The organism is Paenarthrobacter sp. AT5, from assembly GCF_032764245.1.
Taxonomy (GTDB): domain Bacteria; phylum Actinomycetota; class Actinomycetes; order Actinomycetales; family Micrococcaceae; genus Arthrobacter; species Arthrobacter ureafaciens.
The window spans coordinates 3,213,261-4,125,734 of sequence record NZ_CP136441.1; the positions used below are offsets into that span (position 1 = coordinate 3,213,261).

General features: G+C 63.4%; 878 protein-coding genes, 6 tRNA genes, 12 pseudogenes and 3 riboswitches (2 of these 899 running past the window's edge). Of the genes and pseudogenes, 386 read left to right on the top strand and 510 right to left on the bottom strand.

The features are described 5' to 3' along the window. Positions 1-3,336: the 5' portion of an ATP-dependent helicase gene (locus tag RI444_RS14740; protein ID WP_207605803.1), read on the bottom strand. Its footprint begins 45 nt before the window's first position; the window shows 3,336 of its 3,381 coding nt (coding positions 1-3,336); the start codon lies at positions 3,334-3,336; its stop codon lies off the left edge, out of view. Then, the gene (locus RI444_RS14745) at positions 3,333-3,749 is read right to left on the bottom strand and encodes an MGMT family protein (RefSeq protein WP_031216334.1); all 417 of its coding nucleotides are present in this window, start codon (positions 3,747-3,749) and stop codon (positions 3,333-3,335) included. Before RI444_RS14745 ends, RI444_RS14740 begins: the two co-directional genes overlap by 4 nt. Positions 3,750-3,813: 64 nt before the next feature. On the opposite strand from RI444_RS14745, the gene RI444_RS14750 reads away from it, so the two are divergent. The 4 genes from RI444_RS14750 (at position 3,814) to RI444_RS14765 (ending at position 7,310) form a co-directional block, all read left to right on the top strand. Further along, a complete protein-coding gene (locus tag RI444_RS14750; protein ID WP_316963823.1) occupies positions 3,814-4,524 on the top strand; it encodes a 3'-5' exonuclease in 711 nt (236 codons plus the stop codon). Between the two features lie 324 nt (positions 4,525-4,848). Further along, positions 4,849-5,799: an ABC transporter substrate-binding protein gene (locus RI444_RS14755; RefSeq protein ID WP_021471820.1), complete on the top strand. Its 951-nt coding sequence runs from the start codon at positions 4,849-4,851 to the stop codon at positions 5,797-5,799. A 12-nt stretch (positions 5,800-5,811) separates the two neighbouring features. Next, positions 5,812-6,576: an amino acid ABC transporter permease gene (locus RI444_RS14760; RefSeq protein WP_021471819.1), complete on the top strand. Its 765-nt coding sequence runs from the start codon at positions 5,812-5,814 to the stop codon at positions 6,574-6,576. Further along, positions 6,573-7,310, top strand: a complete 738-nt coding sequence (locus RI444_RS14765) for an amino acid ABC transporter ATP-binding protein (RefSeq protein ID WP_021471818.1) — start codon at positions 6,573-6,575, stop codon at positions 7,308-7,310. Before RI444_RS14760 ends, RI444_RS14765 begins: the two co-directional genes overlap by 4 nt. Before the next feature lie 164 nt (positions 7,311-7,474). On the opposite strand, the gene RI444_RS14770 is transcribed toward RI444_RS14765, so the two are convergent. From RI444_RS14770 to hemE, 10 genes are all read right to left on the bottom strand, one after another. Then, on the bottom strand, positions 7,475-8,785 hold the full coding sequence (locus tag RI444_RS14770) for a glycoside hydrolase family 3 N-terminal domain-containing protein (RefSeq protein WP_128397050.1): 1,311 nt from the start codon (positions 8,783-8,785) through the stop codon (positions 7,475-7,477). Positions 8,786-8,899: 114 nt separating this feature from the next. Further along, entirely contained in the window at positions 8,900-10,219 is a 1,320-nt protein-coding gene (gene hemL / locus RI444_RS14775; RefSeq protein ID WP_179013701.1) for a glutamate-1-semialdehyde 2,1-aminomutase, read from the bottom strand. A 44-nt stretch (positions 10,220-10,263) separates the two neighbouring features. Continuing rightward, positions 10,264-11,343 (bottom strand): LLM class flavin-dependent oxidoreductase, encoded by a 1,080-nt coding sequence (locus RI444_RS14780; RefSeq protein ID WP_062097317.1) that lies wholly within the window; start codon positions 11,341-11,343, stop codon positions 10,264-10,266. After that, positions 11,343-12,323 carry a porphobilinogen synthase gene (gene hemB, locus RI444_RS14785; protein WP_069695182.1) on the bottom strand — a complete coding sequence of 327 codons (981 nt, stop codon included), beginning with the start codon at positions 12,321-12,323 and terminating at the stop codon, positions 11,343-11,345. Before hemB ends, RI444_RS14780 begins: the two co-directional genes overlap by 1 nt. After that, on the bottom strand, positions 12,320-13,198 hold the full coding sequence (locus tag RI444_RS14790; protein WP_069695183.1) for a uroporphyrinogen-III synthase: 879 nt from the start codon (positions 13,196-13,198) through the stop codon (positions 12,320-12,322). The genes hemB and RI444_RS14790 overlap by 4 nt, the downstream gene beginning before the upstream one ends. After that, positions 13,185-14,180 carry a hydroxymethylbilane synthase gene (gene hemC, locus RI444_RS14795; RefSeq protein ID WP_069695184.1) on the bottom strand — a complete coding sequence of 332 codons (996 nt, stop codon included), beginning with the start codon at positions 14,178-14,180 and terminating at the stop codon, positions 13,185-13,187. The genes RI444_RS14790 and hemC overlap by 14 nt, the downstream gene beginning before the upstream one ends. Further along, positions 14,177-15,400: a ferrochelatase gene (locus RI444_RS14800; protein WP_207605802.1), complete on the bottom strand. Its 1,224-nt coding sequence runs from the start codon at positions 15,398-15,400 to the stop codon at positions 14,177-14,179. The genes hemC and RI444_RS14800 overlap by 4 nt, the downstream gene beginning before the upstream one ends. After that, positions 15,397-16,098, bottom strand: a complete 702-nt coding sequence (gene hemQ, locus RI444_RS14805) for a hydrogen peroxide-dependent heme synthase (RefSeq protein WP_207605801.1) — start codon at positions 16,096-16,098, stop codon at positions 15,397-15,399. The genes RI444_RS14800 and hemQ overlap by 4 nt, the downstream gene beginning before the upstream one ends. 72 nt (positions 16,099-16,170) lie before the next feature. Beyond that, entirely contained in the window at positions 16,171-17,544 is a 1,374-nt protein-coding gene (gene hemG / locus RI444_RS14810) for a protoporphyrinogen oxidase (RefSeq protein WP_242703253.1), read from the bottom strand. 95 nt (positions 17,545-17,639) lie between these two features. Then, entirely contained in the window at positions 17,640-18,755 is a 1,116-nt protein-coding gene (hemE, locus tag RI444_RS14815; RefSeq protein ID WP_031216331.1) for a uroporphyrinogen decarboxylase, read from the bottom strand. 159 nt (positions 18,756-18,914) lie between these two features. Here hemE and RI444_RS14820 point away from each other — a divergent pair, with 159 nt between their 5' ends. After that, entirely contained in the window at positions 18,915-20,234 is a 1,320-nt protein-coding gene (locus RI444_RS14820; RefSeq protein WP_021471806.1) for a glutamyl-tRNA reductase, read from the top strand. Positions 20,235-20,302: 68 nt separating this feature from the next. Here RI444_RS14820 and moeB read toward each other — a convergent pair whose 3' ends face one another. Next, positions 20,303-21,502 carry a molybdopterin-synthase adenylyltransferase MoeB gene (moeB, locus tag RI444_RS14825; RefSeq protein ID WP_021471805.1) on the bottom strand — a complete coding sequence of 400 codons (1,200 nt, stop codon included), beginning with the start codon at positions 21,500-21,502 and terminating at the stop codon, positions 20,303-20,305. An 84-nt stretch (positions 21,503-21,586) separates the two neighbouring features. On the opposite strand from moeB, the gene RI444_RS14830 reads away from it, so the two are divergent. The 3 genes from RI444_RS14830 to RI444_RS14840 are packed head-to-tail and all read left to right on the top strand — an operon-like array spanning position 21,587 to position 22,853. Continuing rightward, a complete protein-coding gene (locus tag RI444_RS14830) occupies positions 21,587-22,243 on the top strand; it encodes a TetR/AcrR family transcriptional regulator (protein ID WP_370583575.1) in 657 nt (218 codons plus the stop codon). A gap of 51 nt (positions 22,244-22,294) precedes the next feature. Next, on the top strand, positions 22,295-22,519 hold the full coding sequence (locus RI444_RS14835) for a DUF3107 domain-containing protein (protein ID WP_021471803.1): 225 nt from the start codon (positions 22,295-22,297) through the stop codon (positions 22,517-22,519). A 31-nt stretch (positions 22,520-22,550) separates the two neighbouring features. After that, entirely contained in the window at positions 22,551-22,853 is a 303-nt protein-coding gene (locus RI444_RS14840; protein ID WP_062097328.1) for a hypothetical protein, read from the top strand. A gap of 103 nt (positions 22,854-22,956) precedes the next feature. Here the strand turns inward: RI444_RS14840 and RI444_RS14845 are convergent, their stop codons facing one another. From RI444_RS14845 to thiO, 3 genes are all read right to left on the bottom strand, one after another. Then, on the bottom strand, positions 22,957-23,754 hold the full coding sequence (locus RI444_RS14845) for a thiazole synthase (RefSeq protein WP_021471801.1): 798 nt from the start codon (positions 23,752-23,754) through the stop codon (positions 22,957-22,959). A 2-nt stretch (positions 23,755-23,756) separates the two neighbouring features. After that, complete coding sequence (gene thiS, locus RI444_RS14850; protein ID WP_021471800.1) at positions 23,757-23,993, bottom strand: sulfur carrier protein ThiS; 237 nt, start codon at positions 23,991-23,993, stop codon at positions 23,757-23,759. Further along, complete coding sequence (gene thiO, locus RI444_RS14855; RefSeq protein ID WP_207605800.1) at positions 23,990-25,249, bottom strand: glycine oxidase ThiO; 1,260 nt, start codon at positions 25,247-25,249, stop codon at positions 23,990-23,992. The genes thiS and thiO overlap by 4 nt, the downstream gene beginning before the upstream one ends. Then, positions 25,242-25,359, bottom strand: a riboswitch (TPP riboswitch). It overlaps the preceding gene by 8 nt. Positions 25,360-25,386: 27 nt before the next feature. Here thiO and thiE point away from each other — a divergent pair. Then, complete coding sequence (gene thiE / locus RI444_RS14860) at positions 25,387-26,049, top strand: thiamine phosphate synthase (protein WP_021471798.1); 663 nt, start codon at positions 25,387-25,389, stop codon at positions 26,047-26,049. Here thiE and RI444_RS14865 read toward each other — a convergent pair. Next, on the bottom strand, positions 26,046-26,711 hold the full coding sequence (locus RI444_RS14865; RefSeq protein ID WP_179013687.1) for a ferritin-like fold-containing protein: 666 nt from the start codon (positions 26,709-26,711) through the stop codon (positions 26,046-26,048). The two genes, thiE and RI444_RS14865, sit on opposite strands and share 4 nt — an antisense overlap. Before the next feature lie 41 nt (positions 26,712-26,752). On the opposite strand from RI444_RS14865, the gene RI444_RS14870 reads away from it, so the two are divergent. The 3 genes from RI444_RS14870 to RI444_RS14880 all read left to right on the top strand — a co-directional run bounded on the left by RI444_RS14870 (position 26,753) and on the right by RI444_RS14880 (position 31,178). Then, positions 26,753-28,210: an RNB domain-containing ribonuclease gene (locus RI444_RS14870; RefSeq protein ID WP_316963824.1), complete on the top strand. Its 1,458-nt coding sequence runs from the start codon at positions 26,753-26,755 to the stop codon at positions 28,208-28,210. Between the two features lie 315 nt (positions 28,211-28,525). After that, on the top strand, positions 28,526-30,205 hold the full coding sequence (locus RI444_RS14875) for a DEAD/DEAH box helicase (protein WP_062097337.1): 1,680 nt from the start codon (positions 28,526-28,528) through the stop codon (positions 30,203-30,205). 10 nt (positions 30,206-30,215) lie between these two features. Next, positions 30,216-31,178 carry a DNA-methyltransferase gene (locus tag RI444_RS14880; RefSeq protein ID WP_242703233.1) on the top strand — a complete coding sequence of 321 codons (963 nt, stop codon included), beginning with the start codon at positions 30,216-30,218 and terminating at the stop codon, positions 31,176-31,178. Here the strand turns inward: RI444_RS14880 and RI444_RS14885 are convergent. Together RI444_RS14885 and RI444_RS14890 are read right to left on the bottom strand one after the other, a co-directional pair. Continuing rightward, positions 31,116-31,724 (bottom strand): MarC family protein, encoded by a 609-nt coding sequence (locus RI444_RS14885; RefSeq protein WP_207605799.1) that lies wholly within the window; start codon positions 31,722-31,724, stop codon positions 31,116-31,118. The two genes, RI444_RS14880 and RI444_RS14885, sit on opposite strands and share 63 nt — an antisense overlap. Beyond that, a complete protein-coding gene (locus tag RI444_RS14890) occupies positions 31,724-32,569 on the bottom strand; it encodes a PHP domain-containing protein (protein WP_021471792.1) in 846 nt (281 codons plus the stop codon). Before RI444_RS14890 ends, RI444_RS14885 begins: the two co-directional genes overlap by 1 nt. A 172-nt stretch (positions 32,570-32,741) precedes the next feature. Between RI444_RS14890 and RI444_RS14895 the strand changes: the two genes are divergently transcribed. Beyond that, positions 32,742-34,319 (top strand): aminopeptidase P family protein, encoded by a 1,578-nt coding sequence (locus tag RI444_RS14895; protein ID WP_207605878.1) that lies wholly within the window; start codon positions 32,742-32,744, stop codon positions 34,317-34,319. Between the two features lie 96 nt (positions 34,320-34,415). Here RI444_RS14895 and RI444_RS14900 read toward each other — a convergent pair whose 3' ends face one another. Next, on the bottom strand, positions 34,416-35,303 hold the full coding sequence (locus tag RI444_RS14900; protein WP_242703232.1) for a general stress protein: 888 nt from the start codon (positions 35,301-35,303) through the stop codon (positions 34,416-34,418). A gap of 76 nt (positions 35,304-35,379) precedes the next feature. On the opposite strand from RI444_RS14900, the gene RI444_RS14905 reads away from it, so the two are divergent. From RI444_RS14905 to RI444_RS14915, 3 genes are read left to right on the top strand one after another with little or no spacing between them, the layout of a single operon-like run. Then, a complete protein-coding gene (locus RI444_RS14905; RefSeq protein ID WP_021471789.1) occupies positions 35,380-36,663 on the top strand; it encodes a magnesium transporter MgtE N-terminal domain-containing protein in 1,284 nt (427 codons plus the stop codon). Next, the gene (locus RI444_RS14910; protein ID WP_069695194.1) at positions 36,644-37,372 is read left to right on the top strand and encodes a DUF1003 domain-containing protein; all 729 of its coding nucleotides are present in this window, start codon (positions 36,644-36,646) and stop codon (positions 37,370-37,372) included. Before RI444_RS14905 ends, RI444_RS14910 begins: the two co-directional genes overlap by 20 nt. A 4-nt stretch (positions 37,373-37,376) precedes the next feature. Continuing rightward, on the top strand, positions 37,377-38,504 hold the full coding sequence (locus RI444_RS14915) for an Mrp/NBP35 family ATP-binding protein (protein ID WP_062097343.1): 1,128 nt from the start codon (positions 37,377-37,379) through the stop codon (positions 38,502-38,504). A gap of 19 nt (positions 38,505-38,523) precedes the next feature. On the opposite strand, the gene RI444_RS14920 is transcribed toward RI444_RS14915, so the two are convergent. Genes RI444_RS14920 through sigE form a run of 3 tightly spaced genes read right to left on the bottom strand, consistent with a single transcriptional unit; the run spans position 38,524 to position 40,505 of the window. After that, positions 38,524-38,934, bottom strand: a complete 411-nt coding sequence (locus RI444_RS14920) for a hypothetical protein (protein ID WP_062097345.1) — start codon at positions 38,932-38,934, stop codon at positions 38,524-38,526. 31 nt (positions 38,935-38,965) lie between these two features. Further along, complete coding sequence (locus RI444_RS14925; protein ID WP_069695196.1) at positions 38,966-39,874, bottom strand: hypothetical protein; 909 nt, start codon at positions 39,872-39,874, stop codon at positions 38,966-38,968. 7 nt (positions 39,875-39,881) lie between these two features. Then, the gene (gene sigE, locus RI444_RS14930) at positions 39,882-40,505 is read right to left on the bottom strand and encodes an RNA polymerase sigma factor SigE (protein ID WP_031216324.1); all 624 of its coding nucleotides are present in this window, start codon (positions 40,503-40,505) and stop codon (positions 39,882-39,884) included. Between the two features lie 246 nt (positions 40,506-40,751). Here sigE and RI444_RS14935 point away from each other — a divergent pair, with 246 nt between their 5' ends. Continuing rightward, positions 40,752-41,384 carry an O-methyltransferase gene (locus tag RI444_RS14935; protein WP_021471782.1) on the top strand — a complete coding sequence of 211 codons (633 nt, stop codon included), beginning with the start codon at positions 40,752-40,754 and terminating at the stop codon, positions 41,382-41,384. A gap of 95 nt (positions 41,385-41,479) precedes the next feature. Here RI444_RS14935 and RI444_RS14940 read toward each other — a convergent pair whose 3' ends face one another. From RI444_RS14940 to RI444_RS14955, 4 genes are all read right to left on the bottom strand, one after another. Then, entirely contained in the window at positions 41,480-41,647 is a 168-nt protein-coding gene (locus tag RI444_RS14940; protein WP_069695244.1) for a DUF3117 domain-containing protein, read from the bottom strand. A 182-nt stretch (positions 41,648-41,829) separates the two neighbouring features. After that, positions 41,830-43,008, bottom strand: coding sequence for a hypothetical protein (locus RI444_RS14945; RefSeq protein ID WP_069695245.1), 1,179 nt, complete (start codon positions 43,006-43,008; stop codon positions 41,830-41,832). A 95-nt stretch (positions 43,009-43,103) separates the two neighbouring features. Beyond that, the gene (locus tag RI444_RS14950; protein ID WP_021471779.1) at positions 43,104-43,436 is read right to left on the bottom strand and encodes a DivIVA domain-containing protein; all 333 of its coding nucleotides are present in this window, start codon (positions 43,434-43,436) and stop codon (positions 43,104-43,106) included. A gap of 26 nt (positions 43,437-43,462) precedes the next feature. After that, positions 43,463-44,296, bottom strand: coding sequence for a TIGR00730 family Rossman fold protein (locus tag RI444_RS14955; protein WP_021471778.1), 834 nt, complete (start codon positions 44,294-44,296; stop codon positions 43,463-43,465). Positions 44,297-44,459: 163 nt separating this feature from the next. Between RI444_RS14955 and RI444_RS14960 the strand changes: the two genes are divergently transcribed. From RI444_RS14960 to RI444_RS14975, 4 genes are all read left to right on the top strand, one after another. Then, positions 44,460-45,215, top strand: a complete 756-nt coding sequence (locus RI444_RS14960; RefSeq protein ID WP_031216321.1) for an amino acid ABC transporter ATP-binding protein — start codon at positions 44,460-44,462, stop codon at positions 45,213-45,215. A 76-nt stretch (positions 45,216-45,291) separates the two neighbouring features. Beyond that, positions 45,292-46,170 (top strand): glutamate ABC transporter substrate-binding protein, encoded by an 879-nt coding sequence (locus RI444_RS14965; protein WP_021471776.1) that lies wholly within the window; start codon positions 45,292-45,294, stop codon positions 46,168-46,170. Positions 46,171-46,266: 96 nt separating this feature from the next. Further along, complete coding sequence (locus tag RI444_RS14970) at positions 46,267-46,917, top strand: amino acid ABC transporter permease (RefSeq protein ID WP_021471775.1); 651 nt, start codon at positions 46,267-46,269, stop codon at positions 46,915-46,917. Continuing rightward, positions 46,914-47,807 (top strand): amino acid ABC transporter permease, encoded by an 894-nt coding sequence (locus tag RI444_RS14975; protein WP_021471774.1) that lies wholly within the window; start codon positions 46,914-46,916, stop codon positions 47,805-47,807. Before RI444_RS14970 ends, RI444_RS14975 begins: the two co-directional genes overlap by 4 nt. Before the next feature lie 66 nt (positions 47,808-47,873). Here the strand turns inward: RI444_RS14975 and dapE are convergent, their stop codons facing one another. After that, on the bottom strand, positions 47,874-48,998 hold the full coding sequence (gene dapE, locus RI444_RS14980; RefSeq protein ID WP_207605798.1) for a succinyl-diaminopimelate desuccinylase: 1,125 nt from the start codon (positions 48,996-48,998) through the stop codon (positions 47,874-47,876). 106 nt (positions 48,999-49,104) lie between these two features. On the opposite strand from dapE, the gene dapD reads away from it, so the two are divergent. Then, positions 49,105-50,130: a 2,3,4,5-tetrahydropyridine-2,6-dicarboxylate N-succinyltransferase gene (gene dapD / locus RI444_RS14985; protein ID WP_207605797.1), complete on the top strand. Its 1,026-nt coding sequence runs from the start codon at positions 49,105-49,107 to the stop codon at positions 50,128-50,130. A gap of 13 nt (positions 50,131-50,143) precedes the next feature. Further along, positions 50,144-50,986: a hypothetical protein gene (locus RI444_RS14990; protein ID WP_207605796.1), complete on the top strand. Its 843-nt coding sequence runs from the start codon at positions 50,144-50,146 to the stop codon at positions 50,984-50,986. 22 nt (positions 50,987-51,008) lie between these two features. Here RI444_RS14990 and RI444_RS14995 read toward each other — a convergent pair whose 3' ends face one another. Beyond that, positions 51,009-51,620, bottom strand: a complete 612-nt coding sequence (locus RI444_RS14995) for a hypothetical protein (protein WP_031216320.1) — start codon at positions 51,618-51,620, stop codon at positions 51,009-51,011. A 92-nt stretch (positions 51,621-51,712) separates the two neighbouring features. After that, complete coding sequence (locus RI444_RS15000) at positions 51,713-52,333, bottom strand: TetR/AcrR family transcriptional regulator (RefSeq protein ID WP_207605795.1); 621 nt, start codon at positions 52,331-52,333, stop codon at positions 51,713-51,715. An 80-nt stretch (positions 52,334-52,413) separates the two neighbouring features. Here RI444_RS15000 and galE point away from each other — a divergent pair, with 80 nt between their 5' ends. Next, complete coding sequence (gene galE, locus RI444_RS15005; protein ID WP_021471768.1) at positions 52,414-53,451, top strand: UDP-glucose 4-epimerase GalE; 1,038 nt, start codon at positions 52,414-52,416, stop codon at positions 53,449-53,451. Between the two features lie 87 nt (positions 53,452-53,538). Here galE and RI444_RS15010 read toward each other — a convergent pair whose 3' ends face one another. From RI444_RS15010 to fdxA, 3 genes are all read right to left on the bottom strand, one after another. Continuing rightward, positions 53,539-54,822: a citrate synthase gene (locus RI444_RS15010; protein ID WP_021471767.1), complete on the bottom strand. Its 1,284-nt coding sequence runs from the start codon at positions 54,820-54,822 to the stop codon at positions 53,539-53,541. Between the two features lie 231 nt (positions 54,823-55,053). Next, on the bottom strand, positions 55,054-56,202 hold the full coding sequence (gene dapC / locus RI444_RS15015; protein WP_179013573.1) for a succinyldiaminopimelate transaminase: 1,149 nt from the start codon (positions 56,200-56,202) through the stop codon (positions 55,054-55,056). 14 nt (positions 56,203-56,216) lie between these two features. Then, the gene (gene fdxA / locus RI444_RS15020) at positions 56,217-56,543 is read right to left on the bottom strand and encodes a ferredoxin (protein ID WP_018776555.1); all 327 of its coding nucleotides are present in this window, start codon (positions 56,541-56,543) and stop codon (positions 56,217-56,219) included. 134 nt (positions 56,544-56,677) lie between these two features. On the opposite strand from fdxA, the gene RI444_RS15025 reads away from it, so the two are divergent. Further along, positions 56,678-56,917, top strand: a complete 240-nt coding sequence (locus tag RI444_RS15025) for a hypothetical protein (protein ID WP_021471765.1) — start codon at positions 56,678-56,680, stop codon at positions 56,915-56,917. 5 nt (positions 56,918-56,922) lie between these two features. On the opposite strand, the gene RI444_RS15030 is transcribed toward RI444_RS15025, so the two are convergent. Further along, positions 56,923-57,336: a hypothetical protein gene (locus RI444_RS15030; RefSeq protein WP_021471764.1), complete on the bottom strand. Its 414-nt coding sequence runs from the start codon at positions 57,334-57,336 to the stop codon at positions 56,923-56,925. Between the two features lie 25 nt (positions 57,337-57,361). Continuing rightward, positions 57,362-59,278 carry a translational GTPase TypA gene (gene typA / locus RI444_RS15035; protein ID WP_021471763.1) on the bottom strand — a complete coding sequence of 639 codons (1,917 nt, stop codon included), beginning with the start codon at positions 59,276-59,278 and terminating at the stop codon, positions 57,362-57,364. A 285-nt stretch (positions 59,279-59,563) separates the two neighbouring features. Here typA and RI444_RS15040 point away from each other — a divergent pair, with 285 nt between their 5' ends. After that, positions 59,564-60,415 (top strand): SGNH/GDSL hydrolase family protein, encoded by an 852-nt coding sequence (locus tag RI444_RS15040; protein ID WP_207605794.1) that lies wholly within the window; start codon positions 59,564-59,566, stop codon positions 60,413-60,415. Between the two features lie 87 nt (positions 60,416-60,502). On the opposite strand, the gene RI444_RS15045 is transcribed toward RI444_RS15040, so the two are convergent. The 11 genes from RI444_RS15045 to ychF form a co-directional block, all read right to left on the bottom strand. Next, positions 60,503-62,212, bottom strand: a complete 1,710-nt coding sequence (locus RI444_RS15045) for an ABC transporter ATP-binding protein (RefSeq protein ID WP_207605793.1) — start codon at positions 62,210-62,212, stop codon at positions 60,503-60,505. A gap of 10 nt (positions 62,213-62,222) precedes the next feature. Continuing rightward, positions 62,223-63,167: an ABC transporter permease gene (locus RI444_RS15050; protein WP_021471759.1), complete on the bottom strand. Its 945-nt coding sequence runs from the start codon at positions 63,165-63,167 to the stop codon at positions 62,223-62,225. Continuing rightward, complete coding sequence (locus RI444_RS15055) at positions 63,160-64,086, bottom strand: ABC transporter permease (RefSeq protein WP_021471758.1); 927 nt, start codon at positions 64,084-64,086, stop codon at positions 63,160-63,162. Before RI444_RS15055 ends, RI444_RS15050 begins: the two co-directional genes overlap by 8 nt. 125 nt (positions 64,087-64,211) lie before the next feature. Next, a complete protein-coding gene (locus RI444_RS15060; RefSeq protein WP_021471757.1) occupies positions 64,212-65,894 on the bottom strand; it encodes an ABC transporter substrate-binding protein in 1,683 nt (560 codons plus the stop codon). Between the two features lie 351 nt (positions 65,895-66,245). Continuing rightward, positions 66,246-66,581 (bottom strand): DUF86 domain-containing protein, encoded by a 336-nt coding sequence (locus RI444_RS15065; protein WP_021471756.1) that lies wholly within the window; start codon positions 66,579-66,581, stop codon positions 66,246-66,248. Then, positions 66,578-67,030, bottom strand: a complete 453-nt coding sequence (locus RI444_RS15070) for a helix-turn-helix domain-containing protein (RefSeq protein ID WP_021471755.1) — start codon at positions 67,028-67,030, stop codon at positions 66,578-66,580. The genes RI444_RS15065 and RI444_RS15070 overlap by 4 nt, the downstream gene beginning before the upstream one ends. An 81-nt stretch (positions 67,031-67,111) precedes the next feature. Beyond that, positions 67,112-67,624 carry a DUF1877 family protein gene (locus RI444_RS15075; RefSeq protein WP_021471754.1) on the bottom strand — a complete coding sequence of 171 codons (513 nt, stop codon included), beginning with the start codon at positions 67,622-67,624 and terminating at the stop codon, positions 67,112-67,114. 91 nt (positions 67,625-67,715) lie between these two features. Beyond that, positions 67,716-70,316: an excinuclease ABC subunit UvrA gene (locus tag RI444_RS15080; RefSeq protein ID WP_207605792.1), complete on the bottom strand. Its 2,601-nt coding sequence runs from the start codon at positions 70,314-70,316 to the stop codon at positions 67,716-67,718. A gap of 156 nt (positions 70,317-70,472) precedes the next feature. Next, positions 70,473-72,311: a DUF4209 domain-containing protein gene (locus RI444_RS15085; RefSeq protein ID WP_207605791.1), complete on the bottom strand. Its 1,839-nt coding sequence runs from the start codon at positions 72,309-72,311 to the stop codon at positions 70,473-70,475. A 39-nt stretch (positions 72,312-72,350) separates the two neighbouring features. Then, on the bottom strand, positions 72,351-73,457 hold the full coding sequence (locus tag RI444_RS15090) for a DUF4238 domain-containing protein (protein WP_207605790.1): 1,107 nt from the start codon (positions 73,455-73,457) through the stop codon (positions 72,351-72,353). 766 nt (positions 73,458-74,223) lie between these two features. Further along, positions 74,224-75,309, bottom strand: a complete 1,086-nt coding sequence (gene ychF, locus RI444_RS15095) for a redox-regulated ATPase YchF (protein ID WP_062099270.1) — start codon at positions 75,307-75,309, stop codon at positions 74,224-74,226. A gap of 114 nt (positions 75,310-75,423) precedes the next feature. On the opposite strand from ychF, the gene RI444_RS15100 reads away from it, so the two are divergent. Continuing rightward, positions 75,424-76,683, top strand: a complete 1,260-nt coding sequence (locus RI444_RS15100) for a DNA recombination protein RmuC (protein WP_207605789.1) — start codon at positions 75,424-75,426, stop codon at positions 76,681-76,683. Between the two features lie 83 nt (positions 76,684-76,766). Here RI444_RS15100 and RI444_RS15105 read toward each other — a convergent pair whose 3' ends face one another. Together RI444_RS15105 and RI444_RS15110 are read right to left on the bottom strand one after the other, a co-directional pair. Further along, positions 76,767-77,852 carry a 4-hydroxy-3-methylbut-2-enyl diphosphate reductase gene (locus RI444_RS15105; RefSeq protein ID WP_207605788.1) on the bottom strand — a complete coding sequence of 362 codons (1,086 nt, stop codon included), beginning with the start codon at positions 77,850-77,852 and terminating at the stop codon, positions 76,767-76,769. Between the two features lie 9 nt (positions 77,853-77,861). Then, positions 77,862-78,737, bottom strand: coding sequence for a hypothetical protein (locus tag RI444_RS15110; RefSeq protein ID WP_207605787.1), 876 nt, complete (start codon positions 78,735-78,737; stop codon positions 77,862-77,864). A 160-nt stretch (positions 78,738-78,897) separates the two neighbouring features. Here RI444_RS15110 and xseA point away from each other — a divergent pair, with 160 nt between their 5' ends. Both xseA and RI444_RS15120 read left to right on the top strand, forming a co-directional pair. Then, positions 78,898-80,175, top strand: coding sequence for an exodeoxyribonuclease VII large subunit (xseA, locus tag RI444_RS15115; RefSeq protein ID WP_062097383.1), 1,278 nt, complete (start codon positions 78,898-78,900; stop codon positions 80,173-80,175). A gap of 87 nt (positions 80,176-80,262) precedes the next feature. Beyond that, positions 80,263-80,496 (top strand): exodeoxyribonuclease VII small subunit, encoded by a 234-nt coding sequence (locus RI444_RS15120; RefSeq protein ID WP_021472526.1) that lies wholly within the window; start codon positions 80,263-80,265, stop codon positions 80,494-80,496. A 10-nt stretch (positions 80,497-80,506) separates the two neighbouring features. Here the strand turns inward: RI444_RS15120 and RI444_RS15125 are convergent, their stop codons facing one another. The 8 genes from RI444_RS15125 to RI444_RS15160 all read right to left on the bottom strand — a co-directional run bounded on the left by RI444_RS15125 (position 80,507) and on the right by RI444_RS15160 (position 89,718). Beyond that, the gene (locus RI444_RS15125; RefSeq protein WP_069695737.1) at positions 80,507-81,358 is read right to left on the bottom strand and encodes a polyphosphate kinase 2 family protein; all 852 of its coding nucleotides are present in this window, start codon (positions 81,356-81,358) and stop codon (positions 80,507-80,509) included. A gap of 49 nt (positions 81,359-81,407) precedes the next feature. After that, a complete protein-coding gene (locus tag RI444_RS15130; protein WP_021472524.1) occupies positions 81,408-82,628 on the bottom strand; it encodes a pyridoxal phosphate-dependent aminotransferase in 1,221 nt (406 codons plus the stop codon). Positions 82,629-82,748: 120 nt separating this feature from the next. Next, positions 82,749-83,711, bottom strand: a complete 963-nt coding sequence (locus tag RI444_RS15135) for an ABC transporter substrate-binding protein (protein ID WP_207605786.1) — start codon at positions 83,709-83,711, stop codon at positions 82,749-82,751. Beyond that, positions 83,708-84,454, bottom strand: coding sequence for an ABC transporter permease (locus RI444_RS15140; protein ID WP_207605785.1), 747 nt, complete (start codon positions 84,452-84,454; stop codon positions 83,708-83,710). The genes RI444_RS15135 and RI444_RS15140 overlap by 4 nt, the downstream gene beginning before the upstream one ends. Then, positions 84,451-85,179: an ABC transporter permease gene (locus tag RI444_RS15145; RefSeq protein WP_021472521.1), complete on the bottom strand. Its 729-nt coding sequence runs from the start codon at positions 85,177-85,179 to the stop codon at positions 84,451-84,453. The genes RI444_RS15140 and RI444_RS15145 overlap by 4 nt, the downstream gene beginning before the upstream one ends. Then, positions 85,179-86,273, bottom strand: coding sequence for an ABC transporter ATP-binding protein (locus RI444_RS15150; RefSeq protein WP_021472520.1), 1,095 nt, complete (start codon positions 86,271-86,273; stop codon positions 85,179-85,181). The genes RI444_RS15145 and RI444_RS15150 overlap by 1 nt, the downstream gene beginning before the upstream one ends. Positions 86,274-86,434: 161 nt before the next feature. Then, a complete protein-coding gene (gene rsgA / locus RI444_RS15155) occupies positions 86,435-87,538 on the bottom strand; it encodes a ribosome small subunit-dependent GTPase A (RefSeq protein ID WP_242703251.1) in 1,104 nt (367 codons plus the stop codon). 383 nt (positions 87,539-87,921) lie between these two features. Then, complete coding sequence (locus tag RI444_RS15160) at positions 87,922-89,718, bottom strand: glycoside hydrolase family 35 protein (RefSeq protein WP_207605783.1); 1,797 nt, start codon at positions 89,716-89,718, stop codon at positions 87,922-87,924. A gap of 47 nt (positions 89,719-89,765) precedes the next feature. On the opposite strand from RI444_RS15160, the gene RI444_RS15165 reads away from it, so the two are divergent. Beyond that, positions 89,766-90,782 carry a pirin family protein gene (locus RI444_RS15165; protein ID WP_207605782.1) on the top strand — a complete coding sequence of 339 codons (1,017 nt, stop codon included), beginning with the start codon at positions 89,766-89,768 and terminating at the stop codon, positions 90,780-90,782. A 23-nt stretch (positions 90,783-90,805) separates the two neighbouring features. On the opposite strand, the gene RI444_RS15170 is transcribed toward RI444_RS15165, so the two are convergent. Then, positions 90,806-91,753, bottom strand: coding sequence for an N-acetylglucosamine kinase (locus tag RI444_RS15170; protein WP_069695743.1), 948 nt, complete (start codon positions 91,751-91,753; stop codon positions 90,806-90,808). Positions 91,754-91,793: 40 nt separating this feature from the next. Here RI444_RS15170 and RI444_RS15175 point away from each other — a divergent pair, with 40 nt between their 5' ends. The 4 genes from RI444_RS15175 to RI444_RS15190 are packed head-to-tail and all read left to right on the top strand — an operon-like array spanning position 91,794 to position 95,303. After that, the gene (locus tag RI444_RS15175; protein ID WP_207605781.1) at positions 91,794-92,825 is read left to right on the top strand and encodes a nitronate monooxygenase; all 1,032 of its coding nucleotides are present in this window, start codon (positions 91,794-91,796) and stop codon (positions 92,823-92,825) included. Between the two features lie 9 nt (positions 92,826-92,834). Beyond that, positions 92,835-94,064 (top strand): MFS transporter, encoded by a 1,230-nt coding sequence (locus RI444_RS15180; protein WP_062097401.1) that lies wholly within the window; start codon positions 92,835-92,837, stop codon positions 94,062-94,064. A 42-nt stretch (positions 94,065-94,106) separates the two neighbouring features. Continuing rightward, entirely contained in the window at positions 94,107-94,745 is a 639-nt protein-coding gene (locus RI444_RS15185) for a TMEM175 family protein (protein ID WP_062097403.1), read from the top strand. Between the two features lie 51 nt (positions 94,746-94,796). Next, the gene (locus RI444_RS15190; protein ID WP_166183519.1) at positions 94,797-95,303 is read left to right on the top strand and encodes an Lrp/AsnC family transcriptional regulator; all 507 of its coding nucleotides are present in this window, start codon (positions 94,797-94,799) and stop codon (positions 95,301-95,303) included. 41 nt (positions 95,304-95,344) lie between these two features. Here the strand turns inward: RI444_RS15190 and RI444_RS15195 are convergent, their stop codons facing one another. Further along, positions 95,345-96,580 carry an MFS transporter gene (locus RI444_RS15195; protein WP_207605780.1) on the bottom strand — a complete coding sequence of 412 codons (1,236 nt, stop codon included), beginning with the start codon at positions 96,578-96,580 and terminating at the stop codon, positions 95,345-95,347. 173 nt (positions 96,581-96,753) lie between these two features. On the opposite strand from RI444_RS15195, the gene RI444_RS15200 reads away from it, so the two are divergent. Genes RI444_RS15200 through corA form a run of 3 tightly spaced genes read left to right on the top strand, consistent with a single transcriptional unit; the run spans position 96,754 to position 98,708 of the window. Then, entirely contained in the window at positions 96,754-97,266 is a 513-nt protein-coding gene (locus RI444_RS15200; RefSeq protein WP_021472509.1) for an Lrp/AsnC family transcriptional regulator, read from the top strand. Positions 97,267-97,276: 10 nt separating this feature from the next. Continuing rightward, positions 97,277-97,702, top strand: a complete 426-nt coding sequence (locus RI444_RS15205) for a DUF1761 domain-containing protein (RefSeq protein ID WP_021472508.1) — start codon at positions 97,277-97,279, stop codon at positions 97,700-97,702. 10 nt (positions 97,703-97,712) lie between these two features. Further along, a complete protein-coding gene (gene corA / locus RI444_RS15210; RefSeq protein ID WP_207605779.1) occupies positions 97,713-98,708 on the top strand; it encodes a magnesium/cobalt transporter CorA in 996 nt (331 codons plus the stop codon). Positions 98,709-98,719: 11 nt separating this feature from the next. Here the strand turns inward: corA and RI444_RS15215 are convergent, their stop codons facing one another. The 12 genes from RI444_RS15215 to RI444_RS15270 form a co-directional block, all read right to left on the bottom strand. After that, positions 98,720-99,250, bottom strand: a complete 531-nt coding sequence (locus RI444_RS15215) for a ferritin (RefSeq protein WP_031216600.1) — start codon at positions 99,248-99,250, stop codon at positions 98,720-98,722. 32 nt (positions 99,251-99,282) lie between these two features. Next, positions 99,283-99,654: a fluoride efflux transporter CrcB gene (gene crcB, locus RI444_RS15220; RefSeq protein WP_021472505.1), complete on the bottom strand. Its 372-nt coding sequence runs from the start codon at positions 99,652-99,654 to the stop codon at positions 99,283-99,285. Beyond that, positions 99,651-100,061 carry a fluoride efflux transporter FluC gene (locus RI444_RS15225; protein ID WP_139126856.1) on the bottom strand — a complete coding sequence of 137 codons (411 nt, stop codon included), beginning with the start codon at positions 100,059-100,061 and terminating at the stop codon, positions 99,651-99,653. Before RI444_RS15225 ends, crcB begins: the two co-directional genes overlap by 4 nt. 38 nt (positions 100,062-100,099) lie before the next feature. After that, positions 100,100-100,630 carry a universal stress protein gene (locus RI444_RS15230; protein ID WP_031216598.1) on the bottom strand — a complete coding sequence of 177 codons (531 nt, stop codon included), beginning with the start codon at positions 100,628-100,630 and terminating at the stop codon, positions 100,100-100,102. Positions 100,631-100,664: 34 nt separating this feature from the next. Continuing rightward, on the bottom strand, positions 100,665-102,371 hold the full coding sequence (locus RI444_RS15235; protein ID WP_062097409.1) for an ABC1 kinase family protein: 1,707 nt from the start codon (positions 102,369-102,371) through the stop codon (positions 100,665-100,667). A gap of 4 nt (positions 102,372-102,375) precedes the next feature. After that, the gene (locus RI444_RS15240) at positions 102,376-102,915 is read right to left on the bottom strand and encodes a PadR family transcriptional regulator (RefSeq protein WP_062097411.1); all 540 of its coding nucleotides are present in this window, start codon (positions 102,913-102,915) and stop codon (positions 102,376-102,378) included. Between the two features lie 80 nt (positions 102,916-102,995). Further along, a complete protein-coding gene (locus RI444_RS15245) occupies positions 102,996-103,442 on the bottom strand; it encodes a VOC family protein (RefSeq protein ID WP_021472500.1) in 447 nt (148 codons plus the stop codon). Between the two features lie 230 nt (positions 103,443-103,672). Then, positions 103,673-104,893: a tyrosine-type recombinase/integrase gene (locus RI444_RS15250; RefSeq protein ID WP_207605778.1), complete on the bottom strand. Its 1,221-nt coding sequence runs from the start codon at positions 104,891-104,893 to the stop codon at positions 103,673-103,675. Between the two features lie 64 nt (positions 104,894-104,957). Beyond that, entirely contained in the window at positions 104,958-105,377 is a 420-nt protein-coding gene (locus RI444_RS15255) for an ImmA/IrrE family metallo-endopeptidase (RefSeq protein WP_207605777.1), read from the bottom strand. A gap of 85 nt (positions 105,378-105,462) precedes the next feature. Continuing rightward, positions 105,463-106,344, bottom strand: a complete 882-nt coding sequence (locus tag RI444_RS15260; protein WP_242703250.1) for a DUF3037 domain-containing protein — start codon at positions 106,342-106,344, stop codon at positions 105,463-105,465. A 7-nt stretch (positions 106,345-106,351) separates the two neighbouring features. After that, the gene (locus RI444_RS15265) at positions 106,352-107,194 is read right to left on the bottom strand and encodes a HipA family kinase (protein WP_207605775.1); all 843 of its coding nucleotides are present in this window, start codon (positions 107,192-107,194) and stop codon (positions 106,352-106,354) included. Between the two features lie 10 nt (positions 107,195-107,204). After that, the gene (locus RI444_RS15270) at positions 107,205-107,804 is read right to left on the bottom strand and encodes a hypothetical protein (protein WP_207605774.1); all 600 of its coding nucleotides are present in this window, start codon (positions 107,802-107,804) and stop codon (positions 107,205-107,207) included. 227 nt (positions 107,805-108,031) lie between these two features. Between RI444_RS15270 and RI444_RS15275 the strand changes: the two genes are divergently transcribed. From RI444_RS15275 to RI444_RS15510, 48 genes are all read left to right on the top strand, one after another. Next, positions 108,032-108,340: a helix-turn-helix transcriptional regulator gene (locus RI444_RS15275; RefSeq protein ID WP_207605773.1), complete on the top strand. Its 309-nt coding sequence runs from the start codon at positions 108,032-108,034 to the stop codon at positions 108,338-108,340. Further along, positions 108,337-108,648 carry a hypothetical protein gene (locus tag RI444_RS15280; protein ID WP_207605772.1) on the top strand — a complete coding sequence of 104 codons (312 nt, stop codon included), beginning with the start codon at positions 108,337-108,339 and terminating at the stop codon, positions 108,646-108,648. The genes RI444_RS15275 and RI444_RS15280 overlap by 4 nt, the downstream gene beginning before the upstream one ends. Beyond that, complete coding sequence (locus RI444_RS15285) at positions 108,645-109,355, top strand: hypothetical protein (RefSeq protein ID WP_207605771.1); 711 nt, start codon at positions 108,645-108,647, stop codon at positions 109,353-109,355. The genes RI444_RS15280 and RI444_RS15285 overlap by 4 nt, the downstream gene beginning before the upstream one ends. A 4-nt stretch (positions 109,356-109,359) precedes the next feature. Continuing rightward, complete coding sequence (locus tag RI444_RS15290) at positions 109,360-109,584, top strand: helix-turn-helix domain-containing protein (protein ID WP_207605770.1); 225 nt, start codon at positions 109,360-109,362, stop codon at positions 109,582-109,584. A gap of 250 nt (positions 109,585-109,834) precedes the next feature. Continuing rightward, on the top strand, positions 109,835-109,984 hold the full coding sequence (locus RI444_RS15295; protein ID WP_316963825.1) for a hypothetical protein: 150 nt from the start codon (positions 109,835-109,837) through the stop codon (positions 109,982-109,984). Next, on the top strand, positions 109,981-110,553 hold the full coding sequence (locus tag RI444_RS15300; protein ID WP_207605768.1) for a hypothetical protein: 573 nt from the start codon (positions 109,981-109,983) through the stop codon (positions 110,551-110,553). The genes RI444_RS15295 and RI444_RS15300 overlap by 4 nt, the downstream gene beginning before the upstream one ends. Continuing rightward, positions 110,550-110,822, top strand: a complete 273-nt coding sequence (locus RI444_RS15305) for a hypothetical protein (protein WP_207605767.1) — start codon at positions 110,550-110,552, stop codon at positions 110,820-110,822. Before RI444_RS15300 ends, RI444_RS15305 begins: the two co-directional genes overlap by 4 nt. A gap of 219 nt (positions 110,823-111,041) precedes the next feature. Continuing rightward, positions 111,042-111,362, top strand: a complete 321-nt coding sequence (locus tag RI444_RS15310) for a hypothetical protein (RefSeq protein ID WP_207605766.1) — start codon at positions 111,042-111,044, stop codon at positions 111,360-111,362. Then, positions 111,359-112,744, top strand: a complete 1,386-nt coding sequence (locus tag RI444_RS15315) for a ParB/RepB/Spo0J family partition protein (protein WP_207605765.1) — start codon at positions 111,359-111,361, stop codon at positions 112,742-112,744. Before RI444_RS15310 ends, RI444_RS15315 begins: the two co-directional genes overlap by 4 nt. Beyond that, on the top strand, positions 112,731-113,117 hold the full coding sequence (locus RI444_RS15320) for a hypothetical protein (RefSeq protein ID WP_207605764.1): 387 nt from the start codon (positions 112,731-112,733) through the stop codon (positions 113,115-113,117). The genes RI444_RS15315 and RI444_RS15320 overlap by 14 nt, the downstream gene beginning before the upstream one ends. Continuing rightward, positions 113,117-113,413, top strand: coding sequence for a hypothetical protein (locus RI444_RS15325; RefSeq protein WP_207605763.1), 297 nt, complete (start codon positions 113,117-113,119; stop codon positions 113,411-113,413). The genes RI444_RS15320 and RI444_RS15325 overlap by 1 nt, the downstream gene beginning before the upstream one ends. Further along, a complete protein-coding gene (locus RI444_RS15330) occupies positions 113,410-114,669 on the top strand; it encodes a DNA polymerase III subunit beta (protein WP_207605762.1) in 1,260 nt (419 codons plus the stop codon). The genes RI444_RS15325 and RI444_RS15330 overlap by 4 nt, the downstream gene beginning before the upstream one ends. Positions 114,670-114,787: 118 nt before the next feature. Further along, positions 114,788-115,216, top strand: coding sequence for an ASCH domain-containing protein (locus RI444_RS15335; protein WP_207605761.1), 429 nt, complete (start codon positions 114,788-114,790; stop codon positions 115,214-115,216). A 170-nt stretch (positions 115,217-115,386) separates the two neighbouring features. Further along, entirely contained in the window at positions 115,387-115,554 is a 168-nt protein-coding gene (locus tag RI444_RS15340; RefSeq protein ID WP_316963826.1) for a hypothetical protein, read from the top strand. Between the two features lie 285 nt (positions 115,555-115,839). Next, positions 115,840-116,616, top strand: coding sequence for a hypothetical protein (locus RI444_RS15345; RefSeq protein ID WP_207605759.1), 777 nt, complete (start codon positions 115,840-115,842; stop codon positions 116,614-116,616). A 192-nt stretch (positions 116,617-116,808) separates the two neighbouring features. Beyond that, the gene (locus RI444_RS15350; RefSeq protein WP_207605758.1) at positions 116,809-117,858 is read left to right on the top strand and encodes an HNH endonuclease; all 1,050 of its coding nucleotides are present in this window, start codon (positions 116,809-116,811) and stop codon (positions 117,856-117,858) included. A gap of 65 nt (positions 117,859-117,923) precedes the next feature. After that, positions 117,924-118,193 (top strand): VRR-NUC domain-containing protein, encoded by a 270-nt coding sequence (locus RI444_RS15355; RefSeq protein ID WP_242703230.1) that lies wholly within the window; start codon positions 117,924-117,926, stop codon positions 118,191-118,193. Positions 118,194-118,255: 62 nt separating this feature from the next. Then, positions 118,256-118,942: a hypothetical protein gene (locus RI444_RS15360; protein ID WP_316963827.1), complete on the top strand. Its 687-nt coding sequence runs from the start codon at positions 118,256-118,258 to the stop codon at positions 118,940-118,942. Between the two features lie 115 nt (positions 118,943-119,057). Then, complete coding sequence (locus tag RI444_RS15365) at positions 119,058-119,345, top strand: hypothetical protein (protein ID WP_207605755.1); 288 nt, start codon at positions 119,058-119,060, stop codon at positions 119,343-119,345. A gap of 4 nt (positions 119,346-119,349) precedes the next feature. Then, a complete protein-coding gene (locus RI444_RS15370) occupies positions 119,350-119,781 on the top strand; it encodes a hypothetical protein (protein ID WP_207605754.1) in 432 nt (143 codons plus the stop codon). 151 nt (positions 119,782-119,932) lie between these two features. Then, positions 119,933-120,436: a hypothetical protein gene (locus RI444_RS15375; RefSeq protein ID WP_207605753.1), complete on the top strand. Its 504-nt coding sequence runs from the start codon at positions 119,933-119,935 to the stop codon at positions 120,434-120,436. A 1-nt stretch (position 120,437) separates the two neighbouring features. Then, positions 120,438-120,836: a hypothetical protein gene (locus RI444_RS15380; protein WP_207605752.1), complete on the top strand. Its 399-nt coding sequence runs from the start codon at positions 120,438-120,440 to the stop codon at positions 120,834-120,836. Beyond that, on the top strand, positions 120,833-121,504 hold the full coding sequence (locus tag RI444_RS15385) for a P27 family phage terminase small subunit (protein WP_207605751.1): 672 nt from the start codon (positions 120,833-120,835) through the stop codon (positions 121,502-121,504). Before RI444_RS15380 ends, RI444_RS15385 begins: the two co-directional genes overlap by 4 nt. Beyond that, on the top strand, positions 121,458-123,284 hold the full coding sequence (locus RI444_RS15390) for a hypothetical protein (RefSeq protein WP_207605750.1): 1,827 nt from the start codon (positions 121,458-121,460) through the stop codon (positions 123,282-123,284). Before RI444_RS15385 ends, RI444_RS15390 begins: the two co-directional genes overlap by 47 nt. An 18-nt stretch (positions 123,285-123,302) precedes the next feature. Continuing rightward, on the top strand, positions 123,303-124,622 hold the full coding sequence (locus tag RI444_RS15395; protein ID WP_207605749.1) for a hypothetical protein: 1,320 nt from the start codon (positions 123,303-123,305) through the stop codon (positions 124,620-124,622). Continuing rightward, positions 124,619-125,893 carry a head maturation protease, ClpP-related gene (locus RI444_RS15400; protein ID WP_207605748.1) on the top strand — a complete coding sequence of 425 codons (1,275 nt, stop codon included), beginning with the start codon at positions 124,619-124,621 and terminating at the stop codon, positions 125,891-125,893. Before RI444_RS15395 ends, RI444_RS15400 begins: the two co-directional genes overlap by 4 nt. Before the next feature lie 2 nt (positions 125,894-125,895). After that, positions 125,896-126,255 (top strand): capsid cement protein, encoded by a 360-nt coding sequence (locus tag RI444_RS15405; RefSeq protein ID WP_207605747.1) that lies wholly within the window; start codon positions 125,896-125,898, stop codon positions 126,253-126,255. A gap of 16 nt (positions 126,256-126,271) precedes the next feature. Beyond that, entirely contained in the window at positions 126,272-127,180 is a 909-nt protein-coding gene (locus RI444_RS15410) for a hypothetical protein (protein WP_316963828.1), read from the top strand. Between the two features lie 2 nt (positions 127,181-127,182). Next, entirely contained in the window at positions 127,183-127,548 is a 366-nt protein-coding gene (locus RI444_RS15415) for a hypothetical protein (protein WP_207605745.1), read from the top strand. A gap of 14 nt (positions 127,549-127,562) precedes the next feature. Further along, the gene (locus RI444_RS15420) at positions 127,563-127,997 is read left to right on the top strand and encodes a Gp19/Gp15/Gp42 family protein (protein ID WP_207605744.1); all 435 of its coding nucleotides are present in this window, start codon (positions 127,563-127,565) and stop codon (positions 127,995-127,997) included. Continuing rightward, a complete protein-coding gene (locus tag RI444_RS15425; RefSeq protein WP_207605743.1) occupies positions 127,994-128,329 on the top strand; it encodes a hypothetical protein in 336 nt (111 codons plus the stop codon). Before RI444_RS15420 ends, RI444_RS15425 begins: the two co-directional genes overlap by 4 nt. Beyond that, complete coding sequence (locus RI444_RS15430; RefSeq protein ID WP_207605742.1) at positions 128,329-128,625, top strand: hypothetical protein; 297 nt, start codon at positions 128,329-128,331, stop codon at positions 128,623-128,625. Before RI444_RS15425 ends, RI444_RS15430 begins: the two co-directional genes overlap by 1 nt. Then, on the top strand, positions 128,625-129,032 hold the full coding sequence (locus RI444_RS15435) for a hypothetical protein (protein WP_207605741.1): 408 nt from the start codon (positions 128,625-128,627) through the stop codon (positions 129,030-129,032). Before RI444_RS15430 ends, RI444_RS15435 begins: the two co-directional genes overlap by 1 nt. Positions 129,033-129,085: 53 nt before the next feature. Further along, positions 129,086-129,754 carry a hypothetical protein gene (locus tag RI444_RS15440; protein ID WP_207605740.1) on the top strand — a complete coding sequence of 223 codons (669 nt, stop codon included), beginning with the start codon at positions 129,086-129,088 and terminating at the stop codon, positions 129,752-129,754. A gap of 92 nt (positions 129,755-129,846) precedes the next feature. Next, positions 129,847-130,053, top strand: coding sequence for a hypothetical protein (locus RI444_RS15445; RefSeq protein ID WP_207605739.1), 207 nt, complete (start codon positions 129,847-129,849; stop codon positions 130,051-130,053). 26 nt (positions 130,054-130,079) lie between these two features. After that, positions 130,080-130,436, top strand: coding sequence for a hypothetical protein (locus RI444_RS15450; protein ID WP_207605738.1), 357 nt, complete (start codon positions 130,080-130,082; stop codon positions 130,434-130,436). Between the two features lie 86 nt (positions 130,437-130,522). Further along, complete coding sequence (locus RI444_RS15455) at positions 130,523-130,876, top strand: hypothetical protein (RefSeq protein ID WP_207605737.1); 354 nt, start codon at positions 130,523-130,525, stop codon at positions 130,874-130,876. A 20-nt stretch (positions 130,877-130,896) separates the two neighbouring features. Continuing rightward, positions 130,897-135,036, top strand: a complete 4,140-nt coding sequence (locus RI444_RS15460) for a peptidoglycan DD-metalloendopeptidase family protein (RefSeq protein ID WP_207605736.1) — start codon at positions 130,897-130,899, stop codon at positions 135,034-135,036. 81 nt (positions 135,037-135,117) lie between these two features. Further along, on the top strand, positions 135,118-136,047 hold the full coding sequence (locus RI444_RS15465) for a hypothetical protein (RefSeq protein ID WP_207605735.1): 930 nt from the start codon (positions 135,118-135,120) through the stop codon (positions 136,045-136,047). After that, positions 136,041-137,168, top strand: coding sequence for a Gp37-like protein (locus tag RI444_RS15470; protein ID WP_207605734.1), 1,128 nt, complete (start codon positions 136,041-136,043; stop codon positions 137,166-137,168). Before RI444_RS15465 ends, RI444_RS15470 begins: the two co-directional genes overlap by 7 nt. Beyond that, positions 137,168-138,163, top strand: coding sequence for a hypothetical protein (locus RI444_RS15475; RefSeq protein WP_207605733.1), 996 nt, complete (start codon positions 137,168-137,170; stop codon positions 138,161-138,163). Before RI444_RS15470 ends, RI444_RS15475 begins: the two co-directional genes overlap by 1 nt. A 13-nt stretch (positions 138,164-138,176) precedes the next feature. Then, positions 138,177-138,533: a hypothetical protein gene (locus RI444_RS15480; RefSeq protein ID WP_207605732.1), complete on the top strand. Its 357-nt coding sequence runs from the start codon at positions 138,177-138,179 to the stop codon at positions 138,531-138,533. Next, entirely contained in the window at positions 138,517-139,251 is a 735-nt protein-coding gene (locus RI444_RS15485) for a hypothetical protein (protein ID WP_207605731.1), read from the top strand. Before RI444_RS15480 ends, RI444_RS15485 begins: the two co-directional genes overlap by 17 nt. After that, on the top strand, positions 139,248-139,862 hold the full coding sequence (locus RI444_RS15490; protein WP_207605730.1) for a M23 family metallopeptidase: 615 nt from the start codon (positions 139,248-139,250) through the stop codon (positions 139,860-139,862). Before RI444_RS15485 ends, RI444_RS15490 begins: the two co-directional genes overlap by 4 nt. A gap of 11 nt (positions 139,863-139,873) precedes the next feature. Further along, positions 139,874-140,269, top strand: a complete 396-nt coding sequence (locus RI444_RS15495; protein ID WP_207605729.1) for a hypothetical protein — start codon at positions 139,874-139,876, stop codon at positions 140,267-140,269. 2 nt (positions 140,270-140,271) lie between these two features. Next, positions 140,272-140,568: a hypothetical protein gene (locus tag RI444_RS15500; protein WP_207605728.1), complete on the top strand. Its 297-nt coding sequence runs from the start codon at positions 140,272-140,274 to the stop codon at positions 140,566-140,568. Between the two features lie 21 nt (positions 140,569-140,589). Further along, on the top strand, positions 140,590-142,218 hold the full coding sequence (locus RI444_RS15505; RefSeq protein ID WP_207605727.1) for a hypothetical protein: 1,629 nt from the start codon (positions 140,590-140,592) through the stop codon (positions 142,216-142,218). After that, positions 142,218-142,916 (top strand): hypothetical protein, encoded by a 699-nt coding sequence (locus RI444_RS15510; protein WP_207605726.1) that lies wholly within the window; start codon positions 142,218-142,220, stop codon positions 142,914-142,916. Before RI444_RS15505 ends, RI444_RS15510 begins: the two co-directional genes overlap by 1 nt. A gap of 56 nt (positions 142,917-142,972) precedes the next feature. Here the strand turns inward: RI444_RS15510 and RI444_RS15515 are convergent, their stop codons facing one another. The 3 genes from RI444_RS15515 to RI444_RS15525 are packed head-to-tail and all read right to left on the bottom strand — an operon-like array spanning position 142,973 to position 144,621. Next, positions 142,973-143,224: a hypothetical protein gene (locus RI444_RS15515; RefSeq protein ID WP_207605725.1), complete on the bottom strand. Its 252-nt coding sequence runs from the start codon at positions 143,222-143,224 to the stop codon at positions 142,973-142,975. Positions 143,225-143,272: 48 nt separating this feature from the next. Further along, positions 143,273-144,427, bottom strand: a complete 1,155-nt coding sequence (locus tag RI444_RS15520; RefSeq protein ID WP_207605724.1) for a hypothetical protein — start codon at positions 144,425-144,427, stop codon at positions 143,273-143,275. Further along, positions 144,424-144,621, bottom strand: a complete 198-nt coding sequence (locus tag RI444_RS15525) for a hypothetical protein (protein WP_207605723.1) — start codon at positions 144,619-144,621, stop codon at positions 144,424-144,426. The genes RI444_RS15520 and RI444_RS15525 overlap by 4 nt, the downstream gene beginning before the upstream one ends. A gap of 131 nt (positions 144,622-144,752) precedes the next feature. On the opposite strand from RI444_RS15525, the gene RI444_RS15530 reads away from it, so the two are divergent. After that, positions 144,753-145,337 (top strand): hypothetical protein, encoded by a 585-nt coding sequence (locus tag RI444_RS15530; protein ID WP_207605722.1) that lies wholly within the window; start codon positions 144,753-144,755, stop codon positions 145,335-145,337. Between the two features lie 97 nt (positions 145,338-145,434). On the opposite strand, the gene RI444_RS15535 is transcribed toward RI444_RS15530, so the two are convergent. The 6 genes from RI444_RS15535 to galU all read right to left on the bottom strand — a co-directional run bounded on the left by RI444_RS15535 (position 145,435) and on the right by galU (position 149,722). Then, complete coding sequence (locus RI444_RS15535; protein WP_207605721.1) at positions 145,435-146,109, bottom strand: hypothetical protein; 675 nt, start codon at positions 146,107-146,109, stop codon at positions 145,435-145,437. Positions 146,110-146,246: 137 nt separating this feature from the next. After that, positions 146,247-146,319 (bottom strand) — tRNA-Ala (locus RI444_RS15540). A 38-nt stretch (positions 146,320-146,357) separates the two neighbouring features. Continuing rightward, positions 146,358-147,158 carry an SDR family oxidoreductase gene (locus RI444_RS15545; protein ID WP_062097412.1) on the bottom strand — a complete coding sequence of 267 codons (801 nt, stop codon included), beginning with the start codon at positions 147,156-147,158 and terminating at the stop codon, positions 146,358-146,360. A gap of 4 nt (positions 147,159-147,162) precedes the next feature. Continuing rightward, positions 147,163-148,032, bottom strand: a complete 870-nt coding sequence (locus tag RI444_RS15550) for a hypothetical protein (RefSeq protein WP_062099272.1) — start codon at positions 148,030-148,032, stop codon at positions 147,163-147,165. A gap of 152 nt (positions 148,033-148,184) precedes the next feature. Next, entirely contained in the window at positions 148,185-148,811 is a 627-nt protein-coding gene (locus RI444_RS15555) for a GNAT family N-acetyltransferase (RefSeq protein WP_062097414.1), read from the bottom strand. A gap of 5 nt (positions 148,812-148,816) precedes the next feature. Further along, positions 148,817-149,722, bottom strand: a complete 906-nt coding sequence (galU, locus tag RI444_RS15560; RefSeq protein ID WP_031216593.1) for a UTP--glucose-1-phosphate uridylyltransferase GalU — start codon at positions 149,720-149,722, stop codon at positions 148,817-148,819. A gap of 130 nt (positions 149,723-149,852) precedes the next feature. Between galU and RI444_RS15565 the strand changes: the two genes are divergently transcribed. The 3 genes from RI444_RS15565 (at position 149,853) to RI444_RS15575 (ending at position 151,724) form a co-directional block, all read left to right on the top strand. Beyond that, positions 149,853-150,455, top strand: a complete 603-nt coding sequence (locus RI444_RS15565) for a 5-formyltetrahydrofolate cyclo-ligase (RefSeq protein WP_021472494.1) — start codon at positions 149,853-149,855, stop codon at positions 150,453-150,455. 153 nt (positions 150,456-150,608) lie between these two features. Further along, positions 150,609-150,875, top strand: a complete 267-nt coding sequence (locus RI444_RS15570; RefSeq protein ID WP_207605720.1) for an FmdB family zinc ribbon protein — start codon at positions 150,609-150,611, stop codon at positions 150,873-150,875. Positions 150,876-150,941: 66 nt separating this feature from the next. Next, positions 150,942-151,724: an RcpC/CpaB family pilus assembly protein gene (locus tag RI444_RS15575; RefSeq protein WP_079941116.1), complete on the top strand. Its 783-nt coding sequence runs from the start codon at positions 150,942-150,944 to the stop codon at positions 151,722-151,724. Between the two features lie 3 nt (positions 151,725-151,727). Here the strand turns inward: RI444_RS15575 and RI444_RS15580 are convergent, their stop codons facing one another. From RI444_RS15580 to RI444_RS15660, 17 genes are all read right to left on the bottom strand, one after another. Continuing rightward, positions 151,728-156,005: a DUF4011 domain-containing protein gene (locus RI444_RS15580; RefSeq protein WP_069695751.1), complete on the bottom strand. Its 4,278-nt coding sequence runs from the start codon at positions 156,003-156,005 to the stop codon at positions 151,728-151,730. A 153-nt stretch (positions 156,006-156,158) separates the two neighbouring features. Further along, positions 156,159-157,748: a glutamine-hydrolyzing GMP synthase gene (gene guaA / locus RI444_RS15585; protein ID WP_031216589.1), complete on the bottom strand. Its 1,590-nt coding sequence runs from the start codon at positions 157,746-157,748 to the stop codon at positions 156,159-156,161. Positions 157,749-157,871: 123 nt separating this feature from the next. Continuing rightward, the gene (locus tag RI444_RS15590; protein ID WP_021472488.1) at positions 157,872-158,372 is read right to left on the bottom strand and encodes a DUF3817 domain-containing protein; all 501 of its coding nucleotides are present in this window, start codon (positions 158,370-158,372) and stop codon (positions 157,872-157,874) included. Then, positions 158,369-159,268, bottom strand: coding sequence for an SURF1 family protein (locus RI444_RS15595; RefSeq protein ID WP_207605719.1), 900 nt, complete (start codon positions 159,266-159,268; stop codon positions 158,369-158,371). Before RI444_RS15595 ends, RI444_RS15590 begins: the two co-directional genes overlap by 4 nt. Before the next feature lie 43 nt (positions 159,269-159,311). Beyond that, entirely contained in the window at positions 159,312-159,800 is a 489-nt protein-coding gene (locus RI444_RS15600) for a PTS sugar transporter subunit IIA (protein WP_021472486.1), read from the bottom strand. A 60-nt stretch (positions 159,801-159,860) separates the two neighbouring features. Further along, positions 159,861-161,615, bottom strand: a complete 1,755-nt coding sequence (locus tag RI444_RS15605; RefSeq protein ID WP_062097420.1) for a glycerol-3-phosphate dehydrogenase/oxidase — start codon at positions 161,613-161,615, stop codon at positions 159,861-159,863. 103 nt (positions 161,616-161,718) lie between these two features. Then, entirely contained in the window at positions 161,719-162,366 is a 648-nt protein-coding gene (locus RI444_RS15610; protein WP_031216587.1) for a hypothetical protein, read from the bottom strand. After that, on the bottom strand, positions 162,363-162,995 hold the full coding sequence (locus RI444_RS15615) for a hypothetical protein (protein ID WP_062097422.1): 633 nt from the start codon (positions 162,993-162,995) through the stop codon (positions 162,363-162,365). The genes RI444_RS15610 and RI444_RS15615 overlap by 4 nt, the downstream gene beginning before the upstream one ends. 48 nt (positions 162,996-163,043) lie before the next feature. Next, positions 163,044-163,853, bottom strand: coding sequence for a hypothetical protein (locus tag RI444_RS15620; RefSeq protein WP_241650861.1), 810 nt, complete (start codon positions 163,851-163,853; stop codon positions 163,044-163,046). 212 nt (positions 163,854-164,065) lie between these two features. Further along, positions 164,066-165,202, bottom strand: a complete 1,137-nt coding sequence (locus RI444_RS15625; protein WP_207605718.1) for a GuaB3 family IMP dehydrogenase-related protein — start codon at positions 165,200-165,202, stop codon at positions 164,066-164,068. A 69-nt stretch (positions 165,203-165,271) separates the two neighbouring features. Next, complete coding sequence (locus tag RI444_RS15630) at positions 165,272-167,131, bottom strand: ABC transporter ATP-binding protein (RefSeq protein WP_207605877.1); 1,860 nt, start codon at positions 167,129-167,131, stop codon at positions 165,272-165,274. 178 nt (positions 167,132-167,309) lie between these two features. Beyond that, complete coding sequence (gene guaB, locus RI444_RS15635) at positions 167,310-168,818, bottom strand: IMP dehydrogenase (RefSeq protein ID WP_021472479.1); 1,509 nt, start codon at positions 168,816-168,818, stop codon at positions 167,310-167,312. A gap of 210 nt (positions 168,819-169,028) precedes the next feature. Next, on the bottom strand, positions 169,029-171,086 hold the full coding sequence (locus RI444_RS15640; protein ID WP_316963829.1) for an acyltransferase family protein: 2,058 nt from the start codon (positions 171,084-171,086) through the stop codon (positions 169,029-169,031). Then, the gene (locus RI444_RS15645; protein ID WP_242703228.1) at positions 171,083-173,146 is read right to left on the bottom strand and encodes an acyltransferase family protein; all 2,064 of its coding nucleotides are present in this window, start codon (positions 173,144-173,146) and stop codon (positions 171,083-171,085) included. Before RI444_RS15645 ends, RI444_RS15640 begins: the two co-directional genes overlap by 4 nt. Before the next feature lie 475 nt (positions 173,147-173,621). Further along, positions 173,622-175,235, bottom strand: a complete 1,614-nt coding sequence (gene groL, locus RI444_RS15650) for a chaperonin GroEL (RefSeq protein WP_021472476.1) — start codon at positions 175,233-175,235, stop codon at positions 173,622-173,624. 86 nt (positions 175,236-175,321) lie between these two features. Then, positions 175,322-175,618, bottom strand: coding sequence for a co-chaperone GroES (gene groES, locus RI444_RS15655; protein WP_011775524.1), 297 nt, complete (start codon positions 175,616-175,618; stop codon positions 175,322-175,324). Positions 175,619-175,816: 198 nt separating this feature from the next. Further along, a complete protein-coding gene (locus tag RI444_RS15660; protein ID WP_021472475.1) occupies positions 175,817-176,236 on the bottom strand; it encodes a hypothetical protein in 420 nt (139 codons plus the stop codon). A 67-nt stretch (positions 176,237-176,303) separates the two neighbouring features. On the opposite strand from RI444_RS15660, the gene RI444_RS15665 reads away from it, so the two are divergent. Next, positions 176,304-177,536, top strand: coding sequence for a THUMP-like domain-containing protein (locus RI444_RS15665; protein WP_021472474.1), 1,233 nt, complete (start codon positions 176,304-176,306; stop codon positions 177,534-177,536). Positions 177,537-177,578: 42 nt separating this feature from the next. On the opposite strand, the gene RI444_RS15670 is transcribed toward RI444_RS15665, so the two are convergent. From RI444_RS15670 to RI444_RS15680, 3 genes are all read right to left on the bottom strand, one after another. Then, complete coding sequence (locus tag RI444_RS15670) at positions 177,579-178,397, bottom strand: shikimate 5-dehydrogenase (RefSeq protein ID WP_021472473.1); 819 nt, start codon at positions 178,395-178,397, stop codon at positions 177,579-177,581. Between the two features lie 79 nt (positions 178,398-178,476). Next, positions 178,477-178,599, bottom strand: coding sequence for a type B 50S ribosomal protein L36 (ykgO, locus tag RI444_RS15675; RefSeq protein ID WP_021472472.1), 123 nt, complete (start codon positions 178,597-178,599; stop codon positions 178,477-178,479). A 25-nt stretch (positions 178,600-178,624) separates the two neighbouring features. Beyond that, positions 178,625-179,755 (bottom strand): GTP-binding protein, encoded by a 1,131-nt coding sequence (locus RI444_RS15680; RefSeq protein ID WP_021472471.1) that lies wholly within the window; start codon positions 179,753-179,755, stop codon positions 178,625-178,627. A gap of 161 nt (positions 179,756-179,916) precedes the next feature. Here RI444_RS15680 and RI444_RS15685 point away from each other — a divergent pair, with 161 nt between their 5' ends. Beyond that, positions 179,917-181,068: a glutamate--cysteine ligase gene (locus RI444_RS15685; RefSeq protein ID WP_031216583.1), complete on the top strand. Its 1,152-nt coding sequence runs from the start codon at positions 179,917-179,919 to the stop codon at positions 181,066-181,068. 39 nt (positions 181,069-181,107) lie between these two features. Here the strand turns inward: RI444_RS15685 and tsaD are convergent, their stop codons facing one another. From tsaD to RI444_RS15715, 6 genes are all read right to left on the bottom strand, one after another. Further along, entirely contained in the window at positions 181,108-182,241 is a 1,134-nt protein-coding gene (gene tsaD / locus RI444_RS15690) for a tRNA (adenosine(37)-N6)-threonylcarbamoyltransferase complex transferase subunit TsaD (RefSeq protein WP_021472469.1), read from the bottom strand. Next, entirely contained in the window at positions 182,238-182,741 is a 504-nt protein-coding gene (gene rimI, locus RI444_RS15695) for a ribosomal protein S18-alanine N-acetyltransferase (protein ID WP_021472468.1), read from the bottom strand. The genes tsaD and rimI overlap by 4 nt, the downstream gene beginning before the upstream one ends. Further along, entirely contained in the window at positions 182,741-183,412 is a 672-nt protein-coding gene (gene tsaB / locus RI444_RS15700) for a tRNA (adenosine(37)-N6)-threonylcarbamoyltransferase complex dimerization subunit type 1 TsaB (RefSeq protein ID WP_207605716.1), read from the bottom strand. Before tsaB ends, rimI begins: the two co-directional genes overlap by 1 nt. After that, positions 183,412-183,999 carry a tRNA (adenosine(37)-N6)-threonylcarbamoyltransferase complex ATPase subunit type 1 TsaE gene (gene tsaE, locus RI444_RS15705; RefSeq protein WP_069695758.1) on the bottom strand — a complete coding sequence of 196 codons (588 nt, stop codon included), beginning with the start codon at positions 183,997-183,999 and terminating at the stop codon, positions 183,412-183,414. Before tsaE ends, tsaB begins: the two co-directional genes overlap by 1 nt. After that, complete coding sequence (gene alr, locus RI444_RS15710; RefSeq protein ID WP_069695759.1) at positions 183,996-185,273, bottom strand: alanine racemase; 1,278 nt, start codon at positions 185,271-185,273, stop codon at positions 183,996-183,998. Before alr ends, tsaE begins: the two co-directional genes overlap by 4 nt. A gap of 63 nt (positions 185,274-185,336) precedes the next feature. Next, positions 185,337-186,431: a carbohydrate kinase family protein gene (locus RI444_RS15715; protein ID WP_043426680.1), complete on the bottom strand. Its 1,095-nt coding sequence runs from the start codon at positions 186,429-186,431 to the stop codon at positions 185,337-185,339. A gap of 46 nt (positions 186,432-186,477) precedes the next feature. Between RI444_RS15715 and RI444_RS15720 the strand changes: the two genes are divergently transcribed. Then, positions 186,478-187,875, top strand: coding sequence for a 6-phospho-beta-glucosidase (locus tag RI444_RS15720; RefSeq protein ID WP_062097445.1), 1,398 nt, complete (start codon positions 186,478-186,480; stop codon positions 187,873-187,875). On the opposite strand, the gene RI444_RS15725 is transcribed toward RI444_RS15720, so the two are convergent. Next, positions 187,872-188,387: a GNAT family N-acetyltransferase gene (locus RI444_RS15725; RefSeq protein ID WP_031216576.1), complete on the bottom strand. Its 516-nt coding sequence runs from the start codon at positions 188,385-188,387 to the stop codon at positions 187,872-187,874. The genes RI444_RS15720 and RI444_RS15725 overlap by 4 nt on opposite strands. A gap of 92 nt (positions 188,388-188,479) precedes the next feature. On the opposite strand from RI444_RS15725, the gene mshA reads away from it, so the two are divergent. Beyond that, positions 188,480-189,736 (top strand): D-inositol-3-phosphate glycosyltransferase, encoded by a 1,257-nt coding sequence (gene mshA, locus RI444_RS15730; protein ID WP_062097447.1) that lies wholly within the window; start codon positions 188,480-188,482, stop codon positions 189,734-189,736. Between the two features lie 78 nt (positions 189,737-189,814). Then, positions 189,815-191,503, top strand: a complete 1,689-nt coding sequence (locus tag RI444_RS15735) for a formate--tetrahydrofolate ligase (RefSeq protein WP_207605715.1) — start codon at positions 189,815-189,817, stop codon at positions 191,501-191,503. Between the two features lie 185 nt (positions 191,504-191,688). Here RI444_RS15735 and RI444_RS15740 read toward each other — a convergent pair whose 3' ends face one another. The 8 genes from RI444_RS15740 to glmS (RI444_RS15775) all read right to left on the bottom strand — a co-directional run bounded on the left by RI444_RS15740 (position 191,689) and on the right by glmS (RI444_RS15775) (position 204,555). Next, entirely contained in the window at positions 191,689-192,774 is a 1,086-nt protein-coding gene (locus RI444_RS15740) for an inositol-3-phosphate synthase (RefSeq protein WP_021472459.1), read from the bottom strand. Positions 192,775-193,050: 276 nt separating this feature from the next. Further along, positions 193,051-194,088, bottom strand: a complete 1,038-nt coding sequence (gene mgrA, locus RI444_RS15745; protein WP_207605714.1) for an L-glyceraldehyde 3-phosphate reductase — start codon at positions 194,086-194,088, stop codon at positions 193,051-193,053. 82 nt (positions 194,089-194,170) lie between these two features. Further along, entirely contained in the window at positions 194,171-195,937 is a 1,767-nt protein-coding gene (gene treZ, locus RI444_RS15750; protein ID WP_207605875.1) for a malto-oligosyltrehalose trehalohydrolase, read from the bottom strand. A 95-nt stretch (positions 195,938-196,032) separates the two neighbouring features. Further along, positions 196,033-198,345: a malto-oligosyltrehalose synthase gene (treY, locus tag RI444_RS15755; protein WP_207605713.1), complete on the bottom strand. Its 2,313-nt coding sequence runs from the start codon at positions 198,343-198,345 to the stop codon at positions 196,033-196,035. Continuing rightward, positions 198,342-200,663, bottom strand: a complete 2,322-nt coding sequence (gene glgX / locus RI444_RS15760; RefSeq protein ID WP_207605712.1) for a glycogen debranching protein GlgX — start codon at positions 200,661-200,663, stop codon at positions 198,342-198,344. Before glgX ends, treY begins: the two co-directional genes overlap by 4 nt. Positions 200,664-200,732: 69 nt before the next feature. Continuing rightward, positions 200,733-202,304, bottom strand: a complete 1,572-nt coding sequence (locus RI444_RS15765) for an NAD(P)H-hydrate dehydratase (RefSeq protein WP_207605711.1) — start codon at positions 202,302-202,304, stop codon at positions 200,733-200,735. An 18-nt stretch (positions 202,305-202,322) separates the two neighbouring features. Next, complete coding sequence (locus tag RI444_RS15770; protein ID WP_011775548.1) at positions 202,323-202,670, bottom strand: holo-ACP synthase; 348 nt, start codon at positions 202,668-202,670, stop codon at positions 202,323-202,325. Between the two features lie 4 nt (positions 202,671-202,674). Then, positions 202,675-204,555, bottom strand: coding sequence for a glutamine--fructose-6-phosphate transaminase (isomerizing) (glmS, locus tag RI444_RS15775; RefSeq protein ID WP_062097453.1), 1,881 nt, complete (start codon positions 204,553-204,555; stop codon positions 202,675-202,677). Positions 204,556-204,700: 145 nt separating this feature from the next. Between glmS (RI444_RS15775) and coaA the strand changes: the two genes are divergently transcribed. Next, positions 204,701-205,666 carry a type I pantothenate kinase gene (gene coaA, locus RI444_RS15780; protein ID WP_021472452.1) on the top strand — a complete coding sequence of 322 codons (966 nt, stop codon included), beginning with the start codon at positions 204,701-204,703 and terminating at the stop codon, positions 205,664-205,666. Beyond that, entirely contained in the window at positions 205,663-206,523 is an 861-nt protein-coding gene (locus RI444_RS15785; RefSeq protein WP_207605710.1) for a D-alanyl-D-alanine carboxypeptidase family protein, read from the top strand. The genes coaA and RI444_RS15785 overlap by 4 nt, the downstream gene beginning before the upstream one ends. Before the next feature lie 84 nt (positions 206,524-206,607). Here the strand turns inward: RI444_RS15785 and glmM are convergent, their stop codons facing one another. The 3 genes from glmM to rplM form a co-directional block, all read right to left on the bottom strand. Continuing rightward, positions 206,608-207,972 carry a phosphoglucosamine mutase gene (glmM, locus tag RI444_RS15790; protein WP_062097457.1) on the bottom strand — a complete coding sequence of 455 codons (1,365 nt, stop codon included), beginning with the start codon at positions 207,970-207,972 and terminating at the stop codon, positions 206,608-206,610. 154 nt (positions 207,973-208,126) lie between these two features. After that, complete coding sequence (gene rpsI / locus RI444_RS15795) at positions 208,127-208,633, bottom strand: 30S ribosomal protein S9 (RefSeq protein ID WP_021472449.1); 507 nt, start codon at positions 208,631-208,633, stop codon at positions 208,127-208,129. Between the two features lie 37 nt (positions 208,634-208,670). Beyond that, the gene (rplM, locus tag RI444_RS15800; RefSeq protein WP_021472448.1) at positions 208,671-209,114 is read right to left on the bottom strand and encodes a 50S ribosomal protein L13; all 444 of its coding nucleotides are present in this window, start codon (positions 209,112-209,114) and stop codon (positions 208,671-208,673) included. 283 nt (positions 209,115-209,397) lie between these two features. On the opposite strand from rplM, the gene RI444_RS15805 reads away from it, so the two are divergent. From RI444_RS15805 to RI444_RS15845, 9 genes are all read left to right on the top strand, one after another. Further along, positions 209,398-210,042, top strand: a complete 645-nt coding sequence (locus RI444_RS15805; protein WP_062097458.1) for a prepilin peptidase — start codon at positions 209,398-209,400, stop codon at positions 210,040-210,042. A gap of 340 nt (positions 210,043-210,382) precedes the next feature. Beyond that, positions 210,383-210,577, top strand: coding sequence for a Flp family type IVb pilin (locus RI444_RS15810; protein ID WP_069695767.1), 195 nt, complete (start codon positions 210,383-210,385; stop codon positions 210,575-210,577). A gap of 104 nt (positions 210,578-210,681) precedes the next feature. Continuing rightward, complete coding sequence (locus tag RI444_RS15815; protein ID WP_207605709.1) at positions 210,682-211,089, top strand: TadE/TadG family type IV pilus assembly protein; 408 nt, start codon at positions 210,682-210,684, stop codon at positions 211,087-211,089. Between the two features lie 80 nt (positions 211,090-211,169). Further along, positions 211,170-212,117 carry a pilus assembly protein TadG-related protein gene (locus tag RI444_RS15820; RefSeq protein ID WP_242703226.1) on the top strand — a complete coding sequence of 316 codons (948 nt, stop codon included), beginning with the start codon at positions 211,170-211,172 and terminating at the stop codon, positions 212,115-212,117. Positions 212,118-212,160: 43 nt separating this feature from the next. Beyond that, a complete protein-coding gene (locus RI444_RS15825; RefSeq protein WP_069695770.1) occupies positions 212,161-212,931 on the top strand; it encodes a Flp pilus assembly protein CpaB in 771 nt (256 codons plus the stop codon). Next, on the top strand, positions 212,928-214,127 hold the full coding sequence (locus RI444_RS15830) for a CpaE family protein (RefSeq protein ID WP_069695771.1): 1,200 nt from the start codon (positions 212,928-212,930) through the stop codon (positions 214,125-214,127). The genes RI444_RS15825 and RI444_RS15830 overlap by 4 nt, the downstream gene beginning before the upstream one ends. A gap of 107 nt (positions 214,128-214,234) precedes the next feature. Then, complete coding sequence (locus RI444_RS15835; protein WP_083261964.1) at positions 214,235-215,575, top strand: CpaF family protein; 1,341 nt, start codon at positions 214,235-214,237, stop codon at positions 215,573-215,575. A 2-nt stretch (positions 215,576-215,577) separates the two neighbouring features. After that, the gene (locus RI444_RS15840; RefSeq protein WP_083261945.1) at positions 215,578-216,519 is read left to right on the top strand and encodes a type II secretion system F family protein; all 942 of its coding nucleotides are present in this window, start codon (positions 215,578-215,580) and stop codon (positions 216,517-216,519) included. Between the two features lie 9 nt (positions 216,520-216,528). Then, positions 216,529-217,407 (top strand): type II secretion system F family protein, encoded by an 879-nt coding sequence (locus tag RI444_RS15845; protein ID WP_069695773.1) that lies wholly within the window; start codon positions 216,529-216,531, stop codon positions 217,405-217,407. A 134-nt stretch (positions 217,408-217,541) separates the two neighbouring features. Here the strand turns inward: RI444_RS15845 and RI444_RS15850 are convergent, their stop codons facing one another. The 8 genes from RI444_RS15850 to RI444_RS15885 form a co-directional block, all read right to left on the bottom strand. Continuing rightward, complete coding sequence (locus RI444_RS15850; protein ID WP_207605707.1) at positions 217,542-218,432, bottom strand: tRNA pseudouridine synthase A; 891 nt, start codon at positions 218,430-218,432, stop codon at positions 217,542-217,544. A gap of 20 nt (positions 218,433-218,452) precedes the next feature. Then, the gene (gene rplQ, locus RI444_RS15855) at positions 218,453-219,013 is read right to left on the bottom strand and encodes a 50S ribosomal protein L17 (protein WP_031216566.1); all 561 of its coding nucleotides are present in this window, start codon (positions 219,011-219,013) and stop codon (positions 218,453-218,455) included. 66 nt (positions 219,014-219,079) lie between these two features. Continuing rightward, positions 219,080-220,090 carry a DNA-directed RNA polymerase subunit alpha gene (locus RI444_RS15860; protein WP_021472436.1) on the bottom strand — a complete coding sequence of 337 codons (1,011 nt, stop codon included), beginning with the start codon at positions 220,088-220,090 and terminating at the stop codon, positions 219,080-219,082. A gap of 137 nt (positions 220,091-220,227) precedes the next feature. Further along, entirely contained in the window at positions 220,228-220,629 is a 402-nt protein-coding gene (gene rpsK / locus RI444_RS15865) for a 30S ribosomal protein S11 (protein ID WP_021472435.1), read from the bottom strand. 51 nt (positions 220,630-220,680) lie between these two features. Beyond that, a complete protein-coding gene (gene rpsM / locus RI444_RS15870; RefSeq protein WP_021472434.1) occupies positions 220,681-221,058 on the bottom strand; it encodes a 30S ribosomal protein S13 in 378 nt (125 codons plus the stop codon). Positions 221,059-221,251: 193 nt separating this feature from the next. Further along, positions 221,252-221,365 carry a 50S ribosomal protein L36 gene (gene rpmJ / locus RI444_RS15875; RefSeq protein ID WP_011775570.1) on the bottom strand — a complete coding sequence of 38 codons (114 nt, stop codon included), beginning with the start codon at positions 221,363-221,365 and terminating at the stop codon, positions 221,252-221,254. A 70-nt stretch (positions 221,366-221,435) separates the two neighbouring features. Then, positions 221,436-221,657 (bottom strand): translation initiation factor IF-1, encoded by a 222-nt coding sequence (gene infA, locus RI444_RS15880; protein ID WP_011775571.1) that lies wholly within the window; start codon positions 221,655-221,657, stop codon positions 221,436-221,438. 195 nt (positions 221,658-221,852) lie between these two features. Further along, positions 221,853-222,785 (bottom strand): P1 family peptidase, encoded by a 933-nt coding sequence (locus RI444_RS15885; protein ID WP_207605706.1) that lies wholly within the window; start codon positions 222,783-222,785, stop codon positions 221,853-221,855. Positions 222,786-223,009: 224 nt separating this feature from the next. Here RI444_RS15885 and RI444_RS15890 point away from each other — a divergent pair, with 224 nt between their 5' ends. The 3 genes from RI444_RS15890 to RI444_RS15900 are packed head-to-tail and all read left to right on the top strand — an operon-like array spanning position 223,010 to position 226,253. Further along, positions 223,010-223,912, top strand: a complete 903-nt coding sequence (locus RI444_RS15890) for a carbohydrate ABC transporter permease (protein ID WP_207605705.1) — start codon at positions 223,010-223,012, stop codon at positions 223,910-223,912. Then, positions 223,909-224,853: a carbohydrate ABC transporter permease gene (locus RI444_RS15895; RefSeq protein ID WP_207605704.1), complete on the top strand. Its 945-nt coding sequence runs from the start codon at positions 223,909-223,911 to the stop codon at positions 224,851-224,853. The genes RI444_RS15890 and RI444_RS15895 overlap by 4 nt, the downstream gene beginning before the upstream one ends. Before the next feature lie 53 nt (positions 224,854-224,906). After that, positions 224,907-226,253 carry an ABC transporter substrate-binding protein gene (locus RI444_RS15900; protein WP_207605703.1) on the top strand — a complete coding sequence of 449 codons (1,347 nt, stop codon included), beginning with the start codon at positions 224,907-224,909 and terminating at the stop codon, positions 226,251-226,253. Positions 226,254-226,355: 102 nt separating this feature from the next. On the opposite strand, the gene map is transcribed toward RI444_RS15900, so the two are convergent. The 28 genes from map to rpsJ all read right to left on the bottom strand — a co-directional run bounded on the left by map (position 226,356) and on the right by rpsJ (position 244,894). Next, positions 226,356-227,183, bottom strand: a complete 828-nt coding sequence (map, locus tag RI444_RS15905; protein ID WP_069695777.1) for a type I methionyl aminopeptidase — start codon at positions 227,181-227,183, stop codon at positions 226,356-226,358. 31 nt (positions 227,184-227,214) lie between these two features. After that, complete coding sequence (locus tag RI444_RS15910) at positions 227,215-228,126, bottom strand: NAD-dependent epimerase/dehydratase family protein (RefSeq protein WP_168529457.1); 912 nt, start codon at positions 228,124-228,126, stop codon at positions 227,215-227,217. Next, positions 228,123-229,895: a class I adenylate-forming enzyme family protein gene (locus tag RI444_RS15915; protein WP_207605702.1), complete on the bottom strand. Its 1,773-nt coding sequence runs from the start codon at positions 229,893-229,895 to the stop codon at positions 228,123-228,125. The genes RI444_RS15910 and RI444_RS15915 overlap by 4 nt, the downstream gene beginning before the upstream one ends. Further along, entirely contained in the window at positions 229,885-231,066 is a 1,182-nt protein-coding gene (locus RI444_RS15920; protein WP_207605701.1) for a cytochrome P450, read from the bottom strand. The genes RI444_RS15915 and RI444_RS15920 overlap by 11 nt, the downstream gene beginning before the upstream one ends. 2 nt (positions 231,067-231,068) lie before the next feature. Beyond that, a complete protein-coding gene (locus RI444_RS15925; protein ID WP_207605700.1) occupies positions 231,069-231,872 on the bottom strand; it encodes a glycosyltransferase in 804 nt (267 codons plus the stop codon). Then, entirely contained in the window at positions 231,869-232,924 is a 1,056-nt protein-coding gene (locus tag RI444_RS15930; protein ID WP_069695781.1) for a 3-oxoacyl-ACP synthase III family protein, read from the bottom strand. The genes RI444_RS15925 and RI444_RS15930 overlap by 4 nt, the downstream gene beginning before the upstream one ends. Before the next feature lie 111 nt (positions 232,925-233,035). Next, positions 233,036-233,605, bottom strand: coding sequence for an adenylate kinase (locus RI444_RS15935; protein ID WP_021472423.1), 570 nt, complete (start codon positions 233,603-233,605; stop codon positions 233,036-233,038). A gap of 5 nt (positions 233,606-233,610) precedes the next feature. Then, on the bottom strand, positions 233,611-234,921 hold the full coding sequence (secY, locus tag RI444_RS15940) for a preprotein translocase subunit SecY (protein ID WP_031216558.1): 1,311 nt from the start codon (positions 234,919-234,921) through the stop codon (positions 233,611-233,613). A 188-nt stretch (positions 234,922-235,109) separates the two neighbouring features. After that, positions 235,110-235,580, bottom strand: a complete 471-nt coding sequence (gene rplO / locus RI444_RS15945) for a 50S ribosomal protein L15 (protein ID WP_207605699.1) — start codon at positions 235,578-235,580, stop codon at positions 235,110-235,112. Then, positions 235,580-235,786 carry a 50S ribosomal protein L30 gene (rpmD, locus tag RI444_RS15950; protein WP_003803757.1) on the bottom strand — a complete coding sequence of 69 codons (207 nt, stop codon included), beginning with the start codon at positions 235,784-235,786 and terminating at the stop codon, positions 235,580-235,582. Before rpmD ends, rplO begins: the two co-directional genes overlap by 1 nt. A 2-nt stretch (positions 235,787-235,788) precedes the next feature. Beyond that, a complete protein-coding gene (rpsE, locus tag RI444_RS15955) occupies positions 235,789-236,460 on the bottom strand; it encodes a 30S ribosomal protein S5 (RefSeq protein WP_170828566.1) in 672 nt (223 codons plus the stop codon). A gap of 29 nt (positions 236,461-236,489) precedes the next feature. Then, positions 236,490-236,873, bottom strand: coding sequence for a 50S ribosomal protein L18 (rplR, locus tag RI444_RS15960; RefSeq protein ID WP_021472419.1), 384 nt, complete (start codon positions 236,871-236,873; stop codon positions 236,490-236,492). 3 nt (positions 236,874-236,876) lie between these two features. Then, a complete protein-coding gene (gene rplF / locus RI444_RS15965; RefSeq protein WP_021472418.1) occupies positions 236,877-237,413 on the bottom strand; it encodes a 50S ribosomal protein L6 in 537 nt (178 codons plus the stop codon). A gap of 18 nt (positions 237,414-237,431) precedes the next feature. Next, complete coding sequence (gene rpsH, locus RI444_RS15970; RefSeq protein WP_179013455.1) at positions 237,432-237,830, bottom strand: 30S ribosomal protein S8; 399 nt, start codon at positions 237,828-237,830, stop codon at positions 237,432-237,434. Positions 237,831-237,908: 78 nt separating this feature from the next. Beyond that, positions 237,909-238,484 (bottom strand): 50S ribosomal protein L5, encoded by a 576-nt coding sequence (gene rplE / locus RI444_RS15975; RefSeq protein WP_021472416.1) that lies wholly within the window; start codon positions 238,482-238,484, stop codon positions 237,909-237,911. Further along, positions 238,484-238,843, bottom strand: coding sequence for a 50S ribosomal protein L24 (rplX, locus tag RI444_RS15980; protein ID WP_021472415.1), 360 nt, complete (start codon positions 238,841-238,843; stop codon positions 238,484-238,486). Before rplX ends, rplE begins: the two co-directional genes overlap by 1 nt. Before the next feature lie 3 nt (positions 238,844-238,846). Next, positions 238,847-239,215, bottom strand: coding sequence for a 50S ribosomal protein L14 (gene rplN / locus RI444_RS15985; protein WP_003803789.1), 369 nt, complete (start codon positions 239,213-239,215; stop codon positions 238,847-238,849). Between the two features lie 353 nt (positions 239,216-239,568). After that, entirely contained in the window at positions 239,569-239,868 is a 300-nt protein-coding gene (gene rpsQ, locus RI444_RS15990; RefSeq protein WP_021472414.1) for a 30S ribosomal protein S17, read from the bottom strand. Next, positions 239,865-240,185 carry a 50S ribosomal protein L29 gene (gene rpmC, locus RI444_RS15995; RefSeq protein ID WP_021472413.1) on the bottom strand — a complete coding sequence of 107 codons (321 nt, stop codon included), beginning with the start codon at positions 240,183-240,185 and terminating at the stop codon, positions 239,865-239,867. The genes rpsQ and rpmC overlap by 4 nt, the downstream gene beginning before the upstream one ends. Positions 240,186-240,187: 2 nt before the next feature. Beyond that, a complete protein-coding gene (gene rplP / locus RI444_RS16000; protein WP_021472412.1) occupies positions 240,188-240,604 on the bottom strand; it encodes a 50S ribosomal protein L16 in 417 nt (138 codons plus the stop codon). Beyond that, positions 240,605-241,426 carry a 30S ribosomal protein S3 gene (gene rpsC, locus RI444_RS16005; RefSeq protein ID WP_021472411.1) on the bottom strand — a complete coding sequence of 274 codons (822 nt, stop codon included), beginning with the start codon at positions 241,424-241,426 and terminating at the stop codon, positions 240,605-240,607. Continuing rightward, entirely contained in the window at positions 241,427-241,792 is a 366-nt protein-coding gene (gene rplV, locus RI444_RS16010; protein WP_021472410.1) for a 50S ribosomal protein L22, read from the bottom strand. 38 nt (positions 241,793-241,830) lie between these two features. Then, the gene (rpsS, locus tag RI444_RS16015) at positions 241,831-242,112 is read right to left on the bottom strand and encodes a 30S ribosomal protein S19 (protein WP_003803803.1); all 282 of its coding nucleotides are present in this window, start codon (positions 242,110-242,112) and stop codon (positions 241,831-241,833) included. Between the two features lie 12 nt (positions 242,113-242,124). Next, entirely contained in the window at positions 242,125-242,964 is an 840-nt protein-coding gene (rplB, locus tag RI444_RS16020) for a 50S ribosomal protein L2 (protein WP_021472409.1), read from the bottom strand. Between the two features lie 29 nt (positions 242,965-242,993). Continuing rightward, the gene (gene rplW, locus RI444_RS16025) at positions 242,994-243,299 is read right to left on the bottom strand and encodes a 50S ribosomal protein L23 (protein ID WP_021472408.1); all 306 of its coding nucleotides are present in this window, start codon (positions 243,297-243,299) and stop codon (positions 242,994-242,996) included. Continuing rightward, positions 243,296-243,913, bottom strand: a complete 618-nt coding sequence (rplD, locus tag RI444_RS16030) for a 50S ribosomal protein L4 (protein ID WP_021472407.1) — start codon at positions 243,911-243,913, stop codon at positions 243,296-243,298. The genes rplW and rplD overlap by 4 nt, the downstream gene beginning before the upstream one ends. A gap of 4 nt (positions 243,914-243,917) precedes the next feature. Beyond that, the gene (gene rplC, locus RI444_RS16035) at positions 243,918-244,568 is read right to left on the bottom strand and encodes a 50S ribosomal protein L3 (RefSeq protein ID WP_316963830.1); all 651 of its coding nucleotides are present in this window, start codon (positions 244,566-244,568) and stop codon (positions 243,918-243,920) included. Positions 244,569-244,585: 17 nt separating this feature from the next. Then, positions 244,586-244,894 (bottom strand): 30S ribosomal protein S10, encoded by a 309-nt coding sequence (rpsJ, locus tag RI444_RS16040; RefSeq protein ID WP_003803825.1) that lies wholly within the window; start codon positions 244,892-244,894, stop codon positions 244,586-244,588. 384 nt (positions 244,895-245,278) lie between these two features. On the opposite strand from rpsJ, the gene RI444_RS16045 reads away from it, so the two are divergent. Further along, positions 245,279-246,718 (top strand): GH1 family beta-glucosidase, encoded by a 1,440-nt coding sequence (locus tag RI444_RS16045; protein ID WP_021472404.1) that lies wholly within the window; start codon positions 245,279-245,281, stop codon positions 246,716-246,718. A 55-nt stretch (positions 246,719-246,773) separates the two neighbouring features. On the opposite strand, the gene RI444_RS16050 is transcribed toward RI444_RS16045, so the two are convergent. From RI444_RS16050 to rpoB, 8 genes are all read right to left on the bottom strand, one after another. Beyond that, positions 246,774-246,899, bottom strand: a complete 126-nt coding sequence (locus tag RI444_RS16050) for a hypothetical protein (RefSeq protein ID WP_263884712.1) — start codon at positions 246,897-246,899, stop codon at positions 246,774-246,776. A gap of 25 nt (positions 246,900-246,924) precedes the next feature. Then, positions 246,925-251,247, bottom strand: a complete 4,323-nt coding sequence (locus tag RI444_RS16055) for a hypothetical protein (RefSeq protein ID WP_207605698.1) — start codon at positions 251,245-251,247, stop codon at positions 246,925-246,927. 105 nt (positions 251,248-251,352) lie between these two features. Further along, a complete protein-coding gene (gene tuf, locus RI444_RS16060) occupies positions 251,353-252,543 on the bottom strand; it encodes an elongation factor Tu (protein WP_021472401.1) in 1,191 nt (396 codons plus the stop codon). Positions 252,544-252,776: 233 nt separating this feature from the next. Beyond that, on the bottom strand, positions 252,777-254,891 hold the full coding sequence (gene fusA / locus RI444_RS16065; protein ID WP_021472400.1) for an elongation factor G: 2,115 nt from the start codon (positions 254,889-254,891) through the stop codon (positions 252,777-252,779). A 69-nt stretch (positions 254,892-254,960) separates the two neighbouring features. Then, a complete protein-coding gene (rpsG, locus tag RI444_RS16070) occupies positions 254,961-255,431 on the bottom strand; it encodes a 30S ribosomal protein S7 (protein WP_021472399.1) in 471 nt (156 codons plus the stop codon). A 1-nt stretch (position 255,432) separates the two neighbouring features. Beyond that, positions 255,433-255,807, bottom strand: coding sequence for a 30S ribosomal protein S12 (gene rpsL, locus RI444_RS16075; RefSeq protein WP_009358312.1), 375 nt, complete (start codon positions 255,805-255,807; stop codon positions 255,433-255,435). A gap of 417 nt (positions 255,808-256,224) precedes the next feature. Then, positions 256,225-260,124 carry a DNA-directed RNA polymerase subunit beta' gene (locus tag RI444_RS16080; RefSeq protein WP_207605697.1) on the bottom strand — a complete coding sequence of 1,300 codons (3,900 nt, stop codon included), beginning with the start codon at positions 260,122-260,124 and terminating at the stop codon, positions 256,225-256,227. A gap of 101 nt (positions 260,125-260,225) precedes the next feature. Then, a complete protein-coding gene (rpoB, locus tag RI444_RS16085) occupies positions 260,226-263,732 on the bottom strand; it encodes a DNA-directed RNA polymerase subunit beta (RefSeq protein ID WP_031216553.1) in 3,507 nt (1,168 codons plus the stop codon). Between the two features lie 414 nt (positions 263,733-264,146). Between rpoB and RI444_RS16090 the strand changes: the two genes are divergently transcribed. Continuing rightward, the gene (locus RI444_RS16090; RefSeq protein ID WP_062097503.1) at positions 264,147-265,343 is read left to right on the top strand and encodes an acetyl-CoA C-acetyltransferase; all 1,197 of its coding nucleotides are present in this window, start codon (positions 264,147-264,149) and stop codon (positions 265,341-265,343) included. Positions 265,344-265,357: 14 nt separating this feature from the next. Continuing rightward, entirely contained in the window at positions 265,358-265,834 is a 477-nt protein-coding gene (locus RI444_RS16095) for an aminoacyl-tRNA deacylase (RefSeq protein WP_021472395.1), read from the top strand. 118 nt (positions 265,835-265,952) lie between these two features. On the opposite strand, the gene rplL is transcribed toward RI444_RS16095, so the two are convergent. The 9 genes from rplL to RI444_RS16140 form a co-directional block, all read right to left on the bottom strand. Beyond that, on the bottom strand, positions 265,953-266,333 hold the full coding sequence (gene rplL / locus RI444_RS16100) for a 50S ribosomal protein L7/L12 (RefSeq protein WP_021472394.1): 381 nt from the start codon (positions 266,331-266,333) through the stop codon (positions 265,953-265,955). A 76-nt stretch (positions 266,334-266,409) separates the two neighbouring features. Continuing rightward, positions 266,410-267,009 carry a 50S ribosomal protein L10 gene (gene rplJ / locus RI444_RS16105; RefSeq protein ID WP_021472393.1) on the bottom strand — a complete coding sequence of 200 codons (600 nt, stop codon included), beginning with the start codon at positions 267,007-267,009 and terminating at the stop codon, positions 266,410-266,412. A 296-nt stretch (positions 267,010-267,305) separates the two neighbouring features. Further along, positions 267,306-268,475, bottom strand: a complete 1,170-nt coding sequence (locus tag RI444_RS16110; RefSeq protein WP_207605696.1) for a GNAT family N-acetyltransferase — start codon at positions 268,473-268,475, stop codon at positions 267,306-267,308. After that, a complete protein-coding gene (locus RI444_RS16115) occupies positions 268,454-269,578 on the bottom strand; it encodes a GNAT family N-acetyltransferase (protein ID WP_242703225.1) in 1,125 nt (374 codons plus the stop codon). Before RI444_RS16115 ends, RI444_RS16110 begins: the two co-directional genes overlap by 22 nt. A 147-nt stretch (positions 269,579-269,725) precedes the next feature. Next, positions 269,726-270,433, bottom strand: coding sequence for a 50S ribosomal protein L1 (gene rplA / locus RI444_RS16120; RefSeq protein WP_021474783.1), 708 nt, complete (start codon positions 270,431-270,433; stop codon positions 269,726-269,728). 226 nt (positions 270,434-270,659) lie between these two features. Beyond that, positions 270,660-271,088: a 50S ribosomal protein L11 gene (gene rplK / locus RI444_RS16125; protein ID WP_021474784.1), complete on the bottom strand. Its 429-nt coding sequence runs from the start codon at positions 271,086-271,088 to the stop codon at positions 270,660-270,662. 129 nt (positions 271,089-271,217) lie between these two features. Beyond that, entirely contained in the window at positions 271,218-272,045 is an 828-nt protein-coding gene (gene nusG / locus RI444_RS16130) for a transcription termination/antitermination protein NusG (protein ID WP_021474785.1), read from the bottom strand. A gap of 110 nt (positions 272,046-272,155) precedes the next feature. Then, complete coding sequence (gene secE / locus RI444_RS16135) at positions 272,156-272,437, bottom strand: preprotein translocase subunit SecE (protein WP_031217390.1); 282 nt, start codon at positions 272,435-272,437, stop codon at positions 272,156-272,158. Between the two features lie 81 nt (positions 272,438-272,518). Further along, a tRNA-Trp gene (locus tag RI444_RS16140) sits at positions 272,519-272,591 on the bottom strand. 252 nt (positions 272,592-272,843) lie between these two features. Between RI444_RS16140 and RI444_RS16145 the strand changes: the two genes are divergently transcribed. Beyond that, positions 272,844-274,073, top strand: coding sequence for a pyridoxal phosphate-dependent aminotransferase (locus RI444_RS16145; protein ID WP_021474787.1), 1,230 nt, complete (start codon positions 272,844-272,846; stop codon positions 274,071-274,073). 124 nt (positions 274,074-274,197) lie between these two features. Here RI444_RS16145 and RI444_RS16150 read toward each other — a convergent pair whose 3' ends face one another. Beyond that, the gene (locus tag RI444_RS16150) at positions 274,198-274,869 is read right to left on the bottom strand and encodes a LuxR C-terminal-related transcriptional regulator (RefSeq protein ID WP_021472392.1); all 672 of its coding nucleotides are present in this window, start codon (positions 274,867-274,869) and stop codon (positions 274,198-274,200) included. Next, entirely contained in the window at positions 274,866-276,299 is a 1,434-nt protein-coding gene (locus RI444_RS16155; RefSeq protein ID WP_207605695.1) for an ATP-binding protein, read from the bottom strand. Before RI444_RS16155 ends, RI444_RS16150 begins: the two co-directional genes overlap by 4 nt. 124 nt (positions 276,300-276,423) lie before the next feature. On the opposite strand from RI444_RS16155, the gene RI444_RS16160 reads away from it, so the two are divergent. The 5 genes from RI444_RS16160 to RI444_RS16180 all read left to right on the top strand — a co-directional run bounded on the left by RI444_RS16160 (position 276,424) and on the right by RI444_RS16180 (position 280,623). After that, a complete protein-coding gene (locus RI444_RS16160) occupies positions 276,424-277,941 on the top strand; it encodes a PspC domain-containing protein (protein ID WP_179013468.1) in 1,518 nt (505 codons plus the stop codon). A 1-nt stretch (position 277,942) separates the two neighbouring features. Continuing rightward, on the top strand, positions 277,943-278,332 hold the full coding sequence (locus tag RI444_RS16165; RefSeq protein ID WP_062097507.1) for a hypothetical protein: 390 nt from the start codon (positions 277,943-277,945) through the stop codon (positions 278,330-278,332). A 2-nt stretch (positions 278,333-278,334) separates the two neighbouring features. Next, positions 278,335-278,583 carry a PspC domain-containing protein gene (locus tag RI444_RS16170; protein WP_021472388.1) on the top strand — a complete coding sequence of 83 codons (249 nt, stop codon included), beginning with the start codon at positions 278,335-278,337 and terminating at the stop codon, positions 278,581-278,583. Positions 278,584-278,830: 247 nt separating this feature from the next. Next, on the top strand, positions 278,831-279,856 hold the full coding sequence (locus RI444_RS16175; RefSeq protein WP_021472387.1) for a 6-phosphofructokinase: 1,026 nt from the start codon (positions 278,831-278,833) through the stop codon (positions 279,854-279,856). 17 nt (positions 279,857-279,873) lie between these two features. Further along, positions 279,874-280,623, top strand: coding sequence for a GNAT family N-acetyltransferase (locus RI444_RS16180; RefSeq protein WP_062097509.1), 750 nt, complete (start codon positions 279,874-279,876; stop codon positions 280,621-280,623). A gap of 12 nt (positions 280,624-280,635) precedes the next feature. Here the strand turns inward: RI444_RS16180 and RI444_RS16185 are convergent, their stop codons facing one another. The 7 genes from RI444_RS16185 to RI444_RS16215 form a co-directional block, all read right to left on the bottom strand. Next, positions 280,636-282,156, bottom strand: coding sequence for a DHA2 family efflux MFS transporter permease subunit (locus RI444_RS16185; RefSeq protein WP_021472385.1), 1,521 nt, complete (start codon positions 282,154-282,156; stop codon positions 280,636-280,638). Next, positions 282,140-282,769: a PadR family transcriptional regulator gene (locus tag RI444_RS16190; RefSeq protein ID WP_021472384.1), complete on the bottom strand. Its 630-nt coding sequence runs from the start codon at positions 282,767-282,769 to the stop codon at positions 282,140-282,142. The genes RI444_RS16185 and RI444_RS16190 overlap by 17 nt, the downstream gene beginning before the upstream one ends. A 120-nt stretch (positions 282,770-282,889) precedes the next feature. Further along, positions 282,890-283,312, bottom strand: a complete 423-nt coding sequence (locus tag RI444_RS16195) for an ankyrin repeat domain-containing protein (RefSeq protein ID WP_193593125.1) — start codon at positions 283,310-283,312, stop codon at positions 282,890-282,892. Beyond that, a complete protein-coding gene (locus tag RI444_RS16200) occupies positions 283,309-284,394 on the bottom strand; it encodes a YgfZ/GcvT domain-containing protein (RefSeq protein WP_207605694.1) in 1,086 nt (361 codons plus the stop codon). The genes RI444_RS16195 and RI444_RS16200 overlap by 4 nt, the downstream gene beginning before the upstream one ends. A 63-nt stretch (positions 284,395-284,457) precedes the next feature. Further along, complete coding sequence (locus tag RI444_RS16205; protein WP_179013476.1) at positions 284,458-285,180, bottom strand: flavodoxin family protein; 723 nt, start codon at positions 285,178-285,180, stop codon at positions 284,458-284,460. Between the two features lie 55 nt (positions 285,181-285,235). Beyond that, positions 285,236-285,835, bottom strand: a complete 600-nt coding sequence (locus tag RI444_RS16210) for an FABP family protein (protein WP_021472380.1) — start codon at positions 285,833-285,835, stop codon at positions 285,236-285,238. A 166-nt stretch (positions 285,836-286,001) separates the two neighbouring features. Next, a complete protein-coding gene (locus RI444_RS16215; protein WP_031216544.1) occupies positions 286,002-286,736 on the bottom strand; it encodes a hypothetical protein in 735 nt (244 codons plus the stop codon). Positions 286,737-286,997: 261 nt separating this feature from the next. Here RI444_RS16215 and RI444_RS16220 point away from each other — a divergent pair, with 261 nt between their 5' ends. From RI444_RS16220 to asd, 8 genes are all read left to right on the top strand, one after another. Beyond that, on the top strand, positions 286,998-287,696 hold the full coding sequence (locus tag RI444_RS16220; RefSeq protein ID WP_021472377.1) for a winged-helix domain-containing protein: 699 nt from the start codon (positions 286,998-287,000) through the stop codon (positions 287,694-287,696). A gap of 226 nt (positions 287,697-287,922) precedes the next feature. Next, positions 287,923-288,894 carry a mycothiol synthase gene (mshD, locus tag RI444_RS16225; RefSeq protein ID WP_062097515.1) on the top strand — a complete coding sequence of 324 codons (972 nt, stop codon included), beginning with the start codon at positions 287,923-287,925 and terminating at the stop codon, positions 288,892-288,894. A gap of 104 nt (positions 288,895-288,998) precedes the next feature. After that, positions 288,999-291,248, top strand: a complete 2,250-nt coding sequence (locus tag RI444_RS16230; protein ID WP_021472375.1) for an RNA degradosome polyphosphate kinase — start codon at positions 288,999-289,001, stop codon at positions 291,246-291,248. 8 nt (positions 291,249-291,256) lie between these two features. Next, entirely contained in the window at positions 291,257-292,225 is a 969-nt protein-coding gene (locus RI444_RS16235) for an NUDIX hydrolase (protein ID WP_021472374.1), read from the top strand. Positions 292,226-292,237: 12 nt separating this feature from the next. Then, positions 292,238-293,041 (top strand): thymidylate synthase, encoded by an 804-nt coding sequence (locus RI444_RS16240; protein ID WP_207605693.1) that lies wholly within the window; start codon positions 292,238-292,240, stop codon positions 293,039-293,041. Then, on the top strand, positions 293,038-293,637 hold the full coding sequence (locus RI444_RS16245; RefSeq protein WP_069695785.1) for a dihydrofolate reductase: 600 nt from the start codon (positions 293,038-293,040) through the stop codon (positions 293,635-293,637). Before RI444_RS16240 ends, RI444_RS16245 begins: the two co-directional genes overlap by 4 nt. 19 nt (positions 293,638-293,656) lie before the next feature. Further along, positions 293,657-293,893 carry an NF038396 family protein gene (locus tag RI444_RS16250; RefSeq protein ID WP_031216541.1) on the top strand — a complete coding sequence of 79 codons (237 nt, stop codon included), beginning with the start codon at positions 293,657-293,659 and terminating at the stop codon, positions 293,891-293,893. Positions 293,894-293,998: 105 nt separating this feature from the next. Next, positions 293,999-295,153, top strand: a complete 1,155-nt coding sequence (asd, locus tag RI444_RS16255) for an aspartate-semialdehyde dehydrogenase (protein ID WP_207605692.1) — start codon at positions 293,999-294,001, stop codon at positions 295,151-295,153. An 89-nt stretch (positions 295,154-295,242) separates the two neighbouring features. Here the strand turns inward: asd and RI444_RS16260 are convergent, their stop codons facing one another. Beyond that, on the bottom strand, positions 295,243-296,376 hold the full coding sequence (locus RI444_RS16260; RefSeq protein ID WP_207605691.1) for a winged helix DNA-binding domain-containing protein: 1,134 nt from the start codon (positions 296,374-296,376) through the stop codon (positions 295,243-295,245). Positions 296,377-296,458: 82 nt separating this feature from the next. Here RI444_RS16260 and RI444_RS16265 point away from each other — a divergent pair, with 82 nt between their 5' ends. Beyond that, positions 296,459-296,938, top strand: coding sequence for a hypothetical protein (locus tag RI444_RS16265; protein ID WP_207605690.1), 480 nt, complete (start codon positions 296,459-296,461; stop codon positions 296,936-296,938). A 21-nt stretch (positions 296,939-296,959) separates the two neighbouring features. Here RI444_RS16265 and RI444_RS16270 read toward each other — a convergent pair whose 3' ends face one another. The 5 genes from RI444_RS16270 to RI444_RS16290 all read right to left on the bottom strand — a co-directional run bounded on the left by RI444_RS16270 (position 296,960) and on the right by RI444_RS16290 (position 300,256). Then, complete coding sequence (locus RI444_RS16270) at positions 296,960-298,027, bottom strand: UDP-N-acetylmuramate dehydrogenase (protein ID WP_207605689.1); 1,068 nt, start codon at positions 298,025-298,027, stop codon at positions 296,960-296,962. Between the two features lie 72 nt (positions 298,028-298,099). Further along, positions 298,100-298,537 (bottom strand): MaoC family dehydratase, encoded by a 438-nt coding sequence (locus RI444_RS16275; protein WP_021472364.1) that lies wholly within the window; start codon positions 298,535-298,537, stop codon positions 298,100-298,102. 2 nt (positions 298,538-298,539) lie between these two features. Further along, positions 298,540-299,001: a MaoC family dehydratase N-terminal domain-containing protein gene (locus RI444_RS16280; protein WP_021472363.1), complete on the bottom strand. Its 462-nt coding sequence runs from the start codon at positions 298,999-299,001 to the stop codon at positions 298,540-298,542. A gap of 60 nt (positions 299,002-299,061) precedes the next feature. Further along, entirely contained in the window at positions 299,062-299,286 is a 225-nt protein-coding gene (locus tag RI444_RS16285) for a DUF3188 domain-containing protein (protein WP_031216538.1), read from the bottom strand. 106 nt (positions 299,287-299,392) lie between these two features. After that, complete coding sequence (locus RI444_RS16290) at positions 299,393-300,256, bottom strand: HpcH/HpaI aldolase/citrate lyase family protein (RefSeq protein ID WP_021472361.1); 864 nt, start codon at positions 300,254-300,256, stop codon at positions 299,393-299,395. 383 nt (positions 300,257-300,639) lie between these two features. Here RI444_RS16290 and RI444_RS16295 point away from each other — a divergent pair, with 383 nt between their 5' ends. Genes RI444_RS16295 through RI444_RS16310 form a run of 4 tightly spaced genes read left to right on the top strand, consistent with a single transcriptional unit; the run spans position 300,640 to position 304,474 of the window. Further along, complete coding sequence (locus tag RI444_RS16295) at positions 300,640-301,695, top strand: ABC transporter substrate-binding protein (protein ID WP_207605688.1); 1,056 nt, start codon at positions 300,640-300,642, stop codon at positions 301,693-301,695. Positions 301,696-301,697: 2 nt separating this feature from the next. Beyond that, on the top strand, positions 301,698-302,585 hold the full coding sequence (locus RI444_RS16300; protein WP_062097533.1) for an ABC transporter ATP-binding protein: 888 nt from the start codon (positions 301,698-301,700) through the stop codon (positions 302,583-302,585). Continuing rightward, positions 302,585-303,499: an ABC transporter permease gene (locus tag RI444_RS16305; protein ID WP_071416220.1), complete on the top strand. Its 915-nt coding sequence runs from the start codon at positions 302,585-302,587 to the stop codon at positions 303,497-303,499. Before RI444_RS16300 ends, RI444_RS16305 begins: the two co-directional genes overlap by 1 nt. Before the next feature lie 51 nt (positions 303,500-303,550). Then, complete coding sequence (locus RI444_RS16310; RefSeq protein WP_021472357.1) at positions 303,551-304,474, top strand: TauD/TfdA dioxygenase family protein; 924 nt, start codon at positions 303,551-303,553, stop codon at positions 304,472-304,474. Positions 304,475-304,485: 11 nt separating this feature from the next. Here the strand turns inward: RI444_RS16310 and RI444_RS16315 are convergent, their stop codons facing one another. The 5 genes from RI444_RS16315 to RI444_RS16335 all read right to left on the bottom strand — a co-directional run bounded on the left by RI444_RS16315 (position 304,486) and on the right by RI444_RS16335 (position 310,390). Further along, positions 304,486-305,439: an aldo/keto reductase family oxidoreductase gene (locus tag RI444_RS16315; protein ID WP_031216534.1), complete on the bottom strand. Its 954-nt coding sequence runs from the start codon at positions 305,437-305,439 to the stop codon at positions 304,486-304,488. A gap of 22 nt (positions 305,440-305,461) precedes the next feature. Continuing rightward, the gene (locus RI444_RS16320; protein WP_207605687.1) at positions 305,462-307,216 is read right to left on the bottom strand and encodes a glycoside hydrolase family 13 protein; all 1,755 of its coding nucleotides are present in this window, start codon (positions 307,214-307,216) and stop codon (positions 305,462-305,464) included. 82 nt (positions 307,217-307,298) lie between these two features. Further along, the gene (locus RI444_RS16325; RefSeq protein ID WP_021472354.1) at positions 307,299-308,141 is read right to left on the bottom strand and encodes a carbohydrate ABC transporter permease; all 843 of its coding nucleotides are present in this window, start codon (positions 308,139-308,141) and stop codon (positions 307,299-307,301) included. Then, positions 308,141-309,094 carry a carbohydrate ABC transporter permease gene (locus RI444_RS16330; protein ID WP_207605686.1) on the bottom strand — a complete coding sequence of 318 codons (954 nt, stop codon included), beginning with the start codon at positions 309,092-309,094 and terminating at the stop codon, positions 308,141-308,143. Before RI444_RS16330 ends, RI444_RS16325 begins: the two co-directional genes overlap by 1 nt. A 24-nt stretch (positions 309,095-309,118) precedes the next feature. After that, on the bottom strand, positions 309,119-310,390 hold the full coding sequence (locus RI444_RS16335; protein ID WP_062097542.1) for an ABC transporter substrate-binding protein: 1,272 nt from the start codon (positions 310,388-310,390) through the stop codon (positions 309,119-309,121). A gap of 232 nt (positions 310,391-310,622) precedes the next feature. On the opposite strand from RI444_RS16335, the gene RI444_RS16340 reads away from it, so the two are divergent. After that, the gene (locus RI444_RS16340) at positions 310,623-311,840 is read left to right on the top strand and encodes an ROK family protein (RefSeq protein ID WP_062097544.1); all 1,218 of its coding nucleotides are present in this window, start codon (positions 310,623-310,625) and stop codon (positions 311,838-311,840) included. A gap of 19 nt (positions 311,841-311,859) precedes the next feature. Here the strand turns inward: RI444_RS16340 and RI444_RS16345 are convergent, their stop codons facing one another. The 7 genes from RI444_RS16345 to RI444_RS16375 all read right to left on the bottom strand — a co-directional run bounded on the left by RI444_RS16345 (position 311,860) and on the right by RI444_RS16375 (position 318,334). Then, positions 311,860-313,431 (bottom strand): Na+/H+ antiporter, encoded by a 1,572-nt coding sequence (locus RI444_RS16345; RefSeq protein WP_207605685.1) that lies wholly within the window; start codon positions 313,429-313,431, stop codon positions 311,860-311,862. A 99-nt stretch (positions 313,432-313,530) separates the two neighbouring features. Then, positions 313,531-314,187, bottom strand: coding sequence for an SDR family oxidoreductase (locus tag RI444_RS16350; protein ID WP_021472349.1), 657 nt, complete (start codon positions 314,185-314,187; stop codon positions 313,531-313,533). Between the two features lie 87 nt (positions 314,188-314,274). After that, positions 314,275-314,348 (bottom strand) — tRNA-Met (locus tag RI444_RS16355). A 60-nt stretch (positions 314,349-314,408) separates the two neighbouring features. Continuing rightward, positions 314,409-314,480: transfer RNA gene (locus RI444_RS16360), tRNA-Thr, on the bottom strand. 117 nt (positions 314,481-314,597) lie between these two features. Beyond that, positions 314,598-315,071 (bottom strand): LysM peptidoglycan-binding domain-containing protein, encoded by a 474-nt coding sequence (locus RI444_RS16365; protein ID WP_062097550.1) that lies wholly within the window; start codon positions 315,069-315,071, stop codon positions 314,598-314,600. 116 nt (positions 315,072-315,187) lie between these two features. After that, the gene (locus RI444_RS16370; protein WP_021472347.1) at positions 315,188-317,272 is read right to left on the bottom strand and encodes a DEAD/DEAH box helicase; all 2,085 of its coding nucleotides are present in this window, start codon (positions 317,270-317,272) and stop codon (positions 315,188-315,190) included. Between the two features lie 405 nt (positions 317,273-317,677). Further along, positions 317,678-318,334, bottom strand: coding sequence for an MOSC domain-containing protein (locus RI444_RS16375; RefSeq protein ID WP_021472346.1), 657 nt, complete (start codon positions 318,332-318,334; stop codon positions 317,678-317,680). A gap of 444 nt (positions 318,335-318,778) precedes the next feature. Between RI444_RS16375 and RI444_RS16380 the strand changes: the two genes are divergently transcribed. The 3 genes from RI444_RS16380 to RI444_RS16390 are packed head-to-tail and all read left to right on the top strand — an operon-like array spanning position 318,779 to position 322,238. Then, complete coding sequence (locus tag RI444_RS16380; RefSeq protein WP_062097555.1) at positions 318,779-319,507, top strand: hypothetical protein; 729 nt, start codon at positions 318,779-318,781, stop codon at positions 319,505-319,507. 2 nt (positions 319,508-319,509) lie between these two features. Further along, the gene (locus RI444_RS16385; RefSeq protein ID WP_201433528.1) at positions 319,510-320,718 is read left to right on the top strand and encodes a glutathionylspermidine synthase family protein; all 1,209 of its coding nucleotides are present in this window, start codon (positions 319,510-319,512) and stop codon (positions 320,716-320,718) included. Further along, positions 320,715-322,238, top strand: coding sequence for an APC family permease (locus tag RI444_RS16390; protein WP_021472343.1), 1,524 nt, complete (start codon positions 320,715-320,717; stop codon positions 322,236-322,238). The genes RI444_RS16385 and RI444_RS16390 overlap by 4 nt, the downstream gene beginning before the upstream one ends. Before the next feature lie 48 nt (positions 322,239-322,286). On the opposite strand, the gene RI444_RS16395 is transcribed toward RI444_RS16390, so the two are convergent. Beyond that, a complete protein-coding gene (locus RI444_RS16395; RefSeq protein ID WP_207605684.1) occupies positions 322,287-322,892 on the bottom strand; it encodes a TetR/AcrR family transcriptional regulator in 606 nt (201 codons plus the stop codon). A 148-nt stretch (positions 322,893-323,040) separates the two neighbouring features. On the opposite strand from RI444_RS16395, the gene RI444_RS16400 reads away from it, so the two are divergent. The 4 genes from RI444_RS16400 to RI444_RS16415 are packed head-to-tail and all read left to right on the top strand — an operon-like array spanning position 323,041 to position 329,334. Beyond that, positions 323,041-324,375, top strand: a complete 1,335-nt coding sequence (locus tag RI444_RS16400) for an extracellular solute-binding protein (RefSeq protein WP_207605683.1) — start codon at positions 323,041-323,043, stop codon at positions 324,373-324,375. Next, the gene (locus tag RI444_RS16405; protein WP_207605682.1) at positions 324,372-325,319 is read left to right on the top strand and encodes a carbohydrate ABC transporter permease; all 948 of its coding nucleotides are present in this window, start codon (positions 324,372-324,374) and stop codon (positions 325,317-325,319) included. Before RI444_RS16400 ends, RI444_RS16405 begins: the two co-directional genes overlap by 4 nt. Then, on the top strand, positions 325,316-326,242 hold the full coding sequence (locus RI444_RS16410; protein WP_021472339.1) for a carbohydrate ABC transporter permease: 927 nt from the start codon (positions 325,316-325,318) through the stop codon (positions 326,240-326,242). The genes RI444_RS16405 and RI444_RS16410 overlap by 4 nt, the downstream gene beginning before the upstream one ends. Continuing rightward, complete coding sequence (locus RI444_RS16415; protein WP_207605681.1) at positions 326,242-329,334, top strand: glycoside hydrolase family 2 TIM barrel-domain containing protein; 3,093 nt, start codon at positions 326,242-326,244, stop codon at positions 329,332-329,334. The genes RI444_RS16410 and RI444_RS16415 overlap by 1 nt, the downstream gene beginning before the upstream one ends. Positions 329,335-329,391: 57 nt before the next feature. Here the strand turns inward: RI444_RS16415 and RI444_RS16420 are convergent, their stop codons facing one another. From RI444_RS16420 to RI444_RS16445, 6 genes are all read right to left on the bottom strand, one after another. Continuing rightward, positions 329,392-330,729: an MFS transporter gene (locus RI444_RS16420; RefSeq protein ID WP_207605680.1), complete on the bottom strand. Its 1,338-nt coding sequence runs from the start codon at positions 330,727-330,729 to the stop codon at positions 329,392-329,394. Then, positions 330,726-331,259: a winged helix-turn-helix transcriptional regulator gene (locus RI444_RS16425; protein WP_207605679.1), complete on the bottom strand. Its 534-nt coding sequence runs from the start codon at positions 331,257-331,259 to the stop codon at positions 330,726-330,728. Before RI444_RS16425 ends, RI444_RS16420 begins: the two co-directional genes overlap by 4 nt. Positions 331,260-331,297: 38 nt before the next feature. Further along, positions 331,298-332,587, bottom strand: a complete 1,290-nt coding sequence (locus RI444_RS16430; protein ID WP_207605678.1) for a glycosyltransferase 87 family protein — start codon at positions 332,585-332,587, stop codon at positions 331,298-331,300. A gap of 4 nt (positions 332,588-332,591) precedes the next feature. After that, complete coding sequence (locus tag RI444_RS16435; protein WP_069695806.1) at positions 332,592-333,761, bottom strand: cystathionine gamma-synthase; 1,170 nt, start codon at positions 333,759-333,761, stop codon at positions 332,592-332,594. Positions 333,762-333,811: 50 nt separating this feature from the next. Continuing rightward, on the bottom strand, positions 333,812-335,197 hold the full coding sequence (locus RI444_RS16440) for a cystathionine beta-synthase (protein ID WP_069695807.1): 1,386 nt from the start codon (positions 335,195-335,197) through the stop codon (positions 333,812-333,814). A gap of 65 nt (positions 335,198-335,262) precedes the next feature. After that, the gene (locus tag RI444_RS16445) at positions 335,263-335,655 is read right to left on the bottom strand and encodes a VOC family protein (RefSeq protein WP_021472332.1); all 393 of its coding nucleotides are present in this window, start codon (positions 335,653-335,655) and stop codon (positions 335,263-335,265) included. 133 nt (positions 335,656-335,788) lie between these two features. On the opposite strand from RI444_RS16445, the gene RI444_RS16450 reads away from it, so the two are divergent. Beyond that, a complete protein-coding gene (locus RI444_RS16450; protein WP_069695808.1) occupies positions 335,789-336,763 on the top strand; it encodes a DNA-3-methyladenine glycosylase family protein in 975 nt (324 codons plus the stop codon). 99 nt (positions 336,764-336,862) lie between these two features. Continuing rightward, entirely contained in the window at positions 336,863-337,141 is a 279-nt protein-coding gene (locus tag RI444_RS16455; protein ID WP_021472330.1) for a putative quinol monooxygenase, read from the top strand. 84 nt (positions 337,142-337,225) lie between these two features. Here the strand turns inward: RI444_RS16455 and RI444_RS16460 are convergent, their stop codons facing one another. Then, complete coding sequence (locus tag RI444_RS16460; RefSeq protein WP_021472329.1) at positions 337,226-337,606, bottom strand: thioredoxin family protein; 381 nt, start codon at positions 337,604-337,606, stop codon at positions 337,226-337,228. Between the two features lie 83 nt (positions 337,607-337,689). Next, positions 337,690-339,462: a GDSL-type esterase/lipase family protein gene (locus RI444_RS16465; protein WP_278610944.1), complete on the bottom strand. Its 1,773-nt coding sequence runs from the start codon at positions 339,460-339,462 to the stop codon at positions 337,690-337,692. A gap of 233 nt (positions 339,463-339,695) precedes the next feature. On the opposite strand from RI444_RS16465, the gene RI444_RS16470 reads away from it, so the two are divergent. The 3 genes from RI444_RS16470 to RI444_RS16480 are packed head-to-tail and all read left to right on the top strand — an operon-like array spanning position 339,696 to position 342,112. Then, the gene (locus RI444_RS16470) at positions 339,696-340,397 is read left to right on the top strand and encodes a TetR family transcriptional regulator (protein ID WP_207605676.1); all 702 of its coding nucleotides are present in this window, start codon (positions 339,696-339,698) and stop codon (positions 340,395-340,397) included. Continuing rightward, positions 340,363-341,319, top strand: coding sequence for an ABC transporter ATP-binding protein (locus tag RI444_RS16475; RefSeq protein WP_207605675.1), 957 nt, complete (start codon positions 340,363-340,365; stop codon positions 341,317-341,319). Before RI444_RS16470 ends, RI444_RS16475 begins: the two co-directional genes overlap by 35 nt. Beyond that, a complete protein-coding gene (locus RI444_RS16480; protein WP_069695811.1) occupies positions 341,312-342,112 on the top strand; it encodes an ABC transporter permease subunit in 801 nt (266 codons plus the stop codon). Before RI444_RS16475 ends, RI444_RS16480 begins: the two co-directional genes overlap by 8 nt. A gap of 38 nt (positions 342,113-342,150) precedes the next feature. Here RI444_RS16480 and RI444_RS16485 read toward each other — a convergent pair whose 3' ends face one another. Next, positions 342,151-342,696, bottom strand: a complete 546-nt coding sequence (locus RI444_RS16485) for an acyl-CoA thioesterase (protein WP_021472324.1) — start codon at positions 342,694-342,696, stop codon at positions 342,151-342,153. 172 nt (positions 342,697-342,868) lie between these two features. Between RI444_RS16485 and RI444_RS16490 the strand changes: the two genes are divergently transcribed. Further along, positions 342,869-343,084 carry a hypothetical protein gene (locus RI444_RS16490; protein ID WP_021472323.1) on the top strand — a complete coding sequence of 72 codons (216 nt, stop codon included), beginning with the start codon at positions 342,869-342,871 and terminating at the stop codon, positions 343,082-343,084. 47 nt (positions 343,085-343,131) lie between these two features. Further along, positions 343,132-343,890: a potassium channel family protein gene (locus tag RI444_RS16495; RefSeq protein ID WP_069695813.1), complete on the top strand. Its 759-nt coding sequence runs from the start codon at positions 343,132-343,134 to the stop codon at positions 343,888-343,890. Positions 343,891-344,769: 879 nt separating this feature from the next. Here RI444_RS16495 and RI444_RS16500 read toward each other — a convergent pair. The 4 genes from RI444_RS16500 to RI444_RS16510 all read right to left on the bottom strand — a co-directional run bounded on the left by RI444_RS16500 (position 344,770) and on the right by RI444_RS16510 (position 347,523). Further along, positions 344,770-344,955 (bottom strand): hypothetical protein, encoded by a 186-nt coding sequence (locus RI444_RS16500; RefSeq protein WP_207605674.1) that lies wholly within the window; start codon positions 344,953-344,955, stop codon positions 344,770-344,772. Positions 344,956-345,209: 254 nt separating this feature from the next. Next, the gene (locus RI444_RS16505) at positions 345,210-345,827 is read right to left on the bottom strand and encodes a hypothetical protein (RefSeq protein ID WP_207605673.1); all 618 of its coding nucleotides are present in this window, start codon (positions 345,825-345,827) and stop codon (positions 345,210-345,212) included. Between the two features lie 412 nt (positions 345,828-346,239). Continuing rightward, the gene (locus RI444_RS23110; RefSeq protein ID WP_207605672.1) at positions 346,240-346,701 is read right to left on the bottom strand and encodes a helix-turn-helix domain-containing protein; all 462 of its coding nucleotides are present in this window, start codon (positions 346,699-346,701) and stop codon (positions 346,240-346,242) included. A gap of 222 nt (positions 346,702-346,923) precedes the next feature. After that, on the bottom strand, positions 346,924-347,523 hold the full coding sequence (locus tag RI444_RS16510) for a hypothetical protein (protein ID WP_207605671.1): 600 nt from the start codon (positions 347,521-347,523) through the stop codon (positions 346,924-346,926). 55 nt (positions 347,524-347,578) lie between these two features. Here RI444_RS16510 and RI444_RS16515 point away from each other — a divergent pair, with 55 nt between their 5' ends. Together RI444_RS16515 and RI444_RS16520 are read left to right on the top strand one after the other, a co-directional pair. Then, positions 347,579-347,710: a hypothetical protein gene (locus RI444_RS16515; protein WP_276514973.1), complete on the top strand. Its 132-nt coding sequence runs from the start codon at positions 347,579-347,581 to the stop codon at positions 347,708-347,710. A 137-nt stretch (positions 347,711-347,847) separates the two neighbouring features. After that, positions 347,848-348,015 carry a hypothetical protein gene (locus RI444_RS16520; RefSeq protein ID WP_207605670.1) on the top strand — a complete coding sequence of 56 codons (168 nt, stop codon included), beginning with the start codon at positions 347,848-347,850 and terminating at the stop codon, positions 348,013-348,015. Here the strand turns inward: RI444_RS16520 and RI444_RS16525 are convergent. Then, complete coding sequence (locus RI444_RS16525; protein WP_207605669.1) at positions 348,004-348,270, bottom strand: hypothetical protein; 267 nt, start codon at positions 348,268-348,270, stop codon at positions 348,004-348,006. The two genes, RI444_RS16520 and RI444_RS16525, sit on opposite strands and share 12 nt — an antisense overlap. A gap of 98 nt (positions 348,271-348,368) precedes the next feature. On the opposite strand from RI444_RS16525, the gene RI444_RS16530 reads away from it, so the two are divergent. Continuing rightward, positions 348,369-348,806 (top strand): hypothetical protein, encoded by a 438-nt coding sequence (locus tag RI444_RS16530; RefSeq protein ID WP_207605668.1) that lies wholly within the window; start codon positions 348,369-348,371, stop codon positions 348,804-348,806. An 89-nt stretch (positions 348,807-348,895) separates the two neighbouring features. Continuing rightward, the gene (locus RI444_RS16535) at positions 348,896-349,105 is read left to right on the top strand and encodes a hypothetical protein (protein WP_207605667.1); all 210 of its coding nucleotides are present in this window, start codon (positions 348,896-348,898) and stop codon (positions 349,103-349,105) included. A gap of 129 nt (positions 349,106-349,234) precedes the next feature. Here the strand turns inward: RI444_RS16535 and RI444_RS16540 are convergent, their stop codons facing one another. The 12 genes from RI444_RS16540 to RI444_RS16595 form a co-directional block, all read right to left on the bottom strand. Then, positions 349,235-349,945 carry a hypothetical protein gene (locus RI444_RS16540; RefSeq protein ID WP_207605666.1) on the bottom strand — a complete coding sequence of 237 codons (711 nt, stop codon included), beginning with the start codon at positions 349,943-349,945 and terminating at the stop codon, positions 349,235-349,237. A gap of 99 nt (positions 349,946-350,044) precedes the next feature. Next, positions 350,045-350,380, bottom strand: a complete 336-nt coding sequence (locus tag RI444_RS16545; RefSeq protein ID WP_207605665.1) for a hypothetical protein — start codon at positions 350,378-350,380, stop codon at positions 350,045-350,047. Continuing rightward, positions 350,373-350,513 carry a hypothetical protein gene (locus RI444_RS16550; protein WP_207605664.1) on the bottom strand — a complete coding sequence of 47 codons (141 nt, stop codon included), beginning with the start codon at positions 350,511-350,513 and terminating at the stop codon, positions 350,373-350,375. The genes RI444_RS16545 and RI444_RS16550 overlap by 8 nt, the downstream gene beginning before the upstream one ends. Further along, positions 350,510-351,289, bottom strand: coding sequence for a hypothetical protein (locus RI444_RS16555; RefSeq protein WP_207605663.1), 780 nt, complete (start codon positions 351,287-351,289; stop codon positions 350,510-350,512). Before RI444_RS16555 ends, RI444_RS16550 begins: the two co-directional genes overlap by 4 nt. Next, a complete protein-coding gene (locus tag RI444_RS16560; RefSeq protein WP_207605662.1) occupies positions 351,286-351,711 on the bottom strand; it encodes a hypothetical protein in 426 nt (141 codons plus the stop codon). Before RI444_RS16560 ends, RI444_RS16555 begins: the two co-directional genes overlap by 4 nt. A gap of 148 nt (positions 351,712-351,859) precedes the next feature. Beyond that, positions 351,860-352,600: a helix-turn-helix domain-containing protein gene (locus tag RI444_RS16565; RefSeq protein ID WP_207605661.1), complete on the bottom strand. Its 741-nt coding sequence runs from the start codon at positions 352,598-352,600 to the stop codon at positions 351,860-351,862. Positions 352,601-352,838: 238 nt separating this feature from the next. Further along, positions 352,839-352,982 (bottom strand): hypothetical protein, encoded by a 144-nt coding sequence (locus RI444_RS16570; protein WP_316963831.1) that lies wholly within the window; start codon positions 352,980-352,982, stop codon positions 352,839-352,841. Continuing rightward, positions 352,979-354,136: a hypothetical protein gene (locus tag RI444_RS16575; protein WP_316963832.1), complete on the bottom strand. Its 1,158-nt coding sequence runs from the start codon at positions 354,134-354,136 to the stop codon at positions 352,979-352,981. Before RI444_RS16575 ends, RI444_RS16570 begins: the two co-directional genes overlap by 4 nt. Before the next feature lie 23 nt (positions 354,137-354,159). Next, positions 354,160-354,378 carry a hypothetical protein gene (locus RI444_RS16580; protein ID WP_207605659.1) on the bottom strand — a complete coding sequence of 73 codons (219 nt, stop codon included), beginning with the start codon at positions 354,376-354,378 and terminating at the stop codon, positions 354,160-354,162. After that, a complete protein-coding gene (locus RI444_RS16585) occupies positions 354,375-355,127 on the bottom strand; it encodes a phage antirepressor (RefSeq protein WP_207605658.1) in 753 nt (250 codons plus the stop codon). Before RI444_RS16585 ends, RI444_RS16580 begins: the two co-directional genes overlap by 4 nt. 6 nt (positions 355,128-355,133) lie before the next feature. Continuing rightward, positions 355,134-355,448, bottom strand: coding sequence for a hypothetical protein (locus RI444_RS16590; RefSeq protein ID WP_207605657.1), 315 nt, complete (start codon positions 355,446-355,448; stop codon positions 355,134-355,136). Between the two features lie 93 nt (positions 355,449-355,541). Beyond that, the gene (locus tag RI444_RS16595) at positions 355,542-355,748 is read right to left on the bottom strand and encodes a helix-turn-helix domain-containing protein (RefSeq protein WP_207605656.1); all 207 of its coding nucleotides are present in this window, start codon (positions 355,746-355,748) and stop codon (positions 355,542-355,544) included. A 115-nt stretch (positions 355,749-355,863) separates the two neighbouring features. Between RI444_RS16595 and RI444_RS16600 the strand changes: the two genes are divergently transcribed. Both RI444_RS16600 and xerC read left to right on the top strand, forming a co-directional pair. Beyond that, a complete protein-coding gene (locus tag RI444_RS16600; protein WP_207605655.1) occupies positions 355,864-356,442 on the top strand; it encodes a helix-turn-helix transcriptional regulator in 579 nt (192 codons plus the stop codon). Then, positions 356,426-357,709 carry a tyrosine recombinase XerC gene (gene xerC, locus RI444_RS16605; RefSeq protein ID WP_207605654.1) on the top strand — a complete coding sequence of 428 codons (1,284 nt, stop codon included), beginning with the start codon at positions 356,426-356,428 and terminating at the stop codon, positions 357,707-357,709. The genes RI444_RS16600 and xerC overlap by 17 nt, the downstream gene beginning before the upstream one ends. A 50-nt stretch (positions 357,710-357,759) precedes the next feature. Here xerC and RI444_RS16610 read toward each other — a convergent pair. Both RI444_RS16610 and RI444_RS16615 read right to left on the bottom strand, forming a co-directional pair. Further along, positions 357,760-357,841 (bottom strand) — tRNA-Tyr (locus RI444_RS16610). Positions 357,842-357,971: 130 nt separating this feature from the next. Continuing rightward, complete coding sequence (locus RI444_RS16615) at positions 357,972-358,238, bottom strand: hypothetical protein (protein ID WP_021472321.1); 267 nt, start codon at positions 358,236-358,238, stop codon at positions 357,972-357,974. Between the two features lie 177 nt (positions 358,239-358,415). On the opposite strand from RI444_RS16615, the gene RI444_RS16620 reads away from it, so the two are divergent. Next, complete coding sequence (locus RI444_RS16620) at positions 358,416-358,907, top strand: YajQ family cyclic di-GMP-binding protein (RefSeq protein WP_021472320.1); 492 nt, start codon at positions 358,416-358,418, stop codon at positions 358,905-358,907. A gap of 121 nt (positions 358,908-359,028) precedes the next feature. On the opposite strand, the gene htpX is transcribed toward RI444_RS16620, so the two are convergent. After that, entirely contained in the window at positions 359,029-359,898 is an 870-nt protein-coding gene (gene htpX / locus RI444_RS16625; RefSeq protein WP_207605653.1) for a zinc metalloprotease HtpX, read from the bottom strand. Positions 359,899-360,006: 108 nt separating this feature from the next. Then, the gene (locus RI444_RS16630; protein ID WP_207605652.1) at positions 360,007-361,278 is read right to left on the bottom strand and encodes an MFS transporter; all 1,272 of its coding nucleotides are present in this window, start codon (positions 361,276-361,278) and stop codon (positions 360,007-360,009) included. A gap of 109 nt (positions 361,279-361,387) precedes the next feature. Here RI444_RS16630 and RI444_RS16635 point away from each other — a divergent pair, with 109 nt between their 5' ends. The 4 genes from RI444_RS16635 to RI444_RS16650 all read left to right on the top strand — a co-directional run bounded on the left by RI444_RS16635 (position 361,388) and on the right by RI444_RS16650 (position 364,963). Continuing rightward, on the top strand, positions 361,388-362,212 hold the full coding sequence (locus tag RI444_RS16635) for a hypothetical protein (protein WP_071416214.1): 825 nt from the start codon (positions 361,388-361,390) through the stop codon (positions 362,210-362,212). Between the two features lie 30 nt (positions 362,213-362,242). Further along, complete coding sequence (locus tag RI444_RS16640; RefSeq protein ID WP_071416213.1) at positions 362,243-362,719, top strand: Fur family transcriptional regulator; 477 nt, start codon at positions 362,243-362,245, stop codon at positions 362,717-362,719. 7 nt (positions 362,720-362,726) lie between these two features. After that, positions 362,727-364,208 (top strand): catalase, encoded by a 1,482-nt coding sequence (locus RI444_RS16645; protein WP_021472315.1) that lies wholly within the window; start codon positions 362,727-362,729, stop codon positions 364,206-364,208. A gap of 119 nt (positions 364,209-364,327) precedes the next feature. Further along, positions 364,328-364,963: a DUF2461 domain-containing protein gene (locus RI444_RS16650; RefSeq protein ID WP_207605651.1), complete on the top strand. Its 636-nt coding sequence runs from the start codon at positions 364,328-364,330 to the stop codon at positions 364,961-364,963. A gap of 130 nt (positions 364,964-365,093) precedes the next feature. On the opposite strand, the gene RI444_RS16655 is transcribed toward RI444_RS16650, so the two are convergent. The 5 genes from RI444_RS16655 to RI444_RS16675 form a co-directional block, all read right to left on the bottom strand. Beyond that, complete coding sequence (locus tag RI444_RS16655) at positions 365,094-366,626, bottom strand: APC family permease (protein ID WP_021472313.1); 1,533 nt, start codon at positions 366,624-366,626, stop codon at positions 365,094-365,096. A gap of 162 nt (positions 366,627-366,788) precedes the next feature. Further along, on the bottom strand, positions 366,789-367,205 hold the full coding sequence (locus tag RI444_RS16660; RefSeq protein ID WP_179013564.1) for a DUF779 domain-containing protein: 417 nt from the start codon (positions 367,203-367,205) through the stop codon (positions 366,789-366,791). Positions 367,206-367,286: 81 nt separating this feature from the next. Then, the gene (locus tag RI444_RS16665; RefSeq protein WP_264961322.1) at positions 367,287-368,810 is read right to left on the bottom strand and encodes an aldehyde dehydrogenase family protein; all 1,524 of its coding nucleotides are present in this window, start codon (positions 368,808-368,810) and stop codon (positions 367,287-367,289) included. Between the two features lie 94 nt (positions 368,811-368,904). Next, on the bottom strand, positions 368,905-370,272 hold the full coding sequence (locus RI444_RS16670; protein WP_207605650.1) for a GAF domain-containing protein: 1,368 nt from the start codon (positions 370,270-370,272) through the stop codon (positions 368,905-368,907). 188 nt (positions 370,273-370,460) lie between these two features. Next, positions 370,461-371,948, bottom strand: a complete 1,488-nt coding sequence (locus RI444_RS16675) for an FAD-dependent oxidoreductase (RefSeq protein ID WP_410510789.1) — start codon at positions 371,946-371,948, stop codon at positions 370,461-370,463. A gap of 94 nt (positions 371,949-372,042) precedes the next feature. Between RI444_RS16675 and rarD the strand changes: the two genes are divergently transcribed. Then, positions 372,043-373,125, top strand: a complete 1,083-nt coding sequence (gene rarD, locus RI444_RS16680; RefSeq protein WP_069695819.1) for an EamA family transporter RarD — start codon at positions 372,043-372,045, stop codon at positions 373,123-373,125. A 265-nt stretch (positions 373,126-373,390) separates the two neighbouring features. On the opposite strand, the gene gabT is transcribed toward rarD, so the two are convergent. Continuing rightward, a complete protein-coding gene (gene gabT / locus RI444_RS16685; protein ID WP_062097607.1) occupies positions 373,391-374,746 on the bottom strand; it encodes a 4-aminobutyrate--2-oxoglutarate transaminase in 1,356 nt (451 codons plus the stop codon). Positions 374,747-374,838: 92 nt separating this feature from the next. Continuing rightward, positions 374,839-376,269, bottom strand: a complete 1,431-nt coding sequence (locus RI444_RS16690; RefSeq protein ID WP_207605648.1) for a gamma-aminobutyraldehyde dehydrogenase — start codon at positions 376,267-376,269, stop codon at positions 374,839-374,841. Positions 376,270-376,414: 145 nt separating this feature from the next. Between RI444_RS16690 and RI444_RS16695 the strand changes: the two genes are divergently transcribed. The 3 genes from RI444_RS16695 to RI444_RS16705 all read left to right on the top strand — a co-directional run bounded on the left by RI444_RS16695 (position 376,415) and on the right by RI444_RS16705 (position 379,904). Continuing rightward, positions 376,415-377,857 carry a PucR family transcriptional regulator gene (locus RI444_RS16695; RefSeq protein ID WP_062097609.1) on the top strand — a complete coding sequence of 481 codons (1,443 nt, stop codon included), beginning with the start codon at positions 376,415-376,417 and terminating at the stop codon, positions 377,855-377,857. 95 nt (positions 377,858-377,952) lie between these two features. Then, complete coding sequence (locus RI444_RS16700) at positions 377,953-379,224, top strand: MFS transporter (RefSeq protein ID WP_021472304.1); 1,272 nt, start codon at positions 377,953-377,955, stop codon at positions 379,222-379,224. Next, the gene (locus tag RI444_RS16705; protein ID WP_207605647.1) at positions 379,221-379,904 is read left to right on the top strand and encodes a FadR/GntR family transcriptional regulator; all 684 of its coding nucleotides are present in this window, start codon (positions 379,221-379,223) and stop codon (positions 379,902-379,904) included. The genes RI444_RS16700 and RI444_RS16705 overlap by 4 nt, the downstream gene beginning before the upstream one ends. On the opposite strand, the gene RI444_RS16710 is transcribed toward RI444_RS16705, so the two are convergent. The 8 genes and pseudogenes from RI444_RS16710 to RI444_RS16745 all read right to left on the bottom strand — a co-directional run bounded on the left by RI444_RS16710 (position 379,896) and on the right by RI444_RS16745 (position 387,375). After that, positions 379,896-381,290 carry an MBL fold metallo-hydrolase gene (locus tag RI444_RS16710; RefSeq protein ID WP_207605646.1) on the bottom strand — a complete coding sequence of 465 codons (1,395 nt, stop codon included), beginning with the start codon at positions 381,288-381,290 and terminating at the stop codon, positions 379,896-379,898. The genes RI444_RS16705 and RI444_RS16710 overlap by 9 nt on opposite strands. A gap of 125 nt (positions 381,291-381,415) precedes the next feature. Further along, the gene (locus RI444_RS16715) at positions 381,416-382,882 is read right to left on the bottom strand and encodes an FAD-dependent oxidoreductase (RefSeq protein WP_192551576.1); all 1,467 of its coding nucleotides are present in this window, start codon (positions 382,880-382,882) and stop codon (positions 381,416-381,418) included. Between the two features lie 98 nt (positions 382,883-382,980). Next, the gene (cobA, locus tag RI444_RS16720; RefSeq protein ID WP_021472300.1) at positions 382,981-384,243 is read right to left on the bottom strand and encodes a uroporphyrinogen-III C-methyltransferase; all 1,263 of its coding nucleotides are present in this window, start codon (positions 384,241-384,243) and stop codon (positions 382,981-382,983) included. An 88-nt stretch (positions 384,244-384,331) separates the two neighbouring features. Continuing rightward, positions 384,332-385,051 (bottom strand): annotated as a pseudogene (locus RI444_RS16725) (glutaminase); the annotation flags it as partial. 99 nt (positions 385,052-385,150) lie between these two features. Further along, complete coding sequence (locus tag RI444_RS16730; RefSeq protein ID WP_207605645.1) at positions 385,151-386,197, bottom strand: LLM class flavin-dependent oxidoreductase; 1,047 nt, start codon at positions 386,195-386,197, stop codon at positions 385,151-385,153. Between the two features lie 197 nt (positions 386,198-386,394). Continuing rightward, positions 386,395-386,634, bottom strand: a complete 240-nt coding sequence (locus tag RI444_RS16735) for a hypothetical protein (RefSeq protein ID WP_207605644.1) — start codon at positions 386,632-386,634, stop codon at positions 386,395-386,397. A 46-nt stretch (positions 386,635-386,680) separates the two neighbouring features. After that, a complete protein-coding gene (locus RI444_RS16740; protein ID WP_069695826.1) occupies positions 386,681-386,974 on the bottom strand; it encodes a winged helix-turn-helix transcriptional regulator in 294 nt (97 codons plus the stop codon). After that, a complete protein-coding gene (locus RI444_RS16745) occupies positions 386,971-387,375 on the bottom strand; it encodes a VOC family protein (RefSeq protein ID WP_031216522.1) in 405 nt (134 codons plus the stop codon). The genes RI444_RS16740 and RI444_RS16745 overlap by 4 nt, the downstream gene beginning before the upstream one ends. Positions 387,376-387,457: 82 nt before the next feature. On the opposite strand from RI444_RS16745, the gene RI444_RS16750 reads away from it, so the two are divergent. Continuing rightward, complete coding sequence (locus RI444_RS16750) at positions 387,458-388,015, top strand: dihydrofolate reductase family protein (RefSeq protein WP_207605643.1); 558 nt, start codon at positions 387,458-387,460, stop codon at positions 388,013-388,015. Between the two features lie 293 nt (positions 388,016-388,308). On the opposite strand, the gene RI444_RS16755 is transcribed toward RI444_RS16750, so the two are convergent. The 9 genes from RI444_RS16755 to RI444_RS16795 all read right to left on the bottom strand — a co-directional run bounded on the left by RI444_RS16755 (position 388,309) and on the right by RI444_RS16795 (position 398,172). Next, on the bottom strand, positions 388,309-389,247 hold the full coding sequence (locus tag RI444_RS16755) for an ABC transporter permease subunit (protein ID WP_021472293.1): 939 nt from the start codon (positions 389,245-389,247) through the stop codon (positions 388,309-388,311). Further along, positions 389,237-389,968 (bottom strand): ABC transporter ATP-binding protein, encoded by a 732-nt coding sequence (locus RI444_RS16760; RefSeq protein ID WP_021472292.1) that lies wholly within the window; start codon positions 389,966-389,968, stop codon positions 389,237-389,239. The genes RI444_RS16755 and RI444_RS16760 overlap by 11 nt, the downstream gene beginning before the upstream one ends. A gap of 86 nt (positions 389,969-390,054) precedes the next feature. Continuing rightward, positions 390,055-391,206 (bottom strand): ABC transporter substrate-binding protein, encoded by a 1,152-nt coding sequence (locus RI444_RS16765; protein WP_069695827.1) that lies wholly within the window; start codon positions 391,204-391,206, stop codon positions 390,055-390,057. Between the two features lie 156 nt (positions 391,207-391,362). Next, positions 391,363-392,316, bottom strand: coding sequence for a homocysteine S-methyltransferase (gene mmuM, locus RI444_RS16770; protein ID WP_207605642.1), 954 nt, complete (start codon positions 392,314-392,316; stop codon positions 391,363-391,365). Between the two features lie 99 nt (positions 392,317-392,415). After that, a complete protein-coding gene (locus RI444_RS16775; protein ID WP_062097632.1) occupies positions 392,416-393,837 on the bottom strand; it encodes a sulfate adenylyltransferase subunit 1 in 1,422 nt (473 codons plus the stop codon). Continuing rightward, positions 393,838-394,881 (bottom strand): sulfate adenylyltransferase subunit CysD, encoded by a 1,044-nt coding sequence (cysD, locus tag RI444_RS16780; RefSeq protein WP_242703223.1) that lies wholly within the window; start codon positions 394,879-394,881, stop codon positions 393,838-393,840. It lies immediately after the preceding gene. Beyond that, on the bottom strand, positions 394,878-395,591 hold the full coding sequence (locus tag RI444_RS16785; protein ID WP_207605641.1) for a phosphoadenylyl-sulfate reductase: 714 nt from the start codon (positions 395,589-395,591) through the stop codon (positions 394,878-394,880). The genes cysD and RI444_RS16785 overlap by 4 nt, the downstream gene beginning before the upstream one ends. Further along, a complete protein-coding gene (locus RI444_RS16790; RefSeq protein WP_207605640.1) occupies positions 395,588-397,330 on the bottom strand; it encodes a nitrite/sulfite reductase in 1,743 nt (580 codons plus the stop codon). The genes RI444_RS16785 and RI444_RS16790 overlap by 4 nt, the downstream gene beginning before the upstream one ends. A 146-nt stretch (positions 397,331-397,476) precedes the next feature. Next, a complete protein-coding gene (locus tag RI444_RS16795) occupies positions 397,477-398,172 on the bottom strand; it encodes a sirohydrochlorin chelatase (RefSeq protein ID WP_207605639.1) in 696 nt (231 codons plus the stop codon). 64 nt (positions 398,173-398,236) lie between these two features. Here RI444_RS16795 and RI444_RS16800 point away from each other — a divergent pair, with 64 nt between their 5' ends. Both RI444_RS16800 and RI444_RS16805 read left to right on the top strand, forming a co-directional pair. After that, positions 398,237-398,908, top strand: coding sequence for a trimeric intracellular cation channel family protein (locus RI444_RS16800; protein WP_069695831.1), 672 nt, complete (start codon positions 398,237-398,239; stop codon positions 398,906-398,908). A gap of 13 nt (positions 398,909-398,921) precedes the next feature. Continuing rightward, the gene (locus RI444_RS16805; protein ID WP_021472283.1) at positions 398,922-399,344 is read left to right on the top strand and encodes a hypothetical protein; all 423 of its coding nucleotides are present in this window, start codon (positions 398,922-398,924) and stop codon (positions 399,342-399,344) included. 252 nt (positions 399,345-399,596) lie between these two features. Here the strand turns inward: RI444_RS16805 and RI444_RS16810 are convergent, their stop codons facing one another. The 4 genes from RI444_RS16810 to RI444_RS16825 all read right to left on the bottom strand — a co-directional run bounded on the left by RI444_RS16810 (position 399,597) and on the right by RI444_RS16825 (position 404,306). After that, positions 399,597-400,457 carry a hypothetical protein gene (locus RI444_RS16810; RefSeq protein ID WP_207605638.1) on the bottom strand — a complete coding sequence of 287 codons (861 nt, stop codon included), beginning with the start codon at positions 400,455-400,457 and terminating at the stop codon, positions 399,597-399,599. 602 nt (positions 400,458-401,059) lie between these two features. Continuing rightward, on the bottom strand, positions 401,060-402,163 hold the full coding sequence (locus RI444_RS16815) for a polyprenyl synthetase family protein (RefSeq protein ID WP_069695833.1): 1,104 nt from the start codon (positions 402,161-402,163) through the stop codon (positions 401,060-401,062). 9 nt (positions 402,164-402,172) lie between these two features. Then, a complete protein-coding gene (locus RI444_RS16820) occupies positions 402,173-403,516 on the bottom strand; it encodes a geranylgeranyl reductase family protein (RefSeq protein ID WP_179011820.1) in 1,344 nt (447 codons plus the stop codon). Between the two features lie 19 nt (positions 403,517-403,535). Beyond that, complete coding sequence (locus RI444_RS16825) at positions 403,536-404,306, bottom strand: demethylmenaquinone methyltransferase (protein WP_031216520.1); 771 nt, start codon at positions 404,304-404,306, stop codon at positions 403,536-403,538. A gap of 91 nt (positions 404,307-404,397) precedes the next feature. Between RI444_RS16825 and RI444_RS16830 the strand changes: the two genes are divergently transcribed. From RI444_RS16830 to RI444_RS16845, 4 genes are all read left to right on the top strand, one after another. Then, positions 404,398-405,747, top strand: coding sequence for an isochorismate synthase MenF (locus RI444_RS16830; RefSeq protein WP_207605637.1), 1,350 nt, complete (start codon positions 404,398-404,400; stop codon positions 405,745-405,747). Positions 405,748-405,905: 158 nt separating this feature from the next. Beyond that, the gene (locus RI444_RS16835; protein ID WP_021472277.1) at positions 405,906-406,703 is read left to right on the top strand and encodes an ABC transporter substrate-binding protein; all 798 of its coding nucleotides are present in this window, start codon (positions 405,906-405,908) and stop codon (positions 406,701-406,703) included. Between the two features lie 112 nt (positions 406,704-406,815). Further along, entirely contained in the window at positions 406,816-407,607 is a 792-nt protein-coding gene (locus RI444_RS16840; RefSeq protein ID WP_021472276.1) for an amino acid ABC transporter permease, read from the top strand. A gap of 11 nt (positions 407,608-407,618) precedes the next feature. Continuing rightward, positions 407,619-408,401, top strand: a complete 783-nt coding sequence (locus RI444_RS16845; RefSeq protein WP_021472275.1) for an amino acid ABC transporter ATP-binding protein — start codon at positions 407,619-407,621, stop codon at positions 408,399-408,401. Between the two features lie 76 nt (positions 408,402-408,477). Here RI444_RS16845 and menD read toward each other — a convergent pair whose 3' ends face one another. From menD to RI444_RS16865, 4 genes are all read right to left on the bottom strand, one after another. Then, positions 408,478-410,184: a 2-succinyl-5-enolpyruvyl-6-hydroxy-3-cyclohexene-1-carboxylic-acid synthase gene (menD, locus tag RI444_RS16850; protein ID WP_207605636.1), complete on the bottom strand. Its 1,707-nt coding sequence runs from the start codon at positions 410,182-410,184 to the stop codon at positions 408,478-408,480. Between the two features lie 172 nt (positions 410,185-410,356). Further along, positions 410,357-412,441: a PhoX family protein gene (locus RI444_RS16855; RefSeq protein WP_207605635.1), complete on the bottom strand. Its 2,085-nt coding sequence runs from the start codon at positions 412,439-412,441 to the stop codon at positions 410,357-410,359. A 73-nt stretch (positions 412,442-412,514) separates the two neighbouring features. Beyond that, the gene (locus RI444_RS16860; protein ID WP_207605634.1) at positions 412,515-413,525 is read right to left on the bottom strand and encodes an o-succinylbenzoate synthase; all 1,011 of its coding nucleotides are present in this window, start codon (positions 413,523-413,525) and stop codon (positions 412,515-412,517) included. 60 nt (positions 413,526-413,585) lie between these two features. Beyond that, positions 413,586-414,191, bottom strand: coding sequence for a hypothetical protein (locus RI444_RS16865; protein WP_031216517.1), 606 nt, complete (start codon positions 414,189-414,191; stop codon positions 413,586-413,588). 102 nt (positions 414,192-414,293) lie between these two features. On the opposite strand from RI444_RS16865, the gene RI444_RS16870 reads away from it, so the two are divergent. Both RI444_RS16870 and RI444_RS16875 read left to right on the top strand, forming a co-directional pair. Next, complete coding sequence (locus tag RI444_RS16870) at positions 414,294-414,911, top strand: DUF2510 domain-containing protein (RefSeq protein ID WP_207605633.1); 618 nt, start codon at positions 414,294-414,296, stop codon at positions 414,909-414,911. 76 nt (positions 414,912-414,987) lie between these two features. Continuing rightward, positions 414,988-416,037 carry a LacI family DNA-binding transcriptional regulator gene (locus RI444_RS16875; RefSeq protein ID WP_021472269.1) on the top strand — a complete coding sequence of 350 codons (1,050 nt, stop codon included), beginning with the start codon at positions 414,988-414,990 and terminating at the stop codon, positions 416,035-416,037. 58 nt (positions 416,038-416,095) lie between these two features. On the opposite strand, the gene RI444_RS16880 is transcribed toward RI444_RS16875, so the two are convergent. The 4 genes from RI444_RS16880 to RI444_RS16895 are packed head-to-tail and all read right to left on the bottom strand — an operon-like array spanning position 416,096 to position 420,771. After that, positions 416,096-417,499, bottom strand: a complete 1,404-nt coding sequence (locus RI444_RS16880) for a glycoside hydrolase family 32 protein (RefSeq protein ID WP_207605632.1) — start codon at positions 417,497-417,499, stop codon at positions 416,096-416,098. Positions 417,500-417,524: 25 nt separating this feature from the next. Then, complete coding sequence (locus tag RI444_RS16885) at positions 417,525-418,397, bottom strand: carbohydrate ABC transporter permease (protein WP_021472267.1); 873 nt, start codon at positions 418,395-418,397, stop codon at positions 417,525-417,527. A gap of 8 nt (positions 418,398-418,405) precedes the next feature. Beyond that, entirely contained in the window at positions 418,406-419,356 is a 951-nt protein-coding gene (locus RI444_RS16890) for a carbohydrate ABC transporter permease (RefSeq protein WP_069695843.1), read from the bottom strand. Continuing rightward, on the bottom strand, positions 419,353-420,771 hold the full coding sequence (locus RI444_RS16895) for an ABC transporter substrate-binding protein (RefSeq protein WP_062097673.1): 1,419 nt from the start codon (positions 420,769-420,771) through the stop codon (positions 419,353-419,355). The genes RI444_RS16890 and RI444_RS16895 overlap by 4 nt, the downstream gene beginning before the upstream one ends. A gap of 156 nt (positions 420,772-420,927) precedes the next feature. On the opposite strand from RI444_RS16895, the gene RI444_RS16900 reads away from it, so the two are divergent. Beyond that, the gene (locus RI444_RS16900; protein ID WP_207605631.1) at positions 420,928-421,839 is read left to right on the top strand and encodes a phosphatase PAP2 family protein; all 912 of its coding nucleotides are present in this window, start codon (positions 420,928-420,930) and stop codon (positions 421,837-421,839) included. Positions 421,840-422,115: 276 nt separating this feature from the next. Here RI444_RS16900 and RI444_RS16905 read toward each other — a convergent pair whose 3' ends face one another. Then, positions 422,116-423,045, bottom strand: a complete 930-nt coding sequence (locus RI444_RS16905; RefSeq protein WP_207605630.1) for a hypothetical protein — start codon at positions 423,043-423,045, stop codon at positions 422,116-422,118. Positions 423,046-423,339: 294 nt separating this feature from the next. On the opposite strand from RI444_RS16905, the gene RI444_RS16910 reads away from it, so the two are divergent. Next, the gene (locus RI444_RS16910) at positions 423,340-424,884 is read left to right on the top strand and encodes a M28 family peptidase (RefSeq protein ID WP_207605629.1); all 1,545 of its coding nucleotides are present in this window, start codon (positions 423,340-423,342) and stop codon (positions 424,882-424,884) included. A gap of 64 nt (positions 424,885-424,948) precedes the next feature. Here RI444_RS16910 and RI444_RS16915 read toward each other — a convergent pair whose 3' ends face one another. The 8 genes from RI444_RS16915 to pdhA all read right to left on the bottom strand — a co-directional run bounded on the left by RI444_RS16915 (position 424,949) and on the right by pdhA (position 436,675). Beyond that, positions 424,949-426,166, bottom strand: coding sequence for an MFS transporter (locus tag RI444_RS16915; RefSeq protein ID WP_207605628.1), 1,218 nt, complete (start codon positions 426,164-426,166; stop codon positions 424,949-424,951). A gap of 401 nt (positions 426,167-426,567) precedes the next feature. Further along, on the bottom strand, positions 426,568-428,058 hold the full coding sequence (locus RI444_RS16920; protein ID WP_207605627.1) for a cell wall anchor protein: 1,491 nt from the start codon (positions 428,056-428,058) through the stop codon (positions 426,568-426,570). Between the two features lie 101 nt (positions 428,059-428,159). Further along, complete coding sequence (locus tag RI444_RS16925; RefSeq protein ID WP_207605626.1) at positions 428,160-429,368, bottom strand: hypothetical protein; 1,209 nt, start codon at positions 429,366-429,368, stop codon at positions 428,160-428,162. A 116-nt stretch (positions 429,369-429,484) separates the two neighbouring features. Next, a complete protein-coding gene (locus RI444_RS16930; protein WP_031216511.1) occupies positions 429,485-430,384 on the bottom strand; it encodes an MBL fold metallo-hydrolase in 900 nt (299 codons plus the stop codon). An 82-nt stretch (positions 430,385-430,466) separates the two neighbouring features. Then, positions 430,467-432,698, bottom strand: coding sequence for a S8 family serine peptidase (locus RI444_RS16935; RefSeq protein ID WP_242703222.1), 2,232 nt, complete (start codon positions 432,696-432,698; stop codon positions 430,467-430,469). 211 nt (positions 432,699-432,909) lie between these two features. Further along, entirely contained in the window at positions 432,910-434,394 is a 1,485-nt protein-coding gene (locus tag RI444_RS16940) for a dihydrolipoamide acetyltransferase family protein (RefSeq protein WP_207605625.1), read from the bottom strand. A 2-nt stretch (positions 434,395-434,396) separates the two neighbouring features. Further along, positions 434,397-435,485 (bottom strand): alpha-ketoacid dehydrogenase subunit beta, encoded by a 1,089-nt coding sequence (locus tag RI444_RS16945; RefSeq protein WP_021472253.1) that lies wholly within the window; start codon positions 435,483-435,485, stop codon positions 434,397-434,399. Beyond that, entirely contained in the window at positions 435,482-436,675 is a 1,194-nt protein-coding gene (pdhA, locus tag RI444_RS16950; RefSeq protein ID WP_207605624.1) for a pyruvate dehydrogenase (acetyl-transferring) E1 component subunit alpha, read from the bottom strand. Before pdhA ends, RI444_RS16945 begins: the two co-directional genes overlap by 4 nt. Positions 436,676-436,845: 170 nt before the next feature. Between pdhA and RI444_RS16955 the strand changes: the two genes are divergently transcribed. The 6 genes from RI444_RS16955 to RI444_RS16980 all read left to right on the top strand — a co-directional run bounded on the left by RI444_RS16955 (position 436,846) and on the right by RI444_RS16980 (position 442,741). Continuing rightward, a complete protein-coding gene (locus tag RI444_RS16955) occupies positions 436,846-437,310 on the top strand; it encodes an Lrp/AsnC family transcriptional regulator (protein WP_021472251.1) in 465 nt (154 codons plus the stop codon). Positions 437,311-437,358: 48 nt separating this feature from the next. Next, complete coding sequence (locus tag RI444_RS16960) at positions 437,359-437,934, top strand: YdcF family protein (protein ID WP_242703221.1); 576 nt, start codon at positions 437,359-437,361, stop codon at positions 437,932-437,934. A 185-nt stretch (positions 437,935-438,119) separates the two neighbouring features. Further along, positions 438,120-439,766: a hypothetical protein gene (locus RI444_RS16965; protein ID WP_207605623.1), complete on the top strand. Its 1,647-nt coding sequence runs from the start codon at positions 438,120-438,122 to the stop codon at positions 439,764-439,766. 125 nt (positions 439,767-439,891) lie between these two features. Continuing rightward, a complete protein-coding gene (locus RI444_RS16970) occupies positions 439,892-440,233 on the top strand; it encodes a hypothetical protein (protein WP_207605622.1) in 342 nt (113 codons plus the stop codon). A gap of 90 nt (positions 440,234-440,323) precedes the next feature. Next, on the top strand, positions 440,324-441,478 hold the full coding sequence (wecB, locus tag RI444_RS16975; RefSeq protein WP_179011789.1) for a non-hydrolyzing UDP-N-acetylglucosamine 2-epimerase: 1,155 nt from the start codon (positions 440,324-440,326) through the stop codon (positions 441,476-441,478). Between the two features lie 141 nt (positions 441,479-441,619). Then, the gene (locus tag RI444_RS16980; RefSeq protein WP_207605621.1) at positions 441,620-442,741 is read left to right on the top strand and encodes a hypothetical protein; all 1,122 of its coding nucleotides are present in this window, start codon (positions 441,620-441,622) and stop codon (positions 442,739-442,741) included. On the opposite strand, the gene RI444_RS16985 is transcribed toward RI444_RS16980, so the two are convergent. The 9 genes from RI444_RS16985 to RI444_RS17025 form a co-directional block, all read right to left on the bottom strand. Further along, complete coding sequence (locus RI444_RS16985; RefSeq protein WP_179011786.1) at positions 442,731-443,291, bottom strand: acyltransferase; 561 nt, start codon at positions 443,289-443,291, stop codon at positions 442,731-442,733. The genes RI444_RS16980 and RI444_RS16985 overlap by 11 nt on opposite strands. Positions 443,292-444,366: 1,075 nt before the next feature. Continuing rightward, positions 444,367-446,607: a glycosyltransferase gene (locus RI444_RS16990; protein ID WP_207605620.1), complete on the bottom strand. Its 2,241-nt coding sequence runs from the start codon at positions 446,605-446,607 to the stop codon at positions 444,367-444,369. 3 nt (positions 446,608-446,610) lie between these two features. Further along, entirely contained in the window at positions 446,611-447,528 is a 918-nt protein-coding gene (locus tag RI444_RS16995) for a hypothetical protein (protein WP_207605619.1), read from the bottom strand. Further along, the gene (gene wecC / locus RI444_RS17000) at positions 447,525-448,778 is read right to left on the bottom strand and encodes a UDP-N-acetyl-D-mannosamine dehydrogenase (protein ID WP_179011780.1); all 1,254 of its coding nucleotides are present in this window, start codon (positions 448,776-448,778) and stop codon (positions 447,525-447,527) included. Before wecC ends, RI444_RS16995 begins: the two co-directional genes overlap by 4 nt. A 27-nt stretch (positions 448,779-448,805) precedes the next feature. Then, positions 448,806-450,719: a glycosyltransferase gene (locus tag RI444_RS17005; protein ID WP_179011778.1), complete on the bottom strand. Its 1,914-nt coding sequence runs from the start codon at positions 450,717-450,719 to the stop codon at positions 448,806-448,808. Next, entirely contained in the window at positions 450,716-451,390 is a 675-nt protein-coding gene (locus RI444_RS17010) for an ABC transporter ATP-binding protein (protein ID WP_242703220.1), read from the bottom strand. Before RI444_RS17010 ends, RI444_RS17005 begins: the two co-directional genes overlap by 4 nt. Positions 451,391-451,592: 202 nt before the next feature. After that, on the bottom strand, positions 451,593-452,459 hold the full coding sequence (locus tag RI444_RS17015; RefSeq protein WP_179011774.1) for an ABC transporter permease: 867 nt from the start codon (positions 452,457-452,459) through the stop codon (positions 451,593-451,595). A gap of 20 nt (positions 452,460-452,479) precedes the next feature. Further along, positions 452,480-454,228: a glycosyltransferase family 4 protein gene (locus RI444_RS17020; RefSeq protein WP_207605618.1), complete on the bottom strand. Its 1,749-nt coding sequence runs from the start codon at positions 454,226-454,228 to the stop codon at positions 452,480-452,482. Next, the gene (locus tag RI444_RS17025; protein WP_052474264.1) at positions 454,225-455,505 is read right to left on the bottom strand and encodes a glycosyltransferase family 4 protein; all 1,281 of its coding nucleotides are present in this window, start codon (positions 455,503-455,505) and stop codon (positions 454,225-454,227) included. Before RI444_RS17025 ends, RI444_RS17020 begins: the two co-directional genes overlap by 4 nt. A 921-nt stretch (positions 455,506-456,426) precedes the next feature. Here RI444_RS17025 and RI444_RS17030 point away from each other — a divergent pair. After that, positions 456,427-458,139, top strand: coding sequence for a hypothetical protein (locus RI444_RS17030; RefSeq protein WP_207605617.1), 1,713 nt, complete (start codon positions 456,427-456,429; stop codon positions 458,137-458,139). Positions 458,140-458,195: 56 nt separating this feature from the next. Further along, positions 458,196-459,272, top strand: coding sequence for an LCP family protein (locus RI444_RS17035; protein WP_021473892.1), 1,077 nt, complete (start codon positions 458,196-458,198; stop codon positions 459,270-459,272). Between the two features lie 94 nt (positions 459,273-459,366). On the opposite strand, the gene RI444_RS17040 is transcribed toward RI444_RS17035, so the two are convergent. Beyond that, positions 459,367-459,525, bottom strand: coding sequence for a VanZ family protein (locus RI444_RS17040; RefSeq protein WP_242703219.1), 159 nt, complete (start codon positions 459,523-459,525; stop codon positions 459,367-459,369). Further along, the gene (locus RI444_RS17045) at positions 459,471-459,806 is read right to left on the bottom strand and encodes a hypothetical protein (protein ID WP_242703274.1); all 336 of its coding nucleotides are present in this window, start codon (positions 459,804-459,806) and stop codon (positions 459,471-459,473) included. The genes RI444_RS17040 and RI444_RS17045 overlap by 55 nt, the downstream gene beginning before the upstream one ends. Before the next feature lie 171 nt (positions 459,807-459,977). Between RI444_RS17045 and RI444_RS17050 the strand changes: the two genes are divergently transcribed. After that, positions 459,978-461,744, top strand: coding sequence for an FG-GAP-like repeat-containing protein (locus RI444_RS17050; protein ID WP_242703248.1), 1,767 nt, complete (start codon positions 459,978-459,980; stop codon positions 461,742-461,744). A gap of 30 nt (positions 461,745-461,774) precedes the next feature. On the opposite strand, the gene RI444_RS17055 is transcribed toward RI444_RS17050, so the two are convergent. The 9 genes from RI444_RS17055 to RI444_RS17095 all read right to left on the bottom strand — a co-directional run bounded on the left by RI444_RS17055 (position 461,775) and on the right by RI444_RS17095 (position 471,189). Next, a complete protein-coding gene (locus tag RI444_RS17055; RefSeq protein ID WP_069695964.1) occupies positions 461,775-462,716 on the bottom strand; it encodes a lipid kinase in 942 nt (313 codons plus the stop codon). Positions 462,717-462,785: 69 nt separating this feature from the next. After that, positions 462,786-463,382 (bottom strand): Fic family protein, encoded by a 597-nt coding sequence (locus tag RI444_RS17060; protein WP_069695867.1) that lies wholly within the window; start codon positions 463,380-463,382, stop codon positions 462,786-462,788. 371 nt (positions 463,383-463,753) lie between these two features. Further along, complete coding sequence (locus RI444_RS17065; RefSeq protein ID WP_207605615.1) at positions 463,754-464,533, bottom strand: enoyl-CoA hydratase/isomerase family protein; 780 nt, start codon at positions 464,531-464,533, stop codon at positions 463,754-463,756. 9 nt (positions 464,534-464,542) lie between these two features. Further along, a complete protein-coding gene (paaE, locus tag RI444_RS17070; protein WP_207605614.1) occupies positions 464,543-465,748 on the bottom strand; it encodes a 1,2-phenylacetyl-CoA epoxidase subunit PaaE in 1,206 nt (401 codons plus the stop codon). 8 nt (positions 465,749-465,756) lie between these two features. Further along, a complete protein-coding gene (paaD, locus tag RI444_RS17075; RefSeq protein WP_207605613.1) occupies positions 465,757-466,320 on the bottom strand; it encodes a 1,2-phenylacetyl-CoA epoxidase subunit PaaD in 564 nt (187 codons plus the stop codon). A gap of 5 nt (positions 466,321-466,325) precedes the next feature. Further along, positions 466,326-467,243, bottom strand: a complete 918-nt coding sequence (gene paaC / locus RI444_RS17080) for a 1,2-phenylacetyl-CoA epoxidase subunit PaaC (protein WP_207605612.1) — start codon at positions 467,241-467,243, stop codon at positions 466,326-466,328. Continuing rightward, positions 467,240-467,542, bottom strand: coding sequence for a 1,2-phenylacetyl-CoA epoxidase subunit PaaB (paaB, locus tag RI444_RS17085; RefSeq protein ID WP_021473883.1), 303 nt, complete (start codon positions 467,540-467,542; stop codon positions 467,240-467,242). The genes paaC and paaB overlap by 4 nt, the downstream gene beginning before the upstream one ends. Continuing rightward, entirely contained in the window at positions 467,539-468,534 is a 996-nt protein-coding gene (gene paaA / locus RI444_RS17090; protein ID WP_021473882.1) for a 1,2-phenylacetyl-CoA epoxidase subunit PaaA, read from the bottom strand. Before paaA ends, paaB begins: the two co-directional genes overlap by 4 nt. Positions 468,535-468,777: 243 nt before the next feature. After that, complete coding sequence (locus tag RI444_RS17095; protein WP_207605611.1) at positions 468,778-471,189, bottom strand: glycosyltransferase family 2 protein; 2,412 nt, start codon at positions 471,187-471,189, stop codon at positions 468,778-468,780. Between the two features lie 219 nt (positions 471,190-471,408). Between RI444_RS17095 and RI444_RS17100 the strand changes: the two genes are divergently transcribed. The 4 genes from RI444_RS17100 to RI444_RS17115 all read left to right on the top strand — a co-directional run bounded on the left by RI444_RS17100 (position 471,409) and on the right by RI444_RS17115 (position 479,713). Next, the gene (locus RI444_RS17100; protein ID WP_069695869.1) at positions 471,409-472,977 is read left to right on the top strand and encodes a chitinase; all 1,569 of its coding nucleotides are present in this window, start codon (positions 471,409-471,411) and stop codon (positions 472,975-472,977) included. A gap of 215 nt (positions 472,978-473,192) precedes the next feature. Next, positions 473,193-476,504: a response regulator gene (locus tag RI444_RS17105; protein ID WP_242703218.1), complete on the top strand. Its 3,312-nt coding sequence runs from the start codon at positions 473,193-473,195 to the stop codon at positions 476,502-476,504. After that, entirely contained in the window at positions 476,501-477,421 is a 921-nt protein-coding gene (locus tag RI444_RS17110) for a GGDEF domain-containing protein (protein ID WP_207605609.1), read from the top strand. The genes RI444_RS17105 and RI444_RS17110 overlap by 4 nt, the downstream gene beginning before the upstream one ends. A gap of 72 nt (positions 477,422-477,493) precedes the next feature. Beyond that, complete coding sequence (locus tag RI444_RS17115; protein WP_207605608.1) at positions 477,494-479,713, top strand: S9 family peptidase; 2,220 nt, start codon at positions 477,494-477,496, stop codon at positions 479,711-479,713. 108 nt (positions 479,714-479,821) lie between these two features. On the opposite strand, the gene RI444_RS17120 is transcribed toward RI444_RS17115, so the two are convergent. The 3 genes from RI444_RS17120 to RI444_RS17130 form a co-directional block, all read right to left on the bottom strand. Continuing rightward, entirely contained in the window at positions 479,822-481,108 is a 1,287-nt protein-coding gene (locus tag RI444_RS17120; RefSeq protein ID WP_062095146.1) for a DDE-type integrase/transposase/recombinase, read from the bottom strand. A gap of 137 nt (positions 481,109-481,245) precedes the next feature. Continuing rightward, on the bottom strand, positions 481,246-482,058 hold the full coding sequence (locus RI444_RS17125; RefSeq protein ID WP_207605607.1) for a class I SAM-dependent methyltransferase: 813 nt from the start codon (positions 482,056-482,058) through the stop codon (positions 481,246-481,248). A gap of 19 nt (positions 482,059-482,077) precedes the next feature. After that, positions 482,078-482,461: an STAS/SEC14 domain-containing protein gene (locus tag RI444_RS17130; RefSeq protein WP_062097758.1), complete on the bottom strand. Its 384-nt coding sequence runs from the start codon at positions 482,459-482,461 to the stop codon at positions 482,078-482,080. 197 nt (positions 482,462-482,658) lie between these two features. On the opposite strand from RI444_RS17130, the gene RI444_RS17135 reads away from it, so the two are divergent. Beyond that, positions 482,659-484,302, top strand: a complete 1,644-nt coding sequence (locus tag RI444_RS17135) for an ATP-binding protein (protein WP_207605606.1) — start codon at positions 482,659-482,661, stop codon at positions 484,300-484,302. Between the two features lie 191 nt (positions 484,303-484,493). Here the strand turns inward: RI444_RS17135 and RI444_RS17140 are convergent, their stop codons facing one another. Further along, on the bottom strand, positions 484,494-484,661 hold the full coding sequence (locus RI444_RS17140; protein WP_021473873.1) for a hypothetical protein: 168 nt from the start codon (positions 484,659-484,661) through the stop codon (positions 484,494-484,496). A gap of 106 nt (positions 484,662-484,767) precedes the next feature. Here RI444_RS17140 and RI444_RS17145 point away from each other — a divergent pair, with 106 nt between their 5' ends. Together RI444_RS17145 and RI444_RS17150 are read left to right on the top strand one after the other, a co-directional pair. Further along, positions 484,768-485,829 carry a hypothetical protein gene (locus RI444_RS17145; protein WP_062097762.1) on the top strand — a complete coding sequence of 354 codons (1,062 nt, stop codon included), beginning with the start codon at positions 484,768-484,770 and terminating at the stop codon, positions 485,827-485,829. Positions 485,830-485,833: 4 nt separating this feature from the next. Next, the gene (locus tag RI444_RS17150; RefSeq protein WP_316963916.1) at positions 485,834-487,390 is read left to right on the top strand and encodes a putative bifunctional diguanylate cyclase/phosphodiesterase; all 1,557 of its coding nucleotides are present in this window, start codon (positions 485,834-485,836) and stop codon (positions 487,388-487,390) included. An 86-nt stretch (positions 487,391-487,476) separates the two neighbouring features. Here the strand turns inward: RI444_RS17150 and RI444_RS17155 are convergent, their stop codons facing one another. After that, entirely contained in the window at positions 487,477-488,040 is a 564-nt protein-coding gene (locus RI444_RS17155; protein ID WP_062097764.1) for a GNAT family N-acetyltransferase, read from the bottom strand. 132 nt (positions 488,041-488,172) lie between these two features. Here RI444_RS17155 and RI444_RS17160 point away from each other — a divergent pair, with 132 nt between their 5' ends. From RI444_RS17160 to RI444_RS17175, 4 genes are all read left to right on the top strand, one after another. Next, positions 488,173-488,634, top strand: coding sequence for a hotdog fold thioesterase (locus RI444_RS17160; RefSeq protein ID WP_021473869.1), 462 nt, complete (start codon positions 488,173-488,175; stop codon positions 488,632-488,634). 6 nt (positions 488,635-488,640) lie between these two features. Then, positions 488,641-489,987, top strand: coding sequence for a phenylacetate--CoA ligase PaaK (gene paaK, locus RI444_RS17165; protein ID WP_207605605.1), 1,347 nt, complete (start codon positions 488,641-488,643; stop codon positions 489,985-489,987). A gap of 81 nt (positions 489,988-490,068) precedes the next feature. Continuing rightward, positions 490,069-490,671, top strand: coding sequence for a TetR/AcrR family transcriptional regulator (locus RI444_RS17170; RefSeq protein ID WP_021473867.1), 603 nt, complete (start codon positions 490,069-490,071; stop codon positions 490,669-490,671). A 163-nt stretch (positions 490,672-490,834) separates the two neighbouring features. Next, the gene (locus RI444_RS17175) at positions 490,835-491,242 is read left to right on the top strand and encodes a VOC family protein (protein ID WP_021473866.1); all 408 of its coding nucleotides are present in this window, start codon (positions 490,835-490,837) and stop codon (positions 491,240-491,242) included. A 190-nt stretch (positions 491,243-491,432) separates the two neighbouring features. On the opposite strand, the gene paaZ is transcribed toward RI444_RS17175, so the two are convergent. The 9 genes from paaZ to RI444_RS17220 all read right to left on the bottom strand — a co-directional run bounded on the left by paaZ (position 491,433) and on the right by RI444_RS17220 (position 500,363). Further along, positions 491,433-493,532: a phenylacetic acid degradation bifunctional protein PaaZ gene (gene paaZ / locus RI444_RS17180; protein ID WP_207605604.1), complete on the bottom strand. Its 2,100-nt coding sequence runs from the start codon at positions 493,530-493,532 to the stop codon at positions 491,433-491,435. Between the two features lie 245 nt (positions 493,533-493,777). Beyond that, positions 493,778-494,755, bottom strand: a complete 978-nt coding sequence (locus RI444_RS17185) for a glycosyltransferase family 2 protein (RefSeq protein ID WP_242703217.1) — start codon at positions 494,753-494,755, stop codon at positions 493,778-493,780. Positions 494,756-494,783: 28 nt separating this feature from the next. Beyond that, entirely contained in the window at positions 494,784-495,530 is a 747-nt protein-coding gene (locus RI444_RS17190; RefSeq protein ID WP_207605603.1) for a tyrosine-protein phosphatase, read from the bottom strand. A gap of 66 nt (positions 495,531-495,596) precedes the next feature. Continuing rightward, the gene (locus RI444_RS17195; RefSeq protein WP_021473862.1) at positions 495,597-496,202 is read right to left on the bottom strand and encodes a GNAT family N-acetyltransferase; all 606 of its coding nucleotides are present in this window, start codon (positions 496,200-496,202) and stop codon (positions 495,597-495,599) included. Positions 496,203-496,251: 49 nt separating this feature from the next. Next, positions 496,252-497,115, bottom strand: a complete 864-nt coding sequence (locus RI444_RS17200) for a 3-hydroxyacyl-CoA dehydrogenase family protein (RefSeq protein WP_179012199.1) — start codon at positions 497,113-497,115, stop codon at positions 496,252-496,254. After that, positions 497,112-497,906, bottom strand: a complete 795-nt coding sequence (locus RI444_RS17205) for an enoyl-CoA hydratase/isomerase family protein (RefSeq protein WP_207605602.1) — start codon at positions 497,904-497,906, stop codon at positions 497,112-497,114. The genes RI444_RS17200 and RI444_RS17205 overlap by 4 nt, the downstream gene beginning before the upstream one ends. Continuing rightward, on the bottom strand, positions 497,906-499,132 hold the full coding sequence (locus RI444_RS17210; protein ID WP_021473859.1) for a thiolase family protein: 1,227 nt from the start codon (positions 499,130-499,132) through the stop codon (positions 497,906-497,908). The genes RI444_RS17205 and RI444_RS17210 overlap by 1 nt, the downstream gene beginning before the upstream one ends. A gap of 116 nt (positions 499,133-499,248) precedes the next feature. After that, entirely contained in the window at positions 499,249-499,905 is a 657-nt protein-coding gene (locus tag RI444_RS17215) for a pentapeptide repeat-containing protein (protein ID WP_207605601.1), read from the bottom strand. Then, the gene (locus tag RI444_RS17220) at positions 499,905-500,363 is read right to left on the bottom strand and encodes an SRPBCC family protein (protein WP_062097774.1); all 459 of its coding nucleotides are present in this window, start codon (positions 500,361-500,363) and stop codon (positions 499,905-499,907) included. The genes RI444_RS17215 and RI444_RS17220 overlap by 1 nt, the downstream gene beginning before the upstream one ends. Before the next feature lie 159 nt (positions 500,364-500,522). On the opposite strand from RI444_RS17220, the gene RI444_RS17225 reads away from it, so the two are divergent. Next, complete coding sequence (locus tag RI444_RS17225) at positions 500,523-501,455, top strand: endonuclease domain-containing protein (RefSeq protein ID WP_069695884.1); 933 nt, start codon at positions 500,523-500,525, stop codon at positions 501,453-501,455. A 56-nt stretch (positions 501,456-501,511) separates the two neighbouring features. Here the strand turns inward: RI444_RS17225 and RI444_RS17230 are convergent, their stop codons facing one another. From RI444_RS17230 to RI444_RS17250, 5 genes are all read right to left on the bottom strand, one after another. Then, positions 501,512-502,972, bottom strand: coding sequence for an amino acid permease (locus tag RI444_RS17230; RefSeq protein ID WP_021473855.1), 1,461 nt, complete (start codon positions 502,970-502,972; stop codon positions 501,512-501,514). Positions 502,973-503,196: 224 nt separating this feature from the next. Next, the gene (locus RI444_RS17235) at positions 503,197-504,858 is read right to left on the bottom strand and encodes an ABC-F family ATP-binding cassette domain-containing protein (protein ID WP_207605600.1); all 1,662 of its coding nucleotides are present in this window, start codon (positions 504,856-504,858) and stop codon (positions 503,197-503,199) included. Between the two features lie 126 nt (positions 504,859-504,984). After that, a complete protein-coding gene (locus RI444_RS17240; protein ID WP_021473853.1) occupies positions 504,985-505,845 on the bottom strand; it encodes a metal ABC transporter permease in 861 nt (286 codons plus the stop codon). Between the two features lies 1 nt (position 505,846). Continuing rightward, entirely contained in the window at positions 505,847-506,581 is a 735-nt protein-coding gene (locus RI444_RS17245; protein ID WP_021473852.1) for a metal ABC transporter ATP-binding protein, read from the bottom strand. Then, on the bottom strand, positions 506,578-507,522 hold the full coding sequence (locus RI444_RS17250; RefSeq protein ID WP_069695888.1) for a metal ABC transporter substrate-binding protein: 945 nt from the start codon (positions 507,520-507,522) through the stop codon (positions 506,578-506,580). The genes RI444_RS17245 and RI444_RS17250 overlap by 4 nt, the downstream gene beginning before the upstream one ends. Positions 507,523-507,574: 52 nt before the next feature. Between RI444_RS17250 and RI444_RS17255 the strand changes: the two genes are divergently transcribed. The 5 genes from RI444_RS17255 to RI444_RS17275 all read left to right on the top strand — a co-directional run bounded on the left by RI444_RS17255 (position 507,575) and on the right by RI444_RS17275 (position 511,936). Next, positions 507,575-508,303, top strand: a complete 729-nt coding sequence (locus RI444_RS17255; RefSeq protein ID WP_021473850.1) for a CPBP family intramembrane glutamic endopeptidase — start codon at positions 507,575-507,577, stop codon at positions 508,301-508,303. Between the two features lie 148 nt (positions 508,304-508,451). Further along, positions 508,452-508,889: a VOC family protein gene (locus tag RI444_RS17260; RefSeq protein ID WP_207605599.1), complete on the top strand. Its 438-nt coding sequence runs from the start codon at positions 508,452-508,454 to the stop codon at positions 508,887-508,889. Between the two features lie 22 nt (positions 508,890-508,911). Then, positions 508,912-509,859 (top strand): 1,4-dihydroxy-2-naphthoyl-CoA synthase, encoded by a 948-nt coding sequence (locus tag RI444_RS17265; protein WP_021473848.1) that lies wholly within the window; start codon positions 508,912-508,914, stop codon positions 509,857-509,859. A 7-nt stretch (positions 509,860-509,866) separates the two neighbouring features. Beyond that, complete coding sequence (locus tag RI444_RS17270; protein ID WP_021473847.1) at positions 509,867-511,006, top strand: AMP-binding protein; 1,140 nt, start codon at positions 509,867-509,869, stop codon at positions 511,004-511,006. 51 nt (positions 511,007-511,057) lie between these two features. Next, positions 511,058-511,936 (top strand): 1,4-dihydroxy-2-naphthoate polyprenyltransferase, encoded by an 879-nt coding sequence (locus RI444_RS17275; RefSeq protein ID WP_021473846.1) that lies wholly within the window; start codon positions 511,058-511,060, stop codon positions 511,934-511,936. Here RI444_RS17275 and RI444_RS17280 read toward each other — a convergent pair. After that, positions 511,933-512,238: a DUF4229 domain-containing protein gene (locus RI444_RS17280; RefSeq protein ID WP_021473845.1), complete on the bottom strand. Its 306-nt coding sequence runs from the start codon at positions 512,236-512,238 to the stop codon at positions 511,933-511,935. The two genes, RI444_RS17275 and RI444_RS17280, sit on opposite strands and share 4 nt — an antisense overlap. A 90-nt stretch (positions 512,239-512,328) precedes the next feature. On the opposite strand from RI444_RS17280, the gene RI444_RS17285 reads away from it, so the two are divergent. After that, the gene (locus RI444_RS17285; protein ID WP_021473844.1) at positions 512,329-512,772 is read left to right on the top strand and encodes a PLD nuclease N-terminal domain-containing protein; all 444 of its coding nucleotides are present in this window, start codon (positions 512,329-512,331) and stop codon (positions 512,770-512,772) included. Between the two features lie 5 nt (positions 512,773-512,777). After that, complete coding sequence (locus RI444_RS17290; RefSeq protein WP_052474246.1) at positions 512,778-513,326, top strand: hypothetical protein; 549 nt, start codon at positions 512,778-512,780, stop codon at positions 513,324-513,326. Here RI444_RS17290 and RI444_RS17295 read toward each other — a convergent pair. From RI444_RS17295 to RI444_RS17340, 10 genes are all read right to left on the bottom strand, one after another. Beyond that, a complete protein-coding gene (locus RI444_RS17295; RefSeq protein ID WP_207605598.1) occupies positions 513,295-514,800 on the bottom strand; it encodes a dynamin family protein in 1,506 nt (501 codons plus the stop codon). The two genes, RI444_RS17290 and RI444_RS17295, sit on opposite strands and share 32 nt — an antisense overlap. Further along, complete coding sequence (locus tag RI444_RS17300; RefSeq protein WP_207605869.1) at positions 514,797-516,713, bottom strand: dynamin family protein; 1,917 nt, start codon at positions 516,711-516,713, stop codon at positions 514,797-514,799. Before RI444_RS17300 ends, RI444_RS17295 begins: the two co-directional genes overlap by 4 nt. A gap of 146 nt (positions 516,714-516,859) precedes the next feature. Continuing rightward, positions 516,860-518,161, bottom strand: a complete 1,302-nt coding sequence (locus RI444_RS17305; RefSeq protein ID WP_207605597.1) for an IniB N-terminal domain-containing protein — start codon at positions 518,159-518,161, stop codon at positions 516,860-516,862. A gap of 166 nt (positions 518,162-518,327) precedes the next feature. After that, complete coding sequence (locus tag RI444_RS17310) at positions 518,328-520,376, bottom strand: LuxR C-terminal-related transcriptional regulator (protein ID WP_207605596.1); 2,049 nt, start codon at positions 520,374-520,376, stop codon at positions 518,328-518,330. A gap of 2 nt (positions 520,377-520,378) precedes the next feature. Continuing rightward, the gene (locus RI444_RS17315) at positions 520,379-522,412 is read right to left on the bottom strand and encodes an Hsp70 family protein (protein ID WP_207605868.1); all 2,034 of its coding nucleotides are present in this window, start codon (positions 522,410-522,412) and stop codon (positions 520,379-520,381) included. Positions 522,413-522,625: 213 nt separating this feature from the next. Next, positions 522,626-523,687, bottom strand: a complete 1,062-nt coding sequence (ccsB, locus tag RI444_RS17320) for a c-type cytochrome biogenesis protein CcsB (protein ID WP_021474362.1) — start codon at positions 523,685-523,687, stop codon at positions 522,626-522,628. Continuing rightward, positions 523,687-525,384 (bottom strand): cytochrome c biogenesis protein ResB, encoded by a 1,698-nt coding sequence (locus RI444_RS17325; protein ID WP_062097790.1) that lies wholly within the window; start codon positions 525,382-525,384, stop codon positions 523,687-523,689. The genes ccsB and RI444_RS17325 overlap by 1 nt, the downstream gene beginning before the upstream one ends. Continuing rightward, positions 525,384-526,139, bottom strand: a complete 756-nt coding sequence (locus tag RI444_RS17330) for a cytochrome c biogenesis CcdA family protein (RefSeq protein ID WP_021474360.1) — start codon at positions 526,137-526,139, stop codon at positions 525,384-525,386. Before RI444_RS17330 ends, RI444_RS17325 begins: the two co-directional genes overlap by 1 nt. 4 nt (positions 526,140-526,143) lie before the next feature. Continuing rightward, positions 526,144-526,752, bottom strand: a complete 609-nt coding sequence (locus RI444_RS17335; RefSeq protein ID WP_021474359.1) for a TlpA family protein disulfide reductase — start codon at positions 526,750-526,752, stop codon at positions 526,144-526,146. Positions 526,753-526,761: 9 nt separating this feature from the next. Further along, on the bottom strand, positions 526,762-527,427 hold the full coding sequence (locus RI444_RS17340) for a histidine phosphatase family protein (protein WP_031217170.1): 666 nt from the start codon (positions 527,425-527,427) through the stop codon (positions 526,762-526,764). A 204-nt stretch (positions 527,428-527,631) separates the two neighbouring features. Between RI444_RS17340 and RI444_RS17345 the strand changes: the two genes are divergently transcribed. The 3 genes from RI444_RS17345 (at position 527,632) to RI444_RS17355 (ending at position 530,163) form a co-directional block, all read left to right on the top strand. Continuing rightward, positions 527,632-528,183, top strand: a complete 552-nt coding sequence (locus RI444_RS17345) for a YceI family protein (protein WP_069695972.1) — start codon at positions 527,632-527,634, stop codon at positions 528,181-528,183. Between the two features lie 193 nt (positions 528,184-528,376). Continuing rightward, the gene (locus tag RI444_RS17350) at positions 528,377-529,093 is read left to right on the top strand and encodes a hypothetical protein (protein ID WP_082694565.1); all 717 of its coding nucleotides are present in this window, start codon (positions 528,377-528,379) and stop codon (positions 529,091-529,093) included. Between the two features lie 302 nt (positions 529,094-529,395). Continuing rightward, complete coding sequence (locus tag RI444_RS17355) at positions 529,396-530,163, top strand: hypothetical protein (protein ID WP_062097793.1); 768 nt, start codon at positions 529,396-529,398, stop codon at positions 530,161-530,163. Positions 530,164-530,221: 58 nt separating this feature from the next. On the opposite strand, the gene RI444_RS17360 is transcribed toward RI444_RS17355, so the two are convergent. Both RI444_RS17360 and RI444_RS17365 read right to left on the bottom strand, forming a co-directional pair. Continuing rightward, positions 530,222-530,929: a redox-sensing transcriptional repressor Rex gene (locus RI444_RS17360; protein ID WP_021474353.1), complete on the bottom strand. Its 708-nt coding sequence runs from the start codon at positions 530,927-530,929 to the stop codon at positions 530,222-530,224. A gap of 75 nt (positions 530,930-531,004) precedes the next feature. Next, positions 531,005-531,259, bottom strand: a complete 255-nt coding sequence (locus tag RI444_RS17365) for a glutaredoxin family protein (protein WP_021474352.1) — start codon at positions 531,257-531,259, stop codon at positions 531,005-531,007. A 173-nt stretch (positions 531,260-531,432) separates the two neighbouring features. Between RI444_RS17365 and RI444_RS17370 the strand changes: the two genes are divergently transcribed. Together RI444_RS17370 and RI444_RS17375 are read left to right on the top strand one after the other, a co-directional pair. Beyond that, a complete protein-coding gene (locus RI444_RS17370; RefSeq protein ID WP_021474351.1) occupies positions 531,433-532,248 on the top strand; it encodes an HAD family hydrolase in 816 nt (271 codons plus the stop codon). A 561-nt stretch (positions 532,249-532,809) separates the two neighbouring features. Further along, a complete protein-coding gene (locus tag RI444_RS17375) occupies positions 532,810-533,385 on the top strand; it encodes an endonuclease domain-containing protein (RefSeq protein ID WP_310649511.1) in 576 nt (191 codons plus the stop codon). A gap of 243 nt (positions 533,386-533,628) precedes the next feature. Here the strand turns inward: RI444_RS17375 and RI444_RS17380 are convergent, their stop codons facing one another. The 10 genes from RI444_RS17380 to RI444_RS17425 form a co-directional block, all read right to left on the bottom strand. Continuing rightward, positions 533,629-533,727: a 30S ribosomal protein bS22 gene (locus tag RI444_RS17380; RefSeq protein ID WP_003792170.1), complete on the bottom strand. Its 99-nt coding sequence runs from the start codon at positions 533,725-533,727 to the stop codon at positions 533,629-533,631. Positions 533,728-533,898: 171 nt separating this feature from the next. Next, on the bottom strand, positions 533,899-534,111 hold the full coding sequence (locus RI444_RS17385) for a helix-turn-helix domain-containing protein (RefSeq protein ID WP_021474348.1): 213 nt from the start codon (positions 534,109-534,111) through the stop codon (positions 533,899-533,901). Between the two features lie 150 nt (positions 534,112-534,261). Then, complete coding sequence (locus RI444_RS17390) at positions 534,262-535,410, bottom strand: 3-deoxy-7-phosphoheptulonate synthase (RefSeq protein ID WP_021474347.1); 1,149 nt, start codon at positions 535,408-535,410, stop codon at positions 534,262-534,264. A 220-nt stretch (positions 535,411-535,630) separates the two neighbouring features. Beyond that, positions 535,631-536,638 (bottom strand): acetylxylan esterase, encoded by a 1,008-nt coding sequence (locus RI444_RS17395; RefSeq protein WP_021474346.1) that lies wholly within the window; start codon positions 536,636-536,638, stop codon positions 535,631-535,633. A 49-nt stretch (positions 536,639-536,687) separates the two neighbouring features. Then, positions 536,688-537,413: a DUF1961 family protein gene (locus RI444_RS17400; protein WP_069695895.1), complete on the bottom strand. Its 726-nt coding sequence runs from the start codon at positions 537,411-537,413 to the stop codon at positions 536,688-536,690. Then, complete coding sequence (locus RI444_RS17405; protein ID WP_062097801.1) at positions 537,410-538,081, bottom strand: rhamnogalacturonan acetylesterase; 672 nt, start codon at positions 538,079-538,081, stop codon at positions 537,410-537,412. The genes RI444_RS17400 and RI444_RS17405 overlap by 4 nt, the downstream gene beginning before the upstream one ends. A gap of 30 nt (positions 538,082-538,111) precedes the next feature. After that, on the bottom strand, positions 538,112-538,984 hold the full coding sequence (locus RI444_RS17410; protein WP_021474343.1) for a carbohydrate ABC transporter permease: 873 nt from the start codon (positions 538,982-538,984) through the stop codon (positions 538,112-538,114). Beyond that, complete coding sequence (locus RI444_RS17415) at positions 538,984-539,958, bottom strand: ABC transporter permease (RefSeq protein ID WP_069695897.1); 975 nt, start codon at positions 539,956-539,958, stop codon at positions 538,984-538,986. The genes RI444_RS17410 and RI444_RS17415 overlap by 1 nt, the downstream gene beginning before the upstream one ends. Continuing rightward, positions 539,955-541,487, bottom strand: a complete 1,533-nt coding sequence (locus tag RI444_RS17420; RefSeq protein WP_062097805.1) for an extracellular solute-binding protein — start codon at positions 541,485-541,487, stop codon at positions 539,955-539,957. Before RI444_RS17420 ends, RI444_RS17415 begins: the two co-directional genes overlap by 4 nt. Positions 541,488-541,774: 287 nt before the next feature. Then, a complete protein-coding gene (locus RI444_RS17425; protein ID WP_179012865.1) occupies positions 541,775-542,536 on the bottom strand; it encodes a YesL family protein in 762 nt (253 codons plus the stop codon). A gap of 291 nt (positions 542,537-542,827) precedes the next feature. Between RI444_RS17425 and RI444_RS17430 the strand changes: the two genes are divergently transcribed. Further along, positions 542,828-544,852, top strand: a complete 2,025-nt coding sequence (locus RI444_RS17430; protein ID WP_207605595.1) for a DUF6807 family protein — start codon at positions 542,828-542,830, stop codon at positions 544,850-544,852. On the opposite strand, the gene RI444_RS17435 is transcribed toward RI444_RS17430, so the two are convergent. Genes RI444_RS17435 through RI444_RS17455 form a run of 5 tightly spaced genes read right to left on the bottom strand, consistent with a single transcriptional unit; the run spans position 544,849 to position 549,962 of the window. Then, positions 544,849-546,129: an MFS transporter gene (locus tag RI444_RS17435; protein WP_079941201.1), complete on the bottom strand. Its 1,281-nt coding sequence runs from the start codon at positions 546,127-546,129 to the stop codon at positions 544,849-544,851. The genes RI444_RS17430 and RI444_RS17435 overlap by 4 nt on opposite strands. 15 nt (positions 546,130-546,144) lie before the next feature. Beyond that, complete coding sequence (locus RI444_RS17440; RefSeq protein ID WP_062097808.1) at positions 546,145-546,762, bottom strand: hypothetical protein; 618 nt, start codon at positions 546,760-546,762, stop codon at positions 546,145-546,147. A gap of 10 nt (positions 546,763-546,772) precedes the next feature. Continuing rightward, entirely contained in the window at positions 546,773-547,693 is a 921-nt protein-coding gene (locus RI444_RS17445) for a carbohydrate ABC transporter permease (protein WP_069695902.1), read from the bottom strand. Further along, the gene (locus RI444_RS17450) at positions 547,690-548,643 is read right to left on the bottom strand and encodes a carbohydrate ABC transporter permease (RefSeq protein WP_021474333.1); all 954 of its coding nucleotides are present in this window, start codon (positions 548,641-548,643) and stop codon (positions 547,690-547,692) included. The genes RI444_RS17445 and RI444_RS17450 overlap by 4 nt, the downstream gene beginning before the upstream one ends. Before the next feature lie 32 nt (positions 548,644-548,675). Then, on the bottom strand, positions 548,676-549,962 hold the full coding sequence (locus RI444_RS17455; RefSeq protein ID WP_021474332.1) for an ABC transporter substrate-binding protein: 1,287 nt from the start codon (positions 549,960-549,962) through the stop codon (positions 548,676-548,678). 205 nt (positions 549,963-550,167) lie between these two features. Between RI444_RS17455 and RI444_RS17460 the strand changes: the two genes are divergently transcribed. After that, positions 550,168-552,186 carry a beta-galactosidase gene (locus tag RI444_RS17460; RefSeq protein ID WP_207605594.1) on the top strand — a complete coding sequence of 673 codons (2,019 nt, stop codon included), beginning with the start codon at positions 550,168-550,170 and terminating at the stop codon, positions 552,184-552,186. Between the two features lie 149 nt (positions 552,187-552,335). On the opposite strand, the gene RI444_RS17465 is transcribed toward RI444_RS17460, so the two are convergent. From RI444_RS17465 to RI444_RS17475, 3 genes are all read right to left on the bottom strand, one after another. Continuing rightward, positions 552,336-553,712 carry an ABC transporter substrate-binding protein gene (locus RI444_RS17465; protein ID WP_207605593.1) on the bottom strand — a complete coding sequence of 459 codons (1,377 nt, stop codon included), beginning with the start codon at positions 553,710-553,712 and terminating at the stop codon, positions 552,336-552,338. A 165-nt stretch (positions 553,713-553,877) separates the two neighbouring features. Next, positions 553,878-554,810 carry a carbohydrate ABC transporter permease gene (locus RI444_RS17470; RefSeq protein WP_207605592.1) on the bottom strand — a complete coding sequence of 311 codons (933 nt, stop codon included), beginning with the start codon at positions 554,808-554,810 and terminating at the stop codon, positions 553,878-553,880. Beyond that, positions 554,803-555,747, bottom strand: a complete 945-nt coding sequence (locus RI444_RS17475) for a carbohydrate ABC transporter permease (RefSeq protein WP_021474328.1) — start codon at positions 555,745-555,747, stop codon at positions 554,803-554,805. The genes RI444_RS17470 and RI444_RS17475 overlap by 8 nt, the downstream gene beginning before the upstream one ends. A gap of 384 nt (positions 555,748-556,131) precedes the next feature. Between RI444_RS17475 and RI444_RS17480 the strand changes: the two genes are divergently transcribed. The 3 genes from RI444_RS17480 to RI444_RS17490 are packed head-to-tail and all read left to right on the top strand — an operon-like array spanning position 556,132 to position 560,503. Then, complete coding sequence (locus tag RI444_RS17480) at positions 556,132-557,343, top strand: acetylxylan esterase (protein ID WP_069695904.1); 1,212 nt, start codon at positions 556,132-556,134, stop codon at positions 557,341-557,343. Further along, complete coding sequence (locus RI444_RS17485; RefSeq protein WP_207605591.1) at positions 557,340-559,394, top strand: DUF6807 family protein; 2,055 nt, start codon at positions 557,340-557,342, stop codon at positions 559,392-559,394. Before RI444_RS17480 ends, RI444_RS17485 begins: the two co-directional genes overlap by 4 nt. Next, positions 559,391-560,503 (top strand): M24 family metallopeptidase, encoded by a 1,113-nt coding sequence (locus tag RI444_RS17490; protein WP_207605590.1) that lies wholly within the window; start codon positions 559,391-559,393, stop codon positions 560,501-560,503. Before RI444_RS17485 ends, RI444_RS17490 begins: the two co-directional genes overlap by 4 nt. Positions 560,504-560,643: 140 nt before the next feature. Here the strand turns inward: RI444_RS17490 and RI444_RS17495 are convergent, their stop codons facing one another. From RI444_RS17495 to RI444_RS17515, 5 genes are read right to left on the bottom strand one after another with little or no spacing between them, the layout of a single operon-like run. Next, positions 560,644-562,095, bottom strand: a complete 1,452-nt coding sequence (locus RI444_RS17495; protein WP_207605589.1) for an aldehyde dehydrogenase (NADP(+)) — start codon at positions 562,093-562,095, stop codon at positions 560,644-560,646. Continuing rightward, positions 562,076-563,203 (bottom strand): mandelate racemase/muconate lactonizing enzyme family protein, encoded by a 1,128-nt coding sequence (locus RI444_RS17500; protein ID WP_207605588.1) that lies wholly within the window; start codon positions 563,201-563,203, stop codon positions 562,076-562,078. The genes RI444_RS17495 and RI444_RS17500 overlap by 20 nt, the downstream gene beginning before the upstream one ends. After that, on the bottom strand, positions 563,203-564,108 hold the full coding sequence (locus RI444_RS17505) for a 5-dehydro-4-deoxyglucarate dehydratase (protein ID WP_062097823.1): 906 nt from the start codon (positions 564,106-564,108) through the stop codon (positions 563,203-563,205). The genes RI444_RS17500 and RI444_RS17505 overlap by 1 nt, the downstream gene beginning before the upstream one ends. Then, on the bottom strand, positions 564,105-565,091 hold the full coding sequence (locus tag RI444_RS17510; RefSeq protein WP_069695908.1) for an NAD-dependent epimerase/dehydratase family protein: 987 nt from the start codon (positions 565,089-565,091) through the stop codon (positions 564,105-564,107). Before RI444_RS17510 ends, RI444_RS17505 begins: the two co-directional genes overlap by 4 nt. Before the next feature lie 27 nt (positions 565,092-565,118). Then, on the bottom strand, positions 565,119-566,528 hold the full coding sequence (locus RI444_RS17515; protein WP_179012875.1) for a Gfo/Idh/MocA family protein: 1,410 nt from the start codon (positions 566,526-566,528) through the stop codon (positions 565,119-565,121). Positions 566,529-566,709: 181 nt separating this feature from the next. Here RI444_RS17515 and RI444_RS17520 point away from each other — a divergent pair, with 181 nt between their 5' ends. Continuing rightward, a complete protein-coding gene (locus RI444_RS17520; RefSeq protein WP_062097829.1) occupies positions 566,710-567,759 on the top strand; it encodes a LacI family DNA-binding transcriptional regulator in 1,050 nt (349 codons plus the stop codon). A gap of 24 nt (positions 567,760-567,783) precedes the next feature. On the opposite strand, the gene RI444_RS17525 is transcribed toward RI444_RS17520, so the two are convergent. Beyond that, positions 567,784-568,482 carry a FadR/GntR family transcriptional regulator gene (locus RI444_RS17525; RefSeq protein WP_069695910.1) on the bottom strand — a complete coding sequence of 233 codons (699 nt, stop codon included), beginning with the start codon at positions 568,480-568,482 and terminating at the stop codon, positions 567,784-567,786. 78 nt (positions 568,483-568,560) lie between these two features. On the opposite strand from RI444_RS17525, the gene RI444_RS17530 reads away from it, so the two are divergent. Continuing rightward, entirely contained in the window at positions 568,561-569,892 is a 1,332-nt protein-coding gene (locus RI444_RS17530) for an alpha-hydroxy acid oxidase (RefSeq protein ID WP_062097834.1), read from the top strand. Positions 569,893-569,977: 85 nt separating this feature from the next. On the opposite strand, the gene gdhA is transcribed toward RI444_RS17530, so the two are convergent. Together gdhA and RI444_RS17540 are read right to left on the bottom strand one after the other, a co-directional pair. After that, positions 569,978-571,315, bottom strand: coding sequence for an NADP-specific glutamate dehydrogenase (gene gdhA / locus RI444_RS17535; RefSeq protein ID WP_071416110.1), 1,338 nt, complete (start codon positions 571,313-571,315; stop codon positions 569,978-569,980). Positions 571,316-571,521: 206 nt separating this feature from the next. Beyond that, on the bottom strand, positions 571,522-572,061 hold the full coding sequence (locus RI444_RS17540) for an ArsR/SmtB family transcription factor (protein ID WP_062099325.1): 540 nt from the start codon (positions 572,059-572,061) through the stop codon (positions 571,522-571,524). A gap of 157 nt (positions 572,062-572,218) precedes the next feature. On the opposite strand from RI444_RS17540, the gene RI444_RS17545 reads away from it, so the two are divergent. Next, positions 572,219-572,695 carry a hypothetical protein gene (locus tag RI444_RS17545; RefSeq protein ID WP_062099328.1) on the top strand — a complete coding sequence of 159 codons (477 nt, stop codon included), beginning with the start codon at positions 572,219-572,221 and terminating at the stop codon, positions 572,693-572,695. A 10-nt stretch (positions 572,696-572,705) separates the two neighbouring features. On the opposite strand, the gene RI444_RS17550 is transcribed toward RI444_RS17545, so the two are convergent. Beyond that, positions 572,706-573,932, bottom strand: coding sequence for an acetoin utilization protein AcuC (locus tag RI444_RS17550; protein WP_207605587.1), 1,227 nt, complete (start codon positions 573,930-573,932; stop codon positions 572,706-572,708). Between the two features lie 103 nt (positions 573,933-574,035). Here RI444_RS17550 and RI444_RS17555 point away from each other — a divergent pair, with 103 nt between their 5' ends. Together RI444_RS17555 and RI444_RS17560 are read left to right on the top strand one after the other, a co-directional pair. Then, positions 574,036-575,469, top strand: coding sequence for a TrkH family potassium uptake protein (locus RI444_RS17555; RefSeq protein WP_062097837.1), 1,434 nt, complete (start codon positions 574,036-574,038; stop codon positions 575,467-575,469). After that, entirely contained in the window at positions 575,462-576,148 is a 687-nt protein-coding gene (locus RI444_RS17560) for a potassium channel family protein (RefSeq protein ID WP_021473824.1), read from the top strand. Before RI444_RS17555 ends, RI444_RS17560 begins: the two co-directional genes overlap by 8 nt. A 55-nt stretch (positions 576,149-576,203) precedes the next feature. Here RI444_RS17560 and proC read toward each other — a convergent pair whose 3' ends face one another. The 7 genes from proC to RI444_RS17595 all read right to left on the bottom strand — a co-directional run bounded on the left by proC (position 576,204) and on the right by RI444_RS17595 (position 585,189). After that, positions 576,204-577,034, bottom strand: coding sequence for a pyrroline-5-carboxylate reductase (gene proC, locus RI444_RS17565; protein WP_062097839.1), 831 nt, complete (start codon positions 577,032-577,034; stop codon positions 576,204-576,206). 339 nt (positions 577,035-577,373) lie between these two features. Beyond that, the gene (locus RI444_RS17570; RefSeq protein ID WP_062097841.1) at positions 577,374-578,204 is read right to left on the bottom strand and encodes a sugar phosphate isomerase/epimerase family protein; all 831 of its coding nucleotides are present in this window, start codon (positions 578,202-578,204) and stop codon (positions 577,374-577,376) included. A 1-nt stretch (position 578,205) separates the two neighbouring features. Beyond that, complete coding sequence (locus RI444_RS17575; protein ID WP_227471534.1) at positions 578,206-579,366, bottom strand: Ppx/GppA phosphatase family protein; 1,161 nt, start codon at positions 579,364-579,366, stop codon at positions 578,206-578,208. 72 nt (positions 579,367-579,438) lie between these two features. Then, complete coding sequence (locus RI444_RS17580) at positions 579,439-579,873, bottom strand: SseB family protein (RefSeq protein ID WP_207605586.1); 435 nt, start codon at positions 579,871-579,873, stop codon at positions 579,439-579,441. A 68-nt stretch (positions 579,874-579,941) separates the two neighbouring features. Next, positions 579,942-582,662, bottom strand: a complete 2,721-nt coding sequence (gene topA / locus RI444_RS17585; protein WP_207605585.1) for a type I DNA topoisomerase — start codon at positions 582,660-582,662, stop codon at positions 579,942-579,944. A gap of 134 nt (positions 582,663-582,796) precedes the next feature. After that, on the bottom strand, positions 582,797-583,435 hold the full coding sequence (locus RI444_RS17590) for a helix-turn-helix domain-containing protein (protein ID WP_062097847.1): 639 nt from the start codon (positions 583,433-583,435) through the stop codon (positions 582,797-582,799). Between the two features lie 107 nt (positions 583,436-583,542). Then, entirely contained in the window at positions 583,543-585,189 is a 1,647-nt protein-coding gene (locus RI444_RS17595) for a methyltransferase (protein WP_062097849.1), read from the bottom strand. Positions 585,190-585,280: 91 nt separating this feature from the next. Between RI444_RS17595 and RI444_RS17600 the strand changes: the two genes are divergently transcribed. Together RI444_RS17600 and RI444_RS17605 are read left to right on the top strand one after the other, a co-directional pair. Next, positions 585,281-585,724, top strand: coding sequence for a hypothetical protein (locus tag RI444_RS17600; RefSeq protein WP_062097851.1), 444 nt, complete (start codon positions 585,281-585,283; stop codon positions 585,722-585,724). A 66-nt stretch (positions 585,725-585,790) separates the two neighbouring features. Continuing rightward, on the top strand, positions 585,791-586,324 hold the full coding sequence (locus tag RI444_RS17605) for a DUF6023 family protein (protein ID WP_062097853.1): 534 nt from the start codon (positions 585,791-585,793) through the stop codon (positions 586,322-586,324). Positions 586,325-586,377: 53 nt separating this feature from the next. Here RI444_RS17605 and RI444_RS17610 read toward each other — a convergent pair whose 3' ends face one another. After that, positions 586,378-587,274 (bottom strand): rhodanese-related sulfurtransferase, encoded by an 897-nt coding sequence (locus RI444_RS17610; protein WP_062097855.1) that lies wholly within the window; start codon positions 587,272-587,274, stop codon positions 586,378-586,380. Between the two features lie 116 nt (positions 587,275-587,390). Here RI444_RS17610 and RI444_RS17615 point away from each other — a divergent pair, with 116 nt between their 5' ends. After that, on the top strand, positions 587,391-588,086 hold the full coding sequence (locus RI444_RS17615) for a GNAT family N-acetyltransferase (RefSeq protein WP_062097857.1): 696 nt from the start codon (positions 587,391-587,393) through the stop codon (positions 588,084-588,086). A 9-nt stretch (positions 588,087-588,095) separates the two neighbouring features. Next, a complete protein-coding gene (locus RI444_RS17620; RefSeq protein ID WP_069695918.1) occupies positions 588,096-590,438 on the top strand; it encodes a DEAD/DEAH box helicase in 2,343 nt (780 codons plus the stop codon). A gap of 68 nt (positions 590,439-590,506) precedes the next feature. Here the strand turns inward: RI444_RS17620 and RI444_RS17625 are convergent, their stop codons facing one another. From RI444_RS17625 to ssd, 7 genes are all read right to left on the bottom strand, one after another. Next, positions 590,507-590,818, bottom strand: a complete 312-nt coding sequence (locus tag RI444_RS17625) for an Rv3654c family TadE-like protein (RefSeq protein WP_241650875.1) — start codon at positions 590,816-590,818, stop codon at positions 590,507-590,509. Positions 590,819-590,907: 89 nt separating this feature from the next. Next, positions 590,908-591,300 carry a TadE family type IV pilus minor pilin gene (locus RI444_RS17630; protein ID WP_062097861.1) on the bottom strand — a complete coding sequence of 131 codons (393 nt, stop codon included), beginning with the start codon at positions 591,298-591,300 and terminating at the stop codon, positions 590,908-590,910. Continuing rightward, entirely contained in the window at positions 591,297-591,674 is a 378-nt protein-coding gene (locus tag RI444_RS17635; RefSeq protein ID WP_228145566.1) for a DUF4244 domain-containing protein, read from the bottom strand. The genes RI444_RS17630 and RI444_RS17635 overlap by 4 nt, the downstream gene beginning before the upstream one ends. A gap of 297 nt (positions 591,675-591,971) precedes the next feature. Then, complete coding sequence (locus RI444_RS17640) at positions 591,972-592,601, bottom strand: type II secretion system F family protein (RefSeq protein WP_062097863.1); 630 nt, start codon at positions 592,599-592,601, stop codon at positions 591,972-591,974. Continuing rightward, a complete protein-coding gene (locus RI444_RS17645; protein WP_207605584.1) occupies positions 592,601-593,437 on the bottom strand; it encodes a hypothetical protein in 837 nt (278 codons plus the stop codon). The genes RI444_RS17640 and RI444_RS17645 overlap by 1 nt, the downstream gene beginning before the upstream one ends. Beyond that, on the bottom strand, positions 593,434-594,621 hold the full coding sequence (locus RI444_RS17650) for a TadA family conjugal transfer-associated ATPase (RefSeq protein WP_179012881.1): 1,188 nt from the start codon (positions 594,619-594,621) through the stop codon (positions 593,434-593,436). The genes RI444_RS17645 and RI444_RS17650 overlap by 4 nt, the downstream gene beginning before the upstream one ends. Then, positions 594,618-595,601: a septum site-determining protein Ssd gene (ssd, locus tag RI444_RS17655; RefSeq protein WP_316963834.1), complete on the bottom strand. Its 984-nt coding sequence runs from the start codon at positions 595,599-595,601 to the stop codon at positions 594,618-594,620. Before ssd ends, RI444_RS17650 begins: the two co-directional genes overlap by 4 nt. 279 nt (positions 595,602-595,880) lie before the next feature. Here ssd and RI444_RS17660 point away from each other — a divergent pair, with 279 nt between their 5' ends. From RI444_RS17660 to RI444_RS17670, 3 genes are all read left to right on the top strand, one after another. Further along, positions 595,881-597,563 carry a bifunctional 3'-5' exonuclease/DNA polymerase gene (locus RI444_RS17660; protein ID WP_207605582.1) on the top strand — a complete coding sequence of 561 codons (1,683 nt, stop codon included), beginning with the start codon at positions 595,881-595,883 and terminating at the stop codon, positions 597,561-597,563. Between the two features lie 44 nt (positions 597,564-597,607). Beyond that, entirely contained in the window at positions 597,608-598,504 is an 897-nt protein-coding gene (locus RI444_RS17665) for a CHAD domain-containing protein (protein ID WP_207605581.1), read from the top strand. Between the two features lie 151 nt (positions 598,505-598,655). Beyond that, positions 598,656-598,856 carry a YegP family protein gene (locus RI444_RS17670; RefSeq protein ID WP_021473802.1) on the top strand — a complete coding sequence of 67 codons (201 nt, stop codon included), beginning with the start codon at positions 598,656-598,658 and terminating at the stop codon, positions 598,854-598,856. Positions 598,857-598,894: 38 nt separating this feature from the next. On the opposite strand, the gene RI444_RS17675 is transcribed toward RI444_RS17670, so the two are convergent. The 3 genes from RI444_RS17675 to RI444_RS17685 are packed head-to-tail and all read right to left on the bottom strand — an operon-like array spanning position 598,895 to position 601,787. Continuing rightward, positions 598,895-599,572, bottom strand: coding sequence for an NUDIX hydrolase (locus tag RI444_RS17675; protein ID WP_062097869.1), 678 nt, complete (start codon positions 599,570-599,572; stop codon positions 598,895-598,897). Further along, positions 599,559-600,362, bottom strand: a complete 804-nt coding sequence (gene nth, locus RI444_RS17680) for an endonuclease III (RefSeq protein ID WP_021473800.1) — start codon at positions 600,360-600,362, stop codon at positions 599,559-599,561. Before nth ends, RI444_RS17675 begins: the two co-directional genes overlap by 14 nt. A 9-nt stretch (positions 600,363-600,371) precedes the next feature. Next, positions 600,372-601,787: a hypothetical protein gene (locus RI444_RS17685; RefSeq protein WP_207605580.1), complete on the bottom strand. Its 1,416-nt coding sequence runs from the start codon at positions 601,785-601,787 to the stop codon at positions 600,372-600,374. A gap of 467 nt (positions 601,788-602,254) precedes the next feature. Here RI444_RS17685 and acs point away from each other — a divergent pair, with 467 nt between their 5' ends. The 4 genes from acs (at position 602,255) to RI444_RS17705 (ending at position 607,478) form a co-directional block, all read left to right on the top strand. Further along, on the top strand, positions 602,255-604,294 hold the full coding sequence (acs, locus tag RI444_RS17690) for an acetate--CoA ligase (protein WP_316963835.1): 2,040 nt from the start codon (positions 602,255-602,257) through the stop codon (positions 604,292-604,294). A 146-nt stretch (positions 604,295-604,440) separates the two neighbouring features. Continuing rightward, the gene (locus tag RI444_RS17695) at positions 604,441-605,235 is read left to right on the top strand and encodes a DeoR/GlpR family DNA-binding transcription regulator (protein ID WP_021473797.1); all 795 of its coding nucleotides are present in this window, start codon (positions 604,441-604,443) and stop codon (positions 605,233-605,235) included. A 142-nt stretch (positions 605,236-605,377) separates the two neighbouring features. Continuing rightward, positions 605,378-606,118, top strand: coding sequence for an ABC transporter ATP-binding protein (locus RI444_RS17700; RefSeq protein WP_031216937.1), 741 nt, complete (start codon positions 605,378-605,380; stop codon positions 606,116-606,118). Beyond that, on the top strand, positions 606,111-607,478 hold the full coding sequence (locus RI444_RS17705; RefSeq protein WP_228145565.1) for an FtsX-like permease family protein: 1,368 nt from the start codon (positions 606,111-606,113) through the stop codon (positions 607,476-607,478). Before RI444_RS17700 ends, RI444_RS17705 begins: the two co-directional genes overlap by 8 nt. 151 nt (positions 607,479-607,629) lie before the next feature. Here the strand turns inward: RI444_RS17705 and RI444_RS17710 are convergent, their stop codons facing one another. Continuing rightward, positions 607,630-608,649 (bottom strand): LacI family DNA-binding transcriptional regulator, encoded by a 1,020-nt coding sequence (locus tag RI444_RS17710; protein ID WP_193592893.1) that lies wholly within the window; start codon positions 608,647-608,649, stop codon positions 607,630-607,632. A gap of 14 nt (positions 608,650-608,663) precedes the next feature. Continuing rightward, positions 608,664-609,863 (bottom strand): Gfo/Idh/MocA family protein, encoded by a 1,200-nt coding sequence (locus tag RI444_RS17715; RefSeq protein ID WP_207605579.1) that lies wholly within the window; start codon positions 609,861-609,863, stop codon positions 608,664-608,666. A gap of 197 nt (positions 609,864-610,060) precedes the next feature. Here RI444_RS17715 and RI444_RS17720 point away from each other — a divergent pair, with 197 nt between their 5' ends. The 4 genes from RI444_RS17720 to RI444_RS17735 all read left to right on the top strand — a co-directional run bounded on the left by RI444_RS17720 (position 610,061) and on the right by RI444_RS17735 (position 615,586). Then, the gene (locus RI444_RS17720) at positions 610,061-611,023 is read left to right on the top strand and encodes a carbohydrate ABC transporter permease (protein WP_207605578.1); all 963 of its coding nucleotides are present in this window, start codon (positions 610,061-610,063) and stop codon (positions 611,021-611,023) included. A 9-nt stretch (positions 611,024-611,032) separates the two neighbouring features. Beyond that, positions 611,033-611,953, top strand: coding sequence for a carbohydrate ABC transporter permease (locus tag RI444_RS17725; RefSeq protein WP_062097890.1), 921 nt, complete (start codon positions 611,033-611,035; stop codon positions 611,951-611,953). Positions 611,954-611,982: 29 nt separating this feature from the next. Further along, positions 611,983-613,320 carry an ABC transporter substrate-binding protein gene (locus tag RI444_RS17730; RefSeq protein ID WP_062097899.1) on the top strand — a complete coding sequence of 446 codons (1,338 nt, stop codon included), beginning with the start codon at positions 611,983-611,985 and terminating at the stop codon, positions 613,318-613,320. A gap of 94 nt (positions 613,321-613,414) precedes the next feature. Beyond that, positions 613,415-615,586 carry an alpha-galactosidase gene (locus RI444_RS17735; RefSeq protein WP_207605577.1) on the top strand — a complete coding sequence of 724 codons (2,172 nt, stop codon included), beginning with the start codon at positions 613,415-613,417 and terminating at the stop codon, positions 615,584-615,586. 149 nt (positions 615,587-615,735) lie between these two features. Here the strand turns inward: RI444_RS17735 and aroQ are convergent, their stop codons facing one another. Next, positions 615,736-616,200, bottom strand: a complete 465-nt coding sequence (gene aroQ, locus RI444_RS17740) for a type II 3-dehydroquinate dehydratase (protein ID WP_021473788.1) — start codon at positions 616,198-616,200, stop codon at positions 615,736-615,738. Positions 616,201-616,345: 145 nt separating this feature from the next. Beyond that, entirely contained in the window at positions 616,346-617,530 is a 1,185-nt protein-coding gene (locus tag RI444_RS17745) for a MarP family serine protease (RefSeq protein WP_062097903.1), read from the bottom strand. Positions 617,531-617,766: 236 nt separating this feature from the next. Here RI444_RS17745 and RI444_RS17750 point away from each other — a divergent pair, with 236 nt between their 5' ends. After that, positions 617,767-618,444 (top strand): Crp/Fnr family transcriptional regulator, encoded by a 678-nt coding sequence (locus RI444_RS17750; RefSeq protein WP_011775987.1) that lies wholly within the window; start codon positions 617,767-617,769, stop codon positions 618,442-618,444. 189 nt (positions 618,445-618,633) lie between these two features. Here the strand turns inward: RI444_RS17750 and RI444_RS17755 are convergent, their stop codons facing one another. From RI444_RS17755 to RI444_RS17765, 3 genes are read right to left on the bottom strand one after another with little or no spacing between them, the layout of a single operon-like run. After that, positions 618,634-619,545, bottom strand: coding sequence for an NUDIX hydrolase (locus RI444_RS17755; RefSeq protein ID WP_069695933.1), 912 nt, complete (start codon positions 619,543-619,545; stop codon positions 618,634-618,636). 17 nt (positions 619,546-619,562) lie between these two features. After that, positions 619,563-620,099 carry a RidA family protein gene (locus RI444_RS17760; RefSeq protein WP_021473785.1) on the bottom strand — a complete coding sequence of 179 codons (537 nt, stop codon included), beginning with the start codon at positions 620,097-620,099 and terminating at the stop codon, positions 619,563-619,565. Positions 620,100-620,101: 2 nt separating this feature from the next. Continuing rightward, positions 620,102-620,257, bottom strand: coding sequence for a DUF4177 domain-containing protein (locus RI444_RS17765; protein ID WP_011775990.1), 156 nt, complete (start codon positions 620,255-620,257; stop codon positions 620,102-620,104). Positions 620,258-620,294: 37 nt separating this feature from the next. Between RI444_RS17765 and RI444_RS17770 the strand changes: the two genes are divergently transcribed. From RI444_RS17770 to RI444_RS17790, 5 genes are all read left to right on the top strand, one after another. Then, complete coding sequence (locus RI444_RS17770; RefSeq protein WP_207605576.1) at positions 620,295-622,613, top strand: transglycosylase domain-containing protein; 2,319 nt, start codon at positions 620,295-620,297, stop codon at positions 622,611-622,613. Between the two features lie 3 nt (positions 622,614-622,616). Further along, positions 622,617-623,564: a metallophosphoesterase gene (locus RI444_RS17775; protein WP_207605575.1), complete on the top strand. Its 948-nt coding sequence runs from the start codon at positions 622,617-622,619 to the stop codon at positions 623,562-623,564. Between the two features lie 151 nt (positions 623,565-623,715). Beyond that, complete coding sequence (locus tag RI444_RS17780) at positions 623,716-625,515, top strand: ABC transporter ATP-binding protein (protein WP_021473782.1); 1,800 nt, start codon at positions 623,716-623,718, stop codon at positions 625,513-625,515. Further along, complete coding sequence (locus RI444_RS17785; protein WP_062097910.1) at positions 625,512-627,344, top strand: ABC transporter ATP-binding protein; 1,833 nt, start codon at positions 625,512-625,514, stop codon at positions 627,342-627,344. The genes RI444_RS17780 and RI444_RS17785 overlap by 4 nt, the downstream gene beginning before the upstream one ends. Positions 627,345-627,452: 108 nt before the next feature. After that, positions 627,453-627,529, top strand: a tRNA-Pro gene (locus RI444_RS17790). A gap of 171 nt (positions 627,530-627,700) precedes the next feature. On the opposite strand, the gene RI444_RS17795 is transcribed toward RI444_RS17790, so the two are convergent. Continuing rightward, on the bottom strand, positions 627,701-627,925 hold the full coding sequence (locus RI444_RS17795; protein WP_021473780.1) for a hypothetical protein: 225 nt from the start codon (positions 627,923-627,925) through the stop codon (positions 627,701-627,703). A gap of 124 nt (positions 627,926-628,049) precedes the next feature. Between RI444_RS17795 and RI444_RS17800 the strand changes: the two genes are divergently transcribed. Further along, positions 628,050-629,318: a helix-turn-helix domain-containing protein gene (locus RI444_RS17800; protein ID WP_062099342.1), complete on the top strand. Its 1,269-nt coding sequence runs from the start codon at positions 628,050-628,052 to the stop codon at positions 629,316-629,318. 74 nt (positions 629,319-629,392) lie between these two features. Here the strand turns inward: RI444_RS17800 and RI444_RS17805 are convergent, their stop codons facing one another. Both RI444_RS17805 and purD read right to left on the bottom strand, forming a co-directional pair. Beyond that, positions 629,393-630,331, bottom strand: a complete 939-nt coding sequence (locus RI444_RS17805) for a phosphoribosylaminoimidazolesuccinocarboxamide synthase (RefSeq protein WP_062097912.1) — start codon at positions 630,329-630,331, stop codon at positions 629,393-629,395. Positions 630,332-630,334: 3 nt separating this feature from the next. Continuing rightward, positions 630,335-631,645: a phosphoribosylamine--glycine ligase gene (gene purD, locus RI444_RS17810; RefSeq protein ID WP_021473777.1), complete on the bottom strand. Its 1,311-nt coding sequence runs from the start codon at positions 631,643-631,645 to the stop codon at positions 630,335-630,337. Between the two features lie 159 nt (positions 631,646-631,804). Here purD and RI444_RS17815 point away from each other — a divergent pair, with 159 nt between their 5' ends. After that, positions 631,805-632,821 (top strand): asparaginase, encoded by a 1,017-nt coding sequence (locus RI444_RS17815; RefSeq protein WP_021473776.1) that lies wholly within the window; start codon positions 631,805-631,807, stop codon positions 632,819-632,821. A gap of 28 nt (positions 632,822-632,849) precedes the next feature. Continuing rightward, complete coding sequence (locus RI444_RS17820; RefSeq protein WP_207605574.1) at positions 632,850-633,248, top strand: sterol carrier family protein; 399 nt, start codon at positions 632,850-632,852, stop codon at positions 633,246-633,248. A gap of 80 nt (positions 633,249-633,328) precedes the next feature. Here RI444_RS17820 and RI444_RS17825 read toward each other — a convergent pair whose 3' ends face one another. The 4 genes from RI444_RS17825 to RI444_RS17840 form a co-directional block, all read right to left on the bottom strand. Beyond that, a complete protein-coding gene (locus RI444_RS17825; RefSeq protein WP_207605573.1) occupies positions 633,329-634,816 on the bottom strand; it encodes a cation:dicarboxylate symporter family transporter in 1,488 nt (495 codons plus the stop codon). A gap of 267 nt (positions 634,817-635,083) precedes the next feature. Continuing rightward, a complete protein-coding gene (locus RI444_RS17830; RefSeq protein WP_021473772.1) occupies positions 635,084-635,851 on the bottom strand; it encodes an SDR family oxidoreductase in 768 nt (255 codons plus the stop codon). Between the two features lie 23 nt (positions 635,852-635,874). After that, positions 635,875-636,618, bottom strand: a complete 744-nt coding sequence (locus RI444_RS17835; RefSeq protein WP_021473771.1) for an aspartate/glutamate racemase family protein — start codon at positions 636,616-636,618, stop codon at positions 635,875-635,877. 90 nt (positions 636,619-636,708) lie between these two features. After that, positions 636,709-638,277 carry an NCS1 family nucleobase:cation symporter-1 gene (locus tag RI444_RS17840; protein ID WP_021473770.1) on the bottom strand — a complete coding sequence of 523 codons (1,569 nt, stop codon included), beginning with the start codon at positions 638,275-638,277 and terminating at the stop codon, positions 636,709-636,711. A gap of 290 nt (positions 638,278-638,567) precedes the next feature. Between RI444_RS17840 and RI444_RS17845 the strand changes: the two are divergent. Then, positions 638,568-639,296 (top strand): annotated as a pseudogene (locus tag RI444_RS17845) (pyruvate dehydrogenase (acetyl-transferring), homodimeric type); the annotation flags it as partial. A gap of 46 nt (positions 639,297-639,342) precedes the next feature. Here the strand turns inward: RI444_RS17845 and RI444_RS17850 are convergent. Together RI444_RS17850 and RI444_RS17855 are read right to left on the bottom strand one after the other, a co-directional pair. Beyond that, positions 639,343-640,197: pseudogene (locus RI444_RS17850) on the bottom strand (IS3 family transposase); the annotation flags it as partial. Between the two features lie 35 nt (positions 640,198-640,232). Continuing rightward, positions 640,233-640,523, bottom strand: coding sequence for a transposase (locus tag RI444_RS17855; protein ID WP_062098648.1), 291 nt, complete (start codon positions 640,521-640,523; stop codon positions 640,233-640,235). Between the two features lie 42 nt (positions 640,524-640,565). On the opposite strand from RI444_RS17855, the pseudogene aceE reads away from it, so the two are divergent. Next, positions 640,566-642,596: pseudogene (gene aceE, locus RI444_RS17860) on the top strand (pyruvate dehydrogenase (acetyl-transferring), homodimeric type); the annotation flags it as partial. Positions 642,597-642,668: 72 nt separating this feature from the next. Here aceE and RI444_RS17865 read toward each other — a convergent pair. After that, a complete protein-coding gene (locus RI444_RS17865; RefSeq protein ID WP_021473425.1) occupies positions 642,669-642,860 on the bottom strand; it encodes a YegP family protein in 192 nt (63 codons plus the stop codon). A gap of 187 nt (positions 642,861-643,047) precedes the next feature. Here RI444_RS17865 and nboR point away from each other — a divergent pair, with 187 nt between their 5' ends. Further along, a complete protein-coding gene (gene nboR / locus RI444_RS17870) occupies positions 643,048-643,659 on the top strand; it encodes a nicotine blue oxidoreductase (protein WP_021473426.1) in 612 nt (203 codons plus the stop codon). A 131-nt stretch (positions 643,660-643,790) separates the two neighbouring features. Here nboR and RI444_RS17875 read toward each other — a convergent pair whose 3' ends face one another. The 5 genes from RI444_RS17875 to RI444_RS17895 form a co-directional block, all read right to left on the bottom strand. Next, positions 643,791-646,610, bottom strand: coding sequence for a molybdopterin-dependent oxidoreductase (locus RI444_RS17875; protein ID WP_207605571.1), 2,820 nt, complete (start codon positions 646,608-646,610; stop codon positions 643,791-643,793). Beyond that, a complete protein-coding gene (locus RI444_RS17880; RefSeq protein ID WP_021473428.1) occupies positions 646,600-647,535 on the bottom strand; it encodes an FAD binding domain-containing protein in 936 nt (311 codons plus the stop codon). The genes RI444_RS17875 and RI444_RS17880 overlap by 11 nt, the downstream gene beginning before the upstream one ends. Next, a complete protein-coding gene (locus RI444_RS17885) occupies positions 647,526-648,773 on the bottom strand; it encodes an XdhC family protein (RefSeq protein WP_021473429.1) in 1,248 nt (415 codons plus the stop codon). Before RI444_RS17885 ends, RI444_RS17880 begins: the two co-directional genes overlap by 10 nt. A gap of 357 nt (positions 648,774-649,130) precedes the next feature. Then, a complete protein-coding gene (locus tag RI444_RS17890) occupies positions 649,131-650,723 on the bottom strand; it encodes an NCS2 family permease (protein WP_193592870.1) in 1,593 nt (530 codons plus the stop codon). A 6-nt stretch (positions 650,724-650,729) separates the two neighbouring features. After that, the gene (locus RI444_RS17895; protein WP_021473431.1) at positions 650,730-651,224 is read right to left on the bottom strand and encodes a nucleoside deaminase; all 495 of its coding nucleotides are present in this window, start codon (positions 651,222-651,224) and stop codon (positions 650,730-650,732) included. A 409-nt stretch (positions 651,225-651,633) separates the two neighbouring features. Between RI444_RS17895 and RI444_RS17900 the strand changes: the two genes are divergently transcribed. After that, the gene (locus tag RI444_RS17900) at positions 651,634-652,974 is read left to right on the top strand and encodes an 8-oxoguanine deaminase (protein ID WP_179012328.1); all 1,341 of its coding nucleotides are present in this window, start codon (positions 651,634-651,636) and stop codon (positions 652,972-652,974) included. A 92-nt stretch (positions 652,975-653,066) separates the two neighbouring features. Here RI444_RS17900 and RI444_RS17905 read toward each other — a convergent pair whose 3' ends face one another. Together RI444_RS17905 and RI444_RS17910 are read right to left on the bottom strand one after the other, a co-directional pair. Beyond that, positions 653,067-654,002: a type IV toxin-antitoxin system AbiEi family antitoxin domain-containing protein gene (locus RI444_RS17905; RefSeq protein WP_069696112.1), complete on the bottom strand. Its 936-nt coding sequence runs from the start codon at positions 654,000-654,002 to the stop codon at positions 653,067-653,069. A 340-nt stretch (positions 654,003-654,342) separates the two neighbouring features. Then, complete coding sequence (locus RI444_RS17910; RefSeq protein WP_164888665.1) at positions 654,343-654,519, bottom strand: hypothetical protein; 177 nt, start codon at positions 654,517-654,519, stop codon at positions 654,343-654,345. A gap of 369 nt (positions 654,520-654,888) precedes the next feature. Between RI444_RS17910 and pucL the strand changes: the two genes are divergently transcribed. Together pucL and RI444_RS17920 are read left to right on the top strand one after the other, a co-directional pair. Beyond that, a complete protein-coding gene (gene pucL, locus RI444_RS17915) occupies positions 654,889-655,803 on the top strand; it encodes a factor-independent urate hydroxylase (protein WP_207605570.1) in 915 nt (304 codons plus the stop codon). Between the two features lie 227 nt (positions 655,804-656,030). After that, positions 656,031-657,530 (top strand): nucleobase:cation symporter-2 family protein, encoded by a 1,500-nt coding sequence (locus RI444_RS17920; RefSeq protein WP_021473436.1) that lies wholly within the window; start codon positions 656,031-656,033, stop codon positions 657,528-657,530. A 182-nt stretch (positions 657,531-657,712) separates the two neighbouring features. On the opposite strand, the gene RI444_RS17925 is transcribed toward RI444_RS17920, so the two are convergent. Beyond that, positions 657,713-658,468: an IclR family transcriptional regulator gene (locus RI444_RS17925; RefSeq protein WP_021473437.1), complete on the bottom strand. Its 756-nt coding sequence runs from the start codon at positions 658,466-658,468 to the stop codon at positions 657,713-657,715. A 221-nt stretch (positions 658,469-658,689) separates the two neighbouring features. On the opposite strand from RI444_RS17925, the gene RI444_RS17930 reads away from it, so the two are divergent. The 4 genes from RI444_RS17930 to RI444_RS17945 are packed head-to-tail and all read left to right on the top strand — an operon-like array spanning position 658,690 to position 663,821. Further along, positions 658,690-660,084: an NAD-dependent malic enzyme gene (locus RI444_RS17930; RefSeq protein ID WP_069696113.1), complete on the top strand. Its 1,395-nt coding sequence runs from the start codon at positions 658,690-658,692 to the stop codon at positions 660,082-660,084. Between the two features lie 32 nt (positions 660,085-660,116). After that, positions 660,117-661,730, top strand: coding sequence for a malate synthase A (aceB, locus tag RI444_RS17935; RefSeq protein WP_207605569.1), 1,614 nt, complete (start codon positions 660,117-660,119; stop codon positions 661,728-661,730). A 1-nt stretch (position 661,731) separates the two neighbouring features. After that, complete coding sequence (locus RI444_RS17940) at positions 661,732-662,994, top strand: DUF6986 family protein (RefSeq protein ID WP_207605568.1); 1,263 nt, start codon at positions 661,732-661,734, stop codon at positions 662,992-662,994. Between the two features lie 14 nt (positions 662,995-663,008). Next, positions 663,009-663,821, top strand: coding sequence for a bifunctional allantoicase/(S)-ureidoglycine aminohydrolase (locus tag RI444_RS17945; protein ID WP_021473441.1), 813 nt, complete (start codon positions 663,009-663,011; stop codon positions 663,819-663,821). An 82-nt stretch (positions 663,822-663,903) separates the two neighbouring features. On the opposite strand, the gene RI444_RS17950 is transcribed toward RI444_RS17945, so the two are convergent. Continuing rightward, complete coding sequence (locus tag RI444_RS17950; protein WP_062097936.1) at positions 663,904-664,200, bottom strand: hypothetical protein; 297 nt, start codon at positions 664,198-664,200, stop codon at positions 663,904-663,906. A gap of 139 nt (positions 664,201-664,339) precedes the next feature. Continuing rightward, a complete protein-coding gene (locus RI444_RS17955) occupies positions 664,340-664,648 on the bottom strand; it encodes an MmcQ/YjbR family DNA-binding protein (protein WP_031216833.1) in 309 nt (102 codons plus the stop codon). Between the two features lie 205 nt (positions 664,649-664,853). Here RI444_RS17955 and RI444_RS17960 point away from each other — a divergent pair, with 205 nt between their 5' ends. Further along, entirely contained in the window at positions 664,854-665,438 is a 585-nt protein-coding gene (locus RI444_RS17960; RefSeq protein WP_207605567.1) for a DinB family protein, read from the top strand. A gap of 19 nt (positions 665,439-665,457) precedes the next feature. On the opposite strand, the gene RI444_RS17965 is transcribed toward RI444_RS17960, so the two are convergent. Next, complete coding sequence (locus tag RI444_RS17965; protein ID WP_168529674.1) at positions 665,458-665,625, bottom strand: hypothetical protein; 168 nt, start codon at positions 665,623-665,625, stop codon at positions 665,458-665,460. Positions 665,626-665,680: 55 nt separating this feature from the next. On the opposite strand from RI444_RS17965, the gene RI444_RS17970 reads away from it, so the two are divergent. Continuing rightward, positions 665,681-666,154, top strand: coding sequence for a sensor histidine kinase (locus RI444_RS17970; RefSeq protein WP_043427142.1), 474 nt, complete (start codon positions 665,681-665,683; stop codon positions 666,152-666,154). A 107-nt stretch (positions 666,155-666,261) separates the two neighbouring features. After that, positions 666,262-668,451 carry a transglycosylase domain-containing protein gene (locus RI444_RS17975; protein ID WP_021473446.1) on the top strand — a complete coding sequence of 730 codons (2,190 nt, stop codon included), beginning with the start codon at positions 666,262-666,264 and terminating at the stop codon, positions 668,449-668,451. Between the two features lie 47 nt (positions 668,452-668,498). Here RI444_RS17975 and RI444_RS17980 read toward each other — a convergent pair whose 3' ends face one another. Then, entirely contained in the window at positions 668,499-669,230 is a 732-nt protein-coding gene (locus RI444_RS17980) for a glutamine amidotransferase (protein ID WP_207605566.1), read from the bottom strand. A gap of 276 nt (positions 669,231-669,506) precedes the next feature. On the opposite strand from RI444_RS17980, the gene RI444_RS17985 reads away from it, so the two are divergent. Together RI444_RS17985 and RI444_RS17990 are read left to right on the top strand one after the other, a co-directional pair. Next, positions 669,507-670,733: an MFS transporter gene (locus RI444_RS17985; protein WP_207605867.1), complete on the top strand. Its 1,227-nt coding sequence runs from the start codon at positions 669,507-669,509 to the stop codon at positions 670,731-670,733. Positions 670,734-670,908: 175 nt separating this feature from the next. Beyond that, positions 670,909-672,237 (top strand): ammonium transporter, encoded by a 1,329-nt coding sequence (locus tag RI444_RS17990; RefSeq protein WP_207605565.1) that lies wholly within the window; start codon positions 670,909-670,911, stop codon positions 672,235-672,237. Here the strand turns inward: RI444_RS17990 and RI444_RS17995 are convergent. Together RI444_RS17995 and RI444_RS18000 are read right to left on the bottom strand one after the other, a co-directional pair. Continuing rightward, positions 672,234-672,821, bottom strand: coding sequence for a DUF1992 domain-containing protein (locus tag RI444_RS17995; RefSeq protein ID WP_207605564.1), 588 nt, complete (start codon positions 672,819-672,821; stop codon positions 672,234-672,236). The genes RI444_RS17990 and RI444_RS17995 overlap by 4 nt on opposite strands. A gap of 213 nt (positions 672,822-673,034) precedes the next feature. Then, a complete protein-coding gene (locus tag RI444_RS18000) occupies positions 673,035-675,317 on the bottom strand; it encodes a SulP family inorganic anion transporter (protein ID WP_021473451.1) in 2,283 nt (760 codons plus the stop codon). 298 nt (positions 675,318-675,615) lie between these two features. Between RI444_RS18000 and RI444_RS18005 the strand changes: the two genes are divergently transcribed. The 3 genes from RI444_RS18005 to RI444_RS18015 are packed head-to-tail and all read left to right on the top strand — an operon-like array spanning position 675,616 to position 678,862. After that, entirely contained in the window at positions 675,616-676,680 is a 1,065-nt protein-coding gene (locus tag RI444_RS18005) for an acyl-CoA dehydrogenase family protein (protein ID WP_207605563.1), read from the top strand. Further along, positions 676,674-678,038 (top strand): bifunctional PIG-L family deacetylase/class I SAM-dependent methyltransferase, encoded by a 1,365-nt coding sequence (locus RI444_RS18010; RefSeq protein ID WP_207605562.1) that lies wholly within the window; start codon positions 676,674-676,676, stop codon positions 678,036-678,038. Before RI444_RS18005 ends, RI444_RS18010 begins: the two co-directional genes overlap by 7 nt. 32 nt (positions 678,039-678,070) lie before the next feature. After that, positions 678,071-678,862 carry a glycosyltransferase gene (locus RI444_RS18015; RefSeq protein WP_079941453.1) on the top strand — a complete coding sequence of 264 codons (792 nt, stop codon included), beginning with the start codon at positions 678,071-678,073 and terminating at the stop codon, positions 678,860-678,862. 7 nt (positions 678,863-678,869) lie between these two features. Here RI444_RS18015 and RI444_RS18020 read toward each other — a convergent pair whose 3' ends face one another. Further along, positions 678,870-679,490 carry an adenylate kinase gene (locus tag RI444_RS18020; protein WP_374978450.1) on the bottom strand — a complete coding sequence of 207 codons (621 nt, stop codon included), beginning with the start codon at positions 679,488-679,490 and terminating at the stop codon, positions 678,870-678,872. Between the two features lie 113 nt (positions 679,491-679,603). On the opposite strand from RI444_RS18020, the gene RI444_RS18025 reads away from it, so the two are divergent. Then, a complete protein-coding gene (locus RI444_RS18025) occupies positions 679,604-682,285 on the top strand; it encodes a Tat pathway signal sequence domain protein (RefSeq protein ID WP_207605561.1) in 2,682 nt (893 codons plus the stop codon). A 132-nt stretch (positions 682,286-682,417) separates the two neighbouring features. Here RI444_RS18025 and RI444_RS18030 read toward each other — a convergent pair whose 3' ends face one another. Beyond that, the gene (locus RI444_RS18030; RefSeq protein WP_410510790.1) at positions 682,418-684,418 is read right to left on the bottom strand and encodes a rhamnogalacturonan lyase; all 2,001 of its coding nucleotides are present in this window, start codon (positions 684,416-684,418) and stop codon (positions 682,418-682,420) included. A 385-nt stretch (positions 684,419-684,803) separates the two neighbouring features. On the opposite strand from RI444_RS18030, the gene RI444_RS18035 reads away from it, so the two are divergent. The 4 genes and pseudogenes from RI444_RS18035 to RI444_RS18050 all read left to right on the top strand — a co-directional run bounded on the left by RI444_RS18035 (position 684,804) and on the right by RI444_RS18050 (position 686,964). After that, positions 684,804-685,082 (top strand): hypothetical protein, encoded by a 279-nt coding sequence (locus RI444_RS18035; protein ID WP_062097958.1) that lies wholly within the window; start codon positions 684,804-684,806, stop codon positions 685,080-685,082. Positions 685,083-685,152: 70 nt separating this feature from the next. Continuing rightward, positions 685,153-685,984: pseudogene (locus RI444_RS18040) on the top strand (oxidoreductase). 179 nt (positions 685,985-686,163) lie between these two features. Beyond that, positions 686,164-686,334 (top strand): hypothetical protein, encoded by a 171-nt coding sequence (locus RI444_RS18045; protein ID WP_021473460.1) that lies wholly within the window; start codon positions 686,164-686,166, stop codon positions 686,332-686,334. A gap of 159 nt (positions 686,335-686,493) precedes the next feature. Then, complete coding sequence (locus tag RI444_RS18050; RefSeq protein WP_179012345.1) at positions 686,494-686,964, top strand: NUDIX domain-containing protein; 471 nt, start codon at positions 686,494-686,496, stop codon at positions 686,962-686,964. A 267-nt stretch (positions 686,965-687,231) separates the two neighbouring features. On the opposite strand, the gene RI444_RS18055 is transcribed toward RI444_RS18050, so the two are convergent. Further along, a complete protein-coding gene (locus RI444_RS18055) occupies positions 687,232-687,687 on the bottom strand; it encodes an excisionase family DNA-binding protein (RefSeq protein ID WP_021473463.1) in 456 nt (151 codons plus the stop codon). 75 nt (positions 687,688-687,762) lie between these two features. Continuing rightward, on the bottom strand, positions 687,763-688,542 hold the full coding sequence (locus tag RI444_RS18060) for an alpha/beta fold hydrolase (protein WP_242703215.1): 780 nt from the start codon (positions 688,540-688,542) through the stop codon (positions 687,763-687,765). Between the two features lie 58 nt (positions 688,543-688,600). On the opposite strand from RI444_RS18060, the gene RI444_RS18065 reads away from it, so the two are divergent. Continuing rightward, complete coding sequence (locus RI444_RS18065) at positions 688,601-689,173, top strand: MOSC domain-containing protein (RefSeq protein WP_207605560.1); 573 nt, start codon at positions 688,601-688,603, stop codon at positions 689,171-689,173. Positions 689,174-689,188: 15 nt separating this feature from the next. Here RI444_RS18065 and RI444_RS18070 read toward each other — a convergent pair whose 3' ends face one another. Beyond that, positions 689,189-691,147 (bottom strand): ABC transporter ATP-binding protein, encoded by a 1,959-nt coding sequence (locus RI444_RS18070; protein WP_276514972.1) that lies wholly within the window; start codon positions 691,145-691,147, stop codon positions 689,189-689,191. Beyond that, entirely contained in the window at positions 691,144-692,880 is a 1,737-nt protein-coding gene (locus RI444_RS18075) for an ABC transporter ATP-binding protein (protein WP_207605559.1), read from the bottom strand. Before RI444_RS18075 ends, RI444_RS18070 begins: the two co-directional genes overlap by 4 nt. Positions 692,881-693,003: 123 nt before the next feature. Here RI444_RS18075 and RI444_RS18080 point away from each other — a divergent pair, with 123 nt between their 5' ends. Beyond that, positions 693,004-693,840: an alpha/beta fold hydrolase gene (locus RI444_RS18080; RefSeq protein WP_207605558.1), complete on the top strand. Its 837-nt coding sequence runs from the start codon at positions 693,004-693,006 to the stop codon at positions 693,838-693,840. Between the two features lie 39 nt (positions 693,841-693,879). On the opposite strand, the gene RI444_RS18085 is transcribed toward RI444_RS18080, so the two are convergent. The 10 genes from RI444_RS18085 to RI444_RS18130 all read right to left on the bottom strand — a co-directional run bounded on the left by RI444_RS18085 (position 693,880) and on the right by RI444_RS18130 (position 700,717). Next, entirely contained in the window at positions 693,880-695,403 is a 1,524-nt protein-coding gene (locus RI444_RS18085; RefSeq protein ID WP_207605557.1) for a CYTH and CHAD domain-containing protein, read from the bottom strand. Positions 695,404-695,487: 84 nt separating this feature from the next. Next, complete coding sequence (locus RI444_RS18090) at positions 695,488-695,973, bottom strand: SRPBCC family protein (RefSeq protein ID WP_069696131.1); 486 nt, start codon at positions 695,971-695,973, stop codon at positions 695,488-695,490. Between the two features lie 83 nt (positions 695,974-696,056). Beyond that, positions 696,057-696,428, bottom strand: a complete 372-nt coding sequence (locus RI444_RS18095; protein WP_069696132.1) for a hypothetical protein — start codon at positions 696,426-696,428, stop codon at positions 696,057-696,059. 116 nt (positions 696,429-696,544) lie between these two features. Beyond that, a complete protein-coding gene (locus tag RI444_RS18100; RefSeq protein WP_021473472.1) occupies positions 696,545-696,880 on the bottom strand; it encodes a PRC-barrel domain-containing protein in 336 nt (111 codons plus the stop codon). Next, positions 696,867-697,289, bottom strand: coding sequence for a hypothetical protein (locus tag RI444_RS18105; RefSeq protein WP_207605555.1), 423 nt, complete (start codon positions 697,287-697,289; stop codon positions 696,867-696,869). Before RI444_RS18105 ends, RI444_RS18100 begins: the two co-directional genes overlap by 14 nt. Continuing rightward, positions 697,289-698,518 (bottom strand): Nramp family divalent metal transporter, encoded by a 1,230-nt coding sequence (locus RI444_RS18110; RefSeq protein ID WP_179012296.1) that lies wholly within the window; start codon positions 698,516-698,518, stop codon positions 697,289-697,291. Before RI444_RS18110 ends, RI444_RS18105 begins: the two co-directional genes overlap by 1 nt. Then, positions 698,515-698,970, bottom strand: a complete 456-nt coding sequence (locus RI444_RS18115; protein ID WP_139126872.1) for a hypothetical protein — start codon at positions 698,968-698,970, stop codon at positions 698,515-698,517. Before RI444_RS18115 ends, RI444_RS18110 begins: the two co-directional genes overlap by 4 nt. A gap of 26 nt (positions 698,971-698,996) precedes the next feature. Beyond that, positions 698,997-699,200, bottom strand: a complete 204-nt coding sequence (locus tag RI444_RS18120; protein WP_207605554.1) for a hypothetical protein — start codon at positions 699,198-699,200, stop codon at positions 698,997-698,999. Between the two features lie 355 nt (positions 699,201-699,555). After that, positions 699,556-699,714 carry a hypothetical protein gene (locus RI444_RS18125; protein WP_017200690.1) on the bottom strand — a complete coding sequence of 53 codons (159 nt, stop codon included), beginning with the start codon at positions 699,712-699,714 and terminating at the stop codon, positions 699,556-699,558. 268 nt (positions 699,715-699,982) lie between these two features. Beyond that, positions 699,983-700,717 carry an NUDIX hydrolase gene (locus RI444_RS18130; protein WP_069696135.1) on the bottom strand — a complete coding sequence of 245 codons (735 nt, stop codon included), beginning with the start codon at positions 700,715-700,717 and terminating at the stop codon, positions 699,983-699,985. Positions 700,718-700,822: 105 nt separating this feature from the next. Here RI444_RS18130 and RI444_RS18135 point away from each other — a divergent pair, with 105 nt between their 5' ends. Both RI444_RS18135 and RI444_RS18140 read left to right on the top strand, forming a co-directional pair. After that, entirely contained in the window at positions 700,823-701,848 is a 1,026-nt protein-coding gene (locus tag RI444_RS18135; protein ID WP_062097980.1) for an SPFH domain-containing protein, read from the top strand. Between the two features lie 10 nt (positions 701,849-701,858). Further along, the gene (locus RI444_RS18140; protein ID WP_207605553.1) at positions 701,859-702,761 is read left to right on the top strand and encodes a hypothetical protein; all 903 of its coding nucleotides are present in this window, start codon (positions 701,859-701,861) and stop codon (positions 702,759-702,761) included. Between the two features lie 74 nt (positions 702,762-702,835). Here the strand turns inward: RI444_RS18140 and RI444_RS18145 are convergent, their stop codons facing one another. Together RI444_RS18145 and RI444_RS23115 are read right to left on the bottom strand one after the other, a co-directional pair. After that, positions 702,836-703,291 (bottom strand): hypothetical protein, encoded by a 456-nt coding sequence (locus RI444_RS18145; protein ID WP_242703214.1) that lies wholly within the window; start codon positions 703,289-703,291, stop codon positions 702,836-702,838. A 144-nt stretch (positions 703,292-703,435) separates the two neighbouring features. Continuing rightward, positions 703,436-703,837, bottom strand: a pseudogene (locus RI444_RS23115) (helix-turn-helix domain-containing protein); the annotation flags it as partial. On the opposite strand from RI444_RS23115, the gene RI444_RS18150 reads away from it, so the two are divergent. Then, positions 703,812-704,756, top strand: a complete 945-nt coding sequence (locus RI444_RS18150; RefSeq protein WP_207605551.1) for a patatin-like phospholipase family protein — start codon at positions 703,812-703,814, stop codon at positions 704,754-704,756. The pseudogene RI444_RS23115 and the gene RI444_RS18150 sit on opposite strands and share 26 nt — an antisense overlap. Before the next feature lie 104 nt (positions 704,757-704,860). Further along, complete coding sequence (gene ggt / locus RI444_RS18155) at positions 704,861-706,726, top strand: gamma-glutamyltransferase (RefSeq protein ID WP_207605550.1); 1,866 nt, start codon at positions 704,861-704,863, stop codon at positions 706,724-706,726. A 35-nt stretch (positions 706,727-706,761) separates the two neighbouring features. On the opposite strand, the gene RI444_RS18160 is transcribed toward ggt, so the two are convergent. The 14 genes from RI444_RS18160 to RI444_RS18225 form a co-directional block, all read right to left on the bottom strand. Next, positions 706,762-706,944 carry a hypothetical protein gene (locus RI444_RS18160; RefSeq protein WP_207605549.1) on the bottom strand — a complete coding sequence of 61 codons (183 nt, stop codon included), beginning with the start codon at positions 706,942-706,944 and terminating at the stop codon, positions 706,762-706,764. Positions 706,945-706,986: 42 nt separating this feature from the next. Then, entirely contained in the window at positions 706,987-707,682 is a 696-nt protein-coding gene (locus tag RI444_RS18165) for a hypothetical protein (RefSeq protein WP_207605548.1), read from the bottom strand. Beyond that, complete coding sequence (locus tag RI444_RS18170) at positions 707,683-708,405, bottom strand: hypothetical protein (RefSeq protein WP_242703244.1); 723 nt, start codon at positions 708,403-708,405, stop codon at positions 707,683-707,685. After that, the gene (locus RI444_RS18175; RefSeq protein ID WP_207605546.1) at positions 708,405-709,115 is read right to left on the bottom strand and encodes an ABC transporter ATP-binding protein; all 711 of its coding nucleotides are present in this window, start codon (positions 709,113-709,115) and stop codon (positions 708,405-708,407) included. The genes RI444_RS18170 and RI444_RS18175 overlap by 1 nt, the downstream gene beginning before the upstream one ends. Further along, on the bottom strand, positions 709,112-710,716 hold the full coding sequence (gene mpaP / locus RI444_RS18180) for a daptide biosynthesis intramembrane metalloprotease (RefSeq protein ID WP_242703213.1): 1,605 nt from the start codon (positions 710,714-710,716) through the stop codon (positions 709,112-709,114). The genes RI444_RS18175 and mpaP overlap by 4 nt, the downstream gene beginning before the upstream one ends. Before the next feature lie 50 nt (positions 710,717-710,766). Then, complete coding sequence (locus tag RI444_RS18185) at positions 710,767-711,966, bottom strand: YcaO-like family protein (RefSeq protein ID WP_242703212.1); 1,200 nt, start codon at positions 711,964-711,966, stop codon at positions 710,767-710,769. Beyond that, complete coding sequence (gene mpaM / locus RI444_RS18190; protein ID WP_207605544.1) at positions 711,963-712,781, bottom strand: daptide-type RiPP biosynthesis methyltransferase; 819 nt, start codon at positions 712,779-712,781, stop codon at positions 711,963-711,965. Before mpaM ends, RI444_RS18185 begins: the two co-directional genes overlap by 4 nt. Positions 712,782-712,862: 81 nt before the next feature. Then, positions 712,863-712,988 carry a daptide-type RiPP gene (locus tag RI444_RS18195; RefSeq protein WP_021473490.1) on the bottom strand — a complete coding sequence of 42 codons (126 nt, stop codon included), beginning with the start codon at positions 712,986-712,988 and terminating at the stop codon, positions 712,863-712,865. Positions 712,989-713,033: 45 nt separating this feature from the next. Continuing rightward, complete coding sequence (locus tag RI444_RS18200; protein WP_021473491.1) at positions 713,034-713,159, bottom strand: daptide-type RiPP; 126 nt, start codon at positions 713,157-713,159, stop codon at positions 713,034-713,036. A gap of 53 nt (positions 713,160-713,212) precedes the next feature. Next, complete coding sequence (locus RI444_RS18205; protein WP_021473492.1) at positions 713,213-713,353, bottom strand: hypothetical protein; 141 nt, start codon at positions 713,351-713,353, stop codon at positions 713,213-713,215. Positions 713,354-713,427: 74 nt separating this feature from the next. Further along, the gene (gene mpaC, locus RI444_RS18210; RefSeq protein ID WP_242703211.1) at positions 713,428-714,531 is read right to left on the bottom strand and encodes a daptide-type RiPP biosynthesis dehydogenase; all 1,104 of its coding nucleotides are present in this window, start codon (positions 714,529-714,531) and stop codon (positions 713,428-713,430) included. 47 nt (positions 714,532-714,578) lie between these two features. Next, positions 714,579-715,844 (bottom strand): daptide-type RiPP biosynthesis aminotransferase, encoded by a 1,266-nt coding sequence (gene mpaD / locus RI444_RS18215; protein ID WP_207605543.1) that lies wholly within the window; start codon positions 715,842-715,844, stop codon positions 714,579-714,581. Next, complete coding sequence (gene mpaB / locus RI444_RS18220; RefSeq protein ID WP_242703210.1) at positions 715,844-716,890, bottom strand: daptide biosynthesis RiPP recognition protein; 1,047 nt, start codon at positions 716,888-716,890, stop codon at positions 715,844-715,846. The genes mpaD and mpaB overlap by 1 nt, the downstream gene beginning before the upstream one ends. A 173-nt stretch (positions 716,891-717,063) precedes the next feature. Further along, positions 717,064-717,576 (bottom strand): hypothetical protein, encoded by a 513-nt coding sequence (locus tag RI444_RS18225; RefSeq protein WP_207605542.1) that lies wholly within the window; start codon positions 717,574-717,576, stop codon positions 717,064-717,066. Positions 717,577-717,912: 336 nt separating this feature from the next. Between RI444_RS18225 and RI444_RS18230 the strand changes: the two genes are divergently transcribed. Next, positions 717,913-719,073 carry a serine protease gene (locus tag RI444_RS18230; protein ID WP_207605541.1) on the top strand — a complete coding sequence of 387 codons (1,161 nt, stop codon included), beginning with the start codon at positions 717,913-717,915 and terminating at the stop codon, positions 719,071-719,073. 47 nt (positions 719,074-719,120) lie between these two features. Here RI444_RS18230 and RI444_RS18235 read toward each other — a convergent pair whose 3' ends face one another. From RI444_RS18235 to RI444_RS18260, 6 genes are all read right to left on the bottom strand, one after another. Next, positions 719,121-720,317 carry a Gfo/Idh/MocA family protein gene (locus RI444_RS18235; RefSeq protein ID WP_207605540.1) on the bottom strand — a complete coding sequence of 399 codons (1,197 nt, stop codon included), beginning with the start codon at positions 720,315-720,317 and terminating at the stop codon, positions 719,121-719,123. A gap of 33 nt (positions 720,318-720,350) precedes the next feature. After that, the gene (locus tag RI444_RS18240) at positions 720,351-721,097 is read right to left on the bottom strand and encodes a ThuA domain-containing protein (protein ID WP_207605539.1); all 747 of its coding nucleotides are present in this window, start codon (positions 721,095-721,097) and stop codon (positions 720,351-720,353) included. Between the two features lies 1 nt (position 721,098). Next, a complete protein-coding gene (locus RI444_RS18245) occupies positions 721,099-722,202 on the bottom strand; it encodes a Gfo/Idh/MocA family protein (protein WP_207605538.1) in 1,104 nt (367 codons plus the stop codon). Between the two features lie 72 nt (positions 722,203-722,274). Continuing rightward, positions 722,275-723,174 carry a carbohydrate ABC transporter permease gene (locus RI444_RS18250; protein ID WP_021473502.1) on the bottom strand — a complete coding sequence of 300 codons (900 nt, stop codon included), beginning with the start codon at positions 723,172-723,174 and terminating at the stop codon, positions 722,275-722,277. Then, positions 723,171-724,130: a carbohydrate ABC transporter permease gene (locus RI444_RS18255; RefSeq protein ID WP_207605537.1), complete on the bottom strand. Its 960-nt coding sequence runs from the start codon at positions 724,128-724,130 to the stop codon at positions 723,171-723,173. Before RI444_RS18255 ends, RI444_RS18250 begins: the two co-directional genes overlap by 4 nt. Positions 724,131-724,132: 2 nt before the next feature. Continuing rightward, positions 724,133-725,443 carry an ABC transporter substrate-binding protein gene (locus RI444_RS18260; RefSeq protein ID WP_207605536.1) on the bottom strand — a complete coding sequence of 437 codons (1,311 nt, stop codon included), beginning with the start codon at positions 725,441-725,443 and terminating at the stop codon, positions 724,133-724,135. Positions 725,444-725,445: 2 nt separating this feature from the next. Here RI444_RS18260 and RI444_RS18265 point away from each other — a divergent pair, with 2 nt between their 5' ends. Further along, on the top strand, positions 725,446-725,610 hold the full coding sequence (locus RI444_RS18265) for a hypothetical protein (protein WP_207605535.1): 165 nt from the start codon (positions 725,446-725,448) through the stop codon (positions 725,608-725,610). 34 nt (positions 725,611-725,644) lie between these two features. Here RI444_RS18265 and RI444_RS18270 read toward each other — a convergent pair whose 3' ends face one another. After that, positions 725,645-726,640, bottom strand: a complete 996-nt coding sequence (locus tag RI444_RS18270) for a LacI family DNA-binding transcriptional regulator (protein WP_207605534.1) — start codon at positions 726,638-726,640, stop codon at positions 725,645-725,647. 436 nt (positions 726,641-727,076) lie between these two features. Between RI444_RS18270 and RI444_RS18275 the strand changes: the two genes are divergently transcribed. Beyond that, positions 727,077-728,786, top strand: a complete 1,710-nt coding sequence (locus RI444_RS18275) for a hypothetical protein (protein ID WP_207605533.1) — start codon at positions 727,077-727,079, stop codon at positions 728,784-728,786. A gap of 125 nt (positions 728,787-728,911) precedes the next feature. Here RI444_RS18275 and RI444_RS18280 read toward each other — a convergent pair whose 3' ends face one another. The 3 genes and pseudogenes from RI444_RS18280 to RI444_RS18290 form a co-directional block, all read right to left on the bottom strand. Beyond that, the gene (locus RI444_RS18280) at positions 728,912-729,604 is read right to left on the bottom strand and encodes an HAD family hydrolase (RefSeq protein WP_207605532.1); all 693 of its coding nucleotides are present in this window, start codon (positions 729,602-729,604) and stop codon (positions 728,912-728,914) included. Positions 729,605-729,850: 246 nt separating this feature from the next. After that, positions 729,851-730,705 (bottom strand): annotated as a pseudogene (locus RI444_RS18285) (IS3 family transposase); the annotation flags it as partial. Positions 730,706-730,740: 35 nt separating this feature from the next. Beyond that, positions 730,741-731,031 (bottom strand): transposase, encoded by a 291-nt coding sequence (locus RI444_RS18290; protein ID WP_062098648.1) that lies wholly within the window; start codon positions 731,029-731,031, stop codon positions 730,741-730,743. 47 nt (positions 731,032-731,078) lie between these two features. Here RI444_RS18290 and RI444_RS18295 point away from each other — a divergent pair, with 47 nt between their 5' ends. Next, positions 731,079-731,435, top strand: coding sequence for a hypothetical protein (locus RI444_RS18295; RefSeq protein ID WP_207605531.1), 357 nt, complete (start codon positions 731,079-731,081; stop codon positions 731,433-731,435). 957 nt (positions 731,436-732,392) lie between these two features. Here RI444_RS18295 and istB (RI444_RS18300) read toward each other — a convergent pair. Both istB (RI444_RS18300) and istA (RI444_RS18305) read right to left on the bottom strand, forming a co-directional pair. Then, entirely contained in the window at positions 732,393-733,181 is a 789-nt protein-coding gene (gene istB / locus RI444_RS18300) for an IS21-like element helper ATPase IstB (RefSeq protein ID WP_207605530.1), read from the bottom strand. Beyond that, positions 733,178-734,707: an IS21 family transposase gene (gene istA / locus RI444_RS18305; RefSeq protein WP_316963836.1), complete on the bottom strand. Its 1,530-nt coding sequence runs from the start codon at positions 734,705-734,707 to the stop codon at positions 733,178-733,180. The genes istB (RI444_RS18300) and istA (RI444_RS18305) overlap by 4 nt, the downstream gene beginning before the upstream one ends. Before the next feature lie 709 nt (positions 734,708-735,416). Between istA (RI444_RS18305) and RI444_RS18310 the strand changes: the two genes are divergently transcribed. Further along, positions 735,417-735,854, top strand: a complete 438-nt coding sequence (locus tag RI444_RS18310; protein ID WP_207605528.1) for a hypothetical protein — start codon at positions 735,417-735,419, stop codon at positions 735,852-735,854. Positions 735,855-735,978: 124 nt separating this feature from the next. On the opposite strand, the gene RI444_RS18315 is transcribed toward RI444_RS18310, so the two are convergent. Both RI444_RS18315 and RI444_RS18320 read right to left on the bottom strand, forming a co-directional pair. After that, positions 735,979-736,401 (bottom strand): hypothetical protein, encoded by a 423-nt coding sequence (locus RI444_RS18315; RefSeq protein WP_207605527.1) that lies wholly within the window; start codon positions 736,399-736,401, stop codon positions 735,979-735,981. 183 nt (positions 736,402-736,584) lie between these two features. Then, a complete protein-coding gene (locus RI444_RS18320; RefSeq protein ID WP_207605526.1) occupies positions 736,585-737,175 on the bottom strand; it encodes a hypothetical protein in 591 nt (196 codons plus the stop codon). Between the two features lie 742 nt (positions 737,176-737,917). Between RI444_RS18320 and RI444_RS18325 the strand changes: the two genes are divergently transcribed. Next, positions 737,918-739,186: a HEPN domain-containing protein gene (locus RI444_RS18325; RefSeq protein WP_207605525.1), complete on the top strand. Its 1,269-nt coding sequence runs from the start codon at positions 737,918-737,920 to the stop codon at positions 739,184-739,186. Between the two features lie 94 nt (positions 739,187-739,280). Continuing rightward, complete coding sequence (locus RI444_RS18330) at positions 739,281-739,634, top strand: hypothetical protein (RefSeq protein ID WP_207605524.1); 354 nt, start codon at positions 739,281-739,283, stop codon at positions 739,632-739,634. Here the strand turns inward: RI444_RS18330 and RI444_RS18335 are convergent. The 3 genes and pseudogenes from RI444_RS18335 to RI444_RS18345 form a co-directional block, all read right to left on the bottom strand. Continuing rightward, a pseudogene (locus RI444_RS18335) lies at positions 739,620-740,674 on the bottom strand (IS3 family transposase); the annotation flags it as partial. The gene RI444_RS18330 and the pseudogene RI444_RS18335 overlap by 15 nt on opposite strands. Positions 740,675-740,703: 29 nt before the next feature. Beyond that, positions 740,704-741,851 (bottom strand): IS3 family transposase gene (locus RI444_RS18340; RefSeq protein ID WP_207605523.1). Its coding sequence is split into 2 segments (ribosomal slippage): positions 740,704-741,578 and positions 741,578-741,851, totalling 1,149 coding nucleotides; the frame shifts between segments, so codons are not numbered across the junction. Between the two features lie 42 nt (positions 741,852-741,893). Continuing rightward, entirely contained in the window at positions 741,894-742,028 is a 135-nt protein-coding gene (locus RI444_RS18345) for a hypothetical protein (RefSeq protein WP_410510809.1), read from the bottom strand. A 95-nt stretch (positions 742,029-742,123) separates the two neighbouring features. On the opposite strand from RI444_RS18345, the gene RI444_RS18350 reads away from it, so the two are divergent. After that, positions 742,124-742,525: a hypothetical protein gene (locus tag RI444_RS18350; protein ID WP_207605522.1), complete on the top strand. Its 402-nt coding sequence runs from the start codon at positions 742,124-742,126 to the stop codon at positions 742,523-742,525. A gap of 17 nt (positions 742,526-742,542) precedes the next feature. On the opposite strand, the gene RI444_RS18355 is transcribed toward RI444_RS18350, so the two are convergent. Both RI444_RS18355 and RI444_RS18360 read right to left on the bottom strand, forming a co-directional pair. Continuing rightward, complete coding sequence (locus tag RI444_RS18355; RefSeq protein ID WP_207605521.1) at positions 742,543-744,144, bottom strand: helix-turn-helix domain-containing protein; 1,602 nt, start codon at positions 744,142-744,144, stop codon at positions 742,543-742,545. Positions 744,145-744,676: 532 nt separating this feature from the next. Beyond that, the gene (locus RI444_RS18360) at positions 744,677-745,240 is read right to left on the bottom strand and encodes a hypothetical protein (protein WP_242703209.1); all 564 of its coding nucleotides are present in this window, start codon (positions 745,238-745,240) and stop codon (positions 744,677-744,679) included. A gap of 229 nt (positions 745,241-745,469) precedes the next feature. On the opposite strand from RI444_RS18360, the gene istA (RI444_RS18365) reads away from it, so the two are divergent. Both istA (RI444_RS18365) and istB (RI444_RS18370) read left to right on the top strand, forming a co-directional pair. Next, positions 745,470-747,146, top strand: coding sequence for an IS21 family transposase (istA, locus tag RI444_RS18365; RefSeq protein WP_011691636.1), 1,677 nt, complete (start codon positions 745,470-745,472; stop codon positions 747,144-747,146). Beyond that, positions 747,143-747,958, top strand: coding sequence for an IS21-like element helper ATPase IstB (gene istB, locus RI444_RS18370; protein ID WP_011691635.1), 816 nt, complete (start codon positions 747,143-747,145; stop codon positions 747,956-747,958). Before istA (RI444_RS18365) ends, istB (RI444_RS18370) begins: the two co-directional genes overlap by 4 nt. A gap of 52 nt (positions 747,959-748,010) precedes the next feature. Here istB (RI444_RS18370) and merA read toward each other — a convergent pair whose 3' ends face one another. Next, the gene (merA, locus tag RI444_RS18375) at positions 748,011-749,453 is read right to left on the bottom strand and encodes a mercury(II) reductase (RefSeq protein WP_011691634.1); all 1,443 of its coding nucleotides are present in this window, start codon (positions 749,451-749,453) and stop codon (positions 748,011-748,013) included. 172 nt (positions 749,454-749,625) lie between these two features. Between merA and RI444_RS18380 the strand changes: the two genes are divergently transcribed. Next, positions 749,626-750,015: a heavy metal-responsive transcriptional regulator gene (locus tag RI444_RS18380; protein WP_031216440.1), complete on the top strand. Its 390-nt coding sequence runs from the start codon at positions 749,626-749,628 to the stop codon at positions 750,013-750,015. Positions 750,016-750,298: 283 nt separating this feature from the next. Here RI444_RS18380 and RI444_RS18385 read toward each other — a convergent pair whose 3' ends face one another. Then, positions 750,299-751,327, bottom strand: a complete 1,029-nt coding sequence (locus RI444_RS18385) for a hypothetical protein (RefSeq protein ID WP_242703208.1) — start codon at positions 751,325-751,327, stop codon at positions 750,299-750,301. A 369-nt stretch (positions 751,328-751,696) separates the two neighbouring features. Between RI444_RS18385 and RI444_RS18390 the strand changes: the two genes are divergently transcribed. From RI444_RS18390 to RI444_RS18455, 15 genes and pseudogenes are all read left to right on the top strand, one after another. Next, positions 751,697-752,500 (top strand): hydroxypyruvate isomerase family protein, encoded by an 804-nt coding sequence (locus RI444_RS18390; RefSeq protein WP_144649358.1) that lies wholly within the window; start codon positions 751,697-751,699, stop codon positions 752,498-752,500. Between the two features lie 128 nt (positions 752,501-752,628). Further along, positions 752,629-753,507 carry a 2-hydroxy-3-oxopropionate reductase gene (locus tag RI444_RS18395; RefSeq protein ID WP_207605520.1) on the top strand — a complete coding sequence of 293 codons (879 nt, stop codon included), beginning with the start codon at positions 752,629-752,631 and terminating at the stop codon, positions 753,505-753,507. Between the two features lie 124 nt (positions 753,508-753,631). After that, on the top strand, positions 753,632-755,419 hold the full coding sequence (gene gcl, locus RI444_RS18400; RefSeq protein ID WP_207605519.1) for a glyoxylate carboligase: 1,788 nt from the start codon (positions 753,632-753,634) through the stop codon (positions 755,417-755,419). Between the two features lie 37 nt (positions 755,420-755,456). After that, the gene (locus RI444_RS18405; protein WP_207605518.1) at positions 755,457-756,635 is read left to right on the top strand and encodes a glycerate kinase; all 1,179 of its coding nucleotides are present in this window, start codon (positions 755,457-755,459) and stop codon (positions 756,633-756,635) included. Beyond that, complete coding sequence (gene allB, locus RI444_RS18410; RefSeq protein ID WP_207605517.1) at positions 756,628-757,977, top strand: allantoinase AllB; 1,350 nt, start codon at positions 756,628-756,630, stop codon at positions 757,975-757,977. Before RI444_RS18405 ends, allB begins: the two co-directional genes overlap by 8 nt. Before the next feature lie 11 nt (positions 757,978-757,988). Next, positions 757,989-758,828 (top strand): winged helix-turn-helix domain-containing protein, encoded by an 840-nt coding sequence (locus tag RI444_RS18415; protein ID WP_207605516.1) that lies wholly within the window; start codon positions 757,989-757,991, stop codon positions 758,826-758,828. A 116-nt stretch (positions 758,829-758,944) separates the two neighbouring features. After that, positions 758,945-759,412, top strand: coding sequence for a thioredoxin-dependent thiol peroxidase (gene bcp, locus RI444_RS18420; RefSeq protein WP_069696742.1), 468 nt, complete (start codon positions 758,945-758,947; stop codon positions 759,410-759,412). Positions 759,413-759,623: 211 nt separating this feature from the next. Further along, positions 759,624-760,259 carry a response regulator transcription factor gene (locus RI444_RS23120; RefSeq protein WP_410510791.1) on the top strand — a complete coding sequence of 212 codons (636 nt, stop codon included), beginning with the start codon at positions 759,624-759,626 and terminating at the stop codon, positions 760,257-760,259. Next, positions 760,220-760,755 (top strand): annotated as a pseudogene (locus tag RI444_RS23125) (PP2C family protein-serine/threonine phosphatase). The gene RI444_RS23120 and the pseudogene RI444_RS23125 overlap by 40 nt, the downstream one beginning before the upstream one ends. Next, positions 760,718-762,569 (top strand): annotated as a pseudogene (locus RI444_RS18430) (glycosyltransferase family 2 protein); the annotation flags it as partial. The pseudogenes RI444_RS23125 and RI444_RS18430, both read left to right, overlap by 38 nt. After that, a complete protein-coding gene (locus RI444_RS18435; protein ID WP_201433708.1) occupies positions 762,559-762,891 on the top strand; it encodes an STAS domain-containing protein in 333 nt (110 codons plus the stop codon). The pseudogene RI444_RS18430 and the gene RI444_RS18435, both read left to right, overlap by 11 nt. Further along, positions 762,884-763,303 (top strand): ATP-binding protein, encoded by a 420-nt coding sequence (locus tag RI444_RS18440; RefSeq protein ID WP_207605515.1) that lies wholly within the window; start codon positions 762,884-762,886, stop codon positions 763,301-763,303. The genes RI444_RS18435 and RI444_RS18440 overlap by 8 nt, the downstream gene beginning before the upstream one ends. Positions 763,304-763,463: 160 nt before the next feature. Then, positions 763,464-764,015, top strand: coding sequence for a hypothetical protein (locus RI444_RS18445; protein WP_079941762.1), 552 nt, complete (start codon positions 763,464-763,466; stop codon positions 764,013-764,015). A 122-nt stretch (positions 764,016-764,137) separates the two neighbouring features. After that, positions 764,138-765,223, top strand: coding sequence for a C2 family cysteine protease (locus RI444_RS18450; protein WP_179012956.1), 1,086 nt, complete (start codon positions 764,138-764,140; stop codon positions 765,221-765,223). Positions 765,224-765,231: 8 nt separating this feature from the next. Further along, complete coding sequence (locus RI444_RS18455; protein WP_207605514.1) at positions 765,232-765,504, top strand: hypothetical protein; 273 nt, start codon at positions 765,232-765,234, stop codon at positions 765,502-765,504. Between the two features lie 105 nt (positions 765,505-765,609). Here RI444_RS18455 and RI444_RS18460 read toward each other — a convergent pair whose 3' ends face one another. After that, on the bottom strand, positions 765,610-766,710 hold the full coding sequence (locus tag RI444_RS18460; protein ID WP_207605513.1) for a pyridoxal-phosphate-dependent aminotransferase family protein: 1,101 nt from the start codon (positions 766,708-766,710) through the stop codon (positions 765,610-765,612). 163 nt (positions 766,711-766,873) lie between these two features. Between RI444_RS18460 and RI444_RS18465 the strand changes: the two genes are divergently transcribed. From RI444_RS18465 to purM, 6 genes are all read left to right on the top strand, one after another. Continuing rightward, positions 766,874-767,704: a phosphatase PAP2 family protein gene (locus RI444_RS18465; protein ID WP_021472792.1), complete on the top strand. Its 831-nt coding sequence runs from the start codon at positions 766,874-766,876 to the stop codon at positions 767,702-767,704. Positions 767,705-767,862: 158 nt separating this feature from the next. Next, positions 767,863-768,372 carry a 2-oxo-4-hydroxy-4-carboxy-5-ureidoimidazoline decarboxylase gene (uraD, locus tag RI444_RS18470; RefSeq protein ID WP_021472793.1) on the top strand — a complete coding sequence of 170 codons (510 nt, stop codon included), beginning with the start codon at positions 767,863-767,865 and terminating at the stop codon, positions 768,370-768,372. Then, positions 768,369-768,710, top strand: a complete 342-nt coding sequence (gene uraH / locus RI444_RS18475) for a hydroxyisourate hydrolase (RefSeq protein ID WP_207605512.1) — start codon at positions 768,369-768,371, stop codon at positions 768,708-768,710. The genes uraD and uraH overlap by 4 nt, the downstream gene beginning before the upstream one ends. 89 nt (positions 768,711-768,799) lie before the next feature. Continuing rightward, positions 768,800-769,147: a hypothetical protein gene (locus RI444_RS18480; RefSeq protein ID WP_021472795.1), complete on the top strand. Its 348-nt coding sequence runs from the start codon at positions 768,800-768,802 to the stop codon at positions 769,145-769,147. Positions 769,148-769,303: 156 nt separating this feature from the next. Further along, positions 769,304-770,947, top strand: a complete 1,644-nt coding sequence (purF, locus tag RI444_RS18485) for an amidophosphoribosyltransferase (RefSeq protein WP_031216658.1) — start codon at positions 769,304-769,306, stop codon at positions 770,945-770,947. Then, positions 770,944-772,098 carry a phosphoribosylformylglycinamidine cyclo-ligase gene (purM, locus tag RI444_RS18490; protein ID WP_021472797.1) on the top strand — a complete coding sequence of 385 codons (1,155 nt, stop codon included), beginning with the start codon at positions 770,944-770,946 and terminating at the stop codon, positions 772,096-772,098. The genes purF and purM overlap by 4 nt, the downstream gene beginning before the upstream one ends. Positions 772,099-772,221: 123 nt before the next feature. Here the strand turns inward: purM and RI444_RS18495 are convergent, their stop codons facing one another. Further along, positions 772,222-773,004, bottom strand: coding sequence for a VOC family protein (locus tag RI444_RS18495; RefSeq protein WP_021472798.1), 783 nt, complete (start codon positions 773,002-773,004; stop codon positions 772,222-772,224). Next, positions 773,001-773,783, bottom strand: coding sequence for a VOC family protein (locus tag RI444_RS18500; RefSeq protein ID WP_021472799.1), 783 nt, complete (start codon positions 773,781-773,783; stop codon positions 773,001-773,003). The genes RI444_RS18495 and RI444_RS18500 overlap by 4 nt, the downstream gene beginning before the upstream one ends. 205 nt (positions 773,784-773,988) lie before the next feature. On the opposite strand from RI444_RS18500, the gene RI444_RS18505 reads away from it, so the two are divergent. Together RI444_RS18505 and RI444_RS18510 are read left to right on the top strand one after the other, a co-directional pair. Further along, complete coding sequence (locus RI444_RS18505; protein WP_179012948.1) at positions 773,989-774,456, top strand: DUF4383 domain-containing protein; 468 nt, start codon at positions 773,989-773,991, stop codon at positions 774,454-774,456. A gap of 62 nt (positions 774,457-774,518) precedes the next feature. Then, positions 774,519-774,740 (top strand): hypothetical protein, encoded by a 222-nt coding sequence (locus RI444_RS18510; protein ID WP_207605511.1) that lies wholly within the window; start codon positions 774,519-774,521, stop codon positions 774,738-774,740. Here the strand turns inward: RI444_RS18510 and RI444_RS18515 are convergent. Further along, on the bottom strand, positions 774,737-774,961 hold the full coding sequence (locus RI444_RS18515) for a DUF3073 domain-containing protein (RefSeq protein WP_021472802.1): 225 nt from the start codon (positions 774,959-774,961) through the stop codon (positions 774,737-774,739). The genes RI444_RS18510 and RI444_RS18515 overlap by 4 nt on opposite strands. 377 nt (positions 774,962-775,338) lie before the next feature. Between RI444_RS18515 and RI444_RS18520 the strand changes: the two genes are divergently transcribed. Continuing rightward, complete coding sequence (locus RI444_RS18520; protein WP_242703207.1) at positions 775,339-775,911, top strand: septum formation family protein; 573 nt, start codon at positions 775,339-775,341, stop codon at positions 775,909-775,911. A gap of 98 nt (positions 775,912-776,009) precedes the next feature. Here the strand turns inward: RI444_RS18520 and clpB are convergent, their stop codons facing one another. Beyond that, entirely contained in the window at positions 776,010-778,682 is a 2,673-nt protein-coding gene (clpB, locus tag RI444_RS18525; protein ID WP_207605510.1) for an ATP-dependent chaperone ClpB, read from the bottom strand. 324 nt (positions 778,683-779,006) lie between these two features. On the opposite strand from clpB, the gene RI444_RS18530 reads away from it, so the two are divergent. Further along, a complete protein-coding gene (locus RI444_RS18530; RefSeq protein WP_207605509.1) occupies positions 779,007-779,624 on the top strand; it encodes a pyridoxamine 5'-phosphate oxidase family protein in 618 nt (205 codons plus the stop codon). 3 nt (positions 779,625-779,627) lie between these two features. Here RI444_RS18530 and RI444_RS18535 read toward each other — a convergent pair whose 3' ends face one another. The 4 genes from RI444_RS18535 to RI444_RS18550 are packed head-to-tail and all read right to left on the bottom strand — an operon-like array spanning position 779,628 to position 782,745. Then, the gene (locus tag RI444_RS18535; protein ID WP_207605508.1) at positions 779,628-780,698 is read right to left on the bottom strand and encodes a sulfate/molybdate ABC transporter ATP-binding protein; all 1,071 of its coding nucleotides are present in this window, start codon (positions 780,696-780,698) and stop codon (positions 779,628-779,630) included. Beyond that, complete coding sequence (locus tag RI444_RS18540; protein ID WP_207605861.1) at positions 780,695-781,531, bottom strand: ABC transporter permease; 837 nt, start codon at positions 781,529-781,531, stop codon at positions 780,695-780,697. Before RI444_RS18540 ends, RI444_RS18535 begins: the two co-directional genes overlap by 4 nt. Positions 781,532-781,558: 27 nt before the next feature. Continuing rightward, positions 781,559-782,338: a molybdate ABC transporter substrate-binding protein gene (gene modA / locus RI444_RS18545; RefSeq protein ID WP_207605507.1), complete on the bottom strand. Its 780-nt coding sequence runs from the start codon at positions 782,336-782,338 to the stop codon at positions 781,559-781,561. Further along, positions 782,335-782,745 carry a molybdopterin-binding protein gene (locus RI444_RS18550; RefSeq protein ID WP_062098091.1) on the bottom strand — a complete coding sequence of 137 codons (411 nt, stop codon included), beginning with the start codon at positions 782,743-782,745 and terminating at the stop codon, positions 782,335-782,337. Before RI444_RS18550 ends, modA begins: the two co-directional genes overlap by 4 nt. Positions 782,746-783,036: 291 nt before the next feature. Here RI444_RS18550 and RI444_RS18555 point away from each other — a divergent pair, with 291 nt between their 5' ends. The 3 genes from RI444_RS18555 (at position 783,037) to RI444_RS18565 (ending at position 787,146) form a co-directional block, all read left to right on the top strand. Then, positions 783,037-784,371 carry an FAD-binding oxidoreductase gene (locus tag RI444_RS18555; RefSeq protein ID WP_179012943.1) on the top strand — a complete coding sequence of 445 codons (1,335 nt, stop codon included), beginning with the start codon at positions 783,037-783,039 and terminating at the stop codon, positions 784,369-784,371. A 152-nt stretch (positions 784,372-784,523) separates the two neighbouring features. Then, positions 784,524-785,408 (top strand): DUF4031 domain-containing protein, encoded by an 885-nt coding sequence (locus RI444_RS18560; protein WP_207605506.1) that lies wholly within the window; start codon positions 784,524-784,526, stop codon positions 785,406-785,408. 10 nt (positions 785,409-785,418) lie between these two features. Further along, entirely contained in the window at positions 785,419-787,146 is a 1,728-nt protein-coding gene (locus RI444_RS18565; RefSeq protein ID WP_179012942.1) for a sialidase family protein, read from the top strand. A gap of 20 nt (positions 787,147-787,166) precedes the next feature. On the opposite strand, the gene RI444_RS18570 is transcribed toward RI444_RS18565, so the two are convergent. Continuing rightward, positions 787,167-787,568 carry a YccF domain-containing protein gene (locus RI444_RS18570; protein ID WP_021472813.1) on the bottom strand — a complete coding sequence of 134 codons (402 nt, stop codon included), beginning with the start codon at positions 787,566-787,568 and terminating at the stop codon, positions 787,167-787,169. 328 nt (positions 787,569-787,896) lie between these two features. On the opposite strand from RI444_RS18570, the gene RI444_RS18575 reads away from it, so the two are divergent. Then, entirely contained in the window at positions 787,897-788,349 is a 453-nt protein-coding gene (locus tag RI444_RS18575; RefSeq protein ID WP_207605505.1) for an SRPBCC domain-containing protein, read from the top strand. 139 nt (positions 788,350-788,488) lie between these two features. Here the strand turns inward: RI444_RS18575 and RI444_RS18580 are convergent, their stop codons facing one another. Further along, positions 788,489-789,085, bottom strand: a complete 597-nt coding sequence (locus tag RI444_RS18580) for a phosphoribosylanthranilate isomerase (protein ID WP_316963837.1) — start codon at positions 789,083-789,085, stop codon at positions 788,489-788,491. An 86-nt stretch (positions 789,086-789,171) separates the two neighbouring features. Between RI444_RS18580 and RI444_RS18585 the strand changes: the two genes are divergently transcribed. From RI444_RS18585 to RI444_RS18600, 4 genes are all read left to right on the top strand, one after another. Further along, a complete protein-coding gene (locus RI444_RS18585; protein WP_021472816.1) occupies positions 789,172-789,780 on the top strand; it encodes a HutD family protein in 609 nt (202 codons plus the stop codon). A 113-nt stretch (positions 789,781-789,893) separates the two neighbouring features. Then, positions 789,894-789,959, top strand: a riboswitch (guanidine-III (ykkC-III) riboswitch). A gap of 9 nt (positions 789,960-789,968) precedes the next feature. After that, positions 789,969-790,283, top strand: coding sequence for a DMT family transporter (locus RI444_RS18590; protein ID WP_021472817.1), 315 nt, complete (start codon positions 789,969-789,971; stop codon positions 790,281-790,283). A gap of 2 nt (positions 790,284-790,285) precedes the next feature. Then, the gene (locus tag RI444_RS18595; RefSeq protein WP_207605504.1) at positions 790,286-790,681 is read left to right on the top strand and encodes a DMT family transporter; all 396 of its coding nucleotides are present in this window, start codon (positions 790,286-790,288) and stop codon (positions 790,679-790,681) included. Positions 790,682-790,973: 292 nt separating this feature from the next. Then, a complete protein-coding gene (locus tag RI444_RS18600; RefSeq protein WP_021472819.1) occupies positions 790,974-791,624 on the top strand; it encodes an MBL fold metallo-hydrolase in 651 nt (216 codons plus the stop codon). 102 nt (positions 791,625-791,726) lie between these two features. Here RI444_RS18600 and RI444_RS18605 read toward each other — a convergent pair whose 3' ends face one another. Together RI444_RS18605 and RI444_RS18610 are read right to left on the bottom strand one after the other, a co-directional pair. Then, positions 791,727-793,460: a DEAD/DEAH box helicase gene (locus RI444_RS18605; RefSeq protein ID WP_031216663.1), complete on the bottom strand. Its 1,734-nt coding sequence runs from the start codon at positions 793,458-793,460 to the stop codon at positions 791,727-791,729. Positions 793,461-793,790: 330 nt separating this feature from the next. Further along, positions 793,791-795,233, bottom strand: coding sequence for an MFS transporter (locus RI444_RS18610; protein WP_179012934.1), 1,443 nt, complete (start codon positions 795,231-795,233; stop codon positions 793,791-793,793). Between RI444_RS18610 and soxR the strand changes: the two genes are divergently transcribed. Beyond that, the gene (gene soxR, locus RI444_RS18615; RefSeq protein ID WP_079941295.1) at positions 795,232-795,756 is read left to right on the top strand and encodes a redox-sensitive transcriptional activator SoxR; all 525 of its coding nucleotides are present in this window, start codon (positions 795,232-795,234) and stop codon (positions 795,754-795,756) included. The two genes, RI444_RS18610 and soxR, sit on opposite strands and share 2 nt — an antisense overlap. Before the next feature lie 120 nt (positions 795,757-795,876). Then, positions 795,877-796,605, top strand: a complete 729-nt coding sequence (locus RI444_RS18620) for an SAM-dependent methyltransferase (protein WP_079941294.1) — start codon at positions 795,877-795,879, stop codon at positions 796,603-796,605. Here RI444_RS18620 and RI444_RS18625 read toward each other — a convergent pair. Beyond that, on the bottom strand, positions 796,602-797,639 hold the full coding sequence (locus tag RI444_RS18625; protein WP_207605503.1) for an Lrp/AsnC family transcriptional regulator: 1,038 nt from the start codon (positions 797,637-797,639) through the stop codon (positions 796,602-796,604). The two genes, RI444_RS18620 and RI444_RS18625, sit on opposite strands and share 4 nt — an antisense overlap. A gap of 144 nt (positions 797,640-797,783) precedes the next feature. On the opposite strand from RI444_RS18625, the gene RI444_RS18630 reads away from it, so the two are divergent. Continuing rightward, positions 797,784-799,001, top strand: a complete 1,218-nt coding sequence (locus RI444_RS18630; protein WP_207605502.1) for a M20 family metallopeptidase — start codon at positions 797,784-797,786, stop codon at positions 798,999-799,001. 15 nt (positions 799,002-799,016) lie between these two features. Further along, positions 799,017-800,309 carry an MFS transporter gene (locus RI444_RS18635; protein ID WP_021472827.1) on the top strand — a complete coding sequence of 431 codons (1,293 nt, stop codon included), beginning with the start codon at positions 799,017-799,019 and terminating at the stop codon, positions 800,307-800,309. Positions 800,310-800,380: 71 nt separating this feature from the next. Here RI444_RS18635 and RI444_RS18640 read toward each other — a convergent pair whose 3' ends face one another. Then, on the bottom strand, positions 800,381-801,616 hold the full coding sequence (locus tag RI444_RS18640; RefSeq protein ID WP_031216666.1) for an MFS transporter: 1,236 nt from the start codon (positions 801,614-801,616) through the stop codon (positions 800,381-800,383). A 166-nt stretch (positions 801,617-801,782) separates the two neighbouring features. Here RI444_RS18640 and trmB point away from each other — a divergent pair, with 166 nt between their 5' ends. The 3 genes from trmB to RI444_RS18655 are packed head-to-tail and all read left to right on the top strand — an operon-like array spanning position 801,783 to position 803,592. Continuing rightward, a complete protein-coding gene (gene trmB, locus RI444_RS18645) occupies positions 801,783-802,688 on the top strand; it encodes a tRNA (guanosine(46)-N7)-methyltransferase TrmB (RefSeq protein WP_062098106.1) in 906 nt (301 codons plus the stop codon). Between the two features lie 21 nt (positions 802,689-802,709). Beyond that, a complete protein-coding gene (locus RI444_RS18650; protein ID WP_207605500.1) occupies positions 802,710-803,102 on the top strand; it encodes a hypothetical protein in 393 nt (130 codons plus the stop codon). A gap of 1 nt (position 803,103) precedes the next feature. Beyond that, positions 803,104-803,592 carry an SRPBCC family protein gene (locus tag RI444_RS18655; protein WP_062098107.1) on the top strand — a complete coding sequence of 163 codons (489 nt, stop codon included), beginning with the start codon at positions 803,104-803,106 and terminating at the stop codon, positions 803,590-803,592. Here RI444_RS18655 and RI444_RS18660 read toward each other — a convergent pair. Continuing rightward, positions 803,575-804,237: an anti-sigma factor family protein gene (locus RI444_RS18660; protein ID WP_179012930.1), complete on the bottom strand. Its 663-nt coding sequence runs from the start codon at positions 804,235-804,237 to the stop codon at positions 803,575-803,577. The genes RI444_RS18655 and RI444_RS18660 overlap by 18 nt on opposite strands. Further along, positions 804,234-804,731 carry a sigma-70 family RNA polymerase sigma factor gene (locus tag RI444_RS18665; protein ID WP_021472833.1) on the bottom strand — a complete coding sequence of 166 codons (498 nt, stop codon included), beginning with the start codon at positions 804,729-804,731 and terminating at the stop codon, positions 804,234-804,236. The genes RI444_RS18660 and RI444_RS18665 overlap by 4 nt, the downstream gene beginning before the upstream one ends. Positions 804,732-804,863: 132 nt before the next feature. On the opposite strand from RI444_RS18665, the gene RI444_RS18670 reads away from it, so the two are divergent. After that, the gene (locus RI444_RS18670; protein ID WP_031216668.1) at positions 804,864-805,376 is read left to right on the top strand and encodes a hypothetical protein; all 513 of its coding nucleotides are present in this window, start codon (positions 804,864-804,866) and stop codon (positions 805,374-805,376) included. 242 nt (positions 805,377-805,618) lie between these two features. On the opposite strand, the gene RI444_RS18675 is transcribed toward RI444_RS18670, so the two are convergent. Further along, positions 805,619-806,575, bottom strand: a complete 957-nt coding sequence (locus tag RI444_RS18675; protein ID WP_207605499.1) for a type IV toxin-antitoxin system AbiEi family antitoxin domain-containing protein — start codon at positions 806,573-806,575, stop codon at positions 805,619-805,621. Positions 806,576-806,948: 373 nt separating this feature from the next. Here RI444_RS18675 and RI444_RS18680 point away from each other — a divergent pair, with 373 nt between their 5' ends. Continuing rightward, positions 806,949-810,359, top strand: coding sequence for a DEAD/DEAH box helicase (locus RI444_RS18680; RefSeq protein WP_207605498.1), 3,411 nt, complete (start codon positions 806,949-806,951; stop codon positions 810,357-810,359). Between the two features lie 75 nt (positions 810,360-810,434). Here RI444_RS18680 and RI444_RS18685 read toward each other — a convergent pair whose 3' ends face one another. Both RI444_RS18685 and RI444_RS18690 read right to left on the bottom strand, forming a co-directional pair. Then, positions 810,435-811,613: an MFS transporter gene (locus RI444_RS18685; protein WP_179012927.1), complete on the bottom strand. Its 1,179-nt coding sequence runs from the start codon at positions 811,611-811,613 to the stop codon at positions 810,435-810,437. Then, positions 811,610-812,275, bottom strand: a complete 666-nt coding sequence (locus RI444_RS18690) for a GntR family transcriptional regulator (protein WP_207605497.1) — start codon at positions 812,273-812,275, stop codon at positions 811,610-811,612. Before RI444_RS18690 ends, RI444_RS18685 begins: the two co-directional genes overlap by 4 nt. Positions 812,276-812,457: 182 nt before the next feature. Here RI444_RS18690 and RI444_RS18695 point away from each other — a divergent pair, with 182 nt between their 5' ends. Then, positions 812,458-813,609: a Fic family protein gene (locus RI444_RS18695; protein ID WP_242703206.1), complete on the top strand. Its 1,152-nt coding sequence runs from the start codon at positions 812,458-812,460 to the stop codon at positions 813,607-813,609. A 161-nt stretch (positions 813,610-813,770) separates the two neighbouring features. On the opposite strand, the gene RI444_RS18700 is transcribed toward RI444_RS18695, so the two are convergent. Further along, positions 813,771-814,115 (bottom strand): hypothetical protein, encoded by a 345-nt coding sequence (locus RI444_RS18700; protein ID WP_021472841.1) that lies wholly within the window; start codon positions 814,113-814,115, stop codon positions 813,771-813,773. A gap of 106 nt (positions 814,116-814,221) precedes the next feature. On the opposite strand from RI444_RS18700, the gene RI444_RS18705 reads away from it, so the two are divergent. Both RI444_RS18705 and RI444_RS18710 read left to right on the top strand, forming a co-directional pair. Then, positions 814,222-814,872, top strand: coding sequence for a CG0192-related protein (locus RI444_RS18705; RefSeq protein ID WP_021472842.1), 651 nt, complete (start codon positions 814,222-814,224; stop codon positions 814,870-814,872). Between the two features lie 90 nt (positions 814,873-814,962). Then, positions 814,963-815,406 (top strand): hypothetical protein, encoded by a 444-nt coding sequence (locus RI444_RS18710; RefSeq protein ID WP_207605495.1) that lies wholly within the window; start codon positions 814,963-814,965, stop codon positions 815,404-815,406. Here the strand turns inward: RI444_RS18710 and RI444_RS18715 are convergent. Next, positions 815,403-815,738, bottom strand: a complete 336-nt coding sequence (locus tag RI444_RS18715; protein ID WP_207605494.1) for a DUF3040 domain-containing protein — start codon at positions 815,736-815,738, stop codon at positions 815,403-815,405. The genes RI444_RS18710 and RI444_RS18715 overlap by 4 nt on opposite strands. A gap of 228 nt (positions 815,739-815,966) precedes the next feature. On the opposite strand from RI444_RS18715, the gene RI444_RS18720 reads away from it, so the two are divergent. Continuing rightward, positions 815,967-816,380 (top strand): hypothetical protein, encoded by a 414-nt coding sequence (locus RI444_RS18720; protein ID WP_079941286.1) that lies wholly within the window; start codon positions 815,967-815,969, stop codon positions 816,378-816,380. A 75-nt stretch (positions 816,381-816,455) separates the two neighbouring features. Then, positions 816,456-816,854, top strand: a complete 399-nt coding sequence (locus tag RI444_RS18725) for a YybH family protein (protein WP_021472846.1) — start codon at positions 816,456-816,458, stop codon at positions 816,852-816,854. On the opposite strand, the gene RI444_RS18730 is transcribed toward RI444_RS18725, so the two are convergent. Beyond that, a complete protein-coding gene (locus RI444_RS18730; protein WP_021472847.1) occupies positions 816,851-817,591 on the bottom strand; it encodes an IclR family transcriptional regulator in 741 nt (246 codons plus the stop codon). The two genes, RI444_RS18725 and RI444_RS18730, sit on opposite strands and share 4 nt — an antisense overlap. Beyond that, complete coding sequence (locus tag RI444_RS18735; protein WP_207605493.1) at positions 817,591-818,406, bottom strand: IclR family transcriptional regulator; 816 nt, start codon at positions 818,404-818,406, stop codon at positions 817,591-817,593. The genes RI444_RS18730 and RI444_RS18735 overlap by 1 nt, the downstream gene beginning before the upstream one ends. A gap of 150 nt (positions 818,407-818,556) precedes the next feature. Here RI444_RS18735 and RI444_RS18740 point away from each other — a divergent pair, with 150 nt between their 5' ends. The 5 genes from RI444_RS18740 (at position 818,557) to RI444_RS18760 (ending at position 823,401) form a co-directional block, all read left to right on the top strand. Continuing rightward, positions 818,557-819,588, top strand: coding sequence for a zinc-dependent alcohol dehydrogenase (locus RI444_RS18740; RefSeq protein WP_062098121.1), 1,032 nt, complete (start codon positions 818,557-818,559; stop codon positions 819,586-819,588). Between the two features lie 84 nt (positions 819,589-819,672). Next, positions 819,673-820,566 carry a transketolase gene (locus RI444_RS18745; protein ID WP_207605492.1) on the top strand — a complete coding sequence of 298 codons (894 nt, stop codon included), beginning with the start codon at positions 819,673-819,675 and terminating at the stop codon, positions 820,564-820,566. Continuing rightward, entirely contained in the window at positions 820,563-821,495 is a 933-nt protein-coding gene (locus RI444_RS18750) for a transketolase family protein (RefSeq protein ID WP_062098124.1), read from the top strand. Before RI444_RS18745 ends, RI444_RS18750 begins: the two co-directional genes overlap by 4 nt. Before the next feature lie 17 nt (positions 821,496-821,512). Further along, entirely contained in the window at positions 821,513-822,604 is a 1,092-nt protein-coding gene (locus tag RI444_RS18755; RefSeq protein WP_207605491.1) for a 1-phosphofructokinase family hexose kinase, read from the top strand. A gap of 32 nt (positions 822,605-822,636) precedes the next feature. Then, positions 822,637-823,401: an SDR family NAD(P)-dependent oxidoreductase gene (locus RI444_RS18760; RefSeq protein ID WP_207605490.1), complete on the top strand. Its 765-nt coding sequence runs from the start codon at positions 822,637-822,639 to the stop codon at positions 823,399-823,401. 71 nt (positions 823,402-823,472) lie between these two features. Here RI444_RS18760 and RI444_RS18765 read toward each other — a convergent pair whose 3' ends face one another. Together RI444_RS18765 and RI444_RS18770 are read right to left on the bottom strand one after the other, a co-directional pair. Further along, complete coding sequence (locus tag RI444_RS18765; RefSeq protein ID WP_021472854.1) at positions 823,473-824,477, bottom strand: alcohol dehydrogenase catalytic domain-containing protein; 1,005 nt, start codon at positions 824,475-824,477, stop codon at positions 823,473-823,475. Positions 824,478-824,555: 78 nt separating this feature from the next. After that, entirely contained in the window at positions 824,556-825,857 is a 1,302-nt protein-coding gene (locus tag RI444_RS18770; RefSeq protein ID WP_316963838.1) for an MFS transporter, read from the bottom strand. 237 nt (positions 825,858-826,094) lie between these two features. Between RI444_RS18770 and RI444_RS18775 the strand changes: the two genes are divergently transcribed. Further along, positions 826,095-826,871, top strand: coding sequence for an SDR family oxidoreductase (locus RI444_RS18775; RefSeq protein ID WP_021472856.1), 777 nt, complete (start codon positions 826,095-826,097; stop codon positions 826,869-826,871). 59 nt (positions 826,872-826,930) lie between these two features. Here RI444_RS18775 and glmS (RI444_RS18780) read toward each other — a convergent pair whose 3' ends face one another. Next, entirely contained in the window at positions 826,931-828,835 is a 1,905-nt protein-coding gene (gene glmS, locus RI444_RS18780; RefSeq protein ID WP_207605489.1) for a glutamine--fructose-6-phosphate transaminase (isomerizing), read from the bottom strand. Positions 828,836-828,964: 129 nt separating this feature from the next. Here glmS (RI444_RS18780) and RI444_RS18785 point away from each other — a divergent pair, with 129 nt between their 5' ends. The 13 genes and pseudogenes from RI444_RS18785 (at position 828,965) to RI444_RS18845 (ending at position 841,528) form a co-directional block, all read left to right on the top strand. Further along, a complete protein-coding gene (locus RI444_RS18785) occupies positions 828,965-830,017 on the top strand; it encodes a substrate-binding domain-containing protein (RefSeq protein WP_207605488.1) in 1,053 nt (350 codons plus the stop codon). 46 nt (positions 830,018-830,063) lie between these two features. Next, positions 830,064-831,140 carry an ABC transporter permease gene (locus RI444_RS18790; RefSeq protein WP_207605487.1) on the top strand — a complete coding sequence of 359 codons (1,077 nt, stop codon included), beginning with the start codon at positions 830,064-830,066 and terminating at the stop codon, positions 831,138-831,140. Then, positions 831,137-831,965, top strand: a pseudogene (locus RI444_RS18795) (ATP-binding cassette domain-containing protein). Before RI444_RS18790 ends, RI444_RS18795 begins: the two are co-directional and overlap by 4 nt. Next, positions 831,962-832,858 (top strand): MBL fold metallo-hydrolase, encoded by an 897-nt coding sequence (locus RI444_RS18800; protein WP_207605486.1) that lies wholly within the window; start codon positions 831,962-831,964, stop codon positions 832,856-832,858. Before RI444_RS18795 ends, RI444_RS18800 begins: the two are co-directional and overlap by 4 nt. 1 nt (position 832,859) lies before the next feature. Continuing rightward, positions 832,860-833,501: a bifunctional 4-hydroxy-2-oxoglutarate aldolase/2-dehydro-3-deoxy-phosphogluconate aldolase gene (gene eda / locus RI444_RS18805; RefSeq protein ID WP_207605485.1), complete on the top strand. Its 642-nt coding sequence runs from the start codon at positions 832,860-832,862 to the stop codon at positions 833,499-833,501. 45 nt (positions 833,502-833,546) lie between these two features. Continuing rightward, positions 833,547-834,386: an SDR family oxidoreductase gene (locus RI444_RS18810; protein WP_017200025.1), complete on the top strand. Its 840-nt coding sequence runs from the start codon at positions 833,547-833,549 to the stop codon at positions 834,384-834,386. Positions 834,387-834,392: 6 nt separating this feature from the next. Next, a complete protein-coding gene (locus RI444_RS18815; protein WP_207605484.1) occupies positions 834,393-835,460 on the top strand; it encodes a galactitol-1-phosphate 5-dehydrogenase in 1,068 nt (355 codons plus the stop codon). Next, positions 835,457-836,506 (top strand): zinc-dependent dehydrogenase, encoded by a 1,050-nt coding sequence (locus RI444_RS18820; protein WP_207605483.1) that lies wholly within the window; start codon positions 835,457-835,459, stop codon positions 836,504-836,506. Before RI444_RS18815 ends, RI444_RS18820 begins: the two co-directional genes overlap by 4 nt. 39 nt (positions 836,507-836,545) lie before the next feature. Continuing rightward, on the top strand, positions 836,546-838,045 hold the full coding sequence (glpK, locus tag RI444_RS18825) for a glycerol kinase GlpK (protein WP_207605482.1): 1,500 nt from the start codon (positions 836,546-836,548) through the stop codon (positions 838,043-838,045). A 36-nt stretch (positions 838,046-838,081) separates the two neighbouring features. Then, positions 838,082-839,041 (top strand): shikimate dehydrogenase family protein, encoded by a 960-nt coding sequence (locus RI444_RS18830; RefSeq protein ID WP_179012912.1) that lies wholly within the window; start codon positions 838,082-838,084, stop codon positions 839,039-839,041. Then, entirely contained in the window at positions 839,038-839,643 is a 606-nt protein-coding gene (locus tag RI444_RS18835; RefSeq protein ID WP_207605481.1) for a glucose-6-phosphate isomerase, read from the top strand. Before RI444_RS18830 ends, RI444_RS18835 begins: the two co-directional genes overlap by 4 nt. A gap of 5 nt (positions 839,644-839,648) precedes the next feature. Further along, positions 839,649-840,605 carry a phosphoglycerate dehydrogenase gene (locus tag RI444_RS18840; protein WP_207605480.1) on the top strand — a complete coding sequence of 319 codons (957 nt, stop codon included), beginning with the start codon at positions 839,649-839,651 and terminating at the stop codon, positions 840,603-840,605. A gap of 17 nt (positions 840,606-840,622) precedes the next feature. Then, positions 840,623-841,528, top strand: coding sequence for a MurR/RpiR family transcriptional regulator (locus RI444_RS18845; RefSeq protein ID WP_017200032.1), 906 nt, complete (start codon positions 840,623-840,625; stop codon positions 841,526-841,528). Here the strand turns inward: RI444_RS18845 and RI444_RS18850 are convergent. The 8 genes from RI444_RS18850 to RI444_RS18885 form a co-directional block, all read right to left on the bottom strand. Then, positions 841,525-842,250: an HAD family hydrolase gene (locus RI444_RS18850; RefSeq protein ID WP_207605479.1), complete on the bottom strand. Its 726-nt coding sequence runs from the start codon at positions 842,248-842,250 to the stop codon at positions 841,525-841,527. The genes RI444_RS18845 and RI444_RS18850 overlap by 4 nt on opposite strands. Then, on the bottom strand, positions 842,247-842,678 hold the full coding sequence (locus tag RI444_RS18855; RefSeq protein WP_021472876.1) for a heat shock protein transcriptional repressor HspR: 432 nt from the start codon (positions 842,676-842,678) through the stop codon (positions 842,247-842,249). Before RI444_RS18855 ends, RI444_RS18850 begins: the two co-directional genes overlap by 4 nt. A 10-nt stretch (positions 842,679-842,688) precedes the next feature. After that, positions 842,689-843,660 (bottom strand): DnaJ C-terminal domain-containing protein, encoded by a 972-nt coding sequence (locus RI444_RS18860; RefSeq protein WP_207605478.1) that lies wholly within the window; start codon positions 843,658-843,660, stop codon positions 842,689-842,691. A gap of 87 nt (positions 843,661-843,747) precedes the next feature. Next, entirely contained in the window at positions 843,748-844,389 is a 642-nt protein-coding gene (locus RI444_RS18865) for a nucleotide exchange factor GrpE (protein WP_021472878.1), read from the bottom strand. A gap of 2 nt (positions 844,390-844,391) precedes the next feature. Then, complete coding sequence (gene dnaK, locus RI444_RS18870; protein WP_021472879.1) at positions 844,392-846,254, bottom strand: molecular chaperone DnaK; 1,863 nt, start codon at positions 846,252-846,254, stop codon at positions 844,392-844,394. A 215-nt stretch (positions 846,255-846,469) separates the two neighbouring features. Further along, a complete protein-coding gene (locus RI444_RS18875; protein ID WP_179012906.1) occupies positions 846,470-847,381 on the bottom strand; it encodes a DUF817 domain-containing protein in 912 nt (303 codons plus the stop codon). Beyond that, a complete protein-coding gene (locus tag RI444_RS18880) occupies positions 847,374-848,180 on the bottom strand; it encodes an oxygenase MpaB family protein (protein ID WP_079941281.1) in 807 nt (268 codons plus the stop codon). The genes RI444_RS18875 and RI444_RS18880 overlap by 8 nt, the downstream gene beginning before the upstream one ends. A gap of 22 nt (positions 848,181-848,202) precedes the next feature. Beyond that, the gene (locus RI444_RS18885; RefSeq protein ID WP_079941280.1) at positions 848,203-848,916 is read right to left on the bottom strand and encodes a TetR/AcrR family transcriptional regulator; all 714 of its coding nucleotides are present in this window, start codon (positions 848,914-848,916) and stop codon (positions 848,203-848,205) included. A gap of 132 nt (positions 848,917-849,048) precedes the next feature. Here RI444_RS18885 and RI444_RS18890 point away from each other — a divergent pair, with 132 nt between their 5' ends. From RI444_RS18890 to RI444_RS18900, 3 genes and pseudogenes are all read left to right on the top strand, one after another. Then, on the top strand, positions 849,049-849,978 hold the full coding sequence (locus RI444_RS18890) for an NAD-dependent epimerase/dehydratase family protein (RefSeq protein WP_207605477.1): 930 nt from the start codon (positions 849,049-849,051) through the stop codon (positions 849,976-849,978). Positions 849,979-850,038: 60 nt separating this feature from the next. Then, a pseudogene (locus RI444_RS18895) lies at positions 850,039-850,197 on the top strand (helix-turn-helix domain-containing protein); the annotation flags it as partial. A gap of 141 nt (positions 850,198-850,338) precedes the next feature. After that, positions 850,339-850,842, top strand: a complete 504-nt coding sequence (locus RI444_RS18900) for an IclR family transcriptional regulator (RefSeq protein WP_316963917.1) — start codon at positions 850,339-850,341, stop codon at positions 850,840-850,842. A 154-nt stretch (positions 850,843-850,996) separates the two neighbouring features. On the opposite strand, the gene RI444_RS18905 is transcribed toward RI444_RS18900, so the two are convergent. Next, positions 850,997-851,776 carry an N-carbamoylsarcosine amidohydrolase gene (locus RI444_RS18905; protein WP_021472885.1) on the bottom strand — a complete coding sequence of 260 codons (780 nt, stop codon included), beginning with the start codon at positions 851,774-851,776 and terminating at the stop codon, positions 850,997-850,999. A 337-nt stretch (positions 851,777-852,113) separates the two neighbouring features. On the opposite strand from RI444_RS18905, the gene RI444_RS18910 reads away from it, so the two are divergent. Then, a complete protein-coding gene (locus RI444_RS18910; RefSeq protein ID WP_062099362.1) occupies positions 852,114-853,466 on the top strand; it encodes an MFS transporter in 1,353 nt (450 codons plus the stop codon). A gap of 347 nt (positions 853,467-853,813) precedes the next feature. Here RI444_RS18910 and RI444_RS18915 read toward each other — a convergent pair whose 3' ends face one another. Together RI444_RS18915 and RI444_RS18920 are read right to left on the bottom strand one after the other, a co-directional pair. Beyond that, positions 853,814-854,791 carry an IS481 family transposase gene (locus tag RI444_RS18915; RefSeq protein ID WP_207605476.1) on the bottom strand — a complete coding sequence of 326 codons (978 nt, stop codon included), beginning with the start codon at positions 854,789-854,791 and terminating at the stop codon, positions 853,814-853,816. A 68-nt stretch (positions 854,792-854,859) separates the two neighbouring features. Then, on the bottom strand, positions 854,860-855,282 hold the full coding sequence (locus RI444_RS18920) for a hypothetical protein (RefSeq protein ID WP_207605475.1): 423 nt from the start codon (positions 855,280-855,282) through the stop codon (positions 854,860-854,862). A 186-nt stretch (positions 855,283-855,468) separates the two neighbouring features. On the opposite strand from RI444_RS18920, the gene RI444_RS18925 reads away from it, so the two are divergent. From RI444_RS18925 to RI444_RS18985, 13 genes are all read left to right on the top strand, one after another. Then, a complete protein-coding gene (locus RI444_RS18925; RefSeq protein ID WP_021472888.1) occupies positions 855,469-857,049 on the top strand; it encodes an alkaline phosphatase D family protein in 1,581 nt (526 codons plus the stop codon). Between the two features lie 188 nt (positions 857,050-857,237). Further along, positions 857,238-857,891, top strand: a complete 654-nt coding sequence (locus RI444_RS18930; protein ID WP_242703205.1) for a hypothetical protein — start codon at positions 857,238-857,240, stop codon at positions 857,889-857,891. A gap of 35 nt (positions 857,892-857,926) precedes the next feature. Next, a complete protein-coding gene (locus tag RI444_RS18935; protein WP_069696777.1) occupies positions 857,927-859,261 on the top strand; it encodes a phage tail sheath family protein in 1,335 nt (444 codons plus the stop codon). A gap of 1 nt (position 859,262) precedes the next feature. After that, positions 859,263-859,742 (top strand): phage tail protein, encoded by a 480-nt coding sequence (locus RI444_RS18940; protein WP_021472891.1) that lies wholly within the window; start codon positions 859,263-859,265, stop codon positions 859,740-859,742. A gap of 1,121 nt (positions 859,743-860,863) precedes the next feature. After that, the gene (locus RI444_RS18945; protein WP_021472892.1) at positions 860,864-861,619 is read left to right on the top strand and encodes a hypothetical protein; all 756 of its coding nucleotides are present in this window, start codon (positions 860,864-860,866) and stop codon (positions 861,617-861,619) included. Beyond that, positions 861,616-863,136: a phage baseplate assembly protein V gene (locus tag RI444_RS18950; RefSeq protein ID WP_021472893.1), complete on the top strand. Its 1,521-nt coding sequence runs from the start codon at positions 861,616-861,618 to the stop codon at positions 863,134-863,136. Before RI444_RS18945 ends, RI444_RS18950 begins: the two co-directional genes overlap by 4 nt. 13 nt (positions 863,137-863,149) lie before the next feature. Then, complete coding sequence (locus tag RI444_RS18955) at positions 863,150-863,488, top strand: hypothetical protein (protein WP_021472894.1); 339 nt, start codon at positions 863,150-863,152, stop codon at positions 863,486-863,488. A 25-nt stretch (positions 863,489-863,513) separates the two neighbouring features. After that, positions 863,514-863,948, top strand: coding sequence for a GPW/gp25 family protein (locus RI444_RS18960; RefSeq protein ID WP_021472895.1), 435 nt, complete (start codon positions 863,514-863,516; stop codon positions 863,946-863,948). Beyond that, positions 863,945-866,551: a baseplate J/gp47 family protein gene (locus RI444_RS18965; RefSeq protein ID WP_207605473.1), complete on the top strand. Its 2,607-nt coding sequence runs from the start codon at positions 863,945-863,947 to the stop codon at positions 866,549-866,551. Before RI444_RS18960 ends, RI444_RS18965 begins: the two co-directional genes overlap by 4 nt. Beyond that, positions 866,538-867,101, top strand: a complete 564-nt coding sequence (locus RI444_RS18970) for a phage tail protein (protein ID WP_083261836.1) — start codon at positions 866,538-866,540, stop codon at positions 867,099-867,101. The genes RI444_RS18965 and RI444_RS18970 overlap by 14 nt, the downstream gene beginning before the upstream one ends. A gap of 13 nt (positions 867,102-867,114) precedes the next feature. Continuing rightward, positions 867,115-867,591 (top strand): hypothetical protein, encoded by a 477-nt coding sequence (locus RI444_RS18975; RefSeq protein WP_207605472.1) that lies wholly within the window; start codon positions 867,115-867,117, stop codon positions 867,589-867,591. Positions 867,592-867,636: 45 nt separating this feature from the next. Then, positions 867,637-868,572: a PASTA domain-containing protein gene (locus RI444_RS18980; protein WP_207605471.1), complete on the top strand. Its 936-nt coding sequence runs from the start codon at positions 867,637-867,639 to the stop codon at positions 868,570-868,572. Between the two features lie 43 nt (positions 868,573-868,615). Further along, on the top strand, positions 868,616-869,842 hold the full coding sequence (locus tag RI444_RS18985) for a pyridoxal phosphate-dependent aminotransferase (RefSeq protein WP_207605860.1): 1,227 nt from the start codon (positions 868,616-868,618) through the stop codon (positions 869,840-869,842). 80 nt (positions 869,843-869,922) lie between these two features. Here RI444_RS18985 and RI444_RS18990 read toward each other — a convergent pair whose 3' ends face one another. Next, the gene (locus RI444_RS18990) at positions 869,923-870,960 is read right to left on the bottom strand and encodes a zinc-dependent alcohol dehydrogenase family protein (RefSeq protein WP_207605470.1); all 1,038 of its coding nucleotides are present in this window, start codon (positions 870,958-870,960) and stop codon (positions 869,923-869,925) included. Positions 870,961-871,042: 82 nt separating this feature from the next. On the opposite strand from RI444_RS18990, the gene RI444_RS18995 reads away from it, so the two are divergent. Together RI444_RS18995 and RI444_RS19000 are read left to right on the top strand one after the other, a co-directional pair. Then, a complete protein-coding gene (locus RI444_RS18995; RefSeq protein WP_021472902.1) occupies positions 871,043-871,501 on the top strand; it encodes a carboxymuconolactone decarboxylase family protein in 459 nt (152 codons plus the stop codon). A gap of 17 nt (positions 871,502-871,518) precedes the next feature. Then, complete coding sequence (locus tag RI444_RS19000) at positions 871,519-872,403, top strand: sigma-70 family RNA polymerase sigma factor (RefSeq protein WP_062099364.1); 885 nt, start codon at positions 871,519-871,521, stop codon at positions 872,401-872,403. A gap of 113 nt (positions 872,404-872,516) precedes the next feature. Here the strand turns inward: RI444_RS19000 and RI444_RS19005 are convergent, their stop codons facing one another. Both RI444_RS19005 and RI444_RS19010 read right to left on the bottom strand, forming a co-directional pair. Further along, a complete protein-coding gene (locus tag RI444_RS19005; RefSeq protein WP_207605469.1) occupies positions 872,517-873,329 on the bottom strand; it encodes a hypothetical protein in 813 nt (270 codons plus the stop codon). A 46-nt stretch (positions 873,330-873,375) separates the two neighbouring features. Further along, entirely contained in the window at positions 873,376-874,017 is a 642-nt protein-coding gene (locus RI444_RS19010; protein WP_021472905.1) for a LysE family translocator, read from the bottom strand. A gap of 198 nt (positions 874,018-874,215) precedes the next feature. On the opposite strand from RI444_RS19010, the gene RI444_RS19015 reads away from it, so the two are divergent. From RI444_RS19015 to RI444_RS19025, 3 genes are read left to right on the top strand one after another with little or no spacing between them, the layout of a single operon-like run. After that, the gene (locus RI444_RS19015) at positions 874,216-875,094 is read left to right on the top strand and encodes a prephenate dehydratase (protein WP_043427191.1); all 879 of its coding nucleotides are present in this window, start codon (positions 874,216-874,218) and stop codon (positions 875,092-875,094) included. A gap of 32 nt (positions 875,095-875,126) precedes the next feature. Then, entirely contained in the window at positions 875,127-875,402 is a 276-nt protein-coding gene (locus RI444_RS19020) for a type II toxin-antitoxin system Phd/YefM family antitoxin (protein ID WP_021472907.1), read from the top strand. Beyond that, positions 875,399-875,689, top strand: coding sequence for a type II toxin-antitoxin system RelE family toxin (locus RI444_RS19025; protein ID WP_242703204.1), 291 nt, complete (start codon positions 875,399-875,401; stop codon positions 875,687-875,689). Before RI444_RS19020 ends, RI444_RS19025 begins: the two co-directional genes overlap by 4 nt. 11 nt (positions 875,690-875,700) lie before the next feature. On the opposite strand, the gene trxB is transcribed toward RI444_RS19025, so the two are convergent. Continuing rightward, the gene (gene trxB / locus RI444_RS19030; RefSeq protein ID WP_207605468.1) at positions 875,701-876,678 is read right to left on the bottom strand and encodes a thioredoxin-disulfide reductase; all 978 of its coding nucleotides are present in this window, start codon (positions 876,676-876,678) and stop codon (positions 875,701-875,703) included. A 63-nt stretch (positions 876,679-876,741) separates the two neighbouring features. After that, the gene (locus RI444_RS19035) at positions 876,742-878,913 is read right to left on the bottom strand and encodes an MMPL family transporter (RefSeq protein ID WP_207605467.1); all 2,172 of its coding nucleotides are present in this window, start codon (positions 878,911-878,913) and stop codon (positions 876,742-876,744) included. A 230-nt stretch (positions 878,914-879,143) separates the two neighbouring features. Between RI444_RS19035 and RI444_RS19040 the strand changes: the two genes are divergently transcribed. The 5 genes from RI444_RS19040 to RI444_RS19060 all read left to right on the top strand — a co-directional run bounded on the left by RI444_RS19040 (position 879,144) and on the right by RI444_RS19060 (position 883,303). Further along, positions 879,144-879,710, top strand: a complete 567-nt coding sequence (locus RI444_RS19040) for a MarR family winged helix-turn-helix transcriptional regulator (protein ID WP_410510808.1) — start codon at positions 879,144-879,146, stop codon at positions 879,708-879,710. A gap of 51 nt (positions 879,711-879,761) precedes the next feature. Further along, complete coding sequence (locus RI444_RS19045) at positions 879,762-880,577, top strand: class I SAM-dependent methyltransferase (protein ID WP_021474094.1); 816 nt, start codon at positions 879,762-879,764, stop codon at positions 880,575-880,577. Between the two features lie 94 nt (positions 880,578-880,671). After that, positions 880,672-881,031, top strand: a complete 360-nt coding sequence (locus tag RI444_RS19050; RefSeq protein WP_207605466.1) for a YciI family protein — start codon at positions 880,672-880,674, stop codon at positions 881,029-881,031. A gap of 3 nt (positions 881,032-881,034) precedes the next feature. Continuing rightward, positions 881,035-882,291, top strand: a complete 1,257-nt coding sequence (locus tag RI444_RS19055) for an RNA polymerase sigma factor (protein WP_207605465.1) — start codon at positions 881,035-881,037, stop codon at positions 882,289-882,291. A 31-nt stretch (positions 882,292-882,322) separates the two neighbouring features. Further along, on the top strand, positions 882,323-883,303 hold the full coding sequence (locus tag RI444_RS19060) for an aldo/keto reductase (RefSeq protein WP_207605464.1): 981 nt from the start codon (positions 882,323-882,325) through the stop codon (positions 883,301-883,303). 46 nt (positions 883,304-883,349) lie between these two features. On the opposite strand, the gene RI444_RS19065 is transcribed toward RI444_RS19060, so the two are convergent. Further along, positions 883,350-883,790, bottom strand: coding sequence for a hypothetical protein (locus RI444_RS19065; protein ID WP_128397104.1), 441 nt, complete (start codon positions 883,788-883,790; stop codon positions 883,350-883,352). Positions 883,791-883,935: 145 nt separating this feature from the next. On the opposite strand from RI444_RS19065, the gene RI444_RS19070 reads away from it, so the two are divergent. Continuing rightward, positions 883,936-885,225, top strand: coding sequence for an ISL3 family transposase (locus RI444_RS19070; protein WP_071416326.1), 1,290 nt, complete (start codon positions 883,936-883,938; stop codon positions 885,223-885,225). 21 nt (positions 885,226-885,246) lie between these two features. Here the strand turns inward: RI444_RS19070 and RI444_RS19075 are convergent, their stop codons facing one another. From RI444_RS19075 to RI444_RS19085, 3 genes are all read right to left on the bottom strand, one after another. Further along, positions 885,247-885,861 carry a hypothetical protein gene (locus tag RI444_RS19075; RefSeq protein WP_316963840.1) on the bottom strand — a complete coding sequence of 205 codons (615 nt, stop codon included), beginning with the start codon at positions 885,859-885,861 and terminating at the stop codon, positions 885,247-885,249. Further along, positions 885,861-886,271, bottom strand: coding sequence for a hypothetical protein (locus RI444_RS19080; RefSeq protein WP_128397105.1), 411 nt, complete (start codon positions 886,269-886,271; stop codon positions 885,861-885,863). The genes RI444_RS19075 and RI444_RS19080 overlap by 1 nt, the downstream gene beginning before the upstream one ends. Before the next feature lie 279 nt (positions 886,272-886,550). Then, positions 886,551-887,624 carry a DNA polymerase IV gene (locus RI444_RS19085; protein ID WP_242703202.1) on the bottom strand — a complete coding sequence of 358 codons (1,074 nt, stop codon included), beginning with the start codon at positions 887,622-887,624 and terminating at the stop codon, positions 886,551-886,553. A 49-nt stretch (positions 887,625-887,673) separates the two neighbouring features. Here RI444_RS19085 and RI444_RS19090 point away from each other — a divergent pair, with 49 nt between their 5' ends. Then, a complete protein-coding gene (locus RI444_RS19090; RefSeq protein WP_021474088.1) occupies positions 887,674-888,297 on the top strand; it encodes a LysE family transporter in 624 nt (207 codons plus the stop codon). A gap of 6 nt (positions 888,298-888,303) precedes the next feature. On the opposite strand, the gene RI444_RS19095 is transcribed toward RI444_RS19090, so the two are convergent. Further along, positions 888,304-889,338 carry a LacI family DNA-binding transcriptional regulator gene (locus tag RI444_RS19095; RefSeq protein ID WP_021474087.1) on the bottom strand — a complete coding sequence of 345 codons (1,035 nt, stop codon included), beginning with the start codon at positions 889,336-889,338 and terminating at the stop codon, positions 888,304-888,306. 197 nt (positions 889,339-889,535) lie between these two features. Between RI444_RS19095 and RI444_RS19100 the strand changes: the two genes are divergently transcribed. The 5 genes from RI444_RS19100 to pabB all read left to right on the top strand — a co-directional run bounded on the left by RI444_RS19100 (position 889,536) and on the right by pabB (position 895,801). Next, the gene (locus RI444_RS19100; RefSeq protein ID WP_021474086.1) at positions 889,536-890,564 is read left to right on the top strand and encodes a nucleoside hydrolase; all 1,029 of its coding nucleotides are present in this window, start codon (positions 889,536-889,538) and stop codon (positions 890,562-890,564) included. After that, entirely contained in the window at positions 890,564-891,997 is a 1,434-nt protein-coding gene (locus tag RI444_RS19105) for an MFS transporter (protein ID WP_179011885.1), read from the top strand. The genes RI444_RS19100 and RI444_RS19105 overlap by 1 nt, the downstream gene beginning before the upstream one ends. Further along, positions 891,994-892,941 carry a ribokinase gene (locus RI444_RS19110; RefSeq protein WP_069696786.1) on the top strand — a complete coding sequence of 316 codons (948 nt, stop codon included), beginning with the start codon at positions 891,994-891,996 and terminating at the stop codon, positions 892,939-892,941. Before RI444_RS19105 ends, RI444_RS19110 begins: the two co-directional genes overlap by 4 nt. Positions 892,942-893,120: 179 nt before the next feature. Beyond that, the gene (locus tag RI444_RS19115) at positions 893,121-893,693 is read left to right on the top strand and encodes a low molecular weight protein-tyrosine-phosphatase (RefSeq protein ID WP_031217071.1); all 573 of its coding nucleotides are present in this window, start codon (positions 893,121-893,123) and stop codon (positions 893,691-893,693) included. Then, positions 893,690-895,801, top strand: coding sequence for an aminodeoxychorismate synthase component I (gene pabB, locus RI444_RS19120; RefSeq protein WP_207605462.1), 2,112 nt, complete (start codon positions 893,690-893,692; stop codon positions 895,799-895,801). Before RI444_RS19115 ends, pabB begins: the two co-directional genes overlap by 4 nt. 52 nt (positions 895,802-895,853) lie before the next feature. On the opposite strand, the gene cls is transcribed toward pabB, so the two are convergent. Next, entirely contained in the window at positions 895,854-897,326 is a 1,473-nt protein-coding gene (gene cls, locus RI444_RS19125) for a cardiolipin synthase (protein WP_021474080.1), read from the bottom strand. Between the two features lie 84 nt (positions 897,327-897,410). On the opposite strand from cls, the gene RI444_RS19130 reads away from it, so the two are divergent. Both RI444_RS19130 and RI444_RS19135 read left to right on the top strand, forming a co-directional pair. Then, a complete protein-coding gene (locus tag RI444_RS19130) occupies positions 897,411-898,352 on the top strand; it encodes an aminodeoxychorismate lyase (protein ID WP_207605461.1) in 942 nt (313 codons plus the stop codon). Between the two features lie 294 nt (positions 898,353-898,646). After that, the gene (locus tag RI444_RS19135; protein WP_207605460.1) at positions 898,647-900,149 is read left to right on the top strand and encodes an amino acid permease; all 1,503 of its coding nucleotides are present in this window, start codon (positions 898,647-898,649) and stop codon (positions 900,147-900,149) included. 213 nt (positions 900,150-900,362) lie between these two features. On the opposite strand, the gene RI444_RS19140 is transcribed toward RI444_RS19135, so the two are convergent. The 4 genes from RI444_RS19140 to RI444_RS19155 all read right to left on the bottom strand — a co-directional run bounded on the left by RI444_RS19140 (position 900,363) and on the right by RI444_RS19155 (position 904,884). Beyond that, the gene (locus tag RI444_RS19140) at positions 900,363-900,845 is read right to left on the bottom strand and encodes a carboxymuconolactone decarboxylase family protein (protein WP_021474077.1); all 483 of its coding nucleotides are present in this window, start codon (positions 900,843-900,845) and stop codon (positions 900,363-900,365) included. Between the two features lie 99 nt (positions 900,846-900,944). Further along, entirely contained in the window at positions 900,945-902,006 is a 1,062-nt protein-coding gene (locus RI444_RS19145) for a PLP-dependent cysteine synthase family protein (RefSeq protein WP_062098207.1), read from the bottom strand. Beyond that, entirely contained in the window at positions 902,000-903,553 is a 1,554-nt protein-coding gene (locus RI444_RS19150; RefSeq protein ID WP_207605459.1) for an aromatic amino acid ammonia-lyase, read from the bottom strand. Before RI444_RS19150 ends, RI444_RS19145 begins: the two co-directional genes overlap by 7 nt. A 2-nt stretch (positions 903,554-903,555) precedes the next feature. Next, on the bottom strand, positions 903,556-904,884 hold the full coding sequence (locus RI444_RS19155; RefSeq protein WP_062098211.1) for an NtaA/DmoA family FMN-dependent monooxygenase: 1,329 nt from the start codon (positions 904,882-904,884) through the stop codon (positions 903,556-903,558). A 166-nt stretch (positions 904,885-905,050) separates the two neighbouring features. Further along, a riboswitch (SAM riboswitch) is annotated at positions 905,051-905,164 on the top strand. A 12-nt stretch (positions 905,165-905,176) separates the two neighbouring features. Between RI444_RS19155 and RI444_RS19160 the strand changes: the two genes are divergently transcribed. Genes RI444_RS19160 through RI444_RS19175 form a run of 4 tightly spaced genes read left to right on the top strand, consistent with a single transcriptional unit; the run spans position 905,177 to position 907,674 of the window. After that, on the top strand, positions 905,177-905,443 hold the full coding sequence (locus RI444_RS19160) for a DUF1737 domain-containing protein (protein WP_021474073.1): 267 nt from the start codon (positions 905,177-905,179) through the stop codon (positions 905,441-905,443). Beyond that, positions 905,440-905,850, top strand: a complete 411-nt coding sequence (locus RI444_RS19165; protein ID WP_021474072.1) for a rhodanese-like domain-containing protein — start codon at positions 905,440-905,442, stop codon at positions 905,848-905,850. The genes RI444_RS19160 and RI444_RS19165 overlap by 4 nt, the downstream gene beginning before the upstream one ends. 3 nt (positions 905,851-905,853) lie before the next feature. Beyond that, positions 905,854-907,062 carry an O-succinylhomoserine sulfhydrylase gene (locus RI444_RS19170; RefSeq protein ID WP_021474071.1) on the top strand — a complete coding sequence of 403 codons (1,209 nt, stop codon included), beginning with the start codon at positions 905,854-905,856 and terminating at the stop codon, positions 907,060-907,062. Positions 907,063-907,071: 9 nt separating this feature from the next. After that, entirely contained in the window at positions 907,072-907,674 is a 603-nt protein-coding gene (locus tag RI444_RS19175) for a hypothetical protein (protein WP_021474070.1), read from the top strand. A gap of 54 nt (positions 907,675-907,728) precedes the next feature. On the opposite strand, the gene RI444_RS19180 is transcribed toward RI444_RS19175, so the two are convergent. Next, positions 907,729-908,940 carry a glutamate--cysteine ligase gene (locus RI444_RS19180; RefSeq protein ID WP_021474069.1) on the bottom strand — a complete coding sequence of 404 codons (1,212 nt, stop codon included), beginning with the start codon at positions 908,938-908,940 and terminating at the stop codon, positions 907,729-907,731. A 219-nt stretch (positions 908,941-909,159) separates the two neighbouring features. Here RI444_RS19180 and RI444_RS19185 point away from each other — a divergent pair, with 219 nt between their 5' ends. Continuing rightward, positions 909,160-909,681, top strand: a complete 522-nt coding sequence (locus RI444_RS19185) for a hypothetical protein (protein ID WP_139126926.1) — start codon at positions 909,160-909,162, stop codon at positions 909,679-909,681. 23 nt (positions 909,682-909,704) lie between these two features. Here RI444_RS19185 and RI444_RS19190 read toward each other — a convergent pair whose 3' ends face one another. After that, positions 909,705-911,228, bottom strand: a complete 1,524-nt coding sequence (locus tag RI444_RS19190; protein WP_316963841.1) for a UDP-N-acetylglucosamine 1-carboxyvinyltransferase — start codon at positions 911,226-911,228, stop codon at positions 909,705-909,707. Between the two features lie 127 nt (positions 911,229-911,355). Then, positions 911,356-912,084, bottom strand: coding sequence for a siderophore-interacting protein (locus RI444_RS19195; protein WP_021474066.1), 729 nt, complete (start codon positions 912,082-912,084; stop codon positions 911,356-911,358). 102 nt (positions 912,085-912,186) lie between these two features. On the opposite strand from RI444_RS19195, the gene RI444_RS19200 reads away from it, so the two are divergent. Next, positions 912,187-912,474: the 5' portion of a penicillin acylase family protein gene (locus tag RI444_RS19200; protein WP_207605457.1), read on the top strand. Its footprint extends 1,848 nt past the window's final position; 288 of the gene's 2,136 nt are visible here — the first part of the coding sequence; the start codon lies at positions 912,187-912,189; its stop codon lies off the right edge, out of view.

Below are 912,474 nucleotides of genomic sequence, written 5' to 3' on the forward strand. Positions count from 1 at the left end.
GGGCAGGCGGCAGCCGTGTCCGCCGAACCCGCTCTTGCCGGGATCGTGCCGGGCTTCGAATGTTGCTCCTGCCATCAAACGTGCGGCTTCGTTGACAAGGGGCCCAGCCCAATTGTCCTCTTCCTCCAGCGCATCCTGTTGTTGAATGACGGGCGTTTTGGTCTTGGTTCCCAACTGGGCGAGGGCGGCGCCCCCCGGGGCGCGGGCGGATGCAGCATCCGTGGAGGAGCCGGCGTCGACATTCGGTCCAACCACGCCGGCATCCTCAAATGCCCCTTCGAGGACGGCGACCTGGTAAGCCCCGAGCTGCGGGTGGCGGGCAACGTCCGCCTTGCCGGGCTGGCGCTTGCCGGTTTTGAGGTCCACGATCACCAATCTCCCTTCGGCATCAATTTCCAAGCGGTCCACCTGTCCGCGCAGGACTGCGTGGCGGGCGCCGTCGTCGGTTCCGGACTCGCCGTGTTCGAGGTCCGGGAGGCGGACTTCGAAATCGTGTTCCACTGCCAACAGGCTTCGGCCTTCGCTGCGCATCTCCACTACGTACTGGGCCAGCTTGCGGACCATCAGTTCAGCACGCTGGAAATCGAGCTTGCCTTCCCAGTTGTCCTTCATGCCCAAGGTGGGCCAGCGCTTGACGAGTTCGGCAACATACTCGGCTCCCGAGGCCTCCGGCAACTCCTGGGCAATGCCGTGGACCAGGGTCCCCAGGCTTCGGGCAAAGTCCGTTGCTGCTTCTCCGCCGGCGGCCTGGACAAACCAATCAAGAGGCGACTTGTGAACGGTCTCCACCTTGGACGGCGACACGCTGACCGTTCCGCCGGGCGGTACGATGGCGGCCTCCGAACTCAGGGGCGCCAACCCCCACCAGGAGTCCGGGTGGGCTCCGGGAACGGGCGGTTCGGCCATGGCGAGGCGGGCAAGCACACGCGCTGCAACGGCCGCGACATCGGGTTCTCCCGGAGCTGCCGGCTCTCCGGACTGTGCATGCTGACGGAGCTCGGCAACCAACGCACGCAGCGTCATGGGCCGGTCCACGGGGGTGTACTCCCGCTGGTACTCCCCCTGCGGCAAAGGTGCCGCATAGTCCAGGAATGAGGAGGGCTGTTCGTCCTCGGACGATACTGCCGTGCAGATCAGCACCTCGCGGGCCCGCGAAACCGCCGTGGAAAAACTACGCAGCTCGTCATAACGGATGTCCCTCAGGCGGCTCAGTGGTCCGCGCCCCAGCGCGTATTCCACGCCATGCTCTACGGCATCGGCGAACAGGGTGCTTCCCAGCAACTCACCGCGAAGCCGGGTGTTGGGCCAGACCCCTTCCTGGAGCCCGGCAACTATGACGACGGGCCACTCCCGGCCTGCCGCGCTGGCGGGCGTCATCAGTTCGACGCACTCTTCCAGTTGTGCCCGCGCCGCCAGGGTGTCCATGGGAAGTTCCTGGTTCAGCAGGTACTCCAGGAATTGCTCGGGCCCGGAGCCCGGCAGCTGGTCCACGTAGCGTTCGGCCGTATGGAACAGGGCCATCATCGCATCCAGGTCGCGGTCGGCCCGCGCACCCGCATTGCCGCCTTCGAGGGCTGCTTCCGCCCACCGTGACGCCAGTCCGGTGGCGTTCCACAGCGCCCAGAGGACCGACTCGGCATTGGCCCCGGGCTCATTCGCAGCTGCGGAGCCGGCCGCAAGCATTCGGGAAAGCCTCCGTGCAGCGCTTCCCTCGATACCCAGGGTTGCAAGGGCACCAGGCTGCAGGAGCGCTTCTACCAGGAGGGCATCGCTGGACCTGCCTCCGCCTCCCTGGAGCTCCTCGCGCCGCAGAGATTGCCGCAGCCTGCGCAGTTCAATGGCCGATGCGCCACCAATCCGCGAGGTCAGGAGGGAGACTGCGGTTTCCGGTGTGAGTTTCTCCGGATCGAGGACGACCGCGAAAGCCTCCAGCAGGGGCCGAACTGCTACCTCGTCCCGGACTGCGGAGTCGGCAACGGGAACGCGGACGGGAATTCCCTGGCCGCTCAGGTACCGCTCCAATTGGGAAATCTGGCCACCGTTGCGGACGATGACGGCGATCTCGCTGAGTTCCCGGCCCTCCCGTAGCTGCGCCAGGAGGATGCGCTGCGCTATGTAGCGCATCTCGTGGACGGAAGAGGGCAGTATGTGGCCCTCAGCCGTACCCTGCACGCCGGGGACGGAATGGCCGTTGCACGGCTTGCCTGTTTCCGGCTGCGCTGGAACATCCGGCTGCGCCAGTACTTCCGGCTGCGCTAGAACACGGGCCAGCTGTCCGCCCGCACGTTGCGAAATCCGTGACGCCACCCTGGTCCACGCCTCGGCGACCTGCGGGGCGTGGCGATGCGTGACTGACAACGGGCGGACGAGGACATCTTCCTCCCGCCCGCCCCGCAGCAGGGATGGAAGGTCCGCCACCAAGTCCGGGCGCGCGCCTCGGAAACCCTGGACTACGGTGTCCGGCGAGTATGTGACCAGGACGTCCTTGCCCTCGGCAATGTCTGCCAACAGTTCAAAGATAGCCGGGTTTGATTCCTGCGCATCATCAACCAGGATCAATTGAAGCCGTTCCCGTTCGGCTGCCAGGAAGGCCGGCGAATCCTGGAAGATCTGGCGGGCCGTGGTAAGAATTCCGGCGGGATCGAAGGCCTCCGGCATACGCAGGTCCAGGACGTCCCTGTACTCACGGTAGAGTTCGGCCGCAGCCATCCAGTCCGGCCGCCCGCATTCCCACGCCAGCGCCACCAGGTCCTCGGCCGTGCGTCCGGATTCGATAATACGGTCGAACAATTGACGGATCTCGTGCCGGAAACCCCGGGTGGACAGAGCCGCCGACAGGTCTTCAGGCCACGGCAACTCGAAGCCCGGCGCGGCGTGGCCCTCCAACAGTTCCTTGATGATGAGGTCCTGCTCAGGTCCGGAAAGCAGTTTGGGTGGCCGCGGCAGCGGCAGGACGCCTTCTGCCTTGGCACGCCGGATGACATCGAAAGCGTACGACGCCCAGGTGCGTGCCGGCGTCGTACTCAAGCTCCTGTCCAACCGCCCTGTGAAGGTGTCCCGCAAAGCAGCTGCGGCGTGGCGGCCCGGGGCAAGGATAAGGATATTCTCCGGATCCACTCCGCCCCCGGTGACGCGGCGTACGGCCGATTCAACCAGGACAGTGGACTTGCCCGTGCCCGGCCCGCCAGGGATCAGAACCGGGCCGCTGCCCTGCCCAAGGGTCACGACTGCTTCCTGGTCCGGCGACAACACGGGTGCCGCGTAATGCGTTTCCTTCGGAGGGAGCAGGCGCAGCGCGGCCGGGGCTTGGCGTTTCTTGGCGGCAGTTACGGTCACACAGTCATTTCATCATCGGGCACTGACAAAATATGGAGCTGACGCTCCAACTGGTCGGAGATCACATCCAGTTGGTCAAATTCCTCGTCCGAAGGTGCCCAACGGGCAGACACCAGGTCCACCCTCCAGCGCCCCTCCCCCGTTCGCAGGAAAGCGTCATACGCACCGTGGAGCGGCGTCTCTTCCTGGAGGTAGTGCCGCAATGCTTCGGCTTCATGCCCGGGCGGCGCTTCGCCGCTGGCACGGAGGACGCGCCACCAAGGAACAGCGCTGCCATAGTGGCTCATCACGGAGCCGACCTGCCTCGGTCCGCCGGAGCCAAGGAGCTCCGCAACGTCGCCATAGGACACCGCGGCGCCCGACGGGATGAGGTCAACAACGGCCAGCACCGCAGTTACATACTCCATCCGCATGTGATCAGCGTAGCTGCAGAGTGTCGCTCCCAATAGTGTCGGTGCCGGCCGGTAGCTTGAAACCATGAGTTCCTGGAATACCCTTCCCCGTGCTGCCTTCGACCTCGAGACCACCGGAAAGAATTCCCGCTCCGCCCGGATAGTCACGGCGTCAATCACGGTTGTGGACTCCCGCGGCGAGTTGGTCCAGGAACATGAATGGCTCGCTGACCCCGGTGTTGAGATTCCCCTGGAAGCAAGCGAGGTCCACGGCGTCACCACAGCCAAGGCCCGGGCCGAAGTCCGTCCGGCGGCTGACGTGACGCGCGAGGTCGCAGGCGTCCTCCAGGGTCTTTTCGATGACGGCACGCCCGTCATCGCTTTCAACGCCAGTTACGACTTTACGGTGCTTGCGGCAGAGTCGGCCAGGCACGGCGTGCCGCAGCTCACCCGTTTCCCTGTCCTGGACCCCTACATTATGAACAAGCAGGTGGACCGGTACCGCAAGGGAAAGCGGACGCTGACAGCCCTCTGCGAAGAGTACGGTGTCCTTCTGGACAACGCCCACACTTCTGCTGCGGATGCGCTGGCCACCCTTCGCGTCCTGGACGCCATGGCGGGAAAGTTTCCCAAGTTGCACATGCCTGCATCCCAGTTGCATCATTTGCAGGTGGACTGGGCAGCTTCCCAGGCTGCCGACTTCCAGGAATACCTCCGCCGGAGCAAGCCTGCTGCAGTCATCGAAGGCCAGTGGCCGGTGCTCCCTCCGGAGGATGCCAGCCGCGGAGGTTTCTGACCTCCACCCTGCCGGCCTGCGACGGAGTGCGATGCAACTCACATACATTCAGGGAACTCCTTTGTGGGCCATGATGCGCCCACTGATTTCCCAAGCCCTGCTACCGACGGAACGCTAGAGGGCTGGGTATGCCCCACGCCCTCCGATAATTCGGCATTTGAAGGCCACATCGGTCACCTGTTCGATTCAAAAGGCCTCCGGGCGTTGGTGACATAATTAAGTTTGGCGGGTCGAAGTCTGCTAGGACAGCCGGAAACCTGGTGCTGTTACGTTCCCCGCCCACCACAAACGTCTGACGTGACCTTCGATGAAAGTGATTTCTTGATGAAATTCAAAGCGCCCAAGTGGCTCGCTGCTGCTCCCGTTGCAGCAGCCCTGGTGATCTCCCTCGCGGCCTGCGGCGGAGGAACCTCAGAGTCGAGCAGCTCAGCGACGGATGCACTCGCGGGCAGCGACCAGCAGACGCTGGACAAATACACCACCGCGGATGTCACTCCGATCGACCAGATCGATAAGTCGAAGCTTGGCCTCATCACCGAAGGTACCCTCCGCGTCGGCACGCTCAGCGACGCTCCGCCGAACATCTTCATCGATGGCTCCGGCAAATTCACCGGCTATGACAATGAGCTCCTGCGCGCGGTCGGCGACAAGCTGGGCCTGAAGGTCGAGTTCGCTTCCACCGACTTCTCCGCACTCCTGTCGCAGGTAGCGAACAAGCAGTTCGACGTCGGATCCTCCTCGATCTCCACCACGGACGCCCGCCGCAAGACGGTCGGCTTCACCAATGGCTACGACTTCGGCTACATGGCGGTCGTGACCAAGAATGACGCCAAGGTCACCGGGTTCGCCGACCTCAAGGAAGGCGTCCGGATCGGCGTCGTCCAGGGCACCGTGCAGGATGACTACGTCACCAACACCCTCAAGCTTGAGCCCGTCCGTTTCCCTGACTACAACACTGTCTACGGCAACGTGAAGAACGGCCAGATCGATGCTTGGGTTGCCCCCTCGCAGCAGGCCACCGGCCAGGTAAAGGAAGGCGACAACACCAAGATCGCCGAAAAGGTTGTCAACACCCAGAACTTCACCGCGTACGCCGTAAACAAGGACAACCAGCCCCTGATCGACGCGCTGAACGCCGGCCTGGACGCTGTCATCGCTGACGGCACGTGGACCAAGCTCACTGCCGAATGGTACGAGGACCGTCCGACGGCGGCCGAGCAGACCCCGCAGGGCTGGAAGCCGGGCAGCAAGGCCGTCCAGATTCCCGCCAAGTAACCCGGGGGTTCCATGGATATCCTCAAGCAACTCGCAGACACCTTCCTTGACTGGGAGGCGATGGGCGAAGTCATTCCCAAGATGTTCGCCGTAGGCCTGCCGAATACCCTCGTTTTGGCAATCATCTCGGGGATCATCGGGACGGTGCTGGGCATGGCCCTTGCACTGATGGGGATTTCCCGGAACCCTGTGGCCCGGTGGATTGCCCGTGTGTACACGGACATCCTCCGCGGCCTGCCCCCGGTGCTGACCATCCTGGTGATCGGGTTCGGCTTCGGACCCATCATCCGGGAACTGACCGGCTCCACCAGCCCGTACCCCATGGCAATCGCTGCGCTGTCCTTGATGTCCGGCGCCTACATCGGTGAAATTTTCCGATCGGGCATCCAGAGCGTTGACAAGGGCCAGCTGGAAGCCTCCCGCGCCCTTGGCTTTGGCTACGGCGCTTCCATGCGGCTCGTGGTGGTACCCCAAGGTATCCGCCGCGTGCTTCCGGCGCTGGTGAACCAGTTCATTGCACTGATCAAGGAATCCTCGCTGGTGTTCCTCTTGGGTCTTCTGGCCTCGGAACGCGAAATCTTCCAGATCGGCAAGGACGCAGCGGCGAACACAGGAAACCTGTCGCCATACGTCGCTGCGGCCGTGTTCTACCTCGCGTTGACCATTCCGCTGACGCACTTCGTGAACTGGATCGACGCCAGGATGCGCTCAGGACGCCCTGAGAAGAAAGAACCGGACGATGCCGCGGCAGTCGTCGGAAAGGGAGCCCAGGCATGAGCGAGTTCACTTCGGGGTCATTGACGGCCAAGAACATTCACCTTTCCTTCGGCAGCAACCATGTCCTGAGGGGCATCGACCTGCACGTTCCGCAGGGCACCACGGCATCCGTGATCGGTCCTTCCGGTTCCGGCAAGTCCACCCTCCTCAGAGTCATGAACCGGCTCATCGAACCCGACCAGGGGGACATCCTCCTGGACGGCAAGTCGGTACTGAAGGACAACCCGGATGAGCTCCGGCGCCGCATCGGCATGGTGTTCCAGCAGTTCAACCTGTTCCCGCACAAGACAGTTGCGGAGAACGTGACGCTGGCCCTGCGCAAGCTGCGCGGCATGTCCAAGGACCAGGCCCGCGAGGAGGCCCTTGCCCAACTCGATCTGGTGGGACTGAAGCACAAAGCGGACGTCCGGCCGGCCAATCTCTCCGGTGGACAGCAGCAGCGCGTGGCTATTGCCCGCGCACTGGCCATGAAGCCGGAAGTCATGTTCTTCGACGAAGCAACATCGGCTTTGGACCCGGAGCTCGTGAAGGGCGTCCTGGCCCTGATGACGGACTTGGCCAAAGGCGGCATGACCATGGTTGTGGTCACGCACGAGATGGGTTTCTCAAGGAACGTCTCGGACACGGTGACCTTCATGGACGCCGGTGTGGTGGTGGAGTCCGGTCCTCCGGAGGAACTGTTCACCAGCCCCCGCACCGAACGGCTGCAAGGATTCCTTTCGGACGTCCTCTAAGGCACGTTCCCTCACGGCCGCCATCCCGGGCCGCCGCTGAGTGAAAATCCCCGTTTTGTTCCGCTAACCAGCGGAGCAAAACGGGGCTTTCCTCTTGGGTCCTGGTCTCCGTGGATCCCCTGGCTTCCACGAAGACCGGGATGGGCCTTTAAGACGCGCCCGCTCTAAAGGGCTGACGCGGCTTTGACCCGCAAAATCGTCAGGACTGCATCGTCGATCTTCCGCATGAAGGCAGGATCCGACTGCGCCTTGTCGACGACGGCCTGGTGCATGGCAGGGATCCGGGAAGGGTCCGCGCAGACCATCATGGTTCCCCCGGCCCCGAAGAAGTTCAGCGCCCGGTCAGCACTCCCCCAGGGTTCCAGTTGGGCGGCACTGCACAGGTCATCTGAGACAATGATCCCGTCGAATGCCAGGTCCTCGCGGAGCATTGACGTGATCACGGGCGAGAACGGAGCAATGGTGGCGGGGTCAATCTTGTCGTAGTACGCGTTGGAGAGCATGACCCAGCGGGTTCCATTCCTGATAGCCGCACGGAAAGGCGCCAAGGCGGGATCGGTCCGGGTTGTTTCCTTATCCCGCACGTCCTTGCTGACGTCCGTGTTGGGCACTACCCTCCCCAAGCCCGGGAAATGCTTCACCACCGGTGCCACGCCTGCGTCGGCCATGCCCAAGGCGAAGGCGTTACCCAGTTCGGACACCGTTCCGGGTGAATAGCCGTACTGACGCTGGAACCGTCCGATAGGGCCGTTGGACGGTGCGAACTCCGGGCTGGCAACGGTGTCCAGAACCGGCGCGAGGTTCACGTTGACACCTGCGCTCCGCAGTTCCTTGCCCCACACGGCTGCCTCGGAACGTAACCGGGTTCCGCCCAGCCCGGCCTGTGCTGTTGCCGCAGGAATGGTTGTGAATCCGGGACCGGAAAGGACCTGCACGTTGCCGCCCTCTTGGTCCGTCCCGACGAACAGCGGAAGGTTCCCGGTGGTGCCCGGGCTGACGGTTCCGGTCAGGGAAGCCACGACCTTGGCCGTTGCCTCGGAGCCTGCTTTGCTGCGGCCGCTCAGATAGACATTTCCTGTGTGGTAGGTAGTCAGGGCCGTCATGGTGCCCGGATCCGCGCCCGTTGCCTTGGCCGCGACCATGAACAACTGGCCAACCCGCTGATCCAGGCTGAGCCGGGACAATTGTTGGGACGCAGTATCAGCAGGTGCGGCCGAAGTAGGCGGCGCAGCGCTCAAGCTGGGCCCCGCGTCCCTTGAGGCTGAGGCGGGGCCAGGACTTTGCGTCGCGGCCGGCGGGGAGGACGCCGACGGCGGAGCGGGGCTTGAGTGCGGGGCTGTCGGGGTGGCGGACCCGGGAGCTCCGCTGTTGGAGCACCCGGTTGCCAGAACTGCGGTGAGACCAAGAGCCATGACGGTCTTGCTGACAGCCGTGACGGACTTGCTGGGGAAGGCAAAGGACGTGGTGGTGCGCATGGTAAACCGTGGATTCGTTGGGGTTGGGTTCCCTACGACACTACCCCCGTTAAGCAAACAGCGCCCCATCAGCATCATGGAAGCCGATGGGGCGCCGGTGGTTGGCGCCGGCCCTCAGGCGGTTGCTCCGGCGGCGGCCTTGGCTGCTGCCGGCAGTGCGTCGTAGATCCGGTTCATGGCAGCGTCGTCGTGGGCTGCGGAGAGGAACCATGCTTCGTAGACGGACGGCGGAAGGTAGACGCCGGAGTCCAGCATGGAGTGGAAGAACGGGGCGTACCGGAATGCTTCCTGGGCCTGGGCGTCCTGATAGTTGTGCACACCGTTGGCTGACGTGCCAAAGGCCACCGAGAACAGGTTTCCGGCGCGCTGGATGGAGTGGTCCACGCCCTCGGCGTCCAAGGCGGACGACAGGGCAGCGGAGAGTTCCAAGGACCGGGCATCGACGTGCGCGTAGACCTCCTGCGTGGCGTGCGTCAGGGTGGCGACACCTGCGGCCATGGCAACGGGATTCCCGGACAGCGTTCCCGCCTGGTACACCGGTCCCACCGGGGCCAGGTAGTCCATGACGTCGGCACGGCCGCCGAGGGCCGCCGTCGGCATTCCACCGCCAATCACCTTTCCGAAAGTCAGCAGGTCCGGAGCCCAGCCTTCCTGCTGGCCGGTCAAACCCCAGTAGCCGGCGTAGCCCGTACGGAATCCGGTCAGCACCTCGTCAAGGATGAGCAGTGCGCCGTGTTCCTTGGTGATCCGGGAGAGGCCTGCGTTGAAGCCCTCTCCCGGGGTGACAACGCCCATGTTGGCCGGCGCTGCTTCCGTGATGACCGCAGCGATGTCCTTGCCGTGGGCGGCGAAAGCCTCTTCCACGGCGGCCAGATCGTTGTAGGGCAAGACCATGGTTTCGGCGGCCGCCGCTGCCGTCACTCCCGCGGAGCCCGGAAGCGCAAGGGTGGCAACGCCCGAACCTGCGGACGCAAGCAAACCGTCGAGGTGGCCGTGGTAGCAGCCGGCGAACTTGATGATGAGGTTCCGGCCGGTGAAGCCGCGGGCGAGCCGGACTGCTGTCATCGTGGCTTCCGTGCCCGTGGAAACCATCCGGATCCGTTCCACGGCGGAAACGCGCTCTTTAACCAGTGCGGCAAGGTTGGCTTCGTCCGGAGTGGACGCGCCGAAAGAGAGGCCCCGGTCAACTGCCGCGTGGACAGCCTCGAGGACGGCGGGGTGGGCGTGGCCCAGGAGGGCCGGGCCCCAGGAGCAGACGAGGTCCACGTAATCGCGGCCGTCAGCATCGGTGAGGTAGGCACCCTTGGCGGAGACCATGAACTTCGGTGTACCGCCCACTGAACCGAACGCACGAACAGGCGAATTGACACCACCGGGCATCAGGGATTGGGCCCGATCGAACAGTTGGTCGGACACAGGGGTGTTTGAGGTCATGGTTCCTATTCTTCCAGTGATTCCAGCGCCGCTATGACGCTTGCTTAGGCCTGTTCGGCGAGGAGCTCCGCCACGCGCGGGGCCACCTCGGTGCCGTAGAGCTCGATGCAACGCATCATGGACCCGTGCGGCAGCGTTCCGTTGCTGTATTTGAGATCGAAGCGGTCAACCCCGAGGTTCCGTTTGAGGAGGGCTATCTTCCGGGCTACTGTCTCGGGTGAGCCCACGTAGAGGGCACCTTGCAGACCGCACATGGCCTCGAACTCGCCGCGGTTACCCGGACCCCAGCCGCGCTCGGATCCTATCCGGTTGCGCTGCTCCAACCAATGCGGAAAGAGTTCTTCGCGCGCGGCTTCATCAGTTTCGGCGATGTAGCCCGGTGAGTGCGTGGCGATCTGGCGCATGGGGTGCCCGTACTTCCCCATCGCCTCCCGGTAGAGATTGACCAGGGGCGCGAATCGTCGGGGCTCTCCCCCGATGATGGCGAAAATAATGGGGTATCCGTACTCCGCACACCGCAGCACGGATTCCGGTGTCCCGCCTACGCCGATCCAGGCGGGCAACAGGTGGTGCTGGAGCCGAGGGTAAACCTGCAGCCCGTTGACGTTGGGCCTTGTCCGGCCTTCCCAGTGAACGGGCTTCTGGGCCCGGACCTTGTGGAACAGGTCCAGTTTCTCCTCGAACAACACCTCGTAGTCAGCCAGGTCCAGGCCAAAAAGGGGGAAGGATTCCACAAAGGATCCCCTGCCCAGCATCACCTCGGCACGCCCGTTGGACAACGCATCAACGGTAGCGAAGCGCTGGAAAACCCTGATGGGGTCATCGGAGCTCAGGACCGTCACCGCAGTTCCCAGCCGGATCCGTGAGGTCACGGCGGCAGCGGCGCCGAGGAACACTTCGGGCGCGGATACCGCAAAATCGCGGCGGTGGTGCTCCCCGACACCAAAGGCGTGGATTCCGACGGCGTCCGCCAGTTTTGCTTCTTCCAGCAAGTCGCGCAGGACTTGCGCGTGTTCCTTGGGGTTCCCGTCGGCATCCAGCCCCGCGTCTCCGAAAGTATTGAGGCCGAGCAGGATCTCCCCGGGACCCACAGGGGCCGTGGGATCGGACGATACAGGGGTCATCAGGACTCCTTAAGCCAGCCTGCGAGTTCGGAGGCCCAGTAGGTGAGGATGGTATCGGCACCTGCCCGTTTGATACCCAGGACGGACTCCGTGATGGCACCCCGACGATCGATCCAACCGTTCGCGGCAGCCGCTTCGATCATGGCGTATTCGCCCGAGATTTGGTAGGCGGAGACCGGGACCGGACTCATCGCCGCGACGTCGGCCAGGATGTCGAGGTAGCTCATGGCGGGCTTGACCATGACCATGTCAGCCCCCTCTTCGAGGTCCAGTTCCACTTCCAGGATCGCTTCGCGGCGGTTGGCAGCGTCCATCTGGTAGGTCCGGCGGTCGCCCTGCAACTGGGAATCCACGGCTTCACGGAACGGGCCGTAAAAAGCCGAAGCGTATTTTGCGGCGTAGGCCAGCACGGCCGTGTTCTTGTGCCCGGATTCCTCCAAGGCCTGGCGGATGACGGCAATCTGGCCATCCATCATGCCCGAGGGCCCCAGCACGTGCGCACCCGCCTCGGCTTGGGCCACGGCCATCTGGCCGTAGATTTCCAGGGTGGCGTCGTTGTCGACGTAACCATTGGAGTCCAGGACTCCGCAGTGCCCGTGGTCGGTGAATTCGTCGAGGCAGACGTCTCCCATGATCACGAGGTGATCACCCACTTCTGCTTTGACATCGCGGATGGCCTTGTTCAGGACGCCCTCGGGATCCAAAGACGCGGTCCCCCGGGCATCGCGAACCTCGGGAACTCCGAACAGCATGATGCCGCCAACGCCCAGTTCCACAGCCTCCGCAGCCGCACGCTTGAGCGTGTCCGTGGTGTGCTGGACGACGCCGGGCATGGAAGTGATGGGGCTTGGCTCCGTCAGGCCCTCGCGAATGAAAGCGGGCAGGATCAGGTCTGCGGGCGCCAGGCGGTTCTCTGCGGTGAGGCGTCGCATGGCCGGTGTCGTGCGCAGGCGGCGTGGACGGTGGTTCGGAAAGCTCATCTTGTGTTCCCTTCATTGGCGAATACGGATTCCAAGGCGGTCGCGATGCCGTCCGGGGTAGGTTCCTGGGCTGTGGCCGCAACTGTCAGGCCGAGCCGCGCTGCTTCCGCGGCGGTGGGGCGTCCAATGGCCACAAGGCGGCACTTTCCCAGCGGCAGGAGGTTGCCGGCGATGCGCTTTGCGCCGCTGGGTGAGGCGGCCACAACGGCGTCGAGCGTGCCGTGGTCGAGCGCGGCGCGTACATCCTGGACGGTCACTTCACGGCCGGCTTCCTGGCCGGAGGCCACGACGGCGGGCGGCAGTTCACCGGCAAGGCGCCGTTCCGGCCGGGCCGGGTAGTCGACCGTGTGATAGGCAATGACAACGGATACGGTCGCACCTTTTGCCCGCAGCCCCTCGGCCAAGGTGCGAGCGGCGATGTCCGCCTGGGGCAGGAACGCACGGTCCCCGCCAGCGGCCCACAGAGACACCAGGCCTTCGGCGGACTGCTGGCCTACCGGGGCCAGGTCCACGGCGATTCCCAATGCCTCAAGGACGCTCCGGGATGAAGTACCGACAGCGGCAACCCGGGTAGTCCCGGGTACCAATTGGCGGGGCTGGATTCCCCGTTCGGCGGCCTTTTCAATCAGTACGCGGATGGTTGTGACGCTGCTGATGACCAGCCAATCGAAGGAGCCGCCCTGGAGTTCATCCAAAGCGGCGTCCATCGGCCCCTGGTCCTCGACCCGCTCAAAGTCGATGAGCGGGAGCACCAAGGCTTCCGCTCCCTTGCCGTGCAGAATGGCAGCAAGGGGCCGGGCCCTGTCCGCGCTCCTGGTGATCAGGATGCGGCGGCCCTGCAGGGCGTGGAAGTCCGGCTGGTCAGGAAGCGGCAAGGTCCGCGATCTCCGCGGCGCCGGCGGCGAGCAACTGCTCTGCCACTTCGATGCCGAGCAGGGTGGCTCCAACTTCCGTCAGCCCGTCCGTGGCCTTCTTTTCCCTGACTGTCCGGGTCCCATCCACGGCGCACACCACTGCTTCAAGGTGCAGCATGCTGCCTTTCCGGAACGCGTAGGCACCCACGGGGGCTGCGCAGCCTGCCTCGAGCCTGGCCAGCACAGCACGCTCTGCAGTCACCGCAAGCCGGGTGTCGTCGTCGTTGAGTGCGCTTAGGGCCTGGGCAAGCACTCCTTCTCCCCCACCGGTCTGGTCCCGTTGCGGCGCATCGGATGTCCGGCATTCGATGGCAAGCGCTCCTTGCCCGGGAGCGGGGAGCATCACTGACGTTTCGAAGTATTCGGTGACGGTGTCCAGCCGGCCCATGCGCTCAAGGCCGGCGGCGGCCAGGACTACGGCGTCGAGGTCGTTGGACTTGCCTTCCACGACGTCGTCCGTAGCGTTGCCGGGCAGCCCCGGGACGCGGCCAAGGCGGGTATCGACGTTTCCGCGGATATCCAGGACCTCGATGTCGGGACGGGCGGCACGCAATTGAGCCGCGCGGCGCGGGGAGCCCGTGCCGATCTTCGCCCCGCCCGGCAGTTCGGCAAGGGTCAGGCCGTTGCGGGCACACAACACATCCCGGACGTCCACGCGCTTGGGCGTTGCCGCGATGGTCAGACCGGGTTCGGCGCCTGTCGGCAGGTCCTTCAAGGAGTGCACGGCGACGTCGCAGGTTTCTGCCAGCAAGGAATCACGGAGCGCTGCTACGAACACGCCCGTGCCGCCCATCTGGGACAGCGAACCCGTCCGGACATCACCTTCGGTCCTGATGTGGACCAGCTCCACGGGAAAGCCCCCGACGGCGGCCAACCGGTCCGCCGTCTGCTGGGTCTGGGTGAGGGCCAGTTTGCTGGCCCTGGTCCCGATGCGGACGCTCACTTGCTGCCCTCCGGCACCGGGTAGGGGTCATGGCCGCTACCGACAGTGGCGCCTTTCTCGGCTATCACGGGCTTGGCACCCCTGAAGTTCTCGCAGCAGTTCGGGCGGCATACGTCGTACCACGGGCCGAGGTCCGTCACGTGCGGCCGCTCGGAGATGTTGTTCTCCACGGTGCGTTCGCAGATCAGGTCCACCAGGCCGGAGACAAATGCCGCGTGGGTGCCGGGGGTCGGGACCCGGGTAGCCTCGATTCCGAGGTTTCCGCACGTCTCCAGCGCCTCGGTGTCGAGGTCCCAGGCGACCTCCATATGGTCGCTCACGAATCCAAGCGGCACGATCACCACACCGCGGACGCCCTCGGGCGCGATCGCTTCAAGGTGGTCATTGATGTCCGGTTCCAACCACGGAATGTGCGGCGCTCCGGAACGCGACTGGTACACGAGGTCCCAGGCAACGTCCGGTGCCACCTGGTCCATGATGGCCTTGGCGTTGGCGAGGTGCTGGGCTGCGTAGGCGGAACCTTCGGCAAATTCGCGGGGTTCGTCCACGGACCGGCCTGCAGCCTCGGCGTCCCGGGTAGGGATGGAGTGGGTTGCGAACAGGACACGGATCTTGGAGTCCGGGTCCGTTTCGCCTGCGGCAACGAGCTTCCCGCGGATCTCTTCCAGTCCGGCCGCGGTTCCTTCCAGGAACGGCTGCACTACGCCGGGGTGGTCGAAGTATTGGCGGATCTTGTCCACTTCCAGCTTGCCGTCCAAACCCGTTTCCGTCAGCGCGATGCCGATGTCCTCGCGGTATTGGCGGCAGCTGGAGTAACAGGAGTAGATGCTGGTGGTGAGCATCAGGATGCGGCGGTGGCCGGCGTCGTAGGCGTCCTGCAAAACCGGCGCGATGTACGGGTCCCAGTTACGGTTGCCCCACAGCACAGGCAACTCGATGCCGCGGCGGGCGAGCTCACCCTCAATGGCGGCTTTGAGCTCACGGTTCTGCTGGTTGATGGGGCTGACACCGCCAAAGGCGCGGTAGTGGTGCGATACCTCTTCAAGGCGTTCGTCAGGGATGCCCCGGCCCCTGGTCACATTCCGCAGGAACGGGATGACGTCTTCCTGGCCTTCCGGACCACCGAAGGAGGCCAGCAGCACGGCGTCGTAGTTCTTCGGCTCCAGCCTGCCGCGCTCGGTCACCCGGTTCGGTTCAGTGGAGATGGGGAAAGTGCTCATGCAAGGACCTCTGCAATCTCAGCGACGGTGACCCGGCGCCCGGTGTAGAACGGAATTTCTTCACGAACATGGTTGCGGGCCTCGGTGGCGCGCAGGTGGCGCATCAAGTCCACGAGGTCCACGAGCTCAGGTGCCTCGAGGCCGAGGATCCACTCCCAGTCACCCAAGGCAAAGGATGACACGGTGTTGGAAATGACCTGGGGGAAGTCCCGGCCCAGGAGGCCGTGGTCCCGCAGCATCTTGCCGCGTTCTTCTGCCGGCAGGATGTACCACTCGTAGGAGCGGACGAACGGGTAGACGCAGAGCCAGGTGCTGGGCTCGACGCCACGGGCGTAGGCAGGCACGTGATTCTTGGCGAATTCGGCTTCGCGGTGGACGCCCATGGCCGACCAAACGATCTCCGTTCCTGCGAAGAGCTTGCTCCGGCGGATGGCGCGGACAGCGGACTGCAGGTCTTCGGGCTTGGAGCCATGCAACCACACCATGATGTCAGCGTCGGCACGCATGGCGGACACGTCATAGCACCCCCGCACCGTCACGCCGTCGGCAGCCAGTTTCCCGGTCAGGGCTTCGAATTCCTGGGCAGCTTCGCCGCTGCGCAAGACGTCGGCAGAGCGCTTGAAAACGGTCCACAGCGTAAAAAACTGTTCTTCGTTTTCGGCAGTTTTAGTGACAGATTCGGCGGAAGTGTGGCTCATGGTTCAAGTTTGCCCCGTGCTGGCCCCTAAGTCGAAACGGATCAGTTCTACAAGACGTAGAAGTGACGCAAATCACATATTGGCGGCGTCGTGGGCCAGCTTCTTCGCTTGGGTCCGGGTGTCGGCAACCACGGCAGCAAGGCCGTTCCCGGCCAGCCATCCCCCCACGACAGCCAGGCCCTCCACGGCCCCGCAGACCCGGCGAACCTCGGCCACGCGCCGTTTGTGACCCACGGCGGCAAACGGCAGGGCACCTTCCCATCGCACGACGTCCCAATCCACGACGTCCGCACGGGTGATGGGAACCGTGAGGAGGTTCGAGGCGTCTTCCACTGCAGCCGAAAGCAGGGACTGGTCGTCCATGACCGATGCAGCCTGCCCGTCAGAGCCATCCACGCCGACCAGCCGTCCGTAGGAAAGGCGGACCACGTGGGTGCCGGGACCGGCTTCCCCGGCAAGCCAATCCCACTTGGAAGTGGCGTGCGTCAGGGCCTTGGCCCTGATTCCCGGAGTTTGGGGGGCAACGAGGATTCCGGTACCGCGCGGCCGGCTGTCCAATTCGGGAAGATCCACCACCAGCGTCACCAGGCTGACCAGAGGGCCTGCTTCCGGGCGGAGTCCAGCCAGCGCCGGCACCGAGTCCGCAAGCAGTCCGACGGCGGCCGGGCCGTCGAGCGCAACCACCAGCCGCCCGGCGTCGTACGTGGAATCACCAGCCGAAACCTGCCAACCGGTTCCGGCCTTGCGTATGCCGTCCACCCGCTGGTGGGTCAGCAGCACTGCCCCGCGGTCCTGCAGGTCCTTGACCAGGGCTCCGATCAAGGCGTGCATGCCGCCCTTCAGCCCCGCGACGGCGGAGCCGGCTTTGGCAGGCGCGGACCCCGCACCGCGCGCAGCCTTTCGTTGTGCTGCGACGGCAGCGGCAAGCGAGCCGTTGGCGCGGACGCCATCGCGAAGCCCGGGCGCCACCATGTCAACGTCCAACAGGGCCGGGTCGGCCGAATGGACGCCGCCCACCACGGGCTCCACCAGGCGCTCAAGGACCCGCTTGCCCATTCTCGTCCGGACCAATTGGGAAACGCTCGTCAGCTCGGCAGAGGTGCCGAGCCCGGCCGGCAGGATCCGGTCCATGGATGCGCGCAGGGCACCAAGGAAGCCCAGCGAGCGCCGGACCTCGGGGTCCCACGGGTTGGCCGGGATGCCCAGGATTCCGGTTTTCGGAAGTTCCCTGGCGCCCTCGGGCAATTGCACCCATGCTCCCCCGGGCCGCGGTGCGACGATCTGCCCGCCGATTCCCAGCTCCCGGACCAGGTCGGCAACAGCGGAAGAGCGGGTAGCGAATGACTCAGCCCCACTGTCAAGGGACAGACCTGCCACGACGTGGCTTCCCACACAGCCACCCCAGGACTCCGAAGCCTCGAGAACCGTCACGGCGATGCCCGCCATCGCCAGTTCGCGGGCGGCCACCAGGCCTGAGACGCCGCCGCCTACAACCACCGCCGTGGGGCTTTGGGGCGCGGCACCTCGCGAGCGCACGACGACTACTCCGAGGGGATGGAGTGGATGAGTTCAACAACCCGGGTCAACACGGTGGGATCCGTCTCGGGCGGAACACCATGGCCGAGGTTCACTACATGTCCGGGTGCCGCGGAACCGGCTGCGATGACTTCCCGGACATGGGCCTCCAACACCTCCCAGGGAGCAGAAAGGAGCGCGGGGTCGATGTTGCCCTGCAACGGCACGCTTCCGCCCAATCGGCGGTTGGCCTCGTCCAGCGGCAGGCGGTAGTCGACGCCGACGACATCCACGCCGACATCCCGCATGGCCACCAGGAGCTCGGAGGTGCCGGTACCGAAATGCACCAACGGCGCACCCAGTCCGCGAACGTGGCTGAGGGCCCGCGAGGATGCCGGCGCCACGAACCTGGTGTAATCAGCCAGGCCGAGGGAACCCGCCCAGGAATCGAAGAGCTGGCCGGCCGACGCGCCGGCTTCCAACTGAGCCTGCAGGAAAAGGCCCGAGGCGTCGGCAGCCCAGTTGGCCAACGCCGTCCAGGTTTCAGGGTCTGCGTGCATCATGGTCCGGGGGCCCAGATGGTCCCGGGAAGGACGGCCTTCCACCATGTAGGCAGCCAGGGTGAAGGGCGCGCCGGCAAAGCCGATGAGCGGGGTCTTGCCAAGCTCTGCCACCGTGAGGCGGACGGCTTCGCGGATGGGCTCCAGCGCTTCCCAGGTCAACTCGGGCAGCGCGGCTACGTCGTCGGCAGTCCGTACCGGCTTGTCCAACACCGGCCCGACACCGGGAACGATGTCCACCCCGACGCCGGCGAGCTTGAGGGGAATGACGATGTCGGAGAAGAAGATACCGGCGTCTACATCATGGCGACGCACAGGCTGCAGCGTGATCTCTGCGGCGAGTTCAGGACGCAGGCATGAATCGAGCATGGCAACGCCCTCACGCACCTTGAGGTACTCGGGCAGGGAACGGCCGGCCTGACGCATGAACCAGACGGGCCTGCGCGAAGGCGTACCGCCGCGGTAGGCGGTGATCAGCGGCGAGTCCGCAGTGCGGCCATCATTGAGGGGGTGGCCCGGCCCAAGCTTGCCTGCCGGGGCATTGATGGCCGTATTGTTGGAGGGTGCCGCGCTAGAAGTCATGCCTTCGATTGTGCCGAAAATCCGGTGCAAAAGATAACGACAGGCTGTCACGTTCCACCCGCCGCCATACCCATGTGGCAGGGATCACTCCAGCTGGTGGTCATTGCCACGGCGGCACGTTGTTCTACCGCGCTACGAAAAAGCTATGATTGGTTTGCTGTGGTTCTTTTCTCATTGGTGGCTACACACGCCGACATCGACCTCGAAACCGTCGCTCAGTTGAGCAACGGTTCCTCCGAGCTGGCCTCCACCGCCCTGACGGGCTCACCGGTCGTCTCCGGAGCCGTGGTCCTGGCAACGTGCAACCGCTACGAGATCTATGGCGAAACAGCAAACGGCGCCGACGTCGAAGCCGCCCGCTCCGCCCTGGTTTCCCAGATCAGCGAACTCAGTGGACTCAATGAGCAACTCGTGTCGCGTTCCTTCAACACCCACGCGGGTCCGGACGTAACACGCCACCTCTTCGCAGTGAGCGCCGGGTTGGATTCCGCCGTCGTGGGCGAACGTGAGATCGCGGGGCAGGTCCGCCGCGCCCTGATCACCGCACAGCAGGAAGGCACCGCAAGTCCGGGGCTGGTCCGGCTCTTCCAAGCGGCTTCCAAGACCGCCAAGGACGTTGGCGCGCAGACGGCACTGGGTTCCCGTGGCCTTTCCATTGTCTCCGTGGCACTGGACCTGGCCACCGATCTTTCGGACAATCCGGACTGGTCCACCAAGAAGGTAGTGATCTTCGGTACCGGCGCCTATGCGGGAGCCACCATGTCCCTGCTGCGCGAACGGGGCTGCTCGGACATCTCCGTCTATTCCTCCTCCGGCCGCGCGGAAACATTCGTTGCCACCCGCGGCGGAACAGCCCTCGACGCCGATTCGCTTCCCGGGGCCGTGGCAGCCGCCGACGTGATGATCGGCTGCAGCGGCTCCGACAACCGGGTTGAGGCAGAGGATCTCGCCCGCGTCAGGACCAATTCGGGAAAGCCGTTGATTGCGATCGACCTTGCACTGACCCACGACTTCGATCCCGCCGTCGGCGAACTCGACGGCGTGGAACTCCTTACCCTCGAATCAGTCCGCCTGGCTGCGCCGCAGGAGCAGGCCGAGTCGCTGTCCCAGGCCAGTGCGATCGTCAGCGGCGCCGCCACGGCTTTCGAATCAGAGCGCGAATCGCGCTCGGTGGATTCGGCCATCGTTGCCCTGCGACGCCACACCATGAACGTCCTCGACTCCGAAATGGAAAAAGTCCGCGCCCGGCACGGGTGCACTGCAGCCGCCGAGGAAGTCGAATTCGCACTTCGCCGGATGGTGAAGCAGCTGCTGCACATCCCCACCGTACGTGCCCGCGAACTGGCCTCCGACGGCCGTCAGGAAGATTACGTGGCAGCGTTGGAAGCGCTCTACGGTATCCAGGTGGAGCAGCCCCAGGCAGCTCCCGCAGCGGAGTGCCCGGTAGACCACCAGCAACTTCGCTCCGAAAGCGCCTAGCGCAAGTTCGCCAGTTGAACCCTGCTGCCGCCCACCGCAACCGGTAGGCGGCTGTTTCTGCCTACATGTCAGTAGACGGGCTTCTCCGGTTCCACATCCCGCACCCAGGCGAGGATACCGCCGTCGAGATGGCTGACCCGCGTGTACCCCGCCTTCCGTGCGGCCTCCAGCACTGCGGCCGAACGCGTCCCTGCCTTGCAGTGGAACACGATGTCCCGGTTCTGCGGCAGGTCAACCCAAGCCTCACCGGCCAGGATCCTTCCCTGAGGAATCAACACGGAGCCATCGATATTCACGATGCTGTACTCGCCTGATTCCCTCACGTCCACCAGGTCAAAATCGCGCTGCCCCGCTGCACGTTCGGCCAGCATCGCGGCGAGTTCCTTGGCTGTGACGGTATGTTCGCCGTCGGTAGGGGCCGGCGGCGTAACCCCGCAGAATGCCTCGTAGTCCGTCAGTTCCGTGATGGGTTGGGCTTCGGGATCCCTGGACACCTTGATTTCGCGCCAGCTGCCGCCCAACGCGTCGAAAAGGGCAACCCGCCCCAGCAGGGAACGCCCGACGCCGGTAATCAGCTTCACTGCCTCGGTCACCATCAGCGAGCCCACTGCGGCGCACAGCATGCCGAAGACACCGCCCTCGCCGCAGGAGGGCACCGAGCCGGCGGGTGGGGCTTCGGGGTACAGGTCGCGGTAGGTGGGGCCGTGTTCTGCCCAGAACACGCTGACCTGGCCGTCAAAACGGAAGATGGAGCCCCAGACGTACGGCTTGCCGAGGATCGCTGCGGCATCGTTCACCAGGTAGCGCGTGGCGAAGTTGTCCGCACCGTCGAGGATGAGGTCATAGCCCGCAAAAAGCTCCAGCGCGTTGGACGCATCCAGCCGCTGGTTGTGCAGCACTACGGTGACCAGCGGATTGAGCTCGGCGATGGCCTTGCGCGCGGACTCGATCTTGGGTGTGCCCACATCGTGAACACCGTGGATCACCTGGCGCTGGAGGTTGCTCAAGTCAACGGTGTCATCGTCCACAATGCCCAGAGTCCCGACGCCGGCCGCGGCCAGGTACAAAAGCGCCGGAGATCCCAGGCCACCGGCACCTATGACAAGGACTTTCGCATTCTTAAGCCTGCGTTGGCCCACCGCGCCGATTTCGGGAATGATGAGATGCCGGGAGTACCGTTCCACCTCGGCCGGCGTCAGTCCGTCGGCCGGTTCAACGAGTGGCGGCAGGACCGCGGGCGCAGTGGGGGCAGCAAGAATTGAGGCCATACCCCAATGTATGCCTGCCGATGCCGCCCGGTCATATTACCCACCGGTACAGTGGTCATAACTGCAAAGGAAAGGCGGCAGACTGTGGCTGACGGCGCACGGGCAAACGATGGGGCAGCAGCAAAGCAGGAACGGTCCGGTTCCACCCGCTCAGCAAGGTTGCCGCGGGACGAGCGCCGGGCACAATTACTGAACGCGGCATTGGAGGTTTTCGTTTCCAATGGCTTCCATGGAGCAGCCATGGATGAGATCGCCGAAACCGCCCACGTCAGCAAACCGGTCCTCTACCAGCACTTTCCCTCCAAACGGGACCTCTACATGGCGTTGCTGGACAGCCATCTGGCCGCACTGACGGAACTGATGCTCAGCGCGCTGAACTCCACCACGGACAACAAGGAACGCGTCAAGGCGGTAATGCGCGCCTATTACAAGTTCATTGCCGATGACGACCAGGCCCACCGCCTCGTCTTCGAATCGGACCTCATCAACGATCCCGACGTCAGCTCACGCCTGGAGACGTTCAACAAGACGTTCGCGGACGCAGTAGCCCATGTGATCGCCGAAGACACCAAGCTGCCGCCCCTTGAAGCTCAGTTGCTGGGCCGCGGCCTGGCGGGAATGGCGCAGGTCAGCGCCCGGTACTGGCTGGAAACGGATGGAAACCTTGACCTCGATGTGGCCAGTGATCTGATCTATCGTTTAGCTTGGCGCGGAATCAGTCGATTCCCCAAAGAGTCCTAGGCTACAAATAAGGGACTGACCTAAAACGTTGATTGGCTTGGAGGCCTTGTTGTGGAAGTAAAGATCGGCATTCAGAACGTTGGCCGCGAAATTGTGCTCGAATCCTCGCTCGATGCCGAGGCCGTAGGCAAGCTTGTTTCAGACGCCCTGTCCAAGGGCTCGGAATTGCGCCTCACCGATGATAAGGGCCGTCAGGTCATTGTTCCGGGCGGTGCCCTGGGCTACGTGGAGATCGGCGCGGAGGAAGTTCGTCGCGTGGGCTTCGGCGCACTCTGATCCAGAACGCCCGCAACGCTAAGGAGACCCCATGCTTTCCCTCGTCGTGATGGTGTTCGTTACCGTCGCTACCGGCTTCCTGGTGTGGGCAAACGACAAACGGCATGGCAAGTACGGCATTGCCGTCCCCGCGGGAGTATCCCTCGGAGTCGGCGCCCTCAGCTGGATCGCCTTCATTGCCGCCGGCTTCGGCTACCAGCCGGGGCTGACCTGGATTCCGTGGGTCTTGCCGATCGTCCTTGGCACGGCAGCTGCGGCAGGCGTCGCGGTGTTCCTTGGCAGGACCCGGACCGTGCGGGACACTGAAGCGCTCACCAAAGCACTCCGCCTGTAGCACCTTCCCGGCTCAACCGGGCGACTAAGAACTGTGGCCACCACCCGCATGGGGTGGTGGCCACAGTTGTCAGCAGTACCTGCCGTCGCAGGTTGGTACGGGCTCAGAGGAACTCTGCCCGGCCCTCCATCGCCGATGATGCCAGCGCGTGTTCCCTCCGTGGAATGCGGCCTGCCAGCCTGGCCAGCCTGCCTGCCTTGACGGCGTGCATGAATGCCTCACCCATCTGGACAGGGTTCTGGGCACGCGTCACCGCTGTGGCCAGGAGGACAGCGTCGCAACCGAGCTCCATGGCCAGTGCCGCATCGGAAGCAGTTCCGATGCCTGCGTCCAGGACAACAGGCACGGAGGCACGGGACACAATGACTTCAATGTTGTGCGGGTTGAGGATGCCCAGACCGGTCCCGATCGGTGCTCCGAGGGGCATGACCGCAGTGGCGCCGAGGTTTTCCAGTCGCAGTGCCAACACGGGGTCGTCGTTGGTGTATGCGAAGACTTTGAAACCCCGATTGACCAGTTGTTCAGTGGCGTCGACGAGTTCAACCGCGTCCGGCAACAGCGTGTGTTCGTCCGCGATGACTTCCAGCTTCACCCAATCGGTCTCCAGCGCCTCGCGGGCCAGCTCCGCGGTAAGGACAGCGTCCTTGGCAGTGAAACAACCTGCCGTGTTGGGCAGCACCCGGATGTTGTTGTCCACCAGCAACTGGAACAGCGAGCCCGTCTCGGCCGGCGAGTACCGTCGCATGGCCACCGTGGTGAGCTCCGTACCGGAAGCAACCAGGGCCGCCCCCAAACCGTCCAGGCTCGGGGCGCCACCGGTGCCCATGATGAGCCGCGAACTGAAGGCGACACCGTCGATTTCCAGCGTGTCAGTAGTCGTTTCGGTGTTGAGGATGGTCATGCTCAGCCTCCCTGGACTGCGGTAACGAGTTCGAGTTCATCGCCGTCGGCGAGGTTCGTTGCTGCCCACTGGCTACGCGGGACCACCTCCGCATTGCGCGCGACGGCAACACCCAGCTTGCCGCCGTCGGCCGCCTGTCCGCTCGGGTCGAGGGCGCGTCCGGTAACGGACGTGACCAGGGTGCTGACGGATGCGCCATCGGCCACGGTGTGCCGGGCCCCATTGAGTGTGATGTTCATGCTGTTTCCTTGGTGGAAGCGATGGATGGTGTTGGAATGCCGCGCCCGGCGAGGGCGCCTTGCGGAGAAAAACGATCCGGACGGAACCGGACCCACCGGTCATCCGCGGAACCGTCGAGCAAGCCGGCCACGATCTGTGCGGCTATGGGGGTCAGGAGTACGCCGTGGCGGAAGAAACCCGTGGCTATGATCAGGCCCCGGACGGCGCCGTCCGCCGCGCCCACCCGCCCCAGGAGCGGAGCGTTGTCAGGGGTGCCCGGCCGTGCACGGGCTGTCACTTCGATGAGCTCCAGCTCACCGACTGCGGGGACCAGGACCTGGGCGTCCCGAAGCAGCTGGTACACGCCGCCGGCAGACACCGCATTCGATCCCGTCGAGAGCCCGTCCTCGCGTTGGGTTGCCCCGATCACCACGGTCCCGTCCTCGCGGGGCACGATGTACACCGGCACTCCCCGCACCATTCCGCGGACCGTGGAGGTCAGCAACGGGCGCAGGTCCTCCGGTACCCGGAGCCTGAGGATGTCTCCGTAAACCGGCCTGAGCGGCAGGTGCAGGTCCTCAGGAAGTCCGCCGGTCGCCGCAGCCGCCAAGCCATTGGCCAGCACCGTTTCCCTTGCCGCTACCACTTGGCCGGTGGAGAGTTCAGCGCCCACAACGCGGTCACCCTCCCACAGCAGCCGCCGGGCTTCCGCTGCCAGCTGGAACCCGCTGCTCGCGCCCGGGACCCATGTGGCATCCGACGGGGTGTGCGCGGCCAATCCGGCGAGTATGCACTCCGCCAGCCGGCGGGGGTCCACTTGGTGGTCGGCCGGGATATCGAAAGCGCATGAAATTCCGGGGCTGAGCAGCGGCTCGCGCTGCCGCGCGTCCCGCAGCATCAACGGCTCCACTGTGAGCCCCGCCGCCTGTTGCACGGAGCGCAGATCGGCGAGCGCCCGTCGATCGGCGGCATCGGCACCCACCGCGAGCGTCGACGTCGTGCTGTAGCCGGTGGTGACGCCGGTACCGGACAATCCGGACACGAACGTTGGCCACAACCTGGACGATTCGAGCATCAGTTCCAGGAGATCTTCTTCCTGGTAGTGGAGTTCGCTCACGGGGGCCAGCATCCCGGCCGCTGCAAAGGATGCTCCACTGACGGGGTTCGGATCGATGAGGGCCACGGAACGGCCTGTGGCCCGGATCCGGTGGGCTATGCCCAGGCCGACTACGCCTGCGCCGATGACGGCAACGTCTGCTTGGATGGCTTCTGCCATTGGTTTCCTTCCCTACGCCGGTATTAGCCGGATCAGGTCAAGCGGTCGGCTCTGAAGCCCTCTCAGCCGGACGGTCATATGACGCTGTCACGGCTCCCGCAGTACGTGCCCAGTTTAGAGGAACTACTCTGGTTTCCATGACCCAGCCTGATCTCCTCACCGACGCCCGCCTCTACCTGTGCACCGATGCCCGCCGGCGGCAAGGCGATTTCGAAGACTTTGTGGACGCCGCGTTCGAAGGCGGCGTGGACATCATCCAGCTCCGAGACAAGACCCTTGAGGCCGCCGAGGAACTGGAGTTGCTCGAGGTCCTGAACAAAGCTGCCGCCCGGCATTCCAAGCTGTGGGCGGTCAACGACCGGGCTGATATCGCCCGTGTTTCCGGGACTCCCGTGTTCCACGTGGGCCAAAAGGACCTCCCGCTGCCCGTGGCCCGGCAGCTGCTCGGGGACACCGCTGCCATAGGTCTTTCCACGCATGGGCCTGATCAGGTGGACGCGGCCATTGCGGCTTCGTCGGGCAGCGAAGGACTGGACTACTTCTGCGTCGGTCCCCTCTGGGCCACACCCACCAAACCGGGCCGGACGCCAGTGGGCCTGGGCTTGGTCACATATGCCACCGAAGCTGTGGAACGCGCAGGATCCGCCCTTCCCTGGTTTGCCATTGGCGGGATCGATCTTTCGAATGTGGAGCAGGTGGTTGCGGCAGGAGCCAGCCGCATCGTCGTAGTCCGCGCCATCACCGAAGCAGAAGACCCTACGGCGGCGGCCAAGGCGCTGCTCGAAGCCCTGGACGCCTAGGCAGCCAGTCCGAGGCCCGTCATCCGGCGGCCGTGGTGATCGGCGAGTTCCGCCGTCAACCGGCGTACCTCCGCCTTGGCCTGTCCGTCATGAAGTACGGCACGCAGGTCCGGGTGCTCCAACGCCACCCGTTGCACCTGGGTGAGGGCCTCACCCACCAGCCTTCGGCCCCAGAGGGCAAGGCGCGAAGCCAACCTGGGATCGTCCCTCAGGGCCCGCATGAGGAGGATGCGCAACGCCTCGGTGGCTTGGTCCGCAGAAGCGACTTTCCGGACGAATTGCTGTGTCCCGGCGTCCAGGAAGCCGGACACCGTCCTGTAGAAGTCCGAGGACACCGTGTCGATGATGTACGCCTTCAGAACAGACTCGTACCAGTCCCCTGGCGGGGTGCGCTCATGGAAGTGATCGAACGACGGCTGGAAGCGAAGCATGGCGTCTTCGGGGTCCCGCCCCATCTCGGTAAGCCTGCCGCTGATCAACGCATAGTTGCCGAACGCACCGACCGCGATCTTGGCAAAGGTGGCCCGGTCCCGGAGGGTAGGGGCAAAGCGGGAGTCCGCGGACAACCGCCCGAACGCTGACAATTCGCCATAGGCCATGGCTCCCAGCAGCTCTGCCGGGAGAACGTCCGCGGGAATCCCGCCAGGAGTGGACGTGCCCATGGTCCAAGACTATCCGCCGTTTTCGGGCTAGTCTGACTTTCGTGTCACATCACCGGATAGCGCCCAACGTCGACGATTCTTCCGACCGGCTCGCTGCCTCCCTGGCTGCCTTGAGGAGCGAGCTGGAACTACCCGGCGACTACCCTGCCGACGCCGAGCATGAAGCGCGCCAGGCGGTTCAAAACCTGCAGTTGCCGCCCCGCAGCCTGCTGGACGTGCCGTTCGTGACCATAGACCCCGCGACTTCCACCGACCTGGACCAAGCGCTGTTCATTCAGCGGAACGATGCCGGTTACAAGGTCCTGTACGCAATTGCCGACGTGCCGTCCTTCGTGGCCCCCGGCGGAGCCTTGGACGCCGAAACGCGGCGGCGCGGGCAAACGTTCTACGCACCGGACGGAAGGGTCCCGCTGCATCCGGAGGTCATCAGCGAGCAAGCCGGGAGCCTCCTGGCAGAGCAGGAATGCAGCGCCTTCGTGTGGGACTTCGACCTCGACCACAACGCGGAAGTGGTCTCCATGTCCGTGGAGCGGGCCACCGTTCGCAGCCGTGCAAAGCTCAGCTACAAGGGTGCACAGAAGCAGATCGATGCGGGAACCGCCCCCGAGGTCCTCATGCTCCTGAAGGAAGTGGGCCTGAAGCGGGTCGAACTCGAGCGCAAACGCGGCGGGGCGAGCCTGAACATGCCAGAACAGGAGATCGTCCAGGTCACCGACGGCGACTACCGGATCGTGGCTGCTCCCTCGCTGCCGATCGAGGACTGGAACGCCCAGATGTCCCTGATGACCGGAATGGCTGCGGCCCAATTGATGCTCGACGGCAAGGTGGGCATCCTGCGGACCATGCCGGCCCCTGATGAGCGCTCCTTACTGCACTTCAAGCGCCAAACCCAGGCCCTCGGAAAACCGTGGGACGGCGACATCAGCTACGGCGAGTACCTCCGGACCCTCGATGGTTCGGATCCGAAGCAATTGGCCATCCTCCACTCCGCCGGCATGCTGTTCCGGGGCGCCGGCTACACCCCGTTCGACGGTGAGGTACCGGAGAACGTTGTCCAGTCCGCCATCGGGGCCCCGTACGCGCACACCACTGCTCCACTCCGCAGGCTCATTGACCGCTTTGTCCTGGTGATCTGCGAAGCCCTCAGCAACGGCCGGGAGATCCCCGTGTGGGCACGGGAAGCGCTGCCTGACCTGCCCGGGATCATGGCTGCTTCCGACTCATTGGCAGGCCGCTTGGAGCGAATGGCCCTGGACACCGTGGAAGCCGCGCTCGCGGCAAACCACGTAGGTCAGGTATTCGACGCCGTGGTGATTTCCGGGTCCAAGCCGTCCAACGGGAACGGCAACGGCAATGGCCCCTACGGCACCGTGCAGATCGCCGGACCTGCCGTCACTGCCCGATGCGATGGTGAGCTGGTGTCCGGAACCCAGGTGCGCGTGCGCCTGGTGAAGGCCGACATCACCGGCCGGGTGATCAGGTTCGAACTGGCCGAATGACACCTAGTGGGCCAGGGAATCCGCGGTGTCGGGCCGCTATGGGCCTCAGGGATTTCGGCCGCAACGGGGTTTTTGTCCGGCACAGGATAGACTGGGACAGTAGTAATGGATGCCCGGTCGTTGATTCAGTTAATTTTTGAACTCAACAAGCCCGCCCCTACGCGATCTTGAGATGTGCCCGCTGGTCCCCAGTGCCAGTACTTAGATAGCCCGCGATCGGCTTCCACTGGAAATGCTTGCGCCAGTTCGTGCTCCGGTACAGCTTTGCCGCCGTTGAGCATGCAGCGCCTGCCCAAATGAATAAGGAAACTCCCTGTGAGTGAATTGCACACCCATGAAGTCCTGACGGACTCCACCGGAACCGAGACCATCGAACCCGAGGAAACGATCACCTCGGACGAGACCCCCCACGAGATCGAAGAGAAGTCCTTCGCCGACTTCGACGTCCGCGCGGACATCGTCGAGTCCCTCGCCGACGCCGGAATTACGCACCCGTTCCCGATCCAGGCCATGACGCTTCCCGTGGCCCTGGGCGGCCATGACATCATCGGCCAAGCGAAGACCGGAACGGGCAAGACCCTGGGCTTCGGCATTCCGGTACTCCAGCGGATCGAAGGCCGCGACGACGCCGGATACGCCAAACTTGCCGTCCAGGGTGCACCCCAGGCGCTGATCATCGTCCCGACCCGCGAGCTTGCAGTCCAGGTGGCCAACGACCTCCAGACGGCTTCGCGCAAGCGCAACGCCCGCATTGCCACCATCTACGGCGGACGTGCCTACGAACCGCAGATCGATGCCCTCCAGAAGGGCGTGGAGATCGTGGTGGGCACCCCCGGACGCCTGATCGACCTGTACAAGCAGCGCCACCTAAGCCTCAAGAACGTCAAGATGGTAGTCCTCGATGAGGCCGACGAGATGCTCGACCTCGGCTTCCTGCCGGACGTCGAGACCCTCATCGCCGGCACTCCCCCGGTCCGCCAGACGCTGCTCTTCTCGGCCACCATGCCCGGCCCGGTCATCGCCATGGCCCGCCGGTACATGACCCAGCCCACGCACATCCGCGCTGCGGACCCCAATGACGAGGGCCTGACCAAGCGCGATATCCGCCAGCTCATCTACCGTGCCCACAGCATGGACAAGACTGAAGTCGTTGCCCGGATCCTGCAGGCCAAGGACCGTGGCCGCACCATCATCTTCACCAAAACCAAGCGCACCGCCGCGAAGGTGTCCGAGGAACTCGTGGACCGCGGCTTCGCAGCAGCGGCCATCCACGGTGACCTGGGCCAGGGAGCCCGCGAACAGGCGCTGCGTGCCTTCCGCAACAACAAGGTGGACGTGCTCGTCGCAACCGACGTTGCCGCCCGCGGCATCGACGTCGAGGACGTCACCCACGTCATCAACTACCAGTGCGTCGAAGACGAGAAAATCTACCTGCACCGCGTAGGCCGCACCGGCCGTGCCGGAAACAAGGGTACGGCCGTGACGTTCGTGGACTGGGACGACGTACCCCGCTGGGCGCTGATCAACAAGGCACTGGGACTCAACGTCCCCGAACCGGTTGAAACCTATTCCTCCTCCCCGCACCTCTACACCGACCTCGACATCCCCGAGGGCACCAAGGGGCGGTTGCCCCGCAACAAGCGGATGTTGGCAGGCGTGGACGCCGAGGTCCTGGAGGACCTGGGCGAGACGGGCAAGAAGAACTCCCGCTCGCGCAGCGGAGGCCGCCAGGGCGGATCCGGTCGCGATGGTGGCCGCACCCGTGACGGAAAGTCCGCAGACTCCGCCGGCTCCAAGGGCGAGGGCGGACGCAACCGCACGCGCCGCCGTCGTACCTCCGATGCAGAGGGCACCGCGACCGCTGCTCCCCGCGAGTCCGCCGAGGGTGCATCGGAGAAGCCGGCGCGTACCCGCCGCACCCGCACCCGTCGTCGCAACGGCGAGGTAGTTTCCGGCGAGGCCGCAGGCACCACGCCTGCCACCACCGAGGCCTAACCGGACGGCGATGGCTGAAACTGTTTGGGCGCCGGACGGCAGCAACTTGGTGGTACATGCGGACAACGCATCGTTCCTTCCCACGCTGCCGGACGGCGCCTTCACACTCATCTACGTGGATCCCCCGTTCAACACCGGGCGGGTCCAGCGGCGCCAGGAAACGCGCATGGTCCGCAACGCGGACGGTGACGGTGACCGGGTGGGCTTCAAAGGCCGTTCCTATGACACCATCAAGGGCGCCCTGCACAGCTACGACGACGCCTTCAGCGACTACTGGTCCTTCTTGGAACCAAAGCTGGTGGAAGCGTGGCGGCTCCTGGCCGATGACGGCACACTGTACCTGCACCTGGACTACCGCGAGGTGCACTACGCCAAGGTCATGCTCGACGCCATTTTTGGCCGCGAGTGCTTCCTCAACGAGATCATATGGGCCTACGACTACGGCGCGAGGGCCAAAAACCGCTGGCCCACCAAACACGACAACATACTTGTGTACGTGAAGAACCCGGCCAAGTACCACTTCGACAACGAGGAAGTGGACCGGGAGCCGTACATGGCGCCGGGGCTGGTGACGCCCGCAAAACGCGAGCGCGGCAAGTTGCCGACCGACGTCTGGTGGCACACCATCGTCTCCCCCACGGGCCGCGAGAAAACCGGCTACCCCACGCAGAAACCCGAGGGGCTCATCCGCAGGGTAGTGACAGCTTCAAGCCGCAAGGGTGACTGGTGCCTGGACTTCTTCGCCGGCTCCGGAACGCTCGGCGCTGTTGCCGGCAAACTCGGTAGGAAGTTCGTGTGCGTGGATCAGAACGAACAGGCGATCGAGGTCATGCGCAAGCGGCTGGGGACCAAAGCGGTCTTCCACGGCCCTCCTGCTTCCCCTGACGGATCAGGCGGCTCCCTTGACGGGTCAGGCGGCGCCCTTAACGAAAGCCTGCACAGCGCCGGCGATCATCTGCACGGCAATAGCTGACAGCAGCAGACCGGCAATCCTCGTCACGAGTTCCACGCCGTTCTCGCCCAGCACGCGTTGAACGACTCCGGCGAAGCGCATGGCGAGGTAGAGCGAAACGAGCACGGCAGCAATCCCCGCGCCCACAGCCAGGTATTCGGACAGCTCAGTGGACTGCTGCACGAACACCATGACTGCCACGATGGCGCCGGGGCCGGCCATCAACGGCGTCCCCAACGGCACAAACGCCACGTTCTTGTACTTGGCGGCGTTCTCTTCCCCGCTGGTGCTGCCGGTCAGCAACTGCAGGGCGATCAGCACCAGCAGGAGTCCTCCCGCTCCCTGCAGCGCAGCCAGGGAAATGTGCATGTAGTTGAGGATGGACTGGCCGAAGATCGCAAACACGACGATGACGCCGGTGGCCACCAGCAGCGCCTGGAGGGCTGAACGGTTCCTGTCCTTGGCGCTCATCTGTGCCGTCAGGGACATGAAGATCGGCACGGTTCCGGGCGGGTCCATGATGACGAACAAGGTGACGATCACGGACGCCAGCAACTGCAGGTCCATCAGCGGACCACAGTGCTTCCCGTGCCCAGCTCCTCGATTCTTTCCAGGACAGCAGGATCAGTGAGGTTCTCGCCCAGCAGGTTGGGTTTGCCGGTGCCGTGGTAGTCGGATGACCCGGTGATCAGGAGGCCATGTTCGGCTGCAAGGTCGCGGAGGAACTTCCGTCCTTCTTCCGGATTGTCGCGGTGATCGATTTCCAGGCCCAACAGCCCGGCGTCGATCATCTCCCGGTACGTCTTGTCCCCCACGATGCGGCCACGCGACGACGCAACGGGATGGGCGAACACGGGCACGCCGCCCGCGGCCCTGACAAGCCCGACGGCGAGTGCCGGGTCAGGTGCGTAGTGCTGGATGAAATAGCGCGAATGCGAGGTGAGGATGCTGTTGAAGGCCTCTGACCGGTCGGCTACCACCCCGGCGGCCACGAGGGCATCGGCGATATGCGGCCGACCCACCGTTGCGCCCGGAGCTACATGGTGGATGACGTCGTCCCAGGTCAAGGGGTAGTCCTCGGAGAGCAGGGTGACCATGCGCTCGGCGCGGGTGAGCCTGGCATCCCTGGACTTATTGATCTCCTCCAACAGGCCGGGGTGGGTGGGGTCGTGGAGATAGCTGAGCAGGTGAACGCTGATGCCTTTGTCCGTGCGGCACGAGATTTCCATGCCGGGGACGAACGCGAGGCCCTGCTGCACTGCCGCTTCCGCCGCCTGGTCCCAACCGTCGGTGGAGTCGTGATCCGTCAGCGCCACGGCGTCCAATCCGGCCTTGGCAGCGGAACGGATCACCTCGGCCGGCGTTTCGGTTCCGTCGGAAACATTCGAGTGCGTATGCAGGTCAATCCTCACTTTCCCAGCCTATGGGATGGCGGCTTGTTCAGCGTGTTGCGCCGTGGGCCTCCCCACGGAACAGGCGGTGGCCGCATCACGGAACAGGCGGTGGCCGCATCACGGAACAGGCGTTGGCCGCGCCATGGCGCAGCCGTTGGCCTCCTCTTGGAACTGGTGGGACGATGTAACGGTGAATGATGCCAAAAACTCCCAGCACATGGACTCCGCTGAGTCCCAGCCACTGCAAGAGCGCGTCAACAACCGCTCGCAGCGGCCCACGTCCGATGCCTTCAAGGCGTTCATGGCCAGCAATTGGGCGCCGGCCCCGCAGGTGACCCCTGCGCGTGACGCCGTCGCGGACCACGCCGCCCGCCGCCGTCGTGCCATTTCCGAGAAGTTCAAAGGCGAACGGCTTGTTATCCCGGCCGGTCCGTTGAAGGTCCGCTCCAACGACTGCGACTACCGCTTCCGCCCGCATTCGGGCTTCGCCCACCTCACCGGCCTCGGCCTGGACCACGAGCCGGATGCCGTCCTCATCCTTGAGCCGGTGGCAGAAGGCAGGGGCGACGACGGCGGCCACCACACCGCGACGCTCTACTTCCGTCCGCTGGCGGGCAGGGACACCGAACAGTTCTACGCTGATTCCCGTGCCGGTGAGTTCTGGATCGGCCCCCGGCCGACGCTCGCCGAGTTCGAGGCCCGCTTGGGGCTGCCCACAGCCCACATTTCCGAACTTGAAGTGGCCATCACCAAGAACGTCGGCGCACCGGAGATCGGCGGCATTTCCATCCGCCTGGTGCGCAAGGTGGACGAGAACATCGACGCCCTGGTGGACACGGCCCGCTACAACACGGCCAAGGACCCCGAGAACCTTGACCTGGGCGAGCTCGATGCCTTGGACGAGAAGCTCAGCGAAGCCCTTTCAGAACTCCGCCTCATCAAGGACGAATGGGAGGTGGAGCAGATGCGGATCGCCGTCGCGGCCACCGTGGAAGGTTTCGCCGACGTCGTCCGTGCACTTCCCCGCGCCCTGACCCACAAACGCGGCGAACGCGTCGTGGAAGGCGCGTTCTTTGCCAAGGCGCGCGAAGAAGGCAACGAACTGGGCTACGACACCATCGCAGCTTCAGGGAACAACGCCACAGTGCTGCACTGGAACCGCAACACGGGAACGGTCGACGCCGGCGATCTGCTCCTGCTCGACGCGGGCGTGGAAGCTGACTCCCTCTACACCGCCGATGTCACCCGCACCCTGCCGGCGAACGGCAAGTTCACCGACATCCAGCGGAAGATCTACGAAGCAGTGCTCGACGCCGCCGACGCCGGTTTCGCCGCTGCCCGTCCGGGAGTGAAGTTCCGCGAGATCCATACGGCAGCCACCACGGTGCTCGCCGAGCGCCTGGCCGAGTGGGGCCTGCTGCCGGTTTCCGTGGAGGAAGCCATCAGTCCCGAAGGCCAGCAGCACCGCCGCTGGATGCCGCACGGTACCAGCCACCACCTGGGCTTGGACGTCCATGACTGCGCCCAGGCCAAGCGGGAACTTTACCTGGATGGTGAGCTCGCCGAGGGCATGGTCTTCACGATCGAACCCGGCCTGTACTTCAAGGCCGAGGACCTCGCCATCCCGGCTGAATACCGCGGCATCGGTGTACGGATCGAGGACGACATCCTCATGACGGCGGATGGCCCGGTGAACCTGAGCGCCGCCCTCCCCCGAAAGGCCGACGACGTCGAGGCCTGGATGGCGGGAATCTACCAGGAGGGCTAGTTCCCCGGCGTGGAAGAAAGCCGAAGGGGCCACCGGGATAATCCCGGTGGCCCCTTCGCTTTAATATTGCCCGCCTGCTACTGCCTGCCTGCCTGCTTACTGCCTGCCGGCGTCGTGCTCGGAGGCTTCAGGTGACTCTTGGCCGGCTTGGTTCTGGTCTGGCTGCGGCCTGCCATTGTCGGCGCTGCCCTGGTGGCTGTGCCGGGACTGCTGGCTCTGCTGGGGCTGTTGGCCCTGCTGCGGTTGCCCTTCGGGAACCCTGATGCCGTACTGGGGACGTCCGTCCGGCAGGTCCGGGTACCGTGCTGATGACGGTGCAGGCGCCGGGGCGGGCTGCGCAGGACGCGGTTCAGGTTCCCCGGGCTGCGGGGCGCGCTGGCCATAGGGGTCGTTCCAGGTGGATGGGCGTTCCGGGGCCTGGCCCGGCTGCTGGAACGGCTGGGACGGTTCCTGGCGCGAAGCGTAGCCCTGTCCCTGTCCTGCGGCCTGCGCCGGATTCATGGGCAACTGCTGGAGCAGGCGCCGGGCCTCGTTGGCAGCCTCGAAAGCCACAATGACGTCATAGTTGGTGGCCACCACCTGGCTGGTGGACGTGAAGTCACGCTTACCCCGCTGGGTGGCATAGGTGACAATGCCGAACAACATGAAGAAGGCCGCGCCCATGAGCACCGAGGTGATGATGGAGAACGGACCGCCGCCCGGCGTGAAGAAGGACAGCATGACGCCAACGAAGAGGCCGAACCACATGCCGCTCAGGGCACCTGACAGGGCAACCCGCGGGTAGCTGAGCCTGCCCGTGACGCGCTCCACCATTTTGAGGTCGTTGCCAACGATGGATACCAGCTGCACGGGGAACTGCTGGTCTGCGAGGTAGTCCACCGCCTTCTGGGCATCCAAATAGGAAGTGTAGGAGCCTACGGTGTCACCTTGCGGGACGCTCCGGGCTTCTTCGACGGCTTTTGGACCACCAAAAATGTTAGACATAGCCCCATTGTGTCGCATGGAGATGTGCAGGAGCTGGAATTCAGCTAAAAGAGAGCAGACTCGGTAGCCTGTAAATATGAGCACACATCCCTCACGCGTCTTTGTTGCGCGCCTGCTCGGCTTGGACGTCTTCGACCCCATGGGCGATCGTCTTGGCCGCTTGCGGGACGTCGTTGTGCTCTCCCGGGGCACCCGCGGAGCTCCGCATGTTGTGGGCATTGTTGTTGAAGTTCCCGGCAAAAAGCGCGTGTTCGTTCCGATGACCCGGATCACGTCCATCGACCAGACGCAGATCATTTGCACCGGCCTGGTGAACCTGCGTCGCTTCGAACAACGCGGGGCGGAAACCCTGGTGGTGGCCGAAATGTTCGATCGAAGGGTCACCTTGGCCGACGGCAGCGGGGACGCCACCATCGAGGACATCGCCATGGACCAGCACCGGTCCAAGGACTGGTTCGTGAGCAAGCTGTTTGTACGCCGCGGCCACTCGTTGTCTCCCCTGAGCCGGCTGCGGCGAAACGAAACGCTGATCATCGACTGGGCAGACGCCGTCACCGGTGCCCGCACCGAACCGCAGGCGGCAACGCAGTTCGTGGCAACGCACGAAGACCTCAAACCGGCCGACTTCGCAGAAGCGCTCCAGGAGATGAGCGACAAACGCCGCTTCGAGGTGGCCAGCGAGCTGCAGGACGAACGGCTCGCCGATGTCCTCCAGGAGCTCCCGGAAGACGACCAGGTGGAGATCCTTTCCGCACTGGACCTGGAACGCGCTGCCGACGTCCTCGAGGAAATGGATCCGGACGACGCCGCCGACCTTTTGGCGGAACTCCCCACGGCCCAGGCAGAGGAACTCCTGCAGCTGATGGAACCCCAGGAAGCAGAAGACGTCCGCCGCCTGCTGGAATATGACGAAGACACTGCCGGCGGTCTGATGACCCCCGTTCCCGTCATCCTGCCGCCCGAAGCCACGGTCGCCGAGGCCCTCGCGCACGTCAGGCGCGAAGAACTTTCGCCTGCGCTGGCCTCGTCCATCTTCATCACGCGTCCGCCGCTGGAGACTCCCACCGGCCGGTTCCTTGGTGTGGTCCACATCCAGCAGCTGCTGCGCTTCCCGCCTCCGGAGCCACTGGGGAACCTCGTGGACAAGAACCTGGAACCCCTTTCGGACCAGGCCCACATCAGTGAAGTAGCCCGGACGTTGGCCACGTACAACCTGAACTCCCTTCCCGTCGTCGACGACGATGGCCGCCTTGTGGGGGCGGTGACTGTTGATGACGTGCTGGATCACCTGTTGCCGGATGATTGGCGCGCCCACGAGGACGACGCCCCTATAAGGAAACTTGGAGGCCGCATTGGCTGATAACACCGCCACACGTTCAACCAAGTCCTCGGACCGGATGGCAAGCAGCCTCGACACTCCGCTCAGCGGCAGGAAACGCATCCTCCCCAAGTTCTCCCCCAACCCGGACGCTTTCGGGATCGCGACGGAGGGCTTTGCCCGCTTCATGGGCACACCGCAGTTCCTTCTTTACATGACCATCTTCTGTGTCTTCTGGCTGGCGTGGAACACCTTCGCGCCCACTGAATGGCAGTTCGACCGGGTGGAACTGGGCTTCACGCTCCTGACGCTCATGCTGTCCCTCCAGGCTTCCTACGCCGCTCCGCTCCTGCTCCTTGCCCAGAACCGGCAGGATGACCGGGACCGCGTATCCCTCCAGCAGGACCGCCAGCGGGCCGAACGGAACCTCTCCGACACCGAGTACCTCACCCGGGAACTGGCCTCTCTGCGCATCGCCCTGCGTGAAGTGGCTACCCGCGATTACGTCCGCGCGGAGCTGCGCAGCCTCTTGGAGGACATCATCGATGCCCAGGAGGAACTCCGGGACGGCGAAGCAGCGTCGGAGGAGGGCGAGTCGGCAAGTGAACGGGTGAAGGAAAAGCTGAAGGAAAAGCGGGACAAGTCCCGTGGTCCGCGCACGCAGCAGCTGCCGAAGGTCCGGCCCCGGCGGAATGCTCCATCGCAGTCCAGCCCCAAACCATCGACGTCCGATCCCGAAAGCCGAGCCTGACCCCATGAGCACCCCCGCCACTGAGGCGCTGCAAGCTGCCCTGGCGACCGTCATCGACCCTGAACTGCGGCGCCCCATCACGGAACTGGGCATGGTGGAGTCGGTAGCAGCCGGTGATGACGGAACCGTTCAGCTTGTTGTCCTCTTGACCATTGCGGGATGCCCGCTCCGCGAGACAATCACGGCAGATGCCACGGCGGCGTTGTCACAGGTTCCCGGGGTTAAGGCCGTGGACGTGGAGCTGAAGGTCATGACGCCGGAACAGCGCGACGCCCTCAAGGAACAGCTCCGGGGTCCCGGCGGCCAGCGCGGTATCCCCTTCACCAAGCCCGAATCGCTGACGAAGGTCTACGCCGTGGCCAGCGGAAAGGGCGGCGTCGGCAAGTCCTCTGTCACCGTGAACCTTGCCAGTGCCTTGGCGGCCCAAGGCTTGCGCGTGGGCATCGTGGACGCGGACGTCCATGGGTTCTCCGTCCCGGCGCTCATGGGCATCACGCAGAAACCCACCCAAGTGGACGACATGATTCTTCCCCCGGTGGCCTACGGCGTGAAAGTCATCTCCATTGGGATGTTCGTCGCCGGCAACCAGCCCGTTGCCTGGCGGGGTCCCATGCTGCACCGCGCTTTGGAGCAGTTCCTCACGGACGTCTATTTTGGGGACTTGGATGCGCTCTTCCTGGATCTGCCGCCGGGCACCGGAGACATTGCCATTTCCGTGGCGCAACTCTTGCCCAACGCCGAGATCCTGGTGGTCACCACGCCCCAGGCTGCCGCCGCGGATGTGGCCGAACGTGCCGGGACCATCGCCACCCAGACCGGACAAAAAGTGGCCGGCGTCATCGAGAACATGTCCTTCCTGGAAATGCCCGACGGCGGCCGGATGGAATTGTTCGGAAGCGGCGGCGGGGAGGTCCTCGCCGAGCGGCTCAGCAGCGCTGTGGGGGCGGAAGTTCCCCTGCTGGGACAGATACCTTTGGACATCGAACTGCGTGAGGGCGGGGATGCCGGCAAGCCCGTGGTCTTGTCCACGCGGGAGACCGCTGCGGGCCAGGCCATGAAGGCGATCGCCGCAAAGCTTGCCACCCGGCCACGGGGATTGGCGGGGATGCCGCTGGGGATCCAGCCCCGGTAGCAGCGGGAGCTTCCTGTTCCTAGGTAGCCTCGGTGTCGAACGGAGCAGGTTCGCCGGGAGCGAGGCGTTCGATCACGCGTGACGGAGCCTGGGCCCTCGCGGGTGCTGCCGAAGCAACGGTCGCAGCAGCTGCGGCAGCTCCGGCCGCGGGGGCTCCGGCGCTGACCGGTTTAGTGTCGTCTTCAAAGAGGGCATCCTTGATGATGCGCCGGGGATCGTACTGGCGGGGATCGTATTTCTTCCAGTCGACGTCATCGATGTCGATGCCGACTTCTTCCTTGATCTGTTCCCGGGCACCGGACGCCATCCGGCGTACTTCCTTGACCAGGTTGGCGAGCTTCTGCGTGTATTCGGGCAAACGGCTCGGTCCGATGATGAGTACGCCGATGATCAAGAGGACTATGAACTCCGGGCCGTTGATTCCAAACACGTTACGAAGATTACCCTGTCTGTGAACCCGCTCATAAACCAGCGGGATGAATGAGGGTGCGCAACCCCCGGAGCAGCCGTTCCAACCAGGTTTCGGAGGTTCCACTGGCTGCTTGGTGAGCCATCGAGTCGGCGGCGCGGACCAGTTCAGGAACGGCGTCGTCTGCTTTCTCCGCAGGCAAGTCGGACGAGTAGCTCAGCACGGCGGCCGACGTGCGGTACACGGCTTTCCACGGGTTGCCCTGGCTGAGTGACAATTGCGCGGAAGTGGCGCCTGCAGCAGCCGACGCGTTCGGGACCGGCAAGTGCTCTTCCATGACCGTCGCGTGATGGGTCCCGTTTTCCAGACGGATCTCCACGGCAGGATGGCCGTTGTGCCGGGTCACCTCGGCTGAAACCACCTGAAACCCCATCCCTGACAGTTCGGGGCATGCCCAGCCTTGGGAACGCAACGAGTCCAGCTCGGACGGACCGAGGACGCGGCCCGACTCCGGGACGGGACCGGACGCGGCACGTTCCGTAGGGCCTCCGAGCATCGCTGCCATCGACGACGCGCCGGCGTTACGGACCGCTCCGGCATCGTAAACCGCGTCTCCAGCCACGGTGTAGGCGGCCAAGGCCAAGGCGCCGGCGCTCACGGCAAGAGTCCCGGCAGCTATTCCGGCGGTCCTGATGCTGCGCCATGAAGTGCGCCTTACGAGCGGGTCGGCGGTGGCGGTTTGGTCCGCAAGCAACTGGGTCTGCTGGAGCAGCCGCCGGGTCAGGTCAGGGCTGGCTTCGGGGACCGCCGCACCGCGAAGGCGCTCCAGATACTGCCGCTCACGGTGCACTGCGGACCGGCACTCAGGACACAGCTCAACGTGCTCCGGATGACGCGTGTGGCGCAGGCCGCCCGCTTTGGACCGGGGCGGCGGACCCGGCAGGAATTTCCGACGAGGCATTGACTTCCTAGAGAATGCCGGCGATCCGGGGCATTTTCAGACGTGGCTTGCGCGCGGCTGCCGAGCGGGGGTCGCGGTGTGCGAGCTTCTCGCGAAGCATGGTGCGGCCCCGGTGGATGCGGGAGCGGACAGTGCCCAGTTTCACGCCAAGAGCTTCTGCGACCTCGTCATACGAAAGGCCCTCAAGATCACAAAGAACGACGGCGGCCCGGAAGTCCGGCGGCAGTTCCTCCAGGGCGCGCTGGACGTCGAGGTCAAGATTGTTGTGCTCGTAGCTCTGCTCGGGGCCAGGTTCACGGCCGGGAAGGCGGGACTCGGCGTCCTCGGCCAGGGCGTCGAAGCGGATACGGCTCTTACGCCGGGCCTGGTCCAGGAAGAGGTTGGTGGTGATGCGGTGCAACCAGCCATCGAGGGTTCCGGGCTTGAAGTTCTCCAGCGAACGGAAGACGCGGACGAAGACCTCTTGGGTGAGGTCCTCGGCGTCGAACTTGTTGCCTGTCAGGCGGTACGCAAGGCGATAAACCTTGGCGGAGTGGTTGGCAACCACTTCCTCCCAGCTGGGCATGACCCAGTCAGTCGCAGCCTCGTGGCTCTCCGATATTTGGACTGGCGCAGCATTCGATGCCGGCATCGTCCACTCCCCTCAAACTGTGGTTCACCTTTCCGGTGCCGGCCGCCGCGTGGATGACCGGACCAATATCATCCCAAGAATTTCTGGGAATTTCCTGACTGCAGCAGCTTTTTCCCGGACGGCATAACACCGGTTCAGCCGGTGCCGTAGAGAACACACCCAGGCACGGGGCCGAACGCCGGAGTAGCGTGCGCGAACACAGTAGTCTGGAGGGTAAATCCCCTACACGCGGAAAGCGAACCCTTCATGAGCGCCGACAAGTCAACCAGCTGGTCCTACGCAGAGAACCTGCCTGCTGAGGACGAGGTTTTGTTGCGCGCCCGCGAGCGGTCCTTCGAACTCGGTGTGACCCCCGTCAGCCAAGGCGTGGGCGCGGTCCTGACCGTTCTGGCGGCCGCTTCCAAAGCCCAGACCGTGGTGGAAGTCGGTGCAGGAGCCGGCGTTTCCGGTGTCTGCCTGTTGCGCGGCTTGGGACGCCAAGCCGTACTAACCACCATCGACCTGGATGTCGAACACCTCAAGGCGGCGCGGCAGGCGTATCTGGAGTCAGGCTCCCCGGCAAACCGGATCCGCACCATCTCCGGGCGGGCGGCAGACGTTTTGCCCCGCCTGACGGACAATGCCTATGATCTGGTTTTTATTGACGCAGACAAAGCAAACTTCCCTAAATACGTCGAGCAAGGAATACGGTTGCTCAAATCCAAGGGAACGCTTGTAGTCAATGATGCCTTGGATAAGGACCGGGTCTCCAATCCCGCAGCCCGCGATGCCACCACCGCGGTTCTCCGGCAGGTAGGTAAAAGCATTCGCGAGGACGACCGCCTGGTTTCGGCAATGCTGCCCACCGGAGACGGCCTGCTGGTAGCGGTCAAAAAATAGTAATTGCTTTCGGCAATGAATAAAGGTCCTCAGAGTCCAAGCCTTAAACCCAAAAGCAGCGCCCGGTGTCGGCCGGACGCTGCTCCTAAACGTTTCTATTCGGTGACGCCTACCAGGCACTCCTTGAGGTTTTGGGCCTCTGCGGCATTCAGCTCCACCACCAACCGCCCGCCACCTTCAAGCGGCACGCGCATAATCAAGCTGCGGCCCTCTTTGGTCACTTCCATAGGGCCGTCGCCAGTACGTGGTTTCATAGCCGCCATTAGGAAAATCCCCTCCATTTGTCCCAAGTCACGCCCAACCCGGCCGGGCTGGATCCGCGTCGCAATTGCAGCCGGCGGCAACGCTTGGGAGGCCGCCTTGGCCGGGCACAATATGTGCTTTTGTCCTTGCTTGTATTCCATTATCCCGTACTTACCCGCCCGTAGCGAATCAATGGAATGCCTTACGGAGGATAGTCGCCGCCACCGGGCAATTGCGCCCATGCCCACAGCCACACCACCCAGACGATTTGGAGGAGGAGGAACATGAGCACCACCGTGCCCCGGTATGCCTTCGATCTGGAGAGCAACGCAGCGCCAAGCGCCAGCGGAAAGAGCGGCAGGAGCATCCTGAATGTACTGGTCTGCGGGTGGAGGAAGACCAGCAAGTAGCCCATGTAAGCCGCGCACCACAACCTCAGTTCGGTCCCCAGGGCACGGACCGGCTTTGAAATCATCACAAGGACGAACAGTCCGGCGAAGACGAAGGGGGCCAAGACGCCGAGAACCGGCCCGAACAACATTCGCCCGGCATCGAACCAAGGCTTAAAAGGAACCAGGTCGTCCCCTCGCCATGCCGTCTCCGTGCGCGTGTAGGCGGTCGGGTCCCCGGTGACAGCCCACGCGATAATGGGCCAGGCCAATGCGCCGGTGCCAGTAGTCACCACCAACGCTGCCAAGGACAACAGCTTCGGTGTGGCGACGGCGCCGCCCACCTCACGGGCGGGGCCGAAGCGCCGCCAGAGGTGCCATACCAGGAGGAGGCCCACCATCGCAGCGAACGGAACGCCGGTTGGTCGGGAAAAGCACATCAACAGCACCACCGGAACAGCGGCAAGGTAGTGACGCCGTACCACCAGGAGCAACGATGACGCCAGCAGCAGGAGATTGAGGGACTCAGCGTACGGAACCTGGAGGATGGGCGAGACCGGGAAGGTCGAAACAAAGACGACGCCCCACATCGCAGTGCGTCGACCGGTCACTTCCCGGAAGAGCTTGAAGATCACCAGGGCAGCACCCAACCCGGCCACCATGGCGATCGCAGTCAAGGACTGGAGCGTCCCGAGCCCGGTTATTGCGCTCAGGCCCCTGCCCAGGAAGGGGAAGAGCGCGTAAAAGGCCCAGGCGTTTTCTTTGACGACGCCGTTTTGGTCGACGGGCAAGGTGGCCGGGTAGCCATCCTCCGCCGCCCGTTGGTACCAGCGTCCGTCCCAAATGGTGATGAAGTTCCAGTAGTCGGGGGCCGGGGGAAACCATGGGTTGGTTCCCTGATGGATGGCTGCTGCCATGAAGATGGCGGCACTGACGAGCCGCGCGGCGACGAAAACCAAGGAAACCCGGAGCCACCAAGGCCACGCCGCCATCGCGGCTCCTGCCCGGACAACTGCGCCTGCGAGGTGCTTCGTTGCTCCCTCCGTGGCCGCCGGGGTTCCGGCTGCCCGGGAGGGAACCTGGTTGTTCACTGCGTGGCCCTCAGGTTTTCGCCACCCTCGGCCTGCGACTTCAGCTGATCCCGCAGTCGCTCAATTTCGCGGTCCTTTTCCAGCAACTGGTCCCTTAGTTGGTCCAGGACCTGGTCTACCTGGTCCATCCGGTATCCGCGAAGGCCGAGCCCAAAACGAACGTTGTCCACGTCGGCTGCGCCCGCTTGCTCCGGCAGGAGGACGGGCGGCAGGTTGGGGGTTGGTTCGTCCAAGCCGGCTCCCATCGAGCGGCCCCGGACGATTCCGGCTCCGAAATACAGAGCTGCCCCGACGAGGACGATCGCGAAAAATACCAGAAAAGAGCTCACAGCACCATCGTGCCAGAAGCAGTTGCCTACTCCGGGCGTTGCTCCCCCGTCGGCGTGGGCAGGGGTTCGCCGTGAAGCACACGGTGTACCGCGTCTGCGGGGTCATCCACCAACTGGATCAGGTCAAGGTCCTTTTCCGACACCATGCCCTCGGCCACCAGCGTGTCACGGATCCACTCGATCATCGGGCCCCAGAACCGGACGCCCAAAAGGACGATCGGGAATGAGGTCACTTTGCGCGTCTGGACCAGCACCATGGCCTCGAACAGCTCATCGAGGGTTCCCAGGCCGCCCGGAAGCACTACGAAGCCTTGGGCGTACTTGACGAACATCGTCTTCCGGGCGAAGAAATACCTGAAGTTGATGCCGAGGTCCACCCAAGGATTCAGCCCCTGTTCGAACGGCAGCTCGATCCCCAAACCGACGGAAACGCCGTTGCCCTCCACGGCTCCTTTGTTGGCAGCTTCCATGGAACCCGGGCCACCGCCCGTGATGACGGCTACGCCGGCTTCGGCCAGCTTGCGTCCCACGTCCACTGCCATCTCGTAGAACTCTGTGCCCGGCTTGGTGCGGGCGGAACCAAAGACACTGACAGCGGGCCCGATGTCGGCCAAAGCCCCAAAGCCCTCTACGAACTCGCTTTGGATGCGCAGTACCCGCCAGGGGTCGGTATGGATGAACTGTCCGGCGCCGCTTGTATCCAGCAGGTGCTGGTCCGACATTCCGGTATCTGCCTGTTTACGCCGCAGTTCCAGGGGGCCTTTATGCTTGGCCGGCGCTGCCGCGGAAGGAAGCGCCGCGTTGCTCCCCCCTCGGCCGTTGGCGTCGGGGTTGGGAACTGGATGCTGGCTGATACTCATTGCCCAAGGCTAACGCCTAAGAATGCGAGTATCCGCACTTGGCGCACAAGCTCGCATTGCAGTCTCATATCCGGCTGAAAAACAGGTTTCTGTTCAGTCACGATCTCAAAGAAGTTGCCGTGATCGTGGTCATAATTGCTGCGTAGTTCGCTAGATTCAAGCTATGACTACTCAAGTGCCCGGCGATGCGCTCGTCTCCCTGAACAGCGTCAACAAGCATTACGGTCAATTGCACGTCCTCAAAGACATCAACCTTCAGGTCAAGAAGGGTGAAGTTGTAGTGGTCATCGGACCCTCCGGCTCCGGTAAGTCCACGTTGTGCCGTGCCATCAACCGTTTGGAAACGATCGACGACGGCGAGATCTCGATCGACGGAAAGAAGCTCCCCGAAGAGGGCAAGGAACTGGCCCACCTCCGTGCCGACGTCGGCATGGTCTTCCAGTCCTTCAACCTCTTCGCCCACAAGACGATCCTCGAGAACGTCACGCTGGGTCCCATCAAAGTCAAGGGCGTCGCGAAGGGTACGGCCGAACGCGAAGCCATGGCCCTCCTGGAGCGCGTCGGCGTCGGGCATCAGGCACCGAAGCTTCCTGCGCAGCTCTCCGGCGGCCAGCAGCAGCGTGTGGCCATCGCCCGGGCCCTGGCGATGAAGCCCAAGGTGATGCTCTTCGATGAGCCCACCTCCGCGCTCGATCCGGAAATGATCAACGAGGTCCTCGATGTCATGATCCAGTTGGCCAAGGAAGGCATGACGATGATCGTGGTCACCCACGAGATGGGCTTCGCGCGCAAGGCAGCCGACCGCGTTGTGTTCATGGCGGACGGACAGATCGTCGAAGACGCCAAGCCTGAGGAATTCTTCACGAACCCGCAGAGCAACCGGGCCAAGGACTTCCTGTCCAAACTCCTGACCCACTAGCTCCTGACGGCCTTCACCCTGGCCACCAGGAATCGCACCCCCGGCCGTACACCGGCCATCCACTGAAAGGAACGTCATGAAGTCTCTGATTACCCGGAGGAAGTCACTCCTGGTTGCCGCATCGGCTGCGCTTGCCCTCTCGCTGAGCGCCTGCGGTGGCGGCGGGAGCTCGACGACTCCCCCCGTAGCGTCTGCGAGCTTCGAAGCAGGCACCACCATGGAGAAGCTCAACAAGGCACAGAAGATCACCATCGGTACCAAGTTCGACCAGCCGCTCTTCGGCCAGAAGGGCCTTGACGGCAAGCCGGTCGGTTTCGACGTTGAAATCGGCAAGGCAATCGCCGCCAAGCTGGGCATCCCGGCAGACAAGATCGAATGGGTCGAGACCGTTTCGCAGAACCGCGAATCGTTCATCGAGCAGGGCCGCGTTGACCTGGTCATCGCCACGTACACCATCAACGACGCCCGCAAGGAAAAGGTCTCCTTCGCTGGCCCGTACTACGAAGCCGGCCAGGCACTGCTGGTCAACAAGGACGACAACTCCATCACCAAGCCGGAGGACGTCAAGGGCAAGAAGGTCTGCTCCGTCACTGGTTCCACCCCTGCCAAGACCATCGCCGAAAAGTACGGTGCTGAAGTTGTTCCGGCCGCTACCTACACCGCTTGCCTCGAGCCGCTGCGCAACAAGCAGGTTGTCGCCGTGACCACCGACAACGTCATCCTGGCCGGTTACGTGGACAAGGAACCGGATGCCTTCAAGCTCGCCTCGGATGAAACCTTCACCAAGGAGCCTTACGGCATCGGCCTGAAGAAGGACGACACGGTTTTCCGCAACTGGATCAACGACCAGCTTGAAGCCATCCAGAAGGACGGCGACTACAAGAAGGCTTGGGAAGCTACGGCAGGCAAGGTCATCAAGACCGCACCTGAGCTTCCGGCCCTCGACCGCTACTAGCAGTCAGTCCAGCAGCTGCCGCCGTCCCTCCCACGGGACGGCGGCAGTTCCTGAACCAGGACCCTGTTCCGTGATCAGCTGCAGCAAAAGGAAGCCATGGACGCCGTCATAGCAAGCCTCCCCCAATACTGGGACGGATTTCTCCGCACCCTCTACCTCTCCGTCATCTCAGGAATCATCGCCCTCGTCGTAGGAACCATCCTCGCGGCCATGAGGGTCTCGCCCGTTGCTGCGCTCCGCGGCTTCAGCATGTTCTACGTGGAAGTCGCCCGGAACACGCCACTGACGATCATCTTCTTCTTCTCCGCAATCGTCCTCCCCAGGCTGGGAGTGAAGTTCGACCAATTCGAAGTCGCCGCCATCATCGCACTGAGCAGCTACACGGCCGCCTTCATCGCCGAAGCCGTCCGTTCCGGCGTTAACAGTGTTCCGGTGGGACAGGCAGAAGCAGCCCGAAGCGTCGGCATGACCTTCACCCAGGTTTTGGGCTTCATCGTCCTGCCCCAGGCTGTCCGCACCGTGGTTCCGCCCTTGATCAACATCCTGATCGCCTTGGTCAAGAACTCTTCGGTTGCCGGCGCCTTCTTCGTCCTCGAGTTGTTCGGCTACGGCCGCCAGCTCTCCAATGACTACGGCAACCAGGTCCTTTGGATCCTGCTCGGGGTGGCGTTCTTCTACCTCCTCATCACGGTTCCTTTGGGCCTCCTGGCGCACTTTGTTGAACGAAAGGTGGCGATTGCCCGATGACCTCGGTCCTTTACGACGTCCCGGGGCCCAAGGCCCGCCTCTACTCGCTCATCGGTTCGGCGGCCGGGATCGTCCTGATCCTTGGCGTGCTGGCCATCGCCGTCATCACGCTTGCGCAGCAGGGCATTTTCGACGCCGACCGCTGGGAAATCTTCTACGGTCCCATGGCGCCGGATGTCTGGAACCTGATCGGCCAGGGCATCATCTCCACGCTGACCGCGGCGGCCGTGGCAGCGATCATTGCCTTTCCGCTGGGAATTGCGCTCTGCCTCCTGAGAATCTCATTGATCCCGTGGGTTCGGATTCCGACGCAGGTGGTCCTCGAGTTCCTCCGCGGCATGCCGGTCGTCCTCATGATGTTGTTCGTCCTGCTGGTGTTCGCCACCGGACAGTTCCAAGCGGTGGTTGTGGGCCTGGTGCTCTACAACGCCGCCATCTTCGCCGAGATCCTGCGTGCAGGCATCCAGTCGCTGCCCAAGGGCCAACGTGAAGCCGGCCTGGCCATCGGCCTGCGCAGCTTCCAGTCGCGCATGATTATCGAATTCCCGCAGGCTGTACGCCGCATGTTGCCGTCCTTGGTGGCGCAGCTCGTCGTGCTCCTGAAGGACACGTCGCTCGGCTACATCGTGGGCTACGAGGAACTGCTCCGGAAGATCCAGATCATGGCTGACTTCCTGGGTCCGGACTTCCTGTTCCCCGCGTTCTTCGTGGGCGCTGCGATTTACATCCTGATCAACCTCACGGTCTCCCGGATCGCGATCTGGATCGAACGCCGCGGCTCCAAGAAGGCCGCGGGCGGTGTGGCAGCACCCAGCCTCCGGACAGGCCTCATCGTGGGCGGCAACGATCCCGTCGCCGACGATTCCGTCGAGGGGCCGGGCAAGAAGTAAAGGGCACCAGAGAACAAGAAGAGGTCCGCAGCCATGGGGCTGCGGACCTCTTCTTTTGCGTCGGGGCTACTGACCCAGCCACGTCCTCAGGGCACGCAGGCACTCACGGATGGCATCGGCGTCGACGTGTTCATTGTCCTTGTGCGCCAGCAGCGGGTCTCCGGGTCCGAAGTTCACCGCCGGGATGCCCAACTCACTGAAGCGCGCGACGTCGGTCCAGCCGTATTTGGGCTTCGGCTCGGCTCCCACTGCGGCCACGAAGGACGCTGCGGCGGGGTGGTTCAGGCCGGGACGCGCACCAGCTGCGGCGTCGGTACGGACGACCTCGAAGCCTTCCAGCAGTTCCCGCACGTGGGCTTCGGCTTCATCCGGAGTCTTGTCCGGCGCAAAACGGTAGTTGATCTCCACCACGCAGCGGTCCGGGATGACGTTTCCGGCCGTTCCGCCGTTGATCTTCACGGCGTTGAGGCTTTCCCTATAGTCGAGACCGTCCACGTTGATGGTGCGCGGTTCATAGGCAGCCAGCCGGGCAAGGATGGGAGCTGCAGCATGGATGGCGTTGCTGCCCATCCACGCGCGGGCCGAATGCGCCGTTTCTCCCAGCGTGGTTGCTTCGAAGCGGCTGGTGCCGTTGCAGCCACCTTCCACCGTGCCGTGGGTGGGTTCCAGGAGGATGGCGAAGTCGCCGTCCAGTAGATCGCCGTGGTTCCGTACCAACCGGCCAAGGCCGCTCTTGACGGCCTCCACTTCCTCGTGGTCGTAGAAAACAAACGTGACGTCCCGGTCAGGTTCCCGGCCGCCGTCGAACAGTGTTGCCGCCAAGGCGAGCTGCACGGCAACCCCGCCCTTCATATCCGTGGTGCCGCGGCCGAAGAGTATGCCCTCGCCGGGGACCCCCGACTCCCAGGTTGCAGGCACGGTTCCCAGCGAACCGGGGACCGTGGGAAGCGGGACGGTGTCCAAGTGGCCTGCGAGGATGACGCGCTCCGGGCGGCCCAGCTCCGTTCGGGCAATGATGGCGTCGCCGTCGCGCACCACTGTGTACCGGGGCAGGGCGCGCAGGGCGGCTTCCACCGCATCTGCCAGTTCGGTCTCGTTGCCGGAGACGCTGTTGATATCAATAATGGCCGAAGTCAGTAAAGCGACGTCCTGACGCAGGTCGAGGAGGGCAGGTGCGGAGTTCAGGGTCACCCCTCCACCTTAACTGCTCGGCGCGGCGCAGCAGGGCAAGCGAATACGACTCCAGTCCTTGGAACGGGTTTCAGCCGCACCGCGCCCGGTAGCTAAACTTGGGGCCATGACTGAAACTGCTTCTTCCGCTGTGCCCGTAACCGCGTCCGTTAACGACCGATCAGCTTACGGATTCGGCCTCGCCACGATCGCTACCTCGGCCTCCGGGGAAGCAACCGTACTGGATGTCTGGTACCCCTCCCCCGCGTTGGGCGTAGCAGCCGACACCCTGAGGGACGTCGACAACGCCGACCCTGCACTGACTGCCCTCGCCGAGGACGGCAAGGACGCCGATCGCGGCACCGAGCAGAAGGTGGTGTTCGCCCAGATCGACTTGGACGCTGCCCCGGCCGACACGGCTGACGCCTACCTCCGTCTGCACCTGCTTTCACACCGCTTGGTCAAGCCGAACAGCATCAACCTGGACGGAATCTTCGGCAAGCTCCCCAACGTTGTCTGGACCAACTTCGGTCCGGCCGCCGTGGAAGGCTTCGAGCTGACGCGCGCACGCCTGCGCAAGCGCGGCAACGTGGTGGTCTACGGCGTGGACAAGTTCCCCCGCATGGTGGACTACGTCGTCCCCACCGGCGTTCGCATCGCCGACGCCGACCGTGTCCGCCTGGGTGCCCACCTTGCCGAAGGCACCACTGTGATGCACGAAGGCTTCGTCAACTTCAACGCCGGCACCCTGGGCACGTCCATGGTCGAAGGCCGTATCTCCGCAGGCGTAGTGGCCGGCGACGGCACCGACGTCGGTGGCGGCGCGTCCATCATGGGCACGCTGTCCGGTGGCGGCAAGGAGAAGATCGCCCTGGGCGAGAGGGTCCTGTTGGGCGCCAACTCGGGTGTAGGCATCAGCATCGGTGACGACTCCGTGGTGGAGGCGGGCCTCTACGTGACCGCCGGCACGCGGGTCCGCGTGCCGGGCCCCAAGGACGAGAACGGCGAGGACACCAGCCAGATCATTAAGGCCGTGGAGCTTTCCGGTGTCCCCAACCTCCTGTTCCGCCGCAACTCCACCACCGGTGGCGTCGAGGTCCTGCCCCGCAAGGGCCAGACCGTGGAATTGAACGAGGCTTTGCACGCCAACTAGCAGGAGACCAACTGTGCGCCGTTTGCGCCGCATCATCGTCATGGTGCTGGCCTTGGCCTTGGTGGCCGGCGCCGTTTACGCCATAGTCGCCGTGCTGCAGCGCTCCGAGACACTGGTCTCGGAGCGCTGCGTCGCTGTGGTGGGCTCAGCCAGCTTCGAACTCGCCACAGACCAAACCGCGAACACGGCGCTCATTACGGCTGTGGCCGTCCGCCGTGGTCTGCCTCCGCGCGCGGCCAGCATTGCCCTGGCAACGGCGATGCAGGAGTCACGCCTGCGGAATATCAACTATGGGGATGAGGCCGGCCCGGATTCCCGCGGACTGTTCCAACAGAGGCCATCCCAAGGCTGGGGAACCGAAGCCCAGGTCATGGATCCCACCTACGCCGCGAATGCTTTCTATGACGGGCTGGTGAAGATTCCCGGCTACGAAAGCATGGAAATCACGCAGGCGGCGCAGGCAGTCCAGAGGTCGGCCTTCCCGCGCGCGTATGCCCAGCATGAACCCATGGGACGTGCCTTCGCTTCTGCCCTGACGGGTCATTCCGAAGCAGCGTTGGACTGCGAGTTGAGGATGCCGGAAGCGGCCGGTGACCCTGCCGCCGTCGTGGATGAACTCACGACGGCGTTCGGCACCCAAGTGGCCGGCGTCGAGGGACGGTCGGTGCGCCTTGAGGTGACGGGCCCGCAGGCGTGGGCTGTGGCCCATTGGGCCGTGGCCAATGCCAAGGCACTGTCGATTACCCAGGTTGATGCGACCGGCCGGACCTGGAACAGGGAACAGCGCAAAGGCTGGACCGACTCTGCGGCGGCATCGGACGGTGTGACCATCACGGTGTCAGCCCCCACCACCTAGGCGACATGTTCAGGCAGCAGGCCTAGGCAAGAAGCTCCACCACCGGCTGGACGTAGCTGCGGAACACATCCGGCTGGGACAGGAGCCTATGGCTCATGAAGATCGTGCTCGGCTCCAGGTACCAGGCCCGTGGCTCAGTCAGCGGAAGCTCGATGATGGTGAGGTCGAAGTCGCGCGAGCTCCGCCCCACTTCCAGGAGCCGGTCCTCCACCAGCTCGTTGAGGACGTTGGTGACTCCGTTGGCTTCGCGGGCCGCTTCGAGATCCGCGTATTCGTCGATCCTGTCCGTGGCCCAGGCCAGTGCAGCTCCAAAGTGCGCCTGCAACACCCTTTGTAGGGCCGGTGAGTTGCCGAAGGCCTTGAAACTGGGTGGAGTAAGCTCCTGGGCCGGTTCGGGATAGGACTTGACGAGCTTCTCCCACCACGCTTCCCATTCGGTTTTCAGCGCGCTGATACCTCCCACGTCCGAGGTGAGGTGGCTATGGTCGGCTTGGCGGATCTTGGGAGCGGCGTGGGCCAGCATCGGCTTTCCGACGCCGTCGAGTCCGGCTACGTCCCGCAAGTACAAGGCGATGAGCATCGGCCCTGACGTGTCCATGGTGATGCGCCATCCCGGGCCGCCTGACTCATGCATCCGAATTCCTCCCTTGGACAGGGTTCCCGACATGTCCCAGTCTATTCCTGAAGGGCCCCGGGGGTAACGGCCCGGGGGCACGGCTTCCGGGGTTAGGCCCGGGCCGAAGCCGCCTGAAGGGTTTGGAGGTGTGCTTCCAGGACGTCGCTGCACATGGCCGCGGTCATCCATTCAGGCTGCAACAGCGCATGCATGCATAATCCGTCCACAGTGGCCAGGAGGCGTTCCGCTTCCGTCACCAGCGCCTGCGGGTTGTCGACGTCCTGTGGACGCAACAGCACCATCAACCGGCCGATGACGGCGGCGACCGAACGGTGGCTGCGTTCGGCTTCGGGGGCCAACACCGGGGTGATCCGCGCTGCCTGCCGGAAAGCCATCCATACGCAGGCGTCCACGGCCGATTCCTCATCCAAGGGCAGGAGCTGACCCAGGAGGTTCAGAACGGCATTGTGGTGTTCAGCGCCCTCACTATCTTCTACCAGCGCCAGAGCCGCTTCCAGGCGGGCAACAATCCGGTCCACAACGGAGGCGAAGGAGTACACCAGGAGTTCATCGCTGCTGGCGAAATAGTGGCGGACCGATCCGACGGCGAGCCCCGCTTCATCGGCCACCTCGCGGAGTGATGCCCTATGCAAGCCGTCGCTGGCAATGATGCGAAATACGGCTTGGACAACTTCCTGGCGCCGGACTTCGGCATCAACAATTTTGGGCACCAGTATTTTCTAGCACGAATGTGCTTCCACCACGCTCAACACTGAGCGGCGTGGCTCCGATTTCCGATAGCGTAGACACCATGAAAATTCTTGTCACGGGCGGCACCGGCTATATCGGTTCGCACACCGTTTTGTCCCTCCAGGAAGCCGGCCACGACGTCGTCGTTCTCGACAACCTCGTGAACTCCAGCGAAGAGTCGCTGCGGCGGGTGTCTGAACTGACAGGCAAAACCGCCGCCTTCCACGAGGTGGACCTGGTGGACGAGCCGGCCGTCGAGGCGGTCTTCGGCCAGCACGACATCGACGCGGTCATCCACTTCGCGGGCCTGAAGGCAGTGGGCGAATCAGTCCAGGAGCCCTTGGCCTACTACTACAACAACATCGTGGGCACGCTGAACCTTCTCCGCGTCATGGACAAGCACAACGTCCGATCGATCGTTTTCAGCTCCTCGGCAACTGTCTATGGCGAACACAACCCGATCCCCTACATCGAGAAGATGGAGATCGGCGCCAACAATCCGTACGGCCGCACCAAGGAACAGATCGAGGACATCCTCTCCGATCTTGGCAACGCCGATGACCGCTGGCATATAGCACTGCTGCGCTATTTCAACCCGGTGGGCGCCCACCCCTCGGGCCGGATCGGCGAAGACCCGCAGGGCATCCCGAATAACCTCGTTCCGTTCATTGCCCAGGTTGCCGTAGGCCGCCGCGAGAAGCTCATGGTCTTCGGCGGCGACTACGACACCCCTGACGGCACCGCCCAGCGTGACTACATCCACGTGGTTGACCTCGCGGAGGGGCACGTGGCCGCATTGAACTACATCGCGTCCCGCCAGGGCGTCCGCCGCTGGAACCTCGGTTCGGGCAAAGGATCCTCGGTGCTGGAAGTCCTCCGCTCGTTCGAGAAAGCCGTGGGCCGGCCCATCCCCTACGAGATCACGGGACGCCGCGCAGGAGACCTTCCTGCCTTCTGGGCCGACGCTTCCTCCGCTTTGGCAGACCTTGGCTGGTCCACTACCAAGACCGTGGACCAGATGTGCGAAGACCACTGGCGCTGGCAGAAGAACAACCCGTACGGATACAACGCCACCGAGCCTGCCGCGGCCCAAGCCTAGGCGGGCACCTCTTCGGTGACCAACGACGGCGGCCGCCCACCTCGCGCGAGGTGGGCGGCCGCCGTCGTTATTGGCTCTGATGCAGTATCAGTTGGCCGGGTAGTTGCGCTCCGGCTCCCCCGTGTAGAGCTGCCGCGGACGGCCGATCTTGGTCTGGGGATCGTTGATCATCTCACGCCACTGGGCAATCCAGCCCGGGAGGCGTCCGATGGCGAAGAGAACGGTGAACATCTTCTCCGGGAAGCCCATGGCCTTGTAGATGAGGCCGGTGTAGAAGTCGACGTTCGGGTACAGCTTGCGCTGGATGAAGTAGTCGTCCGCGAGGGCCTTTTCTTCCAGGCGCATGGCGATGTCCAGCAGTTCGTCGTTACCGCCGAGCTTGCTGAGGACCTCGTGGGCCGTGGCCTTGATGATCTTCGCACGGGGGTCGTAGTTCTTGTAGACACGGTGCCCGAAGCCCATGAGGCGGACGCCGTCTTCCTTGTTCTTGACCTTCTCCATGTAGTCCTCAGGCTTGATGCCCTCGGCCTGGATCTGGCGGAGCATCTTCAGCACGGCCTCGTTGGCACCGCCGTGGGCAGGGCCGAAGAGTGCGTTGATGCCTGCCGAAACGGAGGCGAAGAGGTTTGCGTTGGACGAACCCACCAGGCGCACCGTGGACGTGGAGCAGTTCTGCTCGTGGTCGGCGTGCAGGATGAGCAGGAGATCCAAAGCCTTGACCACAACGGGGTCGAGCTCGTACTGCTCAGCCGGGAGGCCGAAGCTCAGGCGCAGGAAGTTCTCCACGAGGTTCATGGAGTTGTCCGGGTACAGCATGGGCTGGCCGATGGACTTCTTGTGGGCGTAGGCAGCGATCACCGGAAGCTTGGCCATGAGCCGGATGGTGGAAACTTCCACGTGTTCGGCGTTGAACGGATCCAGCGAGTCCTGGTAGAAGGTGGACAGCGCGGAAACAGCCGAGGACAGCACCGGCATCGGGTGGGCGTCGCGCGGGAAGCCGCCGAAGAAGCCCTTCAGCTCCTCGTGCAGCAGGGTGTGGCGACGGATGCGCTGATCGAACTCTTCCAGTTCGGTGGGGGTCGGCAGGTTGCCGTAGATCAGCAGGTAGGAAACTTCCAGAAAGTTCGAGTGCTGTGCGAGCTGCTCAATGGGGTACCCGCGGTAGCGCAGGATGCCAGCGTCACCGTCAATGTACGTGATGGCCGATGTGGTAGCTGCGGTGTTCATGAAGCCGGGGTCATAGGCAACGGCGCCCGTCTGCTTCAGCAGCTTGGAAACGTCATAGCCTTCGTTTCCTTCTACAACCTTGATGCGCGGCAGTTCAAGTTCGCCGCCGGCATGGCGCAGTGTCGCGCTGGTGGTCTCAGTCATGGAGTCCCCTTCACGAGGCCTCTGGGCCTCTATAGAACGCTTGTCCAATCAACTTCTGGTGACGCCGTGTTCTGCCCTGCTGTTGCAGGACTCCAACGGCCGGAGTGCTTTCTTATTGAAGGCCACCATTGATAGTCAATTAAAAGCTACCGCCAGTAACCGTCGGGAACTAATCCAAGCCCAACGATTACTGGCGGAAACACGCTAATTGTGCCGCAAGTCACAGCTTCGTTATGCGACCGAGTTCAACCTCTCCACAGCCGCGTCGATTCGTTCGTCCGTGCCCGTCAATGCCACGCGAACGAAGCCGTTGCCTGCCTCGCCATAGAACACGCCTGGTCCCACCACGATGCCCAGCCCGGCGAACCGTGCCACGGTATCCCACGTGGCTTCTCCGGCCGTCGACCACAAGTAGAGTCCCGCGTCGGAGTCGTGAATGGTCAGTCCAAACTTCTCCAGCGCCGGAACCAGCCTCTCGCGGCGGCTCCTGTAGAGGTCCTTCTGCGCCAGGACATGGTCGGCGTCGCCCAATGCCACACGCATGGCTTCCTGCACCGGGTAGGGCACAATCATTCCGGCATGCTTGCGGCTGTTAACCAGGTTCGCCATGATGGCGGCGTCGCCGGCCACGAACGCGGCCCGGTAGCCGGCCAGGTTGGATTGCTTGCTCAGGGAGTACACACTCAGCAGCCCGTCAGTGGAACCACCCGTAACGCGCGGGTCCAGCACACTGGGTACCGGTTCTCCCCCGCGTTGGGCGTCCCAAGCACCCCAGCCCAGTTCCGCATAGCATTCGTCCGATGCCACCACAGCGCCGATTTCCCGGGCCTGGGCGACGATTCGCCGCATGGATTCGACGTCCCTGACGCTGCCCGTCGGGTTTCCCGGCGAGTTGATCCAGACCAACCGCACCTTGGCGCGGGTGGCGGCATCAAGTTCGTCCAGGTCATCCGCGGCAACGGCCGTCGCTCCGGCAAGCGTGGCACCGATGTCGTAGGTCGGGTAAGCCACCGTGGGGCGCACCACCACATCGCCGCTTCCCAGACCCAGGAGGAAGGGAAGCCAGGCGACCAGTTCCTTGGAACCCACAGTAGGCATCACGTCGCGGGGGTGCAGGCCGGGGACGCCACGACGGCTGGCGAACCAATCCACCACAGCCTGGCGCAGCGGTGCAGTGCCGTGGACAGTGGGATAACCGTGGGCATCCGATGCCGACGCCAAGGCCTCACGGATGAGGCCCGGCGTGGGATCCACGGGAGTTCCGATGGAGAGGTTGACTACTCCGTCAGGGTGCTTCGAAGCGGTCGCAACATACGGCGCCATGGCCTCCCACGGGTAATCGGGAAGGTTAAGGCCGAACGCGGGCGCCGCGGAAATCAAGGGCGCAGCCACCTCTAGTGGTCTTGGTTCTGCGGCGGCAGGGCGGCAATGAACGGGTGGTCCTTGCCGGTGTTCCCGATCTTCGCAGCACCGCCCGGAGAGCCAAGGTCGTCAAAGAATTCGACGTTGGCCTTGTAGTAGTCGGCCCACTCTTCCGGGGTGTCATCCTCGTAGTAGATGGCTTCCACCGGGCACACGGGCTCGCAGGCACCACAGTCGACGCATTCGTCGGGGTGAATGTAGAGGGAACGCTCACCTTCGTAAATGCAGTCAACAGGGCACTCTTCGATGCATGCCTTGTCCTTGACATCCACACACGGCTGCGCGATTACGTACGTCACGTCCCAGACCTCTCAACGGTTTGTCCCGGCAACAGGCCGGGTAATACTCCCGACAATATGCCGGGCACTGAACTTCCAACCTATTATCCATCAGTGCCGCGACGCCAACCTAGCCCGCGTCATAGTATGAATCGGTGACCCAAACGCTGCCGCCCGTTCAATTCCTCCAGACAGCCGAGCCCGGTACACGGGTAGTGGTGCGCTACAGGATTGCCGACGGCCTCACGGATGCACTGGGCTACTTGCTGGAGGCCGGCGAAACCAGCTGCACCGTGCGGACCCGGACGTCCGACGTCGAAATTCCTTTGGAATTGGTGATCGCAGCCAAGCAGGTACCGCCCCCTCCGCCGCGGCGTCAGCCGACCGTGCGCTGAGAGGTTCAGTCTTCTCTTGCCGTTGACGCAACGTCGACGGCGGCATTCCACCGGGCCCGAAGACGGCTGGCGACCAAGAGCATGATGAACGTCACGCCGGCGATGCCGTAGACCCAGACGTTTCCCGCGACGTCCGCCAGGACCAATTGCTTGGCGGGACCGCCCGAGGACAGCACCCCCACCGCAGCGTAGGTCACAATGCCGGCCACCGCCGTCGGGACAACCGAACGGCGCCATGCCGCCAGCCACAGCTGTACGGAAGCCAGCAACAGCAGCGCGGCACAAATGCCCCAGGGAAGTTCGACGCCGGCCACGGATACCGTCTGCCGGTGCAGGGCCGTGCCCGCAAGGGACACGAAAAGAGCCGCCAGTACGGCTGCAGCAATGCTGCGGGCTGTACTGGCGGCTCCCCTCTTCATGCAGAGATTCGGTTCCCTGCGGCGACTATGCGCGGGCGCGGGCGCGGTTGGCCTTCGCGCGCTCGTTCGAGTCCAGGATCACCTTGCGGATGCGGATGTCCTCCGGGGTGACCTCAACGCACTCGTCCTCGCGGGCGAACTCAAGCGACTCTTCCAGGGTGAGCTCACGCGGCGGGGTCAGGTTCTCGAAGGAATCCGAAGAAGCCGCACGCATGTTGGTGAGCTTCTTTTCCTTGGTGATGTTCACATCCATGTCGTCGGCGCGGGAGTTCTCGCCGACGATCATGCCTTCGTACACCTCGGAGGTGGGCTTCACGAAGAAGGAACCGCGCTCTTGGAGGTTGATCATGGCGAACGGAGTCACAACACCGGCGCGGTCCGCGATCATCGAACCGTTGGTGCGGTATTCGATCGGGCCGGCCCACGGCTCGTAGCCCTCGGAAATGGAAGCCGCGATACCGGCACCACGGGTGTCCGTGAGGAACCGGGTACGGAAGCCGATAAGGCCACGGGCGGGAACGATGAATTCCATGCGGCACCAGCCGGTGCCGTGGTTGGCCATGTTGGTCATGCGACCCTTGCGGGCAGCCATGAGCTGCGTTACGGCACCCAGGTACTCTTCAGGCACGTCGATGGTCATGTGTTCCATCGGCTCGTGCAGCTTGCCGTCGATTGTCTTGGTGACTACCTGCGGCTTGCCGACGGTGAGTTCGAAGCCTTCACGACGCATCTGCTCAACGAGGATGGCCAGCGCGAGCTCGCCACGGCCCTGGACTTCCCAGGCGTCGGGACGCTCGGTGGGGAGCACCTTGATGGAGACGTTACCGATCAGTTCCTTGTCCAGGCGGTCCTTCACCTGGCGCGCGGTGACCTTGGCACCCTTGACCTTGCCGGCCAACGGCGAGGTGTTGATACCGATCGTCATGGAGATCGCGGGATCGTCCACCTTGATAAGGGGCAGCGGCTGCGGGTTTTCCAGGTCGGTGAGCGTCTCACCGATGGTGATGTCTTCAATGCCCGCGACGGCAACGATCTCGCCGGGTCCTGCGGATTCAGCCGGTACGCGCTCCAGTGCCTTGGTGGCCAGGAGCTCGGTGATCTTGACGGTCTTCAGCTCGCCGTTCTGGCGGGCCCACGCAACCTGCTGGCCCTTGCGGAGGGTGCCGTTGTAGATGCGGAGCAGGGCGAGGCGACCAAGGAACGGGGAGGCGTCCAGGTTGGTCACGTGTGCCTGCAGCACGCCTTCCGGGTTGTACGTCGGGGCCGGAATGTGCTCGATGATCGTCTTGAACAGGGGCTCAAGGTCCTCGTTCTCCGGAGCCGAGCCATTGGCCGGCTGTTCGAGGGATGCGCGGCCGACCTTGGCTGCTGCGTAAACGACCGGAACTTCCAGGACCTTGTCCAGGTCCAGGTCCGGAACTTCGTCGGCGAGATCGGAGGCCAGGCCCAGGAGGAGGTCCATGGACTCGTGCACAACCTCGTCGATACGGGCGTCGGGGCGGTCGGTCTTGTTGACCAGGAGGATCACCGGCAGGTGGGCAGCCAGTGCCTTGCGGAGGACGAAGCGGGTCTGCGGAAGGGGGCCTTCGGAAGAGTCGACCAGCAGCACGACGCCGTCAACCATCGAGAGCCCGCGCTCAACTTCGCCACCGAAGTCGGCGTGGCCGGGGGTGTCGATGACGTTGATGGTGATGGTCTCGCCATTGGAGGACGGGCCGTTGTAGGCAACCGTGGTGTTCTTGGCGAGGATGGTGATGCCCTTTTCGCGCTCCAGGTCACCGGAATCCATGACGCGGTCCTCAACCTCGCCGTGGGAGGCGAAGGAGTTGGTCTGCTTGAGCATGGCATCGACCAGGGTGGTCTTGCCGTGGTCAACGTGTGCAACGATCGCGACGTTGCGCAGATCGCTCCGCGACGCAGTATTAACGGTAGTTTCAGACATGCGTTTATGACTCGTTTCAGTGGTGAAGTCAGCTGTTGTAATCCGCGCGCAAACCTGATCTTCCTGACCGGAATACACAACGAAAAGACCCCGGGACACAGGGCACCTATGGCTATTCTAAACGCACACGCATTAGAGGGCCTAAAAAGCAATACTTCAGGGGCCCGGAATGTGCCCCTGCTCACGCCGCCGCAGCGTTTGCTAAATGTTCAATCAAGATGCTGGATTTTCTTCGCGCCGTGCCCCATGATGTCTGCAGGAACCAGTGCCCTTCGGAGAAAATCGATGCGAAAAGCTTCGGCCGTGTTCCGCATGCTCGCACCGTTGATCGCCGTAGGCGTTCTGGCGGCCGGCTGCGGAACGAGCCAGCCATCCCCTGCCGCCACCTCACGCTCAGCCGCGCCCGCAGCGGCAGCGACGGCCGCCGCGGAAAAACCCCGGAACGTAACTCCGGAATCCCCCGCTCCGAACCTGCCCGCAGGCTCCCTCTACAGGAACCCAGCGAACAACCGGAACGAAATCGTCCTGGCCGACGTCAGCCACACGGCTGTCCTCATTGGCGACTCCCAGTCCCAGCCCAAGGACTCGTGGCCACAACGCGGCATCGCTGCCCTCGGCTACAAGCTGTACGTGGCAGGGATGGGCGGCACCGGCTTCGTGGCCGCCAACGACAAGACCGGTAACTACATTGACGCCCTCCAGCGTGGTGACTGGGTGCTCCCCTACGGGAGCCCGCCGCTGATCGTCATCCAAGGCGGCGGCAATGACGCCGCCCAGAAAGCTACGGACGCGCAGATCGCTTCCAACGCCGAACGGCTCCTGGCGGTGCTGAAGAAGCGGTACCCCGGCTCGAGGATGGCCATGATCGGCACCCTGGCCAAAGGGGCTGCCAACGGCGGCGGACGGCGGACGGAAGTGGATGCCCTCCTCGGCAGGGTTGCTGCTAAGAACAACATTCCGTTCGTCAGCACCGGCGACTGGCTCACGCGCTACGACGCGGCGAAGGACCTGCAGGACAGCGTCCACATCAAACCGTCCGGCCACGAGAAGCTGGGCAAGGTCTTGGCGGGCCAGCTTGCTGCCCTCGGGCTGGCTCCGCGGCCGGACAGCGATGCCGCGCCGCAACCGACGTCGTAATTTGTCCCTTAAACGGCAAAGCCGGTGGTTCCCTTTCGGGGACCACCGGCTTTTGCGTTGCTCTACTGACCGGAAGTACGACGCCGGTTATGCCACCGCCGGGGGCAGGAGCAGCGAGCCGCCCGGGATCGCATCCAGCAGTGCCTGCGTGTAGGCCTGCTGCGGGTTGTCGAAGACATCGTCGGTGCTTCCCGTCTCTACCAGCTTGCCCTTTTCCATGACGCAGACGTGATCGGCGATCTGGCGGACCACTGCAAGGTCGTGCGTGATGAACAGGTACGTCAGGCCGAGGTTGTCCTGAAGTTCAGCGAGGAGATTGAGCACCTGCGCCTGGACCAGGACGTCCAATGCGGAAACAGCCTCGTCACAGATGATGACCTCGGGATCCAAGGCCAGGGCACGCGCGATGGCGATACGCTGGCGCTGGCCGCCGGAGAGCTCGTTCGGGTAACGCTGCATGGTGGTCTGCGGCAAGGCGACCTGGTCCAGCAGCTCCCGGACCTTCTTCTCACGGCTTGCCGCATTGCCGATCTTGTGGACGCGCAGCGGCTCCTCAATGGTCCGATAGATGTTGTACATCGGATCCAGCGAGCCGTAGGGGTCCTGGAAGATCGGCTGCACGCGGCGCCGGAACTTGAACAGCTCCTTGCCCTTCAACCCCGCTGTATCAACACCATCGAAGAGAATCTGCCCGTCCGTGGGGCTCTCCAACTGCAGCACCATCTTGGCCACAGTGGACTTGCCGGAACCGGACTCGCCTACAATCGCCGTGGTGGTACCGCGCTTGACGTTGAAGCTCACCCCGTCCACGGCAGCGAAGTCCGTCGTTTTACCCAGACCCTGGCGCAGCTTGTAGACCTTGCGGAGGTCCTTGATCTGCAGGACGTCGTCCGCAGACTTTTCCTTGGCAGCATCCGTCGGCGCCAGCAGATCCTCGGCCTCGACCCCCTGCTCCTTGGCTACCTGAATGCGGCGGGAGGCCAGGGACGGAGCCGACTCCACAAGGCGGCGCGTGTAGGGGTGCTGCGGGTTCCGGAGCAGTTCCAGCGAAGGACCCGCTTCCACCACGTTGCCCTGGTACATGACCACTACTTTGTCCGCGCGCTCGGCAGCCAGGCCGAGGTCGTGGGTAATGAGCAGCACAGACGTGCCAAGCTCCATCGTCATGGTTTCCAGGTGGTCCAGAATCTTGCGCTGGACCGTTACGTCCAGCGCGGATGTGGGCTCGTCGGCGATCAGGAGCTTGGGCTGGCAGCTCAAGCCGATGGCGATCAGCGCGCGCTGGCGCATACCGCCGGAGAACTCGTGCGGGTACTGCTTTGCACGGCGGGCAGCGTCCGGCAGGCCGGCTTCGGCCAACGCCCGTGCAACGTCATCCGGACCATCCGGACGTCCGTTCGCTTTGAGCGTCTCGCGGACCTGGTACCCGATCTTCCAGACGGGGTTCAGGTTGGACATCGGATCCTGCGGAACCATGCCGATGTGGCTGCCACGCAACTCGATCATCCGCTTTTCCGACGCGTGGGCAATGTCCTCCCCCTCCAGGAGGATCTGCCCACCGGAGACGCGGCCGTTGTTCGGCAACAGGCCAATGGCGGCAAGCGCCGTCGTCGATTTGCCTGAACCGGACTCCCCCACAATGGCGACTGTCTCGCCCGGCATGATGGTCAGGTGGGCGTTCTTGACCGCCTTCACCTCACCGGACCCGGTCTTGAACGTGATGGCAAGATCCTTGATCTCAAGGAGCGGCTGTGCCGGGGCCGTTGCTTCATCAATGCTGATGTTGGCAGAAGTCATGATGGCCTCCTTAGCGCTGTCGGCTCTTGGGATCAAGAGCATCGCGGACGGCGTCGCCAAGCATAATGAAGCTCAGGACGGTGATGGACAAGGCCGCAGCCGGGTACAACAGGATGCCCGGGTTGGTGCGGATGGAGGCGTTGGCTGCCGAGATGTCGTTACCCCACGACATGACACTCGTGGGAAGACCGACACCCAGGAAGGACAACGTGGCTTCAAGGACGATGAAGACACCGAGCTCAAGGGTGGCCAGGACGATCACCGGCGCCAGGGCGTTGGGAAGTGCGTGCTTGACCAGCGCGCCGAACTTGGAAACACCCAAAGACCGGGCAGCAGTCACGAAGTCCGCATTGCGTACCTCGATGACGGCACCGCGGGTGATGCGGGCCATCTGCGGCCAGGCCAGCAGGGATATCGTGAGGACCACCGTCCACACACTCCGGTTCTCGCGGAACAGCGGCAGCTGGGTGATGACCAGCGCACCAAGGATGATCGGCAGTGCGAAGAAAATATCGCCGAGGCGGGCCAGCACGGCATCCAACCAGCCACCGTAGTAGCCGGCAAGGGCGCCCAGCGTAACGCCGATGATGATGACGCAAAGCACGGACAGGATGCCCACGGACAAGGAAGCCTGCGTTCCGTGGATCACGCGTGAGTAGACGTCGCAACCTTGCAGCGTGAAGCCCAAGGGATGTCCCGCCGTCGGGCCGCCCTCGGAGTTGGCCAGCTGGCAGTCGTTGTTCGGTTCAACGTTGGTGAACAGGCCCGGGAAGAGCGCCACGACCACCAACAGCAGGATGAGCAACGCCGAGATGATGAACATCGGACGCCTGCGCAGCTTGCGCCACGCATCGGCCCACAGGCTGAGGGGTGCCTGTTCCGTCTTGACGGTGTCGGTGGCCAGCAGCGGAGTTTCCTCCACCGGGGCTACGAAGTGTTCGGTATTACTACTCATAACGGATCCTCGGATCGAGCCAGGCGTACAGGAGGTCAACCAGGAGGTTGGTCACCACAAACACAAGGACCAGGACGCTGACGATGGCCACAATGGTGGGACCTTCGCTGCGCTGGATTGCTTGGAACAGCTTGTTGCCCACGCCGGGGACGTTGAAAATGCCTTCGGTGACGATCGCGCCGCCCATGAGGCCGCCGAGGTTCGCACCCAGGTAGGTCACCACGGGGATCAGGGAGTTCCGCAGGATGTGCGCCATGACCACGCGCGGACGCGAGAGGCCCTTGGCAGTGGCAGTGCGGACGTAGTCGGCGTTCATGTTCTCACTGACGGATGCCCGGGTGAGGCGCAGCACGTAGGCAAAGGAGACGAGCCCCAGTACGACTGCAGGCAGGATCAGGTTGCCCCAGTCCGCGTTGGCGCCGACCGTTGGTTTCGCCCATCCCAGCTGGACACCAAAAACCAACTGGAAGACGAAGCCGAGCACGAACGTCGGGACAGCGATCACGATGAGGGATGCCACCAGGACGGTGGAGTCGAACAGCTTGCCTTTGCGGAGACCGGCGAAGACACCGAAGGCGATGCCGAAGACGGCCTGGATGATCAGGGCTTCAATGGCCAGCATGGCAGTGACCGGGAAAGCCCGGCCCAATGCTGCCGCGATGGGCTGCTGCGTGAAGTCAACGCCGAGGTTGAAGGTGAAGAGGTTCTTCAGGAAGATTCCGTACTGAACCCAGAACGGCTGGTCCAGGTTGTACTGCGCGCGGAGTGCGTCGATGACGCTCTGCGGCGGCTGGCGTTCGCCGAAGAGGGCCGCGATGGGATCACCGGGCAGCGCGAACACCATGTAGTAGACAAGGAGCGTGGTTCCCAGGAAGACGGGAATCACCTGGAGGAGCCTACGCAGAATGTAGCGGACCACGGTTCACCCCCCTTTCTCTGGACGGGTGTTGGTGTGTCATGTTTGCCTTCCTGCCGAGGCAAGCAATTGGGGCCCGGCGCCATGGCCGGGCCCCAATGCCTCACGGCAAGTTCAGATCCTGAGGATTACTTGGCCTCGATGTTGTAGTAGAGGATGCCGCCGTTCCAGCCAGTCTCAGCTGATACGACGTTGTTGCTCCACACGATCGGACGGTTCAGGTACCACAGCGGCAGGCCGGGGAGGTCCTGGAACAGGATCTCCTGTGCCTGGTTGAACTTGGCGTTTGCTTCTTCAGGAGTCTTGGCACCCAGGCCCTCCTTGAGGAGCTTGTCGAACTCGGGGTTCGAGTACTTCTCGTAGTTGGAGGAAGCGTTGGTTGCCCAGACCGGGCCGAGGAAGTTGTAGAGCGACGGGTAGTCGCCCTGCCAGCCGGCGCGGGTCAGACCCGGCAGGGACTGGGACTTGCGCAGGTCCAGGACTTCAGCGAACTTCGCGAAGGGCTGGATTTCAGCTTCGATGCCGAGGTTGTTCTTGAAACCGTTGGCTACGGCGTCGATCCATTCCTTGTTGCCACCATCGGTGTTGGAAGCGATCTGGAGCGGCTTGGAGGAATCGTACGGCTGGATCTTCTCAGCCTCTGCCCACAGATCCTTGGCCTTCTGGACATCGAACTTCAGGACATCGTTGCCCTTGATGGAATCGGAATATCCGTCAAGCACCGGAGCGGTGTACTCGGTTGCCGGGGTGCGGGTGCCGTTGAAGATCACCTTGGTGATCTCGTCGCGGTTGATCGCGTGGGACAGCGCCTGGCGGCGCAGCTTGCCGGCTTCGCCCTGGAAGTTCTTGTTGTAACCCGGGATGTTCAGCGTGGAGTTGTTGGCCACCGGCTTGGTGGAGTTACGGTCCTGGAAGTCCGTGGTGTAGGTCTTCAGGGCGTTGGACGGCAGGACGTCGGTGACGTCGAGGTTGTCAGCCTGCAGGTCCGTGTATGCCGGGCCCGGATCCGTGTAGAACTTGAAGGTCACGCCACCGTTCTTGGCAGCACGCGGACCGGTGTAGTCAGGGTTCTTGACCAGGGAGATGGACTGGTCGTGTACCCAGGCACCTTCCTTCTCGAACTTGTACGGGCCGTTGCCGACCGGGTTCTCGCCGAACTTCTTCGGGTCCTTCAGGGCTTCGGAGGGAAGCGGGTAGAAGGCGGAGTAACCCAAGCGGAGGGACCAGTCAGCTTCCGGCTGGGAGAGCTTGACCGTGATGGTCTGGTCATCCTTGGCAGCGAGGCCAGACATGGTCTGTGCGGTCGGAGCCGGGGTGGAAGTCTTCTTGCCGTCAGCGCCGGTGGTCTCGTTGACCGCGCTGACATCGGCGTAGCCTTCGATGGATTCGAAGAAGAAGCCGTTGTTCTGGAGGTTGGTGCTCAGCGCAGCAAAGTTCCAGGAGTCAACGAAGGTCTTGGCCGTGATGGCTTCCCCGTTGGTGAATTTGGCGCCGGACTTGACCTTGATCGTCCAGTTCTGGGAATCCGTGGTTTCGATGGATTCAGCCAGTGCGTTGACCGGCTTGCCGCTGGGGTCGTACGCGCGCAGGCCCTCGAAGAGGAGCTCGACGACGCGGCCACCGTACACCTCGTTGGTGTTCGCGGGGAGCAGCGGGTTCTGCGGTTCGTTGCTGTATGCGGTGATGACCTTGTTGGGGTCACTCGCGGCAGAGCTGTCCGTGTTGCTGCCGGAGCCGCCGCCGCAACCGGTTACGGCGAGAGCGACGATCGCCGCAATGCCTAGAGCTTTGGAAGTGCGCGAGAAACGCATTCCGCCTCCTATGAGTCGTGGAGTTGGGCAGGGAGAAACCAGGTTCTCCCCAGGCGCGGGCACAGATTCCTACTGTGACGTTGCCTACATGTGAGTGTAAGCCTACCCACATTGCGTCCAGATGTTGGAACAAACCAACCAAACTGTAACCGTTCCGCAACCTCTACTTGCCTAATTTGCCAAGGATTTCAAGTCAAAGACTACCCGGTGGTAACATTCGCTGTCTGACAGCAGGACAGGGGTGATTTTGGACATAAAGAAGCCCCGGTCCAGCTAACGAATCAACCGGACCGGGGCTTGCTCTGCCCACTCCCCCCGCAGCGTCGCTAGGACGTCAGGGATTCAGGAACGTCAGTATTCGATTGATTCGATGTATCTGACTATCACAGGAAGATCTGAAGCCAAGGTGTCCCATACCGCCTCGTAGTCGGTGCCTTCATAATGGTGTGCCAGCCGGTCTCTCATCCTTTTGATCAAGGACCAGGGCACATCTGGATGTTCGCTTGTGGTAGCGGAGCTTAGCCGGGCGACGTTCTCCCCTATTTTGATAACCAGCGACTCTGCTGCCAGCCCCGGAACATTGTCGGGATCTCCGACATACCAATCGTGGCCACGGTTTACCAGATCGGCACCAATCCCGCAGAGCCTAACGATCTCCTTCAAGGCAGCGACGTCCCGTTCAGTCATACCGCGATTGCCGTGGTCAGAATCTCATGGTCCGGGCGCAGTCCCCCGTCGGTGACAACGTCCACCTCAACGCCCAATAACTCACTTGCAGCTGCAGCGAAGGCAGCTATGGTCAAGAGCCCTACCCCAGGCGACCGTGTGACGAGGACATCGAGATCACTGCCGGGGCGGTCAGTGCCACGGGCTGCTGAGCCAAAGACACGGACGTTGCTTAGCCCGTATCGAGATGCCAAATCGGCCAATTCATGGCGATGATTCGCAAGTGCATCATGCGGCAGGGGCTGAGCAGCCGCCCGCAACCTTTGCAGCATGGAAGCCGAAGCCCTGCGTCGGCCCGTTTCATATGCAGCTATGTTGGGTTGAGCTACACCGGAGCGTAGAGCGAGCTCAGCTTGGCTAAGCCCTGCTGCTTCCCGAAGCTCACGCACCACGTTGCCCATGTCCTTCATAATATCGCTTGATATGCCCAGTGTCTCCGGTGACCCGGCGCCACGGTAATCCCCGCAACCAACATTGCCCGGGCGGTGTTCTTACCCGATCAGGTACACCATGCCTCGTCCTTCGTCAGCGAGGGCCCGCACGAAAGTCCGGGCCCGTCGAAGATAGGGAATGGCATACTCAGCGTCGGAGTCCGAAAGGGCGCAGGAAGTGGTGGTGCCCTGCACCCTCATCGTGTCCTCCGAGATGGTTTCCAGGTCTTCTGCAATGGCTACCATTTCGGCTGGGGTCAGGGCTCGGATCCATGACTCCCACCCGTCGTGGTGCATAGTCACTTCACCTTCGAACATCCGGAAAGCGGGTCGGGCGTCCCTACCCTCTGCTGAGGGCCCCGTCAGCCACTGCAACTGCCGCCAGGCCTTGTCCAGGTAAAGCATGTCCCGTTCAGGCGTTGATTGCTTGAAGGTCGGATAGCCTATGGTGGCACCCGGTTCCATACCCCAAGCGTCGGCCAACGGATCTCTCGAAACGAAGCCCAAGGGGTCCATTAGCACCTGTTCCGTGTTCTCGCTGTCGAATGCGTACGCGTAGTATCTGATTCCCATTCAGCAAGTATCACGACAGTTTTGGGCTCTCAGGGCGGCCAAGCTGCCGTATGTGGATAACGCGGATACCATGCCTCACTTGTATGTCTTTTCAGGGTTGGCCCCGCAGTGCCGCTGCCAAATACGGCGCCGTCCGGCTCTCAGCGGAGCGCGCCACCTCAACCGGCGTTCCGGTGGCGATGATCCGGCCGCCGGCGTCGCCTCCCGCGGGGCCCAGGTCGATCACCCAGTCAGCGCCGGCCACCACATCCATGTCGTGTTCGACCACGATCACTGTGTTGCCGGCATCGACCAGCCGGTGCAGCTGCGCCATCAGAAGCTGGACATCTGAGGGGTGCAATCCTGTGGTGGGCTCATCCAGCACATAGAGGGTGTGGCCACGCTGGGCCCGCTGCAGTTCGGTAGCGAGCTTGATGCGCTGGGCCTCTCCACCGGAGAGTTCGGTGGCGGGCTGGCCCAATCTCAGGTAGCCCAAACCTACCTCGCGCAGGGTCTGGAGGCTGCGCGCGGCGGCAGGCACGTCTGCAAGGAACTTTGCGGCGGCGTCCACCGTCATGGCGAGGACCTCGGCGATGTTTTTGCCGCGGTAACTGACTTCCAGCGTTTCCGGCTTGTACCGCGTGCCGTGGCACTCCGGGCAGGGCCCGTAGCTTCCGGGCAGGAACAGCAGTTCAACGGCCACGAACCCTTCGCCCTGACAGGTCTCACAGCGGCCTCCGGCCACGTTGAAGGAAAACCGTCCGGCGTCGAAGCCGCGGGCGCGGGCTTCGTCCGTGGCGGCGAATTCCTTCCGAACGGCGTCGAAGAGTCCCGTATACGTCGCGAGGTTGGAGCGCGGAGTACGGCCGATCGGTTTCTGGTCCACCTTTACAAGCCGGGCCAACTGCCCCAGCCCCGAGACGCATTTTCCTGTCAGCGCTTCGACGGGGTTCCCGGCCTCAGTGCCGTGCTCCTCCGACGCCGGTTCCCCAAGAGCATCGGCGTCCGGACGTAATTGAGCACCCACCATCCCGGCCAGAACCTGGCTGACCAGGGTCGACTTGCCTGAGCCGGACACGCCGGTCACCGCGGTCAGCACCCCCAGCGGAAAGTCGGCGTCGAGTTTGCGCAGGTTACGCCGGCTGATGTCCCGGAGTTCCAGCCAACCAACCGGTTCCCGGCGGGTACCTCTGCTGCGGGCAAAATCTGCGACCGAACCGCCGTCGACCGTTCCATCGGAACCATTCGGGAACAAGAAGGGCCTCGTCACGGATTCGGGGACCTCGTCGAGGCCGGCTACCGGGCCGCTGTAGAGCACCTCGCCTCCTCCTTCACCGGCGCGCGGACCCACATCCACCAACCAGTCCGCGCGGCTTACCAGATCCATGTTGTGCTCCACCACGAACACGGAATTGCCTGATGACTTGAGTCGGTCCAGGACCGCGAGCAAGGGTTCGGCGTCGGCGGGGTGGAGACCGGCGGAGGGCTCGTCAAGCACGTAGATCACACCGAATAACCCGGAGCGGAGCTGGGTGGCAATCCTGAGGCGCTGCATCTCTCCCGGGGAGAGCGTGGGCGTGGAACGGCCCAAGGCAAGGTAACCCAGCCCCAAATCCAACAGCACAGTGATCCGCATCAACAGGTCCCGGGTGATGGCGACAGCCACCTCACTGCCTTCGCCTGAAGACTGCTTGCGGGAAGCGGTACCGGCTGCCGTCAGTTCCGTGGTGGGCCGGATTATCTCCGCCAGCTCGGTCATGGACAAGGCGTTCAGCTCGGCGATGGTCTTTCCGGCAAAAGTAACAGCCAGGGCTTCCGCCCTGAGCCCGCTGCCGGCACAGCGCGGGCACGGTCCCGTCTGCATGAAGCGCAGCACGCGGTCGCGCATGGCGGAGCTTTTGGAGTCTGCCAAAGTGTGCAGCACGTAGCTCCGGGCGCTCCAGAACCGGCCCTTGTACGGCTTGGCGACACGGTCGCGTTGCGGCGTCACCTCCACCACCGGCTGCTCTTCCGTGAAAAGGATCCAGTCACGGTCCTTCTTGGGTAGCTTCCGCCACGGGGTTTCGATGTCGTAGCCGAGGTGGGCCAGGATATCGCGCAGGTTCTTGCCCTGCCATGCGCCGGGCCAGGCGGCAATGGCGCCCTCGCGAATGCTGAGGGAAGGGTCAGGGACAAGGGAGTTTTCACTGACGGTGTGCGCGACGCCCAAGCCATGGCATTCCGGGCAGGCACCTGCCGCGGTGTTCGGGGAGAAGGCATCCGAGTCCAGCTGACCGGAACCTTCCGGGTAGCTGCCGGCGCGCGAGAAAAGCATGCGCAGCGAGTTGGACAGCGTAGTGACAGTGCCAACCGTGGACCGGGCCGTAGCTGTACCGCGCCGCTGCTGAAGCGCGACGGCGGGCGGCAGGCCCGTGATCTGCTCCACCTTTGGGTTGTGCCCCTGCTGGATGAGCCGGCGTGCGTACGGCGCGACAGATTCGAAGTACCGGCGCTGGGCTTCGGCATAGATGGTACCGAAGGCCAACGACGACTTCCCTGAGCCTGACACGCCGGTAAACGCCACGATGGCGTCGCGAGGCACGTCAACGTCCACGTTGCGCAGGTTGTTTTCCCGGGCGCCACGAACCTGGACAAAGCCATATCCGGAGTGGTCGGGATCCAGCGCGGACAAGGTCAGCGCAGGCAGATCGGAAGCATACTGTTCACTAGTCATCGGTCCGACTCTATCGGTAGCCGTGGGGCGGCGACGCCGCAGCGTCAGACGTTAAAGCGGAACTCCACCGCATCCAGGAACCTAGAGACATATGGGTCACGAGACACCTGCGCCCGACGGAACGAGGTCGCCGTCACCGCCCTTCGCCATCGAGTCTCAGCCAGACTCTGTTGACTGGGTCCGAGCGCGGCTAATCATCTCGATGACCGGCCACGTCACCAGCCGCAGACAGAACCACCACATGTAGAGCGCCGAGTAGCTCCACGCCGAGTTGTCATCGAGGAGGCCGTGCGCGACGTCGTTGCGCAGGTTCGGACCACCTTGGACGACCAGCATTGCCTTCATTTCCATGACCATCCCTGCACCAAAGACGTCCTCGGTCTCAGTCATGTCGAGAAGCGCGTTCAAGCTCTTCTCACTCTCCACGCCGTGCTCATCGACGAACAACGTGTGCACGTCGTGCCGCCTCAACATGACCCGCACGACCTGCTCCAACTGCGGGACCAGAACAGAGACCGCAGCGCCGTAGTTTCCGCCCAAGCCGAGCGCCAGCCCGTCGCCCCACAACGTCTCGTGCCCCTCGGGCACTGTCGGCGACTCCACGCACAGCGACACCATGTACTGCCGACTGAACCGGTGCTCAGTAGTCAGGACCTCTTGCGCAGGTTGGATCATGCCCTTTCCGAGCAATTGGGAATGAAAGAACACCGTGCGGACCATCTCGGCCCACACCGCGTCCTCATCGGCCTGACCAGAAGACCCGGGCCTCCATGCGATCTTCCGGAAGTCAGAGGAAAACGTAGAGGATCCAAAGATGTGGCTGATGGTGCCCTCCAGCATCTTCGCCGCGTTCTCGCGCGTACTGGCTTCGTCTAGCGGCGGTGCGAGCGTCGCGAATGCAGCGAGCGCGTCGAACTTGTCCGCGTGGCCCGAGACTTGCGACCGCGCGTAGGACACGGCGCCAGTCAGATCGACCGGGTCCGACTGGATACGCATCATCTGCTCCATCGACGACTCCCGGCTCTCACGCAGCCGAGTGCGGAGGTCGTCGATGAGCTCGTCGAGTCCGTTCTCGAGCCGGTAGGAGCGCGGGATGGTTCGGAGGACTGCGATGGCCTTCTCCAGGAAATGGCCCTCGACCAGCGCGCCCGCCTTCGGGTCCGTCAGAATGCGGGAATCGGCTTCTGCGATGTAGGTCCGCGCAACGCGCTCGGTCGCAGAGTTCGCCGCCGCAGCGTCCGAACCACCAAGCCATGCGAGCGCCTCACGCTCGAGATGGCGTGACAGGCGCGGGGTTACCGACGACGCCTGTGCCGCGAGCGCGAACAGCGCTTCGCGCACCTCAGCGCGCCCGGCAGCGTCGACACGGCCGTGCTGGCGCAATGTTTCCGCGAACCCCACTGTTTTGAAGTTGTCCGTCACCTGGCCGGCCAGGACCTGAGCCTTCAGCGCGTCCGACATTTCCTGCACCCGGGCCTGGCCGTCCGCGCCACGCCGCGCTGCAAGCGCGAGGGCCCGAACCCACGCGTCCTTCCCCACGCTGAACCACACATCGTCCGTCAGCGGCGCGGCCCGGTAGGCGTCGATGGCTCGGTCCAACATCGCGATGTCCGACCGGTCCCCGTAGACCCAGGCGACATCAGCGACCCGAGCCCGTAGACCATCACGTTCGACCAGCGGAGCGATACGCGCCAGCAACGCCACCTGGTCAGCATCTAAGTCCGCCGGTACCACCGTCCGCTTGCCACCGAACTGCATCGCGGGTGTGAACGGCTCCAACCAGTTCTCAGCGTTCAGCATCGCTGACGACACCATCGCCAACACCTGCAGCACTAGTTCGTGAAGCCCCGTGACAGCCGGATCGGCAGCCGCCCGCTCAAGATGCGTTGACAACAACTCTGGCGGCTCATGTGGGCCGTCAAGCGACGCCGCCGCCAGCACGTCCTCCCACCACGTCGGGTCGATCGCGTCGCTCACCAAATCTCCCATGCTCATCCGCCACACTCCTCTACCGGAACATCATCGCCTACGAAGCTAGTCCAAGCCGTCTGAGGTCGTCATGTCTTGGCGCTCCGTACTTCCCCTCGTATCCCGTCGGCCCTCGCGTCCATTGGGCGCGAACAGCGGCTCACCGTCGAAGTCCATGTCGACGAGTCCTCCCACCGGTTTGATGTTGACCAGGTCCGGTTCGGGCAGATTGACAGGAACGTACCGCTCGTCCTCGGGGTGGTGAAAGACGTACTCCCTGGCCGACTCCGCGGTGTGCAGATTGAACAGTATCTCCATTGCTGTGGTCCCGGACTGAATTCGGTCGATCCGTCCGGCAAGCACCATCTCGCGGAGCTGTTGGACACGCGGATCGTCCGCTCCGACACCCTCCAACATCGCCATGGGATCGCTCATGAGCAGCCCCAACTTGCGCGTGAGCGGGAACGTGACGCCCCATGCCGTCGCGAAGCCGACTCCCTCCCACGGCTCGTCGTCCGGTCGGCGCACCAGACTGACCGGAGCATCCGATGTGATGAGGGAGCGTCGGTCGAAGCGAACGAGTGCCCAGGGGCGGGTCGCAAGGTAGGGCGTCAGTTCGATCGCGGTCTCGACTGCGTTCTGGATGTGAGCCAGGTTGGAGAATCCGATCGGCGGCCCACCGGGCTGGGTGGCCTCATTCCAGATTCGGTCCTCTTGCTCCGGCGTCGGGTCGAATCCGAGATTGTCACGGATCCACGCACCGACATTCTTGCGACCACCGGCACCCACCTCCAGCCGGACCATGGTCGCGCGGAGATGCTCGGTCGTCCTCCGGGTATCCGGCCCGCGCACGCTCTGCAACGCCGTGTAGTAGGCGAAGGCCCACCTGTTCTCCTCGGAGGGAGGAAACTCGCCGTTGGCGAAGCCCTTGATGATGCCGAGGGCCTGGCCCTCGACCTCGCTCAGCGCCTTCTCGAACGCATCCGGCTCATCGAACTCACCGACCGTGTGGAAGTGATTCTGTGCAGCCACGTTCTTCACGCTCGGCGTGTATGGCTGCCGGGAGCGGTTGAGGGGCACGACCCTGATGCGCTCTTGGCCCGTCGCGAAGCCTCGAAGGTACCCCTGCGGCACATAGTGATGCAGCTTCGCCGTGCTCTTCTTGCCGGTCATGCGCGCACCATCTCTGCGGTCGCACCTGAATCGCCCGCACCCATGCAGCTCCCCCTACGTCGCGCATCTGCGCACCTCTTCGATTTCAACTGCAGACCCCTTCGTCACGACGACAGTCTTCCCGACGGGACCGACAGTCTGAGCGACAAGCGGAAGGAACAGCTCTTCGCAGTCGTGTACAGCGGCGACAGATCCACCACCTACATCTGGCACATCAAGATGTCCTGCGGCCATACGACCACGATCTCTACAGGCGACGGACGCCCCTATCAGCCGAGCACGCATCGCTGCCCGGAGCGCGGCATCCGACGCGACGTCGTCATGGTGCCCGCGGCATACCCCAAGTCGAGGACGACAGCACCGGCGGCGAGAACCACCCATGCGACCGCTCGCGCAGCCCCACGACGCGCCTCGCCGCGGACGGCTCCGCGCGGACGCGCGCTAAGTCGTCGACGCGATCCGCTACCGCGTGGGCAAAGGGACCATCTGGCGCGAGTTGCCCTCCACGTTCGGCTCGTGGCAGACCGCATCGCCGTCGCACCGCTCGCCAATTGACCGATGAGTCAGCATCGCGCCGAATGACCGAGGGGGCCGGACGCGCTCCTAACCGCGTCCAACCGGGCTGCGCGCCTGCCGCGACGCCGAACGCGGATGCTCAGACGCGAGACCGGGACCGAAAGCAGATGTCAGGCGGGCATGTGACTCACATTTCGCCACCTACAGGCCTCATACTGTTTTCGCAGGTCAGCAGATATTTTGGCGGTTTCTAGACATTGAATCTAAATTCCACCACGTCGCCGTCGGACATGACGTAGTCCTTGCCTTCGATCCGGACCTTGCCGCGGGACTTGGCCTCGGCCATGGATCCGGCATCGACGAGGTCGTCGAAGGAGACAACTTCGGCCTTGATGAAGCCACGCTGGAAGTCGGTGTGGATGACGCCGGCAGCCTGCGGAGCGGTGTCACCTTGGCGGATGGTCCAGGCACGCGTTTCCTTGGGCCCGGCGGTGAGGTACGTCTGCAGGCCAAGAGTGTGGAAGCCAACGCGGGCCAGCTGGTCAAGGCCGGACTCGGTCTGGCCGTTCATTTCCAGCATCTCGCGGGCTTCTTCCTCGTCGAGTTCAACGAGGTCCGCCTCCAGCTTGGCATCCAGGAAGATGCAGTCGGCGGGAGCAACCATGGCGCGCAGTTCTTCCTGCTTCTCCGCGCTGCCCAGGATGCCTTCATCTGCGTTGAAGACGTAGATGAACGGTTTGGCTGTGAGGAGGCTGAGCTCCTTCAGGTACTCCAGCTCCAGCTTGTCGCTCTTGATCGAGGAGAAGATCGTGTCGCCACGCTCCAGCACCGCTTGGGCTGCCTTGATGGCGTTGAGCTCGGCAGCCTCGCGCTTCTTGATCTTGATTTCTTTTTCGATGCGCGGAATGGCTTTTTCGATCGTCTGCAGATCGGCCAGGATCAGTTCGGTGTTGATGGTTTCCATATCCGAACGCGGATCGACCTTGCCGTCAACGTGGACAACGTCGGGATCGTCGAACACGCGGATGACCTGGGCGATGGCCTCGGCTTCGCGGATGTTCGCCAGGAACTGGTTGCCCAGGCCTTCGCCCTCGGAGGCGCCCTTGACGATGCCCGCGATGTCCACGAAGGACACGGTTGCCGGCAACTGCCGCTGGGAACCGAAGATTTCAGCCAGCTTTTGCAGACGCGGGTCCGGCAGGTTCACGACGCCGACGTTTGGTTCGATGGTTGCGAACGGGTAGTTCGCTGCAAGAACCTGGTTCCGGGTCAGTGCGTTGAAGAGGGTTGATTTGCCGACGTTGGGCAGTCCGACGATGCCAATAGTAAGAGCCACGAGCATTGATTCTACCCGGTAGCGCACGCCGTTCCGATTCAGCTCCCTCCGGGTTGGGACACCCCGGCAGGGCCCTGCACTAAAACTGTCGTACCCCTGTGACAGGGTTACTGCATGGATGGATTTGGATTGGTTCTGGCCTTGTTGATGCTGCTGATCGGAGCAGCACTGGGACTTGGCATCGCGTACGTTGTCTTCCGTCGCCGGGGTGCGGGATTGGAAGCGGATTTCGACGCCGTTTCGGCGCGCCTCTCGGAGGTGACCGCCCAGTACGCAGCCGCCGACGCCGAACGTCGCCTTCTGTTCGCACAGAACCGCGAGCTCAGCGAATCCAGGAACTCGGACGGCAGCGTGCTGCGCGCCCTGGCCCCGGTTGCGGAGAAGCTGACAGCCGTCCAGCAGCAGGTCTCACTGCTGGAGCGCGACCGCGTGGAGCAGTACGGCCAACTCGCCCAGCAGTTGCAGGATGCCCGCCTTTCCGACGAGCAACTCCTGAGGTCGACGCATGCGCTGGCCTCGGCTCTCCGTTCCAACAGTGCCCGTGGCCAGTGGGGCGAAGTCCAGCTCCGCCGGGTGGTTGAGGCCTCCGGAATGATGCGCCACGTCGACTTCTACGAGCAAGTCCATTCCGGGCGGAGTGAGAACACGCTGCGGCCCGACCTCGTGGTCCAGTTGCCGGGCAGCAAGCAACTGGTGGTGGACGCCAAGGTACCTCTTGGGTCGTACCTGGCGGCGCAGGAACAGATCCACGGAGAGGGTGCCCTGGGAGAATCAGTCACGGACCAGGCCCGTCAGGATTCCAAGAGTCTTCTGGCCCAGCATGCGAAGGCCCTCAAGGCCCACATTGACGCCTTGGCGGCAAAGAAGTACTGGGACATCCCGGGCAACTCCCCCGAGTTAGTGATCTGTTTCCTGCCGGCGGAGTCGATCCTCGCCTCGGCTCTGGAAGCGGACGCCGGGCTCCTGGAGCATGCGCTCTCCAAGAACGTCGTCCTGGCATCGCCCGGAACGCTCTTGGCAGTCCTCAAGTCGGTGGCGTTCACCTGGCGCCAGGACGTCCTCACGGACAGCGCGCACGAGCTCTTCGAGCTGGCCAAGCAGCTTTACGAGCGCATGGGCACCTTGGGGGAAAATGTCGGCAAGCTGGGCGGCTCATTGAAGACGTCCGTGGACCGGTACAACGCGATGGTTGGCACGCTTGAAGCCCGGGTTCTTCCGACCGCGCGCAAGCTCAACACCATGGATGACGCCGGCCTCACCTCACCTGCTTCGGTGGAAGTGGTCCCGCGCTCCCTCGCAGCACCCGAACTCCTCGCTGTAGAGCCGAGCGACAGGGGCATCGACGCAGATGCAAGCAGGGAGTCTGCCGCCTGAGGACCTGACAGGGCACAAGGAAACGGCCCGGTTGCTTGCATCCTGTCGATGCAAGCAACCGGGCCGTTGACGATCACGAAACGTTAGGACGTGGGGCGGTTGCCCCGTCCGCCCAAGGCACGGCTGACGTCGCCGGCTTGCTTGAGCGTTGCGCGGAGTTCCTTGGGCAGCGAGAAAAGGAGGTCTTCCTCTGCCGTGACAACTTCCTGAACCTCGCCGTAGCCATAGTCGGCCAAAAGCCGGAGCACGTCCTGGACCAGGACCTCGGGAACGGATGCCCCTGAAGTCACGCCCACCGTGGCCACGCCTTCGAACCAGCTTTCGTCCACCTCATTGGCGAAGTCCACCCGGTAGGACGCTTTGGCCCCGTATTCAAGGGCTACCTCGACGAGGCGGACGGAGTTGGAGGAGTTGGCCGAACCAACCACGATCACCAAGTCAGCCTGGGGAGCGATCTTCTTGATGGCTACCTGGCGGTTGGTGGTGGCGTAGCAAATATCGTCACTGGGCGGATCCTGGAGAGTGGGGAACCGCTCTCTGAGCATCCGCACGGTCTCCATGGTCTCGTCAACACTCAAGGTTGTCTGGGAGAGCCAGATGGTCTTTTCGGGGTCGCGGACAGTCACCTTGCCGACCTCGTGCGGGCCGTTGATGATCTGGATGTGTTCCGGGGCTTCGCCGGCGGTTCCTTCGACTTCCTCGTGGCCGTCGTGGCCGATCAGCAGGATGTCGTAGTCCTCCTTCGCGAAGCGAACTGCTTCACGGTGGACCTTGGTAACCAGCGGGCACGTGGCATCGATGGTCCGCAGGCCGCGGTCCTCTGCGGATTGAACTACGGCCGGAGACACGCCATGCGCCGAGAAAATGACCAGGGCACCCTCGGGTACCTCGTCCGTCTCGTCAACGAAGATGGCGCCCTTTTCTTCGAGGGAGGTAACAACATGCACGTTGTGCACGATCTGCTTCCGTACATAGACGGGCGGACCGTAGTGCTCCAGCGCTTTCTCCACCGCGATGACGGCCCGGTCCACGCCGGCACAGTAACCGCGGGGAGCTGCCAGCAGGACTTTCTTGGTTCCCGTAACCGGGGCGGCAGCCAGCACCTCTTCAGGAGATCGACGTCTGCGGGGCACCGTGGGCATCGGAATAGAAACTGCTGTGCTGGTCATCCTTCAATGTTACCGGCCAGTGCCGGACCGGTCCGCAGAACGTGACCGTCCTCTCCCTGTGAGAAGCCAGGCAATGACACTCAACGCCAGCATTCCGCCAGAGGCCCATATGCTCGCCGCAACCCATTCCCCGAAGCCGGATCTGGCCGAGGCGAGAAACTCCTCCTTGAAGAGTTCCGCCACACTGTTGCCGCTGGAGAGGTTTTCCGCAGCACGGACGGCGATGTCCGTCGTCGTCGTCCACACTGCAGCCAATGCCAGCCCGCCCAGCCCCAGGAAGATCAGGACCACCGCGCGCCGCCGCGCTGCGGCGAGGGCAAGCAAGGCGGAAAGTACGGCACCGACGGCGGCCATCCACCACAGCGGGACAAACGCAGAAACACGCTCAATGACCTGCCGCTGCGCGGGTTGGCCGAGAGTTACGACGCTCTGTTCGGGCACGTCCAACCGGATGCCCGTGGAGGAGGCAAAGTGATCCCGGATCAGCCGCACCAGCGGAGCAATATCCAACTGCAGCGCCGTTGGTGACTGCGCCTCCTCCGCCTTGATGGTGCCGAAGTTCAGGCGGTGGCTGTTCCTCGCGGTCTCCTCCCAGGCCTGCGGGTAGTCGCTCCAGGATTGCATGCCGGACGCGGCATCCTTGATGGCTCCGGCAGCAAGGTTTCGGACGGGTTCCGGAAGCGAGACAGACGATTCAAAGGTGCCGGCTGCGGCAGCGGCGAGCCGTTCCTGGAAGCCGGGATCGTTCCCCAGCGCCGCAGCCATCCGTACGAAGCCATCTTCCTTGACCACGTTGGTGTCCACCCACGCTGCCGGTACAGCCACTGCTGTCAGCAACAACGCAAGGATCACTCCGACTGCAGAAACAAAGGTACGCACAGTCATCCTTGAGGTTCGGGGGCAGTGCCACCATCCTAGGCTGTCCACATACGGGGAAAAATGTCGGACCCGGGGTTGAGGCTATGGATAGAGTTGGAAGGCGCCGGCAACGGCAACAGCAGCGCTAGCGAGGACAAACACATGCAGGACAACGCACGGATCACTGATGTCAGCTGAAGCCAGACCCGAATCGACCCTGCCCGGTACTGCTGCGGAGACCAGCCCGGACAATCCGTGGCCGCTCCAACTGTTGTCCCGCAAGCTCAAAGCCCACATTGAGCGCGCACCTGCAGCCTGGATCGAGGGCCAGGTTATTGAAATGAACCGCCGCGGAGGCAACGCCTTCCTCACCTTGCGGGACATCGACGACGAAATCTCCCTGCCCGCCTCCGTGTGGTCCACAGTCCTGGACCGCCAGCGGACTCCCTTGGAACGGGGCTCCCGCGTGGTGGCCTTGGTGAAGGCAGACTTCTGGGTCAAGACCGGACGGCTCAACATGTCCGTCAAGGACATCCGGCCGGTGGGCCTGGGCGATCTTCTCGCCAGGATCGAACGGCTACGCCAGGCGCTGGCTGCCGAGGGCCTCTTCGCTGAATCCCGGAAACGCAAGCTACCGCTCCTCCCCCACCGGATCGGCCTCATCACAGGCCGGGATTCGGACGCCAAGAAAGACGTCCTGCGGAACGCTGCGCTTCGCTGGCCCGCCGTGGAGTTCGATGTCCGCGAAGTCGCGGTCCAAGGCAACACCGCCGTATCGCAGATCATCGGGGCGCTCCGGAAACTGGATGCGGACCCGCACGTCGATGTCATCGTCATGGCCAGGGGCGGCGGAGCACTGGAAGACCTCCTGCCATTCAGCAACGAGGACCTCATCCGGGCCGTGGCCGCAGCAACCACGCCGGTGGTAAGCGCCATTGGCCACGAGGCCGACCGTCCGATCCTTGATGACGTTGCCGACCTCCGGGCGTCGACGCCAACCGACGCGGCAAAGCGGATTGTGCCGGACGTTTCAGAGGAACTCGCGGCCGTGCGGCAGGCACGCGACCACCTGAGGCGCAGCATCGGAAGGATGGTGGATCGGGAAACCGACAGGCTGCACGCGCTAAGGTCGCGTCCGGTCCTGGCAGCCCCGGATACGCTGGTGGATGTCCGCGCCGACGAGGTTGCGCGACTTAGGCAGAGGTCCCACACTGCCGTGAACTCGGCGGTAGTGCGTGCCCTTGACCAGGTGCACCACCTGCGCGCCCAGGTGCGTGCACTGTCTCCGCAAAAGACCCTTGACCGGGGTTATGCCGTAGTGCAGATCATCGGTGAGGATCAGGCAGGGCACACCGTGGTCACCAGCCCGGAACAGGTACCCGAGGACACGCCCCTCTCGATCCGGGTAGCAGACGGCAGGTTCCGTGCCACGTCCGCCGGCCAGGCCGAAATCGCCGAACGATAGCCGAACGCCGGGCGCATCAGGCACACGAAAAAGCCGCCGGGCACGCCCACTCACCCGCTGGCAGCAGCACTAAACAAGAGGATTTCAATGACCGAGAACAGCAGCCAAACACCTGATGCCTTGGACGGGCTGAGCTACGAAGAGGCACGGGAACAACTGGTGGCCGTCGTTGGGCGGCTCGAGGCAGGCGGAGCAAGCCTCGAGGAGTCCCTGGCGTTGTGGGAGCGCGGAGAGGCCCTGGCCAAGCGCTGCGAGGAGTGGCTCGAAGGAGCACGGAAGCGCTTGGCGGCTGCCCGTGAACCGGGCAACGCCCCGGAGTAACCCGCAAAGCTTAGGATTCCGCCACGAGCGCTCGCTCTGCGGCAACGTCGAATTCTGCCTTGGGCCAATCCAACGACATCCCCCGCAGTGCCTCCAACAGCAACTCCTGGACAGCGATCCGTGCGTACCACTTCTTGTTGGCAGGAACTACGTGCCACGGAGCTGTGTCCGTAGAGGTTTCCGCAAAGGCAGCCTCGTACGCCTTCATGTAGTCATCCCAATGGGCCCGCTCGGTGAGGTCGCCACGGCTGTACTTCCAGTGCTTGCTGGGATCGTCGAGCCGGGCGATCAAACGCTCCTTCTGTTCGTCCTTACTGATGTTGAGCATGACCTTGACGATCGTGGTGCCTTGTTCGGTAAGCCTGGCTTCGAAATCGTTGATGGCTGCGTACCGCCGCTCCAGCTCCTTGGCGTCGGCCCAAGCATGGACGCGGTGGATGAGGACGTCCTCATACTGGGAGCGGTCGAAGACGCCCACCATGCCCGCGGCCGGAACCTGCTTCTCGATCCGCCACAGGAAATCGTGGGCTTTTTCCTCATCCGTGGGCGCTTTGAACGCCGTGAGGTGGACGCCTTGGGGATCCATGGCGCCGACGACGTGGCTGACGATCCCGCCCTTACCTGCGGTATCCATGGCTTGAAGGATCAACAGCAGGCGTTTGTCGCTGCCGAACTTACCTTCGGCAAACAGCTGTTCCTGAAGCTCAGCCAGCCTGTCGTCCTGCGCACCCAGCAAAGCCTTCCCGTCAACCTTGTTGCCTGTGTAGCCGGGCGTCGATTCGGGATCCACGCTAGCGAGCGTAAACCCCGAATCGACCTTCAGCGTTTCTGCGGGACTCTTGGCGAACTCAACTGCAACCATGGCTAGCCTTTCTGCCGGACGACGCCCCCGTGGCGCCCTGGGATTCAGGCTAGTTGCCCGGATACCTCGACAGGAAGTCCGCCATGCGGCCGATTGCTTCCTCGATGTCCTTGACGTTGGGCAGCGTCACCATGCGGAAGTGGTCAGGGCGCACCCAGTTGAACGCCCTGCCGTGCGAGACAAGGATCTTCTGTTCCCTCAAGAGATCCAGGACAAACTTCTCGTCGTCCCGGATGTGGTAAACCTCCGGGTCCAGCTTGGGGAACAGGTAGAGGGCTCCCCTGGCTTGCTGCGTGCTCACACCCGGAATGGCGTTCAAGAGGTCGTGGGCTTTGTTGCGCTGCTCAAGGAGCCTGCCGCCGGGGAGGATGAGGTCGTTGATGCTCTGGTAACCACCCAGCGCCGTTTGGATGGCGTGCTGGGCCGGAACGTTCGCGCATAGGCGCATGTTCGCCAGGAGGTTGATGCCTTCAAGGTAGTCCGCGGCGTCCTTCTTGGGGCCGGAGATGGCCATCCAGCCGGCCCGGTAGCCACAAACGCGGTACGCCTTGGACAGTCCGCTGAACGTCAGGCACAGCACGTCATCGCCGGTCAGGCCCGCCAGGTTCACGTGGACGGCGTCTTCGTACAGGATCTTCTCGTAGATCTCGTCGGCGAAAATCACCAGCCCGTGCTTTTCGGCCAGGGCGACAATCTTCTTCAAGGTCTCTTCGGGGTAGACCGCTCCCGTGGGGTTGTTGGGATTGATGACGACGATGCCCTTGGTGCGTGGCGTGATCTTCGATTCCATGTCATCAAGATCCGGCTGCCATCCCGATTCTTCGTCGGTCAGGTAGTGGACGGGACGGCCGCCTGCCAAAGAGACGGACGCCGTCCACAGGGGGTAATCCGGGGTGGGGATGAGGACTTCGTCCCCGTCCTCGAGCAACGCCATGAGGGACATGGTGATGAGTTCGCTGACCCCGTTGCCCAGGTAGATATCATCCACATGGATGTTCTGGATGCCGCGCGTCTGGTAGTACTGCGACACGGCCGTACGGGCGGAGAAGATACCGCGGGAGTCACTGTAGCCCTGGGCATTGGGAAGGTGGCGGATCATGTCCACCAAGATGGCGTCAGGCGCTTCAAACCCAAAGGGTGCCGGGTTTCCGATGTTCAGTTTGAGGATCCTGTGACCCTCCGCCTCCATTTGCTGGGCGGCCTGAAGAATCGGTCCACGGATGTCGTAGAGGACATTATGAAGCTTGGTGGACTGCTTGAAATTCGCCATCCCTCAAATATGCCACAGGGGTCATGCGCTTCCGTTGAGACATCACTCACAGATAGACCGACGGCGGTGACAGACCCCCGCGGGTCCGTCACCGCCGTCGTACGCGGTTTCACCCAAGTGCTACTTGACGATGCCCTTGTCCTTCAGCCATGCGGCGGCAGCATCCTTGGCGCTCTGCTTCTGGTCACCGCTGACGGAGCGGTTCAGGTTGATCAGGTCCTCGGTGGTGAGGATCTTGGAAACGTTGTTGAGCGCTTCCTTCGCCATGTCCGTCATCTTGGACTTGTTGTAGAGCGGGAGGACCTGCTGGGCCTTGAAGTTGTTCTTCGGATCTTCGAGGACCACGAGGTCGTTGTCGGCGATGGACGGGGTGGTGGTGTAGATGTCGGCCACCTGCACCTTGTCTTCCAGGAGTGCCTGGAGCGTCAGGTTGCCGCCGCCGTCGTTGAAGGGCTGCAGGCCCTTCAGTTCGCAGTTGTAGTTCTTCTTCAAACCGGGGAAGCCGTAAGCGCGTGTCTCGAAAGTGGCCGGCGCTGCCATGGTGAAGTCCTTGCACACCTTGGCGAGGTCCTCGATGGACTTCAACTGGTACTTTTCTGCCGTAGCCTTGGTGACCACCATTGCGTCCTTGGACTCGGCCTTCGCCGGTTCAAGGACGGCCAGCCCCTCGGGCAGCTTCCCCGGAAGGGCCTTGTAGACGTCTTCGGCCGAAACTTCGGTGGCCTCGGTGTCCACGTAGGACAGGAGGTTGCCGGAATAGTCCGGAACAATGTCCACCGAGCCGTCCTGGACGGCCTTGAAGTAGATCTCCCGCGAGCCGATGTTGGGCTTGGTGCTGGCTGTGACGCCGGCTGCGTTGAGCGCGCCGGCGTAGATCTCACCGATGACCTGGCTTTCAGGGAAGTCGGCCGAGCCTACCACCAGCGGAGCCCCGGAGTCCGCAGACCCGGTACCTGCCGAAGTGGAGGGCGAATCCAAGGGGGTGCCGCCACCGCATGCGCTCAGCGCAAGTGCCACACCGAGGCCGGCTGCCAGGCCGCCGAGGCCCCGGCGTGTAAGGGACGTGGGGTTGGTGTGTTTCATGGTGTACCTCCTTGAACGGCAGCCCCTGCGGGAGCTGTGGCTGTGGAATCGGCGGTTGCCTTGTGGCTTCCGCGTGAATCGAGGGTGAGCCCCGGTGACAGGGCCAGGCGTTGAACGGCGGCGAGGATGAGGTCCACGGCGATCGCGAGGGCCGCGATGAGGAAGGAACCGGCAAGCATGCGCGGGAAGTCCTGCAGGACCAGCCCGTCGAACAAGTAGCGGCCAAGGCCGCCCAGGGGCAGGTAGGCGACCACCGACACTGTGGCGATCACCTGCAACACAGCTGTTCGGATACCGCCGAACATCACCTGCAGCCCGTTGGGCACCTCCACCTTGAACAGGATCTGGAGTTCGGTCATGCCCATGGCACGCGCCCCGTCCACTACTGAACGGTCAACGCTGGAAATGCCTGCGTACGTACCGGCGAGCAACGGCGGAACGGTGAGGATCACCAGGGCCCACACGGGAGGCATCAGTCCGCTGCCGGCCAGCAGTGCGAACAGCACCAGCAGACCCAGGGTGGGCAAGGCCCGCAAGGCGCCTGCCACGGCTACGGCTACGACGCGCCCGCGTCCGGTGTGGCCGATGAAGAGTCCCACCGGAATGGAGATGGCAGCTGCAGTCAGCAAGACCAGCCCGCTGTACTGCAGATGCTCGGCCAGGCGGACGGGGATACCGCCGCTGCCGCTCCAATGGAGTGGATCGGCCAACCAGGCCACGGTGTCGGTGAAGACGTTGCTCATGCCGACGCCCCCGGTTCCGGACGGCTGACGACGGCGGTCCCTGCCTTTGGTTCGGTGACTGACGCCTGGGTGGCCGGGCGGCCGCCCGTTCCCGATGCCCGGGTCCACGGCGTCAGGACGCGTTCCAGGACCACCAGGATTCCGTCCATCACCAAGGCCAGCACCAGGATGGCGATGATGCCAACAACAACCTCAGTCACGAAGGTGCGCTGGAGGCCGTCCGTGAACAGGATTCCCAGGTTCCCCACTCCCAGCAGGGCGGCTACGCTCACCAGCGAAATGTTGCTGACCGAAACGACGCGAAGGCCGGCGAACAGGACCGGCAGGGACAACGGAAGGTCCACCTGGAAGAAACGGGCCAAAGGCTTGAAACCCATGGCGACGGCCGCGTTCCGGAGGTCGTCGTCCACGGAATCGAAGGCATCCATGGCTGCCCTGACCAGGAGTGCCACGGCATAGATAGTCAACGCCACAACGACGTTGAGGGGATCGAGGATCCGGGTGCCGAGGATGGTTGGCAGGATGATGAACAGCGCCAAGGACGGAATGGTGTAAAGCAGGGACGTGGCTGTGGCCACCACGGACCGCAGCGTACGGTTGCGGCGGGCCAATTGGGCCAGTGGGATGGAGATCAACAGTCCAAGGACCATGGGAACGACCGCCAGGACCAGGTGCTGTCCCGCGAGGCCGAACACCATTGCGCTGTTCGCGATGAACCACTCCATCAGGTGGCGTCCTCGCGGTGGCGGCGGACTTCCTCGATGAGGGCAAGGACTTCCGGCGCCTTGAGGACTCCGGCAACCCTGCCGTCGTCGTCCACTGCGACGCCCAACCCCGACGGCGAGGACAGTGCCGCATCCAAAGCCCGGCGCAGCGTGTCCCCCTTGCGGAACAGCGAACCCCCGGGAATGATGCCGGCGCCGTCGCGGGGCGATGACCAACCCAGAGGCCGGGAATCCTGATCCACCACCAGCGCCCACTCCCCCGATTCGCGGCCGGCGTGGTGCCCGTCGGAGACACTCACCATAGTGACGGGGTGCAGTTGCACGGAGTCGGCAGCGTTGAAGGCGAGGTGCCGGAAGCCCCGGTCCCTGCCCACGAAGGAGGCAACGAAGTCGTTGGCAGGTGCCCGGAGGATCTCTTCAGGTGCCGAGTACTGGGCCAGCTTTCCGCCCACGGCAAAGACCGCCACCTTGTCCCCCAGGACGGTCGCCTCATCGATGTCGTGGGTGACGAACACGATGGTCTTGGCCAACTCCCGCTGCAGTCTCAGCAGTTCCTGCTGGAGCTCGTCGCGGACCACCGGATCCACGGCGCTGAAAGGTTCGTCCATGAGGAGGACCGGTGGATCGGCGGCGAGCGCACGGGCTACGCCAACGCGCTGCTGCTGCCCGCCGGACAACTGTGACGGGTACCGTTTGCCGAGGCTGGAAGCCAGCCCGACGACGTCGAGCAGTTCAGCGGCGCGTTTCCGCGCCGCTGCCTTGGGCACGCCGTTGAGCCGGGGAACCGTGGCGATGTTGTCCAGGACGGATCGGTGGGGAAGCAGGCCTGCTGACTGCATGACGTAGCCCATGGAGCGGCGGAGTTGCGCCGCCGGAACCTGGGAAACGTCTTTGCCGTCCACCGTGATGGAGCCTGAAGTGGGCTCCACCATGCGGTTGATCATCCGGAGCGAGGTGGTCTTGCCGCAGCCCGAGGGACCGACGAAGACTGTGATGGCGCCTTTGTCGATGGACATGGTCAGATCGTCAACCGCCGGCTGTCCCCCCTGGTACCGCTTGGTCACGCTCTGGAACTCAATCATGGCTTCAGCCATACCTGGGCTTACCTATCTGTAAGTCGACATCCTCGGACGGTAGAGCCAAATGATCATAAGCACACTGACTTTGGCTGTAAAGCCGATCTTCCCCCAGAGTAGCCAGCGGGCCTTGCGATGTCAGCGGCGCCACGTATTCCGTAATGAATCGGCAATAATCGTCACCGCTTCCGGCGCTTTCCCTTCCTGGCCGACCTCTCCTCAGCCCGATCATGGCGGTACCTTTCGGCGGCGCGTTGCCCTCGTTCGGCCGACACCACTTTCTGGTGCCATTCCCGCTGGTAGGCACGACGCGCGGCAGCGTCGTGCTTCCGGTTGAGTGCGGCCAATTCTCGTTGCAGTTTCAGGTAGCTGTCCCACCTCCGCTGGTCCAGGGAACCGACGGCCAGGGCCTCCAGCACAGCACAGCCAGGCTCTGCCTGGTGGGAGCAATCAGAGAACCTGCATTGTTCAAAGAGCTCTTCCAGATCGCCGAACATCTCTTCCATGCCGTCGTCAGCATCAAAGAGGCCGAAGCCGCGGACTCCGGGCGTGTCCATCAGCACGGCTCCGCCGGGGAGGGGAACCAGTTCACGGGACGTCGTGGTGTGCCTGCCCTTGCCGTCGCCGGCGCGTACTGCACCCGTGGCCTGCTGCCGGCTCCCCGTGAGCGCGTTGATGAGCGTGGATTTACCGGCACCGGAGGGTCCCAACATCACGAGGGTCGCCCCCGCCGGGATGTGCCTCAGGAGCTCGTCGATGCCGTCGCCCTGTTCCGCCGAGGTGGTGACAACGTCCACGCCGGCTGCCTGCAGCAGCACTTCCCCCACGACGTCGTCTGCGATGTTGGCAAGGTCCGCCTTGGTGATGACCACCAGCGGCGTTGCCCCTGAATCCCAAGCGGCTACGAGGGTTCGTTCGAGCCGGTTGTGGGTCAGTGGACGGTCCATGGGGACCACTACCGCCACGATGTCGATGTTTGCCCCGAGGACCTGCTCCTCGGAGGAGGACTCGAAGGCGCGTTTGCGGCTGAGTGCCGACAGGCGCGGGAGGATCGCGACGACGGCGGGCTCACCTGCCGTGTTACGGCCCAGCCAGACCCAGTCGCCCGTGGCAGGGGCAGGCCCGTGGGAGGGGTACGGCAGGCGCAGCAGGCCCTCGCTGGATGCGACAAGGACTCGGTTCCTGTCCAGCCTCACGATCCGGCCGGGCGTGCAACCTCCCTTCTCCGGAACGGGGTTGTCCCGGAAATGCCCGGACGTGGCGGGAGTGAAACCGTATTCGATGGGGCCATGATCCGGCGGAGCTGCGCTGTTTACAGCCGCGTTGTTTTCAGCCCCGCTGTTTTCAGTAATGGAGCGGTCGCTTGATGAAGCGTAAGTATGCAATTCAGTGCCTCTTGTGAGGCCCGGCAGACCTAGCTCTGGCAGGTGGATGCCGGGACGTGGGTGGTGGTGTGATGATGCGCCGCGACTGTGAGCGGGGCGCGCAGGACTATGGCAGTCATCAAATCCACCTCCCCGGCATCAGGACCGGCCGCTTAGCAGCCGTCAGTGTCCAAACAATTGGCAACAGGGTTCAGGATAGCCAGCTTCGGAGGTCCTGACCAGACCTCAGGACCCGATTGGCGCGGGCTTTCCACCTTTGGGTCGAGTCGGGATGTTCGGCATCAGCCCAGCTCGGCCGCGGCTATGGGACCTGCCTCGGCCGGCCCAAGGTCCGGCTTTTCCCGGAGTTCGACGACGTTCCCCGCCTTCTCCAATTCGAGGACCCTGATGCTGTTGAGGCCAGCCCTCAGCAAAGGGGCCGGTGCATACAGCGCTGCTTGCGGGCCTTTGTTCCAGAAACGGCCAAGGAGGAAACCGTTGAGCCAGATGAATCCCTTGGTGGACTGCGGAAGGGCAATATGGGTATCCGCCGGCTCGGATACTTCAAAGGAGGCTTCGGCAAGACCCTGAAGGTTCTCCTGCGTCCAATCGGCCAACGCAACAGGGGTCTGCGTCCAATGGAATGTATAGCGCTGGTTGATCAGGACGCCGCCCAGGATGCCCTTGCCGTGCCCCGTCAAAGGACCGTAGTTGATGCGGCCCAGGTTCTCGACGAGGATTTCCAGTTTGGCCGGGGCACCCTCTCCGGTGACGGCAATTCCTTCAGTGCCCGTGACGTCATCCAGGACCCCCACGTAACGGCCATCGACCCGGAGGTACGCGCGATCGTTCAGCCCGGAAATCCTGATGCGGCTTTCCGCAGGAGCGCCCGGTCGGCCCGGGAGGATCGCCGTTGCCTCGTAAAGCACCATGCCGCCGTCGAGCCCCAGCTCCTCGAAGCTGAGCGGCCTGACGCTGGTGACCGGTTTGCCGGAACCGCGGGCCGAATCCCACAGGTCCTGGCCTTCCGAGAGCGTCAGCGTGCGGGCGGGGAGAACCGGAGGCGGGGTCAGAAGATCGGCGGGCGGCTCGGGGAGGTCCTGGATTCCCTGCGCCCGGTGGAACTCCCGCCGGAAGGCATGGAACTTCGGTGTGAGGCTGCCGTCCTCGGCGATCGGAGCGTCGGAGTCGTAGCTTGTGACCGTGGGTTGGAGCAGGCGGCCGTCATGGTTGCTGCCGGAGCCCAGGCCGAAGTTTGTTCCTCCGTGGGCCATGTAAACGCAGAGGGAACCACCGGGCTCGAGGATGCGGCGAGCCTCGGCGGCCGCTTCTTCGGGGTCCCGCCGGTGATGGTGCTCGCCCCAATGGTCAAACCATCCACCCCAAAATTCCACCGTGAAGAAAGGTTCTCCCGTCCGCCGCCGCTTCCATGTTTCGATGGCTTCATCACCGCGGCTCCCCAGCGTAGCCGCGGCCCACGTACCCTCGATCGAGCCGCCGTCGAGGAAGTAGTCCGTGCCTCCGTCTGCCGTAAAGAGCAGCTCAGTGATGCCGCGCTCCTGGAGCGCTTGGCGGTTCCACCGCAGGTAGTCGTGGTCGTCCCCGTAACTGCCGTATTCGTTCTCGATCTGCACCGCAACCACAGGCCCTCCCTGCGATGCCTGCCGGGAGGCAACAATGGGTAGCAGATGGTCAAACCACTCCTCCACAGCCTCCGTGAAGTCCGGGTCCATGCACCGCAGCCCGATCCCGGGCATGCCGGTCAGCCACGCCGGGAAGCCGCCGTTGTCCCATTCGGCGCAAATGTAGGGGCCGGGCCGGACAATGACGTCCAGGCCTTCCCCGGCAGCGGTATCGATGAAGCGTCCCAAATCCCGCCAGCCCGTGAAATCCGGGGCCTGGTCCTTCTTTGGCTGATGGAAGTTCCACGCGACGTAGGTGTCAACCGTGTTGGCTCCCATGGCTTTGAGGCGGCGGAGCCGGTCCTGCCACAGCTCGGGGTGGACACGGAAGTAGTGGATGGCTCCAGCGAGGATGCGATACGGTTCACCCGAACGGTAGAGCACGGCGTCGTGGTAGCTCAGGAGGGCTTTGCTCACGCTGAACAGATTAGCTCAAATTCCAACATTTATGCACAGGTGATGAGATGACCAACTTGGAACCGGCCCCCACAGAGCAGGTATGTCCCGCCGCAGTCGAAGGACAGGGCCCGTGTGTGCAGTTGTGGCCGGAACGTGAAGTGCCGCTTGGCGGCGTGCGGGCGATGAACGTCTACCGCACGCTGCCGCAACGGGGACTGCCCACGGTGGGTGCCTGGTGCTTCCTTGACAGCTTCGGGCCGGACCGCGTCGCCATGAGCGTCCTCCCCCACCCCCACTGTGGGCTCCAGACGGTCACGTGGCCCTTGGAGGGAGCGGTGCGGCACCGCGACAGTGTTGGCAGCGACGTCGTGGTCAAGCCGGGCGAATTGAACATCATGACCGCGGGAAACGGCATCTCGCATTCGGAGTTCTCGGTCCTTCCTGCAACGCAGGAAGAAATTCCGATGTCCCGAGGACTGCAGCTGTGGGTAGCCCTCCCCGACGCACACCGGCACCGCGAACCGTCCTTTGAGCAGCACCGGGATTTGCCCGTGGTCAACGGCGAGGGTTTCACCGCCACCGTAATGGTGGGCGAATTCGGCGGAGTGCTCTCCCCTGCCACCATGTTCAGCCCCATTGTTGGTGCTGACATCACGGGCTCGGGCGCGCTGGCATTGCCGCTGCGGCCTGAATTTGAGCACGCGGTCCTGGTCCTTGACGGGCAGCTGGTGATCGACGGCGTGAACGTCACCGCCGGGCCACTGGCCTACCTGGGCGCCGGACGGAACGGACTGCGGGTGGAGGCCGAACCGGACACCCGCTTCATGCTGCTGGGCGGCGAGCCCTTCGGCGAGGATCTGCTGATGTGGTGGAACTTTGTGGGCAGAACCCACGACGAAGTGGAAAAAGCCCGCGAAGAATGGGAGGCGCAGGGATTGCTCGACGACAACGCTGCCGCCACCGCGCGCTTCGGGCTGGTCCGCGGCCACGGACCGGATGCCGGGCCCGAAGCGGGCCGCATTCCCGCTCCGCCCTTGCCGGGAGTCAGGCTGAAGCCGCGCACCAGGGGCCCGCAGGAATGACCGACGCCCGCTGGCGCTGACCGTCAGCCGCGCTGTTCGGCCACGAGCCGTGGCACGCCGAACACGGGGTCTTGATCCAGGATCCGGACGTCCGTGATGCCGCGTTCAGCCAAACGGGCCTTGAACGCCTCCTGGATTGGCACCACGTTCATCCCCAAGCCGCTGCCGAGGATCACCGGTCCGTCCAGGCCCAGTTGACGCACGGCTTGGGCGGCAAGGTCCGCGAGGTCGTTGCCCGCTTGGACGAGCAACCGTTGGCTGGTTTCATCGCCTGCGGCGGCCGCCTCCACAACAAGCCGGGCCTGCTGCGCCCAATACCGGCGACCAGTGTCCGGGGAGTGGAAAAGGGCGATCAGCTTTCCCGGATCATCAACGCCGCAGGAGTCCAACAACGCCTGGCTCAACGCGTCAGGCTCCAGGCCCTGGTTCATGCGCCTCAGGCTGTGGCGTACGGCTTCCCTGCCCAACCAGTAACCGCTGCCCTCGTCCCCCAACAAATAGCCCCACCCACCGGCACGGGCTTCCTCGCCGGCCTGGTTCCGGCCCCAGGCAGCCGAACCGGTGCCCGCAATGACAGCCACGCCCGTACTCGCTCCACCGGCTGCCAGCAGGAGCCGCGAATCGTGCACCACCGTGATCCGGGCACCCGGCACATGGGGCGCTATGAGATCCGCGAGCGCCTTGGCGTCTTCATCAGTGTCGATCCCGCCGGATCCTGCGTAGACCTCCTCCACGGCGCCCCCGCCGATCTTCGCGAACAATTCGGCCAGGTTGGCCTTCGCCTGTTCCCGGGTGACGTTCTGGACGTTGGAGCTCCCTGCACTCTCATCCCGGACGGGAACGCCGTCCTGGAACCTGACGCCGCGTGTCTTGGTGCCGCCAATGTCCAGCCCGATCACCGTGCGGGCCGGGGCGGCCAGGCCAGAGGAGGAGTTGGAAGGGGAATGGCTTGCGGAGTCAAGATTGTTCACCGTGAAAGACTAGCTTGGAGCGCCCCTAGGAGAAACCGCCATGCCCTTGTTCGACACTCCCTTCATCGCGGCACCCATGGCCGGCGGAACATCCACCACGGCACTGGTCCGCGCTGTCCAGGAAGGAGGCGGCCTGGGCTTCCTGGCGGCCGGTTACAAGAGTCCCCAGGCCATGGTGGCGGAGATTGCCGCCGCCCGGTCCGAAGGCCTCCGCTTCGGCATGAACGTCTTTGTGCCCGACCCCGGCCAACTCCACCCCGGCCCCGCAGTCCTGGCACAGCTGGAGGCCTACCGGGCGGAACTGCAACCTGACGCCGAGCGCTACTCAGTGACCTTGCCCCCGCTGCGCCTGGATGACGACGACGCATGGCAGGAAAAGATCGACGCTCTTCTGGCAGATCCGGTTGAATACGTCAGCTTCGCCTTCGGGCTCCCCGGCACCTCCGTGGTCAAAGCCTTGCAGAAGGCAGGGAGCGTCGTGATCACCAGCGTGACCACCGTCGAAGAGGCCCGGGCGGCCGCTGAAGAAGGCCCGGACGCGCTGGCCGTCCAGCACAGTTCGGCAGGAGGCCACACCACCGCCTTCCTCCCGCGCGGTGCCGCGAGCGCCACCGCACCAGGAACGACGGCGGCGCTCGTCACCCAGGTGCGATCCGCCGTCGAGCTTCCCTTGATAGCCGCAGGCGCCATCACTGATGGCGAGGCCCTCAGGGAAGCTCTCGCCGCAGGCGCTTCGGCAGTTCAGGTTGGCACCGCCCTGGTCCGGACCGAGGAAAGCGGTGCCCGGCAAACACACAAAGACGCCTTGGGCGATGCGCAATTCAGGGAGACTGCAATGACGCGTGCGTTCACCGGCCGCCTGGCGCGTTCCTTGGTGAACGACTTCGTCCGCGATCACGCCAACGCACCTGTTGGGTATCCGGCCATCCACCACCTGACAGCACCCGTGCGTGCCTCCGCGTCAGCCGCCGGCGACCCGCACCGCCTCAATCTGTGGGCCGGAACCGGTTGGCGGACCGCCCGGACCGGCTCAGCAACCGACGTCGTCAAGGACTTCCTCGGCGGGGCATAACCTGAAACGGTGACAAAAGCACCTGACACCACTGCCGCAACCGATACCTGGGACGGCCACCCCAAAGGCTCCAGTGGCTACCGCCGGATCCTGGCGGCCCTGGCAATGGCAGGTGTAGCCACGTTCGCCCAGCTGTATTCCACCCAAGCAGTCCTGCCCCTTATGGCCGCTGACCTCCGCATCTCCGCTGCCGACGCGGCACTCAGCATCTCCCTGGCCACCGTGGGCCTGGCCGTCACCGTCCTCCCTTGGTCTTTCCTCGCCGACCGCATCGGCCGGGTCCGCGCCATGGCAATCGGAATCGGCGCCGCCACCATCCTTGGACTGCTGGTTCCACTCGCACCCACCGTTCCGGTCCTCCTGGGCCTGCGGGCGCTGGAGGGCATGGCATTGGGAGGAATTCCCGCAATTGCCATCGCCTACTTGAACGAGGAAGTCACCAAAATCCACACGGCCCTCGCCGCCGGCAGCTACGTGGCCGGAACAACCCTGGGCGGATTGGCCGGACGGCTGGTGGCCGGGCCCGTGGGCGAGCTGTGGGGGTGGCGGGCGGCTGCGCTCGCGGTGGCCGTGCTGGCCACGTTGTCAGCAGTCCTCTTCCTGCTCTTGGTCCCCAAACAGCGGCGCTTCACACCGGCTCCTGTCCAAGGCCTTCGGGGCGCGTGGCGCACCTTGAGCGGACACGCAACCAACCCCAAGCTCTTCGCCCTCTACCTTCAGGCCTTCCTGCTCATGGGCGGTTTTGTGGCGGTCTACAACTACCTGGGCTTCCGCCTGCATGCCGAACCGTTCAATCTTCCAGCGACGCTGGTCAGCCTCATTTTCCTGGCCTATCTCTCAGGCACGGTGACGTCACGGTGGGGAGCGGGACTGACGACGCGGTTTGGTCGCCGCAACGTGCTCCTGGCCGGCATCGGCGTGATGTGCGCCGGGCTTGCCCTGACTCTTTTCGATAACCTCGTGGCCACCTTGGCCGGACTCGTGGTCTTTACCGGTGGCTTCTTTGCCGCGCACAGCGTTGGGTCAGGATGGACAGGGGCGATCGCCACGAAAGGCCGGGCACAGGCTGCTTCGCTGTATAACCTCTCCTACTACATGGGCTCGAGCATCATCGGATGGGCGGGCGGGCTCGCCTTCCAGGCCTATGGCTGGACGGCTTTGGCGTTGGCCGTGACCGCCCTGGCCGTCACGACGGCGGTTGTCACCGCGGTGGTTCACCGAACGGTTCCCCAGGGCTAATGACAGGCTGGTTTCGGCGCGGAACCCCCTACAATCAGTCTCATGGCACAGGTCACCAGGCCCCGGGAACTGTCCTCGCCGGAGCGGCTTCAGGCATTTACCGACGCTGTTGTGGCGATTGCCCTGACGTTGCTGATCCTCCCGCTCATGGAGAGCGTGGGCGACCTCGCCGATGAGGAAGGAACTACCGCCGAATGGTTCGACCGTGAGCGGTTTGCGTTGCTGGGCTTCGCTCTGAGCTTCCTTCTGATCGCAGTTTTCTGGGTTCACCACCACCGTCTCTTCCGGGTAGTGCGCCGCGTGGATTCCGGTTTGCTCTGGCTGACCGTGGGGTGGATGTTTACCATCGTCTGGATGCCGGTGGCCACTGCCCTGTCAACACAGATGCATCCGGACTGGGCCCAACCACTGGTCTACATCGGCACCTTGCTGGCCACCAGTGTCATGCTCCTGGCCGCCCGCCTGCACTTGCGCCGCCACCCGGACCTCCACACCATGGACCGCGTGGAGTCCGCGGCCGGAATCCGTTCCGGGGCCATTGTGGCAGGCCTCTTCTTCCTGGCGCTGATCGTTGCCCTCATCGCTCCCGGCCTCGGCAATCTGCCGTTGATCCTCATGGTGGCCAGCGAACCGCTGCAGCGGCTCTCCACCAGGCGCCTCGAGAGAGCGGCAACCGCTTAGTTGCAGGGAATTCACCGTTATGATGAACAAACGGCAATTTCAGGAGGACAAGTGAGCAGCGCCGCGAAGAATGTTCGATCCAGCCCGGGTAACGCGGAGCCGCTGGACGCTATCGACGAGCGAATCCTTGCCGCCCTGGTGGAGGACGCCCGCATCTCCAACAAACAACTGGCCGAACTGGTGGGCATAGCCCCTTCCACGGCGCTGATGCGGACCCGGGCTTTGTCAGAGCGCGGCATCATCGAAGGGTTCGAGGCCGTGCTGAGCCTGCCCGCAATCGGCCGTTCGGTCCAAGCACTCATCGCCGTGCGCCTCCGCGCCCACGACCGCGATCAGATCGACCGCTTTACCGCCCGTGTGCCCAAGCTGCCGGCAGTGATTTCCACGTTCCACACCACGGGTTCCGTCGACTACCTGCTGCACATCGCCGTCGCCAATACGGACGATCTCCGCAACTGGCTTCTGGACAATCTGGCCACCGACCCCGTAGTGGGCCATACGGAAACAACCATGGTTTTCCAGCACATCCCGGGCAACCGGGGTCCGCTCCCCGAGTAAGCACGGCTGGACCGGGCCGCCCACGTGCGCGACCGGCGTCGTTAGCCCTTCCGGGCAACCCGCAGCGAAACGGCGGCGAGCAGCAGCGCCGCCACCCCGCACAGGACCGTGAAACCAACGACGGCGGCCTGGAGGCCTACGGCCGTGACGGCGAGTCCCAGCCCAATCACCGGGACGGCGCTGCCCATATAGGTGATGACGTAGACGGTACTGATGACCTGCGCGTGGCGGGCGCTTTCCACCTTCCCTGCGACGTCGTTGAACACCTGCCGGAACGCAACGCCCTGGCTGGCTCCCGCCGTGATGCTGACCAGCACCAACAGAACCGGGCTGGACCAGGCCGCAGCGGCCCCCAGCAGCCCAACCGACACACCTAACAGGGCCAGAGCCACGGGAACCAGGTACCTTCCCCGGACGCCCACCAACTGGCTCATCGCCGAGGCGCCCAGAGTGAGGCCGGCGAGCAAGCCGATGAGCGGCCGCGAGTCCGCTTGCACAATGCCCGCAAAGTAGCCGGGCGCCAGGGAAAGGCAAAATCCGAAGACCGCGAAGCTCAGGAAGCCCACCGAGGAAGCCATCCAGAAGGCACCCCGGGCAGCCCGGGAAACGGCAGGACGCCTGGGAGCAAGGACCTTGAAAGCCGGCTTGCCCGGGGCGGGTGCAATGGCGGGCCGTGCCTTGAGCAGCCACAGCGGCAAAAGCGCAGCAAGCAGGACTGCGGTGTGGATGTAATAGGGCGTGCGGGTGGGGTCGGGCAGGAGGGAGAGCAGACCGCCGATGAACGGGCCTGCCGCCACTCCTCCGGCCGAGGAGAGCAGGGTGAACCGGGACGCCCAATCAGGCCGGTGCGGCAACAACTCCCGCAGCGCCGCCGAACTGGCGCCGGTTGCCAGCCCAACCGCCACGCCTTGGAGCGCGCGGCCCACCGAGAGTGCGGGAAGGCCGTCCGCGTTGGCGAAGATGATGCCGCCAAGAAGCCCCACCAGGACAGCCAGCACCAGGGCAGCGCGGCGTCCGATGTGATCCGACCAGTGGCCGGCAACCATGAGGACGAGGATCAGCGCCAGCACGTAGCTTGAAAAAGCGACCGTCACGTCGAGGGAAGACAATCCCATCTGTGCCTGCAACAACGGATACAGCGGAGTGGCCAGGTTGGCGCCCACCAGCAAGGTGAAGATCACCACTCCGGACAGGACCAGCCGTGCCGTGGTTCCGGCATTCCAGCTCCAGCGGACGGCTGTGGCCGGACGCATGCGGAGCTCGCTCAAGACAGTCATTACATGCCTTCATCGCTTCGTGGCCCCACCGCCTCCTGGTGGGAGGGCCTGCGGCCAAGTGTGTTCATGGGTGGCAACAGGATGTCGCATCACTGAGCGTAAAGAAGTGCTTGGGTGAGAAGATTGAGCGAAAACATCAAAGTATTAGGACCCAAGTGAGCAGGAGTGATCATTTGAACAGCCTGGACCCCATGGATCTGCGGATCCTGCTGGAGCTCATCAAGGACCCCCGCATCCAGATAGCAGAGCTCAGCGACACCCTCGGCATCGCCAGGAACACGGCGCAGAGCAGGGTCAAGAGGCTGTTGCGTTCCGGCGTGCTGCAGGCCGCAGGCCGTGAAGTGGACCTCGAGAAGGTCGGCTATGACGTGGTTGCCTTCGTGACCATCGAAGTGACACACCGAGAACTCGACGGCGTGATCGGAGCCTTGCGCCTCATCCCCCAGGTCTTGGAGGTTCACGAGATCTCCGGACGAGGCGATCTTTGGTGCCGGGTAGTGGCAACAGACACCCACAACCTCCAGTCGGCGCTTCGATCCGTGCTCCGCACCAAGGGCGTCATCCGCACGGAGACTGTCCTTGCCCTGCACACCCATATCCCCTACCGCACTGAACCCTTGATCAGCCGGATGGCAGCCCCAACACGCGGCCGGCAGGACCACGTACAGAACGGTTCCGGGACCTAAGATTTTGGGTATGGACTGGCTTTCACACATTTCCGACATCAACTGGCTCGCCGTGCTTCTGGCCTTCATTTCCAGCATGGTGGTTGGGTTCGTCTGGTACATGCCGGCGGTTTTGGGACGCAAGTGGATGGAAGCCATCGGCAAGACCGAAGACGACCTGAAGAACATCGAAGGCGGAGCGGGCATCTGGCTCCCCATGATGTTGGCCTCGGCCATCACGAGCATTCTCCTGGCAGTGTTCATCAGCGCCTTGGACGCGAACACCTTCTGGGGTGGAGCCTTCCTCGGCATCATCATCGGCCTGATCTTCCGGGCAGGCGGCCACGTGATCCACAACGGTTTTGCCGGTCGGCCGTCCGCTGTGACCTTGATCGACTCCGGTCATGACGTGCTGGCCCTGGCCATCGCGGGTGCCATCATCGGAGCCATCCAGTAGCGTTCCACCAGTGACCATCATCGATAACGCCGTCTATGTGGACGGTGTCCGCACCGCCACCCCCGCGAGCCTGGAGCAGACCTTCGAAACACTTGCCCGGCACGGCGGCATGGCCTGGATTGGGCTCTACCGTCCAACGCAAGAGGAGATGGCGGGCGTCGCCGCGGAATTCGGGCTCCATGAGTTGGCCGTGGAGGACGCTGTGTCCGCGCACCAGCGCCCCAAACTGGAGAGGTACGACCACAACCTCTTCACCGTGCTTCGTCCTGCGAGGTATGTGGACCACACCGAAACCGTGGAGTTCGGGGAGTTGCACGTCTTCACCGGACCGAACTTCGTGGTGACCATCCGGCACGCCGAAACGGCGGGCGTCGCGCAGGTCCGCAAACGCTTGGAGGGCAGGCCCGACCTCCTCAGGCACGGGCCGGAAGCAGTGCTGTACGCCCTCGTGGACCAGGTGGTGGATGACTATGGCCCGGTAGTCGCCGGCCTCGAGAACGACATCGACGAAATCGAGGACCAACTCTTCAGCGGCGACACCAAGGTCTCGCGCCGCATCTATGAACTTGCCCGTGAAGTCATCCAGTTCCAGCGTGCCATCCACCCACTGCCCGAAATGATGACGCTCCTGGAAAAGGGGTTCGAAAAGTACGGCGTGGACATTGAACTTCAGCGCTCCCTGCGCGACGTCGAAGACCATGCCCAGCACCTTATTTCCCGGGCCAACTCTTTCCGGGACATCCTGCAGAACGCCCTCACGCTGGATGGCACTCTCACGGCGAACCGTCAGAACGAAGCCAGCGCCGCCCAAAACGAGCAGGTCAAGAAGATCTCATCCCGGGCTGCGATCTTCTTCGCCCCGTCGTTTGTGGCCGGCGTCTACGGCATGAACTTCGACGTCATGCCGGAACTGCATTGGGATTTCGGTTACCCCATGGCGTTGGCGTTCATGGTTGGCTCGGCGCTGCTGATGTACGTGATCTTCAAGCGCAAGGGGTGGCTCTGACGTACCCTCGGCTAGAGGGCACCGCCTGCCGCTGATGGCGCTCCGGAGTCGTGCCCGCCGTCGCCCACGGCCTCGCGAGCCACGTAGTTCTCAATGTCGAACAGGTTCTCGGCACGCTCGGTGATGTTCAGCAGCGTCGTCATCGATGCCACTTCTTCGACCTGCTCTTTCAGGAACCACAGCATGAACTGCTCACCGAGGGCGTCACCCTCTGCACGGGCCGCCCGGAACATTTCCTCGATGTTCCGGGTCACTTCCTTTTCTTGCTGCAGGGCCAACTCGATCGGTTCCCTAGCATTGGCGAAATTGTTGCGCACCGGTGCTACGCCCGGGATCTCCACGCGCAGGTTCCTGTCCAGCATGTACTGGACCATCATCATGGCGTGATTGCGTTCTTCCAAAGCCTGGCGGTAGAAATGGCGCGCCAATTGCGGCAGGTCCTCTCCATCGAAGTACACGGCCACGGCGATGTACTGCTGCGAGGCCGCGAACTCATTGGCGACCTGGGCGGACAACAACTCAGTGAATCTATTCTTAGCCATGGCCTGATCCTACAACCGCGTCGCCACAGTTTTCAGGGCAAGGCGAACGCAATCCATAAGCCCACAGCGGCCGCCCCGACACTCGCCACCAAAGATCCCACGGCATTGGTCAAGGCCAACCCCGTGCGCCCGCTCTGCACCAGCCTGATCGTCTCAACGCTGGCCGTGCTGAACGTGGTGTAACCACCCAGGAAACCGGTACCAAGAACCAGCTGCAGCGAATCCGGAGCGTGGCCGCGCACCACCAGCCCGCCCAGGAACCCCAGGACCAAGGACCCGGAAACGTTGATCAGGATGGTGGCCCACGGCAGCGCCGTGCGCAGCCTGCTCCGGATCAGGCCGTCCACAATGAACCTCACCGCCGCGCCCACGCCGCCGGCGAGCGCAAGGAAAACCACCGTCATGGCTCCACCGTGCCATCCCCTGGGCGTCCACGGGCCAGGGACCTGCGATGCTGCCTGGCGGCGAACCAGATGCCCGCGATAGTCGCCGCGGCGCCGCCAACAACGGTGGCCCCCGCGTACCACACAGCTCCGGCCAGGTCAGCGGAGGTCATCAGATGCACTGTATCCAGCGCCAAGGTGCTGTACGTGGTGTAAGCACCAAGGAAACCCGTGCCCAAGGCGAGGCGCAGGACACGGCGACGACCGGCGTCGGGCCCTCTCCTGGACAGTCCCTCCAACAGGGCGCCCAGTGCCAAAGCCCCCGTAATGTTGATGATCAGCGTAGGCAGCGGCCACCTGTCGGGTGAGGGGATGACCAGCCCCAGCCCGTAACGGCTCAGGGCTCCCAGCACTCCTCCGGCAGCCACGAGACCCACAAACCTCCAATTGAGGTGGACCGGCCGGGTCACTCCCCCGGTCCCGTCAGTCGGTCCATGTTGTCCGGGGGCACGGGCACCACCACGACCGGCCGATCCTGCAGGTGCACCAGGTGCCGCGCGACGGACCCACCTGCGAACTCCTTGATGGCCGAACCTGGTTTCCGCTCCCTCGCGCCGACGACGATCAGGGAGGCACCGATCGCCTTGGCGTGTTGTGCCAGCGCGTGGGCCGGTTCGCCGGACAACCATTCCATGGACCACGTGACACCCTTGCCCCTGAGCACAGCAGCAAGAATCTTCTCCAAGGACTCCGGCAGCAGGCCTGCGGTGTCATCAACGCCGTCGGGGTCTATGGGAGCCAGCCGCCGCCCCGCCGGACCGTCCACGCGGTAGGCCGTGACATCGACAAAAACGCAACTTAGGTCAAGGCCCGCCGCGGCAGCAAGGTCCGCGGCGGCATCGAGAACCTGCGCGCTCTGCCCGGGAACGACGCCCACCACAACCGGGCCTGACATCCCAAGCCTTGGCTCGTTACGCGCTGCAGGGGTCTCGGTCACAGGGAAAGTCTACGGCGCTTTGCAGGACCCGCTGTCAGGGACGCGGCGGCTTCAGGACGAAGAGCAAAGGCAGGACAGAAAGGATCATCAGGACGTTGCCAAGCCCGCTGTCCGCTGCCCGCACCAGGGCTCCGGCGAGCAGCAGGGCACTGAAAACCAGAGCAGCAACACCGCGTTGGCCAAGACGGACAAGCCTCGCCAACTGCCGCTCCACCCGCGGATCGGCCACCTCCACGGCACCTTCATTCAGACGGGTGAGGACGGCATCCAGACGCTTGGGGAGGCCAACGGCCACCGTTGCGATCTCAAGCGCCTGCGAGGCCGCGTCCCGGGCGAAGTTGCCGCGCTCCTCACGCAGCAAGCCGGCGGCGTAGGGTTCCACGGAATCCCAGAGGTTGAACCTCGGATCAAGGGAGCTGCAAACCCCGGAGGTCAGGGACATGGCGCGGATGACAAGGAGGAAATTCTCCGGCAGCTGGAAGGGCAAGGAACGAACAACGTCTCCAAACTCCATGGCAAACTCGCGGAATTCCCGTGGATCCACCTCACGCAGCTCGGCAAACCCCATACCGCCAAAGCGTGCGAACAGCTGCGTCATGGCCCGTTCCAGAGTACGGGTATCTGCGGATGGAACCAGTACACCAATATCGCTAATGGCGGCCACCAGTCCTTTCCCGTCCCTCGCGGCCGCCGCAATCAGCAGCTTCCGCAGGCCGCCGCGTGTCTTCGGAGGCACCTGCCCCATCATTCCGAAGTCGATGAAGGTCAGTTTCCAAGGGTGTTCTGCCGCCGTATCGCCGGCAGGGGTAACGAAGATGTTGCCCGGATGCGGATCTGCGTGGAAGAAGCCGTTGGTGAACAGCTGGTCGAACATGACCGATGCAAAGACGGGTGCGACTTCCGCAGGGTCGATTCCGGCGGAACGGAGCCCGTTCGCGTCGGTGATCTTGATGGCTGTGACATCCTCCAGCGTGAGTACCCGGCGCGACGTCCGCTCCCACACCACGCCCGGGACAGCCACCCGGCCATCGCCTGCGAAATCCGCGGCAAAATGCTCGAGGTTGGCTGCCTCATTCAGGTAGTCGATTTCCTCAAGGCTGGTTTGGGCGAATTCCTTGATGATCGCGGGAACGTCGGCACGGCTGGCTACCAGGCGGATCCGGCTTAGCCAGCCACCCACCTTCCGCAATGCGGCGAGGTCCACGTCCACGATCTTGTCGATACCGGGCCGCTGGACCTTGAAGACGACGCTGCCCAGCCCGGTGTCCTCCCGATCGGCGGCACGAAGTTCAGCACGGTGGGCCTGCCCCAGCGAAGCCGCAGCAAGGGGGACCTCGTCAATGGAGGCAAAGACCGCCTCCAGTGGCGTCCCCAGCTCGGCCTCCGCCAGTGCCCTGATCTCATCGAAAGGAACAGCCGGCACCTCGTCCTGCAGCCCTTCGAGTTCCTTTGTGATCTCGGGCGGAAGGACATCCAGCCTGGAGGACATAAACTGCCCCACCTTGATCATCAGGCCACCAAGTTCCACAGCCAGCACATGGAACCGCCGGGCGAACTGCTGCATTCTCCTCGCCCGGTTGCGTTCCGGAATCCTCCGCAAGCCAAGCCGGGGCAACGCAAGCTCGAACCACCACGTAACAGCGAGGTGCCACGCCGCGAAACGCAGGATACGGCGATACCGGGCACGCGTGTTCCCGAAACCGGGCGACTGGACAGACCGGCTTCCCCTAACCGATGCCACCCCCTCAGTCCCGGGCGAGGATGGTGTAGATCCGGCGTCTGGCGTCCTCCAGGACGGCAATAGCTTCCTGAACCTGCTTGGGAGTGCCGGAACGACCAACCTGGGCCGCTGCCTGGGCCAATTCCATGCCGGCCTTGGGCAACGCCCCGAACCCGGGCCCGGCCTCCGCCCCGCTGCCCCACAGCGACGACGTTTCGGTGCTGTCGACGTCCTCCCGGCCAGCCTCGGTCAGTGAATAAATCTTGCGGCCGTTGGATTCCTCGGCACTGACGAAACCCTCATCAGCCAGCAACTGCAGTGTCGGATACACGGAGCCCGCGCTGGGCTTCCAGTTACCGCCGCTGCGCTCCTCGATTTCCCGGATGATTTGATAGCCATGCATGGGCCGCTCGGCCAGAAGCGCGAGGATGGCCGTCCGCAGTTCGCCGCGGCCCGCCCGGCTTCCTGCCCGCTTTTCAAAGCGGGACTTGAAGTCCTCCACCGCTTGCCATACGCCGTCGAAATTGTTTCCCATGAACCCGCTTGCGGGGAATGAATCACGCATGATGCCCACCTCGGAAGATCGCGAACGATACTGAACGATAGCTAACGCTATACCCGGGGCATTAGAGGGACAATGGCTCATCAGCCCTGATCGATTCTTTCCGCCAGCGCCACGATGACTCCTTCAGGACCCCGTATGTAGGCCATGCGCCACATGTCCTCATACCGGCCAACGCCGCCGATGAGTCCATAGCCAGCCGAACCCACGCGTTCAATGGCGGCATCAAGGTGGTTCACCTCGAATGCGACGTTTCGCAACCCCAGATGGTTGGACATGGCCGCGGGCGAACCGGGTTCGTGCCCGGGGTGCGTAAACGAGGACAGTTCCACACCCGTTCCGCCGTCAGGAGCCCGCAGAGTGGCAATCTCGCTGCGGGATCCGGGGATGCCGATCACGGTGTCAACGAATTCACCCTCCATGTGCATGCGGCCCTCAAGTCCAAGGCCCAGGCTTTCAAAGAAGGCTATGGCTCCATCGAGGTCAGCAACGGTGATGCCGACGTGGTCGAAGTGTTTTACGAAGGACATGCGGCCAAGGCTAGCCCAGGCCGGGAGCGTTCGTTAAGGCAGCCTGAGAACCGCTGGAGCCATAAGACGAAGAATCCGGGCTTGATCGCCACGGGATGGAGAAAACGTGTGGAGCTAAGGAGATTCGAACTCCTGACCTCTTCGATGCGAAAGAGCCTCTAGCGGAAAAGTCACGTGAAACGCGGTATAGCGTCAACTGACAGAATCCGCGCCAGCATTGGGAAGCAGGCCTATTGGGGTGGTACTACGCGAAGTGCCGTGTAGCCCGATAGAGCAGCGCTTTGCGGTACGTTTGCGGTACGTACGCCAAGGTCCAGCGCGTCGGTGACCTGCTCGGCGGGGATCTCCGCCAGGTGCGCGTAACGCTCGGTCGTTACCGGCGATGCGTGCCCCAAGAGCCGCCCGACTTCCTTGATCGAGACCCCGCTTTGAATCAACCAGGATGCGTAGGTGTGCCTCATGTCGTGTGGGCGGGCGTGGTCGATCTCGGCAGCCTCAAGCGCCGGCGCCCAGACGCGCTTGCGCCAGTTGTCCGCGTCGATCATCGCACCTTTCGCATTCAACACAAGCCCCGAGCGGCACCGGCCAACGCGGTGGTCATGCCCGCAGCTGGTCGCCGCGGGTATGTCCAGCTCGTCAAGGAGCTGCGCAACCCAGTCCGGCAGGGGAACGCTCCTGGCACGTTTGCCCTTCGGGTAAGGCTTGATCATCGCCGCCTCATAGTCGTAGGTCTCCACAACATGAATCATGCGGCGCTCGCGGTCCACGCGATGGGCGTGGAGCCCCATGGCTTCACCCCAGCGCAAACCGGTTCCGACCAGGAGCCCAACAATGGCGGCATCGACCTTAGTTTCCAGGACGGCATCGAGCGCCCGGTACTCGTCCTTAGTGAGGTAGCGCTCCTGAGCCGGTGGCCGCTGCGGGAGCTTCAGCCGGTAGACCGGATTGGCCGGCAGGACCTCCGCATCGACGGCCGCCATCAAGGAGGCTGAGAACAGCCCAAAGACCCGCTGCACACTGGACGCGGCCAAGGTCCTGACGACTGGCTTGTAGTCGCTGTTCTCTCGGCGCTTCAGCTCGGCCTTGCTGGGCTTGATCTCCACCTTGGACAGCTCGGCAATCCACTTCCGGCCGTCCTGCCGGGTGATGTCGCAGAGCGGCACATCAGCCCATTTCGGGACCAGGTGCGCGTCTCGCATACTCAGCTCGTTCGCAGCAGTGGACGCCTCGATCTTCCGCGTGGGCCACCACTCCTCGCACCACTCACCCCAGGTCCGGCGCGCAGCATCCGGATCCCGCCACCCAGCAGAACGCGACGACTCTTCCTTGGCGCTCGCCGCATTCTGAGCTGCTCGTTTGTGCGGAAAGGTGCCAGCCGACCGTTCCTTGCCAGCCCCATCACGATAGAGGCCCTGGTACTTTCCGGAGGGGAGTTTCTTTGTCCAGGCCATGAGTGCCCTTTCGGCCGAAGAAACGCTCGGAGCGTTTCCGTATTGGATCGAGTTTGATGGCTGGCTACAGCGGCTGTAGCTCAAGTGTGAGGAGCGTTTCCCATTCGGCGTCCGCGAGGCCCGTCAAGCGGTCCCGCAGAACGTCGGGAGTGACCCAGAGTTCATCAGCCAGTTCGTCGAAGGAACGAGCCCAGCGGAGGCCTTTGCTGAGAAGATCCATGGGGATAAGCCGCCTGGCCGTCTCTTCGCAGACGTCGGCCTCGATGCTGAGCGGCTGGCAGCCCCGGTGCTCACGTTCAAGGTGCACGAGTTCGTGAGCAAGGGCGCAGCGCCGCTCTACTTGCTGTTGACCCTTGTTGAGCCAAATGACGTCAACGCCGTTTGTCCTGCCCCGAGCGCCGTCAGGCATGTCCACCCAGGACAGGCGGACATGCTTTAGGCCACGAAGGTGCAGCCATGGATCAATCCCCCAGTTCGAACACATATTCGAAATAGTAGAGGTTTGAGCAAGAGCCTAAGAACTTGAAGTAACAACGTGACGGGTGCGGTTCATTACTCCACGGGCTGAATCAGGCCACGGCAGCGAGAGCGTCATCGACCAGCCGAGATCGCTGACTCTCTGGGTATGCGACCAGCCCAGGCACTTCGCCCCAGACTTCTCTGGCGATATCCAGGGCAGGCTTTGCTGCGTCGGTTCTCGGCTCTTCATAGACGACTCGAAGCTGGACGTCTTCAGGGATGATCAGGGGCGGCCGGCCCTTCGATTCGAGGAGCCCACCTTTCATCCTTAGACGGCTCATATGGGCCGCCCATGCCTGAATTTCCGTTGAAACCTTCTCGACGTCCGCGAGGTTGAATGACCACGTGTTGGTAATTTGCTCAACCCGAGAGTCAGTTACGGCGAAGTTGGCTGTTCGAGGAACAGCCCCCACCCGCACGTGAGGGCGGTTTCGGATAACAGCTTGGCTATCCCTTGGCAGAGCGTGCTGGAACTGCTGTGACACATAGTTTGTTACGCGGGCGCCAAAGAGTTCGCGAGTCTTGACCTGAGGGTCTGCCACGAGGTGATCAAACAGCATGTCAACGCCAGCCTGCGCCGAATCGGCAACGATCGGGTACGGCGCTGATACTTGCACTGCGTTGTTCAGGCGGGCCGCTAACCGGGCGACAGTGGCAGCGCTGATGTTTTCGCCAGAGTCGGCGATCGCAGTCAGCAAGGCGTCCGGACCCGATGGGCGGCCACGATCAAGATTGATTACCATGCGCTGCAGTTCTCGCAGCCAATAATTGGCGATCATTGGGTCACCACCGAGGCGCGTGGCTCGGTTGAGGTGCCTGACCTGACGAAATGCCCAGTCATGACCGTCCGCCCCAACGAGCAGGGCGATGTTGACGAATTCTCCACGGATTGGGTCCGGCACGTAGCGGACTATCCAGTATTGGTAGAACATCTTCACCTCACTTCGTCTTGGGTTTCGGGTTGGCCAGGGAGGTCTCCTTGGCCAGCTGGCGCATTCTTGCCATTGCGTGAGTTCTTCTCATATAGAACCACCATGCGAGCGATTCCAAGAGTTCATCCGGGACACCCCATGCTAGAGGCACACTCGCAACCACGTCTATAAGGTCCGTCACGGTTAGCGCCTCAATGCGTTCAAGCATGTCGACGAACGCCGCGGGGTCCATACCCTTCAGCGGGCCTTTCCACGGCTCCCAGGATTTGACCGTCACCTCAAGGTCTTTCACGGTCAGCGGCTCGGGCTCGCCGCCGGTAATCCAGTACCCGTGGTCGTAAGACCAGACCTGCTCGTCGCTCTGGCGGTCATACAACCATTGCTCATCCTCGCCGTAACAAAGCTCCCAAAGTGCGATGAATCGCGGCTGCCGGGTCTTGTTTCCGTCCCGCGTCACGGAGTCGAGGACGTTCTTCTCCAAGCAGTTGTCCAGAAACAGGGAACCATGCGCGACGCCGGCCTGAATGCCGCTGCCCACCATGCGGGGGTCATGAGTCAGGATTTCAGGAACATCAACCAAAACGGATGGACGCATCGGGGCATCCAACTTGCGAGCCAGCGCCTCAACCACACGCTCGGCAATCAGCGAGTCTGTGCCATGGGCATTCCCCATGTACTTCACCCAGTAACGTCCGCCATCAGTGGCAATACCCAGAAACGGGACCGATCCCGTGTTGGCCACATCCGCGATGGCAAAGATCGTAGTCTCAGCCTCTGGACGCGGACGCCCCGCAAGAAGCCCAAGCCAATTCAGCCGGATCGAGTGATCGACCGGTTCCCCCATACTCATTTGCAGCTACCTATTCCCCTTGGTCCTGCGACTCTTCGCCACGCTCAGCCCACTCACGATCTCGCTTGATCTGAGACTCGTGCGGGGCACCAGCGGCCAAGTCCTGCCAGTTGTCCGGCAAAGGAATGTTGCCATCACCCTGCTCTTCGGCTGCCGTCAGCCGGCGCTTGGTCTTCTGTCCAGGGCGAGCGTCACGGCGCTCGCGGGCGCTGCTGATGTCAGTGGGCCGTTCCTGGTCTTCGTCGTTGCTTGCATCAGCGTTCTTCTCCAAGTCCACGAGGACCCGAGCCAGATCGATCATGATCTTCCGCGACTTCGGCGAAAGGTTGTCGACTCCTGGCGGGAGTTCCTCGGCAAACGGTGGACCGGGGACGGGCTGCCCCGCGGCCATGAACGCAACCGAAGCGTCAACGCCGGCCAGCCATGCAAGCGCTCGAAGAGTGCCCTCGCGGGGAACATATTTGTAGGTTCCTTGGCGGATGGCGTTGATCGTTGTCGTAGTTATCTGCTGACCATTCTTGGCTGCCAGCTGTGACAAGCCCAGGCCCGAGGCGCCGCGGTACTCGACCGCTAGCTCCACTAGTTCCTTTAGACTCTTTGGTTCGTTCACGACGCCGACTCTTCCGTTAGGCCCGCTTCTTGTGAAAGCGCGGGTCAGAAAACTGACTACAAGTAACTGGCACCACTTTACAGACGCGGCAAGGGCAATTCCGCTTGTAGGATTGACAACCTATTACCGAGTAACTAGAGTCAACTTGTAATCACCACAACGGAGGAGTAGAAATGTCGGTATCAACATTCAGGCGCCGCAGGGCGCAGGCACGGAAGGATACGTGGATGAGGGTCAAGAACCCTGACAGCCTTCGCCGCTGGCGCAAGCAGCGAAGGTTTTCCCAGGAGCAGCTGGCGAGTCTCGCGCGCTGCTCCCAGAACACGATCAGCCTGCTGGAGTTGGGCCGCATGAAAACTTGCACCGCTTCACTTGCCGTGGACATCGCGACCTGGCTCGAAGTTCCCTGGGCGGAACTCTTCGAGGCTGAAGAGTTTGAAGTCGTGCCTGGAGTTGCCAGTTCACTCGATACACTTGGCAGCCATCCCATTCGACGCGGCGGCTCAGGCTTCCACCACCGCAGGATGTCGGCATGAGCGGGTACCGCACTGTCCACCGCGTCGAAGCTGTGTCTGAGCATCCGACGGATCTTTTCCCCAGCGGCCTTTCTGTTCAGCAGCACAGGGTCGAGGTCATCGCTTGGAACGCAGAGGCCCCGTCGCTGGTGTCGCTCAGCTCTGGCTACGACAAAGAAATCACGATGTTCCAGGTCGAAGACTTGGTCCTGTTCATCGCGCTCCTGCAGCAGACGAAGGCGCTTCTTGAAGCGGCCCCCAAAGATTCCGGCGCGGCGGACTCCCCCATTTCCGCCGCGCCGGTCACGACCACAAAGGAGACAGCATGAGCCCGTGGACCCCGGCAAGCGACCACTCCGATGAATTGAGCGGCCCCGCTTCGGGACGGTCTTACTGGGTCCGCGTGCCCGGTCATGCTGCGCAGGTCTTGGACGCGCATGGGTGGATTATCGAAAGCCTTGGCGCGAACGGCCAAGTTCGGCCATGTTCGAACTTCGATCAGCAGCCGGTAAAGCAGTTCATGGCGCTCAAGGATCTGTCGGAGCTGCTACCACGTCTGACTAGCTCCGAAGCGCTCGAACGTATCGCTCGCGAGATCGTAAGTGATGTGTGGGGACCGGGTTTCGCCGTCGCTGGTCAGGAGGTCCAAGACGCCCTGGTCAAGCTTGCTCCCGGACACCTCGACGCTGAGTTGGGTGCCAGGGAGAATCACGAATTCAGGCAGACGGCCGGCCCATGCGGGCACGCCGCGACCACGAGCGACGAGCTGGAAGAACACGCCGTCTCGCTCGGCGTGGATGGCAAGCCGACTTTGGATCGCTTTGAGAGTCGAGTTGATAACGGCGTCGTCGGCGACCAAGGCGCAGTGCCCGTCGATCCGCAGAAGTCCCATAAATCTTCCCCATCTGTAGGTGCACCGAATGGTGCGGGTGTTGGAGCCTCTCAGCCTACAGACGGGGAGCCCCTACCCGGTGCAGCGGCATCTTCCCCCACTGCCGCTGCACCGGTTCCCAATCCTTCACTCGAACAGGAGTAGCCGAATGGCCCCCGCAGTAGCACAGCGTTTGACGGTTGCCGAGGCAGCCGAGGCGGCTCACCGCCACCCGGTAACCGTCCGCCGCGCCCTCGAAGGCGGGGAGCTTCACGGCACACAACGCACTTTCCGTGGCCGCTGGCTAATCCGGGCAGAATGCCTCGACGCGTGGCTGGACGGAAACGATTGCGTCCACCGCAGCAACGTAGTTTCGCTGCGCAAAACCGGCTAGAGCCGACACATGTTTCCCTGCGTAACCCGCAGGGCAGTAAGAAGGCGGCCCAGTGCCATTCCGCCAAGAACTCACTGGACCGCCATACGAAACAAGAGCCAGGCACCTGATCTGAACAAGGCCTGACTCCCGAACGAAACGAGTCTAACAAATGTCCCTCAGAAGACTCCGGAATCTACCGCCGGAAGCCATCCCCCACATCGCAGCCGCTGGTCGGGTCTTGGCCCGGGCCACCGCCCGAATGAACCAGATGAGCCCCCGAGAGATCGCCCTGGCTGCTTACACGCCTGGCGGACCATCCCTTGAGCAACTTGAAAAGCTTGCCGAGGCACGACTCCTGGGCCAATCCGTGCGCGGCATCATCACACCGCCGAAAGTCGCGCGCGAGGCGGCCAAATGACGGCCCGCGCCCAAGCAGCGGACCTCCCCCGCCACTCGTACTTCCACGCCGTCGACCGGCAAGGGGAAACAGAGGCGTTCGTGGAGAAGATGATCCCGCACGAGCAGGGACGCCGGCAGAAACTCCTGATGTCTGCCATCCAGGACGCCGAGAACCTGATCAGCGCGTTGAAGACGACGCGGCAATTCGACCGCCACGGCAACATCGAACTAGTTCTCCCCCAGATCGCCGATGCGCTCGCCGACGTGGTGACGAAGACTCGGAACTTCATCGCTGATGTTAAGACCTGCACTGACCGGTATCGCAAGACCACTGCCGATTCTTCTGAGGCTGCCGGGTGGCAGCCCGTTGAACCGGCACCTGCCTCAATCCCGACGAAGGTTCACGTGGTGCTCGATCCTCGCGCCGTGGAAAACCTGAAGGACTTGGCCGAGCGCAGCCCGAAGCCGGGGCCGCATCTGGCGTCGGTCACGGTCTTTGATCCGAACCGTTCCCAGTCGGAGCAGCTCGCCGCCCTTGATCGTGCTGCTACCCGTCGGGCGGAGCAGTTGAGGGGCGGCAGAAGATGAAGACCAGAAAGAAGCTCTTCGCCGTTGTGCAGCCGATAGGGCATCGCCCGTACCGGGAGCACGCGGATCTTCACTTCCGTGACAACACGGAGCTGGCGGCCCAGTTGACGACGTATGCGCGTTCGAAGTGGCCGTCTCCGCAGAAGGTCGCCGTCGATATTCACGCGAAGCAGATCATCGTGGACGGGACTCCCCGCGCGAACTTCTCTCTGCATGAGTATCGCGAAAACGGCGGTCAGGCTGTGGCGTTGCCGGGGGTGGGCCAGTGATGCGCCCGTCGGCGCGGGTCGGCCTGCATCGCCGCCGCGCATTCCTGTACGGGCCTCTGGTCATCCTCGGCGCTGCCTTGGTCTTGATGACCACGGGCACCGCGAACGGCGCTTACCTCGCTGGCCTGCTGATTCTTTTGGCAGGGGCCGGCGGATTCGTTCTAGAGTCGGGGCCGCAGCCCAGGCGCAGAAGATGACTGCCGGCGATTGGGGGCGCCGATGACAGATAGACCACCCGGCGCCCGCCCCGGCGCCGGCCTTTTTCCCCAGACAGCGGACGCTGTCCCGGTCCTTGCTCAGAAGGACCAGGAGAACGTCCACCGCCAGCGGCAAGCAGCCACCGAACAGGAGTGGCTGGGCAACCCAGTAGTCCGTGATGACGCTGCGTTGCGCCTTCTCCGCATCGAACGAACCACCACCCGCGCCCTTTCTGCGCTGCAGGACGGCGAACTCGATGCTGCCATCAGCCACCTTCGGGCCGCGCTGACCCTTGCCCTGGCGGAGCAAGCATTCACCCACACTTGCGAAGGACAGTCATGACACCCGAATTCAGAATGATCCCGGTCGCGGATCTTCTCGACCATCCACAGAACCCAAGGGACGATCTTGGGGATCCGCAGAAGCTGGCCGAGCTGGCGAACGACATCGCGGAGAACGGCAACACCGAGGCCTTGCACGTCTACCCCATCACCGACGGCGACGACGCCGGCAAGTTCCTGCTGGTCGCCGGTCACAGAAGAACGGCCGCCGCCCGGCTCGGGAACGTGGACGAGCTGTATGCCCGCCTGCGCCCGGATCTGAACACGTTGGATAAGCAGCTCGAAACGATGCTGCGGGAGAACACCCACCGCGAGGGCATCACCCCGATCAATGAAGCGAAGGCCATTCAGGCGATGCTCGATTGCGAAGGCATGTCGGTCAAGAAGGTCGCCAAGCGCATCCACCGTTCCGAGACGTTCATCCGTTCCCGCTCTGCCCTGGTCAAACTCCCCGACACCGCGAAGGCAGCCATCGACGCGGGCCGAATGACATTGGAACAGTCCCTGATCTTTGACGAGTTCGCCGACAACCCGGAGGCCACGGCAGAGCTGACGGAGAACGCCGGCACTCCTGACTGGACATACACGGTCAACCGCCTCCGGCGCGAAAAGGAAGTCGCTTTCAAAACGGCAGCCTCGAATCAGCTGATCGGCGATCTCGGCATCAAGACGATCAAGCAGAGCGATACGTACACCTCGAACAAGTACAACCGGGACTACGACCGGGAGAAGACCCCGGCCCAGCGCGTCGCCGAGGGGCAGGTAGCCGTCATCGGCTACAGCGGCGATCTGGAGTGGTACCAGGTCAAGAAGTCCACGAAAGCAAAGCTGTCCGAGGAAGAGATCGCGGACAAGAAGCGACTCAAGGACATCGCAGCTGGCTTGGAGCAGGCCGATGCTTTGTGGCTGGAACACGTCGAGCGGAAGATTAGCGCCGCTGCCGGCCACTTCGACCGGCCAGAGGATGCACCAGCCGTCATCGCGCTCCGGAAGTCGATGTTCTCTGGCTACAACGCCTCCCATGTCCGGGCCGCCCGGGTGCTGGGCATCGGCATCATGGCCGACAGCGGAGTAACAGCTGACGTGCAGGAGGCTGTCGCGGCCAGGATCGACAAGCTCAAGCTGCTGCAGCTGGCATACCTCCACGCCCACCTGCACCTGATGAAGGACGACCTCCACAGGCCAACAACGTGGCAGTGCCGTTACGCGTGGGACCGGACTTCGCTGCAGTACTTCCTTGACCTCCGCAAGGAGATCTTCGACTACGAGGTCACGGCTTACGAGCAGGAAGCCATCGACTACTGGGACGACAAGGAAAAGGAAACCACGGCCACGGCCGCTGAGAACGACGAAGGATGGGAGCTTGACGATGAAGGAGCTTAGGCACTTCCTCAAACGCAACCCGGACAACGAAGCCGTCTGCGCCTGCGGTTTCCGGCCAGACATCCTTGATGACCCTGCACCCGTCGGCGTCCGCTGGAAAGCCAAGCGCGACGTCCTCGATCACGTGGAGAAAGTCCTTGGACTCCGGCCCGCGGCCCCGTTCGAATCGAACCAGGAGCAACGCTTCCCTCGCGCCGGTGTTCGTCCCGGCGCTAACGGCCGATGGCGGCTCACCCTGTGGGACGAGGAAGGCGTCATGCACCCGCAACCCGATCCATGGTTCGACACAGCTCAGGAAGCCTTCGACCAGGGCCACCTGATCATCGGCACCCACTGGAAAGCCGGAAGCCGCCTGAACGGGATGGCCCGCTGATGGTCTGGGTATCCCACGACCAGCGCTGGCAAGACCAGAAGATCCGCGTCTACCGAAGCCGCCACGACGAAGCCACCAGGATCACCGCGGCACTCAACGTCCGCCGGCAGAACCTCCTCACAGAGATCCTCGCCGACGACCTTGACGGCCTCGACACCACCACCAAATCCCGCCGCCTCCAGCAAACCGACGACGAGCTGGACCGCGCACGAATCGACCTCATATCCGCCAGGGCAGCCCTCCACGCCGAGGAAGCCCAGCACTACACCCACGAACCACGAGAGGCCAGAAGATGACCACCACCATCACCGAACCAACCACAACGACACAACCGGCGCTCGCCGATCTGAAAGTCACGGCCACCGGCACGGAATGGCTGCGGAAACTCGCCGCCGTCGGTGTTGCCATCTCGTCGCGGCCCGCGGTCCCGATCCTGAGCTTCATGGTGGTGGAGTGCAACCGTGGGAAAGCGACGTTGACTGGCTATGACTACTCCACGACGGCGGTAGCCAGGCTGAACCATGAACCGGTCGACGCCCTGCGCAACACCAAGGCTCTGGTCCCGTTTCACTGGCTTGTGAGAACGATCCGCGTTCTGACAACCCGCAAGCGGGACGTTCCCGTGACCGTGGAATCGAAAGAGCTGATGGGGCAGCGGCTGACCACAGTCACAGCCGCGGGCTACACCATTCCTTTCCTGCACTCGATCAGGCTGTCGGAGTACCCGGCGATCCCTTCGCATGGCGTCCTGGATGTCTTCACCCTTGACAGGGCTGATCTGACCGGCGCCTTGGACCGGGCAACCGTGGCTGCGAGCCCGGATGACACCCTGCCGATCCTGACCTCGATCAGGCTCGCCTGCAATGGCAAGAAACTCTCCATATGGGCAACTGACCGCTACCGCCTCTCAGCCGAGACACTGCAGCTGCCCCGCACAATCCAGGAGTTCACGTTTCTGCTGCAAGCGGCATCGTGGAGGGCCATGGCGAAGCACCTGGTCGGCGAGAAGATCACCGTGGGCGTTCTGGCCGCCGCCGACATCGCCGACCGCCGGGGCGGTTGCGAGACCCTGAACATCGGTTCCGGCGACGTCGCTTTCACTCTCTCGCCCATCGGCGGCGACTACCCCAAGATCGAGACACTTTTCGAACAGGTCTACAGCCAGTCGGTGAAGGTGAACCGCCGTGATCTGCTCGACCAGGTCATGGTTGCCCGGGAGCTGAACGAACCGAACGTCCCGGCACTCGTGAAGATCGGTCCTGGCTCCGTCTCCGTGTCTCCCAGCTTCCACGAAGGAGCCGATCAGGCAGCGACTCCGGTCCTGCTGGCGGAAATGGTCAACATCGACGCTCCCGCCACGGTGGCTTACAACCCGCACTACCTTCTGGACGCGATCAAGGCAGTCAAGGCCGACGTCGTGAGGCTGGCCTTCTTCAACCTGGCTAAGCCCGTCTGCATTTCGCCCGCCGCGGAGAAGGGAAAGAAGACGAGCACCTATCGGCACCTGCTCATGCCGGTCCGCCTCCCCAACGACATCCTGGACGGCGAGTAGACATGACCGAGACTGACGAAGACGCCATGATCGCCCAGCTGCTCAGCCGCCCGCAGAAGATCGCCACGTGCGACGCATGCAAGAAGCCGATGAACGGCCAGGACGAGTGTGATTGCTCATGACGGTCCACATCGAGCCACCGCGGCTGAGAGCCCTCACGGTGAAGAACCCGTGGGCGTGGGCGATCATCAACGCCGGCAAGAACGTCGAGAACCGCTCGCAGCCGACCTCGCACCGGGGAACGCTGTACATCCACGTAGCCAAGCGGGACGACGAAGCCGGACATGAGCACGAGGCGATCCAGCGGGCACGGGCCGCGGCCCCGCAGGCTGTCAGGAACCATCTGCAGCTGCAGGGCTACGTCCTCGGCACCGTGGAAGTCGTGGGCTGCCACTACTCCACGGACTGCAAGACCAAGGACGGCTACTGCTCCGAATGGGCACGGCCCGGCATGTACCACTGGGAGTTGTCCCAGCCGCAGCCGCTGGCCTGCCCGTTCCCGGAGATCGGCAAGCTCAACATCTGGAACATGGCGGCCACGTCATGACCCGGCCGATGGAAGTGCAGATTCACCCGCCAATCGCACCAGACCCTTGGCCCGACGGCGCGGCTGCCGTGCTCATGGCTCACCCTCGCTACCGAGAGGCCCAAAGGTGGCGTGCAGATCGGGCCAAGGAGCTGCAGCTCAGCTGGAGGAAACGTCTCACCGGCCCAGAATTGGCGGCAGAGTTTTGGCACGCATCCCAGGTCGCGACCTACGCCCGCGCTCGCATCGATTGGGGGCTGGACAACTGGTCCGGGATCTCAGCTGACCGCGCTGAAGACATCGAGCATGTGCTGCAGCGCTTCGCCGAGCTGCCCCACTTTGACGAGGACAGCCAATGATCCGCAATGACGAGCCCCCGCCAGACCAGACGCCCATCCTCACGGCGAAACTCTCTCAACTGCTCCACGATCATCCGGACTTCTACGCCCAGATCTTTCCATGTATACCGGGAAAGCTGCCTCAGGATGGCGACGTCGAGTGAGTCGGTGCCCGGACTGCGGCCATTACCACGGAGCCCCAGACGACAAGTGGCCATCATGCAACGGCATCGTCTACTCCGAAGAAACTCAAGGAATCCGCCGGTGTGCTTGCACCGGCCCAAGAACTGAACGAAAGGAGAGGTGATGAGCGACCGCCCCTTACGCGACTGCGAGCACCCCAAGGCCCGCCACCAACACGGCACGCCTCAGGCGTACGTTCTGGATAGGTGCCGCTGCACCCCCTGCACCGAGGCCAACACACGCCGTGAAAACGAGCGGGCCTCGGCTAAGGCTGCTGGCACCTATGACACAGGCCGCGTTGACGCTGAGCCGGTCCGTCAGCACCTGGTCAGACTGAAAAAGGCCGGCTACGGACTGAAGACCATCGCGAAGCTCGCAAAGGTATCAAACGCGACCCTCGGGAAGATCATCTACGGCGATCCGTCCCGAGGCATGCCTCCGCGGGCAAGAGTGGAAAAACGCGTCGCAGCTCGCATACTCGCCATCCGGCCTTCGCTCACCACCCTCGGGGAAACGGTAGCCATCAAGGCCGGACCAACCCAAGACAGAATCAAGCCCCTGGTATGCCTCGGCTACTCAATTGGCTGGCAGAGCAAGCGCTTCGGACGAAACCATGGGAACTTCGCACTGGTCATGGACCGAACCCACTGCAGCGCCAAAACGGCACGCGAGATCCGAACCCTATACCTGCTGCTCTGGGACAAACCAAGAGTAGCTCGAAATCGCCACGAGCAGGCCGCAATCACCAGGGCGCTCGCCTACGCCGCAAAGCAGGGCTGGGAGCAGCTCCCGCCGCCAACGGAAATCCCGCACGCTGAGGCTCCTGTGAACCCCGACCGGGCACTCACGCAGTTCCTCAGTGACCGCATCCACCGGCAAGCACGGAGGCGCTCGGCATGACTACGAATAAGTCCGGAACCCGCCTGATCGACTATGCCGAAAAGGTCCCAGGGGAACAACTGACGCCGTGGCAACGCTCAGCGCTGCTGCGCCTGGCTGCAGCGAACCGGCCCCTGTCCGTGGCCTACCGTCGGGCGTTCATCTACACAACCTTGCCGGTTACGGCGATAACCACGAAAGAAGGTCCATCCAGTGCCATGGCTGAAGCAGGGCGACGCGGCGGCGAATCACCCCATCGTCCTCGCCGCCGTGGAAATGGACGACGCCGATGACCGGATCCTCAACGAGTGCTTCGGCTTCGTGGCCCGCTGCGCCACGCAAGCAGCTGCTTACGAGCAGGATTACATCATCAGTGTCGGCACCGCCCGGCAGATGGCCGGATCGCTCGGCCGGTACAACGAGCTGATCAAGGCCGCGAAGTTCTGCGGCTACCTCAGCGAAACCAAGATCATCGTGGACGGCGAAGAGCGCAAGGCGTTCAAGCTCGTCGAAGATAACGACCTCTTCCACATGATCCTCAAAGCCGAAAGAGAGTGGACGAACCAGAGAAAGAGGGACACCCGCAACCCCGAACTTACGTGGAGAGTCAGAGCCCGCGACGGCGACGCCTGCCGCTACTGCGGCAAGACCGTCGCCTGGGGAGACACCAAATCAGGACGTGGCGCCACCTACGACCACACCAACCCCGGCCACGCCGGCACCGTAGACACCCTCGTGGTCTGCTGCCGGGAGTGCAACGGACGCAGACAAGATGACCCCGAAAGCAACTGGAAGACCCTTCCAGTCCCGGCAGAGCCTCTCACTGGCGAAGCAACGGCCGCTTTCATCGCCAAACACGGCACCCCGATAGAACCCACCTACACCCGACCAGGCACACCGGCCGTCACCACGACGGCAACGGACGAGACGCAAGCCGTAGAGCAGCCCAAGCAGGCCGCTCCGGCACAAAGCGAGGCAACGGCACCCTCCGGCCCGGACAGCGACTCCACAACCCACACAGCAACGGTTAGGCATTCACCGGCAGCAACGGCACACCCGGCTGCAACGGCACCAAAGACCAACACCAGACCAAATCCCGACCCAGGACACAGGTATCCCGGATCTGGATATGTCGGGACGGGTAGGGACGGGACGGGTCAGGCAGGTAAGGGAAGTGCAGGGCAGGAAGCCCCGCACACCTCCCAAGGCAAACCCAAGAACCAAACCAGAAGAAGACGCCCCCGCAACCGAGGACGGAACTGAACATGCCTACCAAACGACTTTCATCGCATAACTCACCAGCAGAAGACCAGTTCCAGAAGTCCGTCATGGAACTCGCCCAATACCTTCAATATGAGCTGCGGTACCACAACCCGGATAGCCGGCGTTCGCAGGCAGGCTTTCCGGATCTCGTCCTCGGCAGTCTGTCCAGGCGACGTGTCCTGTTCCGGGAGCTGAAGACTGCAACGGGTCGGGTGCGTCCTGCCCAAGCGCTCTGCATGAGGATCCTCAAATTGGCCGGCCTCGATGTTGGCGTGTGGCGGCCTGAGGATTTGGCGAGCGGTCGAATCCTGCGAGAACTGAGAGGGGACAAATGACCACCTGCACGACAGAAGACTGCGGTCGGGAGACGTCGCTCTACCTCTGCACAGATTGCATCGTGGAGTTGGATTCGCTGCTCGCTGACGTGGGGCCGCTGCTGCAGTTCATCGGTGGGGCCATCGATCAGACAGCTGTGACCAGGAGCCCGGGTGCAAGTGGCGGTGGTGGCGGTGTAGCGAAGTCCCGGCCTGCCATGAACGTGGATGCCTACCTGCTGCGGGCTTGGCTTCACCAGCTCCCGGCCCGTGCGTATGAGACAGCAGCCGACAACCAGAAAGCTGGGGAGATTCTGTTCATGGCGCGGGACTGGGTGACCAAGGCCCGCGACTTGGTGTGGGGGCCGGAAGACTCCCGGGTCTATGGCCGCTGCGAGGAACCGCTCGATGGTGAAGACGAGGATGATGATCCGACCCCCTGTGATGGCCGGCTGGTTGCCCACCCTGACGAAGTCACGGTCAAGTGCCCTGAGTGCAACACCGTCCACAACGTAGGCGACGTCATGGACAAGCTGAGACGCAAAGCCAGAGGGGAACCCATGCCACCGCGGGCAGTGCGAGAGTTCCTGCAGCGAAAGACCAAGGTAGTGATCCTCAAGAAGGACTTTGAGAACTGGGTGCAGTTGGGCAAGCTGCAGTACGTCCTGGACCGGGTCACCACCTCGGAGAGGGCGCAGCGGATCTACTATCCGGGCGATGTTCTCAACGTGTTTGAGTACATGCAGGGGCGAAGGCGGATGCGGGTCTGAAAGTGTAGTACCCTAAATCCGAGGGGATAGCTGTCCCCAAAGCTTTGGATGAAGGCCTCGACGAATTACCGTCGGGGCCTTTGTCATGCCCGAGGTGGTGAGTTGCTTGAACGGCATGAGCATCCCCGCCTGGTCCGGACGCCGGGCAGGTGACGCGCTTCTCAAGGTCAAGGCCGAAGGGCGCCGGAAGGACAAGCCTTGCTGTATCTGCAAGCAGGGCATCGACTACACGCTGACCTATCCGCACGAGCAGTCCTGCAGTGTGCAGCACGTGAAGTCACGGAAGCTCTACCCGCATCTGACCTGGGAACCCAGCAACTGGGAGCCTGCCCATCTGTCGTGCAACAAGGCAGCTGGTCCGAGTGAAGACCTTGGCATGGGCGTGACGTCAGAGGACTGGTGAGCCGGTGGCCCGAACAGTCGTTGTGTTGTGTGGACCGCCCGGTGCCGGCAAGACCACCGCGGCCAGACAGTCAGGCCTGAAGGTCTTCGACCGTGACGACCCGGAGTGGATGAGCGAACGCCACTTCACTGATGCGCTCGCGGCCATCGCCACTGACCCGAATGCCCAAGCTGTTGTCATCAGGACCGGCGCGACATCGGCGGCCCGGGCCAAGGCAGCGCAGTTGGTAGCTGCTACTCACGTGTTCCTGCTGACGGCTGATCAGAACGAGCTGGCACAACGGATCAGACAACGAGACAGGGCCGACAAGGTAAACACACTCGTTGGTGTGAGGACTTGGTTTCAACGGTTCGACGGGACCGATGGTGTCACGGACTTCCCTGGCTGGTCCGGGATCCACCAACCGGACCTCGGCACGGTGTCCGAGGACTGGTGAACCGCCAAAAATCCAGCCTCCCACCGTCCCGGACACTCCCCGCCTGCACCTCCCTCTCCCCCCGGGCCTCGCGCCGCATGGATTTGGGCCGGAAACGTTGAATTGGCGGGGAAAACGGACCCATCATCTTACCCGAAAGGCCGGTTCGAACATGGCAAATGATGGCAATCGTGACGATGCAAACACGCCCGATATCTTGGCGTACGCATCCGACCGCATGATTGGCTCGGCTCTCGATATTGACCCCTCCCCCGAATTCCACAACAACCTCAGGGCTACCAAAGCGAGGTCCGCGAAACTGGATGACCCGAATTACCGCGAAGGACCGGAGCATGCCATCCTCGGCGCTCGTCAGGAGGGCAAGACTCGGCTGGCCATGAAGTGGCTCATGCAAGCGCCGGCCGGGGTTGAGCGTGTTCTCGTTGTCATAGACGGCCATCAAGCGGACCATCTCAAATGGGTTCACGAGATGCCCAAGAATGACCCCAGGATCATCGGCTACAGGACATTGCTCAACCAAGGCCCGCGGCCAGGTGTTGAATACGGAGTGGATGATACGGTCCACATCCTGACTGCCCTTCTCAAGTTGAAAGACACGCCCCACCTCCTGACGGTCGGCCATGCCGAGGCGTGGCAGGGCCGGAAGAACCCCTGAAGTGCACGATCGCCAAGCCTTCAGGGAAGCCCGCGAGGACGGCGAATCGATCCGAAGTATCAGCCGGGGCCACGGTGCCTCACGGAACGCTGTACGCCGCGCGCTGCGCCCGGGAGCCAGATACAACTACTACCGCCCCTCGGCCTCCGAGGACGCTGAGCCAGCCGTCAGGGATGTCCTGGCCGACTACCCGCAAATGAGCGTCGCTGACATCGCCCTCCTTATCGACTGGCGAAAGTCACGCCGGCAGCTGTCCGACCTCGTGGCCCGGCTGCGGCCCCAGGCAGCGTCAGAATGGCCGTCAATTCAGGCACGCCCGCTGCACTCGATCACCATCGGCCACCTATCCACGAAGCCGCTCGACATCGGCAAGATGGAAATCGGGGAGTTGAATCTATGACCAAGCGCAAACCGTCCGACGCCCCTGAGCCTGTAGAAGCGCCCGATCACCTGCCCGGCCCGGTCGCGGACGTGTGGCGCGAAATCGTAGCCAGCAATGACCTGGTCGGAAAGGTTGACCGGGTCGCGCTGGAAACCTACTGCACCCTCACCGCCCGGCTCCGGGAAGCTCGGGGCCGGATCGAAGACGAAGGCATGGTTGTCACCGACACCCGGGGCAAGGTCATCCCCCACCCGGCGCTCGCGGTAGAGCGTTCGACGGCCGAGCAGATCCGCGTCTGGGGAGACCGCTTTGCCCCTCTCGTGAAGCCGACCAGGAAGAGCGGTTACATCGCCGACGCGACCGCCCGGACCATCGCCGAGGCCAAGCACCTGCACGGGCCGCGCTTCGCCGGTCCGGTCGCCGCACTGAAGACCCTGGCCTGGATGATCGACGAAGCCCAGCGGGACAGCATGGAGGCCCTGCAGAAGGCCATGACCACAACTGTTCCCCAGTACCTGAAGGCCTGCGCCGAGCTGCAAGTAACACCAGCGTCAATCCCGGGCGTCGGAGTCCCCGCCCCTGCAGCTGCACCTGCAGCGGGCGATGCGCCGGCCGAAGAACCCAAGCCGGGAGGTGCGAGTGTCACAGACTTCCAAGCTCGCGCCAGGGCACGCCGATCCGGTTAGTGGCCCGAACGCAGTAGACCCCGGCGACTACTACCGCCAGGTCTGCCACGTCCCCATACCGGACCAGACAGGGGCGAAGCGGCCGAAGATCTACGGATACGCCGAGCCACGTATCTGCACTCCGCCGCTGCGGCCCCTGACGCCGGAGACGACACTGGGCTATGACGTCATCGATTTCTCCCGCGATGCCCTCGGCGTGGAGCTGTACCCGTGGCAGAAGGTGCTGCTCTGCCGCATGTTGGAGCTGCTACCGGACGGCTCGCTGAGGTTCCGTACCGCGGTTGTGCTGATCGCCCGCCAGAACGGCAAGAGCACGCTGTCACAGGTGCTCGCGCTCTGGTTCATGATCGTGTGGGGCTGGCCCCTGGTCATGGGAACCGCGCAGGATCTCGAAACCGCCGAGGAAGTATGGCAGGGCGCTGTAGACCTGGTGGAAGAGGACGAGGAGCTATCCAAGCTCCTCAAACGCGTCGTCAAGGTCAACGGCAAAAAGGCTCTGGAGCTGAATCCCCAAGAGGCCCAGAGCAAGGCAGGTAAGAAGACCGGCCCCCGGTACAAAGTCAAGGCAGCCAACCGTCGGGCTGGCCGTGGGTTCACCGGCAACCTGATCATGCTCGATGAGCTGCGAGAGCATCAGAACTGGGAAGCTTGGGGCGCGATCACCAAGACGACGATGGCGCAGGCCGAGGCGTTGATCCTTGCCCTGTCCAATGCTGGCGACATGACCTCCATCGTCCTGAAGTACCTCCGGAAGATGGCCCACGAAGCCGTTGGGGATCCGGACGGCATCAATGAGGAAATCGGAGCTGCAGGGCCAACCGCGCTCGACGTCGCCGACCTGGTTGAGGGCGACCCTGACGACCTCGACGATGACGAGCTGGCCGACTTCGAACAGGACGAAGACACCCTGTTCCTCGGCGAATGGTCAGCAGCCCCGGGCTGCGACAAGCGCGACCGTCAGGGCTGGGCACAAGCGAATCCATCGCTGAATTGGAACCCGGGCTTCACCGAGCGAACCATCGCAGCGGCCTGCAGGACGGACCCTGAATGGGTTTTCCGAACCGAAGTGCTGTGCCAGTGGTCAGAGAGCACACTGCTGGGGCCGTTCCCACCCGGAGCGTGGGACAAAGGCAAGAACGCCTTGCTCCACCTTGAGGACGGAACCGTGACGGTCGCCGACGAGGACCGGATCATCCCAGGTTCACCCGTTTGGGCGGGCGTCGATCAATCCCATGACCGATCCATGACCTACATCGCGTTCGGAGGCTTCCGCGCCGACGGAAAGTACCAGGTCGAAGTCGTGACCGCCCGGCCCGGTTCAGACTGGGTCAAGGAATGGCTCATGGATGACAAACGCCGCGGCAGGATCAAGGCCGTCGCTGGTCAGTCCAGAGGCGCACCCATCTCACCGCTGATGGAGGATCTGGACGCCGACGATGAGTTCACCATCCCGGTTGTTGAGTGGTCAGGAAGCGACCTCACAAGCGGTTGGGCTGACGTCTTCGATGCGGTGCGCGATGGGACCGTCAGGCACAACCCGCAGCCGCCTCTAGATACGGCGGCCACGGTCGCCGTCTTGAAGATCTTCAGCGGCGGAGCTGCTCTCCCGGATCGCAATGCGTCACCGGCAGAGATCGCGCCGCTAATGGCCTTCATCGCCGCGAAGTGGCTCATGAGTCGCCGGGTGATCGAACCGCCCCCACCGCCGCCTCCACCGGCCGCTATCGCAACCGAGGAAACGACCTACGTCGAAGACAACGTGGCCCATATGGGCTTCTGATGAAAGGAGGGCGCCTTGGTGAAGTGGTGGAAGTCGGCAAGCTCACGCAAGAACAAAGCCGAACCCGTCACAGCCGCTCCGCTCACGGAAGTTGGCTACGCGACGACTGCAAGCGAGTGGTGGTCCGATCTTGACGTTGAGGAAACACCGGAACTTCGGTGGCCTCACAACATCGAGGTTTACGACCGCATGCGCCGACAAGATGCCCAGATCACTTCGGTGCTTCGGGCCATGACGTTGCCGATCCGTCGCACCAAGTGGCGTATCGACGGGAGCGGTTGCCGGCCTGAGGTTGCCCAGCGAGTGGCTGATGACCTTGGCCTGCCCCTGGTCGGGGCCGAGAACACTCCGGTGATCCGGACCCGTGACCGGTTCTCCTGGCCCGAGCATCTGCGACTGGCCTTGTTGATGCTTCCTTTCGGGCATTCGGTGTTCGAACAGCAGTACCGCATCGACGAGGCGGGCGTCGCCCGGCTCCGGAAGCTGGCGTGGCGTCCGCCCAAGACGATCTCCCGCGTCGATGTCGCCCCTGACGGTGGTTTGGTGGCAATCCATCAACACAACGCCAAAGAGCCGATGGGTGTTGAGCGACTGGTGGTGTACGTCAACGACCGCGAGGGCGGCAACTGGCTCGGCCAATCCATCTTGCGGCCCGCGTACAAGAACTGGCTGCTGAAAGACCGGGCGTTGCGGGTGCAGGCCCAGACCCTTGACCGCAACGGCATGGGCGTCCCGGTCTACACGGCCTCGAAGATCCCCGACTCTGTGACAGGCGAAGATCGCATTGCCAGGGAAAACAAGGAGATCGATGCGGGCCTGAAGCTCGCCAAGGGCATCCGTTCCGGCGACAACTCCGGCGGGTCCATCCCCCACGAAGCCGAGCTGGAACTCAAGGGCGTCACAGGCACCCTCCCGGATGCCGATACTCCGATCCGCTACTACGACGAGCAGATTGCCAGGGCAGTCCTGGCCCACTTCCTGAACCTTGGAACCGAGACCGGTTCCTGGGCGCTGGGATCAACCTTCGCGGACTTCTTCACACTGTCGCTGCAGACGCTTGCGATGCAGATCGCTGACACCACCACCCAGCACGTCATCGAAGACATCGTGGACGTCAACTGGGGAGTCAACGAACCAGCCCCGCGGCTGGTCTTCGAAGAGATTGGCTCACGGCACGCGCCAACGGCTGAGGCGATCAAGATGCTTATCGACTGCGGAGCCATCAAAGCAGACCAGAAGCTGGACGATTTCCTGCGCAACACCTATGGCATGCCGGAGGCCGACCCGGCCACCGCCCGGGATCCACAGCCACGAATCACCGCAACGGAGAACTCATGACAATTCGAATGCTCAAGCCCTCCCCGGCACCCGGGCCTTGGTACCGGATGGAAGCCTCAACCGAGAACGACTCAGCGGACCTCTACATCTACGAGATGATCGACAGTTGGTGGGGCGTGAGCGCATCCCGGTTCGTCCGTGAACTGACCGCTCTGGATGTCTCCACGATCAACCTGTTTGTCAATTCCCCCGGCGGTTCGGTCTATGACGGTGTGGCCATCATGAACGCCCTCCGCCGACACCAAGCCACCGTCATCGCGACCGTTGACGGGCTGGCGGCTTCGGCCGCTTCGTTCATCATCCAAGCCGCCGATGAGGTGGTCATGGGTCAGGGATCGGAGCTGATGATCCACGAAGCGTCGGCGCTCACGTGGGGCAACGCCGAGGATCTGCAGAAGGTAGCCGGCGACCTGGACAGGATCTCTGGGACCATCGCCGGGATCTACGCCGAGCGCGCCGGCGGAACCGTCGATGAATGGCGCGCGGCCATGAAGGAAGAGACCTGGTACACGGCAGATGAAGCTGTCGCGGCAGGGCTCGCTGACCGGGTCGCGAAAGTCGCCAAGAGACCCGAAACCGAGGACGCAAGCAACCGCTTCGACCTCTCCATCTTTGCCCACGCCGGCCGCCAAAACGCACCGGCTCCGGCACTCAACAGCCGCCACGAACGCCGCCCCCAGCTCAGCCTGGTCAACGGCTCGGCGCTCGCAGCGGCAGCCCACATGGTCGAAAAGACCATCCAGAAACCTCCGGCCGAGCCGAAGGACACCATCACCCCCATAGAGAAAGGAACCGGCACTATGTCGGCAAAACTGACCCAGGGGCTTCGTGAACGGCTCGGCATCCGGGCTGACACGGAACTCGACGAAGACCAGCTGCTCGAAGCCCTCGATGAGGTGCTCGAAGAGCAGGAGACCGAAGAGACGCCTGCAGCGGCCGCAGCCGCTCCGGCTCCCGGAACGGTCGTGCTGGACGCAGCCCAGTACCAAGAGTTGCGTAACGACGCCGCTGACGGCCGCCTGGCTCGCCAGCAGCAGCTGGCCGACGAACGCTCCGCGCTCGTGAACGCAGCCGTACAGGACGGCCGCATTCCCCCGGCCCGCCGTGATCACTGGCTCAACTCCCTTGAGGCAGATCCGGGCATGGCTGACACTCTCGCCGCACTGGAACCGGGCCTGGTCCCGGTAAACACGGTCGGCTACACCGGCGGCGTGGAAGAAGCCACCGACGAGGCCCGCGCCTACGATCACATCTTCCCGAAGGAGTCCTGATTATGGGTCAGTACCTGCCCCTGTTCCGCCCCGGCCAGACGGTGACCTTCGGCGTCACCACGGCTGTCACCGGAGGCCACCCCGTCGAGGTCGGCGCTTCGGACCGCTCCGTTGCACCTGCGGCCGCGGCCTCCACCAAGGTCGTCGGCGTGGCCGGTCATGATGCCGCCGTCGGCGACAAGGTGACCGTCGAAGTCAATAAGCCCGTCCACCTGCTGACCGCTTCCGGCGCGGTCACCCGAGGCCAGCGGCTGGAAACCGCCGGCGCGGGCAAGGTCCGCACCTTGGCCGCCGGCACCGCGTACTACATCGCGCTCACCTCGGCCGCTGACGGCGCTGCCGTCGAGGCACTCGAACTCTAGAAGGGACGGTAACTAGATGAGGACTTACCCCCTCACCCCAAGCCAGACGTCGCAGGCCTCTGCGGCTGAGCTGATCGCATTCATCCAGAGCCCCACACAGCTGGCCCGCCGCCTCGGCGAGATCCTGACGGCCCAGCAGTTCATCGGCCTGTTCCTCCTGCAGGGACGTTACGAGGTCAAGGGCGGCGCCATCGCCGTTCCGGTGAACAAGAAGATCCGCACCGACCGCGGCTCCGAGAAGGTGGCTCCTGGCGCCGAGTACAAGCTGACGCCGCTGAGCGCTGAGCAGTACGAGATCTACACGGCTCAGAAGGAAGGCCTTGCCACGGAGGTCACCGATGAAGAGGTCGGCCGCAGCCTGCGCCGGCCCATTGATGAGGCCCTGTTGTTCCTACAGACGGAACTGGTGTTCAGCGCCAACGAGCTGGCCCTCGGCGTCATCATGTCAGCGGTCACTCAGACGCTGACCGCCGGGGCTGCGTGGACGAACGGGAAGCAGATCCTCAAGGACGCGCTCCGCGTTCAGGCAGCTGCCCGACGCCTGAAGCTCGGCTTCGCGATCGACACCGTGGTGTTGAACGGCGAACAGCATGCCGAGGTCATCCCCGAGCTGCTCGATGTCCTTCCGGACAACGACACCACGGCGCTCACGGGCAACTTCCCGACCATCGGCGGAATCACCTGGATCGCCAGTGACGACGACGAGTTCTCAGACCCGTTGTTCGTTGACCGTCGTCGCCTCGGGGGTATCGGCCGGGAAAACATCCCCTCGCCCGAGTACCGCCCCGTGGGCGGTGACACGGGTGTTGAAGTCGCGACCTTCCGTGAAAAGTCCGACAAGACGCGTATCCAGGCACGCAATCCACACGTGCCTGTCGTGGCCAACCCGCTCGCCGGGTTCCACCTGACCGGAACGGGGGCCTAACCATGGCTGAGAGCAAGGCAACCTACAAGGCAACGGCCACGGTAGTGAAGGTATCCATCGGCCCCGCCGACGGCAACCGCGTCGCCCGCTTCGTGGATCGCGGGGACACCATCCCCGACGGCGTTGACCAGGGCATCCTGGACCAGCTCGTGAAGCTGGGCCGGATCGAGAAGGTCACGGTTGAACCGGCGCCGGATCCGGAAGCGGAGAAGGCCGCTGCAGCGAAGGCCGAAGCCGATGCCAAGGCTGCTGCTGACGCCAAGGCGGCTGCAGATGCCAAGGCTGCGGCCGACGCCAAGGCAGCTGCAGATGCGAAAGCCGCTGCGGACGCCAAGTCCACTGCCGGCAAGACCGCGGCAGCCAAGTAGAGGGGGTGGGCGTCATGGCCGAAGATCTGGCTGAGCTTGAGACGCTGGAAAAGGCGTGGCGCCCGCTCCGTGCTGCTGAGCGGCCGAAGGCGGAGTATTACCTGGGCATGGCCTCGCGGGCCATCAGGCGGCGCTGGCGGGACGTTGATCAGCGGATCGCTAGCCCGGATGACCTCCTGACCGCCGAGGACGTGGCCGACGTCGTGGTGCAGATGGTGCTCAGCGCTGTGGAAGGCTCACCCGTCCGCGGCGCGAAGTCCTTCAGCAAGACCACTGGCCCGATGTCCGTTTCGGCCACGTTCGAAGCGGCCAGCACGAACCCTTCGAACATCGAGCCGTGGATGGTTGAGGTTTTCGAGGGCCGGGCAACGGCGGAGCCGAGATTCTGGGCTCCACCTTCGGGCCGGTACGAGAGCATCTTTGAGTGGCCCGAGGGGGCAAGCCAGTGAGCTTCATCAGTTCGTTTCCCGACGATTACCTGACAGATGTCGTGGTCCTCCGCGGCGGTGGCCGCGACAGTAAGGGAAATCCGGTCACGCCGGAAGAGATCCCGGTGACTGATTGCATCGTGGCCCCTGGCTCATCGTTCGGTGGTGACAACCGCTCCGCAGCAGCATCCAGCAGGGCATCCCTGTATCGGGATCTCGATCCGGGGTTTTCGTTCCAGCATAAGGACCGGGTCCGCGTCCCTGTGGGTGCGCTCATGGCCGGTGAGTGGTCCGTGGACGGCCGACCAGCTGTATGGCCTATGGGCGTCGAGGTCACGTTGGTGATGCCCTGATGGCTCTGCGGAAGATGCGGGGCTCACGGAGCTACTACGCCGATGACGAAGGCCTTCGCCAGCTCGGACAGAACAGCAAGACGGCGGCGGTCACCATCGCGGCTGCTCGCAAGCTGGCCGGAAGCGCCCAAGCCGCGGGCAAGGGCAATTACGAGGCCGCGCCGGCCACGGTGACGGCGGGCTGGAAGAACGAGCGCCGTTCCGGCGCGGTGGTCCGCGAGATGACACCCGATGTGCGGGACGCCCGACAAGCGATCCTGCTGCGGGTGATGAAAGCAATGAGAGGCGGACGCTGATGATGGATGGCTTGGTTTTCCCGGACCCTTTGGAATGCCTCACGGATCTCATCGACGGGACTGAGCATCTGGACCAGCAGGTCCGCGCAGTGCTGCACCTGCCCGCGGATGATTTCGGCGTCCTGCAGGGACCATTCCCGATCGTCCTCATCTATGCCCTACCAGGCGGGACGGAGGGCTACGTGGACCGCGTGGATAAGGTGGCGCTCGAATGCTATGCCCCGGGCCGGGCTGCGGTGAACACCTTGGAATCGATCAAGGCGTTCATCTGCGGAACGGACATCGAAACCGCGCACGGCTACCTGGACAGCATCACCGTTGACCAGGTGCCTACTGATGTCCCGTACACCTCGGCCACGCTCAACAAGGCTGACGCGACGGTCTCTGTGACGTCCCGGCCCCTCTGACCCCTTCCAGGGGACCAACACACACCATTTGCCCTTGAAAGGGGTTCTTTGTCATGCCAACTTTCGAAACACTCCGCCAGGACTTCGACGAGCGGGCGCTGATCCGCAAGATCCAGAGGGCGATTGCGGTCATTGCCGATCCGACTGTTGACCTGCCCGAAACGCTGTTCACGGGCGCTGGCACTTTGATCGACTTCAAAACTGCAGGATGGAAGCCCGTCGGTATCGTCACGCCGGATGGCTTCGACTTTGGCCGGGAAATCAGCAAGGAAGACGTCAGCGCCTTCGGCTACGCGGGACCGGTCCGTTCCGACACCACAGCAGTAGCCCGCTCCGTCACTTTCACGCCGCTGGAACACGGCCGCCGGCACATGCTCGAACTCACGGACGGCCTCGATCTGAGTGCCACCACACAGGATCCAACCACCGGGGAGATCGTCTACGACGAACTCGACCTGCCCATCGGCAAGGAATACCGGCTCCTCATCATCGGCAACGACGGCCCCGCTGACAACAACTGGATCCTCGGCCGCGGCTACCCCCTGGTCAAGCTCGCTTCCACGGACAACGAAAAGTGGGGGTCGAGCGATCCCGTTACCAAGCCGATCACGCTCGACATCTTCAACGATGACGAGCTGGGAACGCCCGTCCGCAAGTACATCGGCGGCACGGGGGCCCTGAAGCACAAGGAGCTTCTTGGCTTCACCGCAGGAACCCCGTAACCCATAGACCGCGGGCCGCGCCACTCTTCCGGGTGGTGGTGGCGCGGCCCGCTCCAAACCCCAAACCACCCAACCGCACCAAGGGAGCAGCAATGCCGAAATTCACCAAAGACGGCCTGACCCTCGAAACCTCCCTCGCCAACGAAATCCGCGAGCTCCGCGCTCGCGGATTCGTCGAGGAAAAGGGCGAGACGCCGGCCCTCAATGAAGGCGGAGAACTTCCGTCCGGCCCGGTCATTGTCACCAACGACACCGGCCGCGCCGAGGGCGTCAAGCCCGCATCCAAGTCCACCAAGTAGACCCCTCACCACCCGGAGGTAACACCATGGCAGCAAAGAACAACGACAAGCCCATCGGCAACATCAAGCGCGTCAAAGTCGAGGCCGAGAACACCGACCCGGCCCAGTACCCGCTGGCCAACGGGAAGCTGATCACTTTCCCGGACGTCTACGACCTTCCGTTGGAGGAAGCAGAGGCATTCTTTGATGACCTCGACGACGGGCGGCGGACAGGCAAGATGTCACCGGCCCTGAAGCGTTGGCTCTCGGAAGAGGACTACAAAGCCCTCACCGCCGAGTACCCATCGCCGCGCAAGCTCGGCCCGGTAGTCAGCGCCGTCATGGCCCACTACGAAGGCGTCTGGGGCGACCAGGGGGAAGATACCGCCTCCGAGGGCTCCTAGAGCGCTACCGCCCGCAGATCCGCGCCGATCTCGCACACGAGTATCCCGGCGTCGATCTGACGGAGTGGTACCACGCTGGCCGGTGGGTGGCACTGCTCGAACTCATCGACATGCTACCCGCCGCCAGCAGGCTCAACGAGGCGATAGCCAACGACCCTGAAGCCGCGAAGGCCATCGCCAAGGCGCGCCAGGGTAAAGAGCAACAGCCGTGGTCACCGCGCACGGCCGAGTGGGATCTTCACGCGACAATCCTCAGCTCAGTTGCCAACGACCTGAAAACTCTCATCGCCATCACCAGCAAGGCGAACGGCGGAAAGCCCGGCGACGTCAAACCGTTCCCCACTCCGCAGACCGCGATCCAGGAAGCCATGAAGGTCGCCGAACGCGAATGGGCGGTGGACTTCGCCGGCCAACTCGGTTTCTCCCCGGAGGACCTGTGACAACTCAATAGGAGGCCTTGATGCCCGTCATTGGCGTAGCCGAAGTTCTCGTGAAGCCCACCTTCAAGGGAACACAGGCCGAGGTCTCCCAGATCATGGACGGCATCAGCACCAACGCTGGCCGGTCCGCCGGTCAACGAATGGCGCGGGGTGTTTCGACGGGCTTCTCCGAAGGCGTTTCCAAGCTCAAGTCTGAGGTCGCGGCGGCCGAGAAGACCATCACCAAGTCGCAGGCGCAGATCTCGGCAGCCCAGTCGAAGATCGCTTCCTCCACCGAGGCCGAAGCGAAGGCACTCGGCGCAGTCCGCGTCGCGGAACTGAAGCTGCAGGAGGTCAGGGACAACAGCAAGGCCAAGGCCTCACAGGTCGCTGCAGCTGAGGAAGCCCTGCAGAACGCGCGCCGGAAGGCCGCGACGGCCACGGACTCGCGCAAGGCGGCTGAGAAGTCCCTCACGGACGCCACCACCGATCTGAAATCGGCGCAGGATCAGTCCGCAAAGTCATCCGCCGAGCTGGAAAAGAAGCTCAAAGGCGTCGGCGACCAGGCAGGCGAGTCTGAGAAGAAGGTCTCCCGCCTCGGCAGTGCAGTCTCTAGCGGCCTGAAGTGGGGCGCTGTGGCCGTGGGCACGGCCGCCGTCGCCACGCTCGGTGTAGCCCTCACCAAGGGCTTTAGCCGCCTTCAGGCAATCGAGAACGCCCGGGCCAAACTGACAGGCCTCGGACACGACGCCGAAGCCGTCAAGGGCATCATGAATGACGCCATGGCCGCTGTGAAGGGTACCGCGTTCGGACTCGACGAAGCGGCCTCGGTCGCAGCCGGCGCCGTGGCAGCCGGGGTGAAGCCCGGCAAGGAACTTGAGCGGACGCTGAAGCTCACCGGCGACGCAGCCACCATCGCCGGCGTCGGCATGGGCGAAATGGGCGCGATCTTCAACAAGGTCGCCTCGTCGAACAAGATCCAGGGCGATGTCATCGCCCAACTGAACGACGCCGGCATCCCCATCGTGCAGCTGCTCGGTAAGGAACTGGGCAAGACCGCTGAGGAAACCCTGAATCTGGCTTCCGAGGGCAAGATCAACTTCGAGACTTTCCAGAAGGCCATGGAGTCCGGCCTCGGTGGAGCTGCTCTGAAGTCCGGCGAAACTCTGCAGGGTGCCTTCAAGAACACCATGGCATCCCTTGGCCGAATCGGCGCGAGCTTGCTCTCCGGGGTGTACCCGAAGATCCGGGATTTCTTCGCCGGAGCCATCGAGTGGCTGAAGCCCTTGGAGGAAGGCGCGAAGGTCGCAGGGGCAGCCGTAGGGGCCTTCCTAGACCGGGCACTGACCGGGGCTCAGGGGCTGTGGGATCTGCTCGTGAAGGGCGACTTCACCGGCAAGCTCACGGCCGCCTTTGGCCGGGAGGAAGACGCGCCCTTGGTCGGCTTCCTGCTGAAGGCCCGTGACGGCGCAATCGGGCTCTACGACCTCCTGGTCAAGGGCGACTACACCGGGATGCTCCGCAAGGCCTTCGGCTGGGAAGAGGACTCGAGGTTTGTCGACTTCCTGCTGACCGTCCGCGACACCGTGCTGAAGATCCCCGATGCCCTGACCAAGGTCATCGACGGTGGCAGCGACGTCGCGACGTTCCTGTGGGACATGCGCGCACCGATCGGCATCATCTCCGGGCTGATCATCACCGCTCTCATTCCGCACTGGGTTTCCCTCGGCGTCACGGCACTGACCAGCGCCGTGTCCCAGAAGCTGGCATGGGGCATGGCCCAGACCAGCGCCGCGAAGGCCGCGTTCGTCCACTCGTGGGCGGTCACGGTCATGGTGGGCGGCTGGATCGCCATGGGAGCCGCTGCGCTGAAGTCCGCAGCTGAAACCGTGGCTATCTGGCTCATGTACCAGGTCGAGCCGATCAAGGCGGTTGCGTCGATGCTCGCGGCCCGGGCTGTGATCGTGGGCAGCTGGATCATGATGGGCGTCCAGGCGACCATCAACGCGGCCAAGATCGCCGCTGGGTGGCTGATCGCCATGGGTCCGGTGGGCTGGATCATCGGCATCATCGCAGCCGTTGTGGCCGCCTTCGTGTGGGCCTACAACAACGTCGGCTGGTTCAAGGACGGCGTCGATGCGGCGATGCGCTGGATCGGCGACGCCTTCACCTGGCTCTACGAGAACGCGGTGAAGCCAGCCTTCGACGGGATCTCGTTCGCCCTGGGCTGGCTCTACAACACGATCCTGAAGCCGACCTTCAACGGCATCGTTGCGGCCGTGAATTTCGTGGCCGCCGGCTTCACCTGGTTCTACACGACGGTCCTGAAACCGATCTTCGATTCGGCTGCTGTGATCATCGGCGGTTTCTACCTGTTTTTCCGTGGAATCGGCCAGCTGGTCGCTTCGGTCTTCACGTACATCCTGGTCCCAATCTTCATGTTTTTCTGGAATTTGGTGGTCGATGGGTTCCGTCAGATCGGTGACGGAATCGCCCTTTGGTGGAATGTCAGCGTCGCGATTTTCAACCAGGCCGTCGCCTTCGTCCGCGACGTCCTGAGCGGCGCTTTCACTTGGCTGTACGACTCGATCATCCGACCGGTGTTCGACGGGATCGCCGCCTCAGCTTCGTGGCTGTGGAACAACATTCTGAAGCCAACCTTCGATTCGTGGGTGTGGTTCTTCACGGTCGTCATTCCCAACGCCGTGACCTGGCTGTACCAGAACGCCATCAAGCCGATCTTCGATGCCATCGGAGCCGCCGGAACCTGGCTCTGGAACAACATGCTGAAGCCAGTTTTCGACACGTGGATCTGGTTCTTCACTACGGTTATCCCGAACGCGGCGAATTGGCTGTGGCAGAACGCGATCAAGCCGGCCTTTGACGGGATCGGCTCGGCCGTGTCCTGGGTGTGGGAAAACGTCCTGAAGCCGGTCTTCGATTTCCTGGCCAAAGCGATCAACGAGGACATCCCGAAAGCCTTCGAGCTGGGCGTCTCAGCCGTCAAAAAGGCCTGGGACACGATCTCGGATATCGCGAAGGCCCCGGTGCGGTTTGTGATCAACACGGTCATCAACGACGGCCTGATCAACGCCTTCAACGGCATCGCCGATGTCCTGCCGGGCATCGACAAGCTACCCCGGGTGGCCCTTCCTGAAGGGTTCCGCCGAGGCGGCATCCTTCCGGGGATGTCGTCCTGGCGGGACGGTGATGACCAACTCGTGCCTATGCGCAAGGGTGAGGGCGTCTACGTCTCCGAGGTCATGCGCGATCCGATGGAACGCGCTCGCCTGTTCGCGATGAACCGGGCCGCGATCATGGGCCAGTCTTTGGACAAGGTCCGGGCCATGTTCGGGGTGGGCCTCGCGAAGGGTGGACTTGTTCACCCGCTGCGCGCCAGCACCGTGTCCCAGCCCTTCAGCGCCAGTCACAACGGCATCGACTTCGCGGCACCGACCGGCACGCCCATCGTGGCTGCTGGCCCGGGCCGGGTGTCGTCGGCTGGGTGGTCTTCCTACGGTGGCGGTAACGAGATCCACATAGACCACCCGAACGGGCTGCAGACCTGGTACGCGCACCTTTCATCGTTCGCGGTGAAGCTCGGCCAGATGGTCAGCGCAGGGATGAAGATCGGCGAAGTCGGCTCCACCGGCAACTCCACCGGTTCGCACCTGCACTACATGGTGCTCAACGGCGGCTGGCCCAGCTACGTCAACCCCGCAGCCTACTTGGACGGCGGAGGCGAAGCCGGGACGGGCTGGAACCCCATCGCCGGGATCATCGACGGGCTCCTCGGGGCTTTCAAGGATGCCTTCCCGGCTGCAGGGATGATGGCGGACATTGCAATCGGCGTCGGCAAGAAGCTGCTGCTGAACGTCTCCGACTTCATCACCGGCCAAGGTGGCAAGGATGACGGCATCGGATCGACCGGACTCCCCTACCTGCACGACCAGGGCGGCATCCTGTCCCCGGGCCTGTCACAGGTGGTGAACCGGACCCAGAAGCCGGAGTACATCCTGAACCCGCGTCAGTGGGAGGCAATGTACAGCCTTGCTGATCGTCACAGCGGGGCGCCCGGCGCGGGTGTCCAGTTCAACGGTCCCGTTCATGTCCGCGATGAGCACGAACTCGTCAGGCTCATGGAGACCTCCCAGCGCGACGCGTTGGCTCTCACTCGATAGGCAGGAGGCCCGATGGGCATCAGTTACGCGACCCCGTACACGCCGCCGCAGCCAGCGGTGAGCCCGTGGACGAGGATGAAGATGACCTGGACGGCTAAGGGTGTCACGTGGCCGCTGACGGACCCGGCATCAGGGTTGTTCCTGATGCCGGGCGTCCGCGGCCTCGGCTCGATCAGCACTGAACGGCATTCCACCACGTCCCCGGCGGTCGCCGGGTCACGGCATGAAGGCAACTCGGTCCTGGATCGCAGCGTCTTCTGGCCGACACACATTTTCCACGACGGCGGATCCGAAGCATGGGTCGAACGCGACCGGGCGTTCTGGAAAGGCATGGACCCGGGAGACACGGGAGTGTGGACGATCTTCCACCCAGGCGGCGGGGTGACCAGGTCGCTCCTGCTGCGGTTCCGGGACGACGGCGACCACACTATCAACTACGATCCGTTCCGTTACGGATGGCAAACGTATGGCATCAACTTCGTCGCCGAACGGCCGCACTGGGAGGGCCTCCCTGTTGTCCAGTCGTGGAAGAACCCGGACTACCTCCCGTTCTTCGAACCGACGGGGCCGCACCTGTTCAACATCGGCTCCGGAGCTGACGTCCAACTTGCCACCATCGACAACCCGGGCGACGCCGAGTCATACGCCAGCTGGTTCATCGACGGAGAAGCTTCCGAAGCGGCCGTGGGAATCAACGGCGACGTCGCCCACGTGCCCTTCCCCGTGCTGGCCGGGAAGTGCCTGGTCATCGAATCCGACCCTGACAGGATCGGCGCGACCATGTATGACGTCTCCCCCGCCCAACTGGCCCTCGACCCGGATGAGAGAAAGAAACCCTCCGAACGGATCATCGGCGTTGACCTCATCAACCCAGTCAATCGGACCCCGGACCTCGGGGAAGCGGACTTCCCGCCCATCCCGCCCGGATCCAAAGTCAAGCTCTCCCTCTCCCTCGAAGGAACCGGAACCGTCGAAGCCCGGCTCCCCACCCTGTACAGGAGGCCATGGTGAGCATCTTCCGCATCGCCGTCTACGACAAGAACCGACAATTCCGATGCCAAATCGGAAACCCCACAGCGCTCGCCGGCATCATGCGACACAACATGGTCTCCACATTGGACCTGACCGTCCCCCTGGCTCACGAGCACATCGGGGAGCTGATGGCGGACGGGGCTCGGATCAAGGTGCTGTTCCGTAAGAAGCACCTGTTCTCTGGGCCGATCATGGAGGAGAACGGCGAGTCGAACGGGGTCAAAGGCTCCGTGACGTTCAGCGCGGAGGGCGATCTCGCCGCCCTGAAGGACATCCTTGGTTGGCCAGTCCCGGGATCCGCGATCGACAACCAAGGCGCGGCCGAATACCGAACGTACACCGGAACCGCTGAGGCCATCGTCAAAGCAGCTGTCCAGGAGAACGGCGTAGTCCGAATGGGGGTCCCCGGCCTGACGGTGGCCCCAAACCTCAACCGCGGCGCAGTGATCCCGGGCGGGGTGCCGCTGCGGATGCACCCTCTGTTCGACCAGCTGTTCCCCGCCGTCGAGACCGCCGGCCTCGGCGTCACCGTGCAGCAGCTCGGAACGGATCTCGTCCTGGATGTCTACGAAGCCGGAACCTACCCCCGAACGCTGCGGGTGAAGGGGCGGACGCTCAAGGGCGTCAAGTGGAACCGCAAACGGCCCACAGCTTCCCGGGTGGTCATCGGCGGCCAAGGCGAAGGCACGGCCCGGAACTTCCGGGTAGTGATCGACCCCGACAGGGAAGCCCAGTACGGCATGAAGGGCGAGACGTTCCGGGACGCCCGCGACGACAACACACCCACGGTCATGGACGCTCGCGGCCGCGAAACACTCGACGAAGCGGGCCCTAAGAATGGCCTGACGCTTGAGCTGGTCGGTACGGGCATCTTCCAGTACGGCGAGGGCGGCTTTCGCGAGGGCATGACCGTCCCCGTCGAAGTCGCCGACGGTTTGGTCATCACCCAGCCCATCCGCGAGGTGAGCCTCAAATGGGTCTCCCCGGAGTACGCCGAGATCAATCCCATGATCGGCGAAATCATCAACCAGCCAGCGCGGATCTTCGCGCAACGAATTGCCGCCCTCTATAAGGGGCTGCGGAACCAGGAGCGCCGCTGATGCCTGTAGTTTTCACTTCCCGGGGCTACGACACCACCCCCGCGAAGCCCTACACAGAGGACGCTTGGGCCAACGCCTTCGGCGACTCGTTCATTGGAGCTTCGAAGTACGGCGTCAACGGTGCCGGCGATTGGAAGGTCAGCATCGTCGCCAACGCGACCCGGACGGTCTCCATCGCCGCCGGCAAGGGCTGGGGCTGCGGCGTCACCGACGAAACCACTCAGAACGAGACGCTGCAGTTCGCACCTTCTGCCTCCGGCGCCCGATGGGACACCGTGGCAGTCCGTAGGGACTGGAACCCGACGGCTGGTGTCTCTCAGTTCGTGATCATCCAGGGCGGGTCATCCCGGGCTATCTCCGGATCTCGCCTGTTTGGCCCGGGCGACATTGATGACCAGCCCATCGCCTTGGTTCAGATCAAGGAGAACCAGACACAGCCCGAAGCTGTGGTGGATCTGCGCTGCTGGGCCGCCAACGGCGGCGTCATCATCCGCGACGATGCCGCGCGCTCGTACCTTGCCCGTCTTGGGGCTGAAGTTCGGCTGGGTTCTGTGACGTGGTTCTACGGGATGGATGGCAATGGCACTCCGGCGTGGTCGAGCGATGCGCCCGACCAGAAGCCGGTTGCTCTCTCTGGCGGTTACGCTCCGCTTGCCGCCGGCTACGCCGCACCCAACACCCGGAAGCACTCGGACGGGCGGATCTACTTCGGCGGGGCCATCGGAGCCTCCGGAGCGACCGTAAACGTGGACAAGAAGATCCCGGACGGCCGATTCAAGATCGGCGAAGTAGATCCAAGCCATCGGCCAGCAACTTTGGAGGCCTTCGAACCGATCGCCACGACTTCCCTGGGCAGAGTTTTTGTTTACGTGTACCCGGCTGGCCACCCCAGCAAGGCGGGGCACATCGAATTCGAAGCATCAAATACCGGTGTCATCCCAAAAGACAAATTCTGGATCATACTCACCGGCGGGTTGAGTTGGGCCGCGGCATAGGAGGGGCAGGCGTGTGGAGCCAGCGCTCATCACTGCGCTCGTTGGGGGGCTCACGGCACTCGGTACAGGTGCATGGAAACTCATCGACCGGGCCGACAAGAAACGTGAACGACGGGAGGCGGCCGTGGAAGAACTTCTGAGGCAGCGAATCGCGACTCTGGAAGCGGAGGCGGCCCAGAAGGACGCCGACCACAAAGCCGAACTAGAGAAGCAGGCCACGGCGTTCCAGAAAGAGCGCCGACGCACGAATCGCAAGCTCGCCCGAATCAAGGCGGCAGCCGGCAAATGGCGGGAGCAGCTGCTGACGAACGACATCCAACCCGATCCCGCCGAATGGCCGACGGAGGATGACAATGACGACAGCGAGTGACAAGGCGCTCGAAGAGGCTTCCGAGAAAGCAGCAAAGTCGAGAAGGGCCAGTAAGCGGACGCAGCTCCTGCTTGCTGGCCTTTCGCTTCTCCTGCTTGTCGCGGTGGCCGCTGCAGGGTGGCTGGCCTTCGACAACCACCGCCTGGCAGTTGCAAACGCCGCCTACGGAGCGGAACAGGCCCAGGAGAAGCAGAACTTGGCACAAGCGGCCACCGACACGTTGTGCCGCTCTACCGACCAGAGCGCAGCGGCATCAGAGACGTGCCGAAACCTTGAGAAGGCAGCCACCGAACCAAGCCAAGGCCCCCAGGGAGTCCAAGGCATCCAGGGCATTCCCGGACCGCAGGGCATCCAAGGCCCAGAGGGCGTACAAGGTCCGAAGGGAGAGAAGGGCGACACCGGAGCTACGGGCGCTGCAGGGGCGGCTGGCGCAAATGGGACCGACGGCGTAAACGGCGTTGACTCCACCACCCCCGGACCTGCAGGGCCGAAGGGTGACACCGGCGCACTAGGTCCTGTGGGACCAGTTGGCCCCGTAGGTCCAGCTGGGCCAGCGGGAGCCGACGGCGCCGCCCCGACCTCGTTTTCCTTCACCGACCCGAAGTCCGGAACCGCATACACCTGCACACCGAATCCACCAGGCTCCACCACCTACACCTGCGCTGCAGCGCAGGCGGCGCCATCCGCAACAACCCAATCAAAGGGAGGTCAAACGTGAGACCCGTCGATAGCAAATGGCCGCAGTCCCAGGGCTTCGGCTCCTACGCGACAGCCGGAGTCGTGGGCAACCCCCGAGGCAGCGTCGTGCAACAGCTGGTTGCCCAATACGGCGACTACCAGCCGTTCGGCCACGCCGGAGATGACATAGCTTGTCCCATTGGCACGCCAGTTCATGCTCTTGCGGACGGAGTAGTGGTCTGGGCAGGCTGGGCGGAAGATATGGCCGGAGACGACAGCGACTGGGGCTACCGGCAGCGTTTCTACGTCTACAAGAGGTTCCCCGGCATCCTCACTGTCATCCGGCACGACAACCGGACAGACGGGCTGCTGTACAGCCTTTACGGTCACCTCTCAAGCAACGACGTCGCTCCGCAGGGCACGGTCGTCAAGGAAGGCGACCAAATAGCGCTCAGCGGCAATACAGCGAGCCGCACCAGCTTCGTCGCCGCCCACCTCCACGTCGAAGCACTCATCGACATGTCGTTCCGGTCAAACGGCGGACTCATATACGGACGCACCGACCCCACCCACTGGTACGGAACCACCTCCCCCAAGTCCTACTCCGTAGATGAGCAGTGGTTGCTCGACCTCGGTCTATCAATCCCCTAAGGAGAAAAGAAATGCCAGCTCGTGTCAGCACCTCCAAAATGTCCAATCAGGAGAAACTCGACTTCGTTGTTGACGCCATCGCCAACGGCGGGCAGTCGATGCTCTACGGCGCATCCCTCATCGATCTGATCGACGACATACCCCGCCGAGTGGTCAAGTCCAAAGTCGTCAGGGACGGCCGAAAGATCGACCTCGATCAAGAGATTGCCGACTCCAAAACACTCGGCCTTCGCACCGAAGCCCAACTCGCCGGCCTAACCGCCGCAGTCCAAGCGCTCGCCGCCGGATCCGGAGCCGATCCAGAGTTCATCAAGCAGACCATCGACGCGGCCATAGACCGCAACCTGGCCAAAATCACCGCGACGGTCACAATCGAGGCAGCCCCCAACCTGAAGCAGGAAGGTTAGCCATGGCTGATCACGCACTGTCCACGCAGGAACGCAACCCCTGGTCCGCAGTCGTTCGCACCGCGGCGGCGGTCCTTGCACTCATTCCGATCATCAACGGAATAACAGCTCTCATCGTGGAACTGCTGAAGCCTTACGAGGTCTACCTGCCCGCCTGGGTGTTCCCGGCGCTCAACGGCATCATGGTCGCCACGGCGCTACTTGCCTCGCTCGTCACCCGCGTAATGGCCCGCCCCGACGTCAACGCCTGGTTGCGGAAGTACGCTCCATTCCTCGCCCCCGAAGACGGCAAAAAGTAAGAGAAAGCAGGCACCCGGAAAATGGCCGATTACACATTCGAGTCGGAACTGGTCGCTGACCCTTACAGCTTCGACCGGGCGGCAAACGCATCAATCACGGTCTACGACGTAGCCGACGAAAACGAGACCACCCCGCTCGCGCTGAAGGACATGCAGGGTCTGCCGCTGGCAAACCCGCTCACTTCTTCAGCCGAAGCCTTCGTGCCGGCCTTCATTGCCCCAAGCCCAGAAGTAAAGATGGTCGGCGGAGGACTCCGCGTGCCCAGGGCAAGCTTCAAAGGCGTCAGGGAAGAAGCGGCCGCCCTGAAAGTGGCAGCACAGGAAGCCGCAGCAGACGCGGCCGAATCCGCCCTCAACGCGCAAGCACCAACCGACGCCCAGGTAGACGCAGGCATCGCCCGTGCCAACATCCCCGCGCACGTGGCCGCCGTCGTTCCCGACGCCGTACTGGCATCAGCCCAGACACAGGTCCCACCTCTCGTCGCCGCCGCGCTCGCTGACGAACCTGCTGTGACTGGTGCCGCGGCGGCGTTGGCTCAGTCTGATGCCGGCCTGGTAAGAACTCAGGACTCCCGACTGCTGGACTCTGGCGATGTGCCAGGCGTCTTGTTTGGTGTGGTGGGGAGTGACGATAAGCAGACGGCACTCATGCTCGGTCTTGATGGTGAGCTGACACCGACTGCAGCTGCTCGCGTCGGAAAGTCCCTCGGTGTACAGGACATCGCTCTCGATTCCGGCGAGCAGTACGTTGTGGTGAACGAGAAGGACCAGGTCATCTTCTCCGACGTAACTGCCCAGGCGGGGGCTACGTCGGCGTTTCCGGTTGCCGATTGGGCACACTGGGGCGATTCCATGACGGACAATGCCGTGACCGGCGCCAATGCTTGGGTGACTAAGCTGGCGGCACTCACCGGGAGGAACCACTTCAACGGGGGCTGGTATCAGCAGACCGCGGCGCAAATCTCCGCACGGCAAGGTGGGCAGCCCTCCATCGTTACCGTCGCCGGGAATGTCACTTCCGGGACGGGGCCGACGACGGTCACCTCGATCGTCAATAAGCCTGTCTTGCCGGACGGCGTCCGTTCTGTCCCGGGCACTCTCGCCGGTGTTCGAGGCATCCTCAAGGAACCCACGGATGGAAATGTCCAGTTCACCCCGGACATTCTTGGCGTCTATCCAATACAGGCAAAGTCGGTGTTCACGCCAACGAACGGGAAGAACTACCGTGATCGCACGGTAACGATCTGGTCTGGGCGGAACGACGTCACCTACACCACCCCCATCACCCTCGTGCTCGCATCAATCCGGGCGGCGATTGATTATCTTTCACCGAATGTGAAGCGAGTCATCGTCATGGAGGTAGTGCCCGCACAGTGGGACAACGCCGGACAGAAGGCTTATCTGGCTGCCCTGAATGCTGCGATAAAAGCCGCCTTCCCGGAATTCTGGCTGGACATTGCAACTTGGCTCCGCACTCCGGCCGCTGCTGCAGCTGCGGGTATCGCCTTCACCGCCGAGGACAACACGGACATCGAGAACGGGCTAACTCCTACGTCGTTCCGCATTGACTCCACGCATATCAATGCCGCGGGGTGCACCGCCGTCGCGGCCCGCGTTTACCAAGAAGCACAGAATCGAGGCTGGCTGTAATGTCCAAACTTGTCACCGCTGTCGGAGCCATCGCGTCCACGACAGCGCCCCGGATTGTCCGGACGCCCGGCGTGAGTGGATACTCGTCGCGGTTCATCGCCAACCACCTCGACGCGCCGGACGGCTCCATCCTCGCGTCTTGGAATTCGGTGGCCGGAGCCATTCCCGCGTCCCTGACCAATGTGGGCGGCACGCCAGCTGTCACGTTGGGCACTGAAAACGGCATCCGACACCTGTATTCCCCAGGAGGGACAGCCGCTGGCGGGCGACTGTTGAACCCCGTCCACACAACGCAGCGGCCTATGACCATCGCAGCCGTGTTCAAAGCCGCCGGGAGTGTCACTGACGTTGTGGGAATGACGGGCACAACCATGGGCCGCAGCGCAACGGGCTATTACCAAGGCTCGTCCGGCGGGGCGACACTGACGAGCATCAACCATGACGGATGGGTATTCATGCTCGTTGCCCAGGCTGCTGACGCAGGGTTTTCCTACATCATCCGGGCAGACTCCACGGAGGTAACCGACCCCACAGGTGTGACCGCGGCCGGATCCTTCGGCGGCATCTATTTCGGGTCGGCTACTGCAGGTCAGGCAGCGTACGTACGCGAGTTGATTTACTGGCCGACTCAACTTGGCCTCTCCGACCGAAATAAGGTCCACGAGTACATGAAGTCTCGCTACCCAGAACTGCCGTAGAAACGAAACTGCCCCCGCACTCCTGTATGGAGAGCGGGGGCAGTTTTCTTCGTTGGCTAGTGGCCGATCGTTTCGATCTTTGGGTTCAGAATGAGAACTTCCTTGGCGGCCGGAAGCTTGTCGACGAGGTCGTTCTGGATCCCAGTGATCAGAATAAAGCCCGCCTTGACCGGGTCGGAGGATGCTTCGAAGGGGGCGGTGAAGTCGGCCCCCATTCCGATCTCTGCAGGCACCGTGAGAGCTGCTTCCTGGAATACGGTGTCTTCAGCTTCGATTTCGATTTGGAGGCTGATGCGAAGGCGGGTCATAGCGAACCTTTCGTAGTGTGTTAACGGGTGGAGCGATGCTTGGAGCGTCTAGGCCGCAACGGCCGGGTGATAGGGAGCCAAGAAGCGGCGTATCTGTCGGAACTCCCGCCAGTCTTGCTCCGTGTAGAACTGGATTCCGGCGTCTGCCAAGCGTTCAGCCAGGATACCGAAGAGCATCGGCGGGAAGTGCTGGAAAAGATTGGTGTTGGCTCGCTCGAAGAACGTCAAGTCGAGGCGCTTAGCATGGTCGAAAGCATCTGACGGGATGTCCCGTAAAAGGTCGCTGGCAACGTCTTCACCAGCATGCTTGGCTACGTAGAGCGCCAGCAGGTCAAGTGCGAAGTTCTGCCCGAACGCGAAGTGCGGTTGGGTAGGCTTTTTCGTTAAGTCGAGTTCCAGCTGCACGCCCTGGCGCTCAGCCACTACCTGCGTCAGGACCTGCTTGCGGTATAGCTTCTCTTCGCCGGGCGAGGCCACGGACGCCAGCGATTCCCGGATCATTTCAGGCCGGTAGTGCATGAGGGCTTGGAGTGTACCGATTTCTGTCAAGCCCACAACGAAGGGTGCATTGGTAAATCCGGCTGCGGCGAACGGGGGGAAGGTTACGTTCCGGGCCGCCGCCGGTGCCATGCTCATATTGTCCGGTCCGGCCTCAAAAATGCTGCCAAAGGTGTGAAACTCTGCCCGGGTATGTTGGCTCGTGAGGATCGCGCCAATGCCCATAAACGCCCAAGAGTTTCGGTGCAGCCCGGTTTCGAGAAGGTTCGTTTGGACGGTGATGGTCTTAAAGTGCTTTTCGAAGAACGCGCGCTCGCGGGCGAAGCGCCCCATGAAATCCATGGAGACAAGCTCAGTGCCCAAGGGCATAAGGCAGTAGGCGGCCAGTGAGTCAAACCCACCGCTGAAGCTCAAGAGGGTGCCCTCGCGCGACAGCTCTCTGAGTGAACCAGTTCCTCTGGTGGTGACGCTGGCCAAGGTATAGGCCTCGATCCTGCGGATAGCCTCCGCTGACGGAGACAGGTCGAAGTGGATCTCTTTGAAGACCCGGGCGCAGAGTGTGGACAGCGCAATGAGAATTGTGTCGTCGGTCAGGGCTACTGGCTGGCTGAAGGCGAACCAAAGTGGCTGTACGGCACCATCTCGTTCCACTTCAAGGTCAATCCGCTGAGAATCCGTGACCGTGATGTTGTTGAAGCGGATCATGCCTGCCCGAAGTTCTTGTAGGCGACTTCTCCCGCGAGGCGGAACGCTTCGCGGTATGCCGCCTCGTCGGTGGGCTGTTTAGCAGCTTCGAGTGCGATTTTCCAGGCGTCGTCCACGTTTGCTCCCACAGCAAGTGCGACGGCGGCCAGGGCAGCGGTGGGCTGCCCGTTTTCTTTGTGTTCAGTTGACCCCATTGGGCCAAACTAATGGAACCTACAACGTTTCGAGTAATTTGACTTGTCAAATGACAGATTCAGTTATATGTAAGCCTACTGATGACATCCGGCTTTAGTCCGCTGGACTACGGGGCGTGCATGATAGGCGCATGAGAGACAAAGCTGGGAACGTATATTCGGCAGTTGGTGGAATCCTTGCCGGGGCCGGCGCGGGCGCATTCCTGGCCGGCGCAACCACGAGCTATTCGGGCTGGGCTCTACCCTGGACCCTAGGCGTGGCCGTCCCGGTTACTGCCCTCGGCCTCTACATGATTTTGGCCGTTTCTATAGGTTGGTGGCTGCCGTGGCGTCAATCCCGCTTGGAGAGAATCATCGACGACGCCCGACGCCTGAGCGCCGAGATCGAGGATTGGCACGTCCACTGGCGCAACGCCGAATATTGGTCTTGGCACGACAAGTTTCTGACGGCAGAGCAGCCCCTACGTGACGAACTGTGGCGGCACGAAACCGAGCGAACGAAGAACAGCATGGACCGGATGGCCGACGATTGGGAGGCCAGGTTCACGGTACGTGTTCTGACTAGCTTTGACCTCATGGTTGAACATGGCGCCAAACCGCTCGAGCACATGCCTCGTAAGTGTTTTGAGTACCACGCCGGCATGCAAGGGATGCAGGAAATTGGCACCACTTTGGGCGTCATGGCATCGAAACTTGAAGTCATGAAGTCGGCCTGAAAGGGCTGGCGGGAAAGACTCAACGCCTGCCGCAGCTCGCGATTACCTCGGGGGACGGGCGGATGGCATGTCTGGGATCTGCGTGGCAGATCCGTACTCAATGCCCTCGCCTGAGGTCGTTCACTGCCTGCACCAGCTCGCTAAGCTTCTTCAGCGTCGGACTTGGCCGGACCATTTCCACGCCTGAACTTGCCTCAGGAGTGGCGCCCAGAGCTTTCTGGTTCAAGTGGAAACGTTCGACATAGCGCTTCGGGTTTGGCCCCGGACCCAAGTAGCTCACAGTGATATCAACCGGGATGTCGAAGCCGGTGGCACCAGAAGATCCAGGGTCGTGGCGCTCGCCGAGGTACCAGAAGGTCCGGATGGTGGTGTCCGGGGGAAGGATTTGCGGTTGCTCCAACATGCTTCGAAGGGTGCGCGTCACAGCGTCGTCTTCCGGCCATTCAGAAACCGCGAACGTAAGATCAGTGGCCGAAGACCTGCCTGAGTTTCGGATGAGCAGGTCCCAAGCTCCATGTCCGCCGAGGCTCGGCACAAGCACCGCATACACATAGGGGCGGGTCTGCTCCACGCTGTCCTGTTCCATCTGTTTGGATGTGAGCCGGCTTTGGTCCAGGGTGTCCCGGGCAACACGCCAAGCGAAGATTGCGCCGATCAGGAGGCCAATGGTGAGGACGGCCGTGATCGCAGCTGCGATTGCGGCCACCCAGGATGCAGCGGCCGCCGACTCTGCTATTTCTACAGTCCGCCGTGCGAGTTCCTCATTGTCCATGGTTACCTGCCGTCTTGTGTAGGTGAAGGAACGTATCTGACAACATGTGCGGTACGTTTGCGGTACGTTAGCGGTGATCCGGATTCAGAAAAGCCCGCTTGGCCTACGTTTTCGCAGGTCAGGCGGGCTTTCTTGTGTGGAGCTAAGGAGATTCGAACTCCTGACCTCTTCGATGCGAACGAAGCGCTCTACCAACTGAGCTATAGCCCCCGAACCTGCGCCCTTGCGGCGCGGCCAGTGTCCCTAGGCTATAAAGTTTTCCGACCGTTTTCCAACCACGACACGAACGTCTCCCGGCCGTACTTCTGCTCCGGCACCAGGTTCAAGCCCGCCCGCAAGTAACGGCCCATCGCTCCGGGCAGCGGTACGTGGATGAGCTTGCCCCGCGAGCCAGTGGCTGCCTTCCAAGATACCGCCAACTCCTGCATGCTGAGCACTTCCGGCCCGCCGACAGTCCGCACGTGATGACCCGCCCCCTGCCCCGGCCCCTCCGCTGCTTCCAGCGCTGCCTTGGCCGCATCCGCCGGGGAGATGGTCTGGAACCTCGCGCCCTTGAAGACAGGGATCAGCCCCAAACGGGAACCGGCTCCAAAGACCATTGCCACCAGGCTGTGGAACTGGGTGGCCCGCACCACTACGCTCTCCAGCCCGGAGTCGGCGTAGGCCCGCTCCTTTGAAGCTTTGGATACGTAGTAGGGATACGTGCTGCGATCGCAATTGATGATCGACAACACCACGGCCCTGCCCGCCCCGGCATCGCGCGCTGCCTGAGCAAGCCGGGCACCGCCGTCGGCGAACTGCTTCCGTGCCTTGCCGAATTGCCCCTCCAGGCAGTCGATCACGACGTCGGCACCCGCCACTGCGGCATCCAAGCCAACACCGGTGGTGACGTCGCCCGCGAAGTAGGTGGCGCCGTCGTGATGCGTGGACGATCCAGGGGACGGCACGTGGCGGCTCAACACCCTGACGGTGTGGCCTGCTGCCAAGGCGAGCCGAACGACTTCGCGACCAACCTGACCGGTTCCGCCCGCAACGCAAAGAACCGCCATTGGCCTAGGCGCGCCGGCGTTGGAGGACGTCGTCGAGGTTGCTCAGGGCGCTCTGTCCCTTGACGGCGGTACGGGCCGGCCCTGCAGCCTCCTGCTGGACGGCACCCTGCTTGAGCACAGGCTTGCCCACCGGCTTGGGGGCCTCAGGCAGGTCCAAGGGCTCAGGGGCGGGACGGTTCGCCTTGGCCGCGCCCACGTACGTGGGCTTGGGGATCTCAACCGGTTCCCAGGGAGTTCCCTCGTTCCCGGCGGACGTTTCTGCCGACTTATCACCTGCTGCCACGGCAACTGCAAGTGCCGCTTGCCGGAGTTCCAAGGCAGAAAGCCGTGGCGTTTCCGGTTTGTCCGCTTCCGCATCAAAAACGGGAGTTTCCTTGGCCTCGTTAATGGGCTCCTTGGGCAGGTACCTGGCCGGCGTGGGAATCCGCGTGGCCTGTGCCGCGCGGCGGGCGCGCCGTTCACGGAGATCACGCAGGGCCAGCTTCCGCAAGACGACCACGGCCAGGACGGCACCGATGAACGACACCAAAGGCAACCAGAAGGAGCCTTGGCCGAAGAGGGTGAACACCCCCGAGACGGCGGCAGTGACCAGCAATATCAAACCGGCCAGGGCAAGGGTCAACCTTGCGTAGCGGATGGTAAACGGCGTGTTGGGCGTAGCCCGGGGAGACGACTCAGCCACACGGGATTCCTGGGGCGACGCCTGTGCTTTGCTGTGCATGGTCTCCATCGGTTTCTCCTGCTGAGGTGCCACGGTAAAGACCACCCCTGCCTGCGTTTCGTCTGGCTTGTCCTCGAATACCTCACCCGGCACGGTGGCCGTTTGGACCTGCGTCCGTTTGCTCCGAAGAACATAGGGCGCCACCCACACCATCCACAGCGCAACAGTGACAACGAGTATCACTGAGCTGCTGAGAGGGAAGTCCACATTCAAAACCGTAGAAGCAAATCGTCAGGTGCTGCGGCATTGCCTGCGGTGTGTCGCTTGCGAGTCCCCAAATGATGGCCGCGAACGGGAAAAACGGCCTATGACCTGCCCGTTCTTCGTTCCAGCCAACCTCGCAGAAGTCCCTGCGGCACTTCCTCGGACGTCAGCGCGAAGGACCGGTGGTCCGCCCATTCACCATTGATGTGCAAGTACCTCTGCCGGTAGCCCTCGTCCCGGAATCCGAGCTTTTCCACCACGCGCAGGCTGGGCCCGTTCTCTGGACGGATGTTGATCTCCATCCGGTGCAATCCGAGCGCGCGGAAACAATGATCCGTAGCCATAGCCACCGCCGTTGGGGCAATCCCGCGCCCGGCGCGGTCCTTGTCCACCCAGTACCCCAGCGTGGCCATCATCGCCGATCCCCAAACGATCGAGGAGACGGTCAGCTGTCCCACGATGCGCGGCTCGCGGAAACCGGGAGTCCTTTCGGTGATCAGGAAAGGCAGTGCGGTAGCCTGCCTCGCCTGGTCATTAAGTGACGCCACCATCTGGCGGTAGCTTGGGAGCCGTCCGCCCGGAGCCGGATTGGATGCCTCCCACGGCGCGAGCCATTCACTGTTCCGCGTACGGACCTCGGACCACTCCCGCTTGTCGCGGTACCGGATTGGCCGAAGTACGAGGTCTCCGCTTTCCAGCGTTACCGGCCAGATGGCAGAGCCGTACACCGCAGTTACTTGGGCAGGGAAGCCGTGAAGTCCGGCAGCCACTCGCGAAGCTCGGGACCGAGGTCTTCACGCTCGCAAGCAAGCTCGATGCAGGCTTTGAGGTAGCTCAGCTTGTCCCCGGTGTCATAACGGCGGCCGCGGAAGACCACGCCATAGACGCCGGATCCTTCGCCTTCTCCACGGGCCAGTACCTCAAGGGCGTCGGTCAACTGGATCTCGCCGCCGCGACCGGGAGCGGTGTTTTCCAGGACATCGAACACTGCCGGGTGCAGGACGTACCGGCCAATGACGGCCAGGTTGGAGGGTGCTTCTTCCGGGGACGGCTTCTCAACAAGCTGCTTGATGCGTACGTAGCCGTCTTCGTCGTTTTCCTCGACGTCGGCACAACCGTAGGCGCTGATCTTGGAGGGCTCCACCTCGATCAGGGCAACTACAGAGCCGCCGGTCTTCTGCTGCACGGCGATCATTTCGCTCAGGAGGTCGTCCTTGGGATCGATGAGGTCGTCACCGAGGAGCACGGCAAAGGGCTCGTGCCCCACATGCTGCTTTGCACGGAGCACAGCATGGCCCAAACCGTTGGGATCGCCTTGGCGGACGTAGTGGATGTCCCCGAGGTTGGTGGCGGACTGGATCGCCTCCAGCTTGGTGGTGTCCCCCTTCTCCGCAAGCGTGGCTTCAAGCGCCGGCACACGGTCGAAGTGATCCTCCAGGGCACGCTTGCTGCGGCCGGTGATCATGAGGACGTCGTGCAAGCCGACCTTGACTGCTTCTTCGACCACATACTGGATGGCGGGCTTGTCAACTACGGGCAGCATTTCCTTCGGCATTGCCTTCGTGGCAGGAAGGAACCTGGTACCGAGACCCGCTGCGGGGATGACGGCCTTACGGACAGCATTGTTATGGTGAGTCACCGGACTAATCTAACGGAAGGATCACGTCAAAAGGTAAACCCCCGCCGTGCGGGTGTGCACAATCTGTTGACGTTCACGTCCGGCAAGGGCAGCGCTGCCCCCCCGGACCACTTCGACGAAACGGACGGACATGGAATCCAAGGAAGAAATCCGCAGCGCCCGACGGCTGCAGCGGCGAAACCGCACGCCGGAACAAATTGCCGCGGCCGGAGAGGCGCTGGCACGGCACGGGGTGAGTTGGGCGAAGGACGTCTCAGGCGGGTCCCCGGCCACCTTTACCGTCTACTTGGGCGTGGCCTTCGAGCCGCCCACCCTGCCATTGATTGAGGCGCTGCATCAAGAGGGGCACAGGATCCTGTTGCCCGTCTGCGAGCCCGGGCGCACGATGAGCTGGGTGGAATGGACGCCGGAAACCACCTTCGTGAGGTCCACATACGCCCCCATCGATGAGCCCGAGGGCGAGAGGCTTACCAGTGCGGTGGCAGGAGCGGATGCGGCAGGCATCTTCATGCCCGCGACTGCCGTTGACGGCGATGGCAACAGGATCGGCCAGGGCGGCGGATACTATGACCGTTTCCTCCAGGGCCTCAAGGATTCGGCGCAGCGGCCGCGCACCATAGCGGTGACGTACGACGACGACGTGTTGCCGTCCGGTGCTATTCCCGCCGAGGCTTTTGACCAGCCGGTTACGGAAGTTCTGACGCCCTCGGGAATTGTCCGGCTCGGCCGGTAGTTATATGCCGTGGTATCCCGCACAGATAACGACCGGTCGACCGGCGGAATCCACGGGATGATAGAATTGGCTCTCAGGCCCTGCGACTGCTAAGGGAGGTTGTCCTCCCCGCGCCGCCGCCGGACCTGAACTTTGTTCTGAAGGAGGAATTCAGTGCCCACTTACGCATACGCCTGCAAAGACTGCAACCATGCCTTTGACCTCGTGCAATCCTTTTCGGACAGTTCCCTGACGGAGTGCCCGGAGTGCAAGGGTGCGCTTCGCAAGAAGTTCAACAGCGTCGGCGTCGTTTTCAAGGGCTCAGGGTTCTACCGCACGGATTCCCGCGATTCCAAGGGAAGCACGGTTTCGGCCGCTCCTTCGGCTCCCGCGACCCCGGCACCCGCTGCGACTCCTGCGCCTGCTGCCGCCGCCAGCTGATCGCTTTATCCACATAGGGCTTCCGGCCGCTCCCCTGCGGCCGGACCCCTTGGCTAGCGTGGCCATATGCCACTCAAGCCACCCTCCGCACCGCGCTTCCGCACCAGGCAAACGCCCTTCGGGACCCGGCGCCATCAGGGCACCACCCGTACAACAGACCCAAGCGGTCACGGGCAGCACTGGACAGCCACCGCCGCTTCCTTCGGAGCCAGGCATCGGCGCCTGACAGTGGCCCTGCTGCTCTGCCTGGCCACCGGAATCGCCGTCCAGCAACTTACTCCAGTTCCCGAGCAACAGGTCAGCATAGTGGTTTCGGCCAGGGACCTCCCGGTCGGCGCCAGCGTCTCTGAAGCAGACTTCATCACCGCTGGCATACCCCGAAGCGCTTCCTTCCCCGGAGCCATCGAGGACCCTGCACGTCTTCAAGGCCGCCAACTCGCTGCACCACTGGCCAAAGGCCAAATCCCCACCGAGACCAGCTTCCTGGGTCCGGGATTGCTCACCGGTGCACCGCCGGGGTCGGCCGCCGTCCCGCTCCGAATGGCCGACCCGGCATCAATTCGCTTACTCTCGCCCGGGCAGCTCATCTCGGTCATCCTCTCGGCCAGCGAGGCATCCGCATCTTCCCCACGCCATGACGTGCTGGCAGGGGCCGTTCCTGTGCTGTGGACCTCAGCCCAAGGCGATGCCCCCGGCCAATGGCCGGGCACATCCGAAGCGGACGGGTTGGTAGTGGTAGCCGCAGACCCCCAGCAAGCAGAAAAGCTTGCCGGCGCTTCAACGCACGGCAAGCTTTTCTTTATGTTGGTGCATGGACCCCAATCCGGCCCACCGGACACTGCAGAATGAGCGTCAGCCCCAGTGCGGGGGCTTCTGCTCCTTCAGCCACTGGTCATGGTCATAGCCGGGTTCGTCACCCCATCGGCGCGGATCATCTTCGGCCGCCTTATTCGGCAGGACGCCTTCAGCAGCGGGCTTAGCCGCAGCACGCTTTCCCTTGGCGTCCTCGGGTGCCTCACTATCCACTTCCGGTTCTTCCTTTTCCGTGCTTTCCGTCATGCCGGCAGCGTCTGCGTTGCCTTCATCATCGTCCGTTGCCTGGGCCATCCCGTCGGTACTCCCCTTGCTTCCGGACTCGCCGCTTCCGGATTCGTCGCTGCCCTTGGCTTTGGCCACATCCTGGCTCTTAGCGCCGGGTTCAGCCGGGTTCACGGTCGCTTCTTTCCCGTCACCGGTTCCTGCCCCTGACGCAACGCCCACCGGAGCTGCCGGTGATGAGCGAACGTAGGAGGGCTGGAAATCACGCAAGTCCAATTGTTCTACATCCATGTCCAGGAAACCATGGTGGGGCGCAGTCGCCGGCTGAGGAACGTGGTTTTCGAGCCCCAAGTAGGAGCCGATCCGATCGGCACAGGAGGAGGGATCGGTGAAAACCTCGATGGTCCACAAGGACATGTAGCGCCATCCCATCCGCTCAAGCAACTGCGGGCGGAGCCTGCTGCGCTCACGGACGCTCATCCGGCGGTACCGTTCCGTACCATCCGACTCAATGGCCACGGGGGTAGGAATCTCCGCGCCTTCCCTGCCGATGGTGTGCACGGGATCGGCGGCTGCGGCAATATCCAGGACGCCATCGTAGAGATGCCAAACCCGGGCTCCCCTCGCCCGCAATCTCTCACCGAGGTCGGCAACCAGCGGATCTTCACCCAGGGCCTGTTCGCTGGCCACCGCGCGGGAAGCGGGTGTACCCAGATTGCTGTTACCCGAAAGCTCGCGGTCCAGCAGTTCGTAGAAATCAACCGCACCATGCGAAAGCCGGTCCAGGTCCAGGTCCTCCGGGCGGAAGCAGCTCAGGACGTGCATCGAGCGCCTGGCCCGGGTCATGGCCAACGCGAAGCGGTTCCGCCCACCCTCAGTGGACAACGGACCGAAGGAGTGCAGTGCCCGGCCGTGCGGCGTGCGGCCATAGCCGAGCGAGAAGATCACGTGATCCCGCACAAGGCCCTGCGCCCGCTCCAGGTCAACCACCCGGAAGGACTCCGGACCGGCCCCGAAGAAGGTCTGAAGCAGCGGGTGGTTGGGCAACTGCAACCTGATGGCCTCACCGATCCGGGCCGCGTGGCGAAGGCTGGCCGTCACAACAGCCAACGAGGTGCGGGGCCGCAGGCGGGCGTGTTCGAAGACCAGGTCAACTACCCGGTTCACCTCGGCTGCGACGGATTCAACACCCTCATGGTCGGCTCCCGGCAGGCCGGTGCCGTCAGGAATGTACTCCACCACAATGGAGCGGTCCAGGCCCGTTACGGAGCTGCCGTCCGGGAGCCGCCGAAGTCCGCCGTCGTAATAGTTCTTGCTCAGCTGCAGGACCAGGTCCTCGTCCACCGCACGGTAGACCCAGTTCAATTGCCACGTTGGCAGAATCCGTGCCAGTGCCTTGAAGGCGCTGTCCACGGCTTCGTGGCTGGCTACCCCCGCAACCGGAGGTTCCACGGCCACACTGAACGTCCGCGCATTGGCGATCTTCGCGTCACCGAAAGCCACCACCTGACGGGCCCGGGCAATAGCCGGGAGCACCGCTTGGAGGGACGTCGATTCGGCGTCGATGATCACAACGGCATCGAACTTCTGCTCGGCCGGAAGAACCCCGGTGAGAAGGTAGGGGCTGACCGACCAGACCGGGACCAAGCGCGGAACCAGGTCCGGCGCCTGCGCGCTCAGGGCAGGCAAGGTAACCCTGCCGTCCTTGAGCAAATCACGAAGAAGTTCGGCTTGGCGACGATGTTCCACGATCCCCTGGCGCCACTTGGACGCGAGCTGCCACCGCAATCGGGCGGCCCCGCTGGCAATGTGCGCCTGGTCGGCGAGGCGGAACTCGGCTTCCAGCTTGCGCAAGGAGTCGCCGTCGGACATAGCCAGGTAATCGTCCCCGCTGATCATGGCTTCCAGAGCGGACTGCCACCAGGCCAGATCCAGCTCAGCGGCCACGGATTCGGCGGGCACCTCGCGCGCAGCGAGGTCTGCCAGGAGCTCACCCAGGCCGTGCTCGCGCATCTGTTCGATGAGGAGGGTACGTTCGGGCAGCGTCTCCAAGGTGGCGGTATCTGCCACCAAACGCTCCAACCGCTCCATCAGCTCTTCATAGGGCGTCTTGTGCAGGGAGCCGCCATCGGAGGTGTACTTCAACGCCTCCCCCAAACGCTGCAGTTCGCCTTCCAATTCACGGTAAAGCGCGCCCAGATCCGCAAGACCCGACGGTACAGCGGGATGCCTCTGCGTTGTGGCGTAGCCAGCCCACAGCGCACGCTGCTCCTGAACGAGGACCAGCGAGCTGTGCAGATCAGCTATGTGGACGCCGGGACGAACGTATTCCTTGGCCACACGGCGCAGCCTGGAACGTTGCATGGAGGGCATCTCGATGTTGCGTTCCCGCCGCCAGGCCGAGGTGGCCGTGGCCGAGATCAGGTCATGGACCGGACGGTCGAAAATATCCGGGGTGAACTTGTCCAAGCTCTCGCGCACCGCGATCAGCAGTTCCAGCTGCGTGCCCCACTCAGCGAAGGTATCGCCCAGGCGGATCTCTGCGTGGTCCGCCAGTTGCTTCATGCGCTCCCGGAGAACAGGAAGCTTCTCTTCCGCCACTTGGGCCAGCTGCCGGGCCTCTTCGGTTTCCTTGCGGGTGAGGAGCCGGGCCCCGTACCAGGGGCTCGACGTCGATGCCCGGCTGAAGCTGCCAAGTTCCGCGGCGCGGCGCAAACGGCCAGCCAGCTCCTCGCGGTCCTTAATGTTGTCCAGCACGCTGCGCTTGAGTCGAACGGTGGTGGACGGTGCCGGGTGGATGGACGTCAGCTCGGCCAGCGACTGCATGGCCTGGTATGGGGAGCACCCCCACCGTTCACGGACGTTGTGCAGCGAGGCAACATGGTCCACCAGGGCATGCCGGTGGCCGGTCAACGTGGCATGCAGGTTGCCGAGCTGCGGCTCCAGGGCTTTCTCGTTCCGCATGATTGCACGGACCAACTGGCCCTTCAATTGCTGCGGCGTGGTGCCGTTGCCGGGCCGGAAAAGCATGGAATCCAGACCGAGGGACTCCAAATGTGCAGACAGGCCCGCAACACTGGATTGACGTTCGCCAACCACCAGCACGGACTTGCCTTCGCTGACCAGGGCGCCGATCGCGTTGATGGCGGTCTGGGTTTGGCCGCTGCCGGGAGGCGTGCTGACCACCAGGGAGTCACCGGCCCGGACCGCATCCACGACGTACTGCTGGTCGGTATCGGCATCCAACAGCAGAAGCTCATCGGCGGGATCGCGATCATCCAAGCTGGGGAAACGCCCGGCCTTGATGGGCTCCGGTTCAATATCGGCACCATTGGCGACCGCTGCCAGCGCGGCGACGATGGGGTTGTTCATGTTGATCCACGGATCATCGAGATTGCCCGAAAGGTCGGCCAATGTGGTGACCAAGAGGTTGAACTCCACCTCGGCGCCGTGGATGGGCTGTACGAGCGTGGCAAGGCGGTCGAGGACCGGTTGGGGATCCAGCCGCGCGGTGTTGTAGGCCATGCGTGCCACAGCGTTGACGTCGAAGACGATGCCGTGAACATTCTTCAGATGGCGCACCAGGGCCGGATTGATGCGGGCCTGTTCGGTCAACTGCAGTTCGAAGTCGTCCTCGCCCGGACGAACAGTGAGTGCAATGGACGTCAGCATCACGGGAGCCGAAACGCGCTGCGGCTTCCCACCGACGGCCGATGTCCACACCACAGTGCCGGCCGACAGATAGCCTGCCTCAATGCCGCGGTCGTTGCCCAGCTCGAAGATCTTTGAGCGGATGTTCCGGGCGGCACGGGCTGCAACAATGTATTGCTGCCTGTCCCGGATCAGCGTGGACAGGCGCGTTCTGCGCCCCGCCAACAACTGCGCCAGTCCGGATGGATGGGCGTTGCTGAGATCAATGGCGCCTTCGGGCGTCTTGACGAAACGCAGCATCGTGTCCGCACCAGTAACGGGCTTAAGTCCGGACAGCCATTTCCGGAGCTCTTCGGAGCCGTCCTCGTGGCCTTGACTTACTGACACAACTTCTGCCTTCTTTTCTGTACTAGCTTTAGACGCCTTGGACCATACCGGCATACTTTCGAGGGTAGCGGGAATACCCTGCAAGCCCGCTTCACGACACTGGCCGGGGAAAAAATCGACCACAATTCGTGGGTGCCGCCACATTCGGGCCGGCCCCTGGATAACGCAATGGCCGGCCTCCGAAAAGGAGACCGGCCATTTACGATGCTATTCCCACTCGATGGTTCCCGGCGGCTTGCTGGTCACGTCCAGCACTACGCGGTTGACGCCATCCACCTCGTTGGTGATGCGGTTGGAGATACGTGCCAGAAGGTCATACGGCAAGCGCGACCAGTCTGCCGTCATGGCGTCCTCGGAGGACACCGGGCGCAGGACAATGGGGTGGCCGTAGGTCCGGCCGTCGCCCTGCACGCCAACGCTGCGGACGTCTGCGAGCAGCACCACCGGCATCTGCCAAACGTCGTTGTCCAGGCCGGCAGCGGTCAGCTCGGCGCGGGCAATGGCGTCGGCCTTGCGGAGGAGGTCAAGCCGTTCCTTGTTGACTTCGCCGACGATCCGGATCCCCAGGCCGGGGCCGGGGAACGGCTGGCGGCCAACGATTTCCTGGGGCAGGCCGAGCTGTGCGCCAACGGCGCGTACCTCGTCCTTGAAGAGGGCGCGCAGCGGCTCAACGAGCTCGAACTGCAGGTCCTCCGGGAGCCCGCCAACGTTGTGGTGGCTCTTGATGTTGGCTGCGCCCTCACCACCGCCGGATTCGACGACGTCCGGGTACAGGGTGCCCTGCACGAGGAACTTGATCTTCTCACCCTCGGCCGCGGCCTGGGCAATGATGGCCCGTTCCGCTTCTTCGAAGGCCCGGATGAACTCACGGCCGATGATCTTGCGCTTGGTCTCCGGATCACTGACCCCGGCCAGTGCGTTGAGGAAACGCTCTTGTTCGTTGGCAACGTAGAGGTTGACGCCCGTGGCTGCAACGAAGTCGCGCTCCACCTGCTCGGCTTCACCTTCACGCAGCAGACCGTGGTCAACGAAGACACAGGTCAGCTGGTCCCCCACGGCACGCTGGACCAAGGCTGCGGCCACAGCGGAATCGACGCCGCCGGAAAGGCCGCAAATGACCTTCGAGTCCCCGATCTGCTGGCGGATGCGTTCCACCTGCTCTTCGAGGATGTTGCCGGTGGTCCAGTTGGGCGTCAGGCCCGCGCCCTTGAAGAGGAAGTTCTCCAGGACGTGCTGCCCCAGGACGGAGTGCTTGACCTCGGGGTGCCACTGCACGCCGTAAAGGCGCTTCTGGTCATTGGCAAACGCTGCAACGGGGGCGCCCTCAGTGGTTGCGAGGACCTCGAAGCCTTCCGGGGCCTCGTGGACGGAGTCACCGTGGCTCATCCAGGTGTTCTGGGTGGCGGGAACGCCGTCAAGGATGGAGCGGGCATCGCCCACCAGCAGCGCTTCGGTTGCGCCGTACTCCCGCAGGCCCGTGCGGGCTACCTTTCCGCCCAGTGCGTTCGCCATGGCCTGGAAGCCGTAGCAGATGCCAAAAACCGGAACGCCGGCGTCGAAGAGGTCAGCGTCAACCTTGGGGGCACCATCCGCGTACACGCTGGACGGTCCGCCGGAGAGGATGATGGCTGCCGGGTTCTTGGCCAGAAGCTGCTCGGTGGTGAAGGTGTGCGGAACAATTTCCGAATACACATTTGCTTCGCGGACGCGGCGGGCAATCAGCTGCGCGTACTGGGCACCGTAGTCAACAACCAGCACCGGCTTCTGGGAAGTCTGGGGTGCGGTGGGAGTAGTCACCAAACAAGACTACTTTGCCCGGCCGCCCCGGCGCACGCCGGGGAACGCCCCCGACGGTCAAATAGAGCCTAAAACGGGCCCACCGTAAGCGATCTCACACCACCCGGCGGACGGACGACGTTTTCAGTACCGCTTTGACGCTTTCGGGTTGGCCGCAAGTTCCGCCTCGACCTGCGCGTGGAACTTCTTCTCCACAATGAAGGACAGGAGCGGGACCACGCCGCCCAGCGCCAACAGGATCAGCTTGGAGAACGGCCATCGCATGAGCGACCACAGCCGGAAGTTGGAAACCAGGTACACCACGTACATCCAGCCGTGGACGATCAGCACCGTGGTGGAAATGTTGAATCCGCCAATGACGCCCTTCGGTTCAGACTGGGCGAATCCGAAACCGAACGGCTGGCCGGTCACGGCGTTTGTCCCGCCGGCGAACAGCGAGACACCGAAGGCGTAGCGGGCCACCAGCTCTGCGCACAGCAGGAGAAGCATGGCACCGGTGAGGTAAGCCATCACTTTGTAGAACTTCAGGGCCGAACGGATCTGCGCTTCGGTTCCGCCGAACCGCCGCTTCTTGGGCTTGGGTCCGGACTGTTCGGGCTGGATGGCCGGTTTGGGTTCAATCATGGCTGTACCTTATGTTCTGGTTCAGAGTGCTGGGATTCCTTGACGGCCGGTTCGTCGCTGTGGTGCGCTTCGCCGCTGTGGTGAGGGCCGCCGTCGTCGAAGTCGTCGTCAAAGTCGCCACCGTCGAACTCGTCGCCCTCGAGGTCCCGACGGTAGTCATCGGCGACCATGCGCCACCAGATGTACAGGGCGAAGCCTGCGAACACCACCCACTCAACCGAGTAGAACAAGTTCAACCAGTTGATCTGCGTGGCAGGCGGCTGGGCCGGGATGTTCAGGGCCTTCACGGCCTCGTTCGCCGGAACCGGGCCCGTAGGCGTCGATTCAGCGGTGGCTGCGACGAATCCGGGGTAGCTGGAAACGTCCCATTTGTTGATGAGCTCCGCGACGGAAACCGCCGATGCCCGGCCTGGACCGGCGTCGACATTGGGCAGTGGTGCTTCAGAGGCCAGCAGGCGGCCGGTCAACGTCAGGGGGCCCGACGGCGGCGGTCCGGCTTGGTCGGGTTCGGCCACCCAACCGCGTGCGACAGGTATCCAGGTTTGGGGTGAGGCCGCTGCTCCGCTGAGCTTGGGAGCGTTATCCACGGCGAAGGCCGTAACGATCCAGTAGCCCTTGCGGTTGTCGTACAGCCTGCCTTCGACGAGCACCTGCTTGCCCGGATCATAGCTGCCGCTGGCTGTGACCATCTGGTCTTCCACCGAACCGGGGAAGAACTGCCCCGGCTTCAGGACGTCCACCAGGGGTTTGACTTCCTCGATGGAGGACGGTGTGGCCGGTTCGTGCTGTGCTGAACGGCTGAGCTGCCACTGGCTGAGCAGCACAAAAACCCCGGAGAGCAGGAGCGCAAAGACCAATCCTGCGATCCAGCGGGGTTTCAACGCAGTTTTCAACACCCCTTAACCGTACTTCGTCCGGCTGTAGAACAACGAAACGGGGTCAGTGGTCGAAGAACACCAGGGAGGAGTTGATGAGCTCTGCGATGACTTCGGTGTCGTGGGCCCGGCGCAAGGATTCCCGGAATGACTCCTTGGACAGTGACCTCGCCAACGTGGCAAGGACTTCCAAATGGTCGGAGAAGGAACTTGCAGGGGTGGCGATCAGGAGGATGACGGTGGCGGGACCGTCGGTGGCACCGAAGTCCAGGGCGTGCCCGAACTTGGTGACGCCAACGGCGATGGAGATCCGGTCCACGAACTCGCTGCGCGCATGCGGAAGTCCGATCCCGCCGGGAAGGCCGGTGGCCAGCTGGTGTTCACGCGACTGAACCTGCTTCAGGAACCCGTCAAGGTCCGTAATCCTGCCTGCTTCGTAAAGCTTTCCGGCCAACTGTGCCGCAGCGTCATTCTTGTCCTCGGCAACGAGTTCAAGAATGACGGTCTGCGGCGTTGTGAGTTCCGCGTCATACCGGTCAAGTGGTTCTGCCAAGTCCTGTTCCCTCCAGATGCGGCCTCCCGGCCGGAGTCCCCCGGCGGAGCCAAGCGAATGTCAGCGAAGGGGCATGATGTCATCGACTCCCATGCGGGCCGCATCCGCTGACTCGTCGTCCGGCTGCTCCTGGCTGAGCCTTTCGGCTTCAACCCTTGCCAAGTAATGCTTGATTTCGCTTTCGCGCTGGGTGTCGCTCCAGCCGAGGATTTCTCCCATCAGCTTAGCGACTACCGGAACGGCGGACACACCCCGGTCCCAGGCTTCGATGGATATCCGGGTCCGGCGCGTCAGGACATCGTGTACATGCCGGGCGCCTTCGTGGGTGGTTGCGTAGACCACTTCGGCTGCCAGGTAATCGTCCGCACCGGGCAGCGGCTCCGCCAATTCCGGTTGCCGCGCAATGAGATCCAGTACCTCGGCTGTCATGGAGCCGTAACGGTTCAGCAGGTGCTCCACCCGTGCCACGTGGACTCCGGCTTCCTCCGCTGAACGTGCGCGCCGGTTCCACGCTGCCTTGAAGCCTTCGGCTCCGAGCAGCGGAATGGTATCCGTGCAACTCGGCGGGACGCGCTCGTCCATGGCCCGGGTGGCCTCGTCCACGGCGTCCTTGGCCATGACCCGGTATGTGGTGTACTTACCGCCGGCAACCACCACGAGCCCTGGAACCGGATGCGCCACGACGTGCTCCCGCGACAACTTTGCCGTCGAGTCGTTGTCCCCTGCGAGGAGCGGCCGGAGCCCGGCATAGACGCCCTCCACATCCTCACGGGTCAACGGGCGTTTCAGGACACGGTTGACGTGCTCCAGGACGTAATCGATGTCCTTGCTGGAAGCTGCGGGGTGCGCTTTATCCAGCGTCCAGTCGGTATCAGTGGTGCCGATGATCCAGTGGCGACCCCAGGGGATAACGAAAAGGACCGACTTTTCCGTGCGCAGGATGAGACCCACGGTTGATTGGAAACGGTCGCGGGGAACCACCAGGTGGATCCCCTTGGATGCCCGGACCTTGAGCTGGCCGCGATCGGTGACCATGGCCTGGGTCTCGTCCGTCCAGACGCCCGTGGCATTGACCACTTGCTTGGCCCGGACTTCGAAAACCTCGCCGTCCTCCTGGTTCTCAAGCTTGGCGCCGACCACGCGCTCACCCTCGCGGAGGAAGTCCACCACGCGTAGCCGGTTGGCAGCATGGGCTCCGTAGTGCGCGGCGGTCCGGACGACGTTGACCACCAATCGCGCGTCATCCACCTGCGCGTCGTAGTAGCGGATGGATCCCACGAACGCGTCGTCCTTGAGGCTGGGAGCTGCACGAAGAGTGCCGCGCTTGGTGAGGTGCCGGTGCATCGGCACGCCACGGCTGTGGCCGGAGGTGAGGCCCAGGGTGTCATAGAGCATGATGCCGGCGCCGACGTAGGGCCGCTCGACGAAGCGCCGCGTCAGCGGGTACAGGAACGGCACGGGGCGGACCAAGTGCGGTGCAATGGTCTGGATCAGGAGCCCGCGTTCCTGGAGCGCTTCCTGCACCAAGGCGAAATCCAGCATCTCAAGGTACCGCAAGCCGCCGTGGATGAGTTTGGAGGATCGCGACGACGTGCCCGATGACCAGTCGCGCGCCTCGACGATGCCCACCGTCAAGCCACGGGTCACTGCATCAAGCGCGGCGCCGGCGCCCACGACGCCTCCGCCGACAATCAGGATGTCCAGTTCCTTGCCTGCCTCAGCAGTGGCCTTCAACGCTTCAATGGATGCGGCACGGGACTCGGGGCTTAGGGCTCCCGCAGAATTCACCTGCGAACCGCCTGCGATATTGCTCATCGGACTCCTCCTCAAACGCAACAGCTGGTAGTCCACTACCCTACTGGTTGGCCGCCGCCCGCGGCAGTGCCGGTTTCCCGGAGATCCTTGGGCGCGCCGGTCCCTACAGCGGGCCGAATGCCCTGCCGCCCTGGGTGTCCTGCCACGTGAGGGCCATTTCTTCCAGGTATCGGCGCAGTTGCAGATCGGCGTCGATGCGCCTGCGGAAGTGCTCGCGTGCGTGTTCGGAGAAGAAGGCAGGGACCGCGAACAGGCTCACAACGACCACCAGCATCAACGCGTAGGCCGCCACGAACGCGAGGACTTGGAGTGGTCCTCCTTGAAGCAACGGGGCCACAACCGGGAACAGCCCGATGCCAAACACCACGGCCAGGAAGGCGGCCAGCCCGAGCCCGGAGGAAAATTTTCCGGGCGCCCTGGACTGCATCACGGCTTTGATACGGGGCACGCCGCGCAGCTTTTGCAACGCAAGCACGGCACCGCCGAGGAGGCCGAGCCCGGCCACAGCGAACAGGACTATCCCGACGGCCGGGCCACCGAGGATCAGGATGAGCAGTGCTGCCGCCAGCAGCGCGGCCCCGCTTCCGCCACAAGCGACGGCGAGGCCACGCCACTGGCCTTGGTTCCAGGCCATGTTTCGCAATACCGACTGCGTGCCTTCCGGGGTGGCCCGGGCGACATCACGGGACAGCCAGTAATCCAGGGGGTATTGCCTGGAATGGTGCCCTGGAGAGTGGAACTGTTGACTCATGCGAAGGTCAGCGCGGCCTCGAAGGAAGCGAGGGCCTCCGTTGCGGGCACCGGACGGGTAGGCGGATTGTCGCCGTCGCCCTCAGCAAGTGTCCAACTGCCGTCTTCACCGGCCTTGAGGTTGGCGACCAAAGGCTCACCCCCGGCCCGGTGGTGCTTGATCATCGCGGCTGCGGGTAGTCCGTCAGGGCCGTCCACCAAGTATTGCTTGGCGATCGCAACACCCAGTGACAGCATCCCTGAGCGCGAATCAACCGGCTGGATCTCATGAACCCCGTAACGGCTGAGGTTCAGCAGGACGGCGCCTTGCTCAGAACCCGCAATGAACAGCACATGGTCGCTGGTGGGCGTCACCAAAGCCATCTCCAGCCACTCGTCTGCGGTAGAGACCACGGCAGCCACAATGGCTCCCTTGTCCACGGGAACGATGTCCTCGCCGGCAACCTCCGCCAGGCCACGCACAAGGAGGGTGGTGATTCCCGCCTGCTCCAGCACGTCCTGGTGGTTCACGCCTGCAAGGCGGAACAGCTCCCGGGATCTTTCCGCGGCGGGCGTGGGATTCATGGCAAGCAACGCCAGGAGTTCGTGATCGGTCAGTCGCAGTGTGTCCACGTTTGCTGTCTGTGTCATGCCATCCTCATGTTGTTCGTCTGTACAACGCTATCCCAGGACTGCCGGTCAACCACCGAGCCAGCCCCACACCTTCTTGGCTCCGTCCGCAATGGCTTGGGCTCCGTCCTCTACTGCGCCGGCCACGGCTTTAGCCCCGTCCACCACCATTTCCGAGGTGGATCCATAGCCGAGCCCCTTGGCGAGGAACCCCATTCCCGCCCAGGCCAGGCTTGCCCCGGCAAAGAAGGGACCCACCACGGGCACGAAGCTGCCGGCGGCCAGGACCGTGGTGATGCCACCATCGGCCATGGCATATCCATCGCCGCGCATGTACCCGTCGGCGAACTGGGCAACGCCGCCTACAACGCTCAGGACACCGGCGGCGCGGCCCACCATGGACAGGCCATTGAGCAGCTGGGTGCCCCTCACATAGCCCACGCCCGGCATCTGCCCGTACTGTGCACCGAGGACGCTCCACGGCATCCGGGACAGGAGGCCGCCTTGGGCCATCCTGTTCAGGAGGACATCAGCAATGAAGCCGCTGCCGGAAGCCGCAAAGTTCAAGGACTGGTAGACAGTGTTGCCGTTGGCATCCACCACGGGGGTGAAGGGCGTGGAAGGCTGAGCCGGCGTCGGGCCCTGGCCGGGCGACGTTCCGGAGCCTGTCTGGCTGGCCTGCTCCTGTTCATCCGCCTGGACCAGGAGGGCCTTTGCCTGGATTCGCAGGGACTCGCTGGCCTTGTGCAGCATGGGCCGCATCTTGCTTGACCAGTCAGCCCGGAACCGATCGCCGTCCGCGCCCTTCCAGGCGGCCGAAGCCACAATCCCGTTGATGTTGAGCTCGAGGTTGGCCAGCGTGTTCCCCGATGTTCCCATCACCTTTGACAGAGACCTCAGTTGTGTAATGTCTGCCCCGTAGATTCCCGGCGCCATACTTCCCCCGATTCATGACAGCAATAGTTCTTCGGCTGCCAGACTACGTGCGGGGGCAACACAACGCGATGGGGAGAACTTCCCCGGGCAACGAAAAAAGCCCCTGCAGGTCCCCGTAAAGACCGGGACCAGCAGGGGCGTTTCACGTCAGGAAATCAGTTGCTTTCGTAGGGCGAAACCACAACATCCACGCGCTGGAACTCCTTCAAGTCCGAGTAGCCCGTGGTGGCCATGGACCGGCGGAGTGCTCCGATGAGGTTGGACGTGCCGTTGGTGTGGTGACCCGGTCCGAACAGGACTTCCTCCAGCGGACCGACGGTTCCCACGTTGACGCGATCCCCACGCGGTGATTCAAGGTGGTGTGCTTCCGGACCCCAGTGCCAGCCGCGGCCGGGGGCCTCTTCGGCACGTGCCAGCGCGCTGCCGAGCATCACGGCGTCGGCGCCCATGGCGATCGCCTTGACGATGTCCCCGGAGCTGCCCATGCCGCCGTCGACGATGACGTGGACGTACCGTCCGCCGGATTCGTCCATGTAGTCCCGCCGGGCGGCAGCAACATCGGAGATGGCTGAGGCCATGGGCGAGTGGATACCAAGCGCACGCCGGGTGGTGGTCGTCGCACCGCCGCCAAAACCGACCAGGACGCCGGCAGCGCCCGTGCGCATAAGGTGCAGCGCCGGGGTGTAGCCGGCCGCGCCGCCCACGATCACGGGAACGTCGAGCTCGTAAATGAACTGCTTGAGGTTCAGGGGCTCGTGGTTCTTGGAGACATGCTCAGCCGAGACTGTGGTGCCGCGGATGACGAAGATGTCGACGCCGGCAGCCACCACGGTCTTGTAGTGCTCCTGGGTGCGCTGCGGCGTGAGTGAACCAGCAACCGTTACTCCCGCTGCGCGGATCTCGGCGAGCCTGGAGCTGATGAGTTCGGGCTGCACGGGAGCCTGGTAGAGGTCCTGCATGCGCCGCGTGACAGCGGGGCTGCTGGTTTCGTCGGCCAAGCCGGCAATTTCGTCGAGGACCTTTTGCGGGTCCTCGTAACGGGTCCACAAGCCTTCAAGGTCAAGGACGCCAAGGCCACCCAGCCGGCCAAGGGCAATGGCCGTTTCAGGGGACATGACGGAGTCCATGGGAGCGGCAATCACCGGCATGTCGAACTTGTAGGCGTCAATCTGCCAGGAGACCGAGACGTCCTTCGGGTCACGCGTCCGTCGGTTCGGAACGATCGCGATGTCATCCAGGGAGTAGGCTCGACGCCCACGCTTGCCACGGCCAATCTCAATCTCATAAGTCACGGCTACAACTCTACTGGACCCCTCCGGCAACCAGGCACCGCCCGGCACGCCGCGCGGTTTTCCACCGCTCTAAGCCTCTGGAGCCGCCCGACTGGTCTCATCCACTGACAGCTGGGACTCGAACATCCGGAAGTACCGGCCACGCAGCGCAACAAGTTCCTTATGCGTTCCCTGCTCCGCGATCCGGCCGTCCTCGAGCATGTAGACGACGTCAGCCTGCTCGATGGTGGCCAGGCGGTGGCTGATGGCGATGATGGTACTGCTGCGGTCGGCGAAAAGCCGCGAGAAGATGCGGTGCTCGGCCAGGGCATCGATGGCCGAGGTGGGCTCGTCCATCACCATGAAGGATGCGTCGCGGTAGAAGTTGCGTGCCATGGCGAGGCGCTGCCATTGGCCACCCGACAGCCCGCTCCCCTTGCGTCCGCGCGGATCCTCCATCCAGTTGCTGACGTGGTTGTCCAAGCCGTTGGGAAGCTTGTTGATGAAGTCCATGGCCTCAGCATCAGATGCCGCGCGCCTGATCCGCTGATCGTCCCGGGGTTGCTGGACGTCCCCCAGGTAGATGTTGTCAGCGGCCGTGGCGAACTCGTATTTGAGGAACTCCTGGCTCAACACGGCCAGATGGCGGTGCCAACTGGTCACGTCAACGGTGGCGAGGTCGACGCCGTCGAGCAGTACCTGGCCTGAGTCCGGCCGGTACAGCCCGGCCAGGATCCGGATCAGCGTGGACTTTCCAGCACCGTTCTCCCCCACGATCGCGATGTGTTGCCCGGCTTTGATGGTGAGCGAGATGCCCTTGATGACTTCAATATCGCTGCCGGTGTAGCTGAAGCGGATGTCCTTCATTTCCACGGTTTGCGGGGATTTCAGGAGCGGCGGTTCGTGGCCGGTGGGCACCGGCAGCGTCATGAAGAGCTCGTAGTCCTTGAGGTTGGCGAGGTCTTCGTCGATGGAGCTGAGCGAGGACACCAGGTTGTTGGCCGTGGACAGGGCCCGGCTCACGATCTGCTGAACGTAGAGGAACTGGCCCACGGGCTGCGCCCTGGCAATGATCTGCCCGACCACCCAGATGAGCGAGACCACCTCGGCGCCGTACTGGAGTGCGTCGGCCGCCAATTGCTTGGGGATGTAGCGCTTCTGGAAATCGAGGCGCCGGCGCTCGTCCGCGTCACGCAACCTCGACCGGAGGCCCATAAGGTACCCCACGATCCCGTAGAGGCGCATCTCGGCAATGTGTTGCGGCCTCAGGAGGTTCTGTTCGATCATGCGGCGCTGCCGCCGGGAGTCGACCTGCGTGTTCCAGTGGGCGATCTGTTCACGCGAAAGTTTGAACTGCAGATAGACACTGGGCACGATCGCCACCAGGACGATCACCGCAATCCACCAGCTCACCAGGAACAAGGCTCCGACGGCGAGGATAACGGAAACCAATTGCGTGAAGATCGCGGCAATGCGGTCAAGGACGCGGGCATAGGAGTCGGAGAACCGCTTGGCACGATCGTAGAGGTCTACCGTTTCCTTGTCGTCGTAACGCCAGAATTCCAAGGCAAGGAAGCGCTCATACATCATGTCGCCGACGATTGCGCCTACCCGGAAACTCATGAGCTGCTGGATGTAGCGGTCAACGCTGCTGAAGCCGCCCCAGAACAGTCCCAACGCCGCCGTGATGACGACGTACAGGATGGCGCGCGGACCGGCGTCGGGGTCTCCTGCGTAGCCGGCCGCCAGCGCCGTTGTGGTCAACGCAGCGAAGTATGTTGTCACCAGCGGCAGCGTGGCTGAAATCAGCGAGCCGGCCACCTTCATGATGACGGCGGCGGGCGAGGCCTTGAAGCTGACCTTCAGGACCTGCCCGACGGCGCGTGCATACGGCCGGAGTGCCAGCTTCCGGGGCGGCGCCTTGGTCACCCGGACGGACTCCGGATGCATAGGCCGGTCGCGGCCCGGGCCACCTGGGTTTTCTGACATACGCCCAGCCTATTCCTCCCCTCTGACACCAAGGCACCAGCCGCGAAGGGACCGCGGTTGCCCGCGGAACATGCCCGGACGCAAAGACTCCCCGTGGAACACCACGGGGAGTCTTCGATCGCGTCAATCCTGCAGGGAATCAGCGGGAGTAGTTCGGCGCTTCCACCGTCATCTGGATGTCGTGCGGGTGCGATTCCTTCAGGCCTGCAGCGGTGATGCGGACAAACTTGCCGCGCGCCTTCAGCTCCGGGATGGTGGGGGCGCCCGTGTAGAACATGGTCTGGCGTAGGCCGCCGACCAACTGGTACGCCACCGAAGCCAGGGGCCCACGGTAGGCAACGCGGCCTTCGATGCCTTCCGGGATGAGCTTGTCGTCACCGGAAACGTCGGCCTGGAAGTAACGGTCCTTGGAGTAGGACGTGTTCTTGCCGCGGGACTGCATGGCCCCCAGGGAGCCCATGCCGCGGTAGCTTTTGAACTGCTTGCCGTTGACGAAAATGAGATCGCCAGGAGACTCTTCACAACCGGCCAGCAGGGAACCGAGCATCACGGTGTCGGCGCCGGCAACCAGCGCCTTGCCGATGTCGCCGGAGTACTGGAGGCCGCCGTCGGCGATCAGCGGAACGCCAGCCGGAATCGCGGCCTTCGCGGATTCGTAGATGGCAGAGATCTGCGGAACGCCAACACCGGCCACCACGCGGGTGGTGCAGATGGAACCGGGACCGACACCCACCTTGATGCCGTCGGCACCGGCGTCGATCAGAGCCTGGGCTCCCTCACGGGTGGCTGCCTGGCCGCCAATGATGTCAACGTGCGCGGCAACGGGATCGGACTTGAGCCGGGCAATCATGTCCAGCACGCCCTGGGAGTGGCCGTTCGCGGTGTCCACGAACAACGCATCCACGCCGGCGTCGATGAGCTTCATGGCGCGCTCCCAGCCGTCACCGAAGAAGCCGATGGCCGCACCGACACGCAGGCGGCCCTCATCGTCCTTGGTGGCCAGCGGGTACTGCTCGGCCTTGGTGAAGTCCTTGGTGGTGATGAGGCCCTTCAACCGGCCCTGGTCATCCACGAGCGGCAGCTTTTCAATCTTGTTGGTGGCCAGCTTGTGCGAAGCTTCCTCGCGGCTGATCCCGACGTGGCCGGTGACCAGCGGCATCTTGGTCATGACGTCGCTGACGCTGCGCAGCGGGAAATCCGATTCGGGAACGAAGCGGGTGTCGCGGTTGGTCACGATGCCCAGGAGACGGCCGTCGGTGTCCACCACGGGAAGGCCGGAGACGCGGTAACGGGCGCACAGCTCATCAAGTTCCAGCAGCGTTGCCTCGGGGCCGATGGTCACGGGGTTGGTGATCATGCCGGATTCGCTGCGCTTCACGCGGTCCACATGCTCTGCCTGGTCATCGATGGACAGGTTGCGGTGGACAACACCGAGGCCGCCCTGGCGCGCCATGGCGATGGCCATGCGGGACTCGGTCACGGTGTCCATGGCTGCCGAGAGCAAGGGCGTCTGGACCGTGATGCGCTTGGAGATGCGCGAGGACGTGTCGGCCTCGGACGGGATGACGTTCGTGTGGCCGGGCAGCAGCAGGACGTCGTCGTAGGTGAGGCCTACGAAGCCAAAGGGATCGTGTTCGGGCTGGGTCATGAGTGCGCCTCTTACCTGGGTTTGGGGACTGGAACTGGTAGGGGTTGCAACTGATGACCAGCCCGTCATTACGGGACTGGCCTGTGCAGAAGTGTTGGATAAATACTAGAACCTCCGCGGCGATCGCCATATTCCGCGGCAGCTGAGTGTGAGCAACGGCACTGGCGGCAGGCCGCCGTAGTGCATTTCAACCGCGGAGGGCACCCATGGCTACCGGGAAGTAGCCCAACCCGTCGCGGCCAGCAGCCTTTCTTCGAACATGGGAATCATGCTCTGCACGTATGTTTTGGTGAGGTGGTTGTCGTCCTTGTAGACGTACACATTGCCCACCACGGCCGGACACGTACCCTGCGCGCAAATGAAATCGCTCATGTCCATCAGGTACAGCCCGTCCACTTTGCCCACGTAGTCGTCCAATGGCGAGGACGCCGCCAACGAGTGCTCCAATGGCGCGTTGCAGTCGGGGGAATCCGGCCCCTTCTTCTGGACACACTCCGGCATGTTGATGCTGAAGCGCGGATTGTCCCGAACACCCACGACGTCGATTCCGGCATCGGTAAAGGGCTTGATGCCTTCCAGGTAGCCCGGGACCTCTGTTTCAAACGGTTCAGTGACGTGGGTCAGGGATGCCACCGTGAACACGGCATCCGGCTTGTGTTCCAGGACGTAGTCCGCGCTGGCTTTGTTGAACGCGTTGCAGTCGTCCGGCCGTTCTGTGGACTCCGCGCCGAACCGGCAATTGCCTTTCAGGAGCGTCACGACTTCCCAGCCATGCGCTTTGGCAATCGGGCCCAGTGCCGCCATGTACTGCTGCGCGTGCGAGTCACCCAGGACCACGATCTTTTTGGTGGTGACTTCCGGCGGATCGTTCTGGAGGCAGCCCTCCAGCAGAGGATCCGACGGGACGTTATCGCCGGTGCAGAGGCCGTCGATGTCCGCCCACTCATCCTTCATGGCGGCCGGCGCCGGGATGATCTTCGCTTCGGGAGTCGGCTGCCCGGCTTTGTCCGGTGCCAGCGCAGCGGCACCCGGGGTCAGCTCCATGGGCTGGTCGGCGATCGCCGCCCCCTCAGCCGAGATGGCACCCTGCCAGGCGGTGACAGGCAGCGCGAGCAGGGCACCGCAGGAGGCAATCACGACGGCGGCACGCCAGGAACGCACGTTGGGCCACTCCCAGCGGCGCATGGGACGTTCCACGAACCGGGTGGTGGCCACCGCCAGGATCATGGAAACGGCCATGATGGCCAGTCCTTGCAGCAGGTTGGGCGTGGTGGTTTCCGTTACCAGGAGGAAGAACACCAGGACCGGCCAGTGCCACAGGTACAAGGCGTAGGAGTTGTCCCCCACCATGACCAGCGGGCGGGAGGCAAGGAAGCGGTCGGCTCCGATCCTGCTTCCGCTTTGCCCTGCCACGATCACTGCGGTCGCGGCCAGGGTGGGCCACAGGGCAACAAAGCCGGGGAAAGAACGGTCAACCGTGAGCACCAGTCCGCAGGAAAGCATGGCAGCCAGGCCGCCCCAGCCGAGGACCACACGAAGCTTGGGGCCCGGTTTCAGGTACGGCAACGCCAGGGCGAGCAAGGATCCCAGCGCGAATTCCCACAGCCGGGTGCGGGTGTCGAAGTAGGCGTAGCTTTGGTTGTTGGCCGTCTGGTCGATGGAGTACACCAGCGACGCCACGAAGACGGCCCCGAACGCCATCAGGAGCAGAGACCGGTGGCCCACTGCCTTCCTGCCGGGCAAAACCTTGGCAAGGAAGGGCTGCAGCAGGGCCACGGCGGCGAAGATCAACGGCCACAGGATGAAGACCTGCCCTTGGATGGACAAAGACCAGAAATGCTGGAGGGGGCTGGCGCCTGAATGGTTCTGCGCATAGTAGTCCACCGCGGAATCAGCCAGTTGCCAGTTCTGCCGGTACAGCAAAGAGGCCCAGGCCTCCGCCAGAACGTCCGGCCAGCGGCTCTGCGGAACAAACGCCCACGTGGCAGTGAGGACTCCCAGCAGCACAACGACGACGGCGGGCAGCAACCGCTTGAACACGTGCAGCCAGTGCTGCAGCAGGCGCAGGGGCCTGCCGCCTTCAAGTTTCCTGGTGAAGGACAGCGTCAGCAGGAATGTCGAGATGAGCAGGAATACGTCCACCCCGCCCGACACCCGGCCGAGCCAGATGTGGTACGTGGCGACCATCAACACGGCCAGGGCCCGCAGGCCCTGGACCTCCGGGCGGAAGGTGCGCTCCGCCGTCGTGCTTATTGTCTGTTCCGTCATTGCGCCCATCCAGTCGCGGCAAACCACCTCTCGGAGAACATATCGCCCATGCTCTTGACGTAAGTCCGGGACAAGTGGTTGTCGTCAAGGTAGACGAACACGTTGCCGATGACGCTGGGGCATGTGGTGCCGTCACACAGGAAATCGGTCATGTCCAGGAACGCGGCGTTACCGAAGGTCCTCTGTACTTGGGCGAACGGACTGGTTGGTGCAAGGACATCGGGCTGGTCCGACTTGCACTCGGCGCTGTCCACGCCCTTGGCGAGGGCGCACTCGGTCACGTTGTAGTCGTACCGGGGGTTGTCGCGGACGGCCACCACCTGGATGCCGAGGTCGTTGAGGTTGGTGACGGTCTGGTCGAAACCATAAACAAGCTTTTCATCCGGGGACGACGGGGACGCCATGGTGCCCACCATGAACACTGCGTCCGGAGTCTGGGACGCCACGTAGCGGAAGGCCGCAGAGTTGAACTCGTTGCACTGGTCCTCCGCGTCCGGGTTTTCCGGCATGAAATGGCAGCCGCCCAGGAGGAGCGCCGTCACCTTCCAGCGATGCGCTTCAGCCATGGGGCCAAGCGCCGCAAGCCATTGCTGCGAATGGGAATCCCCCAGCACCACAATGTGCTTCACGGCGTCATCGCCAACATCGTTTTGCTGGCAGTTCTCCGCGAGGAGCTTATCCTCGGGTTTGTCGGCGCCCTCGCACGTGCCGTTCAGGCGGGCCCAATCCTCCGGCAACTGCTCGGCCGTGGGCAGGGTCCTGGCTCCCTCGCTCACCAGATCGACGTAACCCGGAAGCAACGCGTGAGCGCCGGGATTGTCATTGAAGGCCTGGGTTTCAGCGGCCTTTTGGTCAAGGTACTGCTTGTACTGGAAGCCCACCATCGGAGCGCTGGCAACTGCCAGGCACACGGCGATGGAGATGGCAGCGCGGCGCCGCTTCACCTCCGGCCACTTCCATTCGCGGAAGGGCTTCTCCACGTACTTGGTGGTAAGGAATGCCAGGCCCAAAGCAAGGGCAATGATCGCCGAGCCGGACAACCAACCGGCGTGGTCCTTGCCGCTCCACGCCAGGTAGATCACCAGGATGGGCCAATGCCACAGATACAGCCCGTAGGAATTGTCCCCCAGGCGGACGAGGAACTTTGAACTCAGGATGCGGTCCACGCCGAGGCGGCTGCCCGTTTGGCCTGCCGCGATGACGGCAACGGCAGCAAGGGTTGGCCACAGGGCGACGAAGCCCGGGAACGCCGTCTGCACCTGCAGGAGGATGCCGCAACTGAGCATCGCGGCGACCCCCGCCCAACCCATAACCACACGGACGGGTTTGGAGAAGTCCAGGGCAGGCAGGATCAAGGCAACCAAGGTTCCCAAGGCAAATTCCCATAGCCGGGCGAACGTATCGAAGTAGGCCACTGCCTGGTTGTTGGCGGTGAAGATGATGGAGTACGTCAGCGAAGCGATGAAGATCAGCGCGAACACGTAGGCCAACGACGCCCGGTAACGGAGCTGGAACTTCCGGCACACCACTGCCACAGCGGCGAAAATGGCCGGCCACAGGATGAACACCTGCCCTTGGATGGACAGCGACCAGAAGTGCTGGAGCGGACTGGCGAGGCTGTGGTCTGTTGCGTAGTAATTGACCGCCAGCGTCTGGAGCAGCCAGTTCTCAAAATAGAACAACGACGCCCAGCCTTGGTTCACCACTTCCACCCACCGCGTGGGCGGCAGGAACACAAAGGTGGCGGCCAGGGTGCCAAGCAGAACGACGACGACGGCCGGCAGCAGGCGCCGGAACAGGTGCAGCCAGTGCCTGACCAAGTCCATGGGACGGCGCTGCTTGTAGCGCCCGGTGAACTGGAGCGTCATGAGGAACGCCGAGATCAGCAGGAAAACATCCACACCGCCGGAGACGCGGCCGATCCAGATGTGGTAGCTGACCACCATGAGGACCGCGAGCGAACGGAGACCCTGTATTTCCGGGCGGAACTTTGACTTGGCAACGGGTCCATGAGCCCGCCTGTCGGGACGGGCGGGCTGTTGGATCGTTGATGCAGACACGTTAGGCGATTCCTCAGGGGCTATTTTGCAAAGGTTCCATCATATGCGGTTTGGAGCATGCGACCCAGTCAAGTGGCTTGCCCGGAGGCGCCGGGGAACGCCAATCAGCGCACCTTGCACTAAGGATCGGGACCGTGCCGGGGCTGCGCCCGGAGGACCAACACTGCTGTGACGAGGCAAAACGATAATAAGGATACTTAGTCAAGATTACCGACCGCCATGTGACGCATTCCACGCAAAGTATCAGCCGGTTGCCGGGCTTCCGCACCAATGACGTCGGCCGGGACCGGGAGGTGATAGGGGGACGGCCGAAAGCGGGCGGGAGGTGATAGAGGGACGGCCGAAAGCGGGCGGGAGGTGATAGAGGGACGCCCGAAAGCCGGCGGGAGGTGATAGAGGGACGGTTTGCAGCCGCGGCGAGGCAGCAAAAAGCCCCGGCCACTGGGCGTGACCGGGGCTCTTTGGGGCAGGCAGCCTAGTGCTGGTGGCCTGCGTGTGCGTCTTCTTCCTCGGCCGGCTTCTCGGCAACCAGGGTCTCGGTGGTGAGAACCAGGGCAGCGATCGAAGCGGCGTTGCGGAGGGCAGAGCGGGTGACCTTGACGGGGTCGATGATGCCGGCAGCCGTCAGGTCCTCGTACTCGCCGGACTTGGCGTTGAAGCCGTGGTTCGCCTCGAGCTCGGAAACCTTGGCAACCACAACGTAGCCGTCAAAGCCTGCATTCTGGGCAATCCAGCGCAGCGGCTGGGTCAGTGCACGGCGGACGATGCCAACCGCAGCGGCGGCGTCGCCTTCGAGTGCCTTGACGGCCGGGTCCTCGTCCAGGGCCTTGAGGGCGTGGATGAGGGCCGAGCCACCGCCGGAAACGATGCCTTCTTCAAGGGCGGCACGCGTAGAGGAAACAGCGTCCTCGATGCGGTGCTTCTTTTCCTTGAGCTCGACTTCGGTAGCAGCGCCAACCTTGATGACGCCGATGCCGCCGGCCAGCTTGGCCAGGCGTTCCTGCAGCTTCTCGCGGTCCCAGTCGGAGTCGGTGCGGGCGAGCTCAGCACGGAGCTGGGCAACGCGGTCCGCAACGTCCTGCTCGGTTCCGGCGCCGTCAACGATGGTGGTGTGGTCCTTGGTGACGGTGATACGGCGGGCCGTACCCAGCACCTCCAGGCCAACGGTGTCCAGGCTCAGGCCCAGGTCCGGGGAAACAACCTGCGCACCGGTGAGGGTGGCGATGTCCTGCAGCATGGCCTTGCGGCGGTCGCCGAAGCCGGGAGCCTTGACGGCAACAACGTTGAGCGTGCCGCGGATGCGGTTGACGATCAGCGTGGACAGGGCTTCGCCCTCGATGTCCTCGGCGATGATGAAGAGCGGCTTGGAGGCCTGCAGCGCCTTCTCCAGCAGCGGCAGGAATTCCTGCAGGGAGGAGATTTTGCCCTGGTTGATCAGGATCAGGGCGTCTTCGAGGACGGCTTCCTGGCGTTCTGCGTCGGTGACGAAGTACGGGGAAAGGTAGCCCTTGTCGAACTGCATGCCTTCGGTGAGGACGAGTTCGGTCTGGGTGGTGGAAGACTCTTCGATGGTGATGACACCATCCTTGCCCACCTTGCCGAAGGCCTCCGCCAGCAGTTCGCCGACCTCTTCGCTCTGCGCGGAGATGGCAGCGACGTTGGCAACCTGGGTGCCTTCGACTTCGCGGGCGTTCTCCAGCAGGCGGGCGGCAACGGCCTCGACGGAAACCTCGATGCCGCGCTTGATTTCGCCAGGTGCGGCGCCGGCTGCAACGTTGCGCAGGCCTTCCTTGACCAGGGCCTGTGCAAGCACGGTGGCGGTGGTGGTGCCGTCACCGGCAACATCGTTGGTCTTGGTGGCGACTTCCTTGGCAAGCTGTGCGCCAAGGTTCTCGTAGGGGTCGTCCAGCTCAACTTCGCGGGCGATCGTCACGCCGTCGTTGGTGATCGTGGGGGCGCCCCACTTCTTGTCCAGGACGACGTTGCGGCCGCGGGGACCAAGCGTCACCTTGACGGTGTTGGCGAGCTTGTCGATACCGGCCTCGAGGGACCGGCGGGCAGCGTCGTTAAACGCAAGCTGCTTTGCCATGGTTGTGTCCTTTCAGAACGGAAAACCCGCACCGCAGGCGGCTGGAAGATATTCCAAGCGGGCCTGCAGCGCGGGATTCCAGGAAGTTACTTTACGACGATCGCGAGGACGTCGCGGGCGGACAGAACGAGGTACTCGTTGCCACCGGTCTTGACTTCGGTTCCACCGTACTTGGAGTAGATAACGACGTCGCCAACAGCTACGTCAACCGGCACGCGGTTGCCGTTGTCATCGAAGCGGCCGGGGCCGATTGCAACAACTTCGCCTTCCTGCGGCTTCTCCTGTGCGGAGTCCGGAATGACCAGGCCGGAAGCCGTGGTCTGCTCTGCTTCGAGCGGGCGAACAACAATACGATCCTCAAGAGGCTTAATCGAGACCGACACTCGGATCTCTCCTTTTCATGAGCTGATTCATGGACTAAGAACAAGGGTGCCGAGGCGTGCAACCGTCGTCGCGGTGCCGGCAGCGTACCTGGCGGTAGTGGTTAGCACCCTCACGGGGAGAGTGCTAACAAGACTCTATGTAAGGCGTTAGCACTCGGTCAAGGTGAGTGCCAGCATTTCGTCATGGGTGAACCCGGATTACTGCTCCCGGAGGTCCTCGAGATCGTAGTCATCGTCGTCGTTGCCGCCCGCTGTTCCGCGGTTCAGGTAGAGCACGACGCCGGCGCCGACAGCTACGACGCCGGAGATCACCAAACCGATGATTCCCCCTGCACGGGCGCCGCTGTGGAGTTCGCGGATATCGCGGGCCTCGTCCGTCGCGTCGCCAATGTTTTTTCCGGAGACGGAATAGGCAGCTGCGTTGAAGGCATCCAAGGCGAAAATAACGATCAACAGCGCCACGCAGACGACGGCGATGACGACGCCGGCGATCAACGCCGGGCGGGCGTAAGTAGAAAGCGACCGGCCGGGGCTATGCTCTTCGGCTCCGGAACGGGCGGAACTGTGGTCGTCCGGATTGTTGGTGTCGGAGGGCTGCGGGGTTGCGGTGTCTTCCATGAAACAACCCTATCCGGATGATCTGGCCGGTCCCGGCCCGCAGGTCATAAACGTTAGGCTGGATGGCATGCCCCACGCTCCCCAGGACCACCTCGCGCCGTTGCTGACTACCGAAGGATGGGAGCTTCTCGCCTCGTTAGGGCCCTACAAAGAGGCCGACGCCATGGCAGTGAACCAGGAACTGCGCAAGGCCGGGCACCCGGCAGAGCTGGTCGCCGCGGTCCTTACCCAATCCCGCCTCAGGACCCGCGCGGAGGCAAAGTTCGGAGAGTTCGCCCGGCAGATGCTCTTCACCCAGGCCGGCCTGGAACAAGCCACCAGGCTCAACGTTGCGGCACGTCACGCCGAACGTTTCGCCAAGGCCGGGATTTTGCACGTAGCTGACCTGGGTTGTGGATTGGGCGCCGATTCCATGGCAATGGCCTCCATGGACATCAACGTCACCGCCGTTGAAATGGACGAGACCACAGCCGCGTGCGCCACTATCAACCTCATGCCGTTCCCCCACGCCAAGGTCCTTCATTCCGATGCCACCTCCGTTGACCTGGACGGCGTGGACGGGGTGTGGCTTGATCCGGCACGGCGCACCACGTCCACCTCCGGAACCAAGCGGATCTGGGACCCGGAAGCCTTCTCTCCGCCGTTGTCGTTCGTGGAAGGCCTTGCCGCCACGGGACGCGCCGTCGGCGTCAAGATGGGTCCGGGCATGCCCCACGAATCAGTTCCCGCAGGCTGCGAAGCGCAGTGGGTGTCCGTAGGTGGCGACGTCACCGAGGTAACGCTGTGGTTCAACGCAGTGGCGCGGCCCGGTGTCCGTCGGGCGGCCCTGGTGATCGGCCCCCAGGGCGCTGCGGAGATCACCAGCGGTGAGGATTTCGACGGCGGCCCGGCAGCCGCCGTCGGGCCCGTGGAGGGATTCCTGTACGAGCCGGACGGCGCAGTGATCCGGGCGGGCCTCGTCGCGGATGTGGCAGGAATGCTGAACGGCCACTTGGTGGACGAGCACATTGCCTACATCTGCGCGCCGGAGCTGCGCGACACGCCCTTCGCCCGCGCCTACCGGGTGCTGGACGTCATGCCATACAACGTCAAAGCCCTCAAGGCCTGGGTAAAAGCGAACGGAATCGGCGTACTGGACATCAAGAAGCGCGGAACAGCGGTCACGCCGGAAGAGCTCCGCAAGCAACTCCTGCCGGGCAAACCTGCCGGGAAAGCCGGAAAACCCAAGACAGCCACCCTGGTCCTCACCCGGATCGGGGAGGAGAGGGTGGCCGTCGTCGTGGAGCCGGTCAGCGCCTGACACAGGCCCGGGGCGCTGGCGGGAGGGCCCCGGGGCCCGACCTTAGGCTTGGCGCCGCGAAAACTCCGACGCTTCGCGGACCTGTTCGGGAGTGGGACGGACGCCCGTGTACAGAACGAACTGTTCTTCCGCCTGGATGGCAATCACTTCCGCTCCCGTGATGACGGGCTTGCCGGCCTGGCGCGCCGCAGCGATCAGCGGAGTCTCAGACGGTAAGGCGACGACGTCGAACACCATCTTCGCCGCTGCAATGGTGGAGTCGTCGAAGGACTGGGCAGTCTCGTCCGCACCGGCCATGCCCAGCGGCGTGACGTTGATAATGAGGTCCGCTGTGGATTCGTTCACGTCGTCCTGCCACGTAAAGCCATACAGCCCTGCGAGCGCCCTGCCCGTGGTTTCGTTGCGCGCCACGATGGTCACGTCGGTGAACCCGGCGTCACGGAGGGCGGCGGCCACAGCTTTGGCCATCCCGCCCGCGCCCCGGAGCAATACTGAGTGGCTGGTCGGCACCTCGTGGTCCTTCAGGAGCCGCGCGATGGCAATGTAGTCGGTGTTGTAGGCGGTGAGGACGCCGTCATTGTTCACGATCGTGTTGACGGAGTCGATGGCCTTCGCTGAGGGGTCCATGACGTCCACCAGGTCAATGACCTGCTCCTTGTAGGGCATGGAGACTGCGGCTCCACGGATGGGAAGTCCGCGGATGCCCGCGACCGCCATGGTGATGTCGGCGGGGGCAAAGGCTTTGTAAACGAAGTTCAGGCCCAACTGGTCATAGAGATAGTTATGGAACCTGGTCCCGATGTTGCTGGGTCGCGCAGCCAACGAGATGCACAGGGACATGTCTTTGTTGAGGATGGGCATGCATCCATTAAACAGCCCGGACAGGGCGGGCGGACCACTAAGTCATATTTATGAACGCCGGCCCGCCCCGTGGCCCCGGCTAGCCTTGCCGGGCCTTCATACGCGGGTTCTGCTTGTTGATCACGAAGGTGCGTCCGCGCCGCCGCACGATCTGGGCTCCGGGAATCTTCTTCAAGGCACGGAGCGAGTTGCGGACTTTCATTGATGTTCTCCTTTGTGTTGTAGGGCTAGAGGGCTTTGCTGAGCTCAAACGGGTCATCCCACGCCGCGGGTTGGGCCTCCATCTCCGCCTCGGTCAGCTGGCAGCCATCCAACAGCTGCCTGATTTCCTGTGCGTTCACGTCTTCCGACCGTCCGGTTAGGGCCAGCACGGTTCCGCGGTCGCCGTGGTGGGCGTGACCGTCAAGGACCATGTCGACGCCGGTGTGCGGCTTTGCCTGTGCGGCCGCCTCGACTGACCAGGGCCCTGTGCTTTCCAGCCAAACGCGAGGGCCTATCCCCTGAACTGTGATCCGGATGTTGGCGGCCGAGGCAATCCAAAGGCGGCCCCGCATCCAGTGGGTGCCGGCGGCCAGCTGCGGCAGGGCTTCACGAAAACGGCCCGGATGGAGTGGCTTGGACAGAGCGTGGAGGACGGTGCTGAACGTCCCCGTGGCATCGTCCGGTGGACGGCGAACCACGCCGGGCCTGGTCCGGGCGATTGCCTCGACATGGTCGTAGCATCCCGGCGTGAACTTATCAGCGGAGCCAATGACGGCAGCATGCGGCGCCAGCTGCCCAACGAGTTCGGTGCCGGCCCGCCAATGCGCGCTGTCAATCCGCGTTTCACCGCTCAGCCCGGCACTGAGGCCCGGAAACAGCATGACGGAGTCCACGTGGCCCAATTCTCCGATGAGGAACTCACCGCTGGTCCGGTCGTCTTCGGGCATTGCGGTGAAGCCGGATTCATACAGGGTGTGCCGGTCCCACATGTGGTCCTCGAGCTCCGCGGGGTCGACTGCCAGCACCGCGTTGTCGATGACCATGCGACCATCCAGGGCCTGCTTCAGTTCGGCTGCCGCCATGGCTGCAGCGACTCCCGGCGGGAGTCCCAGGACTACTTGGTCGAACCCGCAGGAAGCGAGCCGCTCCGCGGTCGGAACCACATCCAGTCGGACGGTGCAGCTGAGGCAGCCGTGCTCAAGAACCGTGGTTTCCCGCTCAAAGAGTTGGCCGCCCCGGTAAACCCTCCGCAGCACGAGCGACCCGTCCAGGAGGTCGTGGAGGACTACCGCCGAGTTGCCGTGGGTGCGGCCGAGCCGGGCAGCAGCAGAGTCGCGGCAATGGGTGTCTAGTGAGCTAAGGACTGTGATGTGCATGAAAGCCAGCGTAATTGAGAATTGTTCTCAATAGCAAGAAGCGGAAAGACATTACCCTTCGCCCGTCCGGCGCCTTGGGCTGCACTAGACTTGATCCGACCGCTGGCGGCCCCGCAGCGGGGCGGCGTCCGGCCGAAATGACAAAACAACGAGGGGACTACGTGCATATAGAGTTTGCGCCATCCAGGCAATCGACGCTGGGTGTGGAATGGGAGCTGGGGCTCGTCAGCGCACGCACAGGAGAACTCGTCTCGGTCGCGAACGACGTCCTCAGGGGCGTTGCCGCCAATCATCCGGACCTCAACGAGGACGACGAGCACCCCCATATCAAGCGGGAACTGCTCCTCAACACAGTCGAACTGGTCACCGGCGTCTGCAACACGGTCAAAGAAGCCAAAGAAGACCTCAGCCGTTCGCTGGCAGCGGTCCGCGAGGTCACGGATTCCATGGGCGTTGAGGTTTTCTGCGCCGGAAGCCACCCCTTCAGCCCTCCCCTCCTCCAACCGGTGACGGACAAGGAGCGCTACGCCAAGTTGATCGAGCGTACCCAGTGGTGGGGGCGCCAGATGGTGATCTACGGCGTCCATGTCCACGTCGGCATCGACCGCCGGGACAAGGTCCTTCCGATTCTAGATGGACTGGTCAACTACTTCCCGCACTTCCAGGCTCTTTCGGCCTCCAGCCCCTACTGGTCCGGCGAAGAAACAGGGTACGCGTCCCAGCGGGCCCTGATGTTCCAGCAGTTGCCCACCGCCGGGCTGCCCTTCCAGTTCCAGTCCTGGGAGGCCTACGAGTCCTATGTGCAGGACATGTTCACCACTGGTGTCATCGACGCCATTTCGGAGATCCGCTGGGACATCAGGCCTGTGGCGGCGCTCGGAACTATCGAGATGCGCATTTGCGATGGCCTGGCAACGCTGGAGGAAGTCGGCGCCATCGCCGCCCTGACGCAGTGCCTGGTCCACGAGTTTTCCGGAATCCTGGACGCAGGGGGCACTATTCCCACCATGCCGCCGTGGCACGTGCAGGAGAACAAGTGGCGTGCAGCCCGGTACGGCATGGAAGCCATCATCATCCTGGACGCCGAAGGCAACGAGAAACCCGTCACCGAGCACCTCACCGAAACCCTGGCACGGCTTGAGCCGATTGCCGCCGAGCTGGGCTGCTCGGAGGAACTCGCCGACGTTGCCAAAATCATTGAGCGGGGTGCCAGCTACCAGCGCCAGCGCCGTGTGGCCGCCGAACACAATGGCGATCTGCAGGCCGTGGTGATGGACCTCGTCCAACAGATGCGCAAGGGCCCCGACGCCTGATCCCGCACCGGGCAGGTCGGGGCACCGGTTAGCTCGGGCTCAGGCCGGGACCGACACCGTGGTGACGGGCATGGAGGAATCGGGCGCAAACGCCACCCCGCTGGGGGCTATCCCTCCCATGATGAGCTGAGCCCCGAGGGCAGCAACCATGGCACCGTTGTCCGTGCACAGGTTCAGCGGCGGGACGTGCAGCTTGATCCCGGCCGAAGCACACCGCTGTCCGGTCAGTTCGCGGAGCCGGGAGTTGGCGGCGACGCCGCCTCCCAGCAAGAGGTCGGTGATGCCATGCTCCTTGCAGGCCAGGACGGCTTTGGACGTAATAACGTCCACAACAGCCTCTTGGAAAGCCGCCGCGATGTCCGCCACTGGAACCTCTTCACCGCGGGCTTCGAACTGCTCCACGCAGCGCGCCACAGCCGTTTTGAGGCCGCTGAACGACCAGTCATAGCGGTGCGGACCTTTTTCCTCGGCGGTGCCCATGTACTTGGGCTGGGTCAGGCCGCGCGGGAAGCGGATGGCTTTCGGGTTCCCTTGGCGTGCCAGCTTGTCGATGGCCGGACCACCCGGATAGCCCAGGCCAAGAATGCGGGCAACCTTGTCGTAAGCCTCCCCTGCGGCGTCATCGATCGTGGAACCCAGGAGTTCAACGTCATCGGTGATGCTCCGGATCCGGAGGATCTCCGTGTGTCCTCCGGAGACCAGGAGGGCACCGAGGTTCTCCGGCAGTTGCCCGGCACCCAGGCCTGCGGCAGCACCGGCGTCGTGCTTTGCATCCAGAAGGCCGACGCCCACATGCGCCACCAAGTGGTTGATCGCGTAAAGCGGCTTGCCGGTGGCTACTGCGAGCGCCTTGGCCGCGCAGACGCCCACCATGAGGGCTCCGGCCAGGCCGGGCCCGGACGTGACGGCAATCGCGTCGATGTCCTCCAGGGTCACTCCCGCTTCCTGCAGCGATTCCTGCAGCGTCGGGACGAAGGCGTCCAGGTGCGCCCGCGAGGCGATTTCCGGAATGACTCCGCCGAAGCGGACATGTTCGTCCATGGAAGAGGAGACCGTATTGGTCAGCAGCGTCGTCCCCCGCACAATGCCGACGCCGGTCTCGTCGCAGGAGGACTCGATGCCCAGGACCAGTGGTTCCTTGGGGGATGCGGCGTTGGGAAGTACGGCGCTCACGCCTCTGCTCCTTCTGTGGACCCGGCAACATTCAGTGGCAGCCGCATGATCAAGGCATCGGTGCCATCCCGGTAGTAGCGCGGGCGGATATGGATCTGTTCGAAACCGAAGCGGCGGTACAGCTGTTGCGCCCGCGGGTTGTCTGCACGGACCTCCAGCAATACATCAGCGGCTTTGCGGCGCCGCGCTTCGTCGATGAGTTCGGTGAGGATCGCTGAGCCGATGCCCTTGCCTTCGCATTCAGGCACGACGGCGATCGTCTGGATGTCCGCGATGGGCTCAATGCACATCAAACCCGCGTAGGCGATGATTTCACCCGCGGACTCTGCCACCACATAACGGCGTGTTTCGGGCTGGGACAGCTCATCGAAGAACATCTGCAGCGGCCAGGCATCGATCGGAAACAGCCTGCGTTCCAGGGCCTCCACTGCGGGCACGTCGGCGTCTGTCATGTCCCGGAGGGAGATGCCGGCACGTTCGAGGTTGGGAGACAGCTTCATCACAAGGCCCGCTTCCGGGGTCCAGGCACCTGGGCATCGGACTCGCGCAGGTAAAGGGGTGTCGAATCCAGCAGGGTCTCCCCCGCGGCGAGCTTCGCCAAGGCGAACTGTCCCAAGGAAGCGGCGTCCGGCTGCGTCGCAGCGAAGTCTTCGTTGGCGTCCAGGACCTCAGAGTACAAGCCGGCTCCGGCGCCGAACACGGGAAGGTCCGGCAGTTGGGCCGCGAAGCCCACATGGGGACCATCCACCAGGTGGGGAAGTTGGCCGTCAGCCAGGGTGTAGTGCGCCCAGTAAATCTCTTTGCGCCGGGCATCCGTGGCCACCAGGAATTCCGGCACGGCGGACGTGGATCCGGCCACCTCCAAGGCGATGGCGTCCAGGCTCATCTGCCCGTACAGCGGCTTGTTCCAGACGAAAGACAGTGTGCGGGCCGTCGCGATGCCGGAGCGCAGGCCCGTGAAGGGACCGGGGCCGACGCCGGTGACGATGGCATCGATGTCCGCACCCGTGATGCCGGCGCGTGCCAGGAGCTGCCCGATCCCGGGCGCCAGGACTTCCGCATGGCTGCGGGTGTCCTCGGTGACGAAGGAATCCACCACGGTTTCCAAGGCTTCATCGGAAATGAGTGCGGCGCTGGCGACGGCGGAAGTGTCTATGGCCAGGATCAGCATCAGTTGTTTCCCCCTGTCAGCGCGGTTTCCAGGACGTCCGGTACTTCCGCCCAGCGGGGACCGTAGCCGCGGAAAACGATGGTGCGTGGCTCGTCGTCCTCCTCGGTATCGAAGTCAAGGACGTCGTCCTGCCGGGGAGTGTCGGTTTCCGTCGTGGATTCGCCGCCTACGGCCCGGTGCAGTTCCACGTCCAGCCGGCTTTCGGCAAGATGCTCCACCCGGTCGCGGCCCCACTCCACCACCGTCACGGACGTATCCATGGTGTTTTCGAGGTCAATGTCATCGATTTCGGCCGCAGACTCAAGGCGGTAGGCGTCCACGTGGACCAGGTCCGGACCGCCGGGCCGGGGGCCGTCCGGAAGATTGGGATGGATGCGCACCAGGACGAAAGTGGGCGAGATGATGCCCGCCCGGACACCCAGCCCCTCGCCGAGGCCCTGGGTGAACGTTGTCTTGCCCGCACCCAGTTCACCGGTGAGGACCAGGAGATCTCCTGCTTCCAGTACCCCGCCCAGAGCTGCGGCGAGCGCGTGTGTCTGCTCCGCCGTCGTGACGTTGAAGCGGTGTTCCCATTGCGGTTGGTTCACAGCGAGGCTGCCTTTGCCGCCGCCTCACTGGGCCGGACCGAGCCGGCAGCTGATTCAGCCCCGGCCGCTGGCCCGCCAGCGGACTCATTGACGTAGGTGCGCGGAACGCGGGGGCTGATGCGGGTCACGATCTCGTAGTTGATGGTGCCTGCGGCGCGGCCCCAATCGTCCGCGGTGGGACCGTCGTCGGTGCCTTCACCGAACATGACCGCCTCAGCGCCCTTGAGGTCGGCTGCTTGCTCAGGCGTCAGCGGCCCGAAGTCGATCACCATCTGGTCCATGGCGATCCTGCCCACCACCGGGTACGTGATGCCGTTGACGCGGATCGGCCCGCCGGTGGCCACCCGCGGAACACCGTCCGCGTACCCCAGGGGGATGAGGCCCAGCGTGGTACGGCCGGCGGTGTGGTAGTTCAGTCCGTAGGACACGCCTTGGCCCTCAGGGACCGTCTTGCAGTTGGAAACAAGGGTGCGGACCGTCATGGCCGGGCGGAGGCCAAGCTCGGCGGAAGTGGCACCTTGGAACGGTGAGAGTCCGTAAATACCCAGCCCGACGCGGACCAGGTCGAAGTGTGAATCGGGACGTGACAGGGTGGCCGGAGTATTGGCGATGTGGCGGACTTCCGTATCCACGCCGGCGTCCTCGGCAATGGCGATTGCTTCCCGGAAGACGGCCAGTTGCTGGTCCGTCTCCGGCCGCTGCGGTTCATCGGCTACGGCCAGATGCGAGAAGATGCCCACGACGCGCAGGAGCCCTTCGTCCTGGTACTCCATGGCCTGGCCCACCAACTGGTCCCAGTCGGCTATGGGGCAGCCGTTGCGGCCAAGGCCGGTATCGATCTTCAGGTGGACCCTGGCGGGACGTTCCTGCTCACGGGCCGCCGCGACCACCGCGTCCAGCTCCCAACCGGAGACCCCGACGTCGATGCCGGCGGCCACTGCGGCTTGGAAGTTGCTTTCCCGCGTGTGCAGCCAAGCCAGCATGGGGGCATCGAGGCCGGCTGCCCGCAGGGCCAACGCCTCGGAAATATGGGCAACCCCAAGCCAGGTGGCGCCTGCTTCCAGTGCTGCGCGGGCAACCTGCACCGCGCCGTGCCCGTAAGCATCGGCCTTCACGACGGCCATGACGTTGGCCGGGGAAGCGATTCCGGCGAACTGACGAACGTTGTGCCGCACGGCTTCGAGGTCGATCACGGCGGAGCGCTCAAGCACCGCTGTTTTGGCGATTGATGGTTTCGACCCGATTCCGATGTCTGCAGCTGCTTCGTAAGTCACCCTAGAGATTCTAGTGGCGCCAGTGAACTGCCGTTAACTGCGGGAGGGTTGGCGGGCCCGCCGCTACTGCGCGTCGGACAGGTGCGCAATGGTCGCCCGGGCCCGGCGCTGCGCTTCGGCGGGGATGTCCTTGACAATCGGCTCCAGGAAGGCGAACCGCCTGAGCCATTGGCTCGTTTGGCGTTCCTTCCGTGCGTTGGCGCGCTGCCACCAGTCGGCGATGTCACCCCATCCGGGCGCCGCGAGGGACCCGCCCACCTGCTGCACTGCCAGCGAGGCGCACAGGTTGGCGAACCGCAAGCGGTCCCCGAGCTTCCACCCGGCAAGGCTTCCTACGATGAAGGCCGCATCGAAGCAATCTCCTGCTCCGGTGGGGTCGGACGCCGGCACCGGCAGGGAAGGCACCCATTCTTCCTCGCCCGTTTCGGAGTCCACCGCCATGGCCCCTTGCGCTCCAAGAGTCACCACGGCCACGGGAACGCGGTCCGCCAGGGAATACAGGGCAGCCCAGGGATCGGCTTTGCCGGTGAAGGCCATGGCCTCGGGCGCGTTGGGGAGGAACGCGTGGAAGTGTTCCAGTTGCTCCAGCCTGCGGTGGGACCATTCACCGCTGGGGTCCCAGCCGACAACCCCGAAAAGTTTGGTGCCGCTTTCCTTCGCTGTGAGCATCCACGGTTCCAGCTCCTCGCCGAGATCCGCGACGGCCGCGAGCGCCTTGGGCGGTTTGCCGATCATCTCCGAGGCATTGACGGGGGCGGGATGGCCGTGGGTGACCATGGACCTGTCCTGGTTGACGCACATGGACACCGTCACCGGAGAGTGCCAGCCCGGGATCCTGCGTGAGAGCGAAAGGTCCACGTGTTCCTGGGATTCGAGGATCTGCCAGTTGTAATCCCCGTAGCCGTCGTCACCGAAAGTGGCCGCGAGGCTGGTCCGCAAACCCAGCCTTGCCGCGGCAATCGCCTGGTTGGCCACTCCCCCGGGACAACTGCCCATCCCTTCGCTCCACACTTCAGTGCCCGGTTCCGGGGAATGCGGAAGGCCGGTGAAAATTATGTCCTGGAAAACAGTCCCGGTAAGAAGTAGATCGCACTGGTGGTCGCCGTCGGGCCTTACAGCGGCAAGGGGATCGAAGCGACGCTGTGGCATTGCATCCATGCACGGCACACTACGCTGCACCCTCCGGGCTGCATAGACTCGAATCATGCGGCTCATGATCGCCGGCGGCGGCGGATTCCGGGTTCCCCTCATCTACCGCGCCTTGTGCTTGGGTCCTTTCGCGGATGTGGTGGACGAGTTGGTGCTCTACGACGTCGATCCGTCCCGCCTGGCGGCTGTTGAAGCCGTCCTCCGGGACATGCCGGTTGCGGACGGCGCGCCGCCCGCCGTCGTGGTTTCCACAGACCTTGGCGCTGCATTGACGGGGACCGACGTGGTTTTCGCCGCCATCCGCCCAGGCGGTACGGCCGGCCGGATCATCGATGAACGTGTCCCGCTGGACCTCGGCCTCCTGGGGCAGGAGACCACGGGCGCAGGCGGGATTTCCTACGCCCTCAGGACCATCCCGAGGATGCTCGAACTTGCCCGCGCCATGCGCCTGAACAGCCCGGACGCGTGGCTGATCAACTTCACCAATCCTGCCGGGATGGTGACCGAGGCGTTGGTGCCGGTGCTCGGACGGAAAGTGATCGGAATCTGCGATTCCGCCGGTGGATTGGTCAAGCGCGCGGCGGCGGCCGCAGGCCATGCGTTGCCGGACGGAAGGCTCGACGGCGTGGGCTACTACGGGCTCAACCACCTGGGTTGGCTTTACCGCCTGGCACCGGAAGGACGGGACCTGCTCCCCGGCCTCCTTGCCGACCCCGCAGCGTTGGCGTCAATTGAGGAAGGCCGGCTCTTCGGGCAGCACACCCTGGAATTGCTCGGCTGCCTTCCGAACGAATACCTCTACTACTATTACGACACCCAGCAGGCCATCGACGGGATCCGCCGCCAAGCGAGCACCCGCGGAGCATCGATCCATGACCAGCAGCAGGCCCTCTACACAGCGCTGGCAGGCCCGGCCAACGCCTACGCGTCGTGGGAAGAAGCCCGCCGGTCCAGGGAGGAAGGCTACCTCGCGGAATCACGGACCAAGGGCGAGCAAAGGGACGAGCAGGACCTGGCCGGGGGCGGCTACGAACGCGTTGCGTTGTCTCTCATGCGCGCCCTCTTCCCCGGTTCTGCAGCTTCCATGACCACCCAGTTGATCCTCAACGTTCCCAACTCGCCCGTGGCAGCTGTCCCGTGGGCTCCCCCGGCCGAGGTGGCGGTGCCCGGTTTGCCTGCGGACGCCGTCGTCGAGGTTCCCTGCGAGGTGACGTCCGACGGCGCCCTGCCGCTCCCGCAGGACCGTCCCGGAGGGCCTTTCCTCACCTTGATGCGCCACATCAAGGAAGTGGAAAGGCTCACGATCACCGCCGTGGTGGAGGGTGACCGGGAAGCCGCCGTGCAGGCGTTCGCCGCGCATCCCTTGGTGGGTTCCGAGGAGCTGGGCCGCCGCCTCCTTGACGGGTATGAGGCGGGCTTCCCTGAACTCGCGGGGCTCTGGCGGGGGCGCTAAAGCTCCTGGTACATCACGTGCAGGCCGACGTAGCCGATCTCCGGGTGCTCGAAGGCATCGGGGACGGTGGCCAGGATGCGGAAACCCATGGACTGCCAGAGCCACACAGCCCTGACGTTGCTTTCCACCACCGCGTTGAACTGCATGGAGCGGAAACCGGCGGCCTTCGCTTCCTTCAGGGAGTAGGAGCACAGGGCGCGTGCCACCCCTTGGCCGGAATGCTTGGCGCCCACCATGTACCCCGCGTTGGCCACATGGCTGCCGCCGCCGGCCTGGTTGGGATGGAATTCACCGGTCCCCAGGACCGTACCGTCTTCCCGGACCGCCACGAACGTCTGGCCCGGGGCTGCCTTCATCCACTTGGCTTTGGCTGCTTCTTCATCGGTGTCCCGGTCCCACGTGAACGTTTCGCCCTCACGGATGACCGGTTCCATGACCGACCAAATGCCGGGCCAGTCATCAGGGGTTGCGGGGCGGATTTCAAAAGAATCGTCGTGGCTCACAGCGGACAGGCTAGCAGTTTGGCGTGCCTCCGGCAGGATCGCCGCAGGAGTAGTGTTTTCTGCAGGGAACTCCCTCAATTCATCAGGGCAGGAGGTGAGCGGTGCCAATGATCCGCCGCGTCGCGTTCCTGTCGCTGCACACCTCCCCCATGGAACAGCCGGGCGCAGGTGATGCCGGTGGCATGAACGTCTATGTGCGGGCCCTGGCCATGGCGCTGGCCGAGGTAGGCGTTGAGGTGGAGATCTTCACCCGTGCCACCACTGCCGGGCAGCCCGCCGTCGAACATCCCGGGCCGGGAGTCTGCGTCCACAACGTGATGGCCGGCCCGCGCCGCAAACTGCCCAAGGAAGAGCTTCCCGCGCTGTTGCACCAGATGGTGGATGAGATCGACCGCATCCGTCACCAGCAACCCCACGGCCGTTACGACGTCATCCATTCGCACTATTGGGTTTCCGGGGTTGCGGGCCTTGAGTTGTCCGAACGCTGGCGGCTGCCCCTGGTCCACACCATGCACACCATGGCCAAGGTCAAAAACCTCGTCCTTGAGTCCGGCGAGCGCCGCGAACCCCGCCGCCGGGAGGAAGGTGAGCAGAGGATCGTCGACGGCGCCACCCGGCTGATTGCCAACACCCCGGCTGAGGCGCAGGAGCTGGTGGCACACTACGGCGCTGACATCGACCGCATCGACGTGGCACCACCCGGAGTGGATCTGCGGGTTTTCACGCCCTCCTTCCGGCGCAAGGCCCGCAGGGAACACGACGTTGGCCCGGACACCTTCCACCTTGTCTTCGCCGGGCGGATCCAGCGGCTGAAGGGACCCCAGGTGTTCGTGAAGGCGGCCGGCCTCCTTCGCCAGCGCCGCCCGGACATCAACCTTGAACTGACCATCCTCGGATCGTTGAGCGGGGCCAAGGACTTCGACCTGACCAAGATCATCGAAGAAGCCGGGCTCAGCGATGTGGTCACCCACAGGCCGCCCGTAGTGGCGCCCGAACTCGCAGGCTGGTTCCGGTCCGCCGACGTCGTGGTGATGCCTTCCTTCAGCGAGTCCTTCGGCCTGGTGGCCTTGGAAGCACAGGCGTGCGGTACTCCGGTCATCGCCACCAACGTCGGCGGGTTGACACGGGCTGTGTCGGATGGCCGCACGGGGATCCTGGTGGACGGCCATGACCCTTCCGACTGGGCAGATGCCTTGGAGGACCTCTACGACGACGTCCGGACCCGTGAAGATATGGGCCGGGCCGCGGCGACATATGCCGAGTCCTTTGGCTGGCAGCGGACGGCGGCCATCACATTGGAAAGCTACCGGGAGTCCGTGGCCGGGCTGCTGGTTCCGGCTACCGGGAGCCTGGCCTGAGTGGCTCCTTCCGAGGGTCCGCGTGGGTGTGCTGATAGATTGACGGGCACAGCGTAAGCACCCAGTCGAAGGACAACGATGTCTGAAAACAAAGTCTTGTCGGATCTTGAGATTGCCCGCCGGGCCGGCATCAAGCCCATTACGGAAATTGCCGAACGTGCCGGGATCAACGCTGACGCCCTGGAGCTTTACGGCCCGTACAAAGCCAAAATAAATCCCGCCCACTTGCGCCTGCCGGGCGGCAAGCCCGCGGGCAAAGTCGTCCTGGTTTCCGCCATGTCCCCCACGCCTGCCGGGGAGGGGAAATCCACCACTACCGTGGGACTGGCCGATTCCCTGGCACGTGCCGGGCACAAGGTGATGATTGCGCTCCGGGAACCCTCCCTTGGACCCATCCTGGGGATGAAGGGCGGCGCCACCGGCGGCGGTTACTCCCAGGTCCTCCCCATGGACGACATCAACCTCCATTTCACCGGGGACTTCCACGCCATCACCTCGGCCAACAACGCCCTCATGGCGCTCGTGGACAACCACATCTACCAGGGCAACCAATTGGGCATCGACCCTCGCCGGATGACGTTCAAACGCGTTCTGGACATGAACGACCGCTCACTGCGGGAAATCGTCATCGGCCTCGGCGGCCCGGCCCAAGGCGTACCCCGGCAGGATGGTTTCGACATCACCGTGGCGTCCGAGATCATGGCCGTCTTCTGCCTCTCCTCCAGCCTCGACGACCTCCGTACCAGGCTGGGCAGGATCACGTTCGGCTACACCTATGAGCGCAAGCCCGTCACCGTGGCCGACCTCGGCGTTGAAGGTGCCCTGACCCTGCTCCTCAAGGACGCCATCAAGCCGAACCTCGTCCAAACAATCGCGGGCACGCCGGCCCTGGTCCACGGCGGTCCCTTCGCCAACATCGCGCACGGCTGCAACTCACTCATCGCCACGCGTACCGCCCAGCAACTGGCAGACGTCGTGGTGACGGAAGCTGGATTCGGTGCGGACCTCGGTGCGGAGAAGTACATGGATATCAAGTCCCGGATCGCGGACGTGGCCCCATCCGCCGTCGTGATTGTGGCCACCATCCGCGCCCTGAAGATGCAGGGCGGTGTCCCCAAGGAGGAATTAGGCGTGCCGAACGTGGAGGCGGTGGCCGCCGGCGTCGGGAACCTGAAACGACACGTTGGAAACGTGGCCAAGTTTGGTATTTCGCCCGTGGTGGCCATCAACAAGTTCGGCACCGACACCCCGGAAGAACTCGACTGGCTCCTGTCGTGGTGCGCAGCCGAAGGTGTCCAAGCCGCCGTCGCCGATGTGTGGGGCCGGGGCGGCGGAGGCGACGGCGGGGACGAACTGGCGGCGAAGGTGGCAGCCGCGGTGGACGCGCCGTCGAACTTCCACCACCTGTACCCGCTCGAAATGCCGGTCGAGGACAAGATCCGGACCATTGTGCAGGAAATTTACGGTGCGGACGGCGTCGAATTCTCGGTCCCGGCGCTGCGGCGGCTGGCGGAGATCGAGAAGAACGGCTGGGGCGGCCTCCCGGTCTGCATGGCCAAGACCCAGTACTCGTTTACGGACGACGCGTCCCAGCTCGGAGCGCCGAAGGGATTCCGGGTGCATGTGCGGGAGCTCATTCCCAAGACCGGTGCGGGCTTCATCGTGGCGCTGACCGGTGCAGTCATGACTATGCCAGGCCTGCCCAAGGAACCGGCGGCGATGCGGATGAACGTGGACGAGAACGGCAACCCCACAGGCCTTTTCTGATCCCCTTCCACATCCCACCCCCTTTCCGGCGTTCCTCTTCCACATCCCACCCCCTTTCCGGCGTTCCTCTTCCACATCCCGGGCCCTTTCCCGCGGTCCTCTTCCACATCCCAGGCGAACACGCGGAAACAAATGACGCCCCCGCACACAGTGCGGGGGCGTCAGAAGAACCGGGGTTTTGCTGTTTAGCGTTCGATGTCGCCGCGGATGAAGGCTTCCACCTTCTCGCGTGCGACGTCGTCGTTGAACTGCTCCGGCGGGGACTTCATGAAGTAGCTCGACGCGGAGAGCAGCGGGCCGCCGATGCCGCGGTCCAAACCGATCTTGGCGGCACGAATGGCGTCGATGATGACGCCTGCGGAGTTCGGGGAATCCCACACCTCGAGCTTGTATTCAAGGGAAACGGGCGCGTCACCGAAGTTGCGGCCCTCAAGGCGGACAAAAGCCCATTTGCGGTCATCAAGCCACGCGACGTAGTCCGACGGGCCGATGTGGACGTCGTCCGCATGCAGCTCAGCTTCAACGTTCGAGGTGACGGCCTGCGTCTTGGAGATCTTCTTGGATTCAAGGCGGTCACGCTCGAGCATGTTCTTGAAGTCCATGTTGCCGCCGACGTTCAGCTGGTACGTGCGGTCCAGGGTAACGCCACGGTCTTCGAACAGCTTGGCCATGACGCGGTGCGTGATAGTGGCACCGATCTGGCTCTTGATGTCGTCGCCAACAATCGGAATACCGGCCTCGGTGAACTTGTCAGCCCACTCCTTGGTACCGGCAATGAAGACGGGCAGGGCGTTCACGAAGGCAACACCGGCGTCGATGGCGCACTGGGCGTAGAACTTGGCAGCCTGGTCCGAACCGACGGGCAGGTAGCAGACCATGACATCCGCTTTGGCTTCGCGAAGGGCAGCGACGACGTCGACAGCTTCTTCGGGTGCCTCCACGATGGTTTCGCGGTAGTAGCGGCCAAGGCCGTCGAGCGTGTGGCCGCGCTGGACCTTGACGCCCGTAGCCGGGACATCGGCGATCTTGATGGTGTTGTTTTCGCTCGCACCGATGGCATCGGCGAGGTCCAGCCCGACCTTCTTGCTGTCGACGTCGAAAGCGGCGACGAACTGGACATCGTTGACGTGGTACGGACCGAACTCAACGTGCATCAGACCCGGAATCGTTGCTTTGGGGTCGGCGTCGCGGTAGTACTGGACACCCTGGACCAGCGATGCGGCGCAGTTACCTACGCCGACAATGGCAACACGAATCGGATGTGAAGACACGGAACTCCTTTGGGGAAACCTCAGGTGCCAAGCACCATCCGACTGAGCCCGGAGGGCGGCTTACAGGCACGGCGCCGCTCGGCGCCCACTTTGCATTGTAACCAACACCCGAGGAGCCCTTTTTGTTCCCGGCAGCCCCCCTCGCAATATGTCAGCGACGAACGTCGTCCCCCAAACACGACGGGATCTGGCAGAGCAACACCGCAATCGCGACGGGAAGTGAAAGAGCAACACCCCAAACGCGACGGGATGTGAGAGAGCAACGCGGGAGTCAGGTTACTTTTGGGCCCAGCGGTTGATGTCCGATTCGACGGCGAACTCATCGATTGCGGTGAGCTCGTCGTCAGTGAACCCAAGGTTGTTGATGGCGCTCAGGGTGTCCTCGAGTTGCGCAACGCTGGACGCACCGACAAGTGCGGAGGTCACCGGTGAACCCTTCGGCTGATCGCGGAGGATCCAGGCAATGGCCATCTGGGCAAGCGTCTGATCGCGGCCTTCGGCGATGGCGTTCAGGCCCCGCACCCTGTCCAGCCGTTCCTCGGTCAGCGACGACTCGGAAAGGAAGCGCTCCTTCGCCGCCCGGGAATCTGCAGGCACTCCGTTGAGGTAGCGGTTGGTCAGCATGCCTTGCGCCAAGGGTGAGAAGGCGATGGAACCGGCGCCCACCTGGTCCAGTGCTTCGTAGAGGTTCGGCGAGCCGTCCTCGGTCCAGCGGTTCAGCATGGAATAGCTGGGCTGGTGAATCAGCAAGGGTGTGCCAAGTTCCTTCAGGATGCGGGCCGCCTCAAGGGTCTGCTCCGGCGTGTAGGAGGAGATGCCTGCGTACAGCGCCTTGCCGGAGCGAACGGCGTAATCGAGGGCGCCCATGGTTTCTTCAAGGGGCGTCTCCGGGTCCGGGCGGTGGCTGTAGAAGATGTCCACGTATTCCAAGCCCATGCGCTGCAGGGATTGGTCCAGGCTGGAGATCAGGTACTTCCGGGATCCCCATTCACCATAGGGCCCGGGCCACATGTAGTAACCGGCCTTGGTGGAGATGACCAGTTCGTCCCGGTACGGTTTGAAGTCCTCTTTGAGGTGCCGACCGAAGTTGGTCTCCGCGGAACCGTCCGGCGGTCCGTAGTTGTTGGCGAGGTCGAAGTGGTTAACGCCCAGATCGAAGGCGCGGCGCAGGATGGCGCGCTGCTCGTCAAAACGTTTGTCGTCACCGAAGTTGTGCCACAAGCCCAGCGAGATGGCCGGAAGCTTCAATCCACTCCGTCCAACGCGGCGGTAGGGCATGGTTTCGTAACGGTTCTCCGCAGCCGAATAAGTCATACGTACCATCCTGCCACCGGAGGCCGGACAGTGACGGCGCCGTCCGGAATGTGGGCGCCGTCACCTGCCTGGGCCACTCGGCTTAGTTGACGCGTACGACGGCGGCGCTCTCACCCGGGAGGGTCAACGAACCGTCGGCGATCACCGCTTCGGGTTCGGTTGCCAAGAGCAGGGTACCTTCGAGCGCAGTCTCCAGAGCTTCGCTGCCGAAGTTGTAGACGACGCGTACCTTGCCGCGGGAGAACTGCAGCCAGTGCTCGTCGTCGTCGTATTCCACGGTGGTCTCGGCAAAACCTCCGTCGGTCAGTTCCGGAGTTTCACGGCGCAGCCGTGCCAAATCCCGGTAGAGCTGCAGGAGCCGCGCATGGTTGCCCTGGCCGGCTTCCTCCCATTTCAGTTTGGAACGTTGGAAGGTTTCCGGGTCCTGGGGATCGGGTACCACGTCCGGGTCCCAACCCATCCGTTCGAATTCCTTGATCCTTCCTTCGGCCGTCGCCTTGCCGAGATCCGGTTCGGGGTGGGAGGTGAAGAACTGCCATGGCGTGGATGCGGCAAACTCTTCGCCCATGAAAAGCATCGGGGTGAAGGGTGAGGTCATGGTGACCACCGCTCCGATCGCCAGCTTCCCGTCGGAGAGGGACGATGTGAGGCGGTCCCCCGTGGCGCGGTTCCCGATTTGGTCGTGGTTCTGCAAGCAGACCACCAGGGCTGAAGGGTGGGCCAGGTCCTGCCGGATGGGCCGCCCATGGTGGCGTTCCCGGAAGCTGGAGTAGCTGCCGTCGTGCAGGAATCCGTGTTCCAGTACCTTCGCAAGGACGGCGAGGGAATCGAAGTCCGAATAGTAGCCGGTGGTTTCCCCGCTGAGGTTGACGTGGAGGGCGTGGTGGAAGTCGTCGCTCCACTGGCCTTCCAAGCCGTACCCGTTGACGCTGCGCGGATAGATGAGGCGCGGATTGTTGAGGTCCGATTCAGCGATCATGGTCCGGGGAATCCCTGTTTCGGATTCGACCTTGTCACCCAGCGCCCCGAACTCTTCAAGGATGTGCACGGCCCGTTCATCCTTCAGGGCGTGAACGGCGTCCAGCCTCAGTCCATCCACGTGATAGTCACGCAGCCACATGGCGGCGTTCTCCAGGATGTACCGGCGGACATCGTCCGAGCCGGGACCGTCGAGGTTGACTGAGTCACCCCAGGTGTTCCCCTCACCGGACTTCAGGTACGGCCCGAACTTGGGCAGGTAGTTGCCGCTGGGGCCGAGGTGGTTGTAGACCACGTCCTGGATGACTCCGAGCCCGGCCTGATGGGCTGCGTCTACGAACTGCTGGTAAGCGGCAGGTCCACCGTATGCCTCGTGGACGGCGTACCAGAGGACGCCGTCGTAGCCCCAGTTATGGACACCGTTGAACGCGTTGACGGGCAACAGCTCGATGAAGTCGACACCCAGGTCCACCAGGTAGTCCAACTTTCCGGCAGCAGCTTCCAGCGTCCCTTCGGGCGTGAATGTCCCAAGGTGCAGTTCGTAGATCACAGCCCCCTGGAGTTTCCGCCCTTTCCAGTCCTGGTCCTTCCACTGGTGGCCGGAGGCATCAAAGGTCGCCGACAGCCCATGGACGCCGTCCGGCTGCCTCCTGGAGCGCGGGTCCGGAAAAGGGCCCTCGCCGTCCACCAGGTAACCGTAGGCGGTGTTGTCAGCCGTGGGGACACCCTCGGGGGCACGCCACCAACCGCGCGCACCGCCGTCGTGGTTTTGCTCCATGGCGTACTCGCGTCCGTCCGCGAGCAGCTTCACCGAATCCGCGTTCGGCGCCCAAACATCAAAAAGGTCTTTCCCGGCTGCGTGTTCCAGCATCATGCCCCCTGTTATTCGTTCAACACTTGGTTCAGTTCAAACACGCTGTCCACGCGTGAGCAGCGCCCAGGCGTGGACAGCGGAGCGTTGCAGACTCAGTCGACCGGTACCAGCAGCGCCACGGGGTACTGGTCCAGCAGTGTGCCCAACTCAACGGAGCCGGCCTGGTAGGTAGAGCCGGTGAGCTCGTCCTTGTAGCTGCCAGGCAGGTCGATGGACGTGCCCCGCCAACCACCGTCGCGGGCCAGGCGCTTGGGCAAGCGCGTGGCAACCGTGAGGGCGCCGGGCTTCGCGTCTCCACGGTCGAACGCCACTGCGTGGGCAGCAGCCGAACCTTGGACAGGCACCGGACGGTAACCGCCGAACAGTTCCGGACGGTCCCGGCGCAGCCTCAGCGCCCGGGAGACCACCAACAGCTTTGCGGCTTCCTCCGTGTACTCAGGTTGGGCGCCTGCGTCGAGCTCGGCGAGCGCACTGATCCGGGCGTCGAAGTCCACCGGGCGCCGGTTGTCCGGGTCGGTGAGTGATCCGTCCCGGAATTCCGTGCCCTGGTAAACGTCCGGCACACCCGGCATCGTCAGCTGGACAATCTTGGCCGACAACGAGTTCGAAGTACCGTACGGTTCCAGCTCGGCGACGAAGTTCTCCAGCGCAGCTTCCACCTCAGGGACGTCAAAGACGGCGTCGACGGCGGCAGCCAAGTGCCGCTCAAACTCCTGGTCCGGATCGGTCCAGTTAGTGGAATTGCCGGCCTCCCGGGCGGCTTTCAGCGCGTAGGACTGCAGCCTTCCGCGGTCCGCAGGCCATGCTCCGGCGATGGCCTGCCAGATGAGCGCGGCGAGGGGGCCGTCCGGAATGGGAGCCAGTTCCTGCACGGTGCCCAGGAACAGCTCCCACTCCGGGACCGATTCCGCGATAACCGTGATTCGGGCCCTTGCATCCTCGCTGCGCTTGGTGTCGTGGGTGCTGAGGGTGGTCATGGACAAAGGAAGCTCGGCTTGGCGGCGCACCATGCGTTCGTGGAACTCCTCCGGAGCAATGGCGAACTCCGTCGGGTCCGCTCCGACCTCCGTCAGGGTGCCCAGACGGGTGTAGCGGAAGAACGCAGTGTCCTCCACTCCCTTGGCCATCACCATGCCGGATGTCTGCTGGAAGCGGCGCGCCAGTTCTCCCGAGGTATCCAGCAGAAGGGGCTGGAGTCCCTCAAGGACCGACCTCAACTCGGGGCGGTGGGAGGCCGCGTTGGCGATGGCTTCCTCAAGGACCTCCCGCCCGTACGGAAGGTAGGAGCGGTAGATGGGGAACCAGCAAATGATCTCAGCCAGGGCGTCAGCGACGTCCAAGCGGGGCAAGGCGCTGGATTCGGGAACCAACCGGGACAAGCGAAGGATCTCCGAACGCAGGATGCCGTCCGCGATCCGCCTCTTGGTGCCGTGGATCATCACGTGGTAATCCGCGGGTTCGGCTTCATCGCGCAGGCGGGCATCCAGGGAGTTCAAGTACTCCTCCGCAGCCGGATCCACGAACAGGCGGTCCACGTCCGCCAAGGCGTCGTAGCCCGTAGTTCCCTCGCATTGGAACGTCTCCGGGAGCTTCTCCCCTGGTTCCAGGATCTTCTCGATCAGCAAGTAGGCCCCACCGGTAGCTTCGCGAAGCCGGACCAGGTAGCCCTCGGGATCCGCCAAGCCGTCGGGGTGGTCGATCCGCAGACCGTCCACCAGGCCCTCGCGGAACCACCGCACAATTTCCTCATGGGACTCGTCAAAGACCCAGGGGACCTCCACTCGAACGCCGGCCAGGGAGTTGACGGCGAAGAAGCGACGGTAGTTCAGTTCGGCATCCGCACGACGCCAGCCCACCAGTTCATAGTGCTGGCGGGAATGGACTTCCTGCGGGGTATCGCCGTCGTTGAAGCTGCCCTCGGCGAGCGGGAAGCGGTGATCGTAATAATGGAGTTCACCGTCGGCCAGTTTGAGCTGGTCAACATCGTCATCGCTGCCCAGCACCGGGATACGGATCTTGCCGCCGCCGAAGTCCCAGTCGACGTCGAAAGCCTCGGCGTACTTGGACTTACGGCCTTCCTTGAGCAGGTCCCACCACCAGGGGTTCTGTCCCGGTGTTGCGACACCCATGTGGTTGGGCACGATGTCCGCCAGGACACCGAGCCCCTGCTCACGGGCGGCCTTGGACAAGGCAGCCAAACCCTCCGGTCCCCCACGTGAGGGATCCACGGTGGAGGGATCGGTCACGTCATAACCGTGGTCCGAGCCCTCCTCCGCCGTGAGGATCGGCGAGACGTACACCCAGTCGATACCAAGGTTGTGCAGGTAGCCGGTCAGCTTGGCCGCGTCCTGAAGCGTGAAGCTTGGGCGGATCTGGAGCCTGTACGTGGAGACCGGCGTCCTCATGCCTTGTCCCCTTCTGCGTCCTCTTCCGCCTCCGGAGCTTCGGTAGCTTCGGTAGCTTCGGCGTCGGTAGCCTCGCTGCCGGCGTCGTCATCCTTGTAATCCAGAGCCAAGGACGACACCGCCGGCGCCGTGATCGAAGCGGTCTCAGGCGTGCTGGTCTGGGTCAGTGCCGCCAGCGAAGCAGCCACGGAGTGGTCCGGCTCGACCTCGGGCGCGGTGTGGGCGCGGAGGACCACGAGCGACTTTCCGGCGACCATGAGGATCTGCTCCGGCTTGACGACGTCGGCCACGGCGCCTTCAGCGCCGGTGTCGATCATGACGTCCCAGGCGGGGGCGTATTCTTCGGACGGGATCCTGAAGCCCACCTCATCCACGTCCGCGTTGAAGTACAGCAGGAAGTTGACGTCGGTGATCCGTCGGCCCTGGTTGTCCTGGCCGCGGATGCCGTCGCCGTTCAGGAAGACTCCCACGGACCGGCCCAAGGCGGCGTCCCAGTCTTCGGGAGCCATGGTGCTGCCGTCCTTATCCAGCCACACGATGTCCGGAAGGCGTTCGCCCTCGCCACGGATCGCCGGGCGTCCGTCAAAGAAGCGGCTCCGCCGGAGGCTCGGGTGCTTGGCGCGGAGGGCGCTGACTGCAGCGGTGAACTCGATCAGCGGTTGGTCGACGTTTTCCCAGTTGATCCACGTGACCTCGGAGTCCTGGCAGTAACCGTTGTTGTTGCCCTGCTGGGTGCGGCCAAGTTCGTCGCCGTGCAGGAGCATGGGGACACCCTGGGACAGGAACAGGGAAGCAATGAAGTTCCGTTGCTGGCGGGCACGCAAGCCGAGCACCGTGGGATCATCCGTGGGTCCTTCGACGCCACAGTTCCAGGAGCGGTTGTGGGATTCGCCGTCGTTGTTGTCCTCACCATTGGCGTCATTGTGCTTCTCGTTGTAGGAAACGAGGTCCATCAAGGTGAAGCCGTCATGGGCGGTGACAAAGTTGATGGAGGCATAGGGCCGGCGGCCGGAGTGCTCGTACAGGTCGGCCGAGCCTGTGAGGCGCGAGGCAAATTCACCCAGGGTGGACGGCTCGCCCCGCCAGAAGTCGCGGACGGTGTCCCGGTACTTGCCGTTCCATTCCGTCCACTGTGGCGGGAAGTTGCCCACCTGGTAGCCACCCGGGCCAACGTCCCACGGCTCCGCGATGAGCTTGACCTGGGACACTACCGGGTCCTGCTGAATGAGTTCGAAGAACGTGGAGAGCTTGTCCACGTCATAGAACTCGCGGGCAAGCGTGGAGGCGAGGTCAAAACGGAAACCGTCGACGTGCATCTCCGTGACCCAGTAGCGCAGGGAGTCCATGAGCAGCTGGAGCGAGTGCGGGTGCCGGACATTCAGGGAGTTCCCTGTACCGGTGTAGTCCATGTAGTACTTCTGGTCGTCCTCCACCAGGCGGTAGTAGGCCGAGTTGTCGATGCCCTTGAAGGACAGCGTGGGCCCCAGGTGGTTGCCTTCGGCCGTGTGGTTGTACACGACGTCGAGGATGACCTCAATGCCTGCGGTGTGCAGGGCACGGACCATCGCTTTGAAGTCCTGGACCTGCTGGCCGGTATCGCCCTTGGAGCTGTAGCTGTTGTGCGGGGCGAAGAAGCCAATGGTGTTGTAGCCCCAGTAGTTGTTCAGGCCCTTGTCCTGCAGGATGCCGTCATTCACGAACTGGTGCACCGGCATCAGCTCGATGGCTGTGATCCCGAGCTTCTGCAGGTGGGAAATGACTGCCGGATGGGCGACGCCGGCATAGGTACCGCGCTGCTCTTCGGGTACCTCGGGATGCAGCTGGGTGAGGCCCTTGACGTGGGCTTCGTAGATGACCGACTTGTGGTACGGGATGCGCGGAAGCTTGTCTCCGTCCCAGTCGAAGAACGGGTTAATGACCACGCCCAGCATCATGTGGGGAGCGGAATCGTCGTCATTGCGGGAATCAGGGTCTCCAAGGTTGTAGGAGAACAACGCCGGGTCCCAGTCAATCTGCCGGTGGACTGCCTTGGCATACGGGTCCAGCAGGAGCTTGTTCGGGTTGAACCGCAATCCTGCATCGGGATCATAAGGACCGTGCACCCGGTAGCCGTACTTCTGCCCTGGCTGTGCCTGCGGAAGGTAGCAGTGCCACACATAGCCGTCCACTTCCGTGACTTCGACGCGCTCTTCCACGCCGTCGTCATCGAAGAGGCATAGTTCCACCCGCTCAGCCCTTTCGCTGAACAAAGCAAAGTTGGTGCCCGTGCCGTCAAACGTGGCGCCGAGCGGATAAGCCGATCCAGGCCAGACTTCCATGCGTTCTCCTCTTGGATGATGCGAACAACTGCTGCAAGCCTACTCATGACCTACGACAAGACAGTAACCTTACCGTTTTCTCGAGTCGCATTCCGCGCTGAGCGAACCCAGAACGTGGGGTACAGCCCCCATGATCGCCGAGGCAGTAAGGGGCCCCCCGTCAAAAACCCGCGACGCTGCGGTGCCGGCACGGCCATGAACGGTAGCCGCAACTGCCGCCACAGCAGCCCAGCGGTCCTCCACTGCCAGCCCCAAGGCTGCGTAAGCGCCATCGTCGTCCGTCAGTGCCTCAGCGGACTGGGCCATCAACGATCCCAGCACCCCCGCCAGGACGTCCCCGCTTCCCGCGGTGGCCATCCAAGGCGTCCCCTCGGACTGGCTGAAAACAACGCCCGACGGCGACGCCACCAGTGTGGAGGCACCCTTCAGGAGCACTGTGGCCCCGGTTTGTTGGGCAGCCAGGCGGACAAAATGGAGCGGCCTGGACTCGACGTCCTCACGGGTCACAGCCACCTCCCCGGCCGCATGCAAGGAGCCAAGCAGGGTAGCGAGCTCACCGGCATGCGGGGTAAGAATCCAGTTCGCAGGACAACGCTCCGGGAGGAGGCTCAGGGCGCCGGCGTCGACCACCACCGGCAGCCCGGCGTCCAAGGCGGACCGAAACGCCTTGCGGGCGCGGTCCTGTTGCTCATTCCCGTCCACGCCGGGTCCGATCAGCCACGCTTGCACGCGGCCGGGTTCATCGCTTTCCCACAGCGATTCCGGGGTACGGGCCAGGACTTGGCGGGCAGCAGCCTCCGGCCCTTGGTAACGGACCATGCCCACACCGGAGACGGCGGCCGCATGCACGCACAATTCGGCCGCCCCCACGTATCGCTCCGAACCGGCCACCACACCCAGCACTCCCCTGGAGTACTTCTGGGAGCGGCGGGTAGGCCGGGGCAGCAAGAGCGCTGCGTCCTTGGCGGTCAGCCGGCGCAGTTCCGGTGCGGCCAACAGGTGCTCGATGCCGATGTCCACCAGCACCACGCGGCCCGCACAGCCTTCGCCGGGATCGGCCAGCAGTCCGGCCTTGATACCACCGAATGTGACCGTGACATCGGCCTCCAGGACCGGCCAGTGCACTTCGCCCGAGTTGGCGTCAACGCCGCTGGGAACATCACAGGCCACCACGCACGCGGGACCGAGCTCCTGCAGGCAGGCAACCAACTCCGCAGCGGCACCGCGCAGCCCACCCCGGGCACCTGTCCCGAGCAGGGCATCGATGACGACGTCGCTTCCGGCAGCCACGACGGCCAGCTCTTCGGGGTCGCCGGATTCCAGGTGGAGCACCCGGCCACCCGCAGCTTCAAACGCAGCCAGCCCTTCCGGATGGGCCGCGTCCGCGGCGAGTACCGCCGTCGTTCGCATTCCCCGGCGCGCCAGCATGGAGGCAGCGAACAGGCCGTCGCCACCGTTGTTTCCCTTGCCGGCCAGCACGGTAACGCTGGCACCGGTGAGCTTGCGCCTTTTCCGGACTTCGCGGACAACTTCCTGCGCCAGGCCATAGGCTGCCCGCTGCATGAGAACAGCGCCCTCACCGGAGTCCAGGAGCGGTTGTTCCGCGTTCCTGATCTGTTGTCCGGTGAAGGCGCTGATCATTGTTCTGTTGTGCCTGCCCTAGCCCTCGGCCAGGACCGTGGCCGTGGCGATGCCGCCGTCGTGGCTCATGGACAGGTGCCAGCGCTTGACGCCCTTGGCTTCGGCAACGGCCAGAACCGTTCCCTTCACCTGCACGGTGGGGCCGTTCTCATCAAGGCCGATCCAGCAGTCCTGCCAGTTCATACCTGCAGGAGCGCCCAGGACCTTTGCCACCGCTTCCTTCGCGGCAAACCGGGCAGCCAGGGAACGCGTGTTGAGTTCCCTCTCCGCGGGCACGAACAAACGGTCCCTTAGTCCCGGTGTCCGCTCCAGCTGCCGTCCGAACCGCTCGATGTCTACGACGTCTACGCCAATGCCAACAATCATGCGGTTATTCTACGGTCACGCTCTTGGCGAGGTTACGCGGCTGGTCGACGTCGTAGCCCTTCGCTCCTGCAAGCTCTGCTGCGAAGATCTGCAGCGGAACCGTGGTGAGCAGCGGCATGAGCAGCGTGGGGGTCTCCGGTACGTAGAACACGTGCTCTGCGTAGTCCTTGACCGACTCGTCGCCTTCCTCGGCAATAACCAGGGTGCGGGCACCACGTGCACGGACTTCCTGGATGTTGCTGACCACCTTGGAGTGCAGGGAATCGCGGCCACGCGGGGACGGCACCACGACGAAGACGGGCTGGCCGTCGTCGATCAGGGCGATCGGACCGTGCTTGAGTTCACCGGCGGCAAAGCCTTCGGCGTGGATGTAGGCGATTTCCTTGAGCTTCAAGGCGCCTTCCAATGCCACCGGGTAGCCGACGTGACGGCCGAGGAACAGCACGGACTTCTCGTCCTTCATGCTGCGGGCAAGTTCGCGCAACGGGCCGGAGCCGTCCAGGATCTGCTGGATCTTGGCAGGAATCTTGCCGAGGTCCGCCAGGACATCCTTGATCTGGCCGCTGAAGATGTTGCCACGCAACTGCGCCAGGTAGAGGCCAAGGAGGTAGGCGGCGGTGATCTGAGCCAGGAACGCCTTGGTGGAAGCCACGGCGATTTCCGGGCCGGCGTGCGTGTACAGCACGGCGTCGGATTCACGCGGGATGGTTGATCCGTTGGTGTTGCAGATGGAGATCGTCTTGGCGCCCTGTTCGCGGGCGTAGCGGACGGCCATGAGGGTGTCCATGGTCTCACCGGACTGGCTGATGGAGACCACCAGGGTGTTGGCGTCCACGATCGGATCGCGGTAACGGAACTCGTGGGCGAGCTCAACCTCGGTGGGGATCCGGCACCAGTTCTCGATTGCGTACTTGGCCACGAGGCCGGCGTATGCAGCAGTACCGCAGGCGAGGACGATGATCTTGTTGACCTGCTTGAGCAGCTCGGGATCGATACGGAGTTCATCCAGGGTCAGCTTGCCGTTCAGGTCCGAACGGCCCAGCAGGGTCTGGCCTACGGCGTCGGGCTGATCGTGGATTTCCTTCTCCATGAAGGAGTTGAAGCCGCCCTTTTCCGCGGAAGCAGGATCCCAGTCAACGTGGTATTCCTTGCCCTCGGCCGGAGCGCCGAAGAAGTCGGTGATCTCCACGGAGTCGGCGGTGATGGTGACGATCTGGTCCTGGCCGAGTTCGACTGCACGGCGGGTGTAGTCGATGAAGCCGGAGACATCCGAACCGAGGAAGTTCTCACCGTCGCCGAGGCCCACCACGAGCGGGGAGTTACGGCGGGCAGCAACGACGACGTCGGGCTGGTCGGCGTGAACGGCCAGAAGCGTGAAGGCTCCTTCGAGGCGCTGGCATGCCAGGCGCATCGCGGCGGTGAGGTCACCGCCGTCGCCATTCGCGGAACGGAAGATATCGCCCAGCAGGGCGGCAGCAACTTCGGTGTCCGTTTCGGATTCGAAGGTGACGCCCTTGGCGAGGAGTTCCTGCTTGAGTTCGGCGAAGTTTTCGATGATGCCGTTGTGGATCAACGCCAGGCGGCCACCGTCGGAGAGATGGGGGTGGGCGTTACGGTCGGTGGGTCCGCCGTGGGTGGCCCAACGGGTGTGGCCAATGCCGGTCAGGGATTCCGGGACCGGGTTTGCTTCAAGTTCGCTGACCAGGTTGCTCAGCTTTCCGGACTTTTTCCGGGACGAGATGGTCCCGTCAGCCACTACTGCGACGCCAGCGGAGTCGTAGCCGCGGTACTCAAGACGACGCAGCCCCTCCACAACGACGTCAAGGGCGCTGTGCTCAGCTGCCTTACGAGACGAATTGCCAACATAGCCTACGATTCCACACATGAGGTCAAGCCTACCGGCTCAGTCAAACAACTGACGTGGGACATCCCCTCTCCTCGCCTGACTGGTGAGACACGGATCACGACTCCGGCCATCGCTGCCCGTCGCGCATTTCCTGATCAGCCCTGCGGAGGGCAGAATCGAGAGCGTGACTTTGCAACGCACCGAAGCAAATGGCGACGGCGCTTCTCCCTTTGTTGAGCTGGACCGGCAGACCTGGTCCCGGCTTGCGGCCCAGATGGAGCAGCCCCTCAACGAAGAGGACATCTTCCGCCTCCGCGGCCTCGGCGACCCCCTTGATATGAAGGAAGTACGGGAGGTGTATCTCCCGCTTTCCCGCCTCCTGCACCTCTACGTGGAGGCCTCGCACCAGCTGCACGCAGCCACCACTACCTTCCTTGGCGAACAAACACTGCGCACGCCCTTCGTGATCGGCGTGGCCGGATCCGTCGCGGTGGGCAAGTCCACCATCGCCCGTGTGCTCCGCGAGATGCTCCGCCGCTGGCCCGGGACCCCGAATGTGGAACTCATCACCACCGATGGATTCCTCTATCCCTTGGCCGAGCTGAAGCGGCGCCATCTGCTCGAGCGGAAAGGGTTCCCCGAGTCCTATGACCGGCGTGCGCTGTTACGCTTCGTGTCCGCCGTCAAGGGCGGCGCCGAGGAAGTGCGGGCGCCTTGGTACTCGCACGTCACCTACGACATCGTGCCGGGCAAGGAAGTGGTGGTCCGCCGGCCCGACGTCCTGATTGTGGAAGGCCTCAACGTGTTGGCGCCCGCACGCCCCCGCATCGACGGGAAGCAGGGCCTGGCCCTGAGCGACTTCTTCGATTTCTCCATCTACGTCGACGCCAAGACCTCCTACATCGAGGAATGGTACGTAGACCGGTTCCGCAAGCTCCGCACCACGGCCTTCGCCCAGCCGGAGTCCTACTTCCACCGCTACGCCACCCTGTCTGACGAGGACGCCGAGTCAACCGCCCGTGGCATCTGGAAGCGGATCAACGAACCCAACCTCGAAGAGAACGTCCTCCCCACCCGGGGGCGCGCCCAGCTGGTGCTCACCAAGGATGCGGACCACTCCATCCGGCGCATGCTTCTGCGGAAGGTATGACGCCCGTGGGAAGCACAGGGCAGCCCAGCAGGCGGGCATTCACGGGGCTGTTGACCGCCGGCGCCGGTCTCATCGCCCTCTCCGCCTGCACCCCTGAGACGTCCACGCCCTCCCCCGCTGCGGCTGACGCGCCAACCGGCACTCCCTCAGCAGCCGCCACTACCCCCGCTCCGGAAGTGACTCCTGCGGCAGCGGCCACCAGCACTCCAACGTCAGCTGCATCCAGTCCGTCGCCGTCGGGCGCTGCCGCTACGCAGTACTCACTCACCGACCCCGCCAGCCCCTGGGTGGTGGTCAACAAGCACCGGCCCCTGAACCCGCAAAACTACGTGCCCGCCGATCTGGTTCAGCCCGCCGTGCGGCTCGCCGTCAGCGGCGAAGCGAGCCTGCTGAACAGTACGACGGCGGCTGCCGCAGAAAAGATGTTCGGCGCGGCGGCAGCGGAGGGCGTCATCATGGCCTTGGCCTCCGGCTACCGGTCCTATTCCACCCAAGTGGCCACCTACAACGGCTACGTCGCCGGCAGCGGCCAGGCAGCTGCGGACCGTGCGTCGGCCAGGCCGGGCTTCTCCGAACACCAAACCGGCTGGTCCTTCGACATCTCCGACGGCGGTGGAGCATGCAGCTTCCAGCCATGTTTCGCGGAACAGCCTGCCGCAGTATGGGCCAAAGCGAACGCATACAAGTTCGGCTTCGTGGTCCGCTATCCGTGGATGTTCCACGAGATCACCGGCTACTTCTACGAGTCATGGCACCTGAGGTACATCGGCGTGGAGGCAGCCACGGCCATGGCCACGGGCGGCATTGCCACCTTGGAGGAGTACTTTGGCCTGGAGGCCGCGCCGGACTACCTGTGAGATCCAGCGGCGGGCTGCTCCCGCTTTAACGAACGCGGCCCGCTCCCCTTTCCGAGGGCGGGCCGCTTTCGTAAAGTCAGAGCCTCAGACAGCCAGCTCGGTAGACACTGCCAAACGTTCCTTGACCACGGCAGCCAGGCCGGTGCAGATGCGCTCAGCGGTTTCCATGTCCGCAGCTTCAACCATGACGCGCACCAGCGCTTCCGTGCCGGAAGGACGGAGCAATACACGGCCAGTCTCGCCGAGTTCCTCAGTAGCGGCGGCAACGGCAGCTGCCACGCCCTCATCGGTTCCGGCGCGGGCCTTGTCCACGCCCTTGACGTTGATCATGAGCTGCGGAAGCTTGGTCATCGCGGTAGCGAGTTCCTGCAGGCTGCGTCCGGTGAGCGCCACTTGGGCAGCCAGCTGGAGACCGGTCAGGACACCGTCGCCCGTGGTGGCGTAGTCGGAGAAGATCACGTGGCCGGACTGTTCGCCGCCCAGGTTGTAGCCGCCGTCGCGCATCTCCTCGAGGACGTAGCGGTCTCCAACGGCGGTTTCACGGATGGTGATGCCGGCGTCGCGAAGGGCGATCTTCAGTCCAAGGTTGCTCATCACGGTGGCAACCAGGATGTTGTCCTTGAGCTTGCCGGCCTTGTTCAGGGCCAACGCCAGGATGGCCATGATCTGGTCGCCATCCACCTCGTTACCGGCGTGGTCCACGGCAAGGCAACGGTCGGCGTCGCCGTCGTGGGCGATTCCGAGGTCCGCACCGTGCTGAACCACCGCTTCCTTGAGCGGGCCAAGGTGCGTGGAGCCGACGCCGTCGTTGATGTTGAGGCCGTCAGGCTCGGCGCCGATGACAACCACATCGGCACCTGCGTCCTTGAATACCTGCGGCGAGCAACCGCTGGCCGCACCGTGCGCGCAGTCCAGGACTACTTTGAGGCCGTCCAAACGCTTGGGCAGAGTGCGGAGGAGATGGACGATGTAGCGGTCTTCGGCGTCGGAGAAACGCTGGATGCGGCCAACGTCGCCACCCACGGGGCGCTGCGGCTCCTTGCCGAGCTGCGCCTCGATGGCATCTTCCACCTCGTCGGGGAGCTTCTGTCCGCCCCGGGCAAAGAACTTAATGCCGTTGTCCGGCGCCGGGTTGTGGGAGGCCGACAGCATCACGCCGAAGTCGGCGTCGAGGTCTGCCACCAAGTAAGCGGCGGCGGGAGTGGGCAGCACACCGGCGTCGTAGACGTCCACGCCGGAGCTCGAAAGCCCGGCTTCGACGGCCGCGGCGAGGAATTCACCGCTGGCCCGGGGGTCCCTGGCGACGACGGCGCGCGGCCGCTTACCGTCGGTTGTGCGGTCATGGCCGAGTACGACGGCGGCGGCCTGGGCGAGCTGCATAGCCAGCTCCGCGGTAAGCAATCCGTTCGCGAGACCGCGCACGCCATCTGTTCCAAATAATCTAGACATCGGGTCAAGTTTAGACGACGGCGGCCCGGCACCCGTTCACGGCGCGTACGGGAGCGTCACGCCCGCCGCGGTTTCCGCACGTTAAACGACGGAAGCCCGCCCCACCAAATAGTGGAAACGGGCTTCCGTGCCCCGCGAGGGGGCGAAACGCAATTTAGCGCTTGGAGTACTGCTGAGCCTTACGTGCCTTCTTGAGACCGGCCTTCTTACGCTCGATGACGCGGGCGTCACGAGTGAGGAAGCCAGCCTTCTTGAGGGTGGGGCGGTTGTTCTCGACGTCGATCTCGTTCAAGGAACGAGCAATGCCGAGACGCAGTGCGCCAGCCTGGCCGGAGGGGCCACCGCCGTGGATACGGGCGATGACGTCGTAAGCACCTTCGAGGTCAAGAACGCGGAACGGTTCGTTGACATCCTGCTGGTGCAGCTTGTTCGGGAAGTAGTTGGCCAGCTCGCGGCCGTTGATGGTCCACTTGCCGGAACCCGGAACAACGCGAACGCGTGCAACGGCTTCCTTGCGACGGCCAACAGCTGCACCGGCAACGGTCAGTGCGGGGCGCTCCTTCTTGGGCGCGTCCTCGGCGGGTGCGCTTTCAGAGGTGTAGCTGGTGAGGTTTTCCTCAGCCTCGACGGCTTCGGCGGTCAGTTCTTCGTTCTGAGCCACGGTTCTCCTTGAATAAAAAGTTGTTTGGTGGCCAGGACTACTGGGCGACCTGGGTGATTTCGAAAGTCTTCGGCTGCTGTGCAGCGTGCGGGTGCTCCGGGCCTGCGTAGACCTTGAGCTTGCCCAGCTGCTGGGCTGCAAGGGAGTTCTTGGGGAGCATGCCCTTGATGGCCTTCTCAACAGCGCGAACCGGGTTCTTCTCCAGCAGTTCTGCGTAGTTGACGGAGGTCAGGCCGCCCGGGTAACCGGAGTGGCGGTATGCGCGCTTCTGCTCCAGCTTGGCGCCGGTGAGGGCGACCTTTTCAGCGTTGATGATGATGACGAAGTCGCCCATGTCCATGTGGGACGCAAAGGTCGGCTTGTGCTTTCCGCGCAGCAGTGTTGCGGTCTGGCTGGCAAGACGACCAAGGACAACATCGGTGGCGTCAATGACGTGCCACTGGCGGTTGATATCGCCGGGCTTCGGGGTGTACGTACGCACGGTTTTGCCTCGTTCTTGTTCTGGCGTTCATGTTTTGGGACACGCAATAAGACGTGCACCTACTCTGTATGCGTTACCGGAGCAGAGGTGAGGGCTCTATAGACCAGTCATCCCAAAGTCTCGAAATGCCACCCGGGTTACTGACCCTGCAACTGGATCCCCAAGTGGGCATGTGTCATCGAGATAGGACACGCACAACGACTATAAACAATACCTTCAACGGTATGTCCGGGTCAAAATGGGGTGACCGCGCCTTGGGGCCGGCTGCCTTTAAGGAGGGCTCATGACCGACGGACTTACCCTGCCGCTCCTGCTCGCCCTGGGCGGCCTGCTGTTGAGTCCCTTGAGTGAGCTGCTCATCGCCCGGTCGCTCCCCCGGCTCGGCGGGCTTCCCTCTCTAAGGGTACGGATCACGACGGCGGCAGTCACCGCGCTGCTGTTCGGCTTGCTGGGGTGGCGTTTTGGTATTTCCCCGGAGCTGCCGGCCTTTCTTTTATTGGCCCTTCTTGGAGTGCAGCTTTCCCGAATTGATTTTGCCCTCCATTTACTGCCGAACGGCCTTGTTCTGAGTCTTCTGGGGGGCGGCTTGGTACTCCTGGGGGTCTCTTCCGCGCTCTCACCGGGGTGGCCGGAGCTGCTCAGAGCCCTCCTCGGAGGGCTGGTTTTGTTCGCCGGCTACCTGATTTTGGGAATTATTTCGCCGCGCAGCCTCGGAATGGGCGATGTGAAGCTCGCAGCTCCGCTTGGACTGTACTTGGGGTACTTGGGTTGGAAGCAAGTACTCTTCGGCGGACTACTGGGGTTCGTGGTGGGCGGGGTGCTCACGGTGCTGATGTTACGGCTGAGATCCGCGGAAAAACCGGCCGAAACGGCCCACGGCCCCGCTATGGTTGCAGCTGCCCTGGGCGTCGTGCTGGTGCTCCAGTAGTACGTCCTTAGCTCTTCTCTTCGGGGTCCGCAGCGGCCGCCTTTTTGCCCGGATAAACCTAAGCCTCCTGAGCTTTCCAAGTAGTCCCATGGCTGTTTCCGTGCCAAAACTGAGTACTCCCCCGGGACCCTACGTGTGAGCGCATATTGGCGCGCCAATAAATCGAGTACGACTACGCATTGTTCCTTGCCATGCCCCTGGGGAATTCTTGAGACATCGAATTCCGGACCGCTAAAGGAAATACGGGGGTAGTTCGGAGGACGTAGCAAATTCACATAATTTGCGGACCTATAACTGAAACCCATCATTTCACAAATCATTATCTGGGAAGGATTTTCCAATGTCTGCTCTTATGCTCTCCGTCACCTCGTTCATCGCCGGCGTCAAGACCCGCCTCACCAAGGAAGAGAAGGGCGCCACGATGGTTGAGTACGGCCTCATGGTCTCCCTGATTGCCATTGTGGTGGTCGCCGGCCTCCTGATCCTTGGTCCCGCCATCAACCAGCTCTTCCTCGACGTCGCGGCCGCGCTTTAGGTCGAAGGAGCGGTTGGCTGCGATGGCGACACCCGTCGCCGCCGCAGCCAACCGTTTTCTTTAAAGCACAAACCTTCTCGTCATTCTGGGTCTGGGAGACGGTCATGAAACCGAAAAAGAACGAGCGCGGCGCAGTAGCCGTGGAAATGGCACTCCTCTTGCCTGTACTACTGCTGATCTTGATAGGCGTTATTGAATTTGGGCGTGCACTGAACGTCCAGGTGTCGCTGACGGAGGCAGCTCGAGAGGGTGCCCGCTACGCGGCCGTCCATTACCAAGAAGGTGGCCTGAACGTCTCCGGCAAAGCTCTGGCGGCAGCTCCCTCGCTCAGCGGGCTGGGGGTCACCGTCACTGATAATGCCGCCGGTTGTGCTCCCGGCTCCAATGTGACCGTGACAACCAACGTCTCTCTGCCTTCAATGTCCGGGTTCCTCGACGCTGGCTTTTTTGGGGCTCCGGGCATCTTCCCACTCAACATGCAAGGCGTAGGAGTCATGCGATGCGGCGGCTAAAGAGGCTACTAACGCGGCGCCTTCGCCGCCCTGCAGATGAACCCAACGAACGTGGCGCCGCCGCCATCCTGGTGGCCGGAATGATGGTGGTGCTTCTTGGCTTCGCAGCCCTGGCTGTTGACGTTGGCGCGCTGTATGCCGAGAAGGCCCAACTGCAGAACGGGGCAGACGCGGCAGCTCTTGCGATCGCCACAGACTGCGCCAACGGCAGTTGCGGCGATAGTTCAGCCACGGGCAACCAGTTTGCCAACAGCAATGCCAACGACAACGCGTCGGGGGCAAGCGTTACTTTCCCGGCAAGCTCCACAGTCCGCGTAGCTACGAACGCTAGGGATACAGCCGGCCAGGACAGCTTCTCCCTTTACTTTGCCCGAATCCTCGGCTTTGACACGACTCCCGTGAACGCCGTCGCGGAGGCACGGTGGGGGGCTCCTTCCAAAGCGAGCACTCTTCCGTGGACTGTCAGCGAGTGCGTCTTCAAGAAGTACCTGTCGCCGACGCAATTGGCATCGCTGAACTCCACCGGTAATTTCACGGGTGATCCGATACCCACACACCTTCTTCTGCGCTATGACGAAAACACGCCTACAGTGCCCGGATGCGCAGCCCAAAACGGTTATCAGCCAGGAGGGTTCGGATGGCTGGTCACCGACGCAGGCTGTTCCACGGAAATCTCCCTAAACGCGACTGTCAACGGACAGCCAGGAAACCACTTTCCTAATGCAGCAGGTTGCAACGCAGCACTGGCAAACATCATGAGCGAGCCTGCTCTGATACCACTATTCAACTCAGCTACCGGAAACGGAAGCAATGCGAAATACACCCTGATCGGCTTCGCTGCATTCCAGGTGACCGGTTATAAGTTCAGCGGCTCTGGGGCCGTTGTGGACCCTCTTGCTCCCAGTTGCAATGGAAACTGCCGTGGGCTTCAGGGGTACTTCACCCGATTCGTAAGTCTCGACGAGGGTATGCAGCCGACAGGCGGTACTACAAATTACGGTGCCTCTGTCGTCTATCTCACGGAGTAGCAACGCTACTCAATTTCGCAACACAAATTCAAAGGAGTAAAAAGTGAAAGCACGCCTACTGGGAGGCATTGCGGCACTGCTATTAGCAGTCATAGGCACCGTCTTGTTGGTCACCTACGTTCAGGGAGCCGACAAGCGGGCGCAGCAAGGGCTCGATCCCGTCACCGTTCTCGTAGCCAAGGAACGCATCCCGGCCGGTACCAAGGCCGAGGACCTAGGTTCCAAAGTCAAGACCGAAACACTTCCTCAGACTGCCGTCGCTCCGGGCACCATCAATGCCTTGGGCGACCAGAACGGGAAAGTCACCTCCGTTGACCTCCAACCTGGCGAACAATTGCTGGGTGTCAAGCTGGTCAGCCCCAAGGATTTGGCTCCCGGCACGGTTCCGGTACCTGACGGTTTGCAGGAGCAAACCTTCATTCTGGCACCGGAACGTATCCTGGGCGGACGCCTGGAAGCGGGCGACAAGATCACAGTCTTCGCATCTTTCAAACTCGACGGGGAGGTGCCGGCTGGCGTTGACCTTCCAGCGGATGTTAAGAGCTGGAAGCAGTACACCAAGTTGCTCTACCACGATGTACTGGTGACTGCCGTCCAACAGGCCGCACCAGATACCGAAAAGAAGTCCGCCAATAGCGACGGCAGCGTTGCGTTGCCCAATGGTTCGGCCTACGTCACCGTGGCCCTCAGTGACGCCAACGCGGCCAAGATGGTCTTCGGAGCAGAGTTCGGAACACTCTACCTGTCCAAGCAAACTGATAAGACGGCAACGAGCGAACCCCCCGTCACCACCTTGGGAGGCGTGTTGAAATGACCCGGTTCGTAGCCGTCACGGCTGTCCGTGACTTCGAAGGGCGGGTTCGCCAGGCCATCTCAGGAGCTTTGCACGGTGACCTGCAAACCCTCTCCCCCGAGGTTTTGCAGGGGAGCACCGACGATGTCTTCAAGCAGCTGACAGGTGCGCCGCCGGAAGTGATGATCCTGGGTCCAGGAGTCAATCCGGACGATGCCCTCAAACTGGCCACCGTCTTTGACCTCCAGTACCCGGAGATCAGCCTGTTGCTTGTCTCTGTAACTGACCCGGATATCGTTCTCCGGGCCATGCATGCCGGCATCCGCGACATCGTGTCTCCTGAAATCGAGGTCAACGAGCTGCGAGTGCTGTTGGAGCGTGCCTGCCTGGCAGCGGCCAGCAGACGCCGCGGAATGCAACCCGCGGCGGAATCCGGTCAAGACCGGGGTAGGGTCATCGCTGTCATGTCGCCCAAAGGCGGGGTGGGGAAAACGACAGTAGCTACCAATCTGGCTGTCGGGCTCGGCGCAGTGGCGCCGATGGGAGTCGTCATCGTTGACCTTGACCTGCAATTCGGTGACGTGGCTTCCGGATTGTTGCTGGAGCCCGAACATTCCATCACGGAAGCCGTGCATGGTCCCGCTGCGCAGGACTCCATGGTCCTCAAAGCGTTCCTCACCGTCCATCCGGCCGGAATCTACGCCCTATGCGCACCACGGAAGCCCTCAGAGTCGGACTACATCACCGCAGAACATGTCACTAGGCTGATCAACCAGTTGGCAACGGAGTTTAAGTACGTGGTGGTCGACACTGCTCCGGGGCTCGGTGAACATTGCCTTGCCACGTTGGAGTTGGCTACCGATGGGGTGTGGGTGTGCGGCATGGATGTGCCCAGCATTCGCGGATTGCGCAAGTCCTTCAGTGTCCTCAAGGAACTGCAACTTCTGCCGCAGGGCAGGCATACGGTTCTCAATTTCGCCGACAGGAAGAGCGGGCTGTCTGTTCAGGACGTCGAGGCTACCATCGGCGTTCCGATCGACACAGTTATCCCACGCTCCCGGAACCTTCCCTTCTCAACCAACCGGGGAGTTCCCGTCCTGCAAGGAAATACGCGGGACGCAGCATTCAAGGGTCTCAAAAAACTGGTGGAGCGGTTCGATCCACGTTTGGCCGCCGCGCCCCAGAACAAACTGCATAGAAGGGTGGTGGTCTCGTGAAGTTGTCAGAGAGGTTGTCAAACAATAATCCGCTGGCAGCGGTGCAGGCTTCTGTCGAACGCGACAACGTTTCGGCAGGCGAACAGCCAACTGCTCCGGCCCTGGTCATGCCGGCTCCTGCGGCGCCTATGCTGGGCGGGGCACCCGCGGCCCCTGTCGTGGACGCCTTGGCCGGGTTGAAGCAAAGGGCAGCGTCGGCACTGTTCGAACGGATGGGCACCCGGATCAGCGACGCTTCGGCCTCGGAAGAAGACCTCCGGTCCTTCGCCGTAGATGAACTCTCCACGTTCATCGATGACGAGCAGGTACCGCTTTCACCGGAAGAACGCCGGCGATTGATCCGCGAAATTTCGGACGAGGTCATGGGATACGGGCCACTCCAGCGGCTTCTGGAAGATCCGTCAGTAACTGAAGTCATGGTTAACCGGTTTGACCAGATCTACGTTGAACGCCATGGTCACTTGGCTCTCACTGACCTGCAGTTCAGTTCCGACGACCACCTACGCAAGGTCATCGAGCGAATCGTTTCCAAAGTGGGACGACGAATCGACGAGTCCTCGCCACTCGTGGACGCCCGCTTGGAAGATGGTTCGCGTGTTAACGCGATTATCCCACCCCTTGCAGTCAATGGCCCTTCGTTGACCATCAGGAAGTTCAGCCAGGTGCCGCTTACAGTGAGAAACCTGATCGAATGGGGCTCCATGAGCCACGAGATGGCGGAACTGCTCAGTGCCTGCGTGCTGGCAAGGTTGAACGTTATCGTGTCCGGCGGTACCGGTACCGGCAAGACGACGCTTCTCAACGTCCTGTCCTCCTTCATTCCGGAGTCGGACCGGATCGTCACCATCGAGGATGCGGTGGAGCTCCAGCTCCAGCAACAGCACGTGGTGCGCTTGGAAAGCCGTCCGCCCAACATCGAAGGCAAGGGTGCAGTAACTATCCGGGACCTGGTGCGGAATTCGCTGCGTATGCGACCTGACCGCATCATCGTCGGCGAGGTCCGCGGCGGCGAATCCCTGGACATGCTCCAGGCTATGAACACCGGCCATGATGGCTCGCTATCCACAGTCCACGCCAATTCTCCCCGGGACGCGATCGCAAGGCTCGAGACGCTGGTCCTCATGGCAGGTATGGACCTCCCCCTCCGTGCCATCCGGGAACAAGTGTCATCCGCCGTAGACCTGATTGTGCAGGTGACGCGCTTGCGGGACGGCACACGCCGGGTCACCCATGTCACCGAGGTTCAGGGGATGGAAGGCGACGTGGTCACACTCCAGGATGCCTTCCTCTTCGACTACTCGGCGGGGCTTGACGCCCAAGGACGGTTCCTGGGCAGGGCTCTGCCAACTGGTATCAGGCCACGATTCCTGGACCGCTTTACTGAACTTGGCATCCACGTCTCGCCGTCCGTGTTCGGAATCGCCGCCGCTCCCGTGGGGAGGCGATAGCCGTGGACTCCCCCATCGTGTTTTACGCCGCGCTGGGAATGTGCGTCGCCGCCCTGTTTGTGGTGGTCGTGGTGGTCCTCAAGCCGCGCAATGGAAGAATTCCTCTTTCGCGTCGGCGCAATGGGGCACTGCAGGACGAGTCGGCGGTAGGCAGGGTGTCCCAGTCCGCCGTGCAGCTCGTCGACACTGCCATCGGCCGCTCTGGTGGACCCTTCAACCGGGATGTCCTCTACAAGGCCGGAGTGAAGCAGGCTCCCGCCGACTTCACCGTGCTGGTGGTCATTGCCACTGTTCTGTCGGGGGCTCTCGGCACCTTCTTGGGCAACCTGGTCCTAGGCTTGCTGCTGGCCCTTTGCACCCCCTTCGCGGCAAAGCTGGTCCTCGTCTTAAAGACTGACAGGCGCAGGACAAGATTTGATGCCCAGCTAACAGACACCATCCAGATGTTGATCGGCGGCCTTCGGGTCGGCCATAGCATCATGCGGTCCTTGGAGGCGGCGGCACAGGAAGCCCAAGCTCCCACTTCGGAGGAACTCAGTCGGATTGTCAATGAGGTCCGTGTTGGCAAGGATCCGCGCCAAGCCATCGAGGACTGCGCTGCGCGTATGAAGAGCGAGGATTTCCGGTGGATCGGCCAGGCCATCCAGATCAACCGCGAGGTCGGTGGCGACCTCGCGGAGGTCCTTGAGCAAGTCGCCGGGACTATCCGCGAACGCGGCGAGATCAAAGCGCACGTCAAGGCTCTCAGCGCCGAAGGCAAGATGTCAGCCTACATCCTCATGGCTCTACCGGTGGGTGTAGGCCTCCTTCTGACCGTCATGAATGCGAAGTACATGGCCATTTTTGTGACCAATGTTTGGGGCATTGCGATGCTGGTCGCCAGCGCCATCCTGTTCGTTCTTGGCGGCTTCTGGATGAGCCGCACCGTGAAGATCAAGTTCTAGGAGAATGACATGTCATTCATTGCGTGGCTGATCATCGCCGTCATTGTGTTACCGCTCAGCTATTTTATGTGGAGCCTTGCCACCATTGACCGCAAAGGCATCGTCGCCATACACACCAACCTGGGTTCAGGTTTTGCCCAAGGTGCCGGCGTTACTATCCAGCGGCCACCGCTGCTGCTCGGTGTGGCGCGGAAACTGACCCCAGGCAGTTACGAGGCCAAGCTGGACCGATGGCTGGCCCTCGCCGGCCGCCCGAAGTCCATGCCGCTGACAAAACTGATTGCCCTCAAACCAGTTTTGGCCGTGTGTGGCGCTGTTTTTGGCCTGCTCCTCATTTTCGCTGGACCTGGGCCACTCAGCATCTGCTTCACAATCTTCCTCACTGCGTTCTTGTATTTCATCCCGGATCTGCTGATTTACAACACCGGGATCAAGAGGCAAGAGGCCATCCAACTGGAGTTCCCTAACACCTTGGACCAGATGCTGATTTCTGTAGAAGCAGGTCTAGGTTTTGAAGGAGCTATTGAAAGGGCCTCGACCGAAGGTGCCGGGCCTCTGGCACATGAACTCATGAGGACACTCCAAGACATTCAAGTTGGCCGTCCGCGCCCCGAAGCCTACGCCGCGCTGGCTGAGCGCTGTACGGTCCCGGACGTCCGCAGTTTCGTCCTCGCTGTCGTACAAGCTGATAAGTACGGTATCGGCATCGCGAATGTCCTGCGTGCCCAAGCAAAGCAGGCACGCGTGAAGCGCCGACAGAACGCAGAAGAGCGTGCCATGAAGCTGCCAGTGAAAGTGCTTTTTCCCCTGCTGTTCTGCATCTTCCCGGTACTTTTCATCATTCTTCTGGGGCCCGCCGTCCTCAAGATCGTCCAAGTCTTCATGTGAGGTTGTGAGGCACCTCCCATAGACCGGCCGTCCGCGGATCCCAGACCAGGGGCGGTCACCATGGCCCCCTTCCGGTACCCAGAGCCGGGAGGGGGTCCTCCAACGCACAGGTCCAGAAAGCAGCAACAAAGGAACTACTCCCGTCGGGCCCGCGTCAGCTCAGCCCGCGCAAGCAGCTCGTCATCCGAGGGGTAGGCGACTTCTTCGAGAACCAACGGGTGCGGCGCAGCGAGCAGGGACTTCGGATCACGCGCCCGCTCCAAAAGGCGTTCGTGCAGCCATGCCGGAGGCTCAAGTCCCTCCCCCACGCGCAACGTGGATCCCACAAGGGACCGCACCATGTTGTGGCAGAAAGCATCGGCCTGCACCGTGGCAACGATGACGCCGTCCGCACCCCGTGAGAAGGAGAACTGTTGCAGCTCGCGGATGGTAGTAGCTCCCTCGCGCGGCTTGCAGTAGGAGCGAAAGTCCTGCAACCCCAGCAACAGCGACGCACCGGAATTCATGAGGTCAACATCCAGCGGAGCCTTGTGCCACAACGTGATCCCTCTCAGCACCGGATCCCAACGTTGGGTTCCGTCAGCAACCCGGTAACTATAACGGCGCCACAAGGCAGAAAAACGGGCATCGAAGCCGGAAGGCGCCAACCCGGCGTCGTGCACTTCGATGGCACCGGTCAGGTCACCGAGCACGCGGCTCAACGCACCGCGAAGGCGACGCCGCAGCGAAACCGCGGGGTCGACGTCGTGACCGCGGGTCAACCCCAGCCACTCGGCGGACGTGAAGTCGATGTGAACTACCTGTCCGCGGGCGTGGACACCTGCGTCCGTGCGCCCGGCCACCGTGACCCGCACGGGCCTGCGCACCAGGAGGGCCAGTGCCTCCTCCAGCGCGCCCTGGACTGTCAGCAGCCCGGGCTGGACCGCCCATCCGCTAAACGGTCCACCGTCGTAGGACAGGTCCATCCGGATACGCAAAAACCCGCCGCCCTCCGAAACGGGGGCAGCGGGTTTTTGTTCGTTCATAGACTCAAGTCTACTGAAATTTACTTCTTGTCCTCATCGGCCGGAGCCTCTTCGGTCTGAGCTTCTTCAGTCTCGGCAGCTTCAGCGGCCGGAGCCTCTTCAGCCTCGGGGGCCTCAGCAGCTTCGGTCTCAACAACCTCTTCCTCAGCAGGAGCTTCGGCAGCCGGAGCGGCCTTGGCAGCGGCAGCGGTTGCTTCAGCAACTACAGCCTGCTTGGGGGAAACGGGCTCGAGAACCAGTTCGATGACAGCCATGGGAGCGTTGTCGCCCTTGCGGTTGCCGATCTTGGTGATACGGGTGTAGCCACCGTCACGGTTGGCAACAGCGCCGGCGATGTCAGTGAACAGCTCGTGGACGATGCCCTTGTCGCTGATCAGGCCGAGGACACGGCGGCGGGAAGCGAGGTCGCCACGCTTGGCGAAGGTGACCAGACGCTCTGCGTACGGCTTGAGGCGCTTGGCCTTGGTAACCGTGGTGGTGATGCGCTTGTGCTCGAAGAGCGCTGCTGCCAGGTTCGCGAGCATCAGGCGCTCGTGAGCCGGGCCGCCTCCGAGGCGCGGACCCTTAGTGGGGGTAGGCATAGTTATTTCTCCTGTTGTGTAAGCCGGCCGGGTCCATCACTGGACCCGTCGACCAAGATCTGCTTTTTAGAGCTCGTCGTCGCTGAACGCGGCGTCGTCCTCTTCGATGGCTGCGGCGCGGGCTGCGAGATCGAAACCGGGAGGGGAATCCTTGAGGGACAGACCCAGTTCGACGAGCTTTGCCTTGACCTCGTCAATGGACTTCGCACCGAAGTTACGGATGTCCATCAGGTCAGCCTCGGAGCGGGCAACGAGTTCACCCACGGTGTGGATGCCCTCACGCTTGAGGCAGTTGTAGGAACGGACCGTGAGGTCCAGATCCTCGATCGGCAGAGCCATGTCAGCTGCCAGGGCAGCGTCAGTCGGCGACGGGCCAATCTCGATACCTTCAGCTGCGGTGTTCAGCTCACGGGCCAGACCGAACAGTTCCACCAGGGTGGTGCCTGCAGAAGCAACAGCGTCACGCGGAGCGATAGCCTGCTTGGTCTCGACGTCGACAATGAGCTTGTCGAAGTCGGTGCGCTGCTCAACACGGGTAGCTTCCACGCGGAAAGTTACCTTCAAGACAGGCGAGTAGATCGAATCGACCGGGATACGGCCGATCTCGGAATCGCCGGACTTGTTCTGAGCTGCCGAAACGTAGCCACGGCCGCGCTCGATGGTCAGTTCGAGTTCGAACTTGCCCTTCGAGTTCAGAGTGGCAATGTGCAGATCCGGGTTGTGGAATTCGACGCCGGCCGGCGGAGCGATGTCCGCGGCGGTGACGACTCCGGGGCCCTGCTTGCGCAGGTACGCAACAACCGGCTCATCGTGCTCGGAGGAAACCGAAAGGTTCTTGATGTTCAGGATGATCTCGGTGACATCTTCCTTGACACCCGGAACCGTGGTGAACTCGTGCAGCACGCCATCGATCCGGATGCTGGTTACAGCAGCACCGGGGATGGAGGAGAGCAGGGTACGGCGGAGGGAGTTTCCGAGGGTGTAACCGAAGCCCGGCTCCAGCGGTTCAATAATGAAACGGGAGCGGTTCTCGGCTACAACTTCTTCGGACAGGGTGGGGCGCTGTGCAATGAGCACTTAGGTTTCCTTTCGGCGAGCATCCGCTATATGACGCAACACAGGTGGTGGAAATCGGCTTCGGTTTCCAGCCTGACCAGCCGGACCATGCTTGTGGATTCACAAGCAGGCCCGGCCGTCAGGCAGGTGCAACCTAATTAGACGCGGCGGCGCTTCGGCGGGCGGCAACCGTTGTGGGCGCTGGGGGTGACGTCCTGGATGGAGCCAACCTCGAGGCCAGCAGCCTGAAGCGAACGGATTGCGGTTTCGCGTCCCGAACCCGGGCCCTTGACGAAAACGTCAACCTTGCGCAGACCGTGCTCCTGAGCGCGCTTTGCAGCAGCTTCAGCAGCCATCTGGGCGGCGAACGGGGTGGACTTACGGGAGCCCTTGAATCCAACCTCACCGGCGGAAGCCCAGGAGATCACAGCACCGGTCGGGTCCGTGATGGACACGATGGTGTTGTTGAAGGTGCTCTTGATGTGCGCCTGTCCAAGCGCAATATTCTTCTTATCCTTGCGACGCGGCTTACGAACCGCTCCACGAGTCTTCGGGGGCATTATTTCTCCTACAGAAAGTTATCGGGGGAAAACCAGGTCAATCCCGAGGGATTAACGTCCGGCCTTCTTCTTGCCGGCGACGGTGCGCTTCGGTCCCTTGCGGGTACGAGCGTTGGTCTTCGTACGCTGACCGCGTACGGGCAGGCCCTTGCGGTGGCGCAGGCCTTCGTAGCTGCCGATCTCAACCTTGCGGCGGATGTCAGCGGCTACCTCGCGGCGAAGGTCACCCTCAACCTTGTAGTTGCCTTCAATGTAGTCACGCAGCTGGACCAGCTCGGCGTCGGTCAGGTCCTTGACGCGGACGTCAGGGCTGATGCCGGTGGCAGCCAGGGTTTCGTGTGCACGGGTCTTGCCCACGCCGTAGATGTAAGTAAGCGCAATTTCCAACCGCTTTTCGCGGGGAATGTCTACGCCAGCGAGACGAGCCATAGTGGCGGTACTCCTTGAATAAACCGGAGGTCGTAGGCAGTACACCCGCACTGTCAGTGCGGCCCCAGCCTCCGACCGGGGGTACGCTGTCCGGGCTCTGTAAAGCGTCCCGGCTCAGCTTGTGCTGCCTTTATTTACTTGCGTGGGTAGCAACCCAGGTTTGCCCTCGCGGGCGCTGATTCCCTTGGGGGAATTAGCCCTGGCGCTGCTTGTGGCGCGGGTTCTCGCAGATCACCATGACCCGGCCGTTACGGCGGATCACTTTGCACTTGTCGCAGATCTGCTTGACGCTCGGCTTGACCTTCATGGCGTTCCTTTGCGTGTTTTGCAGTTGATCTGCTGGAGCGGCCCAGGCATAGCCTCAGTCGCCCAGCAATTTACTTGTAGCGGTAGACGATACGACCACGTGTGAGGTCGTATGGGCTCAGCTCCACCACTACGCGGTCCTCGGGGAGGATTCGAATGTAGTGCTGACGCATCTTCCCAGAGATGTGTGCGAGAACGACGTGCTTGTTGGTGAGCTCAACACGAAACATCGCGTTGGGCAGCGCCTCAGTCACAACGCCCTCGATCTCAATGACCCCGTCCTTCTTGGCCATATCCTCCGCTAACTGTTGTTTGCCGCAGTCCTCCGGTTAGGCACCGGCGATCCAGCGGACGTTTTTTGTTTGCTTTGGTCTTCTTCGAACCACCACACCAAAAAGGGCGTGGCTGTACAGACAACCAACAGACAACTTTACGCCACAAAGGCGGGAAAGTTAAATCCGCCATGGTAGCGCAACAACTCCGGCGCGTCACTCCCCGGCGGCGCGGTACGCGGGGAAGGTGCCGGCCGCCGTCGTGATGCCTTCGGCCGCAAGGATGCCATCAAGGACTGCCAGCCGGACAGCTTCCGCCGCTGCGCTTTGCAGCGTGATCAGCGAAACCTGCCGCGCCTGTTCGGTACTGCGGTCAAGCCCGACGGCGCCGGTCGCCAGCGCGAACACAGTGTCGCCGTCGGCGAGGGTGTGGGAGGGGTCCACGGCGCGCGCGAGCCCGGCATGTCCGCTGTTGGCTGTCCGCTTGCACTCGGCGACGTCCAGGACCGCATTCGTCGCAATGACGACGAGCGTGGTGTTCAGCCCGCCCTGGTGGCCCTGCACAACCGGGCCTGCCCCCACCGGCGCGCCCAAAGCATTGACCACCGCCAAGGCACCAACCACGACTCCCCCATCCAGCGTGATCGACGCCGTCCCCACGCCGCCTTTGTACTGTCCGCGGGCAACTACGGCTCCGGTGCCGGCGCCAACATTTCCACGCCCGACGCCAGCATGGTCGCCCGAGGCGAAAGCTGCGGCAGCTGCCTGGTAGCCCATGTCCGCGTCGGGCCGGGCATGGACGTCACCGCCGCGCCCGAGGTCGAAGATCGCCGCGGCGGGAACGATTGGCACCACGGTGCCCGGGACGGAGAATCCCCTCCCTTGTTCCTCGCACCAACGCTGCGCCCCATGCGCCGACACGAGCCCGAACGCGCTCCCACCGGTGAGGACTACGGCATCCACTGTGGGCACGAGTGTGGTGGGATCCAAGGCGTCAGTCTCGTGCGTGCCGGGTCCACCACCACGCACGTCCACCGAACCCACGGTTCCCGGAGGCGGAAGAACCACAGTCACGCCGGTCAGCCACCCGTCGCCGATCTTTTGTACCTGCCCTACGCGGATGCCGGGAACGTCGGTTATCTGATCCATGGCTCCATTCTCCACCCGCACCGCCGCGCTCCAACTGGTAGCCCGACCTCACGTAAGAACACTGAGGGAACTATCCGTAAACAGGCCCGTAAAAGTTAGCCAACTATCGCTTGAATGTCCCCGTTTGGCTCACTGCGGGCTATTCGCTGTGGTGAGCTAGGGCTGTCTCCGCCGCCCCGGTCCGGGCCCGGCACTAAAAATTCGCCTCACAACGTAAGTGATCCATGACTACCCGACTCGTAACCAACTGGTCCGGCCGCAGCCGCAAGGATTTCGTCGTATTCCTTGCCATGGCATTGCCGAACCTGGCCCTGATCGCCACCTTCACCTACTGGCCGCTCATCAACAACATCTACTACTCCACGCTGGACTGGACGCTCGGTTCGGCCTCGGCCACAGTGGTGGGCCTGCAGAACTACGTCACGTTTTTCACCGGCGAGGACGCGCCGAAGGTCCTGGGCGCCACGGCGGTCTTCACGGTCGTCACAGTGGGTGGCTCCATGGTCCTGGGGCTGCTTGTCGCTCTGGCGCTGAATTCCAAAGTCAGGGGCACCACGTTTGCCCGGTCGGTGGTCTTCGCACCGTACGTGCTCTCCGGCGTCGGCGTCGGATTGGTATGGCTTTTCATCTTCGACCCCGGCTATGGCGTCCTGGCGTGGATCCTCCGCGGCCTGGGGCAACAGAGCCCGCAGTGGATGAACGATCCGCAGTTGTCATTGGTGATGGTCATGATCGTCTACGTGTGGAAGAACCTGGGCTACTGCGCCGTGGTCTACCTCGCCGGGCTGCAGTCCCTGCCACGGGACGTCATGGAAGCCGCTGCACTGGACGGCGCCAACAACGTGCGCCGGTTCTTCAACATCTCAGTTCCCCTGCTGTCCCCCACCACGTTCTTCCTGCTGATCACCACCATGCTCAGTTCCCTGCAGGCCTTCGACCTGATCCGCATCATGACGCCACTCGGAAACGGGACCAGCACTTTGATTTACGAGGCCTACCTCCAGGCGTTCGGTGCCTACAACCGGGCCGGCTACTCGGCAGCAATCTCCGTGGTGCTCTTCGCCGTCCTCCTGGTCATTACGGTCCTCCAACTGCGCTTCGTTGAGCGAAAGGTCCACTACTCATGAGCGCCCAGTCTCCCGCCGTCGTCGTGCCTTCCAACGAACCGCAGTGCCACGATCCGCAGCCCGACCAGCCGCGACCCCACGAGCCGCAGCCCGTGCCCCGGCCGTTGTCCAGGACGAACCTAATCCAAACGCTCGCCGCCGGCTACGTCCCGCTGGTCCTCACCACGTTGGTGGTGTTCCTGCCCCTGTTGTGGATGGTGCTCAGCTCCTTCAAGCAACCCGGCGAGATCGTCACAACCGACCTGAAGATCCTTCCGGACTCGTTGAACCTGGAGAACTACGCCACGGCAATGACCACGGTCCCCTTTGCGCAGTTCTTCGCCAACAGCCTGGTCGTTACCACCGTCGGCTCCACCATCAAGGTGGTCCTTGCCATCCTGACTGCCTACGCCCTGGTGTTCGTCCGGTTCCCGTTCAAGAACGTGATCTTCGTGCTGATCCTGGTGGCCCTAATGGTCCCGGCCCAAGTGTCCATCCTGCCCAACTACATCCTGGTCGCAGGCATGGGCGGAAAGAACACCCTGTGGGGCATCATCCTTCCGGGCCTGGGAACGGCGTTCGGAACGTTCCTTCTCCGCCAGCACTTCCTGACCCTTCCGCCGTCCATCCTTGAAGCCGCAGAAATCGACGGCGCCGGGCATTGGCGGCGGCTGTGGCAAATCATCGTTCCGGTATCCCTGCCCTCTGTGGCCACCGTTGCCCTGGTGACCGTGGTCAGTGAATGGAATGACTACATCTGGCCACTCATCATCACCGATCGACCGGAAACCATGACGCTGCCGGTAGGCCTCACCCTGCTCCAAAACTCCGAAGGAAACGGCGCCGGCTGGGGAATCCTCATGGCGGGCGCCGTTCTGGTGATCGTCCCCATCCTGCTGGTTTTCGCCGCACTGCAGCGCTACATCGTCGCTGGCCTCACCCAAGGCAGCGTCACAGGCTGACATTCTCCAGCCACACCAATTCGCATCGTAGAAAGTAAGTGAGAGGAAGCACCATGCGCACCAACCTTGACCGTCGGCATTTCCTTGGCCTCGCAGGCCTGGGTGCCGGGGCCGCGGCATTAACTGCCTGCGGCGGGCCATCCACCGCGGGTCCGGGGACCGCCGTCGAATCTGCTGCCGTCGACTTCACCAACGTCAAGCCGGCCGCCTCGTTCGATTTCTGGACCAACCACCCGGGCAAGTCCCAGGACGTAGAAAAGGCCATCATCAGCAAGTTCCAGGCAAAGTTCCCCGACATCAAGGTGAACCTGGTGACCGCAGGCGCCAACTATGAGGAAATTGCGCAGAAGTTCCAGACGTCCCAAGCCGCCAAGACCGGACTTCCCGGCTTGGTTGTCCTCTCCGATGTGTGGTGGTTCCGCTACTTCTCCAACGGCAGCATCATCCCGATCGACAATCTGGTGAAGCACCTGGACATCCAGCTCGACGACTTCCAGAAGTCCCTGGTTGACGACTACAAGTACGACAACCAGCAGTGGGCCCTGCCATACGGCCGCTCCACCCCGCTTTTCTACTACAACAAAGACCACTTCAAGGCCGCAGGCCTTCCCGACCGGGCTCCGGCAACGTGGCAGGAATTCGCCGAGTGGGCTCCCAAACTGAAAGCCTCCTCCGGCGCGCAGTACGCCTACATTTATCCCGCGCTGGCCGGCTACGCGGGCTGGACCTTGCAGAACAACCTCTGGGGCTGGGGCGGCAACTGGTCCAAGGACTGGGAGATCACGTGCGATTCGGACAAGTCGGTTGCCGCTCTGCAGTGGGCCCAGGACTCGATCTACAAGGACGGTTGGGCAGGCGTTTCCTCCAAGGAGGCCGCGGACGACTTCGCCGCCGGCATCACCTCGGCAACCATTTCCTCCACGGGCTCCCTGCTCGGCGTCCTGAAAGCAGCGAAGTTCAACGTGGGAGTCGGCTTCCTGCCGGGCGGTCCCGAGGCAACCGCCGGAGTCTGCCCTACCGGTGGCGCCGGGCTGGGCATCCCGAGCGGTATCAGCAAAGAGGAGCAGCTCGCCGCCGCGACGTTCCTCAAGTTCATGACGGAGCCGGAAAACACGGCCGCCTTCTCGGCGGCAACGGGTTACATGCCCACGCGCCTGTCCGCCGACATGTCAGCTGTCCTGGCCGCCACGCCGCAGATCAAAACGGCCATGGACCAGCTCGCCGTTACCCGTGTCCAGGACAACGCCCGGGTGTTCCTTCCCGGCGCCGACCAGGAAATGGCCAAGGCGGCAGCCAAGATCCTCACCCAGCAGGGTGACGTCAAAGCAACGATGACCGAGTTGAAGAAGACGCTCGAGGGCATCTACACAAAGGACGTCAAGCCCAAGCTGAAGGGCTGAAACCCTTGGGAAAAGGAAGTGCGGGGCTGCATGGGCAGCCCCGCACTTCCTTTTGACTCTTTGTTATGGCAACGCCAGGCCGGTTGACACCAGCAGGGAAGGTCAGGGGATGGGTACCGGCACGACGCCGAGCGGCGCAAGGTTGGCTGCCCCGCCGTCCGGTGAGGACAGGACCCAAATGCCCTTTTCATGGACGGCAACGGAGTGCTCCCACTGGCACGAGCGCTTGCCGTCGGTGGTGACTACGGTCCAGTCGTCATCCAGGGTCGCCGTTTCAATGCCTCCGCGCACCAGCATCGGTTCGATGGCCAGGCACAGGCCGGGCCGGATCTTAGGGCCACGGTGGCTGGTGCGGTAGTTCAGGACATCCGGGGCCATGTGCATCTCGGAACCAATCCCGTGGCCGACGTAATCCTCAAGGATCCCGAGGGGCTTGCCCGGCACTGAGGACACGTAGTCATCGATCGCATTGCCGATGTCTCCCACGAACTTGCCCTTGGCCAGACCGGCGATGCCGTGCCACATGGCGGCCTCGGTGACATCGGAAAGCCGCTGGTCCTCGGGGTCAGCGGTTCCAACGATTACGGTGCGGGCCGAGTCCGAGTGCCATCCGTCCACGATGCAGCCGCCGTCGATCGAGATGATGTCCCCGTCTTCCAGGACCCTGTTGCCGGGGATTCCATGGACGACTTCCTCGTTGACCGAGGTGCAGATGGTTGCCGGGAAGCCGTGGTATCCGAGGAAGTTGGACTTGGCGCCGGCATCGTTCAGGACGGCAGCAAAGACGTCGTCGAGGTCCTTGGTGGTGACACCTGCCTTGGCTGCTGCAACCGCTGCGTCAAGGGCGCGGCTGAGGACCAGTCCTGCCTCGTGCATCTTGCGCATCTGCTGGTTGGACTTGTATTCAATGCGGGGCTGACCGAACGCCATGTTCTCCTCTGGATGTTCCCACGAGCGCCGATCAGGCCCCGTGCTCCAACCATTTTCGCGCATCCGAGAGCGTGGTCGAAATTGGTTCGACCCCAAGCCCCTCGCGAAGCCTGTCCAAGCAATAGGTCCGCTCCCGCCCGAGTTGGCTCACGGCATAGCGGGTCAGCCGCGGCGGAGTCCCCGTTGCCATGGCAGCAGCTTCGGAAAAGCCGGCCACGGCCATCGCCACGGCCCCCGGAATATACCGGATGCCCGTGTGCGGGTGGCCCGTCACGTCAAGGACCTCACGCAGTATTGAACCGAGCTCCACAGGCTCCGCATCGGCCACATTTACGGCACCGCGGAGTTCGGACCCGCAGGCTGCAAGCGCGGCGGTAGTCAGGTTGTCGATATGCGTCAGTTGATGCCTCACGGTGGGACCCCCGACGCTGAGGAGCCGTCCGCGCCGGATGTTGCCGATGAGCCGTGGCAACAGCGTCCGGTCGCCTTGGCCGTAGACTCCGTGTGGCCGGAGGGACAAGGCGTTGCCGTGCTTGCGTGCTTCGATGTCGGCCAGCGCCTTGCTGCGCCCGTAGGCGTTCAGGTGCTTGGACGCGACCTCTTCCTCAACGCGGTTCACGCAGGACTCCCACCACGGGTAGACGCTGGAACTTGAGATATGGACCAGGCGCGTCCGCGCATAGGCCTCGCTGAGGGCCCGCGTCCCCAGGACATTGACCCGGTGAAAGATCCGGGGGTCGCCCCAGTCCGCGACGTGGGCACCAGCATGCACGACGGCGTCAACCTCCGGCAGGCGCGCTGGCGGACGGTCCGCGAGGTCCCAGTATGCGTAGCCCGGGTCCCGGCGACGCGCGAACCTTACAACGTCCCATCCCTTGTCTTCAGCGGCCCGGGCGATCGCTCTTCCGACGAAACCCGTGGCACCCGTGACGGCGATCTTCATGCCGGGCCCACCAGGGCCGCTGCGTCTGTAACCGCTCCGAACTGCTGCCTGAGCGCTTCACGATCCGGCTTCCGGTGCCGCCCGCTGACCGGCATATTGTCCAGGACTTCGATGCGGTCCGGGAGTGCCGATTCGTCGATGAGTCGCGGTAGCTCCTGCCCGAGCCGGGCCTTCAGGGCCGCCGCCGACTGACCGGCCCGCGGCACAACCGCCAGCCACACCGACTCGTCACCGATGCCGTCCGGAACTCCTACCATCGCCGCTTCAGCGACACCCGCCACGCCGGCGATGACGGGTTCATACAGAGCGGGGTAGATGTTGGTCTTGCCCCGGATGATCATGTCCTTCTTGCGTCCGATCATCACCAGCCGTGGCCGCGCCCCGGAGCTGGTGGACGCACCCCGTGCCCCCGAGCTGATGGGCGCGCCCCGTGCCCCCGCCCCGTAGTCGAGCCTCACCAAGTCTCCCGTCGCGTGTTCGATCATTGGGTTCTGGCCCAAATAGCCGTGGCACATGTTGGGCCCGCGGGCGAACAGTTCGTGGTCCTCACCGAGGCGGATTTCGACGGCGGGCAGCGGTTCCCCGAGGAAGTCGCCCTCACCACGACCATCCTGGGTGAGGTGCCCGGCGTCAGCTCCCGAGGCGAAGGCAAGCTTCTCCCTGCCGTCCGCTATGGCTATGGGCAGAAGCTCGGTCATTCCGTAAATGAGCTTGAAGTCCACATCGGGCAAGACCCGCATGGCCCGCTCCAGGAAAGGTGCCAGAACGGGGGCCGCTCCCAACATCACAGTTCCCAAGGTCTTCGGAAGCGTAACCTCCCCACGCTCAATCCCGTCGAGGATGGGCGCCAGCTGCGACGGCACCAGGAAAAGGTGAGTGGCGCCGTCGTACGTTGACCTTTTCCCGGCGACCGGCCCAAGTTCGCCGGCCAACCGAAGGGGGTCGATGTGCGCCGAAAAGCCGTACGAGGGCATGGTCCAGTGAGCCCCGGCGATCAGGGCCGGCAGGCCCATCATGAGCTGCTCCGAATGGATACGGTCCCCGTCGCTGAAGGTGCACTTGGTGCTCAACTGCTGAAAACCGGCAGCCAAGGAACCGCGCGTATGGACAACACCCTTCGGTGCTCCCGTGGTTCCGGAGGTGAAGATGATCACCGCTTCCTGGGCGGGATGGTGCCCGGGCTGTCCCTGGGTGGTGCCAGTAGTCAGGGGTCGTCTCAGCGTCTTCACCGGGGTAGCTCCCCGGGGCACCCCCGGCATCCAAGGTCCCGAATAGTAGTGGCGGACGTCCATCGCGCCGTAATCCGGCAGGAGCAGGCCACGCCGACGCGCCAGGGGGCGGAGGGGACTCCTGGTACTCACTGCGTAGAGAAGCGATTCGGCAGCCGCCCAACCCGGCGCGGCCAGCTCCGCCCTGTCCCGGAACAACGAAGGACCGATGCCGGGGTCAATGAACACCACCGACCCACCGGCCCGGACGGCACCCAACGCGAGGATGAACGCGGCCGGACTCGGCCTGACCGAGAAGAGCATCCTTTCACCCTTGCCAAAGCCGTCGGCCTGCAGGCGCACCGACGTTGCTTCGATGCCTTCCATCAGCTGCCTGTAGGTGATGGTTGGACCGGGCCTCACTGACACCTTGCCGCCGGGCCGACGCCTGGTCCTGCCCGGAGCTGTGATGGCGGGATTGTCCGGGACACGTTCAGCCGCCGCGTAGACGGCGGCAATGAGGTCAGGGCTGTCCTGCCCGCCGGTGATTTCAGAGGGCATTGGCGAGCTCCAGCTTCCGGTAGCCCGGAATCAGCACACGCGTGCTGACGGCCCGGGAAGCGATGACCCACGGCCTCTGCGCAAATCTGTCCAGGAGAACCTCCAAGGTTGCAGTGATCTCCGCCATGGCCAGCGGCATGCCGATGCAGAAGTGTGGTCCTGCCCCGAACCACAACTGGCGCGCTTGCGCCGGGATGGGTTCCCCCGGGTTGAAACCACCCAGGCTCTTGGCAGCATGGATGGTGGACAACAGGATCCGGTCCCCGGTGCGCACAACCGTTCCTCCGATGTTCCCGGGGGCAACGGCGTTTCGCAGCATCATGGGCGACGGCACCGTGAACCTCAACGACTCGTTCACTGCTGCCCCCATCCCCGACCTGTCCGCAACCAGTTCCTCAATGCGTCCGGTATCGGCAAGCAACGCCACCAGCCGGGGCACGAATGACACGAGCGTTTCCGTTCCCACCATCACGAAGGCACTGATGATACCCATCGCTTCGTCTTCGCTCATGCCCAGCCCGCGGAGCCGGCCCGGGAAGGTTGCAGGGTCTCCGTCGCGGTAGGCGCTTCGGGCAGGTCCTGCGAGAACCTCGACGGCGGCCCTCCCCTTGGCAGCCTGCTCCGGCGTCAGGGTTGGGCGACCTAAACGAACCAAGGATGAGATGGAGGACCCTAAATTGAAGAGTTCCTTATTCGGCAGTCTGCCCGGAGCATGTTCCGGAACGCCCAGCAACCGTGAGATGACGCCGCCCGCCAGTTCCTTGACGCAGTCCACCAGGTCCACCCGTCCCGGCCCGTCCAGGTCATGCTCAACGCGGGCCTTCAACGCAACGGATGCCGGTTGGACGATTTCCGCCACCGAGGCCGGAGTGAACAAGTCAGCGAGCTTCCGCCTTAGCTCGCGATGCTCTGCACCGTCCATGTTGACCAGTGCCTTCGGGCCGACGACCGGTGTCCAAAGCCCTCCGGAGGCAGAGGGCCCGTTCTTGACGAAGCGTTCACCGTCCAACAGCACATCACGCACCAACCGTGCTTCGCTGACCAGGACACCCAGCCCCGGGATCCTCATCACCGGTTTCACGGCGCCCAGCGATCGGATGGTCGGGTACAGCAAGGGATGCGCTCCGAGGTGGACGCGCCGTTCCCAGCGTTCAGCGGTTGCAACTGACATGGCTACCGAATGTCCACGTGCTCGGGACGGTAACGGTGGTCCGCGTACCAAGCCAGCGTGTTCTTCAAGCCCCACGATTTGACCCGCCGGGAGGACCCGTAGACCACGACGTCCCTCCGCAGCCCGTAATTGCGTGTCAACTTCCGGACGCGGTTGGACAGTGCCCTGTCCTCGTGGAGGTCCTCGATCCTGGTCCGCGGGAATCCCCCGGAGCGGTGATACATATCCGCGGTGATCGCCATGTTGCAGCCCGGAAGCATTTGGTAGGGGCCCAAATAGCCCTCTCCCTTGTTGCCGGGCCTGATCTTTCCGAAGAACGAGGCCACCTCCACGGCCACCAGCATCAAACGACGATCCCGCGCAGTGATGCCTTCGTCCTGCCGGGGAATCAGCTGCCCGGCAATCAGTTCCAAGCCATCGTGGAAGGCCGCCATGATCCGGGCCGTCCAATCCTTGGCAGCAAGGCAATCCGCGTCCGTGCGGGCCAACCATGTGGCACCGTGTTCGACTCCGAACCGCATACCCGTATCGGCAGCTGCGCCTGTGCCCTTCTCCGTTTCATGGATCAGCCTGATGTCCATGACAGGGTGCTCACTGGCGAAGGCTTCCACGATGGCGCAGCTGGCGTCGGTGGATCCGTTATCCACCACAACCACTGTGAAGTCCTGATAGTCCTGCGCAGCGAGCGAATCCAAGGCCTGGCGGACAAGCTTCTCTTCGTTGAGCATCGGCACTGCGATGCACAGCGGCCTGGTAGCGGAATCGCTGTGCAACCCTGTTCCGGCTCCTGCTGACGAGCGGTTCATAGCCGCACCACCGCGATGCCCAGGCTGACGCCGCCGGCCAGGCCTACCAGGGCAACCAGGTCTCCCGGACCACATCGTCCACCATCCAGGGCGAGCTTCAACTGCAACGGAAGACTAACGGAGGCCAAGTTGCCGAACTCTTCCACTGCCGGGACCAACAGGTCGCGCGGCACTCCCGCACGCTCTGCAAAGATCTCCCGGTAGGGCGCGCTGACTTGGTGGACACAGACCACCGCGAAGTCTTGCCAGTTCAGCTTGAGGGCCTCCAAGGTCTCTCCCAGGACATCGGAGCCCAAGTCCAGGAAGGCGTCCTTCAGCTTCTCCCCGTCCATGGTGAAATAGCTGGCTTCGGGATCACGGGGAAACGCAGATCCACCTGCGGCCAAGGTCCCGACCGGCCAGTGGATGCTCTTTGCAGTGAAGGCCATGCCAAGAATGCCCTCGGCTGCCGGGCTTGAAGCCTCACTGTCAGCAATAGCGCCTTCGGAAGCTTCGAGCAGGACGGCCGCGCCGCCGTCGCTCATGGTGTAACCGGGGAAGCTGGACGCGAAAGTCGCGAAATCAGGAACCGACCACCGGACCGCCCGCGAGGGCGACTCCCCCGTCACCACCAGAACCCGACCGTAACGGCGGGAGGCAATCAGGGAATCAGCCACTTCCAGTCCGTTCAGGAAACTGTTGCAGGCGTTCTTGACGTCCATCACCGGGCAGCTGAGCCCAAGCTTTGCGGCGGCAATATGGGCTGTTGCGGGCTCCACCATGTCCTGGCTCGCGGAGGCAAACACCAGAAGGTCAACATCCGGGGCCTGGAGCCCGCAACTGGCCAGGACCTTGGCTGCTGCGTTGACGGCAAGATCTGATGCCTGCTCCGACTCGGCCATCACACTACGGGACCGTATGCCTGTGACGCGGGAAATCAAACCCTTGGGAATCCGGAAGCCCGGGCTCGACTCGACAATGCGCTGCTCGACGGCATTCGTGTCAAGACGTGCAGGAGGCACATAGACTTCCAGACCCGCAATCCGGCTCCTGCCGGACATGACTGTGTGCATGCGCTTCCCCCAAAGACGGCCATGAAAAGGAAAAAGGGTGTGTCCCGCACTCATCGTACGGGACACACCCTTTGGCACATGAGCCGGAACACCGGCTATGTGGAGAAAGTGCTAGACAGCCTTGGCAGCTTCAATGGCGGTCAGGACGCGGTCAGTGACCTCGTCGATTCCACCAATGCCGTCAACCTGGGTCAGGATGCCGCGCTCGGCGTACTTGGCCACGACGGCCTCAGTCTGCTCGTGGTAGAGGTCGAGGCGGTGGCGGATGACGGCTTCATTGTCGTCAGACCGGCCGGTCTCCTTGGCACGGCCGAGGAGGCGGCTGACCAGTTCCTCGTCGTCGGCAGTCAGCTGGAGCACGACGTCGAGCTCCTGCTGGGTCTCGGCGAGGATGTTGTCCAGGTAGTCCACCTGTGCCGTGGTGCGGGGGTAGCCGTCCAGGAGGAAGCCGTTCTCGACGTCGCTCTCGCTCAGACGGTCCCGAACCATCTTGTTGGTGACGCTGTCCGGTACGAAGTCACCGGCGTCCATGTACTTCTTGGCCTCCAGGCCAAGGGGGGTCTCTCCCTTGACGTTGGCACGGAAAATGTCGCCAGTGGAGATGGCGACTACGCCGAGGCGCGCGGAAATCCGTTCAGCCTGCGTACCCTTGCCCGAACCCGGAGGTCCAATGATCAGCATTCTCGTCATCGCAAAAGCCCTTCATAGTGACGTTGTTGTAGCTGCGCATCAATCTGCTTCACGGTTTCCAAGCCGACACCCACCATAATCAGGATTGACGTGCCACCGAACGGGAAGTTCTGGTTGGCGTTGATCAGGACGAGTGCAACCAGCGGAATGAGTGCCACGAAGCCCAGGTAAAGAGCTCCCGGCAAAGTAATCCTGGAAAGCACGTACTGCAGGTAATCCGCGGTCGGTTTACCCGCCCGGATGCCCGGAATGAATCCCCCGTACTTCTTCATGTTGTCCGACACTTCTTCAGGGTTGAAGGTGATGGCCACGTAGAAGTAGGTGAAAAACACGATCATGGCGAAGTAGAGAGCCATGTAGATGGGGTGGTCGCCCTTGGTGAGGTTGTTGTTGATCCACTCAACCCAGGGGGCCATCTGCTCTCCCGCCTGCGGCTGGTTGAACTGTGCAATCAGGCCAGGCAGGTACAGCATGGAGGACGCGAAGATGACGGGCACGACGCCGGCCATGTTCACCTTGATGGGAATGTAGGTGCTGGTCCCGCCGACAGTGCGGCGGCCAATCATGCGCTTGGCGTATTGCACCGGGACGCGCCTCTGGGACTGTTCGACGAACACCACCAGCGCCACCGTGACCAGGCCGATGGCAAGGACGATGAAGAAGGTTCCGGGGCCCTGCGCGGTCCAGATGGCACCCAGCGACTGCGGGAAGCCTGCAGCGATCGAGGTGAAGATGAGCAGCGACATGCCGTTGCCCACGCCCTTCTCCGTCACGAGCTCGCCCATCCACATGATGAGTCCGGTGCCTGCGGTCAACGTGATGATGATGAGGATCGTGGTGATGATGCTCTCATCAGGGATGATCGGCAGGTTGCAGCCGGGCAGCAACTGGCCGGAACGGGCCAGGGATACCAGGGTGGTGGCATTGAGCAGACCCAGCGCGATGGTGAGATACCGGGTGTACTGCGTCAGTTTCGATTGGCCGGAGGAACCTTCCTCGTACAACTGCTGGAACCGGGGAATGACCACCCGAAGCAGCTGAACGATGATGCTCGCCGTAATGTACGGCATAATACCGAGCGCAAAGATGGAAACCTGCAGCAAGGCACCGCCGCTGAACAGGTTCACCAGCTGGTAGATGCCCTGCGAGGTGTCACCGGTGTCTAAGCATTGCTGGACATTCTGGTAGTTCACACCAGGCGAGGGGATGAAAGCTCCCAAGCGGAAGATTGTGATGATTCCCAGCGTGAACAACAACTTGCGTCGCAAATCGGGCGTCCGAAACGCCCGGCCGAATGCGCTTAGCAAGCGTCCTCCTGAGGTAAAGGTACAAGGATGTAGATGGGGTTAAGGAAACCCAACAATCGAGTCTAGCTGCTACGGACGCCGTCAGAATAATCGAGAGTCCACAACCAACAAAAAAATCCCGGTACACAGGGCCTCAGGCCCCGCGTACCGGGATTTTTTCTTACTGCGGGCAAGAGCCCCACGGGGTCTTAGAGAACCGTGGTGCTTCCGCCTGCTGCAGCGATCTTGTCAGCAGCGCTGGAAGAGAAAGCGTGGGCGGTGACGTCAACCTTGACGGTGATGTCGCCGGCGCCCAGCACCTTCACGGGCTGGTTCTTACGAACGGCACCCTTCTCAACCAGGGACTCAACGGTGACAGCGCCACCTTCCGGGAACAGCTCGTTGAGCTTCTCCAGGTTGACAACCTGGAACTCAACCCGGAACGGGTTCTTGAAGCCGCGCAGCTTCGGCAGGCGCATGTGCAGCGGCAACTGGCCGCCGGCAAAGCCAGCCTTGACCTGGTAGCGGGCCTTCGTACCCTTGGTACCGCGACCGGCAGTCTTACCCTTGGAGCCTTCACCACGACCAACACGGGTCTTGGAAGTCTTGGCACCGGGGGCAGGACGCAGGTGGTGGACCTTCAGAGCGTTCTGCTTTTCAGCGGTCTCGTTCTCGGCCATTACTTCGCCTCCTCTACATTCACGAGGTGCGGAACCGTGTTGAGCATGCCAACGGTCACGGCGTCAGCGGTACGGACAACGGTGTGTCCGATGCGCTTGAGGCCGAGGGACCGAAGGGTGTCGCGCTGGTTCTGCTTGGCGCCAATGACGCCCTTGATCTGGGTGATTTCCAACTTGGCGTCGGAAGGAGTCAGGTTCTTAGCCATGACTAGACACCTGCCTTCTGGTTCTGGAGCGCACGCACCAGGGCAACCGGAGCAACCTCGTCCAGCGGCAGGCCACGGCGGGCAGCCACGGAAGCGGGCTCTTCGAGCTGCTTCAGGGCGTCAACGGTCGCGTGAACGATGTTGATCGCGTTGGAGGAACCGAGCGACTTGGAGAGGATGTCGTGGATACCCACGCACTCCAGTACCGCACGGACCGGACCACCGGCGATAACACCGGTACCGGCGGAAGCCGGACGCAGCAGGACAACGCCTGCAGCAGCCTCACCCTGCACGCGGTGCGGGATGGTGTTGCCAACGCGGGGAACGCGGAAGAAGGACTTCTTGGCCTCTTCAACGCCCTTGGCGATAGCAGCGGGAACTTCCTTGGCCTTGCCGTAGCCGACGCCAACCATGCCGTTACCGTCACCGACGACGACGAGAGCGGTGAAGCTGAAGCGACGACCACCCTTGACGACCTTGGCAACGCGGTTGATGGTTACAACACGCTCTACGAACTGGCTCTTCTCAGCGTCGCGACCGCCGTCGCGGCCACCACGGCCACCACGGTCGCCGCGGCCCTGGCCACGCTCGCCGCGCTCACCACGACGTCCGCCGCGGCGGTCGTCGGTAGCGGGTGCGGTCTCAGTTGCTTCAGCAGCTACAGCTTCAGTCACCTGAATGTCCTTTTCGTTGTTTTCAGCGGTCACAGTGCCAGCCCACCTTCGCGAGCACCGTCAGCGACGGCGGCGATGCGGCCGTGGTACTTGTTACCGCCACGGTCGAAGACAACAGCTTCGATGCCTGCAGCCTTTGCGCGCTCTGCAACGAGCTCGCCAACGCGCTTGGCCTTGGCAGTCTTGTCGCCTTCGAGTGCACGCAGGTCAGCTTCCAGGGTGGAAGCCGAAGCCACGGTTACGCCCTTGCTGTCATCGACAACCTGAACGAATACGTGACGTGCCGAACGGTTGACGACCAGACGAGGACGTACGGCCGTACCGGCGATGCGCTTGCGGATACGAAGCTGGCGACGGCTGCGTGCAGCAGACTTGCTCTTGTTCGAACGCTTCTTGTTAATTGCGATGGCCATGGTTTACTTACCAGCCTTTCCGACCTTGCGGCGGATGACTTCGCCGGCGTAACGGACACCCTTGCCCTTGTAGGGGTCAGGCTTGCGCAGCTTGCGAATGTTGGCAGCAACCTCGCCCACCTGCTGCTTGTTGATACCCGAAACAGAGAGCTTGGTGGGGCCCTCCACAGCGAAGGTGATGCCCTCAGGTGCCGAGACGTTGACAGGGTGGCTGTAGCCGAGAGCGAACTCCAGGTCAGAACCCTTGGCCTGAACGCGGTAACCGGTACCAACGATTTCAAGCTTCTTCTCGTAGCCCTCGGTAACGCCCTGGATCATGTTGGCGATCAGGGTGCGGGTCAGGCCGTGCAGCGAACGCGAGTTGCGCTCGTCGTTCGGGCGGGTGACCGTGAGAGTGTTCTCTTCGAGGGAAACCTCGATCGGGCTGGCAACAGTGTGGCTCAGCTCGCCCTTGGCACCCTTGACGCTGATGACGGAGCCATCGAGCTTGACCTCAACGCCGGCAGGAACGGTGATGGGGAGACGTCCAATACGTGACATTATTCTCTTCCTTTCCCGTTACCAGACGTACGCGAGGACTTCGCCGCCCACGCCCTTCTTGCCGGCCTGCTTGTCAGTCAGGAGGCCGGAAGAGGTGGACAGGATTGCGATACCCAGGCCACCCAGCACGTGAGGCAGGTTGGTGGACTTCGCGTAAACGCGGAGACCCGGCTTGGAGATGCGGCGGACACCGGCGATCGAACGCTCGCGGTTCGGTCCGAACTTCAGGCTGATGGTCAGCTTCTTGCCGACCTCGGCGTCTTCTTCCTTCCAGCCGGCGATGTAGCCTTCTGCCTTCAGGATGTCGGCAACGCGTGCCTTCAGCTTGCTGTACGGCATGGACACGGTGTCGTGGTATGCCGAGTTTGCATTGCGCAGACGCGTAAGCATGTCTGCGACAGGATCTGTCATAGTCATTGTGGGCTATAGCCCTTCCTCGTAACGGTTTCCGCTGCGCTGCCCTTGCGGGACGGCGCGGCCGGACCTGATACGTAGTTAGTTTTCAGTCTTGAACGGGAAACCAAGCGCCTTGAGCAGCGCGCGGCCTTCGTCATCGGTCTTGGCGGTGGTGACGACCGTGATGTCCATACCGCGAACGCGGTCAATGGAGTCCTGGTCGATTTCGTGGAACATAACCTGCTCGGTCAGACCGAAGGTGTAGTTGCCGTTGCCATCGAACTGCTTGCCGTTGAGGCCGCGGAAGTCACGGATACGCGGCAGAGCCAGCGATACCAGACGGTCCACGAATTCCCACATGCGGTCGCCACGCAGGGTTGCGTGTGCACCGATCGGCATGCCTTCGCGCAGCTTGAACTGTGCGATCGACTTGCGGGCCTTGGTTACCTGCGGCTTCTGGCCGGTGATGAGGGTGAGGTCGCGGACAGCGCCGTCGATCAGCTTGGAGTCCTTGGCGGCATCTCCAACACCCATGTTCACAACGACCTTCACCAGACGGGGAACCTGGTTGACGTTCGCGTAGTTGAACTCGTCCTGCAGGGACTTCTTGATGGTCTCTGCGTACTTCGTCTTCAGACGAGGAACGATCTTGGTTGCGACAGTGGTCTCGCTCATTAGATGTCCTTCCCGGTGGCCTTGGACACGCGGATACGAACGGTCTTGGTACGCCCGTCCTTCTCAACGGTGTCGAGACGGAAACCAACGCGGGTCGGCTTCTTGGTGGTCGGGTCTACCAGAGCGACGTTTGAAATGTGGATCGGGGCTTCAACAACCTCAATGCCACCGGTCTTGGTGCCGCGCTGCGACTGTCCGACCTTGGTGTGCTTGGTGACGCGGTTGATTCCTTCTACCAGCACGCGGTTGGTGTCAGGGAATACGCGCAGGACCTTGCCCTGCTTGCCGCGGTCGCCGCCGCGTTCCTGCTTGGCGCCGGTGATGACCTGAACGAGGTCACCCTTCTTGATCTTAGCCATGGACTAGAGCACCTCCGGGGCCAGCGAAACGATCTTCATGAACTTCTTGTCGCGAAGTTCACGACCAACCGGGCCGAAGATACGGGTGCCGCGGGGGTCACCGTCGTTCTTCAGGATCACAGCTGCGTTCTCATCAAACTTGATGTAGGAACCATCCGCACGGCGGCGTTCCTTCTTGGTACGAACGATGACAGCCTTGACGACGTCACCCTTCTTTACGTTGCCGCCAGGGATAGCGTCCTTGACGGTTGCGACGATGACGTCGCCGATGCCTGCGTAGCGACGGCCGGATCCACCGAGAACGCGAATGGTAAGGATTTCCTTAGCACCCGTGTTGTCGGCGACCTTCAGTCGCGACTCCTGCTGAATCAATTTTTACTCCTTGCGTCGCGCCGGTTCTCAGACCGAAAACATGCATACGGAATGAGCCTTGCGGAACGGTTGATCGGGGTGTCTCTGGACCTGCCTGGATTTTGCCAGAACAGGCCTAAACGCCCGTGCCACGAGCATCAGCTTCCCTTGCAGAAAACTCTGCGCGGGGCAGTATGCAGCGGCACGATTGTTTACGAGGTGGTTGATGACGCGCAAATGGCGCCATACAAACTCAAAATCTTAGCACGTTCAGCAGCCGTACCATAACTGGCCGGAACAGCGGAAGGGCCCGCGCTCCGAACGGAACGCGGGCCCTTCCAGTAAGCCCAACCGGACGTTGTCCGGCGTCGGATTTACTTGGCCTTCTCGAGGATCTCCACCAGGCGGAACCGCTTGGTAGCGGACAGCGGGCGGGTCTCGGCGATCAGAACGAGGTCGCCGATGCCGGCGGTGTTCTGCTCGTCGTGAGCCTTGATCTTCGAGGTGCGGCGAATAACCTTGCCGTAAAGAGCGTGCTTCACGCGGTCTTCAACCTCAACAACGATGGTCTTTTCCATCTTGTCGGAGACTACGTAGCCGCGACGCGTCTTACGGTAACCGCGCTGCTGCTCAGCGCTGGCTGCTGCTTCCGTCACGTTTTCCTTCTCGCTCACTTGGCATCCTCTCCAGCTTCAACCTCGGCCGTTTCAGCCTTGGCAGCCTTCTTGGACTTCTTTTCTTCCTTGGCTTCCACAACCGGTGCGGCAACCTCGGCACGAATGCCCAGCTCGCGCTCACGAAGAACGGTGTAGATGCGTGCGATGTCCTTCTTTACCGCGCGCAGACGACCGTGGTTCTCCAGCTGGCCGGTGGCGGACTGGAAACGCAGGTTGAACAGCTCTTCCTTGGACTTGCGGAGTTCTTCAACGAGACGCTCGTTGTCGAAACCGTCCAGCTGTGCGGGTGCGAGATCCTTCGACCCTACTGCCATTTCTATTCACCACCTTCGCGACGCACAATGCGTGCCTTCAACGGCAGCTTGTGGATTGCCAGGCGCAGGGCCTCGCGAGCTACCTCTTCATTGACACCGGAGAGTTCGAACAGAACCCGGCCCGGCTTGACGTTTGCGACCCACCATTCCGGAGAACCCTTACCGGAACCCATACGGGTTTCAGCAGGCTTCTTCGTCAGCGGACGGTCCGGGTAGATGTTGATCCAGACCTTGCCGCCACGCTTGATGTGGCGGGTCATCGCGATACGAGCGGACTCGATCTGACGGTTGGTGACGTATGCCGGGCTCAGGGCCTGGATGCCGTACTCACCGAAAGTGACCTTGGTGCCGCCCGTAGCAGCGCCGGAACGACCCGGGTGGTGCTGCTTACGGTGCTTGACTCGACGTGGGATAAGCATTTAAGCCTGTCCTCCTTCTGCTGCAGGAGCAGCAGCTTCAGCGGCCGGTGCTTCAACGGCAGCAGGTGCTGCCTCGGCTGCCGGACGGTCGTTACGACGACGGCGGTCGCCACCCGGGCGGCCCGGACGGTCTCCTCCACGGCCGCGGGACGGAGCAGCAGCTGCCTGCTGAGCCAGTTCCTTGGCGGTGACGTCACCCTTGTAGATCCAAACCTTCACGCCAATGCGGCCGAAGGTGGTCTTGGCTTCGTAGAAGCCGTAGTCGATGTTCGCGCGGAGGGTGTGCAGGGGCACACGGCCTTCGCGGTAGAACTCCGAGCGGGACATTTCTGCGCCGCCCAGACGGCCCGAGCAAGCAACACGGATGCCCTTGGCACCTGCGCGCTGTGCGGACTGCATGGCCTTCTTCATTGCACGGCGGAATGCCACGCGGGAAGTCAGCTGCTCAGCGATGCCCTGGGCAACAAGCTGTGCTTCGATCTCGGGGTTCTTGACCTCGAGGATGTTCAGCTGGACCTGCTTGCCGGTGAGCTTCTCGAGCTCGCCGCGGATGCGGTCTGCTTCAGCGCCGCGGCGGCCGATGACGATGCCCGGACGTGCCGTGTGGATGTCCACGCGGACGCGGTCACGGGTGCGCTCGATCTCGACCTTGGCGATGCCGGCGCGCTCCATGCCGGTGGACATGAGCTGACGGATCTTGATGTCCTCGCGGACGAAGTCCTTGTAGCGCTGTCCCGGCTTGTTGCTGTCAGCAAACCAGTGCGAAACGTGGTCGGTGGTGATGCCGAGTCGGAACCCGTGCGGGTTTACTTTCTGTCCCACTTAGCGAGCCTCCTCTTTCTCCGGGGTTGCGACGACCACGGTGATGTGGCTGGTCCGCTTCTTGATGCGGTAGGCGCGGCCCTGGGCACGCGGCTGGAACCGCTTCATGGTCGGGCCCTCATCAACGAATGCTTCGCTGATGAAGAGGTCGCTGTCGTCGAATGCAACGCCATCGCGGTCCGCGAGAACGCGGGCGTTGGCCATTGCCGACTGAAGTACCTTGAATACCGGCTCCGAAGCTGCCTGGGGGGCAAACTTCAGAATTGCCAGAGCCTCATTCGCTTGCTTGCCACGAACAAGGTTGACGACGCGCCGGGCCTTCATAGGCGTTACGCGGATGTGACGCGCAATTGCCTTGGCTTCCATTGCTTTCCTTCTCTCGTCTAAGACGTAAGGTCAGGCGCCTAGCGGCGCTTGCCCTTACGGTCGTCCTTAACATGGCCGCGGAAAGTCCGCGTAGGAGCGAATTCGCCGAGCTTGTGCCCGACCATCGACTCAGTGACAAACACCGGGATGTGCTTGCGGCCGTCGTGTACGGCGATCGTGTGCCCGAGCATGTCGGGGATGATCATCGAACGACGGGACCAGGTCTTGATGACGTTCTTGGTGCCCTTTTCGTTTTCCCGTGCGACCTTCACAAAGAGGTGCTGGTCAACGAAAGGACCTTTTTTCAGGCTGCGTGGCATGTGTCCAGGCTCCTATCGCTTGTTCTTGCCAGTACGGCGGCGACGAACAATAAGCTTGTCGCTCTCTTTGTTCGGGCGGCGGGTACGGCCCTCGGGCTTGCCGTTCGGGTTGACCGGGTGGCGACCACCGGAAGTCTTACCTTCACCACCACCGTGCGGGTGGTCAACCGGGTTCATGGCTACACCACGGACGGTCGGGCGAACGCCCTTCCAGCGCATACGGCCGGCCTTGCCCCAGTTGATGTTCGACTGCTCGGCGTTGCCGACCTCGCCGACGGTTGCGCGGCAGCGCACGTCAACGTTGCGGATTTCACCGGAGGGCAGACGCAGCTGGGCGAAACGGCCTTCCTTGGCGACGAGCTGGACCGAAGCACCTGCGGAGCGGGCCATCTTGGCGCCGCCACCCGGACGCAGTTCAACTGCGTGGATCACGGTACCGACGGGGATGTTGCGCAGCGGCAGGTTGTTGCCCGGCTTGATGTCAGCGTCGGGGCCAGCCTCGACGAAGTCACCCTGGGACAGCTTGTTCGGAGCGATGATGTAACGCTTGGTGCCATCAACATAGTGCAGGAGGGCGATGCGAGCCGTGCGGTTCGGATCGTACTCGATTTCGGCAACGCGGGCGTTGATGCCGTCCTTGTCGTGACGACGGAAGTCGATCAGACGGTACTGGCGCTTGTGTCCGCCACCCTTGTGACGGGTGGTGATCTTACCGGTGTTGTTACGGCCGCCGGTCTTGTGCAGCGGACGCAGCAACGACTTTTCCGGAGTCGACCGCGTGATTTCAGCAAAGTCGGCTACGCTCGAGCCACGACGGCCCGGGGTAGTCGGCTTGTATTTACGGATTCCCATAATTTAATTCCTCGTTAAAGTGGTCTCCGCTACGCGAGCGGACCGCCGAAGATGTCGATTGTGCCTTCTTTGAGGGTGACAATGGCACGCTTGGTGCTCTTGCGCTGTCCCCAGCCGAATTTGGTGCGCTTGCGCTTACCGGCACGGTTGATGGTGTTGATCGATTCGACCTTGACGGAGAAGATCTTCTCCACGGCCAGCTTGATCTCGGTCTTGTTCGAGCGGGGGTCCACCAGGAAGGTGTACTTGCCTTCGTCGATCAGACCGTAGCTCTTTTCCGAAACGACGGGTGCAAGCACGACGTCGCGCGGGTCCTTGATGGTGGTTACGCTCACTTGGAGGCCTCCTCGTTCTTTGCCTTGTCAGCGACGAACGCGTCGAAAGCAGCCTTGGTGAAGACCACGTCGTCGGAGATGAGCACGTCGTAGGTGTTCAGCTGGTCTGCGTACAGAACGTGAACATCTGCGAGGTTGCGCACGGACAGTGCAGCAACGTCTTCGGCGCGCTCGATTACGACGAGCAGGTTCTTGCGCTCGGAGACTGCACGCAGCGACGCCAGTGCTTCCTTGGCGGACGGCTTGGTGCCGGCAACCAGGGCTTCAATAACGTGGATGCGGCCGTTGCGGGCGCGGTCAGAGAGGGCGCCACGGAGAGCAGCAGCCTTCATCTTCTTGGGGGTGCGCTGGCTGTAGTCGCGCGGGGTCGGACCGTGGACGATGCCACCGCCGGTCATGTGGGGAGCACGGATGGAACCCTGACGGGCGCGACCGGTGCCCTTCTGCTTGAACGGCTTGCGACCTGCACCGGAAACCTCGGCGCGGGTCTTGGTCTTGTGGGTACCCTGGCGCGCAGCAGCGAGCTGTGCGACGACGACCTGGTGCAGCAGGGGCACGTTGGTCTGGACGTCGAAGATCTCTGCAGGCAGGTCTACCTTGACAGTGCTAGTCATTTAACTAGGCTCCCTTCACGGCGGAACGTACGAGTACGACCTGGCCGCGGGCACCGGGGACGGCACCCTTGATAAGGAGCAGCGACTTCTCGACGTCAACAGCGTGAACGGTGAGGTTCAGGGTGGTGTGACGTACGGCGCCCATGCGGCCGGCCATTTTCAGACCCTTGAAGACGCGGCTCGGGGTGGATGCGCCACCGATGGAGCCAGGCTTACGGTGGTTCTTGTGGGCACCGTGGGAAGCGCCGACACCGGAGAAGCCGTGACGCTTCATAACACCGGCAAAGCCCTTACCCTTGGAGGTGCCGACGACGTCGATCTTCTGGCCGGCTTCGAAGATCTCAACAGAGAGCTCCTGGCCCAGCTCGTAGGATGCGGCGTCTGCGGTACGCAGTTCGACGACGTGGCGGCGAGGAGTTACGCCGGCCTTCTCAAAGTGACCAGCCAGCGGCTTGGTGACCTTGCGGGGGTCGGTCTGGCCGTAGCCGATCTGTACGGCGACGTAGCCATCGGCCTCTGCGTTGCGCAGCTGGGTGATGACGTTGGAGTCAGCCTGGACAACAGTTACCGGGATGAGCTTGTTGTTCTCGTCCCAGACCTGGGTCATGCCGAGCTTCGTGCCCAGCAGGCCCTTCACGTTACGGGTTGCGGTCATAGTCTCTCAGCACCTCCCTAGAGCTTGATTTCGATGTTCACGTCTGCAGGCAGGTCGAGACGCATAAGCGAGTCAACGGCCTTCGGCGTGGGGTCGATGATGTCGATCAGACGCTTGTGAGTACGCATTTCGAAGTGCTCACGGCTGTCCTTGTACTTGTGCGGAGAGCGAATAACGCAGTAAACGTTCTTCTCCGTCGGCAGCGGCACCGGGCCGACTACCGTTGCGCCTGCGCGCGTGACCGTCTCAACGATCTTCCGCGCTGAAACATCAATGACCTCGTGGTCATATGACTTCAGCCGGATGCGGATTTTTTGTCCCGCCATGTCGCCTGACTCTCTTTCAGCTAGTGCTGCTCTAGTTAGGGCTGCTCTGTTTACTTACCTGTTGATGTGGCCGCCGAAGCGTTTGAGGTTGTACCACCACACGCCGCACAAGCTGAATCCGGAAACTCCGGGTTCCTCAACCTGCCGGCGCACCGACCCCCGCGGTCGGGCGTGTCGCGATTTTCACGCAAACTCGACCGCATTCCATGGGGTTCAGGGTTATGTTTGGGCTTCAGCTTGGACCCTGACATCCGGCATTATCCGAATCGGGACACGAAGAAGCGCTTGAACAACTCATCCAGTATGCCGGAAATATGGACCAAAGGCTAATCGAGGGCTCGCGGCCCATTGCCAGTGGCGGCAGCAGCTATGGATGATAAATGCATGACTGTCCAGGATACGGGTTCCGTAGAGGATTTGGCGGCACGCCTCCGCCCCGGTTTCACCTTGGGCGTCGCGACCGCAGCCTTCCAGATCGAAGGCAGCTTGACTGCGGATGGCCGGGGCCCTGCAGGATGGGACGCCTTCGCGGAGAAGCCGGGAACAATCGTCGACGGCGGCTCTCCCGCGATCGCTTGCGACCATTACAACCGTGCGGACGAAGACATCGCCCTGATGCAGGAGCTCGGCGTCGATTCCTACCGGTTCTCCTTGTCGTGGCCGAGGATCCAGCCGGAGGGGAAGGGCGCCGTCAATCCCCGTGGCCTTGAGTTCTACGACCGGCTGATCGACAAGCTGCTGGCCGCCGGGATCTCTCCCATGGTGACCGTGTACCACTGGGACACGCCGCTTCCCTTGGAACATGCCGGCGGCTGGCTGAACCGTGAGACCGCCCATCGCTTTGCCGAGTACAGCGCGATCGTTGCCGAGCGGTACGGCGACCGGGTGGATTCTTGGGTAACCGTGAATGAGCCTGTCTCGGTGACCTTGCAGGGGTACGCACTGGGCGCCCACTCCCCCGGCAACCAGCTTCTGTTCGATTGCCTCCCGGCAGCCCATCACCAGTTGCTTGGCCACGGGCTCGCGGTTCAGGCACTGCGGGCTGCCGGCGTTTCCGGACAGATCGGCATTTCCAACATGCATTCGCCCGTTCGGCCGGCCAGCAACAAACTTTCCGATCGGCTCATGTCCGATGCCCTCGACATGATCCTCAACCGCATCTATGCCGACGCCATCCTCCTGGGCGAATACCCGAAGCCGCCGCTGGCCCTTTCGCCACTGTTCCGTTCCTTGGGCCCGGTGCAGGATGACGACTTGAAGACCATTAGCCAGCCGTTGGACTTCTACGGCCTCAACTACTACTACCCGCTCAAGGTTGCGTCCGGCTCCGGTCCTGCCGAAATCCCGACTGGAGCTGCACAAGAGATGGTGAACGTGCCGTTCCATCTTGCGGTATACGACGAATATGAGACCACCGGATTCGGATGGCCCGAGGCGCCGGATCAGTTGACCACCCTTTTGCAGGAAATGCAGCAGAGGTACGGGGAGGCACTTCCACCCATTTACATCACGGAAGGCGGTGCAAGCTTCCCCGAGCCCGACCACGTGACCAGCCCGCTCCAGGACACCAACAGGATTACGTACCTGGCTGAGCACCTGGGCCATGCGCTAACGGCAACAGGCCCGGGCGGGGACGCGGAGGGAATCGACCTCCGCGGCTACTACGTGTGGACGTTGATGGACAACTTTGAGTGGGCCGCGGGTTATTCGCAGCGTTTCGGCTTGGTTCACGTGGACTTCGACACCTTGGAACGAACGCCCAAAGAGTCGTTCTACTGGCTGCGGTCCTTGGAACGGGCGCGCCGCCGCGAACAACAGCTGTAGTCCAAGCGGGTTAAAACATGTGCCCAGGAGCGTAAAACGCTTGCCCCCCGGAGTGCTATTTGTTCTTGTTGGCCCGGTTGATCCGCTTCGCCCGGTCGATTTCGTGCCGGAAGTACTTCCGGCCCCACACAACAGAGCCGGTGATGGCTGCGATAACGACCAGAAAAATCAGGAATTCCATGGTGTTCCTCTCTTTGGGAGCAACACTATCCGACTCGGTCGTGCGTGTGCTCCCCGCCCTTCGGGCCAACCACGCCCGGCTCTTGGGGCCGACGGTTCAGACGCCAGACAGCCAGGACGATCAGCCCTATGGCAACAAGTGCCAGCATCGCAAAAGCATACGAACGCAGGGCCCACATCACGCTCGCTGCCACGCCCACGGCACCCCAGCCGACGAATAGCCGCTCGGACAGCAACAGCCCGGCCCCGAGGAGGACCGCGTGCGCCGCCAAAACGTAGATCTGTTGCGACGGTGTCCCAGCGAAGATGGTTGCCAAAGAACTGAGGGACAGGACACCGGAAGCCATCCCCAACCTCGACCGCCCGGCCGCGCGCTGCTTCTGGTTGTAGCGCAGGCCTGCTAAAACTGCGCCGGCCACAACGAACCACTGGGCAGCCCAGAACCAATCCGGCCTGGTGCTGTCCACAAAGATCACCGCCCGCTGGAAGGCCACAACAACCACCACGGTTCCCACCTCGGCGGCCAGGTGCTTCCCAACGGGAATTTCCACCACCAGTAGGACAGCGGCTGCCGCCGTCAGGAATGCACCGGTGAAGGCGGTTTCGTCATGCACCAGCCCAAGTATGGCCGTGGCCAGAAGCCCGGCCCCGGTTGTCGCTGAGAGCGAGTAGCGCCTCCACGGCTCGGCCGTGATGGCCGGCCCTCCCAGCAGCCGCCATACGTAGAGGATCAAGCCCGTCCCAACTCCCCCGAGGAGCCAGGGCAAGAGGTCAGGCCACGCGCCGGTAAATGCCGTAGTAGCTCCGGATTCGTTCAGCCAACCCTCGACGCCCGTTACCGCCCCCACCAGTGTTGTGGACGCGGCCGCGGCGTAGAAACGGGGACGGTCCTCCAGATGCGAACCTGCATAGAAGACGAGGGCCCCGGTCAGGACGGCCAGACCCGTAAGGATGCGGCTGGCATCGACCGAGAAGATGCCGGCCACCGATGCGAAGAACAACGCGCTGGCGAACCAGGACCACTTCAGCTGCGGGCGGGCGGGGCTTGTACTCAAGCGGCCGAGGAAGACCCTTAGCGCAGTGAGGCCAGCAGCCAGGCCCAAGAGTACGGCCGGCACGTGGAGTTCACTGAGGACGGCCTGGTGCAGCCAAGTACCCGAGGGAAAGGTCAACGCGGGACCGGCGCCTACAACCACCCCGGCCACGGCAACCACTCCGGCATACAACGCCGCTGCATGGCGCTGGTCCCGCCACACGAGTGCTGCTGCAACGATGGCCAGGGTCAGTTCGCACAGAACCACCCAGCGTCCACCGCCGTCGAAATCCCGGGCCCAAAGGTACCAGCACGGAAGCAGCAGCTGGACAACGAGCCCCGCCCACAAGGCTTCCTTCAGCAGCGGCGAGCCATCGAAACGCCGCCGGACGATGGGATGCAGTGCGATCTGGATGAAGACGAGACCGGCCAGTGCCAATGAAGCAGCTGCTGCGGATTCGGCGGCGTCAGCGACCACAATCGTCGCAAAGGCCGTGAAAAGCACCCGGCCTGCCAGGAGATGGGCTCCGCGCAATCGTGCTTCGCGCGTCAGCCCAACCATGAAGCCTGCGTAGGCGGTAAAGAGCCCCAGCAGGATTTCAACATCGCGGACATTGTGCCCGCGAACAACCAAAAGGTGCATGGCGGCAGGAGCCAATAGCCATGCCACACGGTGCTTGCGCAGCATGACGGCGGCGACGAGAGCCCCCGCTGCGGTGATGATGGCTGCGGCTCCGGGCTGCCACCCGTCGTGCGGTGAAGAATGCAGCACCACGGGGAAACTCAGGGCGGCGGTGGCGATCGACATCAAGGCCAACAACACGCCAGCATCAACCATCAGCAGGCTCAAGGACATCGCCTTGCGGCCTACCGCCAATACCGCCACCAATTGCGCGCCGAGCACCCAGACGATGACCGTTGCGGGCGTTGCCTCCTCGCCGCCCACGGAAAGTGCGTAGCCCGCACTGGAGAGATCCACGTAGGCCGAAGCAGCCAGCACTGTGGCGGTAGCCCGCGCGAGCCACCAGTAGCACTGGCGATGCATGGATCCGGGAAGGCGCAAGGCAGTGACAACGAAGTACATAGCAAGGGCCAGCAGCGCAAAGTTCCCGATCCCCCGGGAAACCACCGCAGCACCGACTACCGCGGAGACCATGCCAGCGGCAGGTGCCAGGAACTCCATCCCGTTCGGGCGCCATGACTCCGGCGCCCCGCTGCCCGCCCGGCTCGCCCTGCCCGCCGGAGATACAGGGGGAAACGCGAGCATGCCGGCCACAAGACCGCCCGCCAGGACCGCGAACACTCCTGCCGCCACGACCGGATGACCGGGCGCTTTGTCCAGGACGGTAAGGACCGCCAGAGCGGTGATGCCCACACCGCCAAACGCCAAGGCGCTGATTTGCGGGGCCAGTAGACCAACCCCCCAGCGCTCGAACGCAGCGCCAAGTACTTGCTGGGCCGCGCACACTACAACCAATGCAAGAGCTGTTAGGGCGGCAGCGTCCGGACGTTCCGGGTAAAGCGCGGTGATGAGGAAGGGAACTGCGAGGCTAAGGGCAATCCGCCCGGAAAGCACAAGCGTCTTGGGGTACACACCCTGGGCTCGCAGCGCCAGGCCGAACCAAAACAGGCCCGAGGAAGCGAACATCGCGAAGAGTGGCCACGCGCCCAGCATGGGGGCCAGGGCCGAGGCGGCGGCAACGACGGCTGCCGGGGCAAAAGCCACTCCCCCGCGTAGCTTCCACCCCAGGGGCATTGAGGTTGCCAAGACGACGTAGAAGGCCGTGTACGCGGGTAGTTCCGAGGTACTGAATGCGAGCACGATCGCGAGGACAAGGGCCACCACGAGCTGCAGGCCCAGGCATGAGACAGCGTCCGTCCACCACGTCTTTGGAGATATCCGCTGCCCGGCGAAAGCCAGAATAAGAGCCTGAATCCCGAGGCATAGGACCGCTGCCAGCAAAGCCTGGCTGACCTCTCCCGTGACATCCCACACCACGGCGATGATGGCGAGGGAGAACGCTGCCCTGGCGGCGTAGAAGTACAACGTTCGGAACTTCAGGTCAGGAACCCACAGCATGACAGCGAAATAGGCGCCGCACATCGCCATCACAAGGGAGTACTCCCCCTTGGCCATGAGGTTGGGAGTCAACGTGGCGGCTACACCCACCGCAGGAACCACAAACGGATGCAGCGCCATCAGTGGACGTATGTAGAGCGGCGGAATCCACCGCGGGCGCAAGATGGCTGCCAGGGTCAACAAAACGGCGACGCCAATCAGGGCCGTGAAGTACCACACGAGGGCCCCACCCAGCACCGAAACACCTGACCACGCCGTGGAAACCACAAAGCTGAGCGAGAGGGCTGCCAGGACCTTGTTATCCAAGCGGATCGCCGCATAGACGTAGGCAATCGTACCGAGGACAGACGTCACCAGCCACGCGAGGGGCCCGTTGTGCAAAGCGAAGCTGTACATGGCCAGGCCGGTAACAGGGACCAGTGCCAAGCCTGTTCCGGTGAAGGCCATTGCCGCGGGGCGGAGACGCGGAACGCGTGGGTGAAGCACGAGTCCTGCGGCATAGAAGAGCACCGTGATAAGCCAAATGGCAACAAAACGAAGGGACTCAGGCAGGCTCGTACCCACAAAAAGTGCCCCGGCCGCCACCAAGAGGAGGCTCGCCACATAGAGGGTGATGTTGATGTTTTGCCGGTCGCGCTTCTCTTTGCGCTGAGCAGCCTCTTGGGGAGTCTCACCCTGCCAGGGCGGCGCAGCTTGCGGTGGCGGCTGCATCTGCCCGGGACCTCCGGGAGCTTTGGGTATGGGGGCTGGAAGAACTACGCGTTGCGGCGCGGCACCCTGGGGCGGAGCGAACCCTGCAGCCGGACGCAGCGGCTCGTAGACCGAGTAGCCCTGCACCGGGGATCCGTGAACCGGGCGCGGTGCCGCAGGACGCTCAGGGGCAGGACGCTCGGGGGCCGGACGCACAGGGGCAGCTTGCGTCACGACCGATGGCGCAGCAGCCGTTGTCTGCTGGACAGTCTGCGGAAGGGCTGCCTCGCCCTGCTTCGCTTGCGCCGTCTTGGCTACGGCGTCTTGCCAGCCAGCCAGATGCCCCGCGAGGTATGCCGCACGGTAAGCATCATCGTCGTCCCTCGCCGCACCGCTCCGTGAGCCTGCAACACGGCGGCCCCGGGCCACACCGAGGGCGTAGGCCCCGGCGCTAAGGCCGGCAAGGAACAGCAAGACGACGACGGTCAGGAACCCCAGCACGGCAACTCCACAGGTGAGTCCGGGCAGACCGCCCGGTTTATCCATTCGATAGAGAAATCATAACAAAGAAGAACCCCACCGCCGAAGCGATGGGGTTCTTCTGTGGGTAACCTCCGTCAGCCGGAGACTCGCCCGATCGACAAGCAGAAACTACTTGATGATCTTGGTAACACGTCCCGAACCAACGGTGCGGCCGCCTTCACGGATAGCGAAGCCGAGGCCCTCTTCCATAGCGATCGGCTGGATGAGCTCAACGGTCATCTCAGTGTTGTCGCCGGGCATAACCATTTCCGTGCCCTCAGGCAGGGTGATAACGCCGGTAACGTCCGTCGTACGGAAGTAGAACTGCGGGCGGTAGTTCGAGTAGAACGGGTTGTGACGTCCGCCTTCGTCCTTGGAAAGGATGTAGACGTTTGCCTCGAAGTCGGTGTGCGGGGTGATGGAACCCGGCTTGACGACAACCTGGCCACGCTCGACATCGTCGCGCTTGAGGCCACGGAGCAGCAGGCCACAGTTCTCGCCGGCCCATGCTTCGTCGAGCTGCTTGTGGAACATCTCGATACCGGTAACCGTGGTCTTCTGGATCGGGCGGATGCCAACGATCTCGACCTCGGAGTTGATGGCGAGGGTGCCACGCTCGGCGCGGCCCGTAACAACGGTGCCACGGCCGGTGATGGTGAAGACGTCCTCAATCGGCATCAGGAACGGCTTGTCGCGGTCACGTACGGGGTCCGGAACGGACTCGTCGACAGCTGCCATCAGGTCCTGGACGGACTTGACCCAAACCGGGTCGCCTTCCAGAGCCTTCAGACCGGAAACGCGAACGACAGGAGCGTCGTCACCGTCGAAGCCCTGCGAGCTCAGGAGCTCACGAACTTCCATTTCAACGAGGTCGAGGAGTTCCTCGTCCTCGACCATGTCGGACTTGTTCAGTGCGACCAGCAGGTAGGGAACACCAACCTGGCGGGCGAGCAGAACGTGCTCACGGGTCTGAGCCATCGGACCATCGGTTGCAGCAACCACGAGGATTGCGCCGTCCATCTGGGCAGCACCGGTGATCATGTTCTTGATGTAGTCAGCGTGACCCGGGGCGTCAACGTGTGCGTAGTGACGCTTCTCGGTCTGGTACTCCACGTGGGAGATGTTGATGGTAATACCGCGCTGGCGCTCTTCCGGAGCAGAGTCGATGGACGCGAAGTCGCGCTGCTCGTTGAGATCCGGGTACTGGTCGTACAGCACCTTGGAAATGGCGGCAGTCAGCGTCGTCTTACCGTGGTCAACGTGACCAATGGTGCCGATGTTGACGTGCGGCTTAGTCCGCTCGAACTTTGCCTTTGCCACAGGTTCCTCCTAGAACGATTTCAAGTGACGTGCTCCTCGGCCGCGCTTTTCGCGGCAGAAACTCTAGCAAGTCTACTTGGGGGCTTGGTTTTGGTGAAATTTCAGATTCAGGAACCAATACTAGTTCCTGGAGTCTGTTCGCGCAGGGGGCCGGGCCACGACCTTCGCCGTGGCCCCGCCACTCGCGCTGAGATGCCTTCCCGGTTACCGGAATTGCATCCGCTACCGGGTGATTACTCGCCGCGGGTCTTCTGGATGATCTCGTCGGCTACTGCCTTCGGGACCTCCGCGTAGCTGTCGAACGTCATCGAGTACACAGCACGGCCCTGGGTCTTGGACCGCAGGTCGCCGATGTAGCCGAACATTTCGGACAGCGGAACGTTCGCACGAACAACCTTCACGCCTGCAGCATCTTCCATGGACTGGATCATGCCACGGCGGGAGTTGAGGTCGCCGATCACGTCACCCATGTATTCCTCAGGGGTACGGACCTCGACGGCCATCAGGGGTTCGAGCAAGACAGGGTTGGCCTTGCGGGCACCCTCCTTGAACACCTGGGATCCGGCGATCTTGAACGCCATTTCAGAGGAATCGACATCGTGGTAAGCACCGTCGAGCAGGATCGCCTTGACGCCCACCATCGGGTAGCCGGCCAGGATACCGAACTGCATGGCGTCCTGGATACCAGCGTCAACGGAGGGGATGTATTCACGCGGAATACGGCCACCGGTGACCTTGTTTTCGAACTCGTAGAAGGTACCGTCCGTGGTTTCCAGGGGCTCGAAGGAGACCTGGACCTTTGCGAACTGACCCGAACCACCAGTCTGCTTCTTGTGGGTGAAGTCAACCTTCTCCACAGCGCGCTTGATGGTTTCGCGGTAAGCAACCTGCGGCTTGCCGACGTTGGCCTCAACCTTGAATTCGCGGCGCATACGGTCAACGAGGATGTCGAGGTGGAGTTCACCCATACCCGCGATAACAGTCTGGCCGGTTTCTTCGTTGAGGGAGACCTGGAAGGTCGGGTCCTCAGCGGAGAGCTTCTGGATAGCCGTGGAGAGCTTCTCCTGGTCACCCTTGGTGTTCGGCTCGATCGCAACAGAGATCACGGGCTCCGGGAAGCTCATGGACTCGAGGACGATCTGGTTTGCCGGATCGCAGAGGGTGTCACCGGTGGTGGTGTCCTTCAGGCCGATCGCAGCGTAGATGTGGCCGGCGGTAGCGCCCTCAACAGGCATTTCCTTGTTGGCGTGCATCTGGAAGAGCTTGCCGATACGTTCCTTCTTGCCCTTGGTGGAGTTGACCACCTGCGCACCGGAATCAACGTGACCGGAGTACACGCGGATGAAAGTGAGCTGGCCGAAGAACGGGTGGGCAGCAATCTTGAACGCAAGAGCGGAGAACGGCTCGTCAGCGGAAGGCTTACGGGTCAGTTCCTTCTCTTCGTCACGGGGATCGTGACCGATCATCGCAGGAACGTCGAGCGGGTTCGGCAGGAAGTCCACGACGGCGTCGAGCATCGGCTGGACACCGCGGTTCTTGAAGGCAGAACCACAGAAGACCGGGTAGAGCTCGGAGTTGATGGTCATCTTGCGGATGCCGGCCTTGAGCTCTTCGAGGGTGAGTTCTTCACCTTCGAGGTACTTCTCCATGAGTTCCTCGGAAGCCTCGGCAACAGTCTCAACGAGCTGTGCGCGGTATTCCTCGGCCTTTTCCTTGAGGTCCGCAGGAATTTCCTGGACCTCGTAGGAAGCACCCATGGTCACGTCGCCCTTGGCGTCGCCCGGCCAAACCAGTGCGCGCATTTCAAGGAGGTCGACGACGCCAACGAAGTCGTTCTCGGAGCCGATCGGCAGCTGCATGACCAGCGGCTTGGCACCGAGGCGGGAGATGATGGTGTCTACGGTGAAGTAGAAGTCAGCGCCCAGCTTGTCCATCTTGTTGACGAAGCAGATACGCGGAACGTTGTACTTGTCAGCCTGGCGCCAAACAGTCTCGGACTGCGGCTCCACGCCTTCCTTGCCGTCGAACACTGCAACTGCACCGTCGAGGACGCGCAGGGAGCGCTCAACCTCAACCGTGAAGTCCACGTGGCCCGGGGTGTCGATGATGTTGATCTGGTTCTTGTTCCAGAAACAGGTCACGGCCGCGGACGTGATGGTGATGCCGCGTTCCTTTTCCTGTTCCATCCAGTCGGTCGTCGAAGCGCCGTCGTGCGTTTCGCCGATCTTGTGGTTCACACCCGTGTAGAACAGGATGCGCTCGGTAGTGGTGGTCTTGCCGGCATCGATGTGGGCCATGATGCCGATATTGCGGACCTTGTTAAGGTCGGTAAGCACGTCCTGTGCCACGGGGTCTCCCTTTCGGATGGACTGCACGTCCGCCGCCGGCTCGGTGGAGCCGGCGGCGTCCGGGAAGTTTTACCAGCGGTAGTGTGCGAAGGCCTTGTTGGACTCGGCCATCTTGTGGGTGTCTTCGCGACGCTTGACAGCGGCACCGAGACCGTTCGAGGCATCCAGGATTTCGTTCTGGAGGCGCTCGGTCATCGTCTTTTCGCGGCGGGCCTTGGAGTAGCCCACGAGCCAACGCAGTGCGAGGGCGGTGGAGCGACCCGGCTTGACCTCAACCGGAACCTGGTAGGTGGCGCCACCAACACGGCGGGAACGCACTTCCAGGGAAGGCTTGACGTTGTCCATGGCCTTCTTCAGGGCTGCGACGGGGTCGCCGCCCGTCTTGGCGCGGGCACCTTCGAGTGCACCGTAAACGATGCGCTCGGCGGTGGACTTCTTGCCGTCAATCAGGACCTTGTTGATCAGCTGGGTGACCAACGGGGAGCCGTAGACGGGATCTGAAACGAGCGGCCGCTTCGGGGCCGGACCCTTGCGAGGCATATTACTTCTTCTCCATCTTTGCGCCGTAGCGGCTGCGGGCCTGCTTGCGGTTCTTGACACCCTGGGTGTCGAGGGCGCCGCGGACGATCTTGTAGCGGACACCCGGGAGGTCCTTCACACGACCACCACGGACGAGCACGATGGAGTGCTCCTGCAGGTTGTGGCCAACACCGGGGATGTAGGCGGTAACTTCCACGCCACCGTTGAGGCGCACACGTGCGACCTTACGAAGGGCCGAGTTCGGCTTCTTCGGAGTGGTGGTGTAGACGCGGGTGCAAACGCCGCGGCGCATCGGGCTGCCCTTCAGCGCGGGAGCCTTGGTCTTGGAGACCTTCGGCGTGCGGCCCTTGCGGACCAGCTGGTTAATCGTAGGCACTTTCGTGTTCTCCGTTGTTTGATCTCTGCCCCCACGCACAGGCGCCAGCCGGTGCACATGTGGGAACTTTGGCGTTGCTCATGCGGCCGGCCGGAACTTCCGGTAGGCGTGCAAAAGTGCGGCATTCGTTGCGCAAGTTGCCCGCAACCCGGAAACAGACTCCACACCCAACACCATGAGAACAAAACCAAAATGATGCTGCGGCGGCCTTCATCCACTGCCACACAGAACAATTACATAAAGTCTAGCACGGCTTGATCTCCCGCCTTAATCGGGTGTATGGAGGACGACGGCGGCAGCCGGGTGCCGCCGTCGTCCTCCGCTCCCCCGGGCTGCGGCGGAGTGGCCGTTAACGCGCCGGGCCCCGCACTCCGAAGAATGCGGGGCCCGGCGTTCAGTCAATGACTAACGCTGCAATCAGCGGAAGTCGTTGCCGAGGTCGTAGTCATCCAGCGGGATGGCGTGGAACTCGGGGGCACCGTCCCCACCCAGGGCGTCATAGGAGAAGTCGGTGAAAGCGCTGGGGCCCGTGAACAGGCTTGCCTTTGCTTCTTCCGTCGGCTCCACAGTGACCTGCGTGTAGCGCGGCAGACCCGTACCAGCCGGGATGAGCTTACCGATGATGACGTTTTCCTTGAGGCCGAGCAGCGGATCGCTCTTGCCTTCCATGGCCGCCTGCGTCAGGACGCGGGTGGTCTCCTGGAAGGAAGCTGCGGACAGCCAGGACTCGGTGGCCAAGGAAGCCTTGGTGATACCCATGAGCTCCGGACGGCCGGAAGCCGGTGCCTTGCCCTCGGACACGACGCGGCGGTTCTCTTCCTCGAAGCGCGTGCGCTCTGCCAGTTCACCCGGCAGGAGGTCGGAGTCGCCGGACTCGATGACCGTAACGCGGCGCAGCATCTGGCGGACGATAACCTCGACGTGCTTGTCGTGGATACCAATACCCTGGCTGCGGTAAACGCCCTGCACTTCGTCCACAAGGAACTTCTGTGCTGCACGCGGACCCATGATGCGCAGAACCTGCTTCGGGTCCACCGGACCGTTGATCAGCTTCTGGCCGACACTGACGTGGTCGCCGTCTTCGATGAGGAGGCGGGACCGGCGCAGTACCGGGTAGGCGATCTCTTCGGAACCGTCGTCCGGAGTGATCACCAGGCGCATCTGGCGCTCGGACTCTTCGATGGTGATGCGTCCGGCTGCTTCCGCAATCGGTGCCACACCCTTCGGAGTACGGGCTTCGAACAGTTCCTGGATACGGGGCAGACCCTGGGTGATGTCGTCGCCACCACCTGCGGATACAGCACCACCGGTGTGGAACGTACGCATGGTCAGCTGGGTACCGGGCTCACCAATCGACTGTGCGGCGATGATGCCGACGGCCTCTCCGATGTCCACGGTCTTGCCGGTTGCCAGCGAACGGCCGTAGCACAGGGCACAAGTGCCGACCTTGGACTCACAGGTGAGAACGGAACGGACCTTGACCTCGGTGATGCCGGCTGCGAGCAGCTGGCCGATCACGACGTCGCCGCAGTCGGTGCCGGCCGGTGCCAGGACGTTGCCCTGGGCATCGACGACGTCGACAGCCAGCGTCCGTGCGTAGGCGCTGTTCTCGACGTTCTCGTCCAGGACCAACTCGCCGTTGGAGTCCGGAACTGCGATCGGCGTGACCAGGCCGCGCTCGGTTCCACAGTCCTCTTCGCGGACGATGACGTCCTGCGAGACGTCCACCAGACGACGGGTCAGGTAACCCGAGTTGGCGGTACGGAGAGCGGTATCGGCCAGACCCTTACGGGCACCGTGCGTGGCGATGAAGTATTCCAGCACCGACAGGCCCTCACGGTAGGAGGACTTGATCGGACGCGGGATGATTTCACCCTTCGGGTTGGCCACAAGACCACGGATACCCGCGATCTGGCGGACCTGCATCCAGTTACCACGTGCACCGGAGGACACCATGCGGTTGATGGTGTTCATCGGGGACAGGCTGTCACGCATCGCCTGGGCGATCTCGTTGGTTGCCTTGTTCCAGATCTCGATCAGTTCCTGGCGACGCTCGTCGTCGTCGATCAGGCCCTTGTCGTACTGGCCCTGGATCTTGGCAGCCATGTTCTCGTAACCGGCAAGGATGCCCGGCTTGGTGTCCGGAACTTCGATGTCGGAGATGGCCACGGTGACGCCCGAGCGGGTAGCCCAGTAGAAACCGGCGTCCTTCAGGTTGTCCAGCGTTGCCGCAGTAACAACCTTCGGGTAGCGCTCTGCGAGGTCGTTGACGATCCGGGACAGTTCGCCCTTGTCCGCAACAGCCTCAACCCAGGGGTAGTCCTCAGGCAGGGTCTGGTTGAAGATGACCTGGCCGAGGGAGGTTTCAACGAGAGCCGGCTGACCGGGCTCCCAACCTTCCGGAGCTTCCCAACCTGCGTAGGGAACGAAGTTCTCCAGACGGATCTTCACCTGGGAGTTCAGGTGCAGTTCACGGGAATCGTAGGCCATGATGGCTTCCGACACCGAGGAGAACACGCGGCCCTCGCCGGCAGAGCCGACGCGCTTGGTGGTCAGGTGGTACAGGCCGATAATCATATCCTGCGAAGGCAGGGTGACCGGGCGGCCATCGGACGGCTTCAGGATGTTATTCGAGGACAGCATCAGGATGCGGGCTTCGGCCTGGGCTTCCGGGCTCAGCGGCAGGTGGACTGCCATCTGGTCGCCGTCGAAGTCAGCGTTGAAGGCGCCACAAACCAGCGGGTGAAGCTGGATTGCCTTACCTTCAACAAGCTGCGGTTCGAAGGCCTGGATACCAAGGCGGTGCAGGGTAGGTGCACGGTTGAGCAGCACCGGGTGTTCGGTGATGATCTCTTCCAGCACGTCCCAGACCTGCGGACGGTAACGCTCAACCATGCGCTTTGCCGACTTGATGTTCTGTGCGTGGTTGAGGTCAACCAGGCGCTTCATCACGAACGGCTTGAAGAGCTCCAGGGCCATCTGCTTCGGCAGGCCGCACTGGTGCAGCTTCAGCTGCGGGCCGACGACGATGACCGAACGGCCGGAGTAGTCAACACGCTTACCGAGCAGGTTCTGGCGGAAACGGCCCTGCTTGCCCTTGAGCATGTCGCTCAGGGACTTCAGCGGACGGTTGCCCGGGCCAGTGACGGGACGGCCACGACGGCCGTTGTCGAAGAGGCTGTCAACAGCTTCCTGAAGCATGCGCTTCTCGTTGTTCACGATGATCTCCGGAGCACCGAGGTCAAGCAGGCGCTTGAGGCGGTTGTTTCGGTTGATCACACGGCGGTAGAGGTCGTTGAGGTCGGAGGTCGCGAAGCGGCCACCGTCCAGCTGGACCATCGGGCGCAGTTCCGGCGGGATCACCGGGACGGCGTCGAGAACCATGCCGAGCGGGCTGTTGTTCGTGGTGAGGAACGCGTTGACAACCTTGAGGCGCTTCAGGGCGCGGGTCTTGCGCTGGCCCTTGCCGTTCTGGATGATATCGCGCAAGGACTCAGCCTCAGCCTGCATGTCGAAGGTCTCAAGACGCTTCTTGATGGCTTCGGCACCCATGGAGCCCTCGAAGTACATGCCGTAACGGTCACGCAGTTCGCGGTACAGGCCCTCGTCACCTTCGAGGTCGGCGACCTTGAGGTTCTTGAAGCGGTCCCAGACCTGCTCAAGGCGCTCGATGTCGGCGTCGGCGCGCTTGCGGACGTTCGCCATCTGGCGGTCCGCGGAGTCGCGGGCCTTCTTCTTGTCCGCACCCTTGGCACCCTCGCCCTCAAGACGGGCAAGCTCGTCTTCAAGGTCGCGGGCGATCTGGGCGATGTCGCTGTCGCGGTTGTCGATCAGCTGCTTCTTCTCGAGGTCGTGCTCGACCTGGAGGTTCGGCAGTTCAGCGTGGCGGTTTTCCTCGTCAACGCTGGTGATCATGTAGGCAGCGAAGTAGATGACCTTCTCGAGGTCCTTCGGAGCCAGGTCCAGAAGGTAGCCAAGGCGCGACGGAACGCCCTTGAAGTACCAGATGTGGGTGACGGGAGCGGCGAGCTCGATGTGGCCCATGCGCTCACGGCGCACCTTGGCGCGGGTGACTTCAACGCCACAACGCTCACAGATGATGCCCTTGAAGCGGACGCGCTTGTACTTGCCGCAGTAGCATTCCCAGTCACGGGAAGGTCCGAAGATCTTCTCGCAGAAAAGACCGTCCTTCTCAGGCTTGAGAGTGCGGTAGTTGATGGTTTCCGGCTTCTTGACCTCACCGTAAGACCAGCCACGGATGTCTTCCGCGGTGGCGAGGCCGATCTGCATGAGGCCGAAGGAGGATTCGCTGGACATATGGTCCCTGTTCTCTCTTGTTCTCTAAATTCTGAAGTCTTGGTTACGGAAAGAGGGAGCTGCCCGGCGGGCGGTGCTGGCACCACCCGCCGGAGCGGCTGCTAGACCTCTTCTACGGAACTGGGCTCTGCGCGAGACAGATCGATGCCCAGTTCTTCCGCAGCCGTGAAGACTGCGTCATCAGAGTCACGCATTTCGATCGTGGTTCCGTCGGTGGAAAGAACTTCCACGTTCAGGCACAACGACTGCATTTCCTTGATCAAGACCTTGAAGGACTCGGGAACGCCAGGCTCGGGGATGTTCTCGCCCTTGACGATGGCTTCGTAGACCTTCACGCGGCCGTGGATGTCATCCGACTTGATCGTGAGGAGTTCCTGAAGGGTGTAAGCGGCGCCGTAAGCTTCGAGCGCCCACACTTCCATTTCACCGAAGCGCTGGCCACCGAACTGTGCCTTACCACCCAGCGGCTGCTGCGTGATCATGGAGTACGGGCCGGTGGAACGCGCGTGGATCTTGTCGTCCACCAGGTGGTGGAGCTTCAGGATGTACATGTAACCGACGGAGATCGGGTCCGGGAACGGCTCGCCGGAGCGGCCGTCGAACAGACGCGTCTTGCCGGAGGAGTCGATCAGGCGGTCGCCGTCGCGGGTCACGTTGGTGGAGTCAAGCAGGCCCGTAATTTCCTCTTCGCGGGCGCCGTCGAACACCGGGGTGGCAACGGTGGTCTGGCCGGTCTCACGAGGCAGGTTCGGGAGGTTCTTGACCCACTCCGGCTCGCCTTCGATCTTCCAACCGGTCTTGGCAACCCAACCGAGGTGGGTTTCCAGGACCTGGCCAACGTTCATACGGCCCGGAACACCAAGCGGGTTCAGGACGATGTCCACCGGGGTACCGTCTGCGAGGAAGGGCATGTCCTCGACCGGGAGGATCTTGGAGATAACACCCTTGTTGCCGTGGCGGCCGGCGAGCTTGTCACCGTCGGTGATCTTACGCTTGGCTGCAACGTAGACGCGGACCAGCTGGTTCACGCCCGGGGGCAGTTCGTCGTCGTTGTCGCGGTCGAAGACGCGCACGCCGATGACCGTACCGGACTCGCCGTGGGGCACCTTCAGCGAGGTGTCGCGGACTTCGCGGGACTTCTCACCGAAGATCGCGCGAAGGAGGCGCTCTTCCGGAGTCAGTTCGGTTTCACCCTTCGGGGTGACCTTTCCGACCAGGATGTCGCCTGCTTCAACCTCGGCACCGATGTGGATGATGCCGCGCTCGTCCAGGCCTGCCAGGACTTCCTCGGACACGTTGGGGATGTCACGGGTGATTTCCTCGGCACCAAGCTTGGTGTCGCGGGCGTCGATCTCGTGCTCCTCGATGTGGATGGAGGACAGAACGTCTTCAGCGACGATGCGCTGGGACAGGATGATGGCGTCCTCGAAGTTGTGGCCTTCCCATGACATGAATGCCACGAGCAGGTTCTTGCCGAGGGCAAGTTCACCCTGGTCCGTTGCCGGGCCGTCAGCGATGATGCCGCCAACTTCCAGGCGCTGGCCTTCGTTGACCAGGACGCGGTGGTTGTAGCAGTTGCCCTGGTTGGAGCGGGCGAACTTGTTGATGCGGTAGTTGGTTTCCGTGCCGTCGTCATTGAGCATGACAACCAGCTCGGCGGAAACCTCGGTTACCACACCGGCCTTCTTGGCGATGACAACGTCTCCGGCGTCAACAGCTGCGGCGCGCTCCATGCCGGTGCCCACGAACGGAGCCTCGGAACGGACCAGCGGCACAGCCTGGCGCTGCATGTTGGCACCCATGAGTGCGCGGTTGGCGTCGTCGTGCTCGAGGAACGGGATCAGGGCCGTTGCCACGGACACCATCTGGCGCGGGGAAACGTCCATGTACTGGACATCCTCGGCCGGAACCAGCACGGGCTCGCCTCCACCACCACGGGCACGGACAAGAACGGTCTCTTCGGAGAAGCGCTTGTCGGCATCCAGCGGAGCGTTGGCCTGTGCGATCAGGACCTCGGCCTCGTCATCTGCGGTGAGGTATTCGACGTCGTCGGAAACAACACCGTTGGTGACCTTGCGGTACGGGGTTTCGATGAAGCCGAACGGGTTGATGCGGCCGTAGGAAGCCAACGAACCGATCAGGCCGATGTTCGGGCCTTCAGGAGTTTCGATGGGGCACATACGTCCGTAGTGGGACGGGTGAACGTCTCGGACTTCCATGCCTGCGCGGTCACGGGACAGACCACCCGGGCCAAGGGCCGACAGGCGGCGCTTGTGGGTCAAACCCGACAGCGGGTTGTTCTGGTCCATGAACTGCGACAGCTGGGAGGTTCCGAAGAACTCCTTGATGGCTGCAACAACCGGGCGGATGTTGATCAGGGTCTGCGGCGTGATGGCTTCGACATCCTGCGTGGTCATGCGTTCGCGGACGACGCGCTCCATGCGGGACAGGCCGGTGCGGACCTGGTTTTCGATCAGTTCGCCAACGGCGCGGATGCGGCGGTTGCCGAAGTGGTCGATGTCGTCGATCTCGACGCGGAGCTCGTGGTCTTCGCCGTCGCGCTTGCCCATGATGGTCTTCTCGCCGGCGTGCAGCGCAACGAGGAACTTGATCATGGCGACGATGTCTTCAACGTGCAGGACCGAAGCTTCCTTGTCACCAAGGGAGCGGTCGATGCCCAGCTTGCGGTTGATCTTGTAACGGCCAACCTTGGCCAGATCGTAGCGCTTGGGGTTGAAGTACAGGTTGTCCAGCAGGGACTGGGCAGCCTCGACTGTGGGCGGCTCGCCCGGACGCAGCTTGCGGTAGATGTCCAGCAGGGCGTCTTCGCGGGTCTCGGTGGCGTCCTTCTCCAGCGTTGCACGCATGGAGTCGTACTGGCCGAACTCTTCGAGGATCTGGCCTTCGGTCCAGCCAAGGGCCTTCAGGAGGACGGTAACTGACTGCTTGCGCTTACGGTCGAGGCGAACACCGACCTGGTCGCGCTTGTCGATTTCGAGCTCGAACCAAGCACCACGGGACGGGATGATCTTCGCGGTGAAGATGTCCTTGTCACTGGTCTTGTCTGCAGCGCGCTCGAAGTACGCGCCGGGCGAACGGACCAACTGGGAAACAACAACACGCTCGGTGCCGTTGACGACGAATGTTCCCTTTTCGGTCATGAGCGGGAAGTCGCCCATGAACACGGTCTGCTGCTTGATTTCGCCCGTGTTGTTGTTCATGAACTCGGCCTTGACGTACAAGGGAGCCGAGTAGGTGGCGTCACGGTCTTTGCATTCGGCCATGGTGTACTTCGGATCAGCGAACTCCGGCTCGGAGAAGCTCAGGGACATGGTGCCCTGGAAGTCCTCGATCGGGGAGATCTCTTCGAAGATGTCGGCAAGTCCGGAGGTGGTGGCGACGCTGAGGTCGCCCTCCTCGACAGCCTTCGCTACCCGCGCCTGCCAGCGTTCGTTTCCGACCAGCCAGTCAAAGCTGTCTGTCTGCAGGGCGAGAAGATTCGGAACATCCAGCGGTTCGTGAATCTTTGCGAATGAGAGGCGGCGGGTGGCACCATCGGTGCTTGCCGTGTTAGCGGTTTCGTTATTAGAGGTGCTCGAGGCGACCAAGAGGGATCCTTCCACAGACCTTCAGGCGTTTTCAGATCTCCCCCGTTTGCATCCCGCGGAGTTCTCCGCGGCATACTTAATCCGGTTCCGCTATATGACCCGGACCCAGCCCCGCAAAAGGTAAATGCACGCCTTGGACGGCATGCCGATTGACGCAGCTGAGATGTAAAGCCCACCGCTATATGAAGGCTGAAGGTTAACAGGGAAGACGCAAATATCTACGATACGGCAAAGTAGCCTTTCTGTCTACCCCAGATCGTCCGGGATTGCAAGCACCGTTGCTGCAGGCACCAAAGCGAAGGCGCTCCACGGCCCCGGGCAGGTCTTCCGGAAGAGTGCCTTTCCAAGCCGGGTACCGGAGAGCCCGCCGCGCGATAGCCTAGGACGTAATACAACCGGACCGGAAGAGAGACCATGACGAACTCCGACGACAATGACGTTGTCATCCTTGCAGGTTCCCGGACCCCGCAGGGCCGCCTCAACGGGCAGCTGGCGGGCTTCACCGCCGTCGAACTTGGTGCCCATGCGATCACGGGCGCCCTGGCGGCGAGCGGTGTCAAGGCCGAGCAGGTGGACACCGTCATCATGGGACAGGTATTGCAGGCAGGCGCCGGCCAGAACCCCGCCAGGCAGAGCGCCATAGCCGCAGGCGTTGGCTGGAATATCCCGGCCGTAACCATCAACAAGGTCTGCCTGTCCGGGCTCACGGCGGTCATCGACGCTGCCCGGATGATCCGCGCCGGAGATGCCACGGTAGTTGTGGCCGGCGGACAGGAGTCCATGACGCGTGCCCCGCACCTCCTCCCCGGTTCACGCCAGGGCTGGACCTACGGAGCCGTCCAGGCCTTGGACGTCGCCGCGCACGACGGCCTGACGGATGCTTTTGACGGGCAGTCGATGGGACTATCCACGGAATCCAAGAACGTAACGCTCGGCATTGACCGGCGTGCCCAGGACGAGGTGGCCGCGGCTTCCCACCAACGCGCCGCCGCCGCAGCGGAGGCAGGAATCTTCGACGTCGAAATTGCGCCCCTCAGCGTCAAGCAGCGCAAGGGAGATCCCGTGGTGCTGACCTCGGATGAGGGGATCCGGCCCAACACCACGCTGGAAACGCTCGCCCCGCTCAAGGCAGCCTTCGCCACGGACGGAACCATTACTGCCGGCAACTCCTCTCCCCTGTCCGACGGCGCCTCCGCGCTGGTGTTGACCAGTCGCCGCTTCGCCAAGGACAACGGCCTCGAATACCTTGCCGTCGTGGGCAAGCCGGGGCAGGTGGCCGGACCGGACAATTCCCTGCACTCGCAGCCTTCCAACGCCATTGCACAGGCTCTGAAGAAGGCCGGCTGGGCTGCCGAAGACCTGGATTTCATAGAGATCAATGAGGCCTTCGGGTCCGTTGCCGTCCAGTCCCTCAAGGACCTCCAATACCCCTTGGAAAAGTGCAACATCCACGGTGGAGCGATTGCCCTGGGCCACCCCATCGGCGCCTCCGGAGCCCGCCTGGCCCTGCACGCGGCGCATGAGCTCCGACGGAGGGGAACCGGCAAGGCCGCCGTATCCTTGTGCGGCGGCGGAGGCCAAGGCGAAGCCCTCCTCCTGTACCGCGACTAAGGGGGGTCCGGACCATGGCCCACGCCAACGGCGCCCAACGGTTTCTGGATGATGCCGCCGCCCGCGGACTGGACGTGGACGTCGTCGAACGTCCGGCAGCCCGCAGCCTGGAAGAAGCGGCGAGCATCCTCGGAATCACTCCCGCTGACATCGTGAAGTCCCTCGTGGTCAAACACAGGGACGGCACGTTCCTTTTCGCGCTCATTCCCGGAGACCGGCAGATCTCCTGGCCGAAGCTGCGTGCCTTGGTGGGGGTCAACAAACTCTCGCTGCCAGCTGCGGACGTAGCGCTGGAAGCCACCGGCTACGAACGCGGGACCATCACTCCGCTGGGCAGCACGAACGCCTGGCCCGTCTATGCTGACGCCTCGATCGCGGGCCGCCGGATCTCGATGGGGGCCGGTGCGCACGGGCGCAGCGCCTTCGTGGATGCCGACGCGCTGACGGCGGCGCTGAACGCAATCGTGGCAGACATCAGCGAACCCAACTAGGTCGCATCTGTGCGCGTTCTGAGCCCTCAAAACGCGCACTAATACGACCTGGTTGGGTGCTTTAACAGCAGAAAGCCCCGCCCGGCGAACCAGACGGGGCTTCCCAAAGCAGAACGAGTTACTTGAGGGTAACCGTTGCGCCAGCTTCTTCGAGCTGAGCCTTTGCCTTCTCTGCGGCTTCCTTGGTGGCGCCTTCGAGAACAGCCTTCGGTGCACCGTCAACCAGGTCCTTGGCTTCCTTGAGGCCGAGGGAGGTGATGGCGCGAACTTCCTTGATCACTGCGATCTTCTTGTCGCCGGCTGCTTCGAGGATGACGTCGAATTCGGTCTTCTCTTCAGCAGCTTCAGCACCGGCGCCGCCGCCGGCGGGGCCTGCAACTGCAACAGCAGCAGCAGTAACTTCGAAGGTCTCTTCGAAGAGCTTGACGAACTCGGAGAGCTCGATGATGGTCAGTTCCTTGAAAGCTTCAATGAGCTCTTCGTTGCTGAGCTTCGCCATGGTGGCGTCCTTCCATTAGGTGGTGCTGGTCCGGACCTTGCCGTTCCGTGCACCGGAGTTTGATTGGGGGGAGAACTTAGTTCTCTTCGGTTGCAGCTTCGGCAGCAGCCGGTGCTTCTTCAGCAGCCGGAGCTTCCTCGGTTGCAGCCTCTTCAGCCGGTGCTTCTTCAGCGGCCGGTGCAGGAGCGCCGCCCTCTTCTTCAAGCTTGAGGCGCAGGGCATCGATGATGCGTGCAGCAGCAGATGCAGGAGCCTTGAGGACACCGGCAACACGTGCAAGCTGGAACTCGCGGGACTCGAGGGCAGCCAGTGCGGCGACACCCTCAGCGTCCAGTGCCTTGCCTTCGAACAGGCCGGTCTTGATGACCAGCTGCTTGTTGGCCTTGGCAAAGTCCGTCAGGCTCTTTGCAGCAGCAACGGCGTCGCCCTTGATGAAGGCGATCGCAGTGGGGCCGGCGAGCTGGCCGTCGAATGCATCGACACCAGCTTCCTTGGCTGCAATGGCGCTCAGGGTGTTCTTGACGACCGAGAACTTGGTGTCCTGGCCGAGAGCAACACGGAGTTCCTTGAGCTGCGCAACAGAGAGCCCACGGTATTCGGTCAGGACAGCCGCAGTCGATTCCTTGAAATCGTTGGTGATCTCTGCAACTGCGGAGACCTTGCTAGGCGTTGTCATAACCCTCCTTCCGGGGAATAAAGCCGGTCTTCCGGGTCCCTGCTCACGAGAGCTAAAACTAAAAACGCCCCGCGCAGATGCACGGGGCTTGGCTCAACACAGCTTTACTGTGGAGACTCAACTCGTTCACCTGCGTTGGCCGCCCTATGTCAGGGTCCTTCGTCAAGAAATTCACCTTGTTCTCACGGGCGTAGCTACAGAGCTGAGCTTTGCTCGAAAGGGTGGATTCCCATCAACCGACGGTCTTTGGTAATTCAAGGTTACGGGAGACGGCATGCGAACTCCAAATCGGCCCCCTAGTCCGATGTGGTCGCCCCGGCCGAGCGGCGCGGCAGTTCCTTTTGCCACAGTCCGGTGACTCCCGCCGTCGTGAATCCCAACTGCTTGTTGACCGTCAGGAGGTAGCGGTTCTCCGGCGCGTTCCACGTGTAGATCACCCTGGCGTCCGGGAACTGCTCACTCAGGCGTTCCATGTTGGCCACCTTGATCAGGAGCCCCAGCTTGTTCCCCCGGTGCTCCTGCAGGACCAAGGTGTCATCCTGGAAGACGACGTCCTGGCGGTGCGCCAGAACGCTGATGGTGGTCAGGCCTACCAGCTTCCCGGTAGCAACATGCTCGACGGCGGTAACAACCGTCCGCCTTCCCTGCGCCATGGCTGCGTCTTCCGTTTCCCGCAATACCGCAGCGTCGAAGACCATGCCGGTGTCCGCCCCGGCCGGCTCGTCGTCCTCGTCCTCGCCGTGGACCACTTCGCCGGCAGCGTTCTCCAGCTCCGCCACGCCCTCGAGCAACCGCTCAGGGCAGCGGTCAGTCCAGTGGTGCAACGCGTAGCGGCCGGCGTTGGCTTCCTCGGCTTCGGCCTGGAGATCCGCCACCAGCTTGGAATCCAGCGGAAGGACACGTGAGCTGAACTGCTCGATGTGCTGCAGCGTATAGCCCGCCCGCTGTGCGAAGTCCACCTCACGGCTGCTGACAGGAACGAAGCCAGGCCCGATGCCGGGAATGAGCTGGTCTTCCGGAATCTCGGTCAGGGACGTTGCCGGGTGGTTGGTGTCCACCAGGACCATGGTGCGGCCCTCTGCCCGGGCGAGCTGTTCCGCGGCTTCGAGGAGGTGGCGGCCCACGCCCCTGCGCTGGTATTCGGGCAGGACATCCAAGGTGAATTCGGCCAGATCGATGTTGTCAGCCAACGGCAAGGCGATGTCTATGGTTCCTACAATTTTGCCATCCACTTTGGCGACCAGGATGATCTGGCGTTCGTAGGGATCGGAGAACTCCAGCATTTTCTCCAGCGGCGTGTAGGCGAGGTCGTCACTCCCCCAGGTCTGCATCCGCACCCGCCGGGCAACCTCGACCGCGTCGAGGAAGTCCTTGGCGTCCGGGCTGTCCAGGTTGTCGGGAACCCATGCCTGCTCAACCTCGACGGTCTTCGCCTCTTCTAAAGTCATACCAACCGTTTCTGCCATTCGCCTTCAAAGCCGGAAGGTTTGAATCCCAAGGCGATATTAATGGCCAGCATATGCCGGTTTTCACTGGCATTCCATGTCATGACGGACGTACCTGCAGGCCAGGCCAGCACTGCTTTGCGCAGGTTGGCAATTTTCACCAGCATTCCCAAACGGTGTCCCCGATGGGCCGGGTCCACTAGTGTGTCCTCCTGGAAAATCACCGCCGGCATGGCCTCCCGATGAACCAGCGCGGTATAGGCAGCCAGTTCCCCTGAGTCGTTGTGCCGGGCGACGGAAACCACTGCGTCCAAACCGCCCGCACGCCAGGTGGCTTCTTCCTGCCGCACCCTTGCCACATCCCATGCTTCGCCTTCCCACCCGAGTCCGGCGATGGGAACTTCCGTGCTCATAAGGCTCTTGAGCCGCGCATAGGATTCAACAAACTCATCCGGGCAACGATCCGACCACGTGATGACACTGTAAGCCGTGGAACGGGACCGGGCGTCCGCCTCCAGGGCGTCGATGTGCGTCGCGTCAAAGGGCAACGCCAGGCTGCTGTTGGTCTCCACCTGTTCCAGCGAGTAGCCGCAGTGAACGGCGAAGCGGGTTGAGGCGCTGTCCCGGGGCACACCGCCGCTGCCCGATGCGGCTTCCAACAGAGGCACACCCGCCAGCACGGGCGCGATTGGCTCACCGCAGTAACCGTCGAAGGAGCTCCGGCCACGGTCTTGGGCCACGCCCTCCAATACCCCCAGGATCACCGACCCGAAGCCGCGGCGACGAAAAGGTGCGTCCACCAGGACGTGTACGCCCGCCGTCGTCGTATTTTCGCTCAAGGGAAGCGTCAACGTGCCGCAGCCGACAATCCGCTCCTCGAGACGTGCCACGTAGACGTGACGTTCTTCGTATTCGTTTCCCCGCCAGAAGGCTATGTCCTCCTCAAGGGTGGCGGCCCGGTCCGCAGTGCCCCACAGGGCCAGTTCGTGGCGTACGCCAAGTTCATGGAAGGCCCTGAAGTCCGGAGTGATGCGCGCCCCGGGACCGTCCGGGGCGTTGATCCGCTCCACGGTTGGTCCCGCGTTGCTTAATTCGCCGCTGTTCATAAGGTTCGACGACGTCACGCCCCACAGCCTAGGGCCCGCGGTCAGGCGGTACAAGACCCCGCCCGGGACACCGAAGTCGGGCCCTCCGTCGCACCGGGCAGGAATGCGGAAAGGACCGCCCGGCAATGCCGGACGGTCCTTTCAGAGCCGATGCTCGTCGAATGCTTACGCCTCGATGAGAACCTTGGTGACGTTCGGGTCAACGGAGATACCCGGGCCGAACGTGGTGGCAACGGTGGCCTTCTGGATGTAGCGGCCCTTGGAAGCGGACGGCTTCAGGCGAAGAACCTCTTCCAGTGCGGCGGCGTAGTTCTCGGCCAGCTTGGTGGCGTCGAAGGAAACCTTGCCGATGATGAAGTGCAGGTTCGAGTGCTTGTCGACGCGGAAGTCGATCTTGCCACCCTTGATGTCGTTGACAGCCTTGGTGACATCCGGGGTAACCGTGCCGGTCTTCGGGTTCGGCATGAGGTTACGCGGGCCGAGGACCTTACCGAGGCGGCCAACCTTGCCCATGAGGTCAGGGGTGGCAACGGCTGCGTCGAAGTCGGTCCAGCCGCCGGCGATCTTTTCGATCAGGTCATCGGAGCCAACGAAGTCGGCGCCGGCTGCGATTGCTGCCTCAGCCTTGTCACCGGTTGCGAAAACCAGGACACGGGCGGTCTTGCCGGTGCCGTGGGGGAGGTTGACCGTGCCGCGGACCATCTGGTCTGCCTTGCGGGGGTCAACGCCGAGGCGGAAAGCAACCTCAACCGTTGCGTCGAACTTCGACGGGTTGGTTTCCTTTGCCAGGGTGATTGCCTCGAACGGGGCGTAGGCCTTGCCTGCCTCGATCTTGGCTACGGCTGCCTCATATGCTTTGCTGCGCTTTGCCATGCTGCTTGTTTCTCCTTGTGCAGTTGTGGTCTTCGGACCGCGCTGGGCCCTGCCACAGTCGTGGATCCGGCAAAGGATCCTGCGACATTTCTATGTTCGGTTGCCGGTTTCCCGGCGGGTGAAGGCTGTAATTAGCCCTCGACGGTACCTAATGGTCGAAAGTCTCCGGGACTCACTTCCGGCGAGTGCCTCGTTCCTCAGCCCTCACCGTACGTTCATTCCTCGACTATTCGACGGTGATGCCCATGGAGCGGGCAGTGCCGGCGATGATCTTGGCAGCAGCCGCGATGTCGTTGGCGTTGAGGTCTTCCATCTTGGTGGAAGCAATTTCCTCGACCTGTGCCTGGGTCAGCTTGGCAACCTTGACGGTGTGCGGGGTAGCCGAACCCTTGGCGACGCCTGCAGCCTTCTTGATGAGCTCTGCAGCCGGCGGGGTCTTGGTGATGAAGGTGAAGGAGCGGTCTTCGTAGACCGTGATTTCCACCGGAATGACGTTTCCGCGCTGGGATTCCGTAGCAGCGTTGTACGCCTTGCAGAATTCCATGATGTTGACACCGTGCTGGCCAAGCGCAGGACCGATCGGCGGAGCCGGGTTAGCGGCACCTGCCTGGATCTGCAACTTGATGAGGCCGGTGACCTTCTTCTTGGGAGCCAATGTAGGGTCCTTCTCTCAATAGCTTCCTGGGGCACAGGAGCGCGTCCCAGGTTGGTGGCCGCCATGGCAAGGCGACCGGCCGCTACCAAGCCGCTAAGCAGGCGGCCGGGAGCGAAATCTGTGTATCAGCTAGATCTTGGTGACCTGGTTGAATGCAAGCGTAACCGGGGTTTCGCGCTCGAAGATGGAGACCAGCACCACGAGGGTCTGGGACTCGGGCTTGATCTCGGAGATCGTTGCCGGAAGGGTTTCGAACGGGCCCTCCTTGACGATGACGGACTCGCCGACTTCGAAGTCCACGGCCACCGGAGCCTGCTGCTGCTTGTTGACCGGCTTGCCCTTCTCAGCCTGTTCTTCTTCGAAGACCGGGGCAAGCATGGAGAAGACCTCGTCAAGGCGGAGCGGAACCGGGTTGTGGGCGTTACCCACGAAGCCCGTGACACCGGGGGTGTGGCGGACGGCGCCCCAGGAAGCGTCGGTCAGGTCCATGCGGACCAGCACGTATCCGGGAATGCGTACGCGGTTGATGACCTTGCGCTGCGCGTTCTTGATCTCGACGACTTCTTCCATCGGAACCTGGATCTCGAAGATGTAATCTTCCATGTCCAGGGTCTGGATGCGGGTCTCGAGGTTGGCCTTCACGCGGTTCTCGTAGCCTGCGTAGGAGTGGATGACGTACCAGTCACCTTCCTGACGGCGCAGCTTGGCCTTGAATTCCTCGGCCGGATCAGCCGGGGCGGCGGCAGCGGCAGATTCCAAGGAGACGCCCTCTTCCGAATCGTCTTCTTCGTCTACCTCGGAAGTGGACTCGTCGTCCACGTCAGCGTCTTCGGATTCGTCGACGTCGGCAGTTTCGGGCGCAGCGGAATCAACCTCGGACTCGTCTGCGGTTACGGCCGCATTCTCTGCGGTCCCGTCCAGCTCAGTCTCGTTTACCTCGAGCTCCTGCTCAGACACTTGGTCTCCTGCTTCCTCATTGCCTAACATGCCTATTTAAATGGCTCAATTCCGCAAACCCCGCAAAAATCCCTGAAACCAGGGTTTACGCAGTTTGCGGACAGATCCGCTTAGCGGTCCGTGGCGCCTGATCCTCCGAAGACCCAGCTGACTCCGGTACCAAAAGCAAGGTCCAGGAGGGTCACGATGAGCATCATGATGGCGACGAACACCAGCACCACGAGCGTGTAGTTGATCAGTTCTTTGCGGGTTGGAGCAACGACCTTCTTCAGTTCGCCGATAACCTGGCGGACGAAGAGTGCAATTCGGGCAAAAAAGCCGGAATCGGCTTTCTTGGCGGGGCGGCCCTTTGAGCTGCTTGCAGCTGTTTCGGTCACCTGATCCTCACTCACCTTGCAAAGTCGTTAGACCCGGCCCTGATCAGAGCCATGGTTGCTGCGCGTGCTCCGGCGTTTCCGCCGGAACAGCCTGCGCAGGGCAGACAGGACTCGAACCTGCAACCTGCGGTTTTGGAGACCGCTGCGCTACCAATTGCGCCACTACCCTATGGATTGAATCCATGTTTCAGGCCGCACTTCAGCCTGTGGTGCTTTTCAACACCGGTGAACCAGTCTACGCAAGAAATCCGCGATAGTCGAACCGGCTCGATTCGGGGCTCTAGGGCCGTCCGGGCTTGTGACCAGCAACATCAGTCACAAACTCCAGCAGTCCCCCGGGAGCTCCGCAGAACAGCATAAGGTAGTTTACGTCGAATCCCATCATCCAGCCCACGTGCTGCCTGCGAAGAATGGTACTTAGATGTCTGCCGGAACACCTGCCGCCCGCATTTCACAACGAATCTCCGCCATTGCCGAGTCCGCCACCCTTGCCGTTGATGCCAAGGCCAAGGCGTTGAAGGCCGCGGGCCGCCCCGTCATCGGTTTCGGAGCCGGAGAACCCGATTTTCCCACCCCGGACTACATCGTGAAGGCCGCCATTGAAGCTGCCGGCCAGCCGAAGTACCACCGGTACTCCCCCGCTTCCGGACTGCCCGAGCTCAAGAAAGCCATCGCGGACAAGACGCTGCGCGATTCCGGCTACAAAGTCGACCCGTCCCAGGTCCTTGTGACCAACGGCGGCAAGCAGGCTGTCTACAACACGTTTGCCACGCTGGTTGATCCGGGCGACGAGGTCATCATCCCCTCCCCGTTCTGGACCACCTACCCGGAGGCCATCAGGCTCGCCGGCGGCGTCCCGGTAGAGGTCTTCGCAGGACCGGAGCAGGGCTACCTGGTGACTATTGAGCAGCTTGAGGCCGCCGTCACGGACAAGACCAAGATCCTCCTGTTCGTTTCCCCGTCCAACCCCACGGGCGCCGTCTACAGCCCGGAGCAGGTAGCAGAGATCGGCAAGTGGGCCGCCTCCAAGGGCCTCTGGGTTGTCACGGACGAGATCTACGAACACCTCACCTACGACGGCGTGGAATTCACCTCCATCGCCACTGCGGCTCCTGAACTGGGCGACCGCGTGGTCATCCTGAACGGTGTTGCCAAGACCTACGCCATGACCGGATGGCGCGTGGGCTGGATGATCGGCCCCGCCGACGTCATCAAGGCCGCGACCAACCTGCAGTCCCATGCCACGTCCAACGTCAGCAACATCATGCAGGTGGCCGCAGCCGCGGCACTTACCGGCCCCTTGACCGCCGTCGACGAGATGAAGGTTGCCTTCGACCGCCGCCGCAAGGCGATTGTGGCCGGCCTGAACGCGATTGAGGGCGTTGAATGCCCGACGCCGACCGGCGCGTTCTACGTCTACGCAGACGTCCGCGGGCTGCTGGGTAAGGAATTTGACACGGCCAACGGCCCCGTGCGTCCCTCGACGTCCGCGGAACTGGCCGCGCTGATCCTCGACGAGGTTGAGGTCGCAGTGGTTCCCGGTGAGGCCTTCGGCCCCTCGGGTTACGTCCGGTTGTCCTACGCGCTCGGTGACGACGACCTCGCCGAAGGCGTCCGCCGGCTCCAGGAGTTCCTCGGCAAGGCCAAGTAACCCCGCCCCTGAACTGAAACGCTCTTCCACCGCTGATGGTGGAAGAGCGTTTCAGTTTAAGGCGTGGGATGTGGAAGATGGTTGGGGAAACACGGGTGGGATGTGGGAGAGCGTTGGGGAGGGGTTAGAGGAGGCGGCGTTCGGCAGCCCACTTGGTGAGCTCGTGGCGGTTTGACAGCTGGAGCTTGCGGAGGACCGCGGAGACATGGGTTTCCACCGTCTTGATGGAGATGAAGAGCTCCTTGGCCACCTCTTTGTAGCTGTATCCCCGGGCGATGAGCCGCATGACTTCGAGCTCGCGGGCGGAGAGCTTGTCCAGTTCGTCGTCGGCAATGTCGGCCGGCGCAGTTCCAAAGGCATCAAGGACAAACCCGGCCAGCCGCGGCGAGAAGACGGCGTCGCCATCGGCAACCCTGATGACGGCGTCGGAGATCTCGGCACCGGAGATGGTTTTGGTAACGTACCCGCGGGCGCCCGCGCGGATCACGGCCACCACGTCCTCGGCGGCGTCGGAAACGCTCAGGGCCAGGAAGCTCGTCGTCTTGAGGAGCGCAGCCGAACCCGCAATGACCTCCCTGCCTCCACCGCCCAAGCCCCCTGGCAGGTGGACGTCCAGCAGCACCACTTCGGGGCGGGTTTCGGCAATCACGGCGATGGCTTGTTCAACCGTGCCGGCCTCCCCCACAACGTCCATGCGCTCGTCCAGGTCAGCTTTGAGACCTGAGCGGAAAATGGTGTGGTCGTCCACGATCACCACGCGCACGCTCCGCGCGCCGGGCTGGGCAGGGCTGTTCATTGCCGGACTTCTCCGTTCCTTGGTTCGTTGTTCTCCGCCTCCATGGCGGGCAGCGCCAACCGGACTTCCGTTCCGTTGCCGCTGCTGATGATGGCCGCTGTGCCGCCGTGCCTCTTCATGCGCCCGATGATGGACTCCTTGACGCCCATGCGGTCCTCGGGCACGGCGTCGGGATCGAATCCCGGCCCCCGGTCCTTAATGAAGACCTCGGTGTTTCCCGCAGTGCATTCAAGGTAGACAGACACTGTGCTTCCGCCGTGGCGGGACGCGTTCAACATGGCCTCACGGGCAGCTTGGACCAGTGCCTCGTGCCGCTCGGTCATCTCCGTATCGCCTACGGTCACCACTTCCACGGGATTGCCCAGAGCGTCTTCCACCTCCGCCGCAACGGCCTTGACCCGCTCTGCGAGCAGCCCGGCTTCCTTGGTGGAATCGCTGAACAGCCAACTACGCAGTTCACGTTCCTGTGCCCGGGCCAGCCGGACAACGTCCTGCTCCGAACCCGCCCGGCGTTGGATGAGCGCCAAGGTTTGCAGGACGGAATCGTGGAGGTGCGCGGCGATTTCGGCACGTTCAGTTTCGCGGACACGCCCGGCGCGTTCGGCTTCGAGGTCCTTCCAGAACTTCAAACCCCACGGCAGCAGGACCAACACGACTCCCCCAAGGACCGCCACGGAGGCAAGCAGGGCAAGCCACGTCTGCTCCCACGACCCCGAGCCAGAGACCATCACCAGGACCCCTGCCACCACCAGCGCGAGCCCGGCCGCGAGGCGAACCCATCCGCCTGCCTGATCGGCTTTCGTCTTGTCCACCAGTCCGGCCCGGCGGGTCTCATCCAGCTGCATCCACGCGATGGAAGCACCGCCAAGGATTGCTGCGGCCGGGATCAGGGTTCCCAGCGGCACGTCCACGCCCAGTTGTTGGGCAATCAGGATGGCGGCCACCAGCAGCAGCCCTACTCCAAGAAGGATCTCCTTGCCGTACTGGATCTTCCGGAACGTGAACCACGGCGCCACGGGACTTGCACCGACGCTTCCCCAGTCCCCGGACGGCGCGGTTGTCCCATCGGCACCGGAGGGGGCATCACCGGAGGCTCCGGCGACGTTGCCGGGGGCGCCTGTCCCACGCCCGGTGAGGGACCCGGCGTCGTAGTTTGTGGCGGGACCGGCGGACGGGCGGCTCACCGCGGGAGCGATGGGCGACGCCGGCCGCTTGGCGTTGCGCCGGGCGTTCTCATCCGCCGTGGGAACCATGATCCACAACCACGCGTAGAAGGCCATGCCCGCACCGCCGGCGAAGCTGGCGAGGACCATGGCCAGCCGGACATACTTCACCGGCCAGCCCAAGTGTCCGGCGAGTCCGCTGCAGACTCCCGCGATCATGCGGTCGCTGCTGCGGACCAGCGCGGGGCGTTCCAAAGCGGTATCCATGTATCAATCCAAACACGGATCGGGGCTCTCAGGCCCGTAACGGCGGCGCTTCGGGGGTCCCTCAGGGATCATTCAGGGTATCCCCCAATAGAGGACGGAACGGGCCAGGCGGCAGGATCGAAGTATGAACGCGAACAGCATGAATCCCGAGGATTCCGGAACCCCTGCCGATGCCGGGCGTCCGGGCAACAACGCCCCCGGCGGTGCCGCCGGATCCGGCCCGGCCGAGGAGCCTTCCGCACGCCCGTACCCCACGGGCAACGCCGGTCCCGGTAGCTGGACTTCCCAGCAGAACTTCTTTGACTGGATCCGCAACCAAGGCATCCGCCGCGGCCCGGACCGCTGGATCGGCGGCGTCGCAAGCGGAGTGGCGCACCGGTTCGGCATCGATCCCTTGATTGTCCGGGGCATCTTCATTGTCCTGGCGCTCTTCGCCGGAGTGGGCGTCCTGCTCTACGGCCTTGCGTGGGCGCTGCTGCCGGAACCTGATGGCCGTATCCACGTGCAGGAAGCGGCTGCCGGCCGATGGTCCGGCGGCATGACCGGCGCACTGGCAACCTCGATCATCGGCCTGCCGAGCCTGGGACGCGGCTTTTGGGGCTGGGGTTGGGACGGACTTCCGGGTCTTTTCTGGACGCTGTTCTGGGTGGGCGGCATCGCGTACCTCATCTATTACCTGGTCCAGCGCAACAACAGCCAGAAAGGCGAATCTCCCATGAACCGGCAAAACTTCGGCGCACCCGCGGCCCCGGCGGCCGGCACCGCAACCCCGGCGTCGACGGGTGGGCCCGCAGGCAGCACCTACGGTGCTTCTTCTTCCCAGGCGCCCGCCGGAGCCAACACGGGTGTACCGGTGTACGGACCGGGCAGCTCATCGACGCCGGTGGGCCCCTACAGTCCGTCGGGCCCCCGTCCTCCCCGCGGCTCCGGCGCCTACGGGCAGCCACCCTATGGTCAGCCGCCCTATGGCTCGGGGCAGGTACAGCCGCCCAAGCCCCCTCGGCAGAAGGCCAAGGGACCAGGTGCCGCAATCGTGGCAGTCAGTGCCGGAACGGCCCTCCTGGCCGGCGGAACCTTGAAGGCCCTGGACGTCGCCAACGTCATCAACCTGGGTAACGCAGCGGACTCCGTGGTGTGGGCCGTGGGTGCGGCCATCCTCGGCCTGGGCATTTTGGTGGCTGGCTTGCGCGGACGGACATCAGGTTTTCTGGGATTCCTGGCCGTCGTGGCCTTGGTGGTCGGCGGTATTTTCAACGTCATCCCGCGCAATGGAGACCGCATTGGCTTCCAAGAGGTCAATTGGGCTCCGGTCAGCATTGACCAGGCCCGGCAGGGGCTGAACATCACTGCCGCGAACGGCACCGTGGACCTGAGTGACATGAACCTGACGCCGCCGCTCACCACGGAAGTCACTGTCCCGGTGGATGCAACCGCCAGCAACATCACCGTCATCATTCCGGACAACGTTCCGGTGGAAGTCCGGGCGGATATGACGTTCGGGAACCTCAACGAGCGCGGCGCCGACCGCGGCGGGCGGTTCGAGGACGACCGCTCGACGTACAACACGGACAAACCCGGAGCGAACCTCGTGGTGGAGATCGATGGCACGTTCAGCAACGTGACCATCAAGGAAGGAAACTGACATGAGCACCAACCAACCAGGTGACGCCCGCCCCGCCGGGCCGCTCCCCAAAGAGGCTCTCCCCCAGGAAACACGTCCCACCGAGCCGATCGCGCGGCCCCGGTTGGAGGAGATTCCGCTGACGCCGCATTTGGAGCCCACCTACCGGATTGAACAGAACGACGACGAACCCAAGCAAGCGCGCATCGGCACCGTGGTGTGGGGGTTGATTGTGATCGCCCTGGCCGCCCTGCTCCTGGTTTCCACCATGGGCTGGATCGTCCTGGACGGAACCTACGTGTTGATCGGCCTGATGATCGGGGCCGGCGCCGCGCTGGTAGTCGGCGGCCTCGTGGCTGCCGGACGGGGGTCGAAGCAAGTGACAAAGCAGCACCAACAAGGAAGGCTGTAACCATGGACAAGTTCTTCAGCATCGTCAGGGGCTTCGGCCTGAAGCGCGGCCCGCAGCGTTGGTTGGCCGGCGTCTGTGGAGGCATCGCAGCGAAGCTCAATGTGGACGTAGCGTACGTCCGGGTGGGATTCCTGTTGTTCTGTCTCTTGCCCGGACCGGCCATCATTTTCTACATCCTCGCGTGGCTGATCCTTCCGGACCAACAGAACCGGATCGCGCTGGAATCGTTCATCAGCCAGCGTTCCCGGTAGTACCCCGGCCAGCCGGCCGGGACAAAGACGGAAAGCGCACTTAGCGGGCTCCGCAACACCTCATTGAATACGAAGAATCGTCCTGCCGGATGCGGGGCGATTCATCGTGTTTTCGGGAGTGTTTCCAATACCGCACGCCGTGAGTGGAATGTAACCGTTTGTGTCCCACCCCACATCCACGACTACAATCGTGGGGAGCTCAGCGTGGCGCTCGGCAAGTATTCCTCCAAGCCATGAGTGAGCAAACATGAAAATTGGCATTCTTACCAGCGGCGGCGACTGCCCCGGCCTCAACGCAGTGATCCGTGGAGCGGTCCTCAAAGGCATCGCAATCCACGGCCAGGAGTTCGTGGGCTTCCGGGACGGCTGGCGTGGTGTGGTGGAAGGTGACGTCATTGACATCCCCCGCACCATGGTCCGCGGTATCGCCAAGCAGGGCGGCACCATCCTGGGCACTTCCCGCACCAACCCCTTCGAGAACGGCGGCGGTCCGGAGGTCATCAAGGCCCACATGGAACGGCTGGGCATCGATGCCATCATCGCGATCGGCGGCGAGGGCACCCTGGCAGCAGCCAAACGCCTCACTGACGCCGGTTTGAAGATCGTCGGCGTCCCGAAGACCGTGGATAACGATCTCGACGCGACGGACTACACCTTTGGTTTCGACACTGCCGTGGAAATCGCCACGGAGGCGATCGACCGCCTGCGCACCACGGGTGAATCCCACCACCGCTGCATGATTGCGGAAGTGATGGGCCGCCACGTTGGCTGGATTGCCCTCCACTCCGGCATGGCGTCCGGCGCCCACGCCATCCTTATCCCCGAACAGAAGGTGAGCATCGAACAGATCGCCGAGTGGGTCCAACTGGCCCATGACCGCGGTCGCGCACCTTTGGTGGTGGTGGCGGAAGGGTTCGTGCCCGATCACATGGAATCCCCGCACTCCGAACGCGGCCTGGATACCTTTGGCCGTCCCCGGCTGGGAGGCATCGCGGACCAGCTGGCACCCGAGCTCGAGGCGCGCACGGGCATCGAGACCCGTGCGACCATCCTCGGCCACATCCAGCGCGGCGGCGTTCCCACCGCTTATGACCGCGTCCTCGCCACGCGCCTGGGCATGGCAGCGATCGACTCCGTGGTGGACGGCCGCTGGGGAACCATGGTTGCGCTCAAGGGCACGGACATCTCCCATGTTGGTTTTGAGGAAGCCCTCGGCAAGCTCAAGACCGTGCCGCAGCACCGCTACGACGAAGCGTCAGTGTTGTTTGGTTAGTCGGCTAGGCTGAACCCATGACCCTTGAGCCCACGTCCGCTGCCATTATCCAGCTGGCGTGGGCTCGCCATTTGGGGCTTGGTGACCACTCCTTTGCGGACGCCTCAGCCCGCGTCGCAGCAGCCTCCGCGGATCCCGGCGATCCCGCGTACAGGATTTCCAAGGCGGACGAATCGGCACGATCCGTGGTTTTCCTGCGCTTGTTCGGCGTATCGGCCCTGGTAGGGCCGCAATGGGCGCTCGACGCGGCGGCGGACATTCCCGACGTCGACCTCGCCCAGCACGTCACCCTGCTGACCCTGACGCGCTCCCACGGAGGACACGGTTTGGGTTCCTCCGCCCTCTTTTTCGCCGACGACCTTCCCTTGAAACAACCGGGCGAGGACGTGACCGTTTCCCGGGGCAATCCGGAAGCGATCGGACTGGAACAGCTGTGTCCTCCCGATGACGTCAACGAGGTAGGGCTGCAGACCTTGGAACACCGATTCACCATCATGCACCCGGATGCGGAAAGCCCGGTGCCTTTGGCGTGCGGAGCCTATTCCGAATGGGAAGGGCTCCTTGCCAATATGGGTGTTTTGGTTGCCCCTGAATGGCGGCGCCGGGGCCTCGGTACGCTTGCTGCCTCGATTGCCGCGCACGAGGCCCTGGCCGCCGGCCTGACGCTCCAGTGGAAGGCGGATGTCAGCAACAGCGGCGCGCTTGCCATGGCACGCAGCATCGGCTTTACCACCGGCGGGCTCCACGCGGGCGTCCTGCTCGCGTAGGGCCCTGCCCGTTTACTTGCTGGACCGCTCCGCAGCCTGCCCCTCAGGGACCGGTGCTCCCCCGCCCCAGCCGTCCACCGATTTCGGCTTGGCATAGAAGGCAGCCAACACTGCTCCCACCAGGACGGCGATTGCCGGCAACAGCGTCGACTGGCTCATCGCCGTCGAGAATCCTGCATGCAGGGCCTCCGGAAGTGCCCCGGACATGGATGCCTCATTGACCGGTGCCCCCGCCCCGCTGGACGGCAGCTCTGCAGCAAGGCGCGCCTGGATCAGCGCCGCGACGGCGGCCGACCCCAGGACCGCACCGATCTGGCGGGTGGTATTGAAGACGCCGGAACCCGCTCCCGCCTGGCGCGGCGGAAGGTTACGGGTGGTGGCATTGGAGATCGGCCCCCACATGAAGGCGTTCGCTACACCCTGCAAGGCGCTGGGAAGCAGGAAGACCCAGATCGGAGTGTCCGGTGTCAGCAAGGCAGCGGTCCAGAAAAGTGCGGCGGACAGGCAGACCAAGCCGAACACGGCGAACCAGCGGGGATTGGCACGGTCGATCAGCTTTCCCACGAACGGCGCGAGCCCACCCGAAATAACAGCCATCGGGATCATCAGGAGGGCCGACTGCGTTGGCGTCAGCCCACGGACCACCTGGTAGTAGAAGATGGTGGGCAGGGGAAACGCGGTAACCGTGAAGCCGACGGCCATGATGGTGCTGTTTCCAAGGGAGAAGTTCCGGTCGCGGAACAGGCCCAGGGGCAGCAACGGTTCACCGCCGCGACGTTCAAGTATCTGTTGCCAGACGACGAACAGCGCCAGCACCACCACACCGGCAATGATCAGGCCCCAGACACTGACGACGCCGTTGATGGTGCCCCAATCGTAGGTTTGGCCTTCCTGGATGCCAAAGACGAGCAGGAACATGCCGGCCGCGGACAACACCACGCCCGGGATATCGAACTTGTGGGTGTGGGTGGTCAGCGTCGGGACGAAGCGGGTGACCAGGATGAAGGCAACGACGCCGATGGGCACGTTGACAAAGAAGATCCACTCCCAGCCGAGGCCGTCCACCAGGACGCCGCCGAGGATCGGTCCCACCAACACGGCCATGCCCGCGGTGGCTCCCCACAGTCCCATGGCCGCGCCGCGGCGGTCAGGCGGGAAGATCCGGGTGATGACGGCCATGGTCTGCGGCGTCATCATGGCAGCGCCCAGTCCCTGGACGGCGCGGGCGGCGATGAGCATGCCGATGTCCTGCGAGAATCCGCACCACAGCGATGCCAGGGTGAAGACAACCAGACCTATCAGGTACAGGTTCTTTGGACCGAAGCGGTCACCCATCCTGCCGGTGATCAGCAACGGCACTGCATAGGCCAGGAGGTAGGCGCTGGTTACCCAGATGACCGCATTGATGTCAGTATTGAGGCCCTCCATGATCCGGGGGTTGGCGACCGACACGATGGTGGTGTCGATCAGGATCATGAAGAATCCCACCACGAGTGACCACAGGGCCGGCCACGGCTTAGCTACGTTTTCCAAGGGATTCCTTTGGTTTGTTGGAAAGTTCGGACGGGGTTGCTTGGGGGTCGTCCCAAGGCAGCTCACCACTGCGCAACTCCCGTAGGAGCCCGTGGATCCACGAGATCTCCGTTCGAAGCATTTGTTGTTGATACATGACATCGATCCAGTACTTGCGATCGAGGCCTTTGGCTGTGACAACCCGCTCAGCATGCAGGAGGAAATCCAGGCCGGCCTGGAGCGCGTCCACCCGCTGGCCAAGAAGTTCGATGACGGCCTCGGCGGGGAGGTGGTGCGCCTCGGCAATGGCGTGCGGAAAGACCGGGTATTCGTTGACGGGTTTCGCCAGCATCTCCCGGAGGCGCACATCGAGCGCCTCGTGCCCGGCCGCCGAGATCCTGTAAGTAGTCCGCTCAGGGCGGTTCCCCTCGCGGTCGGTCCCGACGGCCTCCACCAAACCGGCCTCCTCCAAGCGCCGGACAGCGTGATAGAGCGTGCCGGGGCGCACCTTCACCAGCCGGTCCTCATGGCGGGCCATCAACACCTGGTACATCTCATAGGGGTGCATGGGCCCCTCGGCGAGCAACGCCAGGGACGCGACGCCCAGCGCTGTCAGTTTCCCGGACTGGACCATCGTGACGCCCTCCTTTGAATACGCCTGTGCCAATACTCCATGGCAATTATTCCACGTGGAGTATTGCGCTACCAAAAAACCCTGTTGCTTGGGGCAACAGGGTTATCGGTCGATCAGGCCCTAGCCCAGAAGCTCCAGAATCTCCGTCCGGGCAAACATCTTGGCCGCGTCCCGGGCACTCGGCGTTCCGGAGTCCGGGTCCGCTCCAGCGTCAAGCAGGGCCCGGGCAACGCCGGTATAGCCCTTGAAGACAGCTCCGGCGAGCGGGGTCTGGCCACGGTCGTTGGCCGAATTGACGTCTGCGCCGTGGTGAACCAGGAGTTGAACCGTCTCCTCGTGCCCGTGATAGGCCGCAAGCATCAGCAAGGAGTCTCCGGCGGCATTGGTCAGGGTTGCAGGAGCACCAGCATCGAGATAGCCGCGCAGCAACGCGGAATTTCCTTCCCGGGCTGCGTCGAAAAGCGTGTGTGCCAGTGCCACTGCTTCATCGTCGGCCTCGCTGGAGGGCTGGGCTGCGGCGTCGTGGCCGGTGGGCTGGGTCATCTGTGGGGTCCCTTCAGGAATCCGGTCTGGCGCCCGACTACCTGTCCGGCGTCGGGGGCGACGATCACTTCCTGGGCCGCGACGTACGGCTCGTCGCCATCCATCACCGTCAACGGTTCGCTTGCCGAAACCGAGCGCTTGATCACTGCCAGCGCTACGGGGCCCATTTCGAAGTGCTGCGCCACCGATGTCAGCGTACCCACCTTGCGGTCACCGGCAAATACAACACTGCCGACGGCAGGAAGGGTGTGCTGCGAACCGTCCAACTGAAGGAAGACGAGGCGCCGCGGCGGGTGGCCAAGGTTGTGGACCCGCGCAATGGTTTCCTGGCCCTTGTAGCAGCCCTTGTTCAAGTGGACCGAAGTACGGATCAGGTCCAGTTCGTGGGGAATCGTCTTGTCATCCGTCTCCGCCCCGAGGCGTGGACGCCACGCCGCGATGCGCAGCGCATTTGCAGCCATGGCGCCAGCCAAAGGCAGGCCCTCCACGGCGGACTCGAGTTCGGCGGCCGGGACAAGATATTCGAACCACGGACGTTCCAGGCCGGGATGCGACTCCTCCGGGACCAGGCTGTACGAGTAGCCGCCCGGGCCCACGTGCGGCCAGGGGTCCTCCCATACCAACCGCCCGGACAGCCGCTCCACCGGCTTGGTGGAGCCGATCACCGCCCATTGCTCCGAAACATCGGCGATTTCCACGCGAAGCATGAACTTCATCTTGTTCAGCCACTCCGCCAACGGGGCGGCCTCGGCCGTTTCGACGATCAGCCAGGTGGTGCCGCCGTCGTCGATAACCCGCGCATCGAATTCGATGCGCCCTTGGACGCTCAGCAGGAGGAGTTCACTGGCAACCTGCGGTTGCAAATTGGTCAACTGTTGCGAAGACAAAGTGTTGAGCCAGCTCAGCCGATCGGGTCCGGTCACGGTCACCACACCGCGGTGGGAAAGATCGACGACGGCGGTACCGTTTGCCAGGGCGCGCTGCTCGCGCAACGGCTCGCCATAATGGGCCGCGACGCCGGCATCCAGTCCGGTATCCCCGACGGCTCCAGGGCGCGACAGCAGAGGGCTCTTGTATGTCATATGAAGTAGAAGTCCTTCAGGTTCGGGGGTATTCCCCACGGACGTTGGCACAGGGTATGCCGGTCATCGATATTCGGGGTTCTCGAAGTCAAAGCGGGTGCCGGCCTTCCACTCTTCCGGAAGATTGCCATAGGCAGGAATACCTCCGGCGTCCCTCAACAGTTTGGCCATGTGGAGTAGGTTCCACGTCATGAAGGTGGTGTTCCTGTTGGTGAAATCACTCTCCGGCCCGCCGGACCCTTCATCCAGATAGCTGGGCCCCGGCCCCACCGGTCCGATCCAGCCCGCGTCAGCTTGCGGCGGGATGGTAAAGCCGATGTGTTGGAGGCTGTACAGGACGTTCATGGAGCAATGCTTGATGCCGTCCTCGTTGCCGGTAATGAGGCAGCCGCCCACCTTGGGGTAGAACGCCCACTGTCCCTTGCCGTTGAGCTGGCCCGAGTGTGCGTAGAGCCGCTCGATCAGCTTCTTGGTCTGGGACGAGTTGTCGCCAAGCCAGATGGGGCCCGCCACCACGACGATGTCTGCCTCGGCGACCGCCGGATAGATCTCCGGCCATTCGTCGTGCTCCCACCCGTGTTCGCGCATGTCCGGGTAGACACCGCTGGCGATGTCGTGGTCCACGATGCGGATGAGCTGCGTGGCAACGCCCTGCTTCTCCATGATGTCCCGGCTGATCCGGATCAGGCCGTCGGTATTGCTGACCTGCGGTGAGGGCTTCAAGGTTCCGTTGAAGAACACGGCTTTGAGGCCCTCATAGCCACCGGGCTTGAGGCTGCTGTTCACTAACTGCTCCTTTTGCTTGTGCTGATGGAACGTTCAGTGAAGGCTCGCGCCGGGGTCAGGACACCTTATGGAGGAATGCCGAGGCGTGGGCTTCAAGGGCTTTTCCGTTGGCAGCTACATCCCAGCGCCAGAGGAGGTTGCCGTCAACGAGGCCGAAGATGCGGGTTGCCGCCGTGTATTCCTTGGAGTGGCCGCCGCGCATCACCATGTCCGTGGTGAGCTGGATCTGCGGCCCTTTGATTTGGCCGTAGTACAACTCGGTAATTCCACCTGGGTGCGAAATGGAGACGGCGAGATCGAACCCGCCGTCCTTGTTGCGGCGTTCTTCAACATCGTCAGCGGTCTTGAGCACGGGCACGATGTCCGCGGGAATCAGCCCGGGACCGCCGTCGCCTTCCTGGAGTTTGCGCTCCAAAGCCCAGAAGCCGGTCTCCACGGTCAGCGGGCGCAACTTTGCGCCGGCGTCATCGCTGATCCAGCTCTCAGCCCGGTACTGCAGGTAGGGCAGCCCGTTGTGGGTGAAGGATACGTGCTGGACGAAATGCTCCGAGTCCTCGTCCCCGGTGCCAAGGCGGCCGCGTCCTTCCCACTCGCCAATGAGCCAGGAAAGGGGAACAAGTTCAGGGGTCAGGTCGGTCGGGATCTCAATAGGCACAACGACTACCTCAGTTGGACTGCAGGGAGGGACAGGCTACTTCTGGCCCTTGAAAAGACGGTAAACGACGAAACCAGCGAACCAGGCCATGGCGATGCTGGCAATGCCGAGGAGGACAAGGAAGAAGATTTCAAATGCGAGAACAGACATGATGCCATCCTAACCGTTAGTAGATGAGTAGTTTGTCTATGAAGTACGCCAGGGTTCCGATCGCCCACACGGGCGCAACGCCCATGCCCAGCGCCGCCGGCAGAGTCAGGCGTCCGCGCCGCAACGTGACCATTCGCCGGAAGCAGACCAGCACCGAGCCCGTCGCCACGCCCACCAAAGCAGCAGGAAGAACCGCGATATCCGAGAAAACCAGGCCGGCCAGGGGCGCCATGAGTCCGGCCATGACGATGCCCAGGGGTGCGACGATGCGGTCCGGCCACCTGATGATCCCCACCAGCAACGCCACGGCGGCGGAGAGCCCGGCCACGAGGACCATCTCTTTGACGCCGTTGAACCTTGCTCCGGCGATCCACCCCGCACCAAGGCAGTTGAGCAACACACCCGCGCTGCAGCCCAGGGTGGACTCAAGGCGTTGGGCCTGCCCTGTCCCCCTGACGAGCTGGATGATGAAAACCGCCATGACGCCCAACGCGATGAAAGCCGGTGTGCCGTCAAGGAAACCCGGGGCGGGAAGGTAGGCCGCGGTGACGGCCGAGCCTGCACCGGCCAGGCCGATGACCGCCGCCAGCGTTTTCTTGGCGGGCACGGCCAGGAAATGCGGCCAGCCGAACCCCACAACGGCCGATGCGGCGACGCCGACGCCCACCATGGCTTCCCGGGATACGAAGGTGCTGGCCACGATGGCTGCGAGCGCCACGAGTCCGAATACCCCGATGCTCCAAGACTTCACTGTGTGCCCGACCTCAATTCGATGCGTCTTACGACCTCTCGACAATCCTGCCTTATGGCGGCCCTATATGTCGTAATTCCCGCTTCCGGCCGTCACGAATCCCTGACTGGAAAGGCGCCGGTGGGTATACTCAGACTTCAACGGCGCACTGATTTGCCCTGACCCCGTTACAACGGCCAGGGGCGGTCTTGCCGCCGTGACCGGCCGGTGAAACTCCGGTTTCGACGCCCGATGATGCGCGCACAGCCCATTGGAGGAACTATGTCGCACATCCTGCTCCTGACGAACAGCACCGGATCTTCGGTGGACATCCTACCTGCCTTGGAGTTGCTGAACCACCGCGTGCACATCCTCCCGGCAGAACCTACAGCCTTGTTGGAGACGGACCCCACGGACATCGTGTTCCTCGACGCCCGCAAGGACCTTGTGGGCGCACGTTCCCTGACCCAGTTGCTGAAGGCAACCGGACTGAGCGCTCCCCTGATGCTGATCCTCACGGAGGGCGGCATGGCTGCCGTGTCCTCGGCATGGTCGGTGGATGACATCGTCCTGGATTCTGCCGGCCCGGCCGAGGTGGAGGCCCGTATCCGCTTGGCCATGGCGCGCGCTGTACCGGGCGAAGAGGAAACCCAAACGGAGATCCGCGCAGCCGGCGTCGTCATTGATGAAGCGAGTTACACGGCCCGCGTAGGCGGCCAGCCACTGAACCTGACCTTCAAGGAATTCGAACTCCTCAAGTACCTGGCGCAGCACCCGGGACGCGTTTTTACCCGCCAGCAGCTGCTGACCGAGGTCTGGGGTTACGACTACTACGGCGGAACGCGGACCGTGGACGTCCACATCCGTCGTCTCCGGGCGAAATTGGGAGTGGACCACGAGAACCTCATCAGCACGGTCCGCAACGTGGGCTACCGGTTGACCCTGGTGCGGCTTCCGGATGACGAGCTGTCGGAAGCGTAGGGCTCCAGGAAACATAAATGCATAGCAGAGAGGGCCGGGAATCAGCTGATTCCCGGCCCTCTCTGTGTGCTGTTGTGGAGGACATACGGGTCGAACGTATCGAAGCCACCCCACTGGTGGATCCCCCTCGTATCCGGCTTTCAAAGCCGAACGAGTTACCTAAGCTACCCCCGATTGGCGGACACTTCAAATCGCACGGTCCCGCCTTGGCGTATAGCCTTGCATCATGAGTCACGCGCACCCTGAGAACTGGCCTGTACTGTTCGTTGACGGCGCTTTGGATGCCGAGCTGTTTAAGGATTTCAGCACCTTGGGTGCTGCTGCTGCCGAGTCGGATGGAAATCCGCCGCTCTCCGAACAGACGCTGGTGACACTGCGCGGCTCCGACGGCGGTGTACACCGGGTGCTGTCCCTGGCGCTCTACGCCCCCGACGAGGACTCGGACCCTGCCACCGCCGAAGACCTGGCCGGGATCGCCGTCGTCATTGAATCGCCGGACGGTACCGGAGTGCTGGAACTGGCCGTCCACCCTAGCTACCGCAACCGCGGCGTCGCGGGACGGTTGTTGGCTGCCTTGCAGGAGAAGCGTGGATTCGACGGGTTGACGGCTTGGTCGCATGGCAACCATGAGGCCGCTGCCGAACTTGCCTCCCGGTTTGGCTACGGTCCGGTCCGCGAACTGCGGAAGATGCGCTTGATGTCATCTTCGTCTTCGCTGCCCGACGCCGCCCTGCCGCCCGGCGTCACCCTGCGCGCCTTTGTGCCGGGCCAGGACGAGCAAGCCTGGCTGGCCGCCAACCGGGCCGCCTTCGCCCACCACCCGGAGCAGGGCTCCATGACCCTGGCGGATCTGAAGGCCAGGGAGGAAGAGGCCTGGTTCGATCCCGAAGGCTTCCTCCTGGCGGTCGACGCCGACGGCACGTTGCTGGGTTACCACTGGACCAAGGTGCACCCGAAGCAAGGTCCCCATCCGGCCATCGGCGAAGTGTACGTGGTGGGGGTGACGCCGGACGCGCAGGGTTCGGGCTTGGGCAAGGCCCTGACCGTAGCCGGCATCCGGCACCTGCAGGAGAAGGGCCTCCACGCTGTCATGCTGTACGTCGACGCTGACAATGAGGCCGCTGTGGCCCTCTACCGGAAACTTGGCTTCGTCCGGTGGGACACCGACGTCATGTACGGGCCTTTGCCCGGTAATTAGCCTGTGCGGTCCGGACACGGGACCGGGCATGGACATCTTGGAATCGGGTCGCCCAATTGCTTGTAATGTGGGAGGAAACCCAGTCCTGAGCTTAGGAGAAACCCATGCAGCCGGACCCCGTCGGTACCGCCGGACCTACCTCCAAGGGCGCAACGCTGCCCGCGCGCTTCGGCTCATCCGAGGTGCCCGCGTCCCGGGCCACGCAGGACCGGATAGACATCCCCGAGTTTGCGCCCAACCTGGAACCGGAGGGTGATATTTCGCCGGACCGGTTCCTGGACCGCGAGCTCAGCTGGCTGGCTTTCAACTCCCGCGTTCTGGAGTTGGCTGAGGATCCCGATCTTTACCTCCTGGAGCGCGTCAACTTCCTCTCCATTTTTGCTTCCAACCTTGACGAGTTCTTCATGGTCCGGGTGGCCGGCCTCAAGCGCCGTATCGCCACCGGCCTGGCCGTCCCCTCCCCTGCCGGGTTGAGCCCGATTGAGGTACTGGAACAGATCGGCGAGGAAGCCCACAAACTGCAGGAACGGCATGCCCGGGTATTTGCCGAGCAGATCCGTCCGGCTTTGGCCTTCGAGCACATCCACGTCATGCACTGGAACGAACTCGACGAGGAGGCGCGCCACCGCCTCAGCGCCCTGTTCCAGGAGAAGGTCTTCCCCATCCTCACGCCGCTCGCAGTGGACCCGGCGCACCCGTTCCCCTACATCTCCGGCCTGTCCCTGAACCTGGCGGTGATCGTCAGCAACCCGATCAGCGACAAAGAGCTGTTCGCCCGCGTGAAGGTTCCGGACCAGCTGCCGCGGCTGATCTCCGTGGATGGTCCCCGCGCCGGCGCCATCCCTGGCAGGGTGGCCCGGTTCATCGCCCTCGAAGAACTGATCGCCGTCCACTTGGACACGCTCTTCCCGGGCATGGAAGTTTTGGAGCACCACACCTTCCGCGTCACCCGCAACGAGGACGTCGAGGTGGAAGAGGACGACGCCGAGAACCTCCTGCAGGCGCTGGAGAAGGAACTCCTGCGCCGCCGGTTCGGTCCGCCCGTCCGGTTGGAAGTCACCACCGATATCAACCCGAACGTCAGGGCCTTGCTGGTCCGCGAGCTTGGCGTGGACGAGTCCGAGGTCTACTCGGTACCCGCTCCGCTGGACCTTCGCGGGCTTTCCGTCATCGCTGGCATTGACCGCCCGGATCTGCACTACCCCAAGCACGTGCCGCACACCTCGCGGTACCTCAACGAATCGGAGACGTCCAAGGCGGCCAACGTCTTTGCTGCCATGAGGCGGCGGGACATCCTGCTCCACCACCCGTACGACTCCTTCTCCACCTCGGTCCAGGCCTTCCTCGAGCAAGCCGCCGCGGACCCGAAGGTCCAGGCGATCAAGCAGACGCTGTACCGCACCTCCGGCGATTCCCCGATCGTGGATGCCTTGATCGACGCCGCCGAAGCGGGCAAGCAGGTCCTGGCCCTGGTGGAGATCAAGGCCCGCTTCGACGAACAGGCCAACATTTCCTGGGCCCGCAAGCTGGAGCAGGCCGGCGTCCACGTGGTGTACGGCATCGTGGGCCTGAAGACCCACTGCAAGCTGTCGCTGGTGGTGCGGCAGGAAGTGGACGGCCTCCGCAGGTACTGCCACATCGGTACCGGCAACTACCATCCCAGGACGGCGCGCTACTACGAGGACCTCGGCCTGCTGACCTCAAACGAACAAGTGGGCGAGGACCTCTCCAAGCTGTTCAACCAGCTCTCCGGATACGCCCCCAAGTCCACGTTCAAGCGGCTGCTCGTTGCGCCGCGCTCAGTGCGTTCAGGACTGATTGACCGGATCGAAACAGAAATCCGCAATGCGCGCAACGGTGTGGCCGCACGTGTCCAGATCAAGGTCAACTCGATGGTGGACGAAGCCATCATCGATGCCCTGTACCGCGCATCCCAGGCCGGAGTGAAGGTGGACGTCGTGGTGCGCGGCATCTGCTCCCTGCGGCCGGGTGTGCCCGGCCTCAGCGAAAACATCACGGTGCGCTCCATCCTGGGACGGTTCCTTGAGCACTCCCGGGTGTTCGCCTTCGCCAACGGTGGAGAACCCGTGGTGTACATCGGCTCTGCCGACATGATGCACCGCAACCTGGACCGCCGGGTTGAGGCACTGGTCCAGTTGGCCAGCCGGGAGGACGTGAACACGGTCCTTGACTTGATGCGCCGCTACATGGACGACTCCACCGCCAGTTGGCACTTGGATAATGAAGGTCATTGGACCCGGCATCACCTTGATGAGAAGGGCGAGCCCCTCCTGGATATGCAGTCCTGGCTCTTGGCCTCCCGCTCCCGCCAGCGGGCAGCAGCACGGCGGTAAGGAACAACTTGAACAGCGACACACCTGTGGCCGACCAGACCGACCACCCGGGAGAACCCGTGGCCGTCGTCGCGGCTGGCGCGATCCCGTGGCGCATCAAGAAAGGCGCCTTGGAGGTGCTTCTCATCCACCGGCCGCGGTACGACGATTGGTCCTGGCCCAAGGGCAAGATCGACGACGGCGAGACGGTTCCCGAGTGTGCGGTCCGGGAGGTCCGGGAAGAGATCGGGCTCGAGGCAACACTTGGAATCCCCTTGCCGCCCATTCATTACCACGTCAACGCTGGCCTCAAAGTGGTGCACTACTGGGCCATGCGGGTCAACGGTGAGCAGCTCCGGCCCGACGGCAAAGAGGTGGACAGCGTCATGTGGTGCGCGCCGGACAGGGCCGCCAAATACCTGAGCAACCCCTCTGACGTGGCGCCCTTGGAGTATCTGGAGAAGGCCCATACCAGGGGCGAACTGGACACATGGCCATTGGTCCTGGTCCGGCACGCCAAAGCCAAACCGAGGTCTTCCTGGACCAAGGCCGAAGGCGACCGCCCCTTGGCAGCCACCGGGAAACGGCAAGCAGTGGCTGTGCAACGGCTCCTGCAGGGGTGGAAGCCGCAGCGCGTCGTGACCAGCCCATGGGTGCGATGCGTGGCAACGATTGCCCCGTATGCCAAAGCGAGCAAAGCCAAGGTGAAGCTCGTGGAGGCGCTGACGGAGCACAACCACGAACGCTCGCCCAAGAAGACGGCTGCCGCCGTGGAGGCCCTGTTCGACAAGCAAGTGCCCGTGGCCCTGTGCACGCACCGTCCCGCCTTGCCGACCGTACTCAAGCAATTGGGCCGACACATGGGCGATGATCTGCGCAGCAGGCTCCCCGGCGCGGACCCGTACCTCTCGCCCGGGGAGGTCATCGTCTGCCATGTGGCCCGTGGCAGCGAGCGCAAGGTGGTCTCCGTGGAGCAATTCAAGCCGTTCGACGACTAGTAAGCTTGATCCGTGAGCATTCCCACCCCTTATGAAGACCTTCTGCGCGATGTCATGGCCAATGGCACGCACAAATCGGACCGCACCGGGACGGGGACGCGGAGCGTGTTCGGGCGCCAGTTGCGCTTCGACCTGGCCACAAGCTTCCCGCTGATCACCACCAAGAGGGTGCACTTCAAGTCCGTGGCAGTGGAGCTCCTGTGGTTCCTTCGCGGAGACTCCAACGTGAAGTGGATGCAGGACCAGGGCGTCACCATCTGGGATGAGTGGGCAGACGCCGACGGTGAGCTCGGACCGGTGTACGGCGTCCAGTGGCGCAGTTGGCCTACACCCGACGGCGGGCACATTGACCAGTTTTCCGAGGTCATGAAGAGCCTGCACAACAACCCGGATTCCCGCAGGCACATCGTGTCGGCATGGAACGTTTCCGAGCTCAAGGACATGGCTCTGCCTCCGTGCCACGCGTTCTTCCAGTTCTACGTTGCTGACGGCAAGTTGTCCTGCCAGCTGTACCAGCGTTCGGCGGACACCTTCCTGGGAGTGCCCTTCAACATTGCTTCGTACGCGCTGCTCACCCGAATGGTGGCCCAGCAGCTAGATCTGGAACCCGGCGAGTTCATCTGGACCGGCGGCGACGTCCACGTTTATGACAACCACGTGGACCAGGTGGCCGAGCAGCTCAGCCGGGAGCCGTACGCCTACCCGCAGCTGAAGATCCTGCGCAAGCCCGACTCCATCTTCGACTACACCCTTGAGGACTTCGAGGTTGTCGACTACCGCCACCACCCCACTATCAAGGCACCGATCGCCGTATGAGCACTCCCTCCGAAGAGACCAACGCGCAACTTCCCGGCCTCATTTTCACCCGGGAAACTGCAGCATCCATGACCGGGATCGGCATGATCTGGGCACAGACCAAAGCCGGCGTCATCGGCAAGGACGGCAGTATGCCGTGGCACTTGCCCGAGGACCTCAAGCACTTCAGCCAACTGACAACGGGGCACCCCGTGATCATGGGCCGGAAGACCTGGGAGTCCTTCCCGGACAAGTACCGGCCGCTGCCCGGGCGCACCAACATCGTGGTGACCCGCAACCAGGACTGGGCCTCGACGCCCGGGGCGGAAGGCGCCGTCGTGGTTTCCTCCCTGGACGCAGCCCTGCTTGAGTCCCAGTTCGCGCCGGGTGGCCAGAAGGTCTGGATCATCGGCGGCGGGGAAATTTTCGAACAATCGATGGGCATCGCCAACCTTGCGGTCATCACCATCATTGACGCCGAACTCGAAGGCGACACCTTCGCCCCCGAACTTGGCGAGGACTGGACGTTCGACTCCGTAGCCCCTCACGAGGATTGGTACACGGCGAAAAACGGCACCAAATACCGGTTCACGTCGTGGCGCCGGACCGAAAGCTAGGAACCGGATCATGCAGGCAATACTCAAGAAACCTGAAACCCTCTTCGTCCTGGGGTACATGCTGTTGCCCCTCCTTGCGCTGCTGTCAGCGATCGTTGGGCTGACCATGATCCTGGGCGGCAACAAGATCGCCGGAATCATCGTCCTGGTGGTGGTGACCCAGGTCTTCGCCTTCGGTGCGTTCTTCGCCCTTCGCGCCCGCAAAGCTGCCCTCGCGGAGGGTAACGGCCTGCAGGATTACGACGCCGGACGCTAGCACCGCCGCCGGCCCGCCCGGCGCCGGCCCTGGGTCCGCCGTCGTACGTTGTGCGGGTGACGTAACCAACAGCGTCAGGCGGCGTCGAAAGTTTAGACTGGTTCAATGACTACAGCAGCTAATCCGTCCGTAGGACTGGTCGGTTGGCGTGGCATGGTCGGCTCCGTCCTGATGCACCGCATGCAGGAAGAGAACGACTTCGCCAACATCAACCCGGTATTTTTCTCCACCTCGAACGCAGGAGGTGCCGCCCCGTCGTTCCTGAGCTCTACCGCGGGTGATCCCGGCAAGCTCGAGGATGCGTTCGATATTGAGACGCTTGCCAAGCTGCCGATTATTGTCACCGCACAGGGCGGCGACTACACCAAGCAGGTCCACGGCGAACTCCGCAGACGTGGCTGGGACGGCCTCTGGATCGACGCCGCCTCCACCCTCCGCATGAACGACGATTCGATCATTGTGCTGGATCCGATCAACCGCGACGTCATCGATGCCGGGCTCTCCGGCGGCGTGAAGGACTTCATCGGCGGCAACTGCACGGTTTCCTGCATGCTGATGGGCCTCGGCGGGCTGTTCAAGAACAACCTCGTGGAGTGGGGTACGTCCATGACGTACCAGGCCGCTTCCGGTGGCGGCGCCCGCCACATGCGCGAGCTCCTGAACCAGTTCGGCACGCTCAACAACGAGGTCAGCAGCGAACTCGAGGACCCCGCTTCCGCCATCCTTGAGATCGACCGCAAGGTCCTGGCTACCCAGCGCACCGGCGTTGACGCCACCCAGTTCGGTGTCCCGCTGGCCGGCTCCCTGATTCCATGGATTGATGCCGACCTCGGCAACGGCCAGTCCAAGGAAGAATGGAAGGCCGGCGTCGAGACCAACAAGATCCTCGGTACCGGCAAGGGCACCGCAGGCAAGGAGCACATCGCCATGGACGGGCTGTGTGTCCGCATTGGTGCGATGCGTTCGCACTCGCAGGCCCTGACCCTCAAGCTCCGCGAGGACCTGTCCGTCACGGAGATCGAGAACCTCCTGGCCAAGGACAACGAGTGGGCCAAGGTTGTGCCCAACACCAAGGAAGCCTCCATGGCCGAGCTGACCCCCGTGGCAGCGTCCGGCACGCTGGACATCCCGGTTGGCCGTATCCGCAAGCTCGAAATGGGCCCGGAATACATCAGCGCCTTCACCGTGGGCGACCAGCTCCTGTGGGGTGCGGCCGAACCGCTGCGCCGCATGCTGAACATCGTGACGGGCAAGCTCTAGGCTTTCCCGTTCCGGAACCCGCTTTTCCCTTGCTTCACGGCGAGGGAAGGGCGGGTTTTCCGTTTAAGGGAACCGGCGCGTACCCGGGGTCAGCTCTCCATGAACTTCAGGTAGGCACGGGCCTGCGCCAGGAAGGACCGTTCCGCAGACGGTCCAAGTGTTCCCGTGAACGGTTCCGGGACCACTCCGGCTGACTTCCCTGTTCCCGTCCTGGCCCACGTCCCCACCACGCCACCCCCGGCAACGATGATCCGTTTGAAGACCCCGTTCTTGCCGGGCACCACAAGTTCGGCAAATTCAGGAGCGAGCACCAGGCTCCGGTCCTGGTACCCGAGCAGGAATTCATCAAACCCGGGGAGAGCCAGCACCGAGCGGGCGCCGGGAACGCCGTCGTCGAGCATTGCAGCCGTCTGCGGCGACATCCAGTAGCTTGTGTCCCCGAACGACAGCTCCACCAACTGATCCTGGACGGCGCTCAGCGCCGCCCGGGCCTCGCTGAGCGGCACCTGGGTCCACCACGCGAAGTCGCGGACAGTGGCAGGACCATGGCTGTGGATGTAGCGGAGGAACCATTCGGCGAGGCCGGGCTCGCGATCCACGGCACGTGAGTCCCTGATCCACTGATCGAAAGGGACAAACAACTGCTGCACCCCCGCATTGCCTTTGCTTCCGGCCATAGGCCCTTGGACCAGGGACGCCTCCTGGCACAGGCAAGCGATCAGGTGGATGCCCCGTTGGGCTTTGGTGACCTGGCCCGCCTCCTCGAACGCCGCGAATAACTGCTCCCGGCTGGCGCCCGCTGCCTCCGTGTCCCGCGACAGGTTGGCAATGGTTTCCAAAGCCACGTCCCGGGCATGACTGGTGTCATCCGGTGTGATGTTCAGTTCACGGTGCCTGGTCCGCAGTGATTGCATGAGCCGCCCGCTGGTGATTCCCAGCATCCACCGAAGGTCCTCCGGCGCCACCAAGTGCAACGTTCCGCGCATCGGCCAGGACCGGACCACCGTCCCGGCGTCCAGCGCCGCCCGGACCTCGGAGGCTCCGGATCCCGCCACCCTCTGGCCAACCGCCCACAGCGCATGACCCAGGTCCTGGGCCTGCATGGCAGTCATCCACCGGACGGCTTCGGGAACGGAAGCACGCTTCCCGCCCAACAGACCTTGGCTGGCGAGCCGCAGACGGCCGATCACAGCGGATGTAGGGCTTCGCTTCCCGATAGGCATGCTCCATCCTAAAGCCGCCGACCACAGCGAACATTGCCCTGCCTCCCAGCCGCCTTCCAGACGCGTTGCCTAGGATTGCTACATGCTCTTTGGTGATCTGGCTCCGCTGGTGCGGCCACTCAGCCGCCGGTTGGCTGCCGCCGGCTGGTGCTGCAGCGGCGTCGGTTTGGTGGCCGGGCTGATCGTTGCCGTAGGCACGGGAGTAAGGCTTTCACCCTCGATGCAAAGCATCCAGCTCGCCGGAATCGTGGCAACAGCCCTGGCCGCACTGCTGCTCGGCGTCGCAGCCCTCCTCCAGCCCGTCTCACCACGGGACGGCGACGCGACCGAGCCGTGGTTCTATCCGGCCGCAGCGGCACAGGTGCGCAGTTTCCTGCTGGGATCCATAGTGATGATGCTCGGATTGGTGGGCTTTGCCACCGCGGGCCTTTTCCTGCCCAGCGGACCGTCGCCGCAGAGCATCGCGTTCAGCCAGATCTTCCTGCTGGGTTCTGTCAGCTGCGGGCTGACGTTCCTGCTGCTGAACAAAGTGCTGCCCATCGCGGAGCGCCGGACGCGCTGACGCGCTGACCAGGGCCGGAAGCTACAGCGAAACGTCGATCAGCAGCGGTTCGGGATGCAGTTCAATCCCAAAGCGATCCACGACGCCGGAACGCACCTCGCGCGCAATGGCCGCCATGTCCGCAGCCGAGGCGGAGCCACGGTTGGTGATGGCCAAGGTGTGCTTGGTGGACAGCGATGCCCTGCCCCCGGAAACACTGGACTCCTCCAGCCCGTAACCCTTGCCGAATCCTGCACGGTCAATCAACCAGGCGGCGGACAGTTTCACCAACCCGTCGGATCCTGCCGGGTACCTGGGGGCGTCCGCAGGCAACGCCTCGGCCTGTTCCTTGGACACGATCGGATTAGTGAAGAACGAACCCGTTGAGTAGGTGTCGCGATCGTCGGCGTCCAGCACCATGCCCTTGGACGCACGCAGCCTGAGCACCTCCCGCCGGACATCGTTGGAATACGCCCGTTTGCCCACCTCGACCCCGAGCACGCGGGCAAGTTCGGCGTAGCGGATGGGGGCGCTCATCCTGCCCAGCGGCAGTTGGAATTCAACCGTGAGGACCACGAACCGCGGCGAACCCTCCACAGTGGTCTGCTTCAGGATGGAGTCACGGTAGCCGAACGTGAGCTCGGAGTTGGTGAAGGTGCGGACTGCGTTGCTTTCCCGGTCCCACGTTCGTACGGCAGCAATGGTCTGCGAAACATCAGCACCGTAGGCTCCTACGTTTTGGACCGGGGTGGCTCCCGTTGCGCCGGGAATCCCGGAGAGCGCTTCCAGGCCGGACCAGGCGTGCTTCACGGCGTGTTCAACCAAGGCATCCCAGTTGTGTCCTGCCTGGACCACCACGGAGACTCCCCCGCAGCTGTCCTCGGCGTTGACTGTGAAGCCCTCGGAAGAGATTTTGAGGACTGTACCGGGGTAGCCGTCGTCGGAGATCAATAGATTGGATCCGCCGCCGATGATGAGGAGCTTCTCCCCCGCGGCGTCAGCCGAGCGGACGGCGTCGATGATTTCCGCCTCGGTACGTGCCTCCACAAAGGTGCCGGCGGGGCCGCCCACGGCAGCTGTGGTCAATTCGGAAAGCAGCGTCTGGGTCACCCATCAAGCCTATCGGGGTTTGGGCCGGGGCTCCGCCGCAAGCACGCGGCAGAGACCCGGTCCCTGCAATACCTAGGAGAGCTTGACCACTGCCTGCGACTTCATGAGGACCTTCTGGCCGGCGGCCACCACGGTGAGGTCAATGCGGGCGGTACCCGCCTCGGCGTCGAGCGCACCCACCGCGCCGGTCACCTCGATGACCGCTCCGGGCTCATCCGTTCCCGTGGTGTCGGTCACCAGCACCGGCTTGGTGAAGCGGGTCTGGTAGTCAGCGACGGCGGCGGGATCGCCTGCCCAGTCGCTGACCAGCTGTACCGCTGCACCCATGGTGAACATGCCGTGGGCGATGACGCCGGGAAGTTCCACTGACGTGGCGAATGCCTCGTTCCAATGGATGGGGTTGAAGTCTCCGGAAGCACCTGCGTATTTGACCAGGTCCTGGCGGGTGACTTCGATGGTGCGGTTGCCAATTTCCTGGCCGACTGCCAGGTCTGCGAAAACGGGGCTCATGGTTACTGTCCCTCTCCCCGGACCAGGATGGACGAGGTGGTGGTTGCGACCTTTTCACGGCTGTCACCGTCGGCCAGGGCAAAGATTTCCGAACGCGTGGTGATCATGGCGCCGCCTCCCATGGCGCGTACGCCGTCGACGTGCAGCTCGGCTACCAGACGGTCCCCGGCGACGATCGGGCGATGGTGCGTGAAGCGCTGGTCTGCGTGGACAACGCGGGAGAAATCGATCCCGGCTTCGGGATCCTCCACCAGCTGCGCGTCAGCACGCTGGGCAATGATGATGGCAAACGTGGGAGGCGCCACGAGGTCGCGATGGCCCAGGGCCCGCGCCGTTTCGACGTCGAAGTGCGCCTGGTGGGTGGCCTTTACTGCCTTGGCGAACTCGCGGATTTTCTCACGGCCGACGTCGTAAACCTCTGCGGCAGGGTAGCTGCGGCCCTGCAGGTCCGGATTGATACTCATGGTCCAACCCTATCGGGCGGACGCACGGAGACAGGTGTGGGCACCACCCTGTGAAGAAGGCTATTTCTTGTAGCTCTTGCGGATCTGCTGGCCGCGGATCACGAGTCCGGTGACATGGAGTACCAGGCCCAGGCCGATGACGCCCAGGGATGCCATGGCGAGTCCTTGGTTGCCCGAGGTGTTTGCGGCGATGGACAGGATGACGCCTGCCGCAATGAGTCCCATGGCGCTGAAAACCAGCACTTTGTACCCGGTGGAGGCGTTGGCCCAGAATTCGTTCAGCACCATCCAAGTCTACCGGGCGCGTTGCAGGGCTTCGCCGAGGGGTTAGTTCTCACGGGTAAAGCCCGCGGTGAGTGCCGGGATCCAACCCCTCGGCGAAGGAATACGCCTAGAGGGAAGGCTGGACCCCGAAGGCCACCGCGAGCTTCATGATCTTTTCTGCACGGCCCAGGCGCGGCAGGTCTGAGCCGTCGCGGATGACACGGCCGTTGGCCTCGAAGTCGTTCATGAAGTCGGTCGCCCAGGCGACGTCCGACGGCGTGGGGCTGATGACCTCGTTGATGACCGTGGTCTGGTCAATGGCCAGGCAGAGCTTGCCGGTCATGCCCATGGTCACGGTGATGCCGGTCTGCTCACGGAGGATGGGGTGGTTGGTGCCGACGGTGGGTCCGTCGATGGGACCCGGAAGGTTGCCCACGCGGCTGGCGACCACGAGCTTGGCCCGCGGGTAGGCCATGGCTTCCGGAGTTGCTGCCATGCCAGTGTCGCGGCGGAAATCACCGGAACCGAAGGCCAGGCGGAAGGCGCCCTGGGCGCGGGCGATGTGGTTGGCTTCCTCGATGCCGAGGGCGGATTCAACCAGCGGAATGACCGGGGTCTTGCCGTCCATCCGGTGGAAAGACTCGGTCACCTGGTCGGCGGATTCGGTCTTGGCCAGCATGACACCGAGCAAGCCAGGGGTGCCGCGCAGCCCGGCGAGGTCATCGGCCCAGAAAGGGCTGGTGGCGTCATTGATGCGGACCCATGCCTGGCCGCCGGCGGTCAGCCAGTTGACCACGTTCTCCCGGGCGGTGTCCTTCTGCGACGGGTCAACGGCGTCCTCGATGTCGAGGATGATGGCATCTGCCCGTGAGCCTGCGGATTCGTCGAAAAGTTCCGTCTTCATGGCATTCACGAGGAGCCAGGAACGGGCGATATCGGCAGGGATGTTACGGGTGGGCCGAACTGATTCGGCGGCGATGCTAGAGGTCATGTATCTACCGTATCCGTCCTGCGGCCCGGGCGACGAAGAAATCAGTCCGCTTGTGAGGATCAATACGAACTAAACCCGTTATGACTGTGGGGTCCCACAGTATGGGCGTTCGACGGCGGTCCGCGCCAGTCGTGCCCGGCCCGCCGGTAGTTCTTTGTCACCGGACGGAACACTCCCGTCAAAGGGATCAACACAGCGAAGTATGTGTCCATTCGTTGCCACCCAAGGCCCGGTATTTCGCCTCGTTGCCTGTTGTTTCCCCGGGTTTACCGCGGTTACCGCCGCGCTTTCCTACCACCCGCCACATGGGCTTACATCGTTCCCAAGCCGGTGAAGCCTCCGGCCCCCCGAACACCGAACACCAACTCCCGAAAGTAGCTCCCATGAAACTGCAACTGCCCCTGCTGAGCGTCGCGGCCGCCGTCGTACTAGCCCTGACGGTCTCCGGCTGCGGCGGTTCAGCCGAAGCCGGTCCGGCCGACCCGTCCGCCCAAGTCAAGGAACTTCGCTACCAAGGTTCGGCGAACAACGTGACCTTCCCGGAACTGGCAGCGGACTTGGGCTATCTGGGTGACATCAAGCTCAACTGGGTGGGCAACACCACCAGCGGCCCGCAGGACATCCAGTCCGCCGCCACCAACCAGACGGACTTCGGCGGCGCGTTCTCCGGCGCGGTGGTCAAACTCATCGAAGCGGGCTCCCCCGTCAAGGCCGTCACCAACTACTACGGCTCCGACCAGAAAACCTTCAGCGGGTACTACGTCAAAGCCGACAGCGACATCAAGGGTCCCAAGGACCTGATCGGAAAGAAGGTGGCCGTCAATACCCTCGGAGCCCACCACGAGGCCGTGATCAATACCTGGCTGACGAAGAACGGACTCAGCCAGGACGAGATCAAGCAAGTCCAACTGGTGCCTTTGGCCCCGAATGACACGGAAGAAGCGATCCGCCGCGGGCAGGTGGACGTTGGAACGCTCGGCGGCGTCCTGCAGGACCGCGCCGTCGAAGCAGGCGGCCTCCGCTCCCTGTTCAGCGATGTGGAACTGTTCGGCACGTTCGCCGGCGGCCAGATCGTCTTCCGCACCGACTTCATCCAGAAGAATCCGGACACCACACGCACCTTCACCACAGGAGTTGCCAAGGCCATCAAATGGGCAGCTGAAACGCCACGTGAGGAGGTCATAGCCCGGTTCGCCAAGATCATCGAGGGCCGGGGCCGCAACGAGAGTACGGCCAACCTGAAGTTCTGGAAGAGCCCCGGTGTTCCCGACGCCGGCGTGATCACGGATTCGGACTTCACCAAGTGGGAAGCCTGGCTGAATTCCTCGGGAATCGTGAAGGGCGATCTCACGCCGTCCAAGTACTACACCAACGACTACAACGGGCTCGCCGGTGGCTCCGCGGACACTGCGACTACAAGCACTGCGAAGAAGGGATAGCCATGACAGCCAAAATCAGCTTGCGCAACGTCAGCAAGGAATTCACCGTCAGGGCAAGCAAGGGTGGCCCGGCCACACGGCTCACGGCCATCGACTCGCTCAACCTCGACGTCCGCGACGGCGAGTTCCTCACGTTGGTGGGACCCAGCGGTTCGGGCAAGACCACTTTGCTGGACCTGCTTGCGGGCCTCTCCACCCCGACCTCCGGCGAAGTCCTGGTGGACGGCCAACCCGTGACGGGACCCGGCAAGGACCGCGCAGTGGTGTTCCAGCAATACGCCCTCTTTCCATGGCGGACAGCATCGGCAAACGTTTCCATCGGATTGGAAGGCCCCGGGCCGGACGGCAGGAAGCTGAACCGGCGCGAACGGGCGGCCAAGGCCAAGGAATACCTGGCCCTGGTGGGCTTGGCCGGCTTCGAAGACCGTTTTCCGCACGAGCTCTCCGGCGGGATGAAGCAACGCGTGGCGATCGCGCGGAGCCTTGCCTACGAACCGGACGTGCTGCTGATGGACGAACCGTTCGCCGCGTTGGACGCCCAGACCCGTGAACAGCTGCAGGACGAACTCCTGCGGATCTGGAAGGCAACAGGCAAGACCATCGTGTTCATTACCCATGGAATCGACGAGGCCGTGTACCTGGGCCAACGCGTCGCCGTGCTCAGTGCCCGTCCGGGCCGGCTCAAGGAAATCGTGGAGATCACTATCCCGGACCGCGACGGGGACCAGGACGTCAGGTCCAACCCTGCGTTCGTTGAGCACCGGCACCAGGTCTGGACACTGCTCCACGACGAGGTCCGGCGAGCGCAGGATGCCGGGCACCGCAAGATCCTGCCCGACGGCAGCGCACCGGACGAACCCGCCACTGCTACTGAAAGGAGTGCGGCCTGATGACCACCACCCTCACTCAAGAACAACAAACGGCAACGTCCGCACCCGGGCCGGCTGCCGCCGTCGAGCCTTCCGCTGCGGCCCATCCTGCAGCAGCCCGTACGACGCCGGAACCATCGGCCGGGCGGCGTCTCGCCAACGCTGCCGGTTCGGTCGTGTGGAAGTCCACTGCCGTCCTTGCCTTCCTGGCGCTCTGGGAGCTGGGCCCGACGTACCTGGCCAGCCCGTCCACCAAGGTCTTCCTTCCCCCGCTGCACGAAGTCCTGGCTGCCTGGGCCAGGTTGTTCGAGGCCGGAATTATCCAAGGGCACATCACTGCGAGCCTCACGAGGTCTGTTGCAGGTTTCGGTGCTGCGTTGGTGGCCGGTGTTGCGCTGGGGCTGTTGATCGCCTGGTACGGGCGGCTGAATTCGGTGCTCAACCCCTTGCTGGAGCTGTTCCGCAACACCGCTGCCTTGGCGTTGCTCCCGGTGTTCACTCTCCTGCTGGGCATCGGCGAAGAGTCGAAGATCAGCATCGTGGCCTACGCCGCGTTCTTCCCCGTGCTGCTCAACACGATCGCCGGCGTGAAAACCGTGGATCCACTCCTTATCCGGGCCGCGCGTTCCTTGGGGTTGGGCAGCTTCCGCTTGTTCCAGAAAGTCATCCTGCCCTCCGCGGTTCCCACCATCTTCACGGGCATCCGCATGGCAGGCACGGCCTCCATCCTGGTCCTGATCGCCGCCGAGATGGTGGGCGCCAAGGCAGGCCTCGGGTACCTGATCGTCAACGCCCAAAGCAGCTTCCTCATCCCTGACATGTATGCCGGGATCCTCACGGTGTCCCTGCTGGGGCTTGCCGTGAACTTCCTGCTGGTCGCCTTGGAGCGGCACTTCTCCCGCTGGCGCACCGCCGTGGGTTCAGCCGCTTCCTGATTTTTCCATCGTGGCACCCGCCACACACCACATCGAAAGTAAGGAAAACAAATGACCGTCATTACCGAAACCAAACTTGAGTTCCGGAAGCTTGGAGCCCGAATCGGGGCCGAAATCCGGGGCCTGGACATCTCCGGAGATCTGAGCGCGGACACCGTGGCGCAGATCCGTGCTGCCCTCAACGAACACAAGGCGCTCGTCTTCCGTGAGGCGAACATCCTGACGGACGAAGCCCAGGTGAAGTTCGCTTCCCACTTCGGTCCGCTCACCAAGGCACACCCCACCGTGGCGTCCGTGGAGGGTGAAGAGAACGTCCTTCCGGTGGACAGCGAGAACGGCTCCGCGAACAACTGGCACACCGACGTCACGTTCGTGGTGAACCCGCCCCAGGCCTCCACCCTTCGCAGCATCGACCTGCCGGCCTACGGCGGCGAGACCCTGATCGCGTCCTCCGCCGGCGCCTACCGCGACCTCCCGGACGAACTTCGGAACTTCGCGGACACCCTCTGGGCCATCCACACCAACGACTACGACTACTCCGTTCCAAAGAACCTGGAGCACACCAACGCCGAGGAACGCCGCAAGGAATTCACGCGGCTGAAGTTCGAGACTGCCCACCCGGTGGTTCGGGTCCACCCCTTGACCGGCGAGCGCGGATTGTTCATTGGGGGCTTCGCGCAGCGTCTGCGGATCGTGGGTCTGTCCAACACCGAATCGAAGGACATCATCCGGCTCCTGCAGGCCTACGTCACCCGTCCGGAGAACGTGTTCCGGGTGAATTGGGAGCCCAACCAAGTGGTGTTGTTCGACAACCGGATCACCCAGCACTACGCACCGGACAACTACGACGGGCAGCCCCGCAAACTGAACCGCGTGACCATTGCCGGGGACATCCCGGTGGGCACGGACGGCAGGCAGAGCCAGCCGATCCAAGGCGACTCGAGCACGTACTCCGTGGTGGCCGGGCTGTCCTAGGGGCTGCTGTTTTAGGGGAGGTTCGAGCCGCGGGCCGTGATCCACAGCCCGTACCATTCGGCGCGGGTCATGCTGCCGGCTACGGCAACGGCATCCGCACATGCACCGATCCGCGAAAGGTTGGTGGTCCCCACCACCGGCGAAATCCTTGCCGGATGCTTCATGAGCCACGCAAGCAGCACTGATTCAGGAGTAGTGTTCTTCTCCGCCGCCAGGCGGACCAGCATCTCCGACGCCGCAGCTTCTGCCGGTGAGTCGGCACCCGCTCCCGTATACCGGCCCTGCGCCAACGAACCATAGGCCTGGAGTTCGATGCCCCTGTCCATGCACAGCTCAAGCGTCCCGTGCGGAAAACTGTTCTCCCGCCCTTCGGGATGGTTCACCAGCACCGTGCTTTCCAGCCAGTCCCGGCGCAGCAGGCTCATCTCCAGCTGGTTCGCCACGATGGGCGTCTGCAGCCGGTCCTGCAGGTACGCGATCTGGGCGCCGGACATGTTGGATACACCCACGTGCCGCACCTTGCCTTCGGCCATTAACTGCCCGACGGCGTCCGCCACCTCGCGCGCGTCCATGAGGGGATCCGGACGGTGCAGGAGCAGCACGTCCACGTAGTCCGTTTGGAGCCGTTGCAGGCTCCCGTTGACCCGTTCCAGGATGGCTTCGCGACTGAGGTCGTAGTGGCCGTCCCGGCCTCCTTCTGCCAGCCTGATACCGCATTTGGTCTGCAACCGGATCTTCTCCCGCAGACCGGGGGAACGGACGAGGACTTCCCCAAAAACAGCTTCGGACTTACCCCGGCGGTAGATATCAGCGTGGTCGAACAAGCCGATGCCGATTCCCCGCGCCGATTCAATCACCGCGGCGGCCTGGTCGATTTCCGCAGCACCGTAGTGGTTGTTATCCCAGGACCCGCCGAGTCCCATGCAGCCATAGATGAGGCGTCCCCGCCCGTTCACGTTATCCATGTAGTTGTGTCAGCGCCGCAGACTAGGCGTCGCGGACTACCCACGCGGTGGTGTCGGCCGGCAGCTTGCCGTCCTCCAACGGGCCGCTGCTGACGACGACGGTCCCGGCCGGAAGCTCGAAGGCTTCAGTGCCGAAGTTGGTCACCGTCTCCCAACCGCCGGGGCGGCTGAAGTGCAGCACCTCCGGGTTACCGGTCTCCACCCACTCGAGCTCTTCATCGGTCTGCAGCTGGCGGCGGAGGCCCAAGGCCTTGCGGTAAAGCTCAAGCGTGGAGCCTTCGACGCCTTCCTGGATGGATACCGCGTAATCCTTGAACCACTCCGGCTGGGGCAGGTGTGCCTTGCCCGCCCCGAAACCGAAGGACGGGCCTTCAGGGGTCCACGGCAACGGCACACGGCAACCATCCCGGCCGATTTCAACGCCCTTGTTGCGGAAGAATGACGGGTCCTGACGTTCGGAGTCCGGAATTTCCGTCACTTCACGCAAGCCCAATTCCTCGCCCTGGTACAGGTAGGCAGAGCCCGGCAGAGCCAGGAGCAGGAGCGATGCGGCACGGGCACGGCGCAGGCCGAGTTCAACGTCCAGTTCTTCCTGCGGCGCACCGGCCAGCAGCCAGCCCTTGCCGTCCTGGCCCTTGGGCTTGCTGCCGGTCACGTCCTGGGCCGCGTTGGTTCCCTGGGCCACGGAACCGCCCTTGGGGAGGCCATAGCGGGTGGCGTGGCGGACGACGTCGTGGTTGGAGAACACCCAGGTGGAGGACGCGCCGGACTCCTTGGCGTGGACCAGGTTGTCCGTGATGATCTGCTTGAAAGATTCGGCGTCAAAGTCCGACTGCAGCAGGTCAAAGTTGAAGGCCTGGCCCAGGCCCTCGGGGCTGGCATAGCGGGCACGGCGTGACTCGTGGACCCATGCCTCGGCAACGGCGGTACGGGGCGGGTTGTATTCGTTGAAGAGTTTGCGCCACTCGGCGTAGACCTCGTGGACTTCGTCGCGGTCCCAGAAGGGGTGGGAGCCGTCAATGAAGCCGTCTGTGCCGTGGGCCCGTGCGAGGAGGTCATCCTTCATGGGCATGGGCTCGGACAGGTCCTTGGCCATGCCGTGGGCGACGTCGATGCGGAAGCCGTCCACGCCGCGGTCGGACCAGAAGCGCAGGGTCTTCAGGAAGTCCTCGCGGATTTCCGGGTTCTCCCAGTTAAAGTCAGGCTGTTCCTTGGCGAAGATATGCATGTACCACTGGCCGGGAGTGCCGTCGGGTTCGGTGATGCGTTCCCAGATGGGGCCGCCAAACACGGAATCCCAGTCCGACGGCGGCAGTTCGCCGTTCTCGCCTTTGCCGTCGCGGAAGATGTAGCGGTCGCGGGCAGCAGAACCCTTCGGCGAAGCAAGGGCTTCCTTGAACCATTCGTGGCGGTCCGAGGAGTGGTTGGGAACGATGTCCACCACAATCTTGATGCCGGCTTCATGCAGCGCAGCCGCCATCTCGTCAAAGTCCGCCAGCGTGCCCAGCTTGGGGTCGACGTCGCGGTAGTCGTCGACGTCGTAGCCGCCGTCGGCGAGTGCCGACGGGTAGAACGGGCTCAGCCACACGGCATCAATGCCGAGTTCCTTCAGGTACGGAACCTTGGCCGTGATGCCCTTGAGGTCACCCAGCCCGTCACCGTTCGCGTCGTAGAAACTCCGCGGGTAGATCTGATAGACCGCCGCCTGGCGCCACCATTTGGGATCGGCCATGCGTTCGGAGAGGGACAAATTTGCCTTGGTGGCGGAGGTGCTCACGAAACTCCTTTGATTTAGATTCTAAATTTAGTTCCTTGACCAGTATCTGACGGCTGGCTCAGGAGGTCAACAGCCCGGCGGGTCAGCCCTTCACGGCACCCTGGGTGACGCCTGCCATGACCCAACGCTGGGTGAACAAGTACGCGACGATTGCCGGCGCCATGGCCATCAGGTACGAGGCGAAGGAGACGTGGTAGTTGTTGCTGAACTGCGTCTGGAACAGGTTCTGCCTTACCGGCAGGGTCTGCAGGGCGGGGTCGGAAATGATCAGCGACGGCATCATGAAGTCGTTCCAGGCGTACAGGAAGGCGAAGATTCCCACCGTGGCGCTCATGGGGGCAAGCAGCGGGAAGATCAGCTTCCAGAACGTCTGCCACGTGGTGGCTCCGTCAATCCTGGCGCTTTCTTCCAGTTCCATGGGAATGGAACGCAGGAACGCCGTAAAGAGCAGCACGCTGAAGCTCAGCTGGAACATGGTTGCCAGCAGGATAACGCCGAACGGATTGTCCAGGCCCAGGCGGCCGGTCAACTGGATCTGCGGTAATGCCACCACGGGGAAGGGAATGAACATTGCTGCCAGCAGGTAGTAGAACGAGTACCGGAACAACCGGCGATCCCAGTTACGGACAATCGCATAGGAAGCGAAGGCAGCCAGGACGATGGTGGCCACAACCGTCCCGGCGGTGACAAGGAGGGACATTGCCGCCCCGACAGGGAAGTTGGTCAGGTTCCATGCCTGGACGAAACCCTCCATGCTGAAGGGCGCGGGCAGGGAGAAAGCATTACCGTCCACCGCCTGCCCTTGCGTCTTGAGGGCCATGGAAATGGTCACGTAGAGCGGAAGCAGGACCGTGACCGAGCAGAGGACAAGAACAGTGGTCGCCGACCAATTAACGCGTTCCGGCCTGGTAGCTTGCTTGTTCATCAGAGGGCACTCCGTCCGCGGGTCAGCGAAAGCTGTACAAGAGAAATAACGACAGCCACCAGGAAGAAGATCGTGGCGTTGGCCATCTGGTAGGCGTAGTCGCCGCCGTTGAAGCCGGTGATGACTGTCATGGCGATGCTCCGGGTTGACGTGCCCGGCCCGCCGTTGGTCAGGCCCACGATGATGTCGTAGGCATTGAGGAAGCCCTTGAATCCAAGGATCACGTTGATCACCACGTATCCGGCAACGAGGGGCAGGGTGATCCTCCAGAGCTGTTGCACTTTCCCGGCACCGTCCAGTTCCGCAGCTTCGTAGACGTCCCCCGGCACTGCCACGAGTCCGGCGATGTAAATAAGCAGTGATCCCGGGACGGCCTGCCACGCCGTGACCACTACCACCGCAATCCAGGCGAGGTCCGGATTGGCCAGGAGGCTGTTCTCAAGCCACGGAATTCCGGCCGCAGTACCCAGCGACGGAAGGGAGTTGGAGAAGAGGAAATTGAACACGTACGCGATGATGATGCCCGAAACCACCATCGGGATGACAAAGATGGTCCGCAGCGCCGATTTCATGCGGATCCGCGAAGTAAGCCCGACAGCCAACAGGAACGCAATCACATTCACGGCGATCACCGTGACGATTGAGAACCCGAAGGTAAACAGGTAGCTCTGCAGGATGGCGGGGTCGCTGAAGATCGCGATGTAGTTGGTCAGGCCCACGAACTCCCAGCCCCCGATCCCGATCGAATTCGTGAAACTAAAGAAGATTCCAACGATTCCGGGAACGGTGATGGCGAGCGTGAAGAGAACAAGGCTCGGCAGGAGGAACAGATAGAAAATCGGCTCCACCCGGCGGCCGCGGCGCGGGGCTGGACGGCTCCCGGTTGACCGGTTCCGGTCCGGGCGGCCCTGCTCCGGCGTTTTTGATGGCACGGTTGTGCTGGTGACGGACATAGTGTGTGGCTCCCTGTGTCTGCGCTACTGGCGGAAGGCCAGGCGTGCCCAATCGGCGTCGAGTGTGCTGAGGGTGGATGCAGGGTCTGCGCCAAACACGAGCGCCTGCGTGTAGTTCATGATCGGAATCGTCTTGGGCACCAGCACCGACGGGCCCTGGTAGACCTGCGCGTTCTGGTAGTAGGGCACCATGCCCTCAATGCGGGGGTCAGGGGTACCGGAAGCGTCCTCCGTGGGCGTGAAACCCAACTGGGATGCGTTGTAGGCCTCGATCACCTCCGGCCGGTACAAGTACTCAAGGAATTCACGCGCAGCTTCCTTATGCTTGGAGGCCTCGGGGATCCATGCCGCAAGGTCCACGTTGACGCGGACGCGCAGGTCCTTGGGGTCTTCCGTCATGGGCAGCGGGAACGTACCCAGCTGCAGGTCCGGAGCGGTCTTGGCCACCTCGCTGAACGCCCAGGGGCCCTGGAGGTACATGGCGGCTTTGCCCTGCGAGAAGGCCAGGTTGCCATCGCCGTATGCCCTGCTGGCCGCATCCTTATTGACGTACTTGCCGGCCAAAGTGAGCATCTTCTCCACCGGGGGTTCGAAGTCCTTCCGGAATGAAGCTTCCGAACCGGGCCCTACCTCAGTACCGGCCTCGGCCAGCTTCTCAAAGAAATCGAGGGTGTCCAGCTGGCCACCCACCGAATAGTCGAACCAGCCCTGGGCAATCGTCCAGTCGTCCTTCCACGTGGCGTAGAACGGAGTCACGCCGGCGGCTTTGAGCTTGTCGCAGACGGCGATCAGCTCCGTCCAGGTCTTGGGGACCTCGAGGTTGTGGGCGGCGAAGATCTCCTTGTTGTAGATCACGGACGAAGCCATGACCGAATACGGCAAGGCACTGGTCCTGCCCGGGTACACCCCGTACTGGTCCATCAACGGCTGGAGGTCTCCCCGGATGCGGGAGGCCGCGCCGGTACCGGACAAATCGCTGAGGGCTCCGCGCTGGACGAAGCGCGCGGATTCCATGTTGTAGTTTGCCAGGGCGATGTCCGGCGGGTTTCCGCGGACGAAGCTGGCGGAGACGACGTCGACGCCGGAAGTATCCAGCACCACCTCGGTGTCGTCCTGAGAAGCGTTGTAGTCTTCCACGAGTTTGGTCATGAAACCTATGGCTTCACGCTTGCTGAACGTGAACCGGACGGTTTCCTTTTCCTGGGAACCGGCGCAGCCCGAGAGCAGCCCGGCCAACAAAGCCAGCCCCAAGCCCATGGCCGCGAAGCGTTTTGAGCGTGTCACTTTCACAGACACGTAGTCCTTTCGTCGAACGGCCCCCACTGCTGAAGTCCGTCAGGGCAATGGCGCGCAGCACTGCCCGGGAAATTTAGATAGGAGATAAATTTATGACCCTGCGTAAGTATTCTGTGAGCACCGCCACATCGTCAAGCCCGGGATCGTAACAGGGCGAAGTCTAAATATATGTACTAAATTTAGAGCGGTCGATCCTTCTGCCTCAGGGACGGCCGGGATAGCGGGGAGCAACATGCTTGGTGAAACGGCACCATCAACACAACTGGTACGCAGGGTCAACGCCGGTGCCATGCTCAAAGCCATGCGCGGGGCCGGCATCGTCACCGGCACGGAACTCATGGCCAGGACTGGCCTTTCACGGGCAACAGTTATCTCGATATGTGACGAGCTTGTCCGCCTTGGCTGGCTGCAGGAGTTGGAGAACCAACGCGGGGCCGGGGACTACGTCAAGGGACGGCCCGCCAGGCGGTTTGTCTTCGATGACGGCGCCGCGAGCGTGTTGGGAATCGACATCGGCGCCAACAAGATCACCACGATCGTCGCCGACATGGCCGGAACCCCGCTGTCCCAGGTGACCATGCCGTTCCGCACCTACAACGTCTCCGCGGCAGAGCGGGCAGACGTCCTGGACAAGATCGCTGCCGACGCGTTGGAAAAGGCCGGTGTCCCGGCAGAATCGGTCCTGGCAGTCTCCGTCGGCGTAGCGGCCCCCGTGAACAGGGACGGCGAAGTGCTCACCGTCCAGGAGTTCTGGCAGTCCTTCGATGTCCGCAGGATCGTCTCGGAACGGCACGGCTGGCACGTTCTGCTGGAAAACGATGCCAACCTCGCAGCCCTCGCCGAGAGGTGGCAGGGCACAGCGCAGGGCGTGGACCACCTTATAGTCATGCTCGCCGGAGATCGCCTGGGTTCCGGCATCCTGGAATCGGGCCGCCTCCTGCACGGCCAATCGGGCGGCTTTGGCGAATTGGGATTCCTCAACAACGTCGATGGCGTCGGCAGCACCTACGGCATAGCGCATTCAGCGGTATCGGCAGGCCGGCAAGCGATCGAGCGCCAACAGGACACCATCATGCTGGAGCTCTGCGCCGGAGAACCTGAAGACTTGACGGCCGAGATGGTCTTCGAGGCCGCAGCACAAGGCGACCAGGCCGCCGTCGACGCCCTGGACAGCGTTGCGCTCCGCATGGCCAAGGTCATCGGAGCCATCAGCACGCTGGCCAACCCGGAATTGGTGGTGTTGGCTGGAGGAGTAGCAGCCTCCGCAGAAGTACTGCTGCCTACCATCACGAAGGAACTTCCGGAGTTCACCTTCACTCCCCCGCGGCTGGCCACCTCCACGCTCGGGGAAGGCATCGTGTCACTGGGAGCCATCCGCCACGCCTTGGACTACGTCGAAGAGCACGCCCTGGATCTCTCCCCCGCATCATTGCCGAAGAGAGCGTCCTGACTCCTTCGGCAACTGGCGCCTACTCCGGCATGGACATGGTGCGGAGGTCAAGCTGCCGCAACACGCGGTCTGCGATCTCGGGATCCGTCCCGGGCTCGTTGCGGGCGTCCACCACTTCCTGCCTCGCGGCATCCAGCGCAATGGTCTGCACCGCAATCGCAAGTTCACGGCCCCGCTCGCGCTTCTCCGCCGTCGACTCGTTCTTCAGCGTGCCGTCCAGCAGTTCCGCGTGCAGCCTGCGCATCTTGTCCTTCACGAGTGCCACCTTCTCCGGCGGAAGCTCCTTCATGAGGTCATGATCCTTCAGGGCCGCTACCGCTGCCGACTGGGCACGTTTGGCCAACAGGCGTGCAGCGTCTTTCTCATGCGAGCCGTCCTCCGTGGCATTGAGCACCCGCATCAGCCACGGGAGGGTGAGTCCGGGCAAGACCAGGGTGGCCAACAGGACCGCGCAGACAATCACCAGGATCTCGTGGCGGGCCGGGAAGTCGCTGCCGTCGGGCAGGGTCAGCGGAAGTGCCAGGGCAAGGGCCAGGGTGGCCAGGCCGCGCATGCCGCACCACGTCAGGATCAGGACTTCCTTGGCAGTGGTGGGCTGCAGGACGTTGCGCCGACGGTTGGCGGTCATGGCGAGCAGTCCGAGCCAGAAGTACCGCACCACAAACACGAGCACGCAAATCACCACCGCCATTCCGATCATGCCGAAGATGGCTGTTCCCTCATCGCGGATCACGTGCCGGATTTCCAAGCCCACCAGGCCGAAGGCGAGGCCGGTGGCCAGCAGCTCCACCACGTCCCAGAAAGCACGGCGGGTAATGCGTTCGGCAGCGTCCTGCGGCCTGGAGTGGCGCTGCAGTTCCAGGGCAGTCACGACGACGGCCACCACACCGGAGGCGTGCAGCTCCTCGGCGAGGATGTAGGCAGCGAATGGGACCACCAGCGTGACCGCGCTGCGGGCGACCATCGACGTGACGAGCTTGGTGATGAACTTGGTCAGCCAGCCCATGGCGATGCCGATCACCACTGCCAGGGCCGCGCCGACCACGAACTGGATGATGACGTTGGGCCCCACCTCGCTGCCGGCCAAGGTGGCGGCAACCGCTGCCTGGAAAATGACGATGGCTGCGGCGTCGTTGAAGAGGCCCTCGCTCTGGAGCACAGTGATCAGGCGTCGCGGCATGTGCACGCGCCCCGCCACCGATTCCACGGCTACCGGGTCAGGCGGTGCAACCATGGCGCCGAGGGCGATCGCGGCCGGAATCCCGATGCCGGGGATCATGAGCCAGGCCGCCCCCGCCACCACGGCGGTGGAGACCACCACCAATGCCACGGCCATCAGCAGCAGGGTCCGCCACCGGACGCGGAATACAGCCCAGGAACTCTTCTGGGCCGTGGCGAACAGCAACGGCGGCAGGAAGATGGGAAGGATCAGTTCCGGCGAAATCTCGAACTCGGGAAAGCCCGGGATGAAAGTCAGGGCAACGGCCAGCAGCAACATCAACACCGGATACGGAAGCCGCAACCGATCGCCAAGGCCTACCGCGATCACCGTTGCAAGCAACAACCCGACAATGAGTGCCAACTGATCCATAGTCCCGCTTTCCCCAGGTGTTCGTAGAGGCTTCTGCTCCTGCTTCTGTACGGCACGTACAGCGAGAAGGCCCTTACAAACATATCCCGGGGAACCGCATCACTCCGCAGTGAGGGCGTCCACTACGTCCACGGTCCCGTCCCTGAAGGGAATGGTCCTGCCAATGGTTTCCGGCAACTCCAGGACAGCAGCAGCTACCAGTGCAACGTTCGCCCGGGAGGTCTGCGTGCCGTCGCCCGGATTCGCCGGATTCACCTCGATCAGCCCCGTTGGAGCATCTTCGGTCAGCGCTCCGGGCCCCAGCACCGTCCAGTCCAGCCCGGTGTTCCTGAGGTACTCGTCAGCTGCGGACTTCGCCTCCGCGTAGGCGAAGAACGAATTGTCCTCGGGAACGCCATGGTCCTTGCCCGCACCGAAGTAGGACACCATCACGTAGCGCTTGACGCCGGCTTCAGCGGCAGCATCCATGGAGCGGATGGCAGCATCCCGATCCACGGCGTACGTGCGCGAAGGGTTTCCCCCACCGGCCCCGGCGGACCAGACAACGGCGTCATGGCCCCCGAGCGCCTTGGCGAGTTCCGCCGTCGTCGAGTTTTCGACGTCCAACACCTCCGCGGAAGCTCCCGTGGCAGTGACATCAGCCACATGCTCGGGATTCCGGATGAAGGACGTGACATCGTGACCTTCCCCACTAAGAATTCGGGACAGGTGCAGGGCCACTTTTCCGTGGCCGCCAATGATCGCAATTCGGCTCATGGACCCATTCTGTCCCACAACAGGGCAGGGGCGTGCGGGGGGAAACAAAAAGGCCCCGCAGACGAATCTGCGGGGCCTTGCTTTTTGTAGCGGTGGGGAGGCTCGATCTCCCGACCTCACGATTATGAGTCGTGCGCTCTAACCAACTGAGCTACACCGCCACGGATGAGAAAAGCCTGCGTCAAGCCGGTCAAACCGCCTTGACGCAGGCCCTCATCCAGAGCCCCCCACCGGAATCGATCCGGTGACCTCGTTCTTACCAAGAACGCGCTCTACCACTGAGCTAGGGGGGCAACGAGTAAATACTCTACCGGAGGTTTTCCGAAGCTCCAAATCGGCGCAAAGACAGGGAAAAACGGCGTCGACACAATTTGCGGACGCGCGATTTTCCTGCTCTCAATTCACCTTTTTCAGGGCAAGCGAAGGACCTGCCCGGGGTAGATTGCGTCCGGGTTGGGGACGGTATCACTGTTGGTCGCGATCAGTGCTCCGAGGTCCACGCCGAACTGCGCTGCGATCCCCCGCATGGTGTCCCCGGGCTCCACCACAACCTCTGTGACCTGCGGTGCCACCGGCCCTTGTTGTCCCGCCTCCGCTGCGGCCGTAGCAGCCGTTTCCCGGGCCTCCGGGCGGACTTCCGGATCCTGCGGTTCCACGCCCGCCTGATGCGCTTGCTCCGCCGCAGCCCGGTTCGCTGCCTCCTGCTGCTCTGTGGCCTGGGCTGCCGCGGCTTCGGCTGCCTCGCGGTCCGAGGCGGAAACCTCGACGGCGGCACTATCCTCTGCCGCTTGGCGCCCGGCCGATGCCTCCCCGCCGTGATCCTTCCCGCCGTGATCTTTCCCGCCGAGGCCGAGGTTCTTTTTCACGTTATCCAGGAATCCCATGGCTCGATCGTAAGCGCGGGGCCTGCCGGCTGTGAACCCGTGTGCGGGCGTTGGAGGACCACCTTAAACGACCAAGGGCCGGCTCGAAAGCCGACCCTTGGATCATTCAGTAGTGCTTACCACTTGCCCTTGCGGTTGAAATCGCGGTGGCCGCCTTCGCCGCCGCCGCGGGGCTTGCGGGCGCCGTCACCATGGCCGCCGAAACGGGAGCCGCCGGACTGGCCGCGGTCACGGTCACCGTAGCTACCGGACGTACGCTCGCTGTAGGAGCGGCCGCCGCGGTCAGCGGAGGAACGCTCGCCGTCGTGCCGGCGGAACTCCTTCTTGAAGCCGCCGTTGCCCTTGAAGTTGCCGCCACGACCGCCACGGTCTCCGTCACGGTTCGGCTTACGTCCCGTGTCCAGCTCGAGGTGGATCAGTTCGCCGCCGATGCGGGTGCGGGACAGGGCGCGCAGCTGCTCCGGGCTGAGGTCTGCAGGCAGTTCAACCAGGGAGTGGTCAGAGCGGATGTCGATGCCACCGATCTGCGAGGATGAGATACCGCCCTCGTTGGCAATGGCGCCCACGATGGAACCGGGCATCACGCGCTGACGGCGTCCAACCGCGATCCGGTAGGTCGCGTTACCCTCGGTGAGGGTGCGGGACGGGCCGCGGGAGTTGAAGCCGTCCTTGGAACGCTCGCGCTTCTGGAATTCGGGAGCAGCGGGAAGGTCCTTGACCAGGAGCGGCTGGCCGCCCTGTGCCATGACTGCCAGCGCTGCAGCGATCTCTGCGGCCGGGACCTTGTGCTCTTCTTCGTAGGAGGCAATCAGGTCGCGGAACAGCGAGACGTCCTCGGACTCGAGGGTCTCCGTGATGCGCTCGGCGAACTTGCCCAGGCGCAGCGAGTTGACGGTCTCGGCCGTGGGCAGGTGCATCTGCTCGACAGGCTGGCGGGTCGCCTTCTCGATGGCACGCAGCAGGTACTTCTCGCGCGGCGTCATGAAGAGGATGGCGTCACCGCTGCGTCCTGCGCGACCGGTACGGCCGATGCGGTGGACGTAGGACTCGGTGTCGTGCGGGATGTCGTAGTTCACCACGTGGCTGATGCGCTCCACATCGAGGCCACGGGCGGCGACGTCGGTAGCCACCAGGATGTCGATGCGGCCCTCACGCAGGGCGTCAACGGTACGTTCACGCTGCTGCTGGGGAATGTCGCCGTTGATGGCGGCGGCCTGGAAACCGCGGGCCTTCAGTTTGTCGGCGAGGTCCTCGGTAGCCATCTTGGTCCGCACGAAGGCGATAACGCCGTCGAACTCTTCAACCTCGAGGATGCGGGTCATCGCGTCCAGCTTGTGCGGGCCCATTACCTGCAGGTAGCGCTGGCGGATGTTGGAACCCGTGGAGGTCTTGGACTTGACCGAGATTTCCGCCGGGTTGTTCAGGTACTGCTTGGACATGCGTCGGATCTGGCCGGGCATGGTCGCGGAGAACAGGGCCACCTGGCGGGTTTCCGGGGTCTCCTGGAAGATCTGCTCCACGTCATCGGCAAAGCCCATGCGCAGCATCTCGTCGGCTTCATCCAGCACCAGGTACTGAAGTTCGGAAAGGTCCAGGGAACCCTTGGAGATGTGGTCGATCACGCGGCCCGGCGTGCCCACAACAACCTGGGCGCCGCGGCGAAGGCCTGCGAGCTGGGGACCGTAGGCCGAACCACCGTAGACGGGCAGCACGGTGAAGTCGTCCATGTGCTTGGCGTAGGAGGTGAAGGCTTCAGCAACCTGGAGGGCGAGTTCACGCGTCGGGGCCAGGACCAGGGCCTGGGTCTTGCGTGAGGGGCCGTTGAGGTCGTGCAGCTCAGCCAGGCGGGAAAGGGCGGGAACAGCGAATGCTGCAGTCTTGCCGGTACCGGTCTGGGCCAGTCCGACGACGTCGCGGCCTTCGAGCAGCAGCGGAATGGTGGCAGCCTGGATCGGCGACGGCTTCTCGTAGCCGACGTCCTGAAGGGCTGCGAGCACGCGACCGTCAAGGCCGAGGTCGGTGAAACGAACGCCCTCTTCCTCGTCTTCTGCTGCGGGAGCGGACTCTGCGGCGGGAGCGGAAGCGGGGGTCTCGACGGCGGCCGGCTGCGTTTCGGCGGTTTCGGCAGCGTCAGCGGTGGTCACTGCTGCTTCGGCAGATTCAGTGGCGGCGTCGAGGTTCTCGTTGAGAGTGTCTGGCATTAGGGGGAAATTCCTCATCCATAGGGGCAGTCGGCGCGGCCCGGTTGGGCTTGGCCGCAGTACACGCGAAAGCCAAGCAAGGGTGCCCTGCTCTCGCAGAAGTCCGGCGCTGTCGCAATCCCATGGCAGGACTTCGCGCTGCATCTCTTGGCTGCTATCCCAGCAGTCTGTACAGCGTTTTCTTTAGCCGGCGCTCCCTATGAAAATGCCCGCACACAGTTTGCGGGCCCCAACACTTACCAGTCCTGCCTCAAGAATTGGGCAGGAAAAAGGGAATTCCGGAGTGGGGGATATATCCAGTGTAGGGTACGCGGCAGCCACTCCGCGACCCGTGAAGGGCCTGCGGGCGTGAGAGCTTGCGCACACTCCCCCTCCGCCTTGCCCGGAGCAGGCTGTCCAAGGGTCCTAGAGTCCGTTGCGTCGCAGGACTTTCGCGAACTCCTTGTGGTAATCGTCCTGCAACCGGATCTCCCCGTCAGCCTCGGCGTCGAGCAGGGCCTGGACCATCTCCGGGGTGGGCTCGCTGAACCATTGGCCCACGGTGATTCCGTGCCGGGGTACAAACGTGCGGTGGATGTAGTCGCCTGCGGACACGGTGCCGGTCTTGATGACCCTCAGGTAGGTGCCCACACGGCCGGCCTCGGTGAACCGCTTTACCCACCCGGGTTCCTTCAGCACGCGTTGGAAGGTGGCGCAAGGGACCCTGGGCGAGGTCACTTCCACTTCCAGGTCCAGGCCGATCTTCCATCGTTCCCCGATGACGGCTCCCGTGGTTTCGATGCCTGCCACGCGCAGGTTTTCGCCGAAAGTCCCCGGGGCAATGTCCCGTCCAAGCTCTCCCGACCAGTAGTCGGCGTCGTCCTGGGAGTACGCGTAGAGGGCCTGGTCTTCTCCCCCATGGTGCTTCCGGCTGGCCTGTACGTCCCCGTGGACACCCAGTTTGTGAACTTTGACCGGTCCGTCCACAGGACGTTTGTCGATCGCCGTCACCCCAACGCCGCCTTCGAGGTCCGGCAACAACTGGTGCACGCGGCAAACAGCAAGAACGGAAGCAGTTTTCATGGGGAACAGTCTACGGAAGTCACGCTTTTGGACACCCTGTGCAGCGCCGTCGGGACCGGGGACGCTTTTTCAATGCGTTGTGTTGCGCCCTGCCGACGTACCGCCACGACCCACTTTGCGCGGCGAAACCCGGAGACACGCCGTTCCAAGGGCCCCAGCAGCCCTTTTCCCCCCAAAGTGGGTCGTGGCGGCACCGCATGGTGGACCAGGTCAAGGCGGTGCGCAGTAAATGGGGCGCGTAGTACATGGCGGTGCGCAGTAAATAACGACGGCGGCCGGCTTGGTTTTGGGGCGTTCAGCCACCACCGCGGGTGAAGGGACGGGTAGTTCTACCCACACCCGGATGTCAGGAATGCCAGTGACGGACGCAGGGACTAGGCTTGCTTTCAGCATTCCGCTCCGGTCCTCGCCGGACACTCCAACGGTCTATCCAGGGGGATACACATGGACCCGCAAGACAGCCCTGACGGCACCGGCCCCAACGCCGGCGACGGGCGCGGTAACGGCGATCCCGGTACCGGCAGGAATCAGCCAAAGCCGCCGCCGTGGCAAGTACCCAAGCCGGAGCTGCATCCCGGTCTGGCGCAGCCCCCGCAGGGCACCAACGGCCAAGGACAGCCCCGGCAAGGCAAGTCCCCGCAGGGCAACCCCGGTCAGGGTAAGCCCAATCAGGGCAAACCCGGTCAGGGACAGGGCCAGAACCAGGACGCCCCGGGTGGTTTCCTGCCCGTCGTCAACCCATTCGAGAAGGAACGCGAACGCGAAGCACACCGGGAAGCGGCGAGGAAGAAGCGCTCCCAGCGCCGCACCGTCGTCGTAGGTTTGGGCGTTACCGCGCTCCTGGCCGGCACCATTACGGCAATCGTCGCCAGCAACGAGGCTGAAGCCGATTACGCACAGGTTTGCTTCAACGAGGAAACCGGCGAGCGCGTCAACGACGATCAGTGCAACAACAGCAGCTCGGCAGGACGCAGCTCGGGCGTCTATGCCTGGTACTTCTACTCCCGGGGCGCTTCCGTCCCTGCCGTGGGGCAGAACCGGAGTTCGTACCCGAGCTACACCAAGACAGCCCCGCAGGGAGCCAAAACCTCCAAGGGATACAGCACCAAGGGCGGCACGGTCAGCCGCGGCGGCTTTGGCAGCAGCTCCAAAAGCGGAAGCTCGGGGGGCTAGGCGTGCGGCGGTTGCCCTCAACACCCCGGCCCGGCTGGAAGAACAAGATCGAAGAGCAGGGCCTGGTCTTTTCCACCACCACCATGCCCGATGGCCGGAAGATCGAATACTGGAACGAATCGGCCTACTACGAATTCACCATGGACGAGGTGGAAACCCTCGAGAAGACGGCCGAGGACATGCACGCCATGTGCCTGGAGGCTGCGAAGTACCTGGCCACGGGCGCGATGGGAGACATCGGAATCGGGATGCAGGCGTTGGAGCTTGCGGCCGAATCACTCCAAGCCGGAGACATGGACATCTACGGCCGCTTCGATTTCATCTATGACGGCCAGGGCGGCCCGGCCAAGATGCTGGAGTACAACGCAGACACTCCTACCGGCCTGATCGAAGCATCAGTGGCGCAGTGGTTCTGGCTGCAGGACGCCTTCCCGGACAAGGACCAGTGGAACGGAATCCATGAGGCACTCATCCGGCAGTGGCAGAAGCTGCAGTTCCGCACGGGAATGAGCACCCTGCACGTGGCCCATTCAGAGGCAGAAGAGTCCGGCGAGGACTGGATGACTGCGGCCTACATGCGGGACGTGGCGAGCCAGGGCGGGTGGACCACCATCGGCATCAATATGTCGGACATTGGCTGGGACCCGAACCTCAACCGCTTCGTGGACCTGGACAACTTCATGATCAGCACCATCTTCAAGTTGTATCCGTGGGAACTGATGATGAAGGAACCCTTCGGGCATCGCCTGCTGACCCGCGCCCACAACCCGCGGTGGATCGAGCCGGCCTGGAAGATGCTGCTCTCCAACAAGGCCCTTCTGGCGGCCCTGTGGCATCTCTACCCCGGTCACGAGAACCTCCTTCCGGCCTACCTGGGCGATCCCGGTCCACTCAAGGAGTGGGTGGCAAAGCCCCTGCACGGCCGCGAAGGCGACAACATCAAGATCCACGCGCCCGGCATCGACATTGCGCAGGACGGCGGTTACGGACGCGAGGGCTGGTGCTACCAGCAGTACCACCAACTCCCTGACTTCGACGGAAACCATCCAGTGCTGGGTCTTTGGGTAGTGGATGGCGAGTCCGTGGGCTGCGGTATCCGTGAATCGGACGGACCCATCACGGACTACTTCTGCCGTTTTGTCCCCAACACCATCGACGCACCCGCACCCCAGGGCGCCCCTCCGACTTCCCCTTATGGAGCCGTACTATGAGCACAGAAACCTCGACGCCGGGTGGCAGCACGGGCGGCAACGGCACCGCCGTCGTCCCGTCCAAAGGCCTGCGGGCAGGAATCCTGGACCTGGGCGACTCCGTCATGCTGGGCCTGGCCTCCACAGCGCCCGTCTATTCGCTGGCCGCGACCCTGGGCCTGATCGTCGCCGTCAACGGTAACTACACCCCGCTGATCCTGGTCCTGGGATTCATCCCTGTCCTGTTCATCGCCTATGCCTTCCGCGAGCTGAACAGTGCGTTGCCCGACTGCGGCACCACCTTCATTTGGGCGCGAAAGGCATTTGGTCCGTGGGCCGGATGGCTGGGCGGCTGGGGCGTTGCCTTGGCCGGCGTCGTTGTCCTGGCCAACCTTGCCCAAGTAGCGGGGTCCTACCTTTGGATGTTGGTGGGCGACGGTTCCCTGGCCGGCAACAAATGGCTGGTAACCGCCACGGGGGTTCTTTTCATCGCCTTCATGACGTTCGTGAACCACCGCGGCATCCGCCTCGGCGAGCACGTGCAAAGGACCCTGACCTACATCCAGTACATTTCGCTGGGCATTTTCGCGGTGGCGATCATCGTCCGGGTGGCCGGCGGAGCGCCGGAAGGCCAGGCATTCACCTTCGAGTGGTTCAACCCGGTTGGCGCGTTCAATGATCCCGGTGCCGTGGTCCACGGCGTCCTGCTGGCCCTGTTCATCTACTGGGGCTGGGATACGTGCCTGGCTTTGAATGAGGAAACGGAGAATCCGACCAAGACTCCCGGGCGCGGTGCAGTGATCTCGGCCCTGGTCCTGATGGCCATCTACGTCTCCGTGGCGCTGCTGGTGATGATGTACGCGACCATCGGCACGGACGGCATCGGACTGGGCAACGAGGCCAACCAGGATGACGTTTTCCTGGCCATGAAGGACGTTGTGCTGGGGCCGTGGGGTTGGCTGATCGTGCTGGCCGTCCTTGCGTCGGTTCTTTCTTCAACGCAGACCACCATCCTTCCCACGGCCCGCGGAACGCTGTCCATGGGTGTCCACGGCGCCCTCCCCGCCCGGTTCGGCAAAGTGCATGAACGCTTCCAGACCCCCGGCTTCTCCACCTTGGTCATGGGAATCGCGGCCGCGGCCTACTACGTGGCCATGAGTTTCCTGAGCGAAGACCTGCTGGCCGACTCCATCAGTGCCATCAGCCTTTTCATCGCTTTCTACTACGCCCTGACCGGGTTCGCCTGCGTGTGGTTCTTCCGCGCCACCTTGCGGGACTCGGCCCGCAACCTCTGGTTCCGCGGGATCTTCCCGTTCCTTGGCGGCGTAACGCTGACGGTTGCGTTCTTCGTCTCCGCCGTCCAGATGTGGGATCCGGCCTACGGGGACACGCAGATCTTCGGCATTGGCGGCGCGTTTGTGAGCGGGGTGTTGCTGTTGGCCCTCGGAGTGGTCCTGGCTGTGGTGTGCCGCTTCGCTCCCTCCACACGCGCCTATTTCACCAAGGAGCACGCAGATATGGGGATTGTCCGCGGGGAGTAACCCCGGGCACCCCTGTTTCCTGACTTCGGCGGGCGCTTCAGGCGCTCCCTATGACAGCGTCACCAGGTCGAAGAAGCCGCGGAGGCTCCCGGCCACGTCAACCTCGTCCGGAGCCAGCAACCACTGCGTTTGCAGGCCATCCCAGAGGCCTACCAGTGACGTGGCTGCCTGCTGCGGATCGACGCCGGGCCGCAGCTTCCCTTCGGACTGGAGTTCCGTAAACCGCCTCGCATAGCTTTGCCGAAGCCGGTCAAAACGGTCAGCGAAGTACTCCCGGCCCGGGTGGCCTTCTGTCAGGGACTCTGCGCACAGCACCGTATAGAGCTCGATGACCCCCGGAATGTCCTCGTTGTACTTGGCGGTCCTGAAGACCACTTCGGCGAGGCCTTCGGCCATGTCCGCCGGGTTGGCTTTCTCCGTAATCTCGTCGCGGCGGGCCAACACCGCCATGAGCAGGTCGCTCTTCGACGGGAAATAGTGCAGCAAACTGGTCTGGCTCATCCCCGCTTGGTCTGCGACGTCCTGCAGCGACCCTCCCCGGTAACCGCGGGAGGCAAAAACCGCGTGGGCAGCATCCAGAATTGCGCGCCGCCGCGCTTCCGATTTGGCATAGGGGCCGCGTCGTCCCGCACGGTTGCCGTCCTTGGTGGTCATGGCTAGCCAGTGTACAGCGGCAAAGTCATGCCTTTTGAATTTCGAGTACATACTCGAAATTTGTGTTAGCGTGGTCACACTCGGCCGTCGGATGAGCTTCCTTGAACGCTCAACGGCCTCAGGAACCGACACAAAGAGGTGAAGGCACATGACCCTTCTCACGCGAAGACAACTGCTGGGCACCGGCCTCGGGGCTGCCGCCATGGGGCTGATGGCAGGCTGCGCTACCCCCGGCACACAGTCCGTCAACTCAGCGGCCACCATCCCGCCCGCGAACGGACCGGTGAAGCTCACCTACTGGGCCTGGCTCAAGGACTTTCAGAAGGTCGCGGACATTTGGAATGCGCAGAACCGCGGGATACAGGTGGAGGTGGTCTGGATTCCCGGCGGAAACTCGGGTGGATACCAAAAGCTGTACTCAGCGCTTGCCGCAGGCGGCGGCCCCGACTTGGCGCAGGTGGAACTGCGGTCCATTCCTGAGTTCCTCCTGGTGAACGGACTCGTGGATCTGTCCCGCTATGGCGCGCAGGACCACGCGCATCTTTACGACAAGACCCTCTGGAACCAGGTCAGCTATGCCGGCGGCGTCTACGGCATTCCCCAGGACTCCGGCCCCATGGCCTTGTTCTACCAGCCTGCTGTGCTGGAAGCCGCCGGCGGGGCCCTGCCAAGAAGCTGGGACGACTGGGCAGGGATCGGCAAGGAGCTCCGGGCCAAGGATGTCTACATTGACTGCTTCCCGATCAGCGACGCCTCACCGTTCGCTTCCTATGCAGCACAGGCCGGGGCCGTCTGGCTGCGGCCGGAAACAGACGGCTGGGTCATCAACATGACCGATGAGGCCACCCTCAACACTGCCCGCTTTTTCGACAGGGCCATCGACGACGACATCGTCAACACGGCCTACGGCGCCTTTTCGCCGGCATGGTTTGCCGCGGCAGCCAAAGGAAACATCGCCTCCACAGTCACCGGAAGCTGGGGAGACGCCCTCATTGAGGGGGTCAGCGGAGCGTCCGGAAAATGGCGGGTGGCCCCCATGCCCACATGGGGCGGCGACGGATACGGGTCGAGCTACCTCGGGGGTTCCACGGCGGCAGTCCTGGCCAACAGCAAGCACCCCAACGAAGCCCTTGAATTCGCGGTATGGCTCACCACGTCCAAAGAAGGAATCGACGCAGAGATCAAGAACAGCGGCATCGGGTGGTCACCGAACCCGGAGTTCATCGGAACTGATCGACAAAAGCCTTCGGCCTTCTTCGGCGGCCAGCGGTACAACGAGGAAGTCTTCGTACCGGCCACCCGGCAGCAGAACACCGAATGGTCCTGGTGGCCGGTCACCCAGCAGTCCTTCAACATCCTCAGCGACGGATTCCGCGAGAAGGCGTTCGGAACCAGCCTGGTGGATTCAGTAGTTGCCGCCGAACAGCAGATCATCACGGTCTTCAAGAACAAAGGCCTCACCATCCGGAAGGAAGCGGCATGACGACCACCCGTACTGCCCCCACAGCCGAACGCAGAGGGACAGACAGGTCCCGGAACGGTCGGAACGGCGCGGCGGCCAGGGCACCTTGGCTCCTCCTGGCTCCCTTCCTGGCTCTCTTTGCCCTGACTTTCGTACTGCCCATCCTGGCCGCCATCGGCTCAAGCTTTACCAAGGTCACCCGCAGCGGCCTCTTCGGCGAAGCCGGTGTCACCAGCGGGTTCGCAGGGTTCTCGAACTATGCCCTGGCATTGGGCGATGGCGCTTTCATAGCCTCAATTGGCCGCATGCTGCTCTTCGGCGTCGTCCAGGTGCCGGTGATGATCGTCCTCTGCACCTTCCTGGCTTTGCTGCTCGAATCCGCGTCAGCCCGCTGGCCCGGTTTCTTCCGCGCGGCCTACTTCCTGCCCTATGGCGTTCCCGGCGTCATTGCCACCATCCTCTGGTCCTTCCTCTACGTCCCGGGACTCAGCCCCCTGCTCGATGCCGCAAAGCTCGTTGGCATAACCCCGGATTTCCTCGGTGCCAACAGCGTCCTGTGGTCCATCGCAAACATCGTCACCTGGAGCTACACCGGGTACAACATGCTGATCATCGTGGCCCAATTGAAGGCGATCCCCGGTGAGCTCTACGAGGCGGCAAAAGTGGACGGTGCTTCCAGTTGGCGGGTCGCGCGGAGCATCCAGCTTCCCCTGATCCGCCCCGCACTGGTCCTGACCACCGTTTTCTCCATCATCGGTACCCTCCAGCTGTTCGCCGAGGCCCAGGTCCTGAAAACAGTCGCGCCGGCAATTGACAGCCAATACACACCCAACTTGAGCGCCTACACCACCGCGTTCGCCTACAACGACTACAACGTCGCCGCAGCGCAGTCCGTCATCATCGCAGTCGCGGCCTTTACCTTGTCCTTCGCCTTCCTCGCATTCACGAACAGGAAGTCCTCATGACCACAGCAACCACCAGCAAAACACCGTCGGCACCGCCACGGCAGGCGGCCAAGCAGCCGGCGACCGGCACAGACCGCACGGCAGGCCGCCGTCGTTCCTCCACCATCATCGTCACGGCGATCCTGGTAGTGGCCGCCCTGTACTTCCTGATCCCCGTGTACTGGGTGTTCGTAGCGTCCACCAAGTCCACCGCAGACCTCTTCTCCACCAACGGATTCTGGTTCGCCCCCACCTTCGCGCTGACCGAAAACCTCTTCAAAGTCCTCAGCTATGACGGCGGAATCTTTGGCCGGTGGTTCCTGAACTCGGCCATCTACGCCGGAGTGGGCGCGCTCCTGGCCACCTACTTCGCCGCGGCGGGCGGCTACGCCCTGGCCAAGTACCAATTCCGCGGGCGGAACCTGGTGTTCGGCACCATCCTTGGCGGAGTCCTGGTACCCGGAACGGCGACTGCCCTGCCGCTGTTCCTGCTCTTCAGCCAAATGGGCCTGGCCAACACGTACTGGAGTGTCCTGCTGCCCTCCCTGGTCTCACCGTTTGGCCTTTTCCTGTGCCGGATCTACGCCGAAGCCACCGTGGACACGGCACTGATCGAGGCGGCCAGGATCGATGGGGCAGGTGAGCTGCGGATCTTCCATACGATCGGCCTCAAAGTACTGACTCCGGCTTTGGTCACTGTCTTCCTGTTCCAGCTGGTAGGCATCTGGAACAACTACTTCCTGCCACTGGTCATGTTGTCCGATTCCGAGCTGTATCCCATCACGCTCGGCCTGAACAACTGGCTCAGCCAGGTGGACCGCCTGCCCGAATTCTACGAACTGACCACCGGCGGGGTGCTGCTGTCCATCATCCCGCTCAGCATCGCAATGGTTGTCCTGCAGCGCTTCTGGCGCGGCGGGCTGACAGAAGGAGCCGTCAAGTAATGACCCATTCCCCAGTAGCCGGCTACGTCACGGATACCGGCCCCGGATCCGGTCGTCGAGTGCCGGCCCGCTCGTGGCTGCATACCGACGCACCAACATTGCCACTAAACGGGCAGTGGCGTTTCCGCCTTCTGCCCGGGGCTCCGGGTACCCCGGGCGGCAGGGGCGTCCTTCCGCAGGGCGAGGACCAGGAAGGCGTAGCAGCCGAAGAGCTGGACGATTCAACGTGGGACAAGATCGCGGTTCCCGCGCACTGGGTCCTGGAAGGCGATGGCCGGTACGGACGGCCCATCTACACGAACGTGCAGTTCCCCTTCCCCATCGATCCGCCGTTCGTTCCTGATGCGAATCCCACAGGCGACTACCGGAGGTCCTTTGAGATCCCCGAGGACTGGAACGATGCCCAAAGCATTATCCTTCGCTTCGATGGCGTCGAGTCCCGCTACAAAGTGTGGATGAACGGGACGGAGATCGGTGTAGGCACCGGAAGCCGGCTTGCGCAGGAATTCGACGTCACCGAGGCGGTGCGCGCGGGGACCAACCTGATCGCCGTCCGGGTCCACCAGTGGTCGGCAGCAAGCTACGTGGAGGACCAGGACCAATGGTGGATGCCGGGCATTTTCCGGGATGTCACACTGCAGGCGAGGCCCCACGGCGGCATCGACGACGTCTGGCTCCGCACCGGTTACCGGGCGGACAGCGGGGGAACAATCGACCCGGAAATCGTCGCTGCCAGTGAGGCTTTCCCGATCCGACTGAGCGTGCCTGAGCTGGACGTCGATGTCCTGTGGGACTCCCCGGCCGACGTCGCCCCGCTGGTGATCGCCGCCGTCGAACCCTGGTCGGCAGAGGTGCCGCGGCTCTATTCGGCCACCGTCAGCAGCGGGGCGGAGACGGTTTCCCTTCGTTTGGGTTTCCGTACGGTGGAGATCCGCGGCGACCGCTTCCTGGTCAACGGCCGCCGGGTGGTGTTCCACGGGGTGAACCGCCACGAGACCCATCCGGACAGGGGCCGGGTGTTCGATGAGGCGTTCGCCCGCGAGGACCTGGCCATGATGAAGCGGTTCAACGTCAACGCCATCCGTACCAGCCACTACCCGCCCCATCCGCGCCTCCTGGATCTTGCGGATGAGTTGGGTTTTTGGGTGGTCCTGGAGTGTGATCTTGAAACGCACGGCTTTGAAGCGCAGGGCTGGGCAGGTAATCCCAGTGACGATCCCGCGTGGCGCGAAGCCCTTGTGGACAGGATGGAGCGCACGGTTGAGCGGGACAAGAACCACGCCTCGATCATCATGTGGTCCTTGGGGAACGAGTCCGGCACCGGCTCCAACCTCGCAGCCATGTCCGCGTGGACCCATGCCCGGGACACCAGCCGGCCGGTCCACTATGAGGGTGACTACACCGGCGCTTACACGGACGTCTACTCGCGGATGTACTCATCCGTTCCGGAGACCGAATCCATTGGCCGGGACGACGCCGGGTCCCTGTTGCTGGGATGTTCCGCCGCCGAGTCCGCCGGCCAGCGCACCAAGCCTTTCATCCTGTGCGAATACGTCCACGCCATGGGCAACGGCCCCGGCGCGATCGACCAGTACGAGGACCTGGTGGACCGGTATCCGCGTTTGCACGGCGGCTTCGTCTGGGAGTGGCGGGATCATGGAATCCGCACCCGGGCAGCCGACGGAACGGAGTTTTTCGCCTACGGCGGCGATTTCGGCGAGGTGGTCCACGACGGCAACTTCGTGATGGACGGAATGGTCCTGTCCGATTCCACGCCCAGCCCGGGGCTCTTCGAGTACAAGCAGATTGTGGCTCCCCTCCGTTTGGGCTTCTCCCCGGAAAAGCACGACGGCGGCCCTGGCCGGGTTCTGACGCTCGCCAATGTGCGGCACTCGGCTGACGCGTCCGACGTCGTCATCCGATGGCGGTGTGAGACGGACGGCAAGCTGACCTCCTCGGGCGAGTTCGACGTTGTTTCCGCCACGGGCACCCCGCTGGCACCGGGCGAATCAGCACGCTTTGATCTTCCGGAACCTATCTCCGCGGACGAGGGAGAACAGTGGTTCACGGCCGAGGTGGTACTGCGCAAGGACACCGAATGGGCCGAGGCCGGGCACGTCATCTCGGCTGCACAGGTGGAACTCGGCGGCACGTTCAAACGTCCGTCCACGCCGCGGCCCCTTCCGGCTGCTTCCCTCTCCGCGGCCGCCATGGCCGGCAGCTTCTCCGTGGGGCCTGCCCGCTTTGACCATGGCAGCCTGGTTGAACTGGCCGGGCTGGCGGTCTCGGGACCCCGCCTTGAGCTGTGGCGCGCACCGACGGACAACGACGCCGGAGCGGGCCGCGGAAGCTACGACCTCGCAGACCCATGGTCCAACAACGGCAACGGCGTCCCGGCCCCTTCGATGGAGGCCATGTGGCGTGCGGAGGGCCTGGACCGACTGGTAGGCAGGGTTGAGTCTGCAGCAGCGGGCAAGGCCCGCGTCCAGGTCCGGACCAAGTATGCCGCGGCCAATAGTGCCCACTGGGTGTCCGTTGCCGAAGAGTGGCAACTGGCGGACGACGGTCTCTGGCTGCGCCTGGACATCGAGCCAAGTTCGGGGTGGGATCTGGTGTGGCCCAGGGTGGGAGTCCGGTTCGATCTGCCCGGAACCGTTGACGGTGCCGCCTGGTTCGGGGCAGGACCACGGGAGTCCTACCCTGACAGCCTCCATTCGGCCTTGGTGGGAAGTTACCGTGCGGGCATCGGGGAGTTGTCCGTCGCCTACGCCAAGCCGCAGGAAACAGGCCATCGCTCTGCGGTCCGGCGCCTGGAGCTGCAGCAGTCCGGCTCCCCGTGGCTGGAGCTTGAAGCAGTAGCCGATTCACGCGGCCGCCTGCCGGGCTTCACCTTGTCCCGGCACACGGCCCAGCAGGTCTCGGCAGCCGCCCACCCCCACGAGCTGGCGCCCGGCGAGGAAAGCTACCTCTATCTGGACGCCGCCCAGCACGGGCTCGGCTCGCGGGCCTGCGGACCTGATGTGTGGCCCGATTTCATGCTGCGGCCGGAGGCGAGGACGCTGGTCTTCCGCATCTCGGAGGCGTCCCGCTAGGCATTGCGGGGGCCGCCCTGCGTTCTTTGAAGAACGCAGGGCGGCCCCGCAGCCCGGTCAAACAGCCGCGGGTTCCTTCCGCGCAGCATCCTTCCGGATCGTCGCGCTGATCACCGCTGCCACCGTGCACATCGCGGCCGCCCCCAGCCAGGCGTAGTTGTAGTGCCCGGTGGCGTCCCGGATGTAGCCGGCCAGCAAGGCCGCCACTGCTGCGCCCAGTTGGTGCGCGGCGAACACCCAACCGAACACCACGGAACCGTCTGCCCCGAACACCTGCCGGCAGATGGCCGCCGTCGGGGGCACGGTGGCCACCCAGTCAAGGCCGTAGACCACCACGAAGATGATCATGCTCGGCTCCACCGTTGAGCCCAGCAGGAGCGGCAGCACCAGCAGCCCGATTCCACGGAACTGGTAGTAGACGGCCAACAGGACCCGCGGGTTGAAACGGTCGGTCAGCCACCCCGACGCGATGGTTCCCACGATGTCGAAGATTCCGACGACGGCCAACAGGCCTGCCGCTGTGGTCTCGGGCATCCCGTGGTCGTGCGCTGACGGAATGAAGTGCGTTCCAATCAAACCGTTGGTGGTTGCTCCGCAGATGGCGAAGCCGGCAGCCAACGCCCAGAACGTGCGGACTTTGCTGGCCCGCTTGAGGACCTGGAGCGCACGGACGGCAGCATTCGGCGAGTCCACCGGGACCGCAGCGCTCGCCGCGGGGGCGGGGACCGGCGTCGTACTTTCTGCGGACTCTTGCTCAGCCCCGTAAGGCAACACCCCGACGTCGGCGGGTGAGTTCCGCAGCCACCGCAGTACCAGCGGCACCACCGCCAGCGCACCTGCGGCAATCAGCAGCGAGGCCCCGCGCCACCCGGGGTCCTGCGCCAGCAAGGCAATGAAGGGCAGGAAGACCAACTGCCCGGCGGCACTGCCCGCAGTCAGGATGCCGATCACCAGGCCCCGGCTCCTGGCAAACCACGTATTGGCGATGGTGGCGGCAAAGACGAGCGCCATGGATCCCGTGCCCAGGCCGATCAGCAGGCCCCAGGTGAGGAGGATCTGCCAGGACTGGTTCACGCAGACCGTCAGCGCCGAGCCCAATCCAATGAGGCACAGCGCGATCGCCGTGACTTTGCGGATTCCGAAGCGTTCCATGAGCGCGGCTGCGAAGGGCGCGGTCAGGCCAAAGAGCACCAGGTTGATGCTCACGGCCAAGGACAGGACCGTGGTGGACCAGCCGAACTCCTGCTGCAGCGGCACCATCAGCACCCCGGGCGCAGCCCGGAAGCCCGCCGCCCCCACCAAGGCTAGGAACGCAACCGCAGCGACGATCCACGCGGGGTGCAGGCGGCGGCGTCTGCCGGTGGGAACGGTCTTGGTCGTGTCGGGAGCGGTCATGCTCGGATCTCTTTCACGTCTTCAGGGGCCACATGCGCGTTGTCGGGGGCGACGGCGAGGGATACCGGGCCGTCGCTGCGCTTGAGGCTGTGCCAGCTGGTACTGGCGGCTGTGAGGCGGGCGCCGCACTGGGTGCACGTGTCGGCTGAGGAGGTCGGTTTGCCGCAGCCGGTGTGGATGACGCGCATGTGCGAGACCTCGTCCGGGGCATGCATATGCTTCTCGGCCCAGATGATGATCGCGTTCAGGACCGGAAGGGTGTCCTCGCCTTTGGGCGTGAGGACGTATTCCTGCCTGGTCCGGTTGCCGTCCTTGTAGGGGCGCTGGGCAAGGATGCCGGCCTCCACGAACGAGGCCAGCCGCTTGCTGAGGACGTTGTCCGCTACTTCGAGGCGTTTCTTGATGGCGTCGTACCGGCCGTTTCCGAAGAAGACCTCGCGCAGGACGAGGCTTCCCCAAGGATCGCCGAGCACATCGAGGCCGCGGGCAAGGCTACAGGACCGGGCAGACCAGTCAGAACGCAATGGCATGAGCAGAAATGTAGCTGACTTTTCTAAAGAAAGCTAGGCTATTGCTTTCCGACGGCGGGAGCAGCCGCGTTCCTCAGTCCAGCCCGGGCAGGATGGTAGGCGAAAGCCCAGTAGACCAGCATCGCGATCCCGCAGGCCACGCCGAGGCTGGAGACCATCAGCTGCCATTGCGTTTGCGGATCCTTGCCCCATTCGGCAGCGCCGGCCCAGACCGCCAGGTTCTTGGGCGTCATGTAGAAGGCGATAGTCGAGAAGACCACAATGACCCAGCCGGCGATCCTCATGCGACCACTCCTTGACGGGACCCTGTGCATGGCGAAGGCCATGCTCGGCAGCGCCACGGCAACCCAAACCCAGTGGTGCGACCAGGAAACAGGGCTGATCAGGAGCATGAGGATGGCGGTGGTGGAGACGGCAATGAAGTTCTCCTCCACGGCCACTGCCCACTTGATGATCAAGGCGGCGAGGACGGTCAGTGCCAGGGAGAGCGCCAGCCACACAAGGCTGGTCATGGACGAGTCCGGCATGCCGAAGTGAAGGAGGAGCCCTTTCAAGGAGAGGTTGTCCACATAACCCGGTCCCCCGATCCGCCCGGTGTCAGGCAGGATCTTGGTCCAGAAGGCCACTGACGCCTGCGGCAGGATGGCCCACGCGAAGGCAATCGAGCCGAAGAACCCGGCCGCCATCCAGGCCAGCGCCTTGAAATCCCTCCGCACCAGGAAGTAGAGCCCGAACGCCAGGGGCGTGAGCTTCACGCCCGCAGCCATGCCGATCAACAAGCCGGCTGGCCACCGGATCAAACCTGCCCGGGCTTTTCCGTGCAAGGCGAAGTCGGTAAGGATGACTCCCATCAGGACGATGTTGATCTGTCCGAAGACGAAAGTGTCTCGCCATGGACCCAGCAGCAGGATGGCTCCAGTTCCCAGCAACGCAGTGGTCCGGAACCGGTAGTCCGCGAACGCCACCCGCCATGAAGTGAGGCCGAAGAAGTAGTGCCGGGCCAGCCATGCTGCCACAATAGCCGCCCCCAGCAACGCCGCGAGGATGAAGACGAGGCTGCCACCGAAGAAGCCCAAAGCGGCCAAACCCGTGAATAACAGCGCGGCGAACGGCGGATAGGTGAACGGCAGGCCGTCGCGGACTGCGTAGAGATCTCCGCCCTCAAGGACCTTGCCACCGCCGTAGTAATAGACCTCGAAGTCATTCAGGAACGGCTCGTAATCGGTGTAGAGGAACCATATGGCGACGGCAAGCGTGCAAGCGGCTGCGCTGGTGAGGATCCATCCGCGCCGCGTTGAGGAGACCACGGGTTTTGTTGTTGCCGACACGACCCTAGCCGTTGCTGATCTTGGCGAAGGCTTGTTCAAGGTCGGCAATCAGGTCCTCGGCATCCTCGATGCCGCAGGACAGACGCAGGAGGTTCACCGGTACTGCCAGTTCCGTGCCCTTCACTGAGGCGTGCGTCATTTCCGACGGGTAGTTCATGAGGGACTCGATGCCGCCCAGGGATTCGGCCAGCGTGAAGACGGACGTTGATTCAGCCACCTTGCGCGCAGCTGCCTCACCGCCCTTGAACTGCACGGACACCATGCCGCCGAACTTCTTCATCTGCTTGGCTGCGAGGTCATGGCCCGGGTGGTCCGGGAGCCCCGGGTACAGCACAGCCTCAACCTCGGGACGCTGCAGCAACCACTCGGCCACAGCCTGCCCGTTCTCGCTGTGGCGGTCCATGCGGACACCAAGGGTCTTGAGCCCGCGTGTCGTCAGGAAAGCATCCATCGGCCCGGAGACCGCACCGACGGCGAACTGGATGAAACCGATCTTCTCCGCCAGGTCAGCATCCTTCACCACGATTGCACCGCCGACGACGTCGGAGTGGCCACCGATGTACTTGGTGGTGGAGTGGACCACGACGTCGGCCCCCAGGGCCAGCGGCGTCTGCAAGTAGGGAGACGCGAAGGTGTTGTCCACTACCAGGAGGGCCCCGGCGTCGTGGGCTACCTCGGCGAGCGCCGCGATGTCGGTGATCTTCATCATCGGGTTGGACGGCGTTTCCACCCACACGATGCGCGTCTTGTTCGTGGCCACGGCGCGGGCTACGGCGTCAAGGTCCGACATGTCCACGGGGGTGTTGCCGATCCCCCAGTCGCCGAGCACCCGGTTGATGAGCCGGTACGTCCCGCCGTAGGCATCATTGCCCAGCACGATGTGGTCGCCCGGACGGGCGATGGCGCGGATCAGCGAATCTTCGGCGGCGAGTCCCGAGCCGAAGGAGAAAGCGGCAGTTCCGCCTTCGAGGGCGGCCAGCTGCTCCTGCAGCGCGTCGCGGGTGGGGTTGCCGCCGCGGCCGTACTCGTAACCGGAGCGCAGTCCGCCGATGCCGTCCTGGGCGTAGGTGGTGCTGAAGTGCAGCGGCGGCACCACGGCACCGGTGCGAGGCTCGAATTCCTGCCCGGCGTGGACGGCACGGGTATTGAAACCTGCAGTGTTGTTGGCAGACATGGAAGCTCCTTTGTCAGTGCTGGGATCGGCGACAGTGCTGGGGATCGGCGCTAGTTGCTCAGGTAGGCCAGGAGGTCGTGGCGGGTGAGGATTCCCACCGGAGCCCCGACGAACGTCACCATCACGGTGTCGACATCGGACAGCAGCTCGCGCGCGGCGGAAATGGTTTCGAGGGATCCGATGACGGGCAGCCGATCGCCCATGTGTTCGGAGATCTTGTCCGTGAGTTTGGCCTCGCCGCGGAACAGTTTGCTGGTGAGGCTGCGTTCGTCCACGGCACCCAGCACTTCGCCCATCACTACGGGTGGTTCCTGTGACAGGACCGGGATATGGGAGACACCAAACTCGTTCATGATGTTGATGACGTCGCGGACGGTCTCGTTCGGGTGGATGTGGACCAGGTCCGGCATTTCCCCCGTCTTTGACTTGAGGACTTCGCCCACCGAGGCTTCTTCGCCGCCGGACAGGAAGCCGTAGGAGCGCATCCACTGGTCATTGAAGATCTTGGCCAGGTAGCCGCGCCCGGAGTCGGGAAGGATGACCACTACGACGGCGGATTCGTCCAGGTCCTTGGCTGCCTGCAGCGCCGCCACCACCGCCATGCCGGAGGAACCGCCCACAAGGAGGCCCTCCTCACGGGCCAGGCGCCGGGTCATGGCGAACGAGTCGGCGTCGGAGACGGCAATGACCTCGTCCGGGACGGAACGGTCGTAGTTGTCCGGCCACATGTCCTCGCCAACGCCTTCGACGAAGTAGGGACGGCCCGTTCCGCCTGAGTAGACCGAGCCTTCCGGGTCTGCGCCGATGATCCTGACCGGGCCGCCCTCGGACTGCGGACGGTCCGCCGAAACCTTCTTGAGGTACCGCCCGGTACCCGTGATGGTGCCGCCGGTTCCTGCACCGATCACCACGTGGGTCACGCGGCCGTCGGTGTCCCGCCAGATCTCCGGGCCGGTGGATTCGAAGTGGCTGCCGGGCGCGGCCGGGTTGGAGAACTGGTCGGGCTTGAAAGCGCCCGGGATCTCCCGCACCAGGCGGTCGGACACGCCGTAGTAGCTCTGCGGGCTGTCAGGGGCGACGGCGGTTGGCGTCACCACGACCTCGGCGCCATAGGCCTGGAGGACGGCACGCTTGTCCTCGCCCACCTTGTCCGGGACGACGAAGATGCATTTGTAGCCCTTCTGCTGGGCTACCAGCGCAAGGCCCACACCGGTGTTCCCGGACGTCGGTTCCACGATGGTGCCGCCCGGCTTCAACCGGCCGTCCTTCTCGGCATCCTCAATCATCTTCACGGCGATGCGGTCCTTGATGGAGCCGCCCGGGTTGATGTATTCAAGCTTCACCAGGACGGTGGCTTTGATGCCTTCCACCACGTGGTTGAGCTTGATGAGGGGCGTATTGCCGATGAGGTCCAACACGGACTGGGCGTACTTCATAGGTACAAAGTTACCGTCTGCCCGCTGCACCGCCGGACCGGGCAACGCCCACGAAGCCTCCGCGCTCAGCTTCCGGCCGACGCGTCTGTCTGCCAGACCCCCAGGATGTTGCCCTCGGTGTCTTTGAAGTACGCGTAGTACCCCATTCCGGGCACGGCGTCCTTGCCCTGGACCACGGAACCGCCGGACTGTTCCACGTGGGCCAGCGCGGCGTCGATGTCATCAACGTCGATGGTAAGAATGGGGCTCTTCAGGGTGTCGGTGCGGGAAAACAGCGCTCCGTTGATGACGCCGGACTCCTTGGGTGCCCCGGTCTGTTCGTCTGATTCAGCAGTGAGGGCGATGGTGTAGTCCATCCCCTGCATGGGGCTCAGGTTCCAGCCGAAAGCACTTGCATAGAACGAGTTCGCCCGTTCCCTGTCCTCCGTGGGAATCTCAAAATGCACAACTCCGCCCATGGTCCGTGCTCCTTGTCTTTTGAGGATTTGGGGCGCGGCCCACCCGCGCCACATCACGGAGTCTAGCCTCGGCGGACAACGACTGTAAGGCCCCGTGGAGCGAAATGTCAGCGGGTCGTGGGACCATGAAAACATGACCATTGCAGAAGCCCCGCCGCTCGTCGCGGCCGCGGCGGACGCATCGCTGAGGTGGCATCCGGGTGCCGCATACCGCCTCGACCAGACGCTGTTTCCGCTCCAGCGCGGCAACGGAGACCCTTCTTTCGCCGTCCACCCCAGCGGCTTCTGGCTTGCCTTCACCACGGCGTCCGGGCCGGTGACTTTGCGGCTCTCGGCCGGGGGTTTGGGCGCGGATTCATTCGTCGATGCGCAGGCCTGGGGCCCGGGCGCTGAAGCAGCGATCGCCGGCGTCCCCCGGTTGTTGGGTGCCGGGGACGACTGGTCCGCCTTCGACGAACCCGCTTTCCATTCCACCCTTCCGCGGCTGGTGACTGAATCACGACGCCGGAACCTGGCTGTGCGCCTGCCGTCCACCGGGCGGATGGTTGACTCGCTGGTGCCCACCATCCTCGAACAAAAGGTCACCACCTTGGAGGCCAGACGCGGCTACAGGTATTTGATGTACCGTTACGGAACCAAAGCCCCCGGTCGCGTGGCCCCGCAAGGCCTGCTTGTTCCACCCACTGCGCGGCAATGGTTGGCCGTGCCTTCGTGGGAATGGCACAAAGCGGGAGTAGGCCCGCAGCGTTCGGCAACCGTGATGCGGGCGCTGCAGTCCGCCGTCGCACTTGAACGCCTGGCCGGGCTGGACGCGACGGAAGCCGGAGCCAAACTGCAGACGATTCCCGGCATCGGGGTCTGGACGGCGGCCGAAGTGGTGCAACGTACCCATGGCTGCCCGGATTCCATCTCCGTAGGGGACTACCACTTGGCGGCTTACGTCGGATACGCCCTGACCGGCCGCAAGACCGATGACGCCGGAATGCTCCAACTCCTGGAGCCGTGGCAGGGTCACAGGCAACGGCTGGTACGCATGCTGTACCTGAGCGGTTTCCGCAAGCCCACGTTCGGCCCGCGGATGACTGTCCAGGACCACCGCGCCCATTGAGCCGTCGCTTCCACTGGTACAAAGCCTGCTCCAAGCCCCCGCCGCAACAGAGCCGTAAACAGCGCAAGGTGAGCGCATCCTCCCGGTAGGGTGGGACGCATGAGTGAACCCATCGACCTGAAAGCCACGTTCATCCCCAACGAAGGCGAATTTTTCCGCGTGAAGCTCGCCCTTGAGATCGCGATTGACGAGGTAGTCAACGAGCCCGGCTGCATCCGTTACGAACTGACCGAAGCAACTGAAGAAAAGCTCGTGCTGACTGAGCGATGGGAGTCCGAGGAACTGCTGGACAAGCACTCCAAGGGAACTGCCGTCCAGGATTTGAACGAGTCACTGAGCGCGCTGTTGGCCGAGCCGATCCAGCTCGAACGCCTCTGACCCCCACTTTCGCTGAAATTCATCGAGGTCGCCGGAAATTTCCGGCGACCTCGATGCATTTCCCGCTGTTCGTGAACGTGGGGCCTAGTTTTCCTCGGCCTGGGCGGCGCGCTGCTTGGCAACGTGGGCGTGGACTTCTTCCATATCCAGGCCCTTCACGGCCTCGATGACCTGCTCCAGCTGCGGACCGTTGAGGGCGCCCGGCTGCGAGAACACCAGGACCTTCTCACGGAAAGCCATCAGGGTGGGAATGGACGTGATTCCGGCTTCGGCGGCGAGCTGCTGCTCAGCTTCGGTATCCACCTTTGCGAAGAAGACGTCGGAGTGCTTGTCCGACGACGCCTTGTAGACGGGCGCGAACTGGCGGCACGGGCCACACCATTCGGCCCAGAAATCCACCAGGACAATGTCATTGCCCTCAATGGTCGATGCGAACTGTTCTCCAGTGATGTCAACTGTAGCCATGCTTCCACGGTACGCGACCCCGCACGCGATGTCCCGTGGAGCCGGCCCCTGTTCGCTTCCCGCGTCACGGGGAATAAACGGGCCTACTTGCCCAGTACGAGCTTCAAGGCCGAGGCGTATAGCGGTGCCACCTTGTTGTGGCCCGTCTGGTTCAGGTGCACGCCATCCAGGTAATTGGCGTCAGCGCCTGCAATGGTCGCCGTCCCTGCCATCGAGACGCGCGGCCAACCCCGCAGTGCGGCTTCGCGGGTCAGGAGGCCGTCCACCCATCGGCGCTGGAAGTGGCTGCCGTCGTAACGCGACAGCACCCCGTTGACCAGGATGGTGCTGCGCGGGTACTTGCGGCGGAGTTCGTCCCACAGACGGTTTGCCTGGGAGAGGATGGCGGCATCGGAGGCGAAAATCCTGGCGTCGTTACCGCCCAGCGTCACCACCACCAGGCCGGGATTGCCTTGCGGCAACAGGATCCGGTCCCCGATCAAAGCATCCGTCCCCGAGCCGCCCACCAGTGGGCTGCTGGAAACGTAACCCATTCCCCCGATGCTGCGGACCACCTGCCGGGTATACCCCCTGGCGCGCGCACCCTGTTCACCCCAGGAATCCAGGTCCAGTTGGGAGTCCCCCAGGAACACCACCGTGGACGCGTCCACGGCTTCAGCCGAATACAGCTCCCCGGTGGCGTCATTCCAGATGGTTTCGAGGTTCTGGAACGCAACGTGGGCACCACGCGCGTCCGTCCATGTGTCCTTCAATGGCCAGCCGAAATCACCCGGGTTTAGCGACCACACTTTGTATGTTGGGTGGCCGACGATCCGGGCTCCGGTGGCCGGACCCCACACGAGCCAGCCGTTGACGAACTGCTGGACCAGGCCACCGGCGCGTGGAAGCTTGTCAGTCAAGGGCAGTCCGAGGGTCCCGGCCGCTCCGCCCAGGGAAACGTAGCGGTTATGGATGTCCCCATGGGTGGTGGAATGGGCGCCCGTAGCCGCAGACCAGTACACGGTTCCGCCTTGGAACTGTTGGTACACGAACGTGGACTGCCGGTATTCCTCACTGACGGGGTATCCCAGTGCCCCGTTCTGGCCTCCGGTGGCAGACCAGTAGTTCCTGATGGCACCGGTGAGGACCTTGGCGCCTGTGCCGGGCGACCACACGATGGTCCCGCGCTGGTACTGCTGCGCGGCGCCCCCGTTGCGGAGTCCGAGGGATTCATCGGAGGTGGGGTAGCCAAGTTCTCCGCGCTCCAGCCCGGACTGCCGCCAGCGCTCACGGATGGCACCCATGGAAGGATGTGCTCCAGTGCCCGGCGACCACACGATGAAGCCGCGCTCGAACGCTTGGTACACGCCGCCGTCGGGCAGTCCCGTACGTTCTCCCGTGACGGGGTAGCCCAAGTATCCGTTTTCCGAGCCCGTCCTGAGCCAGGCCATGTGGATGGCGCCCGTCGTGCGCTGGGCACCGAGGCTCGGTGAGGATGTGATGGCGCCGCGTTCGAACAGTTGCTTGGAACCACCGTTGCGCAACCCGATGGCGGTGTCCGTGGTGGGGTATCCGTGGTAACCGTCCGGGCCTGCGCTATCCCACCACGCAGTCCTGACGGGTCCGTTGACCACCACGCGCGCACCCGTCCGTGCCGACCAGGCGATGTCTCCCCCGGCGAACCGCTGGATACATCCGGACGCCGTGCACTCCTCCGCGGATGTGGGGCGAAGGAGCACACTGCGTGCCCAGGAACTGGTGTTGTAAAGGTGGCCGATCGCTCCGCCGACCGTAGGTGTGGCAAGGGGAACCCGGGCGGGGGCCGCCTGCGCCGCGGATGAGGCACCGAACAGGCAGGCCAGCACGAAACACACCATTGCCGCGACGGAGGATTTAGCTCCAAATCCGCCTGGCTGAGACCCTGAAAAACGCATACCGCTACCCCATGAAAAACCCTTGCGGGATGTTTTGTCCCTGCTTCCCTGAACGGAAACAGTCAGGCAAGTATCTTCGACGGCGGATTCGACGCGCCACACGACGCGGCCGATGCTGCCACATCGTTATTTTCCGCATCTTGTTTGCCACTAAACAGCTGTTTAACATGTGGAACATGCGTTCAGTCGCAGATGACTTGACCACCCGGGCGCGCATCCGGGACGCAGCGATCGTCCTCTTCGGACGGGACGGATTTTCCCGCGCCACCATCCGCTCGGTGGCCGCCCAGGCAGGAGTCAGCCCGGGCTTGGTCATCCACCACTTCGGCAGCAAAGCCGCCCTCCGGGAAGCCTGCGACCAGCACGTGCTGCACCAAACGGCGGGGCAGGGCAAGGAGAAAACGGACCCCGACGCGACCCGGCTCCTCATCCAGGACTACCTGGACCATCCGGACCACTACGCCAGCGAAATCACCTATATACGCCGGACGCTGAGCGACGAGTCCGAGGCCGGCGATGCCTTTTTCGATGCCGTCGTCAGCCAAACCGAGGACATCCTCCGTTCCGGAATCCAAGCCGGCACCATCCGCGAGGTTGACGACCTCCGGGCTGTCGCCGTCGTCATCGCTTCCAACAGCCTGTCCCTCCTGATGCTGGGCCGCCATGCGTCCCGGGCCCTGGGCGCCCCCGTTACCGGGCCGCACGGAATCGGGCCGGAAATGCTCAGGAAACTCACGCTTCCCGCGCTGGACATCTACACCCACGGCCTGTACGCCGATACCCGTTTCCTCGATGCCGCCCGCGAAGTCCTGCAAACCCGCAAACCTGAAGGGAGCATGCCCCGTGAACCACGCGATAGTCGTCCAGGGGTTGCGTAAGAAGTTCGGCCACCACGAAGTCCTCCACGGCCTGGACTTCACGATCGACGCCGGCACGGTGTTCGGAGTCATCGGCCCCAACGGCGCCGGGAAGACCACCACTATGCGCTGCCTGCTGGACATCATCCGCCCCAGTGCAGGCACCATCTCCGTGCTCGGCGAAGACCCGCGCTACGGCGGCCCTGCATTGCGCCGAAGGATCGGCTACCTGCCCGGAGAGCTGCACCTGGAAAACCGGACAACCGGACGCCGGGTGGTGGAACACTTCTCAGCGATCAGTGGCCCGGTGGATCCCCGGCACGTGGACGCACTCGCCGACCGGCTCAACCTGGACCTCGACCGGCAGACCCGCAAACTGTCCAAAGGCAACAAGCAGAAGCTGGGCTTGCTCCAGGCTTTCATGCACCGTCCGGAGCTGCTCATCCTGGACGAGCCCACCAGCGGCCTGGACCCTCTGGTCCAGCAAGAGGTCCACGCGATGGTCCGGGAAGCCGTAGCCGAGGGAGCCACCGTCTTCCTCAGCTCCCATGTGCTGAGCGAAGTCCAGCAGGCAGCGGACTCGGTGGCGATACTCCGGGACGGCGGCATCGTCACCACCTCCACGGTGGAAGCGTTGCGGGATGCCGCCCTCCGGAAGCTAAAGTTCCGGGTGGCCGGAGCTGAAACGCACGACGTCGGCGCGCTGCTGGCCAGGGTGCCGGGCGTTGCCAATGTGGCAGTCCGCGACGTGCCCGGGGATTCGGCCGGAACCTTGGAAGCAACCGCCACCCTGTCCGGCACCGTCCAGCCGCTGGTGCGGGAACTGGCCCGGCTCAACCTGACGGACCTGGTCCTTGATGAGCCGGACCTGGAGGAAGCCGTGTTGACCCTCTACACCGAAGGTTCGCCCGCGCCGGCCCGGAAGGAAGTGCGCCATGTCTAAGCCGCTGCCGCTTTTCACCAAGGCCTTGACTGACTCCTGGCGCTCCACCCTCGCGTGGGCCCTGGGACTCGCGGGCGCGATCATGCTGTATCTGCCGCTCTACCCATCGATCGGGGGCAGCGAGCAGATGCAGCAGATGATCGATGCGCTCCCCGAAGGCATGACCAAGGCGCTCAATTACGACCAGATCGCCTCCGGTCCCGGGTACACCCAGGCCACCTTGTTCGGATTGATCGGGTTCCTGCTTATGTCCATGGCGTCCGTAAGTTGGGGTGCGGGGGCCGTGGGCGGCGACGAAGAATCCGGCCTGCTGGAACTGACGCTTGCGCACAGCGTGACCCGCGCCCAAGTGGTGCTCGAACGTGCTGCCGCCCTGGTGGTCCGCGTTGCCGCTCTGTCCTTGCTGGTTTTCGCCCTGGTGCTGGTTCTGAACGAACCCGCCAAACTGGATATCGACGTCGGGCATCTCACCGGGGCCGTGGTGCTGTTCGCCGGACTTGCCCTGCTGACCGGCACCACCGCCCTCTGCGTGGGGGCGATGACCGGGCGGAAGGTCTACGGGATTGCGGGGGGTGCGGCCGTTGCCGTCCTCGGGTATGTCTTCAACGCCGTGGGCCGGCAAAGTTCAAACGTTGAATGGCTGCTGAACTTCTCGCCCTACCACTGGGCCTACAGCAACTCGCCGGTGGCCAACGGGGCCGACTGGGGAGTTGCCGCATGGCTGCTGGCCATCTCCGCAGGATTGGTCGCCGTGGGCGCGGCGGCCCTGCAGCGCCGGGATGTGGGGGTCTAGCACCTGCACGAGAGAACGTCGGCACCTGGACGCGGGTTCTAGTGCCAGACGTGTGGAGCGGGCCGACGGGCACCCGGAAGGGCGTTGTTTTCCCGCCATTCGTGGATCCAGTCGGGCAGTTCAACACCTGCCGGTGGCTCTCCGAACTCGGCGATGATTTCTTCCTGGCTGACCGGCTTGCCTTTGGCTACGAAACGGGTGGCAATGTGGGCGCGGGCGTAGATTTCGCCGTCTGCCACCATGCGCTGCTCTAGGTAAATGGCCCGTGAGTCCAAACCGATGATGCGGGTTTCGATGGTGTAGCGCTGCCAGAGCTGCAGGGATTTCCGGAAGGAGATGGTCTCCCCTGACACCACCGGGCTCCATCCCTTCCTGCGCATCTTGCGCCACGTTCCGCTGCGGACCATGAGGTCGAACCTGCCGAGGTCCATCAACGAGAAGTACATGCCGTTGTTGACGTGCAAGGCGATATCGATGTCGGTGGGCAGGACACGCATGGGCAGCGAGGACGTACCCCAAGCAGAGAGCGGGGACCTTTTGGCGGACGTGAAGAGCAGCATGATGGTGCGGAGAAGCAGGTGCATGGGTCCATGTTACCCATGAGTAACTTGCCGTGTGGGGGCCGACCGCATGATGGACGCCCTCCGACTGTCGGCTTTATGTCCATCGATTGCACATACGTTTACCGCCGGTTTGCCGAAAGCATGCAGAATAACGACAAACCCTGTGACCATTCAGCAATTCGAGGAGACCCTATTGAACGACCAAACCAGAACCGCCGGCGAACTTTGGCCGCATCTGGACGCGCACCAGGAGGTCGCCCTCCGCGATGCCAGGGGAAACCGCATTGAAGGAACCATTGACGGCATGACCGATGATCGCAGCACTTTGTGGATCCAGCTTAAGGGCGGGCTGGGGCGGCAACTGATTCACCACTTGGACGGCTACTGGCTGGAGACCACCGCAGCCTGATGGAGTTCATTCCGGGCGGAACTGCCCATGCTGACTAGTATTCCCGTATGACACAAGCGCGATACCGGGACCTCGTCGAGTGGCCCCTCATGGCCACGGCACTGATCTTCCTCACCGCCTACGCCTGGCAGGTCATCGGTCGCGTCAATGGTGCTGCGACCCTCCCCTTCGAGGTAATCCTGTGGATCACCTGGGGCATCTTCGCGCTTGACTACGTCGTGAACCTCTGGCTGGCCGAAGACCGAGTGCGATGGTTCCTGTGGAACCTCCACGAACTCCTGATCGTGGTGCTCCCCTTCTTCAGGCCCCTCCGGCTGCTGCGGCTGGTAACCCTCCTGTCCGTCCTGCAGCGCACCGTTGGTGAAACCCTCCGCGGCCGGGTGGCCACCTATGTTGCCGGCGCGGCGGCCATGCTCATCCTCGTCGGCGCGCTCGCCGTGCTGGACGTAGAGCAGAACGCCCCTGACGCCAAGATCCTGACCTTCGGCGACGCCGCGTGGTGGGCTGTCACCACCATCACCACCGTTGGCTACGGAGACCTCTACCCGGTGACTCCCATCGGCAGGATCGTCGCCGCAGCCCTCATGATGAGTGGCATCGCCGTCCTCGGTATCGTGACGGCGTCCATCGCTTCGTGGCTCGTTCAGCGTATCGAGGAGAACGCCGAGGACGTCGCAGCCGCCGCCGGAGAGCGAGCAGCCGCTGCCGAGGAACCTGTCCGCGCTGAGGTGGCTGACCTGGTGACCGAAATCGCTGCCCTGCGGCTTGAGATCGCGGAACTCCGGAAGATCTCGGAGAGCCGCTGAGCTTGGTGGCCCGCGTAGTCGCCACTTAGGCCCCGACGTAACCCCCTGGGGCAACAAAAAATCCCCGGAACCAGTGGTTCCGGGGATTTCCCGTTGGGTGGCAGATGAGGGATTCGAACCCCCGTAGGCAGTGCCAGCTGATTTACAGTGATTTCCCCTATGTGATCGGCTGGCACCTTTCGTTCCTCGTGGCATCCTCTGGCCTGCAATACCAAGGGTGTTGTGGGGTAACCATCACCCCGTGTACCCGCTGGTTCCTTGGGGTGTGTGCTCACGCGGTGATCACGTCAAGCAGTACAGACTGGTGCCATTGTCCGCGGCCTAGAGTCTACGAAAGCTCGGGGCGCCCTACGAACACTGCAAGCTTGGTGCGGAAATCCTTACGAGCAGCCTCGGTCAACTCAAATTTCTTGGAGCCCAGGAGGCGGTCGATTGCAGCAACCGCCGGCCCCATAGAGGTCATCGCGCTTAAGTCGGCCGTCAAGTTGAGGGTGTCCCCATCGGAGCCAGGTAGCGGTAGGGGAAAGAGGTTTAGGAAGGAGAAGCCTGACCCTCCGTCAGGGGTCTTCAATGCTGAGCCGGACGCCATAATGTCGGCGAGGCGAGGATCCTTGGCGGAGAGAGGAAGCACAGGGGCTATGAGAATTCCCGAACGTCCTCTTGGATTCTCAATATCACAATCGTAGGAGCAGACCACCACGAGCCTAGCAACCGAATCGGAGGGTCGAGCTACTCGGTCCCATGTAGGCACCTGCATATACGGGGCCGAGCCGTCAGGCAAGGTGGAGTTGAGCGTATGAGCGAGGTCCCAGCGCGGAAAGTGATCAACCGTGCAGACATCTCCTTGCCTCAGTTCCCCGCTCGCGACTTCTGCGAAGGTCACGCTGGAGGCTGCGAGTCGTACCAGTCCATGACCTCGTCCTCGGACTGAATGATGCTTATGCCCGAGACTTCCGCGATCCAACTTGCCGGGACTGTCACGGGGAACGCCGTTCCGACGATGTCATCCATGTCCGCTTCGGCCGGAACTCGATACATGGCCATCGCCTCATCCAAGAGTTCCACTACGTCACCTAAGCGCGCAGCTGTAGTTCCGTGAAGGATCGGTGAGAAGGTCTCAGTGCTGTTCGGGCGCCCGATGGTCGACCACTTGGTAAGAACGCCTACAAAAGCCTCACGCTGAGCATCAGTTTCAATAGTCAGGTGCTCGCGGACGGACCAAGAGGCGGACTGCGCCAAAGCGCTTATCCCAAGATCTGGCACGACAGTGCTCCCCGCTGAACGGTTCAGGGTCCCACTGGAAACATGCATCTGTGGCATCAGACCGACACCTCCTGTTGAATCGCGTTAGTTAGAGTATCCACTATGTTCTGGGCTTGCAGGTAGGAAGATTTGAAATGATCGAGGGCTTCCTCGGGCGGCACCTTAGCCGCATCGAAATTGAAGTTGAAGTCCACGGTTGGCAGTTCGGTACCCTCAGTCACAATAGCTAGTCGAACGCGAGAGCCATTCTGACCATCAAAACCAAACTGCAAGTCAGTCGTAAAATTCTCTGTCCCAAGCGCTTCCCGAACGGCAGTTCCCTGAACGAAGTGCGCAGATATTTTTTCTCTTGGGGAGTCAATCCCGTCCAGAGCGAACTGCAAATTATGCCCTGTCGCGGAGATAGTTCGTTTTCCAACGTACTCCAAAAAAGTGCGGGCGAGGTCCTGGATACCTGAGATCTGAACGTCGACTTTGTCAGGAGCACTAATTGAAGCAACGAAGCGTTCGTTGAGCACATCAATGCTCGCAGCGCCAGCCGCAGCTTGTAGAAGCACGGGAAGGCGGACTGTCTCAATCAGGGGGCGATGCCGAAAGACGAAATCGGACGTCTTGATGGAGCTGATGGGAAAGTTTTCCCCAGCGAAGACAACGCTGAAATTGTTTAGAGACATTCAGACCCTCTGGTACTTGGCGTAAGCAATCGGCGCTTGTCCCACTAGCCGAGTTCTTAGATGCTACCTCAGCGTCCAGTGCAACCTATAGATATCTCCACGAACGTGACAGGTTTGGAACACACCGTGGGGTGCCGCCATCCTTGAGCGCCCTGACCTGAGGCGTTGCACGGAGCCGGGAATATTCCCTGCTCACACTATCGGACTGCGTTGATCATCGATGCTTGGGTTGCCGCTGCCGCCAGCGGTCAACGTCGGACCATGGGATCCGCACGGGTGAGTTACGGGAACCCGTCCCGGCCTTGTATGCGTTAGGGAAGTCCCCGGAGCGGGCCATCGTGCGGATCGTGTCCGGGTGGGCCATCTGCTCGGAATCCCCCCGGGGTGGGGGTAGTGGCGGCACCCCTCCTGCTCAGCTATTGGCTCGGGGCTGCTTGTCACGCCAGCGGTCAACGTCAGACCATGGGATGCGGATAGGCGAGTTTCTTTTGCCAGTGCCTGCTTTGTATGCTCTGGGGAAGTCTCCTGATCGGGCCATTATGCGGATCGTGCCAGGGTGCAATTGGAGGTAGTCAGCTACTTGGGTAACCGTAGCGTCACCACGTGGACTGCCATCAGAGGTCGTGACCCGGGATGCACTACTACCCGCAAGCGAGCTCCGACCGGCGCCACTCTTAGGCTGCTGACGAATGTAGCGTTCCACGTCAGACCAAGGAATCCGGACCCGCGAGCGAGAGCCTACCCCCTCCTTATAGGCATTGGGGAAAAAGCCGGCGCGTGTCATCTCACGGACAGTATCCAGGTGGAGTTGGAGGTATTCGGCCACTTGCGGGGCTGTGGCGTTATCGCCGCGGGGGGCTGCCTTGTCTGTCATGATTCAAAAGCTATCCACAGAAGAGCAATAGGGAGGCATTTTCCCTACGCTAGGCGAGCCTTGGACAGATTCCCTAACCAGGATCCCCATCCTTCCCCAATGTTGGGGAAGAAACACTGAACGCGCTCCGGCATCAGCAAAGGAAACTCGCACCCCACATAAACACAAGAGCGCCCTCAGCGAGGATGGGGGCTTCGTTACGCAAGGAAACATAACCGCTTGTTACTTCCACGTCCAACCGGCTGTGACTTTGTGGACTCCGCCGCTGCTATCGATGTAGGCCTCGCACTTATAGGTGCTGTCGTGCTCGCGCCCGTCGACGTCCACGGCGCGCATTTCGCCGGTCACCCAATATAGGTATCCGCCGTTCTTCTGGATGGTTGTTTTGTCCGCCGTCGTGGTCATGAAATTAGGGGTCGATCCGGAGGGCAGCTTGTCCTTTACGGCTTGGTGGCAGCTGCTCTGGGCCGCTTCGGGGGCCTTGGCATAAGAGCGGACGACGAGCATGCTGATACCAGCGATAACCAGGGCGAGGATGCCCAGGACGATCCCTGCCTTCTTAAATTTCGCGGACCTCGGGATCTTCTCAACGGATGCTGAACCGTCCAGCCATTCGCTTGTCCTGCGGTAGCCCGCGTAGCGCACATGATTATCCGCAGCCTTCGAGTTGTCAGCGGACCGCTTCTCATAGATGACGTTCCCCTGAGCATCCGTGATGGTGATTGGTCGCGTATGAACGGTTGAGCCGCCACCGAAACCTTGAGCGTCCCGCTGCCCTGGTTCGCCGAGGACTGCCGTGAGTGGACGTTGCGTTGGCTGCATAGTGACTCCCCAAAGTTTTGAAATGGTGCGCGTGTGGTCATCCTATGATGAGGCCGTGGAAGTAACCCTGACTGTCGAGAACACGGACGGCGAGCAAGGCTCCGTAGCCACTGTGGGCCCAGACTATGAGACGGCACTAGCCAGCGCCCAGGCGCTGATCCCGGAGGACGCGCCAAAGGTGAGCTGATTCTGTATCAACTCGCAGCCTCAGAACCCTTGCCATTACTGGGCAGTTTCGGCAGGTGGGCACACCGTGAGCACATTTATCTGACACCCCGCACCCCAGCTCTCCACTCGCGGCACGGGTCGCTTTACTCTCAGGGCATGGAAAACTACAAGATTACCGACCATGCCGGCACTACCCTGCACGAGTTTGAGGCCCGCCATCAGGCTGAGGCCATCCTGTTCGCCAACACCTTTGACGAAACACACGGCCTGACCAACTCCAAGCTTTGGATCAAACAAGACGACGGCTGGTGGCTAGCTGTCTGATCGAGTTACAAAGGCTGCCAGGCTGTCATCAGTGAGGTTGGGCTCATGCCCGTCCAGCGGATCGCTTACCAAGGCGTACGGTATTCCCGGCCCGAACATCAGCCGGACACGTTTGGGCTCCGTTCCCGGCAGGTCATAGACGAAGTAGCCATATGTCCCGGAGTTTTGCATGTTCTGGAGGACGTTCGCGAGCTCGTCCACCTTGATTCCATCGGGTAGGGCGATCGATGTTCCTGAATAGTAGATGCTTGCCATTTTGTAGGCCTAACGTTCGATTTGGATGTAACGTGCAGGGCTGACCTGATAGGCGCAGCCGCTTTTAATTCGGTAGCTGTGACACTAAGATTCACGGCATGAGGAAACTTGGGGGAATCATCTTGCTGGCGGCTGCAGTCGGATTGTCTGCGTGTTCAATGCCCCCAGCGGCGACCGTGGAACCCAGTGCCAGCGATACGCCTTCGCAGAGCTCATCGGCTGACGCTGCAGCCAAGCGAATTGCCCCGCTTTTGGCGGCGCCCTCACCGGCGGCGAGTGTAGCCCCGGAATTTGATGACCAGTCGGCCCAAGCTAAGTACCTTGCCGGCATCAAGAAGGTCTGGCGGGGTGACGTCCCATCTGACGAGATCCTCCTCAAGGCCGGTGGTGCTGCGTGTTCCCTTCTCGCTGAAGGCAAGCACTGGTCTGACATCGGGGGCATGGCTGGTCCGGATGGTGCCGACGTGGACAATGCGGCCGCCACGGCTACCTATGCAAGCCGCAACCTATGCACCCAGTACAACACCGACCGCTAGTGGCCGAGGTCGTAGCCGAACGCGTAGCAACCTGTTTCGTTACGCCCTTACGATTAGGGCTCAATGCACATCAAAAGTGGGGAGCGAAAATGAGCGACACGACAATTGCATGTCCGGTGGAGGGCTGCGGCTACGCCGGGACTTACCGGTTGGGTCGAGGCGAAACTGATACCTATGTGGGTTGGATGCACGATGAACACCCCGAGCACCCTGCCACATCAGGCGTCCCCCGCAACGTGAAGCCGAAGGAGCTTCATCTAGAGATCGAACTGGACCGTGACGGCGAGTTGAACTTCTAAACCGCTTCTCGTGCGACCTATGGACAGCGTCGCTCGCGATCCTCTAATGTCATCTCCGTAAGGGCCCAAAGCCGAGGTGCGCAACTCAGCTAGGGGCCCTTCAGGGTTTAACTCATCTTGTTGCGACCGCTAGGTGATCTTCTTCAACTGCCCGTTTCCGTCCATGTAGACATTCGGAGTCACTCCGCTTATCGTGCCGATGCCGCTGAGCTTCACGAGCGGAGCGCCGATCTCGACTTGAATGGAACTGGCGGCCAGCATGCCGAACGCGCCAGACGATACCGAACCGTTTGGGAAGTTGACCGTGCCACCTCCGGTCCCGGTGTTCTCCAGGGTGAGCCCACCGAGCGCTATCTTCTTGCCAGCAGCCACCGTCAAATTGTTGTTCAGGGTAGAGGGGCCTTTGATGTCCATCGCGCCCTCGACATCAAGCGTGCCCGTGGTCTTCATCGGCCCGTCAACATCGAACGCTCCAGTAACGGTGGTGTCTCCGACGATCGTTGTTACGCCTTCTAGGGACGTCGGCCCGGACACTGTGAAGTCGCCCGTCACAGTGGTGTCCCCGGCAATGGCAGTTGGCCCGTTGAGGTTCACGTCACCGCTGGCCGTGAATGTACCGGACATGTTGATCGTGCCCGATGCTTCGAGCAGGCCTGAGATCGTGGCCGAGCCGGTGATGTTCAGGCCGCCGTTCTCGATGGTGATCACGCCACCGTCATAGACCAGTAGACCGCTGCGGCCGATGGCGCTGTTGTTTTGGTTCGAGGAGAACTGCAGCTCCCGGATCGCAGCCCAGATAGCGCCGACGTCGCCCCGGGACAGGTCTTTGATGTTCGTCATGTTTTACTCCTTGCGTTTAGGTTTCGGTGCGCCGGCTGCAGCTAGGCGGCCGGCGCGCTCAAAGGAAGACAGGCCAGGGCGTTGGCCTTTTGGGTGCGGCTAATCGATGGCTTTCCCGATTTCGCTGGCCAGGATCTCGAAGACTCTTGGTGTTTCTGTCAGGACGGCGGTTGATAGGTAGAGCCGTTCGCCCACCTCGTGGTGGAGGATTTCATAGTGTTGATAGCGGGCGTACACAGAGTTGTAGACGACGTCCGCGCCTTCCGGTGTGGGTTCCACGGAAGCCGAGTTACGCAGGTCACTGTCCTCCAAAGGTGTACGGTTCACAGCTACCTGACGGACGTGCTCCATGGCCTTGAACGCGGCCGCAGGGATGGCAGCCTCAACAGCCTCATCGATCGCGTCAAAGTACGCGTCGAAGCCCTGACTACCCATTGGACTGGGTTCCCTCGGCTGAGCGACCCAGCAGGCCGTCAAGGCGCCCCTCCCGTTGAGCCCTGACGATTTCCTCAGGGCCCATGGCCTTCAGCTGCTCGGCGGTCACCTGGCCGTTCTCAGAGGCGCTCATTCTGCGTGGGCCTCTGCCTCGGTTATGACTGTCAGGCCGCTCCGCTTGATCTCGTCAGCGCTGAACGGCTCATCCTTGCCGAAGACGGTGCCTTGCGGGCCGCGATAGAAGTACTTGGCTGAGCTTTCGGGAGCCTCCGCATCAATCGCTGCCAAGTCGCCGAATAGGTCTTCCCCGGAGTCGACGTAGTCCAGATAGGTGAACTTGCCTTCGCGCTTCAGTAGGTGCAGCGCACGGTTCACGAAGTTGTTGATTTCCACACCCTCCACGCGGTGACGGCCGACAATCAAGCCAGCGGACATGCCTATCCCGCCGCCAGGAGTCAGGCGCACACCTCCGTGGGTTGCAGCCGCCGGTCCGTTGTGCAATTGTTCGGGGATCCCTAGAGTTGCGGCGCGGCGGCGGTATTCGCGCACACTTTCGTTGCGCTCTTCAGCAAGCGAATACAGTGCTCGCAGGGAATCGACAGCGGCCTGCAACTGGCTGCGGAGCTTCTCGCCATCTCCCTTTACATGCGCTTCAACTTCTTCCCTCAGGGCCGCACATGCCGCCAGACGGGCGGATTCCCGGGCTTCATCAGCTTTACGTTTTGCAGCCTCCTTGCGAAGGCGCACAAATGACAACAAGCCGCGGGCTTCTTCTACTTCTTCGAAGGTCACTGAGTCATCGCCAGACCGGACTTTCTCTTCGAGTGTGCCGACGAGCTGTTCAGCTTCCTTCGCCTCTTGTTCGGCGTCTGCGATGATGCGGTCTGGGTCAAGATTCTGTGTGGTCATGCTGCTTGTCTCCTTAGGACGTTTTCCAATGATTCGATGTCGATAAGCCAGCTGCGGTTTCCCAGACGTTTCGCGATGACCCGGCCCGACGCTGCAAGTCGGCGTATCTGCCGTTCGCTGCGCTGGGTCCGGGTCGCCGCTTCCATGACACCCACCCAACTGGATGAATTCAGCCTCCCAATACCGCGTCCGGTAACGGACACAAGCGCGGTGCGTTCGATCTCTACCCCCGAGGCTTCCTGCAAAGCCTTGAATACGGGAAGCGTCCACGTCTGAACACCGGCGCCGTTCTCGCGCATCTGGCGCATCTGATCGCGCATAAGGGACCTAAGAACAGCAGCTGCGATAGGTCCCCTCACCAGCGCGTCCAAGGAAGTTACCTCTTGCGATGCGACGTCAGGCAGTGCCGATAGCGTGCTCACACTGTGATCACTGTCCGGAACTGGCCAGCAATGGCGCGGATTCTGGGATGGTGAACTGTTCCCCAATCAGCTCACCTACCCTTGTCGAGTCGTTCGATTCCGAGGCCCAACGCGCACGCGCACGCTTTTTGATTTGACCGGTCAAAAGTCACTCGTCGTCCTCGTCATCGGCGTCCTCCGGGACCGCATTCGCACGCAACCATGCCTCAATGTCCTTGTGGCTTCGCCCTATCGATCGTGCGATTCTGGGTTTCGGGGCGTCACGGGCAATCACGCCCTTGATGCCGGGCTCATCTGGGAGAGGGGCCAGGCGTTCCGCGATGTCAGACGATGCCAAAGCCTTTAGGGACTCTGGCACTGGAAGGCCAAGCCGTTCCTTATGGGCCAGGAGCCGGCGGGCGTGCTCGGTCTGCTTCTTATGCAAGGAGACGGCTTCGCGCCTGTGTTTGTTCTCCCGCCGCCGCTTCCGCCGCGCTGCACCCTCGCGCAAGGACTTCCCGGCCAAGACCGCCAGCTTCTGCTCTACGGGCTCGGGGTCAGTCCTGCCACACACCACAACAGCGAGTGCCTTGATGGCATCCACGGAAGGCCTACGCCGCCCCTGCTCCAGGCGTGAGATGTGTGTCGTCCCGATCCCCGCCAGCTTTCCAAGCCGTTCCTGTGTCAGCCCGGACTTCTTCCGTAAGGCCCGGAGCTCCCTGCCGAACGGTTGGAGATACTCGCGCTCTTCGGCAGAAACCAGCCCGCGAGTGTCTGTGTTGCCGTTAAGAATGGGCCTAACGTGCGCGCCCGCGGTTTTTGGGTTTTGACCGGTCAAACCGTAAGGGGTTGTTTCTGGCCCAACAGGCGCGGGCACACGTCCGGCAATGAAACTGTTTCGTGTGCTCATGAAGCCATCCGAACGGTTCGGATGCGGATATGGCCCAACGTGCGCGCTACGTGCGCGTAAGCCATTCGCACCGTGTGAATACTCAAGGTGGTTGCATCCGGACGGTCCGGATGGATTTCGGGCCTAACGTGCGCGTTACGTGAGAACGCATTCGTACCGTCCGAATGCGTTCTCTGTGTTGGCCCAACGGGCGCGTGTACGCGGGCCGATTGCGCACCGTACGCATTCGTTTCGGTGTTCACTGGCGCACTTCCCGTCGCGGGTTGTTGGGGCAGGTGGGTTCGTGGGAGGTTTCGATGGTCCAGGAGATTCCGGAGTCATTTGTCAGGCTTTCGACGGGGATGCATTGTTGGCATTCGCTCGGTCGGATGTATTCACTCATGCTGTTTTGTCCTCTCTCTGGGGATGTTCGGTAAGGTGTGGGTTTGCCCAGGCGTACTGAGCTGGCACGGGCGGCCGTGAGTGGTACCCGGGGTTCCATGGGTTGGAGCGTGCCGCCTGCTTGGCTTTTGCTTCCTCGAGGCGTTCAGCGTTCCGGGTCGCCCGCTGTTGCTTCTTCCACTGGATCTCTTCGGCCACGCTGAGCCCTTCCGGAGGCGCTCCCGGGCTCCAGTAGTCCTTGCCAAGGATGGCGTCCACGTCGATTTCTCCCGTGTGGTTCGGGTCGTCCGCCCAGCACTCTTGGTTCAGCCAGGTGGCCGGCATCTTGGTGTACTGCGGGTCCTGACCTTTCCGTTCTGAGGAGTAGCGACGGGCTCCTCTAAGGAGTTCCTCAGCAGTGGCACCGTTCTTTCGAGCCTTCGTGTACGCGTTGACCGCGGCCCCCCTGCCTACGTGCTTTGGGTAGACCGTGTACCAGTCGTTGAAGTCCTGCCCTAGCTGCTTTTCAAGGGCAGCCTTGGACAACGGCTTCTCACGAAGAAGATCCATCTCTATCTCTCCCTGCGGAGCCCCTTCCTTGTCAGGTGAGCCTGCCGCCCCATAGGGATTGGCTCCTAGCTCTATTCCTATGAGTTGTTCCTCTAGTGGTTCCTCTACTCCTAGGGGGCAACGTTCTGTTGGGTCAGTAGCAACAATCTGTTGGGCCATAGGGGCAACGTTCTGTTGGTGCATAGGGGCAACGGTTTGTTGGGGCTGTTGGGGCAACGAATCGTTGGGAGCTGGGGCAACAATCTGTTGGGGCTGCCTCGTGGGCGTCAGGTGCAGAGAGTACTCTGCACGGTTCCTGAACCGGGCGTCACCACTGGAGACAATCACGCCTTCCTTCACCAATCGAGCAACGGCCTTTCGGACGATCTCGTACACGCTGGCCCGCTGCTTCCGGGCCGCCTCTGCACCGTCGCTGGTGTCAGCGTCATCGGGCTTAGCAGGGATGCTTTTGCCCAGGGCGGCCGCGAGATCGTCTCGGCCGGCGAAGTACTTCGGCGGGTTCCCGTTGTCCATGGACACAAGGGCCATGCGGCACAGCACCCGGAACGATCGATCATCGAGAGCCGCCCAGTAAGTGAAGGCCTGAGCCACGTTTCCAGCGCCCAAGAGTGGCACCTCCAATGTCGGTATCAGTTGGCTTTTTGGGATGGCGCGGAGTCGGCCTGGGCGTTGGCGTCGTCTGCGGTTTGGGATTTGAGGGCAACCTTGCAGGTTTTTGCCGGGGTGACTCCGCTTGCCCGGTAAGGGTTTTTGGCCGCGACAACAGCGTCATTCAGAGGTCCGTCATGGCTCGTGCCGTTCCAGTAACCGGATTCCCAGGCGGCTGCAAGGTCCGCTTCAGTGATCATTCGCCGCGTCCTCCAGCCCGAACTAGGGTGCTGGTAGTGGCAACACCCTTTTCGACAGCAACGCTCGTAAGCTTCCGGCGGAGGAAGTCCAATCCGGCCGGCCGCACCATGGTCGTCGCCGTGGGCACGAGTTCGCCGCTCCGGTTCCGGTAGGTGCCTGCTTTGACCTCGAAATGGTGCATGTAGCGCTGATACGGCAGGTTGTTGCCCTGCAAGATGCCTATGCGCCGAAGGTCCCGGAACAGGATGTTGGGTCCATAGCCGAGTGCCTTGGCGGCGGCCTGCATGGAGTACAGGCCATCGGCGTCCATAAGCGCGTCATAGGCCTCAGCCTTAGGTGCCACTGCCTCGAGCTGTTCGCAGGTGTCTGCGAGCTGACGGAGGGCGTCTGCGAAGCTCCGGGGCAGCGCTGGTGGCTCGCCGGCTGCGTGGAACGATCCTGTCTTGCGGATCGTCGGGAGCACGGTCCCGGTCACCCACCGTCGGAATGGTTTCGCGCCCTCGGAGTTGCTTCGGAAGATCGAGTCATAAAGACCTGCCTCGGAGATAATTACGACGTCCTGCTCTCCGCCGGGGGTACGCACTTTTGCGTAGCCTTTGTCATCGGCGTCCAGGCGTCGGGTCATGTCAGAGGCCATCCGGTAGTCAAGGATGCCGGCGACGTCAGCCGCGATGAACCACGGCTCCCCTTCAACCTCGATAGTTCTCACCTGCTGGCCTGAGTACGAAAACTGCTGCATGGCTGTCATGGGCGATCAGCCTTCCTTGATGGATGGCTGGACGGCTTCAAGTGCGGCGCCAAGCGCCGCGTGAAGCTGCCGCATCTGTTCGATGGTGTAGCGGTCACCCGGCAGGAGATCCAGTTCGGCAGTGGCGCCCGTGGACGGATCCCACTCAAAGATGACGCTCAGCCGCTCGTCATCCGTTGAGGCGACAGGGCCCGACCAGGAAATCTCGTTGCATTCGATGTATGCCCGAGAGTTGAACGCGAATCCTGCTGGAGCGGGCACGTCTACCGCGGCGTAGTACTCGGAAAGATCGGTGGTTTCTGGTGCTATCGTGATGGTCATAATCTTTGCTTCCTTCGTGGGTGTTGGTTGTTGGGATTCTTGGGAGTCAGTTGCCGCTGGCTCCCTTTTTGTGCTCTGAGACAGGCCTTCGCCCTACGCCGCATCCGATGGTGTACTTTCGATCGCTTCTCCGTTGAGCCATTCGATGAAACGCTTTCGCGGAATCCTGATGCTTTTGCCGATCTTCAAAGACGGCACGGTTCCCTGACGGACGGCCGCATAGAACTGGTTGATCCCCATGGGGACCATCGGCGCGGCCTCTTTAGGACTGAGCGTGAGCGGCTCTTTTGCGTCTGTCATTCTCTTCACTCCTTGGTGGTTCTCAAGCTGACAGTCATAACGTATGCCACCTTTTGACCGCTTGTCAACACTGATACCAACTGTCATACTGTAGACAACCAACAAGGAGGAATACGTGGAGTGGACTGTCACGAAAGTCATCGGTCATAACGTCAGGAAGCGCCGGGATGAGCTTGGAATCACCGCTGCAGCGCTGGGGGAACGCGTGGGCCAAGCGCTCGGCAAGTCATGGCCACGGCAGACGGTGTACCTGATGGAGTCGGGCGAGAGGGCGATGATAGCTACTGAGATCGCCGTCCTTGCCGAGCTCCTCAATGTTCCGGTGGTTGCCCTATTTGCCCCTCCCCCTGAACCAGACAGCGTCATCGCCGGAACGCTCACGATTTCCACCGAGACACTAGCGATTTCGAGCGCCGACGAAGACGAGCGCCTAACGGAGATCGCCAAGTCGTTGCGAGCAATAGACAACTCGCGAAAGGCCCTCAACACCACGCTTACGGAGCAGTACGTGCTGATCGAGAATGCCAAGAACGCGCTGCTAGGAAAGCCTCGTGTGCAAGCACCAGAGGGTGAGTCAGTCACGGACACGTTCTTCGGGCTGAGCATCATGGGGGCGGAGAAGCACTACGACAGTGGGCGAAAGCTCCGGGACCTGGCCGAAATAGAGGAGGAAGACAGTGGCGAAGGTAACTAGGCGCTGCGGCTGCCGCGACGACAACGGCAAGCAGTACGGGGCGAAGTGCCCGAAGCTGAAGAGCTACCGACACGGGACCTGGGGCTTCCGGCTCTCGGCCGGTTTCGACCCTGTCAGCGGAAAGCGCCGCTATTTGACGGACTACAGCTACAGTTCATCCGGAGACGCCGAAGAGGCCATGAGGGACGCTGAGAAGCAACTCCGCGGCCAGGTGTACGACTTCAAGAAGACAACGGCCGCCGCTTACATCACTGAGTGGTTGGACGCTCAGGAACAGCATGCGCAACTCAAGCCGTCCACGCTGCGCATGTACAAGAGCTATGTGGCCAAGGACATCGGTCCAGCCTTCGGGCCCAAGCTTCTCCTGAGGGATCTCCGCAGGGCCCACGTGGCAGGTCTGATCAAGGGGCTACAGGACGACGGGCGCGGGCCCGTGACTATCAAGAGGATCCACGCCACGCTCTCCAGCGCCCTGACAGACGCTGTCCAAGACGGACTTCTTGCCGAGAACGTGGCCGCCGGCGCACGGCTGCCTAAGGTCGAGAAGAAGAAGATCAAGGTATGGGAGCCCGTAGACGCTGGGATCTTTCTGGACTTCATCGCTGGCTACGAGAACGTGGACAGCCACGGCCGCCCCAACGGCAAGATCGGACATCGCCTCGCCGCACTGTTCGAGGTGGCCATCCTTTCCGGCATGCGCCGCGGCGAGCTCTGCGGGCTCCGCTGGCAGGATGTGGATCTGCCAGGCCGGAAGCTGGTCGTCCGCATGCAGCTGGTACAGGTCGGCAAGACAATTATTGAGGGAACCATCAAGACTGATGCCGGACAGGATCGCGTCGTGGCCCTTTCTGATCGTGCCGTGGCCGCGCTGATCGCATGGCAGTTCCAGCAGCACCAGGAGCGCCAGAGCTGGGACGACGCATACGCCGACTCAGGGAGGGTGTTCACCTACGAGGACGGGCGCCAGCTGCGGCCCGGGTATGTGTCCAAGCTGTTCGAAACGATGGTGACGAAGGCCGGGCTGCCGATGATGAGGCTGCACGATCTACGTCACCTGCACGCCTCACTGATGCTTGCGAGCGGTCAGGATCTCGCGATCGTCTCCAAGTCGATGGGCCATTCCAACAGCCAGATCACGCGAGATCTGTACGCGCATATGGTCGGAGATGCTGCACGGAATGCGGTGGAAGGTGCGGCCAGTTTACTGCCCGCACGCAGGACTGTGCTCACAAGTGTGCTCACAGGGCAAGAAAAAAGCCCTTCCTGAACCTCGCGTGAGATTCAGGAAGGGCTAAATTCCTTGCCATTACTGGCTTGTGGCAGATGAGGGATTCGAACCCCCGTAGGCAGTGCCAGCTGATTTACAGTCAGCCCCCTTTGGCCGCTCGGGTAATCTGCCGAACTTCGAAAGAAGATCACTTCCGGAAGACCGTTTCTTTTCGATCCGGTAACCGAAGGCAGAGACAACCTTACAGAACTTCCGGCCAAGAATCTAATCGGGAACCAACAGACCGGATTCCCTTGGTTTATCAGGCTTCCCCGAGGATCCGTCCAGCGAGTTTGGCCTCGAACCGGGCCGCCTGTTCGGCCGTGATCTGGTTCAGTTCGACCGCCTTCTGCAAGTCCGCGCGGACACCGTCCATACGGGCCGTAGCATCCGGTACGGGGCTCAGGACGATCGAGGCTGCAACGGCCGCCGCTGCAACGGCACTGGCTGCTGCAACCGCCGCAGTTCCGATGGAACCGGCCGCAGCCGAAGCGGACTTGCTGACGTAGTGGACGGCCTTGCTGTTCATGCTTACCTCCGGGTGGCTTAACCAACAGGTACAACTCTCGGGCAGCTTGCTCGGTTCCCACCGGGCGTGTGCTGTGAGCGAACTGTGAAAGGGTTTCCCGGCTCCAACATCCCGCATACGTACTAGGCTTATTGGCAGGCAAACCGCCCTTACCGGGCCCCCAACCTAAGGAGAGTCATGGCAGGCGAATCAACATTCGACGTCGTCAGCAAGGTGGACAAGCAGGAGGTCGCCAACGCGCTCAACCAGTCCCAGAAGGAAATCGCGCAGCGGTACGACTTCAAGGGCGTCGGCGCGGAGATCGATTTCAGCGGCGAGAAGATCCTCATGAAGGCCAACTCCGAAGACCGCGTCATGGCCGTCCTGGACGTCTTCCAGTCCAAGCTCATCAAGCGCGGCATCTCGCTCAAGTCCCTTGAGCAGGGCGAGCCTTACCCGTCGGGCAAGGAATTCCGCCTTGAGTGCACCATCAAGGAAGGCATCGCGCAGGACATCGCCAAGAAGATCAACAAGATCATCCGCGACGAAGCGCCCAAGTCCGTCAAGTCCCAGATCCAGGGCGACGAACTCCGCGTGACCTCCAAGTCCCGTGATGACCTGCAGGCGACGATGGCGATCCTCAAGAACTTCGAGGAAGCCGACCTGCAGTTCGTGAACTTCCGCAGCTAGTACTTCTGCAGCTCACGCAGTAAACAGGGAAAGCCGGGGCAAGGGGCCCCGGCTTTCCCTGTTTAAGGCTGCCCAGTGACTTTAAGGCTTCCCAGCGTCTACGGCCAACCCGAAAGGGAACTTAGCCCAGCGGCCGCCCCGCCATTCGCTCCAGTCGCGCAATCCGCTCAGCCATGGGCGGATGCGTGGAGAACATACGCCGCATTCCTCCGCCCCGGAAGGGGTTGGCGATCATGAGGTGCGAGGCGTTCACCAGGCGCTGGTCCTGGGGCAGCGGCAATTGCGTCACCCCGGATTCGATCTTGCGCAGCGCCGACGCGAGCGCCAGGGGGTCTCCGGTCAGCTCGGCACCGTCCTCGTCGGCGTCGTATTCCCGGGTCCGCGAAATGGCCATCTGGATCAGGGATGCTGCGAAGGGCGCCAGCAACGCCATGGCGATCGTCGCGATCGGGTTCGCGTTACGGCGGTCTCCACCGCCAAAGAACAGCAGCATCTGGCCCACGGACGTGATCACGCCCGCCACGGCGGCGGCCACCGAGGATGTGAGGATGTCCCGGTTGTAGACGTGCATGAGCTCATGGCCCAGGACGCCCCTCAGCTCCCGGGCATCCAGCATGCGGAGGATGCCCTCGGTGCAGCACACAGCGGCATTCTTTGGATTGCGCCCCGTCGCGAAGGCGTTGGGTGTCATGGTCGGCGAAACATAGATCCGTGGCATGGGCTGGTTGGCCCGCACGGAGAGTTCCCGCACTATCTGGTACAGCTGCGGCGCCTGGGCTTCGGTGACGGGGTAGGCGGCCATGGACCTGATGGCGATCTTGTCGCTGTTCCAGTAGCCGTAGGCCGTGGTGGCCACGCCGACCAGTGCCATGATCCAGATAGGCGCCGAACTGCGGGTGCCAGCGCCGATGAGGGCGCCCAAAGCCAACAGCACAGCCCACAGGACACCAAAGAGTGCTGCGGTTTTGAGTCCATTGTTGTGTTTGTGCACGGTTGTTCTTTCGCTTTCGTCGCCCGTTTGTTGATGTTCTGTAGTGATAAACGCCGACGCCGGTTGGCATGTTCCGTACGGCCCGCACCAACCGCCGGGCTGCTCGGGCTACGGTAGCGGGTGCTTGGCGTCGTACGCCACAAAGCCTGGTTGCAGCCGGGCAGCACCCCACGCAAGGACCATGCATAGGACGCCGCCAATGAGCAGCACTCCCCCTTCACTGAGGAACCGGGTGACTCCGCCGGCCAGCATGTCGCCTACGCGTGGACCGCCGGCAACCACCACAATGAAGACGCCCTGCAGCCTTCCGCGAAGGTGGTCCGGTGTGGCTGCTTGGAGGATGGTGGTCCGGAAGACGGCGCTGACGGAGTCCGAGATCCCCGCGAGCGCACAGCATGCCGCAGCGGGGATCAGCCACAGCGTCACTCCATCGCGCCCGGAATCCCCTGCCAACAGGACCACACCGCCGAACGCTGCAATGGAAGCACCCCACCCCGCCAAGGACGCCACCACCGCAACCCCCTGCCGCCGGACCCTTCCCAGCGGCCCTGAGAACAGCCCTGCCAGGAACGCACCGACTGCCGTAGCTGCAAGCAGGACGCCTACGGTGGTTTCGCCGCCGCCGATCATGACCGCTCCGATGGCGGGCATCAAAGCCCGCGGTTGGGCACAGATCATGGCGATGAGGTCGATGATGAATGTCATCCGGACGTTGGGCCGGGTACCCAGGAACCGGAAGCCTTCCAACACCGAGCGGAGCCCGGGGCGCAGGGCTTCCTTGGACGGCGGCAGGGGCGGAAGTTTGAAGAGTCCCCACAAAGCGAAGGTGAAACTGACAACGTCAATGGTGTACGTCCAGCCGAAGCCGATGGTTGCCACCAGGACACCTGCCAACAGCGGGCCCGCGGTCATGGACAACCCGAAGGTCAGCATGTTCAAGGCGTTTGCGGCCGGGAGCAGGTCCTTCCGGACCAGGAGGGGAATGATGGCGCTGCGGGCCGGGCCGTTGATCCCCTGCGCACCGCTTTGCACGGCCACCAGGGCGTAGAGCAGCCAGATGTTGCCGACTTCCAGCCACGCCTGCAACGCCAGGCCGGCAGTGGTTGCCCACAAGACCAGGGATGCCGCGAGGGCCACTTTGCGGCGATCGTAGGCGTCGGACACCGATCCTCCGTACAGCCCGGCAATGACCAGCGGCACCAGGGCGAAGATCCCCAGCAACCCTACGTAGAAGCTTTCCTGGGTGAGGCGGTAGACCTCCAGGCTGACGGCCACCAGCGTGAGTTGGGTGCCGATGGCAGCCACCGATGCTCCCAGCCACAGCCGCCGGAAAGCCGGGCTCTCTTTCAGGGGAGTGATGTCTGCCAGGAGTTTTGCCACGGTGTAACCCTAACCAGTCACGCAGACAGTGCCGGAACACGGCATCTCGCATGGCGTCTCCCCTGGGGACGAGGCGCTTGGTAGGCTCACCCGGGGGAAGGAGTCCACCATGGTGCTATCACGGCAGTTGCTGTTCCGCTCCGGTATTTGGGAACTGGCCCGGCCACGGCACCCGTTGACTGCCGGACATATCCTGATCCGCTTGTCCGACCCCTCCACGGAATTCAACGAGGCCTCGGCGGCCGACTGGCTCCACTGCCATCACCTCGCCCGTGCTGCACTGCAGGACGTCCTGGGCGCCGGGAGGTGTGCCGTGATGTTTGCCCACCGTTGGCATCCGCTCGGTTCCGCGGTGGGAGAACCGGTTGCGGAGTCCTCGACGCCGACGTTCCATCTGTTTGCGCGCTGGGAGGGTGAAACCACGACGCCGGGACGCCAGCTGTCGCTGCCCTCCCACCGACGCGTGGCAGAACCGGAGCACGCGCTGGAAGCCGTGGATATGGAATTGCGGCAATCCATCAGGTTCTTTGCGTCGGGCCCCTTGTCTGATGCCCATGAAACGCCTGGCGCCCACCCTGCCCCGCGCCCAAGCGGCCCGCATTCGCGGGAGCCGGGTTCCGGCGTCGTACGCGATCCCGAGGAGGGCCCGCGGCTGGTGTCCTTGGACGCAGCCCAACCCCACTGCGTGATCGAACCGCCCGGCAGCGCCCGGGAGATCGCCGAACTGCAACCCGCCGACATGGTGGCCATCGCCGCAACTTTGGGCGCCTTGCCGCTGCCCGGCGGAGTGAGCGGCTTCAGTTGCGTTGCGGTGGAAGCCGCCAGCGATGATGGCTCGCTCCGGATTCATGCGGTGGGGCGTTCGGGCGCCGAAACGGAGAGTCCCCTCCCGGCTTTGTTCACGTTCCCGGAAGTTAACCTCGCCTTATTGTGAACTTCTCAAAATAAATGCTTCAATGGATGCATGACCGATCACACAGCCGACCAGGACGCATGGGCAGCCGCCCTGCGTTCCCATGGACGGCGCGTGACCAAACAGCGGCTGGCAGTATTGGCCGCGGTCCAGCATCATCCGCACTCCCCGGCAGAGGGTATTCTCGCTGCCGCCCGTGAGGAGCTACCGGAACTGACGGCGCAGTCGGTTTACGTGGTGCTCAGCGATCTCACGGACTTGCAGATGCTGCGGCGTTTCGAACCCCCGCACTCCCCGGCGCTGTACGAAACCAGGGTGGGCGACAATCACCATCACGCCGTCTGTATCAGCTGCGGCAAGGTGGAGGACGTGGATTGCGCCGTGGGACACGCACCGTGCCTCACTCCGCATTGGGACGAACACACCAAGCCGATGACCATCCAGATCGCAGATGTCCTGTACCAGGGGATCTGCCAGGACTGCCAAGCCAAACAACAGCTTCCCGTACTACCAGTAACCAAGAAATAGGAGAACGATGACTGCCATTTCCACAACACAGTCTGGTGCCCCCGTTACCTCTGACGCGCACTCCAAGTCCGTCGGCGCAGACGGTGCCATCATCCTGACCGACCACTACCTGGTGGAAAAGCTCGCACAGTTCAACCGCGAGCGCGTCCCGGAGCGTGTTGTCCACGCCAAGGGCGGCGGCGCATTCGGTACGTTCAAGACCACGTCGGACGTTTCCAAGTACACCAAGGCAGCCTTCCTCCAGCCGGGCGCCGAGACGGACATGCTGATCCGCTTCTCCTCCGTTGCCGGCGAAAACGGTTCTCCTGACACCTGGCGCGATCCCCGCGGTTTCGCCGTGAAGTTCTACACCTCCGAGGGCAACTACGACCTCGTCGGCAACAACACCCCGGTGTTCTTCATCCGCGACGGCATCAAGTTCCCGGACTTCATCCACTCCCAGAAGCGCCTCCCGGGCAGCCACCTGCGTGACGCTGACATGCAGTGGGACTTCTGGACCCTCTCCCCCGAGTCCGCCCACCAGGTCACCTGGCTCATGGGTGACCGCGGTCTTCCGGCTTCATGGCGTGAAATGCAGGGCTACGGCTCGCACACCTACCAGTGGATCAACGCCGCAGGCGAGCGCTTCTGGGTGAAGTACCACTTCAAGTCCAACCAGGGCGTCAACTCCATCACGGGCGAGCAGGCCGAGGCACTGGCCGGTTCGGATGCAGACTTCTACATCCGCGACCTCTACGAGAACATCGAAGCCGGCAACTTCCCGTCCTGGGAACTGCACGTCCAGGTCATGCCTTACGAGGACGCCAAGACCTACCGCTTCAACCCGTTCGACCTCACCAAGGTGTGGCCGCACGCTGACTACCCGCTGATCCACGTGGGCACCATGGAGCTGAACAAGAACCCGGAGAACTACTTCGCGCAGATCGAGCAGGCCACCTTCGCGCCGTCGAACTTCGTTCCGGGCATTGCTGCTTCCCCGGACAAGATGCTGCAGGCCCGCATCTTCTCCTACGCTGACGCACACCGCTACCGCGTTGGCACCAACCACGCACAGATCCCGGTGAACCAGCCCAAGAGCCCGGTTCACAACTACAGCCAGGACGGCCAGGGACGTTACCTCTTCAACGCCCCGACCACCCCGGTTTACGCACCGAACACCGTTGGCGGCCCGGCTGCCGTTGAGCCGGCTTCCCCCGCAGGTGGCTGGGAGAACGACGGCGAGCTCACCCTCTCCGCCCACTCCCTGCACGCTGAGGACGACGACTTCGGCCAGGCAGGCACCCTCTACCGCGAGGTGTACGACGAGGCTGCCAAGGCACGCTTCCTGGACACCATCACCGGTGCAGTCGGCGGCGTGAAGAGCGCCGACATCAAGGAACGCGCCATCCAGTACTGGACCAACGTTGACGCCGACCTCGGCGCCAAGCTGCGCGCCAACCTCGGCGCAGGCCAGGGCGCCTCCGACGCAGAAGCAGCCAACAAGCTCTAAGCGTTTCGGTTTTACCCGGATCACCCCGTCGCGGTTCGTCCGCGGCGGGGTGATTTTCTTTTCCACATAGCATCGTCCGGTCGTGGCTGCCCGTGCAGCGCCGTCCATAGGATCCTTATATGAGCACATTCCAAGGGATCCCCACGGCCGCTTTCCGCTTCTACGAAGAACTTGAAGAGAACAACAACCGTGAGTGGTGGCTGGAGCACAAAAGCGCGTACGACGCCGGGGTGCGGGAGCCGCTGACAGCCCTCCTTGCGGAGTTGGAACCGGAGTTCGGGCCGGCGAAGGTCTTCCGGCCCAACCGCGACGTCCGTTTTTCGCAGGACAAGTCGCCTTACAAGACGGCTCAGGGCGGGTTTGCAGCCCGCCATGAACGCGTTGGCTATTACGTCCAGGTCAGCGCGGACGGGTCTCGCGTCAGCGGCGGGTTCTTTGCGCACAGTCCGGCGCAATTGGCCCGTTACCGCGCTGCGGTGGACGCGCCGGCCAGCGGCAGTGAACTGGAGCGGATCGTCGATGCCCTTGCCGCCGCGGGGTTCTCCATTGAGGGCGAAACACTCAAGACGGTTCCCCGGGGTTTCGATAAGGACCACCCGCGGGCAGAACTGCTGAAACATAAATCGTTGTCTGCAGCCCTCGATCTTGGCCAGCCGGCGTGGCTGTCCACACCGGGAGCCGTGCAGGAGATCACTGCCCGGTGGCGGGACTTGCAGCCGCTGGTGGAATGGGTGGGCGAGCACGCGGCGCCGTAACGGTGCGGCAGTTTGCCATCGTGTCCGGAAACAGGGATGCGCCCGGAACCATTCAGATTCCGGGCGCATGTGTCAGCGCCATCGAGGACGCGCTGGGCCGCGTCGGCAGCATGTGCCGCCCCACCGAGGGCTAAACCTTGGTGAACGTGTCCTCATCGCCGGGCTTGTTATCGATCGAGGCTTTGGCTGCGGCGAACTTCTCATTGAGGCGGGAGTGGCGCTGCCCGTAAGAGAAGTAGATGATGATGCCCACCACGAGCCAAATCGCGAAGAAGAGCCAGGTTTCCACGGCCAGGTTGGTCATCAGGTAGAGGCAGAGGATTGCCGAGACCCACGGCAGGACCTTGCCGAACGGCACCCGGAACGAGGGCTTCAGGTCCGGACGCTTCTTGCGGAGCACCAGGATGCCAAGGCTCACCATGACGAACGCGGAGAGCGTTCCGATGTTGATCATCTCTTCGAGGAGGTCAACCTTGGTCACGCCGGCCACCACGGCCACTGCAGCACCGCAGATAATCTGCAGGCGGGCAGGGGTAGCGTGCTTGTCGCTGGTCTTCGACAGTGCCCGCGGAAGCAGGCCGTCGCGGCTCATGGCCAGCACAACGCGGGCCAGGCCCATGAGCAGGACCATGATCACCGTGGTGAGGCCGATCAGCGAGCCGAAGGCGATCACCTTGGCGGCGTCCGTGTTGCCCACAGCTTCGAAGGCGGTGGTCAAGGTCGGGTTCTTCACTTCCGCCAGCTGGGTGTAGGACACCATGCCGGTTAGTGCCAGGGACACCAGGATGTAAAGGAGCGTCACCAGCGCCAAGCCACCGAAGATACCGCGGGGCAGGGTCTTCTGCGGGTTCTTGACCTCTTCGGCGGAGGTGGCCACCACATCGAAGCCAATGAAGGCGAAGAACACCAGGGCTGCGCCGGCGAACACGCCCAGCGTGCCGTACTGGGCTGGTGCAGCGCCGGTCAGGAAGCCGAAGAAGGACTGCTTCATGACGTCGGCCACGCCGGAACCGCCGGTCGGTTCGGAGGCCGGGACGAACGGGGTGTAATTGGAGAACTTCACGTAGGTGAAGCCCACGACGATCACGAACAGGACCACGCCGATCTTGATGAGCGTGAAGATGTTGCCGACGCGTGCGGACAGCTTTGTCCCCAGCACCAGCAGCACGGTGAAGATCGCGACGATCAGGAAGGCGCCCCAGTAGAGTTCCACCCCACCCAGCGGGATGGAGGGCGGGAGTTCCACGCCCATGAGCCCGAACACGGTGCTGAGGTAGATGCCCCAGTACTTGGCGATGACTGCCGCCGCCGTGAACAGTTCAAGGATGAGGTTCCAGCCGATAATCCAGGCAAGGACCTCGCCCATGGTGGCGTAGGTGAAGACGTAGGCGGAGCCGGCCACCGGGATTGCCGTGGCGAATTCCGCGTAGCACATGATGGCGAGGGCGCAGGTGATGGCTGCGACCACAAAGGAGATGGTGACGGCGGGGCCGGCGAAGTTCGCTGCGGCCTTCGCACCGACGGAGAAGATGCCGGCGCCAACAGCGACAGCAACACCCATGATCATCAGGTCCCAGGTGCTGAGGCTGCGCTTAAGCTTGCGACCGGGTTCGTCAGCGTCGGCAATCGACTGCTCGACCGGCTTGGTCCTGAAAATGTTCATAAAGATGCCACATTCTGGATGGGGATGGTATAGGACCTATCAAGGATAGGGTCCGGCCAATGGACGGCCATATTTGTCCCAAATAATGAGACGCCACCTATACCACTGGGGCAGATGTTGCTGCAGTTACCCGCAACGTGGCCTCCACCACACCGTGCCTCGTTAGCTGTCAGACACCCGCACATCCCAGTCCATGATCGTGGACCGGATCAGGAACCTCTTCCCCTCCGGCGCTTCCACCGAAAAGCCGCTCCCCCGGCCGGTCACGACGTCCACCGTGAGGTGCGTGTGTGACCAATAGTTGAACTGCTCCTTGGACATCCAGAACTCAAGGGGCTGCTCATCGTCTCCCGGCCAGATGCGGAACCTGCCCAGGAGAATGTCCGAGTCACCGGTCAGGAACTCACCGGCCGGGTAGCACATGGGTGCCGACCCGTCGCAGCAACCACCGGACTGGTGGAACATGAGGGGTCCGTGCTGCTCCCACAGTTTCCGCAAAAGCGCTACGGACTCTTCCGTGAGCGACACCCGCGGGAAGTCCTCTCCCGGAATCGTGCTCGATGCTTCCACGCTGGCCATTGAACCTCCTGGTGATGCCACGTAGGCGCGGCAGGTGCCCCGAAGGAAACGTCCTTGAGGGCACCTTCCGCGCTTGGTTGTCTAGAAGAAGCCGAGCTTGTTCTCGTTGTAGCTGACCAGCAGGTTCTTGGTTTGCTGGTAGTGGTCGAGCATCATGGCATGGTTCTCACGGCCGATGCCGGATGACTTGTACCCGCCGAAGGCCGCGCCGGCGGGGTAGGCGTGGTAATTGTTCACCCACACACGTCCTGCCTGGATTTCCCGCCCGGCGCGGTAGGCGACGTTGCCGTTGCGCGACCACACCCCGGCACCGAGGCCGTAGAGGGTGTCGTTGGCAATGCCGATCGCATCGTTGTAGTCGCTGAACTTGGTCACGGACACCACGGGACCGAAGATCTCCTCCTGGAAGATCCGCATCCGGTTGTGGCCTTCGAAGATGGTGGGCTGGACGTAGTAGCCGCCGGCCAGGTCCCCGGACAGTTCGGCCCGGGCGCCACCGGTGAGGACCTTGGCTCCTTCCTGCTTTCCAATGTCGATGTAGGAGAGAATCTTCTCCAACTGGTCGTTGGAAGCCTGCGCGCCGACCTGCGTGTCGGTGTCCAGCGGGTTGCCCTGGATGATCTTGTTGGTGCGGGCGATGACGTCGGCCAGGAAGGTGTCATATATGCCCTCCTGCACCAGGGCGCGGGAGGGGCAGGTGCACACTTCGCCCTGGTTGAAAGCGAAGAGCGTGAAGCCTTCCTGGGCTTTGTCATAGAAGGCGTCGTTCTGTGCGGCGACATCGTCGAAGAAAATGTTCGGGCTCTTGCCGCCAAGTTCCAGCGTGACGGGGATGAGGTTGTTGGAGGCGTACTGGCTGATCAACCGGCCCGTAGTGGTTTCGCCGGTGAAGGCGATCTTCCGGATCCTGGAACTGGAAGCGAGCGGCTTGCCCGCCTCTACGCCGAAGCCGTTGACCACATTCACCACGCCCGCGGGCAGCAGGTCACCGATGAGTTCGATCAGGACCAGGATGGACGACGGCGTCTGCTCCGCAGGCTTGAGGACCACGGCGTTGCCGGCAGCGAGAGCAGGGGCGAGCTTCCACACCGCCATGAGGATGGGGAAGTTCCAGGGGATGATCTGCCCTACAACGCCCAGCGGCTCGTGGAAGTGGTAGGCCGTGGTGTCGTCATCGAGCTGTGAGAGGTGGCCTTCCTGGGCGCGGATGGCCGAGGCAAAGTAGCGGAAGTGGTCAGCGGCCAACGGAATGTCCGCGTTGAGGGTTTCGCGGATCGGCTTGCCGTTATCCCAGGTTTCCGCCACCGCCAGCAGCTCGACGTTCTCATCGATGCGGTCCGCGATCTTGTTCAGAATGGCAGCACGTTCGGCCGCTGAGGTCTTGCCCCAGGACGGCGCGGCCTTGTGTGCCGCGTCCAACGCCAGCTCGATGTCCTCGGCCGTTCCCCTTGCAACCTCACAGAAAGCCTTGCCCGTCACGGGGGTGATGTTCTCGAAGTAGCCGCCCTTGACCGGCGCAACCCATTCCCCGCCGATCCAGTTCTCGTAACGGTCCTTGAAAGTGACCTTCGAACCCTCTGCACCTGGCTGTGCATAAACAGTCATTGCTAGCTCCTTTGCTGCGAATCAGTGGCTGTTGCCATTGGTCCGAGCCTAGGAGCGGGAAGGTTGCAGCAACGTTGCAACTATGTGGTCCAGGTCACGCGCCGAGTTCATCCTCAAGCCGTTCAAGGTCTGCCACGATCGCAGCCCGCTTTGGCGAGCGCGGCGGCAGGAGCCTCAGGATCGCAAGGCGGAGGTCGGCGTCGTACTTTGCCTCCGGCAACGCGGCGTACTTCAGGAGCGAATCCACGCTGCCGTCGGTAAGCAGCGCCTCGCGCAGCAAGTGCGAAACGCGCTCGCGCAACTGAACGACGCCGGGAGCCTCCGAACGCGGAAGAAGGGCACCTTTGTAAATTTCCAGGGCGATGCGGTGTGCGCCGCGTTGCAGGCAGCTCAGGACCTGGTCCGAATCAGGCAGAAGCTCAACGGGAAGCCGGTACGGACGGGATTCGGGAACAGCTTCAGGGCTCAGTTCCTGCACCACCTTGCGCAACCGGACCATCTCCGCGCGCAGCGTCACGGCCGATCCCTCGCCCGGGTAGAGGCGCGCGCACAATTCGTCGGCGCTCAGCCCTTCCGGGTGGTTTCCGAGGATCGCCAGGATTTCGCTGTGCCGCGCCGACAGCGTGACGCTCCTGCCACCGAGACTCAACAACGCCTGGTCCCTGCCCAGCAGTTGCAGGCTGTTGCGGTACAGCGTGTTCCTGTCCTTGACCCCTCCGCCAGTGACCGCAGAACCCGGGGGTGAGCTCCGGCGTCGTGGTTTTTCGAAAGCCGCAGCGGCGAGTTGGAGACGTTCGATCCGCAACTGCGCCTGGGCCGCGGCCACGGTGGCCTCCACCAGCGAGAGCGTGTGGGGAGCAACAGCCGCCTCGGTGCCGGTGATGTCGACGACCCCCAGCAGGGCACCGGAATCGGGATCGTGGAACGGGACAGCCGTGCAGCTCCACGGATGCACGGAACGCTTGAAGTGCTCAGCCCCGGAAATCTGGATGCTGCGGTCAAGGGCCAGGGCGGTCCCCGGGGCACTGGTCCCCACCGAGGCCTCGGACCAGTCCGAACCGGCCACGAACATCATGCCCTCCGCGCGCCGCTGCATCACGGGGTCGCCATCCACCCACAGGAGGCGCCCGACCTCGTCTCCCACCGCGACCAGCAAACCGCTCTCATGGCTTGGCTGGATGAGGAGCTTGCGGATCACCGGCATGATGGTGGCGAGCGGGTGCTGGCGCCGGTAATCCTCCAACTCGTCACTGTCCATGGCAAGCGGAGCTTCGGCCGCATCCGGGTTCGCTTTCAACTGGGCAGAACGCTGCCACGACTCACGGACCAGCCTGCGAAGCCCCGGGACATGGTCGGCGCCGAACGCCACCCCGTCCAAGTGCTCGTGATCGCTCAAGGCACGGCGCTGCAGCAGTTGGGCGGCATCCGAGCCCGGAAGCGGCGGATGGATCGGGTTCCTCATTGAACTCCTGGCGGCAGGACAAACAGCACAAACAGCGGACGGTACGCGCCAGTCTAGTGTGGCGTCCCTGCTTTGGGTACCGCCGGGAAGCCCGGGCGGGGCATGAGCTCCGGCATGGGAGACCCGGCCTTGCCGCGGCAGGAACAGCTCAGCCGCGGGAGACCCGGCTTTGCCGCGGCAGGTACAGCTCAGCCGCGGGAGATCCGGATCATTTCTTCGCGCGGAACAACCTTGATGCGCTCACGGACAATTCCGTCGCCTGCACCTTCCCCGTCCTTGGCACCGTCCGCGGTCCAGGCAGCGCCGAGGGAGGCCTCATGGGCGTCGAGCCGGTTCCAGCCCTCCCATGTGGTGTACTCGATGCCGCGTTCTTCGAGGAGATCGATGATCGCCTGCGGATCGGGGTTCTCCGCCGGCGGGAGGTTGAGCCGGTCCTCCAGGAGGCAGCCGATGGTCTCCAGGGCGTCGCCCTTGGTGTGCCCGATCAGGCCTACCGGCCCGCGCTTGATCCAGCCCGTGGCGTAGATTCCCGGGACGGGCTTGCCGTCGGCGTCAAGGACGCGGCCGCCGTCGTTCGGAATGACGCCGCGGCGGGCGTCGTACGGCAGCTCATCCAGCGGCGAACCGTGATACCCGATGGCCCGGTACACCGCCTGGACCGGGTACTCGAGGAACTCCCCGGTGCCCTTGGCATTGCCGGTACCGTCCAGCTCCATGCGTTCGAACTTGATGGCGGCTACCTTGCCGGGGGTCTCCGGGGAATCGAGGATCTCCACCGGGCTGTGCAGGAAGTGCAAGTGGAGGCGGCGGGAGGAGGGCTCCTCCGATTCCGCGTGCTCCTCCACCAACCAGTTGGTCATCGTGTTGACCATGGTCTTGATCTGGTTGTTGGTCCGGATGGCCTGGTCGGAAGCTTCATCGAACTCGAAGTCCTCGGGATACAGGACGATGTCCACGTCCTTGCAATGGGAGAGCTCACGCAACTCCAACGGGGTGAACTTCACTTGCGCAGGACCACGGCGGCCGAACACGTGGACGTCCGTCACCGGCGACGCCTTCAGGCCCTGGTACACGTTGTCCGGAATCTCCGTCACCAGCAGTTCCTCGGGATGCTTGGCCAGCATCCGCGCTACGTCCAAGGCCACGTTGCCGTTGCCGATCACGGCAATTTCCTTGGCTTCGAGGGGCCATTCGCGGGGGACGTCCGGGTGGCCGTCGTACCAGGAGACAAAGTCCGCTCCCCCGAAGGAACCCTCAAGCTCGATGCCCGGGATGTTCAGGTCCGCGTCCTTGATGGCTCCCGTGGAGAAGATCACCGCGTCGTAGAAAGCCCGGAAGTCGTGGAGGGTCAGGTCCTTGCCGTACGTCACGTTGCCCAGGAAGCGGATGTCGCCGCGGTCCAACACCTTGTGCAGGGCGTTCACGATCCCCTTGATGCGGGGGTGGTCCGGTGCAACGCCGTACCGGATCAATCCATAGGGAGCGGGGTAGGCCTCAAAAAGATCAATGCTGACCTCGATATGGCCGTCCTTGACCTCGTTGGACTTGGTCAGGATGTCCGCGGCGTACACACCTGCCGGACCTGCGCCGACGATCGCAACGCGAAGCGGACGATTGGGGATGGTTGCGGCTGAGTCAGACACCGTTTGCCCTTCCGAAGCAGTAAGCCACGCCATTGTTGGGACGCAGGTTTCCAATTCTAGATACCGACCTTACCCGCGCCCGCCCATATGGCAGGAGTCACAGGATTTCCTCAATTCGCTGTCTATATTGCGGAATATTGCAGGCGGCAGGGATGTTGGGCACATTGTGTCCACACCCGAGCAGATCTCCGCAGCCTCCACCGCTTCAACCCAGCCCACGACGACGGCACCCGGGAGCGACGGTGCCGGCACCGGCGGTAGCGGCGGCGGAACCGTGGCTAAGCCGGTTCGGAGCGAAACCACCACGGGTGTGCTGTTCGGCATCGGCGCGTACGGCTTGTGGGGCCTGCTCCCCCTCTACTTCTTTGTCCTGCAGCCTGCGGGAGCCATTGAGATCGTGGCCAACCGGGTGGTATGGTCCCTGGTTTTCTGCGCCCTTCTGATCACCATCACCCGGGCCTGGCGGGTCTTCGGCTCGGCGATGAAGGACCGCACCATCATGGGGCCCCTGGCCTTGGCCGCCGCCCTCATTGCCATCAACTGGCTCACCTACACCTTCGGCGTCACTACCGGCCACGCCGTGGAGACGTCCCTCGGATACTTCATCAACCCGCTGGTTTCCGTGCTGCTGGGCGTCTTCGTGTTGAAGGAAAAGCTGCGTCCGCTCCAGTGGGCCGCTGTGGGCATCGGCTTCGTTGCGGTGGGTGTGCTGACTTTCTCCTATGGCCAACTGCCGTGGATTGCGCTCCTGCTGGCTTTCAGCTTCGGCCTGTACGGCTTCGTGAAAAAGAGGGTAGGACCACGGGTGGACGCCCTGACCAGCCTTTCGGTCGAAACAGTGGTACTGGCACCGTTCGCGGCCATTACCATGGTGGTCCTCGGGGCCACGGGGATGGCAACGCTCACCACCGAAGGACCCGCACACTTCTGGCTCATTCTCGCTTCGGGCATCATCACTGCTGTACCGCTGCTGTTCTTCGGTGCCTCAGCACGCCGCCTGCCCATGACCACCATCGGCCTGCTGCAGTACTTTGCCCCGGTTCTGCAGTTCATCGTGGCACTGACAGTGTTCAACGAAGCCATGACCACGGCCCGGTGGATCGGCTTCTGCGTGGTCTGGCTGGCCCTGATCCTGCTGACCATCGACATGCTCCGGACCGCCCGGAAAAACTCGGCGCTGCGGAAAAAGGCCCGGCTCGCGGAGGTGTAGCGGAGTTCGCTGCGCCGGGTTTGCGCCGTGTTCGCTGCAAACCTGCTGCGTCGCCGGAGCCTTCCCTACGAACAAGCAGGCTTCCCACGACGTCGGCGGACAGGTGCCCGGGTTCGCTGCAAACCTGCTGCGTCGCCGGAGCCTTCCCTACGAACAAGCAGCGTTGCGGCGAACACGACGAACACGGCGAACGCGGCAGACACGAAAAAGCAGGGCCGGGGTGTATTCCAGCTCCCCGGCCCTGCTTTTTTGTAGAAAACAGACCTTATGCGTTGGCCTTGACGGCGTTCGCGAGTACTTCCAGTCCGTCCAGCAGCAGGTCATCGCTGATCACCAGCGGCGGGAGCAGGCGGATGACGTTGCCGTAGGTACCGCAGGTCAGGATGATGACGCCTTCCTTGAGGCAAGCGGCTGCAACAGCCTTGGTGAGCTCAGCGTTCGGTTCCTTGGAGCCGGGCTGAACAAGCTCGATGGCCAGCATTGCGCCGCGGCCACGGATGTCGCCCACCACGGACGTTTCGGAGGCCAGTTCGCGGAGCTTGCCCAGGGCGAGTTCCTCGATGTGGCGGGCACGGCCGTTGAGATCGTGCTCCTCCATGGTGGTGATTGCTGCCAGTGCTGCTGCACACGCAACCGGGTTTCCACCGTAGGTACCGCCGAGGCCGCCCGGGTGGACGGCGTCGAGCAGGTCAGCGCGGCCGGTGATCGCGGACAGCGGCATGCCACCGGCGATGCCCTTGGCCATGGTGATGATGTCCGGAACAACCCCCTCGTGGTTGACGGCGAACCATTCACCGGTGCGGCAGAAACCGGACTGGACCTCATCGGCGATGAAAACAATGCCCTTTTCCTTGGCCCATGCGGACAGCGCCGGCAGGAAGCCTTCGGCCGGGACGATGAAGCCGCCCTCACCCTGGATGGGTTCGATGATGATTGCGGCAACCTGGTCGCCGCCAATCTGCTTCTCGATCGCGGTGATGGCGCGCTTGGCAGCCTCAGCACCCGTGATCTCCGGGTTCTCTTCACGGAACGGGTAGCTCATGGGCATGCGGTAGACCTCGGGCGCGAACGGTCCGAAGTTGGTCTTGTACGGCATGGCCTTGGCGGTCAGTGCCATGGTCAGGTTGGTGCGGCCGTGGTAGGCGTGGTCGAAAGCAACGACGGCGTCGCGGCCGGTGGCCAGGCGGGCAACCTTGATGGCGTTCTCCACGGCTTCCGCGCCGGAGTTGAAGAGCACGGTGCGCTTGGCGTGGTTGCCCGGGGTGAGGCGGTTCAGCTGCTCGGCGACGGCGACGTAGCCTTCGTACGGCGTCACCATGAAACAGGTGTGCGTGAAGTGCGCGGCGGCTTCCTGGACAGCGGCGACGACGGCGGGATCGGAAGCGCCGACGCTGGTGACGGCGATGCCCGAGCCGAGGTCGACGAAAGAGTTGCCGTCGACGTCGCGGATGATGCCGCCGTCGGCGTCTTCTACGTAGACAGGAACGCCGGAAGCCACACCGGCAGCAACGACGGCGGAGCGGCGCTCAGCCAGTGCCTGCGACTTGGGTCCGGGGAACGTGCCGTTGATGTTGCGCTTCTGCTCGATGCGGTACGAGAGTTCGTTCGCAGTTGCGGTCATGGGAATGTCCTTCTTTGTTGATTGCGGCGCGCGCCGGCAGGGTTGCAGGCCGGTGCGGAGCGAGGTTGGAGAGTGGGGGCCGGGCGGCTGACTTATGCGTCCAGTGCACTCATGACGTGCTTGATGCGGGTGTAGTCCTCCACGCCGTACATGGAGAGGTCCTTGCCGTAACCGGACTGCTTGAAGCCACCGTGCGGCATCTCTGCGGTCAGGAGGATGTGGGTGTTGATCCACACGGCGCCGAAGTCGAGGTCGCGGCTCATGCGCATGGCCGTGCCGTGGTCGGTGGTCCAGACGCTGGAAGCCAGGGCGTATTCGACGTCGTTGGCCAGTTCGAGGGCTTCGGCTTCGGAGCTGAACTTCTGGACTGTGATGACGGGCCCGAACGTTTCCTTCTGGACGATGTCATCGCTCTGCTTGGCCCCGGAGATGATGGTGGGCTCGAAGAAGAAGCCCTTCTCCCCTGCGCGGTGTCCACCGGTTTCGATCCGGCAGTGCGCCGGGAGGTTCTCCACCACGGAGGTCACGGCGTTGAAGTGGTTGACGTTGTTGAGCGGGCCGAAGTAGTTGTCTTCGTCGTTCTGCGAGCCGGTCTGAAGGGTCTTGGTGTGTTCCACCAGGGCCGCAACCATGTCGTCGTGGATCTCGTCTTCGATGAGCACGCGGGTGATGGCCGTGCAGTCCTGCCCGGCGTTGAAGAAGGCGAATTCCGCGATGGCCGCGGCGCTCTTCTTGATGTCGGCGTCCTTGAAGACGATGGCCGGGGCCTTGCCGCCCAGTTCCAGGTGCGCGCGCTTGAGGCCCTTCGCGGCGCCGCTGGCCACGGCAATGCCTGCGCGGACGGAACCGGTGATGGACACCAGTCCGGGAACCTTGTGCTCCACCATCATCGCGCCGGTCTCACCGGTGCCGAGGACCACGTTGAGGACGCCGGCCGGGAAGATCTCCCCTGCCAGGCGTGCCAGGACCAGGGTGGATTCAGGGGTGGTATCGGAGGGCTTCAGGACTACCGTGTTGCCTGCGGCCAGGGCGGGGCCGATCTTCCAGATGGCCATGAGGAACGGGTAGTTCCACGGAGCAACCTGGGCTACGACGCCAATGGGCTCGCGGCGCACATAGGAGGTGTGGCCCTCGAAGTACTCACCGGCGGACTTGCCTTCAAGGAGTCGTGCTGCACCGGCGAAAAAGCGCAGCTGGTCGGCGCCGGCAGCAACTTCCTCGGACGCGATGAGGGAACGGACCTGTCCGGTGTTGCGGTGCTGGGCTTCGACGAGTTCGTCGCTGTTGGCCTCGATGGCGTCGGCCAGCTTCAGCAGCATGAGCTGGCGCTGTCCCGGTGTGACGTGCTTCCAGGTCTTGAAAGCCTCGCTGGCTGCGAACATGGCAGCGTCAACATCTGCCTGCACCGAAACGGGAGACTTGGCCACGACGTCCCCGGTGGCGGGGTTGACGATGTCCAGGAGACCCGTACCTGACGGCGTGACGAACTCGCCGTTGATGAAGTTCTGCAAGGTTTGAACCACGGTGTGCAACCCTCTTTCGGTGTGTTGGCATGGCTTTTTAGCTGATCAGAGCCTATTCCAGAGGGGTGCACCAAGGAATAGCCAACTGCACACAGACGACGCAGGCGCTTAGTGCGCTTGACCAGCGCCGGGTTATCCTTTCAGCATGGCCATCACCCTCGCTTCACTCGTTGCTGTACCCTCCCTGAAACTCCGCAAAACAGGGCTGGCGGAAACCACGTGGAACCAGGACATCAGCTGGGTGGCCGTGACGGAGCTTGAAGACCCGCAGCGTTTCCTCAGCGGCGGGGAACTGGTGCTCACCACGGGCCTGCGGCTCAAGAGTGCGGCCGACCAGCGCCGCTTTGTGCGCCAGGTCCAGCGGGCGGGCGCCGTAGGCATCGGTTTCGGCACGGGTCTCACCCACGAGTCCGTTCCCGAGCCCCTCATCGCGGAAGCCAACCGTTGGGGACTGCCCTTGGTGGAGGTCCCCTACGAGATCCCGTTCATCGCCATCGGCAAGCTGGTTGCCGAGTCCCATTCGGCGGACCACTACTCCAACCTCGAACGGCTGCTTGCCGGGCACCAGATCCTTGCCCGCGCGCTGCTCACCGGTGGCGGCCTCGCCGAGCTGTTGAAGCAACTGGGCAGCATGTTGCGCACGGATGTGGTCCTCACCCAGTTCAGCGCCCAGCTCTACAACAGCGTCCCCGGGAAGCCGGCGCCGACCGCCGAAGGGTGGGCGTCGTACCCGATCCCCACCGGCCGCCGGGATGCCTGCACGCTGTGGTTGCGCCAGCCCTTCATCGATTCCGGGATCGTCAGCTACGCCCAGAACCTCATCAGCGTTGAACTGAACAACATGGTCAAGCAACGCCAGGCCCAGCGTGCCATGGCCGGGCAGGTGCTGGATGACGTCATCCACGGAACCCTCGACACCATTGAGGCAGCACGGCGCCTGGCGGGGGTGGGCATCAACAGCACGCGGAAGAACGTGGTGCTGGTTGCTGAATCCACGGCCCATCACAAACAACTGGTCTCCATTTCCCTGCCCCAGTCCCTGGAAGGTGGCGTCAGCGCCGTCGTCGGCAAGGACCTGGTGACCGTGATCAGCGACGACGGCAGCTCGGCCACCGCACTCGCGAAGAGCCTCAGCGACCACTTGCAGGAGGCGGGGATCCACGCCGTGATCGGCATCGGCGGGGCATACACGAAGCCGAACGGCCTGCGCTGGAGCTACTTCGAAGCGCGCGATGCCGTGGCGCACGGCTTGCCGGTCAATGAGCCGGAGCGCCTGAGTCTCACCTCGCTCCTGCTGGCCAGCGAAGATGTCCCCTTGGCTGACATGGCAAGTGAGTCGCTCACTCCCCTGCGGAAGTTCGACGCCGCCCACGGCTCTGAACTCGTGGCCACGCTCGAGAGCTACCTGAACCACAACGGCTCGGTTGCGGCTGTTGCCGAGGCGCTGACCCTGCACCGCAATACCGTGCGCTACCGCCTTGCCCAGATCACCGAGCTGACGGGGTACGACCCCTCGCAGACGCAGGACCGCGTTCAGTTGTGGCTGGCCCTCGCGGTGCAGCGGCTGGGTGCCCGCAACCCGCGGTAGGAAGAACGACGGCGGTTCCGCAGCTCGCTTTTCCTCGCAGGAGAGTTTCACCACAGAACTCTTTACGTTAGACGTCAAACGTCTAACCTTTAAATATGGCGACGACACCGATTACGACAACGACAGGAAACATCCCTACGATCTCCCCCGCCGCTGCCGCTTCCAAGCAGGGCAGCGCGCCGAAGTCCAGGGTCGTCGTCGTACTCGGGATCATCGCCGTCGTGCTCATCGGGCTCAACCTTCGGGCCGGCATCACCAGCGCCGCCGCACTCTTCCATGACCTGCAGCAGGTCCTCGGATACGGCGCCCTTGTGGCCTCCATCCTTCCCTCCATTCCGCTGCTCTGCTTTGCCGTGGCGGGTCTCGGAACGTCGTGGCTCACCCGGCGCGTTGGCGTGGAAAAGGCCATCTTCATTGCGCTGGCACTCCTTGCCGCCGGTCTCCTGGTCCGTGCCGTGCCGTTCACGGGCGCGCTCCTTGGGGGCACAGTGCTCGCGATGTCCGGCCTGGCCGTCTGCAACGTGGCCATGCCGTCCCTGATCCGCGAACACTACTCGGACCGGACTTCCATGATGACGGGCCTCTATACGTTCACCATGTCCGGCGGTGCCACTTTTGCCGCCGTCATCAGCGTTCCCCTGGCCCAGCAGCTCGGGTCGCCGTCCATGGGCCTTGCCGCGTGGGGCCTCCTCGGCGTGGCTGCCCTGCTCGGATTCCTGCCCGTGGTCCTGCACAACCACCGCAACTCCACCAAGACCGATCAGCCGCGCGTGCCCATGCTTCCCCTGCTCCGCACCCGGCTGGGCATCCTCATCACCGCCATCTTCACGTTCCAGGCCTTCCTGGCCTACGCCGTCATGAGCTGGTTTGCGTACATGTTGACGTCCCAGGGCCTCAGCGCTTCGGAGAGCGGCGTGCAGTTCGGCGTCATGCAGCTGGTTTCCGTGGCGTCGGGCATGATCCTCCTTGCCTTCGGCTCCCGGCCCGGAATGCTGCGGCCTGCCTTGTATACGGCCAGCAGCTCCACCCTGTTGGCCATCGCCGCCATGGTGTGGCTGCCTACGTCGTTGGCTGTGATTCCCGCGGTCCTGTTCGGATTCGGGTTGGGCATCTTCCCGCTGGTTTTGGTGATTATCAGCCGGAGCGGCCGTTCGACGGCGGAAACCACCGCGCTCTCCACCATCGCCCAGTCTTTGGGATACTTGATAGCGGCAATCGGACCGTTCGGGATGGGGCTCCTCCACAGCGTGACCGGCGGTTGGGTATTGCCGATGAGCCTGCTGTCCCTGGTGGCGCTGGGTCTCATGGTCACCAGCCACATGTTGACGAGCAAGCGAACCACCAAGACCCAAGCGAGGACGGCATGACCCTCACCCCGTCGCACCGACCGGTCCTCGCCGACGAGGTTACTGCCAAGCTGCGGGACATGATCAAGTCCGGCGAATGGCCCTTGCAGGAGCGGATCCCCGCCGAACCTGAGCTCATGGCCACCCTGGGGGTCTCCCGCGGAACACTGCGCGAAGCCATCAAGGCGCTGGCCCACACCGGCATGCTGGAAGTCCGCCGCGGCGACGGCACCTACGTGAGGGCCAACAGCGAGATCCTCGGTGCTGCCCAGCGGATCTACCGCGAGCACACGCAGGAACACATCGTGGAAGTCCGGCTCGGCCTGGACACCCAAGCGGCCCGGCTGGCAACCAAGCACGCCACTGCCGGGGACATCGCCGAGATGCGCCGGCTCCTGTCCGTCCGGCATGATTCCTGGAACTCCTGGGATTACGCCGCGTGGGCCCGCGCCGACTGGGAATTCCACGAGTGCGTGGCCAAGGCTTCCGGCAATCCGCTGCTTCATCAGTTGTACGCGTCGTTCGGGGGCGTGTTCCACAACGATCTCCTCCGCCAGCAGCGCAACGACGGTTTCAACGGTCTGCCCACCGAAGGCCACGACCAACTGGTAAAGGCCATCGAAGCCCGGGATCCGGAGGCCGCTGTAGCTACCGTCTACCGGAACCTGGACTTCTGCGCCGACAAGAGCCCGTCAGACTGAATCCTGCCGGCTGAGCGGGACTCCTGCCGCCGCAGCATCACGATACTTGGCATCAACCAGCACCACGTCGCGGCCCGCCCGGTCCAACAAGCTCGCGGCAACGCTTGCCCGGTACCCCGTGGCACAATGCACCCAGATCCTGGCCCGCGGCAATCCGTCCATGCGCCGCAGCAGCTCATACACCGGGACGTTGATGGCACCATCCACGTGCGACGCCTTGTATTCGTCCGGCCTGCGCACATCCAGGACCACGTCCCCCGGCTGCCTCTCCCTCAACAACACGGACCAGTCGCCATGCGGATAGGAAGAGTGCGGGACGCCCGGGGCAAGTCTGCTGAGCCCGTTGCCGGCGTCCCCGTCAGGCCCGACGGCGGCATCCGGGCTGTCGATGCCGATCCTCGCCAGATCGCGGATCGCCTTTTCGACCTCGGTGCGTGATCCCAGAAGCGTCAAGGGCTGTTCCCACGGGATTACCCAGCCGAGGTAGCTGGTGAAGTTGGAGCCGTTCCCGTATTCGAAGCCCACGCTGCCGTTCAAGTGGTCGTCTGCGAAGGCTATCCGGTGCCGGAGATCCACCACCCACTCCCCCGAGCCGAGCCGTCGGCCGAGTTCTTCCGGGTCCACCGAGTCCGGAACACTCAAATCCGCAGGACCCGGACCCGCAGCATTGAGCGGGCTCATGTGGGCGTAGTAGGCAGGGTAGGCGGTGATGTTCTCCAGGAGCTCGGCCACAAAATGTTCCTCGCTCGGGTCCGTCAGGGCATGGTTGGAGGCGGACTGCTCCGCGAGGGTGGAGGCATTCGCACGGCTCGCCGGTCCAATGGAGCAGAACGATCCAAAACCATGGGTTGGATACAGCGCAGCCTCCGGAGCAGCTGATGACACCAGTTTCCGCACCGACGAGTACTGAGCGTGGGCCAAGGTCGCGGTGTCCTCGGGAGAGACGAGGTCCGTCCGCCCCACCGAGCCATAAAGTAAGCTGCCGCCGGAAAACACGGCCTCCATGCCGCCGTCGTGCGTGTCCTCCCGCACCACGTACGCCAGGTGCGTGTGCGTGTGCCCCGGCGTCGCAACCACGCGCACGGTGAGCCTGCCCACCTGCAGCACGTGCCCGTCGGAGACCGGAGAACGGTTGAAGGAAACGTTGTCTGCGGCGTTGACCAGGTACTCGGCCCCGAGCTTCCCGGCGAGGACCAGGCCTCCGGTGACGTAATCGTTGTGGAGGTGGGTTTCGGCCACATGCGTGATACGGACACCCGCTGTGCGCGCGGCTTCCTCCACGCGGTCGGTGTCGCGCTGGGGGTCGATCACCAACGCGACTGAGCCGTCGTGGACGAGGTAGGTGCGGTCACCCAACTGGGGCGTTTCGATGACGACGACGTCCATGATTCAGGGTACCGCCGCGGTGCGTTGGGAGGGCTTTAAGCGGGACTTAAAGCCAACAGCGGGGCCACTCAACCAGAGCGGCCCCGCTGAATCAGCGAGCTTCAGAACTGCGCTGAACCTGTGCTTCAGACCTGCGCGGAAACACCGTCGCGGGAAATGTCCACCATGTCCTCGCGCGGCACAACCTTGATGCGCTCACGAGTAACCTCCACACCGTGCGAACCGCCGGCTTCGGTGGCTGCTGTGCCGAGGGCGAGCTCGTGGGCATCCAGTGCCAGCCAGCCTTCCCAGCTGGTGAACTTCACGTCGCGGGCCTCCAGGAGTTCCACCACTGCGTCGGCTTCGGGAACCTCGGCGAGCGGCAGGTTTTCCCGGTCCTCGAGCAGGTAGGTGACCGTTTCCAGGGCGTCACCCTTGGTGTGGCCGATGAGGCCCACAGGACCACGCTTGATCCAACCCGTGGCGTAGAGGCCCGGAACGTGCTGGCCGTCAGCGTCCAACACGCGGCCGCCGTCGTTGGTGATGACGCCCTTCTTGTGGTCGAACTCGACGTCCGGCAGGGCGGAACCGAAGTAGCCGATGGCGCGGTACACGGCCTGGACCGGGTAGTCGATGAACTCGCCGGTGCCGCGGGCGTTGCCCGTGCCGTCCAGCTCGGTGCGCTCGAACTTGATGCCGGCAACCTTGCCCGGAGTTTCCGGGGAATCGACAATCTCCACCGGGCTGTGCAGGAAGTGCAGGTGGAGGCGGCGGGAAGCCGTGAGCTCGGAGAGGTCCTCGGGCTGCTCGGCGATCCAGTTGGTGAGCGTTCCAACCATGGTCTTGGTCTGGTTGTTCGTCTGGATCTGGCGGTCGGACTCTTCGTCGAACTCGAAGTCTTCGGCGTAGAGGATGATGTCCACGTCCTTGGAGTGCGACAGTTCACGCAGCTCCAGCGGGGTGAACTTCACCTGCGCCGGGCCGCGGCGGCCGAAGACGTGGACATCCGTGACCGGGGAGTTCTTCAGGCCGGCGTAGACGTTGTCCGGGATTTCGGTGACCAGGAGGTCATCGGCGTGCTTGGAAAGGACACGGGCCACGTCCAGGGCCACGTTGCCGTTCCCGAGGACGGCGATTTCCTTGGCGTCCAGCGGCCATTCGCGGGGAACGTCCGGGTGGCCGTCGTACCAGGAAACGAAGTCGGCGCCGCCGAACGAGCCCTCCAGCTCGATGCCCGGGATATTCAGGTCCGCGTCCTTGATGGCGCCCGTGGCGAAGATGACGGCGTCGTAGTGCTTGCGCAGGTCCTCGATGGAGAGGTCAGTGCCGTAGTCAACGTTGCCGAAGAAGCGGATGTCGCCGCGGTCCAGCACCTTGTGGAGGGCATTGACGATGCCCTTGATGCGGGGGTGGTCCGGTGCAACGCCGTAGCGGATGAGGCCGTACGGGGCGGGGTAACGGTCAAAGAGGTCAATGCTGACGTTGAGTTCGCCGCTCTTGACGGCCTCGCTCTTGGTCAGGATGTCAGCTGCGTACACGCCGGCCGGGCCGGAGCCGATGACGGCGACGCGAAGCGGACGGTCCGCAGAACCTACGGGGGTGCTAATTGACACGGCTGTGTTCCTTCTTCTCTGTCCACCCAACTGAGTCGCAATTGTGCGCGTTTTGAGGGCTCAAAACGTGCTTAAGTGCTACCTGGTTGGGCCGGGGGCTAGTTGGTGCGGACGCGGGGACGGTTGGGGGTAATGGTGCTGTAGTCAGCGGTCTTGAAATGTTCCGGGGCGAAGGGGCTGACGCGGACAACATCGCCGATGACAATGACCGCTGGATTAGCCACGCCCACGGCTTCCGCTTGGTCGGCGATGGTACCCAGCGTGCCGATCGTGACGCGCTGTTCCGGCAAATAGCCCTTTTCTACGATACCTACTGGAGTGTCCAAAGGCAGACCCGAGGCAGCCAGCGCCGCCGCAGAATCACGCAATTGCGCCACTCCCATGAGCAACACCACAGTATGGTCCGGGCGTGCGGGGACTTCGGACAGCTCTTCATGACCGGTCACGACGCTGAAGCCCTTGGCCAGTCCGCGGTGCGTGACCGGAATACCGGCGGCAGCGGGAACGGAGATCGCGGAGGTTACGCCGGACACCACTTCAACCCCGACGCCGTTCTGCCGGCAGAATTCTGCTTCCTCACCGCCGCGCCCCAGGACATAGGGGTCACCGCCTTTGAGGCGGACCACCCGGTTGCCCTTCAAGGCCTCCTCGACGAGGATGCGGTTGATCTCCAACTGTGGAACCGGATGGTGGCCCGGTGTTTTGCCGACCTCAATAATGCGGACGTCGGGGGCAAGCTCCTTCAGCAGCTCGCGCGGTCCAAGACGATCAGCAACCACGACGTCGGCCTGGCCCAGGAGGCGCCGACCGCGGACTGTGATGAGTCCCGAGTCGCCAGGTCCGCCTCCAATCAGGGCTACGGAACCCTTGTCTTCGGGCTTGCGGTGGCGGCGCAGGGGAAGATCGCCCGTTTCCAAGGCGGTGGCAACGGCGTCGCGCAGGGCCATTGCACGGCGCGGGTCTCCCCCGGCGTTGATGGCGATCTTGACGTCGTCCACCTCGGCCACGGCCGGGGTCCATGCAGCGGAAGCTTCGTGGTCGGAAGCGTTGACGCACCAAATGCGCTGCGCCTCGGCGTCGGCGGCTACCCGGGTGTCCACAGCGGCAGTCCCCGTTGCAGTCTGAACGAACCAGACGCCGTCGAGGTCTTCAGTGCGGTACTCGCGGGGCTCCCAAGCGAGCAGCCCGGAATCCACCAGGGCGCGGAGTTTTTCGGAGGCAACGGGAGCGACCACCGTAACTTTCGCGCCGGCGTCGAGCAGTCCCTTGGCGCGGCGTGCCGCGACGGGCCCGCCGCCCACAACCAGCACCGGGCGGCCGAGAAGGCGCAGCGCGGTGGGGTAGATGTCCTGTATTGCCATGAAAAAACTGTAGGGCGGCGCCGTAACACGCTTCAAAGGCCCGGACACACCCGGTAACGCTGGGTAATGCGGCGTCACAAACAGCGTCCTAGAACACCGACCAGCCGGTACGGGTAGTGAATTCATCCAGTGCAGCCACACCTGCCACTGAGTTCCCGGACCTCCCCAGGCCTGGGCTCCACACACTGATTGCACACTTGTTGGGAACCACGGCCACGATGCCGCCGCCGACGCCGCTCTTGCCCGGCAGGCCGACGCGGTAAGCGAACTCACCCGCCGCGTCATAGGTACCGCACGTCAGCATGACCGCATTGACCCGTTTGGTCTGGGCCGGCGAGAGCACCAGCGTTCCGTCGGCGCCAAGTCCATTGGATGCCAGGAAGTGGGCCAAGGAAGCGTTCCTGTGTCCCCTGCCGAGCTCGGATGCCGCCACGCGGTGGTCCGTATCTACCGAGGCGTTCCCGGATTCCCGCCGCATCAGCTCCCGCACTGCTCCTGCAGCGTTCCCGGTCAGGCTCAGCAACCTGTCCGTGACGACAATGGCTCCCGCGTTGATGAACGGGTTGCGGGGTATGCCGTTCCCGCTCTCGAGCTGAACAAGTGAATTGAAGGGGTTGCCGGACGGCTCACGGAAAACGCGCTTCCAAATGCCATCGCCGTCGTTGGATAGCACCAAGGCCAGGGCAAAGACCTTGGAGATGCTTTGGATGGAGAACTCCACATGGGCATCCCCGGCTGAGAAGACCTCACCTTCCCTGGTGACCAGTGAGATCCCGAACTGGTTCGGTTCCACTGCGCCGAGCTGAGGGCTGCCTTGGTCAGCCCCCTCCTCATTGAAGGGGCATACAGATGCGCCTGAGGTATTCCCTCGGGAGCGCACAGCCAGCAACTCTACCGGCGTTCAGGGCTAAGCCCCCATGACCGCAGGCGTCCAGCCGATAGCAGGCGCAATGTGCTTGGCGACATTGCTCAGGAGCTTGGCGTTGTATTCCACACCCAGCTGGTTTGGAACCGTGAGCAGCAGGGTGTCGGCGGACTGCACCGCAGCGTCCTGGGCGAGCTCTTCCGCCAGTTGCTCCGGTTCGCCGATGTAGCTCTTGCCAAAGCGGGACAACGCACCGTCCAGAATGCCCACCTGATCTTCGCGGTCCGCCTGTGCACGGAGCCCGAAGTAGTGGTTGTCCTCGGCGTCAACGATGGGGATCACGCTGCGGCTCACAGAGACCCGCGGTTCGAAGTCGTGGCCGGCGGAAGCCCAGGCCTCGCGGAACATCCGGATCTGTTCGGCCTGGAGTTGGTCGAAGGGAACACCCGTATCTTCGGTCAGCAGTGTTGAGCTCATCAGGTTCATGCCCTGTTCCGCCGCCCAGACCGCCGTCTTGCGCGTGCCGGCGCCCCACCATATCCGCTGCGGAAGCCCGGGCGACTGTGGCTGGATGGGCAACAGCCCGGTGGCTCCCCCGGCGTAGTGCGGATCCGCTTGGGCTACCCCGTGTCCTGCGATGGCCTTGTGGAACAATGCCGTATGCCGCCGCGCCATGTCACCGCTGTCTTCGCCGTCGGCCGGGACATAGCCAAAATTGGCGGCACCGTTGAGGGCGGGCTCGGGTGAACCGCGGCTCACTCCGAGCTGCAGGCGGCCGTCGCTGATGAGGTCCGCGGCGGCAGCCTCCTCGGCCATGTAAAGAGGGTTCTCGTAGCGCATATCAATCACCCCGGTGCCGATCTCGATCCGGCTGGTGCGTGCCGCAATGGCGCTCAGGAGCGGGAAGGGCGAGGCCTGCTGCCGGGCGAAGTGGTGCACTCGGAAGAAAGCGCCGTCGATGCCTGCCTCCTCGGCGGCGACCGCGAGTTCAATTCCCTGCTTCAGCGCCTCGCCTGCGGTGGGAACACGGGAACCCGGTACGCGGGCCCAGTGGCCGAAGGAGAGGAACCCGATCCGTTTCTTGTGCATGTCGAGCACAACGCCGGGCTGCGCCTGGTCATTCCACCCAGCCCGCGCCCCGTCCCTTTATCACATAACGCCCCCTTTTTCCCATCCCTCTCTCACATAACGCCCCCTTTATCGCATCCCTCTCTCACCAGGTGATTGAGGAAAGCCGGGAAGGGGTTGGTATGTGATAGAGCGTGTGGCCCTTTTCGAGAGCGGCATTACTCAGCGACCGGCGGAGGATCCTCCCCGTTGGCGATGGCTTCGATCCAGTCCACCGCGCCGTCGGTCAGGTGGGGTCCGTCTGTTGAGTCGCCGGCCCACCACCCGGGTTCCGTGGCGCCTCCTGTTGCGGACATGATCTCGCTGGTCACCAGCGGGGTCAGGGGTTCCCCGTCGTGCGCGATCAGCCAGTTTCGGGTTGCGGGGCTGACCCGGGGCCACCAATCATGGATTTTCACTCAATCAGTGTCCTGCCCGGGACGTACTGGGTAAAGAGCCGCGTAGTCACCGTTCGGCTTTGGGCTCCTCGCTGCCCCAGCGTCCCAGTGCCACGATTGCCTCGCGCAAGGCAAGTCCGCGATCGGTCAGCGCGTAGGCCCGGGTGTTGTGCCGAAGCGGCAGGCGCAGTAATACTCCGGCCGCTTCGAGCTCGCGCAGGCGGGTAGCGAGAATGTTCGTCGGTATTCCAAGATCGCGCTGCAGGTCCCCGTAACGTTGCGGCCCGTCGAGCAGCCGCTCCACGATGAGCAGGGCCCACCGTGCTCCAACAAGTTCCAGCGCCCCGGCCAGATCGCTCACTCAGTCGTATCGGCGTCGGGCTTCATCCAAAACGGCGAGTAGTGGTAGCCGTCAGGGTCATCAAACTGGCGCTGGTACATGAACGGGTAGTCGTCAGTGTCACCGATCCGCCCGCCGGCGGCGCGGGCGCGCTCGACCAACTCGTCGACTGCTTCACGGCTGCCAAGGTCGAACGAGACCGTGACCTTGGAAGGCGTCCCGGGTCCGCCGATCAGTTCCTCGGAGCCGCCGACGCTGGCGTACATTTCGCGGCTGCCGAGCATGACGTATTGCTCCGGCGCAATCGCGAAGCATGACACGTTGTGGTCCGACATCTCGGGGTTAAAGGTCCAGCCAAGGGCGGTGTAAAAGGCAGTTGCGCGCTCGACGTCTTCGACGGGGCAGGTGATGAAGAGGCTCATGCGGCCCATACTTGCAAAATGCAAGTAAGGCGTCAAGAGTGGAAAGGCCAGTGCCTGGGGGCCGGGGGGCTAGAATCAGCCAATGGGGCTCCTAACCTTCAGCATGAATGTCACTCTGGACGGTTGCATCGACCACCGGGAGGGCATCGCGGATGACGAAACTCATGCCTACTTCACCCGGCTTCTCGAAGAGAACGGCGCCATGCTCTGGGGCCGAACCACCTACGAATTGATGGAGGCCTACTGGCCTGCGGTCGCCCGGGGCGAAGTGGAGGCTCCCCCGGCCATCCGGGATTGGGCCGTCACGCTGGAAGGCAAGCCGAAGTACGTCGTCTCGGCAACACGCACCGACTTCCCATGGACCAACAGCCACCAACTGACCGGCGAACTACAAGGGGCCGTGCAGGAACTTAAGGACCGGACTCCCGACGGCGTGCTGGTCGGCAGCTGCAAACTCGCCACTGAGCTGGACCGGCTGGACCTGATAGATGAGTACAGATTCCTGCTTCAACCTATGATCACCGGCCACGGTCCAACCCTCTTCCAGGACGGATTGCCCGGAACCCGCCGCCTCGAATTGGTCTCGGCGGAGCCGCTCAGCAACGGAGTTGTCGCCCTGCACTACCGTCGGTCTGCTTAGGTTGACGCACGACGGCGGCGGAAGGCTCGGCGGGAAGGGTCGGCGCCGCAACCGTTTCCTCCGGTCGCACCCGTAACCTCGGGGGCGACCGGCGCGAACTGGTGCGCTCCCCGCGAAGAAGGGGTGCGTCGAGCTGGAACGGGAGCATCCGGCGCAAATGGACGCGGCAGAGCTCAACGGGCGGGAAGTGACAGAGGAACACCCCACAACCCGCGGGAAGTGACAGAGGGATGCCCCGAAACCCGCGGGACGTGACAGAGGGACGCCCCACACGCCGCGGAGGCGCGGTATAGCTACCGGGAGCTGCCGGCCAGGAGCCCCCGGCGCTGCAGGAGGCGCTTCTCGATGGGCCCGAAGACCAGGAGCTCGATCAGGATTCCCACGAACAGGATCAGCAGGATCGCGGACATCACCACGGTCATGTCGGACAACACCCGGCCCTGGTCCAGCAAAGAGCCAAGCCCGAAGCCGATGGTGCCCCCAACAGCGATGATCTCAGCGGCCATGAGGGAACGCCACGAGAACGCCCACCCCTGCTTCAAACCACCGATGTAGCCCGGGAGAGCCGCCGGAAGGACGATCTGCAATGCCATCTGCAGGCGGTTGGCACCCAGCACGGTTCCGACGCTGCGGTACTGCGGCGGGATCTGGTCCACACCGGAGATCAGCCCGTTGATGATGGACGGGATCGCGCCCATGAACACCACGAAGTACACCGTTGCGTCAGTGAGGCCGAACCAGATGATGGCTGCCGGAACCCACGCCACGGACGGCAGTACCTGCAGGCCGGAAATGAGGGGGCCGAAAGCGCGGCGCAAAGGAGCTACCTGCGCGAGGATCAGCCCCACCGGAGTAGCAATGACAACCGAGATGAGGAACCCGACAACACCGCGCTGCAATGACGTCCATACCGATTCCTGGAGCTTGCCGTCCCCCCACAGCGTGAGGAACTGGTTGAAGACGTCCACGGGTCCGGGAACCAGGTCCCGCCGCTTGAACTCCAGCGAAACGTAGAACTGCCAGGCGAGGATGAGGAACACGAGGGCAGCGACGGGAAGGAGGACGCGCTTCCAGTCGATTCCTGCCTTGCGGGAGGTGTCCGACTGGAGGTTGTCCAGGCCGGCTTCGAGGTCCCGGAGTTCCGAGGGGTTCCCTTTGAGGGACGGGGACGTGATGTGGTTGGAATCAGTCACGGGGAGGGTCCGCTCTTCAGTGGTCTGGTTACTTGGCATGGCGGCGGATCTCCTCGCGAAGTCGTCGGGTAATGACGCCGGTCAGCTCCCCGGCCCGGCCGGCGTCGGTGCGGTGTTCTTCAGTGACGGCCCATTCAGCAACAACCCGGCCCGGCCGCGAGGACAGGAGAAGGACGCGCTGCCCCAGGCGTACGGCTTCGCGGACGTTGTGCGTGACGAAGATGATGGTCCGGCCGGTTTCCTTCCAGATACGCTCCAGCTCGTCGTGGAGGAGGTCGCGGGTAATCGCATCGAGGGCGGCGAACGGCTCATCCATCAGCAATACCTGCCGGTCCTGTGCCAGTGAGCGTGCCAGAGCAACCCGTTGCCGCATGCCACCGGACAGCTCGTGCGGCCGCTTGTCCCCGGCACCACCCAGGTGCACCAACTCAAGGAGCTCGGTGGCGCGGGCTCGCCGGCTGGCTTTGCTGGAAGACTTGTCCGCCAACTGCAGCGCGAGTTCTATGTTGCCGCGGGCGGTCAGCCACGGAAACAGCGCCGAGTCCTGGAACATGAAGGCCGCGCCGTCGCTGGGGACCTCCAAAGCGCCCGACGTCGGATGCTCCAGGCCCGCGATGATGTTCAGCAGGGTGGACTTTCCGCAGCCGGACGCACCGAGGAGGGCGACGAACTCGCCTTGGGCGATGGTGGCGTTGACGTCATCCAGGACGGGAGCCCCGTCGCCGAAGCGTTTGCCCAGGTTCTCCAGTACTACTGGCATGGTCCCGTCCTTCGTTTGTTGCTGTGGTGGATGTAGCTGAAGCCGGCCCGCTCCCTGTGTGCGGGAGCGAACCGGCCTGGTGGCGCTTAGTCTTGTCCGAGTCCGGCGGCGGAGGTTTTCTTACCCTCCACCTCGTTCAGGGCGCGGAGATCGAAGATGCCGTTGATGTCGGCTTCCTTGGTGGTGCCGGCCTTGACCCCGTCATCGAGGAGCTTCTTGTAGGTACCGGCCAGGGGGTCGGTGGTGAACTTGATGTTCTGCAGGGCCCGGGTGATCACGTTCGCCGGAAGCGGCTTGCCCGCGGTGTCCTTGAGGACTGCGTTGATGGTGGACGCCTTCTCTTCGGCTGAGGCGGTGTTCAACCAGTTCACGGATTCGACGTGGCCCTTCAACAAAGCCTTGACCGTCTCCGGGTGCTCAGCCGCGAACTTCTTGTTCACGATCAGGATGGTGGTGGTGAAGTCGCCCTTCTCCCACAGGTCCTTCTCGTCAACCAGGACCTTCGCCCCGGCTTCGAGCACCAGACGGGAGGCCCACGGCTCAGGCAACCACGCGCCGTCGAGCTTTCCATCCTGGAAGAGCTTCAGGGACTGGGCGTTCTCGGTGGGGTTGATGTTGACGTCGCCGCTGCCGTCAGTGTTGGTCTTGAAGCCCTGGTCCAGCAACCAGGCGCGCAGTGCGACGTCCTGCGTTCCGCCAAGCTGCGGGGACGCAAGGATCTTGCCCTTGAGGTCCGCGGCGGAGTTGATCTCCGGTTTGACCACCAGCTGCGCGCCGCCGGCTGCGGCTCCCGCGATGATGCTGACGGATTCGCCGTTGCTCTTGACGAACGAGTTGATGGCGGGGTTCGGACCGATGTAGGTGGCGTCGATCGCGCCGGCGTTGAGTGCCTCGATCGCTGCGGGTCCGGCGTTGAAGACCTGGGTGCTGAGCTTGGTCTCGCCGAGTTCCTTGGCGATGATGCCCTTGCTGGTACCTACCAGTGCCGGGGCGTGGGTGACGTTGCTGAAGTAGCCGAGCTTAAGTTCTGCGGCGGGCGTCGCGGAGGGAACGGGTGCGGCCTGGTTGTTGTTCGAAACAACGGATGCCACGGCAGCACCTGCGCCGATCAGCAGGACGAGGCCGGCAGCCAATCCGATTTCCAGCACACGGCGGCGCTTCGCTTTGGGCTGCTTTTGTCCCGCAACAATACGTTTGGTGCCGGACGTCGGTTTCTGTGACTCAGGGGTGTTAGCCATTGGGTGGGGTCCTTGGAAGTTTTGGGGATGCGGTTCGGGGCGAAGATCGGGCCCCTAACATCGCCCGTCGAAGGCAAGGAAGGACCGTTCCGAAGTGGTCATGAGTTCACAGTAGGGACAGTGATATTTCCGCTTCAATCCCGTAGAAATCAAGGTTCATGAAGGTTCACGTGACGTCATATTGGCGGCAAGGCGTGCGATGTCGCGCGGGGTTGTGCGGCAGCACCCACCTATGAGACGCGCCCCTTGTTCCCGCCAATCAGATGCGTTCCCGGCCAAGGTCAGCGCCTGGGCACCGCCCTCAGCCGGTCCCCAGGTTTTGGTCACGGCGTCGTAGACCTCGCCCGAATTCGGGTACGCCACCAGCGGAGAACCGGTTGCTTTGCGAAGGCTTCCGAGTGCGGCCGTCACCAAATCCAGCGGTACGCAGTTAAGTCCGACGGCGGCAACGCGCGGTTCCGCGCGGAGCAGCGCAGCCACATCCGCAAGAGGCGTTCCGTCACTGATGCGGGCGCTGTCCCGCAGCGTGAACGTAAACCAGGCTTCGACGTCGAACTCCACCACCAAGTCCAGCAGCGCCTCAGCCTCGGCCAACGACGGCAACGTCTCGCACGCCAGGAAATCCACCCCGGCTTCAACCAGGGCAGCGATCCGTGCCCGGTGAAAATCCCGGAATTCCGCGGCGGAGAGCGTGTAATCGCCGCGGTACTCCGAACCATCGGCCAGGTATGCACCGTAGGGTCCCACCGAGCCGGCGACCAGCAAAGGTCGGGAACCGGGGTTGGCTGCGAGGTACTCCTGCCGGGCCTCATCGGCCAGACGGACGCTCCGCGCTACGAGTTCGATTGACTCCTCCACCGACAAGCCCCGCTGGGCAAACCCCTGTGGTGTCGCCTGGTAGCTGGCCGTGATCGCCACGGAGGCACCGGCGTCGAAGTAATCGCGGTGGACCTGCTTGATCAGGTGGGGCTGTTCGAACAGGACCTTGGCGGACCAGAGAGCGTCCTCCAGGTCGCAGCCGTGGGCCTCCAATTCGGTGGCCAGGGCGCCGTCCAGTATCAGGTTCCCACCGGCGGCCAACAGCGTGCTGAGGGTGGTGTTTTCCGGCATGCGTACTCCCGCAATAGAAAACCGCAGCTTGTCCGGGGACTCCCGCCGTACGGCGTGGGGTTCCGCGAACAAGCTGCGGTTTTGTGACTGTGTGTGTCCCTAGATGACGTAACGTTCGTCTTCGTGGTCGCCCGGGTGGTCCTTGACCAGGCCGGCGGCAAGGGTGTTGCCGTCGATGGGGTCGATCACCAGGAACGCGCCCGTGCGCCTGTGGTGGAGGTAGTTCTCCAAGGGCAGCGCAGCGGCGAGACGCAACTGGGCGTGGCCGATGTCGTTGAGTTCCAGGCTCGACGCCGGTTCCACCTTGAACGTGGCGAGGTCCAGCTTCCCGGACACCGTACGGACCAAGGCCTGCACCGTGCGGGTGCCGTGCTTGACGAGGACCTTCTGGCCTTCGCGCAGCGGCTTGGGCGAGAGCCAGCACAGGGACGAATAGAGATCTGCGGAGGCTTCGCGAACCGTGCCTGCCGCGGCAATGGTGTCGCCGCGGGCGACGTCCAGTTCGTCGGCCAGGCGAAGGGCAACGGACTGCGGGGCAGCTGCTTCCTCCAAGGACCGGCCGGCAAAGTCGATCCCCACAACCGTGGTGGTCCGCGGTTCGTGGCCGGGAGTCAGGACGGTGACTTCGTCGCCCACCTTGACCGAACCTTCGGTGATCTGGCCGGCGTAGGCGCGGTAGTCCCGGTATGCCTCGACGTCCAGCCCGGCAGCCACGGCGTCCGGTGCCAGCGCACCCTGCGGACGGATGACCAGCTGCACGGGAAAGCGGAAGCTCTCCAGTTCGGCTTCGAGTTCATCGGCGGCAGGAAGAGTCTCGAGGACCTCCAGCAACGCAGGTCCGTTGTACCAGGGCGTGCGCTCCGAGCGGTCCACGACGTTGTCGCCGTCGAGCGCCGACACGGGCACCACAAGCAGGTCGGAGACGCCGTCGGAACCAAGGCCGAGTTCCTGGGCTACCTTGCGGACGTCGGCCTCTATGTCACGGAACACCTGCTCGCTGAAGTCCACCAGGTCGATCTTGTTGACGGCCACGATTACGTGCGCCACGCGCAGCAACTGCAGCACGGACAGGTGCCGGCGGGTCTGCTCCAGGACACCCTTGCGGGCGTCGATGAGTACGACGACGGCATCCGCAGTGGACGCGCCCGTCACCGTGTTCTTGGTGTACTGAACGTGGCCGGGGCAGTCCGCGAGGATGAAGCTGCGGCGGTCGGTGGCGAAGTAGCGGTAGGCAACGTCGATGGTGATGCCCTGCTCACGCTCGGCACGCAGGCCGTCCGTCAGGAGGGCCAGGTCGATGCCGCCCTTGTCCCCGCCGAAGCCGCGGTCCGCGGAGGTGCGGGCAACGGCGTCGAGCTGGTCGGCAAGGATCGCCTTGGAATCGTGGAGGAGGCGGCCCACCAAAGTGGACTTGCCGTCGTCGACCGATCCGGCAGTGGCGAAACGGAAGAGCGTTGACGGCAGTGGAGCGGACTCCAGGCCGTCTGTGGCGGCGATGAGGGATGCTGTTTCGGTGCTCATTTAGAAGTAGCCGTCCTTCTTGCGGTCTTCCATGGCTGCCTCGGAGATGCGGTCATCTGCGCGGGTGGCGCCACGTTCGGTCAGGGTGGAGGCAGCGACTTCAACAACGACGTCGGCCACGGTGAACGCGTCGGACTCGACGGCACCTGTGCAGGACATGTCGCCCACCGTGCGGTAACGGACCGTCTTGGTGATGACTTCCTCGTGCGGGAGCGGCTGGGAAACTTCACCGACTGCGCGCCACATGCCGTCGCGGGCGAAGACCTCGCGCTCGTGGGCGTAGTACAGGCCGGGGAGCTCGATGTTCTCGCGTTCGATGTAGCGCCAGATGTCCAGTTCGGTCCAGTTGCTGATGGGGAACGCGCGCACGTGCTGGCCCACGGTGTGGCGGCCGTTGTACAGGTTCCACAGCTCGGGACGCTGGTTGCGCGGATCCCACTGGCCGAACTCGTCACGCAGGCTCAGGATGCGTTCCTTGGCCCGGGCCTTGTCCTCGTCGCGGCGTCCGCCACCGAACACGGCGTCGAACTTGTTCTTCTGGATGGCGTCCAGCAGCGGAACGGTCTGCAGCGGGTTGCGGGTTCCATCAGCACGCTCGGCCAATTCGCCGCGGTCAATGAACTCCTGCACGGAACCGACCACGAGCTTCAGGCCCAGGCGCTCCACGGTACGGTCCCGGAAGTCGAGGACCTCCGGGAAGTTGTGGCCCGTATCCACGTGCAGCACGGGGAAAGGAACCTTGCCCGGCCAGAACGCCTTGGTGGCCAGGTGCAGCATGACCACGGAGTCCTTGCCGCCGGAGAACAGCAGGGCAGGCTTCTCGAACTCGGCCACGACCTCGCGAATGATATGAATCGCTTCCGATTCAAGGGTGTCCAGGCTGCTCAACCGCTCCGACTGCAGAGCCGTAGCAGCAGATGCCGCCCCGGGAGTGGCATCGGGCCTGTCGTAGCCGCGCGCATCGTCCGCAGGACGGATGCCGCGCGGCGAAGGGGCGGGGGCGGCATCTGCTGCGTAGGCGTCCGTTGTTGCGTAAGTGCTCATGTGTGTAGTCCGCATTCTGTCTTGTCGGATCCTGCCCAGCGGCCTGCGCGGGGGTCTTCGCCCGGGGCCACTTTGCGGGTGCAGGGCTGGCAGCCGATGGACGGGTAGCCTTGGCTCAGGAGGGGGTTAACGGGAAGGATGTTGTCCTCGGAGTACTCCACCAACTGATCGAAGCTCCAGTCGACCATCGGGTTCACCTTGACAAGGCCGAAGCCTTCGTCCCAGGTGACCACCGGGGTGTTGGTGCGGGTGGGTCCTTCGTCGCGGCGGACACCGGTGAACCACACTTCGTAGCCTGCCAACGAACGGCGGAGGGGCTGGACCTTGCGGAGCGAGCAGCACTGGCCGGGATCGCGGGCGAAGAGGTCCTTGCCAAGCAAAGTGTCCTGCTCTTCCACGGTGTGTTCCGGGAGCACGTCCACCACGTTGACGCGCAGGTTGGCGGCAACCTCGGCCCGGGTCTGGTAGGTCTCCTTGAAGTGGTAGCCGGTCTCCAGGAACAAGACGTCGACGCCGGGCAGTTGGTCTGCGACCAAAGCCGGAAGAACGGCGTCGGCCATGGAGCAGGCAACCCTGATGGCCGGCAGCTCGAAGTTCCGCGCAACCCAGGCGATGACGTCGGCAGATGAAGGGTTCCAACCAAGCTCTGCGGCGCCGGCTTCGGCCAGTGCCTTGAGCTCTTCGTTGGAGCGCTTGAGGGCCAAGGTCATTGCAGGTCTCCTTCGTCGGCGGAGTGGGCCCACTCGGCGAAGGTCTGGCCCTCGGCGCCGACGGCGACGAACTTACGGACCACACGCTCCACGTAGTCGGGCAGGTCATCGACCGTGACCTTGAGGCCGCGGACGGTACGGCCCAAGCCGGCTTCCTCACGCTCGTTGTTGGCCAGCCCGCCACCGAGGTGGACCTGGAAACCCGGGGTGGGGTCGCCGTCGGGCGTTGGCAGCATCATGCCCTTGAGGCCGATGTCAGCGGTCTGGATGCGGGCGCACGAGTTCGGGCAGCCGTTGATGTGGAGGGACAGTGCCTGCGGCAGCTGCTTGGTCTCCACGAGGTCGGCCAGGCGGCGTTCCAGCTCGGCGATGGCGGTAGCGGCGGTGACCTTGGTTTCCACGATGGCCAGCTTGCAGAACTCGATGCCCGTGCAGGCGATGGTGCCGCGGCGGAACACGGAGGGACGCGCGGAGAGGCCCAGTGTGTCCAGTTCAGCGATCAGCGGCTCCACCTGCTCCTTGGTGACGTCCAGGATCACCAGCTTCTGGTGCGGAGTGGTGCGCAGTCGGTACGTGCCGTGCTGCTCCAGGTTGTCAGCCAGCTTGACCAACGATTCACCGGACATGCGGCCAACCGTGGGCGTGACGCCGATGAAGAACTTTCCGTCCTTCTGCTCGTGTACGCCGATGTGGTCGCCGGGTGCGCTCGGCTTGGGCGCAGCCGGGCCGTCCGGGAGCTTGAAGCCGAGGTATTCGTCTTCGAGGATCTGGCGGAACTTGGCAGGGCCCCAGTCATTCAAGAGGAACTTAAGGCGGGCCTTGGTGCGCATGCGGCGGTAGCCGTAGTCCCGGAAGATGCTGGTGACGCCCAGCCACACTTCGGCTGCAACATCAGCAGAAACGAACACTCCCAAGCGCTCAGCCAGGCGCGGGTTGGTGGAAAGGCCGCCGCCAACCCAAAGGTCGTAACCGGCGCCCAGCTCAGGGTGGACGACGCCAACCAGGGCGAAGTCGTTGATCTCGTGGACCACGTCCTGGGACGGGTGGCCCGTGATGGCCGTCTTGTATTTGCGCGGCAGGTTGGCCAGTTCCGGGTCGCCGATGAAGCGCTCGGAGAGTTCGTGGATCAGCGGTGTGGGGTCGATGATCTCGTCTTTGGCGATTCCGGCCACCGGGGAACCCAGGATGACGCGCGGAACGTCGCCGCAAGCCTCAGTCGTGGAAAGGCCAACGGACTCCAGGCGACGCCAGATTTCCGGGACGTCCTCCACGCGGATCCAGTGGAGCTGGATGTTCTGGCGGTCAGTGAGATCGGCCGAGCCGCGGGCAAAGTCCACAGAGATCTGGCCGATGATGCGCAGTTGCTCGGTTGTCAGGGCACCGCCGTCGATGCGCACGCGCAACATGAAGTACTTGTCTTCGAGCTCGTGCGGTTCCAGCGTTGCCGTCTTGCCGCCGTCGATCCCGGGCTTGCGCTGCGTGTAGAGGCCCCACCAACGGAAGCGGCCGTGGAGGTCCGTGCCGTCGATCGAGTCGAAGCCTTCTTTGGCGTAGACAGACTCAATGCGCTCACGGACGTTCAGCCCGTTGTCTTCCTGCTTCCAGGTTTCGTTGGCGTTGAGGGGCGTGGTGCCGTCAACCTTCCACTGACCGTGGGGCTTGGCGGCAGGGCGGGTGCGTGCTGGGCGCGAGGGGACTGCGGCGTCCGCGGGCGCACCGGCTACAGCTGTATCTGTCATATTTCGAGGTTAGGGGTGGCCCGATTTCGCCAGCAAAGGTCGGGAAATGTTGAGTCACCTAAGGAAACACTTCGTCATGAACACCGCTGCGGCCTTGTCCAAGAGGGGTTCCTGTGCAGGTTCGCTCTGCCCGCCGCGGGAGGGCTTCAGCGGTCTGCCAGCACCGCGTCGTACCGTTCCAGCGCAATCTCGGCCAGGACCGGCGACGGCAGCAAAGGAGCAGTCACAACATCGGCGCCGGCCTTGAACAACTGGTCGTGGAAATACCCGGTTGCCAGCAAGTAGGACGCGATGAACACTCGGCCACCGTCCTGCGCGAGTTCGGCACGCAAAGAGGCGACGCCGTCGGGCACGTTCGGTTCTGCGCTGGCGCCATAGGCCACCCGGACTTTGTTCGGCAGCAGTTCAGCCAGCAGGCGCGCCTGCTCTTCCGAGTCCACCGACCCATCCGGAAGTGACGATCCAGCGGCAGCCAGCAGGACGCCGTCGCGGTCCTGCAGACCCGCCGCGCGCAGGTGCTTGGCCAACAGTTCGGCCAGCCGGGGGTCCGGACCCAGCGGCCTGGCGGCCACTACTTCGGGACGGCTCTTGATCGCTTTGGGGACGTCCACCTTGATATGGAAACCGGTGGAGAGCAAAAGAGGCACGACGACGGCGGCCGTCCCCTCGGGCAGGCCCTCCACCACCCCGGATAGCTCCGGATCCTGGACGTCGACGTACGCCTCAAGGACCTGCAGCCCCGGACGCAGATCTTCGATTTCAGCCATGACTTTGCGGATGGCTGCCTGCCCTTCTGCGTTGCGGGTTCCATGGGCACAGGCGATCAAGACGGGGCTGTTCATGGGAGCTAGCGTAACGTTGAGCCAGCACCTGTTGAGAAGCCCGCTCAAGAAAGAACCCGTTCAGTTGATTTCCATTGACATTGTTCTTCTCTGGCTCGACCTCGTGGGCGTGTTCTTCTTCGCCGTCTCCGGGTCGCTGCTGGCGGCGCGGAAACAGTTCGACGTGCTCGGTTCGGTGTTGCTCGCCTCCATTGCGGCCCTGGGCGGCGGCGTCATCCGCGACGTCATTCTCAACACCGCTCCCCCTGTCGCTTTCACCAACCCCGCCTATCTGGCCCCGCCCCTGCTGGCTGCCGGTCTGGTCTATTTCCTTTTCTCCTCGGTCCAACGCTTCACGTCGCTGCTGATACTGTTCGACGCCGCCGGGCTGGGTTTGTTTTGCATCACCGGAACGTTGAAGGCCATCACTGCGGGCATGAACCCGGTGACCTGCATCCTTTTGGGGGTGACCACGGCGGTGGGAGGCGGGCTCCTGCGCGACATCACCGCCAACGAGATCCCCACCCTGTTCGACAACCGCGATATCTACGCCTTACCCGCGTTTGTCGGGGCTGGTTTGACCACCTTGGCCTGGCACCTCGGCGTCTTCAGCGGGCTGATCGCCGGCGTGATTGCCGCCGTCGTTTTTGCCTTCCGGGTGACGGCCTGGCGACGCGGCTGGTACGTGCCGCTGGCGGTCCGCGGATGGCACCGCGCGGGGGCCGGATCCGGCGGAAATTCCGGGGTCCGGGATTAGCTAGGATGGGAGCATGACTGACATGTTCCTCGAGAAGTTCCGCGCGCTGGTCCCAAAGTATCTCGAGGATGAATGGCAGGAAGAAGACGGCCTGACGCCTGAGGAATTGGACGACGCCCTGTCCGAGCACTCCTTCACCATCCCCTTGGTCCTCCGCGAGTTCTACCTTGCCTTGGGTGGCTGCGAAGACCTCATGGAGGCCTACCACTACTTCTGGGACCCCGAGGAACTGGAAGTTGATGACGAGGGCTTCCTCATGTTCCTTGAGGACGAGGACGAACAATTCACCTGGGGCTTCCGCGTGGCCGACCTCGGCATCCCGGACCCCATCGTCTACCGCCGCAACAACGCCCGCGGCCAGTGGAAGAGCGAGGAAGGCACCTTCTCCGAGTTCGTCTTCGACATGTTCGATTGGGCCTTCAACGACGAAGACTAGGGCTTCCCTCTTCCCGGCCCCCGGCCCCCGGCCCCCGCGCAGCCTTTGTGGTTGGCGGGGGCTGTCTTTTGTTTGGCTTTGCTTGGCGGGTTGCCGGTTTGCCGGGGGCGGCGGGCCGCCACGACCCACTTTGAGCCGCGATGCCCAGCGACACGCCGTCCCAAGCGGGTTTCGGGGAGCCCGCCGTTCCAAAGTTGGTGGTGGCGGCACGCAGTCGGGGCCTTATTGCGGGGCCCTCGCGTCTGGTTTTGATCACGACGGCGGCGGCCCAGCAATGTAGCGGAAGGGGCCGAAGCGACCTGCTTCCCTGTTCGCCAGCACCTCAAGGACTTCGTCCACCATCCGCTGCGGGTGATAGACCACGTCCGCGTAGTAATAGTGCAAGCTGAGTCGTCCGCCCCGGATGGAGGCGTTGTCCCGGTAATGGTCTTTTTTGACCTGCTTCGCCTCGAAATGTGTCTCGCCGTCCAATTCGACGATCAGGCAATCCTCGATCAAGCAGTCAACTTCACCCACGCCGGGGACATCCACATGCATCTGAACCTCAAGGCCGGCCCGTGTGAAGTGTGTGTGGGCCAGCACTTCCAGAAGCGAGTCCGCCCTTGGCAGAACCAGATCCACTATGGCCCTCAGCCGTCCGTTCCTATTGCCAGGCAGTTTGCTCCGAAGAAAGTCCGGTCCCAGCAGTGCTTGGCTGACGGCACCTTGCACCATGACCAAGGCTTCGAGCTCCGGCCGGCACCTCAGTGCATGGAGCAGTACATCGGCGACTCCAGCCACCGGCAGATAGGGATGATCCGGATGGATGCACTCTCCGTGGTGAACTATGCGGCGACGGGCCAACCCCGTACCGCAGCTGAGATGCAGGTCCGCGACATCATGAAGGGTCCAGAGCCCGTAGAAGCGGGCCGCCGAAACGCACGTCAGCTTACCGTTGGCACGGAACGCAGCCACAACGTCCGGATCGGCGCCCTTGGACACGTACACACCGCGGTGCAGTCCGGCGACCCGGCCGGATCCGACTGCCTTGGCCAAGGCTCGACGGCTGAAGCCAGCGATGTACAGGGTAGTCGCAACCCCATGTCGGCTGCGGAGAAAATCGACGATGTCCATATGGCCATGGTCAGGTCCGCCGAAGGAGCCTAGCGGGCACAAAGTGGGCTATGTGGATAACCCTCCCGGTCCGCAGTCGGGGCACTGAGTTTGGGGTCTGTAAACCGCTGCACACCTGGGAAAAAATCATTGACCATCTAAGTTGCAAATATGACAGGGTTGTCATAAGCTATTCACGGATCCACTAAATGCCTCCGGTGGGTCTGATGCGAACGGAGATTGTGGTCCCGGTTCGGTGCAGCGTATGACTCGTAACGTTGCAGCGAGCCGGGGCCATTCCGTTTAAGAGCTCAGTAACCCGACTCGGAATTCAGCAATCCGATGGGGAGCTCAGTGTTCCATGAGGAACTCGATGTTCCGAAGGATGCGTGCCGCCGCCACCCACTTTGAACCCGCAAATGCAGGACACGCCGCATAAACGGGGCCTAGCATTCCTATCTGCAGCCAAAGTTGGTCGTGGCGGCCCGCCCCAACCCAGCCAGCCGGCCCAGCCCGTCCACACCACACCCCACCCCAGCCCAGCAGCCCCAGCATCCCTGCCAACAAAAAGGCAGGCACCCTCCCCCATAAGGGTCAGGTGCCTGCCGGGAACACAAAAAAACCTAGCTGCTACGGTCCACCACGGCGTGCGCAAAGTTGGTCAGGGACGCTTTCACAACACCCTCCGGCAGCGGCGCCAGGGCGGCGATGGCTTGGTCGGACCAGTCGCGGGCGATCTTCCAGGACTCCGCAGTGACAGGGTGTTCGCGCAGGCCGGCAACCGCGTCGGCCAAGGCGGCGTCGGAAGACAGGTCACCGTCCACCAGTTCCAGCAGGGCGCTGGCCGAGGCATCGCCGGCTGCAGCATCACGACGCAGCAGCAGGACAGGCAACGTGGGCACGCCTTCCCGGAGGTCGGTGCCCGGGGACTTTCCGGACTTGACCTTCACGCCGGTGACATCGATGACGTCGTCGGCCAACTGGAAGGCAACGCCAACCTTCTCGCCGTATTCCACCAGCACATCTTCAAACGCAGCGTCAGCGCCGGCGAAGATCGCCCCGAGCTGCCCCGACGCGGCAACAAGCGAGCCGGTCTTGTCTGCGATGACGGAGAGGTAATGCTCAACGGCGTCCTCGTCCTCGCGGGGACCAACGGTTTCGTGGAGCTGGCCGAGGCACAGGCGTTCGAAGGTGCGGGCCTGGATACCAAGTGCACGCGAACCCAGCTCGGAAACCAGGATTGATGCACGGGCGAAGATGAGGTCGCCGGTGAGGATGGCCACGGAGTTGCCCCATACTTCGTGGGCCGTGGGGGCACCCCGCCGGAAGGGTGCGGAGTCCATGACGTCGTCGTGGTACAGGGTGGCCAGGTGGGTCAATTCAACTACGACGGCGGCCTGGACCACTTCGGGGCGCGAAGCATCGCCGAGATGCGCGCACAGCAGGGTCAACAAGGGGCGGATGCGCTTGCCGCCCGCTTCCACCAGGTGGCGCGACGTCGCGTCAGCCAAGGGATCGGAATTGGAGATGGCCTCGCGAAGCTTCTTCTCAACCCGGGCAAGGTTGGTGGTGATGGCGGGCCCCAGCTCGGGATCACCTGCGATGGCGGCAAAACCTGCGGGCAGCTGGAGTCCGGTGGCGATCGCGGTGGTGTTGGGAGCGGGCTCAACAGTCTGCGGCAAGCCGTGCCCGGCATGCGTCCAGCTGTGTTCGGCAGAGTTCGTCACGGATTAACCCTAACTAGTTGGTGCGGAAACCGCGGTGTCAGACCCTGCCGCCTTGCGAGCAAGGGCAGGTGAAGTGTTGGATGTCGGCGGAACAAGCATTTCGAGCACCCGGATCACACGGTCCTCGAAACCCTTCGCCGACGAGTCAGTCAGGTTTGCCAGCAGGCGAACCACAAAGCGCATCAGCACAGGAATGGGCATGCCCGTGCGCAGGGCCAGCTTCATCACGGCAGGCTTGCCGATCAGGAAGGCAAACGCCCTTCCGAGCGTGAAGTGCGAACCCCACTGGTCCCGGACGTAGTCCGCGTACCGCGACAGGTGCGCGTCGGCGTCGTGCGTTGACCAAGCAGCAGAAGCGGAACGGGACGAACAATCCACCAGGAACCCGGCGGCGAACCGCGCCGACTCCATGGCGTAGGAAATGCCCTCACCGTTGAAGGGGGAAACCATTCCGCCGGCGTCCCCCAGCAGGAGCAGGCCGGGCGAGTAGTGCGGGGTGCGGTTGAAGCCCATGGGCAGCGCGGCACCGCGGATCTCCCCCACTTGGTTCTCCGGGGTGAAGCCCCACTCGGCAGGCATCCCGGCGGTCCATTCGCGCAGGACCTGCTTGTAGTCGAGCTTGCCGAATTCCTTGGACGAATTCAGGATCCCGAGGCCCACGTTGGACGTGCCGTCGCCGACGCCAAAGACCCAGCCGTACCCGGGCAGCGGCTTTCCGGACTTGCCGGGCAGCTCCAGCCACCCTTCCATCCAGTCGTCGTCATGGCGCGGCGAGGTGAAATAGGTGCGCACGGCCACGCCCAAGGGCCGGTCGTCGCGCTTGTGCATTCCAAGGGACACTGCGGTCCGCGTCGAGTTGCCGTCCGCGGCCAGTACGACGTCGGCAAGGAAGTCGCGCGTCTCACCCGTCTTCCGTCCGGACTCGTCCAGGACGGCGGCGCGCGCGCCGATAACCCGGCCGTCGTCGTCCTGCAGTGCGCTGGTGACGCTGTGGCGTTCAAGCACGACGGCGCCCGCGGACTCCGCGTGCCGGGCGAGGGATTCGTCGAAGCCCAGCCGGGTACGGATCAGGCCGTAGGTGGGGAAATCGGAGACCTCGGGCCAGGGCAGCTCGATGGTGCGGCCGCCGGCAATGAGTCGAAGGCCCTTGTTCCGCCGCCAACCGGCGTCCTCGGAATGCGGGAGTCCCAGCTTCTGGATCTCACGGACAGCGCGCGGCGTGAGCCCGTCGCCGCACACCTTTTCCCGGGGGAAAGCCGTTTTTTCGAGCACCGTGACGTCGATGCCTGCCTGGGCGAGGTAATACGCGGCGGTGGACCCGGCGGGACCCGCGCCAACTATGAGTACTTTCACGTTGTCCTAAATCAGCAACTTAGCCGGACTGTGCGCCTGTACGGCGGGGTTTGATCTGGCGGCGCAGCTTCGCGACCGGCACGCTTTCCCGGTGCTCCGCCGGCTTCTGGGCACGGTGCACGGCAACGATGCCGCCACTGAGGTTCCGGTAGGTGATGTCCGTCCAGCCGGCGTCGGCGAGCCACTGGGCCAGGTGGTCCTGGTCCGGCCAGGCGCGAATGGACTCGGCCAGGTAGACGTAGGCGTCCGGGTTGGAGGAGACCTTGGTGGCGATCGCCGGCAGGGCGCGCATGAGGTATTCGGTGTACATGGTGCGCCACAGCGGAATGACCGGCTGGGAGAACTCGGCGATGACCAGGCGGCCGCCGGGCTTGGTGACCCTGAGCATCTCTTCCAAGGCTTTGCGCGGCTCCACGACGTTGCGGAGGCCAAAGGAAATGGTGGAGGCGTCAAAGCTGTTGTCCGCGAACGGGAGGTTGGTGGCATCCCCGGCGATGAAGTCGATGTCCGGGCGGCGGCGCTTGCCTACTTTTAGCATCCCAAGGGAGAAGTCGCAGGCGACGACGTCCACGCCGGCGTCGGCGTAGGGCTCACTTGAGGTACCCGTTCCAGCCGCGAGATCCAGGACCCGCTGGCCTGCCTTGACGTCCATGGCATCCACCACGATCCGGCGCCACCGACGGGTCTGCCCCATGGAGAGGACATCATTGACGACGTCGTATTTTGGGGCGACATCATCAAACATCGTCGCAACTTCGTCCGGACGCTTTTCCAAGGATGCTCGGTTCACCCTGCAATTGTCTCAGACATTCCGCGGAGTTTGCTGCGCTGTAGAAGACGGCGCGGGTTCAGCTTGCGGCCGGGAGTACTGTAGTTCCATCATGACCAGCACTCTGCGTACTTTGACAGTCCCCCTCGATGTTGATTCATCCTCAGGGGGGCTGCCGTCGTTTTTGGTGCGCGATGACGTGCTTTGCTGGTCACGCCGCGAAGCCGGGCTGGTGGGCTATGGCGAGCTGACCCGGTTCAACGCCACCGGCCCTGACCGTTTCCTCGAAGCCGATATGTGGTGGCGGCATTTGATCCTTGAGGCCGATATCACAGACCAGGTGGAGCTTCCTGGTACGGGTCCGGTCGCCTTCGGCTCGTTCGCTTTCTCCAAGACGTCTCCGCACGTTTCGCGCCTCATCCTCCCCGAACTTGTGGTCGGCATGCGTGACGGCCGGGCCTGGGCCACGCAGCTGACGTTCGACGACGCGCCGCTCACCGAGGCGGGCGTGCTGGCGGCCCTGGAAAGCTGGCTGTCCGACGCCAGCGGTGACGAGCCCGCTGCGGGAGGGTCCGACGTCGGGCCCTCGCCCGAGGTTGCTGCGCTCAACGGCTCGCGGGGCTCGCTTGGCCGCGGCTCCCTGAGCGAGGCCGCGTGGATGGAGGCCGTCACCAACGGCGTGGAGGAAATCCGCGCCGGCAAGCTGGAGAAGCTGGTGTTGGCGCGCGACGTCGTTGCGAACTTGCCGGAAGGGGTCAGCGCGGCTGAGGTGCTTCGCCAGCTCGCGGCCAGGTACCGGGAATGCTGGACGTACGGCGTTGACGGTTTGGTGGGGGCGACGCCGGAGATGTTGATCCAGGTGGAGGGCCGAACCGCCCAGGCCCGCGTACTTGCCGGAACCTTGGACCGTCGGGATGCCGAGGGCGTTGAGGGCTCCCCCATGGAGTACGCCGAGCGCGTCCTGGCCGGCTCTGAGAAGCAGCGGCACGAGCACGAGATTGCCATCGATTCCCTGACCCGGCAGCTGGCACCCTTTTCCGAGGCCATGAACTCCCACAGCGAGCCGTTCATCCTGGAGCTGCCCAACGTGTGGCACCTGGCCTCGGACGTGAAGGCGGAGCTGGCCGATATCGAGGGGCACGTGCCCACCTGCCTGGCCCTCATCAATGCGCTGCACCCCACCGCCGCAGTGTGCGGAACGCCCACCCAGGTTGCCGGAGCTTTGATCCGCAAACTCGAGCACCTGGACCGCGGCCCGTACGCCGGACCGGTCGGCTGGCTCGACGCCGCCGGGAACGGCGAATGGGGCATCGCCCTGCGCGGGGCAGTGATTGAAGACGCTAATACTGTTCGCCTGTTCGCAGGGTGCGGGATTGTGGAGGGTTCCCAGCCCGAGGCCGAGCTTGCAGAGACGTGGGCGAAGTTCAGGCCCATGCTGGAAGCTCTGGGTATCCGACGGTAAATCCGGTATCCCGGACACAGGGTCTGTAAGGATACTTTTATCTTGGCTAAACTGGTTATCTAATAGTGAAACTTCGTTTCCTGTGATGCACATCTCATGTTCGGCGCTACACTAAAACCGACTCAGTTCAGCATCCACTGCAACAAAAGGTAAAAAACATGCAGATCTCCCGTTCGGTTCTGTCCGGCACCAAGGTGGCAGCCGTTCTCGCAGCAGGCGCCCTTGCCCTGACCGCTTGTGGTGGCTCGTCCACTCCGGCCGCTTCCTCGGGTTCGGGCCCCCAGCTCATCAACGCCGGCAAGCTCACGGTGTGTTCGGACATTCCTTACGAGCCGTTTGAATTCCAGAAGGACGGCAAGAACGTCGGCTTCGACATGGACATCGCCGCAGAGCTCGCCAAGGACCTCAACGCAGAACTCAACGTGGTGGACAGCTCCTTCGAAGCAATCGAAACCGGAACCGCACTGGCCGGCTGCGACGTCTCCATCTCCTCGGTTTCCATCACCGATGTCCGCAAGAACGTCATGGACTTCTCCGAGCCGTACATGGATGACGACCTGACCCTCGTGGCTTCCTCCTCCTCCGGAATCACCAACCTGGACGGCGCAAAGGGCAAGAAGGTGGGCGTCCAGCAGGCAACCACCGGCGCCCAGTACGCCAAGGACAAGGGCCTCGACGCCCAGCAGTTCGAAGACTCCGGCCTCCTGGTCCAGGCCCTCAAGGCAGGCACCATCGACGCAGCCGTCGGCAACCAGTCCGTGCTTGGCTACGCCATCAAGGACGAGTCCAACCTCAAGCGCGTTGAAGACTACGCCACCGGCGAGAAGCTCGGCATTGCCTACAAGAAGGGCAACACCGCCATGGGCGACGCCGTGAACAAGACCCTGAAGCGCATCACGGACGACGGCACGCTCGAAAAGTTCAAGACCACCTGGTTCGGCGAGGCCGCCAAGTAGTTCCGAGCCCCGGCTCCCAAAGATCCACGTAAGCGGGGCCCCGTACCGATGATGTTCAACAAAGGACAACTCGTACGGGGCCCCAACTGCGCAACATGAATGTGAGAACACCATGGCAATGACTGCACGTCAACGCGCCAAAGTCAGTCTGTACGTCCAGGCCGGAATCTTCGTAGTGGTCCTGGCCGCCGTGATCCTTGCCGTGGACTGGAAGACGGTGGGAAACAGCGTCTTCAACTTCGCCAAGATCGGCCCGATGTTCCCGGGCATCTTCCTGATCGGCCTCAAGAACACCCTCATCTACACGGCCCTCGGTTTCATAGTCGGCCTCTCCGGCGGCCTTCTGCTGGCCCTGATGAAGCTCTCCTCCTTCCCGCTGTACCGCTGGATCGCCACGGGCTACATCGAGTTCTTCCGCGGCGTCCCCGCGCTGCTGGTCTTCATCGCCTTCGGTTACGGTGTTCCGCTGGCCTTCGGAATCCAGTGGGACGTCAACGTGATCGTCATGGTCTCCCTGGGCATGGTGGCCGCGGCCTACATCGCTGAAACACTCCGCGCAGGCCTGCAGGCCGTGCCCAAGGGCCAGATGGAGGCCGCCCGATCGCTGGGTATGCCGCACTGGCGCGCGATGGTCACGATCGTCATCCCCCAGGCGTTCAAGATCGTCCTCCCGCCGTTGACCAACGAGATCATCCTGCTCACCAAGGACTCGTCGCTGATCTACGTACTGGGCCTGACTGCATCGCAGTACGAACTGACCAAGTTCGGCCGCGACGGTATCTCCAGCCTCGGCGCCGGCCTGACGCCGCTGCTTGTGGCAGGTGCCTTCTACCTGATCATCACCATCCCCTTGAGCCTCCTGGCACGGAAGTTCGAAAGCCGCTCCGCGCGGACCAAGCGATAGGCAGGACCGTCATGACTAACTCCGCTACAGTCCACGCTGCGGGCGTGACCATCAAGGACCTCCGCAAGTCCTACGGCAGCAACGAGGTCCTCAAGGGCATCTCGCTGTCCGTCGAACCGGGCCAGGTGGTGTGCCTGATCGGGCCCTCCGGTTCCGGCAAGTCCACCCTGCTGCGCTGCGTCAACCTCCTTGAGCAGCCCAACGCAGGCGTCATCAACGTGGGCAAGTTCGAGGCGACCGATCCCGACGTCGACCTCAACCGCATGCGCCAAAGCGTGGGAATGGTGTTCCAGCACTTCAACCTCTTCCCGCACTTGAGCGTCCTGGACAACTGCACCGTCTCCCAGATCAAGGTCCTCAAGCGTTCCAAGGCAGAAGCCGGCGAGGTAGCCCGGCGGAACCTGGAACGCGTGGGCCTGGGACACCTCGCCGAGCGCTACCCGGACCAGCTCTCCGGCGGGCAGCAGCAGCGCGTGGCCATCGCCCGCGCACTGTCCATGGACCCGCAGCTGATGCTCTTCGACGAGCCCACCTCCGCGCTGGACCCGGAAACCGTTGGCGACGTCCTGGCCGTCATGCGCAAGCTGGCGCAGGAAGGCATGACCATGCTGGTGGTCACGCACGAGATGGGCTTTGCCCGCGAAGTCGCCGATCGCGTCGTGTTCATGGACGGTGGCGTCGTGGTGGAGGAAGGCCCGGCCGAGAAGGTCATCAGCGCCCCCACCCAGCCGCGAACCAAGGAATTCCTGCGCCGCGTCCTGGATCCCACCCACATCGGCGTCGAAGAGGACTAACCCTTCCGTTCCTCTCTCACATCCCGACGGGTTTCGGGCGTTCCTCTGTCACATCCCGACGGGTTTCGGGCGTTCCTCAGGCAGCGAGCACCTTACCAACCGCAGCCGAGACAGCGTCCTTGATCCGGGCATGAAGTCCGCGCAGTCCCACCCGGTCTGCGCGGACTTCCACAATGCTGCGTCCCTTGAGCGGCGCCTTCAGCGCTTCGGCAAGTTCCGCCGTCGTACTCACCGCTTGATGCCCGACGCCGTAAGCCGCCGCGAGCGCCGAAAGGTCCACTGCGTGCGGGGTGCCGAAAAGGCGTTCGACGGCGGTGCCGTAGGCGCCTGAGTCCTCGACTGCCCCGTGTTCGAGCAGCCCGAAGATGGCCCCGCCGGCGTCGTTCAGGACCACGATGCGAAGGTCCGGAGTCGGTTCGCCCTTGCCCAAAAGCAGGCCGCCGACGTCGTGGAGGAAGGTGACATCGCCCAGGAGGACGGTGGTTTCGCGTCCGCTGCCGAGGGCAATTCCGGTGGCTGTTGCCAGGGTTCCATCGATGCCGGCGAGTCCGCGGTTGGCGTAGACCGTTGCGATGGGGTCGGGGTGCGGTTGACCGGCAAGGTCCACGTCGCGGATGCCGTTGGAGGAGCCGAGCACCAGTTTTCCGCGGGCGTGCTTCCACACAGTTGCGCCGATCGACGGCCCTGTGGCGGCCGCTTCTTCGGCCAGCACACCGTCAAGGGCGTGCTGGGCTGCGGCACCGGCCAGCAGCCAGGAATCAAGCCAGTCAGCTGAACCCCGGCCTGCGAACTCGGCCAAACCGGGCAGCGTTTCCACCGGTGCTTCCCTTCGGCGTCCTTCCTGGTACCAGGCGACGGGAACAGGCTGGTAGATCACCGATTCCACGCTTTCACGCGACAAGAGTGCGCCCACCGGCCGGGACAGCGTGGGCCGGCCGAACAGCACGACGCGCTCAATGGGCGCCGGCGATTCCGGACCGAAGTGCTCAAGCAGCAGCCGGTACGGGCCCACGGAGTTCGGCCCGAACCGCGCATTCGAGGATGGCTCCGCCAGTAACGGCAACCCGTGGGCCCGCGCGAAAGCTTCGGCGACGGGACCGGCGTCGTGCCCTGCAAGCACCACCGTGCGCCGCTCCGGAAGCCCGGCGGATGCTTCGGGAAGATCAAGCGCCTGCGGACCGGCGTCGTAATGGAAGAGTCCGCGACCCGCCGCGGTCGGGAGGGCGTCGCCCGCCTCCGGCACCAGGGGGTCGCGGAAGGCGAGGTTCACCTGGACCGGACCGGGCGGGGTGTCTTCCAACGCGCCCGTGGCCGCGTACAGGGCCGTGGCCACCGCGCGCTGCGGGTTGTCACCCGCAGCGACGTCGACGGCGAACCGTACGTGATCGCCGAAGAGGTCCAGTTGGGTGGTGGTCTGGTTGGCCCCGGTTCCGTGCAATTCCGCCGGCCGGTCTGCCGATATGACAATCAGCGGCACGGCCGCATGGTTCGCTTCCATCACCGCAGGAAGGAGGTTTCCGACGGCGGTCCCCGATGTCGTCAGTACGGCGGCGGGGGCTTCGGTCGATAAGGCGAGGCCCAATCCCGTGAACCCGGCATCGCGCTCGTCGATCCTGACGTGCAGGTGGACCCTCCCTGCGGCTTCGGCTTCGGCGAGGGCGTAGGCCATCGGTGCCGAGCGCGAACCTGGCGCCACCACCACGTGCCGCACACCGCCGTCGAGCAGTGCCGTTACAGCGATCCGGGCGGCGCCAAGGGAGGTCAGGGAGATCTGCGAAGTCACCGTTCCAGTCTATGGGCGCGGGTCTCCTGGCGCGGTGCGAGAGGAAACCGTTAAACCCGGCGGGATGTGGAAGAGCAACCGGCAAAACCCGGCGGGAAGTGATAGAGCAACGGAATTGATGGACGCTCTGTCACATAACAACGCCGAATGCGGAACCCTCTATCACCCGGGGCTACTTGCGGGACACTTGGACGATCGAGGGTCGCGGGGCGCGGGCCGCACCGGGCGCCGGGGTGGATCCCGCACCGACGTAGTCCGGGAACAGCGAGTTGGGGGCCGCGAATGTGCCGTCTTCGCCGGGGTGCTGGACGGCTACGAACACTGTCCGCTCGTCGTCGTGGATGATCGGGCCACAGGTCTCGGCGTCGCGCGGGACAGAGAGGAACTGCTCCACCTTTCCACGCTCCGGTCCGTCGATGGTGACCTTGAACAGGCCGTCGTTGTAGCCGATCGACGATGGGGCACCGTCAGTGGAAATCCACAGGTTGCCCACGGAGTCGAAGGCCACGTTGTCCGGGCAGGAGATCGGCGAGACCTTGTCTGCCGGGAAGCCCGAGAAGTACGTGGACCCGTTCGCTGCGGGATCGCCGGCAACCAACAGGAGGGTCCAATTGAATGCCGTGCCGGTCTGGCCCGGAGCCTCGGTGATCTCGACGATGTGACCGTCGCGGTTCAGTGTGCGCGGATTGACCTCCGTGGCGCCTTCCTTGCCGGTCTTTCCGCGGTCCGAGTTGTTGGTGCAGGCAACGTAGACCTTGCCGGTCAGCGGGTTCGGTTCCACGTCTTCGCAACGGTCCATCTTGGTGGGGCCTACCTTGTCCGCCGCGAGACGGGTGTACACGAGTACCTCGGCCACGGACATGCCCGGCACAGCTGACTGCCCGTTCACGACCAACGGAAGCCATTCACCGGTACCGTCAAAGGCACCATCTGCGGGAAGTTTGCCGGTGCCGTCGATCTCCGAGGCCGGGGAATCACCGGTGAACCGGGCAACGTACAGGTCACCTTCGGACAACAGGTTCATGTTGTTCTTGCGCGCATCGGCTGAGTCGCCGGGCTTATAGAAACCCTTGGACACGAACTTGTAGAGGTAGTCGAAGCGCTCGTCGTCGCCCATGTAAGCCACCACGCGGCCGTCGGGGGCGACGATCACGTTGGCGCCTTCGTGTTTGAAACGGCCCATGGCGGAGTGCTTCTTGGGGGTGGACGAGGGGTCGAAAGGATCAACTTCCACTATCCAGCCGAAGCGGTTGGACTCGTTGGCGTAGCCGGGGTTCCGGGTATCGAAACGGGGTTCGTCGAGTTCCCACTGACGCGTGGTGGGCTTCGCGGCCAGGCCGTAGCGCTTGTCCTCTGCCGAGGATCCCGGCGCTGCGAAGTACCCGTTGAAGTTTTCTTCACCGGACAAGATAGTGCCCCACGGGGTGGTGCCTCCGGAGCAGTTGCCCAGGGTTCCCTTGATCCACCGGCCTGCGGGGTCATCGATGGTGGAGACCAGGTTGGTGCCAGCCGCGGGACCAGTAAGTTCATAGATAGTGTCCGTCAGGAAACGACGGTTGAGGGGTGCGCCCTTGACGTAGTTCCACGGCTTGTTCTTGTTCTTCCGCTCAAGCTCCACAACAGCCAGGCCGTGGGCGGCACGGCCGATAGCCCGCGCTTCTGCCGCGTCAAAGCCGACGGGCAGCATGAGGTTCTCATTGGTGTACTCGTGGTTGGTGAACAGGACTGCCCGGCGGTCCTTGGAGCCCGGGATCGGGAGGATATCCGTGTAGTCGTTGTTGTAACCGAACTGGCGGGCCTGGGCGGCGGCGGTCTGGTTGTTGAGATCGAAGGCCGGTGAATCAGCGAACAGCGGATCGCCCCAGCGGATGATCGGCCTCCACTCGAAACCTTCCGGCACGGTAAATGCATCAACCGCGGCGTCCACGGGTTTGATGGGTGCAAACGTGAGTTTGGACTTGCCGAATCCCTTGTTTACGGCGTCGGAAAGTCCGCTGCCGGAGTCAGCCACGGCGGCGTCGGTACCCGTTCCGCCAAGTACGACGGCGAGCGCCCCGGCGGCGCCCAGGCCAAGGGCGGCGCGGCGGGACATGGCGGTTGAGGCGATGTCGCGGAAGTAACCGTTGGAGCTGGTGTTGCAGACATCGCCTGCACAAGCGTTGTCGCACTTGAGGGCACAGGTGACCGCGCTCCGCTTTCCCTTCGTGTGGCCGAGCATGGGCAACAGCGGGAACGTGCGACGGGTTGTTTCAGACATGGGGACCTTCCAGGCTTGTACGAGGTTCCCGCTGAGCCTTTCAGCGGAACCCAACGCGGGAAGGACATTCCGGTTAAGGCTTGGTGAACAGATTGCCGGGGGCCGCCACCAGGACTGCATGGACCCGGCCCAGGCGGTCCAACCACCAGTCCCGGCGTTCCCCGGTAGCTGCGTACTGCTCCAGCAGCCCGGGATCGGCGACGGCCTCGCGGAGGCGGATGGCGCCGTCGTCGGCTACCAAGGGGTCCAACGTAATATCCGAGGCGAACAAGGAAACCGTGCCGAGGCCACAGGCGTAGGGCAGCGTTGGCAGTGCGGCTGCGAGCGCGAGACCGGCGCGGATTCCCACCGAGGTATCAAGGGCGGAGCTGACGACGGCGGGCAGGCCGGCCTGGGCGACGATGTCCAGGGCCCGTGCGACTCCCCCAAGCGGCGCTACTTTGACCACTATGAGGTCGGCAGCGCCGGCCTTTGCTACCCGAAGGGGGTCCTCTTCCTTGCGGACGCTTTCGTCGGCAGCGATGGGCACGGGGATTCCCGCTGCTACAAGGCGGCGCCGCACCTCTGCCAGGCCTTCAATGGTGGGGACAGGCTGTTCGGCGTATTCGAGCCCAACAGCCGAGAGCCTGCCCAACGCGTCAACGGCCTGATCAACATCCCAACCGCCGTTCGCGTCCACCCTGATGGAAGCATCGGGCAGTGCATCACGAACTGCGGTGACCCTGGCGATGTCCTCCGCCACGTCCTGCCCGCGTTCTGCCACTTTGACCTTCACCGCGTCCACGCGTCCGAACCGGGCCAGCACATCCGGTACCCGGTCGGCGGAAACGGCCGGGACGGTGGCGTTCACAGGAATGGTGTCCCGCAGGGCCGGCGGGAAGCCCTGCCAGCCGGCTTCCAGGGCGGCAGCGAGCCACCGGGAGGATTCGTCGTCCCCGTATTCGGGAAAGGGACAGAATTCACCCCACCCAAGAGGTCCCTTCAGAAGGAGCGTCTCCCGCTGCATAATGCCGCGGAACTTGACCCGCATGGGCAGCGAAACAACGCGGGCAGATTCCTGTAATTCTTCAAGCGAAGGGAGCATAGTGCCACTGTACCGGCGGGTTTTTGGCGTTGAGGCGGCCAATTCAGGCTATGTGGAGAACTACTCCACCCAGAATTTCCGGACGTCGCCTACCGCCGCAATCAAGCGCTCGTGCGGAAGGTTGAATGAGCTTTCGGGCATCCGGAGCCCATCCCACTTCACCACCACTTTTGTGCCGGCCTCGAGGGGAAGCGGCCAGAGCCAGTATCTGGCGGTGCCGTGGACCTGCTCGTCGTTGCCGCCGGCTCCCCCGCCGCCCAGCACCGACAAGACCGGACCTTCCACCTCGTCCCCCTCGGACAGTGCGGGACCCGGCCTTGAAGCGAGGGCCTTGCGTCCGTCCCCGTATCCGACTCCCACCATCAGCCCGGATGCAGCGGCTACCGGCGATCCCGGCGGGATGAACGCCTGGTCCATGGTGTCCCGCCACTCGCTTCCTGTCTTGCCGCCGCGGCGGGCCGTCCAGACGAATTCCAGAACGCAACCTGTGGAGTAGACGTCCGCGGATTTCAGGGCCACCACCATTCGGTCGTCGCCGTAGATGAACCCGCCGATGTGCACCACGCCGGGCAGTTCGTCAGACGGCGGTCCCGCCCAGCCCGGGCGTGGCGGAGCGGACTGATGAAACCGTTCCGGTGGCTCGGAAGCGGGCTCGAAGAAGGTCATGATCCATGCATACACCGACTTGCCGTCAATGTGGAGAACTGCTTGTGAAGCGAGAGGACGCAACCGCGATATCCTCGATTCGACACTTAAAAAGGGGGACTCATGACTCAGGGTTTCAACAGCTCAGCAACTCCTCCGGGTTGGTACCCGGATCCTTCACAGCCCCAGCAGATGCGCTGGTGGGACGGGGTGCAGTGGACCCAGAATGTGGCTCCGGGATCAGCGCAGCATATGCCTGTCCAGCGGCCGCTGATCAGCAACGAGACCCCGGTTTACAACCCCTTCATATGGGCCATTGTTCTGTTGCCGCTTGTGGCAATCTTCCTGTTGCTGACGTGGCAGCCCGAGTTCCGGTATTTGAACACCCGGCAAGGGACCACTTTTGACCCCACGTCCATGTACACCCCGGGCTTCTTCCTGATGCAGATCTCAAGCTTCCTGGTGTGGGGCGTGAGTGTCTTCCTGGCCTATCTGGATTACCAGCGCCTTTCCCGCTCCGGGGTGGTCCGGCCTTTCCACTGGGCCTGGTGCTTCCTGAGCGGAACCGTCTATGTCATTGGCCGGTCCGTCATTGTCCGGAAGGTGGCTCCGGGCCGCGGTTTGGCGCCAATCTGGGTCCTCATCGGAACGATAGTGGTCTCCTTCATCGTCGCCGCCATCTGGTTCTCCAACTTCATGACGCAGCTCTACTCGCACATCGGCTACTCGATCAACGCATAAACACTGAACGGGCGGCGTCCACAGCCTCACACGCGTTAGGTAGACTGCTAATCGAGGCAAGAACGGAAGGACCCCGATGAACCGCAAGGCAACCGCACTGGACGTCGCCAAAAGGGCGGGGGTGTCCAGGAGCGCGGTTTCCCTTGTGCTCAACGGCAGGGGCGACGGAAACGTTGCCAAGGAAAGCCAGGAACGCATCCGTTTGGCGGCGCAGGAGCTTAACTACTCCCCCAACGCGATCGCCCTGAGCCTGCGGAACCAGCGTTCGCGGGTGATCGGGATCCTGTCCGATGAAGTGGTGGTCAGCCCCTTCGACGGCAACATCATCGGCGGCGCGGACGACGTCGCCCGCAGCCGCGGTTTTGTCACGGTGGTCATGGATACCGAGCGCGATACAGCCCGGGATGCGGGAGCGATCGAGACGCTCCTCGACCGGCAGGTTGACGGCTTGATGTACGTGACCGTGGGCTTGAAACCGTTGGAAGTTCCGCCGGGCATGGAGCGCGTGCCGTCTGTCCTTGCCAATTGCTACGACGCCCATCCCCGGCCGCGCCTCCATCACGTCATCCCGGATGAAGTCACCGGCGGACGCGAGGCCACGGAGCATCTGATTCAGTTCGGCCACCGCGACATCGCTTTCCTTGCCGGTTCCGAGGATTCTCCCGCCTCGCCCCTCCGCATCGAGGGCTACCGGGAGGCCTTCGCCTCCACGCAGCTCCCGGTCACCGAGGCGCGGATAGCGCACGCCGGCTGGGATATTGACGACGGTTACAAGGGAGCGATGCGATTGCTCGACGGCGTGGTCCCGGCTGAGCGGCCCACGGCCATCATGTGCGCGAACGACAGGCTGGCCGTCGGGGTGGTCCTCGCCGCCGCGCGCCTTGGCCTCAGCATCCCGGGCGACCTCTCCGTGATGGGTTACGACGACGAACACCGCATCGCCAACACCATGGTCCCCGCCCTCACCACCATGGCCCTCCCCCTGCGCGAGATTGGCCGCGAAGCGATGACCAGGTTGCTGGACGCCATCGAGGACGGTAAAACCACGACGGCGGAGCCCACCGTTGAGACGATGGTCCCCTGCCGCTTGGTCTTGCGCGAGTCCACCGGACCGGCAACGCGCTAGGCGGACCCACAGCGAGGCCCGCAACGGAAACCGCTGCGGGTCCCACAACCGACATCGCCTAACGAGGCAGGGTCAGTTCCCACACATTGGCGGTGGCACCGGCGGGAAGCTCCAGTGTCCATGATTCCCCGGCCAACGGGTACGCCCGGAGTGTGGTAGCCACGGATCCGGAGCGGTACACCTCCACAAGTGAAGCGTCGATGAAGATCCGCAACTCCTCCCCCGCAGCAACCGTTCCGGAGTACACAAGCTGCTCATCCGCACCGGACCCCAGCCGCAGAGAGACGGGACCGGAACCCGTGACACCCACCTCTGCAAACGCCGGAACATCCACCGAGCCCGAAGCGTCAGAAGCCACGGCAGCACCCCGGTACGCGGAAACCTCCGGCGCGGGAGCAACAACAAGCGCTCCATCAGCCACGGACAGAAGGCGCGGGTGCGTCAGCACGCCCGACCATCCGGCGTCGTCGATTTCTTCCTGGGTGCGGCCCCGGCGGCCGTCGCGTCCGGGACCTTCGTTGGCCCAGCCCCACATCAGGGCAGAGGCAGCGGCCGAGGACGCAGCAGAGGTAGCAGCCGCGGAGCTGTAAGCGAGCTGCACGATCTGCGGCGCGTAGAAGTCGCGGCCCAGATCGGACTTGCCACCCGTAGCGGCAGTAAACACGGGCAGTCCGGTTTCCGAATCCGGGGAAAGTGAGCCGATCAGGTGCCCCACGCCGTTGGCGTGCTCGTGGTCGTCGCCGGAGAGCCAGAGGGAGAACATCATGACCCACGTTGAACCGCCGCCGGCAACGGGCACCTCCACCAGTTGCGGGCACTCCCAGATCTCTGCCGGTGCGTGCATCGCGGCCACGGGGTCGGAGGAGGTCAACCAGATCCCTTTGTACTCCCAGTTCTCCATGTCTTCCACGGAGTAGAGCAGCAATGCTGCCCGCCCGTCGGCCAGGCCTGCGCCTTGGACGGCGTAGCGGGCGCCGTTGAAGCGGAAGATGAAAGGATCCCGCACGGCCGTCACCGTGGGGTCCGTGGGCATGGAGGCAGCAACGTGGCCGTCCTGGTTCCAGGAAACAAGGTCGGAAGAGCCGCGGGCGATCACTACCTGCGAGTGGCCACCGTGATCCTGGACGCCCGAGTACGCAGCCGTGGGAACTCCGTCATCCAGCGTGACTACGCCGGTCCAGCATCCTGCGGAGTCCGGCCCGCCGGCTTGGGGAACCAGCGCAACGGGGTGTTCTTCCCACTGCACCAGGTCCTCGGAGCTGACGTGTCCCCACTGGATCAGCCGGTGGCGGGCGGAGTCCGGGTTGTACTGGAAGAAGACGTGATACTTGCCATCGATGTAGCTGACGCCGTTGGGATCATTGATCCAGCCTTGTGCCGGACGTGGGTGGAAGCGCGGGAAGGCCGGGTCGGGGTGCGTAGCCGCACGGGCGAGGGAGGAAACAAGAGCAAGGTCCGTCATTGGAATGCCTTTCACAAGGTGGAGGTTATTTGCCCGTACCTGCGGTGAGTCCGTCCTGCAGCGCACGCTGCCCGAACATGAACACCACCAGCGCGGGAATCATGGAGAGGACAACACCGGCCAGCACCACGGAGATGCTTCCCGTGCCGAGGTTGCCTTGGAGCGAGACCAGGCCGAGCGGGAGCGTGAAGTTTTGCTCGGAGATGGTCATGATGAGCGGCCGGAAGAACTCGTTCCAGTGGAAGTTGAAGGCCAGAATGCCCACGATCGCCAGGCCCGGCATCGCCAGCGGCGCGTACACGGAACGGAACGTCCGCCAGGGTGAGGCGCCGTCGATCGCTGCCGCTTCAGCGAGGTCAGCCGGGAGTCCCATGAAGTACTGCCGCATCAGGAACGTGCCGAACGCCGTCGGGATGGCCGGAAGGATCAGCGCGAGCAGCGTGTCCGACAGGCCTACGCCGCGGATCAGCATGAACACGGGAACGATCGTCACCTGCGCCGGCACCATCATGGTGGCCAGCACGATCGAGAACAGCGCTCCACGTCCCCGGAAGCGAAGGTGCGCGAAGGCGTACCCTGCCAAGGCTGCCGTGACCATCTGGCCGATGGCGATCAGTCCGGTCACCAGCGCACTGTTCAGCACCAGCCCCAGAATGTTCAGCTGCTTGAAAACCTGGCTGTAGGAGGTGAAGTCCGGGTTGAGCGGCAGGAAGGCGGGCGGCAGTTTGAAGGATTCCGACGGCGGCCGCAGCGAGGTGGACAGCGTCCAGAGCACGGGACCCAGGACAAAAACGGACGCGATCAGGAGGGCGACGATCCGCCAGGCTACGGACCAGTCGCGCTTCTTCCGCAGGACAGGCCGAGCCGTGCTTTCAACACGTTCAGAAATGGTGGTCATGGCTGGCCTTACTGGTAGAAGACGAATCGTTTGCTGAGCCGGAACTGCAGGGCCGTGATGGCCATGATGATCAGGGTGAGGATCACGCCGATCGCCGAGGCCTGGCCGAACTCGAGCCGCTGGAACGCGGACTCGAAGATCACCATCACGGCTGTCCGGGTGGAGTCGCCGGGACCGCCCCGGGTGAGCACGTAGGGCTGATCGAAGACTTGGAGGGCGTTGATGATCGCCATCACGGAAGCCACCAGCGTGGTGGGGCTCAGGAGCGGCAAGGTGACGTACCAGTGCTTGCGCCAACCGGTGGCACCGTCCAGGGACGCGGCCTCGTAGGTTTCCACCGGAATCGAGGCGAGGCCGCCGATGAACAGCAGGAAAGAGAACCCGAAGTTCTGCCACACGTAGACAAGAATCACGACGGCGGCAGACCCGCCTGGCGTCGTCAGCCACGGAACCGCGGGGATGCCGATCAGCGAAAGCAACCAGTTCACTACGCCGAACTGCTCGTTGAACAGGTAGCGCATGAAGATGGAGACCGACGCCGCGGACAGGATCAGCGGGAAGAAGAACGCCGACCGGAAGAAGACCCGGAGCCAGGCCGGGAGCTTTTCCTGGACCATGACCGCCAGGCCCAACGCCAACCCCAGTTGGAGGGCCACTGCCACCACGACGAACACGATGGTGTTGAGGAAGGACACCCGGACCGTGGGGTCCTGGACAACCTCGGCGAAGTTATCGAAACCCACGAACGTCGGGGCCGAGATGATGTCCCAGCGGAAGAACGCGAGCGCTATGGAGGCCACGATCGGCAGGAGGGTGAACAGGCCCATGCCAACGATGGTTGGGGCAAGGAAGGCCCACGGAAGCCACCGTTGCTGGACCCGGCTCCGTTTGGAGGCTGGACCGCTTCCGGGGGCCGACGCCCGGGCATTGCCCGTAGGGGTACGGGTGACAGTGCTCATGGCTGCCTCCTCAAGGCCAGTTCAAGATCGCGTTGCATGGATTCGAGTGCTTGTTTGAGTTGCCGCTCGTCCCCGCTGACAGCCAGGGATACGTTCTTCATGAGGGCGGTCTCGACGGCGGCCTGCTGGGGAGGTGCCGGGATGGGGCCAGTGGTGGGGAACTTGTCCAGGGTGTCGTAGAAGACGTTCCAGTGGCGGGGTCCTGTGCCGGCGTAGAGCTGCTGGTTGGCCATGGACCGGCGGGCCGGGGTGGTGTTGGGCGTCGGGAAAATGATCTGCATGGCTTCGAGGCTGGCGCTGAACTTCACCCATTCCCAAGCGGCGTCCTTGTCCTTGGCGGTCTTCATGATCGCGTAGCCGGCCGTGCCGAACTGGTGCCGCTGGGTCCGCCATTTGGGGAAGAACTGGACGTCGAATCCGTCCTCGGTCATCCCCGCCTCGTGGAGGCCTTGCACCCAATAGCCGCCCGCCGGCGTCGTACCTATGCGGTTGGAGGCGAAGAGACCGATCAGCGAGCTTCCGCCGCCTTCTTCGGGCCGGACGCCGAGGCCGTCCTTGACCAGTCCGCGGAGGTAGTCGAAGGATTCGAAGACGCGGGGGTCATCGGCGTTGGGCTCGAGCCATTGGTAGCCGCCGGAACGGAGGCTGCGGGAGGGATCGTTGCCGTAGAAGCCGTCCCACAGCCATTCCCCGCCGCCGGACTTTGTTTCCTTGAGGAAGCTGGTGTCATTGGCGTAGAGCCACGGGACCACTCCGCCGAAGAGCCGGTTGGTCCAGTAGTACGGCGTGAAGTCGGACGGCTTGGCCTTCTTCATCGCCGCGAGGGTGGCGCGGAAGTCCGTGTGGGTCCAGTCCTCGGCGGGGCGTTCCAGCCCGGCCGCGCGCAGGGACGCAGTGTTGTAGTACATGTTGGCTGCGTTCCAGTCGATGGGAAGCTGGAACAGGCTGCCCTTGTACATGAACGCTTCCACCAAGCTGGGGTGGACGTCCTCGAAGTATTCCTTCATGTCCGCGGCGTCGCGACGAAGGTAGTCGTCCAAGGGGTGGGCGAGCTTCTCGGCGAAAAGCTGGGCGCCTTCGGTTGCCACGTACACAACGTCCGGCGGGGTGCCTGCGGCCACCATGGTGAGGATCTTGGTGAAGAAGTCCTTCCAGTCCACGGCTTGGATGGCCTGGACTTTGACTTTGATCTCGGGGTGGACCTTGGCGAAGGCGTCAATGACTTTCTGGCGGGCTGCGGCGTCCGCGGCGGTGCCCATGATGGCGATGCTGAGGCTGTTGTCTCCCCGGCCGGGGATGTCTGTTCCCGTGAGTCGCGGCCACGACGCCGCCGTCACTCCAACAATCCCGGCACCGAGGGCTGTGAGGGCTGTCCTGCGTGTGAATTGACGCAAAGCCCCATTGGTTCCCGGCATTCTGAATTTCCCTTCCTAACACGTGTTAGGAACTGTAGACCCGCCACCTAACACGTGTCAAGCGTCACAGGAAAGTTGCTTGAATCTCACCATCGCCCCCGCGGCGCGTGTGCGGCTCACATGAGGCATCCAGCGAATTATGGCAATGTAGGAACAATGAGTTCCCAGCAGTTCCGGGTAGGCGGAAGGTCGAGCAAACGGCCACTCAAGGAGCGTGCAGCAGGCGCGGGCACGGGCTTCTTGTTCTGCCTGCTGACCGTCGCGTGCATGGTCGGCCTGTTTGCCACGTATTACTTCTTTGTCCGCACCACCATGGGGCAGTTCATCGACGAGTCAGCCCTGGTCGAGGCCAAGGAGCTCAGCGGCTCGGCGGGCAAGGCCTCCACGGGATTCCTGGACGCGCTGCCAGTCACTTCCCTGGTCATTGCCGCCGTCGTGGTTCTGTTCGTGACTGTCGCCCGACGGCGCTGGACGGCCGCGGGCATCGCCGTCGTGGCCTGCATTGCGGCCAACGTCGCAACGCAGGTCCTCAAGTTCATCATTCCCGACCGCCCGGACCGTGGCGTCCAGACGCTGGAGCTGAACTCACTCCCCTCGGGGCACACTACTTTGGCCGCGTCAGCCGCCGCCGCGGTATTCCTCATGGTTTCGCCGCGCTGGCGGCCCCTGGCCGGTTTCCTCGGAAGCACGTTCGCCGTGGCCACCGGCGTTTCGACGCTCATCAACCAATGGCACCGCCCCGCCGACGTGGTAGCGGCATTCCTCGTGGTGGGCGCCGTCATGCTCCCCGCCGGGTGGCTCATCCTCCGCAGCGGGAACCAATGGAACCTGTGGCGTGGTTACGGAGAGCACTGGGCGTCCTCCCGGCTGTGGGTGATGCTCACCGTTTTCGCCGTGCTGGCCGCAGGCGCCGTTGCCGCGTACTCACTGCTGCAAGTGATGCCCGGGCTCAGTACGGACAGCACCGTGGACTACTTCTGGGCCGGCACTGCGTTTATTGTGCTCGCCGGCTACCTCTCCGCGCTGGGCAGCATCTGGCTGTTCGGCATGGCGGCGAGGAAGCGATAAGTACGCAGACATGAGACGCCCCTGGTGGCTACTGCTCGCCTTCGGCGTTGTTGCCAGCGTGACGGCTGCCAGTCAATTGCTGATCGGCCACAGCAGCTTACGGTTATGGGCGTTAGGCATCATGGGGATCGTTGCCATCGTCTTTGGTGTTCTACAGTTCCGGCGCCGAACCCTGGGCCAGCGCTCCCGGGCTACGGCGTCCGGTAGAGGACGGCCGCCATGGCATCACGGTTGATGGGTGTGAGCGACACAAGTTCTATCTGTTGATATCGGTGCCTAGGGTTTCTCTGACTTCGGCGGAGCTGTATCTATCACACGTCGTTTTACGTCCGGCGGCGTTGTTTCCGACTGGAACCCGGCAGCGGCCAACCCGGAAGCCCAATCGCCGTGGCAAGTGGCCAGCTCTTCGAACCATGCACGCACCAGTTCCTTGGGCGGAGGCGTGTGCCCATCCCCCGTGTCCGGGCCCCAACGGTCCATCAGCATGTGCAGATTGGGTGAGCCGCCCACCGCGTCCACGAAGGGTAGTTGATGGTTTTGGATGTGGAACCAGTCCTTAGCGTTCTGTACCAAGGCAACCGTGTGATCGAAGCCCGCCGAATAAGCAGGGATCAGGTTGTGAGCCACGGAAGCCGGGAGCGCAGTCATCTCCGTGTCAGGCATTTCCCACGCTTCTGTCATGTAACGCCCCACCGCACCAGGATAGAAGCGCGAGATCGAGGTCTGGGGATTGATTGCGAGCGCCAGGCACGTGGGGAAGAACCTGGACAGTGCCAGACTGGCGTATCCGCCGGCCGAGCTGCCGAAGAACACTACGTTGTACCCACCGGTTTCCCTCACGATCCGCCGAATAACATCCGCGAGAATTTCCTGGAGGTCCGGCTGCTGCTTTGAACCCGCATACCAACCGATGTTGAAGTCCTTCGATTTTCGAAGGCTTGGATCCGAGATAAAGATCTTGTTCACTGGGAGTCCTGCCGTGACTCCCTTGCCCAGGAACCACGGCAAACGCACGTCCTTCTCTGCCGCTCCATGGAGGCAAACGAGCGTGGTGTCTGATTCGGCAGGAATGTTCAGGATTTCCAGTGGAAGCCCCTGGTACTGGATTTCAATTTGGCCGGCAGGGATTTCATCCGCGGACAGGAACCCTCGAAGATCCGCGTAGGTAAAGGACTCGGCGGTTTCAGGGGCTTGGTTTTCTGGCACCCCGGTAGTCTAGCTGCGGCTGTCTGGCCTGCTCGAACTCTGTGACACCTCCAACAAAGCTCAGTAATTCCTGCGGTGCCTCAGCCGGGTATCGCTGGGCAGCATCTGGCTGTTCGGCATGGCGGCGCGGAAGCGATAAAGCACGACGGCGGGTGGTTGGGCGTCGCTACAAATTCCGCCCCTTGCCTATCCGGCTGAATATAACAAGGCTTCACCGTATTACTTCCGAGTAGTAGATTCTGCGCTACCGCGCCCGGCCACCAGATACCGGGTCCGATCAGGGAGATGCATGAAATGCACACAACGCACCATCTGCTAACCAGGAAAAAGTTCAGGGTCCTCGCTGCCGGAGCGGCAACGTCGGCCCTTCTTTCTGTCGCGCTGACGCCGCCGGCACTGGCTGCCACAGCCACGGACACACAAGCGTTACGGGATGCTGTCTCGGCAGGCGCAATCGTCGATCACCTTGAGCAGCTACAGGCCATCGCGGAGGCCAACGACGGCAACCGCACTGCAGGTTCCTCCGGCCACGAGGCTTCTGCCGAGTACATCGAGTCCCAACTGAGGGCGGCCGGTTACACCCCGCAACGGCAATACTTTGATTACGTGAAATTCAACCTCACCGGCGAGGCCTTCGAACGGCTGACACCAACACCCCGCACGTACACGGCAGACGAGTTCGCGGCCATGTCCTACTCGGGTTTCGGAGATGTCAGCGGCACCGTAACGGCAGTAGATATCAACTTGTCCGGTGACCGTGCTTCCACCAGCGGTTGTGAAGCTGCTGACTTCGCAGGCTTTACAGCGGGGAATATCGCCCTCATCCAGCGCGGCACCTGTCCCTTCAACACCAAGGCCGTGAACGCCCAAGCTGCCGGAGCCTCGGCGGTCATCATCTTCAATCAGGGCGACGCCGATGACCGGCTGGACAGGGTTGACGGGACCTTGGGTGCTCCGACTGCGGATAACCCGGAGGTAACCATCCCGACGGTAGGCACGAGCTTTGCCGTTGGTGAGGAACTGGCCGGACTACCGGGAGCCACCGCACGGGTGATGGTTTCCGGCGACACTCAGCCGATAGAAACCTTCAACGTCCTGGCCGACACCACGGGCCGGACTGACCGCACCGTGCTGGTGGGCGCACACCTGGACTCTGTTGCCGAAGGCCCCGGCATCAATGACAACGGCTCCGGCTCGGCAACCATCCTGGAGACTGCCCTGCAGTTCTCGAAGCTGGGCATCACCCCCGAAAACAGGGTCAGGTTTGCTTGGTGGAGCGGTGAGGAGGACGGCCTGATCGGTTCCGACTACTACGTGGCGCAGCTCAGCAAGGCAGACCTGAAGAACCATGCCCTGAACCTGAACTTCGACATGGTTGCCTCGCCGAACCCCGTCCGCTTTGTTTACGACGGTGACGGCAAGCAGCTCGGTACGGCCGGTCCCAACGGTTCCGCGCAGATCGAAAAGACCTTCCTCGACTACTTCGCTTCGCAAGGGTTGGCTACCGAACCTACGGAGTTTGACGGACGTTCGGACTACTTCGGGTTCATCGAGAACGGCATTCCTGCCGGTGGTCTGTTTACCGGTGCCGAGGAGATAAAGACTGCCGAGCAAGCTGCCGTCTATGGTGGCACGGCCGGTGTTGCCTACGACCCCTGTTATCACCAGGCCTGCGATGACATCGACAACATCAACACAGCTGTTTTGGAGCAAATGGCGGACGCCGTTGCCCATGCTACGTTGACGTTCGCCATGACGCAGTCCGCGGTCAACGGTACGGCCAACGGCAAGGGCGGAAAGCTGAGCATGGAGTTCAAGGGCAGCAAGGCAGTCCGCTAGCCTTCCTACCTACCCAGTCCCGGGCGGCTGCAGGTCTACCGAGAGGTGGATCTGCAGCCGCTCTCTAATAGTTCCTGCGGTGTTTCAACCGGGGTATGGCAATGGCGAAAACGATCGCCGCGGCAAAGCCCAACAAACCGGTCGCCCACACCCCGGCTGCGAGGGATACGGCGGCCGTCAGCCCTGAGAGCAGCACGGGGCCACCGGTTGCCCCCGCGTCAGCGATGAAGCGCCAGATCCCCAGGAAATGGCTCCGCCCGTTGTCCGGTGAGAAGTCGGCTCCCAAAGTCATGATCAGCCCGGAGCTGATGCCGTTGCCGAAGCCGATCAAGAGTGCCACCAGGAGCAGCGGAACAAATGCGCCCGTGAACGGGATCAGGACCAGTGCAGCGCCCATGATCACGGTGGACGGGACGGCCACCCATTGCCGGCCCTTGCGGTCCATCAGCTTTCCCGCCGGGTAGAACACCAGCATGTCGATCGCGCCGGACAACCCGAAGATCAGCGAGGCGTGCGTCGCATCCATCCCCAAGTGGTCAGCCCATAGCGGGATAACCACCTGCCGTGATGCCCGCAGTGCGCTGAGCAGCAGTATGCCGAATCCCACGGACAGGAACACCGCGGCATGGGACGCGGCAACCTGCCGGAGCGTCGACGCCGGTGGTACCGGGCCGCCGTCGGACGTTCCGGGAGCCACGAGCTCCGGGATGGTCAGCGATAACGCTGCGGCCGCCACCATCCCGGCAAAGCCCACCCAGTAGGCTCCGCTGATTCCGGCGAACTGCATGACGGCAGCACCGATGAACGGGCCGATGAAGATGCCGATCCTGGTGACCCCGCCCAGCGTCGAAAGTGCCCGGGCACGGTACATGACGGGCACGGCCTCGGTGAGGTACTTCTGCCGGGCAAGGTTGAAGACGCTGGAACACATGCCCACCAACGTCATCGCCGCCGCGAGCAACCAGATACCGTGCTCAAACTGGGGTGCAAAAGCAGCTGCCCCCAGCGCCAAGGCCCCTGCCGCACCTGCTCCGACAATGGCCCAGCGTTCACCAAACTTGATGGTGATGATCGAGGCCGGGATGTTGAAGAGCCACGATCCAAGACCGATCAACGTGACGATCAATGCCGAGACAGCAACGGAAGCACCCAGGTCCCGCGCTGACAGGGCAATGACCGGCAGCACGGCCCCTTCACCGCTACAGAACAGCAGGGCCGGCCCGAAGGCCGGGAGGGCCACGCTGCGAAGGCTGAAGTTTTGGTCTGCTCGGGTGCTTGTCATCCCCTTCATCCTAGGACCGCACCTCAACGGTTTGGCTTCCGCCATGGACAAAGTGGTTGGAGCATACTTAAAGACATTGACCGGCAATGCACCTTGGTGAGGAGGATAAACGCGACATGTCAGTAACACGCGGGCGCTCTGGTAGCGCGAAGAGCAAGACCCATGCGGCCAACCAAGCCTTCACCTTGGGCAGCTCGGTCAAAGTCCCGTTCGGAAAGCGCACCTTCGATGCGAAAGTCATTGAGTGCCATAAGGACCGGGTAACGGTAGAGATCAATATCGAAGGGGCAAGTGACCCTCTAATAACCTCCTACAGGTCGGATGAAGTCACGTCGACCTAGCAGCGCGGTTGTTGCGGTCCCGGAGACCGGGACCGCAACAACTATCCCCCTAGCCGCGCGTTAGCGACGGAGCGCTACGGTCTTCATGCGGCCCGCCACAGTGAGCACCAGGCCGAGCAAAGCCAGTCCAACGGCCCAGAGGATGAAGCTCTGGTTCAGCCCCGTGGCTGCCAGTCCGGCGGAACTTACGACGGCGGCAGTTGACCCTGCGCCCATCGCACCCTTGGTGCTGGCGGAGGCTACAGTCGCCGTGCCCACCATAGTGTCGTTGAAACCGGCTGTAGCGCCTGAGATACCGGTGTCGAGACCGGGGGTTGTGATTACAGTGTCGACTCCACCGGTGCTGCCACCTCCGGTTGAGGGGCCGTCAGTGCCGGGAACGCCGGTGCTGGGACCGCCGGTGGTCGGTGGAGTATCAACAGGCGGGTTCACAACAGGCGGTTCGACGACCGGAGGGTTCACAACAGGCGGTTCAACCACAGGAGGCTCAACTACCGGAGGGTTCACAACCGGCGGCGTTACCGTTCCAACGGATTCCCCACCAATGCCTACCGAAGTCGATCCAAGGGTCACCGGGGCGGTGATCGGAACGATGACCTGCGTTCCCGACAGCAGCCCGTTGTCTCCGGACGTTGTTCCGTTCGTGCCCGGCGCCGCAGGAGCCGAACCCTCCGGAGCCGCCGACGTACCGCCGGCAGTAACGGCCGAGTCGCCCAGCACACCGGCCGAAACCGAACCAACAGTCACCGGCGCAGTGATCGGCGTAACCACCTGGGTTCCGGAAGCAACACCATCAGAACCACTCGTCGTCGCACCCGGCGCCGCAGGAGCCGAACCCTCCGGAGCCGCCGACGTACCGCCGGTAGTAGCGGAAGAGTCGCCGCCAACACCCACGGCAGTGGCCCCGACATTAACAGGGACCGATATCGGAGCCACTACCTGAGCGCCGGACGCGATGCTGCCATCTCCCGACGTCGTTGCCTGCGCTGGCGCTTGGGCCGGCGCAGCCGTTGTTGCAGCGGGTGTTGTAGACGCCGATGAGTCCCCCAACAGACCCGCCGATGTTGAACCGACAGTCACGGGGACCGTCACCGGAGCAACTATCTGCGTGCCGGAGGCAATGCCATCCGACCCGCTGGTGCTCGCTGCCTGCCCTGTGGGGGCCGGAGCGGCAGTTGTAGCTGGGCCCGTCGCAGTGGAGCCCCCCAGCAGACCCACTGATGACGGGCCCAGGTTTATGGGCGCCGTAACCGGAGCGACAATCTGTGTCCCCGAGGCCACTGACGACGAACCGTCGGTGGTGGGGCTCGTCGATGCGCCTTGTGCCGGGGCGGCAGCCGGAGCAGTCGACGTTGCGGACGAGTCTCCCAAAAGGCCCAAAGCGGTTGATCCCACGTTGATGGGGGCCGTTACCGGAGCCACCACTTGTGTTCCGGAAAGGACTCCGTCCTGGCCGCTCGTATCGGCGGCATTTGCAGCTGTAGCACCGACGGCGATCAGGCCCCCGGCAAAGCATGTGCCAATGAGGCACCTGCGGAATGTTGCATTCATTGTGATCTTCTCCTGAAGGTCTTTGTTCCCAGAGACCGCCCGATTGCCGGATGGTCCGATGTCCCGTCTGCCGTGCTCGCAGCAACGGCGCGGTGGGGGAACTAGTCAGGAGATGAGCCGGGATCAAAAGACACCGGCTTGGGATGCTGCTGGTCGCCTGCGGATGCGAAGCCGGAGATAAGGCTCGCAGGGATGATGAGGCTGCCGGCGAGGACCGCCGCTGCCTGGTTCGGAGGGCCGTTGGAGGAAGTTCCCGAGCCGGCTGTGGCACCGGAAACAGGGGTACTCTCAGGGCCGGTCGGAAGGTCACCCGGGACACCACCGCCGACGGCGGCAGGTACGGATGCGCTCGTCCCGCCGGACACGGCTGCCTGGTTCCATGAGGAGGTCAGCGGGAACCGCAGAAGACTTGGAACAGCTGAGCCTCCGGCAAGGAACGAGGTGTCGCTTTGCCCGGCATTGCCCGCTTCCGGGGCTACAGGGCTTGCCGTTTCAGCGGCGGAAGGAAGTACGACGGCGGGTGGTACCGGGGCGGTTCCCTCAGGACCCGCCGGGGTCAAAGGCGCGTCGGAACCGCCTGTCCCGGGGAGAGCAGGAAGCGCCGGACCTTGTCCCGTCACTGGAGGAATGACTCCGTCAACGGGCGGAATCACGCCGTCGACCGGCGGAACCACGGTGTCCACGACGTCCACGATCGGCTGCACAACGGGCGAAGCTACGTCCGTAACCGGTGCCAAGCCTATGGGCGTCACAACCTCGTTGACCGTCGGTACCAGTTCTCCGACGGCGTCATCCACCGTTCCCGTCACGGGCGTAACGGTTGAATCTACTACTGTGCCGAGGGTGCCCGGCGAAACAACTTCGTTGACCACCGGCAGGGTGCTCACGACGTTGTCTGCAGAGGCAACCACCTGTTCAATCACGGGTGTCACAGCGGGAACAGGCACAGCGACCCGGGTGGGTACCGCGGGCTTGATGGCCGCCGGCAAAGGAAGGTCGGGCACCGGAACGCTGACTGTTGGAGGCGTCGACTTCGGCGACACAACGCCGCTGACGGCTGCTCCGCTGCTCTTTACCGCACCTGTTGTCGCGGACAGCGTTTTGTCCAGCTGCGCGGAGACACTGCCTCCGGCAGACGACACGGTGGAGGTCACTGAGGATTTCAGTTCGCCCAGGAGTGAGCCGGAGTTGCCTGTATCGGCACTGGCTGCGCTAGTGGAGAGTGCCACCCAAGCGGCAGCGCCGGCTCCTGCGATCATGACGGAGCGGAGAATCCGAGCAGCACGCGGGAACGCGTGTATGGCCTTCATCTCGACACCCCCCAGGTAGTCGCAAACCGATGGTCGACTTCATCCTAGGACCGGCTCAGCCTGCTAGTCCATGGTTTTTGGGGGTTTAAGGCGAAGTTTTTGTAAGTAACCTTTGCTTACGACGGGTAGAAGCCCGTTTTCTCCGGCCCGAAATCTGCAGACGCAAGTGAGCCACCGGCTGCGCGCCCCTCCGCTTGGGTCTCCTGGAGCCGCTTGATGAACCAGCGGGATTGTTCCGGCCCATAGGGCAGCACGGGGATTGCCTTGGTGGCGTCGGCGGGCATGTCCCGGATGGATTGCGTCGCCTGCCGGACAGCGGTGCTCATGGTGTTGGCCATGGTCTTCACGAACTCGTCGCTCGCGGGCATTCCGTGGCCCGGGACCAAGTGCTCATAACGGTGGCGCAGAGCTGAAATGTGCCGCAGCACATCTGCCCATTCCTCGGGGTAGGAATCCTCGAAGGACGGGTGCGCCCCCTGCTCCACCAAGTCACCGACGAACAGGGTCGAGTTGGTGCCCACCAGGAGGTCGCCATCGGTGTGCGCCCGGCCGAGGTAGAACAGGGTGGCGGTGATTCCGCCCAGGTCCACCAGTACAGGCTGGTCGCGGACAATCGCATTGGGGACAACGATCTCGACGGCGTCGCCCTCCCCCGCAGCCATCTCCGGCTCATTGGTGGCGACGAAACGCCGTTGAAGATCGCCGTCTTTCTCGATGGTTGCCGCACAGTTGGCGTGCGCCCAGAACTCTGTGACGCCGTCGTCCGCGAAAACTGCGTTACCGAAGAAGTGGTCATAGTGTGCGTGGGTGTTCACCACAACCAGCGGAAGCTGGGTCTTTTCACGAACTGCTGCGAGGATCTCGCGCCCTTGGCGTGGCCCGCAACCCGTGTCGATCACCATGGCGAGCTCGGAGCCCACCACTAGTCCGGTATTGAGTAAGGACCCCTCGGTTTCCAAGACGTAGTGGTCCGGTCCGAGTTCTAGCCAAGCTGACAATGAGTTCTCCGTATCCATGCAAATCCGGCGATGTTCAGGCCTCTACTCTACCCGCGCGAAGCTGGGAGATCGCGGAAGAGACACCCCCGGACCTTGCGGTCTACAGGATGACGTTCATGATGTTCCAGCCCGAACCGACCTGGTATGAGCGGAAGAATCCGTTCGACCCGTAGCCCTCGTAAAGGAACAAGTTGCCGGAAGCATTCCGTGCAAGCACGTCCATCTGGCCGTCACCGTTGAAGTCGCCCGGCCCTTCAATGGCCGTCATGACATCCCAGCCCCAGCCAATTTGCTTGGCGGCAAGCCAGCCACCGGCCCCGTTTCCCGGGTACAGCAGAAGCCCTCCGGACGAGTTTCGTGCCAGGACGTCGGCGTTGCCGTCACCGTTGAAGTCGCCCGGGCCGTCGATGGCAGTCATGACATTCCACCCCCAGCCGATCTGCTTGGCGGCAAGCCAGCCACCGCTACCGTTGCCCGGGTACAGCCAGAGGACGCCGTTACCGTCGCGGGCGATGACATCGGCTTTACCATCTCCGTTGAAATCACCGGGAGCTTCAATGGCGGACATGACGTTCCAGCCCGAACCGATCTGCCTGGCAGCAAGCCAACCACCGGAACCGTTCCCCGGGTACAGCCACAACGCGCCCTTGGAATCACGGGCGATGACATCAGCTTTGCCGTCTCCGTTGAAGTCGCCCGGAGCCTCGATGGCTGTCATGACGTTCCAGCCCGATCCAATCTGCCTGGCAGCAAGCCAGCCACCGGAACCATTGCCCGGGTACAGCCACAACGCACCCGCAGTGTCGCGGGCCAGCACGTCGGGCTTACCGTCGCCGTTGAAGTCGGTGATCTTGGTGGCCGGCGAAGGAGCCACCGGAGGGTTGCCATCGTAGGCAATCAGGGCTGCCGCGGCATCCACCAGCCCGGCTCCACATCCTCCGGTGCAACCGCCGGGAAGGGGCCGGGCACTGTCTTTGAGTTGCTGCTCCAAAGTAGCCGGAGCCAGGGAGCCTCCTTGCGCGGAGATCAGGAGAGCGGCCACACCGGACACGTGAGGGGCTGCCATGGAGGTTCCCTGCACGAACGCGTAGGCGGGCTCCGCCTTCCCGGTGGTGCCCGTGTTGTAGGTGGACAGAATCCCGCTCAAGGGGTCCGTTCTCATGTCGCCGCCGGGCGCCGTAACGTCTACGTTGCTTCCGTAGTTGGAGTAGTACGTCCGGGCTCCGGCCCTGTCGCTGGCTGCGACTGCGATGACGTTTTGGCAGTTTGCAGGACTGAAATCGGCGGCAGACTTGTTGGAGTTTCCAACCGCCGCCACCACGGCCGCTCCTGAGTTGTGGGCGAAGTTAATTGCGTTTTGGTAGGTGGCGGAACAGGCGCTGGCGCCTGCAACGCTGAGGTTGATGACCTTAGCCGGATTGGGGTTGACCGGTACGCCCGTCACCACGCCACCGGCAGCCCAGACGATGGAATCGGCAATATCGGATGTGTAGCCGCCGCAGAAGGACATCGCCCTGACGGGAAGGATCTTCGCTCCGGGAGCCACGCCAGTGACGCCGCGGCTGTTACTTCCCGCCGCTGCAATGGTTCCCGCCACGTGAGTGCCGTGCCAGGAAGATTTCTCAGCCGGGCTGTCTACCGCGCATTCATCTGCCGGAGCCCAGTCACCCATGTCAGTGGGATCGGGATCCCGGCCGTTCCCGTCGCGCGCGTCGGCTGCGTTGGCGATCATGTCGTACCCCGGGAGTACGTTGGTATCCAGATCGGGGTGCGGCGTGATGCCGGTATCCACTACGGCGACTACTACGCCCTCGCCGCGGGTGTAGTCCCAAGCACTTGTAGCGCGGATCCCGCCCGGGCTCTCCCACAGGTTCCACTGTTCGTTGAAATACGTGTCATTCGGTGCAGCAGCGATCTGCATGACCGCGTCCGGCTCGGCATAGGCGACGTCCGGATCAAGCCGCAGGGATTGCACGAACTTCTCGGCTTCGACTGCCGAGAGCGGCTCATCGAGCTTGACGACGTGCCCGCCGGTGGCCGTGTCCCGGAGGCCCTTTGCGGCGACACCTAGTTTTGATGCCGCATTGCCCGCGGCTTCTTCCACTGCGGCTTTGACCGCTTGAACGGTGTTGTCTTTGATACCAACGATGAATTGGTCGGTCTTCACCTCGTCGGCAGGCTGCAGCGCCTGCGGTGCGGCCGGAAGAATGTCTCCGTCATCGGCCATCGCCGGCTGAACAGCAAACCCGCTGGCCAACCCGCCCGCCAAAAGGAGCGTGGCCGTGGCCATCCCCGTAAATCTCAATGATTGCTTGGCGGGGCTCGTAACCATGATTCGGCATCCTCGGGACAGCGCGACCAACCATGGCGGCGGATCGCGGGCAGACTGGAGACCACCAGCTGACCCCCACCGAATTGTAAGCAGAAAATCCGCCATCTCCAGTCGATGGAGATTTATGACAAGGCTCCGGGACTCACCCGAAGTCACAATCAGAAGGACCCCGACAATGTGCCGGGGTCCTTCTGAGAAACGAGGTCCTGAACTACATATCCGCGAGCGCGCCGCCCGGGTTCTCGATGCAGTCCGCAACGTACCGGAGGAAACCTGCGGCCGTCTCCCCGTCGCAGACCCGATGGTCGAACGCGAGAGTCAGCTCAGTGACCTTCCGGACAGCGAGCTCACCGCTTACCACCCAGGGCTTGTCGATGATCCGGCCCACGCCGAGCATCGCCACCTCGGGGTAGTTGATGATGGCCGCGGATCCGTCAACGCCGAACACGCCGTAGTTGTTCAGGGTGAAGGTGCCCGAGCCGAGTTCGGTGGGCGTCGCCTTCCCTTCACGCGCGACGGCGGTGAGTCGCCGGATCTCCGCGTCCAGTTCGCGGGCGCTGAGCTGATGCGCGTTGCGGACGGACGGTACAACCAATCCCCGATCAGTCTGTGCAGCGAAGCCGAGGTTGATGCCGTCGAACCCGACGATCTCCTGGGACCCGTCAGTCCCGGTCTCAAAGCGCGTGTTGAGCGCCGGATACTTTTTTAACCCAGCCGTGACAAAACGAGCGATGAATGCCAGCAGCCCGGGGGTATCGTGCGGCGAGCGCTTCTTCAGCTCGGCCCGCATGTCCAGCAGCGCGGTGGCATCAACGTCCACCCACACTGTGGCCTCGGGGATCTCCGTGCGGCTCTTGGTCATGTTGGCAGCCACGGCCTTCCGCACGCCGCGTACCGGAGTGCGGGCGGAGACGGCAAGTCCCGTACGACTATCAAGGTCACCTGAAGCTGCAACCGGAGCAGCAGCCTCGGCGGGAGCCTGGGCAGGAGCCGAAGGTGCGGCCGGTGCCTCAGGAGCTGAAATCGCTGCCTCAACATCACGGCGCATGATCAGCCCGCTGGCGCCTGAACCGTTGATGGCCTCCAGCGATACCCCGTGATCACGTGCCATTTTCCGGACCAACGGCGAGATCACGGCACTGAGCTTTCCGGGGATGCGCGTCCCGGCAACGGCCGGTTCCATGGGAGCTTCCGGAGCGGCAACAGAGGCCCCCGGGGCAGCAACAGGAGGAGCAGCATCAACGACGGCGACGCTCCCCTTCCGCGGACGGGTGCGGCCTCCGGTCACGCCACCGGGCGTCCCGTACCCGATGAGGACGTTGCCGGAACCGGCCTTCTCCTCAGTCCGGTACGTCTCGGCAGCGGCGGATGCCTCAGCGTCGGTGACAACACCGGTGGAGACGGCGTCGTCCGTCGCAGCGGGCGCTTTGGGCTCAGCCGGAGTGGCACCCACGGGGGCGATCGAGATCAGCGGCTTGCCGACGTCGAGCGTTTCGCCTGCTTGGCCGTGCAGCTCGGCAACCGTGCCCGCGTACGGCGAGGGCACCTCAACCATGGATTTGGCGGTTTCGACTTCGGCGATCGGCTGGTCCACCTTGATCTGGTCGCCGACGGCAACCAGCCAGTTCACGAGCTCCGCCTCGGTAAGGCCTTCGCCGAGGTCGGGCAGGCGGAACACTTGCAGTTCTGAGCTCATGGTCAGTCCTCCCACTGAAGGTCGTCTACGGCGTCGAGGATACGGTCGACGCTGGGCAGGTAGTAGTGCTCCAACTTGGGAGACGGGAACGGAACGTCGAAGCCGGTGACGCGGCGGATGGGCGCGGCCAAGTAATGGAATGCACGCTCCTGCACGCGGGCCACGATCTCGGAGGACACGGAGGCGAAGCCGTGCGCTTCGGCGATCACGACGGCGCGTCCCGTCTTTCGCACGGACGCGCAGACGGTCTCGTCATCGAAAGGAACGATGGTGCGGACGTCGATGACTTCCAGGGACCGGCCCTCTTCGGCGGCGGCCGCAGCGGCGGCGAGCGCGGTGGGGACCGACGGGCCGTAGGCGATCAGCGTCGCGTCAGTGCCGGGACGCGCGACGGCGGCGCGGCCCTCGGTGGAGGTTCCGGCGTCGTGCTCTGCCCTGAGCGCATCCAGGTCCACAAGGTCCTTGGACCAGTAGAGCTTCTTGGGCTCCATGAACATCACGGGATCATCGGAGTCGATGGCTTCGCGCAGCATCCGGTAACCGTCGGCGACGGTGGCGGGGGTGTAGACCTTCAGCCCGGCCGTGTGGGCGTAGTAGGACTCGGAGGAATCACAGTGGTGCTCCACTCCCCCGATGCCGCCGGCGTAGGGCACCCGGATGACCATGGGCATCTTGAGCTTGCCCTTGGTGCGGTTGTGCATTTTAGCCACGTGGCTGACGATCTGTTCGAAGGCCGGGTAGGCGAAGGCGTCGAACTGCATTTCGATGACGGGCCGCATGCCGTTGATGGCCATGCCCACTGCCATGCCGACGATGCCGGATTCGGCCAGCGGAGTATCGAAGCAGCGTTCTTCGCCGAATTCGGCCATGAGGCCGTCCGTGATGCGGAAGACGCCGCCGAGCCTTCCGACGTCCTCACCGAAGACGAGGACGGAGGAGTCGGCACGCATGGCATCGGCCATGGCAGTGTTGAGCGCCTTTGCCATGGTGATGGACTGCGGACCGGCGGCTTCGGCAGTTGCAGCGGCGGAAGCTGCCGCGCTGGCCGTGGCGGCGCTGACGTTTCCGTTGGCAGAGGTAGTCACAGTCATTTTGCACCCTCCTCGCGGGCGAGTTCGTCAGCGAGCAGCTCGGACTGCTCCTTGAGCTGCGGCGTTGGCTTGGAGAAGACGTACTTGAAGAGGTCCATCGGCTGGACGGGGACGTCCTCGCCCAGTCCCTCCCGGAGCTGGGTTGCCACAGCTTCGGCGTGATCGGCGATGCGGCTGTTGGCGTCGTCATCCAAGAGGCCCTTGTCCGTCAGGTAGGCCTTCATACGGGTCAGCGGGTCCTTGGCCTGCCACTCGGCAACTTCGCTTTCCGGGCGGTAGCGGGTGGCGTCGTCGGCGTTGGTGTGTGCCTGCATGCGGTAGGTGTGCGCTTCGATGAGCAGCGGTCCCGAACCTTCGCGGGCCAGCTTCACGGCGCGGTCCATGACGGCCAGCAGCGCGACGAGGTCGTTGCCGTCCACGCGCTCACCGGCCATGCCGTAACCGACTGCTTTGTGCGCCAGCGACGGCGCCACGGACTGGTGGCTCAACGGCACGGAGATGGCGTACTTGTTGTTCTGCACGAAGAAGATGACGGGCAGGTGGAAGACTGCCGCGAAGTTGAGGGCTTCGTGGAAGTCGCCTTCGCTGGTGGCACCGTCGCCGCACATCGCCATGACTACCGTGTCCTCGCCGCGCAGCTTCGCGGCGTGCGCAACGCCGACGGCGTGCAGCAGCTGGGTTGTGAGCGGCGTGCACTGGATGCCGACGTTGTGTTCCTTGGGGTCGTAGCCGCCGTGCCAGTCACCGCGGAAGATGGTCATGACTTCCACGGGGTCAACGCCGCGGGTCATGACGGCGACGGCGTCACGGTAGGTCGGGAACAGCCAGTCACCTTCGCTGAGGCACATGGCAGCTGCCACCTGGCAGGCTTCCTGGCCGTGGCTCGAGGGGTATACGGCCATGCGGCCCTGCCGGACCAGCGCTGAGTTCTGGTCGTTGACCCGACGCCCGACGACGAGGCGCTCGTAAGCTGCCAGCAGTTCGGAATCGTCGGGGGTGGGGTACTCGTGGCCGGGTTCGGTGCCCTGCTCCTCTTTGGAGCGGAGGGTTCCGTCGGGGTTCACCATCTGGATCTGGTGACGGGCGGGAAGCATGTAATCCTCGACGCTGATGCCGAATTTCCTCCGCACGTCAGCAGCCTGGTCTTCCACCGCCGTTTCCGGCACAGGGCGGTCTGCATGGATCGTCATTGGTCCGTCCTTCTCTGGGCACTATGTGCTTCCAGTATGTTCCTCCGGGATGTTTCGTATCCAGCTTTGGACGGAATCATGGAACAGCTTGTCAAGAAGGGCTATTCTGAAAGACGAATTGTAAATGTGAGCTGGGTAACGAGCCGCTGTTGTAGACGAATTGGAGTGCCATGAGTGAGGCCGAGGCGGAGCAGACCGCCGTTCCCCTGGACAGCGTGGACCGGGACATCATCCGGGAGCTGACCACGGACGGGCGCATGTCCATCACCCAAGTAGCGGAAAACGTCCACATCAGCCGGGCCCACGCCTATTCCCGCCTTGCCCGGCTCACCGGCGAAGGGGTGATCACCAAGTTCACGGCCTTGGTTGATCCGATCAAGGCCGGCTTGAGATCCTCCGCCTACGTCACGCTGAAGGTGCAGCAGCACTCCTGGCGTGAGCTCAAGGAGCAGTTGCGCGCTATCCCGGAGGTGTACCACATCGCTTTGGTGGGCGGTGACTTTGATGTGATCCTCCTGGTCCGGGCGACGGACAACATTCACCTGCGCCGTGTGATCTTCGACCAACTTCAGTCAATGGATGGCGTGCTGGATACGCAGACTTTCCTTGTTTTTGAGGACGTGGATACCAGGTAGGTTTCGTTCATGGCGGGCGCCTTGCCCGCGGAACCATAAACTGTCCCCGTGCCCACAAAAACAGCCGCGCTGCCCCGTGTCCTAACGCGGGTTCTTATGGCGGCTGCTGCGGCTTTTGTTCTCTGGCTGCTTTTGGCGATCCAGTTCTTCGCCAACCCTCCCCAAGTGTCCCCGCATCGCACTGATGCAATTGTGGTGCTGGGCGGCCTGAGCCGTGAGCGCTTGCCTGTTGCCCAGGACCTTCAGGAGGCCTTGGACATCCCCGTGCTGGTGGTGTCTACCACCGGGCTGTCCGGCAACCTTGAGGGCGATGCTTTGTGCCGCGAGGGTCAGGAAGATCCCGGCCTTCTATGCTTCCGCCCGGAGCCGTTGAACACCCGGGGTGAGGCGGACGCCGTCGCCAGTCTCGCTGCAGAGTACGGCTGGAAGTCCATCACGGTGGTCACCTCCGATTACCACGTGATGCGTGCCGGCACCCTGATGCACCAATGCGTGGCCGCGGATGTGCAGATGGTGGGTTCCGAACCGGACATGACGGCCGGGGCCTGGTTGGACCGTTTCGTGGTGGAAACGGGCGGGCTGTTGGACGTCTGGATGCAGCCGGAGTGTGACTCGGGACGCTGAATGCGGTGACCGGTCTTGTCATGTCGTCCTGACCGGGTTGGAAGGCGAAGTCAAATATTCACAGGCTTTCGAATAGTTTTTCCGGACCTTGAAGGATCCGGTAAAACCATTGAGTATTGCCGCCCCTGCAGTCATTCTTTTGCCATAGGTCCAAGGTCTCAGCCCTACGAGTCCAAGGATCCGCCGTGGCCGTTTATAGAGCCGAGTCGTTCAGCCCTCCGTCTCCAAGAGCCCGTCACTTCATCGCTGCCGCCTTGGCGGCGGCTGCCCTTCTCCTGGGTTTCCTTCACGGCCAGCCGGCGCGCGCAGCCGTTACCCCTGTGTATCCGATCAGCGGTTACTTCATCTATGGAAGCACCAGCGACGCGGTCAACACCAAAAAACTCACTGACATCAAGTCCGTTGGCGGAGACACCGTCATCACCTTCGGTTCCCGTTTGAAACCAGCTACTCTTTCGAGCATTCCAACCGACTGCAAGATCTCCGGAGTCAATTGCGCTACGGCCGCAGCCTCGGGAGTGAAGGTGAAGAGATATTTCACCTATTCAGATGGCAGCTCGTGGGGTGCAAAGTCTTTCATTTGTGCCAGGGACAAGACAGTCACGGCTGGCTCTGTTGTCTACACGATCATGGTTTTGCCGGTCGAAGGCAGTGGATGCAATTCACCGAGCGGAACTTACGACGTTGTGGTCATCAACGGCGGAACCAACTCTCTTTCGGTGTCTGTCGGGAAAGCGGCCACTGATTTGGGAATGAAGTACTACGCTGGCCTTCCTGCGCCCATCAATCGCACTGACGTCACCTACCTCCCGGATCTGTCCTACCAGGCCACGTTGTCGCTCTTCACTGCGCGCTTCCTGATCTACCAATCAAACGTGAACAACGTGCCAGGGCTGGCGGGCTTCTACCACCACACGGAGATGCCGCTGAGTGACGGGGCGGTCTGGGAACCCGTGCTCAGCCTGTACCGAATGCAGAACTCCAGGATTGCCCAATACCAACCAGGGCGGACAGCCGTGGTCAGTCCCTACATTGACTCACGGTCGGCGTTCTCGGGTCGGGTGACGGTCAGCCAGGCCCGCAATGCCGTCAACAAGATCGCCAAGACCTCAAACGGCGTCAGGATGTCAATCGCTGTACAGGACGGAATGGGCACCGGCAAGGGCGGATCGTTCTTCTCGAGCGAGAGCAACAACAATGTTGATTCGTTTGCGGCGTCAATCGTTGGCAGCGGCACCTGGAGCAGCAAGTACCTGGCACCAACCAGGGACTACTTCTGGGCGTTGTCCGAAGGCGTACGCGGAACGAACGCCCAGCTGTGGGCAAACCTGGAGGGCATGGCTCCGTTAACCTCCCAGAACCCTTGTGACAACAGCACCCGTGGACAGACCACTAAGGCAAGAATCGACAAGCAGGTGCAACAACTGGGAAACACCCCGGTGAAGGTCATCTCATTCATGTGGGATCCGTACTTCACCTGCACAGGAACGTGGACCCCCATGCTTGATCGGCTCAAGGCGGGCGGTACGACGCCTCTCATCACTGATTCCATCTTCTACGGGAACGGCGATGTTCTGGTCACCGGCCACAACCTCAGCGGCGGCACGATCAGGGTTCAGTGGACGGACACCAACGGCAGGGTGCAAGACAAGACCGTCACCGCATCGAACTACAACCCCTCCTACGGCACGCAGCTCGGGATCAACCCACTCTTGGAGTCCGTCACCGCTAAGTTGGGCAACACCTCGCTGGGAATCGGTAAGCATTATTTCATCGACGTCGTGAATGGATCGGGCGTCAAGAACGACGCCCTGTACTCCGACCGCGGGTAATGCTCGTCCTGCTGGTGGCGCCGCACGCGGGGCCACCAGCAGCACCCGAGATTGTCGCGACCAATAGCTCTGGTGCAAGAATTGGTGATGGTACTGATTGATTCGCCATAGCTGAGGAGTGCGACGTGACGGACGAAATCCGGCAAACGGCAGCCGTACTGCCAGCTCCGCGGCACCTCCGCAAGCGTCGTCTCCGGGCTGAAATTCCCGCCTCCTTGATGACCGGAGCTGTAGCCCAGCGCAGCGTACCGGCGGCCGGCCATGCAGAGATTCAGATGGTTGAACGCCCCGAGCCATCAGCGGCTCAACTCGAAATTGAACACACTCCTTCTGCCCGGCATGATGAGCACAATGGCCTGACGGATGAGGCGGCGCTACAACGGAAGCGCCGCATTGCGCTGGCCATCGTGATTCTTGTCTCAGTCAGTATTCCTATTTTGGCACTGACCTTGATATTTGGTCAGTGAGGCTGCGCCCCAGGTTCACACGATTCAGAAGCAACAGTGGCCGTGAGATAGCATCGGGAAGTCACTCAACGTCACTTCCGGGGGAAATCCATGCCCAGCGTCATGCCAATCTTCGGCACCCGTCCCGAAGCCATCAAGATGGCTCCGATTGTCAGTGCCTTCCAAGAGTCTGCTGATTTCGACTGCATTGTGACGGTTACGGGTCAGCACCGCGAGATGCTTGACCAAGTTAATGAACTCTTCGGCATCGAACCGGATCATGACCTGAACATCCTCCAGCCGCGGCAGTCCCTGTCCGCCATCATGACACGGACCATCGACGGTCTGGACAAGCTCTTCGCGGAAAAGAAGCCGGACGCCGTCATTGTCCAAGGTGACACCACCACTTCCACAGCCGGCGCCATTGCCGCCTTCTACCACGGCATCCCGGTGGTCCACGTTGAAGCTGGTCTCCGAAGCGGTGACCTTTTCTCGCCGTTCCCCGAAGAGGCCAACCGCAAAATCACAAGCCAGATCGCCAGCCTCCACTTGGCACCGACAAGCACCAGCAAAGCCAACCTGCTTGCGGAAGGTATCGCAGAAGAGGACATCGTAGTCACCGGTAATTCGGTTATTGATGCCCTGCTCACCACTGTGGACAAGGAGATCCCGTTCAGCGATCCACAGCTTGAAGATCTCGCTGCCAGCGGCCGGCGGATCCTTCTGGTGACGACCCACCGTCGTGAGAACCAAGGCGACGCAATGCGCGGAGTGGGCCGTGCGCTGGCACGAATTGCCGAAGCTGAGCCTGACCTGGTTATCGTGCTGCCGGCACACAAAAACCCGGTGGTACGGGAAGCAGTTCTGCCTGCGCTGGAAGGCAAGGAGAACGTCGTGGTGACGGAACCCTTGGCCTATGGAGAGTTCACACGCATGCTTTCAATGGCCCACATCGTCCTCACCGACTCCGGCGGAGTGCAGGAAGAAGCCCCGAGCCTAGGCAAACCCGTTCTAGTGATGCGTGATAACACTGAACGTCCCGAAGCGGTAACCGCGGGGACTGTCTCCCTCATCGGCACCGACGAAGAAACCATCGTCAAAGAGGTCGACCGCCTTCTCAACCAGCAGGACGCCTTTGATGCAATGGCCAACGCCGTCAACCCCTACGGCGACGGTAAGGCCGCCGAGCGAACAGTTGCGGCTGTGGCCCAACTGCTTGGAGTGGGTACACGGACCGACGAGTTCGACGTTGCTGGCATAGCTTGAGTCCAACAAGCGCATTGATCCAGTAGGAAGTTGAGTTCGTAGCAGCGTTGCCCCAGCTCATGTGGCGGCGCTGCTGCTCTTCATCGACTGCTAGCATGAACGAGATCAGTTAGAGATCCATATGCAAGGGGCGTGTAAGACTTGATCGATTTTCACAGCACATTGATTGAGCCCGAAAGCCTCAAGAAAATCGTCGGACCTTTGGTGGGCTACTTTCATTCACTTCGAGATCCAAACAATGAACCGAATTCCTACACGATTATCGACCCGGATACAGCCCTGCCGGCCACGTGTTGCACTCAAGTTCAGGTCGCTGCCCTATTCGCACTCGATCACCTTCTGAATGACAACGACAGTGACCGTGTGGCCCAGCTTCTCACGGAGGATGCCAGCCTGCGTCAGAACCCCAACGGATCTTTCTCAAGCAGCTACAATCAACCACTTGATGCACCCGATCTCCAGGACATCGCAGAAATCGGAGCTTCAGCCAACGCTCTCTACTACGTCCACCAAATTACAAACAACCTTGCGGCCAAAAAGGCACTCGTCGCCTCCGCCGAATATATACTTACCCAAGTTTCTCTAGAGAACCCAGGGGCCATATACAAGAGCTCGCAAGCTAGACATGTCGACGTTCTGAATGGCGACGTCTACGCCGCACTAACCCTATCCCGGGCGTACGAACTAACCGGTGACGACCGGTTTCTTGACCAGACACGACTTGTGATCAACCATGTTCAGTCCCGGTTCGGTGCGTGGAAAGAGGGCTGGTGGCCCTATGCGGAATCTTGGGACGGACAGGTAGCGGTCGGAGCGAGTTTAGCCTATCAAGCGACAATCATCGCATTTGGGATGCCCATTTGCCGAACGCTCGAACCCGGCCTCCGGACCGAATGGTCGAAGGTCCTGTCTACAGCTCTCAAAACAGTTGCAGGACGACTGGCGCACGGGCCGTCTGATGATTCGGAAGCACCCTCATGGTCACGCGACTGGGCTAACGTATGGGAGATCCCGTTAGCGTTCGCGCAATTTCCCTACTCACCCTATTCGCAAAATTACGTACGTCAACGTTTACTGGCCGTTGAACACGGAATTGAGGTGACTGGTATCGAGACCCTGCGCCCCAAAGCCTTGCAGAACGATGGACGGACACCCGTTACATCCCTTTATCGCAAAGCAGCTACTTTTGCCGGTTTCCTCTCCGACATCCTCTTGAATACCAGCCTAAAAACCTCAACGCCTACAGCGGCTGCTACTCGTTGAGCTTCCTAATAATTCTTGCGGGCACCCCGCCTGCCAAGCTGTTGTCGGGAATATCGGAGATAACCACAGCGCCTGCCGCAATAATACAACCTTTTCCAATGGAGACACCCCCAAGAATTGTCACGCTAGCACCAATCCATGTTCCATCCCCTACAACGATGGGCGGCCACTTATTGGCACCGCCGCGTTTGGAGGAAGGACCTATCTCATGGGAGTCGGTAACGAACCGGGTAAACGGCCCTACCATGACATTATCACCAAGCGTTGTGTTGCTCCGCAGGTAGCCGTCCCGGTTTACCAAACATCCACTGCCGATAGTGACTGGGCCCGTAATTTCGGTCCCTCGATAGATGTTTGTACGCGCACCTATACGAATCTCACGATCCTCACCAGACATAAACTGGACAGTCGGCGCGATAGTACAGTTATCTCCGACAAAAGTGTCAGGCGGCAACCAAACATCTGTTCTTGGCGAGATGGCTCTCAACTGCTTCTGAAGTTCAGTAATCTGCCGCTTGAGATGAGAAATCTCAAGTTTTAATTCCTGCACGCAGGACTCCATTCGTAGGGCGCATACAACGCGGTTTAAGAATTGGGCAACATGGAAGCTGCAATTAAGCGTAAGTGCAGTGGAGCTATTCGGCGTTCGTACGCGTTAGGCAAGCATCGAGCTCCTGATTCACGCGTTCCTTCGAAGGAGCGGAATGCGAATCCGATTCGTGTTCAACAATGAAGTGGGCGCCAGGTCGCTCGCCTGCGACTTCGTGAAACGGTGAGAAGTGATGATTCATATGGTGAATATCGCCACTATTCTGCACGTATACAAAGTTGGCCGTAACCTCGGGGTCTGAGTACAGCTGCATCAAACACACCCGACGTGGAAACGCAGCTTCAACTCTGTCAAAAGATCTAAACTCCGGGTAGAGCGCAGTTGCATATGCATCCGCAAAGACTCCGTAATAGCTTCCTATTGATGCTTGCGGTGAGAAAGCAAGCGCAATCGACCCGGCGATGAGTGGTGCCATCGCTAAAGCCGCAAATCCGCCGCCTGAAAAGCCAAGGAGCACGACTCGCGAAGCACCGCATTGTACAGCGACACTGCGAATGAGGGCCCCGTATCTCTCCGTAAGGTTGTCCGACGAGTCTCCGGTGTACCAGGCAAGCTTCAAATCACCGTGGGACCCGAGGGGGGTATCTGAAAGGAACAAAAGGCTTTCTGGACGGTTTTGTAGGGTAGCCATCCACTCGAAGCGCGGGAGCGAGTAGACCTCCCGGTTCAGGGCACCATGCAAGGCGACGATGAGCACGTCCGAGTCGCGAGGATCCACAAGACAATCCAAGGGATAGGACTCCCCCGGGGCGGAAGGATGAACGATGTGTCTCTGTCGACCTTGAACACGAAGATCAGCCAGAGACGTCCAATTAACAATTGGAGCCTTGTGACGGGCATCCCAGTTATCCATTATTGCATCACTTTCTTCCCGCCGTAGAACCCGTACGGACGGATTTTACCCTGAATGAGCAAACTAAATAGGCGAAGTAATACGAGCAGCAGAACGAGAGTCGACTCGCCTCGGTTCCGTGTCAGCAACCGAGGTGAGTCGACCGTGCTATTGGCCAATCAGCTAACTCAACGCTACGGCCCTGCCTTCTTGCCAATCGTCCAGAATTTCTTCCAGCACGCGCACAGCCTGGACTGCGTTACCAACGGTCGAAGAATAGGCCAAAGGTTTGGTGCTCAACGGGCTCCCCTCATCCAGTAGGCCCCATACAGGCTGCCCACTTCCGACGTAGTCGGAATACTTCGAGGGAAGGAAGGGGTTGATGGCCATTTCCCCAGTGCGCTCAACGTCGTTGACCAGCAGGACGTCGAACTTCGTCGTCAAATTGAGAAACTCAAGATAAGGACGATAGCCCTGCGCCTTGACAATCCCCATTAGACCAAAATGTTGGACCTGTTGCACAACATCATCCGGCTTATTAGTAAAGACGTGTAACCGAAGTTTCCTGCGAACCGAAGCTGAGGAGTTTGTCAGTGCGGTGAGCACCTCCATAAGACCACGATTTTCATAGAAAGCGCCGAAGTAGCCAACATTCACAACAGACTCCGACAGTTCATATTTCGCGGGAAGCATCTCGTAGCTTCTGCTAGGCGGGGTCGGATGTACCCGCACGATCGATTTAGCCCGGATTCGCTCTTTTAGGTCAGGGTCGGAAACATAGCTCAACATGTATTCAAGCTGATTTTCATTAGTAAAGATCAACTCATCCGCGAGAATATAGGTTATATACTCACACCACGTAAAAAGACTGTTAGTCTCGAGTGATTCAAAGCCTCTTAAAACCACTGCGCGCTCAAACTCGTCGAACAGCTCATCACGGACCAGTTCACCAGCCCGCAGCTTTCCTTGGGCATCAGTGCTCATTGGATCCGAGAATTCTGCTGTCCAGGCGACATTCGGGTTTTGAAGTTTGAATTTTGCAGCAAGGAAGTGTGATCCAGGCCAAAGAACACGGCTGTACAGGGTTTCATAACCACCGATTCGTGCATTACGACCGTCCGCCACGCCCAGGCCCTTCTGCACAAACTCAGAAATTTGCTTCCATCCAGCAAATGAGGGTGGAGCATCAATCTCAAAAGAGCTGTCTATAAAACGACCAGCAATGGTCTCAAGATTGCTGTCTTTTCTGCGAACTGATCCCATGTTGTTGTATATGACGTCGACAATATGGCCGCGTTCGACGATTGCTTTTGATGCAACCACAGCGCTTGTGTCAGAATAAGGAGCAAAGCAATAACTCACAACCAAACCACGTGCGTTCCCGGCGTTGATGAGAGACCAAGGGAAGTCTTTAAGGTTCATGGCATCTATAGCCTCAACAACCTGATGTCTCTCCTTAGGATTCTCATCAAGATAGCGCTTGATGAAGTTAGCTTGAGATTTAATTAATCCTGTCAGTAACACATCATTGACCGACGAGTTCCAAGTCTTTTGCGATTCAAGCTGCTGAATGACTTCAAGACGCTGAATGACAGCAAAGTCAAAATTCAGCGGCTGGCGGGAAATCGATTCGTCTCTGAGAATTCGGAAATATGATCCCGAAGCTTCGGTGGTTGCTACAAGGGCGTCAAAACTATTCTCCACAGCCAACTGCGCCATGAAGCAGACATCCTCCCCGCTCCGAAGAGTCTCAGAATACCTCAGTCGTTTGATCGCTTTGGTCGGGATCAATTTGCAAGCATTGAGGCCAAGGAAAGTGCTAACGGATTTGAAGTTGAACTTCTTGGTTCCGCGTGCGGAGATCTGTACATTCACCGCGTTAGAAGCGTTGAGGTTGCCGTCGGTGTCGACGTTGACAATTGGTGAAATGGATACGCAGTTTGGTGAGGCGGCAGCGAGCAGTCGCTCCAAGAACTTCGGGCCAACGTAGTCATCGTCATCAACAAAAGTTACATATTCAAAACGCGCTGCTTCAATTCCACGATTCCGAGCTGAACCAGCACTAGCATGCGGCTGATACAGAATTCGGATTTGATTCTCCGGATTAGCTTCGCGTAACATGCTAGCTATTTTGTAGGTACCATCATCTACGCCATTAATGATCAGTATGATCTCGAAGGATGCCCCGTCAAGTGTTTGTTCAACTAAAGACTGTAAACAAACCGCAATTCGATCGCTGCCCAGGTAACTCGGAATAATAACGCTGACGCCGGGTATGAATTCTGAACTCGAACGGTGCTGTGGGGCCTCCGACGCGCCGAGCAAGCGACGTAGAGCTAGAATCTCCGCATCACGGGCTTTAGAATCGACCACCATCGTGGAGCCATAGTCGACGTCAACATTCCCCTCTCTTTGCACAGCCATGTCTCAGGCCTCCTCCTTCGATTGCATCTTGTTTGAGCTTGATGTCTTCCGCTGCCAAAGTCGCAGTGTGAGCCTACCGAGCCGTGAATTCGCCAACGCTTGGTATTTTTTTGTCAACGCCTTGTACTCGCTGGCCAAAGCCTGATGATCGCTCTCCAAGGCCTGGTACTTGGCATCCAACGCACGGTAGTCGGTGTCCATAGCCTGATGATCGTTGTCCAGAACGTCAAAGCGCTCCTTCAGAACGAGCAGTTCCTTCTCAAGCTTCAGCACCTCGTCCGACGGCCCGGTGGGAACAGCAACCTCGTCTGAAGCCTGATCAGCAGCTGGCAGTAGTACCTCCAGCAGACTGAGATGCTTTCGACGCAAATCAATCAGTTCCTGGAGACTTCCGTCGTGGTCCAACGGACGGTTGGCATACTCGTAGCCTAAAAGTGTGGCATTGACTGCAAAGCCCGCCTGAAAGCTCTGGAGATCGAGCCGCTCCGCATGCGGCACAGCTGCTGTGCTGACAACAACCGCTTCGATAGCTCCGCTTATTCGGTGTACAGCGATCTCCGCTGGCAGCTCAAGCAAACTAAGCTGCTCAAGAGTTTCCTTCAATGGAGCTTGCAGGCTCCAAGTTATCGGTGATTTTGGGTCCAATTGCCCAAGCTCAATCAGCTCAGCTGCCAAAGGGAACCCGGATTCGGTCACTAAAAAGGGCTGTTCGTCAAAAGATCCGACTGCACGGAAGTCCTCCAGACTTCGGACAAAGACTGCATCCAACGGCAGCAGTGAATATTCTGATTCCGTTGTAAGTACGCCGGTAATGACGGTGGTCCGGCCTGCACATACGCGCTCTCCCGTAAGTGCCGTCTCGGCGCTAAGCCCGATTCGCGTACCAGGGCCTGCTTTCGAGTTCGCGATGGATATCGTCATGCTAGCAGTGCCCCGCGAGTGTCGATCAGTATTTTGCCAACGAGTTCTTCGGCTGCCACCTCTTTGACGGCGTCGTGGTCGACAAGAACCAGAACCACATCAGAGCGTTGGATTGACTCTTCTACCGATAAGAACTCTACATTTCGGCGGTTGGCGAGCTTTCCGGGCAGCGCCTCGATGTGAGGCTCCGCAACGTTAAGCCGGCGGTCAGGCAGGGAATCAGCAAGTTGCGCTGCGATTTCGATCGCCGGTGACTCCCGCAGATCGTCGATGTTTGCTTTGAATGCCAGTCCGAGCACAGACAGCTCAGCGGATTCAGGCAGCGCAGCGAGAGCGCTCTTTGCTTGCTCGATCACCCATTCAGGCTTTGAGTCGTTGACCTCGCGCGCTGTGCGGATCAAACGAGACTCTTCCGGCGCTGCCGCCACGATGAACCAGGGATCAACCGCAATGCAGTGACCACCGACACCGGGGCCCGGCTGCAGAATGTTCACTCGCGGGTGGTGGTTGGCCAATCGGATGAGTTCCCAGACGTCAATACCGAGCTTGTCGCTGATAACAGAAAGCTCATTGGCGAACGCAATATTGACGTCTCGATACGAGTTCTCCACCAGTTTGGCCATCTCGGCTGTTACCGCGTCTGTGGTCAGAATCTCGCCCTGGCAAAAGACAGCGTAGAGATTCTTTGCCGCCTCGGCCGCCTCGACCGTCATGCCCCCCACGATCCTGTCGTTCGTGACAAGCTCAATCATGACCCTGCCGGGAAGCACGCGCTCAGGACAGTGGGCCACCAGAATCGCGGGGCGCGACCCGGAACCGTCAAGGCTCAGGTCAGGGCGAAGGTTCAGGATGTAGTTGGCCATGTACTCCGTGGCCCCCGGAGGCGACGTGGACTCAAGGATCAGCAACTCACCGCCTTGGAGTTGCGGAGCGATGCCACGAGCCGCTGCTTCGATGTAGCTCAGGTCTGCGGAACGGTCAGACTTGAAGGGAGTTGGAACAGCAACGATGTACGCTTCAGCCGACGGTGTCTCAGTTGTTGCACGAAGGTGGCCTTGGCTAACAGCCCCGGATACATGTACGCCGAGATCAGGTTCCACGAAAGGCACCTCGCCCGCGTTTACCGCGTCGACGGTGCGCTGGCTGACGTCAACACCTGTGACGTCTATACCGTTTGTGGCCAGGATGGCCGCCGTAGGCAGACCGATGTAGCCCAATCCAATTACAGCAACTCGGTTAATCGAATTCAATTTCGTCCCCTTTTTTGTATTTTATGTCTAGACAGTGACGTGCTGCGTGGGATTTCCCCAGAACTGAATATCACCGGATGCCAAGAGTTGATCGTCAGAGGCGGTCCAAGTGTGTCCCGAAGCAGACCGCTGAACGTAGTAGTTATATCGGTCGGCAGCGTAGATTTTGCCGCCGTCAGCGCTGACCGCGCGCATGAACGCGGTGTCTTCTCCTCGCCCGATCTCCTCGAAGGGATAGCGTTCGAAAACGGCTTTTCTTGCCATGATCGTAGCCCCGATGACCATATGGCTGAATCGATGCTCCATGTGATTGAACCTCAGCAGTGTTGCATTCCGGCTCTCGATAAACATGAAATGCGCGAGTTTGCCGACAACATCGGCCCTCGAGAACATCAAAGCGTTGACTTGGTCGCGGAGATAATTCGGACCGTAGTAGTCGTCATCATCCATTTTGGTGAGAATGGCGCCACTCGCTGCCGCTGTACACAGATTCAAGCAAGCGCCGAGGCTGACTGTGCGTGGCTCGTGAAGCAGCGTGACTTTACGCACGCCATATTTCCTACGCAAGCGCCAAATCTTCCACCAACTGACCTTGAACCCATGCGTCAATAGGACCAATTCGACGTCGATACCCTGTTGGGAGCCAACGGTCTTGAAAATATGGTCAAGTTGATGGGGTCGGATCGTAGATACCAACGCACTTACGGACTCTGGTTCCACGGGTCGAACCCGTTGAGGAAGCGCCAGCCCAACTACTTGTTCCGCTCGGTGCGCGTAGGTATGCTCTGCCCAAATCCGACGCTGGGCGACGTGAACTGAGCGATCGTTGAGCTCGGGGCTCCTCATCAACGCCCTCATGATGAATGCTGCGTCTTCTTTGTTGTCCACGCTGTGGATCTCCCCATTCGGAAAGAACCTGGGCAAAGCCGGACTAGGTGTGGTGACAACCGGTGTTCCAGAAGCTGTGATTTCGAAGATTCGGCGAGCACACATGCTTGGCGAATCGACCACGGAATTTACGTTCAAGAAGACTTTGTAAGCTTTGTACGCCGTCAGCATCTGATCGTATGTCAGGGACCCCACAACGCGGGAGGCATACGGCTCGGGAAACTGGTAATCGGGATTTCCGCCGAGCTGCCGTGAGAAAATCTCCAAGCCGTGCTTTACTCTGTCGGACCCCGCCATGGCCCCATCAAGCAGAAGGCGCAGTTGCTCGCGGCGTTCTGGATACTTGTGAGCGAAATACATGCCCGCAAATGCCACGTCACGGGAGTGACGGCCTTCTCTTGGTCGAACCGGGTTGTGAATCGCCGGTTGCGCTGCGAACGGCAGGACATCAACGCGGTTGTGCCCTAGTGCCTGCCGGTAGTCCGGTAGCTTGTTTGCGTCCGAAGTGAAAACAACGTCAAACTCTCGGGCTGCCGGCAAGAAATCGTGGAAGTGCGGAGGATCTTCTTTGTTCCAGAAGACAGTCGGAACACCGTTCTCCCTGCACCATTGCATCAGATTGAGGAAGTCCTGTTTCGGTCCGCTGGTCCCGGTCAGCTGGTACCTCCAGGATCCCCCATTACCCTCCCATGCGGATTCCACAAATAGAAAGTCAACGCGCTGCCGCTGCAACTCTTCAAGCCAGCTGTCCTTCGTCAAGAAGACGAGGTTCCATTCGAAAGCAAAGGCCTTGGCCGAGAAATCGTCAAGGATGACGGCAACGGTCAGATCATCTCGACGTGAAGGGACCTTCGGGTAGTCAAAGGAGGGGAAAGTGAGCTGCCGTTTGTCGCTACCGGACTTGGGAGCTGAGGGCCGGGGCTGGATGTCCTTGTTGGACGTCTTATTCACCGCCAGTGCGCGTTGTCGTCTATGAAAGGCTTGGAGCTGGCGAACGCCCCCGGCCCGGAAGTGCCATGCGGCTTTCCGCAAGTTGTCTACGGTGTAAATCATGCCCGGCTCCTACGCATTTTACTTCTGGTCAACACTTCCGTCATTTGGAGATTGGCGCGGGCTTCATCCCGAATTCTGGCGGCTGTGATGCCATTTCCTTTTGCCAAGTTCCCCGTAAAATCCTGATAGGACTTGACTGTTTCGGCGGGATCGCCGTCCATGATCATGTGCCCCATGTCCAGCCACACGACCCGACTGCACATGCTGGTAATGGTGTCCAGGGAGTGGCTAACGATGAACACACAACCTGCTTGTTCCCGAAGCTGGTCCATCCGTCGCTTGCTTCGGTCACCGAACTGCGCGTCACCTGTATTCAGCGCCTCGTCCACGAGCAGAATCTCAGGGTCGATACTCGCAGCGATGGCGAATCGGAGTCTTGACGCCATCCCCGAGGAATACGACTTCATCGGCAGGTAGATGGAGTCCCTGAGACCGGAGAGCTCGACGATGCTCGTGAACTTTTCCTTGACCTCGCGCCGGCTCATACCCATGGCAAGACAGCCCAGGATCACATTCTGATGGCCTGAAAGATCACCGACGAGCGCCGCGTTAACTCCGAGCATGATTGGAGTGCTGGATGCGAAGACGGCTCCAGAAGATGGCCGCACCTGTCCGCAGATGAGCTTCATGAGCGTGCTCTTGCCCGAGCCGTTTCGGCCGATAATGCCCACGGACTCGCCACGCTCCACAACGAGTGACAGTTCGTGCAAGGCGCGGACCGTCACTGTATTTGGCCGCCGGGTCAGTCGCTGTAGGAAACTGGTCTCGCGGCGCTCCTGAGCCACAGCGTCAGAGTCTGTAGTCACCACCCGATATTCCATTGTCGCGCGGTCAACCACTACGCATGGGTGCCCCTCTACGTCCAATACCTGCTCAGCCGCGACCATAGGATTCCTCCCCCTGCCAGAAAAAGACCATGCCAACCATGAGCGCTCCGAGGGCCCAGACGGCGAGGATGGCCCATGACTGCCATGTGGGTGGTTGAGCATACAGAACACAGTTCCGGATGATGTCGATGACGTTGAAGAGTGGGTTGATCTTCATCAGTGCCAGAACTTCCGGATGCGTGACGAAGCGATCGTATGAGTAGAAGATGGCTGACCCATACATCCAAGCCCTCATGAAGAAGGGCAAGAGGTGGGTAGCGTCGTGGACCCTTGAGATGATCCTCGCCAAGATGAGCCCGATGCCCAGGTTGAAGATGGATTGAAGAGCAAGTGCCGGCAGGATCATCAGCCAGAGCCAGCTAATCTTCTCCACCGGTGGCACGAGCGTAATGATCAAGAGCATCGCAAGAATCAAAGGAACATTGGCCATCATCTCGCGGATGTTTGCTCCGATGGGCAAGGTCGCCCTCGGGAAGTTGAAGGCTTGGACCACGGCCTTGTTGCTATGGATCGACCTTGCGCCGGTGGTGATGGCGCCGGCAGAGGCCTGGAAGATGAAGACGCCAATGACCAGATATCCGATGTAGTTTTCGATGCCGTGGCCTGTCTGCAACAGCAACCCGAACATGATGTAGTACGTGAGTCCACTAAAGATCGGGTTCAACAGCAACCAGGCGCTGCCCAGACGGTCCCGGCGGGTACCGCTCTGTACCCTGGCCCGTGAATCATAGAAAATGAAATCGCGGAAATCCCAAAGCTGGACCAGGTAGTCCAGGAACTTCGGTCGCGCTCCTACACGCGTTAGCCGCCGCATGTCGACAGCCAACGGCTGCACCACTGCTGGCTCTGGCATGACTGCCTTTTTAGCCGACATCAGCTGGCCCTCCTCGTATAGTTAGACGCCAAAGTTTCGTAGGCCTGCACGCACGCCTTCGCGTTCGCTTCCCAAGTGCGGGTCGCCAGAACCTGCTGCCTGCCTGCGTCCCCAAGACGCCGGCGCATGCCGTTGTCCTCAAGCAAACCCAACAACACCTCAGCCAGCCCCTCGGGATCCGAGGGCTCGGCAAGCCGCCCGTTGACGCCGTCGTGCACTATCTCCTGCAACGCGTCCAAGCGGCTGGCCACCACGGGCCGCGCCGAAGCAAGAGCTTCAACAGGCTTCAGCGGCGTAACGGAACGGGTCACGGACAGGTCCTTCCGGGGCACAACGAAAACGTCGAGTGCCTGATGAAAAAGTTGTGCTTTGTCAGCGGGGACCCGTCCTGGGAAAAGGACTCTATCTAAAAGGCCCAGCCGTCTGACTTGATCGCGGAGGGCCGGCGCAGCCGTCCCGTCACCCACTACAATCAGCTTCAACTTTGGCAGTCGCGGCGCCAGCAAAGCAAATGATGTGACCAGATCCTCAAGGCCTTCGTAATCCACCAGGCTGCTTACGGTTCCGATGTACAGGGCATCCGAATCAAGCCCCAAGGCGCTGCGGGCTTCCGCATGAGTCAGTGGTTCACCAAGGTAGGCGCCGCCCACTGCATTGGGAGAAAGCAGAATCTGCTCTTCAGGGACTCCTGCTGTCAGAATGTTGCGCTTCATCGACTCTCCGAGCGTGACCACCAGGTCGGCACTACGCATGACGTCGGCTTCCCGATCAGTGAAAAGCCGGTACCGTTCGCTGCTCTTTGCCTCTGGATCCCGCGTGGACGCCCAAGTATCAGCCAACTGGCCGCGGACCTCATAAACCCACGGAATTCCCAGTGCGTTGGCGACTTCACGTGCTACCAAACCGTTGACGAAGTGCGTGGTGGTGTGAAGGACGCTGGGGCGGAACTCGCGGGCCACTTTGAGAAGTTCCTCGGCCTGCTGCTGCAGCCGTCCGTCCATCGATTTGGCTATGGCTGCAGGCAGAAGCCGCTGGTACCGGACACCATCCACAACGTCCACATCTCGGGCGTTCAGCACACCGATCTGGACCGGGTACCCCAGACGTGTGACCGCCAAAGGTTCCCACCCCTCCCGCGCCTGGGCGCTGAGGATCGAGTGGCTGCGTCGGGCGTAACCGCTTCCCGTATGAGGCACGGAATTCGTCAGGAGGTGAAGAACCCGACGTGGTTCCGGCTGCATGCTGGAGCTGGCCAAGGATGGCCGCCAGCCTTGGAAGACCCGGAGCTCCGATTCGAGCCGCTGACGCTGCTTGGAGGCGTTTCCGGGCTGCCCTCGCAAGACGTCGACGGCGGAGGTCATGTCGCCGTCGTACCACCTACGCCGTGCGGTGGTCGCCGCGAGCTGCGTACTCTCAGCTGCGCGGGAAAGGAACCTGTCCGCCCACTCTGTCCGGCCGGCGGCAAGAGCCACTTCGGCTGCCTTGCGCGCGTGCTCTGGGGTGGTACCGCACCTCAAGGCATTGTCAAAGCGGCGCTCCAGTCCGGCGTCGTCACCGGCAGCGTGGCTGGCGAGTAAGAAGGCAGCACTGCTGGACTGCGGAGCGAGAGACGCCAGTCCGGACGCGGCTGGCCGCACGATAGTCGAAGGCAAACGCCTAAGTATCTGAAGTGCCAGAACGAAAGGAGCCTCAGTCAGGTGATCCGCGATTGTGGTGGCGGCAAGCCTGACATTCTTCAAGATGCTCATGAAATCTTCTCCCGGCTTGGGACGCAGGAGTCACGGCCAAGCAGACTGGCAATGTTACCCATGTACTGGCGGGCCAACTCCGCGTAATCGGCGTTGTTTCTAACCCACTCACGGCCGCTTCGCCCCGCGGCCAACCGGGCACGGTCTTGGGACAGGTCGCGCCAGAGCTCGGCAACGGCCTCGGGGCTTGCGCCCACGACGTCTCCGCCCCGGGCGTCTTCAATAATCCGTTTGGCCTCACCCTTCACGATCGCCGTCACGTGACGTCCCACGGCCAATACCTCGTAAGTCTTGGACGGAACGGTGGTCTCAAAGGATTTCCAGTCGTCGCGCAATGACACGATGCAGGTATCGGCCTCACTGTACTTCTCAAGCACCGCGGGTCCATGAAGTGAGGGGAAGAAAGAGACAGGAGCGTCGAGTTCCCGGGCAAGCTTCACAAGCTGTTGCCGGTTGGTTCCGCTTCCCACCAGTGTGAGGTGGAAGCCCTCGCCTAGCAGGGCACTGGCGCGGATAAGGATATCCAGACGCTGACTCTTGCCGTGGTTGCCCAAATACAGGGCGTGGAAGACGTCCCGCTCCAAAGCAGGAGGATCCAAAAACGGAACCGTATGCAGGTCCAAGCCGTTGCTTACCGTAACAACGTTCCGAAGACCCCTGTCACGCAGCGTTTGGGCAAACCCCTCAGTGACGGTGACAACCATGTCCGCCCGATGCTGCACAAACTCGACGGCCCGCTCTACGAGGCTCTTCACGCTGCCTTGCACCAGGCGAGCATCCCGGGCGAGGTCCGGCCAGGCATCCCGCATTTCGACGATGAGGGGCACCCTGCGGAACCGGGAAAGAACATATCCCGTTGCCAGGGTTGGAAGGCTGGGTGCCGTCGCAAGAATGGCGTCCGGTTTCTTTCCGCCCAAGCCGACCGGGACAGACAGGATCGCTGAAAATAGCTGGTCAACAAGACGAGCCACAGGAGACCTGCCCAAGTGCCTCAGATATGGGACGCGCCTTATCCGTTCGCCGTGCGGGCCTGATTGCCGGCCGAAGGCATAGCCTGCATGGCGGCGGGGAAGATCGCGGCGGCCGTTCGGGTAGTGAGCCACCGGCGTCACTACTTCGACGTCCCAGCCAGCCCCGATGAACTCACGGGTCAGTGATGACCACCTACGTTGCGGAGGGCTGTGCTCCGGCCAGTAAGAGTGTGTGAGCACCATAAGGCGCGGAGGATTCGGCACATCGTTGCTCAGACTGCCGTCCCCTGTTCGGGAACTACTCATGGCCTACTTGCCGTTGAGACGGGGTCGGGGCATCCCTTTGGAACGAAGTGCACGGAAGTAGGCTGCGCCCAAGAGCAGAAGCACAGCGACAGTCAAAGCCTGAACGAAAGGATTGTTCTCTGCGACAGGAGCCAAGGCAGCTTTCAGGGGGCCCGCCACCTCCGCGCTTGCCACCAGGGGCGCCGTTGCTGCCTTCGTGGGCGACTGCGTCGGAGCCGGCGTGGTGACAGCGGGAGCCGAACTGGTTTCCTCGGTGGGGACAAGGGGCTCGACGATGTAGCTCTCCGGCTCAGAGGATCCAGGCTCTGATACAGCTGGAGCCGGGGGGACCTCGGGGACGACTGGTGCTACGGGCGGTGGCTGAGCGGGCTCACCGGCAGGAGGCACCACGGGAGCCGGAACGGGCTCTGCTGGAGCCGGAACATTTGGGACTGGGGGTACGGGGTCTGTGCTGGGCTCCGGCTGAGGCTCTACGGGAACGGGATCAGTGAGAGGCGGAAGGACTACCTCGGGGAAGGTCGGTTCGGGAAGCGGACTCTGGGAGTCCGAAGGGCCAGGAACTGGGTTGGTCTCCGTAGCCAATGCCGGGTGGGTACCCAAGAAGCCCAAGGACGCGAGCAGCAAAGCCAACCCTGCGGCTCGAACACGCCTGATTCCGGTGCTCAACGTTCCCCCTGTAGTTCTGACCTAGCTAAATTGCGGCGCCAAACTGGACCGACCACTGAGACAGGCGGCCGGGAATCACCCGATTCATGAAGGCACTCCGGGTTAGTTTATCGTATGGATTAGATCCCGACTCAGCGGGGATCCCTCTAGCCCGCTAAAAGCCCGCGATATTGCTGCCTGGGCGAAGCATAGTTTTTAACTTGTTTCCGCTGATTTCGCGACCAACTTTCCGAAGATCTGGAGACCGAAGGACGCATGCTCCCTACCAGCGATTACAGCAGGAACAGGCGTCCTTTCAGGTGGTGGTTGGCCGCTGGTTCCTTGGCTTCCATTCTCGCGGTGTTCCTGGTTGTCAACGGATTGAGTGGGCATACCCCTCCTGAAGGCTCACCCGCGGAGCAGGCCGAGGCCCCACAAGCAGTTCAACTACCGCACTACCCCATCAGCGGATACTTCATCTACTCAGCCCCTTCTGATGCCAGGAACCAGAAAAAACTGGAAGAGATCAAGTCGGTCGGCGGCGACACCGTCATCACGTTCGGCTCGGTGCTATCCCCCGCCACACTGGCGACGCTCCCCACGGACTGCAAGATCAATGGCGAGAACTGCGGGGAAGTTATTGGCTCCAAGCTCAAAATCGGCCGGTACTTCACCTTCTCGGATGGAGGCCAATGGGGCAAACCTGCGCTCCAGTGCCCGAATGACCGACTCGTTGAGGTACCTGGCAGGACCTACACTGTGATGGTTTTCCCTTCCAACAATGGCGGTTGCACAGCCAAAGACGGCGTCTATGACCTGGTTGTGGCAGGCGGCAGTCCCTCAACGGCGGCAGATCCCACCATTTCAGTGGCTTCAGCCGCAACCAAGTTGAACATGCGGTTCTACGCCGGATTGCCGGCGCCCGCCAAACGGACAGATTTTGAGTACCTGCCCGACCTCAGCTACCAGAACACACTCCAGCTGTTTACCGAACGATTCCTTCGCTACCAGGCCGATCTTAATGACGTGGCAGGCCTCGCGGGCTTTTATCACCACTTTGAGATGCCTGTCACGGACAACACCTTCTTCGATCCCGTGGTGTCGCTCTACGCAATGCAGAACAAAGCCATTCATCGCGTGCTTCCTGACCGGTCCGCGATTGTGAGCCCCTACATTGAATCGCGGAGGAGTTCCGCGGCCATCACGCCAGCGGACGCCCGCAGGGGTGCTCGAAAACTCGCCGGGACTGCAAGCGGGCTGCAACTATCCATAGCCATCCAAGACGGAATGGGAACCGGCAAGGGCGCGGCCTACAGAGCTACTGAAGCCGGGGGCAAGGTGGACAGTTTTGCGGCCAGCATTGTTGGCCGGGGAACGTGGGTAAGCAAGTACGCCGCACCGAACAGCGAATACTTCGATGCGGCTGCAGAAGGAGTCAAGGGCACCCAGGCAGAACTGTGGGCCAACTTGGAAGGCATGGCGCCCGCCACGGAAGCAAATCCCTGCGAGCAAAGCTTGCGCGGGCAAACAACGATAGACAGGGTTGATCGCCAACTCCAGCAAATGGGATCTACCAGAAAGATCATCTCCTTCATGTGGGACCCCTACTTCACCTGCTCGGGTACGAATCAGCCACTGAGGGAAGATCTCCAGAAGGGGTTGGCCACTCCCCTCATTACGGATATCTCAAGTGATGTGGTCAATGGCGGCGCGGTCAAGGTAACCGGCTTCAATCTGGAAGGGATTTCCTATGCCCTGGAATTCATCGACAAAAAGGGCGACAAGCATCGCACCACCGGCCAACCGGCAGTGGTCAAGGCATCCTTTGGTAGAGAACAAGGTCTCAATCCGCAACTCCAATCGGTGACGATCGACCTTGGAAAAGCGGCCCCACCCACGGACACCGCCTACCAGATTTCGGTCTCCAACGAGCGGGGATCTTCAACGGAAACAGTGCATCCAACGCCTGCGAAAGCAGCCGTCGGATAACCCGATATCACAAAATTGCTAGAATCATCTCTGCTGTTGCCAACATCAAGGAACAAATGACGCTCCCTACTGATACCGAAAACCCCTCGGCGGACTCGCGCCCCCGACGTCAAAAGGGTGGTAACAAGACCGCCCGTAACGTCCTGCTGGGCTTCGCAGCCGCCGTGGTGGTCATTGGACTTGTGTGTGGCCTGTACCTTTTCAACCTTGCACAGACTTTCAACAACGGGACCACCAAGATTGACGCGGCATTCCCCGAGGAGTCAACGCGACCCCAAAAGGCTGAGCCGGTCAACGGTACGGCGGCCATGAACATCCTGGTCATGGGCAGCGACAGCCGCGGAACCGATCAGGTTGACTTGGAAACCGACGCATCCACTGACCAGCGCTCGGACACGCTGATGTTGGTACATATCCCTGCCGACCGCAAAAACGTGTACGCCGTCTCACTGATGCGTGACCTCTGGGTGGACATCCCCGGCAGGGGGCAGTCCAAGATCAACTCCGCCCTTACCTACGGAGGCGTTCCTCTTGTTGTCCAGACCGTCGAATCGCTGTTCAAGCAACGCATTGACCACGTTGCCATGGTCGACTTTGAAGGCTTCAAGGGCCTCACCGACGCCCTCGGCGGCGTGGAAGTAAACAACAAGATCCCATTCGCTCCAGCTTCAGGACCCATGAAGGGACATTTCTACGATGCCGGAAAGTTGACACTTAACGGCGACGAAGCCTTGGCCTTCGTTCGTGAACGCAAGTCCTTCAGCGACGGCGACTACCAGCGAGTCCGTAACCAGCAGGCTTACCTCAAGTCCATGATCAGCAAGATCATCGCGAGGGACACCCTCACGAACCCCGTGACCGTCAACAACATGGTCTCGGCCATGTCCCCGTTCGTCAGCGTGGACAAGGGCTTTGACGCTGGGGCTATTGGAAGTCTTGCCGTTGGGATGAAGGACCTCCGGGCCAACGACACCGTCATGTTCACCCTCCCGACCCTCGGGACTGGCAGCTCCCCGGATGGCCAATCAATCGTGGTGGCCGACAACCAAGCCATCTCTGAAATTGCGGAGGCACTTTCCAAGGACCAACTGGGCGCATACGTCACCGCTCACGCTCTGGAAAAAGGCAACTAGCGCCTATCAATCTCAGCAACAATTACCCGCAAACCCCGGCCCGCTCTCAGCGGACGCCGGGGTTTGGCGTTTGTACTGAACCCTGCGAGCATCTCTAATGTTCAGAACCCCGGTAGACCTGCCTGGCGACAGCGGCGCCTATGAGCCCACCCGCAGTGTTTGCGATGACGTCAGATAGCGCCGTCACACGCCCCGGAATCAGGAGCTGCATGAGCTCGATAAACGTAGACGTGACTGCGCCGAGAAGCAGCATCCGCCACCAGTTCCAACGGCTTGGCCAAGAAAAGTGGCCAGCAAACCGAACGGGACGAACATGACGATGTTGGAAACGAACTCCACCCCAACGGCTGCTTCTTCGAAGGGAAGGCCCAATGCAGCAAGCCATTCAGCGATGACGCCGACGAAGCCGGTAACGGTGCTGGCTTCCTTCGACGGGAGAAATACCACCAAGGCTAGAGCCACGAGGTAGACGCCGAAGGCTGCCATGAGCACACGCCGTCCAAGTCTGGGAGTCCGGTCCCTGGCCGTAATCATTGGTCCAGCCTAATGGCCGGAACGGCTATAGACTGCTGCTGACGACGCTCCGGCGTCACTACTTTTGGGGGAAACATGATCGCCTTGACTGATGGTTCGCGCGCGCTCGGCGGGTTGAACCACCGACGACGGACAGCAAGAGCTACCGCCACATGTGGCGTGTTGACAGTGATGCTTCTAGCAGGCAGCAACGCCGCTCCTGCAACGGCCGACTCGGTGGTAAAAGTTGACCCGGTTGGTGACAACCTTGGGGGAATCGCAGTAAACACCTCCACGGATACGGCGTACGTGTCCACCATCGAGGGCATTTTCAGCGTGCGTGGGGGCGTGCCAGGCGGAGGACGGATCTACCAGCCCCGCGACTACTCGTCGCGACTCGCAGTGAATTCCGCGACTAACAAGCTCTACGCTAGCGACGCCCAGTCCCTGGCGGTGATTGACGGAGCAACAAACGCGGCGGCAGTGGTGTCAATCGGGGCAACCGCGGACGCCCTGGCCGTGAATGAAAAGACCAACAAGGTGTATGTAGGCACGGGGAACGGACTCACCGTTATCGACGGTGCCACCAACACGGCTACTGCCGTTCCCCTCACTGGGGGCGTCCAGGAAATAGCCTTCAACACCACTACGGACAAGACCTACCTGCGCTCAGCAGGAACGGTAAAGGTGCTTGACGGCAGCGGGAAGATCAGCCCGATCGTGGGAGCCGGCGGGGTGATCGATATCGCCGTCAATCCCAAGCTCAACAAGATCTACGTCGCTAACAAGGACAACTTGATGTCCATCTCCGGCAACACCGACACTGTCACGAGGTCGCTGGGGTTCAGCAGTTCGATTTACCAATTGGCCGTCAACTCCGTCACGGACAGAATCTACGTAGGCACTGCCACTAATTCCGTAGAAGGATCCGTTCGAGTGGTGGACGGTGCCACCATGCGCGAGACCGCGAACGTGTCCACTGCCACCCGTGTTCGGACGATTGTGGTCAACCCGTCGAACAACAAGATCTACGCAACCATGAACGGCAGGGGAACCGCCGTCATCGACGGCGGGGACAACACAAGCACAGCGGTCTACACCGGGATGGAACCCAACGCAGCAGCTGTCAATCCGTCCAGCAACAGGGTTTTCATTGCCAACAACGGATCTGCTTCAGTGGCGGTTATCGATGGAAACCTCGATCAGCCCCTCAAGAACGATTTCAACGGTGACGGCAAAGCCGACATCCTGGCCAGGGACGCTTCCGGCCTGCTCTGGCTGTACCCGGGCAACGGCTCGGGCGGCTGGCTGCCCCGCGCGCAGGTTGGTCAGGGCTGGAATATCATGACAGCACTTGTGGCTCCGGGCGATTTCAACGGTGACGGCAAAGCCGATGTTTTGGCCCGCGATGGTGGCGGGGTCTTGTGGCTCTATCCCGGAAACGGCTCGGGCGGCTGGCTGCCCCGCGTGCAGGTTGGCAGTGGCTGGGAAGGCATGAGCGCAATCGAAGCCATTGACTTCCGTAGCGACGGATTCGCTGACGTCATTGCCCGGGCCCGGGACGGCGCCTTGTGGGTTTACCACGGTGATGGCAAGGGCGGCTGGCTGCCCCGAACATGGGCGGGTTCCGGCTGGAACGGAATGTCCGAGATCACCGGTGCGGGTGATTTCAACAACGACGGCACCTCGGACCTGGTGGCCCGGGACAGCGCCGGGACCCTTTGGCTCTACCCGTCCAGCGGATACGGCAGCTGGCTCTCCCGCCAGGCCATCGGCCAAGGGTGGAACGTCATGGACTCCCTTGTTGGACCCGGTGATTTCAACGGCGATGGGAGGGCAGATATCCTCGCCCGGAATTCCGCCGGCGAACTGTGGCTCTACGCGGGTAAAGGCGCCTGGGCCTGGCCAACAGCCACGAAGGTTGGCTCGGGCTGGAACGGGATGACGGCGATTCTCTAAAGGCACATAAGGCGGGAAACCTCAAAGTTCTTAACCGGACGGTCCCTCGAACGTAGCCCCCGTACTCCCCTGCGGAACCACCACATGGACTGCGTTGCGCTGGACCGCGAAGTCCGTCGGCGATTCCGTGGCGATCTCGCCGTCGAGGTTTACCGGCATGGACGGATGGGTGACCAGCCGGACGTTCCGGGTCTCCAGGTGGTACACGCGGTCATGCTCCACGAAGCTGCCATCCTTCAGGAGCCGCGCAATCTTCACGTGTTCCCTCAGCGGTGCAGCGAGGATCGCGTAGATATCCAGGGTGTGGTCATCGATCCCGGCCATCGGTGAAACAGTGTTGCCGCCACCGTAATGCCTGCCGTTTCCCACTGCGACTTGGAGCAGGTCCTCTAGTTCCAACGTTGGATGGTCGCCGTCCGGGAACTCCAGCCGGGCACGGAACGGCCGGTGCCGGGCATAGGCCTGAACGGTGGCGACGCCGTACGCCAAGGGACCGATCCGTCGTTTGAGCCCAGGGCTGAGCGCTTGGGTGACACCTACGGAGAGACCAACGGAAGCCACGTTGAGGAACGGCTGCCCGTTCGCCCGGCCGAGGTCGATGTCCACTACCTTGCCGTCGGAAATGACGGCACAGGCTTCTGCGAGGCCGTTGGGAATCTCGAGTGTCCGGGCAAGATCATTGGCCGTCCCCAGCGGGAGCACTCCCAGCACCGTGTCAGTTCCGGCAAGCAGCCCTGCAGCGTAGCTCACCGTGCCGTCGCCGCCGCCCACAACCACCAGGTCATGCTGCTCCGCTGCCACGCGATCGAGCACACCCGTCAGCTCCGCACCCGAGGTCACCGCATGGACCGCGGAAACCGGCACGCCGGCCTGCTTCAGGAGATCGACGGCAGACGTCGCGGCTGCGGCCCCACGACGTGAAGCCGCATTGATCACCACGGCAACAGAGCGGGCCTCACGGACGGTTTTCATGCTGACCATCGTAGGCGGACGGACCTTGGAGAACCCTGCGAGGGGGTTCCCGCGTTCCACAGGTGTTACTTAGTCCCCTAGGTCGATCAGCCCGACAATTTTCAGCAAGGCATCCGGGCTCATGGTCCGATCTGCTTCCCGGAGCGCTTCGAAGTAGGCATCAGAGTCAACGACTGGTTCCCAATCGAATAGGTAGCGCGACGTCAAGCTGTAGAGCAGAAGATCGGCACACAGGCGGGTGAGCCGACCGTTGCCGTCCACAAAAGGATGGACCATGACGAGTCGGTGGTGTGCTGCCATGGCTGTCCAGAACGGGTCAACATCATGCTCGACCCAATAGGCAATGTTTCCCAATTCCTCGGGCAGCCTCTGCCTGATCACCTCAGGGGCGACTCCAATAGAGACTTCCCTCGTCCTGATCTTCCCTGCCCACTTCCAGATGCCCGAGTAACATGCCTCGTGCATTTGAAGGAACGTTTCGTAATCGCAGAGGTCGATTGCCGAAACGGCGCCGTCCGCGATAGCCGTCAGTATTTCTGATTCGACGGCTGAAATGCCCTCTGCCTCCGCTCGGTAAACATCCTCTTTAGTATCGAAAGCGACACCCTCCACGAAGGCCATCGCTTCCTCAGGGTCGACAGGAGTACTCCCATAGTTGGGGCTCATGCTTCCGGGACGTCTCGGCTCCTGCCACGACGGGCTGCCGCGCGGGCAACAACGTCATTGACCAATTTTTTGGAAGCCACAGTTTGTCCGACGGTCAGTTTGGAAACCAGTCCCCTGCCCTCTATCGCCATGGAGGCGCTCACCTGATCGGCAATGACACTTATTGGAACGCGAATCGGTTTTCCAGGGATATGCCGCTTTTGGCCGCTCATTGAGTTCGCGGATGAACGCACTTTTTCCCGCAGGGCATCCGTAAGCCCTGGGGTGTACCTGACTTTCTTCATCTCACGTCCTGACATGGCGAATGGATGCTGGTTCCGAGCGGCCCGATGCTGACCTTTCACGTACATTCTGCCACTACGGACCAGGAACTACCCCTTGAAAACAGGCGCCCGCTTCTCCTGGAACGCCCGGAATCCCTCGGCATAGTCATCGGTCTTGCACAGGCGTGCCTGCTCCGTGTTCTCCTCGGCCATGGACTCCCACAGGCCAAGGCGCTGATCGCGGATGTGGGCCACCAACTCCTTGGAAGCGACGAACGCCTGAGTCGCACCGGAAGCCACGCGCTCCACGATGGACCGGGTAGTGGGCAGCAAAGCCTCATCCGGCATGGCCCTGCTGAACATGCCCTGTGCCACGGCTTCGGTCCCGGAAATGAGGTCCGCAGTGTAGATCAGGTCCAAGGTGCGGTGCATGCCCAAACGCTCGGCGAAGTACCAGTGCCCGCCGGAATCCAACGTCGCGCCGAGCTTGGCGAAGGGCGAGCCGAACTTGGCATTCTCCGCCACATACACAACGTCCGTGGCCAGCAGCAGGCCGAGCCCGACGCCCAGGCACGCACCATGCGCAGCCGCGAAGGTGGGTGCAGGGAACGCGGCCATCTTCTTCAGCAACGGCTCAACCAACCCGCCCAGGTACGCCTGGGCATCGTCGGTCTCAGGAGTCACGCCCGCGATGTCGCGTCCCGCGCAGAAGGCCCGGCCTTCGCCGCGAAGCAGCAGCGCCCGGACCTCACCGCGTTCGGCAGCGGCAGCAGCGTCGTCGTACGCTTTTCCCAACTGGGCCAGCGCGGCCTCGTCCAGCGAGTTCAGCTTCTGCGGGGCATTCAGGACGATTTCGGCGATGCCGCTGGCAATGGAGAGCTCGATCATGGGGACTCCTTAGACGTCGAAGTCGACGGTAACTTCTTCGCTGGTGGGGTGGGCCTGGCAGGTGAGGACGTAGCCCTTGTCCAGCTCGTCCTGCTCCAGGGCGTAGTTCTCATCCATGGTCACGGTACCCGTAACCACCTTGGCGCGGCAGGTGCCGCACACGCCACCGGCGCAAGCGAACGGAACGTCCGGGCGGACGCGCAAAGCTGCGTTGAGGATGGATTCCCGGGCGTGGGTGGGGCTGGCGACGTCGCCGGTGAGGCCGTCCAGCTTGAAGGTGATCTTGTAAGTCTCCTGCGACTCGTCCTCCACAACCGGGCGGCCGGCGTTGCCTTCAGGACGGTCCGGGCGGCCCGTGGTGAACAGCTCGAAGCGCACATGCTCCGGCTCCACGCCGCGTGCGGCAAGGGTGTCACGGCACAACTGGACCAGTTCGAACGGCCCGCACAGGAACCATTCGTCCACATCCTCGGCATGGATGGCGGAGGACAGCAACGCCTGCAACTTCTCCGAATCGATGCGGCCCGTCATCAGCGGCGCAATGCGCTGCTCGCGGGACAGGACGTGGTGAAGCGCCAGGCGGGTGGGGTACTTGTCCTTCAGGTCCGCCAGCTCTTCCAGGAACATGACGTCCATGGCGGCCTTGTTGGCGTAAATAAGATCGAACGTGGTCTCTGGGTTGGCGGCCAGCAGCGTGCGCGCAATCGCGATGACCGGTGTGATGCCCGACCCCGCCGCGATGGCCACGAAGTTGCCCGGCTCCCCCGCCAATTCCTCCGGGTGGTTCATGGAGTTCATCACGTTGTGCTGCACGGACGCGCCGTCCTTGCCGTGCCGCGAAATGAACGCACCCTGCGGGCTCATGACGTCCAGGGTGTCCCCGGCCTTCAGCTCGGCATTGGCCCACGTGGAGAAGATGCCGCCAAGGTCCTTCTTGATGGCCACGCGGATCTCGCTGCTGCCGTCGCCAAACGTGCGCGGTTCGGCGCAGATCGAGTAGCTGCGGCGTACCTCGTGCAGCTCACCGTCCTCACCCGGCAGCGACGTGCGGAGGGCAACGTACTGGCCGGGCAGGTAGTCGTACTGGCCTGCCAGCTCGACGGGAACACCAAACGTGACTTCGATTGCGTCGTCCGTAAGGCGCCGGACTTCCGAGACGGTCAGGTTGTGGAAAGACGCACGACGGCGGCTGGCCGTCTGGGTTTCGGTGGTCATGCTCTTCCTTACAAGACTTTGAAGTAGTCGAACGGTTCCTTGCAGTCCTGGCAGACAAACAGCGCCTTGCAGGACGTGGAACCGAAGCGGGTGAGTTCCTTGGTGTTCAACGATGAACACTGCGGGCATTTCACGGCCAGGTTCAAACGGACAGGACCGGAATGGCCACCGGCAGCGGACCGGCCCGACGGCGGCGCAATGCCGTACTCCTCGAGCTTCGCCTTGCCGGACTCGGTCATCCAGTCAGTGGTCCAAGCCGGGGACAGGACCAGGTTGATCTCGACGCTTGCGTAGCCTTCCTTCTCGAAAGCCTTCCGCAGGTCGTCGCCAATGGCGTCCATGGCCGGGCAGCCCGAGTACGTGGGCGTGATGGTGACCTCGACGGCGGAAGCCGCCGGGCCGCCGTCGTGCCCGTCTTCCGAAGCGGCTGCATCCGACGACTCGACAACGCGCACGCCGCGCAGGATCCCCAAGTCCTCAATGGTGAGGACCGGGATCTCCGGATCGCAGACGGTGGACGCGATGTCCCACGCCTGCTGTTCCGCGGCGGTCAAGGTGCTTACCGTGGCCATGATGGTCACCAGCTCGCGCCGGGGTGTTCGCGGGCCAGGACCTGCATCTCGGCCAGGATGTAGCCCATGTGCTCGGAGTGCTTGCCGCGACGGCCGCCCCCCGGAGCCTGCGGAACAGCCGGGATCTCCAGCTCGGCCTCGGCCAGGATCTCCCCGGCCAGGCGGTCGAACTCTGCCCGCAGGCTGGACGGCTGGACCGCCACGCCGGCTTCGGCGAGGCGGGTGGTGAGCTCATCGTCTTCGAAGAGTTCGTCAACGTACGGCCACACGAGGGTCAGGCCCTTGATCATGCGCTCGCGCGACTCATCCGTGCCACCGGCCAGGCGCAGCACCCACTGGGCGCTGTGGTCGCGGTGGTAGTCAACTTCTTTCACGGCCTTCGCGGAAATGGCTGCGATGGTGGCATCCGTGGACGCGGTGAGCGCCGTGTAGAGCTGGTACTGGTAGAAGCTCACAATGAACTGGCGTGCGATGGTCACAGCGAAGTCGCCGTTGGGCTGCTCGAAGAGGTGCGCCGAACGGAACTCGTGCTCGCGGCGGAAGTACGCGAGGTCGTCTTCCGACTTGTCCCAAGCGGCACCGGCATAAGTCAGGAAGGACCGTGCGTGGCCCAACTGGTCCAGTGCGATGTTGCCAAGCGCGATGTCTTCCTCGAGCTCGGGAGCGCGGGAAATCCAGTGGCCCAGGCGCTGGGCGAGGATCAGCCCGTCATCACCCAGGCGCAGCGCGTACTCGGCCATATCTTCGCTGGGCTTTACTTCCCCGCGGCGGACCTCAAGGGCGATGTCCTCGGGACGCAGTGCATTGCCCGGGGTGATACGGGTGGCACTGGCCGAACCGTCACCGGACGCACCCGCACCCGAGACGCCCACGGAGATATCGCCGTGGCCTTCGATGGCGAAGTCAGTTGCTTTGTCAGTCACAGGTGCTTCACGCCTTCACTCTTGGTGTAGTACGTCGCATGGCGGTAATCCTTGCCCTGCGGGGATTCGAAGAACGAGCCCTTGGAATCGGGATCGCTGGCGGCAATTGCCTCAGCCGGAACAACCCAGATGGACACGCCCTCGTTGCGGCGGGTGTACAGATCGCGGGCGTTGCGGAGGGCCATGGCGGCATCCGGTGCGTGCAAGGAACCTGCATGCACGTGGGACAGGCCGCGGCTGGACCGGACAAAGACCTCCCAGAGGGACCAGGGGGTTTCTTCAGGCTGCTGGTTGCTCATGCTGCGTGTTCCTTCTGTGCTTGCTTGCGGGCGTAGGCTGCGGCAGCTTCCCGAACCCAGGCACCGTTTTCGTGTGCCTCACGGCGGCGCTCAATGCGCTGCGAGTTGCAGGGACCGCGGCCGGCCAGGACTTCCTTGAACTCATTCCAGTCCAGGGGTCCGTGTTCCCACTTCTTGGTTTCTTCGTTGAAACGGATGTCCTTGTCCGGGAGGGTCAGGCCGAGGACCTTGACCTGCTCCACCATCATGCCGACGAACCGGCTGCGCAGCTCGTCATTGCTGAACCGCTTGATGTTCCACGCCATGGACTGCTTGGAGTTGGGTGAATCGTCATCCGGCGGGCCGAACATCATCAGCGACGGCGCGTACCAGCGGTTCACGGCGTCCTGTGCCATCTGCTTCTGCGCCGGCGTTCCGTTGGAGAGTTCCAGCAGGATCTCGAAACCCTGGCGTTGGTGGAAGGACTCTTCCTTACAGATGCGCACCATTGCGCGGCCGTAAGGACCGTAGGATGCACGGCAGAGGGGAACCTGGTTGCAGATGGCTGCGCCGTCAACCAGCCAGCCGATAGCACCCATGTCCGCCCAGGAAAGCGTGGGGTAATTGAAGATGGACGAGTACCGGGCCTTGCCCGCAATGAGGTCCTCCGTCATCTTGTCCCGGGACTGGCCCAGGGTCTCGGCAGCCGAGTACAGGTAGAGGCCGTGGCCGGCTTCGTCCTGGACCTTGGCCATGAGGATGGACTTGCGCTTCAGGCTCGGTGCCCTGGTGATCCAGTTGGCTTCCGGCTGCATGCCGATGATTTCCGAGTGCGCGTGCTGCGAGATCTGGCGCAGCAAAGTCTTGCGGTAAGCCGCCGGCATCCAGTCCCGCGGTTCAATGCGCGAGTCCTCCGAGATAATGCGGTCAAAGTACGCCTGACCAGCCGCCTCCCGTTCCTGCTCCTCCGGGGACAGCTCAACGGGCACAGACTGCAGATTCTGCGTTGCCATGGTTGCTCCTAATAAATTACCGACCGTTCGTTCAGAATATGCGGAGGGGAGGTTTTCAGTCAAGCTTTTGGCCGCCTTCGTGGGGCTCGCCCTGAATTTGCTGGATCATCCGCGGCTTGGCTGAGGCGAAGCCCGGGAATCCAAGGAACCAGCCCGTGCCGGACCGAATGATCCAGCAAATTTTCGTCAGCGGGCACGAAAAAGCCCGGGACCGGCATGTGCCGGGCCCGGGCTGCTGGAAGGCTATCGCAGTGAGATGCGGCGACGACGATCAGTTCCGCCGCGGAGGTCTCGGTTGAGCCTGCGGTCACCGTGATACAGGATCGACTCCCAATCCACTTCCTCCGCCGACTTGGGGACCACCACCGGCTCCTTGCCTGCTTTCGACTTCGGACTGACGTAAAGCCAGTTGAGTGCACCCAAGGAGATATCCACCACCGAGTTCCAGAGCCCTATGTAGGCCTGGATACACGTCATGGCCAGCACCGCATTCAGCGTAGCGAACGCAACATTGCCCCAGTTTCCCTGCTGCCAGTCCCGCCAGATGGTCAACAGGGAAAAGGCAACAATGAGGTATGGGATCAGGACGTAGATGGCCGGGGCTGCGGTGCGGTTCTTGACCTTGGGCGTGCGGACGAACGGAATCTTGTCCCCCGTCAGGCCCTGCTGCAACGACTTGAGCACGCCGGCCAGGTTCACCGGCAAGAGGATGAGGTTGAAACCGTAAATCCTGAAGATGTCACTGAACCGGTGCCCGCAGTCGCGAAGATCGGATCCCATGCAGAGGAAGTACGGAAGTGCGGCAACAAACACAGCAGGGCTGAGCAAGCGACTGTCATAGGGATAGGCCAGCAGGAACAGGAGCCCAAAACTGGCCCAGCAGATAGAGGCCATGTAGTTCACCCTCAAGAGGACTTCCCGAATGAGGATCCTCTCGCGTTGGAGTCGCCGCTGCGACAGTTGGTTCCACAGCTTGGGCAGGATCAGCAAGCCTCCATTGGCCCAGCGCCGCCGCTGCACTACCAGGGAACCAAAATCCGGCGGTGTAGCGCTGTAGCTCAAGCGCTCCGGATAATTGACCAAGGTCCACCCGTGGGCGCCCAAGTCGATGCTCGACTCCGTATCTTCAATGACAGTGCGGTCCTGGATGTAGGTACGCACCTCGAAGCCGCCAACCGTCTCCACTTCCACGATGTCTTCCAACGCGCGTTTGCGGATAATGGCGTTGGCTCCCACCCAAAAAGTTGCCCCGTAATAGGACATTCCTTGGTGGAGGATGTGTTGGATATCTGTTGTGGCGCCCGCAATTCGCTCAATTCGCGTTGGAGCTCCACGGAACGACGAATAAGGAGTTTGGGTTACAGCTACACGTTCATTTCCTGCCGATTCGAGAAAATACACCAATCGGAGGCAATAATCCCGGAGCAGCAGGGAATCGGCGTCAAGGGTCAGCAAATAGGTGCTGTCCGGTACCACAAGGTCATCTTCATGCGGCGTAGTAGCAGGACGCAGCAATGTGGCTCCGCCCGCTTCTTCCTTCCGCCAACGCTGACCCATGAGGGAAATGTAGGCATTCAGGTTCATGGCCTTGTTGGCTTCATGGGAAAGGCTCGCATAACGCTTGCGCTCGAACGACTCCAAGCGGCCATTGAATATCCATGTGAGCCTGAGGTACAGCTGCTCCATTCGCTCAGGTGCGGGCAGGGCTCCCTGGGCCTTTGCCGATGTCAGGGCCAGGAGCACCAAGCGCAATTCGCGCGCCAGGCCCATGATCACAAGGTCCACAAAGAACTCGTCCACATGGTCGTGGACTGACTCTGCCTCCGCCATGGCTTCCAACCATTCGGCTGCAGCCTCGTATTCGGCAATGAGCAAGTCCAGCTCATCGAGGTCCCGGAGCTTTTGTTGTGCGCCCTTTTGCTTCCCTGTCTTCTTGGTTGCAGGAGACGCACTGCCGGCAGCCGGATCGACCGGCCCGTTCCTGCGGGCGCGGTAAGCCGCCAAGGCACTGTTGGCCCGGGCAGCTGGTGCAGATAGCGCCCTCTCAATCTGGCCGGCCAACGCCCTTGTCTCATCAAGACGCCGGGCCTTTTCCGGGTCAGTGGGGTTGGGCGGATCGTCCAGCAGCAGAACCACACGCAAGTCAGGGAATTCCTGCAGGGCTGCCGACCACAACGTGGCCCTCACTACCCCCGGCTCTTCGGCGTAAGAAGGTACGAGCACCGTGATGCCGTGCTGGTAATCGGCAAAGTGATTGTCCAGTTCACCCCGCGGGACCCTGCGGTGTTCCCTGAAGCGGTAGAGGGCGCCCTGCCTGGCCATCAGGTACATCAGGGCCGAGAACGTCAGGAAAGTTACTACCACCACATAGGAAACGGACTCGATGGTGAAACGGAAACCAGGATTCGGGTTATTAATGAACTCGCGGATGATGGTGGAAACGACGTAATACATCCACGCGCCCACAGTGGCCAAAATGGCAAGCCGGCCCAGCACGATCTTCCGGGCGGAAGGCTTTGGGTGAACAATCGGGAGCGGCTCGGAACGGCGCTCCGATCCCCATTGGCGTTTGCGCCCCTTAGCCTCCGATGGCTCATCGATAGCCGTGCCCGAATTAGGCACAAGGTCAGGTGAATCCACCAGTTGGTCCGTCATAGTTCCCCATCAGATTGCATGCAAGGCCAAGGCCAGCTATCCGGAAAGACGTGATCGTCCGTTTGTCAAGTCACATCGATTTACCCCTTATACTAATGGAGGTTTGCGCCGTGTCGATTCCTGTCTTTAAGGCTTGACAATCGAGGTCTTATTAGGAACCTCACGGTATTCATTTGCCCCTGCTTCGCATCAAACTTCAGTGTCAACGTTGGGTGATCCATGTCGAAATACTTCCCTGGACGGAAACTGTCCATCCTTCGGCTCTCCGTTTTATCGCTCGTCATTGGAGGGCTGGTAGCTGCCGGCATCACCACGTGGCACAACTATTCCGATGCCCGGGCCGCCGCTGCTTCACCATCCACTTTCGCGGGGTATGTCGACGTCACGGCGACCCCGAGGTATGCCTTCGAGCAGGCATCGACGGCGAGCACCAAATCAGTGGTCCTCTCGTTCATCGTCGCCGACCCGAAGGATGGCTGCACGCCGTCGTGGGGTACGTTCTACAGCCTTGATGCGGCAGGGGAAGACCTGGACCTGGATCGCCGTATTGCAAGGTTGCGCCAGGCCGGAGGCAGCGTAGCCGTCTCGTTCGGCGGTTTGTCGAACAAGGAACTGGCGACGGCATGCAGGGACGCCGCCCGGCTAAAGGCCGCTTATGCACAAGTAGTGGACCGATACGAGTTGACGTCCATCGACCTGGATATCGAAGGAGCCGCACTATCCGACGTCGATGCACTCACGCGGCAGGCCAAAGTGATCAGCGAACTCCAGAAGGAACGCCGGGAAAACGCCCAGGACCTCTCCGTATGGTTGACGCTCCCTGTGGCTCCTACGGGACTGACGGCCGAGGGGACATCCGCCGTCAAGCAGATGCTGTCAGCCGGCGTCGACCTTGCGGGCGTCAACGTCATGACCATGGACTACGGTGCCAGCCGCGTCGCAGGGCAAACCATGCTGCAGGCGTCAATTGCCGCAGCAGAGGCAACCCACTCCCAACTGGGAGAAATCTATTCGTCGGTCAACCAAGACCTTGGTGCGCAAACCCTGTGGCGCAAGATCGGCCTTACCCCCATGATCGGCCAAAATGACATTGTGGCCGACGTCTTCACCGTCGCCGACGCGGAGGGCCTGCACGACTTCGCGGAAAGCAAAGGCGTAGGGCGTATGTCCATGTGGTCCCTGAACAGGGATGTCGAATGCGGACCGAACTACCCCACGCTGACGGTGGTCTCAGATGCCTGCAGCGGCGTGGCGCAGTCAGGTGGCTTGTTCTCGAGCATCCTTGGCGCGGAACGGGATTCCGTCAGCACCGCAACGTCACCCGCTCCGGAGCCGACAACCACTACAACCGCAGCGCCCGTCGTCGACGATCCCGCCACCAGCCCGTACCCCATCTGGTCACCTACCAACGCCTACGTAAAGTCGGACCGCACAGTGTGGCACGGCAATGTGTATGAAGCGAAGTGGTGGACCAAGAACGATGTCCCCAACAACCCCGTAGCTGCCGGCACGGCAGCTCCCTGGCAGCTGATCGGCCCCGTCCTCCCGGGGGATCGCCCGCAACCAGAGGTCACAGCTCCTGCCGGCACCTACCCTGTATGGTCGGCCGAAACCGTGTACAAGAAGGGCGATCGCGTGATGTTTGGCCCATACGTGTTCGAGGCCAAATGGTGGGTGCAAACTCAAAGCCCGGAGGCGGCATTGCAGGGGTCCTCCGAGACAGCGTGGGCCAAGCTGTCCAACGCTGAGCTAGCCAAGTTGCTGCAGGGAACGCCAACACCCAAGTAGGCGGGAACATCTTGACGCATATTCCCACAAGAAGCTGGCCCACCCACGTATGATCACCACAGCGCAACGGACTGTACGCGCATTGTTCGCTTTTGGGTGGGGCCACGGTTGAAGGCAGGGGTTCGGTGGCAGGAGTGAAGCAAGGAGTTCTGCCACCGCGCAGAGTAACCGCACGAACAATCCGGCTCTTCTCGACGGCCGCAGCTTTATGCTTTGTGCTCCTGTCGGCCGGTCTCGCCAGCGGCATCGGTTCTCCCACGGCGCAATTGCTGGGCGACCTGGCAATACTGACTGCCGCACTTACTGCCCTGACTGCCCACACCCTGGCGGCCGTGCGACGCCGGGGCCACGCCACGGGCCGGTGGTTCGTTGTTGCCGGGCTGGCTTTGTGGACTGCCGGCCAGCTCATCTGGACCGTCAACGGCGTCACGCTTAACCACGATTACCCTTTCCCCTCCATCGCCGACATCGGCTTCATCGGGTACGCGCTGCCCGCAGCCATTGGGCTGACCCTGCTGTTGAGGGGGAAGGGCCGGCGGCTCTCCCTCAAACGGACCATCCTGGATGCCGGCGTGGTGGCAAGCTCCACGTTCTTCATAGCGTGGAGTGCCGTCCTGGGACCTTTGGCAGGAATTCCGAACCAGGACCCCTTCGCCCAGGCCACCCAGATGGCTTACCCCATAGCGGACGTGTTCATGGTGACCGTGGTCATCGTCCTGACCATGCGGGCGGTGCGCGGAAGGCGGCTGCCGTGGCTTTGCCTCGGGGTGGGCTTCTGGATCCTCGCCGGCACGGACCTGATCTATGTGCGCTTCACCCTTGAAGGCGTCACCGGCGTCACGGGCTCGCCCTTGGTTTTCGGCTGGGTGACCGCCCTGCTGTTGATTGCCCTCAGCCCCCTTGTTCCGGCGTCGGACAAGGTGCGCAAGGACGGCCGCGCCTACGCGGCGATGCTGGAACTGCTCCCCTACCTGCCGGTTTTCAGTGCCGTGTTCTTCTCCAGGAGCAGGGCCATCGGTTTTGAGCCGATCCTGGTCATCACTGGTTTGGTGACTATTAGTTTCGTCATCGTGCGCCAGGTGCTGATCGTCGTCGAGAACGTCACGCTCACCAGTGAGCTCGAAAGCAAAGTTGCCGAACGCACCGCCGAACTGGAAGGGCTGGGGGCGATCGTCAACTCCTCCGGCGACGCGATTATCGGCAAGGACCCTGACGGCACCATCACCAGCTGGAACCCGGGCGCCGAGCGCATCTACGGCTATCCGGCGTCGGAAACCATCGGCAGGAAGAACGATTTCTTCATCCCCGCCGAACTCCGCCAGGAGGAAGCCGAGGCCCTCGCCATCACGGCGGCGCAAGGCACAGTGCAGAACTACGAATCCACCCGGCGGCGTTCGGACGGGACGCTTGTTCCCGTCTCCATCACGATGTCCCCTGTCCGCAGTGCCACGGGGATCAGGGGCGCCGCCACCATCTCCCGGGACATCACCGAACGCAGGGCCGCCGAAGCCGAGCTCTTGTGTGCACGTGAGACGGCGTTGGAAGCCAGCCGCTTGAAGTCCGAGTTCCTCGCCACCATGAGCCACGAGATCCGCACGCCGCTCAACGCCGTCATCGGGCTGACGTCCCTCCTGATGGACACCGAGTTGAACGAAGCCCAACGCCAATACGCACAGGGCGTGAAAGGTGCCGGAGAGGTCCTCCTCACCCTCATCAACGACATCCTTGATTTCTCCAAGCTGGAAGCCGGCAAAGTGGACCTGGACGTCACCGCGTTCGATCCGCGGGCACTGGTGGAAGAGGTGGCCGGACTCGTTGCCGAAGCGGCGCAGAGCAAGGACCTGGAACTCATCTCCTACTGCCATCCGGACGTCCCGCCACGGCTCATGGGCGACTCCGGACGCATCCGCCAGATCCTGCTGAACCTTGCCTCCAACGCCGTGAAGTTCACCCCCTCCGGTGAGGTGGAGATCCAGGTGTCCCTCCTAAAGGAGCACGACGGCAAAGCGTCCCTGCGCTTCCAAGTCCGGGACACCGGAATCGGCATCAGCGAAGCGGACCACCAACGGCTTTTCGAATCCTTCGCCCAGGCGGATGCGTCCACCACGCGCCGCTACGGCGGAACCGGCCTGGGGCTGGCCATTTCCCGGCGGCTCACGGAAGTCATGGGCGGTGAAATCGGCCTGGCCAGCGAGGAGGGCGCCGGCAGCCGGTTCTGGTTCGAGCTGGAGCTGCCGATCGGCCCGGTCCCCGCGGACACGGCGGCGGTTCCGGCATCGTTGGCAGGCCGCCGGGTCCTGGTGGTGGACGACAACTCCACCAACCGCCTGGTCCTGGAGAACCAGCTGGCCAGTTGGGGCATGGTCCCTGTAGCTGTGCCGGACGCCAGGACCGCTTTGGAACAATACCGCGCGGCGGCCAATGCCCATTCACCCTACGACCTCGCAGTGGTGGACATGTGCATGCCGGACACCAACGGCCTGCAGCTCGCCCGCCAACTCACGTCGGAAGGCAACGGCACACACGCTCCGGGCATCATCCTGCTGACCTCCACCATGGGCGTGGAGAAAGCCGAACTCACCTCCGCAGGCATCCGCGAATACCTCACCAAGCCGGTCCGGAGCTCCGAGTTCTACAACCGGCTGCTCCGGCTCATTGCCGGGAAGACTCCAGGCCCGGCACCCGCGAAGGCCGCTTCTCCCAGGCCGGCGGCCGGGAGCCTTGGCAGGCTCCTGGTGGCCGAAGACAACGAGGTCAACCAGCTGGTGGCCCGCGGCATGGCGAACCGTTTGGGTTACGAGGTAGACATCGTCGACGACGGCGAACAAGCCGTTGCTGCCACCCTCACCCAGGACTACGCAGCCATCCTCATGGACTGCCACATGCCGGTCATGGATGGATTCGAAGCAACCCGCACCATCAGGGCCCGCGACGCCGCCGGCCGACGCGTTCCCATCATCGCCATGACTGCCGGGGCCTTGGATGAGGACCGCGAGCGCTGTTTCGCCGCGGGCATGGACGACTACATCAGCAAGCCCGTGGACGTGGACACGCTCGGGCAGACCCTGGCCAAGTGGGTGCCGCAGGCCTTGGCCGGCGACCCGCAGCAGCCGGCGGCAGCAACGCCGTCGGGCGCTACATCCCAAGCGAGCGCTACATCCCCGGCGAGCGCCGCTCCGGCCATTGACCCGGACCGTGTGCAATTGCTTCGCGAGCTCGGCCCCGGGCTGCTGCCCGACGCCGTCGCGGCCTTCCGGGATGAGGCGAGCCGGGCGCTCGGCGTCCTGGACCAGGCCCTGGCCACCAATGACGCCGGCGCTCTCCGATCAGCCGCGCACAAGCTGGCCGGTGCCGCGGGCAGCATTGGTGCTGTGGGGGCGTCGGCGTTGTCCAAGCGGTTGGAACAGCTGGGCGGGTCCGGCTCGGCCCCGTTGGAGCCGATGGGCCGTCCCGTGTTTGAGGAATTGAAAGCAGAATTGGCCCGGGCGGAAGACGAACTCGGGCGCACGTTGTTGGGAGCCCCATGAAAGTCCTGATCGCGGACGATGACCTGATTTCCCGGATGATCACCAAAGCCGCCGTGGAGCAGGCCGGGCACGATTGCGTGGTGGCGGTGGACGGCGACGAAGCCTGGGAGCTGTATCAGGTGCACCAGCCCGGGGCTGTAGTGACGGACCTGATGATGCCGGGCTTGAACGGCCTGGACCTGTGCCGGGCCATCCGTTCCTCTGAAGAGGACTCGTACACTTACCTGATCCTGGTGACCTCGCACGGCTCCCGGGATGATGTGCTGGCCGGCATGGAGGCCGGTGCGGACGACTACGTCACCAAGCCGTTGGACCCGTTCAACCTGCGGATCAGGCTGCTGGCCGCGCAACGGATCACCTCGCTGCACGCGGACCTCGCGCGTTACCGTTCGGCGCTCACCGAGCAGGCACGCACGGATCCCCTCACCAAGCTGCACAACAGGCTCAAGCTCACCGAGGACCTCGCGGAGCTGCAGGACCGGACCGAGCCCCACGATTTCTGCTTGGCGATGGTGGATGTGGACAACTTCAAGAGCTACAACGATCTGTACGGGCACCCTGCCGGTGATGCGGCGCTGGTGGCCATCGCCTCGACGCTTGCCGGGGCGGTGCGGGAGACCGACGGCGTTTACAGGTTCGGCGGCGAGGAGTTCCTGCTGCTCCTGCACGGGCAGGACTCGGACGGCGCTGAGGGTGTCATGGAGCGCATCCGTTCGGCGGTGCACGCGCTGCAGATCGAGCACACGGGTGATCCTGACGGCGTCCTCACCATCAGCGCCGGAGTGGCTTCCTATGCCGAGGGGCACCGTTCGGGCACAGAGCAGCTCCTCAAGGATGCCGACCTCGCCCTGTACGCAGCCAAGGCATCCGGCCGGAACCGGGTGACGGTAGCGAGCCGTAGTTCCTTCCCCAACTGACTGGCAGCAGGGGTTGTTCTGAGCGCTGAGAACAACCCCTACTGCCAGTTACTTGGGCGATAGAGTGGCCACATGAGCCACACTTCTTCCGCGCCTGCTCCTGCCCCGGCTTCCTCACCCCAACCCCCTGTTGCCAAGCGTGTCCCCACCCGTCGCGAACACCACGGCGACGTCTTCGTGGACAACTACGAGTGGCTCCGGGACAAGGAATCCCCGGAGGTGGTTGAACACCTCAAGGCTGAGAACGCCTACCAGGAAGCTGTGACCGCACACCAGGAGCCGTTGCGCGAAGCGATCTTCCAGGAGATCAAGGGCCGCACCCAGGAAACTGACCTGTCCGTGCCCAGCCGCAAGGACGGGTGGTGGTACTACAGCCGTTCCGTGGAGGGCAAGGAGTACACCATCCAGTGCCGCGTCCGCGCCCAGGACACGGGAGACCGCGTGGCGGACTGGACTCCGCCGTCGGTTGAACCCGGTGTTTCCCTTGCCGGCGAGGAGATCCTCCTGGACGGCAACGTCGAGGCCGAGGGCAAGCCCTTCTTCAGCGTTGGCGGTGCCGCCGTCACCATCGACGGCAACCTCTACGCCTACGCCGTGGACAACGCCGGCGACGAACGCTTCACGCTGCGCATCAAGGACCTCCGCACCGGCGAACTCCTCCCGGACGTGATCGAGAACGTCTTCTACGGCGTGGCCTTCTCCCCCGACGGAACCCGCCTCTTCTACACGGTGGTGGACGAATCCTGGCGCCCCTACCAGGTGAAGGCCCACGTCCTGGGGACGCCCGTCACCGAGGATGAGGTGGTGTACCAGGAGGACGACGTCGCCATGTGGTTGGGCTTCGACCTCGCCTCTGACCGACGCCACCTTGTGCTCAACATCGGCTGCTCGGAGTACAGCGAGACCCGCCTGCTCCGCTTCGACGACTACGACGCCGGGTTGACCACCGTCATCTCCCGTGACGAGCGCCTCCTCTATGAGGCCGAGCCCTTCCTCCTGGACGGTCGCGAGACCATCCTGCTCACCCACAACAAGGACGCCATCAACTCGATGGTGAGCCTGGTTGATCCTGAAGAACTGGCCAAGCCGCTGTCCGGGCAGGACTGGCGTACCGTCGTCGAACATTCAGACGACGTTCGCGTCAACGGCGCCGGCGTGACCGCCACGCATCTGGTGCTGTCCATCCGGAAGGACACCATTGAACGCGTGCAGGTCCTGCCGCTCGCCGGGCTGGGGACGCCGCAGCAGGCTGCCCCGGTGGAGCCGGAATTCGACGAGGAGCTCTACACTGCGGGCGTCTCCGGCTCCGACTACAACGCTCCGGTCATCCGGATCGGCTACACGTCCTACTTCACGCCGTCGCGGGTTTACGACTTTGTGCTGCCCACGGCTGATGCTCCCGCCGGTGAACTGCTGCTGCGCAAGGAAAGCCCCGTGCTGGGCGGTTACTCGGCCGCCGACTACGTCGCCACCCGTGAGTGGGCCACCGCCGACGACGGCACCCGGGTCCCGCTGTCCGTGCTGCGGCACGTTTCGGTCAAGCAGGACGGGACGGGCGCCGGCTTGGTGTACGGGTACGGCTCGTACGAAGTGAGCATGGATCCCGGATTCGGCGTGGCGCGGTTGTCCCTGCTGGACCGCGGGATCGTCATGGTGATTGCGCACATCCGCGGTGGTGGAGAGCTGGGCCGGCACTGGTACGACGACGGCAAGAAACTCACCAAGAAGAACACGTTCACAGACTTCATCGCGGCCACGGATTGGCTGGCTGCCTCCGGTTGGGTTGCCCCTGACCGCATTGCCGCAATGGGTGGCTCGGCGGGCGGCCTTCTCATGGGCGCCGTCGCGAACATGGCGCCGGAGAAGTACGCGGCCGTGGTGGCCCAGGTGCCGTTCGTGGATGCGTTGACCACCATCCTGGATCCGGACCTCCCGCTGTCCGCGCTGGAATGGGAAGAATGGGGCAACCCGATCACCGACCCCGAGGCCTACGCGTACATGAAGTCCTACACACCGTACGAGAACGTGCGGTCCGTGGCTTACCCGAAGATCGCTGCCGTGACCTCTTTCAACGACACCCGCGTCCTGTACGTGGAGCCGGCCAAGTGGGTGCAGGCGCTGCGGTCGACGTCCACGGGTTCAGAGCCGATCGTGATGAAGATCGAGATGGATGGCGGGCACGGCGGAGCCTCCGGCAGGTACGTCCAGTGGCGTGAGCGTGCGTGGGACTACGCGTTCGTGGCGGACTCCCTCGGCGCGACGGAACTCCTCCCCGGGGCCGGCCTCAAGTAACGCTCCCCGCACCCAACTGGGTCGCATTTGTGCGCGTTTAGAGCCGTTGTCATGTCTCATGACCTTGTAGACACTTCATGTCTCATGACTTCGTGGACGGTTGTTGTCTCACGACTGTGTGGACACTTCGTCTTGGGACTTTGTTTGTCGGCCTCTGCGGGGCGGGTACTTTGTTCGTTTCTTGCGGGTGCCTTGTGGGTCTGCGACGACTCCTGAGGGTTTTCCGTTGCCGACGTAGGTGGTTCCGTGCGGAGGTCTGGGGTGAGTGATGATCTCGGTGCCTTGTGCTCCGAAGAACATGATGGTGGTGTCGTCGTAGATGATGTGCACGGTGGTGCCGGTGTGTTCTTTGCCCATTTTGAAGTGGGTTCCTAGGATCGTCACGGACCCGTTCCGGTTCACTGTTCGGTGCGCGCTTTGCCTGTCCGTTGCGGGCGTGACTTGCTCAGGAACGGTTGGCGGGGGCGTTTTCGGGGTGGCGTTCCAGGCCTCATAGGGCGTCGTTCCCGCGGGTAGGCCTTGATGTTCGCGTTCGTTGTTGTAGTAGAGATCGAAAGCGTCGACCTGCAGTTGCAGGGCAGCCATTGAAGGGGCCGGGAGTTGCCTGTGCAGGTATCGGTGCAGGGTTTGGTGGAAGCGTTCGTTCTTGCCTTGGGTGGTGGGTTTGTAGGGTTTGCCCGTTATCGGTTCGATGCCTTTGGCTTTGAGGAACTCCACGAGGGCCCCGGTGCGGCCGCGGCGGGTGGGATTCAGTGCCGAGCCGTTGTCGGAAAGGAACTTCTGCGGTGCTCCGTGGCGTTCGATGGCCTGGGTAACGACGGCGATTGCGGCGGCGCTGGTTTCGCCGGGTGCGACCAGGGACGCCAGCGCCAAACGCGAATGATCATCGATGAGTTGGAAGATGGCTACCTTCTTGCCGCTGGCGAGCTGCCATTCGGTCGAGTCGATTTGCCAGCACGCGTTGGGTTGCGGATAGACGAACCTTTTGTAGGCGCTTCGAGGCTTCTTCCGCGGTTCGGGCATCACGACACCGGCCCGGGAAAAGATCCTGGCCACGGTGGCACGCGAGGGCGGTGTGAAGCCTTGTCGTGAGAGCTTCGCGATGACAGAAAGCGGACCGTGGTCCTGCCCGCTCTCCTGCAGTTCCGCCCGGGTACCGAGCAGCAACTCGATCATCGCCTGTGGGGTCAGGGCCGGCATGGTTCTTGGAATCGTGGGCTTTTTCTCCAATGCCTTCACCGGCCCCACCTCGGCAGCCGCCGCCCGGACCCGGTAGAACCAGGCCCGGGAGACATTGTGCTTCCTGCAGAACGCAGTAACCGCGCCTCTGGGCGAATCCTCGGACCACGTTGCCACAGCATGCCGGATCTTGATGTCCGGTTGGGGTTTGCTCATGCATAGCAGCAAACCCGCAAGCTAAGTGTCCACGATGTCCTGAGACAGAGTGTCTACGAAGTCATGAGACAGAACTGTCTATTAAGTCATGAGACTCCACACGCGTTTAGAGCCGTCAAAACGCGCACAAATGCGACCTAGTTGGGTTGGTGGGGGCGGAGGATGGCGAAATAACCGGGGATGACGTCCGGCCGCCCGGGGTTGCTGAGTGGCCGGGTTTCGATGTTCGTCGCACCCTCCTCCACCAGGTCCCAGTCCGACGGCGGAAACGCCTTGCGCCGTTGAGCGGCACCGAAGCGCCCGGGCATGGGAAGGCCACGGATGGCCCACTCCAGCGGCGCGGGAATGGAATGCCGCGTCGCGCCAAGGTGGCTGACGTAGTCCACGGGGGTGCCGCGGAAATTGGTTTCCGCGAGGAACACCGTTCCTCGCCGGCCCACGACCGGCAGCAAGTTCGCTGCCAAAGCAGCCCGGCCCTTCCGGTCCAGGACATGGAGCACGCCGCGGATGAACACGTTGGCGTCTCCGCTGAAGCCCGCCTCTTCCAGCGCCGTCCCTACGGTTCGCCACGCGCCGGGCGCCGTGAGGTCCGCAACGGCGAACGACGTCGTCGGCCACTCATGCGATTCGCGCCGCGCCCGCTCAACGGCGTTTGCCGAGTAGTCCACGCCCACAGCGTGCGGGAAATGCGGGGCGAAGTGGCGGGTGAAGCTGCCGTTGCCGCAGCCGACGTCCACCAACGGAAGGTCCGCATCCAGCAAGGCAAGTTTGGGCAGGTAGCTCTCGGCCTCATGGCTGTTGCCTGAATCCCAGAGGACATCGCCGTCGGCTCCCGTGGAACGTACCTTGCCCCAGTATTGGTCCCATGCGGTCTGCGGGTCCTTGGGCGCCCCGGAGGACAGCCGGATGAGGCGCGGAACCAACAGGTACTTGCGGAAAGCAGTCAGCATCCTTCCAATATATGGGCGCCTACGCGTTGATCAGCCAGTTGAGGGCTTCTGTTTCGTCCGTGAAAAATTTGGTGGGGCACGGGGGCTTCATGATGCCGATGAAAAAATTGGCGATTACCCTGTCCACCGGCGACGACCCCCACAATGCGATGCGCGAGGCCTGGCACGGTTTCGCGAAGACGGACCTGGCACCGCGGGTGACATCGTTGGTGGTGGCCATGTCCACGATCATCGGATGCCGGTCCTTGCCGCAAATTTCATTCACGCGGTCCATGGCGCGCTGGGCGTCCCGTTCCTTGATGCTCGCTCCCCGGGGCCACGTCAGCCGGAGAATGCCCGGTTCCTCCAACTCAAGTTCAAAATCAACCGGCTGGTAATCCTGGGATGCTGCTGCCTGCTCCACCGTGCTCCTCGACGTTTCGTAACCGGGGCACCGCTGGTTCCTCCCCCGACACACCAACACTTGCCGAGCGCGTGCCCAATGTAAAGAGGCGTGACGCGACCCATTTGGCCATGCCGGGCCGTGACCTGCGGATGCGCTGATAAGGTGTGCAACATCTGGTAAAACCGTGGAACAAAAGTTGTAACGGAAGGGGCTCAGTGGTTCACAACGGAGCCGAAGTACAGCACGTTCCGCTCACGGCCGTGGTGCTGGATTCGGACGTGGAACGGTTGACGACGACGTCGGCCGCCCTCACCGCTGCCGGCTTCCAGGTTTTCCCTGCTTCAAACCCTGATTCACTGGCCATCAGCCTCGAACACAACCACCCCTCGATCGTGGTGGTGGAGAACGCCCTCGCCCACGGACTGCGCAGTCCCGGGATCCCCGTCCTGCTGCTGCTGAACGCCGGGGATTCCGTGGACCTCGAGGAAGCAGAAGCGTGGCGGGTGGTGGATTACGTCATCAACCCCGTCCGTCCGGACGAGCTGGTTCACAGGGTCAACACCCTCATCGGCAGGTCCAGGGAACGCTCCCGCTCGCGCAACCACATGGAGGCCCTGCGGGAAAGCCTGCGCAACGTGTCCGCCGCGATCCGTGAAACCAACGACCCCCAGCTCATTGCCGACCACGTAGTCCGGGGTTTCGGCGAAGCGTTGGGCGTGGACCACGTCTGGTTCGCCACATTCCGTGACGAGCGCGTCCCCTCCATCCGGGCACAGTGGAACGCCCCCGGCACCAAACAGCTTCCCGCCAAGCTCGGCAACAGCGAGAACGCCATCGCAGAGCTATCCAACCGCCTGTGGACCGAAGCGGACGCCATGACAGTCCTGGACCACCGCGAGGAGCCCGCTTCCAGGATCACCCAGGCCCTGCGCGAATGGTCTCCGGAACTGCAGCCCGTCTCCACGGTCATCCTCCCTGTTGGCGAAGGCGCCTCGGCGCTGGGCGTGGTCCTCCTGTGCACCGAGAACCGGATCCATGACTGGACCCGCCCCGAACTCTCACTGATGCAGCACGTGGCCGGGAACGTTGCCCACGGACTCATCCAGGGCCACCTCATCAGCGCCCAGCAACGGGTCCTGCAGCAGCTGAGGCAGCTGGACAAGGCCAAGACGGACTTCCTGGCCACCGTCAACCACGAACTCCGGACTCCCCTGACGTCCATCACCGCCTACCTGGACATGATCCGCGACGGCTCAGGCGGCCCGGTCCCCGACGGCATCAAGAAGATGCTGGACGTCATTGCCCGGAACTCGGACCGGCTGCGGCGGCTGATTGAAGACATGCTGACGGTCTCCATGCAGGACGGCAGCAACCTGGACCTCAAACCCGTGGATGTGGACAAACTGCTGCAGGTTGTTGTCGCCACGCTCCGGCCCCTGGCTGAGTCCCGGCACGTGGACATCTCCTACGTTGAAGCCTCCGAAGACATCGAGGTCACCGCCGACGAAGCCAAACTCGAGCAGGTCTTCACCAACATCGTGGCCAACGCCATCAAGTTCACCCCGGAGGGTGGCCGGGTCGGGATTACCAGCGTCCTGGAGGAAACGGACGACGGCGGACACGCGGCACTGGTGCGCGTAGCGGACACGGGCCTTGGCATCCCTGAACACGACCTGCCCCACATCTTCACCCGCTTCTACCGGGCATCAAACGCAACATCGGCGGCCGTACCCGGCAGCGGGCTGGGCCTGGCGATCGCGCACGACATCATCAGCAGGCACATGGGGCGGCTGAACCTTGATTCCACCCTGGGGGCAGGGACCACGGTGTCCATTGAGCTCCCTGTCGGCGGGCCGTAAGCAACAGGCGGGTGTCGCCGTCGTCGGTTTTTACCCCCGCTTCGGCGTGTGACAGCGCAGTCAAGCACTCCGGCCGGTCCTGACGGCGAGGGTCACTAATCCGCGACACATATCGAAACAAAACAGATGCCCCGGGTAACAACCCGGGGCATCAAATTGCGTCATGGGGCCTTTTCAGGCGTCCCCCCAATTTAGTTCGGCCACCATCCGATGCTGGTGGTGTTTGTCTTGGTGGTGACGCTGTTCGGCCACCAGCCGATTGCCGTGGAGTCCTGCGACGGCTCGGCGTTAGCCGGAGCAGCGAATCCTGTAACTGCCAGGACTGCCGCCATGAGCAGGGTTGCCGCAAATTTCTTCATCCGCTGTGCCCTTTCGTTCTGATGCGAATTTGAGAGTGTGACTTGAACAATGTCACGGGGCAAACTATACGAGCTTTTCAATGCTAATGACATGGATAATGGGTTTATGCAGAGTCCCCACCTGGCATCACACGTTGTAGCAGGGCTCAATGCACGTGCCAAATGGAAAGAGCGAAAATTCGACGAGGCTTTCGAGCTCGCCGGTGACGCCGCTGACCTGGCCGCTGCCGCCGGGGATGACGACACGTGGTGGGAAATGCTCTACCTCCAAGCAGAATGCCGCCGGGACCAAGGCAGCATCGAAGAATACCTGCGGCTCGCAACCGAGCTGAACAACCACCAACTCACATCCACCTCCTCCGAGCGCGGCGCGAAGGCCGGGACCATGGTGGCCGTCGCCTTCCAGGGACTGGGCCGCCTGGCCGAGGCTGCTGCCATGGCCTCGGACTCCGCAAAGCTGGCCGCCGGCGACCCCGATCTGCTGCACGTCCAGATCCTCGCCCAGCGCGCACTCATCGCGGCGTTGGCCGAAAGCAGGCTGCTTGAGGACGCCTGGCGCGAATGCCTGCAGCTGGAAACCCTGCTGGCCGATGTTGACGAAGACACTGCAGGCAAGGGCTATTGGGTCATCGGCAACGTCGCGTTCCTGGCGGACAGGGTTGCCGACGGCGGGATGTACCACGACCTCGCGGCCGAACGCCTGTCCCCCTCCAAGGACGTGGACCTGTGGGCGCGGTTCAACCGGGCCTCGGCGGAGATGCGGCTTCAGGCCAAGCTCCTGGACTCTGCCACCCTGCGCTGCATCGAGCGGGCGGAGATGGCCACAGACATTGTGGGCGGCTCCGAGCGGGACCACTTGGAGATGTCCCTGGTCCGCGCCCGCTGGAACTACCTCAACCAGGACATGCAGGAAGCCCTGGCCATCCTCGAGCCGCTCTGCGCACAATCCTCCATCCTTGCCACCCAGACAGCCGCCGAAGCACACTTCCTCCTCGGCAGGACCCTGCTGGCACTGGGCCGGCTGGACGATGCCGAGGCGGTGTTCGATAAGTCCGCGAGTCTCTTCGACCAATCAGCCCTGCCCGAGCGCAGTTCTGCCGTGCATGACTACCTCCGCGATAATGTTGGCAGTGCTGCGAAAGATCGGGGCGGCCAACACAGGGGGTGACCAGGTGCCGCAGGAGGACTCAATAGCCGGGAAGGACCCACGGCTGGGCAAGCTCCTGGACGGAATCGTCAGGCTTGCTGCCGGCGACCTTGACGCCCGGATGGAAGTCTCGGACGCCCGGGACGAGATCGACGCCGTCATCATGGGCACCAACCTCCTGGCCGAAGACCTGCAGATCGCCTACGCGGAACTGGAGCAGCGGGTCGCCGCTCGAACGCGGCAATTGCACGAGGCGCACCGCGAGATGCAGCACATGGCCATGACGGATTCCCTCACCGGCCTCAGCAACCGTTCAGCGTTCACCGCGGCCCTCACCGACGCCCAGGAGAAAGCCGCCGCACAGGGGCAGCGCCCGGCCATCCTCCTGCTGGACATGGACGGCTTCAAAGGCATCAACGACTCCCTGGGCCACACCATCGGCGACAAGGTCCTCGAAACAGTGGCCGGGCGCATCACCGGCGCAGTGCGGGACGAAGACATCGTCGCCCGCATGGGAGGGGACGAATTCGCCATCCTCCTGCACGACGTGACCCCGGCGATTGCCGCATCGATCGGCAACCGGGTGCTTGCCGCCGTCGACGGCATCCTGGAAATCGAGGGACACCACGTGCGCTGCGGAGCGAGCATGGGCCTTCGCATGGCCGCACCCGGGCAGAGCGCCCAGGAAATCATGATGGAAGCGGACATTGCCATGTACGAGTCCAAAGCCGAGGTCCGCGGCCGCCTCAAGTCGTTCCAACCGGCCATGCTGCATGCCCGGCAGCTGAGGAACCAGCTGGTCAACGAGCTCAAGGAAGCCATCGCCGGCAACCAGCTGGTGCTGTTCTACCAACCCATCGTCCGGTTGGACACCCGCGAAATCGAGGGCGTGGAAGCCCTGGTCCGCTGGAACCATCCCACGCGCGGCATGGTGATGCCGGACGAGTTCATTCCCATCGCCGAGGAAACGGGTCTCATCTCCGACCTGGGCGGCTGGGTGCTGCGCACCGCCGTCGAGCAGTTGCAGCGCTGGCGCAACGATCCCCTGACAGCGCACCACAACTTCAACATGCGCATCAACGTCTCCGCCGCGGACCTGCAGCGGCTCGAATTCGTGGAGGACGTCCGGGACGCGCTGTCCACAGCCAAGCTCGACCCCACGCTGCTGGTCCTGGAGCTGACTGAGAGCGCCGTCATCCAAGGCAACGACCTCGACCGGTACACCCTCAGCAGCCTGGAACGGCTCGGCGTCGGCATGGAGATCGACGACTTCGGCACCGGCTACTCGTCCATCGACTACCTCCGCCGCCTGCCCGTCCACGCCGTCAAGGTGGACCGTTCGCTGCTCTCCGCGCTCGGCAGCGATCCCGCCCAACCCGCGCTGCTGGCGGCCGTTCTGCAACTCATCCGTGCCTGCGGACTTGGCGCCGTGTGGGAGGGCATCGAGACCGAAGACCAGGCCCGGTACCTGCTCGGCATCGGCTGCACCAGCGGGCAGGGGTACTACTTCAGCAGGCCGCTCTCGGAGGAAGTACTCACTGAGCAGCTCAGGCACCACAAGACCTGGCCGGTGGCGGACTAGGAGCACGACGGCGGCCTGCCGGCTTGGTTGCCGGCTGCCGGTTTGGTTGCCGGCTGCCGGTTTGGTTGCCGGCTGCCGGTTTGGGGCTACTCACCGTTGCGCCGGGCACGCCACTCGGAGTCGAGGATGGCGTAGATGTTCTCGGTGGCCCACTGCCCCTTGTAGTGCCAGATGTCCACGAGGGACGCCTCCAGCCGCATGCCGATGCGCTCGCAGATCGCCGCGGAACCGTGGTTGAGGGCGTCCAGCTTGGCGTCGACGCGATGGAAGGCAAGGAGTCCGAAGGCCAGGTCCAGCACGGCTTCCGCGGCTTCCGTGGCGATTCCCTGGCCCCTCGCATCAGGATGCAGGATCCAGCCAACCTCTGCCTGCCCCGGCCCTTCCAACCACTTGAGCACCACCTCGCCCAGCAGCCCAGGCTCATCCTGCCGCTCGATCGCCAGGCAGACCCAGTCGCCCTCCTGCTTGAATTCGAAGTTCGCGTAGCGCCCCAGCACCTCCATGGCTTTGGTCTTGCTCAGGGGCGGACGCAAAAGGAACCGCGCCGTGTCGGGGAGGGACTGGTAGGCGTGGAAGCGTTCCAGGTCCTCGGCCTCGAAGCGCCGCAAGATGAGGCGTTTGGTGATGATCGGGAGCGCGATATCGGGCATGTCTTCGAGGCTACAGTGCCGGTCCGAAAGGATGTCCAGTTCAGGCCCTGGAGCTTTGTCCAGTCTTGACACGTGGCGCGATCTGGGATTACCTAATGAACATTCGGTAAATAAAGCTGGAGGCAATGACGCATGGTTGAAACAACCCTCTCCGGTGCTTCGCACCACATCCTGACGAACGACTATGCGTCCGAATGGATGGGCATCGAGGTCCTCAAGGTCGACGACGGACACGCCACCATCAGGATGAAGCTCCGCCAGGAAATGCTCAACGGCTTCGGCATGGCACACGGCGGAATGATCTTCGCCTTCGGTGACACCGCCTTCGCGCTGGCCTGCAACCCGGCCAGCCCGACGCCCGAGGAGGCCGCCACCATCACGGTTGCATCCGGCGTCGACATCAACTTCATCAAGCCGGCCTTCGAAGGCCAGGTGATCACCGCCGTCGCCAACCGCCGTGCCACAACGGGCCGCAGCGGCCTGTACGACATCCAGCTCTACGCGGCTGACGAGTCCTCCTCCCCCACCATCACCGAACCCGGCGAACTCATTGCAGAGTTCCGTGGCCGCAGCCGCACCATCTCCAAGAAGTAGGAAGCCATGACACAGAACACCGTCGCCGCAACAGCCACCCCGGAGGCAACCGCTGTTCCCGGACTGGACCGCGAGGAAACCATCTCCCGCGACGAGCTCGAGGCCCTGCAGCTCAGCCGCCTCCAGCACACTGTCGCCTACGCCTACGACCGCGTGCCGCTCTACAAGCGCAAGTTCGACGAAGCCGGCGTCCACCCCAGCGATCTGCGCGAACTGGGCGATCTTGGCAAGTTCCCCTTCACCACCAAGGAAGACCTCCGCCTGGAGTACCCGTTCGGCATGTTCGCCGTCCCGCAGGACCAGGTTGCCCGCATCCACGCGAGCTCCGGCACCACCGGCCGCCCCACCGTGGTGGGCTACACCAAGAACGACCTCGCCAACTGGGCCACGCTGGTTGCCCGCTCGCTGCGCGCCTCGGGCGTGCGCCCCGGCATGAAGGTCCACAACGCTTACGGCTACGGCCTGTTCACGGGCGGTCTCGGCGCACACGCCGGCGCCGAAGCCCTCGGCTGCACCGTCATTCCCATGTCCGGCGGCCAGACCGAGCGCCAGATCCAGCTCATCCAGGACTTCGAGCCGGATGCCATCCTGGCCACGCCCACGTACTTGCTGACCATCGCCGACGCCATGGCCCAACAGGGCATCGACCCCAAGTCGACGTCGCTCAAGTACGCCGTCCTCGGCGCCGAGCCGTGGACCGAGGAGATGCGCCGCGAACTCGAAGTCACCATGGACATCAAAGCCTGCGACATCTACGGGCTCTCCGAAGTCATGGGCCCCGGCGTCGCCGGCGAAGCCGTGGAAACCCAGGACGGCTGCCACATCTGGGAAGACCACTTCCGCCCCGAAATCATCGACCCGTTCGACCACACGCGCGTCCTGGGTGACGGCGAACCGGGCGAGCTCGTCTTCACGTCCCTGACCAAGGAAGCACTGCCGATCATCCGGTACCGCACCAAGGACCTCACGCGCCTGCTCCCCGGCACGGCCCGTCCGGCCCACCGCCGCATGGGACGCATCACCGGCCGCAGCGACGACATGATCATCCTCCGCGGCGTGAACCTGTTCCCGTCCCAGATCGAGGAAATCGCTTTGAGGATCCCGGAGCTCAGCCCGCACTTCCAGCTCGAGCTCACGCGGCCCGAAGGCAAGCGCATGGACTCCCTGACGGTACGGATCGAGCGCCGCGAGAACGTTCCGGTTGAAGCAGGCACGACGGCGGCACACGCCTTGCGCGAGCAGATCAAGATTCACGTCGGGTCATCGTGCGTAGTGGACGTCGTTGAGCCCGGTTCGCTTGAACGCTCCAACGGCAAGCTCCGCCGCATCTACGACCTTCGCCCCAAGGCCTAGTCTTCCCGGTGACGCCCCGTGTACTTCACGGGGCGTCTTCGGTTTGACAGGTCCGCCCACTGATCGTGAGAAAATGCCACCATGCCAACTGAGACAACCTCCAAGCGCGGACGGCCCGGTTACGACCAGCAGTCGGTGCTCCGCATCGCCGTCGACGTCTTCAACCGCCACGGGTACGACGCAACGTCCATGGGCATCCTGGCCGAAAACCTTGGAATCTCGAAGTCGGCCATCTACCACCACGTCCCCTCCAAGGGCGACCTCCTGAAGCTTGCCTTGGACCACGCCCTCGGCGGCCTGGAGGCCATCCTGGAGCAACCCGAGGCCATGACCGGCCCCGCCGACGCCCGCTTGGAATTCGTGCTGCGGCAAACCATTGCAGTGCTCGTGGAACGGCTCCCCTTCGTCACGTTGCTCCTGCGCCTGCGCGGGAACACCGACATTGAGCGCGACGCCTTGGAACGCCGTCGTGCCTTTGACCATAAGGTGGCTGCGCTCATCTCGGCTGCGCGCGAGGACGGTTCGCTGCGGCAGGACATCGATCCCCGCACGGTCACAAGGCTCCTGTTCGGCACCATTAACTCGATCGTGGAGTGGTACAAGCCCGGCGGCTCGCTGTCCCCGGAGAAGCTCGCGGATGACGTGATCACCATGGCGTTCGACGGCCTCCACGCCGCCGCCTGACCCTCTATCACCTCCCGCCCCCTTCCCGGCGTCCCTCTATCACCTCCCGCCCCTTTCCCGGCGTCCCTCTATCACCTCCCGACCCGCCCCGGACGCGACAGAAATTCGTAAGGTCTCCGGAGCCGCTGCGAGCGTAGGATTTTCAGCGTAGGAGGTGGCCATCATGCAACTAGCCCTCAACACAGCCACAACTGTCCTGCCCGTCGATGACATGAGCCGCGCGCACGCTTTTTACGCGGAAAAGCTCGGCCTGCCACACCGTGGGAAAACCTGGGACGGAAATGATTTGTTCGGCAACGACGGCGGCGCGATGCTGCAGTTGCTGCCCATCACGGATGGCATGCACTCAAGCCATACCGCACTGAGTTTTGAGGTCCGCGACATCGAGCGATTGGTCGCTGAAATGGAAGCCAGGGGCGTTTCATTCCAGGACTATGACGAGCCCGGCCTCAAGACGGAAAACCATATTTGCACTACTGAAGCCGAGAAATGCGCTTGGTTTATGGACACGGAGAACAACATCCTCTGCATCCACGAAACGCTCGGGCAGCAGGCCGAATACCAGCTATAAAGATTAACGACGAAACGCTCTCCTTGTTGGGAGAGCGTTTCGTCGTTCGCGGTGGGAAGTGATAGCCTCAAACCCGGCGGGAAGTGATAGAGCAACCCCTCAAGCCCGGTGGGAAGCGATAGAGGAACCCCCCGAACCCCGCGGGAAGTGATAGAGCAACCCCTCAAACCCGGCGGGAAGTGCTAGAGGGTTACTTCTCCACGAGGGTGAGGACGTCGTAGGTGGCTACGATGTCGTCGTTCTGGTTGGTTAGGACTGCATCCCAGGCAACCTCGCCGTACTCGTCCGTTTCACGCGGCGTGATCTTCTTGGCGGTCAGGGTCACCCGGATGGAGTCGCCCGCGGCAACCGGCGTGATGAAGCGCAGGTTCTCCAGGCCGTAGTTGGCCAGGACGGGACCCGGAGCCGGCTCCACGAACAGACCCGCAGCCCAGCTCAGGAGCAGGTAGCCGTGGGCCACGATGCCCGGGAAGAAGGGGTTGGCCTCGGCGGCTTCCTGGTTGGTGTGCGCGTAGAAGGTATCGCCGGTGGAGTTTGCGAAGGCCGTGATGTCCTCCAGCGTGACCTCGCGGAGCTCGGAACGAACAGCATCGCCGATCCGGAGGGTGGACAAGTGCTTGCGGAAGGGGTGCTCACCCTCGGTTTCAATGGTGAAGTTCCGGTCGGCACCGGCGTGCCACTGGCCGGTGACGGCGGTGAGCATGTTCGGCGAACCCTGGATGGCCGTGCGCTGCATGTGGTGCAGCACGGAGCGGATGCCGCCCAGTTCTTCGCCGCCGCCTGCGCGGCCTGGACCGCCGTGGACAAGGTGCGGAACGGGGGAACCGTGGCCGGTGGACGAGCGTGCGTCTTCGCGGTTGAGCATGTGGACACGGCCGTGGTGGGCTGCGATGCCGGTAACCAGTTCGCGGGCCACTGCGGGATCGTTGGTGCACACGGAGGCCACCAGCGAGCCGGAACCGCGGGCGGCGAGGCGCACGGCGTCGGCGAGGTCGGTGTAGCCAAGCACTGAGGAGACGGGTCCGAAGGCTTCGAGGGAGTGGACTTCTTCGGCTTCCGCGTCAGCCCAGCTGAGGAGCACCGGAGCCATGAAGGCGCCGTCCTCCACTACGCCGACGGTGCCGCCGACGGAGGTGACCGACGGCGAGTCGAGGCTTCCGTACGCAAGCTCACCGCCGGCGTCGAGCATTGACTGGACGGCCGCGCGAACATCGGCGAGCTGCTCCAGCGAGGCGAGGGCGCCCATGGTGACGCCTTCGGCGCGCGGGTCACCGACCACAACGCGTTCGTTGATGCGGGCGCCGATGGCTGCGGCGACCTCGGAGGTCAACTCCTTGGGGACGAGCACGCGGCGGATGGCGGTGCACTTCTGGCCTGCCTTGACGGTCATCTCGGTGACGACGGCCTTGACGAAAGCGTCGAACTCGGGGGTGCCGGGAACGGCATCAGGGCCGAGGATGGCCGCGTTCAGCGAGTCCGTCTCCGAGGTGAAGCGGACACCGCCCTGCACCACGTTCGGGTGCGATTTCAGCGACTTGGCCGTTGCGGCGGAACCGGTGAAGGACACGAGGTCGCGGTAGTCGAGTTCATCCAGGAGCGTGCGGGCCGAACCGGAGATCAGCTGGAGCGAACCTGCGGGCAGGATGCCGGACTCCACGATGGCCTTCACGGCAGCCGCGGCGACGTAGCCTGTGGGCGTTGCCGGCTTGACGATGGTTGGCACGCCGGCAAGGAAGGCCGGCGCGAACTTCTCCAGCATCCCCCAGACCGGGAAGTTGAAGGCGTTGATCTGGACGGCTACGCCGGGAATGCGGGTGTAGATGTGCTCGCCGGCGAACGAACCATCCTTGGACAGGACCTCCATGGGACCGTCCACGATCACCTGCGAGTTGGGCAGTTCACGCCGGCCCTTGGAACCGAACGTGAAGAGCACGCCGATGCCGCCGTCGATGTCGATCATGTTGTCGATCTTGGTGGCGCCGGACTGCGAGGACTGCGCGTAGAGCTCTTCGCGGCGGCCGTTCAGGTACTGGGCCAGCTCCTTGAGCTTGAGGGCGCGCTGGTGGAACGTCAGCTTGCCGAGTTCCGCTTGGCCCGTGGTGCGTCCGTAGTTCACGACGGCGGCAAGGTCCAGGCCGTCGGTGCTCACGTTGGCCAGGACTTCGCCGGTGCTGGCATCACGCACGGGCACGGTCTTGGCTTCGGGCGCCGGGGTCCACCACGCGTCCTGAACGTAGCTGGGGACGGTGGCAACGTCTGTGGTTTCCGGGGCGACTGCTGTAGTGGTCATCGTCGACGGGTCCTTCCGAGGCACATGAAAGCGGCACGGTCGAATGTCGGATGGACCAACATTACTGACCGGCCGTTCGGTAATATATACAGACTACATGAATGCCCCGGAGAGTACAGCGGGAATTTGCGCGCATTGTGATAGAGGGTTGCCCGAAACACGGCGGGATGTGATAGAAGGATTCCCAAAACCCGGCGGGATGTGAGAGAGGGACGCCCAAAACCCGGCGGGATGTGAGAGAAGGATCAGGGCCGGCTGCCCAGCTTCCGTGCCAACAGCAGCGGTTTCTTCAGGAACTCGCCCACGCTGGTCCGGGTAATGATCGTCTGGTTCAGGGCATCAAGCCGCCCCAGGACCTGGTCCAGCTTGGCAACGGTCTCATCGAGCCGCCGCTCCTGTGCCCGGATGAGTTCCTCCTGTTCGGCCAGCACGCGGGACAAATAGAGCACCGTCCCCATGCCGCCCTGGGCAACCTCGTTCCGCAGATGATCGTCACGGACCAGGGCATCGTAACGGGCATGCTCCGCCGCCTTGGCAAAAATGCTGTTGCCGTCATGCCCATCCGATTCCGGCCGCTGCGACCAAAACGCCAGCGGTTCCCCGTCGATGAATCCGACGCGTGAATGGCTCAGCACGCGCAGGTGGAATTCCCAGTCCCCCACCACCGGAAGATCCTCGTTGTAATAGCCGACGGCGTCGTGGAGACTCCTGCGGTACAGGAAGGAAATGGGTACGGCTCGGTTGATCCGGAGCATGTCCGCAAGGGTGATCTGACGCAGGTCCGCCCAGAAAATCTCACGCCGGACAGGCTCGATCCTGCCGTCTGCAATCTCCTCGATGACAATTTCCGTCCGCACCATGACTCCCGCGTCCGAGGCATGCGCCGGGTCATCCAAATACTCCACGGTGCGCTCCAGGAAAGTGGGCGCCCAAAAATCATCGTCATCATGGATCACCACAAACTCGCCGGTGCCGGCCTTGATTCCCGCATTCGACGCCGCTTCCATCCCCACAGACTCAGCATGGTGAAGCGTGGTGATACGCGCCTGCTCAGCTTGCGACCGCTGCGAGGTGAGATGTTCGACGGCGGCCGGGTCGCCGCCGTCGTTGACGATGAGCAACTCGAAATCCTGGAAAGTCTGGGCAAAGATGTCGTCCAACGCGCGGGCCAGGAAGACTGGCCTGTTCTTGGTACGGGTCACGATGGTGATGCGGGCGGTCATGGCTCGTCCATTCAGTTGGGGATGTTGATCAATCCTGCATGCTAGCAGCGCGCTGGGGCCAGGAATGGAGCTTCGCAACAAGGGCCGAAATTTCCTGCTCCGTTACGCCATGCCCAGCAAGGTAGGCGCGCGCGTCCAGCTCGTCCAGGAGCCGGCGCAGGGCATCCCGCCGCCGCTCCAACAGCTCTTCCAAATCCTGGTCCGGAAGGTAGGGATCATGGGCATGCGGCGCACCGTGGGTCCGGTGGCGTTCATTGATACCGCGGGCCGCAAGCTCGTAGCCGCGCAGGATCTCTCCGTCCTCAATGCCGGCTAGCCGCTGCAATATCAGTGCGATCATGCCGCTCCGGTCCCGCCCCGCCGAGCAATGCACCACCACCTTGCCCGGAGACGCAGCGATCGCTTTGAACACGCGGGCAATCTTGTCCCCGAACATCGCCAGGTACTCCGCGTACTGTCCGGGCTCCTTGAGGTAGGGGCCAAAGGTGGTGCCGAAGTCGCTGTGGTCCGGGTCTTCCGTGGGGCAATGTACGACGGCGATCCGCGCCTTCGCGTCGTCCGGCACCTGGGGATCGGTGTCGCGTTGCCGCCGCTCGCGGGAGGCGCGGAGGTCGATCACGGTGCGGACGCCGTCGTCGTACATTTGGCGCCAGCCGGCCTCCGTTACCCACTCGTGGCGCCCCATCCGGTACACGTCACCGGCAATGCGCCAAGCATTGACCGCACCGTCCCAATCAACGGCCTGCAAGCGGCCTGCCGCGGCATCCCCATCCATGGAAGCCATGCTAGCCGTGCCGAGGGGTGAGATCTCGCGGCTTTGGCGCGTGTTTAGGCCTGAGAGCTAACCCCTCGGGGCCAGGTGCTTGGAGAGCCGGTACTCCAGGCCGTTCCTGACCGCCGGCCATTCGTGTTCGAGGATGGAGAACACCACTGTGTCGCGAAGGGCGCCGTCCTTGCTGCGGGAGTGGTTCCGCAAAACGCCGTCCTGCTTGGCCCCAAGGCGCGCGATCGCCTCACGGGACTGGTGGTTCAGCCAGTGCGTGCGGAACTCGACCGCGGGGCAGCCCAACGTTTCAAAAGCGTGCCGGAGCAGCAGGAGCTTGGAATCCGGGTTGGTGCCCGTTCCGTGGGCTGAGGCCGCGTTCCAGGTGGATCCGATCTCGACGCGCGGAGTGTCGGCGTCAATGTTCATGTACGTCGTCATGCCGATGAGCTTGCCGGTACTGTTCCGCCGCGTCGCGAACGGCAGCATGGAACCCACTGCCTGGAGGGCAAGACGCCGATCGATGTCGGCGGCCATGCCCTCCGGGGTTGGCACGGAGGTGTACCAGAGCTTCCAGAGTTCGCCGTCGCTGGCGGCCTCCACCAGACCGTCGTGATGGGAGGCGTCGAGGGGCTCGAGGGTTACAAAACGGCCTTTAAGGGTGGTCGGTTCAATCGCAGTCACCCGGTCAGCCTAACGGACCCAAACCAGGTCGCAGTTGGGTGGGCCCGGGCTAGTCCGTCCAGTCGAAGAAGCCCTTGCCGCTCTTGCGCCCCAACTCCCCGCGCGCCACCTTGTCCCGAAGGATCTGCGGCGGTGCAAAACGGTCACCGAGGGTGGAGTGCAGGTACTCGGCGATCCCCAACCTGACGTCCAGGCCAACAATGTCCGTGGTCTTCAGCGGGCCGGTGGGGTGCTTGTAGCCAAGCACCATGGCGGCGTCAATGTCCTCCGCGGACGCCACGCCTTCTTCGACCATCCGCATCGCTTCGAGTGCGATTGCCACGCCCAGCCGCGAGGACGCGAACCCGGGGGCGTCATTGACGACGACGGCGGTCTTGCCAAGTGCCTCGGTCCAGCTTTTCGCCGCGGCAGCAAGCTCGGGCGAGGTTTCCTTGCCGAGGACCACTTCGATGAGGGTGGACGCCGGCACGGGGTTGAAGAAGTGCAGGCCCACGAAGTTGGCGGGACGGCGGAGTTCCTGGCCCAGTCCGGTCACGGAGAGGGAGGACGTGTTGGAGGCCAGGAAGGCATCCGCGGACAAGTGCTCCTCAACGGACCGCAGCGCCGTGACTTTGAGGTCGTAGTCCTCGGGAACGGCCTCCACCACCAAACCACAGTGAATGAAGGACTCGTAGTCCGTGGAAGTGCTGAACCGGGCGAGGACCTCTTCCGGCGAGTCCGTGAGGGTGCCCCGGGCAGCGGACTTCGCTACGGCCTCGGCCACGCGGTTGTGCGCACCGGCAGCGGCCTCGTGGTCACGTTCCACCACGACGACGGTGGCACCCTTGATGAGGAAGGCATGGGCAATACCTGCGCCCATGCGGCCACCGCCCAGGACTCCGACGACGTTCGGGATGGCGGGTGTTGTTGTCATTTCTGGGTCCTGTCCTGAGAGGTGGCGTCGTTGGCCTTGGCGGACTTCTTATCCAGGAAGGCCTGCATCCGATCGAACTTGGCCTGGGATTCGAACAGGATCCCTTGGGCCAGGGTGTCGATCAGGGGGTGCGCTTCGGCCGGTGCGTGGAAGACCGACTTGGTGATCCGTACGGCCAAGGGGTCTTGCCGGCCGATGCGGTCCGCCAGTTTGTGGGCTGCGTCCATGAGCTCCGGGGCCTCGTGGATCTCGGTGATGAGGTTGATCCGCAGTGACTCTTCGGCTCGGAGCACCGTACCGGCCAGGAGGATCTCCTTCGCCTTCGGTTCGCCCACCAATTCCTTCAACCGCCAGGTGGCACCTGCCGCGGCGAGGATGCCAAGACCCGTTTCCGGGTTGCCGATGCGCACGCTCGGAGTGCCGATGCGGAAGTCGGCGGCATAAGCCAGCTCGGCTCCCCCACCCAGGCAATAGCCGTCAAGCGCGGCGATGACGGGCATGGGCAGCTTGGCGATCCGGGCGAAAATGGTGGAGTTGATCCCTTGAAGGGCATCGTCCCGGCGCCGCTCGCGCAGTTGGCCAATGTCCGCGCCGGAGGCAAAGACTCCGTTGGTTCCGGCGATGATCAGGATCTTGGGATTCTTTTCCAGCTCGGCGCAGACCGCGTGAAGCTCATCCACCATCTTCTGGTCGATCGCGTTGCGGACTTCCGGGCGGTTCAGCAGGACGGTGAGCCGGTCCTCGCGTTCCTCGAGCAGGAGGGTGCTGAAGTCTTCCTGGTTCAGGGCCATTACACACCCTCCAACAACATTGCCGTGCCCTGGCCGACGCCGATGCACATCGTGGCCAGGCCCAGCTTCGGCCCGGTCTGGGAGGCGAGCTCGCGCTCCATGCGGCCCAGCAAAGTAATGGCAATACGTGAGCCGCTGGAACCGAGCGGGTGGCCCAAACTGATGGCACCGCCGTCGTTATTGACGATGTCCGGATCCAGGCCGAGGCGGCGCATGCTCGCCAGCGACTGCGTGGCGAAGGCCTCGTTGAGCTCCACTGCGCCGAGCTGCTCCACGGAAAGGCCGGTGCGGGCGAGGACTTTCTGCGTGGCGGGTACGGGACCGATGCCCATGATCTCCGGTTCGCAGCCGGCGGAGGCACCGTCAATAATGCGGGCACGCGGCGTTAGGCCGAACTTCTTGATGGCGGCCTCGGAGGCAACGATGATGGCCGAGGCGCCGTCGTTGAGGGTGGAGGAGTTGCCTGCGGTCACGATCGAACCGCCCGGGACCACGGGGCGCAGCCCGGCCAGGACGTCCATGGTGGTGCCTTCGCGGGGGCCTTCGTCGGTGTCGACGACGGTCTCGGACTTGCGCGTCTTGACCGTCACCGGGACGATCTCCTCCTTGAAACGGCCGCCGGCAATAGCAGCCAGCGCACGCTCGTGGGAGCGGACGGCGAAAGCGTCGGCGTCCTCACGCGAGATGTTGTCCACGCGCCCGACTTCTTCCGCGGTCTCCGGCATGGAGTACGTCATCTTGCCGTCGCGGGAGAGATCACCCTTGGTGAAGCGCCGGTTGGCGAAGCGCCAGCCGATGGAGGTATCGAAAATCTGGCCCGGCTTGGCGAAGGCCGTCGCGGGCTTTTCCTGGACCCAGGGGGCGCGGCTCATGGATTCAACGCCACCGGCAACCACGATGTCCGCAGCCCCCGACTTGATCATCTGGCTGGCCATGATGATCGCGCTGAGGCCTGAAGCGCAGAGCCGGTTGACCGTAATGCCCGGGATGTGGAGGGGAAGTCCGGCAAGGATGGTGGCCATGCGGGCCACGTTGCGGTTTTCCTCTCCCGCGCCGTTGGCGTTGCCGAGGATTACCTCGTCAATGGAGTCGGGGTCGACGCCGGCGCGTTCCACTGCTTCCCGGACCACCAGGGCGGCGAGGTCGTCGGGCCGGACAGAGGAAAGTGCCCCACCATAGCGTCCGACCGGCGTCCGTGCGCCACCAACAAGAAAAGCCTCGACCATGAGAACATCCTTCGCGAAGTGAAAGGGGCCGGCACGGAATAATATACCGACCGTTCGTTCTATAAAGATTACACGGCCGGCGCGGCCGGTCAACAGATGACGGTCCTCACACCTCCTTAAATCACACGGATTCCAAGGTGACTGGCGAGCAAAGGAGCCATCAAGTTCAGCTGGTAGTCATCGATGACCGCCCCGGTCAGGCCGGCCAACCCGTTGATCCCGCGGAACTCCGAAGTGCGAAGGTCAACATCCTTGAACCTGGCCCCGGTGACGTCCAATGTTCCGATGGTGCAGTTCTTCAAGGCCACCCGGGTTCCCGTGACCCCGCCCAGGTCCAGCTCATTGATGATGCAGTCGGAGATCTGGACGTCCACCAGCTTGGAGCCGCGCAGGTTCACGAAGTCCAGCTTGCCGCCGTCGATTCGGACGGAGCGCCAACTTCCCTCATAAAGTTCGGCCGAGCCCCACCTGGGATTGGTGATCTCCACGTCCTGCCATGATGTCCTCGCAGCCGGGAAAACCGGGGCGAACGGCTCGGCTAAGATGCAGTCGCGGAAGGTTGCTCCCCGTAGCTGGGCTTCATTGAAGGAGACGCCGTTGAATTCACATTCGATGAAGTCCGCCCCGCTCAGCTCTTCCCCGTCCGCGGAGGCCCGGGTGAAGCGGATACCGTCATACCGTTCCCCGCGCTGGAAGTCCGGGGCGTCGTCGTCGCGCAGTTCATCCAGCCGCACCGGCGGGACCTTGGGTGCGGCAACTTTGCCGGCCGGCATCAGAGCGACTCCGCCTTGGCAGCGATCTCGGCAAGGTCCTTGCCCAACGCCTTGCGCGTGAAGCTCATGCCGAGCTTGCCGAAGAGGGCCATGCCCACCTTGCTCAAGAAAGTCGGCTTCAGGACCTCTGCCCCGAAGGTCACCGTAAGGTCCGTTCCGGCGTCGCGCCCGGCAAGGTTGAAGCGCGTGGTGTAGGCGGCACCGCCCTGGTGTGCCTTGACCGTTGTGCTCCGCGGAGGATCGGCTTCCGCGACCCACATTTCCACGGTTTCCTGCTTGCCCAACATGGTGCGGGTCTCTTTCCAGCGGGTTCCTTCGCCGTACGGGCCCTCGCTGAGCATCTGGACGGAATCGATGCCGGACAGCGTGGCGGCAGAACCGGGAATGTCAGAGACGACCGCCCAAACCTTCTCCGGGCTCGCATTGATGTGCTGGGTCAGCGTGGTGGTGTGTTCCATACATCGAGCCTAGACCCGGGCACTGACACTCCCAACTGACTGGCAATAGGGGTTGTTCTGAGGCTCCAGAGCAACCCCTATTGCCAGTCAGTTGGGCTTCCGTGCGCGAAGGCTGTGGATAACGTCCCGCGCTGACGGAAGGTTTGCCAGCATGAGGAGATGCGACTCCCCCAACCACTGCCGGAAGCCCTGTCGTCAGTTCCGTTCACATGGCAGGAAGCGCTCGACGCCGGCGTCTCGCGTCAGCGCTGGAGGCACCGCGCGCTTGGGGCACCAAGCAGGGGCATCCGGGCCCCTCCGAACGGTGAAGTCGGGCTGCCGAAGATCGTTCGGCCTTTCACGGTGATCACTCCCTTTTCGGCGGCCTCGCACGCCACGGCATTTGTCTTGTGGGCGTTTCCGGGCTTCCTGCCCGGCAGCCATGAAACCACCATCCACATCTCACGCCCGGACACCATGGCCATCCCGCGGCGCAAGGGAGTCAAAGGGCATGTGGGCCAGTTCTTCGACGATGAAATCACCAACCTCAATGGACTGCTCATCACCACCCGTCCCCGCACATGGCTCGACTGCGCCCGACGGATGACCATCGATGAAATCACAGTCGTGGCCGATCATCTGCTCAGGAGGCCGAGGCCAGCCTTCGAGGACCGAAGCGAACCGTACTGCACACGTGAGGAGCTGGAAGAGATGCTTGACCGGCACAAGGGAACACCCGGAATCCGCAAGGCGCGCCTGGCTTTGGAACAGGCCAGGGTTGGCGCCGATTCAGCGCCCGAGACGCGACTCCGGCTGGCACTTGAGCTGGCCGGGCTGCCCGAACCGGAACTCAACCATCCCACGGAACTGGGTTTCGGCGTCGTACGTGAACCCGACCTTGGCTACCGCGAACAGCGCGTCGCCGTTGAGTACGAAGGCGAGGGGCATTCAGAGCCCGCGCAGATTGTCCGGGACATAGAGCGCGAGGAAGACTACAGCCGTGCGGGCTGGCACTTGGTGCGGATATCCAAACGGCACATGGGCAACGACGCAAGGTCTGCTGTGTCCAAGGTGCTGGCCGCGATGCAGGAGCGCGGGTGGACGCCCAAGTAGCTGGCAATAGGGGTCGTTCTGAGGCTCCGGAGCAACCCCTATTGCCAGTCAGTTGCTTAGGAGAACAGCTCGCTCTTGGGCTGGTTGTTCTTGACCTTCTGCCAACCGAGCCACAGCACCACTGCGAAGAACGGAATGGTGGCCAAGGTCCAGAGGCCCAGCAGGAAGACGTCGCCGGTGGTCTTGTCCGTGACGGTGTCGAAGCCGATCAGGACCGTAATGGCCAGCAGCGCCACGAGGCCGATCCAGCTGGTCCAGGGCGAGCCCGGCATGGGCAGGGAGGACACGTTACCGCGCTTCTTGCGCAGCGCGATCTGGCTCGCGAAGATCGAACCCCATGTGAAAATCACGCCAATGGAAGCGGTGTTCAGCGCGAGGTCGAACGCGTGCGAACCACCCAGCCAGATGTTCAGGAGGATGCCCACCAAGTACACGCCGCCGATTGCCAGGATGGCCGCAAACGGCACGTGACGGGAGGACATCCGGGTCAGCCACTGCGGAGCGTGCCCGTTGTTGGCCATGGTGCGGAAGATGCGGCCGATCGAGTACAGGCCGGAGTTGCAGGAAGAAAGCGCTGCGGTGATGACGATCATGTTCATCACATCGCCCATCCAGCCCAGGCCCATCTGACCGAACACGGTGACGAACGGCGACGTGCCGGCTACGTACTGGTCGGACGGGAGGAGCATGGCCAACAGGGTCACGGAACCGACGTAGAAGACCACAATGCGGAAGACGACGGCGCGGATCGCCTTGGGAACTTCACGTTCCGGATTCTCCATCTCACCTGCGGTGATGCCCACGAGCTCGATTGCGTTGTAGGCGAAGATCACGGCGTTCAGGACGAGGATCATCACCAGGCCGCCTTTGGGGAACATCCCGCCGTCGGAGTGGAAGAGGTTGGCTACGGAAGCGTTGCCGTCGCCCACTTGTGCGTTGGTGACCACCATGAAGGTGCCCACAGCCAGGAAGATCACGATCGCGGCGACCTTGAGGCAGGAAGCCCAGAATTCGAATTCACCGAAGGCCTTGACACTGAACAGATTCACGGCCACCAGCAGCACCAGCGCCGCGATGGCGGAGAGTTCAACCGGAACATTCGGGAAGAAGAACTGGAAGTAGAGGCCGATCGCGATCAGTTCCGCGATGCCGGTCATGGCCCAGTTGATGAAGTACATCCAACCGGACAGGTACGCGCCTTTCTTGCCGAACATTTCACCGGCGTAGCTCACGAACGAGCCCGAGGTCTGGCGGTACATGATGAGTTCGCCCAAGGCGCGCATCAGGAGGTAGGCGATGACGCCGGCAATGGCGTAGGAGAAGATCAGGGCCGGGCCGGTGGAAGCCAAACGGCCACCTGCGCCCATGAACAGGCCAACGCCGATCGCGCCGCCCATGGCAATCATGGTCACGTGACGGCGGCTGAGCGTCTTCTGGTAACCCTCTGCGCTGAGGGTGGAGCCTGCGGCCGTGGATGGGGCCGTGGGCTTGAGGTCTGTGGGGGTACTTTGCGGCACAGCTGTTTCCTTGTGGGTTGGGGTCTTGCTGTAGGGGGCTGCGCCCGGTGCCGGAGCACGGGCGGTTTAGGCACAGGAAATTCGGAGATTTCCCCTTTGGGAATCCCGTTCTGTGACGTGGACCGCAGAACGTCGAACGTTCGCGCAACCCGTCTATCTTACGGCATGTGACGCGGCACCCGTGACGAAGGCAACAAATGGGCTCCTGAGCAGAGCAGGAACCGCTACAACAACCCGCCGTCCCGCATGCCGTACCGGACCCACGTTCCGGCCGCACCGGCGCCACCCGCACCTGCCGCGCACCGGTCGAACCACTCACCCAACGCACGGTCGTGGCTCACGATCACCACGGTCCCCGAAAAGGTTGCGAGCGCCGCCTCCAACTGCTCCACCAACACGGGAGCCAGATGGTTGGTGGGTTCGTCCACGATCATGGTGTCGTAGCCGCCCAGCAGGATCCGGGCGAGGGCAAGCCGGCGTTGCTGCCCGGCCGAGAGCCCTCCAACCGGCACATGGAACTCCGCGGGACGGAACAGCCCCAGCCGCAACAGGTCCTCGGCATGGTCATCGATGGTGCCGCCCAGCCCGGCGGCAAAGGCCGGGAGCAGGCGCAGCTCCGGGCGGGAAGGCACGTCGGGTTCCTGCTGCAGGTAGCCGACCCTGCCTGGTGCAGCCACGGAACCGGAAGCTGGTTCCAGGACACCGGCTAGAACTGATAGCAGGGTGGATTTGCCGGCACCGTTGGGGCCGGTGATGAGGACCTTCTGCCCGGCTTCCACCCGCAGGTCGGTGGGCTGGAGGCGGCCCGGAACGCTGACGCCGCGGGCTTCCAGTGCCGGCTCGGAGACGTCCACGGCCACCGAGCCCAAGGGAGCGGCAAGCTTCAGAGGTACGGGCGGCCGGTCTACCGGGTTTTCCTCGAGCCTCCGGAGCCGCTCCTGGGCGTTGCGGACTTTGCTCGCAGCCGCCCGTTGCCAGGTGCCGCTCTTGAAGCTGAAGGCCATCTTGTCCTTGTCCCGCCTGCGCCCGTAGCCCATGCGGTCCGCCACGGTGGCCGCTTGGAGCCGTTCGGCGGCGATGGCGTCCACCCAGCCTTCGTACTGTTGGACCCAGCGGGCGCGTTCGGCAGCTTTCTCGCGAAGGTAGCCGTCGTAGCCGTTTCCGTAGCGGTTCACGGAGCGACGATCAGCATCCACCTCAATGATGGTGCTGGCAACTTTCTTCAGCAGGACACGGTCGTGGGAGACAACCACCACGGTCCCCCGGTGCGCAACCACCCGGGACTCCAACCAGGCGGTGCCGGTGGCGTCGAGGTGGTTGGTGGGCTCGTCCAGGAGCAGGGCTTCTGCGGGGTCGGCGAGCAGGCAGGCGAGCGCTACCCGCTCTTGCTCGCCGCCGGACAGGGAGCCAAGCGTTCGACGGCGGTCCACGCCTCCCAGCCCCAGCTTGTCCAGCGCTGCTTCCACCCGGGATTCGGCGGCGTACCCTTCGCGGAGCTGGTATTCGGTTTGCAGGCTGCCGTAGAGCTCAAGCGTCTCCGTGTCGGCCTCGGACAGTCCGCGTTCCAGTTCGGCAATGTGCGCTTCGAGGGAACGGAGCGCACCAAGGGAGGCGTCGATGGCGTCCCCCACGGTCAGCGACTCCGCCATCCCGTGTGTCTGCGCGAGGTAACCCACGCGGTAGGCGGGGTTGCCGGAGAAGCCCGCTTCGCCGTCGTCGGGCGTTTCGACCCCGGCCAGAAGGCGGAGCAGCGTGGATTTACCGGCACCGTTCTCGCCCACGACGGCAACATGCTCGCCGTGGGGGATCACCAGGTGGACGGCATCAAAAAGTTGGCGGTCCCCGTAGCCGTGGGAGACGCCGGAAAGGTGCAGGTGGTCAGTCATGAGGTGTCCTCGCGAGTCCGTAGCAGGCAGGTGGCCATGGGTGTACGGGGGATGCAGCCGGATAGTGGCTGCTCTCAAGACTTCATCGGTCCAGACTGCCCGCTGGGAAGCGGGCGCGTCAAGGCCTTAGACCGCCAGTGCCCGCTTCCGCCGGGCTTTCGCGAGCCGGGTTCCGATGAGCCCCTGCCGCGGACTGAACAAGTACACGACGGCGAACACCGCACCTTGGGTGACCACCACCATGGCACCCGAGGCGGTGTCCAGGTAGTAGCTCAGGTAGATGCCCGCCACGGAGCACACCACGGAGATCACGGGGGCAATGACCAGCATCCGGTTGAAACGGTCCGTCAGCAGGTAGGCCGTGGAGCCGGGAATGATGAGCATCGCCACCACCAGGACGACGCCGACGGTCTGCAACGCAACCACAGAGGTCAGGGCGAGCAATCCCAGCAGGAGGGCGCCCAGCAGCCGTGGCGAGAGGCCGATTGCGTGGGCGTGCGTGGGGTCGAAGGCGTAGAGCGTCAGGTCCCGCCTCTTGAGGATCAAAATAGCGAAGGCGACGGCCCCGAGAATGACCACTTGGATCAGGTCCGGGACGCTTACGCCCAGCAGGTTGCCGAAGATGATGTGGTTCAGGTCGGTTTGGCTGGGCGTCACGGAAATCAGCACCAGGCCAAAGGCAAAGAGTGAGGTGAAGACGATCCCGATCGCCGCATCCTCCTTGACCCGGCTGGTGTTCCGCACAACGCCGATGAGGGTCACCGCCAAGAGCGCGAACACCAAAGCGCCCAGCGCGAACGGCGCACCCACGATGTAGGCCAGCACGACGCCGGGAAGCACCGCATGGGACACGGCGTCACCCATGAGGGACCAGCCGATGAGGACCAGCCAGCAGCTGAGCACGGCGCACACCACTGCGGCGATGGCCGTGGTGGCGAGGGCACGGACCATGAAGTCGTAGCTGAGGGGTTCGAGCAGGAATTCCATCTCAGCCCCTGTTCATGACGTCGAGGCCGAAAGCCATGGCCAGGTTTTCCGGTTGCAGCACCACGTCCGGACTTCCGTGCATCAGTACTTTGCGCATGAGGAGGACTGCTTCGTCGCAGAGTTGCGGGAGCGCATGGAGATCGTGGGTGGAGACCAGGATGGTGGCGCCATCGGCGGCCAATTCCTTGAGCAGCCGGGTGATGGTGGCCTCGGAGCGTTTGTCCACCCCGGCGAACGGTTCATCGAGCAGCATCATGGTGGCGTCCTGGGCAATGCCCCGGGCCACGAAGGCGCGTTTCTTCTGCCCGCCGGACAGTTGCCCGATTTGGCGGTCGGCAAAGTCAGCCAGTTCCACGCGTTCCAAGGCGTGCTCGACGGCGTCGCGGTCGGCTTTGCGGGGCCGGCGCGTGAAACCCAGATGCCCGTAGCGGCCCATCATCACTACGTCGCGGACGGACAACGGGAAGGCCCAGTCCACTTCTTCGCTTTGTGGAACGTAACCGATGCCCGCCTCTTTGCGGATCTTTGCCGGCGGGTGGCCGTTGACCAGGACCCGCCCGGTGTCCGGCTTGACCATGCCCATGATGGTCTTGAACAGCGTGGACTTTCCCGAGCCGTTCATGCCCACGAGGCCGCAAATGCGGGAGCGTTCCAGGGTCAGCGATGCCGAGTCCAGCGCGAGCACCTCGCCGTAGTGGACGGTGACGTTTTCAACAGCAATAGCCGGGCTGCTCATGCCGTTCCTCCCGTGAGGGCCTCGGTGATGATCTTGGCGTCGTGCCGGATCAGGTCCAGGTACGTGGGCACGGGGCCGTCCGCTTCAGACAGTGAATCTACGTACAGCACTCCGCCGAACTTCGCTCCGGTGGCTCCCACCACTTGCTGCATGGGTGCATCGGACACGGTTGATTCGCAGAAGACTGCGGGCACCTGGTTGTCCTTGACGAACCCGATTGCCCGGGCGATTTGCTGCGGCGTGGCTTGCTGTTCAGCGTTTACGGCCCAGATGTAGACCTCTTTGAGGCCGGCGTCCCGGGCCAGGTAGGAGAACGCCCCTTCGCAGGTGACCAGTGCCCGGTGGTTTTCCGGCAGGACGGACAGCTTGGACACCATCTCGTCTTTCACTTCCTGCAGCCGGGAGTTGTAGGCCTTGGCGTTGGCTTCGAATTCGGAGGCATGCTCCGGAGCCAGGCCGGCAAAGGCCTTGGCCATGTTGTTTGCGTAGATCTGGACGTTGTCCGGCGACATCCAGGCATGCGGGTTGGGCTTGCCGCGGTAGCTGTCTTCGCCAATGTCCATGACTTTCACGCCCTCGCTGACTACGGCGTGGGGAACGTCCAGGCCTTCGACGAACTGCGCGAACCAGGCTTCCAGGTTCAACCCGTTATCCAGAATGAGGTCCGCTTGCGCCGCCTTGCGGATGTCCCCGGGCGTGGGCTCGTAGCCGTGGATTTCCGCGCCTGCCTTGGTGATGGATTCCACCTGCAGTTTGTCTCCGGCGACGTTCTTTGCAATATCTGCAAGGACCGTGAAGGTGGTGAGCACAACGGGCTTGTCTGAGTTGCTCGCAGTGGAGTTGCCACCGCAGGCCGAGAGCCCCAGCACCACGGCAATGGAGGCCAGGAAAGCAACGAAACGGCGGACAACTTTGGCGAGCCGAAACGGAAAGTTAGGCATACCGAAAATTGTAGCGTCCCCCGGTTGCGGGCGGCAAAGCTAGGCTGTTCATATGGGCACAATTTCCACGCAGACAAGGCTCTACAGGTTCAATGCCTTGGACGCTGCCGCCGTTGCCGCATACGTGGGCTTTACCCTGTACTTCACGTTCTTCGGCGCGTCCGTCGAGCGGCTGATGCTTCAGCTGTTTCCCGAGCCGGCCACAGCGTCCTACGCGGTCAACGCGGTCTTCTATGCCGCCGTCGGGCTTTTCGCCGTAGCCTCTGCCTGGCGGGTGGCCGGTCGCGACCTCAAAATCCTGGGCACGCGGCCGTGGTTCACGCTGGGCATGGTGCCGTTGGCGGTGGTGGCGATGCTGATCCTCACCGCGCTCCTGGTGGCCGCGCTGGGGACCGCGCAGAGTTCCGAGAACCAACTGGGGATCCAAGGCCTGCTGCAGCAGGTGCCCGCTTGGCTGATGGTTCCGTTGCTGGTGCTGGTGGGACCGTTCGTCGAGGAATACCTCTTCAGGCATTTGTTGATCGGGAAATTGTCCAAGTACGTCAACATCTGGGTGTGCTGCGCCATCTCCACCGTGGTGTTCGCATCGATCCACACAATCGGACGCGAGGGCCTGGAGTTGTCTGCGCTGGCGCCGTACCTTGGCATGGCCGTGGTCCTGGTGGGCGTCTACGTCTGGACGGGCAAGAACCTCATGTTCGCCTACTTCGTCCATGCGACCAAGAACCTCCTCGCCGTGGTGCTGATCTACGCAATCCCCGCGGAACTCCTCACCAACTGACCGCACCCCCAAACCACCCAACCAGGTCGCATTTGTGCACGTTTTGAGCCCTGAAAACGCGCACAAATGCGACCAAGTTGGGGAACCCGGACGGAAGGTGACCGCAAAGCCCTACCCGGCCACCCGCAGCGGGATTAGCTTGGAGCACATGACACTCAACATCCAGGTGGTAGTGGACTGCAAGAACCCGCACGAGCTCGCCGATTGGTGGGCCGAGACCCTCGAATGGACGGTCGAGCCGCAGGACGAGGACTTCATCCGGTCCATGATCCGGAAGGGCTATGCAACCGAGGACCAAACCATCACGCACAACGGCAAGCTGGTGTGGGCCGAAGGCTGCGCGATCGTTCCGGCCGAGGACAAGGATCCCAAGACCGGCCGGCGGATCCTCTTCCAGACGGACCCGAACCCGAAGAGCGTCAAGAACCGGGTGCACTGGGACGTGCGCCTGGACGGCCGGGACAAGGACGTGGTCCGCAAGGAACTGGAAGCGCGCGGTGCCACCCATCTGTGGACCGCCAGCCAGAGGCCGCACGAGTGGCACACCATGGCCGACCCCGAAGGCAACGAGTTCTGCATCAGCTGAGGAGCGTTACTAGACTCGGACTGTGAACAACGATCTCCCTGCCAAGGTTTCCGACGTCTTTGACCCCTCACGCTGGCGCACCGTTTCCGGCTTCGACGACTTCAAGGACATGACGTACCACCGGCAGGTTGAGCGCACGGCTGACGGAATCAGGGACCTCCCCACCGTCCGGATCGCCTTCAACAGGCCCGAAGTCCGCAACGCGTTCCGCCCGGGCACCGTCGATGAGCTGTACCGGGCCATGGACCACGCCCGCATGACCCCCGACGTGGCAACGGTGCTGCTCACCGGCAACGGCCCCTCCCCCAAGGACGGCGGACACTCGTTCTGTTCCGGCGGCGACCAGCGGATCCGCGGCCGGGACGGTTACCGCTATGCAGAAGGTGAAACGCAAGAAAGCATTGACCCCGCCCGCGCCGGCCGGCTCCACATCCTTGAAGTCCAGCGCCTCATGCGCACCATGCCCAAGGTGGTGATCGCCGTCGTCAACGGTTGGGCGGCCGGCGGCGGCCACTCGCTCCACGTGGTCAGCGACCTCACCATCGCCTCCCGCCAGCACGGCAAGTTCAAGCAGACGGACGCCACGGTAGGAAGTTTCGACGCCGGATACGGCTCAGCGCTGCTGGCCCGCCAGATCGGCCAGAAAGCCGCGCGCGAGATCTTCTTCCTGGCCCGCGAATACTCCGCCGAGGACATGGTGCGCATGGGCGCGGTCAATGAGGCGGTGGACCACGAACGGCTGGAAGAAGTAGCCCTGGAGTACGCTGCGGACATCGCCCGCCAGTCCCCGCAGGCCATCCGCATGCTCAAGTTCGCGTTCAACCTGGCCGACGACGGTCTGGCGGGCCAGCAGGTCTTCGCCGGTGAAGCCACCCGCCTGGCCTACATGACGGACGAGGCCGTGGAAGGCAAGGAAGCCTTCCTGCAGAAACGCGACCCCGACTGGTCCAACTTCCCCTACTACTTCTAGGACCGGCATGGACATCGATCCCATCCTGAAGGCCCTGTCCGCTGCCCTCCATGGCGAGGGCCCCGCCGTCGAAATCGTCACCGACGCGGACGGCCGGCCGAGCGCGGTACCCGTGGAAACCGGCGTCGAGGACGCTGCCGTGGTGGTCCGCACCTCGGGCTCCACCGGGACACCCAAGGCGACCGTCCTTACGATCGATGCACTCGCGGCGTCGTCCGTGGGCACGGCCATCACGCTGCGCGCCGAGGGCCAGTGGCTGCTGGCACTTCCGCTCCAGTACGTTGCCGGAGTGCAGGTGCTGGTGCGTTCGCTGTATGCGGGCACCAGGCCGTGGGCGATGGACCTGTCCAACGGCTTCACCCCGGAGGCGTTCACGGCCGCCGCGCAGGAGCTGACGGACAAGGTCCGCTTCACGTCGTTGGTGCCCACCCAGCTGCAGCGCCTGCTCGACTCCCCCGCCCCTGAAACCCTGGCCGCGCTGCGCCGTTTCAACGCCATCCTTTTGGGTGGCGCCCCCGCTTCCGCCGAACTGCTCGCGACCGCCCACAGTGAGGGCTTGAAGGTGGTCACCACCTACGGCTCCGCCGAGACGTGCGGCGGGTGCGTGTACGACGGCGAGCCCCTGGACGGCGTCGAGGTCCGGATCGGCACCGGCGAACTTGAAGGGCGCATCCTGCTGGGCGGCGAAACGGTGGCGGCCGGTTACCTGGACGCCCCCCAGCCCAGTAATGCGGCGTTCTTCGAGGAGGACGGCGTCCGCTGGTACGTCACCGGCGACCTCGGCGAACTCTCCGACGACGGCAAGCTCACCGTGCTGGGCCGCGCCGACGACGTCATCATCACCGGAGGCGTCAAGGCCTCCGCCGCGTACATCCAAAGCAAGCTTGAAGAGCTCGACGGCGTCACGGCAGCTTTCGTGGCCGGCGTCCCCTCGCGCGAGTGGGGCCAGGCGGTGGCAGCGTATGTAGCCATGGAGGATCCGACGCCCGCCGGCATCAAGGGCTTCACTGGCCGCCGCGAGTCAGCCCTGGGAGTCCTCAGCCCCAAAACAGTGCTGGTGGAGAAGAAACTGCTCATGCTGCCGAACGGGAAACCGGACCGGCTGGCCATGACCGAACAGCTCAACCGGCTGCATCAGGGACAATAGGACAGATTCGTCCCTACCGAAGATCAAAGCGAAACACACGAGGTACTGCACGTGGCGACAGCTGCACAATGGATTCAAGGAGCCAGGCTCCGAACACTGCCCGCGGCGATCGCGCCGGTCCTGATCGGCTCCGCGGCGGCGTATGAACTCCAGGCTTTCCGGCTGCCGAACGCCATCCTCGCCGCACTTGTGGCTCTGCTGCTCCAAGTCGGCGTGAACTACGCCAACGACTACTCCGACGGCATCCGCGGCACCGACGAGGAACGCGTGGGGCCGCTGCGCCTGGTAGGTTCCGGCGTTGCCAAGCCTGAGCAGGTGAAGTGGGCCGCGTTCGGGCTGTTCGGGCTGGCCATGCTGTGCGGTTTGATCCTGGTGATCATCACCCAGGCGTGGTGGCTCATCCTGGTGGGCATCGGCTGCGTCCTGGCCGCCTGGGGCTACACCGGGGGCAAGAACCCCTACGGCTACATGGGCCTGGGCGATGTGTTCGTCTTCGTGTTCTTCGGGCTCGTGGCTACGCTCGGAACCACCTACACCCAGGCAGGACAGGTGAGCCTCGCCGCCGTCGTAGGTGCGATCGGAACCGGCCTTATTGCGTGCGCCCTGCTGATGGCCAACAACGTGCGGGACATTCCCACGGATACCGCCGCCGGCAAGCGCACCCTGGCTGTCCGGCTGGGTGACCGCCACGCCCGCGAAAGCTACGTGCTGATGCTCGGTGTGGCGATCCTGCTGGTCATCGTGCTGGCACCCACCAAGCCGTGGATGCTGATTGTGCTGCTGCTGATCCCCGCTTGCCTCATGCCGGCCTGGCTCATGATCAACGGCAAGAAGCGCAAGAGCCTCATTCCGGTGCTCAAGCAGACCGGCCTGATCAACCTCGGCTACAGCCTGCTGTTCTCGCTCGGACTGATCCTCACCCGGATTTAGGCGTTGGGCCGCTTGTCCGTGTTGATGGATACGTCCGGGTTCTGCTCCACCAGGCCATCCTCGGCAGCGGCATCGTCCACTTCGCCCGCAGTGCGCATGGGTTTGGCACGCCCGGAGAAACGTTCACGCATGGCCGCCGTGGCCTCGTCACGCTGCTTCTGGAAGAACAGGTAGCTGATGGCAAAGGCGATCAGCCCGGCAAAGATCACTGCCAGGAACACTCCGGTCCCCAAAAACAGGAAAAGGACGAACAGAGGCACGAAAAGCGCCAAACGGATCAGGGAATACTTCAGGAAAGCCACCCTTCAAGTTTAGCCGCCCGATTCATTGCACTCTGATCACAGCCTTTGCAGGGGATCCAGCGAACCGCTCCGGGCGACTAGACTTGGTGCATGCTCCGGGTTGTTGGCGTCGTCGTCGTCCTTGTTGTCTTCGTGTACGCCCTTGTGGATGTCATCCGTACGGACCGCCACGCCACCCGCGGGATTTCCAAACCGGCCTGGATCGTGGTCATGATCGTCTTGCCTGTGCTTGGCGCCATTCTCTGGTTTATCTTCGGCCGCCCCTACGGCAAGCCTTCGGCACAACCCGTCCGCCGCTACCCCACGGCCCCCGACGACGATCCCGAGTTCCTCCGCAACCTCGAACTCCGCCGGCGGAACCAGGCAGAAGAAGAACGGCTGAAGAAGCTCAAGGCCGAGCTCGACGCCAAGGAGCGCAAGCTCAAGGATTCCAAGGGCCCGGAGGGAACGGGCGGGCCCAAGGGCAAAGGTTTTGCTACCGGTGAGGCCAAGCATGGCGAGCCGGACCCCCATGATACCGACGAGCTGAAGTAGGTAATATGGCCACACCAGCGCCTCCGCCACGTCCCGGTGTAACGCTCTCCGCACCACCGCCCATAGCCGTTGCTACGGAGGCACCTGGTCCGGCCAAGGTGTCGCGCTCCTTGTGGGTGGCAAGCTTCGTTGCCGGAGCAGCGTTGATCGTGACGGATTTCCTCGGCAGGAACTCCCATTTCGAACGGCTCAAGGGCGTCATCGAAGGCATGGTCCCGGCTGGTGACGCTGAGTCACTGGAGGGCGCCACCGCCGTCGTTTTCCTGGGAAGCCTGGGCATGCTGGCGCTGGTGATCGCCATGGAGGCCGTCCTCCTGGCGATTATCTTCAAGCGCAGGAGCTGGGCGCGATGGGCGCTGGCACCCTTGGTCCTGCTGCACGCCGTGGTCACCGTGATCATCTCGGACTTCGTCGTTGCGCCGGGTTCCGACGGTGTCCTGGCCACCGTGCTGCTGGCCGCCCAATACATTTTGGCCGCGGCCGGACTGATCCTGCTCTTCCTCCCCGCCACAACGGCGTGGCTCAGGAGCGGGCGGGAGCAGCAGCCGGAATAGCCGCCAGCATCCCTTCGCAGCTGCGGATCACCACGCGGCAAGCATCCAGGGCTGACGGCTCGGTGAGCGGGTTCTCGGCGATCAGCCGCCAACGGTTCAGGCTCGCCCGCGCAGCCTCGCTGATGGCGTCGTCGTCCGCGTCCTGTGCGACTCCCAGCCGGTGAGCCGGCAGGGTCCCGCGGCCACCCACCAGCCGTTCGGCTTCGGTGGCGAGCTCCGGAGTGAGGCCCGCGCCTTCGGTCCTCAGCTTTGCCAGCAGCTTCAGTTCCCGGAATTCGTGCGCGCCCGCCTGCAACCGTTCCATGGCCGTGAGCAGCCGGGCGGCATCCCCGCTCGCTGCTGCGCCGGCCGTCCCGGCAGTGCGGAGCAAAGCTTCCAAACCCACAACGGCGGCCCTGGCCTTGAGTGCCTCGGCCCGCGTCTGGAAGAGCGCGGCGACCGTTTGAAGCAGTTGGCCCAAGCCGCTGCGCCGGGCAAGCTCGTGGGCCAGGTTGGTGGGGTCGCTGATGCCGCCATTGATCAGCGCCACCCCGAGCCGGATCCCGAACAACCCAAACCGCGCAACCAGGGAAGCCTTGGCGCCTTGTTCCACACCGGCGGGTTCCGGTGAACGGACAAAACGGTCCACGGACAGCAGGGTTTTGTCGCGTTGGGCCTTGTCCATTCCGGCCAAGGCAACCATGACCTCAAAGTCGGTTTGACGCATGGTTCTGGAGCTTTGGGCCAGGAGGCCTGCCACCGGGACGACGCCCAGGGCCAAGGGCTTGAGGTTCTGGTCCCGACTGTAGCGGTCGGCGATCACAGCGGCCGATATCAGGGAGTCGATCCGGCCCGCTCCGATCTCGTCCGCTCGCGAGAGCACGGCCAAGGCGTTGACGGTCCCGGACTTCCCGGCAGCGTTGTCCTTGAATGACTCGAGGAAACGCACGTCCGAGGCGTGCAGGTGCCTCATCAAATAAATGACGGCATCGGCAGACGACGGCGCGTTCTCCGGAAGAAGGAATGCCGTTGACCGTCCGGAGACGTCCTGGGAGAGGGAGGCAATGCCGGGAGTATCTATCAGGGTGAGGTCCCTGAGGCTGGCGGCCGGCCAGTCAACCACCAGGCGGTCAACATCTTCCGCCTGGATGTCCCCCAATTGAAAGACCAGCCGGCCGTCTTCCCTGGTGACCGGCAAGGTGCGGGGCTCGCCCGCAAGGGGGTGGAGCGTCACACGGGGTGTTGCTCCGTACCGGTACCAAGTAACTATGCGTGTGCATTCACCGGCGTCGGTGGGTGCGATCTCCTCGCCGATGACTGCGTTGAGCAACGTGGACTTACCGGCCTTCACCATGCCGGCCACCGCAATGCGCAGCGGCCCGTCCAGGCGGTCCGCCAGGTCGGCGATGACCGCGAGCGCCCGGGCGTCGCCGTCGTAAATCTGCCTGGCCTGCTGCAGCAACACTGCGGCGTCGGCTACCACCTGACCATTCATCCGGCCCGCACCGCGGTGGCATGGGAAGCCTGCTGCTGTTCAGGTGCGGCCGGCCGCTTCTCCGGTGCGGGGTGCCTCGCGTCGACGGCACTTCCTTGCAGCTGCGTAGCTGCCTGGTGCAGGGCGTCCACCGTCTTGAGCTGGGTCCGGATCTCCTTCATGCGCAGGTCGCGTTCCACCGCGTAGGTGGCGGCGGCCTTTTGCGCGGCGGCCACGGAATCGGTAAGGGAACGGTGGTGTTCGTCAGCGATCTCGGTGAAGTGGTCCCGGGTTTCCCGCTGCACCATCCTTAAACGGTCTTTCAGCTGCTTTCCCACTTGGAAGACGATGTCGTCGATTTGCTTCCGGACCAGAGTCTTCGCTTCGGCCTGGCGTCGTTTGAGCCGTGCTTCCTTCTCTTCGCGGTAGGCCTTCCTGCCGAGCATAAGCCCTGCCCCGACGGACAGCGGGTTGATCAGGGCCATGCCGAAGATGCCCGTCAGCAGGCCGAACATCAGCACCCCGCCGTACGAGCCGCGCATGCCGATGAGGAGTTTCTGGAGCGGTCCCAGGCGCCCGTCTTCCATGGTGGGCATTTCGCCGACCGGATCCAGTACCCCGCCCGTATCTGCGACGTTGGTCAGGGGCAGCGCGACCACTTCCTCGGAGAAGTGTTCGGCGACTTGGAAGGCAAGCCACTGGGAGCGCTCGCTGGTCCAAATGAAAGTGTCGGAGATGGCGGCAGCCGTGCTTTGCTCCAGCCAGACGGTGAACTGATCCCATGCCGGACCCGGGTCGCCTTGGTCGATGGCGGTCTCGGCTTCGCGTTGGATGCGCCGGAGCCTGTCCCTGAGGTCGTACTCCATGTCCGCTATGAGATCGCCGATTCCGTCGTTGAGGGTGGTCTGCCAGCGGGAGGAGCGTTTCCTGAGCGCGTCGGCTTCCTGTTTGGCGGCCTGTAGGTCGGCGATCATCTGCGGGGTGCCTTCAGGGTTTTCCAGCGCTGACAGTTCGGATTGGAGGGAGAGCCTGAGGTGTTCGGTGACGGTCAACAGGTCCTGCGCCACAGAACGACGCCGGAGCGTGGCGGCTTTGCCCACGACGTCGTTGCGGAGCGACGTGATGAGCGCCGGGAAGCCCGACTCGTCGTTGAGCTCCTTGTCCTTCAAGCGCGCAGCCTGCAGCCTGAGCTCCGAGGACACGGGGAACAGGGGAATTCCGGGCCCTACGTCGGACAAGTGCTGCCGGTCGAGCGCCTCGATCTGCCGCCAACTGGGGTACAGGTCGGTCTTGGTGAGCGCTGCAAGGACGTTGGGGCTGACGCGCATGGCCTGGCGGAGGAACCGGATTTCGGGTTCGGTGTATTCCTGGGAGGCGTCGGAGACGAACAACACTGCGTGTGCCGACGGCAAGGCGGTGAGGGTGGTGAGCGTGTGGCTGGAACCGAGGCCGCCCACGCCGGGGGAATCCACCAGGGTCAGTCCGCCTGCGAGGAGTTGGCGGGGCAGCGCGACTTCGGCTGCCGCGAGGTTCTTGGCGTTTCCAGGGTTGCCGGCTTCCGAAACGTAGGCGGCAAGTTCGTTGATGTTGACCGGCCGGCGTTCCAGCTGGTCACTTCCGGCGGGTGCAGCGTGGGTGGCAGGGTCCTGTTCCGGTACTTGCGGGCCCTTGGCCACCAACACCGAGGCCGATGGCGCGTCCCCGTGCTTCACCACGGTGGGCACGGAGGTGGCGACGTCGTCGTCCACCGGACAAACCGGAGCGTTGACCAAGGCATTGATGAGCTGGCTCTTGCCCTGCTTGAACTCGCCCACCACGATCACGCGGACGCTGGGGTCAAGCAAACGACGCCGGGTCTGCTCCAGCCGGCGTCGAAGGTCGTTCCTCTCCCCTGCCCCCACCAATTCCATGCCCTGTTCCACCAACGTGGCCATGCGTTCGGTTTCCGTCACAGCTGATCCTTTGTTTACGACCTCAAGTATGTGAATGTCCGGCGAAAGTGCCCGGCAGGTGGTTTCCCGCCTGCCGGGCACTGCCGGGGCCTTTCCTTGCTGGCCTCTAAACCGGTTGGCTCCCGGTACTAGTCGATTTCCACATCGTTCTTGGCTACCACCAGCGAGTCGTCGATGTCGTTGTATTCGACGTCGAGTTCGTTGTCGGCAATGACCGTGTTGTCCTCAACGTTGGTGTACTCGAGTTCGACCTCGTTGTCCTGGATCACCGTGGAATCGTAGTTGAGCTGGACGTCTTCCACGTCGTACTCTGTGGAGTTGTCCACTTCCAGTTCGTTGTCCTGGACCACGATGGAGTCGTTGATGACCTCCACGTCCACGTCTCCCACTTCGAGTTCGGTGGAGTTGTCCGTCTCGTTGAACGAGTCCGTGACGTTCACCGAATTGTTCGAATTGTCCGTGTGCGTGGAGTTGTCCGTGTTGAAGGAGTCCTCGATCTCCACATCCACGTCCAGGTCCGTGTTGTAGGAATCGTCCGTGTTGTACGAATCGTCCGTGTGCGTGGAGTTGTCCGTGTTGTAGGAGTCCTTCGTCACCGAATGATCCGAGTTGTCGTTGAACGAATCCTCGATCTCCACATCCAGTTCGGTGTTGCCGACGTTCACTTCGCCGGAACCGTTGGTGATGTTCAGCGAGTGGTCGTCGGTGTTGTTGGTGGTGGTGGTCGTGGTGGTTGTGGTGTTGCCCGAGTCCTCGACGTCGTCGCCGGCGGCAATCGCTCCGTCACCCGATGCGATGACTGCGTCCTGGTTGAACAGCTGGGTAACGTCACCGTCGGCCCAGATGTTCTGGTTCACGGACTGGTCCGTGATGGTGTCGCGGTCGTCGATGTTGGTGGTGTAGGAGTAGTTGTTCACCACGTGGACCAACTGCTGGACGGCATGGGCGTGATCGTCCCAGTCGCCGCCGTTGTGTCCGCCGCCACCGCCGTGGCCGTGTCCGCCGTCGTGGTCGTCGTCATCATGGCCACCCCAGCCGCCGCCACCGCCGTGTCCGCCGTCGTGGTCGTCATCGTCACGGCCACCCCAGCCGCCGCCACCGCCGTGGCCGTGTCCGCCGTCGTGATCATCGTCGCGGCCGCCCCAGCCGCCGGTGTTGCCACCGCCGCCGGGAGCGTGGTGCTCGCCGCCACCACCGGTTGAGGCGTGGTTGCCGCCGGTGTTGTACTCACGGTCGAAGGAGGCACGGGCGTTGATGGGTGCGTAGTCCAGGACTACGGGCCGGGCGGCATCCACATCAGCGCAGGAAACGTCCCGCAGCCCTGCGGCTGACAACGCAGCTTCGGGGTTGCGGACGAACTCATCGGCTGCATCGGGGTTGTTGAACAGGCTCATCAGGAACTGTACGAGCTGTTGTGCGAGTGTTGGCATTGGAACGCTCCCTCAAATTCTGTGGTGATGGAAAACGCCCGGCGCCTTTGCCGGGCTTGCATTCAACGTATGGCCGGGGGGATGCCCGGGGCATCGGGTCCGGTCCCCCTATCCGGCACCCCACCATTAGGGGATTTCGGCCGGGCTCCGTTAGGGGCACAGGGGTTCACTCCCCGGGCGGGTGCCCCTCCCCCAGCGCGATCCGCAAGCGAACCAGCAGCTCAGAGCGGTTTTCGGCCCCTAACCGGCGCCGCATCCTGGCCACGTGGTGTTCGGCGGTGCGGGGCGAAATGTAGATGGCCTCACCGATTTCGCGGTAGGTCTTTCCCTCCAACATGAGTCTTGCCACCTCGATTTCGCGGGCACTCAAGCCGTTCGGCTCGGGCGCCGGCGCGGTGGAGGCGGGAGATTCCTCATGAGCCTCCGCGGGTGCGTGGCCACCCTGCGGGTGGATGTCCCGGGCACAGGCCAGAAGCTTGACCATGTCCCGGCGTTCATCGGCACGCGCGGCCGCATGCCCGGCCAGGCGCGCCCCTTCCCACGGCATTCCGACGGCGGCCAACCCACGGGCGGCCGTTTCGACGTCGGCCGCGGCGAACCTGCCGGCCAGGACCGATACCCAGGCTTTGCCTCCGGCGGCAAGCACACCCGCGTAGTGGCTATGCTCCGAAGCCCTGACCAAGGCCGCTGCATGTGGTGCAAGGTCTGTGGGACTCTCGCTTAGCAACGCAGCCTGGACGGCTGCCCAGTGCAGAGGGACCGACCACAGCGGCGGATTCCCGAGCCGCTCCAGCAAGTCCCAGGCCCCGTGCAGGTAGTGCGAAACCCGATGTGATTCCCGTAAACGTGCAGCGGCAACAAGCACCTCGCCCCACGGCAGGAGGCTGAACAGGTCAACGGAAACATGCATCATGGCTTCCCGCGCCCTGTCCCATGCCAAAACCAGCTCGTGGACTTCTCCGCCGCGGCGCGCCAAACCCAGTTCAAGGGCCGCCAGGAGGAATTCCTCCCGGGGCGCCAAGGCCCAGTGATTGGCTTTGTTCGCTTCATTGATGGCCAGGCGGGCATCGTCCGTGTTGTCCTGCTGCATGGCACACCAGGCCTGCAACAGGTACAGGCGGGGCCGCATCGAGTCTCCGCCCTGACCGGCGGCAACTGCTGCCTTGAGCACGGAAGCGGCCACCGCGGTCTCTCCGCTGTGCAGGGCGCACAAGGCCGCCAGCACTGCCGGTGCCTCCGGGAGGGGAATGGCTGTGCCCGCGGCGTTCATCATGTCCGAGGCCCTGATCAAGGACGGTAACCCCAAGTGCGGCGTTTGGCCCAGGGTCTGGCGCAGGCCGTCACTTGCCAGGGACAACGCCACCGCCAAGTGGGTCGGGGACCGGCGAGAGCCGCAGTCGGCCACCATGGCCTCCGCCCCGGAAGCGTCTCCGGAGCCGATCATGGCAATTGCTGCCAGGGGCGCCGAGGCAGCCGTCTTCCCAGGCCCCAGCCACGAGTAGGTATCGGCGCTTCGGGACATCATGCCCCGCTGGGCCCACACCGAGGCGGCAACGTCCACTCCCCGCCAGACGTCCGGCGGTTCCGGGAGCGCGAGCAACCGGTCGATCAAACGGCCGGCGGAGTCCAGGTCACCGATGCCCGCTGCGGCCTGGGCCCGGCAGGCCGCTTTCGGCATTTCCTTCGCGCCGGCCAGCACCGATTCCGCGTAAAGAGCTGCGGCCAAGGCGGGCTCGGTCTCCAGCGCGTTGTCCGCGGCTTCCTCCAGCTCGGCTGCCACGCGCGGGTCCTGCAACCCGCCCCTGGCCAGGTCACGGGCCAGCTCCCCCAGCGGCCGGCCCTCTGCAGCCAACTTGTCCACCAATTCCCGTTGCAGGGCATGGATGGTTGGGACTGGAGTGCTGGTGAGGAGGGCATGCTGCACCGTGCCCACTACAGAACCGTCAGGCATCAGCAACTGTGCATCGGTCGCCGAATCAATGATCCCGGGAAGATCGCTGCGTCCCGCAAGGTAGTCCGGAAGCGGCGAAGGCAGGCTGAATCCCGCCGACAACGCCAGCAGCAACTCCCGTACCGCTGCGGCCCCGCCCGGCAAGGCGGTGGCCGCCGATGAGGTCGCCGCAGCCGGCAGCGAGGTCCCTGCCGACGGCAGCGTCGCATCCGCCGGGCGGGACTCGTCTTCCGAGGGTGCTTCCGCGTTTCCCTGACCCCTCATGCCTACACCTCCGGGGCCGGTGCGGGTTCTTGGCTCGGGCTCGTTTCAGGTGGAACGGGCGCCACGGACGGCTCCGTCGCCGGTTCCGTTGGCACTGGGTCCTGCGTTACCGGAGGAGGTTCCGGCGCTTGGATTGTAGGTTCGGGCGAAGGCACCACGGGGTCCGGTTCGGGCGTTGTGGTGGGTGGCGGCTGCGTCGGGTCCGTAACGGGAGGTTGCGTCGGGTCCGTAACGGGAGGCTGCGTCGGGTCCGTGACAGGAGGTTGGGTCGGTGGGGTGGTCGGGGTTGGACCACTGGCTGCACCACCCGGTTCCGAGGCAGGGGGCGACGACGGCGTTGACGTCCCCGGAGTGGCAGTTCCCGTGCCGCTGCCCGGGGTGGTGGTCCCCGGCGTCGTGGTTCCGCCCGCGTTGCCGCTGGTCGCGCCGGCCGCAGTGCCGCTGCCCGTTCCGGCGCTGCCGGTACCTGGGCCGGTGGTGGACTTCTTCGCGCCCTGACCGGTGCCAGCGGACGTTCTGGCAGCGGCGCCCTTGGCGCTTGCGTCCAGTCCTGTTCCGGCCTTGGCGGCAGGAGGAACGGCCCCGCCGCCGCTGGCCTGACCCTTCGCTTGGGCTCCGCCTTGCGCACCGGCTGGTTGAGCGCCGCTTGCCTGGGCACCGCCGTCGCGCATCACGTCCGCGGCCTGCGAACCGAAAAGTGCCTGCACGTCCGGGCTTTGCGCCGCCGTCGCGGTCACCACGGTCAGGACGGTGGCGGCCGCCGCAGTAGCCGCGGCCATGCGGACGCGCGAACGCGGAGCATGCCGGCCTGCCTTGGTCCCGTCCGCTGCCGCGGCTTTCAGCGCAGCCAGCGCCGGGCGTCCACGCACGACGTCGGGGCGCGGCACGGTTTCCAGCGGCACCTCGCGTTGTTCCTGGGCGGCGGACGCGGCGGTAAGCGCAGCGGCTTCGGCGTCGGGGGTGCCCTTCAGCGAAAGCGCGGCACCCAGGCAAATGGAGGCTTTGGGATCGGCGTCCACGGCGATGGGCCGCTCCAGTTCAACCGAGATCAGTTCAGCAACCAGCGGCACCCGGGACGAACCGCCAATGAGCAGCACCACGCTCAAGTCCTCCGGCTGCAACCGGACCTCAGCCAAGCTGCGTTCCAAGGCATCCAGGGTGTCACGGATGTGGGGTTCGATCATCGCCTCAAACTCGGCGCGGACCAGGCGGACGGACTGTTGGGTTCCCGGGAGGGAGACGGAGATGCTTGCTTCGCTGTCCAGGGACAGTGCTTCCTTGGCTTCCCGGCACTCACGGCGTAAGCGCGAGAGTGCCGCGAGCGTTGCAGGGTCCTCGGGCGCCAGGCCCGTGACGGCTTCGCCTAGGTGAGTCACAACGTGACGCAAAACAGCGGCGTCGAAATCGGCGCCGCCAAGGGTTTCAATGCCATCGGGATGGCCCAGTAGTTCAAAGCGTCCTGCTCCTGCCTTGCGGAGCACAGCGGTGTCGAAGGTGCCACCGCCGAGGTCGTAGACGGCAATGGTGCTGCCATCCTCCACACGGGTTTGGGACGCGTAATGGAGTGCTGCGGCCTCCGGTTCGCTGATCAGCGTGACTTCCGGAAGTCCGGCCATATTCAGGGCTGCAAGGACCGTGGATGTCCGATGCTGGCCCCAAGCAGCCGGGTGGGTCATGACTACTGAATCCGCCGGACCGCCTTCGCGCTCCCGGGCCTTGTCCACCACCCAGCGGGCCATCGTGGCATAAACGTCTTCGGGCGCCATCCAGGCTTCCCCGACGGCGATCGGGACGGAGTCCCCAATGCGTCTCTTGAATTCCCGGACCATCCGCCGGGGGTCGTCCAGGCCCCGGCGCTCGGCGGCTTCGCCCACCAGTACCCTGCCGTCGTCGGCATAGTAGAGCACCGAGGACACAGCACTGCCGTGCAAACCCAACGGGAGTATCTCGGGGGCAAGGTTGGTACCTTGCCCCTCCTTGTAAATGGCTGCCGCGGTAAAACTCGTCCCGACGTCAATGGCGAGAACATAGCTCATAGTTACCTCGAAAAGAACATGGGCATGGCGCATGCGGTCTTCTTCACAGGCGGGGTTCACACAAGGTAGCACTTGCCCGGCGGCGGGCAAAAGCACTTTTCACAGCTTCCTTGGAGCTTTCTTCAACTGATAGTCGACTCGATGGAGAAAGCCCAGATCAGGCCATGGTCGCGGCTTTGCCGGCCAACATTCGGCCGGCAGGGCGGTACGGCTTTAGAGGCCTGAGTACGAGTGCAGGCCGTTGAAGACCGTGTTCACCAGCGTGAAGTTGATGATCACACAGGCGTAGCCCACGATCGACAACCATGCAGCACGCGTTCCGGTCCAGCCGCGGGTTGCCCTGGCGTGGAGGTAGCCGGCGTAGACCACCCAGATGACGAACGTCCACACTTCCTTGGGGTCCCAGCCCCAGAAACGGCCCCACGCCTTTTCGGCCCAGATGGCACCGAACATCAGGGTGAAGGTCCAGCCGACAAAGGCCACGGTGTTGATCCGGTAGGAAAGGTTCTCCAGGCTCAAGGCGTTGGGGACGACGCGCAGGAACGCCAGGTTGTCCGCGCGGCCTGCGGCCAGGTTCTTCTGGCGGTAGGACTGGAGCAGCTGCAGCGCGGACATCGCGAACGTCAGGGTGAACAGCGCAGAGGACAGCACCGCAATGGACACATGGATGATCAGCCAGTAGCTCTGCAACGCGGGAACGAGGTGGCCCACGGGAGTCCAGAAAGCCACGGACGCGGCAACGAGCATGATGATGCCCAGGCCAACCACGAACGTGCCCAGGAAGCGGAGGTCCCTGCGGATCAGCGCGATAAGGAAGACCGCCACCGCCACGAAAGCACCCGTGGTGAGGAACTCGTACATGTTGCCCCACGGCACGCGGCCGGCACCCAGCGCACGCGTGAGGACGCCGGCACCGTGGATGAGGACACCCAGGACGGTCAGTGCTACGCCCACCCGGGCGGCAGCCCGGCGTTCGCCTGCGTACTTCATGTCGCCCGCTGCCGTCGACTCAGCAACGGTAGGGCCCGACGTCGGACGCTCGCCACGGTCCGCCGGCCCTGCGGCGTCGGAGGCACCCAAGCCGATTCGGCCGGCCGCAACGGCAACCTTTTGCGTCGTCGAACCCGCTGCCGCCTTCAGGTCAACGGCACGCAGGGTCTTGCTGCTCTTGGCCAGGTCCCAGAGGAAAGCAAGGAACGCAATAGTGTATGTGCCGGCGGCCAACAGCATGAAGAGCTCACTGTACTGGCCCAGGGTTTCGTTGATAGCGGGCATTACTGGTCCTTCTGGGTTGTGGAAGAGACGGTGTCGGGAGTGTCACTGGGGTGCGGGGATATCTGCCATTCGTTGGCCAGGAGTTCCCTGATGGCCGCTGCTTCGCCGGCCAGGCGGTGGTCTTCGCCGCGGGCCAGGAGGCCGTACTCGATCATGGTGCGGCCGTCCTGGTGGGTTCCGGTCCGGACCCACACGCGGCGGCGGCTGATGTAAAGCGAGGTCACCAGGCCGGCAACGGCCAGAAGGCCGAAGATCAACGCGTACAGCTGGCCCGGGTTGTGGTGGATGTCCACACCGACGTACTTCTTGACGCTGTCGAAAGTGATGCTTCCCTTGCCCTCCGGGAGCGTTGCGGTCTGGCCCAGGACAAGCGTGATGCCGCCGGCCTCGAGCTTGCGTCCGTTCAACTGGGTGAGGTCGCTGACGTCAAGCTCGAAGACGTTCTGGGGAACACCATTGTCCAGTCCCAGATCGCCGTAGTACGAGTCGAGGGTGAGCTGGGGGTTGGCCAGGGCGGGATCGGCACTGAAGGAGATCCCTTCTTCCGTTTCGAACGCGGTGGGCAGGAAGAAGCCGTTGAAACCCAACTGGTCCGGCTTGCCGTCCGGAACCTTGATGACCACCGAAGAGTAGTAGTTGTCGCCCTGGACCTTGGCAGTAACCGGGCCTTGGAACGCTACATTGCCCTCGCCGTCGCGGACAGTGACCACCGGGGCGTAACCGTTACCCGTGAGGTACATGCTGGTTCCGCCCAGGGAGATGGGGTCGTTGACCTTGAGGATCTCCTTCTTCTCGGGAGCGTCCGTGTTTTCCTTGGTGGTCACCTCGGCCGTGTAGTCGATCGGCTGGCCGGTCTTCCGGGGCGATTCCCTGTCAAAAGTCGCTTGGAATTTGTCCAGACGGACCGAGTACGGCTGCAGCCAGCCGCTCTGGAAGTTGGTGCCCGGGGAGAACTGGTCGTAGCCCACCAGGGTGTTGACGAACGTGTCGCCCTCCACAAGGATGCGCTGACCGCTGTAGCCGAACAGCCCGCCGATGGCCACTGACACCAGCACGCCGATCAGCGACGTGTGGAAAATCAGGTTTCCCACTTCCTTCATGAAGCCGCGCTCGGCGCCCAGGCTCGGCAGATCGCCGTCGGCGTCCCTGACCTCAACGCGGTAGCCGCGCTTCTTCAGAACCCCGGCGGCATCGGTGATGGCCTTCGACGCCGGGATCCCGGCGTCGGCGGCCAACACCAGCGTGCCGTACTCCGGAAGCCGCGACAGGCGCTTGGGCGTACGCGGGGGCTGGGACTTCATGGCCTTGTAGTGCGCAATGGCCCGGGGCGTGACGCAACCGATCAGCGAAATGAACAACAGCAGGTAGATGGCCGAGAACCACGCCGAGGAGTAGACGTCGAACATCTGCACAGCATCCAGGAACGGGCCCGACGTCGGGTTGTTCTTGATCCAGTCGGTCACCACTGCGGGGTTCGCGGGCCGTTGCGGGAACAGCGATCCGGGCACTGCGGCAACCGCAAGCAGGAGCAGCAGGAACAGGGCCGTGCGCATGCTGGTGAGCTGCGTCCAGGCCCAACGGAGCATGCCGCCAACACCCAACGTGGGCAGCGCGGCGTCCGACTTTGCTTGCTGGAGCTTGCCTGCGTCAGGTCCTTCGGCGGGAGACTTCTTGGTGGATTTCACGGACTCGCTCATCAGATCGGCAACTTCACGTCGGTTTGGAACCAGTACTGCAACTCAGTCACCCAATGACCCCACACTCCTGTGGCCATGAGAATGCCAAGCAAAATCAGGATGCCGCCGCCGATCCGCTGGATGGCCAGGCGGTGCTTGCGGAAGAAGGACATCACGCCCATGCCACGCCGGACGGCCAGCGCGATCAACAGGAACGGCACCCCCAGTCCCAGGCTGTAAACGAAGGCGAGCAGCGCACCCTTCGCCGCGGACGATCCTCCGGAAAGGCTCAGCAGCTGCACGGCCGAATACGTCGGTCCGATGCACGGGGCCCACCCCAGGCCGAACGTCAGCCCAAGCAACGGAGCACCCCACAGGCCAGCGGGAGGTTTGGCGTGGATCTTCGCGTCGCGCTGCAACCAGGAGAAGCCGCCCATGAACACGACGCCCATGATGATCACCAGGACCCCCAAGAGCTGGGTGATCCAAGCGTTTTGGCTGCCGGTGAGCACTGTGCCCAGCTGGCCGAACGCCCCGCCCAGGAGCACGAAGATGACCGAAAAGCCCAGCACGAACAGGCCGATCCCGGCCAGCATGCGGCCCCGCCGCTGCCGTTGAAGGTCGACGCCGGTCAGCCCGGTGACGTAGCCAAGGTAACCCGGGACGAGCGGCAGCACGCACGGGGAAAGAAAGGAGACAAGGCCCGCCAAAAGAGCCACCGGCACGGCCAGCAGCAACGATCCGTTCAGGATGGTTTCGGCGAAGGGACTGTTCATGGGACTACTCGGCCACGGCTGAAGCGATCAGGGCCTTGAGCGTGCTCTTTTCGATCTCGCCCAGCACACGGGAGGCAACTTTGCCGTCCTTGTCCAGCACCAGGGTGGTGGGTACGGCGCCGGGCGGAACAATGCCGGAGACGGAGAGCAGGACCGCCCCGTCCTTGTCATTGAAGCTCGGGTAGGTGACGTTGAAGGTCTTGTCGAACGCTTCGGCGGTGGCTTTTTCGTCACGCAGGTTGACCCCGAAGAACTGGACGCCCTGGTCCTTGTACTCCTGGTGCAGCGCTTCGAGCTGCGGCGCTTCCACCCGGCAGGGCGCGCAGGCGGCGAACCAGAAGTTCAGCACCGTGACTTTTCCCTTGAGGACGTCCGGGGTTACGGCCGTTCCGTCAAAGAGGGTTCCCTTGAGCGCCACAGGTGCACTGCGGTCAGCCTTGGCAAACTCGGTCACGGAGCCGTCGCCTGCAACGTAGTTCTTGTTGTCGCCTTTGCGCGCCTGTTCGGCAAGGGAATCCTCCTGGGCACAGGCAGAGAGGCCCATGGTGAGCCCTGCCAGGAGGACGCCGCCGGCAGCGAGCGCACTGCGGCGCGTGAGGTTCTTCTTATCCATGATTCGCTTTCATGCCCCCGGGGTGCTGGCAGCACCGGGCAGCAGGACTGCCGCGGGCTCGCTGTACTCGACGCGGAGGATCTTGCCGTCTTCGTCAAACACCAACGACGTCAATGACGTCAGGGTGCATTCACGCTTCCGGGGGTCGTGGGCCAACGGCCGGCCCTCCGCGGACAGGCGGGTAGCCCAGATGGGCAGCTGGTGGCTGACGAGGATTGCTTCTGCTCCCTCACCGCCCAGTTCAAGGGCCTTCAGGCGGGCATCCTGGACCGCGGCGAACACGCGGGCCGCCTGTTCCTTGTACGGTTCGCCCCAGGAAGGCCGCAACGGATTGCGGAAGTAGTACCAGTGCTTGGGCTTCAGGAACTCGCTCTTGGTCGGGTGGAGCCCCTCGAAGTGGTTCTCCGCCTCGATGATGCGCGGGTCGGTAGTGATCTCCAGGCCAAGTGCTTCCGCCGTGGGCATGGCAGTTTCCTGGGCGCGCGTCAGTGGCGAGGCCACCAGATGGACGATCTTCGCGCCGTTTCCTGCACGCGCCGTGAAGTGCTCGGCAAGCATGCGGGCCATGTCCCTGCCCCGTTCGGAGAGGTGGAATTCGGGCAGCCGACCATACAGGACGCCATCGGGATTATGGACTTCGCCATGGCGGAGCAGATGGACAGTTGCGTGGGGCATGTTTACCAGTTTCTCAAAGATACGGAGCGATCTGAAATCTTCTACCGCTAGTAGAACTCAAAGTTTTCCAAAAATGTTCCGGCGAGGCGGAATAAAAGATGCATATGCATGTTTATACTGGATACGAAGCTCGGTTGATGCTTCAAGTAATCAGGTTCAGCCGGGTAAGCACTATCCCTTCCACCACACAGGAGCAACACCATGATGACCCTCCCCGCCAACGTCACCACCGGCACTTGGACCCTCGACAACTCCCACAGCGAGATCGCTTTCACCGTACGTCACGCCGGTATCAGCAAGGTTCGCGGCCAGTTCAAGGACGCATCCGCCACCCTGGAGGTCGGCGAAACCCTCACGGACTCCAAGGTGACCGCCACCATCCAGACCGCCAGCTTCGACTCCGGTGACGCCAACCGCGACGCCCACGTCAAGGGCGAGGACTTCTTCGACGTGGAGAAGTTCCCGGAGATCACCTTCGTCTCCCGCCACGTCAAGGCCAACGGAGACGGCTTCGACCTTGTGGGCGATCTCACCATCAAGGGTGTCACCAAGGAAGTTGCCATCGAGACCGAGTTCAACGGCGTGGCCGTAGATCCGTTCGGCAACACCCGCGCCGGCGTCTCCGGCGAAACCACCATCAGCCGCAAGGACTTCGGCCTCACGTGGAACGCCGTGCTCGAGGCCGGCGGCGTCCTGGTCAGCGACAAGGTTGCCATCAACCTCGAACTCGCCTTCATCGCACCGGCCGCTGCCTGATTTCCCCGCTTTTCCACGGAACGGCGTCTCCCCCTCACCGCATCAGGTGAGCCCCCACGGGGCTGGGCGGAGGCGCCGTTTCCGCATGCTCGGAACTCGCCGGGCCAATAGCTGGCTGACCTGCGCGTATCTACCCAAATCGTTGGTCCGGAATTTCCTATGTTTCGTACACCCTGCGGTCTAGAGTGATGCCATGAGTAACCCAGACGAAGCACCACAGCCACAGCAGCCCGGCGCCCAGCCTCCGCAGCCCGGCAATGTTCCTCCTGCGGGTTACCAGCCTCCGCAGGGCTACCAACCTCCCCAGGGCTACCAGCCGCCCCCGGGTTATCAGTCTCCGGGTCAGCAGTCCCAGCCCGGCCAGTATTCACAGCCGGGCCAGTATTCGCAGCCTGCTGCGGGCCAGCCCGGCGGGTTCCACTTCGAAATGCCCACCGACGGTCCCCGGAGCTTCAACGATGTCCTCCCCCAGGGTGGCTTCTCCGGCATGTTCAAGACCCAAGGCCTGCCCACCGAGCTGAAAGTGTCCTATTTCATCTGGGTGATCTCGGGCCTGGTTGGGTTGCTGTTCGGGCTGATCGGACTTTTCGCCATCATCGCGGCCTTCGCCTTCATTCCGGCCCTGGCAGCCGTAGCACTGGTACTGCTCCTCGTGAGCCTCGCCGTGGCCGCAGCCCAAGTGGTGCTGGCCATGAAGATGAAGGAAGGCAAGGAATGGGCGCGCCTGGCGCTCACCGCCATTGCCGCCGTGTCACTGGTGCTCGCCATCTTCGGATCCATCAACATGGGCGGTCCAAGCACCGGGCTGGGCAGCAACTGGTTCGGCTTCCTTGTCAGCGCCGTAGCCGTTGTCCTCATGTGGCTTCCCAACTCGCAACTTTGGTTCAAGGCAGTCAAGGGCACTGCCTGACCAAACCGATGCTCCGCCGTCGGGCGTTATGACCGGCGCCGGACTCCAGTTCCGCCGTCGGGCGTTGCTCAAGCGCGGAAGGCCGCGGCCCTTATTGGGGGCCGCGGCCTTCATCACGAAGGCGTATTTCCCGCGGTCTTTGTACGCCCACATGATGATTTATCCACACGCGGGAAATTCCAGCGTGTGCTCGTCCCCACCGCCAAACGGTCGGGGTACGGTGGATTCAGAACCATGCTGGGGGCAGGGTATTTTGTGGACCCCGGTAGCCGTACCAGCAGTCGAACAAGCAAAGGAATGCCATGAGCAACCCTCCCTACCCGCCCTCGAACCCGGGCGACTCCGGCCCCGAGCAGCAGGGGTCCCAGCCCTCAACACCGCAGTACGGCCAGCAGTCCCAGCCGCAGGCGCCGCAGTACGGGCAGCCGGCGGCTCCCCAGTACGGTCAGCAGACGCCGCAGTATGGCCAGCAAGCCCCACAGTATGGTCAACAGGCACCGCAGTACGGGCAGCAGGCTCCCCAGTATGGGCAGCAGGGTTCGCCTTACGGCCAAGCTGCTCCGCAGTACGGGCAGGACACCAACTGGCCCAGCCAGCAGCCCGGTCCCAGCGGCGTCCCCCAACTGGTCAACGTTTCCTTCTGGATGATCCTTGCTGCCGGCATCCTGACCCTGATCTCCATCCCCATAACCATCGCCCTGCTGAACTCCAGCGAAGGCCAGTCCATGATTCAGGACGCCCTTGATGCGCAGGGCACCAGCGGAAGCGAAATCTCGGTGAGCAGCATCGTTGGCGTTGCCATCACGTTCGTGGTCATCATTTCGCTCATCATGGCCGGGCTGTATGCCTTGGTCGCCTTCAAGATCCGCAAGGGCAAGAACTGGGCCCGCATCCTGGGCACGGTCTTCGCTGCGATTTCGCTTCTCGGCCTGACCCAGATCGGCGTGGGCACCATCACCATCCTGCTCGGCGTTGCCGCGATGGTGTTGCTTTACCTGCCGGCTACTGCTCCCTACTTCCGTAAGCAGCAGGCCTTCGGCAACCCGTACCAGAACCCTTACGGCCGCTAGGCCATCACTTCACGGTCAGAGGCCGTGAACTTTCAACGACGGGCACGGACCCGGCGGGCTAAACGGCCTCGCCCGGAGTCTGTGCCCGTTGTGCGTGGTACGCCAGGATCTGCAGCTCGGTGGCCATGTCGACTTTCCGCAGGTTGACGTGCGGCGGGACCTGAAGGAGCACGGGTGCGAAGCTCAGGATGCTACGGATCCCCGCGGCGATAACCCGGTCGCAGACTTGCTGGGCAACTGTTGCAGGGAGCGCCAACACCACCATGTTGGCGTGGGTCCGCTCCAAGACGCGTTCCAGCTCGGCGGCATCGCTGACCCGCAGCCAGCCCACCTCGTTGCCGATCACCATGGGATCGGCGTCGAAAATGGCAACAACATCGAAGCCACGGGACTCGAACCCTCCGTACCGGGCCAGCGCCTTGCCGAGGTTACCGGCACCAACAATCGCGACCTTCCAGTCGTGCGTCAGCCCCATGGCAGCGGCGATGTGGCGGCTGAGATTCTGCACCTCGTAGCCCACCCCCCGGGTGCCGTAAGACCCCACGTAGGACAGGTCCTTGCGGAGGGTGGAGGAGCTGACACCGGAAGCCTCAGCCAAGGCCTCCGAAGAGACCCGCTCCACGCCTTCAGCCAGGAGCGAGTTCAGCGCGCGCAAGTAGAGGGTCATCCGGGCCACAGCCGCGGGCGGGATCTGCTTCGTGGCAGATTCATGGTCCCCCGTTGTTGCTTCAGGGGACGGTTCCAGCGCAGTCACGGTTTTCTCCATTGCGTCACTTTGTTGTTCAACTCTATGGCCCCCGGCCACGCTCAACAAAAGCCGTTACCTCCCGGTTGCTGCCGCTCAGGCCGCCAGGGCCTTCTTGAGAATCCGCATCAACCGCTGTTCGTCGATGGTCCAAAAATCCCGCTGCACGCCGTCCACCAGGACCACCGGGATCTCCTCTGCGTACTTCTGCTGCAGCTCAGGATCATCCTCGATCCGCTGCTCCGTCCACGCCACTCCGAGCCCGGAGGTCACGCGCTCGACGGCGGCGCGGGCCGCCGTGCAGAGGTGGCAGTCAGCTTTGGTGAGGAGGACGACGTCGGGAGTAGCCATGCCTCCACGTTAACCCCCGTCCAGCCCATCCCTCTGCCACATCCCACCCCCACCCGACCATCCCTCTCCCACATCCCACCCCCACCCGACCATCCCTCTCCCACATCCCACCCGCGGGGCGGCGTGAACGCGCCTCCCAGCGAGGGGCGGCGGCAATTGACTAGACTCAATGCATGCCCGAGGAGAATAACGCCGCCATAGCCGCGGCTGCCCTAGCGCAGTCGAATACCGGTGAGGCTGCTTTCTTCGACGTGGACAACACCTTGATGAAGGGCGCGAGCCTCTTCCATGTGGCCCGGAAAATGTACGAACGAAGGGCCTTCACGCTGTCCCAGGCGGCGGGGTTTGCCTGGAAACAGTTCAAATTCGTATTGCGTGGCGAAAACCTGGATGATGTCCATGCCGTCCGGGACTCGGCCTTAACGCTCGCCGCAGGAATCACTGTCGATGACATCAAAGCACTTGGCGAAGAGGTCTACGACGAAATGATCGAGTCCAGGATTTGGCCCGGCACCAAGGCCTTGGCGGAGCAGCATCTTCGAATTGGTCGACCCGTCTGGCTGGTTACTGCAACTCCTATCGAAGTTGCCACAGTGATATCCACCAGGCTTGGGCTGACCGGCGCTTTGGGTACCGTCGGTGAGATCGAGGACGGTATGTATACCGGGCGCTTGGTGGGCGACATTCTGCATGGTCCGGCCAAAGCAGTCGCCGTCAGCCTGGTCGCTGAAAGGGAAGGCCTGGATTTGGAGCACTGCTGGGCCTACAGCGACTCCGCCAATGACATCCCCCTCCTCACCATGGTGGGCCATCCCGTGGTGATCAATCCTGATTCCCGGCTTCGCAAGCACGCCCGCGAGAACAACTGGCCGGTCTACGACTTCCGCTCCGGTCGCCGCGCGGCGACCCTCGGCCTCAAAGCCGCTACGGTGGGTGGGGCTGTTTATGGATTGTGGCGGGGATTCAGTCGCTTCCGCACCCCCCGCTGATCCTCTATCACCTCCCGCCGCCTTTCCCAGCTTCCTCTATCACTTCCCGCCCGGTTTTCCGGGTTCCTCTATCAGATCCCGCCCCGTTTTCCGGCTTCCTCTATCACTCGGTCAGATCGGCTGCCGACCTGTGGATAACTTCTGCGGGCATCGAGGCTTTCCGGCAACAATGCCTTTATGGAAAAGCCTTCTCTCATCAGCCCTAGACTGCCTTACGCGCCCTTTACATTGAATGAAGCCAAAGCTGCGGGGTTACAACAGACCGAGCTATGGCGGCGAGCTGACATCGATCCTGTCAGCAGGGGCCTCTATCGACCGGTGGAGTGGGATTTCGACCTTGCAGCGGCAGCGCGGTCGTTGTCCGCCGCCAGCCCGGGCGCATGGATTTCACACGTTACTGCCGCAAGATTACAGGGACTTTTCCTTCCGCCGTGGTTGTCAGATTCCAACGAACTGCACCTCAGCAAACCCAGGAAGCTTCCGCCTGTGCGCCGCAAAGGAGTGGTCGGACATACCGTGTTGGCCTTTGACGGTGAAGTCGAAGAGACGCAGGGAATTCGGATGACCACGCGTTCGAGGACGTGGCTCGACTTGGCCACACAACTACCGTTATACGACCTCATCTGCGTTGGAGATCAGCTCATACGCGTGCCGAGGCCGGAGTTGGAAGGACGAACTGCTCCATACACAACCCTCGCTGAACTGCGCACACTGCTGGACCGTCACCGCAGAAGGCAGGGCGTCGTCCGCGCGCGTGAGGCCCTCGAGCTTTTGCGCGTCGGCGCTGATTCGGCACCGGAAACGCGGCTTCGGCTCGCCATGCTCGATGCTGGCCTCCCGGAGCCTGAACTCCAAGTGAAACTTCGGGTAGGGGATCCCTTCTCGCCGACTACCGACCTGGGCTTCAGGGCCCGCCGGCTCGCCATACAGTACGACGGCGGCCATCACCTTGAGGAGGAACAGATCCTCAGCGATATGCGCAGGGATAAAGCCTTTCGGGCGGCCGGATGGACCGTTTTGGTATTCGACAAAGACGACGCGGGAGAAGACTTCGTCTCTGCAACGAAGCAGATCAAAAAGGCACTGCGGACGGCGTGGATGGACCCTTCGGTCGAGTCCGGCTTTGCCCGGGGGTGATAGATGGACGCCCCGAAACCGGCGGGAGGTGATAGAGGGACACCCCGAAACGGGCGGGAGGTGATAGAGGGACGCCCCGAAACCGGCGGAACGTGATAGAGGAACACCCCCCACAACCGGCGGGAGGTGATAGAGGGGCACCCTAAAGGGCGCGGGAGGTGATAGAGGGATGCAGGAGGGGCGGGGATGCAGAAATGCCCGTTACCTTGGAGGCAACGGGCATTCACGCTTGATGAAGTATTTCTACTTCTTATTGCGGCGCTGGTGGCGAGTCTTGCGAAGCAGCTTGCGGTGCTTCTTCTTGGCCATACGCTTGCGGCGCTTCTTAATAACTGAACCCACGAAAGTTCCTTACAAACTAGATGAAGGTCCTGTCTGTTGGAACGGATCCGCGGACAAAGCAGCAGACAGTACAACTGACAGATTCTTACAATGACGTAAAACGTTCCTTAACAGGGTACCGCTTCGCAGAGGTACCCGATGACCACGGCCCGCTGTGCGGACAATCGGCACTCAGGCGGTCTCGGTTTGCCCGTCCACAACAGCACCTTTCAGGTACTGTGCGACGGCCTCCTCGGGGACACGGAAAGAACGGCCGAACCTGACGGCCGGCATTTCTCCGGAGTGAACCAAGCGGTACACGGTCATTTTGGAAACGCGCAGGACGTCGGCCACTTCGGCCACCGTCATGAAACGCGCGTTCGAGAAGTTAGTCTCCGCGGACATTTCCCATATTCCTTTGCTCTCAGACAATAGGACACCCCCAGCAGAACGGTGTGCCGATGCTGAGCCATCAAACAACCATGTCTAGATACTCTAGAGGCTGATGGTGCCAATGTGAAAGCACTTTGGGAAAAGTGGGACTGTACTTCCCGCCTACTCCCCCGACGCCAGCCGACGCTTCCGGGCCGAGGCCGCCAGCTGCTCCAGAACGGAAGCAGTAACGTCCCACTCCATGCAAGCATCCGTGACGCTCTGGCCGTAGACGAGGTCCTGTTCCCCCGCGAGCTGCTTGGCGACGTCCAGGTTCTGCGCTCCGCCAACCAGGAAGCTTTCCAGCATGACGCCGGCGATGGGGGTGGCCGGATCGGATTCCAGCTGGGCGCCGATCTCCAGCGCCACTTCGGCCTGGCGGTGGTGGCTCTTCCCGCTGTTGGCGTGGCTTGCGTCGACGATCAGCCGGGGGTTCAGGCCCTTCGAAGAGAGCTTTTCCGAGGCATGGGCCACGTCATCCTGCGAGTAGTTGGGGCCCTTGCGTCCGCCGCGGAGAATCACGTGCGTGTCCGGGTTTCCAGCGGTTGCCACCAAAGCCGCCCGGCCGTCGTCGTCGATTCCCAGGAAGGCCTGTTCGGCGGCAGCGGCGCCGCAAGCGTCGATGGCTACCTGGAGGTCGCCGTCGGTACCGTTCTTGAAGCCGATGGGCATGGACAGTCCGGAGGCGAGCTGGCGGTGGATCTGGCTTTCGGTGGTCCGCGCGCCGATGGCACCCCAGGAAACCAGGTCAGCCATGTACTGCGGGCTGATGGGTTCCAGGAACTCCGTGGCGGTGGGCAACCCCAAGGAAGTGACCTGCTTCAGGAAGCCGCGGGCGGCGCGGAGGCCGGAGGCGATGTCATGGCTGCCGTCCAGGTGGGGATCGTTGATGAGGCCCTTCCACCCCACGGTGGTGCGCGGCTTTTCGAAGTAGGTCCGCATGACGATCAGCAGGTCTTCCTTATGCTTTTCTGCCTGGCTGACCAGCCGCCGGGCGTATTCGAGGCCTGCCTTGGGGTCATGGATGGAGCAGGGGCCCACGATCACCAGCAGCCGGTCGTCGACGCCGTCCATGACGGCGCGTACTTCGTCGCGGCCACGGTCGACGACGGCAGCCGAGCGGGCGTCCAGCGGCAACTCGGCGATGATGTCCTGGGGTGCCGGAAGGGGCTCGAAGCGGGCCACCCGAAGGTTGGAGGTGGCGGGCTGCGCGGCGCCAAGGGCATCAACGGGGTGGGCGGCTGCAGCGGTTTCGTGGGCGATGCTGGTCATTTTCTGGGTCCTGTTCCGGTGGCGGAGCGGGCCCCTTTTCAGAACCCGCCGGATATGGCGAAGGGCAGAGAATCATCTCTGCCCTGTTGGCTCTGAAGGAAAGTTGGATGCGTGTCAGTTAGACGCGGGCCCCTCCAGAGCCAACGAAAAATACGCATACCAACGCTTAGTCATAGCCACACCATAACCGCGGCGAATCAACCCCGGCAAATCGCGTCCGTCATGATGACAAAAGTTTGCGCAGGAACTGCAACTGCTTGATCCAGTGGTGTTCCTGCCCGCCCTCGTGGTTGTTGAAACGGTAGACCTCAATGTCCTTTTCCGGGGTACCGCCGGTAAGGCCGTAGTTGTTGTAGCCGGCAAAAACAGTGGACGGCGGGCAAATGTCGTCCATTTGGGCGGCGGAGAAGAGGGCCGGAACGGTGGCGGCCCTCCCCAAGTGCACGCCGTCGAAGTAGTTCAGCACGGCGAGCATGGCCTCGTAGCGGTCCCGGTGCCGGCCGAGGAAGGAGGCGATCTCCGGGTACGGTCCGCGGGGAGTAATGTCGATGGCCCGCGGGAAGTCCTGCAGGAACGGGACGTCGGGCATGGCGGCGATAACGCCGTCGAGCCTTCCCGCTGCCAGCCCCGCGGTGGCCACGGTGATGCCGCCGCCCTGGCTGATGCCCGTCAGCACCACTTTGGAAGGGTCGACGGCGGGATGGCTCTGTGCCGCTTCGACGGCACGGAAGGCGTCAACATAGACACGGCGGAAGTAGTAGTCATCCTGGTGCCGGATGCCGCGGGTCATCAGGCCGGCATAGGCCACGTCCCCAGCAGAGGAATGGGGATCCGGGGTATCGCCGGAAACGCCGCCGTAGCCCTGGCCGCGCGAGTCCATGATGAAGTGCGCGTATCCGGCCTGCGCCCAGCGTGTGTTCTGGTTGGCCAGCCCCCGGCCACCCGAGTAGCCGATGAACTCAACCACAACGGGCAGGCGCTGCCCGGGCTGGAGGTGTGCGGGGAGGTGCAGCCAGCCCTTGATCCGGTGGCCGCCGAAGCCGGAGAAGGTGACGTCAAAGGTGTCGATGACGGCGAGGTAGTTGTCGACGGGCTCGAAGGTGGCATCGAGGGAAAATTGGCGCGCTTCCTCAATGGTCCGGTCCCAGAACGGTTGGAGGTCGGCCGGCTGGACGGCGCTGGAGGTGTAGTCGCGGAGCTGTTCGAGGGGAAGGTCGAAAAGAGGCATGGTCCGTTCCAAGGAGAGAGGGGTTGGTGGTAGCGCAGTTGAGGACATCCTACGTCATGGCAGCGTGGTCTCCGTCACTTAGGGGCCCGACCATCAGGTTCCGGTAGGCGGCCCGGAGCGGAGCCATCTGGCGGATCCCGAAGTAGCCTCCGCCCAAGGGCACGGCCGCCGGGTCCGACCATGCGAACAAGGACAAACCGTTGATGGAGAAAAGGACCTCCGGCCCGTCCTTGACCACTTCCATGCGGTAGAAGCCATCCGCATCCTCGGCCGGCGGGAGCGGATCGGCTCCCTGCGCCACGAGTTCGAATCCGGCGCTCTTCCGGAGGTTGCAGGTGCGGAACGCGCGCTCGGAAGCGTACTTGTGCCGGAAGTAGGAGATATGAAGGGCGTCGATGTCGCCGGAGTGGTACTGCGGATAGAACCCGGTGCGCGGAGTGAGGGCCGAGGAAAACAGGTCTTCGCCACCGTGGCCGCGGGCCGCAAAGAACACCATCGCCAAGCCCGGTTCTTCGATCGGCTTGAACTCCCACGTGATGCGGACGTGGTCCGGCAATTCGCGGGGACACCACAGCGTCCAGTGGGCATGGTCGCCGCGGACTTCAGGATCAAGCGCGCCCGAAAGCAGCAGCGCCGGCCCGCCGTCGTCGCCTGCACCGCCGTCGTCGCCTGGACCGTCGTCGTATGTTTCCAACCGGACCGGCCCCTCGGCGATCCAGTCGGCAACGTCGTCGGGTCCCCTGAGCTTGTTCCCGTAAACAGTAGCGACGCTCAAGCCTGCACCCCTGCGCTCAACGACACCGGCAGACCAAACCCGAGCGTTTCCAGTTCGCCCGCCACGTGAGCCGCGATCAACCGCGCACCCTTCTCATGAAAGTGCGTGTTGTCCTCGAGGCCGCCAACCCAATGCGCATGCTCCCCGGGTGCGAAGTGGAAGAACAGCTCCGTGGAACCCTCCTCCCCCAATTCCAGGTACAGTGCGCGGGTCCAGCGGTTCAGGTCGATGACGTCCAGTCCCAGCTCGCCTCCGAGTTCACGCACGACGGCGGGATACTCACCGAGCGTCTCCTGAAGGGCGCCGCCGTCGAAATGCCGTCGTTCCACCGGGGTACACAAAATCGGAATCCCGCCCTTGGAACGCACCTCGGCAACCATGCGCCGGAGGTTCCCCGCGTAGCCTGTCCGGGCGGCGAGGTGGGCGCGCTTCTGGTCGTTGTGTCCGAACTGGATCAGGACCACGTCGCCTTGGACCGTCTGATGGAGAAGCTGGTGCCAGAGGCCTTCCTCGCGGAACGACTCCGTAGTGGCGCCGCCCTTGGCGTAGTTGTGCACGGCCGCCCACCAGTAGGTTTCGGGCGCAAGGTGGGCGCCCCAACCGCTCATGGGGTATTCGTAACTTGGGCAGGCCGCCACTGTGGAGTCGCCCGCGAGGAGGATTTTCATGTTTGTCCTTTGGTGTGAGCCTTGTGAGCCTCAGCCCTTCACTGAGCCGATCAGCATTCCCTTGGCGAAGTGCTTCTGGAGGAAGGGATAGAAGATAAGGATGGGCAGGGTGGCCACGACGATCACCGCGAATTTCACGCCTTGCTCGGGCGGGATGTAGGTGGGGTCCACATTGCCGGTACCCAGGAGGTCCGACGCTGCCGTCACTTGCCGGAGGTACATCTGCAGGGTCCACATACTGTTGTCGCTGAGGTACAGCAACGGAGACATGAAGTCGTTCCAGATCCCGACGGCGTAGAACAGGGCAAACGTGGCCAGCACGGGCTTGGACAACGGCAGCAGGATGCGCCAGAGAATTCCAATCTCCGTAGCGCCGTCCATCTTGGCGGACTCCTCCAGTTCTCCGGGTAGCTCCTGGAAGAAGTTCTTGATGATGATCAGGCTGAACGGGTTGATGGCTGCCGGCAGGATCAACGCCCAGTATGTGTTCAGGAGGCCGAGGTCCTTGACCAGAAGGAAGGTGGGGATCATTCCGCCGGAGAAGACCATGGCAAAGACCACCAGGGAAAGGATCAGCTTCCGGCCCCGGAGTCCGCGCTTGGCCAGCGGGTAGGCCATGGTCACCGTCAGCAGGAGCTGGATCAGGGTGCCCACCAGGGTCACGAGCACCGTGGTGAGCAGGGCCTTGGTGAACGCAGGCGTGGAGAAGATGTACTCGTAGGAACCGAGCGTGAACTGTTCAGGCCAGATGAAGAACGGCCGCCTGGTGATTTCCGCTTCGGAGGCGAACGATCCGGCAAGGACGTACACGAACGGCAGCAGGGTGACGATCCCCACCAGGGACAGGAAAACGTAGTTGGCGGCGTCGAAGATCCGCCCGCCTCGGGTGTTGTGAATCTTCATTAGAACAGTCCGCTCTGGTTGAAGCGTTTTGAGAGCCAGTTGGTGCCGAAGATCAGCACGATGCCCACCAGCGACTTGAAAAGCCCGACGGCGGTGCTATAGCTGTAGGCGCCTTGGGTGATGCCAACAAAGTAGACGTAGGTATCGAAGACATCGGCCACACTGCGGTTGAGTGCGTTGGTCATGAGGTAGATCTGCTCGAAGCCGGTGTTGAGCATCTGTCCGATGGCCAGGATGAGCATCACGATCACCGTGGACCGGATGCCGGGAAGGGTGATGTGCCAAACACGCCGGAAGCGGCCGGCGCCGTCGATGATTGCGGCCTCGTACTGGTCCTGGTCAACGGTTGCCAGCGCGGCGAGGAAAATAATGGTTCCCCAGCCGGTGTTCTTCCAGATTTCCTGGAGCACGATCAGCGGCCGGAACCAGTTGGGATCGGAGAGGATGTCCACGTTGGTGCCGAAGAGTCCGTTGACGAACTGGAAGAGCGGGCCGATGTCCAGCGCGAACAACAGGAAACTCAGGGACGCGACGATGGTCCAGGACAGGAAGTGCGGAATGTAGACGAGCGTCTGGACGGTGCGCTTGAGGATGCTGAGCCGGACTTCGTTGAGCAGCAGCGCCAGCACGATGGTCAGCGGGAACGCGATGCCCAGGTTGAGGAAGGCAAGGATCAGCGTGTTGCCGAGCAGCCGGGGAAAGTCAGGGTTCGCGAAGAAGTCCTGGAAATGCTGCGTTCCCACCCAGGGGCTGCCGTTGACGCCGAGGAAAGGAACGTAGTCCTTGAAGGCGATGGACACCCCGTACATGGGTCCGTACCGGAAGATCGCAAAGTACAGGAGCCCCGGGAGCAGGAGCAGGTAGAGCCACTTGTAGTGGGCGAAGTGGACGGCAAAACCGCGCCGCCGCGCCGGGGCGGGCGGCTGCGTGGCCGCCCGCTCCGGAGCTTTGGTCTCAACGACGGGCGCTGTCACTTCTTGTTTTCCTGCCAGAGCTTGTTGATTTCTTCCTTGACCTTGTCACCGCCGCTGGTGTTCCACAGCTTGATGGCGTCCTTCAGGCCCTGCTCATCGATCTGGCCGGCGAGGTACTTGATGCGGGCGTCGGCAACGATGTTGTCCAGCTGGGCGCCCTTGGCAACGTAGGTTGGCGAGACGAAGGCCGCGGCCGGGTTGTAGACGGCGCTCTTGAGGTCCTCGGCCATCACGTTCTGGCGGTCTTCGAACACTTTTTGTTCGTACTCGGAGGCCTGCTTGACGTCGTAGAAGTTGTTGCCGGTGACGTTGGTGCCAAGCTGTGAGTAGCTCTTGACGTCGGTGTTGATTTCTTTGCCTTCCGGAGTCTCCGGCGTGATCTTGGCAGCGAGGTTGTCCTGGACCGTGAAGTTGACGCCTTCGATGCCGTTGTTCAACAGCACGGCCGCTTCCTTGCTGTTCATGGTGTCCAGGAACTTCAGGACGTTATCCAGCTCAGCTTCCGTGCGGACGCTGGACTTGGGGATGGCCAGGAATCCCGAGTAGCCGTCCGTGGGGTGGGCGTGCAGTTCTCCGTCCGGGCCCTTCAGGCTTCCCACGAAGCCCACTTTGTTCTGGAAGTCAGCAGGGTTGGCCTGCTTGAAAAGGTTGATCAGCACGCTGACCCGGGAGTCGACGTCGACGATGATTCCGCCCTTGCCGTTGAAGAACGGCTCGTTCCACTTGGTGGGATCGAAGGTGGCGAAATCCGGGTTGATGAGTTTCTCGTCCACCATCTTCTTGATGAACCGGTCGGCTTCGAGGAATTCGTCCGTTTCGAAGCTCGGGACCAGCTTGCCGTCCCGTTCCGTCCAGCGGTTGCCTGCGCCAAACCAGGTTTCCATCAGGTCGTAGGGGCTGTTGGTGCCCAGCGATCCCCATTTGGGGATGGTGATTCCGTAGGTGTCATTCTGGCCGTTGCCATCCGGATCCTGTTCGGTGAAGGCCTTGGCAACTTTGTAAAGGTCTTCCACCGTTTCAGGAGCCTTCATGCCGACTTTGTCCAGCCAGTCCTGCCGGAACATCACGGCCGCGCGGATCGGGTTGCGGGCCCGGAACACCCCGTACACCTTTCCGTTGACGCTTGCGTTCTGTTGGACTTCAGGGAAGGTGGTCTTGAGGTTGGGGTAATCCTTGAGCTTGTCCGTCAGGTCCCAGAACGCCCCGGCCTCGGCGTTCTTCACGAAGCCCGGGGACTTGCTCTGGACCACCAGCACCTGTGGAATGTCCGAGGAAGCCAGGGTGATGTTCATCTTGTCTTCGTACGAGGCATTCGGTGCCCACGAGATAGTGATGTCCTTGCCGGTCATCTCTTCGAGCTTCTTCTGTACAGCCCCGTCGGAGGAAGGCGGCTGCGCCTCAAGGAATGGCGCCATGATGCTGATGCTCTTCATGTCGGCGGCTTGGGGCTCACCCCCGCCGCATGCGGTCAGCGCCAGTGCGGCGGAAACAACGACGGCGGCTGCGAGCGTTGATCTTCTACGGTTCATGATGTTCCTTTTCCACTTCTTCGGGGTTGGTGTCCGTCGGGAGTTCCAGGCTTCGGCCGCCGTGGAACCGTTTGATGGTCCACAGCTGCGTACTCACCAAAATTTGATACGTTTCATTAATGCCGCCGCCAGAGCCGGACAGAGTGTTCAGATCCCCTCCTGGCGACCGGCCGGGGATGGCTTGCCCAGGCGGGACAGGCGAGGGAGCTGCACCCACGGCATCCCAAGGCGCGACATCGAGGGCCCGGTGCAAAACAGGCCGCATTACCGGCACTTCGGGACCAAGGTCACGCAAGGCTGGCCTCCTTGTTTGCCGGCACGGCGGTGGCGGTGGCAACAAGAGCCGGCCGGGCAGCGGTCACACGTGACGCTGCTCCGGAAGCGGCCGGCGGCGCCAGCACCTCAGCGGCACCATCAGCGGCCGCGCTTCCCTGGGCAACGGCGTCGTCATTGGCTGTGAAGAAGCGGTCGCACAACCAGCCCGTGACGTACAGCCAGGCGCCGACCCCGAAGAACGGAATGAGCCCCGGAACCTGGCGGCACGCGAACGCGGCGGCCGCCGTCATAAAGAGCAGGATGGCCGTCCCGGCCAGGTGGCGCATGGCGAAGCGCGAAGACATGAGGAAGTACTGGGGAATGGTCAGTTCGTAGCGGGCAAACATCGGGAAGAGGTGGCAGAGGGCGCCCGCAGCGAACAGGACCAGCAGGAGAACGGCCATGGATGCCACCTGCGAGCCAAGGTCCCAGCCGGCCGAGAAGTAGCTCCAGTTCAGGAACAAGGCAACGGCAACCAACAGCACCGGAACGCCCAGCAGATTCCCTTTGAGGAAGTTCTTGAAGTACTCACGCGCAAATCGCTTCAGCAGCGGCGCCGCGTTTCCTCGAACCCGGTCGCGCACCAGGATGTGCGCGGCCGTCGTGCTTGGGCCTATACCCAGGACCACCCCGCCCAGAAGGGTGAAAGTGAGCCAGAAAATGTTGAGGCAGGCGATCCAGAGAAGTGTGTCGAAGAAGGTGTAAGCCCGGAATCCGAGTCCGCCAGACGGCATGGAACTCCCCCCCTTTCTCCATCGTTGCAGAATTGGCAGCCGCGTGTGCGGCATCACAAAGTAAACGGTTTCAGGCAATCTAGCCGCGTCCCGCTATGCCGGTCAAGGGTTTGTTTGAATCGTTACATCTTCTCGGTAGCTTCAGCGCAGCTCCAAGGGCTGCCTGCGGGAAAGCGCTTGCCGCGACCGGCACCGAGGCGATAACCTGAAGGCCCGAACCAACTCCGGACGTGGCGATGGCGTCATCCGCCCCTCGTCCAGCCCGCTGTTGTGAACCGCCAGAGGAGACCCATGGGCACGCCGTCAACCGATTCGCCAACCTCGTCTGTGAAGGTGCCCGCCGCCTCCTCCGGAACTGCCCGGGTTGCACTGGTTGGCGTCCACGGATTCGGCGAACACCACCTGCACAACCTGGAGCGGCTCAGCGGCGAAAAGCTGGTGGACCTCGTTGCCGTGGCCGACCCCAACCCGCCCGCCGCAGGCACCCTGCCCGGCACAACGGCTGTCTATCCGGACCTGGACACACTTCTGGCCGCGGACCACAGGCCGGACATCGTCATTGTTGCCACCCCCATCCAGACCCATGCACCACTTGCTTTGTCCGTGCTGGCTTCCTCGGCCCACCTCTACCTTGAGAAACCTCCCGTTGCTTCCATGAAGGACTTCCTCCACCTGCAGGAGGCTGCCGGGAAAGCCGGCAAGAGTGTCCAGATCGGCTTCCAGAGCCTTGGCTCCCACGCCCTCAAGGCGCTGGAGCAGCTCGCCAAGGGTGAAGCAACCGCAGACTTCCCCTCAATCGGCAGACTCAAAGGGATATCGGCTACAGGCCGCTGGGTGCGCGACCGGGCCTACTACGCCCGGTCACGATGGGCCGGAAAACGTAGCCTGGATGGCGTGGACGTGGTGGATGGCGTGGCAACCAACCCGTTGGCCCACGCCATTGCCACGGCACTGCGGATCGCAGGGGCCCGCACCGCAGCCGACCTCCAATCGGTGGATACCGATCTTTACCGGGCCAACGACATAGAAGCCGACGACACCTCCGTGATCCGCATGCGCACCGTCCAGGGGCTGCCGATCACCTGTGCCCTGACGCTCTGCGCTTCAGAATCGGTGGAACCGTACGTCACCCTGCACGGCACTGAAGGAACGGCGGTGTTCCACTACACCGAGGACCGCGTGACCGTCCGCACCGAGGCCGGCGAAGCAACACGGGAGTTCGGACGGGACGACCTGACGGAGAACCTCCTGAGCCATCTTTCCGAAGGCACCCCGCTCCTGAGCCCGCTGGATCACAGCGGCGCCTTCATGAAGGTCCTGGAAGCCGTCCGAACAGCTGAACCACCAACCGCCATCCCGTCCGATGAAGTGAACTGGGTGGGAACGGGCCAACAGGCCCACGCGGTACTTCCCGGGATCGAAGAGATTCTGGAACGGGCCACAAAAGCCCACGCCACGTTCTCCGAGCTCGGGGTCTCCTGGGCCTGCCGGGATTCGACCGGCACAGAGCCGCTGTTCACGGATTCCACGGAGGCCTCCCTGCAACGCGGTTCAACGCTCTGGAACGAGCTCTCACCGCGGCCCTACCTGCACCCGGTCTCCACGCTTGCGGGAACAGTTGTTACCGACCACATGCCCGTGGACCACGCGTGGCATCTCGGCGCCGGGTTCGCCCTCCAGGACGTCAATGGCACCAATTTTTGGGGCGGCCGCAGCTACCGTCGCAGCGCCGGCAGGTACGTGGACCTCGAGGACCACGGCCGGATCGCCATCCAAAGCATCGATCGAGGACCGGGCAAGACCACGCTGGACCTGCAATGGATCGGCGCCGACGGTTCCGCTCTCCTCCGGGAAGTGCGAAGCTTCGAACGTACTTCCATTGACCACCGCACGTGGCGACTGGACATCCGGACCGAGCTGACCGGCGTCGTTGATTGCTCCTTGGGCAGCCCGGGCTCGCATGGCGCAACCGGCAGTGGCTACGGCGGCTTCTTCTGGCGGTTGCCCGCCAACGGTTCGGCCCGCGTCTTCTCCTCCACAGCCGAGGGCGAACCTGACGTGCACGGTACGGTGGCGCCGTGGCTGGCGTGGACCGGGGATTTCGACGGCGGCCCGGCGACTCTGGTGTTCGGCGCGCCCGCCGAGTCCACGGATCCGTGGTTCGTGCGCCTCAACCAATACCCGGCGGTGGGTTCAGCCTTGGCCTGGGATTCACCGGTGGACCTCGCTGCAGGCCAGAGCCTGAGCCGCACCATCACAGTCTGGATCAGCGATGGAACGCTCACGCCAGAGGAGATCGAAGGCTTGGTCGCCTAGGCTCGCGAGCGCCTGCGCAGCAACACGGCAACCACCACGGCGGAGGCCATCCCCAATCCGCCCGTGACCACCAGTCCGGTGCGAACGCCGAACTCCTCCGTCAGCCATCCGGCCAGCAAGCCGCCCACGGCATGCCCACCCAGCAGGAGGGGAAAGTACAGTGCCAGCACCCTGCCCCGGACGTGTGATCCTGCCTCAAGTTGCACCGCAGTAGCGGCACTTGTCAGGAACAGCAGGGTCATAAAGCCCACCACCACCAGCATCACAACGAATGATTCCTGGGTGGGCATCAAGGCTGCCAGCAACTGGGACAGGCCGAACAGTCCGGCGCTGGCCACGATTCCCTTGCGGCCGAAGCGTTTGATCCGTGTAGCCAGCAACGCCCCCGTCAACGCTCCCAAGGCGCTGACCGTGTTGAAGAGGCCGAAGCCCGCGGGCCCGCTGTGCCACACCCGGTCAGCGAACGCGGCCAGCACCACGGGCCCGTTCATTCCGAACGCACCCATCAGACCGGCCAGGATCATGGTGAGGAGGAGCGGCGGACGGGCACACACAAAATGGAAGCCGGCCAGGATCTGCCCCCTGCCGTTGGTGCGCGGGAGCGGGTTGTGGTTGTCGGCACCATGGTGCAACTCTGCGGGACGAATCGCCACAATCATGACCAGGACCGCGACCCCAACACCCGCATTGGCCGCAAACGCCGCCGCCGGTCCGGCCTGGGCGATCACGACGCCGGCAAGGGCGGGCCCCAGCATTGCGCCGAGTTGTCCTATGGCGCTGTTGAGCCCGATCGCTGCGGGCAGGCCCCGGTCCCCGACTACCTCGTTGACGAAGACCTGCCGCGCAGGCCCGTCGATGGCGGTGGTGACGCCAAGGATGATGCAGCTGGCGTAGACAACCCCGACGTCGGTTCCGCCGGTTGCGCTCCAAGCGGCCAGTCCCGCTGCCAGCACCGTTGCCACCGATTGGCAGGCCAACAGGATCCGGCGTTTGGGAAAGAGATCCACCAGCACGCCGCTGAGCGGACCCACCACCAGCATGGGCAGGAATTGGAGTGCCACGGCCAGCCCCACCGCTGCGGGGCTTCCGGTCAGTTGCAGGACCAGCCAATCCTGCGCGAGCCGCTGCATCCAGACGCCGCCGCTGCCGGCCAGCGTCAGTGCAACGAAGATGCGGTAGTTGTGCTGCCGGAGCGGGTAGTGCCACGTCTCCGGATCAGGATCGGTTGGAGCAGGACGTCGGGAAGTGAAGCGCTGGGAAAACGGGCGCGGCGGCAAGGCTGGGGTCAGCTCCTATGAGCGGGATCGGATCTTGATGGCGGCTGCGGCGAGGACGAGCGTTCCGGGGACAATCACAAAGAGCGCCTGAAGCATCCACACGAACACCACGGCCATGCCCATCGCTGCAAGCAGCAACAGCGTGCCCGACCAGTCGCGCAGCATTTCTTCCTTGGCGTTCGAGTACGCGGCTACCCAGCGGTCCCGGCCTGCAATCTCTTCCCGGCCGCTCCAACCCGCGGCGATCCTCAGCAGCAGGACGGCGCCCACGGCGGCCAGCGCGACTGTCGCCGGCAGGATCAGCGAGCGTCCCGGCAGTTGCCCCACCAGTGCGAGCAGCAGGTTCAGGACAATCACGACGCCGGCTGCCGCCGTCGTGATCCCGAACTTCCAACTGCCGGGCAGTGCCAGGCGGAAGTTCCGCCACAGGGTTTTGAGGGAATCGTCCCTGCCGCTGAGGTGCCTCTCGAGGTGCGCGACGCCGGCAGCATAGGCCGCGGGCAACGTCACCAACGGCAGGGACAACAGGAGCACTATGACGCCGGCGAGGATGGCTTCGGAAAAGAGGGCAAAGCGGTTGACCGGGATGCCCGGCTTGTCCGAAGACTGTCCAGTGGTGTCCATGATGCTCATGTGCCTTCTCCTAGCCCTTGAGGCCTTGGGTTGAAACGCCTTCGACGATGTAGCGCTGGAAGATCAGGAAGAACACCAGCACCGGCAGCAGGGCGAGGACCGACATGGCAATCATTGCGCCGTAGTCGGAGGACTGTGTCTGGTCCACGAACAACCGCAAGGCGAGCGGGAGCGGATACTTTTCCGGGGTGTTGAGGTACAGCAGCGGACCCAGGAAGTCGTTCCAGCTCCAGATGAAGGAGAAGATGGACGTGGAAATCAGTGCCGGCTTCATCAGCGGGAGCATGATCGAGCCGAAGATCCGCACATGCCCGGCACCGTCGATGCGCGCTGCTTCGTCCAGTTCAGCAGGCAGGTTCCGCATGAACTGCACCATCAGGAAGACGAAGAAGGCATCGGCTGCGAGGAACTTGCCGATCAGCAACGGCACGTACGTATCCACCAGTCCCAGCTGCTGGAACACGATGTACTGCGGAATGATCACCACGTGGAAGGGCAGCAGAAGGGTGGCAATCATCATGCCGAAGAACAAGCCGCGCCCCGGGAAGTTGATCCGGGCGAACGCGTAGGCGGAAACACTGGCGGAGAGGATGGTCCCCACCACCGCCCCGACGGCCAGGACCAACGAGTTGGTGAAGAACGTCAGCGTGCTGACCCCGCCGATCCCGTCCATGGCGGTGATGAAGTTGTCGAAGCTGAAGTTGGCGGACCACAGGGCTGTGTTGCCGCCGCCGATCTCCGAATTGGGCTTGAAGGATGAGGCAATCATCCACAAAGCCGGATACAGCACGATCGCTACCAGCGCCAGGGCGACAACGTGGAAGATGATGCTCTTGACGCGCTTTGCCGTTCCGGATTCCGACTTTGGGTTGTAGGCGGGAGCCGGTGCGGGCGCAGGTGCCGACTGCATGGGAGTTGCCGTTGTTGTCATTTTGAATCACCGCTGTAGTGGACCCACTGCTTGGACGTCTTGAAGAAGATCAGCGTGATCACGCCGACCACGATCACCAGGAGCCAGGCCATCGCCGAAGCGTAGCCCATCCGGAAATCGCTGAAGCCGCGCAGGTAAAGGTAGAGCGTGTAGAAGAGGGTGGAGCCGGCAGGCCCGCCTTCACCGTTGGAGATGATGTAGGCCGAGGCGAAGATCTGGAACGCGTGGATGGTTTCCATCAGCAGGTTGAAGAAGATCACCGGCGACAGCATGGGCCAAGTGATGTTGAAGAACTTCCGCACCGGCCCGGCACCGTCCATGGACGCTGCCTCATAGAGATCCGCCGGGATCTGCTTGAGGCCGGCCAGGAAGATAACCATCGGAGCACCGAACTGCCAGACGGTGAGCAGGATCATCATGGGCATCGTCATGGAAGGGTTGCCCACCCAGCCGCCCAGGTTGATCCCGAAGAAGGACAACCCCTGATCCACGGGTCCCGAGTCACCGAACATGGCTTTCCAGACGATGGCGATCGAGACCGACGCGCCGATCAGGGAGGGAGCGTAGAACGCTGAACGGTAGAAGCCCTGGCCCTTGCGCTTGCTGTTGAGCAGCATGGCGATCGCCAAAGCGGCTGCGAGCTTCAACGGGGTACCGAAGACCACGTAGCTCAGGGTCACTCCCACCGATTGCAGGAAGCGCTCGTCCTGGAAAAGGGTGGCGTAATTGTCAAAACCTATCCACTTGGGAGCTTCGAAGAGGTTGTAGTTGGTAAAGGAGAGGTAGAGCGAGGAAATCATGGGCCCTACGGTGAGGGCGATGAATCCGAGCAACCAGGGCAAAAGGAACGTGTAGCCGGCGCGGGCATCCGCGCCGCGCCGCCGCGACTTGCGCGGTTGCGGGGCGGCGGACGTCCGGGGGCGCCTGCTCAGGGTTGGGCTTTGAGTCACGAGTTACGTCCGTTGGTTGGGGAAAGCCTGTATCAGGCGTTCTGCTTGATGAGGTCTTCGGCTTCCTTGAACCACGCGTCTGCGGCACTGTCCACGGTCAGCTTGCCGTAGTTCAGTTCAGAACTGATGCGCTTGAAGGAAGTCTCCAAGGTGCCGAAACCGACGATCGGCGGCTCGGGAGCATCTTTGAGGTACTTCTCGATGGACTTCTCGTAATCCACCACCAGCTTGTCCGTGCCTTCGAACGTGGTGCCGTCGCGCTGGGTCTTCGACGCCGGAACACCGCGGGAGGTCTTGAAGATCTGCCCCACCTCGGGGTCGTTGACCATGAAGTCGATGAAGCGGGCGGCTGCGTCCTTGTACTTGGTCTTCGCGCTGGCAACCATGAGCATGGAGGGCTTGAGGAAGAGCCCCAGGTTGTCCGGATCGTCCGACGGGACAGGAACCAGTTTCAGTTCCTTGGCGCCGCTGTCAGCGAGGTATCCGGCCATGAAGTTGTCCCACGTGACCTCGGTTGCCGTGACATTGGAGCCAAAGGGAGACTTCGGCAGCAACTGGGTCACCTTGTCCTCGCCCACAATGGCCCCGGTGCCGCGGAGGTCGGCGGCCAGGTTCCACCACTTCTTCAGGTCGTCCTTGGAGAAGCCCAGTTTGCCTTCATCGGTGAAGGCCTGGATGTTGTTCTGACGCAGCCAGATGTTGAAGTTCCACCACACCCCTGTGTAGTCGGTACCACCGAACAGCGTGCCGTTGCCCTTGGAGCCGACCTCCGTGAGGAAGGCGTTGAATTCCTTGTAGTTCCAGCTGCCGTCCGGTTCCGCGATGCCCAGGGACTTGAGCTTTGCGGGGTCGTAGTAGACGGCGAAGGCGTTGGTGCTGGTGGGGATGCCGAAGGTCTTGCCGCGGATCTGCCCGGAGGGAAGAAGGGACTTGTCAAAGGCGTCGGTGTTGATCTTGACCGTGCTGAGGTCCAGGAGCTGGTTGCGCTGGCCGTAGTCGCGCAGGTAGGACAAATCCCACTGCATGACGTCCGGCAAACCGCCGCCTGCGGCTTCCGTGGCACGCTTTTGCCAGTACCCGTTGAAGTCGGTGAAGTTGCCGTTGACCTTGATGTCCGGGTTCTTGGACTCGAACAGCGCTATGGCCTTGCGGGTGCGCTCCGCACGGTCGTCGTTGCCCCACCACGTGTAGGTGATGGTCACCGGATTCTCGGCAGAACCGGTCTGTCCCGCCGACGAAGACTGCCCGCAGGCGGCGAGGAACGCAGCCGATGCCGCGCCCATGGCCACCGTGGTGAGGAAATTCCTTCTGTTGATCATGAGAGCCTCCTTGCTCAGTCGGTGCAAGCCCCATGTGATCCGTCCAACGTGGCAGTGATCTCGCTTACACTCTTTCTGAAACGATACAATAGCCCCAATCGGAGATCTGGGCAAGCGTTTTCCAAGAAGGGTGGTTTTCAGGTTTCCGGCCGCACCATGCCCCGCATATCCCTGCCAGCACCGCAGAATCGACGAAGGAGTCCCCTTGCTTTCACCTGAAACACCACGCGGTCCGTCCGTTTGGAGCAGCGTCCCCGGGCTTGGGTACGGCGGTGACTACAACCCCGAACAGTGGCCCGAACACGTCCGGCTCGAAGACATCGATCTGATGAAAGAGGCCGGCGTCAACCTGCTGAGCGTTGCCATCTTTTCCTGGGGCCTCCTTGAGCCAAGCGAAGGCAATTACGACTTCGCGTGGCTTGATGATGTCCTGGACAATCTCCACGGCGCGGGCATCAAGGTGGCCCTGGCCACCGCCACCGCTTCTCCCCCGGCATGGCTTGCCCGCAAGCATCCCGAAATCCTTCCCGTCACTGCGGAAGGAACCCGGCTGGAACGGGGCTCGCGACGGCACTACTCGCCGTCGTCGTCGGTGTACCGCCGGTACGCCACAACCATGACGCGGGTCATCGCCGAACGCTACAAGGACCACCCGGTGCTGGCACTGTGGCACGTCGACAACGAACTCGGCTGCCATGTCGGCGAGTTCTACGGCGAGGAGGATGCAGCCGCTTTCCGCCTGTGGCTTGAGCGCCGCTACGGCAGCATTGATGCGTTGAACGAAGCGTGGGGCACAGCCTTCTGGTCCCAGCACTATGCATCCTTCGACGAGATCATCCCGCCGGGCCTGGCCCCCACCACGCTCAACCCGGGCCAGCAGCTGGACTTCGCACGCTTCAACTCCCGGGCCTTCATGGACTACTACCGCGAGCTGCTGGCAGTACTGCGCGAGGTCACCCCCGATGTCCCGGCAACCACCAACTTCATGGTCGCCAGCGCAACCAAAACCCTGGACTACTTCGACTGGGCCAAGGACATGGATGTCATCGCCAACGACCACTACCTGGTGGCCGCCGATCCCGAACGGGAAATCGAACTCGCCTTCAGCGCCGACCTGACCCGCGGCGTCGCCGGCGGCAACCCATGGATCCTCATGGAACATTCGACGTCGGCCGTGAACTGGCAGCCTTACAACCAACCCAAGATGCCCGGCGAAATGCTGCGCAACTCACTGGCCCACGTCGCGCGCGGAGCGGACGCCGTCATGTTCTTCCAATGGCGCCAAAGCAAGGCCGGTTCGGAGAAATTCCACTCGGCCATGGTGCCGCACGGCGGCCGCAACACCCAGGTCTGGCGCAACGTGGTGGACCTCGGGGACGCCCTGCGCAGACTGGAGCCGGTCAAGGGTTCGCGCGTTGATTCGCACGTTGCCATCGTCTTCGATTACGAGGCCTGGTGGGCTTCCGAGCTCGACTCGCACCCCAGCCAAGGCGTCAAATACCTGGACACAATGCGGGCATTCCACCGCGCCCTGTACCTCCGCGGCGTGACCGTCGACTTTGTCCACCCCTCCGCGGACCTGGGCGGTTACGACCTCATCCTCGTTTGCACGCTGTACTCGGTTACGGACGAAGCCGCCGGGTCCGTCGCCGCCGCAGCAAGCGACGGAGCAACCGTCCTCATCAGCTACTTCAGCGGGATCGTGGACGAACGCGATCACATCCGGTTGGGCGGCTACCCGGGCGCGTTCCGGGAACTGCTGGGAATCCGGACCGAGGAGTTCCACCCGCTCTTCCCCGGCACGCCGGTGACCTTGAGCGATGGAACTGCCGGCTCGGTGTGGAGCGAACAGGTACAGGCGCTCGAAGCCACCGAGGTCCTTTCCACGTTCACGCACTACCCGCTCGAGGGCGTACCTGCCGTGACACGCCGGGCCACGGGCGCCGGCTCGGCGTGGTACCTCGCGACCCTCCCGGATGCGGACGGCGTCGATGCACTCACCGCGCGCTTGCTGGAGGAGGCAAAGGTGACCTCGGCAGCGGAAGCTTCTGCCGCCGTCGAGCTTGTCCGCCGCCGCTCCGCGGACGGCCGCAACTTCCTGTTCGCCATCAACCACAGCCGGGAGGACGTGGCGGTGAAGTCCGACGGCGTGGAGTTGCTGGGCGGCCAGCGCTTCACGGGCGTTGTGCCTGCCGGAGCCGTGGCTGTCATTGCCGAAGACTGACCCAAGCAGGTCGCAGCAGGGCGCGTTCTGAACGTTCTCAACGCGCTCTAATGCGACCTGGTTGGGGCTGGGGACGCGAAAGCGCCCCGGGCGAATCTTTACGATTCACCCGGGGCGCTGAGGGAAGTGCGCTGAGGGATGCGGTGGAGCTAGGCCCCGATCGCGGACTTCATTTCATCCGAAGCCTTCTTGCCCGCTTCCTCGGTGGAGAGCCTGTTGAACAGGACCTCTGAGGTGTAGCGCTTGATGATCTCCTGGATGGCACCGGCGCCCTTCGGCGGAGCGGCGGGAGCTTCACCAAGCTCCGGCTGGATCTCGCTGATGAAGTCCACCACCTTGGCGTCCGCGGGAGCCAGCTTGGTCTTGATCGCCTCGCGGACATCCGAGTTCGGGTACACACCGCGGTCAGCCAGGAGGATCTCGCCGGCCTTGACGTTGTTGGTCAGGAAGTCGATGAACTTGGCGGCCTCTTCGGGGTGCTTGGTCCGCGATGAGGCAGACCAGAACTGTGAAGCCTTGTACCAGAGCCCAACATCCTCAGCCCTGCCGGTCTTGGACGGGAAGCGGAGGATCTCCAGCTCGCCGCCGGAAGCCTTCTCCAAGGCAGGCAGCTGGTTGGACCACCAGAAGGCCATGCCGTTCTTGCCGGTTGCCAGTCCGCTCTGGTCAAGCGGCGCGGCTTCAGCTTCGATGATTTCCGACGCCGACGGTACAGCCTTCTTCTCGCTCAACTTCTTCAGGTTGTCCCAGTAGCCGGCGATGTCGGACGGCTCGAAGCCGAGCTTGCCGTCTTCGGTGTAGAGGGACTTGCCGTTTTGGCGCAGCCACACGCCGAGCGACGCTTCGTCAGTGCCGTAGGCTGCTGCACCGTAGGTGCCCTTGGGGGACTTCTCGGTAACCTCGGCGGCGATGCGCTCGAAGTCATCCCAGGTCCAGGTCTTGTCATCCGGGAGCTCCACGCCGGCGGCCTTGAAAACGGCCGGGTTCGCGAGGATGGTTGCTGCGTTGATGCCGGCGGCAATGCCGGTGAGGCCCTTGGGACCCTTGCCCGCATTCAGGGCCGCTTCATCGAGCTTGGAAGTATCGATCTGGTACTTGGAGAGGTCAAGCAACGCGCCACGGCTGGAGTATTCGGTGATGTACTTTTCGTCCATCTGGATGATGTCCGGGGCGTCGTTGGCCGCCACCTGCGTGGCGAGCTTGTCCCAGTAGCCGGACCAGTCGCCGTATTCAGCCTTGATGGTGATATTCGGGTTCTCCGCTTCGAAGGCCTTGATGGCTTCCTGGGTCAGCTGTGCGCGCTTGTCCCCTCCCCACCAGGAGAAGCGAAGCTCCACCTTGCCGTCGGCACTCTTGGCCTCCGACCCTCCACCACAGGCGCTGAGGGCCAGGACGGCTGCCGCCGTGGCTGCGATAATGGCGGAGGCGCGAAGTTTGCGCCCGGACTTCCTGGCCTTGGGCTCCTGCGCGCGCGTCTCCGGCGATGCTGCGCGGGCGACTGCTCCACCCTTTGGAAATAACGGCACTGTAGTCTCCGATCCTCTTTGATCCACTGTGGTGAGAAAGCGTTTTCTCATTAAATTTATGATACAAGTCACAAGCTTGTGTGACAAGTATTTCTCGCTGGCTGGATTGCGTGGGAGGAGCCGGCGCATACCGACCCCTCCCCGCAGGCGGGGCGCCTGATTGGTCTATTTGATGCCCGTGGTGGCGATGCCCTTGATCAGGAACCGCTGGCCGAACAGGAACACCAGGAAAACGGGAAGCAGGGACACGATGGACATCGCGAACAGCGATCCCCAGCTGGTGGCGGACTGCGAGTCCACGAACGCGCGGAGGGCAACAGGAACCGTGAACATGTCCGGATCCGTCAGGTAGATCAGCGCGCTGAAGAAGTCGTTCCACGTCCAGATGAACGTGAAGATGGTGGTGGTGGCCAGGGCCGGGACCATCAAGGGAAGAATGACGCGGAGGAAGATCCTCGGATGACCGGCACCGTCGATCCTGGCGGCCTCGTCAAGCTCCTTCGGAATACCGCGAATGAACTGGACCATCAGGAAGACGAAGAACGCGTCCGTTGCCAGCAGCTTGGGAACGATGAGCGGCCAGAACGTGTTCACCCACCCGATCTGGGAGAACAGGATGTACTGCGGAACGATCACCACGTGGAACGGCAGCATGATGGTCAACAACATGATGCCGAAGAAGAGCTTCTTGCCCGTGAACTGAAGCCTTGCGAACGCGTACGCGGCCATGGAGCACGAAATCAGGTTGCCGATGATCGAGCCCAGCACCACGATCGCCGAGTTGACCATGTAGTGGCCGAACGGGTGAGTCAGCGCAGACCAACCGTCCGTATAGTTGCTCATCTCCAGGTTCTGCAGCCAGAGGCCGGGCTCGCGGAAGATGAGGTCGTTGGGCCGCAGGGAGGAGACCACCATCCACAGCAGCGGGTAGATCATGATGCCACCCACCAGGATCAGGATGGCGTGCTTGATGAGTCCTTTGACGCGTGCGTTCCGGCTGAAGGCAAGGCCTCCGGGTGATTCACGGCGGCGCGGGGTCTTGCCGGGCTTGTCGGCGGAAGAACCGGATGCGGGAGGCAGGGTCTGAGTTTTAGTCATCGTAGAACACCCAATACTTTGAAGCGATGAAGTTGATGGCCGTGAAGGCACCGATGATGACCAGCAGGAACCAGGCCATCGCTGAGGCGTAGCCCATGTCGAACTGGCCAAAGCCCTTCTGGTACAGGTACAGCGTGAAGAACATGGTGGAGTCCGACGGACCGCCGTTGCCACCGGAGACGATGAACGCCTGCGTGAACGACTGGAAGGATCCGATGATCTGGAGCACGAGGTTGAAGAAGATGATCGGGCTCAGCATGGGAATGGTGATCCGCCAGAACTTCTGCATGGTGGTGGCACCGTCAACTTCGGCAGCCTCGTAGTACATGTTCGGAATCTGCCGAAGGCCGGCCAGGAAGATGATCATGGGGCTGCCGAAGGTCCACACGTGCAGCAGGATGATCGAACCTAGTGCGGTGTTGGGGTCAGAGATCCAGCCCGGGCCTTCGATGCCGATCATGGCAAGGACCTGGTTGACCAGGCCGGTGGTGCCGAAGATCTGCTTCCACAGGATGGCAACGGCCACCGAGCCACCCAGGAGCGAGGGCAAGTAGAAGATGGAGCGGTAGAACGGGAGACCACGCAGCCCCTTGTCCAGGACCAGCGCAATCAGCAGCGCCACGGCCAGCTGCAGGGGAACACCCACCAGGACGTAAGTGAAGGTGACCCGCAGGGAGTTATGGAGCCGCGCATCGCCGAACATGCGGGCGAAGTTGTCCAAGCCAACCCAGGCCGGCGGCTGCAAGAGGTTGTAGTCCGTGAAGGACAGGTAGAGCGACATCAACATGGGGCCAACAGTGATGACCGCCAGGCCAAGCAACCAGGGCAGAAGGAAGATGTAGGCGGCCTTGTTGTCGCGGCCGTTCGCCTTCTTCTCTTCCTTTGTCATGGGACCCTTGCGTCGGGTCATCGATGAGAGTTCACCAATCGCGCTCATTGCGTCCTCCCTGCGAGACCCTGAACGCCCGACGGCGCCTCAGGGTGATGCTTTTCGGCCATGTGGTCTCCTTTGGTCATCGTGGCCTGCCACGGAATTCGTGCTGGGACTTGCTGCCTTCCGGGACCGCCGGAGAAAACCGGCGCTGCCCTCTGATTTTCCGGGATTTCGATCCCGACGTTCAGCGGCTCCGTACCAAAGTAAACGTTTTCTTGACCCATGTACAGCCTTTTGCTAATTTTTGAGAAAGCGTTTTCTTAGTAGCGCCAATGCAAAGTTTTCCCCACGCTGAAGAAGCTCGGCGTGCGGTTTCGCACACCCTCCGCCCAGCGAAGCAGGACTCCCATTGTTTCCTATCAACCCAGTTCCCCAGGGCCCGTCACCATGCCGGTGACTGAAACGGCGGAACGCCCCGGCGCAATCGCCGGGTACGAAGATTGGCCGGACTACGCCGCGCGCAACACCGGTCCGGGTACAGGCTTCGAGGGAAGTTCGCCGGCAGCCCGGCAGCTTGCCCTGACGTTGGGCGTCCCCGCCGTCAGCGGGAACCTCGATTACACGGTGCACCGGGAAGTGGAACACGACGGCGTGGTCACCTCACTCCTTGGCTGGCAGACCGGTTTTGGACCCCGGACCGCCGCGTGGTTCGTGCGCCCCGCCGGACCTTCGGGCCCCCTGCCCGGGGTCCTTGCCCTGCACTGCCACGGCGGCATCAAATCCCACGGTGCCGAACGGCTGGTGGCAATGCCCGACGGCGGAACCTCCTCCGCGCATCAGCCCGGCCCCGTGCCAGCGGGCTTGCGGACGACATTGTACGGGGGACGTCCGCTGGCAACCTGGCTCGCCCAGCAGGGCTTCGCGGTCCTGGCCCACGATGCCTTCATGTGGGGCAGCCGCGGTTTCACCCTTGACCCGCTCCCCTACCGAACGGCGCACGCCGTTGCCGGACAGGAGGCACTGTGGCGGGAGGCCGGCGTCGTACCTTCACCGGCAGAACGGTATAACGAGGCGGCCGCGGCGCACGAGGAAACGGTAGCCAAAGCCGCTGCCCTCATGGGTACCACTGTGGCCGGGACCGTGGCCCACGACGACCTTTCCGCGCTCCATGTGCTGGCCGGCCTTCCCGGAGTGGATCCGGAGCGGCTGGGGTGCATCGGGTTCTCCGGCGGAGGCGGCCGGGCCTTGATCCTCGCCGGCCTCAGCCCGCTGGTGCGCAGCTACGTCGTCACATGCATGATGACCACCTTTGCCTCGCTCCTGCCCGCCTACCTGGACGCCCACTCCTGGCTGCTGCACTCCCCCGGGTTGGCGGAGCTGGGCGAGTGGCCGGACATCGCGCTCCGGTCCCGGGCCGAGTCCGTATTGGCGCAGTATGCGCTTCGGGACGGCCTCTTTCCCGAGCAGGGGATGCGAGACGCGCACTCGTACCTCTCCCACCATCTGCCCGGCAGGTACACCGGCACCTTCTGGGACGAGCCCCATGTGTTTACCCCGGCCATGCAGGACGAGGCTGCCGCTTTCCTCGCGTCCGGGCTGCGCGAAAAACGACCCCATGCCACCCCACCTTCAACTGATCCCGCTAGGACGGCCCCATGACCCTGCCCGCTACCGTGCCCGAACCATCGCTGTCTCCCGGCCGCCTCCCCCGCATCGCGTTGGTGGGCGTGCACGGCTTCGGCGAACGGCACCTCGACAACATCGCCCGCCTGAGCTCGGCAGGCAAACTGGAACTCGTGGCGGTGGCCGATCCCGTGCCGCCGGCCGATGGCCGGCTCCCCGCAGGAGTGGACGTCTTTGACTCGCTCGAGGCCCTCCTGGCCGCTTACGGCACTGACATGACACCCGACGTCGTCATCATTTCCACCCCCATCCAAACCCACGCCCCCTTGGCCCTCAAAGCCCTGGCGGCCGGCGCGAATGTCTACCTCGAGAAGCCTCCCGTGGCGTCCATGGCGCATTACGAAGAAGTCCTGGCCGCAGCGCGTGCGGCGGGAAAGCTTGTGCAAGTGGGTTTCCAGAGCCTGGGTTCGCACGCCGTGCCTGCAATCCGGAACCTCGTGGAAACTGGCGCGATCGGCGAGGTACGGGGCATCAGCGCCACGGGGGAATGGCTGCGCACCAAGGCCTATTTCAAGCGCTCCCGCTGGGCAGGAAAGCGCCGCCTGGACGGAGTGGACGTGGTGGATGGCGTTGCGACCAACGCACTCGCCCATGCGGTTGCGACGGGGCTGCGCCTCGCCGGAGCGGAGACGGTGACCGATGTCCGGTCCGTGGACACCGACCTCTACAGGGCAAACGACACCGAGAGCGACGACACCACGGTGGTCCGGGTGGCCACCGCCGGGACCGTGCTCACGTGCGCCCTGACCCTCTGCGCGCCCGTGCAGACTGCCCCCGCCGTCACGGTGTACGGAACGCTGGGACAACTCACGTTCTCCTACACCGAGGACCGCGTGGAGATCACGTCTCCGGAGGGAACAAGGATCCAGGACTTCGCCCGGACGGACTTGCTGGAGAACCTCATCACAGCCCGCTCCGAGAAGGACCTGCTCAGTCCCCTCGCCAAAACCGGGGCCTACGTGGCGGTGCTGGAGGCCATCCGGACCGCCGAGGCGCCGCGGCTCATCGACCCGGCCCACATCACCTGGGTGGGTGAAGGCGATGATGCCCACGCTGTTGTCCACGACATCGGGTCGTGGATCCGGCGCGCCGCACTCGGGCAGGCAACCTTTGCCGAGCTCGGTGCCCCGTGGGCGTCCCCCGCAACCCGTCCTGCCGCAAGCATTGATGGAACCACGGTGGCCGTCTTCCAGGACGGCAGCAGCATCCGGCCCACGTCATCGCCGCGGCCCTACCTGCATCCCGTCAGCACCCTGGCGGGCACGGTGGTGACCGATCACGTCCCGGCGGACCACGTCTGGCATCTCGGCGCGGGAGTAGCCGTGCAGGACGTGAACGGCATCAATTTCTGGGGCGGCCGCACTTACACCCGTGACGCCGGCGCCTACGTCTGGCGCAAGGATCATGGCCGGATCGTCACCGAATCGGTTGACCACGGCGACGGCAGGCGGTTGGAACAGTTGAGCTGGGTTGGCCCGGACGGCACGCGTCTGATCGGCGAGCAGCGCGAGTGGCGCTGGTCCGCCGTCGGGCAGTCCATCTGGCAACTGACGCTGGACTTCACGCTTCAGACGGCCACGGACGGGACGGTGCTGCTGGGCAGCCCGGGTTCGAACGGCAGGCCGCAAGGCGGCTACGGTGGATTCTTCTGGCGCCTGCCCAAGGTTGCGGACGCCACCATCTGGACTGCTGACGCGCGGGGTGAGGATGCCGTCCATGGCAGCGTTGCGCCGTGGCTGGCCTGGTCGGGAACGTTCGACGCCGGAAGTCCGGCAGGCGTGCATGGCGCTGAATCTCTGGGCCACCCGGCAACGCTCGTGTTCCGGGCGTCCCCGCAGGCTCCCGACCCCTGGTTCGTCCGGCACTCGGGCTACCCGGGCGTGGGGCTCTCCCTTGCCTGGGAATCCCCCGTGGCCGTGGAACCCGGCAAGCCCATCCACCGCACCGTCTCGGTCCTGATCGCCGACGGCTTCCTGGCTTCACAAGACATTGACCAACTCATCGCAACGTTGGGGGAAACGGCATGACCGCTCAAACGCAGACGACCCGCACCATTACCGCGTCCCGCACGGCACCCGGCAACGCCGCCGACCGTGCCATCAAACGCCGCCGCGTCCTGGACATCCTCGACGCCTCCGGCCGGGACGCCCTGCTGCTGACAAGCAACACCGCCCTGACCTGGTACCTGGATGGCAGCCGGGTGCACATCAGCCTGGCCGGTGACCCCATCGCCGCCCTGCTGGTTGACCGGACGGGCGACCACTTGGTCACGTTCAATAATGAAGCAGGACGGATCGCTGCCGAGGAACTGCCCGCGGACGTGAGCCTGCATACCGTTCCTTGGCACGGACCGCTGCACGCCACAGCCGCCGGCCTGGCCCCGGACGGGAACCCGCTGCTGGAAGGGGACGTCACCGCGGAATTGCGGGCTGCCCGGCAGCAACTCCTCCCTGCGGAGGCAGCCCGCTACGCTGCCTTGTCTGCCGATGCCGCCGCAGCGATGACTGATGTCCTGGGCGAAGCGACCCCTGACACCACGGAGTTTGAACTCGTTTCCCGCCTCGCTGCCCGCGTGGTGGCCGCGGGTGCCGAGCCGTTGGTCCTGCTCTGCAACGGTGCCGGGCGAAGCGATTTCCGGCACCCTCTGGCCACCCATTCCCCCATCGGGCGGCGGGCGATGGCCGTGGTCTGCGCTCGACGTGATGGCCTGGTGGCCAATGTGACCCGGTGGGTGGCCTTCGACGCCGGCAGCCCTGCGGAGTTGGACGCAGAGGCCCGAATCGCCGCAGTTGAGGCAGATATCTTCCGCGCGACTGTCCCCGGGGTACGGCTGAATGAGGTTTTCACGGAGATCCAGCGGGCCTACGAACGTCACGGCTTCGGACCCGAGCAGTGGACGCTGCACCACCAGGGCGGCCCCGCGGGCTACGCCGGCCGGGATCCACGGGTCACCTCCGCGGTGACGGACACCATCGTGCTGAACCAGCCCTTTACGTGGAACCCCTCGGGCCCCGGGGTGAAGATCGAGGACACGGTGCTGCTCACTGACAGCGGGTTGCAGATCCTCACCGTGGACGAGCGGTGGCCCACAACGGAAGTGGACGGCCGCCGTCGTCCGTTGACGTTGCGTCCGTAGGCACCCAACGCGACAACGCAAAAGCGGCGGGTCACCGGAAAGGTGACCCGCCACCTTTTGTGTTCCCCCGCCCAAGTAAGTAGCAGTTAAGCGCGTTCTGACGGCTGAAAACGCGCTTAACTGCGATTCAGTTGGGTGCTTTAGCCAAGCTGGAGCACGCCGTCCACCCGGCGCGGGACGCCGAGCGGGTTGGACTCGTGCAGGGCGGGGTGCAGGATGCTTTCGGGAGCGTCCTGGTAGGCAACAGGCCGCTGGAACCGGCGCACAGCCGTGGCTCCCACCGAGGTGAAGAGGGAGGTGGTGGCCGGGTAGGGGCCCCCGTGCTGCTGGGCCCAGTTCACCGCGACGCCGGTAGGCCACCCCGCGAACAGCACACGCCCGGCCAGTTCGCTCAGTTGCTCCACCAAAGCGGAGATGTCCTCGCCCGGCTGGGAGTGGACAGTGGCGGTCAGGCTGCCGGGTACCTTGGCGAGGGCCTGCGACAACTCGTCCTGGTTGGCGTACTCGATGAGCAGCGTGGTGGGGCCGAAGCACTCCTCCAGCAGCTCCTCCGGCCGCTCCACCACGTTCGCCGCGGTGGTCGCGAAAACCACGGGGGCGGCGCCGTCGGCAAGCGCATCCTGCTCAGCGGTTCCGCTGACCAGCGTGACGCCGGGCAACTCGGCGACGCCCCGCAGCCCGTGCGGGAACGCTTCCGCGATGCGTTCGGTCAGCATCGCTGCTGCGGGCTTGTCCTTGCTGGCTTCGGCCAGGTGCGCGGCGAAGTCGGTGCCGGCTGGGATGAAGACGAGTCCCGGTTTGGTGCAGAACTGGCCGGCACCCATGGTGAAGGAACTTCCAAGGCCCGCGGCGAGTTCCTCGCCCCGTTCGGCCACTGCCGCTTCCGTGATAACCACGGGGTTCAGGCTGCCCAGTTCCCCGTAGAACGGAATGGGGTCCGGGCGCGAAACAGCGAGGTCGAACAGTGCGCGCCCGCCGGGAATGGAACCCGTGAAGCCGACGGCCTTGATGGCGGGATCCTGGACCAGGGCAGTGCCGGCTTCCCGTCCGCTGACCAGCGCGAAGATACCCTCCGGCGCGCCTGCTCCCACGAGCGCCTCGCTGACGATTTCCGCGGTCCGCTCGGAGAGGCGAAGGTGCCCGGAGTGGGCCTTCACGATCACGGGGCAGCCGACGGCGAGCGCTGAGGCGGTGTCTCCGCCTGCCACGGAGAACGCGAACGGAAAGTTCGACGCCGAGAACACGGCTACGGGGCCAACCGGCCTGAGGATGCGGCGCAGGTCTGGCTTGGGCGGGGTGGCGCCCGGATCGGCATGGTCAATGACCGCTTCGAGGTACGAGCCCTCGGTGATCACCTTGGCGAACAACCGCAGCTGCCCGCTGGTCCGCGCCACTTCCCCCGCCAGGCGGACTGTGCCGAGGCTGGTTTCGGAATCGGCAATGGCCACGAGTTCGTTCACGTTCGCGTCCAGCGCGTCGGCGACGGCGGTCAACCACGTGGCGCGTTCGGCGTCGGAAGCTGCTGCGGTCACTTTGAAGGCGGCTGCCGCTGCTTGCGTGACCGCCGTCAGGTCAAGAGTTGCTGTACTCAATGTGCATTCCTTTGTTTTCGGAGCTCTCGCTTGCGGGCGTCATGGAACCGAAATCGAAGCCGAGCCCGGGACGCCCCCCGGAACTGAGCCTGCTGTTGCGGATATGGATGGGCGATGATCCGGCCAGGATGCCCAATTGCGCGAACGAAGCATCCTCGACGTCTTCGACCTTGACCGCTTCTGCCATGGTCAGTGCCAGTTGGCCGGACAGCTCGGGCAGAAGGTGCGGGGCAACCCTGATGCTGTTGGCCCGGGCAAGTTCGACGATCCTCCGGAACGGGGTAATGCCGCCCACGCGGACAATGTTCGGCTGGATGATGTCCACGGCTTCTGCCTCGATGAAATCCCTGAAGCGATAGATCGTGTGGACGTTCTCCCCCAAGGCTATGGGCACCGGCGAGTGCTTGCGCAGCCTCCGGTAGGCCCAAAGATCGTCTGCACGGATTGGTTCCTCCAGCCATTCCAGGCCATAGCAGGCCAGGGCATCCAAGGCCCTGAAGGTATGGGCCAGGTCCCACCGTTGGTTGGCGTCGATCATGAGCAGGCGGTCCGGGCCGATCACTTCCCGGACAGCAGCCACCCGTTCGGCGTCCTCCCGCAGCTCGGGCTTGCCAACCTTGATCTTGACTGCGTTGTGTCCGGCCGCCACCCACCGTTGGGCCTGCTCCACCAACTGCTCCAGCGTGTAGTGCAGGTTCACCCCGGAGCCGTAAACCTCTACGGATTCCTGCCTCTGGCCAAGGAACCCGGTGATGGAGGTGCCGGATTGCCGTGCCAGGAGGTCCCACAGGGCGAGGTCCACGCCGGCCATCGCGATGGTGGTCAGCCCTCCCCCGCCGGCTTCGTGGAGCCGTTTCCACAACTGGTCCCACACGATTTCCGGGTTGGCTTCCACACCGGAAATAAAGGGAGCAATGTCGTGGTCCAGCAGGGCCTTTACAGCGTGGGGACCAATGGTAGGTGTCCAGGAGAAACCGTGGCCCCTGCCGCCGTCGTCCGTGGACAGTTCGGTGACAATCACGTGGTTCTCCGGCGCCTCGGTTCCCCAGCTGCGCAGCAGCGGAACGGTGATAAGCCGCGTGGAGAGTCCGGTGATCCTCGCAGTCATCAGCTGCCGGCCAGCTCGTGACCCTTGGCCAGGATCGCCTTGAGCTCCAGCAGCTGCTCTTCGGTGGGATCAACCAGCGGCGGGCGGACGGAACCAACGGGAAGCCCGGCGAGGCGGAGTCCGGCCTTGATGAGGGAGACACCAAAGCCTGGGGTCTGGTCGCGGAGCCGGACCAGGGGTGCGTAGAACCCCTCAAGCAACGCATTGCGGCGGTCTTCGTCGCCGGCGACGTAGGCGTCATAGTAGGCCTTGGCAATCTCCGGAGCCATGGCAAAGGCAGCCGAGGAGTACAGCGGGATGCCCAGTCCCCGGTAAGCGCCCTGGGTGAGTTCCGCGGTGAGGAGTCCGTTGAACAATGCGAAGTCCTTGCGGCCGCTGGCGTTGATGGCAGACACAATTTCCTGGGCAAGGCCAACGTCGCCGATCCCGTCCTTGAAGCCCACAACCTTGGGGTTGGCGGTCAGGCGGGTCATGGCTGCCGCGGTGAACTTCGCCGTGCCGCGGTGGTAGACAATGACGGGAAGGCTGCTGGCAGCGGCGACGGCCTCAACGTAAGCCACTACGCCGTCCGTCGGCCCGGAGACCAGGTACGGAGGCAACACCAGGAGTGCGTCGGCGCCGGCTTCCCCGGCCACCTTCGCAGCGGCGATCGCGTGGCCCAGCGGGCCTCCCGCACCGGCGACGACCGGAACCGCGCCGGCAACGACCTCGACGGCGGCAGTCACCACGGTGCGGATCTCATCGAGGGAAAGGGCATGGAATTCGCCCGTGCCGCATGCTGGGAACACACCGCCCGGACCGAACGGCAGCCGTGAACCGATGTGTTCCTTCAAAAGCTCCACATCAACTGAGCCGTCTTCGGCGAAGGGTGTGACGGGGAAGAAAAGTACGCCGTCGAAATTCATGCTGTCTCCTTGCTGGTTGCGCCCGCAGGCACAAGCCCGCGGTTGTTCTCGTCCTTGAGTACTGCTGTGTCTGCGCCGTCAAAAGGCGGGGTGAGTTCGGTGCGCCAGCTCCGCTTCGGTTCCCAGCCCAGAAGGGTGCGTGCCTTCTCGATGGAGAACGCTGGACTGGTCCCCGTGAGGTGTTCCGTGAGCGGGCCGCTGCCGGGCAGGAACTGCGGCAGCAGCTCCGACAGTGGCGCGGCAGCCAAGGCATCCTTGGCCCCCACGAAGAACGTCTGCCCGTTCGGAATGGAATCCATCTTCGCCAGGAGCACATCCAGGAAATCAGCAACATCCCTCGCGTCAACGTAGTTGAACAGTGCGGGAGCGGACAGCGACGGATCCGCCAACCGCTCGCGTACCGTGTGGCCTTGCTGCGTCAACGCGCCCTCCCACTCCTCGGGCGAAATGACGTAGCAGGGGCGGAACGCCGCGTAGCGGATCTTGTCCCCCTGGGCGGCGGCAAACATCCGGATTGTTTGCTCGGCGATCAGCTTGGACAGCGCGTACGCGTTCCAGGGTGTTGCCGGCGTGTTTTCGTCCAGCGGGAACGACGGCGGCAGCCAGCCTTCCGGGCAGCCGTAGCCCAAGGCGGTGGGGCTGCTGGCCGTGACGATCCGGCGAACGCCAACTTCTGTTGCTGCGCTGATGACGGCGAACGCGAGCCGCGTGTTGGTGCTGAAGATGACGTCCTCAGGAGCGCTAAAGGGGACAGCGATGGCCGCGAGGTGGATGACAGCGTCCGGCGCCGTCTCGCGAATCAGCCGTTCGGCTTCCCCCGGCGCCAGAAGGTCGGCGGTGTACTGCACTGCGCCGGCGGGCAACTGCTCTGCGGGGATGGCGTCCCGGTCGACCGAAAACACCTCATGTCCGGCGGCCGCGAGTCCGGCGACGACGCTGCGGCCAAGCCGGCCGGAACCGCCGGTGACGAAAATCCTGCTCATTGGTTAGTCCTTGTTGTCAAAGAAGCTTTAGCCCTGGCCGCGGCTGAGGTCGGCCCCGAGGCCAAGCTCGCTGATGCGGACAGGAAGGTCGGTTTCGAGGGACTGGTTGCCGGCAATGCCAACCGAGACGGAGCGGAGCCCATCGATGTAGCCGGACGGTCGGCCCAAAGGGTCCACGCCGGGTCCGTTGAAAAGGTCGGAGAGGAGCAGGTTGTCGCCGCCGCCGTGGCCGCCCTCTCCATTGATGATCGGGACTTCATAGGCGGGCTCCCAGTGGCGCTGGACCACCAGGCGCTCCCCGTTACGCCGGACCGCGTCTTCCTCCTCAACCGGGGTAGCGCTCGGGTCCACCACGGTCTTCTTGTCGGTGCTGAATTCGACGGCGGCGCGCTCTACCACTTCGAGCTCGGCGCGGCCCTCGGTTCCGTTGACGCTCACCCGGTAGCCCTCCCAGGGGCTGTGCGCATTCAGGGAATAGCTCAGGGTCGGACCGCCCTGGTAGTCCACCACCAGCGCAAGATTGTCCTCGATGGTGATGCCGTCGGTGAACACGTCCTGGTCACGGCGGTACCCATCGAACTTTTCGTTGTCGTAGTACAGCGCCTTCAGCCGTTCGTCGTCGCGGAGGTCCAAACGGAAGGGATCGCGTTCCAGGCCGTCCACGGTTCCGCGCTCCGGACGGGCACCGAGGCCGCGCTCGCTGGCGTTCTTGTCCCCGTAGAAGCGAAGGCCGCCGGAGGCAAAGACGCGCTCGGGGACATCGTCGATCCACCAGTTCACGAGGTCGAAGTGGTGGGAGGCCTTGTGGATGAGGAGGCCGCCGGAGTTCTTCTTATCGCGGTGCCAGCGGCGGAAGTAGTCGGCGCCATGCACGGTGTCCAGCACCCAGCTGAAGTCGATGGACGTCACTTTGCCGATCACGCCGCTCTGGATGATTTCCTTGAGCGCTGAGTTGCGGGGCGAGTAACGGTAGTTGAACGTCACCACCACGTTGCGGCCGGTTTCGGCCACTGCGGTGGTGATGCGGCGGCAGCCTTCAACATCAATGGTGAGCGGCTTTTCAACCACGACGTCGGCACCGGCCTCGAGCGCTTCGACGATGTAGTCCGCATGCGTGTAGTCAGGCGTGGTGACGATGACGCGCTCGATGCCGTTGGCCTGGATGAACTCCGTGAGCCGGGCGGGCTCGAAGGATGCTACCGGAGCCGGCGCGCCGAGCTCCTGGATAAGGTCCTGGTAGAAGTCCACACGGCCCGGGTTGACGTCGGACAACGCCACGAGTTCTGCCACGTCGGAGTGCTGGCCGTAGATGGCCCTGATGTACATCTCGGAGCGGCCACCGGTGCCGATGAGGGCGATCCTGGTCCGGTGGGCGGAGGTGTTCGGGGATGCCGCAGCAGCGACTGGTTGGGTCTCGGCGGTGTCGACGTTGACCATGGGGAAATGCCCCTTTCCAAAGGCAGGAATGAACCGCTTGACGGCCCGGCTTGATCTGGGAAGAATCATGAGAAAGCGTTTTCTCAGAGCGTTATAAGCTTTGTATCAAGACACTGGCGGTCGCGTCAACCATCGCTCCAAGGACGGAGCAGCACGCGGTCGGCCAACCGGAAGGGGCACCATGGCACGCAGGAATACCAACAGGCGCGTTGGCATTGCCGACGTCGCGGAAAAGGCAGGCGTCTCCCACGCCACCGTGTCGCGCGTCATGAACGGCAACGCAGCAGTGGACCCCGGAATCGCAGAGCGGGTCCGTGCTGCGGCAGCGGAATTGAAGTACCAGCCGAACCCCGTTGGCCGAAGCCTGGCACTGGGAAAGACCGATACCATCGGCATCGTGGTGCCCGACCTTGCCAACCCGACCTTCCAAGCCATCCTGCGCGGACTCAGCATCGCAGCAGCCCAGGACGGTTACAGGGTCCTGATCGCCGATTCATCCGAAGTAACCAGCGAAGAAGCCATCCTGGCCGGAGAAGCACGCCGGCGCTGCGACGGAGTTGTTCTTTGCGCGCCACGCATGGCGGATGCCGAACTCGAAGAGTTGGCTCCCACGCTCCATCCCCTGGTCCTCATCAACCGGACCACCATCACCACCAATACCCCCAGCCTGAGCGTCGACTACGGGGAAGGCATCCAGGAGCTGGCCAAACACCTGGTTTCACTGGGGCACAAGCGCCTGGCCTTCCTTTCCGGTCCCGAACACAGCGCATCGAACCGGCAGCGCCTGGTGGGCCTGGACAAGTTCCGGAGGGAACACCCGGAAATCGAGCTGCAGATGCTCCACGGCGGTTCCAACTTCGATTCCGGACACGAGTCCACGGACGCCATCATCGCCAGCGGCGCTACCGGCATTCTGGCATTCAACGACCTCGTCGCCATGGGCTTGCTCAGCGGCCTGCACGAACGCGGCATCCGGGTCCCGGAAGACATCTCGGTCACCGGCTTCGACGACATCCCGTTCGCCAAGTACACCACTCCCCCGCTCACAACGGCCGCTGTGCCCATCAACGAACTCGGCAGCCTTGCCTGGCGGCGCATGCGCGAACAGATCCAGCAATCGGCCGAAGCCCTCAGCCAACCGCAGGATGAGTTCGAGCCCCGGATTGAAATCCGCAAAAGCACCGCGGCCCCTGCACTCACGCCTACTCCTGCCCCGCGGGTTGGCAGTTAAGAGCAATCCCACCGGGTAAAACTGTCACTTCGGTGAGGGCGCCGAGCCCACACCTGCCTCCGCGTAGAAGCCCCTGATGTGCGCGGCCACCAGCTCCGCTGCCCGGCCGCCGTCGTTCGCGTTGACCGCCTCAAGGATGGCGCGGTGCTCCGCCCGAAGCCGCGCCGAAGTGGCGTTCCAATCGGGCAGGTTTCCTGTCAGTTCGCCGGCGTAGTTTTCTATGGCGCCGCGCAGGGACGCCATCATGGCACTGACGACGGCGTTGCCCGCCGCCTCAGCCAGGGCGACGTGGAACCGGGAGTCCAGGGCCAGGAAAGTGTCGACGTCCGGGGCGTTCTCCATTTGCTCGAGAAGCTCCGCGGCGTCGTCGAGTGCCGCTACCCCCGGCCGGGCCCGCTCCGCTGCCCAGGATTCCAGGAGCACCCTCGTTTCCACGATGTCCGGGACCGGCAGGTGCCTGGTGGCCACGTGCAGGCGAAGGGTGGACCCCAACGCCGACCCCGGTTCAGCGATCACGATGGTGCCTGCGTCCTTTCCGGACCCCACGCCGGCGCGGACCACCCCCATGGCTTCCAGGATCCGCACGGCTTCACGGACGGACGTGCGGGAGACCTGCAATTGCTCGGCCATGGCCCGCTCGCCGGGGAGCCGGCCGCCGAGTGCCAGTTCTCCGCTGGCGAGTTGGTTCTCGATCCATTCCAGGACAAGTTGGTGCGTTCGCATAGTCGAATAGTAGTTGATGTGGTCTGTCCACATGGCCTACAGTGTGGTTAGACCACACCACCACCAGGGAGAACCGAAGTGACAAACACCCTCGATCCCAAGCTCACGGCCGCCCCCGCCAATGCCGGCAGCGACCAGAACGTCAGCCGCGCACCCCAGCCGGCCCCCGCCGTCGTACAGCCTCCCGCGCTGAAGCGCCGCGTCCCCAAAGTGGCCGACCTCGCGCCGCTGATGCAGTTCAAGAAGCCCGAATTCAGCAAGGCCGCCCGCCTCAAGCGGGCCAACACCATCTGGGAACTCCGCGACATCGCCAAGCGGCGGACACCCCAGGCGCCCTTCGATTACACGGACGGTGCGGCCGAAGAGGAAATCACGCTTCGCAGGGCACGCCAGGCGTTCCAGGACATCGAGTTCCGTCCCGGGATCCTGCGCAATGTGTCGAAGATCGACCTGCGCACAGACATCCTTGGGCAGGAGTCGAAGCTTCCGTTCGGCATCGCCCCCACCGGGTTTACCCGTATGATGCAGTCCGAAGGCGAGTACGCCGGCTCCCAGGCAGCTGAAGCCGCCGGGATCCCGTACACGCTGTCCACCATGGGCACGGCATCGATCGAAGACGTTGCAGCGGCTGCACCGAACGGCCGGAACTGGTTCCAGCTGTACTTGTGGACGGACCGGGACCGCTCGCTCGAGCTGATCGAGCGCGCTGCCAAGGCAGGCAATGACACCTTGATGGTCACAGTGGACACGGCAGTGGCCGGCGCCCGGCTCCGCGATGTCCGCAACGGCATGACCATCCCGCCGGCCCTGACCTTGAAGACGGTGCTGGACGCGTCCTACCGGCCGGCCTGGTGGTTCAACTTCCTCACGCACGAACCGCTGACCTTCGCCTCACTGTCCCGCTACACGGGCACGGTGGCCGACCTGATCAACTCGATGTTCGATCCCACACTGACCTACGAGGACCTCGACTGGCTCCGCGAAACGTGGAAGGGCAAGCTCGTGGTCAAGGGCATCCAGACAGTGGAGGACGCCCGGCGCGTCGTGGACCATGGCGCAGACGGGATCGTCCTGTCCAACCACGGCGGACGCCAACTGGACCGGGCACCGATTCCGTTCCACTTGCTGCCGGAGGTGACCTCTGCCCTGGAAGCGGACAACAGCGACGCCGCGGTCGTCCTGGACACAGGCATCATGAGCGGAGCCGACATCGTGGCAGCACTTGCCCTTGGCGCGGACTTCGCTTTGATCGGCCGCGCCTACCTGTACGGACTCATGGCCGGGGGCCGCGAGGGCGTGGACCGCACCATCCAGATCCTGGAGAAGGACATGACCCGCACCATGGCCCTGCTGGGCGTCAGCAAGGTTTCGGAGCTGAACCCGGAGCACGTGCGGCTGCTCCAGCGCTGACCCGTCCAGGTACGCTAACCCATCCAAGTAGCAGTAGAGCGCGTTCTGAGGGTTCAGAACGCGCTCTACTGCTACTCAGTTGGAATTAGATCAGGCCCTGGGCGAGCATCGCGTCGGCTACCTTGACGAAACCACCGATGTTCGCGCCCACTACGTAGTTACCGGGCGCGCCGTATTCCTCGGCCGTCTCGGCGCAGCGGTCGTGGATGCCCACCATGATCTCGGTGAGGCGTTGCTCGGTGTGCTCGAACGACCACGAATCGCGGCTGGCGTTCTGCTGCATTTCCAGGGCCGAGGTTGCCACGCCGCCGGCGTTGGCAGCCTTGCCCGGCCCGAACAGGATGCCGGCCTCCTGGAAGACGGACACGGCCTTCTGGGTGGAAGGCATGTTGGCACCTTCGGCCACGGCGAGCAGGCCATTGCTGACCAGCTTTGCAGCGGCGTTGCCGTCCAGCTCGTTCTGGGTGGCGCAGGGCAGGGCAACAGTGCCGTTGACGTCCCACACGCTACCGCCGGCAACGTAGCTCGAGCCGGGGCGCCGGGCCGCGTACTCCGTGAGGCGTGCGCGCTCCACTTCCTTGATCTGGCGCAGGAGTTCGACGTCGATGCCGGAATCGTCCACGATGTAGCCGGCCGAATCGGAGCACGCCACCACAGTTGCGCCAAGCGCCTGGGCCTTGGCGATCGCGTGGATGGCAACATTGCCCGAACCCGAGACCACAACGCGCTGGCCGTCGAAGGAGGTTCCGCGGGTCTTCAGCATTTCCTGCGCGAAGATCACGGTGCCGTAGCCGGTGGCCTCCGGGCGGACCAGCGATCCGCCCCAGGAGATGCCCTTTCCGGTGAGCACACCGGACTCATACCGGTTGGTGATCCGCTTGTACTGGCCAAAGAGGTAGCCGATTTCGCGGCCGCCCACGCCGATGTCGCCCGCGGGGACGTCAGTGTATTCTCCGATGTGCCGGTACAGCTCGGTCATGAAGGACTGGCAGAAACGCATGATTTCCGCATCGCTGCGGCCACGGGGGTCAAAGTCGGATCCGCCCTTGCCGCCACCGATCGGCATGCCGGTCAGGGCGTTCTTGAAGATCTGCTCGAAGCCCAGGAACTTCACGATTCCCAGGTACACGGACGGGTGGAAACGGAGACCGCCCTTGTACGGGCCGAGGGCCGAGTTGAACTCCACCCGGAAGCCACGGTTGACGTGTACACGGCCGGAGTCGTCAGTCCACGGGACGCGGAAGATGATCTGGCGTTCAGGCTCGCAGAGGCGCTCCAGGACCGCACCCTCAAGGAACTCGGGGTGCCTGTCGTGGACCGGGCCGAGGCTTTCGAAAACCTCGGTCACGGCTTGGTGGAACTCCTTCTCACCCGGATTGCGAGCAAGTACGGTGTCCCGGACGGCTTCGAGCCTTGAATCCATTGCGTCTTCCAATCCCTTCAGTGCCACGGGCGGCGGCAAGACAGTAAGTCGCACTCATGGTTTCACCATCAAAGGTAGGATCTCCACCCGGGTCGGATGTGACCGAGGAACGCGAGTTAACACAACCGTGGAAAATCCTTGAAATGTAAAGGATCAGAAGGTGAACAAAACCTCACAATGTGAGAAGGATCACGTTAGATTGCGGGCTAGCGCTTCCGCCCGAACTTAGGCAGGGTGGGCAGGTTCGCAAGCAGGTCGGCTGCCTTGGTGGCGGCCCGGCCCACCGTGCGGCCAATTTGCTGCGGAACAGTGTCATCGGTCTGAAGCTCCACCGAGACCGGAGCCTCGCCGGCCTGAACCGTGACGGCCGGACTCAACGCTTGGGGCACCGCTGTCAGTTCGGCTGCGGCGGGAGCTTCGGCCACCTCGGCAGCCACTGCCGCTTTCTCCCCCGCAGAAGGTACGACGGCGACGGGAGCCGCGGGTCCGACGTCGAACGTTTCCAGCCAGCTGGCCACGCCGGCCAGGGGCTTGGGGTTCAGGGTGTAGTAACGCTTCTGGCCCTGCGCGCGCATGCTGACAAGGTCCGCTTCACGCAAGACTTTCAGGTGCTTGGAGATAGTGGGCTGGCTCGCAGCCAGTTCTTCCACCAGTTCGCCTACAGCCTTATCCCCAGAGCGGAGGGAAACCAGGATCTCGCGCCTGGTTGCCTCAGCTATGACGGCAAATACGTCGTCAGTCACCATGCCTCCCACCCTAGCGACATATACGTCAATTGGCATCCCTGTTTCCTGCGGCGTCACCGCCCTCCCCGTTGACCGCGCAATGACCCGGTGCTACAACGTTTTCACGGTCCGTCCGGGCTCCCAGGCCCCGACCGCCAACTGCACGGGGTGCATTGCTATGGCTGACTTCTTCCGCCGGCATATCTTCAACATCATCGCTGCGGCGTTCCTGGCGCTGTTTGTCCTGGTGTGGACCACGGTGCTCATCCGGGTGGGCACGTGGGTTCCGACCGGCCAGGCCGAGGCACCCGAACTCAACGGAGCGTTGGTGACGGCCGCCGGAGTCCTGGCCACGTCGCTGAGTTCCCTCACCGCTTCGGCGTTGGGGTTCACCATCTCGGAGGTCAAAAGGGACAACGCCGGGGCGGACGGGAACGGGCCGCTGGTGAACCCTGCACAGGTGGCCACCCGGCTCTCCGGACGGGTGATCTTCGCGATCATGACCTACATGACCATGGGCATGCTGGTCCTGGTGCTGTGGCTCTTCAAAGGCCAGGCTTCAACGGACCTCATCGGAGCTTTCGCCTTGTCATTGCTCGGCTGGCTGGTGGGGGCTGCAGGGGTGGTGTTCCAGACCGAAAAGTCGGACGCCTAGCCGCAAACGCTCAGTCGAACCAGGGGTCCAGGCCGTACAACGGAAAGATCTCCTTGCGCGTGGCGATGACAGTCCGGTCCACGGGATCGGCAGGGTCATAGCCCACTTCCCAGGAGCGCCACCAGATATCGACGTCGTCGCCCATGCTTTCCGGCGCGGACACCCCGTACTTCTCGCTGACATAGGTGCGCCACGATGCGGGCACGGGCTTGGCCAGGGGAACGGGACGCTGCGTCACCATTCCGATCAAGTGGGTCCACGCGCGCGGAACAACGTTCACAACCTCGTACCCGCCGCCCCCGGTGGCTATCCACCGGTTATCGCAGTACCTGGCCGCGAGGCTTCCGATCGCGCTTGCGGCCTCCCGCTGGGCGTCCACGCTGAGGTTGAGGTGCGTCAATGGATCCAGCCGGTGGGAGTCGCAACCGTGCTGGCTCACAATGACCTCGGGCTGGAAAGCGCCCACGATCTGCGGAACCACTGCGTAGAACGCCCGAAGCCACGCGGCGTCGCCCGTGAACGCCGGAACGGCCACGTTCACTGCCGTGCCCGGGGCATTCGGGCCACCGGTCTCATTGGCGAAACCTGTTCCGGGGAACATGGTGAGGCCCGACTCGTGCAAGGAAATGGTCATGACGCGCGGATCGTCCCAAAACAGGCTCTGGGTCCCGTCGCCGTGGTGGGCGTCGACGTCGATGCTCACCACCCGCTGCACGCCGTTGTCGAGCAGCCTCTGGATGGCCATCGCGACGTCGTTATAGATGCAGAAGCCGCTGGCCCGTTCGCGGGCGGCATGGTGCATCCCGCCGCTGAAGTTGACGGCCCGCACGGCGGCCCCGGACAGAATCGCGTCCGCCGCCACCAGCGAACCTCCGGCCAGTCGCGCGCTGGCCTCGTGCATTCCGGCGAACGCCGGGTCGTCTTCGGTCCCGAGCCCGCGTTCTTCATCCGGAGTGAAAGGGTCATCACTGACCTTCCGCACCGCTTCCACATAGGCGGCGCTATGGACCGAGCAAAGTTCGACGTCGGTGGCTATCCTGGGCGGTTCCATCGCCACATGCTTGTGGTCGAACAGGCCCAGCGTTTCAGCAAGTCTTGCTGTCAGCTCAAGCCGCTGCGGTGCCATCGGGTGGGTAGGCCCGAAGTTGTACGCGGTCATGGCAGAGTCCCACACCACCGTCGTTGGCAGTGCGGAGCGGGTGATGCTGGAAGCAGGCGTTCCAAGCGTGTCATTCATCCAGAACAGGCTACCTGAGGGCGTCCCGCCGCTTCGCCCGGTTACGGCGGGCGAATAGTGGTTTACTACTCAGGGAAAGTATGTTCACTTGAGGAAGAGCGCCATGTCTCAAAGCCAGTCGCGGTCAACTACCCCGGCCAACTGGCAACCCGGCCAGCCGGAACGCGAAGGCTTGTGGATTTTCACGCGTGCGCGCGACTTTATCGACAACATCGCCAACACCTCCCCGGCCCGCCTGGCGCTGGTGGCCTTCTCCTTGGTCATCCTGCTTTTCACCGGGCTACTGTCACTTCCGGCGTCTTCTGCCTCCGGGGAGCCCACTCCCCTCCACCAAGCCATGTTTACCGCGGTTTCCAGCGTCTGCGTTACCGGGTTGACGGTTGTTTCCACTGCCACCCACTGGTCTTTCTTCGGGCAGCTCGTCATCCTGATCGGCATCTTCGTGGGCGGCCTCGGTACGCTCACGCTGGCGTCGCTGCTGGCCCTCATGGTGAGCAAACGGCTTGGTGTCCGTGGAAAGCTCATCGCGCAGGAAGCCATGAACAACGCCGGCAGGCTCGGCGAAGTGGGTACCCTGCTCCGGATCGTGATCGTGACCTCGGTGGTCATCGAGGGTGCCTTGGCCCTGGTCCTGGTGCCACGGTTCATGCTGCTGGGTGAGCCGTTCTGGCAATCGGTGTGGCACGGTGTCTTCTACTCCATCTCAGCCTTCAACAACGCCGGCTTCACTCCGCACTCGGACGGAATCGTTCCCTACGAGACCGATCTGTGGATCCTCGTACCCCTGATGCTGGGGGTATTCCTGGGCAGCCTCGGCTTTCCCGTGGTCATGGTGCTGCAGCAAAACGGCTTGAACTGGAAGAAATGGAACCTGCACACCAAGCTCACCATCCAGGTGTCCTTCATCCTGCTGGCGGCGGGAACAGTCCTCTGGGCATTGATGGAGTGGGACAACCTGCGGACCATCGGGCACATGAGCCTTGGGGACAAGATCATCCACTCACTCTTCGCCTCGGTGATGACCCGGTCCGGTGGATTCAACCTGGTGGACCAGAACCACATGGAATCCACCACCATGCTGCTCACGGATGCCCTGATGTTCGCCGGCGGCGGTTCGGCGTCCACCGCGGGCGGAATCAAGGTGACCACCATCGCCGTCATGTTCCTGGCAATCGTTGCCGAAGCGCGCGGTGACGCAGACGTCAAGGTCTACGGCCGAACCATCCCCCAAGGCACCATGCGGGTAGCCATCTCCGTCATCGTGGCCGGAGCAACGCTCGTCTCCGTGGCTGCTTTCCTGCTGTTGTCCATCAGCGGAGCTTCCCTGGACCGGGTGCTGTTTGAAACCATTTCCGCCTTTGCCACCGTTGGACTGAGCACCAACCTCAGTGCCGAACTGCCGCCGTCGGGCGTTTACGTCCTGACAGCGTTGATGTTCGCGGGCCGCGTCGGCACCGTTACCCTTGCTGCGGGCCTGGCCCTGCGCCAGCGCAGCCAGCTGTACCACTACCCGGAAGAGAGGCCAATCATTGGCTAGCATCCAAGGGGCGGCCAATCGCCCCGCCCACAACGCGCCTGTCCTGGTGATCGGACTCGGGCGTTTCGGTTCGGCAACCGCCGAGCAACTGGTGAAACAAGGCCGGGAGGTCCTTGCGATCGAACGTGACCGTGGGCTTGTCCAGAAGTGGGCACCGGTGCTGACCCACGTCGTGGAAGCCGATGCCACCAACATCGACGCCCTCCGTCAGCTCGGTGCGCAGGAATTCAGCTCCGCCGTGGTGGGCGTCGGTACATCGATCGAATCCTCCGTGTTGATCACGGTGAACCTGGTGGACCTCGGAATCCAGCACTTGTGGGTCAAGGCCATCACGCCCTCGCACGGGAAGATTCTCAGCCGCATCGGCGCCAACCACGTCATCTACCCCGAAGCCGATGCCGGCGTCCGTGCAGCGCACCTCGTGTCCGGGCGCATGCTGGACTTCATAGAGTTCGACGACGACTACGCAATCGTCAAGATGTACCCGCCCAAGGAAACCGTGGGCTTCACGCTGGAGGAATCCAAGGTCCGCTCAAAGTACGGCGTGACGATCGTTGGCGTGAAGACTCCGGGCGAGGACTTCACGTATGCCCGGCCGGAAACCAAAGTGTCCGGACACGACATGCTGATCGTATCCGGACACGTGGACTTGTTGGAGCGCTTCGCGGCGCGGCCTTAGCGGCGCGGCCTTGGCGGTTCGGCGCGGGCTTAGCGGTGCGGCGCCGCCTTGGCGGTCAGCCAAGCTCCTTGGTGATCTCAGCTGCCCTCGCTGCGGCAGCCCGGGCGCCTTCGGCAATGATCTTGGGCAGCCCGCCGTCGTCGAACGCGGCAATGGCGCGTTCGGTGGTGCCGTTCGGGCTGGTGACTGCCTTGCGGAGTGCGCTCGGATCCGCACCCGGTTCAGCGAGCATGAAGCCGGCCCCGGCTACGGTCTCGCGCGCAAGCATGACGGACAATTCCTCGTCCAGACCGAGCTCAACACCGGCGGCGGCCATGGCCTCGGCCAGATAGAACGCATAAGCGGGACCCGAACCGCTGATCGCGGACAGGGCGTCCACCTGCTCCTCAGGAATCTCCACAACCTTGCCGGCTCCTGCGAACGCAGCCTTGGCTGACTCGAGCTGCACAGCCGTGCAGTGCGTTCCGGGCGACACTGAAATGACGCCCCGGCCCAACTTGGAGGGAGTGTTCGGCATAGTGCGGATCACCGGCTGGCCGTCCGGGAGGGCCGCCTCAAGCTGGGCAATGGAAACCGCGGCAGCAACGCTGACCACCACAGTATCCTTCGCCAGCGCCGGGCTGATTTCCCGGGCGAGGTCCGTGATGCCCACAGGCTTGACGCCCAGGATAACCATGCTGGAACCCTTGGTGGCCAGCTTGTTGTTGTCCGGTTCCTCTTCGCCTGCAATAGCGGTAACCCGGTGCCGCTCGGCCAGCTCCTCCGCCCGCTCGGCCCGCCGCACCGTGGCGACGATGTCCGAAGGGGCGGTCCCGGCAGCAAGGATGCCGGTGAGAATTGCCTCGTTCATTGATCCACAGCCAAGGAATGCGATTCGGTTGCTCATTGGTCCATCATGGCAGTTCCCCTGCGGAGGGGTCGAACGGAGTCCGCACTGAGGGATTCACAGCAAGTTCCCAAGATTATTGCAGGCCCCACCCAAGGTTGGTCCGTAAGTTGGTTCTTACCTCATTGAGGGTGCGAGTGATGAGGCGGGCATGGGGATGTCCGCCAGCAGCACCGGTGGCCGGGACGGGTTTTCCCCCATTTCCCGATTCGGCCGCCGGTGCTTTCGCTTTTAAGCGGGGTTATGGGACAAAACGCGAGGCAAAGGCTTCCGCTGTAAGCACGCCAAAGCCCGGGCCCAGGTTTTATGTCCGGGTCCCGGGCCTTGCCGAAGCCGGCGCTACCCCTCCAGGCTGCGGACCGGGGCAGCGAGGTGCTGGCGTGCGAAGCGCAACGTCTCAGCGAGCATCTCCTCACGCTCCCCGGTGACCTTGGCCTTACGGGTGGAAATCTCGGCCACCACCGCGCCTGTGAACCCGTTGGAGGCAAGATGTTGAAGGACACCGGCGCACTGCTGGGTTCCTGTTCCCGGGACCAGGTGTTCGTCTTTGCCCGAGCCTGAACCATCCGTGAGATGGACGTGCCGCAGTTTGCTGCCCAAGGCCTTCACGGCCTCCAAACTGTTGGCCCCGGCAGTGGCCGCATGCGAGAAGTCCCACGTGACGGCGTCGTAATCCCCCTCCATAGGGTCCCAGTGCGGCAGGTAAGCCACCGCTTCACGTCCCCGGACGCGCCACGGGTACATGTTTTCAACGGCGATGTGCACTTGGTACATTGCCGAGATCTCACGGACGCCTTCAACGAAGTTTTCGGCGTAGTTGGACTGCCACCGGAAAGGCGGGTGCACCACCACGGTGTCGCAACCCACCTCCTTGGCCATCTGGCAGGAACGCTCAATCTTGTTCCAGGCGGTGCCCCAAACCTGTTGCGTCAACAACAGCGTGGGTGCGTGGATGGACACGATTTCCTGGTTGTAGCGGTGGCTTAGCTGGATGAGCGCACCGGGGTTTTGGCTCACGGCATTGTTGGTGACCATGACCTCCACGCCGTCATAACCGAGGTCCTGGGCCACGGCGAAGGCGTCGTGGACGCTGAGCGGGTAAACGGATGCGCTGGACAGCGCCACCGGAATCCGGCGATGGTTCTCTGAAGGTTCGACGTCGGTAGTCATCCTAGGAAGCCAACCCCCTTGCCGTCGTGGCCGGTGCAGTGTCGGAGACCGGCGCGCCGAGCTGTACCGGCAGGCCCTCTACCGGGTGCGCGGGACCGTCGGCATCTGCTTGCCCGGCCGTTTCCAAGTGCTTGTCTGTATCCGTGTGCTCTTCGCTTTCCTTGGCCTTCTTCTTCTTTTTGGACTTGTCTTTCTTGCGCTTGCCCACATGCGGGGCCGGCTCGAGGGCTTCCTCGAAGACCAATTGGTCCAGCCGGCGGAGGATCAGGCCCTCCCGCAGGGCCCACGGGCAGATCTCCATTTTGGGAAACTCGAAAAGCTCCAGTGCAGCCTCGGCGACCAGTGCTCCGGCGAGCAGCTGGCGGGCCCGGGCGTCGGAAACACCCGGGAGGTACAGGCGATCCGCCACGGTCATGGCGGAGATCCGCTGTGCCCAGAGGCCGAGGTCCGCCGCATGGAGCTCGCGTTTGACGTACGGGCCTGCGGCGCTCGGCGCGGCACCCGCAATACGTGCCAGGGACCGGAAAGTCTTAGACGTCCCCGCCACGAGGTTGGCCCGGCCGAGTTCCTGGAATTCGCGCACCACCGGTTTGAGGGTCGAGCGGATGTACCGTCGCAGTTCCTTGACGCTCTTGGCCGTGGGCGGGTCCTCGTGCAGCCAGTCCCGGGTGAGCCGGCTCGCGCCCAAGGGCACGGACGTGGCGAACTCGGGAAGCTCGTCAGTGCCGTAGGCCATTTCGAACGAGCCACCGCCTATGTCCAGGTCCAGGATGGGCCCTGCCCCCCAGCCGTACCAGCGGCGCACGGCGAAGAACGTCATGGACGCTTCTTCGCTGCCAGTGAGTTCCTGCAGCGTCACGGTGGTTTCGTGCTTGACCCTGGCCAGGACCTCGGCACCGTTGGTGGCCTCGCGAATGGCCGAGGTACAAAAGGCCAACAGATCCTCGGCCTTGTGGCGGGCAGCGAACTCCCACGCTTCAAGGACAAATTCGATCAGCTCGTGCTGGCCCTCATCACTGATGTTTCCGTCGCCGTCCAGGTATTGCACCAGCGACAACGGACGCTTATGGGAGGCGAAAGCCACCGGACGCGCGCCGGGATGGGCATCGACCAGCAGCAAGTGGACGGTGTTTGACCCGATGTCGAGAACGCCAAGACGCATTCTGCCATTATTCACCGAATCGGAGCCCGGGAAGCAACTCGCGGGCACGTTTCGTCCGACTCTGAGGCCCTTTTACTCTGCAGCCTCGCCGACTTCGTCCGCCCGCTTGAAATCACGGCGGATATTGGCGATGCCTTCAGGATCGATCTCGAAGCCGTGCTCGCTTCCAGGGTTGATGACCAGGCCCAGTTCGTCGCCGATGTTCGCGAGGATGGCCGAGCCCATGGTACCCAGCACGTTCGGGGCCGCTTCGAGGAAGCGGGCATCCACACGGCTCGGGTGGCTGAAGACAGCAAGGACCGGCTGGTTGTCCGCGTTGGACAGCACCAAGGGTTCCACGGAGGAATCCGGACCGTCTACGGCTTCGGAGCTGACCAGGTAGACCTCGTTGTTCAGGAAGGCGAGGATGACATCCACCGGATTCACATCCGGCTGCTCGGCCAAAGCAAGCTTCGCCTCAAGATCATTCAATGGTTGGTTGTCCGGGGCGGCAGTCTGTTCAGTCATGGTTCTACTCGACCATGATGGCGGCCGGGACGCAAAGTGCGATCATCGCCATGCGTCCCGACGCAGTGCTATTTCTTCGCCGCTGCCTTGCGGGCCGGTGCCTTGCGGGTGGTCCGTTTCACCGGGCCCTTGGCGCGCTTCTCGGCGAGCAGCTCGATGGCCCGTTCCCTGGTGAGCTCTTCCAAGGACGTGGAACGCGGAACCGTAATGTTGGTGACGCCGTCAGTGATGTAGGGGCCGAAGCGGCCTTCCTTCACCACGATGTTCTTTTCCGACACGGGATCGGGACCGAACTCAGCCAGCGGCGGGACCGCTGCACGGGCGCCACGCTGCTTGGGCTGCGAATAGATCTCCAGCGCCTGCTCCAGGGTGATCGTGAAGATTTCCTCCTCCGAACCAATGGAGCGCGAGTCCGTCCCCTTCTTCAGGTAAGGCCCAAAGCGGCCGTTCTGCACGGTGATGGGGTTGCCTTCCGCGTCCTCGCCGAGGACCCGTGGCAGGCTCATCAGCTGCAAAGCTTCGTCCAGCGTGACGGTGTCCACGGACATGGACTTGAACAGCGAGCCGGTGCGGGGCTTGACCTTCACAGGCTTCTTGGGCGGCTTCGGCTTGCCGTTCTTGTAATACTCAACCGGCTGATTGGCGATCTGTTCTTCCGTCATTTCCGGGATGATCTCGGTGACGTAAGCGCCGTAGCGGCCGTTCTTGGCTACAACTGTGTGCCCGGTGTGCGGATCTGTTCCCAGGACCCGTTCCTCGGGTGCCGCCGTTTCCATGAGCTCGATGGCTTTGGCTGCCGTCAGCTCATCCGGGGCCAGTTCCTCGGGAACATTGGCCCGCGCGGACTCCACGACCTCCCCGGTTTTCTCATCGACCGTGGGGATGGTGCTCTCAAGGTACGGGCCGAACTTACCCACCCGCAGCGTGATGCCGTCTGCGATCGGCACGGAGTTGATCTCGCGGGCGTCGATCTCGCCGAGGTTGTTGACGATGCTCAACAGGCCGGGATCGGCATCTTCTCCGTAGTAGAAGTGCTTCAGCCATGCTGCGCCCACCGCTTGCCCGTTGGCGATCTTGTCCAGGTCGCCTTCCATGTCAGCGGTGAATTCGTAGTCCACATAGTCGGTGAAGTGCTGTTCCAGCAGGCGGATCACAGAGAAGGCGATCCAGCTGGGTACCAGCGCGGAACCTTGCTTGCGGACGTAGCCGCGGTCCTGGATGGTGGAAATGGTCGAAGCGTAGGTAGACGGGCGTCCAATGCCTCGCTTTTCCAGTTCAGCGGTCAATGACGCTTCGGTGTACCTCGGCGGCGGAGATGTCTCGTGGCCAACCGCAACAATATCCGAGGCGGTAAGGGAATCGTCCTTGGCCACGTTCGGCAGGCGGCGGGCGTCGTCCGAGTCGTCATCGCCGCGGCCCTCGTCCTTGCCTTCCTCATAGGCGGCAAGGAAGCCGGGGAAGGTGATCACGGTACCGGAAGCAGAGAACTCGGCGTCCCGGCCGTCCGCTGCAACTGCGCCAAGGCGGATGGTTGCCGTGGAGCCCTTGGCATCTGCCATCTGGGAGGCCACGGTGCGCTTCCAAATGAGTTCGTACAGCCGGAACTCGTCTCCGCTGAGCTGCTTGGCCACCTGGGCCGGGGTGCGGAAGGAGTCACCGGCCGGGCGGATAGCCTCGTGCGCTTCCTGGGCGTTCGCGGCCTTGTTCGCGTAGATCCGCGGACTCTGCGGCACGAATTCGGGACCGTAGAGCTCAGCAGCCTGGCGACGCGCGGCCGTGACGGCCTCGTCGCTCAACGCCGAGGAGTCCGTACGCATATAGGTGATGTAGCCGTTTTCATAGAGGCGCTGCGCAACCTGCATGGTGCTCTTGGAGGAGAACCTGAGCTTACGGCCGGCTTCCTGCTGCAGCGTGGAAGTGGTGAACGGGGCGGCGGGACGGCGGGTGTACGGCTTGGTGTCCACGGAGCGGACCTTGAAGTCCGCGTTCTCCAGGCCGGCAGCAAGGGAGGTGGCTAGTTCCTCGTTGAGGTGGACCACGTTCGAGGAGACCAGCTGGCCGTCGTCATTGAAATCGCGGCCGGTGGCAACCTTGGAGCCGTCGACGGCAGCAAGCTTGGCCTTGAAGGAGCCCGACTCGGCGCCGAATTGGCCCGTCAGGTCCCAGTAGGAAGCGGCCTTGAACGCCATGCGCTCACGTTCACGGTCAACCACCATCCGGGTCACCACGGACTGCACGCGTCCTGCGGAAAGGCCGCGGGCAACCTTGCGCCACAGCACAGGCGATATTTCGTAGCCGTACAGCCTGTCCAGGATCCGTCGGGTTTCCTGCGCATCAACGAGGGCCGTGTCCACGTCGCGCAGGTTGTCCATCGCGCGGTGGATTGCTTCCTTGGTGATTTCACCGAAGGTCATGCGGTAGACCGGAACTTTGGGCTTCAGGACCTCAAGGAGGTGCCACGCGATGGCTTCGCCTTCGCGGTCCCCATCGGTTGCGAGGTAAAGCGCGTCGGCGTCTTTCAGCTGGGCCTTGAGTTCGGCGACCTTCTTCTTTTTGTCCGGGGAGACGACGTAGTACGGCTTGAAGTCGTGCTCAACGTCAACAGCGAACTTGCCCAGCGAGGTCTTCTTGAGTTCTGCAGGGAGGTCGGACGGCTGCGGAAGGTCACGGATGTGACCAATGGAAGCCTCGACGATGAAGCCTTCGCCAAGGTACTTGGCGATGGTCTTGCTCTTGGCCGGAGACTCCACGATCACGAGTTTCTTGCCGGTTTTTGCCTTGCTGGGCACGGTGCTCCTACAGAAAAAATGTGTATTTGGGCTGGTGCCCATATTGGCCTAGTTCACCATAGTTTGCAGAATCCTGCGTTTGGGCCGGTCAATCCGCCCTTCCAGGATGCCGGTTGGTGGCTGGCTCCTGAATCCTAGTTCCCGGGCGCTGACCGATCGTCCGGAATCATCGACCATAACGTAGCAACACGTTCAGCATCTTGCGGAATCCGGGTGGGATCCTCGAGCTCGTACTCCCTGAGAATTTCACGGATTCTGTCCGAAAGTTCCTTACGCTGCTGGTTGGTCAAATACAGCAGGTTGCTGGACAGGAGCACCGATGCCGGTTCCTCCGCAGTCTCACCGCGTTGCCGCCGTTCGCCCCTGGCCTTGGCAAAAGCGGACGCCCTCCGCCTGAACGCATCGAGTTCCAGATCGACAACCGCGATCTCCGGGCTGGCGACGCTGCCGCCGGAAATGGTGAAGTCCTTCCCTGCCGCCTTCCACCGACGTTCGCGGGCGTCGCCTGCGTTCTCGGCCGGAACAACGATCCCCCACTTCTGGAGTGCGCGGAGGTGGTAGCTCATGGCGCTGGGAGTCAGGCCCGTCCTGGCAGCAAGTTCCGTGGCCGTGTGGCTTACCTGCGTGGCATAAAGTTCCGAGATGACTTCCAACCTCGCCGCGTGCGCCAAGGCGCGGATGGCTTTGGGATCGGTGATCTCAACTTTTTGCTCGTTACGTCCACTGCCCGCCGGTTCGCCCGCTACCCCGGTCTCCTGATTCTTCGCAATCACTTCATCAGTGTAATCAGCGTCACGTCCAGGGAGATCAGCGCCACGTGGGGGTACTGAGGGAGTGCGGGTGCCGGCACCGGGGAATGACCTCCGTGGATCTGCGTGCGTCATGGAGATTTGCCCGGCTCGGCCGGCACGAGGAATCCGTCCAGGACCAGATTGCCCACCTCATGGAAGAGCGTAGAGGTGAAGGCTTCGGCGTCGAATCCCTCTTCCCCTCCCAGGAGGGCTTCCAGTGCCTTGATGATCTGGTTGACGCTGAGGTCACCGTCGCAGGCAGAGACGAAGCCGGCTAGTTCGCTGCTCAGCAAGTTGGTCCTGCGGAGGCCTGCCCCCTGCCGCAACAGAATCACTCCGGGGTGCTCAGCGCCCGGCCGTTGATGCCTCTCCTCGGTGACGTCCTCGGCCACCAGCAAATGGGCCTCGTTCAACTGGTTGGCCGACAGCCAGTCCGCCCTCTCGATGGCCGCGCCCAAGTGGGGGCCAATGGGTTGCTCGATGGGGTAGGTGATTTCCTCGAACCGGCTGATGGTGCCCTGACTTCCGGCCGGCCGACGCAACCAGATCATGCCGAAACCAATGCCCTCCACATTCCGGGAGGCAAAGTCCTCAAGGTAGGCAGCGTAGGCCTCCTTGTAATGGTTCGGGTCCCGGGACTCGGATGCGTCCTGGAGCCAGGTCTCGGCGTACTGTTCGGGCCCCACCTGCTCGCGTTGGATGAACCAGACATCCAGTCCGGAACCCTCGAGCCAGGACGCAGGCCGGTCCTTCCACTGCGCACCAGCGGTGATCTCCCAGTTGCCCAGCATTTGGGCGGTTCCGCCTGGCTCAAGGACGCTGCCGAGGGACTTCACCAAGGAAGAGACGATCTGGTCGCCCGGCAAACCGCCATCCCTGTAGGTGAACCGGTCTGCTGCGGATTCTCCCTTGGTGCGGGGAGTGATGACGAAGGGCGGGTTGGAGACTACGAGGTCGAATCGTTCGCCTTCCACCGGTTCCAGGAGGGAACCGAGCCTCAGGCTGATGCGGGCTTCGAGGTTGTTTGGATCCACTTCCAAGGCTGCGGCGTTGAGGACGAGATTGAACCTCGTGAAGGCCAGGGCCCTTTCCGAAATGTCTGTTGCCGTGACGTGCTCACAATGGTGGAGCAGGTGGAAGGTCTGGATTCCGCAACCGGTACCCAGGTCCAGGGCACGCTTGGCATGCGGCCTAATGGTGGTCTGCACCAGCGTTGTGGAAGCCTGGCCGATTCCCAGGACGTGGTCGTGCCGCAGCACGCCCGGCTGCTGGTGGGCCGCCAGGTCACTCGCCACCCACAGTTCCGCTCCGCCGCTGCCGTCCGGATTAGCGTCCCATCCATAAGGACGGACATCGACGGCGGCGGTAGCAACCCCGTCCGCGATGGAGACGAGCCCGAGCTCGGCGAGCCCGTTGGCACCTGGACCTGGCAGGGCGGCATCAACGTCCGCAACAGCCTGCGGAACCGCAAGAAGCCAGAGCCGCACCAGGACGGTTAACCCCCGCAGCCCGGCCTGGCCCGAACCCGACGTCCGTTCCGTGGCCAAAAGGGCCGGGATGATCTGGTCCCTGCCCAGCGCCGCATAGGCTGATGGCCCCAGAAGGTCCGCAACGCCGTCGAGCGTGTAATTCACTGACTTGAACGCGTCTGCAAGGGCAGCCAGGAGCGCCGGTTGGTCACTGCGGGGAGCATCGGGGGTATTGCCTGAGGAAAACACTGATGTGGATGGGTTCACGTTGCCAGTCTATGGTCGGGGTTGCCCTGCCGGTTCACCGTGGATGCGCTATGTGGAAAGACTCCCGCGGGGAAACCGGTAGCGTGGAACCATGCTCAATGTCTCCTCCACAGTCCGCCGTGCCGGCATGGTTCTCACTGCCGCCGGCTTCCTGCTGGCAGCCACCGCATGCCAGCAGCCGGTGGACATCTCCCGCGCCGATGTGTCCGCCTGGAAGAAGGACGCACTGCCCGCCGCTTCCGGCATTGTGTTGGAGGACTCGGGAAAGATCCTGGACCGGGACCCGATCGTGAAGGATGCTCAGAACGTTGCTGCCGGCCAGTACACCCTCACCATGGCCTGTGACGGCGGAGGAAAAGCCTTCTTCGCGGTATCCACGGGCGGACAGCAGATCGCCGACGCCGGCGCTGCCTGCAACGGCAGCCGTGAAACCGTGAAGATCAAGATCCCGGCCACGGGGGCGGTCATCATCTCCACGAGCAGCGTTGACGCGCCATTGATCTACGCCTACCAACTGGCGCCCGCGACGAGCTGAACTCCGCCTCCATCGAACCAACAACCGGCTCTATGGAGAGCCGGCGCGCAAGCGTAAAGTCAGAACATGGGCGGCAAGGCGGCTGGCTCCGTGGGACCGCGACGGTTGGCGGGTTCCGCCGTCGTGCTTCTGCTTGGAGTGGTCACGGCGCTGACGGGGTGCGAGTACACCTATGAGGAACCTGGCCGGGCCGAAGCTGATTCCACGACCTCTGCGGGCAGGAACGTAGTGCTTCCTCCGGATCCGGCCTTGGAATCAACAGTGACCGGTGAAGCCCTGAAAGAGTGGGCGCAAGCGGCACTGCCCGAATCCCAGGGACGGTCTTTCTACTCAAGCAGCGGCTACCTTGAGCCAGGAGAATCACGGACGGAACAAACGGTTCAACTGCCCGGCGGCACGTACGCGGTGACGTTGGCCTGCCGCGGCACCCGCAGGGTCTCCTTCAAAGTGGCGCTTGATGAATCGGATTTGGTGGATCTGACCCTTGGGTGCGCAAATGCCCGCGTGAGCGTCGTGCAACTCGAGGCTGATGCGGTCCTGGACATCACTGTTGGAACGAGGTCCGATGCCAACTTCGCGTACCGGGTCAGCCGGCTTTAGCGGGTCAGCCGCCTTGGGCGGGTAGCCGCCTTTGGTTCGGCGCCCGACGGCGGTCAGGCGGCTTCGCAGCCGTCCGGACACCTCAAGGTTGCCGGATCCGAAGCGCAATCCGCGCAGTAAAGCGTCAACGTACGGCAGCTTGGGTTGGAGCAGTTCTCGAACTTGTTGGTGGGCGCCGAGCACCGGACACACGAGCCGATGGTCTTGGCGTCGTCGCTGAACTCCACATGCATGCGCTTGTCGAAGACGTACAGCGAGCCCTCCCAAAGACCGTTGTCCTTGAAGGTCTCTCCATACCGGACGATTCCGCCGTCCAATTGGTAGACCTCCTTGAATCCCCGGTTGACCATCAGGCTGGAGAGAACTTCGCAACGAATCCCGCCGGTGCAGTACGTAACTACAGGCTTATCTTTGAGGTCGTCGTACTTCCCCGAGTCCAGTTCCTTGATGAAGTCGTGCGTTGTGGCGACGTCCGGGACCACCGCATCCTTGAACTTGCCGATCTGAGCCTCGAACGCGTTGCGGCCGTCAAAGAAAACAACGTCCTCGCCGTCGGCCTTCTTGCTGTCCAGCAGGGCGTGCAGCTCCTCGGGCTGCAGGTGCTTGCCGCCACCCACAACGCCGTTCTCGTCCACTTTCAACTCGCCCGGTGCGCCGAAGGAGACAATCTCATCGCGGACCTTGACGCTGAGCCGCGGAAAGTCGTCAGCGCCGCCGTCGGACCATTTGAAGTCGATATCGTGGAAACCCTTGTACTCACGCGTGGTTTTGACGTACTGCTTCATGTTGTTGAGCTCACCGCCGACAGTTGCGTTGATGCCGTCCTTGGAGATCAGGATGCGGCCGGTAAGGCCCAGTTTCTCGCAGAGGGCGCGCTGCCATAGGCGCACTGCATCCGGGTCGGCGATCGGAGTAAAGCCGTAAAAAAGTACAATTCGGTTCAAAGCCACCGTTAAAGGTTACTTGGTGTATTAGAATCCCGCGGCGAAGTCACAATTTCATAAGCACCCGCTAGCGGGCAGAACCGGCTCTGTTGCTTCCCGGAGCGCTGGCATACTCTCTCTACATGAGTCCAGACGCCTTGGTTGAAGACATCGCACACCTCTTGGAAGTCTGGGTAGCCGGGTGGACCGGCTGCCGGGGCTACGAATCACGGCAAGAAGGCCGTTTTCCTGCCGCGCTGCGCGCCGACAAGACAGGTGACTGGGAGTACTTTGCCCATGACCCTTCCGACGAGGAATTCGCTGCACTGGCTGCGAAAACCGCAGAAGCAGAGACCCGGATCCTGACGATCCTGACCAACGACGTTCAACGGTACAAGTACCTTGCCGAACAACACGGACTCAACGTCAACTCCGCTTCCCAGACCATGATGATCGTGGACATGGAGACCCAGGATGCCGAAGATCCCTGGCTTCCCGACGATGATCTTGAACTGGCCACCAGCGAGTCCAATGGCGTGCACTACGCCGTGGTCCATTCCGGTGAGCAGGTGGCCGCGAGCGGCCGGGTTTACGTGGTGAACGGCACAGCGGTGTTCGACAAGATCGTCACGGAGCCCGCCTTCCAGCGGCGCGGTTTGGGAACTTTCATCATGAAGGCACTGGCCGCCCAGGCTTTCTCGCACGACGTCGAGAACGGGCTGCTGCTGGCTTCGTTGGACGGGCAGAAGCTCTACTCCCACCTCGGTTGGGACGTGGTGTGCCACGTCCTCATGATGTCCGTGGGAAGCTCTGGAGGACCGGACCTTTCCGCGGAATGACAGAATGGGTTGGTGGCCACACCATCCCTGATCCCCTTGCTGAGCCGGACAACCGATCCGGAGCAACTTCGCCACGTCCACACCATCCCGGCGCGCAAAGCCGTCAACGAGCCGTGGCCCGAATGGGTGCATCCGGACATCGTTGCCGCCTACCAAGGCCTGGGAATCCAGGAACCGTACCGGCACCAGGTGCAGGCAGCGGGTCTGGCCCACTCCGGCCAACACGTGGTCATCGCCACGGGCACCGCCTCCGGGAAGTCCCTCGCCTACCAACTGCCCGCTTTGGATGCGATCCACAGGTCTGAGCTCCGGGTCCTGTCCGAACCCGGCAAACTCCACGACGACGGCGCCGTGGCTTTGTATCTGTCCCCCACCAAGGCTTTGGCCGCCGATCAGCTCGCTGCCGTGCGCTCGTTGCGCTTGCCGACGGTCCGCGCAGAAACCTACGACGGCGACACAGACCAGTCGTCCCGGCGCTGGATCCGTGATCATGCCAACCTGATCCTCGCCAACCCCGACATGCTGCACTTCGGCATCCTGCCCAACCACGAGTGGTGGGCCAAGTTCTTCCGTAGGCTGCGCTACGTCATTGTGGACGAGGCCCACAGCTACCGCGGGGTGTTCGGTTCCCACGTCGCCAACTTGATGAGGCGGTTGCGGAGGGTCTGCGCTTATTACGGCGCAGGTACGTCCTTTCCCGAGCCCGTCTTCATCGCCGCATCCGCAACGGCGTCGGACCCCGGCGTGTCCTTCGGCAGGCTCATCGGAGCCCCCGCCCGGGAAATTTCGGAGGACTGCTCTCCGCACGGTTCCACAACGGTAGCCTTCTGGGAGCCGGCCCTGACCGAACTCAAGGGCGAGAACGGCGCCAAACAGCGGCGGACGGCAGTGGCCGAAACCGCAGATATCCTGGCCAACCTTGTTTCGTCCCGCGTCCGTACCATCGCCTTCATCAAGTCCCGCCGCGGCGCTGAGTCCATCGCCTCGATCACCAAGCGGCTGTTGGACGAGGTGGACCCGAGCCTGCCTGCACGGGTGGCGGCCTACCGTTCGGGCTATTTGCCGGAGGAACGCCGGGCCCTGGAGCAAGCGCTGCGGTCGGGTCAATTGCTGGGCGTCTCCAGTACCTCGGCACTGGAACTGGGAATCGACATCTCCGGCCTCGACGCCGTGCTCGTTGCAGGATGGCCGGGCACCAGGGCATCGCTTTTCCAACAGATCGGGCGCGCGGGACGCGCCGGGCAGGACGCCTTGGCTGCGTTCGTGGCCAGCGACGATCCCTTGGATACCTACCTCGTGAACCACCCCCAGGCCATCTTCGACGTATCGGTGGAGGCCACGGTCTTTGATCCCGGAAATCCATACGTCCTCGGCCCCCATCTGTGTGCCGCTGCCGCGGAATTGCCCATTGGACCGGCCGAACTTGATCTGTTCGGGCCCAGCGCTGAGGGACTCCTCGACCGGCTGGTCATGCAGGGTTACCTCAGGAAGCGCCCTGCCGGTTGGTTCTGGACGCATTCGGAAAGCGCCGCCGGAATGGTCAATCTCCGGGCCGACGGTGGCGGCCCCGTGAGCATCGTGGATGCCGAAACCGGCTCCCTCCTGGGCACCATGGATTCGCCACAGACGCACTACCAGGCCCACACCGGCGCGATCTATGTCCATCAAGGCGAAAGCTACCTCGTGGAGGAGCTCAACGAGGGCGATCATTGCGTCATGGTCCGGCGGGTGAACCCCGATTTCTACACGACGGCAAGGGACGTCACCCAGATCGAGGTGCTGGATACGAACCGGTCCGTCCAATGGGGCGATGTCACCGCACACTTCGGGGAAGTCAAAGTGACCACGCAAGTGGTGTCCTTCCAACGCAAGGCCTTGATCTCCAACGAAATCCTCGGTGAAGAACCGTTGGACCTTGGAGCCAGGGAACTCTTCACCAAGGCCGTGTGGTTTGTTGTCGAAAACCGGTCCCTGAACAATGCCGGCCTGGTTGAAGCCCAGTTCCCGGGAGCCTTGCACGCCGCGGAACATGCTGCGATCGGGCTCCTGCCATTGGTCGCGTCCAGTGATCGATGGGACATTGGAGGCGTCTCCACGGCGCTGCATGCTGACACCGGGCTGCCCACCATCTTCGTCTACGACGGGCACCCCGGAGGAGCAGGCTTTGCGGAGCGCGGCTTCGAGAAGGCCAAAACCTGGCTCAGCGCCACACGGGATGCCATTGCCGCCTGCGAGTGCGACGCCGGCTGCCCGTCCTGTGTGCAGTCCCCCAAATGCGGGAACAAGAACAACCCGCTGGACAAGGCAGCCGCCATCACACTTCTGGATGTCCTGCTGAAGCAAGCCGTCTGATCCGGTGCTCCCGTGCCCGTCCTACCCTCCGCGGTCCTACCCGTGCCAGAGCCGCAGCCCCGCAGACGCTAGGGCGGCGGTCCGGCCCGTGCCCGTCCAGTGGCTTGGCCAAACAGGAACGGTTGCAGCAGCTCCGTACTGACCTCGACGATCCCTTCCCCCAATGTCCCGCAACGAGTAGTACGGGCACCGTGCTCCGCCGCGACAGCCGATGCGACGGAACACGGTTCTCCGCTGGTCAGCCCGCGAGCGGCATCGGCGGCCGCAAGAGCCGATAGGTCCGCAGCTGTTGCCGCCCGTGAAGCCATGACGCCGGCCTGGGCCAACAGCAGCAGTCCCGCCAGCAGCGCGCCCAGGACTGCGACGAGGCCAAGGGACAAGATTGTTCCGGATCCGCGCTCAGCGAGGAACGCTTCACAACATTTCTCTGAACCCGTACCTGCCCTTCGGGTCATTCCGGAGGTACGTCTCACTTTCCCGGTACCTCTTGGCGAGCTATGGCCGTAGCACTCAGATCCCACGGAATCAGTGGGCCGACCGCTCCCCCTGCCCGGGCGGTGGCAGTAACGGAAAACCAGTCTCCGTCGCTTCCCACGTGCACGCTTGCTTCCTCTCCACCGATGCGCTGGACGATCCCTTGCACCTCCCCCTCGGTTTCTCCGCGGGCCAGGGCCCGAGCGCCGGCGCGCGCAGCTTCCTCCAGACGCAGCTGGGTGATACCTGCTGCACCCGCGGCCAACAGAAAGGCCAACAGCAGGATCACCGCGGGCAAGGTCACCGCCAATTCGGCCGTCACGGCTCCGGATTCCCTGCCGTCCACGTCATCCCTGCCGGCCAACCGGGCCCGGAGGTGTTGCCTCATGGCAAAGAGAGCGCGGTTCGAATCAGGTTGAGCAGGAACCCACGAACTTCATCGCTGCGCAGGAGCACCACCAGCAGCCCGGCGAGTCCAACGGCAGCGAGGGTAGCGATGGCGTATTCGGCCGTAGCCATCCCCGCTTCACCGGCCATGACCCGCCTGCGCATCCTGCTGACCAGGGAACGTCCGGCCGGTGACGTTCCAGCCGATGACGTTCCGGCCGGTGAAGTTCCGATCCGTGAAGTTCCGGCCGATGACGCCACCTGTAGGGAAGGCACGCCTTCCGGGATGTGCTGCGCTTGCGGGATGTGCTGCGCTTGCGGGATGTGCGGCGCTTGCGAGGCGAGGGACGGGCTGGCGCCGGTCGTCTGTGCCAACGGCCGACGAGCTTCCCCGGCTGCCTGCGGCAGGGGCTTCCGACGTGCCTCCCCCTCTGCCTGCGAATTCCTGGCACCTCGTCTGGCCGCAAAGGCCCCAAAGACAAAACGGCCCTGACGCCGATGCGTTCGACGAGCTGGCGAAGAGCTGGTGATGATGGTCAAGACATTCCTCTCGTAGATCCGGAAGATTCCGGTAAGACGACTCTTCCGGTCCGCGGATTACCTTTGAAGATCCCCGTTCGTTCAAGTGGAAAACCCACTGCCTGCACCTTCTGTGGAGGAGCAGTGTGAGCCTCAACCCGGGGGAAGCATGGCGATGAGGACGGGCACCACCCCGAGGCAAATGAAGGCCGGAAGCGAGCACAGGCCAAGGGGAATAACGAGTTTGACCCCCAGGGCGGCCGCGCGTTTCTCTGCAGCACGGAACTGCTCACGGCGTTCCCGGGCGGCCTGGGCATACAGGATCGATGCCGAGGGCGCACCGGTAAGTGCTGCGAAAGCCAACGCGTCACGTATACGGGCCACTTCGGGAGGTTGGCGGCCAGGTGTACTCCACGCTGTTTCCCAGTCCGTTCCCAAGAACAACGCGGCCACCACAGGCCTCAGGGAGTCGCGAACAGGAGTGGTGGCACTCCGTGCAATGAGTTCCAAGGCCCGCCCGATTCCTGCCCCGGAGTCCAGCATCGAGGCCATCAGCTCGAGCATCATAGCGGGATCGCGCAAACCGTCCGCTGCGCTCTCGTGAAGCGGCGCGGCATGACCCACGGAAATTTCAGAGTTCCTGGTGTGCGGCGTTGCCGGATGCCCGGCGCCGGTGAGACTCAGTCGTCTGCGGAACTCCGCACGCGGCCGTCGACGTTTCCCGAAGCCCACCACGACTGCCAGAAGCAGGCCCGCAAGCACCAACAGGGACATACCGGACATCAATCAGCCCCCGCCGCCGCAACCAAGCGCGCCGACCACAGGCGGCCTGCCATGGTCAGCACCAGCCCCGAGACGAACGTCGCCGTGCCCATGACGTTACCCAGCAGGATCCCCACGGGATCCACTCCCAGGGCCATCCCGAGCAACAGCCCAAAGACGGGGAGCCACGACAGGAGCCGGACGGTTGCCTTGGGTCCCGCCAAGGCAGTCTGCCGGGCAGCCTCGGCGTCCTCTTCCGCTTCCAGCTGGGCAGCAAAGCGCGCCAATAGCCCGGCGAGCGGACACCCGCTGATCTCCGCGATGTCGAGGCACGCGGCCAACTCAATCCAAACCCGCCGTTCCTTGCTACCGCGCACGGGATACACCCGGGCACACGCGCTCCTAATTGCTTGGGCCGGGGAACTGCCCACTGCTGCTACTGCACGGGCCGCGGCCAGTATCTCCAAAGATTCGCCGGAGACTACGGTTACAGCGCTTTGCCTTCCATCGCGGGAGGATCGGCGCCCAGGTACTCCCGTGCCACGGGGCATCGATGTGTGCACGCGCCACAGCTCGTCCCACATCTGCAGTTGCGCCCGTCCGCCACGGAGAAGGGCAGCGAGCTGCTGCACCAGGACCACCATGGACACTGACGGGGTTCGTTCGGCAACGGCGCCCCTAAAACGGCCGGAAAGTCCTGCACGTTGCGCCCGCCCGGTTGCTGGCACGCCCGGCCCGGGTGGCGTTCCATCGCCAGGGTCAAGACGGCGTCGTATCCGCCGTGTGGCTGCATAAGCTCCCCGGAAGTGGAGAAGCACAGCAACAGTGGCGAACACGACGACGAACGCGGTAGTCATGCATCAGCGCCGAGGGCCAAGCGTGCTGCCAGCAGCGGCCAGCCCGGACCGCGGGCCAGGCCGCTGTCCGTCAACGTCAGTGCAGGCACCACGGTCTGGCTGACACCAGCGTCGCTCACGATGCCAAGTGAGGAGACTCTTCGGCCCGTCTGCGAACGCTCCACGTGGATCACCAGATCCAAGGCACTGGCGACCTGCAACCGCACGGCCTCCGCGCTCAACCCTGCTAGCGCGCCCAATGCTATCAACCGTGCAGGGACCGCCTGGGCCGTATTGGCATGGATGGTCCCGCCCCCGCCCGTGTGACCGGTGTTCAGCGCGGTCAGAAGTTCACGGACCTCCGCTCCCCTGCATTCGCCCACGATCAGCCGGTCCGGCCGCATCCGGAGAGCCTGCCGCACCAATTCACCAAGATCCAGCGCGCCGCCCCCTTCAAGGTTTCCATGCCTGGACTCAAGGGTCACCACGTGGGGGTGGACGGGGTTGAGTTCGGCTGCGTCTTCGATCAGGACAAGTCGTTCGGAGGGATCGCTGAGGCCCAGCAAGCTGGACAGAAGGGTGGTCTTCCCCGAGCCTGTGGAGCCGCTGACGAGGAAGCTGAGGCGGTGCCTGATGATCGCCCTGAGAACGTCCTCTATCTCTTCGCAGAACATTCCTCCTGCCCGCAATTCGGTGATGGTGAATGTTTCTTCCCGCCGAATACGGATGGAGAGCAGGGTGCCAACGGTGGAGATGGGCGGGAGCACTGCATGCACCCGGTAGCCACCGCTGAGGCGAACGTCCACGCAGGGTGAGCCGTCGTCCAAGCGACGCCCGCCAGCGGCTACCAAACGTGAGGCAAGTGACCGTACTTGGGCTTCTGTGTCGAACCTGACGGCCGAGCACTCCAAACCGCTGCCCCTGTCCAACCAGACGGAGTCGGGCGCGTTGACGAAGATGTCGGTGACCGCTGGATCGCGGACCAGGGGCTGCAGCGGACCCAGGCCGTTGAGTTCGGCGTTGATCGTCTCGGCCGCTTCCAAAGCCCCTGCTGTGCCAAGGAGCTTGCCGCTGGCTTGGACAGCTGCTGCCACGGTGGAAGGGGTGACGGGGCCGCGTCCTGCCAGCACCGACTCCCGAACTGTCTCGAGAAGGACCGCGTCAAGACGTCGGTGTTCCCGTCCGCGGTTGTCCCTTCGGTTCACCGGTCGCCACCGTTCAATCCAAGTGCCGCCTCGGCAAACCGCCTGACGGGCCGGCGCCGTCCAAGTTCCAGGAGGCGTCCCTGCTCCGTCCCGGCCCCTACTCCACGGAGGTCCGGTACCACTCCTGCCAGCGGAATTCCCAGGGCATCGGCCACAAGGTGAGGGTCTGTTGGGTCCGATCCAGCGGCGCGGACAAGCAGCCCTGTGTCGGTAGGTGGCACCTCGTTGAGGACCCTTGCGGTTGCGACGGCGGATTTCAGGTGCGTTGTGGTGAGAAGCAGTACCCGGTCACAGTCCCAGGCGAACGCCTGCAATCCTTCCTGGTTCCGGGCAATGTCAATGACAGTCAGTTCGAATGCCCGGCGGGCCGCATCGAGAACGGCAGATGCGGATGCCGGATCCGTGCTTTCGAACGGCTCGCGCCTACCGGGCCAGGACAAAAACGCGAAGCCTCCAGCCGTGGGCAGGGAGTCCCTGAACTGGCCGGGATCGATGCTGCCCCTTGTCGCGGCGAAGTCCGGCCACCTCAGTCCCGGCAGGGACTGGTCGCTGACAGCCAGTTCCACCCCGCCTCCCCACGGGTCACCGTCCACCAATAGGGTAGCGACGCCATGGTTGGCCGCGGCATGGGCCAACCAGATGGCTGCAGTCGTGGCGCCGGATCCTCCCCTCCCACCGACCACCCCCACCATGGTTCCGCCGGGCTCCGGGGCGCTGGCCAGGCTCAGGTGCTCGGCAAGCCATGCCGCGGCCTCCGGCAGCGCCGCAACACGCTCTGCTCCCAGGACCGCTGCCAGCCTCCACAATTCTTCGGCTTCGGCGGACCGGCCCAACAGGACTGCCGGGGCTCGCCTGCGTGGCGGCGTCTCCCTGACGTCACTGCCTACGATCAGAACATCGGCCGTGTCCCATCCCGAAAGCGCCTCTTCCACCCGTTCGACCGTGCGCAGCCTCCCGCCGGAAGCCGCCACGATGCGCACGGCTTCATCCTGCAGGTATGGGTCGGCTGAAACGAGCAGGATGTCAGCGGCGGCAGGCGGTATCCAAGGGTCCCCTGAGGCTTCACTGTGTGGTGGTCGTGGCCGTTGTTGTCTTCTGCCCATGGAAGCCAGCCTCGCTTGTGTCCGGGCCGGGAAGTAAGGCTTGACCGGGCGTATGTGGACAAGCCCGGGACCCCGAGGCTGTGGAGGAACAGTCACCCGGGCTTTACAGGCCCTGCGCGTACAACGCGTCCCGCGCCGCAAGGCAGAATGGACTCCATGTATTTGTTGCTCGCCGCCCACCAGGACGGCGCAGCTATTCAGAGGATTTCCCCTTCCGGAAAGCCCACATCCGATGCGCGCCCCGTCACCAAAGGTGAGCTGCCCGGCGTCGTACGTGAACTGGAACGGCAGCGGCCCCGCTGGGTGTGGAGCCGCGCCCAGGATTGGTACCCCGAACTGCTGGCCCGGGGTGTTGAACTGGAGCGCTGCCATGACTTGGCGCTGTGCGGATCGATCCTCGCCAATTCCGCCCTGACCGCCCACACGGAGTACGCGAAGAACGCTGAAAAGCTCGTCCAGGATGACGACACAACCCCTGCCAGGGCCCTGCAACCGCCGCCCCCGCCAAGTACGCAAGGGGCCCTCTTCGAGGACATCAAACCCGTTGTGGCGGGCGTGGTTGAGTTGCGGAACGAGTTCGCCGCCCAGCAGGCCGCCCTAGCGGACGTCGATGATGCTGATCTATCCAAGCGGCTGCAGCTGCTCCTCGCCGCAGAATCGGCAGGCGCGATCATCGCCGTCGAAATGCAGCACGCCGGCGTTCCATGGCGCGAGGAACTGCATGAGCAGATCCTCACCGAAGCCCTTGGCCCGCGGCCTCCGCTGGGCCACCGGCCACCCGCGCTTGAGGCGCTGTGCAACGAGTTACGGCACATGCTCAATTCGCCCGCGTTGAACCCGGATTCGCCCCAGGACCTCATGCGGGCCCTGCACCGCAACGGCATCGAGGTCAAAAGCACCCGCAAGTGGGAACTCCAGCAGTCCGGCCACCCCGCCATCCAACCGCTGCTGGCGTACAAGCAACTGTCCCGCCTCCACACCGCCAATGGCTGGACCTGGCTGGATACCTGGGTTCGCGACGGACGCTTCCATCCCGAGTACGTAGTTGGCGGCGTCGTCTCCGGCCGTTGGGCGTCGCGGGGCGGCGGAGCCCTGCAAATTCCCAGGAACATCCGTGCGGCCGTCCATGCAGAACCCGGACACAAGCTCATTGTCGCCGACGCATCCCAGCTGGAACCGAGGGTTCTGGTGGCCTTGGCGCAGGACACGAAGATGGCGGAGGCCGCGCGGGACAAGGACCTGTATGCGGGCATCGCCGCGCAGGGGTTCGGCGGCGACCGCCAAAAAGCCAAGGTGGCGCTTCTGGGCGCAATATACGGAGCCACCACGGGTGAATCCGGCCGTTTGATGCCCCAGCTTGCCCGCACGTATCCGCGTGCTGTCGGCTTCGTTGAGCAGGCGGCGCGCGAAGGCGAGGCGGGGCGTACGGTGACCACCCGGCTGGGTCGCAGCAGTCCCGCGCCTTCCCTCGGTTGGTTGCGCAGCCAGCAGTCCACCACCGCCGAGGAACAGCGGCGGGCAGACACCATCGCACGCTCGCGCGGACGCTTCACCCGAAACTTCGTGGTGCAAGGTTCCGCGGCTGAGTGGGCTGCGTGCTGGCTGGCGGAATTACGACGCCGGTTGCGAACCTTCAGGGCAGAAGGACGTCCCTCGGGTGAACTCGTCTTTTTCCTGCACGACGAAGTGATGGTCCATGCCGCGGACGATGCGGTGGAGGCGTGCGTGGAGGCTATCCGGGAAGCAGCCGATGCCGCCAAGGAACTCATGTTCGGCCGGATTCCCGTGGAGTTCCCGGTGAGCATCGCCGTCGTCGACTCCTACGACAAAGCGAAGTAGCCCCGGCCTTGAAGCCCGCCGCATCACGGATGGAAACTGGCTGCATGGCTTCGGAAGTCCGCGAATCCCTGGACGCCTACCTCGCCTTTCAGATCGCCGAGGTGCAGCGTTCCATGCCCCTCATTTCGGCGGCCGACCAGGAAGCTGTCCACAGCGCCCGCCTCGCCTTGCGGCGGCTGCGGTCCGGGATTTCCTGCTTTGGCATCTTCCTGCCCCCTGCCCCGCCGGAGGCGCGCCACGGAATCAGGTGGCTTGCGACGTCCCTGGGTGAGGCGCGGGACCTGTTTGTCCTGGCCCAGCGCGTGAAGCTGTGGTTGGACGCCCCGGTGCCGTGGCGGTCGGCAGAGGTCCTCCGCACCGCCGTCGAGGGTCTGGTGGAGCGAAGCAACAGCATCGCCCGTCACGTTGCCGGCGATCTACGTGCCAGCAGGGCGATAACGGATTTTGCCGGCCTCCCGTCTCACGGAACGGGGCCGAATGGGCCCACCGACGGGCAAGCCATCGCCTGCCTGCACCGTCAGTGGGAGGTGATGCAGCAGCGAATCGCCGAAGCAGAGAAATCCCGCTCCGGCTCCGCACGAAATGAACTCCTCCACGACGCCCGGAAGGACGTCAAAAGACTCCGTTATGCCCTGGAGGCCGTTGCCGGGGCGCTCGGTCCCGGTTCCCTACTCATCCTTCAGCCGGCCGTTGCCCTCCAGCGGGTTCTCGGAGAACACCACGACGCCGTTGCGAGCCTGGCGTGGATGGACACCCTCGCCGTGGACCGGGGAATTGACGCATCGGACCTGGACCAGCTTCGCCACATGGAAGCACGGCGCTTGGAAGAAGCAGAGAGGGAGTACAGCCGGACCCTGCTGGAAACACCTGTTCCCGCACCGGGAGCCGTGCTTTCATCTGACGGCGCAGTACCCGCCGTTCGGCTCCAGGACCAGTCATAAGACGCTTTGTGATGGACCATGACCACCCCCATGACGGGTACTCGGAAGTAACTTTAATTCCTCGCCGCTTCTGGATACGGTCTCTTGTGTGGCCTGCAACACAAGGTCACTCAACGTATGCAAAGACGCATTTTGACAAGGGGGATCAGCGATGGCTGGCAGATTCGTAATTGTGCGGGACAACGACGGCACGTACCGCTTCCGCCTTACGGCAGCGGACGGAACCGTGGTGGCGGAATCGCCCGCATACAAGCACCTCAAGGGCGTCGTGGAAGGCATCCACGCGGTACGCGAAAACGCAGCAACGGGACTGATCGTGGACCGTTCAAGCACTGCCCGGGAGGCAGCCTGACATAGCCGTGGGACTGCCAGGGGCAGGGTTGGCAAGCGTCAGAGATCGACGTCGTAAAGCTTGCCTTCGTCCCAAGGCACGGTCCAGCCGAGCTCATCGAACAGCCCGCTGAGGACCATGCCCGTGAACCCCCAGACCAGGACGCCGTTCACCGTGAAACCAGGACTGGTGAAGGTGCGTCCCATGCGGCTGATGGTGGCCGTCACCCGGTTGGCGGGATCCAGCAGGTCCCGGACAGGAACGCGGAACACCTGCGCCGATTCGGCGTAATCCACTACACCCACCGGTGACGGGGAGTCCCACCAGGCCACAACGGGAGTGACCCGGAAGTTGCTGCGCGTGATGCCCAACTCCGGGATCACTCCCAGAACGCGCACTCCTGCGACGTCCAGTCCGGTCTCCTCAACGGCTTCCCGGAGGGCGGCAGCAACCACTGATTCATCCTCGGGGTCTACACTGCCACCCGGGAAAGCCACTTGGCCTGGATGGTCGTCCAAGGTATGTGCCCGTTCCAAAAGGAGGACATCGAGGTCTGCCGGTGCAATGGGACGATCCGATTCGGCCGGGACATCGTCCAGCTTTCCAAAGAGCATCAACACCGCCGCAGGCCTGTTCGTCTCCGCGCTGACCGGCAGCTTGGCCCACTGCCCGGCGTGGCTTTGCCCGCCACCCTCGAAACGGGCAACCAGCGCTGATAAATCCTCAAACGCCGTCAACGGGCCTCCTCTGGGACTCCATCCGGATCTCGGCGGCCCGGTGTGTTTCTGCCAGCAACTGCTCCAGCAATGCTTCGTTGCCGGGCGCCAACTCGTATTTAAGCAGCTTCGCGGCTTTGACCGGATCTGTTTCGCCGTCACCGTAGCTAGGGCACAAGCTCGCCACCGGGCACGCCCCGCAAGCCGGTTTCTTCGCGTGGCAGATCCTCCGGCCGTGGAACACCACACGGTGGGACAACATGGTCCAATCGCGCGGCTCGAACAACTCTGCAACGTCGAACTCAACCTTGACCGGATCCTCCGATGCGGTCCACCCGAACCGCCTTGCCAGGCGGCCGAAGTGGGTATCCACCGTGATACCGGGGACTCCGAAGGCATTGCCCAGGACCACGTTGGCAGTCTTCCGGCCAACGCCGGGCAGGGTTACCAGATCCTCCAGGCGGCCGGGGACCTGCCCGTCGAACTCGTCCACCAGCCGGTTGCATAGGGCGAGGACGTTCCGGGCCTTGGCACGGAAGAACCCCGTGGGTTGCAGGATGGTCTCAAGTTCGACGGGGTCTGCTTCCGCCATGGAACGGGCGTCCGGATAGCGGGCAAACAGGATCTTGGTGACCTGATTTACCAGGACATCCGTGGTTTGGGCAGAAAGGACCGTGGCCACCACAAGCTCAAAGGGGTTGCGGAAGTCCAGCTCGGCATGTGCGTACGGATACTTCTCCGCGAGCACCCTGTTGATCTTGCGTGCGCGGCGCTTGAGCGCGAGCGGGGAACCAGCGTCAGTGATGGCCACGGCGTCCTGCTAACCGCGTTCGATGTTGCTGAGCTCCCTGAGGACCCCAAGCTTGCCGTCGGTGTCCTGCACCAGGAACTCATGGCCGCGGTCCTCGAGAGCCAACACCCAACCACCGGGTTGAATGACGAACGCAGGAGCGCCGGTCCTCTGGTCATAGGCCGTTCGCGGCTGGGCTACGGCGAACCAGAAAGCCTCGTAGTGCGGCGCGTCCTGGGACTCGTCGGGTCGGCTCGCGGGATCCACTGTTGCGCCGATGGAGTCGCTGACGGTCCGGGTGTCGGACGAAACGATCGGCGTCGCCATGGTCGCTGCCCATGGACGTTCATTGGATTGCTGCTGGGCGGCCGGCTGGCCGACCTGTTCGGCCGCAGCCTGTCGGGATGCTGCCTGCTGCGCAGCTGCTTCCTGGGCGGCTCCCGGCTGGGCGGCCGCCGGCTGGGTGGCTGACGGTTGGCCGGCTGGGTGGCTGACGGTTCCCGGCTGGGCGGTTCCCGGCTGGGCAGCTGCAGGCTGGTCCCCGCCTTGGGCTGCAGCGGCGGGAGTACCGGCCGCGGTTCCGAGGGCTGCGGAGGAAAAGCCGGGCTTCCGGGAGGCAGGTTCCTGCGCACCCGGCTGCGGGCCCCGCGCGGACTGGTCTGCGGTCCTCGGCGCTGCTTGCGTCGCCGGCGCAGAGTGGGTCACAGGCGTGTGGGCGGAAGGCTGCTGGCTCCCGGTCTGCTGCGCAACAGGCGTCTGCTGCGGAACAGGGGCCTGCGCACCCGAAGCCGAGGCCGAACCGGTGAATCCGGGGACTGCCGGGCCAACACCGGACTTGCCGTCCTTGGGCACCTTCGGTGCCTTGGGCGCAGCCGGTTTGCGGGTGGGAACAGCGGCTTGCCGGGCCACGACGTGCGCTGGTGTTTCGGCACGGCCCTTGAAGTCGACCGAGAGGAAGGGAAGGTGCGGCCCAAGGACCGTGGCGGCAAGCAGGCCCACGGAGCCCACGAGGCCCAGCAAAACGCTGCCGTTAAAGGAGTCCGCGATCGTCAGGAAAAACAGCGGCAAGGCAAAGGCAGCGGTGACTGAGGCGAACTGGTCAATGGACAGGGAGCCGATGCGGATGTTGGTGCCGGGCTGGAGGCGACGTGCCACAAAAAGTGCGGCAACCACCAGCGGAAGGATGACCCCCAACAAGAGGAAGAACAGGTTGCCCAGGTTCCACAGGTTGTAGCGACCGCCAAACATGGGAAGCAGCGACGCAATGAACATCAACAGGACGGAACCAAAGACCGTCAAGTCCCTGACCGTGAACGGACCGGCGACGGCTTCAAACTTGCCGGCTGCCCCGGAGGTGGTCGCCGTGCTGTCAGGTGTGGCCGTTCCAGCGTTGGTGCCCGTTCCCGAGGATTGCGAGTCGTGCGGGCCTGGTCTCAGCTGGTTCATCTAATCTCCTTCGTGCGGCGTCGTCCTGGGCAGTCCGGACCGGCTGTTCCGCGGCATTCCGCAGCCCAACCTGACACGCCTCTGGCGTCCCCAAGACTTATTCAGCCTATGCCACCCCACAGACACTGACCTAGCCAAAAACGGTCCTCCGGCTTCGCCCTCAGCAAACTCAAAGGCTACTTACGGATGGGCGCAGGAATGCGTGGCCCGCGACCAGCGAAACGAGTAACGCCGTCGTCGTCATGAAAGCGGTTCCCAGCCACCCAACGCGCCATTCGGCGCCAAATTCTTACCGCTCACTGACGCATTTGTGATGACGCACACGTAGGACCTCTCGAAAGGGATAGTGTTGATGGCGGACAGCGCTGCAGCCCCCGCCCAGGGCCAGTACGACGCCGGAAAACGGCTTGTGCGGGACCCCGCGGACGGCGGTTGCGGCTTAGATCGCGATGAATGATGAGGTTCACATGTCCCAGGACACCACCGGATCAACGGCAACCGCAGCACCTTCGGCCGCCGGGGGCCAGACCCGCCAGGATGCCCTTGAAAACCTGCTTCAGGAGAACCGTAAGTTTGCGCCGTCTGCGGAGTTCGCGGCGAATGCGGTGGTTTCGGCTGACGAGTACGCTAAAGCTGATGCGGACCGGCCTGCGTTCTGGGCGAATAAGGCGCGTGAGCTTCTGACGTGGAGCAAGGACTTCGATCAGGCGCTGGATTGGTCCAACCCGCCGTTTGCAAAGTGGTTCGTTGGCGGGGAGGTCAATGCCGCTTACAACGCCCTGGACCGGCACGTGGAGAATGGCCTGGGCGACCGGGTAGCGATCTACTTCGAGGGCGAACCGGGCGATACCCGCACGTACACGTACGCGGAGCTCACCGAAGAGGTGAAGAAAGCCGCGAACGCTTTCGAGTCCCTGGGCGTTGCCAAGGGCGACCGGGTGGCCGTGTACCTGCCGATGATTCCCGAGGCCGTCATCACCATGCTTGCCTGCGCCCGGATCGGCGCGGTCCACTCCGTGGTCTTCGGAGGGTTCTCCGCTGATGCTTTGCGGTCCAGGATCGAGGACGCCGAGGCCAAGCTCGTGGTCACCGCCGACGGCACGTACCGCCGCGGCAAGCCCTCCCCGCTCAAGCCCGCCGTGGACGAAGCACTCTCTGCTATGGAAAACGGCGACGGCCACTCAGTGAACAACGTGGTTGTGGTTAAGCGCAACGGCGAAGACGTCAACTGGGTGGACGGCCGCGACCTCTGGTGGTCCGAAACGGTTGATAAGGCACCCAGCGAGCACACCGCCGTCGGGCACGATTCCGAGCACCCGCTATTCATCCTTTACACCTCCGGCACCACGGGCAAGCCCAAGGGCATCCTGCACACCACCGGCGGCTACCTGACCCAGACCGCCTACACGCACAGGGCCGTATTCGATCTGCACCCGGAAACGGACGTGTACTGGTGCACCGCCGACGTCGGCTGGGTCACCGGGCATTCGTACGTAACCTACGCCCCGCTTATCAACGGCGCCACCCAGGTCATGTACGAAGGCACCCCGGACTCCCCGCACCAGGGCCGCTGGTGGGAAATCGCCGAAAAGTACAAGGTCTCCATCCTCTACACCGCCCCCACGGCCATCCGTACGTTCATGAAGTGGGGACGCGAGATCCCTGCCAAGTACGATCTCTCCGCCATCCGGGTCCTGGGCTCCGTGGGCGAACCCATCAACCCCGAAGCCTGGATGTGGTACCGCAAGGTCATCGGCGGCAACGGCGGCAAGAAAGCCAATCCAGCCCCGATCGTGGACACCTGGTGGCAAACCGAAACCGGTGCCCAGATGATCGCCCCGCTTCCCGGGGTCACCTCCACCAAACCCGGCTCCGCCCAGGTTCCCCTGCCCGGCATCGCCGTGGACGTCGTGGACGAAAACGGCGCCTCGGTGGCCAACGGCGAGGGCGGCTACCTCGTGGTCCGCGAACCGTGGCCCTCCATGCTCCGCGGCATCTGGGGCGACCCGGAACGGTTCAAGGACACCTACTGGTCCCGGTTCGAAGCCATGTACTTCGCGGGGGACGGCGCCAAGAAGGACGAAGACGGCGACGTCTGGCTGCTGGGCCGCGTGGATGACGTCATGAACGTCTCCGGCCACCGTCTCTCCACCACCGAAATCGAATCGGCCTTGGTCTCCCACCCCGCTGTTGCTGAAGCAGCCGTGGTCGGTGCCGCGGACGACACCACCGGACAGGCCGTCGTCGCGTTCGTCATCCTTCGCGGTGACGCCACCAACAAGGGCGACGAAACCGTGCTGGAACTGCGCAACCACGTGGGCAAGGAAATCGGTCCCATCGCCAAGCCCAAGCAACTGCTCATCGTGCCGGAACTGCCCAAGACCCGCTCCGGCAAGATCGTCCGCCGCCTCCTCAAGGACATCGCAGAAGGCCGCGACACGGGAGACGCCACCACCCTGGCCGACCCCTCGATCATGAAGCAGATCGCCGAGTCGCTGCGCAAGTAACGTCCCTTCCCTGCCGGGAACCACGGCGCCGCCCACCACACCAGGTGAGCGGCGCCGTCGTCGTTCTGTGCACTCAGCCAACGGAACCCGCCCTAGACTGTAGCCAGACGACTCCCTCCCTCGAGGCCCCCCCAAGAAAGGCCCTGATGCTTCAGGCAGCACGCCACTCCGCCATCCTCGAAGCCGTGCAACGCGAACGCGTGGTGCGTGTCTCGGATCTGGCCCAGTTGTTGGGCGTTTCCCCCATGACGGTCCGTCGGGACATTGAAGCCCTGGAAGAAACCGGGCGTGTTGAGCGCATCCATGGCGGCGCCAAGCTTCCCGGAGATGCGGGCACCCACGAACCCGGCTTTGAACTGAAGTCCACCCGGCTGATGTCCGAGAAGCATGCCATTGCCGTTGAGGCGGCCACACTGGTGCACGAGGGCATGGCCGTCGGGCTCAGCGCCGGGACAACCACGTGGGCGCTGGCCCAGGAGCTCGTCCACGGCCCTCGCATCACGGTGGTGACCAACTCTGTCCGGATTGCGGACCTGTTCCACCACGGCGCGTCGTCCGGTCCGGGACGGTTCGGCTCCACAGTGATTCTGATCGGCGGCGAGCGCACGCCGTCGGATGCCCTGGTAGGCCCGATCGCAACGTCATCGCTGAAGCAGCTGCATTTGGACGCGCTGTTCCTCGGCGTGCACGGCATGGATGCGCAGGCCGGCTTCACCACGCCCAACCTGCTTGAAGCCGAAACCAACCGGGCCTTCATGGCATCGGCCCGCAGCACCGTGGTCCTGGCCGACCACAGCAAATGGGGTGTTGTAGGCATCGCTTCCATAGCTGCCCTTGAGGAGGCGGACGAACTTATCACCGACTCCCTGCTCGGTGACGATGCCCGCAAGGTGCTGGCCGAGAATGTGGCCAAGCTCCGGATCGCCGGCGCACCCAACTAGGTCGCATTTGTGCGCGTTCTGAGCCTTCACAACGCGCTCAGCTGCGACCTGGATGGGTCTCATACCGCGGGTGGAGGCCCGACGACGGAGTTCAGCCGGCGGACTGATGCCCCGGAACCCCGGGCTTGGGGATGCTGGAATCATGAACGCCATCCTCCACGCCCAGCAACTCACCAAGCACTACCCCGGCGGCGTCGCCCTTGACCACGTTGACTTCACCGCGCAGGCGGGCGAGTCGATCGCGATCATCGGGCCGTCCGGTTCGGGGAAGACCACCCTTCTGCACTGCCTCGCCGGAATTTTGAGGCCCGACGCCGGTTCGGTCACCTTGGGGCGGCAGGCGGGCGCGCTCGATTTGCGCACCTTGTCCGACGCTGAGTTGTCCAAGCTCCGCCGCGAGGAGTTCGGATTCGTCTTCCAGCAGGGCATGCTGCTACCGGAATTGACCGCCGTGGAAAACGTCGCTCTCCCGCTCATGCTTGCTGGCACGGACCGGCGCACATCTGAGTCGCGTGCCGCCGAGTGGTTGGCCGCCTTGGGATTGGCGGGCAAGGAGAGGCGTCGCCTCGGCGAATTGTCCGGCGGCCAAGTGCAGCGGGTGGCGATCGCGCGGGCACAGGTGACAGGAGCCCGGGTGGTTTTCGCGGATGAACCCACTGGAGCTTTGGACTCTGCGACATCCAGCGAGGTACTCGACGTGCTGCTTCGCTCCGTGGCCGCCAACGGGCGCACGTTGTTGGTGGTGACGCACGATCCCAATGTCGCCGAACGCTGCGGGCGTGTAGTGGAGCTGTGGGACGGTCGGATCATTGCGGACAGCGCGGGATTGGGCAGCACTGCAGCTTCCGGCAACTACAACTTCAAGGGTGCCTTCAATGTCTAGCCTCAGCATGGCTCTCCGGCTGACGCCGTACATTGCGCGCAGCAAGGGCAATATCCGTGATTCGGGCCTTCACGAGACCGGACTGCCGGTCCTTGCGTTTGGAACCGTCACTGCGCTGCTGCTTACCGTTGCGGCGGGCTCGCAGGTTTTCTGGACTTGGACGGACGGTCTCGCAGGCACTTACCAAGCGTTGGCCGTCGTCGCAATGGTCCTCCTTGTTATCCCGCTGCTGACCTTGGGCGGGTCGGCTGCCCGCCTTGCCGCCCGCCGTCGGGATGACCGGCTGGCGTCCCTGCGGCTGCTTGGGGCGAACAGCGCCACCGTGGTCTGGATGACAGTCATCGAGTCCACCGTCCTGGCCGCTGTAGGGGCCTTGGCCGGGGCGTCGCTGTACGCCGTTGTGGCACCGTTCCTCGGGTTGATCCAGTTCAGGGGACAGGCAATCGGCACTCATGCATGGTTGTCGATCCCGTCGATTCTGGCTTGCGTCCTTGCCGTCTGCCTCATTGCCGCGGTCAGCGCGGCGCTCGGGCTGCGGAAAGTGGTGGTGACTCCGTTGGGCGTACGAACACGGCAAACGACCTACGGGGCCCACTGGGTTCGCGGACTCGTGGCGGTTCTGGTGGTGGTTGCCGGAGTGGTGGCCATGGGCATGCTCAGCAGTTTTGGCACGTTCATCGTGATCCTCGGCGTGATGGCCGGATGTTTCGGCATGGCGTTGCTGGCCCTCAATCTGATGGGGCCCTGGGTTCTGAAGTTGCAGGCGATGTCGCAGTTGAAGCGCGCCAGACAGCCCGAACAGCTTCTCGCGGCACGGACCGTGCTGGATAACCCGAAGGAATCGTGGCGCCAAGTAGGCGGCGTCGCCATGACGAGCTTCGTAGGCGTGTTTGTGGGGGTCGGGATGGCCGTGGCGGACTCCATGGGCAGTGGGGCCGCGGACGAAACCACACTCTTGGTCCGGGATATCAACACCGGCGTCATGATCACCTTGCTGGGTAGCTTTCTGATGGTTGCCTGCTCGGCCGGGGTCAACCAGGCGTCCTCGGTGTTGGACAGGGCGGCCATTTTGGTTGCCCTGGACCGAGTGGGCATGCCCCGCAAGCTCATGGTGAGTGCGCGGGTCAGGGCCGTGATGTCACCGCTGCTTCTGGTGGCGGGTATCTCGGCGACGGCAGCTGGTGCCTTGGTGCTGCCGTTGGCGGGCCCGACATTGCTGACCCGGCCGGTGGTCTTCCTGACCATAGGCTCGGTGTTCGCCGTCGGCTTCCTCTTGGTGCGGCTGGCCGTTGCTGCCGGTACGGCACAGATCAACCGGGTGCTGTCCCGCCCGGCGCGCTACGCCAGCGTGGATTCGTAGCCGGCCTCCCCTACCGACGCTCTATCACTTTCCGCAGCGTTCAGGCCGACCCTCTATCACTTCCTTGAGAGGAGTGATAGAGGGAAGCCCTCAACGGGTGATGATGTGACAGAGGACCGCCCGGGAAGGGGGTGGGACGTGAGAGAGGAAGCTAGGGGCAACCGCAGGACTGCCGGATGATCAGTTCGGTGGGCAGGATGTGGTGCTGGAGCTCCTCCCCACGGTTCGCGCCCACGAGTGACCGGACCGCGGCCTCGGCCATTGCCTCGATGGGTTGCGAAACGGTGGTCAGCGCCGGCCAGCTGTACTCGGCGTCGAGGGAACCGTCGAAGGAGACCAGCGCGATGTCCGCGGGAACCCGCACGCCGGCTTCGTGGAATGCGCGCAGTATGCCGATAGCCTGCATGTCACTGCTGGCAAAGATCGCCGTTGGCCGGTTGGCCATGGCCAGGAACCGCTTGCCCACCTCGTAGCCGCCGGGCCTGCTGAATTCCCCGTGTATCAGCGGTCCGTCGGGCAGCCCTGCCGCACGCAACGCGGCCAGCCAGCCGGCCTCACGCCCGTCCAATTGATTGCCGGTATTGGTGCCGATCGCCAGGCCGATGCTGGTGTGGCCGTGGCCGATTAAATGCTCCACGGCAGCACGGGCACCTGCTTCCAAATCCACTCCGACGCTACTGAAACCGGGAGGCGAACCCAGGTTGTTCAGCAGCACCGACGGAATGTCGGTGGCCTCCAGGTCCGTCAGGTCCGGGTCGAAAACACAGCTTGCCAGGAAAACCCCATCCACCTGCCGCGCCGCCAAGGTGTGGATGTTTTTGCGTTCACGGGTCAGGCTGCCGTTCGAGTTGGCGAGCACCATGCCGTAGCCCAGCGCGGCGGCAGCTTCTTCCACGGCATGCGCCAGATGGGTAAAAAACGGGTTCGTGTTGTCCGGAACCACCACGCCGATAGTCTCGCTCGACCCCAGCTTCAACGCCCGCGCAGCCGCGTTGGGCCGGTATCCGAGGATTCGGATGGCGTCCCGCACCTTGGCTTCGGTGGCCGGCGCCACGTTCTTGGGACCGCCGTTCACAACGTAACTCACGACGGCGGTACTCACCCCGGCGTACCGGGCCACGTCCTTGCGGGTCACAGGGCCGCGCGGGGTTTGTACAGCAGAAGTGGTCATGGGGTAAATGCTAGCTACATCGCAGGAGCGTCGCCGAAATCCCTGATGCTAAGGCGCTCTCCTCCGCGCAACGCGGACTGGTGCGCCACGATGCCGGGGAGGGTGTAGCGCGCAGCAACCCAGGCATTGACGGGTGGCAGCTGGTTCTTGTTGACGGCGGTGACGAAGTCGTCCACGAGGAACTGGTGGCTGCCCTCGTGGCCGTTGGGGGCACCGAGGAACTCCTGCGGAAGCCGGGCGGGCTCGTGGACGGGCGCAAGGCCGGAGATGAAAGCGCCCCGAAGTTCAGGGGCCACGCCAGCCAGGGTGGGATCGTCAGGTGACATGGTGGGTTTCGTTTCAACCTGGTCCGACACATCGGTGACGCCCTGTTTGTCCTGCCACAGTGTGGTGGTCGCGAGCTGTTCGAAGCTTGCCTCGGTGCCGAAATAGCGGAACCGTGACTCCCGGATGTGGGAGGGATACCCCACCCGGCGCATCTCATTGGTGCGCATCGCACCGCCGTCGTTCATTTCGAACAGGGCCGTTGCGTTGGAAAAGTCGTTGGTGAACATGCTCACGTCCTTGTCGAAGACCCCGTCGTTCCGGTGGTCCTTGATACCGATGCAACTGACGCTGACCGCATGGCCGGGGACAGCACCCAGAACCCCGCCTATTGCGTGGGTGGGATACAGCATGGGCGGGTAGCTGGCAGTCTCTTTCCAACGCTCGCCGCCGCTGTACTGGTAGGCCTCGTAGAAACCAAGGTCCATGTCATGGACGTAGTCCCCCTCGGTGTAGAAAATGCGGCCGAACTTTCCGGCTTCCTGCTGTTTTCTGGCGAAGACCGTGGCGGGGTTGTAGTAACTCGTCTCACCCATCATGTAGACGAGCTTGGTTTCCCGGACAGCGGTGATGATGCGCTCGATTTCTTCCTCGGAAACGGCCATCGGCACGGCGGAGTAGACGTGCTTTCCGGCGCGCAGCGCCCGTTCAACCAAGGGGCCATGCGTCCATCGCTGGGTAAAGATCGCGACCGCCTCGACGTCGGAGGCCAGCAGTTCGTCGAAGGAGGCCATGGTGCCGTCCAACTTCCACTGCTCCCGGGCGGCAAGCGCCCGTTCGGGGAGTTCATCCACCGCGTAGACCGCGCTGACACCGGGGTGGAGCTTGAACAAGTGCGCGAACTGGCCGCCGAACTGGCCGACGCCCAAGACACCAATCGAAAACGACATTTTGACCTCCTGAGCTGCATTGCCTGGGATTGAGGCGCCCGTAGAAGGGCGTGATGCGAGTCTTCCACCACTATCTACACGAGTCAACTAAGGAGGCTTATCACATCAGGAACCTATGCAAGACCTTGCTTAACAACTTTCTACTCGTGTAGATTCAGCATCGTTGTTACCCGCATCACAGTCAGGAAGTGTCGACGATGACCACACTCACCAAGCCTCCGGCCAGCGCAGCCAAGCGCTCCGGACGCAAGCAGGGGCCCGGGAACGCACCCGTCAAACGCAGCATTACCAGCCGCCTCGGCGACCTTAGGATCGCAATCTTCTTCATCCTTCCGGCGATGGTTGGCTTCGTGGCCTTCTTCCTGGTCCCCACCATCCGCGGCATCTACCTCAGCTTCACGGAATACAGCATCCTGGGTGAGCCGACGTGGATCGGGACTAAGAACTACTCGGCCCTCTTCCAGGACGAACTGTTCTGGAACGCCATGGGAGTCACCCTCCAGTACGTGGCGCTCAACATCGGATTCCAGACCGTCATCGCGCTGGGTCTCGCGCTGCTGATGCACCGGGTAGCGAAATCCACTTTCATCCGTGGCGCCCTGCTGCTGCCGTTCCTGGTAGCCAACGTCATCGTGGCACTTGTGTGGTTCTGGATGCTGGACTACCAACTGGGCATCGTCAATGAAGTCATGAGCTGGATCGGACTCCCCCGGGTGGCTTTCTTCGGCAGCGAACAGTGGGCCATTCCCACCATCGCCTTCGTGAATGTGTGGCGGCACATGGGCTACACGGCGCTGTTGATCTTTGCCGGCCTACAGTCCATTCCCAACCACCTGTACGAGGTAGCAAACCTCGACGGCGCCTCACCCACCCGGACGTTCTGGAGCATCACCATGCCCCTGCTCCGGCCCGTGCTGGTTCTGGTGCTGGTGGTCACTGTCATCGGATCGTTCCAGGTCTTCGACACCGTGGCCGTCACCACCAACGGCGGGCCCGTCAACGCCTCCCGCGTGATCCAGATGTACATCTACCAAAAAGCCTTCGGCGAGTCGGACTTCGGCTACGCCTCCGCACTGTCCGTCATCCTGTTCATCATTCTCGCCCTGGTGGCCTTCATCCAGATGAAGTTCCTCAAAGGCAACGAATCGGACCTGGACTAAGGAACCGCAATGACTAGCTCAACCCTGCCTGAAACCCGCACACCGTCCCGGAAGAAGCCCCTGAATTGGCGCCGCATCGGCGCGTGGGTGCTGGTCGCCGTCGCCGTCGCCGTGACCATTGCCCCTTTCTACTGGATGCTGCGCACGGCACTTTCCAGCAACGGCGCCCTAGCCTCCAACTCGGGCAACCTCCTCCCCGCCGAGTTCAGCTGGGGCGCCTTCAAACGGGTCCTTGGCCTTCAAACCACCGAGGAAGCGATCGCCGAAGGCGGCTCCGGCGCCGCCATCAACTTCTGGCTTTACCTGAGGAACTCGATCGTCTTTGCCACGGTCACCACTGTGGCGCAGGTGTTCTTCAGCGCGATGGCTGCCTACGCCTTCGCCCGGCTTCGCTGGCCCGGAAGGAACAAGGTCTTCGGCCTGTTCCTCACCACCATGATGGTCCCGCCCATCTTCACCGCCTTGCCCAACTTCCTCATGATCAAGAACCTCGGGCTGCTCAACACCATGGCCGGCATGACCCTCCCGTTCCTGTTCATGACGCCGTTTGCGATCTTCTTCCTACGCCAGTTCTTCCTGGGCATGTCCCGCGAGGTTGAGGAAGCGGCCATGCTCGACGGCGCCAAGCACCTGAGGATCTTCTTCCAGATTGTGCTTCCCAACGCCGCAGCCCCCATCGCCACCCTGGCGCTGCTCACCTTCATCGGTCAGTGGAACGAATACTTCTGGCCGCTCCTGGTTGGCCAGGACGAAAGCGTCCGGGTACTCACTGTCGGCCTGAGCGTCTTCAAATCACAATCCCCGCAGGGCGCCTTGGATTGGTCCGGACTCATGGCCGGAACCCTCGTGGCCGCGCTGCCGATCTTCATCCTGTTCATCGCCTTCGGCAAGAAGGTTGTGAACTCCATCGGATTCTCCGGAATCAAATAAACCGCAAGAACACTCCTGAAAGGCCTGTCATGAAGAAACCCCTTGGCGTCGCAGCTGCAGCCGCCGTCCTTGCCCTGACGATGTCCGCCTGCGGTAGCTCCGATTCCGGTTCCGCGGCAAACGGCGAAATCAACTACTGGCTTTGGGACGCCAACCAGCTTCCCGCCTACCAACAGTGCGCCGATGACTTCACCAAAGCCAACCCGGATATCAAGGTCAAAATCACCCAACGCGGGTGGGACGACTACTGGACCACCTTGACCAACGGCTTTGTGGCCGGAACGGCACCGGACGTCTTTACCAACCACCTCTCCAAATACCCGGAATTCGCGGCCAAGAAGCAGCTGCTGCCCTTGGACGAAGCAGTTGAAAAGGACGGCGTCAAACTGGACGCCTACACCGCCGGGCTTCCCGAGCTGTGGGTCGGCCAGGACGGCAAGCGTTACGGCCTTCCCAAAGACTGGGACACCGTGGGCCTGTTCTACAACAAGGCAATGACCGACGCCGCAGGCATCCCGGCCGAACAGATGGCCAACCTTGACTGGAACCCCAAGGACGGCGGCAGCTACGAGAAAGTCATTGCCAAGCTGACGGTGGACAAGAACGGCAAGCGCGGCGACGAGCCCGGCTTCGATAAGAACAATGTAGCCACGTACGGCTTGGGACTCACCGGCAGCGGCGCAGGCCAAGGCCAGACTGAATGGAGCTTCCTCACCGCCACCACCGGATGGACTGCTACGGACAAGAACCCTTGGGGAAGCAAGTTCAACTACGACGACCCCCGCTTCCAGGAGACCATCACCTGGTGGGCCGGGCTGACGGAAAAGGGTTACATGCCCAAGCTGGAAACCACCGTGGGTGCGAGCATGCCGGACAGCTTCGGCGCCGGAAAGGCCGCCATCAACTCCAACGGCGACTGGCTGATCGGGCAGTACAAGACCTACAAGGGCATTGAGACCGCCATTGCTCCTACGCCCAAGGGCCCCAACGGCCAGCGCGCTTCCATGTTCAACGGCTTGGCGGACTCCGTCTGGGCCGGCACCAAGAACCCGGCAGCGAGCGTCAAGTGGGCTGAATACCTCGGCTCAGCAGCCTGCCAGGACGTCGTCGCGGGCAAGGCCGTGGTGTTCCCGGCAATCAGCAGCTCCGCCGAGATCGCCGCCAAGGCCTTCGCCGACAAGGGCATCGACGTGTCCGCTTTCACCACTCACGTCAAGGACGGCACCACCTTCCTCTTCCCGATTGCAGACAAAGCAGCAAAGGTGGACGGCATCATGAAGCCCGCCATGGACGCCGTGCTTTCGGGCAAGAAGCCCGCTTCATCGCTCACGGAAGCCAACAACCAGGTCAACGATCTCTTCAAGTAAAGCCCCTTTTGCGGGGCCCGTTCTGCGCGCTTTGATTCCCAGGACGGCGCGCACAACGGGCCCCGCACCCCTTATCTGAAAGCGACAAACACGCATGCACCCGCTCCACCTCCGTTCCGCCGGCACCAGCCTGGTCATCAGCACGCACCGCGGAGAGGCCGAGATTACTCACTGGGGAGCCGACCTCGGCGACTCACTCCCCGACCTTTCCATCCTCAACGAGCCCGTTCCGCCGTCCGCGGCTGACGCGAATGTACCGGCCGGGCTGCTCCCCCAGGCTTCCTCCTCGTGGCAGGGCCGCCCGGGCCTCAGGGGACACCGCGTCATAGACGGCGTTCCCGGCTTTGATTTTTCGGTGCGCCTCCGCGTGGTGAGTGCGACGACGGACGGCAGTACCGCCGTCGTTCTTCAGTCAGATCCCGACGCCGGGATCACCGTCACCAGCAACCTCACCCTCCATCCGGGCGGGCTGCTGGAACTGCGGCACGAACTACGGAATGACGGAACGTCGCCGTTCCAGGTGGACGAATTGGCAACCGTTCTCCCGGTGGCGCCGGACGCCGTCGAACTTTTGGACCTGACCGGACGCTGGTGCCGGGAGCGCCACCCGCAGCGCCGCCCCCTCCAGCAGGGAACGTGGGTCAGAACGGGACGGCACGGGCGCACCGGGCATGATTCGTCCCTGCTATTCGCCGCCGGGACGGCAGGTTTCGGCAACCGGCACGGCAAGGTTTGGGCCACGCATCTCGCGTGGAGCGGCAACCATGAACAATTTGCGGACAGCGCGGCCGACGGGCGCACCATGATCGGCGGCTCCGAGTTGCTGGGCGCCGCCGAAGTGGTGCTGCAACCCGGCGAAAGCTACGCATCTCCCGCCCTGTACGCCGCCTACTCGGACCGCGGCCTCGACGGCATCACGGAAGCCTTCTACAGCTGGTTCCGGGCCAGGCCGCACCACGTATCGGGCCCGCGTCCGGTGGTCTTGAACACGTGGGAAGCGGTCTACTTTGACCACAACCTGGACACCTTGCTGGAACTGGCGGAGTCAGCTGCTGATTTGGGAGTGGAACGCTTTGTGCTGGACGACGGCTGGTTCCGTGGCCGCCGTGATGACCATGCCGGGCTGGGCGATTGGTACGTGGATGAAACGGTGTGGCCCAATGGGCTTACACCGCTCATCCAGGCGGTGACGTCCCGCGGCATGGACTTCGGGCTGTGGGTGGAACCGGAGATGGTCAACCTTGATTCGGACGTCGCACGCGCCCATCCCGAGTGGATTGTTGGCCCCTCGGTTGCGTCCTACAAGGAGGGCGGCCGGCTCCCGCTCGAGTGGCGGCACCAGCACGTCATGGACCTCGTCAACCCGGAGGCCTGGCAGTACGTCTACGATCGGATCGACGCCCTGCTGCGGGAAAACGACATCAGCTACCTCAAATGGGACCAAAACCGTGACCTGCTGGAACACGGACATGCCGGCCGCGCTTCGGTCCATGAGCAGACCCTCGCCGCATACCGCCTCTTCGACGCCTTGCGTGCTGCGCACCCGGAGGTGGAGATTGAGAGCTGCTCCTCCGGTGGCGCCCGCGTGGACTTGGGGATCCTGGAGCGGACAGACCGGATCTGGGCATCAGATTGCAACGACGCCCTGGAGCGCCAAACCATCCAGCGCTGGACAGGCATGGTGGTCCCCCCGGAGCTGGTCGGCAGCCACATCGGTCCCACGACGTCGCACACCACCGCCCGGACACACGATCTTTCCTTCCGCGCGATCACCGCACTCTTCGGCCATTTCGGCATGGAGTGGGATGTCCGCGCGGTCAGGGGAGCCGAGCGCGAGGAACTCAAGCGGTTCATCGCGTTGTACAAGGCGCACCGGGACCTCATCCACAGTGGACGAATGGTGCGCGCCGACTCCCACGATGAGTCCCTCATGGTGCATGGCGTGGTCGCGTCGGAGTACGACGGCGGTATCCCGGCCGGTGCCACTGCGGCGCTGTTTGCGGTGGTCAAGACGCGGACGTCGTTCGCCGAACAGGTGGGCCGCGTTTCACTCCCAGAGCTCGATTCGGACCGTGGCTACCGTGTGGAGCTGCTGTTCCCCACGCCGGAAGACCCCGATTACAGCCACACGGTCATCGAAGCCCAGCCGGTGCAATGGCTGGCCTCCGGCGCGGAAGCTTCCGGGCGGTTTCTCGGGGAGGTCGGGCTGCCGATGCCCGTTTTGCACCCTGAACACGCGGTCCTCCTCCGCATCACCGCCCTGTGATCCTCTATCACATCCCAACGCGTTGGGCCCGACGCTCTATCACATCCCGACGCGTTGGACGCGACGCCCTATCACATCCCAACGCGCTGGGCCCGACGCCCTATCACATCCCAACGCGCTGGGCCCGACGCCCTATCACATCCCAACCGTCAGAGCGTGTCGGCCAGATAGTCGACGGCCAGCTTGTACCCGAGTACACCGGCACCAACAATGATCGCATTGCACACGCCGGACAGGTATGAGTGGTGGCGGAATTCCTCCCGCTGGTGGACGTTGGTGATGTGCACCTCGACGGCGGGGAGCTGGACAGCTGCCAAGGCGTCGCGAAGCGCCACGGACGTGTGAGTGAACGCCCCCGCATTAATCACGATGCCAACCGCCGTTCCGCGGGCGGCGTGGATTGCGTCCAAGAGATCGCCTTCATGGTTCGACTGGACGCAATCCACCGTGAACCCGTGCGATTCGGCGGCGGACAAGGCCAGTCGTTCAACGTCCGCCAATGTGGAGGTCCCGTACTTCTCGGGCTCACGCGTACCCAAAAGGTTCAAGTTGGGGCCGTTGACAACAAGAATGGTGCCGCGTCCGGGTTCAGAGGCGGGAGTGGCTTCAGTCATGACTCTCAATCTATAGGGGTGAAAGAGCGTCTGGGAATCAGGGCCATTAGGTGAACGAGCGTTGGCAAAAAACGCTCATTATGTGAGAGAGCATCGCGAATGTGGGGGCACATCACGCGGACGGGGGCAGGTCAGGCAGCGGTTATTACTTGCGCGTGCACTGGCCTGACTCCACCGGGGCGCTCAATCCGGGAGCCTGCGCCGCTACCGGCTGGACGTCCTGCATGGTCAGCGCGAAACCGAGGGCAGCATTGGTTGTTGTTTTGGCAAAGATGAGGCCAGCCACCTGCCCCTGCGTCGTGAGCAAAGGCCCGCCCGAGTTGCCCGGCTGGACGTCGCCCGCCAGCTTATAGACCAGCTCAGGTGACGGGTTGCTGCCGTAAATGTCCGGAACCAGGATCGTCGAGATCCCTTCCACAGTGGCGGGTTTGGACTGGAACGGCCCGCCGTGCGGGTAACCGGCGAACGCTGCGGGACTGCCGTCAGGCAGGTCCCCGCTCAACGGCAGCGGCGAAGCGGCGAGTCCGTCCACAGCCAACACGGCAATGTCCCGCCGGGGGTCGAAGTAGACCACCCGTCCCGGCAGCGCACCGCCGTCGGGCACTTCCACCACCGGTTGCGACACGCCGGCAACGACGTGCGCGTTGGTGACCACGCGCTCCGGTGACACCACGAAGCCGGAACCCGTCTGGTTCTGGCCGCATTGGAAGGCTGTGCCGGCGATCTTCAGCACGGATTGTGCAGCCTGGTTGAGGGCAGGGGTATCGGTGGACTCGTTGGGGATTTTGGCCGGTGTGGTGGAGCCGAAGCCCTCGATCAGTTTGGGAATGCCATCGCCGATCACCGTGGACCGCAGTTGCGCCATGGTGGCTTTGACGGGCGTTGGCGTCAGTGAATCGATGTACCGGATCACCCTGGATTGCGCCAGCTGCTGTGAGACGAAGGGCACACCGAGGGAACTGATGCTGAAGGCCAACATGGACATGACCAGCGCGGCGACCACGAGGCTTACCGCACCGCCCACCAGGCGGTCCACAGCGTGCAGCGGCTTAAGCCGCACCACGTGACGGACCCGTCGCCCGATCATGGTTCCGAGTCCATGGCCCAAAGCAATAAGTACGACGGCGGCAGCCACTGTGGCGGTAAGCCTCCACGCGCTGTCACTCACCCAGCCGCTGACCAGCGGGACCGCGATGAAGGCCGCGATTGCACCAACGATGAATCCCGCGATCCCGCCGAGGGTCACCAGGAAGCCATTGCGAAGGCCATAGATCAGGTAGGACAAGAGCATGAAAATCAATGCAAAGTCCAAAATGGTCAAGCCAAACACCAAGTGCTCCTCATAGCCGGGTAGCGCCAATTCTAGAGGGGGACCCTGACAGTAAACCGTTAGCCCGGTCACGGAGCGGGCTCGGTCCGGGTTCAGTTGTGGCCTGAAACAGGGCGATCGGGCAACGGAATCCGCGTGATTTCAGCGTTTCACGTGCCAAGTACGTCACAGAACGCTAAAAATTCTGAAACAATGGCTGAAGCGCCACGACCGAAACTTTATTCTCAGGAGACTTCATGGACATCGAGGTATTGCGCCGCGCACCCCTCTTCGCCACCCTTGACGACGATGCATTCCGCTTGCTGACAGACGAACTCACCGAGGTGGATCTTTCCCGCGGGGCGTCGGTGTTCCGCGAAGGAGACCAGGGTGACCAGCTCTACTTCATTGTGTCCGGCAAGGTAAAGCTCGGCCGCACTTCCCCCGACGGCCGTGAGTCGCTGCTGGCGATCCTCGGCCCCGGTGAACTCTTCGGCGAGATGGCCCTGTTCGATCCGAGCCCCCGCACCGCTACGGCAACCGCTGTCTCGGAGACCCGCCTCGCCGGCCTGAAGAACGAGAGCCTCAACGCACTGCTCCGCACCCGCCCTGAGGTGTCGGCCCAGCTGCTGCAGGCCTTGGCGCGCCGCCTGCGCCGCACCAACGATTCCCTGTCCGACCTCGTCTTCTCCGACGTCCCCGGCCGCGTAGCGAAGGCCCTCCTGGACCTCGCCGACCGCTTCGGCCGCCCTGCGACCGACGGCGTGCTGGTCGCCCACGAACTGACGCAGGAAGAACTGGCCCAGCTGGTCGGCGCATCCCGCGAAACTGTCAACAAGGCCCTGGCCGAATTCGTCCAGCGCGGTTGGCTGCGGTTGGAAGCGCGCGCCGTCGTTATTCTCGACATGCAGCGCCTGCGTCAGCGCTCCCGCTAAACCCCCTTCGCAAAGAGGCCGCTCCGGTGATCACCGGGGCGGCCTTTTTCGTGAGAGAGGAACGCCCGAAAATGGGCGGGACGTGACAGAGGGACGCCGGAAAACGGGCGGGAAGTGATAGAGGAACGCCTCAAAACCGGCGGGAAGTGACAGAGGGACGCCGGAAAACGGGCGGGAAGTGATAGAGGGTCAGCGTTCGCGCTGGGGTTCGCCCGGGACGGTCCTTGCGGCTTCAACCTCGAGCATGAGCTGCCCGCCCTCGTCCACGAGCCGGGGCTGGTAGACATGCGCCTTCCGCTTGTAGCTCAGGTAAGCGATGCAGCCGTTGGCGTGGGCCATTTTCTCGAGCATGATCTCAGACCCGGGAACCAGCAGCTCGCCGAGCTTGTGGCCGACGGTGTTTTCCTGTGCCACTTCATCACCCAAGGCGGAGGTGTCCCTGAGGGCAATAGCCTCGGCAGCATTGACCCATCGGCCCCATACGCCCTTGCTGCCCAGGATGCTCGGCTGCTGGTTGACGGGAACAGTGGCCGCGAAATAGCGCGTGTTGAAGCGTGAGTGCGCGAAGTCGGGGCTGAGCCAATTGACCAGGGGTTTGAGGAGGTCGGTGCGCACGGACAGTCCGCGCTTCGCCAGGACTTCTGTGAAGGATTTCTCCTGGGCGGCAACGGCCTCGCGGGCCTTCATCCATTCCACGGTGGAGTTCGACTCCACCGTGGAGGCAGCGTCAGGGCCTGCCAACAGAACGCCGGTCTCTTCGAAGAGCTCCCTGATGGCGCCCACCACGTGACGGCGGGCGAGTCCGACGTCGTCCGTCCCCATCTGCTCGGCCCAGTGCTGGGGCGACGGGCCCAACCAACCGACGGGTTCGTCGTCGGAGGGTTCAAGCGAACCGCCGGGGAACGCGAGAACGCCCAACGGCGAGGAGCCGGGCCTGTAACCAAGCCACGTCTCCAAGCCGGTGGGCGAATCACGCAGCAGGACAACGGATGATGCGTAGCGGGCGGTCCTGGGGGTCCGCTCGCCAAGGTGAAGCCAGTTCTCTGCCGCTCCTTCGAGTTCAGGAGGCAGGACAAACAGGCGACGGGCAAGCTGAGGCACTTGGGTGAACCGGTTCCTTAGCTGAATTCAGCGATGAGCTCGACCTCGACAGGCGAGTCAAGCGGCAATACGGCAACGCCGACGGCGGAACGGGCGTGGATGCCGGCGTCGCCGAATACCTGGCCCAGGAGTTCGGAAGCGCCGTTGATGACACCGGGCTGGCCGGTGAACGTGGGATCGGATGAGACGAAGCCAACAACTTTGACGATCCGGGTAACGCGGTCGAGGTCGCCGATGACGCTCTTCACTGCTGCGAGGGCGTTGATCGCGCATACGGCGGCGTAACGCTTGGCGTCCTCGGGATCGACGGTGGGCTCATCGGACGTGCCGAGTTCGCCTGTGGAGACCTTGCCCGTAGCTTCGAGTTTGCCGTTAATAAAGGGCAGCTGGCCGGAGGTGTAGACGTAGCTGCCGGACACGACGGCCGGAACGTAGGCAGCAACCGGAGCGGCGACCTCGGGAAGGGTCAGTCCGAGCTCCGCGAGGCGCTGTTCGACGGCGGACGTCGGAGCGCCCGATTCCGCGGCAGAGGTGGTTTCTGCGGGGGTAGTCATTGTTACTGCTTCTCCCTTTTAAGGTATGCGACAAGTCCTTTGCCATCGGGGCCACCGACGACCTGTACAAGCTCCCAGCCGTCCTCGCCCCACTGGTCCAGGATCTGCTTCGTGGCATGGATTATGAGCGGAATCGTGGCGTACTCCCATTTGGTCATGACAGAAAGCCTAGCCCTTGCCGGTAAAGTGGAAAACATGGTGACTCGCAAGAACCCCATATTCGACACTGCCACCACCCTCGGAAAGATTCTAGGTTTCCTTGGCGTGAGTGCAATTTGTGGCGTCTTGGTGGCGGGCCTCTTGGTCCCGGCCGCCGCCGTCTCCGGCAGTGCCGCCAGTGGTTCCATCCAGTTCTTTGACACGCTTCCGGCGGAGCTCCAAGTGGACCCGCCGAGCCAGAACACCACGATTCTGGCCAAGGACGGATCGCCCATTGCGTCGATCTACGCGGAGAACCGGACGAAGGTCCCCCTCGACCAGATGAGCCCCTTCATCAAGGACGCTGTCATCGCGATCGAGGACAGCCGTTTTTATGAGCACGGCGGCATCGACACCACGGGCATCATGCGCGCGCTGGTGAGCACGGCCCGCGGTAACAAGCAGGGTGCGTCCACCATCACCCAGCAGTACGTCAACAACGTCATCAACGAGTCACTGGTGGCTTCCGGCAAGGAAGAAGACGTCAAGCTCAACGGCCTTAACAAGGGCGTTGGGGACAAGCTGCGTGAAATGAAGCTCGCGATCGCCTTGGAGAAGAAGTTCTCCAAGGAGCAGATCCTTGAGGGATACCTCAACATTGTCTTCTTCAACCGTGACGCTTACGGCATCGAAGCCGCTTCCAAGTTCTTCTTCAGCACCAGCGCGAAGGACCTGACGCTGCCGCAGGCAGCCCTGCTTGCAGGCCTGGTCAACAGCCCCTCGGCCTTTGATCCGATCAGCAACCCGGACAACTCCAAGAAGCGCCGCGACCTGGTGCTGGCCGCCATGGTCAACCAGGGCAAGATCACCCAGGCAGAGTACGACGAGGCTGTGGCCACTCCTGTCACCACCAAGGTCACCCCGGCCCGCCAGGGTTGCGCCTACGCCACCATGGCTCCGTACTTCTGTGACTACGTGCTCCACCTTCTCTTGAACAACCCCGCCTACGGCGAAACTTCCGACGATCGCGAGAAGCGCATCATGCGCGGCGGCCTCACCATCCAGACCACCCTCGACCCCACGGCCCAGGCTGTGGCACAGCAGCAGGTGGATGGTACGGCCGGCGCCAACCCGGACAAGTGGGGCGCGTCGATCGTCTCCGTACAGCCGGGCACCGGCCAGATCGTGAGCATGGCCCAGAACACCGTGTGGCTCCCGCAAGAGGGCAAGTTCGATCAAACCCAGAACTTCAACGTGGACGTCATGGACGCCAAGGGCAACGACCTGAACGGCATCGGTGGCTTCCAGCCCGGCTCGACGATGAAGCCGTTTACGTTCGCCGAATGGTTGAACGAAGGCAAGTCCATGAACCAGACGGTCAATGCAGCGCAGCGCCGGTATCCACAAAACTTCCCGTGGAAGAACACCTGTGAAACGCCGACCGTTGGCTGGTATGACGCCACCAACGGCACGTTCGATCTCCAGAACTCCGATGAGGGCTACTACCGCAACATGACCGTCCTTTACGGCCTCATGAACTCCATCAACACCGCCACGTTCGCTTCAGCGGCACAGGTGGACCTCTGTGGGATTCAGAAGATTGTTGACGCTGTGGGAATCCATGGCGGTCTGCCCGCCCGGGACAAGGAAACCGGCAAGATCACGGATCCGAACCCCAAGGTCACCATGACCACGCTGTCCAACCTGATCGGTGCGACGCAGACGGCACCGCTGACGATGGCAAGTGCCTTTGCGACATTCGCCGCTGACGGCAAGTACTGCGAACCAATCGCCATCACCTCCGTGAAGGACCAGACCGGAGCAGATCTTCCGGCGCAGTCGTCCAACTGCAAGGACGCTGTGAAGCCGGAAGTTGCACGCGGCGTGGCTTACGCGATGCAGGAAGTACTGAATGCCGGCTCCGGTTCCTTGATCCGCCCGGCGCTCAGCACGAAGAACAATTTCCCCGTCGCCGCAAAGACCGGTACCAACGACTCCAACGGCTCCACGTGGGTTGTGGGTTACACCACGGGGCTGGCCACGGCCTCTTGGTTCGGCGATCCCTTGGGTGACCAGCTCCGCCCGGGCCGTAACATCACCGTCAACGGCAAGTTCTACCAGTCCATTGACGGTTACATGATCGCCGGCCCGCAGTTCACCAACTTTATGCTGGCGGTGGCACCGGCGTATGGAACCAACCCGTTCCCGGCACCGCCATCGAACCTCATGGGTGGCGGAGCACCGCAGCGCAACACCACACCGGCGCCCAACACCCAGAACAGCAAGGCCCCGTCGAACGGCGGCAACAGCGGCAATAGTGGCAACAACGGGAACAACGGTGGAAACGGCAATAACAACGGCCCCGGCAAGGACTAACTAGTGACTTTCCGTGATTCCCTGGCAAACCGCGTCCGCGTTATTGGGCGCGGTTTCGCCGTAACCACAGCAATCGGAGCAACAGCCGGCGCAGCAGCTGCCGCCTACGGCTGGTGGGAAAAGGACCAGTTCGAGCTCAGGCGGGAGACGCTGCCCATTCTGCCCGAGGACTTTGGACCACTCCGCGTCCTGCACCTGAGCGACATCCACTTCGTCCCGGGACAAGACAAAAAGGCGCAGTGGCTGCGGTCTTTGGCAGACCTCAAACCGGACCTCGTGGTCAATACCGGTGACAACCTGAGCCACCAGAAGGCAATAGATCCCTTGGTGGAGGCGCTCCGTCCCCTGATGGAATTCCCGGGCGTCTTTGTGCCGGGTTCCAACGACTATTACGCGCCCCGCATGAAGAATCCGGCCGGCTACTTCCGTGGACCGTCAAAGCCCAAGCAAGACCCCATCAAGCTCGACTGGCCCAAGCTCCGCACGGCCTTCGGCATGGGCGGGTGGATCGAACTGACCAACCGGGCCCAATCGGTGGTCATCGACGGCCTGCGCTTCGACTTCTCCGGCGTCGATGATCCGCATCTGAAGCGTGACCGCTTTGCCGGTTGGCCCCGAGGCACGGTCAATCAGGATGCCCGCCCGCACCTGAAGGTTGGGGTAATCCACGCTCCGTACCAACGCGTCCTGGACCGCTTCACCGAAGCGGAGGCAGACCTCATCCTCGCCGGGCACACCCACGGCGGTCAGATCTGCATCCCCGGATACGGTGCGCTCGTGTCCAATTGCGACATCCCCACGTGGCGCGCCCGCGGCCTCCACGATTGGGAAAGCGATGGATTCACGACGCCGGTGAACGTCTCCGGCGGCATCGGAACCTCCCGCTTCGCCCCGGTCCGCATCGCGTGCCGCCCGGAAGCGGTCCTGTTGACCCTTACGGCCCGCAACTGAACCAGCTGCGGCATTACAAAGCCCAATAACTGGGACCATCATTCCAACGGCGTCGCGCCATCCTGTGAAACGAATCACGGCATGGCATAGGGTTGTTGCTACGGGAAACTACCTCCGCACCACCTGAAGATCCAGCTGTTGAGAAGCGGGCATGTCCAAGCAAACGTCGTTCTTTACCTCCGTCGGCCGGCTATACCCCCATGTGCGGCCTATCCTCCCCCGGCTTTTCATGGGCCTGTTGTGTGCCTTGCTTGCCAGTGTCGTCGCACTGGCCATCCCCCAGGTGCTCCGGGTACTGGTCAATAACTCCCTTGAACCCGACGGCAACCCGGGCGCCGTCTGGACTGCCGCCGTCGTGATTCTTGCGCTTGGCGTGGGCGAAGCGGGACTGGTGGCGCTGCGCCGTCAGTTCGTGATCAACCCTGCGACCACGGTCGAGACGAAGATGAGGGTGTCCCTGTACGGGCACTTGCAGCAGCTCACGGTTGCCTTCCATGATCGCTGGGGTTCGGGGCAACTGCTCTCGCGGGCCATGACGGACCTCAGCTTCCTCCGCCGCTGGATGGCATTCGGCGCCATCATGCTGGTGGTCACGACGCTCACGGTGATCATTGGCGTGGGCGTCATGTTCTCCATGAGCTGGCAGTTGGCGTTGATCTTCCTGGCCGCTGCCGTCCCGATCATGGTCAACTCGTTCCGTTTCCGCCGCCGCTTCAGCCTGGTCACGCGGCTCAGCCAGGACCAGGCCGGCGACCTTGCCACCACAGTGGAAGAGTCGGTCCATGGCATCCGCGTCCTCAAGGCGTTCGGCCGCAGCCGGGAAGCGCTGGAGAACTTCAATGGACAGGCCGAGGAACTTCGCCAGACGGAGATCGCCAAAGCCAAGCAACAGGCCGGCTTCACGCTGGTAGTCACCCTCCTGCCCGAACTTGCCCTGGGTGTTGGACTGGTAGTCGGCATCATGCTGGCTGCTTCAGGCCAGCTGAGCATTGGAGCGCTCGTGGCCTTCTTCGCCACCGCGGCGGTCGTGGCGACTCCCGTGGAATTCTCGGGCATGCTTCTGGCGATGGCGCTGACCGCCAAAACCGCGCTTGACCGCCACTTCGAGGTCATGGACACGGTCAACACCATCACGTCCCCGGACCAGCCCGCCACCCCTTCCGTGGTCAGGGGCGCCTTGCGCTTTGAGCACGCAGGCTTCGGGTTCGACGACGGCGGGACGCTCCTGCGCGACGTCACCCTGGACATCCGCCCCGGCGAAACCATGGCCCTCGTGGGCATCACGGGAAGCGGAAAGAGCGCCATGCTGCAGCTGGTTCCGCGCCTCTACGACGTGACCGAAGGAGCTGTGACCATCGACGGCGTGGACGTGCGCGATTTCGACCTCCAAGAACTCCGGAGGATTGTGGCAGTGGCGTTCGAGGACACCACGCTCTTCTCCAGTTCCGTCCGGGACAACGTCCTGCTGGGCGCGCCCGACCCCTCGGATGCAGCCCTCGACGAAGCACTTGACGTCGCCCAGGCACAGTTCGCCTATTCATTGCCGGACGGCGTGGACACCTTGATCGGAGAGGAAGGGCTGAGCCTCTCCGGTGGCCAGCGGCAAAGGATCGCCCTGGCCCGTGCCATCGCAGCCAAGCCGAAGGTCCTGGTGTTGGATGACCCCCTGTCCGCCTTGGACGTCAACACCGAGGAACGCGTGGAAGCGCGGCTTCGCGATGTCCTCCACGACACCACGACGCTCATCGTTGCGCACAGGCCGTCCACGGTAGCGTTGGCGGACCGCGTGGCCTTGCTCGAAAACGGAACAATCACCGCCGTCGGAACCCATACCGAACTCCTGGCCAACAACGCCCACTACCGCTACGTCATCGCGAGCCTGGACACCGGGCCCAAGGACCTGGACAGCGAACTGCACGATCTCGAGGACGCAGAGGAGGCCCGCCGGTGAGTGCCACGACTTTTGGAACGGCCAACGAGGACAACACCCTTCTCTCCAAAGCTGACAGCAAAACCGTACGACGGCGGTCCCTCGCTTTGCTTGCCTCCCTGATACGTCCGGTCCGGCTGCGTTTTTGGTTGACGATCGTGATGGTGGTGGTTTCGCAGCTCACCCGCGTTGCGGGGCCGGCACTCATCGCTTTTGGCATCGACCACGCACTCCCCGCGTTGCAGTCCGGCGACAACGGTCCGCTGGTTCTGGTGGGCGTTCTGTATATCGCCGCGGCTGTGGCAACTGCCGGAATGACGGCGTTGTACGTCACCTCCACGGCACGCTTGAGCCAGGCGATGCTGTTGGATCTCCGGGTCCGGGTGTTCCGCCACACTCAGCGGCTGAGCCTCGAATTCCACGAGAAATACACTTCCGGGCGCATCATCGCCAGGCAGACCTCGGACCTGGAGGCTCTCCGCGAGCTCCTGGACTCGGGCGTCAGCTCACTGGCATCCGGCCTGCTGTTCATGATCTTCACCGCGGTCACCATCTTCGCTTTGGACTGGCGAAGCGGACTGATCGTCCTGGCTGCAGGGGTGCCCATGTTCTTCCTGGCCCGCTGGTACCAAATTCGTTCCCAGATCGCCTTCCGGGAATCCCGCGTCGTGTCGGCACGGCTGATCGTCCACTTCGTGGAGACCATGACCGGCATCCGTGCGGTCAAGGCTTTCCGCAAGGAGCGGGAGAACGCCGAACAGTACGGCGAGGTGGCCGAGGACTACCGCAAGGTCACGGTCCGGTCGATCTTCCTGAACGGTGTCCTGCAGCCCGGCCTGGTGCTGATCGGTAACGTCTGCGTGGCTGTAGTTCTGTTGTTCGGAGGCTTCCGGGTTCTCAGCGGGGATCTGGCGGTGGGTGTCCTGCTGGCCCTCATCCTGTCCACTAAGCGCTTCTTCCAACCCGTGGACCAGATGGCCATGTTCTACAACTCCTTCCAAAGTGCGCAGGCTGCCCTGGAAAAGGTGTCCGGGTTGCTCGAGGAAGTTCCCACCGTTCGTCCGCCCAAGAACCCGGTGGCGTTGAAGCAGCCGCGCGGCGAGATCGACTTCAACGGCGTGGAGTTCGGCTACAACGACGGCAGCATTGTGGTTCCACGGCTTGACCTGCACATTCCTGCCGGACAGACCGTGGCGCTGGTGGGGCAGACGGGCGCCGGCAAGTCAACGCTGGCCAAGCTCATAGCGCGTTTCTATGACGTCTCTTCCGGGTCCATCACGCTGGACGGCGTCGATCTGCGCGATCTGTCCACCACCGATCTTCGGCGGGCAGTGGTCATGGTCACCCAGGAAGCTTTCCTCTTCAGTGGCTCGGTGGCGGACAACATTGCCCTGGGACGCCCGGAAGCGTCCCGCGCCGAGATTGAAGCAGCGGCACGGGCAGTGGGAGCCCACGAGTTCATCATGGGCCTGCCTGACGGCTACGACACCGATGTGAACAAGCGGGGCGGACGCGTATCCTCCGGGCAGCGCCAGCTCATAGGCTTCGCCCGGGCCTTCCTCGCGGCGCCGGCAGTCCTGATCCTGGATGAGGCAACCTCCTCCCTGGATATCCCTTCCGAGCGGATGGTCCAGCAGGGATTGGCCAACCTGCTGGAAGGAGTATCCGGGGGCAGCGCGGGACGGACTGCGATCATCATTGCCCACCGTCTTTCCACCGTGGAGACTGCGGACCGTGTGCTGGTGGTCCACGACGGACGGATCGTTGAGGACGGGACACCCGCGGAATTGATCTCCGGCGGCGGCAGGTTCGCCCGCCTGCACGGGGCTTGGCGGGATTCCCTGGTCTAGCGTCAAGGGGTGGGGCTCACGGTGTTGTTGTGACGAGCAACACCGCTCCCCCGATTTCGCATCCCGCACCGAGTCAGCTATTCTTTAACAGTTGCTTTCGCAGCGGATCGGGATGTAGCGCAGCTTGGTAGCGCGCTTCGTTCGGGACGAAGAGGTCGCAGGTTCAAATCCTGTCATCCCGACCAAACACGAAAATGGCGTCGAGAAGTCGGCGCCTTTTTTGTTTTAAGTTGAGCCCGGGGCCTTGTCTCAAGGCACGAGACTCACGGTTGCGCCGCCGGGCTGTCCACGCATAAAACGCAAAAAGAAACCCCGGAGCTGCTCGTGATGCTCCGGGGTTCCAGTCGAATGATTGATTACATCGGATCCGGCCAGTTGCCGATGGACGAGGTGGTGTACGTCGTCTCCGTTGTCTTGGTGGGTGCCGCTACGCTTGCGCGCATCGGATCAGGCCAGTTGCCAATGGCACTGAGCGAAGTGTCGGATTCAACGGTCGAAGCCGCGGAGACGACTGCGGGAGCCGCAACCGTGAACGCAAGCGCGCCTGCCAGTGCCACCGAGGCGGCGAGTTTCTTGAACATATTGTTCCCCAATGCGAGTCGGATTCGTTACGGAAATTGCGCGGTCCCTGTTGACATACATTGTAAAATGTTTTCCACAGACACTGTCAAGGTTTGGGTCGAAAGACACCGGAGGGAGGAACCCGTGGGAAACGGATTCGGCGAGAAACTACGTGCCGAACGGCTGGAACGCGGTCTGACCCAGGCCGAGCTGGGTAAGAACCTGTACTCCCCGAGCTACATCTCCCTGCTTGAAACCGGACGGCGCGAGCCCACCCAAGAGGTCATCGAGGAACTCGCCCGGCGCTTGGAATTGGCACCTAAGGCCTTGGAGGCCTGGAGCCAGCCCGTTTCAGTCAGTGACGCCGAGTACGTCCTGGCCGGTCTTTACGCCCGGCAGGCCTGGGACCTACGCGACTACCAATTAGCCGCCAGTCATGCAGCAACGGCAGCGCAGATCGCCCTGGAAGCCAAGAACAACAGCGCTTGGTGGAACATGACCTACATGCAGGCCGAGTGCGTCATGAAGCAGGGCCTGCTGAAGGAATGCCAGCAGATTGTCGAACACCTGCTGGAACACCCTATGGCCACCGAGTCCGCAGGCTTGGGAGTGCGCGCCTGGCAGATGCTTGCTGCTGTGTGCCACGGTCAAGGCCAACTAGCCACCGCCGTCGAGCATGCCAAGAAGGCAGTTGAACTCTCCAGTCAGCTGCCCAAGGGATCCACGCTGATCATCGGCGCCCACCGGGCGTTGATCGGTGCAATGGCTGAGAGCGGAAAACTGGATGAGGCGTGGGAGTACTGCCTTGCGATGATCGAGCACATGGATGAGCACTCCATGTCCCAGCTCGCCGGCGAGGTGGCCTGGGTGGTGGGCAACGTCGCCTTCATGCGCCACGATTACGCAGAGGGCATCAAGCACCACGAACGGGCCGCCAAGCTCCTCTCCCCCGCCAACGACATCGAACTGTGGGCGCGCTTCAACAAGGCCTCCGCCGCAGTCCGGCTGTCCTCCGGAATCGTTGAGCCGGAGACGTTGTCCGCCATCGAGCGGGCCGAGTTGGCCCTGTCCATTGTGGGCGGCAACAAGACCGACCAGCTCGAAGTCGCTTTCATCCGTGCGCGCTGGCTGTACCTGACCGGTGATATTCCTGCCGCCGTCGACAAACTGCGGGAGATTTACGAGGACCGCAAGGTCCTGGCCCGGCACACTGCCGGCGAAGTCTCACTTCTGCTCGGCAAGTCGTTGAAGGCTGCGGGCGAAACCGCCGAGGCGCTTCACTTCCTGGAGGAAGCACAGCACGACTTCAGCGCGGCGGGTGCCTCAGACCGTGTCCAGCAGGCCATGGACGCGGTCCTGGAAATCCGCTTGGCCGAACGCCGCGCCGCCGCAACACACCCGGAAGCCGTTTAAGCGCCAACTGACTGGCAGTAGGGGTTGTTCTGAGCGCTCAGAGCAACCCCTACTGCCAGTCAGTTGGGCAGGCGTTACGCGAAGGTGCGGCCAGTCAGTTTCTCGTACGCTTCGACGTAGCGGGCGCGGGTGCGCTCCACAACCTCGGCAGGCAGTGCCGGCGGAGGGGTGTCCGAGGACTTGTCCCACCCGGATTCCGCGGAGGTCAGCCAGTCGCGGACGTACTGCTTGTCGTAGGACGGCTGCGACTTACCCGGTTCGTACGTGGACGCATCCCAGAAGCGGGACGAGTCCGGCGTCAGGACCTCGTCTCCCAGGGTGATCACGCCCGTGTTCGCATCGACACCGAACTCCACTTTGGTGTCGGCCAGGATGATGCCCCGTTCCCGGGCGATCTCCTCGGCGCGGGTGTAGATCTTCAGGGTGAGCTCGCTCAAGCGTGCAGCGATGTCGTCGCCAACCATGGCCACAACGTCGTCGTACGTGATGTTCTCGTCATGCTCGCCCACCTCGGCCTTGGCCGACGGCGTGAACAGCGCTTTCTTCAGGCGGGACCCGTCAACCAGGCCCTCGGGCAGCGGAATGTCGCACACCGTGCCCGATTCCTTGTACTCGGCCAGCCCGGAACCGGTCAGGTACCCGCGGGCGATGCACTCCACAGGGAACATGTCCAGCTTCTTGCAGATCATGGCCCGGCCCTCAACCTCCGCCGGAACACCGCCTTCAACGGTGGAAGCAAGCACATGGTGCTCAACACCCAGCTGATCGAACCACCACAGGCTCAACTGCGTCAGCACGCGGCCCTTGTCCGGGATCTCGCTGCTGAGCACATGGTCGTAGGCGCTAATCCGGTCGCTGGCCACCACCAGGACGCACTCCTGCCCGAACTTCTCGTTAATGGACTCATCGGCGGGAACGTAGAGGTCGCGGACCTTGCCGGAGTACACGTGCGTCCAGCCGGGAAGCTGCAAAGCCTCCGTCTCAAGGCCGCCGGTGGGAAGGGAATCAGTCATGGCTCAGGCCTGCACTTTCGGGATGCTTCCGGTGGCGCCGTACGGTACGTGGATTTCCCCGCGGGCGGCCTTGCCTGCAATATCCGTACGGAACTGTGCGCCTTCGAGCTGAATCAGCTCCACGCCGTCGTACGCTTTTTCGCGCGCGTCCACCAGGTCGGAACCGAGCGCAACAACGGCCAGGACGCGGCCGCCGGCCGAGACCACCTTGCCGTCGTCGTCCAGCTTGGTGCCGGCGTGGATGACGTGGACGCCGTCCAGCTCGTCAACCTTCTTGAGGCCGCGGATGCGGTCGCCCGTGCGGGGCGTGTCCGGGTAGTTCTCGGCGGCCACGACGACGGCGACCGCCGTGTCCTTGGACCAGCGCAGCTCTTCTGCCGTGTCCAGTTCGCCCTTGGCAGCTGCCAGCAGCAGCGCACCGAGCGGCGTCTTGAGGCGGGCAAGGACGGCCTGGGTCTCCGGATCGCCGAAGCGGACGTTGAACTCGATGACGCGGGTGCCGCGGGAGGTCAACGCGAGGCCGCAGTACAGGACCCCGATGAAAGGCGTGCCACGGCGGGCCATCTCGTCCACGGTGGGTTGGGCGACGCGGTCGATGACTTCCTGGACGAGGCCTTCCGGTGCCCACTCCAGCGGGGTGTAGGCACCCATGCCGCCGGTGTTGGGGCCTTCGTCGTTGTCGAAGATGCGCTTGAAGTCCTGCGCCGGGGACAACGGGACGGTGTTGCGGCCGTCGCAAAGAACAAACAGGGATACCTCGGGGCCGTCGAGGAACTCCTCGATCACCACGGTTCCGCCGGCGTCGAAGCAGGCCTGCGCGTGGGCCAGGGCTTCGTCGCGGTCACGGGTGACAACAACGCCCTTGCCGGCAGCCAGTCCGTCGTCCTTCACAACGTAGGGAGCACCGAAGGTGTCCAGCGCGTCGGCGGCTTCTTCGGCGTTCTCGGCAACCCGGGCCATGGCGGTCGGCACGCCGGCCTCGGCCATGATCTGCTTCGCAAAAGCCTTGGATGCCTCAAGCTGGGCGGCTTCCTTGCCAGGACCGAAAACGGGAATGCCTGCCTCACGGACGGCGTCGGAAACACCGGCAGCGAGGGGAGCTTCCGGACCAACCACTACCAGGTCCACGCCGAGCTTGGTGGCAAGGGCGGACACGGCTTCCGGGCTGTTCCCGTCGATCGCGTGGGTGGGAACCAGTTTGCTGATGCCTGCGTTTCCGGGCGCCGCGTGGACCTCGGAGACGTTGGGATCTTCAAGCAGGGAGCGGACAATGGCGTGTTCGCGGCCGCCTGGGCCAATGACGAGTACCTTCACAGTCTTCAAGGGTACTTTGTGAAGGCGTGCGAGTCCTAAGGTGTGTCAGCCCCCTGGGCAAGGATGACCGGCAAGGATGACCCTGCGTGCATGACCCGGCAGGTTGGACCCGGCAGGGATGACCCGCTCCCGGCGTCCCGCGCCGCCTAGACTGGGCACATGCCACTGAGTTCCCATGAAACGTTCACCGTTGAGTCCGCCGTCGAACTTGCAGTGATCGAACGCAGCGGCTTCATCGAGTCCCGGCACATCGGTTCCGCGGTGGTCCTGTCCGGAGACGGGAATGTGGTTACGAGCCTCGGCGACATCGACGCCCCCGTCATGGCCCGCTCAACCCTCAAGCCGTTCCAGGCCCTCGCCGCCATGCAGTCCGGCGTCCCGCTCCGCGGTGCACAGGTGGCCCTCGCCTGCGCCAGCCACAACGGCTCCCTCGATCACATGGACGTGGTTGAAGGCATGCTGAAAGCGGCCGGGCTGAAGGAAGACCAGCTCCAGTGCCCCGCAGCCTGGCCCCAGGACGAGACCGCAAGGAACTGGCTGGTCCGGACCGAGCGGGGCCAGTCGAAGCTCGCCTTCAACTGCTCGGGCAAGCACGCAGCTTTCCTCTGGGCGTGCGTGGAAAACGGCTGGGACCTCCGCAGCTACCTCGAGCCGAACCACCCCCTGCAGCAGCAAGTGCGCGCCGTGATCGAGGAGTACGCCGACCAGCGGATTGCGCATCTGGGCATCGACGGCTGCGGCGCACCCGTTGCGGCGATCTCCTTGACCGGCTTGGCCCGGGCCTACTCGCGCTTGGCCCAATCGCCCGGGAACCCCGCTTCCAATGCCCGGGCCGCCACCATCGCCACGTCCATGCTGGACTACCCGTGGGCCGTGCAAGGCCGGGGCGAAGCGAATACCACCGTCATGGAAGAGCTGGGAGTCCTGGCCAAGATCGGCGCGGAAGGGGTGCTGGTCCTCGCCACGGACACCGGCGCGACCGTGGCCGTCAAAGTGCTGGACGGGAACCTTCGGGCCACGTCGCTGGTAGGCCTGACGCTCCTTGCCGTGAGCGGCGCCGTGGACATCCCGGCGGTCTCCAACGTGCTGGAGCGCGTGGTGGAACCCGTCCTCGGCGGCGGACGGCAAGTAGGCAGGATCCGGCTGGGCAATGCCGTGTCCGCGTTGCTCGACTAAGACTGATACGCAGGTTTAGGAGAAGTTCATGGCAGTTGCACGACGCCGCGTCGACATCAACGAGGGCCGCGCCGCGCTGGAAGCCTGGCAGTCCGCCGTCGGGCCCCGGGAAGGTTCCGGCGGCGACGAAGCCGGGACCCCGCCGTCGCGCTCCGTCATAGCGACGGCGGTCCGGTACTCGCTGGAGGAAGTCACCGCACGCGCGCCGGGTAATTCGGTGGAGGTCCGTGTACCGCCGTTCGGCGTGACGCAGTGCGTGGAGGGTCCGCGGCACACGCGGGGCACTCCCCCGAACGTCATCGAGACCGACGGCGCCACCTGGCTTGAACTGGTGACCGGACGGATCACGTGGGGAGAGGCCGTTGCCGCCGGGCGTGTAGCAGCTTCCGGCCTGCGCGCGGACCTTTCAACGCTCCTGCCGCTCTAGGCGCACCAACCCGATAGCGGGCGGAAACAGCTGATGCCCCCAAAACCGGGTCTTGGGGGCATCAGCGCGACTGTTTGGAGTCAGTCGGGACAGACCGGGGTTTCGGACTGGCCCTTCTTGCTCATTTCGAACTGTGGAATGTTGTCGGGGGTGGGACCGCCACGGAATTTGGGCGACGGGTTCTGGCCGCCGGTGATCCGCTGCAGTTCCTGCTCCTCGTAGACGTCTTCCTTGCCGAGCATGATGGCCGAATCCTCGTTGGTGATCTCACCCTTGAAAGCACGGAGCATGACGCTGCGGTCGAATTGGCCTTCCCACTTGGCCACCACGAAGGTCGCCACGCAGTTGCCGAGCAGGTTCACTACAACGCGCATGGAGTCCATGAGGCGGTCCGCACCGAGGAGGAGTGCGACGCCGGCAACCGGGAAGATGCCCAGGGCTGCGGCGGTTGCCGAGAGGGCCAGGAACGATGATCCCGGAACTCCTGCCATGCCCTTGGAGGTCAGCAGCAGCACACCGAGCGCCGCGAGCTGCTGGCCGAGGTCCAGGTTGTGCCCGAACGCCTGCGCCAGGAACAGCAGTGAGATGGAGAGGTAGATCGCGGCGCCGTCCAGGTTGAAGGAGTAACCCGTGGGAACCACCAGACCGGTGGTGGCCCGGGAGCAGCCGGCGTTGGTCAGCTTGGTCATGATGCGCGGCATGACGGCCTCCGTGGAGGCGGTTCCGAGTGCCAGCAGGAATTCTTCGCGGGTGTACTTCAGGAAGCTCCACAGCGGAACCCGGGCGAAGCCCCATGCAACGAGGAACAGCAGCGCGATGAAGACGATGGCCGCTCCGTAGCACGCTGCGATCAAGAGGGCGTAGGTGCTGAGGGTGCCCAGGCCGTACTGGCCGATGATGAACGCCATGGCGCCGAAGGCACCAATGGGGGCGACCTTCATGATCCAGGACATGATCTTGAAGATCAGTTCGAGGACGGTCTCCATGAGGCTGATGACCGGCATGCAGCGTTCCCGGCCGATCACCACGATGGCTGCGCCGAAGAAGACGGAGAAGAACAGGACCTGGAGCAGGCTGTTGTTCGCGAAAGCGCCGATGACACTGGTGGGGATGACGTCCAGGATGAAGGCTGCGGCGTCCTTGGGCGGCGCGTTGCCTGTCTTGGCGTTGAGGGCTTCCTGGGACAGCGTCGCGGGATCGATGTTCAGGCCGGCACCCGGCTGGACGATGTTACCTACGATGAGTCCGAAGACGAGGGCGAAAAGCGTGGCGCCGGTGAAGTACAGGAGTGCTTTGACCCCGACCCTTCCGACCGCCTTGACGTCGCCGACCGCTGAGATACCCGTGACGATCACGAGGAAGATCAGCGGGGCAATGATCATCTTGATGAGTTGAATGAAACCATCGCCCAACGGCCGGAGGGTGGACCCGATGGTCGGCCAAAAGTGGCCGATGAGTACACCTGCGACGACGGCGATCAGGATTTGGAAGAAGAGCGACCTATACAGGGGCTTCTTCTTCCGCGGAGCCGAACTCGCCTTCAGCGCCGCAGAGTCTGGGATCTTCATTGATCTGAACCAATCAGTTTGGGAACAGGCCCCTCATTTGGGGGATGTTTTCAATGTAATCCTGCTCACATCATTCCGCAAGGGGAAATTGATTTTCCATAATACGGAAGTCACATCTAGTTTGGTATGCCATTGCGGCGTGCGGCCACGACCCACTTTGACGGCAGGAAGCCCCCGACACGCCGGAAATTCCGGCTTGTCGGGGGCTTCTTGGGCTCAATGTTGGTCGGGGCGGTACGCGCACCTTGGGCGCCAGGCGGGAAACTCCTAGCCGCGGCCGATGAACGGCATGCCGGCGGCGGTCACCACCACGGATCCCACACTGGCCGACGGCGGCATGTTGGCCATCATCAGCACGGCGCGGGCCGCATCATCCACAGGAAACATCGGCTCGACTTTGCGGGACCCATCGGCTTGGAGGGCACCGGAACCAACGCCAATGGTGTCCATGATCTCCGTGCGGGTGTTGCCGATGTCTATCTGTCCGCAGGTGATGCCAAAGCCGCGGCCGTCCAGCTCGATGCTCTTGGTCAGGCCGGTCATCGCGTGCTTGGTGACGGTATACGCAACAGACCTGGGCCTGGGTGAATGCGCGGAGATGGATCCGTTGTTGATGATCCGGCCGCCCTGTGGCTCCTGTGCCTTCATGGTCCGGACGGCCTCGGCGGCACACAGCATGGAGCCGGTCACGTTGACCCGCAGCGTGGCCTCCCACTCCGCGATGTCCAGGTCCCCCACGTCGCCTGCCGGCCCGAAGATGCCGGCATTGTTGAACAGCACATCAACCCGTCCCCAGCGTTGCCGCACCTGTTCGAAAAGGCGCGCAACGTCGTCGGGCACTGTTACGTCGCACGGGACCGCCAGCGCGTCCGGGTGGCCGTCCGCTGTTTCCAGCAGCTGAGCCTCGCGCCGCCCTGCCAGCGCAACCCGGTAACCCTCGGACAGCATGAGCCGGGCAACTGCGCGGCCAATACCGGAACCGGCCCCGGTGACGACGGCGACCCTCGGGTCTGCGGGCAGGCTTGGGTCAGTCATATGGATGCCTTTCGGGTGGTCGCCTAGCGTGCAGCAGTCCGGGCTGCCTGGGTTATGGGCCAGCCTATGACAGTCTTGGGACGCGGCGTGGCGAAGGTGCGCACCTTGGAAGTGGTCAGGCCCAAGCGGACCAGGGACTCGGCGATAGTGACGGCGGAGGCTACCCCGTCCACCACGGGAACGCCGGTGCGCTGGCGGATCTGCTCGTCAAGGCCTGCCATTCCGCCGCAGCCCAGGACGATCACCTCGGCGTGATCCTTGCCCACGGCTTCTTCAGCCTGCCCTACGATCGCCTCGACGGCGCGCTCCGGGTACGCCTCCAACTCCAGGACCGCCATACCGCTGGCACGGACGGAAGCACAGCGGGCGTCCAGGCCGGCCAGTTTGAGACGGTCCTCAATCAGCGGAACCGCCCTGTCCAGGGTAGTGACCACCGAGTACTTGTGACCGAGGAACATGGCCGTGCTGGCTGCTGCCTCGGTGATGTCCACTACGGGGACATCGAGGAGTTCCTGCAGGCCCTCGCGCCCGTGTTCACCGTAGCCTGCCTGGATCACGGCGTCGAAAGGCTCGGGGTAGTTGACCACTGCATCCATGACGGCGATCGCGGCAAGGTAGCTCTCGAAGTTGCCCTCGCAGGAATCGGCGCCGAACCGCGGGGTGATCCCGACGATCTCCGTACCCGGCGCGGCAGCAGCGCGGGCCTGGGCGGCGATGGAATCGGTCATGGACTGCGTGGTGTTCACGTTCGCAACAAGAATGCGCATGGTTTTTCCTCTCAACGGGCAGCGCCCGCCCTGCGACCGGTGGGACCGTGGTCCGGAACCGGGAGGACGGGCAGCGCCTTGGTTTTGCTTCTAGTGGGTGCTTGCGACGGCGATCGGCTCGCCGGAGACGTCAAGGTGTGCCTGCTTCTTGTCAGCCACGGCGAAGTACGTCAGCGCTCCGACGCCCGCTCCGATGAACCAGGCGAACGGCGCGGCCGCGGCCAGGCCCGGAATGAAAGCGATGGCGATGGCCAGCCCTGCGGCCGGGATCATGGCGATGATGGCCCGGGGGTTGACGCCGCGCTTATAGAAGTACGCACCCTTCGGGTCTTCGGTGTAGAGCTCGGGGACGTTGACCTTGCCGCGGCGGACCAGCCAGTAGTCGGCCATCACGACGCCGAACAACGGACCGAGCAGGGCGCCAAGGCCACCGAGGAAGTACACGATGACGATCGGGTTGTTGTACAGGTTCCACGGAAGGATGACCAGGCCGATGGTGCCGCTGACCCAGGCCGCCTTGCGGAAGTTCAGGTGCCGCGGGAACAGGTTGGTCAGTGCGTAGACCGGAGCCACGAAGTTTGCCATCAGGTTCACTGCGATGGTCAGGATCAGCAGTGCAAGGCAAGCCAGGACCAGGAGGAGCGTGTTCGGGATGCTCTGGACGATGTCCGAGGGGCTTTCGATCACCGTTCCGTTGATCTTGTACTGTCCGCCGGCCATGACCACGACGATTGCGCCGAAGACCAGCATGTTGATGGGAATGCCCCAGAAGTTGCCCTTGACGATCGACTTCTTGGACGTGGAAGACCTCGTGAAGTCGCAGAAGTTCAGGACGAACGTGCCGTAGATGGACACCCAGAGGGCACCGCCGGCGAAGATGGTCAGCCACATCTCCGTACCTTCAAGGCCCTTGATGCCGGACCACTGGATGGCACCGCCGGCCTCGACGAAGACCCACACGGCGATGGCGGCCATGGTGACCAGGATGATGGGCCCGGCGAAGGCCTCGTACTTGCGGATCATTTCCATGCCAAAGCTCACGATGACCAGCTGGACGATCCACAGTGCAACGAAGGAGAGCCAGCCCAAGGTGGAGAGGCCGAGGATGGAATTGCTGTCCAGGTCCTTGAGCCCGGGTGCCACAGCTACCAGCAGGACGCGCAGGACCACTGAAGCGAGGTACGTCTGGATGCCGAACCAGGCGACAGCAACGGCGCCACGGACCAGGCTGGCGAGCTGGGCTCCCCGAATGCCAAAGCTGATACGGCTCATGACCGGGAAAGGAACACCGGTTTTCTGCCCCATGAAGCCGGAGAAGTTGAGCAGGGCAAAGAGCAGCACTGCCCCGATTCCCAGCGCAACGAGGATTTGCCAGCCGCCAAGGCCCAAGGAGAAGAGGCCAATGGCGAAGGCGTAATTACCCAGGCTGTGGACGTCGTTGGCCCAGAGGGTAAAGATGCTGTAGCTGGTCCACTTACGGCCCTCCACCTTGGTGGGTGCGAGGTCGATGTTGTAGAGGCTGGGGCTGATGGTACGGCCTGATGCTTCGGAAGCTATGGCGCAGAGTTCCGTATTTCCAACGGAAGGAAGGTGTCCTCCACCTTTATGTGCGTCTTCTTCCGGAGCTCCAGTGACGCCGACTGATGAAGTCGTCTGCATCGTGGATCTCCACTTCGTACTGTTTCCGTCAGGTGGAAACTAGTTATTGAATAGTGAAAACACTTTATGACCTACATCACGCGCGGTCAAGGGGTCGACTGTCTGTCGGGTCACATTCTGTTGATTGGCCGGGGGCGGAGGAGTTGACTGTATCGGTCCAGCAATCCGTATTGACGCCGCCCACCACGCGTGCGTAATCTCGAATTGCAGAATTTTATTCTCACAATACGAAATTCCTTGAGCGCCCCCACAGAGCAAGCGCCCAGACATTCAATGAAGAGAGGTTGGACGTGGCTGCAGGAGAAGAGACCTCACACATCCTCAGCGGGTTGACTGCCCAGCTGCCTGATCGTGATCCGGAAGAGACTGCGGAGTGGATTGAGTCCCTTGATGCGTTGATCGCTGAGCAGGGTACTGAGCGTGCGCAGTTCATTATGCGTTCGTTGCTCCAGCGTGCCGGTGCCCGGAGCGTGGGTGTTCCGATGGTGACCACTACTGATTACGTGAACACGATTCCGGTGGATCAGGAGGCTGAGTTCCCGGGTAATGAGGAGTTCGAGCGCCGGTACCGGGCGTATATGCGGTGGAACGCGGCGGTGATGGTTCACCGGGCGCAGCGCTCCGATATCGGGGTGGGCGGGCATATTTCCACGTACGCGGGCGCGGCGACGTTGTATGAGGTGGGTTTCAATCACTTCTTCCGCGGCAAGGACCATCCTTCGGGCGGGGACCAGGTGTTTTTCCAGGGCCACGCGTCCCCGGGCATGTACGCGCGTGCGTTCATGGAAGGGCGGTTGAGCGAGGAGGATCTGGACGGGTTCCGGCAGGAGAAGTCCAAGGAAGGCCATGCCCTGTCTTCCTACCCGCACCCGCGCCTGATGCCGGGGTTCTGGGAATTCCCGACCGTGTCGATGGGTATCGGCCCGATGAACGCGATCTACCAGGCCCAGTCCAACCGGTACCTGCATAACCGCGGGATCAAGGACACCTCCGACCAGCAGGTCTGGGCGTTCCTTGGTGTGAGGTGTGTCAAGAATGTGAGACAGCCGGGTAGTTTCTTTTCGGTCAGGCAGCAGCGGACAGCGGCTGCCTTTTTGGTGCGAAGTTGGCCATTGCCGTCGCTGGCGGGAGACCCTTGTTGTTGGTGTGAGGCCTCCAGCGGTTGTAGAACACTTCGATGTAACGCATCGTGGCCCGTCTGGCGTCTTGGCGGGTCGCGAAGCTGTGATGGTGATAGAACTCGTTCTTCAGGGATGAAAACAGCGATTCGGCCACGGCGTTATCCCAACACACCCCGGTAGCGCCCATCGATTGACGGATCTTGTTTCCGGCGCACCAAGCGCCCATTTCGCGGGACGTGTACTGCGTCCCGCGATCGCTGTGAAAGATGGCGTTCGGGGTCAGGTGGCCGCGGTCTCTGGCCATCCTCAGGGCCCCGGTAACCAACGAGGCGCGCATGTGGTCCGCCATGGCCCAACCGACGACCATCCTGGTGCACAGGTCAATGACGGTGGCCAGATACAGCCAGCCCTCACCGGTCCGCAAGTAGGTAATATCGCCCACCAAACGGGTGCCCGGGGCATCTGCCGTGAAATCCCGGCCGATGAGGTCCGCGAAGACCTTGTCCGGATCCGAGGCTATGGTGGTGCGCTTGAAGGCGCGCATCCGCTTTGCCGCCCATCCGTTCTCAGCCATGATCCCCGCCACGGTGCCCACCGACACCTCGATGCCGGCGGCAACAAGTTTGGTATGCACCATGCGGTGACCGAAGATCCCGTCCGAGGAATCGAAGACGGTCCTCACCTGGTCCGTCAGTTCCCGGTGACGGGCCGCGGTCGGTGTCTCCTCAGCGTCACGCCACCGGTAGTACGAGGCCCGCGGAAGCCCCAACTGCCGGCACATCCAGGCCACCGGAAAGTCGGCGTTCTCCTCCTGAACAACGCGGTAGAGATCTTCTACCGCTGTTCTTTGGCGAAGAACGCCGAAACTTTTTTCAGGAAATCATTCTCCCGCTCGAGCTCCCGCAGCCGGGCCTCCATGGCTTTGAATTTCACCGGATCTACCGGGTCATCGGGCTTGCCACCGCTTTCCTGATCAGCCTCACGGGCCAACCGAATCCACCGCTTCAGAGCAGTCAACGAGATCCCGAGATCAGCAGCAACGGCAGGCAACGGACGGCCCGAAGACGCCGCCAAAGCGACGGCATCGGCCTTGAACTCATCGGAATAGGTAGGTCGAGCAGACATGAGCACAATCCTTTCAAACTGTGTCTCACATCAGTAGTACACCTCAGTGACGGGGAAATGGACGAGCCCGAATCGCGGGGTTTGCTGCAGCTGGCAGCGAACGAGAACCTGGACAACCTGAACTTCGTGATCAACTGCAACCTCCAGCGCCTGGACGGGCCGGTGCGCGGCAACGGCAAGATCATGCAGGAACTCGAAGCGTTCTTCCGCGGCGCGGGCTGGAACGTGATCAAGGTCGTCTGGGGCCGGGAATGGGACTCCCTCCTGGAAGCGGACCACGACGGTGCGCTGGTCAAACTCATGAACGAAACCGCCGACGGGGACTACCAGACCTACAAGGCCGAATCCGGCGGGTTCGTCCGCGAACACTTCTTCGGCCGCACCCCGCAGACCAAGGACATGGTCGCGGACCTGAGCGATGAACAGATCTGGAACCTCAAACGCGGCGGCCATGACTACCGCAAGGTCTACGCCGCGTACAAGGCAGCGACCGAGTTCAAGGGCAAACCCACCGTCATCCTGGCCAAAACCGTCAAGGGCTACGGCCTGGGCCCGCACTTCGAGGGCCGCAACGCGACCCACCAAATGAAGAAACTGACCATGGAAGACCTCAAAGCCTTCCGTGACCACCTGCGCATCCCGATCAGCGACGAACAACTCGACGCGGACCTCTACCGGCCCCCGTACTACCACCCCGGCATGGACGCCCCGGAAATCCAGTACCTCATGGAACGCCGCAAAGCACTGGGCGGATTCCTGCCCGAACGCCGCCCCGGCCACACCCCCGTGACCCTGCCCGAAGCCAAATCCTACGACATCGCCAAACGCGGATCCGGGAAACAACAAGCCGCGACCACCATGGCCTTCGTGCGCCTGCTCAAAGACCTCATGCGCGATAAAAACTTCGGCCACCGCCTCGTCCCGGTCGTCCCGGACGAATCACGCACCTTCGGCATGGACGCGTTCTTCCCGACCGCGAAAATCTACAACCCCAAAGGCCAGAACTACCTCTCCGTGGACCGCGACCTCGTCCTGGCCTACAAAGAATCCCCCGCCGGACAACTGATCCACCCCGGCATCAACGAAGCCGGAGCCGTCGCAGCATTCACCGCCGCCGGAACCTCCTACGCCACCCACGGCGAACCCCTGGTCCCGATCTACGTCTTCTACTCCATGTTCGGCTTCCAACGCACCGGAGACTCCTTCTGGGCCGCAGCAGACCAAATGACCCGCGGCTTCATCATCGGCGCCACCGCAGGACGAACCACCCTCACCGGCGAAGGACTCCAACACGCCGACGGACACTCCCCCCTGCTCGCCTCCACCAACCCCGCCGTGCGCACCTACGACCCCGCCTACGGCTACGAAATCGGCCACATCATCCACCACGGACTCGAACAAATGTACGGCGACGACGCTGACGCGGATAAGAACGTCATGTACTACCTCACCGTCTACAACGAGCCCATCACCCAACCGGCCGAACCCGCCGACCTGGACATCAACGGACTCCTCAAAGGCATCTACCAACTCGCCCCCGCACCCGAAGGGGACCCGAACCGGCCCACCGCACAAATCCTCGCCTCCGGCGTCTCCGTGCCCTGGGCCCTGGAAGCCGCCCGCATCCTCAACGAGGACTGGGGCGTCGCCGCGGCCGTCTGGTCAGTAACCTCCTGGAACGAACTCCGACGCGACGGACTCGCCGCCGAAGAACACGCCTTCCTCAACCCCGGCCAGGAAACACCCACCCCCTTCATCACCGAACAACTCCACGGCCACAACGGACCCGTCATCGCCGTGTCCGACTACATGAAAGCCATCCCCGACCAAATCCGCCAATACATCCCCAACGACTTCGCCTCCCTCGGAGCAGACGGCTTCGGCTTCTCCGACACCCGCCAAGCCGCCCGCCGCTACTTCAAAAACGACACCCACTCCATCGTCACCAAAACCCTGCAGATGCTGGCGGCGAGGGGCGAGGTTGAGGAGGGAGCGCCGTCGTACGCGATTGACCGCTACAAACTGCTCGACGTCAACGCCGGCACCACCGGAGGCGCAGGCGGCGACGCCTGAACCTTGCATCAACAAAAAGCGGCGGCAGTGTTCTTCATGAACACTGCCGCCGCTTTTTTGTTCCAACAGGACCTACGTTCGCAAGCTGCGCCGATCCACCACAAACCCGGTGGCCGCATTTTCGCGGACTGCATTGATCCCGGCTACAACCGCCTTCAGGTTGGGAAACTGTGGCGACACTGCCACAACCGTGCCGTCGTCGGCCGTGAGCCGGAACCGGAAGGTGCTGGGTCCGGCCTTGAGAATTTCGAAACTGCCCGCCATCTTTGTTTGTCCTCCACGCGTCATTGCATCAGAGCTGATTTGAACAATTCCCTTCAGACCCTAATAGGCCCGCGAAGGCGCCAAAAGCCCTACCCGCCAGTAGTTTTTCAACCAATTCCGGTAGATAACCCTCAAAAGCCTGCATGGACCTAGAGACCCCGTCGAATGCCGCGCGTATGGTGAGGATATGACTCACTCCGGCTCATCACAGATCACCGGCGTCCTGTTGGCGGCCGGGGCAGGAACCCGTCTGGGCCGCGGCCCCAAAGCACTGCTCCCCTTCCGGGGGCGCACCCTGGTGGAAGTGCTGGCCGAAACCCTGTATGACGGCGGGTGCCGCGAGGTGGTGGTGGTGCTCGGTGCCGAGGCGGCCAACATCCGGAAGAACACCGACCTGGATCGCTACACGGTGGTGGAAAACGCCGATTGGGCCAAGGGAATGGCGGGCTCGTTCCGCACCGGCATCGAGGCCGCCAACCCCAACAACAGCATCCTGGTGGCTCTGGTGGACCAGCCCGGACTGACCCCGACGGCGGTCAGCAGGTTACTGGGCGCCCACCGTCCCGGCCGGATCACTGCGGCGGCCTACCCCGATGATGCGGGCCACCTGAAGCGTCGGCACCCGCTGATCATCGACGTCGGGCTCCGCGAGCAAGCCGCGGAAGCGGCGAAAGGTGACACGGGGGCGCGGTCCTTCCTCAAGGCGCATCCGGGCCTGGTGGACCTGGTGGATTGCAGCGACCTCTGCTCCGGCGAGGACCTGGATACCAAGGACCAGCTGCACCTGCTCGAAGCCTGATCCGCCCCCGCTTTAACCCGCCCCGCTCCCCCGTTTTAACCCAAGTAGGTCGCAATAGTGCGCGTTTTGACGGGTCTAAACGCGCACTATTGCGACCTAGTTGGGTGCTGGGCGGGGCGGGGTGGGGTTGGTTAGTTGGGTACCAGGGTGCGGTCGCGGAGGGCGAGGTAGATCTTGTCCCGCGCGATGGGGAGTTCGCCGAAGCGCACCCCGGTCGCGTTCCGGATCGCGTTGGCCAACGCCGGTGCCACGGGGTTGAACGGACTCTCGCTCATGGACTTGGCGCCGAGCGGCCCCGTGGAGTCATTGGTCTTGGCGAAGTAGACCTCGCTCCGGGGCACGTCCGCGAAGGACGGGATGTGGTACTGCCGCAGGATGTCCGTGGTCACGTGCCCGGAGTCGTCAACTTTGACCTCCTCATACAGCGTGGCACCCAAGGCCTGCGCAATGCCGCCCTCGATCTGTCCCCGGCACTGGCGTGGGTTGACCACGACGCCGGCGTCGGCAGCCTGGACGCTCTGCAGGATCCGCAGCTCTCCCGTTCCGGTGTTCACGGCAACCCTGAATCCGTGGACGTTGAAGGCAACCGAACGCGGCGTGCCTCCCCAGTTGCCGTCGGTGGCGAGGCGGACGCCTTGGAGGCGGGCGGCGTCGTAAATTTCCTTCATCGGCACCGAACGGTCGCCGCACTCCACGGCTCCGTCCACCAGGCGGCAATCCGCCAACGGCACGCCCGTGAGCGATGCGGCGACGGTCTGGATCCGGGTGGCGAGCTCGAGCGCGGCCGCGAGGGTCGCCTTCCCGGCCACCACTGTCCCTGCCGAACCGAAGGCGCCGGTGTCGTGCTCCACCAGGTCCGTGTCCGACTGCCGCACCTGAATGGCGTAGGCGGAGGTCCCCAACGCGGTGGCAGCCAGCTGCGCATGCACGGTTGTGGTGCCGTTCCCGAATTCCGCAGTTCCGACGTCGACGGCGAACCTTCCGTCCGCTTCGAGGCTCACCCGGGTGTGGGCGAAGTGGCCGCGCGGCGGGACGGTGTCGATCATGGACAGTGCCGCGCCTTCGCCGGTGACCCATTCCGGGCCGAGGTCATCCAGGCCCGCGGCGCGGTAACGTTCCTTGCCGCGGTCAAGGGCGTCCCGGACAAGTGACACGCATTGGTCCAGGCCGTAGCTGCCGTAATGCACATCTTCTTCGGGTTCGGGGGTGGTGGAGAGCATGTGGTCGCCGGGCCGGACCATGTTCTTGAGCCGGAAATCCAGCGGGTCCATGCCGATTCCGACTGCAAGCTCATCAATGGCGGACTCGATCGCGAAGATCATCTGGCTGAGGCCATAGCCGCGGAAGGCACCTGCAGGAACCGTGTTGGTATACACCGCCTGCGCATCGACCTTCTTGTTGACGCACTTGTACACGGCCAGGGATTCGCCGCAGCCGTGGAACATGACCCCCGGAGCGTGGTTTCCGTAGGCGCCGGTGTTGGTGATGACATCCAGTTGCAAGGCCGTGAGGTAACCGTCGCGGTTGGCCCCTGCCTTGAGCTTGATGGTGAAGGGGTGCCGTGTAGTGGTGGCCATGAACTGCTCGGTCCGGGTGAATTCCAACTGCACCGGGCGTTTGAGGGCCAGCGCCGCAAGTGCCACGAGGTCCTCAGTGAGCACTTCCTGCTTGCCCCCGAAACCGCCGCCGACGCGTCCTGCCACCACGCGGACCGACTCCTCCGGAAGATCGAACAGCCGGACCAAGGTGCGCTTCACCAGGAACGGAACCTGGCTGGAGGAGCGGACCATCAGCCGGCCGTCCTCGTCAAGCCACGCGATGGCCGAGTGGGTTTCCATGGCAACGTGCTGAACACGCTGCGTCCGGTAGGTGTGTTCATGGACGAAGTCAGCGGCCGCAAAACCCTCCTCCACGCTGCCGAGCTCCGCGTGGACTTCAGCCACTACGTTGTCCAGGGGCCGGGCGATCCGCGTAGCCACCGCGTCTTTGTCACCATGGATGACGGGAGCACCGGGAAGGATGGCTTCCAGGGGCGTGAACACCGCGTCCAGGAGCTCGTATTCCACTTCCAGCGCACGGGCACCTGCCTCGGCTGCGCCCACCGATTCCGCTACGACGGCGGCAACCCGCTGCCCGATAAAGCGCACCACGTTATCCAGGACGCGGGTGTCGTCGGGATCGTCCGTGTAGTGCTCGTGCTGGGCGGTGGAGAAGAGTTGCTGCGGGGCGTCTTCATGAGTGAACACGGCCACGACCCCCGGCACGGCGAGCGCAGGCGCCTTGTTGATGGACACGATGCGTGCGTGCGGGTGCGGTGAACGGACCAGCTTGAGATGGAGCAGGCCGGGCAGCTGGTCCGCTGGAACATCAAGGGCATACCTCGCGGTTCCGGTGACCACGGCCGGGCCGGCGGGTGCGGGCACGTTGTCGCCCAGCTGACCGCTCTTAGGTTCGACGGCGGCGGGTGACTGTGCGCCGGAAACGTCAGCTCCGGCGTCGTGCGCGTCTGGACCGTGCCCGTCCGGACCGTGGCCGCAGACCGCGTCCGCAATGGAGCGGTACCCAGTGCACCGGCAGAGGTTGCCCTTGAGGTTCCGCGGCAGGTTGGCGCGCTGTTCGTCGTCGAACGTTGCAGCGGTCATCATCATCCCGGCGGTGCAGAAGCCGCACTGGAAGCCTTGCGCCTCAAGGAACTGTTCCTGCACGGGGTGAAGTCCGTCGGCCGTGGCGAGACCTTCGATGGTGGTGACGGCTTTTCCTTCGGCACGGACGGCCGGGTAGATGCAACTGTGGACGGGCGTGCCGTCGACGTGGACGGTGCAGGCCCCGCAGTCACCGCCGTCGCAACCCTTCTTGACGCCGAAGTTGCCTTGCTCGCGGAGGAAGGTGCGGAGGCACTGGCCGGGGCGGGGTGTGGCCTGCGAGGCAGCGCCGTTGATCTCAATTGCCATGGGAGGCCTCCTTCTGGGTGCCTGACGTTTCGGGTTGCGTGGACGGCTGCGGCGAGGTGGCGTGCGGGGGCCAGAAGTCGCCGGACACGGTCATGGATTCGTCCAGCAACTCGGCCCGGATTTCCTCGGCGAGCCGGAAGGTCATGTCACGCCGCCATGCGGGGAGCCCGTGGATGTCGTCGTGGTACAGGTCGAGGGGGATGGAATGCTCGACGGCGGCAGCCAGGGCCGCGGCGTCGGGAACCTGATCGGCGGGGAACCGCAGCTGCACGGGCCGCTTGGTGGACGCCGTGACGGTGATGACGAGGCCAAAGACGGGATCCAGCCGGCCGATCAGCAGCACCCCGGAACGGCCGAGGTTGCTCAGGGAAAGACGACGGAACGCCACCCGCGCCGAGAGCGCCTCGGCAGGAAGGTGGATGCTCCGCAGCAGCTCACCCGGGGCCAGAACGTTCTCCATCTCCCCCGTGACGAAATCGGCAACTGGAACGTTGCGGCTGGTGCCGTCGGGGCTGAGGATGGTGGCCATGCCGTCCAGGCCGGCGCACAGCGAGATCATGGGACCGGCGGGCAGGGAGGTGCAAAGGTTGCCGCCCACGGTGGACATGTTCCAGATCTTGAAGGACGCCACGAACGAGTCGCAGCTGGGACGCACCAGGGCCAGGCCGGGCCATTCGCGGTGGGCCGCTTGATCCGACTCCGGCAAGGCGTACAGTTCAGCCACCGTGCAGGTGGCGGCGAGTTCAATGCCTTCATCGGTGAGGGTGATGGCGGGCCAGCCGGCATTGCCGAGGTCGAGGAGCCGCTGCAGGACGGTGCTTCCGTAGGAGAAGAGGACCGTCCCGCCGGCCAGCCAGGCATCCCCTTCCCGCCACTGGGCCGGATCCGTGGTTGGTACCACGGCCTCTATGGTGTTCATGTCCATGAGTCCTCCTCGGTCAGAGAGTCTTGGGTGCCGGTCCCGGCATGAATTGGACCGGAAGTGTCTTTGAGAGAGCGGAAAGCTCCAACCCCGTGCAGGCTTCCCCGCGATGCGACGATTTCCGCAGTGATGGATACGGCCACCTCGGCAGGCGTGACGGCGCCCAACTCCAGCCCGATGGGCGAATGCAGCCGTTCCAGGGTCCCGGCGGGCGTGCCCCTCTCCAGCAGCGCATCAGTGCGCTGCCGGTGGCTTCGCCGCGAACCCATGGCCCCCACGTAGGCGAGGTTCAGGCTGAGCGCTGTTTCCAGCAGGGGAAGATCAAATTTGGGGTCGTGGGTCAGGATGCAGACCACGGTGCGGGCGTCGATGCGTCCGGCTTCTGCTTCGTTCTCCAGGTAGCGGTGGGGCCATTCCGTGATCACCTGGTCCGCCCCGGCGAAGCGGCTTTGCTGCGCGAAGGCGGGGCGTGCGTCGCACAAGGTGACCTCGTAGCCCAGGAGTTGCCCGGCCGGCAGCAGCGCGGCACCAAAGTCGTTGGCTCCGAACACCAGCATGCGGGCCGCCGGCAGTCGGCTTTCAACAAACAGCGTGATGGGTTGGGGTTCCGGTTCATCACGGGGAGCCTCCCAGCGGTCCAGCGTGACCCAACCGTCGATGCAACCCTCGGGCGGGGCCAGCCGCACCAAACCGGCGCGGCCGCCTTGAAGCAGTGGCTCCACCTGGGCAGCCGCTGCGAAGAGCGTTGCGGGGTGGTCCCCCACCAGCTTGGCGAGTTCAGTGGACTCCATCGCGCGGAAGCGCACAGGATCATGCACGACGACGACTCCCCCTGCGCCGTCCAGCCTGCGGATGAGTGCCAAGGGGCTTGGGGCCTGGCCGTTGCGGGCTGCGGTGGATTCGTCCGCCAGCGATGAGAGCCCGTCCGCGAGGGGTTGGATATGGACTTCCAGTTCCCCTCCACAGGTAAGCCCCACCTCGAAAGCGTCCTCCGCACTGTAGCCGAACGACTCAAGGCGCGGGCCGCCGTCGCGCATTGCTTCCAACGCCGCTTCAACCACGGCCCCTTCCACGCATCCGCCGGACAGGCTGCCCAGGATCTCGCCGGTTTCCGAGACCATCATGGACGTCCCCAAGGGCCGCGGAACCGAGCCGCCGGTTCCAACAATCGTTGCCACAGCGCACCGTTGGCCGGAGACCGCCGGCCGCCAGCTGCCCAGTGAAGGCATCAGATCCAGCATGGCTACACGTCCTTTTCCAGGTGTCCCGGCAGGGTGGCCCGGCCGGGGCAGTGCGCGATCTTGCCTCAATTCTCATTCGGGATGGTGGCTGAGGATAGTCGCGCTGACTAAGTTCAATGGTTTTGGTGGAGTGGGGCAGGGCTTCATCTCCCTGCCCCACTCGATGGAGCTGCGCGCTCCATGGCGGAGCATCGGCTCCCGGCCGCCGCCCGCCGTCGTCCCTTAATCAGGTGCCCTGCTGTGGAAGGGACCTTCCCTCATAAGGGAGGACGGCTGACGCCTATTCGTGCGGTGGGAGCGGATTCAACGCCGTTTCGGGTGCCGGTTTGCCCGCCGGCACGGGGTTTGCCGCCCCGGTCAGATGCCCATCAGCGCATTGATCGGGCCGCGGGCGAAGTAGATGACGAAGCCGGCCGTGACCACCCACATGAGTGGATGCACTTTCTTGGCTTTGCCGGACGCCGCGTTGACCACTGCGAAGGAGATGAATCCGACGCCGATGCCGTTGGCGATCGAGTAGGTCAGTGGCATGGTGACGATTGTCAGGAATGCCGGGAGTGCAATGGCGAACTTGGTGAACTTGATTTCACGGATCTGGGCCATCATCATCGCGCCCACAACCACCAGGGCAGCAGCTGCAACTTCCAGCGGAACCACCGAGGTGAGCGGGGTGAAGAACATCGATCCCAGGAACAACGCGCCGGTGACCACGGAAGCCAGGCCGGTGCGGGCGCCTTCGCCGATGCCCGCTGCGGAGTCGATGTAGACCGTGTTGGACGAACCGGACGTTGCGCCGCCCACCACTGCGCCCATGCCTTCAACAATGAAGGCGGACTTCAGCTTGGGGAACGTTCCGTCCTTGTGTGCCACGCCGGCGCTCTTGGCCAGGCCGGTCATGGTGCCCATGGCGTCGAAGAAGTTGGTGAACACCAGGGTGAAGACCAGCATGGTGGCAGCCAGGCCGCCGATCCGTGCGAACGAACCGAAGAGATCGAACTGGCCCACGAGGCTCAGGTCCGGGACTGACACCAGCTGGCCGGAGAGCACCGGGGTGTTGAGGTGCCAGCCGCCGGGGTTGTCAGCGCTGCCGGGACCGATCCGGAACACGGCCTCGGCAACAGCGGCGAGGACGGTTGTTGCGACGATGCCGATCAGCAGGCCGCCCTGGATCTTGCGTGCCACGAGGATACCCATGACCAGCAATCCGACGATGAAAACGAGGGTGGGGATGGACGTGATGGATCCATCATTGCCGAGCTGGACCGGCGGGCCGCCCTTGGTGGGACGGACAAAGCCGGAGTCGACGAAGCCGATGAAGGCGATGAACAGGCCGATGCCAACGGTGATGGCGGCCTTGAGTTCCTTGGGTACTGCCTTGAAGATCGCCGTCCGTGCGCCCGTGGCGCCGAAGAGGACAATCAGGACGCCGTTGATGACCACCAGGCCCATGGCTTCGGGCCACGTCACCTCCTGGATGACCGCGACGGCCAGGAAGGAGTTGATGCCAAGGCCCGCTGCGAGACCGAAGGGCAGGTTGGCCACGAGGCCGAAGATGATGGTCATGACACCGGCCGTGAGGCCAGTGACAGCACCTACTTGCGCTGCCGACAGCCAGCCGCCGGCAACATCCGTGGGAGCGTTGTCGGCGGTGAAGCCGCCCAGGATGAGGGGGTTGAGGATGACGATGTACGCCATGGTGAAGAAGGTGACCAGGCCGCCGCGGAACTCCCGGGCGAGCGTGGATCCGCGCTTGGAGATCTCGAAGAACTTGTCCAGGAAGTTCGGCGGCTTCTTGCCGTTGCCTGCTCCGGGTGCGGTGGTTGCGTGTGCCGCTGCGTGCCCTGCGCCCTTGTCCCCGTTGGGGAGGAGCGCAGCCTGCTTCTCAGCGGCGGTCTGCTTTTCAGCGGTATTTTGCATGTCTGCCGTATCCAGGATTTCCATGTCAGCCACCGGGCCCTAGTAGTCAATCCTGGAATCGAGGGTGTTCCATGTGGTGAACGGCTGGAGGACCGCCGGAGCCTGGGGGTCGCCCAGTTCCAACTTGGATACCGGCATCAGCTCGTCCCGGTTGTCATTCTCGAAGTACTCGTAGAAGACCGCGTCATCGAAGCCGACGGACGCGGCGTCATGGCGGTCGGCCGCGAAGAACACGCGGTCAATGCGGGCCCAGAGTGCGGATGCCAGGCACATGGGGCACGGCTCGCAGCTGGTGTAGAGGGTTGCTCCGCTCAGGTCGAAGGTTCCCAGTTCGCTGCAGGCGTTGCGGATGGCCGTTACTTCTGCGTGGGCGGTGGGATCGTTCGAGGCGGTCACGCGGTTGACGCCATGGAAGGCTTGTCCGTCCGCGGTAACAATGACGGCGCCGAAAGGGCCTCCACTGTTGAGGACATTGGCCGTTGCCAGCTCAATGGATGTGGCCAGGAATTGTTCGGCCGTGACGGTTGTACTCATGTTGCGACTTCCTTAGTGCTGGGAAGCCGGGTGACCTGTCGGGGGCGCGCCGGAAAAGAGAGCTCCAGTGCTTGGTTACCAGGCTTCAGCATGTGCGATGAAGGTTAAGTTGCGCCTGGTAGATAGCTTCCCGGGATCCGGGTGCCCGCCTTTGGCAGATAGAGCGTAACACCCACGCTGTGAGCCGCGCCATACGTTTTTTGAAAAAAGTTTTTCGTCTTGTGAAATTTTCCTTTGGAGTGCGGTTGACGCCGGATATGACCGGCGACGCTCCCACGGACGTTGACTGCCGCCGTCGGAAATCTTACTCTGGCGGGACCGGAGCTGACGTGACGCCCGGAACCTGGATCAGCAGACAGGGCCTAACTGAGCTGGAACGCAGAAACGCCGACCAGACAAGGAACCCTTCATGCTGTGGATCAAAAACCCACTCGGAATCTTCACCGCCAACGACCTCGACGCCGGCAACGGATTGGTGGTTTCCGATTCCGGCACCATCGTGGAACTAGTGCCCGCCGGAGGCCGCCCTTCGGTTCCCTGCACCGAGTTCGACGCCTCCGCGCACGTCGTCCTGCCGGGCCTGATCAACACGCACCACCACTTCTACCAAACGCTCACCCGCGCCTGGGGACCAGTGGCCAACGCTCCCCTTTTCCCGTGGCTGCAAAACCTCTACCCCGTCTGGGCACGGCTCACCCCGCGCAGCCTGGAACTCGCCGTGCAGGTAGCACTTGCCGAACTGCTGTTGTCCGGCTGCACCACCGCCGCCGACCACCACTACCTCTTCCCGGACGGCATGGAAGACGCGATTGACATTGAAGTCTCCGCAGTGCGGTCCATGGGCATGCGGGCCACCCTGACCCGCGGGTCCATGACCTTGGGAGAGGACGACGGCGGCCTGCCGCCCCAAACCACCGTCCAGTCACCGGAGGCGATCCTCGCGGACAGCGAACGACTCATCCGTGAGTATCACCAGACCGGCGCCGGGGCATCCGTGCAGATCGCCCTAGCCCCTTGCTCGCCCTTCTCCGTGACCAAGGAAATCATGGCCGAGTCCGCGGTCATGGCCGAACAGTACGATGTCCGGCTGCACACACACCTCGCCGAAACCATCGACGAGGAGGACTTCTGCCGCTCCATGTTCGGCCTCCGGACCGTTGATTACCTGGAATCCGTCGGTTGGCTCGGATCACGGACCTGGCTGGGACACGGCATCCATTTCAACGACGAGGAGATCGCCCGGCTGGGAGCCGCCGGAACCGCCGTCGCGCATTGCCCGACGTCGAACATGCGGCTGGCGTCCGGCACCGCGCGGGTGCTGGAACTTGAGGCGGCCGGGGTTCCAGTGGGCCTGGGGGTTGACGGTTCTGCCTCCAACGATGCGTCGAACATGATCCTCGAGGCGCGCCAGGCCCTGTACCTGCAGCGGCTCCGATACGGCGCCTCGGTCCCCGTGTCCCGCGCGCTCGGCTGGGCGACCCGAGGATCCGCCGCCGTTCTTGGCCGCTCGGACATCGGGCAGTTGGCTCCGGGAATGCAGGCCGACCTCGCCATGTTCAAGCTCGATTCCCTGCGCTTCTCCGGGAGCCACGATCCTGTGGCAGCACTGCTCCTTTGCGGCGCGGACCGGGCCGACCGGGTGATGGTGGGCGGGTCCTGGCGGGTTGTTGACGGCGCGATTCCCGATCTGGATGTGGCCGGGCTGATCGCGGAGCACTCGGCCGCAGCCCGGAAGCTGATCGCGGGGTAGGTCCGGCTGCGCGTGTCGTGCGGGCCCGAGGCCCGTTTCGACGACTCGCTGCGTGTTAGACGCTTCCTACCGTCTAACACGCAGCGAGTCGTCTAACTGGTGATACCAAGGGCCTTGAGTACCCGCATCTTCAGGGCCTGCTCGTTGAACAAGTCCCTCCACTGGATGCGGATGAACAGCCAGCCTTGCTCCATCAGGGCCTTCTCCCGTTGCCTCTCCCTATATATGACCTCGTCGGTTGGCGCATAGTCGAAGTACTTAACCTTGCCGTCGAATTCCAGGGCAACCATCTTCTTTCTCCACGCGAGGTCTATCCGATGCAGCCCTTCGGAGGTAGCCACTGCAACCTGCAGCTCAGGCGTTTCGATGCCGAGCCTTTGCAGGATGTCCCGGGTCAAGGTTTCGCCGGGCGACTCAGATTTCGCGTCAGCATTCTCAAGCACCCGCCGCAGAGTCAGCACACCCTTTCGTCCTGCCAATGAGCGGCACATCTCCCACAGTTTGCCCGTGCTTGCGCCTAAGCGAAGAGCATGGTCCATGATGATCAGGGCTTGCCCATAGCTCAACGTCAGGCAGCAATCCACTACCGTGCGCTCCAGAGATGTACAGGGAAGTCCATCAATGGTGACCAACTCATCCGCCTTAAGGCTCCCAGTGTGCGGCACAACGTCCCTGCCGTGTGAAACCCGGGACGGCGTCTTGGCCTGGGTGATGTGCACTCGATCGTCAACATTCCAGAGAAAGAGCCGATGCAGGCGTGCAGCGGAGGTGTGGCTGTAAACCATCCTGCCCTCCGACGTCGAAAGTGTCCCATGGGCATGGGCAGCAATCAGTTGACGGCTTCTGACAACCGGCTTTTGCGCCACCCAAGTGCTTCCCCGGATATAGCAACCGCGCCTGAGCCTGACCAGCTCACCGGACCGGACCAGGGCGGCAATAGTTCGGGCGCTGAACCCTGCACCTTCCAGCTCATTGGTCCGCCATAGGTTCATGCCCGCAGGGAGCTCCCGCTGCTTCTTTCCAGTCATTCCACAAGCGTCTTGGAGTCCGCTCCAGCAGCGAAGGCTCAACGTGCCCTATGTGGAAATCCCGGCTTCGACGACTACCCGCGTATTAGACGGCAGGAGTCGTCTAATACGCAGCGAGTCGTCGAAACGGGCGAGGGGCGGGGGCGAAGGAGGGCGGGGCGAGCGGGAGGGAGCCCGGGCCGGGGTGGGGCGGGCATGACAAAGCGGGCGGCACCTCCCCAGGTACCGCCCGCTCCGTTGGCTCTGTTGCGCAGAGTCCACCCCTGACAATCCCGCAGCGGCAGGGCTCCCTGTCCATGCTGGCGAGGAAAGGTAACCGTGTCGCTGAGGACGGAGAAAATCAGGGACGCTGCCGGCCGAAGACAGGGAGCGCCCTGAGCCAACGGGAGAACCCGCCGCTCTTGCGGTCACAGTCGGCCGGAATGTAGAAATCCGGATCCGTGGCGCCGAAGGGCAGGTACAGCTCCTGACCCGGTGCCGGAAATTCTACGACCTTGCCCGTATCCTTCGAGTCCATCTGATCCTCCTCTTTCAGCATCCAAGGTTTCCGTATTTTGGAAACTTTTTATTGATATGTGGAAAGTCTAGGGAATCCGGAGAACACCCGTCAAGACCCCTCCAGTGATCACGGAAAGTTGCTCCGGTCACATTCGGAAGATTCACAACGATCCCCCGGAACCCATGTACAGCGGGCAAACCATGGGCTACTCTCGAATGAGTTCGTGGCGTAGGTCACGTAACCTGAGAGCAGCAGGCAGGGTCGTAATGAGCTGGCATCCATGGATGCCGGCTCTTTTTTGTTGGGTCGGCTCCACCGGAAACGGAGTGGAAACACTCACTTAATTTCATTGATGGAACGTACGTTCCACCTCACAGAAGTTGGGATATGACCATGAGCAACAACATCGTCCTCGGCGAAAACCAGTACGGCAAAGCAGAAGTCCGCGTCGTCAAGGTCACCCGGGATACCGACCGCCACCAGATCGAAGACCTGAACGTCACCTCGCAGCTCCGCGGTGATTTCCAGGCAGCCCACCTCGAAGGCGACAACGGCCATGTGGTGGCAACCGACACCCAGAAGAACACCGTGTACGCCTTCGCCCGTGACGGCATCGGCTCTCCGGAGGCGTTCCTGCTGCGTCTTGCCGACCACTTCACCGGCGAGTTCTCCTGGGTTTCGGGTGGCCGCTGGGAAGCTGAGTCCTACGCATGGGAGCGCATCCAGGCCCACGGCCAGGGACACGACCACAGCTTCGTCCGCAACGGACAAGAGGTGCGTACCGCCGTCGTCGTCCGCGATGGCGCAACCACGCACATTATTTCCGGCCTCAAGGACCTGACCGTCCTGAAGACCACGCAGTCCGGCTTCGTCGGCTACCCGCGCGACAAGTACACCACCCTCCCCGAAACCACGGACCGCATCCTCGCAACGGATGTCTCGGCCCGCTGGCGCTACAACACCAACCTCGACGCCGGAGCAACCGACTTCAACAAGAGCTACGAGGACATCAAGGCCCTCCTCCTGGAAGGCTTCACCGAGAACTACTCGCACGCACTGCAGCAGACCCTCTTCGACATGGGCAAGAAGGTCCTCGAAGCACACAGCGAGGTTGACGAGATCAAGTTCTCCATGCCGAACAAGCACCACTTCCTGGTTGATCTGAGCCCGTTCGGACAGGACAACCCCAACGAGGTCTTCTTCGCCGCCGACCGCCCGTACGGCCTCATCGAAGCAACCGTCCAGCGCGACAACACCACCGCCGCACCGCTCGCTTGGATGGGCATCGCCGGCTTCTGCTAAACCCACCGGCCCAAACCGGGCACGGCACGAAGCCGACCACGGCAACCAAGCCGACCCCGGCAACAATGCCGAACCAATCCGGAGTTTGTGTACAGGTCCTGCCCTTGAGGCACCCCTCCATACCGGCAGCACCTGTACACAAACCCGACCCCAGGAAACCCCAGATTTTGTTAGCCAGACACAGTTAGCCAGACGAAGACGTCTGCCATGAACCCAGAGAGTCTGCCATGAACATCAAGAAGAAATCCCGCTCCGCGAATCCCACCGCGCATAAGTCGCAGCGTCCCGAGGACCAGCGGCTGCCCATCGGAAGCACGTTCGCGTACGGCTTCCAGCACGTACTCACCATGTACGGCGGCATCATCGCCCCGCCGTTGATCATTGGTGCCGCAGCCGGCATGTCCTCCCAGGACATCGGCCTCCTGATCGCTGCCTGCCTCTTTGTGGGCGGCCTTGCCACCATCCTTCAGACCGTCGGCATTCCGTGGTTCGGTTCGCAGCTTCCCTTGGTCCAGGGCGTCTCTTTCGCCGGCGTCTCCACCATGGTGGCGATTGTCCAAGGCGGCGGCGGGATCCAGGCAGTCTTCGGGTCGGTCATCGTGGCCTCGCTGATAGGCCTTGCCATCACTCCCCTGTTTTCAAAGATCATCAAGTTCTTCCCGCCGGTAGTTACCGGCACGGTGATCACCACCATCGGTTTGACTCTCATGCCGGTGGCCGCGAACTGGGCCATGGGCGGCAACGCCAAGGCAGACAACTACGGCAGCATGGCAAACATCGGCCTCGCGGCTGCAACCATGGGCGTCGTGTTGCTCCTCAGCAAGGTGGGCAACGCCGCTATCTCCCGCCTGTCCATCCTGCTGGCCATGGTCATCGGCACTATCATCGCCACCGTTTCCGGCATGGCGGACTTCTCCAAAGTTGGCCAGGGCGACATCGTCGCCTTCCCCACCCCGTTCGCTTTCGGTGCTCCCACGTTTGAAATCGCTGCGATCATCTCAATGCTGATCGTCATCCTGGTGACCCTGACCGAAACCTCCGCGGACATTATCGCTGTGGGCGAGATCGTTGACACCAAGGTCGATTCCCGCCGGATCGGCAACGGCCTGCGCGCCGACATGCTCTCCAGTGCCATCTCTCCGCTGTTCAACTCCTTCACCCAGAGCGCCTTCGCCCAGAACGTCGGCCTGGTGGCCATCACGGGCATCAAGAGCCGCTTCGTCGTCAGCGCCGGCGGCCTCATCCTGGTGATCCTGGGCCTCCTGCCGATCCTTGGCCGTGTTGTCGCAGCGGTTCCGACGCCCGTCCTGGGCGGCGCCGGCGTCGTACTCTTTGGAACGGTTGCCGCCAGCGGTATCCGCACCCTCGCCAAGGTCGAGTACAAGAACAACATGAACCTGATCATCGTTGCGGCTTCGATCGGCTTCGGCATGATCCCCATCGCTGCGCCGAAGTTCTACGACCAGTTCCCCACCTGGTTCTCGACGATCTTCCACTCGGGCATCAGCTCGGCGGCAGTCATGGCCATCATCCTGAACATCCTGTTCAACCACTTCAAGGCCGGCAACACGGACAACCAGTCGGTGTTCGTGGCCGGGACGGAGCGGATCATCACCAATGAGGACATCAAGTGCCTCAACGAAGGCGACCGTTTCGAGAACGGCAAGCTGATCGACGCCGACGGCAATGAAGTCCCCATCAAGACCAACAGCGCCTCGGAGCACTAGCTCCCGGCACCGGCAGAAGACGGCAGCGTCCCGTGTGGAGGCTGTCGTCTTTTGTCGCGTCGCGTGGAATGTACGACGGCGGCACACACCCGGGCGGGATGGCGGCACACGTCCGGGGCGTCGAGACAACAAAAGATGGCAATGTTTCCAGGAAACATTGCCATCACATGCCAACTCGGTGGTTAGTTTTGGTTGAGCTCCGCGGAGATCGCCAGGGCTGCTTCACGGAGCATGGGTACCGCGCGGTCGGCGAAGCTTTGGTCTACACGGGTGATGGGACCGGAAACGGAGATCGCCGTGGGTGTGGGAGCGTTCGGGACGGCCATGGCAAAGCAGCGGACGCCGAGTTCCTGCTCCTCCTCGTCAATGGAGTAGCCGCGTTCACGGATGAGCTTGAGGTCTGCCAGCAGGGAGTCGATGTCTCCGATGCTCTTGGCCGTAGGGGTAGGCATGCCGGTGCGGGCCACGATGCCGCGGACCTGCTCGTCGTCCAGTTGCGCCAGGATGGCCTTGCCCACGCCGGTGTCGTGCGTGTGGGCGCGGCGGCCGACCTCGGTGAACATGCGCATGGAGTGCATGGACGGAACCTGGGCCACGTAGATCACCATGTCCGAGTCGAGGACCGCCATGTTGGAGGTCTCGCCGAGACGTTCAACGAGGTTCTTGAGCTGGGGACGCGCCACGGCGCCGAGCTGCTTGCTGGCACCCTCGCCGAGCCGGATGAGCCGCGGCCCAAGGGCGTAGCGCCGGTTGGGCAGTTGGCGGATGTAGCCAAGGGCCACCAAGGTGCGCAGGAGGCGATGGATGGTGGGCAGGGGCAGGTCCGTGGACGACGACAGCTCGCTGAGCGTGACATCCCCGCCTGCATCGGTGATCAGTTCCAACAGTTCAAAGACGCGCTCGACGGACTGCACGCCTCCGGAGGCTTTTTCAGCCATTCCCTTGTCTCCAATGACTCAGATTCCGACAACTCTTATCCGCATCGTGAAAAGAATTGCTTAGAACACCCAAGATACAGCACAGCGGACACCTTGGCGACGAGACCAAAGATGACCCGCGAAGGGGTTGTATTTCCACTTTGCAGATAATAATATCCATAATACGAAAACATTCGATTTTGAACGGCGGCCCTCGAACGGGCCCAACAGGAGGAATTTCAATGGCGAACCCGAGCCCCGGTAACTCGATCACCCTGCGCGTCTCCGCGCCGTCGAGCTTCACCGCGACGAGCGAACTGGCTGCCGCAGTTGGCGCCGCCGGTGCCGCAATCACCGCGCTGGACGTCACGGAATCCCACCACGAGACGATCGTCGTCGACGTCACCTGCAACACCACGGACGATGCCCACGCAGCCCGCGTCAAGGATGCCCTGAACGCCCTCGACGGCGTTTCCGTCCAGCATGTTTCCGACCGCACCTTCCTGATGCACCTCGGCGGCAAGCTCGAAGTCGTCCCCAAAGTAGCCCTGCGCAACCGCGACGACCTCTCCCGCGCCTACACTCCCGGCGTCGCACGTGTCTGCCTCGCGATCGCCGAGGACCCTGCCGCTGCCCGCAACCTCACGGTCAAGCGCAACACCATTGCCGTCCTCACCGACGGCTCGGCCGTGCTGGGCCTGGGCAACATCGGCCCCGCCGCCGCCCTTCCGGTCATGGAAGGCAAGGCCGCCCTCTTCAAGCAGTTCGCCAACGTGGACGCCTGGCCGGTCTGCCTGGACACCCAGGACACGGAAGAGATCATCAAGATCGCCAAGGCCATGGCACCGGTTTACGGCGGCATCAACCTCGAAGACATCGCCGCACCGCGTTGCTTCGAGATCGAAAAGCGCCTCCGCGACGAACTGGACATCCCGGTCTTCCACGATGACCAGCACGGCACGGCAATCGTTACACTCGCCGCCCTGGTCAACGCCCTGCGCGTCGTGGACAAGAAGCTGTCCGAGGTCAAGATCGTGGTCTCCGGCGTCGGCGCAGCCGGCTCCGCCATCATCCAGCTCCTCAAGGCACAGGGCGCACAGCACATCGTCGCCGCCGGCCGCTCCGGCGCCATCCACTCTGGCGAAAAGTACGACGACGAGCACCGCAGCTGGATCGCCGCGAACACCAACGAAGAGGGCTTCTCCGGCACCCTCCACGAAGCCCTCAAGGGTGCCGACGTGTTCATCGGCGTCAGCGCACCGCACGTGATCGGCGAGGAGCAGGTGGCTTCCATGGCAGAGAACGCAATCGTGTTCGCCATGGCCAACCCCACCCCGGAAATAGATCCGGGCATCGCGTCCAAGCACGCAGCAGTCGTGGCAACGGGCCGCAGCGACTTCCCCAACCAGATCAACAACGTCCTGGCGTTCCCCGGCTTCTTCCGCGGCCTGCTCGACGCCGGAGCATCGGACATCACGCCGAACATGCTGGTAGCTGCAGCCGAAGCCATCGCCAACCGCGTGGCTGACGACGAGCTCAACGCGAGCTACATTATCCCCAGCGTCTTCGATCCCCATGTTGCCGCCGAGGTTGCTGCTGCGGTCGCCGCAGCCGCCCAGGAAAACGCCGCCAGCTAGCACCAGCGCACTAGACAAAGGAATCCGCTCACATGGCTATCACAGTCACCGATCCCCGGCCGATCGATCGCGCCGAGGAAATCCTCACTCCCGAGGCACTGGGCTTCATCGAGGAACTGCACAAGCGCTTCGCAGGTACCCGCAACGAACTCCTCCAGGCCCGTAAGGCCAAGCGTCAGCAGGTTGCCGAGACCAGCCGCCTGGACTTCCTCCCGGAGACCCGGGAGATTCGCGACGGCGACTGGAAGGTCACCGAGGCTCCTGCGGCTTTGCAGGACCGTCGTGTTGAAATGACCGGCCCGGCCACCCCGGCCAAGATGGCCATCAACGCCCTGAACTCCGGCGCCAAGGTCTGGCTCGCCGACCTCGAGGACGCCAGCACTCCCACGTGGCCCAACGTCATCGACGCCATCCTCAACCTCCGTGACGCAGCCCGGGGCACCCTGAGCTTCACCTCCCCCGAGGGCAAGGAATACCGCCTGCGCACGGACGCTCCCCTTGCAGTGGTCGTGGCACGTCCCCGCGGCTGGCACATGGAGGAGAGCCACCTGCTGATCGACGGCGAACCCACTGTGGGTGGCTTGGTGGACTTCGGCCTGCATTTCTTCCACATCGCCAAGCAGCTGCTCCAGAACGGCCACGGCCCGTACTACTACCTGCCCAAGATGGAGAGCCACCTGGAGGCACGTCTCTGGAACGACGTCTTCGTCTTTGCCCAGGACTACCTCGACATCCCGCAGGGCAGCATCCGTGCCACGGTGCTGATCGAAACCATCCCTGCCGCCTTCGAGATGGACGAGATCCTCTACGAACTGCGCCACCACGCCTCCGGTTTGAACGCCGGCCGCTGGGACTACCTCTTCAGCATCATCAAGTACTTCCGTGATGCCGGCGAAGAGTTCGTCCTCCCGGACCGCGCCACCGTCGCCATGACCGCCCCGTTCATGCGCGCCTACACCGAGCTCCTGGTCAAGACCTGCCACAAGCGCGGCGCCTTCGCCATGGGCGGCATGGCCGCAGTGATCCCCAACCGCAAGCAGCCCGACGTCACCGCCGCGGCCTTCGAGAAGGTCCGCGCCGACAAGACCCGCGAAGCAAACGACGGCTTCGACGGATCCTGGGTTGCCCACCCGGACCTGGTCTCCACGTGCCGCGAGGTGTTCGACTCCGTGCTCGGCGATCCGGAAAACGGCGGCAAGAAGAACCAGATCGACAAGCAGCGCCCCGAGGTGAACGTCACCGCCGAACAGCTGATCGACGTCGCTTCAGCCGGCGGTACCGTCACAGAGGCCGGGCTGCGCCTGAACCTGTACGTCGCCGTCGCCTACACCGGCGTCTGGATTTCCGGCAGTGGCGCCGTGGCCATCCACAACCTCATGGAAGACGCTGCGACGGCGGAAATCTCCCGTTCGCAGGTGTGGCAGCAGCTGCGCAACAAGTCCATCCTCGCGGACACCGGCAACACCGTGACCCGCGAACTGGTCACCCGCATCCTCGGCGAAGAGACCGAACGCCTTCGCATCGAGTTCGGTGACGAGAACTTCACCAAGTACTACGAGCCGGCCTCCAAGCTGATCGAGGAAATCTGCCTCTCCGACGAGTACACGGACTTCCTCACCACGCCCGCGTATGAGCTGGTGGGCTGAGATGGGTTCATTCTCCGCATCGGACCTGGAGCATATCGAGTCCCGGCTCGCCGCCACGGACCAGTTGCTTGACCGCAACTACCCCGGCGACGACGGCTCGCGCCAGCCCATCCACACGGTCTACGTCCCCGCCGACCGCTTCACGACCACCTTCGCTGCCGATTGGGGTGCCCAGGCACTCGCGACGGCGGAAGCACACGGCGGTCTCGAAAAGCTCGGCCGGTTGCTGGGCCAGGAACCGGAGCTCGCGGCTGCTGTTGCTGCCCGGGTTTCGGCCAAGCTCGCTTCTGAGCCCATTGAGGACCTGCGCCTGGACTTCGAGGACGGCTACGGCGACCGCGGCGACGAGGCAGAAGACGCCGACGTCGTTGCTGCCGCCAAGGCTGTTTCCGCGGCAGTCGCGGCCGGCACGGCACCGCCGTTCATCGGCATCCGTTTCAAGTGCTTCGAAGCTGCGACGCGTGCCCGTGGTTTGAAGACGTTGGACCTGTTCGTGTCCACGCTTGCCTCGGCCGGCGAGCTTCCCGAGGGCCTGATCCTCACCCTGCCGAAGGTCACCACGGTGGCCCAGGTCCAGGCCATGGATTACGCAGTGTCCCGCCTCGAGGAAGTCCACGGACTCCCCGCAGGCCGGCTCCGCTTCGAAGTGCAGGTGGAAACCCCGCAGCTCATCCTCGGTGCCGACGGAACCTCGCCCGTGGCACAGCTCCCGCACGTGGTGCCCGGCCGCATCAGCGCCCTCCACTACGGCACGTACGACTACAGCGCCTCCTTGGGAATCTCCGCCGAGTACCAGTCCATGGAGCACCCGGTGGCCGACTTCGCCAAGGAAGTCATGCAGCTCGCCGTGGCCGGTACGGGCATCCGCCTCTCCGACGGTTCCACCAACATCATCCCCGTGGGCGATGCCGTGGAAGACGCCTGGAAACTCCACGGCCGGCTGGTACGCCGTTCCCTGGAAAACGGCTACTACCAAGGGTGGGATCTCCATGCCGCCCAGCTGCCCAGCCGTTTCTCGGCGTCGTACGCTTTCTACCGCGAAGGCCTCCCCGCAGCGGCACTGCGGTTGCGCAACTATGTCGAGCGGACCGAAGGCGGCGTCATGGACGAGCCCGCCACCGCCCGTGCCCTGGCCGGGTTCGTCCTCCGCGGCGTCCAGTGCGGCGCAGTGGGGACCGACGAGGTCAAGGCGCTTGCCGGCGTCGAACTTTCACAGCTGACCGCACTGGCGCACCCGCGGCTCGCACAACCAACTTCGCACTGATTAGGAGCACCCTGATGGGCAACTACTACTACCCGACCGGTGGTTTGCCGCCGCAGACCCACCTGACCACGGAACGGGCAATCGTCACCGAGGCGTACACCGTGATCCCCAAGGGCGTCCTCACGGACATCGTCACCAGCAACCTGCCCGGCTTCACCAACACGCGGTCCTGGATCATCGCCCGGCCGATTTCCGGGTTCGCCACCACGTTCTCGCAGCTGATCGTGGAGATCGCACCCGGCGGCGGTGCTCCCAAGGCCGAGTTCGAAGCCGGTGTTGAGGGCGTCATTTTCGTGACCAAGGGCCAGCTCAACCTGACGCTCGACGGCGAACTGCACCACCTCGAAGAGGGCGGCTACGCGTACCTCGCTGCAGGTGCGGAGTGGGGCGTGGAGAACGTTTCCAACGACATCGTTTCCTACCACTGGATCCGCAAGGCGTACGAACGGCTCGAGGGCTACGAAGCCAAGTCGTTCGTGACCAATGAGAAGGACGTTGAGCCGACGTCCATGCCCGACACCAACGACGTCTGGAAGACCACTCGTTTCACGGACTCCAGCGACCTCGCGCACGACATGCAGGTCAACATCGTCACTTTCCAGCCCGGCGGCGTGATCCCCTTCCCGGAGACCCACGTCATGGAGCACGGCCTGTACGTCCTCGAGGGCAAGGCCATGTACCTGCTCAACAACGACTGGGTTGAGGTTGAGGCCGGCGACTTCATGTGGCTGCGCGCGTTCTGCCCGCAGGCTTGCTACGCCGGCGGACCGGGCGAGTTCCGGTACCTGCTGTACAAGGACATGAACCGCCAGGTGAAGCTCACGTAGGTTTCTTTGGTTTGCTCGAGATCGCCGGAACGCTGACCTTTCGCAGGGAACGTTCCGGCGATTTCGTCGTTTTCGGGCCGTTTCAGCGCCGACGGCCGATGGCCAGCCCCGCCCAGAAGGAAAGCGCCAGCAGGCCGACTACTGAGATGGCCACCCCGAGCTGTGTTTCGTTGCTCAGGAATGACCCGTTGTTTCCCACGAACACCTCATTGCTGAGGGGCGCGTAGGCGAACCAACCCACCTCCGCGTTCAGGCTGGTCCACGCCACCGCGACCCCCACAGCCACAGTGATCAGTCCCAGCAAAGGCACGACGGCGGCCCGGAATTTGCGTGCAGGGTGCGGTGAGTGGTGTTCCCCAGGTGTGTTGTTGTCCCCCATGCCCGCTAGCCTAACCCCCGCTCTGACCGGCTCACGTTGGGGGAAGGACTCGAAACCACGCCAAAGCTGCGAAACACGGGTGCCGTTCCAACGATTTCGTTGTCTTCCGGCGGATTCGCGGGCAACCGGGACGACACCCCTAGTTCTTGGTTGCGCCCGCGATCCGGTAGGACTCCTGAAGGAGCTCAGTCAGTTCATCGACGTCGATCTTGTCCAGGCGGATGAGGACCAAGTTCGGGGAACGGTGGTGATGTGGCGTCCAAAAGAACTTGTCCGGTTCCATGGCCGCGAGCGCTTCGCGTTCTTCTGTCTTGACCGTCAGGACCCTCTCCTCCCAGATCCGGGCCATGAGTGTCTTCGCGAACCACGCAGGCCGACCCCAGCTGGAGCGCTCAGTGACCCCGGGCATGCCCAAGCAAATTCCTCTTACGTCCTCCTCCGTGGCCATAGCCCACTGTGGCACGCCACGGTTAGGGCCGTCGAGGCCCCGGGTCGCGGGAAAGCTGCGAACCCACGCGAAAGCGGCGAAACAGGAGCACCGTTCCGGGCGAAAGCGCAGGCTTGCGGCGAACACGGCACACCGACACACGGCACACCCACGCTCGGGGTTCGGGGGCGGAGCCGCGGACCTTTGGAATCGGTAGAGTGCTCGCATGGATGACAAAGCAACGTTGCTTCATTACCTGCGCACCCGTCGGGCCGACCTGCTCGGAAAGGTAGAGGGCTTGAGCGAATACGATGCCCGCAGGCCGATGACTCCCACCGGCACCAATCTCCTGGGGCTGGTGAAACACGTGGCCAGCGTAGAACTGGGGTACTTCGGGGAGACCTTCGGACGCCCCAACGGGAGGGATCTCCCGTGGTATGCGGACTCCGCCGAACCCGATGCCGACATGTGGGTCCCGGCTGATGAAAGCATGCAGGACATCATCGACCTGCATCACTTCTCCGCCAAGCGCAGCGACGAAACCATCGAGTCCCTACCCCTCGACGCGCCCGGCGTAGTGCCTTGGTGGTCCGAGGACAAAAAGAACGTGACTCTGCACCAGGTCCTGGTCCACATGTGCGTGGAAACAGCCCGGCATGCGGGCCACGCTGACATCATCCGGGAACTCATCGATGGTTCTGCGGGTCAAGGGCCCAACGACCCCAACATTTCCGGGCGTAACTCCGAGGAATGGGCCGCACACAGATTCAGCATCGAGCAAGCTGCACTCGAAGCGGACGGCCACAGCTAGCGAGCGCATTTCTGCTGGATCATTCGGCATTCAGCACAGGGCTGACTGCGCCATCCCGCGCATCCGCCAAGGCAGACATGGAATGATCCAGCAGAATAATCCCGGCCCACTGAAACTTGATGGGAAATTGAGCCAAACGAACCCGATCCTTGATGATCCGGCGTGACTCTGGTTGCAGGCGAAGCATCCACGGAGGCTTCGGCTACGAATTTCCAGCAAGGACACAAGGACGTGGGGGAATGATGGATCAGGCAGAAGCTCAAGCAGAGGTGATGACCGTCAAAGGCATCATCCAGGACCAGCACCCGGTGGACTTCCACGCGCTGGGCGTTGCGGGGTGCATCGACCGGCTGGCCGAGCCTTTGCGCCGCTCCGGTGTACAGGTGAGTTGGGAGATCCCCCATCACGGCATTGAGATTTCCTCGGCATCTGCGGGACTGCTGTATCACGTGGCCCAAGAGACCTTCAGCAACACCCTCAATTACGCCGGTGCCAGCGAACTGACCGTCAAGCTCAACGCGGTCTACCACGGCATCCAACTCACCGTCCGTGACAACGGCAAGGGCTTTGAAATCCACGCTGCGCCGAGTGGACGCCGGCACGGCTTCGGGCTGTTGCTCATGTCTTTGGCGGTACACGATGCAGGCGGCATCCTGGACATCTCCTCCGAAGTTGGACGCGGAACCTCCGTCAGTGTGACGCTGCCCCTGGATTGAGTCCTGATTGGGACATAAATTGACTGCCCCGGCCATGGAACCATTGCAGGAGCCGACGTATTCTGTAGCTACTTTTCAGCCTGGACTCCGGACGGAACGGCAGGAAAATGGCGCGGAACAAGGGTCAGAGCATCGGTTTGGGCAGGTTCCTGTTCAGGCTTTTCGGCTTCTTCTTTGTTAGTTTCCTCTGCGGCGTGCTCATCTCAGGGCTCATAGTTCCCGTGGTGGCATTCACCAGCAGCACCGTGGGTGGATCCATTGGGTTCTATCAAAGCCTTCCCAGCCAACTGGACGTTGAATCGCCGTCGTTGTCCAGCAAGGTAGTAGCCTCCGACGGAACGCCGATCGCCACTTTCTACGCAGAGAACCGCGTCAAGGTCCCCTTGGACCAGATGTCGCCGTTCATCCGGCAGGCGATTGTGGCCATTGAAGACAGCCGCTATTACCAGCACGCCGGCGTCGATGCTCAGGGCATCATGCGGGCGTTGACTTCCAACCTGACCAAGGGCACACGGCAAGGGGCGTCGACGCTGACCCAGCAATACGTCACTAACGTCCTCAACGAGTCCCGTCTGTCTGACGGGCGGCCCGAGGACGTGGTCCTCAGCGGACAGAAATCAATGGGCGACAAGCTGCGGGAAGTGAAGCTTGCCTTGGAGTTGGAGAAGAGGTTTACCAAGGACCAGATCCTTGAGGGCTACCTGAACATCGTGTTCTTCAACCGGAACGCGTACGGCATTGAGGCAGCATCACGGTACTTCTTCAGCACCTCAGCCAAGGACTTGAACCTTCCCCAGGCTGCGATGTTGGCCGGGTTGGTGAACGGCCCCAGCATCTACGACCCCACTGTGGACCCGAACGCTGCCATTGCCCGGCGAAACCTGGTCCTGGACCGGATGCTGGAGCAGAGCATGATCAGCCAGGCGGAGCATGACGCCGCAGTGGCCACGCCTGTGGAATTGAAGATCACGCCATCCCTTCAAGGCTGCGCCGGAGCCGCGATCGCCACGTACTTCTGCGATTACGTCTCCCACCTCATCCTCAACAATGAAGCCTATGGGGCCACCTTCGCCGACCGCGAGCGCCTCCTGTACAGGGGCGGGCTCACCATCACCACCACCCTTGACACCCGCCTGCAGACAGCAGCGCAGGCACAGGTGGACGCTTCGGCCGGAGACAATCCGGACAAGTGGGGTGCCGCCTTGACCACGGTTGAACCGGGAACAGGCAGGATTTTGGCGATGGCCCAAAACACGGTGTTCGTTCCGGAGCCCGGCAAGTTCGACACCCAACTGAACTTCAACGTCGACGCCAAGGATGAGAACGGCTACGACCTCAACGGCGCGGGCGGCTTCCAACCCGGATCCACCATGAAGCCGTTCATCTACGCCGAGTGGTTGAACGAGGGGAAGAATCCCACGGCCGTCGTTGATGCCTCACGCAGGGTTTACCCGGTGGGCTTCCCCTGGCGTTCCAGCTGCGGCAAAGTCCTTGGCGGGTACAGCAGCGCCCAGAAAGCCCAGAACCTCGGCGCCGATGACGACCTCCAAAACAACGATGCCGGCTACTACCGTCCCATGCCCATCAACTACGGCCTCTACAACTCCATCAACACCGCAACGTTCGCCACGGCAGCCCAGCTCGATTTCTGCGGCATCCAGCGCATGGTGGATACTGTCGGACTGCACAGCGGCTTGGACAACGCACCCGTCAACATGCACCAGATCGGAAACCTGCTGGGCTCCATCGGTGTTGCTCCACTGGTCCTGGCGAATGCCTACGCCACCTTCGCCAATGACGGCCGTTACTGCAAGCCGATCGCCATCACCGAGATCACCGATGTCCAGGGCCGGAACTACGATGCCCAGAAGACCGAATGCCGGGATGCCGTGAAACCCTCGGTAGCGCGGGGCGTGACTGCAGTGTTGCAGGATGTCCTCAAGATCGGTTCCGGCGTCTACATCAATCCCAAGGTCCAGAACCAGGTCCCTGTTGCGGCCAAGACCGGCACCTCCAACAACAACGGGGCCACTTGGATCGCCGGGTACACCACGCGACTGGCCACGGCTTCCTTCTTCGGAGACACCACCGCGGGGCAGCAGCGGGCAGGGCAGAACGTCACCATCAACGGCAAGTTCTACAAGTCCTTGGACGGCTACATGATCGCCGGACCCCAATGGGCCAATTACATGATGGAAGCCACCGCGCTCTACCCAAGCGGCGCCTTCAACCCGCCGGCTCCCCCACCCCCGCCGGTCGCCACCGCGCCGGCCGTACCGCGACCCACCGGGCGCTAGGGTCAAGCAAGCCGGCGCACGACGGCGGCCTCCCGCCGTCGGGCATGTCAGCGGGCGTAGCGTTCCGCGAAGTTCCTAAGGATCTGCATGGGCTCGGTGACGGGGTGCTGGCGTGCTGTCCGGATGAGTTCGTCGGCCTGGTGCGGCGGGAAGTATCCGGCGTCCTTGTAGATCGTGATGCGTGTGGTGAGGCCGTCCACGTCAAGCTCCGGGTGGAATTGCGTGGCGTACAGGTTCTCTTTGATGCGGAACATGTGCACCGTGCAAGCCGGGGAGCTGGCCAGCAAGACGGCGTGACCGGGAAGTTGGCTGCAGGCTTCCTTGTGGCCAACGAACGCCTCGAAGGTTCGCGGGAGGCCCTTCAACAAGGGGTCCTGTTCACCGTCCTCCGTCAACGTGATCCGGGTTGGCCCAACAGGTTCCCCGAATTGGCGGTCGATGGTGGCGCCCTGGTGGACACCCAACGTTCCCACCCCGTAGCACGCGCCAAAAAACGGGAAGTCGTCGGCGACGATGCGGTCCAGCAAACGTGAGAGCTCACCCTCCACACGGATCTGAGCCGCGCTCTTTTCCTCCACAGGGTCGCTGGATGTGTACGGGCTGCCTCCAACAATCACCCCGGAGTAGTCATCGAGGTCGATGGGCGGCAGGGGCCCTGCTTCCAGCCTGACGCGGACCAGCTCCCGCTCATCGAGGCCGCAGTAGCGCAGGTAGGCCTGGTACTCGTCGTCGGCTGCGTGGTCTTCGGCGCGGGTTGCTAGCAAGAGGAATGGCTTCACAGGCCCAGTCTGCGGGAGGGCGCTGGTTGTTTCCAAGCGTGTTGCGCAGGAGTGCGGGCCGCTGAGGGGGTGTCTGACAGACACTCCCTCAGCGCGTCAGTATTGCGTAGCTTTGACATTGTTCGCGCTAACGCCCCGGGTGCGATCCATTGTTGAGGAGCCATATTGAAGCAAGACCCGTCCGCAGTTGAAAGCCAGACGACCGAGGACATCAAGGACACCCAAGAGCCACTTTCACAGGAAACGACGGCGGCTCGCGGCACGCCGCAGCTCGCTGTGTCCGGAGCGCGCCCTGCGTCCGGCACGCACCCCGCGTCCGCAACGCGCCCCGGCAAAATACCTTGGTCCGCCCTCCTGGTCCTCGCAGCCGCCGGGTTCACGGCCGTCACAACCGAGCTGCTGCCATCGGGTTTGCTGCCGCAGATCAGCCGGGACCTTGGTGTGGAAGAGTCGGCCGTTGGCTCGCTCACGGCAGCATACGCCGCGATCATCGTCTTCACGGCTCTTCCCTTGTCGCGTCTCCTGGCCGGCCGCGTTCCCCGGAAAACCCTGTTGCTCGGGACCATGTTCGCGTTCGCACTCAGCAACGTGCTGTTGGCACTGAGCCCGACCCTCGCCGTCGCGGTGGGTGCACGGCTTCTGGGCGGCATCGCCCACGGCATGCTGTGGTCCACCATGGCCCCGTACATTGCGCGGATTGTTCCTGCACACTCCATGGGGAAAGCCATGGCCGTGGTGTTCAGCGGCAACAGCATCGCCTTGGCCGTCGGAGCGCCGATTGGAACGCTGATGGGCACCGTCCTGACGTGGCGGGCTTCGTTCGTAGTCCTTGCCGGCGTTGGAGTCCTTTTGGCCTTCCTGGCGTTTTGGGTACTGCCTGCAGTGAAGGATCCGGGAAGCCACAAAGCACCCTCTTTGCGGGCTGCCCTCAAGTTGCCGGGCGTCATTGCCGTGGCCATCGCCTGGCCGTTGTTGTTGCTGGCCCATTTCGCGATCTTCACTTACATTGCCCCGTTCCTCCTTTCCTCGGGACTGCCCGAAGCGTTCACCGGCATATCCCTCTCCGTAGTGGGTGTCTCGGGGCTGGTGGGCATTTGGATTGCCGGCCTGACCGCAGACTCCTACCCACGGCGCTCGGTGATGACCGCCGTCGGGCTTCTCCTTCTGGTGTTCGCGCTCATGCCGTTCCTGGGCACCACGGCCGCGGGGGTTTTCGTTTTGATGGCGGTGTGGGGCGCAGCGTTCGGCGCGCAGGGCATCTACAACCAGGCGGCGATCCTGCGGGCCGGCGGGGAACACAAAGACGCAGCCAATGGGATCACGGTAGTGACCATCCAACTGGGCATCGCCGTGGGTGCGGGATACGGGGCCGTTGCCCTCACCACCGCGGGGGCGCAGTGGATTCCGCTGGCCGCGGCCCTGCCCACGGCCATCGCGCTGGCCATCATGATCGCCGGCAGGCGTGGCGGGTACCCGGCCGGAGGCAGGGAGATCCGCCGTTAACATCTCCGAAACATGCCGGTCACGCGATCTTCACGAAGGCGGGATTTCTGTAACTTAGCCGCAACTTAGCTCTTCTGAACCGGAAACATAGCTCACCGAATATTGATCGGGGGTTAGCAAGGGCCCGACTTCCGAGGCCCGGTTTTCGGACAGGTTTGATCAGAAGGGAACGCAGATGGAGATCTCTGCGCAACACGTCTGGCTGATGCTGGCGTCGGCAATGGTGCTTTTCATGACCCCGGGCCTCGGCCTGTTCTACGGCGGAATGACGCGCGCCAAGGCTGCCCTCAACATGATCATGATGAGCTTCATCTCCGCTGGCATCGTGGGCGTGGTGTGGGTCCTTTGGGGTTACTCCATGACCACCGGCGACGGTTTCCTGGGCCTGTTCGGAAACCCCTTCGCGCACTTCGGCCTCCAGGACCTCATCGGATCCCCGGACCTCATCAAGGCCGGCTTCGCTGCAACGTTCGCGATCATCACGGTCGCACTCATCAGCGGAGCCATCGCCGACCGGGCCAAGTTCGGCGCATGGGCCGTGTTCGTGCCGATCTGGGTGACAGTTGTCTACTGCCCCTTGGCGTACATGGTGTGGGGCGGTGGCCTCATGAGCGCAGACGGCGCCCTGACCAGCATCTTCGGACAAGTGATCGACTTCGCCGGTGGTGCGGTGGTCGAGGTCAGTTCCGGAACCGCAGCTTTTGTCCTCGCTTTGATCGTGGGAAAGCGTCACGGCTTCGCAAAGGACCCCAACCACCGGCCGCACAACGTTCCGTTCATCATGATCGGGGCCGCCATTCTGTGGTTCGGCTGGTTCGGTTTCAACGGCGGTGCCGCGACCACCGCCGAACAGGCGGGCCTCATCTGGGTCAACACTCTGGTGACGCCGGCTGCCGCGATGCTCAGCTGGCTGGTGGTCGAAAAAGTCCGGCACGGACACCCCACTTCCCTGGGCGCCGCCTCAGGCGTGGTTGCAGGCCTGGTGGCCATCACGCCGTCGTGCGCCAACATCAGCCCGCTCGCCGCCGTCGGTTTGGGCCTGGTGGCCGGCGCGGCCTGTGCGGTGTTCGTGGACCTCAAGTACAAACTCGGCTTTGACGATTCACTGGACGTGGTGGGCGTGCACTTCGGTGCCGGCGTTATTGGAACGCTGTCCCTCGGGTTCATCGCGCTTCCCCTCGATGGGTCTGCCGGAGGCCTCTTCTACGGTGGCGGCTTCCAACAACTCGTCGCCCAGGGTGTGGCGGTACTGGTGACCATCATCCTCTCGGGCCTAGGCACGCTGGTCATAGGGCGGGCGATCCACAAGACCATCGGCTTCCGCGTCACCCACGAACACGAGGTCACCGGCGTGGACCTCACCCAGCACGCTGAGACTGCCTACGAGTTTGGCCTCACCGCCCACGGCCACTTCCGGCAGCAGCAGGCTCACCTCGCCTCATTGCTCAAGCGCAAGCCCGAGCCGGCACCCGGTGTGGAGTCCCGGGAAGACAGCTTCGTTTAGTCCCCGCCGTTCCAGAGACGCTGCCACCAGGAACGTTTCGACGGCGGTTCGGGTTCAGGTTGCTGCGGGGCGGAAGCAGCACGCCGTTCCCGCCACCGTTCCACTTCCAACTCAACGTCCCGCAGCTTGGTAATCACGGGCGGCCCGCCCTGCAATTGGCGGCGGGCTTCGATGACGCGCTTGTTGAAGTCCTCCAGCGTCTCCCGGACTTGTTTCTCCATGAGGAACTGGTCCAGCTTGGCCTCCAGTTTCGCGTCTTCGGTGCGCAGGAGAATCGCGGGAGGGCCAAGGCCGCTGATCTGTTCGCGTTGGATGAGACCCTTCACCCACCAGTCGGGGTCGTAGCCCTTGCCGAGGCCGGGAATCGGTTTTCCGGCGTACTTAAGGTTGTCGAACTTCCCTTGGGACATCGCTTCGCGGACCAGATAGTCGGCGCGTGCAGCCTCGTTGACCTTGCGGCGTTTCTCCCTCAGCGCGTTATCCGCGTCCAGTTCAGCCCGTTCCTGGGCATCGCCCACGGAACCTCGGCCCGCCCGGAGTTCGGCAGCACGTTCCAGTCTCCGCCTGTTGTTGTGGTCGCCCATGGCACCACCGCCTCTCACGATCGTCCGTAACAGCAGGAATCGTGGTCTACTTCCCAGTATCCCCCAATGCGTCGGTGGTGAAACATGGAATCCGTGTTCCGCCACGACCCACTTTGGCCAGCGGGAGGCCCCGAAGCCGCCGGAAATGCGGAGTGTTGGAGGCACCCCTGGCTCAAAGTGGGTCGTGGCGGCACAGGTGTCGGTGGAGACGGACTAGTTGACAGCCATACTCGGATCCAGCTGCTCAATGCCTTCCGCCGTCACCAGAATGACGCGGGCGGTGCAGATGTCATAGAACAGCCCCGTGGCCTGCACTTGCCCGGAGGCCAACGCGGGTCCGGTCACGGGATGGTCGTGAAGTTTGCGCAACTGCACGGCCACGTTCACCATGCTGAGCTGATCCACGCGGTTGAACCCCTCAGCAGCTGCCGCCAAGGCAACAGGATGGCCATCAACCAGTGAACGGTAGGCCGGCCGGGCATGGTCCAGCCACGCATCAAAGCCCGAACCCAACGCAGGCGCGGGGCCCTCGGCATCCGCCAGGACAGCCTTCATCGCCCCGCAATTCGAGTGCCCGCACACCACGATCGAGTCCACGGCCAACCCTTTGACGGCGAAGGCCATGACTGAATCAATCGAAGCCTCGTCATCATCGCGGCAGACCACGTTGCCGATGTTCCGGAGGGTCAGGAGGTCGCCGGGTCCACTGCTGGTGATGAGGTTGGGATTGACGCGCGAATCGACGCAGGCAATGAACAGGGTGTCAGGGTTCTGTTCCTCGGTGAGGTCCTGGACCAGTGGCCGGACTTTGTCGGCGTAGCGGCGATGGTATTTGTCGATGCCCAGGAGGATTGACCGCAGCGGCGGGTGATCGTGTCCGTCGTCGTCCGCTGTTTGATCGGCCGGCGCAGCAGGCTGCCAGGACGATCGCGGCGGGAGCGGAAACTCACGCAGGTCCTGGCGCTGCGGTGCGCTGTGGGCGGCATCGGTGAAAGCCGTGGTTCCGTGTTCTTCGATGGTGACGGTGGCCCCGGTGCTGCGCTGCTGCGCCTGCCATGCGGTGAGCGCTTCGCGGAAGGCATGGTCCAGGTAGTCGGCGTTGAGTTCCACCAGTGCGTCCTGGCCGGCGGGCACGGAGTGGAGCACCCGGTTGAGCCGCGGAAGGGCAAAAAAGCTGCAAGACCCTGCAATGGTGAGCCGCCACGGCTGGCCGTCGAGCACGGGCTGGTGGACGTGGATCTGTGCACGGAGAACCCTCCACAGGACGCACACGGCGGCCAGCGCGAGGCCGATGATGACGCCCTCCAGGAGGTTCAACGCCACAACACATACCAACGTCACGGAGTACACCAGGAGGTCGCCCGTGCGGAGGCTGGTCTTGATGTCGGCGATCTTCACGAGCTTGGCACCGATCACCAGCAGCAAGCCCGCGAGCACGGACAGGGGAATGAGCTGGATGATGCCCGCAAACAGGGCCGAGAAGAGGAGCACCCACACCCCGTGCAGGATCGCGGAGGCACGGCTCTTGCCGCCGGCTTCCACGTTCGTGGCACTGCGGACGATCACGCCGGTGACCGGGAGGCCACCCAGCATGCCGGACACCATGTTGGCTGAGCCTTGCCCCACCAGTTCACGGTTGAGGTTGGCGCGGGGTCCGGTGTGCATCTTGTCAACGGCCACCGCGGACAGCAACGACTCGATGCTCGCGATCAACGCCACGGTCATGACCGCCATGCCGACGGACAACCAATTGCCGTCCGGCAGTACCGGCAACGCCACGGCGTCGAACAGGGAGCCGCTGAAACTGACCCGCTCCACGCCGGGCGCCACCGCCACGGACACCGCAGTCACAGCAACGACGGCCGCCAGGGGTCCAGGCACTTTCCGCACCGCTGCGGGGAGGTACTTCCACGCGATCAGGACCGCCACGACCGCCAGCCCGAGCAACGCGGAGTGCAGCTCGACCCGCGTGATGGCGGCCGGCAGGCCTGCCAGGTTGTCGACTGCGGAGTCCCCCGCCTGCCCGCCCAGGAGCACGTGGAGTTGCTGCAGGATGATGGTGATTCCAATCCCCGCGAGCATGGCTTTGACCACCACCGGGGAGACCGCCAGCGCAGCGCGCCCCACGCGGCTCAGCCCCAGGAGCAACTGCACGACGCCGGCAGCAGCGGTGATTGCGCACGTCACCTGCCACCCGAACTCGGCGATGAGCCCGGCGACCACCACCGTCAGGCCTGCTGCCGGCCCGCTTACCTGGAGGACGGAGCCGCCAAGGCTGCCGGCCACAATTCCGCCGACAGCCGCGGCGATGAGGCCGGCCATGATCGGCGCGCCAGACGCTGCGGCGATGCCGAGGGACAGCGGGAGTGCCACCAGGAAGACGACCAGCGAGGCCGGGAGATCAGCGCCCAGGCTGGCTGGAAATCGGAGCCTTTTCTGTCCTGGCGGGCTGTGGGCGTCGTTGAGGGACGTTTTGGACTTGAGGGTTGGATGCATGGGATGTTCCTTGGCTCGGGGAGTTGACGACCCCAGCGTAGGAAAACTGTCACGCCTTGTGACAAGGTTTTGTGACAGAGTTGACAAAATTAGTGAATCGGCGGCTTCATGCAGCGACAAGCGGGAACTTTTGCCTCCCCGGAAGTCGTTGAGCACCCGCCGTCGTACGATTGCGTTCGCAACCCGCCAGGTTCAGGACCCGACGGACCGGGGCTAAAGGCTCGGACCCAAAAGTAAGGCTCCTTAGGGTAGGTTGGTGGGAACCGGAAAACGGCCAATCGGCAGCTTGGAGGCATCTATGGGCGAAACCACCGAATTCCAACCAGTGCTGATCAGCTCGGAACCGGTGCAGCTCCAAGCCCTGCAACCCACGCTCGACGCCGTGCACACCCACATAGGCGATGTCCCTGCCCTGCTGGACATCGCGAAGGACATCGGACGGACTGCCCCACACCCGGGAGAGGGCAGCACCGGCAAACTGTGGGAGCTCCTGGCCTCGGTCACGGCAGTGGATGTCGCGGCGGGTCGGATCCTGGAACCCCACCTCGATGCCCTGCATATCCTCGCCCAGGCCGGGCACGACCAACCAGACGGCGCATGGGGTGTTTTCGCTGCCGAGGGTCCGGGGCAAAAACTGGAGGCCAAGAAGGATAGCGACGGCGGCTACGTCCTGGAAGGCGATAAACCCTGGTGCTCCCTCGCCGCGCAACTGGACGGGGCAGTCATCACAGCGCACTTGCCAGGAGAAGAGGGTCGTGCGGCCTTCGCCGTCGATCTCAAGGACCCCGGCGTCACTTGCGGGGAGCCGGCGTGGACCAGCCGTGGACTACGGGAAATCCCCAGCGGCCCAGTACATTTCAACAGGGTTCCGGCCACCATCATCGAGGGTCCGGGTTGGTACCATCAGCGGCCGGGATTCGCGTGGGGCGGCATGGGCGTGGCGGCGTGCTGGCTCGGCGGTGCCATTGCTTTGGCACGCGACTTTGCCGAATCCTTGGCCAGGTCCGCGGACAAGGGGCGGGCGGCTGACCAAGTCGCGCTGGCCCACCTCGGCGACATCGACCGCACCATCAACTCCGCCACCGCATCGCTCGCGCGTGCAGCCGAACGCATCGACGCCTTCGAACCCGACGCCTTTTCCAGCACGTGGAGCGGGGCGCTCCGGGTCCGCGGAACCGTTGCCGCCGCCGTCGAACGCATCCAAACCCTGGTGAACCAAAACCTGGGCCCGGGCCCGCTGGCCTTCAATGAGGCGTACGGAAAACGCATGGCGGACCTGTCCCTCTACGTCCGCCAGCACCACGCCATGCGGGACGACGCGCAGCTCGGCGCCCGCGCCCTGCAAGGGGACCGCGAATGGTGACCTTCACCCACAACGACGCGGGCACCTCCGAGGCTGACTGGGATGCCAGCGGCGTTCGTGAGCTCCCGGAACTGCCCTTGGGTGCCGAGGAGCTCGCCAGCATGACGTTCGTCGTCCTGGCAGCCCATCCCGACGACGAATCGCTGGGCGCCGGCGGCCTCCTGGCCAGGCTCCACGCGCTGGGTGCCACCGTCCGCCTGCTGCTGTGCACAGCAGGCGAGGCATCACATCCGGAATCCACAACCACGACGCCGGAACAGCTTGCCGCCGTCAGGCTCACTGAGTTCGGAGAGGCTGTGTCCGGGCTGGCTCCCAGCGCCAAGTGGCGGTTCGTGGAGGTTCCGGATGGTCGCGTGGCCGCACACGTTGATAGCGTTGCCGCCGCCATCCGCCGGGAAGTGGCCGGGTCCGGCGCCCCGGCCGACAGGGTGGTCCTGGTTGCCCCCTACCGCTCGGACGGACATACCGACCACGATGCCCTCGGAAGCACCGCGGCCCGGATCGCGGCAGCAGAAGGCTACGGGCTGCTCGAGTACCCCATTTGGTACTGGCTCTGGGCCGGGCCGGAAGACGGCACATGGGAATCGTGGGTGCGGTTGCCGCTGGGCCCTGACGAACGCCGGGCCAAAGCGCAGGCCATGCACTCCCACGCATCCCAAACGCAGCCACTCTCCCAGGAACCCGGCGACGAAACCCTGCTGTCCCCTACGTTCCTGGAACACTTCTCGCGGAGCTGGGAGACCTTCGCGTGGACCCCTCCAGCCGGAGGATCGAACACAGCCCGCGACGCCGAGTCAATCTTCGACGCCGTTCATGCCCGCGAAGAGGACCCGTGGGACTACGCCTCGGGTTGGTATGAACGCCGCAAGCGGGCCCTTACACTCGCGGCGCTGCCGGAAGAGACGTACGAATCCGGACTGGAAATCGGCTGCTCGATCGGGGTCCTCAGCGCCGAACTTGCCCCGCGATGCGAGCGGTTCCTGGCCGTGGATGCGAGCAGTACGGCCCTTGCCCAAGCCGCCCGACGCTTGTCCGGCATAGGCCATGCGGGCACCGGGCACCTGACCGTGCCGTCGGAATGGCCCTCCGGAACCTTTGACCTGGTAGTGGTGTCAGAGATGGGGTACTACCTCAGCCCGGATGAACTCGATGGGATGCTGCACCGCGTCAAGGACTCCATGCGACCCGGCGGCACGCTGCTCCTGTGCCACTGGCGCCACCCGATCTCCGGCTGGACATTGGACGGAGAAACCGTCCACAGCACCGTCCGCCGCGTGCTCGACTGGCCAAGCCGGGGACTGTACCGGGAGAAGGACTTCCTCCTGGAAGTGCTCGTCGCCCCGGGCGGTGCGGCGTGACAGGGCGGGCAATCCGGCACGTTGCGGTAGTCGTGCCCGCGCATAACGAAGAAGAGGAACTCGGCCCCGCCCTGAGTGCCATCCGCCATGCGGCCGACGCCCTGAGTGCCGGGAATCTACGTCGCGAGGTCCAAGCGGCCGATGCCCGGAGGGCCGAGGACTCGGCCGCCGAGGCAGGAACCGCGCAAGGACCACAGGTGTCCGTCAGCATCACGGTAGTTCTGGACAGTTGCACCGACGGTTCCCGCGATATCGTCAGGGCCCATGCCACCGCCGACGCCAGGGTCCGCATGATTGAGACCCGGGCCCGAAGCACGGGAGCCAGCCGCGCAGCCGGCGTGATGGCCGCGCTGGCCGACCTCGAGGCGGAGCGCGGCACCAATCCGGACACGGTCTGGCTGGCCAACACTGATGCGGACTCCAGGGTGCCAACAAACTGGCTGATCCGGCAGGTGGAGTTGGCCAACGCCGGGGTGGACGTCGTCCTGGGCTCAGTCGAACCGGATTCCCGCACCGCAGACCCGGGGATCCTTCGCCGCTGGCTTGAGCTGCATCCTTTCCGGGAGGACCACCCGCACATTTACGGAGCCAACTTCGGCGTCCGCGCGTCCGCGTACCTGGCCGTGGGCGGGTTTCCGAAGTTGCAGGCACACGAGGACCGGATTCTGGCCACGCGGTTGTCACGGCAGGGATTCGTGATCAGATCGACGGACGCCAACAGGGTGGTCACGTCGTCCCGGACAACAGCCCGGGCACCCCAGGGATTCGCCACCTACCTGCGGACCCTCGGCGAACTGGCGCCTGTCACCGCGGATATCGCCTAGTACGCCCCTAGTGCCGGATCACCGACTCCACTGCGGCGATGGCTGCTGCCGTGATCATCTCCCTCTGCCCTGAACCCTCCACGGTCAGGAGAATCCCGCGCTGTTCATAGGCACTGATGACGGGCCGGGTCTGCTCCCGGTACAGCTCCAGCCGCCGCTTGATGACGGGACCGGTATCGTCGCTGCGGCCCTGCTCCTTGGCCCGCAGGAGCATCCGTTCCAGCAATTCGTCGTCGGAAACCGTGAGGGCCAGGACGGCTTCCAGCACCTGGTGCCGCGTACCGAGCAGCGCGTCAAGCGATCCCACCTGGGCCACGGTCCTCGGGTACCCGTCCAGCAGGAAACCCGCACCGGCGTCGTCATCTTCCAGGCGCTGACTCAGCATCGCCGTGGTGACGTGGTCCGGCACGAACTCGCCACGGTCCATGTAGCGTCCGGCCTCCGCACCAAGGCTGGTCCCGTCGCGGACATGGGCCCTGAAGAGATCGCCCGTTGAAATCGCGGGCACGGAGAAGTGCTTGGCGATGTGTTCAGCCTGTGTTCCCTTGCCCGAACCGGGAGGTCCCATAATGATCAGTCGCGCCATGACGCTGGTCCATTCGAAAGAGGCGGCGGAGACTTCAACCATACGCCCCTGCGGTTAGTAGCGGCACCCCGCCCTTGCGACCCCCATCACATCGGAGTACGGTTTTTGAAACGTCACAAAGAAAGCGCTTTCCAAGACTCTTGAGGTGAAATTCCATGACACAGCACGCCCCGGTCACGTGGATCGACGGCGCACCCCCCGCCACGCTCAGCGGTGGCTCCACTTGGGGAATGCCCTTCCAGCGCGGAACAGTCCACGACGCCGATGCCCTGTCCGTCGTCGACGCGGACGGCACCGCCACCCCCTCCCAGGCCTGGCCCTTGGCTACCTGGCCCGACGGCTCCCTCAAGTGGGCCGGACTCGCCATCGGCGCCACGGACAACCCCTCCACCAGCTACTCAGTGCAGCTTCCTTCCGGCGAGGCGGACGGAACGCAAGCGCACGACGCCGGTCCGGCAGCCGCCGTCGTACGTGAACCGCAGGTGGTGGTCACCGAAACGGCGGAAACCATCACAGTCTCCACAGGAACAATGGACATGCTTCTGGCGCGCACCGGCGACCGGCTGTTCCGAAGCCTGACGCGGGACGGCTCGGTGGTGGCCCGGGACGCACAACTGGTAAGCATGCTGCAGGACGGGATTGCCGAGGGCGCCGGCAGCACGAGCAGGGAAGGATTCACGGGCCACCTCGAGTCGGCGACGGTGGAACAGAGCGGGCCCGTGCGGGCTGTGGTGCGGCTGGACGGCCGGCATCGTTCGGATAGTCCACAGTCGCCACGGCGGGAATGGCTCCCCTTCACTGTTCGTTTCTACTTCCTCGCCGGCGCCCGGAGCGTGCGCATGGTGCACTCGTTCGTGTGGGACGGAAATGTTGAAAAAGACTTCCTGGCCGGCCTGGGCGTGCGGTTCACGGTCCCCTTGGCCAGCGAACTGCACGATCGGCACGTACGGCTTGCCGGGGCGGACGGCGGGTTCCTGGTGGAGGCCGTCCGCGGACTGACGGGCCTTCGCCGCGATCCGGGCGCCGAAGTGCGGAAAGCCCAGCTCGGCGGGGAACCCACGCCGCCGCTGGAGCAGTGGAATCCGGAGGTCTCCGAGCGCCTGCACCTGATTCCCGCGTGGAACGACTTCACCCTCACGCAGTTGTCCGCCGACGGCTTCGAGCTCCGCAAACGGACCGCCGCCGGGCATGGCTGGGTGGGGATCTCGGGCGGCACCCGGTCCGCCGGTTTCTGCTCGCTGAGCGACGTCGGCGGCGGTTTCGGGATAGGGGTGCGGGACTTCTGGCAATCGCACCCCGGGCAGTTGGACATCCGCGGCGCCGCTACGGCCGAACCCAGCGTCACGGCGTGGCTCTACTCCCCCGAAGCCCAACCCATGGACCTGCGCTTCTACCACGACGGCCTGGGCCAGGACACCTTCGAAGAGCAACTCGAAGGCCTGGAAATCACGTACGAGGACTACGAGCCCGGCTTCGGCAATGCACAAGGGATAGCAAGGACGCACGAGCTCACGCTCTTCGCCTACGACTCCACTCCCCCGGTCGAATCACTGGCAGCCGATGCTGCGTACGCCTCCCGGCCACCGGTCCTGCAACCCTCGGCCCAGTACCTCCACAGCGCGGGCGTCTTCGGCGACTGGACGCCGGTGGATCGCAGCACGCCTCTCCGCGCGGAACTCGAAGACAAGCTGGACTTCCTCTTCGACTTCTACCGCGGCCAGCAGGAGCAGCGCCGGTGGTACGGTTTCTGGAATTACGGCGACGTCATGCACACCTACGATTCGGACCGGCACGTCTGGCGCTACGACGTCGGCGGCTATGCGTGGGACAACTCAGAGCTCTCCCCCGACTTGTGGCTTTGGTACATGTACCTCCGCTCCGGCCGCGCCGATGTGTTCCGTTTCGCCGAGGCCATGACCCGGCACACCGGCGAGGTGGACGTTTACCATCTTGGCCCCTGGCGCGGACTTGGTTCGCGGCACAACGTCCAGCATTGGGGCTGCAGCGCCAAGCAATTGCGGATCAGCAACCCTGCCTATCGCCGGTTCTACTACTACCTGACGGCCGACGAACGGACGGGGGATCTCCTCACCGAACTCGTGGACAGCGACCAGAACTTCCTTGGCCTGGACCCGGTCCGCAAGGTTCGCCCCGATGCCGATACCTACCGCCCGGACCGCGGTTCGCTGGGCGTTGGGCTGGGTACCGACTGGGGCTCGCTCGCGGCCACCTGGCTCACCGATTGGGAACGCACCGGCAACCCCCGCTCACGCGACCGCCTGTTGGGCACCATGGCTGACATCGGTGCCCTCAAGTACGGCTTCCTCACGGGTGAGGCACTGTATGACCTGGATGTAGGAAGGTTCGACGCCGGACGCGAGGTCATCAGGGTCTCCCACCTGAGTGCGGTGTTCGGTTTGGTGGAGATCTGCAGCGAGCTCATCAGCCTGGTGCCGGACGATGGGTTCGAGGAGGCCTGGCTGCAGTATTGCCGGCTGTTCCTGGCTTCACCCGAAGAGCAGGCCGCCGAGGTGGGCCATGCGTTGGACGGCATCTACCTGACGCAGGCCCACAGCCGCCTCACGGCCTACGCAGCAGCCCGGCTTGGTTCGCCTGAGCTGGCCGCATCGGCCTGGTCCAGCTTCAGCGTCGGCGGCGAAAACCTGAACCATGCCGAGGCGTTCACCCTGAAGACGATCAAGCCCCCGTATGTCCTCCAACCCGTTGATGAGGCGCCCACGGTGTCCACCAATGACACCGCCCAGTTTGGCCTGGCCGCCATCCAGAACCTGGCCCTCATCGGCGGGCACCTGCCGGCGGCAGCCTCGCAGCAGTAGCCCGACGCGGCGGTTCTCCGCCCGCCGCTGGAGGCTCCGGCGTCGTACGTCCGGTGCCACGAAACCAACGGTCGCCGCACACAGCAAAGCCGCCCGCCTCCTTTCGGGGGCGGGCGGCTTTGTTGTTGGCGCTTACTTCTTGCCGGTATAGACGACGGCGGGTGCTGCCGGAGGCTGCATGCCCTCACCCACAAAGAAGCTCGGGTGCGGCGGCTGGTTGTACGCCACGTTCTCGCGGGCGACCGCCGTTCGGTACACGGTGTCGTGCATCAGGGTCCGCAGGCGAACCTCGGTGGGAGCCGTGGTGGTGTAGATCCGCAGCTCCGTGCTGTCCGTGGACGGCCAGGCGATTTCCTCGCGCCAATCACCCAGGATGTCCGCCTGGATGGACGGGTTGCCCTTGGTGGTGTTGTTGCTGCGGGCGCCATCGGCGGTCAGCAGGCGATCGCTGGTCTCGGTTTCCCAGTTCCACTTGGAGATAGTGGGGACGCCGCGGGACACGGTGGCGTCGTAGTCGTGGTCCACGATTTCACGCAGCAGGTCGCCATCCCACCAGGCAAGGAAGTTCGCGGCGGGGATATTCTCCGCGATCAGCTCGCCCTTGGCGGACATCAACTGGCCCCGCGGAGAATCCCACGCCGCCGTCCCGCCTACGGCCCATCCTTCGGCCCCTTCATAGCGGGGATCGATGTCGCCCGCAGCTCCACGCCCGGTGTCCTTGGTGGCCGGGATGCTCCACAGCACCTCGCCGGTGGCAGCGTCCCGGAACGTGGCGCCACGGTTGCCGCTCTGGCTCATGCTCTCGTGGACGGCGAAGGTTTCCAGGCCGGGCCGCGAGGGATCCAGATCGCCCGTGTGGATGGCGTCGCCGTGGCCGAGCTTGGTGTTGTAGAGGGGCTGGCCATTGTCGTCGATGGTCATGGAACCGAAGACGAACTCGTCCTTGCCGTCCTGGTCAACGTCAGCCACGGATAGGTTGTGATTGCCTTGGCCCTTGTATTGGTCGCCCGCCACGTTGGAATCGAAGGTCCAGCGCTTCACGAGCTTGCCGTCAACCAGGTCATAAGTCACCAGCACCGTACGGGTGTAGTAGCCGCGGCTGAACATCATGGACGGGTGCTCGCCGTCCAGGTACGCGACGGCTGCCAGGAAACGATCCACGCGGTTGCCGTAGTTATCGCCCCAGCTGGCCACCAAGCCGCGCTCAGGCTCATAAGCGACAGTGTCCAGGATGGTCCCCGTCCCGCCCTTGAACACCGTGAGGAACTCCGGGCCGGCCAGCACGTAGCCGGCGCTGTTGCGGTAGTCGGCGTTGGCATCGCCGATCACTGTGCCTGAAGCATCCGTGGTGCCATCCGCCGTCTTGAGCGAAACCTCGGCCTTGCCGTCGCCGTCGAAGTCGTACGCCAGGACCTGCGTGTAGTGCGCCCCGGCGCGAATGTTGCGGCCGAGGTCGATCCGCCACAGCTTGGTGCCGTCCAGCTTGTAGGCGTCCACATAGACGTTGCCCGTGTAGCCGGACTGCGAATTGTCCTTCGCGTTGGAGGGCGACCATGTCTGGATGACCTCATACTTGCCGTCACCGTCGAGGTCCGCCACGGTGGCGTCGTTGGCCGAGTAGGTGTAAGCCTTGCCGTCGGGGGTGACGCCGTCCGCCGGCTTGTCCAGCTTGATGGCGAGGTAGTTTTGGGCCAGCGGCGTGACAGCCTCGGTCAGTTTGTCCTGGCCTTGGCCATTGCCCACCGTCTTAATGACGTAGCTTGAGGTGGCCGTTCCCGCAGGATCCACGAAGAAGGTTGAATTGCGGATGGGTTCGGGCGTGATGTTGACGCCGTCGCGCAGCACTTGGAACCCGATGCTGTCTTTGTCCAGGCCCAGCATGCGCCAACTGACACTCACGCCTTGGTCAGTCAGGACCGCCACCGGCGCACGGTCCAGGTTTTCCACCTGCCGCTTGGGCGTTTGGTCCTTCTTCGCGCTGACGACGGCGGGTGCGTTGCCTGGCGCTGTTTGGGTGGTTGCCGCTTGCGCGAGGGGCACACCCGTGAAGGCCAGGGCTGCCGCGGCGAGGGTGGCCATGGCCGTGAGGGGAACGAGTGGTTTGCGGGAGGAACATTTCGAGGGGTAAGCCAAAGAACATCTCCTTTGATGCTGGACAGCGGAGGGTCCGCCGCCCGTGTTTGGAACGTTTCACTTTTATGTCGGTTATCCCTTTCCATGAGTGGCGTGATCCGAGGATGCGCACGCAGCCGGGTCGCACATGATGCCGTTCTCAGCGCTCATAGCGACATCAACTGCTACGTAGATGTGAAGTGAAAACGCTTTCCGCCGTCTATGTTCACAGCGCTCCACATCCTGGTCAAGGCTTTGACTGGAAATTACTGGGAGTTTTCGATTCTTGATGTTCACTTTTGTTGGCATTCACCCTGAAGGCGATCCGGCATTGCCTCTGGTCCGCATCCGGGAATCCGGATATCGTAAGTATGCTGACAAATTCCGAGCGAGCCAGGAGGACACTGTGACCGAGAAGGATACGGAACGCACCACCGCAAGCGAAGACACTCTGAACCCAATCACCCATCCGTTCGACCAAACCAACGGACTGGCGGACGACCTCGACGGCGATTCCGACGGCACGGCTGAGAGCGATACGCGCAGCGAAGCCGAACGCACGGACGACGACGAATCAGGGGCAGGCGTACTGGACGGCGACACCAGCGAGGACGCCACAGGCCCCGAAGGCAGGAAAGGCCCGGGTGCCGTGCCGCCCCTCGGCGGAGCACTCGGACAGCACTAGCAGCACGTGGAATGCCGCCCCGGCCATCGCCCGGGGCGGCATCTCTTCGTCACGACTTCAAAGGAACCTCATGACTACCTGGCTTATTACCGGTTGCTCAACAGGCCTCGGCCGGGCCTTGGCGAAAGCCGTGCTCGAGAAGGGCCACAACGCGGTGGTCACCGCACGTGACACCGCAACCCTGCAGGACCTCACCACTGGATTCCCGACGACGGCCCTCGCCGTGGGGCTCGATGTCACCGACGCCACCCAGGTTGCCAATGCCGTGAAGAAGGCGGAGGACCGGTTCGGCGGCGTTGATGTGCTGGTCAATAACGCCGGATACGGTTACCGTGCGGCCGTCGAAGAGGGCGATGGGGGAGGATGTCAGGGCCCTTTTCGACACCAACGTGTTCGGCCCCGTATCCATGATCAAAGCGGCGCTTCCCGGCATGCGTGCACGGCGGTCCGGGGCCATTGTGAACATCTCCTCCATCGGCGCCCGGATTTGCCCTCCCGGTTCCGGTTACTACGCCGCTTCCAAGGCCGCGCTGGAAGGCATCTCGGGGTCAATGCAGAAGGAGCTGGCGCCGCTGGGAATCTCGGTCACAGCGGTGGAGCCGGGCGGATTCCGCACGGACTTTGCCGGGCGTTCCCTGACGCAGTCCGCGGAGGCCATCGATGACTATGCTGATACCGCCGGAAAGCGCCGCAAGGAAAACGACACCGTTCACGGTACCCAGCCCGGCGACCCGGACAAGGCTGCGCAGGTGATCATCGACGCCGTTGAAGCCGAAGAGACGCCCGCCTTCCTGTTGTTGGGAGCGGACGCCCTGTATGCCTACGACGCCGTTGAAGAAGCAATGCGGGCCGAGGTGGAGCGCTGGCGGGAACGGAGCGGGAGCACCGGTTACACAGAGTAAAGAGCAACGTGTAATCGGTCACACTTGGGCGGATTTGCTTGTCATTCAGGGCAGCCACCATGAACCATGAATGAGGGAACGCGTTCCCAACAAGCTGAATCAGCAATCCTCACCGACGAGGATGCGGCCCCGGGCGAAGAGGCTTGGGGCTGTTAAAAGCCTGAGTGAAAGTACTGACAATGACGACACATACTGACTCCATCTCGCTTAAAATCTGGGATAACTCGGCAATCGACCACACCATCGAAGCCGCCATCCGCGATCTCACCCCTCGCGCCGCTGCGGAGAACTGCGGTATCTCCGTGACCCTCAGCGGACCCAAGACCTTCACGGTCAGCCTTAACCGCTAAGCAGTCCAGACACACCTTTTTTGTTGCTCCGCGAGTTCGCTGGAAACGTGCCAAACACCCTGCAAGTTTCCCTACGACGTCGCCGGTTTTGCGCCCGGCCGGTGACCAAGCCGTGGAGTAGCCTTGGACCTCGAGGCACAGCTTGTCAAGGGAGGACGCATCAGTATCCGAAGCGCAGGGATCCTGCTTTACAGGCGGTCCGCGGAGAATGGCTTGGAACTTTGGATTGCCCACATGGGCGGCCCTTTCTGGGCCCGCAAGGACCAGCACGCCTGGTCCATCCCGAAGGGTGAATTCGCAGACGACGAAGACCCGTTGGTTGCTGCCCGGCGCGAGTTCACGGAGGAGATCGGGTCACCCCCGCCGGACGCGGAGTACCACCTGCTGGGTGTCTTCCGGCAACCCTCCGGCAAACTCATCACAGCCTTCGCTGCGGAGGCCCCGGCTTTCCAGCCGGAGGAAGTGGTGAGCAACACCTTCCCCATGGAATGGCCCAAAGGCTCCGGTTCCATCAAGGAGTTCCCCGAGATCGACGACGCCCAATGGATCGACGAGGCAACAGCACGCACCAAGCTGGTCAAGGGTCAGCTGCCCATTGTGGATGCCCTGGTTGCGCACCTCAATGCTTGATCAGCGTCTCAACGCCGCCGAAATCTGCGGTGGTTCGTAGTTGGTTACAAGGCAGTCCGGAACGGCATCACACATCAGTTTTCGCGTGCGGTCCAGCTTGGAACCGTCAAGGTCAGGTCTATTGGCTTTAAGGTTTCGAAAAGTCTCGTCCAGGATGACTTCCGTCCAGCGGGCCTGCACCAAGCCACTCTGCGCTACTCGCACCAAGAGGTCCCGTAATGCGCTTGGGTAAAGGACATTGGCATCGTAGACGACCGTGAAGACCACCTAAATGAGCCCCATTTCCTGTCCCAGCGCCGATAACTCGTCCGCAGCGTCCTTCTGGGCCACCAAAGCCCGGCGTTTGTAATCGTAGAGTGACTCCGCCATCACGCGGCGGTGTGTGCCTACCTTACGGAACTCGATCTGACCTGATTCCAGTAACCGGACCAAATAGGGACGCGATACGTTGAGCAGATCCGCAGCTTGCTGAGTCGTCAGTTCGGCATTCATCGGGATGACGGTGACTCCTTGCCCGGCCGCCATCTTTCCCAGAATTCGAATCATCAGTTCGGCTGCAGGTCCGGGCATCTCCAGGTGCCCACCGTCAGCCACTGTCATCTCAACCGGCTGGCGCGGGTCAGTGTGCGAGCCCACGGCCCTCCGCAGGACCTTCAATGCGTCACGGGCCAGCTCAGCATCGCTTCCGTGCGGATACGCCGGAGTTGCCGGCTCAACGGTCATCGCGCGTCCTCCTAGGTTGGGCAGGGTACCCAAGCAAGCTTAGTCGCTAAACGAAATAAACGAAACGCCTTCCTGCTATCGGCTCTTCCTTGTTGTGAACTCCTGGATCCAGTCAACGGTTTCGGGGTGGTCCAGGTGGAGTCCGTGCCCCGCACCCGGGACGCGGACCAGCACTGAAGCCCGGATGTGTCGCCGGAGCGCAACCGCATTAGGCAGCGGCGTCAACGGGTCCTCCGTCCCGTGGAGAATCAACGTCGGAGCCAGGATGGAACCCAGCTCCGACCACGCGTCATGCTCACGGCTGGCCCTGAAGTGACGCGACTTTGCCCAGGCCGAGGCCCTGGACGTGAAGAACGTTTGTACAGCTTCGGGGTGGTCCGCAGCCCACTCCGCGTCGAAGAACAAAGGGGCCAGCCGTGCCAGGTCGCCACTCACCAGGGCCGCCATGGCCGCCGGGTCCGCCCGCATCCCCGGATCCGTTGATCGTCCTCCACTGCTCGCAGCCAGGATCAACGTCCTCACCCGCTCAGGGAAGTCGATGGCGAGCCACTGCCCTATCCGGCCACCCATGGAGTGCCCATATACGTGCGCAGTCTCCACCCCGGCGGCGTCCAGTACAGCAACCGCATCGGCGGCGAGCAAACGGGTGGAATAGCGATCAGCTTGCCCTTGCCCGCTGCGGCCAACCCCACGGTGATCGAAGCGGATCACGCGGTAAGAGCGGGACAGCAGGTCCGCCGTCGGGCCCCAACCGTCCATGGCCGTCGCCTGACCGGCGATCAACAGCAATGGCTCCCCGCCGCCGGACTCCGTCCACGCCAGTTCGGTTCCGTCAGGGGCCGCAGCAAAGTTCACCGTGACACTTTATCGGTGCAGCGGCCGGAAGGGTCTGCGCGGCGGCTAGCGTTAAGGGATGACCGCTGAGTACAGGTACGACGTCGACGTGCTTCACCTTTTGGTGTCGCCCGCGCATGCCTACTTTGGCAGGGCACGGGAGGGCGCCGCAGATGTTCCGACCACCGATGCACCGACTGCGGAGCTTGTTGCAGGCAAGGGCGTTGTTGGAGACCGTTTCTTTGGCAAAGCGGCGCACATGGATGCGGCCGTGACTGTGTTCGCGGTCGAGGCGCTCGAGGCTATTGCTGCGGAACTCGATTCCGGCCCGTTTGATCCCCTGCTGACCCGGCGGAATGTGGTGATCCGCGGCGCCGAGCTGGCACCCCTGCTGGGCCACGAATTTGTCCTCGAGTCGGGCAAGGATTCCGTCCGTTTGAGAGCCGGCCGCCCCGCCCACCCCTGCGCGTGGATGGACCAGATGTTGGCTCCCGGCGCCCACAAAGCCATGCGCGGAAGGGGCGGAGTAAGGTGCCAAGTGATCTCCGGCGGGTTCCTCCACCGTGGGCCTGCGATCCTGGTCAGCCCAGTCCCGTTGGACCCGGCCCGCGCCGGGGAAGCGTCCGTGCTGCGGCCCACCCGGCTGTCCTAGCCCGGAACCAGCGCCTCACACCTCCGCAGCCGGCGCCGCGAACTGGGCTTCGTAGAGGCGGGAGTATGCGCCACCGGCGGAAAGAAGCTCCGAGTGGGTCCCCTGCTCCACGATCTGCCCGGACTCCATGACCAGGATGAGGTCGGCGTCCCGGATCGTGGAGAGCCTGTGCGCGATGACAAAGCTGGTGCGGTCCGAGCGCAGGGCATTCATGGCCTTCTGGACCAACACCTCGGTACGGGTGTCCACGGAACTTGTTGCCTCATCCAGGATCAGCACTGAAGGGCGTGACAGGAAGGCCCGGGCGATGGTGAGCAACTGCTTCTCCCCTGCCGAAACGTTGCTGCCCTCATCGTCCAACAGGGTGTTGTACCCCTCGGGCAGCGAGCGCACAAAGCGGTCAACATAGGTGGCCTGCGCAGCCTCCACGATCGATGCTTCCGAAGCATCGGGCCGGCCATAGGCAATGTTGTCCCGGATTGTCCCGCCGAACAGCCACGTATCCTGCAGCACCATGCCCATCCGCGAGCGCAGTTCCTGCCGGGACATGGTGGAGATGTCCACGCCGTCCAGGGTAATCCTGCCGCCGTCGAGCTCGTAGAAGCGCATCATGAGGTTCACCAATGTTGTCTTGCCCGCACCTGTAGGCCCAACAATGGCGATGCTTTGCCCCGGCTCGGCCACCAGGTTGAGCCCGGTGATGAGAGGCTTGTCCGGCGAGTAGCTGAAGGAGACGTTCTCGAACACGAGCCGGCCCCGTCCCGGACCGGAAGCAGAACCAACAGGCTCGGGCGATTCTTCCTCTTCGTCGAGCAATTCGAAGACCCGTTCGGCGGAGGCCACACCGGATTGCAGCATGTTCGCCATGGATCCGAGCTGCGCAAGCGGCATGGTGAATTGCCGCGAGTACTGGATGAATGCCTGCACGTCGCCGAGCTGCATTCCGCCGGAAGCCACTTGCAGGCCACCCACCACGGCAATGGCCACGTAGACGAGGTTTCCGATGAACGTCATGGCAGGCATGATCAGTCCGCTGACGAACTGGGCACCGAAACTTGCCTGGAAGAGCTCCGAATTCTTGTCCCGGAACTTCTGCTGTACCTCGTCCTGCCGGCCGAACACCTTCACCAAAGCGTGTCCGGTGTAGGTCTCCTCAATGTGGCCGTTGAGTTCGCCGGTGTTCTTCCACTGGGCCACGAAGAGCTTTTGGGAACGCTTGGCGATCAACACAGTAATCCCGAGGGTCAGGGGAATAGTGATGAGGGCAATCAGCGCCAGCAGCGGGGAAAGGATGAACATCATCACCAGCACCCCCAGCACGGTCAGCAGGGAGGAGACTACTTGGCTGATGGATTGTTGGAGGCTTTGGGAGATGTTGTCGACGTCGTTGGTCACCCGGCTGAGGAGCTCGCCGCGCTGGATTTTGTCGAAGTACTTCAGCGGCAGCCTGTGGATTTTCGCTTCGATCCGTTCGCGCAGCCGGTAGACAGTCCTTTGGACGACGCCGTTGAGGATGTACGCCTGGATCCAACCGAACGCCGCGGCCAGGACATACAGCACGAGCGTCCAGAGCAGTACCGAGGACAGCGCGCCGAAATCGATGCCGACGCCGGGTGTCAGGGGCATGGCGCTGAGCATGTCGGCCTTAGTGTTCTCGCCGGCGACGCGGAGCCCTGCGATCACGGCTTCTTTGGAAACGCCGGCGGGCAGTTCCTTGGAGACGACGCCGGCAAAGATCAGGTTGGTGCCTTCGCCAAGCAGCCGTGGGCCGATGACGTTCAGGGCCACGCTGACAACGGCGAACATCAGGACAAGGCCAAGCCAGACCCGTTCGGGATGCAGGGTGCCCAGCAGGCGCTTGGCGGAGGCGCCGAAGTTGGAGGCCTTCTCGGCCGGGACGTTCATGCCGGCGAACGGCCCGCCCCTGCCGGGCCCCATCGGGGGACGCTGCGGGCCACGGACAGCTGTAGTCATGCCGCCTCCTCCGCTGTGAGTTGGGAGGCCACGATTTCCCGGTACGTCTCGGAAGTCTCCAACAGCTCATCGTGCGTACCCTGCCCAACGATCCTGCCGTCGTCGAGCACTAATATCCGGTCAGCATCCGCGATGCTGGACACGCGCTGGGCGATGATCACCAGCGTGGCGCCCTGGGTGTGCTGTTTGAGGGCGCGGCGCAGCCTGGCGTCCGTTGCCGTATCCAAGGACGAAAACGAATCGTCAAAGATGTAGAGTTCTGGCTGTTTGACCAGTGCCCGGGCGATGGCGAGCCGTTGCCGCTGACCGCCGGATACGTTGGTCCCGCCCTGGGAGATCGGGGCGTCCAGCCCGCTGTCCATTTCCTCAACAAAGTCGCGGGCTTGGGCGACGGCGAGGGCCTGCCACAGTTCGTCGTCGGTGGCGTCCGGTTTGCCGTAAAGCAGGTTGCTGCGGACGGTTCCGGAGAACAGGTAGGGCTTTTGCGGCACCAACCCGATGTGCCCCCACAGGTGGTCGGGTTGCAGTTCCCGGACGTCCACGCCGTCCATCCGGACGGATCCCGAGGTGGCGTCGAAGAGTCGCGGCATGAGGTTCACCAGGGTGGTCTTGCCCGCCCCGGTGCTGCCGATGATCGCCGTGGTCTGGCCGGCCCGGGCGGTGAAGGAGACCCCGCTGAGGACGGGCTGTTCGGCACCCGGGTAGGCGAATCCGACGTCGCGCATTTCCAGCTCGCCCCTGCGGTGGCCGGTGAGGGACACAGGGTTCGACGGCGGCTGGACGCTTGAGTCGGTCCCCAGCACCTCGCCGATGCGGTCGGCTGAGACGGAAGCACGCGGGATCATCACGGCCATGAACGTGGCCATCATGACGGACATGAGGATTTGCATAAGGTAGCTCAGGAACGCAATCAGAGTGCCCACCTGCACGGAGCCGTCCTCGATCCGGAACGACCCGAACCAGATCACCGCCACACTGGAAATGTTCATGACCAGCATGACCACAGGGAACATGAGCGCCATCAGCCGGCCGGCCCGCAGCGCAACGTCCGTGACGTCGTCGTTCGCTTTGCCGAACCGCAGCGATTCCATGTCCTCCCGCACGAAGGCCCGCACCACGCGGATACCGGTCAGTTGCTCACGGAGCACCCTGTTCACGGCGTCGATCCGGACCTGCATTTTGCGGAACAGCGGAACCATCCGGGTCACGATCAGCCCGACGCAAACCAGCAGCACCGGCACCGCCACGGCGATCAACCACGACAGTTGCGCATCTTGCCGGACCGCCATGATCACCCCGCCGATACTCAGCATCGGCGCCGCGACCATCAGGGTGCAGGACATGAGGACCAACTGCTGGACCTGCTGGACGTCGTTGGTGGAGCGGGTGATGAGGGACGCCGCGCCAAAGCGGCTGACCTCTTGCTCCGAGAACTCCCCCACCCTGCCGAAGATCGCATCCCGGAGGTCGCGGCCCAGGCTCATTGCTGCCTTCGCGCCGAAGTACACCGCAATCACGGCGCAGGCGATCTGCAGCAGGGTAATCAGCAGCATGACCGCGCCCATGGTCAGGATGTATCCGGTGTCGCCTGTGGCGACGCCTTGGTCGATGATGTCGGCGTTGAGCGTGGGCAGGTACAGCGAGGCGATGGACTGCGCCAGCTGGAAAACGACGACGGCGACCAGCAGCCGCTGGTGCGGCCGGAGGAAACGAACAAGGACCTTCCACAGCATGGGATCTCCAGCGTCCGGGGGTAAACCGAAGGCCAGTTTACGTCTGGTTGCTGGGGGCAACTAGGGGGTATTCAGTAGGCTGGAAGCGTTCCACCCCAGAACCGCTATGAAGGGACCGAAGTTTTGGCTTACATCACCGTCGGAAACGAAAACAGCACTGAGATTGAGCTCTACTACGAGGACCACGGGGCGGGGCAGCCTGTGGTGCTGATCCACGGCTATCCCTTGGACGGATCCTCGTGGGAGAAGCAGACAGCGGCCCTCCTTGACGCCGGCTACAGGGTGATCACCTATGACCGCCGCGGCTTCGGGAAGTCCAGCAAGCCCACGGTCGGCTACGACTACGACACCTTCGCAGCTGACCTCAAAGCGGTCCTGGAAACCCTCGACCTCAACGACGCCGTGCTGGTGGGGTTCTCCATGGGAACCGGCGAGGTTGCCCGCTACATCAGCACCTACGGTTCAGGCCGCGTGGCCAAGGCTGTGTTCCTCGGCTCCCTGGAACCGTTCCTCTTGAAGACCGACGACAATCCGGATGGCGTCCCGCAGGATGTCTTCGATGGCCTCGCCCAGGCCGTCAAGGCTGATCGCTACGCCTTCTTCACGGATTTCTTCAAGAACTTCTACAACAGCGACACCTTCCTGGGCACCGACCGCCTCAGCCAGGAATTGGTCGATGCGAGCTGGAACCTGGCAGCAAATTCGGGTGCATTCGCATCAGTTGCCGCACAGCCCACGTGGCTCACTGATTTCCGCGCGGATATCCCCACAATCGATGTCCCCGCTTTGATCGTTCACGGCACTGCGGACAATATCCTGCCCATCGATGTCACCGGCCGCCGATTCAAGGATGCACTTCCCAGCGCCGAATACGTGGAAATCGAGGGGGCGCCGCACGGTTTCCTCTGGACGCACGGAGCAGAAATCAACGAAGCCCTTCTGGGGTTCCTCAAAAAGTAGGCAAATAGCCCTCAAGAACCTTTTCTTGAGGGCTATTTCCTAAGTGATCCTGAGTTTGCGGACTTTCTTTCCCAGCCGGAGATACTCCTGCTGAGCAGTGTCCGCCGCCGTCCGTTCCCTGGCGTGGAGAACTCCGTACGTAAATGCGGCGTTGCCCATGCCGGGAGCGGAGCCGAGCTTCAACAGTTCAGTCCGGGCTACGGCACTGTCCTGGTGTTCACCCAAGATGGTCTGAATCCGGTGGGCCATGTCAGCGATCTTCGATGCCTGCTTGCCGTGGATGCTTTCTGCCGCCGCAGCCGCAAAGCGCAACTTCTTGGCTGCCTTCCGGACTTCGTGGAAGGCCTTGTCACGGGAAGGCCCGACGGCGGCGGCAACCGCAGCGTCATGGCGTTCGGCGAGGCGTTTGGCAGCCTTGTTGACGCGCTTGGCCGTTGCTTTGCCCGCACCGGGCATGACCTCGGGCGCGACAGGAGGCTCCTCGACGAAGGCCTCCAATTGGTCCAGCAGCCGGAAGTATCCAGGGCTGTCCAACCGGGATCGGATGGCCGTCAGCGCAGTGTCCTTGCGAACCTTCATGCGTTCGTCCAGCTCTGCCGCCAAGGGGCCCAGCACAAGCCTTCCCGGCAGTTCATCCAGCGATTCCCGCAGCCGCCGATGGAGAACCTCGGCGTCCCTGTACCGGCCCAGGGTTTGGGCGAGCGACTTCAAGCCCGCTTCCAACTCGTCCACCGGACCGGCTTTGAAGAACTTGCGGTAGCTGTGGAGGACCGACCGGATCCGCCGGGTGACGGACCGCAGCTGGTGGACGGAATCATCGGCGTTCATCCTGATCTGGGCATCCCGCCGGAGCATCCTGGCCACTTGCTGGTCAAGGTAGTCGAGGACGGGCACAACGGCCGGTCCCTTACGCTCGGGGACCTCGCGGCCACTCCCCTTGGGACGGGGCAGGTATCCGGCCAGCGCGGTTGCGAGTTTGGACGTGCGTTGGCTGGGGCGCGCGCCAGACTTCGCGAGTATCCCGGCGGCGGCATCGAACAGTGCTGCCGCGGCGTCGTCGCACGGATTGTGGTTCAGCTCCAATTCCCACTCACGCCACGTGCGGGAGGTGGCATCGTTGAAAGACACCTCGGCCTCGACGTGGTCATCGACGAACTCGGCAATCGCCTTGCCGTCTTCCGCGTACAGGCCGATGCTGGTGCGGCTGGTGTTCACAGTGGCCACGGGTGCCACGGCATGGCCACGGGTGTAGGCAAGGACCCTGGCCAGGATGTCATCCGGGACGATCTCCGGCCGGCCCAACGCAGCATGTATTTCCGTGCGCTGCCCGGGTCCCTTGGGCAGCTTAAGGTGCCATCCGGCGTCGGGTCCTCCGGTACGACGGCGGAGCGTCATCCCGTAGGAGGCGAGGGCGAGGTCTTTGGTGTCGAAATAGACGGCCTCAAGCCGGTGCGTCACCGGTTCGCCTACCCTGGAGACGCCGTCGATGGCTGTCAGATCGGGCAGCGGCGTTGACGGTTCGACGTCGAACTTCCGCTCCACTTCCACAGTGGACTTGGCCATGGTCCAAATACCTCCTGCTGCCGTAGATGTTGCCCGCAACGGTGAAGGCCGGCCGGATCGCCGGCCGGCCTTCACCGCGCTGCATCAGACCAGCGGTCCTCCGGCTTCATCTACATCCCCGCCGGAGATGGTGCCACGCCAACCTCCGGTTTCGTGCCCTTGGGCTTCGATGAACTTCTTGAATTTGTCCAGGTCCGCGCCAACGCGCAGACTGTCGGCTCCAACGGCTGACCCTGCCTTTTCGGCGAGCGTGTCCGGTTCCCACACGATTTCCACGTTGACGCGGGTCCTGCCGGCGTCGAGCGGTTCGAAGGTCACCGAGCCGCCGTTGCGGGGGCCGTCCACGCTGGCCCAGCTCACCAGGGAGTCCGGAACCTGGTCAATGATCTGGGCGTTGTAGTCGCGCTTCACGCCTCCCACATTGGTGGAGAAGTGCAGTGCCGTGTCATCGATCTGCCGCACGGCTTCCACACCGTTCATGAACTCCGGGAAGCTCTCAAACTGGGTCCACTGGTTGTAGGCCACGGAAACAGGGACATCTACTTCAATTGATTTGTTGACGGTAGCCATGGATTTTGCTCCTTCTTTTCCGTCGAATGCGGGGTGCCTTGCGGTCGCGTGCCTCGTGGTCGCGTGCCTTGTGCGTCCGGGGCTTAGCCTGCGTTGAAGTCTTCTTGGTCGTCGTCGTTCGGCGCCTGCTCCTGGGGAAGGTCGGTGCCGCTGCCGTCCGGCAGGTCCTCTGCGTCGGGTTGCAGGTTCTGTTCCTGGAGGGACTGCTCATCTGTCCCGCCGAAACGGCCTGCGCCCGGTTCGCCGGAGCTGTCCGAATCTTCCGGATCCAAGTGGCTGAGGTTCGGGGCGCCGGTTGCGTAGGTCTCGCCGTCGGGGCTGTCCTGGCTCAAACCGGCGTCGCTCAGGTCTTCTTCTACACGGGGCTGGGCCTGTCCTCCGCCAGCTTCCTGCTCTGCCGTCGGGGTGCCGTAGCCGCCTACTTCTTCTTCAGGTGTGGCGTTCTGACTGTCCATGAGACCTGTCCTTTCCAACGGTTTAATGGAACACTTCGAATTTATAAGCATACTTAGCTGTTTGTCCATGCCGGAAGGCCTTAGTCAGTAAACTTAGTACTTCTTCGCTTCATCGGCTACCGTGTCAGGCCGGATTCGTAGGGGGTGAAGTCGGACCGCAGCCGCACGGACTTCGGCCCCATCAGCGCAATGTCCTCCCACAGCACCAGGAACGAACCGCGGTGCCGCCACCGGAGCAATTGGGCTATCGGCCAAGGCTGGGTAAGATTCTGCCGCTCGAATCCCAGGAACGACGACGCCGTGCGGGGACTGACAATAATGCCCACCAGCCGCGCCTTGCTCAGCAGCGGGCCGGGAGCAGCATCCAGCGCGAAACGGACGTCCGACACCTCGCCGAGCCGTTTTCCGCTGCTGTCCAGCACGTCGATTCCCAGCATGTCAGTCAGGATCATGGCGGCCTCCCGGGATGCGGCCAATGACGTGGTTCCGCAGCCAGCGCTCCACCCACGATGCGTCCAGGGAATCCGAGCGGTCCCCCACGGAGATGACGGTCCCCACGCCTGACACAACATCCCACGGGATACGGATCAGCCGGCTCGACGGCGGCCTGCCGCCAAAGATCCGCGTACCCAGCACCGGCCCGGTCAGCAGCGCAGTGATATGCGGCGGGTCGGTACCCGGCGGGATCGGCTGGTCCGGTTCGGGGCCGCTCAACTCAATGTCGTCCACAGTGGTGACGGGTACGTCGTCGACGTCCAGAACCTGGCGGTCCAGCAGGTGCAGCCGGGCGTCAAGGACCAGCCCGGCGGGAACGGGCGGCGGCTTCAAACGGCTCGTATCCAGCCCTCGGTTCTTTGCCATTACGCCCCCGCTCCCGTGGCAATCATGAGGGGAATCGCCGCAATCGACGCCACCAGGATGATGACCAGATAGACCATTCCGGCAATATTCACCGGCCGCTTATTGACGTGTTCGCCCATGTACTGGGGGTCATTTGCCACGATCAGGATGGGCAGGTACGTCAGCGGGAGGGCAATGGCCGAGAAGACCACCGAATATTCCGTCACCAGGATCGGATCGACCCCTGTCATCAGCACTGCCACTCCCGCCAGCAGCACCACGATCATGGACATGTGGAACCGTGCTGCTTGCGCCGGACGCCGGAACTTCCCCCACGACCAGCCGAAGTACTGCGCCAAGGTGTAGCCGCTGGAAAGCGTCGTCTCCAATGCCGCTCCGAACGTTGCCGCTACGATGCCCACAATCAGGACAGCCAAAGCGAGTTGCCCGCCCGCTTGCGCTACCGGCAAGGCCACCTGCGACAGCGTCGTTACGCTGATGCCGGCGGGGAGAAGAACGACGGCGGCGCACCCGGCGATTGCGAGCGAAAGGAAACCGCCAAGCGGGAAGCCCAGCAGGACATTAAGCCGCGATTGCGCCAGGTCTTTCACCTTCCACTTTTCTTCCACGGCACCCGAAGAGAAGAAGAAAACCTCATACGGGGTCATGGCCGCACCGAAGAGGGCAATGGCGTAGTACCAGTACGTTCCGGCCTTCTCTTCGTGGGAAACAGAGGGGGTAAAGATCTGCGATGCCAAGGCACCCCAGTCCGGCTTGAGGAGGAATAAAGCCACTGCGAAGACCACCAGTGAGAGGCCCACCAGGCCCGTCACGTTCTCCATGATCTTGAACTTCACCCGCCAGATCACCAGCCACACAGCCAGCAAAGCCACGGGAACCCACAAGAGATAGGCAACGCCGCTTGCCAATTGCAGGGCCAGGGCAATGCCGCCTATTTCGGCAGTGACCGTCATGAGGTTGATGAGGAAGGAAGCACCGAGGTTCGCCAGCCCGGCGCGGGCTCCCATCCGTTCCCGGATCACTTCGAATGTGGCCCTTCCCGACACCGCAGCGACCCGGCCGGACATGTTGGCAAAGAGGCAGATTCCTACTACTCCCACAAGCACCACCCACGCCAGCGAGAGCCCAAAGCGCGAGCCCACCACGGCATTGGTGACCAAATCCCCGATGTCGACGAAGCCCCCGATCGCTGTCAGGATGCCGAGTGCAACACCGAGGAGCCGTTTCACTGTATGCCGGCCTTGGTCATGAGGGCGTCGAGCTGGTCCGAGGCCCTGTGCAATTCATCGAGCACGGGCATCAAGTGGGATGGGTCGCTTCCGATCCTGCCCTCTTCCGGGCCGCCTTGCGGCGCCGCCAGGGCATCACGGGCGTGGATCAACGCACGGGAAATTGTTGCGAAAGCGGCAAGAACGTCATCCCGGAGGTCCTGGTCATCTCCGTTACTGGCAGACGTGCCTTGGACGTCCTTGGTAGCCGAGTCGACTTGCTTCAGCATGTCGTCAGCCGCAGTTGAGCCGGCCGCCGCCGTCGTGTGGCCCTTGAGTCGCAACTCCACGGCCATGGCCGTTGTCCTGGCAGCAGCGGAGGCGTCTTTCATTGGCCCCTCAAGGGCCTGCGTCGAGGGGCTTTCCGAGCAACTGGAAACGACTCCGACCAGCAACGCGAATGTCAGGAGCACCTTGAAAGCATGCTTCCACAAGCAGCTCACGACGGCAGCGGCACCTCGCATCCACCTTGCGGATCAAGCCCCGTGTAATTCAGCGGTCCGGCAACAATGTTGAGGGCGATCGTGGCGAACTGTGAGCACTGCGCCGGTGGCGCGTTGTAATATCCCCGCTGCCCCGCAGCTATTGCACCGATGACCAACCACACCACTACGATCAGCCCGAGAATTGATCCGATACGCATTTTCCACCTCAATCAAAAGAATGGATAAACCCGGAACCGGGCGGATTATGGGCGAAGCCGTGGGCGATTATCCACCCACGGCTTCGAAGCCCCGATCAATCCGTCGGATTAGGTTCAGTAGTTAAGCTGCGGTCGTCCGCAGTCTTTGCATCTTTTTCCTCAGCCGGTCCCGGCGGAGTCGCAGACTTGTTCGCTCCGGCGTCGGCAGCGTCGTCCGGATCTCCCCCGGCCCCACCGTCCGCCGGCACTTGCGCGCTGGCGAGGGGTGTTCCGAGATCCCGCGGGATCGGATGGCCAGGGGTTGTTACTCCGTCATGGATGTGGCTAAGGCCCCCAGATTCCACTGGGTCCGAGGTCATACGCGCGACCGCCCCCGTCCCAAAACCCATCCAATGAGGGCAAGAACAAGAAGGATAATTCCTACCCACAGCAGGAAACTAAGGGCCTGGTTGAATCCACCCACCAGCAGCAGGATGATCGCAATGACTCCGGCGATGATCAATAGTGTGTTCATGTAGCTACGCATCCCTTCAAACAAATTTCTGTCCAGTTAGGAAGGCATCCGCCGGGACCCCAAATGAAGTCCCACCCCATACCAACGGGCACCAACGGAGAATGTTCTCCTTATTCCGTACCTACCCATAATGGCTATGGTTCAAACAGAGCAACCACTACGGGAAGCACGTGCACAGCTTCATAATAAGCACGCTTTGTGTTTTGGCGAAGTGATTTGATGCCGAACATTTTTCGAGGCGGATCACCCTGTCAATGCGTTTCCCCGCCTACACCCTCGGGCGCATCAACGGCGGGTTCAGCACCGCCCGGGTGGGGTGCCCCGCCGTCGAACGCGCCTCCTCCGCGAGCCTGAAGAGTGCCGCCGGCCTGCCCGCATCGCCCGCGGTCATGCGCCCTGTGTCCTCAAGGAAGCCGGGCGTGCCGGTGGCCTTGCGATGGAAGTTTCGCGGGTCCAGGCGGGTCCCCCAAACGGCCTCGTAGACAGCGCGCAATTGGGCGATGGTGAACTCTTCGCCGCAGAACGCGGCGCCCAAAGGCGAGTACTCCAACTTGGCCCTGGCCCGCTCCACGGCATCTTCCAGGATCTGCGCGTGGTCGAAGGCCAAATCCACCTCGCCATTGGCCACGCGTTCCACCGGATACCACGCCGCTTGCTCGGCGTCGCTGCCGGCGGACAGGACGGGAAAGTCGGGCGCCAGCAGAAGGTGCGCCACGGTGAGGACGTCGCCACGGGGGTCACGACCCTTGGGGCCGTAGCTCGCCAACTGCTCCAAATAGCCTGGCAAACGTTCGACGCCGGTTTCCTCGCCCAGTTCGCGGATCGCTGCTTCCACGAGGTCCTCGCCGGGCAGGACGAAACCACCGGGGAGGGCGAGCCGCCCGCGGAAGGGCTCGATGAGGCGGGTGATGAGGAGGACGCAGAGCTCACCGCCGCGGACGGTAAGGGCAACGATGTCCACCGCGACGGGGAAGCTCGCGGGTGCTGGAACAGCTTGTGTCATGCGGCAATCCTACGGCATTTATCGTCATGTTGACATTAATAGTTCCAGCGCCCTAGAGTGTGGTTATCGTCAGATAGACGATAACTCTTCAAATCAAGGAGCATCATGGCAACCATCAAGCGATACCCCTGGATCAGCCACTTCCTCGGCAGCCCCACCGGCTACGTCGTGCACCTGCAAAAGGGCGCGGTGAAGCACCAAGGAGTGGGCCAGGCGTTCTGGTTCCGGCCCGTGAATTCCGTGCTCAGCGAAGTGCCGGTGGACGACCAGGAACTCCCCACCCTCTTCCACGCCATCACCCGGGACCACCAGGACGTCACAGTGCAGGCCAACGTCACCTACCGGTTCGTGGATCCTGTGGCGGTGTCGACTCGGCTCGACTTTGGCCTGCAAACACCGGGGTCCGCGCCGGCAACGGGACGCGAGCAGGTCTCCACCATCATCGGGCAGCTCTGCCAGAGCCACGCGATCGACCAGATTGCCGCCACCACCTTGGCCGAAGCCTTGGAACGCGGCGTCAGCCAGCTGCGGATAGTGCTCACCGAAGCCCTCCGCGCAGACGCCCGGCTGCAATCCACCGGCATCGAAATCCTCGGGGTGCAGGTCCTGGCAGTCCGGCCCGAGTCCGACGTCGAACGTGCCTTGCAGACGCCGGTCCGCGAGCAGCTGCAAGCCGAAGCGGACCGGGCTGTCTACGAAAGGCGCGCGGTCGCCGTCGAACGTGAACGCACCATCTCCGAAAACGAGATGGCCAGCCAAATCGAACTGGCCGTTCGGCGCGAGAACCTCGTGGCGCAGGAGGGCGTTAACGCCCGTCGGGCAGCGGAGGAAAAGGCCGCAGCCGGCCTCATCGAGGCCCAGGGTTCGGCCGAGCGCAAGGGCATCGGCGCTGCGGCCGAAGCCAACCAGATCCGGCTGGTGGGTGAAGCAGCTGCCGCACGTGAAGCTGCCACCATGGAGGTCTACCGGGGCATGGAACAGTCCACGCTGCTTGCCCTCGCCCTGCGGGACGCAGCCGGTTCGCTGCCGAACATCGGCAACTTGACCATCACCCCGGACCTCCTCAGCGGAGCCCTGGCCGGACTGTTCAAGGATCAGAACGGACAAGCGCCGGCACCGGCCGCCAAGTAAGGATCAGACCATGGCAACTCCACGCATCGTCATCGTCCACAGGCGTACCGAACTCCAGGAACTCCTGGACCGCCACTCGACCCGCGGACAGGCTGAGTTCTTCCTCCGGACCCGTGGCCGAAGCCTCGAAGAAGTTCAGCAACGCCACGACCACCTCACCGCCGCCCTCGCCACCGTGCGGGGAGCGGTCCCGGCCGAATGGCGGCAAGCCGAAGTGGAGCGGGCCGACCTCAGCCGCTTCCTCCTGACAGCAGAGGACATCATCGTGGCCGTGGGCCAGGACGGTCTGGTGGCCAATGCCGCCAAGTACCTTTCCGGGCAACCGGTCATCGGCGTGGATCCGGAGCCTGGAGCCAATCCCGGCGTCCTGGTGCGGCACACGCCCGCGGCGGCAGCGGCCATGATCCACGCCGGCGACCCGAACCGCCTGCGCTGCCTGGACCTCACCACCGTGACGGCAACCCTCGACGACGGGCAGCAGCTTTCGGCGCTCAACGAGATTTTCGTGGGGCACGCCTCCCACCAGTCCGCCAGGTACCAGTTGACGGCGCCAAGTTTTACAAGTTCCGGTGGCCAAACCGAGCGGCAGTCCTCATCGGGATTGATCGTCTCCACCGGCACCGGAGCCACCGGCTGGTGCGCCTCAATCGCACTGGAACGCGGCGGCAGGGCCCTGCCCGCACCGACTGACCCGACGCTTGCGTGGTTTGTCCGCGAAGCCTGGCCGTCGCCCGTTACGGGAGCTTCCCTCACTGAAGGCCTCCTGCAAGCCGGCGAAGTCCTCCGCATCACCGTCGCATCGGACCAACTGGTGGTGTTCGGCGACGGCATGGAGGATGACCGCCTGATCGCTTCATGGGGACAGGAAATCAGAGTGCAGGCAGGGCAGCGGCCGCTGCGGCTGGTGGTTTAGCGGGCGAGGTTGGCAGCGGTTAGTTTGGTACTGTCCGCAGGAAACCCTGTTGAGGTACATCTGCGTGAAGGCGGTCAGCCACGGATTGCGTAGTCTTCCAAGAGTTTCCGCAGGACTCTCCTACCGGCTGACTGCTCCCGTGTTGCCAATGACTCAGCCAAATCCAGGGCAATGGCAGCTACAGGAACTCCGTTGCGGAGTCCCTCTTCAAAGTCGATCTCCCGTAGCGTGACATTGCCGTCCTCTGATTCCTCCATGTGGAACGCCGCGGCCATTTCGTCTGCCGTACCCACCGGAACGTAACCGTCCAAAAAACCGTCGCCACCGGAGAGACCGAACACAGCCCCCATACCGGCTGCCCGCATTGCCGCTCCGCCTGTAGGCAGCACGTGTTCCTGCAACTTCCCAACAGCTTCCGTCGTCGCCCGAAACGTTCTGACCGTTGCCCGTTTCCGGGCCGCAACCATGACATCCTCGACGCTGCGGCCCTGCAACGATGTTCGCAAGCGGTAGCGCTCGTGGGGATTCAACCATGGCGCCGCCTCACCGCTCAGGAGCGCTATTGCCGCCCAGGCTGTCTTGGAGCTCCATGCTCGACCGGTCCCCCGCGGTCTATGAAGAGCCCGGTTCAACGAATCACTGCTGATGAGTAGTAATCCACCACCCCGCAGCGTCTTCAGATGACCTTGGCTCACCATATTGCGCACCTGCCGCTGGCTCACGTGAAGACGTTCAGCGACTTCTGCGGTTGTGAGATAGGTCGACACCATAGACAGAAGACTACCGCGAGGGGAAGTCTTTTGTGTATACAAAATACTTCCCCTCGCGGAATATATTTGTGCACTATCGGCCCGATGCGATGTTCGCCTCCCGGGCCCACTCCCCGCTCCCAGCCCGGCAGTGCTAGCATTCCCATGATCGTGCCAACCAAGCAGGAGGTGAGACCCATGTACGCAGTATCCGCAATGGGCGCTCCCCCGCAGCCCACGATTCCGCGACGCAAGTAGTCGCCACCGGGAGCGCCAATCCTCTTTCGTGAAGGGCTCTCCCATGAACACAACGCTTTCCCAAGACATCACGCGTGCCCGGGCCTTGGTGCTCGGTGGCGGAGGTTCCACCGGCAATGCCTGGTTGATCGGCGTCGTCGCCGGCCTGGCGGACGCGGGCCTCGATGTCACCAACGCCGACCTCACCATCGGCACATCGGCCGGCTCAACCGCTGCCGCCCAAATCAGTGGCGCGCCAATCGCTGAGTTGTATGCCGCAACCGTTCAAGCTCCCGCCAGCCGGACGTCGGCGCCTGCCGATCCCCGTCCCGCGCCCGCCAATCTCCGTCCCGCGCCCGCCAAGGGCAGGGACGTATCTGACCACATGGAACGGACTGCCCGGATCATCGCCTCTTCCGCGGATCCTGCAGACATGCGACGCCGGATGGGCGCTGCGGCGCTCGAACTGCAAGCCGCGTTGGACCCTTCTACACAGGACCGATGGCGCGCTACGGTAGCGGCCAGACTTCCCCGGCAGGAATGGCCGCAACAGCAAATCCTTATCACAGCCGTTGATGCAGGCACCGGCGAACCTGTCGAGTTCGGCAACAGCAGCGGGGTGGACCTGGTTGACGCCGTTGCAGCCAGTTGCGCCAGCGGCTTCGCGTACAGGATTGGCAGCGCCAACTATATTGACGGCGGCTACCGCTCCAACGCTGAAAATGCGGACCTTACGGCTGGTTTCAGGAGAGTGCTGGTCCTTTCGCCTTTCGGTGGTCGAACCCGGACTCCTGAAGCGTGGAAGCAGGACCTCGCCTCTCAAATTGAGGTTCTGCGAGCTGGCGGCAACCAAGTGGAGACGATTCTCCCCGCCGTTGAGTCGGAACATCTGTTCGGTGCCAACGCCATGGATTTCTCCCTCCGTCCGGCCGCAGCGGTGGCAGGCTTTGAGCAAGGAAAAAGCTTGGCCAGCGGGCTTTCCGGGTTCTGGAAAGGGCCCCTCACTTAGCCCCTGACCAGCCGGGAGTCAACCGTTGTCCCTCCCGAAGCCCCGGAGTAGGGTGGCCGGACCGCCAACCCTCAACAAACTCTGGGTAATTTCTGGGAGACACCATGAGACTTAAGAGACGTCAGTTTGCCGCGGCCACTGCCGCGTTGGCACTTAGTGTAAGCAGCGCAGCAGTGGCCAGTCCGGCTTTTGCGGACCCCCGGCAGACCGAAAAAAACCCCACGGCCACGGGCTACGGCGGCGCCGTCAGCACGGTGGATCCGGAGGCATCCGCAGCGGCCATCGAAGTATTGAAGCGGGGCGGCAACGCGGCCGACGCAGCGGTCGCTGCTGCTGCCACCCTCGGCGTAACTGAGCCCTACAGCGCCGGCATCGGCGGTGGCGGCTACTTCGTCTACTACGACGCCAAGACCGGTGAAGTCGGAACCATAGACGGCCGCGAAACGGCACCTGCGGCAATGCCCCATGATGCGTTCATCAATCCTGCTACCGGCGAGCCCTACAAATTCACGCCGGATCTGGTCACCAGCGGCGTCTCTGTTGGTGTTCCCGGTACTGCGGCTACATGGGAACGCGCTTTGGAACGGTGGGGAACCTTGGGCCTGGACGAGGCCCTGAAACCGGCCATCAAGGTCGCCAACCGCGGCTTCGTGGTGGATGAGACTTTCCGTCAGCAGACCGAGGACAACAAGGCACGGTTCAGCAACTTCACCTCCACACAGCAACTCTTCCTCCCCGGCGGTGAGTCTCCCGCCGTCGGAAGTATCTTCAAGAACCCCGAACTGGCGGCGACGTACCGCCTGCTTGCCAAGGAGGGTACAAGCGCGTTCTATAACGGCCCGCTGGCTGAGGAAATCGCTGCCACGGTCCAGGCGCCGCCCAAGGTAGGGGAACCCACCCTGCCTGTGCCTGTTGGTTTCATGACTACCCAGGACCTGGCCGACTACAAAGTCCTGAACCAGGACCCGACGCACATGAAGTACCGGGGTTACGACGTCTACGGCATGGCACCGTCAAGCAGCGGTGGCACCACAGTCGGCGAGGCGCTGAACATTCTTGAGCCGTTCAATCTCAGCGAGATGCAGCCCACGGATGCGCTGCACCATTACTTTGAGGCGAGCGCCTTGGCGTTCGCCGACCGTGGTGCCTACGTGGGTGATCCAGCGTTCGTTGATGTTCCAACGGACGCCCTGCTGGACCCGGCCTTCGGCAAGGAACGCTCTTGCCTGATCAACCCGACGGCGGCGGCAACAAAGCCTGTAAAACCCGGGGACGTAGAGAATTACGACGGCGCGTGCCCGGCTTCCGTTGCGCCGCTCGCTGATGAGACGGACACCGAGAACATCTCCACTACCAACCTGACGGTCGCTGACAAGTGGGGCAACGTGGTGGAGTACACGCTGACAATCGAGCAAACAGGAGGATCGGGCATTGTTGTTCCGGGTCGGGGATTCCTGCTGAACAACGAGTTGACGGACTTCAGCACGGTCTACGACCCCGAGGACCCTAACCGTATTGAACCAGGCAAGCGGCCACGGTCATCGATGTCGCCCACCATCATTCTGGATGAGGGCAAGCCGTTCCTGGCCCTCGGTTCGCCGGGCGGCTCTACCATCATCACCACGGTGCTTCAGACGATATTGAACCGGGTTGATTTGGGCATGGACATCTCGGAAGCCTTGGCAGCTCCCCGGGCAGCCCAACGAAACACGAAAACGGTCACGGCCGAACCGGCTTTCATACAGAGTTACGGATCCCAGCTCAGCGCTCTTGGCCACGAACTGGTCCCTGCCGGTGACGCCTTCACATCCGCAGCCGAGATTGGTGCTGCCACGGCCATCGAGTTCGGTGAAGACGGCAAGCTCGTTGCCGTGGCGGAGCCGGAGCGGCGGGGTGGTGGATCCGCCATGGTGGTTTCGTCCGGTGACCAGCCGGCGAATGGCCACGGGAAGGGCCCGAAGTCCAAGTAGTCCTGCAGATTGAAACCCGGGAAGCCAGGGCAGGCCTATTCACGGTCCGCCCTGGCTTCCTCCCGTAAACGCCATAGTGCTCCAAGAGCACCCAGAGCGCAGATGACCCCCGTCAGTAGCGGCCACACCGAGCCGCTTTGATTGGAGAAAAGGGCGTACACGGCATAAGCGCCCAAGAGTAGGGCAAGCATGAGCCAGACGAGTGATCTGTGATTCATGGTTCGTTCCTTTCGCGGCTTAGGTCCAGCGGCAGAGGGGGTTTAGCGAAGGTCGCGGTGGGAGAAAACGGCCCCGGCGGAGCCGAGCAACAGCACCAGCCAGCACAGCGACCCCAGGAGCGGCATGGAGTTGATGCGTCCTTCTGCAACGCTGGTGGACCACTCCGATGTCAGCACCGGGAAGAAGAATCCGGTGGTTATTCCCGCACCAGCAAGGAACTCGGGGAGGGCAAGAGTCAACGGGACCACGAAGAATGCCACCAGATGATCACGGACAAGGGATCCGACGGCAAAGCCCCACATGGAACCCACAGCAGCGACGCCCGCAAACGCCCCGGCCGCAAAGAAGTTAGTTGGGTGTCCGCCGAGCAGGAGCATGATGAGCACCAGCACTGTTCCTACTGTGCCGCCCGCGAGCATCGATGCAAGAAATGTGGAAGCTGCCCGGGATGCAAAAATCGGTGCTCGGCTGAACAGGAGGACCCTCCGGTGCAAGGAACCGTGACGGAAATCAGCCGTAAAGGCGAAGGATCCCAGCACCGCGCCGACCGTGAGCATGACCGACAGTGCCGGGCCCAGAAGGGCAGCGCCCAGCTGACCGACACGTACCTCATGTGCCAGGCTGGAAACGATGGGAATGGCAATCAGGCCAACCGCAATGAGTGCAGCGATACCCGCACCTCGCCACAGCCAGGGTCTGCTGAGTTCAGCGGACAGGACGGATCCCAGGGCAAACACTCAGAGCTCCTTCCGGCCGAGTACCAACACCGCGCCGATGCCCGAAAGGGCGATCCACGCCAAGAAGACCAAGGACGCTTGGATTGGCGGCAATAAGCCCTCGAACGGCACCGAGCTGATCCCGGCCAAGGCACCGGAAGGAAGCCAGCGGGCCACCTCAGAGGAATTTGCCAGCAGGGGTAATTCCACAGCCAAGGGGACCAACATCGCCGCTACGGTGGTGGCGTAGTAGTGACGGATGATCCAGCCAAGCGAACAACCCCACACCCCACCGAGTACCGAGGCAAGCAGGACGCTTGGAAGAAACCGCCAGGCATCGGGAACCAGCACTCCTGCCCGGGCTTCGGGTGTGGACCACAGCATCAGGCTCGCTGCCCATAGTCCAGTCCCCGCCAAAGCAACGATCAGTGCCACAGCAACGGCAGCCGCGTACTTGATCAGCACCAGCCGTGTCAGGCCGCACATCACCACACTGCGCTTGAGTGTTCCGTAATGGGCCTCCCGTGACACTACGTAGCTACCCGCGAAGACACTCACAATCGCCATGGTTGCCGCCAAAGCCCAGAAGATCCGGGCGTTCTCAACGACAGTCAGGCCACCAGCGGTGCTCGGCCAGCCGAGGAAGTTGCTGACGAACCACGGAATAAGGATGCTGAAACCTAGTACGCCCAGAAAAGAATAGCCACTGAAAAACCTCAACAACTCCGAACGCAGCATGCCCATCACGGCGCACCCTCCAGGATCCTGAAGTAGGCAGCCTCAAGGCTTCCGTTCCCCACACGTTTTGCCTCGTCGAGAGATCCCTGAAACAACATCCGCCGTTTCAGGACTACTACCTCGTCGGCAACCTGCTCCAGCTCCAGCAGCTGATGGCTTGAGACAAGGACGCTCCCACCAGTGGAAGCAAAGTCCCTGAGGAAGCCTCGCAGCCAGTGGATACCTTCGGGGTCCAATCCGTTAGCCGGTTCGTCCAAAACCAAGAGTTCCGGGTTGCCAATCAATGCCGAAGCGATCCCCAGCCGCTGCTTCATGCCCAGTGAGTAGTCCTTGACCTTCCTGTTGGCCTGCGCCGTCAGGTCCACTTGGGCAAGGACGCGTTCCACATCCTCCTTGCCCACCCCGGCGGCCATCTGGCAGATACGGAGGTGGCGCCGGCCGGTCAGTCCGTCCTCCACGTCCATCCCATCTAGATTGACGCCAACCCTGCGGGCTGGCCTGTTCAGTGAGCGATAGTCGGCGCCGAACACCCTCGCATGGCCGGACGTCGGATCCAGCAGCCCCGTAAGTCCTGCGAGCGCAGTGCTCTTCCCAGCACCATTGGGGCCGATCAGCCCCACAACACGGCCAGCACGAACATCAAAGGTAAGGTCCTCGACGGCAAGCTGCGTTCCACGCCATTTGGTGAATCCGTGAAAACTCGCATGAATGGTCATCTGTTTTCCTTTCCCGCGTTTCCCGGCCACAGGGGAGATGACGTCACTGCAGTCCAGAGGCACTCCCCCAGGGTGGTTCGGACGTTGCTGGTCACCTCGGCGCGACCATGGGCGGGCAGGTCAACATGCGCAGCCCGGATGTCGGCGTCGTAGGCAATGACTGGAACGGTTATGCCCGGCAGGGTCACCGGCGCAATGCTCTCCAGTGGGGCGTTGGCTTCCGACGGCGGCACGGAACCTATAGTGGCCAGCCCCAGTTCTGTGTGGACTACTGTTCCTTGCGTCTGCAGGCTGACCCTGTCCCCTGCGTCGATCGACGGCAACTTCGAGTCCTTGGGAAAAACGATGCTCAACTGCCCTGCTTCCAACGAATATCCTGCTGCTTGTACAGATGACACCGGGACGGTGGCGAGCACGGCCGACGTCAAACCAGCGCCAAGAAGCAAGGCCAAGGTCCGACGCCAAAGGGTGCTGCCATTCGCGGCGGCAGTGCGGAAGAACCGAACGATGCCTTTGACCGTCAGTACCGCCAGGAGCCCGATCAGCAAGGCCACCGCCGCATGACCCGCCATTCCGATCTGCAGGAAGACCGGAACAAGGCGTTGGCAACCGACCACCACAAAGCAGATTCCAGCGGCGAAACTGGCTAGTCCGAAGAGCGCGAGGAAGCCGGAGCGCGGCACCTGCACGGTGGTGCCAAGAGCGTAGCGACCAACAACTTCCTCGGCAGCAGCCAGAGACTTACGACGCAGGTGGGGTATGTCCAACGCAGACATTAGGGCCACGTATCCGTCCAGTTTGATGAACGGGAAGAGGTTCAGAAGGGCGACCGTGTAACAAAGCACTCCGTAGAGGAGCAGGCCATCCTTTAGCGGAGACGTCGTCATGAAAGCTTGGCCACACAGCGCCAAGCTACCCAAGCCAACGTGAACCAAAGGGCCCGCCAGGGCCACCATCACGCGTTGTTTCCTGGAGGCGAGCCGCCAGCCATCGGTGACATCGCAGAAGAACGCCGGAGACAGGTAGAAGAGCATGATGCCGATGCGTCGGGGTTTGCCCCCAAAGTAGGACAGCGCCAAGCCGTGGCCAAGCTCATGGAGCAGGGTTGAGGCAAACATTGCTGCCGCCACGCCAAGGTAGGTTGGCAAAGGGAGCGGAGACGAGAAGAGCCTCACGATTTCCGGCCCGGCTGAGCTCACGACGAGGAGTCCGCCCAGAAGGGCTATGGCCAGCAGCGCCAGCGACCCCCTGCGGAGCAGGAATGCAACAACGGGATACAGTGCCGGGAGCACGCTGCTTGGATCGAACAGCGTCAGTTGAACTGTCAGAGGGGCGCGGAACTGGACCCGTCGTTGAGCGCGTCTCCGGGAGCCGGCGTCGAAAATTCCGGTCGGAGCAACTCGCTCCACCACGCTTTCCACATCAGACGCAGTCCAAGGAGCACTCAGCGTCAGAGCTATCTGACGGGCGTCCTTTTCACCGTCCAGTTCCTTGAGCACGGACGCCACGTCCTGCGAGATCCGTGCCCTCGGCACTCCGTCGAGGGCCACAATCCATGGGCCGGCGTTGTCTACGGGTGGCTCAATGGAAGCATGGGACACCAGCCGGACCGGCCACTGTGGCGCGGCCGTGGTGCGATTCCTTGCGTCCCTCATATCAGCGGATGAGGCATGGTTTGCGAGCGGACGAAACCTGGCCGCTGTGGGGCCAAACTTTTGGTTTCGTCCATGGACAGTTGCACGGCACCGGGACACACCACTTTGCCCGTATGCCAACCGTGGTTCCTGATGGCGGCAGGCAGCCTATGGGACAAGTCCACCCATTGAGGGCTGATGTTCCGGCCGGCAAAGTACGTCGCCAGGTCGCTAACCTCGGGCACGTCGAACCCTTCAGGAATCGCAGCCAGCGGAAAGGAACCGACCCATTCCTTGAGCCCTGCCACGGCTGAAGCGGCATTCCAAAAGTCCGCACGCGAGGCGTCATCGGTGACCGAACCGCCGGCGTCAGATGAAGGGCGTCTCGACAGGAACAGCTCCCGTATCTGCAATCCCTCCTGCATGGCTCCCAGCAGCGCTGAACCTGGACCGGCGGCCGCTTTAAGTCCCACGGCGCCGAAGGGAGCTGATTCGTTTGCGCCGGTAATAAAGCAGGCAGCCACTACCAGGGGCGCTGCGGTCGGGACAAGGGCCAGGGTGAACACCACGCCCTGGGCCAACGCTGCTTCCGTCAGCTCCGCGAAGTTCCTGGCCATGGGTGATTCCGGCAGGCTGCGAATATCTATCTTCTGGAGGTGCGCCCCGGAGTACCAAGAAGTCAGGAACGCATCCCGCTCAATGACCTCCGCCAGGCCGGATGCCTGGGCGAAGGACTGGGAAGGCCCCGAAGCAGCACCGTTGGGCGAGGGGTCAAACAACCGGTCCCATTCGGAGACCGTGGAAGCGCCGGGGCAATAATCAACAACCGGACCCGGAACCCGGGACTCTCCCCCAGTGAGCAGATTCGTAGCGCGGTACCAAGGAAGATCACAGGCAAGCGCTGAAGCGCGACCCAGCCCTCCGGTAACAAAGTCGATCCGCCGCCCAACGTCGTCCTGCACGTGCAGATGATCGGCATCGGCTGACGCAGGCACCAACGCGTAACGCTCCACGGCCTCACCGGCGCCCCTTATCAGCGACCGCCGTCGGCTGATATCGAAAGCCCCGACGGCGGAGGCGAACCCTTGTTCGGTGATCTCGCCGTTGGCGAGCATCGCCACGGTCCGCCAGAGTCCGACGTCGTTGGGCGGGTACACCGTGGACTCGGAGACCAGCCCCAGCGCGGGGTCGAGGGTCAGTATGGGGTCCAGGTTCACAGTCCACACACCCAAAGCTCGATGTCTTTCAACGCGGGATTCGGGTTGGCGATGCGGACGGGCCTGCGTTCAAGGACCTTCAGGCCCTCACCCAGGATTTCTTCCTCGATCAACGCGTTGCTGACAAAGGCGACGTCGCTTGTGTACGCGGATGACCGATAGGTCCCGCCTTCGTTGAAGCGAACGTGAATCATGGTCACGCGGCGGGAGCCGTTGACGGCGTCCCTGCTTTCTGCGGTGATCAGGAAGGCGTCCTCCCCCAGAGCCGAAACTGTTGGTTCGCCGTCGTAGTGTGCCGCGCCTTGGTGACTGTCCGCGTTGAGGACTGTGAGCAGGAAGCGACCACCGGGACTCATCGCGGTGCGGACCGCCCGGAATAATTGTCTGCGTTCTTCCCTGTCCAGGAGAGTCACGGAACTGGCACCGAGCACGACGCAACCGTAACCGCCGTCGAACTCCAACCGGGACATGTCACCGTTCAGCAGTTCCACCTCCGCCTGCCGCGGGTTGAAGGTCATGGTACGGATTTTCGCGCGGAGCATCTCCAGCATCTCCGGAGAGGAGTCGACGGCGGTGACCGGACGTCCCAGCGGCAACAGGGCACGCGTGATGCGCCCTGATCCGGCCGCCAGTTCCAGAATGGAGCCCGTGGTCCTGCGTGCGGCGGCTTGGATTTCAGGCAGTTCCGTGAGGTCGTTCTCGGTGATCTGGTCATAGAGGCGCGAGCCGGAGACGCTGTAAAGGTCCTCAGGCGGGTCCATATGTCCAAGGATGCGAAGGATGGCGTCTGCGGTTTTGTCAGGAGCGGGGTTCATCAGAGTGTCCTTGGGCAGGTGGTGGGAGCGCACGCGGGCAGTCGAGGAAGGAAACCACCCGCGTGCGCGGCTTGGGGGTGGCTAGGTCGTCGCGATTGCGACGACGACGCCGGCGATGATGATCACGTCACCAACGCGCATGTACCAGGGGGTTTCATCCGGGGTGTCGAGGTTCTCGAGTTCTTCGACCTGGAGTTGAAGTGTCATGCCTGCCTCCTTTCTGTTGCTTGCGGCTAATGAAGTCGCCATTGGCTAGGTGATGCCGACGGCGATGAGTCCCAGGGCCACTCCCTGGGATACGCCGATAAACCAGTTGTTGAAGTCAGGGGTGTCCAAGGCCTCAAGCTCTTGGATGGAAAGATTGAGTTGCTTCTGCATGTTCACCTCCTTCTGTGCTTGTTGGACGGGATGTCAGCTGCGTTGACGGGATCTCAGGTGATGCCGACGGTGATGGTGATGATGGCCAGGCCAACGGTGATGCCGTGGATCCTTTCGCTCCAGTCATCCGGTACAGCGATGGTTTCCAGCTCCTGAATCCCAAGATCCAAGGGCCTGTGTGCAGTGCTGATCATGTAGTCACCTCCTTTCCCTTGCCGGTGGGTAGTGCCTTACCGCAGGTGCCGAGCGGTAAGCAGTGGGGCGCGGCTCAGGTGAGAGCTGCGCGCAGGACGTGTTGGATTTGGACCGCGCCAATGCCGCGAAGCATGGGGAGCACTCCGCCCCAGTTACGGACGGCGGCAGTGGAGGCATCCTTGATGGTTCCTTCGCTGCAGCCGCTCAACCTCGGGATGTCCCACTGGTGAATGAGTTCGGCAATACCTTTGGAGGGACGCAGGTCGAAGGCTTCTTCGCTGTTTGCCGCCGACCAAAGCCTGCGAAGCCGGTCGGCGTCACCCCACGGGAAATTGCCCCGCTCGATTTCCTCCCAGATGGGCGCAATCAGTGGCGCGGTTGCAGCCATCTTCCGGGCGCCGGTCAGGTAGGCCAGTTCGTTGGCCACGTACCAATGCTTGGCGCCGTATGGGTTGCGTCCCGTCAACGACCAGCCGGTGTGGGTTTCCATACTCAGCCGGGCAACAAGCAGGCGATTCTCGGGCGAGTCCTCTTTCCTCAAGTGCTCTCCCAAGCGAACGATCCGCGCCAGGAGGTGGTGGCCGTCGTCGTCGAACATGCTGGCCGCGCTCCCCGCCATGGTTCCGGCCACACGCAGGAAGGCTTCCAGCAGTCCTTCCAGTACCAGGCTCCGCGGCAGGGTGGCGAGGTGGCCGGCGTCGAGCACTGCTACGTCTCCGGCCAATTGGGGTGACGCCAGCAGGCGCCGCCCGACGGCGGTATCCAGACACGCAACCGCACTGACTTCCGCGCCGGTCCCCACTGTGGACGGGAGGAGAACGGTTTTGGGTCGTTTGCCTGTGTAGGGAACAGGCGGCAGTACCAAGAGTCCGGAGCGCTTCGCGTGGCGTTCCACGAAGATTGCCAGGCTTGGATCGGCGGAGAACATAGCGGCGAGCTTGACCGCGTCCAGGATCGATCCCCCGCCCAGCGCCACCACCGTGTCCAGCCGGTGTTCCTGGATGAACCCCACTACCTCACGCAGCGTCCCTACACTGACGGGAACTGCATCCAGTGCCAGGCCGGCCACTCCCCGGAGGTCACCGTCCAACAGGGTGCTTTGATGCGCGACGAGGGCTGCGTCGATCACAAGCCCCACGCGTCCGCGGGTCAGTGAACCCACGTATTTAGGGCTCATTCCGGACGCCAAAATGACGCAACGCGTCTTCCACGTTCTGTCCGCGATCATGCGAAGACCCCGTCCCTGCGAGCTGCACGGATTCCTTGCGCGATTGCAGTGTGGAGCTCCTGGAAGTCCCCCTCCATATAGGTCAGGGCAGGGAGGAGCTGGATGCGTCCGGGGCCAGGCTGCACAATGGCACCAGCGCCATGAATGCGATTCACGACGGCGAGCGTCGCCCGTGCGTGGAGCGGCACCCCGTTGTCCGAGTACAGCTTGAGGCCCCGCATGCATCCACGGCCGGTTGATTCGCCAACTCCGTCGATGCTTTGAAGGTCTCGAATCAGTTCATAGAGCCCCACACTGACGTTGCGTGTGAGCCTTTCATGGCCCACCCGTGCCATTTCCTCAATCGTGGCAAGAACCGCTGCGCAAGTGGCAGGTGTACCGGCTTGGGTTTCACCGTGGACGAAGACCGCTCCGGTGTTGTTAAACGTCTCCGTGACTTCGGTGCCCACCAGGAGTGCAGCACAGGCACTGGTCCCGTTGGTGAGGCCTTTGGATGTGACGATGACATCCGGCGCGTCCGGCCATTCGTCTGTAACGAACCAGGAGTGTATCCGGCCGAAACCCGTCGCTACCTCGTCGGCCACCAGCAGGAAGCCCTGTTCCTCCCTGTGTGCAAGGAGGGCCGTGATGAAGTCTGCGGGTACGGCCTCGGCTCCGGAGCCAAGCACAGGTTCTACTACAACGGCTGCCACACGGTGGCCCTCCCGACGCATCAGGTTCTCCAGCTCGGCTCCGCCGTCATCAAACCTGATGTGGCGGATGTTGCGAGTGTCCACGCCATAGAGGGGCTGCCCAAGATCGTCCCCGCTGAGGCCCTGGCTGCCATACGTCAGACCGTGGTAGCTGCCTCTCAAGCCGACAATCAGTTTCCGCTCGGGTTCACCGATCAATATGCAGTACTGCCTGGCCAGCTTCATGACGGCATCGTTGGCGGCACTTCCGGAGGTTGAGAAAATGACTTTCCCAAAGGGGTGTGCCGGAAGCTGCAGCAGTGCTTCGGCGGCCTCAATGGCGTGGGTGTGTGCGCTGCGGAACAGCGGCAGGTAGGACGCACTCTCCAGTGCTGCGGCCACTGCTTTGGCGATCGCCCGGTTTCCAAATCCCAGGTTGGCGTTCCAGAGCCCGCTTTTCGCGCAAAGCCGGCGTTGGCCGTCCCTAAAGGTGACGTGAACGCCGTCGGCGGCTACTGCCGTGTGGGTGTTCGGATTGAAGTCCCGCTGCTCCACCAACGGCACCCAGAGGGGAAGGCTTGTTCGTGTCATCAGTGGCCGCCCGGGAGATCAATGCCGAGGTGGCCCAGCTGCTCCACGACGGCTTTCGCCGATGATTCCGCGAGCTCCGGGGGTATGCCCATGGAGAAGGCGGCGACGTTTGCGGCAGCTTCCACACTCCTCAAGTTGGAGATGGCTTCAATGAGGACGGCAGCGTCCCGGCCGATAGTGAAGAGCTTCCCGGTGTTGGTATCGAGAAGCCTGTGTTCCCCCTGCCGTTCCACGATGAAAGGAGCATTGGGCAACGGAAGGCTGTGGCTGTCGGTGGCTCCGTACAGACTCAACCCGAAGCCGACCAGGCGGGTGCCAGGGCGTTGCTGGGGACCGATGAACTTCCACGCATCCAGTGCGGCCAAGTAGCGGGGAATCCAAGGTCGGTCGCTGAGGGCTGCCACGACCTCGTGGGCGTGGGTCAGGGAGGCTATCGAGGACTCGGGCTTGAGCGGCATCGCTCTGGCCCGGATGTCCTGCAACTCATCGCCGACCCAGCCGATCACGGTTCCACTGGGTCCATTGAGGATGGTCCCGTTGGCGGTGATGTGGATCCTGGCCAGCGTCGAGTCCGGGTTTCCGTGCCCGGCAAGCAGCGCACGCTCGGCCAGTACCGCGTTGACTTCGGTGAGTTGGCGGACAAAGTGGCCGGAGCTGCGGGCTTCGTCGGCGTCGTCGAAGAACGACTGCCAGTCATCCTGGCCTGCGAAGCGAATGACTGTTGGACCCACAAGGCTGATGAACGGGACGGCCAGGTAGTCCTGAATTTCGATGCTCAGGGATCCGTCCACCAAGAGCTCTTCGCCTGACTCGTCAAAACGGCCCTTGACGGTGACCAGATCCGGATTGTCGGCGTCGCCATCAATCACCAAGACCACCGAGCCGCCCCCTGCGATCTCCTTCGCATAGGAAGAATGCCCCGCGTTTTCCACGAATACCGTGTGGCCCGGGATCCGTCCCGGAATGCCCGTAACCCATTGATCTACAGCCGCCGCGATGGCTTGTTGCTGACTCAGCGCCAATTCCAACCCCCAATAGTTGTCCATGTTCCGCTGGAGCGACCCGGACGGGCTCGTTCCTGAAAAGGACACTATGGGCGTGGACGGGCTCCACGATCGGGCGGAACCAAATTAGGTGGTGATCCGGAGCAAATTAGGTGGTGGACGGGCCGATCTAGGTGGTGGAAGCGGGTGGTCTAGGTGGTGGGTTTTGGCCCGGTCTAGTGGCCGATCATCTCCAGGCAACCACCGTCCATGATGGGGCCACCGGTCGCCAACTCCGGTTCTCCGTCGTTCGGCATGAAACCGTAGATGCAGCCGCCGCTGCGGACCGCCGCACCAAACCTGACGCCCTTTCCGCCGTCGTCGGTTCGTATGTCCGTCAGGTCGATACTGGTCAGCGCCGCTTCGACGTCGTCGCCGGTGACCGGCCGGGGTACTGCCGCGAGCGCCTTTCTTGCGGGCTCGACGTGCTGGTTAAGCTGCGTCAGCATCTCAGGGGTGAGCTTCCGCCGCTGCCGGTACATCTCGTTCTGGGCCATGGCGGCGTCGCCGCCGTAGGCGATGCAATTGGCTTGCTGAGGCTCCGTGCCGGTGATCGGACAGGCTGCCGTTGGCGTAGGACTGCTGCTGGTTGGTGCGGCTATTGGCGGTGCGGGCGCGCAACCCACCAGAGCCGCAAGTACGACGGCGGCAATCGCCACAGCGGCGCGGTTCGGTTTTGTCTTCCCCATCCAAGGGACGATACGCGGCCACTAGGGGTTTATCCAATGAATTGTCTAATGCCTTGATGGCATCTAGGAAAACCGCGGCAGGGGCTCAGAGCGCCTGGCGGAGGTGGATGGGCCAGGTCGGATTTTGTGCAGAGTCGCTTTGCACAAACGCCTATGTGGTCGTCCAACGTGAACGGCCAACTGTCCAGCAGGTAAGCGGCCCTCCCGGGCAAGTAGTGGACCCGGGCAAAATCGAGTACCTCCGAGGCATGGTTCCTCCGGGAAGTCTCATCTACACTCCACATACGGGCTGGGGTGCACACAATTTCAGAGCATTCGAACATCAGGAAGCCCTCAATGAAGACACCCCGCACCTCCTGGAAAGCACAGAAAAAGCACACCGCTCCGCTGGCGCTCGCCGCCGCGCTGTCGATCCCGCTGCTGGCAGCCGCACCGGCCACGGCCGAGGTCAACTCCGACACGATCGACAAATCCATTGTGTGGGTCGATACAGCGTGGTCGGCAACAGTGCAGGTTCCCTTCAAAGACGGAACCACGGAAACTTACAAGACCACGCTGGTCACTCTCTGCACCGGCTGGTTTGTCAGCACGACCGGGCACGTGGCCACGGCCGGGCATTGCGTCGACGCCGATGACGCCCTCTACACCAGCATTTACGCCAAAGTCATTGACGAGCAGGGCCTCACCGGGGTGAAACCCGAAAACGTCGACTGGCCCTTGTCACTGGCGGACCCTCTCATCAAGGTCGACCAGCCCTCGGGCATTGACGGTGGTCTGCTCAGCGGCAAAACGGCCATCACGGCCCAGCTCATCGCCAAGCAAGGCTTCGAGAAAGGCGACAACGCGCTGTTGCGGATTGCCGACATGAAGGATACCCCCGCGCTGGCGCTGGGTGCGGAGGCACCGAAAGTGCGCGAAAAAGTCACGTCCGTCGGATTCCCCGACCTCGTCGGTTCAACCTCGGACGTTGAACGGCAAAAGCCGTCCTACCGTTCCGGGGCTGTCAGCTCACGCAGCTACTCAACCCAGGGTGTTCCGCGCACGGAAATCGACACCGACATTACACCCGGCATGTCAGGCGGCCCCTCGGTGAACGAAGACGGGGAAGTCATCGGCATCAACTCCGCCTATGTTGCCCGCGGATCAGGGCAAGCGAACTACATCACCGACACCCAAACCCTCCGCGACTTCCTGACCTCCAACGGTGTCAAACTAGCCGAGGCCACAACCGCGTCCGCGACGCCGGCAGCCGCCGCCGATGCGCCCACCAGCACCACACAAGATGCGCCAGGGATCCCCCTGTGGCTGATCGCCATCGTCGCGGTGCTCGTTCTGGCCGTGGTCGGCATGGCCGTCCTGCTGATCATGAACATGCGCAAGCAACGCCAACCCGCAGCCTACGCCCAGGCACCGGCCGGCCCACCAGCAGCCCTTCCACCCACGCCGTGGATGCAGAACCCAAACCACCCGGACAACGGACCCGGCCGGGCGCCCTGACCAGCACGGCATTCCAGAAGGGACACTGAATGACCCTTTCGGCTCGGTCAGGTCGAGAGTGATAGTGATGCGCAGCCAGACGGAACCCCCGTCACCACACTCTTATTCGCGGCCGACTCCTCAACCGCGGCCAGCACCCGCTGAACCTGCAGCCCGTCGTCGAACGACGGCGACGGCGCCTCACCATCCCGGATGGCACAGAGGAAGTCCCGGATCTGGTGGGTGAAGGTGTGCTCCCAGCCAATGATGTGCCCTTGTGGCCACCACCCTTCGAGGTACGGATGTTCAGGTTCGTTCACCAGGATCCGGCGGAAACCTTGCTCCCGCACCGGAAGCGTGGCGTCCAGGAAGCCGAGCTCGTTCAGGTTCTCCAGATCGAAGGTCAGCGACCCCAGGGACCCATAGATTTCGATCTTGAGCGAGTTCTTTTGGCCGGTAGCCACCCGTGACGCTTCCACCGATGCGCTGAGGGCGCCGGTAAGGCCCAAAGTGACCCACGCGGCGTCGTCCACCGTCACCTTCTCCATGCCGCCGGGGCCCGGGCGCTCGGGCACGAAAGTCCTCAACCGCCCGGTCACCTCGGTCACGGCCTGACCGGTCAGGTACTGGACCTGGTCGATCGCGTGGGAGGCGATATCCCCTAGGGCCCCGGAGCCGGCCGTCTCTTTCCGGAGCCGCCAGCTCATGGGAGTCTCGACGTCGGAAAGCCAGTCTTGGAGGTAAGCGGCACGGATGTGCCGCACGGTTCCGAGACGTCCTTCGGCAATCAACTCACGGGCCAAGGCCAGCGCCGGAACCCGGCGGTAGTTGAACCCGACCATCGACTGGACACCCCGGGCCTGAGCGGATGCTGCTGCCGTGGCCATCAGCTCGACCTCATCCACAGTGTTGGCCAGCGGCTTCTCCACGAGCACGTGCTTACCCGCTTCCAACGCGGCGACAGCGATCTCGGCATGCATCCAACCAGGCGCGCAGATGTCCACGATGTCGATGTCGTCCCGGTCGATGACCGAGCGCCAATCAGTCGCCGACTCCGACCACCCATACTTCCCTGCCGCGAACGCAACCTGGACCGCGTCCCGGCCAACGAGCACTTTCTGTTCGAAGGCCGGGACCTCAAAGAAGCTGGCCACGTTCCGCCACGCATTGGAGTGGGCCTTGCCCATGAAGGCATACCCGATGGCGGCCACGCCCAAGGGACGGCCAGTCACCAAGGGACGCCCGGCGGGAAGGGAAGTGGTCATGTTGCTGCTCCTTTGAAGTGAGAATGGAGAGGCCTAGGCCTCGAACCAGCCCCGGGCCGGGTTGGAAACGTCGGGTGCCTCGCGGAAGACACCAGGCTGAGCCACCCAGGAAACACCGTTGGCGATCACTTTCTGGATCTGCGGCTGGTGGTACACCGGGTATTCCTGATCGCCCGGGCTGAAGTAGAAGATGCGTCCCTTGCCCCGCGAGAATGTCACTCCGGAGCGAAACACTTCTCCCCCTTCAAAGGAACTGATGAAAATCAGGTCGTCGGGTTCCGGAATATCGAAGAGCTCCCCGTACATTTCCTGCTGCGGAATCAGGAGAGGGCTTTCAATTCCGACAGCGATCGGGTGCGAAGGCTTGACCGTCCACACCAGTTCCCGTTCGCCTTCGTTGCGCCACTTCAAAGAGCATGTGGTTCCCAACAAACGCGTGAAGATCTTCGAGAAGTGCCCGGAGTGCAGCACTACCAAGCCCATGCCGCCCAGCACATGCCGCTGGACGCGCTCCACAACTTCGTCGCTCACTTCCTCGTGGGCAATGTGTCCCCACCACAGCAATACGTCAGTCTGCTCCAGCACCTCTTCGGAGAGTCCGTGTTCGGGATCTGCGAGTGTCGCCGTCGTGATTTCGGAGTCCGGGTAGAAACCGCGCAGACCGGCGGCGATGGCGCCGTGGATGCCTTCCGGATACATTTCGCCGATGGTTGCGGGCTCGTTGCGCGCCTCGTGGACGCCTTCGTTCCAGACAACTACCTTCAGTTTCTTGTCGTACATATCAGAGGCTCACTTCGCGTTGTTCCAGGGCGGACTTGTAGCAGGCATCGAGCACCAGCGCGCGGCTGAGGGCGAGGGAGCCGTCGTGGCTTCCCCACACCATCTCGCCGCCACGCACGGCAGCAACAAAATCTTCGACGACGGCCTGGTGGGCTCGCCCGGGTTCGGCCACCACTTCGAAGTCGGCGTTCTCGCCGTCCTTCTCCGTGAAGATGTGCACATCTGCGACGGGGTTCTCGGAGGCGCCCACGGAGCGCAAGTCCGCTCCGCCGTCGGTCCCGTAAACGGTAAAGTCCATCAGGTCCCGCTCGTCGCGGTACGCGGCCCAACCCGCTTCAAGAATCAGCGTGCCGCCGCCCTCCAGACGGATGAACGCGGAGGCGAAGTCCTCCACCTCGAACTTGTGGCTGGAGTTCGACGCCGTATACCGCGCGTTGCCGCCGAGGCCACGCGGACCGAGCTCCGAATGCGTCGAGGCGGAAACCGCCAGGACCTTCGGCTCGCCCAACAGGTGCAGTGCGTAGTCAAGGACGTGGACGCCGATGTCAGCCAACGGACCGCCGCCGGCGAGCGCCGGGTTGGTGAACCAACTGCCGAGCATGGGAATTCCTTGGCGGCGCAGCCACGACGCTTTGGCGTAGTACGGGCGGCCCAGCGTCCCGTCGTCGATCACTTGCTTGAGCGCCTGGATGTCGCCGCGGCGGCGGTGGTTGAACGCAACGTCCAGGACGCGTCCCGCCTTGCGGGCGGCGTCCACCATTGCTTGACCTTCGACGGCGTTGCGCGCGATTGGCTTCTCGCTCAGCACGTGCAGTCCCCGCTCGAGCGAAGCGATGGCGATCGGCGCATGCAGGAAGGTAGGCACGGCGATGCTGACGGCGTCGAGGTCTTCGAGCTCGATCATGTCCTCCCACCGGGTGAGGGCGTGGGGGATGTTGTATTCGTCCTTCAGCTGGGCGAGGAGGTCGGCTTCCATCCCGGCGACGGCCACGATTTCGACGCCCTCAATGTTGTTGTATGCCTTGAGGTGCTGCTGGCCGGCCCAACCGATGCCCACAACTCCCACTTTGAGGGTTGCGGATGGGGCCTGCTGCTGAATGCTCACTGTTTTCCTGTTCTTTTCTGGGGTTTTGAGGAGTTTGTAGGTGGTTGCTGGATTCTGTGACACAGAAGTGGCCTAGCCTTTGACGGCCCCGGCGGTCATGCCGGAGACGATGCGCTTCTGGCACAGCAGCACGAGGATCACGAGCGGGACTGTGATGATCACTGACGCGGCGCTGATGGTGCCGAGTGGCTGGTCGAACTCGCTGGTGCCGCTGAAGAACGCGATCGCCACGGGGACCGGGCGGGATTCCGGCGAGGTGGTCAGCGTGACGGCGAGGAGGAATTCGTTCCAAACCGAGATGAACACGAGGATCGCTGTCGTCGCCAGGCCGGGGACCGCCAGGGGCAGGATGACCTTCCGGAACGCGACAAACGGCGTGGCACCGTCCATGTACGCGGATTCTTCGAGTTCGCGCGGGATCTCCTTGAAGAAGGACGTCAGCGTGTAGATCGCCAGCGGCAACGCGAACGTCAACTTCGGGATGATGAGGCCCAAGAGAGTGTCGTACAGGCCGATTTCGCGCCAGATGGAGAACATCGGAGCCGCGATCGCGATGGCCGGGAACGTGGTCACCGACAGGATGAGCGTCAGGATCATTCCCTTACGGCGCATCTTGAGCCGCGCCAGCGCATACGCAGCGAAGGACGCGAACACCAGCGCCACCGTTGTAGTGACGACGGCGATGATCACCGAGTTGCGCAGGGCCAGGAGGAACTCGGGGTTCTGGAAGACCACCAGGTAGTTCTCAAGGGTCGGCTGGCTCGGGAAGAGCTCGCCTTGGGACAGGCTCGCGCCCTTCTTAAGGGAGGTGTTCACCAGCCAATAGAACGGGATGAGCGAGAAGCCCATGACGGCCACCACGAACACCCACACCAAGGGGTGGAGTTTCGCTTCGCCCCTGAGCCGGCGCTTCGGCGACTTGGTCCCGGTGGCGGGTGCCGCCGTCGTGCGTTCTGCTGTCAGCGTGCTCATTGTTCCTCCTTCGCGACGTCGCGGATGTTGCCGCCGCCGAAGCGGATATAGATGACCGAGACCACCATGACGGTGAGGAAGGTCAGGATTGAGAGGGCCGAACCTTCGCCCACCAGCCGGTTTTCGCGGAGTTCGCCGTAGGCCAGCATGGACATTGATTCGGTGCCGTTGGCGCCGCGGGTCAGGACGAACGGCAGGTCGAAGACGCGGAGGGCGTCCATGGTGCGGAAGATCGCGGCGAGGACGATCGCCGGACGCAACAGCGGCAAGGTGATGTGGACGAAGGTCTGCCACTTGCTGGCGCCGTCGAGTTCCGCGGCCTCGTACGTTTCGGAGGAGATGACCTGCAGGCCGGCCAGGATGATGAGTGCCGCGAACGGTGTGGTTTTCCAAACGTCGGCGAGCACGATGACGGCCATCGCGTAGCCGCGCTCACCCAGCCACACGACGTCGCCGCCGGGCAACCCAAGTGCGGAGAGGACGTTGGTGACCAGACCGAGATCGGGCTGGAACATCGTCTGCCAGGTGATGGCGCTGACTACGGTGACGATCGCGTACGGCAGGAGAACCACCGTGCGCAGCAGGGCGCGGCCCCTGAACGCGAGGTTGAGCAATAGCGCCATGGCCGTCCCGAGGATCAGCTCCAAGGTGACCGAGAAGGCGGCGAAGGTGAAGGTCTGCCCAAACGCGGCCCACCACTCCTGGCTGGTCAGGGCGGCGATGTAGTTATCCAGGCCGACGAACCGTGAGAGGCCCGCCGTGCGGACGCTGTATTGGTTCAGGGAGAGCCAGATTGCGTAGCCGATCGGGACCGCCGCCACGAGGGCCATGAGGATCAGCGACGGGGCGGTCATCCGGAAGGCGAGGCGGCGTTCGGCACGGTCGCGGGCGTTTGTTCTTGGTGCGTTGGGGGGCGCGCTTGGGGGCGCTCCCGGCACGATGGTTTTGGTGGCCATGTTTAGAAGCTCGCCTTGGCCGTGGTGATTTCGTCGGCCATCTTCTTCACGGCGTCCTCAGTGGACGCGGTGCCGGACAGCACGGCGTAGACGTTCTTGTAGATGGCCTGCGAGATCTGCGGGTAGACCGGCGAGATCGGGCGCGGCTTGGCGCCCTTGACCGAGGCCAGGAGTTCGGTTGCGAACGGCATCTTCTGGAGCACCGCCGGGTCCGAGTAGGCGGCCTCGTTGACGGGTGTCTGGGAGTAGTCCATGGCCACGTGCTTCTGCCAGTCCGGAGTGGTGGCGAAGTCGATGAAGGCAACAGCGCCGGCCTGGTTGGTGGAGTGTGCCGAGATCGCGAGGTTCCAGCCGCCGAGCACGCCCGAGGCCTTGCCGCCTTCCCAAGCGGGCAGCGGCGCGACGCCGAAGCTGTCCGCCAGCGGGGTCGCGTTCAGCAGCCGGTACACGTGCGGCCAGTTGCGCTGGTATCCGAAGTTGCCGGATTCGTAGGCAAGGCGGGCCGGGTCCTCGTTGTACGTGAGGACGGCGCGGTCGGCCGAACCGTTCTTGAGGCCTTCGGTCATGAAGTTGAGGACGTCGCGGGTTTCCTGCGAATCAATGGCTACCTCGCCGTTTTTGTCCAGAACTTCGCCGCCAGCGCTGTAGAGCATTTCGAGGAAGTTCACCGTGAGGCCCTCGTACTGCTTGCCCTGGTAGACGAACCCGTTGCCCGGAGCCTTGGCGGCCTCGGTGTAGAGCTGCTGCCAGGTCTCCGGCTTGGCAACCTTGTCCTTCTGGTAGTAGATCAATCCGGCGTTGGTGAAGAACGGCGAGCCCCAGTACTTGTCCTGATACTTGGTGGTTTCCACAGTGGAGGGAATGAGTCGGTCCTTGTTGGCTTCCACCAGCTTGGTCTGGTCCAGCAGCCAGCCCTGGGAGGCGAACTCGGAGGTCCAGATGACGTCTGTGACGAAGAGATCGCACTCGGTGGACTTGCCCTCAAGCCGCTGCACGATCTGCGTGCGGGCTTCATCCGTGGTGGCGCCGATCTCGGTGTACTTGGCCGTGACCTTGCCGTTCGCCTTGGTGAACGCCTCTGCCGTGCCCTTGTAGATGCCGCTCGCGTCCTTGACGCCGCAGATGTTCACGGCGCCGCTGGCATTAGCGCCCGACGCCGGATCGGCAGCTGCCGCTTGTTCGGCACCTTGGGGTGCTGCTCCCCCGCCGCACGCGCTGAGGAGGAGGGCTGCTGCGATTGCTGTCGCGGCTAGGGCTTTTCGGTTTCGGGGGGCTTTGTTCTGGAGCGGGAGAGCAGGTCGGTTCAAGTCCACAAGTGGCTCCTTTGGTGGCTGTGGGGATGGTGGTTCAGGTTGCTTTGGCTGTGGTGCGTCCTGAGCTTGGCTTCATTGCCGGTGTTGCTTTGTTGGCTTCATTGGAATCGATTCCAAAAATGCTTTTGAAAAACGGCCTTGCGGCCGTGGAATCGATTCCAAAGTAGTGTGACAGTCGCCACTCGGGGCTGTCAACCCCCGCTATTTTGTGGAGTCTCGGATGACGAGTTGGTGCGGGAGGAAGGTCCGGCCCCTGCGGTGCGCGCCGTCGACAGTCATGCGTCCCAGGAGTTCGGCGAAAGCTACGCGGCCCATCTCGTAGGCCGGCTGCCTCACCGTGGTCAGCTCCGGGACGCACATTTCTGCTTGGGCGGAGTCATCGAAACCCGCCACGGCGACGTCTTGTGGGACTCTCAGACCGGCGTCGGTCAGCTCGCGGACGCACCCGGCCGCGACTACGTCGGTGCCACAGAAGACGGCGTCGGGAAGGTCTTTTTGTTCCAGAAGTTTCTTCGTCAGACTGCGGCCGGCGTGGAAGCCGAAATTGCCTTCGCCGAACAGGATCCGATCCGGTTCCAAGCCTTGCTCCGTGAGTGCCTGGCGGAAGCCTTCTTCCCTGAGCCGACCCGAGCGGGCACCCCTGTGGGCAAGCATTGCCAGCTTCTTAGCACCTGTGTCGATGAGGTGTTTGGTGATGTCGTAGGCTGCCTGGCGGTCATCAATGGACACCCCGAAAGCGGCCTCGGCGTCGACGATTTCACAGACCTGGACGACGCTCATTTGTTCGGCGACGGTATTGACGTCGTGGTCCGGCATCGTCGGCGAGAAGATCACCAGGCCGTCCACGGAGCCGTTCCGCAGCATATCCACGAGTTGCTGTTCGCGGTCCCGGTCGCCGTCGGTGGCTGCGATGAGGCTGACGTAGCCGTTGTCCGCTGCAGCATCGCCTACTCCGCGGAAGACTTCGCTGATGACGAGGGAATCGAGGTTCTTGGCGAGGGCGAGGACGCGCATGGTGCGGTCTCGTCTTAGGTCCCGCGCCGAGGCGAGGGGCCGGTAGCTGAGCTCCTTGATGGCGGCGTTGACCTTTTCCTTGGCCGCCGCACTGACCGCCGAACTCCCGTTCAAGACGCGCGAGACCGTTCCCACGGACACACCCGCCGTCCTGGCGACGTCCTGAACTGTCGGCCGAGCCATCGTTAGTCCTTCCGCGATCAGACGCTGGTCTTGGACGCCACGCCCCGGCAGTGCTCACCGGACCTCTTCAGCATAGCTGGAGTATGGAGACCGATGTGGGCTGACGGGTCAGTCGAAGTTACACCGCGGGCGCCATCACTGAAAGCGGCCATAAGGGTACCGACTCGTGGATGGGGCGTGCCTGCCACTACGCTACGAGGGCATCTGGATTGACCGTGACGTTAGGAGAGGGGTCGTGTCAAAGGATCCATTGATGAGATGATCACAAGGAGCCGACAGGTTGCAGAACTCCCCCGGTCAACGTGCATTTCATCGTGCGGCTCCTACGTACCTGTCATGCCCGCAACAGCAGGAATCCTGGATGAGGGTTCGCTGGCACGGGGACGGACCGGCTTGCGGGCGCCTGAAATACACTTGACGAGTCGAAGCAAGATCCATGGGTAAGGACGGTGCAACGGTTTTGGAAGTTGACGCTGACGCCGTCGAGATGGCCTTGGGTGTAGTTAGAAATGAGTTGGCGATCGAGGGAGCTATCTCCAAACTCGTCGCCCACCTGAATGAGCATGAGACGCCCGAAGGCGTCGCAATACTCCGCGGACTCTTCCAAAAGGTCAATATTACCGATGGGGTCGTGCCTACCAATCCGACTTGGACTCAGCGGTACGAGAACGCGATGACAGATTCGTCCAGTTTGGACTGGCCCCGCATCGTGGCCGCCGTGGAATCTCCGATGGCGTCTGACCTTGTTCGCGCACGTCTCGGACACCTTACTTGGGCGTTCCATGCCGGTCGCCAGGAGGTCTCCATAGCTGCGGAGGCGACGGCCGCCCTTCTTAGATTAGCGGCGCATCCTGACATCGACCTTATTAATCGGTATCCCTTTGCTGTCGAGGCGTTTCATCTCTCGAAGCAGCGGCGGGACCCGTCGGGTAGAGCCCGCGCTCTGCAGGCGCTTCTCACCATCATCGACGAGGTTCTAGCCACTGCCGCGACAGATCCCCAAGGGGGCACATTCCTTTTAGCGGCCCGTCAGTATCTATTTGCAGGGGGCTCCAAAAGCGACGTGCGCCAGCGTGCCGAACAGGCGCTCCTGGCGTTTTCTGACAACTCCTATGTCCGCGAAGACATCGCGTTGCTGATGGTCAGCTGCGAACCTTTACGCGAGATCCAAAGGCAGATCGTTGGCGAGGAGATTAGTCGCCTCTTGGACGAGGCCGCGACGCAGCCGGGATTCATGAAAGAGGGAACTGCCAGGAGGGCGCTGGACCTGGCCCGCACCTATGGCTTAAGGGAGGCAGCCGGCGAGGCGAGTACGCTTCTGGCAGGGATGTCCCCGGCGGACTACGACTTTAGGGTTCGGGAATTCAGCGTAGAGCTTGGAGCCGAGGAGGCGCGGGAAGTGAATGACCTGCTGAAGCACCTGGACGTCGCCGAACCCAAAGATGCTTGGACTAAGTGGGCGCTCTGCTTTCCACCGCTTCACCCTTTCTCCCAGCGCCCAGCCTATGAGATTTCCACAGTTGACCGTATTGCAACCCTAGCTGTCGTCAATAGCCAAGGCCATGTGAGCTTTCAAGCCTCTAATGATGACGACATCATCGCGTTCCGTTTTCGGCAACAGGACAACTATCACTATCAGTCGATTTTCAGTCTCATACTTCGACATGGACTCAAGACTCTTCTGGCCCGGACCGAGTGCGTTGCCGAAATCGAACGCAGGATCAACGGTTCAGAACTGTTCACAGACAAAGGCCGGGCTCGGATACGCAAAGCGTTCGGTGCCCACAGGGCTGGTGACTGGGACAGCGTGGCGGACACACTACCCACGATCGAATCAGCGATTCGCGTACTCGCAGTGGCCTCTGGCGTGTCGATCTACAATGCAAACGGAGCGGCAAACGTTTTCAAGACTCTCGGTGGTCTGATACTGGATCTCACGGCAAGGTTGGACACCGCTCGAGGACTGGGCCGATTTTGGCAGTACGCGCTCACGGACCCATTGGGTCTTAACATCCGCAACGACTACCTACATGGGTTCCAAGAGTCACTGACCGAATTTCACGCCACAGCACTGATCCAAATCTACGTGCAACTTCTTTACTTCAACGCAAACATTGGGGACCCTTCCGGCGACGTCTGCACCTGATATCCCAGTTGCTTGACCCATCTGTCCGGTGCGGATCCATGCTTACGGGCGTTCGGAGGGAGGCTTCGGTCGGCAAAATAGGGTCCGAAATCGTGCTTCTTGGAGTTCGCGTACCACCGGCCAACCTAAAGGGATCCGTCGACGAGGCGAAGAGGCAATTCCGCAAGGCTTTGGATGGTCCCCTCTCCCATTGAGCCTTCGCGGTCGAGGTGTATGGCTTGTAACCCCGCGTTCCGGGCTCCTTCGACATCGATCCGGTAGTTATCTCCGATATAAAGGGTCTCGGTCGGTGACACATTCATGCTTCTACACGGCTGTAAGAACGCCTCTATTGCCGGTTTGGCGTGGCTTGTAAGTTCGGAGCTGAATACCCGGTCCACGAGGGGTTCGAGCCCTATTCTTTTGACCTTGGACGTTTGCTGGTCGTGGTTCCCGTTAGTGATGACGCCCACCGGCACGCCCATCCCCCGGAGGCTCGTCAATGCCGGCCCTGCGTCTGGAAAGGCCCTCCATGCGTCCTCGTAATTCTCGAGGTACGTGGTGAACAGCTCATCAATTCGAGTGTTCGTTTGGGGAACTGAGAGCCCGGCTAACGGAAGGAACTGACGGAGTCGCTCACGGCGCTGTTCCTGGAAAGTGAGTTCCTTTGCAAGGAACCGCTGGTAATTGACTTCCTCGATTTGAAACCAGCAACGCGTCAGTTCGTTGGAACTCTCCGTTCCAAGATGGTGAAGAAAAGCGTCCACGCCGGCACGGGCGGATGACGAATGATCGAACAGAGTGTTGTCCAGATCGAATAGGACAGCTCGAATGTGCACCCGCCCAGCGTAGCCCGCTGTTCTTCAGTGCCTGTGACCGAAGGTTGGAAAGAGCACCCCCGCTGCGGTGAATCCTCCAGGGACTGACTCAACGTCCGGTGAAGGATCCCCATGCGGGCGCTGCGGCGCCCGACAGACCAGAGGCTTTCGAACGCACGACGCAGATACGTTTCTTGTAGCTACTGATGTAGTTCAAGGGATTGAGGTGTGTCAAGAATGTGAGACAGCCGGGTAGTTTCTTTTCGGTCAGGCAGCAGCGGACAGCGGCTGCCTTTTTGGTGCGAAGTTGGCCATTGCCGTCGCTGGCGGGAGACCCTTGTTGTTGGTGTGAGGCCTCCAGCGGTTGTAGAACACTTCGATGTAACGCATCGTGGCCCGTCTGGCGTCTTGGCGGGTCGCGAAGCTGTGATGGTGATAGAACTCGTTCTTCAGGGATGAAAACAGCGATTCGGCCACGGCGTTATCCCAACACACCCCGGTAGCGCCCATCGATTGACGGATCTTGTTTCCGGCGCACCAAGCGCCCATTTCGCGGGACGTGTACTGCGTCCCGCGATCGCTGTGAAAGATGGCGTTCGGGGTCAGGTGGCCGCGGTCTCTGGCCATCCTCAGGGCCCCGGTAACCAACGAGGCGCGCATGTGGTCCGCCATGGCCCAACCGACGACCATCCTGGTGCACAGGTCAATGACGGTGGCCAGATACAGCCAGCCCTCACCGGTCCGCAAGTAGGTAATATCGCCCACCAAACGGGTGCCCGGGGCATCTGCCGTGAAATCCCGGCCGATGAGGTCCGCGAAGACCTTGTCCGGATCCGAGGCTATGGTGGTGCGCTTGAAGGCGCGCATCCGCTTTGCCGCCCATCCGTTCTCAGCCATGATCCCCGCCACGGTGCCCACCGACACCTCGATGCCGGCGGCAACAAGTTTGGTATGCACCATGCGGTGACCGAAGATCCCGTCCGAGGAATCGAAGACGGTCCTCACCTGGTCCGTCAGTTCCCGGTGACGGGCCGCGGTCGGTGTCTCCTCAGCGTCACGCCACCGGTAGTACGAGGCCCGCGGAAGCCCCAACTGCCGGCACATCCAGGCCACCGGAAAGTCGGCGTTCTCCTCCTGAACAACGCGGTAGAGATCTTCTACCGCTGTTCTTTGGCGAAGAACGCCGAAACTTTTTTCAGGAAATCATTCTCCCGCTCGAGCTCCCGCAGCCGGGCCTCCATGGCTTTGAATTTCACCGGATCTACCGGGTCATCGGGCTTGCCACCGCTTTCCTGATCAGCCTCACGGGCCAACCGAATCCACCGCTTCAGAGCAGTCAACGAGATCCCGAGATCAGCAGCAACGGCAGGCAACGGACGGCCCGAAGACGCCGCCAAAGCGACGGCATCGGCCTTGAACTCATCGGAATAGGTAGGTCGAGCAGACATGAGCACAATCCTTTCAAACTGTGTCTCACATCAGTAGTACACCTCAGATGGACGCCATGCGCATGCCAGCACCACACGACCTTGCCCAGGCGCCTCTCTGGGAGATCTATATCATCGCGCAGTCCGTGGCGGCCATGCGCGGTCAGATACCGAAACATGCCCTCGCGGTCGGTGTGGAAATCCACGGCGTCAGGATCAAGCTGAAGTTCCAGCTTTCGACGGTCACCGAGGAAGACCAAACCGACATGGATGACATTCTGAGCGAGCTTGAAGCCTATGTCGGTCAAGGCGTGGAAGTTCAATCCGCCCACGAGATTCGAAAGGAACGCCGAGTCTTACCTGATGGCACGGACAATCTATACAACCTTTACCTCTCCCGGTACGACGAGACGCAATGTGAGTAACCGCATAGTCGTCTTCGGGAGCTGCGCTCATTCGCGTCGCCGCAGCTCATCGGCAGAACAGATCCGGCTGCCCGCTGGCCGATCCGACTCTGTTTATCCCGTCGTCTCAGTGATGGCCAAGCCGGCAGTCAAGCACATTGGGGACTGCACCGGTTAGGTTGACTCCTTCACCTAAATCGCTGGGTGGGCAGAGCCCGTTCAAGGATCCTTCACCGGACACCCATTCCGTCGGCTGCCTACCTCAACTGTTGTGTTCGGCCAGTCTCATAATGAAGGACGCCATCGCGTTCCAATGCGAACAATCTGTCGGCGACTTCCTGCGCCTGGGGCTCGCCGCAAGATATGGCGAAGAACCGCGGAGAGATGAAATCGAGGAGGCAACCTTGCTCGGCCAGTTCAGAGGCCATGGGCTGCCAGGCGTTGGGGTCGTCCGATTTCAGCAGGACTCTGAATGTGAAGTTGAGAGAGTCGCGCTCCACTCCGGTGAACGAGCGCATTCTCAGCTGATCGCATCACGTTAACCCGGTCGCCAAAGTTCACGTTATAAAGATACGCGGGGACTGCCAGGACGGTCGCTGTGCCATCCTTTTCCAAGCGACCCCGAAGACCCTCCCGCATCTGCTCCGTGTCAGGTTCAGGGGGCACCGCAAACCATATGGTTTCTTCCGCTTCCTGAGCTTCCGGAAGCGGCTGGGGTGAATCATCGCGCCAATGTGCCACGACGCTGGGATGTTGCCGGTAGTCAGTCACCAGCTGAGACTACCCAACGAACGCATCCATAAGAGCGTTTCGGCGGACATTCATGCCCTGTGTCTGGTGAAGGATGTCAATGGCCATTAGTTTCTGCCCACCGGCGGCCAGTGAATGTGCCCGCTGGTGGCCAGTAAAACTGCCCGGTGATGGCCAATAGATCTGCCCACTGAATGTTTCGGCGGGATTGGCCATCGTCGGATCTAGTTAATTCAGTTGGGTGACTCCTTTTCCGGCGAGGGCCTGGGTGAGTCGGATGGAGTCGCCGCTGGTCTGGCAGACGTGGGCGTGGTGCAGCAGCCGGTCAACGGTTGCCGTCGCCAGGGTTTTGGGCATGAGCTCGTCGAAGCCGGCCGGGTGCAGGTTGGAGCTGATCGCGACGGAGCGTTTTTCGTAGGCTGCATCCACGACCCGGTAGAGGCCCTCGGCGGCGTCGGTGGCCACTGGCAACAGGCCAATGTCATCGATCACCACGAGTTCGGCGCGGAGGATTCTGGCGACCGCGCGGGTGACGCTGTCATCGGTGCGGTGGGCCCGGATCAGGGCTCCGAGGTCTTCGAGCCGGAACCACGCCACGCGCATCCCGGCTTCGACGGCCTGCTGGCCGAGCGCTTCGAGGAAGAACGTTTTCCCGGTCCCGGAAGGTCCGCAGACGACGAGGTTTTCCCGCCGGGTGATCCATTCCAGCGTCCGTAGTGCCTGCTGGGTCGGGGCCGGGATCGAAGAGGCTGCGGGGTCCCAGGCGTCGAATGTCTTACCCGTTGGGAAGCCTGCTGCTTTGCGGCGGGTGGCGAGCATGGACCGGGCCCGGCCAGCTGTTTCTTCGGTGAATAGTGCCTTGATGACCTCGGCCGGTTCCCAGCGCTGGGCTCGTGCGGTGGCGATGAGTTCCGGGGCGAGGGCCCGGGCGTGGGGCATCTTCAGCTGGCGCATCAGCGCTTCGAGGTCTGCCGGCAGTGACGGTGCGGTGGTGTTCGTGGTGGTGACCGGGCTCATCGGTTCTGCTCCTTCGGCGTAGCGAACGGTCCGGCGCCCATAGCTGCCCAGGCGCCGGTGCCCTGGGTCAGGGACCGGGTCTCGTCCGCGGAGTGGGCGGTGGTGCGTTGGATATTGGCGTTCAGTATCGAGGCCAGGTCCGGGTGGGCGAATCGGCCGTGGACCGCTGCGTTGCCCAGGGCTTTATCAACTTCGGCGGTGCCGGCGATTTTGGCCAGGGTCACGGCCTCGGCCATCTTCACGTTCATCCTGGCAGTGCCGGCCGCGGCAGCCTCCAGAAGCCAGGTCTTGGCGCCCTCACCGATCGCCAGGAACTCGGCCTCGCCGGCGTTGCGGGCCTTCACGGCATAGTCGCCCGGGATTCTGGTCCTGGTCCCGGGGAAGTGCTCATCGATGATCGCGGGGCTGCCGGGCCTGGCCCGGCCGTGACGGGCCACCTCGACCGGACCGAACCGGCCGTGGTGGACGATGACGATCTGTTCGTCGGGCCCGGTGCCGTGGGAACGGACGAACACCCGTGCTCCGAGCAGCTGCGCGGGCACGGAGTACTGGGCGTTTTCGAAGGTGACCATCGGGGTGTTATCCGGAACGGTGCGGGCCAGTCCGAACGCGACCGTGTGCGCGGTCTCAGGGATCCGGTGCAGCCGGGGCTGCTCCTCGGTCAGGACCGCCGCCGGTTTGCGGCGGATCGCCCGGTGCTCCCGGTTGTTGACCTCGTCCATGAATGCCTGGCAGGCGGCCTCGAGCTCGGCGAAAGAACCGTACTCGGGCCGGAGGTTGGTGTCCTTGGGCACGAGGTCGGCCTTGGCAAGTTTCACGGACGCTTCGACGCCGCCCTTCGTGGCGGGGTCCGCGGGCTGGCACGTCAGCACGGTGATCCCGTAGTGCCGGGCGAAGTCCAGGGTCTGCTGGTTCCGCACCGGCACCCCGGCGACGTGGGCGGTGGTCACGGTCTTCTCGTTATCCGTCAGAACATAGGTCGGTGCCCCGCCCAGGAGCCGAAAGCAGCGGTCCAAGGCGGCGAACACACTCGGCGCGGTCCTGTCCCGCAACGGGATCACAATCCGGAACCGGGAGAACGCCAGCCAGGCCACGAACAGGATGGTCTTCACCCCGCCGATCCGTGGCCCGTCGCCGAAGTCGTACTGCAGCCACATCCCTGGCTCTGTGATCCATGGCCTGTGAACGCGAGCGTGGCCCAGTCGCCATGCGGCTTTGACCTGCGCGATGGCCCGGCGAGTGGACCGCTCCGACCCCGTATAGCCCAGGGCGAGGAGCTTCTCGTGGGCCTTGTCGGCGCGGATCCGTCCCTTGGACGCCTCGATCCACTCCTCAATTTTGGGCAGGAATACATCCGTGACCCGGGGCCGGAGCGCCGGTTCCGCGATCGGCCGGCCGGCGTCCCGGGCCGCGACATGTCTGGCAACCGTGTGGTGCGAGCATCCCGTGAGCTCCGCCGTGGCGCGTAACGATCCGGTCAGATCGTGGGCAGCAAGAATTTCCATGATTTCTCCGTCATGCTTCATACAGGGCCTCTTCCTGGGACGACATTTGGTGCGTCTAGACACCGTCATCAAATCCCGGGGAGAGGCCTCGCGCTGATCGCCGAAGCCTCGGCCCCGCCGCTTAAGACGCGGCAGGTTCAGTAAGGAAGTGGGCAGATCTCATGGCCACCGGCGGGCAGTTTTCCTGGCCGTCAGTGGGCATTTTCGTGGCCGCCTACGGGCAGTTTTTCATGGCCGCTAACAGAAGGATCCCCCTACGTTCCATCGCTCACAAACCCCCTCCCCCGCCGATACCGAGACGCTTCACGGTGAGACGACTAAACGAGACCCCGTGGTGCGCGGAAATCCTGAGTATTCGGCTTGCCGGCCGCTGCTGCAGCGCTGTCTCAGGAAGCATTACTTTTTCAAGACACCTCTTTCGGACTCAACGCGGTTCCTTAGTTCCAGCTCGACGCGGCCAACGTGGTGGGCTTTGGACAGCGCCCCCTGTAAGTAGTCAAAGGAGCGGAACGCCTGCAAATGCCGGCTTGCCGTCGCTCCTATATGGGTCGGCTCGTCAATGCATTAGCTGCCGCACTAGTCCGCTCCGTTTAGATCGAGGCGGCCCATGCCCGTTGGTTGCCAACGGGACCTAGACAAAAGGAGAGCTGATTACGACTCTGACCGCCAGCATGCGAAGATCGGGTGTTTGTGTCCTTCATAAGGAGGGCCTGTTCTCGAAGGATCAGTTATGAAGAGGGTAGTGGGGGCAATCTGCCTTGGTCTATCAGCGTTGGCGCTGGCTGGGTGTTCACCTTCAGGTAACCAGCAGGATGCAGCACCAGCGGTACAGAAAACCGCGATCAAGTATGTAAGCCCGAAGAAGGAAGCTATTCAAGATCTTGAATACCGTGGAATTCTCTCGATCCTCCACGACATGGACGGCTTCTACACGACTTGGTCGGACGGCGACATCAGGGCAGCAATCGATATGACCTGTGATGGTTTGGCCAACAACGAACGCCCCGAAGATATTCGAGACACGATTACCGCCAAATTCGGCGAAGAGTCGTACCGGGAAGCTTTTGAAGTCCGGCAGGTCATGAGTGCATCCACCGGCGTTCGATGCGAGGAGTACACCACACAGAAGAACACGATCGAAAACTGGGATGTTTCGCCGAAGCGCTAAAAGCACTTGGCATCACGGGCCACGACGAGGCCTTCCGTGATCGGGGAACTGTCGGCATTGAACTTTTCCAACCCCGCCCGGACGTCGGGCGCGGTGACGGATTGTGCTCGGTTCGGAGACATTTTCAGTTGTGGGCAGAGAGGTCAGCTGAGGCTGCCTCTCGTTCTCTCAAGCGTTTCACCCAGGGCGGTTCGCCATGACTTTCGAAGGGCTCTGCACCTTCGCTGAAAGTGCAGCCGCGGAGGATGACCTCCGTCGACTCTAGGCCCCCAAAACCCCATCCCTGGTTGCCTATTTCCTTGATCACGTCTGCGGTGAAGACGCAATCTACGAACTTAACCTTCGACGCCTTTTGCATGAGGCTCAAATCCAACTCGCCTCCTTCGAGCTTGCACCTGATGAACTCGACTCGCATGTTCGCCATGTCGGTCAGTTCGAGACGCCCTCCCCTGAATGAGCAGTCAAGAAACTGAACAGCGGAGGCCGTAGAGTTTTGGAAACCAAGGGTGGCCCGGCCTCCCTCAAATGAGACCTCCCTGAAGACCACTCCTTGACTACTTGTCAGAACATGGCCCAATTTCAGGTGACCACTGGAAATCTGTGAGTGCGCGATCACCAGCCCTTGAATAAAGTTGCTTCCCGATAGATCCACCACTTGCGCGTCGAAACGAATCCCGGTGATTTGACCTGGGGCATGCTGTAGCTCACGAAAGTCGATGCGAGTAAACGATTACCGGTTGTCATCGTTGTCTTGGCGAAGGCGCCCTAGGAACGACTTCCAGATCGCTTCTTTAACAGACCAATCGAGATCCCTGCGATCTTCATCTTTCGGTTCGGCTCGGTAGTAACTGCACAGGAGATCGATGCAGGCTTGTCGCTGGTCATCGTGATCTTGCCTGTGCCACTCGTCAGCCAACGTTGCCATGACGTAAACGCCCGCCATTCGAACGGTTGCTGACTCGCTCCCAAGTTGCGCCGCTGCAGCCGCATAACGCTCCCTCAGGTCTTTGATTTGATCATAGGCACGTCGGTCGACCTCCAGTTGATGCTGACTGTTACTCAGGTCGAGTGCTGCTGCTGCCGTTTGCTGTGCCTTGGAACTAACCAGCAACGCCTCCGCAGTGGTTGCTTGGTTCTCTTCCAGAGTCTTCTGCCGGCGATAGGAGAGCACCAGGGTCATCCCAACGCCCAGAGCCGCACCCGCAGTGATTGCGTTTCTAATGACGCCAAACAGGTCTTCCTGATTTGGCCTCATCTCTAGATCTGCAACGAAGATCGTTCCGACCTGCAACCAAGCAAAGAAGCAAGCAAGAATGCCCAAGATTGCAACCGACGCGAAGAGCCCCGCTAAGGCCAGTAGCCACAAGGGCCACCGACGTCGATCAATTGTCTTCGTTGTTGAGGCAAGTCTCGATTGCCCGTCTCTGTTTCGACGCATGGGAATATCTTGCCCTAGCTCTAAAGCCCTCCCTGTCAGTACCAACCTCCAGTAGCTTGAAAGCCGCGCCTGAATTAGGAAGTAGTCGGACTTAGCGTCAGAGTTCACTTTTACACCTCCTGGCCACATCTACGTATCGATGGCCGCCTACCAGGCGACCTCAGAAACGCTCCCGACACCTTTTGACCAACTCTGATACCGGATTTGAGTTCTGACCAAGCAAAGCAGTTCCACTCTCCTGCCCCATATTCGGGTTGTGACGAGGTTCAATAACGGTCGGTTTTGACCCGTTTCTGACCAATCGCAACGGCGGTCAGTTCGCAGAGCTCTGAGCTACGCGACGTTCATCTCCTAAGCTTTCTAAATGGCCGCTGAGAAACCGCCCCTAAAACTGCTTGTCGAACCAGACGAGTATCTGTGCACATGGCTATTGCCCGGCCCTAACGGGGGTGTGACTGAGCACGCCGGCGCACTCGACCTCGGTGCTAGCCGTCCTCCCACCGGGTCGGTATACGGCAACGTCCCAATCCAGTGGGACGAAACGGCACCAGGGCAACGTAGTGCCGGCTTCCCTCAAGAGGTCCAGCTGCCCCGTTTGCGAGCACGTCTCGCAAACGGACACGATGTGGATCTGATCGATGCCTCAATCACTTATTGGCTTCCGGAACAGGGCCACATCAGCGCGGGTACGGCCATTGTTGGCGCTCCCGAGGGGCTTCGTGGATTTGGCACGAAGATCGCCGGCGAGGTGGAGGATGAGGAACAGGCGGCAAACCAGTCAGTAGTTCCGACCTATTCGCGTGTGAGCGCGCAAGTTGGCGCGCTTGATGCCGTTGCAGGAGCTTCTCCGTTCTCAAGGTGGACGTTCCCGACAGGTGGGGAGGGCCGGCACTTGGAGGGCGACTGGACTGTGTCTGGCAATCCTGACTCGTCCCAGAAGTGGAGCGACGACGACGTCACCGTACGCTTGGAGTACGACGCCAGCGTCGCGGTCGGCAACACTTATGCGTTCAGGTTCGTCGTGAGCCCGGTCGTCCGGATCGAGTCACGAGAGGCATTAACGGTGCGCGCTTGGGTGGACCGGTGGATCGTCCCCCTTCGACGTATTGTCTCGATCGCCACGGGAGATGCGCAGCCGCTCACCTATATGGCCGTTGACGCGAGCGGCCTCGACAAACCCGATACCCGCCAACGCCGGCAGGTCTACGGGTTCGGCATCACACAAGAGCCGTATCAGTCCGACCAAGCAGCGGTGCGTAAGGCTTCGACAGCGATCCATATCGCCGTCGATGGTCTCTCCCTGCTCGACATGCTCAGGCGCTGGCAAAGGCTTGAGGACGATCATCACCCACTAATCGAGACCTACGGGGCGATGCTGTCGGCCACCGACGAGCACCCCCGCTCCCGTTTCCTTCTACTCGTGCAGGCGCTGGAGGGCCTACACGGTCACGAGACCGCTGCTGCTTACGAAGAGCGAAAGAACCGTCACACGGAGAAACGCGAAACCCTCATCGAAGCGCTCCAAGGTGCCAACATTCTCAATTCTCAACAACTGACGTTCGTTAAGAAGAACCTCACCAAGAATCCGCCTCGGGGGCTGAACGAAGCCTTGCATCACCTGCTGGGTGAACTGCCGGTGGATCTCACTCCCCGGCTGGTAGTCTGCAAATTGTTGACGAACTACCTGGCCGAGGCCCAAGGGCCTGAGGCACAGCGCGTCGCATACGCGCTAAGCCGAGTTCGCAACGATCTGGCCCACGGTAACAAGGGTTTCGACGCTTATGATCTCCATGAGACGGTGAGGGTACTCGAGCGCATAGTGCGCGCCCACGCTCTACGCTTGTTGGGGTGTCCCGAACCAGTGTTGGAGCGCGTCTGCAACCTAGACCAGTAATGGCTTGCCTAGCATCGGCAGATCAGCGGGAATTTTTCGGCCTTCTTTGACTGTATTTTCGCCTTGAGACCCTCAAAGCCGCATACTTATTTGAGTGATCACTCCGCTCTTGACCCGGCCCGCGATCGAGCAATGGCTGGGATTCATCGAAGAGCGTGAGCACCGGCTGCATGACGCAGATTCATTCGAGGTCGCTGCAGAACACCAAGTCGAGTTCCAAACTGTGTACGGTATCTGTGCGCAGGCGATACGCTACGCGGGCGCCTACGTGGTGCTGCACCGCGCCGGGCGCTCTCGAGAGGCTGTGGCGGTCGCCCGTCAGGCACTTGAGCATGCCTTGACAGCGCAATGGGCGCACTTTGACGAGAAGGGGCCTGATCATCTAATAGAGGGCTATCACCATTTGATTGGGCCCCCGTTAGCAGTCCAGCGTCTATGCGATAGCTAATTGGTTTTCTTGCGTCCAGGTTTCCCAGTAGCGTTTCGGCGTCATGCCGTCCAGGGATCCGTGGGGCCGTTCATGATTGTAGATAGTCTTCCATTCCTCGGCCAAATACTTCGCTTCGGCCATGGTGTCCATGATCTCTCCGGTGAGTTGTTCCCTTCTGAATTGGGCGTTGAAGGATTCGATGAAGCCGTTCTGCCAAGGTGAGCCCGGGTCGATGAAGGCGGTGTCGACTCCGGCGGTATCGCACCAGTCGATCAGTGCGGCGGCGGTGAATTCGGGGCCGTTGTCACACCTGAGGTATGTCGGTGCGGTGCCGGTTTCGGCGATGATGTTCTCCAGCACCGCGACCACGTCAGTGGCTTTGAACGACCTTCGCGGGATGACGGCCAGCGCCGTGCGGGTGTATTCATCGATGACGTTGAGGAACCGGATGTGCCGGCCGCAGGAGGTCACGTCGGATTGGAAGTCGAAGCTGACCACGTGCATCGGATACTGGGCTGTGAGGCGTTTCTGTTCCCCGGCGCCGGGCCCGGTGCGGCGCTTCTTCCGGGCTCTGGGTTTGCAGGTCAGGCCTTCGTCGCGCCAGAGCCTGCGGATGCGCTTCCTGTTCAGCGCTACCCCGTCCCACGCCGGCTGGGCCAGCAGGTGCCAGCGGGCCTTCCGCCAGCCCCACGCCGGGTGCTTCATTGCGATGGCACGCAGCTCCGAGCGGAGCTGCGCCTCTTCGAAGCCCATGTCGGGTTTCTTTTTGCGGAACGCGGACCGGTTCTGCCCCAAGACCTTGCAGGCGAAGCGTTCGGATGCCCCGAACTTCTCCACCGCCATGCGCACGGCACGGCGACGTGGTTCGGGGCTCAGAATTTTCCCTTCGCCACCTCGTTCAGGATGTCGATCGCCAGTTCCTTCTCCGCCAGCAACCGCTTGAGCCGGGCGTTCTCCTTCTCCAGCTCCTTGGTCCGCTTGGACGCTTCGGCGTTCTTCTCAGACCCGTACTGGTTCAGCCAGCGGTACCAAGTCGCCTCGGTGACCTGGAGCTCCTTTGATTGGGCCCCCGTTAGCAGTCCAGCGTCTATGCGATAGCTAATTGGTTTTCTTGCGTCCAGGTTTCCCAGTAGCGTTTCGGCGTCGTGCCGTCCAGGGATCCGTGGGGCCGTTCATGATTGTAGATAGTCTTCCATTCCTCGGCCAAATACTTCGCTTCGGCCATGGTGTCCATGATCTCTCCGGTGAGTTGTTCCCTTCTGAATTGGGCGTTGAAGGATTCGATGAAGCCGTTCTGCCAAGGTGAGCCCGGGTCGATGAAGGCGGTGTCGACTCCGGCGGTATCGCACCAGTCGATCAGTGCGGCGGCGGTGAATTCGGGGCCGTTGTCACACCTGAGGTATGTCGGTGCGGTGCCGGTTTCGGCGATGATGTTCTCCAGCACCGCGACCACGTCAGTGGCTTTGAACGACCTTCGCGGGATGACGGCCAGCGCCGTGCGGGTGTATTCATCGATGACGTTGAGGAACCGGATGTGCCGGCCGCAGGAGGTCACGTCGGATTGGAAGTCGAAGCTGACCACGTGCATCGGATACTGGGCTGTGAGGCGTTTCTGTTCCCCGGCGCCGGGCCCGGTGCGGCGCTTCTTCCGGGCTCTGGGTTTGCAGGTCAGGCCTTCGTCGCGCCAGAGCCTGCGGATGCGCTTCCTGTTCAGCGCTACCCCGTCCCACGCCGGCTGGGCCAGCAGGTGCCAGCGGGCCTTCCGCCAGCCCCACGCCGGGTGCTTCATTGCGATGGCACGCAGCTCCGAGCGGAGCTGCGCCTCTTCGAAGCCCATGTCGGGTTTCTTTTTGCGGAACGCGGACCGGTTCTGCCCCAAGACCTTGCAGGCGAAGCGTTCGGATGCCCCGAACTTCTCCACCGCCATGCGCACGGCACGGCGACGTGGTTCGGGGCTCAGAATTTTCCCTTCGCCACCTCGTTCAGGATGTCGATCGCCAGTTCCTTCTCCGCCAGCAACCGCTTGAGCCGGGCGTTCTCCTTCTCCAGCTCCTTGGTCCGCTTGGACGCTTCGGCGTTCTTCTCAGACCCGTACTGGTTCAGCCAGCGGTACCAAGTCGCCTCGGTGACCTGGAGCTCCTTGACGACCTCGACCATCGGACGGCCATCGTTGAGCATCTTTTGGCCCTGCCGGACCTTGGCGATGACCTGCTCCGGGGTGTGTCTGCGTGCCATGATTCGTGAATTACCTCCTGTGTCCATTCTCGGACACGAAACTCACACAAACACTGGACTACTCTCCGGGGACCCAACCACCTTGACGACCTCGACCATCGGACGGCCATCGTTGAGCATCTTTTGGCCCTGCCGGACCTTGGCGATGACCTGCTCCGGGGTGTGTCTGCGTGCCATGATTCGTGAATTACCTCCTGTGTCCATTCTCGGACACGAAACTCACACAAACACTGGACTACTCTCCGGGGACCCAACCACATTCTCGTCAACGCATGTTCCAAGCCGTCACGGAGTACCTCAACATGCCCCAGGATGAGATCGATGCGGCTCTGGAATCGACGCCATCCAAGGGAAAAAGGATGCTCCGCGTCTCGGAAATGATTGAGCAGGTCGATTACAACGCGACGTTCAAGACTGCGTACATGCAGCAATCGCAGATTGTCCATGTCACAGGAGAGACCGTAACCGCCTTCTTAGATTTGGACGACGAAAAGCAGTTCATAATCCTTAGCGAGGCCGCCGACCCTTACGAGCGCCAAACTGCACATTTCACAGCGATGGCGACGATGTTCGCATCGTGGGTACTAGAGTCGCTTCGAGTCGACACACCTGGTCTCGCCGAGCTGGATCAACTCTCCGATGAACTTGCGCTGCCACTCAACATCCGTAATTGACCTGGTGCCAGGGGTGTCTAGAAGCGGTTCGCAGAGTCTTCGATGGTTGCATTTTTCATGGTCCAGCCAGCAGGATCCATCTCGCGGCGGCCGCCCCACCATCCTCCGTAATTCCATGACTGCCCTTTAGCCATCTCTATGACTTCGAGAATTGAATCTGCGATCTTCTGATCTGGGATGTCTCCGAATACCTCAGCTCTGACCTCCGGCTTGTTCTCAAGCAAGTGGAGCGCTGGCGTGATCCTGTACTGGTGGTAGGCGGCACAACTCGGATAGTAGGCAGCTGAGGATGATGCGTCCTCATTCGAGGCCAGGGATAGGCAGCACCAAAGAAAGTCGAACTGACACAATGAATCAAGGAAGTCTTCACCTGATTCTCCGTCGTCAGCGAGCTGCATGTCGGGTCGTAGATCCGGAGTGTGGCGTAGAAGCGCAGCGGACATTGCGATGAGGTTGCCGCCCTTGTCAGTTTCGTCGGACCTAACCAGCAGGTTGGCTCTGGAGGCCTCCGTTAGTCCGTGCCGGATCCAGGATCTGTAGGAATAGACGCTATCGCCTATGGGTCTTAGAACAATGGTGGGCAGAGCCCCGTACAAACCGTTGCGGACAGCGGCGGCACCGACGGCCATGACCCGGAGAATGATCTCTAGCCATTCAGCCGCGGCGCCTTGCTTACCCGCCGTCCTTCCCGGCGTAAGCAGATAGCTTTCGTACACGTTGGAGAGCACGTCCATGACGAGCTTGACGGCGGCAATGTCGCCCACGATTACAGCTTCTGCCGCGACTGCAGCAATCCTGTTGAGCGCTATTGTCCTCTGCTCCTCACCTTCTCCTTGGTGGTAAGCGTTCTTTGCCGTAGCGAAGAATTTCCTGAGGGCACGAACGTTTCCGTCGGTCAGTGTCATGCTCACGGCGTCAGTGAATGTCGCTGAGTCCATGCCAAGGTCGGGAACCACCATTGGCGGGGCATCTGAGGTACCAACCATCTGCAACGTTCTCCTGATAAGCGCGTCCACGTCTTGACGAGATTCAGCACGTTCTTGGCTCCTGAAGTTAGCCAGAACGTTGCCCCACGTTTTGTGGGTGACGACGGCATTCGAGGTTCCCTCGCGGGTGAATACAACCCCACGGCTGAACCGCGTTACGTTCGTGCCGCTCGGGGCCTTTGTAATGCCGTCCTTTGCCATCACTGCCGGTATTCCGTCAGCCGGAGGCGCGATGTAGATGACCGCCATTCGGGCTAGTTCCCCTGCCAACTGAAGTGTGTGAACCTGGGCCCGTATGTCGATTGGGGCATCCACATACGGCCTAACTATTTCGGTGAGCGCGGCGGAGTCGAACATTTCTTTTGTTGGGGTCAAGTACCCTGGGGCCGGCGTTCCATCGTCATTCGCGCCGATTACCAAATAACCACCCTGTGGCTGGTTCATCATGGCGGCGCAGTCCTTGATGAAATCGAGTTTCTTCAGAGGCTCGTTGAGGTTCAGTTCCTTCTTAAAGTCCAAGGATGAGTGTTCGGCTCCAAGAGCGAGGAGCTCTGCAAGCTTTTCCTCGCTGACCTGGCCGTCGAAGGTAAGCGCGCGGGCGGGGTCGGCGGGTTCTGGCGCTGTTTCACTCATCAGTACATCCTAGGAAGAATTTACGATGAATAGCGGAGGCTGACCGCGGTGGGTCAGGCCCCTGCGTGCGCCGGCCATTCCCGCTACCCTCAACAAAATGAGGCCCAGCGCAACGGTCGTCTGGCTAGTCCGTTGATGCGCGGACCAGGGCGGGAGCAGAGAGAATTGACAAAAGTCTTGCCTTAATGCTAATATAGGTGCATAGGGCAGAGGAATGAGTTCTCCCCGGTTCGCGACCGGACTGCTCACTAACCGGAAGGTCGAGGGTTCGAACCCCTCCAGAGCCACGCCATGGCTCTGTAGCTCAGGTGGTAGAGCGTCCGCTTGATTTAGGGCAGGGGAAGAAAGCTCCCCGCCGGCTCACGACCGGACTGCCCACAAAACGGCGCGTCGGGGGTTCGATTCCCCTCATCTCCACAAACCTTGGGGATGTAGCTCAGCGGCAGAGCGGTCGTCTCCTGTGGCACGGATACTCGTGCAAGAAAGAGCACGGACTCGATGTCCGTGCTCTTTCTTTATGCCCTCTTGTTGGTTAGCGTCCGTAGTCGGAGTCTTGTTGACGGCTTAGTTCATGAGGCGTTGGGTGGGTTGGCCACGCGGTAGCCGCCGCGGTAACTGCACCGGGTTGGCTTGGAAATGATGCATTCAGAACGCGCCGCATCTTCTCCAGGCGTGGGTCAACTTCGGTGGCCGATTCGGACTGTTGTGGTTCGTCTGGCTTTGCGGCGTCAGCCATGAGTTGGTCGATGCGCGCGGAGTTGGCCTGGGCGGTTTTGAGTGCTTCGGCGTGTTTAAAGGGCTCCGCCAGTGCTTTGTCCGCTTGTTCGATGCAGTTGAGGGCTTCCTGGCGTCGTGTCTCGACGTCGGCGGCGAGCCTTGGCAACGAGGACACCCTGTTTTCGAGTTGCCTGATCGTGCCGAGGTCAGCTGAGAGCAGACCCTTGCGGGATATCTGGGTGGTCGCTCTGGGTACGCCCTCGACGCGGACTTCAACGGTGGCATGGTCCAGTTCCCGTCCGGGAACGAGCTTGGCGCGCAGCTCATGGCCGCCGAGGGTGGCGATGGTGCCAAGCTCGTCGTACCCGTAAACGTTCATAAGCCGGTGCCCTTGCCGCCCGGCCCATGCACGGAGGGCTTCGGCAGCATCATTCCTGCTGTCGACGCTTTGCCCTCCGATGGTTGAGTATGACAGTCTGATCGGAGCCCACTAGGACGGCCCGAACGGTACCCACCAGCCGGACATGCCGAACCTAATGACGGCTTGAATGGTACCCACCTGTGAACGTTGATCCATCCAGTGTTGGATCGACGACGGGAGGGCCGGGATGGGGTCAAGAGTGGAGTTGTTCGCGCAGATTCGGAGGGATGCCCGGGTGGAGGGCGCGTCAATCCGGGAGCTTGCCCGCAGGCACCAGGTGGCGCGGAAAACCGTGCGTAAGGCGTTAAGTTCCCCGGTCCCGCCAGAGCGTAAAACTCCTGTACGGTCCTCGCCGCGGCTTGATCCTTATAAACCGACGATCGACGCCATGCTCGTCGAGGACACGACGGCGCCGAGGAAGCAGCGTCACACTGCCCGGAGGATTCTTGCCCGGCTCATCGAGGAGCATGGAGCGGACGAGTTGTCGTATTCGACGGTGCGTGACTACGTTCGGGTCCGCCGGGCGCAGATCGATGTGGAGGCCGGCCGCCGGGTTGAGGTATTTGTTCCTCAGGAGCACGCCCCGGGCGCGGAAGCGGAAGTGGACTTCGGTGAAGTCTGGATCGTGCTGGACGGGGTAAAGACGAAATGCCACATGTTCATCTTCCGGCTTTCTCACTCCGGCAAAGCCATCCACCGGATTTACCCCACCCAGGCCCAGGAAGCGTTTCTGGAAGGCCACGTCGAGGCGTTCAACGAGATCGGCGGCGTGCCGGTCAAACATATCCGCTATGACAACCTCACCAGTGCCGTCAGGGCCGTGGTGTTCGGTCAGGGGCGGAACCGCCTGGAGAATGACCGGTGGGTGTTGTTTCGCTCGTTCTATGGATTTGATGCCTTTTATTGCCAGCCAGGTCTTGCCGGCGCTCACGAGAAAGGCGGGGTCGAGGGCGAGGTGGGCTGGTTCCGCCGCAACCGGCTGACCCCGATGCCCGTGGCGAGGTCCCTTGATGAGCTCAACGACTGGATCCGGAGCCGGGAGGTTCAAGACGATCAGCGGCGGATTGATGGCAGGATCCGCACTATCGGCCAGGACTTCGCCGCCGAGCGCCCGTTCCTGGCACCGTTGCCGGCCGACGAGTTCGATCCCGGTCTGGTGTTGAACCCGAGAGTGGACCGGTCCTCAATGATTACCGTGCGGATGGTGAAGTACTCGGTGCCAGCACGGTTCATCGGTCGGCGGGTCCGGGTTTCATTGCGGGCATCCGAAGTTGTGGTGTTCGACGGCCGCGCGGTGGCGGCCCGGCACCAGCGGATTATTGCCAAGGGCGGGCAGTCGGTCCAGTTGGACCATTATCTGGAGGTCCTCAAGACCAAGCCCGGCGCTTTGCCTGGTTCCACTGCTTTGGCCAGGGCGCGGGAGTCGGGTGCTTTCACCAGCGCCCATGACGCCTTCTGGTCTGCCTCGCGCAGGGTCAACGGTGATGCCGCGGGGACCCGTGAACTGATTGACGTCCTGCTGCTGCACCGATCGATGGAAGCCGAAGACATCGAGGCAGGGATCACCGCAGCCCTTGGAGTAGGTGCCGTCAGTGCCGACGTCGTGGCGGTTGAAGGCCGCCGACATGCCTCCAGCATCCCTGCTGGTGGGTCCCGTCCTGACCGTCATCGCGGTGCTCATGCTGAAGCGAAAGTGCAACGAGTTGTCAGCCTGACCCAGCGCCGGCTGATGGACCCGGCGGCGGTCATCGCCGGGCTCCCTCCAGACAAGCGGCCGCTCCCGGCGATCAGCGCCTATGACGAGCTGCTGGCCAAACGCACCGAACACTCCGCAGGAACCGCGTCGAAGGAAAACATCTCATGAGCCCCACCGCACCGGCCACCACCATCACCCCAACCCTGCGACGGCGCCGCGGTCTGACTGAGCAGGCCGCGGTCGCGGCCGTGGACCAAGCATGCCGCCGATTGCGCCTGCCCACCATCCGGGCGGTTCTGGACGAAGCTCTGACCGTCGCGGGGAAGGAACAACTCTCTTACCAAGGCTTCCTGGCCGAGCTGCTGCTGGCCGAATGCGATGACCGGGACCGTCGCTCCTCAATCCGACGCGTCAAAGCCGCGAACTTTCCCCGGGATAAATGGCTCGGTGATTTCGATTTCGACGCGAACACGAACATCAACCCCGCTACCATCCATACCCTCGCTACCGGCGAATGGATTCGAAAAGGTGCACCGCTATGCCTGATCGGGGACTCCGGAACCGGCAAATCCCACCTGCTTATCGGGCTGGGCACCGCCGCGGCGGAGAAGGGATACCGGGTCAAATACACTTTGGCCACCCGGCTCGTGAACGAACTCGTCGAAGCCGCCGACGACAAAGTCCTCGCCAAGACCATCGCCAGATACGGCCGAGTGGACCTGCTCTGCATTGACGAGCTCGGCTATATGGAACTGGACCGGCGCGGCGCCGAACTCCTCTTCCAGGTCCTCACCGAACGCGAAGAGAAGAACTCCATCGCCATCGCTTCCAACGAGTCGTTCTCCGGCTGGACCAAGACATTCACCGACCCGCGCCTCTGCGCCGCGATCGTTGACCGGCTGACGTTCAACGGCACCATCATCGAAACCGGCACCGATTCCTACCGCCTCGCCCACAGCCTGACAAGGAACGCGCACTAAAAGGTAGCCGCGGCCGCCCGCCCCACGAACACATAGGTTGTCGTTGACCACTTCATGCCGCGCAACAGGACAGTTTGGAGACGTCAGTAGTGAAGGACTGGGCTGCTATCTTGATGCCTTCGGCCATGGTCAGATAGGGGCTCCAGAGATTCGCGACCTGATCAACGGTCATCCCGGCCTCCAGAATGTAAATCCCTGCGGCGGCGATGTCCCCGGCGTCCTTACCCACGACAGTGATCCCTACAATCCGACCCGTGTCCGCGTCGGCAACGATCTTGATGAAGCCGCGGGTATCACGGTTCACCAGCGCGCGAGGGATAAATTTGAGCGGCAGAACCCGGCACATGCACCGGATCCCTGCCTGGTTCGCTTCCTTGTCCGTCATCCCGACAGCGGCCAGGGCAGGGCTGGTAAACGTGACCCGGGGCAGGTGCCGGTAATCGACCTCACGCCCGGCACCCTCAAAGGCGTTCTCCACCATCAGGGCCCCGTGCGCGGCGGCGACATAAACGAACTCCGGGTGACCCGTCACATCACCCGCGGCCCAGATCCTCGGATTAGTACTGCGAAGGCTCCCGTCGACCAGGACTTCCCCGCGGTCCCCGGTTTCAACGCCGACCATGCAAAGGTTCAAATCCTCCGTGACCGGGCGCCGGCCTGTTGCCATGAGCAGGCGCGCGGCCCTGAATTCCTCGTTTCCTCCTGAGACGGAAGCATCCACGACCACGTCCCCCGACACCTCATCGGTCCGGACCGAGGACGCTGTCGCTCGACGGACGACCCGGATACCCTCATCGGCGAAGACACCGGCGAGGGCATGCCCGGCTTCAGGCTCTTCGGCCGAGGCGAGCTTGGACCGGACCAGGATGGTCACCTCCGTGCCGAGCCGGGCGAAAAGCTGCGCCTGCTCCAGCGCCACATACCCGCCGCCCACCACCAGCATCGAAGCGGGAACGTCCTGCAGCTCCATCGCACTCGTGGACGTCAGATAATCCACCTCGTCCATTCCCGGCACTTCAGGGATCCAGGGGGTGGAGCCGGTCGCGACCAGGTAGTGTTCCGCGCTGACTGTCTCGGTGGTTCCGCCCGGGGCGGTGATGTTCAAAACCGGTGCGGCTGCGGTTCCGGCGAACACCGCCGTCCCCCGCTGCAGGTTCCATCCATAGCCCGCGGCGAGATCCACATACTTCTCTGACCGCATGGATTCGACCAGTGAGCGCTTCCCGGCGACCAGTTCGGGCATATCCACCGGCTCTGCGGAGGTGCTGATACCGGGGAACCGTCCGGAAGCATCGAGGGCGACATGGCGGGCTTCCGCGGCGGCCAGCAGGGCCTTGGACGGGATGCAGCCCGTGTTCACGCACGTGCCTCCCACAGTGCTGCGCTCCACCATCAACACCCGCTTGCCACGGCTGGTTGCCCGGATGGCCGCAGCGAAAGCAGCCCCGCCGGAACCGATAATGGCCAGGTCATAATCGAAAGATGCTGCCGACACGAGGGACTCCTGAAGATGGAAGGGAAGCAGCCGCCAGCACACCTGTTGCTCAACCGACCGCCATGTGCAGCCTTCAACCGAAGACCAGCTCTGCATCCCATTCTCAACCTTCCCCTACACTGGAATGTCAAGGAATCGCCGTCCTGGCCGCCTGCTAAGAAATGAGTTCATGATGCGTATCGGTGAGGCCGCGGCAGCGGCAGGGATGACAACCAAGACGCTGCGTTTCTACGAGGACAGCGGGCTTCTCCCGGCAGCGAAAAGATCCTCTAACGGCTACCGGGACTACCATGACGACTCCGTGGCCAGGCTCGAATTCATCCGCCGCGGACGGGCCGCAGGCCTCGCCCTGACCCAAATACGCGAAATTCTTAGCCTCCGTGACGCCGGAGAAGCCCCCTGCGCCCACGTCCAAGACCTTCTCTCCAACCAGCTGGCCGAACTGGACCACCAGATTTCTGAACTAATGGCGCTGCGATCCATCGTCGCCGGCCTTCACGCCACTGCCGCGTCCGGGACCGACGCAAGCTGCGATCCCGAACAAATCTGCAGCTACCTCTGACGCACTACTCCGCCAGACGCCAGCTTCCAACAACCGGGACCCCGGGTATCGTCCCAACCCGCGGCAGTGTTTTCACAGACCCAGAAACCACGCCAAGAACCCCTAGACACCCTCACAACATCATCCCCGGACGTCCGACGGGTGGGTACCGTTCGGGCCGTCCTAGTGGGCTCCGATCACGTTGACACAATCACTGGTCCGCGACGGCCTTTCAAGCACCAACGGGTTTCCGCTGGTGATGGCCTTGGCTTGGGCGAAGTTCAGGGTGTTATCCCCGATGTCTTCATTTTCCCGGACGTCCAGGCGACCACGCATGATCTGGTTGATGAACCGGGACTTCCGCTCCAGTCCCTTGCCACACGAAGGAATCGAGGATTCCTTGGTGACGACCTGGGAGATGCGGACCTCGGGGTTCTGGTTGCCTTGACGCAAGTGCGGCCGTGGCGTTGCTCGACGTCGGCAGGCCTCCACGGGGCGTCCATGTCCACCAAGTGCACGGCACGTTTTGAATGTTCGTCCATACACCCATTTTCGATGTTGACCCAACCAATACGGCGATCTGGCCGGAACGGGCGGCTGCGAACAGCAGGCCTTTCTCGTTGTCGTTTTTGGCTTCGTGGATGAACCGGACCATGTGTTCGGGCACTCCCCTGCGCCGGAGCTGATCCTTGAGCTCACCGTAGACGTTCCACTTCTCCGAGGGTGTACCGAAGTCGCAGAACACCAGCCGCAGGGCACCGGGCGCGGGGTCCAGTTCCCCGGTGGAGGGGTCGGTGTAGATGCGGTCTTTGTGTTCTTCGTACACGCTGGCCAGCAGATCGGCTGTGGCGCTGATCTTGGTAGGTCCCCGTTGGGACAGTGCGGGATCCACGAGCCTCATGTCCAGGACGGCTTTACGGCCGTCCGAGGAGACTTTGAGCATGTTGTCTTTCTCAGAAGGCACGAGGCGTTGCTTGATGGCGTCGACGCGGTTGCCGATGTCCTGGATGTACTCGCGCAGTTCGGGGCTGGGTTCGACGGCGAGCATGTTCGGTTGCCGGAGCCCGTCCCCGTCACGGGCGGCCAACTTCGGGACTGGCAGTTTGAGGTCTTCGGCTGTTTTGACGTCTGCGAAGGTGTGGAACATCTTCAGCAGCTCGGGGACATTTTGGAATTTCGCGAACCGGCTCTTGAGTTTGAACCTGTCACCGCCGGCGACGGAGAGTTCCATTTCCTCAACGACTTGGCCGAAGGTCGCTGCCCACGTGTTGAAGTCCTTGATTCCGGCTGCTTGGAGCAGGTCCGGGCGCAGGTAGCGCTGCATGACGTACATTTCGGTGATGCGGCAAGGATCCCCGCCGGGGGTAGATCTGCAGCCATTCACGGGCAAATTTTTCGAGCAGGTGGTTCGGGACGATGACGGCGGGCTTGTTGACCATGCCCAATCGGCGCAGTTTCATGACGCCCACGACCAATGTCCGCGACCAGCCCCAACCGGACCTTCTCCAATGATGCAACGGATCCGGCCCCGCGGACCTTTTCCATCAGTCCCCGCCCACCCCCCTTGACTCGCACCCCCTCCTTCCCTAAACTTTTCATAAAGCAGAATCTAAATTCCACAAAGCGGAAACTGAGCCAAGCACCAAGGCCCAGCCGAAGCAGCGGGAAGATAGATCCAAGCCCCTCCTCGGAAGGACCTACGATGACGTACACAGTGAACTGCTCCATCCTCCTGACGGAACTGCCCTTGCTCGAGCGCCCCGCCGCCGCGAAGGCAGCCGGTTTTGACGCCGTCGAGTTCTGGTGGCCCTTCGAGACCTCCGTCCCCACCGACGCACAAGTAACCGAGTTTGAAACCGCCATCAAGGACGCAGGCGTTCAGCTCACGGGCCTGAACTTCAACGCTGGCAACATGCCCGGCGGCGACCGCGGCCTGGTTTCCTGGAAGGGACGTTGCTCCGAGTTCAAGGACAACATCGACGTCGTAGCCGGCATCGGTGAGCGCCTGGGATGCAAGGCCTTCAACGCCCTCTACGGCAACCGCCAGGACGAGTTCACCCCTGAAGAGCAGGACGAACTCGCCGCCAAGAACCTCGCCGCAGCAGCAGAAGGCGTCGCCCGCATCGGCGGCACCGTCCTTCTGGAGCCGGTCAGCGGTGCACCCAAATACCCGCTCCTCACCGCCGAAGACGCACTCAAGGTCATCGCCCGCGTCAAGGCAGAATCCGGCGCACAGAACATCAAGCTCCTCGCCGACTTCTACCACCTGGCAGTCAACGGCGACGACGTCGAATCCGTCATCGAGAACCATGCCAAGGACTTCGGCCACATCCAGATCGCCGACAACCCCGGCCGCGGCGCTCCCGGAACCGGCACGCTCCCCCTCGGCGAATGGATCGCCCGCAGCCGCGAACTCGGCTACGACGGTTACATCGGCCTCGAGTACAAGGAACCGCAGGAAACGGCCTTCAGCTGGGCCATCCGCCAGCGCGCCAACGCCAACTAAGCACGGAGCGCCCAACTAGGTAACAGCAAACGCTCCATTGAGCACTCAATACGACACTTACTGTCACCTAGTTGGGTAAGCACACCCGGGTTAAAACACACGCAGACTTCCCCAGAAAGAGAACCACAATGAGCAACGTTGCAGTCATCGGACTCGGAATCATGGGCCTCCCCATGGCCATCAACCTCGTCAAGGCCGGCCACACGGTCACCGGTTTCAACCGCAGCCAGGACAAGATCGACAAGCTCGTCTCCGAGGGCGGCCAGGGTGCCACCAGCATCGCGGACGCAGTCAAGGACGCCGACGTCGTCATCACCATGGTCCCGGACTCCCCCGATGTTGAGGGTGTTGTCAGCGGCAAGGACGGCGTCTTCGCCAACGCGAAAAAGGGCACCATCTGGATCGACGCATCCAGCATCCGCCCGGACGTCGCCAAGCGCCTCTCCGACGACGCAGTCGCGGCAGGCATCCGCCCGCTCGACGCTCCCGTATCCGGCGGCGAGCAGGGCGCCATCGACGCCGTCCTGTCCATCATGGTCGGCGGCGCAGCTGAGGACTTCGAGGCAGCACAGGATGTCCTCAACGCAGTGGGCAAGACCATCGTCCACGTCGGCCCGTCCGGCTCCGGTCAGACCGTCAAGGCAGCCAACCAGCTGATTGTGGCCGTCAACATCCAGGTCCTCGGCGAGGCCATCGCCTTCCTTGAGGCCTACGGCGTAGACACCGACGCAGCACTGAAGGTCCTCGGCGGCGGCTTGGCCGGCTCCAAGGTCCTCGACCAGAAGGGTCAGAAGATGCTCGACCGCAACTTCGACCCCGGCTTCCGCCTGGCCCTCCACCACAAGGACCTCGGCATTGTCACCTCCGCAGCCCGCGAAGCCAACGTCGCTGTCCCGCTCGGCGCAGTCGTCGCCCAGCTCGTCGCCGCAACCGTCAACCAGGGCGACGGCGGCCTCGACCACTCGGGCCTCTTCAAGCAGGTCCTCCAGCTCAGCGGCCGCAAGTAAGCCAAGGCGCTAAAGAAACAAACAGTAGGGAACCCGCCGTCGTACTTAAACGACGGCGGCTCCCTCACCACACCCAAAAACACCACAGACTTCGCCCGAAAGGGCAAAAAACAAGGAGTACACCATGGCAAAGATGCGCACCGTTGATGCGGCCGTAGCCATCCTGGAAAAGGAAGGCGCAACCGAAGCTTTCGGTCTGCCCGGCGCAGCGATCAACCCCTTCTACTCAGCAATGCGTGCCCACGGCGGCATCCGCCACACGCTGGCCCGCCACGTTGAAGGCGCCAGCCACATGGCCGACGGCTACAGCCGCGCAGCTGATGGCAACATCGGCATCTGCATCGGCACGTCGGGCCCCGCAGGCACGGACATGATCACCGGCCTGTACGCAGCTCAGGCTGATTCCATCCCCATGCTCTGCATCACCGGCCAGGCTCCGGTTGCCAAGCTGCACAAGGAAGACTTCCAGGCTGTGGACATCGAGTCCATCGCCAAGCCGTTGACCAAGTTCGCCATGACCATCCTGGAGCCGGGCCAGGTTCCGGGCGCCTTCCAGAAGGCCTTCCAGCTGATGCGTTCGGGTCGTCCGGGCCCGGTTCTGTTGGACCTGCCCATCGACGTTCAGATGGCCGAGATCGAGTTCGACATCGACGCCTACGAGCCCCTGCCCATCGAGAAGCCCAAGGCTTCCCGCAAGCAGCTGGAAAAGGCACTGGACCTGCTGACCGCATCCCAGCACCCGCTGATCGTTGCCGGTGGCGGCATCATCAACGCCGGCGCTTCCGCTCAGCTGGTTGAGCTGGCCGAGATCCTGAACGTTCCCGTTATCCCCACCCTGATGGGCTGGGGCGCTATCCCGGACGACCACCAGCTGATGGCCGGCATGGTTGGCCTGCAGACCTCGCACCGCTACGGCAACGAAACGTTCCTGCAGAGCGACTTCGTGATCGGTATCGGCAACCGTTGGGCCAACCGCCACACCGGCGGCTTGGACACCTACACGGCTGGCCGTAAGTTCGTTCACATCGACATCGAGCCGACGCAGATCGGTCGCGTTTTCTCGCCGGACTTGGGCATTGCGTCCGACGCCGGTGCGGCGCTGGACGGTCTGTTGGAGCTGGCTCGCGAACGCCAGGCAGCCAAGACCCTGCCGGACTACTCGGGTTGGGTTGCCGAGTGCCAGGAGCGCAAGGGCTCCCTGCACCGTAAGACCAACTTCGACAACGTGCCCATCAAGCCGCAGCGCGTGTACCAGGAGATGAACAAGGCCTTCGGCCGCGACACCACCTACGTGTCCACCATTGGCCTGTCGCAGATCGCCGGCGCACAGATGCTGCACGTGTTCGGTGCCCGCAAGTGGATCAACGCAGGCCAGGCCGGCCCGCTGGGCTGGACCGCTCCCGCAGCTCTCGGTGTAGTGAGGGGAACCCCGGATGCCACCGTTGTTGCCCTGTCAGGTGACTACGACTTCCAGTTCATGATCGAAGAACTGGCCGTGGGCGCACAGTTCAACCTGCCGTACATCCACGTTGTGGTGAACAACAGCTACCTGGGCCTGATCCGTCAGAGCCAGCGCGGCTTCAACATGGAACAGAACGTTTCCCTGGCCTTCGAGAACATCAACTCGACTGGGCTCTCTGCGAACGCAGCGGGCTACGGCGTGGACCACATCAAGGTTGCCGAGGGCTTGGGCGTCAAGGCCATCCGCGTTGAGGACCCGAACGACCTGCCTGCCGCTTTCGATAAGGCCAAGGCACTGATGGGCGAGTTCAAGGTTCCCGTGGTTGTTGAAGTGATCCTGGAAAAGATCACCAACATCTCCATGGGCGTTGAGATCAACGGCGTGAACGAGTTCGAAGAGCTGGCAGAGACCGCGGCGGACGCACCCACCGCGATCCTGACCAAAGCGTAAGCGCCTTTCGGCACTATAACAGTAAGGAGGCACCGGAATGCGTGTTGTCATCGCCCCGGACAAATTCAAGGGCTCGCTGTCCGCGCCCGACGTTGCCAAGCACCTGGCAACAGGACTGCTGGCGGGGTTCGGCTCTAAAGGCTTTGAAGCAACACGCATTCCGGTGGCCGACGGCGGCGAAGGAACCATCGACGCCGCCATCGGCTCCGGCTTCACCCGCCGGACCACCACCGTCACCGGCCCGCTCGGCGAGCCAGTGAAGGCCGACTTCGCGGTGCGGGACCAGGAAGCTGTCATCGAAATGGCGGCAGCTTCCGGTCTCGCCCTCCTCCCGGACGGCCCCACGTCCGAGACGGCCAAGACAGCCACCAGCATCGGCACGGGCGAACTCATCCGCGCCGCGCTGGACCTCGGCTGCCGAAAGATCATCCTGGGTGTGGGCGGCAGTGCCAACACCGACGCCGGCGCAGGCGTCCTGCAGGGCCTCGGCGCCGTCTTCTTGGACAAGAACGGCAACGAGCTCCCCGGCGGCGGTGCCGCCCTCGCGGACATCGACTCAATCGACTTCTCCAACTTCGACGTCCGCGTTGAGGCAACCGAGTTCGTGTTGGCGTCCGACGTCGACAATCCCCTTTTGGGGGCCAGCGGAGCCCCAGCCATCTTCGGTCCGCAGAAGGGCGCGACGCCGGACGACGTCACCGAACTGGATGCGGCAGCAAGCCACTTCGTGGACGTCCTCGCAGCAGCAACCGGGCAACATGCCAAGTACGCAGCCAAGGCAGAAGGCGCTGGAGCGGCAGGCGGGGTTGGCTACATTGCCATCGCGGCGCTGAAGGCAGAGCGGCGGCCGGGCATCGACGTCGTGCTTGAATTCACTGAACTCGAGCACAGGCTCAAGGGCGCCGATCTGGTGATCACCGGAGAAGGCAGCCTGGACGAGCAAAGCCTGCTCGGCAAGACCCCCATGGGTGTCTCCCGGGCGGCGACCCGACAAGGGGTTCCCGTGATCGCAGTCTGCGGCCGGAGTACCCTGAGCCGGGAACAACTCACGGATGCCGGCTTCCATACGGTCCACGCACTGACCGACCTGGAAAAAGATGTCCAAAAATGTATCGCTGAAGCAGGTCCGTTGCTTGAACAATTAGGTAAGCACATAGGCGTGTACCTGGCGGAACGGACCGGCAACCTCGACAACAAGGAGTACCTCAATGTCTGAAGCAATCGGCGCCTATGACCTCGTTATCCGGGGCCAGCGCATCCTGACCACCGCCGGCCTCGCAGCCCGCGAAGTTGGCATCCGCGACGGCATCATCGTCGCCATCGAACCCCTGGGCAACGGCCTGACGGGCAACGAGGTCATCGAACTCACAGACGACGAAACCCTCATCCCCGGCCTCGTGGACACCCACGTCCACGTCAACGAGCCCGGCCGCACCGAGTGGGAAGGCTTCGCCTCCGCCACCCGCGCCGCAGCTGCCGGTGGCGTGACCACCATCATCGACATGCCACTGAACAGCATCCCGCCCACCACCACCGTGGACGGCCTGGAACAGAAGCGCGTGGTCGCCAAGGACCAGGCGTTCGTGGACGTCGGATTCTGGGGCGGTGCCATCCCGGGCAACAAGAGCGACCTCCGCCCGCTGCACGACGAAGGCGTGTTCGGTTTCAAGTGCTTCCTCCTACACTCCGGCGTGGACGAGTTCCCGCACCTGGATGCGGACGAGATGGAAGAGGACATGGCTGAGCTCAAGTCCTTCGACTCCCTCATGATCGTGCACGCCGAGGACTCCCACGCGATCGACCGCGCCCCGCACCCGGGCGGCGACCACTACGAAACCTTCCTGGCTTCCCGCCCCCGCGGCGCCGAGAACAAGGCCATCGCCGAGGTCATCGAGCGTGCTCGCTGGACCGGCGCCCGCGCCCACATCCTGCACCTCTCCTCCTCCGACGCGCTGCCCATGATCGCGTCGGCAAAGCGCGACGGCGTGAACCTCACCGTTGAGACCTGCCCGCACTACCTGACCCTCATGGCCGAGGAGATCCCGGACGGCGCAACCGCGTACAAGTGCTGCCCGCCCATCCGTGAAGCCTCTAACCGCGAGCTCCTCTGGAAGGGCCTGCAGGACGGCACCATCGACTGCATCGTCTCGGACCACTCCCCCTCCACCCTTGACCTGAAGGACCTGGAGAACGGCGACTTCGCCGTTGCCTGGGGCGGCGTCTCCTCCCTCCAGCTGGGACTGTCCCTGATATGGACCGAGGCACGGCACCGCGGAATCTCCCTGGAACAGGTTGTTGCCTGGATGTCGGAGAAGCCCGCTGCCTTGGCCCGCCTCCACAACAAGGGCCAGCTCGCCCTCGGCTACGACGCCGATTTCAGCATCTTCGCCCACGATGACGCGTTCGTGGTGGACGTGAAGAAGCTCAAGCACAAGAACCCGATCACTCCGTACGACGGCCGCCCGCTCTCCGGCGTGGTCCGCAAGACCTTCCTGCGCGGCTCGGAGATCGACTTCCAGAACCCGGGCGGAAAGCTGATCCGCCGCGGCAACGTTTAGGACATATCGCCATGGCAGTACAGGCCTACGGCCCGCCGCCGGCACGGTACCCCGGACGCCAGGGAGCCGGACACCAGCAGGCAGGACGGCAGGGAGGTGGACGCCCGATCACGGGCCGTCCGGCCTCCGCCCGTCCGGGTACCGCGCGGCAGCAGGGCCAGAACGCTACGGGTCTGAGTGCACGGGGCCTGGCCCTTTGGGTCAACCCGGCCGAGGGCGATCCCGTAGACCCTGAAATTTGGGACCGGGCAGCACGCCTTGTGCTGGCCCGGGCAATGAAACTTGCCCCGGAGGCGGAAGTCCGCATCTGGCCCGCCATCGGGGCAGAACACTCCGGCGTCGGCGACACTTCCTGGGGCGGCACTCCGCAGGAAGCCGCCGACGCCGGTAACCACCCTCCACAGTCGGGTTCGATGGCGCTGGCCGAGGCTCTCGCCGCCGCCCGCGCCACGGCAGAATCCGACGGCGGCGACCACCCCTCCGAGGGCGGCAGCACCGCCGTCGAGCCCGTAACGTTGGCAGCCCGGCGCAGCCAGCTTGCAATCGACCTCGCTGCTGAAGTAGTGCTCCTTGACGGCAAGCCCGTTGCCTTTACTGGCATGGAATACAAGCTGCTGCGCTACCTGGTGGTGAACTGCTCGCGGGCAATCGGACGTGAAGAATTGCAACGCTTCCTGGAGTCATTTGACCTCCCCGGCGCGGCTTTTCGCTCGATCGACGTTTATGTTGGAAGGGTGCGGCGGAAGCTCGGCTCCGCCCGTTATACGGTTGCCACCGTCCGTGGTGGCGGCTACCAGTTCGTGCCTGGCCCATATGCCACCGTGCGCGGACCTGCGGAATACAGCATCTAGCGACGCTGTTCTGTCCAGAGGCACACCTGTCCTGACAGTCCGCCCTGAATGACCATTGCTGGCTACGCGTCAGTGTGAAATTGCCGGCAACCGCCGGTTGAATGTAAAGGATCGCTATGGCCCAGAAACTCCTCGTCGGAACGCAGGCACCGGATTTTGCGCTTCTCGACGCCGACGGCAACAAGGTCTCGCTGTCCGACTACCGCGGACGCAACGTCATCGTTTACTTCTACCCGAAAGCCGCCACCCCCGGCTGCACCACCGAGGCCTGCGACTTCCGCGACAACCTGGCCAGCCTTCAGGGCAAGGGCTACGACGTCATCGGCATCTCCCCCGACGCCCAGGAAGCACTGTCGTCTTTCTCCGGCGACTTCGAGCTGACCTTCCCGCTGCTCTCAGACGAAGACCACTCCGTTGCCCTGGCCTACGGCGCCTGGGGCGAGAAGCTGGTCAACGGCGAGATCGTTGAAGGAATCGTCCGCTCCACCGTTGTCCTCGACGGCGACGCCAAGGTGAAGCTGGCCCAGTACCAGGTGAGCGCCCAGGGCCACGTCCAGGCTCTCCGCGAAGAGCTGGGCGTCTAACCCCCTCCCACATCCCGCCGGTTTCCGGCGGTTCCTCTTCCAGATCCCGCCGGTTTCCAGCGGTTCCTCTTTCACATCCCGCCGGTTTCCGGCGGACGCTCTTTCACCTAACTACACAATTCTTGTAACGCCCGCTCACCCGAAAGTGAGCGGGCGTTCATGTTGTTTGACCAAACGTGACAAAAAGTCAGCAGCATTACTTAATGGAGCCATGGTCTCACCTGCGCCCCAGCGTCATGCCGTCGTCATTGAAGATGATGAGGATATCCGCGGCCTCCTCGTTGTTGTCCTTGAGCAGCTGGATTTCATCGTCACGGAAGCCGCAGATGGGTCCACCAGCGTCGAAGCAGTCAAGAACACCAACGCCGAACTGGTCACCCTGGACATCAACCTCCCCGACTTCGACGGCATGGAAGTCTGCCGCCGCCTCCGGGAATTCTCCGACGCCTACATCCTGATGCTCACGGCACGCGCTGATGAATTGGACCGGCTCACGGGCCTGGACACCGGCGCGGACGACTACCTCATCAAGCCTTTTAGCCCCAAGGAACTCCAGGCCCGCATCCGTGCCCTCTTCCGCCGGCCCGCACCCCCGCCCAGCCCGCGGAAGACCCGCGCCAAACCGACGAACTGGCGCGCGCCGCCGTCGTGCAGCAGAGCCTGCTGCCGCAAGAGAAGGTCCGTCTGGAGGACTTCGACGTCGCCGGTGCCTTCCGGCCGTCGCGCAGCGTTGGCGGGGACTTCTACGACTGGTACCAAACCCCCGACGGCGTCCACCTCACGTTCGCGGACGCCATGGGCAAGGGAATGGGAGCCGCCCTCATCGCCGCGACGGTGCGTGCCGTGATGCGTTCCGTTGCGGAAACGCCAGCCATCGACGCCGCATTCTCCACCGCGAGCGCCACCATCGCGTCGGATCTGGACCAGTCGGGTTCGTTCGTGACCATGTTCCACGCACGCCTGGACAGCGCCTCGGGCAGGCTCAGTTATATCGACGCCGGACACGGGCTTGGCCTGTACGTTCCGGCTGAGGGATCCACGCACCGGCTCGTCTCGGCAGGGCCGCCCGTTGGAATCCTTGAGGGTCAACCTGGCCCGCGGCCGAGCTCAAGCTCGAGCCGGGTGACTCGCTGGTGATCGTCAGCGACGGCGTGCTGGACGCCCATGATTCTCTCGAAGACTTCGTCCGCAACGTGGAGAAGGCAGTACGGGCCGAGTCGACGTCGGAGGACGTGTGCGCTGCGCTGCTGAACCTGGCCCCGGCCGCCACAGCGGAAGATAACGTGACCGCCGTCGTTGTTCGACGTTCCGCTGGTGGTTGCGGAGACGTACAGCCTCATTGATGTGATGCTGTTCGGCCTGACGGTGTGGAATCTGAAGATCCGCAAGGCGCCGCCCGCCCCGCCCGCGGATGCCACGGTGGACGTTTTCATCACCACGTACAACGAGCCTCTGGACCTGGTGATGACCACCGCCCTGGCGGCCAAGGAGATCCGCTGGCCGCACAGCACCTGGATCCCCGACGACGGCAACCGGCCTGAGATGCGTGAACTCGCCGAAGCCAACGGCATCGGTTACGTAACGCGGACCGCGGACTGGACGCCCGACATGCCGCGGCACGCCAAGGCGGGGAACCTGAACAACGCGCTGATGCTCACCTCGGGCGAGTACCTGTTGATCCTCGACGCCGACCAGATCCCGGAGCCGGACATCCTGGACAAGACGCTGGGCTACTTCAACGACGATCGCGTTGCCCTGGTCCAGACTCCGCAGTACTTCGTCAATGTCCCCGCCGACGATCCCCTGGGCAGCCAGGCACCCCTCTTCTACGGACCCATCCAGCAGGGCAAGGACGGCTGGAACGCGGCGTTCTTCTGCGGATCCAACGCCATCCTCCGCCGGGAAGCCCTCATGCAACTGGGCCTGGTGGGCTACGTGAAAGCAACGGAGCAGAGCATCAAGCGTGCCTTGGCCGCTTCCAAGCAGGCCATCAAGAAGGCCCCGCCGCTCGCCCGAGGCCGCGAACCCGTTGGTGGAACAGATGCTCAACGAAGTGGAGGCTGCAACCAACGCCGCGCAGCAGGATCTCGAGGCCCGGGTGTCCCTCAGCGAGATCACGTACCGGGTCCGCCGCAAGGTTGACGACGCCGTGCGGACCCTCGTCGCAGCCGATTTCTCTGCGTTGCAGGCCGACCTTGAGGAAATCGCGGCCATGGAACTGGCCCACGTCGGCGAAGGCGGCGTGACCACCGTGGCGAGTGACGCCGTCGACCGTATGTCCGGCCGCGACTGGTCGCCGCTCGGTGCCCTGGAGTCCGTCCATGCGGTCCTGGACGCCATCTCCGTGGAGCGTACGGACGAGGCCCAGCCGGTCATGCCGCTGGCCACGATCTCCGTCACCGAGGACATGGCCACGGCGATGCGCCTGCACGGACTCGGGTGGAAGAGCGTCTACCACCATGAGATCCTCGCCAACGGACTGGCTCCCGAGGACATCAAGACCATGCTCACCCAACGCCTCCGCTGGGCCCAGGGAACCATCCAGGTCCTCCTCCGCGAGAATCCGTTGGTGCAGCGGAAACTCACGTGGGGCCAGCGCTTGATGTACTTCTCAACGATGTGGAGCTACCTCAGCGGATTCGCCGCCGTCGTGTACTTCGCAGCGCCCATCATTTACCTCACGCTCGGCGTCCTCCCGGTCACCAGCCTCAGCTTCGACTTCTTCATCCGCTTCATCCCGTTCATGGTGGTCAACCAGCTGCTCTTCGTCCTGGCGGGGCACGGGATCCCCACGTGGCGCGGCCAGCAGTACAGCCTCGCGTTGTTCCCCACATGGATCAAGGCATGTACGACGGCGGCACGGAACGTTTGGTTCGGCCGTCCCCTCGGGTTCGCGGTCACCCCCAAGGCACGCCAGAGCGGCGGGCCAAGTTGGAGTCTCATCCGTCCGCAGATCATTGTGGCGGTGCTGCTGGCCATTGCCTTGGTGGTGGGTGTGGCGCGGTTGTTGACCGGCCTGGCCGAGCCGGTGGGGACGTTGGTGAATGTCGCCTGGGTGGCGTTCGACCTGGTGGTCCTGAGCGTTCTGGTCAAAGCAGTTTTGTACAAGGGTTTTGTGCCTGAAAGTTCCGAAGAAAGGAAGGCAGATGCAGTTTAGCTACGAAGTCAAGGACACCTACGCGGAGGTCAAAAGCGTTGGCCGTCTGAACATGGTGGCCGCCCCGAAGCTCCGCGAGATGGTGAACGAGGTTGTCGCCGGCGGTTCCAGCCGCGTGGTGGTCAACCTGGCCGGCACTGATTTCATGGACTCGTCCGGGCTTGGCGCACTGATCGGCTGCCTCAAGGCCACCCGGCAGGCCGGTGGAGACCTCCGGATCGCAGGCGTCCAGCCGCAGGTGAAGATGGTCCTGGAACTGACCAACATGGACCGTGTCCTCACTGCCTATCCCACCGCCGAGGCAGCGTTCGGCAATGACTGAGGTCATGGCCCGCCGCGGCTTTCACGGCCCGTCCAACGAGGAAGCCATCGAAGCCATCCACGGCGAACTGGATTCCCTGTGGGAGGACGCCTCCTTTGTGCCTGATGTGGACCGGATGACGTTCACCACCGCCGTGATCGAGGCCGCCGCCAACGTGGTCCAGTATGCGGTTCCGGTGGCAGAGAAGCCGGTGGAGATCGACGTCGAGATCAGCGTATGGCCGGCACGGTTGGTTGCCCGGGTCAGCGCCCGGAACGCCCGCGAGCCGTTTGCCGGGGACATGCAGGCTTCCATGCCCGGTTCCGATGCCGAGTCCGGGCGTGGCCTTGCCTTGATCGAAGCCCTGGTGACAACGGTGACGTTCGAACGCCAGGACGGCACCAACACCTGGATCCTCACCCGCAACACCTGACCCTCTATCACATCCCACCCCCTTTCCCCCGCCCCTCTATCACTTCCCACCCAGGGGGCCTTCTCCCCATGGCCGGACGCACGGCAAGTGTGAAACCATGCGGTGACTGCCGCCGTCGTGCTTCCACGCGCGCGTAAGCAAACCGAAAACTGGGGGAAGAATGCCAAAGACCACCGCCAGGCTGAGCACGTGGACCGTGGCCTGTGTCCTCGCGCTGTCCGCGTGCACCCAAACCCCGAACGGCCCAGCAAGCGGCACGCCAACGGCAACACCAACAGCGACCCCCACCCAAAAGCCCGCCTCCGTGGCAGAGAGCTACGCCAAATACGATTCCCTTCGCACCGATCTGGCCGCTGCTTTGGAACAGAAGCTGCCCGGCATCACGTGGAGTACGGACAAAGCCGCCACCCTGGCTAAATCAAACGACGGCCGGTGCATCCTCCAACCGGCGAGCATGAAGAGCAGCGCGGACATTGTGGAGGCGTCGCGAAACTTCGAGGATGTCTTCGCAGCGGGCGACCCCGTCCTGGGGAAGTACGGGTTCCCGGCGTTCGGGGGCACGGACGACGTCCCTGGAGGCTGGCTGGTCGCGCGCAGCACGGACGCAGCAGGTGCCACCGTAAGCATCGAGGCCAAGGGGCCGGCCTACCTGCGCATCACGGTTCCTGTGAACTCAGCCAGCTGCAGCCCCACTGAAATCCTGATCGACTAAACCGGCGGGCCAAGGGAACTTCTACCCATCGACCCACCCCACACAGCGGGATACCGTGACCGTGGCCAACCGCTGCTCGACGTCGGCCACACATCTTTGAAGACATTCACGAGGGGGACGCGATGCCGGGATTCTACGGTGCCGATATCCAGCAGTTAAGGGCACTGGCCAAGACCATGGCCCGGCACTCAGACACAATGAACGCGTTGTCCAAGGAGCTCGGGCAACTCATCGCCTCAGCTCCGTGGGACGGCCGTGATGCGATCCAGTTCCGTCAGGCGTGGGATGCCGAACACCGGCCGATGCTCCACCGGACGGCCTCCACCCTCCAAGCACAGTCCAAGGAACTGGAACGGAACGCGGACCAGCAGGACAAGTCCAGCGCCGCTTCCACCGGATCCGGCGACTCCAGCAGGGGCGACTCCAACCCGCCCGGCGACCCCGGTCCCCTCGATCCGGACAGGCCCGACGTCGATGTCCCCGGCGACGTGCGCAAGGACCCGGACGCCGGGGATCCCGGCGACATCAACCAAGGACAAATCGGCGACTGCTGGCTGCTGGCCGGCATCGGTTCCGTGGCGCAAACCTTGGAACAGCAAGGCAAACTGGACGAGTTCCTCGAATCGCACATGCGGCCGGTCGGCGACCCGCCAACCCACTGGGTGGTCACACTGTACGAGGACGGCGAACCGGTGGAAGTCACGGTGGAGGCCAAGTCCACCGAGGGCGGCGTCCGCGGCGCTGACGGCCAACCCAACTGGTTGTCCATTTACGAACGCGCGGCCGCCGAGCACCTGGGCGGCTCCTACGATGACATCGACGGCGGTTTCAGTAACGACGCCATGGAGCTCATGACCGGCCGTTCCGCGGACAAGGACGGGGAACTCGACCTTGGCTCCATCGAGGAAAAGCTCGCTTCCGGTCAGGCGGTCTCGGTGGGAACCGAGGACGTCAAGGATGACGACTTCGACTGGTTCTGGGAGTCCGAGGAAGTCAACCGCACCGACGTCGTTCCCAACCACGCATACGTTGTGGTGGACGTAAAAACGAACGACGACGGCGAGAAAGTGATCGTCCTGGCCAACCCTTGGGGACCTTCCGGAGGGTACATGAGCGGGGACGACGACAAGAAAGCCGGGACACTGGAACTGACCGAGGACGAGTACAAGGAAAACTTTGATTCCGTGTACTCCGTGGACACCAAGTAGGGATGGCCGTGGAACAGCTCGTAACAGTCAAGCAAGGGACGCAACCCACATTCGATGGCGTGAAGGTGGGCGTCGTGAAGATCGGTGTCGCGGATGGGAAACCCGCCATCCAGTTTTGGATCCGGACCGTCGAACAGGAGCGCAAGCAGGCGTTCCGGGAGGGCCAGTCGACCGCACTGCCGGGTGCCGGAACCTTGAGGATCGTGTCGATTCAGCCGGCCGACGGCGGAACACCCGCCTCCGCGGTTTTGGCGTACGACGCCGGTCAGCTCACCCCGTGAGGTGATAGAGGAACCGGGAAAACCCGTCGGGATGTGATAGAGCAACGGTGGTTGGGGATGCTCTATCAGATCCCCGCAGGTTTCCGGCGTTGCTCTATCAGATCCCTACACTGACGCCTTCGCCATTGCCTCTTTCAGTGCGCCGAGCACCAACGTTACTGATGCACTGTTGGCGTTGGGGCCCATCATGCCGATCCGCCAGACGGTGTCCGTGTATTCACCAACACCCGCGCCGATTTCCATGCTGAAGTGCTCCAAAAGGTACGCGCGGACGGCAGCCGAGTTGACGCCGTCGGGCACTTTGACCGTGGTGAGGCTCGGCAGCCGGGCTCCTTCGGCGGCGAAGAGCTCGAGGCCCATCTCCTGCAAACCTTCCTGGAGCGCGGCCCCGGCAGCGCGGTGGCGGGCCTGTACGACGTCGAGCCCCTCGGCGAGGATGCGGTCCAGCGCCGCTTCGAGACCCGCGATCATGGTTACCGGCGCCGTGTGATGGTAGGTCCTCGATCCGGAAGCTGCTCCTACGTAACCGCCGAGCAGACCGATGTCCAGGTACCAGGAGCGCGGGTCCTTGACGCGACGTTCGAGGGCGCGGTCCGAGACCGTGAACGGGGAGAGGCCCGGCGGCACGCCGAGGCATTTCTGGGTTCCGGCATATCCGACGTCGATGCCCCAGTCGTCTGCCAAAAGCTCAAGGCCGCCGATGGACGTGACAGCGTCGGTAATCAGGAGCGCGTCTCCTTTGCCTGCCCCGAGGGCGGCGATGTCGGACTGTACCCCCACGGAAGTCTCCGCATGCACAGCCGCGATGACTTTCGGGTTGGGGTGGGCGGACAACACCCGGTCAGCGTCCACCGGCTGGCCCCACTCATGATCAACCCTGACCACGGTGGCACCGCAACGCCGGGCAACCTCGCACATTCGGGCACCGAAGAGTCCATTCACCGCAATGACTGCCACGTCGCCGTCGGACACGGTGTTCACGAAGGCCGCTTCCATGCCGCCCGAGCCCGTGGCGCTCAACGGAAGGGTCCGGGCGTTCGAGGTTCCCCAGACCGTACGGAGACCCTCGCAGACCCGGTCGAGGCGCTCGATGAAGACAGGGTCCAGATGCCCCAGCACGGGCCAGGAAAGAGCGGCCATCGCTTCCGGGTAGCAGTTGCTCGGACCGGGGCCGAACAGGAATCTGGAAGTCAGGATCTGGGGCATGGAGCAACTCCTTCAACGCAGTTGAAGGCCATTCTGCCGCAGCCGGTTGCGTGGAGCGAGCAGCAGGCGCCCTGAAGCGCGGCGCGCGGTCCAGCATCGGCCACAAATGATAAGGTTACTCACTATTATCAAGTCCACCCCCGCCGAGCCGAAGAGGACGAAGATGACCACTGAGGGACGAGAGTCGCAGGACCACGGCGTCCGCGGAGAAGTCCGGCAAGACCGTTATGTGGCCGGGCAGGACCTGACACGGTGGAAAAGCCCGGTCGGTCAACTCATGGCTGCCACGGCCCAGCGCATCACGACGTTCCTCGGCCCGTATGCCGCACTGGTCATCACCCTGGTCATCGGACTCCTCATCTCCGTTGCCCTGGTTGTCACTTTCGGCGAGGTCTACGAATCAGTGACCGAAGCGGACGGCGTGGCCGGCCTGGACCATCCTGTCCTCGACGCGGCGAAGTCCTTCCGGTCCCCCGCCTTGGATGCAGCCACCACGGCCTACACAAACGTCGGCGGAACGGTGGGAATGCCGTTGATCGCCGTTGGCATCATGATCTTCCTGGCCACCAAGCGGAAGTCGTGGACGCCGGTCATCCTGATGTTGGCCGCCGGACTTGGCTCCTTGCTCCTGACAGTCGCCGGGAAGCCCCTCTTCGGCAGGACCCGCCCGGACCTCAGCGACGCCATTCCTCCGTTTGAACACTCGCCGTCATTCCCCAGCGGGCACTCATTGAACTCGATCGTGATCGCCGGAATCGTGGCATACCTGGTCATCCTGCGCTTGAAGAGCAAGAGGGCACGCATACTGACGATCGTGATCGCATCCGTCTTCTCGCTGACCATGGGATTGAGCCGCGTCTATTTGGGCCATCATTGGCTTACGGACGTACTGGCCGCGTGGGCGCTGGGCATCGCGTGGCTGTCGCTGGTCATCATGGCTCACCGCCTCTATCTCACGGTGAGGACGCGGCACCACCAAGAGGCAGCGTCTTGACACCGGGCCAAGAACTCAGCTTCACTTATTACGTATGCTGAAATAACAGTTCCATGATGCGGAAGCTTGAAGCAGCACAGCTTCCTCCTGCCCAACAAGCCGGAGTTCCGCATAGCCCACACCATGGATGCCAGCATTAACACGAGGATGACACAAGCATGGAGCTTGCAGTATTCAACAGTGTTGGACGCGACGAGGCCATCAAGGCCCTGACCCCCTGCCTGGATATCAGCCGCTGGGTGGAAACAATCGTCGACGCCCGCCCCTTCGCGAGCGTCGACGAACTGCTCCGCACGGCGAACCAGGCCGCGGATCCGTTCAGCCCCCAAGAGGTCGAATCCGCCCTTGCCCACCACCCCAGGATCGGCGAGCGGCCCAAGGCGCAAACAACCGAAGCGGCCATGTCCCGGTCCGAGCAAGCCGGCGTGGACCCCAACGACGACGGCACAGCAGCCGCGCTGGCGGAAGGGAACCGCGCCTACGAGGAAAAGTTCGGCAGGGTCTTCCTGATCCGCGCGGCGGGACGCAGCGCCAAGGAAATCCTGTCCTCACTGCAGGAGCGCCTCACCCACACCCCTGAACAAGAAGACACAATTGTGGCTGAGCAACTCCGCGAGATCGCACTGCTGCGCCTCTCCGGACTCGTCAGCGAAGGAGCCAACGCATGAGCGTTTCACAGGTAACAACGCACATCCTCGACACCGGTTCCGGCCGCCCGGCGGCGGGTGTCGCCGTCGTACTCTACGTCCGCGAAGGTGAGAACTGGACGCTGGTCGGCAAGGGCCAAACCGATGCTGATGGCCGCATCAAGGACCTCGGACCGGAACGCATTCCGGGCGGGGCGTACCGCCTCAATTTCGCCACGGGCGCCTACTACGACGCCTTGGGCATTGAGACGTTCTTCCCGGAAGTGGACCTGAACTTCACGGTCTCCGACGCCGGCGAGCACTACCACGTGCCGCTGCTCCTGAGCCCGTTCGCATTCTCCACGTATCGCGGCAGCTGACCCGGCGCCGAGTTGACAGTTAATGCCCATGTTTCCCGCAAACATGGGCATTAACTGTCACTTCGGCGAGGAACGGTAGGCTGGAAGGCATGGCTTCCGAGGACACCAACCCCACCCCCAGTAACGAATCACCCGCCCGCCGCGACGTCACGGTCCGCCGGGCACCAAAGTTCGTCCCCTTCATGATCCTCGGAGCAATCGTCGGTGCAATCGTCGCCGCCATCATCGCTTTCAGCCGCCCCGCCGATCCCGAATTCGACGCCCCCACGGTCTTCGGATTCTTCCTCGTAGCCTGCGCCGGCGGCGGCGTGATCCTCTTCTCCATCCTCGCGCTCATCCTCGACCGCCTCAGCGTCAAGCGCGCAGAGCGGGCTGTGGTGGAAGCCGTTCCGGACTCGGTTCCGGACGAAGGACCAGAGCACGACGGCGGCCGCTAAGGGACGCAGCCAGGGCACCTTTTCATGGGGAGCCACTGTGACACGCGCCGCACTTGGCGGACAAATCGCCTGATCGCGCAAGGAAACAGGCCCGGCCGCGTGGTCACAAAACCGGAGCGGGAACTTACCACGGCCGCAACATGAGACAATCGACCAGTGGCACGTGGCGACGGAAAACTTTCTCATGATCTTCTTCCCGGCGAAAAGGGCCCCCAGGACGCTTGTGGCGTCTTCGGGGTGTGGGCTCCTGGCGAAGAGGTAGCAAAACTTACCTATTACGGGCTGTATGCGCTGCAGCACCGCGGACAAGAGTCGGCTGGTATTGCTACCAGTGACGGCAAGCGCATCAATGTCTACAAGGACATGGGCCTTGTGTCCCAGGTCTTCGACGAGACAACCCTCAATACCCTCACCGGGCACCTCGCAGTGGGACACTGCCGGTACTCCACCACGGGTGCCAGTCACTGGGCCAACGCGCAGCCCACCCTGGGCGCAACCGCAACGGGCACGGTGGCCTTGGCTCACAACGGCAACCTGACCAACACCGCTGAGCTCCGGGAAATGATCCTGCAGCGCAACGACGGCCAACTGACCGGTGAAATGAAGCAGGGCAACACCTCGGACACCGCCTTGGTGACGGCTTTGCTGGAAGGCGAAGAGGGCAAGACCCTGGAGCAGACCGCTTTGGAGCTGCTCCCCAAGATCAAGGGCGGCTTCTGCTTCGTCTTCATGGATGAAGGCACCCTCTACGCTGCGCGTGACACGTACGGAATCCGTCCCCTCTGCCTTGGCCGTTTGGACCGGGGCTGGGTTGTGGCCTCGGAACAGTCCGGCCTGGCCACTGTTGGTGCGAGCTTCATCCGTGAGATCGAGCCCGGTGAGTTCATCGCGATCGACGAGGACGGCGTTCGTTCCCAGCGCTTCGCGGAGGCCACCCCGGCCGGCTGTGTCTTCGAGTACGTCTATCTGGCCCGCCCCGACGCCGCCATCGCAGGCCGCTCGGTGTACGAGTCCCGTGTTGAAATGGGCCGCCAGCTGGCCCGCGAGAACACGCACGAGGCGGACATCGTCATTCCCGTCCCCGAGTCCGGCACCCCGGCAGCGGTTGGCTACGCCGAACAGTCCGGCATCCCGTTCGCGCACGGCTTCGTGAAGAACGCCTACGTGGGCCGCACGTTCATCCAGCCTTCGCAGACCCTGCGCCAACTGGGCATCCGCCTCAAGCTCAACGCCTTGGAATCGGTGATTCGCGGCAAGCGCGTCGTGGTGGTCGACGACTCGATCGTCCGTGGCAACACGCAGCGTGCCATCGTCCGGATGCTGCGCGAGGCCGGCGCCAAGGAAGTCCACGTCAAGATTTCCTCCCCGCCCGTCCAGTGGCCTTGCTTCTACGGCATCGACTTCGCCTCCCGCGCAGAATTGATCGCCAACGGAGCCACCATCGATGAGATCTCGCAGGCTATCGGCGCGGACTCATTGGCATACATTTCCGAGGACGGCATGATCGGGGCAACACAACAGCCCCGCGAACGCCTCTGCACGGCCTGCTTCACCGGCAGGTACCCCATCGAGCTGCCGCACGCGGACAAGCTGGGCAAGAACCTGCTGGAACGCACCGATCTTGGCGGGCTTGCGCCTGCTGAGCCCACTGCCGAAGCTGCCACCGATCCGGCCTCCACCGAGGATCCCGCCGAGAAATCGGGTGCCACCGGCTGCGACCCGGGACCGGATGCCGAATTCGAGAACCTCCTGACCGACGCTGATCGTTTGACCGACGCCGACAAGAAAGAGTCCGTATGACCTCCGCATCCCCTGCCGGAACCCCTGAGAACGCCTCCGGCATCACCTACGCTTCGGCGGGTGTCGACGTCGAAGCGGGAGACCGCGCAGTCGAGCTCATGAAGGACGCCGTCAAGGCGACCCACAACACCTCGGTGATTGGCGGCGTCGGCGGTTTTGCCGGCCTGTATGACGTCTCCAAGCTGCTGACCTACAAGAAGCCGCTGCTGGCCACGTCCACCGACGGCGTAGGCACCAAGGTCGCCATCGCGCAGGCCATGGACATCCACGACACCATCGGTTACGACCTCGTGGGCATGGTTGTGGACGACATCGTGGTGGTGGGTGCAGAACCCCTCTACATGACCGACTACATCGCATGCGGCAAGGTTGTTCCCGAGCGCATCGCTGACATCGTCCGCGGCATCGCTTCCGCCTGCTCCGTTGCCGGCACGGCACTGGTGGGCGGCGAAACCGCCGAGCACCCGGGCCTGCTGGGCGAGCACGAATACGACGTCGCAGGCGCCGCAACCGGCGTCGTCGAAGCCGACGCCCTGCTCGGCCCGGACCGCGTCCGCGCCGGCGACGTAGTGATCGGCATGGCCTCCTCCGGCCTCCACTCCAACGGCTACTCGCTGGTCCGCCGCGTCATCAACCACGCAGGCTGGGCACTGGACCGCCAGGTTTCCGAGCTCGGCCGCACCTTGGGCGAGGAACTCCTGGAACCGACCCGCGTCTACGCAGCCGACTGCCTGGACCTGGCCCGCACCTTCCCGGTGACGGCAGGGGCGGCTGTCCACGGCTTCAGCCACGTCACCGGTGGCGGCCTCGCCGCCAACCTGGCCCGCGTTCTTCCGCAGGGCCTTGTTGCCACGGTTGACCGCGCCACGTGGGAACTTCCCGCGATCTTCAAGCTCGTTTCCGAGCTGGGCAACGTCCCGCTGGCCGACCTCGAGCGCACGCTGAACCTCGGCGTCGGAATGGTTGCGATCGTTTCTCCGGAAGCTGCCGACGCCGCAGTCGCCCGTCTCAACGAGCGCGGACTCCCCTCCTGGGTCATGGGCACGGTTGCAGAGAACTCGGATTCGATCGACAAGACCGGCCCGGATTACGTACAGGGCGCAAAGGGCGTCGACGGCGGCGCTGTCCGTTTGGTGAACGCCTACGCCTAAGCGGCTTATCGCCTCACACACAGGGCGGCCCGGCAGTTTTCGAACTGCCGGGCCGCTCCGCGTTCCCCCAACTAAGTAGCATTAGTACGCGTTTTCAGCGATCAAAACGCGCACTAATGCGACCTAGTTGGGTGGGAGGACCTGGATCAAGCTCAGGACGCCGCCTTGGGGATCCATGATGGTGGCTAGGCAGCCCTCTTCGGGTTGGTCCTCGGGCTCCACCAGCACGGTCCCTCCGGCAGCGATCACGGTGTCCACGGCCTTTGTCACGTCCGAGACCCCGAAGTAGACCTGCCAGCCGGCCTCATCGCCATCTTCGGCAGGGACAATCCCAGCCACCTCGTTACCGTTGACGATCAGCGTCGAGTAGCTGCCGCCGTCTTCCTGCGGGTATTCCGTAACGTCATGACCGAAAAGCTCTTGGAAGAATGCGACGGCGGCTTGCGGTTGGGGAGTCAGGAGTTCCGCCCATGCGAAGGCGCCGTGTTCGTTGAAGCGGTGGCTCCCGCGGTGCGTGCCCGGCTGCCAGATGCCCGTCGTGCCGCCTCCGGGCGGAGCCACGAACGCAAGGACACCGGTGTCGGCAACCTGCTCCGGCCCGAATTCGAGCTTGCCGCCGGCATGGACGGCGTCCTCACCGATCTCCTCTGCGTCCCTGGCAGCGAAGTAAATATTCCACTGCCCGGGTGTTCCCGCAGCTTCCTGCCTCGGATTCTGCGGAGCTATGACAGCCACAAGGTCCTGGCCCAGGAACGCCTGAGCGTAGCGGCGGCCATCGGGCGTGGGCAGGTCCTGGAAGGTCCAGCCAAACAACGCACCGTAGAAGTCCTTGGCCGCCCCAACATCCCTCGTCTGAAGATCCGCCCAGCACGGCTCCCCGTGGGCGTAGTGGGTCCGGGACGTCATGCCGGGAATCCTGCCATGATGCTGAACGCCGCTCCGGCGGGATCCATGAGCACAGCCATTCGCCCGATTCCGGGAACATCGAACGCCGGAGCGATGACGTGCCCGCCAAGGTCGACGGCCTGTTGCAGTGCCTGGTCCACGTCCTCCACGTTGAAATAGGTCATCCAGAACGGGAGGAGTCCTTCGATGGGCACCTTGAGGGCACCGGCAACCGGCCGGCCCTCCACCACGAGGCTGGTGTATTCCCGTTGGTCTCCTGCCGGCCCTGTGCTGCTGGTGCAGCCTGTGACCGCTTCATAGAAGGCAACGGCTTTGGGGACGTCATTGGTTTGGAGTTCATTCCAGATCATGGTTCCGGGCTCGTTGATAAGGCCTGAGCCCAGGTGGGTTCCGGCCTCCCAGAAGCCAATTTGCGCGCCCGTTGGATCGGCGGCAAAGAACATCCTTCCGCTGCCGTTCGGCACAGAGTCCGGAGCGACGACGATGGTTCCTCCCGCGGCCACCGCACGCTCGGCTGCCGCATCTGCCGAGTCCACGGCAAGGTAGTTCGCCCAATAGGAAGGCATGCCCGGAGGCGCATCGGGAAGCTGCTGCATCATTCCGGCGACGTACCGGCCCTTCAGCCTGGCCATGTAGTAGGTCAGGCCCTGGCCCACGTCCATGGCTTCAAGTTCCCAACCAAAAAGTTCCCGGTAAAACTTCTTGGAGACTTCGATGTCGGTGGAAGACAGGTCCACCCAACACGGAGTCCCCTGCTTGTACCGATCAACTTCCGGCATGGCTGTCCTTTCCGAGAACGTGGCCCCCTCAACCTAGTATCTCCGGTTGTGCTGCCCACAACGCGGGAGCCGCGCCGCTTCCGTTGCCCGCATGTGAAGGTAACGTCTCCATCACGGATCTCTAATACTAAGGAACCTTATGATAGCGTCTGGAGTGCACGGAAAGAACTCAGGACTACGCACCCACACTCACTGAGGAGAAACCATGACAGCCACGAACCACCCCGCCCGGACCCGAACAACCATCCAGCGCGCAGCACAAATTGTTGGAGTAGTTTTCCTTCTGGTCGGCATTCTGGGCTTCATCCCCGGAATCACCTCCAATTACGACACCATGCAGTTCGCCGGACACACCTCCGAAGCGCTCCTTCTGGGCATCTTCCAGGTCTCAATCCTGCACAACATCGTCCACTTGCTCTTCGGCACAGCCGGCTTGCTGATGGCCAAAACACCCGGCCAAGCCCGCAACTACCTCGTCGGTGGCGGCATCATCTACCTGGTGCTCTGGATCTACGGCCTGCTCATCGGCCAGGATTCGACGGCCAACTTCGTGCCGCTCAACAGCGCCGACAACTGGCTGCACCTGATCCTGGGCATTGGCATGCTGGGCCTCGGCTTCGGACTCAGCCGCCGCACCACGGACAACCGCACCGGCAACGTCGTGGGCCGGTAGCCTCGCAACGTTCAGGGCCCGCCCTTGCGCGCCTCCCACGGGGGGACGCAGGGCGGGCCTTGATGCGTTCAAGGACGCTCGACGTTGTGGGTGATCGCAAGGTTGTGGGTGAACGCAAGGTTGTGGGTGAACGCAAGAAGGACCCGCAGGGTATGCCCATGTTCGGCATGCCCTGCGGGCCTTCTTGGGAGATCTTCGGCATCCGTGGATGCACGACAACCTTGATGTACGACGGCGGTACGCAACTCAGTGTCTGGAGGCACCTGTTGTGTTGCGACAGCTAGCCGAGACGGCGGGTGTCTACCTCGTCGTCATCATCTTCCGCGTACTTGTCCTCGTAAGCCGAGTAATCCGGCTCCGGAGGATCCTCCTGGAAGTGGCTCTTGGCACGACTAGATGGGCGCGTGAGCTCACGCTCAAGTGCCGAGTAGTCGGTGTTCGGGGAGTAGTACTTGATGTCCCGAGCCTGCTTGGTAGCTTTTGCCTTTTGACGGCCGCGCCCCATGGCGTGACCCCCTTTTGTACTTGGACCGGAGGTGGTCACCTTTGGCTATCGGTGAGGCCCCGGAATGTTTGGTCAATTTGTCGTATGTCTAGATTACATGGTTTCAGGGGTGCCTGTGTGCCACCTCAGAGCCGTGCCTGACCCCCAGGCCGGCTGCAGCACCTCACAAGGGATCGAAAATTGGGTAGAGTCTGCCTCAATGCGGCGTCAGATCAGGAAGGCACACCACCCGAATGACTCAGGACAACACTCCACCCCGTGACGAGTCGGCATCGGAACCAGGCAAGGACCAGGTGCCGCCTGCCCCGAATGTGCCCCCGAAGCCTGACCTTCCACCCCCGCCGCCACAGTCGGCGCCAATGGGACAGCCGGCGCCAATGGGTGGGCCAAACGATCCGCAGCAGCCCGGCTACGCGGAGCAGCCGCCGCCACCACAAGGTGATCCGGTCAAGCGCCAGCGCCTGGTCATCGGGGGAATCGTGGTGGGGGCCCTGGTCCTCATCGGCGTCGTCATCTGGGTCCTGCTGAACCTGCTGGGAACCCGCCCCGAACCTACGGTCGCTTCGCCCACGCCGTCGGCCACCCTGGGACCCCTCCCCCGCGACACGGACGCCAAGGATTTCCAGATCGGGGACTGCTTTGCGGACTTCGACCCCAACGCATCCAAGGCCCGCGCGGTGGCTTGCGACACTGAACACACAGCCCAACTGGGCGCGGCTTTCACTTACCCCACGGATGATTCCTTCCCGGGAACCAATGCATTGCGCGACAAGGGCCGGGAAGTCTGCAAGGGCATCAAGCTCAATGACGCTGCCAACGAGTACACCAATCTGTTGCAGCAGAATGTGTACCCGAGTCCCAGCAGTTGGGACCGCGGGGACCGGCGGGTGGACTGCTTCATTGTGGTGAGCCCGGGCAGCACCATCAAGGAGGACCTGTTGGAGAAGTAGCCTCACGGCTACCCCTCCAACAGCGTCACCCCTCCACCTCCAGACCTGTCAGCTTTCCAGCACTGTCAGCTCTTTAGCCCTGCCAGTCTCTGGCCGGCCTACTTTTCCAGCGACGGCTGCTTCCGACGGACCGAAAGCCCCGTCCCTGCCGACCAGCCGCCGTCGGAGTTTCCCATCTCCTCAAGGCCCTCGATGGTGAGGGCGTCGACGTCGGCGGCGGTGTCCACCAGGACGGTGTCGCCGTCGCTGATCTCCCCGGCAAGGATTTCCTTGGCGAGGCGGTCACCGATCTCGCGCTGCACCAGGCGGCGGAGCGGCCGGGCACCGTAGGCGGGATCGTAGCCGGACATTGCGAGCCAGGCGCGGGCGCCGTCCGTGACCTCGAGCGTGAGCCGCCGCTCGTAGAGGCGCTTGGTGAGTTCGGCGACGTGCAGTTCCACAATCCGGGCGAGCTCTTCGACCGACAGCGGGTCGAAGAGGACGATCTCGTCCAGGCGGTTCAGGAACTCCGGCTTGAAGGATGCCTGCACCACGGCCATGACGGCGTCCCGCTTCACTTTCGCATCCATGGACGAGTCCACCATGAACTGGCTGCCCGCGTTGGAGGTCAGCACCAGGATGGTGTTCCGGAAGTCAACGGTGCGGCCTTGGCCGTCGGTGAGGCGACCGTCGTCGAGCACCTGCAGGAGGATGTCGAAGACCTCAGGGTGGGCCTTCTCAACCTCGTCCAGCAGGACCACCGAGTACGGGCGCCGCCGCACGGCTTCAGTGAGCTGGCCGCCTTCCTCGTAGCCGACGTATCCCGGAGGGGCACCGACCAGGCGGGCCACGGAGTGCTTCTCGCTGTACTCGGACATGTCGATCCGGATCATGGCCCGTTCGTCATCGAAGAGGAAATCCGCCAAGGCCTTGGCCAGTTCGGTCTTGCCGACGCCGGTGGGGCCGAGGAACATGAACGAACCCGTGGGGCGGTTGGGATCGCTGATCCCGGCCCGGGCACGGCGCACGGCGTCCGAAACCGCCTGCACGGCCTTCGACTGACCGATCAGGCGCTTGCCGAGCTCCTCCTCCATGTGGAGCAGCTTTTGTGATTCGCCTTGGAGCATGCGTCCCGCGGGGATGCCCGTCCATGCGGAGATGACCTCGGCGATGTCGTCGGCACCGACTTCCTCCGCCACCATCAGCTCGGGCTTGGCGCCCCTCGCCGATTCTTCTTCGGCAGCAGCGTTGAGCTCGCGTTCCAAGGCAGGCAGCTCACCGTAGAGAATCCTCGACGCCGACTCGAGGTCGCCTTCGCGCTGGTGCTTCTCGGCAGCCGAACGCAGCTCGTCGATCTTGGCCTTCAGGTCACCAACCCGGTTCAGGCCGGCCTTCTCGGCTTCCCACCGCGCATTCAGCGCACTGAGTGCCTCCTTCTTGTCCGCCATGTCAGCCCGAAGGGCAGCCAAACGCTCAACCGATGCGGGATCCGTTTCACCCTGCAGGGCCAGCTCTTCCATGGTCAGGCGGTCCACGGCACGACGCAGCTGGTCGATTTCTTCCGGAGCGGAGTCGATCTCCATGCGAAGGCGCGAGGCGGCTTCATCCACGAGGTCGATTGCCTTGTCCGGCAACTGCCGGCCCGAGATATACCGGTTCGACAGCGTGGCAGCTGCCACCAGGGCGGAGTCCGCGATGGCTACCTTGTGGTGGGCCTCGTAGCGTTCCTTCAGTCCACGGAGGATGCCAATGGTGTCCTCCACGCTGGGCTCACCCACATACACCTGCTGGAAACGCCGTTCCAGTGCGGGGTCCTTTTCGATGTTCTCGCGGAACTCGTCCAGGGTGGTTGCACCAATCAGGCGCAGCTCACCGCGCGCCAGCATCGGCTTGAGCATGTTGCCTGCGTCCATGGCGCTCTCGCCTGTGGCACCGGCGCCAACAACGGTGTGGATCTCATCGATGAACGTGACGATCTGCCCGTTGGAGTTCTTGATCTCCTCCAACACGGCCTTCAACCGCTCTTCGAACTCACCGCGGTACTTGGCGCCGGCCACCATGGAGGCAAGGTCCAGTGCAATGAGGGTCTTCCCGCGGAGGCTTTCCGGCACGTCGCCTGCCACCATGCGCTGGGCAAGGCCTTCGACGACGGCGGTCTTGCCTACGCCGGGCTCACCGATCAGAACAGGGTTGTTCTTGGTACGGCGGCTCAGGACCTGAACCACGCGCCGGATCTCGCTGTCACGGCCGATCACGGGGTCAAGCTTGCCCGAGCGTGCCACGGCAGTGAGGTCGGTACCGAACTTCTCCAAGGCCTGGAAGGTGTTCTCAGGATCCGGCGAATCGACCTTGCGATCGCCCCGGACACCCGGCAGGGCGGCGAGCAGCGCTTCATGGGAGGCACCGGCGTCGCGCATTAACTTCCCGACGGCGTCACTGCCGGCCGAGAGCCCCAGGAGCAGGTGCTCTGTGGAGACGAAGGAATCTCCCAGCTTGTCCGCCTCAGCCTGGGCAGCCTGGATCGCCTGCATGGCCTGACGCGACAGCTGGGCCTGCTGGACCGAACTTCCCGACGTGGACGGCAATGCCTTGATGGCTGAACTTGCCTGAACACTCACGGCATCCGGGTCAGCGCCGGTGGCGCGCAGCAGTGCCACGGCAACGCCCTCCCGCTGATCCATGAGCGCCTTGAGGAGATGAGCCGGTTCCAACTGCGGATTGCCGGCAGTCGAGGCATTCATGGCGGCCGCAGAAAGGGCCTCCTGGCTCTTGGTGGTGAATTTGGCGTCCAAAGAGAGCTCCCTTTCTGGAGTAGTACCAGTGCTTTCAAAGTTGAGTGTACTACGCTCAACTTTGGATTTGGTCCACTGTGTTCCATGTTTGCCCACGGCGAAACTACTGTCCAGAGCCGTTCTACCCGGTTGGACGTGGACCAAGTCGGTCCACTCCCGCGCCCGTACCCGCCCGGCGCATCCGTTCCTGCGAAGCCCCGCACCCGTTCGCGCACGGCGCACACGTACCAACGGGCGCGAATGGAGGAAAAGGGTGCGTCCCCCAATCGACCGCAGCAGGGTGCGCCAGCCCCACGCGGGCACCGGGGAAACTAGGCTGAGTCCATGAAACCCATCGGCGGCGCAGACGAACTGGAACAACTGATCGGTCAACCCCTGGATCGGGTCCGACGGAAAGTCCGCAGCGAGCTCAGCGAATTCGACCGGCAATGGCTCGCGGCCAGCCCCTTCTGCGTCATCTCGACGGCGGACGCCCGGGGTCGCGTCGATGCCTCACCGAAGGGCGATCCCGCGGGCTTCATCGAGGTCCTGGACAAGCGCACCATCGCCATCCCTGAGCGGCCGGGCAACAAGCTCGCCTTCGGATTCCGCAACATCCTGGAGAACCCGAACGTGGGAGTCCTTTCCATCGTCCCGGGCCGGACGGACACCCTCCGCATCAACGGTCAGGCGCAGCTGGTCAGCGATGGCGACTTCTTCGACCGGATGGTGGTCAAGGGACACCGGCCCCGCGTCGCCATTGTGGTCTCCGTAGAGGAGGTTTTCACCCATTGCGGCAAGGCGTTCATGCGGAGCGGGCTGTGGGAGCCGGACTCTTGGGGTTCCGAGGGCCTGCCGAGTATGGCCATGCTCTCCAAGGCCTACGTCCAGCCCGATACGCCCCTCGAAGACTTGGAGTCCTACTACGGCCCCTCCTACGCGGAGCGCATGTACAAGGACTAGGTGTCAGGCCGGGTAGATGGACACCAGGGCCGACTTCACCACGAACCGGACCTCCATCCCCGGAGCCAACCCCAGATCGGCCGATGCCGCCGGGGTGACGTCTGCGGAGAGGGTGCCCGCTTCCCCGCCCCGTGCATGCACACGGACCTGGCCGCCGTGCCGCTCCAAGTCGGTGATGGTCACCGGGAAAGAGTTGCGGGGGCTTCCATGCACATCGCCCAGGAAGACGGAAACGGCCGACGGCGGAAAGGCCGCCACGCCTGCCTGGCCGGGCCCGGGTGACCACTCGGGATCGTGTTGTCCTGCGAAAAGCCGACCATCCGGCGTCGTGATTCCTTCCTCGGTGATGGACCCGGTGACGATATTGAGCCCGGCGAGTCCTGCGGCGAAATGGCTGCGGGGGCGTTCAAGGACCTGGCGCGTGGGGCCTTCCTCGGCAATGCGGCCGCCCTCGACGACGATCACCCTGTCGGCGAGCATGTAGGCGTCAAGGACATCGTGGGTGACGATGATGGCTTTGCGGCCCTCCAGGACGCGTTTCAGTACGCGCCGCAGCATGGGAGCTGCGTGGATATCCAGGGCGGCCATCGGTTCATCCAGGAGCAGCAGCTCGGGCTCGGCGGCAAGCGCCCTGGCAACCGCCGCCCTTTGGGCCTGGCCTCCTGAGAGCTGCGCCGGCTTCCGGCCCTGGAGCTCGAGCGCGTCCACTTCGGACAGCCAGTGCCGGGCCGTTTCGCGTGCCTTGCGTTGGGAACTCCCCGTGCTTCGCGGGCCGAAGGCTACGTTGTCCAGGACGCTCAGGTGGGGAAAGAGCAACGCCTCCTGTGCCAGAAGGGCTATGCCGCGATGGTGGGGGGCGCTCCACTGGTGGGTGCCGCCGTCGAGCGTGAAGAGCGGCCTGCCGCCTATCCGTGCCGTGCCGGAGTCCGGGCGAACCAGGCCTGCCGTGACGTTCAGCAAGGTGGATTTGCCTGCGCCGTTGGGGCCCAGGACGGCGACGGTCTGGCCCTCGGCAAGGGTGAGGGACATGTCGAAGTTGCGGGCTGCGAGGCGTGCGGACAGCTCAAAGGTCATTTCGTGGCCCCTGATTCGGTACGGTTTCCGGTGTGGATTCCGGCCCTGCGGCCTCCGTAGCTCAGCCCGACCACGGCGATGGCCACGGCAACCAGCACCAGGGACAGGGCGACGGCGGCGTCGGCGTCGGTTTCACGCTGGAGGTAGATCTCAAGGGGCAGGGTACGGGTGACTCCTTGCAGGCTTCCGGCGAACGTGAGGGTGGCGCCGAATTCACCGAGGCTGCGTGCGAAGGACAAGACCGCTCCCGAGGCCAGGCCCGGCAGCACCAGCGGCACGGTCACCCGCCGAAGGACGGTTCCCGGACCGGCTCCAAGGGTTGCCGCGACCGCCTCGTACTTACTCCCGGCCGTGCGAAGGGCGCCTTCCAGGCTCACCACCAGGAACGGAAGCGCAACAAACGTCTGGGCAAGCACGACGGCGGTGGTGGAGAAAGCGATCTGGACACCAGCCAGCTCCAACGACTTCCCGAGCAACCCCTGCCTGCCGAAGGTGTAAAGCAAGGCGATACCCCCGACGACGGGCGGCAGCACCAGCGGCAACAGGACGAACGCGCGCAGGAGACGCTGACCGGGAAACGGACTCCGCGCCAGGACCAGGGCCAACGGCACCCCGAGCAGCACGCAAAGAACAGTGCTTGCCGCCGACGTCCGCAGGCTCAGCCCCAGCGCCGTCAACGACGATTCCGACGTGATGAGCGGGAAGAACTGCGCCCAATTCACCTTGGCCACAATCGCCAGGAGCGGCAGCAAAATGAAGGCCGCTCCAACCACTGCGAGGGCATAGACCCAGGCAGGGACGCCGGTGTAGCCTTGTCCGCCGCGTCGTTTCATGGGTGTCTTCAGCGCCATGGTGCGTTCTTACGGGGTGCCGAAGCCGGCATCGTTCAGTACCTTCCGGCCTTCGCTACCGGTCACCAGGTCCATGAATGCCTCAGCGAGTTCCTTGTTCCTGGCCGAACCTACTGTGGCAATGGGATACGTGGTTAAGTCCTGTGCCGACTCCGGGAACGGGATCCCCTTGACCTTGCTCCCGGCTGTTTTGACGTCCGTGACATAGACCAGTCCGGCATCCGCTTCCTGGCTGATGACTTTGCCCAGGACATCGGTGACCGAGGACTCCTCGCTGACCGGGGTCAGAGCGGTGTCTGCAGCCTTCTCCACCACCTGCGTGGCGGCGCCGCAAGGGACCTGTGGTGCACAGACCACAACTTTGACGCCCGGTTTACCCAAGTCCGGGAACGAACTGATGTTTGCCGGATTGGACGGCGGAACCACGATCTCCAGGACGTTGGTTGCGAAGTTCCTGGGTGCTTTGTCCAGGAGGTTGGCATCGGCAAGCCTGGTCATGTTCCGGGTGTCCGCCGATGCGAAAACGTCCGCGGGTGCCCCCTGGGATATTTGCGTGGCGAGGTCCGAGGAACCGGCGAAGTTCAGGCTGACTTTGGTTCCAGGGTTCTTGGCCTCGAAGTCGCGGGCCAGCTGGGTGAAGGTTGATTTGAGGGACGCCGCAGCAAAGACGGTGACTGTTCCAGAGGGCCCCTCCCCCGATCCGGCTGGACTTGCCGGGGCACAGCCTGTCACTGCCACGGCAAGGACCCCCGCACCGAGCAACGCGCTGAGGAGACTGCGGGGGCTCATATGATGCTCTTTCCCTGAGGTGCTTCGATGATCACGGTGGTCGCTTTCACCACTGCGGTGGCGACGGAGCCGAGCTCGAGTCCCAGCTCCCGGACGGCTTCACTGCTCATGAGGGACACCACGCGGAACGGGCCGCACTGCAGCTCCACTTGGGCCATGACCTTGTCCGTGGTGATTCCGGTGACCAGGCCCACAAAGCGGTTGCGGGCCGAGCTCCCTGCACGTGAAGGATCGTCTTGAAGGTGTGATTGGTCCCTTGCCAGTTTGGCGAGCTCCAACCCGTCAACAGCGAGCCTGCCCGAGGGATCCTTCTGCGCCGTGAGGGTCCCGTTTTCCGTCCAACGCCGGACGGTGTCATCGCTGACTCCCAGGAAACGGGCTGCTTCGGAGATCCGTATTTGCGGCATATGGGAAGTATATCGTCGCATTTGCGGTTCTCTGCGGCTCGGAGTGCCGCACTACGTCATGTGACCCGGCGTTGGTGCCGGGCTGCCTGGGCGCACCCGTTTCCGCTGCACGCACCCTTTTGGGCTCACGCCGCGTCCTTTCCCGCACGACGCACCCACAACACCGGGTGCGCCCGGTGGCAGGAGGTGCGCACCGCCGTCGTACTTCCGTAAGCATTACCCATGGCCCGCCACGATGCGCCGCCGTACCCTGTTCTAGGGAGAGAGTCTTAGGCGCGAAGGAGCGTCCACATGGAATGGATTCGTCCGGAAGATCCGGACTATGACGAAACCCGAAAACTCTTCAACGCAATGATCGACCGACGGCCGGCTGTCATTGCCCGTTGCTCCTCTCCCGGCGAGGTGGCCGAAGCCCTCCACCACGCCAGGACACACAATCTGGATGTCGCCGTCAGGTCGGGCGGGCATTCAGTGGCCGGCATGTCCACGAACGACGACGGCCTGGTAGTTGACGTCCGGCCCATGAAATCCATCCACGTGGACCCGGAAGCGAAGACGGCCAAGGTCGGCGGCGGTGTCACATGGGGCGAATTCGATCGCGCCACCCAGCAACACGGGCTGGCGGTAACCGGTGGCAGGGCGTCCACCACGGGCGTCTCCGGCTTCACGTTGGGCGGAGGTTCGGGTTGGCTGGAACGGTCCTACGGGTTCTCCTGCGACAATCTGCTCTCCGTGGATTTGGTAACCGCCTCCGGGGACCTGGTGACCGCGAGCGCCACGGAAAACCCCGAGCTGTTCTGGGCGTTGCACGGCGGCGGCGGAAACTTCGGCGTGGCAACTTCCTTCACGTTCCAACTCCACGACCTTGGTCCCACGGTGACGGCCGGGCTGGCCCTCTTCCCCGGGGAAGCCGCACCGGAGATCTCCCGCGCCTACCGGGACCTGGCACTCAGCGCACCCGATGAGGTGGGCACAGCCCTGGTCTACCTGACAGCCCCGTCCGAGGATTTTGTACCCCCGGACATGGTGGGCAAGCTGGCCGTTGGCATTGCTTACCTGTACGCGGGGAACGCCGAGGAGGGCGAAGAGCACGCAAGGCCATTCAAGGAGCTGGGCCCGTCCGTGGACCTTATTGACGCCATGAACTACGCGGATTTCCAGTGCATGATCGATGATCCGCCGGACCACTACAACTACTGGAGCGCCGACTATCACGATCACCTCAGCGACGAAGCCCTGGACATCCTGGTGGACTCGGCACAACGGCTCCCCGGGCCCAATTCGCAGCAGCTGGTGGGGCGTTGGGGTGGCGCGGTGGGCGGACCTGCTGCGGCCAACACGCCCTTGCAGCATCGCAGCGCAGCGTGGGTGAGCCACCCCTTTGGCTTGGCCGAGACGCGGGAAGGATGGCAGGAAGCGAAGGATTGGGTGAAGCAGTTCCGGCAAGACATTGCCCCGCATACCACCGGCGGCGTGTGGCTCAACTTCATCGGCGACGAAGGGCAGGACCGGATCATGGCGGCCTACGGGGAGCAGAACTACAGGCGGCTCTCCAAGGTCAAAGCCCAATTCGATCCCGACAACGTCTTCAGGGGCAACCAGAACATCCTGCCGGCCGAGCGCTGACCCCAGGCTCCTTCCCGGTTGCCGTGAATACCACGGGCAGCGAAGCCCGCGATTCCGGGGCGGTGGTTCGGCGGTAGACACGCCCTGACGACCGGCAACTGGGAAGGATCGCGCCGCCTTTGCCAAGGCTGAACCGGGACTACACTGTGCCCATGGCCGTATACGTCGATCCGCCCCTGTGGCCCGCGCGCGGGACCGTCTTCTCCCACTTGATCTCCGATAAGTCCCTGGATGAGCTGCATGCGTTCGCTTCGGCAGCGGGGGTTCCCGAACGGGCTTTCGACGGCGACCACTACGACGTACCCGAGCGCCTCTACGACGACCTCGTCAAAGCGGGAGCCATTCCGGTGGAGGCACGTGTCCTGGTCCGGAAACTCCTTGCCAGCGGACTCAGGATTCCCGCCCGGGACCGGAACAAGGCCCTCACAGTTCCCTTGATGAAGCACTGGAACACCATCTACCCCGGCCACGAGGAGCTGGGCCTCGAGTTGCTGGAACGCTGGGGCGAGGACACCCGGAAATACCACGGCCGCACCCACCTGCTGGCTGTCCTTGAGGCCCTGGACGTCCTCACCGAGCCGGCGCTCCCTGCCAGGACAGTGTCCTTGGCGGCGTGGTTTCACGATGCTGTTTACGAAGGAGTCGCCGGACAGGACGAGGAGGCCTCCGCGCAACTGGCTGAGGACCGCTTGACCGAGGCCGGACTTTCCCCGGAGGACGTCGCGGAAGTAGCCCGTCTTGTGCGGCTCACGGACAAGCACAATCCGGAACCCGGCGATCATGCCGGAGCACTGTTGTGCGATGCGGACCTCTCCGTCCTCGGCGGCGACGAACAGTCCTATGCCAAGTACGTCGCGGCCGTCCGCGAAGACTACGCCCACATCAGTGACGACGACTTCGCGACGGGGCGGGCCGCCGTCGTGCGCCACCTGCTGGCCTTGGACCCGCTGTTCCACGGAGACCGCGCGAAGGCGTTATGGCTGGAGGCAGCCCGCCGCAACCTCGCGGCCGAGTTGTCGGCGCTGGTTTGGGCCTAAACTAGGAGGTGTGACCTCCTACCTCCCTCCGTCAATCCCGCAAGCACGGCCCACTGTGGAGCATGTGCTCGCCGTTCGAGGCGTAGGCGGGTACCGTCAATACCGGATTCCTGCCCTCGCCGTCAGCACGCGGGGCACCATCCTCGCCGCCTACGACGGCAGGCCAAACCTCGACGACCTCCCCAACACCATCGACCTCCTGCTCCGCCGCAGCTTCGACAACGGCGCTTCGTGGACCGGGCAACACGTGGTCCGCACCGGTTCGGGCTTGGACGGTTACGGTGACCCGAGCCTGTTGGTGGACGCAGAAACCGGCCGGATCTTCATGTTCCACGCGGCAGGAACGCACGCCGGCTTCTTCGAAGCGTCGTCCGGCTTGGAACCCGAGGACGACATCCAGCACGCGGATGTCAGCTTCTCCGACGACGACGGCGGCACCTGGCAGCACAGGCGGCTCACCGCGATGCTCAAGCCCGTTCACGCTGGAACCACCGGGCTCTTCGCCTCAGCCGGCCAAGGAATTCAAGTCCACACAGGCCCGTATGCGGGACGTCTGGTCCAGCAATACGTACTGCTGATAAACGGCGAAATCAGGGCCGCCTCCGCCTACAGCGACGATCACGGCGGGACGTGGACGCTGGGCGGGCTGATCGGGCCCGGCCCGGCCGGAGTTGGGCCCAATGAAAACAAGGTAGTGTGCCTGTCCGATGGCCGGCTGCTGCTGCACTCAAGGGCCACTCCGTCGCGGCTGGCTGCCATCTCCAACGACGGCGGCCAGACCTGGAGTTCACTGCTGCCCGTTCCCGAACTGCCGGACCCCAGTGACAACGGCTCCCTGGCACGTTTCGACGGGGCGCCGATTGTTGACGCACTCGCGGACCCGAAGACGGGCTCTGGCGACGGTTCGGCGTCCAGTTCGGCTTCGGGCCCGGCGTCCGGTTCGGCTTCGGGCAGCTGGCTGATTGCCACCAATAACCAGGATCCGCACCTGCGCCGCAACACAGTGTTGAGCCTCTCCCCGGACAACGGTGCCACGTGGCCTGCGAAGCTCATGCTGTGCGCGGGCAGTTCTGCCTACTCCACGGCGACGCGGTTGCCGGACGGGAATATCGGCGTGCTGTATGAACGGCAAGGGTATCGCGAGATCGTCTTTGCCTCGGTGCCGGCGGAACAACTCACCCGCCAGTTGGCCTCCCCCCGCCTTCCGGAGGCACCCGTGCACCGTGGGGAAGCCGGCCCATTGTCCTTCGACATGGAACTGCGCTCGATCACCCCGGGACGGCCCGAAGTATGGCAGAACGCCGGGGAATTCCACGTGATCCCCTCCAACAGCGACGGCGAGTGGGACGTCCAGACGTGGAAGGAAATCGGCCAAGGCTACGCGGACGGGGATCAAATCCTGGGCACCCGCGAAGCACAGGACCTGAACTACGGCCCCATCATTCCCGGCTACAAGGCAGGTGACATCCTGGCTTTCACCGGGCGCATCCGGAACGCCGGCACCCAACCGCTTTCCGGCGTCGTGCTTCATGGGCCGCACTGGCAGGAGTTTCCCGCCGTCGACCTGCTGCCCGGTGAGCATTCGCTGTACTTCACCCCGAGCTACACAGTGACGGAATCCGACCTGTGCTCGGGCACGGTGGAACTCACCTTCGTAGCGGAGGCCGACGGCGGGAAGTTCCGTGTGGAGCGGCAGTTCCGGTTCGATGTGCGGACCGGAGAGGTCTCCGGCTCCTAACCCATTGCGCTGGGTAACCCTCAGCGGTAGGTGCTGACGAACGGCCTGTCGGTCGGAACGATCTGCTTACCCAGTGGCATGAGCGATACCGGGATCAGCTTGAGGTTGGCGATGGCCAGCGGGATGCCGACGATGGTGATGGCCATGGCAACGGCAGTCACGACGTGACCGATCGCGATCCAGATGCCGGCCACCAGCAGCCAGATCACATTGCCAAGGAGGGCGAAGACGCCGCTTCCACCTGGCTTCTCCACCACCATCTGGCCGAAGGGCCACAGGCAGTAGAAGCCAATGCGGAACGACGCGATGCCCCAAGGGATAGTCACAATGAGCACGCAGCAGATGAGTCCTGCCGCGAAGTAGCCCAAAGCCAACCAAAAGCCACCGAAGACCAGCCAAATGATGTTGAGCAGCGTTTTCATAGGGTCCATTCTCCATTGAACGGCCGACAAAATAACCCGGGGTATGCCCTGAATCGTCCCTGACTTCCGCCCTGCAACCCTCTCTCACATCCCACCCCACTTCCGCCATCCCTCTGCCACATCCCACCCCCCTTCCGCCATCCCTCTGCCACATCCCACCCCCCTTCCGCCATCCCTCTGCCACATCCCACCCCACTTCCGCCATCCCTCTGCCACTCTTCCGGGGCAGTTCATCAGCACGCCGTCGGTTTTTGCCGGTCGTAAGCCTAGACTCGGTCAGACAACAGCGTCTTTGGCCATCAGTCGATCTACTCACCAAGGGAGTCCCATGAGCACGGCACAGCACACTTTGACCCTGACCCGAGACTTTCACGCCCCTCGCGAGCGAGTATTCGGGGCTTGGATGGAGCCGGACCAACTCACTAAGTGGTTCGGCCCAGTGGACGTAGATGCCCCTCGCGAAAAAATCGTCGTGGAGCCCAAGGTTGGTGGAATATGGCAGGTTGTCATGGTCTGGACGGATGAGAACGGCCGGCAGGAAGCGCCCATCGAGGCCGTCATCACCGATTTGGATGCTCCGGGCCTTCTGGTCGCGAAGGCTAAAGCCGCCCCGGACTCGGACCACGAGTACGAAGAAATGCATCTTGAGTTCGAAGACCTGGGCGGCAGCCGCACCCGGATGCACCTGACGCAGGGACCGTTCGCGTCGGAGGAGTGGGTGGAGATGACGAAGGACGGCTGGGGCACGTCATTCGACAAGCTGGATGCGGTGCTCGCCTAGCCAGCGGACGTGCGTTGGGAAAACATCCGCGGAAACCCGACGGGACGTGACAGAGGAACACCAAAAACCCGACGGGACGTGACAGAGGAACACCAAAAACCCCACGGGACGTGACAGAGGAACGCCGGGGAGGGGAACCTTAGGCTTTGGCGGCTTCCACGAACGCGCGGATCTTCGCCAGGTCCTTCACCCCACGGGACGCCTCTACGCCCGAGGAAACATCAACGCCCCAAGCACCGGCAGCCGTTGCGGCGAACGCCACGTTGCCCGGTTCGAGCCCTCCGGCGAGCAACCATTTCCGGTCGTCGAGGCCTTTCTCCTGTACGGACTCGTAATCCCAAGCCTCGCCCGAGCCCGGAGCGGCGGCATCGATCAAGAACAGGTCCTCGCCCAGATCACCGAACTCTTCCACAGAGGCACCCATGGTGGCTGCCCTGATGAGCCGCATGCCGGCGTCGTGCACTGTTTTGACGTCGTCGGCAGTCCGGTGACCGTGCAGCTGAACCCAGGTGAGACCGGCTTTACGGGCGATGGCCACGGCGTCGGCTGCGGTTTCGTGGCGGAAGACGCCGACCGCATGCACGCCCTCCGGAACCAGCGGAAGCAGCACGTGGACCTGCTCGGGCGTGACCTCGCGGGGACTGGCGGTCAGCACGAAGCCAACGGCGTCCGCACCGGAGTCGACGGCCTCTTGCACGGATTCGGGCGTGCTTAAACCACACACTTTGACGAACATGCCGTGCCTCCAGACGTTGCGTGCAAACCAACTCTTATGACGTTAGCAAGCGCTGCAGTGCAACGCCGAACTACTAGGCTGGACTGATGGAAATCATCCGCTTTGCCGACACCCATCCCGAGCCGTGGCGCAACGGCGGCGGGATCACCCGCGAACTCGCCAGCCACCCCAAAGCGGCCTCAGCCCAGGACGGTTCGTGGGACTGGCGGGTCAGCATCGCGGACGTTTCCAAAGCCGGGGACTTTTCCGCTTTCCCCGGCATGGAACGCGTCATCACCCTGATCGACGGCGAACTCCTCCTCCTGACAGTGGACGGCGCCGAACATCCGCTGGAGAAGTACCGCCCGTTCCGGTTCTCAGGGGACGCGGCGTCATCGGCAACCTTGCCTACCGGCGACATCCGCGACCTCAACGTCATAGCCCGGACGGGGGCGTTCAAGGGGTACACGTCAATCGTCGAGATTTCCAAGAAGCGCCCGCACCCGGTGTTCGAGGGCCAGCTCGCCATCCTTCTTGAAGGCAAGGCGACCGTGACGCAGGGCGTTGCGGAAACCCCCGACGCCGACGCCCCGCCGGCCAGCCCCGGCGAACCCGTTGAACTGGCCAGGTACGACGCCGTGGTGGGTTCCGACGTCGCGAGCCCCGAGATCTCGGGCCGCGGATTCGTGGCGGTCGTTTCCATCGACCGGGCCTGATCCCCGCGCGGGAGCAGCCGGCCCGGGGAGCAGCCCCGCCAGGCTGCCAGCGCCGAACTGGTGAGCTTGGCCACCGGAAGTGGCCACCCTCCGCGGGACTTGCTAGCCTTAAATCAAGGTTCCGCTCTGGAACCTCCGGACGACGGTTCAGTACCCGGTGCGCGACAAGACTGGCCAAAGGAAATGTCATGTCGTGGCTGATTCTTATTCTGTCCGGTGCGCTCGAGGCCGTTTGGGCCGCCGCACTCCACCGTTCCAAGGGCTTCCGAAAGCCTGTCCCCAGCATCGTTTTCCTGGTCTCCGTGATCGCGAGTACCGGCGGCCTGGCCATTGCCATGCAGTCAATTCCCACGGGCACGGCCTACGCTGTGTGGGTTGGCGTGGGCGTTGTGCTGACCTCGGCTTACGCCATGGTCACCAAAGTCGAACGCCCGACGCCGGCCCGTCTCCTGTTGCTCGCCGGCATCGGTTTGTGCGTGGTCGGCTTGAAGGTGGTGGCGTAGCCATGGGTACCCCCACCACCGCCAAACGCAAGGCAAGGATCGGAGTGTCATGGCTGGTCCTCCTCGCCTCCGCCGTCCTGGAAGCCGTGTGGGCAACAGCCCTGGGGCTCTCCAATGGCTTCACGGAACTCATTCCAACGCTGGTATTCGCGGTCACCGCAACCTTGAGCATGCTCGGCCTGGGTATCGCCGTGAAGCGCATTCCGCTGGGCACGGCCTACGCGGTGTGGGTGGGCATCGGTGCAGCACTGACCGTTGGCTGGGCCATGGTCACGGGTGTGGAGCCGGCGAGTCCGTTGAAGCTGCTCTTCATCGCGGGGATCGTGGGCTGTGCAGCGGGCCTGAAGGCCCTCCCCGCCGACCAGCCGGCTGACATGGCCGCCACCAGCGCCGAGTAGTCCGACCCGCAGCACTCTTCGCCGAATTCGACGACCCGCTGCACGTTAGACGTGTCCTACCGTCTAATACGCAGCGAGTCGTCGAATCGGGGAAGTTGAAGCCCACAGGTAGCGCCCCGCAAGCCGAAACCCCGCAAGCACCGCCATGACCTCCGCGTTCCGATTGTGGAAACCGTGGAGGTCATGGCGGAGCTGTCGGGAGGGCTAAACCAAGGGCAAACCCAAGGGCAAGACCAGGGGAACAGGCAGCCGCGTCACCAAGGCCGCAAACCCAACGACGTAGGCTGAGCAGATGGATTCGCTAATTCACTCAACCCGCGACGTCACTATTCGCAGCATCTCCGTGAGCGAGATGAACAACAACGTGTACCTGCTGACGTCCAAGGCAACAGGTGCGCAGTTGTTGATCGATGCTGCCGACGACTTCCCGGCCATCCAGCAACTCCTGGCCGACTCCGCCGCGGATACGCCTAAGCCCACCAAGCTGCTGAGGATCGCAACCACCCACCAACACTGGGACCACGTGCGTGCCTTGGCGGAGCTGGTGGCAGCCAACGGTGCTACCACTTCCGCAGGAACGGACGACGCCGACGCGTTGCCTGTTCCCGTGGATGTGCGGCTTAGCCACGGCGACGTTGAGCAGTTTGACGACTTCGAGGTCCGTGCAATCCACCTTCGGGGACACACCCCTGGCTCGATCGCTTTCGTGTACCAGGACCCGGACGGACCGGCCCACATTTTCAGTGGAGACTCGCTGTTTCCGGGCGGCGTGGGCAACACCCAGAACGATCCCGCACGCTTCACGTCACTGTTGAATGACGTCACGGAACGGCTCTTCGATGCGTACCCGGATGACACCGTAGTGCATCCCGGACATGGCTTGCCTACCACGCTCGGCGCCGAGCGCCCCCACTTAGAGGAGTGGCGCGCCCGGGGCTGGTAACCTCGCAGGGCTGGTAACCTCGCGGGCCAGACTTGCGGGGCCTGCTTTGCGCCCTAAACCCACGGAATAGAGCGCAGAGCGGGCCTCACAGCGTGAGGGATCTTAGCGGCCGCGGCGCTCGTTAGACGCCGGGGCAGACGCACGGCGGGGACCGCTGCGCGCCGGTCGACCTGAGCCGGAACCCCCACGGCCGGAATTACCCGCGCCGAAGGATCCACCCGAGGTGCCGCCGGTGTTCGAGGACCACACGGCCTTGTTTCCGCTGCTGCGCGTCGTGGTGGCAGAAGCGGTTCGCGGAGCCGAGGCCGACCGCTGTCCGCCGGATGCACGCTGGCCGGTTGCGGGGCGACCACTGCGGCCGCTTTGACCCTGCGAGCCGGGAACGTCGTTACGGTGCGAGGCACCTGCCTTGCCGCGACCGCGTGAGCCGCGGGCGACGTCGTCGTTCATTGCTGCCCGACGCTCCGCACGGCTGAGGTCCGTGCGAACCGGCTCGGCCGAAACCTTGCCGCGTCCGCCGCGCCCGCCGCGACCGCCTGCAGTGGGCGTAGCCTGGCCGGAACGCCGTGCGCGCTTGCGCTGGGCATTGGCGCCGTTGGACGTCCCGCCGCCCTGCTGCGGGAGCTTGGCTGCCAGGAGTGCAGCGCGGGTGCGGGGGTCAACCTTGTCCGCTACATCCCCCACGAGCTCAGCCACCAGCGGAGAGTTGGCGGTGACGCGCTCAAACGAGACGTCGACGCCGGCAGCCCGCATGAGCTTCTTGACGTCCTGCTGCTGCTCGGGGAGCGTCAGCGTAACGACGGTACCGTCCGAACCCGCGCGGGCCGTACGGCCGGAACGGTGCAGGTAGGCCTTGTGCTCTGTGGGCGGATCCACGTGGATGACCAGTTCGACGTCGTCCACGTGCACACCGCGGGCGGCGACGTCGGTGGCCACGAGGACGCGCACCTCACCGCTGGAGAACTCGGCGAGGTTCCGGTCACGGGCGTTCTGCGACAGGTTTCCGTGCAGGTCCACCGCGGGAATGCCGGCGTCCGTGAGGGTCTTGGCCAGCTTGCGGGCATGGTGCTTGGTCCGCATGAAGAGGACGCGGCGGCCTGCGCCGGACGCCAGTTCCACAATGAGCTGCTTCTTGACGGTCTGGTCGTTGACCACCAGGACGTGGTGTTCCATGGTGGTGACCGCGGCCTGGGGATCGTCTACGGAGTGCGTCAGCGGGTTGGACAGGTAACGGTTGACCAGCTTGTCAACACCGTTGTCCAGCGTCGCCGAGAAGAGGAGGCGCTGACCCTGCTTGGGGGTCATGTCCATGAGCTTCTTGACCACGGGGAGGAATCCGAGGTCGGCCATGTGGTCTGCCTCGTCCAGGACGGTGACCTCAACCGCTTCAAGCGTGAGGATCCGCTGGCGGATCAGGTCCTCGAGGCGGCCCGGGCAGGCGATGACAATATCGACGCCGGCACGCAGCGCCTTCTCCTGGCGCGCCTGGGAGATGCCGCCGTAGATCACGGTGGTGTTCAGGCCCATGGCCTTGGCCATCGGCTCGACGGTGGCGTTGATCTGGGTTGCGAGCTCGCGGGTCGGCGCAAGGACAAGGCCCATGGGACGGCCCGGCTTGCGGAAGTAGCCTGCCTCGCGCCCGGCCAGTCGGGCAACGAGCGGGATGGCGAATGCGATGGTCTTGCCGGAGCCGGTGCGGCCGCGGCCCAGGACGTCGCGACCGGCCAGCGTGTCCGGCAGGGTCTTGACCTGGATGGGGAATGCCTCTTCGATGCCGGTTGCAGCGAGGGATTCGACAATTGCCTTGGGCGTGCCAAGGGCAGCAAAAGTAGTCATGTACTTCATGTCTTTCGGGCGGCGTCCTGTGGCGGACATCGGCCCCCGACGCCGGTTGGGCCAGGGGTTCGCCGAGGAAAAGTCAGGTGGTCTACCGGTTCGCTGCAGGAGCGCTGGCCGGGACCAAATGGAACGCGTTCATCGACGCAGGATGTGCCTCTCACATGAAAAATGCCCCGCCGCGCAGCCTGTCAGGCCACCTGCTTCAGGGCGTCACCGCACATCAAGTGATCCCATTCTAGCAGCGGTGGACGTTTCTCCTTGCATCGGGCCCCCAACTGGGTCGCAGCACCGCGCGTTCTGAGCCCCGAAAACGCGCACAAATGCGACCTACTTGGGCTGGGTGAGCGAGAAGTCGGCTTGGCCGTCGCGGGCTCCGCGGGCGTTGGGTGCGGCGGAACCACCCGGCCGGGCCGCGACGCGCGGTGCCACCACAACACCGACGACGCCGATGACCGCCGTCAGTGCAAAGACCGCCGCAAAGGGCCCGACGTTCGTGAAGGCGGCAAAGACGAGGCCCGTTGCGGCGAGGGCCAGCGCACCGCCCAGGGAGTCGGAGATGGACATGGCGGCACTGTTGAAGCCTTGGTTATCCGGCGAGGACAGCGCCAGGGTCATGACGCTGAGCCGCGGGTACATCAGGCCCATGCCGAAGCCCGCGAAGAGCCAGCCAACAATTGCTATGGCCGCCGGCAGCGCCAGCGCGGACGTGACAAGCGCCAAAACGATGGCCCCCAACACCAGGATGGCGCCAATCTGTACAGCCAAGGCATCAGCCAGCCGGGACCCGAGCCGTCCTTGCACAGCGGACGCCCCGGCCCACGCCAGCGCTGATCCGGTCAGGGTCAGGCCCGCAAAGGTCGGGCTGAAGTCATAGCGCTCCGTCAGCATGTAGGGCAGGTACACCTCGGCACCGAAGAAGGCAGCCGACGCCAGCCCACGGGACAGGATGACGCTCGGCAACCCCCGGTGCGCTGTGAGGGTTCCCCGCGGGACCAGCGGACGGACAGCCACGAGCGCCGTGACAAGTGCGACGGCGGCAATCACCGCGCCGACGCCCGGCACCCCGCCGGACAGGTTCAGTCCAAGAACGGCCACGGCCGCGAGCGCAGCCCACGCCATGCGCCCGAAAGCCCATGGGACGGTCGGTGCATCCACGCCCGATGGGGCCCCGGACCCGCTTCCTGAAGCCAGGCCCCGCATCGCAGGAACAACCATGGCCAAGGCCGGAATGACCAGCCCAACAACTCCCAGGAAGACCCAGTGCCAACTGCTCAGCTCCGCCACCACCCCCGCCGCGAAAGGACCGATCAGGGACGGAATCACCCAGGAAGCGGCGAAGGCCGCGAAGATCTTGGGGTGCAGGACGGGTGGGTAGATCCGCGCGACCAAGACGTACAGCGCCACAGTCACTGCCCCGCCACCAAGGCCCTGGACCAGACGGCCGAGCACCAGCATTTCCATGGTGCCGGCAGTTCCTGCGATGAGGAGTCCCACCACGAACATCGCCACCGATGCGTAGAGAGGAGCCTTCGGGCCTCTCCGGTCGGACCAGTTCCCGGCACCCACCATGCCCATCACGCCTGTAGCCAGCGGACCGGCGAAGGCCAGTGCATACAGGCCGGCTCCGTTCAGGTCCCGGCTGACCACCGGCATCACGGTGGTGACGGCGAGGGACTCAAAGGCGCTCAGGAACACCAACGCGCAGGTGCCCACGGTGGCCAGGAGGTATGGACGGCGCAGGATACCGGCCGTTGAGGTGTCAGGGGTCATGCACGCTACCCTAGAACCTCAACTATTGTTGAGGTCAACGCCCCGCCGGGCACGTGGAGGTTCAGTCATGTCGAAGGTATCCGGACACAGGCCCCTGACCATCGGCGAGCTTTCCGAGCGGAGTGGAGTGTCGCCGTCGGCCCTTCATTTCTACGAACGCAACGGCCTCATCAGCGCCGAACGCACGCCAGGCAACCAGCGGCGTTACGCCCGCGAGACGCTGCGCCGCGTGGCGTTCATCAAGACGTCCCAGCGGGTGGGGCTGCCGTTGAGGGACATCCGCGAGGCATTGGAATCCCTGCCCAACAGCCGTACACCCACCAAGCGCGACTGGACCAGGCTCTCGTTGCGCTGGCGGCAGGAACTCGACGAGCGCATCGCCGCCCTGCAGCACCTCAGGAACGATCTGGACGGATGCATCGGTTGTGGTTGCCTGAGCCTGAAATCGTGCACGTTGCAGAACCCGTCGGACGAACTCGGGGCATCCGGGGCGGGCGCCCAGCGGTGGAATGCACCCATCTGACTGGCATTAGGGGTTGTTCTGAGCCCTCAAAACAACCGCTGCTGCCAGTTAGTTGGGCGGGGTTTGCTGGAACAGCAACAGGTGTTGCGTCGGGTCTGCGGCGGACGGCACGCTTGAATCATGACTGAACACACTCACGACGGCGGAACCCGCCAGCACGCGCATCATCACGACGGCGGGGCTCGCCAAGGCGGCGACCAACAGGGCCGCCTGGACCTCCACGAGGATGCGGACAACGCCGTGGACATGTGGGACGGGATGTACCGGGAACGCCCGAAGATTTGGAGCGGGAACCCGAATCCCCAACTGGTCGCAGAGATCACGGGCATGGAGCCGGGAACTGCGCTGGACCTCGGCTGCGGCGAGGGTGCGGATGCCATCTGGCTCGCGAAGCACGGATGGAAGGTCACCGCGATGGATGTATCGGCTGTCGCGCTTGAACGTGCAGCCGGGCATGCCAGGGAAGCCGGACTTCAAGAGAGCGTCAACTGGCAGCAACAGGACCTCGCGGAGTGGACACCCGAGCCTGTCTTCGACCTTGTCTCAGCCCAGTTCCTGCACTCTCCCCTACTGCCCTGGCGGGACTCGGCGTCGAAGGCTGCCGCCGCAGTAGCTCCGGGAGGAACGCTGCTGGTGGTCGGGCACCACCCGCACGGGCTGGCGCCATGGAGCCGGCACCACGAGACGGACATGTTCTACACACCCGAAGAACTCGCGGAGGAACTGGGCTTGGAACACGGGCCGTGGTCGATTGGGGTTCTCACCAGCCGCGAGCGGACCATCGAAGACCCGGATGGCAACCCTGCCACCATCATGGATACCGTCCTTCGGGCTACGAGGAAGCCCTAAGCGCTCGCCGGGAGCAGCTCGCCGAAGGGTGGCACCACGGTTCCGGTGCACGTGGAGTCCGGGTTGAGCATCCAGCCCACCCGCTTGGCGGTGTTCAGCATGACGACGCTCTCCTCCAATTCGATCCCCGGGATGCGCTGCTGGATGGCAAGTTCCATCTCCATCACCTCGGCCAGGGTGCGCAGCCACATGATCATGGTGAAGTTGGTCCGCCCCGTGGTTGAGGCCAGGAGCCGCACGTTCCGGATGGCCCGCAGCTCCGTGGCCGCGGCTTCGTGCTGGCCGGCCGGGACGTTGGCGAACCACTGCACGGTCACGGGGTAGCCGGAGAATTTCTGTGCGATCTCGCAGCGGAAGGAGAGCATGCGGCTGCCGAGCACGCGGGTGAGTTGGCGCTGGACAGTGGCCGGGTGGCGGCCCAGGGCCCGGGCAATTTCCGCGGCTGTGGCACGGCCGTCGCGGGCCAGGAAGGGGATGAGTGCCAGGTGGCTTTCGGGCAGCGGCACAACAATGGCGTCCGGTGCGGGCGGGTTAGCCGACTCGGGACCGGCCATTGCGCGCAATGCCTGCTGTTCAGCCTTGGTGAGGACGTTAAGCCGCCAGGCGTAGCCACTTGTATGGATCCTGGTGCACAGGGACGTGTGGTACTTGGTGAGGCCCCGGACTTCCTTGAGCCGGGGCAGCAAACCGGTACTGAAGTGATCCAGGTCCTGCGTGATGACGGTCAGGGTGAGGTCCCGGTTGCTGGCCGCCTCCTCCACGGTGATCACCTCGGGCAACCGGGCGAGGGCCGCGGTGACGTCGGGCCGAAGATCCATGTCGCAATCGACGTCCACCATCGCCAGGCACATGTTCTTGGGGTCACCCATCAAGTGGGCGGTCGTCCACGCAGCACCTTGGGCTTTGAGCCGGTCCCAACGGGCGGCCAAGGTGGTGGCATGGACGCCCAGGACGTCGCCGGCGTCGGACCAGCTGATCCTGGGTGAAATCTGCAGGGCGTTGATGAGGCGCAGGTCTTCCTCACTGAGTTCCATGTCCCCAATTCTCTCCCGCTTGCATGAATCCTGCACCTTTCACACATGCCATGCATATTTCCTGATCTTTCGGGCCTTGTGAGGTGCATCACCGCAGAATGATCTAAGAGAAGCGCAAGCCGAACAAACCACAGGAGACCCCGCATGACCATCGCCGCCGACGCCCAGGAACTCCGCGAAGACATCGTCCGGCTCCGGCACGAACTGCACCGCGAACCGGAGATCGGACTGCATCTCCCCCGCACCCAGGAAAAAGTACTCCAAGCGCTGGACGGACTTCCGTACGAGATCACGCTGGGCAAGGACACGACGTCGGTCACCGCAGTCCTGCGGGGCGGTGCGGCCCACGCTTCGGCCCGGAAGCCGGTGGTGCTCCTGCGCGCCGACATGGATGGATTGCCAGTCCAGGAAACAACCGGCGTGGACTATACCTCCCGGGTGGACGGAGCCATGCACGCCTGCGGCCACGACCTCCACACCTCCATGCTCGCCGGAGCCGCAACCCTCCTGGCCGAACGCCGCCACCAAATCGCTGGAGACGTGGTCCTCATGTTCCAGCCGGGCGAAGAAGGATTCGACGGTGCCAGCTACATGATCAACGAAGGCGTCCTCGACGCTGCCGGGCGCCGGGCGGACACCGCCTACGGAATGCACGTGTTCTCCTCGCTGGAGCCGCACGGGCAGTTCGTCACGAAGGACGGCGTGATGCTCAGTTCCTCCGACGGGCTGATGGTCACGGTCCTCGGCGCGGGCGGCCACGGGTCGGCCCCGCATTCCGCCAAGGACCCCGTCACTGCCGCGGCGGAAATGGTCACGGCCCTGCAGGTCATGGTCACCCGCCAGTTCAACATGTTCGATCCCGTGGTCCTCACCGTCGGGGTGTTGCACGCAGGGACCAAACGGAACGTCATCCCGGAAACCGCACGCATCGAAGCCACCATCCGGACCTTCTCCGAAGCGTCCAGGCAGAAGATGATGGAAGCAGTTCCCCGGTTGCTCAAAGGCATCGCCGCAGCACACGGATTGGAGGTGGACGTGGACTACCAGGAGGAGTACCCGCTCACCATCAACGACGAGGACGAAACGAACACCGCCGAGAAAGTCATTGCCGGCATGTTCGGAGACTCCCGCCTCACCCGGATGGCCACCCCGCTCAGCGGCTCCGAGGACTTCTCCCGCGTGCTGGCCGAGGTCCCCGGAACCTTCGTGGGACTCAGTGCCGTTGCCCCCGGCGCCGACCCCTCGACGTCGCCCTTCAACCACTCCCCTTACGCAACGTTCGACGACGGCGTCCTCACCGACGGTGCCGCGCTTTACGCCGAACTGGCCGTGTCCCGCATCGCCGCGCTCGCCGCCAACTGACTCCTGGAGAACCAGATGACAACCACTGTTGGAACCCCTGCCGACATCAAGGTCCACAAGTCGCACGTCCGCACCCTTGTGGGTACCGGCATCGGCAACGCCGTTGAATGGTACGACTGGGCTATTTACGCCACGTTCTCGCCCTTCATCGCGAGCGCGTTGTTCAGCGCGGCCGACCCCACCTCTGCCGTGCTGTCCACGCTGGCGATCTTCGCCGTCGGATTCGTAGCCCGGCCGTTCGGCGGGTTCGTGTTCGGCTGGATAGGCGACCGGATTGGACGCAAAACGTCAATGACTGTTGCCGTGGCCCTCGGCGCCATCGGCAGCATGTTGATCGGCGTGGCCCCCACGTTCGAGTCCGTCGGCGCCTTCGCATCCGTGATGCTCCTGGTGGCCCGCCTCATCCAGGGCCTGGCCCACGGTGGCGAGCTGCCGTCGTCGCAAACGTACCTTTCGGAGATGGCGCCCAAGGAAAAGCGCGGCTTCTGGGCCACCCTCATTTACACCTCCGGCACGGCCGGGATCCTTGCAGGCACGTTGCTCGGCGCCGTCCTGACCGCTGTGCTCAGCAAGGAAGACATGAGCGCGTGGGGTTGGCGTATCCCGTTCCTCATCGGTGGCGCCCTGGGCGTTTATGCCTTGTTCATGCGGGCCAAGATGAAGGAAACCGAGGCTTTCGAGGCCGAGTCCCCCAAGGAAAAGCGCGCCCCGATGTGGCCGCAGATCGTGAAGTACCGCAAGCAGGCCCTGCAGGTCATCGGGCTCACCGTGGGCCTCACGGTGGTGTACTACATCTGGGGTGTCGTGGCACCGAGCTACGCAGCGACGGCCCTCAAGATGGACCGCGGTGCTGCGTTGTGGGCAGGCGTGATCGCCAATGTGGTGTTCATTGCAGCCTTGCCGTTCTGGGGTCGCCTGTCTGACCGGATCGGCCGGAAGCCCGTCCTCATCATGTCGTCAGCCGGCGCCGCGCTGTTCCACTTCCCCATGACCTGGCTGCTGAAGGATTCTCCGTGGCAGCTGACCGTGTCCATGTCCGTGATGCTGTTCTTCATCGCCGGCAGCGCCGCGATCGTCCCCGCCGTCTACGCGGAGCTCTTCCCGACCCACATCCGGACCGTCGGCGTGGGCGTTCCCTACTCGATCTGCGTAGCCGTGTTCGGCGGCACCGCCCCTTACCTGCAGACGTGGCTGGGAACGATCGGCCAGGCGTACCTGTTCAACGTTTACGCCGTGATCCTGCTGCTGGTGGGTATCCTGTTCGCCTTCCTGATCCCCGAAACCAAGGGCAAGGACCTGACCGCCTGACCCCTCCCAACTGGGTCGCAGCAGAGCACGTTTTGAACGTTCAAAACGCGCACTGCTGCGACTCAGTTGGGTTAGACGAAGCGGTTCCGGCCCGCCCTGAATCCGAAGAACGCCGCCAGCAAGCCGACCACCAGGAACAGGACCCCCGCCGCGGCGAAGCCACCCGTTGCCTGGTGGAGTTGGCCAACCATCAGCGTCCCCGTGGAACCCACCCCGTAGCCCACCCCCTGCATCATTCCGGAAAGGTGCGCGGCCGTGTGGGCGTCCCGGGTACGGAGCATGATCATGGTCAGCGCCACGGCAGTCAGTGACCCTTGGCCGAGCCCGAGCAACCCTGTCCACACCCAGATCAACTCAGTGGGCCCAAAGATGCTCAGGGCGAAGCCGCCGCCCGTCATGAGCGCCACCACCATGTTGATGACCCGTTGGTCCTTGAGCCGGGCAGCGAGCGCCGGGGCGAACAACGACCCCAGCATCTGCAGCACAATCGACACCGAGACGATCAGGCCCGCCGTGCCACCGTCCACACCGCGGGAACGCAGGATCGGCGCCAGCCACGCGAACACACTGAACGACATCATCGCCTGCAGCACCATGAACGCCGTCACCTGCCACGCCACCGCGGATCGCCACACATTCACCCCGCCCTTGAGGTGCTGGTGCCGTACGGGGTGCTGCCTGATGGCCGGCGGCAGGAAGAGCAAAAGTACGACGGCGGCCGGCACCGCCCAGAACCACAGCGCCGATGTCCAGTGGCCGGTTGCCGTAAAGACCGGATACGTGAACCCCGCGCCGAGTGCTGCCGAGGCACAGATCGCCGTGGTGTACAGGCCGCCCATCAAGCCGAGACGGTGCGGGAAATCCCTCTTCACCACGCCCGGAAGCAGCACGTTGCACAGCGCGATGGCTGCACCGCACGCCGCTGTTCCCACCAGCAAGGCGGGCAGGTGGCCTGCGCCGGGGAGCTCGGCCGGCCTCAGCAGGAGCCCTGCGGTGAGGACGGCCATCGCACCCAGCAACACCCTCTCTGCTCCAAACCTTCTCGCCAGGACGGGTGCCGTAGGTGCGAAGACACCCAGCAACGTCACCGGCACAGTAGTCAGCACCACAACAGACCAACCCGGCAGACCGGCGTCGGACGTTACTTCCGGCAGCACCGCGGAGAAGCTGGAGAAGACGGTCCTCAAGTTGAGGCCGATGAGGATCAGGCAGACCGCAAGATAAGCCAGCGCCCGCTTGCCTTTGAGCTGGGTGGGAGCCGGGGCCGGGTCTTCGTCGATCTCAGCGTCGACGGCGATCTCGGGCAAGGGGCGTTTCTCTTCGGACTTCTCTGTGCGCTTCTTGGTTCGGCTCTCTGCGGAGGCAGGCTTCTGGGAGGAGGTCACACGTCCTATTCTGTCAGGGCTCTTTACTGCTGCCCCTGTGGGACCGACTGTGACCCGGTTTTGGACGGCCAAGTATTCTGGAAGGGACATGAGTGAGACCCCAGATACCCCACGCCCCATCACCCCCGGCAGCCAAGCTTCCTTTGGCACATACGGCGGCCGTCCGGTCAGCTTTGTGCGTCGAGGTACCCGCCTCCAGGGCCGCCGCCAGGCAGCCTGGGAAGAACATGCCGAACGCTGGGCTGTGCAGGTCCCCCGTCATGTGGCCAACACGTCCGTGCACCCGGACTACGTTTTTGACGCCGAGGCCGTGTTTGGACGCAAGGCTCCCCTGATCGTGGAGATCGGCTCCGGCTTGGGCGATGCAGTGGTTCATGCTGCCGAGCAGAACCCGGACAAGGACTTCCTTGCCGTTGAGGTCTACACCCCCGGCCTGGCCAACACCATCATCAAGATCAACAGCCGCGGGCTGACCAACGTGCGCGTGGTGGAAGCCAACGCACCCGAGGTCCTGGAGTCCATGCTGCCCGCGGGCTCAGTCAGCGAACTCTGGGTATTCTTCCCGGATCCCTGGCACAAGGCCCGGCACCACAAGCGCCGGCTCATCCAACCGGCTTTCGCATCCGTCGCGGCCAAGGCCCTCAAGAAGGGTGGCTACTGGCGGATTGCCACCGACTGGTCCAACTACGCCATCCACGTTCGGGAAGTCCTTGCAGGTTCCACGGAGTTCGAGAACATGCACGAAGGCGAGCGCAGCGGCGAGGAGAGCCCGTTGACGCAAGTCTGGCAATCCGGCGTCGAATCCGTTGTTGGCGGCGCCCCCGTCAAAGAGGGCCGCGCACCCGTCAGCACCGAGCACACCGGCCCCAACCAGGGCGTGGACGAGGTCGGCGGCTGGGCTCCCCGGTTCGACGGCCGGATCCGCACCAGCTTCGAGAACAAAGCCCACGAGGCCGGGCGCATGATCTTCGACCTCACCTACCGCAAGATCTAGTCCACGGACTCCGGGGGAACCATGAGCTACCAACCACCACTCGAATACGACCAGCAGCCACCCCGACCGGGGACGCGGGGGTTGGGGGCCGGCATTACCAGCATCGTGGCTGCCGTGCTCTCGCCGGTGGCGGCCGTGGTCAGTGTTCCGCTGGGCATCGCTGCGGCGGCTTCTGCCATGAGCCGCTTCAACGAGGGCAACGATGCGTGGTGGATCGGAGCTTTGGCCTTCGCCGCGTTGGCTGTTGCCTTGGCGATTGTGGCCGTGGTCTGCGGACTGATTGCCGTGTTCCGGGCAGGCCGCATGAACGCCGGGAGAATCACGGGCATTGTTGGGCTCTCCATCATGGCGGTCAACGTCTTCGGAGTGGCCTTCATGGTGATCCTGGTCCTGGGATCCGGACAAGCGGGCTGATATGCCGCAGGTACGCGCAGAACGGTTCATCCGCCTGGATCCGGAGACCACCTTCGCCCTCTCCCAGAGCACAGGCGCATTCAGGCTTACATGGGACCCGTTCATCTCGGCACAATCGTTCGTTGACGGCGCCACGAAGCCGGGCAAAGGGGTCCGCACCCGCACCGTCTCCCGGATGAAGCTGACCATGGTGACGGAGTACGTTTCCTACAATCCCCCACGAAACGTAGGAATGACCATGGTGGCCGGCCCCTGGTTCTTCGGCACCTTCGGAGGCGGGTGGCGGTTCACTCCGGAGCCCGGGGGCACCCGCGCGGTGTGGAAATACACGTTCTCCTGCAGGCCCGGCTGGCTGGCGCCTATCGCCGAAAAAATCGGGACATGGGTGTTGGGCCGCGAAATTGAGCGTCGGATCGAGGCCTTCGCGAGGGCATGCGAGGACCCCGCCCTCGTGGCCGAACTGCAAGCAGCATCACGGCACGGAGATTGACGCCACCGTCTTGTCCGAATCGTCCCTGAGCTCAACACCCGCGATGCCGGTCAGCTGAACAGGGGTGGCGCCGGTGATCTTGATGCGTCCGCTGGGCGTCGCCGTCCACCCGCACGTGCGTTCCTCAGCGCCGTCGCGCCCCTTGACCCACAGATAGAGCGTCCCTTCCAGCGGCATGCTCCGCCCCTCAACAGCCAACTCCGTGCCCCAGGTCTTCTTGACCATGCCAACCGTCAGCTGCAGGCCATCGCCCGACTGAACGGAATACGTGGCGTCGGGTTTCGGTGGCTGGTTCAGCAAAGGACCCGCCAGGAATCCCAAGGCCAGGCACGCGGCGGCGACAGCCCCAACAACGGCTGCCCACCGCCGTCGTGATTTCCGCCTGCGGGTGGAGAGATCAACCAGGAGCGACGGCGGGACAGTCTCCAACGGCGCCAACGGCTGGCTTCCGCCCGCAACGGTGAGGGCGACTGCATCAGCGGCGGGGACGGCGTCGAGCAACGCGGGAAGGCTTTCGAGCTCCTCCAGCTCGCCGCGGCAGTCCGCGCAAGCGGCGAGGTGGTCCTCGAACGCGCGTGCCTCATCCGGCTCAAGGCCACCCAGCAGGTAGGCGCCCAGCAACTGGTGGACGGAATCGGCGTTCATTTTTCCACCCCCATTTCGTCAAGAATCGTTCGGAGGGCTTTCACTGCATAAAAAGCCCGGGACTTAACAGTGCCCACGGGGATGTTCAGGTGCAGCGCCGCCTCGGTGACCGTGTACCGCTGGTAGTGCAGGGCCACCAAAACTTCACGGTGTTCGTGGCTGAGCCGCAAAAGCGCTTCCTCCATGAGCACACGGTTCAAGAGCTCGTCCACGCGCTCGGTGGCGACGTGGTCCGGAAGTTCGTGCTCCTCTGCCTCCGCGGGCCTGCGCTGGGCCTTCCGGTAGTTGTCGATGATCACGTTCCGCGCGGTCCTGAAAAGGTAGCTTCGCAGGCTTCCCGTGATGTGCGGGGCGTGCTGCCACACTTTCAGGATGGTTTCCTGCACAACGTCGTCAGCCAGGTGCGCATCCGGGGTGCAACTGAGCACAAAACGCTTCAGGGCCGTGCCGTGGTCGCGGTAGATCGCTGCCACCACGTCCTCGTCCAACGGCATAGCCACCTCCTTCGATCCCACCCCATACGACGCCTTTTCCCGGCACACGGTTCACCATGAACCATTCTTCCCCCGGCGGCGTCTTAGGGTTAGCGCCGGCCCACTCCGGCCGGCCCGTCAAGGGAGCCAGTGATGAAGAATAGATTCAGCTTTGGACTTGGTGCTGTGGTCCTCGCGGTGGCCTTGGGAGGATGCGCCGGCAGTCCGGGCACGTCCACGTCCTCTGCACCGCCGGCGTCGTCATCCGTGTCCGCTCCCAGCACAGCAGAGGCAGACGCGGAGATGAAAGTGGCGTCCTCCAGCGCCGGCCCGATCGTGGTGGATGGCAAAGGAATGAGCCTCTACTTCTTCACGAAGGACGTCAAGGACTCCGGCAAGAGCGCCTGCGTGGATGCATGCCTTGCCGCGTGGCCCGTATTTACGACGACGGCGGACGCGCCCAAGGTTGATGGCGTCACCGGCACTGTGGGAACCATCGCCACGCCCGACGGGAAGAAGCAGGTCACGCTGAACGGTATGCCCCTGTACTACTACGCCCAGGACAAGGCCCCCGGTGATGTTGCGGGCCAGGGTGTGAACAACGTCTGGTACCTGGTGAGCCCCGGCGGAGAGATGATCAAGGGCGCTGCTGGTTCGGGCTACTGAGTGGGCCCCCTCGTCCGTTGCCGATCGCCGAGTTCGCCGAGTTCGCCGGAAGCGTGCCGTACCGCTGCAAGCTTCCCTGCGCCAATGCACGTTTCCCACGAACCCGAGCGACCACCCCTGCTGTTATGCACGTTTCCCACGAACCCGAGCGACCACCCCTGCTGTTCGCGGGAAGCGTGCCGAACCGCTGCAAGCTTCCCTGCGCCCATGCACGTTTCCCACGAACCCGCGCGACCGCCCCCTTACCTGCGCGACCTGAGCGCTCGAAGGATTCGTTCTTTGAAGGTCCGCTCTTGGAACAGGTCCTTCCACTCGATCCGGATGAACCTCCAGCCGTCCTCCATGAGCGCCTTTTCGCGTCGCCTTTCTTCAAAGATGACCTCGTCGGTGGGTTTGTAGTCGAAGTACTTGGTTTTCCCGTCGAATTCCAAGGCCAGTTTTTCTTCCTCCCATGCGAAGTCCAAGCGGTGGTTTCCTACCCGGGTCTTCACGCGGAATTGGGGTTCCGGTGGTTTGACGCGTAACCGCTGCATCAACTCCCGGCTCAGCGTCTCGCCTGGGGATTCGGACCTAGGATCGGCATTCTTAAGGGCCTTGCGAAAAATACGAATCCCGCGCTTTCCCGCGGACGCTGCGCCCATTGAGGCGAGCACACTCCGATCTGCCCCAAGCCGCAGACCATGGTCCATGATGACCAACGCCTTCGGATAGCTGAGCATCCTGGCACAGTCGAACATTGTGCGCTCAAGCGACGTCACCCGCAGGCCTCTCACCGTCACGATCTCAGTCTCGGCCAGCGCTTCAGTATGACCCCGGACATCCTTGCCCCATCGACTCGAGGACGGTCGAACCGGGTGAAGGACGTGGACTTTTTGGTCCACACCCCACAAGAACAGTCCATGGAGTCGTGCCGCCGATAGATGGCTGTAGACCAAACCGCCCGTCGAAGTCGTCAGGGTTCCGTGAGCATGGGCCATGATCCGCGCAAGGGCCTGACTTCGTGGTCCCATGGAGTCCCACTTGCCGGCGCTCATGTAGCATCCGTACCGCATTCGACGCAGCTCGCCTGAATCCAAGAGGTACTTGATGCTTCGGCTGTTGTAGCCCAGGCGAAGCAGCTCGTCCGTGCGCCACATATAGCCTCGTTGAGGTGCGGCGCGGAGGGTCGACTGAGTGGTCACACTTGATGTTGGTTGCATCGCTTCAGCATCGCCGGGCCTCCAAGTCGGCAGTAGGCCTGGTCGTCGCTATGTGGAAAGTAGACGCCAACGGTGCGAATGCCCCGCAAACTTACAGCGTCTGGGCATCGTACCCGCGAACCCGGCGGGATGCACCAAAGCTGCGGGAACGACGCCGAGCTCCGCGGCACGCTTTACCTATCGCCCACCTGCGGCTCCCGAGATCGCCGGAAGCCTGCCGCCGCGCCCCAAGCTTCCATGCGAACCCACAGCGTTCCCGCGAACTCGGCGGCTACGAGGGGACGTTCCCGCGAACCCGGCGGCTCAAGTTTGGGAGCCGCAGCAGGCTGACTAAGATTGGGCAGATAACCTCCTTCCGAAAGTAGTCGCCTGCATGCCATCCCACCCCGATGACAATTGGGAACTGGCCATACAAACACCTGCCATCAACGACCGCTCCCTCGCGGCGGGGCTGGCCTATGCCATGGGAAGCCGGGTCAACGGGATTACCTTCGACTCAGCCACCGGTCTCCTCCTCGGCAAAGTCCGGGGCAACGGAGTGCAGCCCTACTCCACGTCGGCAAAGCTGGTGCGAAAACCGAGCGGCTGGAGCTGCACCGTGGGCATCTGCAGCTGCCCGGTCCGGAAGGATTGCAAGCACGTCGCAGCCCTGCTCTTCACGGCGGAGGACCACCCCACCATTCGAGCCCAGCTCCTTGCCCAATCCCCCGGAATGCAAACGGCGAACCCAAGCCAGGCCACCAGCCGCCCGGCATGGGAACTTGCCCTCAACAGGCTGATCACCAAGCCTGGAGCACCCGCCAACCCCGCGGGTATCCAGCTCGCTTTGCAGTTCGAAGTGGAAGAACCTGCCGCGCACTTCTCCTACACAGGCCGCCGCGACCCTGCAAGGAGCGTAAGGCAACTCAAGGCCCGCCCCATGATGATGGGCGCGAAGGGCAAATGGATCCGCGGCGACGTATCGTGGAACAACCTCAGCTACATCAGTTTCCGCCGTGAATTCAACGAAGCCCAGGTGGAGTGGCTGCAAACCTTCATGGCAGCCCACGGTTCCCCCAGCGGGCGGCACCAGCCCTCCGGCGCAATGTGGCTCAGCTTGAACGACTTCGCCGGCAAGAACCTCTGGTCACTCCTTGAGGAAGCCAGGAAAGCCGGAATTCCGCTCATCCACACCGCTGGTACTGAGCCCGTTCACGTGGCGTCCCAACCCGCCGTCGTGGGCTTGAGCCTGGCCAGGACGGGACGGGAAGGTTCCGTTGACGGAAAGCCCGACGGCGGCCTGCAGCTGTCGCCGTCAGTCACCGTGGACGGGGAAGCCGTTGATCCGGCCACTGTTGGCTTTGTGGGAAAGCCGGCCAACGGAATCTTCTATACGCAATCCGGCGCCGACACTTTGCCCGGGGCGCCGCAGCAGAAGAACCTGATCACCCTTGCACCGCTTGGGGGGAGCCTCAGCGATGAATTGCTGGAGTTCGTGACCGAGGGTTCCACGTTGGAGATTCCGGCCGAGGACGAGGGCCGCTTCCTCACGTCCTTCTACCCCAAGCTCCGTCAGTCCACGCCTGTCCAAGCAGCCGACGAATCAGTGGAGCTGCCGACGCTTGCCGTGCCGACGTTGTCCCTGCTGGCCAACTACGGCAACGACCACAAGGTCCGGCTCCACTGGGAGTGGCACTACACGTCGGGAACCTTGGTGACGGCCCAACCCCTCTGGCGGCACCCGGACGATCGCGGCTACCGGGACGACGCCGCGGAGGCACGCATCCTCGAATCGCTGGGGCACCCGTGGGAGAACGTCCCTGCCCTCGCGGAATCCTCAACAGGGGGTTGGGGTGCGCCCCGGCTCACTGCTACCGCTGAACTGAGTGGCCTGGACACCCTGGCGTTCACCGAAGAGGTGCTGCCGGCACTCAGGCAACTGCCCGACGTCGTGGTGGAAACCTCCGGTGACATTGCCGATTACCGGGAGGCCGAAGAAGCGCCTGTCGTGTCGATCTCCACCAAGGAGACCGCGAGCGGAGACTGGTTCGACCTCGGGATCGTCATCACGCTCGAGGGCGAACCGGTATCCTTCGCCGCCGTTTTCTCGGCGCTCGCTGCCGGGCAGACCCGCATGCTGCTGCCCAGCGGCGCACACTTTTCCCTCGATCTGCCCGAGCTCCACCAGCTCCGCGAGCTCATCGACGAGGCCCGTTCGTTGCAGGACAACCCGGACAACAAAGACGGAACCCTGCAGATCAGCCGGTTCCAGGTAGGGCTGTGGGACGAACTCGCACAGCTTGGGATCGTGGACGAACAAGCGGCGGCGTGGCGGGAGTCCGTTGGTGGACTGCTCGACGACGGCGTCACCGGACTGCCGCTGCCGGCCGGCCTTAACGCTGAGCTGCGTCCGTATCAGCTGGAAGGGTTCAACTGGCTGAGCTTCCTTTACAAGCACAGCCTGGGCGGCGTCCTCGCCGATGACATGGGCCTCGGCAAGACCGTCCAGGCGCTGGCGCTGATCTGCGCGGCGCGGGAACTGGCTGCTTCCGAAGGCAGGGACAGGGCCCCGTTCCTGGTGGTCGCGCCAACGAGCGTCGTCAGCAACTGGGCCTTGGAAGCGCAGAGGTTCGCACCCGGCCTGACGGTTCGGACGGTTTCGGAAACATTCGCCAAGAGTGGCCTGTTGCCGTCGGAAGCTTTGGCGGGTGCCGACGTCGTAATTACCTCTTATGCGCTGTTCCGCATCGATTACGAGGCCTACGCGTACTTCCAATGGGCCGGGCTCATGCTGGACGAGGCCCAATTCGTGAAGAACCACCAGTCCAAGGCCTACCAGTGCGCACGCAAGCTGCCTGCGCGCTTCAAGCTGGCCATCACGGGCACCCCGTTGGAGAACAACCTGATGGAGTTTTGGGCCCTGACGTCGATCGTTGCGCCGGGGTTGTTCCCCAGTCCCAAGAGGTTCGCCGAGAACTACCAGAAGCCGGTGGAGAAGAACGGCGACTCGGCGCAGCTGGGCAAGCTCCGGCGTCGGGTCCGTCCGCTCATGATGCGGCGCACCAAAGAGCAGGTTATCCAGGACCTTCCGCCAAAGCAGGAGCAGGTGCTGGAGGTCGTGCTCAACCCGCGCCACCAAAAGGTCTACCAAACCCATTTGCAGCGGGAGCGGCAGAAGATCCTCGGCTTGATCGACGATGTGAACAAGAACCGCTTCACGATCTTCCAGTCGCTAACGGTGCTTCGGCAGCTCAGCCTGGACGCTTCGCTGGTGGACTCCTCCATGTCCGCGGTGCGGTCGTCCAAGCTGGATGTCCTGTTCGAACAGCTCGAGGACATCATCTCCGAGGGCCACAGGACGCTGATCTTCAGCCAGTTCACCGGGTTCCTGGGCAAGGTTCGGGAACGCATGGACGCCGAAGGCATTGAATACTGCTACCTCGACGGCAGCACCCGCAACCGCGGGGACGTGGTGAGCGAGTTCAAGAACGGGACCGCTCCCGTCTTCCTGATTTCGCTGAAGGCCGGTGGATTCGGCCTCAACCTGACCGAGGCGGACTACGTCTTCCTTCTGGATCCGTGGTGGAATCCGGCATCCGAAGCCCAGGCCGTGGACCGCACGCACCGGATCGGCCAAGCCAGGAACGTGATGGTTTACCGGCTGGTGGCCAAGGACACCATCGAGGAAAAGGTCATGGCGTTGAAGGCCAAGAAGTCGCAACTTTTCGCTGACGTGATGGAAGGCGACGCCCTGGCCGGTGGCTCGTTGACGGCCGAGGACCTGGCAGCGCTGTTTGCGGAATAACTCCCAACTGACTGGCATTAGCGGTTGTTCCCAGCCCTTTTGGCAACCACTACTGCCAGTCAGATCTCGTGACGGTCAGTCGTCCAGGCGCACTCCGCGCAGCAGGATCATCGTCCCTCCCACCGCGACGGCCGATGCCAGGAACACTCCGGAGGCGCCCAAGCCCACAGCCACCACTCCGATGGCACTTGGCAGGACAACTTGCCCCACCCTGTTCCCCGCCAGTCGCAGGGCCAGTGCCCTCCCGCGTTGCCCTTCCGGAGCCTGCGCGGACAGCCAGGACATGGTGAGCGGCTGGCCGATTCCCAGCCCCAAACCTAGGAACGCCATGACCACGAAGAGCAACCACTCCGGCATGAGGATCGCCGCCACAGCCAAGGCGACCGTCGAAACAGCGAGACTAAGAACAAGGAGTTTCAGCCGCCCGAGCCTGCGGGACACCCGTCCCAGGCCGAGCCTGGAAACCATGGAAAAGACTGCCCGGACGGTGAGCATCAGACCCACTGTGGCCGCGGTGAGTCCGCGCTCGGCACCCAGTGCGGGGAGGTAGACCACGGTGAGGTCGACGACGGCCAGCACCGTTGCGCTGGTGGCCAGCGCCCGCGCCACGCCTGGCACGCGCAACAGGGAGAAGGCGCTTCCGCGGGGAGCTCCGCCGCTGCGGGTGGCCCGCTTTCCACCACTGACCCGTGATGAGACCAGGAACGTCGTCCCGAACAGCACGAGCCCCATGCCGGCGGCCAAGAGGAAGATCGAGTGGGTGTCGGGCCGCACTGATTGACCTCCGACCAACGAGATAGCCAGCGGCCCCAAGGCCTGGCCCAACGACGCTGCGAAGGTCAGGTAACCGAAAGCAGAGTCAAGACGGGACGAGGCAGCGTTATTCGCCACCACGGCTTGCTGCCCCACCACGCACGCAAGCTGGCCCGCACCCAGGAGCGCTGTTCCCGCGATCAGCGCGGCCACGGACGACCCCCACAGCAACAGGAACACCGAACAGGAAAGCACGACGGCGGAGCCCGCGGCCATCAGCCGACGCTCGCCAAGGCGGTCCACCAGGTTTCCGATGGGGAGGGCCAGCAACAACGGAAAGACTGCGTAACTGGCGGCCAGCACACCGAGCGCGAAGGCGGGAACGTCGAGTTCCAGGGCCCGGTATGTTGCAGCCGGCCTCACCAGGAAAGTGATGGCCTGAATCAGCGCCGAGTGAAGGAGGAGAGCAGTTGACGAGCGCCGCCCCAGTTCGCCGATCATTCGACGTCAAGTCCCTTGTCTGCGATGACGCGCAGAGTCTCGTCACGGGCTCCAATGACGTGATCGAAGGCTATCTTCGCCGCACGCTCCGGGTCCTTGGCCGCCAAGGCTTCCACCAAAGCCCGGTGGTCCGCTAAGGCTTCCTCCCGACGTTCCGGTGAGTTGTTGGTGAAGTACCGGTACCGCTCAACGTGGCTGGCAATCTGCTCGTGGAATCGAAGTGCCCAGGAGTTGCCGGCGATGTCTGCAATGGTGGCGTGGAGGGTCACTCCATGCCTCATGGCCTCATCCGCGAATCCGACCATGGCTGCGTTTCGGTCCAGGATTCCCCGTAGTTTTTCGATGTGTTCGGTGGTGGCCTTGGCGCAGGCTTCGCGGGCCATCAATGACTCAAGGGCAGCCCTGACGTCATACAGCTCGGAGACCGCCTTCTCATCAAGCAACGGAACCAGGACGCCGCCAGTTGGCTTTTGCTCAAGAAGGCTCTCCGAAATGAGTCTCCTGATCGCTTCTCTCAGTGGGGTCCGGCTGACCTGCAGTGCTGCAGCCATCGCGGGCTCGAAGATACGGGTCCCGGGCTTCAACTCCAGATCGAGGATTTGCCGCTTGAGCTCGGTGTAGACGAGGTTCGCCCCGGTGTTCCGAAGCCGTGATTCTGCCATGCTGCCGCCAAAGTAAGAGTGAAGTGTACTTGTATACATCTATACATCGCTTCTGCTGTGGACCAAAAAGAGCGCCTAAATGAGCGCTTATTCGCACTTAAACTGTAAAATGCGAATAGGGGGCAGCTAAATCACTGTTAGGAGGGGTGATGGGAGGTTGGCCAGCGCACGGGAGGCGCGTCATGCCATGGAAATCTTCCGGGCGTCCGCCCCGCGAAGACAGGATGTTTACCGAAGTTGAGGTATCGCTTCCTCCGCACATTGCGGATCTGGGGTTCGAGCCGAGCCGGGAGACCGTTGTAGCTCTCGAAGAGGCAGCCGCTGCCATTGCATCGCTGGATGTCACGGCAGGGTCCCGGATGGCGGCAATCAGCGACTTCCTCCTGCGGAGTGAGGCAGTGTCCTCGTCGAAGATCGAACACGTCGACGCGAATCGCAACGACTACGCGCGGGCACTGGTAGGTCTGAAAGCATCCGATCAGGCCAAGTCGATGGTAGCCGCCGCCGAGGCTGTGCAGAGCATGATCAACGACGCCGGGGTAGCAGGTGAAGTCCGGATGGAGTCGCTTCTCAAAGCACACAGGACATTGATGAAGGATGACCCGCTGGACGGACACAACGCCGGCTCTTTCCGCGAGGTGCAGAACTGGATCGGGGGCAGCGATTATTCCCCGCGAGGAGCAGTCCATGTTCCTCCCCCACCCGGGATGGTCCGGGAACTCATGGACGACCTCATGGCCTTCTGTCAGCGCAAAGACATCCCGATCATGGCACAGGCAGCCATTGCGCATGCACATTTTGAATCCATCCACCCGTTTACTGACGGCAACGGCCGCATCGGCAGGGCCCTGATTGGGGCCGTCTCGCGTCGACGGGGACTAACCAGGAACACTGTGACCCCAGTTGCCTCCGCAATGGTGGCTGACGTCGAAACCTACTTCGCGTTATTGAACAACTACCGCGACGGGGATGTCGATCCTTTCGTGCTCTATCTAGCCACGTCGTCAGTTCGAGCTGCGGATGCTGCGCGCGAATCCGTTACCGCACTGGACGCGCTGCCTGCAGCATGGACAGAGGTCGTTCGTCCCCGCAAGGGTTCGGCCGACGAAAGGATTCTGACTTGGCTCTTGGAACGCCCTGTCTTTGAGGCGCACAGTGCCGCGTATGCCGCGGGGATCGACGAGCGCTCTGTTTATAGGGTCCTTGACCGGCTGACAGACGCCGGAGTACTCTCCCTGATCACCCAGTCGCAGCGAAATCGCGCTTGGGCGGCAACGGAAGTCTTGGACGAGGTCGACCGGCTCAACCGTCGTCTGGCAAATCGCGATTATTGAGCACCTCAGCCCCGCACCCACCGGTACGGAGTGGTGAAAGCCTACGCACAAGAAACGCTCTCTCGCTTATGGCCCCGATTCGGCGTTTCCTCTGTCATCGAGTGAGAGAGGAAACGCGAAAAGGGGCCGTTATGTGAGAGAGCGTCCGGAAGGGGTGCCGGCTACTGGGCGCCGCGGCAGAGTTCGCCGTACTTGGTGCCGGCTTCCTGGTAGGCGGTGGTCAGCTCGCCGAGCTTGGCTTCATCGGGATCGGACTTGGCCTGCTCGTCGAGGAAATCCAGGATGGAGGTCACCACGGGCTTCATCTCCTCGGAAGCCACGGCCTGGATGGGACGGATGGCGTTGGCCACGCGGTTGGTTGCCGTCTTGTTCGATTCCTGGGTGAGCCCGGAAGCGGCGGCGGCCATCCTGTCGCAGGTCTGCGCGGTGGTCAGCTGCGGTGCTGAGCAGGCGGAGGCCGAGGCAAGCAGCCCGGCAGCGATCAGGACAGTGGTGAGTTTCTTCATGATTCCCTCAATGGTCGACGTCCCTTCGATTGTAATCAGAGCCCCGCAATGCCTGCGCATCGGGACAACTTAGAGACCTGACCGGTGCTGCCCTAGGCTGGGTGGCATGGCGATCATTCACAAGGCAACCCTGTCCCCCAGCAAGCTCGAGCTCATCGCTGACTACCTGCCGAAGCAGCCGTGGTTCATCCAGGAGGGCGAACCGGAGCTGGTGGGCGCCTACCGCTTTGACGATCCCGCCGGTGAAGTCGGAATCGAAACCCACGTCGTCTCAGCCGGCGACCGCATCTACCAGGTTCCCCTCAGCTACCGCGGCTACGAGCTGGCCGGTGCGAACGACTGGCTGATCGGCACCATGGACCACTCCGTCCTTGGGAAGCGCTGGGTCTACGACGCCTGCGCCGACCCCGTCTACATCAAAGCGCTGGCCACTGCCATCCTCACCGGGCAGAAAGAGGCCGAACAGTTCGTGGACGGCGAGTCCCAGCCCCGCCCGAGCACAGTTTCGGTGCAAGGAACGGGAATGCTCGACGGCGGCCTGCCCGCCTTGAGCGCTTCGGCGCCGGTATCGGGAAGCGGTGTGACCATCATTGACGCGGGAAGCCTCCGCCTGAAAGTAAACCGCGTAGTGGAAGTCGCCGTCGATGCCGCTGTCAACACTGCCGCGGCACCGGAACTTCACACCGAGCTGGCCCTCACGGGAACCTGGGAAGGGCTTGAAAACCCGGTCGAGTTGGCTTCGGTAATCCGCGACTAAGCTGCGCGCGCAGAGTCACCTGTTCCTGAAGGAGTTGGCGGCGTAGGCTGGCCGTCGAAGCACAAGCACATCCCTCTCCCAGGAGTCCTCATGCACAAGCCGCAGACCGTCATTTCCGCAGCCCAGGAGCTCGCAGGCGAGTGGGTCAGGCACGCTGCTGACGGGAAGGCCTCGCAGTCCGATGCAGTGGTGGGCTGGGCCCTCTCCCGCATCAACCACGCCGACGTGCCGTCCGTTGTGCAGGGAGTGATGATGACGCTCACCGGCAACCGCAGGACGGCGCGGAAAGCCCGCCGTGCAGCGGACAAGGCGGTCAAACGGGCCACTCAGGCTCTTGCCGAACGTCGCAGGAGACCATCAGGGAAGACTGCGTCACGCCGAGGTTTGTGGTTGACGTTCATTGCCGCAGCAGGTCTTTCCGCGGGTGCCGTTTTCCTCTGGCGGACGCTGCTCCCTCAAGGAGAACCCACGCCCGTTTCCGCTTCGGAGACGGCGGCCAACCACGCGGCTTCGTCACAAGAGGGCACGAACTAGTCCGGCCAGAGCCGCTTGGGACCGGTCTGGTCGTTCCGGTCCCCACCGTCGTCCCGGCGGAGGCGCCGACGAAATACCAGCCTGCTCAACAGCACATAAGCCCCCGCACCCGCTACGAGGAATCCCGCGACACCCACAATCAGGATCTGCGTGGCGATCCCGGTGATGATCAAGGCGAATCCGGCAAGGACACCCAGCACGCCCATGACCGTCCTGGCCGCCGTCCCCCGCAGGCGGCCTGACTTCAGCTGCAGGTCCAAGGCGGGGTCCGACGCGGCCAGGCCCCGTTCGAGTTCTTCCAAACTCCTGCGTTCTTCATCCGACAACGACATCGGAATCTACCTCACCTACGGCTCCCGTTTCTGACGCTGGAGCCCTCTTGCCGGGCGCGGGCACTGCTTGCCGTACCTTGCCTTCATTATCTGCCGAATCCGGGGTACTAGCCACTGGGCAGGTCCAGGCTGAAGCTCCCGCAGTGCATGACCGGAGCTGACTGTGGCACCCTGAAGGGGTAGTTCCCAGCACGCGTACGGACAACCAACTGGAAGGCACTTCTTCCCATGGCACGACGAACTGCAAGAATCCGGAACAACACTGCACAAGCAACACGACCCAAGCGTGGGCGGGCTGCATGGCTGATCCTCACGGCCCTCGTTGCCGGTGTGGCAGGGGGCATCTTTGCACGGCGGGCGGCTGTCCCTGCCGGCAACAGCCAACCGGGTAAACGGGCGGCAACGGAACCTGTGGGCACCAACACGCCGGACGTGCTGCTCCCACGGACTGAACCGGTAGAGATCTCGACCCGGATGCGTCCTGGCGAGTGGACCGAGGAATCCTTGCAGGCCCACATCGAGGATTACCGCCGGCAGATCCGGAACATGGGCGCCACTGACGCGGAAATCGTGACGAACGTCGAGCGGACGGAGGAAGGCGCGGCCCGGGTAGTTGTCAGCTGGAACCGAACGGGCCTCTGAGGCAACCGGCTGGGCTCACACAGTCGGTCCACCACAGCCCGTCACATCAGCGCCACCCAGGCGCATACTGTCGGTATGACCGATCGTGAAGATTTCCTGGCCTGGGTAACGTCCGATCTTCGGCACGCCGAACAGGCCCTGCATAACGGCGATCCAGAACCCCGCCGGGCCGTCTGGTCGCGCAAAGAACCAGTGAGCGTGATGGGTGCTTGGCGGAATGCCTTGGGACAGCTCGCCCTGCACGACCTTTTCACGCATTTGGGCGAGAGCTTCTCAGACTGCGTGTCCTACGAGTTCGAGCTCCAGAGCTACGACGTCGTGGGCGACATGGCCTACACCGTCGGCCTGGAACACACCTCAACGTCCGTTAACGGCGAGGCCCGCAGCTACGTGCTGCGGGCTACCCAGGTGTATCGGCGCGAAGACGGACAGTGGAAGGTGGTACACCGGCACGCGGATACCGTGGGCGGCTAAAGCTTTGCCGAGACTTCCTGCGCTGCTTCACGCAGCAGGTCCGCGTATTCGTTTCGGTGCGGCAGGACGTCGTCCCGGAGCCCGGCGACGGAGAGGGCCCCCCGCAGGACACCGTTGGAATCGAACAGCGGCACGCCCAGCGCCGCTACGCCGAGGGTAACGTCTTCGTCAGACAAGCTGAAGCCGCGTTCGCGGATCAGCGCGGCATCGGCCTCGAGTTGCTCGGCACTGGTAAGGGTCTGGGGAGTGAATTCCTGAAGGGGGGCAGCCTCCAAGACCCTGTTGCGAAGGGAATTGTCGTAAGCCAGGATCGCCCGGGAGGTCGCGCCGGCGTGGGGCGGGAGACTTCCTCCGGGTTTAAGCAGCATCAGCGTGACCTTTGTGCCCTCGACCCAGTCCAGGCACACCACCCGCCGGTCACGGAGGGAGCAGAGGTAGACGGTTTGGCCCGTCACGTCGTTGAGCCGCTGCATTGCAGAACGGGCTGCTCCGACTTCCGGAATTCCTTTGAGCGCTGCGGTGGCGAGGTGAAGGATCCCGGTGCCCAGCTGGGCGCGCCCGTCTTCCCGAACAGTCACCAGGCCTACGTGCGCCAGCGCATCCAACAGACGGTAGACACTGGGCCGCGGCATGGAGATGGCATCGGCAATGTCAGCGACGCTCATTGGCCCGGTATCAGCCAACGCGTTCAAAAGGTCGGCACTGTTGGCCATGACTTTAATGGGCTTTGCGGGCATCAGGAGTCACTTCCAACTTTGGCGGGGAAGTCGGCGCCTTGCTGCAACGAGGCGCCTAAGGCGCGGCTGACTGCCGCCGCGGCAGAAAGAACCACTTCCACGGGGTCGTAGCCGCTGTGAAACACCCGGTGAGTTTGGCCGCTGATGGAAAGAGCACCAACTACTGCTCCTGAATGGTTAAAGATCGGAGCGCCGACCCCGCCTATTCCTTGGCCCCAATCACTGTGCGCGACGGCCACTCCTGCCGCGGCCGTCTCCTGAAGACGACGTCGGAGCTCGTCAGCGTCGCCGGCTACAGGACCAAAGAACTCATCCTCCGGCAGCTCGCTCAAGTAGCGCTCAATCAGCTCGTCGGATTCGAACGCGAGGATTGCCCGGGGCGCGGCGCCCTGTCCCAGCGGCATGGACTCGCCCAACCTGAGGTTGTGGATCTGGACATCCAAGCCGTCGATCCTATCGATGCAGACTGCACGCAGGTCCCGTCGGATGCAGAGGAATGCCGTCTGGCCCGTGGACGCGTGCAGTCTTTCAAGCTCGGGACGCGCCAACTCCCGTAAATCAAGTTGCGACTCCAGTTTTGCCCCCAACCGAACGAGGTCCAGGCCAAGCCGCGTCTTCCCGCGCCGCGAGCCGTCCTCGACCCACCCTATGGCGTGAAGCGTGGCGAGCAACCTATAGAGCGAGCTCGCAGGCTCACCTGTGCGTTCTGCAAGCTCGCCGACGGTGAGCTCTCCGGCTTCCGCAATGGCGTGGAGTACGCCAGCCGACTTGGTGACGAGGTTCATTCCGCCTGCGGGGTCCGTTACTTCCGACATTGGAACCTCTCACCTAGCGGACATAGACCATGACTCACGATACGGAAGGGAAACCTTGCAGTGCAACCAAACTCCTTACCAGCACTTTATCGTTTTATGGATTTACTGTCCGTTAGATGATAATTTGAAACAATCTACCGAAGGAGAACCATGACATCGCACACCGGCACCCTCATGCCCCACCGCGCAGCAGTACTCACTGCGCCCGGGGAATTTGCCGTGGAAAACCGCAGCCAGCTTCGGGCCGAAGCGCACGAAGTCCTGGTCCGCATCACCTTCACGGGGATCTGTGGATCCGATTTCCCCATCGTCGACGGAACCCACCCCCGCGCCGTGCTGCCGCTGGTGATGGGCCACGAGATGACGGGAACCATCGAGGACCCGGGAAGCAGCGGTTTGAAGACAGGGACCACGGTGGCGGTCAATCCACTGCTGCCTTGCGGCGAGTGCGGAGCATGCACCCGGGGACTCCCCCATGTTTGCCGCAACCTTCGACTGCTAGGCATAGATACTCCCGGCTCCATGACGGAAGTCATGGCTGTACCAACCGCGAACATCACCGCCTTCCCCAAACCGGTGCCCGCAAGGGAGGCCGCCCTGGCGGAACCACTCGCGGTCGCGATCCACGCGGTGCGTCGCGCCCGCGTCGTCCCCGGAGAACGTGTGCTCATTTTCGGAGCAGGACCGATCGGCATCCTGGTTGCCCAGGTCGCCCGGCATGAAGGCGCCAAGGTTTTCGGCGTCGTGGAGCCGAGCGAACGACGGCGGCAGGTGGTTGAGTCACTGGGGCTCACCGCACTGGCCCCAGAGGATGTTCCGGTGGCGCGCTTGCATCGCGACGACGCCGCCGACGTCGTCTTCGACTGCGCGGGTCACCACAGCGTCACTCCGCTTTTGACCGAAGCCGCTCCGGTCCGCGGCCGGATTGTCATCGTGGCCGTCCATCACGGCCCGGCGGAGGTGGACCTCCGGGAAATGGCCTTCGCCGAACAGGAAATCATCGGGGTACGGGTATATGAACCCCAGGATTTCGCCCGATCAGTGGAACTGATCAGCAGCCAGGCCCTGCCCTTGGCAGACATCCCCGTGTCTGAGTACCCGCTTGAGGAAGTCGCGAGCGCCTTCGCCGAGGCCCGCTCAGGGTCCGGCGCAGTTAAGGTCCTCGTTCGGAGCTGCAACTAGATTTCTCACCTTCTGGACTTAACGTCCACTAAGCGATAATAATAGGCTTACAGACCTGCTGACACGATCGACGAGGACAAAGTCATGCCAAACAAGCAAGCAAGCAGAATCGGCACAGCCGAACTTCAGCATTTGGCGGCAGCCGGCCGCTGGCACGTTATTGAGACCGTCGCCAACGCCAAAGCGGGCCACATCGGCGGACCGCTCTCGGCCATGGACCTTCTGGTCTCGCTCTACTTCAACGAGCTCCGCATCGATCCTCAGCAGCCGCAGGACCCTGCCCGGGACCGCTTCATTCTTTCCAAGGGGCACTGCGCGATCGGGCTCTACGCAGTCCTGGCCCTCCGCGGCTACTTCCCCATCGAAGAGCTGGCGACATTCGACCAAGGAGGATCGCGCCTCCAAGGGCACCCGGACATGAAACTGACACCGGGGGTGGACTCGTCCAGCGGGTCGTTGGGCCAAGGGCTTTCAGCGGGGGCAGGGATGGCCATGGCGGCCAAGCAGCTCGGAGCCGGATTCCACACGTGGGTCATGCTGGGCGACGGAGAGCTTGAAGAAGGAATGGTGTGGGAGGCGGTCCACACCGCGCGGCGCTTCAAGCTGGACAACCTCACCGCTGTCATCGACTTGAACGGCCTCCAACAATACGGGTGGCCTGTGACCGAAGACGGCGACCGCTTCGACCGTTCAAACCCATGGGCGGGAGTGAACCTCGAAGGAGTCTTCAGCAGCTTTGGCTGGAACGTCGTCAGCATAGACGGCCACGACTTTGACGAGATCCAAACAGCCTTCGACCACGTGCGCGCGGGCCATGGCTCGGGAAAACCGACGGTGATCCTCGCGAACACTGTCAAAGGCAAGGGCATCTCTTTCACGGAGGGCACCTATAAGTGGCACAACGGCGTTGCCACACCGGAACAACTGGCGGTTGCTGCTGCAGAACTCGGCCAAACACTCGAAGGAGAAGCAAAGTGAAGGCACAGCGTGATGTATGGGGCCAGACGCTGGTGGACCTCGCCCGCAGCGACAGCCGGGTTGCCCTGGTGGACGGCGATCTCGCGACCTCCACCAAGGCTGATCTTTTCGCCGAGGCCTTCCCGGAGCGTTTTTTTGAAATCGGCATAGCCGAACAAAACATGGTGGGCGTCGCATTCGGCCTGTCAACGCTCGGATACCGGCCGTGGCTCTCCACATTCGGCGTCTTCCTGACACACCGGGCTTTGGACCCCATCCGCATGCTTGTGTCCCAGACGGGAGCACCGGTAAAGATCGCGGCTTCCTATGCAGGACTCCTCAACGGCAGCAGCGGAAAAACGCACCAGGACATCGAAGACCTCGCCATCATGCGCGCCATGCCGGGTATGACGGTCATCGCACCGGCCGATGCCGAGGAGGCCGAAGCTGCCATCCGCTGGTCCGCCGACTACGACGGCCCTGTGTACATCCGTCTTGCCAGGGATGCCGTGGCCGACGTCTTCGACTCCGACCATGTTTTTGTACCCGGCACTGTCCACGTACTGCGCGAAGGAGGCGACGCCATCCTGGTTTCCACCGGAGTCCAGACCTCCCGGGTTATGGATTCCGCAGAACTGTTGACCGAACAAGGACTCGAAGTCCGTGTGGTCCACGTTCCCTGCCTGAAACCCGTAGACGAAGCTGCTCTCCTGTCAGCGCTCTCCGGACCTGCACCGATCTTCACGATCGAAGAGCACAGCGTCATAGGTGGCCTCGGCGGACTGGTCAGCGAGCTGGTGACCAGTACCACCCTGGGCAAAACCGTGACGCGGCTTGGCCTCGCGGATTCCTGGTCGGAATCGGCTCCCAACGCATACCTGCTGGACAAATACGGCCTCTCTGCACAGCGCGTAGCGGAGCAGGTCCGGCACGCCTTGGCCGACGACTAGCCGCAGGCGCCGATCCCATGAGCAGCCTCACCCATAGAACCATCCGCGGCGCTTCGGTTTACCGCTCCCATGGCGCCTCCCATCCCCCGATGCCCGCCCCGACTCCCCGGTTGGGCCAACAGCGGGTGGTGACCCTCACACCATCTCCGGTGGTTGACCGGATCTATTTCTTCGAAGACTTCGTGCCCGGCGCTGTCAACCGGGCGTCCGCCGTCGAGGAGAGCCTCGGCGGGAACGGGATCAACGTTGCCCGCACGCTGAAGCTGGCGGGCAACCCAACCACCGCAGTCATTCCCGCCAGCGAAGCGGACCAGAGCAGGGCAGCGCTCCTGCAGTCAGTGTCGGCCCCGGTGGCCACCGTCCCCGTTTCCACGTCCTTCCGAGTGAACACGGTATTGGTGGACTCACAAGGCACCACTACCAACGCGAACCAGCGGCCCGGGATTTTGCCTAAGCGTGAGTGGCAGTCCGTCTGCAAAGCGACGCTGCGGGAGGTCCAGGCGTTGAATGCCGACTGGCTGGTGGTGGCTGGCGCCCTGCCTGTCACGGAAGACGGTCAACTAGCCGATCTTGAATGCCTTCTTCGCGAGGCCCGGGCCATCGGTACCAGAGTGTGCCTGGATGTCAACGGCCCTGACCTGAATCGTTGGGCCGCCACGGGCCTCGTGAATCTGGTCAAACCCAACGTTCCCGAGCTTGAGTCATTCGCTGGAAAGCAATTGGCAACAGTCGGCGACGTAGTCCGGGCAGCCGAAGAGCTTCGGAAGGCCGGCGTCGGGGCTGTCCTGGCCAGCATGGGGGCGGACGGGCTCATCGGCTCAGGACCCGACGGCATTCTGTGGGCCCGTGCGCCCAAGACCACGGTAGTCAACACCACCGGTGCCGGGGACGCTGCCCTGGCCGGATTCCTCAGCGAGGCCTGTGTGGAACCGGAAGGCCCAACCGGGCCGCGAAACCGTGCGTGGTCCTTCGCAGAATCCCTGGCCCGCTCGGCAGCCTGGGGCGCCTTGGCGGTCGGGCGCTCCACCACCGCTCTCGGCACCCTCACCGGGGCGCCTGCGGTATCAGTCCAGGCCCCCGAAGAAAACTTCCGCCTTGGCACAGCCTGAGGCGCATCCCCAATGTCACAAAGGAGCACATCATGAACCCACGTACCGCCCTGATCACCGGAGGCGCCCAGGGAATCGGTGCCCGCACAGCCCATTTGCTCGCCGAGAGGGGGTGGCGCGTGCTGGTTGCGGACCTGAACGAAGGGCCCGCCAAGGATCTCGCGGAGGAACTCAACCACGGTGCACCGACGCGCGAGCCCCACCTCGGATTCGGCGTGGATGTTGCGGACGAGATCAGCGTGGAGGGGCTCTTCACCTCTGTCTCGCAGGAAACCACAGGTTTGGACGGCTTGGTCAACTGCGCGGGCAACATCCTCCGCCAGCCCGCTGAAGAGCTGGACATCGCCCAGTGGCGGCGTCTCCTGGACATCCATTTGACCGGATCGGTGCTGATGGCAAAAACCGGCTTTCCGCTGCTGAAAGCCAGCCGCGGCTCCATCGTGAATATCGCCTCGGTAGGCTCCTCGTTTGGCCTCCCGGGCCGCTCTGCCTACTCCACGGCCAAAACGGGAATGCTGGGCCTGACCCGGACCCTCGCCGTCGAATGGGGTAGGCACGGCATCCGCGTCAACGCGGTGGCCCCGGGCTATGTGAACACCGAGATGGTCCGCAGCGGCCTCCGAAACGGCACGCTCAACGAGGAATCCTTATTGGGACGCACGCCGCTTGGCCGGCTGGCGGAAGCGTCGGAAATAGCGTCCGTCATCGCGTTCCTGCTGTCTCCGGACGCATCGTTCATTCACGGTGAGGTGGTGAAGGTGGACGGCGGCCTCACGGTCGACGGGACATTCGACTGACGGACCGGATACAGGGCCGCAGCACCGGACTTCCGGACGCTGCGGCCCTTGTATTTAAGGCACCTTTGCGCTCAGGGCACGACGGCGACCTTGGGTGCACCACCCCGACCCACTTTCTCGAACGCCCCGGCTATGTCGGCGAGCGGGACAGTCTCCACGAGGATGCTGCCCAGGTCCGGTTGTGTCTGGAGCACCTGGAGCGCAAGTTCATAGTCGGGCCGGTGGGAGCTGTAGCTCGTGATAATGTCCAGTTCTTTCCGCACGGCGTCGTTGGCTGCAAGCACAGGTGGTGCGCCGTAGAGTGCCACCATCACCAAGCGACCCCTGACCGGCAGGGCCCTCACGGCATCAGTTAGTGCTGCCGATGCGCCTGCGGCTTCGATCCAGACCGTAGGGCTATAACTTCCGGGCACAGACTCCGCCAGTTCCAGCTCGAGCCGGGCCGCGAGACCCGCACGTGAGGCAACATCACCGGCCGTGCCTTTCAGGAGCACCCGCGCACCCACGTATCTACACACCAATGCTGCGAGGATACCGATGGTTCCCGGCCCGCTGACCACCACAGTGTCTTCTGCGGTGATCCTCCCCCGGCCGGCGACGGCGCGGGCGGCTACAGAGAGCGGCTCCGTGAGAACGGCAGTAAGCGTAGGGACATTCTCCGGAACGGCCAGCAACTGCGCGGCCGGGATTCGTACGAAAGCCGCAGCGCCGCCGTCGCGCGTCAAGCCCAAGGTCATTTTCCCTTCGCAGCCGTTCGCGTACTCGGACTGGCACGCCGGGCATTCCCCGCACCCCGACTGGGCGATTGCGGTGACTCTGTCCCCCGCGGTGAATCCGTGACCGCTGCGGACCACGGTTCCCACGATTTCGTGACCCAGGGTTGTGCCGCAGGGCACCCAGTCGTAGCCATCGTCGCCGTTCCAGATGTGGAGATCGGACCCGCACAGTCCGCAATATTCAGTGCGGACAAGAACTTCCTGAAGAGCAGGGTCTGGAAGATCCTTCATGCTGACAATGATGCTGCGGGGCGCCGTGGATGACCGGACGGCGGCCGGTGCTGTTGCGGGGAGATTCATGGAGATCCTTCCGAAATGCGACAGTTCCCGGGGGCCAGGGGCACCGCCGGGAACTGTCTGTTGATCTGATGGCCGGACTTACCGGACTTGGTGCAGGGGAACGCCGGAGTTGTTCTTCCACTTCAAGACCACAAGCGTGGAAATGGCCGCGACCGCGATGACGTAGATATTGAAGATCCAGCCGTTACCGATCGAGTTGAGCCAGGTGCTGAGGTAGGACGCTGTGCCACCGCAAATGGCAACGCCCAAGGAGATGGACACTCCGAAGATGCGGGTGCGGTAGCGGGTGGGGATCTGTTCCGAAATGGCAGCCGGCTTGGAGCCCGTGATGAAGGCAACCAGCAGGAGGCCCACGGTCTGGGCGACAAGCAACGTCCATGGCTCGCTGCTCATCAATGCCCACAGGGGGAAGACGGTCGCGGCGATGCCCACCAAGGAAATCAGCGTCGTGGTCTTGCGGCCCCAGTGATCAGAGATCCAGCCCGACACTGGAAGGAACAGAATGTAGACCACTTGGGCGATGGCACTCATCACGAAGGCCTGGCCCGGGTCCATACCCTTGACGCCGATCGCATAGATTGCTGCCGAGGTCACCCACGTGTAGTAGGTCAGCGTGGCGCCGGCCTCATAGAGGAAGAGCTTCACGCCCGCAGTGACAACCTGCTTCCTGCTCCACGCCGGCGCTGCGCTTGATTCCGGAGCGGCCGCAACATGTTCGCTTTCCATCATGCCCCGGCGCAACCACAGCGCTGCGACGGCCAGCAAGGCACCCGCGGCGAACGGAATCCGCCAGCCCCACTCCATCATCTCGGTTTTGCTGAAGACTCCCGTCAGCAGTGCCATGAAGAAGGTGGCGAGCAAAGAACCCGATCCCACGGCAATAAAGACTGAACTCGACCACAGGCCCCGGCGCTTTGGCGGCGCGATCTCAGCGATGTAGGCATAGGACGTCGTCGACTCCCCGCCATGGGCGAAGCCTTGGACAAGCCGGGCGAGCAGCAGCAAGGACGCCCAGCTGCCGATCACGGCGTAGGAAGGAATCAAGGCGATGCCCAGGCTCGCCCCTGCCATGAGAAACATAGTGGTGAGGAGGACCTTGCGCCTGCCCAATTTGTCGGCCAAGGGACCAAAGACCAGGCCGCCGATGGGCCGCATCAGGAAGCCGACGGCGAAGACCGCCAAGGTGCTCAGCAGTGCCGACATGGGGTTGCCCGAGTTGAAAAGACTGCCCGCAATATAGACGGAAGCAACGGTGTAAATGGTCCAGTCGAACCACTCAAGCAAGTTGCCCACACCAGTGGCGAGCAAGGATTTGCGCTGAAGCCGCAGCCGCTCCGCGCCGGTGCCCGGTTGGGCCGTGTTCTGCTCAACAATCGTCATTGAATGCTCCCGCGTTGGGTAGCCACGCGCTGTGGCTTGACTCTGTAATGACCCGGCCGCGTTCCCTTGCAGGTTTAGCGTGTACCGGATGTGGGCCGGAAGGCTCACTGTCTAGGCTTAACACCACCATGCGGACAAAATGTCTGTCAAGTGATAATTTAACATTTGAGCGAGGCTGCGAAGCCGCTCGCCCGCATTCCCAACAGATCACGCCGGAGCCCGGCGTAAGGAGGACCCATGGACAGGAACCTCGAGGGCAGGGTTGCCCTCGTGACAGGAGCAAGCAGCGGCATCGGCGCCAGCGTGGTCCGCAGACTTCTCGCAGCAGGCGCGCGGGTGCACGGAGTCGCACGCCGCCAGGAAGCCCTGAACGAAGTCAGCCCGGAACACCTGGCCGATGGCCGGTTCGTTGCGCATGCGCTGGACGTCTCGGACAGCGCCGGAGCCCGGGCCCTGGCCGCCCAATTGGCCGAATCCGACCCTATCGACATCCTGGTCTGTGCCGCAGGGACCAACGTCCCGCGTAGGCGGGTAGCAGAGCTCACGGATGAGAGCTTCGACCAGATCATGAAGACCAACGTTTACGGCGTCTTCACCCTGCTCTCGGCAACCCTCGATCAACTGCGCGAACGCCAGGGTGATGTTGTAATCATTTCCAGCATCGCCGCCAGCTGGCCGGACCACAGCGGCGCGGCATACGGGGCTTCCAAGTCCGCGCTGCTGGGCCTGGCCCGGGGAGCTTCGAGGGATGAGCACGGCAATGGAGTCCGAGTATGCAGCATCCTTCCCGGCATTGTGGACACGCCCATCCTTGACCTTCGCCCCAGTCCGCCGCCGCGGGAAGTCCGTGATTGGGCCATCCACCCTGACGATATTGCCGAGGCCGTACACTGCGCCGTCAGCCTGCCTCCCCGGACCAACATTGCCGAAATCAGCGTTGTGGCCACACGGCTGCAGTCCCTGAGCAATACGCAGGCGGCCACGCCGGAACTCCCCGCCTCCATGCGGAGCTGAAGCATCCATGCGGAGCTGAAGCAACAGGGCTGCCCGCTTTATCAGCGGGCGGCCCTGGGCTATTCCACCGTGACGGACTTGGCGAGATTCCGGGGCTGGTCCACATCGAGTCCCTTTTCAGCGGCAAGACCGGCAGCAAACAGTTGTAGCGGGACCGTGGTCAGCAACGGAGCCAACAGCGGCGACGACTCCGGCACAGTAATTACCTCGTCCGCCCATTCCGCAACAACCCCGTCTCCTTCCTCCGCCACCGCAATGACCCTGCCGCCGCGGGCCTTGATCTCCTGGATGGTGGACATGACCTTGGAATGCAAAAGACTGCTGTGCCGGAGCGAGGGAACAATGACAATGACCGGCTGCCCGTGATCAATGAGCGCGATCGCACCATGCTTGAGCTCTCCGGCAGCAAATCCCTCTGCATGGATGTAGGCAAGCTCCTTGAGCTTCAGCGCTCCCTCCAAGGCCACAGGGAACCCAACATGCCGGCCCACGAACAATACCGACGTCGCTTCGCGCATGTCGGCTGCCAACGCTTTGACCCGCGGCGCGCCCGCCAAGGTGCGCTGGACGAGATCCGGCACCATCCGCAGCTCCCGCGCCACGGCGAACGTTTCTTCTTTCAGGGCACTCCCACGAAGCTGCGCCAGGTAGAGACCCAAGAGGATATTAGCCGTTACCTGCGCCAAGAAGGCCTTGGTGGAGGCGACCGCGATTTCGGGTCCGGCCAGCGTATGCAGGACGCCGTTCGACTCGCGGGCAATCGTGGACCCTTGGGTGTTGCAGATAGAGAGCACAACGGCGCCTTGTTCACGCGCGTAACGGACAGCCATCAGCGTGTCCATGGTCTCCCCGGATTGGGAAATGGCCACCACAAGCGTCCGGGAATCCAGCATGGGGGTTCGGTACCGGAATTCGTGGGCAAGGTCGACCTCCACCGGGATCCTGCACCAACGCTCGATCGCGTACTTCGCAATCTGTCCGCCATAGGACGCGGTGCCGCACGCCACCACCACTACCTTGTTGATCCCGGCGAACGTGGAGTCGTCGATGCCCAAGCCGTCCAAGCGGACAGAGCCGTCTACGCCGATGCGACCCTGGATGGTCCGCCGCACAGCTTCGGGTTGTTCCAGCATCTCCTTGGCCATGAAAGACGAATGGCCGCCCTTTGATGCGGCGGCAGGGTCCCAGTCGACTGCCACTTCCGCGACTTCCACCGGGGCGCCGTTGAAGTCGGTCACCGCAATACCGTCCACGGTGAGGGCGACAACCTGGTCCTGGCCCAACTCAACTGCGCGCCTCGTAAATTCGCCGAAAGCCGCGACGTCGGAACCCAGGAAATTTTCGCCGTCGCCCATTCCGACGACGAGAGGCGAGTTCCGCCGCGCAGCCACCACGAGTCCCGGGTGGTCAGCGTGGACCGCCAATAGCGTAAAGGAGCCTTCCAGTTCGAGGCAGGCGCGGCGCATGGCTTCTGCCAGGGCATCTTCCGCGGCGGCCGGAGCCGCGCAGTCGGCGACCACGGCGCGGTACGCCTGCGCGAGCAAGGCCGCGGCCACCTCGGTATCCGTCTCTGAAGCGAAGTCGTGCCCGCTTCCTGACAACGCATGTCTCAGCGTCGCAGCGTTTTCGATGATGCCGTTGTGGATCACGGCCAACCGGCCCTGATCGGCCAGATGCGGGTGGGCATTGGCATCCGTCGGAGCACCGTGCGTGGCCCATCTGGTATGCCCAATGGCCACCTTCCCGTCAGGAAGCGGCTCGGCAGCGACCGCAGCCGCGAGGTTGCTGATCTTTCCCGTTTTCTTACGGACGTGAATGCGTCCCTCCGACTGGATGGCGATGCCCGACGAGTCGTAGCCCCTGTATTCAAGGCGGCGCAAGCCGCCCATCACGACATCCAGGGCACGTTGCCGACGGGCCTTAACTGAGTCGGCACTGCCGACGTAACCAACGATTCCACACATGGTGGCCAGCCTAATCGAGTTTGGAAATTTCTTCCAGAAACTATTGTTCGGAAGGAAATTCCTGCTAGGCTTGTGATCAACACCACCCCTCCCCAATCAGAGAGTTCCTCTCGACAGAAAGGCCTCGAAATGACCGCTCGTACACAACGGCGTGGAATGACCGTCAAGGCAGCCGCATTCATCGCCGCGGCCGGCCTCACGGCAAGCCTGGCCGCTTGCTCCTCCTCCGCAGCCGACTCCAAGCCGCTCGTGGGGCTCATCACCAAGACCGATGACAACCCCTACTACGTGAAGATGCGTGAGGGTGCCGAGAAGAAGGCCGCGGAATTGGGCTTCGACCTCCAGTCCCTCTCCGGCCAGGGCCAGAGCGACAACGACTCGCAGGTCAAAGCGATCGAGAATCTTGTAGCCCGTGGCGCCAAGGGCATCATGATCGCCCCTTCAGACTCTGAAGCGATCCTTCCCGCCATCAAGAAGGCGCGGGACGCAGGAGTCTTCGTGGCAGTCCTCGACTCCCCCACCAACCCGACTGATGCGGCCGATGCGACCTTCGCGACCGACAACTTCCAGGCGGGCGTCCTCATCGGCCAGTGGGCCAAAGCCCAGTTCGCCGACAAGCCCGCACGGATCGCCATGTTGGACCTCAGCCCGGCCCAGGTTGCCGTGGACGTCCAGCGAAACCAGGGATTCCTGCAGGGATTCGGCGTGGATGTGGCGGACAAGAACAAGATCGGCGACGAAAAAGACCCCCGGATCGCGGGGCATGAAGTCACCAACGCCAACGAAGCCGGCGGCCGGACAGCCATGGAGAAGCTCCTCCAACGGGACCGCACCATCAACCTCGTCTACACCATCAACGAACCCGCCGCGGCAGGCGCCTACTCCTCCATCAAGGCGGCCGGCTTGGAAGGGCAGGTCACGGTGGTTTCCATCGACGGCGGCTGCCCGGGCGTCAATGACGTCAAGGCCGGCGCAATCGGCGCCACGTCCATGCAGTTCCCCATCAAGATGGCCAGCGACGCGCTCCAGGCCATCAGCGGTTACCTGAAGGACGGCACCAAGCCCGCCACCACGGATGGCCTCGATTTCACCAATACGGGCGTCACGCTCATCACGGACAAAGCCGCACCCGGCGTCACTTCCGAACCCACTTCCTGGGGCCTGGAGAACTGCTGGGGCTAAGGCCAGGCAGCCAACCACCCGTTCATTGAACAGCGAAGGTACAACAATGAATTCAGTATCCGCGACGCCCGGCCCCGCGCCGGCCAAGGCCCCGGACGCACCGATCCAACGCAAGGTGGGCGAGCGCCTTGACCAGCAACCGCCGGTCTCATTCCTGGGCCGGGTCCAGCGTCAAATGCACGCCCATCCCCTCCTGGGTCCAACCGCCGTCCTGATCCTTGCATGCGTTGTCTTCACGGTCATGGTGGGCCCCCGGTTCGTAGACCCCCTCAACGTGTCATTGATCCTCCAGCAGGTTCAGATCATCGGGATGGTGGGCATTGCGCAGACGCTCATCATCCTGACGGCAGGCATCGATCTCTCCGTGGCCGCCGTCATGGTCTTCACCACCGTCATTTCCGGCAAGCTGGCCGCCGAGGCCGGGCTTCCCGCCGTCGTCGCGCTTGTGATTGCCTTGGCGACGGGCGCGGCCTGCGGCTTCCTCAACGGCCTCCTGGTGACGCGGTTCCGCGTTCCGCCGTTCATCGCAACGCTGGGAACGCTGAGCATCTTCACGGCCCTGAACCTCTTGACCTCCGGGAGCCAAACCATAAAGGCCAATGTCCTCCCGGACCTGCTCCTCTGGCCCGGTGAAACTTTCCGGGTCCTTGGAGCACCGGTCACGTACGGGTCCATCCTGGTCCTGCTGAGCTTCGTTGCCGTGGCCTTTGTCCTGAAGCGCACCGCGTGGGGAGAACACATCTACGCAGTAGGTGACAACGCCGAGGGCGCCCGGCTCAGCGGTATCCGGACCACCCGGGTCCTGCTCAGCGTCTACATCGTGGCAGGCATCATCTGTGCCATTGCCGGTTGGCTGCTGATCGGCCGCGTCGGATCCGTGAGCCCGTTCTCCGGCGAAGGCGTCAACCTCGCCAGCATCACAGCGGTAGTCATCGGAGGCACCAGCCTCTTCGGCGGCCGTGGCAACGTCCTCGGCACCCTGCTGGGCGCCCTGATCATTGGAGTCTTCAGCAATGGCCTGACACTGGCCGGCGTCGATGTTCTCTGGCAGGTATTCACCACAGGCGTACTGGTCATCGTGGCAGTCGGCCTCGACCAGTGGACCCGAAAGGTCGCGGGATGACCACCAACCCAACCTCAACCACCCAGCCCATCCTCCAGGCACGCAACCTCGTAAAGCGTTACGGACACGTCACGGCCCTTGCCGGCGCGGACCTCACGCTCTACCCCGGCGAAGTCCTGGCAGTGATCGGGGACAACGGTGCCGGCAAGTCCTCCCTCATCAAGGCATTGTCCGGAGCGTTGATCCCGGACGAGGGCGAGATCAAAGTAGATGGCCAAACCCAGAAGTTCCGCTCCCCCTTGGACGCCAGGAGCGCGGGCATCGAGACGGTTTACCAACACCTCGCGTTGGCGCCGGCCCGGGACATTGCGGCCAATCTCTTCCTGGGCCGCGAAATCCGGAAGCCCGGCCCCCCTGGGGTGGGGCCTCCGGATGCTGGACCACAAGACCATGCGCAAAGAGACGGCCAGGATCATGGGCGACCTCGGCCTGTTGACCATCCAGAACATCGGTCAGGCCGTTGAAACCCTTTCCGGCGGCCAGCGCCAGGGCGTAGCAGTGGCCCGCGCAGCAGCCTTTGGCAGCCGCGTGATCATCATGGACGAACCCACGGCTGCCCTCGGCGTCAAGGAATCGGGTAAGGTCCTGGACCTGATCGCCGGTATCCGGGACCGCGGCATTCCCGTCATCCTGATCAGCCACGACATGCCGCACGTGTTCGAGGTAGCGGACAGGATCCACGTCCAGCGCCTCGGCCGCCGCATCGCTTGCGTCCAGAAAACCGACATCTCCATGAATGACGCAGTGTCCCTCATGACCGGTGCGCAAACGCCGCCGGCCGGGCATGACCCCGAGGCACTTCCCGCCCGATTGGCAGTCCGATGAGCGCTGCGGTGACGGTTCGCGCCGACGGCGGTCCCGACGTCGGGCATCTCACCCGGGCAGCCGACGACGCCGGCCGCCTCCGCTTCTGGTGGCTGGGGCAGGCGGGCTTCGCCTTTGAGCATGCCGGACGGCGTGTGCTGGTGGATCCCTACCTCTCGGACAGCCTTGCCCGGAAGTACGCAGGGAAGGTGTTTCCGCACACCCGGCTTCACCCTGTGCCGGTGGACCCTGCCGCGGTGCTTGGCGTTGAGGCTGTCCTGCACAGCCACGCACACACCGATCACCTGGACCCGGACACCGTTGAAGGATTGCTGCAGAACAACAGCCCTTTGTTCGTGACACCGAGGGCACGGCGGGATGTAGCCCTCGAGAGGAACATTCCGGCGGACCGGCTCAGTGCGGTGACCGCCGGAGACCGTGTTGAACTCGGCGAAGGCATGTCCGTCACGGCCGTACCAGCGGCGCACGAGGACCTCGAATTCGATGCCAACGGCGACTCCGTCTTCCTTGGCTACATTCTGGAAATCGCTGGAATCCGGATCTACCACTCCGGCGACTGCGTGCCCTATGTGGGCCAGGCCGAACTGTTGCGGAACCACCACGTGGACCTGGCGTTGCTGCCCATCAACGGGCGGGACAGCCGCAGGCTGCAGAACGGCGTCCCCGGCAACATGACGGTTCGCGAAGCAGCGGCGCTCTGCCAGGAAGCGGCGATTCCCGCCGTCGTTGGTCACCATTTTGGGTTGTTCGACTTCAACACGGTGCCCCGCGAAGACGCCGCCCGCGAACTTGGCGAGGTGGCCGGTGACCTGCAATGGACCCTTCCTGAAGTGGGCAGGTGCTACTCCGTCGAGCCGGCCCGCGAACCGGCAGAACAGCTGAAAGGACGCTGACATGCCCCCGGAAAATACCTTGCGGCAGCTGCGGATTGTTCCCGTGATCGAAATCGCCGACGCCGCCCACGCCGTCCCTCTGGGACAAACGTTGGTGGAGGCCGGACTACCCGTAGCTGAAGTGACGTTCCGGACACCGGCAGCCGCCGAGGCCATCGCACGAATGGTGCGTGAGGTCCCCGGACTGCTGGTGGGCGCAGGAACCGTCCTTTCAGTGACGGATGTGGACGCAGCCGTCGACGCCGGTGCGCACTTCCTGGTCTCGCCCGGTCTGAATCCTGCCGTGGTGGCGAGCGCCCGCAGCGCGGGTGTGCCGATCATCCCCGGCGTCACCTCTCCCACCGAAATTGAGGCAGCCCGGTCGCTTGGCCTCCGCCTGCTGAAGCTCTTCCCCGCCGAGGCGGTGGGCGGACTCCCGCTGGTGAAAGCCTTCGCGGCCCCCTACCCGGATGTTGAGTTCATGCCCACCGGCGGAATCACGGCGTCCTCTTTGGAATCCTGGCTGCAGGCGCCCAACGTGGTGGCCTGCGGGGGTTCCTGGATCGCCACCAAAACCGACATCGCCGAACGGCGCTGGGATGACATCCGCACCAAAGCCAGCCAGGCCGTTCGCCTGGCATCCCCTTCCGTGGCGTCCGTGTGACCGCCACAGACCCCATCAAAACCACCTAATACAAGGAGAACCACAATGAGTGAAACATACGTCCCCCAGAACGGCGTCGCCCTGGCCGGCAAGGTCGCCATCATCAGCGGCGCTGCCTCCGGCATCGGCGAGGCCGTGGCCCGCATCTTCGCCGCCAACGAAAGCAAAGTCCTGTTGGTGGACATCGACGAGGAGCGCCTGGACAAGGTCACTGCCAGCATCCGAGGGTATGGCCGCGGAGACGTCCACTCGATCCTTGCCGACGTCACCGACGAACAGTCCGTGATCGATCTCTTCGCCTGGGCCAAGACCAACTGGGGCAGTGTCGATCTGCTGGTGAACAGCGCCGGCCGCGACTCCCTGGCCCCGCCGGTCACGGACGTCACCTTGGACGAGTGGAACAAGACCCTGAACCCCAATCTAACCGCAGTATTCCTCATGTGCCGCGAAGCCTTCCGCATCATGGAGAAGCAGGAAAACGGTGGCCGCATCATCAACATGGGCTCCTCGTCCGCCCGTGTCGCCTCCGGCCCCGGCCACAGCCCATACCGCGCTTCCAAGCACGGCCTCATGGGCTTCAGCAAGAACATCCTGCTTGAAGGCAAGGACAAGAAGATCGGCGTCACTGTCATCAACCCGTCCCACGTCAAGACCCCGATGACCGAAATCATCGACAAGGGCCTTTACGATGGCGACGTCCCGGCCTACATCGACGGCTGGCTGGACAAGAAGGAAATCGAAGAAGGCATTCACGCCAGCTGCATCGAGGTGGACAACGTCGCAGAGATCACCCTCTATGTGGCCACCCGCACGCCGGATGTCACCATTCCGCAGATCGCCCTGTACCCCACCCACAAGGCACACCGTTACGGCATGGAGGTCTAACCTGCCATGAAGGCTGCCATTCTCAATGGACTCAATGACCTGGAGTACCAGGACATCCCTGAGCCCGAGCCTGTAGGCGAGGACCCTGTCCTGGTGCGGGTCGGCGCCGTCGGGGTCTGCGGTTCCGATGTGCTCCGCTACGGCCACGGCAAGGCGTACCACTACCCCCTTGTCCTCGGCCATGAATTCTCCGCAATCGTGGAAGAGGCGCCGGCGGGCACCGGACTCAAACCAGGCGACCGCGCCGCAGTGTTCCCCCTGTTGCACCAGCACGGGGACCCGATGTCCGAAATTGGCGAACACGCTTTGGGGACGGGGTACGACTACTTCGGCTCCCGCCGCCACGGCGCAATGTCCGAGCGTATGTGGGTGCCCGCCAAGAGCATCTTCAAAGTCCCGGACCACACTCCACTGGCACATGCAGCCATGGTGGAACCGGCAGGCGTAGCCCTGCACGCCATGCTGAAGCTGGACATTCCCACCCACGCCACAGCCTTGGTGATCGGCGCCGGACCCATCGGCGCCCTGGCCGCGCAATGGTTGCGGATCCTTGGGTGCTCGCGGGTGTTAGTGGCGGACATCGACGACCAAAAGCTGGAGATCATGTCCGGCCTGGGCTTCGAAACGCTGGATGCCAGGACCGGTAACACGGCCGACCTCGCCCGTACGGCAACCGACGGCTGGGGACCGCAAATCACCGTGGAAGCCACCGGCAACCCGAAAGCGCTGGTCCAGGCGATCGACGCAGCATCCGTCCAAGGCCAGGTTGTCCTGCTGGGCGATCTCAGCGGCGACCTTCACTTGGCCAAGACTGAAGTTTCCTCGCTCCTGCGCAGGGAACTGCGGCTCTACGGGACATGGAATGCCAAAGTGACACCCAAGGGCCACAGCGAATGGGACATGGTCATAGCCCACTTGGGCAAGGACCTGAAAGTGGAAGAGCTGATCAGCCACGTCCGCCCCTTGGAGGAGGCTCCTGGACTGTTCCGCCAGCTGACGGACCGCTCCATTTGGTACAACAAGGTCCTGTTCGCCGTCTCCGAAGAAGCTCAGGAGGAGGTGCGTTCCCTGTGAAGGCTGCAAGGCTCCACTCCGCCGGCACCATCACTGTTGACGAGGTTGCGCGACCTGTCGCGGGCCCGGGCGACCTTGTCATCAAGGTCCGTGCGGCCTCCATTTGCGGCACGGACCGCCGGATTGCCGCCAACGGCCACTTCAAGCTCCCGGAGGGAACACCCCGCGTCCTCGGTCATGAGTTTGCCGGAGACATCGTTGAGGCCGGGGACGAAGTGTCCGGCTACTCGGTGGGCGACAGGGTCAGCGTCACCCCGAACGTAGGTTGCGGACGCTGCGAAAGTTGCTTGCTGGGGCTCAACAACATGTGCCCCTCCTACGAGGCCTTCGGAATCACGCTGGACGGCGGCTTCCAGGAGTACGTCCTCATTCCCCGGTTCGCGCTTGAACGCGGGAACGTGTTCCACCTCCCGGACTCCGTGGACTACGCCGAGGCAGCCCTGGTTGAGCCGTTGTCCTGCTGCTACAACGCCATCAGCAAGCTGAACGTTGGGCCGGAGACCACGGTCCTGGTGATGGGTGCCGGCCCGATCGGCGCCTGCCATGTGATGCTGTCCAAGCTCTATGGGGCAGCCAAGGTCATTGTGTCCAACAACCGCCAGGCCCGGCTCGACTTCGCCGGTTCCGTGGGGGCTGATGTCCTGGTGAACCTCGGCGAACGCGAGCTGGCGTCCGTGGTCGAGCAGGAAACCAACGGCAGGGGCGTGGACGTCGCGCTGACGTGCGTGTCCAAGCCGGAAGTCCAGGCCGAAGCAGTGGATCTGCTGGCCATGCACGGCAGGGTGAACTTCTTTGCTGGCTTGGGCAAGGCACAGCGGGTTCCCGTCGATACCAACAGGGTCCACTATCAAGGCCTCACCTTGACGGGAACAACGGGGTCCAGCAATTCCGACTACGCCGCCTCGCTGCGGTTGGTAGGACAGAGACGCCTGGACCTCTCGCCCCTGGTCACCGAGACCTTCACACTGGATGACATCGAGAAGGCCATGGACTACGCAGGATCGGGCGCCGGCATGAAAGCCATGATCCTTTTCGACACGAAGTAGCGCGGTCAAAGGGTTCGCGCAAACAGAAATGGACATCTGATGACGAAGAAGTACATCATGGCACTCGATGCCGGGACCACCGGGATCAGGTCCATCCTTTACAGCCAGGATCTTGAAATTGTTGGCGAGGCAAGCCAGGAGTTTACGCAGATCTACCCCAAGCCGGGCTGGGTGGAACACGATCCCATTGAGATCTGGAATACACAGCTCGCCGTGGCCCGAAGGGCTACAGAGGCTGCGGGAATAGATCCCTCGGACATCGGCGCGATCGGTGTCACCAACCAGCGCGAAACCACCGTCGTTTGGGACCGGGATACGGGCAAGCCCGTCATGAACGCCATCGTCTGGCAGGACCGGCGCACGGCAGGGTTGTGTGACGAACTGAAGGACAAGGGCTTCGAAGAGCATGTCCGCACCACCACCGGATTGGTGGTGGATGCCTACTTCTCCGGAACAAAAATCGCCTGGATCCTGGACAACGTCCCGGGTGCGCGGGAACGTGCTGAAGCCGGGGAATTGTGCTTTGGGACCGTGGACAGCTGGTTGATCTGGAACTTGACCGGTGGCAAGGCCCATGTCACGGACTATTCCAACGCGGCAAGGACGATGCTGTTCAACATCAAAACTTTGGACTGGGACGACAAACTGCTCAATGAACTGGGCATCCCACGGGCGTTGCTGCCCGAGGTCCGCCCCAGCAGCGAGGTTTACGGACACACCTGCGATGCAATCTTTGCCGGTGCCCGCGTCCCTGTGGCCTCCGCCGTTGGCGACCAGCAGGCTGCCCTGTTCGGGCAGGCGTGCTTTGACCGCGGCATGGTCAAGGCGACCTATGGAACAGGGGCCAGCCTGGTCATGCACACAGGCGGGGCCCCGGTCAGCTCAACGAGCGGCATGCTCACCACCATTGCGTGGGGGTTGAACGGGAAAGTTGAGTACGCCCTTGAAGGCCTCATCTTTGTGGCTGCCGCTTCCATCCAGTGGCTGCGGGACGAACTTCGCGTGATCTACGACTCCGCAGACAGCGAGTATGCGGCCATCCATGTGGAGGACTCGGGCGGCGTGTACGTCGTACCCGCTTTCACCGGGCTGGCTGCACCCTACTGGGACCCGTACGCCCGTGGAGCGATCCTCGGACTGACCCGCGGTTCAAGCAGGAACCACATTATCCGGGCAACTCTGGAGTCCATCGCTTTCCAGATCAAGGACGTCATCAACTGCATGGAAACGGATGCAGGGATCCCGGTCTCCGAAATCCGGGTGGACGGCGGGGCCGTCCGCAACAACTTCCTCATGCAGTTCCAGGCCGACATGCTGAACGTTCGCGTTCTTCGTCCCCGGCAAGTGGAGTCCACGGCACGCGGAGCAGCCCTTCTGGCCGGACTTGCCTGCGGAATGTGGAGCAGCCAGGACCAACTCCGCGAAACCTTCGCGCTGGACCGGGAATTCGTTCCGGACATGGCCGACGAGAAGCGCAAGAAACTGTACGCCGGCTGGCAACGGGCCGTGGCCCGGGCTTCCGATTGGGAAGAGCACTAGACCATTCATTCACAGCACATCAAGGAGAGCACCACTATGTTGATGCCCGCCACTGAGCCCACTATGTACTTCGTTGGGGTCACCACCAAGCAATCGTCCATCATGCGCGTGTTCCCGGCCTGGGCCGAGGAACTGGGACTGTCCGCCGTCCTGAAAGGCATCGATCTTCCCCCCGGAGCTCCGGAGGCCGATTACCGGGACGTTGTCCGTTTCATCAAAGAAGACCCTCTGTCGCTTGGAGCGCTGGTGACTACCCACAAACTGGACATCGTCAGCGCCGCCCGGGAAGACTTCGACGGTTTCGGCGATGACGCGCAGGTGCTGCACGAGATCAGCAGCATCTCCAAGAAAGACGGTCAGCTCTGGGGAAACGCCATGGACGCCGTCACCAGCGGACTGTCATTGGAAGCAATCGTCCCTGACGGCTACTGGAACGAGTCCGAAGCCGAACTGATCCTGTTGGGCGCGGGCGGTTCGTCCCTGGCCCTGACGTACTACCTGCACAAACGCGCCACCGCAGGTTTTCCGGTCCCCCGCAAGGTCACCGTGACCAACCGGAGAATCAGCCGGTTGGAGGAGATGCGTGCCATGCATGCCAAGCTCGGCAGCAACCTGCCCATCAGCTACGTCCAGGTGGCCGACGCGGCGGAGAACGACGCTGTGGTTTCCGCCGCTGCACCTGGCTCGGTGATCATCAATGCCACAGGGCTGGGGAAGGACCGCCCGGGATCACCGCTCACGGACAATGTGGTCTTCCCCCGGGACGCCATCGCCTGGGACTTCAACTACCGGGGCGAACTCGTGTTCCTGGACCAGGCGCGGGCACAACAATCCAGCCTGAACGTCCGCGTTGAAGACGGCTGGATCTACTTCCTCCACGGATGGACCCGCGTGATCGCCGACGTCTTCGGCATCGACATTCCTACCCGCGGACCGGCATTCGAGCGCCTGTCCGACATCGCACTGAACGTTTCCAAGAAGGAGATTTCAAAATGAACACCACCACTGAAACCACACCTGCTGAAACCACCGTGCAGGCAGTACTGACCGACTTTGACGTCAAGACCGGGCTGTCCACCACCAAGGCTCCGCTGCAGCGCCGGCTCTCCGCGATGGCGGACATGTACGCCGACCAGGAGGCCGCTGCCGCTCAGGTGGCCAAGGACGACGTCCTTGTTTATGAGTTCTTCGACATGGGCGTCCCCTCCACTCCCGGCGACGTGGCTTACGGGACCAGCATCACCTACCCCGGCAAGGTGGGCGACGAGTACTACATGACCAAGGGTCACTTCCACGAGGTCCTGGATACCGCGGAGATCTACTACTGCTTGAGCGGCAACGGCTACATGCTGATGGAAAACCCGGAAGGTGATTGGCAGGCCGCGGAGTTCAAGCCGGGACAAGCAGTCTACGTTCCGCGCCGCTACGCGCACCGCAGCATCAATATCTCCGCCACCGAACCGCTGGTAACCTTCTTTGCCTTCCCGGGACACGCCGGCCACGACTACGGAACCATCGAAACCAAGGGCTTCCGGAAGCTGTGCGTCGAGCGTGACGGCAAGCCCGAATTCATCGACAACCCCCGTTGGCAGGCCTGATTGCCATGTCACCGAACGTTACGCACGACGGCGGTCCCCGCCGGATTGCGGTAACCCCCCGTTCCATTTCGGTCGGGGGGCATCCCGCGTTACGCCAGCTCGAGAAGGCGGGTTACGACGTCGTCTATCCCGCACCGGGTGCCGTTCCCGACGAAGAACAGCTGCGCGGAGCCTTGCAAGGCTGTGTGGGGTACATCGCCGGAACGGAACGGCTGACTGGTTCCTTCCTGTCCGGGTTTCCGGAGCTCAAAGCGATCTCCCGCAACGGCGTGGGCGTTGATTCAATCGATGTCGAGGCCGCAAAGCTTCAGGGCATCAGTGTCCTGACCGCTCCCGGGGCGAACTCCCAAGGCGTTGCGGAGTTGACCATCGCCTTGCTGCTTTCCGCCATGCGCGGCATCCCTTGGCACGACGCGCAGCTGAAGGCGGGCATTTGGGAGCGCCGGGCAGGGCGGGAAGTGTCCGGGCAAACCCTGGGACTGTTGGGTTGCGGCCAGATCGGTCGCCGCGTTGCCACCCTGGCCCTGGGTCTTGGCATGGAAGTCATCGCCTTCGATGCCTATCCGATGGACTCGTTCCGACCGTCCGATGACTTCACATGGGGTTCGCTCGAGGAGGTGCTGCGGTCCGCCGATGTGGTCTCCCTCCACATGCCGCCATCGGCGGAGCCAGTGATCGGGGCAGGGACTATTCGCCTGATGAAACCCGGAGCGGGCATTATCAACACCGCCCGGGCCTCCCTGGTGGACGATGGTTCAGTCCTGGCTGCGCTGGAGTCCGGACAGTTGGGCTTCCTGGCCACCGACGTTTTCGACCCCGAACCGCCCGGACGGACGCCCTTGGTGGAGCATCCGAACGTCATCGCGACCCCACACATCGGTGGATACACTGGGGAAAGCGTTGACCGGGCCACATGGGCTGCCGTGGACAACCTGCTTCAGGCCCTGGGCAACCAGCACTAGACCGGAGAGATTGCTACATGACGGAGACCTTTACCGACGGCGGACTGCTGCAACGAATTTCGGCGCGGCTGCCTTACCTTCCGCCGTCGCTCCGTCTTGTAGCCGAAGCTGTGCTGAAATCGCCTGAACGCGCGCAGAGCATGACTATCACCGAGTTGGCCTTGGCCGCAGGTGTTGGAGAATCGACGGTTTCACGTTTTGTGCGCGAGCTTGGCGTGGACGGATACAAGTCCCTGCTGCTTGGCTTGGCCGAAGCTACCTTCATTTCCAAAGCTGCCACTCAGGAGCAGTCCTCGGCAGCGGACGTGGTCTACGAGGGCGTCAACCGGGGGGATTCCCCCGAAGACATAGTAGGCAAGGTTGAACGCAGCAGCATCCAGTCGCTTCGACGCACCGGACAACGCCAGGACATTGACGCCATCCAGCGCGCGGTAGACATGATCGACGCCGCCAACACCTTGGTGTTCTGCTGCATGGGATCCTCAAGCATCGCCGCCGAAGAGGCGGTCATGCGCTTTACCCGGGCAGGCAAGAAATGCATGCTCTACCGCGACACCACAATCCAAGTCATGCTCGCTACCATCCTCGCCCCGGGCGATCTCCTGATCGGCATCAGCGATTCAGGGCAAAGCACACCCATCATCGAGGCCCTCCATCTCGCCCAGCAGCGCGGCGCTGCCACCCTGGCCATCACCGGCTCAGAGGGATCGCCCCTGCTGGAGCACGCCGACACTGCTTTGTTCACGGCCACGGTTCCCAGCGGTGGTGAACTCTACGGTGAATCAGTCACCAGCAAATGGGGCCAGCTCCTGGTCATCGACATCCTCTACGCCGCCTACGCAACCAGGCACTACGACGCCACCGTCAAGAACCTTAAGGAGACATACCAGAGCAGCATCCGGCAATCACGGCGAAGCTCCTAGGCTTCGCCGGCCCACGTCCAAGCCGCCACCCACGCGCGTAACTCCGCTGATTCCAACGAGTCACAGAAGGCGTGGGCGAGCGGCTTTTGGCTTGTTGCCTGCGGGACCGCGATGACTTTCATTCCGGCCGCCACCGCCGCCTTGGCACCAGCTTCTGAATCTTCGAAGGCCAGGCACTCCGCTGCAGGAACACCCACGGCTTCGGCAGCCAGAATATAGACGTCAGGGGCCGGCTTTGGCAGTGCAACTTCCTCGGCTGAAACCGTGGCAGCCAAGTGCTGGCTGAAAGTGGACTGAGCCATGGCAACGTCAAGGATGCGCCGTGCCGAATTACTGGCCACAGCCAACGGCACCTTGGCTGCCATGGCCTCCACGAGTTCCCGAGCGCCCCGCATGGGACGACCATGCTTCTGAACCAAGTCCTCATTGACGTCGAGCAGTTGCTTGATGACCGTGGCAGGTTCAGCCCCGGCGCGTTCCGCCATCAGCGGGCCGATGCGGCTGGCCGGGAGGCCCACCAACCGATGCCGGAGGTCCTGGTCCAAGGCAATGCAGAGTTGTGCACAGACTATTTCCTGCGTCCGCGTCCATAGGGACTCGGTGTCCATCAGAAGTCCGTCACAGTCGAACACCACAGCCTGGGGACGCCAGGAGCCAAAGGTGTCCTGAAGCGTGGCAGAAAGCTCACCGGGTAGGGCAAGTTGCGGCACAACAGCGCTCACCGCTGCTTATCCCCCGGACGCGGCCGCCACACCACAACAGCCTGCGAACGCGGGCGGGGTCGCTGCCCGCGGGCAAGGCTGACGACGTCGCCTCCGGCGCCCGCCGCGAAGATCCGGGCTTCCAAGGGGCTGCGCCGGCGTGACAGCTCTTCCGTCAGTTCGGCAACCTTGAACTGCAACGCAGCCACCTGGTTCTCGAGCTCCATGATGCGCTTGATGCCTTCCAAGGAGACACCCGACTGCGAGAGGCGCTGGACCTCCCGGAGCTTGTCAACGTCCTTTTGGGAGTAACGCCGGGACTTGCCCGGAGCACGGCTGGGGGAAACGATGCCCAGGCGGTCGTACTGGCGCAACGTCTGCGGATGCATGTCGGCAAGCTCCGCGGCGACGGAGATGACAAAGATCGGCTGGTTGACGTCCATTGCCATGACCGCCTCCTTACAACCGGGCCTTCGAGGCCAGGTCCCGCCGCGGGTTCGCATCAGTGGTGGCTGCAGCAAACGCCTTCACAGCCTCTTCCGCTTCCTTGCTCAGGTTCTGCGGAACCGCGACGTCGATAGTCACCAGCAGGTCGCCGGTCGCCTTGGACGTCTTCACACCTCGGCCCTTCACACGCAGCGTCCGGCCTGAGGGCGTGCCCGCCGGAACGCGCAACTTGACGGTGTCGCCGTCGAGCGTTGGAACCTCGATGGTGGCGCCCAGCGCCGCTTCCGCGAAGGTGACAGGCACATGGATGCGGATGTTGTCGCCGTCGCGCTGGAAAAAGTCGTGGGGCTTCACGTTGACGGTGATGATGAGGTCACCGTTGCCGGCCGGGCCTGCGTTGCCCTTGCCGCGCTGTCGGACCTTCTGGCCGTCCTTGATGCCGGCCGGAATCTTGACGTCAATGACGTTGCCGTTGCTCTCACGCAGGCTGACCGTGGTGCCCTTGATGGAACCGGCAAAGGAGATGGAGGTCGTTGCAGTGCGGTCCGATCCCTTTTGCGGTGCGCGCTGGAATCCGGCAGGACCCCCACCGAAACCGCCACCGAACAGGTCGGCGAACTCCGGCGGAATACCGCCTGCTCCGGGAGATTGCCGTGCGCCGCCGCCGAACAGGCCACCGAACAGGTCCTCGAACCCGCCGTTGGCACCGGCACCCCCGCGCCCGGCACCGGGAGCAAAGCGCGCCCCGCCACCCATGGCGCGAATGGCGTCATACTGCTGCCGGTCCTCAGGACTCGACAGCACCGAGTAAGCCTCGGAGATGTCCTTGAACCGCTTTTCCGCGGCAGCATCCCCGGCGTTGGTATCCGGGTGGTACTGCCGGGCAAGCTTGCGGTAAGCCTTCTTGATATCGGCGTCGGAGGCGTCCTTGGCGATACCAAGGATCGCGTAGAAATCCTTTTCAACCCAGTCCTGGCTGGCCAAGAGCGTTTCCTTTCGTTGGTAACGAGATGGCAGTTCATGCCAATGTTCATCTCAAACACTGTCACGAACTGCCATCTCGATGAGTTGTTACGCGGGTACGGCCACAATCACTTGGGCTGCACGCAAAACACGCTCGCCGGAGCGGTATCCGGTGCGCAGCACCTGGCTGACCGTGTCCACTTCGATGTCCTCGCCGGGCTGCTGGATGAGGGCTTCGTGGATGGTGGGGTCGAATTCGACGCCCGTTTCCGCGATGCGTTCCAGTCCGTACGTCTTCAGCGCATTCTCCAGCTTGGTGGCGATGGCGGCGAAGGGGCCGTCTTCGAGGTCACCGTGCTGGCGGGCGGCGTCGACGTCGTCCAGCACCGGAAGGAGCGAGTTGAGGACGCCGATGACGGCCATCTCTCCTGCTACGGCGCGGTCGCGTTCAACGCGCTTGCGGTAGTTGACGTACTCAGCCTGCAGGCGGAGGAGGTCGTTGCGGAGTTCCGCTGCCTGGGCCTCGGCTGCAGCACCGGGGGCTACCGACTCTTCGGCTGGAACCTCAACCCCGTTGAGGATTTCCTCGGCCTGGGAGAGGGCGTCGCCGTCAGTGGGCGCTGCCTTCGCTTCGCCTTCAGGGTGGCGGGCCGCCCCTGTCTCCGGGTCAACCTTGCGGTTGTCCCGGATGACAGGTTTACGCTGCTCGTTGCCTTCAGAGTGCTCTGCTTCGTTGCCGTGATGGGGCATGGCTACTTCTTCGCTTCGTCTTCGTCGATGATTTCGGCATCAACGATGTCTTCATCGGCCGAACCGGAACCTGCCGGGGCACCCTCTGCGCCTGCACCCGGAGCATCAGCTGCAGCTGCCTGCGAGTAGATGGCTTCGCCGAGCTTGGTCTGGGATGCCTGGAGCTTCTCGAACGCCGTCTTGACTGCGGCGTCGTCGGTGCCTTCCAGCGCGGACTTGAGGGAGTCGACGTCGGCCTTCACCTCGGTCTTGACCTCCTCAGGCAGCTTGTCCTCGTTTTCGGAGAGCAGCTTCTCCACCGAGTAGGCGAGCTGTTCAGCGGAGTTACGGGTATCCGTGGCTTCGCGGCGTGCCTTGTCCTCGGCTGCGTGCTCCTCGGCTTCACGGACCATGCGGTCGATGTCTTCCTTGGAAAGGGCCGTGCCACCGGTGATGGTCATGGACTGTTCCTTGCCGGTGCCCTTGTCCTTCGCGGAGACGTGGACGATGCCGTTGGCGTCGATGTCGAAGGTGACCTCAACCTGGGGAACGCCACGGGGCGCCGGAGCGATGCCCGTCAGCTCGAACGTGCCCAGCGGCTTGTTGTCGCGGGTGAATTCACGCTCGCCCTGGAAGACCTGGATGGCTACGGACGGCTGGTTGTCGTCCGCGGTGGTGAAGGTCTCCGAACGCTTGGTGGGGATTGCGGTGTTGCGCTCGATCAGGTGGGTCATCACGCCACCCTTGGTTTCGATGCCGAGGGACAGCGGGGTGACGTCGATGAGGAGGACGTCCTTACGCTCGCCCTTCAGGACACCGGCTTGGAGTGCGGCACCTACGGCCACGACCTCGTCCGGGTTGACGCCCTTGTTGGGTTCCTTGCCACCGGCGAGTTCCTTGACGAGCTCGGAGACGGCAGGCATACGGGTGGAACCACCGACGAGGACGATGTGGTCGATGTCGGAAACCTTGATGCCGGCTTCAGCGATGACGTCGTGGAACGGCTTCTTGGTGCGGTCCAGCAGGTCCTTGGTGAGGTCCTGGAACTTGGCACGGGTCAGCTGCTCGTCCAGGTGGACCGGACCGTCGGGGGTGACGGACAGGTACTGGAGCGAGATGTTGGTGCTGGTGGAGGAGGACAGTTCCTTCTTGGCCTGCTCTGCAGCTTCGCGGAGACGCTGGAGGGCAATCTTGTCCTTGGAGAGGTCGATGCCCTTGACCTTGAGCTGGCCCAGGAGCCACTCGACAACGCGGTTGTCCCAGTCGTCGCCGCCGAGGCGGTTGTCACCTGCGGTTGCGCGGACCTGGATGGTGGAGAAGTTGTCTTCGTCCTTGCCAACCTCGAGGAGGGAAACGTCGAACGTACCGCCACCGAGGTCGAAGACCAGGATGAGTTCGTCTTCCTTGCCCTTGTCCAGGCCGTAAGCCAAAGCAGCCGCGGTGGGCTCGTTGACGATGCGGAGGACGTTGAGGCCTGCGATTTCGCCGGCTTCCTTGGTGGACTGGCGCTCGGCGTCGTTGAAGTATGCCGGAACGGTGATCACAGCGTCGGTGACCTTTTCGCCCAAGTAGCTTTCGGCGTCGTTCTTGAGCTTCATGAGGATACGCGCGGAGATTTCCTGCGGCGTGTACTTCTTGTCATCGATCGCCTTGGTCCAGTCGGTGCCCATGTGGCGCTTGACCGAAGCGATGGTGCGGTCGATGTTGTTGACGGCCTGGCGCTTGGCGATCTCGCCGACCAGGACCTCGCCGGACTTGGAGAACGCGACGACGGACGGCGTGGTGCGGCCGCCTTCAGCGTTGGCGATGACCGTGGGCTCGCCACCTTCAAGGACAGAAACCACGGAGTTGGTGGTTCCGAGGTCGATACCTACTGCACGTGACATATCTTGTTTCCTTTCAATGGCCGATGTTGATGATCGCGCCCGGCAGCATCCTCCGCGGCAGCGGTTGTGTTGTTCGGGGAACCACTCAACAATCGGCTAGTTGAGCGTTCTGCACTCAACTGTACTCAGCCTCGGAACGATGTCAATCCAAAGTTGAGCCAACTACGCTCAACTTTGACCCACGACTTGCTAAAAACCCCGAAATTACGCGGGCTTCAGGCCTCATTTCGCCCAGCGTGAACTGCCGATGGGCTGCCGTGGGAACCTTCCGGAGGCTCCGGCTTGTACACCCACGCCACCAGCACCACGGAGATGATCATGAGCAGGAACCACGCGAGCAGCTTGTCAATGGACACCGCCTGCCACCCCTCCAGCTGATTCGGGTACAGCCAGGCCCGGGACCAGGTGCCGATGTTCTCGGCGAACCAAATAAACAGGGCCACCAGCAGGAACGCGAGCAGGATGGGCATCCGGAACCGCTTCCGGAAGACCCGGAAGTGCATCACGCACCGGCCGTAGACAAGTACGACGGCGGCCAGCAGCACCCAGCGGAAGTCCAGGATGAAGTGGTGCGAGAAGAAATTGACGTAGATGCCCGCGGCCACGAGCGCAGTGATCCAACGGCGCGGGTAGCGGTCGAAGCGCAGATCGAACAACCGGAACACCCGCACCATGTAGGACCCGACTGCTGCGTACATGAAGCCGCTGAACAACGGCACGGCGCCGATCCTGAGCACCCCGTCAGCTTCATAAGCCCAAGAGCCCACATCCGTCTTGAACAGTTCCATGACCGTGCCCACCACGTGGAACAGCACGATCACCCGAAGCTCGCGGAGCGTTTCCAGACGAAAAACGACCATCAGCACTTGGATTGCGACTGCCGAAAGGGTGAGGAAGTCGTTGCTCGCCAACGCGGCACCGGAGGGGTACCAGAGGCGGACCGCAATGATGACGGCGAGCAGCAGGGCACCAAAGACGCACGCCCACGCCTGCTTGAGCCCGAACACCACGAACTCCGTTAGCCGCGCTTTCCAAACGCCTCCCGCCCCGCCGCGTGAAACCACCCTGTCCAGGTAGCGGTGGGCGAGGCGGTCGATGGACGCTTCCACCGACGTCGAACTACGCATTCCGGGTCCCGCCCCGCAACCGGGCGGGCGCGGGTTGCAGCTTGCCCAGGCAGTAGTTCTTTGGCCAGTGCCGGATCCGGCGGGGCAGCCTGGGATAAACCTGTCCCAGCAATCGCATGGTCCGTTGGAACCGCCGGGCGTGGGCCGGACCCCATTCAAGGCCGAACCCTTCGCGGACGTGTTCCGGCAACATCCCCACAGTCAACAGCCGGGCCAACGGCATCAGGGGACGCATGAGCACGGGACCGCGCGAGGGGTACAGCAAGTCGCGGGCTATCTTCCGGGCCGCTTCATCGGGCTGCAAGGAGGCAACCTGCCGGTTCCAGTACTCGGCGAAAGCGGCACGATCCGCCGGCCACATCTCCCGCGGCAACTGCAGAGCAGTCCCGATCCGGGCATAGTCCCGGTACATGCGGTCAGCCGTGTGGTCATCGATCGACCCCAGTACATGTTGGTAGACAGTGACTGCGGTGTTGTAGAGCGTAGCCACCACCCACAATTGGGACGACGCGTCGAAGGCGTTGTAACCGGCGGAACTACCATCAGCAGGCTTGCGCACCGGCGCGTGCGCGCGGTTGACAGCGCGGCGCACTGCCGCAACCTGGCTGTCGGTGCCATAGACAATCGCGTAAACATAGGTCAGCGTTGCCACGAGCCGGTCCTGCGGCCGGTCAACAAAATTGCTGTGCGCCGCCACGCCGTGGCCAATGCGCGGGTCCGCAACCTGAAGCAGGATGGCACGGCCGGCCCCCGCGAGGAGTACACCCTCGGCTCCAATGTCAGCCAAACCACGAGCCATCCGAATACTCTACTTCCGCTCCCTACAGCCCGGCGACTGCCTGGAGTACTGCAAGCTGATGATCGAACAGTTCGTCCCGCGCGCTAAAGGTATCTGCCCCGTACTGACCGAACACCTCAAAGCTCACCGCCCCAAACAGCGAGGTCCACACCAGCACGCCCCTCGCCAGCGACGCATCGGGCGCAGCCAGCCCCATGTCCGTGCGGATACCGGCCAGGTCTGCGGCCAGCTTGGGAGGCATGACGACGGCGGGAGCCACCTCCGCGTCCAGCGCACCGGTGCGGTAGGCGGCGTCGAATATTCCCACCAGGGTGACGATGACGCGGGTGCCGGGGCCGGTGGTGCGCTCGCCCGGAGCCTGGTAGCCGGGCACGGGGCTACCGAACAGCAGCGCATAGCTGGCAGGTTCCCGGAGCGCCCATGCTCGGACGGCAGTGCCCAACGCCCGGAATTGCGCGGCGAAGTCATCACCCGGGACGGCACGGACTGCCGCATCCACCTCGTCACCGAGTTCGTTGTAGGCATCGATCAGCAGCAAGGTCAAAAGCTCATCCCGGCTTTCGACGTACCTGTACACAGCCGAAGAAACGACGCCCAAATCCCGGGCAACCGCCCTGAGGGACAGTGCGGCGGCCCCGTGGGTCGCGAGGTGCTGCCGGCCCAGTTGAACGATGTCCGCAATGGTCCGGGCACGGGCTCGCTCCCGCGGGGTGGGCTGCTTCGGTTTCTCGGGCATGGGGATAGCTTGCCATAAACAAGAGCGGAGATAGCAAAAGAGAGCACTGCTCTTGACAATTGCGGACCACTGCCCGAACCTTGATTGAGAGAGCAGTGCTCTCTCAATCACCATTACAAGGAAAGAGGCACCGTGTACGTCGTTACAGGAGCAGGACCCGTCGGCTCGGCCGTCGCAGAGCAACTGGCAGACCAAGGCCATGAAGTCCGCGTCCTGACGCGTTCCGGCAGCGGACCCGATCATGCGTTGATCCAGCGGATGAGAGTTGACGTTTCAGACCCCTCGCGGCTCACCGAGGCGGTCCGGGGCGCAGAGGCGATCTTCCACTGCATTCACGGGTCCAAGTACTCCGCATCCGCCTGGGAGGCCGAGCTCCCCCACGCCGAGCAGGTGGTGATGGATGCAGCGGCAGCCGCGGGCGTCGTCGTCGTCTTTCCCGAAAGCCTGTACTCCTACAGCGAGCCGGACCGCGACATGACAGAGGCCGGGGCCCGCGAGGCGAGCGGAGGCAAACGCGGCATCCGTACGCAACTGCTCAAGGCTCGGGAGGCTCACGCCGCAAAAACTGTGAGCGTGGTGGCGGGGGACTTTTTTGGGCCCCGGGTCAGGATGGCACACGCGGGTGAGCGCATGGTGCCCCTGGTTCTCAAAGGAAAGACTGTCCAAGTGCTGGGCAGTGCCGACCAGCTGCACTCCTTCACTTATGTGCCGGACCTGGCGGCGGCCATGATTGCGGCAGCCCGGCGTCCCGATCTGTGGAACAGCGTGCTGCACGCCCCCACCAATCCGGCACTGACCCAGCGCGGGCTCGCAACCGCCTACGCCACGGCAGCGGGACTGCCGGCGCCGAAAGTAACGGCCATTCCTGGTTGGGTTGTTCGGGGCGCTGGCCTGGTGTCCAAAGACATGCGGGAGGTGGCGGAGATGCTCTATCAGTTCGAGCGGCCGTTCGTGATGGACTCGGCGGAGAGCCAACGCCTTCTTGGCCTGGAACCGACGCCGCTCCCTGAGGCGGCGGCAGCGACCGTGCAATGGTGGAAGCACACCGTGGCCGGGGTCTGATGCGCACGCGGCATATGATGGGCCAAAAGCGCGGGGCATTGACACGGCGAAGGGATACGCATGGCAGGCAGGCCGAAACAGGACAACAGCCAAGTCCAGGGCGCTGCGGCGTCGCTGCTAAATGGTCTTGCTGTACTGGAAGCCTTTTCGGTTCAGAATCCGGTTCTGGGTGTGACAGAGGTGGCCCAACGCGTAGGCCTCCACAAGAGCACGGTTTCGCGCATTCTGAGCGGCCTTACAGATGCAGGCTACGTCCAGCGGGATGAGGAGACGGGCCGGTATCGGCTGGGGCTGGGGCTACTTGCGTTGTCCGGACCGCTTCTGGCGGACTTGGACGTGAGGCGTGCCGCAGTCCCCTATTTGGAACAACTCACCGCAAACACCAACGAGACAAGCGCCATCTCCGTGTGGAACGGCGCCGAGGCCATCGTGGTGGAGCAGGTGGCCAGTCCGCACCAGGTTAAACACACCGCCTGGATCGGGACTCGGTACAACAAATTCGAAAGTTCATCGGTAAGGGTTTTTCTGGCGGAACTGCCGCCGGCACTGGCCGCTGACCTCGTTGATTCCGGAAGGATACTGCGCGCCAAAGATGACGGCCTGCCGGAGGACATCGCCACCCATCTGAAGGAAGTTGCCCATCAAGCGTATGCCGTCAACGATGGCCTGTCCGCCGAAGAGGAGTTTGGGGTCTCCGCTCCGGTTCGGGACTACCGCGGCAAGGTGGTGGGCTGCATTACTGTCTCTGCCCCTCGTTCGAGGGTGCAGAAAGAAGGGGTCAAGGACTCTCTTGTTCAGGCCGCGCAACAGGCGGCATCGGAAATTTCCATCCGCTTGGGCTGGTCTGCTTCTCTTCCGGGCTGATGCAGCAAAAGTTCCTTGAGCGACCTCGCCCACAAGGGACGCCACGTTTCCTCAGCACTTAACTAACCTGGAAAGCCGGCACCCATCAGGGGTGCCGGCTTTCAGGTCAATACGGGGATTCCGCCCGCAGGTGTATCAGCAAAGGTGAAACGGCTTAGGCGGGGTCCGCGGGGGCAGCCACTTCGGGCTGGGGGTCCGAAAGGGTCTTCGGAACCGTGTCCTCGAACTGCGGGAGACCGTTCAGATAATCCACCACAGAGTCCGTCGATTCAACGTCACCGAACTTGTTGTCGATGTCGTAAAGGTTCCATTGCACGACGCCCGGAACGCGGTCGCCGATGGTTTCCCTGGCAATGATGGGGCGGAACCCCTTCGCGATCGCGTCTTCAACGGTGTGGCGTACGCACCCGGCCGCTGTCGCGCCGGTGACGATCAGGGTGTCGATGCGGTTGGACGTCAGGAACAGCTCGAGGTTGGTACCCGGGAATGCAGACGCGCGATTCTTCTCGATCACAACCTCGCCTTCCGCCGGCGCAATGCGGTCGTCGATCTGGGCCCAGTAGGAGTCCGCCGGAAGGGTCTCCACAGGGATCTTCGAGTACCACAGACCCATGTCGTTAGTCCCCGAGGTGGCATCCCGGTTGCGGTAGACGTTTGTGGTGTAGAAGACAGGAACACCCTTGGCCCGTGCAGCTTCGTTGATCCGCTGAACGTTCGGGATGATCTCCTCCATGCCCGGGCAGCTGAACGGGTGGCCCGGGCGGGTCCAGGCGTTCGCCAGATCGATGTGGATAACAGCCGGGCGGTTGCCGTAGCCGATCCGACGCTTGAATCCCCGCTCGTTGTAGATATCGGTGCCTGCCTCGAATGCCTCCTGGAGCACTGCTGCGAGGCGGGCTTCGATGTCGCTTGCCGTCTGTGTCTCTACTGTCATGGTTCTCTTTCCTCACTCGTATAGATGTTTCTTTCCTAGCAACTAAGTTGCTGTGTTGGCTACAGTAACGCACGAAACTGCAGAGCGCTAGAGGCCGGCCGAAATGCCTTGCGCAAGAATCACGCTCTGACCGCGGTCACCTGGAGCCCGGAAATTCCACAAAAGACTTGGATCTAAAAATGTCCACCTAGGGGGGTTGTTTGTTGCTCTATGCGGGTCTAAATTGCTATACGAGCAACATGTTGTGAAACGGATCACTCTCACCTGAAGTGGCGCACCGCCACTGAGGTCAACTAAAACGAGAAAACCCATGCCCTCTACCGCGGACAATAAATCCATGGCCGACCGTCCAAGCATTGATCGAGACCACGTACCCGAACTCCACAAAGTGAGTGCCGGGCACCTCCGAAAGGTTGTGGGGGCCTCCTTCGCCGGCACCGTTGTCGAATGGTTCGACTTCGCGATCTACGGCTACATGGCCACCCACATCGCTGCCACCTTCTTCGCATCCGGCGACCCGCTGACCGGACTGCTGGAGACTTTTGCCATCTTCGCCGTCGCCTTCGCTATGCGTCCGCTAGGCGGGATCATCTTCGGGAGGCTGGGCGACCGGCTCGGGCGGAAACAGACTTTGATCCTTACGGTGTTGCTGATGTCCGGATCGACGGCGGCCATCGGCCTCATCCCCAGCTATGAAACGATCGGGATCTGGGCCGCGGTCCTTCTGGCTATCGCGCGTTGCATCCAAGGCCTATCTGCCGGCGGTGAGTACGCCGGCGCCACCATTTACACCGTGGAACACAGCCCGGACCACCGGCGCAACCGCTACTCCAGCGCGATGTCCATGGCCACCTTCGCTTCCTTTGCGTTGGCCGCCGGCCTCGGGGCACTGTTCAGCTTCATGTTGCCGGCCGAGGCCATGGGCGACTGGGGATGGCGTGCATTGTTCCTGTTGTCCATCCCCATGGGCTTGGTCGCGTTCTACATCCGCTCCAAGCTTCACGAGTCACCCGAGTTCGAGGCCATGGTCAAAGACTCAGCCGACCGCCCGAAATTGAGCCTGGGTGCAGTTGTTGGCAGTCAGTGGCCCCAGATGCTCAGGCTTGGCGGGTTTGTCATGCTGACGGCTCTGTCCTTCTACATCTTCTCCACCTATATGTCCACGTTCCTCACCCGGGTGGTGGGACTGGATCAGAGCCTGGCCCTGCTCTCCAGCCTTGTCGCACTCCTGTTCGCCACGGCACTCGCTCCTGTCGTGGGGCGGTTATCGGACCGGATCGGCCGACGTCGCATGATGCAGATGGCCGCGGTCCTGCTGACAGTGATGACCATCCCCGCGTACATGCTGGCCGAGCTTGGGACCTTGGGCAGTGCCGTGGCCAGCCAGGCGCTGATCGCCCTGGGCGCGGTGTCCGCCAACGTGGTGACCTCGGTGCTGCTGTCCGAGATGTTTTCCACGGACGTGCGTTACACGGCCTCCGGACTGAGCTACAACGTCACGTACGCGATTTTCGGTGGAACCGCACCCTACCTGGCTACTTGGTTGGTGGCGACCACCGGAAATTCGCTGGCCCCGGCCATCTACGTCACGGTTGTTGCTGTCATCGCCCTGGGGGTCGCCTCAATCTTCATCCGCGAAACGGCCGGCAAGCCCCTGCGTCGCTTCCACGACGACGCGCTGGAGGTCTGACACGGTCTACCGGCTCTCGAGGAAGCTGCCGCACCGCCAGGGGACAGCCTGCATGCTGTTCCCTGGCGGACTGACAGGATGGCCGTTCGCGGCGCGACGGGCCAGTGTTGCACCTGAAGTTGTGGGCTGCGAATGAAGTGGCACTGTCAGCGCACCCGCAACCGTTCAATGGCATGAGAACCCATCGCGTCCCCAAACAAGGAACCTTGGAGGGGCCTATGAGCGGTCGCTCTTTGGTCCGGCCAAGCCGCCCCCAATTCCCGCATGTGGAAAGTTGAAGGCGGGAGCCGCAGCGAACAGGCGGCGGCAAAGCCCCACACCCTCCACGAAGAGGGCGACCACCGCCACTAGGTGTAATTCCCACTGAGGTTGTGAACGCGGCTGATGGGGGTTTTGCCTCCGATGCCGGTATGGGTTCGGTGATGATTGTAATGGTGGAGCCATGCCGGGTAGGTGGCGGCGCGCTCGGTTTCTGAGGTGTAGGGCCGGGCGTAGGCCCATTCGGTGGCGAGGGTGCGGTTGAAGCGTTCCACCTTGCCGTTGGTTTGGGGTCGGTAGGGGCGGGTGCGCCGGTGTTTGAGGTGCGGTCCCAGGGCTGCTGCGAAGGTCCGGGAGCGGTAGCAGGACCCGTTGTCCGTGAGCACCGCTTTGACGGTGATGCCGTGGGCGGCGAAGAATGCGGCGGCTCGCAGCCAGAAGGCGGCGGCCGTTTCCTTCTTTTCGTCGTTGAGGATTTCGGAGTACGCGAGCCGGGTGTGGTCATCGACGGCATGATGCAGGTAGGCATAACCGGTCCCGGCACGGCGGTTCCGCTGCCCCTTGGCGCGTCCGAGGGCGCGGTGTCCGCCGCCGTCGGGGATGCGCCCAAGCTTCTTGATGTCCACGTGGATCAGGTCTCCGGGGTTCTCGTGCTCGTAGCGCTGCGGTGCAGGTGTGCGAACGGGCAGACCGGTGCCCTGATCCAGGCAGGCCAGCCGGGGCTTCCGGTACCGGGTCAGGACCTTGCCGACGGTGGAGCGGGCCAAGCCCAGGTGGGCCGCTATCCGGTGCGGTCCCCACCGCCGATTGAACCTCAACCCCACAATGCGGCGTTCGGTGCGTACGGGGGTGCGTTTCGGGCTCCGCCGCGGGCGGGAGGACGCGTCAGCCATGCCGTCCTCACCACGGACCCTGTAGCGGTCCACCCACTTCTTGGCCGTCGCTGGTGAGCATTGAAAACGTTCCGCGGCCCGGCGCAACGTCCAGCCCTCCTCAACGACCAAACGGGCCAGCTTCGCCCTGGCCTTAGGTGTCAGATCGGCGTTGGCATGGGTAACGTAGGACAACGAGAGCCTCCTGGCGTCGAGATGAGTGTGGTAACCCAAATCGATACCGGAGGCTTTCGCCTTTTACATCACGCCACGCTGTTCACAACCTCCATGGGAACTACAACTAGGTAGAGACCGTAGGATCCAAGCACAATGGCAAGCGGCCAGCCCTCTGCCGGCGTCTCTCCCGAGGCCAGGCCCGTGGATATCGCCAGGATCATACTGACGACGAACAGGACCCCCACCGCCAACACCAGCCATCCGGTGAGGTTGCGTCGTTGCCGCGAAACCAGGCTGGAGGCAAACAGGACCACACCTCCGCCAAGGACCACCACGAAGAGTTCCCCGGGCATGAGGAAGTCAAGATGAAAGCCGCCGGACCTCACGAAGAAGATCGCCGCAAGAAAGATGGGCGCCGCCAAGGGAATTCCGACCAGGACTGTCGCGGCCACCGCCAGCACCCGCGCGGTGATGGTGCGGCGTCCTGATCTGACACTTTCAACGTGCATACACCCAGCTTCCCGACCATGCCCATCTGCCGCATAGGGGCTTACGTCCTGATTCGGTGCAGCAGTTCGTGCGACCAGCACCCCGCCTAGGACAGAGCAGCGAGTTAACGCTTTTTGTCACACAATTAACCGGCAGTTCACACCACTCTCGGCGCCTGTCAACTAAGGCTTCCTAGCGTCGAGGGCATGGAGAACATCACCCGCAGATCCCTCATATCCGCCGGCCTCGGGGCCGGTTTGATTGCCGCCTTGCCGCACACCGCCGTCGCCGTTTCAACAGCAGACGACGCCGGACTCCGCACCGATCCCTTCACGCTCGGCGTAGCTTCCGGGGAGCCGTGGCCGGACGGCTTCGTCATCTGGACCCGGCTGGCCGCCAACCCCGTGGCCGAAGACGGCCTGGGCGGCATGCCGTCCCGCAACGTTGCGGTGGCCTGGGAAGTGGCAGAGGACCCGCACATGCGCCGGGTAGTAGCCCGCGGCGTCGAACAGGCCCGGATCGAGTCCGCCCACTCGGTGCACGTGGAACTCAAAGGCCTCAAACCCGGCCGCGAATACTTCTACCGGTTCCGCACCGGCCGCCACCTGAGCGACACCGGCCGCACGATGACCAGCCCCGCGCCCGGGGAGATTCCCGCAGCCCTGGCCATGGCCTTCGCAAGCTGCGCCCAGTACGAGCACGGCTACTTCACGGCCTACAAGCGCCTGGCTGAGGACCACCCGGACCTGGTACTCCACTTGGGCGACTACCTGTACGAATACAAGAAGGACAGCTATGTGATCGGCGGCGGCAACCCGCGCGACCATGAAGGCCCGGAAACTGTCAGCCTGGCAGGCTACCGCCAGCGCCACGCGCAGTACAAAGCCGACGCCGACCTCCAGGCAGCCCACGCCATCGCACCGTGGCTGGTGGTCTGGGACGACCATGAAGTGGACAACAACTGGGCGGACGAGATCCCGGAAAACAGCGACCCTGCCCAGCTCAACGACACCACTGAACACTTCCGGCAACGCCGTGCAGCTGCCTTCCAGGCGTACTACGAGAACATGCCGCTGCGCCCTTCCTCGCTCCCGGCCGGCTTCGACATGAAGATCTACCGCACCATCCAATGGGGCCAACTGGCCAACTTCCACATGATGGACACACGGCAGTACCGCGACGACCAGCTCGCCGGCGACGGCTGGCGCAAGAATGTGGCCGAACGCCTAGACGAGAACCGGACCATCACGGGAGCCGAACAGGAAAAATGGCTGCTGGACGGTTTCAGGAACTCCACCCAGCGGTGGGACATCCTTGGCCAGCAGGTCTTCTTCGCCGAGCGCGACCGCAACAAGGCTCCCGACATCGACGACGTTTCCATGGACGGCTGGGACGGTTACGCCGCCTCCCGCCGGCGTATCACCCAAGGCTGGGTTGACGCGAAGGTCCGTAACGCCGTCGTACTTACCGGCGACGTGCACCGGCACTGGGCCACGGACCTGAAAGTGGACTATAAGGATCCGGAGTCGCCGGTTGTCGGTTCCGAACTCGTGTGCAGCTCCATCACCTCCACGGGAGACGGTTCGGGATCCACCACGGACGCAACCATGGCATGGAACCCGCACTTGAAGTTCTACAACGACAACCGCGGATACGTGAACACCCGAATTACCAAGGACTCCATGACGGCAGACTTCCGCGTCCTGGACTACGTCACCAAGCCCGGAGCCCCGGTGAGTACCAGAAAATCCTTCACCATCAACGACCGCGTGCCCGGCCTGGCCTGATTCCCGGCGCGGTGCCGGCACCTGTCCCGGTTGGCAGTTGCCGGCACCGGCCCGGGCCCCTCCCATGCGACTCTTCAAACGAATGGAGTTACCCCTGTTTCCCCAGTGACTACGGGCAACTGCGGGAGTACCCTATTCCCAGTTACGTTTGTGGATCACCTTCCAGCTGGGGTTCTGCCGTGGGCTATGTGCGTTCGTCGCTGTCCGACCTTCTCGGAGTCCTTTCCGACGCCGTCGCTCCCCAACGCGTAAGGTTCGCCGACGACTCCCCCCACGGCGCCGATTCCCCTCCCGAAGCTCCCGTGACTGTCCACGCCGTCGCCCTCGACAGGGTTGGCCGTTCGCGCCGCGACGGTCCCGTGTTGGATCTGGAGCTGCGGGTCGCGGTGGAATGCCACGGCCCGGAACAACTGGACAACATGGAGCAACTGCTTTTGTCCGTGGAACGCCACAGCCAGTACTCGATTGTTTCCAGCAACGAATACCGGCCCGGCGAGTACCAGGAAAGCATCCGCGACGGGCTCGGCTTCCTGGTGCGCATCCCGGTACCCCTTCGCTTCGAAGAACCGTCCGGCCCGCCGGTCCTGGAACCGCTCGTGGCCAAGACCGGAGTCGCCCGCAGAATCCAAGGACGCCTGGTGGACGTCCACAACAAAGGCATCCCCGACGCCTACATCCACGCCCATTCCTCCGCCACGGCGGTCGTCAGTGATGCGACCGGCCACTTTGAGGTCCTGGCCTCGGCGGACGAACTCCAGCACTTCGCCGTTGCGGTCCACGGCACCGAACGGGAAGTCTCGGCCAGCACCAGCAGCCTGCCGGTCATCATCCGGTGGACCTGAACCCGCCCATGTGCGGGTAGGGAAGGGAGCGCACCATGGCGAATTACCAGGCGCCAGGCGTTTACGTACAGGAAGTCCCCAGCGGGGCACGCGCAATAGGACAGGTGAACACCAGCATCGCCGGATTCGTCGGCCTGGCTCCGGACAACGACGCCTTGGTCGATGAGCTCCGCGTCCTGGATAACTGGACGCAATTCGTGGACCAATACGTCGGGACCGCGACGGCGGGTACCCCGCTCTCCAACGCTGTGTACGGCTTCTTCTCCAACGGAGGAAGCCGTTGCTACGTAGTGAACATCGGCCCGGGCGGCAGCCTGACCGGAACCGCCTCGGCGCCCACCGGGCTGACCCTCTTCGAAGCGGTGGACGACCTCTCCATAGTCGCCGCCCCGGGCTACGCCACCGCCGAGGCGTACGCAGCGCTGCAGGCCCACGTGGAACATCCGCTCCGCCAGGACCGGATGGCGATCCTGGACACCGTGGAGAAAGTGGACGACGTCGGTGCGCTCACCCGGGCGGCGACCTCCGGGGTTCCCGGGACCCCGGATGCCCGGGCCGAAGATTCGGCGGACACCGGGCCCGATGAACCGGAGGATGGCGACGAGCCGGATGGTGCTGAGAAGCCGGATGGTTCTAACAAGCCGGACGGCCGGGACGGACCGGGTGTGGCTAGCACGGAAGCCGGAGAACAACAGGACCTCGGCGCACCCCAGTCCCCCGGCGGCTACACGGCGTTGTACTACCCATGGATCGTGATGATCGATCCGGTCTCCGGCAAGAAGGTAACCCAACCGCCGTCGGGCCATATCGCGGGGGTCTGGGCGCGCGTGGACGCGACCCGCGGCGTCCATAAGGCGCCCGCCAACGAGCCGATCCAAGGCGCAATCGACCTGGTGCGGCGCGTCAGCCGCGGTGAGCAGGAGGTCCTGAACCCTGCCGGCGTGAACTGCATCCGATACTTCCCCGGCGAAGGAATCCGGGTCTGGGGCGCGCGGACCAAGGCTCCCGAGGCCAGCGAGTACCGGTACATCAACGTCCGGCGCCTGACCAACATGATCAAGGAATCCGTGGCGGACGGGACCCGCTGGGTGGTGTTCGAACCCAACGACCACACCCTGTGGAAGTCCATCCGACGCGACATCGGGGCGTTCCTCACGAACGTTTGGCGGGACGGAGCGCTGCTGGGCACTACCCCTCAACAGGCGTTCTTTGTGAAGTGCGACGAGGAAACCAACCCTCCCGAAGTCCGCGACGCCGGGCAAGTGGTCACGCTGATCGGCATCGCACCCGTGAAGCCGGCGGAATTCGTGATCTTCAAGCTCATGCAATCCGCGGACAACACCAGCGAAACAGAGAGCGGAGGAGCCTGACATGAGCACCCCAACACCTGCAGCGCAACCGGGCAACGTGGTGGACCCGTACCGGGCCTACAATTTCAAGCTGGTCATCCAAGGAGTGGTGCAGGGCCACTTCACCAAAGTGGAAGGCCTGGGCCTCAAGATCGGCCGCATCCTGTACCGTTCCGGCGGCGAAAACAGCACCGTGCGCGTCATCCCGGGCCAAGTGGAATACACCCCGGTGACGTTGAAATACGGGCTCACCGATTCCACCGAGATGCTCCAGTGGCTGTTCAAGGCCGTGAACGGGACGGTCGAGCGGCGCAACGTCTCCATCGCCATGCTGAACGACGCGGGTTCCACGGAAGTGCGGCGCTGGAACCTGCTGGGAGCCTGGCCCTGCGACTGGTTCGGCGCACCGCTGGACGCCCTCGGCAAGGACCTCGCCATCGAGACCCTGAGCATCGCCTACGACCGCCTGGAGCTCGACGATGCCCGCGCTCCCGTCGCCTGACGTCCCCTCGGGCGCCCGGGCTTCCTGGCGGCGGGCCTTAGCCGGGCGCCTGCGCCGGGCAGCGGCGTGGGTGGAACCAGGCGGCGGCTCCGGCGTCGCGGGTTTTGAAAGTACGACTCTTGAGACGACGACGGCGGAACGCGCCTTTGACCTGGCGGACGCACCCGAGCATTGGGTTGCGTTGCTGCGGAACGCCGGGTTGGCACCTTCCGCCGCGCCCAAGCGGATGGGTCTCAACTCCGCAGCTCCCAACCCCGCAGCTCCCAACCCCGTTGTGGGGCCCGTTCTGCGTGCTACCCCGCGACTTTGGCGCGCACTGCGGGCACCACACGTTGAGCCCACCGCCGAACAACCCGTTGCCGGTCCCGCTCAGCGTGCTATCCCGCGACTGTGGCGCGCACAGCAGGCCCCACAGCGAACCCCAACCCTAAAGCTTCGTACGCCCTCCCAACCTGAAAGACCCCAAGCACCAACAAGCACACCCGTTGCGGAGCCCAGTCTGCGTGCTTACGAGCACCCGGAAAGCGCACAACAGGAACCCACACCCGTTGCCGGGCCCGCTCCGCGTACTGACGAGCACCCGGAAAGCGCACAGCAGGCACCACAACGAACCCCCGTCCTGCGGCTTCGTACACCCTTCCAACCTGAAAGACCCCAAGCGACAAGAAGCACACCCGGTGCGGAGCCCACTCTGCGCCCCAACAGACCAACTAGGAGCGCACGGCAGGCCCCACAACAGGAACCCACACCCCCTGCGGGGCCCACTCTCCGCCCCAACGAACCAACAAAGAGCGCACAGCAGGCCCCACAACGAACCCCAACCCTTAGGCTTCGCGCGCCCTCCCACCCTGAAACACTCCAAGCACCCACAAGCACACCCGGTGCGGGGCCCGCTCTGCGTCCCAACGAACCAACAAAGCGCGCACAGCGGGTCCCACAACGCAGCCAACCCCGGCAGACCCGCGCCCATGCCAACGCGCACACCCCGGCTCCGGCACTTCCCGGGGTGTGGCCGGAACTCGTTCGCCGTCCTTCCCGGTCAGCACCTGTGGACGGGGCAACCCTGACCAGTGCCATGGCCCGGCAGACCCGGATTGACCAGGAACACGGAGCGCTCTGACATGGAACGGGTCGCTTTCCTGATCGAGGACACCGGGGAACACCTGGGCTGCCTCCTCAACCCGGAAACGGTGGTGATGCAACGCTCCGCCGGTGTTGAGCCCCGAAGAAGCGCGGGCGGCAAGCTGAGCGGCACCGGCCTGGCCGACGATCCCCTCCTCTTCACAGGCGGCGGCCACACCGAGTTGCGGCTGGATCTCCTCTTCGACGTCGACCTCGCGCCAGCGTCGCTCCACGTCCAGGACGTCCGCCAAATGACCCGCCCCATCTGGGCGCTCGCGGAAAACAGCGCCGAAGTGGAACGCCAGCGCCGGCCGCCGTCGGTCCGGTTCGTGTGGGGCCGCGCGTGGAACGTGCCGGGCATCGTGACGGAAGTGGCGGAGCGCTTTGACCGCTTCGCCCCGGACGGTTCGCCCCTCCGTTCCTGGATGCGGATGGTGTTCGTCCGCGTCGGCCAAGCCGCGGACGAGGAAGGCGGGGAGAACTACGAACTCGCCCGGAGGCTTCCTCCCGTGGACCTGACCGCACCGCCGGTGGATACCCTGCCGGTCACCGGCGACGGCAGCACAGACCGGGACGCACTGACTCCCGACGGCGGGCTCCTTCCCGAGGTGCCGCCGGCCGAGTTGGGACGCTTGTCCATTGAAGCATTCGGGACGCCCCTGCTCTGGAAACTGCTCCTTGAATACAACAACGTGGATGATCCCGCGCACTTCAACGGCCCCCTGGCCGTCCCACCCATGGGCGAGGCGCCATGAGGCAACTCCAAGGACTTCCCGAGCTGATCGTCACCCTGGGCCGGCGACGCCTCACCACGGCGGAAACGGCAGCGATCGTCTCCGTCAATGTCCTCAGTTCCCTGGCGAGGCCGGCCCAATGCCTCATTTCCTGGCGCCCCGGCCCGGGACGCACTGCTGCGGCGCGCGGCGGGGTGGACCCCGCACCCGGGGACGCGCTCCGGGTGGAGCTGGGCGGCCAACGGACGGCGCTGTTCGCCGGCGAAGTGACCGTGGTGGAGTACGGCTACGGGGCCGACCTTGGCCAGGAAATCCGCATCCGCGCCTACGATGCCTTGCACCGGCTGAGGAAACGCCAATACACGCGGCTCCACGAGGACACCGACCTCGCAACACTGGCCAAAACCCTCTGCGAAGGCACCGGCCTGAGCGTGGTGGGCGGCAATCAGCGGCTGGGCCACGTCTACCAGTGCGCCCGCACGGACCTGAGCCTGCTGGTTGAACAAAGCGCCAGGGTCGGCGCCTACCCCGTCGCCCATGACGGCAACCTGAAGCTCGTGGGGCTCGACGGCGAAGGCGAACCCTTGGAACTGACGCTTGGCTCCACGCTCCACTCGGCCGAGATCGAGGTCAGCCAGGAGCCCGCCTATGCCGGCGCAACAACTCACGGCTGGCGTGCGGAGGATGCTTCCCTCCACCAAGCAGAAACCAGCACCAGCGACTCCAAAGCCCACGTCACCGCAGACCCGGGCCTGGCCAGCGTAGGCGCAGGTGGCGACGTCATCCGGGACAACGAGCTCTTCGACTCGCCGGCGCTCGCGGCCGGACTTGCGCAGGCTGAGCTGGATGCCAGGATCGCAGGCCAGGTGTCGGGTGTTTTCATCGCGGAGGGCAACCCGAAGCTCAGGGCGGGTGGCCGGGTCCGGATCACCGGGGTATCGGCGTCCGTTGAGGGTACATATTTGATCGCGAGCGCAGCACACAGGCTGGACGGCACCGGCTACGAAACCACGCTGACCACCAGGCCGTCCTCTCCCGTCCCCGAACGCAGGCCGGATGTTTTCACCCTTGGAGCCATCGCGGACACCAACGATCCTGAGGCCCGCGCCAGGGTCCGGGTCCGGCTGCCTGCCTATCCGGACCTGGAAACCCCGTGGGCACCTGTCCTCATGGCGGCCGCGGGCCCCGGCAAGGGAATGGTGGCGCCCCCTGCCCCCGGCGACCACGTCCTGGTTTTGCTCCCGGCGAGCGACCCCGCCCAGGCAATCGTCCTGGGCGGGCTCTACGGCGCCGAACAGCCGCCGGACCATCACGTGAATACGCCCCGCGAGAGCCGCTATACGTTCCGCAGCGCGGACGGCCAACAGATCATGCTCGACGGCGGTGCGCGCACGGTCAGCTTCACGGACGGGCACGGCTCATCGGTGCATTTGGGACCGGACGAGCTCCGGATTTCCGCCGCGACGGACCTTGTTCTGGAAGCTCCGGGCAGGGCCATGAAGATCAGGGCCAAGTCTGTGGATTTCGAGGAAGCCTGAGCATGGAGGCGGCATGAAGGTCCTGGTCAAAGAAGCCATCCTCCGGTGCGGACACGACGGCAAGGTGGAGAACGTGCCGTCGCAGGAGTGGGTGCGGGTCACGGGTTCTCCCGTCCTGGTGGCAACGGATCCGCAGGGCCGGGACATCTCCATGTGCCCGCATATCAGCATCAACATCAAGCCCTGCCGGAAGACCTTGCCGGTGATCAGGGGCTATTCGGCTTTCATCAGGATCGGCGGCAAGGCCGTGTGCCTGGACACTGTGGAGGGTTTCACGGACGGGACCCCTCCGGGCGCGGTCAAGTACACGGTCCGCCGGCCGGGCCAGACGCTGGTGGGGGCCGGATCATGAGCCGGATCATGGGAAGCCGCGGACGATGAGCACCCCGCGCTACAAATCAGCGGCTTTCATCCACCCCGACTTTGACGCCGCGGCGGGGCCTCCAGGCTTGAGGATCACTCCGGCGGGACGGCTCGCCACGGTGACCGACGCCGCCTCCATCCGCCAGGCCCTCCTGCTCCTTTTGAGCACCCGGCCCGGCGAACGCGTGAACCGTCCCACCTACGGCTGCCATCTGTTCCGCTTGGCTTTCGCGCCGGCTGACGACACCACGGCCGGGCTGGCGATCCACTATGTGGCCAGGGCGGTTGAGCAGTGGGAGCGCAGGATCACGGTCCTTTCCCTGGATGCCTCGCGGTCTCCGGAGGCTCCCGAGGTCCTTGAGGTGCGGCTCAAGTACCGGGTCCGCACCTCGCACATGGAGGACCAGATTGTCATAGCCCTTCCCGTCGAATCCGGAGGTGTGGCGTGAGCATCCCCGTCCCCAACCTCGACGACCGCGATTTTTCCGACCTTGTGGCAGGGGCCCGCGAGCGCATCAGGCAGGTAGCGCCCGAGTGGACTGACCTTTCCGTGCACGACCCCGGGATCACCATCGTGGAGGCCTTCGCGTACCTCACCGATACCCTCATGTACCGGGTGAACCGGGTCCCGGACAAGCTCTACGCCGTCTACCTGAACCTCCTCGGCACGGCCCTTTATCCGCCGTCCTGCGCTGAGACGGTGTTGGAGTTCAGCCGCGCGTCCGCGGCGAATGCCGACGAGGAGATCCGGATCCCGCGGGGCACCCAGGTCAGCTGCCCGCCCGGCGTGCCGGGGACATCACAGCCGTTATTCACGACGACGGCGGCAGCCACTCTGGCGTCCGGCCAGGCGAGCGTCCTGGTCGCCGCAGCCGACGTCACCATGTACGACGCCATCCCGATCGGTACGGGAACAGGCAGGCCGGGCCAGAGCATGGTGATCCCCAATGCACCGATCGTTTCCGGCGCCGGCCTGGCAATCGCCGTCGAGGTTCCACCGGGGACGCGGCTTGCCAGCGGCGAGGCGGTGCTGGTGGACGGCAAACCCTTCCGTTATTGCCAGGAGGTGGAGGCGTTCGCCGACGCGGGCCCCGGGGAGGTGCCGGTGCGGATCGACCGCAGTGCCGGCGTCGTGATGTTCGCGTGGTGGGACGAGGAGTCGGCCGGGAGGTCGGACCCGGCGCTGGTCCCCGGTCCGGGAGCAGAGGTCCGGGCCTGGTACCGCAGCGGCGGCGGCGCGTCGGGCAACGTCGGGGCCGGGCAGTTGACGGTGCTTCGGACGCCGGTGCCGGGGGCCAAGGTGACCAATCCGGAGCCTGCCACGGGAGGCCGCGACGGGGAGTCGTTGGAGAACGCCCTTCGCCGCGCGCCGCAGGATTTCCAAGCGCGTGACCGTGCGGTGACCGTTCGCGACTATGAGGTTTTGGCACGCCGTCACGGCGGGGTGGCGCGGGCGCGGGCCTTCACGCGGAGGGACCTGTGGGCGTTCGCGCGTCCGGGGGAAGTGGAGATTGTGCTGGTGCCGTTTGTCCCCGCCGGTCGCGGCCCCGGGCACAGTCCGGTGCGCGCCGCGGATCTCGAAGCCCAGTCGCGGGAAGAGGTGCGCTCCGAAGTGGAAGCGTATCTTCGCAGGCGATCCACCGTTGGCGCCGAACCGGTGGTGCGGTGGGGGCTCTACAAGCAGGTGCTGGTTGATGCACGGATCGTGGTCCGTCCCGACGAGGACGCCCAGGCTGTGAAGAACCGGATCGTGGGCCGCTTGTCAGAAAGCATCAGTCCTTTGGGCTCCGATGCGTCATCCTACGGTTCGGGCTTCGGCAAGCCGTTGCGTGTCTCCAACCTCTACCGGGCCATGGAGGAAGCCGAGCCCGGGGTCCAGTACGTTGACCGCGTCCGGCTGGAAGTGGACAAGGTACCGGACACCGATGCGGTGGGACTGGTGCAGGCCGAGGGCCAGGACAATACGTGGTTCGTAGGCCAGGACGGGACGTTGTTCCGGACCACGAACGCCGCTGACGGCTGGGAGGCGTGCGCCGACTTCGCCGACGGGGACGACGAAACCGTCCGTTCCATTGCACCTTTCCGCTCCCCCGCACCCGGCCGGGCCGGACCCGAACGCCACCCCGGCATGGTGGCGGTCAGCACCGTCACGGGCACAGGCTCCCGGATCTACATCAGCGAGGACCTTGGCGAGTCATGGCGGAAGGCCGCGGAGCTCGGCTTTGTGGTGGCAGACCTGTGCTGGGTGGACCGCCAAGGCGAGCCCCTGCTGCTCCTGGCCGGCGAGCGCGGCCTGTACGAACTGCCCGTTACGGAAGGAGCCATCCCGGTCCAGAACGTGGTGGACACCAGCCAGCCGGACCGCGGCTTCTACGCCGTGGACGCCCTGGTGGATATCCGCGGCAGGACGGGCGTGGTGGTGGCGGCCGAGGCGTCGGCGGGCGTGTGGCTCTCCCCGGACGCCGGAACCGCCGGAAGCTTCAAACAGGTCAAGGCAGCCGGGGAGGACATCCGCTGCCTGACGGTCCAGTACGACGGCGGCGCAAGCTACGTGTGGGTGGGGCGCGCGGTTCCTGAGGGCACAGGGACGGGTTGCCTCCGGCTGAAGATTGATGAACTGGGCAGGACTGACTTCGACCAGCAGTTCATGGAGTCCTGGGAGCAGTTCAGTGCAGGTTGGACCGGCGGCAGCTGCTGGGGCGTGCATGTCATGGGCAACGCCGCCTACGCTGCCACCCAAAGCGGCGGGGTTCTCCGGTTGCAGCTGGGACAGGCCTCGGCGCAGTGGAGCGTCCCCGATGTGAACTGCAACCTGCCCCTGCGTGACCGGACCCGCTTTGAGCCCGTGCGGTCTGTTTCGGGCGCTGTTGGCCCCGGCGGAGCGGCCATGGTGCTTGCAGCCGGGCCCAAGGGCGTATACCGCAGCACGGACAACGCCGTGTCCTGGGCGAGCTGCACACGCCGTGTGGTGGCGGATGTGGTGACGTTGCCGGACACGTGGTTGTTCTGTTCCGGAGACCACCGGATTGAGGTGGTCCATGGCCATGGATGATCCCGTGAAACCGTCGGGGTCCAGGCTCCTCAAGGTCCTCCCGGAGGTGTTCCAGGTAGCCGCGGACACGAGCCCTGCCATGCGGGCACTCATGGCCGTGGCCGAGGATATGCAGGGGCCCGTCCGGGAAGTCCTGGACCGCATCCACACCGTTCCGGACCCAAGGCGCGCACCGGCGTCGTTGATTCCATTCCTCTCGCACTGGGTGGACCTGGACTGGTTGACGCTGCCCGATCCCGGCACGGCCACAGCGGACAGTACACGTCCCGGCACCATTCCCGTCGCGAGGCAGCGGGACCTCATCGCCGCCGCGGCGGACCTCTCGTCCCGGCGCGGCACAGTGGATGGGCTCACCCGGTTCCTGCACCTTGCGACGGGCGTCCCCGGGTTCGCCGTCGAATCCGTCCCAGGTGAGTTCCACATCAAGGTGCTGGTGCCTGCGGACGCCGCCGGACACCTTGATCTGGTGGGCCGGATCGTCAAAGGCATGAAGCCGGCGCACGTTACGGACCAGCTGGTACTGCTGCCGGAACCGGGTGACGTTGGATGAACGGTTGCCCGCGATGAACAAGGAGAACCGGACGCCGATCCTGGTGGTGATCGCCTGCGGGGTGATCGCCGTCTTGGTGCTGGTGTTCGGTGTCAGCTGCGGCGGCGGTAACAACAATGCCGCCCCGGACTGGCAGGCAGGCATCTCGGGAGCGGGCGGCGGCGCACGGCTTACCGCAGCGGACTTCACCGTCACGGCTGGTTCCTGCACGGTGTCGGACGCCCAGCTGGTGGTCAACGGAGGATGCGTGCTGGCGGTGAAAGATTTCGGCGGCGGGCTGTTCTACTTCGGGCCACCCACCAAGCGGGCCAGGCTGGCTCCCCAACAGCCCGTCACGGTGACCCTCTTCCTGCAAGGGACCCGCGCCCAGCAGGAGTCCGGGCCCGGGAAGACCGTGGACCTGACTTTTGGGACCTCGGGCGGAGAGCTGGGCATCACCTGCCGGCTGATCGGCGCCTGTGCGCTCCAGTTGCTGGAACCCGGAGGCTGAAATGACCCTGACTACCCTCGCAACCGTCCACAGAGGAGTTATGCCATGACCACTATCACCATGACGCTGAGCTCCCCCGATGTTGTTCTCAAGGACGGCAAAGGATCACTCACGGCGTCAGTCACCAACGGCTCGCCCGAAGCCGAGCGCGTGGTCTTGGGCGCCTTCCCCGGGCAGGTGACCAATCCGCCGTCGAAGACGTACACCGACATCCCCAACCCGCTGCGGACCATAGCCGCCGGCGCCACCGAACAGTACGTGGTCAACTTCGACACTACGGGCGCAACGGCGGGGAACTACCCCGTGAAGTTGATCGCCTATTCCGCGGATGACGCCCCCGAGGATTACGCCGACCAGGCGCATGTGGTCACCCTCAAGGTGCCGGCGGCCGAGGCACCCAAGCCGCCGCAACCGTTCCCGTGGTTGTGGGTGATCATCGGCGGGGTGGTGCTCCTGGCGATCGTCGGCGCAATCCTGTTCTTCATCTTCAAGGACGCCAACGTCCCGGACGTGAAGGCCAAACCGGAGGCCGAAGCGGTGAAGATCCTCACGGATGCCGGGTTCAAGGTCGGCAGCAGCCAGGTGGAAAGCGCCGAGACCGAAGGCACCGTGGTCAAGCAGACCCCGAATGGCGGCGAAACCGCAGGCCGCGGCAGCACCGTCAACATCGAGGTCGCCATTCCTGCGCGCCCCACAGTGCCGGACGTCCTGGGCAAGCGGATCGAGGACGCCAAGACTGCGTTCCAGGCTGCGAAAATCCAGCTGGACTTCACCCAGGGCTCGCAATGCTTCGGTTCCGCGTTTGAGCCGCTCTTCCGGCCCTGCGTGGTGGTGGGCGTGAATCCCGACGTCGGTACCAAGGTCAACGTCAACGCCCTGGTCCTGGTGCGGACCGAGCCACGGTCAATCATCGTCCTGGACCCCCTGCCCAACATCTGCAAGACCAATCCGCAGTTCTGCGTCCAGAGGCTGCAACCTTGAGGCGTTTTTACTCGCTTGGCCTTGCGACATGAAAAGATCAACCATGCGCCCGATGCAGCACTCCAGCAAACTCCAGAACGTCCGGTACGAACTCCGTGGTCCTATCCTCCAGGCCGCCAAGGTCATGGAAGCCGAAGGGCACCGCATCCTCAAGATGAACCTCGGAGACACCGCCCCGTTCGGACTCGAAGCGCCGGAGTCCGTGGTGGTGGACATGATCCACCACATCCGCGGAGCCCAGGGCTACAGCGAGTCCAAGGGCATTTTCTCCGCCCGCACAGCCATCTCGCAGTACTACCAAACGCGCGGATTGATGAACATCGGCGTGGAAGACATCTTCATCGGCAACGGGGTTAGCGAGCTCATTTCCATGACCCTCCAGGCCTTCATGGAGAACGGCGACGAGATCCTGGTACCGGCGCCTGACTACCCGCTCTGGACCGCCGCCGTCACGCTCACGGGCGGCAAAGCCGTCCACTACCTCTGCGACGAGGACGAACAGTGGTGGCCGAACATGGCCGACGTCGAAGCCAAAATCACCCCGCGCACCCGCGGAATCGTGATCATCAACCCGAACAACCCCACCGGCGCCGTCTACCCCCGGCACATCCTGGACCAGTTCGCGGCGCTCGCCCGGAAGCACGATCTTGTGCTGTTTTCCGACGAGATCTACGAGAAGATCCGGTACGTCGACGCCCCGCACATCCACACGGCTTCCATTGCGGACGACATTTGCGTGCTGACGTTCAGCGGACTGTCCAAGGCCTACCGGATGCCCGGCTACCGTGCCGGCTGGGTAGCGGTGACCGGGCCCCTCGCCGCGACCGCCGCCTACCGGGAGTCCTTGGAACTGCTGGCTTCCCTGCGCTTGTGTTCCAACGTTCCCGCGCAGCATGCCATCCAGACCTGCCTCGGCGGTTACCAGAGCATTGAGGCCCTGATCCGTCCCGGTGGCCGCTTGCGGGAACAACGCGATCTTGCATGGGAGCTGTTGACGGCCATTCCCGGGGTCTCCTGCGTTCCCGCCGCCGGCGCCATGTATCTCTTTCCCCGGCTGGACCCGGAGATCTACCCGATCGACTCCGACGAGAAGTTCGTCCTCCAGCTCCTGCAGGAACAGAAGATCCTGATCTCCCACGGCACGGCCTTCAACTGGCCCACCCCGGACCACTTCCGGTTCGTGATCCTTCCTGCAGTCGAGGACATCGAGGAAGCCGTCCGCCGGATCTCGCACTTCCTCGCCGCGTACCGCAACCGCCCCGCCGACTAGCCCAAGTAGGTCGCATTTGTGCGCGTTTTGACGGCTCAAAACGCGCGGTGCTGCGACCCAGTTGGGCCAGATGGGGGCAATTAGCGCGCCGGGTCGATCATGGTCATCCCGGCCACGGTCGCTGTGTCGAAGGTCGGCAAAAGGGCCGCCGCTTCCTCCAGGCCGATTGTCCGTTCAATGAGCATCTGCGGCTGCAACGCGCCCTGCTCGATGAGCGCCATCATGCCCGGGTAGTCCACCGCTGCCATGCCGTGGCTGCCCAACAGGTCAAGCTCCCAGCCGATCACCCGATCCATCGGGACGCGCGGGTGCCCGTTGATGGAAGACAACAAGCCGATCTGCACGTGCCGTCCCCGCCGGCGAAGGCTAAGGATCGCGTCGGCGCACGTCTGTTCACTTCCGACGGCGTCAATTGCCACGTGGCTGCCACCACCGGTCAGCCGGTTGACGGCTTCGGGAATGTCCGTCCCGTCAGCCAGCACGGTATGGTCGGCACCCACGCGGGCCGCCACGGCGAGCGCTTCCGGGTTACGGTCCACCGCCACCACCCGTGCCCCCAGCGCCTTGGCAATCATCACAGCGCTCAGGCCTACACCCCCGGCACCAACGACCGTTACCCATTCTCCGCTCTTCACCTTTGCCCGGGCAGCGAGGGCCCGGTATGCGGTGGCGAAGCGGCAGCCGAGGCTTGCCGCCGTCGTAAATTCAACACCGTCAGGAATGGCAACCAGGTTGCTGTCCGCAGCGTGCAGGGCCACATACTCGGCGAACGATCCCCAATGAGTGAACCCGGGTTGCTGCTGGTCCGGGCAAACCTTTGCGTCCCCGGCGAGGCACCATTCGCAGGTGCCGCAACCGCAGACGAACGGGACGGTGACGCGGTCGCCGGCCTTCCAGCGCGTCACGCCATGCCCGACGGCGGCGATCACCCCTGCGAGTTCGTGGCCCGGAACGTGCGGAAGGGCGATGTCGTCGTGTCCCGCCCAGGCGTGCCAGTCGCTGCGGCACATTCCCGTGGCCACAACCTTGACCACAACACCGCCGTCAGGCGCTTCGGGGACGGCAACTTCCCTTACGTGGGGTTGGCTTCGGACGTCGTCAAAAATCACTGCTCGCACGCTCTCGACTCTACAAGCTGTCACACTTCCGGGGTCCCTTCCGACATCCCTGATGTAAGCAACCAACCGGAAAGGAAACACCATGCCACGCATCAACATGGGGCGCAGCAACAAGCTTGGATACGCCGCCGTCATTGGACTGGAGGGCTACGCCCGAAAGTCCGTGGAGCCCGAACTGTATGAACTCATCAAGCTGCGCGCTTCCATCCTCAACGGTTGCGGGTTCTGCGTGGACATGCACGCAACCGAAGGCCGGAAGCGCGGCATTCCTTCGCGGAAACTGCACGCTGTGGCCGCGTGGCAGCACTCGAAGGTGTTCTTCGACGCCCGTGAACAAGCCGTGCTCGCATTGACGGACGCGGTCACCCGGCTCGGACCGGACACCGTCACTGACGAGATCTGGAACGCTGCCGCCACGCACTTTGACGACGGCCAAATGGGTGCGCTCATCCTCGCCATCTCCACCATCAACGTGTGGAACAGGATTGCCGTCAGCACGCAGATGGAACCGCCGGTTGATGAGAAGAACCCGATTGCTTGAGGGGTAGCGTGGAGGGCATGACTCTTGCGGTGTCGGCTACTGCGGCGTGGCAAAGCGAACGGAACCGCCTCCTGGGCATCGCCTACCGGATGTTGGGCGACTTCGGCCACGCGGAGGATGTTGTCTCCGAAGTGGCGATCGACGCCGTCCGGCAGGAACGTCGGTCCGGCGTGGACTCCTGGCCCGCATGGCTGACCACGGTGTGCGTGCGCCGCTCGATCGACCGTGTCCGTCAGTTGGCCACGTTGCGTGAGGAATACACGGGTCCCTGGCTGCCTGAACCGGTGGACGTTTCCCGGCTTCCCGAGGAAACGGTAGCCAACCGCGAGCTCCTGTCCCTGACCTTGCTGCACCTCGCCGAGCAGCTTGCACCGGAAGCGCGGGCGGCCCTGGTGCTGCACCGCGCTTTCAGCATGTCCGCGCCGGAGATTGGGGAGATCCTGGAGAAATCACCCGCAGCCGTGCGCCAGATGATCTCGCGTTCGGAACGGCGCCTCGAGATCGACCCCAACGCTCCTGCACCACGGGCCAAGGACCGCGCCGCGCTGGAGAAGCTGGTTCTCGCCATTGAGGACGGCGATATTGAGACAGTGGTGGCCATGCTGGACCGGGACGCCGTACTCTGGGCCGACGGCGGGGGCAAGGTCAAGAGCGCCATGAACCCGCTGTTCGGGGCGGCCAGGATCGCGCGGTTCTTCACCGGCATCCTGGGCAAGGCCGTGGCTTTCGATCCTTCGCAGCCGGTCAGGGCCGAAATCGTCGACGTAAACGGCGAACCCGGCATGGTCCTGAGGCATCAAGGCCGCGCCGACGTCCTGGTGATCGACGCCGGACCTGACGGCACCATCCGGGGAGTGCGCCAGGTCTCCAATCCGGACAAGCTGACCCGGGTTTCGTTGTAGCCGGGTTTCGTTGTAGCCCGTGTGGCGGCTTCGCGGGAAACCTGCGGGCACGGAGGAAGCCTCCTGTGAAATGGCACGCTTCCCGCGAACCCGGCGAGCTCGACTTCCGGGGCCTAGTCCCCCACCGAGCCACTCACCCGGAGAGCATTGATGATCGCCGGGATGGAGGCAATCAGCATCACCACGGCCCACACCAGGGCCACAACCACGGTGATGAGTGCCCAAAACTGGTCCCCTATGGACACCAGCGGCCCTGGCAGGAAGCCGTGGATCACCCCAAGGATCACCTGCAGCAGCACGGAGAGTGCCAGCAGCAACACCAGCCCCGTGATCTTGAAGAACTTCGGCTGGCTCAGGATCAGCAGGACCGCGAACACGATCTTCAGGAGCAACAGAAGGCCCAGGATGGCTGCGGCCTGCCCCTTGGGGAAGCTTCCCCAGAGCGCCAGGTAGGCCAGTGTTCCGAACGGTGTGGCCACAAACAGCCCGATCATCAGGAACAGCTTGGCCAGGGCCAGCATCGCGGTGAGGAAAGCTGCGATCACCCAGAGGAACGTCACCACCAGGGTCACGATGCCTTGGATCCGCCCGTAGGCGCGCAGGTCCGTGATCAGGCTCAGTCCGAGCATCACCACCGTGAACAGCAGCAAGCCGTCCAAAAACGCGAGGAAACCTATGCCGGTACCGGGCGGATCGGCGTCGGCCCTTTGCGTTTTCAGGAAGACATCCAGCGGGACGCCCAGCCTCCCTGCCTCATCGGCAGACACAGGTTCGACGGCGGTTTGGCCCAGTACCAGCGACATGCCCACTTCGGTGAGGATCACCAACGCAAATACGACGACGGCGGCGATGAAGAACGGACGGCGCAGCGCACCGGGATCCGGCCCACTACGGAATCCTCCACGAATCGACCACGCTGCGGTCATGGGTCAATTGTGGCACCGCGCGTTCCAGTTACAAGGGGATGCAGGGCTAGCTGCTAGCCCCCGATGCCACTACGCCCACGCCCAATCCCGCGATGATTCCACTGCTGGCCCGTTCAACCACAGTGTTCACCTTGGGGCGTTTGAGCCACCGCATGGCCTTGAACGCCACCACGGCCACCATGGAAAGGTAGGCGAAGGCAATGACGGCCACCGTGACGCCCAGGATGAGGGACGTTCCCATGGTGTCTCCGCCGTGGGGGATGAACTGCGGGACCACGGCCAGGTAGAACAGGCCCACTTTGGGGTTGAGCAACGTCGACAACGCCCCGGCACCCACAGCGGAGAGCCTGCTGTACGGAAGGGGTGCGTCCTGGCCGTCCCCCGATATGCCGGCTTTGGCGGCTTTACGGGACTTGATGAAGGAGGAAATGCCGAGGTACAGCAGGTAGAGGCCACCGGCGATCTTGATCCACCGGAACAGCTCGGCTGACTGCTCAAGGATCGCGGCGAGACCGACGCCTACCAGCGCTGCCCAGACGATCGCCGCGCCCGCCGAGCCGGCAGCGGCAGCGATCCCAGCGCTCGGCCTGTTCAAAGCGATGCGCAGCACCAGGAAGGTGTCAGGGCCCGGAGTTACGGACAGCACCAGGCAAAGCCCGGCGAAAGCAGCGAGGGATGCGAGAGTCACAAGACTGATTGTGGGGCATACCCGCAGGTAGCGGAAGCTGGCTCGTCCGGGCGCTTAAGGTGACTGATTTCGGCCTGGAAGAGCTGCAGAAGCACTTCGGCCTCGACTTGGCATACTGAGCACCAGCTCCCGCTACGGACCGGCCATAAGGTGGACGCTTTTGCGCAGCCCTATGCCTCGCGTGAAACCATGAGCACCATGGCCCAGAAGATTGCGTACCAAGGCGAACCGGGAGCCAATTCCGATCTCGCTTGCAAGGAAATGTACCCCGGATACGAGAGCGTGCCCTGCGCCAGCTTCGAGGATGTTTTTGAGTTGGTATCCAACGGCGACGTGGACCTGGCCATGATCCCGATCGAGAACTCCATTGCCGGGCGCGTGGCGGACATCCATATCCTCCTTCCACAATCCAGCCTGCAGATTGTGGGCGAGTACTTCCTGCCTATCCGTTTTGACCTGTTGGGAATCCCCGGCGCCACCATCGAAGGGGCAACGGAAGTCCACAGCCACATCCACGCCTTGGGCCAGTGCCGGAAGATCATCAGGGAAGCCGGACTGAAGCCTGTTATCGCCGGTGACACCGCCGGTTCGGCCCGCGAGGTGCGGGACTGGAACGATCCCCGCAAGTTATCCCTGGCCCCGCCGCTTGCTGCCGGGCTGTACGGACTGGAGGTGCTGGCCTCGGGAGTCGAAGATGATCCCACCAACACCACCCGCTTCGTAGTGCTGGCGCGGGAGACTGCCCTTCCCACAAAGGCGGAGCTTCCCGGCCCGGCTATCACCACATTCGTGTTCCGCGTCCGCAACGTTCCGTCCGCGCTGTACAAAGCACTGGGTGGATTTGCGACCAACGGCCTCAACATGACACGGCTCGAGAGCTACATGGTGGGTAACGAGTTCACGGCCACCATGTTCATCTCCGACGTCGAAGGCCATCCGGAAGACGCGAGGTTGCGGCGGGCCCTGGAGGAACTCGAGTTCTTCACCACCGAGGTCCGGGTCCTTGGCGTCTACCCGGCAGACGCGTACCGCGCAAAGAGCACAGAGACCGCGGGTGCAAGCCAAATATTAGGCTAGTTATTAGCCTGATAATTGGCTAGAATTGGGTCATGAAGACGGTTCCCCTCAGCGAGGCCAAGGACAAACTCTCGGCCTTGGTCGAAGAAGCAGACACCACACACGAAATCATTCAGATCACTCGCCACGGACACCCGTCGGCCGTCCTCATGTCTGCGGATGACCTGGAATCACTTCAGGAAACCATCCACTGGCTGTCCCAACCGGGCCTACGTGAGGATCTTGCACAGGCTCGCCGCGATATCGCAGAGGGCAACACAGTAAGCGGCGATGACCTGCGCCGTGAATTCGGACTGCCTCCCCGGTGAGCAATTCCAGCTTGGAGGGCGAGCCGTGGAACATTCAGGTCACAAGTCCGGCACTGAAAACATTTCACCGGCTTCCCGAAAAGGCCGCCTCCGCCATAGTGGAGTTCATAACCGGGGCCCTGGCAGGCAACCCACACCGCCTCAGCAAACCCCTGACCAATGAACTTCTTGGCATGCGCACCGCCCGCCGAGGTGATTACCGCGTGTTGTTCACCCTCGACATCGAGGACCACGTGCTCTACGTCCATCGAATTCAGCACCGCGCAGTTGTCTACAAACCTCGCTGATTCGTCAGCACCTAGAAGTGCGTCGGTTCCTCCACTAACGCCGTGGCAATACTGTCCGCATCTTCCAGCGCTGCGAGGTACCGTTCTGCATCCAACGCGGCCGCGCAGCCGGTGCCCGCAGCGGTGATTGCCTGGCGGTACCGGTGGTCCACGGCATCGCCGCATGCAAAGACCCCGGACAGGTTGGTGCACGTGGTGGGCGAATCCACCTTGATGTAGCCCTCGGCGTCGAGCTCAACCTGGCCGGCCACGAGCTCCGTGCGGGGCAGGTGCCCGATCGCAACGAAGATCCCGTTTGCCGCTTGCTCGCGGGTTTCACCGGTCCGCGTATCCGTGAGGGTTACGCCCGTGACCTTGGAATCGCCATGGATGGCCGTCACTGCCGAATTCCACGCGAAGCGGATCTTTGGATTGTCTTTCGCCCGCTGGGCCATGATGCGGGAGGCACGCAGCTCGCCTTTACGCACCACCACGGTCACGGACTTCCCGAACCGCGTCAGGAAGGTCGCTTCCTCCATGGCGGAGTCGCCGCCGCCCACCACAATGATGTCCTGCTCGCGGAAGAAGAAGCCGTCGCACGTGGCACACCAGGACACTCCATGGCCGCTGAGTTTCTTCTCTTCCGGGAGACCGAGTTCCTTATAGGCCGACCCGGTGGCAAGGATGACGGCCGGAGCTTCGTGGGTCTCCCCTGCCCCGGTGACCACCGACTTAAGGTGACCCTGCAGTGACACCGAGGTGACGTCGTCGAACACTATTTCAGCGCCGAACTTTTCCGCCTGTGCCTGGAGGCCATCCATCAACTCCGGGCCTTGGATGCCATCGGGGAACCCCGGGAAATTCTCCACTTCGGTGGTGTTCATGAGGGCCCCGCCCGCCGTTACGGAACCGGCCAGGACCAAGGGCTTGAGGCCCGCGCGGGCGGCGTAGATTGCTGCGGTGTAGCCGGCGGGGCCGGACCCTATGATGATCAGCTGTTGCGTGCTCACAAAATCTCCTTGGCTCGGCGGGTACCCATCAAGTGCAACAAGTACCCGCCAAGCAATCAAGGGTTATCCGCTCACAGGCGCTTTGTCCTGCTCGCTTGCCTGGACGCGCGACCGGGAGCTGCCGCGGCTTAGCTTGCTCGGCCACCAGACCTTGTCTCCGATGTCGTAGGCGAGGGCGGGGACCAACAGCGAGCGCACCAGGACGGTATCCAGAAGCACGCCGAAGGCAACAATGAACGCTAGCTGAACCAGGAACATGATGGGGATGACACCGAGGGCCGCGAACGTGGCTGCCAGGACCACGCCTGCCGAAGTGATGACACCACCGGTGACGCCGAGGCCGCGGAGGATGCCCGGACGGGTGCCGTGCTTGAGCGATTCCTCGCGGACGCGGCTCATCAGGAAGATGTTGTAATCCACGCCCAGCGCCACCAGGAACACGAAGCCGAACAGCGGCACCGTGGCGTCGGCACCCGGGAATCCGAAGATCCCGTTGAAGACCCATGCGGAGACGCCCATCGCCGCGCCGTAGGACAACACCACGGACAACACCAGCAGCACGGGGGCCACCACGGACCTGAGCAGCAGCATCAGGATGAAGAGGATGACCACCAGCACGATCGGAATGATCACCACCAGGTCCCGCTGGGCGGTGGTGTTGGTGTCCAGGGCGGTAGCCGTGATGCCGCCCACCAGCGCTTCGGAATCCACTTCCTTCAGTGACGTCCGCAGTTCCTTGACGGTCTCTTCCGCCTCGAGCGAGTCCGCCGCGGAGCTGAGGGTCGCGTTTATGAGTACCCGCCCGTCGCGGACGGCCGGGTCAGCCGGCGCTCCCGGAGCGCCGGTAACGGGAATGTTGCCTTCGGCCAGGAGGTAGGCGTCGCTGACGCCGTTGGTTGCCTTGACCTTGTCCAGCACCTGCCGGGCGCTGCCTTCGGAAACCACCACGACGGCGGGGCTGCCGCTGCCGGCGTCGAAGTGCCTCGCCAGTGCTGCCTGGCCGTCAACGGCGTCGGACTTGGCCAGGATGACGTCGGTCTGCGGAACACCGTTGGCTTTCAACTGCGTAATGCCGATCGAAGCGACCGCAAGGAGCAGGACGGAGGCGACCCATACGATGCGCGGCCGTTTGGAAACCAGCGAACCCACACGGCGCCACAGACCCTTTTGCCCCTCAAGTCCGGTGACCAGCTCAGGTTCGCGTTCGTCGTCGGGCAGTAGCTTGGGCCGGAAAGGCCAGAAGGCCGCGCGGCCCAGCAAAGCCATGAAAGCAGGAAGGAGGGTCAGTGCCGCCAGGAGGGCGCATACGATACCGGCCGCCGCCACAGGCCCAAGGCCCTTGTTCGAGTTCAGGTCGGAGAAGAGGAGGCAGAGCAGAGCGATGATGACGGTTGCGCCGGAGGCCAGGATCGGTTCGAACGATGCCTTCCACGCGGTGAGAACTGCTTGCGTTCGGTTGGTGGTGTGGGTCAGCGCCTCACGGAACCGGGCAACGTAGAGGAGCGCGTAGTCGGTTGCCGCGCCGATCACCAGGATGGAGAGGATGCCTTGGCTCTGGCCGTTGAGCTGGATCCAGCCGGCCTTTGCCATGCCGAAGACCAACAGGATGGCTGCTGACAGCGCAAAGACCGAGGTCAGCAGCACGGCGATCGGCAGGACCACTGAGCGGTACACCAGAAGCAGGATGATGAACACCGCACCGAGGGCCACCAGGAGAAGGATGCCGTCGATGCCGCCGAAGGCGTTCACGAGGTCCGCCGTGAGTCCGGCGGGTCCGGTCACGAAGGCCTGCATGCCATCGGGCGCGCCGGGCTGGACCACGTCGCGGAGCTCCTTGACCTTCTCGCGCAGCTCATCCGAGGACGCAATGGGGACGATGAACTGGACAGCCTTGCCGTCTTCCGACGGGATAGGGCCCACGACGGCGCTGCCCAGCTTGAGTGCCTCAATGTCGGCCTTCAGCTTGGCTGCTTCGCCGAGCTGTGCGGGTGTGAAGGCTGAGTCGTTCTCGATGATGACGACGCCTGGAATTTCCTCGGAGTCGCGGAACTTGGCTTGCCACTCCGCTGCGGCGGTCGCTTCAGCGCTTGCAGGCAGGAACGATGCTTGGTCGTTCGAGGAGACTTCGCTGATCCGGCCGAATGTCGGTCCACCAATGCCTGCGATGCCGAGCCACGTGATGACAAGCACCACGGGCACTAACCATCTGAGCCAGAAAGGCACCTTCGATGTCATGAGTCCTTCTTCCAGGGAGGGGTGGCGGGGTTTACTATTTATTAGACAATAGAGTATCTCCACCATGGAACTATTCCAATCCTCTGATTCGGAAATACCTCGTGGGTCCGGAGCGGGAGTAGTATCCGGAAGGCAGCAAACATGAAAGCAGGAGGGTCAGCATGGCTGAGGCTTGGGCCGAACACCCCAATAGTGCTGACGAGGCCACGGAGCGCCCGCAACCCGGGGCCATGCCCGGCGGGCCGCCCGGGCCCGGGACGCAACCGGACCCGCCCCCGTCCGGCGGGCCCCCTCAGGGCGGGCTGACGCAGGACCTCGTGCGCGTGCTGCAGGATTTCACCCTCGAGGCCAACCACTACGTGGATGCGGCCGGGGGGCGGAGAGAGATGCACCGTACTGACCTCAACGCCCTGGCCGTGATCATGCGGCACTCGGCGGCAGGCCGCGTAGTAACCCCCGGGGTCCTCCGCAGCGAGTTGCGGCTGAGCTCGCCCGCCACCACGGCGCTGGTGGACCGGCTCCATGCATCCGGCCACCTGACCCGCGAGCGCCTGGGCTCCGACCGCCGGCAGGTCCAGCTCCATATGACCCCCAAGGCCTACCAGGATGGCAGCGCCATGTTCCTTCCCCTCGCCCTGCGGATGGGCAAAGCGATGGGAGCCTACACTCCTGAAGAGTTGGAGCTGGTGCAGCGCTTCATGACGGACATGGTGGAAGCCACCATCGCGGCGCGCCACGAAGCAACCCACCCACCCCGAACCCAACTAGGTCGCAATTGTGCGCGTTTTGACCGCTGAAAACGCGCACAATTGCGACCTAGTTGAGTGGGCAAGCTGTAGCGTTTCCCTATGAACGAGCAGCAGCCAGAAGATGTCTACACCCACGGACACCACGAGTCGGTTGTCCGGGCCCACGCCTCACGGACCGCCGAGAATTCGGCCGCGTTCGTCATACCTCACCTGACGCCCGGAACGGCCGTGCTCGACGTCGGTTGCGGACCGGGCAGCATCACGTGCGACTTCGCGCGGCTGGTCGCCCCCGGGCACGTGATCGGGCTGGACCGCTCACCCGATGTCATCAACCAGGCCGCCGAGCTGGCGAAGGACCGCGGCGTGGACAACGTCGAGTTCCGCACCGGCAATATCTACGACCTCGAATTCGAGGATGAGTCGTTCGACCTCGTCCACGCCCACCAGGTCCTCCAGCACCTGACCGACCCCGTGGCAGCGCTGCGCGAAATGCGGCGGGTCGCAAAGGCGGGGGCCATCGTCGCGGTTCGCGACGCCGACTTCCACGGCATGAGCTGGTACCCGGAAGTCCCCGAATTGGACGAATGGATGGAGCTCTACCAGAAGATCGCCCGCCGCAACGGCGCCGAGCCCGACGCCGGACGCCGCTTGGTCTCGTGGGCGCAGCAGGCCGGGTTCGGACAGGTTTCGCCAAGCAGCAGCAACTGGCTCTACGCCACGGCCCAGCAACGCGCGTGGCAATCCAGGGTCTGGAGCGAACGCGTGTTGCATTCGGCCTTCGCCGAGCAGGCTCTTGAATACGGCTTCGCCAACGAGGCCGACCTTGCCCGCATTGCAGCGGGCTGGCATCGTTGGGGAGCCACCGAGGACGGCTACTTCCTCATCCCCAACGGCGAAGTCATAGCCCGGGCGTAAAAAAGTTTGCCGAACCACGTAGAAAATCCGGTATCAGTTCCGACCTATGAGTGAAGGCAACCACACAGGGAGCCCCTCACCAAGGAGTTCAGAGATGAAATACATGATCATGATGTTCGGATCCGCCGAGGGCATGATGGAGACCGCTGATCCGGAGTGGGTCAAGGAAATGATCGGTTTCATGATCCTGATCGACAAGGATCTCCGCGATTCCGGTGAACTTGTGTTCAACGCCGGACTGGCAGACGGAAGCACCGCCAAGCTGGTCAAGCAGACCCCGGATGGCGTCATCACCACGGACGGCCCCTACGCCGAGGCAAAGGAGTCCCTGATCGGGTACTGGGTGGTGGACGTCGCCAGCGAGGAGCGGGCCGTGGAGATCTGCTCCAGCATCGTCAAGTACGCGCAAGTGGTGGAACTCCGCGCCATCCCGGACGGCCCGCCGGAGGTCTAGCCTATGGCCGGGGCACCGGAGAAGAGCCACCTTGAGGACCTGCTGCGCACCCTCGCGCCGCAGGTCCTTGGCGCGCTTGTCCGCAGGCACGGCCAGTTCGACGCCTGCGAAGATGCCACCCAGGAGGCGCTCATCGAGGCTGCCCTGCGGTGGCCCTCCGGGCTTCCGGACAACCCGAAAGCCTGGTTGCTCTCCGTTGCCAACCGCCGGTTGATCGATGCTTGGCGCAGCGAGAGCGCCCGCCGGGGCAGGGAAGAGCAGGCAGCGGCCACGGAGCCGCCCAACACCTCCCTGCCGGACCCCGTTTCCGAAGCCGATGACACCCTCACGCTCATGTTTCTCTGCTGCCACCCGGCTCTCTCCGCACCGTCGCAACTCGCCTTGACGCTCCGGGCAGTAGGAGGACTCACGACGGCGGAAATCGCCTCCGCGTTCCTCGTCCCGGAAGCCACCATGGGACAGCGCATCAGCCGCGCGAAGCAGGCGATCCGGAAGGCGGGCGCCAGGTTCGAGCAACCGGCGACGGCGGAGCGGAACGCCAGGCTCGGCGTCGTACTTCACGTCCTCTACTTGATCTTCAACGAAGGCTACGCGGCAAGCTCGGGTGACTCGCTGCAACGCGAGGACCTCACGGCGGAAGCCATCCGCTTGACGCGGCTGCTGCTGGAATCCCTTCCGGACGAGCCGGAGGCAAGTGGGCTGCTCTCACTGATGCTGCTCACGGATTCCCGGCGCGCGGCGCGGACTTTGCCGGACGGAATGCCCGTGCCGTTGGCGGATCAGGACCGCAGCTTGTGGAACTGCGGGCAGATCGGGGAGGGCATCGCCTTGCTGTCCTCGGTCCTCGGTCGCGGTGGGCCGGGGCGCGGGGCACCGGGGCCGTACCAACTCCAGGCCGCAATCGCCGCCGTCCACGCCGAAGCAGCGTCCGACGCGGAAACCGATTGGCCGCAGATCCTTGCCCTCTACACGGTGCTTGAGGGGTTGGCCCCGAGTCCCGTGGTGACCCTCAACCGGGCCGTTGCCGTTGCACGCGTCAGCGGACCCGCCGCGGGGCTGGCCGTGCTGGACGGACTGGGCTCCTCACTGGGGAAGTCGCACCGGCTGGACTCGGTACGGGGGCATCTACTGGAACTTTCCGGTTCGTTCCGGGAAGCGCGTTCCGCGTACGTGGCCGCCGCCGCCAAGACGGGAAGCCTGCAGGAAAGGCGGTACCTGATGGGCAAAGTGGCGGATCTGGATTCGCGGGGCACTTGGTGATAGCGCTCACAAACACCATATAGTCGAAACCATGGAACAGCGCATACTTGGCAAGACCGGCCGGAACGTCTCAACCGTGGGGCTGGGCACCTGGCAACTTGGGGCCGACTGGGGATCCGTTACAGAAGAGGACGCCTTGGCGGTGCTTGAGGCATCCGTCGACGCCGGCGTCACCTTCTTCGACACCGCGGACGTGTACGGCGATGGCCGCAGCGAGCAACTCATCGGCCGGTTCCTGCGCAGCAACCCGGACCTTAGTATCACCGTGGCTACCAAGATGGGCCGACGCGTCGACCAGGTGCCGGAGAACTACACGTTGGCCAACTTCCGTGAATGGACCGACCGCTCCCGCCGCAACCTCCAGCAGGACACGTTGGACCTGGTCCAACTGCACTGCCCGCCGACGCCCGTGTACAGCAACTCCGAAGTGTACGACGCCCTGGATACCTTGGTCAGCGAAGGCGTCATCCGCAATTACGGCGTCAGCGTTGAACGTACCGATGAAGCCCTCGAAGCCATCAAGCGCGGCAACACCGCCACCGTGCAGATCGTCCTCAACGCCTTCCGGCTCAAGCCCCTGGACGAAGTCTTGCCCGCCGCCAAGGAGGCAGGGGTCGGCATCATTGCACGGGTTCCGCTGGCGTCCGGCCTCCTGTCCGGGAAATACACCGCGGAAACAACATTCCCGGAGAACGACCACCGGAACTACAACCGCACCGGCGCAGCATTCGACGTCGGTGAAACCTTCTCCGGCGTCGACTTCGCCACCGGCGTCAGGGCAGCGCAGGAGTTCAGCCAGTTGGTTCCCGACGGCGTCACCACCGCACAGGCGGCCCTCGCCTGGGTGATTGCCCAAGACGGCGTCAGTTCAGTCATTCCGGGTGCCCGGTCGGCGTCGCAGGCCCGCGCGAACGCTGAGGCGGGCTCCGTCTCGCTGGAAGGCAGCCTTTTTGATGGCGTCCGGGACATCTATGACCGCTACTTCCGCGAAGCGATCCACCCGCGCTGGTAGGCGGCAGCTGTGGCGGCGCCACCAGTCGGTCGCCGCCACAGATGTCCTATGGCGAGCCGCGGGCTCGTCCTCGTCGACTATGGATTGAGTCCGAGGCGACGGCCGCAATCAGTCCCAGCGTCATGGGCGAAACGCCTCCATCAACAAAAGCCATGGCGAATAAATTGGTCCTCGTTGTGTGGATTGTTTCATAGAGCAGAATCGAGAGAACCGAGGCCAACACCAAGGTGACGAACACGAGTGCCTTTAGGCGAACACTGACCGCAAGCCTTCGATAGCCGACGGTAGCCGAGAAGCACACTAAGATAGTAGCTACGTGAAGTTCCCAAGGAAACCGCTTGGCAATAGATACTGCAGGTGTGCCGGTGAAGTCAAAGAGATACCCGTTGAGCATGCCCTCTGATTGCAGGGCGAGATATCCGGCTGCCAGCACAACGGCGAATGACAAAATTGGAACCACAGCTAGTGAAGTCTTCGAATGCTGCATCCAATTGCTACTTAAAAGCCAACGGCAAAGCGGCTCTTCGCGGTTGATGGTGAAACAGGTTCCGTGTCTTGAAATCTGAAGGGCTCGTAGCCCTGCTGTGATGGATGTTCTCTACGCATTCATCAAGAGTCAGGAGCTACGAGCCTTGAACGAGCCTACTTCGCCGCGCCCCGATGCTGCCACCGCCATTTTCAACCTGCCCGACTACCGGGTCACCGGCACCGAGGTCCTCGCCTTCGGGCAGCGACGGATCCGCGTCGTGGCCACCGCCGAGGCCGGCTGCCCGTCCTGCGGCGTGATCAGCACCCGCGTGCATTCACGCCGGTCACAACGCCTGCGTGACATCCCTGTCGCCGGCCCGGTCGAAGTGGTCTGGGCCAAGCGGAGGTTCTTCTGCGATGAGTACCTGTGCCCCCGCCGGACATTCACCGAGGAGACAGCCGAGGTACCGCGCCGGGCACGGTCCACCCGCCGGCTCCGTGAGGCCCTGGTGGCCGCCGTGATCGGTTCCGGGAGGGCCGCCGCCGAGGCTGCCTCTTCATTCGGTGTCTCGTGGTGGCTTGTCCAGCGGGCACTGGATTCCGCGGCGCTGACGCTGCCCGATGTCGATGCCCTGGCACCGCGGATGCTCGGCATCGATGAACACCGCTACCGGTCCGTGCGGTTCTTCCGCGACCCTGCCACGAAGGCCTGGAAACGCTACGAACCCTGGATGACCACCATCGTCGATCTCGACACCGGACAAGTCCTCGGGATCGTTGACGGCCGCGACAGCGAGGGGGTAGGAGACTGGCTGTTCGCCCGCCCGCTTCAGTGGCGGCTGGGCGTGCAGGTCGTTGCCATCGACCCCTCGGCGGCGTTCCGCAAGGCCCTGCGGATGTGGCTTCCACGCACCGCTGTCTCAGTCGACGCGTTCCACCTGGTCAAGCTCGGCAACGACATGCTCACCGAAGTCCGGCAACGACTCACCCAGCAGACCCATGGTCGGCGGGGGCGCTCCATCGATCCGGTCTGGGCCAACCGGCGACTGCTCCTGCGCGCCGGGGACACGCTCTCGGATCGGGCCCGGGACAGGCTCAGCAACGTGTTCGCGACCGACGATGTCACCGGGAAGCTGCAGGCCGCGTGGCTGGTCAAGGAACAGCTCCGGGCCCTGCTGACTACCGGCTCTCTTGCCGACGCTGCCGCCGCGAAGGACCGGCTGCAGGTCCTGGTCGAGCGAGCCGCGCAGCCGGAGACGAACCGGCTGTGGCGCACAATCTGCCGGTGGTGGAAAGAGATCGAAGTCCTCATTGTCACCGGTGCGACAACCGCGAAAGTGGAAGCCAACAACACCGCGATAAAACACATAAAGAGGACGGGTCGGGGATTCACCAACGCACGCAACTACAAAACCCGTATCCTGTTGCGCAGTGCCGCCAGAACAGCGGCATGAACATCCCTCACGGCAGAACGTTCACCACGAACCGTGAAGAGCCGGCAAAGCGGAATAATTGAACTTGGCGCTGCTTTTTAGACGGTCAAGTTCAACTTGTCCTGACCCGGGGGAAGCATTCGGTTGAACCACGAGATTGCTTACAAACTTCCCGGTCAAATTCGAGTTGGCTTTAATGGGAGTTGCATCCACATCCGCGGGCAGGAGATGCGTGACGACAGCCCGCCCTCCGTTCTCCTGAACGCCCACTCTTACGCCTGAAAGGGCGAACTGCTCTTTCGTTGTGCACGAAGATCCCCCTACAGAGCCAACACCGCGCAGTTGAACGATGATGCATATCTGCGTTCCGCCCTCTGCTTGTGCAACGGAATATTTGCCATTTGTGTCCTCTCCGAGAAGACGAAGACTGGCGGGGTCGACGGCAGCCTGCCCCGGTATAGACCTTGCGATTTCCTTGTCCTGCAAACCCTGAGGGAAAGCCAGCGCGGGGACCAGCACCGGTGTATCCAGAGAGGTGATCTGTTGAGCCATAGCTGGTGACGCGCCTATGGCCAGGCCTGCCACCGGGACGCAAGCTAGTGAAAGCACCTTGGAAAATCTTTTCATGGTTTTCTCCTTAGAAGTCTTCTTTGCCATCAATCACGGAATTGCTCACATGTCATCGCAGGCTGTCCTGGATTAGAGTAGTTTGAATTCCACCAGCACTCTTGAAAGGCGCTGTAGTGCAATGTTGACCAATTATTTGTCCAACTACCCGTATCGCCAGATGCAGAAGAGATCCAATAACCCGTAGCGCCGTCGTAGCTTGCCGTGTACTGATAGTTACTAAAGCCGTACCCCGCCGCGCCCATGCCCGTGTAGACACGACCACCCGAGTCAGTGCCGGTTGCACTTCGCCAGAGACTGTTCGCAAAGCTTTCGCCATCGAAGTAACGATAATTCCATGAGGCGTCCGCTGCTGGCGCCAGAAACATTAGTAAAACACTCAGGCAGCACGCCACTATAGGCAGTGCGAAAGGTTTCAGCTTTGACGTTGAAGTTTTCATTTTCCCTCCATCGTTATGGTGGGAACCCCGTTCTGAGACTAGTACTGATGAAGGAAGTTATCAACGATCTCGCTGAATTTCCACGATTAATTCTTTCGACCACGCGCGGGCAAAGCGAGAACGACCTCGAAACACAAACCTTCGGTTCATGACGCGAAATATGTCGAGTTTAATCCCGAGCTGATGGCTAATGGCTCTGGAGGCAGACTTCAGGCTATTGGAGAATGACACCCGCGCTGGTAGGCGGCAGGCCGGCGTCGTGCTTTAGCGTCGCCGGCTTCACCAGCCGCTGCGGGTTGGCGTGTGGCCCTTCCGGGCGTCGTCCGGCATGGCCATTTCGGCGCGCAACCCCAGCAGGCGGATAGGCCGGTCGGGTTCCATCTTGGAGGTCAGGTCCAGGGCCTGGGCGAGGACCTCGGCGCGGTCGAAGGTTTCGGGGATTTTCCGTGCATAGGTCTTGGTGAAGAACGGTTTGTAGCGGACCTTGAGCGTCAGCCCGACCACAGGCCGGCCCTCAGCTGCGACGTCTTCCAAAACCCTGGCGGCAAGTTCCTTGATGGCGTCGCTGATTTGAGCGGGCTCGGTCAGGTCCTGCTGGAACGTGGTTTCCCGGCCGTGCGCCCGGGCAACCCAAGGGGTATCGTCAACTTCGCTGGAACCTTCACCCCTGCCGAGTTGTGCGTACCAAGGGCCCATTTTCGGACCGAATTCTTCCACGAGGCTGGACGGGTCCACAGCGGCCAGTTCATTAACGGTGTTAATGCCATGATCCGCGAGCCTCTTGGAAATCTTGGGTCCAATTCCCCATAAATCCCGCGTGGGCCGATCCCCCATGACCTCGAGCCAATTCTGCTCCGTCAAGCGAAAGATGCCAGCCGGTTTACCGAAGTCCGTGGCATTCTTCGCGCGGACCAAGGTATCGCCGATGCCCACACTGCAGTGCAACCGGGTGTTCTTGAGGACCTCCTGCTGGATCTGCCTGGCGTAGCCGTCAGGGTCCTCGGTGGTCACCCCGACGAAGGCCTCATCCCAGCCCAGCACCTGCACCGTGGCGCCGGGCTGATCCCGGAGGGTGGCCATCACAACCTCTGAGGCGGCGAGGTATGCCTCCTGGTCAACAGGGAGGATGATCGCGTCGGGCACTTTCCGGGCGGCGATGCGCAGCGGCATGCCCGAACCTACCCCGAACTTCCTGGCCTCGTAGGACGCCGTGGACACCACAGCCCGCTCGCCCGGATCCCCGCGACCTCCCACAATAAGGGGCTTCCCGGCGAGTTCGGGCCGTCGAAGTATCTCGACCGCTGCTATGAACTGGTCGAGATCGACGTGCAGGACCCACGGGATTCCGGTCACGGCATTAGTCTGCCTCACTCGCCCGGCCAAAGCACCATAAGCTGATCTGGTGCATTTTTCCCTTTGGCTGGCCTTGGTTGGTGCCGGCACCCTGATCAGTTTCACTCCCGGCGCCGGGGCAATCTTCACCATGAGCAACTCGCTCAACTCGGGCTTCCGACGCTCCATTTGGGGCATCCTCGGCCAGCAAGTGGCACTGGTCATCCACATTGTGATCGTGGCGCTGGGCGTTGGCGTCCTGGTGTCCAATTCGCCGCTGATCTTCAACATCATCCGCTACGCGGGGGCGGCCTACCTCGTCTATTTGGGAATCCGGCAGTTCCTTCACAAGCCGGACCTGGACAAGGAATCCGTCGAGGAGAAGAAGAACGAACCCGCGCTCTCCATGTTCCAGCGCGGCATCTGGGTGAACCTGCTCAACCCCAAGGCGATCGTGTTCTTCCTGGCTTTCATGCCGCAGTTCATCCGGCCGAGTGAGCCCCTGCTCCAGCAATACGTCGTGCTGACGGCCACGGTGATCGTCATCGACATCATGGTCATGTGGTTCTTCTTTGCCCTCGCCGCCAGGTCATTCCAGCGCTTTACCCATAACGCCCACGGGCAGAAGATCCTGAACCGCGTCTTCGGCTGCCTCTTCGTCCTGGTTGGCGTCCTGCTGGCAGTGATCCACTAACTCCGGCTACGCGGGAACAGTGGATCCCCTGACCACCAGCGAACTCTCCAACGTCACGTGCGCTTCCGTCAGGGCCAGCCCCTCCATCAGCGCCCGCAACTGCTCGCCCGCTTTCCGCCCCAGTTCCGTCGCGGGCAGGTGCACGCTGGTGAGCGACGGGTTGCTTGTGGCGGAATACGGGAGGTCATCGAAGCCGGCCACGGCCACTTCCTCCGGGATCCGGATACCTTCCACACGGGCCTCCTGCAGCACGCCATAGGCGTGGGTGTCGGTGCCGCATACGACGGCGGTAACTCCTTCGCGCCGCCAGGAAGGCCAGGCTTCGGCGAAAGCAGCGGCGGCCTCGCCGACGTCGATGGACGTGCTGATGACGTGGTCCGCGGAGACAGTGAGCCCGCAGCGGGAAGCTTCCTCGAGAAACGCTTCACGGCGCAGTTTGAACGTCTCCGTCCCCGTGATGCCGTCCACGTAGGCGGCCCGGGTGTGCCCGGATGACGCGAGGTGGCGCGCCAGTTCGCGGGCGCCTTGGGCAACATCCAGGTTGACTGACGGCGCCCAGGAATCCAGCCCGGGGGCGTCGAGCAGGACCAGCGGACCGCCGGCGGAAAGGTCTTCCAGGAACTCGGCGCTGGGAGCGCCGACCAGCAGTCCGGCGGGTCGGAGGGCCAGCAGCTTACGGACGTCGTCAGCCTGGGGTGACTCCCCGGCGTCGGTCACGGAGAGCAGCAGCTGGTATTGGGCACCCAACGATTCGCGGACGCCGGCAATCACGTTGGCGAAGAAGGGGTTGGACACGTCCGGCGTCACGAGGATGACGATCGAACTGACACCGCGTGCCAAGGAGCTGCCGATGCTGTCCACCACGTAACCGAGCTCAGCGATCGCAGTCCGGACCCTGGAAATGTTCTCCTCGGAGACCCGCCCTTGGGTCTTGCCGTTGGCAACCAGGGAGACGGTCGCCGTCGAAACCCCTGCCTTGGCCGCCACCATCGCAGCCGTAACGCGGGGCGCGCGCGTGCGGGTCTGTTGGTGGCTGTCCATGCATCGATCCTAGCCGTGATCCGGGCAATTCTTGTCCCGTATGGCATCAAGCGCTTGACGCTCCAAACGTTAAGCGTTTGACGTAAACCCTCAATGAGTGCCATGATTCCCGTGAATGCCGAGCACCCTGTCCGGCACTGCGCCGCCCCGTCACGGGGCATGGTCAACGGACAGGCCCCAATGACGTGGAGAGAGACGTGGAAATAACAGCCCGCAAAAAGATCATTCTTGACTGCGACCCCGGACATGACGATGCAGTGGCATTGCTGCTGGCTCACGGCAACCCGGACATCGAGCTGCTGGCCGTCACCACGGTGGTAGGCAACCAGACACTCGAGAAAGTCACGCGGAACGCACTTTCGGTTGCCACGATCGCAGGCATCACCGGCGTCCCGTTCGCCGCAGGATGCGACCGCCCCTTGGTCCGCACCATCGAAACCGCACCGAGCATCCACGGCGAAACCGGCATGGACGGCCCGGAACAGCCCGAGTCCGCGATCGAGCTGGACCCGCGCCACGCCGTCGACCTCATCATCGAAACCGTCATGGCGCACGAGCCCGGAACGGTAACGCTGGTCCCCACCGCTGGTTTGACCAACATCGCCATGGCCGCCCGCAAGGAACCGCGCATCGTGGAGCGCGTCAAGGAAGTGGTCCTGATGGGCGGCGGCTACCACGTGGGCAACTGGAGCGCAGTGGCGGAATTCAACATCATCATCGACCCCGAAGCGGCACACATCGTGTTCAACGAGAAATGGCCGGTGGTCATGGTGGGCCTCGACCTGACGCACCAGGCGTTGGCTACCGATGAGGTCGTCCAGCGGATCGCCAGGATCGGCACCAAGCCTGCCACGTTCGTCCTGGAGCTCATGGAATTCTTCAAGAAGACCTACAAGGATGCCCAAGGCTTCGACTTCCCGCCGGTGCACGATCCCTGCGCCGTTGCCTACGTCATCGACCCCACCGTCATGACCACCCGCAAGGTTCCCGTAGACATCGAACTGCAGGGCAAGCTCACGCTCGGGATGACGGTGGCCGACTTCCGCGCGCCCGCTCCGGAGGACTGCCACACATCCGTTGCCGTTGACCTGGACCACGGCAAGTTCTGGGATTTGGTCATCGATGCGATTGAACGGATTGGCGAACCAACGCACGACGGCGGCGCTTCCGCAGATGCGCTGGTCGCCGAAACTGCCGAGGCCGTGCTGGCTGGAGAGGCAAAGTGATGACCACCCCAACCGCCACCCGCAACAACGTCACAGCCCTCATGGTTGCCCTGCTCGCAGCCTGCGTGGCCTTCCAGCTCAACGCGTCCATGCTCAGCCCGGCGCTGGTGACCATGGGCAACGAACTTCAGACCGACCAGGCAACCATCGGCCTGTCGCAGACCTGGTTCTTCACGGCTGCAGCCCTCTTCTCCTTGTTCCTGCCCCGCCTCAGCGACATCGTGGGCCGCAAGAAGATCCTCCTCGGCATGATGCTCCTCATGGCCGTGGGCTCGGTCATTGCGGCCTTGGCCCCGGATGTCACCTGGCTGTTCGTTGGCCGCATCATCCAAGGCGTCAGCGGCCCGACCGTTCCGCTGTGCCTCATCATGCTTCGCTCGGCCGTGAGCAACAACCGCAAGTACGGCGCACTCATGGGCCTCATCACCGCGGTCAACGGTGGCGTTGCGGGCGTTGACTCGTTCGTAGGCGGCTACTTCGCGGAGAACTTCGGATTCCGCAGCATCTTCTGGCTCATGGTGGCCCTGGCCATCGTGGCGACTTTCCTGATTGCCGTCCTGGCCAATGAGAGCAAGCCCGCCGCCGGCACCACCATGGACTGGCTCGGCGTGTTCTTCATCGTCATCGCCGTCGGTGCCCTGCTGACCGCGCTGAACGAGGGCGCCAAACTCGCCACCGCCTTCGACGCCGGAACCCTTACCTTCGCCGTCGTGCTGACCGTGGTCGCCGCCGTCGCGTTCTTCGCCTTCTGGACCGTGGAGAAGCGCGCCAAGCAGCCGATGGTGGAAACCGTGCACCTGCGGCAGCGCTCCACGTGGGCTCCCCTGCTGACCACGACGCTCACCATGACCGGTATCTTCGCGGTGATCAACGGAATCGTCCCGGCGTACGTCCAGGCCGCCGACCCCGGTTTCGGCGTGGGACCCACCGAGATGTCGCTCATCATCCTTACCCCGTACGCCCTGCTCGGTTGGCTTTTCGGGCCAATCAGCGGCCGGCTGGCTCCGGTCCTGGGCTACACAAAGGTGCTTCGCATCGGCCTCGTCGGCAGCCTCGTGGCCTTGGCAATCATCGCCCTGTTCGGCCTCAACAACCTGCCCATGATGATCGTCGGCACGGCCTTGCTGGGCATCATGTACGCCGGTACGGTCAACATCATGCTGAACGGACTGGGCGTGGTGCTCTCCCCGCAAGGCAACCCGGGCTTCCTTCCGGGCATGAACGCCGGGGCCTTCAACCTCGGCGCCGGACTCAGCTTCCTGGTCCTTCCCGCAGTCCTGGTGGCTACCTCAGCGCTGGGTGACGCGAAGGGGTCCTACCTGACCGTCGTCGTCGTTGGTTTTGCCATCACCTTCGCCGCGTTCGCCGCATCGCTGCTGATCCCCAAGCCCGTCGACGCCGAAGTAGCCGAACACGAAGAGGTAGCAGCATGAGCAGGTCCGGGATCGTCGTCGTGGGTTCGCTCAATGCGGACCTCACCATCTACACCGAGCGCCTCCCCCAGCCGGGAGAGACCGTGCATGGCAACGGCTTCGCGGTGAATCCCGGCGGCAAGAGCGCCAACCAGGCCGTCGCGGCCAGCAAGCTCGGCGGGAATGTGACGCTGATCGGTGCCGTCGGCGACGACGCCAACGGGACGATGCTCCTCGAGTCCACCGCGGGTGCCGGCGTGGATGTCTCCCGCGTCCGGCGCTGCGACACGGCCACCGGCGTGGCGGTGATCTCCGTGGACGCGCGCGGCGAGAACAGCATCATCATCTCCGCTGGCGCCAACGGCACCCTCGCCCCCGCGGACGTGGACTTCGACGCGTTCCGCGACGCCGCCGTCGTCTGCCTCTGCCTGGAGGTGGGCATCGACACCGTGGTAGCCGCCGCACAAGCCGGGCACGACGCCGGAGCAGCGGTACTGCTGAACCTGTCGCCTTACGCTGAGGTGCCTGAGTTGTTGGCCGGATTGGCGGACGTCCTGCTGGTGAACGCCCACGAGGCCGCACTGTTCCTGGGCTCGGAGGCCGGCATCCCGGATCCGGACGCTGCAGTGGAAGCCTGGGAGCCCGTGCGGAGCCGCTTTGCGGACCGGGGCCTGCAGCGGGTGCTCGTGACCCTGGGCGCGCAGGGTTCTGTGGTGCTGGATTCGCTGGCCCTGGGCGGGCAGCTGACCCGCATTGCTCCAACGCAGGTCTCGGCCGTGGATACGACCGGCGCCGGGGACGCCTTCACGGGTGCCGTGGCTGCGCGTCTGGCCGCCGGCGATTCGTTGGTGGCGGCTGCGTCGTTTGCCTCGGTGGCAGCTGCGCTGGCTGCGACAAAGAAGGGCACGCAAGCTGCGTACCCCACCCTCGAGCAGGTACAAGCCGCCCAGCCATTTCCCAACTAGGTCGCATTTGTGCGCGTTTAGAGCCCTCAAAACGCGCACAAATGCGACCTACATGGGTTAGGCCGGGCCGAGCATTTTCGAGCTCCTGTCACCGGATATGACAAATTCGACACAGAAAGTGACACGTGATTCGAGTAATCCACTAGCCAAGTCGGGGCGACATGAATCATGCTTGCACCATGTACTCAACGTCGAGCCCATACCGCGTCATTACGGTCTGCACCGGGAACATCTGCCGCTCGCCCATGGCAGCCCTCATGCTCACCGAAGCCTTCAAAGCGGAAGGGCTCGGCCACCTCGTTGAGGTGGACTCCGCAGGGACGACGGGATACGAGGTGGGACACCCCATCGATCCCCGCGCGGCCCGTGTCCTGATGGCCCAGCACATCGCGTCGGAGGACCACATCGCACGGGAATGGCGGCGCGAATGGTTCATTGAGAGGGACCTTATCCTGGCACTGGACGTCGACCACTTCGGCTGGCTCCAGGAAGGCGCTCCGGACAAGGAAGCACTGGGCAGGGTCCGCATGCTCCGCAGCTTCGACCCCGCAATGGCCGGCCGCAGCTCCCTCGACCAAGGCATCGAGGACCCTTGGTACGGCGGCCATACGGACTTCGACAACACGTGGATCCTCATCAGGGCAGCGGTCCCGGGAATCGTGCAGCACGTCAAGGCGGCTATCGCCGAACGCGAAGGAGCAGGTCGGCTGGACGGGTCAGAGGACCACCAGCAGGTAACCTCTATGTCATGACCCCTGCCCCCGTGATTATTGCTGTCGACGGGAGGTCAGGCGCAGGCAAGACCACCCTCGCCGTTGAACTGGCCGCCCGCCTTCGGGAGCACCACAAAGTTTCCCTGTTCCATCTGGAAGACATCTACCCCGGCTGGAACGGGCTGGCAAGCGGCATTGAGCGCTATGTGGCAACGGTGCTTGCTCCGCTGCGCGACGGCAAACCCGCGGAATGGATCAGCTGGGACTGGGAAAAGCACTACGACGGTCGTACCCAGGTCACGCTCCCCGCGGAAATCGTTATTGTTGAAGGCGTCGGCGCGGCAGCCCAAGCCGCCCGCGGCATGCTCGACGCCGTCGTCTGGGTGGAAGCATCAGGTGAGGACCGCCGTCGTCGGGCCCTTGCGCGCGACGGCGGGAGCTACGAGCCGTACTGGGACGCCTGGGCGCAGCAGGAAGAAGAGTGGCTGGCCGTCGACCCTGTGACGGAAGCGGCGGACATCCGCGTGCAGAATCCCGCCGACGGCAGCGCCCCCGCGCACGTGCTGCAGGCCATGACGTACCTTGCACCGCTGGCCGCCGTGCTCTCGCCCGAGCTGAGCGCGCGACGCGGCCTGCAGCTTCGGGCGGAACGGATCGACGCGGCGCCCGACGCCGAAGCCCTCTTCCAGGACGTTTACGGATCGTCAACGAATGCCGTGTGGCTCGATTCTTCCAACGCCGACACCGCCATCACCGGCGGAACCCAGGCCGCCGCCCGCAGCCGGTTCAGCATCATGGCCGACGACGGCGGGACGTTCGGCCAGTCTGTCCGCCACTCTTCCGGGACTACGTGGGTGACGACCGGCTCGGCCACCGTGCGCAGCTCCGGCCCCTTCTTCCGCTGGCTGGACTCGGTGTGGGGCCGCCGGGCAGTGCGCTCTCCCGAGGGATACGACGGCCAGTTCACGCTGGGCTGGCTGGGGTACCTCGGTTACGAGCTCAAGCGGGAAACCGGCGGCAACGACGTCAGCTCCGCTACCCCGGACGCGGCGCTGGTCTTCGCCGGGCGGGCGCTGGTTCTGGACCACCGCGAGCACGCCGTCTGGCTGCTCGCTTTGGAAGCGCCCGACGCCGACGAATGGTTCAGCGTTGCCCGCGCCGCCGTGGGGGCAGCTGACGCACACCCTGCCGTGCACCCGGCAACGGTCCGCCCGGTTTCCGGCCTCCCGGTTTCCGGCCGCCGCGCCGTGGGTGTCCCCATCGATACCACCGGGCAAGCCGTTGCGGCCGCTTCCCCGGAGTTCGCCTGCAGGGATTCGGCCACCGACTACAAGCGCAAAATCACCGAGGCGCAGCACGAAATCAGCGAGGGAAACTCCTACGAGGTCTGCCTCACCACCACGCTCGAGGCCCCCGCGGGGGAACTCGACCCGTGGCAAAGCTACCAAGCCCTGCGTCGCCGGAACCCCGCCCCGTTCGCGAGCTACCTGCGGTTCGGCGGCTTGGCGATTGCCAGTACGTCTCCGGAACGCTTCCTGCGGATCACCTCCGACGGCGGGATGCGGGCCGAACCCATCAAGGGCACGCGCCGTCGTTCGGCAGATGACGCCGAGGACATCCGGCTGCGGCACGATCTTGAGACCTCGTTGAAAGACCGCGCCGAGAACATCATGATCGTGGACCTGCTCCGCAACGACCTCAGCCACTTCGCGGTGCCGGGCTCGGTAACGGTGAGCAGGCTGTGCGCGATCGAAAGTTACGCCACCGTCCACCAAATGGTCAGCACCGTGGACGCCCACCTGCGGCCCGGGGCACCGCGGGCAGAGGCCGTGGCTGCCGCCTTCCCGGCCGGTTCCATGACCGGGGCGCCGAAGATCAGCACCATGGACATCCTGGACCGCTTGGAAGCAGGCCCGCGCGGCGTCTACTCCGGCGCCATCGGCTACTTTTCGATGAACGCCGCTACGGACCTGGCGGTCGTCATCCGCACGTTGGTGATAAACCCCGACGGCGGCGGCGGACGAACGCTCAGCCTGGGGGTCGGCGGGGCGGTTACTGCGGACTCGACGCCGGATGACGAGTACGACGAGATCCGCACGAAGGCCTTCGGCGTTCTGTCGACCCTTGGAGCGACATTCCCGTCCTGAGCCTCCGTGGGCGTTCCGTTGGCTGCTTCGTTTGAGCCGTTTCGGGGCCCTTTTACTGGAGGGTGGCCGTCAGCCGGGCCACGTTGTCCACATACTTGGCAAGAGGGGGTCTGTGCACCCAATCCTCGAGGGTAAGCTCACGGGAAACCTCGCGATACGTGGACTCCACGGCCCGCATGAGGTTCACGGTGTCGGCGCCCAGGAGCATCACCGAGACCTCCATGTTCAAGGAGAAGGAGCGCATGTCCATGTTGCTGGAACCGAGCACCGCCACTTCGTCGTCGATCGTGAAGTGCTTGGCGTGGAGGACGTACGGAGCCCGGTACAGGTAGATGCGGACCCCCGCGCCCAGGAGTGCTTCGTAGTAGGACCGTTGGGCGTGGTGGACCAGGAACTGATCGCCCTTTTCCGAGACAAACAACTCCACGTCAACTCCCCGTTGGGCAGCAGTGGTGATGGCGTAGAGCAGTGAATCGTCAGGGACGAAGTACGGGCTGCAAATGGAGATCCGGTGCTGTGCCGAATAGATCAGCGTGTTGAACAGGCGAAGGTTGTTCTCCGTTGAGAACCCCGGACCGCTCGGCACCACCTGGGCCGTGACGCGTCCTGGATTCGACTGCTCCGGAAGGCGCAACTGGTCTTCAAGGGATTCGTCGGTCTCGCTGAGCCAGTCGGTGGCGAAGACGACGTTGAGGGTCGGAACGATCGGACCTTCGAGGCGGGCCATGAGCTCCACCCATTTCCGACCCACCTTGCGATGCTTGGGGTTGTTGTAGGACGGCTCAATCAGGTTCTGCGAACCGGTGAAAGCCAGCAAGCCGTCGATCACCAGGATCTTGCGGTGGTTACGGAGATCGGGGCGACGCCACTGCCCGTGGATGGGTAGCAGGGGAAGCATGGGCCGCCACTGGATCTTGCTCGCTTTGAGCCTGCGCTTCAACCGCCGGTAACCCTTGATGCGGAGCGTGCCAATGTGGTCAAAGAGCAACCGGACAGTGACGCCGCGTTCCGTGGCGTTCTCCAGTTCGGTCAGCAGTTCATCAGTCACGTAGTCGCTGCTCATGATGTAGAACTCGGCGTTGATGTAGCTCTTGGCCCCGCGGATGGCCTCTGTCATGGCCTTGATGGACTCTTCGTAGCCCGGGATGAGTTCCACTTTGTTTCCGTCAACCATGGGCAGGGAACCCAGCCGGTGGTTAAGCTCGCCGGCCGAACGGACCCATTCCGGGCCGGAGTACTCGCTCGTGGGGTCGGACAGATCGGACGTGACGGACCGGACCCTGTGGTTGACCGCTTCCTGCTGTTCCCTCCGGCGTTTGGAGAGCCTGAAGTTGCCGAACAGCAGGAACAGGACGAAGCCCACGGAAGGAATCAGGAAGACGGCCAGCAGCCAGGCCATGGCCGTGGTGGGGCGGCGATTACCGGGAATGATGCCCAGGAGGACAATGCGCATGATGACTTCCGCAATGACCCAAACGCCCAAAAGCCACGTCCATTCAGGGCCCAGCGGAAAAGGGAAAAGCATTCGACAAACCCCCACGGTTCATGAACTAACGGTGACCACAGCCTATCCGCCGTGCGCGTTGCCGGGCGCCACTAAGCTGGGATCATGACTTCTCCCGCGCCAACGGTCCTCGTTTTCCTTGATCCTGCCTACCCGAACGGCAGGGTGGCCGATTCCAGCCAGCCGCAGCTCATGGCCACGGATCTGGGTGCCACACGCGGTGACGGAGTCTTTGAATCTCTGCTCGCCGTCCAAGGCAGGCCTCGCAAGGTACAGGCGCACCTGAACCGCTTGGGCAGTTCCGCAGCGGCACTCGATCTGGCCATTCCGGGGCAGGATGCCTGGCGCAGCGCCATCGATACCGCCCTCGCTCAATTCCGCACGAACTACCCTGCTCCAACGCCCGAGGAAGACGAAGTCGTCGTCAAGCTCCTGGTGACCCGCGGCGTCGAAGGCGCCGCAACGCCCACGTGCTGGGTCCAGGCTTCGCCCTCACCCGCGGGCAGTCGCCGGCAGCGCGAGACGGGCATCGACGTCGTACTTCTTGACCGCGGTTTCGACACCGAGGCCAGCGAACGGGCGCCCTGGCTGCTGCTGGGCGCCAAGACGCTGTCCTACGCCGTGAACATGGCCGCGCTGCGTTACGCGCACAAGCAGGGGGCGGACGACGCCATCTTCACGTCCACCGACGGCCGCGTCCTTGAAGGGCCTACCTCCACGGTGCTGCTGGCCCACCTGGAGACGGTGGACGACGGCGAAGGTTCCGTCAAGACGGTCCGGCGCCTGATCACGCCCCAACTGGACAGCGGCATCCTGCCCGGCACGTCCCAAGGCGCCCTTTTTGCGGCGGCCAAGGCAGCGGGCTGGGAGCTCGGCTACGGTCCGCTGGTGCCTCAGGACCTCTTTGATGCTGATGCTGTCTGGTTGATTTCGAGCATTCGCTTGATCGCGCCCGTCAACCACATCAATGGCCAGGAAATCGGCTCGCCCGCAGTCCGCAAGCAGCTGACCGCTGAGTTGAACCAGCTTTTCGCGGGCATCGAATAGGAACACGTCCTGGACGTGCGCCTTGGGTGCAGCGGGGGTGCACCCTGGGTCCAGGCGCCTGCACGGAAGCTGCCCGCAAGGAACCTAACAGACAGCAAGTGAAGTAATCGCTCTGATGACGCTCTGATTAGAAACTCTTAAGCTCAGGCTTTGCGCTCCTTCGCGTCCAATCGGCTTCCTTAGCCTCCTTGAAATGGGGCTTCGTCCTGTGATGAACCTTGTTCTCGTGTTAGTTGGATCACCTCCTCCTTGCACCACCTTTTAGAGTTTGCCGGCTAACTTTCCGGAGGGAATATGGGACTCAGCTCCCCAACACATGCCGAGGGATCGGCCACCGACGCGTCGTCGGACAGAAGGCCTTCAGACGTTGATGCATCGGATCGAGGGTCTTCCGCCGAAGGCCTTCGCCGTTCCATGGGTGCCCGCCACCTGGTGATGATCGCCATGGGCGGCGTCATCGGTTCGGGCCTGTTTGTCAGCTCGGGTTACACCATCGCCACCGCAGGACCACTGGGAGCCGTCATCGCTTTCCTCGTCGGCGCCGTGGTGGTCTACCTGGTCATGGCCTGCCTCGGGGAGCTCGCCGTTGCGTTCCCCGTCTCAGGCGCGTTCCACATTTATGCAGCGCGGACCATTGGGCCCGCCACCGGTTTCGCCACTGCCTGGTTGTATTGGCTCTGCTGGGCGGTGGCCCTGGGATCGGAGTTCACAGCAGCCGGGTTGCTCATGCAGCGCTGGTTCCCGGACGTCGACGTCTGGATCTGGTGCTTCATCTTCGCCGCCGTCCTCTTCACCCTCAATGCGATTTCATCGCGTGTCTTTGGCGAATCGGAGTTCTGGTTCGCGCTGATCAAGGTTGCCGCCGTCGTCGGCCTGATCATCCTGGGCGGCGCCGCTTTGCTGGGCTTCCACCCGCTGGCGCAGGGCGATTACCCGTCATTGACGGAGAACTTCACCACCTCCCAAGGCTTGTTCCCCAACGGCTTCACCGGCGTTTTTGTAACGTGCCTGGCCGTGTTCTATGCCTTCTCCGGTTCGGAACTGATCGGTGTGGCTGCGGGTGAAACCGAGGATCCGGGCAAGAACATCCCCAAGGCCATGCGCACCACGGTCATCCGGCTCATGATCTTCTTTGTCGGGGCGATTCTGGTCATCGCAGCAACCATCCCTTACGAGAAGGTCAGCGTTGACGAAAGCCCGTTCGTGACGGTGTTCTCCATGCTCGGCATCCCGTTCGCTGCGGACGTCATGAACTTCGTGATCATCACAGCGTTGTTGTCCGCCGGCAACTGCGGCCTCTTCTCCTGTGCGCGGATGCTGTTCTCCCTCGCCGACGAGGGCCATGCGCCCAAGGCGTTCCGAAAACTCACCAAGCGCGGTATCCCCATGGTCGCACTCTGCGTCAGCATGCTGGGCGGGCTGGCATCGTTGATCAGCAGCGTCGTGGCACCCGCCACTGTTTACCTTGTGTTGGTCTCTGTTGCGGGCTTCGCAACCGTGGGCGTTTGGATGTCCATCGTGGCCTCGCACTTCGTTTACCGGCGGACCTTCGTACGGAACGGCGGCGACCTCTCCTCGCTCCCCTACCGCGCTCCGCTGTTCCCGCTGGTACCAATCCTCGCGTTTGCGCTGTGCGTTGTGTCCCTGGTGGGCATCGCCTTCGATCCCAACCAGGTTGCAGCGCTGCTGTTCGGCATCCCGTTCGTTGGTGCTTGCTACGCCGTCTTCTACTTCAAGTACGGACGACGCCGGCGGCTCCCCCGAGCGGTCGAGGGCAAGGCCTCTGTAGGCTCCTGACCTCATTTGGAACCAGGGCAGCCCCCGAGCAACCTTCATTGGTTGCACGGGGGCTGCTTTCGTCTGCAAATCTCTATCTAAAAGCCCTCGAAGCCTCGGCAGGGTGTGCCGCCACCACCCACTTTGAGACGGCGGAGGCCCAACACGCCGGGAAAACCCGGCCTAGCGGCGCCTAGTGAGCCCAAAGAGGGTCGTGGAGGTACGCCTGGACAGCTACTTCTTGGCCACCCGGACCGGATGCTCGCTCAGTATGGACAGCCTGTTGAAGGCATTGATGCCGATTGCTGCCATGCAAATCACGCTGATCTGCTCGTCCGAATAGTGCTCCCGGGCTTCAGCGAAGAGCTCGGCGCTGGGCCTGGAGGTGCTCATTCGGGTGATCTGCTCGGCAATCTTCATGGCCAGGACCTCTGCGGCCTCGAACAGCCCCACTTCCCTGTAGACGGCAACCAGGGACAACCGCTGCTCCGTCTCTCCGTACTTCAAGGCCCGCCGGTGATGAAGGTCCAGGCAAAACGCGCATCCGTTGATTTGCGAACACAGGTAGTTGATGAGTTCCAAGGTCTTCCGCGGAATCCCCACCCGGTCGGCTTCATCCACTAACTGCTGCGAGTAGTGCGTCAACGTGGCGTAGAGGTCCGGCTGTTGCTTGTCCAGATAGCCGGCGAGGCGCGGCGTTGTCTCCTGTTCGGGCATGCTTGGAGCCTAGCGCAACGGGATGTGATAGAGCGCCGCCCAAAACCCGACGGGACGTGATAGAGCGCCGCCAAAAACCGGCGGGACGTGATAGAGGGATCACTCGCCGGGGACGATGTCCACCGCGAGGCGGATGTGGTTCTCAGCCAGCCACTGCGGGTTGAAGGCTTTGCTGAGGTAGTTCGTGCCGGCGTCGGGGGCTATCGCCACCACCACCGAACCGTGGGGCGCCGCCCTGGCCACCCGCAAGGCCGCTGCCACAGTGAGTCCCGACGACGGCCCCAAGGACAGGCCCTCTTCGTCAAGAAGCCGGTGCACCACTGTGTAGACCTCGTCGTTGGGGATGCGGAGGAATCGGTCAACGATCGAGCGGTCGAAGATCTTGGGCCACTCCGCGGCCGGCCATGAGTTCCCCACGCCATCCACCAGGATTTCGCCGGGATGGCCACCGCTGTAGGCGGAGCCGTAGGGATCGGCGCCCACCACTTCTACGTGCCCGCCCGGCCGCTCCTTCGCCACCCGTTCCTTCAAGTACCGCCCGTTGCCGCTGATGGTCCCGCCAGTGCCGATGCCCGCCACGAAGTGGGTTACGGCGCCCCCGGTCTGTTCCCAGATTTCCGGTCCCGTGGTCCGGTAATGCGCCAGGGGGTTGGCCGGGTTGTCGAACTGCATGGGACGCCAAGCTCCGGGGGTCCCCTCCACAACGCGTGCAGCCACGGCCCGGGCGTTCTCCGGGGATTCGGACGGCGCACTCCAATCGGTCAGGATCACCCGCGCACCGTAGCTGTGCAAGGCGGCGAGTTTTTCCGAGGAAATGGTGTCGCCGGTGACCACCACCACCGGATGCCCGGTGAGCCGCCCGATCAGCGCGAGGCCGATCCCCGTATTGCCCGACGTACTCTCCACGATGGTGGCCCCGGGCTTCAACTCGCCGGACCGTTCGGCTGCCCGGACCATGCTCAAGGCCGTCCGGTCCTTGATGGATCCGCCGGGATTCTCCGACTCAAGCTTAATGTGGATGCTGCTGCCCAACCCGCGGCCCAGGGCTTCGAGCTTCACCAGCGGGGTGTTCCCTACCCGCTCCAGCACGGAGGCGTCCAGCGCATCGGCAGGGACAGTTGCAGCATGCGCGCCGTGCTTCCGATGTGCCGTCGTCACCATTCGTTTCCACCTTGCCGGAGTCCGTCAACAACAATCCGAAGCTCCCGCCGCGCGTGCTCCACCAGTTCCGGGGCGGACGGCCGGTCTGCAAGGACGTCGGCAAGGCGGCCAACGACGGCGGCGGTCCCCTTGCCCAGCGGCTGCGCAGCTCCCGCTTCGAGCAGCAGATAGGACGCCGTCAGGGCCTCAATGGCGAGCAGCTTCTCCACGGCGTCCACGGATTCCTCCAGTTGCTGCAGGGCGAGCGGCGCGAGGGTTGAATGGTCTTCGACGTCGGCGGACAAGGTGGGTGCGCCAAGGGTGGCCGGCGCTGCCAGGAATTTCAGTTCGGCGAGGAGCCCGGCCGCCGAGTACCACAGCAGCCCCGGCAACTCTTCCTGCACCAGGCCGGACCCGGCCGCGGCGGCAAGATGCTTCGCCCGGATGGCACGCTGCGGCGGGTAGAGCTTGGCGATCCTGCGTTCACTCGGAATGCCCACGTGGGCGAGCGCCAAGCGCAAGCCCTCGAAGGCCAACGCCAGCTGCATCGGCTGGAAGTTGCCCCCGGAGACCATCTGCCCCGATTCGAGGTCCACCAGCGGATTGTCACCCCTGCCGTTCAATTCCACGTCCAACGCTGCCGCCAACTGCCCCACCGAGGCCCTGAACGCCCCGTGCGTCTGAGGCGCAGCCCTGAAGGACAGGGGGTCCTGCACGGAAACTTCCGGCCGTACATCTTCCAGCCACCCGCCGCTCAACAGGCGGCGGACGGCGGCGGCCGATTCCCGTTGGCCGTCCACGGCCTTGGCCGATTGGATAGCCGGCGAGAAGGGGCTGAGGTTGCCGCCGCCGTCGTACCTTGCGATGGTTTCCAGGGAGAGGGCGAGCGCGACGTCCGCAAGCCGGGCCACATGCCGCAACCTCAGCAAGGCGAGGGTGCCGGCACCTACCGAATAGGCATTGGCGCTGACGAGGGCCAAGGCCTCACCGGCGTGGAGCGTGAGGGGCTGAAGTCCGGCGTCCGCGAGGGCCTTGGCGCCGGGCACCAGGACGCCGGACGCGTCAAGCGCTTCTCCCTCACCGATCGCGACGGCGGCGACGGCGGCCAGTTGGGTGAGGTCGGAAGAGCCCACCGAACCTTCGGCCGGGATGGCGGGGTGGACGCCACGGTTCAGGAGGTCGGCGTAGAAGCGGGCTGTTTCGGGCCGGACGCCGGAGCCGCCGCGACTGAATCCGACCAGGCGGGCGAGGATCACGGCACGTGCTTCGGCGCGGCTCAGGTAGGGTCCCACCCCGCTGTTGTGGTACCTGACCACCTGCACTTGGTAGGCAAGGATGGAGCCTTCCTCAACAGCGGTATCGCGGCCGGACCCCAGGAGGGTGTTGAGGCCGTAAACCCGCTCGCCGGAGGCCGCCACGTGCTCCACGACTTCCCGTGAACGGCCGATCAAAGTCAGGGCATCATGGTTGAGTTTCACGTGGCAGGAGTCGTCCGCCGCCGCCATGGCGATGCTTTCTGCATGCACTGGCGCCGTCCCGATCAGCAGCACCTTCGACTCCGGAAACATGGTCAGAAATCCAGGAGATTCTGCCGGAAACCGCCGTTGCCATAGCTTTTCCTCAGCAGGCCGCGGCGACGAAGTTCGGGAGTCAGTTTGTCCAGGACCCCATGCACCGTCACCGGATCGACGAACCCGGAAAACAGGAAGCCGTCACCGCCCACGGCCTCGCCCGTCTCCTCGAGGTAGTCGGCGATCTCTCCGGCGGTCCCGATGATCGAATCACCGGCGCCGCCGCTGCGGGCCTGCAGGATCTGCCGCAGCGTGGACCCGGGAGGAGCCGCTTTGGCGAAGTGTTCCAGCGTTCCTTGGTTACTGTTGGTGCTCAGCTCGGGGAGGGGCTGATCGAGGTCGAATTGCTTGAAGTCGATCACCGAAAGGTAGGAGATCGAGTTGAGCTGGCTGTCGATGTCCCGCTGCGTCAGCTCCTTGCGCCGTGCCCGCAGTTCCTCCCCCTCCGCAGCAGACCCCACCACGGTGGGCTTGAGGACAAAAAGTACCTTGACGTCGTCGGGATTCCGTCCTGCATTTGCGGCTTCGGCACGGATGGAATCGCGGTAGGCCTTCATCCCGTCGACGCCCCGGGCCAGGGCGATTGCGACGTCGGCGTGGCCACCCGCGAACGCCTTGCCCCGGGGCGATGCACCGGCCTGCACCAGTACGGGTTCCTCGGGAAGGGGTGCCGTATTCAGCGGACCCCGGACCTTGAAAAACTGCCCGTCGTGGTTGATGGGATGGACTTTGGTGTGGTCCGCAAACCGGCCTGCCTCCACGTCCTCCAGCACGGCGTCCGGTTCCCAGCTCCGCCAAAGCCGCCGGACGACGTCGACGAATTCCTCCGCCTTCTCGTAACGCAGGTCGTGCTCGATCTGCTGGTCCAGTCCGTAATTCTGCGCGGCGAGGTCGCTGCCGGAGGTCACCACGTTCCAGCCGAGTTGGCCCTCGGAGAAATGCTGCAGGGTGGCAAGGAGCCTGGCCGCGGTGAAAGGCGGGTAGAAGGACGCGCTGATGGTGGGCACAATGCCGAGGTGTTCCGTCGCGGACAGCAGGTACGGCACCAGGGCCAAGGGATCGTGCTTCGGAGCGAAGGACGCGTGCGCGAGCGACACTTCCGCGGTGCCGCCGTACGTGTCCGGGACGGTGAGTGAATCTTCGATGATGAACAGGTCCAGCCCCGACCGTTCAAAAGCCCTGACCGCCTCCTGGTAGAGCGCAGGCTTCTTCCAGTCATAGCCAAGGCTGTAGCCGGGAGTCCCCCAGCCCTGGACACCGAATCCATGGCCCACGAACCATCCGAAATGCAGCATGGGCTTGAGTGTAGAACTGCTCTGTCCGTTCACCGCGACCTGATTTCATGCGAAGTTACAGGGGGTCGTATTGCGTCAATTATGCTCCCGTGACGTCTTAAATGGTCCAGTCCCGGCGGCCGGTCCGGTTACGCAACATGACGACGGCGGGACACCCGCCACATGCGTCGCAACGGCCGCGGATGTTATTTTCTTCTTGAGTAATGAGTACCAGCGCCAAGCCCTGACTTGCTGGTCGGCAACCCTCTCCCGCGGCGGGGTGCCTCAGGTGACTACTCGGCGTATTCGACACTTCGAACTGCAAGCGTGACTGAGGAGCACATTAATGCCTGAACCCATCGAAGAGAGACTTTCCTACCGTTTGATCACGGGCCCGGACACCCGGGACTTCTGCGAACGGATCAGCAACGCCCTCGCTGAAGGCTACGTCCTGCATGGCAGCCCGTCGGCCACCTTCAACGGAACGGACGTCATCGTGGCACAGGCAGTGGTGTTGCCTGCCGCCGTCGCCAGCGCGGATGCCGCCGTGGCCAATGCCGTGGATGAGCTGGAGAACTACGAGGACGAGGCAGCATTCGAGGGCCACGCATGAGCTACGCCGGAGACCTGACCCCGCAGGATGCCTGGGCGAAGCTGCAGGACGGTGCCATCCTGGTGGACGTCCGCACCGAGGGCGAGTGGGCCCACATCGGCATCCCCGACACCAAGGCCACGGAAAACGATCCCCTGTTCATCCAGTGGAACCTTGCAGGCGGCGTCCCGAACTCCCGCTTCATCGAAGACCTGCAGCAACAGGCACCCGAGGGAGACGGCGTTGAGCTTGTGTTCCTTTGCCGGTCCGGCCAGCGCTCCATTGCTGCGGCCATCGCCGCAACCCAGGCAGGTTTCACCGCCTACAACGTCCTCGAAGGCTTCGAAGGTGAACCGGACCGTTACGGCGAACGAACCGTCAACGGCTGGAAAAACCGCGGCCTGCCAACCAACCTTGGAAACGAATAAGAAGTGACTTTCAACCCTGACGCCGCCGGCTGGAATCCAGACACCCAAGCCGTTCGCGGTGGCCTTGACCGTACCAATTTCCAGGAAACGGCGGAGCCCGTCTTCCTCAACTCCGGCTTCGTCTACGAGTCGGCTGCAGCTGCCGAGCGCGCCTTCACCGGAGAAGACGAACGATTCGTCTACTCCCGCTACGGCAACCCCTCCGTTGCCACCTTCCAGGAGCGGCTGCGTCTCCTTGAAGGCACCGAAGCCTGCTTCGCGACGGCGTCGGGCATGTCCGCAGTCTTCACCGCCCTTGGTGCCTTGCTGGGCGCCGGCGACCGGGTGGTTGCCGCCCGCTCGCTCTTTGGCTCCTGCTTCGTGATCCTCAACGAGATCCTGCCGCGGTGGGGCGTGGAGACGGTGTTCGTAGACGGCCCCGACCTGGACCAGTGGCGCGCTGCCCTCTCCGAGCCCACCACCGCGGTGTTCTTCGAGTCCCCCTCCAACCCGATGCAGGAGATCGTGGACATCGCAGCCGTCAGCGAGCTCGCGCACGCCGCCGGGGCAACAGTGGTGGTGGACAACGTCTTTGCCACTCCCCTGCTCCAGCGCTGCGGCGAGCTCGGCGCCGACGTCATTGTGTACTCCGGCACGAAGCACATCGACGGCCAAGGCCGCGTACTGGGCGGCGCGATCCTGGGCACCAAGGAGTTCATCGAAGGCCCGGTCAAGCAACTCATGCGGCACACCGGGCCGTCATTGTCCGCGTTCAACGCGTGGGTGCTGACCAAGGGCCTGGAGACCATGGGCCTGCGGGTGAACCACAGTTCCGCCTCTGCGCTGAAGATTGCCGAATGGCTGGAAGATCAGCCTGCGATCAACTGGGTCAAATACCCCTTGCTCACATCCCACCCGCAGTATGAGCTGGCCGCCAAGCAGATGAAGGCCGGCGGTACCGTGTTGACGTTCGAGCTTTCGCCGTCGTCCGGCCGCTCCGCCAAGGAAGCCGCGTTCGCTTTGCTCGACGGGTTGCGGGTCATCGACATCTCCAACAACCTGGGCGACTCGAAGTCGCTCATTACCCACCCGGCTACCACCACCCACAGGGCCATGGGACCCGAAGGCCGTGCAGCCATCGGGCTCTCCGACGGCGTGGTCCGGTTGTCCGTTGGGCTCGAGGACGTCAACGACCTCATCCTGGATCTGGAGAAGGCCCTCAAACAGGTCTAATCTCATGCCATGAGGCATCCATACCGCCGCGCGGGGGCTGTCATTGTTGCGGGTTCGGTCGTGTGGCTGGCGGGAATATCTCCGGTGCCCCGCGTCTATACCACCCACGATCCGGCCGAGCGTTTGAGGCTGCTTCTGCGGGGTGAGCGGGGATGGGTGACCGGCCACCACGTGGCCGCAGCCGGGACCGCGGCCGTGCCGATTGGATTCGCCGCCTTGGCACGGGCCATGCCTGACGCCAAGGCCAAGCACTGGGTAGAGGCCTCGGCTGCGGCGCTCCTGGCCGGAGCTCCGCTGTTTGTGTACAGCCTGTCCCGGAGGGCGTCGGACCTTGAACGGTTTGCGTATCGTCGCGGCTCGAATGTTCCGTTCCTGGGCTACTCATGGCTGCACATCGCCGGCCTGGCCGCCCTCGGCACCGGCTTGCTGCGATCGCCGGCAGAGCGCTGGGTGGGGCTGACGGCCAGCAGTGCTGCGGTACTTTTCGCCGGCATCCTGCTCAAGGCCAAGGACATTCCGCCGTTCGTCTTCTACGTTACGGAGGCGACTGTGGGAGGGTACCTGATGGTGTGGGATCCGGAGCCTCCCGCGGGCGACCCCGCGGTTGGTTGAGTTCCCGCAGTGCTGAGTTCCCGCGGTTGGCTGAGGTCCCGTAGTGCGGAGTTCCTAGGCCCGGCGGACGCGTGCCAGCACGGGATCGGGATCCTTGATGGCACCTCCCGGTGTGCCGGAGACGGTGACTTTGACGGCATGCCCCACCACGGCACCCAACGCCTCTACACTGGGCGGACTCCCTGCGGGGCTTTGGCCATCCCGTTGGCGGCTGTTGAAGCGTGCCGCAGCTTCCCGTTGCTGATGGGCGCCGTTTCCGCGCTTCAGGATGTCCGCTAAGCCTGCTTTCACCAGTTCCAGTTCGCCCTGCTCGGCCAACACGGGGGTCAAGTACTCCATCAACGCCCACACCACGCTTGTGGCCGGTTCGGGACGGAATTCGCCAAAGTCAAGAAGGTCACCGCGCAAACCCATGTTGCTGGCTTGGAAACTGGCCATGCGCAACAACGCCGTCGGCACCGAGGCGGGTTCAACGCCGTCGAGCATCTCCCGGGTGGCCGTCTCCACCAAAGCCCGCACCAGCACGGCAATCAAGGCCGCATCCTCCGAACGCAGGCAGACGTCGGCAACCCGGACCTCCACTGTGGGGTGGTCCCGGGAGAGGCGGGCGTCAAAGTAGATCATGCCCTCATCCAGCAGCACGCCCGTCTCCAACAGCCGCTTGACCATACGCCGATAGGAGGTCAGGGAACCGAACACAGCGGACGGCCCGGACGTTGGCCAGCGGTTCCAGGCCTGGGTCCGGTAGCTGTCAAAGCCGGTGGCCTGTCCGCGCCAGTAGGGAGAATTGGCGCTGATGGCGGTCAGGACAGCGAGCTTGTCCCGGATGTGGTCCAGGACTACGACGCCTTCCTCAGGCGATTCCAACGAGGTGTGCACGTGGAAGCCGCACGTCAGCTGTTCGTACGCCGTGAGTCCAAAACGCTCCAGCATCTCCGCGTACCTGGGGTTGGGCGTCGTGTGCGGGGTGGAAGCGAGGGGCGAAGTGGCAAGTGCGGCTACGCGGGCCCCGTGCTTGCGGGCGGCCTGGTCTGCCAAGGCCCGGCCCCGCCTGATCTGATGCAGCAATTCGTCGTAGCTATGGCAGGGCCGGGTCTGGGTCTCGATCTGTTCCAGCTTTAGTTCGTGGCTGAGCCCTGAACCGTCGCCCTCGGAAGTCCCGTCCTGTTGCCCTCTTCCGCTGATCAACGCATCCGCGAGGGCCAGAGGTTGACCCGTCACGGGATCGACGATGAGCAGCTCCTCCTCCACCCCGAAAGTACGCATGCTCCATTTTGCGCCCCACGATAGCCGCGGCCGCAAACCCCGCCGCCACCTGGTCCGTCAATTTTGCTGGATCATTCGTACCGGACCGTAGGCGAAGCCCCGAAAATGGCGGGGTCCCGAGGGCCAAGGCCGGAGTGATCCAGCAAATTTCTCGTCGGGCTATCCACATAAGGCCCCCGCCCACTCCTGGCGGGGCGTCGATCGTGGCTTGCTGGCCCTATGGATGCGCTTGAATTCCTCACATCGGTGGGCGGAGTCGCCAAGATCGGGCTGCTCCGGGCCAACGGGTACACCCCCGCCGATATCCGCAAGCTCGCAGGTGCCTATCAGCCCAGGCATGGTCTGTGGGCCATACCGTCGGCTGACCCTGCTGTCCTTAAGGCGGTTTCCAACAACGGCTACCTGACATGTGCCAGCGCAGCCCTCAGGTACGGTCTCTGGCTCAAGACCACACCGGCAAAGCTTCACTTAGCCACCAGGCACGGCAGAGGGCACGGCTTCGTGCGGCACGGCGGTCTCCGCTTCGGTCCGGAGGCCAGTCTTCCCCTTGCCTCCGTGGAAGTACGCCCCGGAGCAGATCTGGAACTCGCCGGAGCACGTCATGGCGGAAATCCGGGGCTTCCTGGCCAGGGGAAGACCCCGCCATTTGGGTGGACGAGCAGAAATTTGCTGGATCATTCGCACCTGACCGCAGGCGAAGCCCCGGAATGGCAGGGTCCCCGAGGGCCGAGGCCGGAATGATCCAGCAAATTTGAGGGACCGGCCTAGTCCTGGAAGTACTCCACCTTGGCGCCGATGGTGTTCAGCCGCTCGGCGAGGTCCTCATAGCCACGTTCAATGACATAGATGTTGCGGAGCTCCGACGTTCCGCGGGCGGCAAGCATCGCAAGGAGCACGCACGCCGCCGGACGGAGGGCCGGAGGGCAGCCAATCTCGGCGGCACGCCACTTGGTGGGGCCGTTGATGTAGATCCGGTGCGGATCCAGGAGCTGGACCTGGGCGCCGAGCTTGTTGAGCTCGGTCAGGTAGATGGCGCGGTTCTCGTAGACCCAGTCGTGGATCATGGTCTGGCCCTCTGCATTGCCGGCGATCACGGCGAAGAAGGGCAGGTTGTCGATGTTCAGCCCCGGGAACGGCATGGGGTGGATCTTGTCCTGCGGGGCGCGGAGCTCGGATGGCTTGGTGGTGACGTCCACCAAACGGGTACGTCCGTTGCGTGCCTTGTATTCGCCGGAAATCTCCAGCTCCTGGCCCATCTGCTGCAAGGTGGCCAACTCGATCTCCATGAACTCGATGGGCACCCTCCGGATGGTCACCTCGGAGTTGGTGACGATGCCGGCAGTGATAAGGGACATCGCCTCGATGGGGTCCTCGGAGGGGAAGTACTCGATGTCCACGTCGATGCTGGACCGGCCGGTGATGCGCAGCGTGGTGGTGCCAATGCCTTCGATCCCCACGCCCAGGCCCTGCAGGTAGAAGCACAGGTCCTGGACCATGTAGTTGGGGCTGGCATTGCGGATAACGGTGGTGCCCTCACGGTGCGCGGCAGCCATGATGGCGTTCTCGGTCACGGTATCGCCGCGTTCCGTCAGCACGAACGAGCGGTCTTCGCCGTCGGCCGGCGGGGCTGCTACGGAGTAGAACCCGGACTTCGCCTCGACCCTCAGCCCGAATTCGCGCAGCGCCTGCATGTGGGGCTCAACGGTGCGGGTCCCCAGATCGCAGCCACCGGCATACGGCAGCAGGTATTCGTCGGTCTCGTCCAGGAGCGGTCCCAACAGCATGATGACACTGCGGGTCCGGCGCGCTGCATCGACGTCCATGGTGCCGAGATCCAGCACTTCGGGACGGCGGATGCGCAGATCGCTGTTATTAAGCCACGTGCACTCGACGCCGATGGACGTCAGGACCTCGACGATCCGGTTGACCTCTTCAATCATTGCCAAACGGCGCAGGGTGGTGGTTCCCCGGTTGATCAGGCTGGCACACAGCAGGGCCACGCCGGCATTCTTGCTGCTGTTGACGTCAACGGCACCGGATAACGTCCGCCCGCCTTCAACCCTTAGGTGGGTCATCTGGGGACGGCCCACCTTGACGATGGAACGGCCAAAGATGGCCTCAAGCCGTTCAATCATTCGAAGGCTCAGGTTCTGTTTGCCCTGCTCCATGCGGGCCACGGCGCTCTGGCTGGTTCCCAGCTCGGCGGCCAGCTGTCCTTGGGTCCAGCCCTTCTCGCTGCGGGCGTCGCGAAGCAGAAGGCCAACGTGTTCGGCAGTAGGTTGGGTCATAACCCAAGAAATATCACAAGTGAGTTAGAAGGCCCGCACAAAACGCCGATTCAGCGGTTAAGGTCACACCATACCCGGGCGGTGCGATATAAAGCTCGACGGCGGACTGTCGGCCAAGGTGCGGGGGTCAGGCCTTCCAGTACCCAAGGACGTCGATCCGCCGTCTATCCACTCCCACCACCTTGCGCAGGTGTTTGGCAATGGCGCGCGCACTGGAGGCCTCGCAGGCAACCCAGAAAAAGTCCTCCTCTGGCGAAACGGCTTCTGCAGTCAGCGACGAGCAGACTTCTTCCGCCAGGGCCGCTCCGTCACGCTTGCGGGGAATCCAGGTAACAGCATCGCTTGGCGTCGTCCGGACCTCAAGGGAAGGATCGGCGTCGTGCTGGAATTCCAGCCAAAGGTGCGCCGGCGCCGTGGATCCCACGTCGGAACGTGCGTCCAAGAGCGAGTTGATGGCCGGGATCGAGGCGGGATCGCCAACGATCCAAAGGCGCCGCGCCGGCTGCGGGAAATTGAAGGCGCTGCCTTGGACGGTCGCTTCGATGGTGGCGCCGGGCTGCACCGTACGGGCCCAGTCGGCCGCGATACCTGCGTGCATGGCGAAGTCCATGCTGAAAGTTCCGGCCCGCACATCCGGATCCACCAGGGTGTAGGCGCGCTGATGACCCTTTCCGCCGTCGTCGAACCACAGCCTGATCCACATGGTGGGGTGCAGCTCGGAGTCCATCAGCAGCCCACCGTCTTTGACGTTGACGCGGAGGAAGTCAGGGCTGATTTCTTCCCGCCCGATGACCTCCAACATGAAGTCCTTGGCACCCATCGCTTTGAGGACGATGCCTTCCCAGCTCCGCTTCAAGCAACACTCCTTCATGAATGGCAGGGATTTTGAGAAGGCGGCCGCACCGCCTATCTTGAACTTAAGTAAGCCTAACCTAAGCTCGAAAGCAGTCCCCGAACTATGACGCCAGCGTCGACGTACAACCCGCCCGCAGAAGGTTCCGGGATCTACCGGGACGAGTGGGGCATCCCCCACCTGTGGGCTGACAGTGCCGATGACCTGGCCTTCCTCCAAGGCTTCAATGCGGCAGCGGACAGGTCCTGGCAGATCGAACTGGAACGCTGGCGCTCCGAAGGACGGACGGCCGAGCTCCTGGGATCCGCGGTCCTTGAGTGGGACCGTTTCGCCCGGCAGGCCCGACTGGACCATACTGCGCAGCGCTGTTTTGAAGGGTTGGACGAGGCCACC

Coding starts and splice junctions, on each gene's coding strand:
- RI444_RS14745 (WP_031216334.1), bottom strand. CDS start 3,749: ATGCGGATGGAGTATGTAACTGCGGTGCTGGCCGTTGTTGACCTCATC.
- RI444_RS14750 (WP_316963823.1), top strand. CDS start 3,814: ATGAGTTCCTGGAATACCCTTCCCCGTGCTGCCTTCGACCTCGAGACC.
- RI444_RS14755 (WP_021471820.1), top strand. CDS start 4,849: ATGAAATTCAAAGCGCCCAAGTGGCTCGCTGCTGCTCCCGTTGCAGCA.
- RI444_RS14760 (WP_021471819.1), top strand. CDS start 5,812: ATGGATATCCTCAAGCAACTCGCAGACACCTTCCTTGACTGGGAGGCG.
- RI444_RS14765 (WP_021471818.1), top strand. CDS start 6,573: ATGAGCGAGTTCACTTCGGGGTCATTGACGGCCAAGAACATTCACCTT.
- RI444_RS14770 (WP_128397050.1), bottom strand. CDS start 8,785: ATGCGCACCACCACGTCCTTTGCCTTCCCCAGCAAGTCCGTCACGGCT.
- hemL (WP_179013701.1), bottom strand. CDS start 10,219: ATGACCTCAAACACCCCTGTGTCCGACCAACTGTTCGATCGGGCCCAA.
- RI444_RS14780 (WP_062097317.1), bottom strand. CDS start 11,343: ATGACCCCTGTATCGTCCGATCCCACGGCCCCTGTGGGTCCCGGGGAG.
- hemB (WP_069695182.1), bottom strand. CDS start 12,323: ATGAGCTTTCCGAACCACCGTCCACGCCGCCTGCGCACGACACCGGCC.
- RI444_RS14800 (WP_207605802.1), bottom strand. CDS start 15,400: ATGAGCACTTTCCCCATCTCCACTGAACCGAACCGGGTGACCGAGCGC.
- hemQ (WP_207605801.1), bottom strand. CDS start 16,098: ATGAGCCACACTTCCGCCGAATCTGTCACTAAAACTGCCGAAAACGAA.
- hemG (WP_242703253.1), bottom strand. CDS start 17,544: ATGGCGGGCATCGCCGTGACGGTTCTCGAGGCTTCGGAGTCCTGGGGT.
- hemE (WP_031216331.1), bottom strand. CDS start 18,755: ATGACTTCTAGCGCGGCACCCTCCAACAATACGGCCATCAATGCCCCG.
- moeB (WP_021471805.1), bottom strand. CDS start 21,502: ATGGCCTCAATTCTTGCTGCCCCCACTGCGCCCGCGGTCCTGCCGCCA.
- RI444_RS14840 (WP_062097328.1), top strand. CDS start 22,551: ATGCTTTCCCTCGTCGTGATGGTGTTCGTTACCGTCGCTACCGGCTTC.
- RI444_RS14845 (WP_021471801.1), bottom strand. CDS start 23,754: ATGACCATCCTCAACACCGAAACGACTACTGACACGCTGGAAATCGAC.
- thiS (WP_021471800.1), bottom strand. CDS start 23,993: ATGAACATCACACTCAATGGGGCCCGGCACACCGTGGCCGATGGCGCA.
- thiO (WP_207605800.1), bottom strand. CDS start 25,249: ATGGCAGAAGCCATCCAAGCAGACGTTGCCGTCATCGGCGCAGGCGTA.
- thiE (WP_021471798.1), top strand. CDS start 25,387: ATGACCCAGCCTGATCTCCTCACCGACGCCCGCCTCTACCTGTGCACC.
- RI444_RS14865 (WP_179013687.1), bottom strand. CDS start 26,711: ATGGGCACGTCCACTCCTGGCGGGATTCCCGCGGACGTTCTCCCGGCA.
- RI444_RS14880 (WP_242703233.1), top strand. CDS start 30,216: ATGGCTGAAACTGTTTGGGCGCCGGACGGCAGCAACTTGGTGGTACAT.
- RI444_RS14885 (WP_207605799.1), bottom strand. CDS start 31,724: ATGGACCTGCAGTTGCTGGCGTCCGTGATCGTCACCTTGTTCGTCATC.
- RI444_RS14900 (WP_242703232.1), bottom strand. CDS start 35,303: ATGTCTAACATTTTTGGTGGTCCAAAAGCCGTCGAAGAAGCCCGGAGC.
- RI444_RS14905 (WP_021471789.1), top strand. CDS start 35,380: ATGAGCACACATCCCTCACGCGTCTTTGTTGCGCGCCTGCTCGGCTTG.
- RI444_RS14915 (WP_062097343.1), top strand. CDS start 37,377: ATGAGCACCCCCGCCACTGAGGCGCTGCAAGCTGCCCTGGCGACCGTC.
- RI444_RS14925 (WP_069695196.1), bottom strand. CDS start 39,874: ATGCCTCGTCGGAAATTCCTGCCGGGTCCGCCGCCCCGGTCCAAAGCG.
- sigE (WP_031216324.1), bottom strand. CDS start 40,505: ATGCCGGCATCGAATGCTGCGCCAGTCCAAATATCGGAGAGCCACGAG.
- RI444_RS14935 (WP_021471782.1), top strand. CDS start 40,752: ATGAGCGCCGACAAGTCAACCAGCTGGTCCTACGCAGAGAACCTGCCT.
- RI444_RS14940 (WP_069695244.1), bottom strand. CDS start 41,647: ATGGCGGCTATGAAACCACGTACTGGCGACGGCCCTATGGAAGTGACC.
- RI444_RS14945 (WP_069695245.1), bottom strand. CDS start 43,008: ATGGCGGCGTGGCCTTGGTGGCTCCGGGTTTCCTTGGTTTTCGTCGCC.
- RI444_RS14955 (WP_021471778.1), bottom strand. CDS start 44,296: ATGAGTATCAGCCAGCATCCAGTTCCCAACCCCGACGCCAACGGCCGA.
- RI444_RS14960 (WP_031216321.1), top strand. CDS start 44,460: ATGACTACTCAAGTGCCCGGCGATGCGCTCGTCTCCCTGAACAGCGTC.
- RI444_RS14965 (WP_021471776.1), top strand. CDS start 45,292: ATGAAGTCTCTGATTACCCGGAGGAAGTCACTCCTGGTTGCCGCATCG.
- RI444_RS14970 (WP_021471775.1), top strand. CDS start 46,267: ATGGACGCCGTCATAGCAAGCCTCCCCCAATACTGGGACGGATTTCTC.
- RI444_RS14975 (WP_021471774.1), top strand. CDS start 46,914: ATGACCTCGGTCCTTTACGACGTCCCGGGGCCCAAGGCCCGCCTCTAC.
- dapD (WP_207605797.1), top strand. CDS start 49,105: ATGACTGAAACTGCTTCTTCCGCTGTGCCCGTAACCGCGTCCGTTAAC.
- RI444_RS14995 (WP_031216320.1), bottom strand. CDS start 51,620: ATGCATGAGTCAGGCGGCCCGGGATGGCGCATCACCATGGACACGTCA.
- galE (WP_021471768.1), top strand. CDS start 52,414: ATGAAAATTCTTGTCACGGGCGGCACCGGCTATATCGGTTCGCACACC.
- RI444_RS15010 (WP_021471767.1), bottom strand. CDS start 54,822: ATGACTGAGACCACCAGCGCGACACTGCGCCATGCCGGCGGCGAACTT.
- RI444_RS15030 (WP_021471764.1), bottom strand. CDS start 57,336: ATGAAGAGGGGAGCCGCCAGTACAGCCCGCAGCATTGCTGCAGCCGTA.
- typA (WP_021471763.1), bottom strand. CDS start 59,278: ATGTCTGAAACTACCGTTAATACTGCGTCGCGGAGCGATCTGCGCAAC.
- RI444_RS15040 (WP_207605794.1), top strand. CDS start 59,564: ATGCGAAAAGCTTCGGCCGTGTTCCGCATGCTCGCACCGTTGATCGCC.
- RI444_RS15045 (WP_207605793.1), bottom strand. CDS start 62,212: ATGACTTCTGCCAACATCAGCATTGATGAAGCAACGGCCCCGGCACAG.
- RI444_RS15050 (WP_021471759.1), bottom strand. CDS start 63,167: ATGAGTAGTAATACCGAACACTTCGTAGCCCCGGTGGAGGAAACTCCG.
- RI444_RS15060 (WP_021471757.1), bottom strand. CDS start 65,894: ATGCGTTTCTCGCGCACTTCCAAAGCTCTAGGCATTGCGGCGATCGTC.
- RI444_RS15065 (WP_021471756.1), bottom strand. CDS start 66,581: ATGACTGAACGGGACGTCGCTGCCTTGAAGGAGATCGTTAGGCTCTGC.
- RI444_RS15070 (WP_021471755.1), bottom strand. CDS start 67,030: ATGAAGGACATGGGCAACGTGGTGCGTGAGCTTCGGGAAGCAGCAGGG.
- RI444_RS15075 (WP_021471754.1), bottom strand. CDS start 67,624: ATGGGAATCAGATACTACGCGTACGCATTCGACAGCGAGAACACGGAA.
- RI444_RS15080 (WP_207605792.1), bottom strand. CDS start 70,316: ATGACTAGTGAACAGTATGCTTCCGATCTGCCTGCGCTGACCTTGTCC.
- RI444_RS15085 (WP_207605791.1), bottom strand. CDS start 72,311: ATGAGCATGGGAGATTTGGTGAGCGACGCGATCGACCCGACGTGGTGG.
- RI444_RS15090 (WP_207605790.1), bottom strand. CDS start 73,457: ATGACCGGCAAGAAGAGCACGGCGAAGCTGCATCACTATGTGCCGCAG.
- RI444_RS15100 (WP_207605789.1), top strand. CDS start 75,424: ATGGATGGATTTGGATTGGTTCTGGCCTTGTTGATGCTGCTGATCGGA.
- RI444_RS15105 (WP_207605788.1), bottom strand. CDS start 77,852: ATGACCAGCACAGCAGTTTCTATTCCGATGCCCACGGTGCCCCGCAGA.
- RI444_RS15110 (WP_207605787.1), bottom strand. CDS start 78,737: ATGACTGTGCGTACCTTTGTTTCTGCAGTCGGAGTGATCCTTGCGTTG.
- xseA (WP_062097383.1), top strand. CDS start 78,898: ATGTCAGCTGAAGCCAGACCCGAATCGACCCTGCCCGGTACTGCTGCG.
- RI444_RS15120 (WP_021472526.1), top strand. CDS start 80,263: ATGACCGAGAACAGCAGCCAAACACCTGATGCCTTGGACGGGCTGAGC.
- RI444_RS15125 (WP_069695737.1), bottom strand. CDS start 81,358: ATGGTTGCAGTTGAGTTCGCCAAGAGTCCCGCAGAAACGCTGAAGGTC.
- RI444_RS15130 (WP_021472524.1), bottom strand. CDS start 82,628: ATGGCGAATTTCAAGCAGTCCACCAAGCTTCATAATGTCCTCTACGAC.
- RI444_RS15135 (WP_207605786.1), bottom strand. CDS start 83,711: ATGAAACACACCAACCCCACGTCCCTTACACGCCGGGGCCTCGGCGGC.
- RI444_RS15140 (WP_207605785.1), bottom strand. CDS start 84,454: ATGAGCAACGTCTTCACCGACACCGTGGCCTGGTTGGCCGATCCACTC.
- RI444_RS15145 (WP_021472521.1), bottom strand. CDS start 85,179: ATGGAGTGGTTCATCGCGAACAGCGCAATGGTGTTCGGCCTCGCGGGA.
- RI444_RS15150 (WP_021472520.1), bottom strand. CDS start 86,273: ATGGCTGAAGCCATGATTGAGTTCCAGAGCGTGACCAAGCGGTACCAG.
- RI444_RS15165 (WP_207605782.1), top strand. CDS start 89,766: ATGACCAACTTGGAACCGGCCCCCACAGAGCAGGTATGTCCCGCCGCA.
- RI444_RS15175 (WP_207605781.1), top strand. CDS start 91,794: ATGCCCTTGTTCGACACTCCCTTCATCGCGGCACCCATGGCCGGCGGA.
- RI444_RS15185 (WP_062097403.1), top strand. CDS start 94,107: ATGGCACAGGTCACCAGGCCCCGGGAACTGTCCTCGCCGGAGCGGCTT.
- RI444_RS15195 (WP_207605780.1), bottom strand. CDS start 96,580: ATGACTGTCTTGAGCGAGCTCCGCATGCGTCCGGCCACAGCCGTCCGC.
- RI444_RS15205 (WP_021472508.1), top strand. CDS start 97,277: ATGGACTGGCTTTCACACATTTCCGACATCAACTGGCTCGCCGTGCTT.
- RI444_RS15215 (WP_031216600.1), bottom strand. CDS start 99,250: ATGGCTAAGAATAGATTCACTGAGTTGTTGTCCGCCCAGGTCGCCAAT.
- crcB (WP_021472505.1), bottom strand. CDS start 99,654: ATGACGGTGGTTTTCCTTGCGCTCGCCGGCGGCGTGGGCGCGGCGGTG.
- RI444_RS15240 (WP_062097411.1), bottom strand. CDS start 102,915: ATGCGTGATTCATTCCCCGCAAGCGGGTTCATGGGAAACAATTTCGAC.
- RI444_RS15245 (WP_021472500.1), bottom strand. CDS start 103,442: ATGTCCTTCGTAAAACACTTCGACCACGTCGGCATCACCGTTGCTGAC.
- RI444_RS15250 (WP_207605778.1), bottom strand. CDS start 104,893: ATGGCCTGGACAAAGAAACTCCCCTCCGGAAAGTACCAGGGCCTCTAT.
- RI444_RS15255 (WP_207605777.1), bottom strand. CDS start 105,377: ATGTGTTCGAACTGGGGGATTGATCCATGGCTGCACCTTCGTGGCCTA.
- RI444_RS15260 (WP_242703250.1), bottom strand. CDS start 106,344: ATGTTCTACCAATACTGGATAGTCCGCTACGTGCCGGACCCAATCCGT.
- RI444_RS15265 (WP_207605775.1), bottom strand. CDS start 107,194: ATGAGTATGGGGGAACCGGTCGATCACTCGATCCGGCTGAATTGGCTT.
- RI444_RS15275 (WP_207605773.1), top strand. CDS start 108,032: ATGAGGGTCAAGAACCCTGACAGCCTTCGCCGCTGGCGCAAGCAGCGA.
- RI444_RS15280 (WP_207605772.1), top strand. CDS start 108,337: ATGAGCGGGTACCGCACTGTCCACCGCGTCGAAGCTGTGTCTGAGCAT.
- RI444_RS15285 (WP_207605771.1), top strand. CDS start 108,645: ATGAGCCCGTGGACCCCGGCAAGCGACCACTCCGATGAATTGAGCGGC.
- RI444_RS15290 (WP_207605770.1), top strand. CDS start 109,360: ATGGCCCCCGCAGTAGCACAGCGTTTGACGGTTGCCGAGGCAGCCGAG.
- RI444_RS15295 (WP_316963825.1), top strand. CDS start 109,835: ATGAGCCCCCGAGAGATCGCCCTGGCTGCTTACACGCCTGGCGGACCA.
- RI444_RS15300 (WP_207605768.1), top strand. CDS start 109,981: ATGACGGCCCGCGCCCAAGCAGCGGACCTCCCCCGCCACTCGTACTTC.
- RI444_RS15305 (WP_207605767.1), top strand. CDS start 110,550: ATGAAGACCAGAAAGAAGCTCTTCGCCGTTGTGCAGCCGATAGGGCAT.
- RI444_RS15310 (WP_207605766.1), top strand. CDS start 111,042: ATGACAGATAGACCACCCGGCGCCCGCCCCGGCGCCGGCCTTTTTCCC.
- RI444_RS15315 (WP_207605765.1), top strand. CDS start 111,359: ATGACACCCGAATTCAGAATGATCCCGGTCGCGGATCTTCTCGACCAT.
- RI444_RS15320 (WP_207605764.1), top strand. CDS start 112,731: ATGAAGGAGCTTAGGCACTTCCTCAAACGCAACCCGGACAACGAAGCC.
- RI444_RS15325 (WP_207605763.1), top strand. CDS start 113,117: ATGGTCTGGGTATCCCACGACCAGCGCTGGCAAGACCAGAAGATCCGC.
- RI444_RS15330 (WP_207605762.1), top strand. CDS start 113,410: ATGACCACCACCATCACCGAACCAACCACAACGACACAACCGGCGCTC.
- RI444_RS15335 (WP_207605761.1), top strand. CDS start 114,788: ATGACGGTCCACATCGAGCCACCGCGGCTGAGAGCCCTCACGGTGAAG.
- RI444_RS15345 (WP_207605759.1), top strand. CDS start 115,840: ATGAGCGACCGCCCCTTACGCGACTGCGAGCACCCCAAGGCCCGCCAC.
- RI444_RS15355 (WP_242703230.1), top strand. CDS start 117,924: ATGGAACTCGCCCAATACCTTCAATATGAGCTGCGGTACCACAACCCG.
- RI444_RS15365 (WP_207605755.1), top strand. CDS start 119,058: ATGAGCATCCCCGCCTGGTCCGGACGCCGGGCAGGTGACGCGCTTCTC.
- RI444_RS15375 (WP_207605753.1), top strand. CDS start 119,933: ATGGCAAATGATGGCAATCGTGACGATGCAAACACGCCCGATATCTTG.
- RI444_RS15385 (WP_207605751.1), top strand. CDS start 120,833: ATGACCAAGCGCAAACCGTCCGACGCCCCTGAGCCTGTAGAAGCGCCC.
- RI444_RS15400 (WP_207605748.1), top strand. CDS start 124,619: ATGACAATTCGAATGCTCAAGCCCTCCCCGGCACCCGGGCCTTGGTAC.
- RI444_RS15405 (WP_207605747.1), top strand. CDS start 125,896: ATGGGTCAGTACCTGCCCCTGTTCCGCCCCGGCCAGACGGTGACCTTC.
- RI444_RS15410 (WP_316963828.1), top strand. CDS start 126,272: ATGAGGACTTACCCCCTCACCCCAAGCCAGACGTCGCAGGCCTCTGCG.
- RI444_RS15415 (WP_207605745.1), top strand. CDS start 127,183: ATGGCTGAGAGCAAGGCAACCTACAAGGCAACGGCCACGGTAGTGAAG.
- RI444_RS15420 (WP_207605744.1), top strand. CDS start 127,563: ATGGCCGAAGATCTGGCTGAGCTTGAGACGCTGGAAAAGGCGTGGCGC.
- RI444_RS15430 (WP_207605742.1), top strand. CDS start 128,329: ATGGCTCTGCGGAAGATGCGGGGCTCACGGAGCTACTACGCCGATGAC.
- RI444_RS15435 (WP_207605741.1), top strand. CDS start 128,625: ATGATGGATGGCTTGGTTTTCCCGGACCCTTTGGAATGCCTCACGGAT.
- RI444_RS15440 (WP_207605740.1), top strand. CDS start 129,086: ATGCCAACTTTCGAAACACTCCGCCAGGACTTCGACGAGCGGGCGCTG.
- RI444_RS15445 (WP_207605739.1), top strand. CDS start 129,847: ATGCCGAAATTCACCAAAGACGGCCTGACCCTCGAAACCTCCCTCGCC.
- RI444_RS15450 (WP_207605738.1), top strand. CDS start 130,080: ATGGCAGCAAAGAACAACGACAAGCCCATCGGCAACATCAAGCGCGTC.
- RI444_RS15460 (WP_207605736.1), top strand. CDS start 130,897: ATGCCCGTCATTGGCGTAGCCGAAGTTCTCGTGAAGCCCACCTTCAAG.
- RI444_RS15465 (WP_207605735.1), top strand. CDS start 135,118: ATGACCTGGACGGCTAAGGGTGTCACGTGGCCGCTGACGGACCCGGCA.
- RI444_RS15470 (WP_207605734.1), top strand. CDS start 136,041: ATGGTGAGCATCTTCCGCATCGCCGTCTACGACAAGAACCGACAATTC.
- RI444_RS15475 (WP_207605733.1), top strand. CDS start 137,168: ATGCCTGTAGTTTTCACTTCCCGGGGCTACGACACCACCCCCGCGAAG.
- RI444_RS15485 (WP_207605731.1), top strand. CDS start 138,517: ATGACGACAGCGAGTGACAAGGCGCTCGAAGAGGCTTCCGAGAAAGCA.
- RI444_RS15495 (WP_207605729.1), top strand. CDS start 139,874: ATGCCAGCTCGTGTCAGCACCTCCAAAATGTCCAATCAGGAGAAACTC.
- RI444_RS15500 (WP_207605728.1), top strand. CDS start 140,272: ATGGCTGATCACGCACTGTCCACGCAGGAACGCAACCCCTGGTCCGCA.
- RI444_RS15505 (WP_207605727.1), top strand. CDS start 140,590: ATGGCCGATTACACATTCGAGTCGGAACTGGTCGCTGACCCTTACAGC.
- RI444_RS15510 (WP_207605726.1), top strand. CDS start 142,218: ATGTCCAAACTTGTCACCGCTGTCGGAGCCATCGCGTCCACGACAGCG.
- RI444_RS15515 (WP_207605725.1), bottom strand. CDS start 143,224: ATGACCCGCCTTCGCATCAGCCTCCAAATCGAAATCGAAGCTGAAGAC.
- RI444_RS15520 (WP_207605724.1), bottom strand. CDS start 144,427: ATGATCCGCTTCAACAACATCACGGTCACGGATTCTCAGCGGATTGAC.
- RI444_RS15525 (WP_207605723.1), bottom strand. CDS start 144,621: ATGGGGTCAACTGAACACAAAGAAAACGGGCAGCCCACCGCTGCCCTG.
- RI444_RS15530 (WP_207605722.1), top strand. CDS start 144,753: ATGAGAGACAAAGCTGGGAACGTATATTCGGCAGTTGGTGGAATCCTT.
- RI444_RS15535 (WP_207605721.1), bottom strand. CDS start 146,109: ATGGACAATGAGGAACTCGCACGGCGGACTGTAGAAATAGCAGAGTCG.
- RI444_RS15545 (WP_062097412.1), bottom strand. CDS start 147,158: ATGGCGGTTCTTTGCGTTGCGGGCGGAACCGGTCAGGTTGGTCGCGAA.
- RI444_RS15550 (WP_062099272.1), bottom strand. CDS start 148,032: ATGGTGTGGGTGGCGCCCTATGTTCTTCGGAGCAAACGGACGCAGGTC.
- RI444_RS15565 (WP_021472494.1), top strand. CDS start 149,853: ATGGAATCCAAGGAAGAAATCCGCAGCGCCCGACGGCTGCAGCGGCGA.
- RI444_RS15575 (WP_079941116.1), top strand. CDS start 150,942: ATGCCACTCAAGCCACCCTCCGCACCGCGCTTCCGCACCAGGCAAACG.
- RI444_RS15580 (WP_069695751.1), bottom strand. CDS start 156,005: ATGCCGGTATGGTCCAAGGCGTCTAAAGCTAGTACAGAAAAGAAGGCA.
- RI444_RS15590 (WP_021472488.1), bottom strand. CDS start 158,372: ATGATTGAACCCAAACCGGCCATCCAGCCCGAACAGTCCGGACCCAAG.
- RI444_RS15605 (WP_062097420.1), bottom strand. CDS start 161,615: ATGAGCAATATCGCAGGCGGTTCGCAGGTGAATTCTGCGGGAGCCCTA.
- RI444_RS15610 (WP_031216587.1), bottom strand. CDS start 162,366: ATGAGTCAACAGTTCCACTCTCCAGGGCACCATTCCAGGCAATACCCC.
- RI444_RS15615 (WP_062097422.1), bottom strand. CDS start 162,995: ATGACACAGACAGCAAACGTGGACACACTGCGACTGACCGATCACGAA.
- RI444_RS15620 (WP_241650861.1), bottom strand. CDS start 163,853: ATGGGAACATCGGGGAACACGCTGGCCAACCTCGAGCTCAACATCAAC.
- RI444_RS15630 (WP_207605877.1), bottom strand. CDS start 167,131: ATGCATCCGGAGTCCGTCCGGGTGACCAAGGCGCCGCCCCGGAAGCTG.
- guaB (WP_021472479.1), bottom strand. CDS start 168,818: ATGACCCAGCCCGAACACGATCCCTTTGGCTTCGTAGGCCTCACCTAC.
- RI444_RS15640 (WP_316963829.1), bottom strand. CDS start 171,086: ATGACGGAACAGACAATAAGCACGACGGCGGAGCGCACCTTCCGCCCG.
- groL (WP_021472476.1), bottom strand. CDS start 175,235: ATGGCAAAGCAGCTTGCGTTTAACGACGCTGCCCGCCGGTCCCTCGAG.
- RI444_RS15660 (WP_021472475.1), bottom strand. CDS start 176,236: ATGGAAGACACCGCAACCCCGCAGCCCTCCGACACCAACAATCCGGAC.
- RI444_RS15665 (WP_021472474.1), top strand. CDS start 176,304: ATGCCCCACGCTCCCCAGGACCACCTCGCGCCGTTGCTGACTACCGAA.
- RI444_RS15670 (WP_021472473.1), bottom strand. CDS start 178,397: ATGCCCATCCTCAACAAAGACATGTCCCTGTGCATCTCGTTGGCTGCG.
- ykgO (WP_021472472.1), bottom strand. CDS start 178,599: ATGAAAGTCCGCAACTCGCTCCGTGCCTTGAAGAAGATTCCCGGAGCC.
- RI444_RS15680 (WP_021472471.1), bottom strand. CDS start 179,755: ATGCACATCACAGTCCTTAGCTCACTAGACACCCATTGCCGCGACTCT.
- rimI (WP_021472468.1), bottom strand. CDS start 182,741: ATGAAGCTGTCTCCCAACCTCGAACGTGCCGGCATCTCCCTCCGGGAC.
- tsaB (WP_207605716.1), bottom strand. CDS start 183,412: ATGCTGATCCTGGCCATAGACACTTCCGCCGTCGCCAGCGCCGCACTC.
- RI444_RS15715 (WP_043426680.1), bottom strand. CDS start 186,431: ATGGATGCAATGCCACAGCGTCGCTTCGATCCCCTTGCCGCTGTAAGG.
- RI444_RS15720 (WP_062097445.1), top strand. CDS start 186,478: ATGCGGCTCATGATCGCCGGCGGCGGCGGATTCCGGGTTCCCCTCATC.
- RI444_RS15735 (WP_207605715.1), top strand. CDS start 189,815: ATGTCTGAAAACAAAGTCTTGTCGGATCTTGAGATTGCCCGCCGGGCC.
- mgrA (WP_207605714.1), bottom strand. CDS start 194,088: ATGACTTATTCGGCTGCGGAGAACCGTTACGAAACCATGCCCTACCGC.
- treZ (WP_207605875.1), bottom strand. CDS start 195,937: ATGCTGGAACACGCAGCCGGGAAAGACCTTTTTGATGTTTGGGCGCCG.
- treY (WP_207605713.1), bottom strand. CDS start 198,345: ATGAGGACGCCGGTCTCCACGTACAGGCTCCAGATCCGCCCAAGCTTC.
- glgX (WP_207605712.1), bottom strand. CDS start 200,663: ATGGAAGTCTGGCCTGGATCGGCTTATCCGCTCGGCGCCACGTTTGAC.
- RI444_RS15765 (WP_207605711.1), bottom strand. CDS start 202,304: ATGATCAGCGCCTTCACCGGACAACAGATCAGGAACGCGGAACAACCG.
- RI444_RS15770 (WP_011775548.1), bottom strand. CDS start 202,670: ATGATTGTTGGCATTGGCGTAGACGTCGTAGACATCGAGCGGTTCGGA.
- glmS (WP_062097453.1), bottom strand. CDS start 204,555: ATGTGTGGAATCGTAGGCTATGTTGGCAATTCGTCTCGTAAGGCAGCT.
- RI444_RS15785 (WP_207605710.1), top strand. CDS start 205,663: ATGACGCCCGTGGGAAGCACAGGGCAGCCCAGCAGGCGGGCATTCACG.
- glmM (WP_062097457.1), bottom strand. CDS start 207,972: ATGTCTAGATTATTTGGAACAGATGGCGTGCGCGGTCTCGCGAACGGA.
- RI444_RS15805 (WP_062097458.1), top strand. CDS start 209,398: ATGACCGACGGACTTACCCTGCCGCTCCTGCTCGCCCTGGGCGGCCTG.
- RI444_RS15810 (WP_069695767.1), top strand. CDS start 210,383: ATGTCTGCTCTTATGCTCTCCGTCACCTCGTTCATCGCCGGCGTCAAG.
- RI444_RS15815 (WP_207605709.1), top strand. CDS start 210,682: ATGAAACCGAAAAAGAACGAGCGCGGCGCAGTAGCCGTGGAAATGGCA.
- RI444_RS15820 (WP_242703226.1), top strand. CDS start 211,170: ATGATGGTGGTGCTTCTTGGCTTCGCAGCCCTGGCTGTTGACGTTGGC.
- RI444_RS15830 (WP_069695771.1), top strand. CDS start 212,928: ATGACCCGGTTCGTAGCCGTCACGGCTGTCCGTGACTTCGAAGGGCGG.
- RI444_RS15835 (WP_083261964.1), top strand. CDS start 214,235: ATGCCGGCTCCTGCGGCGCCTATGCTGGGCGGGGCACCCGCGGCCCCT.
- RI444_RS15845 (WP_069695773.1), top strand. CDS start 216,529: ATGTCATTCATTGCGTGGCTGATCATCGCCGTCATTGTGTTACCGCTC.
- RI444_RS15850 (WP_207605707.1), bottom strand. CDS start 218,432: ATGAACGAACAAAAACCCGCTGCCCCCGTTTCGGAGGGCGGCGGGTTT.
- rplQ (WP_031216566.1), bottom strand. CDS start 219,013: ATGCCTACCCCCACTAAGGGTCCGCGCCTCGGAGGCGGCCCGGCTCAC.
- rpsK (WP_021472435.1), bottom strand. CDS start 220,629: ATGCCCCCGAAGACTCGTGGAGCGGTTCGTAAGCCGCGTCGCAAGGAT.
- rpsM (WP_021472434.1), bottom strand. CDS start 221,058: ATGGCTCGTCTCGCTGGCGTAGACATTCCCCGCGAAAAGCGGTTGGAA.
- rpmJ (WP_011775570.1), bottom strand. CDS start 221,365: ATGAAGGTCAAGCCGAGCGTCAAGCAGATCTGCGACAAGTGCAAAGTG.
- infA (WP_011775571.1), bottom strand. CDS start 221,657: ATGGCCAAGAAGGACGGGGTCATTGAGATCGAGGGCGTTGTGACTGAG.
- RI444_RS15885 (WP_207605706.1), bottom strand. CDS start 222,785: ATGGATCAGATAACCGACGTTCCCGGCATCCGCGTAGGGCAGGTACAA.
- RI444_RS15890 (WP_207605705.1), top strand. CDS start 223,010: ATGACTACCCGACTCGTAACCAACTGGTCCGGCCGCAGCCGCAAGGAT.
- RI444_RS15895 (WP_207605704.1), top strand. CDS start 223,909: ATGAGCGCCCAGTCTCCCGCCGTCGTCGTGCCTTCCAACGAACCGCAG.
- RI444_RS15900 (WP_207605703.1), top strand. CDS start 224,907: ATGCGCACCAACCTTGACCGTCGGCATTTCCTTGGCCTCGCAGGCCTG.
- map (WP_069695777.1), bottom strand. CDS start 227,183: ATGGCGTTCGGTCAGCCCCGCATTGAATACAAGTCCAACCAGCAGATG.
- RI444_RS15910 (WP_168529457.1), bottom strand. CDS start 228,126: ATGAAGATCGCCGTCACGGGTGCCACGGGTTTCGTCGGAAGAGCGATC.
- RI444_RS15915 (WP_207605702.1), bottom strand. CDS start 229,895: ATGCCCTCTGAAATCACCGGCGGGCAGGACAGCCCTGACCTCATTGCC.
- RI444_RS15920 (WP_207605701.1), bottom strand. CDS start 231,066: ATGTCAGTTGCAACCGCTGAACGCTGGGAACGGCGCGTCCACCTCGGA.
- RI444_RS15925 (WP_207605700.1), bottom strand. CDS start 231,872: ATGAACCGCTCGTCAGCAGGAGCCGGAACAGGGTTGCACAGCGATTCC.
- RI444_RS15930 (WP_069695781.1), bottom strand. CDS start 232,924: ATGCACACAGTCATGTCCGGCAGGAGCCGGATTGCGGGTCTGGAAGTC.
- RI444_RS15935 (WP_021472423.1), bottom strand. CDS start 233,605: ATGCTGATCATTGGACCTCCGGGTTCGGGCAAGGGTACGCAGGCTGAA.
- rplO (WP_207605699.1), bottom strand. CDS start 235,580: ATGGCCGAGAACGAGACCGCTGAAAAGCAGAACGCTCTGAAGGTCCAC.
- rpmD (WP_003803757.1), bottom strand. CDS start 235,786: ATGGCTAAGAACCTGACTCCTTCCGACGCCAAGTTGGAAATCACCCAG.
- rplR (WP_021472419.1), bottom strand. CDS start 236,873: ATGGCCATCGCAATTAACAAGAAGCGTTCGAACAAGAGCAAGTCTGCT.
- rplF (WP_021472418.1), bottom strand. CDS start 237,413: ATGTCACGTATTGGACGTCTCCCCATCACCGTTCCTGCCGGCGTTGAG.
- rpsH (WP_179013455.1), bottom strand. CDS start 237,830: ATGACTATGACAGATCCTGTCGCAGACATGCTTACGCGTCTGCGCAAT.
- rplE (WP_021472416.1), bottom strand. CDS start 238,484: ATGAGCGAGACCACTGTCGCAACCAAGATCGTTCCTCGTCTGAAGACG.
- rplX (WP_021472415.1), bottom strand. CDS start 238,843: ATGGCTAAGATCAAGAAGGGTGACCTCGTTCAGGTCATCACCGGCGCC.
- rpmC (WP_021472413.1), bottom strand. CDS start 240,185: ATGGCAGTAGGGTCGAAGGATCTCGCACCCGCACAGCTGGACGGTTTC.
- rplP (WP_021472412.1), bottom strand. CDS start 240,604: ATGCTTATCCCACGTCGAGTCAAGCACCGTAAGCAGCACCACCCGGGT.
- rplV (WP_021472410.1), bottom strand. CDS start 241,792: ATGGAAGCCAAGGCAATTGCGCGTCACATCCGCGTAACGCCTATGAAG.
- rpsS (WP_003803803.1), bottom strand. CDS start 242,112: ATGCCACGCAGCCTGAAAAAAGGTCCTTTCGTTGACCAGCACCTCTTT.
- rplB (WP_021472409.1), bottom strand. CDS start 242,964: ATGGGAATCCGTAAATACAAGCCGACTACCCCGGGCCGTCGTGGCTCG.
- rplD (WP_021472407.1), bottom strand. CDS start 243,913: ATGACTAGCACTGTCAAGGTAGACCTGCCTGCAGAGATCTTCGACGTC.
- rplC (WP_316963830.1), bottom strand. CDS start 244,568: ATGACCGCAACCCGTAACGTGAAGGGCCTGCTGGGCACGAAGCTCGGC.
- rpsJ (WP_003803825.1), bottom strand. CDS start 244,894: ATGGCGGGACAAAAAATCCGCATCCGGCTGAAGTCATATGACCACGAG.
- RI444_RS16045 (WP_021472404.1), top strand. CDS start 245,279: ATGACTGTCCAGGATACGGGTTCCGTAGAGGATTTGGCGGCACGCCTC.
- RI444_RS16050 (WP_263884712.1), bottom strand. CDS start 246,899: ATGGAATTCCTGATTTTTCTGGTCGTTATCGCAGCCATCACCGGCTCT.
- RI444_RS16055 (WP_207605698.1), bottom strand. CDS start 251,247: ATGGATAAACCGGGCGGTCTGCCCGGACTCACCTGTGGAGTTGCCGTG.
- rpsG (WP_021472399.1), bottom strand. CDS start 255,431: ATGCCTCGCAAGGGTCCGGCCCCGAAGCGGCCGCTCGTTTCAGATCCC.
- RI444_RS16080 (WP_207605697.1), bottom strand. CDS start 260,124: ATGTCCAGCGAATCCTCCTTCGGCCTCATGCAGATCGGCCTCGCCACC.
- RI444_RS16090 (WP_062097503.1), top strand. CDS start 264,147: ATGACGAACTCCGACGACAATGACGTTGTCATCCTTGCAGGTTCCCGG.
- RI444_RS16095 (WP_021472395.1), top strand. CDS start 265,358: ATGGCCCACGCCAACGGCGCCCAACGGTTTCTGGATGATGCCGCCGCC.
- rplL (WP_021472394.1), bottom strand. CDS start 266,333: ATGGCGAAGCTCAGCAACGAAGAGCTCATTGAAGCTTTCAAGGAACTG.
- rplJ (WP_021472393.1), bottom strand. CDS start 267,009: ATGACAACGCCTAGCAAGGTCTCCGCAGTTGCAGAGATCACCAACGAT.
- RI444_RS16110 (WP_207605696.1), bottom strand. CDS start 268,475: ATGGCAGAAACGGTTGGTATGACTTTAGAAGAGGCGAAGACCGTCGAG.
- rplA (WP_021474783.1), bottom strand. CDS start 270,433: ATGGCAAAGCGCAGCAAAGCATATGAGGCAGCCGTAGCCAAGATCGAG.
- RI444_RS16145 (WP_021474787.1), top strand. CDS start 272,844: ATGTCTGCCGGAACACCTGCCGCCCGCATTTCACAACGAATCTCCGCC.
- RI444_RS16150 (WP_021472392.1), bottom strand. CDS start 274,869: ATGAACAGCCCTGCCCAGCCCGGCGCGCGGAGCGTGCGCGTGGTGATC.
- RI444_RS16155 (WP_207605695.1), bottom strand. CDS start 276,299: ATGGATACCGCTTTGGAACGCCCCGCGCTGGTCCGCAGCAGCGACCGC.
- RI444_RS16160 (WP_179013468.1), top strand. CDS start 276,424: ATGAACGCGAACAGCATGAATCCCGAGGATTCCGGAACCCCTGCCGAT.
- RI444_RS16165 (WP_062097507.1), top strand. CDS start 277,943: ATGAGCACCAACCAACCAGGTGACGCCCGCCCCGCCGGGCCGCTCCCC.
- RI444_RS16170 (WP_021472388.1), top strand. CDS start 278,335: ATGGACAAGTTCTTCAGCATCGTCAGGGGCTTCGGCCTGAAGCGCGGC.
- RI444_RS16175 (WP_021472387.1), top strand. CDS start 278,831: ATGAAAATTGGCATTCTTACCAGCGGCGGCGACTGCCCCGGCCTCAAC.
- RI444_RS16180 (WP_062097509.1), top strand. CDS start 279,874: ATGACCCTTGAGCCCACGTCCGCTGCCATTATCCAGCTGGCGTGGGCT.
- RI444_RS16190 (WP_021472384.1), bottom strand. CDS start 282,769: ATGGTCCAGTCCGGGAAACTGACAGCGCTGGGCGTCGCGTCCCTGGCG.
- RI444_RS16195 (WP_193593125.1), bottom strand. CDS start 283,312: ATGACCCAGCCCACCGGCCACGACGCCGCAGCCCAGCCCTCCAGCGAG.
- RI444_RS16200 (WP_207605694.1), bottom strand. CDS start 284,394: ATGACATACAAGAGCCCTCTGCTGTCGCGCCCTGGAGCCGTCGGGGAT.
- RI444_RS16220 (WP_021472377.1), top strand. CDS start 286,998: ATGTCGCACATCCTGCTCCTGACGAACAGCACCGGATCTTCGGTGGAC.
- mshD (WP_062097515.1), top strand. CDS start 287,923: ATGAGTCACGCGCACCCTGAGAACTGGCCTGTACTGTTCGTTGACGGC.
- RI444_RS16230 (WP_021472375.1), top strand. CDS start 288,999: ATGCAGCCGGACCCCGTCGGTACCGCCGGACCTACCTCCAAGGGCGCA.
- RI444_RS16245 (WP_069695785.1), top strand. CDS start 293,038: ATGAGCACTCCCTCCGAAGAGACCAACGCGCAACTTCCCGGCCTCATT.
- asd (WP_207605692.1), top strand. CDS start 293,999: ATGACTACAGCAGCTAATCCGTCCGTAGGACTGGTCGGTTGGCGTGGC.
- RI444_RS16260 (WP_207605691.1), bottom strand. CDS start 296,376: ATGCCTATCGGGAAGCGAAGCCCTACATCCGCTGTGATCGGCCGTCTG.
- RI444_RS16265 (WP_207605690.1), top strand. CDS start 296,459: ATGCTCTTTGGTGATCTGGCTCCGCTGGTGCGGCCACTCAGCCGCCGG.
- RI444_RS16275 (WP_021472364.1), bottom strand. CDS start 298,537: ATGAGCCCCGTTTTCGCAGACCTGGCAGTCGGCCAGGAAATTGGCAAC.
- RI444_RS16280 (WP_021472363.1), bottom strand. CDS start 299,001: ATGAGTATCAATCCGGACCTGCAGGGCCGCAGCTACCCTGCCGCAGAG.
- RI444_RS16290 (WP_021472361.1), bottom strand. CDS start 300,256: ATGACCTCTAGCATCGCCGCCGAATCAGTTCGGCCCACCCGTAACATC.
- RI444_RS16295 (WP_207605688.1), top strand. CDS start 300,640: ATGAAACTGCAACTGCCCCTGCTGAGCGTCGCGGCCGCCGTCGTACTA.
- RI444_RS16300 (WP_062097533.1), top strand. CDS start 301,698: ATGACAGCCAAAATCAGCTTGCGCAACGTCAGCAAGGAATTCACCGTC.
- RI444_RS16305 (WP_071416220.1), top strand. CDS start 302,585: ATGACCACCACCCTCACTCAAGAACAACAAACGGCAACGTCCGCACCC.
- RI444_RS16310 (WP_021472357.1), top strand. CDS start 303,551: ATGACCGTCATTACCGAAACCAAACTTGAGTTCCGGAAGCTTGGAGCC.
- RI444_RS16315 (WP_031216534.1), bottom strand. CDS start 305,439: ATGGATAACGTGAACGGGCGGGGACGCCTCATCTATGGCTGCATGGGA.
- RI444_RS16325 (WP_021472354.1), bottom strand. CDS start 308,141: ATGAACAAGCAAGCTACCAGGCCGGAACGCGTTAATTGGTCGGCGACC.
- RI444_RS16330 (WP_207605686.1), bottom strand. CDS start 309,094: ATGTCCGTCACCAGCACAACCGTGCCATCAAAAACGCCGGAGCAGGGC.
- RI444_RS16340 (WP_062097544.1), top strand. CDS start 310,623: ATGCTTGGTGAAACGGCACCATCAACACAACTGGTACGCAGGGTCAAC.
- RI444_RS16345 (WP_207605685.1), bottom strand. CDS start 313,431: ATGGATCAGTTGGCACTCATTGTCGGGTTGTTGCTTGCAACGGTGATC.
- RI444_RS16350 (WP_021472349.1), bottom strand. CDS start 314,187: ATGAGCCGAATTGCGATCATTGGCGGCCACGGAAAAGTGGCCCTGCAC.
- RI444_RS16365 (WP_062097550.1), bottom strand. CDS start 315,071: ATGGGATTCCTGGATAACGTGAAAAAGAACCTCGGCCTCGGCGGGAAA.
- RI444_RS16370 (WP_021472347.1), bottom strand. CDS start 317,272: ATGCCAGACACTCTCAACGAGAACCTCGACGCCGCCACTGAATCTGCC.
- RI444_RS16375 (WP_021472346.1), bottom strand. CDS start 318,334: ATGAAAACTGCTTCCGTTCTTGCTGTTTGCCGCGTGCACCAGTTGTTG.
- RI444_RS16380 (WP_062097555.1), top strand. CDS start 318,779: ATGGACCCGCAAGACAGCCCTGACGGCACCGGCCCCAACGCCGGCGAC.
- RI444_RS16390 (WP_021472343.1), top strand. CDS start 320,715: ATGAGCACAGAAACCTCGACGCCGGGTGGCAGCACGGGCGGCAACGGC.
- RI444_RS16395 (WP_207605684.1), bottom strand. CDS start 322,892: ATGACCACCAAGGACGGCAACCGTGCGGGACGACGCGGCCCCTATGCC.
- RI444_RS16400 (WP_207605683.1), top strand. CDS start 323,041: ATGACCCTTCTCACGCGAAGACAACTGCTGGGCACCGGCCTCGGGGCT.
- RI444_RS16405 (WP_207605682.1), top strand. CDS start 324,372: ATGACGACCACCCGTACTGCCCCCACAGCCGAACGCAGAGGGACAGAC.
- RI444_RS16410 (WP_021472339.1), top strand. CDS start 325,316: ATGACCACAGCAACCACCAGCAAAACACCGTCGGCACCGCCACGGCAG.
- RI444_RS16415 (WP_207605681.1), top strand. CDS start 326,242: ATGACCCATTCCCCAGTAGCCGGCTACGTCACGGATACCGGCCCCGGA.
- RI444_RS16420 (WP_207605680.1), bottom strand. CDS start 330,729: ATGACCGCTCCCGACACGACCAAGACCGTTCCCACCGGCAGACGCCGC.
- RI444_RS16425 (WP_207605679.1), bottom strand. CDS start 331,259: ATGCCATTGCGTTCTGACTGGTCTGCCCGGTCCTGTAGCCTTGCCCGC.
- RI444_RS16435 (WP_069695806.1), bottom strand. CDS start 333,761: ATGTCTGCCAACAACACTGCAGGTTTCAATACCCGTGCCGTCCACGCC.
- RI444_RS16440 (WP_069695807.1), bottom strand. CDS start 335,197: ATGAAGTACGCCCAGTCCGTGTTGGACCTCATCGGCAATACGCCCCTC.
- RI444_RS16445 (WP_021472332.1), bottom strand. CDS start 335,655: ATGGGCGGAGTTGTGCATTTTGAGATTCCCACGGAGGACAGGGAACGG.
- RI444_RS16450 (WP_069695808.1), top strand. CDS start 335,789: ATGACCATTGCAGAAGCCCCGCCGCTCGTCGCGGCCGCGGCGGACGCA.
- RI444_RS16455 (WP_021472330.1), top strand. CDS start 336,863: ATGAGTGAACCCATCGACCTGAAAGCCACGTTCATCCCCAACGAAGGC.
- RI444_RS16460 (WP_021472329.1), bottom strand. CDS start 337,606: ATGGCTACAGTTGACATCACTGGAGAACAGTTCGCATCGACCATTGAG.
- RI444_RS16465 (WP_278610944.1), bottom strand. CDS start 339,462: ATGGTGTGTTTCGTGCTGGCCTGCCTGTTCGGTGCCTCATCCGCGGCG.
- RI444_RS16470 (WP_207605676.1), top strand. CDS start 339,696: ATGCGTTCAGTCGCAGATGACTTGACCACCCGGGCGCGCATCCGGGAC.
- RI444_RS16480 (WP_069695811.1), top strand. CDS start 341,312: ATGTCTAAGCCGCTGCCGCTTTTCACCAAGGCCTTGACTGACTCCTGG.
- RI444_RS16485 (WP_021472324.1), bottom strand. CDS start 342,696: ATGCACCTGCTTCTCCGCACCATCATGCTGCTCTTCACGTCCGCCAAA.
- RI444_RS16495 (WP_069695813.1), top strand. CDS start 343,132: ATGACACAAGCGCGATACCGGGACCTCGTCGAGTGGCCCCTCATGGCC.
- RI444_RS16505 (WP_207605673.1), bottom strand. CDS start 345,827: ATGTCTCTAAACAATTTCAGCGTTGTCTTCGCTGGGGAAAACTTTCCC.
- RI444_RS23110 (WP_207605672.1), bottom strand. CDS start 346,701: ATGACAGACAAGGCAGCCCCCCGCGGCGATAACGCCACAGCCCCGCAA.
- RI444_RS16510 (WP_207605671.1), bottom strand. CDS start 347,523: ATGCAGCCAACGCAACGTCCACTCACGGCAGTCCTCGGCGAACCAGGG.
- RI444_RS16520 (WP_207605670.1), top strand. CDS start 347,848: ATGGAAAACTACAAGATTACCGACCATGCCGGCACTACCCTGCACGAG.
- RI444_RS16525 (WP_207605669.1), bottom strand. CDS start 348,270: ATGGCAAGCATCTACTATTCAGGAACATCGATCGCCCTACCCGATGGA.
- RI444_RS16530 (WP_207605668.1), top strand. CDS start 348,369: ATGAGGAAACTTGGGGGAATCATCTTGCTGGCGGCTGCAGTCGGATTG.
- RI444_RS16535 (WP_207605667.1), top strand. CDS start 348,896: ATGAGCGACACGACAATTGCATGTCCGGTGGAGGGCTGCGGCTACGCC.
- RI444_RS16540 (WP_207605666.1), bottom strand. CDS start 349,945: ATGACGAACATCAAAGACCTGTCCCGGGGCGACGTCGGCGCTATCTGG.
- RI444_RS16545 (WP_207605665.1), bottom strand. CDS start 350,380: ATGGGTAGTCAGGGCTTCGACGCGTACTTTGACGCGATCGATGAGGCT.
- RI444_RS16550 (WP_207605664.1), bottom strand. CDS start 350,513: ATGAGCGCCTCTGAGAACGGCCAGGTGACCGCCGAGCAGCTGAAGGCC.
- RI444_RS16555 (WP_207605663.1), bottom strand. CDS start 351,289: ATGACCACACAGAATCTTGACCCAGACCGCATCATCGCAGACGCCGAA.
- RI444_RS16565 (WP_207605661.1), bottom strand. CDS start 352,600: ATGAGCACACGAAACAGTTTCATTGCCGGACGTGTGCCCGCGCCTGTT.
- RI444_RS16570 (WP_316963831.1), bottom strand. CDS start 352,982: ATGAGTGAATACATCCGACCGAGCGAATGCCAACAATGCATCCCCGTC.
- RI444_RS16580 (WP_207605659.1), bottom strand. CDS start 354,378: ATGATCACTGAAGCGGACCTTGCAGCCGCCTGGGAATCCGGTTACTGG.
- RI444_RS16585 (WP_207605658.1), bottom strand. CDS start 355,127: ATGACAGCCATGCAGCAGTTTTCGTACTCAGGCCAGCAGGTGAGAACT.
- RI444_RS16590 (WP_207605657.1), bottom strand. CDS start 355,448: ATGACCATCACGATAGCACCAGAAACCACCGATCTTTCCGAGTACTAC.
- RI444_RS16595 (WP_207605656.1), bottom strand. CDS start 355,748: ATGACAGACGCAAAAGAGCCGCTCACGCTCAGTCCTAAAGAGGCCGCG.
- RI444_RS16615 (WP_021472321.1), bottom strand. CDS start 358,238: ATGAACAGCAAGGCCGTCCACTACGTCAGCAAGTCCGCTTCGGCTGCG.
- RI444_RS16620 (WP_021472320.1), top strand. CDS start 358,416: ATGGCAGGCGAATCAACATTCGACGTCGTCAGCAAGGTGGACAAGCAG.
- RI444_RS16635 (WP_071416214.1), top strand. CDS start 361,388: ATGGTGCTATCACGGCAGTTGCTGTTCCGCTCCGGTATTTGGGAACTG.
- RI444_RS16640 (WP_071416213.1), top strand. CDS start 362,243: ATGACCGATCACACAGCCGACCAGGACGCATGGGCAGCCGCCCTGCGT.
- RI444_RS16645 (WP_021472315.1), top strand. CDS start 362,727: ATGACTGCCATTTCCACAACACAGTCTGGTGCCCCCGTTACCTCTGAC.
- RI444_RS16650 (WP_207605651.1), top strand. CDS start 364,328: ATGAGCACATTCCAAGGGATCCCCACGGCCGCTTTCCGCTTCTACGAA.
- RI444_RS16655 (WP_021472313.1), bottom strand. CDS start 366,626: ATGAACATTTTCAGGACCAAGCCGGTCGAGCAGTCGATTGCCGACGCT.
- RI444_RS16660 (WP_179013564.1), bottom strand. CDS start 367,205: ATGGCCAGCGTGGAAGCATCGAGCACGATTCCGGGAGAGGACTTCCCG.
- RI444_RS16665 (WP_264961322.1), bottom strand. CDS start 368,810: ATGACTGTTTATGCACAGCCAGGTGCAGAGGGTTCGAAGGTCACTTTC.
- RI444_RS16670 (WP_207605650.1), bottom strand. CDS start 370,272: ATGAGGAACCCGATCCATCCGCCGCTTCCGGGCTCGGATGCCGCCCAA.
- RI444_RS16675 (WP_410510789.1), bottom strand. CDS start 371,948: ATGGCGTGGCTTACTGCTTCGGAAGGGCAAACGGTGTCTGACTCAGCC.
- gabT (WP_062097607.1), bottom strand. CDS start 374,746: ATGACCGCAACTGCGAACGAACTCTCGTACCGCATCGAGCAGAAGCGC.
- RI444_RS16695 (WP_062097609.1), top strand. CDS start 376,415: ATGGCCATCACCCTCGCTTCACTCGTTGCTGTACCCTCCCTGAAACTC.
- RI444_RS16700 (WP_021472304.1), top strand. CDS start 377,953: ATGGCGACGACACCGATTACGACAACGACAGGAAACATCCCTACGATC.
- RI444_RS16705 (WP_207605647.1), top strand. CDS start 379,221: ATGACCCTCACCCCGTCGCACCGACCGGTCCTCGCCGACGAGGTTACT.
- RI444_RS16710 (WP_207605646.1), bottom strand. CDS start 381,290: ATGGACGTCGTCGTCATCGAAACGCCCCAGTTGGGTGACCGCACCTAC.
- cobA (WP_021472300.1), bottom strand. CDS start 384,243: ATGGCAATACAGGACATCTACCCCACCGCGCTGCGCCTTCTCGGCCGC.
- RI444_RS16730 (WP_207605645.1), bottom strand. CDS start 386,197: ATGCACAAGAAACGGATCGGGTTCCTCTCCTTCGGCCACTGGGCCCGC.
- RI444_RS16745 (WP_031216522.1), bottom strand. CDS start 387,375: ATGAGCCTCTTCATCACCTGCCCCGTCGAAGACGTCGAGCGCGCAACT.
- RI444_RS16750 (WP_207605643.1), top strand. CDS start 387,458: ATGGGGCTCCTAACCTTCAGCATGAATGTCACTCTGGACGGTTGCATC.
- RI444_RS16755 (WP_021472293.1), bottom strand. CDS start 389,247: ATGCCAAGTAACCAGACCACTGAAGAGCGGACCCTCCCCGTGACTGAT.
- RI444_RS16760 (WP_021472292.1), bottom strand. CDS start 389,968: ATGCCAGTAGTACTGGAGAACCTGGGCAAACGCTTCGGCGACGGGGCT.
- RI444_RS16765 (WP_069695827.1), bottom strand. CDS start 391,206: ATGGCTAACACCCCTGAGTCACAGAAACCGACGTCCGGCACCAAACGT.
- mmuM (WP_207605642.1), bottom strand. CDS start 392,316: ATGCCGGAAAACACCACCCTCAGCACGCTGTTGGCCGCCGGTGGGAAC.
- RI444_RS16775 (WP_062097632.1), bottom strand. CDS start 393,837: ATGAGCACCGAAACAGCATCCCTCATCGCCGCCACAGACGGCCTGGAG.
- cysD (WP_242703223.1), bottom strand. CDS start 394,881: ATGAGCACTTACGCAACAACGGACGCCTACGCAGCAGATGCCGCCCCC.
- RI444_RS16785 (WP_207605641.1), bottom strand. CDS start 395,591: ATGACCTTGGCCCTCAAGCGCTCCAACGAAGAGCTCAAGGCACTGGCC.
- RI444_RS16790 (WP_207605640.1), bottom strand. CDS start 397,330: ATGACAGATACAGCTGTAGCCGGTGCGCCCGCGGACGCCGCAGTCCCC.
- RI444_RS16795 (WP_207605639.1), bottom strand. CDS start 398,172: ATGAACAGCCCCGTCTTGATCGCCTGTGCCCATGGAACCCGCAACGCA.
- RI444_RS16805 (WP_021472283.1), top strand. CDS start 398,922: ATGACTGACATGTTCCTCGAGAAGTTCCGCGCGCTGGTCCCAAAGTAT.
- RI444_RS16810 (WP_207605638.1), bottom strand. CDS start 400,457: ATGGACATCGTCGATTTTCTCCGCAGCCGACATGGGGTTGCGACTACC.
- RI444_RS16830 (WP_207605637.1), top strand. CDS start 404,398: ATGACCAGCACTCTGCGTACTTTGACAGTCCCCCTCGATGTTGATTCA.
- RI444_RS16835 (WP_021472277.1), top strand. CDS start 405,906: ATGCAGATCTCCCGTTCGGTTCTGTCCGGCACCAAGGTGGCAGCCGTT.
- RI444_RS16840 (WP_021472276.1), top strand. CDS start 406,816: ATGGCAATGACTGCACGTCAACGCGCCAAAGTCAGTCTGTACGTCCAG.
- RI444_RS16845 (WP_021472275.1), top strand. CDS start 407,619: ATGACTAACTCCGCTACAGTCCACGCTGCGGGCGTGACCATCAAGGAC.
- RI444_RS16855 (WP_207605635.1), bottom strand. CDS start 412,441: ATGTCTGAAACAACCCGTCGCACGTTCCCGCTGTTGCCCATGCTCGGC.
- RI444_RS16860 (WP_207605634.1), bottom strand. CDS start 413,525: ATGCTCCCTTCGCTTGAAGAATTACAGGAATCTGCCCGCGTTGTTTCG.
- RI444_RS16865 (WP_031216517.1), bottom strand. CDS start 414,191: ATGACCTTCTTCGAGCCCGCTTCCGAGCCACCGGAACGGTTTCATCAG.
- RI444_RS16870 (WP_207605633.1), top strand. CDS start 414,294: ATGACTCAGGGTTTCAACAGCTCAGCAACTCCTCCGGGTTGGTACCCG.
- RI444_RS16875 (WP_021472269.1), top strand. CDS start 414,988: ATGAACCGCAAGGCAACCGCACTGGACGTCGCCAAAAGGGCGGGGGTG.
- RI444_RS16880 (WP_207605632.1), bottom strand. CDS start 417,499: ATGACGGACCTTGCTCTTGTTTCCTCCCTCGCCCGTGCGGCTACGCAC.
- RI444_RS16885 (WP_021472267.1), bottom strand. CDS start 418,397: ATGACCACCATTTCTGAACGTGTTGAAAGCACGGCTCGGCCTGTCCTG.
- RI444_RS16890 (WP_069695843.1), bottom strand. CDS start 419,356: ATGAGCACTGTCACCCGTACCCCTACGGGCAATGCCCGGGCGTCGGCC.
- RI444_RS16895 (WP_062097673.1), bottom strand. CDS start 420,771: ATGCCGGGAACCAATGGGGCTTTGCGTCAATTCACACGCAGGACAGCC.
- RI444_RS16900 (WP_207605631.1), top strand. CDS start 420,928: ATGAGTTCCCAGCAGTTCCGGGTAGGCGGAAGGTCGAGCAAACGGCCA.
- RI444_RS16910 (WP_207605629.1), top strand. CDS start 423,340: ATGCACACAACGCACCATCTGCTAACCAGGAAAAAGTTCAGGGTCCTC.
- RI444_RS16915 (WP_207605628.1), bottom strand. CDS start 426,166: ATGACAAGCACCCGAGCAGACCAAAACTTCAGCCTTCGCAGCGTGGCC.
- RI444_RS16920 (WP_207605627.1), bottom strand. CDS start 428,058: ATGAATGCAACATTCCGCAGGTGCCTCATTGGCACATGCTTTGCCGGG.
- RI444_RS16925 (WP_207605626.1), bottom strand. CDS start 429,368: ATGAAGGCCATACACGCGTTCCCGCGTGCTGCTCGGATTCTCCGCTCC.
- RI444_RS16930 (WP_031216511.1), bottom strand. CDS start 430,384: ATGGATACGGAGAACTCATTGTCAGCTTGGCTAGAACTCGGACCGGAC.
- RI444_RS16935 (WP_242703222.1), bottom strand. CDS start 432,698: ATGGTTACGAGCCCCGCCAAGCAATCATTGAGATTTACGGGGATGGCC.
- RI444_RS16940 (WP_207605625.1), bottom strand. CDS start 434,394: ATGAGCTCAGAACTGCAAGTGTTCCGCCTGCCCGACCTCGGCGAAGGC.
- RI444_RS16945 (WP_021472253.1), bottom strand. CDS start 435,485: ATGACTGTGACTACCTCTGCCAACGGAAACGTCAGCGCCGCCACGGCC.
- pdhA (WP_207605624.1), bottom strand. CDS start 436,675: ATGACGATCCATGCAGACCGCCCTGTGCCGGAAACGGCGGTGGAAGAC.
- RI444_RS16955 (WP_021472251.1), top strand. CDS start 436,846: ATGAGTGAGGCCGAGGCGGAGCAGACCGCCGTTCCCCTGGACAGCGTG.
- wecB (WP_179011789.1), top strand. CDS start 440,324: ATGCCCAGCGTCATGCCAATCTTCGGCACCCGTCCCGAAGCCATCAAG.
- RI444_RS16990 (WP_207605620.1), bottom strand. CDS start 446,607: ATGGCTGTGCAAAGAGAGGGGAATGTTGACGTCGACTATGGCTCCACG.
- RI444_RS16995 (WP_207605619.1), bottom strand. CDS start 447,528: ATGACGATATCCATCGCGAACTCGAAAGCAGGCCCTGGTACGCGAATC.
- RI444_RS17005 (WP_179011778.1), bottom strand. CDS start 450,719: ATGATTTACACCGTAGACAACTTGCGGAAAGCCGCATGGCACTTCCGG.
- RI444_RS17015 (WP_179011774.1), bottom strand. CDS start 452,459: ATGCCAGAGCCAGCAGTGGTGCAGCCGTTGGCTGTCGACATGCGGCGG.
- RI444_RS17020 (WP_207605618.1), bottom strand. CDS start 454,228: ATGAGCATCTTGAAGAATGTCAGGCTTGCCGCCACCACAATCGCGGAT.
- RI444_RS17025 (WP_052474264.1), bottom strand. CDS start 455,505: ATGAGTAGTTCCCGAACAGGGGACGGCAGTCTGAGCAACGATGTGCCG.
- RI444_RS17030 (WP_207605617.1), top strand. CDS start 456,427: ATGCTCCCTACCAGCGATTACAGCAGGAACAGGCGTCCTTTCAGGTGG.
- RI444_RS17035 (WP_021473892.1), top strand. CDS start 458,196: ATGACGCTCCCTACTGATACCGAAAACCCCTCGGCGGACTCGCGCCCC.
- RI444_RS17040 (WP_242703219.1), bottom strand. CDS start 459,525: ATGCTGCTTCTCGGCGCAGTCACGTCTACGTTTATCGAGCTCATGCAG.
- RI444_RS17045 (WP_242703274.1), bottom strand. CDS start 459,806: ATGATTACGGCCAGGGACCGGACTCCCAGACTTGGACGGCGTGTGCTC.
- RI444_RS17050 (WP_242703248.1), top strand. CDS start 459,978: ATGCTTCTAGCAGGCAGCAACGCCGCTCCTGCAACGGCCGACTCGGTG.
- RI444_RS17055 (WP_069695964.1), bottom strand. CDS start 462,716: ATGAAAACCGTCCGTGAGGCCCGCTCTGTTGCCGTGGTGATCAATGCG.
- RI444_RS17060 (WP_069695867.1), bottom strand. CDS start 463,382: ATGAGCCCCAACTATGGGAGTACTCCTGTCGACCCTGAGGAAGCGATG.
- RI444_RS17065 (WP_207605615.1), bottom strand. CDS start 464,533: ATGATCGAGCTCTCCATTGCCAGCGGCATCGCCGAAATCGTCCTGAAT.
- paaE (WP_207605614.1), bottom strand. CDS start 465,748: ATGACCACCGAAACCCAGACGGCCAGCCGCCGTCGTGCGTCTTTCCAC.
- paaD (WP_207605613.1), bottom strand. CDS start 466,320: ATGGCCACGGTAAGCACCTTGACCGCCGCGGAACAGCAGGCGTGGGAC.
- paaB (WP_021473883.1), bottom strand. CDS start 467,542: ATGAGCAACCAGCAGCCTGAAGAAACCCCCTGGTCCCTCTGGGAGGTC.
- paaA (WP_021473882.1), bottom strand. CDS start 468,534: ATGGCAACGCAGAATCTGCAGTCTGTGCCCGTTGAGCTGTCCCCGGAG.
- RI444_RS17095 (WP_207605611.1), bottom strand. CDS start 471,189: ATGACGGACCAACTGGTGGATTCACCTGACCTTGTGCCTAATTCGGGC.
- RI444_RS17100 (WP_069695869.1), top strand. CDS start 471,409: ATGTCGAAATACTTCCCTGGACGGAAACTGTCCATCCTTCGGCTCTCC.
- RI444_RS17110 (WP_207605609.1), top strand. CDS start 476,501: ATGAAAGTCCTGATCGCGGACGATGACCTGATTTCCCGGATGATCACC.
- RI444_RS17115 (WP_207605608.1), top strand. CDS start 477,494: ATGAGCCACACTTCTTCCGCGCCTGCTCCTGCCCCGGCTTCCTCACCC.
- RI444_RS17120 (WP_062095146.1), bottom strand. CDS start 481,108: ATGAGCAAACCCCAACCGGACATCAAGATCCGGCATGCTGTGGCAACG.
- RI444_RS17125 (WP_207605607.1), bottom strand. CDS start 482,058: ATGCTGACTGCTTTCCGCAAGTACCTGTTGGTTCCGCGCCTCATCCGG.
- RI444_RS17140 (WP_021473873.1), bottom strand. CDS start 484,661: ATGAAGAAATTTGCGGCAACCCTGCTCATGGCGGCAGTCCTGGCAGTT.
- RI444_RS17145 (WP_062097762.1), top strand. CDS start 484,768: ATGCAGAGTCCCCACCTGGCATCACACGTTGTAGCAGGGCTCAATGCA.
- RI444_RS17155 (WP_062097764.1), bottom strand. CDS start 488,040: ATGCCCGATATCGCGCTCCCGATCATCACCAAACGCCTCATCTTGCGG.
- RI444_RS17160 (WP_021473869.1), top strand. CDS start 488,173: ATGGTTGAAACAACCCTCTCCGGTGCTTCGCACCACATCCTGACGAAC.
- paaK (WP_207605605.1), top strand. CDS start 488,641: ATGACACAGAACACCGTCGCCGCAACAGCCACCCCGGAGGCAACCGCT.
- RI444_RS17170 (WP_021473867.1), top strand. CDS start 490,069: ATGCCAACTGAGACAACCTCCAAGCGCGGACGGCCCGGTTACGACCAG.
- RI444_RS17175 (WP_021473866.1), top strand. CDS start 490,835: ATGCAACTAGCCCTCAACACAGCCACAACTGTCCTGCCCGTCGATGAC.
- paaZ (WP_207605604.1), bottom strand. CDS start 493,532: ATGACCACTACAGCAGTCGCCCCGGAAACCACAGACGTTGCCACCGTC.
- RI444_RS17185 (WP_242703217.1), bottom strand. CDS start 494,755: ATGACCGCCCGCATCACCATCGTGACCCGTACCAAGAACAGGCCAGTC.
- RI444_RS17190 (WP_207605603.1), bottom strand. CDS start 495,530: ATGGATGGGGATGCCGCGGCAGGCCGCTTGCAGGCCGTTGATTGGGAC.
- RI444_RS17200 (WP_179012199.1), bottom strand. CDS start 497,115: ATGACAACAACACCCGCCATCCCGAACGTCGTCGGAGTCCTGGGCGGT.
- RI444_RS17205 (WP_207605602.1), bottom strand. CDS start 497,906: ATGGCCCTGAACCAGGAAGACTTCAGCACCCTCCTGCTCGAGGAACGC.
- RI444_RS17210 (WP_021473859.1), bottom strand. CDS start 499,132: ATGGTCGAGGCTTTTCTTGTTGGTGGCGCACGGACGCCGGTCGGACGC.
- RI444_RS17215 (WP_207605601.1), bottom strand. CDS start 499,905: ATGCCGGCCGGCAAAGTTGCCGCACCCAAGGTCCCGCCGGTGCGGCTG.
- RI444_RS17220 (WP_062097774.1), bottom strand. CDS start 500,363: ATGGAACACACCACCACGCTGACCCAGCACATCAATGCGAGCCCGGAG.
- RI444_RS17225 (WP_069695884.1), top strand. CDS start 500,523: ATGCGACTCCCCCAACCACTGCCGGAAGCCCTGTCGTCAGTTCCGTTC.
- RI444_RS17235 (WP_207605600.1), bottom strand. CDS start 504,858: ATGACTGACCACCTGCACCTTTCCGGCGTCTCCCACGGCTACGGGGAC.
- RI444_RS17240 (WP_021473853.1), bottom strand. CDS start 505,845: ATGGAATTCCTGCTCGAACCCCTCAGCTACGACTTCATGGTCCGTGCC.
- RI444_RS17245 (WP_021473852.1), bottom strand. CDS start 506,581: ATGAGCAGCCCGGCTATTGCTGTTGAAAACGTCACCGTCCACTACGGC.
- RI444_RS17250 (WP_069695888.1), bottom strand. CDS start 507,522: ATGCCTAACTTTCCGTTTCGGCTCGCCAAAGTTGTCCGCCGTTTCGTT.
- RI444_RS17255 (WP_021473850.1), top strand. CDS start 507,575: ATGGGCACAATTTCCACGCAGACAAGGCTCTACAGGTTCAATGCCTTG.
- RI444_RS17260 (WP_207605599.1), top strand. CDS start 508,452: ATGACACTCAACATCCAGGTGGTAGTGGACTGCAAGAACCCGCACGAG.
- RI444_RS17270 (WP_021473847.1), top strand. CDS start 509,867: ATGGACATCGATCCCATCCTGAAGGCCCTGTCCGCTGCCCTCCATGGC.
- RI444_RS17285 (WP_021473844.1), top strand. CDS start 512,329: ATGCTCCGGGTTGTTGGCGTCGTCGTCGTCCTTGTTGTCTTCGTGTAC.
- RI444_RS17290 (WP_052474246.1), top strand. CDS start 512,778: ATGGCCACACCAGCGCCTCCGCCACGTCCCGGTGTAACGCTCTCCGCA.
- RI444_RS17295 (WP_207605598.1), bottom strand. CDS start 514,800: ATGAATGGTCAGGTGGTAGCCGACGCCGCAGTGTTGCTGCAGCAGGCC.
- RI444_RS17300 (WP_207605869.1), bottom strand. CDS start 516,713: ATGGCCACGTTGGTGGAACAGGGCATGGAATTGGTGGGGGCAGGGGAG.
- RI444_RS17305 (WP_207605597.1), bottom strand. CDS start 518,161: ATGCCAACACTCGCACAACAGCTCGTACAGTTCCTGATGAGCCTGTTC.
- RI444_RS17310 (WP_207605596.1), bottom strand. CDS start 520,376: ATGAGGGGTCAGGGAAACGCGGAAGCACCCTCGGAAGACGAGTCCCGC.
- RI444_RS17315 (WP_207605868.1), bottom strand. CDS start 522,412: ATGAGCTATGTTCTCGCCATTGACGTCGGGACGAGTTTTACCGCGGCA.
- ccsB (WP_021474362.1), bottom strand. CDS start 523,687: ATGCCCGCTATCAACGAAACCCTGGGCCAGTACAGTGAGCTCTTCATG.
- RI444_RS17325 (WP_062097790.1), bottom strand. CDS start 525,384: ATGAGCGAGTCCGTGAAATCCACCAAGAAGTCTCCCGCCGAAGGACCT.
- RI444_RS17330 (WP_021474360.1), bottom strand. CDS start 526,139: ATGAACAGTCCCTTCGCCGAAACCATCCTGAACGGATCGTTGCTGCTG.
- RI444_RS17335 (WP_021474359.1), bottom strand. CDS start 526,752: ATGGATAAGAAGAACCTCACGCGCCGCAGTGCGCTCGCTGCCGGCGGC.
- RI444_RS17340 (WP_031217170.1), bottom strand. CDS start 527,427: ATGCCCCACGCAACTGTCCATCTGCTCCGCCATGGCGAAGTCCATAAT.
- RI444_RS17345 (WP_069695972.1), top strand. CDS start 527,632: ATGACCCTCCCCGCCAACGTCACCACCGGCACTTGGACCCTCGACAAC.
- RI444_RS17350 (WP_082694565.1), top strand. CDS start 528,377: ATGAGTAACCCAGACGAAGCACCACAGCCACAGCAGCCCGGCGCCCAG.
- RI444_RS17355 (WP_062097793.1), top strand. CDS start 529,396: ATGAGCAACCCTCCCTACCCGCCCTCGAACCCGGGCGACTCCGGCCCC.
- RI444_RS17360 (WP_021474353.1), bottom strand. CDS start 530,929: ATGGAGAAAACCGTGACTGCGCTGGAACCGTCCCCTGAAGCAACAACG.
- RI444_RS17365 (WP_021474352.1), bottom strand. CDS start 531,259: ATGGCTACTCCCGACGTCGTCCTCCTCACCAAAGCTGACTGCCACCTC.
- RI444_RS17370 (WP_021474351.1), top strand. CDS start 531,433: ATGCCCGAGGAGAATAACGCCGCCATAGCCGCGGCTGCCCTAGCGCAG.
- RI444_RS17375 (WP_310649511.1), top strand. CDS start 532,810: ATGACCACGCGTTCGAGGACGTGGCTCGACTTGGCCACACAACTACCG.
- RI444_RS17385 (WP_021474348.1), bottom strand. CDS start 534,111: ATGTCCGCGGAGACTAACTTCTCGAACGCGCGTTTCATGACGGTGGCC.
- RI444_RS17390 (WP_021474347.1), bottom strand. CDS start 535,410: ATGACCAGCATCGCCCACGAAACCGCTGCAGCCGCCCACCCCGTTGAT.
- RI444_RS17395 (WP_021474346.1), bottom strand. CDS start 536,638: ATGCCTCTTTTCGACCTTCCCCTCGAACAGCTCCGCGACTACACCTCC.
- RI444_RS17405 (WP_062097801.1), bottom strand. CDS start 538,081: ATGAAAATCCTCCTCGCGGGCGACTCCACAGTGGCGGCCTGCCCAAGT.
- RI444_RS17410 (WP_021474343.1), bottom strand. CDS start 538,984: ATGAAGATTCACAACACCCGAGGCGGGCGGATCTTCGACGCCGCCAAC.
- RI444_RS17420 (WP_062097805.1), bottom strand. CDS start 541,487: ATGAACCGTAGAAGATCAACGCTCGCAGCCGCCGTCGTTGTTTCCGCC.
- RI444_RS17425 (WP_179012865.1), bottom strand. CDS start 542,536: ATGCCGTCTGGCGGACTCGGATTCCGGGCTTACACCTTCTTCGACACA.
- RI444_RS17430 (WP_207605595.1), top strand. CDS start 542,828: ATGGGCACGCCGTCAACCGATTCGCCAACCTCGTCTGTGAAGGTGCCC.
- RI444_RS17440 (WP_062097808.1), bottom strand. CDS start 546,762: ATGAGCATCATGGACACCACTGGACAGTCTTCGGACAAGCCGGGCATC.
- RI444_RS17445 (WP_069695902.1), bottom strand. CDS start 547,693: ATGACAACAACGGCAACTCCCATGCAGTCGGCACCTGCGCCCGCACCG.
- RI444_RS17455 (WP_021474332.1), bottom strand. CDS start 549,962: ATGATCAACAGAAGGAATTTCCTCACCACGGTGGCCATGGGCGCGGCA.
- RI444_RS17470 (WP_207605592.1), bottom strand. CDS start 554,810: ATGACTAAAACTCAGACCCTGCCTCCCGCATCCGGTTCTTCCGCCGAC.
- RI444_RS17475 (WP_021474328.1), bottom strand. CDS start 555,747: ATGAGCGCGATTGGTGAACTCTCATCGATGACCCGACGCAAGGGTCCC.
- RI444_RS17480 (WP_069695904.1), top strand. CDS start 556,132: ATGCCGGTGACTGAAACGGCGGAACGCCCCGGCGCAATCGCCGGGTAC.
- RI444_RS17485 (WP_207605591.1), top strand. CDS start 557,340: ATGACCCTGCCCGCTACCGTGCCCGAACCATCGCTGTCTCCCGGCCGC.
- RI444_RS17490 (WP_207605590.1), top strand. CDS start 559,391: ATGACCGCTCAAACGCAGACGACCCGCACCATTACCGCGTCCCGCACG.
- RI444_RS17500 (WP_207605588.1), bottom strand. CDS start 563,203: ATGACTGCGAGGATCACCGGACTCTCCACGCGGCTTATCACCGTTCCG.
- RI444_RS17505 (WP_062097823.1), bottom strand. CDS start 564,108: ATGAATTTCGACGGCGTACTTTTCTTCCCCGTCACACCCTTCGCCGAA.
- RI444_RS17510 (WP_069695908.1), bottom strand. CDS start 565,091: ATGAGCAGGATTTTCGTCACCGGCGGTTCCGGCCGGCTTGGCCGCAGC.
- RI444_RS17515 (WP_179012875.1), bottom strand. CDS start 566,528: ATGGTCAACGTCGACACCGCCGAGACCCAACCAGTCGCTGCTGCGGCA.
- RI444_RS17520 (WP_062097829.1), top strand. CDS start 566,710: ATGGCACGCAGGAATACCAACAGGCGCGTTGGCATTGCCGACGTCGCG.
- RI444_RS17525 (WP_069695910.1), bottom strand. CDS start 568,482: ATGCGAACGCACCAACTTGTCCTGGAATGGATCGAGAACCAACTCGCC.
- gdhA (WP_071416110.1), bottom strand. CDS start 571,315: ATGGATTCAAGGCTCGAAGCCGTCCGGGACACCGTACTTGCTCGCAAT.
- RI444_RS17540 (WP_062099325.1), bottom strand. CDS start 572,061: ATGGTGACTGACGACGTATTTGCCGTCATAGCTGAGGCAACCAGGCGC.
- RI444_RS17545 (WP_062099328.1), top strand. CDS start 572,219: ATGGCTGACTTCTTCCGCCGGCATATCTTCAACATCATCGCTGCGGCG.
- RI444_RS17550 (WP_207605587.1), bottom strand. CDS start 573,932: ATGAATGACACGCTTGGAACGCCTGCTTCCAGCATCACCCGCTCCGCA.
- RI444_RS17555 (WP_062097837.1), top strand. CDS start 574,036: ATGTCTCAAAGCCAGTCGCGGTCAACTACCCCGGCCAACTGGCAACCC.
- proC (WP_062097839.1), bottom strand. CDS start 577,034: ATGAGCAACCGAATCGCATTCCTTGGCTGTGGATCAATGAACGAGGCA.
- RI444_RS17570 (WP_062097841.1), bottom strand. CDS start 578,204: ATGACTACCGACGTCGAACCTTCAGAGAACCATCGCCGGATTCCGGTG.
- RI444_RS17575 (WP_227471534.1), bottom strand. CDS start 579,366: ATGCGTCTTGGCGTTCTCGACATCGGGTCAAACACCGTCCACTTGCTG.
- RI444_RS17580 (WP_207605586.1), bottom strand. CDS start 579,873: ATGACTGAACAGACTGCCGCCCCGGACAACCAACCATTGAATGATCTT.
- RI444_RS17600 (WP_062097851.1), top strand. CDS start 585,281: ATGCTCAATGTCTCCTCCACAGTCCGCCGTGCCGGCATGGTTCTCACT.
- RI444_RS17605 (WP_062097853.1), top strand. CDS start 585,791: ATGGGCGGCAAGGCGGCTGGCTCCGTGGGACCGCGACGGTTGGCGGGT.
- RI444_RS17615 (WP_062097857.1), top strand. CDS start 587,391: ATGAGTCCAGACGCCTTGGTTGAAGACATCGCACACCTCTTGGAAGTC.
- RI444_RS17630 (WP_062097861.1), bottom strand. CDS start 591,300: ATGAGGCAACACCTCCGGGCCCGGTTGGCCGGCAGGGATGACGTGGAC.
- RI444_RS17640 (WP_062097863.1), bottom strand. CDS start 592,601: ATGTCCGGTATGTCCCTGTTGGTGCTTGCGGGCCTGCTTCTGGCAGTC.
- RI444_RS17645 (WP_207605584.1), bottom strand. CDS start 593,437: ATGACTACCGCGTTCGTCGTCGTGTTCGCCACTGTTGCTGTGCTTCTC.
- RI444_RS17660 (WP_207605582.1), top strand. CDS start 595,881: ATGTATTTGTTGCTCGCCGCCCACCAGGACGGCGCAGCTATTCAGAGG.
- RI444_RS17665 (WP_207605581.1), top strand. CDS start 597,608: ATGGCTTCGGAAGTCCGCGAATCCCTGGACGCCTACCTCGCCTTTCAG.
- RI444_RS17670 (WP_021473802.1), top strand. CDS start 598,656: ATGGCTGGCAGATTCGTAATTGTGCGGGACAACGACGGCACGTACCGC.
- RI444_RS17685 (WP_207605580.1), bottom strand. CDS start 601,787: ATGAACCAGCTGAGACCAGGCCCGCACGACTCGCAATCCTCGGGAACG.
- acs (WP_316963835.1), top strand. CDS start 602,255: ATGTCCCAGGACACCACCGGATCAACGGCAACCGCAGCACCTTCGGCC.
- RI444_RS17695 (WP_021473797.1), top strand. CDS start 604,441: ATGCTTCAGGCAGCACGCCACTCCGCCATCCTCGAAGCCGTGCAACGC.
- RI444_RS17700 (WP_031216937.1), top strand. CDS start 605,378: ATGAACGCCATCCTCCACGCCCAGCAACTCACCAAGCACTACCCCGGC.
- RI444_RS17705 (WP_228145565.1), top strand. CDS start 606,111: ATGTCTAGCCTCAGCATGGCTCTCCGGCTGACGCCGTACATTGCGCGC.
- RI444_RS17710 (WP_193592893.1), bottom strand. CDS start 608,649: ATGACCACTTCTGCTGTACAAACCCCGCGCGGCCCTGTGACCCGCAAG.
- RI444_RS17715 (WP_207605579.1), bottom strand. CDS start 609,863: ATGTCGTTTTCGATTGGTGTCTTGGGCGTCGGCCAGTTCGGCGGCCAG.
- RI444_RS17720 (WP_207605578.1), top strand. CDS start 610,061: ATGACCACACTCACCAAGCCTCCGGCCAGCGCAGCCAAGCGCTCCGGA.
- RI444_RS17725 (WP_062097890.1), top strand. CDS start 611,033: ATGACTAGCTCAACCCTGCCTGAAACCCGCACACCGTCCCGGAAGAAG.
- RI444_RS17730 (WP_062097899.1), top strand. CDS start 611,983: ATGAAGAAACCCCTTGGCGTCGCAGCTGCAGCCGCCGTCCTTGCCCTG.
- RI444_RS17735 (WP_207605577.1), top strand. CDS start 613,415: ATGCACCCGCTCCACCTCCGTTCCGCCGGCACCAGCCTGGTCATCAGC.
- aroQ (WP_021473788.1), bottom strand. CDS start 616,200: ATGACTGAAGCCACTCCCGCCTCTGAACCCGGACGCGGCACCATTCTT.
- RI444_RS17750 (WP_011775987.1), top strand. CDS start 617,767: ATGGACATCGAGGTATTGCGCCGCGCACCCCTCTTCGCCACCCTTGAC.
- RI444_RS17760 (WP_021473785.1), bottom strand. CDS start 620,099: ATGACTACCCCCGCAGAAACCACCTCTGCCGCGGAATCGGGCGCTCCG.
- RI444_RS17765 (WP_011775990.1), bottom strand. CDS start 620,257: ATGACCAAATGGGAGTACGCCACGATTCCGCTCATAATCCATGCCACG.
- RI444_RS17770 (WP_207605576.1), top strand. CDS start 620,295: ATGGTGACTCGCAAGAACCCCATATTCGACACTGCCACCACCCTCGGA.
- RI444_RS17780 (WP_021473782.1), top strand. CDS start 623,716: ATGTCCAAGCAAACGTCGTTCTTTACCTCCGTCGGCCGGCTATACCCC.
- RI444_RS17795 (WP_021473780.1), bottom strand. CDS start 627,925: ATGTTCAAGAAACTCGCCGCCTCGGTGGCACTGGCAGGCGCGCTTGCG.
- RI444_RS17805 (WP_062097912.1), bottom strand. CDS start 630,331: ATGACTGATTCCCTTCCCACCGGCGGCCTTGAGACGGAGGCTTTGCAG.
- RI444_RS17815 (WP_021473776.1), top strand. CDS start 631,805: ATGCCACTGAGTTCCCATGAAACGTTCACCGTTGAGTCCGCCGTCGAA.
- RI444_RS17820 (WP_207605574.1), top strand. CDS start 632,850: ATGGCAGTTGCACGACGCCGCGTCGACATCAACGAGGGCCGCGCCGCG.
- RI444_RS17825 (WP_207605573.1), bottom strand. CDS start 634,816: ATGAAGATCCCAGACTCTGCGGCGCTGAAGGCGAGTTCGGCTCCGCGG.
- RI444_RS17830 (WP_021473772.1), bottom strand. CDS start 635,851: ATGACTGACCCAAGCCTGCCCGCAGACCCGAGGGTCGCCGTCGTCACC.
- RI444_RS17835 (WP_021473771.1), bottom strand. CDS start 636,618: ATGCGCATTCTTGTTGCGAACGTGAACACCACGCAGTCCATGACCGAT.
- RI444_RS17840 (WP_021473770.1), bottom strand. CDS start 638,277: ATGCAGACGACTTCATCAGTCGGCGTCACTGGAGCTCCGGAAGAAGAC.
- RI444_RS17855 (WP_062098648.1), bottom strand. CDS start 640,523: ATGTCTGCTCGACCTACCTATTCCGATGAGTTCAAGGCCGATGCCGTC.
- RI444_RS17865 (WP_021473425.1), bottom strand. CDS start 642,860: ATGGCGGGCAGTTTCGAAATTCTCAAGGCCGGACCCAGCACCTTCCGG.
- nboR (WP_021473426.1), top strand. CDS start 643,048: ATGACTCACTCCGGCTCATCACAGATCACCGGCGTCCTGTTGGCGGCC.
- RI444_RS17875 (WP_207605571.1), bottom strand. CDS start 646,610: ATGGCAATTGAGATCAACGGCGCTGCCTCGCAGGCCACACCCCGCCCC.
- RI444_RS17880 (WP_021473428.1), bottom strand. CDS start 647,535: ATGGACATGAACACCATAGAGGCCGTGGTACCAACCACGGATCCGGCC.
- RI444_RS17885 (WP_021473429.1), bottom strand. CDS start 648,773: ATGCTGGATCTGATGCCTTCACTGGGCAGCTGGCGGCCGGCGGTCTCC.
- RI444_RS17895 (WP_021473431.1), bottom strand. CDS start 651,224: ATGAGTACAACCGTCACGGCCGAACAATTCCTGGCCACATCCATTGAG.
- RI444_RS17900 (WP_179012328.1), top strand. CDS start 651,634: ATGCTGTGGATCAAAAACCCACTCGGAATCTTCACCGCCAACGACCTC.
- RI444_RS17905 (WP_069696112.1), bottom strand. CDS start 654,002: ATGACTGGAAAGAAGCAGCGGGAGCTCCCTGCGGGCATGAACCTATGG.
- RI444_RS17910 (WP_164888665.1), bottom strand. CDS start 654,519: ATGGACTCGAAGGATACGGGCAAGGTCGTAGAATTTCCGGCACCGGGT.
- pucL (WP_207605570.1), top strand. CDS start 654,889: ATGACCATGAGCAACAACATCGTCCTCGGCGAAAACCAGTACGGCAAA.
- RI444_RS17920 (WP_021473436.1), top strand. CDS start 656,031: ATGAACATCAAGAAGAAATCCCGCTCCGCGAATCCCACCGCGCATAAG.
- RI444_RS17925 (WP_021473437.1), bottom strand. CDS start 658,468: ATGGCTGAAAAAGCCTCCGGAGGCGTGCAGTCCGTCGAGCGCGTCTTT.
- RI444_RS17930 (WP_069696113.1), top strand. CDS start 658,690: ATGGCGAACCCGAGCCCCGGTAACTCGATCACCCTGCGCGTCTCCGCG.
- aceB (WP_207605569.1), top strand. CDS start 660,117: ATGGCTATCACAGTCACCGATCCCCGGCCGATCGATCGCGCCGAGGAA.
- RI444_RS17940 (WP_207605568.1), top strand. CDS start 661,732: ATGGGTTCATTCTCCGCATCGGACCTGGAGCATATCGAGTCCCGGCTC.
- RI444_RS17945 (WP_021473441.1), top strand. CDS start 663,009: ATGGGCAACTACTACTACCCGACCGGTGGTTTGCCGCCGCAGACCCAC.
- RI444_RS17950 (WP_062097936.1), bottom strand. CDS start 664,200: ATGGGGGACAACAACACACCTGGGGAACACCACTCACCGCACCCTGCA.
- RI444_RS17955 (WP_031216833.1), bottom strand. CDS start 664,648: ATGGCCACGGAGGAGGACGTAAGAGGAATTTGCTTGGGCATGCCCGGG.
- RI444_RS17960 (WP_207605567.1), top strand. CDS start 664,854: ATGGATGACAAAGCAACGTTGCTTCATTACCTGCGCACCCGTCGGGCC.
- RI444_RS17965 (WP_168529674.1), bottom strand. CDS start 665,625: ATGCTTCGCCTGCAACCAGAGTCACGCCGGATCATCAAGGATCGGGTT.
- RI444_RS17970 (WP_043427142.1), top strand. CDS start 665,681: ATGGATCAGGCAGAAGCTCAAGCAGAGGTGATGACCGTCAAAGGCATC.
- RI444_RS17975 (WP_021473446.1), top strand. CDS start 666,262: ATGGCGCGGAACAAGGGTCAGAGCATCGGTTTGGGCAGGTTCCTGTTC.
- RI444_RS17990 (WP_207605565.1), top strand. CDS start 670,909: ATGGAGATCTCTGCGCAACACGTCTGGCTGATGCTGGCGTCGGCAATG.
- RI444_RS17995 (WP_207605564.1), bottom strand. CDS start 672,821: ATGGGCGACCACAACAACAGGCGGAGACTGGAACGTGCTGCCGAACTC.
- RI444_RS18000 (WP_021473451.1), bottom strand. CDS start 675,317: ATGCATCCAACCCTCAAGTCCAAAACGTCCCTCAACGACGCCCACAGC.
- RI444_RS18005 (WP_207605563.1), top strand. CDS start 675,616: ATGGGCGAAACCACCGAATTCCAACCAGTGCTGATCAGCTCGGAACCG.
- RI444_RS18010 (WP_207605562.1), top strand. CDS start 676,674: ATGGTGACCTTCACCCACAACGACGCGGGCACCTCCGAGGCTGACTGG.
- RI444_RS18020 (WP_374978450.1), bottom strand. CDS start 679,490: ATGGTTGAAGTCTCCGCCGCCTCTTTCGAATGGACCAGCGTCATGGCG.
- RI444_RS18025 (WP_207605561.1), top strand. CDS start 679,604: ATGACACAGCACGCCCCGGTCACGTGGATCGACGGCGCACCCCCCGCC.
- RI444_RS18045 (WP_021473460.1), top strand. CDS start 686,164: ATGACGACACATACTGACTCCATCTCGCTTAAAATCTGGGATAACTCG.
- RI444_RS18055 (WP_021473463.1), bottom strand. CDS start 687,687: ATGACCGTTGAGCCGGCAACTCCGGCGTATCCGCACGGAAGCGATGCT.
- RI444_RS18065 (WP_207605560.1), top strand. CDS start 688,601: ATGACCGCTGAGTACAGGTACGACGTCGACGTGCTTCACCTTTTGGTG.
- RI444_RS18070 (WP_276514972.1), bottom strand. CDS start 691,147: ATGACTACAGCTGTCCGTGGCCCGCAGCGTCCCCCGATGGGGCCCGGC.
- RI444_RS18075 (WP_207605559.1), bottom strand. CDS start 692,880: ATGCTGTGGAAGGTCCTTGTTCGTTTCCTCCGGCCGCACCAGCGGCTG.
- RI444_RS18085 (WP_207605557.1), bottom strand. CDS start 695,403: ATGGCCAAGTCCACTGTGGAAGTGGAGCGGAAGTTCGACGTCGAACCG.
- RI444_RS18090 (WP_069696131.1), bottom strand. CDS start 695,973: ATGGCTACCGTCAACAAATCAATTGAAGTAGATGTCCCTGTTTCCGTG.
- RI444_RS18095 (WP_069696132.1), bottom strand. CDS start 696,428: ATGGACAGTCAGAACGCCACACCTGAAGAAGAAGTAGGCGGCTACGGC.
- RI444_RS18100 (WP_021473472.1), bottom strand. CDS start 696,880: ATGATCCTGACTGACATGCTGGGAATCGACGTGCTGGACAGCAGCGGA.
- RI444_RS18105 (WP_207605555.1), bottom strand. CDS start 697,289: ATGGCAAAGAACCGAGGGCTGGATACGAGCCGTTTGAAGCCGCCGCCC.
- RI444_RS18120 (WP_207605554.1), bottom strand. CDS start 699,200: ATGCGTATCGGATCAATTCTCGGGCTGATCGTAGTGGTGTGGTTGGTC.
- RI444_RS18125 (WP_017200690.1), bottom strand. CDS start 699,714: ATGAACACACTATTGATCATCGCCGGAGTCATTGCGATCATCCTGCTG.
- RI444_RS18130 (WP_069696135.1), bottom strand. CDS start 700,717: ATGACACAAGCTGTTCCAGCACCCGCGAGCTTCCCCGTCGCGGTGGAC.
- RI444_RS18135 (WP_062097980.1), top strand. CDS start 700,823: ATGGCAACCATCAAGCGATACCCCTGGATCAGCCACTTCCTCGGCAGC.
- RI444_RS18140 (WP_207605553.1), top strand. CDS start 701,859: ATGGCAACTCCACGCATCGTCATCGTCCACAGGCGTACCGAACTCCAG.
- RI444_RS18150 (WP_207605551.1), top strand. CDS start 703,812: ATGAACACAACGCTTTCCCAAGACATCACGCGTGCCCGGGCCTTGGTG.
- ggt (WP_207605550.1), top strand. CDS start 704,861: ATGAGACTTAAGAGACGTCAGTTTGCCGCGGCCACTGCCGCGTTGGCA.
- RI444_RS18160 (WP_207605549.1), bottom strand. CDS start 706,944: ATGAATCACAGATCACTCGTCTGGCTCATGCTTGCCCTACTCTTGGGC.
- RI444_RS18170 (WP_242703244.1), bottom strand. CDS start 708,405: ATGGGCATGCTGCGTTCGGAGTTGTTGAGGTTTTTCAGTGGCTATTCT.
- RI444_RS18175 (WP_207605546.1), bottom strand. CDS start 709,115: ATGACCATTCATGCGAGTTTTCACGGATTCACCAAATGGCGTGGAACG.
- mpaM (WP_207605544.1), bottom strand. CDS start 712,781: ATGAACCCCGCTCCTGACAAAACCGCAGACGCCATCCTTCGCATCCTT.
- RI444_RS18195 (WP_021473490.1), bottom strand. CDS start 712,988: ATGACACTTCAACTCCAGGTCGAAGAACTCGAGAACCTCGACACCCCG.
- RI444_RS18200 (WP_021473491.1), bottom strand. CDS start 713,159: ATGCAGAAGCAACTCAATCTTTCCATCCAAGAGCTTGAGGCCTTGGAC.
- RI444_RS18205 (WP_021473492.1), bottom strand. CDS start 713,353: ATGATCAGCACTGCACACAGGCCCTTGGATCTTGGGATTCAGGAGCTG.
- mpaC (WP_242703211.1), bottom strand. CDS start 714,531: ATGAGCCCTAAATACGTGGGTTCACTGACCCGCGGACGCGTGGGGCTT.
- mpaD (WP_207605543.1), bottom strand. CDS start 715,844: ATGACACGAACAAGCCTTCCCCTCTGGGTGCCGTTGGTGGAGCAGCGG.
- mpaB (WP_242703210.1), bottom strand. CDS start 716,890: ATGGACAACTATTGGGGGTTGGAATTGGCGCTGAGTCAGCAACAAGCC.
- RI444_RS18225 (WP_207605542.1), bottom strand. CDS start 717,576: ATGGGGAAGACAAAACCGAACCGCGCCGCTGTGGCGATTGCCGCCGTC.
- RI444_RS18230 (WP_207605541.1), top strand. CDS start 717,913: ATGAAGACACCCCGCACCTCCTGGAAAGCACAGAAAAAGCACACCGCT.
- RI444_RS18235 (WP_207605540.1), bottom strand. CDS start 720,317: ATGACCACTTCCCTTCCCGCCGGGCGTCCCTTGGTGACTGGCCGTCCC.
- RI444_RS18240 (WP_207605539.1), bottom strand. CDS start 721,097: ATGTACGACAAGAAACTGAAGGTAGTTGTCTGGAACGAAGGCGTCCAC.
- RI444_RS18250 (WP_021473502.1), bottom strand. CDS start 723,174: ATGAGCACGCTGACAGCAGAACGCACGACGGCGGCACCCGCCACCGGG.
- RI444_RS18255 (WP_207605537.1), bottom strand. CDS start 724,130: ATGGCCACCAAAACCATCGTGCCGGGAGCGCCCCCAAGCGCGCCCCCC.
- RI444_RS18270 (WP_207605534.1), bottom strand. CDS start 726,640: ATGGCTCGGCCGACAGTTCAGGACGTCGCCAGGACGGCGGGTGTGTCC.
- RI444_RS18275 (WP_207605533.1), top strand. CDS start 727,077: ATGGGTAAGGACGGTGCAACGGTTTTGGAAGTTGACGCTGACGCCGTC.
- RI444_RS18290 (WP_062098648.1), bottom strand. CDS start 731,031: ATGTCTGCTCGACCTACCTATTCCGATGAGTTCAAGGCCGATGCCGTC.
- RI444_RS18295 (WP_207605531.1), top strand. CDS start 731,079: ATGGACGCCATGCGCATGCCAGCACCACACGACCTTGCCCAGGCGCCT.
- istB (WP_207605530.1), bottom strand. CDS start 733,181: ATGAGCCCGGTCACCACCACGAACACCACCGCACCGTCACTGCCGGCA.
- istA (WP_316963836.1), bottom strand. CDS start 734,707: ATGAAGCATGACGGAGAAATCATGGAAATTCTTGCTGCCCACGATCTG.
- RI444_RS18310 (WP_207605528.1), top strand. CDS start 735,417: ATGAAGAGGGTAGTGGGGGCAATCTGCCTTGGTCTATCAGCGTTGGCG.
- RI444_RS18345 (WP_410510809.1), bottom strand. CDS start 742,028: ATGGCACGCAGACACACCCCGGAGCAGGTCATCGCCAAGGTCCGGCAG.
- RI444_RS18350 (WP_207605522.1), top strand. CDS start 742,124: ATGTTCCAAGCCGTCACGGAGTACCTCAACATGCCCCAGGATGAGATC.
- RI444_RS18355 (WP_207605521.1), bottom strand. CDS start 744,144: ATGAGTGAAACAGCGCCAGAACCCGCCGACCCCGCCCGCGCGCTTACC.
- RI444_RS18360 (WP_242703209.1), bottom strand. CDS start 745,240: ATGAACGTTTACGGGTACGACGAGCTTGGCACCATCGCCACCCTCGGC.
- istA (WP_011691636.1), top strand. CDS start 745,470: ATGGGGTCAAGAGTGGAGTTGTTCGCGCAGATTCGGAGGGATGCCCGG.
- istB (WP_011691635.1), top strand. CDS start 747,143: ATGAGCCCCACCGCACCGGCCACCACCATCACCCCAACCCTGCGACGG.
- RI444_RS18380 (WP_031216440.1), top strand. CDS start 749,626: ATGCGTATCGGTGAGGCCGCGGCAGCGGCAGGGATGACAACCAAGACG.
- RI444_RS18385 (WP_242703208.1), bottom strand. CDS start 751,327: ATGTACGTCATGCAGCGCTACCTGCGCCCGGACCTGCTCCAAGCAGCC.
- RI444_RS18390 (WP_144649358.1), top strand. CDS start 751,697: ATGACGTACACAGTGAACTGCTCCATCCTCCTGACGGAACTGCCCTTG.
- RI444_RS18395 (WP_207605520.1), top strand. CDS start 752,629: ATGAGCAACGTTGCAGTCATCGGACTCGGAATCATGGGCCTCCCCATG.
- gcl (WP_207605519.1), top strand. CDS start 753,632: ATGGCAAAGATGCGCACCGTTGATGCGGCCGTAGCCATCCTGGAAAAG.
- RI444_RS18405 (WP_207605518.1), top strand. CDS start 755,457: ATGCGTGTTGTCATCGCCCCGGACAAATTCAAGGGCTCGCTGTCCGCG.
- allB (WP_207605517.1), top strand. CDS start 756,628: ATGTCTGAAGCAATCGGCGCCTATGACCTCGTTATCCGGGGCCAGCGC.
- RI444_RS18415 (WP_207605516.1), top strand. CDS start 757,989: ATGGCAGTACAGGCCTACGGCCCGCCGCCGGCACGGTACCCCGGACGC.
- bcp (WP_069696742.1), top strand. CDS start 758,945: ATGGCCCAGAAACTCCTCGTCGGAACGCAGGCACCGGATTTTGCGCTT.
- RI444_RS23120 (WP_410510791.1), top strand. CDS start 759,624: ATGGTCTCACCTGCGCCCCAGCGTCATGCCGTCGTCATTGAAGATGAT.
- RI444_RS18435 (WP_201433708.1), top strand. CDS start 762,559: ATGCAGTTTAGCTACGAAGTCAAGGACACCTACGCGGAGGTCAAAAGC.
- RI444_RS18440 (WP_207605515.1), top strand. CDS start 762,884: ATGACTGAGGTCATGGCCCGCCGCGGCTTTCACGGCCCGTCCAACGAG.
- RI444_RS18445 (WP_079941762.1), top strand. CDS start 763,464: ATGCCAAAGACCACCGCCAGGCTGAGCACGTGGACCGTGGCCTGTGTC.
- RI444_RS18450 (WP_179012956.1), top strand. CDS start 764,138: ATGCCGGGATTCTACGGTGCCGATATCCAGCAGTTAAGGGCACTGGCC.
- RI444_RS18460 (WP_207605513.1), bottom strand. CDS start 766,710: ATGCCCCAGATCCTGACTTCCAGATTCCTGTTCGGCCCCGGTCCGAGC.
- RI444_RS18465 (WP_021472792.1), top strand. CDS start 766,874: ATGACCACTGAGGGACGAGAGTCGCAGGACCACGGCGTCCGCGGAGAA.
- uraD (WP_021472793.1), top strand. CDS start 767,863: ATGGAGCTTGCAGTATTCAACAGTGTTGGACGCGACGAGGCCATCAAG.
- uraH (WP_207605512.1), top strand. CDS start 768,369: ATGAGCGTTTCACAGGTAACAACGCACATCCTCGACACCGGTTCCGGC.
- RI444_RS18480 (WP_021472795.1), top strand. CDS start 768,800: ATGGCTTCCGAGGACACCAACCCCACCCCCAGTAACGAATCACCCGCC.
- purM (WP_021472797.1), top strand. CDS start 770,944: ATGACCTCCGCATCCCCTGCCGGAACCCCTGAGAACGCCTCCGGCATC.
- RI444_RS18495 (WP_021472798.1), bottom strand. CDS start 773,004: ATGACGTCCCGGACCCACTACGCCCACGGGGAGCCGTGCTGGGCGGAT.
- RI444_RS18500 (WP_021472799.1), bottom strand. CDS start 773,783: ATGCCGGAAGTTGATCGGTACAAGCAGGGGACTCCGTGTTGGGTGGAC.
- RI444_RS18505 (WP_179012948.1), top strand. CDS start 773,989: ATGACAGCCACGAACCACCCCGCCCGGACCCGAACAACCATCCAGCGC.
- RI444_RS18510 (WP_207605511.1), top strand. CDS start 774,519: ATGCGTTCAAGGACGCTCGACGTTGTGGGTGATCGCAAGGTTGTGGGT.
- RI444_RS18515 (WP_021472802.1), bottom strand. CDS start 774,961: ATGGGGCGCGGCCGTCAAAAGGCAAAAGCTACCAAGCAGGCTCGGGAC.
- RI444_RS18520 (WP_242703207.1), top strand. CDS start 775,339: ATGGGTGGGCCAAACGATCCGCAGCAGCCCGGCTACGCGGAGCAGCCG.
- RI444_RS18530 (WP_207605509.1), top strand. CDS start 779,007: ATGAAACCCATCGGCGGCGCAGACGAACTGGAACAACTGATCGGTCAA.
- RI444_RS18535 (WP_207605508.1), bottom strand. CDS start 780,698: ATGACCTTTGAGCTGTCCGCACGCCTCGCAGCCCGCAACTTCGACATG.
- RI444_RS18540 (WP_207605861.1), bottom strand. CDS start 781,531: ATGAAACGACGCGGCGGACAAGGCTACACCGGCGTCCCTGCCTGGGTC.
- modA (WP_207605507.1), bottom strand. CDS start 782,338: ATGAGCCCCCGCAGTCTCCTCAGCGCGTTGCTCGGTGCGGGGGTCCTT.
- RI444_RS18550 (WP_062098091.1), bottom strand. CDS start 782,745: ATGCCGCAAATACGGATCTCCGAAGCAGCCCGTTTCCTGGGAGTCAGC.
- RI444_RS18555 (WP_179012943.1), top strand. CDS start 783,037: ATGGAATGGATTCGTCCGGAAGATCCGGACTATGACGAAACCCGAAAA.
- RI444_RS18560 (WP_207605506.1), top strand. CDS start 784,524: ATGGCCGTATACGTCGATCCGCCCCTGTGGCCCGCGCGCGGGACCGTC.
- RI444_RS18570 (WP_021472813.1), bottom strand. CDS start 787,568: ATGAAAACGCTGCTCAACATCATTTGGCTGGTCTTCGGTGGCTTTTGG.
- RI444_RS18575 (WP_207605505.1), top strand. CDS start 787,897: ATGAGCACGGCACAGCACACTTTGACCCTGACCCGAGACTTTCACGCC.
- RI444_RS18580 (WP_316963837.1), bottom strand. CDS start 789,085: ATGTTCGTCAAAGTGTGTGGTTTAAGCACGCCCGAATCCGTGCAAGAG.
- RI444_RS18585 (WP_021472816.1), top strand. CDS start 789,172: ATGGAAATCATCCGCTTTGCCGACACCCATCCCGAGCCGTGGCGCAAC.
- RI444_RS18590 (WP_021472817.1), top strand. CDS start 789,969: ATGTCGTGGCTGATTCTTATTCTGTCCGGTGCGCTCGAGGCCGTTTGG.
- RI444_RS18595 (WP_207605504.1), top strand. CDS start 790,286: ATGGGTACCCCCACCACCGCCAAACGCAAGGCAAGGATCGGAGTGTCA.
- RI444_RS18600 (WP_021472819.1), top strand. CDS start 790,974: ATGGATTCGCTAATTCACTCAACCCGCGACGTCACTATTCGCAGCATC.
- RI444_RS18605 (WP_031216663.1), bottom strand. CDS start 793,460: ATGACTACTTTTGCTGCCCTTGGCACGCCCAAGGCAATTGTCGAATCC.
- soxR (WP_079941295.1), top strand. CDS start 795,232: ATGCACGCTACCCTAGAACCTCAACTATTGTTGAGGTCAACGCCCCGC.
- RI444_RS18610 (WP_179012934.1), bottom strand. CDS start 795,233: ATGACCCCTGACACCTCAACGGCCGGTATCCTGCGCCGTCCATACCTC.
- RI444_RS18620 (WP_079941294.1), top strand. CDS start 795,877: ATGACTGAACACACTCACGACGGCGGAACCCGCCAGCACGCGCATCAT.
- RI444_RS18625 (WP_207605503.1), bottom strand. CDS start 797,639: ATGGAACTCAGTGAGGAAGACCTGCGCCTCATCAACGCCCTGCAGATT.
- RI444_RS18630 (WP_207605502.1), top strand. CDS start 797,784: ATGACCATCGCCGCCGACGCCCAGGAACTCCGCGAAGACATCGTCCGG.
- RI444_RS18635 (WP_021472827.1), top strand. CDS start 799,017: ATGACAACCACTGTTGGAACCCCTGCCGACATCAAGGTCCACAAGTCG.
- trmB (WP_062098106.1), top strand. CDS start 801,783: ATGAGTGAGACCCCAGATACCCCACGCCCCATCACCCCCGGCAGCCAA.
- RI444_RS18650 (WP_207605500.1), top strand. CDS start 802,710: ATGAGCTACCAACCACCACTCGAATACGACCAGCAGCCACCCCGACCG.
- RI444_RS18655 (WP_062098107.1), top strand. CDS start 803,104: ATGCCGCAGGTACGCGCAGAACGGTTCATCCGCCTGGATCCGGAGACC.
- RI444_RS18660 (WP_179012930.1), bottom strand. CDS start 804,237: ATGAACGCCGATTCCGTCCACCAGTTGCTGGGCGCCTACCTGCTGGGT.
- RI444_RS18665 (WP_021472833.1), bottom strand. CDS start 804,731: ATGCCGTTGGACGAGGACGTGGTGGCAGCGATCTACCGCGACCACGGC.
- RI444_RS18670 (WP_031216668.1), top strand. CDS start 804,864: ATGAAGAATAGATTCAGCTTTGGACTTGGTGCTGTGGTCCTCGCGGTG.
- RI444_RS18675 (WP_207605499.1), bottom strand. CDS start 806,575: ATGCAACCAACATCAAGTGTGACCACTCAGTCGACCCTCCGCGCCGCA.
- RI444_RS18680 (WP_207605498.1), top strand. CDS start 806,949: ATGCCATCCCACCCCGATGACAATTGGGAACTGGCCATACAAACACCT.
- RI444_RS18685 (WP_179012927.1), bottom strand. CDS start 811,613: ATGATCGGCGAACTGGGGCGGCGCTCGTCAACTGCTCTCCTCCTTCAC.
- RI444_RS18690 (WP_207605497.1), bottom strand. CDS start 812,275: ATGGCAGAATCACGGCTTCGGAACACCGGGGCGAACCTCGTCTACACC.
- RI444_RS18695 (WP_242703206.1), top strand. CDS start 812,458: ATGCCATGGAAATCTTCCGGGCGTCCGCCCCGCGAAGACAGGATGTTT.
- RI444_RS18700 (WP_021472841.1), bottom strand. CDS start 814,115: ATGAAGAAACTCACCACTGTCCTGATCGCTGCCGGGCTGCTTGCCTCG.
- RI444_RS18705 (WP_021472842.1), top strand. CDS start 814,222: ATGGCGATCATTCACAAGGCAACCCTGTCCCCCAGCAAGCTCGAGCTC.
- RI444_RS18710 (WP_207605495.1), top strand. CDS start 814,963: ATGCACAAGCCGCAGACCGTCATTTCCGCAGCCCAGGAGCTCGCAGGC.
- RI444_RS18715 (WP_207605494.1), bottom strand. CDS start 815,738: ATGTCGTTGTCGGATGAAGAACGCAGGAGTTTGGAAGAACTCGAACGG.
- RI444_RS18720 (WP_079941286.1), top strand. CDS start 815,967: ATGGCACGACGAACTGCAAGAATCCGGAACAACACTGCACAAGCAACA.
- RI444_RS18725 (WP_021472846.1), top strand. CDS start 816,456: ATGACCGATCGTGAAGATTTCCTGGCCTGGGTAACGTCCGATCTTCGG.
- RI444_RS18730 (WP_021472847.1), bottom strand. CDS start 817,591: ATGCCCGCAAAGCCCATTAAAGTCATGGCCAACAGTGCCGACCTTTTG.
- RI444_RS18735 (WP_207605493.1), bottom strand. CDS start 818,406: ATGTCGGAAGTAACGGACCCCGCAGGCGGAATGAACCTCGTCACCAAG.
- RI444_RS18740 (WP_062098121.1), top strand. CDS start 818,557: ATGACATCGCACACCGGCACCCTCATGCCCCACCGCGCAGCAGTACTC.
- RI444_RS18745 (WP_207605492.1), top strand. CDS start 819,673: ATGCCAAACAAGCAAGCAAGCAGAATCGGCACAGCCGAACTTCAGCAT.
- RI444_RS18755 (WP_207605491.1), top strand. CDS start 821,513: ATGAGCAGCCTCACCCATAGAACCATCCGCGGCGCTTCGGTTTACCGC.
- RI444_RS18760 (WP_207605490.1), top strand. CDS start 822,637: ATGAACCCACGTACCGCCCTGATCACCGGAGGCGCCCAGGGAATCGGT.
- RI444_RS18765 (WP_021472854.1), bottom strand. CDS start 824,477: ATGAATCTCCCCGCAACAGCACCGGCCGCCGTCCGGTCATCCACGGCG.
- RI444_RS18770 (WP_316963838.1), bottom strand. CDS start 825,857: ATGACGATTGTTGAGCAGAACACGGCCCAACCGGGCACCGGCGCGGAG.
- RI444_RS18775 (WP_021472856.1), top strand. CDS start 826,095: ATGGACAGGAACCTCGAGGGCAGGGTTGCCCTCGTGACAGGAGCAAGC.
- glmS (WP_207605489.1), bottom strand. CDS start 828,835: ATGTGTGGAATCGTTGGTTACGTCGGCAGTGCCGACTCAGTTAAGGCC.
- RI444_RS18785 (WP_207605488.1), top strand. CDS start 828,965: ATGACCGCTCGTACACAACGGCGTGGAATGACCGTCAAGGCAGCCGCA.
- RI444_RS18790 (WP_207605487.1), top strand. CDS start 830,064: ATGAATTCAGTATCCGCGACGCCCGGCCCCGCGCCGGCCAAGGCCCCG.
- RI444_RS18800 (WP_207605486.1), top strand. CDS start 831,962: ATGAGCGCTGCGGTGACGGTTCGCGCCGACGGCGGTCCCGACGTCGGG.
- eda (WP_207605485.1), top strand. CDS start 832,860: ATGCCCCCGGAAAATACCTTGCGGCAGCTGCGGATTGTTCCCGTGATC.
- RI444_RS18810 (WP_017200025.1), top strand. CDS start 833,547: ATGAGTGAAACATACGTCCCCCAGAACGGCGTCGCCCTGGCCGGCAAG.
- RI444_RS18815 (WP_207605484.1), top strand. CDS start 834,393: ATGAAGGCTGCCATTCTCAATGGACTCAATGACCTGGAGTACCAGGAC.
- glpK (WP_207605482.1), top strand. CDS start 836,546: ATGACGAAGAAGTACATCATGGCACTCGATGCCGGGACCACCGGGATC.
- RI444_RS18830 (WP_179012912.1), top strand. CDS start 838,082: ATGTTGATGCCCGCCACTGAGCCCACTATGTACTTCGTTGGGGTCACC.
- RI444_RS18835 (WP_207605481.1), top strand. CDS start 839,038: ATGAACACCACCACTGAAACCACACCTGCTGAAACCACCGTGCAGGCA.
- RI444_RS18840 (WP_207605480.1), top strand. CDS start 839,649: ATGTCACCGAACGTTACGCACGACGGCGGTCCCCGCCGGATTGCGGTA.
- RI444_RS18845 (WP_017200032.1), top strand. CDS start 840,623: ATGACGGAGACCTTTACCGACGGCGGACTGCTGCAACGAATTTCGGCG.
- RI444_RS18855 (WP_021472876.1), bottom strand. CDS start 842,678: ATGGCAATGGACGTCAACCAGCCGATCTTTGTCATCTCCGTCGCCGCG.
- RI444_RS18865 (WP_021472878.1), bottom strand. CDS start 844,389: ATGCCCCATCACGGCAACGAAGCAGAGCACTCTGAAGGCAACGAGCAG.
- dnaK (WP_021472879.1), bottom strand. CDS start 846,254: ATGTCACGTGCAGTAGGTATCGACCTCGGAACCACCAACTCCGTGGTT.
- RI444_RS18875 (WP_179012906.1), bottom strand. CDS start 847,381: ATGCGTAGTTCGACGTCGGTGGAAGCGTCCATCGACCGCCTCGCCCAC.
- RI444_RS18880 (WP_079941281.1), bottom strand. CDS start 848,180: ATGGCTCGTGGTTTGGCTGACATTGGAGCCGAGGGTGTACTCCTCGCG.
- RI444_RS18885 (WP_079941280.1), bottom strand. CDS start 848,916: ATGCCCGAGAAACCGAAGCAGCCCACCCCGCGGGAGCGAGCCCGTGCC.
- RI444_RS18905 (WP_021472885.1), bottom strand. CDS start 851,776: ATGACAGTAGAGACACAGACGGCAAGCGACATCGAAGCCCGCCTCGCA.
- RI444_RS18910 (WP_062099362.1), top strand. CDS start 852,114: ATGGCCGACCGTCCAAGCATTGATCGAGACCACGTACCCGAACTCCAC.
- RI444_RS18920 (WP_207605475.1), bottom strand. CDS start 855,282: ATGCACGTTGAAAGTGTCAGATCAGGACGCCGCACCATCACCGCGCGG.
- RI444_RS18925 (WP_021472888.1), top strand. CDS start 855,469: ATGGAGAACATCACCCGCAGATCCCTCATATCCGCCGGCCTCGGGGCC.
- RI444_RS18935 (WP_069696777.1), top strand. CDS start 857,927: ATGGCGAATTACCAGGCGCCAGGCGTTTACGTACAGGAAGTCCCCAGC.
- RI444_RS18940 (WP_021472891.1), top strand. CDS start 859,263: ATGAGCACCCCAACACCTGCAGCGCAACCGGGCAACGTGGTGGACCCG.
- RI444_RS18945 (WP_021472892.1), top strand. CDS start 860,864: ATGGAACGGGTCGCTTTCCTGATCGAGGACACCGGGGAACACCTGGGC.
- RI444_RS18950 (WP_021472893.1), top strand. CDS start 861,616: ATGAGGCAACTCCAAGGACTTCCCGAGCTGATCGTCACCCTGGGCCGG.
- RI444_RS18955 (WP_021472894.1), top strand. CDS start 863,150: ATGAAGGTCCTGGTCAAAGAAGCCATCCTCCGGTGCGGACACGACGGC.
- RI444_RS18960 (WP_021472895.1), top strand. CDS start 863,514: ATGAGCACCCCGCGCTACAAATCAGCGGCTTTCATCCACCCCGACTTT.
- RI444_RS18970 (WP_083261836.1), top strand. CDS start 866,538: ATGGCCATGGATGATCCCGTGAAACCGTCGGGGTCCAGGCTCCTCAAG.
- RI444_RS18975 (WP_207605472.1), top strand. CDS start 867,115: ATGAACAAGGAGAACCGGACGCCGATCCTGGTGGTGATCGCCTGCGGG.
- RI444_RS18980 (WP_207605471.1), top strand. CDS start 867,637: ATGACCACTATCACCATGACGCTGAGCTCCCCCGATGTTGTTCTCAAG.
- RI444_RS18985 (WP_207605860.1), top strand. CDS start 868,616: ATGCGCCCGATGCAGCACTCCAGCAAACTCCAGAACGTCCGGTACGAA.
- RI444_RS18995 (WP_021472902.1), top strand. CDS start 871,043: ATGCCACGCATCAACATGGGGCGCAGCAACAAGCTTGGATACGCCGCC.
- RI444_RS19000 (WP_062099364.1), top strand. CDS start 871,519: ATGACTCTTGCGGTGTCGGCTACTGCGGCGTGGCAAAGCGAACGGAAC.
- RI444_RS19005 (WP_207605469.1), bottom strand. CDS start 873,329: ATGACCGCAGCGTGGTCGATTCGTGGAGGATTCCGTAGTGGGCCGGAT.
- RI444_RS19015 (WP_043427191.1), top strand. CDS start 874,216: ATGGCCCAGAAGATTGCGTACCAAGGCGAACCGGGAGCCAATTCCGAT.
- RI444_RS19020 (WP_021472907.1), top strand. CDS start 875,127: ATGAAGACGGTTCCCCTCAGCGAGGCCAAGGACAAACTCTCGGCCTTG.
- RI444_RS19035 (WP_207605467.1), bottom strand. CDS start 878,913: ATGACATCGAAGGTGCCTTTCTGGCTCAGATGGTTAGTGCCCGTGGTG.
- RI444_RS19040 (WP_410510808.1), top strand. CDS start 879,144: ATGCCCGGCGGGCCGCCCGGGCCCGGGACGCAACCGGACCCGCCCCCG.
- RI444_RS19045 (WP_021474094.1), top strand. CDS start 879,762: ATGAACGAGCAGCAGCCAGAAGATGTCTACACCCACGGACACCACGAG.
- RI444_RS19050 (WP_207605466.1), top strand. CDS start 880,672: ATGAAATACATGATCATGATGTTCGGATCCGCCGAGGGCATGATGGAG.
- RI444_RS19055 (WP_207605465.1), top strand. CDS start 881,035: ATGGCCGGGGCACCGGAGAAGAGCCACCTTGAGGACCTGCTGCGCACC.
- RI444_RS19060 (WP_207605464.1), top strand. CDS start 882,323: ATGGAACAGCGCATACTTGGCAAGACCGGCCGGAACGTCTCAACCGTG.
- RI444_RS19065 (WP_128397104.1), bottom strand. CDS start 883,790: ATGCAGCATTCGAAGACTTCACTAGCTGTGGTTCCAATTTTGTCATTC.
- RI444_RS19075 (WP_316963840.1), bottom strand. CDS start 885,861: ATGGCAAAGAAGACTTCTAAGGAGAAAACCATGAAAAGATTTTCCAAG.
- RI444_RS19080 (WP_128397105.1), bottom strand. CDS start 886,271: ATGAAAACTTCAACGTCAAAGCTGAAACCTTTCGCACTGCCTATAGTG.
- RI444_RS19095 (WP_021474087.1), bottom strand. CDS start 889,338: ATGGACAGCCACCAACAGACCCGCACGCGCGCGCCCCGCGTTACGGCT.
- RI444_RS19105 (WP_179011885.1), top strand. CDS start 890,564: ATGACCACCCCAACCGCCACCCGCAACAACGTCACAGCCCTCATGGTT.
- RI444_RS19110 (WP_069696786.1), top strand. CDS start 891,994: ATGAGCAGGTCCGGGATCGTCGTCGTGGGTTCGCTCAATGCGGACCTC.
- RI444_RS19115 (WP_031217071.1), top strand. CDS start 893,121: ATGTACTCAACGTCGAGCCCATACCGCGTCATTACGGTCTGCACCGGG.
- pabB (WP_207605462.1), top strand. CDS start 893,690: ATGACCCCTGCCCCCGTGATTATTGCTGTCGACGGGAGGTCAGGCGCA.
- cls (WP_021474080.1), bottom strand. CDS start 897,326: ATGCTTTTCCCTTTTCCGCTGGGCCCTGAATGGACGTGGCTTTTGGGC.
- RI444_RS19130 (WP_207605461.1), top strand. CDS start 897,411: ATGACTTCTCCCGCGCCAACGGTCCTCGTTTTCCTTGATCCTGCCTAC.
- RI444_RS19135 (WP_207605460.1), top strand. CDS start 898,647: ATGGGACTCAGCTCCCCAACACATGCCGAGGGATCGGCCACCGACGCG.
- RI444_RS19140 (WP_021474077.1), bottom strand. CDS start 900,845: ATGCCCGAACAGGAGACAACGCCGCGCCTCGCCGGCTATCTGGACAAG.
- RI444_RS19145 (WP_062098207.1), bottom strand. CDS start 902,006: ATGGTGACGACGGCACATCGGAAGCACGGCGCGCATGCTGCAACTGTC.
- RI444_RS19150 (WP_207605459.1), bottom strand. CDS start 903,553: ATGTTTCCGGAGTCGAAGGTGCTGCTGATCGGGACGGCGCCAGTGCAT.
- RI444_RS19160 (WP_021474073.1), top strand. CDS start 905,177: ATGCCTGAACCCATCGAAGAGAGACTTTCCTACCGTTTGATCACGGGC.
- RI444_RS19165 (WP_021474072.1), top strand. CDS start 905,440: ATGAGCTACGCCGGAGACCTGACCCCGCAGGATGCCTGGGCGAAGCTG.
- RI444_RS19175 (WP_021474070.1), top strand. CDS start 907,072: ATGAGGCATCCATACCGCCGCGCGGGGGCTGTCATTGTTGCGGGTTCG.
- RI444_RS19180 (WP_021474069.1), bottom strand. CDS start 908,940: ATGCGTACTTTCGGGGTGGAGGAGGAGCTGCTCATCGTCGATCCCGTG.
- RI444_RS19185 (WP_139126926.1), top strand. CDS start 909,160: ATGGATGCGCTTGAATTCCTCACATCGGTGGGCGGAGTCGCCAAGATC.
- RI444_RS19190 (WP_316963841.1), bottom strand. CDS start 911,228: ATGACCCAACCTACTGCCGAACACGTTGGCCTTCTGCTTCGCGACGCC.